This is a genomic window from Bacillus sp. BK450, assembly GCF_004364885.1.
GTDB classification, from domain to species: domain Bacteria; phylum Bacillota; class Bacilli; order Bacillales; family Bacillaceae; genus Bacillus; species Bacillus safensis.
Genome location: NZ_SOBQ01000001.1, coordinates 115344 through 968587 on the forward strand (window position 1 = coordinate 115344; position 853244 = coordinate 968587).

The 853244-nt window shown below is 41.1% G+C and carries 880 protein-coding genes, 18 tRNA genes, 2 rRNA genes, 6 pseudogenes, 11 riboswitches and 3 other annotated features; of the genes and pseudogenes, 192 read left to right on the plus strand and 714 right to left on the minus strand.

What is annotated here, in order from left to right:
- Positions 1-364: 364 nt before the first annotated feature.
- The 12 genes from EV579_RS00615 to spoVK all read right to left on the minus strand — a co-directional run bounded on the left by EV579_RS00615 (position 365) and on the right by spoVK (position 10469).
- On the minus strand, positions 365-634 hold the full coding sequence (locus EV579_RS00615) for a structural protein (protein ID WP_234107837.1): 270 nt from the start codon (positions 632-634) through the stop codon (positions 365-367).
- 91 nt (positions 635-725) lie between these two features.
- Positions 726-908, minus strand: a complete 183-nt coding sequence (locus EV579_RS00620; RefSeq protein WP_073980085.1) for a hypothetical protein — start codon at positions 906-908, stop codon at positions 726-728.
- A gap of 592 nt (positions 909-1500) precedes the next feature.
- Positions 1501-1776 (minus strand): DUF3986 family protein, encoded by a 276-nt coding sequence (locus EV579_RS00625; RefSeq protein WP_103132392.1) that lies wholly within the window; start codon positions 1774-1776, stop codon positions 1501-1503.
- A 14-nt stretch (positions 1777-1790) separates the two neighbouring features.
- Positions 1791-2372, minus strand: a complete 582-nt coding sequence (locus tag EV579_RS00630; RefSeq protein ID WP_039166537.1) for a hypothetical protein — start codon at positions 2370-2372, stop codon at positions 1791-1793.
- A gap of 15 nt (positions 2373-2387) precedes the next feature.
- On the minus strand, positions 2388-3545 hold the full coding sequence (locus tag EV579_RS00635; protein WP_346266193.1) for a S8 family serine peptidase: 1158 nt from the start codon (positions 3543-3545) through the stop codon (positions 2388-2390).
- A gap of 47 nt (positions 3546-3592) precedes the next feature.
- Positions 3593-3733 (minus strand): hypothetical protein, encoded by a 141-nt coding sequence (locus EV579_RS19335; protein ID WP_346266192.1) that lies wholly within the window; start codon positions 3731-3733, stop codon positions 3593-3595.
- Positions 3734-3777: 44 nt separating this feature from the next.
- Entirely contained in the window at positions 3778-4617 is an 840-nt protein-coding gene (locus tag EV579_RS00645) for a hypothetical protein (protein WP_024424079.1), read from the minus strand.
- 315 nt (positions 4618-4932) lie between these two features.
- Entirely contained in the window at positions 4933-6267 is a 1335-nt protein-coding gene (gene glnA / locus EV579_RS00650) for a type I glutamate--ammonia ligase (RefSeq protein ID WP_133743793.1), read from the minus strand.
- Positions 6268-6327: 60 nt separating this feature from the next.
- Positions 6328-6738, minus strand: a complete 411-nt coding sequence (locus EV579_RS00655; protein WP_133743794.1) for a MerR family transcriptional regulator — start codon at positions 6736-6738, stop codon at positions 6328-6330.
- Between the two features lie 91 nt (positions 6739-6829).
- Entirely contained in the window at positions 6830-8110 is a 1281-nt protein-coding gene (locus EV579_RS00660; protein ID WP_133743795.1) for a methionine gamma-lyase family protein, read from the minus strand.
- 6 nt (positions 8111-8116) lie between these two features.
- On the minus strand, positions 8117-9388 hold the full coding sequence (hflX, locus tag EV579_RS00665; protein WP_024427043.1) for a GTPase HflX: 1272 nt from the start codon (positions 9386-9388) through the stop codon (positions 8117-8119).
- A gap of 121 nt (positions 9389-9509) precedes the next feature.
- Positions 9510-10469 carry a stage V sporulation protein K gene (spoVK, locus tag EV579_RS00670; protein ID WP_024424083.1) on the minus strand — a complete coding sequence of 320 codons (960 nt, stop codon included), beginning with the start codon at positions 10467-10469 and terminating at the stop codon, positions 9510-9512.
- 320 nt (positions 10470-10789) lie between these two features.
- Between spoVK and EV579_RS00675 the strand changes: the two genes are divergently transcribed.
- Positions 10790-11548, plus strand: a complete 759-nt coding sequence (locus EV579_RS00675) for an N-acetylmuramoyl-L-alanine amidase (RefSeq protein ID WP_133743796.1) — start codon at positions 10790-10792, stop codon at positions 11546-11548.
- 67 nt (positions 11549-11615) lie between these two features.
- Here EV579_RS00675 and EV579_RS00680 read toward each other — a convergent pair whose 3' ends face one another.
- The 9 genes from EV579_RS00680 to EV579_RS00720 all read right to left on the minus strand — a co-directional run bounded on the left by EV579_RS00680 (position 11616) and on the right by EV579_RS00720 (position 18490).
- A complete protein-coding gene (locus EV579_RS00680; RefSeq protein ID WP_024424084.1) occupies positions 11616-12233 on the minus strand; it encodes a hypothetical protein in 618 nt (205 codons plus the stop codon).
- Between the two features lie 88 nt (positions 12234-12321).
- On the minus strand, positions 12322-13302 hold the full coding sequence (gene nrdF / locus EV579_RS00685) for a class 1b ribonucleoside-diphosphate reductase subunit beta (RefSeq protein WP_024424085.1): 981 nt from the start codon (positions 13300-13302) through the stop codon (positions 12322-12324).
- 17 nt (positions 13303-13319) lie between these two features.
- Positions 13320-15422: a class 1b ribonucleoside-diphosphate reductase subunit alpha gene (nrdE, locus tag EV579_RS00690; protein ID WP_024424086.1), complete on the minus strand. Its 2103-nt coding sequence runs from the start codon at positions 15420-15422 to the stop codon at positions 13320-13322.
- Positions 15382-15774 carry a class Ib ribonucleoside-diphosphate reductase assembly flavoprotein NrdI gene (gene nrdI, locus EV579_RS00695; protein WP_008360380.1) on the minus strand — a complete coding sequence of 131 codons (393 nt, stop codon included), beginning with the start codon at positions 15772-15774 and terminating at the stop codon, positions 15382-15384. The genes nrdE and nrdI overlap by 41 nt, the downstream gene beginning before the upstream one ends.
- Positions 15775-16039: 265 nt before the next feature.
- Positions 16040-16252, minus strand: coding sequence for a hypothetical protein (locus EV579_RS00700; RefSeq protein WP_003212415.1), 213 nt, complete (start codon positions 16250-16252; stop codon positions 16040-16042).
- Positions 16253-16331: 79 nt separating this feature from the next.
- Positions 16332-16652, minus strand: coding sequence for a YmzC family protein (locus tag EV579_RS00705; RefSeq protein WP_024424087.1), 321 nt, complete (start codon positions 16650-16652; stop codon positions 16332-16334).
- A gap of 162 nt (positions 16653-16814) precedes the next feature.
- Positions 16815-17036 carry an RNA chaperone Hfq gene (gene hfq, locus EV579_RS00710; protein WP_024424088.1) on the minus strand — a complete coding sequence of 74 codons (222 nt, stop codon included), beginning with the start codon at positions 17034-17036 and terminating at the stop codon, positions 16815-16817.
- Positions 17037-17061: 25 nt separating this feature from the next.
- Positions 17062-18018 carry a tRNA (adenosine(37)-N6)-dimethylallyltransferase MiaA gene (gene miaA, locus EV579_RS00715; RefSeq protein ID WP_024424089.1) on the minus strand — a complete coding sequence of 319 codons (957 nt, stop codon included), beginning with the start codon at positions 18016-18018 and terminating at the stop codon, positions 17062-17064.
- Between the two features lie 70 nt (positions 18019-18088).
- Entirely contained in the window at positions 18089-18490 is a 402-nt protein-coding gene (locus tag EV579_RS00720; protein ID WP_024424090.1) for a YmaF family protein, read from the minus strand.
- 104 nt (positions 18491-18594) lie between these two features.
- Between EV579_RS00720 and EV579_RS00725 the strand changes: the two genes are divergently transcribed.
- From EV579_RS00725 to erbB, 4 genes are all read left to right on the plus strand, one after another.
- Complete coding sequence (locus EV579_RS00725) at positions 18595-18864, plus strand: hypothetical protein (RefSeq protein WP_024424091.1); 270 nt, start codon at positions 18595-18597, stop codon at positions 18862-18864.
- Between the two features lie 101 nt (positions 18865-18965).
- Entirely contained in the window at positions 18966-19520 is a 555-nt protein-coding gene (locus EV579_RS00730) for a TetR/AcrR family transcriptional regulator (RefSeq protein ID WP_133743797.1), read from the plus strand.
- Positions 19521-19522: 2 nt separating this feature from the next.
- On the plus strand, positions 19523-19840 hold the full coding sequence (gene erbA, locus EV579_RS00735; protein ID WP_024424092.1) for an SMR family multidrug efflux transporter EbrA: 318 nt from the start codon (positions 19523-19525) through the stop codon (positions 19838-19840).
- A gap of 15 nt (positions 19841-19855) precedes the next feature.
- Positions 19856-20224: an SMR family multidrug efflux transporter EbrB gene (gene erbB, locus EV579_RS00740; protein ID WP_024424093.1), complete on the plus strand. Its 369-nt coding sequence runs from the start codon at positions 19856-19858 to the stop codon at positions 20222-20224.
- Positions 20225-20270: 46 nt separating this feature from the next.
- On the opposite strand, the gene EV579_RS00745 is transcribed toward erbB, so the two are convergent.
- Positions 20271-20720 (minus strand): OsmC family protein, encoded by a 450-nt coding sequence (locus EV579_RS00745; protein ID WP_024424094.1) that lies wholly within the window; start codon positions 20718-20720, stop codon positions 20271-20273.
- Between the two features lie 76 nt (positions 20721-20796).
- A complete protein-coding gene (locus EV579_RS00750; protein ID WP_024424095.1) occupies positions 20797-21531 on the minus strand; it encodes a poly-gamma-glutamate hydrolase family protein in 735 nt (244 codons plus the stop codon).
- 584 nt (positions 21532-22115) lie between these two features.
- On the opposite strand from EV579_RS00750, the gene EV579_RS00755 reads away from it, so the two are divergent.
- Positions 22116-23441 carry a S8 family peptidase gene (locus tag EV579_RS00755; RefSeq protein ID WP_133743798.1) on the plus strand — a complete coding sequence of 442 codons (1326 nt, stop codon included), beginning with the start codon at positions 22116-22118 and terminating at the stop codon, positions 23439-23441.
- Between the two features lie 89 nt (positions 23442-23530).
- Here EV579_RS00755 and EV579_RS00760 read toward each other — a convergent pair whose 3' ends face one another.
- The 3 genes from EV579_RS00760 to EV579_RS00770 all read right to left on the minus strand — a co-directional run bounded on the left by EV579_RS00760 (position 23531) and on the right by EV579_RS00770 (position 26374).
- A complete protein-coding gene (locus EV579_RS00760; RefSeq protein ID WP_024424097.1) occupies positions 23531-24679 on the minus strand; it encodes a Rap family tetratricopeptide repeat protein in 1149 nt (382 codons plus the stop codon).
- 161 nt (positions 24680-24840) lie between these two features.
- A complete protein-coding gene (locus tag EV579_RS00765; RefSeq protein ID WP_044330458.1) occupies positions 24841-25590 on the minus strand; it encodes a poly-gamma-glutamate hydrolase family protein in 750 nt (249 codons plus the stop codon).
- Between the two features lie 310 nt (positions 25591-25900).
- A complete protein-coding gene (locus EV579_RS00770) occupies positions 25901-26374 on the minus strand; it encodes a CarD family transcriptional regulator (protein WP_024424099.1) in 474 nt (157 codons plus the stop codon).
- A 570-nt stretch (positions 26375-26944) separates the two neighbouring features.
- Here EV579_RS00770 and EV579_RS00780 point away from each other — a divergent pair.
- Positions 26945-27349 carry a hypothetical protein gene (locus EV579_RS00780; RefSeq protein WP_044330463.1) on the plus strand — a complete coding sequence of 135 codons (405 nt, stop codon included), beginning with the start codon at positions 26945-26947 and terminating at the stop codon, positions 27347-27349.
- Between the two features lie 123 nt (positions 27350-27472).
- Positions 27473-27997, plus strand: a complete 525-nt coding sequence (bslA, locus tag EV579_RS00785; protein WP_024424102.1) for a biofilm surface layer hydrophobin BslA — start codon at positions 27473-27475, stop codon at positions 27995-27997.
- Between the two features lie 36 nt (positions 27998-28033).
- On the opposite strand, the gene mutL is transcribed toward bslA, so the two are convergent.
- The 136 genes from mutL to EV579_RS01465 all read right to left on the minus strand — a co-directional run bounded on the left by mutL (position 28034) and on the right by EV579_RS01465 (position 175312).
- Positions 28034-29935: a DNA mismatch repair endonuclease MutL gene (gene mutL, locus EV579_RS00790; protein ID WP_024424103.1), complete on the minus strand. Its 1902-nt coding sequence runs from the start codon at positions 29933-29935 to the stop codon at positions 28034-28036.
- Positions 29936-29956: 21 nt separating this feature from the next.
- Positions 29957-32533 (minus strand): DNA mismatch repair protein MutS, encoded by a 2577-nt coding sequence (mutS, locus tag EV579_RS00795; protein WP_044330466.1) that lies wholly within the window; start codon positions 32531-32533, stop codon positions 29957-29959.
- Positions 32534-32657: 124 nt separating this feature from the next.
- Positions 32658-33203 (minus strand): outer spore coat protein CotE, encoded by a 546-nt coding sequence (gene cotE / locus EV579_RS00800; protein WP_024424105.1) that lies wholly within the window; start codon positions 33201-33203, stop codon positions 32658-32660.
- Between the two features lie 670 nt (positions 33204-33873).
- Positions 33874-34308: a regulatory iron-sulfur-containing complex subunit RicA gene (ricA, locus tag EV579_RS00805; RefSeq protein WP_008358013.1), complete on the minus strand. Its 435-nt coding sequence runs from the start codon at positions 34306-34308 to the stop codon at positions 33874-33876.
- 1 nt (position 34309) lies between these two features.
- Positions 34310-35836: a tRNA (N6-isopentenyl adenosine(37)-C2)-methylthiotransferase MiaB gene (miaB, locus tag EV579_RS00810; RefSeq protein ID WP_024427027.1), complete on the minus strand. Its 1527-nt coding sequence runs from the start codon at positions 35834-35836 to the stop codon at positions 34310-34312.
- A gap of 89 nt (positions 35837-35925) precedes the next feature.
- A complete protein-coding gene (locus EV579_RS00815; protein WP_243837372.1) occupies positions 35926-37041 on the minus strand; it encodes an MrcB family domain-containing protein in 1116 nt (371 codons plus the stop codon).
- Between the two features lie 102 nt (positions 37042-37143).
- On the minus strand, positions 37144-38325 hold the full coding sequence (locus tag EV579_RS00820) for a glycine C-acetyltransferase (protein WP_103132405.1): 1182 nt from the start codon (positions 38323-38325) through the stop codon (positions 37144-37146).
- Positions 38322-39386 carry an L-threonine 3-dehydrogenase gene (tdh, locus tag EV579_RS00825; protein ID WP_044330479.1) on the minus strand — a complete coding sequence of 355 codons (1065 nt, stop codon included), beginning with the start codon at positions 39384-39386 and terminating at the stop codon, positions 38322-38324. Before tdh ends, EV579_RS00820 begins: the two co-directional genes overlap by 4 nt.
- 175 nt (positions 39387-39561) lie before the next feature.
- Positions 39562-42609 carry an efflux RND transporter permease subunit gene (locus tag EV579_RS00830; RefSeq protein WP_133743799.1) on the minus strand — a complete coding sequence of 1016 codons (3048 nt, stop codon included), beginning with the start codon at positions 42607-42609 and terminating at the stop codon, positions 39562-39564.
- A gap of 202 nt (positions 42610-42811) precedes the next feature.
- On the minus strand, positions 42812-43072 hold the full coding sequence (gene spoVS / locus EV579_RS00835; protein ID WP_003211281.1) for a stage V sporulation protein SpoVS: 261 nt from the start codon (positions 43070-43072) through the stop codon (positions 42812-42814).
- Between the two features lie 202 nt (positions 43073-43274).
- Positions 43275-44069 (minus strand): TIGR00282 family metallophosphoesterase, encoded by a 795-nt coding sequence (locus tag EV579_RS00840; protein ID WP_024424109.1) that lies wholly within the window; start codon positions 44067-44069, stop codon positions 43275-43277.
- A 90-nt stretch (positions 44070-44159) separates the two neighbouring features.
- Entirely contained in the window at positions 44160-45722 is a 1563-nt protein-coding gene (gene rny / locus EV579_RS00845; RefSeq protein ID WP_003211958.1) for a ribonuclease Y, read from the minus strand.
- Between the two features lie 233 nt (positions 45723-45955).
- On the minus strand, positions 45956-47131 hold the full coding sequence (locus tag EV579_RS00850; protein ID WP_133743800.1) for a serine hydrolase domain-containing protein: 1176 nt from the start codon (positions 47129-47131) through the stop codon (positions 45956-45958).
- Between the two features lie 143 nt (positions 47132-47274).
- Positions 47275-48318 carry a recombinase RecA gene (recA, locus tag EV579_RS00855; protein WP_024424111.1) on the minus strand — a complete coding sequence of 348 codons (1044 nt, stop codon included), beginning with the start codon at positions 48316-48318 and terminating at the stop codon, positions 47275-47277.
- Positions 48319-48496: 178 nt separating this feature from the next.
- Complete coding sequence (locus EV579_RS00860; RefSeq protein ID WP_024424112.1) at positions 48497-49747, minus strand: competence/damage-inducible protein A; 1251 nt, start codon at positions 49745-49747, stop codon at positions 48497-48499.
- Between the two features lie 16 nt (positions 49748-49763).
- Positions 49764-50345 (minus strand): CDP-diacylglycerol--glycerol-3-phosphate 3-phosphatidyltransferase, encoded by a 582-nt coding sequence (gene pgsA / locus EV579_RS00865; RefSeq protein WP_008358030.1) that lies wholly within the window; start codon positions 50343-50345, stop codon positions 49764-49766.
- A gap of 74 nt (positions 50346-50419) precedes the next feature.
- Complete coding sequence (locus EV579_RS00870) at positions 50420-51319, minus strand: helix-turn-helix domain-containing protein (protein ID WP_025092608.1); 900 nt, start codon at positions 51317-51319, stop codon at positions 50420-50422.
- Positions 51320-51342: 23 nt separating this feature from the next.
- On the minus strand, positions 51343-52134 hold the full coding sequence (locus EV579_RS00875) for a DUF3388 domain-containing protein (protein WP_003211480.1): 792 nt from the start codon (positions 52132-52134) through the stop codon (positions 51343-51345).
- 131 nt (positions 52135-52265) lie between these two features.
- Positions 52266-52523, minus strand: a complete 258-nt coding sequence (locus tag EV579_RS00880; RefSeq protein WP_024424114.1) for a DUF3243 domain-containing protein — start codon at positions 52521-52523, stop codon at positions 52266-52268.
- A 73-nt stretch (positions 52524-52596) separates the two neighbouring features.
- Positions 52597-53325 (minus strand): elongation factor P 5-aminopentanone reductase, encoded by a 729-nt coding sequence (gene ymfI, locus EV579_RS00885; protein ID WP_133743801.1) that lies wholly within the window; start codon positions 53323-53325, stop codon positions 52597-52599.
- Positions 53326-53356: 31 nt separating this feature from the next.
- A complete protein-coding gene (locus EV579_RS00890; RefSeq protein ID WP_073205225.1) occupies positions 53357-56476 on the minus strand; it encodes an MMPL family transporter in 3120 nt (1039 codons plus the stop codon).
- The gene (locus EV579_RS00895) at positions 56454-56930 is read right to left on the minus strand and encodes a MarR family winged helix-turn-helix transcriptional regulator (RefSeq protein ID WP_044330511.1); all 477 of its coding nucleotides are present in this window, start codon (positions 56928-56930) and stop codon (positions 56454-56456) included. Before EV579_RS00895 ends, EV579_RS00890 begins: the two co-directional genes overlap by 23 nt.
- A 146-nt stretch (positions 56931-57076) precedes the next feature.
- Positions 57077-58369: an EF-P 5-aminopentanol modification-associated protein YfmH gene (gene yfmH, locus EV579_RS00900; RefSeq protein ID WP_025092606.1), complete on the minus strand. Its 1293-nt coding sequence runs from the start codon at positions 58367-58369 to the stop codon at positions 57077-57079.
- On the minus strand, positions 58366-59646 hold the full coding sequence (gene yfmF, locus EV579_RS00905) for an EF-P 5-aminopentanol modification-associated protein YfmF (RefSeq protein ID WP_133743802.1): 1281 nt from the start codon (positions 59644-59646) through the stop codon (positions 58366-58368). The genes yfmH and yfmF overlap by 4 nt, the downstream gene beginning before the upstream one ends.
- A 145-nt stretch (positions 59647-59791) precedes the next feature.
- Entirely contained in the window at positions 59792-62908 is a 3117-nt protein-coding gene (locus tag EV579_RS00910; protein ID WP_044330517.1) for an MMPL family transporter, read from the minus strand.
- Between the two features lie 311 nt (positions 62909-63219).
- On the minus strand, positions 63220-64449 hold the full coding sequence (gene bcbE, locus EV579_RS00915) for a bacillibactin exporter BcbE (RefSeq protein ID WP_029706511.1): 1230 nt from the start codon (positions 64447-64449) through the stop codon (positions 63220-63222).
- 102 nt (positions 64450-64551) lie between these two features.
- Positions 64552-65277: a GntR family transcriptional regulator gene (locus EV579_RS00920; RefSeq protein WP_024424122.1), complete on the minus strand. Its 726-nt coding sequence runs from the start codon at positions 65275-65277 to the stop codon at positions 64552-64554.
- Between the two features lie 164 nt (positions 65278-65441).
- Positions 65442-67814 carry an FtsK/SpoIIIE family DNA translocase gene (locus tag EV579_RS00925; RefSeq protein ID WP_133743803.1) on the minus strand — a complete coding sequence of 791 codons (2373 nt, stop codon included), beginning with the start codon at positions 67812-67814 and terminating at the stop codon, positions 65442-65444.
- A 110-nt stretch (positions 67815-67924) separates the two neighbouring features.
- Positions 67925-68161 (minus strand): YlzJ-like family protein, encoded by a 237-nt coding sequence (locus EV579_RS00930; RefSeq protein ID WP_008344712.1) that lies wholly within the window; start codon positions 68159-68161, stop codon positions 67925-67927.
- A complete protein-coding gene (locus tag EV579_RS00935; protein ID WP_024424124.1) occupies positions 68158-68886 on the minus strand; it encodes a ClpP family protease in 729 nt (242 codons plus the stop codon). The genes EV579_RS00930 and EV579_RS00935 overlap by 4 nt, the downstream gene beginning before the upstream one ends.
- Positions 68887-69005: 119 nt before the next feature.
- Positions 69006-70673 (minus strand): ribonuclease J2, encoded by a 1668-nt coding sequence (gene rnjB, locus EV579_RS00940; protein WP_012010007.1) that lies wholly within the window; start codon positions 70671-70673, stop codon positions 69006-69008.
- 171 nt (positions 70674-70844) lie between these two features.
- Entirely contained in the window at positions 70845-71711 is an 867-nt protein-coding gene (gene dapA, locus EV579_RS00945) for a 4-hydroxy-tetrahydrodipicolinate synthase (protein WP_024427012.1), read from the minus strand.
- 30 nt (positions 71712-71741) lie between these two features.
- Complete coding sequence (gene dapG / locus EV579_RS00950; RefSeq protein ID WP_024424126.1) at positions 71742-72956, minus strand: aspartate kinase; 1215 nt, start codon at positions 72954-72956, stop codon at positions 71742-71744.
- A gap of 92 nt (positions 72957-73048) precedes the next feature.
- Positions 73049-74068, minus strand: coding sequence for an aspartate-semialdehyde dehydrogenase (asd, locus tag EV579_RS00955; RefSeq protein ID WP_024427010.1), 1020 nt, complete (start codon positions 74066-74068; stop codon positions 73049-73051).
- A 139-nt stretch (positions 74069-74207) separates the two neighbouring features.
- Positions 74208-74801, minus strand: coding sequence for a dipicolinate synthase subunit B (gene dpaB, locus EV579_RS00960; protein WP_024427009.1), 594 nt, complete (start codon positions 74799-74801; stop codon positions 74208-74210).
- A complete protein-coding gene (dpaA, locus tag EV579_RS00965) occupies positions 74798-75700 on the minus strand; it encodes a dipicolinic acid synthetase subunit A (protein WP_024424129.1) in 903 nt (300 codons plus the stop codon). The genes dpaB and dpaA overlap by 4 nt, the downstream gene beginning before the upstream one ends.
- A gap of 125 nt (positions 75701-75825) precedes the next feature.
- Complete coding sequence (locus EV579_RS00970; RefSeq protein ID WP_073205208.1) at positions 75826-76095, minus strand: YlmC/YmxH family sporulation protein; 270 nt, start codon at positions 76093-76095, stop codon at positions 75826-75828.
- A 71-nt stretch (positions 76096-76166) separates the two neighbouring features.
- Entirely contained in the window at positions 76167-77090 is a 924-nt protein-coding gene (locus EV579_RS00975) for an aminoglycoside phosphotransferase family protein (protein ID WP_133743804.1), read from the minus strand.
- A gap of 72 nt (positions 77091-77162) precedes the next feature.
- Positions 77163-78392, minus strand: coding sequence for a M16 family metallopeptidase (locus tag EV579_RS00980; RefSeq protein ID WP_024424132.1), 1230 nt, complete (start codon positions 78390-78392; stop codon positions 77163-77165).
- A 33-nt stretch (positions 78393-78425) separates the two neighbouring features.
- Complete coding sequence (locus tag EV579_RS00985) at positions 78426-79379, minus strand: polysaccharide deacetylase family protein (protein ID WP_044330553.1); 954 nt, start codon at positions 79377-79379, stop codon at positions 78426-78428.
- 124 nt (positions 79380-79503) lie between these two features.
- A complete protein-coding gene (gene pnp / locus EV579_RS00990) occupies positions 79504-81621 on the minus strand; it encodes a polyribonucleotide nucleotidyltransferase (RefSeq protein ID WP_024424134.1) in 2118 nt (705 codons plus the stop codon).
- Positions 81622-81802: 181 nt separating this feature from the next.
- Positions 81803-82072, minus strand: coding sequence for a 30S ribosomal protein S15 (gene rpsO, locus EV579_RS00995; RefSeq protein WP_008354438.1), 270 nt, complete (start codon positions 82070-82072; stop codon positions 81803-81805).
- A 140-nt stretch (positions 82073-82212) separates the two neighbouring features.
- Positions 82213-83178 (minus strand): bifunctional riboflavin kinase/FAD synthetase, encoded by a 966-nt coding sequence (gene ribF, locus EV579_RS01000; protein ID WP_133743805.1) that lies wholly within the window; start codon positions 83176-83178, stop codon positions 82213-82215.
- A 17-nt stretch (positions 83179-83195) separates the two neighbouring features.
- The gene (truB, locus tag EV579_RS01005; RefSeq protein ID WP_024424136.1) at positions 83196-84125 is read right to left on the minus strand and encodes a tRNA pseudouridine(55) synthase TruB; all 930 of its coding nucleotides are present in this window, start codon (positions 84123-84125) and stop codon (positions 83196-83198) included.
- 68 nt (positions 84126-84193) lie between these two features.
- A complete protein-coding gene (gene rbfA, locus EV579_RS01010; protein ID WP_007499525.1) occupies positions 84194-84544 on the minus strand; it encodes a 30S ribosome-binding factor RbfA in 351 nt (116 codons plus the stop codon).
- A 17-nt stretch (positions 84545-84561) separates the two neighbouring features.
- Positions 84562-84840, minus strand: coding sequence for a DUF503 domain-containing protein (locus tag EV579_RS01015; protein ID WP_024424137.1), 279 nt, complete (start codon positions 84838-84840; stop codon positions 84562-84564).
- Positions 84837-86957: a translation initiation factor IF-2 gene (gene infB, locus EV579_RS01020; protein WP_025092597.1), complete on the minus strand. Its 2121-nt coding sequence runs from the start codon at positions 86955-86957 to the stop codon at positions 84837-84839. Before infB ends, EV579_RS01015 begins: the two co-directional genes overlap by 4 nt.
- Before the next feature lie 19 nt (positions 86958-86976).
- Positions 86977-87279, minus strand: coding sequence for a YlxQ family RNA-binding protein (locus EV579_RS01025; protein ID WP_024424138.1), 303 nt, complete (start codon positions 87277-87279; stop codon positions 86977-86979).
- Entirely contained in the window at positions 87272-87556 is a 285-nt protein-coding gene (rnpM, locus tag EV579_RS01030; protein WP_024424139.1) for an RNase P modulator RnpM, read from the minus strand. The genes EV579_RS01025 and rnpM overlap by 8 nt, the downstream gene beginning before the upstream one ends.
- Before the next feature lie 15 nt (positions 87557-87571).
- Entirely contained in the window at positions 87572-88687 is a 1116-nt protein-coding gene (nusA, locus tag EV579_RS01035) for a transcription termination factor NusA (protein WP_024424140.1), read from the minus strand.
- 32 nt (positions 88688-88719) lie between these two features.
- Entirely contained in the window at positions 88720-89193 is a 474-nt protein-coding gene (gene rimP, locus EV579_RS01040) for a ribosome maturation factor RimP (protein ID WP_133743806.1), read from the minus strand.
- A 722-nt stretch (positions 89194-89915) separates the two neighbouring features.
- Positions 89916-90464, minus strand: coding sequence for a class I SAM-dependent methyltransferase (locus EV579_RS01045; protein WP_133743807.1), 549 nt, complete (start codon positions 90462-90464; stop codon positions 89916-89918).
- Positions 90465-90596: 132 nt separating this feature from the next.
- The gene (locus tag EV579_RS01050) at positions 90597-91343 is read right to left on the minus strand and encodes an ABC transporter permease (RefSeq protein ID WP_024427002.1); all 747 of its coding nucleotides are present in this window, start codon (positions 91341-91343) and stop codon (positions 90597-90599) included.
- 250 nt (positions 91344-91593) lie between these two features.
- Positions 91594-92487, minus strand: coding sequence for an ABC transporter ATP-binding protein (locus EV579_RS01055; RefSeq protein ID WP_133743808.1), 894 nt, complete (start codon positions 92485-92487; stop codon positions 91594-91596).
- Positions 92488-92512: 25 nt separating this feature from the next.
- Complete coding sequence (locus tag EV579_RS01060) at positions 92513-92803, minus strand: winged helix-turn-helix domain-containing protein (protein WP_133743809.1); 291 nt, start codon at positions 92801-92803, stop codon at positions 92513-92515.
- Positions 92796-93389 (minus strand): hypothetical protein, encoded by a 594-nt coding sequence (locus EV579_RS01065; RefSeq protein WP_133743810.1) that lies wholly within the window; start codon positions 93387-93389, stop codon positions 92796-92798. The genes EV579_RS01060 and EV579_RS01065 overlap by 8 nt, the downstream gene beginning before the upstream one ends.
- 329 nt (positions 93390-93718) lie before the next feature.
- On the minus strand, positions 93719-94849 hold the full coding sequence (locus EV579_RS01070; RefSeq protein WP_133743811.1) for a glycoside hydrolase 5 family protein: 1131 nt from the start codon (positions 94847-94849) through the stop codon (positions 93719-93721).
- Between the two features lie 24 nt (positions 94850-94873).
- A complete protein-coding gene (locus EV579_RS01075; RefSeq protein ID WP_133743812.1) occupies positions 94874-96103 on the minus strand; it encodes an endo-1,4-beta-xylanase in 1230 nt (409 codons plus the stop codon).
- Between the two features lie 81 nt (positions 96104-96184).
- On the minus strand, positions 96185-98290 hold the full coding sequence (locus tag EV579_RS01080; protein WP_133743813.1) for a glycoside hydrolase family 48 protein: 2106 nt from the start codon (positions 98288-98290) through the stop codon (positions 96185-96187).
- A gap of 32 nt (positions 98291-98322) precedes the next feature.
- Positions 98323-100173, minus strand: coding sequence for a glycoside hydrolase family 9 protein (locus tag EV579_RS01085; RefSeq protein ID WP_133743814.1), 1851 nt, complete (start codon positions 100171-100173; stop codon positions 98323-98325).
- Between the two features lie 425 nt (positions 100174-100598).
- On the minus strand, positions 100599-104912 hold the full coding sequence (locus EV579_RS01090) for a PolC-type DNA polymerase III (protein WP_133743815.1): 4314 nt from the start codon (positions 104910-104912) through the stop codon (positions 100599-100601).
- Positions 104913-104985: 73 nt separating this feature from the next.
- Complete coding sequence (locus EV579_RS01095; protein ID WP_133743816.1) at positions 104986-106683, minus strand: proline--tRNA ligase; 1698 nt, start codon at positions 106681-106683, stop codon at positions 104986-104988.
- A gap of 80 nt (positions 106684-106763) precedes the next feature.
- Positions 106764-108029: an RIP metalloprotease RseP gene (gene rseP / locus EV579_RS01100; protein WP_087975441.1), complete on the minus strand. Its 1266-nt coding sequence runs from the start codon at positions 108027-108029 to the stop codon at positions 106764-106766.
- A gap of 6 nt (positions 108030-108035) precedes the next feature.
- Positions 108036-109187 carry a 1-deoxy-D-xylulose-5-phosphate reductoisomerase gene (gene dxr / locus EV579_RS01105; RefSeq protein WP_024424147.1) on the minus strand — a complete coding sequence of 384 codons (1152 nt, stop codon included), beginning with the start codon at positions 109185-109187 and terminating at the stop codon, positions 108036-108038.
- A 39-nt stretch (positions 109188-109226) separates the two neighbouring features.
- On the minus strand, positions 109227-110021 hold the full coding sequence (locus EV579_RS01110) for a phosphatidate cytidylyltransferase (protein ID WP_024424148.1): 795 nt from the start codon (positions 110019-110021) through the stop codon (positions 109227-109229).
- A 12-nt stretch (positions 110022-110033) separates the two neighbouring features.
- Complete coding sequence (locus tag EV579_RS01115) at positions 110034-110816, minus strand: isoprenyl transferase (protein ID WP_024424149.1); 783 nt, start codon at positions 110814-110816, stop codon at positions 110034-110036.
- Positions 110817-110946: 130 nt separating this feature from the next.
- Positions 110947-111504: a ribosome recycling factor gene (gene frr / locus EV579_RS01120; RefSeq protein ID WP_024424150.1), complete on the minus strand. Its 558-nt coding sequence runs from the start codon at positions 111502-111504 to the stop codon at positions 110947-110949.
- A 1-nt stretch (position 111505) separates the two neighbouring features.
- Positions 111506-112228, minus strand: coding sequence for a UMP kinase (gene pyrH, locus EV579_RS01125; protein WP_008344767.1), 723 nt, complete (start codon positions 112226-112228; stop codon positions 111506-111508).
- Positions 112229-112362: 134 nt separating this feature from the next.
- Complete coding sequence (gene tsf, locus EV579_RS01130; RefSeq protein WP_024424151.1) at positions 112363-113244, minus strand: translation elongation factor Ts; 882 nt, start codon at positions 113242-113244, stop codon at positions 112363-112365.
- Positions 113245-113335: 91 nt separating this feature from the next.
- Positions 113336-114070 (minus strand): 30S ribosomal protein S2, encoded by a 735-nt coding sequence (gene rpsB / locus EV579_RS01135; protein WP_024426991.1) that lies wholly within the window; start codon positions 114068-114070, stop codon positions 113336-113338.
- 155 nt (positions 114071-114225) lie between these two features.
- The gene (locus EV579_RS01140; RefSeq protein ID WP_133743817.1) at positions 114226-114765 is read right to left on the minus strand and encodes a Swarming motility protein SwrB; all 540 of its coding nucleotides are present in this window, start codon (positions 114763-114765) and stop codon (positions 114226-114228) included.
- A gap of 21 nt (positions 114766-114786) precedes the next feature.
- Positions 114787-115554 (minus strand): FliA/WhiG family RNA polymerase sigma factor, encoded by a 768-nt coding sequence (locus tag EV579_RS01145; protein WP_024424154.1) that lies wholly within the window; start codon positions 115552-115554, stop codon positions 114787-114789.
- 24 nt (positions 115555-115578) lie between these two features.
- Complete coding sequence (locus tag EV579_RS01150) at positions 115579-116079, minus strand: chemotaxis protein CheD (RefSeq protein ID WP_024424155.1); 501 nt, start codon at positions 116077-116079, stop codon at positions 115579-115581.
- Positions 116079-116705, minus strand: a complete 627-nt coding sequence (locus EV579_RS01155) for a chemotaxis protein CheC (protein WP_024424156.1) — start codon at positions 116703-116705, stop codon at positions 116079-116081. The genes EV579_RS01150 and EV579_RS01155 overlap by 1 nt, the downstream gene beginning before the upstream one ends.
- A gap of 12 nt (positions 116706-116717) precedes the next feature.
- Positions 116718-117179 (minus strand): chemotaxis protein CheW, encoded by a 462-nt coding sequence (locus tag EV579_RS01160; protein WP_024424157.1) that lies wholly within the window; start codon positions 117177-117179, stop codon positions 116718-116720.
- A gap of 24 nt (positions 117180-117203) precedes the next feature.
- Complete coding sequence (locus EV579_RS01165; RefSeq protein ID WP_034623624.1) at positions 117204-119231, minus strand: chemotaxis protein CheA; 2028 nt, start codon at positions 119229-119231, stop codon at positions 117204-117206.
- 5 nt (positions 119232-119236) lie between these two features.
- Positions 119237-120310 (minus strand): protein-glutamate methylesterase/protein-glutamine glutaminase, encoded by a 1074-nt coding sequence (locus EV579_RS01170; protein ID WP_024424159.1) that lies wholly within the window; start codon positions 120308-120310, stop codon positions 119237-119239.
- Positions 120307-121212, minus strand: coding sequence for a MinD/ParA family protein (locus EV579_RS01175; RefSeq protein WP_024424160.1), 906 nt, complete (start codon positions 121210-121212; stop codon positions 120307-120309). Before EV579_RS01175 ends, EV579_RS01170 begins: the two co-directional genes overlap by 4 nt.
- Positions 121206-122324: a flagellar biosynthesis GTPase FlhF gene (gene flhF, locus EV579_RS01180; RefSeq protein WP_133743818.1), complete on the minus strand. Its 1119-nt coding sequence runs from the start codon at positions 122322-122324 to the stop codon at positions 121206-121208. The genes EV579_RS01175 and flhF overlap by 7 nt, the downstream gene beginning before the upstream one ends.
- Positions 122324-124357, minus strand: coding sequence for a flagellar biosynthesis protein FlhA (gene flhA / locus EV579_RS01185; RefSeq protein WP_133743819.1), 2034 nt, complete (start codon positions 124355-124357; stop codon positions 122324-122326). Before flhA ends, flhF begins: the two co-directional genes overlap by 1 nt.
- A gap of 29 nt (positions 124358-124386) precedes the next feature.
- On the minus strand, positions 124387-125475 hold the full coding sequence (gene flhB, locus EV579_RS01190) for a flagellar biosynthesis protein FlhB (protein WP_034623630.1): 1089 nt from the start codon (positions 125473-125475) through the stop codon (positions 124387-124389).
- Positions 125472-126251 carry a flagellar biosynthetic protein FliR gene (gene fliR, locus EV579_RS01195; RefSeq protein ID WP_024426982.1) on the minus strand — a complete coding sequence of 260 codons (780 nt, stop codon included), beginning with the start codon at positions 126249-126251 and terminating at the stop codon, positions 125472-125474. The genes flhB and fliR overlap by 4 nt, the downstream gene beginning before the upstream one ends.
- Before the next feature lie 6 nt (positions 126252-126257).
- Positions 126258-126527 (minus strand): flagellar biosynthesis protein FliQ, encoded by a 270-nt coding sequence (gene fliQ, locus EV579_RS01200; protein WP_003211206.1) that lies wholly within the window; start codon positions 126525-126527, stop codon positions 126258-126260.
- A gap of 16 nt (positions 126528-126543) precedes the next feature.
- A complete protein-coding gene (fliP, locus tag EV579_RS01205) occupies positions 126544-127209 on the minus strand; it encodes a flagellar type III secretion system pore protein FliP (RefSeq protein ID WP_024424164.1) in 666 nt (221 codons plus the stop codon).
- A complete protein-coding gene (gene fliZ, locus EV579_RS01210) occupies positions 127202-127861 on the minus strand; it encodes a flagella biosynthesis regulatory protein FliZ (RefSeq protein ID WP_034623632.1) in 660 nt (219 codons plus the stop codon). The genes fliP and fliZ overlap by 8 nt, the downstream gene beginning before the upstream one ends.
- An 18-nt stretch (positions 127862-127879) precedes the next feature.
- A complete protein-coding gene (locus EV579_RS01215) occupies positions 127880-128242 on the minus strand; it encodes a response regulator (RefSeq protein ID WP_007499584.1) in 363 nt (120 codons plus the stop codon).
- 27 nt (positions 128243-128269) lie between these two features.
- A complete protein-coding gene (gene fliY / locus EV579_RS01220) occupies positions 128270-129391 on the minus strand; it encodes a flagellar motor switch phosphatase FliY (protein WP_044330634.1) in 1122 nt (373 codons plus the stop codon).
- Positions 129381-130379, minus strand: a complete 999-nt coding sequence (gene fliM / locus EV579_RS01225; RefSeq protein WP_024424167.1) for a flagellar motor switch protein FliM — start codon at positions 130377-130379, stop codon at positions 129381-129383. The genes fliY and fliM overlap by 11 nt, the downstream gene beginning before the upstream one ends.
- A 32-nt stretch (positions 130380-130411) precedes the next feature.
- Positions 130412-130840: a flagellar basal body-associated protein FliL gene (gene fliL / locus EV579_RS01230; RefSeq protein ID WP_133743820.1), complete on the minus strand. Its 429-nt coding sequence runs from the start codon at positions 130838-130840 to the stop codon at positions 130412-130414.
- A complete protein-coding gene (swrD, locus tag EV579_RS01235) occupies positions 130837-131052 on the minus strand; it encodes a swarming motility protein SwrD (protein ID WP_008344794.1) in 216 nt (71 codons plus the stop codon). The genes fliL and swrD overlap by 4 nt, the downstream gene beginning before the upstream one ends.
- Positions 131053-131089: 37 nt before the next feature.
- Positions 131090-131884 (minus strand): flagellar basal body rod protein FlgG, encoded by a 795-nt coding sequence (gene flgG / locus EV579_RS01240; protein ID WP_073205183.1) that lies wholly within the window; start codon positions 131882-131884, stop codon positions 131090-131092.
- A 17-nt stretch (positions 131885-131901) separates the two neighbouring features.
- A complete protein-coding gene (gene flgD, locus EV579_RS01245; protein ID WP_024426978.1) occupies positions 131902-132348 on the minus strand; it encodes a flagellar hook assembly protein FlgD in 447 nt (148 codons plus the stop codon).
- Positions 132348-133673 (minus strand): flagellar hook-length control protein FliK, encoded by a 1326-nt coding sequence (locus tag EV579_RS01250; RefSeq protein ID WP_133743821.1) that lies wholly within the window; start codon positions 133671-133673, stop codon positions 132348-132350. The genes flgD and EV579_RS01250 overlap by 1 nt, the downstream gene beginning before the upstream one ends.
- On the minus strand, positions 133674-134375 hold the full coding sequence (locus EV579_RS01255) for a MotE family protein (RefSeq protein ID WP_025092579.1): 702 nt from the start codon (positions 134373-134375) through the stop codon (positions 133674-133676).
- A 12-nt stretch (positions 134376-134387) separates the two neighbouring features.
- Positions 134388-134831 carry a flagellar export protein FliJ gene (fliJ, locus tag EV579_RS01260; protein WP_024424173.1) on the minus strand — a complete coding sequence of 148 codons (444 nt, stop codon included), beginning with the start codon at positions 134829-134831 and terminating at the stop codon, positions 134388-134390.
- An 8-nt stretch (positions 134832-134839) separates the two neighbouring features.
- A complete protein-coding gene (gene fliI, locus EV579_RS01265) occupies positions 134840-136156 on the minus strand; it encodes a flagellar protein export ATPase FliI (RefSeq protein WP_024424174.1) in 1317 nt (438 codons plus the stop codon).
- On the minus strand, positions 136153-136917 hold the full coding sequence (fliH, locus tag EV579_RS01270) for a flagellar assembly protein FliH (RefSeq protein ID WP_133743822.1): 765 nt from the start codon (positions 136915-136917) through the stop codon (positions 136153-136155). The genes fliI and fliH overlap by 4 nt, the downstream gene beginning before the upstream one ends.
- Positions 136910-137926 (minus strand): flagellar motor switch protein FliG, encoded by a 1017-nt coding sequence (gene fliG / locus EV579_RS01275; protein WP_024424176.1) that lies wholly within the window; start codon positions 137924-137926, stop codon positions 136910-136912. Before fliG ends, fliH begins: the two co-directional genes overlap by 8 nt.
- A gap of 11 nt (positions 137927-137937) precedes the next feature.
- A complete protein-coding gene (gene fliF, locus EV579_RS01280; RefSeq protein ID WP_073205172.1) occupies positions 137938-139530 on the minus strand; it encodes a flagellar basal-body MS-ring/collar protein FliF in 1593 nt (530 codons plus the stop codon).
- A 49-nt stretch (positions 139531-139579) separates the two neighbouring features.
- On the minus strand, positions 139580-139897 hold the full coding sequence (gene fliE, locus EV579_RS01285; protein WP_025092577.1) for a flagellar hook-basal body complex protein FliE: 318 nt from the start codon (positions 139895-139897) through the stop codon (positions 139580-139582).
- Between the two features lie 11 nt (positions 139898-139908).
- Positions 139909-140361 (minus strand): flagellar basal body rod protein FlgC, encoded by a 453-nt coding sequence (gene flgC, locus EV579_RS01290; RefSeq protein WP_024424179.1) that lies wholly within the window; start codon positions 140359-140361, stop codon positions 139909-139911.
- On the minus strand, positions 140361-140750 hold the full coding sequence (gene flgB / locus EV579_RS01295; protein WP_012009952.1) for a flagellar basal body rod protein FlgB: 390 nt from the start codon (positions 140748-140750) through the stop codon (positions 140361-140363). Before flgB ends, flgC begins: the two co-directional genes overlap by 1 nt.
- Before the next feature lie 288 nt (positions 140751-141038).
- On the minus strand, positions 141039-141818 hold the full coding sequence (codY, locus tag EV579_RS01300) for a GTP-sensing pleiotropic transcriptional regulator CodY (RefSeq protein WP_007499612.1): 780 nt from the start codon (positions 141816-141818) through the stop codon (positions 141039-141041).
- Positions 141819-141852: 34 nt separating this feature from the next.
- A complete protein-coding gene (gene hslU / locus EV579_RS01305; RefSeq protein ID WP_024424180.1) occupies positions 141853-143253 on the minus strand; it encodes an HslU--HslV peptidase ATPase subunit in 1401 nt (466 codons plus the stop codon).
- A gap of 16 nt (positions 143254-143269) precedes the next feature.
- Positions 143270-143815: an ATP-dependent protease subunit HslV gene (gene hslV / locus EV579_RS01310; RefSeq protein ID WP_024424181.1), complete on the minus strand. Its 546-nt coding sequence runs from the start codon at positions 143813-143815 to the stop codon at positions 143270-143272.
- Between the two features lie 14 nt (positions 143816-143829).
- Positions 143830-144747 (minus strand): tyrosine recombinase XerC, encoded by a 918-nt coding sequence (gene xerC, locus EV579_RS01315; RefSeq protein ID WP_024424182.1) that lies wholly within the window; start codon positions 144745-144747, stop codon positions 143830-143832.
- Positions 144748-144809: 62 nt separating this feature from the next.
- Positions 144810-146114, minus strand: a complete 1305-nt coding sequence (gene trmFO / locus EV579_RS01320) for an FADH(2)-oxidizing methylenetetrahydrofolate--tRNA-(uracil(54)-C(5))-methyltransferase TrmFO (protein ID WP_024424183.1) — start codon at positions 146112-146114, stop codon at positions 144810-144812.
- A 70-nt stretch (positions 146115-146184) separates the two neighbouring features.
- Positions 146185-148260 carry a type I DNA topoisomerase gene (gene topA / locus EV579_RS01325; protein ID WP_024424184.1) on the minus strand — a complete coding sequence of 692 codons (2076 nt, stop codon included), beginning with the start codon at positions 148258-148260 and terminating at the stop codon, positions 146185-146187.
- Positions 148261-148453: 193 nt separating this feature from the next.
- Positions 148454-149356 carry a DNA-processing protein DprA gene (dprA, locus tag EV579_RS01330; RefSeq protein ID WP_025092576.1) on the minus strand — a complete coding sequence of 301 codons (903 nt, stop codon included), beginning with the start codon at positions 149354-149356 and terminating at the stop codon, positions 148454-148456.
- A 63-nt stretch (positions 149357-149419) separates the two neighbouring features.
- The gene (sucD, locus tag EV579_RS01335) at positions 149420-150322 is read right to left on the minus strand and encodes a succinate--CoA ligase subunit alpha (RefSeq protein WP_007499624.1); all 903 of its coding nucleotides are present in this window, start codon (positions 150320-150322) and stop codon (positions 149420-149422) included.
- Between the two features lie 22 nt (positions 150323-150344).
- Positions 150345-151505 carry an ADP-forming succinate--CoA ligase subunit beta gene (gene sucC / locus EV579_RS01340; RefSeq protein WP_024426972.1) on the minus strand — a complete coding sequence of 387 codons (1161 nt, stop codon included), beginning with the start codon at positions 151503-151505 and terminating at the stop codon, positions 150345-150347.
- A 176-nt stretch (positions 151506-151681) separates the two neighbouring features.
- Positions 151682-151957: a FlhB-like flagellar biosynthesis protein gene (locus EV579_RS01345; RefSeq protein WP_003211418.1), complete on the minus strand. Its 276-nt coding sequence runs from the start codon at positions 151955-151957 to the stop codon at positions 151682-151684.
- Positions 151954-153693 (minus strand): glycosyltransferase, encoded by a 1740-nt coding sequence (locus tag EV579_RS01350; RefSeq protein WP_133743823.1) that lies wholly within the window; start codon positions 153691-153693, stop codon positions 151954-151956. Before EV579_RS01350 ends, EV579_RS01345 begins: the two co-directional genes overlap by 4 nt.
- A 26-nt stretch (positions 153694-153719) precedes the next feature.
- Positions 153720-154484 carry a ribonuclease HII gene (locus EV579_RS01355; protein WP_133743824.1) on the minus strand — a complete coding sequence of 255 codons (765 nt, stop codon included), beginning with the start codon at positions 154482-154484 and terminating at the stop codon, positions 153720-153722.
- A 75-nt stretch (positions 154485-154559) separates the two neighbouring features.
- Positions 154560-155408 carry a ribosome biogenesis GTPase YlqF gene (gene ylqF / locus EV579_RS01360; protein ID WP_024424188.1) on the minus strand — a complete coding sequence of 283 codons (849 nt, stop codon included), beginning with the start codon at positions 155406-155408 and terminating at the stop codon, positions 154560-154562.
- An 89-nt stretch (positions 155409-155497) separates the two neighbouring features.
- Positions 155498-155845, minus strand: coding sequence for a 50S ribosomal protein L19 (gene rplS / locus EV579_RS01365; RefSeq protein WP_008354510.1), 348 nt, complete (start codon positions 155843-155845; stop codon positions 155498-155500).
- Positions 155846-155982: 137 nt separating this feature from the next.
- Entirely contained in the window at positions 155983-156717 is a 735-nt protein-coding gene (gene trmD / locus EV579_RS01370) for a tRNA (guanosine(37)-N1)-methyltransferase TrmD (RefSeq protein ID WP_024424189.1), read from the minus strand.
- Entirely contained in the window at positions 156714-157238 is a 525-nt protein-coding gene (rimM, locus tag EV579_RS01375; RefSeq protein WP_133743825.1) for a ribosome maturation factor RimM, read from the minus strand. The genes trmD and rimM overlap by 4 nt, the downstream gene beginning before the upstream one ends.
- A gap of 8 nt (positions 157239-157246) precedes the next feature.
- Positions 157247-157633 carry a YlqD family protein gene (locus EV579_RS01380; RefSeq protein WP_024424191.1) on the minus strand — a complete coding sequence of 129 codons (387 nt, stop codon included), beginning with the start codon at positions 157631-157633 and terminating at the stop codon, positions 157247-157249.
- Between the two features lie 103 nt (positions 157634-157736).
- Positions 157737-157982 carry a KH domain-containing protein gene (locus EV579_RS01385; protein WP_024424192.1) on the minus strand — a complete coding sequence of 82 codons (246 nt, stop codon included), beginning with the start codon at positions 157980-157982 and terminating at the stop codon, positions 157737-157739.
- On the minus strand, positions 157982-158254 hold the full coding sequence (gene rpsP / locus EV579_RS01390; protein WP_008344841.1) for a 30S ribosomal protein S16: 273 nt from the start codon (positions 158252-158254) through the stop codon (positions 157982-157984). Before rpsP ends, EV579_RS01385 begins: the two co-directional genes overlap by 1 nt.
- A 105-nt stretch (positions 158255-158359) precedes the next feature.
- Entirely contained in the window at positions 158360-159700 is a 1341-nt protein-coding gene (ffh, locus tag EV579_RS01395) for a signal recognition particle protein (RefSeq protein ID WP_024426967.1), read from the minus strand.
- Positions 159701-159713: 13 nt separating this feature from the next.
- Entirely contained in the window at positions 159714-160046 is a 333-nt protein-coding gene (locus tag EV579_RS01400) for a putative DNA-binding protein (protein ID WP_012009935.1), read from the minus strand.
- 143 nt (positions 160047-160189) lie between these two features.
- Positions 160190-161176 (minus strand): signal recognition particle-docking protein FtsY, encoded by a 987-nt coding sequence (gene ftsY, locus EV579_RS01405; RefSeq protein ID WP_024424194.1) that lies wholly within the window; start codon positions 161174-161176, stop codon positions 160190-160192.
- Between the two features lie 21 nt (positions 161177-161197).
- Positions 161198-164758, minus strand: a complete 3561-nt coding sequence (gene smc / locus EV579_RS01410) for a chromosome segregation protein SMC (RefSeq protein WP_133743826.1) — start codon at positions 164756-164758, stop codon at positions 161198-161200.
- A gap of 105 nt (positions 164759-164863) precedes the next feature.
- Complete coding sequence (gene rnc, locus EV579_RS01415) at positions 164864-165607, minus strand: ribonuclease III (RefSeq protein WP_008344850.1); 744 nt, start codon at positions 165605-165607, stop codon at positions 164864-164866.
- 181 nt (positions 165608-165788) lie between these two features.
- Complete coding sequence (gene acpP, locus EV579_RS01420) at positions 165789-166022, minus strand: acyl carrier protein (protein WP_003212028.1); 234 nt, start codon at positions 166020-166022, stop codon at positions 165789-165791.
- Between the two features lie 81 nt (positions 166023-166103).
- The gene (gene fabG, locus EV579_RS01425) at positions 166104-166847 is read right to left on the minus strand and encodes a 3-oxoacyl-[acyl-carrier-protein] reductase (RefSeq protein ID WP_024424196.1); all 744 of its coding nucleotides are present in this window, start codon (positions 166845-166847) and stop codon (positions 166104-166106) included.
- A complete protein-coding gene (gene fabD, locus EV579_RS01430; RefSeq protein WP_133743827.1) occupies positions 166847-167791 on the minus strand; it encodes an ACP S-malonyltransferase in 945 nt (314 codons plus the stop codon). Before fabD ends, fabG begins: the two co-directional genes overlap by 1 nt.
- 16 nt (positions 167792-167807) lie before the next feature.
- Positions 167808-168806: a phosphate acyltransferase PlsX gene (plsX, locus tag EV579_RS01435; RefSeq protein ID WP_133743828.1), complete on the minus strand. Its 999-nt coding sequence runs from the start codon at positions 168804-168806 to the stop codon at positions 167808-167810.
- Between the two features lie 15 nt (positions 168807-168821).
- Positions 168822-169388, minus strand: coding sequence for a transcription factor FapR (gene fapR / locus EV579_RS01440; RefSeq protein ID WP_024424199.1), 567 nt, complete (start codon positions 169386-169388; stop codon positions 168822-168824).
- A 112-nt stretch (positions 169389-169500) separates the two neighbouring features.
- Complete coding sequence (recG, locus tag EV579_RS01445) at positions 169501-171549, minus strand: ATP-dependent DNA helicase RecG (RefSeq protein ID WP_024426964.1); 2049 nt, start codon at positions 171547-171549, stop codon at positions 169501-169503.
- Positions 171527-172429, minus strand: coding sequence for an L-serine ammonia-lyase, iron-sulfur-dependent, subunit alpha (gene sdaAA / locus EV579_RS01450; protein WP_024424200.1), 903 nt, complete (start codon positions 172427-172429; stop codon positions 171527-171529). Before sdaAA ends, recG begins: the two co-directional genes overlap by 23 nt.
- 20 nt (positions 172430-172449) lie before the next feature.
- Positions 172450-173112 (minus strand): L-serine ammonia-lyase, iron-sulfur-dependent subunit beta, encoded by a 663-nt coding sequence (gene sdaAB, locus EV579_RS01455; protein WP_024424201.1) that lies wholly within the window; start codon positions 173110-173112, stop codon positions 172450-172452.
- Positions 173113-173260: 148 nt separating this feature from the next.
- Positions 173261-174934 carry a DAK2 domain-containing protein gene (locus tag EV579_RS01460; protein WP_133743829.1) on the minus strand — a complete coding sequence of 558 codons (1674 nt, stop codon included), beginning with the start codon at positions 174932-174934 and terminating at the stop codon, positions 173261-173263.
- A gap of 15 nt (positions 174935-174949) precedes the next feature.
- Positions 174950-175312: an Asp23/Gls24 family envelope stress response protein gene (locus EV579_RS01465; RefSeq protein ID WP_048239670.1), complete on the minus strand. Its 363-nt coding sequence runs from the start codon at positions 175310-175312 to the stop codon at positions 174950-174952.
- Positions 175313-175583: 271 nt separating this feature from the next.
- On the opposite strand from EV579_RS01465, the gene rpmB reads away from it, so the two are divergent.
- Positions 175584-175772, plus strand: coding sequence for a 50S ribosomal protein L28 (gene rpmB / locus EV579_RS01470; RefSeq protein WP_003212514.1), 189 nt, complete (start codon positions 175584-175586; stop codon positions 175770-175772).
- Positions 175773-175841: 69 nt separating this feature from the next.
- On the opposite strand, the gene spoVM is transcribed toward rpmB, so the two are convergent.
- The 17 genes from spoVM to EV579_RS01555 form a co-directional block, all read right to left on the minus strand.
- Positions 175842-175922, minus strand: a complete 81-nt coding sequence (spoVM, locus tag EV579_RS01475; RefSeq protein ID WP_008354550.1) for a stage V sporulation protein SpoVM — start codon at positions 175920-175922, stop codon at positions 175842-175844.
- Positions 175923-175993: 71 nt separating this feature from the next.
- The gene (locus EV579_RS01480) at positions 175994-176638 is read right to left on the minus strand and encodes a thiamine diphosphokinase (RefSeq protein ID WP_024424203.1); all 645 of its coding nucleotides are present in this window, start codon (positions 176636-176638) and stop codon (positions 175994-175996) included.
- A 60-nt stretch (positions 176639-176698) separates the two neighbouring features.
- Positions 176699-177349: a ribulose-phosphate 3-epimerase gene (gene rpe / locus EV579_RS01485; RefSeq protein ID WP_133743830.1), complete on the minus strand. Its 651-nt coding sequence runs from the start codon at positions 177347-177349 to the stop codon at positions 176699-176701.
- A gap of 3 nt (positions 177350-177352) precedes the next feature.
- A complete protein-coding gene (gene rsgA, locus EV579_RS01490) occupies positions 177353-178249 on the minus strand; it encodes a ribosome small subunit-dependent GTPase A (RefSeq protein WP_133743831.1) in 897 nt (298 codons plus the stop codon).
- A gap of 12 nt (positions 178250-178261) precedes the next feature.
- On the minus strand, positions 178262-180217 hold the full coding sequence (pknB, locus tag EV579_RS01495) for a Stk1 family PASTA domain-containing Ser/Thr kinase (RefSeq protein ID WP_044330695.1): 1956 nt from the start codon (positions 180215-180217) through the stop codon (positions 178262-178264).
- Positions 180211-180981: a Stp1/IreP family PP2C-type Ser/Thr phosphatase gene (locus tag EV579_RS01500; RefSeq protein WP_133743832.1), complete on the minus strand. Its 771-nt coding sequence runs from the start codon at positions 180979-180981 to the stop codon at positions 180211-180213. The genes pknB and EV579_RS01500 overlap by 7 nt, the downstream gene beginning before the upstream one ends.
- Positions 180982-180984: 3 nt before the next feature.
- Positions 180985-182067: a dual-specificity RNA methyltransferase RlmN gene (rlmN, locus tag EV579_RS01505; protein WP_024424208.1), complete on the minus strand. Its 1083-nt coding sequence runs from the start codon at positions 182065-182067 to the stop codon at positions 180985-180987.
- Between the two features lie 3 nt (positions 182068-182070).
- Positions 182071-183414, minus strand: a complete 1344-nt coding sequence (rsmB, locus tag EV579_RS01510; RefSeq protein ID WP_133743833.1) for a 16S rRNA (cytosine(967)-C(5))-methyltransferase RsmB — start codon at positions 183412-183414, stop codon at positions 182071-182073.
- Positions 183401-184354: a methionyl-tRNA formyltransferase gene (gene fmt / locus EV579_RS01515; RefSeq protein WP_061109828.1), complete on the minus strand. Its 954-nt coding sequence runs from the start codon at positions 184352-184354 to the stop codon at positions 183401-183403. Before fmt ends, rsmB begins: the two co-directional genes overlap by 14 nt.
- 5 nt (positions 184355-184359) lie before the next feature.
- A complete protein-coding gene (gene def, locus EV579_RS01520) occupies positions 184360-184842 on the minus strand; it encodes a peptide deformylase (protein ID WP_048239653.1) in 483 nt (160 codons plus the stop codon).
- A gap of 15 nt (positions 184843-184857) precedes the next feature.
- Entirely contained in the window at positions 184858-187266 is a 2409-nt protein-coding gene (gene priA / locus EV579_RS01525; RefSeq protein WP_133743834.1) for a primosomal protein N', read from the minus strand.
- Positions 187263-188480 (minus strand): bifunctional phosphopantothenoylcysteine decarboxylase/phosphopantothenate--cysteine ligase CoaBC, encoded by a 1218-nt coding sequence (gene coaBC / locus EV579_RS01530; RefSeq protein WP_133743835.1) that lies wholly within the window; start codon positions 188478-188480, stop codon positions 187263-187265. The genes priA and coaBC overlap by 4 nt, the downstream gene beginning before the upstream one ends.
- Positions 188481-188597: 117 nt before the next feature.
- On the minus strand, positions 188598-188801 hold the full coding sequence (gene rpoZ / locus EV579_RS01535) for a DNA-directed RNA polymerase subunit omega (protein WP_003211647.1): 204 nt from the start codon (positions 188799-188801) through the stop codon (positions 188598-188600).
- Positions 188802-188804: 3 nt separating this feature from the next.
- Positions 188805-189419: a guanylate kinase gene (gene gmk / locus EV579_RS01540; protein WP_024424214.1), complete on the minus strand. Its 615-nt coding sequence runs from the start codon at positions 189417-189419 to the stop codon at positions 188805-188807.
- A gap of 9 nt (positions 189420-189428) precedes the next feature.
- On the minus strand, positions 189429-189698 hold the full coding sequence (remA, locus tag EV579_RS01545) for an extracellular matrix/biofilm regulator RemA (protein WP_008344898.1): 270 nt from the start codon (positions 189696-189698) through the stop codon (positions 189429-189431).
- A gap of 76 nt (positions 189699-189774) precedes the next feature.
- Entirely contained in the window at positions 189775-190650 is an 876-nt protein-coding gene (locus EV579_RS01550; protein ID WP_024424215.1) for a YicC/YloC family endoribonuclease, read from the minus strand.
- Positions 190651-190733: 83 nt separating this feature from the next.
- Complete coding sequence (locus EV579_RS01555) at positions 190734-193409, minus strand: calcium-translocating P-type ATPase, SERCA-type (RefSeq protein ID WP_133743836.1); 2676 nt, start codon at positions 193407-193409, stop codon at positions 190734-190736.
- 165 nt (positions 193410-193574) lie between these two features.
- On the opposite strand from EV579_RS01555, the gene EV579_RS01560 reads away from it, so the two are divergent.
- Entirely contained in the window at positions 193575-195284 is a 1710-nt protein-coding gene (locus EV579_RS01560) for an Rqc2 family fibronectin-binding protein (RefSeq protein WP_133743837.1), read from the plus strand.
- 34 nt (positions 195285-195318) lie between these two features.
- Here the strand turns inward: EV579_RS01560 and EV579_RS01565 are convergent, their stop codons facing one another.
- The 59 genes from EV579_RS01565 to EV579_RS01860 all read right to left on the minus strand — a co-directional run bounded on the left by EV579_RS01565 (position 195319) and on the right by EV579_RS01860 (position 257750).
- Positions 195319-195822 carry a precorrin-2 dehydrogenase/sirohydrochlorin ferrochelatase family protein gene (locus tag EV579_RS01565; protein WP_133743838.1) on the minus strand — a complete coding sequence of 168 codons (504 nt, stop codon included), beginning with the start codon at positions 195820-195822 and terminating at the stop codon, positions 195319-195321.
- Positions 195803-196588 carry a sirohydrochlorin chelatase gene (locus tag EV579_RS01570; RefSeq protein WP_133743839.1) on the minus strand — a complete coding sequence of 262 codons (786 nt, stop codon included), beginning with the start codon at positions 196586-196588 and terminating at the stop codon, positions 195803-195805. The genes EV579_RS01565 and EV579_RS01570 overlap by 20 nt, the downstream gene beginning before the upstream one ends.
- A 76-nt stretch (positions 196589-196664) precedes the next feature.
- Complete coding sequence (gene cobA / locus EV579_RS01575) at positions 196665-197420, minus strand: uroporphyrinogen-III C-methyltransferase (RefSeq protein WP_133743840.1); 756 nt, start codon at positions 197418-197420, stop codon at positions 196665-196667.
- Between the two features lie 29 nt (positions 197421-197449).
- A complete protein-coding gene (gene cysC / locus EV579_RS01580) occupies positions 197450-198043 on the minus strand; it encodes an adenylyl-sulfate kinase (protein ID WP_133743841.1) in 594 nt (197 codons plus the stop codon).
- 14 nt (positions 198044-198057) lie between these two features.
- Positions 198058-199194 carry a sulfate adenylyltransferase gene (gene sat / locus EV579_RS01585; RefSeq protein ID WP_024424222.1) on the minus strand — a complete coding sequence of 379 codons (1137 nt, stop codon included), beginning with the start codon at positions 199192-199194 and terminating at the stop codon, positions 198058-198060.
- A gap of 57 nt (positions 199195-199251) precedes the next feature.
- Complete coding sequence (locus EV579_RS01590) at positions 199252-200316, minus strand: inorganic phosphate transporter (RefSeq protein WP_073205138.1); 1065 nt, start codon at positions 200314-200316, stop codon at positions 199252-199254.
- A 13-nt stretch (positions 200317-200329) separates the two neighbouring features.
- Complete coding sequence (locus tag EV579_RS01595; protein WP_024424224.1) at positions 200330-201031, minus strand: phosphoadenylyl-sulfate reductase; 702 nt, start codon at positions 201029-201031, stop codon at positions 200330-200332.
- A 45-nt stretch (positions 201032-201076) separates the two neighbouring features.
- Positions 201077-201181 (minus strand): DUF2292 domain-containing protein, encoded by a 105-nt coding sequence (locus EV579_RS01600; RefSeq protein ID WP_369810469.1) that lies wholly within the window; start codon positions 201179-201181, stop codon positions 201077-201079.
- 116 nt (positions 201182-201297) lie between these two features.
- Positions 201298-201400, minus strand: a riboswitch (SAM riboswitch).
- Between the two features lie 167 nt (positions 201401-201567).
- Positions 201568-202206 carry an orotate phosphoribosyltransferase gene (gene pyrE / locus EV579_RS01605; protein WP_024424225.1) on the minus strand — a complete coding sequence of 213 codons (639 nt, stop codon included), beginning with the start codon at positions 202204-202206 and terminating at the stop codon, positions 201568-201570.
- Between the two features lie 7 nt (positions 202207-202213).
- Positions 202214-202918: an orotidine-5'-phosphate decarboxylase gene (pyrF, locus tag EV579_RS01610; RefSeq protein WP_133743842.1), complete on the minus strand. Its 705-nt coding sequence runs from the start codon at positions 202916-202918 to the stop codon at positions 202214-202216.
- Positions 202890-203822 carry a dihydroorotate dehydrogenase gene (locus tag EV579_RS01615; protein WP_046310885.1) on the minus strand — a complete coding sequence of 311 codons (933 nt, stop codon included), beginning with the start codon at positions 203820-203822 and terminating at the stop codon, positions 202890-202892. Before EV579_RS01615 ends, pyrF begins: the two co-directional genes overlap by 29 nt.
- Positions 203816-204592, minus strand: coding sequence for a dihydroorotate dehydrogenase electron transfer subunit (locus EV579_RS01620; protein WP_041117331.1), 777 nt, complete (start codon positions 204590-204592; stop codon positions 203816-203818). Before EV579_RS01620 ends, EV579_RS01615 begins: the two co-directional genes overlap by 7 nt.
- Positions 204589-207804 carry a carbamoyl-phosphate synthase (glutamine-hydrolyzing) large subunit gene (gene carB / locus EV579_RS01625; protein WP_034623677.1) on the minus strand — a complete coding sequence of 1072 codons (3216 nt, stop codon included), beginning with the start codon at positions 207802-207804 and terminating at the stop codon, positions 204589-204591. Before carB ends, EV579_RS01620 begins: the two co-directional genes overlap by 4 nt.
- Positions 207789-208883, minus strand: a complete 1095-nt coding sequence (locus tag EV579_RS01630) for a carbamoyl phosphate synthase small subunit (RefSeq protein WP_024424230.1) — start codon at positions 208881-208883, stop codon at positions 207789-207791. The genes carB and EV579_RS01630 overlap by 16 nt, the downstream gene beginning before the upstream one ends.
- Positions 208880-210166: a dihydroorotase gene (locus EV579_RS01635; RefSeq protein ID WP_133743843.1), complete on the minus strand. Its 1287-nt coding sequence runs from the start codon at positions 210164-210166 to the stop codon at positions 208880-208882. The genes EV579_RS01630 and EV579_RS01635 overlap by 4 nt, the downstream gene beginning before the upstream one ends.
- Positions 210150-211073 (minus strand): aspartate carbamoyltransferase catalytic subunit, encoded by a 924-nt coding sequence (locus tag EV579_RS01640; RefSeq protein ID WP_034281705.1) that lies wholly within the window; start codon positions 211071-211073, stop codon positions 210150-210152. Before EV579_RS01640 ends, EV579_RS01635 begins: the two co-directional genes overlap by 17 nt.
- 130 nt (positions 211074-211203) lie before the next feature.
- Positions 211204-212532 (minus strand): solute carrier family 23 protein, encoded by a 1329-nt coding sequence (locus EV579_RS01645; protein ID WP_133743844.1) that lies wholly within the window; start codon positions 212530-212532, stop codon positions 211204-211206.
- A 155-nt stretch (positions 212533-212687) separates the two neighbouring features.
- Positions 212688-213230 (minus strand): bifunctional pyr operon transcriptional regulator/uracil phosphoribosyltransferase PyrR, encoded by a 543-nt coding sequence (pyrR, locus tag EV579_RS01650; RefSeq protein WP_024424234.1) that lies wholly within the window; start codon positions 213228-213230, stop codon positions 212688-212690.
- A gap of 170 nt (positions 213231-213400) precedes the next feature.
- The gene (locus tag EV579_RS01655; RefSeq protein ID WP_133743845.1) at positions 213401-214315 is read right to left on the minus strand and encodes an RluA family pseudouridine synthase; all 915 of its coding nucleotides are present in this window, start codon (positions 214313-214315) and stop codon (positions 213401-213403) included.
- Positions 214312-214779, minus strand: coding sequence for a signal peptidase II (gene lspA, locus EV579_RS01660; protein ID WP_024424236.1), 468 nt, complete (start codon positions 214777-214779; stop codon positions 214312-214314). The genes EV579_RS01655 and lspA overlap by 4 nt, the downstream gene beginning before the upstream one ends.
- A gap of 94 nt (positions 214780-214873) precedes the next feature.
- Complete coding sequence (locus tag EV579_RS01665) at positions 214874-215248, minus strand: TraR/DksA family transcriptional regulator (RefSeq protein ID WP_024424237.1); 375 nt, start codon at positions 215246-215248, stop codon at positions 214874-214876.
- Between the two features lie 160 nt (positions 215249-215408).
- Positions 215409-218174, minus strand: coding sequence for an isoleucine--tRNA ligase (gene ileS, locus EV579_RS01670; protein WP_024424238.1), 2766 nt, complete (start codon positions 218172-218174; stop codon positions 215409-215411).
- Positions 218175-218233: 59 nt separating this feature from the next.
- Positions 218234-218471 (minus strand) — a binding site (T-box leader).
- 59 nt (positions 218472-218530) lie between these two features.
- Positions 218531-219025: a DivIVA domain-containing protein gene (locus EV579_RS01675; protein WP_008344947.1), complete on the minus strand. Its 495-nt coding sequence runs from the start codon at positions 219023-219025 to the stop codon at positions 218531-218533.
- 26 nt (positions 219026-219051) lie between these two features.
- Entirely contained in the window at positions 219052-219828 is a 777-nt protein-coding gene (locus EV579_RS01680) for a YlmH family RNA-binding protein (RefSeq protein ID WP_024424239.1), read from the minus strand.
- Positions 219829-219881: 53 nt separating this feature from the next.
- Positions 219882-220163, minus strand: a complete 282-nt coding sequence (locus tag EV579_RS01685; RefSeq protein ID WP_024424240.1) for a YggT family protein — start codon at positions 220161-220163, stop codon at positions 219882-219884.
- A gap of 6 nt (positions 220164-220169) precedes the next feature.
- Positions 220170-220628, minus strand: a complete 459-nt coding sequence (gene sepF / locus EV579_RS01690) for a cell division protein SepF (protein ID WP_024424241.1) — start codon at positions 220626-220628, stop codon at positions 220170-220172.
- 1 nt (position 220629) lies between these two features.
- Positions 220630-221319 carry a YggS family pyridoxal phosphate-dependent enzyme gene (locus EV579_RS01695; RefSeq protein WP_243837384.1) on the minus strand — a complete coding sequence of 230 codons (690 nt, stop codon included), beginning with the start codon at positions 221317-221319 and terminating at the stop codon, positions 220630-220632.
- 6 nt (positions 221320-221325) lie between these two features.
- A complete protein-coding gene (pgeF, locus tag EV579_RS01700; protein WP_133743847.1) occupies positions 221326-222189 on the minus strand; it encodes a peptidoglycan editing factor PgeF in 864 nt (287 codons plus the stop codon).
- Positions 222190-222400: 211 nt separating this feature from the next.
- Entirely contained in the window at positions 222401-222637 is a 237-nt protein-coding gene (locus EV579_RS01705) for a YlmC/YmxH family sporulation protein (protein ID WP_008344958.1), read from the minus strand.
- 79 nt (positions 222638-222716) lie between these two features.
- Positions 222717-223493, minus strand: coding sequence for an ABC transporter ATP-binding protein (locus EV579_RS01710; RefSeq protein WP_166644674.1), 777 nt, complete (start codon positions 223491-223493; stop codon positions 222717-222719).
- 129 nt (positions 223494-223622) lie between these two features.
- Positions 223623-223979, minus strand: coding sequence for a PTS glucitol/sorbitol transporter subunit IIA (locus EV579_RS01715; protein WP_133743849.1), 357 nt, complete (start codon positions 223977-223979; stop codon positions 223623-223625).
- 26 nt (positions 223980-224005) lie between these two features.
- On the minus strand, positions 224006-225016 hold the full coding sequence (gene srlE / locus EV579_RS01720) for a PTS glucitol/sorbitol transporter subunit IIB (protein ID WP_024426936.1): 1011 nt from the start codon (positions 225014-225016) through the stop codon (positions 224006-224008).
- 13 nt (positions 225017-225029) lie between these two features.
- Entirely contained in the window at positions 225030-225560 is a 531-nt protein-coding gene (srlA, locus tag EV579_RS01725; protein WP_024424246.1) for a PTS glucitol/sorbitol transporter subunit IIC, read from the minus strand.
- Positions 225561-225578: 18 nt separating this feature from the next.
- Positions 225579-226010, minus strand: coding sequence for a transcriptional regulator GutM (locus EV579_RS01730; protein ID WP_024424247.1), 432 nt, complete (start codon positions 226008-226010; stop codon positions 225579-225581).
- Positions 226011-226022: 12 nt separating this feature from the next.
- Positions 226023-227267, minus strand: a complete 1245-nt coding sequence (locus EV579_RS01735) for an NAD(P)H-dependent oxidoreductase (RefSeq protein WP_024426935.1) — start codon at positions 227265-227267, stop codon at positions 226023-226025.
- Between the two features lie 244 nt (positions 227268-227511).
- Positions 227512-228450, minus strand: a complete 939-nt coding sequence (locus EV579_RS01740; protein WP_044330757.1) for a sugar-binding transcriptional regulator — start codon at positions 228448-228450, stop codon at positions 227512-227514.
- Between the two features lie 150 nt (positions 228451-228600).
- Entirely contained in the window at positions 228601-229380 is a 780-nt protein-coding gene (gene sigG, locus EV579_RS01745) for an RNA polymerase sporulation sigma factor SigG (RefSeq protein WP_024424250.1), read from the minus strand.
- A gap of 143 nt (positions 229381-229523) precedes the next feature.
- A complete protein-coding gene (gene sigE, locus EV579_RS01750) occupies positions 229524-230243 on the minus strand; it encodes an RNA polymerase sporulation sigma factor SigE (protein WP_007499746.1) in 720 nt (239 codons plus the stop codon).
- Between the two features lie 58 nt (positions 230244-230301).
- Positions 230302-231231 (minus strand): sigma-E processing peptidase SpoIIGA, encoded by a 930-nt coding sequence (spoIIGA, locus tag EV579_RS01755; RefSeq protein ID WP_133743850.1) that lies wholly within the window; start codon positions 231229-231231, stop codon positions 230302-230304.
- 249 nt (positions 231232-231480) lie between these two features.
- A complete protein-coding gene (locus EV579_RS01760; protein ID WP_133743851.1) occupies positions 231481-235797 on the minus strand; it encodes a S8 family peptidase in 4317 nt (1438 codons plus the stop codon).
- A 302-nt stretch (positions 235798-236099) separates the two neighbouring features.
- Complete coding sequence (gene ftsZ, locus EV579_RS01765) at positions 236100-237245, minus strand: cell division protein FtsZ (RefSeq protein WP_024426931.1); 1146 nt, start codon at positions 237243-237245, stop codon at positions 236100-236102.
- 33 nt (positions 237246-237278) lie between these two features.
- Positions 237279-238601 carry a cell division protein FtsA gene (gene ftsA, locus EV579_RS01770; RefSeq protein ID WP_024424253.1) on the minus strand — a complete coding sequence of 441 codons (1323 nt, stop codon included), beginning with the start codon at positions 238599-238601 and terminating at the stop codon, positions 237279-237281.
- Positions 238602-238760: 159 nt separating this feature from the next.
- Positions 238761-239129, minus strand: coding sequence for a small basic family protein (locus EV579_RS01775; protein WP_003210988.1), 369 nt, complete (start codon positions 239127-239129; stop codon positions 238761-238763).
- The gene (locus EV579_RS01780) at positions 239129-239854 is read right to left on the minus strand and encodes a DUF881 domain-containing protein (RefSeq protein WP_024424254.1); all 726 of its coding nucleotides are present in this window, start codon (positions 239852-239854) and stop codon (positions 239129-239131) included. The genes EV579_RS01775 and EV579_RS01780 overlap by 1 nt, the downstream gene beginning before the upstream one ends.
- A gap of 20 nt (positions 239855-239874) precedes the next feature.
- Positions 239875-240564 carry a DUF881 domain-containing protein gene (locus tag EV579_RS01785; RefSeq protein ID WP_024424255.1) on the minus strand — a complete coding sequence of 230 codons (690 nt, stop codon included), beginning with the start codon at positions 240562-240564 and terminating at the stop codon, positions 239875-239877.
- On the minus strand, positions 240561-241340 hold the full coding sequence (locus EV579_RS01790) for a cell division protein FtsQ/DivIB (protein WP_024424256.1): 780 nt from the start codon (positions 241338-241340) through the stop codon (positions 240561-240563). The genes EV579_RS01785 and EV579_RS01790 overlap by 4 nt, the downstream gene beginning before the upstream one ends.
- 124 nt (positions 241341-241464) lie before the next feature.
- Positions 241465-242376: a UDP-N-acetylmuramate dehydrogenase gene (murB, locus tag EV579_RS01795; RefSeq protein ID WP_024424257.1), complete on the minus strand. Its 912-nt coding sequence runs from the start codon at positions 242374-242376 to the stop codon at positions 241465-241467.
- A gap of 31 nt (positions 242377-242407) precedes the next feature.
- A complete protein-coding gene (gene murG / locus EV579_RS01800) occupies positions 242408-243502 on the minus strand; it encodes an undecaprenyldiphospho-muramoylpentapeptide beta-N-acetylglucosaminyltransferase (protein WP_024424258.1) in 1095 nt (364 codons plus the stop codon).
- A gap of 196 nt (positions 243503-243698) precedes the next feature.
- Positions 243699-244799, minus strand: a complete 1101-nt coding sequence (gene spoVE, locus EV579_RS01805; RefSeq protein ID WP_024424259.1) for a stage V sporulation protein E — start codon at positions 244797-244799, stop codon at positions 243699-243701.
- 59 nt (positions 244800-244858) lie between these two features.
- Positions 244859-246205, minus strand: a complete 1347-nt coding sequence (gene murD / locus EV579_RS01810) for a UDP-N-acetylmuramoyl-L-alanine--D-glutamate ligase (protein WP_029706541.1) — start codon at positions 246203-246205, stop codon at positions 244859-244861.
- Positions 246206-246214: 9 nt separating this feature from the next.
- Entirely contained in the window at positions 246215-247189 is a 975-nt protein-coding gene (gene mraY / locus EV579_RS01815; RefSeq protein ID WP_024424261.1) for a phospho-N-acetylmuramoyl-pentapeptide-transferase, read from the minus strand.
- A gap of 135 nt (positions 247190-247324) precedes the next feature.
- Positions 247325-248800: a UDP-N-acetylmuramoyl-L-alanyl-D-glutamate--2,6-diaminopimelate ligase gene (locus EV579_RS01820; protein ID WP_024424262.1), complete on the minus strand. Its 1476-nt coding sequence runs from the start codon at positions 248798-248800 to the stop codon at positions 247325-247327.
- Positions 248801-249011: 211 nt separating this feature from the next.
- On the minus strand, positions 249012-250931 hold the full coding sequence (locus tag EV579_RS01825) for a stage V sporulation protein D (RefSeq protein WP_024424263.1): 1920 nt from the start codon (positions 250929-250931) through the stop codon (positions 249012-249014).
- Between the two features lie 127 nt (positions 250932-251058).
- Positions 251059-253209 (minus strand): penicillin-binding protein, encoded by a 2151-nt coding sequence (locus EV579_RS01835; RefSeq protein ID WP_208300729.1) that lies wholly within the window; start codon positions 253207-253209, stop codon positions 251059-251061.
- Positions 253210-253216: 7 nt separating this feature from the next.
- Positions 253217-253564, minus strand: coding sequence for a cell division protein FtsL (ftsL, locus tag EV579_RS01840; protein WP_024424265.1), 348 nt, complete (start codon positions 253562-253564; stop codon positions 253217-253219).
- Between the two features lie 37 nt (positions 253565-253601).
- Positions 253602-254534 carry a 16S rRNA (cytosine(1402)-N(4))-methyltransferase RsmH gene (gene rsmH, locus EV579_RS01845; protein ID WP_073205089.1) on the minus strand — a complete coding sequence of 311 codons (933 nt, stop codon included), beginning with the start codon at positions 254532-254534 and terminating at the stop codon, positions 253602-253604.
- Between the two features lie 66 nt (positions 254535-254600).
- The gene (gene mraZ, locus EV579_RS01850; RefSeq protein ID WP_003211163.1) at positions 254601-255032 is read right to left on the minus strand and encodes a division/cell wall cluster transcriptional repressor MraZ; all 432 of its coding nucleotides are present in this window, start codon (positions 255030-255032) and stop codon (positions 254601-254603) included.
- 128 nt (positions 255033-255160) lie between these two features.
- The gene (gene bshC / locus EV579_RS01855) at positions 255161-256780 is read right to left on the minus strand and encodes a bacillithiol biosynthesis cysteine-adding enzyme BshC (RefSeq protein WP_133743853.1); all 1620 of its coding nucleotides are present in this window, start codon (positions 256778-256780) and stop codon (positions 255161-255163) included.
- A 70-nt stretch (positions 256781-256850) separates the two neighbouring features.
- The gene (locus EV579_RS01860) at positions 256851-257750 is read right to left on the minus strand and encodes a 2-dehydropantoate 2-reductase (RefSeq protein ID WP_044330790.1); all 900 of its coding nucleotides are present in this window, start codon (positions 257748-257750) and stop codon (positions 256851-256853) included.
- A 210-nt stretch (positions 257751-257960) separates the two neighbouring features.
- Here EV579_RS01860 and EV579_RS01865 point away from each other — a divergent pair, with 210 nt between their 5' ends.
- A complete protein-coding gene (locus tag EV579_RS01865) occupies positions 257961-258440 on the plus strand; it encodes an N-acetyltransferase (RefSeq protein ID WP_133743854.1) in 480 nt (159 codons plus the stop codon).
- 45 nt (positions 258441-258485) lie between these two features.
- Here the strand turns inward: EV579_RS01865 and gerR are convergent, their stop codons facing one another.
- The 3 genes from gerR to EV579_RS01880 all read right to left on the minus strand — a co-directional run bounded on the left by gerR (position 258486) and on the right by EV579_RS01880 (position 259877).
- The gene (gerR, locus tag EV579_RS01870; protein WP_024424269.1) at positions 258486-259025 is read right to left on the minus strand and encodes a sporulation-specific transcriptional regulator GerR; all 540 of its coding nucleotides are present in this window, start codon (positions 259023-259025) and stop codon (positions 258486-258488) included.
- A gap of 138 nt (positions 259026-259163) precedes the next feature.
- On the minus strand, positions 259164-259337 hold the full coding sequence (rpmF, locus tag EV579_RS01875) for a 50S ribosomal protein L32 (protein ID WP_008354700.1): 174 nt from the start codon (positions 259335-259337) through the stop codon (positions 259164-259166).
- Positions 259338-259358: 21 nt separating this feature from the next.
- Entirely contained in the window at positions 259359-259877 is a 519-nt protein-coding gene (locus EV579_RS01880) for a YceD family protein (RefSeq protein WP_019743276.1), read from the minus strand.
- A gap of 206 nt (positions 259878-260083) precedes the next feature.
- Between EV579_RS01880 and EV579_RS01885 the strand changes: the two genes are divergently transcribed.
- Positions 260084-261328 (plus strand): nucleotidyltransferase, encoded by a 1245-nt coding sequence (locus tag EV579_RS01885; protein ID WP_166644675.1) that lies wholly within the window; start codon positions 260084-260086, stop codon positions 261326-261328.
- Positions 261329-261368: 40 nt separating this feature from the next.
- Here the strand turns inward: EV579_RS01885 and EV579_RS01890 are convergent, their stop codons facing one another.
- Positions 261369-262397 carry a SepM family pheromone-processing serine protease gene (locus EV579_RS01890; protein WP_133743855.1) on the minus strand — a complete coding sequence of 343 codons (1029 nt, stop codon included), beginning with the start codon at positions 262395-262397 and terminating at the stop codon, positions 261369-261371.
- Between the two features lie 4 nt (positions 262398-262401).
- On the minus strand, positions 262402-263181 hold the full coding sequence (locus tag EV579_RS01895; RefSeq protein WP_048238859.1) for a patatin-like phospholipase family protein: 780 nt from the start codon (positions 263179-263181) through the stop codon (positions 262402-262404).
- A gap of 155 nt (positions 263182-263336) precedes the next feature.
- Between EV579_RS01895 and ylbJ the strand changes: the two genes are divergently transcribed.
- The gene (gene ylbJ / locus EV579_RS01900; protein WP_034623700.1) at positions 263337-264545 is read left to right on the plus strand and encodes a sporulation integral membrane protein YlbJ; all 1209 of its coding nucleotides are present in this window, start codon (positions 263337-263339) and stop codon (positions 264543-264545) included.
- A 13-nt stretch (positions 264546-264558) separates the two neighbouring features.
- Here the strand turns inward: ylbJ and coaD are convergent, their stop codons facing one another.
- From coaD to EV579_RS01945, 9 genes are all read right to left on the minus strand, one after another.
- A complete protein-coding gene (gene coaD, locus EV579_RS01905) occupies positions 264559-265041 on the minus strand; it encodes a pantetheine-phosphate adenylyltransferase (protein WP_024424274.1) in 483 nt (160 codons plus the stop codon).
- A gap of 1 nt (position 265042) precedes the next feature.
- Positions 265043-265600: a 16S rRNA (guanine(966)-N(2))-methyltransferase RsmD gene (gene rsmD, locus EV579_RS01910; RefSeq protein ID WP_024424275.1), complete on the minus strand. Its 558-nt coding sequence runs from the start codon at positions 265598-265600 to the stop codon at positions 265043-265045.
- Between the two features lie 310 nt (positions 265601-265910).
- Entirely contained in the window at positions 265911-266183 is a 273-nt protein-coding gene (locus EV579_RS01915) for a YlbG family protein (protein WP_024424276.1), read from the minus strand.
- A gap of 65 nt (positions 266184-266248) precedes the next feature.
- Positions 266249-266698 carry a regulatory iron-sulfur-containing complex subunit RicF gene (gene ricF / locus EV579_RS01920; protein WP_007499807.1) on the minus strand — a complete coding sequence of 150 codons (450 nt, stop codon included), beginning with the start codon at positions 266696-266698 and terminating at the stop codon, positions 266249-266251.
- A gap of 57 nt (positions 266699-266755) precedes the next feature.
- The gene (locus tag EV579_RS01925) at positions 266756-267166 is read right to left on the minus strand and encodes a hypothetical protein (protein ID WP_243837374.1); all 411 of its coding nucleotides are present in this window, start codon (positions 267164-267166) and stop codon (positions 266756-266758) included.
- Positions 267167-267236: 70 nt separating this feature from the next.
- Positions 267237-267485 (minus strand): YlbE-like family protein, encoded by a 249-nt coding sequence (locus tag EV579_RS01930; protein WP_024424278.1) that lies wholly within the window; start codon positions 267483-267485, stop codon positions 267237-267239.
- 19 nt (positions 267486-267504) lie between these two features.
- On the minus strand, positions 267505-267918 hold the full coding sequence (locus tag EV579_RS01935; protein ID WP_024424279.1) for a YlbD family protein: 414 nt from the start codon (positions 267916-267918) through the stop codon (positions 267505-267507).
- A 111-nt stretch (positions 267919-268029) separates the two neighbouring features.
- Positions 268030-269073, minus strand: a complete 1044-nt coding sequence (locus EV579_RS01940; protein WP_024424280.1) for a CAP domain-containing protein — start codon at positions 269071-269073, stop codon at positions 268030-268032.
- Between the two features lie 122 nt (positions 269074-269195).
- A complete protein-coding gene (locus EV579_RS01945; protein WP_029706548.1) occupies positions 269196-269618 on the minus strand; it encodes a CBS domain-containing protein in 423 nt (140 codons plus the stop codon).
- A gap of 161 nt (positions 269619-269779) precedes the next feature.
- Between EV579_RS01945 and EV579_RS01950 the strand changes: the two genes are divergently transcribed.
- Positions 269780-270145 carry a YugN family protein gene (locus EV579_RS01950; RefSeq protein ID WP_024424282.1) on the plus strand — a complete coding sequence of 122 codons (366 nt, stop codon included), beginning with the start codon at positions 269780-269782 and terminating at the stop codon, positions 270143-270145.
- 74 nt (positions 270146-270219) lie between these two features.
- Here EV579_RS01950 and ctaG read toward each other — a convergent pair whose 3' ends face one another.
- From ctaG to cyoE, 6 genes are all read right to left on the minus strand, one after another.
- On the minus strand, positions 270220-271098 hold the full coding sequence (ctaG, locus tag EV579_RS01955; RefSeq protein WP_024424782.1) for a cytochrome c oxidase assembly factor CtaG: 879 nt from the start codon (positions 271096-271098) through the stop codon (positions 270220-270222).
- Between the two features lie 30 nt (positions 271099-271128).
- Positions 271129-271458, minus strand: coding sequence for a cytochrome c oxidase subunit IVB (ctaF, locus tag EV579_RS01960; protein ID WP_024424781.1), 330 nt, complete (start codon positions 271456-271458; stop codon positions 271129-271131).
- Between the two features lie 2 nt (positions 271459-271460).
- Entirely contained in the window at positions 271461-272081 is a 621-nt protein-coding gene (gene ctaE / locus EV579_RS01965) for a cytochrome c oxidase subunit III (protein ID WP_024424780.1), read from the minus strand.
- A complete protein-coding gene (gene ctaD / locus EV579_RS01970; protein ID WP_024424779.1) occupies positions 272081-273952 on the minus strand; it encodes a cytochrome c oxidase subunit I in 1872 nt (623 codons plus the stop codon). Before ctaD ends, ctaE begins: the two co-directional genes overlap by 1 nt.
- A gap of 175 nt (positions 273953-274127) precedes the next feature.
- Positions 274128-275195, minus strand: coding sequence for a cytochrome c oxidase subunit II (gene coxB / locus EV579_RS01975; protein WP_024424778.1), 1068 nt, complete (start codon positions 275193-275195; stop codon positions 274128-274130).
- A 280-nt stretch (positions 275196-275475) separates the two neighbouring features.
- Positions 275476-276393, minus strand: coding sequence for a heme o synthase (gene cyoE, locus EV579_RS01980; protein WP_024424777.1), 918 nt, complete (start codon positions 276391-276393; stop codon positions 275476-275478).
- Positions 276394-276786: 393 nt separating this feature from the next.
- On the opposite strand from cyoE, the gene EV579_RS01985 reads away from it, so the two are divergent.
- Positions 276787-277710 (plus strand): COX15/CtaA family protein, encoded by a 924-nt coding sequence (locus tag EV579_RS01985; RefSeq protein ID WP_024424776.1) that lies wholly within the window; start codon positions 276787-276789, stop codon positions 277708-277710.
- A gap of 37 nt (positions 277711-277747) precedes the next feature.
- On the opposite strand, the gene EV579_RS01990 is transcribed toward EV579_RS01985, so the two are convergent.
- The 5 genes from EV579_RS01990 to glsA form a co-directional block, all read right to left on the minus strand.
- Positions 277748-279184, minus strand: coding sequence for a cryptochrome/photolyase family protein (locus EV579_RS01990; protein WP_279586121.1), 1437 nt, complete (start codon positions 279182-279184; stop codon positions 277748-277750).
- 100 nt (positions 279185-279284) lie between these two features.
- Positions 279285-282731, minus strand: a complete 3447-nt coding sequence (gene pyc, locus EV579_RS01995) for a pyruvate carboxylase (protein ID WP_133743856.1) — start codon at positions 282729-282731, stop codon at positions 279285-279287.
- Positions 282732-282810: 79 nt separating this feature from the next.
- On the minus strand, positions 282811-284022 hold the full coding sequence (gene ftsW, locus EV579_RS02000) for a putative lipid II flippase FtsW (protein ID WP_034621092.1): 1212 nt from the start codon (positions 284020-284022) through the stop codon (positions 282811-282813).
- Between the two features lie 210 nt (positions 284023-284232).
- Positions 284233-284514: an Fpa/YlaN family protein gene (locus EV579_RS02005; protein WP_003212509.1), complete on the minus strand. Its 282-nt coding sequence runs from the start codon at positions 284512-284514 to the stop codon at positions 284233-284235.
- Positions 284515-284636: 122 nt separating this feature from the next.
- Positions 284637-285566, minus strand: a complete 930-nt coding sequence (glsA, locus tag EV579_RS02010) for a glutaminase A (RefSeq protein WP_044334025.1) — start codon at positions 285564-285566, stop codon at positions 284637-284639.
- Between the two features lie 120 nt (positions 285567-285686).
- Here glsA and EV579_RS02015 point away from each other — a divergent pair, with 120 nt between their 5' ends.
- Positions 285687-286169: a peptidyl-prolyl cis-trans isomerase gene (locus EV579_RS02015; RefSeq protein WP_133743857.1), complete on the plus strand. Its 483-nt coding sequence runs from the start codon at positions 285687-285689 to the stop codon at positions 286167-286169.
- 15 nt (positions 286170-286184) lie between these two features.
- Here the strand turns inward: EV579_RS02015 and EV579_RS02020 are convergent, their stop codons facing one another.
- Positions 286185-287507 (minus strand): PhoH family protein, encoded by a 1323-nt coding sequence (locus EV579_RS02020; RefSeq protein ID WP_048238849.1) that lies wholly within the window; start codon positions 287505-287507, stop codon positions 286185-286187.
- Positions 287508-287647: 140 nt separating this feature from the next.
- Here EV579_RS02020 and EV579_RS02025 point away from each other — a divergent pair, with 140 nt between their 5' ends.
- Both EV579_RS02025 and EV579_RS02030 read left to right on the plus strand, forming a co-directional pair.
- Complete coding sequence (locus EV579_RS02025) at positions 287648-288265, plus strand: YhcN/YlaJ family sporulation lipoprotein (RefSeq protein ID WP_133743858.1); 618 nt, start codon at positions 287648-287650, stop codon at positions 288263-288265.
- A gap of 102 nt (positions 288266-288367) precedes the next feature.
- Positions 288368-288598 carry a YlaI family protein gene (locus EV579_RS02030; protein WP_024424769.1) on the plus strand — a complete coding sequence of 77 codons (231 nt, stop codon included), beginning with the start codon at positions 288368-288370 and terminating at the stop codon, positions 288596-288598.
- 30 nt (positions 288599-288628) lie between these two features.
- Here the strand turns inward: EV579_RS02030 and EV579_RS02035 are convergent, their stop codons facing one another.
- Positions 288629-288910 (minus strand): YlaH-like family protein, encoded by a 282-nt coding sequence (locus tag EV579_RS02035; RefSeq protein WP_044334035.1) that lies wholly within the window; start codon positions 288908-288910, stop codon positions 288629-288631.
- Between the two features lie 96 nt (positions 288911-289006).
- Entirely contained in the window at positions 289007-290845 is a 1839-nt protein-coding gene (typA, locus tag EV579_RS02040) for a translational GTPase TypA (RefSeq protein ID WP_024424768.1), read from the minus strand.
- Positions 290846-290958: 113 nt separating this feature from the next.
- On the opposite strand from typA, the gene EV579_RS02045 reads away from it, so the two are divergent.
- Together EV579_RS02045 and EV579_RS02050 are read left to right on the plus strand one after the other, a co-directional pair.
- On the plus strand, positions 290959-291138 hold the full coding sequence (locus tag EV579_RS02045) for a DUF5325 family protein (protein WP_024426900.1): 180 nt from the start codon (positions 290959-290961) through the stop codon (positions 291136-291138).
- A 275-nt stretch (positions 291139-291413) separates the two neighbouring features.
- Entirely contained in the window at positions 291414-292049 is a 636-nt protein-coding gene (locus EV579_RS02050; RefSeq protein ID WP_024424766.1) for a hypothetical protein, read from the plus strand.
- A gap of 42 nt (positions 292050-292091) precedes the next feature.
- On the opposite strand, the gene EV579_RS02055 is transcribed toward EV579_RS02050, so the two are convergent.
- The 6 genes from EV579_RS02055 to EV579_RS02080 form a co-directional block, all read right to left on the minus strand.
- Complete coding sequence (locus tag EV579_RS02055) at positions 292092-292388, minus strand: anti-sigma factor family protein (protein WP_133743859.1); 297 nt, start codon at positions 292386-292388, stop codon at positions 292092-292094.
- Positions 292385-292903: a sigma-70 family RNA polymerase sigma factor gene (locus tag EV579_RS02060; RefSeq protein ID WP_073208301.1), complete on the minus strand. Its 519-nt coding sequence runs from the start codon at positions 292901-292903 to the stop codon at positions 292385-292387. The genes EV579_RS02055 and EV579_RS02060 overlap by 4 nt, the downstream gene beginning before the upstream one ends.
- The gene (locus tag EV579_RS02065) at positions 292903-293166 is read right to left on the minus strand and encodes a hypothetical protein (protein WP_073205049.1); all 264 of its coding nucleotides are present in this window, start codon (positions 293164-293166) and stop codon (positions 292903-292905) included. The genes EV579_RS02060 and EV579_RS02065 overlap by 1 nt, the downstream gene beginning before the upstream one ends.
- On the minus strand, positions 293156-295087 hold the full coding sequence (locus tag EV579_RS02070) for a hypothetical protein (protein ID WP_133743860.1): 1932 nt from the start codon (positions 295085-295087) through the stop codon (positions 293156-293158). The genes EV579_RS02065 and EV579_RS02070 overlap by 11 nt, the downstream gene beginning before the upstream one ends.
- A gap of 111 nt (positions 295088-295198) precedes the next feature.
- A complete protein-coding gene (locus EV579_RS02075; protein WP_024426895.1) occupies positions 295199-296005 on the minus strand; it encodes an inositol monophosphatase family protein in 807 nt (268 codons plus the stop codon).
- Between the two features lie 133 nt (positions 296006-296138).
- Positions 296139-296327, minus strand: coding sequence for a hypothetical protein (locus EV579_RS02080; RefSeq protein WP_024424761.1), 189 nt, complete (start codon positions 296325-296327; stop codon positions 296139-296141).
- Positions 296328-296604: 277 nt separating this feature from the next.
- Here EV579_RS02080 and EV579_RS02085 point away from each other — a divergent pair, with 277 nt between their 5' ends.
- Positions 296605-297240 carry a DUF1054 domain-containing protein gene (locus EV579_RS02085; protein ID WP_133743861.1) on the plus strand — a complete coding sequence of 212 codons (636 nt, stop codon included), beginning with the start codon at positions 296605-296607 and terminating at the stop codon, positions 297238-297240.
- Positions 297241-297467: 227 nt separating this feature from the next.
- Here the strand turns inward: EV579_RS02085 and EV579_RS02090 are convergent, their stop codons facing one another.
- The gene (locus EV579_RS02090; protein WP_034281639.1) at positions 297468-297737 is read right to left on the minus strand and encodes a UPF0223 family protein; all 270 of its coding nucleotides are present in this window, start codon (positions 297735-297737) and stop codon (positions 297468-297470) included.
- Between the two features lie 190 nt (positions 297738-297927).
- Between EV579_RS02090 and EV579_RS02095 the strand changes: the two genes are divergently transcribed.
- A complete protein-coding gene (locus EV579_RS02095; RefSeq protein ID WP_133743862.1) occupies positions 297928-299400 on the plus strand; it encodes an aminotransferase class I/II-fold pyridoxal phosphate-dependent enzyme in 1473 nt (490 codons plus the stop codon).
- A gap of 43 nt (positions 299401-299443) precedes the next feature.
- On the opposite strand, the gene EV579_RS02100 is transcribed toward EV579_RS02095, so the two are convergent.
- On the minus strand, positions 299444-299563 hold the full coding sequence (locus EV579_RS02100; RefSeq protein WP_003212464.1) for a GapA-binding peptide SR1P: 120 nt from the start codon (positions 299561-299563) through the stop codon (positions 299444-299446).
- A 316-nt stretch (positions 299564-299879) separates the two neighbouring features.
- Between EV579_RS02100 and EV579_RS02110 the strand changes: the two genes are divergently transcribed.
- On the plus strand, positions 299880-300260 hold the full coding sequence (locus EV579_RS02110) for a hypothetical protein (protein ID WP_223250976.1): 381 nt from the start codon (positions 299880-299882) through the stop codon (positions 300258-300260).
- A gap of 126 nt (positions 300261-300386) precedes the next feature.
- Here EV579_RS02110 and lpdA (EV579_RS02115) read toward each other — a convergent pair whose 3' ends face one another.
- From lpdA (EV579_RS02115) to EV579_RS02135, 5 genes are all read right to left on the minus strand, one after another.
- Entirely contained in the window at positions 300387-301799 is a 1413-nt protein-coding gene (gene lpdA, locus EV579_RS02115; protein WP_024426892.1) for a dihydrolipoyl dehydrogenase, read from the minus strand.
- Positions 301800-301803: 4 nt separating this feature from the next.
- Positions 301804-303144 (minus strand): dihydrolipoamide acetyltransferase family protein, encoded by a 1341-nt coding sequence (locus EV579_RS02120; RefSeq protein WP_024426891.1) that lies wholly within the window; start codon positions 303142-303144, stop codon positions 301804-301806.
- A gap of 107 nt (positions 303145-303251) precedes the next feature.
- Positions 303252-304229, minus strand: coding sequence for a pyruvate dehydrogenase complex E1 component subunit beta (gene pdhB, locus EV579_RS02125; protein WP_012009824.1), 978 nt, complete (start codon positions 304227-304229; stop codon positions 303252-303254).
- Positions 304230-304232: 3 nt separating this feature from the next.
- On the minus strand, positions 304233-305348 hold the full coding sequence (gene pdhA, locus EV579_RS02130; protein ID WP_024424754.1) for a pyruvate dehydrogenase (acetyl-transferring) E1 component subunit alpha: 1116 nt from the start codon (positions 305346-305348) through the stop codon (positions 304233-304235).
- 409 nt (positions 305349-305757) lie between these two features.
- Positions 305758-306426, minus strand: coding sequence for a YkyA family protein (locus tag EV579_RS02135; protein ID WP_103132176.1), 669 nt, complete (start codon positions 306424-306426; stop codon positions 305758-305760).
- A 209-nt stretch (positions 306427-306635) separates the two neighbouring features.
- On the opposite strand from EV579_RS02135, the gene EV579_RS02140 reads away from it, so the two are divergent.
- Positions 306636-306851: a YjcZ family sporulation protein gene (locus EV579_RS02140; protein WP_048238839.1), complete on the plus strand. Its 216-nt coding sequence runs from the start codon at positions 306636-306638 to the stop codon at positions 306849-306851.
- Positions 306852-306962: 111 nt separating this feature from the next.
- Positions 306963-307520, plus strand: a complete 558-nt coding sequence (def, locus tag EV579_RS02145; RefSeq protein WP_024424751.1) for a peptide deformylase — start codon at positions 306963-306965, stop codon at positions 307518-307520.
- A 39-nt stretch (positions 307521-307559) separates the two neighbouring features.
- Here def (EV579_RS02145) and EV579_RS02150 read toward each other — a convergent pair whose 3' ends face one another.
- Positions 307560-308339 (minus strand): Cof-type HAD-IIB family hydrolase, encoded by a 780-nt coding sequence (locus EV579_RS02150; protein ID WP_133743863.1) that lies wholly within the window; start codon positions 308337-308339, stop codon positions 307560-307562.
- Positions 308340-308736: 397 nt separating this feature from the next.
- Here EV579_RS02150 and EV579_RS02155 point away from each other — a divergent pair, with 397 nt between their 5' ends.
- Together EV579_RS02155 and rnjA are read left to right on the plus strand one after the other, a co-directional pair.
- Positions 308737-308946, plus strand: a complete 210-nt coding sequence (locus EV579_RS02155) for a DNA-dependent RNA polymerase subunit epsilon (protein ID WP_008345114.1) — start codon at positions 308737-308739, stop codon at positions 308944-308946.
- Positions 308947-308951: 5 nt separating this feature from the next.
- Positions 308952-310619: a ribonuclease J1 gene (gene rnjA, locus EV579_RS02160; protein WP_012009818.1), complete on the plus strand. Its 1668-nt coding sequence runs from the start codon at positions 308952-308954 to the stop codon at positions 310617-310619.
- 98 nt (positions 310620-310717) lie between these two features.
- Here the strand turns inward: rnjA and ade are convergent, their stop codons facing one another.
- The 5 genes from ade to EV579_RS02185 form a co-directional block, all read right to left on the minus strand.
- Complete coding sequence (gene ade, locus EV579_RS02165; RefSeq protein WP_133743864.1) at positions 310718-312445, minus strand: adenine deaminase; 1728 nt, start codon at positions 312443-312445, stop codon at positions 310718-310720.
- A 261-nt stretch (positions 312446-312706) separates the two neighbouring features.
- A complete protein-coding gene (locus EV579_RS02170; RefSeq protein WP_008345123.1) occupies positions 312707-313375 on the minus strand; it encodes a potassium channel family protein in 669 nt (222 codons plus the stop codon).
- A gap of 37 nt (positions 313376-313412) precedes the next feature.
- Positions 313413-314249 (minus strand): gamma-glutamylcyclotransferase family protein, encoded by an 837-nt coding sequence (locus EV579_RS02175; protein WP_029706715.1) that lies wholly within the window; start codon positions 314247-314249, stop codon positions 313413-313415.
- Between the two features lie 4 nt (positions 314250-314253).
- Positions 314254-315564: an ATP-binding protein gene (locus EV579_RS02180; protein ID WP_024424747.1), complete on the minus strand. Its 1311-nt coding sequence runs from the start codon at positions 315562-315564 to the stop codon at positions 314254-314256.
- 145 nt (positions 315565-315709) lie between these two features.
- A complete protein-coding gene (locus tag EV579_RS02185; RefSeq protein ID WP_024424746.1) occupies positions 315710-315988 on the minus strand; it encodes an AbrB/MazE/SpoVT family DNA-binding domain-containing protein in 279 nt (92 codons plus the stop codon).
- A gap of 276 nt (positions 315989-316264) precedes the next feature.
- Between EV579_RS02185 and mreBH the strand changes: the two genes are divergently transcribed.
- The 3 genes from mreBH to EV579_RS02195 all read left to right on the plus strand — a co-directional run bounded on the left by mreBH (position 316265) and on the right by EV579_RS02195 (position 318818).
- Positions 316265-317272, plus strand: coding sequence for a rod-share determining protein MreBH (mreBH, locus tag EV579_RS02190; protein WP_024424745.1), 1008 nt, complete (start codon positions 316265-316267; stop codon positions 317270-317272).
- A gap of 74 nt (positions 317273-317346) precedes the next feature.
- Positions 317347-317478, plus strand: coding sequence for a protein YkpC (locus EV579_RS18885; protein WP_003210922.1), 132 nt, complete (start codon positions 317347-317349; stop codon positions 317476-317478).
- A 107-nt stretch (positions 317479-317585) separates the two neighbouring features.
- Complete coding sequence (locus EV579_RS02195) at positions 317586-318818, plus strand: aminopeptidase (protein WP_024424744.1); 1233 nt, start codon at positions 317586-317588, stop codon at positions 318816-318818.
- 37 nt (positions 318819-318855) lie between these two features.
- Here EV579_RS02195 and EV579_RS02200 read toward each other — a convergent pair whose 3' ends face one another.
- A complete protein-coding gene (locus tag EV579_RS02200) occupies positions 318856-320475 on the minus strand; it encodes an ABC-F family ATP-binding cassette domain-containing protein (RefSeq protein ID WP_024426884.1) in 1620 nt (539 codons plus the stop codon).
- Positions 320476-320618: 143 nt separating this feature from the next.
- On the opposite strand from EV579_RS02200, the gene EV579_RS02205 reads away from it, so the two are divergent.
- Positions 320619-320894 carry a hypothetical protein gene (locus EV579_RS02205; RefSeq protein ID WP_024424743.1) on the plus strand — a complete coding sequence of 92 codons (276 nt, stop codon included), beginning with the start codon at positions 320619-320621 and terminating at the stop codon, positions 320892-320894.
- Between the two features lie 63 nt (positions 320895-320957).
- Here the strand turns inward: EV579_RS02205 and lepB (EV579_RS02210) are convergent, their stop codons facing one another.
- The 8 genes from lepB (EV579_RS02210) to yknW form a co-directional block, all read right to left on the minus strand.
- The gene (lepB, locus tag EV579_RS02210) at positions 320958-321530 is read right to left on the minus strand and encodes a signal peptidase I (protein ID WP_029706712.1); all 573 of its coding nucleotides are present in this window, start codon (positions 321528-321530) and stop codon (positions 320958-320960) included.
- Between the two features lie 211 nt (positions 321531-321741).
- Positions 321742-323634 carry a PTS fructose transporter subunit IIABC gene (locus EV579_RS02215; protein WP_133743865.1) on the minus strand — a complete coding sequence of 631 codons (1893 nt, stop codon included), beginning with the start codon at positions 323632-323634 and terminating at the stop codon, positions 321742-321744.
- A 13-nt stretch (positions 323635-323647) separates the two neighbouring features.
- Positions 323648-324559 carry a 1-phosphofructokinase gene (pfkB, locus tag EV579_RS02220; protein ID WP_025092362.1) on the minus strand — a complete coding sequence of 304 codons (912 nt, stop codon included), beginning with the start codon at positions 324557-324559 and terminating at the stop codon, positions 323648-323650.
- Positions 324556-325311: a DeoR/GlpR family DNA-binding transcription regulator gene (locus EV579_RS02225; protein WP_024424739.1), complete on the minus strand. Its 756-nt coding sequence runs from the start codon at positions 325309-325311 to the stop codon at positions 324556-324558. The genes pfkB and EV579_RS02225 overlap by 4 nt, the downstream gene beginning before the upstream one ends.
- Positions 325312-325628: 317 nt before the next feature.
- Positions 325629-326822 (minus strand): ABC transporter permease, encoded by a 1194-nt coding sequence (locus EV579_RS02230; protein WP_133743866.1) that lies wholly within the window; start codon positions 326820-326822, stop codon positions 325629-325631.
- Entirely contained in the window at positions 326809-327510 is a 702-nt protein-coding gene (locus EV579_RS02235; protein WP_024424737.1) for an ABC transporter ATP-binding protein, read from the minus strand. The genes EV579_RS02230 and EV579_RS02235 overlap by 14 nt, the downstream gene beginning before the upstream one ends.
- Entirely contained in the window at positions 327507-328613 is a 1107-nt protein-coding gene (locus EV579_RS02240) for an efflux RND transporter periplasmic adaptor subunit (RefSeq protein WP_133743867.1), read from the minus strand. Before EV579_RS02240 ends, EV579_RS02235 begins: the two co-directional genes overlap by 4 nt.
- A 9-nt stretch (positions 328614-328622) precedes the next feature.
- On the minus strand, positions 328623-329249 hold the full coding sequence (yknW, locus tag EV579_RS02245; protein ID WP_133743868.1) for a YknW family membrane protein: 627 nt from the start codon (positions 329247-329249) through the stop codon (positions 328623-328625).
- 517 nt (positions 329250-329766) lie between these two features.
- On the opposite strand from yknW, the gene EV579_RS02250 reads away from it, so the two are divergent.
- Positions 329767-330144: a Rok-like winged helix domain-containing protein gene (locus EV579_RS02250; RefSeq protein WP_024424734.1), complete on the plus strand. Its 378-nt coding sequence runs from the start codon at positions 329767-329769 to the stop codon at positions 330142-330144.
- A 47-nt stretch (positions 330145-330191) separates the two neighbouring features.
- Here the strand turns inward: EV579_RS02250 and moaD are convergent, their stop codons facing one another.
- The 6 genes from moaD to EV579_RS02280 are packed head-to-tail and all read right to left on the minus strand — an operon-like array spanning position 330192 to position 334327.
- The gene (gene moaD / locus EV579_RS02255; protein ID WP_024424733.1) at positions 330192-330425 is read right to left on the minus strand and encodes a molybdopterin converting factor subunit 1; all 234 of its coding nucleotides are present in this window, start codon (positions 330423-330425) and stop codon (positions 330192-330194) included.
- Entirely contained in the window at positions 330418-330909 is a 492-nt protein-coding gene (locus tag EV579_RS02260) for a molybdenum cofactor biosynthesis protein MoaE (RefSeq protein WP_056766335.1), read from the minus strand. Before EV579_RS02260 ends, moaD begins: the two co-directional genes overlap by 8 nt.
- Positions 330906-331430: a molybdopterin-guanine dinucleotide biosynthesis protein B gene (mobB, locus tag EV579_RS02265; RefSeq protein ID WP_133743869.1), complete on the minus strand. Its 525-nt coding sequence runs from the start codon at positions 331428-331430 to the stop codon at positions 330906-330908. Before mobB ends, EV579_RS02260 begins: the two co-directional genes overlap by 4 nt.
- On the minus strand, positions 331412-332689 hold the full coding sequence (locus tag EV579_RS02270; protein WP_208300725.1) for a molybdopterin molybdotransferase MoeA: 1278 nt from the start codon (positions 332687-332689) through the stop codon (positions 331412-331414). The genes mobB and EV579_RS02270 overlap by 19 nt, the downstream gene beginning before the upstream one ends.
- A gap of 9 nt (positions 332690-332698) precedes the next feature.
- Positions 332699-333715 carry a ThiF family adenylyltransferase gene (locus EV579_RS02275; RefSeq protein WP_133743871.1) on the minus strand — a complete coding sequence of 339 codons (1017 nt, stop codon included), beginning with the start codon at positions 333713-333715 and terminating at the stop codon, positions 332699-332701.
- 30 nt (positions 333716-333745) lie between these two features.
- Entirely contained in the window at positions 333746-334327 is a 582-nt protein-coding gene (locus EV579_RS02280) for a molybdenum cofactor guanylyltransferase (RefSeq protein WP_133743872.1), read from the minus strand.
- 85 nt (positions 334328-334412) lie between these two features.
- On the opposite strand from EV579_RS02280, the gene EV579_RS02285 reads away from it, so the two are divergent.
- Positions 334413-335330, plus strand: coding sequence for a coiled-coil domain-containing protein (locus tag EV579_RS02285; RefSeq protein WP_034623329.1), 918 nt, complete (start codon positions 334413-334415; stop codon positions 335328-335330).
- Between the two features lie 47 nt (positions 335331-335377).
- Here the strand turns inward: EV579_RS02285 and rok are convergent, their stop codons facing one another.
- From rok to ahpA, 3 genes are all read right to left on the minus strand, one after another.
- The gene (gene rok, locus EV579_RS02290; RefSeq protein ID WP_024426871.1) at positions 335378-335950 is read right to left on the minus strand and encodes a transcriptional regulator Rok; all 573 of its coding nucleotides are present in this window, start codon (positions 335948-335950) and stop codon (positions 335378-335380) included.
- Positions 335951-336420: 470 nt separating this feature from the next.
- Positions 336421-336879, minus strand: a complete 459-nt coding sequence (locus EV579_RS02295) for a TlpA family protein disulfide reductase (protein WP_024424727.1) — start codon at positions 336877-336879, stop codon at positions 336421-336423.
- Positions 336880-336961: 82 nt separating this feature from the next.
- Positions 336962-337504 carry a biofilm-specific peroxidase AhpA gene (gene ahpA / locus EV579_RS02300; protein ID WP_003211758.1) on the minus strand — a complete coding sequence of 181 codons (543 nt, stop codon included), beginning with the start codon at positions 337502-337504 and terminating at the stop codon, positions 336962-336964.
- Positions 337505-337775: 271 nt separating this feature from the next.
- On the opposite strand from ahpA, the gene EV579_RS02305 reads away from it, so the two are divergent.
- Entirely contained in the window at positions 337776-338585 is an 810-nt protein-coding gene (locus EV579_RS02305; RefSeq protein WP_024424726.1) for a mechanosensitive ion channel family protein, read from the plus strand.
- Positions 338586-338607: 22 nt separating this feature from the next.
- Here EV579_RS02305 and EV579_RS02310 read toward each other — a convergent pair whose 3' ends face one another.
- From EV579_RS02310 to fadH, 14 genes are all read right to left on the minus strand, one after another.
- Positions 338608-338850 carry a YkuS family protein gene (locus tag EV579_RS02310; RefSeq protein WP_024424725.1) on the minus strand — a complete coding sequence of 81 codons (243 nt, stop codon included), beginning with the start codon at positions 338848-338850 and terminating at the stop codon, positions 338608-338610.
- Positions 338851-338900: 50 nt separating this feature from the next.
- On the minus strand, positions 338901-340031 hold the full coding sequence (locus tag EV579_RS02315; protein ID WP_120207133.1) for an N-acetyldiaminopimelate deacetylase: 1131 nt from the start codon (positions 340029-340031) through the stop codon (positions 338901-338903).
- Positions 340032-340113: 82 nt separating this feature from the next.
- Complete coding sequence (gene dapD, locus EV579_RS02320; RefSeq protein WP_008347987.1) at positions 340114-340824, minus strand: 2,3,4,5-tetrahydropyridine-2,6-dicarboxylate N-acetyltransferase; 711 nt, start codon at positions 340822-340824, stop codon at positions 340114-340116.
- 108 nt (positions 340825-340932) lie between these two features.
- Positions 340933-341391, minus strand: a complete 459-nt coding sequence (locus EV579_RS02325; protein WP_024424724.1) for a flavodoxin — start codon at positions 341389-341391, stop codon at positions 340933-340935.
- A gap of 16 nt (positions 341392-341407) precedes the next feature.
- Complete coding sequence (locus tag EV579_RS02330) at positions 341408-342301, minus strand: WD40/YVTN/BNR-like repeat-containing protein (protein WP_133743873.1); 894 nt, start codon at positions 342299-342301, stop codon at positions 341408-341410.
- The gene (locus EV579_RS02335) at positions 342291-342767 is read right to left on the minus strand and encodes a flavodoxin (RefSeq protein ID WP_024424722.1); all 477 of its coding nucleotides are present in this window, start codon (positions 342765-342767) and stop codon (positions 342291-342293) included. The genes EV579_RS02330 and EV579_RS02335 overlap by 11 nt, the downstream gene beginning before the upstream one ends.
- Before the next feature lie 123 nt (positions 342768-342890).
- Positions 342891-343772, minus strand: a complete 882-nt coding sequence (locus EV579_RS02340; protein ID WP_024424721.1) for a LysR family transcriptional regulator — start codon at positions 343770-343772, stop codon at positions 342891-342893.
- Between the two features lie 96 nt (positions 343773-343868).
- The gene (gene cbpB, locus EV579_RS02345) at positions 343869-344312 is read right to left on the minus strand and encodes a cyclic-di-AMP-binding protein CbpB (RefSeq protein ID WP_024424720.1); all 444 of its coding nucleotides are present in this window, start codon (positions 344310-344312) and stop codon (positions 343869-343871) included.
- A 146-nt stretch (positions 344313-344458) separates the two neighbouring features.
- A complete protein-coding gene (gene abbA, locus EV579_RS02350; protein ID WP_003210802.1) occupies positions 344459-344650 on the minus strand; it encodes an antirepressor AbbA in 192 nt (63 codons plus the stop codon).
- Positions 344651-344799: 149 nt separating this feature from the next.
- Positions 344800-345315 (minus strand): ribonuclease H-like YkuK family protein, encoded by a 516-nt coding sequence (locus EV579_RS02355; protein ID WP_024424719.1) that lies wholly within the window; start codon positions 345313-345315, stop codon positions 344800-344802.
- 146 nt (positions 345316-345461) lie between these two features.
- A complete protein-coding gene (locus tag EV579_RS02360; RefSeq protein WP_003212254.1) occupies positions 345462-345704 on the minus strand; it encodes a YkuJ family protein in 243 nt (80 codons plus the stop codon).
- A gap of 184 nt (positions 345705-345888) precedes the next feature.
- Entirely contained in the window at positions 345889-346785 is an 897-nt protein-coding gene (locus EV579_RS02365; protein WP_024424718.1) for a manganese catalase family protein, read from the minus strand.
- A gap of 397 nt (positions 346786-347182) precedes the next feature.
- Positions 347183-348403: an EAL domain-containing protein gene (locus EV579_RS02370; RefSeq protein ID WP_024424717.1), complete on the minus strand. Its 1221-nt coding sequence runs from the start codon at positions 348401-348403 to the stop codon at positions 347183-347185.
- A gap of 64 nt (positions 348404-348467) precedes the next feature.
- Positions 348468-349232 carry a 2,4-dienoyl-CoA reductase gene (gene fadH, locus EV579_RS02375; RefSeq protein ID WP_024424716.1) on the minus strand — a complete coding sequence of 255 codons (765 nt, stop codon included), beginning with the start codon at positions 349230-349232 and terminating at the stop codon, positions 348468-348470.
- 138 nt (positions 349233-349370) lie between these two features.
- Between fadH and EV579_RS02380 the strand changes: the two genes are divergently transcribed.
- The 4 genes from EV579_RS02380 (at position 349371) to EV579_RS02395 (ending at position 352708) form a co-directional block, all read left to right on the plus strand.
- A complete protein-coding gene (locus EV579_RS02380) occupies positions 349371-350228 on the plus strand; it encodes a metallophosphoesterase (protein WP_133743874.1) in 858 nt (285 codons plus the stop codon).
- A gap of 156 nt (positions 350229-350384) precedes the next feature.
- Entirely contained in the window at positions 350385-350882 is a 498-nt protein-coding gene (locus EV579_RS02385) for a L,D-transpeptidase family protein (protein ID WP_133743875.1), read from the plus strand.
- A gap of 73 nt (positions 350883-350955) precedes the next feature.
- Positions 350956-352233: an MFS transporter gene (locus EV579_RS02390; RefSeq protein ID WP_024426859.1), complete on the plus strand. Its 1278-nt coding sequence runs from the start codon at positions 350956-350958 to the stop codon at positions 352231-352233.
- 259 nt (positions 352234-352492) lie between these two features.
- Entirely contained in the window at positions 352493-352708 is a 216-nt protein-coding gene (locus EV579_RS02395) for a hypothetical protein (RefSeq protein ID WP_024424712.1), read from the plus strand.
- Between the two features lie 152 nt (positions 352709-352860).
- Here EV579_RS02395 and EV579_RS02400 read toward each other — a convergent pair whose 3' ends face one another.
- The gene (locus EV579_RS02400; protein ID WP_133743876.1) at positions 352861-353757 is read right to left on the minus strand and encodes a DMT family transporter; all 897 of its coding nucleotides are present in this window, start codon (positions 353755-353757) and stop codon (positions 352861-352863) included.
- Positions 353758-353870: 113 nt separating this feature from the next.
- Between EV579_RS02400 and EV579_RS02405 the strand changes: the two genes are divergently transcribed.
- Positions 353871-354788 (plus strand): AraC family transcriptional regulator, encoded by a 918-nt coding sequence (locus EV579_RS02405; RefSeq protein ID WP_133743877.1) that lies wholly within the window; start codon positions 353871-353873, stop codon positions 354786-354788.
- A 113-nt stretch (positions 354789-354901) separates the two neighbouring features.
- Here EV579_RS02405 and EV579_RS18890 read toward each other — a convergent pair whose 3' ends face one another.
- Positions 354902-355078: a hypothetical protein gene (locus EV579_RS18890; protein WP_166644676.1), complete on the minus strand. Its 177-nt coding sequence runs from the start codon at positions 355076-355078 to the stop codon at positions 354902-354904.
- 528 nt (positions 355079-355606) lie between these two features.
- On the opposite strand from EV579_RS18890, the gene EV579_RS02415 reads away from it, so the two are divergent.
- A complete protein-coding gene (locus EV579_RS02415; protein ID WP_008356877.1) occupies positions 355607-356068 on the plus strand; it encodes a YkyB family protein in 462 nt (153 codons plus the stop codon).
- Positions 356069-356105: 37 nt separating this feature from the next.
- On the opposite strand, the gene EV579_RS02420 is transcribed toward EV579_RS02415, so the two are convergent.
- From EV579_RS02420 to EV579_RS02430, 3 genes are all read right to left on the minus strand, one after another.
- Positions 356106-357014: a chemotaxis protein gene (locus EV579_RS02420; protein WP_133743878.1), complete on the minus strand. Its 909-nt coding sequence runs from the start codon at positions 357012-357014 to the stop codon at positions 356106-356108.
- A gap of 73 nt (positions 357015-357087) precedes the next feature.
- Positions 357088-358398: an MFS transporter gene (locus tag EV579_RS02425; RefSeq protein ID WP_024424708.1), complete on the minus strand. Its 1311-nt coding sequence runs from the start codon at positions 358396-358398 to the stop codon at positions 357088-357090.
- 123 nt (positions 358399-358521) lie between these two features.
- Entirely contained in the window at positions 358522-359061 is a 540-nt protein-coding gene (locus EV579_RS02430) for an RDD family protein (RefSeq protein WP_024424707.1), read from the minus strand.
- Positions 359062-359362: 301 nt separating this feature from the next.
- On the opposite strand from EV579_RS02430, the gene EV579_RS18895 reads away from it, so the two are divergent.
- Positions 359363-359515: a hypothetical protein gene (locus EV579_RS18895; RefSeq protein WP_162842519.1), complete on the plus strand. Its 153-nt coding sequence runs from the start codon at positions 359363-359365 to the stop codon at positions 359513-359515.
- Positions 359516-359579: 64 nt separating this feature from the next.
- Here EV579_RS18895 and EV579_RS02435 read toward each other — a convergent pair whose 3' ends face one another.
- Positions 359580-360464 carry a cation diffusion facilitator family transporter gene (locus tag EV579_RS02435; RefSeq protein ID WP_133743879.1) on the minus strand — a complete coding sequence of 295 codons (885 nt, stop codon included), beginning with the start codon at positions 360462-360464 and terminating at the stop codon, positions 359580-359582.
- 293 nt (positions 360465-360757) lie between these two features.
- Here EV579_RS02435 and EV579_RS02440 point away from each other — a divergent pair, with 293 nt between their 5' ends.
- Positions 360758-361927, plus strand: a complete 1170-nt coding sequence (locus EV579_RS02440) for an aminotransferase A (RefSeq protein WP_024426854.1) — start codon at positions 360758-360760, stop codon at positions 361925-361927.
- Between the two features lie 25 nt (positions 361928-361952).
- Here EV579_RS02440 and EV579_RS02445 read toward each other — a convergent pair whose 3' ends face one another.
- Positions 361953-363782: a PAS domain-containing sensor histidine kinase gene (locus EV579_RS02445; protein WP_025092344.1), complete on the minus strand. Its 1830-nt coding sequence runs from the start codon at positions 363780-363782 to the stop codon at positions 361953-361955.
- A 157-nt stretch (positions 363783-363939) separates the two neighbouring features.
- Positions 363940-366066, minus strand: coding sequence for a peptidoglycan D,D-transpeptidase FtsI family protein (locus EV579_RS02450; protein ID WP_122631266.1), 2127 nt, complete (start codon positions 366064-366066; stop codon positions 363940-363942).
- 337 nt (positions 366067-366403) lie between these two features.
- On the opposite strand from EV579_RS02450, the gene EV579_RS02455 reads away from it, so the two are divergent.
- Positions 366404-367198, plus strand: a complete 795-nt coding sequence (locus EV579_RS02455; protein ID WP_024424702.1) for a CAP domain-containing protein — start codon at positions 366404-366406, stop codon at positions 367196-367198.
- A gap of 61 nt (positions 367199-367259) precedes the next feature.
- On the opposite strand, the gene EV579_RS02460 is transcribed toward EV579_RS02455, so the two are convergent.
- From EV579_RS02460 to EV579_RS02505, 10 genes are all read right to left on the minus strand, one after another.
- Positions 367260-368132 (minus strand): NAD(P)-dependent oxidoreductase, encoded by an 873-nt coding sequence (locus EV579_RS02460; protein WP_024426850.1) that lies wholly within the window; start codon positions 368130-368132, stop codon positions 367260-367262.
- A gap of 13 nt (positions 368133-368145) precedes the next feature.
- Complete coding sequence (locus EV579_RS02465; protein ID WP_024424700.1) at positions 368146-368931, minus strand: SDR family oxidoreductase; 786 nt, start codon at positions 368929-368931, stop codon at positions 368146-368148.
- A gap of 73 nt (positions 368932-369004) precedes the next feature.
- Positions 369005-370966, minus strand: a complete 1962-nt coding sequence (locus EV579_RS02470) for a methyl-accepting chemotaxis protein (RefSeq protein WP_133743880.1) — start codon at positions 370964-370966, stop codon at positions 369005-369007.
- 113 nt (positions 370967-371079) lie between these two features.
- Entirely contained in the window at positions 371080-372108 is a 1029-nt protein-coding gene (splB, locus tag EV579_RS02475; RefSeq protein WP_073204977.1) for a spore photoproduct lyase, read from the minus strand.
- A gap of 82 nt (positions 372109-372190) precedes the next feature.
- Positions 372191-372418, minus strand: a complete 228-nt coding sequence (locus EV579_RS02480; RefSeq protein ID WP_003211490.1) for a transcriptional regulator SplA domain-containing protein — start codon at positions 372416-372418, stop codon at positions 372191-372193.
- 115 nt (positions 372419-372533) lie between these two features.
- Positions 372534-374252, minus strand: coding sequence for a phosphoenolpyruvate--protein phosphotransferase (ptsP, locus tag EV579_RS02485; RefSeq protein ID WP_024426847.1), 1719 nt, complete (start codon positions 374250-374252; stop codon positions 372534-372536).
- Positions 374252-374518 (minus strand): phosphocarrier protein HPr, encoded by a 267-nt coding sequence (locus tag EV579_RS02490; protein WP_003211078.1) that lies wholly within the window; start codon positions 374516-374518, stop codon positions 374252-374254. Before EV579_RS02490 ends, ptsP begins: the two co-directional genes overlap by 1 nt.
- A 93-nt stretch (positions 374519-374611) precedes the next feature.
- Positions 374612-376711 (minus strand): glucose-specific PTS transporter subunit IIBC, encoded by a 2100-nt coding sequence (gene ptsG / locus EV579_RS02495; protein WP_133743881.1) that lies wholly within the window; start codon positions 376709-376711, stop codon positions 374612-374614.
- A gap of 202 nt (positions 376712-376913) precedes the next feature.
- On the minus strand, positions 376914-377768 hold the full coding sequence (gene glcT / locus EV579_RS02500) for a glucose PTS transporter transcription antiterminator GlcT (RefSeq protein WP_024424695.1): 855 nt from the start codon (positions 377766-377768) through the stop codon (positions 376914-376916).
- Between the two features lie 55 nt (positions 377769-377823).
- Positions 377824-378813, minus strand: a complete 990-nt coding sequence (locus tag EV579_RS02505) for a LacI family DNA-binding transcriptional regulator (protein WP_034623345.1) — start codon at positions 378811-378813, stop codon at positions 377824-377826.
- 93 nt (positions 378814-378906) lie between these two features.
- Between EV579_RS02505 and EV579_RS18900 the strand changes: the two genes are divergently transcribed.
- Complete coding sequence (locus tag EV579_RS18900; protein WP_162842493.1) at positions 378907-379050, plus strand: hypothetical protein; 144 nt, start codon at positions 378907-378909, stop codon at positions 379048-379050.
- Positions 379051-379104: 54 nt separating this feature from the next.
- Here EV579_RS18900 and EV579_RS02510 read toward each other — a convergent pair whose 3' ends face one another.
- The 6 genes from EV579_RS02510 to EV579_RS02535 all read right to left on the minus strand — a co-directional run bounded on the left by EV579_RS02510 (position 379105) and on the right by EV579_RS02535 (position 385638).
- Positions 379105-380199 carry a M24 family metallopeptidase gene (locus EV579_RS02510; RefSeq protein WP_133743882.1) on the minus strand — a complete coding sequence of 365 codons (1095 nt, stop codon included), beginning with the start codon at positions 380197-380199 and terminating at the stop codon, positions 379105-379107.
- 104 nt (positions 380200-380303) lie between these two features.
- Positions 380304-382223 (minus strand): heavy metal translocating P-type ATPase, encoded by a 1920-nt coding sequence (locus EV579_RS02515; RefSeq protein ID WP_087977257.1) that lies wholly within the window; start codon positions 382221-382223, stop codon positions 380304-380306.
- A 289-nt stretch (positions 382224-382512) separates the two neighbouring features.
- Positions 382513-383001: an endospore biogenesis thiol-disulfide oxidoreductase StoA gene (stoA, locus tag EV579_RS02520; RefSeq protein WP_133743883.1), complete on the minus strand. Its 489-nt coding sequence runs from the start codon at positions 382999-383001 to the stop codon at positions 382513-382515.
- A gap of 54 nt (positions 383002-383055) precedes the next feature.
- Entirely contained in the window at positions 383056-384372 is a 1317-nt protein-coding gene (locus EV579_RS02525; protein ID WP_024424690.1) for a polysaccharide biosynthesis protein, read from the minus strand.
- A 113-nt stretch (positions 384373-384485) separates the two neighbouring features.
- Positions 384486-385136, minus strand: a complete 651-nt coding sequence (locus EV579_RS02530; RefSeq protein ID WP_125586305.1) for a cell wall hydrolase — start codon at positions 385134-385136, stop codon at positions 384486-384488.
- A gap of 307 nt (positions 385137-385443) precedes the next feature.
- Positions 385444-385638: a hypothetical protein gene (locus EV579_RS02535; RefSeq protein WP_024424688.1), complete on the minus strand. Its 195-nt coding sequence runs from the start codon at positions 385636-385638 to the stop codon at positions 385444-385446.
- Between the two features lie 167 nt (positions 385639-385805).
- Between EV579_RS02535 and EV579_RS02540 the strand changes: the two genes are divergently transcribed.
- Together EV579_RS02540 and EV579_RS02545 are read left to right on the plus strand one after the other, a co-directional pair.
- Positions 385806-385994 (plus strand): YkvS family protein, encoded by a 189-nt coding sequence (locus EV579_RS02540; RefSeq protein WP_003211747.1) that lies wholly within the window; start codon positions 385806-385808, stop codon positions 385992-385994.
- 147 nt (positions 385995-386141) lie between these two features.
- Positions 386142-386666: a GNAT family N-acetyltransferase gene (locus tag EV579_RS02545; protein ID WP_133743884.1), complete on the plus strand. Its 525-nt coding sequence runs from the start codon at positions 386142-386144 to the stop codon at positions 386664-386666.
- A 102-nt stretch (positions 386667-386768) separates the two neighbouring features.
- Here the strand turns inward: EV579_RS02545 and EV579_RS02550 are convergent, their stop codons facing one another.
- From EV579_RS02550 to EV579_RS02575, 6 genes are all read right to left on the minus strand, one after another.
- Positions 386769-386987 (minus strand): hypothetical protein, encoded by a 219-nt coding sequence (locus EV579_RS02550; RefSeq protein WP_024426840.1) that lies wholly within the window; start codon positions 386985-386987, stop codon positions 386769-386771.
- 260 nt (positions 386988-387247) lie between these two features.
- Positions 387248-387745 (minus strand): preQ(1) synthase, encoded by a 498-nt coding sequence (queF, locus tag EV579_RS02555; RefSeq protein ID WP_024426839.1) that lies wholly within the window; start codon positions 387743-387745, stop codon positions 387248-387250.
- Positions 387746-387760: 15 nt separating this feature from the next.
- Entirely contained in the window at positions 387761-388492 is a 732-nt protein-coding gene (gene queE, locus EV579_RS02560) for a 7-carboxy-7-deazaguanine synthase QueE (protein WP_056766298.1), read from the minus strand.
- Positions 388485-388925 (minus strand): 6-carboxytetrahydropterin synthase QueD, encoded by a 441-nt coding sequence (queD, locus tag EV579_RS02565; protein ID WP_133743885.1) that lies wholly within the window; start codon positions 388923-388925, stop codon positions 388485-388487. Before queD ends, queE begins: the two co-directional genes overlap by 8 nt.
- The gene (gene queC, locus EV579_RS02570) at positions 388926-389582 is read right to left on the minus strand and encodes a 7-cyano-7-deazaguanine synthase QueC (RefSeq protein WP_024424683.1); all 657 of its coding nucleotides are present in this window, start codon (positions 389580-389582) and stop codon (positions 388926-388928) included.
- Positions 389583-389740: 158 nt separating this feature from the next.
- A riboswitch (PreQ1 riboswitch) is annotated at positions 389741-389785 on the minus strand.
- 71 nt (positions 389786-389856) lie between these two features.
- Positions 389857-390900: a YkvI family membrane protein gene (locus EV579_RS02575; RefSeq protein WP_073204958.1), complete on the minus strand. Its 1044-nt coding sequence runs from the start codon at positions 390898-390900 to the stop codon at positions 389857-389859.
- Positions 390901-391144: 244 nt separating this feature from the next.
- On the opposite strand from EV579_RS02575, the gene EV579_RS02580 reads away from it, so the two are divergent.
- The 3 genes from EV579_RS02580 to motB all read left to right on the plus strand — a co-directional run bounded on the left by EV579_RS02580 (position 391145) and on the right by motB (position 395183).
- Positions 391145-393247 (plus strand): ATP-dependent Clp protease ATP-binding subunit, encoded by a 2103-nt coding sequence (locus EV579_RS02580; protein WP_133743886.1) that lies wholly within the window; start codon positions 391145-391147, stop codon positions 393245-393247.
- Positions 393248-393625: 378 nt separating this feature from the next.
- A complete protein-coding gene (gene motA / locus EV579_RS02585) occupies positions 393626-394420 on the plus strand; it encodes a flagellar motor stator protein MotA (protein WP_024424680.1) in 795 nt (264 codons plus the stop codon).
- Positions 394413-395183 (plus strand): flagellar motor protein MotB, encoded by a 771-nt coding sequence (gene motB, locus EV579_RS02590; RefSeq protein ID WP_024424679.1) that lies wholly within the window; start codon positions 394413-394415, stop codon positions 395181-395183. Before motA ends, motB begins: the two co-directional genes overlap by 8 nt.
- Before the next feature lie 192 nt (positions 395184-395375).
- Here motB and mhqR read toward each other — a convergent pair whose 3' ends face one another.
- The gene (gene mhqR, locus EV579_RS02595) at positions 395376-395831 is read right to left on the minus strand and encodes a MarR family transcriptional regulator MhqR (RefSeq protein WP_024424678.1); all 456 of its coding nucleotides are present in this window, start codon (positions 395829-395831) and stop codon (positions 395376-395378) included.
- A gap of 204 nt (positions 395832-396035) precedes the next feature.
- Between mhqR and EV579_RS02600 the strand changes: the two genes are divergently transcribed.
- Positions 396036-397541, plus strand: coding sequence for an ATP-binding protein (locus EV579_RS02600; protein WP_024424677.1), 1506 nt, complete (start codon positions 396036-396038; stop codon positions 397539-397541).
- 46 nt (positions 397542-397587) lie between these two features.
- On the opposite strand, the gene EV579_RS02605 is transcribed toward EV579_RS02600, so the two are convergent.
- The 6 genes from EV579_RS02605 to EV579_RS02630 form a co-directional block, all read right to left on the minus strand.
- Positions 397588-397830 carry an aspartyl-phosphate phosphatase Spo0E family protein gene (locus tag EV579_RS02605; protein ID WP_024424676.1) on the minus strand — a complete coding sequence of 81 codons (243 nt, stop codon included), beginning with the start codon at positions 397828-397830 and terminating at the stop codon, positions 397588-397590.
- Between the two features lie 300 nt (positions 397831-398130).
- The gene (locus EV579_RS02610) at positions 398131-398661 is read right to left on the minus strand and encodes a 1,2-dihydroxy-3-keto-5-methylthiopentene dioxygenase (RefSeq protein WP_103132201.1); all 531 of its coding nucleotides are present in this window, start codon (positions 398659-398661) and stop codon (positions 398131-398133) included.
- A 16-nt stretch (positions 398662-398677) separates the two neighbouring features.
- On the minus strand, positions 398678-399316 hold the full coding sequence (locus EV579_RS19080) for a methylthioribulose 1-phosphate dehydratase (protein WP_133743887.1): 639 nt from the start codon (positions 399314-399316) through the stop codon (positions 398678-398680).
- Complete coding sequence (locus EV579_RS19085) at positions 399280-399975, minus strand: 2-hydroxy-3-keto-5-methylthiopentenyl-1-phosphate phosphatase (RefSeq protein ID WP_133743888.1); 696 nt, start codon at positions 399973-399975, stop codon at positions 399280-399282. The genes EV579_RS19080 and EV579_RS19085 overlap by 37 nt, the downstream gene beginning before the upstream one ends.
- Positions 399975-401195: a 2,3-diketo-5-methylthiopentyl-1-phosphate enolase gene (mtnW, locus tag EV579_RS02625; RefSeq protein WP_133743889.1), complete on the minus strand. Its 1221-nt coding sequence runs from the start codon at positions 401193-401195 to the stop codon at positions 399975-399977. The genes EV579_RS19085 and mtnW overlap by 1 nt, the downstream gene beginning before the upstream one ends.
- Positions 401196-401297: 102 nt before the next feature.
- A riboswitch (SAM riboswitch) is annotated at positions 401298-401399 on the minus strand.
- Positions 401400-401443: 44 nt separating this feature from the next.
- Entirely contained in the window at positions 401444-402634 is a 1191-nt protein-coding gene (locus EV579_RS02630) for a pyridoxal phosphate-dependent aminotransferase (protein WP_133743890.1), read from the minus strand.
- Positions 402635-402798: 164 nt separating this feature from the next.
- Positions 402799-402956: riboswitch (SAM riboswitch) on the plus strand.
- An 80-nt stretch (positions 402957-403036) separates the two neighbouring features.
- Here EV579_RS02630 and mtnK point away from each other — a divergent pair.
- Together mtnK and mtnA are read left to right on the plus strand one after the other, a co-directional pair.
- Positions 403037-404230 (plus strand): S-methyl-5-thioribose kinase, encoded by a 1194-nt coding sequence (gene mtnK, locus EV579_RS02635; RefSeq protein ID WP_034623368.1) that lies wholly within the window; start codon positions 403037-403039, stop codon positions 404228-404230.
- 6 nt (positions 404231-404236) lie between these two features.
- A complete protein-coding gene (gene mtnA / locus EV579_RS02640) occupies positions 404237-405298 on the plus strand; it encodes an S-methyl-5-thioribose-1-phosphate isomerase (RefSeq protein ID WP_024426829.1) in 1062 nt (353 codons plus the stop codon).
- Positions 405299-405322: 24 nt separating this feature from the next.
- On the opposite strand, the gene EV579_RS18905 is transcribed toward mtnA, so the two are convergent.
- The 3 genes from EV579_RS18905 to EV579_RS02650 form a co-directional block, all read right to left on the minus strand.
- The gene (locus EV579_RS18905) at positions 405323-405460 is read right to left on the minus strand and encodes a hypothetical protein (RefSeq protein ID WP_162860203.1); all 138 of its coding nucleotides are present in this window, start codon (positions 405458-405460) and stop codon (positions 405323-405325) included.
- Positions 405461-405549: 89 nt separating this feature from the next.
- Positions 405550-406041 carry a methylated-DNA--[protein]-cysteine S-methyltransferase gene (locus tag EV579_RS02645; protein ID WP_133743891.1) on the minus strand — a complete coding sequence of 164 codons (492 nt, stop codon included), beginning with the start codon at positions 406039-406041 and terminating at the stop codon, positions 405550-405552.
- Position 406042: 1 nt separating this feature from the next.
- Positions 406043-408253 carry a PAS domain-containing sensor histidine kinase gene (locus EV579_RS02650; RefSeq protein WP_024424668.1) on the minus strand — a complete coding sequence of 737 codons (2211 nt, stop codon included), beginning with the start codon at positions 408251-408253 and terminating at the stop codon, positions 406043-406045.
- Positions 408254-408546: 293 nt separating this feature from the next.
- Between EV579_RS02650 and EV579_RS02655 the strand changes: the two genes are divergently transcribed.
- Positions 408547-409566 (plus strand): acyltransferase family protein, encoded by a 1020-nt coding sequence (locus EV579_RS02655; RefSeq protein WP_024424667.1) that lies wholly within the window; start codon positions 408547-408549, stop codon positions 409564-409566.
- A 27-nt stretch (positions 409567-409593) separates the two neighbouring features.
- On the opposite strand, the gene EV579_RS18910 is transcribed toward EV579_RS02655, so the two are convergent.
- From EV579_RS18910 to htpX, 5 genes are all read right to left on the minus strand, one after another.
- Entirely contained in the window at positions 409594-409767 is a 174-nt protein-coding gene (locus EV579_RS18910) for a hypothetical protein (protein ID WP_166644678.1), read from the minus strand.
- Positions 409760-409924, minus strand: coding sequence for a hypothetical protein (locus EV579_RS18915; protein WP_087975542.1), 165 nt, complete (start codon positions 409922-409924; stop codon positions 409760-409762). The genes EV579_RS18910 and EV579_RS18915 overlap by 8 nt, the downstream gene beginning before the upstream one ends.
- A gap of 6 nt (positions 409925-409930) precedes the next feature.
- Positions 409931-410449: a DUF421 domain-containing protein gene (locus EV579_RS02660; protein ID WP_047202745.1), complete on the minus strand. Its 519-nt coding sequence runs from the start codon at positions 410447-410449 to the stop codon at positions 409931-409933.
- 97 nt (positions 410450-410546) lie between these two features.
- The gene (locus tag EV579_RS02665) at positions 410547-411893 is read right to left on the minus strand and encodes a TrkH family potassium uptake protein (protein ID WP_080696318.1); all 1347 of its coding nucleotides are present in this window, start codon (positions 411891-411893) and stop codon (positions 410547-410549) included.
- 144 nt (positions 411894-412037) lie between these two features.
- Entirely contained in the window at positions 412038-412937 is a 900-nt protein-coding gene (gene htpX / locus EV579_RS02670) for a protease HtpX (protein WP_024424664.1), read from the minus strand.
- Between the two features lie 278 nt (positions 412938-413215).
- Here htpX and EV579_RS02675 point away from each other — a divergent pair, with 278 nt between their 5' ends.
- The gene (locus EV579_RS02675; protein WP_122631247.1) at positions 413216-413932 is read left to right on the plus strand and encodes a DUF1836 domain-containing protein; all 717 of its coding nucleotides are present in this window, start codon (positions 413216-413218) and stop codon (positions 413930-413932) included.
- A gap of 123 nt (positions 413933-414055) precedes the next feature.
- On the plus strand, positions 414056-414250 hold the full coding sequence (locus EV579_RS02680) for an alpha/beta-type small acid-soluble spore protein (protein ID WP_024424662.1): 195 nt from the start codon (positions 414056-414058) through the stop codon (positions 414248-414250).
- Between the two features lie 38 nt (positions 414251-414288).
- Here EV579_RS02680 and EV579_RS02685 read toward each other — a convergent pair whose 3' ends face one another.
- The 4 genes from EV579_RS02685 to EV579_RS02700 all read right to left on the minus strand — a co-directional run bounded on the left by EV579_RS02685 (position 414289) and on the right by EV579_RS02700 (position 418120).
- Positions 414289-415467 (minus strand): anti-sigma factor domain-containing protein, encoded by a 1179-nt coding sequence (locus tag EV579_RS02685; RefSeq protein WP_133743892.1) that lies wholly within the window; start codon positions 415465-415467, stop codon positions 414289-414291.
- Positions 415464-416219 (minus strand): RNA polymerase sigma factor SigI, encoded by a 756-nt coding sequence (gene sigI / locus EV579_RS02690; RefSeq protein WP_133743893.1) that lies wholly within the window; start codon positions 416217-416219, stop codon positions 415464-415466. The genes EV579_RS02685 and sigI overlap by 4 nt, the downstream gene beginning before the upstream one ends.
- A 215-nt stretch (positions 416220-416434) precedes the next feature.
- Positions 416435-417226: a TerC family protein gene (locus EV579_RS02695; RefSeq protein ID WP_025092318.1), complete on the minus strand. Its 792-nt coding sequence runs from the start codon at positions 417224-417226 to the stop codon at positions 416435-416437.
- Between the two features lie 31 nt (positions 417227-417257).
- Positions 417258-417428, minus strand: a riboswitch (yybP-ykoY riboswitch).
- Between the two features lie 77 nt (positions 417429-417505).
- Entirely contained in the window at positions 417506-418120 is a 615-nt protein-coding gene (locus EV579_RS02700; protein ID WP_133743894.1) for a DedA family protein, read from the minus strand.
- Positions 418121-418366: 246 nt separating this feature from the next.
- On the opposite strand from EV579_RS02700, the gene EV579_RS02705 reads away from it, so the two are divergent.
- Positions 418367-420787 (plus strand): bifunctional diguanylate cyclase/phosphodiesterase, encoded by a 2421-nt coding sequence (locus EV579_RS02705; RefSeq protein WP_073204937.1) that lies wholly within the window; start codon positions 418367-418369, stop codon positions 420785-420787.
- 234 nt (positions 420788-421021) lie between these two features.
- Here the strand turns inward: EV579_RS02705 and EV579_RS02710 are convergent, their stop codons facing one another.
- The 3 genes from EV579_RS02710 to EV579_RS18920 form a co-directional block, all read right to left on the minus strand.
- Positions 421022-421486: a MarR family winged helix-turn-helix transcriptional regulator gene (locus EV579_RS02710; protein WP_087975546.1), complete on the minus strand. Its 465-nt coding sequence runs from the start codon at positions 421484-421486 to the stop codon at positions 421022-421024.
- Between the two features lie 357 nt (positions 421487-421843).
- Positions 421844-422008, minus strand: coding sequence for a hypothetical protein (locus EV579_RS02715; RefSeq protein ID WP_024426818.1), 165 nt, complete (start codon positions 422006-422008; stop codon positions 421844-421846).
- A 37-nt stretch (positions 422009-422045) separates the two neighbouring features.
- Positions 422046-422201, minus strand: a complete 156-nt coding sequence (locus EV579_RS18920; protein WP_087975683.1) for a hypothetical protein — start codon at positions 422199-422201, stop codon at positions 422046-422048.
- Between the two features lie 193 nt (positions 422202-422394).
- Between EV579_RS18920 and EV579_RS02720 the strand changes: the two genes are divergently transcribed.
- A complete protein-coding gene (locus EV579_RS02720; protein WP_024424656.1) occupies positions 422395-422724 on the plus strand; it encodes a MerR family transcriptional regulator in 330 nt (109 codons plus the stop codon).
- 128 nt (positions 422725-422852) lie between these two features.
- On the opposite strand, the gene EV579_RS02725 is transcribed toward EV579_RS02720, so the two are convergent.
- Positions 422853-423224 (minus strand): cupin domain-containing protein, encoded by a 372-nt coding sequence (locus EV579_RS02725; protein WP_103132209.1) that lies wholly within the window; start codon positions 423222-423224, stop codon positions 422853-422855.
- Between the two features lie 209 nt (positions 423225-423433).
- On the opposite strand from EV579_RS02725, the gene EV579_RS02730 reads away from it, so the two are divergent.
- The gene (locus EV579_RS02730) at positions 423434-424297 is read left to right on the plus strand and encodes a LysR family transcriptional regulator (protein ID WP_103132210.1); all 864 of its coding nucleotides are present in this window, start codon (positions 423434-423436) and stop codon (positions 424295-424297) included.
- 65 nt (positions 424298-424362) lie between these two features.
- Here EV579_RS02730 and EV579_RS02735 read toward each other — a convergent pair whose 3' ends face one another.
- From EV579_RS02735 to EV579_RS02765, 7 genes are all read right to left on the minus strand, one after another.
- Entirely contained in the window at positions 424363-424761 is a 399-nt protein-coding gene (locus EV579_RS02735; protein ID WP_133743895.1) for a hypothetical protein, read from the minus strand.
- Between the two features lie 290 nt (positions 424762-425051).
- Complete coding sequence (gene mgtE, locus EV579_RS02740) at positions 425052-426410, minus strand: magnesium transporter (protein ID WP_024424654.1); 1359 nt, start codon at positions 426408-426410, stop codon at positions 425052-425054.
- 208 nt (positions 426411-426618) lie between these two features.
- Positions 426619-426783: riboswitch (M-box (ykoK) riboswitch) on the minus strand.
- Positions 426784-426916: 133 nt separating this feature from the next.
- A complete protein-coding gene (locus EV579_RS18925) occupies positions 426917-427057 on the minus strand; it encodes a hypothetical protein (protein WP_003212346.1) in 141 nt (46 codons plus the stop codon).
- A gap of 281 nt (positions 427058-427338) precedes the next feature.
- Positions 427339-427857 carry a PepSY domain-containing protein gene (locus EV579_RS02750; RefSeq protein ID WP_122631240.1) on the minus strand — a complete coding sequence of 173 codons (519 nt, stop codon included), beginning with the start codon at positions 427855-427857 and terminating at the stop codon, positions 427339-427341.
- A 93-nt stretch (positions 427858-427950) separates the two neighbouring features.
- Positions 427951-428640, minus strand: a complete 690-nt coding sequence (locus EV579_RS02755) for a PepSY domain-containing protein (protein WP_073204932.1) — start codon at positions 428638-428640, stop codon at positions 427951-427953.
- 66 nt (positions 428641-428706) lie between these two features.
- Entirely contained in the window at positions 428707-430056 is a 1350-nt protein-coding gene (locus EV579_RS02760; protein ID WP_073204928.1) for an ATP-binding protein, read from the minus strand.
- Positions 430057-430059: 3 nt separating this feature from the next.
- Positions 430060-430746: a response regulator transcription factor gene (locus tag EV579_RS02765; RefSeq protein WP_073204925.1), complete on the minus strand. Its 687-nt coding sequence runs from the start codon at positions 430744-430746 to the stop codon at positions 430060-430062.
- 443 nt (positions 430747-431189) lie between these two features.
- Between EV579_RS02765 and EV579_RS02770 the strand changes: the two genes are divergently transcribed.
- The 3 genes from EV579_RS02770 (at position 431190) to guaD (ending at position 435502) form a co-directional block, all read left to right on the plus strand.
- Positions 431190-432149, plus strand: a complete 960-nt coding sequence (locus EV579_RS02770; protein ID WP_024424648.1) for a S8 family peptidase — start codon at positions 431190-431192, stop codon at positions 432147-432149.
- A gap of 112 nt (positions 432150-432261) precedes the next feature.
- Positions 432262-432453: riboswitch (cobalamin riboswitch) on the plus strand.
- A 150-nt stretch (positions 432454-432603) separates the two neighbouring features.
- Complete coding sequence (metE, locus tag EV579_RS02775) at positions 432604-434892, plus strand: 5-methyltetrahydropteroyltriglutamate--homocysteine S-methyltransferase (protein ID WP_073204922.1); 2289 nt, start codon at positions 432604-432606, stop codon at positions 434890-434892.
- 139 nt (positions 434893-435031) lie between these two features.
- Positions 435032-435502, plus strand: a complete 471-nt coding sequence (gene guaD, locus EV579_RS02780) for a guanine deaminase (RefSeq protein ID WP_073204920.1) — start codon at positions 435032-435034, stop codon at positions 435500-435502.
- Between the two features lie 85 nt (positions 435503-435587).
- Here the strand turns inward: guaD and ohrB are convergent, their stop codons facing one another.
- Positions 435588-436004 carry an organic hydroperoxide resistance protein OhrB gene (ohrB, locus tag EV579_RS02785; protein WP_024424645.1) on the minus strand — a complete coding sequence of 139 codons (417 nt, stop codon included), beginning with the start codon at positions 436002-436004 and terminating at the stop codon, positions 435588-435590.
- A 161-nt stretch (positions 436005-436165) separates the two neighbouring features.
- Between ohrB and EV579_RS02790 the strand changes: the two genes are divergently transcribed.
- The gene (locus EV579_RS02790) at positions 436166-436612 is read left to right on the plus strand and encodes a MarR family winged helix-turn-helix transcriptional regulator (protein WP_024424644.1); all 447 of its coding nucleotides are present in this window, start codon (positions 436166-436168) and stop codon (positions 436610-436612) included.
- A gap of 32 nt (positions 436613-436644) precedes the next feature.
- Here the strand turns inward: EV579_RS02790 and EV579_RS02795 are convergent, their stop codons facing one another.
- The 6 genes from EV579_RS02795 to purU form a co-directional block, all read right to left on the minus strand.
- Complete coding sequence (locus tag EV579_RS02795; protein WP_024424643.1) at positions 436645-437073, minus strand: organic hydroperoxide resistance protein; 429 nt, start codon at positions 437071-437073, stop codon at positions 436645-436647.
- Between the two features lie 171 nt (positions 437074-437244).
- Entirely contained in the window at positions 437245-437379 is a 135-nt protein-coding gene (locus tag EV579_RS02800) for a hypothetical protein (RefSeq protein ID WP_024424642.1), read from the minus strand.
- Entirely contained in the window at positions 437369-438505 is a 1137-nt protein-coding gene (locus tag EV579_RS02805) for a Rap family tetratricopeptide repeat protein (RefSeq protein ID WP_024426809.1), read from the minus strand. The genes EV579_RS02800 and EV579_RS02805 overlap by 11 nt, the downstream gene beginning before the upstream one ends.
- 124 nt (positions 438506-438629) lie before the next feature.
- A complete protein-coding gene (locus EV579_RS02810) occupies positions 438630-439877 on the minus strand; it encodes a glutamate-5-semialdehyde dehydrogenase (protein ID WP_133743896.1) in 1248 nt (415 codons plus the stop codon).
- Positions 439878-439889: 12 nt separating this feature from the next.
- Complete coding sequence (gene proB / locus EV579_RS02815; RefSeq protein WP_133743897.1) at positions 439890-440987, minus strand: glutamate 5-kinase; 1098 nt, start codon at positions 440985-440987, stop codon at positions 439890-439892.
- A 55-nt stretch (positions 440988-441042) separates the two neighbouring features.
- Positions 441043-441261, minus strand: a binding site (T-box leader).
- Between the two features lie 43 nt (positions 441262-441304).
- The gene (gene purU / locus EV579_RS02820; protein ID WP_024424638.1) at positions 441305-442207 is read right to left on the minus strand and encodes a formyltetrahydrofolate deformylase; all 903 of its coding nucleotides are present in this window, start codon (positions 442205-442207) and stop codon (positions 441305-441307) included.
- A gap of 161 nt (positions 442208-442368) precedes the next feature.
- Between purU and EV579_RS02825 the strand changes: the two genes are divergently transcribed.
- On the plus strand, positions 442369-442554 hold the full coding sequence (locus EV579_RS02825) for a hypothetical protein (RefSeq protein ID WP_024424637.1): 186 nt from the start codon (positions 442369-442371) through the stop codon (positions 442552-442554).
- Positions 442555-442621: 67 nt separating this feature from the next.
- Here the strand turns inward: EV579_RS02825 and EV579_RS02830 are convergent, their stop codons facing one another.
- Positions 442622-442936 carry a DMT family transporter gene (locus EV579_RS02830; RefSeq protein ID WP_024424636.1) on the minus strand — a complete coding sequence of 105 codons (315 nt, stop codon included), beginning with the start codon at positions 442934-442936 and terminating at the stop codon, positions 442622-442624.
- Entirely contained in the window at positions 442933-443262 is a 330-nt protein-coding gene (locus EV579_RS02835; RefSeq protein WP_025092310.1) for a DMT family transporter, read from the minus strand. The genes EV579_RS02830 and EV579_RS02835 overlap by 4 nt, the downstream gene beginning before the upstream one ends.
- Positions 443263-443328: 66 nt before the next feature.
- Positions 443329-443438: riboswitch (guanidine-I (ykkC/yxkD leader) on the minus strand.
- Between the two features lie 223 nt (positions 443439-443661).
- Between EV579_RS02835 and EV579_RS02840 the strand changes: the two genes are divergently transcribed.
- Positions 443662-443796: a YrzI family small protein gene (locus EV579_RS02840; RefSeq protein ID WP_073204910.1), complete on the plus strand. Its 135-nt coding sequence runs from the start codon at positions 443662-443664 to the stop codon at positions 443794-443796.
- 225 nt (positions 443797-444021) lie between these two features.
- Positions 444022-445065, plus strand: a complete 1044-nt coding sequence (locus EV579_RS02845; RefSeq protein WP_025092309.1) for a bifunctional transcriptional activator/DNA repair enzyme AdaA — start codon at positions 444022-444024, stop codon at positions 445063-445065.
- A gap of 16 nt (positions 445066-445081) precedes the next feature.
- On the opposite strand, the gene EV579_RS02850 is transcribed toward EV579_RS02845, so the two are convergent.
- The 5 genes from EV579_RS02850 to EV579_RS02870 all read right to left on the minus strand — a co-directional run bounded on the left by EV579_RS02850 (position 445082) and on the right by EV579_RS02870 (position 447964).
- Positions 445082-445627 carry a GNAT family N-acetyltransferase gene (locus EV579_RS02850; RefSeq protein WP_133743898.1) on the minus strand — a complete coding sequence of 182 codons (546 nt, stop codon included), beginning with the start codon at positions 445625-445627 and terminating at the stop codon, positions 445082-445084.
- A gap of 17 nt (positions 445628-445644) precedes the next feature.
- A complete protein-coding gene (locus tag EV579_RS02855) occupies positions 445645-446133 on the minus strand; it encodes a small multi-drug export protein (protein ID WP_133743899.1) in 489 nt (162 codons plus the stop codon).
- Positions 446134-446238: 105 nt separating this feature from the next.
- Positions 446239-446997, minus strand: a complete 759-nt coding sequence (locus tag EV579_RS02860) for an HAAS domain-containing protein (RefSeq protein WP_122631235.1) — start codon at positions 446995-446997, stop codon at positions 446239-446241.
- Between the two features lie 4 nt (positions 446998-447001).
- On the minus strand, positions 447002-447328 hold the full coding sequence (locus EV579_RS02865; RefSeq protein WP_133743900.1) for a PadR family transcriptional regulator: 327 nt from the start codon (positions 447326-447328) through the stop codon (positions 447002-447004).
- Positions 447329-447442: 114 nt separating this feature from the next.
- On the minus strand, positions 447443-447964 hold the full coding sequence (locus EV579_RS02870) for an acyl-CoA thioesterase (protein WP_008346212.1): 522 nt from the start codon (positions 447962-447964) through the stop codon (positions 447443-447445).
- A 179-nt stretch (positions 447965-448143) separates the two neighbouring features.
- On the opposite strand from EV579_RS02870, the gene EV579_RS02875 reads away from it, so the two are divergent.
- Positions 448144-449025 carry a dimethylarginine dimethylaminohydrolase family protein gene (locus EV579_RS02875; RefSeq protein ID WP_133743901.1) on the plus strand — a complete coding sequence of 294 codons (882 nt, stop codon included), beginning with the start codon at positions 448144-448146 and terminating at the stop codon, positions 449023-449025.
- 38 nt (positions 449026-449063) lie between these two features.
- Here EV579_RS02875 and EV579_RS02880 read toward each other — a convergent pair whose 3' ends face one another.
- From EV579_RS02880 to proG, 10 genes are all read right to left on the minus strand, one after another.
- Positions 449064-450032 carry an ABC transporter ATP-binding protein gene (locus EV579_RS02880; protein WP_024426800.1) on the minus strand — a complete coding sequence of 323 codons (969 nt, stop codon included), beginning with the start codon at positions 450030-450032 and terminating at the stop codon, positions 449064-449066.
- Positions 450029-450937, minus strand: coding sequence for a C40 family peptidase (locus tag EV579_RS02885; RefSeq protein ID WP_133743902.1), 909 nt, complete (start codon positions 450935-450937; stop codon positions 450029-450031). Before EV579_RS02885 ends, EV579_RS02880 begins: the two co-directional genes overlap by 4 nt.
- The gene (locus EV579_RS02890; protein ID WP_024426798.1) at positions 450937-452016 is read right to left on the minus strand and encodes a dipeptide epimerase; all 1080 of its coding nucleotides are present in this window, start codon (positions 452014-452016) and stop codon (positions 450937-450939) included. The genes EV579_RS02885 and EV579_RS02890 overlap by 1 nt, the downstream gene beginning before the upstream one ends.
- Positions 452013-452954, minus strand: coding sequence for a S66 peptidase family protein (locus tag EV579_RS02895; RefSeq protein ID WP_025092301.1), 942 nt, complete (start codon positions 452952-452954; stop codon positions 452013-452015). The genes EV579_RS02890 and EV579_RS02895 overlap by 4 nt, the downstream gene beginning before the upstream one ends.
- A 317-nt stretch (positions 452955-453271) precedes the next feature.
- Positions 453272-454894, minus strand: coding sequence for a peptide ABC transporter substrate-binding protein (locus tag EV579_RS02900; RefSeq protein ID WP_133743903.1), 1623 nt, complete (start codon positions 454892-454894; stop codon positions 453272-453274).
- On the minus strand, positions 454894-455904 hold the full coding sequence (locus EV579_RS02905) for an ABC transporter ATP-binding protein (protein ID WP_133743904.1): 1011 nt from the start codon (positions 455902-455904) through the stop codon (positions 454894-454896). The genes EV579_RS02900 and EV579_RS02905 overlap by 1 nt, the downstream gene beginning before the upstream one ends.
- Positions 455905-455911: 7 nt before the next feature.
- Positions 455912-456874 (minus strand): ABC transporter permease, encoded by a 963-nt coding sequence (locus EV579_RS02910; protein WP_024424622.1) that lies wholly within the window; start codon positions 456872-456874, stop codon positions 455912-455914.
- Entirely contained in the window at positions 456871-457806 is a 936-nt protein-coding gene (locus tag EV579_RS02915) for an ABC transporter permease (protein WP_024424621.1), read from the minus strand. The genes EV579_RS02910 and EV579_RS02915 overlap by 4 nt, the downstream gene beginning before the upstream one ends.
- A gap of 18 nt (positions 457807-457824) precedes the next feature.
- A complete protein-coding gene (locus tag EV579_RS02920; RefSeq protein WP_133743905.1) occupies positions 457825-458649 on the minus strand; it encodes a M55 family metallopeptidase in 825 nt (274 codons plus the stop codon).
- A 189-nt stretch (positions 458650-458838) separates the two neighbouring features.
- Entirely contained in the window at positions 458839-459663 is an 825-nt protein-coding gene (gene proG / locus EV579_RS02925) for a pyrroline-5-carboxylate reductase ProG (protein WP_133743906.1), read from the minus strand.
- A 168-nt stretch (positions 459664-459831) separates the two neighbouring features.
- Here proG and EV579_RS02930 point away from each other — a divergent pair, with 168 nt between their 5' ends.
- Complete coding sequence (locus EV579_RS02930) at positions 459832-461121, plus strand: S1C family serine protease (protein WP_133743907.1); 1290 nt, start codon at positions 459832-459834, stop codon at positions 461119-461121.
- Between the two features lie 33 nt (positions 461122-461154).
- Here EV579_RS02930 and EV579_RS02935 read toward each other — a convergent pair whose 3' ends face one another.
- Positions 461155-462111, minus strand: a complete 957-nt coding sequence (locus EV579_RS02935) for a ring-cleaving dioxygenase (RefSeq protein WP_025092293.1) — start codon at positions 462109-462111, stop codon at positions 461155-461157.
- A gap of 329 nt (positions 462112-462440) precedes the next feature.
- Here EV579_RS02935 and EV579_RS02940 point away from each other — a divergent pair, with 329 nt between their 5' ends.
- The gene (locus EV579_RS02940) at positions 462441-463766 is read left to right on the plus strand and encodes an APC family permease (protein ID WP_133743908.1); all 1326 of its coding nucleotides are present in this window, start codon (positions 462441-462443) and stop codon (positions 463764-463766) included.
- A gap of 173 nt (positions 463767-463939) precedes the next feature.
- On the opposite strand, the gene EV579_RS02950 is transcribed toward EV579_RS02940, so the two are convergent.
- The 18 genes from EV579_RS02950 to ggt form a co-directional block, all read right to left on the minus strand.
- Positions 463940-464269, minus strand: coding sequence for a bh protein (locus tag EV579_RS02950; protein WP_034281483.1), 330 nt, complete (start codon positions 464267-464269; stop codon positions 463940-463942).
- A 63-nt stretch (positions 464270-464332) separates the two neighbouring features.
- The gene (locus EV579_RS02955; RefSeq protein WP_133743910.1) at positions 464333-465289 is read right to left on the minus strand and encodes a sugar-binding transcriptional regulator; all 957 of its coding nucleotides are present in this window, start codon (positions 465287-465289) and stop codon (positions 464333-464335) included.
- Between the two features lie 93 nt (positions 465290-465382).
- A complete protein-coding gene (locus tag EV579_RS02960; RefSeq protein WP_133744060.1) occupies positions 465383-466168 on the minus strand; it encodes an SDR family NAD(P)-dependent oxidoreductase in 786 nt (261 codons plus the stop codon).
- Positions 466146-466847 carry an SDR family NAD(P)-dependent oxidoreductase gene (locus EV579_RS02965; protein WP_243837375.1) on the minus strand — a complete coding sequence of 234 codons (702 nt, stop codon included), beginning with the start codon at positions 466845-466847 and terminating at the stop codon, positions 466146-466148. Before EV579_RS02965 ends, EV579_RS02960 begins: the two co-directional genes overlap by 23 nt.
- A 25-nt stretch (positions 466848-466872) precedes the next feature.
- Positions 466873-468255 (minus strand): dihydrolipoyl dehydrogenase, encoded by a 1383-nt coding sequence (lpdA, locus tag EV579_RS02970; RefSeq protein ID WP_122631228.1) that lies wholly within the window; start codon positions 468253-468255, stop codon positions 466873-466875.
- 12 nt (positions 468256-468267) lie between these two features.
- Entirely contained in the window at positions 468268-469599 is a 1332-nt protein-coding gene (locus EV579_RS02975) for a dihydrolipoamide acetyltransferase family protein (RefSeq protein WP_024424947.1), read from the minus strand.
- Positions 469600-469616: 17 nt separating this feature from the next.
- The gene (locus EV579_RS02980; protein WP_034281944.1) at positions 469617-470597 is read right to left on the minus strand and encodes an alpha-ketoacid dehydrogenase subunit beta; all 981 of its coding nucleotides are present in this window, start codon (positions 470595-470597) and stop codon (positions 469617-469619) included.
- Between the two features lie 31 nt (positions 470598-470628).
- Positions 470629-471612, minus strand: a complete 984-nt coding sequence (pdhA, locus tag EV579_RS02985) for a pyruvate dehydrogenase (acetyl-transferring) E1 component subunit alpha (protein WP_024424949.1) — start codon at positions 471610-471612, stop codon at positions 470629-470631.
- Between the two features lie 180 nt (positions 471613-471792).
- On the minus strand, positions 471793-472824 hold the full coding sequence (locus tag EV579_RS02990; RefSeq protein ID WP_024424950.1) for an alcohol dehydrogenase catalytic domain-containing protein: 1032 nt from the start codon (positions 472822-472824) through the stop codon (positions 471793-471795).
- Positions 472821-473267, minus strand: a complete 447-nt coding sequence (locus tag EV579_RS02995; RefSeq protein ID WP_133743912.1) for a hypothetical protein — start codon at positions 473265-473267, stop codon at positions 472821-472823. The genes EV579_RS02990 and EV579_RS02995 overlap by 4 nt, the downstream gene beginning before the upstream one ends.
- A gap of 60 nt (positions 473268-473327) precedes the next feature.
- The gene (locus tag EV579_RS03000) at positions 473328-473606 is read right to left on the minus strand and encodes a PTS sugar transporter subunit IIB (protein WP_003212259.1); all 279 of its coding nucleotides are present in this window, start codon (positions 473604-473606) and stop codon (positions 473328-473330) included.
- Positions 473607-473625: 19 nt separating this feature from the next.
- Positions 473626-474999 carry a PTS galactitol transporter subunit IIC gene (locus tag EV579_RS03005; protein WP_024426780.1) on the minus strand — a complete coding sequence of 458 codons (1374 nt, stop codon included), beginning with the start codon at positions 474997-474999 and terminating at the stop codon, positions 473626-473628.
- 54 nt (positions 475000-475053) lie between these two features.
- Positions 475054-475521 carry a PTS sugar transporter subunit IIA gene (locus EV579_RS03010; RefSeq protein WP_024424952.1) on the minus strand — a complete coding sequence of 156 codons (468 nt, stop codon included), beginning with the start codon at positions 475519-475521 and terminating at the stop codon, positions 475054-475056.
- Positions 475522-475760: 239 nt separating this feature from the next.
- Positions 475761-476492 (minus strand): sulfate/molybdate ABC transporter ATP-binding protein, encoded by a 732-nt coding sequence (locus EV579_RS03015; RefSeq protein WP_166644679.1) that lies wholly within the window; start codon positions 476490-476492, stop codon positions 475761-475763.
- A 15-nt stretch (positions 476493-476507) separates the two neighbouring features.
- Complete coding sequence (gene cysW / locus EV579_RS03020; RefSeq protein WP_133743914.1) at positions 476508-477377, minus strand: sulfate ABC transporter permease subunit CysW; 870 nt, start codon at positions 477375-477377, stop codon at positions 476508-476510.
- Positions 477378-477382: 5 nt separating this feature from the next.
- Positions 477383-478228, minus strand: a complete 846-nt coding sequence (gene cysT / locus EV579_RS03025) for a sulfate ABC transporter permease subunit CysT (RefSeq protein ID WP_024424955.1) — start codon at positions 478226-478228, stop codon at positions 477383-477385.
- A gap of 11 nt (positions 478229-478239) precedes the next feature.
- On the minus strand, positions 478240-479277 hold the full coding sequence (locus EV579_RS03030; protein WP_133743915.1) for a sulfate ABC transporter substrate-binding protein: 1038 nt from the start codon (positions 479275-479277) through the stop codon (positions 478240-478242).
- A 260-nt stretch (positions 479278-479537) separates the two neighbouring features.
- Complete coding sequence (gene ggt, locus EV579_RS03035; protein WP_133743916.1) at positions 479538-481289, minus strand: gamma-glutamyltransferase; 1752 nt, start codon at positions 481287-481289, stop codon at positions 479538-479540.
- Between the two features lie 227 nt (positions 481290-481516).
- On the opposite strand from ggt, the gene EV579_RS03040 reads away from it, so the two are divergent.
- The 6 genes from EV579_RS03040 to EV579_RS19055 all read left to right on the plus strand — a co-directional run bounded on the left by EV579_RS03040 (position 481517) and on the right by EV579_RS19055 (position 485104).
- The gene (locus EV579_RS03040) at positions 481517-481975 is read left to right on the plus strand and encodes an ASCH domain-containing protein (RefSeq protein WP_133743917.1); all 459 of its coding nucleotides are present in this window, start codon (positions 481517-481519) and stop codon (positions 481973-481975) included.
- A 206-nt stretch (positions 481976-482181) separates the two neighbouring features.
- A complete protein-coding gene (locus EV579_RS03045) occupies positions 482182-482799 on the plus strand; it encodes a DUF47 domain-containing protein (protein ID WP_024426775.1) in 618 nt (205 codons plus the stop codon).
- A 15-nt stretch (positions 482800-482814) separates the two neighbouring features.
- Positions 482815-483813, plus strand: coding sequence for an inorganic phosphate transporter (locus tag EV579_RS03050; RefSeq protein ID WP_017359158.1), 999 nt, complete (start codon positions 482815-482817; stop codon positions 483811-483813).
- Positions 483814-483958: 145 nt separating this feature from the next.
- The gene (locus tag EV579_RS03055) at positions 483959-484729 is read left to right on the plus strand and encodes a type II toxin-antitoxin system SpoIISA family toxin (RefSeq protein ID WP_024424960.1); all 771 of its coding nucleotides are present in this window, start codon (positions 483959-483961) and stop codon (positions 484727-484729) included.
- Entirely contained in the window at positions 484704-484874 is a 171-nt protein-coding gene (locus tag EV579_RS03060; RefSeq protein ID WP_024424961.1) for a type II toxin-antitoxin system SpoIISB family antitoxin, read from the plus strand. The genes EV579_RS03055 and EV579_RS03060 overlap by 26 nt, the downstream gene beginning before the upstream one ends.
- Positions 484875-484972: 98 nt before the next feature.
- Positions 484973-485104: a type II toxin-antitoxin system SpoIISB family antitoxin gene (locus tag EV579_RS19055; protein ID WP_120207232.1), complete on the plus strand. Its 132-nt coding sequence runs from the start codon at positions 484973-484975 to the stop codon at positions 485102-485104.
- On the opposite strand, the gene EV579_RS03065 is transcribed toward EV579_RS19055, so the two are convergent.
- On the minus strand, positions 485093-485992 hold the full coding sequence (locus EV579_RS03065; protein ID WP_133743918.1) for an N-acetylmuramoyl-L-alanine amidase: 900 nt from the start codon (positions 485990-485992) through the stop codon (positions 485093-485095). The genes EV579_RS19055 and EV579_RS03065 overlap by 12 nt on opposite strands.
- 310 nt (positions 485993-486302) lie before the next feature.
- Here EV579_RS03065 and EV579_RS03070 point away from each other — a divergent pair, with 310 nt between their 5' ends.
- Complete coding sequence (locus EV579_RS03070; RefSeq protein ID WP_133743919.1) at positions 486303-486851, plus strand: ImmA/IrrE family metallo-endopeptidase; 549 nt, start codon at positions 486303-486305, stop codon at positions 486849-486851.
- Between the two features lie 26 nt (positions 486852-486877).
- Here the strand turns inward: EV579_RS03070 and EV579_RS03075 are convergent, their stop codons facing one another.
- Complete coding sequence (locus EV579_RS03075) at positions 486878-487501, minus strand: poly-gamma-glutamate hydrolase family protein (RefSeq protein ID WP_103132237.1); 624 nt, start codon at positions 487499-487501, stop codon at positions 486878-486880.
- A gap of 242 nt (positions 487502-487743) precedes the next feature.
- On the opposite strand from EV579_RS03075, the gene EV579_RS03080 reads away from it, so the two are divergent.
- The gene (locus EV579_RS03080) at positions 487744-488115 is read left to right on the plus strand and encodes a DUF5412 domain-containing protein (protein ID WP_133743920.1); all 372 of its coding nucleotides are present in this window, start codon (positions 487744-487746) and stop codon (positions 488113-488115) included.
- A 36-nt stretch (positions 488116-488151) separates the two neighbouring features.
- Here EV579_RS03080 and EV579_RS03085 read toward each other — a convergent pair whose 3' ends face one another.
- Positions 488152-488976 (minus strand): methyl-accepting chemotaxis protein, encoded by an 825-nt coding sequence (locus EV579_RS03085; protein ID WP_034281469.1) that lies wholly within the window; start codon positions 488974-488976, stop codon positions 488152-488154.
- A 216-nt stretch (positions 488977-489192) separates the two neighbouring features.
- On the opposite strand from EV579_RS03085, the gene EV579_RS19090 reads away from it, so the two are divergent.
- Positions 489193-490125, plus strand: coding sequence for an FAD-dependent monooxygenase family protein (locus EV579_RS19090; RefSeq protein ID WP_243837376.1), 933 nt, complete (start codon positions 489193-489195; stop codon positions 490123-490125).
- An 18-nt stretch (positions 490126-490143) separates the two neighbouring features.
- Positions 490144-490665: a hypothetical protein gene (locus EV579_RS19095; protein ID WP_243837377.1), complete on the plus strand. Its 522-nt coding sequence runs from the start codon at positions 490144-490146 to the stop codon at positions 490663-490665.
- Between the two features lie 31 nt (positions 490666-490696).
- Here EV579_RS19095 and hag (EV579_RS03095) read toward each other — a convergent pair whose 3' ends face one another.
- The 6 genes from hag (EV579_RS03095) to EV579_RS03120 all read right to left on the minus strand — a co-directional run bounded on the left by hag (EV579_RS03095) (position 490697) and on the right by EV579_RS03120 (position 497730).
- On the minus strand, positions 490697-491518 hold the full coding sequence (hag, locus tag EV579_RS03095; RefSeq protein WP_025093449.1) for a flagellin Hag: 822 nt from the start codon (positions 491516-491518) through the stop codon (positions 490697-490699).
- Positions 491519-491803: 285 nt separating this feature from the next.
- Positions 491804-492715, minus strand: a complete 912-nt coding sequence (gene hag, locus EV579_RS03100) for a flagellin Hag (RefSeq protein ID WP_133743921.1) — start codon at positions 492713-492715, stop codon at positions 491804-491806.
- Between the two features lie 264 nt (positions 492716-492979).
- Complete coding sequence (hag, locus tag EV579_RS03105) at positions 492980-493885, minus strand: flagellin Hag (protein WP_081124282.1); 906 nt, start codon at positions 493883-493885, stop codon at positions 492980-492982.
- A gap of 231 nt (positions 493886-494116) precedes the next feature.
- Positions 494117-495646, minus strand: a complete 1530-nt coding sequence (locus EV579_RS03110) for a Kelch repeat-containing protein (RefSeq protein WP_073204834.1) — start codon at positions 495644-495646, stop codon at positions 494117-494119.
- A 118-nt stretch (positions 495647-495764) separates the two neighbouring features.
- Positions 495765-496946 carry an alanine racemase gene (gene alr, locus EV579_RS03115; protein ID WP_073204833.1) on the minus strand — a complete coding sequence of 394 codons (1182 nt, stop codon included), beginning with the start codon at positions 496944-496946 and terminating at the stop codon, positions 495765-495767.
- Between the two features lie 172 nt (positions 496947-497118).
- The gene (locus EV579_RS03120) at positions 497119-497730 is read right to left on the minus strand and encodes a hypothetical protein (RefSeq protein ID WP_073204831.1); all 612 of its coding nucleotides are present in this window, start codon (positions 497728-497730) and stop codon (positions 497119-497121) included.
- A 140-nt stretch (positions 497731-497870) separates the two neighbouring features.
- On the opposite strand from EV579_RS03120, the gene EV579_RS03125 reads away from it, so the two are divergent.
- Positions 497871-498239 carry a YunG family protein gene (locus EV579_RS03125; RefSeq protein ID WP_133743922.1) on the plus strand — a complete coding sequence of 123 codons (369 nt, stop codon included), beginning with the start codon at positions 497871-497873 and terminating at the stop codon, positions 498237-498239.
- A gap of 33 nt (positions 498240-498272) precedes the next feature.
- On the opposite strand, the gene EV579_RS03130 is transcribed toward EV579_RS03125, so the two are convergent.
- The 4 genes from EV579_RS03130 to EV579_RS03145 all read right to left on the minus strand — a co-directional run bounded on the left by EV579_RS03130 (position 498273) and on the right by EV579_RS03145 (position 501376).
- Positions 498273-498722, minus strand: a complete 450-nt coding sequence (locus EV579_RS03130; RefSeq protein ID WP_133743923.1) for a GyrI-like domain-containing protein — start codon at positions 498720-498722, stop codon at positions 498273-498275.
- 371 nt (positions 498723-499093) lie between these two features.
- Positions 499094-500227 (minus strand): Rap family tetratricopeptide repeat protein, encoded by a 1134-nt coding sequence (locus EV579_RS03135; RefSeq protein WP_099663169.1) that lies wholly within the window; start codon positions 500225-500227, stop codon positions 499094-499096.
- Between the two features lie 129 nt (positions 500228-500356).
- A complete protein-coding gene (locus EV579_RS03140) occupies positions 500357-500776 on the minus strand; it encodes a GNAT family N-acetyltransferase (RefSeq protein ID WP_133743924.1) in 420 nt (139 codons plus the stop codon).
- 30 nt (positions 500777-500806) lie between these two features.
- On the minus strand, positions 500807-501376 hold the full coding sequence (locus EV579_RS03145; protein WP_133743925.1) for a TetR/AcrR family transcriptional regulator: 570 nt from the start codon (positions 501374-501376) through the stop codon (positions 500807-500809).
- A 186-nt stretch (positions 501377-501562) separates the two neighbouring features.
- Here EV579_RS03145 and lpdA (EV579_RS03150) point away from each other — a divergent pair, with 186 nt between their 5' ends.
- Entirely contained in the window at positions 501563-502957 is a 1395-nt protein-coding gene (lpdA, locus tag EV579_RS03150; RefSeq protein ID WP_133743926.1) for a dihydrolipoyl dehydrogenase, read from the plus strand.
- Between the two features lie 110 nt (positions 502958-503067).
- On the opposite strand, the gene EV579_RS03155 is transcribed toward lpdA (EV579_RS03150), so the two are convergent.
- On the minus strand, positions 503068-504225 hold the full coding sequence (locus EV579_RS03155; protein WP_133743927.1) for an MFS transporter: 1158 nt from the start codon (positions 504223-504225) through the stop codon (positions 503068-503070).
- 127 nt (positions 504226-504352) lie between these two features.
- On the opposite strand from EV579_RS03155, the gene EV579_RS03160 reads away from it, so the two are divergent.
- Positions 504353-505243: a LysR family transcriptional regulator gene (locus tag EV579_RS03160; RefSeq protein WP_243837378.1), complete on the plus strand. Its 891-nt coding sequence runs from the start codon at positions 504353-504355 to the stop codon at positions 505241-505243.
- An 18-nt stretch (positions 505244-505261) separates the two neighbouring features.
- Complete coding sequence (locus EV579_RS03165; protein WP_133743929.1) at positions 505262-505825, plus strand: GNAT family N-acetyltransferase; 564 nt, start codon at positions 505262-505264, stop codon at positions 505823-505825.
- Positions 505826-505829: 4 nt separating this feature from the next.
- Here EV579_RS03165 and EV579_RS03170 read toward each other — a convergent pair whose 3' ends face one another.
- The 6 genes and pseudogenes from EV579_RS03170 to EV579_RS19100 all read right to left on the minus strand — a co-directional run.
- Complete coding sequence (locus EV579_RS03170) at positions 505830-506354, minus strand: DinB family protein (RefSeq protein ID WP_133743930.1); 525 nt, start codon at positions 506352-506354, stop codon at positions 505830-505832.
- A 201-nt stretch (positions 506355-506555) separates the two neighbouring features.
- Positions 506556-507452, minus strand: a complete 897-nt coding sequence (locus EV579_RS03175) for a macrolide 2'-phosphotransferase (protein WP_103132074.1) — start codon at positions 507450-507452, stop codon at positions 506556-506558.
- A 426-nt stretch (positions 507453-507878) separates the two neighbouring features.
- A complete protein-coding gene (locus EV579_RS03180) occupies positions 507879-508709 on the minus strand; it encodes an SMI1/KNR4 family protein (protein WP_103132075.1) in 831 nt (276 codons plus the stop codon).
- A gap of 108 nt (positions 508710-508817) precedes the next feature.
- Entirely contained in the window at positions 508818-508994 is a 177-nt protein-coding gene (locus EV579_RS03185) for a RapH phosphatase inhibitor (RefSeq protein WP_103132076.1), read from the minus strand.
- Positions 508995-509038: 44 nt separating this feature from the next.
- A complete protein-coding gene (locus tag EV579_RS03190; protein WP_243837379.1) occupies positions 509039-509455 on the minus strand; it encodes a tetratricopeptide repeat protein in 417 nt (138 codons plus the stop codon).
- Between the two features lie 29 nt (positions 509456-509484).
- Positions 509485-509592: pseudogene (locus EV579_RS19100) on the minus strand (response regulator aspartate phosphatase); the annotation flags it as partial.
- A 368-nt stretch (positions 509593-509960) separates the two neighbouring features.
- Between EV579_RS19100 and EV579_RS03195 the strand changes: the two are divergent.
- Both EV579_RS03195 and EV579_RS03200 read left to right on the plus strand, forming a co-directional pair.
- A complete protein-coding gene (locus EV579_RS03195) occupies positions 509961-511337 on the plus strand; it encodes an aspartate aminotransferase family protein (RefSeq protein WP_044334615.1) in 1377 nt (458 codons plus the stop codon).
- 209 nt (positions 511338-511546) lie between these two features.
- Complete coding sequence (locus EV579_RS03200) at positions 511547-512398, plus strand: MurR/RpiR family transcriptional regulator (RefSeq protein WP_133743931.1); 852 nt, start codon at positions 511547-511549, stop codon at positions 512396-512398.
- A gap of 172 nt (positions 512399-512570) precedes the next feature.
- Here EV579_RS03200 and EV579_RS18930 read toward each other — a convergent pair.
- The 3 genes and pseudogenes from EV579_RS18930 to EV579_RS03210 form a co-directional block, all read right to left on the minus strand.
- Positions 512571-512680: pseudogene (locus EV579_RS18930) on the minus strand (hypothetical protein); the annotation flags it as partial.
- Between the two features lie 119 nt (positions 512681-512799).
- Complete coding sequence (gene catA / locus EV579_RS03205) at positions 512800-513459, minus strand: type A chloramphenicol O-acetyltransferase (protein ID WP_103132077.1); 660 nt, start codon at positions 513457-513459, stop codon at positions 512800-512802.
- A 111-nt stretch (positions 513460-513570) separates the two neighbouring features.
- Positions 513571-514400: pseudogene (locus tag EV579_RS03210) on the minus strand (sialate O-acetylesterase).
- A gap of 258 nt (positions 514401-514658) precedes the next feature.
- On the opposite strand from EV579_RS03210, the gene EV579_RS03215 reads away from it, so the two are divergent.
- Together EV579_RS03215 and EV579_RS03220 are read left to right on the plus strand one after the other, a co-directional pair.
- Complete coding sequence (locus EV579_RS03215) at positions 514659-515105, plus strand: MarR family winged helix-turn-helix transcriptional regulator (protein WP_133743932.1); 447 nt, start codon at positions 514659-514661, stop codon at positions 515103-515105.
- 32 nt (positions 515106-515137) lie between these two features.
- The gene (locus EV579_RS03220; RefSeq protein WP_133743933.1) at positions 515138-516079 is read left to right on the plus strand and encodes an acetyl-CoA carboxylase carboxyltransferase subunit alpha; all 942 of its coding nucleotides are present in this window, start codon (positions 515138-515140) and stop codon (positions 516077-516079) included.
- Between the two features lie 355 nt (positions 516080-516434).
- Here the strand turns inward: EV579_RS03220 and EV579_RS03230 are convergent, their stop codons facing one another.
- Positions 516435-516854, minus strand: a complete 420-nt coding sequence (locus EV579_RS03230; RefSeq protein ID WP_103132079.1) for a MarR family winged helix-turn-helix transcriptional regulator — start codon at positions 516852-516854, stop codon at positions 516435-516437.
- Positions 516855-516966: 112 nt separating this feature from the next.
- Here EV579_RS03230 and EV579_RS03235 point away from each other — a divergent pair, with 112 nt between their 5' ends.
- Complete coding sequence (locus EV579_RS03235) at positions 516967-517953, plus strand: YhdH/YhfP family quinone oxidoreductase (RefSeq protein ID WP_103132080.1); 987 nt, start codon at positions 516967-516969, stop codon at positions 517951-517953.
- A 450-nt stretch (positions 517954-518403) separates the two neighbouring features.
- Here the strand turns inward: EV579_RS03235 and EV579_RS03240 are convergent, their stop codons facing one another.
- Positions 518404-518787, minus strand: a complete 384-nt coding sequence (locus EV579_RS03240) for a RidA family protein (RefSeq protein WP_044334827.1) — start codon at positions 518785-518787, stop codon at positions 518404-518406.
- Positions 518788-518892: 105 nt separating this feature from the next.
- On the opposite strand from EV579_RS03240, the gene EV579_RS03245 reads away from it, so the two are divergent.
- Entirely contained in the window at positions 518893-519231 is a 339-nt protein-coding gene (locus EV579_RS03245; RefSeq protein WP_025093428.1) for a winged helix-turn-helix transcriptional regulator, read from the plus strand.
- Positions 519232-519629: 398 nt separating this feature from the next.
- Here EV579_RS03245 and EV579_RS18935 read toward each other — a convergent pair whose 3' ends face one another.
- The 3 genes from EV579_RS18935 to EV579_RS03260 form a co-directional block, all read right to left on the minus strand.
- A complete protein-coding gene (locus EV579_RS18935; protein ID WP_166644680.1) occupies positions 519630-520736 on the minus strand; it encodes a Rap family tetratricopeptide repeat protein in 1107 nt (368 codons plus the stop codon).
- 821 nt (positions 520737-521557) lie between these two features.
- Complete coding sequence (locus EV579_RS18940) at positions 521558-521725, minus strand: hypothetical protein (protein ID WP_166644681.1); 168 nt, start codon at positions 521723-521725, stop codon at positions 521558-521560.
- Between the two features lie 243 nt (positions 521726-521968).
- Positions 521969-522808: an SMI1/KNR4 family protein gene (locus EV579_RS03260; protein ID WP_133743934.1), complete on the minus strand. Its 840-nt coding sequence runs from the start codon at positions 522806-522808 to the stop codon at positions 521969-521971.
- A gap of 79 nt (positions 522809-522887) precedes the next feature.
- Between EV579_RS03260 and EV579_RS03265 the strand changes: the two genes are divergently transcribed.
- Positions 522888-523076: a BlaI/MecI/CopY family transcriptional regulator gene (locus EV579_RS03265; RefSeq protein ID WP_106065101.1), complete on the plus strand. Its 189-nt coding sequence runs from the start codon at positions 522888-522890 to the stop codon at positions 523074-523076.
- 82 nt (positions 523077-523158) lie between these two features.
- Here the strand turns inward: EV579_RS03265 and EV579_RS03270 are convergent, their stop codons facing one another.
- From EV579_RS03270 to EV579_RS03365, 20 genes and pseudogenes are all read right to left on the minus strand, one after another.
- Complete coding sequence (locus EV579_RS03270) at positions 523159-523791, minus strand: hypothetical protein (RefSeq protein ID WP_087977374.1); 633 nt, start codon at positions 523789-523791, stop codon at positions 523159-523161.
- Between the two features lie 18 nt (positions 523792-523809).
- Entirely contained in the window at positions 523810-524553 is a 744-nt protein-coding gene (locus EV579_RS03275) for a hypothetical protein (RefSeq protein ID WP_133743935.1), read from the minus strand.
- Positions 524554-525090: 537 nt separating this feature from the next.
- The gene (locus EV579_RS03280; RefSeq protein WP_133743936.1) at positions 525091-525708 is read right to left on the minus strand and encodes a hypothetical protein; all 618 of its coding nucleotides are present in this window, start codon (positions 525706-525708) and stop codon (positions 525091-525093) included.
- The gene (locus EV579_RS03285; protein ID WP_133743937.1) at positions 525705-526133 is read right to left on the minus strand and encodes a DUF6941 family protein; all 429 of its coding nucleotides are present in this window, start codon (positions 526131-526133) and stop codon (positions 525705-525707) included. Before EV579_RS03285 ends, EV579_RS03280 begins: the two co-directional genes overlap by 4 nt.
- Positions 526134-526280: 147 nt before the next feature.
- Entirely contained in the window at positions 526281-527090 is an 810-nt protein-coding gene (locus EV579_RS03290; protein ID WP_133743938.1) for a peptidoglycan recognition protein family protein, read from the minus strand.
- 56 nt (positions 527091-527146) lie between these two features.
- Positions 527147-527410: a phage holin gene (locus EV579_RS03295; RefSeq protein ID WP_047945502.1), complete on the minus strand. Its 264-nt coding sequence runs from the start codon at positions 527408-527410 to the stop codon at positions 527147-527149.
- Positions 527411-527425: 15 nt separating this feature from the next.
- Entirely contained in the window at positions 527426-527638 is a 213-nt protein-coding gene (locus EV579_RS03300; RefSeq protein WP_025092921.1) for a BhlA/UviB family holin-like peptide, read from the minus strand.
- 61 nt (positions 527639-527699) lie between these two features.
- Positions 527700-527888 (minus strand): XkdX family protein, encoded by a 189-nt coding sequence (locus EV579_RS03305; protein ID WP_133743939.1) that lies wholly within the window; start codon positions 527886-527888, stop codon positions 527700-527702.
- A complete protein-coding gene (locus EV579_RS03310; RefSeq protein WP_133743940.1) occupies positions 527878-528225 on the minus strand; it encodes an XkdW family protein in 348 nt (115 codons plus the stop codon). The genes EV579_RS03305 and EV579_RS03310 overlap by 11 nt, the downstream gene beginning before the upstream one ends.
- 10 nt (positions 528226-528235) lie before the next feature.
- Complete coding sequence (locus EV579_RS03315; RefSeq protein WP_133743941.1) at positions 528236-529429, minus strand: hypothetical protein; 1194 nt, start codon at positions 529427-529429, stop codon at positions 528236-528238.
- 17 nt (positions 529430-529446) lie between these two features.
- Positions 529447-529830 carry a phage tail-collar fiber domain-containing protein gene (locus EV579_RS03320; protein ID WP_133743942.1) on the minus strand — a complete coding sequence of 128 codons (384 nt, stop codon included), beginning with the start codon at positions 529828-529830 and terminating at the stop codon, positions 529447-529449.
- Positions 529831-530325: 495 nt separating this feature from the next.
- A pseudogene (locus EV579_RS19340) lies at positions 530326-530766 on the minus strand (YmfQ family protein); the annotation flags it as partial.
- Positions 530753-531796, minus strand: a complete 1044-nt coding sequence (locus EV579_RS03330; protein WP_133743944.1) for a baseplate J/gp47 family protein — start codon at positions 531794-531796, stop codon at positions 530753-530755. The pseudogene EV579_RS19340 and the gene EV579_RS03330, both read right to left, overlap by 14 nt.
- Positions 531789-532217 carry a DUF2634 domain-containing protein gene (locus EV579_RS03335; protein ID WP_106072202.1) on the minus strand — a complete coding sequence of 143 codons (429 nt, stop codon included), beginning with the start codon at positions 532215-532217 and terminating at the stop codon, positions 531789-531791. The genes EV579_RS03330 and EV579_RS03335 overlap by 8 nt, the downstream gene beginning before the upstream one ends.
- A complete protein-coding gene (locus tag EV579_RS03340; protein ID WP_003212795.1) occupies positions 532217-532498 on the minus strand; it encodes a DUF2577 family protein in 282 nt (93 codons plus the stop codon). The genes EV579_RS03335 and EV579_RS03340 overlap by 1 nt, the downstream gene beginning before the upstream one ends.
- Positions 532495-533586 (minus strand): XkdQ/YqbQ family protein, encoded by a 1092-nt coding sequence (locus EV579_RS03345; RefSeq protein WP_133743945.1) that lies wholly within the window; start codon positions 533584-533586, stop codon positions 532495-532497. Before EV579_RS03345 ends, EV579_RS03340 begins: the two co-directional genes overlap by 4 nt.
- 11 nt (positions 533587-533597) lie before the next feature.
- The gene (locus EV579_RS03350; protein ID WP_133743946.1) at positions 533598-534260 is read right to left on the minus strand and encodes a LysM peptidoglycan-binding domain-containing protein; all 663 of its coding nucleotides are present in this window, start codon (positions 534258-534260) and stop codon (positions 533598-533600) included.
- Positions 534253-539217: a transglycosylase SLT domain-containing protein gene (locus EV579_RS03355; protein WP_133743947.1), complete on the minus strand. Its 4965-nt coding sequence runs from the start codon at positions 539215-539217 to the stop codon at positions 534253-534255. Before EV579_RS03355 ends, EV579_RS03350 begins: the two co-directional genes overlap by 8 nt.
- Positions 539218-539220: 3 nt before the next feature.
- A complete protein-coding gene (locus EV579_RS03360; protein ID WP_106156954.1) occupies positions 539221-539367 on the minus strand; it encodes a hypothetical protein in 147 nt (48 codons plus the stop codon).
- Between the two features lie 29 nt (positions 539368-539396).
- A complete protein-coding gene (locus EV579_RS03365; protein ID WP_025092910.1) occupies positions 539397-539846 on the minus strand; it encodes a phage tail assembly chaperone in 450 nt (149 codons plus the stop codon).
- Positions 539847-540031: 185 nt separating this feature from the next.
- On the opposite strand from EV579_RS03365, the gene EV579_RS03370 reads away from it, so the two are divergent.
- On the plus strand, positions 540032-540088 hold the full coding sequence (locus tag EV579_RS03370; protein ID WP_229200408.1) for a putative holin-like toxin: 57 nt from the start codon (positions 540032-540034) through the stop codon (positions 540086-540088).
- 309 nt (positions 540089-540397) lie between these two features.
- On the opposite strand, the gene EV579_RS03375 is transcribed toward EV579_RS03370, so the two are convergent.
- The 41 genes from EV579_RS03375 to EV579_RS03575 form a co-directional block, all read right to left on the minus strand.
- Positions 540398-540841 (minus strand): phage tail tube protein, encoded by a 444-nt coding sequence (locus EV579_RS03375; protein ID WP_034282378.1) that lies wholly within the window; start codon positions 540839-540841, stop codon positions 540398-540400.
- A 1-nt stretch (position 540842) separates the two neighbouring features.
- Positions 540843-542189 (minus strand): phage tail sheath family protein, encoded by a 1347-nt coding sequence (locus EV579_RS03380; protein ID WP_133743948.1) that lies wholly within the window; start codon positions 542187-542189, stop codon positions 540843-540845.
- Positions 542190-542191: 2 nt separating this feature from the next.
- Positions 542192-542374, minus strand: coding sequence for a YqzN/YkzM domain-containing protein (locus EV579_RS03385; protein WP_234833592.1), 183 nt, complete (start codon positions 542372-542374; stop codon positions 542192-542194).
- A gap of 25 nt (positions 542375-542399) precedes the next feature.
- Complete coding sequence (locus EV579_RS03390; RefSeq protein ID WP_133743949.1) at positions 542400-542855, minus strand: phage tail terminator family protein; 456 nt, start codon at positions 542853-542855, stop codon at positions 542400-542402.
- Between the two features lie 4 nt (positions 542856-542859).
- On the minus strand, positions 542860-543366 hold the full coding sequence (locus EV579_RS03395) for an HK97 gp10 family phage protein (RefSeq protein WP_133743950.1): 507 nt from the start codon (positions 543364-543366) through the stop codon (positions 542860-542862).
- On the minus strand, positions 543363-543719 hold the full coding sequence (locus tag EV579_RS03400) for a DUF3599 family protein (RefSeq protein WP_133743951.1): 357 nt from the start codon (positions 543717-543719) through the stop codon (positions 543363-543365). Before EV579_RS03400 ends, EV579_RS03395 begins: the two co-directional genes overlap by 4 nt.
- Positions 543716-544108: a protein YqbG gene (yqbG, locus tag EV579_RS03405; RefSeq protein WP_133743952.1), complete on the minus strand. Its 393-nt coding sequence runs from the start codon at positions 544106-544108 to the stop codon at positions 543716-543718. Before yqbG ends, EV579_RS03400 begins: the two co-directional genes overlap by 4 nt.
- Before the next feature lie 5 nt (positions 544109-544113).
- Positions 544114-544521 (minus strand): YqbF domain-containing protein, encoded by a 408-nt coding sequence (locus EV579_RS03410; protein WP_133743953.1) that lies wholly within the window; start codon positions 544519-544521, stop codon positions 544114-544116.
- 5 nt (positions 544522-544526) lie between these two features.
- On the minus strand, positions 544527-545456 hold the full coding sequence (locus EV579_RS03415) for a phage major capsid protein (RefSeq protein WP_133743954.1): 930 nt from the start codon (positions 545454-545456) through the stop codon (positions 544527-544529).
- 23 nt (positions 545457-545479) lie between these two features.
- Positions 545480-546634 carry an XkdF-like putative serine protease domain-containing protein gene (locus EV579_RS03420; protein ID WP_133743955.1) on the minus strand — a complete coding sequence of 385 codons (1155 nt, stop codon included), beginning with the start codon at positions 546632-546634 and terminating at the stop codon, positions 545480-545482.
- Between the two features lie 214 nt (positions 546635-546848).
- Positions 546849-547760 (minus strand): phage minor head protein, encoded by a 912-nt coding sequence (locus EV579_RS03425; RefSeq protein ID WP_133743956.1) that lies wholly within the window; start codon positions 547758-547760, stop codon positions 546849-546851.
- Positions 547757-549277: a phage portal protein gene (locus EV579_RS03430; protein ID WP_133743957.1), complete on the minus strand. Its 1521-nt coding sequence runs from the start codon at positions 549275-549277 to the stop codon at positions 547757-547759. Before EV579_RS03430 ends, EV579_RS03425 begins: the two co-directional genes overlap by 4 nt.
- A complete protein-coding gene (locus tag EV579_RS03435; RefSeq protein ID WP_166644685.1) occupies positions 549277-550575 on the minus strand; it encodes a PBSX family phage terminase large subunit in 1299 nt (432 codons plus the stop codon). Before EV579_RS03435 ends, EV579_RS03430 begins: the two co-directional genes overlap by 1 nt.
- Positions 550576-550586: 11 nt before the next feature.
- On the minus strand, positions 550587-551471 hold the full coding sequence (terS, locus tag EV579_RS03440; RefSeq protein WP_133743959.1) for a phage terminase small subunit: 885 nt from the start codon (positions 551469-551471) through the stop codon (positions 550587-550589).
- A gap of 47 nt (positions 551472-551518) precedes the next feature.
- On the minus strand, positions 551519-551767 hold the full coding sequence (locus tag EV579_RS03445) for a hypothetical protein (RefSeq protein ID WP_133743960.1): 249 nt from the start codon (positions 551765-551767) through the stop codon (positions 551519-551521).
- 188 nt (positions 551768-551955) lie between these two features.
- On the minus strand, positions 551956-552423 hold the full coding sequence (locus tag EV579_RS03450) for a hypothetical protein (RefSeq protein WP_133743961.1): 468 nt from the start codon (positions 552421-552423) through the stop codon (positions 551956-551958).
- A 62-nt stretch (positions 552424-552485) separates the two neighbouring features.
- On the minus strand, positions 552486-553778 hold the full coding sequence (locus EV579_RS03455; protein ID WP_133743962.1) for a site-specific DNA-methyltransferase: 1293 nt from the start codon (positions 553776-553778) through the stop codon (positions 552486-552488).
- A 54-nt stretch (positions 553779-553832) separates the two neighbouring features.
- Complete coding sequence (locus tag EV579_RS03460; protein ID WP_133743963.1) at positions 553833-554177, minus strand: structural protein; 345 nt, start codon at positions 554175-554177, stop codon at positions 553833-553835.
- A 91-nt stretch (positions 554178-554268) separates the two neighbouring features.
- Entirely contained in the window at positions 554269-554451 is a 183-nt protein-coding gene (locus EV579_RS03465; protein ID WP_133743964.1) for a hypothetical protein, read from the minus strand.
- Positions 554452-554918: 467 nt separating this feature from the next.
- Positions 554919-555323: a hypothetical protein gene (locus EV579_RS03470; RefSeq protein ID WP_133743965.1), complete on the minus strand. Its 405-nt coding sequence runs from the start codon at positions 555321-555323 to the stop codon at positions 554919-554921.
- Between the two features lie 12 nt (positions 555324-555335).
- Positions 555336-557042, minus strand: coding sequence for a ribonuclease YeeF family protein (locus EV579_RS03475; RefSeq protein ID WP_225310412.1), 1707 nt, complete (start codon positions 557040-557042; stop codon positions 555336-555338).
- A gap of 255 nt (positions 557043-557297) precedes the next feature.
- The gene (locus EV579_RS03480; protein ID WP_133743967.1) at positions 557298-558029 is read right to left on the minus strand and encodes an APC family permease; all 732 of its coding nucleotides are present in this window, start codon (positions 558027-558029) and stop codon (positions 557298-557300) included.
- 97 nt (positions 558030-558126) lie between these two features.
- The gene (locus tag EV579_RS03485) at positions 558127-558510 is read right to left on the minus strand and encodes an ArpU family phage packaging/lysis transcriptional regulator (protein WP_133743968.1); all 384 of its coding nucleotides are present in this window, start codon (positions 558508-558510) and stop codon (positions 558127-558129) included.
- Between the two features lie 24 nt (positions 558511-558534).
- Positions 558535-559767, minus strand: coding sequence for a putative phage abortive infection protein (locus EV579_RS03490; protein WP_166644682.1), 1233 nt, complete (start codon positions 559765-559767; stop codon positions 558535-558537).
- Positions 559768-559832: 65 nt separating this feature from the next.
- The gene (locus tag EV579_RS03495) at positions 559833-560033 is read right to left on the minus strand and encodes an XtrA/YqaO family protein (protein WP_133743970.1); all 201 of its coding nucleotides are present in this window, start codon (positions 560031-560033) and stop codon (positions 559833-559835) included.
- A 71-nt stretch (positions 560034-560104) separates the two neighbouring features.
- Positions 560105-560389, minus strand: a complete 285-nt coding sequence (locus EV579_RS03500) for an HIT family protein (protein WP_129548419.1) — start codon at positions 560387-560389, stop codon at positions 560105-560107.
- A gap of 135 nt (positions 560390-560524) precedes the next feature.
- Positions 560525-561211 (minus strand): hypothetical protein, encoded by a 687-nt coding sequence (locus EV579_RS03505; protein ID WP_133743971.1) that lies wholly within the window; start codon positions 561209-561211, stop codon positions 560525-560527.
- On the minus strand, positions 561199-561648 hold the full coding sequence (locus EV579_RS03510; RefSeq protein ID WP_133743972.1) for a RusA family crossover junction endodeoxyribonuclease: 450 nt from the start codon (positions 561646-561648) through the stop codon (positions 561199-561201). Before EV579_RS03510 ends, EV579_RS03505 begins: the two co-directional genes overlap by 13 nt.
- On the minus strand, positions 561645-561839 hold the full coding sequence (locus EV579_RS03515; RefSeq protein WP_133743973.1) for a hypothetical protein: 195 nt from the start codon (positions 561837-561839) through the stop codon (positions 561645-561647). The genes EV579_RS03510 and EV579_RS03515 overlap by 4 nt, the downstream gene beginning before the upstream one ends.
- Positions 561840-561853: 14 nt before the next feature.
- Entirely contained in the window at positions 561854-563146 is a 1293-nt protein-coding gene (dnaB, locus tag EV579_RS03520; protein WP_133743974.1) for a replicative DNA helicase, read from the minus strand.
- The gene (locus EV579_RS03525) at positions 563118-563405 is read right to left on the minus strand and encodes a replicative helicase loader/inhibitor (RefSeq protein ID WP_133743975.1); all 288 of its coding nucleotides are present in this window, start codon (positions 563403-563405) and stop codon (positions 563118-563120) included. The genes dnaB and EV579_RS03525 overlap by 29 nt, the downstream gene beginning before the upstream one ends.
- Before the next feature lie 5 nt (positions 563406-563410).
- Positions 563411-564271, minus strand: a complete 861-nt coding sequence (locus EV579_RS03530; RefSeq protein ID WP_133743976.1) for a hypothetical protein — start codon at positions 564269-564271, stop codon at positions 563411-563413.
- Positions 564272-564484: 213 nt separating this feature from the next.
- Complete coding sequence (locus EV579_RS03540; RefSeq protein WP_133744062.1) at positions 564485-565285, minus strand: PD-(D/E)XK nuclease-like domain-containing protein; 801 nt, start codon at positions 565283-565285, stop codon at positions 564485-564487.
- Positions 565245-566165: a hypothetical protein gene (locus tag EV579_RS03545; protein ID WP_133743978.1), complete on the minus strand. Its 921-nt coding sequence runs from the start codon at positions 566163-566165 to the stop codon at positions 565245-565247. Before EV579_RS03545 ends, EV579_RS03540 begins: the two co-directional genes overlap by 41 nt.
- 107 nt (positions 566166-566272) lie before the next feature.
- Positions 566273-566494, minus strand: coding sequence for a YqaI family protein (locus tag EV579_RS03550; RefSeq protein WP_133743979.1), 222 nt, complete (start codon positions 566492-566494; stop codon positions 566273-566275).
- Positions 566495-566526: 32 nt separating this feature from the next.
- On the minus strand, positions 566527-566718 hold the full coding sequence (locus EV579_RS03555; protein ID WP_133743980.1) for a hypothetical protein: 192 nt from the start codon (positions 566716-566718) through the stop codon (positions 566527-566529).
- Between the two features lie 189 nt (positions 566719-566907).
- Positions 566908-567078: a hypothetical protein gene (locus EV579_RS18945; protein WP_155267116.1), complete on the minus strand. Its 171-nt coding sequence runs from the start codon at positions 567076-567078 to the stop codon at positions 566908-566910.
- Positions 567079-567348 carry a hypothetical protein gene (locus tag EV579_RS03560; RefSeq protein WP_087976836.1) on the minus strand — a complete coding sequence of 90 codons (270 nt, stop codon included), beginning with the start codon at positions 567346-567348 and terminating at the stop codon, positions 567079-567081.
- 2 nt (positions 567349-567350) lie between these two features.
- Complete coding sequence (locus EV579_RS03565) at positions 567351-567617, minus strand: helix-turn-helix domain-containing protein (protein WP_223254150.1); 267 nt, start codon at positions 567615-567617, stop codon at positions 567351-567353.
- An 87-nt stretch (positions 567618-567704) separates the two neighbouring features.
- Entirely contained in the window at positions 567705-567899 is a 195-nt protein-coding gene (locus tag EV579_RS03570) for a helix-turn-helix domain-containing protein (RefSeq protein ID WP_133743981.1), read from the minus strand.
- A 45-nt stretch (positions 567900-567944) separates the two neighbouring features.
- The gene (locus tag EV579_RS03575; protein WP_046343209.1) at positions 567945-568142 is read right to left on the minus strand and encodes a helix-turn-helix domain-containing protein; all 198 of its coding nucleotides are present in this window, start codon (positions 568140-568142) and stop codon (positions 567945-567947) included.
- A 167-nt stretch (positions 568143-568309) separates the two neighbouring features.
- Between EV579_RS03575 and EV579_RS03580 the strand changes: the two genes are divergently transcribed.
- From EV579_RS03580 to EV579_RS03595, 4 genes are all read left to right on the plus strand, one after another.
- Positions 568310-568675 carry a helix-turn-helix domain-containing protein gene (locus EV579_RS03580; protein ID WP_223254151.1) on the plus strand — a complete coding sequence of 122 codons (366 nt, stop codon included), beginning with the start codon at positions 568310-568312 and terminating at the stop codon, positions 568673-568675.
- Between the two features lie 53 nt (positions 568676-568728).
- Complete coding sequence (locus EV579_RS03585) at positions 568729-569355, plus strand: DUF4352 domain-containing protein (RefSeq protein ID WP_166644683.1); 627 nt, start codon at positions 568729-568731, stop codon at positions 569353-569355.
- 97 nt (positions 569356-569452) lie between these two features.
- Entirely contained in the window at positions 569453-569956 is a 504-nt protein-coding gene (locus EV579_RS03590) for an ImmA/IrrE family metallo-endopeptidase (protein WP_046343204.1), read from the plus strand.
- Positions 569949-571184: a tyrosine-type recombinase/integrase gene (locus EV579_RS03595; protein WP_133743983.1), complete on the plus strand. Its 1236-nt coding sequence runs from the start codon at positions 569949-569951 to the stop codon at positions 571182-571184. Before EV579_RS03590 ends, EV579_RS03595 begins: the two co-directional genes overlap by 8 nt.
- Before the next feature lie 94 nt (positions 571185-571278).
- Here the strand turns inward: EV579_RS03595 and EV579_RS03600 are convergent.
- The 3 genes from EV579_RS03600 to EV579_RS03610 form a co-directional block, all read right to left on the minus strand.
- A tRNA-Val gene (locus EV579_RS03600) sits at positions 571279-571351 on the minus strand.
- Positions 571352-571482: 131 nt separating this feature from the next.
- A complete protein-coding gene (metC, locus tag EV579_RS03605; RefSeq protein ID WP_133743984.1) occupies positions 571483-572661 on the minus strand; it encodes a cystathionine beta-lyase in 1179 nt (392 codons plus the stop codon).
- Positions 572658-573776, minus strand: a complete 1119-nt coding sequence (locus EV579_RS03610; RefSeq protein ID WP_133743985.1) for a methionine biosynthesis PLP-dependent protein — start codon at positions 573774-573776, stop codon at positions 572658-572660. Before EV579_RS03610 ends, metC begins: the two co-directional genes overlap by 4 nt.
- A 78-nt stretch (positions 573777-573854) precedes the next feature.
- Positions 573855-573976, minus strand: a riboswitch (SAM riboswitch).
- A gap of 221 nt (positions 573977-574197) precedes the next feature.
- Between EV579_RS03610 and EV579_RS03615 the strand changes: the two genes are divergently transcribed.
- Genes EV579_RS03615 through EV579_RS03625 form a run of 3 tightly spaced genes read left to right on the plus strand, consistent with a single transcriptional unit; the run spans position 574198 to position 575947 of the window.
- Complete coding sequence (locus EV579_RS03615) at positions 574198-574938, plus strand: alpha/beta hydrolase (protein WP_133743986.1); 741 nt, start codon at positions 574198-574200, stop codon at positions 574936-574938.
- Positions 574939-574990: 52 nt separating this feature from the next.
- Positions 574991-575506, plus strand: coding sequence for a YjcG family protein (locus EV579_RS03620; RefSeq protein ID WP_024426454.1), 516 nt, complete (start codon positions 574991-574993; stop codon positions 575504-575506).
- A 6-nt stretch (positions 575507-575512) separates the two neighbouring features.
- Complete coding sequence (locus EV579_RS03625; protein WP_103132082.1) at positions 575513-575947, plus strand: GNAT family N-acetyltransferase; 435 nt, start codon at positions 575513-575515, stop codon at positions 575945-575947.
- 82 nt (positions 575948-576029) lie between these two features.
- On the opposite strand, the gene EV579_RS03630 is transcribed toward EV579_RS03625, so the two are convergent.
- Positions 576030-576287 (minus strand): hypothetical protein, encoded by a 258-nt coding sequence (locus EV579_RS03630; protein WP_103132083.1) that lies wholly within the window; start codon positions 576285-576287, stop codon positions 576030-576032.
- 126 nt (positions 576288-576413) lie between these two features.
- Between EV579_RS03630 and EV579_RS03635 the strand changes: the two genes are divergently transcribed.
- Entirely contained in the window at positions 576414-578726 is a 2313-nt protein-coding gene (locus EV579_RS03635; protein ID WP_044334810.1) for a UvrD-helicase domain-containing protein, read from the plus strand.
- A 16-nt stretch (positions 578727-578742) separates the two neighbouring features.
- Here the strand turns inward: EV579_RS03635 and spoVIF are convergent, their stop codons facing one another.
- From spoVIF to EV579_RS03655, 5 genes are all read right to left on the minus strand, one after another.
- Positions 578743-579000 (minus strand): sporulation-specific transcription regulator SpoVIF, encoded by a 258-nt coding sequence (spoVIF, locus tag EV579_RS03640; protein ID WP_008348417.1) that lies wholly within the window; start codon positions 578998-579000, stop codon positions 578743-578745.
- Positions 579001-579138: 138 nt separating this feature from the next.
- Positions 579139-579276, minus strand: a complete 138-nt coding sequence (locus EV579_RS03645) for a YjcZ family sporulation protein (RefSeq protein ID WP_024425009.1) — start codon at positions 579274-579276, stop codon at positions 579139-579141.
- Between the two features lie 84 nt (positions 579277-579360).
- Positions 579361-579582, minus strand: a complete 222-nt coding sequence (locus EV579_RS03650) for a hypothetical protein (RefSeq protein WP_024425010.1) — start codon at positions 579580-579582, stop codon at positions 579361-579363.
- Between the two features lie 90 nt (positions 579583-579672).
- Positions 579673-579801 carry a hypothetical protein gene (locus tag EV579_RS19250; protein WP_259279657.1) on the minus strand — a complete coding sequence of 43 codons (129 nt, stop codon included), beginning with the start codon at positions 579799-579801 and terminating at the stop codon, positions 579673-579675.
- A 71-nt stretch (positions 579802-579872) separates the two neighbouring features.
- Positions 579873-580223: a DUF1360 domain-containing protein gene (locus EV579_RS03655; RefSeq protein ID WP_024425011.1), complete on the minus strand. Its 351-nt coding sequence runs from the start codon at positions 580221-580223 to the stop codon at positions 579873-579875.
- A 167-nt stretch (positions 580224-580390) separates the two neighbouring features.
- On the opposite strand from EV579_RS03655, the gene EV579_RS03660 reads away from it, so the two are divergent.
- The 5 genes from EV579_RS03660 to EV579_RS03680 all read left to right on the plus strand — a co-directional run bounded on the left by EV579_RS03660 (position 580391) and on the right by EV579_RS03680 (position 583041).
- A complete protein-coding gene (locus EV579_RS03660; protein WP_238550033.1) occupies positions 580391-580786 on the plus strand; it encodes a spore coat protein in 396 nt (131 codons plus the stop codon).
- A gap of 42 nt (positions 580787-580828) precedes the next feature.
- On the plus strand, positions 580829-581164 hold the full coding sequence (locus EV579_RS03665) for a hypothetical protein (RefSeq protein ID WP_024425013.1): 336 nt from the start codon (positions 580829-580831) through the stop codon (positions 581162-581164).
- 88 nt (positions 581165-581252) lie between these two features.
- On the plus strand, positions 581253-581756 hold the full coding sequence (locus EV579_RS03670) for a spore coat protein (protein WP_024425014.1): 504 nt from the start codon (positions 581253-581255) through the stop codon (positions 581754-581756).
- A 146-nt stretch (positions 581757-581902) separates the two neighbouring features.
- Positions 581903-582394, plus strand: coding sequence for a CotY/CotZ family spore coat protein (locus tag EV579_RS03675; RefSeq protein WP_003211658.1), 492 nt, complete (start codon positions 581903-581905; stop codon positions 582392-582394).
- 203 nt (positions 582395-582597) lie between these two features.
- Positions 582598-583041 (plus strand): CotY/CotZ family spore coat protein, encoded by a 444-nt coding sequence (locus EV579_RS03680; RefSeq protein ID WP_044334783.1) that lies wholly within the window; start codon positions 582598-582600, stop codon positions 583039-583041.
- A 35-nt stretch (positions 583042-583076) separates the two neighbouring features.
- Here EV579_RS03680 and EV579_RS03685 read toward each other — a convergent pair whose 3' ends face one another.
- The 10 genes from EV579_RS03685 to EV579_RS03730 form a co-directional block, all read right to left on the minus strand.
- Positions 583077-583763 (minus strand): CotO family spore coat protein, encoded by a 687-nt coding sequence (locus tag EV579_RS03685; RefSeq protein ID WP_133743987.1) that lies wholly within the window; start codon positions 583761-583763, stop codon positions 583077-583079.
- A 113-nt stretch (positions 583764-583876) separates the two neighbouring features.
- Positions 583877-584653 (minus strand): enoyl-ACP reductase FabI, encoded by a 777-nt coding sequence (gene fabI, locus EV579_RS03690; RefSeq protein WP_024425017.1) that lies wholly within the window; start codon positions 584651-584653, stop codon positions 583877-583879.
- 150 nt (positions 584654-584803) lie between these two features.
- A complete protein-coding gene (gene thiD, locus EV579_RS03695; RefSeq protein WP_073204745.1) occupies positions 584804-585610 on the minus strand; it encodes a bifunctional hydroxymethylpyrimidine kinase/phosphomethylpyrimidine kinase in 807 nt (268 codons plus the stop codon).
- Positions 585611-585626: 16 nt separating this feature from the next.
- Positions 585627-586640, minus strand: coding sequence for a thiazole biosynthesis adenylyltransferase ThiF (locus EV579_RS03700; RefSeq protein WP_073204742.1), 1014 nt, complete (start codon positions 586638-586640; stop codon positions 585627-585629).
- Positions 586637-587404, minus strand: coding sequence for a thiazole synthase (locus tag EV579_RS03705; RefSeq protein ID WP_025093416.1), 768 nt, complete (start codon positions 587402-587404; stop codon positions 586637-586639). Before EV579_RS03705 ends, EV579_RS03700 begins: the two co-directional genes overlap by 4 nt.
- A gap of 4 nt (positions 587405-587408) precedes the next feature.
- Positions 587409-587612, minus strand: a complete 204-nt coding sequence (thiS, locus tag EV579_RS03710; protein WP_024426466.1) for a sulfur carrier protein ThiS — start codon at positions 587610-587612, stop codon at positions 587409-587411.
- A complete protein-coding gene (thiO, locus tag EV579_RS03715; RefSeq protein WP_073204739.1) occupies positions 587609-588721 on the minus strand; it encodes a glycine oxidase ThiO in 1113 nt (370 codons plus the stop codon). The genes thiS and thiO overlap by 4 nt, the downstream gene beginning before the upstream one ends.
- Entirely contained in the window at positions 588705-589322 is a 618-nt protein-coding gene (tenI, locus tag EV579_RS03720; protein WP_073208290.1) for a thiazole tautomerase TenI, read from the minus strand. Before tenI ends, thiO begins: the two co-directional genes overlap by 17 nt.
- On the minus strand, positions 589297-590007 hold the full coding sequence (tenA, locus tag EV579_RS03725) for a thiaminase II (RefSeq protein ID WP_073204737.1): 711 nt from the start codon (positions 590005-590007) through the stop codon (positions 589297-589299). The genes tenI and tenA overlap by 26 nt, the downstream gene beginning before the upstream one ends.
- 78 nt (positions 590008-590085) lie before the next feature.
- A riboswitch (TPP riboswitch) is annotated at positions 590086-590195 on the minus strand.
- A 59-nt stretch (positions 590196-590254) separates the two neighbouring features.
- Entirely contained in the window at positions 590255-592096 is a 1842-nt protein-coding gene (locus EV579_RS03730) for a monovalent cation:proton antiporter family protein (protein ID WP_073204734.1), read from the minus strand.
- Positions 592097-592257: 161 nt separating this feature from the next.
- Here EV579_RS03730 and prpE point away from each other — a divergent pair, with 161 nt between their 5' ends.
- Positions 592258-593001 (plus strand): bis(5'-nucleosyl)-tetraphosphatase PrpE, encoded by a 744-nt coding sequence (prpE, locus tag EV579_RS03735; RefSeq protein WP_073204732.1) that lies wholly within the window; start codon positions 592258-592260, stop codon positions 592999-593001.
- A gap of 42 nt (positions 593002-593043) precedes the next feature.
- On the opposite strand, the gene EV579_RS03740 is transcribed toward prpE, so the two are convergent.
- From EV579_RS03740 to EV579_RS03755, 4 genes are all read right to left on the minus strand, one after another.
- Entirely contained in the window at positions 593044-593946 is a 903-nt protein-coding gene (locus EV579_RS03740) for an RluA family pseudouridine synthase (protein WP_073204729.1), read from the minus strand.
- A gap of 8 nt (positions 593947-593954) precedes the next feature.
- A complete protein-coding gene (locus EV579_RS03745; protein ID WP_003211364.1) occupies positions 593955-594755 on the minus strand; it encodes an NAD kinase in 801 nt (266 codons plus the stop codon).
- A gap of 63 nt (positions 594756-594818) precedes the next feature.
- Positions 594819-595448 (minus strand): GTP diphosphokinase, encoded by a 630-nt coding sequence (gene yjbM, locus EV579_RS03750; protein WP_024425028.1) that lies wholly within the window; start codon positions 595446-595448, stop codon positions 594819-594821.
- Positions 595449-595481: 33 nt separating this feature from the next.
- On the minus strand, positions 595482-595847 hold the full coding sequence (locus EV579_RS03755; RefSeq protein ID WP_024425029.1) for a UPF0738 family protein: 366 nt from the start codon (positions 595845-595847) through the stop codon (positions 595482-595484).
- Positions 595848-596084: 237 nt separating this feature from the next.
- Here EV579_RS03755 and EV579_RS03760 point away from each other — a divergent pair, with 237 nt between their 5' ends.
- The 5 genes from EV579_RS03760 (at position 596085) to EV579_RS18950 (ending at position 599504) form a co-directional block, all read left to right on the plus strand.
- The gene (locus EV579_RS03760) at positions 596085-596663 is read left to right on the plus strand and encodes a CYTH domain-containing protein (protein WP_034282049.1); all 579 of its coding nucleotides are present in this window, start codon (positions 596085-596087) and stop codon (positions 596661-596663) included.
- A 21-nt stretch (positions 596664-596684) separates the two neighbouring features.
- Positions 596685-597452, plus strand: a complete 768-nt coding sequence (locus EV579_RS03765; RefSeq protein ID WP_024425031.1) for a lytic transglycosylase domain-containing protein — start codon at positions 596685-596687, stop codon at positions 597450-597452.
- Between the two features lie 275 nt (positions 597453-597727).
- The gene (locus EV579_RS03770) at positions 597728-598126 is read left to right on the plus strand and encodes a globin domain-containing protein (protein ID WP_008355333.1); all 399 of its coding nucleotides are present in this window, start codon (positions 597728-597730) and stop codon (positions 598124-598126) included.
- Positions 598123-599034 (plus strand): ClpXP adapter SpxH family protein, encoded by a 912-nt coding sequence (locus EV579_RS03775; protein ID WP_024425033.1) that lies wholly within the window; start codon positions 598123-598125, stop codon positions 599032-599034. Before EV579_RS03770 ends, EV579_RS03775 begins: the two co-directional genes overlap by 4 nt.
- A gap of 296 nt (positions 599035-599330) precedes the next feature.
- Positions 599331-599504, plus strand: coding sequence for a hypothetical protein (locus EV579_RS18950; RefSeq protein WP_166644684.1), 174 nt, complete (start codon positions 599331-599333; stop codon positions 599502-599504).
- Positions 599505-599611: 107 nt separating this feature from the next.
- Here the strand turns inward: EV579_RS18950 and pepF are convergent, their stop codons facing one another.
- From pepF to mecA, 4 genes are all read right to left on the minus strand, one after another.
- On the minus strand, positions 599612-601438 hold the full coding sequence (pepF, locus tag EV579_RS03780; RefSeq protein WP_281733681.1) for an oligoendopeptidase F: 1827 nt from the start codon (positions 601436-601438) through the stop codon (positions 599612-599614).
- A gap of 214 nt (positions 601439-601652) precedes the next feature.
- Entirely contained in the window at positions 601653-602813 is a 1161-nt protein-coding gene (locus EV579_RS03785; RefSeq protein ID WP_133743988.1) for a competence protein CoiA, read from the minus strand.
- A 162-nt stretch (positions 602814-602975) separates the two neighbouring features.
- Positions 602976-604496: a cardiolipin synthase gene (gene cls, locus EV579_RS03790; protein ID WP_024426475.1), complete on the minus strand. Its 1521-nt coding sequence runs from the start codon at positions 604494-604496 to the stop codon at positions 602976-602978.
- Positions 604497-604583: 87 nt separating this feature from the next.
- Positions 604584-605249: an adaptor protein MecA gene (gene mecA, locus EV579_RS03795; RefSeq protein ID WP_024425038.1), complete on the minus strand. Its 666-nt coding sequence runs from the start codon at positions 605247-605249 to the stop codon at positions 604584-604586.
- Between the two features lie 263 nt (positions 605250-605512).
- Between mecA and EV579_RS03800 the strand changes: the two genes are divergently transcribed.
- Positions 605513-606178 carry a TerC family protein gene (locus tag EV579_RS03800; RefSeq protein ID WP_024426476.1) on the plus strand — a complete coding sequence of 222 codons (666 nt, stop codon included), beginning with the start codon at positions 605513-605515 and terminating at the stop codon, positions 606176-606178.
- Positions 606179-606217: 39 nt separating this feature from the next.
- Here EV579_RS03800 and spxA read toward each other — a convergent pair whose 3' ends face one another.
- The 8 genes from spxA to EV579_RS03840 all read right to left on the minus strand — a co-directional run bounded on the left by spxA (position 606218) and on the right by EV579_RS03840 (position 613548).
- Positions 606218-606613 (minus strand): transcriptional regulator SpxA, encoded by a 396-nt coding sequence (gene spxA, locus EV579_RS03805; protein ID WP_003211421.1) that lies wholly within the window; start codon positions 606611-606613, stop codon positions 606218-606220.
- 193 nt (positions 606614-606806) lie between these two features.
- The gene (locus EV579_RS03810; RefSeq protein WP_024425040.1) at positions 606807-607385 is read right to left on the minus strand and encodes a GNAT family N-acetyltransferase; all 579 of its coding nucleotides are present in this window, start codon (positions 607383-607385) and stop codon (positions 606807-606809) included.
- A gap of 137 nt (positions 607386-607522) precedes the next feature.
- Positions 607523-607810 (minus strand): hypothetical protein, encoded by a 288-nt coding sequence (locus EV579_RS03815; RefSeq protein WP_044334753.1) that lies wholly within the window; start codon positions 607808-607810, stop codon positions 607523-607525.
- A 104-nt stretch (positions 607811-607914) separates the two neighbouring features.
- Entirely contained in the window at positions 607915-608835 is a 921-nt protein-coding gene (locus EV579_RS03820) for an ABC transporter ATP-binding protein (RefSeq protein ID WP_024425041.1), read from the minus strand.
- A gap of 1 nt (position 608836) precedes the next feature.
- Entirely contained in the window at positions 608837-609916 is a 1080-nt protein-coding gene (locus tag EV579_RS03825) for an ABC transporter ATP-binding protein (protein WP_024425042.1), read from the minus strand.
- 12 nt (positions 609917-609928) lie between these two features.
- Positions 609929-610846 carry an ABC transporter permease gene (locus EV579_RS03830; protein ID WP_024425043.1) on the minus strand — a complete coding sequence of 306 codons (918 nt, stop codon included), beginning with the start codon at positions 610844-610846 and terminating at the stop codon, positions 609929-609931.
- A 3-nt stretch (positions 610847-610849) separates the two neighbouring features.
- Positions 610850-611794: an ABC transporter permease gene (locus tag EV579_RS03835; RefSeq protein WP_024425044.1), complete on the minus strand. Its 945-nt coding sequence runs from the start codon at positions 611792-611794 to the stop codon at positions 610850-610852.
- Between the two features lie 116 nt (positions 611795-611910).
- A complete protein-coding gene (locus tag EV579_RS03840) occupies positions 611911-613548 on the minus strand; it encodes a peptide ABC transporter substrate-binding protein (protein WP_024425045.1) in 1638 nt (545 codons plus the stop codon).
- A gap of 482 nt (positions 613549-614030) precedes the next feature.
- Positions 614031-614251, plus strand: a binding site (T-box leader).
- Between the two features lie 53 nt (positions 614252-614304).
- Here EV579_RS03840 and trpS point away from each other — a divergent pair.
- Positions 614305-615300, plus strand: a complete 996-nt coding sequence (gene trpS / locus EV579_RS03845) for a tryptophan--tRNA ligase (RefSeq protein ID WP_024425046.1) — start codon at positions 614305-614307, stop codon at positions 615298-615300.
- Between the two features lie 35 nt (positions 615301-615335).
- On the opposite strand, the gene EV579_RS03850 is transcribed toward trpS, so the two are convergent.
- From EV579_RS03850 to EV579_RS03890, 9 genes are all read right to left on the minus strand, one after another.
- Entirely contained in the window at positions 615336-616088 is a 753-nt protein-coding gene (locus EV579_RS03850) for a YjbA family protein (RefSeq protein ID WP_024425047.1), read from the minus strand.
- A gap of 146 nt (positions 616089-616234) precedes the next feature.
- Positions 616235-617134: an oligopeptide ABC transporter permease gene (gene opp4C / locus EV579_RS03855; RefSeq protein ID WP_080769820.1), complete on the minus strand. Its 900-nt coding sequence runs from the start codon at positions 617132-617134 to the stop codon at positions 616235-616237.
- 33 nt (positions 617135-617167) lie between these two features.
- Positions 617168-618118, minus strand: a complete 951-nt coding sequence (locus EV579_RS03860) for an ABC transporter permease (protein ID WP_024426486.1) — start codon at positions 618116-618118, stop codon at positions 617168-617170.
- Between the two features lie 230 nt (positions 618119-618348).
- Positions 618349-619983 (minus strand): peptide-binding protein, encoded by a 1635-nt coding sequence (locus tag EV579_RS03865; RefSeq protein WP_024425049.1) that lies wholly within the window; start codon positions 619981-619983, stop codon positions 618349-618351.
- Positions 619984-620068: 85 nt separating this feature from the next.
- Positions 620069-621091, minus strand: a complete 1023-nt coding sequence (locus EV579_RS03870) for an ABC transporter ATP-binding protein (protein WP_024426487.1) — start codon at positions 621089-621091, stop codon at positions 620069-620071.
- Positions 621088-622068, minus strand: a complete 981-nt coding sequence (locus tag EV579_RS03875) for an ABC transporter ATP-binding protein (RefSeq protein ID WP_025093401.1) — start codon at positions 622066-622068, stop codon at positions 621088-621090. The genes EV579_RS03870 and EV579_RS03875 overlap by 4 nt, the downstream gene beginning before the upstream one ends.
- A 147-nt stretch (positions 622069-622215) precedes the next feature.
- Positions 622216-623019, minus strand: coding sequence for a DUF2268 domain-containing putative Zn-dependent protease (locus tag EV579_RS03880; protein WP_122631176.1), 804 nt, complete (start codon positions 623017-623019; stop codon positions 622216-622218).
- A 77-nt stretch (positions 623020-623096) separates the two neighbouring features.
- Positions 623097-624338 carry a beta-ketoacyl-ACP synthase II gene (gene fabF / locus EV579_RS03885; protein ID WP_024425051.1) on the minus strand — a complete coding sequence of 414 codons (1242 nt, stop codon included), beginning with the start codon at positions 624336-624338 and terminating at the stop codon, positions 623097-623099.
- A gap of 21 nt (positions 624339-624359) precedes the next feature.
- Positions 624360-625298: a beta-ketoacyl-ACP synthase III gene (locus EV579_RS03890; protein ID WP_024425052.1), complete on the minus strand. Its 939-nt coding sequence runs from the start codon at positions 625296-625298 to the stop codon at positions 624360-624362.
- A 171-nt stretch (positions 625299-625469) separates the two neighbouring features.
- Here EV579_RS03890 and EV579_RS03895 point away from each other — a divergent pair, with 171 nt between their 5' ends.
- Positions 625470-625703 (plus strand): hypothetical protein, encoded by a 234-nt coding sequence (locus tag EV579_RS03895; RefSeq protein WP_024425053.1) that lies wholly within the window; start codon positions 625470-625472, stop codon positions 625701-625703.
- A 10-nt stretch (positions 625704-625713) separates the two neighbouring features.
- Here the strand turns inward: EV579_RS03895 and EV579_RS03900 are convergent, their stop codons facing one another.
- From EV579_RS03900 to EV579_RS03915, 4 genes are all read right to left on the minus strand, one after another.
- Positions 625714-625911 (minus strand): ComZ family protein, encoded by a 198-nt coding sequence (locus EV579_RS03900; RefSeq protein ID WP_133743989.1) that lies wholly within the window; start codon positions 625909-625911, stop codon positions 625714-625716.
- 12 nt (positions 625912-625923) lie between these two features.
- Positions 625924-626886, minus strand: a complete 963-nt coding sequence (locus tag EV579_RS03905) for a BMP family ABC transporter substrate-binding protein (protein ID WP_122631175.1) — start codon at positions 626884-626886, stop codon at positions 625924-625926.
- 91 nt (positions 626887-626977) lie between these two features.
- Complete coding sequence (locus EV579_RS03910; RefSeq protein ID WP_133743990.1) at positions 626978-627553, minus strand: nad binding enzyme; 576 nt, start codon at positions 627551-627553, stop codon at positions 626978-626980.
- Positions 627554-627626: 73 nt separating this feature from the next.
- Positions 627627-628367, minus strand: coding sequence for a hypothetical protein (locus EV579_RS03915; RefSeq protein ID WP_024425057.1), 741 nt, complete (start codon positions 628365-628367; stop codon positions 627627-627629).
- 212 nt (positions 628368-628579) lie between these two features.
- On the opposite strand from EV579_RS03915, the gene EV579_RS03920 reads away from it, so the two are divergent.
- A complete protein-coding gene (locus tag EV579_RS03920) occupies positions 628580-628774 on the plus strand; it encodes a YjzD family protein (protein WP_003211779.1) in 195 nt (64 codons plus the stop codon).
- 111 nt (positions 628775-628885) lie between these two features.
- Here the strand turns inward: EV579_RS03920 and EV579_RS03925 are convergent, their stop codons facing one another.
- The 13 genes from EV579_RS03925 to EV579_RS03985 all read right to left on the minus strand — a co-directional run bounded on the left by EV579_RS03925 (position 628886) and on the right by EV579_RS03985 (position 643353).
- The gene (locus tag EV579_RS03925; RefSeq protein ID WP_133743991.1) at positions 628886-630151 is read right to left on the minus strand and encodes an MFS transporter; all 1266 of its coding nucleotides are present in this window, start codon (positions 630149-630151) and stop codon (positions 628886-628888) included.
- Between the two features lie 163 nt (positions 630152-630314).
- A complete protein-coding gene (locus EV579_RS03930; protein WP_008348517.1) occupies positions 630315-630494 on the minus strand; it encodes a YjzC family protein in 180 nt (59 codons plus the stop codon).
- A 102-nt stretch (positions 630495-630596) separates the two neighbouring features.
- Positions 630597-631547, minus strand: coding sequence for an ornithine carbamoyltransferase (gene argF / locus EV579_RS03935; RefSeq protein ID WP_041110110.1), 951 nt, complete (start codon positions 631545-631547; stop codon positions 630597-630599).
- Complete coding sequence (locus tag EV579_RS03940; RefSeq protein WP_133743992.1) at positions 631544-634624, minus strand: carbamoyl phosphate synthase large subunit; 3081 nt, start codon at positions 634622-634624, stop codon at positions 631544-631546. The genes argF and EV579_RS03940 overlap by 4 nt, the downstream gene beginning before the upstream one ends.
- A complete protein-coding gene (locus EV579_RS03945; protein ID WP_133743993.1) occupies positions 634617-635678 on the minus strand; it encodes a carbamoyl phosphate synthase small subunit in 1062 nt (353 codons plus the stop codon). The genes EV579_RS03940 and EV579_RS03945 overlap by 8 nt, the downstream gene beginning before the upstream one ends.
- 70 nt (positions 635679-635748) lie before the next feature.
- Positions 635749-636900, minus strand: coding sequence for an acetylornithine transaminase (locus EV579_RS03950; protein WP_133743994.1), 1152 nt, complete (start codon positions 636898-636900; stop codon positions 635749-635751).
- Positions 636897-637673 carry an acetylglutamate kinase gene (gene argB / locus EV579_RS03955; protein ID WP_025093396.1) on the minus strand — a complete coding sequence of 259 codons (777 nt, stop codon included), beginning with the start codon at positions 637671-637673 and terminating at the stop codon, positions 636897-636899. The genes EV579_RS03950 and argB overlap by 4 nt, the downstream gene beginning before the upstream one ends.
- A 14-nt stretch (positions 637674-637687) precedes the next feature.
- Entirely contained in the window at positions 637688-638908 is a 1221-nt protein-coding gene (argJ, locus tag EV579_RS03960; RefSeq protein ID WP_133743995.1) for a bifunctional ornithine acetyltransferase/N-acetylglutamate synthase, read from the minus strand.
- A gap of 22 nt (positions 638909-638930) precedes the next feature.
- A complete protein-coding gene (argC, locus tag EV579_RS03965; protein ID WP_208300726.1) occupies positions 638931-639968 on the minus strand; it encodes an N-acetyl-gamma-glutamyl-phosphate reductase in 1038 nt (345 codons plus the stop codon).
- 137 nt (positions 639969-640105) lie between these two features.
- Positions 640106-640654 (minus strand): MFS transporter, encoded by a 549-nt coding sequence (locus tag EV579_RS03970; RefSeq protein ID WP_133743997.1) that lies wholly within the window; start codon positions 640652-640654, stop codon positions 640106-640108.
- Positions 640651-642096: an FAD-binding oxidoreductase gene (locus EV579_RS03975; RefSeq protein WP_133743998.1), complete on the minus strand. Its 1446-nt coding sequence runs from the start codon at positions 642094-642096 to the stop codon at positions 640651-640653. The genes EV579_RS03970 and EV579_RS03975 overlap by 4 nt, the downstream gene beginning before the upstream one ends.
- Before the next feature lie 116 nt (positions 642097-642212).
- Positions 642213-642521, minus strand: coding sequence for a metal-sulfur cluster assembly factor (locus tag EV579_RS03980; RefSeq protein WP_024425066.1), 309 nt, complete (start codon positions 642519-642521; stop codon positions 642213-642215).
- Positions 642522-642567: 46 nt separating this feature from the next.
- Positions 642568-643353 (minus strand): alpha/beta fold hydrolase, encoded by a 786-nt coding sequence (locus EV579_RS03985; protein ID WP_024425067.1) that lies wholly within the window; start codon positions 643351-643353, stop codon positions 642568-642570.
- Positions 643354-643491: 138 nt separating this feature from the next.
- Here EV579_RS03985 and EV579_RS03990 point away from each other — a divergent pair, with 138 nt between their 5' ends.
- The 3 genes from EV579_RS03990 to EV579_RS04000 all read left to right on the plus strand — a co-directional run bounded on the left by EV579_RS03990 (position 643492) and on the right by EV579_RS04000 (position 644730).
- Positions 643492-644304: a Cof-type HAD-IIB family hydrolase gene (locus EV579_RS03990; RefSeq protein ID WP_024425068.1), complete on the plus strand. Its 813-nt coding sequence runs from the start codon at positions 643492-643494 to the stop codon at positions 644302-644304.
- Positions 644305-644392: 88 nt separating this feature from the next.
- A complete protein-coding gene (locus EV579_RS03995) occupies positions 644393-644542 on the plus strand; it encodes a hypothetical protein (RefSeq protein ID WP_024425069.1) in 150 nt (49 codons plus the stop codon).
- The gene (locus EV579_RS04000) at positions 644539-644730 is read left to right on the plus strand and encodes a DUF3813 domain-containing protein (RefSeq protein WP_024425070.1); all 192 of its coding nucleotides are present in this window, start codon (positions 644539-644541) and stop codon (positions 644728-644730) included. Before EV579_RS03995 ends, EV579_RS04000 begins: the two co-directional genes overlap by 4 nt.
- Positions 644731-644780: 50 nt before the next feature.
- On the opposite strand, the gene EV579_RS04005 is transcribed toward EV579_RS04000, so the two are convergent.
- Together EV579_RS04005 and EV579_RS04010 are read right to left on the minus strand one after the other, a co-directional pair.
- Positions 644781-645236: a BsuPI-related putative proteinase inhibitor gene (locus EV579_RS04005; protein WP_073204681.1), complete on the minus strand. Its 456-nt coding sequence runs from the start codon at positions 645234-645236 to the stop codon at positions 644781-644783.
- Between the two features lie 14 nt (positions 645237-645250).
- Positions 645251-646093 (minus strand): YitT family protein, encoded by an 843-nt coding sequence (locus tag EV579_RS04010; protein WP_056766136.1) that lies wholly within the window; start codon positions 646091-646093, stop codon positions 645251-645253.
- A 139-nt stretch (positions 646094-646232) separates the two neighbouring features.
- Between EV579_RS04010 and EV579_RS04015 the strand changes: the two genes are divergently transcribed.
- Positions 646233-647084, plus strand: coding sequence for a DegV family protein (locus EV579_RS04015; RefSeq protein ID WP_024425073.1), 852 nt, complete (start codon positions 646233-646235; stop codon positions 647082-647084).
- A gap of 47 nt (positions 647085-647131) precedes the next feature.
- Here the strand turns inward: EV579_RS04015 and EV579_RS04020 are convergent, their stop codons facing one another.
- The 3 genes from EV579_RS04020 to EV579_RS04030 form a co-directional block, all read right to left on the minus strand.
- On the minus strand, positions 647132-648781 hold the full coding sequence (locus EV579_RS04020; RefSeq protein WP_041117103.1) for a methyl-accepting chemotaxis protein: 1650 nt from the start codon (positions 648779-648781) through the stop codon (positions 647132-647134).
- Positions 648778-649755, minus strand: coding sequence for a BMP family lipoprotein (locus EV579_RS04025; protein WP_073204678.1), 978 nt, complete (start codon positions 649753-649755; stop codon positions 648778-648780). The genes EV579_RS04020 and EV579_RS04025 overlap by 4 nt, the downstream gene beginning before the upstream one ends.
- Positions 649756-649901: 146 nt before the next feature.
- Complete coding sequence (locus tag EV579_RS04030; protein WP_025093387.1) at positions 649902-650750, minus strand: CvfB family protein; 849 nt, start codon at positions 650748-650750, stop codon at positions 649902-649904.
- Positions 650751-650975: 225 nt separating this feature from the next.
- Here EV579_RS04030 and EV579_RS04035 point away from each other — a divergent pair.
- From EV579_RS04035 to EV579_RS04050, 4 genes and pseudogenes are all read left to right on the plus strand, one after another.
- A pseudogene (locus EV579_RS04035) lies at positions 650976-651466 on the plus strand (YajQ family cyclic di-GMP-binding protein).
- Positions 651467-651547: 81 nt separating this feature from the next.
- Positions 651548-651666, plus strand: a riboswitch (SAM riboswitch).
- A 78-nt stretch (positions 651667-651744) separates the two neighbouring features.
- A complete protein-coding gene (locus tag EV579_RS04040; protein WP_034621789.1) occupies positions 651745-653586 on the plus strand; it encodes a bifunctional homocysteine S-methyltransferase/methylenetetrahydrofolate reductase in 1842 nt (613 codons plus the stop codon).
- The gene (gene metH / locus EV579_RS04045) at positions 653570-656998 is read left to right on the plus strand and encodes a methionine synthase (protein ID WP_133743999.1); all 3429 of its coding nucleotides are present in this window, start codon (positions 653570-653572) and stop codon (positions 656996-656998) included. Before EV579_RS04040 ends, metH begins: the two co-directional genes overlap by 17 nt.
- 135 nt (positions 656999-657133) lie before the next feature.
- Positions 657134-657991 carry a GNAT family N-acetyltransferase gene (locus tag EV579_RS04050; protein ID WP_133744000.1) on the plus strand — a complete coding sequence of 286 codons (858 nt, stop codon included), beginning with the start codon at positions 657134-657136 and terminating at the stop codon, positions 657989-657991.
- 43 nt (positions 657992-658034) lie between these two features.
- Here EV579_RS04050 and EV579_RS04055 read toward each other — a convergent pair whose 3' ends face one another.
- From EV579_RS04055 to EV579_RS04080, 6 genes are read right to left on the minus strand one after another with little or no spacing between them, the layout of a single operon-like run.
- Positions 658035-659849, minus strand: coding sequence for an IucA/IucC family protein (locus tag EV579_RS04055; protein ID WP_133744001.1), 1815 nt, complete (start codon positions 659847-659849; stop codon positions 658035-658037).
- 13 nt (positions 659850-659862) lie between these two features.
- Positions 659863-661212, minus strand: a complete 1350-nt coding sequence (locus EV579_RS04060; RefSeq protein ID WP_034621794.1) for a lysine N(6)-hydroxylase/L-ornithine N(5)-oxygenase family protein — start codon at positions 661210-661212, stop codon at positions 659863-659865.
- On the minus strand, positions 661187-661741 hold the full coding sequence (locus EV579_RS04065) for a GNAT family N-acetyltransferase (protein ID WP_024426511.1): 555 nt from the start codon (positions 661739-661741) through the stop codon (positions 661187-661189). Before EV579_RS04065 ends, EV579_RS04060 begins: the two co-directional genes overlap by 26 nt.
- The gene (locus EV579_RS04070) at positions 661738-663519 is read right to left on the minus strand and encodes an IucA/IucC family protein (RefSeq protein ID WP_133744002.1); all 1782 of its coding nucleotides are present in this window, start codon (positions 663517-663519) and stop codon (positions 661738-661740) included. Before EV579_RS04070 ends, EV579_RS04065 begins: the two co-directional genes overlap by 4 nt.
- The gene (locus EV579_RS04075; RefSeq protein ID WP_133744003.1) at positions 663516-665003 is read right to left on the minus strand and encodes a pyridoxal phosphate-dependent decarboxylase family protein; all 1488 of its coding nucleotides are present in this window, start codon (positions 665001-665003) and stop codon (positions 663516-663518) included. The genes EV579_RS04070 and EV579_RS04075 overlap by 4 nt, the downstream gene beginning before the upstream one ends.
- Positions 664990-666336, minus strand: coding sequence for an aspartate aminotransferase family protein (locus tag EV579_RS04080; protein WP_024425084.1), 1347 nt, complete (start codon positions 666334-666336; stop codon positions 664990-664992). Before EV579_RS04080 ends, EV579_RS04075 begins: the two co-directional genes overlap by 14 nt.
- A 384-nt stretch (positions 666337-666720) precedes the next feature.
- Between EV579_RS04080 and EV579_RS04085 the strand changes: the two genes are divergently transcribed.
- Positions 666721-667257 (plus strand): serine O-acetyltransferase, encoded by a 537-nt coding sequence (locus EV579_RS04085; RefSeq protein WP_044334187.1) that lies wholly within the window; start codon positions 666721-666723, stop codon positions 667255-667257.
- Here the strand turns inward: EV579_RS04085 and EV579_RS04090 are convergent.
- The 4 genes from EV579_RS04090 to EV579_RS04105 all read right to left on the minus strand — a co-directional run bounded on the left by EV579_RS04090 (position 667252) and on the right by EV579_RS04105 (position 669318).
- Entirely contained in the window at positions 667252-667509 is a 258-nt protein-coding gene (locus tag EV579_RS04090) for a hypothetical protein (protein WP_024425086.1), read from the minus strand. The two genes, EV579_RS04085 and EV579_RS04090, sit on opposite strands and share 6 nt — an antisense overlap.
- Before the next feature lie 31 nt (positions 667510-667540).
- Entirely contained in the window at positions 667541-667816 is a 276-nt protein-coding gene (locus EV579_RS04095) for a hypothetical protein (RefSeq protein WP_133744004.1), read from the minus strand.
- Between the two features lie 63 nt (positions 667817-667879).
- Entirely contained in the window at positions 667880-668437 is a 558-nt protein-coding gene (locus EV579_RS04100) for a GNAT family N-acetyltransferase (RefSeq protein ID WP_133744005.1), read from the minus strand.
- Positions 668438-668451: 14 nt separating this feature from the next.
- Positions 668452-669318, minus strand: a complete 867-nt coding sequence (locus EV579_RS04105; RefSeq protein ID WP_133744006.1) for a helix-turn-helix transcriptional regulator — start codon at positions 669316-669318, stop codon at positions 668452-668454.
- A 113-nt stretch (positions 669319-669431) separates the two neighbouring features.
- On the opposite strand from EV579_RS04105, the gene EV579_RS04110 reads away from it, so the two are divergent.
- Entirely contained in the window at positions 669432-670808 is a 1377-nt protein-coding gene (locus EV579_RS04110) for an MATE family efflux transporter (RefSeq protein WP_133744007.1), read from the plus strand.
- A gap of 25 nt (positions 670809-670833) precedes the next feature.
- Here the strand turns inward: EV579_RS04110 and EV579_RS04115 are convergent, their stop codons facing one another.
- From EV579_RS04115 to asnB, 4 genes are all read right to left on the minus strand, one after another.
- Positions 670834-671673 (minus strand): phytoene/squalene synthase family protein, encoded by an 840-nt coding sequence (locus EV579_RS04115; protein WP_133744008.1) that lies wholly within the window; start codon positions 671671-671673, stop codon positions 670834-670836.
- Positions 671666-673141 carry a phytoene desaturase family protein gene (locus EV579_RS04120; RefSeq protein WP_133744009.1) on the minus strand — a complete coding sequence of 492 codons (1476 nt, stop codon included), beginning with the start codon at positions 673139-673141 and terminating at the stop codon, positions 671666-671668. The genes EV579_RS04115 and EV579_RS04120 overlap by 8 nt, the downstream gene beginning before the upstream one ends.
- On the minus strand, positions 673138-674655 hold the full coding sequence (locus tag EV579_RS04125) for a phytoene desaturase family protein (protein WP_133744010.1): 1518 nt from the start codon (positions 674653-674655) through the stop codon (positions 673138-673140). Before EV579_RS04125 ends, EV579_RS04120 begins: the two co-directional genes overlap by 4 nt.
- A 147-nt stretch (positions 674656-674802) precedes the next feature.
- Positions 674803-676644 (minus strand): asparagine synthase (glutamine-hydrolyzing), encoded by a 1842-nt coding sequence (asnB, locus tag EV579_RS04130; protein ID WP_133744011.1) that lies wholly within the window; start codon positions 676642-676644, stop codon positions 674803-674805.
- Positions 676645-676798: 154 nt separating this feature from the next.
- On the opposite strand from asnB, the gene EV579_RS04135 reads away from it, so the two are divergent.
- Complete coding sequence (locus tag EV579_RS04135) at positions 676799-677326, plus strand: DUF2777 family protein (protein WP_133744012.1); 528 nt, start codon at positions 676799-676801, stop codon at positions 677324-677326.
- Positions 677327-677364: 38 nt separating this feature from the next.
- Here EV579_RS04135 and EV579_RS04140 read toward each other — a convergent pair whose 3' ends face one another.
- The 3 genes from EV579_RS04140 to EV579_RS19360 all read right to left on the minus strand — a co-directional run bounded on the left by EV579_RS04140 (position 677365) and on the right by EV579_RS19360 (position 679475).
- Positions 677365-677733: a YisL family protein gene (locus tag EV579_RS04140; RefSeq protein WP_024426524.1), complete on the minus strand. Its 369-nt coding sequence runs from the start codon at positions 677731-677733 to the stop codon at positions 677365-677367.
- A gap of 92 nt (positions 677734-677825) precedes the next feature.
- Entirely contained in the window at positions 677826-678731 is a 906-nt protein-coding gene (locus EV579_RS04145; RefSeq protein ID WP_133744013.1) for a fumarylacetoacetate hydrolase family protein, read from the minus strand.
- A gap of 126 nt (positions 678732-678857) precedes the next feature.
- A complete protein-coding gene (locus EV579_RS19360; protein WP_133744014.1) occupies positions 678858-679475 on the minus strand; it encodes a CotG/ExsB N-terminal domain-containing protein in 618 nt (205 codons plus the stop codon).
- A 206-nt stretch (positions 679476-679681) separates the two neighbouring features.
- Here EV579_RS19360 and EV579_RS04155 point away from each other — a divergent pair, with 206 nt between their 5' ends.
- From EV579_RS04155 to EV579_RS04190, 8 genes are all read left to right on the plus strand, one after another.
- On the plus strand, positions 679682-680776 hold the full coding sequence (locus EV579_RS04155; RefSeq protein WP_133744015.1) for a CotH kinase family protein: 1095 nt from the start codon (positions 679682-679684) through the stop codon (positions 680774-680776).
- 122 nt (positions 680777-680898) lie between these two features.
- Positions 680899-681060 carry an aspartyl-phosphate phosphatase Spo0E family protein gene (locus tag EV579_RS04160; protein WP_133744016.1) on the plus strand — a complete coding sequence of 54 codons (162 nt, stop codon included), beginning with the start codon at positions 680899-680901 and terminating at the stop codon, positions 681058-681060.
- Positions 681061-681185: 125 nt separating this feature from the next.
- Positions 681186-681407, plus strand: a complete 222-nt coding sequence (locus EV579_RS04165; protein ID WP_024425506.1) for a spore germination protein — start codon at positions 681186-681188, stop codon at positions 681405-681407.
- 14 nt (positions 681408-681421) lie between these two features.
- The gene (locus EV579_RS04170) at positions 681422-681655 is read left to right on the plus strand and encodes a spore germination protein GerPB (protein ID WP_003210877.1); all 234 of its coding nucleotides are present in this window, start codon (positions 681422-681424) and stop codon (positions 681653-681655) included.
- A 30-nt stretch (positions 681656-681685) separates the two neighbouring features.
- Positions 681686-682300, plus strand: coding sequence for a spore germination protein GerPC (locus EV579_RS04175; RefSeq protein WP_024425505.1), 615 nt, complete (start codon positions 681686-681688; stop codon positions 682298-682300).
- Positions 682297-682473, plus strand: coding sequence for a germination protein GerPD (locus EV579_RS04180; RefSeq protein WP_003210893.1), 177 nt, complete (start codon positions 682297-682299; stop codon positions 682471-682473). The genes EV579_RS04175 and EV579_RS04180 overlap by 4 nt, the downstream gene beginning before the upstream one ends.
- The gene (locus EV579_RS04185) at positions 682473-682904 is read left to right on the plus strand and encodes a spore germination protein GerPE (RefSeq protein WP_024425504.1); all 432 of its coding nucleotides are present in this window, start codon (positions 682473-682475) and stop codon (positions 682902-682904) included. Before EV579_RS04180 ends, EV579_RS04185 begins: the two co-directional genes overlap by 1 nt.
- A 22-nt stretch (positions 682905-682926) precedes the next feature.
- Positions 682927-683145: a spore germination protein gene (locus tag EV579_RS04190; RefSeq protein ID WP_003211468.1), complete on the plus strand. Its 219-nt coding sequence runs from the start codon at positions 682927-682929 to the stop codon at positions 683143-683145.
- Positions 683146-683192: 47 nt separating this feature from the next.
- On the opposite strand, the gene EV579_RS04195 is transcribed toward EV579_RS04190, so the two are convergent.
- From EV579_RS04195 to addB, 5 genes are read right to left on the minus strand one after another with little or no spacing between them, the layout of a single operon-like run.
- On the minus strand, positions 683193-683492 hold the full coding sequence (locus EV579_RS04195) for an HNH endonuclease family protein (RefSeq protein ID WP_024425503.1): 300 nt from the start codon (positions 683490-683492) through the stop codon (positions 683193-683195).
- A gap of 20 nt (positions 683493-683512) precedes the next feature.
- The gene (locus EV579_RS04200; RefSeq protein WP_133744017.1) at positions 683513-686908 is read right to left on the minus strand and encodes an AAA family ATPase; all 3396 of its coding nucleotides are present in this window, start codon (positions 686906-686908) and stop codon (positions 683513-683515) included.
- Positions 686905-688080, minus strand: a complete 1176-nt coding sequence (gene sbcD / locus EV579_RS04205) for an exonuclease subunit SbcD (protein ID WP_122631156.1) — start codon at positions 688078-688080, stop codon at positions 686905-686907. The genes EV579_RS04200 and sbcD overlap by 4 nt, the downstream gene beginning before the upstream one ends.
- 26 nt (positions 688081-688106) lie before the next feature.
- Positions 688107-691811, minus strand: coding sequence for a helicase-exonuclease AddAB subunit AddA (gene addA, locus EV579_RS04210; RefSeq protein ID WP_133744018.1), 3705 nt, complete (start codon positions 691809-691811; stop codon positions 688107-688109).
- Complete coding sequence (gene addB / locus EV579_RS04215; protein WP_133744019.1) at positions 691789-695298, minus strand: helicase-exonuclease AddAB subunit AddB; 3510 nt, start codon at positions 695296-695298, stop codon at positions 691789-691791. Before addB ends, addA begins: the two co-directional genes overlap by 23 nt.
- 152 nt (positions 695299-695450) lie before the next feature.
- Between addB and EV579_RS04220 the strand changes: the two genes are divergently transcribed.
- On the plus strand, positions 695451-695897 hold the full coding sequence (locus tag EV579_RS04220; protein ID WP_024426534.1) for a ferritin-like domain-containing protein: 447 nt from the start codon (positions 695451-695453) through the stop codon (positions 695895-695897).
- Between the two features lie 197 nt (positions 695898-696094).
- Here the strand turns inward: EV579_RS04220 and EV579_RS04225 are convergent, their stop codons facing one another.
- The 3 genes from EV579_RS04225 to EV579_RS04235 are packed head-to-tail and all read right to left on the minus strand — an operon-like array spanning position 696095 to position 697817.
- Positions 696095-696505 (minus strand): DoxX family protein, encoded by a 411-nt coding sequence (locus tag EV579_RS04225; protein WP_024425497.1) that lies wholly within the window; start codon positions 696503-696505, stop codon positions 696095-696097.
- Between the two features lie 57 nt (positions 696506-696562).
- Positions 696563-697402 carry a M56 family metallopeptidase gene (locus tag EV579_RS04230; RefSeq protein WP_133744020.1) on the minus strand — a complete coding sequence of 280 codons (840 nt, stop codon included), beginning with the start codon at positions 697400-697402 and terminating at the stop codon, positions 696563-696565.
- Positions 697395-697817, minus strand: coding sequence for a BlaI/MecI/CopY family transcriptional regulator (locus tag EV579_RS04235; protein WP_024425495.1), 423 nt, complete (start codon positions 697815-697817; stop codon positions 697395-697397). Before EV579_RS04235 ends, EV579_RS04230 begins: the two co-directional genes overlap by 8 nt.
- A gap of 266 nt (positions 697818-698083) precedes the next feature.
- Between EV579_RS04235 and EV579_RS04240 the strand changes: the two genes are divergently transcribed.
- Positions 698084-699229 carry an AbrB family transcriptional regulator gene (locus tag EV579_RS04240; RefSeq protein ID WP_133744063.1) on the plus strand — a complete coding sequence of 382 codons (1146 nt, stop codon included), beginning with the start codon at positions 698084-698086 and terminating at the stop codon, positions 699227-699229.
- A gap of 38 nt (positions 699230-699267) precedes the next feature.
- Here EV579_RS04240 and lepB (EV579_RS04245) read toward each other — a convergent pair whose 3' ends face one another.
- Entirely contained in the window at positions 699268-699780 is a 513-nt protein-coding gene (gene lepB / locus EV579_RS04245; RefSeq protein ID WP_024425493.1) for a signal peptidase I, read from the minus strand.
- On the minus strand, positions 699780-700397 hold the full coding sequence (locus EV579_RS04250) for a TVP38/TMEM64 family protein (protein WP_024425492.1): 618 nt from the start codon (positions 700395-700397) through the stop codon (positions 699780-699782). Before EV579_RS04250 ends, lepB (EV579_RS04245) begins: the two co-directional genes overlap by 1 nt.
- A gap of 157 nt (positions 700398-700554) precedes the next feature.
- On the opposite strand from EV579_RS04250, the gene EV579_RS04255 reads away from it, so the two are divergent.
- Positions 700555-700917, plus strand: a complete 363-nt coding sequence (locus EV579_RS04255; protein WP_024425491.1) for a YhjD family protein — start codon at positions 700555-700557, stop codon at positions 700915-700917.
- Between the two features lie 71 nt (positions 700918-700988).
- On the opposite strand, the gene EV579_RS04260 is transcribed toward EV579_RS04255, so the two are convergent.
- Positions 700989-701942: an LCP family protein gene (locus tag EV579_RS04260; protein ID WP_024425490.1), complete on the minus strand. Its 954-nt coding sequence runs from the start codon at positions 701940-701942 to the stop codon at positions 700989-700991.
- Between the two features lie 208 nt (positions 701943-702150).
- Positions 702151-702429 carry a barstar family protein gene (locus EV579_RS04265; protein ID WP_122631293.1) on the minus strand — a complete coding sequence of 93 codons (279 nt, stop codon included), beginning with the start codon at positions 702427-702429 and terminating at the stop codon, positions 702151-702153.
- A gap of 102 nt (positions 702430-702531) precedes the next feature.
- Here EV579_RS04265 and EV579_RS04270 point away from each other — a divergent pair, with 102 nt between their 5' ends.
- Positions 702532-702690: a hypothetical protein gene (locus EV579_RS04270; RefSeq protein WP_374756261.1), complete on the plus strand. Its 159-nt coding sequence runs from the start codon at positions 702532-702534 to the stop codon at positions 702688-702690.
- Between the two features lie 30 nt (positions 702691-702720).
- On the opposite strand, the gene EV579_RS04275 is transcribed toward EV579_RS04270, so the two are convergent.
- The gene (locus EV579_RS04275) at positions 702721-703203 is read right to left on the minus strand and encodes a hypothetical protein (RefSeq protein ID WP_103132118.1); all 483 of its coding nucleotides are present in this window, start codon (positions 703201-703203) and stop codon (positions 702721-702723) included.
- A 299-nt stretch (positions 703204-703502) separates the two neighbouring features.
- A complete protein-coding gene (locus EV579_RS04280; RefSeq protein ID WP_024425481.1) occupies positions 703503-704081 on the minus strand; it encodes a competence protein ComK in 579 nt (192 codons plus the stop codon).
- Between the two features lie 289 nt (positions 704082-704370).
- Here EV579_RS04280 and EV579_RS04285 point away from each other — a divergent pair, with 289 nt between their 5' ends.
- Positions 704371-704607, plus strand: coding sequence for an IDEAL domain-containing protein (locus EV579_RS04285; protein ID WP_008348804.1), 237 nt, complete (start codon positions 704371-704373; stop codon positions 704605-704607).
- Positions 704608-704663: 56 nt separating this feature from the next.
- Here the strand turns inward: EV579_RS04285 and EV579_RS04290 are convergent, their stop codons facing one another.
- Positions 704664-705524 carry an SDR family oxidoreductase gene (locus EV579_RS04290; protein ID WP_133744021.1) on the minus strand — a complete coding sequence of 287 codons (861 nt, stop codon included), beginning with the start codon at positions 705522-705524 and terminating at the stop codon, positions 704664-704666.
- Positions 705525-705665: 141 nt separating this feature from the next.
- Here EV579_RS04290 and EV579_RS04295 point away from each other — a divergent pair, with 141 nt between their 5' ends.
- The 5 genes and pseudogenes from EV579_RS04295 (at position 705666) to EV579_RS04310 (ending at position 710764) form a co-directional block, all read left to right on the plus strand.
- On the plus strand, positions 705666-707198 hold the full coding sequence (locus EV579_RS04295; RefSeq protein WP_133744022.1) for an FAD-dependent oxidoreductase: 1533 nt from the start codon (positions 705666-705668) through the stop codon (positions 707196-707198).
- Between the two features lie 92 nt (positions 707199-707290).
- A pseudogene (locus EV579_RS19365) lies at positions 707291-707830 on the plus strand (protoglobin family protein); the annotation flags it as partial.
- 240 nt (positions 707831-708070) lie between these two features.
- Positions 708071-708586 carry a methyl-accepting chemotaxis protein gene (locus EV579_RS19370; protein ID WP_394336034.1) on the plus strand — a complete coding sequence of 172 codons (516 nt, stop codon included), beginning with the start codon at positions 708071-708073 and terminating at the stop codon, positions 708584-708586.
- A gap of 61 nt (positions 708587-708647) precedes the next feature.
- Positions 708648-709232: a histidine phosphatase family protein gene (locus tag EV579_RS04305; protein ID WP_024426547.1), complete on the plus strand. Its 585-nt coding sequence runs from the start codon at positions 708648-708650 to the stop codon at positions 709230-709232.
- Positions 709233-709618: 386 nt separating this feature from the next.
- Positions 709619-710764, plus strand: a complete 1146-nt coding sequence (locus EV579_RS04310; protein WP_044335827.1) for a serine alkaline protease SapB — start codon at positions 709619-709621, stop codon at positions 710762-710764.
- A 244-nt stretch (positions 710765-711008) separates the two neighbouring features.
- On the opposite strand, the gene EV579_RS04315 is transcribed toward EV579_RS04310, so the two are convergent.
- Positions 711009-712292: a M48 family metallopeptidase gene (locus EV579_RS04315; protein ID WP_073204584.1), complete on the minus strand. Its 1284-nt coding sequence runs from the start codon at positions 712290-712292 to the stop codon at positions 711009-711011.
- A 177-nt stretch (positions 712293-712469) separates the two neighbouring features.
- On the opposite strand from EV579_RS04315, the gene EV579_RS04320 reads away from it, so the two are divergent.
- Positions 712470-712877 (plus strand): YhfM domain-containing protein, encoded by a 408-nt coding sequence (locus EV579_RS04320; protein WP_024426550.1) that lies wholly within the window; start codon positions 712470-712472, stop codon positions 712875-712877.
- A gap of 81 nt (positions 712878-712958) precedes the next feature.
- On the opposite strand, the gene EV579_RS04325 is transcribed toward EV579_RS04320, so the two are convergent.
- From EV579_RS04325 to EV579_RS04335, 3 genes are all read right to left on the minus strand, one after another.
- Positions 712959-714512, minus strand: a complete 1554-nt coding sequence (locus EV579_RS04325) for a fatty acid--CoA ligase family protein (RefSeq protein ID WP_073204581.1) — start codon at positions 714510-714512, stop codon at positions 712959-712961.
- Between the two features lie 171 nt (positions 714513-714683).
- The gene (lplA, locus tag EV579_RS04330; RefSeq protein ID WP_024425472.1) at positions 714684-715673 is read right to left on the minus strand and encodes a lipoate--protein ligase; all 990 of its coding nucleotides are present in this window, start codon (positions 715671-715673) and stop codon (positions 714684-714686) included.
- A gap of 2 nt (positions 715674-715675) precedes the next feature.
- Positions 715676-716419, minus strand: a complete 744-nt coding sequence (locus EV579_RS04335) for an MBL fold metallo-hydrolase (protein WP_208300728.1) — start codon at positions 716417-716419, stop codon at positions 715676-715678.
- Positions 716420-716575: 156 nt separating this feature from the next.
- Between EV579_RS04335 and yhfH the strand changes: the two genes are divergently transcribed.
- Both yhfH and EV579_RS04345 read left to right on the plus strand, forming a co-directional pair.
- Positions 716576-716713, plus strand: a complete 138-nt coding sequence (gene yhfH, locus EV579_RS04340) for a protein YhfH (protein WP_008359029.1) — start codon at positions 716576-716578, stop codon at positions 716711-716713.
- A 339-nt stretch (positions 716714-717052) separates the two neighbouring features.
- Positions 717053-718342 carry a cation:dicarboxylate symporter family transporter gene (locus EV579_RS04345; RefSeq protein WP_024425470.1) on the plus strand — a complete coding sequence of 430 codons (1290 nt, stop codon included), beginning with the start codon at positions 717053-717055 and terminating at the stop codon, positions 718340-718342.
- A 34-nt stretch (positions 718343-718376) separates the two neighbouring features.
- On the opposite strand, the gene EV579_RS04350 is transcribed toward EV579_RS04345, so the two are convergent.
- The 7 genes from EV579_RS04350 to EV579_RS04380 form a co-directional block, all read right to left on the minus strand.
- The gene (locus tag EV579_RS04350; protein WP_024425469.1) at positions 718377-719426 is read right to left on the minus strand and encodes a M42 family metallopeptidase; all 1050 of its coding nucleotides are present in this window, start codon (positions 719424-719426) and stop codon (positions 718377-718379) included.
- A 143-nt stretch (positions 719427-719569) separates the two neighbouring features.
- Complete coding sequence (locus tag EV579_RS04355; protein WP_044333702.1) at positions 719570-721879, minus strand: YhgE/Pip domain-containing protein; 2310 nt, start codon at positions 721877-721879, stop codon at positions 719570-719572.
- A 64-nt stretch (positions 721880-721943) separates the two neighbouring features.
- Positions 721944-722522 carry a TetR/AcrR family transcriptional regulator gene (locus EV579_RS04360; protein ID WP_024425467.1) on the minus strand — a complete coding sequence of 193 codons (579 nt, stop codon included), beginning with the start codon at positions 722520-722522 and terminating at the stop codon, positions 721944-721946.
- Between the two features lie 173 nt (positions 722523-722695).
- Positions 722696-724108: a protoporphyrinogen oxidase gene (hemY, locus tag EV579_RS04365; RefSeq protein WP_044333704.1), complete on the minus strand. Its 1413-nt coding sequence runs from the start codon at positions 724106-724108 to the stop codon at positions 722696-722698.
- 22 nt (positions 724109-724130) lie between these two features.
- Positions 724131-725069 (minus strand): ferrochelatase, encoded by a 939-nt coding sequence (gene hemH, locus EV579_RS04370; protein WP_024425465.1) that lies wholly within the window; start codon positions 725067-725069, stop codon positions 724131-724133.
- A 32-nt stretch (positions 725070-725101) separates the two neighbouring features.
- Positions 725102-726160, minus strand: coding sequence for a uroporphyrinogen decarboxylase (gene hemE, locus EV579_RS04375; RefSeq protein WP_024425464.1), 1059 nt, complete (start codon positions 726158-726160; stop codon positions 725102-725104).
- A gap of 125 nt (positions 726161-726285) precedes the next feature.
- Positions 726286-728421, minus strand: a complete 2136-nt coding sequence (locus EV579_RS04380) for a transglycosylase domain-containing protein (RefSeq protein WP_034624029.1) — start codon at positions 728419-728421, stop codon at positions 726286-726288.
- 127 nt (positions 728422-728548) lie between these two features.
- Between EV579_RS04380 and EV579_RS04385 the strand changes: the two genes are divergently transcribed.
- Positions 728549-729034: an antibiotic biosynthesis monooxygenase family protein gene (locus EV579_RS04385; RefSeq protein WP_024425462.1), complete on the plus strand. Its 486-nt coding sequence runs from the start codon at positions 728549-728551 to the stop codon at positions 729032-729034.
- Positions 729035-729099: 65 nt separating this feature from the next.
- On the opposite strand, the gene EV579_RS19105 is transcribed toward EV579_RS04385, so the two are convergent.
- Entirely contained in the window at positions 729100-729252 is a 153-nt protein-coding gene (locus tag EV579_RS19105) for a hypothetical protein (RefSeq protein WP_224426392.1), read from the minus strand.
- A 283-nt stretch (positions 729253-729535) separates the two neighbouring features.
- On the opposite strand from EV579_RS19105, the gene EV579_RS04395 reads away from it, so the two are divergent.
- Complete coding sequence (locus EV579_RS04395) at positions 729536-730723, plus strand: M20 family metallopeptidase (protein ID WP_073204570.1); 1188 nt, start codon at positions 729536-729538, stop codon at positions 730721-730723.
- A 230-nt stretch (positions 730724-730953) separates the two neighbouring features.
- Here EV579_RS04395 and EV579_RS04400 read toward each other — a convergent pair whose 3' ends face one another.
- Genes EV579_RS04400 through EV579_RS04410 form a run of 3 tightly spaced genes read right to left on the minus strand, consistent with a single transcriptional unit; the run spans position 730954 to position 733660 of the window.
- On the minus strand, positions 730954-731661 hold the full coding sequence (locus EV579_RS04400) for an EcsC family protein (RefSeq protein WP_024426561.1): 708 nt from the start codon (positions 731659-731661) through the stop codon (positions 730954-730956).
- A gap of 45 nt (positions 731662-731706) precedes the next feature.
- Entirely contained in the window at positions 731707-732927 is a 1221-nt protein-coding gene (locus EV579_RS04405; RefSeq protein WP_056766079.1) for an ABC transporter permease, read from the minus strand.
- The gene (locus tag EV579_RS04410) at positions 732920-733660 is read right to left on the minus strand and encodes an ABC transporter ATP-binding protein (protein WP_073979228.1); all 741 of its coding nucleotides are present in this window, start codon (positions 733658-733660) and stop codon (positions 732920-732922) included. The genes EV579_RS04405 and EV579_RS04410 overlap by 8 nt, the downstream gene beginning before the upstream one ends.
- A gap of 486 nt (positions 733661-734146) precedes the next feature.
- Between EV579_RS04410 and EV579_RS04415 the strand changes: the two genes are divergently transcribed.
- From EV579_RS04415 to EV579_RS04425, 3 genes are all read left to right on the plus strand, one after another.
- Positions 734147-734575, plus strand: coding sequence for an HIT family protein (locus EV579_RS04415; protein ID WP_024425457.1), 429 nt, complete (start codon positions 734147-734149; stop codon positions 734573-734575).
- Positions 734576-734932: 357 nt separating this feature from the next.
- The gene (gene serC / locus EV579_RS04420) at positions 734933-736012 is read left to right on the plus strand and encodes a 3-phosphoserine/phosphohydroxythreonine transaminase (RefSeq protein ID WP_073204562.1); all 1080 of its coding nucleotides are present in this window, start codon (positions 734933-734935) and stop codon (positions 736010-736012) included.
- A gap of 127 nt (positions 736013-736139) precedes the next feature.
- Positions 736140-736658 carry a tryptophan transporter gene (locus EV579_RS04425; protein WP_024425455.1) on the plus strand — a complete coding sequence of 173 codons (519 nt, stop codon included), beginning with the start codon at positions 736140-736142 and terminating at the stop codon, positions 736656-736658.
- Between the two features lie 252 nt (positions 736659-736910).
- On the opposite strand, the gene yhzF is transcribed toward EV579_RS04425, so the two are convergent.
- Complete coding sequence (gene yhzF / locus EV579_RS04430; protein WP_024425454.1) at positions 736911-737102, minus strand: membrane protein YhzF; 192 nt, start codon at positions 737100-737102, stop codon at positions 736911-736913.
- A 128-nt stretch (positions 737103-737230) separates the two neighbouring features.
- Between yhzF and EV579_RS04435 the strand changes: the two genes are divergently transcribed.
- Both EV579_RS04435 and EV579_RS04440 read left to right on the plus strand, forming a co-directional pair.
- Positions 737231-737587 (plus strand): YtxH domain-containing protein, encoded by a 357-nt coding sequence (locus EV579_RS04435; protein WP_024425453.1) that lies wholly within the window; start codon positions 737231-737233, stop codon positions 737585-737587.
- Between the two features lie 187 nt (positions 737588-737774).
- Positions 737775-738395, plus strand: a complete 621-nt coding sequence (locus EV579_RS04440) for an HTH-type transcriptional regulator Hpr (protein WP_024425452.1) — start codon at positions 737775-737777, stop codon at positions 738393-738395.
- On the opposite strand, the gene EV579_RS04445 is transcribed toward EV579_RS04440, so the two are convergent.
- Positions 738373-738717 (minus strand): YhaI family protein, encoded by a 345-nt coding sequence (locus tag EV579_RS04445; RefSeq protein WP_044333717.1) that lies wholly within the window; start codon positions 738715-738717, stop codon positions 738373-738375. The genes EV579_RS04440 and EV579_RS04445 overlap by 23 nt on opposite strands.
- A 232-nt stretch (positions 738718-738949) precedes the next feature.
- Between EV579_RS04445 and EV579_RS04450 the strand changes: the two genes are divergently transcribed.
- Together EV579_RS04450 and EV579_RS19110 are read left to right on the plus strand one after the other, a co-directional pair.
- Positions 738950-739471, plus strand: coding sequence for a DUF3267 domain-containing protein (locus EV579_RS04450; RefSeq protein WP_024425450.1), 522 nt, complete (start codon positions 738950-738952; stop codon positions 739469-739471).
- 82 nt (positions 739472-739553) lie between these two features.
- Positions 739554-739739, plus strand: a complete 186-nt coding sequence (locus EV579_RS19110; protein WP_072368131.1) for a hypothetical protein — start codon at positions 739554-739556, stop codon at positions 739737-739739.
- Positions 739740-739790: 51 nt separating this feature from the next.
- On the opposite strand, the gene EV579_RS04460 is transcribed toward EV579_RS19110, so the two are convergent.
- Both EV579_RS04460 and EV579_RS04465 read right to left on the minus strand, forming a co-directional pair.
- The gene (locus EV579_RS04460) at positions 739791-739880 is read right to left on the minus strand and encodes a YjcZ family sporulation protein (protein ID WP_017360317.1); all 90 of its coding nucleotides are present in this window, start codon (positions 739878-739880) and stop codon (positions 739791-739793) included.
- Between the two features lie 145 nt (positions 739881-740025).
- Positions 740026-740112, minus strand: coding sequence for a YjcZ family sporulation protein (locus tag EV579_RS04465; protein ID WP_008361129.1), 87 nt, complete (start codon positions 740110-740112; stop codon positions 740026-740028).
- Between the two features lie 161 nt (positions 740113-740273).
- Here EV579_RS04465 and EV579_RS04470 point away from each other — a divergent pair, with 161 nt between their 5' ends.
- The gene (locus EV579_RS04470) at positions 740274-741158 is read left to right on the plus strand and encodes a peptidylprolyl isomerase (protein ID WP_024425449.1); all 885 of its coding nucleotides are present in this window, start codon (positions 740274-740276) and stop codon (positions 741156-741158) included.
- Between the two features lie 53 nt (positions 741159-741211).
- Here the strand turns inward: EV579_RS04470 and EV579_RS04475 are convergent, their stop codons facing one another.
- The 4 genes from EV579_RS04475 to EV579_RS04490 all read right to left on the minus strand — a co-directional run bounded on the left by EV579_RS04475 (position 741212) and on the right by EV579_RS04490 (position 746586).
- Entirely contained in the window at positions 741212-741442 is a 231-nt protein-coding gene (locus EV579_RS04475; RefSeq protein WP_024425448.1) for a sporulation YhaL family protein, read from the minus strand.
- 116 nt (positions 741443-741558) lie between these two features.
- Positions 741559-742506: a 3'-5' exoribonuclease YhaM gene (gene yhaM, locus EV579_RS04480; protein ID WP_025093336.1), complete on the minus strand. Its 948-nt coding sequence runs from the start codon at positions 742504-742506 to the stop codon at positions 741559-741561.
- A gap of 62 nt (positions 742507-742568) precedes the next feature.
- Complete coding sequence (locus EV579_RS04485; protein ID WP_133744025.1) at positions 742569-745355, minus strand: ATP-binding protein; 2787 nt, start codon at positions 745353-745355, stop codon at positions 742569-742571.
- A 16-nt stretch (positions 745356-745371) separates the two neighbouring features.
- Entirely contained in the window at positions 745372-746586 is a 1215-nt protein-coding gene (locus EV579_RS04490; protein WP_133744026.1) for a metallophosphoesterase family protein, read from the minus strand.
- A gap of 172 nt (positions 746587-746758) precedes the next feature.
- Between EV579_RS04490 and EV579_RS04495 the strand changes: the two genes are divergently transcribed.
- Positions 746759-746947, plus strand: a complete 189-nt coding sequence (locus EV579_RS04495) for a YhzD family protein (RefSeq protein ID WP_024425445.1) — start codon at positions 746759-746761, stop codon at positions 746945-746947.
- Positions 746948-746978: 31 nt separating this feature from the next.
- On the opposite strand, the gene EV579_RS04500 is transcribed toward EV579_RS04495, so the two are convergent.
- The gene (locus EV579_RS04500) at positions 746979-747752 is read right to left on the minus strand and encodes an enoyl-CoA hydratase (RefSeq protein WP_133744027.1); all 774 of its coding nucleotides are present in this window, start codon (positions 747750-747752) and stop codon (positions 746979-746981) included.
- A 181-nt stretch (positions 747753-747933) separates the two neighbouring features.
- On the opposite strand from EV579_RS04500, the gene EV579_RS04505 reads away from it, so the two are divergent.
- The 3 genes from EV579_RS04505 (at position 747934) to EV579_RS04515 (ending at position 750049) form a co-directional block, all read left to right on the plus strand.
- Positions 747934-748260, plus strand: coding sequence for a potassium:proton antiporter (locus EV579_RS04505; RefSeq protein WP_224426399.1), 327 nt, complete (start codon positions 747934-747936; stop codon positions 748258-748260).
- Between the two features lie 64 nt (positions 748261-748324).
- Positions 748325-748822, plus strand: a complete 498-nt coding sequence (locus EV579_RS04510; RefSeq protein WP_024425442.1) for a cation:proton antiporter regulatory subunit — start codon at positions 748325-748327, stop codon at positions 748820-748822.
- 3 nt (positions 748823-748825) lie between these two features.
- On the plus strand, positions 748826-750049 hold the full coding sequence (locus EV579_RS04515; protein WP_034282218.1) for a cation:proton antiporter: 1224 nt from the start codon (positions 748826-748828) through the stop codon (positions 750047-750049).
- A gap of 37 nt (positions 750050-750086) precedes the next feature.
- Here the strand turns inward: EV579_RS04515 and EV579_RS04520 are convergent, their stop codons facing one another.
- The 5 genes from EV579_RS04520 to EV579_RS04540 all read right to left on the minus strand — a co-directional run bounded on the left by EV579_RS04520 (position 750087) and on the right by EV579_RS04540 (position 755979).
- Entirely contained in the window at positions 750087-751361 is a 1275-nt protein-coding gene (locus EV579_RS04520; RefSeq protein ID WP_044333736.1) for a lysine N(6)-hydroxylase/L-ornithine N(5)-oxygenase family protein, read from the minus strand.
- A 75-nt stretch (positions 751362-751436) separates the two neighbouring features.
- Complete coding sequence (locus EV579_RS04525; protein WP_044333738.1) at positions 751437-752936, minus strand: coproporphyrinogen III oxidase; 1500 nt, start codon at positions 752934-752936, stop codon at positions 751437-751439.
- 113 nt (positions 752937-753049) lie between these two features.
- Entirely contained in the window at positions 753050-753916 is an 867-nt protein-coding gene (locus tag EV579_RS04530) for a Cof-type HAD-IIB family hydrolase (protein WP_039177545.1), read from the minus strand.
- A 451-nt stretch (positions 753917-754367) separates the two neighbouring features.
- Positions 754368-754724, minus strand: coding sequence for a YlbF/YmcA family competence regulator (locus tag EV579_RS04535; protein WP_024425750.1), 357 nt, complete (start codon positions 754722-754724; stop codon positions 754368-754370).
- 121 nt (positions 754725-754845) lie between these two features.
- Entirely contained in the window at positions 754846-755979 is a 1134-nt protein-coding gene (locus tag EV579_RS04540; RefSeq protein WP_133744028.1) for a DUF445 domain-containing protein, read from the minus strand.
- 213 nt (positions 755980-756192) lie between these two features.
- Between EV579_RS04540 and EV579_RS04545 the strand changes: the two genes are divergently transcribed.
- The 7 genes from EV579_RS04545 (at position 756193) to EV579_RS04575 (ending at position 762471) form a co-directional block, all read left to right on the plus strand.
- A complete protein-coding gene (locus EV579_RS04545; RefSeq protein ID WP_133744029.1) occupies positions 756193-757305 on the plus strand; it encodes a YheC/YheD family protein in 1113 nt (370 codons plus the stop codon).
- Positions 757262-758620: a YheC/YheD family endospore coat-associated protein gene (locus EV579_RS04550; RefSeq protein WP_133744030.1), complete on the plus strand. Its 1359-nt coding sequence runs from the start codon at positions 757262-757264 to the stop codon at positions 758618-758620. The genes EV579_RS04545 and EV579_RS04550 overlap by 44 nt, the downstream gene beginning before the upstream one ends.
- A gap of 152 nt (positions 758621-758772) precedes the next feature.
- Positions 758773-758982 carry a YheE family protein gene (locus tag EV579_RS04555; protein WP_003211787.1) on the plus strand — a complete coding sequence of 70 codons (210 nt, stop codon included), beginning with the start codon at positions 758773-758775 and terminating at the stop codon, positions 758980-758982.
- Between the two features lie 20 nt (positions 758983-759002).
- The gene (locus EV579_RS04560) at positions 759003-759878 is read left to right on the plus strand and encodes a helix-turn-helix domain-containing protein (protein WP_133744031.1); all 876 of its coding nucleotides are present in this window, start codon (positions 759003-759005) and stop codon (positions 759876-759878) included.
- Positions 759879-760022: 144 nt separating this feature from the next.
- A complete protein-coding gene (locus tag EV579_RS04565; protein WP_024425745.1) occupies positions 760023-761129 on the plus strand; it encodes an ABC transporter ATP-binding protein in 1107 nt (368 codons plus the stop codon).
- 235 nt (positions 761130-761364) lie between these two features.
- Complete coding sequence (locus EV579_RS04570) at positions 761365-761568, plus strand: alpha/beta-type small acid-soluble spore protein (protein WP_024425744.1); 204 nt, start codon at positions 761365-761367, stop codon at positions 761566-761568.
- A gap of 285 nt (positions 761569-761853) precedes the next feature.
- A complete protein-coding gene (locus tag EV579_RS04575) occupies positions 761854-762471 on the plus strand; it encodes an NAD(P)-dependent oxidoreductase (RefSeq protein WP_073204529.1) in 618 nt (205 codons plus the stop codon).
- 117 nt (positions 762472-762588) lie between these two features.
- Here EV579_RS04575 and EV579_RS04580 read toward each other — a convergent pair whose 3' ends face one another.
- On the minus strand, positions 762589-764604 hold the full coding sequence (locus tag EV579_RS04580) for an ABC transporter ATP-binding protein (protein WP_044333755.1): 2016 nt from the start codon (positions 764602-764604) through the stop codon (positions 762589-762591).
- A complete protein-coding gene (gene bmrC, locus EV579_RS04585) occupies positions 764601-766358 on the minus strand; it encodes a multidrug ABC transporter ATP-binding protein BmrC (protein ID WP_073204526.1) in 1758 nt (585 codons plus the stop codon). The genes EV579_RS04580 and bmrC overlap by 4 nt, the downstream gene beginning before the upstream one ends.
- A 556-nt stretch (positions 766359-766914) precedes the next feature.
- Here bmrC and EV579_RS04590 point away from each other — a divergent pair.
- Positions 766915-767421 (plus strand): universal stress protein, encoded by a 507-nt coding sequence (locus tag EV579_RS04590; protein WP_024425740.1) that lies wholly within the window; start codon positions 766915-766917, stop codon positions 767419-767421.
- A gap of 46 nt (positions 767422-767467) precedes the next feature.
- On the opposite strand, the gene dat is transcribed toward EV579_RS04590, so the two are convergent.
- Positions 767468-768325 carry a D-amino-acid transaminase gene (gene dat / locus EV579_RS04595; RefSeq protein WP_133744032.1) on the minus strand — a complete coding sequence of 286 codons (858 nt, stop codon included), beginning with the start codon at positions 768323-768325 and terminating at the stop codon, positions 767468-767470.
- Positions 768326-768621: 296 nt separating this feature from the next.
- Here dat and EV579_RS04600 point away from each other — a divergent pair, with 296 nt between their 5' ends.
- Positions 768622-769476, plus strand: a complete 855-nt coding sequence (locus tag EV579_RS04600) for a polysaccharide deacetylase family protein (RefSeq protein ID WP_024425738.1) — start codon at positions 768622-768624, stop codon at positions 769474-769476.
- A gap of 40 nt (positions 769477-769516) precedes the next feature.
- On the opposite strand, the gene EV579_RS04605 is transcribed toward EV579_RS04600, so the two are convergent.
- The 3 genes from EV579_RS04605 to EV579_RS04615 form a co-directional block, all read right to left on the minus strand.
- Complete coding sequence (locus EV579_RS04605; RefSeq protein ID WP_370880876.1) at positions 769517-770248, minus strand: NAD-dependent protein deacylase; 732 nt, start codon at positions 770246-770248, stop codon at positions 769517-769519.
- A gap of 29 nt (positions 770249-770277) precedes the next feature.
- Positions 770278-771366 (minus strand): mechanosensitive ion channel family protein, encoded by a 1089-nt coding sequence (locus EV579_RS04610; protein ID WP_024425736.1) that lies wholly within the window; start codon positions 771364-771366, stop codon positions 770278-770280.
- A 164-nt stretch (positions 771367-771530) separates the two neighbouring features.
- On the minus strand, positions 771531-771632 hold the full coding sequence (locus EV579_RS04615) for a YhdX family protein (protein WP_017360338.1): 102 nt from the start codon (positions 771630-771632) through the stop codon (positions 771531-771533).
- 305 nt (positions 771633-771937) lie between these two features.
- Between EV579_RS04615 and EV579_RS04620 the strand changes: the two genes are divergently transcribed.
- From EV579_RS04620 to crcB (EV579_RS04630), 3 genes are read left to right on the plus strand one after another with little or no spacing between them, the layout of a single operon-like run.
- Positions 771938-772654 carry a glycerophosphodiester phosphodiesterase gene (locus EV579_RS04620; protein ID WP_103132130.1) on the plus strand — a complete coding sequence of 239 codons (717 nt, stop codon included), beginning with the start codon at positions 771938-771940 and terminating at the stop codon, positions 772652-772654.
- A gap of 5 nt (positions 772655-772659) precedes the next feature.
- Entirely contained in the window at positions 772660-773055 is a 396-nt protein-coding gene (crcB, locus tag EV579_RS04625; protein ID WP_133744033.1) for a fluoride efflux transporter CrcB, read from the plus strand.
- Positions 773056-773418 carry a fluoride efflux transporter CrcB gene (crcB, locus tag EV579_RS04630; protein ID WP_087976965.1) on the plus strand — a complete coding sequence of 121 codons (363 nt, stop codon included), beginning with the start codon at positions 773056-773058 and terminating at the stop codon, positions 773416-773418.
- Here crcB (EV579_RS04630) and EV579_RS04635 read toward each other — a convergent pair.
- Both EV579_RS04635 and EV579_RS04640 read right to left on the minus strand, forming a co-directional pair.
- Complete coding sequence (locus EV579_RS04635; RefSeq protein WP_024425732.1) at positions 773415-773807, minus strand: hypothetical protein; 393 nt, start codon at positions 773805-773807, stop codon at positions 773415-773417. The two genes, crcB (EV579_RS04630) and EV579_RS04635, sit on opposite strands and share 4 nt — an antisense overlap.
- Before the next feature lie 90 nt (positions 773808-773897).
- Positions 773898-775280, minus strand: coding sequence for a hemolysin family protein (locus EV579_RS04640; protein WP_025093319.1), 1383 nt, complete (start codon positions 775278-775280; stop codon positions 773898-773900).
- Positions 775281-775617: 337 nt separating this feature from the next.
- Between EV579_RS04640 and EV579_RS04645 the strand changes: the two genes are divergently transcribed.
- Together EV579_RS04645 and EV579_RS04650 are read left to right on the plus strand one after the other, a co-directional pair.
- Complete coding sequence (locus EV579_RS04645; RefSeq protein WP_034667702.1) at positions 775618-776058, plus strand: MerR family transcriptional regulator; 441 nt, start codon at positions 775618-775620, stop codon at positions 776056-776058.
- A gap of 58 nt (positions 776059-776116) precedes the next feature.
- The gene (locus EV579_RS04650) at positions 776117-777448 is read left to right on the plus strand and encodes a hemolysin family protein (protein ID WP_024426590.1); all 1332 of its coding nucleotides are present in this window, start codon (positions 776117-776119) and stop codon (positions 777446-777448) included.
- Positions 777449-777694: 246 nt separating this feature from the next.
- On the opposite strand, the gene EV579_RS04655 is transcribed toward EV579_RS04650, so the two are convergent.
- A complete protein-coding gene (locus tag EV579_RS04655) occupies positions 777695-778297 on the minus strand; it encodes a lysophospholipid acyltransferase family protein (protein WP_024425286.1) in 603 nt (200 codons plus the stop codon).
- A 371-nt stretch (positions 778298-778668) separates the two neighbouring features.
- Here EV579_RS04655 and EV579_RS04660 point away from each other — a divergent pair, with 371 nt between their 5' ends.
- From EV579_RS04660 to EV579_RS04670, 3 genes are read left to right on the plus strand one after another with little or no spacing between them, the layout of a single operon-like run.
- Positions 778669-779160, plus strand: a complete 492-nt coding sequence (locus tag EV579_RS04660; protein ID WP_024425287.1) for a sigma-70 family RNA polymerase sigma factor — start codon at positions 778669-778671, stop codon at positions 779158-779160.
- A complete protein-coding gene (locus EV579_RS04665; RefSeq protein ID WP_024426591.1) occupies positions 779153-780211 on the plus strand; it encodes an anti-sigma factor in 1059 nt (352 codons plus the stop codon). The genes EV579_RS04660 and EV579_RS04665 overlap by 8 nt, the downstream gene beginning before the upstream one ends.
- A complete protein-coding gene (locus EV579_RS04670) occupies positions 780199-780489 on the plus strand; it encodes a hypothetical protein (protein WP_024425288.1) in 291 nt (96 codons plus the stop codon). Before EV579_RS04665 ends, EV579_RS04670 begins: the two co-directional genes overlap by 13 nt.
- Positions 780490-780553: 64 nt before the next feature.
- Here the strand turns inward: EV579_RS04670 and bcaP are convergent, their stop codons facing one another.
- Both bcaP and EV579_RS04680 read right to left on the minus strand, forming a co-directional pair.
- Positions 780554-781954, minus strand: coding sequence for a branched-chain amino acid transporter BcaP (gene bcaP / locus EV579_RS04675; RefSeq protein ID WP_133744034.1), 1401 nt, complete (start codon positions 781952-781954; stop codon positions 780554-780556).
- Positions 781955-782405: 451 nt separating this feature from the next.
- Positions 782406-783236 (minus strand): C40 family peptidase, encoded by an 831-nt coding sequence (locus EV579_RS04680; RefSeq protein WP_024426592.1) that lies wholly within the window; start codon positions 783234-783236, stop codon positions 782406-782408.
- A gap of 353 nt (positions 783237-783589) precedes the next feature.
- Here EV579_RS04680 and EV579_RS04685 point away from each other — a divergent pair, with 353 nt between their 5' ends.
- The gene (locus EV579_RS04685) at positions 783590-784954 is read left to right on the plus strand and encodes an alkaline phosphatase (RefSeq protein WP_024425291.1); all 1365 of its coding nucleotides are present in this window, start codon (positions 783590-783592) and stop codon (positions 784952-784954) included.
- A 47-nt stretch (positions 784955-785001) separates the two neighbouring features.
- On the opposite strand, the gene EV579_RS04690 is transcribed toward EV579_RS04685, so the two are convergent.
- Positions 785002-786423 (minus strand): SpoVR family protein, encoded by a 1422-nt coding sequence (locus tag EV579_RS04690; RefSeq protein WP_370880851.1) that lies wholly within the window; start codon positions 786421-786423, stop codon positions 785002-785004.
- A 67-nt stretch (positions 786424-786490) separates the two neighbouring features.
- Complete coding sequence (locus EV579_RS04695; protein ID WP_133744035.1) at positions 786491-787690, minus strand: globin domain-containing protein; 1200 nt, start codon at positions 787688-787690, stop codon at positions 786491-786493.
- Positions 787691-787873: 183 nt separating this feature from the next.
- Here EV579_RS04695 and EV579_RS04700 point away from each other — a divergent pair, with 183 nt between their 5' ends.
- Positions 787874-788305 (plus strand): Rrf2 family transcriptional regulator, encoded by a 432-nt coding sequence (locus tag EV579_RS04700; protein ID WP_024425294.1) that lies wholly within the window; start codon positions 787874-787876, stop codon positions 788303-788305.
- A gap of 159 nt (positions 788306-788464) precedes the next feature.
- Positions 788465-789940 carry a catalase gene (locus EV579_RS04705; RefSeq protein ID WP_087978765.1) on the plus strand — a complete coding sequence of 492 codons (1476 nt, stop codon included), beginning with the start codon at positions 788465-788467 and terminating at the stop codon, positions 789938-789940.
- Positions 789941-790050: 110 nt separating this feature from the next.
- Here EV579_RS04705 and EV579_RS04710 read toward each other — a convergent pair whose 3' ends face one another.
- Complete coding sequence (locus tag EV579_RS04710) at positions 790051-790371, minus strand: YqzG/YhdC family protein (protein ID WP_024425296.1); 321 nt, start codon at positions 790369-790371, stop codon at positions 790051-790053.
- Between the two features lie 191 nt (positions 790372-790562).
- Between EV579_RS04710 and EV579_RS04715 the strand changes: the two genes are divergently transcribed.
- Positions 790563-790811: a YhdB family protein gene (locus EV579_RS04715; RefSeq protein ID WP_024425297.1), complete on the plus strand. Its 249-nt coding sequence runs from the start codon at positions 790563-790565 to the stop codon at positions 790809-790811.
- Between the two features lie 412 nt (positions 790812-791223).
- Here the strand turns inward: EV579_RS04715 and EV579_RS04720 are convergent, their stop codons facing one another.
- From EV579_RS04720 to EV579_RS04785, 14 genes are all read right to left on the minus strand, one after another.
- On the minus strand, positions 791224-791874 hold the full coding sequence (locus tag EV579_RS04720) for a response regulator (RefSeq protein WP_024425298.1): 651 nt from the start codon (positions 791872-791874) through the stop codon (positions 791224-791226).
- A complete protein-coding gene (locus tag EV579_RS04725; RefSeq protein ID WP_133744036.1) occupies positions 791871-793016 on the minus strand; it encodes a GAF domain-containing sensor histidine kinase in 1146 nt (381 codons plus the stop codon). Before EV579_RS04725 ends, EV579_RS04720 begins: the two co-directional genes overlap by 4 nt.
- A 155-nt stretch (positions 793017-793171) precedes the next feature.
- Positions 793172-794917 (minus strand): phospho-sugar mutase, encoded by a 1746-nt coding sequence (locus EV579_RS04730; RefSeq protein ID WP_133744037.1) that lies wholly within the window; start codon positions 794915-794917, stop codon positions 793172-793174.
- Between the two features lie 194 nt (positions 794918-795111).
- Positions 795112-796773 carry a glycerol-3-phosphate dehydrogenase gene (glpD, locus tag EV579_RS04735; RefSeq protein WP_024426602.1) on the minus strand — a complete coding sequence of 554 codons (1662 nt, stop codon included), beginning with the start codon at positions 796771-796773 and terminating at the stop codon, positions 795112-795114.
- A gap of 139 nt (positions 796774-796912) precedes the next feature.
- Entirely contained in the window at positions 796913-798409 is a 1497-nt protein-coding gene (gene glpK, locus EV579_RS04740; RefSeq protein WP_073204478.1) for a glycerol kinase GlpK, read from the minus strand.
- 15 nt (positions 798410-798424) lie between these two features.
- Positions 798425-799240: an MIP/aquaporin family protein gene (locus EV579_RS04745; protein ID WP_044333639.1), complete on the minus strand. Its 816-nt coding sequence runs from the start codon at positions 799238-799240 to the stop codon at positions 798425-798427.
- Positions 799241-799455: 215 nt separating this feature from the next.
- Positions 799456-800013, minus strand: a complete 558-nt coding sequence (locus tag EV579_RS04750; protein WP_024425304.1) for a glycerol-3-phosphate responsive antiterminator — start codon at positions 800011-800013, stop codon at positions 799456-799458.
- A gap of 159 nt (positions 800014-800172) precedes the next feature.
- Positions 800173-801513, minus strand: coding sequence for an aspartate aminotransferase family protein (locus EV579_RS04755; RefSeq protein WP_133744038.1), 1341 nt, complete (start codon positions 801511-801513; stop codon positions 800173-800175).
- Positions 801514-801768: 255 nt separating this feature from the next.
- Complete coding sequence (locus EV579_RS04760) at positions 801769-803361, minus strand: PucR family transcriptional regulator (protein WP_133744039.1); 1593 nt, start codon at positions 803359-803361, stop codon at positions 801769-801771.
- 33 nt (positions 803362-803394) lie between these two features.
- Positions 803395-804312 carry an AEC family transporter gene (locus EV579_RS04765; protein ID WP_024425307.1) on the minus strand — a complete coding sequence of 306 codons (918 nt, stop codon included), beginning with the start codon at positions 804310-804312 and terminating at the stop codon, positions 803395-803397.
- Positions 804313-804392: 80 nt separating this feature from the next.
- The gene (locus EV579_RS04770; RefSeq protein WP_024425308.1) at positions 804393-804809 is read right to left on the minus strand and encodes a VOC family protein; all 417 of its coding nucleotides are present in this window, start codon (positions 804807-804809) and stop codon (positions 804393-804395) included.
- Between the two features lie 348 nt (positions 804810-805157).
- A complete protein-coding gene (locus EV579_RS04775) occupies positions 805158-806696 on the minus strand; it encodes a bifunctional GNAT family N-acetyltransferase/carbon-nitrogen hydrolase family protein (RefSeq protein ID WP_060699425.1) in 1539 nt (512 codons plus the stop codon).
- Between the two features lie 15 nt (positions 806697-806711).
- The gene (locus tag EV579_RS04780) at positions 806712-807377 is read right to left on the minus strand and encodes an HAD family hydrolase (protein ID WP_024425309.1); all 666 of its coding nucleotides are present in this window, start codon (positions 807375-807377) and stop codon (positions 806712-806714) included.
- 310 nt (positions 807378-807687) lie between these two features.
- Positions 807688-808035 (minus strand): DUF5365 family protein, encoded by a 348-nt coding sequence (locus EV579_RS04785; protein WP_024425310.1) that lies wholly within the window; start codon positions 808033-808035, stop codon positions 807688-807690.
- A 109-nt stretch (positions 808036-808144) separates the two neighbouring features.
- On the opposite strand from EV579_RS04785, the gene EV579_RS04790 reads away from it, so the two are divergent.
- Entirely contained in the window at positions 808145-809053 is a 909-nt protein-coding gene (locus EV579_RS04790; protein WP_133744040.1) for an RluA family pseudouridine synthase, read from the plus strand.
- A 36-nt stretch (positions 809054-809089) separates the two neighbouring features.
- Here EV579_RS04790 and EV579_RS04795 read toward each other — a convergent pair whose 3' ends face one another.
- The 3 genes from EV579_RS04795 to EV579_RS04805 form a co-directional block, all read right to left on the minus strand.
- Entirely contained in the window at positions 809090-809656 is a 567-nt protein-coding gene (locus EV579_RS04795; protein WP_024425312.1) for a class D sortase, read from the minus strand.
- Positions 809657-809702: 46 nt separating this feature from the next.
- Positions 809703-812606, minus strand: coding sequence for a 5'-nucleotidase C-terminal domain-containing protein (locus EV579_RS04800; protein WP_133744041.1), 2904 nt, complete (start codon positions 812604-812606; stop codon positions 809703-809705).
- A gap of 86 nt (positions 812607-812692) precedes the next feature.
- Positions 812693-816073, minus strand: coding sequence for a CheR family methyltransferase (locus EV579_RS04805; RefSeq protein ID WP_133744042.1), 3381 nt, complete (start codon positions 816071-816073; stop codon positions 812693-812695).
- Between the two features lie 144 nt (positions 816074-816217).
- On the opposite strand from EV579_RS04805, the gene EV579_RS04810 reads away from it, so the two are divergent.
- The gene (locus EV579_RS04810) at positions 816218-816862 is read left to right on the plus strand and encodes a spore coat protein (protein WP_024425315.1); all 645 of its coding nucleotides are present in this window, start codon (positions 816218-816220) and stop codon (positions 816860-816862) included.
- A gap of 24 nt (positions 816863-816886) precedes the next feature.
- On the opposite strand, the gene EV579_RS04815 is transcribed toward EV579_RS04810, so the two are convergent.
- Both EV579_RS04815 and EV579_RS04820 read right to left on the minus strand, forming a co-directional pair.
- On the minus strand, positions 816887-817759 hold the full coding sequence (locus EV579_RS04815) for a hypothetical protein (RefSeq protein ID WP_133744064.1): 873 nt from the start codon (positions 817757-817759) through the stop codon (positions 816887-816889).
- Positions 817760-817915: 156 nt separating this feature from the next.
- Entirely contained in the window at positions 817916-818422 is a 507-nt protein-coding gene (locus tag EV579_RS04820; protein WP_133744043.1) for a YhcN/YlaJ family sporulation lipoprotein, read from the minus strand.
- Between the two features lie 151 nt (positions 818423-818573).
- On the opposite strand from EV579_RS04820, the gene EV579_RS04825 reads away from it, so the two are divergent.
- Positions 818574-818972, plus strand: a complete 399-nt coding sequence (locus tag EV579_RS04825; protein WP_024426613.1) for a hypothetical protein — start codon at positions 818574-818576, stop codon at positions 818970-818972.
- 34 nt (positions 818973-819006) lie between these two features.
- Here the strand turns inward: EV579_RS04825 and EV579_RS04830 are convergent, their stop codons facing one another.
- Positions 819007-819387 carry a hypothetical protein gene (locus EV579_RS04830; protein WP_073204466.1) on the minus strand — a complete coding sequence of 127 codons (381 nt, stop codon included), beginning with the start codon at positions 819385-819387 and terminating at the stop codon, positions 819007-819009.
- A gap of 96 nt (positions 819388-819483) precedes the next feature.
- On the opposite strand from EV579_RS04830, the gene EV579_RS04835 reads away from it, so the two are divergent.
- Entirely contained in the window at positions 819484-820575 is a 1092-nt protein-coding gene (locus EV579_RS04835) for a GGDEF domain-containing protein (protein WP_073204463.1), read from the plus strand.
- 211 nt (positions 820576-820786) lie between these two features.
- Complete coding sequence (gene cspB / locus EV579_RS04845; RefSeq protein WP_008349061.1) at positions 820787-820987, plus strand: cold shock-like protein CspB; 201 nt, start codon at positions 820787-820789, stop codon at positions 820985-820987.
- Between the two features lie 113 nt (positions 820988-821100).
- Here the strand turns inward: cspB and EV579_RS04850 are convergent, their stop codons facing one another.
- The 9 genes from EV579_RS04850 to queG form a co-directional block, all read right to left on the minus strand.
- Positions 821101-821460, minus strand: a complete 360-nt coding sequence (locus EV579_RS04850) for a hypothetical protein (RefSeq protein ID WP_024425321.1) — start codon at positions 821458-821460, stop codon at positions 821101-821103.
- A 13-nt stretch (positions 821461-821473) separates the two neighbouring features.
- Entirely contained in the window at positions 821474-821998 is a 525-nt protein-coding gene (locus EV579_RS04855; RefSeq protein ID WP_024425322.1) for an NAD(P)H-dependent oxidoreductase, read from the minus strand.
- 17 nt (positions 821999-822015) lie between these two features.
- Entirely contained in the window at positions 822016-823635 is a 1620-nt protein-coding gene (locus EV579_RS04860; RefSeq protein WP_024426617.1) for a DHA2 family efflux MFS transporter permease subunit, read from the minus strand.
- Between the two features lie 39 nt (positions 823636-823674).
- Positions 823675-824307 (minus strand): biotin/lipoyl-containing protein, encoded by a 633-nt coding sequence (locus tag EV579_RS04865; protein ID WP_133744044.1) that lies wholly within the window; start codon positions 824305-824307, stop codon positions 823675-823677.
- 365 nt (positions 824308-824672) lie between these two features.
- On the minus strand, positions 824673-825836 hold the full coding sequence (gene yhbH / locus EV579_RS04870; RefSeq protein ID WP_024426618.1) for a sporulation protein YhbH: 1164 nt from the start codon (positions 825834-825836) through the stop codon (positions 824673-824675).
- Positions 825837-825975: 139 nt separating this feature from the next.
- Positions 825976-827871 (minus strand): PrkA family serine protein kinase, encoded by a 1896-nt coding sequence (locus tag EV579_RS04875; protein ID WP_024425326.1) that lies wholly within the window; start codon positions 827869-827871, stop codon positions 825976-825978.
- A 444-nt stretch (positions 827872-828315) separates the two neighbouring features.
- Positions 828316-828789 carry a tRNA (uridine(34)/cytosine(34)/5-carboxymethylaminomethyluridine(34)-2'-O)-methyltransferase TrmL gene (trmL, locus tag EV579_RS04880; RefSeq protein ID WP_034282301.1) on the minus strand — a complete coding sequence of 158 codons (474 nt, stop codon included), beginning with the start codon at positions 828787-828789 and terminating at the stop codon, positions 828316-828318.
- 43 nt (positions 828790-828832) lie between these two features.
- On the minus strand, positions 828833-829735 hold the full coding sequence (locus EV579_RS04885; protein ID WP_073204454.1) for an amidase domain-containing protein: 903 nt from the start codon (positions 829733-829735) through the stop codon (positions 828833-828835).
- A 61-nt stretch (positions 829736-829796) separates the two neighbouring features.
- Complete coding sequence (queG, locus tag EV579_RS04890) at positions 829797-830945, minus strand: tRNA epoxyqueuosine(34) reductase QueG (RefSeq protein WP_024427417.1); 1149 nt, start codon at positions 830943-830945, stop codon at positions 829797-829799.
- Between the two features lie 83 nt (positions 830946-831028).
- Here queG and EV579_RS04895 point away from each other — a divergent pair, with 83 nt between their 5' ends.
- Positions 831029-831625: a hypothetical protein gene (locus EV579_RS04895; RefSeq protein ID WP_243837380.1), complete on the plus strand. Its 597-nt coding sequence runs from the start codon at positions 831029-831031 to the stop codon at positions 831623-831625.
- Positions 831626-831723: 98 nt separating this feature from the next.
- Here EV579_RS04895 and EV579_RS04900 read toward each other — a convergent pair.
- From EV579_RS04900 to EV579_RS04955, 12 genes are all read right to left on the minus strand, one after another.
- A tRNA-Gly gene (locus tag EV579_RS04900) sits at positions 831724-831797 on the minus strand.
- Between the two features lie 127 nt (positions 831798-831924).
- Positions 831925-832581 (minus strand): hypothetical protein, encoded by a 657-nt coding sequence (locus tag EV579_RS04905; RefSeq protein ID WP_133744045.1) that lies wholly within the window; start codon positions 832579-832581, stop codon positions 831925-831927.
- Positions 832582-832660: 79 nt separating this feature from the next.
- Complete coding sequence (locus EV579_RS04910; protein ID WP_024425332.1) at positions 832661-832942, minus strand: hypothetical protein; 282 nt, start codon at positions 832940-832942, stop codon at positions 832661-832663.
- Entirely contained in the window at positions 832939-833844 is a 906-nt protein-coding gene (locus tag EV579_RS04915) for a PqqD family protein (protein WP_133744046.1), read from the minus strand. The genes EV579_RS04910 and EV579_RS04915 overlap by 4 nt, the downstream gene beginning before the upstream one ends.
- Positions 833828-835294: a hypothetical protein gene (locus tag EV579_RS04920; protein WP_073204446.1), complete on the minus strand. Its 1467-nt coding sequence runs from the start codon at positions 835292-835294 to the stop codon at positions 833828-833830. The genes EV579_RS04915 and EV579_RS04920 overlap by 17 nt, the downstream gene beginning before the upstream one ends.
- A complete protein-coding gene (locus tag EV579_RS04925; protein WP_025093295.1) occupies positions 835272-836018 on the minus strand; it encodes an ABC transporter ATP-binding protein in 747 nt (248 codons plus the stop codon). The genes EV579_RS04920 and EV579_RS04925 overlap by 23 nt, the downstream gene beginning before the upstream one ends.
- Before the next feature lie 115 nt (positions 836019-836133).
- A complete protein-coding gene (locus EV579_RS04930) occupies positions 836134-836346 on the minus strand; it encodes a hypothetical protein (protein ID WP_024425336.1) in 213 nt (70 codons plus the stop codon).
- 540 nt (positions 836347-836886) lie between these two features.
- Entirely contained in the window at positions 836887-838029 is a 1143-nt protein-coding gene (gene ssuD, locus EV579_RS04935; RefSeq protein WP_073204443.1) for an FMNH2-dependent alkanesulfonate monooxygenase, read from the minus strand.
- A 17-nt stretch (positions 838030-838046) separates the two neighbouring features.
- Positions 838047-838877: an ABC transporter permease gene (locus EV579_RS04940; RefSeq protein ID WP_133744047.1), complete on the minus strand. Its 831-nt coding sequence runs from the start codon at positions 838875-838877 to the stop codon at positions 838047-838049.
- Complete coding sequence (locus EV579_RS04945; protein ID WP_133744048.1) at positions 838874-839866, minus strand: aliphatic sulfonate ABC transporter substrate-binding protein; 993 nt, start codon at positions 839864-839866, stop codon at positions 838874-838876. Before EV579_RS04945 ends, EV579_RS04940 begins: the two co-directional genes overlap by 4 nt.
- Before the next feature lie 14 nt (positions 839867-839880).
- Entirely contained in the window at positions 839881-840648 is a 768-nt protein-coding gene (locus EV579_RS04950) for an ABC transporter ATP-binding protein (protein ID WP_133744049.1), read from the minus strand.
- A gap of 163 nt (positions 840649-840811) precedes the next feature.
- Positions 840812-840967: an FbpB family small basic protein gene (locus EV579_RS04955; protein ID WP_048240183.1), complete on the minus strand. Its 156-nt coding sequence runs from the start codon at positions 840965-840967 to the stop codon at positions 840812-840814.
- Positions 840968-841234: 267 nt separating this feature from the next.
- On the opposite strand from EV579_RS04955, the gene EV579_RS04960 reads away from it, so the two are divergent.
- Positions 841235-842530 (plus strand): homocysteine synthase, encoded by a 1296-nt coding sequence (locus tag EV579_RS04960; protein WP_133744050.1) that lies wholly within the window; start codon positions 841235-841237, stop codon positions 842528-842530.
- A gap of 41 nt (positions 842531-842571) precedes the next feature.
- Here the strand turns inward: EV579_RS04960 and lepB (EV579_RS04965) are convergent, their stop codons facing one another.
- A complete protein-coding gene (lepB, locus tag EV579_RS04965) occupies positions 842572-843138 on the minus strand; it encodes a signal peptidase I (RefSeq protein ID WP_133744051.1) in 567 nt (188 codons plus the stop codon).
- A gap of 155 nt (positions 843139-843293) precedes the next feature.
- Positions 843294-845237: a lipoteichoic acid synthase gene (gene ltaS, locus EV579_RS04970; RefSeq protein WP_024427404.1), complete on the minus strand. Its 1944-nt coding sequence runs from the start codon at positions 845235-845237 to the stop codon at positions 843294-843296.
- 541 nt (positions 845238-845778) lie between these two features.
- Here ltaS and EV579_RS04975 point away from each other — a divergent pair.
- From EV579_RS04975 to EV579_RS04995, 5 genes are all read left to right on the plus strand, one after another.
- The gene (locus EV579_RS04975; protein WP_044335921.1) at positions 845779-846582 is read left to right on the plus strand and encodes a DUF2262 domain-containing protein; all 804 of its coding nucleotides are present in this window, start codon (positions 845779-845781) and stop codon (positions 846580-846582) included.
- Positions 846583-846600: 18 nt separating this feature from the next.
- On the plus strand, positions 846601-847290 hold the full coding sequence (locus tag EV579_RS04980; RefSeq protein WP_044335923.1) for a DUF1963 domain-containing protein: 690 nt from the start codon (positions 846601-846603) through the stop codon (positions 847288-847290).
- A gap of 64 nt (positions 847291-847354) precedes the next feature.
- Positions 847355-847624, plus strand: a complete 270-nt coding sequence (locus tag EV579_RS04985) for a hypothetical protein (protein ID WP_044335925.1) — start codon at positions 847355-847357, stop codon at positions 847622-847624.
- A gap of 141 nt (positions 847625-847765) precedes the next feature.
- The gene (locus EV579_RS04990) at positions 847766-847963 is read left to right on the plus strand and encodes a hypothetical protein (protein ID WP_044335926.1); all 198 of its coding nucleotides are present in this window, start codon (positions 847766-847768) and stop codon (positions 847961-847963) included.
- Positions 847964-848025: 62 nt separating this feature from the next.
- On the plus strand, positions 848026-848568 hold the full coding sequence (locus tag EV579_RS04995) for a histidine phosphatase family protein (RefSeq protein WP_073204430.1): 543 nt from the start codon (positions 848026-848028) through the stop codon (positions 848566-848568).
- 33 nt (positions 848569-848601) lie between these two features.
- On the opposite strand, the gene EV579_RS05000 is transcribed toward EV579_RS04995, so the two are convergent.
- From EV579_RS05000 to EV579_RS05100, 21 genes are all read right to left on the minus strand, one after another.
- Entirely contained in the window at positions 848602-849306 is a 705-nt protein-coding gene (locus tag EV579_RS05000) for a hypothetical protein (protein ID WP_073204426.1), read from the minus strand.
- A gap of 18 nt (positions 849307-849324) precedes the next feature.
- Positions 849325-850119, minus strand: coding sequence for a phosphotransferase (locus tag EV579_RS05005; protein ID WP_133744052.1), 795 nt, complete (start codon positions 850117-850119; stop codon positions 849325-849327).
- A gap of 424 nt (positions 850120-850543) precedes the next feature.
- The gene (locus EV579_RS05010) at positions 850544-850969 is read right to left on the minus strand and encodes a hypothetical protein (protein ID WP_044335991.1); all 426 of its coding nucleotides are present in this window, start codon (positions 850967-850969) and stop codon (positions 850544-850546) included.
- Positions 850970-851451: 482 nt separating this feature from the next.
- Positions 851452-851533, minus strand: a tRNA-Leu gene (locus EV579_RS05015).
- A gap of 37 nt (positions 851534-851570) precedes the next feature.
- A tRNA-Leu gene (locus EV579_RS05020) sits at positions 851571-851659 on the minus strand.
- Between the two features lie 14 nt (positions 851660-851673).
- Positions 851674-851744 (minus strand) — tRNA-Cys (locus EV579_RS05025).
- Positions 851745-851749: 5 nt separating this feature from the next.
- Positions 851750-851824: transfer RNA gene (locus tag EV579_RS05030), tRNA-Gly, on the minus strand.
- A 7-nt stretch (positions 851825-851831) separates the two neighbouring features.
- Positions 851832-851903: transfer RNA gene (locus EV579_RS05035), tRNA-Gln, on the minus strand.
- A gap of 9 nt (positions 851904-851912) precedes the next feature.
- Positions 851913-851988, minus strand: a tRNA-His gene (locus tag EV579_RS05040).
- 29 nt (positions 851989-852017) lie between these two features.
- Positions 852018-852091 (minus strand) — tRNA-Trp (locus tag EV579_RS05045).
- A gap of 14 nt (positions 852092-852105) precedes the next feature.
- Positions 852106-852190, minus strand: a tRNA-Tyr gene (locus EV579_RS05050).
- A gap of 15 nt (positions 852191-852205) precedes the next feature.
- Positions 852206-852278, minus strand: a tRNA-Thr gene (locus tag EV579_RS05055).
- A 6-nt stretch (positions 852279-852284) separates the two neighbouring features.
- Positions 852285-852360: transfer RNA gene (locus EV579_RS05060), tRNA-Phe, on the minus strand.
- 18 nt (positions 852361-852378) lie between these two features.
- Positions 852379-852455: transfer RNA gene (locus EV579_RS05065), tRNA-Asp, on the minus strand.
- A 4-nt stretch (positions 852456-852459) separates the two neighbouring features.
- A tRNA-Met gene (locus tag EV579_RS05070) sits at positions 852460-852536 on the minus strand.
- Positions 852537-852551: 15 nt separating this feature from the next.
- Positions 852552-852627 (minus strand) — tRNA-Val (locus EV579_RS05075).
- Between the two features lie 33 nt (positions 852628-852660).
- A tRNA-Glu gene (locus EV579_RS05080) sits at positions 852661-852735 on the minus strand.
- A 17-nt stretch (positions 852736-852752) separates the two neighbouring features.
- A tRNA-Ser gene (locus tag EV579_RS05085) sits at positions 852753-852843 on the minus strand.
- A gap of 4 nt (positions 852844-852847) precedes the next feature.
- Positions 852848-852922, minus strand: a tRNA-Asn gene (locus EV579_RS05090).
- 9 nt (positions 852923-852931) lie between these two features.
- A 5S ribosomal RNA gene (gene rrf / locus EV579_RS05095) occupies positions 852932-853047 on the minus strand.
- A gap of 109 nt (positions 853048-853156) precedes the next feature.
- Positions 853157-853244, minus strand: a 23S ribosomal RNA gene (locus EV579_RS05100); the annotation flags it as partial.

Below are 853244 nucleotides of genomic sequence, written 5' to 3' on the forward strand. Positions count from 1 at the left end.
GCAGTTCTTAACTAGTGTTTTGAATCTATTATATCAAAATGAACAAAAAAAAAGTTCTTGGTTGGAATTTATGTCATTCTACACTCATTCGCTTTATTGGTGCACTTTAAAGCCTTGTTATAGTTGCTTTATGCATCTTTTCCCCAAATTGTTTCAAATAAATCCCGATGTATTTACTCTGTTCAAATCATGTAAATACGTTGGTTTCGTTAATTTCATTCATAAGAAATCACCTCCTAAACATATATCGGAGGTGATTTGGAAATTTTCAGGTGTTCACTGAATTGGTTCTATTTAATGTAAAATTCGCTAGTGTAGAATGTTCCCAGAGTTGCAACATGATTGCCCTTTTTGTCGTAACGTTCTACATCCACTCTAAAGCGATAAGTACCTTTTTTGTTACCAATGACTCTTTGATGTCAAATTGATCATAAAGTTTTTCACCTGGGTTAAGGGGGTTCGGGGAATTTGTTTTAATTGTCTCCCACTTTCCATTAACCTTTCTTTGTGGAATAAGGTTGGGACCAGCACTAAAGTCATTGTGGTTTTGTACTGCAATTCGTACAACCTTATCCTCTCCAATTTTGTGATTAGCTTTTGTCGGGTTCGCCGACACTCCAAATCCTGATGCCATGCTCATCATGTCCCTTTTTATATTTTTGCGCTCCTATCCCTCACCCAAGCACGTGCAGCCATACACCCAAAAGACGACTGTTCCCATCAAATCATCGTTTCCTCCGGATACGGCCGCCTTGTCGTTGATACGTTTCGCGTCTCGTTCCCATGATTTCTTCCCAATCCCTATTGGTAATGGGATCAGCATCGTTCTCCTTCTTTCTATTAGAACCAGGAGCAATGCTTTTAAATTGCTTTAATGTCTCTTTAGAAACAGAATCCCTGATCTTCATGTTCATACTCTCCTTGCCGAATAAGCACCACCTTACGCTATTCGCTTAAATAGATTTTTGAATGATGACTACACTTCGAGAGGATGCCAAGTACAGTCAATCATCAAATAAAATGAAAAACTGTCCTCGATACGGCCGCCGTAGACCAGCTGCTATCCAGGCTCAGAATGTCCCTCTCGTATGGCCACATTCCTCAACACCTTTGTTCCGTATCCAGATACGCCATTGATAAGGGAAAGACGTGTCTCCCAATAAAAAAAGCGGACACCAATCATGGCACTTAGAGTGCTAAATGATTAGCGCCCGCAGGTTCTTCCTTCTGGACAAAAAATTCACGTTGGTTTTGCTGTCTCTATCATACGATGATCCACTTAGGAAAAAAGGTCCCCTTTTTGTCGGCTTTTTCTCGGCAATACAAATAAAAAAAGTGCCCATAAACATGGACACTTTGGTTCTATTATTTCCAAAACGCATCGCTTTCAGAATAAATATATTTCTAAGTAATTTTTAAAGTCTACATAACAGTCTTCAAACAGATAAAGATGCCTTCTTCTATATCCTGTTATTTATTGTAACGTATCATACAAAAACGCTATGCTTTAATTAAACCATTTTCTTTTAGAAATCGTTCGAATAATGCATCACCTTTATCCTCAATATCTTCATCATCAATATTATACTCTCCAACCAACAAACCAAAATCATCATATTTTTCATATTTTTGTTTAAGTTTTATACCATAGCTTTCTTGATCAAAAAACAATAACCATTTCCCTGAATCTAAACTTTTAAAAAACACACCTTCATAATCTAAATCATTTTCATAATAGCCTACATGCAAATGCATTGTATCGTCTAAGTTAAGCAACGTTGATCTCCCCTTTAGAAAATAACATGATGATCTTTTAGATTAGGTGGAACATGATAATGCAGAACAGCAGGTCTTCCATGCTTTATAGGTGCATAATCTAGTCTGAATAGTGGTTTTTTGGTTTTTTTGCTACGTACCTGTATAATGCGCCCTCCTGATCCGGGGCCATCAATAATATAATTTTGAGGCGCCTTTAATGCTTTCTGCACATATGGTCTAGCTACTTTCCATCCTTTTTGCATTCCCTTTTTTCCAACTTGAGAAATTAATAATCTTAAAGCAGCAGCCACCACCGGTATCCACTGACCAGTTACACTGTCTTCTTTCAATTCAGCATTCTGACTCTGTAACGCTAAAGTTTCTTCTAATTCAATAAATACTGGATCATTCAAAAGAAAGTCAAATTCTTTATTAAAGTTTGATACATCTACATTTGAAACATCTATACCGGTATCCTCATATACTTGTTCAATCAATTGATCACTAACCACAAGTTCACTATCCTGTGAAGTTACGCTCTCAGCATATACTGGAGTCACCGCCGAAAAACATAGAATAAAAGACAGTACTACTAAAATAAGCTTATTCTTCATATAAACCCTACTTTCTCAAAAAAATTTATCTGTATTCATAACTGAATACCCATTTATTTTATCTAAATTTTTGATTTTTTTCCATATTTTTTTAGAGATTGTGGATTTATTATAAGAAGAATATTCTTCAAAAAAGAGAGCAGCAAGACCTGCCATGTAGGCAGCCGCCATTGAAGTACCACTACTATATAAAAAAGAACCATCTTTTGAATAACTTTTTATATACTGCCCCGGAAGTAGCACATTTAATCCATTACCTACAGTTGTCCCTTTCCATATATCACCGTTCATATTTAAAGCTCCTACAGCAATAACACCTTCAAATTTAGCAGGGTAGAGTATATCGCTCTTTTCTTGTAACCCATAGTTCCCAACCGATGATATTACAACAATATTATTTCTTAAAGCTCTATTTATTACAGATTCCAGTTTTTTAGAATATTTTAAAGTGCCAAATGACATTAGAATAATGTCAACCTTTTCTTCAATACTATAATTCACTGCTTCTATTACATTATTAATATCACCGTTTAAATTGTTATCCAAGGCTTTAATTACATATAAATCGATGTTTGGCGCAACGCCAATGTCTTTATTAGTTAAAATTCCAGCTAAATGAGTTCCATGACCATGATTATCTTGATATGATCTTTTGGGATCTAAAACGTTTACCCCCTTCTTAACATTGATTTCCTGCTTAAATGAAACACCTGAATCAATTAATGCTAGTTTCACACCTTTTCCTGTTAGTTTTTTCTGGTTATGCAGTTTATTAATTTTTAAATATTCATAGGCCCAATTTTCATTCTTAAATTTCTCAGTTTTGTTTTTATTTATTATTAATGTAATAGATGTCACAGTTAGAATTAATACTACTAGAAGGAGTGTAAGTTTCTTCAAAATCATCGCACCTCTTTTAAACATATTATGAGAAACATGATGTATTTTACCATTTTTTTTTTTCAAATACAAAACGCACTCAGATGATTCCAAGTGCTGTCGAAAGTTTAAACGTTGCTTGTTTTTTAAATTGTAATATCGATCTTTCTTTAATCCTAGTTCTTCACATACCTCAAGATCTTTGACCACTCGTGAAGTAAGGTACTTCATGCGAATAATGTCTTGTTCAATTTCATCCAAGCTGTACTCTAGTGCTCTTTCTATTTGCCGCACCTTCAGCTCCGAACAAACATTTTGATCTCTTAATTTTGGAAACAAAGCTAAGATCCATTTGCTTTTTGCTCATCCAAGTTCTCTTGTTTAACTTTTAATGCTTTATAAAGCTTCAATTCATTTATTAATGTCTTACGTACCTGCTTTTCATTGACTTCAGGAATAAGGCATAATTGGTTGGTTAACAAATTTATACCCTCTCTCTAAAAAATCTTATAAGCAGACTGTTTAATTATATAATTGAATTATTGTTTGTAGTACTATCGTTCGTAAATTCCTCGTTTGTAGAATCTTGATCGACCTCTTCAATCGACATTTTTATATTGCACAAGTCTTCTAACTTGATAATTTTTGTTTCTGTACATAACTTTGGCTTAGGATTATTTCCTAATAAAATTAATTCTTTGTTTATAGCGTGTAGTACATACCAAGATTTTTTATTCAAATCACTTTCAAGAATATTTTGTTCATTAGCTAAATCAATGTCAGAAACGAGTATATACTTTTCTTTTGTCCAATATAAAAACTTTGAAATTTGCTTCATTAATGCTGGTATAGGGAGACATAGAACGGTCATACATCCTATTATAATTGCTAATTTTCCAATTGGATTTTCTACGAATACATTTGTTACAACTGTTCCATTCAACGGAAAATAATAGCACAATAAGCAAACCATGAACAGTATTGCTAATAATACTCTTACCCCAAACCGATTAATTTTTGAAGAGAATTGACTGTTTATAACATAAATTATAGTGAAAATTGGAGCACCAATTGCGAAAAAAATTGATCCTATCATGGGAGATAAATTTGGATCCCCAGTCCAGGACGGTACACCAAAAGTATAAAGTATAGACAGATTAATCAATACCCACCATAAAGTCTGTCCAAGATATTTAATACTTAATAATAGTATAACCATATCTTTAGTTAACAACTTTTGTTCAAAGATACTTGATGATAATAAATTAATAGGTCTTATTAATTTGAAAATGATAATAAAAAGTATAGTTGCAGCAGCCAAATTACCTGGTATCCCCATCGTTTTAAGAAATCCAAAATAGTCCATAAATACACACCTTTTCAATATTCTTCTTTATTGAATCGGCATTTTTTAGATTTTTTCAAGTAATTAGGAAGCTCTATCTGCTAAATATCTATTCTGTGAAGAACTTGTATAATTTAAATTTGTGAACTGGCCGTCATGTGTAGTGATCTCGGTTTTACCGTACATTGGGGTTTCAGCCAACACCACATTGTTGAAATTTCAAAGACACTTTTTTTGTTGGTGAATTGTAGGTGGTGCCTGCTTCATTTTGAAATATTAAAAACATCCACAAAACAAAAACCCCTTGAAACCATTGGTTCCAAGGGGTTTTCTTTATTAATACTGAGACATATACTGATCACGTTCCCATGGGTGTACTTGGGTGCGGAACATATCCCATTCAATTTCTTTTGATTCGATGAAGTGCTCGAATAGGTGATCGCCTAGTGCGCTGATCATGACTTCGTTTGATTTTAGCAGCTCGAGTGCTTCTGCAAGTGTTGCAGGAAGGTCAGAGATGCCGTTTTCAAGGCGCTCTTCTTTGTCCATGACATAGATGTTTCTGTCGATTGGTGCTGGTGCTTCTAGTTTGTTTTTGATTCCGTCAAGACCTGCTGCAAGTAATACGCTTAGTGCAAGGTATGGGTTTGCAGATGGGTCTACGCTGCGCACTTCTACGCGTGTGCTGATGCCGCGTGATGCCGGGATACGGATCAATGGGCTGCGGTTTTGTGCACTCCATGCCACATAGCAAGGTGCTTCATAGCCAGGTACAAGACGCTTATAAGAGTTTACAGTTGGGTTTGTGACCGCTGTAAAGCTTGTTGCGTGCTTGACGATACCTGCGATAAAGTGTCTAGCAGTCTCGCTTAATTGTAAATCTGCTTTTTCATCAAAGAATGCGTTTTTACCATTTTTGAATAATGATAGGTTACAGTGCATACCAGATCCGTTTACACCGAACAATGGTTTTGGCATGAATGTCGCATGAAGACCATGCTTTCTCGCAATGGTTTTAACAACGAGTTTGAACGTTTGAATGTCATCACAAGAACGGATCGCGCCTGCATATTTGAAGTCAATTTCATGCTGCCCTGGTGCTACTTCGTGGTGAGATGCTTCAATTTCAAAGCCCATTTCTTCAAGCTCTAGCACGATATCACGACGGCAGTTTTCGCCTAGATCTGTTGGCGCAAGGTCAAAGTATCCGCCTTTATCGTTTAATTCAAGCGTTGGCTCGCCTTTTTCATCTAATTTAAATAAGAAGAATTCTGGCTCAGGTCCAAGGTTGAAATCACTAAATCCTAGTTCTTCCATTTCCTTTAAGATACGCTTTAAGTTGTTACGCGGGTCTCCATCAAATGGTGTCCCGTCTGGCTTATAAATGTCACAAATAAAGCGTGCAACTTTACCTTTTTCTGCTGTCCAAGGGAAAATAACAAATGTGTTTAGATCTGGGTATAGATACATATCTGATTCTTCAATACGTACGAATCCTTCAATAGATGAACCGTCAAACATACATTTGTTATCGAGAGCTTTTTCTAACTGGCTCACAGGAATCTCAACATTTTTAATCGTTCCGAGAATGTCTGTAAATTGCAGACGGATGTACTTTACGTTTTCCTCATTTACTAATTTTACGATATCTTCTCTTGTGTACTTTGCCATTTCGTAAAACTCCTCCCCTACAAAAGGTAAAATGTGTATAGCAATGCTTTTGCTAATTGGTTAACGGAAGAACCTTGACATATCCCCCTGCCTAAAGGTCGTTCCTTGTTGGAAACGTCCAGCCTGAATGAGTTCCTTCTTCAGTAGCTTCCTGAGTTCATCATCTGTCAAGTTGTGCTTATCTGTAGCTTTTTCCTCCGTCTTTGTAGCAGACGATGGATTTTCTGCCTCAGCTTTGGCAAAAAGTTTTTTGATTCCTGCCATGTTTACACCTTGTTCGATGAGGTTTTTAATTTCTAGTAATTTATCAACATCATGAAAAGAAAATAATCGGCGGTTTCCATCACTTCTTGCTGGAAATACTAAACCATTTTCCTCATAATAGCGAATTTGTCTTGCAGATAATTCTGTTAGCTGCATGACAATCCCAATTGGGAATAAAGGCATTGAGCGGCGAATGTTATCACTCATCTCAACTGTCTCCTCCTCTTTGCTTAAATTTATTATATGTCATGTTATATTATGTGTCAACAAGATGTTAGGAATATTAACATGGATTTTTTTATTGAGCAGGTACTTCAATAAAACCTTGTTCCAATAAGGCATCGACAGCACTGCAAATCGCATTTTTCACATGAGCATACGTGAGTCCGCCTTGAACGTAGGCAGTATAAGGCGGTCTGATCGGACCATCGGCTGATAATTCAATACTGGCTCCTTGTACAAAGGTGCCCGCTGCCATAATGACATCGTCTTCGTAGCCTGGCATATAGCTTGCATGTGGTGTGACGTGACTATTAATCGGAGATGCATACTGGATTGCCTGACAGAACGCAATCATTTTTTTAGGATCCCCAAATTCGACTGATTGAATCAAATCCGTTCTTTTCGCATTCCACGCTGGGTTTGTTTGGAATCCGAGCTTCTCAAGAAAACGAGCCGTAAACACTGCGCCTTTTAAGCTTTGAGCTACAACATGCGGCGCCAAGAAAAAGCCTTGATACATTTCTTGGAGCGCATACAGCGATGCACCCGCTTCACTGCCGATGCCTGGAGATGTCATTCGATAAGAGCAAGCTTCTACCCATTTTTCTTTTCCAACGATATAGCCGCCTGTTTTGGCAAGGCCTCCGCCTGGGTTTTTAATGAGTGAACCGGCCATGAGGTCAGCTCCGACATGACACGGCTCTTTTAATTCAGTAAATTCACCATAACAGTTATCTACAAACACAATGATTTCTTCATTAATCTCTTTCACAAATGAAATCATTTGCTCAATTTCTTCTATAGTAAAGGAGGGTCTTGACGCATAGCCTTTTGAACGCTGAATGCCGATGACTTTTGTTTTAGTGGAAATCGACTCTTTTACTTTCTCATAATCGACGGATCCATCTTGTCGTAAATCAATGGCTTTGTAGTCAATCTGGAAGTCTTTTAATGAGCCTGTCCCTTCTTTCCCGCGAATCCCGACAATTTCTTCTAGCGTATCGTATGGTTTTCCCGTCATATAGATCAATTCATCGCCAGGTCTCAGCACACCAAATAAGGCAATGGAAATCGCGTGTGTGCCGGAAATGATTTGCGGACGCACAAGCCCGCTTTCTCCGCCGAAGACATCCGCATAAATCTTTTCTAATGTGTCTCTCCCCATATCATCGTAGCCATATCCAGTCGTCGGATTAAAGTGGGAGTCACTGACTTTGTGCTTTCGATAGCTTTCAAGCACCCGCCACTCATTTTGTTCGCTCTTTTGATCAATTTGCTGATGCACGTGTAAAATCTCTTGTTCTGTTTCTGCTGCTGCTTTTTCTAAAATACTGCCGTGTTTTAATGTGTGAAACATCTTGATTTAATTCCTTTCCAACATATACTTCTTGATTTGACCTAAAATGGTCTGATCCTCACCACTATATCCGGTGATGTCATATATCTCTGCTTCTTTTTGAAATTCTAGTGACTCCACAAGCGTTTCTGATTTTAATGCGGAGATGAGCTTGCCTTCATGCGCTGGAATCTTTACATGATATGGCTTTAAAAAGGCTTTTTTCAGCTCGGCCATAATATCCGCTTTTAACCTTTTTACATCTTCTTTGCGCTTAGCACTGATTAAGATGTGGCGATGCTTTGAAGATGGGATGAAATCTGGTCTAATTTGATCTTCCTTGTTATAAACAGTCAGCATCGGAATGCGGTCCGCTTCTAATTCTTCTAAAAGCTCATGAACCGTTCGTTCGTGCCCTTCATAATCCTCATTAGAAGAGTCGATGACATGAAGCAAATAATCGGCTTCCTTCACTTCTTCAAGGGTGGAACGAAATGCAGCAATAAGTGTGGTCGGAAGGTCTTGGATAAAGCCAACTGTATCTGAAATCAGCACACTGTAGCCAGATTCTAATGTCATCTTACGTGTCATTGGATCAAGTGTCGCAAACAGCAGGTCCTCTTCATGACTATCCGCTTCTGTTAATTGGTTAAACAAAGTTGATTTTCCGGCATTCGTATACCCGACAATGGCAATTTGGAACACACCATTTTTCTTTCGGCGCTCCCGGTATCTTGTTCGGTGTTCTTTGACTGCAGATAACTGCCCGTTAATTTCGTGAATGCGGTTTCGAATATGGCGTCTGTCTGTTTCAAGTTTTGTTTCACCGGGACCTCTTGCGCCAATTCCGCCCCCTTGTCTTGAAAGGCTGATCCCTTGTCCACTTAGTCTCGGCAAGGCATACTGAAGCTGAGCAAGCTCTATTTGCAGCTTCCCCTCTCTTGTACGAGCTCTTTTTGCAAAGATATCTAAAATCAATTGCGTACGGTCAATAATTTTCACATCCAAAGCAGTCGCCAAAGCTTTAAGCTGGCTTGGAGAAAGCTCATCGTTAAAAATAATGACATCACATTCGAGTTCCTCGCAAAGCACTTCAAGTTCTTCTACTTTCCCTTTACCGATATACGTTGCACTGTCTTGTCTATTTCTCTTCTGCGTCATCACACTGACAGCTTCACCGCCAGCCGTTTTAGTTAAGGAAGCTAATTCTTCCATTGAGTATTGAAAGCGTTCATCCGTTACATGCGGCAATTGGCAGCCGACAAGGATCGCTTTTTCAGTCATTTCATGTTCATTCAACGTTAGTTGTTTCCTTTCTGTACTTAAGTTTTCAGTAGTACCATCATACCAAACACATCACACGTATACCACTATTCGGATGGTTTATTTTAGTGACTCTTTATAAAAAGGATACGCCATTTCAAGAAGGCGTATCCTCTTTCATTTGAAGATCGTGACTTTTAATGGTCAGCAGATCTTTTTTATCATAATGATCCACAAGAAGCAGTCTCATCGCCTGGGTTCGTATGGCTTTTTCAATGGTGTTTCGCACAAACCGGCCGTTGCTGAATTTTGCCGGGCTTGTGGTACTTTTAATGTGCATTAAATAATCCCGCAGCTTCCATTCGGCTTCTTGTGTAAATACATATTCTCTGTCTGCCATCATTCGTTTTGCAATATCCATGAGCTGATCAACTGTATAATCAGGAAAGCTGATGTTGATTGGAAATCTTGATTGCAGGCCGGGGTTTAAAGAAAGAAAATGATCCATTTCCTTGGAGTAGCCAGCAAGAATGAGAATGAATTCGTGCTGTTTGTCCTCCATATGTTTTACAAGGGTATCAATCGCCTCTTTTCCAAAATCCTTTTCTCCTCCGCGTGCAAGAGAATAGGCTTCGTCAATGAACAAAATACCACCTAGTGATTTTTTAATTAAATCCCTTGTTTTTTGCGCTGTATGACCAATGTACTCACCAACTAGATCACCGCGTTCTGCTTCAATTAAGTGACCCTTTGAGAGCACATTCATTTCAAAGAAAAGCTTCCCGACAAGTCTTGCAACTGTGGTTTTTCCTGTGCCAGGATTTCCTTTGAACATCATATGAAGCGCTTGTTTTCCTACCTTTAACCCTTGTTCCTGCCGTTTTTGATTAACAAAAATCCAAGCATAAATCTCTTTTATGTTTCGTTTCATTTCATCCATACCGACAAGGCTGTTCATTTCACGCTCTATTTCCCGTAAGATGCTGTGTTTTGCCTCATTTTTCTGCAAGGCTTCTAGGTATTCTGCCTCTGAGTCTGCATCAACCAATACTTGCTTTTGTCCGTTAAGTATAATATTGATTTGGCCGTTGTTTTTATATGTGACAGCTCGCTCCAACGTATTCACCTCTCGCTCTTCTCTCTTTATTCTATTCGGGTGGAGCTGTAATCGTGACAATCGCCCGCTTAAGCCCAAGTTTGCTGTCAAAATGACCCGAGATACCGAATATTGTAGGGATTTCTGCGGTTTCCCAGGAAATGATGTGCTATTTCCATTGTATTCATCCCGTTTGGGCGGACAAACCAACAATTTGCTTTTTCTTAGAAAAATGTAGCTTTTTAATCACAAATGATGCAGAAAAGAGTCTCAATGATTTCCGCATTTTGTACAGGCAATTCTTCTATTTTCTCATAAAATAAAGACGAGGTGATGAATAGATGGTGAAAATTTTTATTGATCCTGGCCACGGAGGAACAGATTCTGGAGCTAGTGCTAATGGACTTTTGGAGAAAAATATAACACTTCAAATCGCGCTTTTGTTGAGAGACATTTTGATTAGTGAATATGATGGGGTTTCCGTCCGCTTAAGTCGGTCAACTGACCAATCCGTCACTTTGTCCCAGCGTACAAATGCGGCAAACAGCTGGGGAGCTGACTATTTCGTGTCTATTCATATTAATGCTGGCGGGGGCACAGGGTTTGAAAGCTATGTGTATCCTGGCGTTTCAGCACCGACCACCACGTATCGCAATGCCCTTCATGATGAAATTGTCCGCTCGGTTGATTTTGCGAACCGCGGCAAGAAAACTGCGAACTTCCACGTTCTTCGAGAAACTTCTATGCCCGCTATTTTAACAGAGAATGGTTTCATCGATACAGCAGCTGATGCTAATAAGCTCCGCAACGCAACCTTCCTTCAAGGCATCGCTCGCGCTCATGCGACTGGTTTAGAAGAAGCCTTTCAATTGAAAAAAAAAGCAAGTAATCTTTATAAAGTGCAGGCAGGAGCTTTCAAAGTGAAAGCCAATGCAGATGAATTAACAGCAACACTTAAATCCAAAGGCTTTGACGCGTTTGTTGTATTAGACGGCGGCATGTTCCGAGTGCAGGCCGGGGCTTTCCGTACAAAGCAAAATGCAGATGATCTCGTCGCAAGATTGAAGCAGGCCGGTCACGACGCATTCGTTTTCCAATAAGCTGAAGCTGTTGTAACGAAACAAACCGGCTCAAGTCTTCTGCTGAGCCGGTTTGTTGTGTATTCATTTACGCTAAGATGTTAACGACAAATTGAGACCATGTTTCAAGACGATCGAAGTATTCAGGCTTTTTCAAATCGGCTGCTTTCATCCATTTTCCTGAGATTTGATCTGTTTCTTTTACTTCCACATGAGCACCCGGAGATAGCTCAAGCGCTGATAACAGTCCGATGTGCACACGGCCGACACTGTTGTCATCGTCATTGATTAAACCAAGGGTTTTCATTTCAAGTTTGTCTTCTTCTTGAATAGAAAGTTCTTCGTCCAGCTCACGATCTGTATTTTCTTTTAGAATCTCAGCAAAGTTTTTTCCTTCGATGAAATTCATATGCCCCCCAAAGCCAAGAGATAACTTATGATGTAAGCGAGTCTCTCCCCCGCCTTGAAGTCTTTCGTATACATACACTTCGTCCTCACGCTTAATCACGACATAAGGAATCGGCTGCTTGAAGTCAGGATTTTCTTCTGCATCGCCTCTTCGCATTTGCTCGAAGTGCTCTTCGATTTCTTTCATAATGGTGCTGATTGTTTTCTCTTCACTGTTCACACCATTAAACGCAAGTGTTTCGTTTTGAAACACGCGTGCGCGTGGTGCTACTAAAATGATTTCGTCCATTTTTCCCATGTTCGGTAACCTCCAGTATGTAACTATCACATTGTTAGAAATGGCAAAAAGCCAAAACGAGTGATGCGTTTTGACTTTTACGCTTTCCTTATGATTCATCTCCAAAGAAGAAGTCGTCATCTTTTAACGGCTCAACTGTTGCTTTTTTGTAGCCGTTCCCTTTCATTGAGAAGAAGTCATGCGACTTTGTTTTTGTATTGAGTCCGTTCAATACAATAGGGTTGATCTCTTCTTCTTCAAAGTAAGGGGCAAATCCAAGGTTCATTAACGCTTTATTGGCATTGTAACGAATGAACTTTTTCACATCATGCGATAAATTGACTTGGTCATAAATATCTTCAGTGTAATGAAGTTCATTTTCATAAAGCTCGTTTAAAAGGTCAATAGAGAAATCATACAGCTCTTTTTGCACGTCAGGTGTTTGTTTGTTGTAAATTTCTTGTGCTAATAATCCAACGTACACACCGTGAATCGCTTCATCACGCAAAATTAAGTTGATGATTTCACCACTTTGCATGAGCTTTCCTTGTCCATAGAAATAAAGCGGGTAGTAAAAACCACTATAAAATAGGAAGCTTTCTAAATAAACAGAAGCAACCATTGCTTTAAAGAGAGAAATAGGATCGTCCTTTTGAATCGAACGGTATAAACTGACAATCATATCTGCTTTCTTTTGCAGGAATTTATTCTTCTTGACCCATTCAAACACTTCACTGATCGTTTCAGTTGGTGCGAGTGTCATGAAGATATTTGAGTATGATTTCGCATGCACCGCATTTTCCATCATTGCCATAAAGTTGAGTACAGCTTTACGCTGATGGCCGTCCACATGTTCAGCAACAATCGGCATCCCTGTATTTCCTTGTTCTGTATCAAGTAAAGTCAGTCCAGCAAGTACCTTCATGTACGTATCTCGCTCTTTTTCACCTAAATATTTCCATGTTAAGAGATCTCCGTTTAAGGAAATCTCTTCTGGAAGCCAGAACTGCTTCACATTTTGGTTGTAAAACATTTGTGTAAAATCGTCTTCGTGTTTTGACCAGTTGGCTGCATCATAAATTTTTGTCACGTTAAACTCTCCTTTAATCAAACAACACAAGAAAGACAGCCTTCCTGCCCTGTATCCTTCGTTCTTGCATAATAAAGTGTCTTAATGCCTTTATGGTGTGCATAAAGATCGATGCGGTTTAAATCACGCGTTGTCATCGTATCTTTTAAGAATAGTGTAAAGCTGATTCCTTGATCGACGTGCTGCTGAATCGTTGCGATCATATCGACCACTTTAAACATGTCCATATCGTACGCTTCTTTATAGAAGAACCAGTTTTGTGCTGATAGACCTGGCATTGGGTAATAGGTTTTGCTGTTGCCGTATGTTCTTTCTTCGATACGTTCCATAATTGGCATCACAGAAGCTGTTGCCGATTGAACATAAGAAATGGAACCTGTTGGTGCAATACATAAACGATAGCTGTGATACATGCCATGTTCCGCTACAAATTCTTTGAGTGCTGCCCAGTCTTCTTTTGTTGGAATGTGCATGCCTTCAAATAGTGCTGCTGCTTTTTCTGTTTTTGGTGTGAAATCATTCTCCACGTATTTATTGAAGTACTCACCAGTTGCATAGCCAGAGCCTTCATAACGATGGAATGTTTCTCCTTTTTCTTTCGCAAGCTCACTTGAGCGTTTAATTGAATAATAGTTCACCATCATAAAGAACGTATTTGCGAAATCTCTTGCTTCTTCACTTTCATAAGCAATTTGGTTTTGAGCTAAATACCCATGAAGGTTCATCGCACCAAGTCCGATTGACTTCATCGCTTTGTTCGCTTTTCGAACAGCTGGTGCATTGCGAATGTCTGTTGTTTCAGACACAAGTGTTAGTGAGTCTGTTGCAAGCTTAACCGTTTTTTCAATCGATTTGTTTTTCATGACATTCATGATATTTAATGAACCAAGGTTACAAGAAATATCAAGGCCGATTTCATCTTCTTGATCATAGTCCGTGTAAGAAGAAACCTCTGAAGCCTGAAGCACCTCTGAGCAAAGGTTTGAGAATTTCACTCGTGAAATATGGTTCAAGGCATGCTCTCTGTTTACATTATCTTGGAACATGATATATGGATAGCCTGATTCTGAGCGTAGAACAGCCAATTTTTCAAGAAGCTTTCTCGGATTGACTTTTTCTTTTTTGACTTTTGGGTTTTCTACAAGCTCGTCATACATTTCTTCCATGTCCATCTCATCAAGATGCTGTCCATATTCTTTATAGACTGTATGCGGATAGAAAGTGTAAGCTGTTTTATCTTCTCTAGCAAGCTCGATAAATTTATCCGGGATGACGACTCCAATGGATAGAGTTTTCACGCGAACATCTTCATCGGCAGAGATTTTTTTCGTATCTAAGAAATCATTGATATCTCTGTGGAAAATATTCAGGTAGGCACTGCCTGATCCTTGTCTTTGCCCCATTTGATCTGCATATCTGAATGCATTATCAAGAAGCTTCATCACGCCGACGACACCTTTTGTCGCGTTTTCGACATCTTTGATTGCTTCACCTTTTGCACGAAGTTTTGACAGGTTCAAACTGACGCCGCCGCCTAGTTTTGACAGCTGCATGGAAATATCAATCGCTCTTGAAATATCGTTTAGTGAATCATTTACTTCAAGCAAGAAGCAGCTCACAAGCTCACCGCGTCTTTTACGTCCAGCGTTCAAGAAAGTTGGTGTACTTGGCTGGTACTCTTGATTGATCATCAGTTCTACAAACTCAAGTGCTTTTTCTTTATCCCCGCCCGCAAAGAAAAGTGCTACAACTGAAATGCGGTCTTCATAGCGTTCAAGGATTTTCTTTTTATCATTTGTTTTCAGTGCATAGTCATTGTAAAACTTAAACGCACTCATAAATGATGGGAATCTAAATTTTTTGGCATATGCAGCTTCAAAGACTTCTTTAATATCTGCCATGCTGTATTGTCTTAAAAATTCTTCCTCATAGTAGTCGTTTTCTATTAAGTAATCAATCTTCTCTTCTAGATTGTGAAAAAAGACCGTGTTTTGATTAATGTAATCTACGAAATAACTATGTACAGCTTCTTTGTCCTTATCGAACTGAAACTTTCCTTCTTTTTGAATCATAATTTCGTTATTTAATTGTATCCACTTTGGAACCTGATTTTGTGACAATTCTTTCTACCTCCTGTGTAAACAATTCAACATCCCTTTTTGTTCCGCTTAGTTCAAAGGTGTGCAAAATAGGAACTTGATATTGTTTAGAAATCGTATCGGCGCTTTTTGCAAAATTATCTCCCCACACTTTGTTGCCACTCACCGCAACACCTAGTAAAAGGTGAGCATTTTTCTCTAAAAAGGACTGAGTGGTACTAGGGACTTGTCCAAATCCTGTTGTAAAGGTGACGAGAATAAACGGCGTATCCAAAAACTCTTCTCCAGTCAATTTTCGTTTGTCTGTAAAAGGGGTCTTGTCCAAAAAGCGTTGAACATTTCCTGTTTTTGAATCAAATACGATTTGAATCAATTCCATCACGACCTAGTTTTTAGTATTGTTGATCATTTCGCTATTCACTATATATAGTATACTATGTTTTTTCAAAACACAACATATAGATGTTCGAAACGAAAAAAATCAACCAACCCGGCCGAACCTTCATAGCCGAACTCGTACGTTCAAATAAATAGAGCAGAACAGGATCTAAAAATAGACTGCTCTACTCCCTATTCAACTGAAACCGAAATCTATCATAACACGAAAAAAAATCGCTTAGTAGACTAGACTTTTTGTTTTATTTTTTGTAGGCATCGCACTGTAAATCTTCTGACACTTCTGTAATTTCCACTTCAACACCTAATTCTTTTAGCACCGCTTCAAGCGCAGAGACGATTGAAGCTTCTCTCACTAATTCTTTCCCATTTACAGAAACACTCGTTCCATATTCGAAACAGGAATCGTCTTCACAAGTTTGTTCCCAATGATTAATTTTAATTTTATGTGTCATGAACTCATCCTTTTCTGTCTAGATGTCTGATGCATGATTATAGTGTAGCGGCTTCACATTCATTTGTAAATTTACGTGCTTACTCTTCTTCATCAAGGTCATCATCATATTCTTCGTCGTCCCATTCATCTATGTATTTCGTTGTAACGAGAGTCAGCTCTCCTTCTTTTTCATCAAATCGGTACACATGTACTTGATCATCTTTCACAACAGCAAAATGATTATTTTTTAGTGCAGCAGATGATGGTAAAACGCCATCTGCATTTTCATGAGAATGGTTATTCCAACTTTCTTGTCTCGTTTCAATGTTTGAGATAGCGCACGATCCAAACAAGACAACAATTCCAATCAAAAGGAGGATCACTCTAATCCTTCTTAATTCAAGCTCTGCATTTTCCATATGAATCCCCTCACCCTTCTAATATCCAATAAGGAATTATACGGAAAATTGGCAGAAAAGTTTCATTGCATGCAAAATAGCCCCTCTGCACTGACAAAAAACGTAGCGGGTTCCGGCCGGTTTATTCGCAGAGGCATGGGGCTATTTTAAATACAACATATCCTATTCTAATTCTAAATTTACATTCTTTTGAGGTGCAAATGTAGAAATGGCGTGTTTATAAATAAGCTGCTGCTTCCCTTCTGTTTCAAGCAGCACCGTGAAATTGTCAAACCCTTTCACTTGACCGCGAAGCTGAAAGCCATTCAGCAAGAATACTGTGACAAATGTATTGTCTTTGCGGATCTGATTCAAAAACTGCTCCTGAATATTAATCGGTTTCATGTTTCGTCCTCCTTGATTCTGATAACTACAGTTTCGCTTTAAGTCCAAGCTTTCCTGCTATATATGCGAAAATTTCCTCTTTTTTGTCTGAAAAGTGGCAAGGCGGTGTCATATCAAACCAAGTGACCGCCATTTTATTACGGAACCACGTGAACTGACGCTTCGCATATCTACGGGAATTTTGCTTTAATTGCTGGATGGCTTCATCAAGTGAGCAGTCACCTTGAAAATAGGCATACAGCTCTTTATAACCAATGGCTTGAACAGACTGACAATCCTTCAAGCCAGATTGATAAAGTGCTCTCACTTCTTCAATTAAGCCTTCATCTATCATCATATCAATTCTCTGATGAATGCGCTCGTACAAAACCTCTCGATCCATTTTCAGCCCAATGAAGGCTGTATCATAAAGAGGAACTTCTTGATGCCCGTTTTGCATCTCCGACATTTTCTGACCTGTTGTATGAATCACTTCCAGCGCCCGGATCACGCGGCGGACGTTATTTGGATGAATAGCGTTTGCCGCATCAGGATCTACTGCCTTTAGCTTTTCGTGCAGCAAAAGCGCGCCGTGCTGCTGTTCAAAGAGCGCCATTTCTTCTCTAAAAGCAGGATCACTTTTCTCATCCGTAAATGTGTAATCATATAAAACAGATTGGATATAGAGGCCTGTTCCGCCGACAATCATTGGCGTTTTCCCTCTAGCCGCAATCTCTTTGATTTTCGCACGAACCAGCTGCTGAAATTCAGCTGTCGAAAAAGATTCGTCCGGCTGTTTAATATCAATTAAATGATGCGGGATGCCATTCATTTCTTCGGGAGTGATTTTAGCTGTTCCGATATCCATCCCTTTATAAATCTGCATAGAATCCCCGCTGATAATCTCTCCATTAAATGCTTTGGCTATATCAATGCTCAATTTGGTTTTGCCGACAGCCGTCGGCCCTACTAACACAATTACTGGCTGCTTCGCTTTATTCATAACATCACTCACTTTTACAAAACTGCCTACAGTATAGCATAACTTTTCTTACTCTCCTATCTCCTGCCCATTACCAGCCAAGCGGTTCATTTCCAACCACTTCATATGTTTTTCCTTTTAAACGATGCTTATGTGTTGGCCGCTTCTCATCTGGACTATAGACGACACCTCCATATGGAATGGGAACAGAATCGAGATAGGCTGAATAGGTGACTTCCTCGATCTCGTGATAATGTGTTCCATCCACTCTTGGAATTGCCGGCCCTGTGACCCCGTAGTACCTGTGAAAATGCCCTCTTTCAAAGGAGGTAATCCCGCGATAAAAATGAGTATGCCGGTCGGTACTGCTTCCATTTACAGGCTGAGAAATACCTTCTATTAAATGATAATGCCCCTCCGTTACATCTGTACGTGCTTTATATGCATGAGCATGCGGCGGACAGTTTGCCCAATCAGATGGATACAGGCCCATTTCTAACATTCCTCCTTATATTAGGCGTTCACCCAAACATCTATAGGCTGCTGGAATACACTGATGTCAGTTACAGTGATTTTATGAGAAAGGAGCCTTTTATTATGAATTATTTTGACGCACCTCCGTTTATTCAAGAAGACATGAGAAGACCTTTTGGATTTGGGTTTGGCCGACCTGGTTTTGGATTTGGGAGACCTGGTTTTGGATTTGGCCGCCCAGGGTTTGGCTTTGGAAGACCTGGATTCTTTGGACCTCCATTTTTAGGTGGTTTTGCTGGCGGCCTGCTTGCTGGATCTCTGCTTGCGCCAGGATATGGCTATGGATACCCTTATCCGCCATACCCGCCATATGGACCATACCCTTGGTATTAAATATGACGTTTAAGTGAAAACATCCGTTCATAAAATGAATCGATTGACACACTCTTTTTTCATGGGTTAACATTTACTTTACCGACTGTTCAGTAAAGTAGGTGTTTTTTTTATGTCTAAAACCAAAAAAAGAGCAAATTTTTGATGCAGCTGCCAGCACAATTTTAAAAGAAGGATTAAGCCAGCTCACCCTTCAGCAGGTGGCAGAGCATGCAAATATGACCAAAGCTGGTCTGCTTTATCATTTTTCAAGCAAGGAAGAGCTCATCCAACAAATGAATGAGCATGCGATTCTTTGCTTTCGTCAGCAGCTCGAGACGTATTACGAAACATACAAACACGAAAAAGCGCCTTATGTACGCGCATATCTATTGACCACATTACATGATCTAAATATGCAGCATACGACCCAGCTATGTACAAGTATGCTAGCTACCATGTCATTTGATGATGCGCTGCTGCAACCTTGGCGTGATTTTTATACGGAGTTCAAAGAAAAAGCAGTTGAGGAAATAAGCGATCCTGGACTGAGTCAGCTGATCCGCCTTGCATGTGATGGGATATGGTTTTCAGAAATGTTTCAGCTAGAACCGCTGAAAAGAGAGGAAAAAAACCTTTTACTTCATCGGATTTTACACCTATTAGAGGAGGGATGATCATGATCCTCGGATATCTTTTTTTGGCTGTGGCCATTTTTTCAGAAGCCATTGGCGCCGCGATGTTAAAATTATCTCATGGTTTTACGCGCTGGAAGCCTAGCGCGGTTGTTGTGGCTGGCTATACACTTGCTTTTTATATGCTGTCATTGACGCTCAATATCATTCCGCTAAGCATGTCTTACGCAACATGGTCTGGGGTTGGTACGGTTCTCACGGCTATTTTTGGCGTGCTCTTTTTCAAAGAAACCTTGAACCAAAAAGCCGTCATTGGCATGGCGATGCTTGTCTCAGGGGTCGTACTATTAAATATGTCATAAAGGATGTGGGAGATGATGAAAGGAATACTCTACTTAACAGGAGCCATTTTGACGGAGGTTTTTGGGAGTACAATGCTGAAGCTTTCTCAAGGCTTTTCGCAGCTGCTGCCGAGTATCGGGGTACTGATCGGATTTGGATGCGCCTTTACTTTCCTGAGCTTGGCACTTAAAACCATCGAGCTCTCGTCTGCCTATGCAACCTGGTCTGGCGTTGGAACAGCTCTCACTGCTCTTGTAGGACTTGTGCTGTTTAACGAAACGATCAGCACGAAAGGCTACATCGGCCTTGCACTTGTCATCTGCGGCGTGATTGTCTTAAATCAATCCAAGAAGCAAAAGAACGAAACCAAAGCACAACTCGATCAAACCGAATGGACGTCATAAAAAAAGTCATTTTCTCCATATTTCTAGAGAAAATGACTTTTTTGTTTTAACGGCCGACTTGAATGGTTTCTTCTAAGGAAATGTTCACATTCCCCTGAACAGCTCTTGAAATCATACATGAGCTTTCGGCTTTATGCGCAAGCTTTCGGGCCAGCTCAATATCATGTGCGGAAGCGGACTCTTTGAGGGTGATGACAGGCCGATGAATGATTTCCTCATAAGTAAACACACCATTTGTCACATCTACGACGGCTTCAGAGCTCATCGATAGATCCTCTTTGTCTAATTGACTCCGCTCCATCATGGCTGCAAGTGTAATGATATAACACGTAGCCGCTGCACCTAAGAGCATCTCATCTGGATTGGTTCCAATACCTGGACCGTCCATTTCCTTTGGAATCGAAATCTTTGTTTTTAATTGTTCACATGCGATTGTACCCACATCGTTACGCAGACCGGGCCAGCTTGCCTGAAGATGAAAATGATGACGCGCCATATCCGTCTCTCCTTTTGTTATCACTGTTCATAGTGTAACAAGAATTCCCCTGCTTGTCTTAACATGTGCACAGCCCTTACGTATATTCTTCATCCAGCACTGTCCGAATCGCCCTGACATAACGATAGAATGTCTCGTTTTTTGTACTTGACCGTCTCCGAAAATCGAAACTGTCAAATAAAGCTTCACGCTGACTTCTACTAATCTCAAGCTGCACACTTTGCCCTGTTTTTGTAAGATTATTAATATTATGATTGCTTGTCCCGCTCAGGGTTGCGTGTGCGACAGCTAGTTCAGCAGAAAACCCGTTCCGCTCTAATGAGCTCACAATTTTCTCTGCACGATCGTAATCTGTTCCGCCGACGAGAGTATGGTCAATACCTTCCTCGCCTTTGTATCCATGCACTGCTAAGATGTAATCATGTGCTTTTGCCTGCGCGACGCCGATTGGCTCATCAAAGTTTGTACTTGTAATATGAAGTTCTGATGCATTCTCTCTTAGACCTTCAAATAAATACGTCGAAAAATCGTTGTCAAAAAAATGGACGATCTCGCTCACGCCGCCTTCGATCCTCCCGCCATGAGGTGACATCACAAGAAGGCGGCTGCCAGGCACTGGGTTGGCTGTAATGTTATAGCTGTTTGTTGATTCGTTTTCTTCAAGTTCTTTAAAATTTCGATAAATATCATTTGAACCGCTTTCGTCTTCCCCACCTGATGACACTGGCTCATCATGTTCCTGTGCTTGCATAGTATAATAAACGCCCCATCCGATCGCAAGCAGGAGAAGCAAAGCAAAAAACTTCTTCATTCCCGTTCTCCTTTAACAGATTTCTAAGCCGTTTCTATGATTAATATTGAATCATCATTTCTTATCATTTTTTCCACATTTTCTCTTCACGTTTGATCATAACACTCTAGATCATGAGATTCCTCAAAAATAAGATAATTGCATTTATATACACAGAAACGCCTCTCCTCTTTGAAAACAGAGTTAGAATAGTATGACAAAAAAATGACGTTATGTTTAATATGACCTAGTCCTATCCAGTCTGTTTTCTTTAATTCGGCTTTTTTTGATAAGGATTTGATGTTTTCCATCTGTCACGCATCACATTTATATGAGCATTGACCCTGTCCACAGCCCTCCTTTTTCTGCAAAATCCTTTGTTTCACTGGTTCTCTCAGAAGAACTCTCCCACCTATCATCGGCAGATTCTACGTGAATTCCACCTTTTTCTATTATTTTACAAAATGTAAGCGCTTTTCTTTTTTGAAAGACATAAGCAAGCCGCCAATATAAAGAAAAGGAGGGACAAGAATCCGAACCAAGCAGTTCTCATTCTCATAACGTAAGAGTGTACGAGAATGGATAGCTGGAATGGAGGGCATCTCATGTTTGGATTTTCTATGGTGCAGATGGTCAGAACACATGCTAGTAAACTAGATCAGCCTTTAAGAGAGACCGTTCTTCACCTTTATAAACCTTTTAAATGGACGCCATGCTTTCTTCATCGTTTTTTCGAAGGCAGGCTGAAGAAGAAAAAGAAGCTTCGTGTGATCATTGAATTTAAGGAAGGTGCAGCCGAGGCAGGGATTCAAAGCACAAAGCAGCTCATGAAAAAAAGCAGAAAAACAAATATAAGACGGCATTTTTCACATATCGACTGCTGTGCTGCTGATTTAACGCCTGCTGCTTTAGAGGACCTATTAGCAAACGGTGAGCATATTCGTAAAATTTATTTAGACCGGAAAGTTCATGCGCTGCTGGATGTAGCCACACAAGCAAGCCATGCTGAAGAAGTCATCCGAAACGGGACAACTTTAACAGGAGAAGGCATTACGGTTGCTGTCATTGACACGGGAATTTATCCACATGAAGATTTAGATGGAAGAATTCGAGATTTTGTGGATTTAGTCAAACAAAAAACAAAGCCTTATGATGATAATGGCCACGGTACTCACTGCGCGGGAGATGTCGCTGGAGATGGAGCCGCCTCAGACGGCTTATACAAAGGACCTGCCCCAAAAGCAAATCTGATTGGCGTGAAAGTGTTAAATAAACAAGGGTCTGGATCACTTTCTACTATTATAGAAGGTGTTGAATGGTGCATACAATTCAACGAAGACAACCCCGATGATCCGATTCATATTATCAGTATGTCGCTGGGCGGAGCTGCGCAGCGCTATGATGACGAACAGGACGATCCAATGGTGCGTGCTGTCAATGCGGCTTGGGATCAAGGGATTGTTGTATGCGTCGCTGCCGGAAACTCTGGTCCTAACAGCCAGACGATTGCAAGCCCTGCTGTCAGTCAAAAAGTCATTACGGTCGGAGCCTACGATGACAGGAATACACCAGAATCAAGTGACGATGTCGTGGCACCGTTTTCAAGCAGAGGACCAACTGTTTACGGGGAGGCAAAGCCTGATATCCTCGCACCTGGAGTAAACATCGTTTCTCTCAGATCACCAAGATCCTTTCTGGATAAACTTGATAAATCAAGCAGAGTCGATCATGATTATACAACGTTATCTGGCACATCGATGGCAACACCGATTTGTGCTGGTATTTGCGCTCTACTACTGGAGCATTCACCAGATTTAACACCGGATGAAGTCAAAACCCTGTTAAAAGAAAATACAAGCAAGTGGTCTGGGGATGACCCGATGGTTTATGGAGCAGGTGCAATTGACGCAGAAAAAGCAATCAAAGAATAAAGAAAAAAGCCCTTTACGTTTTGCGTAAAGGGTGTTGTTTGTCTCATTTTTAAGTGTGAAGTCTTTCATCTACTTGAGCAGCTGACATGTTATGCTTCGTTCTCATACATCTCATCTCCTTTTTGAATGTGCGTACGCGCTTCGATCACAATCTCAAAAAAAGTGGAGGATTCCTTGTACATGTCGCGTTCCTTATAATAATTAGCCGCATCAAGTGCTAATTCCTCTAAATCAGCAAACATTTTTTTATTTCTCAGACCAAAAAGGGCCGACCTCAATTGCTCACAGCCGTCTTTCTCTATATAGAGCGCCTGCAAAAATTGGAATTTCAGCTGATAAATTTCATCTTCCAATACACAAGCCTCTTCCATTCCTGTAGATATGGCCTCGCCCGCCCGCTTGATATCTCCGAGTTTAAAACAAGTAAGGGCAAGTGAAAACAACGATTTGATCATCGTGGATGCTTGATCTTTCTGATAAAGTGAAATGGCTTGTTCAAAAAATACAGTCGCTGTATGGTACGTTCCCATACTATAATGACAAGTGCCTAAGTTATTAAGAGCCATTGCTTTAAAGTAAGATGTGCATTCTTTTTGTTCCATCGCTTCACAGACCTTTAACGCTTTTTCTAAATAAGGAAGCGCTTTTTGATACTGATTAACATCAATCCAATTACCTGCCATGACAAAATCACATTGAATGCTTCTTTTTCCATAAAGCTGATGTTTCTTGTAGATGTCTCTTGCCTTTTTAGCGTAGTGCATGGAGAAATAGGTTTGTTTCATATGATAGTATACTTCTGCGATTTTATAGTAAAATTCTGCTTTTTCGATCTCATCTGTCACTAAAATCAGTTGATGTTCCGCATGCTTATAATATGAAATGGCCTCGATATACCGGCGCTGGATAAATGCATACATTCCATGAAAAAAATGAAAATAATAGCCGAGTAAGCCTGTCATTTCATCTTCTGCATCGTCAATTTCCTTAGGAAAGGACACTGCTTGAAGCGTTTCACTCCCTGCATGGACTGGCGCTAAGTGCTGAAGCATCATTTGATGGCGAAAATCCATTAGAGAATAGTATAGGAGTAAATCTTGATCCTCTTCCATATCATGAATTTCTTCTTCAACAAGGCGCTTCATTCCGTTTGCCTGTTCAACTTCAAATTTGCAAATATGCGTGTACCATTGATTGATCTTTACACCTACTTCGGAAGATGGTATTTTGTGTGCCATCCACTTCAGCCCCATTCTATCATATCAAACTGATAACTATTATTTTACATAATTTATGTTTTCAAGGCAAATTGTAAGTTATTACATATTTTATGTTCAAATCGCATATTCCTATCTTTTTTACCAAGTTTAAATAGAGCACTTTTGCCCATCAAACTTTTTTACGCAGACGGATCGAATTCTCTTAGTACTTCTTTTAATGCATTAATATAGCGTCTAAATGCTTTTTTCTTTCCTTTTCTCGTCTCAAAATTATCAAAAAAAGCTTCTCTTTGCGCTGTACTAATTTCGAGCTGAACGCTTTCACCACTCGCATTTCGATTATTTATATTTTTGGGATCTGTACCAGAAAGCCGTTCGCCTTTTTGTACCATTTCTGCGGAAAATCCCCGATCTTTTAGTTCTCGTACAACTGCTCTTTGCATTTTTTCATTTGTGCCGCCAACGAGCGTGTGTCTTTTATCACTTTTATAGCCGTGGATGGAAATTGAAAAAGGATACGTTTTAATCATTTGAACCAAAATGGGTTCATCAAAATTGGTACTCGTGATATGCAGGTCCCGGTTATTGTCTTGCTTTGTACCTTCAAACAAATACGTAGAGTAGCTTTCTTGAAAGGCTTCTACAATTTCACTTGTTCCTGGTTCAATTTCACCTCCATGAGGAGAAAATACAAGTAAATCACTTCCGCCCTTTTCGTGAAATTCTATCTCATAACCGTCTCTTTCATATCGCATGAGCTGTTTAAAGTTTTCATATTGATCGCCTTGTTTTCGCTCTTTTCGATACTTTTCTACCTCTTGATGATGCTGCTTTTGCTCTTTTTTTTCTTGAACAGAATGGCTGCATTTCACCATTAAAAGAGTACACAGAATAAGAAAGATGAATCCACATATTAGTAACCTTTTCATTTCACCGCTCCTTTTTTCTCTTAGGTGTCATCTTACCGCAATATTTTACTATCAATGGCTTAGAAAATTCAAAGGTTGTCCGGCTCATTTGAATGAATCAGGAGAAGTTACCTGTTTTTCATATGATCTAGGTATTTCAGAGGTCTTTAAATTTTTGTTGTGAACGTAAAAACTAAATCGTATGACCTCATTTCAATTTTAGTTAAAACCACCTACAAAAATGGCAATATTACTCTTTTTTTCAAACAAAAAAGCTGTAAACAAAAGAAGTAGTCCCCTTCAGTTTACAGCTAGTCTCTGTATATCATCATTACATTCTTAATTCATTCTCTAAAGCTGTCATCACTTCATCTTGCGTCAGTCCCTGTGCAAGTGAAATCTCACTCACTAACATGCCTCTTGCATCTTCAAGCATCTTCTTTTCACTTGAATTTAACGCTTTCTTCTGATTTCGTCTCATTAGATCTTTGACAACGTCTGCACCATCTTCGATCGCACCTGTTTTTAGCTTTTTCAGATTTTCATCATATCTTTGCTTCCAAGTAAGCGTGTCGTCGTTTGTTTCTTCTGCAAAATTGTTCATCACAACTTTCAGCGTTGCTTGATCTGCTACCGGACGTATACCTAGTTGATTGATTCTGCCTTTTGGCACCATCATCTGCATATTCGGCATTTGAATCAGGAAATATTCCTGCGTCTTACCTAAAATCTCTTTTTCTTCCATTCCTTCAATCACACCGGCTCCATGCATTGGATAAACAATTTTATCACCTATTTGAAACAAATCCGCCACCTCCGAAAGTATTCACAATATCATTATAACACATTTCTTCAGAGGATAAAAATTTATATTTTATCATGTTAATTTAGCACTAGTCAATTCTTTTTATTTGAGTTTTTTCAGAAAAAGCCTTTTTTTATAAAAGAAGCATGAGCATCCAGTCCTCATGCTTCTTTCTTGCATATACTAGCATTGAGTCACATTTAGGAGGGATGACAATGTGCAAATGCAAGTGCAAACATTCCCACTCACACTGCCATAAAAAGCATGACGATCATTGCCATGAGGATCCATGTAAAGAAAAAAAGTTTTGTCATAAAAAAGATAAATGGTTTGAGAGCGATTTTTGGGATACCTCTCGAAGCTACGATCCCTGTTATTTTCCTAAAAGTGTCTGCAGCAGATGTAAAAAGCGTCGCAGAAGAAGACACAGCTACACAATTTAACGCTTGACGCTTTACCTGCTTTCCTTTTCCCGGCTGAAAAGCCGGTTTTTTTCTTTCATATGGATAGGCTCATGAAGCAGATCTGTCTCATAGGATATGGCAACCTGACATAAAGGATGAGATATACATGAACGATATGAACAGCCAAATGAATCATTATCACCAAGAAAATCCCTATCACACATTTGAAAATGTGTATACAGCCAATCATGAGCATATGGTCGCGCCAAACATGCATGATCATATGAATATGCCAAACCATTATCATAGCGGCAAAAAAGATATGTATAACGCGCACCATCCACATCATCATTCAGTTTATTCACCGTTCCCAAATCAGCATGATACCTTTTCAAAGCATGTTCCAATGAAAGATCACCATCATCTAGGCCATTATGGTGGATATGGGATGATGCCACACCATCCATATGGTTATCAAGATATGCATATGATGATGCCAACAAACCAGCAAATGCCAGGCCATTATTACGGAATGAATCAACCAAATGCGTTTTTTCCCCACTATTACTAAAGAATGACAAAATAAGGGTATAATATCCCATTTAATACCATATGGTAATATGGTAACATTATAGGTAAATAATGGGTGTAATCATCTATTATTTACCTATATTCAACAAGGGGGAAGGAAAAAATGAAAAAAACGTGGACGATTCTTATGATGGGGATGCTCACATTGGTTATGGCACTGTCTGTACCGCTTTCTGCATCTGCTGAGGAAGCCGGCAAAGCAACAACCAATGCAAAACCAGCTGCACTTTACGCAAAAATTACAGGAGCAAGTAAGCAGGAATGGTCTTTTTCTGACATTGAGCTGACGTACAGCCCAAATTCTGTTCTAAGTCTTGGTGCGGTTGAGTTCACTCTGCCAAAGGGTTTCCAAGCAACGACGAAAGACATTATGAACGGTAAAGCATTAAAAGACAGCTACATTTTGAACAACGGACAAACCGTTCGTATTCCGCTCAGACTGGATTTACTTGGAATTTCCAAATATACATTAAAGCTTTCACATAAAGTACTCCCTGCTGCAGGTACATACACGTTCCGTGCAGAAAATCGAGCCATCAGCATCGGTTCCACATTTTATGCAGAAGATACGATTGATATTAATACACGGCCAGTTGTGGTCACACCGCCAGATCCTTGCGGATGCTAAATAAAAAAGCGCTCTGATTAGAGCGCTTTTTTTATATCACATCACCCGTTTAAACATCTTCTCCATTTCATAAGTGGAGTGATGAATGATGATCGGCCGGCCGTGCGGACAGGTGAATGGGTCCTTCGTTTGCCGAAGTTCATCTAATAAGGCTTTGATTTCATCATGACGCAAATGACGATTTGCTTTGATTGAGCCTTTACAGCTCATCATAATCGCCGCTTCTTCTCTCAGTTTCTTGATATCAACACGTTTTTCATCAAGCACTTGCTCTATAATTTCTTCGATCAATTCAGCCTCTTCACCTTTTGGAAACCACTGCGGGTGCGACCGAACGATGTAGCTACCTGAACCAAAGGGCTCTAAGAAAACCCCCACTTTCGCGAGAATATCCTTATGCTCTTCAATGATCAGCATATCGTTTTTAGAGTAGTGAAATGTTAAGGGGACGAGCATTTCTTGCACTTCCTGTTCGATCTCTCCCACCTTCTCACGATAATACTCATACTTGATTCGCTCTTGAGCCGCATGCTGGTCGATGATATAAAGCCCTCGTTCATTTTGAGCCAAAATATATGTGCCATGCATTTGCCCAATTGGATACATCACAGGGACGCGTTCGTTTTCAGGAATCGTTTCTGTCACATCTTCATGCAGTACCGTCTCTTCATATTCAAGTGAAGCGGCGGATTCCTCTAAATGTACACGCTCAGATGAGGCTTCTTCATAAAATACTGGTGATGATGCTTCTGCCTTCTCTTGTTTAGGCATTCCGTATGCATCGGTATGACTTGTCTCGTATACGACCGACTCGTGCGGCTCCGGCTGATAGGTTAGCGATGTTTCCGCTGGGCTTGCGTTCCTTTGTTTCGCATCAAAGGTTAAGGATTGCTGCTCATTTTTCACAGCTGGCATTGGTGCTTTTTTTGGTACTGAAGCACTTGGAATGAGCTGCTGCTTTTGAAATACTTCCTTAATTCCTTGTTTAATCAGATCATGAAGTTCCTGTTCTTTACTTAGCCTCACTTCTAGCTTCGATGGATGAACGTTCACGTCCACTAGAATGGGATCCATCTTCATCTCAATGAATGTAATTGGATGACGGCCAATCGGAAGCAGCGTGTGATACCCTTCATGGATCGCTTTCACGAGCGGAAAATGTTTGACATATCGGCCGTTTACAACAGAAGACATATAATTCCGTGATGCCCTCGTCACTTCTGGTAAGGAAATATATCCTTTCACTTCAAAATCAAGTGATTGTACGTGAAGCGGCAGCATTTTTTTAGCCACAGCTGTCCCGTAAATGGCCGCAAGTACATGACGCACATCTCCGTTTCCATTCGTCTGTAGCAGGACTTTCCCTTGATGACGCAAACGGATCGATACTTCGGGATGAGCTAGCGCAATCCGATTGACAACATCCGATATATTGCCAAGTTCCGTATGAACGGTTTTCATGTATTTTAGGCGGGCTGGCGTATTGTAAAATAAATTGGTGACCACAATCTCGGTGCCGCGGCGGCCAGAGGTTTTTTTCTCTGAAATAATCTTCCCGCCTTGCAAAGCTAAGTGTGTCCCAGCTCCTTCACCAGTACTTGTTTTCATTTCTAGGTGAGAGACGGACGCAATACTTGGCAGCGCCTCTCCTCTGAATCCGAGCGTTCTAACACGAAACAGATCATTTTCATCTTTGATTTTACTCGTTGCATGGCGCTGGAAGGCGAGCTTACAATCTTCAGCATCGATTCCAACACCATTATCAATAATCCTGATAGAAGAAAGACCTGCTTCTTCTACATCGATTTCAATGACTGTACTTTTTGCATCGATCGCATTTTCCACAAGCTCCTTTACAACAGAAGCCGGACGCTCGACCACTTCACCTGCAGCAATTTTATTGGATAGGTCATCGGATAACTGAATAATCTTTGCCATTTCTGCTCACCTCACCTTACATTATAATTTCTTTTGCAATTCATACAGCTTTGTCATTGCTTCAAGCGGCGTCATATCCATTAGGTTGTAAGACTTTAATTCGTCGATGACCGCTTGATCCTTCTGTTTTAGCACAGCTTTCGGCTGCGGTTTTTCTTCTACTTCAAAGAAAGAAAGCTGCTGTTTTTCTACAGTCTTTTCTGCTTTTGGTGCTGTAGATACGGTTGGGGTCACGTCATGTGATCCGCTCTCAAGCTCCGTTAAAATAGTCTGGGCTCTATTAATGATGGCATCAGGCAATTCAGCAAGCTGCGCTACATGAATACCATAGCTTTTATCAGCTGCACCTTCTTTGATTTGATGTAAGAAAACGACAGTGCCTTCATGCTCTTCAGCTCGCACATGAACATTTTTCAGCTCGCTTAATTGGGATTCAAGGACAGTGAGCTCATGGTAATGTGTAGAAAATAGGGTTTTGGCCCCAATATGATCATGAACAAATTCAATGATCGCCTGCGCAAGAGCCATTCCATCATAGGTGCTTGTCCCGCGTCCAATTTCATCAAATAAAATCAAGCTGTTTTTCGTAGCATGCACCATCGCATTTTTTGCTTCGAGCATCTCTACCATAAAAGTACTTTGACCAGAAATCAAATCATCTGCTGCACCAATACGTGTAAAGATTTGATCGAAGATTGGAAGCGTCGCCTTTGACGCAGGAACGAAGCAGCCAATCTGCGCAAGAATCGAGATGAGCGCCATTTGTCTCATATACGTACTTTTCCCTGACATATTCGGTCCAGTGATGAGTAAGGTTTGTCTTCCTTTTCCCATATGGCAGTCATTCGGTACATATTCCTGGTGATCCAGCACTTTTTCAACGACAGGGTGACGGCCATCTTTGACATCCACGTCATCCTCTGAGAATTCCGGCCGGATATAACGGCGCTTTTCACTGACAGTCGCAAAGCATTGAAGCGCATCAAGCTCGCTCATTTGTTTTGCAAGCAGCTGTAATCTAGGAATATAGCCTTTTACTTGCTCTCTGAGAGCTGTAAATAGTTCATATTCCAATTCGTTAATATTTGATTCTGCTTCAAGAATCAGTGCTTCTTTTTCTTTTAATTCAGGTGTGATATACCGCTCTGCATTGGCAAGCGTTTGTTTTCTTTCGTAACGTCCTTCCTCCAGCAGATGTGTATTTGCGCGTGTCACTTCAATATAATAACCAAACACTTTATTAAACCCGACTTTTAAGGAGCGAATGCCGGTATATTCTCTTTCCTGCTGTTCAAGCCGTGCAATCCAGTCCTTTCCGTTTCGGCTGGCATCACGGTATTCATCTAATTTTGCATTGTAGCCATCTTTAATCAGATTGCCTTCTTTTATTGTCATCGGCGGATTTTCATGAAGTGCATCTTCTAATAAATCAAGGAGGTCACCACAAGGATCAATCTCATTCGCTCTTGATTTCGCCATTTCCTCTGGTAATGAATGAACGAGTTGTTTAATATCCGGTACTTGTTTTAAGGATTCTTTGAGCTGGATGAGATCACGGGCATTCACGTTGCCAAATGCCACGCGGCCCGCTAAACGCTCAAGATCATATACTTGCTTTAATCGTTCGCGCAGATCCTCTCGCTCAAAGAAATGATCCATCAGGATTTGCACCATTTCCTGACGCTCATTAATTTGCGAAAGGCGAATGAGCGGCCGGTCGATCCATTGCTTGAGCAGTCTGCCGCCCATCGCTGTTTTTGTTTCATCTAACAGCCATAATAAAGAGCCTTTTTTGCTTTTTGAACGAATCGTTTCTGTTAATTCAAGGTTTCGTTTTGAGTAAAGGTCGATTTTCATCGTTTGTTCAAGTTCAAACACTTGAACTTTCTGAAGATGATCCAAACTTCTTTTTTGCGTTCTTCTTAAATAGGCATATAGTGTTAAAAATGACGTTTTTAACTTTTCGTCTAGATGGGAAACGAGCCGTTCAGCTTCATCTAATAATGCATCACTATCTTCGTATGAAATGGTCGCTTGGCAGCGTTCTTTAAGGGTTTTGATTGTTTCCTCATCCAGCTGCTTTGACACCACAATTTCTTTTGCACCGACTGAATAAATTTCTGATACGACTTCATCTAATCGATCGATGAAAGCCGCCATGTTTTCACCTGTTGATAAATCAGATAGCGCAAGACCGTACCCATTTTGAAAGCTGGTAACAGACGCAATAAAGTTGTTCTCGTTTTCACTTAATCCTTTACCATCCATGACGGTTCCTGGTGTAATCAGTTGAACGACTTCCCTTTTGACTACACCTTTTGCCGTTTTAGGGTCTTCCACCTGCTCACAAATGGCGACCTTGTAGCCTTTTGAAATCAACTGTTCTATGTATGCAGAAGCAGAATGATAAGGAACGCCGCACATTGGAATTGTGCCGCCGTCTCTGCTTGTTAACGTAATTTCTAGTTCTTGCGCGGCTTCCTTTGCATCATCAAAAAACATCTCATAAAAATCGCCTAGGCGAAAAAATAAAAAGGCATCTTGATAATCTGCCTTGATTTTTAAATATTGCTGTATCATGGGCGTATAACTTGCCATATTTCTAATCCCTCACTATATTACTTTCGAATTCATACCATCTCTAATTATAGCATAAAAAATCACCTTTTTTCTCCTAGATCAGGCACAAAAAAACTAGGGGGATATGCGCCCTAGTCATTCCTTACTCTTCTGTCTCACCTGCTAGGAATTCTGGATGAATATCCTCTAACTCCTCATCCACTTCTTCTTCCCACTCGTGATCATCTTTTTCTTTCCAGCTTGAATCGACCTCTACGACAATTTTTGTTTCACCGACTACCTCAGCAATGAATTCACGCTCTGCCTGAACGATAATTTTATTGCCATTTGGAGAAATGGTCACTTCTAAGCAATTGGGCTGCTGCAATACTTTCGCAATTACTTCGTGCTCATCATCAAGGAAATTTTTATCTTTATATCTCAGTTTAATGATGTCTACATACTTCACACGCTCTGTGACGACTTCTGTTTTCGTATTGTCGGCGTAAGAGTACCATACGTTAATATCAAATGTTCCTTCGATCTCAACGGTTTTACCGACCTTTTCAGCATCATACTTATGATTAATGATCCAACCACCTAGGATGCTGGTTGGTTTTTGCGATGGAGAAATGGTGTGTGTGCTTTGGGTGAATTTCCTCCCTTTTGCAACCACCGCTTTTGTAATAATTTCTCTGTATTCAGACATTCCGGCATGCCTCCTTGTTCTTGATCGTTTTATCTTATGCTGGGCATTCGTCTAGTGTGTCACGATTTTGAACTTCATGTTCAATTAAATTCATTTCTGTTTCAGTGTATGCATGGTCGCCCATAAACTTGCCTTGAAAATTGGAAAAGTTGGAGAGTGAGAGGTTTGGAGGTTGATTGGAATAGAAGGTTGTGGTTTAATGATGAAGTCACAGTCCCTTTAGGAGGGGCTATTTATAAAAATCAACATTCGATTTTCTTTATATTTAAAATTAGATTTAAAAATAATAAAGAATATCATTAAAAAATATATCCACTTTTTTTAGTTTGTATTACGTGTTTTATGAAGAAATAAGGTAACCATAGAAAATAAAAAAGGGGCTGTGACATCAACAAATTGTTGATGTCACAGCCTATAAAATATAAATTACATATAAGGTGAAGTGAGTTTTTAGTGACCACAAAGATCTCACCTTTAATGAAGTATTATGCGGTTTTCTACTATTCCGTATTAATTTTCCTTAATATTAGATCGCAAGAAATCTCATCTATTTCTGTTATACATGACTTATAGCAACATTTAAGCGTTATAAACCTATAAGGGATTTTAAATACTAAATTACAAATAAATAAGAGTCCACAAATAAAAACCCCGCATCTGCGGGGTTTTCTCATTTAATGGAGCAACTTGGTGATGAGTTTTTTACTTTTGAACCGGTTTCTCCTAATAAGAGGTCACCGCCGGTTGAAAGAATGATTTCATCTGTTACTTGATTCGAAATCGTGTGTGCCACAAGCTGAAGCAGGGAATTGACTTCCATTTGTGATTCTTTGAATTCTTGAATCACTGGGATGTCATCCAGTTCTTCTTGCAGGGCATCGATTTTTTCTTCGACTTGCTTTAAGGCTTCATGTTTGCCGTAATGCTTTAAGTTCACAGCTTGTTTTTGAAGCGCCTTAATTTGATTAATGATCGTTGAAATTTTTGTATTTTCATTGATTTGCGCTTCTGCTTTTTTGAAGAAATCAACTTCTTCCGTTTCAGAAATCATTTTAGCGAGCTCTCTTGCACGCTCGACAATCTCTTTCTTTGAATAAAGTGTCATTTTAATTCACCTCGATAGCTTCTCCAACCATTTCTCCGTCAAGAGACCAAGTTTTGGCTTGTGTGATTTTCACTTTGACGATGTTGCCAATCGCTTCTTTTGGTGCTTTAAAATTCACAAGCTTGCTTTTACTTGTATATCCGGCTAGGATCTCAGGGTTGTTTTTACTTTCACCCTCTACTAATACTTCGACAATCTGCCCTTCATATTCCTTCATTTTTTTCGCAGAAATTTCATTCACAAGTGCATTTAGGCGCTGCAGACGTTCTTTTTTCACACGCATTGGCACGTTGTCTTTCATTTTCGCTGCTGGCGTTCCTTCTCTTGGGGAATAAATGAACGTATAAGCGGCATCAAACTCAACCTCGCGATAAAGCGAAAGTGTTTCTTCAAACTGCTCATCTGTTTCATTTGGGAATCCAACAATAATGTCCGTTGTTAATGAAGCATTCGGCATCGCTTCTTTGATTTTGCGCACAAGATCAAGGTAGCGCTCACGGTCATATTTTCTCGCCATAAGCTTCAGCACAGAAGAACTTCCGGATTGAACTGGCAGGTGAATATGATCGAGAAGGTTTCCGCCCTTGGCAAGCACTTCGATTAAGTGATCATCAAAATCACGCGGGTGACTTGTTGTAAAACGGATACGCGGAATATCAATTTTTCGCAGCTCATCCATCAGGTGGCCAAGACCATATTCCATATCTTCAAAATCTTTTCCATATGCATTCACGTTTTGACCAAGAAGGGTAATTTCCTTATATCCTTCTGCCGCTAAACGTCTGACCTCTTGAATAATTTCATCTGGGCGGCGGCTTCTTTCCTTGCCGCGCGTGTAAGGCACGATACAGTATGTACAGAATTTATCACAGCCGTACATAATGTTCACCCAGCCCTTGATTTTACCTTGACGGGCTCTTGGAAGGTTCTCAATCACGTCGCCTTCTTTTGACCAAACCTCAATGACCATTTCTTTTGAAAGGTAGCATTCAGATAACAGCTCTGGCAGGCGGTGAATGTTGTGCGTGCCAAAAATCAAGTCAACAAATGGGTGTTTCTTCAAAATACGGTTCACGACAGATTCTTCTTGTGACATACATCCGCAGACACCTAAAATTAAATCTGGCTTTTCACGCTTTAATGCTTTTAAATGACCAAGCTCTCCAAACACTTTATTTTCTGCATTCTCACGAATAGCACAAGTGTTTAATAAGATGACATTTGCATCTTCCGTTGAGTTTGTTGGTTCATAGCCAAGCGCCATAAAAATACCAGCCATCACTTCTGTGTCATGCTCATTCATTTGACAGCCATATGTGCGAATATAAAACTTGCGGCCGTTTCCTAACCCTTGAAACTGCTCGTCAATTTGAAATTGATTGTATTCGACTTCTTCTTTACCCCGTTTTTTTGCATCTTTTAAGGAAGGCGGAATGTACACAGCTTCAAAATATTTGCTGTAGTCCTTCTCGGATTTTTTGTCCGATGAACTTACTTGTCCGCTCGCTTTTCTCTGCTCTTCATTCATGAATTTGTACTCCTTTCAAACCAAGTTCCACCCTACAGTATAGACTATTTTGTGATGAATTGAAAATAAATCATATGTGTCATTACTTTTCAATCCACCCGGATTCTGCATGAATATTGAGTAGGTTTTAACAGTAGGTTATCTTTCTCCAAAGGGTTTTGTATTTCTTTTACAATCTTCATTTGCTGTGTACCGACACTCTCAACTAAAGTAATCACATATGCTTCTTTTTCCTCTTCTGCTACCATTCTTTCTTGTTCAGATAAGAAGAAAGGAAAGTCTTGATGAGCAAGTTTTGAGCCCTTCACCTCTATTAGTTTTTCTTTTCCATCAGGGTAATACGATTTGATATCAAACCCATGGCCATCTTCCGTTTCGGCTAACCAATTGACATTTTTCGCTAATTGCTCCTGACCCACTGCTTTTAATTGCTCTACTTCCATATCATAAACAAACTTCTCTGCTATTCGACCTGTCTCTTCATTTTGCTTGGCTCTTTCTTCTCTTAATTGCTTATAAACGTTTCTATGGATGATTCTTTTTCGTTTTATACTCTTATTAATCTTTGTATCCATATGAAGATCCGGATTCGAATATATTTCGAAAATAAAATCATAAAAAAATTCATTTAAGTTATATATGTCTTTTAAAAACTCGTATTGATTAAATGTATCAATATTATATCTTTTAAATACCAAAGAACCTGCTGCATATTTTTTAGGTCTATCAGATTCTCCTAAGTAAAAATCACCTATTTCAAATCCTTTTAAATTAGGACTATTCATCAATTGAGGTTTTAGTCGTTCTCGCCAAATATCCGCTTCATATTTAATCTTTTTGAGAGATAGATTTTCAGTACCTAAACCAATCGATAAATAAAAATCTTTGCCATTATTAGCGAATAAAATGACTATATATAATCCTTTTTGTGTTGTTGTTTTATTTGTTTTTTGATTTTTTGTTAAAAGCTGGTCTAGAAACGCTATCCAAATAGACTCTGAAACTTTTCCATTTCCTGTAGATGCTTTAATATCGATTCTATCCAAATTTTTCATATGACGTTTTTCTAATTCATTTTGAATTTTGTTTGGTATCTCTTTATTAAACATTTTGTGAAAAGGGTGATTCTTATCTGTTATTACATTGCTCTTATAATCTAAATATTGCTTATAAAAGTCTTCTTTATTAAATATCATTTGTCTCATCACTTACCTCAATAGATCTTTTTACATACATTATACATAACAAACGGTAGATTTGATGAAAATTGGAAAGAATATCGTCAAAAAAAGAGAGCCTGCGCTCTCTCAATCAAGTATGTTTAGTTTTTTTGCTTCTTCTTCAATGATTGTCAGTGCCCGGTCTAGTTCTTCTTTTGTGTGCTCGGCTGTGATGATGGCTCTAATTCTTGCCTTGCCTTTTGCTACAGTTGGGAAGGCGATGCCTTGGGCAAACACGCCTCGTTCTATTAAAGCCTTTGAGAATCGAAAAGTAAGTGCTTCGTCTCCAATCATGATTGGGATAATCGGTGTCTCTGTTGGGGCGACTTGAAATCCTAGGCTGATGACCTTTTCTTTAAAATAAGCGGCGTTCTCCCAAAGTGTATCGATTCGTTCCGGTTCATCTAACAGCACTTCAATCGCTTCTTCACACGCTCTAGTCACAGCTGGCGGATGAGAGGTGCTGAATAAAAACGGTCTTGCTTTATGCTTTAAATAATCAATTAAAACCGCTGAACCAGCCACATAGCCGCCGAGCACTCCGACAGCCTTACTAAGTGTCCCGACCTGAATGTGCACTCTGCCGTCGAGTTTAAAATGGTTGACCGTCCCGCGGCCATTCTCACCAAGCACGCCCGAGGCGTGCGCATCGTCTACCATCACAAATGCATCATATGCTTCTGCGAGCCTGACGATCTCAGGAAGTGGCGCGATATCTCCATCCATCGAGAATACACCGTCTGTAACGATGAGGCGGACGCGGTAATTCATTGATTTTTTCAAAATCTTCTCCAGCTCTTCCATATTGGAATGACCGTATACCTTTTTATCTGCTTTTGTTAATCGGATGCCATCAATAATTGAGGCATGATTCAGTTCATCTGAAATGACAATATCATCTTTTGTCAAGATACTGGATAAGACCCCTTGATTGGTCGTAAAGCCTGATTGGAATACAAGTGCTGCTTCTGTCTTTTTAAATGCAGCAAGCTTTTTTTCAAGACGTTCATGCATCGTCATTGTGCCGGCGATGGTACGTACAGATCCTGTACCCGCACCGAATTCATCGATTGCCTCTTTTGCTGCTTTCATCAGCCTTGGGTGTGAGGTGAGCCCTAAGTAGTTATTTGAGGAGAGTTGTATGACAGATTGTTCATTTAATGTCACAGTGGATGATTGTTTTGAGTCGATCTCTTTCAAAGTTTGGTGGGTGCCTTGCTGCTTCATTGTTTCCAATTCATCTTGTAAATACGTGAATTCTTTCATCATTTCTTCCCCCTTTGATATGATGGCATCATCAGTACGACTTTTCCGCACGTACCGCTTTGCATAAGTTCAAATCCCTTTTCGAACTCTTCAAATGGCAGTGTATGAGTGACAACCGGCTTTACATCAATGGTATTAGTTCTTAATAGCTCAGATACTTGACGCCACGTCTCAAACATTTTTCTCCCCGTGATCCCTTGCACGGTTAATCCCCTAAAAACAATTTGATTCGTAATATCAATTGTTACTGGCCGTTCTGGCAAGCTTAGTATATTGACTTTCCCTCCATTTGCACAAGCTTCGAGTGCTTGATTAATGGCAGCTGGATGACCTGACATCTCACACATCACATCTGCCCCTTCCATCCGCGTGAGCTGCTTAATTATCGCGACTGGATCACCTTTTCCAATATCCACGATATGATCTGCACCCATTTTTCGGGCAAGATCGAGCCTGTATTCATTTTTATCAACAGCGAACACTTGAACAGCCCCGGAGGCTTTTGCGACAGCGATTGCCATTAAACCGATTGGTCCGCAGCCAAAAATCGCCACTGATTTACCTGATACAGGTGTGTGCAGTACAGTATGGACTGCATTTCCTAGCGGCTCTTGGATAGAGGCAAGCTCAACCGGCATTTGAGCTGGATTATGCCACACATTTTGTTCAGGTACTTTGACATATTCAGCAAAACAGCCATCAATGTCTACCCCTAAAATTTTCGTTTCACTGCACAAATGCTGCTGCCCTGTTAAGCACATATAACATTGATTACATACAACATGCGTCTCAGCCGATACAAAGTCCCCTACCTTTGCTCGTGAGACCTGCTTCCCCACTTTAACAACTTCCCCTGTAAATTCATGTCCAAAAATGTAAGGCGCTTTGACTCTTCCCTTAGCCCAGTCATCCCAATTATAAATATGCACGTCTGTTCCGCATATCGAAGTGGCTTTCACTTGGATCAAAACTTCATGATCTTTGATTTCTGGAATCGGCATCTCCATCATCACCGCTCCGTAAGCGCTTTCTTTTTTAACAATTGCTTTCATCGTTCCACACATGACGTACAACCCCTTTGTTAAAAAACTTCTCCCAATCAGATTTTAACACGACTTATTTTAGTCGTAAATACCACTGTCTACTAGAAAAAGACAAATGAACACCCCACATATTTTTTTGGATATTTTTCTAAAAAAAAAAGCAAATCTCCTTTCGATCGGAGATTTGCTTTCATCGTCAGCGTTTCTTTGAAACGGCAACATATAGTGCTGGCACAATGAATAAGGTCAGTATTGTTGAGAAAAAGACACCAGATACAATGCAGATGGCCAGCGGCTTAAAGAGTGGATCATGACTTAATGCAACAGGCATTAGTGCAACAAGTGCCGTAAATGCTGTTAAGAGAATCGGTCTAATCCTTGCTCTTCCTGCTTCAATGACAGCTGTCTGTTGATCAAACCCTTGCTTGCGCCGCTGTTCAATAAATTCGAATAGGACGACCGCATTTCGGACGACAATACCAGCCAATGAGACAATTCCCATTGTTGCCATAAAGCTGAATGGTGTTTGTGTGACAAACAGTCCGATAATGGCTCCTGATACGGCTAAGTAAACCGTTCCTAGAACTAACAGCGGAAGCATCAATGAATTGAACTGGAATGCGATGGTCACGTAAATGAGCAGCAAGACTACTGCAAATAAGAGACTAATTTCAATAAAGAACTGGGTCTGATTTTCATTTTCTCCACCCTGTAAGATGGTCAAATCCTTCGCTGCAGCGCTTTTCCCCACTTGATTGACGACTTCTTTCATATCGTCTTTAAACGAATCTGATGCGCCGGGATACGCCTTCAGCGTAATGGTCGGAACTCCATTTTCATGTGGAATGCTTTCGTACTGCTCTGTTTCTTTTTCTTTTACATATCGGCTAAGCGGCTCAAGTTGAGGCATACCGCCCTCATTTGTCTTCACAGGCACTTTCATTTCTTTTAGCTTTAAACCATTTTGATGTGTGCCTATATCCTGTTTCACTACTAAATCGATATCATTTGTTCCTTGTTGAAAGGTACCTAATGGCATCCCTTCTGTCACAAGACCAAGCTGTCTGCTGACAAATTGAGCACTGAGCCCATCCTCTGCCATCCGCTCGCGGTTTAATTCAAAGGAGATCGTTTTCACCGGCTGATTGACATCGTCCGTAATCAAGCTTGCCCCTTTGTCTTTCATTTCATTTGTCAGTGTTTCTTTGACATCAATGAGCTTTGAAAAAGAGTCACCCGCAACCGTTACTGTCACTGGCGCTCCAGTTGGCGGTCCTTGTACAATGGTTTTCATAAAGATTTCAGCCTCTTTGAATGTCTCTCGCAAAGGCTCGGTCATACGATCTATTAATGCCTTACTTGTCATCTGATCATTGTCTACTCTCACGACAACCTGACCCGTGTGGTCACTTGCATTTGAAATACTTTCATTAAACAGATTCGGCACACCGCCGCCTGCAAAAATCGCCGTTTCTTCAATGCCTTTTTGCTGTTTGATCTCTTGTTCTATTTTCTTTAATGTTTCATTTGTTTTGTCTAATGTTGTTTCACTTGGAAGTGTGACAGTGACGACCACTTCTTTCTTATTCGCCGCAGGGAAAAATTCAAATGGTGTGACGAAAATAAGTAAAAAAGCAAGCGTTGCAACGAGCAAACCACTTAGTCCAATAACGAGCGGCCGCTTCACAATGTTTGTCAGCACACGGTCTGCATAGAAATCAGCCAGCCTTTTTAATGGTTTCCCTAGGAATCCCGGCTCTTTTTGACTGTTTTTGTTCTTTCTTTTCCGGTTCACAGTATATTGATAGACCGGTACAAGTGTCAGAGAAATCACCATGGACGCAAGCACAGTCGTCACTAGAACAGACGGTAATGCCCGAATAAATGAACCATTTGCACCTGATAGGAATACAAGCGGCAGGAAGGCAAACACAACAGCCAGTGTTGATGTCAAAATGGACCCTGCGACTTCTTTCACCCCTGCAATTGTTCCTTTAAGCGGACTTTCGTATTTTTTCATTTGTCTTAAAATATTATCATTCACGACAATGGCATCATCGACAAGTATCCCTAAAGCAATGATAAAGCCGATGATCGAAATTTGATTGAGGTCCACTTGTAAAAATGGCAGCGGAATCGTTCCAATTGTAATGGATAGCGGAATGGCGAGTGAAACGATAAACGCCCCGCCAATCGTGAGTCCAAGTGTGGTAACAATTATGACAGCAATGACCGCAACAATGGCTTCTTTTATTAAATCATTGAAAATGGTATCCACTTCACTTTTTTGTGAATAGTAGTCTACCCACTCCACCCCATTTGGCAGCTGCTTTTCTTTCTCAATGACATCACTGACTTTGTCATACATTTTAGGAATATCAAGCCCTTGTTTAATATTCACAGTAAATGAATAAGCGGGCTTTCCGTTATACGACACAATATCACTTTTCTGTTTTTCTACTTCTTTTAAACTGCCAAGCTGACTAATTGTGACCGGCTCTCTTTTCGTTTTTGAGAAAAGCTCAATTTTTTTAACTTGATCTAAGCGGCGGTCATATGTATCGATGGACAGCTTCACCTTCTCTTTGCCTGCCCGAATATCGCCTAGTGGAGATGTGTCAAATTCCTGATTGATGGCATTTGTGACATCAGTTACATTGAGCCCTTCACCCTCCAGCTTGTTTGAATCTAAGTTTAAAATCGCTTGTTTGTCATTGAAGCCTTTGATAATGACACTGTCTACCCCTTTGATGTCCTCTACTTTTTCCTTCAATGCACGCAGCGATTGCTGACTCTTTGCTAAGTCCGATGATTCATTTGACACAATCATATAAGAGCCAACCGGCACGCTGCCGAATTCATCCTTTACTTCCGGCTCCATCACCCCGTCAGGAAAAGACGACGCAGCACTTGTGGTTTCATTCTTAATTTGACTTGCCACCTTTTGAAAGTCGGCTTGGTCCTCAATTTCAAGCACAATATTTGAGAAACCAATGGCAGAAATTGAGCTCGTTTTCTCTACACCATTGATATCTGATAGGGCTGATTCCAGTTTATTGGTGACATCTCTTTCCACCTGTTTTGCATCTGCACCAGGAAAAACGGTAGAAATCGTGACGAGATTCGCCTCGAATTCTGGAAGTTCTCGTTTAGGAAGCTGCGCGAATAAATAGCCGCCAGCAATGAGAACGATAAAAAATAAAATAAAAACAAGCTTTCCTCTTTTCAAAAAAGCTTCAAACATTATTTCACCTACTTAAATATTTATTTTTGATGAAGTAAATTCAACTTAATCTTAATTTATCATCACGGTGAAAAAATGCAAGCTCTAATATGTCATTTTTATCTATTTCACGAACTGAATATGTTATATAAGAAATGTATAGCGGTAAACAAAAACAACCTGCTTACATGATGTAAGCAGGTTGAAAATAATAAAATTAGAATTATCGTGGTTCAACAATCAATTTGATGGCTGTTCTTTCTTCTCCATCGATCAGAATGTCAGTAAAGGCTGGAATGCATATCAAATCCACTCCGCTTGGCGCGACAAATCCCCTTGCAATGGCGACAGCCTTAACCGCCTGATTCAGTGCCCCAGCGCCGATTGCTTGTATTTCCGCTGCACCGCGTTCACGTAAAACGCCGGCTAATGCTCCTGCTACTGAATTCGGATTTGACTTTGCTGAAACTTTTAAAATTTCCATTTCTGCTCCCCCTTAAATTTACAATGGATAAGTGAGTGTTCATTAGAACAATCTTTGTTAGATGATGCTATTTTTTTGAAAATCCATCCCCAAAATGTTTTTCAAAAATAGCAGGCTACCTACCATTTTTACTATATTCACGATAGAGGGCGCATATTCCTTCTTTCTGATTAATATTTTTCTGAAATAAATATGTGAACATTTATTCAAAGAAAATATGGTCATCATTTATCAAAATTCGATCAATTTTGACAGCTTTTTTCGACTGTTCGTCAATTTCTACGATTACTGCACTTAACGTCGTGCGGCCTTCTGCAATTTCAAACCGGACTGGGAGACTTGTTTTGAATCGTTTAATGATCGTTTCTCGGTCAACACCTAAAATGCCATCATAAGGTCCTGTCATCCCGACATCTGAAATATACGCAGTTCCTTTTGGCAATACGCGGTTATCTGCTGTTTGAACATGTGTATGCGTGCCAACGACACATGATGCACGGCCGTCTGTATACCAGCCCATCGCCTGTTTTTCGCTTGTGGCTTCACCATGAAAATCAATAAAAATAAACGGTGTCCGTTTGGATGCTTCCGCAATTAATTCATCTACTTTTTGAAATGGGCAGTCAATTGGCGGTAAAAACGTACGTCCTTGCAGGTTGATGACAGCCAATTCTTTTCCTTGTTTTTTAATAAACGTGAGACCTTTTCCAGGTGTGCCTTCTGGGAAGTTAGCAGGGCGGACCATATTAGCTGCATCATCGATGAAATCGAAAATGTCTCTTTTATCCCATGTATGGTTGCCCATTGTGAGCACATCAGCTCCTGCTTGCAGCAGCTCATGATAGATTTTTTCAGTTAGACCTTTCCCGTGAGCAGCATTTTCTCCGTTGACAATGGTAAAGTGCGGCTGATATTTTTTCTTTAGCTTTGGCAAATATTCTTTCAGTGTGTCTCTGCCAGGTGAACCGACAATATCTCCAACAAATAATATTTTCATGCGCTTTTGAACCCTTTCTCTTTTAAATTGATCTTCTTATCAGTGTTGCATATTTACACAAAAAAATAAAGCGGCGCTAAGCGCACCGCTCTATTTTGCATACTCTACTGCGCGAGTTTCTCGAATGACTGTCACTTTAATGTGACCAGGGTAATCGAGCTCGTCCTCAATTCGCTTACGAATATCCCTTGCTAGACGGTGAGCTTCAAGATCATTAATTGAATCTGGCTTCACCATAATACGTACTTCACGTCCAGCCTGTATCGCAAACGATTTTTCAACACCTTCATAAGATTCAGAGATATCTTCTAATTTCTCAAGTCTCCGAATGTAATTTTCAAGCGTCTCACTTCTTGCACCAGGGCGTGCTGCAGATAATGCATCAGCTGCCGCAACAAGAACAGCGATAATAGATGTCGGTTCTTGGTCACCGTGGTGAGAGGCAATACTGTTGATGACAACAGGATGCTCTTTATATTTCGTCGCAAGCTCAACGCCAATTTCTACGTGGCTTCCTTCTACTTCGTGATCAATGGCTTTTCCAATGTCATGCAGAAGACCTGCTCGTTTTGCAAGCTTTGCATCTTCTCCAAGCTCTGAAGCCATGAGACCTGCAAGATGTGCAACCTCAATTGAATGCTTCAGGACATTTTGTCCATAACTTGTACGGAATTTTAAGCGGCCGAGAATTTTGATCAGATCCGGATGCAGACCGTGAACTCCGACTTCGAATGTCGTTTGCTCACCCATCTCGCGGATATAATCATCGACTTCACGGCGTGATTTTTCCACCATTTCTTCAATTCGTGCAGGATGAATGCGGCCATCCTGGACTAGCTTGTCCAGAGCTATCCTCGCTGTTTCACGTCTAATCGGATCAAAGCCCGATAGTATAACAGCTTCAGGTGTATCATCTATGATCAAGTCAATACCTGTTAACGTTTCTAACGTACGGATATTTCGTCCTTCACGTCCGATAATACGACCTTTCATCTCATCATTTGGAAGATTGACTACAGATACCGTTGTTTCAGCCACATGATCAGCTGCACAACGCTGTAACGCAAGTGAAAGAATATTTTTCGCCTTTTTGTCAGCCTCTTCTTTCGCTCGGTTTTCAGATTCTTTCGTCATGACTGCAATGTCGTGGGAAAGCTCATTTTCAACTTGATCCAGAATGATTTGTTTCGCTTCATCTCGAGTTAGACTTGAAATACGTTCCAACTCGGCTTTCTGCAAACGAATCATATCATCCACTTTGCTTTCCATCTCTTCAATATGTTGTTGTCGTTCATTCAGAGAATGATCTCTCTTCTCCAACAGGGACTCCCGTTTATCTAAAGATTCGTCTTTGCGATCAAGATTTTCCTCTTTTTGAAGTAAACGGTTTTCTTGTCTTTGAAGCTCATTTCGTCTTTCACGAACTTCTTGCTCCGCCTCTACACGAAACGAATGAATTTCATCTTTCGCTTCCAAGAGCGCTTCTTTCTTCAATGCTTCCGCATCACGCTTTGCATCCTCAACAATTTGTTCGGCCATGTTTCTTGCGCCGGATATTTTTGCTTCTGCAATGGTTTTACGAACAAAGTAGCCAACAACTAAACAGATTAGGCTCAGCAAAATGGAGATGATCGTAAACATCGTAGGCGACATATTTTCACCTCCTCTTGCTATGAACTTGGTTTTACAAATAAAGTGTCGGCATGTACATTGTTTTGTGTCTCAACATACAGGGCCTTCACAGGGAATGAGATCCTCACTGCCCTTGTCAAGTTTAAATTAGTTATCAATCATGTTAAGAAAAACAAGTGATACATTCCCATTGTAATTGTGTCGGAAATACTTGTCAAGCTAGCCATCTTAGCGTTTGCAAAAGCAGATCAGAATTATTCTTGATTCAGCAGCTGATATACTTTATTGTTCACTTGGCCCAGTTTAGTGTTATTTTGTATATTTGAGAACAAAACAACGATGGTTTGTCCAGATTTGCTAAAGCTGTTCAAAATGTTAAAGCCCGGCACGACACCATGGCTTGAATAGCTACCGGGAGCAACATAAAATCCCATTCCGTATGTGGAGCTGCTTCCTGGCGTAAACATCTTTTTATAGCTCTTCTGCGAATACAGTTTGCCGTCTATCAGGGCTTGGTCAAATTTGTACATATCTATAGCACTCATATAAATATCTCCAGCACCGTAAAGCTGAGATAGATCGGGCATATACGGTGTAACCGCTTTGCTGCCTTTCAGCTTATACCCGACAGCAGGATAAGGTTCTTTTTCATATGTTTTGTAAAAGCCTGCATGCGTCATCCCCGCCGGTTTAAAAATATGATTCTTTATATATTGTTCATAGGACTCACCGCTCACTTCAGCAACAATATAAGCAAGAACAGAATAGTTTGAATCCTTGTAGCCCCATACACCCGGCTGACGATTAATTCCCTGACGTTCTATGTCTTTTATTAATTCGTCCGGAGTAATTACGGCGTTTCCTTCAATATGTCCGTTTATTCCCGATGTATGTGTCAGCAGATTTTTCAAAGTAATCGCTTGTCCGTTAGGGAAATGAGGTAAATACGTGCTTACCGAATCACTTGTCTGAAGTTTCCCCTTTTCCTCAAGCTGCAAAATAGCGGTTGCAATCAGCGCTTTTTGTGACGAACCGACATAAAAAGATGTCAAAGGATTATTTCGAACTTTTTGTTTACGGTCTGCATAACCAAAACCTTTATTTGTTACGATTTCTCCATTTCTAACAATCATGGCTGTTCCGCTGAAACCGATCCCATTTAAATAACTGCTGATTTTGTGATTACGGTCCACTGTTTTGATTTGTTTCTCTGATATTTTAGCGGTTTTCCTTTTAACTTCTTTATTCTGGCTGTTTTCTAAAGCTACTGCAGTTTTTTGAAACGGGTTCTTCTCTTCACTATTTCGATGAAGCACATTCCACATCGTTAAGCAAATCATCGCTGCTAAAAAAACAAGCACAAGTTTTCCCCTCTGACTTGGTTGTTTCCGGCTGTATTTTGCATTTCTTCTGCGGGTCGGGCTTGTCATTCGTTTTTCCTCCCAAAATAAATGCCATTTTGTACACTTTAGACGGATGAAATACTGAAAAAGTTGTCGAAAGTTTTTTGCAAAATAAAAAAGGCTGAGTTTTTTCACCCAGCCTTTTTTATCATTTCATACTGATTTAATTTTTATTCTAATTCTAATTGTTCTAGCGCCTCTTCAGATTCCTGTTGCACTGTTCCGTTATTATCCAAACCGTAATGTTCGCGAATTTGCTCCTGGATCATCAGCATGATATCTTTATTTTCTTTTAGGAACTGTTTCGCATTTTCACGGCCTTGTCCAAGACGTTCCTCTTGGTAAGAATACCAAGCACCGCTCTTTTGTACGATATCTAGCTCGCTTCCAAGGTCGATGATTTCTCCCTCTTTTGAGATCCCTTCACCGTACATAATGTCTACTTCGGCAATACGGAATGGCGGTGCTACTTTGTTTTTGACCACTTTAATTCTCGTTTTATTCCCCATAATGTCATTGCCTTGTTTCAGCTGTTCAGCACGGCGCACTTCTAAACGAACAGACGAATAGAACTTCAGCGCACGTCCACCTGGCGTTGTTTCAGGGTTACCGAACATGACCCCAACTTTTTCACGAATTTGGTTAATAAAGATGGCAATTGTTTTTGATTTATTGATAGCACCTGATAGTTTACGAAGTGCTTGGGACATCAAACGTGCTTGAAGACCAACATGTGAATCACCCATATCTCCTTCAATCTCTGCTTTTGGTACAAGAGCAGCTACAGAGTCAATAACAACAATATCAACTGCCCCGCTGCGGACAAGAGCTTCTGCAATTTCAAGTGCTTGCTCTCCTGTATCCGGCTGAGAAAGTAACAGTTCATCAATGTTGACACCTAGTTTTTGAGCGTAAACTGGATCGAGTGCATGCTCTGCATCAATAAATGCAGCTTGTCCTCCCTGCTGCTGAACTTCAGCAATGGCATGAAGGGCTACTGTCGTTTTACCAGAACTCTCTGGACCATATACTTCGATAATACGGCCTCGGGGATATCCGCCTATTCCAAGCGCAGTATCAAGTGCTAACGAACCACTAGGTACTGTTGAAATACGTGTATCTGTTTGCTCTCCTAGTTTCATAATAGAGCCTTTACCAAACTGTTTTTCTATTTGTTTAAGAGCCATATCTAAGGCTGCTTGACGATCACTCATTCTATTGTTTCCTCCTTTATCAATTCCACTATCTATACTATACCTTGTTTTACGTCATTTGCCAAGAAAAAAACGAACACATATTCGATTTTTTTCTTGGCAGATTTCTTAAGAAAAGAGTGTTTTCTATTAGAAAAAACGCTCTTTTATAAAGGAGTAAACCTAACAAAAAACAAAATTAACTCTCTTTTAATAAGTTGAGTAAGTGATGCAGACCATATTTCACAGCGCGCTTTCGAATGCCTGACCGGCTGCCTGTAAACATCCATTCAAACACGTCCGTCTGGTCTTTCGTCGATAGTCCAATGAACACTTTTCCAACAGGCTGACCCTCTTGGGTATCAGGTCCTGCTACACCCGTAAAGCTAATGCCAATATCACTTCCGGTCAGCTTTCTCACCCCTTCAGCAAGCTCTAAAGCACACTCTTTGCTGACAGCACCATGAGAAGACAATGTTTCTTCCCGGCAGCCAAGTACCTGCTGCTTGACTTGGTTTGTATAACAAACCACACTTCCGTTCAAAATGGATGATGCTCCTTCGAGATCTGTCAGCCATTCGGAGAACATTCCGCCAGTCAGGCTTTCTGCTGCTGCTACTGTTTTCCCGTGCTCATGCAAGGCTTTGGACGCTTCGCGGACAAGTGATGTATCCCCATATCCGTAGAAGTACTCTCCTACCCGCGCTAAAATTTGCGCTTCTGTTTCTTTTAACAGACGCTCTGTTTCTTTTTCATCCTCATGCTTAGCAGTCAGCCTTAGCGTCACTTCACCGTCAGATGCGAGTGGTGCAATCGTCGGGTTGGTTTGAGCATCAATTAAATCTTCTAGGTCTGTTTCAAGCTGCGATTCACCGATTCCGAAGAAGCGCAGAACAACAGACACGATCTTTTCCTTTAAGCCAAGCTTCTCAGAAATCAGCGGCTTTGCCTCGTTTTCAAACATCGGGTGCAGTTCACTTGGCGGTCCAGGAAGAAGCATATAAAACGTATCGTCTTCTTGAACAAACATACCCGGGGCCATCCCGAAACGGTTCACGAGCACATCAGACCCTTCTAGAACGAGTGCCTGCTTACGGTTGTTCGGTGACATAACGCGTCCGGTCTTTAGAAAGTAGTCTTGAATTGATTCAAATGCTTCTTCATTTAGTACAAGCTCTTTGCCAAGCGTACTCGCAATGGTTTCTTTTGTTAAGTCATCTTTGGTTGGTCCAAGACCACCTGAGAAGATAATAAAATTAGATCTTTCCTGCGCCACCTGAATGGCCTGTTTTAAACGCTCTGGATTGTCACCAACTGCTGTGTGGTAATAAACATTCACACCAATTTCAGCTAGTTGTTTGCTGATGAATTGTGCATTCGTATTCGTAATTTGCCCTAGCAATAGTTCGGAACCGACTGCAATAATTTCTGCTTTTCTCTCTGACTTCAAAGCGTACACGTCCTTTTTAGTTAGAATTCTTTAAAGCTTCCCAGTTTTTTGCAAAGTAATCCCAGCCTGAGACAACAGTGAAGAACACCGCTACCCACATCGCTAGATCACCAAACGGGAATGACACAAGTTCAAACGGCAGGTTATGCAGTAAAAGTGCAGAAATCGCAATGATCTGCGCCCATGTCTTCACTTTTCCAAGCATATTCGCTGCCACTACTTCACCGCCTCCGGCTAATACAAGCCTTAGACCTGTTACAGCAAATTCACGGCTGATGATCACAATCGCCATCCATGCCGGTGTGAGGTTGTATTGAACAAGTATAATTAAAGCAGCTGAAACAAGCAATTTATCTGCAAGCGGATCTAAAAATTTACCAAAGTTCGTCACTAAATTAAGCTTACGTGCGTAGTATCCATCAATCCAGTCAGTTGTTGAAGCGACAATAAACAGGATCGCTCCAACAAGGTGCGTCACTTCGATGCTGACGTCGCCAAAGCGCGCAACACCCCAATCTAGCGGTGCAAGCATAATAATCATAAAAACAGGGATCAAGGCGATCCTAGAAAGGGTTATTTTATTCGGTAAGTTAAACATGAAATCCAATCCTCCAATAATGCAATTTTATTATGTATATAATAGTAGGAACAAAAGAAAAGTCATCTACTTGCTTAAGATGACTTTTCCTTTCCTTTATTCACAATCACAATGTTTTGTGTCATGGTGTCCTTAGGGTCTAATTCGTACTTAAGTGTCTCGTCATTTACCTTGATATCAATTCCAGACGCATTGCCTAGACGGATATCGACCTGAGAAAGATCAGACAGGTCTGTTTTAAACGATTCGCCATCTTTTAGTTCACCCATCTTCAGCACTTTTCCAGATTCGTCTCTTACACGCAGCCATGAAGCTTGCGACGCAGAAATTTTTAACTCCATTTCGTCTGCACCTGATACTTCATACGTTGTTGTCGAGCCTTCTGTATTCGTCGCCTTTAAAGATACAGTTTCATCGTCTTTTGATGAATCATCTTTTTTAGATGATTTTTCTTTATCATCTGACGAAGCTTTTTCTTTTTTCTTTTGATCTTTTGCAAGAGATGAACCCTCAGATACTTCATATTTAGATTCTGATTGCTGAGGGGCCGCCTGATTATTCTTCTGTCCGCTATCATGATTGACCGCCTGCACGATCACATAAATGATGGCGATGACCACAATGATGCCTCCAATAATTAAAATTGTCGGCAATAGTTCAAGCACTTTCGAAGCAGGCTTTGGTAGCTCTCTTTGCGGCTTAATATTCGATAATTTATCAGATACTTCATCGTTATACGTGCTTGGAACATCTTTACGAAATTCTTCGAACAATTGTTCAGGATTCAGTCCAACGGCTTCGGCATATTGTTTAATAAACGCTCTGACATAAAATTTACCTGGAATAATATCATAGTTTCCTTGTTCGATTGCTAGCAAATAGCGCTTTTGGATCTTGGTCACCGTCTGAAGATCCTCCAGCGACATCCCTTTTTCCTCTCTGGCCTCAACGAGCCGTTTTCCCAATTCAGTCAAAACAAACACCTACCATTACCATATTAAAAATCGAAGCCAGAAAAACCAGAATGATCAAACACTTGTGGTTCTTCAGCGTGTTCATATGTAATCTCTTCGTCTGCGCTATTCCGCAATTCAATGATATAGTCGAAATCATCCATTGTATATTCTGAATTTTGAATAAAGATGTCTGGATGCTCGACCACCTTCGTTGCCGGCAGTCTCATAATTTCCCTTAAAAGCTGCAAGTGCTTCTCAGAACCTCTTCTTGTCGACACAATCCCATCAATAATAAAGACGTTATCTGGGCTGTATTCATCTGCGATCAGCTGACTTCGGATCGTCTGTTTCAAAAGAGTTGATGATACAAACAGCCATCTCTTGCTTGCACAAACACTTGAAGCCACAATTGATTCTGTTTTTCCGACACGCGGCATTCCGCGAATCCCAATCAATTTATGTCCTTCTTTTTTAAAGAGTTCAGCCATAAAATCAACAAGAAGACCGAGCTCGTCTCTTTCAAAACGGAACGTCTTTTTGTCATCGGCATCACGCTGTATGTATCTTCCATGACGAACAGCTAAGCGGTCACGAAGCTTTGGCTGTCTTAATTTCGTTACTTTTATCGTTTCCATTGTATTTAAAATTGATTCAAGCCGCTTAATTTGATCTGTGTGGTCACAGCGTAAAAGCATTCCGCGTCTTGATACATCAACACCATTAATTGTCACAATATTAATTGAAAGCATCCCCATTAGAGAAGAAATGTCTCCTAAAAGTCCGGGACGGTTTACCTGTATCTCATATTCAAAATACCATTCGAGCTTTGCCAAATGATATTACCCCCTTCATTGTGGCAAATTTTTACCTTCCTTTATCATAAAGCATTTTCACATTTTTAGAAAGCACAATGTTGTGAAACGGTTAAAATAAAAAGAGAGGCACAAACGACCTCTCTTTTTGTTTAGTGCGAGCTATTATTTTCAACTAGCTTGACCATCATATTTGCAATGGCACGCTGCTCATCTTCTGATGCAACGCTCCAAAGGTCAGCAAGTACTCTTTCCTGCTCGTTCTTTGCCTCAACTTCGTTAGCTAGATATCCGCCAATTTCATACGCAAGGTTATTGATAGTCTCATCCTCTAAACCTTTATCCTGCGCATGATTTAAGCGATCACCTAAAAAGTTTTTCCAATGGTCCCAGTTCTCAAGTACAGACATGTCGATTCCTCCATTCGAAAAGATGAATTACAGCCATAGCTTTTGTCATGGAGAGACGAATTATACACGTTTTTTAACAGTACCAGCCGCCATTAACAGATAAAATTTGACCTGTGATATAACTTGACTGTTTTGAGGCGAGAAACCAAATGACATCTGCAACCTCCCCAGGGGATGCAAGCCGGCCAAGCGGAATTTCTTCTTCCAGCATTGCGATGTCATCCTGCGTAAAACGTTTCATCATGTCTGTTTTGACAGCACCTGGCGAGACAGCATTTGCTCTAATTCCACTTGGAGCAAGCTCTTTTGCTAATCCTTTGATAAACGCATTTTGCGCACCTTTGACCATGCTGTACAGCACTTCACACGATGCTCCCGTTTCTCCCCATATCGAGCTGACCGCAATGATATGGCCTGCTTTCTTTCGAATCATAGCGGGTAAAAGGGATTGGGTAAGCTCATATGGACTTGTGACATGAAGCTGCACCATACTGGCTAATACGTCTTTTTCTGTGTCTGTCACCAATCCGACATGGCTTCTGCCGCTATTTAAAACAAGAATATCTGGACAGAGCGGCAGACGGCTGACAAGCTCATCTGCTCCGCCCGTTTTAGATAAATCGGCTTGAACGACGTGCGTTTGAATGGAATATGCCTCATCCAAATGAGCGGCGAGGCGCACAGCTGCCTGTTCATTTTTATGATAATGGAGCATCACATGGCAGCCTTCTTGGGCAAGCTTTTTCGCTGCTGCCTGCCCAATCCCGCCACTGGCACCTGTTATCAGCGCCCAACGACTCATCACATTGATTCCTTCTTTCTATATAGAATACCTATTCTTTTCGTTTAAATGGGAACCAGTTGGCTGATCCGAACAATTTCACCATTACAGGTACGAACAATGGTAGCACAACGAGTGCGTACAGTAAAAGTCCTGTAAGGACAAGTGTTGCAATCTGCAGGAGAGACAGCACACCTGATGGAAGCATGGCGGCAAATGTTCCTGCCAAAATAACAGCAGCAGACATAATGACAGACCCCATATTTTTCATTGATTCAGTCATGGCAAACTGGATGTCTTTTGTTTTGTATTCATTGAACCGCTCCATCAAGAAAATCGAATAATCGACTCCGAGCGCCATTAATATGACAAATCCAAAGAATGGTACTGCCCAGTTAATGCCTGGATATCCGAAGAAATGGGTGAAAATAAATTCTGTTACACCAATTGCTGTAAAGTAAGTCAATATGAGTGAACCTACCAAGTAAAGCGGCATGACAAGCGAACGGAATAAAATCACCAAAATAAGAAAAATACCAATCATCATGTAAAGCACTGTCTTATTGAAATCTTGGTCTGACAGCTGTTTTAGATCAGCGTTCATACTTGATACACCTGAGACGCCAAATGACGCATCTTTTAGGTTTGTTTCAGGAAGTGCCCGCTCGACAGAAGCTTCCACTTGTTTAATCGTCGACAAGGCGTCATTTCCATATGGATTTTTCTCTAAAATGACATCAATCTTTGTCATCTTGCGATCATCTGACATGTATGAATCAAATACTTGCTTGAATGCTTTATTTTTCAAGACGTCTTTTGGAATAAACCAGCCGGCCATGTCTTGATCTGGTGCATTTTTCAGTTCGTCTAAGTAGTCACCTGCACCCATTAAGCCGCTCGAAATTTTCTCCAGTCCTTTCACACTTTTGTTCAGACCGTCTGTCAGCTTGGTCAGGTTATCCCCAAAGCCGCCAATCTTTTCTTTCATTTGCTTTTGGCCATTAATGATGTCCCCCGCTCCATTTGCAAGCTTTGGCATATTATCAGCTAGTTGTCCTTGACCTTTAGACGTTTGATCCAGTCCATTTTCAACTGCATCTAAGCCAGCAATGAGTTCATCGATTTGATTCGTCAAGACTTTTTGCTGCTCTGAAGCTTTTGCGATAAAGGCATCAGCTGCTTCAAGCTGCTTTCTAGCTTCTTTCGCTTGTTTGGCATAGCTGTCTGCCTGTTTCGCCCCTTCTTGCAAGGTCGCAGAAAGTTCATTGTACGAAGCTTTAATCGCTTGATACGATTGATTTTCTTTTACCTGCGGGATTTGCTTTTCAAGGGTACTAAATTGTGTATTTGCTTGTTTGATTAACGCTTTTACATCTGCTGCGGCAGAGGATGACGTATCCACTTGCGCTAATGCTGCCTTTAATTCTTTGGAAATGCTTTTATACAGTGAAACTTGCTGATTCACTTGTGCGACTTGAGCCATTAATTCCTTTTTCGCACCTTTGATTTCATCTTTAATGGCTGCTACACCTTTTTTATTTTGGTCGATGCCATTTTGCAATTTTCTTAAGGATTTTTCAACATTTTGAATCCCTGTTTGCACAGATTCTGTACCAGAAATCAATTTGTTAATGCCTTTTCCTGATGATTTGATTTGCGGTGTTTGATCCTCAATGGATTGACTCATTGTCGTCAGTGCATCTTGAATATTTTTCAAGCCTTCATTGCTTTTATCAAGTCCTGTGTTCAATTCTTTGGCTTGTGATTTCACGTACAGATCACTCAGCCCTTTACCGACAGGACGGGTGGCACTTCTCACTTTACTGACCCCATCTGTTTGTTCAATTGCACGGCTGAGTTTTTCGATGGCAATCAGCCCTTCATTGTTGTCTAAAAGGTCAGATGATTTCACGACCACTGTTGCCGGGAGTGCTTCACCCGGTCCAAACTTATCAGAAATGGTATTGAATGCGTTAACCGATTCGTATTTATTACCAATTTCATCTAAGCTGTTATAAGAAAGAGTTCCTTTATACATGAGAATTGGCGGAAGCGTAATGATTCCTACAATTAATAAGCTGAAAAGCGGTTTCTTAAATGAAAAACGGCCTGCTGTTTCCCACATTTTTGACTGCGGATGGGCAATATCGCCTTTAATCGGCCAAAATAACACCTTTCCTAAAACTGCCATAAAGAACGGCACAATCGTGAGAAGGGCCACAATGAGCACAGCAACCCCGACTGCTACTGCAACAGCTGATTTATAAAGCTGGAATTGTGCGAGACCAATACATGTAAAACCGATTAGAACCGCAATTCCGCTGAATAAGACGGTCTTTCCTGCTGTTTTATACGTAATGAGAATCGCCTCAATTTTATCTTTACCATGTGCGATCTCTTCCTTAAAGCGGCTGAGAAGCAGTATGCAGTAGTCCGTTCCAATTCCAAACATGATCGCGACCATAAAGATCTGAGTAAAGGTCGAGAGCGGAAAGTCTACATATTTTACTAAATAAGCCACGATCGATTGACTCACCAAGTAAGACAGTGCCACTGCGACTAACGGAACGAAAGGCGCCACAGCTGACCTAAAAACAAGAATAAGGACAACGAGAATAAACCCAATCGTAATGAATTCTGTTTTCTTCAGGCCTTCCTGCGAACTTGTGATAACATCATCATCAATTAACGGCTGCCCTGTCATTTCAAATTTCAGGTTTAAGCTTTTCAGCTTTTCATTGACTCTTTCTTTAAAATCGGACGCTTTGATTTTGTTTGAGTCATATGTAACTGGAACAAGGAGTGTCGTTTGATCTTTAGAGAGCATTTGTTTTTTGATATCTTTATTGGCTTCAAAGTAAGAAGTGATGTCCTCTATGTGGAGATCTTGATCTTTTTCTAAAATGTCCATTGCCTTTTTTAAAGATGTTTCTCTTTCTTTCACAATGTTCTTTTCTTGAAAGACAATGACGATTGATTTTTCTGTATCGCCGTTTTCAGACATTTTCTTTAATAACTGATTGGCATATGAAGACGGATAGCCGTCTGGTACAGAAATTTGCCCCTTTTCTTTTGTTAACTGCGCCATATTAGGAGCGGTGATGAGTAACACTGCCGCTAATACGACCCACAGGATCGTGATCAGCCATCTACCCTTTATGATTGCTCTCATTAGTACTTTGTGCCTCCTCTTCGATGATCACTTGATAGATCTTTTCATATGTTTGAATAAATGATTCCATTTCTTTTTCTTCAAGCTTTTCAAAATAAGATCGAACCAGGTCTTGAAGCTGCTTTTCCATTCGGCTGACCACATCTTTGCCCTCTGGCGTGACGTACAGGTGAACATTTCTTCTGTCAGCTTGATCATGTTCACGAAAAATATAGTTTTTCGTAAAAAGACGGTTGGTCATCGATGTTACAGCACTTTTGTTTACATTACATACATTAGCAAGGTCCGTAGATGTACACCCTGGATGTAAATTGATGTATCGAAGCGAGTAATATTGATCAAGCGTCAGCTCTTTATCAAGCTTTTCCGTGATCATACTCGATACTTTTTTCTCCATCATGAGATAGACATCTGCGTATCTCTGGATGAGCTGGGCAATTTTATTTTGTTCCATACGCTGCTCCTTTTTAGTTTAAGTGTTTAACTATTAAAGAGTTTAACTAATGACCAAAACAATTGTCAATGAATATCCTTACAAATAAAACGGCTTTTTCAAATAAAAAAGACAAACTCTGCCGATATGAGTTTGTCTTTTTACATTTATTTTGTTTTTGGGACGACTTTGAAAACAGACATCCGTTCTTCATCAATTTCTTCATCTAAAATTTGCTGAATATCAGCCAATTGAATTTGTTCCAGCATTGTGACGACATCAAATAAGCTCATGTCTAAGAATGCATATCGAGTAAATTGGTTCGCAATATATTCTGGAGAATTCATGGCTTTTAAAAAGCTGCCGATTTTTTTCTTGCGCGCGAGTTCAATTTTCTCTTCTGTCATGAGGCTTTTTGCTTGAAGAAGGGTTTCTTTTAATACCTTTGCGAGTTGATCAGGATCATTTGTATCCCCGCCAACTGAAGTGAAGCCAAAGCCGCCCTCTTCTGTATAATCGTAGCTGAATGTTTCATCAATTAAGCCTTTTTCATACATCTGTTCATATTGTAAGGAGCTTTTGCCAAACAGCGTCTCTAAAATGAGGTTCATCCCAAGCTCATGCTTTAGCAGCTGATTTCCTTTTTTATGCGGATTCTTTGTTTTCAAACCGAACATACATTTAGAGCCTTGTACGTTCATTGGAAGTTCGTATTCTTTCCGGTACACACCTTCTGGCTCATTGATGTCTTTTCGTTTGATCTCCGGCTGGTCTGTAAATGGCTTTTTCGCCTGATTCGCTCTGACTTGATCTAAAATTTGCTTCGGATCAACAGGCCCGACGACGAATAGAAGCATATTGCTCGGGTGATAGAACGTTTCATAGCATTCATACAAATGATCTTTTGTAATAGGGGCAATGCTCTCTACTGTTCCAGCAATATCTATTCTCACAGGATGCTCTTGATATAAATTTTCAATCAGACCAAAGAATAAACGCCAGTCTGGATTGTCATCATACATGTTAATTTCTTGACCAATGATGCCCTTTTCTTTTTCGACTGTTTTTTCAGTAAAATAAGGCTCTTGAACAAAATCAATGAGTGTCTCAAGGTTTTGTTCGACATTTGAGGTGCTTGAGAATAAATAAGCCGTTCTTGTAAACGTTGTAAAAGCGTTTGCGGATGCTCCCTGTTTACTAAAAGTATGAAACACGTCTCCATCTTCTTTTTCAAACAGCTTATGCTCTAAGAAATGGGCAATTCCGTCAGGCACTCGAATCATGTCTTCTTTGCCAAGCGGCACAAATTCGTTATCGACAGAGCCATATTTTGTTGTAAAGGTCGCATAGGTTTTGTTAAACCCTTGCTTTGGCAGCACATAGACGTCAAGACCGCTTTCCATTTTTTCGTGATAGACCGTTTCTTGCAGCTGATCGAATTGAATTGTTTTCACTGTCATGAAGCACCCTCCGTTCCTTTAAGAAAATAGGTCGTATCCCATTCGATTTTCTGACCCACTTTGATGATGTCCTCTTTTGTCACTCGGTCTAATGCTTCTAAAAAGGAATCAAGGGTTTCCCCAGTCGGCACAACGGCATGCTGATACAAATATTCTGCTGTTCCATAAGACGTATCGATCGTTTCAAGCAGCTGGTTTTTGACGACTGCTTTTGTTTGATCAATCGCTTCATCTGAAAAATCACCTTTTTGCATCGCTTCAAATTGTTCTTTGATGATGTCCACTGCCTGCTGGTAGTTGCCGACTTCAATCCCTGACATGACCATCATCAAGCCTTTAAAGCTTTCAAGTCTAGACACAGCGTAGTAAGCTAGACTTGCCTTTTCACGAACATTAATGAATAGCTTAGAATGCGAGAAACCGCCGAATATGCCATTAAACAAATGCAGCGCCGGATAATCTTTATCTGCAATCGTTGTATGTGTGCGAAAGCCGATATTCAGCTTGCCTTGTTTTACGTCCTCTTCATCAATGACTTCTTTTGGTTCATTTTGAGGTCTTTTTGATTCAGCCTGCTGTTTGACTGGTTCTCTTTCACTTGTTTTAAAGTATTGGGAGACCATGCGGCTGATGTCTTGTTCGTCAACATCTCCGACAACATAAAGATCAAGCTGGTTTGATTGAAGCGCATGCTCATAAGCTTCAAAGAGCGAGTGAGGTGTGATTGCGTCGATGTCTTCCATTTCGCCATTGACGTGCAGCGCATATGGTTCACCTTTACACATTTCCTGCACGAGTCTTAAGTTCGAATAACGCATTTTGTCATCATAAACTGCCTGAATTCGCTGTTTTAATGTGCGTTTTTCTTGATCTACATATAATTGACTAAACACTCCTTCTTCAACATACGGGTGGAATAATAGGTCAGATAGTAAGGCAATCCCTTTTTCTAGTAAAGGGGTTTGATCCTTTAAATATTTTTCATTCGCCATTTCTAGGCGAAAGGTAATGATGTGATTCTCACCTTTTTTCGCCATGTCGGCGGAAACGGTTGCTCCATAGAGCTCATCAAAATAGGCACGCAGTGCGCCTGTTTTCGGCATTTTTTCTGTTCCTCTTAACAGCACATGCGGGAAAAGAGAACGCATGGTGACGTCATCTTTGGATAGCGGTGCAAGCATTTTAAAAAGGATTGTCACGGTTTTAAATTTTTCTGTTTTGACAATATGAGTATGAAGACCCGGTGTGTCCAGTGTCTTCTCTTGTAAGTACGTCATGAGAAACCTCCTTTGTTCATCCTATTTATTATGTATTAGAACATAGCTGATATATACGTGAAACAGCCATTTAATAGACATTATATCAATCAGAGGAAAGGATAGGAAATAAAAACGCCTCTGCTCATAGCAGAGACGCCAGTCGTTATTTCATTCTAAACGGCCACCAATTCCATTTACCAAAAATACGAACCATGACCGGAATAAAGAGGGGCAATACAACAAAAGCATATAATAAAAGTCCAATGAGTACGACTGTTGCAATTTCAACAAGCGATAATACTCCTGATGGCAGCATAGCAGCGAACGTACCTGCTAAAATGGCCACTGCAGAAATAATAACAGAACCCATATTTCTCATCGCTGATATCATCGATGCTTGTACATGCTCTCCCTTCCATTCATTAAAACGATCCATGAGGAAGATGGAATAATCGATCCCGAGCGTCACAAGAATGACAAAGCTGAAAAATGGGACAGCCCAGCTGACACCATCGTAGCCAAAAAATGTTTTAAAGATCCATTCTGTTAACCCGATTGATGTAAAGTACGTTAAAATCAGTGAAAGTGTTAAGTATATCGGCATGACGATTGACCGTAATAAAATAATTAAAATAATAAAAATACCAATTAACATGAAGATAACAGTTCGAATAAAGTCACCGTCAGACGTTTCTTTTAAGTCCACATTTAAGCTTGAGATACCAGATACACCGTATTTGGCATTTTTGAGTCCACTTACAGGTAAATATTGATCAAGGGTTTCCTCAATTTTCGCGACACCTTTCATCGCTTCATTGCTGTATGGATTCACATTTAAGATGACTTCAAAAGTCGTTAATTTACGATCTGGAGACATATACGTATGAAAGATTTGCTTAAATTCTTGGCGTTTCAGCACTTCTTCTGGAATAAACCAGCCCGTTATTTCTTCATCTGGCGCTTGCTGAAGCTGCTTTAAGTAGCCGTCAGCCTCGGTGAAGCCGCTTTTGACCTGCTCAAGCCCTTCAATACTTTCACCTAATCCATCTGTTAACAATGTAAGTTTTGATGAAAGCTGGCTAAATCCTTTTTTGATGGCTTTTTGGCCGTCTGTCAGCTGATCTGCACCATCTTCGATTTTAGGCATTTCTTTAATCAATTGTTTTTGGCCCTCATTTGTTTGGTCAAGGCCGTCATAAATTTGATCAAGCCCATCCATGAGCGCTTGCACTTGGCGTCTTACTTCTTTTTGCTTGCTTGATAAGGTTTGAATCACTTGATCTGCCTGCTTGATCTTTTGCTTAAAGTGAGCGGCTTCCTCTTCATATACACTCATTTGATCCCCTGCTTGATCAAGCATTCCTTTTGTTTCTTTGAATACCTTCTTGATTTCTTTATATTCATCCATGTCTTTTACTTCTGGAAGACGATTTTCTAGTGCTTCAAATGATAGATTTTCATAGGATGCCCTTACTTTCTTAATGGTTGTCATCAGCTGCTGATTCGATTTCGCATGGCGTTCAAGTGTATTCACCACTCGCTCTAGCTCTTGAAGCATCGTTTCGCTGCTGCGATATTCTTGCTCTAATTCTTTTTTCGCTTTTTTGATTTTACTTCGAATGGTGCCGACGCCTTCCTTACTGCGTCTCACTCCATCTTCTAAAGAGATTAAGGATTCCCTAACTTCTCCGATACCGCTTTTGATTGCTTTTGTTCCATCAATCAGCTGGTCAATGCCTTGAGCGGATTCTTCAATTTTTGGTTTTTGTTTGAGAAGAGCGAGATTTGTTTCGGTCAAGCCATCTGAAATTTTCCCGATTCCTTCATGGCCTTTGCCGAGTTCTCCTCCAAGCTCTTTCGCTTGAGATGTGACATAAAGCTGGCTCAGCCCGTCCCCAACAGGCCGCGTGACACTGCGGACTGTTTTGACTTCGTCAATGTCATTTAATTTACGAGTCAGTTTTTCAATCATGACAATGTTTTCCTGATTATCCAGCTTATGATCATTTTCGACAAGCACATTCAGCGGCAGCGCTTCACCAAAGCCAAATTGCTCTGATATCGTATTAAATGCTGACACCGACTCATACTTATTCCCAATTTCATTTAAACTGTTATAAGATAGGGTGCCGTCGTACATCAGAATAGGAGGCACCGTAATAAGAGCGACTAACCCTAAGCTGATCAGCGGCCTTTTAAATGAAAAACGCCCAGCCCATTCCCACATTTTACTTTGCGGATGCCGAATGTTTTCTCTTTTAGATGGCCAGAATAGAGATTTTCCGAAAACAGACATAAAAAAGGGAACGATGGTGACAAGGGCAATCAGCAGAATGCCTACTCCAACGGCAACACTAACGGCTGATTGATACAATTGGAATTTAGCAAATCCAATACTTGAGAAGCCGACTAACACGGCTAAGCCGCTGAAAAATACCGTTTTCCCTGCACATTGATATGTGACGATAATCGACTCTTTGACATCACGGCCTTGCCCGATCTCCTCTTTAAAACGGCTTAACAGCAGGATGCAATAATCCGTTCCGATACCGAACATAATGGCTACCATAAAAATCTGAGTAAAATTAGATAGAGGAAATTGTGTATATTCTACGAGAAAAGCCACAATACACCGGCTGACAGCGTAAGAAATGCCTATCGTAATGAGCGGAACAACAGGTGCCAATATCGATCTGAAAACAATAATTAAAATAAAGAAAATAAAAATCATCGTGATAAGTTCAGTTTTCTTCAGACCTTGTTGAGAGCTTTGAATGACATCTGAATCCACAAACTTTTGACCCGTTATTTCATATGAGACATGATAGGGCTTTAAAACTTCCTCAATTTGTTCTTTAATCTTCACAGCTTTTGTTTCGTAGTGGTCGAATTTGAATGGAACAAGAAGTGTACTTTTATCCTTTGATAAAAGTTGTTTTTGAATGTCCGGATCTACATGAAAATACGAAGTAATTCCGTCAATGTGGAGTTCTGGGGCATTTGACATGAGTGCAGCTAAAGCCTTTTTTAATTCCTGCTCTTTCGCAGGGAACAGATGTTGTTCGGAGAATACAAGCACACCTGTATCTTTTTTCCCGTTCTTATCTGACAGCTTATCCAATAGGTGAAGTGCCTCAGCTGTTGGTGTCCCCTCCGGAACCTTTAATTGCCCTTTTTCTCTTGTTAATTCCTCTAAATCGGGCGCAGTAATAAACAGAATCACAGCTGTTATCATCCACACCACTAATACAATCCATCTTGCTTTAATTATTTGCAACATAGCTGCTTCAAGCTCCTTCTACTTCTTCAATCAATTTGCTGTATTTGAGCGTGTCTGAAGTGCTGACTGCGTCTCCTTCAAATGGCAGGATGACCTATTCAATTGTCCTTTCGTGTTGAAGAAGCATATCTCCATCATCAGCACGCGAGCTCAATTTCTGCCTAAAGAAAGACAGAAAATGAATGTTTTTGAACACCTCCAATTTGGGATAATTTAAAAGATATTACTATACATTAGTTTAACTATCAAAATTTTACATGTCAATTTATAAAAAAGAAAAAAGATGGCAAAATACCATCTTTTTTCTATATTTAAACCGTTTTTAATTGTTCACTCTCATCCTCTTCATCTGGCTGGATGAAAAAGAGGACCAAAAATAGTGAAATGAGACTGCAAATGGTCGAGAGAATAAATACAATGGAGTCCCCTTTATCCATTAGATAGGCAAAAATCGGAGGTCCTAAAGCAACACCGATAAAACGCATACTGCTATAAAATGACGTAATGGTACCGCACTGCTCTTTTTCAATTCCTTCTGTAATCAGCGCATCAAGTGCAGGCAGCACAATACCGATGCCCACTCCGCCAATGCTTAAACAGATAAACAATACGAAAAAGCTGTGATTCCACCATAAAAAAATATAAGAAAGTGATAACAAAGCCATCCCTACGATTAAAAAGATTCTCATTTTTCCTTTTTCTTTTCCAATCGTTTTTCCAGCAATGTAGGAACTGATTGATAGAAAAAGGAGCGGAATACTCAGCAGGAGTCCTTTTTTAACGCCTTTTATTTGATAAGCTGCCTCGAGGTTATCGGATAAGTAAAAAAGCACACCAAAAAGAAGAAACATAATAAAACCGCCAATAGCAAAAATGGCATAAAGCCAGCGTCCCTCATGCTTAAAAATGGTCTTTGTTGATTTTAAAAATTCTTTAAATGTAGGCGGGTCCTCCTCTTTTTTCGCCGACTCTACCATGAACAGTACCATGAGAAAGCTGATGATCGAAAAGAACGGAATGAACCAAAACGGCACAAACCAAAACCATGAAGCAAGAAGTGCCCCAATAATAGGGCTTAGTACCTTACCTGCTGTATTAGAGGTTTCAATGGCGCCAAGTCCGGCACTGACCTCTTCATCATCATGAAACAAATCTCCAATAAACGGCATAACGACAGGTGCGGCTCCAGCTGAACCAATCCCTTGAAGGACCCTGCCAAATAGAATCCACATATAAGGTTCTTTCATGATCGTTGAGGCGACTGCTGCCACAGCTCCTCCAAGTCCAGCGATTAAAAGACACGGCAGCAGTACCTTTTTCCGCCCAATCCGGTCTGATAAGTAACCGGCGATTGGAATACATAAGATGGCTACAACCGAATATACCGTAATAATGAGAGAGACTTGAAAGGAAGTAATCGAGAGTTTCTTTTCTATCTCTGGCAATACTGGTATTAACATCGAGTTCCCTAGTGTCATGATTAGAGGCACTGATGATAATGCAATGATATTCTTTTTACTGACTGTTTTCTCGCCCAACATCATTCACCCAATTCTATATACTGTTACGTATTAGTGTGGCAAGTTTGACAAGTATTATGTATGGGCGAACAAAAAGCAGCCGCCTATGGAAGCGACTGCTTATTAAAATCGTTTGCGTATGACATGAAAGCTGAATTTATCCGCTCGAAAATAATTGAGGGAGTATAAGACCGGCTGATCATCCTGATCATAGTGCATTTGTTTCAGTAATAATAACGCCGTTTCAGGGTCACAATCTAGAATCGGTGAGACCTGATCGTGGTAGCCAATTGGTTCAATATCAGCAACTGCATATTTAATCCCGCTGTGCGGTTCTCTTCCAAACAGCTCAAAAAGAGACTCTTCTTCATGTGTAAAAGAAGCGGGAAGATGTTTGACCGGAATTTTATCTAAACAATAAACAACTGGCTGCCCATCTGCCGTTCGAACGCGTTCCATTGAAAAAATCCCATCAGATTTATCACACTGAAAACGAATGACATCATTCTCTGTTGGCTCCCCTTCTTGCGAGGATAAAAAGATGGTGCCAGGCGTCATATTGACCTGCTCAATCATTTTCGTAACACTTGTCAGCTGTTCTATGCCTGTCGAAAAAAGCGGTCTTGAATTGACGAAAGTCCCTACCCCATGCCTTCTAATTAAATACTTCTCTTCTTCTAATATACGAAGGGCCTCACGCAGTGTCGCTCTGCTCACACCTAAAAGTTTTGAGAGCTCAAACTCAGAAGGCAGTTTTTCTTTTTCAGCATATACACCTGTTTGAATATCTTCTTTAATACGGTCAATCACTTTCAAATATAAATGGCGATTGTCTGTTTTGGTCGACATGTTTTCCCTCCGTCTAATCAATGCAAATGATAAGATGAGAAATCTCTATTCCGAGATAAGTTGAACATAACTATATCATGTTTTTGCAAATAAATAAATAGTCTGACATCCAGTTAACATAATCATACTATTGTTTACTGTTTTTCAGGAAAGCTCTCTTCAATTTATGAAGAGAGCTCGTCATATTGTTCTTTTGAGAGCAGAACTTCTCTCGGTTTACTTCCTTCATACGGGCCTACAACGCCTCGCTCTTCCATTGCGTCAATGAGACGTGCCGCCCGGGTATAACCGATGCGAAATCTTCTTTGCAGCATAGAAACAGAAGCCGTCTGCATACCGATGATCAATTCTACTGCTTCATCATATAGATCATCTTCCACAGCCGCAAGCTGATCCTGCGTTTCTTCGCTCGGAATCATTTCCTCTTGGTATTGTGCTTTTTGCTGTGTGATCACGTGATCCACAACATGTTCCACTTCTTCATCTGATAAAAAGGCGCCTTGCACACGAACCGGCTTGTTTGCACCAACAGGCAAAAACAGCATGTCCCCTCTGCCCAGCAGCTTTTCTGCGCCTCCCATATCAAGGATCGTCCTTGAATCGGTTTGAGAGGATACGCTAAAGGCAATACGGGACGGGATGTTGGCTTTAATGACACCTGTAATGACATCGACAGAAGGTCTTTGTGTGGCGATAATCAAATGAATTCCCGCAGCACGAGCCATTTGAGAAAGTCGTGTAATGGAATCTTCCACATCAGAGGAAGCGACCATCATTAAATCTGCAAGCTCGTCTACAATGACAACAATATAAGGAAGCTCTGGCTGTTTAGCATCTTCTGTTTGATTCATCCGTTTAATGTAATCATTGTATCCTTCAATATTTCTTGTCCCCGTATGCGAAAACAATTCATAGCGGCGTTCCATTTCGCTGACTACTTTTTTAAGGGCCTGCGAGGCTTTCTTAGGGTCTGTTACGACAGGAGCCAAAAGATGCGGAATGCCGTTATACACATTTAATTCAACCATTTTCGGATCAATCATCATCATTTTCACTTCATGAGGCTTCGCTCTCATGAGAATGCTTGTAATAATACCATTGATACACACACTTTTTCCGCTTCCAGTCGAACCTGCTACAAGCAAATGCGGCATTTTGTTCATTTCAGCAAGCACAGCTTCACCCGAGATATTACGGCCGAGTCCAATGAGGAGCTTAGCATTTGGACGGTCATTTTGCTTCGATTCTAATACCTCTTTTAATGAAACCATAGCAATTTCTGCATTCGGAACTTCGATGCCGATGGCTGATTTACCAGGAATCGGCGCCTCAATACGAATGTCCTTTGCTGCAAGGGCAAGGGCTAAATCATCACTTAGATTGACGATCTTACTGACCTTCACGCCGACATCTGGATATACTTCATATTTGGTCACAGCTGGACCTAAATGAACCTGTGTGACTTTTGCTTTCACACCAAAGCTTTGGAATGTTTTTTCAAGTTTTCTGGCATTTTCATAAATATTTTTCTTATCTGTTTGCTGACCTGAATGCTGAGGCTCTGCCAAAATATCAAGTGACGGCAATTCATAATCTTTGTTTTCAAGTTCTGTAAATGTCATCGGAGGCGCCTCTTTTGGTTCATCGGCTGTATCTGATTGAACTGGTGCACTTTGCACAGAGTCCTGAAGAGGCGCTGTCTCTTTTGCCGCCTGCTTTTTTTGAACCGTCGGGGTGAGAATGTCATCTCTGTCTGCAAAGCTTGAAATAATCGGCTGGCTATTATCAGAAGACGGCGTTTCCTCTTCGATCAAGATCAGATCATCCTCGTCTTCTTCTTGAATGCGTGAACGTTTTTTCTTTTCACCTGTTTTCTGAGAGGACGCGCTCTTTTTGGCCTGCCTGATTCCTTTCATATCTTCAACAAACGCTTTCCACTGCTTCACCATAAATTGTGATACAGGAATCGTCACTTTTTTTACCATTTCCTGAAGAGATCGGTTTGTAATCAGGACGATTCCAATCAGCATCAAAACAATTGCCATGATTTGCGAGCCTGCTTGCGCAAATAAGAAATAAGAAGCAGCAAACAAGACGGCGCCGATCATGCCGCCCCCTAAATCAGGCGATCCTGTTTCACCTTTCATATCCATCAAGAAAAGCTCAAATGTATTTCTAATCACACTTTGAGAGCCAATGACGCCAGCAGATGAAAGATGCTGAAAGAGCTTCACATGTGACAAAAGCAAGATGCTCGCAATGATGCAGTAGAGACCTGCTTTTCTTCTTGTCAAAATATCTGGGATTTGTTTTTTCCAGAAAATCGTCACACCAAAAAGAAATAATCCGATAAGGCAGAGAATGAACCATTCACCTGCAAAGAATCGGAATAGATGTACAAAGGTTTGTCCAACAACGCCCAGCTGTAAAATGGCAATGATCGCTATGGCAATACAGACTAACCCATTTAATTCATATTTCAGTTTTAGCTGTTTATTTTGTTTTTTTCTCGTTTTCCGTTTTCTCTTTTTAGCCATACTCATCACCTTACTACGAAAGAAAATATAACCTACCGAAAGATCAGAAAGAAAGCAGCCTGGTTTTGGCTGCATCTTGTTGTAAGTTTTCCCTTTATTATAGCATAGAATCATTCATATGAGTCGGTTTGATTGGTGCCTAAATGTAACTTCAATCGCTTGCCTGGTGCAAGCTCTTGATTGAGAAAATCCATTGGATTGGTGCTCATGACTTGAACGATTTCTGCTTCATCTTCTTTCATTTCAACCATCACTGGCACACCTTGAATATTTACCTGCTGGAGTTTGCGTTCTCCTTGTTCCTCAGCGTAAATGGCTTCATATGGCATAGGCGTATATAAAATCATTGGATCAGCCCCTCGTTTTGAGATGCCCTGTCTCCGATAAGTTCGTTCAACTTTTTAATCGCTTGTCCTACACCGCCCACTTCATTCATGAGTCCGTATTCTGCTGCCTCATGACCAACGACATTTGTTCCGATGTCTCTCGTCAAATTGCCTTTTGAGAACATGAGCTCTTTAAACTTCTCTTCTGTAATGTTGGAGTGGCTTGTGACAAAATTAATGACTCTTTCCTGCATTTTATCTAAGTATTCGAAGGTTTGCGGAACGCCAATCACAAGACCTGTTAAACGCACAGGATGAATGGTCATCGTAGCTGTTTCTGCAATATACGAATAGTCACACGATACAGCAATCGGGACCCCTATCGAGTGGCCGCCGCCAAGCACAATCGAGACAGTTGGCTTTGATAAAGAAGCAAGCATTTCTGCAATCGCAAGTCCCGCTTCAACATCTCCCCCTACTGTATTTAAGATGATCAGAAGACCTTCTATTTTAGGGTTTTGTTCAACGGCTACGATTTGTGGAATGACATGTTCGTATTTGGTTGTTTTATTTTGCGGTGGAAGCTGCATATGGCCTTCAATTTGTCCAATAATGGTGAGGCAATGGATATTTGTATCTTGCGGCAGCTGCGGAACGGCTGTTTCACCAAGCTGCTGTATTTTGCTCATAATGCTGTCTTTTTCTTCTGGCTTTCGCTCAGGCTGCTGTTCATTCTTTTCGTCCATTTGTCTCCATCCTTTCCTCAAACTCTTCTCCTATTATGAACAAATAGGGCATATTCCATCCGCATTCCTCATGCTACATCAAAAAAGCCCAAAGAGCTTATACTCTTTGGGCTTTATCATCACACTTCCATAATAATTGGAATGATCATCGGCTTACGTTTTGTTTTTTCATAAAGGAATTGATTTAGCACATCGCGCATGGATTGTTTCAATGTTGACCATTCAACAATTGAGTTTTCCGTTTGCTCTTTGACAATCCCTTTGACCATTTCTGTTGCTTTCACAATCAGCTCTTCGGATTCTCTTACATAGACAAATCCTCTTGTGATGATTTCAGGTCCAGAAATTAATTGTTTCTTTTGTTTATCGAGCGTAATGACAACAATCAAGATGCCGTCTTGAGACAATAGACGTCTATCGCGTAACACGATGTTTCCGATATCACCAACGCCAAGACCATCGATCAAAATGTTTCCTTGGTGAACTTTTTCACCAATTTTGACATTCTGTCCTCTAAACTCAACAACATCGCCTTTATCAATCAAGAAAATGTCACTGCGTTTCATGCCTACTTCTTCAGCAATACGAGAATGTGCTTTTTGCATACGATATTCGCCATTCACCGGAATTAAATACTTCGGTTTTAGTAAGTTGAGCATTAGCTTTAACTCTTCTTGGCAGCCATGTCCAGATACATGAACACGTTTTTGCGCAAAAATGACTTGTGCTCCGCTTCTTGTAAGGAAATCCACTGTTTTAGAGTATGTGAGTTCTTGTCCAGGAAGAGGTGTAGATGCAATCACAACTGTATCATCTTTTTCAATATGAAGCTGTTTGTGATTTTGCTTCGCCATTTTTGTTAAAGCAGCAAGCGGCTCTCCGTGGCTTCCAGCGGTCAGGATAACCACGTCGTTTTTCGCCATTTTCTTCACTTCTTGAACGGGTACAAATAATTCTTCGTCTGCTGTAACATAACCAAGCTTGATCGCCAGCTGAAGGGTTGTCATCATATTTTTCCCTGCAACGGCAAGCTTACGGCCATTTTGATTTGTTGCATTAATGATTTGCTGCACGCGGTTAATATTAGATGAAGACACAGCAACGATCACACGATTTTCAGCATTGTACATCGCATTTGAGATTTCGTCTTGGACGAGCGCCTCAGAAGGTGTATAGCCTGGTTTTTCAGCATTTGCACTGTCTGAAAGTAGTGCTAAAACGCCGTTGTTTCCAATTTTCGCAATCTCTCCGATGTCACAGGCTTGGTTAAGCGCTGGGGTTTGATCAAATTTAAAATCACCTGTGCATACGATTGAACCAAGAGAGGTTTTGAAGCTGATCCCAACTGAATCAGGAATGCTGTGATTCGTTCTAAAGAACGATACTTTTGTTGTTTCAAAAGTAATAACTGATTTTGCATGTACCTCACGCAAATCAGCTTTTTGATTGAAGCCATACTGCTTTAATTTTTCTCGAAGTAACGCAAGGGTCAGCTTCGTTCCGTAGACTGGTACAGACAATTTGCTCAAGCAATGGAATACGCCTCCGATTGCTTCATCATGTCCGTGGGTAAGAAAAATTGCTTTCACCCGATCAGCACGCTCTGTTAAATAAGAGATATCAGGAATGACGACGTCAATGCCCAGCATTTCATTTTCTGGATGCATTAAACCTGCATCTACTACATATATGTCCGAATCAATCTCAATGACATATAGGTTTTTTCCGATTTCTCCAACGCCTCCGAGTGCAATAATTCTTACGTTCTCTGTATTTTTCTTTTTCAAAATTCTTATCCTCCTAGTCTCAAGCCCGTCCATCATCGCTTAATGCTATTATAACTGAATCTAATTTTAGAAAACAAGATGAAGTCACATTTTAAGAAAGTGTTTATGTATAAAAAACGGTCATACTCAGGGACATCTGAGAATGACCGCTTACGAAATCTTTTGTTTTGATCAGCTGTTTAAAACGCTGCTTAAATCCAGTCTCTCTTCTTCTGACAAAGGCAAAAGCGGAAGACGAACAGATCCGACGTCTAGTCCTTTCAGCTGAAGGGCTGTTTTGACAGGCGTTGGATTTGGTGCTGAGAAAAGCTGTTTCATGATTGGAAGCAGCTTTTGGTGGATCAATGCTGCATTCGCTGTTTGGCCTGAAGCATAGCTTTTCAGCATTTGCTGCATATCCAGCCCTACGATATGAGACGCAACAGAGACAACTCCTTTTGCACCAACAGATACAGCCGGAAGTGTTAAGCTGTCGTCCCCTGAATATACGTCGAAATCTTCTGGCGTCTCTGCAATGATTTTTGTCATAGCATCAAGATCGCCGCTTGCTTCTTTAATGGCAACAATGTTAGGTATTTGCGCAAGCTTAATCGTTGTTTCTGGTGCTAATGAAGCTGCCGTTCTTCCTGGTACATTGTAAAGCATGACAGGAAGAGATGTAGACTCGGCAATGGCTTTAAAGTGTGCATACATGCCTTCCTGTGATGGCTTGTTGTAATAAGGTACGACAAGCATCACTGCATCAACGCCCGCTTCTTCTGCTTTTTTTGTTAGTTTAATAGACGCATTTGTATTATTACTGCCTGTTCCTGCAATGATTTTACAACGACCATTTGCTAATTTGACCGATTGCTGAAAAAGAGCGACTTTTTCTTCATTCGATAAAGTTGGCGATTCGCCTGTTGTCCCTGCAACGACTAAGGAGTCACTGCCGTTTTTTAACAAGTAATCAATGAGAATTGATAGCTTTTGGAAATCGATGTTGCCCTTTTTATCAAAAGGTGTAATCATAGCTGTTGCGATATTTCCGAAATTCATTTTTTTCACCTCATCATGATTCAATCACATTTATCTTGAAAGTTCAAACACTTCATGCAGGGCATTGACAGCCGCTCTCATGTTTTCTTCGTTCACTAACACCCAAATGGTCGTATGACTGTCAGCCGATTGTAAAATCGGAATGTTTTGCTCGGATAGAGCTGTTACAATTTTAGATGTGACACCTGGTACACCCATAATGCCTGCGCCAACAGCTGATACTTTCGCACAATTTGTTGTCACAATTGGTGTATAGCCAAGATCTTTTAGGATCGACGTTGCCTTTTCAGTCATTGCACCTGTCACTGTATACACAATTTCACTCGGTGTGATGTTGAAGAAGTCGACACTGATTTGTGCGTTTGCCATTGCTTTGAAGACCTCTGTTTGTACGCTGTACTGACCTTCTTTTGCAGGGACTTTGATTTGTGTCACATCATTGACATGTGCAATACCCGTAATGAGGCGGTCATACACATCATGGCTCATTTTATCTGAGTAGTGTGATGTAACGAGTGTGCCCTCATCATCAGAGTATGTTGATCGGACCCTCATTGGTACTTTTGCCTGCATCGCAATTTCGACAGCTCGCGGGTGAATGACTTTTGCCCCTTGATATGCAAGGTTGCAAATTTCCGTATATGTCACGACTCTCAGCGGTTTTGCATTTTCAACAATGCGGGGATCTGCTGTCATAACGCCTTCTACATCTGTAAAAATATCAATAAAGTCTGCCTGCAATGCAGCGCCTAAAGCAGCAGCGGACGTATCACTGCCACCTCGTCCGATTGTTGTCACGTCTCCATTTTTCGCGGCTCCCTGGAACCCAGCGACAACGACCACATCATGTTCAGACAGTGCTGCCTCCAGACGTTCGCACTTCATGTCAATAATTTTCGCACTTGTATGCTCCTTATCTGTCACAAAGCCCGCCTGAGCTCCAGTCATCGCTACAGCCTTTAGACCGTTTTCATTCAGCATACTTGAAAACACAACAGCTGAGATATTCTCTCCGCAGGAAACAAGCAAGTCTTTTTCTCGATTTGTCATGTTCTGCGCGCTGCCGTAAAGCAGACCAAGCAGCGTATCTGTCGCATAGGGATCGCCTTTTCGTCCCATTGCAGAAACGACAACAACCGACTTATAGCCTTTCTCTTTTGCAGATAAGATATGTGCAAGTGCCCTTTTTCTACCTTGATCATCTTTGACAGATGTACCGCCAAATTTTTGGACAATTATTTTCACTGTTTTCACTCCAAGTTCATTCTGACGTAACAGAAGAGAGCAGGCGAAAGATGCCTAACTCTCTTCTGTTCGTCCTCATCATCCATTGAATGTTAAACTAATTTTAATGCTTTTAAGCTTTCTGCAATTTGAACTGAGTTCCATGCAGCGCCTTTAAGCAGGTTATCAGATACAATCCACATATGGAAACCGTTTGGACGGTCCAAATCTTTCCGAATGCGGCCGACAAATACGTCGTTTTTCCCAACAGCATCTGCAGGCATTGGATAAATTTGCTGAGACGGATCATCTTGCAGCGTAATTCCTGGTGCATCTTTTAAAATTGATTTGAGGTCTTCCACTGTTGCATCATTTGATTCTAGTTCGACGTAGACAGATTCTGAATGACCTGTTTCAATTGGAAGCCTTACGCATGTTGCCGCTACTTCCAGCTCAGGCATATGCATGATTTTTTTCGTTTCATTGATCATTTTCATTTCTTCGAATGTATAACCGTTGTCTTGGAATTTATCAATTTGCGGGATCGCATTAAATGCAATTTGATAAGGCATGACTTCTGGTGTTACATCCTCTTTATTTAAAATGGCTTGTGATTGGCTGTATAGTTCGTCAATGGCTTCATGTCCCGCACCTGATACTGCTTGATACGTAGAGACAATGACTTTTTTCATTCCATATGCCTGACGAAGCGGTTCTAATGCCGCTACCATTTGAATCGTTGAACAGTTAGGGTTTGCAATGATCCCTTGATGATCATGCAAATCTTTTTCGTTTACCTCTGGTACGACAAGAGGGATGTTTTCGTCCATACGAAAAGCACTTGTGTTGTCAACAACAATCGCACCTCGTTTGACTGCTTCAGGAGCCAGCGCTTTAGAAACATTTCCTCCAGCACTGAATAATGCGATGTTCACTCCTTCAAAGCTTTCAGGTGTTGCTTCCTGAACAGTGTACTCTTGACCTCTGAATGTCACTTTTGTTCCAGCAGAACGTTTTGAGGATAGTAGAGTAAGTGTATCCATTTCAAAATCTCTGTCAGCTAGTGTTTTTAACATTTGTTGACCGACAGCTCCAGTCGCTCCAACTACAGCTACATGCAATCCTCTTCCCATCAGTAAAACTCCTTCCGACCCATCCATGATTCTTTTCTTTCGGATGGCCATCCTATGACTTTTTACATTTTATTTTACCATAGAAAAGCAAGGCTTGAAGCATCTTTTTTGAATCTTTCATGATTTTCTAGTGAATCTATTATTCGTTTGGTCCAATTAAAATTGGCTGAATTTGTCTATGCTGGAGTGCCTCTTCTACTGTTTGAGATAGCAGATCCATGTTCGCGACCATCGAGGTCGGTTTTTTGAATGGATCATCCTGACCAAACGGAATAAAGAAAATATTTTTTGTTGACATGAGCCTCATCAGATTTGTACCATTTAAACCTAACGCATCATTTGTTGAGATACCTAAAACGACAGGTCGATGATTCCGTATGGTTGCTTTAGCAGCCATTAAAACAGGACTGTCTGTCATGGCATTTGCAAATTTCGCCATCGAGTTACCAGTTAGAGGAGCAATGACCATACAATCAAGCGGCAGCTTAGGTCCGAGCGGCTCTGCTTTCACGATTGAGTCAATCGCTTGAAATCCAGTCAGCTTCTCAATCCGCTCGATCCACTCGGCTCCATCTCCAAATCTCGTATTCGTGCTCTGCACCGTGTACGACACCACTGGACGCACCTCTGCCCCTTCTTTTACAAGCGCTTCGATTTGCGGAAAAACAGCTTCATACGTACAGTGGGAACCTGTTAAACCAAAGCCGATTCTTTTCCCTTTTAATGTTGTCATGATTCCATCCCCCTTTTTTCCTCCGCAAGTTCACATAAAAGCCCGGAAAGCACTTTTGCAATGATTTGTCCTGCTGTTTTTGGTGCAACAATCCCCGGGAGTCCTGGTGCAAGAAGTGCCTTCACTCCGTGCTTTTGTGCAAAGTCAAAGTCTGTTCCGCCTGGGCGTGAGGCGATATCCAAAATGAGTGTCTTTGGTGTCATGCTGACGATGACAGATGAATCTAATACAAGACTTGGAATGGTATTGATGATAATATCAACATCCGTTACTTCCTCTTTTAACTGGTCCATTGAAAATGGATTAAGCCCCATCTCAAATGCCCGCGCTAAATGTGCTGTGTCTGCCGCCCCTACTTTTACATCTGCCCCTAGTGCCCGAAATGTGCGGGCAATGGTGAGTCCTGTTCTTCCAAGTCCGAGAACAGCGACATGAGACCCGTGAATCGTATAGTCCGTTTGCTGAATGGCCATCATGATAATTCCTTCAACTGTTGGAATAGAGTTATATATGGCAATATCATCTCGCTCAAACAGCTTCACAAGCTTCCGATTCACCTGCTTTGCCAGATTGTCTAAGTACGTATTTGAAATACCTGAGTACAAGATACAATGGGCAGGGGTTCTTTCTAAATATTTAGCTTCCAGCAAGACCTGCTCGTTTGAAAAAACGGTAGCAACAGCACCTTCATCCGTTGTCCCAGATACTGGCAGGATCATACTGTCTACTTGTTCGAATGGAAGTTCAGACATTTTCAGCTTTTCAGCACCGATAAATCCATGATCCAGCTGGTCAAATCCAACCAAAAATACTTTGGCATGCTGCTGTGACAACTTGCGAATAATTTCAAGCTGCCTTGCATCTCCCCCGATCACCGCAACCGTTAAACCGCTCAACATACTGACCGTTCACCTTCTTTATTTAAAAAAGTCTGTAATATTTTCTGAATCTCCCTTTCAGCATATGAGGAGAGGATTCAGCCTGTGAACGAATCAGAGAGAGAAAAGAAAAAGAGCACCCATTATTATGGGTGCTCTTTTTCTCCGTGCGGCTGAAGTTCTTCAGGCACATCGAGAATGATCATATCTGATCCTATTTTTTGAATGTGATTCCACGGGACGCGGATGTCATTTCCTTGTTTTCGAAAGCCAAACCACTTCACGGAAGGTATAATGAGTGCTGTAATTTGACCGTCCTGTTCATTGATTTCAAGGTCGGTTTGTCCAAGCACGCCAAGCCGCTCCGCTCTTTTAATATCGACGATCTCTTTTCCTGACAGTTCACTCAGCCTCAAAATCGCATCACTTCCCTTCCGTATCATATATGCAGCAAAAGAAAGAAATAGACCGTCCTGCTCTTTTCAAGTTATGTATGATGTGAGTTGGTATACCAAACAGGCTTAAGTTGATGAAAGCAATTATGATCTTTTAGCATTCTCTCCACTCGTTTCACCATGCCTTTTACATGTCCCGGATCATAGGAAAGCGTCCAGATGATAGATGAAAAGCAACTCATTGCTGTATAGATGGAAAAAAGAAGCCAAAAATCGTTTGTGGACTGCGTACTCACGTATTGATCCAGTTGTCCAGCTGAGAACGGAATGCTGCTTTCTCGACTAAATAAGGACAATTTATAAAAGTCATGAACCGGGTCGCCCCAGTCGGATTGATCGAAATCAATCACACCGGCATATTGATTACCTTGTATGATAATATTCCCTAAATGAAAATCATCATGCTGGAACTGGTTAGGCCTCTCTTTTACCGCATCAACATTCGACTTGATAAAATCTAATACAAACTGATCATTGGAAAACGTCACGCCACTTGATTGATAGGCATGTACATACCGTTCATGTTTTGCCATGACTTTCTCATCCCACGGACGAACATGAGAAGGTGCACGGCATGTATGCATCAAACTTAGCTCTCTGGCTGCCCGCCTCCCGATTTCATACTGCTCTTCATTTGTAAGTAGATGGATGGAGTCTCTAGCATTCTCGCCTTCGATAAAGGAGAAAATACGATAGGTACAGTTTAGTTCAGCACTCATTCCAATCTCAATCACTTCAGAACAAAGAATCCCTCGATCTTTTAACTTCCGCTGAAATGATGCTTTTCTTTTAAAGCGCGAATACGTTTGAATGTCTGATAACTTAAGCACCAGCTTTTCACTAGATGATATTGTAACCAAAAAGGTACGATCTCCCGAAAAACCAGATGTCATGGCTTGGAAGGAAATAGCTTGTGTCAGAAGTGGAGAGAGCTGTTTCAGCTTTTCATGTTCCATGAAAGCAGAACCCCTTTCTTCTTTACCTACAATAAAACGGCAGACTTTTTTGAGTCTGCCGTGTTGTTTACATTATGATGGCTGATCACCCGTCGGACTAATAAGCGAAAGCGCATAATCTTCTGTAAAGATGCGTTTAGATAAGTTATTCACGCCATCTAATGTGACGCTGTTGATTTCATCAATAATTTCATCGAGTGTCCGATGTTTGCCAAGGAGCAGTTCATTTTTACCGTTTCGGCTCATTTTGCTGTTTGTGCTTTCAAGGCTGAGCATAAGGTTGCCTTTCATTTGCTCCTTAGAGTTCTCTAGTTCTTTCTGCGTGATTCCCTCACGCTTTAAGACGTCTAATGTTTGTAAGATGGTCTCAGAGAGCAGGTTTAGCTGCTTCGCTCCAGTCCCGCCGTAAATCGTCAGCATTCCATTATCTGCAAATGAACTGTGATAGCTGAAGACGGAATAAGCAAGTCCTTTGTCCTCTCTTACATCTTGGAATAATCGGCTGCTCATGCTTCCGCCAAGAACATTATTTAAGACGATTAAGTCATAGATGCCCTTATCTCCAGCTGGAAGGCCATTAAAGCCCAGGCATAGGTGCGCTTGTTCCGTTTCCTTTTTGCGTGTGAGCTTGTCATAATGAAATGTTGGAGCTTCTACAGGCTGCTTCTTCCCTTTTCCTTCATAAGAACCGAACAGCTTTTCAACCTCACGAATAAAGGTCTCATCTACGTTCCCTGCAACAGAGATCACGACGCGGTCCGGCGTATAGAATTCATCCATATATTTTCTAAGTGAGTCTCCGTTAAAGGTAGAGAGTGTTTCCTCTGTTCCTAAAATCGGATATCCTAATGAATGATCACCATAAATGGCTTTGCTTAATAAATCATGAACGATGTCATCAGGAGTATCCTCATACATTTTAATTTCTTCGTACACCACATTTTTTTCTTTTTTCAGCTCTTCTTCATCAAAAGCTGAGTGAAAGAACATGTCGCTTAATACATCGAGGGCGTAGCCAGCATGTGAATCAAGTACCTTTGCATAGTAGCAAGTATATTCTTTTGATGTAAAGGCATTCACTTGACCACCAATGCGGTCAAAGGATTCTGCGATATCACGTGCAGATCTTGTCTTTGTCCCTTTAAAGAACATATGCTCTAAAAAGTGTGAGATCCCATTAATTTCAGGTGTCTCATGTCTAGAGCCTGTTCCAATCCAAACGCCAATTGCGACAGACCTTACAGTGGGATTGTTTTCGAGTACAATTCTTACTCCGTTTTGGCATGTATACGTTTTGACCAAGTTTTGCTCCTCCTATTCAACAAACAGATCGCATCACGGATGTCTTTTTTCACTTAGGAGGTCAGAAACCGTCCCTAATTCATATCCTCTTTCCTTGATTTGAGTGATAAGTGCGTCAAGACTTTTCGCTGTTGCATCTGTTGGATGCATTAATATCATCGCCCCATTGTGAATTTTCCCAAGCACCCGCTTTTGTAAAATAGCCGGGGATGGTTTTTGCCAGTCGATGGTGTCTACTGTCCACATAATGGTTTCCATGCCTTCTTGTTTGGCAAGCTTGACTGTTTCTTCTTTAAAGCTGCCGCTTGGAGGCGCAAACCATTTTGGTTTCTTCCCAAGGGATTCTTCAATTTGACGATTTGTTTTCGTTATCTGCTCTAATGCTCGTTCTCTTGTCAGTGTGCGCATATCTGGGTGATTGTATGAATGATTTCCAATTTCATGACCATCTGCCACGATTTTTTTAGCAAGCTCTGTGCTTTTTTTCACCCATTTGCCTTCTAAGAAAAAGGTCGCCTTGACTTGATGCTTTTCCAGCGTCTTTAACATGTTGATTAAATGCTCGTCACCCCAAGCTACGTTGATGAGGAATGCATTCATTTTTTTATCCGGATGTCCCTTATAAATGGGCTCTGCACCAAGCTCATGTAAATGAATAGATGGTTTTGTTTCATTAAAAACAAGCAGCTTTTCATCGAATGACCCCTGTTTCTTCATTTTTTCATAAGAGGCATCGATATCAACTGTCTGTCCATTTAAGCCAGGCATCTTTTTCCACACTTTATCAATCTTAGCATTTTGCGCCTTTACTTCATAGTCAGAAGACTTCGATTCAATTTCCTGATATAAAATATCTTTTGAAACAGATGCAACCTCGGCATGCTCTTTCATTGATTCAATATATGTAACAGCAGCCGGCTGCTTCATCGTTTGATATGACACGAGCAGTAAAAATACAAACACAATGAATGGTAACGTTTTTTTCAATGGTTGTCCCTCCCCTTTACCACAAATTATGACGGGGAGAAACAAGCTAGAACTATTGTTAGCGCAAGAAAAGAAAGAAGCCTGGCACGGATACCTGGCTTCTAACACATTTTATTTGATCTCATTAAGACTGCTTTTCTTCTTTTTCCTTTTCTTCACGTAAAACAGCTTTCCGAGAAAGGTTCACACGGCCTTGTTTATCGATTTCAGTGACTTTGACAAGTAATTCATCGCCAAGTTTCACGACATCTTCTACTTTGCCCACACGCTCAAGCGCAAGCTCAGAAATATGAACAAGTCCATCTTTTCCGCTGAAGATTTCAAGGAAGGCACCGAATTTTTCAATGCGTTTGACTTTACCTAAGTAAAGCTGTCCTACTTCAACTTCTCTCACAAGATCTTCAATGATTTTCTTCGCTTTTTGGTTCATATCTTCTTCTGTAGAAGATATGAAGATTGTACCATCTTGTTCAATATCGATTTTCACACCGGTATCTTCAATAATTTTATTGATTTGTTTACCGCTTGGTCCAATGACATCGCGAATTTTATCCGGATTGATTGTCATCGTTAAGATTTTAGGTGCATAACGAGACAATTCTCCTCTAGAAGCAGGAATCGTTGACAGCATGCTGTCTAAGATTTCCATTCTTCCTTTTTTCGCTTGTTGAAGAGCCTCTTCTAAGATGTCTTTTGACAAGCCATCGATTTTGATGTCCATTTGAAGGGCTGTGACACCTTTTGATGTACCTGCCACTTTAAAGTCCATATCTCCAAGTGCATCTTCCATTCCTTGAATGTCTGTCAGCACTGTGTAGTATTCCCCAGATTTCACAAGTCCCATTGCAATCCCTGCAACTGGTGCTTTAATTGGAACACCCGCATCCATCATCGCAAGTGTGCTTGCGCAAATACTTGCTTGTGAAGTAGATCCGTTAGATTCTAATACCTCTGAAACGAGGCGAACCGTATAAGGGAAATCTTTTTCGGATGGAATGACTGGTTCTAGTGCACGTTCACCTAGTGCACCATGTCCGATCTCACGACGACCTGGACCGCGCATTGGACCTGTCTCACCAACACTGAATTGCGGGAAGTTGTAATGGTGCATGAAGCGTTTTGATTCTTCAACACCTAGACCATCAAGAATTTGCACATCGCCAAGTGCACCTAATGTACAAATACTGAGCGCCTGTGTTTGTCCTCTTGTAAATAGGCCTGAACCGTGCGTTCTTGGCAGAAGTCCTACTTCTGAAGAAAGTGGACGGATTTGATCTACGCCGCGTCCATCTGGACGTACTTTCTCTTCAGTGATCAGACGGCGAACTTCGTTTTTGACAAGCTTGTTTAATACATCTTTCGCTTGTTTAATCGTTGCTTCGTCACGTTCTTCTGCTTCAAACTTCTCAACTACAGCTTTTTTCACAGCACTGATCGCATCCTCACGCGCATGCTTCTCATGTACTTGAATCGCTTTCAGCAAGTCAGCTTCAGCAAGTGCTTTTACTTCGTCTGCTAACGTTTGATCTACTTCATATAAAGGAATATCGATTTTTTCTTTACCGACTGCCTTCACAATTTCTTCTTGGAATTCGATTAAGCGTTTAATCTCTTGGTGACCGTACATGATCGCTTCAAGCATTGTCTCTTCCGGTACTTCATCAGCACCAGCTTCTACCATGTTGATCGCATCTTTTGTTCCGGCAACCACAAGATTGATGTCACTTTGTTCAAGCTGCTCCACATTTGGGTTAATGATCAGCTTTCCATCCACTCTTCCTACTGTAACGCCGGCGATTGGTCCCTCAAATGGAATGTCAGACACACATAAAGCTAAAGATGAGCCAAACATTGCAGCCATTTCAGATGAACAATCTTGATCCACACTCATGACGATACTAATGACTTGTACTTCGTTTCTAAATCCATCTGCAAACAGCGGACGAATTGGTCTGTCAATTAAGCGGCTCGCAAGGATAGCCTTTTCACTTGGACGGCCTTCTCTTTTAATGAAGCCGCCAGGAATTTTACCTACTGCGTATAGTCTTTCTTCGTAGTTCACAGTGAGCGGGAAGAAATCAAGTGGTTTTGGTTCTTTAGAAGCTGTTGCTGAGCTAAGCACAGCCGTATCTCCGTAGCGTACGAGGACCGCTCCGTTTGCTTGCTTTGCAAGCTGGCCAGTTTCAACTGTCAGTTGACGTCCAGCCCAGTCTATGGTGAAGACATGTTTCTCTTGTCCCATTCTGAGATAAACTCCTCTCTTATCGTAAAATTTTAGTTAGTTCTTATTATGAACAAAATGATTTTCACATATCAATGTGAAAGCTGTATGTAGAAGGGTATTTGCCATTCTTTCAACATTTTAACCATAAAATATTAGTGATTATACGATAAAAAAGCGGGAATCCTCCCGCTTTTTACGATTATCGACGTAAGCCTAGTTTGTTAATTAACTCACGGTAACGAGTTACGTCTTTATTACGTAGATACGTAAGAAGATTACGACGTCTACCTACCATTTTCAAAAGACCGCGACGTGAGTGGTGATCTTTCTTATGAGTACGTAAATGCTCGTTCAAGTTGTTAATTGATTCTGTTAGGACAGCGATCTGAACTTCTGGAGATCCAGTATCAGATTCGTGTGTTTTGAACTCATTAATTAATTGCGTTTTACGCTCTTGAGTAATTGCCATCCTGTTTCACCTCCAAATCATGTTAGCCCCATCTACCTCGCAACCGTCGGTGAAGTCGGCCTGCCAAGTAAGTGGTTTTAAAGCTACAGGAATAATCATACTAAAAATATGCTGAATTTGCAAATGGTAGAGCAGTTTTTCTATGATTTTTTTGTTTGCTTTTGCTGATCTTGAAAAAACTGAATCGCTTCTTCTTTATCTTGACTGATTTGAGCCGTCAGCTCCTGAATTCCGTTAAATTTTCGTTCACTGCGAATGCGCTTGAACCATTGTAATTTAATCGGCTGGCCATATATTTCTTCGTTAAAATCAAAGAGGTTTACTTCAATGGCAGGCTGATCAGGACGTTTTTCATAAAATGTTGGTTTATAGCCGACATTACAAACACCGTCATATACTTTACCTTTTACTTCTGCTCTTACTGCATATACCCCTGTTGGCGGAATAATGTATTCAGCAGATAAGCCGACATTAGCTGTCGGAAACCCAATCGTCCGTCCGCGTTTGTCTCCATGGATGACAATGCCGCGAAGCTGATAAGGTTTTCCTAAAAGCTCGCTCACATATTCAACATCCCCATTTTTTAATGCGGAACGGATGAGAGTGGAACTGACTTTTCGGTCTTGATTGGACAGCTTAGGTACGATGGTTGCATTGATACGGCCTTTTCCGTATTCGTCGAACGTTTCCATTGTGCCTGCACCAAAACGGCCAAACGTAAAATCAAACCCCGCTACTGCGTGCTTCACATTCAATTCATCCAAATATTGATCCACAAACTCTTGAGGAGATAGAGCTGCAAAACTCTCGCTGAATTGTACGATGTATAAATAGTCAGCGCCCAGCTGTTCGATAAAATCAATTTTATCCTCAAGCGGTGTAATTAAGTCTTTTGGTTCCCGTGCCTTTTGCAAAACATGTGATGGATGCGGATGAAAGGTCATGACTGCTAAGGCCAATCCTTCTTTTTCCGCAATGCTTTTCGCTTTGTCAATGACTTTTTGATGCCCGAGGTGAACACCGTCAAAGTACCCTAAAGCCATAACAGACGGAACTTGATCCTTTTGATTCAATGTATGTGGGTGTGAAATATGTATAGTCTTCACGAGATGTCACCTTTTCTTTAAGATTGCTTGTCCTGAGATAAGATCTTCGCCGGCTTCATCAGGTTTTGTTTGGTCGGGTGCTTCATATAAATCGCCAGACAACGGCCTGAAGGAGCAAATACAGCGACACGATCCGACTCTGCGAAATGAGCAAATTCATCAGGCATTGGCAGGACTGCACCGTTTTCCACTTTACTTGCTAATGTATCATTTATCTCCCATTTCGGCAAATGATTGAGCGCACGCTCGATCGGGACAAGGTGCTCATCTACAGTTCCTTCCTCGCTTATATCTCGCAGCTCATCCAGCGTGATACATTCATCAAGTGTAAAATCACCAGACCCTGTACGAATGAGATGTGACATGTGGGCTGGAAACCCTAGTTTCTTCCCGATATCAACCGCTAAGGTCCTCACATATGTTCCCTTTGAACATAGAACGGTAAACCTAAATGACACGCTACCATCCTCATATGTGACAGGTGTAGTCCGCTCGATACGGTGAATAGTAATTTCTCGGCTCGGCCGCTCAATTTCAATGCCTTCTCTTGCATATTCATAGAGCTTTTTCCCGCCAATTTTCACAGCAGAAAACATGGGAGGAATTTGTTCAATGGTTCCTTCAAACTGCTTCAGCGCCTCATCAATTTCTTTTTCTGAGATCGGTTTTTCCACCTTTTTTTCTTCTACGATCTCACCTGTTTGGTCTTCTGTTGTTGTAGAAAAGCCAATCGTGATCTCTGCATCATACGTTTTCGATTTATCTGTTAAGTATTCTACAATCTTCGTTGCTCTTCCGATACAAATAGGGAGAACACCTGAAACCTCTGGGTCAAGGGTGCCTGTATGGCCGACTTTTTTTGTGTGCAAAATTTTTCTTACTTTAAACACACAGTCGTGTGAGGTCATGCCTCTTTCTTTATGTAATAAAAGAACACCATTTATCATCTGCGTTCTCTCCTTTCATAAACGATGAAAAAGGACAGACGATCATCGCCTATCCTTATTTCAACGTCTTATTCGTGATCTTTTGTGTTTAATTCAGCAATCAGGCTTTCAATTCGATTTCCGTAATCTACAGATTCGTCGAATTCAAAATGCAGTTCTGGTGTTTTGCGAAGTCTGATTCGATTGCCAATTTCAGAGCGGATGTACCCTTTAGCCTTTGCAAGACCTTTTAAGGTTTCCTCTCTTTTCTTCTCGTCGCCAAGAACAGAAATGTAGACTTTGGCAATTTGCAAATCACCGGATACTTCGACATCAGTTACAGTCAAAAAGCCGATTCTTGGATCTTTTAGCTTTCTGCCTAAGATGTCGCCCAATTCTTTTTTCATTTGCTCACCCACACGGGTTGCTCTCATACTCATGATCTTATCACCTCTAATTAAAACCACTCAGTTTTCGTGATCGTTCGTTCAATTTCAGGAAAAGAATCGATAAAGCTTAATACACGCTGAAGCTCCTTTTCCACTTGAACCCGAGATGAGGAAATCACGGCGATTCCGATTGATGTACGCTGCCATGTATCCTGGTAATCCATTTCAGCAATGGTTACATTGAATTTATGACGCGTTCTTGTCAATATTCGCTGAAGAACCGCACGTTTTTCCTTCAGTGAGGATGCATCATAGATCATGCACTCACATTCGGTATAACCGATCATTTTCTTTCGATTTCTTGCATAACGAATGATTCCATGACATCACCTTCACGGATATCATTGTATTTCTTAATGGTAATACCACATTCATAGCCTTGTGAAACTTCTTTCACATCATCTTTAAATCGTTTTAACACGTCAACTTCGCCTTCAAAAATAACGACGCCGTCACGGATTAAGCGGATTCCGCTATCTCTTGTAATCGTTCCTTCAGTTACATAACCGCCAGCAATTGTACCGATTTTAGATACTTTGAACGTTTGACGGACTTCAACTTGACCGATGACTTTTTCTTCATATTCAGGGTCAAGCATTCCTTTCATCGCAGCTTCAATTTCATCGATGACTTTATAGATAATGCGGTGCAAGCGGATATCAACGTTCTCAGTCTCAGCTGTGCTCTTCGCATTTCCATCAGGACGTACGTTAAAGCCAATCACGATGGCATTAGAAGCACTTGCTAAAATGATGTCTGATTCTGTAATCGCTCCAACACCCGTATGGATGATTTTCACTTTTACGCCTTCGACTTCAATTTTTTGAAGAGCTGCTGTTAATGCTTCAGCAGAGCCTTGTACGTCTGCTTTCACGATCAAGTTGATATCTTTTACGTCACCTTGTTTGATTTGCTCAAATAGGTCGTCTAGAGATAATTTTGCTTTATCTGAACGCTGTTCGTCCAGCTGTTTAGAAGCACGCGCCTCACCGACTTGACGAGCTGTCTTTTCATCTTTGAATACGAGGAACTGATCCCCTGCATTCGGTACATCGTTTAAACCAGTGATTTCAACAGGTGTAGATGGTCCTGCTGTTTTCACGCGGCGGCCGATGTCATTGACCATTGCACGTACACGACCAAATGTATTTCCTACAACGATTGGGTCACCTACATGAAGTGTACCTGTTTGAACAAGAAGGGTTGCAACAGAACCTCTTCCTTTATCAAGCTCAGCCTCGATGACAGTCCCTTTTGCCGCACGATTAGGGTTGGCTTTCAGTTCGGCTACTTCGCTGACAAGAAGGATCATTTCGATCAATTCGTCAATGCCTTCACCTGTTTTCGCAGATAGTGGAACGAAAATGGTTTCGCCGCCCCAAGCTTCTGGTACAAGACCATGCTCAGTTAATTCCTGCATCACGCGGTCAGGGTTCGCTGTTGGTTTGTCAATTTTGTTAACAGCGACAATGATTGGCACTTCTGCCGCTTTCGCATGGTTAATCGCTTCAATTGTTTGCGGCATGACACCATCATCTGCTGCAACGACTAGAATTGTCGTATCCGTTACTTCGGCACCACGTGCACGCATCGTTGTAAATGCTGCGTGTCCAGGTGTATCAAGGAACGTAATTTTTTTGCCGTTTTCTTCAATTTGGTATGCACCGATATGCTGCGTGATTCCACCTGCTTCGCCTTCGACGACTTTTGTCTTACGAATGCTGTCAAGAAGAGTTGTTTTCCCGTGGTCAACGTGTCCCATGATCGTTACAACTGGAGGGCGTACTTGCATATCTTCTTCTTTATCTTCAACTTCATACTTTTCAAGTTCAGTTTCTTCTAAAATAATGACCTCCTCTACTGGAACACCATATTCAGAAGCGATTAATTCAACTGTATCTTTATCAAGTTCTTGGTTGATCGTTGCCATGACACCAAGCATCATCAGCTTTTTGATGATTTCAGCTGTTTCTTTTCCAAGCTCATCAGCCAGCTGGCCGACAGTCATTGAATTTGTAAATTCAATTTTTTCAGGAAGCTCTTTTTTAGGCTTCACGGGTCTAGCTTGCTGATGCTGCGGTTTGTTATTTCCACCGCGTTTATTTTTGTTTTTATTTTGGTTGTTGTTTTTTTTGTTTTTATTAAATTGATTATTCTGCACGTCATTCTTCTTTCTATCATTGTTTTTGTTAGATGATTGTTTTTTTTGTTCTGCGGGTTTCTCGTTAGCTGTCTCTTTTGCTTTGGCTTTTTTATAGATAGCGTCTAGCTTTTTCACAGTGTCGTCTTCAAGCGTCGCCATGTGGTTGTTCACTTCCACGTTCATATCCTTAAGCGCTGCTATAATATCTTTACTTGAAACATCTATGGCTTTTGCGTATTCATATACTCTCACTTTAGCCATTCGTTCACCCCCAAATAAATTAATCGAGCAAGCTTATGAGCTTCTTAGCGAAGCCTTGGTCAGTGACAGCGACAACTACGCGAGCTTCTTTCCCAATAGAACGTCCGAGAACGGAACGGTCTTCAACTTTTCTAACCGGAACATTATAAAATTTGCATTTGTCAGATACCTTTTTCTCTGTGTTAGATGAGGCATCTGCTGCAAGAAGAACCAGCTTAGCACGCGCATGTCTAATTTCTTTGATCACCAGATCTTCTCCTGACACGACTTTACGAGCTCGATTTGCTAGACCAAGCAAAGGATACCATTCAGATTCATTCATTAGGTTTTTTCACCTTTTCAGCTAGTTCTAGTAATTCTTCAAATATGTGTTCGTCAATCTGTGTCTGAAATTGCTGCTGTAAACTGCGTTTGTTCTTTGCCGCAAGAATGGTTTCTTTATCGAGAGAAAGGTAAGCTCCGCGTCCGTTCATTTTTCCGGTAGCGTCAACAGACACTTCTCCTTCTTTAGAACGAACAACACGGATCAGTTCTTTCTTTGGTTTCATTTCTCCCGTCACGACGCATTTTCTAAGCGGGATTTTTTTTCGGCTTTTCACCTTTAATATCACCTCTTATTCGTCAGATTCCTCAGCTACTGGTTCAGCCTCTAAGAAAAGAGATTCAGAGTCTTCAGTTCTTGGGAAAATACCGAGTTCCCTTGCATCTGTTTCGCTTTTAATGTCGATTTTCCAGCTAGTCAGCTTCGCTGCAAGGCGGGCATTTTGACCTCTTTTACCAATCGCTAATGACAGCTGATAATCAGGGACAATGACTGTTGTCGCCTTGTCTTCTTCATTCACAATGACGTCAAGTACTTTTGATGGACTGAGCGCATTGGCAACAAATTCAACCGGGTCATTAGACCAATGGACAATGTCAATTTTTTCGCCTTTTAGCTCATTGACAATTGCTTGTACACGCTGGCCTTTTGGTCCAACACAGGAGCCAACTGGATCAACATCAGGATCATCTGTACGAACAGATATTTTAGAACGGTCCCCAGCTTCTCTAGCAACCGATTTAAGCTCTACAGTACCATCATAAATTTCTGGTACTTCAATTTCAAATAAACGCTTTAAAAGACCTGGATGTGTTCTAGACACATAAATTTGTGGTCCTTTTGTTGTTTTTTCTACTTTTGTAATGAACACTTTTATGCGGTCATGTGGTTTGTATTCTTCATTTGGCATTTGTTCATTGACAGGAAGAAGGGCTTCGATTTTGCCAAGTGACACGTAAATGAATTTACTGTCAATCCGCTGAACGATTCCCGTCATAATGTCTTCCTCGCGGTCGATGAACTCAGTGTAGATCACACCACGCTCTGCTTCTCTCACTCGCTGCGTCACAACTTGTTTCGCTGTCTGAGCTGCAATGCGTCCGAAGTCTTTTGGTGTGACTTCAATCTCAACGACGTCACCAACCATGTAATTCGGGTTAATATTGGCTGCATCATCTACAGAGATTTCAAGGCGAGAATCATACACTTCATCTACAACATCTTTTCTTGCGAACACACGAATCGTTCCCGTTTCGCGGTTTAAATCAACACGAACATTTTGTGCTTGATTAAAATTACGCTTATATGCAGAAATGAGTGCAGCTTCTATCGCTTCAATGATAATTTCTTTACTAATACCCTTCTCTTTCTCAAGAACAGTCAGGGCATCTAACAACTCACTACTCATTTTTATGGTTCCCCCTTATATCAATGAAAAGGTTAATTGAACGAAACTGCTAATCTTGCGTTAGCTATTTTTTCGTATGGAATATTGATCTCTTTCTTTCTTGTCTTGATCTTCACTGTCACTGTTGCAATCTCACCATCAAAGCTTGTAAGCTCACCTTCAAATGCTTTTTCACCATCAATTGGTTCATATGTTTTCATGAAAACATTTTTTCCAAGTGCTTTTTCAAAATCAGCTTTTTTCTTTAATGGGCGCTCCGCTCCAGGAGAGGACACTTCAAGAAAGTAGTTTTGGCTAATCGGATCTGCCTCATCAAGCTTTTCGCTCAAGACTTCGCTCACTTTGGCACACTCTTCGATATCGACACCTTTATCAGAGTCAATAAACACGCGAAGGAACCAGTTTTGACCCTCTTTGACAAATTCAACATCAACGAGTTCAAGCTGTAAGCCATCTAAAATTGGCTGCACCATTTCGCTTACGACATCCACTACTTTTTTGCTCATTCTCTTCCTCCTTGTGCTTTCGATAAACGCTCTTATCAATCATTCTGCATAAAAACCCTGCTTTATGTGAGCAGGGGGAGCAGAAAACGGATGAATAATGTCGAGACAAAAATTGCCTGTTCAATACAAAAGAGCGGGTTTCCCCACTCTTGTCTCGGTAATCGTTAGCATTTCCATAAAAACTATACCATATCCAATTTTTTTATGCAAATGAAGTTCCTCCTTATAATAATAGGTACTTGCTCAACGATTACTGCAGCATGTTCAGTACCATTAATGCCTCTCTCTTCCTTTATATATAAACGGAAAGCCACTCTGAACAAAACGGGCTGGTAATAATGCACCTGAATGCAATGAGCGAAGAACAGAGCCCCCTATGAAAGAAAGTAACATCTACACTAAGCAATCTCTGTTTCCAAAAAACATTTTGTATGACACAGTATGGTTATTTATATAGAAGCAAAGAGTGTTTCAGTAAACAGCCATCACTTCCAAATTTTTCAAACCCCCTAATGGATAAGTACTTTAACGTTAAAGAAATAAGCAGTTTAATTTTAAGCACTTTGCCTTTGCTCACTCACTTCAGAAGAACCGCGTTCTAATTTTTAGGGAATAGCAATGTAAAGATCATTCATATTGAACTCCCCGAAGAGCAGGCGGAGACTGAACGGATAACCTTCATATTATACATAGAGAAAGAACCATGTTTATATGGAATGAATTTATCCAGACTGTTTAATCAGCCATGCATGTAAAAGTAAAGGTGTCTTCTGTGCTGAATTGCTATATTCATCTGGAACCTGCCTTAACGTTTGTTGTAAATTTTCATTTCCTATTAACGATAAAAATTCCATACTAAATGGGCTAAACCCTCCAATTATAGAAGTACCAATCTTATACATCATATCTTTTCTAGTTTTGGTCATATAGGTGAGTAGCTGCTCGAACTCAGATAATGTCAATGAGGCGTGATATTGATCATATAAATACAGTTCTTCTTCTTTGTTCTGAACTGAACTCAATCCACTTTCTAAACTATCTCGATTTAAATCAACTATATAAATAATCGATTCATTTGATAAATAAGGAAGTAACTGTTCTAATAATGCTAAAGGATCTTCAAATAGCCCAAAACACAGATGTATTAAAATCGCATCATAACTTTTCGCATGTGATGAAAAATTTTTGATATCTGTACAAATAAAATGAGCTTTTATATTCAATTGATTTGCACAGTGTATGGCTTCTTCAGATGAATCAATTCCAGTCAAATTTTATATGGCCGAAAACAACTTTCAACATACAGTTCTAACTCTTCACTTAACATTGACTCACTCCTTTTTTCAGACAGCATACATGCATTGATTTTGCGGTGCATAACATTTAGCTGAAATTTTTAGAGACTAGCCTCTTGCTCGCTTTATATATTTTTTATAGCCAACCAACGAAAGAATAAACCCTAACAGTGTATAGCCTATAAGGACTGCTGTAACTAAGATCAAATTCTCTCCCCCTGGTAGTGTTGATACTGATTGCACTAAACCTTGATGTGCCCAATACTGCGGGAAGAGCATACCAATTATTTTGAGATAACTAGGTAATTGATCAAATGGAGTCCATAAGCCACAAGCAACTGCTGTCCCTAAAGCAATCATGTTTGTCATCACTAGGCCTGTATTCTCAGTTTTAGCAAATGCGGCGATGGCAACTCCCCATGAAGTCACTTGCATTGATAATAGAACAACTACTAAGAAATACGAGCTGTATTGTGTTATTTCAATACCATATAAATAAACCCCTAAAATGGTTAACAACAAAACTTGAAATAAGATAATGATAAAAAATGGAACGCACTTTCCAAGAAAAAAATGATGCGGCTGTAAAGGAGTACTTGCTAGCCTTGCCACAATTCCTTTCTCACGATCTTTTACAAAACTAATGACAATTGAAATAATGACAAATGTGGAGAAAAACACGCTCATCCCTGTCACTGATTGAGAAGCAACTAATGTTTTTTGTGCTTGAGAACTACCTGATGTAAATAATTCTATTAAAAGAATAATTGAAGCAACTGGTAATAAAATGGTCCAGAACAACAATGATCGATCTTTCACCTGTTTTATAGATTCGATGCGGACTAATGGCCACATAAACATCACTCCCGTTATATTCATTTGATTCCCTTCTATATAACTCTTAAATAATCACATTTTTTATTTATTTTACCATTTGTGGATGTGACGAATTAGAATTAGTCACATAATGTTGACTAATTACGTATGATTTTAAATCACGGTACACACAAATTAATTCTGTTCGTTAGATTTATGCTCTTTCTACATTAGTTACTCTTTTAAGTTATTTTGATTTACGAGAGTGCTTTTCATTCATAAAGACATTTTATTGTAATTGATCACGTAAATCTGTTCCTGTTAATTGAAAAAAGACATCTTCAAGTCTCGGTCTGTACAAAGATAATTGTTGGGGAACCAATGATTCCTTTTTACTCAGTTTAGCCAAATCTTCTAAAGTATCTAATGGTTTTGTAGTTTTAACTAACACTCCACCTTGATGAGTAACAAAATCATACCCGAGACTAGTTAATGTTTTATTAGGAATCATAGATTCAAAAAAGACAGATGTTTCTGCGTAACGATTCAAAAGCTCATCTATTTTGCCTTCTTCAACAATATTCCCTTTATCAATGAAAGCCACATAATCACATAAACTCTCTATTTCCTCCATATAATGACTAACATAGATAATAGTTCTTCCCTCTTCCTTCAATTTGTTAATGATGTCGAAAATATAACGTCTTGATTGAGGATCTACCCCCACTGTCGGTTCATCTAAAAGAATTAACTTAGGAGCATGCATTAGAGCGCAGCCAATATTCAAACGACGTTTCATTCCTCCTGAAAAGCTTTCAACTATATCATTTGCTCTTTCCCACAATCCTACATCTTTTAGTGTTTTTTCTACTCTTTCTTCTAATGTTTTCCCTTTCAAACCATAAATTTGTCCAAAAAACTCCATATTTACTTTAGCTGTTAATTTTTCCTCTAAGCTGATGTCTTGCGGGATGTAGCCGAGCGCACTCTTAGACTCACCAACATGCTCAACTCTGCCTTCATAAGATTTAATGATGTGAGATATAATTTTCATCAAGGTTGATTTACCAGAACCATTTGGACCTATTAATCCATAACAAACTCCTTCTGGAATCGTTAATGTAATACTTTTTAACGCTTGGGTAGTCCCGTATTTTTTACTGACGTTTTCTATTTTCAACATTCGGCACCCTTTCCTTCCATGTCAGTTATTTTTTTAAAATGGCTTCAATAACACTCAAATATTCTTTGTAGGCGTGCTCTCCTAAATCTGTTATACTAACGATTGTTTTTGGTTTTTTATCCACAAATGTCTTTGTAATTAGCACATAGCCTGCATCCTCTAATTTTTTTAAATGCGAGCCCAAATTACCGTCTGTTACAGATAAAGAGGCTTTTAAGAAGCTAAAATCACATTTTTCATAAATCATTAATAAACTCATAATCCCTAACCGAACTTTTGGATGGATTAAATCATTTAAACTATTGACATTACTCATTTCCTTGTCCTTTTCTTTTTAAAATCACACCAGTTAATAACAAACTTCCTCCACCAATAAAAGCGAAGATAATGTTCATTAAACTAGGAAATAATAAAAATGTAGTTACACCTAAAACACTTAGCCAGAACCCCATAATAAAGATCTCTTTAGCCAGAACAATACCTAAGAGTAAATACATGATAGAAACCAATAAAACAACATAAAAGGGTAAATTATTTAATGTATATGGTAATAAACCAACACATATTAAAAAAATAAAGATACCTAAAATAATTCCAAGACCAAGCCATGTGTATTGTAATTGAGTTCTTAAAAACAAGGGCATTGGTATCATTTTCTTTTGTTTAAAATATGTAGTTAAAGTGATAACCCAGCCCGCAATGCCTAAAATAAGCCAAAAGACACCTGCAGTTATTGAATGAGCAAAAAGTAAAGGTATTGAATATCCCATTATCCAAATGAGGCCCCAAATGATAAAATAAATACTGGTTTGTTTACAATACTCTGTTTTATAGTTTGTAATCGTCTTGATATGAGATAAATTCTCTAATATTTCTGAATTATTGAATTTTTCATTAGACATAAATAAACTCCTCTTCCACAAAGAACTCTGTACTACAGAGTATAGAATGAAATTTCCATTTAGTCAAGTTATTGGAAATACCTTTTTTATGAATTAAAATAAAAAATAGATATAACCACCTCCTTCCTAACAAATCTCCAAATACCTTCTGCTTCTTGATCGTTTCTGAAAACCCTTTTCAATGGTTGTCGCATAACCGCTTCATATTTCAAGAAATTTAAATATAGAAAAAGTGATAAACAAGCATTTTAAATTTTCTATTTGGATAGTAAGAACTACTAATTGGAGTGAGCTATATAAACAGTTCCTTATTCAGCAGGCATTCGTCATCATTTCTTTTCATTCATTCTTTTCGCATGTTCACTAATAAGTGCTGCCTCCCTGCTTCCTTTTATAATGCGGAAACCGTCATAATCCGGATAGAGCGAGTCATCGTCCTGAATGCTTGTTAAAATCCAAAATTGACTGCCAGCCCCTCCGAGCCACTCTACCGCTGACAGCCAGCTCTGATATACGTCAGGACGAGCTGATTGATTTTGATAGCCAAACTCTTCTAGCACAACTGGCTTTCCGATTGACTTCCCACGGGTGATATGGTCTTCGATCCATTTCACTCCCCAGGCAGCAGACTTGCTCCAGTGATCTGGGTACAGATGATAGGTTCCATAATCGATATTAGGAAGAGATGTTAAACGGTCCCAATCAACGCCTTCTCCTCCACCGTAAAACCAATCTTCATGTCCTGGTATGCGAAAGAATCCTTCATCTCCTACTGCAACAAGATGGTGACGATCCAGTGATTTGATCCATGTACTCATTTCATCTGCCCATTTGACTAGTACATTTCCCGTTGGATCTGACTGCATCCGCGGCTCGTTGGCTAATTCCCAAGTCATAATAGCTGGATCGTCTTTATATTGAACACCTGTATACGTATTGGTTCTTTCTAATACATAGCGCACATAATTTTTGTAAGCTTTTTGAATACGAGGATCTGTATAGAAGGCATCATGCGATCCTGCCCCGAACCACTTCACATATTGATTCATACCGCCAAAGTCATCCCAATTGTTCACTAGTGGGATCACAAGCTTTATTCCTTCCTGTCCTGCTTTATAAATCGCATAATCTAGTTTTTGAAAACCAGATTCTTCATAGACGCCTGGACTAGATTGTAAGACTGAGTTTTCTTGAGGAGCCCCGTCGTGAAAGCCCCAAATCCGTATGACCTTTAAATTCATTGCTTTCATATCATCGAACACAGCATCTACCATTTTTTTAGATTTGTAATGGAAATAGTAATTATTTGTGCCGGCGAAGTAAAATGGTTGATTGTTCAGCGTAAATTGTGTACCAGACGTCTGCACATAAGCAGCGGCCTTCATCGTAAGCGAAAACCAGCCAGACCATATAGCGGCTATAAGTATGAAGCAAGACACTCTTTGAGCCCACTTTTTCATTTACATTCTCCTCACAATCTATCTCTATCCTTCTTGAGGCAGGATCACGTCTAGTTGAAACGGTGTTTGTTTATTTGAATCAAGTTCAATCGTCTGCTGTTTGAGCATTTTATTTTCTTTACCGATTCGAATCTCATATGTTCCGTGAAATGCTGGACATTTCACATGGCCATTAGCATCTGTTTTTTCAACTCTTTGGGTCGTCCACTCGTTTAGAAGCTTTTCATAACGTCGTCCTGCTTCATTTAAAGACCAATCATAATTCACGATGGCTGCATGTTCACCTCTCCAATGGGCACCTGCCCAAAATCCCCACATCAGCACTCCTTTTACGGCTGGATGACTAAATGCGACGCGATATAAAGCTTCCAGGTTATCCGCTCTTCTATTAGGGTCAGGGTGAACAGAATCGTACTCTGTGACCCATATTGGAAGACCAAGCTCAGCCAGCACATCGAGCCTCTCTTTGACAATGACTGGATCGACCCGTTCTTCAAAATGGCCTTGAACCCCAATCGCCTCAATAGGTGCGCCTAACTGACGCAGTTCATTGATATGTGCTTTATAGGCATGGTGTTCACCATAAGAGATCACATTATAATCATTCACAAACAATAGGGCTTGAGGGTCAATTTTTTTCGTTTCTTCATACATCCACTTCCAAATATTTTTCCCAAAGCGATCTTTAAAAAATGAACCATGCATCATTTCATTGTTTACATCCCAATGACGGAACCTTCCCTTAAAGTGATTGCCCGCATGCTCAAGCCGGTTTTTCATGGCTTCATATACTTCGTGATTCGGCAATGACCTCAGCCAGCTTGGATTCGCATCCTCTACCTCCCAAAATAAAGCGTGCCCCCTCACTGGAAGCTGATGTCGATCTGCAAAATTCAGCATCGCATCTGCTTTTTCGTAGGTGATTTTCCCTCTTTCTGGCTCATTCGCATACCATTTTGCTTCATTTTCAAAAACAGCCCAATTAAAATGCTTCACGAAAAAATCAGCATATTGTTGATTAAATAACACTTGATCATTCATCGCTGAACCAAAGGCGAATTCATGTCTGATTTGCTTTATTTCAACCTCTATTCCTGCTATTGGCTTTTTTTCGCCGTTTGTCACGTTGATCACAAGATCTCTTTGTCTATGCTCTGAGATTCGATCATCCGCCTCTTTTTTCCACATCAGATTTTCCTGCCCATTTTCGCCTCTATTGAAGGAATGATGAAGAAAGCTTCTTTCTTTGACCATGTGAAATCACCCTTATCTTCATTGGATTAATATTACCTATTCAAACTGCCGGCTAGAAGCCGGCAGCTTGATTTTAACCTCTTAGTTGATCAGACGATGGTATTCAGCATAGGCAGTGGCCATATCCACTTGAGACCAGAAGCGGTGATAAGTGAAAACTGGTGCGCCATTCTCCCATTTGCCTGTAGCTTCATTAAATGAAGACTGATATTTACTTTCGAGTGAAGACCATGCTGGATCTTGTTTAATCTTCGGACGAAGATCAGCAAAACTCGTATAGACCCCATTCCCTCCTCGCTGCGGGTCAGAAGGAATGGTGCTGGCTCCAGGAATTTGATTTCCTTGACCAAATGTCCCGTTCCATCCATTTGGGAAATACACTTCTTTTCTAAAGAAACGGTCATAGTCTTCTCTATCTTCCTCTGTCACTATGCCGACGCCATCATTGTAATTCCATGCAACCTCTAGGAGCTGCGCAGCTGCATCTTTCGCTCTTGCACCAAGCGCTGTATAATCACCTGTTTCCTGCTTTGTGGCTGCAGCAAAGAATATCAAAGCTTTGGCTAGACTTCCTAATACGCCCGTATCCTGAGTCGGATCTTTAGTTACAGCTGTTAAATTTGGATTTCCTGTTGCAGACTGGAACCCGTTCCAAGTATCAGGCTGTCCGCTCCAAGCAATATTTCCAGGAAGCCAAAACTCTCCAGGCGCACTTGTTGTAGCAACTGAAACATTCGTTCCTCCTAGAATTCTCTGTCCTTGTTCATCTAAGAAATAACCCTCTTCATCTGACACAGGACGGCTGCCGATAAAAATGTAGTCTAAGGCATAGCTGACCCATTTTGTTATGACAGATTTGGCCATTTGGACATTTTCAGATGTTTTGTCGCCATCTTTTACAAAAATATAATAAAGCTCTGCTACGCGCTCCATTGGCCACGCCTGCATTCCAAACCAGTTATTTGAAGGCGGGTCAAGGTAAACAGGTGCATCTTCGTATGCCATATCATAAAAAGTACTTCTTCCTGCTGGATAAGCGCTATAGTCTCCATTCCAGCTATTGGTTGCGCCTCCTGCTATGGCTCCTTCTTTCGATTGAAGCCATACGTAAAATTCAAGCTGTCTCTTTAAAGTTTTTTCCCAATCGCTTGCCCCGGTAGCAGAAGATGGCTTTAAGCCTCCTTTATCTGAGGATAAAGCATAAGCAGCGACAGGATTTTGATAACCTTGATGACAATGGCTCGCTCCGATACGCCATGACCAGTTTGCATACTCCCCAAGTCCTCCGCCCCAAGAGGTATACCATGCCATTAAGTAATGACAGGCACTCTTTCCGTTTCCAGGATACGGATTCCCCTGCTTCCCGCTTCCAATCGTTTGAAAATATTTATCGTACATGCCGTAACGGAGGAAATCCCCCATTTTTTTCGCTTTATCAAGATAAGCTGACCGATTATAGCCGAGCTCCTTTGCCCAATACATCGCTTGTATCGCGCGCGCATCAGCATCCGTTGCATTCGTATAGCGCCACTGGGCAGCTGGAGCTTGATTTTCTTTTGTGAACAAACTCATAAAGCCTTCATTCGGCTTACCAAAAGATTTATCGTCCTGTGATGGATGAGGGATGGACTCCCATACAGATTCTTGCGGACCACGCTGGAATGTGTTCACATAGGCGGCTGTATGTGATGGGTTGAGCAAGTTACCATAGCCATACCAGTTATCTACGTCAAGGAGCCAGTGCATTAAATACGTTTCATTCGTCCCATAGGTTGATTTCAATTCACTATCAATTGGATCTTGACCAGCAGGACGAGCACCGGTCAGCTGGCTTGGGTATTGATCCGGAAATGGTTTCTCTGCTGCGTATGTGGCTGGGCTGGACGGATTGTAAGCGTTCATATGCGGCTGCTCATCATTTCCATCTTCATTGACTGGGATGATGTACTTCTCCATATTGTCCCAAGCTGCCTCTAATTTGCTCCAGTCCCCTGTGTAATGTCCGTACAGCACCTCAAGCCACAGCCAATAGCTATATGCTTCTGAAGTTGTCATATGCCCATAATCAGGTGCTTCGCAAATGAGTGTCTCGATTGAATGATACGGAATTCCTTCTGGTGAAAAATATCCATTCGCATCGCTTTTGATTTGATGATAAAGCGTTAAAAACCGTTCTTTGTTTGACAAGTCCTTCACCCTTTCAATAAAATCGTTGATTTTTATTTGTCTGGAAGTGTGCCAAATACTAAAACACCATCGTCAAAGACAGGAATCTTTGTTGTTTTTTGCATATTGGATGTTAATCCTTGATAGGAATAATCATTTGAGGCATCCCATATATTCGATCCATTTGGAGCAGATAATCGAAATTGTATTTCCTTCTTATGCTCAGATTCTCCTCTAGGAGAAATGGCTACGCCCGTAAAATCGATTTCTGCAAAATAGACGCGGCTTGATGCGTCATATACTTTTAAAGGCGATAAGGAAGCGCCTTCATTGTAGGCTGCTGTCACTTGAATATCCTTTTCAGTGAATCCCTTTGCAAAGACCTCACTCAGATTGACGTAATATCTAAAGGATAGTGTTTGACTGCTTCTTGCCGGCCAGCCGGACCTGTTGTACAGCACTGCTTTCACTTGAGTAGATGTTGTATCGTTATGCATCACAGATGCCTCTACAAAAAACTCATCCTCCACTTGTTCTTTAGGCGGGAAATTTGGCAGCTTTGATTGCCCTTCACCAAACAGCTGCACCATTTTGGCGATATTTCCAGTAAAGGCGGCATTATAATCGGTCGCCACCTCGTTAGATATATAATCAGAGATGTCATCATCATATTGATCCTGTGCATTAGGACCCCCTACAAGCGCTCCATAAAGAGTGTGCCGGTGAGATGGAGGATTTGTCAGCTGGTTCGACCATGAGCCATGTGCAGTACGGTGGTGCGGGTGCTTCGGCGGATTCTGGCCAAACCCAACAACGTAGCTTCTATTCAGCGGATTATCACCTAACATATAGTGAGTTTGCTTAATCGCAAACGATTGGTATCGATTTTTCTTTTCTTGATCAGATACCCAATCAGCATAGACAAAGGCTAAAAATGCTGCATTGGCGGCATAACGAAGTGAACCCCATTGATCCAGCCATGCCAAACCGCCAGGCGTATAGGTGATTCTTTCTACTTTTCCATTTTGAACAAGACCTGTGGTCCAGTAATCAAGATTGCGCTCTGTCGATTCTATAAACCTGGTTTCTTTCGTGATTCTTGCTAGTAAGATTTGTGAAGCAAAAAAAGTATTGTCCCATGACATGGTAAACGTATAATCCCAATCCTTCGGCCATTCCTCTACCGCTTTTAATGCTTTGTTTAAATAGGTTTCTTCATTTGTCGCCAAGTACAGCCAGATTCCGCCCCAAATAAGTTCGTCAACATAGCCGCTCCAGGAGTTGTAAAATGGCTGCGCATTGGTGACACAATCTGTATATTTGCCGCGATACCTGTCAGCAAATGCATATAGCTGTTTGGCGTGCGTCAAAAGCTTTGCTGCATAGGACGCATCTGTTTCTTTAAAAATGATAGAACCTGCTGCTAAAGCCGCCGCAGTTTGTGCAGCTACTTCTGTTCCAGGACAATGTTCATCAATTTTAAAAGGTGGCCGGTTCATCGGCATCACTTCTGCTGGCCCCCACCAAGCATGATCGGCGTTTCCATCACCTACTTGCGCCCAAAATTCATTCGGTCCTGTATGTGCTTTCAAAAAATAATCTGTTGCCCACTTGATTTGATCTAAGATCTCATCAAGCAATTCTGCTTCTTCATAAGCTTCCCGGTATTCATATACTGTCCATGCAAGCACGGCTGCTGAGTAAGCCATCGGAAGTCCAAATTTCACATGATCTCCTGCATCATACCAGCCGCCAGTTAAGTCATGCCCAACATCCTTCCCGTCCTCTAGTCCAGAATCTCCCCGCCAGTTAAGACGATTGCTTTCTGGAAGCCGGCCTGACCGCTGCGCTTCATAAAACAGCATGGATTTTTGTAAAACCTCTACATAGTTGTAAGATGCCATTTCTCTATTGCTCACCCCTTCTTTTTAGTGAAACATTGATCAATAGACGCAACCGCCTCCTTTTTATCCTTCGTTTCGTAATCTGTACAGTTTTGAAAAGAATCAAATATGTTTCAAAAATAAGCATAGTAAACAGCAATCAGCTTTACGCTCATCGAAGGTTTTCTCTTGATTCTCCTTCTGACTGTACCCAGAATGATCATATGTCGCTTGAGAACATTTCAGACGGCGAAATTCTCTTTTGAGCTCTATTTGGGTAGAAAGAATGACATACAATCTCTTCTCTTAAAACATCACGCTAAATCAAGATATATGAACGGATAAGAAAATAATTCCAATTGATAAGAAATCTTTATTAGTTAACATAATAAAATTATTGTATATAGAGAAAAGAACGCCCTTATAGGGCGCTCTTATTTATCACATTAAAATAAAGAAAGCTGGTTTTGATCAGGAAGTGCTTCTAAACAGCCTTGACGATCTAAATATTCAAGGATGGTCTTCGACACTTTTCCGCGTTTTTGTAAATCTTCTTTTGAGAGGAATTCCCCATCTTGCCGCGCGCGGACAATATTTAACGCAACGTTTGTACCGAGGCCGGGGATGGAGTTGAATGGCGGTATTAATCCGTCTCCATCAATGATAAACTCTGTTGCACTTGAGCGGTAAAGGTCCACTTTTTTGAAGTGGTAGCCTCTTTCACACATTTCAAGGGCAAGCTCTAGTACAGTTAATAGGTTCTTTTCTTTCGGTGATGCATCTAAACCTTTTGAATTAATATCTTCCATAACAGCTCGAATCGCATTCGATCCTTTTGTCATCGTTTCAATATCAAAGTCATCCGCACGAACGGTAAAGTAAGCCGCATAGTACAGGAGTGCATGATGCACCTTGAAATAAGCAATACGAACAGCCATTAACACATAAGCAGCCGCGTGGGCTTTAGGGAACATGTATTTGATTTTTTTACAAGAATCAATATACCAGTTTGGTACATTATTATTCTTCATTTCTTCTTCCCATTCAGGAGGAAGTCCTTTTCCTTTACGAACAGATTCCATGATTTTAAAGGCAAGTGACGGCTCTAAGCCTTGATAGATGAGATAGACCATAATATCATCACGGCACCCAATTACTTCACTTAGTTCACACGTTTTATTGTGAATGAGCTCTTGCGCATTTCCAAGCCAAACATCCGTACCGTGTGATAGTCCAGAAATCTGAACAAGCTCTGAGAAGGTCGTTGGTTTTGTATCCTCTAGCATTTGCCGAACAAACCTTGTCCCAAATTCTGGGATACCGAGTGTGCCTGTTTTACAGCCAATTTGCTCTTCTGTGACACCTAGTGGCTCTGTCCCTTGGAAAATCTTCATGACTTCAGGGTCATCTGTTGGAATCGTTTTTGGATCGATTCCGCTTAAATCTTGAAGCATACGAATGACCGTTGGATCATCGTGCCCAAGAATATCCAGCTTCAACAAGTTATCGTGGATCGAATGGAAATCAAAATGTGTCGTCTTCCAATCGGAACCTGTCGCATCTGCTGGGTATTGAATAGGTGAGAAATCGTAAATGTCCATATAATCAGGCACAACGATAATCCCGCCTGGATGCTGGCCTGTTGTCCGTTTTACTCCTGTACAGCCTTGTACAAGCCGGTCGATTTCAGCGCCTCTCATATGAAGGTTATGATCTCCTGCATAGCCTTTTACGTAACCATATGCTGTTTTTTCTGCAACGGTACCAATCGTACCTGCTCGGTATACATAATCTTCACCGAACAACTCTTTCGTATAGTTATGTGCGATCGGCTGATATTCACCTGAGAAGTTCAAATCAATATCAGGGACTTTGTCTCCTTTAAAACCTAAGAACGTTTCAAACGGAATATCATGTCCATCTTTTTTATACGGCGCTCCACATTCTGGACAGTCCTTATCGGGAAGGTCAAAGCCTGAACCAACAGATCCGTCATTAAAGAACTCAGAGTGCTTACAGCTTGGGCATACATAATGAGGTGCAAGTGGATTCACTTCAGTAATCTCTGTTAATGTCGCAACAAGAGATGAGCCGACAGATCCCCTTGAACCAACGAGATATCCATCATCAAGTGATTTTTTTACGAGCTTATGAGAGATTAAGTAAATAACGGCAAAGCCATGACCGATAATACTTTTTAATTCTTTCTCAATGCGATCTTCTACGATTTTCGGCAATTCATCTCCGTAGATGCTGCGCGCCATTTGATAGCTCATTTCCCGTATTTCTTCATCTGCACCTTCAATTTTTGGTGTGTAAAGATCATCTTTGATAGGTTTAATGCTTTCGACCATCTCAGATACTTTTTGCGTATTTGTTACGACGATCTCTTTCGCTTTTTCGTCTCCTAGGAAGGAGAAGGCTTCGAGCATTTCATCTGTCGTTCTAAAATGAACTTTTGGCAGTTCATGGCGGTTCAGCGGATTCGCTCCACCCTGTGATGAAATTAAGATTTTACGATAAATTTTGTCCTCTGGATGCAGGTAATGTACATTTCCAGTCGCCACAACTGGTTTATTCAGCTTTTCACCAAGCTTGACAATGTTTGTGATGATTTCTTTTAACGCACGTTCATCTCGAACAAGCTCAAGCTGCAGCAGGTGCTGATACACTTCTGGCGGATGTACTTCTAAATAGTCATAAAATGCTGCAATGTCTTCTACCTCATCAGGGGACTTTTGCATCATTCCTTCAAATACCTCACCCTTATCACAAGCAGACCCAACAATTAAACCTTCTCGATATTTCTCAAGCTGAGAGCGCGGAATACGCGGGACCCGGTAGAAATAATGAATATGAGAAAGTGAAACAAGCTTAAATAAATTCTTAAGACCTGTCTCATTTTGAGCAATCAAAGTCGCATGGTAAGGACGTGAGCGCTGGTAAGCATTCGACTGCCCCATGTTTTCATTCAATTGATCGTGATAGGCAATTTCTTTTTCAGCCGCATCTTTTAGCATCTTCAGCATGAGATAGCCTGTCGCCTCTGCATCATAAATCGCCCGGTGATGCTGCGTCAGTTCAATATCGAACTTTTTACAAAGGGTGTTCAGCCGGTGATTTTTAAATTCAGGGTAAAGGAACCGGCCAAGTTCAAGTGTATCAATGACAGGGTTTGACGCTTTATCTGTTTTTAACAGGCGTTTATACGCTGCATTTAAAAAGCCCATATCAAAGCTCGCATTGTGCGCAACAAGGATATCTTGTCCAATCCATTCTTTGAAATCCCGTACGACGTCGACGACATCTGGTGCATCTCTCACCATATCATCGGTGATACCTGTTAATTCGATGGTGGTCGCTGATAACGGGTGATGGGGGTTTGCAAATGCCTCAAAGCGGTCTATGATTTCCCCGCCTTTTATTTTCACTGCTGCAAGCTCAATGATCGTGTCATAAACAGCTGAAAGTCCAGTTGTCTCGACGTCGAATACGACATACGTCGCATCCTCTAACAAGCGGTGCTCTGGGTTATATGCAATCGGTACCCCGTCGTCTACTAAGTTGATTTCCACACCGTACATCATTTTGATGCCATGCTTTTTACTTGCTGCATACGCATCTGGGAAGGATTGTACAACGGCATGATCTGTCAGGGCAATTGCTTCATGTCCCCATTTTTTTGCTTGTTCAACAAGTCTGCCAATGCCAGTGACAGCATCCATTTGGCTCATAGGAGAATGTAAATGAAGCTCCACACGTTTTTCACCCTCAGGTGCTGTATCTTCTTTCAGCTGTGGTTTCATTTCATTGACATCATTAGCGATCATGACAAGATCTCTGACAAACGTATCATTTTGAATGCTTCCTCTTGCTTTCACCCACATGCCTTTTTTCAATGATTTCATCAGCTGTGCATCTTCTTTTTCTCTTGCAAACATTTTGATCAAAATACTGTTTGTATAATCTGTGATCTTAAAGATACAAAGCGTTCTCCCGCTTTTCAGCTCACGCGTTTCTGCATCGAATACGTAGCCTTGAACGGTAATTCTTCTTTCCTCGTCCATGATACTATCAAGCGTACGAATTTCTTCATTGTCTTTGATTTGATAGCCAATCATCAGAGGGCCTGACGGAGCTTCATTCTGCTCCTCACTTTCTTTCTTCTCCATCTCAGTGAGGGCTTGCATGGCTCTTTCTTGATCTTCAGCAAGCTTTTGTTCTCTGAACTTCTGAATCTCTTGATCTGATACAAAAATTTCTGTATCGAATTGCAGCTCTGGAAAGCCCACTTGTTTAAATGCGGCCTGGAGCATCGGGCTGTACTTCTTCTTAATAGCGAGTGCCTCTGTTTCGCTTTTCGTTTTAATGATGATTTTATGTCCAGACAGCGATGGTTTTTGCTGCTGAAGCAAGCTGATGATTGGGGGAGAAATTCCTTGAAGTTCTTCCACACAATGTGACCAGTACGATTGCACGAGTTCTTCAGATATGTGCGGATCACTCACTTCAATCGTACAAGTGATTTGTGCAATATGTGAAAATGCATTTGTCAGCCTGCTGAGAAACATGGCGTATACTTTGTAAGGCAAAAGCGCCTTAAATTTAAAAAGGAAATGCCAAGTTTTCGTCGCCTTATGCACCGTCAATTTGACGATTTCTCCTTCTTCAAAGTAACGACTGAGGTCATCATCTGTCATTTGAATCTGATTGAGTAATATATGAAATTGCCGCCGTGTGATCGGTAATTGTTCATCCAAGACAGGACCCTCCTTTTGTCAATCAGAAAGGTACCTCTTTTCTACAGGAGGTACCTTCATTTTTTTGTTCGTTTTATGCTTGGCGTATAAATGAAATCAGATCATCAACAGATACTTCATGTGATTCACCTGATTTTCTAAACTTCACTTCTACTATACCTTCTTCTGAACGTTTTCCGCAGCTAATACGAATTGGCAGTCCAATTAAATCACTGTCTGCAAATTTTACTCCTGCACGCTCCTGGCGGTCATCGAAAAGTACGTCGAAACCTTCATCTTCTAATCGCTCGTACAACGTTTCAGCCAGTTCTTTCTGCGCATCGTTTTTCATATTTAATGCAAGGAGGTGAAGGTCATATGGTGCCACTGTTTCCGGCCAAATGATTCCTTTCTCATCGTGATGCTGTTCAACAATCGCTGACAGCGTTCTAGAGATGCCGATGCCATAGCAGCCCATAATCATTGGCTGCGCACGACCATTCTCATCGAGGTACGTTGCATCCATCGACTCAGAATAACGAGTACCCAGTTTAAAGACTTGTCCTACTTCAATCCCTTTTGCAAACTGGATTGTGCCTTCCCCATCTGGAGAAACATCTCCTTCTTGAATCAAGCGAAGATCTGTGAATTCTTTTACTGATACGTCACGTGCAGGATTGACATTGACGTAATGATAATCCGCTTCGTTTGCACCAGCGACAGCATTTGTCATTCCTTTCACAGCAAGGTCCGCATAAATATCGACTTCTGCTTCCAGTTGAACAGGTCCAACAAATCCAGGCTCAGTTCCAATGACTTCTAGCACTTCTTCGCGTGAAGCAAGCTCGACAAGCTGTGCTCCTACCAAGTTTTTCACTTTCACATCATTTACTTCATGATCGCCTCTAGTAAGGATCAGAACATACGCATCGTCTGCTTTAAACAAAACAGATTTAATGCAAGCAGCAGGGTCAACTTCTAAAAATCCAGCCACATCTTGAATGGTTTTCACTTGCGGTGTGTGGACTTTTTCAAGTTCTTTGAAGTCCGCAGGATTTGCTTCTTCTCCGTGATATACAGCCTCAGCCATTTCAATGTTTGCAGCATATGAGGAAGTATCAGAATAAGCGATGGTATCCTCTCCGACTTCTGAAAGCGCCATGAACTCATGCGTATCTTTTCCTCCCATTGCCCCAGAATCTGCAATGACTGGTCTAAAATTGAGACCCACTTTTGAGAACACATTAGAGTAAGCTGTAAACATTTTGTTGTATGTCTCATCAAGGCTTTCTGGTGAAGAATGGAATGAGTATGCATCCTTCATGATAAATTCACGTCCGCGCAGCAGTCCAAAGCGTGGTCTCTGTTCATCACGGAATTTTGATTGAATTTGATATAGCGTTAAAGGAAGCTTCTTATACGATTTCACTTCGCTGCGTACTAGTGATGTGATCACTTCTTCGTGGGTTGGGCCAAGCGCAAATTCGCGGCCATGGCGATCCTTCATACGCATCAGTTCTGGACCGTATGTATACCATCTTCCTGACTCTTGCCACATTTCTGCCTGCTGCAGGACTGGCATTAACAGCTCAGCTGCGCCTGCCTTTTCCATTTCCTTGCGGACGATCGATTGAATATGCTGAATGACTTTATGCGCAAGCGGCAGATAATGATAGATTCCACTTGTATTTTGTCTAATAAACCCAGCTCTTACTAAGAGTTGATGGCTTTTTGCCTCAGCATCTGCCGGCACCTCTCGAAGAGTTGGAATGAAAGTCAGGGATTGTCTCATGTCGTTACACCTCATTTATGAAATAGGACTTCTCACAAAAACTCTTGTTTCCCGGAATGAGAAACAAGAGAGAATGGTTTTTATAAAAATAACCGCTGGATGTCATTCCACGTGACCACTAACATTAACAGCATGAGGAAAGCAACACCGATAAAGACAACGAGTGCTTCCTTCTCACGATTAATTGGTTTACCGCGAATGGCTTCAACAAATAAGAATAGTAAACGTCCTCCGTCTAATGCAGGAATCGGTAACAAATTCACGATGCCTAGGTTGATACTGAGGAACGCCGCAAACTGCATTAATGTTAACACACCTTGTTTGGCTACTTCTCCTGTCATGTCATAAATTCCAACAGGACCTGCTAACATGTCTAGTGAAAATTGTCCTGTGACAATTTTTTGCAAGTTCGTTAAGATCAGACCTGCCGTTGAAATGACAGTTGTTCCAGAAGATGAAATAACTTTCAAAAATCCATTTTCCGTTGGCGGATATGATCCGAAACGGCCAATGCTTTTCCCATCTGCTTTTACAGCTTCTGGTACAACCTGCACAGTGCTTTCTTTGCCGTCTCGGTCAATGACGACATTCATTTTTTTCTCAGGGTTCTTTTGAACTGTTTGAACGACGTCTGTCCAAGAATTCATTTTCTCGCCGTTAATGGACACGATGTGATCTCCCTGCATGAGTCCAGCCTCAGCCGCCCGGCCGTCTTTCGTCAGCTTACCGAGTACAGGATCATCAACGGTTACCCCTTGAATAAAACCTAAAGCAACCAAAATTACATACGCCAGGATAAAGTTCATAATCGGTCCAGCTGCGATAGCTTTAATTCGCTGCCAAACTGTTTTTGAACCAAATTGACGATTGTATGGTGCGATTTGAATTTCTTCACCATCTGCAATATAGAAGCTTGTTTGACTGACATTGTAGCCAGTCAGAATATCTTCATTTCCAGCTTCATATCCCGAGATTCTCATAGCATGATCTAAATCAATCTGCTCAACTTCGATGACAAGTGCATCAGGATATTTTTCTTTATCATTTAAAATGATCTTTTCTACTTCATTTTGCTCATTGAATAAGAGCCCCACTGTATGACCTGGTTTAATTTCGATAACTTCAGGGTCCTCTCCAGCCATTTTAACAAATCCGCCAATAGGGAGAAGTCTAATGGTATAAACGGTTTCTTTTCGTTTAAAGGAGAAAATCTTCGGCCCAAAACCAATTGCGAACTCGCGGCATAAAATCCCCGCGCGCTGCGCCATAATTAAATGGCCAAGCTCGTGGAAAAAAACGAGCGTTCCAAAAATAATAATAAACGCAATCACTGTATTCACGAACATACCACCTTATGTGAGGATTGATTGAACAAAGTCTCGTGTATCTTTGTCCACTTCATGGATATCTTGCAAACTAGGCGTTGAAATCACATGATGTCTGATTAGTGCCTTTTCAATCAATTCTTCAATTTGCAGGAACGTTACTTTGCCTTTCAGAAATGCATCGACTGCCATTTCATTTGCTGCATTAAGTACAGCAGGCATTGTCCCTCCTATTTTACCTGATTCATAAGCAAAATGTAAGCAGCGATACCTGTCAAAATCCGCTTTTTGGAAATTCAATTGTCCAATCTCCCAAAGGTTCAATGATTTCGCTTCTTGTAACGGCGCCCTGTCAGGGTATGTGAGTGCATATTGAATAGGCACTCTCATGTCAGGTGTCCCTAACTGAGCCATGACGCTTTTGTCGTGAAATTCCACCATCGAATGGATAATGCTCTCTTTATGTAGCAGCACATCAATTTGTTCATAAGGGATATCAAACAACCAATGTGCCTCGATCACCTCGAGCCCTTTATTCATCATCGTCGCTGAATCAATGGTGATTTTCGCTCCCATCGACCAGTTCGGGTGGTTCAGCGCTTCTTCAACCGTAACACCTTCAAGTTCAGTTCGTTTTTTATCTCGGAAACTACCACCTGAAGCTGTCACGATTAAGCGTTCAATATTTTTAGCTTGTTCACCTTGCAGGCATTGAAAAATAGCGGAATGCTCACTATCGACAGGAAGTAAAGGTACATCATATGTTTTAGCGTACTCTTTTACTATATGACCAGCTGTCACAAGTGTTTCCTTATTTGCGAGTGCAATCGTCTTTTTTTGTTCAATGGCCTTTAATGTTGGAACAAGTCCAACACTTCCTACAAGTGCATTGACCACTACGTCCACTGCATCATAGGTCGCTGCCTCGATGTTGGCTTCATCACCAGCAGCCAGCTTCACATCGTATGCAAATGAATGATTTTTTAGCATGTGATAGGTTTCTTCGTCTACACAGCCGACGAATTCAGGCTGAAAGCGCTCAATGATCGGAATCGCCTTTGCTATATTTCTGCCAAATGTCATGGCTTTCAGCTTAAACTTGTCCGGGTGCTGACTGATCACATCTAACGTTTGTTCTCCAATTGATCCTGTTGCGCCTAATAGCGAAATATATTTCAAATTGCCACTCCTTCTCTCGTTCAATAAGTTTCTATGAGGTTAGCTGGCAAACGTTGCGAGCAGTAAGTATAAAAACGGCAGAACGAATAAAAAGCTGTCAAACCTGTCCAAAATCCCGCCATGGCCAGGGAGAATTGTCCCTGAATCCTTCACATGATAATGACGCTTTAAAGCAGATTCCACAAGGTCGCCAAGCTGTCCAAAGATACTGAGTAAAAGAGTAATAAACATCACAAGCAGATATGATGGCAAAAATCCTGTAACCGCCTGAAACACAAGTGACAACACGACCGCCGTGACGATTCCGCCGATAAATCCTTCTACTGTTTTGTTTGGGCTGATTTCTGGCCAAAGCTTTCGTTTCCCCATAGATTTTCCAATAAAATAGGCTCCTGAGTCAGTAGACCATATAATTACTGCTGCGAAGAAGATCGCACTCATGCCATATAAGCCTCTAATTTGGATAAAATAATAGAAACTAACGCCAATATATAATGTGGCTAATACAACAAAAGCAACCTCATCGAAAGTGAAAGAGTTTTTGCTCAAAACTGTATAAGTTAAAAGTATTAAGACTGCAAATAAAGCAATCTGCATTTTTGATGCGTCCACGTTTGGGAAGAAGCTGTTGTCTCCGCCCATTAAAAGCCAAAGCAATATTAAGCTGACAATACCAGGAAAGCTGAAAATCGAGATCTTTTTCATTCTTAAAAGCTCAAAGAGAGCGACACTTCCCATTAAATAAATCAGCAGGGTAAATGGCATCTGTCCATATATAACTGCAAGCAAAAAGACTGCAGCTGCCAAAACACCCGTCAAAATTCTTTGTTTCATCTGCACCACCCTCTAAATTCCACCGAACCTCCGGCCGCGGCGCTGGTACTCTCCGATAGCGCCTATAAGGTGCTCATCAGAAAAGTCAGGCCAAAGCACATCCGTAAAGACAAACTCGCTGTACGCAATTTGCCAAAGCATAAAGTTGCTTAATCTAATTTCTCCACTCGTGCGAATGAGCAAATCCGGATCTTGAAGAGATTCTGTCATTAAATAAGCTGAAAACATCTCTTCTGTGATGTCTTCTGCTCGAAGCTTACCTTCTTTGACCTTTTCAGAAATTTGTCTGCATGCGGAGACGATTTCTGTGCGCCCTCCATAGTTGAGCGCAAAGTTTAAAACGAGCCCGTCGTTATTCGCCGTACTCTTTACTGCGTTCTCTACCGCTTTTTTCGTATGCTGCGGGAGGCCGTCTGGATCACCTGTTAAACGCACACGGACATTCTCCTCGATGAGTTCAGGCAGGTAGATGTTTAAAAATTCTTCAGGAAGTTTCATTAAAAAGTCTACTTCTAGTTTTGGACGTTTCCAATTTTCCGTAGAGAAAGCATACAAAGTCAGCACTTTGACATTTAGCTCATTTGCAAGCTTTGTCATGCGCTTGACGACTTTCATTCCTTCATGATGACCTGCTACCCGTGGAAGAGCACGTTTTTTCGCCCATCTTCCGTTCCCATCCATGATAATGGCGATATGTTCAGGAATTTCTCCATTTAATATGTCTTCTTTTGTCAGGCTTTCTAAGTTGGAAGCTGCTGTTTGCTGATTCTTCCAATTTTTGAGTATATTGAGCATGAGATTCCTCCATCACCCAAAAAGGTTGCGTTCCCGCTAAATAATATAGTCATCAACAGTATTAACAAAAAAACCCCCTGTAAACATGAAGAGGGTCTTTTCACTATTATCTATTGTACATAGTTTTTTCTTAAACTTCCATGATTTCTTTTTCTTTATCTTTCGTCACGTCATCAATTTTAGCGACATATTCATCTGTCAATTTTTGAACATCCTCTGTCGATGATCTTAATTCATCTTCAGTGATCTCCCCATTTTTCTCAAGCTTTTTCAAATCATCGTTTGCATCACGACGCACGTTACGAACAGCTACTTTTGCTTCTTCTGAGTATTTTTTTACGACTTTCACAAGCTCTTTACGTCTTTCTTCAGTTAGCGCAGGAATCGCAATACGGATCACATTTCCGTCACTTGTTGGCGTGATGCCAAGATCAGACTTTTGGATCGCTTTTTCGATATCACCGATTGCTGTTTTATCGTAAGGTGTGATAATCAGCATACGTGCTTCTGGCACTGTAATCGACGCAATTTGGTTAAGCGGTGTTTGTGCACCGTAATAATCCACTGTCACTTTATCAAGCAGTGAAGCATTCGCACGGCCTGCACGAACAGTTGCAAGCTCACGTCCGTACGCTTGTACGGCTTTTTCCATTTTTTCTTTCGTTTGGTTCAACACTTCTTTTGACACGTTATTTCCCCCTCACGATCGTTCCGATTGATTCGCCGTTTACGGCACGTTTAATATTTCCTTCTTCCATAATGGAGAAGACGATTAATGGAATGTCATTGTCCATACATAATGAGGACGCAGTAGAATCCATTACAGCAAGCCCTTCTTTAAGTACATCAAGATATGAAAGCTTATCATATTTTACTGCATCCGCATCTGTACGAGGATCAGCACTGTAGACACCATCTACATTATTTTTCGCCATTAAAATGACATCTGCTTCAATTTCTGCTGCTCGAAGTGCTGCTGTAGTATCTGTAGAGAAATAAGGATTCCCTGTTCCAGCAGCAAAAATGACGACACGTTTCTTCTCAAGATGACGGATCGCTTTTCTTCTTATGTATGGTTCTGCAACCTGTCTCATTTCAATAGAGGTTTGCACTCTAGACTGAATGCCAAGCGTTTCTAGGCTGTCCTGTAACGCCAGTGAGTTCATCACTGTTGCCAGCATCCCCATGTAGTCTGCTGTTGCACGGTCCATTCCTAGATCACTGCCTGTCTTCCCGCGCCAAAGGTTTCCTCCGCCTACAACGACTGCAACTTCAACATCAAGCTCTGCAATTTCTTTTACTTGCTTTGCAATTGATTGAATGACAGTTGGGTTAATTCCATTTCCAGCATCACCCGCTAGTGCTTCGCCACTTAGCTTCAGTACAATGCGATTATATTTCGGTTTGCTCATGATAACCTCCAAGTGTATACTATACCGTCTCTTATTATGCGTAAGAAACTGCCTTTTGTAAATCAATATCCTCTAAAAAATAGGGAACACAGTGCTTGTGCTCCCTAAAAAAGCCCCAGAGAGCTTTTCAAACATTATTTTTTCACTTGGCTCATAACTTCTTCAGCAAAGTTGTCTTGACGTTTTTCGATACCTTCGCCCACTTCATAGCGAACATAAGTTTGAACAGTTGCGTTTTTCGCAGCTACAACTTGTTTCACTTTTTCATCTGGGTTTTTAACGAACGCTTGGTCAAGTAAGCAAATTTCTTCGAAGAATTTGTTTAGACGGCCTTCAACCATTTTAGCTACGATGTTTTCAGGCTTTCCTTCTTGAAGCGCTTGCTGTGTTAATACTTCACGCTCACGGTTTGCTTCTTCTTCTGACACTTGGTCACGAGAAATGTATTTAGGGTTTACAGCTGCAACGTGCATTGCGATGTCTCTTGCAAGCTCTTCGTCAGTTGTTCCGTTAAGAACAGCTAACACACCGATACGTCCGCCCATGTGCAGGTAAGAACCGAATGCAGCATTATCTTCTTTTGTGATGACAGAGAAACGGCGTAGAGTGATTTTCTCTCCGATTTTCGCAATTGCAGATGTGATATGCTCTTCAACTGTTGAACCGTTTTCCATTTTAGAAGCATGAGCTTCTTCAAGTGTTGCAGGTTTAGCAGCAAGCAAATGATCAGCAAGTTCGTTAAGAAGTGCTTGGAATCCTTCGTTTTTCGCAACGAAATCAGTCTCAGAGTTCACTTCTAGGATCACGCCTGTGTTGCCGTCAGTTTTGATAAGAGTTAATCCTTCTGCCGCAATACGGTCTGCTTTTTTCGCAGCTTTTGCGATTCCTTTTTCTCTTAGAAGGTCGATTGCTTTCTCGATGTCACCATCAGTTTCTGTTAACGCTTTTTTACAGTCCATCATACCTGCACCAGTTTTTTGACGCAGTTCTTTAACTAATTGAGCAGTAATTGCCATTTTACATTTCCTCCTTCTATGTTAAAACACGGATTACTAGGTGAAAAAAAGGTGATAAAAGGCATTTCCCTCTTATCACCTTTTGAATAGGTTACGCAGTTGTTGTTTCAGTTTCTGTCGTTTCTTCTACAACAGCTTCTTCTTCGCCTTGTTTAGACTCAAGAATCGCATCTGCCATTTTAGCAGTTAGAAGTTTTACAGCACGGATTGCATCATCGTTTGCAGGGATCACAACATCAATTTCGTCTGGATCACAGTTTGTGTCAACGATACCGATGATTGGGATATTCAATTTACGAGCTTCTGCAACTGCAATACGCTCTTTACGAGGGTCGATAATGAAAAGTGCATCCGGAAGACTCTTCATGTCTTTGATTCCGCCTAGGAATTTTTCAAGACGCTCTAATTCTTTTTTCAGTTGAACGACTTCTTTCTTAGGAAGAACTTCGAATGTACCGTTTTCTTGCATTTTTTCAATATCTTTTAAACGTTTAATACGTTTTTGGATTGTTTCAAAGTTTGTTAAAGTTCCACCAAGCCAGCGTTGGTTCACATAGAACATACCAGAACGGATTGCTTCTTCTTTCACTGAATCTTGTGCTTGCTTTTTCGTACCAACGAAAAGGATTTTTCCTCCGTCAGCAGCAAGGTTTTTCGTGAAGTTGTAAGCTTCCTCTACTTTTTTCACCGTTTTTTGAAGGTCGATGATGTAGATACCGTTACGCTCTGTAAAGATGTAACGCTTCATTTTTGGGTTCCAACGGCGAGTTTGGTGACCGAAGTGAACACCAGCTTCTAGCAATTGTTTCATAGAAATAACTGACATTTTGTTGCCTCCTAATATAATGGTTTTTTTTCCTCCGCTTAAGTCATGTTCACATAAAACTGCGCCACGGCAGCACCTTTATACGAATCATTAAGCGTGTGTATTTAACACCAAGAAATAATATAACACATGATGGACTGACAATCAAGAATCCTTTACAGCTTTCCGCTAAATTTTAATAAAAGCTCGATTTCTGTCTTACCAGTTTTCATTTCTTTCGCTATTTCTTCTAGTGACCGCCCTTTATCATATAGGGTCTTCACTTGGTCCTCGAATGTTTCTTCTATTTCACTTTTAGAAGGCAGAAAAGACTCTGTTTCAAGTTGTGGAACGGGTTCGTTTACCTTCTCTTCCTGCACCTCAACTTCGCTAAGGAGAGCCGACAGGTGCTCTGGTACGGGATCTTCACTTTCGACCGATTGCTGGGATTCAATTGGTGGTTGTGGCTGCTTTGGTGTCTGAAGATCCGATTTCAGCTCTTCAGCAGAAAAATCAGGGGAAGCGGCTGCCACTTTTGATAGTTTGTCATTCTCTTCTTTGACCTCCATCAAAAATGCAGCCAGGGTATTTTCCGTTTCTTCTAGAAGTTCTCGCTGCTTTTGTTCTGTTGCCTTCAGCGAATTCATTCTCGTATATAAAATAATCACAAAATAAATAAGTGCAGCATGAAGCATGAAGCTAATCAGCCATAACATATTTTTTCACTCACTAACTCTTTAAGATTGAATGGCTTTATCAAGCAGATGCTTAAGCTTGAACAAGGCCTTTGAATGAATTTGCGAAATGCGCGAGGTAGATAAATTGAGCACTTGACCGATTTCCGTTAATGTCAGTTCTTCTTTATAGAAAAGACTGATCACAAGCTTTTCTTTTTCTGAAAGCTCTGTGATTTTTTCAGAAAGCTGTTCAATTAATTCATCTTTCAGCATTTTCTCTTCTGGAGTCACAGACTTCTCGTCGCGAATCATGACTTGGACGTTCTCTCCGTCTTCTTGATCATGCAGCTTCTCATCGATTGAGAGAAGATTTGCAAAGAATCCTTCATTCATCGTTGTGACGACATCCTGTTCACTCATGCCGAGTTCCTCAGCCACCTCTGTCGGCGTCACATTACGCAAATAACGCTGTTCAAGCTTTTCAATAGCCGCTTCTACTTTTTTTGTTTTTTCTCTTGATGTACGAGGCAGCCAGTCCTCTTTACGAAGACCGTCGATAATGGCCCCGCGGATTCTGAAGGATGCATATGTATCAAACTTCAGATCTCTTCCGGGATCAAATTTTTCAAGGGCATCATATAAACCGAGCATCCCTAGACTGATCAAGTCTTCTTTATGCACTGACTTCGGGAGACCGATGGAAATTCTTCCAACATGATATGTGACGAGCGGCATATAGCGGCGCATAAGATCATCTCCAGCAGCTGGGTCTTTCCACTCTTTCCATCTAGCCCATAGCGCCTGATCTTCGTAATTTAAGGATTGCATCTTTATCCCCCTATACTTCCTTAGTTATATCTTCATAATGCCTTGCTTCACAGTACGGATCTCAAGCTCTGCCGTAAGCGGATCGAATTCGATTGTACGGCCACTGTTTCCGCCTGTATCCTCACTAATAATTGGGATATGATGAAGAGACAGATGTTCTTTTACAGCTGAAACGTTTCTAGGTCCAATTCTCATTAGATCATTGGTTGACTTAAACTTAAACATTTCCGCCCCGCCAGCAAGTTTTGCCTTTAGCGCATGTTTGCGTGCGCCTGCTTTTAAGAGCAGATCAATTGTATGCTTGACACCTGTATCTGCATATTTAGCCAAGTTCTCCACCGCCCCTTTTGAAAGAGAGGAATCTGGAAGCATAACATGGACAAGGCCTGCCAGCTTTTTGTCTTGATCAAACAAGACAAGCCCTACGCAGGAACCAAGACCGGATGTCCGAATGCGGTCCGGTGATTTAACAAGCTGAACATCCGCAATACCAACCTTTACAACTGCCGGAATTTGCACGTTCATTATAGGTTACCTAATGCTTTGAATAGTTTTTCGAATGATTCAAAGTCTGGTAATAGAAACATATTTCCTTTCAGCTCTTGCTTATTTTGATCATCAAAAATAGATGTATCAATCACAATCGCCTGATCCCCAAGAGGACTGAATTGCATCAACCCTTCACTAATGACAGCCCCGAACATATCGAGCGTGACATCTGGAACACTTGGGTAAAGCTGCAATTTGGTTAAATCGGCAAGGGCTGATAAATAAGAGCCCGCTAAAATATTTCCAAGTTCATGAAGTGCTGACGTCCCCATCTCATGTTCATGAATCGTATCAATATCAAATGCCGGATCCTGGACAAGCTCTCTTACAAATTGCTCTGCTTGCTCAAACGGCATAATGAAAAAGATTGAGCCGGTTAAATCCCCTTCCATTCGCAGGAAAATGCTTGCAACAGGAAGGTCTGCACCGCCAAAGAAATCCATTAAATCTTCAAACGAGAGAACCTTGACAAAAGGAACAGCCATATCGATTTTGCGATCCAATAGGTTGGCAAGAGCAGACGCTGCGTGGCCTGCCCCGATATTCCCAACCTCTCCTAAAATATCTAGCTGTTCATCTTTAATTTCGTTGAAAATGCTCATTTCACATCCCCCTTAATGAACAGGTGCACCTTGAACGCTCTTGTCGAGGACAGCACCGGCATGAATGATATTGAAAAGACGCTGATCATGCTTAATGATACCTGTCACCCATGACTGTCCTTCTTTTTCAGCTGATTCAGGAGAAGATTCTACTTCTTCCTGATGGACGGTTATGACATCATTTGCTTCATCAACAATCCAGCCGACTTCAATGTCACCAACTTGTACAATGATCATTCTTGTTTCATCTGTAATTTCGTTGTCAGTAGAACCAAGTCTGACTCTCAGGTCAATGACAGGTGTCACGACACCGCGTAAATTAATAACACCGCATATATAAGGGGCAACGCCAGGAACTCTTGTCGGCTGCTGCCATTTTTCAATGGACTTTACTTCTGATACTGAAATGGCGTATTCTTTTTTGTTTACGATAAACACAATCATCTTTTCGCCAGTTTTGATATCTGTACTCATTTCAGACCGCTCCTCTATTGTTTTTTACTTGATCAGTGCATTACAGTCAACGATGAGTGCAACTTGACCGTCACCTAGGATCGTTGCGCCGGATATCGCAAATACGTTTGGCAGATAATCTCCTAGTGATTTCAATACAACCTCTTGCTGACCAATAAATGAATCGACCACAAATGCTGTCAGCTTGTCTCCTTTACGAACAACAATGATGTGCAGTTCTTCCTCTAATTCATTCGCATTTGGTACGTGGAATTGTTTCTTCAAGTACACGACCGGTACGATAAATCCGCGGAAATCAATCACTTCACGATCATGCGTTTGCAGGATGTCACTTTTCTTAATGACAGCCGTTTCAATAATAGAAGAAATCGGAATCGCAAATGTTTCCTCTTCTAGTTTTACAAGAAGAACGGAAATAATCGATAATGTAAGCGGAAGCTGGATCGAAAATAGTGAACCTTGTCCTTCTGTTGAGTTAATGCTTACAGATCCGCCAAGTGATTCCAGCTTGTTTTTCACAACGTCAAGACCTACACCGCGGCCTGAGATGTCAGAAATCGTATCAGCTGTAGAGAATCCTGCTGCAAAGATCAATGAATCAATTTGATGATCTTCAAGTGTTTCTGCTTCTCTTTCTGTGATAACCCCGCGCTCTAATGCTTTTTCAAGCACCTTTTTACGGTTAATTCCGCCGCCATCATCTTCTACTTCAATGAAGACATGGTTTCCGCTATGGTACGCTTTTAATAGAACCGTACCTTTTTCCGGCTTGCCTTTTTTCACACGTTCTTCTGGTGATTCAATCCCGTGATCTAGACTGTTTCTGAGTAAGTGCAAGAGCGGATCACCAATCTCGTCGATCACTGTTCGATCAAGCTCTGTCTCAGCACCCTCAATAATAAGCTCAATTTTCTTATTAAGCTCTTTCGTCAATTGACGAATCATACGCGGGAATCTGTTAAAGACAGTTTCCACAGGTACCATTCTCATGTTCAGGATGATTGATTGCAGGTCTCCAGAAATACGAGTCATTCTTTCGACTGTGTCTGTGAGTTCGTTATTTTCTAGTTCTTTCGCAATCTGCTCTAATCGGCCTCTATCAATCACAAGTTCTTCAAATAGATTCATAAGAGAATCAAGACGGTCGATGTTGACACGAATTGTTTTCGTTCCGCCGGCAGCTGCACCGTTATTGCCATTTGCTTTTGGCGCATCATTTGCTGGCGCTTTCGCAGCAGGAACGGATACTTCTTCTTTTTTCTGTTCAGGCTGCGCCTCTTGCTTTTCAGCTGGAGCTGCTTCTTCAAATGCGGAGACTTCAGAGATCTCAACCTTCTCAACCTCTGAGATCGCCGTGACGATTTTCTGCACTTCGTCCATCGGCAGTTTAGAAAGATAAGAAATGCTGAATTCTGATTCGAAATCTTCTGATTCTAACAGCTCTGCATTCGGAACGGTTTTGACAACCTCGCCTGCTTCATTTAATCTTTCAAAAATCATATAGACACGAACGGCTTTTAGTAAGCACGCTTCACTTAATGTCACGTTGAGTTCATAGCATTTGAAGCCTTGCTCTCTCGCTTCATCAAGAACTGTTCGTTCAAACTCGTTATAATCTAAGTCATTAGCAGCAGCTGATGCATCTGCTGTTTCAACGCTTGAAGCTGCCTCAGCATGGCTTCCTGTCACATCTAGCTTTTTACTAATCTCTGTGACATCACGTTTCCCGTCTCCTCCTTCTGCAATCGATTGAACCATTGCTTCAAGATGATCGAGTGCTTCGAACATCGTATCCATTGACTCAGGAGTGACAATCATTTGTTCATTACGGATAGCATCAAACATGTTTTCTAAATGATGCGTTAAGTGAGCCATATCATCAAAGCCCATCGTTGCACTCATGCCTTTCAATGTATGAGCCGCTCTGAATATATCATTCACTAGCTGCAAGTCGGTTGGGTTCTTTTCTAAATCAAGAAGTTTTTCATTACAAGTTTGTAAGTGTTCTCTGCTTTCATCTAAAAAGATATCTAAGTATTGGTTTACATCCAACGTGTTCACGCCCTCTCTTTTTTCATGGAGCTTATAATTGCATGTGCGATGTCATCCACATGCCTTGTTTCATGTGCAAGGCCTGCTTTAATGACTGATTTAGGCATTCCGAAAACAACACATGATTCTTCTTTTTCTGCAATGACTTTCGTATGACCGCTTGCGACCATTTTTTTGACACCTTCAGTACCGTCACTGCCCATACCTGTCATAATGACAGCGATTTTCTCGTAACCCTTTATGCTGCTGATGGATTCAAATAAATAGTTAACAGATGGCTTGTGCCGGCTTTCCGTGTCTTCAGGGGACAGCCTGATAACAAGTGACCCCCCTTGGTCATGAAGTGACATATTCATTCCACCAGGAGCTATGTAAGCCACTCCATTTTTCGCGATGTCTCCATCTTGCGCTTCTTTAATCGTAATTTGTGATAAATGATCTAACCTAGTAGCAAGTGATGCCGTGAATCCTGCTGGCATATGCTGCACAATCAATATAGGTGCCTCGATGTCCTTAGGCAGCTTCGTGACGACTCGTTGAAGTGCCCTTGGCCCTCCTGTAGATGTTCCGATAGTAATAATCTTTCGGAGTGAGCTGCCTTTTACAGATGGCAGCCGGGGTGCAGCCACTGGACTTGGCGGCTTTATCACCGGCTTAGGAGACATCTTCTCTTCAGTGCGTTTCCTTGACAGTCCTGCCGCAAGTACCCGCTCTACAATTTGCCCCCTCACTTTGTGCAAATCGAGCGAAATACTTCCCGAAGGCTTTGTCACAAAGTCAAAAGCACCGAGTTCTAAGCAATGGATGGTTAAATCTTTTCCTTGCTTTGTCTGGCTTGACACCATAATCACGGCAAGGTCGTGTTCAGCCAGAATTTGCTTTAATGCTTCTGTCCCATTTAAAACAGGCATTTCCACATCTAATGTGACAACATCTGGATTCAGTTCCTTGATCCGTTTTAAGGCATCTTCCCCATTTCGCGCCGTTCCGACGACTTCTATTTCTTGCTCGGCACTTAGAAAATCACTAATGAGCTTTCTCATAAAGGCCGAGTCATCTACTACTAGCACTCTAATCATGAGTCCACCTTCCTCCTTTTAAAAAAAGAGGACAACTTATCTATAAACGTATGCTGTTCTCTCCGTGCCTCTCTTATCTGCTGATGATATAGTGTTTCTGCCAGCATCTTAATGGTTTTACTCAGCCTTGAATGAGGCTGCTTCATATAGAATGGAATTTGTTCTGATACTGCTTTAGGAACCGCAGGATCATCAGGCACAGCGCCAGCAAATACAAGTTTTCTGTGAAGAAAAGATGTGACCACTCCTGCTAATTTCCGGTAGGTTTCAGACCCTTCTGACGGGGTTTTGCACCGGTTAACAATGATTTGCACAGACCGTTCAAACTGATGAATGGCTAAGTGTTTAATCGCGCTGTAGGCATCCATGATGGATGTTGGCTCTGGCGTAGTCACAACGACCACTTCTCCTGCCGATAAGACAAAAGGCAGCTGATCTTTTGACAAGCCGGCTCCCATATCAAAGAAAATACAATCGAAGTCCTGCATCATTCTTTCCATCTCTTCCAAAAAGAACGACCATTGATCTTTATCTAAAGAAAACAGCTGTTCAAGCCCGCTTCCGCCAGAAATGTAATATAGGTTATCCGTTCCTTTTGTCATGGCTGCTTGGAAGGATTTTTTTCTAACGAGAACATCTAATATAGAACTAGTCGATGTTTTCCCTAGTAAAATATCAATATTCCCCATCCCAAAATCAAGATCAATCACTAACACTCTTCTCTCTGTACTTGCGATAGACAGTGCCATATTCAGGGTCAAATTCGATTTACCTACCCCGCCTTTACCGCTCATGACGGCAATGGTTTTTGCCTGTCCGCTGGCGTTAAGAGGAGCCGGTGTGATCATTTGACTCTGCTGAACTAGTTTTCTTAACCCTTCTGCTTGGTCGGGCTTCATGATTGTAAAACCATCCTTGTTAGTTCAAGAGGCGAGCCTTCAAGAATATCCTCAGGCACATTTTGACCATTTGTTAAAAAACCAAGTTTGATTTGAGAGTCAGCAATGATTTGAAAAATGGTTCCCATCGTGTCCGTTTCATCTACTTTTGTAAAAATGAATTGATTGATTGGAACTTGTTCAAAGCGTTTGACCATGGCTTTCATGTCTTGATACTTCGATGTAGCACTCATCACGAGAAAACTTTGAATGCTCTCATCAAATGGAATAATGTCGGTCAGCTCTTTAATATACGCTTCTTCTTTAAAGTTACGACCTGCTGTATCGATGAAGATATGATCATACTCTTTAAAGGTCTCTTGGGCTTTTACAAAATCCTCTCTTGAATAACAAACCTCAAGCGGTGCATTCAGCAGTTCAGCATATGTTTTCAGCTGTTCGATCGCTGCAATCCGGTACGTATCGGTTGTAATAAAAGCAATTTTCTTTTGCTGCTGAATGGCCGTTTTAGCAGCCAGCTTTGCAATCGTTGTCGTTTTACCAGCTCCAGTTGAACCGAACAAAACAATGTATTTTGAAGAAATCATCGGCTCATCAGAGGTTTTAGCTGGCAGCATATCTGTCAGCAGTTGTTCAAGTTCTTTTTTTATGTGATTTTCTTTAACCGCACCCTTTGTTAAAAGACCCTTCAGGCATTCGTCTCGAATGGCATCATCAAGTCCTTGATCCTTTAGCTTTTGATCGATTGCTATGAGAGGATCAGGCAGAATACCCGCATGCCGTTCATTCCTCACATATTCTAAAGGCTGGGGATGAGAAGGCGCTGGTTTCGCCGCCTTGGGAGCAAATGAAGGCTCTTCGGGCAGCTTTTGAACTTGTTCCTTTTTTGGTAATACTGGAAGAGGCGGCGCAGGGTTTAACCCTTTACCAGCTCTTTCCTCGAAATCTTGATCCAGCACTGCAATCACTTCGACCATTTGCTGTTTCTTCAAACCGAACAGTTTGCGTTTGACAACGGTTTTAGAATTTAAAATAACGGCATCTTTCCCAAGCTGCTGCCTGATTTGAATCGTTGCCTCCTGCATAGAATTTGCTGTGATTTTTTTCATTTTCATTAGATATCCACCACTCCGATGCTCTGTACTTCCACATTTGCTTCTAGTTCGTTATAAGATAGTACCGGTAAATCTGGGAAATATCTTTCTAACAACTGCTTAACGTACATTCTTATAGGAGGTGAGCATAATAGAACCGGCGTTTCCTGACGAAGCGAAAGCTGTTCAATTTCTCTCGCCACTGATTGAATCACACTTTCAGAGGATTCTGGATCTAACGATAAGTAGTTTCCATGCTCTGTCTGCTGAACGCTGTCTGCAATCACCTTTTCTACTCGGCCTGAGCATGTCACGACTTTGAGTGATTCATTTTCTCTTGCATACTGTGCGGTAATCTGTCTTGCGAGCGCCTGTCTAACATACTCTGTTAATAAATCTGTATCAGTCGTTAATTTTCCGTAGTCTGCAAGCGTCTCAAAAATGGTGACAAGGTTTCGGATAGAGACCTTTTCTTTCAGCAGCTTCGCCAGTACTTTTTGAATATCACCGACTGCCAGCGGATTTGGTGTTACCTCATCCACTAAGACAGGATAACTTTCTTTCAGATGATCGATTAATTGCTTCGTTTCTTGGCGTCCGAGCAGCTCGTGTGTGTTTTGTCTAATCTTCTCTGTGATGTGAGTAGACACAACAGACGCTGGGTCCACAACCGTATAGCCTAGCATCTCAGCCTGATCTTTTTCTGCTTCTGATATCCATTTAGCCGGCAGGCCAAAGGATGGTTCGATTGTTTCAATTCCTTCAATCGGATCATCATCAGGCGTTGGGGACATCGCTAAGTAGTGATCAAGCAGCAGCTCACCTTTTGCTACTTCGTTCCCTTTAATTTTTAACCGGTATTCATTTGGGTTCAGTGCAATATTGTCCCTGATCCGGACGACTGGAATGACAAGACCAAGTTCGAGGGCAAGCTGCCTTCGGATCATCACAATTCGGTCTAACAGGTCACCGCCCTGATTTGCATCAGCGAGCGGGATGAGGCCGTAGCCAAATTCAAATTCAATGGCATCCATTTGCAGAAGATGAATAACACTTTCTGGACTTTTCATCTCTTCTACCTCTGCTTGTTCCTCCAGTACCTCTTCGATTTCTTCATGGTCTTGTTTGTTTTTCGACATCAGGTATGCGCCAAGGGCAAGTAAACCTGCGATCGGCCCTGTCAAAAGGATGCCGATTGGTGTAAACAGCCCAAGAAGGAAGATCGTGCCTGCTGTCACATAAAGCATGGCTGGGAATGCAAAGAGCTGCCCTGTAATGTCTGATCCAAGGTTTCCGTTAGAAGCGGCTCTCGTCACGACAATCCCTGTTGCCGTTGAGATGAGGAGTGCCGGAATTTGCGAAACGATTCCGTCCCCTACCGTTAATAGGGTAAAGTGAGAAGCTGATTCTTGAATCGACATTCCTTGCTGAAGCATCCCGATAATGATTCCAAATATAATATTGATGATGACGATGATAATACCTGCGATGGCGTCCCCTTTAACGAACTTACTGGCACCATCCATCGCTCCATAAAAGTCTGCTTCTCTCGCTACTTTTTCACGGCGGTTTCTTGCTTCACTTTCGGTCAGCATTCCTGCATTTAAATCTGCGTCAATACTCATTTGTTTACCTGGCATCGCATCGAGTGTAAATCTTGCCGCAACCTCTGATACACGCTCTGCCCCTTTTGTGATAACAATAAACTGAATGATGATCAGGATAAGGAAAACAACAAGACCAACGAGGACATTTCCTCCAACAACAAATGAACCGAACGTTTCGACAACCTTTCCAGCATCTCCTGTTGAAAGAATAGAACGTGTTGTAGAGATGTTTAGCCCTAAACGAAACAGCGTTAAGAGCAAAAGCAACGATGGAAAAATTGAAAATTGCAGTGGTTCTTGCATGTTCATTGTGGTGAGAAGCACGATAAGCGCAAGAGAAATATTAATAATGATTAAAATACTTAACAAAATGGGCGGAAACGGTATGACCAGCATCGCCACAATTAAAATAACACTGAATAAAACAGATAAATCTCTTGCTGACATGCCTGTTCTCTCCTTTTAAAACCAAAAATTCATAAAATCTTTTGTTTCGTTTTATAGACGTAAGCTAAAATTTCTGCGATGGCCTTAAAGTATTCTTCCGGCACCGCTTGGTCGATGTCGACCTGATCATAGAGCGCACGGGCAAGCGGGCGGTTCTCTACAGTCATGACATCATGTTCTTTCGCAATCGTTCTAATTTTCAAAGCCAAAATATCCGTTCCCTTCGCCACAACATAGGGCGCGTCCATTTTTTCTTCATCATACTTTAAAGCAATGGCATAGTGGGTTGGGTTTGTAATGATGACGTCCGCTTTTGGGACTTCCTGCATCATCCGTCTCATGGCCATTTCCCGCTGACGCTGTTTAATCTTTGATTTGATGAGCGGGTCACCCTCTGATTTTTTATACTCATCTTTGATGTCTTGTTTGGACATCCGCAAGTTTTTTTCATAATCAAATTTCTGATACATATAATCAAGCCCTGCCAAAATCAAAAGAGCACCAGCAGCATACAGCCCCATAATTAAGGTCATATTTGCAACGAAATGAAGGGTTTCCTCTGCTGTTAATAAAGGAAGCCGCAGAATTTCGTCAAAGTGCATCCAAAGAGCAATAAATGTCGCAAAGCCAACAAAGCCAATTTTCAAAATGGATTTTAATAGCTCTACGAGGGCTCGAATACTGTATATCCGTTTAAACCCTTTGATTGGGTCAAGCTTTTCTAATTTCGGTTTGATCACTTCTGCTGAAAAGAGAAAGCCGACTTGTAAATAGTTACTGATAATCCCCGCCAGCATGCCAACACCAAGGATTGGCATGAGGAGGAGCCCTGTTTCCTGAAGCAATTCCAAGAATAGTTGATGAATATTAGATGTGCTAACCTTCATTAGCATGGTTGTTGAATAAAAACGTTCTATGAGCGCGATAATCCGCTCTTTCATAAAAGGCCCAATAAAAAAGAATGATAAAAAGATTAATAGAAATGAGATGGCTGTATTGACGTCGGTACTTTTGGCAACCTGTCCTTTTTTACGTGAATCCCGCCTTTTTTTCGGCGTTGCTTTTTCTGTTTTTTCACCTGCGAAAAATTGCAAGTCTAGTCTAAGCCTTGTCATCATGACGAACCACCGACCAATGCTAAGAAATTCCTCATGGTGAGTACAATCGTTTCAAATGTATTTTGGACAACACCGAAGATGACGCCCATACAGATGATGATCATAATAAAACTCACACCCATTTTAATAGGAAGTCCAACCACAAATACGTTCATTTGCGGAACTGTACGTGCCACAATCCCCAGCGCCAAATCGACTAAAAACAGACTTGCCACGACAGGTGCCGAGATTTGAAAGGCGATGATAAACATTTGGTTGAAGCTCTTTGCGATAAAGTAAGCAAAGGATTCACTGCCGAAATTCAGCGCGTATTGATCAACTGCAATGTATTGAAAGCTGTAATAGATTCCATCAAGCAGCAAGTGATGTGCGTTTGTTGCCAGCATCAACAGCAATGTGACCGTATAAAAAAACTGTCCCATCAGCGGTGTCTGCGCCCCTGTTTGCGGGTCAATAATATTGGCAATCGCAAAACCCATTTGAAAATCAATGAATGAGCCGGCAATCTGAACAGCGGACACCATGATGTATGCAATCAGTCCAAGCAGAAGTCCGACCATTGCTTCTTTCACCGCAAGCATCATATAAAGACCGTCTATGTCGAGTGCTGGCGGTTCTTTTATGGTGCTAAAACTAATGACAGCTAAAAACAGGGAGAATCCAACTCTGTGTACAGCTGGGATCGTTCTATGCGCTAAAAGCGGTACTGTCACAAAAAAAGCGGTGATCCGGATAAAAACTAAAAGAAAAGCAGGGAATAATTCTATGATTGACATCGCTTGTTAACCTGCAAATCGATCTAAATTCGAGAACAGCTCTGTCGTAAAGGACACGATTGTTGAAAGCATCCATGGACCAAACACAACAAGCCCAATGAGTACAGCAACAATCTTAGGAATAAACGCAAGCGTCTGTTCTTGAATTTGGGTTGTCGCCTGAAACACACTGACAATCAGTCCCACAATAAGTGCGAGCGCTAGAAGCGGCCCACTCACAAGCAATACTACATACACTGATCTTTCAGCCATCGTAATGACAAATTCTGAACTCATGTTTTAAGCACCTACTCTAAAAGCTTTGCAGCAAAGATTTAACTATCAAATACCATCCATCGACTAAAACAAATAACAATATTTTGAAAGGGAGCGATATCATAACCGGCGGAAGCATCATCATCCCCATTGACATCAGAACACTTGCGACCACCATGTCAATAATTAAAAATGGAATAAAGATCATAAAACCAATTTGAAATGCCGTCTTTAATTCTGAAATGGCAAAAGCGGGAACCATCGTCGTTAACGGAATATCTTTAATCGATTCAGGTTTATCCATTTTTGCGTAATTAAGAAATAAAGCCAAATCTTTCTGTCTCGTATGTTTACTCATAAACTCTTTAATAGGCACTTCGGCTTTTTCATACGCCTGATTTAACGTGATGTCATCATTTAAAAGCGGCGTCAGCGCCTCTTTATTAATCTGTGAGAACGTGGGTGCCATGATAAAAAATGTGAGAAACAAAGCAAGTCCAACAAGCACTTGGTTTGGCGGCATTGAGTTGGTTGCAAGCGATGTTCTGACGAATGAAAGAACAATCACAATCCGTGTAAAACACGTCATCAAAATGAGAATGCCCGGTGCAACCGAAAATACAGTTAAAAGTAAAAGAAGACGGACAGATGTGCTGATATTTCCTGCACCGCTGGAATTAAATAAATCGATAAACTCATTCATTTTGTTTCGGGCCTTTCTTTCTGACTTCTGATTGGGTCTTTTTCAATTCGGCTAGCTGCGCCTTTAAATTGGCTGAAAAAGAAGAAGTGGTCGTCTGATCATGTTTCTTTATCTGCGATGTGAATTTTTGAACCATTTTTGGTAAATCGGTTTTGCTTTCCATCGCTTCTTCATATTGTTTCACGATTGCTTCACATTCTTGTTCATCATCAATCTCTTTTAGCAGCTGGATTGAGTCTGCTACGCCGACAACTAATACTCTTTTGCCCACTTTGATCAGCTGGACTGAACGGTTTTGTCCGACTGTCGTTCCGCCAATATTTTCAACATATCGAAATGGTTTGAGTAAGCGGTTTTGCTTACCAACAAATCTCACCAATCCATAAATAAGCAGGATGACAAAAAGTAAGGCACCAATCATTTTGACAAAATCCATAATGGAGACAGAAGAAGAGGGAACTTCTTCTGCCGGATTCGTTTGATTGTCAGTGGTTTTCTTCTCTGTATCCTTTTTGCTTTCTTTCTCACCTTTGAGCCAGTCATTCACTGTGCCATTCTCAGGATCTTTCGTTTCGGCAAACAGTGAGGCAGGCTGCATCGTCAAGAAAAGCATAAAACTGATCATTGCTATACATATCAAACGTTTTTTCAACAAATCTTACACCCTTTTTTAGCCTAACGTTTTATTAATTGCTTCAAGTACGCGGTCTGCCTGGAATGGCTTCACGATAAAGTCTTTTGCACCTGCTTGGATCGCGTCAATAACCATTGACTGCTGTCCCATAGCAGAACACATGATGATTTTTGCAGAAGCATCGATTTGTTTAATTTCTTTTAGTGCAGTGATTCCGTCCATTTCTGGCATGGTGATATCCATTGTGACAAGATCAGGAGATGTTTCTTTGTATTTTTCAACTGCTTGTGCGCCGTTTTCTGCTTCTCCTACTACATCAAATCCGTTTTTTACAAGAATATCCTTGATCATCATTCTCATGAATGCTGCATCATCTACGATTAATACCTTAGTAGCCATTTACTTATTCTCTCCCTATATGTTTGTTTATTTTAAATTAGAAAGTCTTTCTGACTGACTTAAAATATCAGTCACACGAACACCAAAGTTCTCATCAATGACAACGACTTCCCCTTTGGCGACGATTCGTTTGTTCACTAGAATGTCTACTGGCTCACCAGCAAGTTTGTCCAGTTCAATGATACTTCCAGCTGAAAGCTCAAGAACTTCTTTCACACTGCGCTGAGTTCTTCCAAGTTCCACCGTAATGGAAAGCGGAATGTCCATCAGCATATCAAGGTTTCCAAGCTGGCTTGTTGTATGCTGAGGCTCACTGAACGATTCAAATTCAACCGGCGCCACATTTACAGGTGCTGCCGGCTTTGGCTTCGCCTGTCTTTTCGGCGGTGCTGCTTGCTGCGCTGGGGCAGACTGCGTTTGCGGAGCTACCGGCTGAGGTTCAGGTGCACTCACTTCTTCTTGAACCGGCTCTTCTTCTTGCGCAGGATCTGTTAATTCTGCAATTAAATCCTTCGCAAATGTAATAGGATAAAGCTGCATAATATTTGAATCGATGAGTTCACCTATTTTTAATCTGAAGGATACTTTGACAAGCATTTCTTCAGCTGGAATGCGGTCTGTCCCTTCTCCTTCTTTCACATCAAGTAATTCGACGCGCGGCGGAGAAATATCAATCTTTTTATTAAAGACAGTCGACATGGATGTCGCAGCAGAACCCATCATTTGGTTCATTGCTTCTTGTACTGCACTTAAGTGAATCTCACTTAAAGAAGGGTCAGCATTTGTCCCGTCTCCGCCCATCATTAAGTCCGCAATAACTGCTGCATCTGTTTGCTGGACGACAAGCAGGTTACTTGCGCTGAAACCTTCCGTATAATTCACTTCAATAGCGACATACGGATGAGGAAATTCCTCATTCAGCATACTTTTTTGAATCACTGTAACAGTTGGAGTTGTAATCTCCACTTTTTGATTTAATAGGGTTGAAAGTGCTGTTGCAGAGCTGCCAAATGAAATATTTCCGATTTCTCCAATGGCATCTTGCTCCATTGCAGAAAGGATTGTATCAGGCTCTATATCGTCATTGCTGCCTCCTTTAAGGAGCGCATCGATTTCGTCTTGTGATAATTTACTTCCGTTATTCTCCATCTTCTTCACCTCTTATGTCGTGATCTAGAATTTGAATCGCCTGTTTCCGATTCACGCGGCCGGCCTGTCCCAAGAATTTCGGTTTATTTCCGACCATAACAGTAAGAGGCGCATTTACTGGTTTGTCCAAGGCAATACAATCACCAATTTCCAAATTCAAAAACTCTTCCACCGTCATTTCCGATTGTCCCAGCTCTGCGACTACCGGTATTTTTGCCTTCATAATCCGTTTTTCAATGGCCTTTGTTTCTTGCTGTTTTGGTTCATTTCGTTCAGACTGCATCCAGTAGTGTACAGACAGCTTCGGAATAATAGGCTCTAATACAACGTGAGGAATACATAGGTTAATAACCCCGCTTACCTCGCCAATTTGTGTATTAAGAGAAATGACGACAACTGTTTCGTTTGGTGACACCATTTGAACAAACTGGGGATTTACCTCGAAATCTGCCATTTCAGGCTCGATGTCGGTTATGGACTGCCACGCTTCTCTGTAATTTTCCAAAGCTCCCTCAAACATGTTTGAGATAATCTTTGTTTCAATTTCTGTAAGTGATTCTGTCTTATTATGACTAATGCCAATCCCGCCCATCAGCCTGTCCATCATCGCATAGCCGATTGTTGGGTTTACTTCAAGCATGATTCTTCCTTCAAGCGGGCTGACATAAAATAAGTTTAATAATGTCATATTAGGAATCGAACGAATAAATTCTTCGTATGGTACTTGGTCAACCGAGCTGACAGTAATTTGAATATATGATCTTAGCTGCGCTGAAAAATGCGTGGTGAGCAGTCTAGCGAAGTTATCGTGAATCCTTGTTAAACTTCGAATCTGGTCTTTTGAAAAGCGCAGTGCACGTTTAAAGTCATACACCTTCACTTTTTTCGTCGTTTCCTCTTTTTTCAGCTCTTCTGCATCCATTTCGCCTGTTGAGATGGCGGATAATAATGCGTCGATCTCATTCTGGGAAAGCACTTCTCCTGACATTTCTTCACCTCCATCGCGTTAATTAATCGCCTCTATTGCAGATTAAAGGAGGTTATATATACTTCTTTCACCTTGCCATCTTGCAAATAGTTATTCACTTTGTTTTTGACTTGTGTTTTAAAATGTTCTCTGCCTTTTTTGCCATCAAGTTCATCTGCATTCGTGTCTGATAAAATGTCAATGACAGCATCTTTTACCTGGAAACTTCTTTTTTCAAGCTCTGATTTTGCTTTTTCAGAGTCCGTTTCAATATTCAGGACAAGTTTGACAGCATTTCCTTCAGATTTTAAATTGGTGATAATCTCAGGAATTTCAACAGAAGCTTTTACAACTTCATCTGCTGTTGGCTCTTTTTCGGCTTTTGCTTCGTCTGACCCATTCAGCAGAAAAAAGATGCCTACTCCAATTCCGACGATGGCAATAATCATGATTAGCATTACTACGACTAATTTCTTCTTCATTCAAACTCCTCTATTCCTTGATTCAATGAAATGACTTGGATTTTTCTGTAGAAAGAAATGATTTTCTCTTGAAGCTGCTCTTCATCTTCTTTCACAACGAATTTCTTTCCATTGGCCAAAGTAATGGTCGTGTCTGGAAAGCTTTCGATTTGCTCGATATGGAGAGCGTTCAGCATAAATCCTTTGCCATTTAATCTTGTCACTTCAATCATATTAAGCAGAGAAGCGAGCATCCGCTCCCCCTACCTCCTATCGTTTCAGATTCACAAGCTCTTGCAGAATTTCATCAGATGTTGTGATCGTCTTTGCATTCGATTGGAATCCACGCTGCGCGATAATCATTTCGGTAAACTCGTCTGTTAAATCAACGTTTGACATTTCAAGTTTCCCTGTTTGAAGTTCACCTGTTCCTTGACTTCCAGGAGCGATGGCATTACTTGGCGCACCGGAACTGAGCGTTTGGCGGTATAGGTTATCCCCAATCTTATCTAATCCTCCTGCATTACTGAATGACACAAGTGATATTTGCCCAACAGTACGAGAAACGTTGTTCTCAACAACAGAAACTGTCCCATCCGGCCCAACACTGACACTTGACACATTGTCGCTTGGAATGTTGATTCTTTGCCCATCCATGCCAAGTAGATAGTTTCCATCAGGTGTTGCCAAATCCCCATTTGAATCAGGTTTGAAGTTCCCTGTTCTTGTAAATAGGATTTCACCTTGCTTTTGAATACGGAAAAATCCATCTCCATTAATATAGAAATCATATGGTTCGTCTGTATTTTGAGAAGAGCCTGGTTTCATGATTTTATCAATAGAAGATAAAGATGATCCTAAACCAACTTGTTTTGAGTTTATTGAACCAGAGTTGTTCGTCGGTCCACCTGAGCTTGAAATGGTTTGGCTGACCATATCTTTAAATGTGATACGGCTTTTTTTGTATCCGTGTGTATTGACGTTGGCTACGTTGTTGGCTACCACATCTAATTTTGTTTGGAAGTTTTTCATCCCGCTAATTCCTGAGTAAAGTGAGCGTAACATTTATTTTCCTCCTCGAATTACTTCGTTTTTTCTCCAACTGCTGTAACATCCCAAGGGCTGATTTTCGTTCCATCTTCTAAAACAAGTAAGTATTCATTGTCTATGTTTTTAACAGACTTCACAGTGCCCGATATCTCTTTATCATCCAATTTGCCCGATACTTCTTTACCAATCCAGCCTACATACGTCGTAAACGGATCTTGGTGTGCAACAAATGTAGACATGAGCTGATTCAGCTTGGTGATCGAATCGTTCATATTGGTTTGCTGTTCTAAAGATGAAAATGTCGCAAGCTGCGTGACAAACTCACGGTCATCAAGCGGATTTGTCGGATCTTGGTTTTGAAGCTGCGTGAGCAAAATTTTCAAGAATTGATCTTTGCCAAGCGTATCTGTTTTCTTTTCTGCTTTTGAAGAAGTGTCTGCTTGTGCGGCTGTTCTATTCGTAGCATCAACTGTTGCCATTAGATCTCCTCCTCTTCTTCATCTGACCCAACAAGAGCGTCCAGTACATCTTGAAATTCTGCTTCCTGTTCATCAGTCTGCTGGAAATTCTGTCCTTTTGGCTGCTGCTGCTTGTTTTCTTCACTAAACTGTCCAAATAACGGCTGCTCATTTGATTGAAGCGGTATATGGAAACGGTCCACTTGAACCGACATATTCGGAAGCGCCTGCTTGAGCTGCGGCAGATGATGCTCTAACAGCTCTTTCGCTGCTTGCGTCGAGGCTGTAATTTTACTCGCATACATACCGTTTTGCTTCGTTAGCTGAATGGTAATGAATCCAAGATTTTCTGGATTTAATCGAACGGTAAAGCGTCCGCTTGAATTGCCAAACGGCGTGAATTTCATTTGCTTCCACGTGTTTAGAATTTGCTGATCAACTGTTCCCGGCTTTTCATCAGTCGTTTGTGTCTGCTGAACAGGAGCCGCTGACTGCAGTTGGAAAAACTGCTTATGACCTGGCAAAAGTGTATGGGTCATTATTTTTTCAGAAGCTGGTGCAGCAGCGCTTTGTCCTTTAACGACTTCTTTTTTGAGAAGCCACTCAAGAGATGCATTCCCTTTTGCAGGAGAAGCGAGAGTAGATTCTTGCTTTGGAGAGACTAGTTCCTTCAACTCTCCTAGTGAAATTTTCCACTCTTTGTCAGATCCTTTCGCATTCGCCATCATATGGTCGATTAACTGATTAAAGTGCTTTAGCTCACTTTGAGTCATCGAATTCAGCTTTGGCGCTGATCCCTGCGAGAAGAACTGCTCTTTTACTTGCTGAATGAGTTTTTCATCTACCCCGTTTTTCGAAAGAAAGTGGATAAAGTCTTGACCTTTTCCTTCAATATCCTGCACAAGTTTCGAATCAAAGCTGAGCGGCTGTTGATTAAGCAATTGATAGATGAAGAAGTGGACTTGTATGAGCTGTTCACTATGTTCAGAACCTGGCTTTTCCGCTTGATCACCGTAAATGGAAGATTCCATTTTTTGGAATAATTCTTCAAGTGATTTGAGATCAGATGATTCAAGCGTTTGACCTTGTAGTGTTTGAAGCGCACTTAGTAGGTCTGCGCTCATTCCTTCTTCAGGTGATTGCATCCATTTTTCAACAATTTGCATCGCATCATTGATAGAAAGAGAGGCTGCAGCGGCTGTCTCAGCATGAACAGGACCGCTTTGAGCGCCTGCTCCGCTAAGCAATTGTTTAAACAAACCTCGTGCAGATGCCGCGCCGTCTCCTTTTAGCCCTGAAAGACCTTGAGAAGATTGCTGTAAGGCTCCAATATCCAATAGCTTCACTTATTGTCCACCCCCATTTTCACTTTCTTCTTTTTTGGCAAGCTCTTTTGTAAACGTTGCTGCCTTCTGAGGTGTCAGTTTTGCTAATATGTCTGTCAGTTTATTTTTGCTCAGCTCTTCAAGAATTTTTAACGCCTCTTTATCACTTAATTCTGATAAAATTTTGGCGGATTTTCCTGGGTCCATGCTTTCATAAATGCTGGCGACCTTTCCTTTTGTCTGCTGATTAGAGGATGCCGCTGCATCAGAGGACGTCCCTGCCGAGTTATTATCTGACGTGTTATTTGATGAGCTGTTATTCGATGAACTGTCATTGGCTGACGTATTCTTTGCATCATTTTCAGATGTTTTTTCAAGTGAGTTGATTTTTTGATTCAGTCTTTTAATCTCTTCATCACTTGTTTTCAAATCTTTTTGTGCAATTTCGAGTTCATTTTTTTGCTCTTTAATGGTCTTTTTCAGTTCTTTCAACTCTGCATCGCTTTGATCATTAGGTGAAGATGACGTTTTTGAGGTGTCATCTGAACCAACTAAGCTGCTAATCACCGGAATGTTTTGGAGCGGTTTTTTTAGATCAAAACCTGCCATATAAAGGATCGTGCCAGTGACAATCACAAGCACAATCAATGGGATGATGACAATAAACAAGATCCATTGAAATTTCCCGCCACCTGATTCCTTCGTTTTTTCCTTCTTAGGCATTCATCTCGACTCCTAATGTCCTTGAAACATGAATTGGCTGATAGAGATATCATCCATTTCTTTCATTTCAATTGCCTTATGTTCAAGGGAGAACTTTTCAAATTGCTTTTCTTTCATTTTTTCAAACTTTTTAAACTCAATGTTTTTTTCAGTTAAATCAGATTGTTTTTCATTCATTTGATGGCGTTTCATGATCACAAGCTGCTGATAATGCTGGATGGTGTTATCTAAATTGGTCACAAATTGCTGGTAATGACGCATTTCTTGAACACTCATTCCACTTCTCAGCTTTTCTTCTTTACTTTTTTCCATTAGTTCTTTTTTACTCATATTTTCATAGAGTTTTTCAGCAACTTGCTCAAATGCCGAAACGGATTGTTGGTATGCTGCGAGTGACTTGTCTTTTTCACTTTCTTTCAGTTCTAAGAGCTTTTGAAATTTGTATTGATATCTCACTGTTTTTGTCAATCCTCTCTATTCATCAAACTGAGCAATAAACTCACACTGTCTTCAATAGATACAGCCTCTTCTACATCCTGCTTCAAAAAAGAAATCAGGTGAGGGTAAGCCTGCATGGCCTCATCAATATCTTTGGAGGAGCCTTTTTTATATGCTCCAATATTAATGAGATCTTCAGCGTTTTGATAAGTGGATAAAAGCTGGCGGAACCGGTTAGCCGCTTCCTTGTGATCATGACTTGCGATATTGCTCATGACACGGCTGATACTTTTCAAAATGTTAACAGCGGGAAATTGTCCTTTGTTGGCTAAAGCACGATCAAGTACAATGTGCCCGTCAAGGATCCCCCTCACTGTATCAGCGATGGGCTCGTTCATATCGTCCCCATCAACAAGCACTGTGTAAAACGCTGTGATGGAACCAAGTTGATTTGTCCCAGTTCGTTCGAGCAATTTTGGCAGTATAGCGAACACTGAAGGTGTATATCCTTTTGTTGTTGGCGGCTCGCCAGTTGCGAGTCCTATTTCCCTTTGCGCCATGGCGACCCTTGTAACAGAATCCATCATGAACATGACATTTTTGCCTCTGTCCCTGAAATACTCCGCAATAGCTGTTGCTGTATACGCAGCTTTCAGTCTCGTCAGTGCAGGCTGGTCAGAAGTTGCAACGACAACAATGGATCGCTTCAGTCCTTCAGCACCTAAATCCTTTTCAATAAACTCACGAACTTCACGGCCACGCTCTCCAACAAGAGCAATGACATTCAGGTCTGCTTCTGTCTGCTTTGCAATCATCCCCATTAAGGTACTTTTTCCAACACCGCTTCCGGCAAAAATCCCGATCCTTTGACCAGTGCCAACTGTGAGCAGACTGTCAATGACTCTAACACCGACACCCATCTTTTCTCGAATAGGTGGCCTGTCCATTGGATTTGGGGGTGACTGATCTGTCGAAACAGGTGCAAGTCCTTTTGGAAGCATACTGCCATCAAGCGGATCACCGAAGGCATCAACGACTTCACCAATTAATCCAGTCCCTACTTTGACCTTCAGCGACTCACCCGTCGCTTCAACAAGACTTCCTGGTGAAATATTGGATGCTTCTACATAAGGCATGAGCAGAATGTTTTCATCTCTAAACCCTACGACCTCTGCTTTTATCGGATGGTGCTTGCTCCCTTTTTTATGAATGAGACATACATCACCGATCGAACTCTCCGGTCCCTTAGATTCAATCATCAGCCCAACCACTCGATTGACTTTACCAAATCGTTTATAAGGATCAGCGGTTTCAATCGTTTCTTTTAGCACATCCATTTTCATTTGTGATCACCTGAATCAATGACTTCTAATAATTTTTCTTTCAACTGATTCATTTGGGTATCAACACTCGCTTCCACTTTTCCAAAACTTGTTTCTACGTAACAAGTTCCTTTTGGCGCTTTTTCATCCGAGTAAATGGCAAGGTGTGTATCCTTTTGAAGGATTCTAATCAATTCGTCTTTATATTCCATCACATGCTCGTAATGTTCAGGGTCAACATAGATGGAAATATCATCATATTCTTTCACTTCTGAAATGACCTGCTTCACAAGAGCCAAAAATGGATCTTTCGTGTCCTCAGCTGCATTCCAAACGCGTTTGGCGAGTTCAAAAGCGAGTTCCACAATTTGCTCAGCAGAGCTTTCAATTTTTTCTTCGTAGTCCTGCCTTGCAAGACGAACGATGTCATTTGCTTGATCAAGAATAGCTTGGTACTGCAAATTCGCATCTGCTTCGCCCTTTTGGAAGCCGTCTTGATAACCTGCTTGTTTCGCTTCTTCAATGAGCTGCATTCTTTCTTCTTCAAAATCAGTTCTGCGCTGATTGATATCAGCCATTGTTTTTTCCAGCTCACTGTTTGCTTGTTCTAATATGCGGCTCGCTTGATCTTCTGCATCACTGAGTACTAGCTGCGATGCTTCGGTTTCATTGACAAGCTCTTCTTCGTGATGTTCTCTTTTAAAGTTTACTTGCTGTAACGGAATCGTTTGCCGTCCTTGTTCAGGAATAACAGATGTTTCATGTTTGATAATCCTAGACAATGATATCGTCTCCTCCGCCTCGAGCTATGACGATTTCTCCAGCTTCCTCAAGTCGTCTTACGATGCTGACAATACGGGTTTGTGCTTCCTCGACATCTCTAAGCCGGACAGGCCCCATAAACTCCATTTCTTCTTTGAATGTTTCGACCATCCGCTGTGACATGTTGCGGAAGACAATTTCTTTGACCTCTTCGCTTGCCACTTTGAGTGCGAGCAATAAGTCATCATTTTCAACATCTCTGATGACGCGCTGAATCGCTCTGCTGTCAAGAGTGACAATATCTTCAAAGACAAACATACGTTTCTTAATTTCATCCGCAAGCTCTGGATCTTGAATTTCAAGTGTGTCTAAAATGGTCTTCTCAGTAGCACGGTCTACACCATTTAGCACTTCTACAACCGCTTCGACTCCGCCCGTTTGCGTATAGTCCTGCGTAAAGGTTGAAGAAAGCTTTTGTTCAAGAATACGTTCCACCTCATTGATGATCTCTGGAGATGTGCGGTCCATTAAGGCAATACGTCTCGCAACCTCAGTTTGTACTTCCTCGCCTAGCTCAGATAAAATTTGCCCAGCCTGCACTGGATCCAGGTAGGAAAGGATAAGTGCAATCGTTTGTGGATGCTCATGCTGGATAAAGTTTAAAATTTGTTCTGGCTCAGCCTTTCGAGCAAAATCAAATGGTTTCACTTGAAGAGAGGATGTCAGCCTGTTTAAGATGCTGTCCGCTTTATCCTCACCAAGCGCTTTTTCAAGCACTTGTCTTGCGTACATAAGACCGCCCTGCGATATGTAGTCCTGCGCGATGGCAATGCTGTGAAACTCTTCGATGACTTCATCTTTTTTAGCAGTATCTACACTTCGTACATTGGAAATTTCTAATGTTAATTTTTCTATTTCGTCTTCAGACAGATGTTTGTATACAGATGCTGACACGTCTAGCCCTAAGGAAATCATTAGGATTGCTGCTTTTTGTCTGCCTGTTAGTCGATTTGGATCTTTTCTCGACATGTGTATTCCTCCTAATCCTCGGACAGCCAGCTGCGTAGCAATTTAGCAAAGTCTTCTGGTTTTTCTTTTGCCATTTTTTCAAGCTGATTTTTTCTCACCATTTCTTCTGTTTCTGGTTCAGTGTCAATATCAGGAACATCGATTGGTGTACGTTCATCAAACTCAAACTCTTCTTCCTCATCTTTTCTACGCTTGCGTACAAGAAGAATGATAAGAGCGATAATTGCAAGTAGGAGCACACCGCCTACAATATAAACCCAGATTGGAATATTGTTTGAAGGGTTATCTGCCGCAGTTTGCTGTTTACCGTCTAATTTTGATACAGATAAAACGATTTTGTTATCTAAGTCTGCTTGAGTGAGCGCTTGACCATTTGTGTATTCTTTATCAATCGATGTGCTAATGATCGTTGAAAGAATCTTTTTGATATCATCTTGTCTTTCTGCTGTTAAAGAGTTTGCATCGTTTGCAGTTGGTGGTTCGACCAATGCTTGAATGCCAACATCTCTAATTTTATAAGGACTTTCTTTGATATCTTTATGAATGCGGTTGACTTCATAATTGATACGATCTTCGCTCTTTTCGTAATCTCCGCTTCCATTCGCTCCATCGGCACCTTGATAATTTGTGACATCATCGTCACCTGTTCCAGCAGTGCCTCCAGCTGCTGCGCCATTACCTGAATAAGTTTCAGCAATCTTTTCAGCGCTGACAGCAATCCCCTGCATGTTTTCTTTATCAACAGGTTCTACAAGGTCTTCTTTTCTTTTTTCTTCAGTAAAATCAATGTCTGTTGTGACCGATACAGCCACTTTATCTTGACCCATCATTGTTCCGAGCAGCTGCTGAATTTTTCTTTGAAGATTCTTTTCGATTTCCTCTTTTTTCTGCTGCTGTGCATCCATTCCACTTGCATAGGAATCGGAGCTGGTGTTTAAGTCGTAGTAGTTGGAATCTTGGTCCATAATGACAATGTTTTCTGTTTTTAAATTCGGCACACTTTTTGAAATAAGATGATAAAGGCCTTTTACTTGCTGCGGTGTGAGCGTGTAGCCTGGCTCAACTTGCAGCACAATGGATGCTGATGCATTACTTTGCTCTTCTCCAACAAAAACGGAATCTTTTGGCAGGTTAATCATCACTTTTGAATCTTTAATCCCATCAATCGTGTTGATCAGATTGGATAGTTCTGTCTGAGTTGCGTCTACTTTCAGAACATCAAATTCATTATCTGTTAAACCGAAGCCTGAATTGTTTGCAAAGAAGGAATAATCAATGTTGCCTGTCTTAGGGAGCCCTTCAGATGCAAGTGTTACTTTTAAAGAATCTGCTTGCTTTTCTGGAACGAGAATCGTTGTTCCATTGTTTGCAAGTTCCGATTTAACGTTTTTGCCATCTAGTTCCTGTTTGATTTGTCCAGCTTCTGCCTCAGACAAGTCTCTAAAGAGCGGAACCATTTTTTCAGAAGAAGCAAAGATGCTAACAACCGTAATAATGATTGCTAGGGCAGCAACGCCGCCAATCATGAGTATTTTTTGTAATTTTGATCGATTTCGCCAAAACTCAACTGTTTTTGTTCTTAATTGCATTAAAGTACGATTCATCTTAACCCCCGGTCATTCCATTCAGTCTTTTTTTGTCCACCAGCACCTCCTACATCTGCATTCTCATAATCTCTTGGTACGCTTCGACTGCTTTATTTCGAAACTCTGTTGCAGCTGTGAGTGTAACACTCGCTTTTTGCGCGGCAATCATGACTTCATCGAGATTGACATCTTTTCCTTGTGCAAGCGCATTTGTATACTGGTCTGATTTCAGCTGTGATTGATTTAATGCCTCAATGGAATTCTTCAGCACATCAGAGAAATTCGTTTGACTTTTAGGTGCAGCCGCCTGAACGGGCGTTGCATTCGTCAATTCACTTGCTTGCTGAGCAGTTTGAAGCTGGAAAGGAGATATTGCATTAACCAATTATTTTCACCTTACTTTCCTATTTCTAAAGCTTTCATCAGCATGCTTTTATTCGCATTTAGAGCAGTCACGTTTGCTTCATACGATCTTGAGCTGCTGATGAGGTCGACCATTTCTTTTAATGGATCGACATTTGGTGTTTGAACATATCCATTTTCATTGGCATCGGGATTTGTAGGATCATATTGAAGGTTGAATGGAGTTTCGTCTTCAGTAATCTTTGTTACTTTGACGCCGTTTCCTAATTTGCCGCTTGAATTCATACTTGAGTTCAATATAGATGAAAACGATTCACCTGACGGCTGTAATGTGACAAGCTTACGTCTATAAGGCTCCCAGTTGCCATCAACCTGTTTAGCTCTTGTTGTATCCATATTTGCAAGGTTTGAGGATACAACGTCCATTCTGAGCCTCTGTGCCGTTAATGCTGAGGCCGAAGCGTTCACTCCTGAAAAAATCGACATCACTTACCTCCTGTCAAAACTGTTTTAAGAGAATTGAATTTCCCGCTCATTCTTTCCACCAGCGCATTATACTGAATTTGGTTTTTAGCGAGTTCACTCATCTCTTGATCAATATCGACATTATTTCCGTTTTCTTGATAAGAAGTACGGTTGCTCGAAACAACTGAATAATTGGACCCTGTTTTTGAAAAATCAATGTGACCTTGGTATGTTTTTTTGGCATCTAATTTGATTGACGCATCATTTAGCATGTCATGGAATGCGACGTTTTTCGACTTGTAGTTCGGTGTGTCTATATTTGCGATATTATTGCTTATGACTTTTTGCTTAACATTCGCTCTGCCCAAGGCATTCTCAAGGTTGCTTATCGTTCCAGAAAATATATCCAAAACCATATACCTCCAATCATATGTATTTCATTCCATTTAATCATGTCGAGATTTGTAAAACCATATGTTCATTGTAAGAAATAATAGGATTAAAGTCTATGATGTATATGTAAAAAAAACTCGTAATATATATCTATTTTACGAATAGGTATAAAGACCTAGATTCAAAGCACTACAGATTTGTAAGGGGTTTCTTGGAAAAAAGAGTGACATTTTTCGGACAAATCCTCATTTTTTCACATAAAAAAACCCTTTTCAGCATTTATTTCGGCCAAAAAGGGTTTTTGATTAATGAGATTTTAAATTTTCGAGTTCAATTAAAAATTTGTTGTTTAACACTTTGATGTACGTTCCCTTCATTCCAAGAGAACGAGATTCAATCACGCCTGCACTTTCTAACTTACGTAAGGCGTTTACGATCACTGAGCGCGTGATCCCTACACGGTCTGCAATTTTACTTGCAACGAGAAGACCTTCGTTTCCATCCAGCTCTTCAAAAATGTGCTCAATCGCTTCAAGCTCACTGTAGGAAAGAGAGCTAATCGCCATTTGAACAACCGCTTTACTTCTTGCTTCTTCTTCGATTTCCTCTGCTTTCTCGCGAAGAATCTCCATTCCAACAACTGTTGCCCCGTATTCAGCAAGAATTAAATCATCATCTGTGAATGTATCTTGTAAGCGGGACAGGATTAACGTACCTAAACGATCTCCTCCGCCGATAATTGGAACAATTGTTGTTAAACCTGATTGGAATAAGTCCCGGTTTTCAATCGGGAAAGCTGTATATTCACTGTTAATATCAAGGTTTGAAGACGTTTCAGGGACATTGAATAGACTCTTTGTATATTCTTCAGGGAACTGACGATCTTCAAGCATTTTTTTCATACGTGCATTTTCGATCTGTTGATTAATGGAGTAGCCAAGAAGCTTTCCCCTTCTGCTTAATACGAAAATGTTTGAATCAATGACATCTCTCAGTGTTTCTGCCATTTCTTTGAAATTAACTGGTTTCCCCGCTGCATCTTGCAGCATTGAGTTAATAATCCTTGTTTTTTGTAGTAACGCCATAATAATGATCCTCCTAGATTACTTTATTCATTTGTTAAAGTATAAATTGACTTAAATCTTTGTTATTTGCAATCTTTCCTAGCTTCTCTTCGACATACTGAGGTGTAATGGTCACTGTCTCCATCGTAATATCAGGCGCCTCAAATGAAAGCTCTTCAAGCAGCTTCTCAAGTATGGTATGAAGCCTTCTTGCACCGATGTTATCTGTCTCCTGATTGACATGATAAGCCACTTCGGCAATCTTATGAATAGCATCGTCAGAAAATTCAAGAGATATACCTTCTGTTTCAAGTAAAGCTTTATATTGCTTTAATAATGCATTATCTGGTTCCGTTAAGATTTTCACAAAGTCTTCTATACTTAATTTATCTAATTCTACACGGATTGGGAAGCGTCCCTGAAGCTCTGGAATCAAATCTGAAGGCTTTGCCATATGAAATGCACCTGCTGCAACAAACAGCACATGATCAGTTTTAACGGCACCATATTTCGTCATCACAGTTGAACCTTCTACAATCGGTAAAATATCACGCTGAACCCCTTCACGAGAAACATCTGCAGATGATGCACCACCGCTTTTGGCGATTTTGTCGATTTCATCGATAAAAATAATTCCTTGCTGCTCTGCTTTGTAGACCGCTTCCTGACTGACTTCATCCATATCAATCAGTTTTGAAGCTTCCTCAGCCGTTAACGCCTTTCTTGCTTCTCTGACAGTCAGCTTTCTGCGTTTTTTCTTTTTAGGCATGAGATTGCCGAGCGCATCCTGCATGTTCATACCCATTTGCTCCATACCCGAGCCTTGAAGCATATCAAACATGGAAGGCTGCTGTTCTTCTACTTCAATCGTAACGTAATGATCTTCAAGTTCTCCCATCGCCAGCTGATGAGCGATTCGCTTTCTTGTCGATTCGAGTTCCACTTCTTCATTTGAATGATCTCGATCACGGTCATCTTCATCAGAACCGCCAAACAGCATCTCAAACGGATTTTTCACAGACTGGCTTTTTTTCTTGCCAGGAACAAGTAAATGAACAAGACGTTTATTTGCTTGTTTTTCTGCTTCCTCTTGAACATCTTTCATCTTTTCTTCTTTGACGAGTCTAATCGCTGTTTCAACTAAATCTCTCACCATGGACTCTACGTCACGGCCGACATAACCCACTTCAGTAAATTTCGTCGCTTCCACTTTAATAAAAGGCGCACCAGAAATTCGAGCAATTCTGCGGGCAATTTCTGTTTTCCCCACACCTGTTGGACCGATCATTAAAATGTTTTTAGGAACGACTTCATCCTTTAGCTTATCATGCAAAAGACTTCTTCTGTAACGGTTTCTTAAAGCCACCGCCACTGCTTTTTTCGCATCAAGCTGACCAATGATGTATTGATCAAGCTTTTCAACTATCTCTCTTGGGGTGAACGGCTTTTTCTCCATACGTCTCATGTCCTTTCTATTCAAGCTCTTCTAAAGTGATTTGATCGTTCGTGTAGACACAGATTTCTCCGGCCGTTTCAAGAGCGGCCTTTGCAATTTCTCTCGCTGAGAGATGATCACCTGCATGGGTTTTGAGTGCTCTCCCGGCGCTAAGCGCATAGTTGCCGCCTGAGCCAATGGCCAAAATCCCATCATCTGGTTCGATGACCTCTCCAGTTCCAGAGACAAGCAGGATGCTTTCTTTGTTCATGACGATGAGCATAGCCTCAAGCTGCCTGAGCATCTTGTCACTTCGCCATTCCTTCGCTAGTTCTACGGCTGCCCGCTTTAAATTACCACCATATTCTTCAAGCTTTGTTTCAAACTTTTCAAAGAGTGTAAAAGCATCGGCTACTGAACCTGCAAAACCTGCAAGCACCTTGCCTCCGAAAAGACGGCGCACTTTTTTTGCTGTGTGTTTCATCACGACAGCCTGCCCGAAAGTGACTTGACCGTCGCCAGCCATTGCACTTTTTCCTTTATGCTGAACGGCAAAGATGGTTGTTGCATGAAATGATGACATGAAAAAACCTCCTTTTAGGATCGTTTAAAAGCCCTTGGGTGATGAGACATGTACGTGTTTCTTAAAGAATCTTTTGATACATGCGTGTACACCTGTGTAGATGATAAATTTGAATGACCGAGAAGTTCTTGAACACTTCTCAAATCCGCCCCCTCGTTTAAGAGATGCGTGGCAAAGGTGTGCCTTAACATGTGAGGATGGATATGTAATGTACCTGACGCCTTTTTCATTAATTCAGTGAGAATGAATCGTACACCTCGGTCTGTAAGAGGCGTCCCGCGCTGATTCAAAAACACATGAGTATCAGCGCGGTCTTTCCCTTTAGATTTCAGCTTCTGCCTTCCATCCTCTAAATAAGTAATGAGCGCTTCATGAGCATATGACCCGAAAGGAACATACCGCTGCTTGCTGCCTTTCCCATGAACAAGCACTGTATCCATCGATAAATCAAGATCAGATTCTTTTAATGAACATAACTCACTGACCCTCATACCTGTTGCATAAAGAAGTTCTAAAATGGCTTGATTTCTTTGCCCAAGCGGTGTGCTGACATCAGAAACTGTAAAAAGCTCTTTTAGTTCCTCTTCATACAAAAATGAAGGAATCCGCTTATCCTGCTTTGGTAAGCTAACGAGTAAAAAAGGATTTTCTTTCACAAGCTGTTCTCTTAATAAAAATTTATAAAAGCTGCGAAGCGCAGAGACTTTCTTACTAATCGTTCTTCTTGTCAGGCCTTTTTCATAAGCTTCTGTTAAATAAATTCTCGTATCTTGATAGGATACCTCTTCAAAACCGTCTATTCCTTGAATGTTCATAAATCTGACAAACTCTTCAATGGCTTCTGTATATCCTGAGATCGTTAAAGCTGAATAGTTTTTTTCAATTTGCAGATATTCAATGAATAAGTGGACAAGACGCTGTTTATTCGTCATTTTTACACCTCTTTAAGGCTTTTAAATGGTATCACATATCTTGCTTTCCGTGCAATGTTTTACTACAGAGATTTCGAAATAGTTTGAATAGTTTCGATTGCGCGCTTAGCGTACTCTGCATAACGTTCTTGTTTGTTCTTAATTCGAACACCTAGATCTTTCAGCAAACCAAAATTCGCATTCATCGGCTGGAAGCTTTTCTTGTTTGTCGATGTGATGTAGTGAGCCATACTGCCAATCGCCGTCTCCTCAGGAAGTGTCACAAGCTCTTCTCCTTTGACAAAACGAGCGGCGTTAATGCCAGCCACAAGTCCGGACGCTGCGGACTCGACATACCCTTCAACGCCTGTCATTTGTCCGGCAAAGAATAGGTCATCTCTATTTTTAAACTGATAAGTCGGTCTTAAAAGACTTGGCGAGTTAATAAATGTATTACGGTGCATCACGCCGTAACGAACAATCTCTGCTTCTTCAAGGCCTGGAATCAAACGGAATACTTCCTTTTGATCGCCCCACTTCAGATGTGTCTGGAAGCCAACGATGTTATATAAAGTACCTGCTGCATCATCCTGTCTTAATTGAACAACAGCGTAAGGTCTTTTTCCTGTTTTCGGATCTTCCAGTCCTACTGGCTTCATCGGACCAAACAGCATCGTTTTCTTTCCTCTTTTCGCCATGACTTCAATTGGCATACAGCCTTCAAAGAAGATTTCTTTTTCAAATTCTTTTAATGGCACAGTTTCAGCAGAAATGAGTGCCTCATAAAAACGATCGAATTCTTCTTCTGTCATTGGACAGTTTAAATAAGCGGCTTCTCCTTTGTCATAGCGTGATTTCAAGTACACCTTATCCATATCAATGCTGTCTTTCTCTAGAATAGGTGCCGCTGCATCGTAGAAATAGAGATATTCTTCTCCTGTTAACGATTTTAATTCTTTTGAAAGTGCTTCTGATGTCAGCGGGCCAGTTGCGATAATTGTCGGACCTTCTGGTATGCTTTGCACTTCTTCTTGAAAGACAGTAACATTCGGATGATTTTTCACGCGGTCTGTCACGTTTGCTGCAAATTCATGACGGTCTACTGCAAGCGCGCCGCCAGCAGGAACTGAGCTTTCATCTGCTGCTGCGATAATGGCTGAATCTAAATGACGCATTTCTTCCTTTAATACACCTACTGCATTCGTTAAAGCATTCGCACGCAGTGAGTTGCTGCATACAAGCTCCGCAAATTTATCTGTGTGGTGAGCCGGCGTTTGTTTCACAGGTCTCATTTCATATAAATTGACTTTAATCCCTCGTTTAGCGATTTGCCATGCAGCTTCACTTCCAGCTAAACCGGCTCCGATCACATTTACAAATTGACTCATTGTACAACTCTCCTATTTCGTAAGGTCTGTTTGATGACATAAAAAAGCAGGTGAACAAGGCTGCTCACCGCTATTTTTGTTGTTCCTCTTTATAATCACAGTTGACACATTGAACTTGAACGCCTTTTTTCAGCTTTTTCTCTACAAGCATATTTTCGCATTTTGGACACTTTCTTTCAATTGGTTTGTCCCAAGAGACGAATTCACACTCTGGAAAACGATCACAGCCGTAAAAAATGCGGCGTTTTTTCGATTTTCGTTCAACAATGTTTCCTTCATGACATGACGGGCATTTGACCCCGATATCTTTGACAATTGGTTTTGTATTGCGGCAGTCAGGAAAGTTAGAGCACGCCATGAACTTGCCGTATCTACCCATTTTGTACACCATCGGATGTCCGCACTCTTCACAATCAACACCTGCGTATTCCGGCTCAATCTCAACTTCTTGCATCTCTGCTTCAGCTTTTTCTACCCGTTTTGCAAAGTCTTGATAGAAGCTGTCGATAATACGAACCCATTCGATCGTACCTTCTTCAACACTATCAAGTTCCTTTTCCATTTTCGCTGTAAATTCAACGTTAATGATTTCAGGGAAAAATTCAATGATTAAGTTGAGTACAATCTCTCCAAGCTCTGTCGGAGTAAATCGTTTATTATCAAGTGCGACATAGCCGCGCTTTTGAATTGTATCTAATGTTGGTGCATACGTAGATGGACGGCCTATACCGAGCTCTTCAAGTGTTTTGACCAATCTTGCCTCAGTGTAACGCGGAGGCGGCTGTGTGAAGTGCTGTTCAGGTTCGATATCTTTTGAAAGAACTGTGTCCCCTTCTTTCAGATCAGGAAGCATTTTGTCCTTTTCCTCTAGCTGGTCGTCCTTTCCTTCCACATAAACCTTCATAAACCCAGGGAATTTTACTTTACTGCCATTCGCACGGAAAGTAAGACCGTTATGATCAAGGTCCACACTCATTGTATCAAGAACAGCCGGCGCCATTTGGCTTGCCACGAATCGTTCCCAAATCAATTTATACAGACGAAGCTGATCGCGGCTTAGCACGTGCTTGACATCTGCCGGTTTTCTTAACGTCGAAGTCGGGCGAATGGCTTCGTGAGCATCTTGTGCATTTTCATTCTTTTTAGCTGTTCGTTTTGTTGTGTTTAAGAAATTCTTGCCGTACGTCTGATCAATGAAGGCAGATACTTCTTCAATCGCTGTATTGGAAATACGTGTTGAGTCCGTTCTCATATATGTAATGAGACCGACTGTACCTTCTTTACCAAGATCAATTCCTTCATATAATTGCTGTGCAATCATCATTGTCTTTTTCGCACGGAAGTTTAATTTTCTTGCAGCCTCCTGCTGTAAAGTAGAAGTCGTAAACGGAACGGCTGGATTACGTTTACGCTCTTTTTTCGTTACTTTCTCTACAGAGAATTTGCTTCCCTTTAATTTCGAAAGGATTTCTTTTACATCTTCTTTTGTTTTCAATGGATGTTTTTTGCCATTGAGGCCAAAGAAACTCGCTTCGAAGCTTTCTTTTCCTTTTAGGAATGTACCGTCAATTGTCCAGTATTCTTCTGGTTTAAATTCATTAATTTCATTCTCGCGATCAATAATCAGGCGGAGTGCAACTGATTGAACACGTCCGGCACTTAAGCCCTTTTTCACTTTCTTCCATAAAATCGGACTGATTTTATACCCAACGAGACGATCTAAGATCCGTCTTGCCTGCTGCGCATCAACTAAGTCCATATTGATCATACGTGGATGCTTAAAGGAATCTTTAATCGCATCCTTTGTAATCTCGTTAAAAACAACGCGGCAGTCAGAAGAGAGGTCAAGGTCAAGGCTGTGTGCTAAATGCCAAGCAATCGCTTCTCCCTCTCTATCGGGGTCAGCTGCGAGATAGACTTTCTTTGCTTTTTTCGCTGCTGTTTTTAATTCTTTTAAAACTGGGCCTTTCCCGCGAATCGTAATATATCTCGGTTCAAAGTCATGCTCAGTGTCAACACCGAGCTGACTTTTCGGTAAATCCCTTACGTGCCCCATTGAAGCTTTTACTTTATACTTTTTTCCTAAATAACGCTCAATCGTTTTCGCCTTTGCTGGCGACTCAACGATGACTAAATAATCAGCCATACTCAAAATCCCCCTTAAGAGGTGTTCTCTCTTTATACATTTCACAATTCATATTTATGTTAATTGCACCTATCTAACAGGCAATCATTAAAAATTCTTTATGATGAACATCATTATAAACACGAAAAACAAAGTGTAAACTTAAATCCTCACTATTATTAAATATTCCGATGTCTTTTGTCAAACGATATTTTTATGAGAGTTCAGTATATTGAACGCTGTGGAAGGAGAATTCCTCTAAAATATCCTTTGTGGAATGAACAAGCTTTGCCCCCTGCTGAATGAGTCTTGCCGGACCTGTGGAATTAGAATCAAAGATGGATCCAGCAACCGCAAATACTTCTTTGCCTTGCTCAAGCGCTTGATAGGCTGTAATAAGAGAACCGCTCTTTTCTTTGCACTGAATCACGATGGTCCCTTTCGTCAATGCACTAATTAAACGATTTCTCATTGGAAAATGCCACTTTTCTGGTTTGACATAAGGCGGGTGCTCTGACAAAAGCAAATGATGTTCACCCATGTATTGAGCCATTTGCGCATGTTCTTTTGGGTATACATGCTGAAAGCCGCCTGCTATAATGCCGATTGTTTTCCCTTTTTTCCTGATGCACTCTTTATGTGCCAGTCCATCGATTCCTTTAGCTAAACCACTGACAATCATCCACTCTTCCTTGACAAGCTCACCAACAATTTTCTTCACACATGCTTCTCCATAAGACGATGGAACTCGCGTGCCGACTACACCTAAACTTTTTTCTTCATTTAAATATGATACGTTTCCTTTTAGGAATAACACAGGGGGAGGATCATAAATATTTTTTAGTGTGCTGGGATATAAGGGTGATGTGATGGGAATCATGTGAATGTTTTGCTTTAAATAGGCTTGAACGATGTGTTGAAAAATGGGGAATTCATTTTCTTCAGCTTGTTTTAAGCGGGTAAAGTCGATCGTTTGTAATGCTCGATCCTGTTTAAAATGATGTGTTTCTTCATTTATATATAGTTCAGGATCGACTTTCCACCATTTTGTTAATAATGAGGGTGAGATGAGGCCTTTTAAGCGGTGAAAAATCATTCTTTCGGACACGTTATACATACCATTCCTCCTGTTTAAGATAGAAAGAAGAAGACTTGTCAAAGAACAAGTCTTCTTGTGTCATTAATGCGTTTTACAAGCTTCGAAGAGATTCTTCTCTTTTAATACTTTAATCAATGTTTCTCCCATGACAGATGGTGTTTCTGCCACTTCAATTCCACATTCACGCATTGTTTTTACTTTTTCATCAGCTGTTCCTTTACCACCAGAAATAATGGCACCAGCATGTCCCATACGTTTTCCTGGAGGCGCCGTTTTACCGCCAATAAAGCCAACGACTGGTTTAGTCATATTTGCTTTTACCCATTCAGCTGCTTCTTCTTCAGCCGTACCGCCGATTTCACCGATCATTATTACAGCATGTGTTTCAGGGTCTTCATTGAATGCTTTTAACACATCAATAAAGTTTGTCCCATTTACCGGGTCCCCCCCGATTCCTACAGCTGTCGATTGACCAACGCCAGCTTCTGAAAGCTGATGTACCGCTTCATATGTAAGCGTTCCAGAACGAGAAACAACACCCACATGACCTTTTTTATGAATGTAGCCAGGCATGATACCAATTTTACATTCTTCAGGTGTGATGACACCAGGGCAGTTTGGTCCAACTAGTCTTGTCTTTTTCCCTTCCATATACCGTTTCACTTTGACCATGTCAAGCACTGGAATATGTTCTGTGATACAAATGACGAGATCAACTTCTGCGTCAACAGCCTCTAAGATGGCATCTGCCGCAAATGGTGCTGGTACATAGATAACAGAAGCGTTCGCTCCAGTTGTCTGCACTGCTTCAGATACAGTATTAAATACAGGAACTCCTTCTACTTCAGTTCCACCTTTTCCAGGTGTGACACCGCCAACAATATTTGTCCCGTACTCAATCATTTGTTTTGTATGGAACAATGCGGTTGAACCGGTAATCCCCTGAACAATTACTCTCGTATTTTTATTAATAAATACACTCATTTAGGTTCCCTGCCTTTCTGCTCTACTTGACTAAAGATACAATCTTTTCTGCCCCGTCAGCCATAGACTCAGCAGAAGTGATATTTAAGCCTGAATCACTCAGGATTTTCTTCCCTAATTCAACGTTTGTTCCTTCAAGACGTACAACGAGTGGTAATGTTAAGCCGACTTGTTTCGTCGCTTCAACAACACCTTCTGCAATCACATCACATTTCATGATGCCGCCAAAAATGTTCACGAAAATCCCTTTGACATTTTGATCAGATAAAATGATTTTAAATGCTTCCGTTACTTTTTCAGCTGTTGCACCGCCGCCAACATCTAGGAAGTTTGCAGGGTCCCCGCCGTAATGCTTGATGATATCCATTGTAGACATCGCAAGACCTGCTCCATTGACCATACAGCCAATATTTCCATCTAAAGAAATGTAGCTTAAGTCATATTTAGATGCTTCAATTTCTTTTGGATCCTCTTCATCAAGGTCACGGTATTCTAATATATCTTTTTGTCTATATAAGGCATTACTATCAAAGTTTAATTTTGCATCAAGTGCCATGACTTTTCCATCGCCTGTTACAACAAGTGGATTAATCTCAGCAATTGAACAATCTTTTTCAATAAACGCATTGTAAAGGCTTGTCATAAACTTAACAGCTTGGCCAACTAATTTTGTTGGAATATTAATTTTAAATGCCACTTCTCTCGCCTGATAGCCTTGCAGACCAATCGCTGGATCGATGACCACTTTGACGATTTTTTCTGGCGTTTTTTCTGCTACTTCTTCAATTTCAGTACCGCCTTCTTCAGATGCCATCAATACAATTCTTGATGTCGCTCTGTCCAAAACTAGTCCAACATAGTATTCCTTTTGAATATCGCAGCCTTCTTCAATAAGTAAGCGTTTTATTTCGCGCCCTTCAGGCCCTGTTTGATGTGTGACAAGTGTCTTGCCGAGCAATTCCTCTGCAAACCCTTTCACTTCATCTTTCGTTTTTGCAATTTTTACCCCGCCTGCTTTACCACGGCCGCCTGCATGAATCTGTGCTTTTACGACATATACAGAGCTCCCTAGCTCTTCTGATGCTTTCACTGCTTCATCAGGTGTAAATGCTACTTTACCATTTGGAACTGAAACCCCATATTTTCTTAGGATTTCTTTTCCTTGGTACTCATGGATATTCATTTCCCATCCTCCCAACATATGTAGAAACAAAAATTATAAAATAGACTGCGCTTTCATTTTAAAGAATAAAAAAGAGAATGTCTAGGGTTCTATGTAAAATCGTAAAATCCTTCTAAACATTCAAACTTTTATTTTATTAAAAATATAAATTTTTCAGCCAAATCACTTATTTTACCTTATTTTTTCATTTTTTGATCTAACCTGTAGATAAACGAAAAAATTTCTGCTACAGTATCGTATAACGCTTCAGGGATCTCCTCATCTAATGTTAAGTGGCGCATGAGTTCAACTAGATTACGGTCTTCCTGGATTGGGACTCCCGACTTTTTGGCTTCTTCAATAATATGATCTGCCACATAGCCGCTGCCTGTTGCAACGACTTTTGGCGCTTTTTGTTTTTCTTCATCGTAATGTAGAGCGACCGCTCTTCTAAGCGGTTTTGAATCCTTCATACTCGTAAGTCCAGCCCTTTCTCGCTGATTTTATGAAAGTGTTCATCTAGAAATTGAGACGAATCTACTGGCTCTTGTCTCTTTTTTGCTGTAATTCCCGTTAAGCTGTATCCTAGCGCATTTAAATTCTCTCGAACAGCCGGAATCATTGGATTAATGGTGCCTTGCAGTTCATGGGCTGTCTCGACTGTAATGGACATGACCTTTTGCTGAATCGTACAGTCTATTAAGGTTTCTTCAAGGTTTTCCATGTTTAAGTAAAACATGAGTCGGCACTGAGAAATATCAATAGAGCCATCCTTTTTCTTATGTCCTTTTAAAATAAAGGTTAAATCTTGAACACTATGTTTTGAGAAAAGCGGATAGGAAACCATCATTTGACTGACGGTTTGGTTCTCCTGCTGCACAAATAACTGTCCATTCAATCTATGAAACAATTGATCCACTTCTTTTTTAACGGGCTCTGGTAAATCCGCCTGTCTCACATCATTTAAGGTGAGCTTTAATTGGTGCAGCTCCTGACTTTTGACATCCTGGCTGCCTTTTTCAAGCAGTTTCAGCATACCAATTTCATCACGTACACCTATTGCCTTTTTCATCGTCATAAGTAAATCGAGCACATCGGTTTTATTACTTAATGTTGGTTCTGTCTGCTGCACTACTTGGGCCAAAGCTTTCGCCTCTCTTTTTGACAGGAAGGGAAACTCTTTTTGAAGCACAGCTGCTTTTGCGTCAGGCTGAGATCCTGCCTGCTGGAGCCCGTGCAGCAATGCTGTGAGCTGTTTTAAGTTAGGTTCTTGCTGACCGTCTGCACCTTGTTTCATCAAACTTGCCAGTATCCGCTCAATTTGCTGAGGCGGGATTTGCAGCTCTTCTTTTGGACTTGTTGACTGCTGCACGTTTGTCTGAGGAACTTGGGACGGCTGACGCTCTTGAACGATTGCGGCATGGCTATTTTCTTTTTGCTGAGAAGGATTGAGCTGAGTCGTTACTGGTGAATTGCCACCTTGCTTCGCCTCGCCTTCTCTCGCTGCTAGAAGGACCGATAAGAGCTTTTCTGAATGGACGGCTGTCTCTGCATCTACAACTGACCGAACGGCTTGTATAAGGGTCTGTGTGGCATCTGTGTGCTTCGGCAGCTGTGTTAATTGATTTAATAGCGCTGTTATATCCTGATGAAGGGCAGAGGATGATTTAACGGCTAAAATAGATTGAAGCACCCCTTGCTGGATCGGTAAATCTTTCTTTAAAGCAAAGAGGAGGGCTTGGAGCCCTTTCTTCACATCAGCTCCTTGAAGCTGTTCGATCCACTTCACTGCCGTTTTTAACTCTCCTTCGTTGATGACGGACTTTTCCTTTAAAAAAGCTGTAGCTGTCAGCATGTTTTCAAGCCCATTTTTCAGTGAGAGACCTTCTAATAGTTTGGCTGCTGCATCCTTTAATGTCTTAGGATCTTGATCAAATTGCTGAACGGGTCTTAGTTTATTGAGGCTGCCTCCACCCTCTTGTTCAAATTGGAACCAATAAAATGCGTCTGCTTTAAGCTGAGCCGCCAGCTGTGCTTTTATTTTCGTTGAACCTATTTGAACAAGGGCTGTATCATCTCCAAGCATTTTTAGTACTTTACCGAGAATCAGCCGATGAACATTATCCTTCCCTTCGGTGTTTAATGGAACCGATTCGGCCGTATTCAGCCGGCTATTCAGTGCTGTATGTATGTCCTCAACTCTTGTCATCACAGGCAGCCTCCTTAGATTAAAATTTATGATATAACAGATTTCACTGGCGCAAACGATAACCGGTGGATGGGGGTAGCACCGTGTGTTTGAATCGCAGCCAGGTGCTCTTTCGTTCCGTACCCTTTATGTTTTTCAAATTGATACTCAGGATACTTACGCCCGTACTCTTCCATCATCTGATCTCTTGTCACCTTTGCAATACATGCACCTGCTGCAATGGATGCACTTTTTGCATCTCCTTTGATGATATTCTCTTGGTGAGTAGAAAGCGGGAGTGTCATGGCATCTATGAGTAAATAATCAGGTGTATGAGTTAACTGCTCTACAGCTCTTACCATCGCCAGTCTTGATGCTTCATAAATATTGATTTCATCAATCGTAGCCGCATCAACAATGCCAATTCCGATATCAAGTGCTTCTTTTTGAATTAAATCATAATAAGCCAATCTTTTTTTCTCAGATAATTGCTTTGAGTCGTTTAAACCGAGCAGGACTGTATTTTCCTTTAATATAACAGCTGCTGCCACAACTGGGCCGGCAAGCGGTCCTCTTCCTGCTTCATCTATTCCAGCAATACATGTGTATCCTTGCACCTTTGCTTTGTTTTCAAATTGCAGCATGTCATCCCATGCCGCGCGAAGTGCTTGCTGCTTTTCTCTCTCTTTGTGCCACTTTTCTATCAGTTTTTGGACACTTTTTCTCGTATCATCTTTCACAAGCTCGCGAATGTATGACTCGTCGCCTTCATGCTTTTCTATAAGTTCTTTTATTTGTTTCACCGTGTACATAGGCTTTTTCGCAGCCTCCTTCTTTATATCGGCAGTTTTTCGCAAAAAATAAAGACCCGCATGAGCTGCGTGTCTTTAGCTTTCAGGCTTCTCAAAAGTGAGGGGACCAAATTTTTCTGTTCGAATATCCCGAATAATGATTTCGGTGGTTTTGTCATAGTTTATGAATCCCCCGCTCATTAGACAGCCGCGCTTAGTGCCAATTGCATCAAACAGCTCAACCGTATCTTCAGGTATCTCCGCTAGGTCATAGCGTTTTTTTAATCGCTCTGGGTAGTTCTCTTCTAGAAAACGAAGTGCGTACACAGCGACATCCTGTAAGTTGATGATCGAATCTTTGATCGCTCCAGTCACCGCAAGTCTGAGTCCTACTTGCTCATCTTCAAACTTCGGCCAGAGGATTCCAGGGGTATCGAGCAGTTCTAGTTCTTTCCCTACCTTTACCCATTGCTGTGATGTCGTAATACCAGGTCGGTCTCCTGTTTTGGCAATGTTCTTTTTTGCTAAACGATTGATTAAGGTCGATTTGCCGACGTTGGGAATCCCGATAATCAGTGCTCGAATGGCACGTGGTTTGACGCCTTTTGCTTTCATGCGGTCGAATTTTTCTTTTAAAATTTCTTTTGAAGTCGTAATGATCTGATTTAAACCTTGTCCATCGACAGAGTTAATGGCAAGTGACCGAACGCCTTGCTGCTCAAAATGCGCCTGCCACTCCTTTGTCATACGAGGATCTGCTTTATCTGCTTTGTTTAAGAGCATGATTTTGGGTTTGTTTTGAAGGATTTCTTCGATCATTGGGTTTCTAGAGGACATCGGAATTCTTGCATCGGTTAATTCAAATACGATGTCGATGAGCTTTAATTTTTCTGTGACTTCACGTCTTGCTTTTGCCATATGGCCTGGAAACCATTGAATCGTCATATGTGCACCTTCTTTCTTTTACCATTATCTTTATACATTGTACAAAAAAAGAGCCTGTTACAGGTAACAAGCTCTTTCCTTTGATATCATTATCGTCTGATTTCTTTGATACGAGCCGCTTTACCGCGAAGTTCACGTAGGTAGTAAAGTTTCGCACGACGTACCTTACCGTGACGTACAACTTCGATCTTAGCGATTTTTGGTGTGTGTACAGGGAATGTACGCTCAACGCCTACACCGTAAGAGATCTTACGAACTGTGAAAGTTTCGCTGATTCCACCACCACGACGCTTAATTACAACACCTTCAAAGATCTGGATACGCTCACGAGTACCCTCGACAACTTTAACGTGTACACGTAAAGTGTCACCAGGACGGAACGCAGGAAGATCAGTGCGTAATTGTTCTTTTGTGATTTCTTCAATCAAATGTTGCATCGTTTTCAACTCCTTCCAACAGATGCTCATGTCCTCTTTCTTCATTGCAGCGGAACATCGTTTTCAAACTTGGATCAGCAAGCCGTCCAAGTCACAAGTAGTATCATACCATACCTCTATGCCGTGTGCAATACAATCTAGTCATTATGAAGCTGCCAAAGCCATCTTTTTTCTTCATCCGTTAATGTTTTGCAAGAATCGATCAAATCTGGTCTTCTTGTATAGGTTCGCTTCAAGGATTCTTTGCGCCGCCACTCTTCAATTTTGGCATGATTTCCAGAGAGAAGCACGTCCGGCACTTTTAGTCCTTTATAATCAGCTGGCCTTGTATAGTGCGGGTGCTCAAGCAGACCTGTACTGAATGAATCTTCGATGTGAGACGCTTCTTTTCCAAGCACATGAGGCAAAAGCCTGACCACACTGTCTGCAATCATCATCGCTGGCAGCTCTCCGCCTGTGAGGACGAAATCTCCGATTGAGATCTCATCTGTGACAAGATGCTCCCTGATGCGCTCATCGTAGCCTTCATAGTGGCCGCAAATGAACATAAGATGCTCTTCTTTTGCAAGTTCTTCTGCTTTCTTTTGTGTATACCTTTCCCCTTGAGGACAGACAAGAATGATTCGTGGTTTCGTGCTTGCTTTTTTCGTTAAATCTTCTACCGCATCAAATACGGGCTGCGCTTTCAGTACCATACCAGCACCGCCGCCATACGGATAGTCATCCACTGTTTTATGCTTATGATCCGAATACTCTCTAAAATTGACGACTTGAAATGAGACAGCTTCTTTCTCCTGTGCTTTTTTTAAGATCGATGAGTGAAGTACACCTTCGAACATTTCAGGAAAAAGGGTTAAGAAATCGATTTTCATTCGTCAATAAGTCCTTCCATCACTTCAATGTGAACAGTTTTGGATGAGATATCGATCTTTTTGACGACAGATGGTATATATGGAATGAGGGCATCTTTTTTGCCTTTTCTTCCAACCACCCACACATCATTTGCCCCTGGCGTAAGGATTTCTTTGATTTGGCCGATCAGCTTGTCCTCTTCATCGTATACTTCACAGCCAATGATTTGGTGGAAATAAAATTCTCCTTCATCTAATGACCCAAGATGTTCTTTTTCTACCTTTAAGATTGATTCTTTCAAATGCTCTGCTTCATTTAATGAGCTGATTTCTTCAAATGTGAGCAAATCAAACTGTTTGTGCTGGCGATGTGATGCGACAGTCACTTTCAGCGGCTCGCTTTGACCTTGCTTAAAAATATAGAGGACGCTTCCCTTTTTGTAGCGTTCTTCTGGAAAATCCGTCTTTGATACGACGCGTACTTCTCCGCGCACTCCGTGTGTATTGACGATCTTTCCAACATTCAACCATTCTAGCTCCATGTTCTCAATCACCCCTGACGTATTTCCACAATGGTGCCGTCTTTCACGACGATGACATTATCTTGCATCTTGTCATCCCATTTATCACCTATTTTTACTTCAACCAATGCATCCACTTCTGTTTCTTTCATTTCACTTCCAAGCGGCAAAATATGCAGCTGCTCTACTTGAAAATCAATTTGCCGGATCTTCTCTTGCCTTTTATCGATCGCTTTTTGAAATTGAGGGATGGCTTCTTGCTGATGTGGTTCTTTTTCATGTTTTTTTAGTTGAAAATATAGTTGATTGCATTCACGTTCTAGTCTTTCTTTTTTCTCCAAAAAAGTCGTTAACAGTTTGTCCTTACTGCTTTCAGTTAATACTTGCATCACGGTGACATGTTGAATGATCTGCATCTTCCTTTTTGTCCCCCTATCCGAAGGCATTTGTCCTCTACAGTATAACGAAAAATAGATTTAAACGTGTAAAAAAAGGGGAGGTCCTAAGCCCTCTCCCTTTTTAGTCAGCAATCTCAAGTTGAACTTTCTTAGAAGACTCTGCACTTGCTGCAAAAATGACTGTTCGTATCGCTTTTGCTGTACGTCCCTGCTTTCCGATCACTTTTCCGGTATCTTCAGCATTGACAGACAGTGTGTAAATCACCTGCTCATCTTTTTCTAATGAAGATACGTGAATATCTTCAGGGAAATCAACAAGTGGCTCGACGATGGACACAATCAATTCTTCCAAGGACAGCTCATTCATTATTTGCTGTTTTTCGCATTATGAAATTTTTCAAGAATTCCTTGGCTTGAGAAAAGGTTGCGAACTGTATCAGATGGTTTCGCACCATTTTGAAGCCATTTAAGCGCTAATTCTTCGTTGATTTTCACCTCAGCTGGTGATACCACTGGGTTGTAAGTTCCAACTGTTTCGATGAAACGACCGTCACGTGGTGAACGAGAATCTGCTACAACAATACGATAGAAAGGAGATTTTTTTGCTCCCATACGTTTTAAACGAATTTTTACTGCCATTTTACTAGCACCTCCGAAAATATTTCAACAAGATAGTATATTAACAATGATAAAAGGGTTTGTAAAGTGTTTTTTCTTAACAACGGTTTTATCATGTATAACCAATTACATAAATGGTAATTTAAAGCCCTTTTTCTTTCCTTTGGACATGTTGGTCATTTGCTTCATCATCTTTTTCATTTCATCAAATTGCTTTAAAAGGCGATTGACTTCCTGTACAGATGTTCCGCTTCCTTTTGCAATCCGTTTTCTGCGGCTTGCATTGATGACCTCTGGCTGTTCTTTTTCCTGAGTCGTCATTGATTTAATGATCGCTTCGATGTGATTGAGCTGCTTTTCGTCCACTTGGACGTTTTTGAGCCCTTTCATTTTACCGGCTCCCGGCATCATTTGGATCAGTTCATCAAGCGGACCCATATTCCGAACTTGGCCAAGCTGCTCGAGGAAATCATCGAGCGTGAAGCTCATTGTCCGCATTTTTTGCTCAAGCTCTTTCGCTTTATCTTGGTCGACGTTTGCCTGTGCTTTTTCAATCAGCGTGAGCACATCTCCCATGCCAAGAATTCTTGATGCCATCCGCTCTGGATGGAATGGTTCAATTGCGTCAAGCTTTTCTCCTAGTGCAGCGAATTTAATCGGCGTGTTGGTGACAGCTCGAATAGAAAGTGCTGCACCGCCTCTTGTATCACCGTCTAGTTTTGTTAGAACGACACCCGTTAAACCAAGCTGTTCATTAAAGCTTTTCGCGACATTGACCGCATCTTGACCTGTCATAGAGTCAACAACTAGGAAAATTTCTTCTGGATTCGCTACTTCTTTTACTTTCTGAAGTTCATCCATTAATTCTTCATCGATATGAAGACGTCCTGCTGTATCTAAAATGACATAATCATGGTGTTCTTCTTTCGCTTTTTCAATTGCCTGTTTAGCAATTTCGACAGGGCTGACTTGATCACCTAATGAAAACACCGGCATATCAAGCTGTTTCCCGAGCGTTTGAAGCTGCTGGATCGCTGCTGGTCTGTAAATATCAGCAGCTACCATCATCGGCTTGCGATTATGTTTTTTGCGAAGTAAATTGGCAAGCTTCCCAGTTGTGGTTGTTTTACCTGCCCCTTGAAGACCAACCATCATAATGACGGTCGGAGATTTTTTCGCTACAGCGATCTTACTCTCTTCTCCGCCCATTAATTCAGTGAGTTCTTCTTTTACAACTTTAATGACCTGCTGTCCAGGGGTAAGGCTTTTCATGACCTCTTGTCCAACTGCCCGCTCACTTACTTTTTTCACAAAGTCTTTGACTACTTTAAAATTGACGTCAGCTTCAAGAAGGGCAAGGCGTACCTCGCGCATCATTTCTTTTACATCTTGTTCTGACACTTTTCCTTTGCCGCGGATTTTTGAAATCGTCTGCTGCAGTCGGTCGGCTAATCCTTCAAATGCCATACTGTGCCGCCTCCTAATCTAATTTCTCAAGCGATTCAATTAAAGCTTCTGCTTCTTCTGTTTGCGCAGAATCAGCTACAAGCTCTCTCATTTTTTTGAGAAGTTCTTTACGCTCTTTAAATTTCTTAAACAAGAGCAGCTTTTCTTCATATTGTTCAAGCATCGCTTCAGTCCGTTTAATATTATCATAAACAGCCTGCCTTGATACTTCATATTCATCCGCAATTTCACCGAGGGAAAAATCGTCTAGGTAGTAAAGCGACATGTAGCTCTTTTGCTTTGCGGTCAACAACGATTGATAGAAGTCAAACAAGTAGTTCATTCTCGTTGTTTTTTCAAGCGTCATGGGCTCTCTCCCCTTTGTTAAGTTCATTCCCTTTACATCAACTAAGTTTACACGGTTCTCTTCTGTGTGTCAAGTTTTTATCTTGTCACTTCATGAAGCGGCGTATAAATAAAAATGCCAGCAGTTTCGCCGGCATTTTTTTGTTAGTCTTGTTGATCAATTACGTCTGAGAATAATCCATACACATACGATTCTGCATCAAACTCTTGCAGATCGTCCACCTTTTCACCTAAACCAACAAGCTTCACGGGAATGTTCAGCTCATTTCGAATCGCAAGAACAATTCCGCCTTTTGCAGTACCGTCAAGCTTTGTTAAAGCAATCCCTGTCACATTTGTCGCTTTAGAAAATTCCTTGGCTTGTGCCATCGCGTTTTGACCCGTTGTCGCATCAAGAGCGAGCAATACTTCATGAGGTGCATCTGGAACCTCACGCTCAATGACTCTCTTGACTTTCTCCAGCTCTTTCATCAAGTTGACTTTGTTTTGAAGTCTTCCTGCTGTATCGCAGATGAGGACATCCGCATTTTTCGCTTTTGCTGATTGAACGGCATCATAGATCACCGCTGCTGGATCAGAGCCTGCCGTTTGTTTGACGACAGGGACACCTGAACGCTCTCCCCACACTTCAAGCTGCTCGATCGCACCAGCACGGAACGTATCACCTGCTGCTAAAATGACGGATTTCCCTTCATTTTTCAGCTTGTTTGCAAGCTTGCCGATCGTCGTTGTTTTCCCAACACCGTTGACGCCTACAAATAAAATGATATTCAAACGCCCGTCTTCAATATTCAGTGCAGAGATTTGTTCCTCTCCGCTATTGTAGATATCAACCAGTTTTTCAGAAATGACCGCTTGTACTTCACTTGGGTCTTGAATGTTTCTTAATTTCACTTCTTTTTTCAGCTCATCAATCAGTTCCATCACAGTTGTGAAACCGACATCAGCGCCAATCAGAACCTCTTCCAGCTCTTCAAAAAAGTCTTCGTCGACTTTGCGGTAGCGGGAAATCAGTTCATTTACTTTTCCTTGGAAGGAGTTTCTCGTTTTTTCGAGTCCATCTTTAAACTTTTCTGATACTGAATCAGTTTGCTGCGTAAATTTTTCTTTTAATTTCTTAAAAAAGCTCATTGGTTCAAAAACCTCCTTTAATTACTGGACAAGCTCTTTCGTTTCTTCTAGTTTGACAGATACAAGCTTAGAAACACCTGATTCCTGCATGGTCACGCCGTAGAGCACATCGGCTTCTTCCATTGTTCCCTTGCGGTGCGTAATGACAATGAACTGTGTTTCCTGGCTGTATTTCTTTAAATATTGCGCAAAACGGAGAACATTTGCTTCATCAAGTGCCGCTTCTACCTCATCTAACACGCAGAATGGAACAGGTCTCACTTTTAAAATAGAGAATAGTAAAGCGATCGCTGTTAAGGCTCTCTCTCCGCCTGAAAGAAGGCTTAAGTTTTGCAGTTTTTTCCCTGGCGGCTGCGCGACAATATCAACGCCAGAGTTGAGTAAATCATTTGGATCTGTCAGCTTAAGATCTGCTCTTCCACCGCCAAATAATGCTTGGAAAACAGATTCAAAGTGACCGCGGATTTGAGAGAATGTCTCAGAGAAACGCTTTGTCATCTCTTGATCCATTTCTTCGATGACTTGGAATAATGTATTTTTCGCTTCTGTCAGATCATTTCGCTGTTCTGTTAAGAAGAGATAGCGTTCATTCACACGTTCATACTCGTCAATGCTGCCTAAGTTCACTGTTCCAAGCTCTTCAATCGCTAGTTTGATCAGCTTCACTCGTTTTCTTGCTTCATCTGGCGATAACGTCAACTGATACATCTCTTTTGCTCCTTCAAACGAAAGGGCATATTCTTCGTTCAAATAAGCGATCAGGTTGTCGAGCTCGACTTCCATACGGCCAAGCTTAATCTCTTCATCTTTTAAGCTTGTGGTGAGCTGCTTATACAAACGTTTTTGTTCTTTAAGCTCACGTTCAGCGAATTCTAATGTTTCAGAAAGAGCGAGACGCTGCTTACGACGCTCTGAAATGAGTGCGGTTGTTTTGTTTTTGTTTTCCAGCTTCTCTTTCGCCGCTTCTTCCAGCTGTTCGGCTCCGCTTGAACTAGATGACATTTCATTTGTTAAGAGTGACAGATCTTCTTTTGTTTCCATCAGCGTCTGTTCCGCTTCTTCTAATTCAGCCATTAAGCTCGAAAGCTTTTCTTGTTCATTCGCTAAGGACTGCTCTTTTTTGGCAAGCGAGATTTTCAGCTCTGTTAATTCAGCTGAAATGGTTTCCTTCGTTGAGCTTTGCGTCTGCTTACGCTTTGTTAATGTATTGATTTCTTGATCAAGAGCCGTCAGTTTCTCACCTATAGAGGCTTCTAGAGCGACCTGCTTTTTGTCCTTATCCGCAAGTTCAGTAGAACGCTGCTGCAATTCTTCTTTTTCTTGATCATAGAGTTCAAGATGAGCATTGATATTTTTTTCTGCAACTTGCAGTTCGTATAGCTTCCCTTTGAGATCTTGCTGCTTTTCACGAAGCGTTTCGCCGCGCTGACGCAGTTCGTTTAATTGGCTTTCGTTTACTCCGATCAATTGCTTTGTTTCTTTTGTTTCTTTTTCAAGGATCGTTGTTTTCTCTTCCATTTCAACGAGCTGCTTTGTTAACGTTTCGATCTCCCGGTTTCTTGAAAGAAGAGAGTTGTTCTTTTTCTTTACGCCGCCACCAGTCATTGAACCGCCGGGGTTTACGACATCTCCATCAAGGGTCACGATGCGGTAACGATGTCCAAGCATTTTCGCCAGTTCATTGGCGCCTTTTAAGTCTCTAACGATCAGCACAGTTCCAAGCAAATTCTGAATCACCTTTTGATACTTTTCGTCAAAGGAAACGAGGTGACTCGCGACGCCGATAAATGCAGCATGCTGCTCTGCTGTTTGAACATCTCTGAGCTGAATGGTTCTTTCTTTGATCACGTTCATTGGCAGGAAGGTTGCACGTCCAAAGGAGTGCTGCTTTAAATATCCAATCGCTTGTCTCGCAGCTGCTTCATTTTCTGTAACGACGTGCTGCGTGGCTGCACCCAGCGCAATTTCAATCGCTGTCTCATACTGCTGATCCGTTTGAACCAGCTCTGCAATGGCACCATGAATACCGCCTAACCGTTCTTTTGCCTTTAAGACCTCTTTCACTCCTTGGAAAAAGCCTGAGAAGTCTTCCTGCATGGATTCAAGCATTTCTTTTTTGGATTTTGCCTGCTGAACGTATTGATAGGCTTGGTAAAGAGCCGTTTCTTTTTTCTCGTATTGACGTTTTATTTGCTCAAGCTTTTGTTCTGCTTCTCTAAAGCGTTTGACTTGAGCCAGAATGTCTTCTTCCAGTGCTGAAAGCTGCTGCTCAGCTTCTGTTTTCTTTTCTTTGACAGACACTCGTTCTTCGATATGTTTTTGGTTATTTTGCGTCAGCCGCTCTAGCTGCATCGCTGCTTGGCGCTGCTGTTCTTCTAGTAATTTACGTTCATTTCGGATGGAAGCCTGTTCATTGAGCAGATCAAAATAATCGCTTTTCAGCTGTTCAATTTGACCTTCCACATCTTCACTATGAAGCGACAGTTGATGCTGCTTTGTTTTCACTTCATCTTTTAGCTGGTGCACTTCTTTTTGCAGGCTGTCCCGCGTGATTTTCTGCTGCTCAATCTTTTCGGTTAACAGCGCCTGCTTTTCAGTTAAGCGAACGAGCGTTTCTTCAAGCTGTCCTTGGTTTGCGGCCGCATTTTTTTTCCGTTCTTTTAGCACTTCTTTTTTTCCTTCAAGCTTTTCTAATTCTTCACTTGTGAAAAGAAGAACTTCTTGCAGGTCATTAATTGATTCGTCAAGCGCTTGAATGCGGTCTCTCGACTCTTCAATTTTGGCTTCTTTTGCTTGGATATCTGTAGACTGCTTCATTTCATCTTGTTTGAAGCGCTCGACTGCTTCACCAAGTGTTGTCCATTTTTCATGAAGTGCTTCGATGTCATGGACAGTTAGGGCGATTTCGACATTTTCAAGCTCTTCTTTTTTTTGCAAATAGTCCTTTGCAATGGATGCTTGCATTCTTAATGGTTCTACTTGATCTTCTAGTTCATGCAGAATATCTTCTACTCGGTTTAAGTTGTCCTGCGTTTCAAACAGTTTATTTTCGGCTTTTTTCTTTCTTGTTTTATATTTTAAAACGCCAGCCGCTTCTTCAAAAATACTTCTTCTCTCTTCTGCCTTGCTTGATAGAATTTCCTCTACCTTTCCTTGGCTGATGATTGAAAAAGCTTCCTTTCCAAGACCTGAATCCATGAAAAGATCAATAATATCCTTTAAGCGGACAGATTGATTGTTTATGAGAAATTCACTTTCACCTGAACGATAAACCCTTCTTGTCACACTGACTTCATGAAAATCGATCGGTAAAAAATGATCTTCGTTATCTAACGTTAAAGTCACCTCTGCTAGATTGACTCTTTTTCTTGAGTCACTTCCTGCAAAAATGATATCTTCCATTTTTCCTCCGCGGAGGCTTTTCGCTGATTGTTCTCCAAGTACCCAGCGGATGGCATCGGTAATATTACTTTTGCCGCTTCCGTTTGGTCCAACAACAGCTGTGACCCCTTTAACAAAGTCCACGGTTACTCGCTGTGCAAATGATTTGAATCCTATCACGTCTAAACGTTTGAGGAACATGAGAGTGATCCTCCTTATGTATTTAAAGTACTATCATCTTACCATATGAAGTGAAAAAAGATGATGGAAAACAGAGTGAAATCCCCCTGAATAACGAGGGGGATTTTATTGGTTCATATGATGTTTCTGCAATTTAGCAAGTGCTTCCTGTGCAGCGTGCTGTTCTGCTTCTTTTTTAGAGCGTCCATTTCCAATTCCGAGTACTTCACCTCGAAGGGATACATTTGCTTCAAATTCCCGGTTATGTGCAGGCCCTTTTTCATGCAGGATACGGTATTCAAGCACACCTTTTCCATCGCGCTGCACAAATTCTTGCAGCTGGCTTTTAAAATCCATGACGTGTGAGAACGCTCCATCATTAATTTTCGGATAAACGTACGCTTCTAGGAACCGTTCAACTGGCTCCAGCCCCTGATCTAAATAAAGCGCACCGATAAACGCCTCGAATACGTCCGCTAAGAGTGCTGGGCGTTTTCTGCCACCTGTCATTTCTTCGCCTTTTCCTAGAAGAACAAGGTCTCCGAAGGACAGCTCATGCGCCAGTGATACAAGTGACGGTTCACATACGATCGCCGCTCTTAGTTTCGTTAAATCTCCCTCGCTCATCGCTGGATATTTCGCAAATAAGAATTGAGAGATGGTCAACTCTAAAACAGCATCTCCTAAAAATTCAAGTCTTTCATTATCCTCGTATGGCTTTTTCCGGTGTTCATTCACATAAGAGGAATGGGTAAAGGCTTGATATAGAAGCTTTTCATTTTTAAAGTGTACAGAAATGCGCTGCTGGAATTCTCTAAATTGCTCTAGTTTTTTGCTCTGTTTCTGTTTGTCTTTATATTGTTTTGGCATAGCAACCTCCAGGTAGGCGTAATCGCCTTTAAGGATACTGATTATATGGAGTCTCTCTTTCTACATGCAGGGAAACATTGCTCCCAGCATCTGAAAAAGGCTGACAATTGATCAGCTGAATGTGTTGAAACTAACATAAATTTTCAAAGTCCCGTCGAAAGTAGACGGGACTTTGTTACGCTTATTGCTGGCTATTTATGTAGTTCACAGCGTCACCGACTGTTGCAATTTTTTCAGCATCTTCGTCAGAAATTTCCATATCGAACTCATCTTCAAGTTCCATAACTAGCTCAACTACATCAAGGGAATCAGCGCCTAAATCTTCTTTAAATGAAGCTTCCATTTTCACGTCAGCCTCATCAACGCCAAGGCGGTCTACAATAATTTTTGATACACGCTCTAATACGTCTGCCATTGCCTTTCACCTCCCCTCAAAGTATTATAGTTGAATTGTTTTTAAAAAACTAGAGAAAACCTAATGAAATTTTGATATTTCTTAGGACATGACCATTCCGCCATCTACTTGGATGGTTTGGCCTGTAATATAACCTGCTCCTTCTGAAGCTAAAAAGACAACGACGTTGCTAATATCTTCAGGTGCACCAAAGCGTGCGAGCGGAATTTGCTTGAGCATTTCCGTCTGTACATTTTCATCAAGCTTGTCTGTCATATCTGTTGAAATAAAGCCTGGTGCTACTGCATTAACAGTAATATGACGGGTTGCCAGCTCTTTTGCTGTTGTTTTCGTTAATCCGATGACGCCAGCTTTTGCTGCAACATAGTTTGCTTGTCCAGGGTTTCCACACACACCAACGACTGAAGCCAAATTGATGATTCTTCCGCTTCTTTGCTTCATCATTTGACGTGTCACGGCTTTTGTACAGTTAAAGACACCTTTTAAGTTTATGTTAATGACATCATCCCATTCATTCTCTTTCATTCTCATGAGCAGGTTGTCCTTTGTGATCCCTGCATTATTCACAAGAATGTCAATTGAACCAAAGGTATCAATTGCTTGTTTCATCATGGCTTGTACTTCTTCAGCATTTGAGACATCAGCTTTCACAGCAAATGCCTGCTGGCCGAGTGCTTTGATTTCATCTACGACTTCATTTGCTTTTGCTTCGTTTCCAGAATAGTTCACGACAACATTTGCACCACTTTTCGCTAAATCAATCGCGATGGAACGGCCAATCCCGCGTGATGCTCCTGTTACAACGGCTGTTTTATTTGTAAGCATCAAGAATCCCCCTTGAGTGTTTGAATGGCTGCTTCAATTGTTTCTTGATCTGAAACGGAAATCGTCGTCAGACGGCGATTCACTTTTTTCACAAGACCTGAAAGCACTTTGCCAGGACCAATTTCAATAAATGTTGTCACACCTAAATCAATGAGGCGTTCCACACTTTCTTCAAAACGAACTGGAGAATACAGTTGTTCAATGAGCTTTGTCTCAATTTCATCACGAGAAGTTACGATGTCTGCTGTTACGTTTGAGATGACCGGAGTTTTCGCATCTGCAATGTCCAGCTTTGACAAAACATCTGTAAATTTTTCAGCGGCTGGTTTCATTAATGCAGAATGGAAAGGTCCGCTTACTTCAAGGGCAATTGCACGTTTTGCGCCTTTTTCTTTCGCTTTCTCTGAAGCAAGTTCTACTCCTTTTGCTGTACCTGAGATCACGATTTGACCAGGACAGTTTAAGTTAGCGAGCTCTACAAGGTGACCGCTCTCTGTCACTTCTTTTGTCACTTCTTCAAGTGCCGCTTTGTCTAAGCCAAGAATTGCTGCCATGGCGCCTTCTCCTGCTGGAACAGCTTCATTCATTAATTCTCCGCGCTTTCTGACTGCATAAACAGCATCTTTAAACGAAAGTGCGCCTGCTGCAACGAGGGCAGTGTATTCACCAAGACTGTGTCCTGCTGCATAATCTGCTTTGATTCCGCTCTCTTCAAATTTCTTTAAGATGGCGATACTTGTCGTTAAAAGAGCTGGCTGCGCGTTAAAGGTGAGCGTCAGTTCTTCTGTATCCCCTTCAAAAATCATAGAAGATAAGTCAAACCCGAGGGTACTGTCTGCTTCTTCAAAAACAGCTTTAGATACTGCTTCTTGGTCAAATAAATCTTTTCCCATGCCAATTTTTTGAGAGCCTTGGCCAGGGAATAAAAATGCAATTTTAGTCATGCTGCTTTACCTCCAATTAAGACTCTTTCGTCGTTTCTTTTTGGACTTCTTGATGAATGATAGCTGAAACATCTTTTTCTACAATATCACGCGCCTGACGAATTGCATGGAAAATGGCATTTTCATCAGAAGAGCCGTGCGCTTTAATAACAGGTGCCTTTAAACCAAATAAAGCGGCACCGCCATATTCGGAGTAATCCATTTTAGATTTCATCTGCATCAATTTCGGCTTCATCATGCCTGCTGCTATTTTTGCTGTGAAGCTGGATGTTAAAGTTTCTTTCAGCATTTTAAAAACAGAAAGGGCTGTGCCTTCAATTGTTTTAAGCGCAATATTTCCTGTGAAACCATCTGTGACAACAACGTCAGCAACACCTTCTAATAAGTCACGGGACTCTACATTTCCTACGAAATTCAAGTCGGAAGCTTTTAATAATTCAAAGGTTTTTTTCGTTAAATCGTTGCCTTTTTTATCTTCTGTTCCTACATTTAACAGTCCAACACGCGGATTGCTCTTTGGGAAAACACGCTCTGCGTAGATGGATCCCATCATGGCATATTGCACGAGATGTTCTGGTTTAGCATCAACGTTGGCACCAACATCTAGTAATAAGAAGCCGCTGCCATCCAGTGTTGGCAAAGTTGGGGCAAGGGCTGGTCTGTCAATACCGGCAATTCTGCCTACGATAAACAGTCCCGCTGTCATGAGGGCGCCAGTATTTCCTGCTGAGATGCAGGCATCTGCTCGTCCTTCAGACACTTCCTGCGCCATTTTCACCATAGATGAATCCTTTTTACGTCTGACTGCACGCACTGGTTCATCTGTCGGTTCAATGACTTCTTTTGCATCTAAAATCGTGATGCGGTCGTTGTTTGTTATGTATGGTTTGATTTTGTTTTCATCGCCGACAAGTGTAATCTCGATATCTGAAAATGCTGTTAAGCTTTTTTGCACACCGTCAATAATGGCTTTAGGGGCATGATCTCCCCCCATTGCATCGACTGCAATTCTCATATTACGTGCCACCTTTTACTTTTGTTTTGAGCGATACATGACGAAGTCACCTGAGAAGACAACTTCCTCACCAACATAGCTGTTTACTTCAACTACGGTTCTTCCTTTTTCTTTATCATGTGAGGCTACTTTGGCTTTAGAAACGACTCTTTCGCCTTGTTTCACCTGCCTTGTAAACCTGATATTCGCTTTTGCTGTCAAAGCCAGTTCATCGTCAATGACGGCAACTGCCAGCGAATTTGCCTGGGCGAAGAGATGATGTCCCCTGGCAATTTGGTTTCGGCTGAATACATGCTCTTTTCTCACTTCTAAAATGGAAATGGCTTGATCATCAAGCTCTACATCAATCATTTCTCCAATCACTTCATCCAGTGGAAGTGACTTTACTTCATCCTCTAATGTCTTTTCGGCCACATGCTTAATTCTTTCGCGTAATTCAGGGATCGACAGCTCTAAACGATCAAGACGAACCGTTTGTATGCTGACACCGAATTTACTTGCCAATTCTTCATCAGTAATGAATGGAGTCGAGCTGATCGTTTGCTGGAGAAGCTTTTGACGTTCTTTTTTATTTAGTTTCATATGCAGACACCATCCGTACATTTATGACTAGGTACTAATAGTAGTATATAATCTCATAGATGATAAATCAATCCTTGTTTCAAAAAGACAAGAAAATTCCTCCAGCGTTTGATCAGCTTAATTTATCTCCACCCAGCACACCGCTGTCTATCAGCGTTTGCCGGAGTTCTTTGTATTCGGGATCAGTCCAAAAGGCGTCCGATTGGACAAGATCTGCTGCATCTTTTCTAGCCGTTTCCAGCGCTCTATAGTCGTGAACCATATCTGCTACCTTAAATTCTGGCATCCCGCTTTGTTTTTTACCGAAGAAATCGCCGGGTCCTCTTAGTTCTAAGTCCTTTTCAGACAGCTCAAAGCCATCGGTTGTTTCGGACATGATCCGCATCCGCTCTTTCCCCGTTTCTGACTTCGGATCAGCCATTAAAATACAAAATGATTGATGCTCTCCTCGTCCGACCCGGCCTCTTAACTGATGAAGCTGAGACAGTCCGAAACGGTCTGCATCATAAATGACCATGATGGTTGCATTCGGCACGTTGACCCCGACTTCAACAACTGTGGTTGAAACGAGAATTTGCACTTCATTTGCGGTAAAGGCTCTCATGACCTGATCTTTTTCATCACTCGCCAGCTTCCCGTGCATTAAGCCGATTGACCACTTGCCGCGGTATGCCTCAGTGAGCATGCTATGGACATCAAGCGCATTTTGCACATCAAGCTTGTCTGATTCTTCAATGAGCGGACAAATGATATATGCCTGTCTGCCTTTTCTCAGCTCTTTATCCACAAATGCAAGAATTCTCTCAAGCATGTCATGCTTCACCCAATACGTTTCGATTTGTTTTCTGCCAGCTGGCAATTCATCAATGACGGATACGTCCATTTCTCCAAAGACAGTGATCGCAAGTGTTCGCGGAATAGGTGTGGCCGTCATAAACAAGACATCTGGGTCCTGCCCTTTACTTCGCAGTTTTTTCCGCTGCTCTACGCCAAACCGGTGCTGTTCATCTGTGATGACAAGACCGAGCTGCTGAAATTCGACTTCGTCTTGAATGAGGGCGTGCGTGCCGACTAATATGTCAATCTCGCCTTCTTTTAAACGTTCAAGCAATTCTCTGCGTCTTTTTCCTTTCACAGAGCTTGTCAAAAGGGCGATATTCAGCCCCCATTTTTCAAACAGCTGGTAAAGTGAATCGGCATGCTGCTCTGCCAAAATTTCTGTTGGGACCATTAATGCACCTTGAAAACCTGATAAATGAGCGGCATAAAGCGCAATGGCTGCAACAGCTGTTTTCCCTGAACCTACATCTCCTTGAAGCAGCCGGTTCATTCGATATGGAGACGCCATGTCCGACATGATTTCATCAAGTACTCTTGATTGTGCCTTCGTCAGCGGAAATGGCAGGCTGTTAACAAACTCAAAAACAGCCTCTTTGGAAAACGGATGCTGGATGCCTGATGTTCTCTCTCGTTCTTTCTTTCTAATCGCCTGCATCTTCAGCTGAAAAATGAGAAATTCCTCGTACACAAAACGGCGTCTTGCTTGCTTGAGCGAGTCCCTTGTTTCTGGAAGATGAATGGCTTTTAATGCTTCCTGATAGGACATGAGTTTATAGGCAGAGACAAGCTGCTTTGGCAATGGATCTTCAGCTTTGTCTGCATAAAGTGACAAGGCCTGCTTTACAAAGCGCCTCATCATTTTCACGGTCACATTTTCTTTTACTGAATAAACGGGCTCTATACTGCCATCTTGCTCGTGCGTCCCTTTTTTAAATTCCTGCACCATGATAGATTGACGGTTTTTATCCCATTTTCCTGTAACGGAAACTGTATCACCTAACACAAGGCTTCGTTTTAAATATGGGCGATTGAAACAAATCGCTGTAATGAGAAAACGCCCGACAAGCAGCCTGAATGTCAGCCTGCTTCGTTTTTTTCCATAATAGGTGAGAACGGGCTCACTATGTACTTTTCCTTCAACTGTGACACGTTCGTCATGCTTGACTTCTTCTAAGTTACGAAGCTCATAGTCGTCATATCGATAAGGAAAGTAGCCAAGTAAATCGGCTACTGTGTAGATTCCAAGTTCATTGAGTGTTTTTTCGGTTTCCTCTCCAATCCCCTTCAGGACAGAGACATTATCTTGCAGTTTCTGTATCACGAGATGAGGTCACACCTCCGAAAATCTTCTTTTCAAGCTCTCTTGCTGTCGGTGTCGCAGCGAGACCGCCTTGTGCAGTTTCGCGAAGAGCTGTTGGCATCGTTTGACCGATTTTGTACATCGCATCAATGACTTCATCACAAGGAATGCGGCTTGTGATGCCAGCAAGAGCCATGTCTGCTGCGATCATGGCGTTAGATGCACCCATTGCGTTTCGTTTCACGCAAGGTACCTCGACAAGTCCCGCTACTGGATCGCAAACAAGTCCAAGCATATTTTTCAGTGTAATCGCCATTGCTTCTGCAGATTGCTGCGGTGTACCGCCTGCCATCTCGACAATCGCTGCTGCCGCCATACCTGATGCAGAACCTACCTCTGCCTGACAGCCGCCTGCTGCACCGGAAATGCTCGCGTTATTCGCCACAACAAAACCAAATGCGCCAGAAGTAAATAGAAATCTGACCATTTGTTCCTTTGTTGGCTTTAATGTTTCTTTTACTGCAAATAACGTACCTGGTACAACACCTGCTGAGCCTGCTGTAGGCGTGGCACAAATGGTTCCCATTGCGGCATTGACTTCATTTGTTGCAACTGCTTTACTGACAGCATCTAATATCGTATGACCAGACAGCGTTTTGCCTGATGCGATATAGGCTTGAAGTTTGACCGCATCTCCGCCTGTTAACCCTGATAATGATTTCACACCCTTCAGCCCGTTTTCAACGGCCTGCTCCATCACTTCTAGGTTGCGGTACATCTGGGAGAAAATTTCTTCACGTGACTTCCCTGTCACTTCCATTTCTTGCACAATCATAATTTCTGAAATGGAGGTATTCCGTTCTTCTGTTAGCTGCACGAGTTCTTTGACGTTTTTAAACATCATTCATAACCTCCTTGTTGTTACTCTGCAATTTGTGTGACTTGAATAATGTTTGGCAGCGTTTCAAGCTCTGATAGGACAGCTGGGTCAATATTTTGATCCACTTCAATGGTCATCAGTGCCTCTTGCCCGACATCTTTACGCGCCACTTCCATATGACCGATGTTGATGGCGAATTTCGCTAGGACATTAGCAACTGCCGCAATCGTCCCGTAGCGATCGTTATGAACCACAAGAATGGCAGGGTGATTCCCTGAAAGCCTGAGCTCAAAGCCATTTAATTCTGTGATTTCAATTTTACCTCCGCCGATGGAAATCCCGATTAGTTCAAGGCTTCCGTTCGCATCTGAAATCTCTACTTTTGCTGTATTCGGATGCGCCGGCACCGCCTCTTCTTCTTTAAATTCAATGTCGATCTCTTTGCTTTTTGCAATATCGATCGCTGTTTTGATTCGTTCATCAAATGTATCAAAGTCAAGAACACCGCCAATAATGGCGACATCTGTACCGTGTCCTTTATACGTATCTTTAAAAGAACCATAAAATGAAACGACAATTCGTTTCGGTTCTCTTCCAAATAAGCTGCGAGCTACTCTCCCTATACGAGCCGCACCCGCTGTGTGCGAACTTGATGGCCCAATCATGACAGGTCCAATAATATCAAACACACTTCTAAATTTCATAGGTCTTCCCCTCTCATCACCACTCGCGTATGGTTTGGTTCTTTCTTTAGACTAATGGATTCATTCGTTTCCCGCAACTCATTTCACCGTGGAATGGCTAGTAAAAAATTGCAAAAGAAGAAGAAGGGCTTTATTTGCCCTTCTTTCGTTATTCAACCGCCAAAATATATGAATAAAGCGGCTGTTTTCCATCGTGGACTTCAACTTCTACATCTTCAAATGTTTCTTCAATAAAGGCTTGCAGTGCATCCAGCTCATCAGATGGTGCATCTTCCCCTTTAATGATGGTGACGATCTCATCATCTTCTGACACCATTTTGGTGAGAAGTTCTTTTGCTGCATCTAATTGATTTTTCGCTGTTAACGTGATTTTTCCGTTGAACAGACCCATATAGTCACCTTTGGCAATGTCGATGCCATCAATTTGAGTATCTCTCACTGCAAAGGTAATTTGCCCGCTTTTCACATGGTCGATCGCTTCTAGCATCGCTCTTTCGTTGTCTTCATTTGAAGCTGCTTCATTGAGAGAAAGAAGTGCCGACATTCCTTGAGGAACGGTCTTCGTTGGAATGACAACGACCTCACGGTTTGAGACAGTTGCCGCCTGTTTAGCTGCCATGACAATATTAGAATTATTAGGTAAGATAAAGACGGTTTCGGCATGTACGCTTTCTATTGCTGTGACAATGTCTTCTGTGCTCGGATTCATCGTCTGCCCGCCTTCAATGACGACGGAAGCTCCGATGCTTTTGAACAAGTCAGCAATTCCTTCTCCCATTGCGACACTGACGACGCCAAAGCGCTGTTTTTCAGCAGCAGGTGCTTTTGGTGCAGCAGGTGCGTGTTCTCTTTCTTCGTTCACGATTGAGCTATGCTGCTCTCTCATGTTTTCTATTTTCATATTAATTAAGCTGCCGTAGCGCTGTGCATAGGATAAGACATCTCCTGGCTGCTCTGCATGAATATGAACTTTCGCCAGTGTATCGTCAGACACCACAAGAAGTGAATCTCCGAATTCACTTAAGTCTTGTCTGAAGGCATTCTCATCAAAGGACTGTTTGTCTTCTTCAAATTTCACCATAAATTCAGTACAGTAGCCAAATTCGATATCTTCTGTGTTCATATGGCTTTGCGCACTTTTATGATGCTCTGCACTAACGAGTTCTTTTAGCGTAGGTAAAGAAGCCGCTTTAGGAGGAAGCTTTTCTCCTCTTAATGAAGCAAGGAAACCTTCATATACGCATAGAAGTCCTTTACCTCCACTATCGACAACACCCACTTCTTTTAAGACAGGAAGCAGATCTGGCGTTCGATCAAGTGATGCTCTTGCTTCCTCAATCGTTAACTCTAGAACGCGGTCAATTTGATCCTCTGCTGCGGAAACAGCAACCGCTTTCTTTGCTGCATCCTTTGCAACTGTTAAGATCGTTCCTTCAATCGGTTTCATCACGGCTTTATATGCTGTATCAACACCCGCCTGTAAGGCAAGAGCAAATTCTTTTGCATCAATCGTTTCTTTTTGTTCAATATGTTTACTGAAACCTCTAAAGAGCTGTGACAGGATCACGCCAGAGTTTCCTCTTGCGCCCATCAATAACCCTTTTGACAGGGCCACGCCGACCTTCCCAATATGATCGGTATTTGTTTCTTCAACTGCTTTTGCCCCTGAAGTCATCGACAAATTCATATTTGTCCCCGTGTCTCCATCTGGCACTGGAAAAACATTTAACGCATCAACAATTTGTGCGTTTTGAGAAAGATGGTGAGCACCTGCAAGAATCATTTTTGCAAATGAGCGGCCATCAAGATTTCTAATAGACAATATATTTCCTCCTTACTACGGGTTCGTAACTTTTACTCCTTGTACATAAATGTTGACCGAGTCAACAGAAAGTCCAATTGTGTGAGAAATCGTGTATTTGACTTTCGTTTGAACATTATGTGCGACTTCTGATATTTTTGTACCGTAGCTGACGATGATGTACATATCAATATGAATGCGGTCTTCTTTTTGACGCACAAGAACACCCCGGCTGAAGTTCTCTTTGCGGAGAATATCCGTCAAGCCGTCCTTGATTTGATTTTTGGACGCCATGCCAACAATACCATAGCAATCGATCGCAGCGCCTCCTGCCACCATTGCAATGACTTCATTTGATATATCAATTTGTCCGTATTTCGTTCTAAGTTCAATGGACACATTGGTTCCCCCTTTTTGAGAAATTGCCCTGAGTTATCACTATTTTACTATAAGACCCTTCTTTTTAAAAGAAATCATTCAATCCGACCCAATCCTACTTATACTATAGCCTTGATTTTTTATCAAGATGTCAAGGTATTTTTCTTGAAAGAGGAGTAAACAATCCTTGCAAACCCCTTGAAGCTGTGGTAAATTATTAAAGTATCTTGAGGCATCTCTAAGTACGTATATGAAGAATATGATGATGTTTTCGCAGTTAGGAGGGAAACAAATGGCACGTAAATGCGTTATTACAGGCAGAAAAACAAAAGCTGGGAACAACCGTTCTCACGCAATGAACTCTACAAAACGTACATGGGGCGCGAACCTTCAAAAAGTTCGTATTCTAGTGGACGGTAAGCCTAAAAGAGTATATGTATCAGCTCGAGCTTTGAAATCTGGTAAAGTTGAGCGTGTATAAGCAAGAGTAAACGCCTGCTACAATAAACTGTAGCAGGCGTTTTTATGTGGAAATAAAGGAGATTACTCATTAATCTTTTTTAAATGAACCAAGCATCGCACGGACAATGCCGCCAAGAAATCTAGGCAGTTTGATTGTATAAAATTTCATTTTGTCCCCCTCCTAAAAGTACCGCTTGCAGCACAATTGAGCTTAATCAGCCATCCACATTGATAGGTTGGTCAATCTTTGCTTCTTACCATTATTAATATGCCTTCATGAAAAGAAAAAGTACCATTTGAGTGGATGAGTTCGTTACTAATACATAGTGTGGAACCAGGCTCAATATGACAATTTTTCAGAGGATATTTGAAACCTTTTAATGTCAGCTTTTCAACCGATGTACCAAAGGGCAGAAACGACACATATTTTTTATCAGGGTCTTCTTTTATTTCGTATGTACCAGGTCCAAACATTTGAATGATATTTTGCTTATCTACAAGAGTGATGTTCTGCTTGTGCTGAATGCCTTGATATAGAAGGTGAATATTTCCTAGAAAGTGATCAGCCCTTCCTCCTGTAATGCCGTAGATGTGAATATGCGCTGGGTGCTGGCGCATGGCCCAGTTCAGCGCAAGCTCTAAATCGGTTTCATCCTTTTCAGCCTGAAATACATTCAAGGCAGGCAATTTCTTTTTCAGCTCACAAAGCTCTTCTTCTGTCACACTGTCAAAATCACCAAAAGCCTTGGCAGGCATGATACCGTGCTCTAGTAAAAAAAGCGTCCCCCGGTCTACACCGACCCAGAGAATATCGTCCTGTGATGCTTCCTGTTCAAGGGGCGGGATGTATTCAAAAGGACCGCCGGCTACGATATGTATGTGCATGATATACGCTCCTCTCCATGTAAAAAGAACCAAAGATCAGAGTGACTTTGGTTCCTTTTTTTACGCTTCTCGAATGGCCTTAATGGCTGCTGCGCGGTTGTTTTTACCGTATACCGCTGAGCCGGCCACAAGTAAGTTAGCGCCCGCCTCTTTACAGCTCTTTGCAGTCTCTACATTGACACCGCCGTCTATTTCTATGAGTAAGTCTGATAAGCCCTTTTGTTCGCTAAGGGTCTTCACTTCTTTTACCTTCGTGAGGACAGAGGGAATGAACGCCTGTCCGCCAAAACCAGGATTCACCGTCATGAATAAGACAAGGTCTACATCCTCTAATACATGCTCAATCTGAGAAACAGGAGTGTGCGGGTTCAAGACGACACCTGCTTTTACACCTTGTTCTTTTATGTGCTGTATCGTGCGGTGCAAGTGCGGACAAGCTTCTACATGGACAGAAATAATATCAGCACCTGCTTTTGCGAATGCAGGAATATACCGGTCTGGCTGCTCAATCATTAAGTGAACATCGAGCGGCAGCTTTGTATGCGGTCTGATTGCTTCCACAACATTCGGACCAAATGTAATATTCGGTACAAAATGGCCGTCCATCACGTCGATATGAATGTAATCCGCTCCGCCTTGTTCCACATCACGGATATCTTTCTCCAAATTGGCGAAATCTGCTGATAAAATGGAAGGGGCAATATAAACCATGAGTTAGTACCTCGGCTTTCTGTCTTTGATTTCAGTTAAAAACTCTAAATAATGCTGATAGCGATACGCTCTGATTTGCTCTTGTTCGACCGCGCCTTTTACCGCACAGCCAGGCTCTTTCACGTGCAGACAGCCTCTAAACTTACAATCTGCACTCCGCTCTTTGATTTCTAAAAAGTAAAGGCCTAAATCTTCCGCTTCGATGCCGGTAAATTCGAGCGAGCTAAAGCCAGGTGTATCTGCAACGAGCCCTTCTGCTGTACGAATGAGTTCGACATGTCTTGTCGTATGCTTCCCCCTTCCAAGATGAGAGGAAATATCATTGGTTTTCAGCGCCAAATCAGGACTCATCGCATTTAAAAGGGAGGACTTACCTACACCAGACTGACCGGCAAATACAGTGATTTTATTGTGAAAATGCGGGGTCAGCTTTTCAATTCCGTCTCCCTCGATCGTGGATGTTACATGAACATCATATCCAATTTGCCGATAGTCCTCTGCATAGCCTTGAATACTTTCACGCTCTTCATCTGTTTTCAATAAGTCCATTTTTGTGATACAGATAATCGGCTTAATATCATTTGCTTCCACCAGCACTAGAAATCTGTCTAAAAGCGATGTGCTAAAGGTCGGTTCTGTCGCAGAGAAAACGAGCACCGCTTGATCGACGTTACTAATAGGCGGACGAACAAGTTCGTTTGTCCGCTCTTTTACTTCTAATAAATAGCCTTCTTTATCGTTATCCGCTTGATATACGACATAATCTCCAACTAGAGGTGTGATTTTGTTTTTTCGAAAAATGCCTCTCGCTCTGCACTGAATCACTTTTCCACTTTCTAGAGACTCATCGAGCACATAATAAAATCCGCTTAATGCTTTAATAATTTTGCCCTCAGGCATAAAGTCCCTCCTTTATTCATCGTCAGGGTATTCGATTGTTTTAGAGCTTACGACTTTATCATCAACCGTCACTTGATAGTATCCTTTTTGACCTGGTTCAATCTTAAATTTAATGGTCCGTTCAGTTGGTGCAGTGATGTTAAAGGTTTCATATGAATCAGAAATGCTATGCTCAGCATCGTCAATGGAAATCTGAACGGTCATCTCTTGCCCTTCAGTGACTGGCTCATACGGGATGGCAATCTTCTCAGTAACCGTTTTAGCCGGTTTTTTCTTCGGTCCGAGTGAGAAGGTGATCTTAACCGTATCCCCTGGTTTCACAGCAGTACCTGCTCCTGGCTCCTGCTTCATGACCTCACCTTTTGGTACATCATCAGAATACGCTTCTTTTTCATCAAGCTTTAATCCGTTATCCTCTAAATAATTCGATGCAGCCTGTTTACTATATGTCGTTAAATCCCGCAAAGTAATATCGGCAGGACCTATGCTGACCGTCAACGTCACTTCTTCATCTGCTGCCACAAGCTCAGTACTCGCTGAAGGTTTCTGTTCCATGACAATCCCAGATTCGGTGTCATTATCATTTACTTCCTCCACAACAACTTGCTTAAACCCTTTTTTCTCTAATAATTCTTTTGCTTTATCGACCTTTTCACCTGTTACATCAGGTAATTCGGTCTTTTCCTTGCCCGAACTTTGGTAAAGCTGAATCTCGGTGCCTTCTTTTACCTTTGTGCCGATTTTCGGGTCTGTTTTGACGACAAGCCCTTTTTCAATTTTCTCATCAGCGATCTCTATTGGTTCAGAGGCGACGGTAAAGCCGGCTTTCTTCAAGGTGTCCTCTGCTTTTTCAATCGTCATGCCAGATACATCAGAGACCTCAACATCTTTTGGAAAGAGCAGTCCGGGAAACACAGTGATGGCTAAAATGGTCGCAGCAGTTAGAATAAACAGGATGGATGCCACAACCCATGGCCATTTTTTTCGTTTCTTTTTCGGCTTTTGTTTCTCTTTTTTCTTCGGTTTTTGCACCGGATGGACAGCTGTTTTTTCATTGTCTTCATCGACTTGATGATCTTGAATGATTGGGATCGCTTTCGTTGCTTCATGATCCTCTTCAATGACAAAGCGTTTTTCTTTTAGTCTTGAAGGGTCGAAAGCAGTTTGCAGATCTTTTTGCATTTCAGATGCATCTTCATATCGATAAAATGGATCTTTGGCCATTGCCTTTAAAATGATGTTTTCCACGCTTTGTGGAACAGAAGGATTCCACCTTCTTACAGATGGCGGCTCTGATTGCAAATGCTTCAGCGCAACACTGACAGCTGATTCCCCTTCAAATGGCATGCGTCCAGAAATGAGTTCATAGAGCACAATGCCAAGTGAATAGATGTCTGACTTTTTCGTCGCAAGACCTCCGCGGGCTTGCTCTGGAGACAAATAGTGCACGGATCCTAGAACCGAATTTGTGTGGGTGATGGTCGCTGAGCTGAGTGCAATGGCAATCCCAAAATCAGTGACTTTAATATTCCCCATGTTGTCTATTAATATATTGTGAGGCTTAATGTCCCTGTGGACGAGCTGCTTTGCATGGGCTTCTTCCATTGCCGCAACCACTTGCTCCATAATGCGAACGGCTTCTTTCGGATGAAGCGGGCCATTGGCATGTATGTATTCTTTCAGCGTCATCCCCTCGACATATTCCATGACAATATAATAAATGTCATCTTCTTCCCCTACATCGTAGATGCTGACAATATTTGAATGATCTAAACTTGCGGCTGATTGCGCCTCACGCCGGAAACGTCTAATAAAATCATCATCGCTTGCAAAGTCAAAGCGCAAAATTTTAATCGCGACTTCGCGATCTAAAATCATATCCTCCGCCAAATAAACGTTTGCCATTCCGCCTCCGCCTATGACGCGAAGAATCTGATAACGGCCGCTGATCCGTTTTCCGATCAACACTTGCTGTCACCCTCCTCTGGCTGGGAGGAGATTTCTAACAATACTGCTGTAATGTTATCTTCACCGCCGTTGTCATTCGCTGTTTGGATTAATGCTGTTACTTTTTCATCTGGTGCGGTCGTTTGGTTTAAAATATGAATCAAATTCTCTTCTTCTACTTTATTTGATAAACCATCTGAGCAAAGCAGGATTTGATCTCCTGGGTCCACTTCAAAGGTATGTGCATCGATTTGAACGTGTTTATCTGTTCCTAATGCTTTCGTAAGCACATTTTTTCTTGGATGATATTCTGCATCCTCTTTAGAAATTTCACCTGTTTTCACAAGCTCATTTACAAGTGAATGGTCATCTGTTAGCTGGGTCAATGCTCCTTCTCTTAGCAAGTAGCAGCGGCTGTCTCCAATATGGGCAATTGTGACCGTTTGCAAATGAACGAGCGCACAAACAATGGTTGTCCCCATTCCTTGGCACTCCTCATTGTTTTTCGCATGTTCATATACTTGATCATTAATGTCACTAATTTTTGAGATTAACCAGCTTTCTTGCTCTGCTGGTTTTGCTGGAATTGAAGATGTTTCTTCCCAGTATTCTTTTAAAGAAGAGACGGCCATCCTGCTGGCGACATCACCAGCAAGATGACCTCCCATTCCATCTGCTACAACAGCTAGAAGGGTATCTTCTTTTGCTTCAAAAATACCTGCATCATCTTCATTATGCTGACGGACTTTTCCTGTATCGGTTAGAAAGGCTGCCCTTATCAACATTCGTCACCTCGTCTCTTCCTGACGCTCCTTCGCTCTTAGCTGACCGCAAGCAGCATCAATATCATGGCCTTGCTCTCGTCTAATCGTTACGTTTACGCCGCGTTCTTTCAGCGTTTTTTCAAATAGGAAGATTTGTTCTCTCGGTGTTCTTACATAATCCCTTTCCGGTACATAGTTCACCGGAATGAGGTTCACGTGGCACTTGATTCCTTTTAATAAGTCTGCAAGCTCTTCTGCATGATGAACTTGATCATTTACTCCGCCAAACAGGCCGTATTCAAAGCTGACACGTCTACCCGTTTTTTGAATGTAGTATTCAATGGCTTCCATTAATTTTGGCAGCTTATATGCTTTATTGATCGGCATCAGACGGCTTCTGATCTCTGTGTTCGGTGCATGCAGAGAGACAGCAAAATTGATTTGCATTTGCTCATCAGCGAATTGATAGATCTTTGGAATGATTCCGCTTGTCGACACTGTAATATGACGCGCGCCAATGTTTAAGCCGTTGTCATGGTTGATGATTTTAAGGAAGGCAAGCATTTCGTCAAAGTTATCAAACGGTTCGCCAATTCCCATGATGACAACCGAGCTGACTCTCTCATCTGTTTCGTCAAGTGCCTGCTGCACTTTCAATACTTGAGCAACGATTTCTCCTGCTTCAAGGTTTCGTTTTAACCCGCCAAGTGTAGATGCACAGAATGTACAGCCGATTCGGCAGCCAACCTGAGTTGTGACACAGACAGAGTTGCCGTATTCGTGGCGCATCAGTACTGTTTCAATCGTATAGCCATCATGTAATTCAAATAAAAACTTGATCGTTCCGTCTTGAGACGTTTGTTTGATCACAGTTTTTAATGTGGTGATCGCAAATTGATTTTTTAATTTTTCTCTTAAATCCTTTGAAAGGTTAGACATATCGTCAAAGGATGTCACACGTTTCTCATAAAGCCACTCGAAAATTTGGGCTGCGCGGAAAGGCTTTTCGCCTTGTTCTTTTAACCATTCTTTCATTTCGTGAAGCTCAAATGAGTAGATCGACGGCATTTCTGTCTTCAGTTCTTTTCTTACTTTTTGTTCTGTCATTTTTTATCCCTTCTTTCTCATGCTGCAAATAAAGAAACCATCTGTTCCGAAATAATGAGGAAGAATTTGTACACTTCCGTTTTGAACAAACGGAGCAACCTGCTCAGGCAGCCGTTCATTAAGAGATAGATCGGGTTCGAAGTCTTGGTGTTCTTGTAAAAACGCATGAATCACTTGTTGATTTTCTGTTGGGTCCATTGTACATGTACTGTATACAAGGGTTCCGCCCGGTTTTAAAAGCGGGGCCGCTTCCTTTAAAATGGCCTGCTGGATAGCCGCAAGCCTTGCTGAGTCTTCTTGTGACTTTGTATATTTCATATCTGGTTTTCGTCTAATGACGCCAAAACCGGAACACGGCGCATCAATGAGAATTCGGTCAAACGAAGCTTCGCTGTAATAATCTGCCGCTTTCCTTGCATCAAGTGCTTTTGCCTCAATGTGAGTAAGGTTCAGACGTTTTGCTGCTTGTTTGATGAGTTTCACTTTGTGTTCATGTAAATCAAGTGAAACAATTTTGCCCTCATCATTCATACGTTCTGCAATATGTGTTGATTTTCCGCCAGGAGCCGCACAGGCGTCAAGCACCGTTTCTCCCGGCTGAGGGTCGAGCGCTCTTGCGACAAGCATGGAGCTTTCGTCTTGTATCGTCACATAGCCTTCTTGAAAAGAAGGGGTTGAGACGATAGACCCTTTCATGAGCTTAAGTGCATCTTCAGATAAATCGCCAAGCTCCGTTTCGATGCCTGCATCCATTAGTTTTTGCTGCAGTGCCGTGCGGTCAGTTTTCATTCGATTGACGCGAAGGGTTTGCTTTGGCGGAACTAAATGAATGCGGCACATGCTTTCTGCCGCTTCAAACCCGTACGCCTGAACCCACTCCTGCACAAGCCACAATGGGTGGCTTGTCTCAATGGACAGCCGCTTTACGGGATCTTTGATCGCATCAAATGACGGAACGCCTTCTCTTTGCACGGAACGAAGAACACCGTTCACAAGTGAAGAAATGCCTTTGTGCCCGCGCTTTTTCGTTAGCTCGACAGCTTCATGAATGGCTGCACGATCTGGTATTTTTTCAAGGTACACCATTTGATAAAGAGACATCCGCAAAAGCTGCATCACCCATGGAGCGACCTTTTGCGGTTTTTTCACAAAGGGTGCCAGCATATAATCTAATGCCAGCTTATTTTGCAGTGTACCATATACAAGCTCTGTTAACAGCGGTTTGTCCTGATCAGCTAAGTCTTTATCTTTCATGACTGACTGCAAAAGCAAATTACTGTAAGCTTGGTTTTGTTCGAGTTTGATTAAAGCGTCCAGCGCTACTTCTCTCACATTACTTTTCTTCATTCATTAACCCTAATTTCTGTCCAATTTCGATATTTGCGCCTCTTAAGAAGTCTTCGCCGCTCATTTTTTTCTTACCAGCTGGCTGCACACCTGTTAATAAAAGGCCTTGCTCATTCCCCGTTCCAATGACCGGACCTTCTTTTTGAAGCTCAATCACTTTCCCAGGTTCTTCTTGCGCTTGAAGCGGAACCTTTTTCGCTTCCCATACTTTTAGATGAGCGCCGTTCCATTCAGTATAGGCAACTGGCCAAGGATTTAGCCCGCGAACTTGGTTATAAAGCTCTTCGCCGGTTTTTGTCCAGTCTAATCTTTCTTGCTCCCGCTTAATATTTGGTGCGTATGTGGCCGCTTCTTCATTTTGCGGAATCGGAGAAATAGACCCGCTCAGAACATTTGGCACCGTATCTTTTAGAAGCGTGGCACCAGCTACACTTAATTTGTCATGCAATGTTCCGACATTGTCTAATTCATCGATTTCTACTTCTACTTTACTGATCATGTCACCTGCATCAAGTCTTTCTACCATGTACATGATGGTAACGCCTGTTTTCTTTTTGCCTTGAAGGATCGCATAATGGATCGGCGCACCGCCTCTTAGTTCTGGCAGCAGCGAGGCATGAACATTGATACAGCCAAACTTAGGTTCATCGAGTAATCGCTTTGGTAAGATTTGTCCAAATGCCGCTGTGACAATTAAATCCGGCTGTAATGCAAGCACCTTATCAATTTCTTCATCAAGGCGTACCTTTTCAGGCTGCAACACAGGAATGCCGTGCTTTAAGGCTTCCACTTTCACAGGAGGCGGTGTGAGCACTCGTTTTCTTCCTTTCGGGCGGTCTGGCTGCGTGACAACCCCTACCACTTCGTATCCTTCTGTTATCAGTGTTTGCAGCACAGGTACTGAGAAATCAGGGGTTCCCATAAATACGATACGTGCCATTTTCTTCACCCTTCCATTTCCGCAAGTTCTTTTTCTGTATAAGTTTCAATGATTTTTGATGTAAATAAAATACCGTCTAAATGATCAATTTCGTGCAATAAAGCTCTTGCTAAAAATCCGTCTGCTTCTATTGTAAATGGTTTGCCTTTCTTATCAAAGGCTTTTACCTTCACATAGTTCGGTCTCTCTACAGTGCCGTATAAAGATGGAAAGCTTAGGCAGCCTTCAATATCTGTCTGGCTTCCTTCTACTTCAAGCACCTCGGGGTTCACTAAATCAATTCTGCCAGATTCTTCTCCGATATCTACAACAGCGATTCTTTTTGAAATACCGATTTGTGGTGCTGCTAGTCCAACTCCATCCAGCTCAAGCATTGTATCATACATATCATCCAGCAGTTTTTTAAGCTTTTTATCGAACGTATCGACACGCTCTGTCTTTTGTTCAAGCACTTCTGCCGGATGTATGACTATTGGTTTTACTGCCACTTATAGCCCTCCGTTTTACATCATCATATATGGATTCATATCTATTGAAATCATCAATTGTTTTTGTTCCATTTCCTTTTGATAATGGTCTTGTATTTTCCGTAGTAAACTTGCCAGTTCATTTTCCCTTTTGTATTTTATCACGCATTGATAGCGATATCTATCTTTGATCTTAGCGATTGGCGATGCAGCCGGACCAAGGATTCGAGTATTTGGTGCACAGTTCATTTTTAGGAACTGGACAATTTGGTCAGTGACATGCGCTGCCTTCGTCACTTCTTCGTGTGACACTGTCACCATCGCCAAAAAGTAATACGGCGGATAGGACTGGTGGCGGCGATGCAGCATCTCCTGTTCATAAAAGGCTTCGTAGTCATGCTGCTTCGTTAATTCAATACTATAGTGAGAAGGCGTATACGATTGAATAATAACCGAGCCCGCTTTTTCATGGCGTCCTGCCCTGCCGCTGACCTGCGTGAGAAGCTGAAATGTTTTTTCACTTGAACGAAAATCAGGGATGTGAAGGGATGTATCCGCACTGAGAACACCAACAAGTGTGACATCTGGGAAATCCAGCCCCTTTGCAATCATTTGCGTCCCGAGCAAAATGTCCGCTTCTTTATTCCCAAAAGATGTGAGAAACTTTTCGTGAGCACCCTTTCGAGACGTTGTATCCACATCCATTCGGATCACACGCGCCTCAGGCAGTACCTTTGTCAGTTCCTCTTCTACTCGCTGCGTGCCAGTTCCAAAATAGCGAATATGCTCGCTGTGGCATTCTGGACATTCAGCAGGTACTGGTGCTTCGTGACCACAATAATGGCACTTCAGCCGTTTTTGATAGCGGTGATAGGTAAGAGAAATTTCGCAATGAGGACATTGCTCCACATATCCGCAATCACGGCACATCACAAAGGATGAATAGCCTCTTTTGTTCAGAAATAAAACGGCTTGTTCTTTTCTTTCAAGCACCTCTTTTAACCTGAGCATTAATTCTTCTGAAAACATGGAGCGGTTGCCATTTCTCAGTTCTTCTCTCATATCAATTAACGAAACATGCGGCAGCTGCTGCTGGTTGACGCGGTGCTTGAGCGACAGCAATGTATAGACGCCTTTTTTCGCTCGTGCATAGGTTTCAAGAGAAGGTGTTGCACTGCCTAATACGACTGGACATTGATGCCGCACTGCTCGTTCAATGGCGACATCCTTGGCATGGTAACGAGGCATTTCTTCTTGTTTATAAGAAGATTCGTGCTCTTCATCTATAATAATCATGCCTAAGTTTTCAAATGGTGCGAAAACAGCAGATCTTGCGCCAACGACTAGTTTGACTTCCTTGCGGTGGATTTTCCGCCATTCATCATATTTTTCTCCTGTCGATAAGCCGCTGTGAAGAACGGCCACATTTGAGCCAAACCGTTCTTTAAATCGCTGTACCATTTGAGGGGTCAACGAGATTTCAGGAACTAAAACGATCGCTTCTTTTCCTTTTTGAAGAACATGATCAATTGTCTGCAAGTAAATCTCTGTTTTGCCGCTTCCTGTCACTCCGTGCAGCAGAAAGGTTTCGTGCTGGTCCTCACTGACTGCTTGATGAATATGTTTTGCCGCCTCTGTTTGCTCAGGCGTGAGATCAAGTGAAGCAGATGGTGTAAACTCCCGGTCACGATAAGGATCCCGGTAGACCTCTTCATAGCTTTCTGTTAACAGCCCTTCTTGAATAAAGGTTTTAAGCGTTTGAGAACTTGCACCTGTTTGCTGCTGCAAGTCTTTCGCTAAAAAGTTCGTCTCTCCCGCTTGAAGCAAATAGGAGATCAGTGCCTTTTGTTTCACCGCATTTTTCTTTAGCTGCTGCTGTTTTTCTTCAAGTTTTTCTTTCGATACAGCCACCTGAAGCATGCGGACCTTTTTCTTTCCAGATTTTTGCGAGACATGGTATCTCACCTCTAGATGACCTTTTTGGACATGCTTTTGAATTTGTTTTAATTGTTCAGCCGGGATGTCAGCATAAAGAATGCTTTCTCGCTGACCGAAAAGCTCTTTCAATGACTGCGGAAGTTCTTCCTCTGATAGCACCTGTATTTCTTTTTCATACTTTGCCTTCATGGCTGCGGGCAGCATCGATTGAAGTGCCGTAATATGATAGGACAATGTTTTTTCCGTCAGCCAGTGGGAAAGCTCCAATAGCTCATCTGTCAGAACAGGTGATAAATCAAATAAATCGACAATCTCTTTGATGCTTCCTGTCTTGATGTCTGTTTCCTCTTTGACTTTTGTCACAAACCCTTGAATCTTCCGCGGGCCAAAGGGAACGACCACCCTCATTCCCGCTTTGACGAGATCTTTGAATCGATCTGGTACACGGTAATCAAATGGCCGGTCAATGGCTTTCGTTGTGACATCTACGATGACTTCAGCAATCATGCTTGATCACGCTCTTCTGGAAGCAGCTGTATTGCCTCCTTTAAAATTTCAAAAGCGAGGTCTTTTTTGCTCATCATCGGCAGCTCTTTTTTCGTTCCATCTGCTTTGATGATCGCTGCCACATTTGTATCTGTGCCAAAGCCTGCACCCTCTTTTGTGACGTTATTGGCCACAATCATATCTAAATGCTTGGATTCAATTTTCTTTTGCGCATAATATTCTACATCCTGCGTTTCAGCTGCAAAACCGACCAGCACTTGATGCTCTTTTCTTTGTCCAAGCTCTTTTAAAATATCTTTTGTCCGGGTGAATTCAATGTCCAAAGCGCCGTCCTGTTTTTTCATTTTATGAGCATATGTCGTGACAGGGGTGTAATCGGCGACAGCTGCTGATTTTATAACAAGGTCAGCTTCCCCGTATACATCTAGCGCAGCTTGATACATCTCTTCAGCTGATTCAACGTGCACTACATGTACATGATCAGGTGCCGTTAAAGAAACAGGTCCGGAAATCAACGTAACATCAGCCCCCATTTGCTGAGCAGCCTCTGCAATCGCATAGCCCATTTTTCCACTAGAACGGTTTGAAAAGAACCGGACAGGATCGATCACTTCACGTGTAGGACCTGCTGTCACCACGACTTTTTTTCCTGAGAGCGGTAAGCTTTTTGGCTCATCAAAAAAAGCACGGATGTGTTCAACAATTTTTTCTGGTTCCTCTAATCGCCCTTTTCCAATGTACCCGCAGGCTAAATAACCTTCACTTGGCTCAATAAAGCGGTAGCCGTCTTCATATAATGTGCGAATGTTCCGTTTCACAGCCGGGTGATCGTACATATGCACATTCATCGCTGGAGCGATCCATACAGGCGCTGTTGAAGCAAGCAAAGTCGTCGTCAGCATATCATCTGCAAGTCCAGCGGCCATTTTACCAATCGTATGTGCTGTTGCAGGGGCAACAAGAATGAGATCGGCCCAGTCAGCTACGTCAATATGTGCAATGACTCTTGGATTGTTTTCTTTGAATGTATCTACATATACCTCATGCCGAGACAGTGCTTGGAAAGTAAGCGGAGACACAAACTCACGAGCAGATTCCGTCATAATCACTCTGACATTTGCGCCTGATTGTACGAGTTTACTAGTAAGTGCTGCTGCTTTATATACGGCGATTCCTCCGCTGACACCGAGCAAAATATTTTTTGACTGTAACATTTGTTTGTCCCCCTTAACGGCCTTTTTCACAAATTCGTCTACAATTCAAAAAAGTCAAAACCAATCATAGTTTTGACTTTTTTGAACGTATCGTATCTGCATAGCAGAAGCGATGTGTTATTCTTGATCCTCTTTTTCAAATGTCAAAAGACCAGCGTCGATTTCTTCTAGTGCTTTGCCTACAAATTTGTAAGACTTTGTGTTTTCAATCTGCTGATCTTGATGGATCTGCATTTCACGTGCACGGCGTGCAGACACTGTTACAAGTGTATATTTTGAATCAAGTTTGTTCATCAATGAGTCAATTGAAGGATCTAACATGGTTTATTCTACCCCCAGCATTTTTTTATATCTTGGTGCGACTCTGTCTCTGCGCAGGTGTTCTGCAAGGACGATCGCTTTGATTCTTTCACAAGCAAGCTCGACATCATCGTTTTCAACGACATAGTCGTAAGCATCCATCATTTCAATTTCTTCTTTCGCAGCGGCCATTCGGTTCCGAATGAGCTCCTCAGATTCTGTACCGCGTGTAATGATGCGGTTTTGAAGTTCTGAAAGGCTAGGCGGTGCAAGGAAAATAAAAAGACCTTCCGGGAATGCTTCTCTTACTTGAAGTGCACCTTGCACTTCAATTTCAAGGAAAACATCTTTTCCTTCGCTTAATGTCTGTTCTACATAGTCAACAGGCGTGCCGTAGTAATTCCCGACGTACTCTGCCCATTCTAACAGCTTTTTGTTTTCAATCATATGTTCAAATTCTTCCCTGGTTTTAAAGAAATAATCGACACCATTTCTTTCACCTTCACGCGGTTTGCGTGTCGTCACAGAAATAGAGTATTCAAATTTCGTATCTTCCTGGGAGAAAATGGCTTGTCTGACCGTTCCTTTTCCAACTCCCGAAGGTCCAGAGAGAACGATTAAAAGTCCTCTTTCTTTCATAATGGCGTATTACCCCTGCCCTTCATCTATGATTTCTTCTTTTACAGAAAGTCTTTGCGCGACAGTCTCAGGCTGAACGGCAGATAAGATGACATGGTCACTGTCCATAATGACAACAGCACGGGTTCTTCTTCCGTATGTAGCATCTATGAGCATGCCTCGATCTCTTGCGTCTTGTATCATTCGTTTAATCGGTGCTGATTCCGGACTGACGATCGAAATCATCCGATTCGCTGAAATGATGTTTCCAAATCCGATATTGATCAACTTTATGGTCATCTTCTTTCGTCCCCCTGTAATATAAACGTCTCTAGTCTCGCCGAAAGAGACGCACTGTAAACAGCATACACAATGACTATTCTATATTTTGCACTTGTTCTTTTATTTTTTCAATAGCACTTTTCATTTCAACCACCAGCTTTGTTAAATGGTGATGGTTCGCTTTTGATCCAATGGTGTTCACTTCACGGTTGAGCTCCTGTACAAGGAAGTCAAGTTTTCGGCCGGCAGCACCGCCTTGCAGCAAGATTTGCTGAAACTGCTGAAAATGACTTTTTAATCTCGTAATCTCTTCTGTAATGTCACACCGGTCAGCAAAGATGGCTGCCTCTGTAGTCAGTCTGCTCTCGTCAAGCGCCTCTCCGATCCATTCTTGCAATCGCTGATTCAATCGTTCTTTGTACTGACTCACAACCTCTGGTGCAAAGACTTTGATTTCTTCTGTATAGGCCTCTAGTTCAGAAAGCCTCAGTTCACAGTCTTTTTGAAGGGATGCTCCCTCTTGCTCTCTCATGAAGCAAAGCTCCTTGACAGCAGCCTCGCAAGCTTCCATCAGCAGCTGCTCTAACTGTTCATTTCGGCTGGCTGACTCTTCCACCTGAACGGCAAGCTCCAGCCCCAATAAGTCATGTGCATGCTGAATGCCTGAAATGTGATAGCGTTTCTCGAGGTCTTTTGCGGCTTTCATGTATTCATCAAGCAGCGGCCAGTCGATCTGTAAGGACCGGCTTGCTAGTTTACCGCCTTCAATCGTGACAAACAGCTCAATTCTACCGCGCTGCACGTGACGAAGAATGATCTTTTTTAATGTATCTTCGAAATATAAAAGCGGCCTCGGCAAACGGGCATGAACCTCTTTAAAACGGTGATTGACCGATTTTAGCTCAACTGACACTGTCAGTTCTCCATCCGTTTTACTCGCTTGGCCGAATCCCGTCATACTGCGTATCATGTCAAAACACCCAATTCTTTCATATTAATAAAATGAAAAAGGTAATAGCAGACACTATTACCTCAAAATTATACCATAATCAATTATTTTTTTCTTGTCAAAAGTGATCCTGCCAGTAAAAAAGTTGGCAGTGCAGACATCCCGATGATCAGCAGCCAATCAATCGGTGCAACCGCGACCGTTTTGAAAATCGGCTGAAGCGGCGGGTAATAAATGACCACAAGCATGAGTAAAAGTGATGACAAAACCGCACCGATCAAATAGAGGTTCCCAAATGGATTACGTTCAAAAATGGACCGTTCACTGCGGCAGTCAAATACATGAATGAGCTGCGCCAAAACAAGCGTACTAAATGCGACAGTCTGTGCATATTGCAGGTTGTTTGGATCGCGGTGATACACAAATATAAACGCCAAAAGGGTTGCAAGCCCGATGAGGAATCCTCTTGAGATGACCTTCCAGCCAAGCCCTCTTGCAAAAATGCCCTCTTTCATATTCCGCGGCTTTCTCTTCATGACATCGCCTTCTGGCTTATCCATGCCAAGTGCCATAGCCGGCAGACCATCTGTGACAAGGTTTACCCATAAGATTTGTATAGGAACGAGCGGCAGCGGCAGCGCGAGCAGCATCGCAAACAGCATGACCAAAATTTCTCCGACATTTGATGCCAGCAAATAACGGACAAACTTACGAATGTTTTCATAAATATTCCGGCCCTCTTTAATGGCGGATTTTATGGTCGCAAAGTTGTCGTCAAGTAAAATAAGAGAAGACGCTTCTTTGGCTACGTCTGTTCCAGTGATGCCCATGGAGATGCCGATATCTGCTTGTTTAATGGCAGGCGCATCATTGACCCCATCACCTGTCATCGCCACAACATGCCCATTTTTTTGATAGGCTTTGACAATTCTCAGTTTATGCTCAGGGGAAACCCGTGCAAAGACGTATACATTTTCAGCCGTTTGCTCAAGCTCTTTGTCGCTCATCTGATCAAGCGCTTTTCCGTCGAGCACCTGTCCTTGCTTCGGTAAAAGGCTCAAGTCTTTGGCGATCGCTTTGGCCGTTTCGACGTGGTCGCCTGTAATCATGACCGTTTTAATCCCGGCATCCCGGCACTCTTTAATCGCTCGTCTGACTTCAGGACGCGGTGGATCGATCATGCCCTCTAACCCGATAAATATTAAATCGGTTTCAGCCTGCTTTATAGAGGTGATTTTTTCTGTCAGACCGACTTTTTTATACGCAATGGCAATGGTTCTAAGCGCCTGTCTTGCTAACCCTTGAATCGCAGCTTCTGCTTCTTGCCTGTGAGTCGCTGAAAAAGAAGCTGTACGTCCGCCGTGCATGATATGACTTGAACGGTTCATTAGTACATCCGGCGCACCTTTTGCAATGACATACCGCTCTTTTTGATTCGTTTCAACGACGACTGACATCATCTTTCTTTCTGAGTCAAAAGGAAACTCCTCAATGACATGAAATCCAGCTTCAATGAATTGCTCTGTAAAACCCGCTTTACGTGCTGCGGTAAGAAGCGCCCCCTCTGTCGGATCGCCATCAAGCCTCATCTCTCCATCTTTTTCAACGATGGTCGATGTATTACAAAGCGCCCCGTATAATAACACCTTTTGCAGGCTTGGGTGCTTGTCGGCATGGACGATTTCTCCGTTTAAGGTAAAGTCACCGGATGGCTCGTAGCCTGTGCCAGAAATATTCCACGTTTTCCCCTCTGCCCATACATGGGTCACGGTCATTTTATTTTGCGTCATCGTTCCTGTTTTATCTGAGCAAATGATTGACGCGCAGCCGAGTGTTTCCACAGCCGGGAGCTTTCTGACAATCGATTTTTGTTTGATCATCCGCTGCACCCCTAGGGAAAGTGCAACAGTGACGATCGCCGGCAGTCCTTCTGGAATTGCCGCAACAGCAAGAGATACTCCCGCTAGGAACATATGATACAATTCATGTCCTTGCACAACACCGAGAACCACTACGAGCACCGTTAAAAATAAAGCAGCCACAATCAGAATTTTCCCAAGCTGCTCGAGACGCCTTTGCAGCGGCGTTTCCATATTACCTGCTGCATCCAGCATACCGGCAATTTGTCCCATTGCCGTATTCATTCCTGTACCAATGACAACCCCTACGCCGCTTCCTCTAGTAACAAGCGTCCCCATAAAGGCCATGTTCGTCAAATCTCCAAGCGAAACATGGCTGCTTGAAAGAGGACTTGCGTGTTTGACAGCTGGGATGGACTCACCAGTGAGAGCGGACTCCTCAATTTCTAAGCTCTTTGTTTCTAGTAATCTAATATCTGCCCCAATCCGGTCTCCGCTTGAAAATTTCACAATATCCCCTGGCACGAGATGTTTAGACGGGATCTTGACCCATTCATTATTTCTCCTTGCATATACATGCGGAGTTGATAATTCTTTTAACGCTTGAAGGGATTTTTCCGCCCGGCGCTCTTGATAAAAGCCGAGTACACCATTAATCAAAACAATGGCTACAATCGCAACAGCATCAATGTATTCTCCTAAAAAGGCAGAAATGATTGTTGCAGCAAGCAAGATTAACACCATGAAATCTTTAAATTGTGCTAAAAAAATGATCAGAGCCGACGCCTTTTTTCCTTCCTGCAATTCATTTGGCCCGTGTTTTTCAAGCCGCTTTTGTACATCTTTTTCTGACAGTCCGTCACCTATCGATGTATTCATTGTTTTTAATAAATCGGTTTGGTTCAGTTCATGCCAATTCATTTGACCTCGTCCACTCCTCTTTTGTTCTCTCTCATATGCAGTGTTCTATAAGCCAGTTTATTCAGACTCGTCCTAAATCATGCTATAATAATAAGACTGCCTAAAGAACGAGAAAACGGAAGGTTCTTTCAGTAGATTTGTGTGAAAGAAGAGGGTGTATCCAACATGTCATTTGACGGCATTTTTACATATGGTATGACAAATGAATTGCAAGAGACATTAACTGGCGGGAGGATTTCTAAAATCCATCAGCCATATAAGCACGAGCTGATTTTTCATATTCGGGCAAACGGGAAAAATCATAAGCTCCTTTTATCGGCTCATCCGAGCTATGCGAGAGTGCAGCTCACTGAGCATCAATACGACAATCCAAGCGAGCCGCCAATGTTTTGTATGCTCCTTAGAAAGCATCTTGAGGGCGGCTTCATTGAACGTTTTGAACAGATTGGATTTGACCGGGTGATCGTGCTTCATGTGAGAAGCCGAAATGAAATTGGTGATGAGCAGACGCGTAAGCTTTACATTGAAATCATGGGACGTCATAGTAATTTCATTCTGGTAGAGGATGGAACGCAGCAGATCATTGATGGTTTGAAACACCTTTCTCCATCTGTGAACAGCTATCGAACGGTGCTCCCTGGTCATGAATACCTTCTGCCGCCTGCGCAGCAAAAATTGAATCCTTTTGACGTGACAAAGGATGATATTTTGAAGCATTTACGCTTTCAAGAAGGAAAGATCGCAAATCAAATTGTCGATACCTTCTCTGGGGTTTCCCCGCTGTTTGCAAAGGAAGTTGTACACCGGGCCGGTCTTGCCAATCAAGAAACGATTCCAAATACACTGCTCGACATGTTCCAGCTCATTCGCATGCATTCTTTTACACCGCAGCTCACAAGAAAAGACGGAAAAGAGTATTTCTATTTATTAGAGCTTCAGCATGTCCATGGCGAGATGAAGACATTCGACTCACTCAGCCAGCTGCTTGACCGCTTTTATTTTGGAAAGGCTGAGAGAGATAGAGTCAAACAGCAGGCAGCGGACCTTGAACGGTTTGTCGTCAATGAAAAAAAGAAAAATGAAAACAAGCTGAAAAAGCTAAAAAGAACCCTTGAAGAATCTCAAGATGCACACAAATATCAGCTCTATGGTGAGCTGTTAACAGCCAATTTATATGCGATTAAAAAAGGGGATAAAGAAGCGACTGTCATCAATTATTACGATGAAGACGGCGGAGAAATCACGATTCCGCTCAAAACAAACAAAACCCCTTCTGAAAATGCCCAGGCATATTTTACAAAATATCAAAAGGCAAAAAATGCTGTAGAAGCTGTAAATGAACAAATTAAGCGGACACATGAAGAAATTGCTTATTTTGAAGAGCTGATTCAGCAGCTGTCCTCTGCTTCACCGAAGGATTTGGAGGAAATGAGAGAAGAGCTTGTTGAAGGAAAATATTTGCGCGCCAAACAAAAGCGTCACGCCAAAAAGAAAAAAACGGCGGCCATTCAGCTCGAAACGTATGAATCGTCCCAAGGCATACCAATTTTAGTCGGAAAAAACAACAAACAAAACGAGTATTTGACTACAAAGACAGCTGCTCGTGATGATATTTGGCTGCATACAAAGGATATTCCTGGATCACATGTCGTCATCCGTCACCAAGCACCTGATGAACAAACGCTGCTTGAAGCGGCTCAAATTGCCGCCTATTTTTCAAAGGCAAAAGAGTCCAGCTCCGTACCTGTCGACTATACAAAAATCCGGCATGTGAAAAAACCAAACGGAGCAAAGCCTGGCTTTGTTACGTATGATCAGCAGCAAACATTATTTGTCACGCCTGACGAAGATCTTGTGCTCAAGCTGAGAAAATAAATAAAAAAAGCCGATAAAATCTCCTGTAAGGATTTTATCGGCTTTTTCTTTGTCGCTTTTTTCTTTCGATATAAAGGGCATCAAGTGCGTCTGTATCCTCTTGTTCAAGCAAGAGTTCAATTGCCGCAGCCAGCTGTTTTGTCCGGGCGGGGCTAGCACCGCTTGTAGAGACTGAAATCGTCACTTTTCCTGCTTTGACAACCTTCGGCACCATCACATTGCCGAGCTCAGATTGGCTCACACAATTCACGAGCTGGTGAGGCTGCGCTGTTTGTGCAATCCATTCATTTACCGAAGGGTCGTTTGTAGCAGCTACAATGAAAAACGCATCCTTCAAATCTTCAGCGCCCACCTTCTTTTCCTTCCAATTCAATGCGTATGTATCAATGAGGCACGCCATCTCTTCAGAAAGATCAGGACTCACAACAGTTATATGGCAAGACTCCGTACACAATGCCTTTGCTCTTCTTAATGCGACAGATCCGCCGCCGGCGATGACCACTTGTTTATTGGTTAAATCAAGATGGACTGGAAGCATGGCTTTCTCCTCGGAAACGAAACGCATCGTCTTTGTTTAAAATGGTTTCTTGCACGCGGTCAATATAAGCCGCTTTGACATGCGGATGAAAGCCAATATACCGGCATACCCGGACATCTTTCAGCCGCGTTCTCGCCTGAGCAGCCTCACTTTCAATTTCTTTCATTAAAATCCCCGTAAACAGTAAGTAAGGAACGATATAAACAGGCCCATCGTCATCTTCTGATAAATGCGCGAGAACATCTCGATAATTTGGCTCACATGCTGTAATAAAACACGGAAGAACCTCTGCATGCGGAAGCAGGCTTCGGACATCGTCTGCAATGCCAAACACATCTCGCTTCACATCCGGATCAGAACTCCCGCGGCCAATTAAAAGAATCCGCGCGCGCTCGCCTTGATATCCTGCTTCTTTAATTCTTGCGGCAACCGCTTTTGTTACTTCTTGATTCACCCCGATCGGCTTTCCATATGTGACCTTCACTTGCGGGAAACGCGCGCGCACTTTCTCAATTTCGACCGGGATATCCGATTTGGCATGCATGGCAGTTAATAGGAGGAGCGGGACGATTGCAATGTGTGTCGCTCCTTTTTTCACACAGGCCTCAAATCCTTCTTCTATAGAAGGGTCCGTCAGCTCTAAAAAACAAATTTCTTGTATATCTGCTTTCACTAACGGCATACAGCTTTTCATAAAAGAAATGGCCTTATCTTGTGCTTCTTTCACCCTGCTTCCATGCCCAACATAAAGGACAGCTTGTTTCATGCGGCTCCCCCCCCTCTCACTTGTTTTCATCAGACGAAAAGACACGATGTTTGTACGTGTCTTTTCTCTATCATTCTCAATTCTCGATTAATGCGGGTTCAAACCAGTTCAGCTTTTGATGAAAATGAACGACATCTCCAACAACAATTAAACTTGGATGCTCGATCCCTTCTTTTTCAACGGTTTCAGACAGTGTCGCAACCGTGCAGCAAGTTGTCTTTTGCCTCGTTGTGGTTCCCCAGTGTATAAATGCAGCGGGTGTTTCAGGGGCCCGTCCATTTTTCAAAAGCAGGCGCTGCACTCTTTCCACGTTTTTGACACCCATGTAAATCACAAGAGTATCAATTCCTGTAGCCAGCGCCTCCCACTTTTCTTCAAAATGTTCATCCTTTTGATAATGACCCGTGACAAAAGCCACATTTGAGCTGAATTCACGATGCGTCACAGGGATGCCCGCATAAGCAGCTGCTGCAATACCAGAAGTAATTCCCGGGACGACCTCATACGGAATTCCGTGCTCAGCTAAGCATTCGATTTCTTCACCGCCGCGGCCAAAGACAAAGGGGTCGCCGCCTTTCAGCCGAACGACAACGTTCCCTTCCTTTGCATGAGCCACAAGCGCTTCATTGATGGCTTCCTGCCTCATTGTATGATGATTTGGCAGTTTGCCGCAATAAATCAATTCCGCCTCCGGTTTGGCATGGGCGAGAATTTCTTGATTGACAAGACGATCATATAAGATGACATCTGCCTGCTGTATCGCCTTATGGGCCTTTAATGTGATTAAATCTGGGTCACCGGGTCCAGCACCCACAATGTATACTTTCCCCATCTTGCTTTTCTCCCCCTGCCATCAGGCGATTATTTCGTTGTTCCTTTTACATAATCAACAAGACGCTGTTTGGATTCCTCACGGGATAATTCCCCTGTATCTAATACGAGCTCAGGCGCAGCGGGCTCTTCATACGGTGAATCGATTCCAGTGAAAAACGGAATTTCACCGTTTCTCGCCTTTTTATATAACCCTTTTGGATCACGCTCTTCACACACGTTCAAATCACATTTGACAAACACTTCGTGAAATTCTCCCTCTTCGACTAACTGTCTAACAATGTGGCGGTCTTCTTGAAATGGAGAAATAAAAGCAGTGATGACAATCGTTCCTTGCTCCACAAATAATTTCGCCACTTCTCCGATTCGGCGGATGTTTTCTTTTCTATCATCATCTGAAAACCCTAGATCTTTATTGAGTCCGTGCCGCACATTATCGCCATCAAGCACTGTGACTTGGTAGCCTTGTTCAAACAGCTCTCTAGCGGCTGCATTTGCGATCGTTGATTTACCTGACCCGCTTAGACCTGTAAGCCAGATAATGCCGCTCGTATGATTGTTTTTTTGTTGATATTCTTTTTTTGTAATAGATGAATCATGCCACACGATATGTTCGTTGCTCATGTCATACCCTCCCGTTAAGATACCGTCGTTTTTAATCCTTCGATTAATGTTTCAATGACTTCTTTTCGGCTGAACGTGCTTGGTGGTAATTCACCGTTTCTCAGCATTGTTCGAACCTTTGTACCTGAAAGAATGACATGCTCGCTTTTGTCGTGAGGACACGTTTTTGGAGTGGCCATCGCTTCACATGTATTACAGTAGAAGCTGTGTTCAAATTTTAATGGAGTAATGCCGATTTCTTCGCTTGTAAATTGATCAAATAGTTCCTGCGCCTCGTATGTGCCGTAATAGTCACCAACACCTGCATGATCTCTTCCGACAATAAAATGGGTGCAGCCATAATTTTTCCGTACGAGCGCATGAAAAATGGCTTCCTTTGGTCCAGCATAACGCATTGCAGCAGGAAAAACACCTAAAAAGACGCGGTCTTTTGGATAATAACCGTCCAATAACACTTGATAGCTTTTCATTCTTACATCTGCCGGGATGTCGTCAGATTTTGTTTCACCGACAAGCGGATTTAAAAATAAACCATCGACTGTTTCCAGTGCTGTTTTTTGAATATATTCATGGGCACGATGAACCGGGTTTCTCGTTTGGAAACCAACAATGGTTTTCCAGCCGTTTTCTTTAAAATGACGTCTTGTTTCTTCTGGCTCATACGTAAATTGAGGGAATGGTTTTTCACTGCGTTTCGTCAGTGTAATTTTTCCGCCAATGTAAGTATCGCCGCGTTCAAATAATTTTTTCACGCCTGGATGATTGCGGTCATCTGTTTTATAGACATTCACCGCTTCTTTTTCCTTATCTGGTGTGTATTGATCCTCTACTTCAATGACCCCATATACAGTTCCATTGTAGGATAAGCGCACGATATCGCCTTGATGGATTTCCGCCGCCTTTTCTTTTGTCACTGGCAGTGTAATAGGAAGAGACCAAACGACACCACTTGCTAGCCGCATACTGCTTACAACTGCTTCATAATCAGCTTTTGTTAAAAACCCTTCAATTGGACTATATCCGCCAATTGCAATGAGTTCAAGGTCTGCGAAGGAAATCGCATCTAGTTCAATTTCCTTCGCAGCCGTGCTGAGATCATATTCTTCATTTACTCGATTAATTAATACGCCACCATGTGGTGTTAAACTCATTTGTTCATCTTCCTCTCAATGTTCATATTTATTAGATGTTAATAGTCGGATTTATGATTAAATCCCGCCGCCCTGTTCATGAATAGAGCTGCTTTCATTTTTGACTGCTTTCATCAGACTCAGCGCACCAAGTGAGGCAAGCAGTACACTCATCATGATAAAGATAGAGTAATAGTCTCCTTTTAAGAAAAGGCTCACAAGCAAATACGATAGGCTGAGTGATAAGAAAGGTGAGACCACCCATACTTTCAGCATTTTTTTCACAACATGTTTGTGAAAAATGTTAGGCCCGCCTTTTGCCATTCCAAGCCCGATAATAGACGAGGAGGTGATTTGCGTAAGTGGAACGGGCAGCCCAAAAATAGAGCTGACGATGACAAGCCCAGCACCGGTACTCGAAAGTAAAATCCCTTCGCCTGTTTGATAGCGGGTAATTTTCTTTCCGTTTGTTTCCAGCACTCTTCTGCCTAGCAAGAGGGCCCCTGCTGCGACGAAGATTCCGCCGTAAAGTGTTCCCTGCCCAACTGACAAAACGCCTGAAGCGACGAGCGGGCCGACGGCATTTGCCACATTGTTCATACCGGCTGAAAATGCCTCTAAAAATCCGCTGAGAATTAATACGACAGATAAAATAGCTGTGCCTTTTTTAGACAGCTTCCGTTTAGGGAACATTCTGATGATTTTGACGACAGCAAAGGTAAAAAGAAAGGCGAAAAGCGGGATGATGACCCAAAATGCCACAATCATTAAAATGGATTTCACAAACAAAACTTTATATGCGACTGCCACACCAACCACAGCCCCTACTGTGACCTCACTTGTTGATAAAGGAATCGCCATCAGATTCGCTATGAAAAGTGATAGTGCAGCAGAACCAATGATAATACAAACGATTTCAAGTGTAATGACTGATTCTGGCATAATACCAGAGCTGATCGTTTTGACGACCTCACCGCCGCCAATCACTGAACCTGCTAAAATCCCAACTGCACAAAAACTGAGCGCATAAATGGGCTTTTGAATGGCACCTGATCCATACGCAATGCCCATAGAAGCAGCTGCTCCGCTTGCGCCTATGTTTAAAGCAAAGAATAGACTAAATAAAATTGCGGCGATTTCCATACATTATGCTCCCTTACTCATGTAATCCGCACTCTGTCTTTGCTGTGCCTGACCATCTGCCAGAACGCAGATCATCTGCAGTAAATGCTGGCTGTGTACACGGTGCACAGCCGATACTTGGATATCCTTGGTCATGCAGCGGATTATAAGTAAGTTCCTCTCTAGATGCATATCTCCATATGTCCTTCCACGTCCAATGGATGAGGGGACATACTTTCACTGATTTGAATTTTTCATCCTTATTTAAGAAATTCGTCCCTGCTCGTTTTGGTGACTGCTCTCTTCTTAAACCAGAAAGCCATGCTGGATAACCAGAAAGGGCTTCTTGCAAAGGAATGACCTTACGCATATGACAGCAGCTTTGAGGATCAGTTTTCCATAATTGATCACCGTGCTGCTCATTTTGCTGTTCAACCGTCAGCTCAGGCGTTTTCAGTACAATATCTAAACCCGGATATCTTTCCTTTACCGCATCAATTGTGTCGTAAGTTTCTTTAAAATGCAGACCTGTATCTAAAAAGACAATTCTCGCATCTTTTTTTACTTTTGCAATCAGATCAATCAGAACGATGCCCTCAATCCCAAAGCTGCACGCATATACGAGCTGGTCACCATAATGACCGTACGCCCATTTCAGTACAGACAGGGCTCCTTTATACAAATCATCCTCTTGAAATGTAATGGACGGCTCTTGCCAATTTTCATAAGTTAACATGATTTCTCCCCTTCCGGAGTACCGCTCATATTGCTATTTTCCGCACTACTTTAATCTAATTTTTTCGTTTTTTTCCACTTGAATCACTTGACCGTCCTGAACAATTAACGTAATTGAACCGAATTTCATATCCCCAATCAGTTCTTGCATATGCTTTACTAAGTCCTCATCCTGATTTTGTTTCACTTCCATCTCCTCTTCCTCCTCACCGTTAAAATAAAAAAACTTTCTTTCAGTCCGAAAGAAAGATGAGGAAGCTCACAATTTCCTTATCTTTCAAAATAGAATCATTTTGCAGGAAGTAGCACCTTGCGAATCGCAGGTTGCCGGGTTTCATCGGGCCAGTCCCTCCACCTCTCTGGATAAGAGTTTCAATTTGTCTTAAATATTAACACAATTCAAACAAAAGTCAACCCGACTTTATTGATAGGATTAGTTTTTATTAAAATTTGAGTCTATTTTACTATTTTTACCCAAATAAAAAAGCCGTGCGGGCAGGCACAGCTTTAAAATTGTTAACGATGGACTTTGACTTTTCAGACCGTTTCTTCCATCCAAGATTCAGAGGAAGGGTCTTGTCTCCAGCGTTTTAGTTTGTTCATCGCAGACGGCTCAATCGCTTTCAGTTCAAGTGCCACGTCTGTCAATGTGTCATAGTCTGTCAGGGTGACATATGGAATATTTTTTTCTTGAAAAGCGGCCGCTGCTTTTGGCAGTCCGTATGTGAAGATTGCGGCAACTCCTAGTACCTCGCAGCCCTCAGCTTGAAGAGCAGCAACCACTTCCAGCACACTGCCTCCTGTGGAAATAAGGTCTTCGACGACGACAACCTTTTGGCCTTTCGATACGGCCCCTTCAATTTGATTTCCTTTGCCGTGTGCTTTCGGCTTACTTCTGACATAACACATCGGGATGTTCAAGCGGTCTGCTGCTAATGCCGCATGCGGAATGCCTGCTGTTGCAGTACCCGCGACAACCTCTGCTCCCTTGAAATGAGTGAGAATCAAATCTTTTAGACCTTCCGCAATGTCGTGTCTGACTTCTGGATATGATAATGTGAGGCGGTTATCACAATAGATCGGTGATTTTATACCGCTCGCCCATGTAAACGGTTCGTCTGGTTTTAATGAGACCGCTTTGATTTGTAATAGATGTTTCGCGATTTTTGATTTCATCTGGCAGTCACTCCCACTCTTTCAAAATTTGATGATAGGCTTCTATTGGTTTATCAGCTTTTGTGATTGATCTTCCGACAACAATTTGTGAAACACCTTGCTCTTTTGCATAGGCAGGTGTCGCCACACGCTTTTGGTCATCGGTTTGATCATTCGGTAAGCGAATCCCTGGTGTTACAGTGAGAAAGGAGGGTGAGATCTGTTCATGAAGTGCTTTAGATTCATGAACAGAGCAAACAACCCCGTCCAGCCCACTTTCATATGCTAATTGTCCGTACCGGATCACAGTCTCTTGCAGCGGACGGTCAATGAGTAATTCGTTTCTCATCATGTCTTCTGACGTACTAGTCAGCTGGGTCACTGCAATAATGCCCGGGCGGCTTTGTCCAGCAGGAGTCCCGCTTTCAAGTCCCTCTAATGCAGCCTGCATCATTCGTTTCCCGCCAGCCGCATGCACATTGACCAAGTCAACGCCAAGTGCGGCAAGCCGGTTCATCGCTTTTTGCACCGTTGTTGGAATGTCATGTAATTTTAGATCGAGAAAAATGCGGCAATTTTTTTCTTTCAGCGCTTCAAGGATGGCAGGTCCTTCTTGGTAAAACAGCTCCATGCCGACCTTCACAAATAATGGTGTCCCTTCAAAGGGATCTAAAAAGGCAAGCGCCTCCTGCCCTGACGGAAAATCAAGCGCGATGATGGGCAAGTGCTTCATGTTTCCAGCTCCTTCCGATACATTCCTCTACAGATGAATAACCATAAGCTGCTAACACATTTGGCAGCTCTTCAATGATTTCCGGGCAAATAAATGGATTCACAAAATTGGCTGTACCGACAGCTACTGCACTTGCACCTGCTAGTAAAAATTCAAGTACATCTTCAGCACTTTGCACTCCGCCCATCCCGATAATCGGAATAGAAACCGCTTGACTCACCTCATGCACCATACGTACAGCGACAGGTTTGACAGCTGGTCCTGATAATCCGCCTGTTTTATTGGCAAGGATGGGTTTCCCCGTTTTTAAATCTAAACGCATCCCAATTAATGTATTAATCATGGTGAGTCCATCCGCTCCAGCAGCTTCAATCGCTTGAGCAATTTCTACAATATTGGCTACGTTAGGTGACAGCTTGACATAGACAGGTACGGAAGAGACTTCCTTGACTGCTTTTGTCAATGATGCTGCCATATTTGGATCTGTACCAAAGGCGATTCCGCCGGTTTTAACATTTGGGCAAGAAATATTCAGCTCAAGGGCATGAACATTTTTTGCTTGGCTGATTTGCTTGGCTACTTCAACATAATCTTCAACCTGTGAGCCAGCAACATTCGCAATAATAGGCGTATCAAACTGCTCGAGCCAAGGCAATTCATTTTCAAGCACGCCTTTTAGACCTGGATTTTGAAGGCCGATTGCATTGAGCATACCAGCTCCTGTCTCAGCAACCCTTGGTGTCGGATTGCCAAATCTCGGTTCAAGGGTTGTGGCTTTGATCATGATACCGCCCAGCAATGATAGGTCATATAAGGATGCAAATTCTCTCCCGAATCCAAAGCAGCCTGATGCAGGGATAATTGGATTCTTTAAAGATAATCCCGGTAACTCAACGTTTAGCATGACAATGCCACCTCCTCTGCTTTAAAAACAGGTCCATCAAGACACACTTTGACGTAAGGTTTGTCGAGCTGATCGGTATGACAGACACATGCAAAGCAGGCACCAATCCCGCAGCCCATTCGTTCTTCCATCGAAATGTAGACAGGCTTATCAGGATACGTGTCTTTCAGCGCTTTTAGCATAGGTGTTGGACCACAGGAAAGCAGCACATCAAAGCTCAGGTTTTGCTCTTTTATCACATCTGTTACAAAGCCTTTAGCACCGTATGTGCCATCAACCGTTGCAATAAACGTATCGCCGAGTGCTTGAAATTTTTCCTCGTAAAATACATCCTTTTTCGATTGAAAGCCGAGGACATGCTTCACGATGACGCCTTTTTTCGTTAAACGCTTGGACAGCTCATATAGAGGCGGTACGCCAATTCCGCCGCCGACTAGTAATGCCGTCTCTCCGGGCTTGACGACTGAAGGATCATACCCGTTTCCAAGCGGCCCTAATACATCGACTGATTCTCCCTCCCGCTTTTGAGAGAGGAGCTTTGTGCCCTCTCCCTCTGCGCGGTAAATGATGGTTGCTTCTTTTTGCTCGGCATGAATGTTGGCAATACTGATCGGTCTTCTCAGCAGCGGTGTCATCGATTCACTGACCTTTAGATGAAGAAATTGTCCAGCCGTTTGAAAGGAGTCCACAAGGTCACCTTTTAATGTCATTTCGTAAATATGATCAGCGATCTCTCGGTTCGAGACGACCGTCAAGTATGCTTTTTTCATATCGTTACTGTCACCTCAGCATTCGTTTTCACTTCTGGCATTTCATCCGCTCTAAATGTCATGCTTTCAAGCACTCTTAAAATGGCTTCTGCTGTATCTAGTGACGTTAAGCAAGCCACTCCGTTTTCAACAGATTCACGTCTAATTCTAAAGCCGTCTCTTGCCGGCTGTTTTCCTTTTGTTAATGTGTTGATCACAAATTGGGCTTCCCCGTTTCGAATGACATCGAGAAGGTTTTTGCCTTCTTCTCCAATTTTGCCGACCACACTTGATGGAATGGAGGCTTGTTTTAAATAATTCGCCGTTCCTTCTGTTGCTAAAATATGATAGCCGATCGAATGGAATCTTCTTGCGATCTCAAGTCCTTCTTCTTTATCCTTATCAGCCACTGTCAGAAGAACTGTTCCGTCATTAGGGATTTGAATGCCTGATGCAATCAATCCTTTATATAGGGCTTTTTCGATCGTGACATCTTTCCCCATGACCTCACCTGTTGATTTCATTTCAGGCCCGAGTGTAATATCCACTCTTCTTAATTTTGCAAAAGAGAAGACTGGAACTTTGACGTACACTCCTTCTTGCTCTGTATGAAGGCCTTCTTCGTAGCCATAATTTTTGAGCTTGTCTCCTAAGATGACTTTTGTCGCAAGGTTTGCCATCGGAATGCCTGTAATTTTACTTAAGAAAGGAACCGTCCGGCTTGATCTCGGGTTCACTTCAAGTACATACACTTCACCTTTTGATAGGACAAACTGAATGTTCAAAAGCCCAATAATGTTGAGTCCTTTTGCAAGCTTGATCGTGTATTCTGCGATCTTTGCTTTGATGTCCTCAGACAATGTTTGCGGCGGATAGACCGCAATCGAGTCACCAGAGTGAACTCCGGCTCTTTCAATGTGTTCCATAATGCCTGGGATTACGACAGTTTCTCCATCAGACACGGCATCTACTTCAATTTCTTTTCCTGTCAAATACTTGTCAATTAACACTGGATGCTGCGGGTTAACCTTCACCGCATTCTCCATGTAGTGAAGAAGCTCAGCTTCTTGATACACAATTTCCATCGCGCGGCCGCCTAATACATAGGAAGGACGGACAAGGACTGGGTAGCCGATTTGATTGGCAATCGCTACAGCTTCAGGCACAGACGTTGCTGTTTTCCCTTTCGGCTGGGGCACGCCGAGTGTTTCTAACGTTTGTTCAAACTTGTCCCGGTTTTCTGCGCGGTCTAGGTCTTCTAGAGAAGTTCCAAGAATTTTAACCCCTCTATTTGATAATTCATCTGCTAGGTTGATCGCCGTTTGTCCGCCGAACTGAACGACGACTCCTTCAGGCTGTTCAAGGTCGATGATATGCATGACATCTTCTACAGTGAGTGGTTCAAAGTAAAGCTTATCTGAAATACTAAAGTCTGTTGAGACCGTTTCAGGGTTGTTGTTTATAATGATCGCTTCATAGCCTGCTTGTTTAATTGCCCACACTGAGTGAACAGTCGCATAATCAAATTCAACCCCTTGTCCAATTCGGATAGGACCTGAACCTAATACGATAACGCTTTTCTTGTCTGTACGTTCTGATTCATTTTCATCTTCATATGTGCTGTAGAAATATGGTGTCTCTGATTCAAATTCTGCCGCACATGTATCCACCATTTTGTATACAGGTACAATGCCTGCTTCTTGTCTTAGCTTGTAGACATCCGCTTCGTTCATCTTCCACTCGCGGCTAATGTAGATATCTGAGAAGCCTTTTTCTTTCGCTTCTTTTAATACGTCTGTATTGCCTTTGTTTTCTTTTAATGTCTTCTCAAAGGCGATGATGCCTTCCAGCTTATGAAGGAAGAAGTAATCAATTTTTGAGAATTCATGTATTTGTTCGACTGTATAGCCTCTTCTAAGCGCCTCAGCGATATAAAATAATCGTTCGTCTCCCGCTTTAATAATCCGTTTTTCAAGCACTTCATTTGTGATGTCTGCTTCATCTTTTAATTCAATGTGATGCACATCGGCTTCAAGTGAACGTACAGCCTTTAGAAGAGACTCTTCTAATGTGCGGCCGATCGCCATGACTTCACCAGTTGCCTTCATTTGCGTACCAAGACGTCTGTTCGCAGATTCAAATTTATCGAACGGCCAGCGCGGTATTTTTGAAACGATATAGTCAAGAGCCGGCTCGAAGGCTGCATAGGTTTTACCTGTGACTGGGTTCATCATTTCATCAAGCGTTAAGCCGACAGCAATTTTCGCTGCCAATTTGGCTATTGGATAGCCTGTCGCTTTCGACGCAAGCGCAGATGAACGGCTCACACGCGGGTTTACCTCGATGATATAGTATTGAAAGCTGTTTGGATCAAGTGCCAGCTGAACGTTACAGCCGCCTTCAATGCCAAGTGCACGGATCAGCTTAAGCGACACATTTCGAAGCAGCTGATATTCACGGTCACTTAACGTTTGGCTTGGGGCTACAACAATACTGTCACCAGTATGGATGCCGACAGGGTCAAAGTTTTCCATGTTACAAACAACGATTGCATGGTCACCGCTGTCTCGCATGACTTCATATTCAATTTCTTTAAAGCCTGCAATGCTTTTTTCAAGTAAGCATTGTGTGACTGGGCTTAGCTTCAGACCGTTTTCAACGATTTCCTTCAGTTCTTGCTCGTTTGTACAAATTCCGCCGCCCGTTCCGCCTAATGTATAGGCTGGTCTGACGATGACAGGGAAACCGATTTGATCTGTAAACGCCATCGCTTCTTCCAGGTTATGAATGATTTCACTTTCTGGTACTGGCTCATTTAGTTCATTCATTAAATTACGGAATAAATCTCTATCCTCTGCTTTTTGGATGGCTGACAGCTTTGTACCGAGTACTTCAACGCCGCATTCAGCTAATACGCCAAGCTCTGACAATTCAACAGCAAGGTTTAATCCAGTTTGTCCGCCAAGTGTTGGCAAGATCGCATCAGGGCGTTCTTTTCGAATGATTCGTGTTAAAAATTCTGGTGTCAGTGGTTCGATGTATACCTTATCAGCCATTTCTGTATCTGTCATGATGGTCGCAGGGTTAGAGTTCACAAGAACGACTTCATAGCCCTCTTCTTTTAGCGCTAAGCAAGCCTGTGTACCTGCATAGTCAAACTCCGCTGCCTGACCGATGATGATAGGACCTGATCCGATTACTAAAATCTTTTTGATGTCTACGCGTTTTGGCATACTTCTTCCCCTTCTTTCTCAGTCGTATGAATCATTTCCATGAACTGGTCAAATAAGTAGTTTGCATCTTCTGGACCCGGTGATGCTTCTGGGTGGTACTGAACAGTGAATGCTGGTGCTTCTTTATGTTTTAATCCTTCAATCGTATTGTCGTTTAGGGCAATATGTGTGACTTCGAGCACATCTTCGTTAATACTGCTAACCGTGTAGCCATGGTTTTGAGACGTCAGTGTCACCTTGCCAGTTGCTAGTTCTTTCACCGGATGGTTTGATCCTCTGTGGCCAAATTTCATTTTTTCTGTGCTTGCACCGCACGCTAGAGCAAATAATTGATGTCCGAGGCATATACCAAAGAGCGGCACCTTTCCAATCAATTGCTGAATCATCTCAACGGCTTCCGGTACATCCACAGGATCTCCAGGTCCGTTTGAAAGCATGATGCCATCAGGCTTTAGCTGCAGCACTTCATCTGCAGTGATGTTGTATGGCACCACAATGACGTCGCAGTCACGTTTATTGAGCTCGCGCAAAATGCCGTGCTTCATGCCGAAATCGACAAGGACAATTCTTTTGCCTCTGCCTGGGCTTGGGTACGCATTTTTCACAGATACTTGACTCACTTGATCTGTTGGCAGCTGCAATGTTTGAAGGCGGCGGACAACGTCTTCTACTTGTTCATCAGGTCCTGCAAATGCCCCTCTTAAAGTCCCTGCACTTCGAATCATTCTAGTCAGCTTCCGTGTATCGATTCCGCTCAGCCCCGGAATGTTTTTCATTTTTAAATATTCATCGAGTGAATATGAAGAGCGCCAGTTTGAGGGCTTTTCACAAAGCTCTTTCACAATCAGCCCTTTCACAAACGGTGTGATCGATTCAAAATCGTCACGGTTAATGCCATAGTTGCCGATAAGCGGGTAAGTCAGTGTGACAATTTGTCCGCAGTATGATGGATCAGATAAAATTTCTTGATAGCCCGTCATCCCTGTATTAAAGACGACTTCTCCGACTGATGGTTCTAAGCTGCCAAAGCCTGTTCCTTCGAATACTGTTCCGTTTTCTAGCACTAAGCGTCTCTTCATTTTACTAGTCTCCCCTCTTCATAAACGACTTTCCCAGATGCAAGTGTCATGACCGGCCAACCTGATACAGTCAATTTGTCAAACGGTGTATTTTGCCCTTTAGATAAGAAGCTTGTTTTATCGATTGCCATTTCTTTGTTTAAATCAATAAGTGTGATATCAGCTATGTGCCCTTCTTCAAGCTTTCCGTATGGAAGAGAAAATGCTTCTGCTGGTTTAATTGTCATATAATCAACGAGTTCTTTTAATGTCCATTCGCCTGTTTTGACAAATCGTGTATACAGAAGCGGGAACGCTGTTTCAAGTCCCACAATTCCAAACGGGGCACGCTGCATGGTTTCGTTCTTTTCTTCTTCTGTATGCGGCGCATGGTCTGTTGCGATGAAATCAATCGTTCCATCTAACAGTCCCTCGATCAATGCCTCGCGATCCTCTTTTCCTCTGAGCGGCGGGTTCATTTTATAATTTGTATCAAGACCTGGAATGTCCGTATCACACAACAGCAGGTGATGCGGTGACACCTCAGCCGTCACACGGATGCCTGCTTTTTTTGCATCGCGTACGACCCGCACAGATTCTTTCGTACTGATATGACATACATGATAATGACAGTTCGCTGCTTCTGCTAAAAGAACATCTCTTGCAATATGCACCGATTCACAGATTGATGGTATTCCGTTTAACCCATTTGCTTTTGAAAATTCTCCTTCATGAACGCACCCGCCGTAAATGAGCGAGTTATCTTCACAGTGCGCCACAATCGCTTGATCAAGACTTGCTGCCTGTTTCATCGCTTCGTACATCATGCCTGCTGTTTGGATACCAACACCGTCATCTGTAAAAGCAAAGGCGCCTGCTTCTTTTAGTGCTGCAAAATCCGTCATCTCTTCCCCAATTTGTCTCGTTGTGATGGAGGCGTATGGCAGCACTCTCACAGATGAGGTCTCTTCGATTCGATTCATCAGCCATTCCATTTGCTCTTTTGTATCTGGAACCGGCCTTGTATTCGGCATCGCTGCAATCGTCGTATATCCGCCTCTTGCGGCTGCTTTAGAACCTGTTTCAATCGTTTCCTTTTTCTCTCCGCCTGGCTCTCTTAAATGCACATGCAGATCGATCAAGCCTGGTGACACAAATAGCCCTGCTGCATCAATAACCTCTTCTCCGTCTTCTCTTTCTAGGTGACCAATCGCTTGAATCACTTTTCTTTTTACCCTAATATCCTGCTGCACTCTTTCACCTGTGCTTGTTAAGATAAACCCGTTTTTAATGAGATATGACATAGACAGAATCTCTCCCTTTTTGATGTAGTGTGCTATTTTGAAAAGCTCTTTTTAATACGGCCATTCGGATATAAACACCATTTTCCATTTGTTTAAAAATCCTTGACTGCTTGGACTCTACTAATGAATCATCTATTTCAACACCTCTGTTTACTGGTGCTGGATGCATAATAATCGCGCGTTCTTTCATTTTGTTTGCTCTGTCTACTGTTAATCCATAAGTTGATAAGTAATCTTCGCTGCCCATTTTTTCAGCGTGCCGTTCATGCTGGATTCTAAGCAGCATCACCACATCAGATTGTGCGATGGCTTCATCTACTTGGACATACGTTCCGTGAGGGTTTTGTTCATCCTGGAAGGAAGCAGGCCCTGAAAAGAGGACTGTCGCTCCCAGCCTTGTGAGAACCTCAGCATTTGATCTTGCCACCCTGCTATGTTTGATGTCTCCATGAATCGAAATCGTTAAGCCTTCAAAGCCGCCAAACTCTTCAAAGATGGTCATGAGGTCAAGCAGTGATTGGGTTGGATGCTGTCCGCAGCCATCTCCTGCATTGATGATGGGAATTCCAACCTTCCCAATCAGCTCGTTATAATATTCATCGGTGCTGTCTCTAATCACACATGCCTTTACTCCGATCGATTCGAGTGTTTTTACCGTATCGTAAAGTGTTTCGCCTTTTTGAACGGAGGTGCTTGCCGCATCTAAGCTCAGGACATTCATCCCTAGTTTCTTCTCAGCTACTTCGAAGCTAAAACGTGTTCTTGTGCTTGGTTCAAAGAAAAGGTTTGCCACAAATTCTCCGGCTAATCCATGTTCTTGTTTCCCCTTTTTGAGTGCAGCTGCTTCTTCAATCAGCTGTAAAATCTCTTCTTTTGATAAGCTGCTCATTGTCGATAAATCATTCATTTTTTCTTCCCCCTCTAGTTTTTCATCACTTTCAGGTTCAAAAAAACCCTAAGCCTCGGCAGCTTAGGGTTCTCCAAAAGAAGCAGCGGCACTTTTGTGCATTCTGCTCCATTTAGAACCCTTGTCAGCCTCACTGGACTTCTTTTAAAAGGTTTTCTGTATTTGATTCATTTGAGTTGTCATCTTCTGCTTTTTGATGCGGCAGGATCAGATTTAACAGGACACCCGTAATCGCAGCAAGTGCCATTCCAGATAGGGTGAGATTGATTTGTTTCACCTCAATGAATGCCCCGCCAATCCCAATGACTAGGATGACTGATGCGATAATGAGATTACGCTTTTCTTCAAAATTCACTTTATGATCAATCAGAATTCTCAGGCCGCTTGAAGCAATGATTCCAAAGAGCAGGAACGAAACGCCCCCCATCACCGCGGACGGCACTGTACTGATTAATGCTGAAATTTTTCCTACAAAACCGAAGCAGATCGCAAACACGGCTGCTCCGCCGATGACGAAGATACTGAACACTCTTGTGATGGCTAGTACGCCAATGTTCTCTCCATAAGTTGTTGTTGGTGGTCCGCCAATAAGTGAAGCGAAGATCGTCGCCGCACTGTCTCCTAAAATGGAACGGTGAAGACCTGGTTTTTTAATAAAATCTTGTCCTACGACCTTACTTAACACCACTTGGTGACCGATATGCTCAGACATTGTGACAAAGGCTACCGGCACCATCACTGTGAGAATGCTTAAGGTCACAGCAGGTGTATAGTCGACAAATGGCACGACGAATTCTGGTACAGCAAACCATTTTGCGTCAATGACCGGCTGGAAGTTCACGATGCCTTGTGTTAAGGCAAAGAGATAGCCGCTGATGATGCCGATTAATACTGGGATTAAGCTAAGGAATCCTCTTAGGAAAATCATACTGATAATGGTGACAGCCAGTGTGAAGCCAGCGACCATTAAGTGCTTGAGGCTGTAAACAAGCTCGGTTGCATTCGGATCAACATACATCGCCATGTTGACTGCTGTTCCAGCGAGTCCGAGTCCGATGACCATAATGACTGGTCCTACGACCACCGGCGGCAGAAGCTTCATCAGCCAGCCTGTGCCGAGCCATTTAATGAATAGGGCGATGAGTGCATAAGCGACACCCGCCATGAAGGCGCCAACCATTGCGGCTCCAGGGCCGCCTGTTGCTTTCACATTCAGTATGGGGGCGATGAAGGCAAAGGACGATCCAAGATACGCCGGAATTTGTCCTCTTGTGATGATTAAGTAAACAATCGTTCCCACTCCGCTTGAGATGAGTGCGACGGCTGGACTCATATCAATGATTTTTGGTACAAGAATGGTCGCACCAAACATCGCAAACAAATGCTGCAGGCTAAGTGACAGCCATGTGAATGGTTTTGGGATATCTCGAATGCCTAAATTGGCTTTTTGCTGACTCATGATTTTCCTCCTAGATGTGTCCTTTTTCATTAAAAAAGCCTCTTTGCGAGTATGCGCAAAGAGGCCTAGATAAGCCGGACACGTCATGTTGGCCGTGTGCTCGGTGTCTCTATTATTGCCCTCTTTGCAAACTCTCTGGAATGCATTTAAAAAGGTTATTTTTCATATATAGCGACAAGGTCGTTTTGATCTACTTCATTGAGCTGAACCATGACTGTCTCTGCTTTTGAAGTCGGGATGTTTTTCCCGATATAATCCGCTCGGATCGGCAGCTCCCGGTGTCCCCGGTCGACGAGCACAGCCAGCTGAATGGAAGATGGTCTTCCTACATCCACAAGGGCATCCATAGCTGCTCTCACGGTTCTGCCTGTAAACAGGACATCGTCAACAACAATAAGTGTTTTGTCATTAATGTCAGCTGGTATGTCTGCACCCTTTACAAGCGGGTCTTGGTTGTCTGTCTTTTTTGTCAGGTCATCACGGTATAGCGTAATATCAAGTTCACCTACAGTGACTGGATTCCCTTCAATTTGCTCGATGCGCTCTGCAAGGCGCTTTGCAAGATGTATGCCTCTTGTCTTGATCCCGGCAAGGATAACATCCTTCATCCCTTTGTTGCGCTCAATCATTTCATGTGCAATTCGGGTAAGCGCTCGTCTGATCGCTTGTTCATCAAGAATGACTGCTTTTTGTTCCATCTTTTACACCTCTTTTTGACAAATAAAAAGCCCCTTCTGCAAAGGGCAGAGAGGGGCGTTCATTTGTGCGTACGCGTGCACAAATTGATCCGTTATCCTTCTCAGCCTCTCTGGACTGTTTTAAAGAATCTCAATTTCTTCGTTTATTATTTCAAAAAAAGAACGGCCTGTCAATCGTTATTTCTTAATGAATCGATAAAGCCCTGCATATCAGCTGGAATTGGTGCTGTGAACTCGATATATTCTCCTGTTCTAGGATGATCAAATCCTAAAACACCTGCATGCAGCAGCTGTCCATTAAAATCGACTGTTTTTCTCGGCCCATATTTCGGATCTCCTGCAAGAGGGTAGCCGATATATTTCATATGAACACGAATTTGGTGTGTTCTTCCTGTTTCAAGGCGGCATTCGACAACTGTGAAGTCTTTAAAGCGTTCAATCACATCAAAGTGAGTAACGGCTTGTTTTGCATTTTCTTTTGTGACCGTCATGCTTTGGCGGTCTTTTTTGTCTCTGCCAATTGGTGCATCAATTGTGCCTGTATCATGCTGGATAATACCGTGGACAACAGCCGTATACTTTCTTGTGACAGTTTTAGTCACCAGCTGATTGACGAGTGACTCATGTGCCATATCGTTTTTAGCGACCATTAACAGCCCAGACGTATCTTTATCAATTCGGTGGACAATTCCAGGACGCATCACACCGTTAATCCCTGATAAGTCCTTGCAATGTGCCATCAGACCATTTACAAGCGTTCCTGACACATGACCTGGCGCTGGGTGAACGACCATTCCCCGTGGTTTATTTACGACTAACACATCTGCATCCTCATAATAAATTTCAAGATCCATTGGTTCTGCTTCTACATCTAGCGCTTCCGGATCTGGAATCTCCACTTTGATTTGATCTCCAGCTTGTACTTTGTAATTGGCCTTTACTTGTTTCCCGTTTACTTCGATCAGCCCATCTTTTACCCATTGCTGGACTTGGGTTCTTGACCATTCTGGTTCTGTCGTGCTTAGAAATTTATCTAGCCGTTCACTCGTTTGTTCTTCTGAAACGGCAATATTTACTTGATTCATGTAGTTGACTCCTTATTTTTCTTTCCATCTAACAGCATTTGAATGAAGAGCAGAATAACCCCTACACAGAGAGAAGAATCTGCAATATTAAAGATTGGGTAGTGATAATCCCCAAATACGAAATGAGCAAAATCAACCACTTCCTGACGGAAAATACGGTCGATAAAGTTTCCGATCGCTCCGCCAAGCATTAAGGCCAGCGCTACTCCCAGCAGCTTGTCCTTTTGTCCATGTTTTTGTAAGTAATAAACAATTCCCGCAATAACAACGAGTGTGATCACATAGAAAAACCACATTTGCCCTTGGAGAATTCCCCATGCGGCTCCTGAATTACGGTGAGACGTGATATAAAAGAATCCATCAATGACTGGAACAGAATCACCGAGCATCATATTTTTGACAATGAGCCATTTTGTTAATTGGTCTAAACAAATGATAACGAATGCGATTATGTAATAGAACACACACGTTCCTCCATCTTCATACTTTGATCTTTAAGCATTTTATCAAGAAAACAGGAAGGAGTAAAGAAACTTTAGTTGACAGACAAAAACCTCCCTACATGTGGAAGGCTTCAAAATGAGAATCATTTGATTCGTAAGGATAAGGAGTGAATGCTTTTTTCTCGTATTGCTTATGATATAAAAAGTCGTCAGCCGTGCGGGCGGTAGGAAGAATACTCATTTGTTCAAGCGGAATCACATCTCCTGTCGCCTCACATATCCCATAGGTTCCTTGTTCGATTTTTGCAATAGCGAGAGACACATCTTGCAGCTCTTCTTTGATGTGATAAAGAAGTGTGGTCGTTTTGACCTCATTCAATGTGACATGCTCAGCGGGTGAACGAAATGATGCGTATTCAAACAGTTTAGATTGCAGCTCTTCTTTCATTTGAAGGAGTTCCGTGTAAATCGTCTCTAGATCGCCATTCATGTCGCTATTTCAACTCCTGCCCTGTCGTGATAATCATATTGTTGCCCCGCCTGGTTACTTTAAAGCCATAAGATTTTTCCTTTCGTTCTAAACGCTGTCATTTTCTCATAAAAGAAAACGCCCCGCATATGACGGGGCGCTAGCTTGTGATATCGCATTGTTAATTCTGGTAATATTTCTCCACGATTTCAGCATTTTTCAGCGACAATGTTGGGTACTTTGGATTTGCACCAACGTCTTTTGAAATAATGCGGGAACGTTCGCACAGTTCTCCTTCTGCTTTTTGAACCACAATTCGTCCTGATGCATATTCAGGCGCTGATGTATCTGCATGCTGCTCATCTTCTACCGTTAATTCAGAGATGATAAAGAGCTGCTTCACATCTTCTTTAATGGATGCAAGAAGGTTTTTCACTTCATCTGTCGCATAAAGCGTCACACTTGCTTCAAGTGAACGTCCGATGACTTTCTCGTTACGCGCAATCTCCAGCGCTTTTAGCACATCGTCACGTACTTCCATAAAGCGGTCAAACTTCGCTTCTGTCGCTTCAGCTTGAGGAACTGCCACACCTTCCGGCATATCTGTTAACTGAACACTTGGCTCTTCAACAAAGCTTAAGTGGCTCCATAATTCATCTGCGGTATGCGGAAGAATTGGTGCAGTCAGCTTCACTAAAGCCATTAATGTTTCGTAGAAGACCGTCTGCATGCTGCGGCGGTCTGGATGATCGGCATGCTCAATGTAGACGACGTCCTTTGCAAAATCGAGGTAGAAAGAGCTGAGCTCAATCGTACAGAAATTGTGAATCGCATGATACACGACCGCAAATTCGTAATCATCATAAGCTTTTTTCACTTTATCAATCAATTTGTTTAATTTGATCATGATGTATTGATCCACTTCGCGAAGCTCTTCTACTGGCACGGCATTAACTGCTGGGTCAAAGTCAAATAGGTTTCCATGCAGGAAGCGGAAGGTGTTACGGATTTTACGATAGACTTCTGCTACTTGTTTCAAAATATCATCAGATACTGGATGATCGGCTTGATAGTTGACTGAAGATACCCAAAGTCTTAGAATCTCTGCACCAAGCTGCTTCGCAACCTTCGTTGGATCAATCGTATTGCCTAATGATTTACTCATCTTACGTCCTTCTTTATCAAGCGTAAAGCCATGACTTAGGACACCTTTATAAGGTGCTTTTCCAGTGACAGCAACTGCTGTTGATAAAGAGGAGTTAAACCAGCCGCGATATTGGTCAGAGCCTTCAAGGTAAAGATCTGCCGGACGGACTAGGTCGTCTCTTTCTTCTAAAACGGCTTGGTGAGAAGAACCGGAATCAAACCATACATCCATGATATCCTGCTCTTTTGTGAATTCACCATTCGGGCTGCCTGGATGTGTAAAGCCTTCTGGCAATAGCTCTTTTGCTTCTTTTTCAAACCAAATATTCGAGCCATGCTCTCTAAATAATTGAGATACATGCTGAATGGTTTCGTCCGTGATGATCGGCTCACCATTTTCCGCATAAAAGACCGGAATTGGAACGCCCCATACACGCTGTCTTGAAATACACCAGTCACCTCTGTCACGCACCATATTGAACAGGCGTGTTTCTCCCCATGCTGGAACCCATTTTGTTTCTTTAATATTGTCTAATAACGCTTCTCTAAAATCTTTAATGGATGCAAACCACTGAGCTGTCGCACGATAAATCGTTGGTTTTTTCGTTCTCCAGTCATGCGGGTAGGAGTGCGTGATAAAGTCGAGCTTTTTCAGCGCACCTTTTGCTTCAAGCTGTTCTGTGATGGCTTTATTGGCATCCTCGTAGAATAGTCCTTCAAAACCAGGCGCCTCATCTGTCATCACACCTTTTTCATCTACTGGACAGAGCACATCAAGACCGTATTTCATACCGACAATAAAGTCATCTTCCCCGTGGCCTGGTGCTGTGTGAACACAGCCAGTTCCCGCATCAGTTGTCACGTGATCGCCAAGCATCACAAGAGAATCTCTATCGTAAATTGGATGTGCTGCAACGATTTTATCTAATTCTTTACCTTTTAATGTTTTCACAACTTCGTATTCTTCAAAGCCGAGTGTTTTTACTACTTGTTCAACCAGTTCAGATGCAACGACATAACGCTCAGCACCGACTTGAAGAACACTGTACTCTAAGTTTGGATGAACACAAATGCCAAGGTTTGCAGGAAGCGTCCAAGGTGTTGTTGTCCAGATAATGAATTGTTCGCCGTTTTCAAGAACGCCTTTGCCATCTTTTACTTTAAACGAAACGTAAATCGATGGTGAACGTTTGTCTTTATATTCAATTTCCGCTTCAGCGAGGGCTGATTCACTTGAAGGAGACCAGTTAACAGGCTTTAATCCTTTATAGATATAGCCTCTCTTCGCCATTTCACCAAAGACAAGGATTTGCTGCGCTTCGTATTCAGGCTTTAATGTGACATATGGATTGTCCCAGTCTGCTCTGACGCCTAATCGCTTAAACTGGCTGCGCTGACCTTCAATTTGCTTCCAAGCATACTCCTCGCATAGTTTGCGGAATTCTGCTGTAGACATTTCTTTGCGTTTGACTTTTTTATTTTTAGTGAGAGCTGTTTCAATTGGCAAGCCGTGTGTATCCCAGCCCGGAACATACGGTGCATGATACCCGTTCATTGATTTAAAACGGACGATAAAATCTTTTAGGATTTTATTGAGTGCATGCCCCATATGAATGTCACCATTCGCATATGGAGGTCCATCATGCAAAATAAACGTCGGGCGTCCTTTAGTCCGCTCTAAAACCATTTGATAGATGTCTTTCTCTGCCCACTCCTCTTGGATTTCAGGCTCTTTGTTTGGCAAGTTCCCTCTCATCGGGAATTCTGTTTTCGGCATTAATAAGGTGTCTTTGTAGTTCATACCCATTCCTCCACATGCAAATTCTGATTAAAAAACAATAAAAAAAGCCCTCTCATCCCATAAGGGACGAGAAGGCTTGTCTCGCGGTACCACCCTTTTAGACAAGCGATATGAAAGAACCGCTTATCCACTCTAAAATCGTAACGTGATCAGACGCCTTTTCTTACTGGTTTTTTTCAGAAAAGGAACTAAAGGGGTGATCTCATTGCAGCGTCTCGTAATGTCAGGCTTCCACCATCCCTGATTCGCTTTATTACGCATGTGACAGCTGCGAGTGTCCCTTTCAAACGTTTATCTCTTGTTAATTTATGATGGTATTATATGCAACATGAGCACGTCATGTCAAGATGATGCGCTTATTCTTTTTCGTCAAAGACAGCGTCTACTTCATATTCCAGTAAATGATCCCAATCGTCATTTTTCAGAAGATCAAGCTGTGCTTCGATGAGCATTTGGAAACGAGTTCTAAAGACCTTCGACTGTTTCTTCAGCTCTTCGATTTCCATTGCAATTTTTCTTGATTTTGACAGCGCTTCGTTGATAATACGGTCTGCATTTTTCTCTGCTTCACGAATAATCAATTTTGCTTCTTTATCCGAATGGCGCTTTACGTCTTCTGCTGCTTCCTGCGCCACAAGAATCGATTTGTTTAATGTCTCTTCAATTGTTGCGAAATGACCTAGTCTTTCGTCAAGCTCGTTTACTTTGTCTTCAAGCTCATTCTTTTTACGAAGTACGATCTCGTAGTCTTTACGTACTTGGCTTAAAAACTCGTTTACTTCGTCTTCGTCATAGCCGCGAAAGCTTTTTGTGAACGTTTTATTATGAATATCATTAGGTGTTAATGGCAACCTCGCCACCTCCAGATTCAAGTTCGTTATGTCAGAAGCTCAAATGTTACTTTGAATTTATCTTTTTTGGTCTTCCCATCAATCGTTTTGAGGCTAAAGCGGCCAAATCCCCGAACAGAGAGCTGATCGCCTTCACCGATTGTAAAGGAAGGGTCCTCTGTGACTTTCCAATTGACTTTGACAAGCCCATTTTTGACTAAAAGCTGTGCTTTTTGCCGAGACTGACGGCTGACAGCAGCACATACAGCATCAAGCCGAAGTGAAGAAATGGTATCTTCTTTGATATCAGTCTTCGTGATCACTGGCTTTATTTCTGCCTGCGTGATTTCCTCTAATGAAACGGCTGCTCTGCCGACATGTGTCAGCTGCGCCCGCACAAAATCGGCGACATCACTTGTACAAATAAACTGCACATCTTCCTCTGAAAATAATAGATCTCCGAATTTTTGACGCTTCAAGCCTGTCCCAATCAATGAGCCGAGAAGCTTCGGGTGTTCTAAGGAAATAAACTTTTTCGCATAGTTCACCTGAAAATATGACAGCTCAACATCTTGAATTGAAGGTTCTAAATAATCAGGATAAATGAGGGCTCTTTTGCGCTCAGCTCCCTCATACCCGCCAAAAAACATGATCCCAAGTTCTTCGCCATGCTGGATGACGGACTCAGTAATAAATTGCTCACGCGGATCAAGGAAATCTGTTAATTTCATTCGATATTGGTCGAGTGCGATTTTTTTCCAGCCTAACACTTGGTCGACAAATGGCTGTTCGTCTTTTCTAAAATGCTGATAGATATCGCTCATTTTGTTCCCCTCTTATGTAAAAGAGCCTGGCAGTGCCAAGCCCGGCAGCCTGTTTACATGAAGCGCACAATCATATTGTAAAGACCCGTTAGTCCATATGATGATGCAAAACGAATCACAAGCAATGCCACAATCGGCGAGATGTCAATCATGCCGATTGGCGGAATAATTTTACGAAATGGTTCTAAATACGGTTCGCAAATATTTGTCAGAAAACGGCCAAACACAGTTTCTCTTGCAGATGGCACCCATGACATAAAGATGTAAATAATAATCGCGAATGAGTAAATCGTTAATACCGTTCCTAAAATATTAAAAATGAAATTTAAAATCACTATGATTTACCACCTCTGAGGTTCTTCCTCTGTCAATAGCTCTGATATTGTACCAGATACATCTACATTATCAGGTGTGCAGAGGAATATATTCGAGCCAATACGCTGGATGTCTCCACCGATTGCATAAACGGTTCCGCTTAAGAAGTCAATGATTCGCTTTGCTTGATCATGCTGAATGCGCTGCAAATTCACGACGACTGCACGTCTGTTTTTAATATGGTCTGCAATCTCCTGCGCTTCTGCATAAACACGCGGCTCACTTAACACCACTTTAGAGGATTTTTGCACGCTTTGCAAGCTGACGACATTTTGTTTTCCTGTCTGCGGGCGATCTTGAAATGCTGCTTTGTCCTTCGTTCCTTTTTCTTCTTGAACGGGTTCTCTTTCTTCATCAATATATTCGTACTCATACTCTTCATCGTCGAGAGTGAAAAAGCTTTTAAACTTATTTTTTATGCTCATGTCACGCACCTCCTGTTTCATTTCCAACAAGTGAAGAGCCAATCCGAACGAATGTCGCACCTTCTTCAATTGCGATTTCAAAATCATTTGACATGCCCATCGATAAATGCTGACAAGGTGCATTTACTTGGTTAAGATGTTTTACTTCTTCTTGAAGATTTTTTAATGTTTTAAAACAGTTGCGAATCACAGTGTGATCATCTGTAAATGGAGCCATCGTCATCAGCCCAGCCACTTCAATGTGTTTGAAATCTGCCAGCTGTTTCACAAATGGAATGACGTCTTCGCTTTGTAAGCCGTGTTTTGACTCCTCAAGTGATGTGTTCACCTGTACAAAACAGCGAACTGTGTGATCCGCTCTTTTTTCAATTTCATTCGCAAGGGACATTCTGTCAAGCGAATGTAAGTAATCAATTGTCTGAATGACAGATTTCACTTTTCGCGTCTGTAAACTGCCGATGAAGTGCCAGCTAATGTTTTCATCGGTTATGGCCGCCTGCTTTTCAAGTAACCCTTGGTCACGATTTTCACCAAAGTGCATAATTCCTGCTTCCTTGGCTTCTTGTGCTCGTTCAATGGAAACATACTTTGTCACAGCGACGACCGATACATCTGCTGGTTGTCTACCGGCTCTTTTACATGCTTCGTTTATTTGTTCATTTATTTGTCTGAGATTCTCTCGTACATTCAATTGCACTTATGCCTCCTTAAACCCGACAAAAGACATCATACGTCCTGTTTTCCCTTGATCACGCCGGTGTGAGAAGAAAAGCTGATCATTGCAGCTTGTGCACATCGAACTGACATGTATGTTTTCTTCCTTTATTCCTGCATGAAGCAATACGTTTTTGTTTAATGTTTTCAAATCAATTTTATATTGTCCTGGTGAAATCTCGGAATACACATCCTCTGTTGAAAAAGGAAGCTGTTTCACTTGATCCATGACTGCGTCATCGACTATGTAGCAGCAGCTGCCAATGGATGGTCCAATGACGACTTGAATATGATCGGCCTTGGCACCTTCTTGGCTGACCCATACATCAACCATCTTTGCACCAATTTGCTTGACGGTTCCTTTCCAGCCGGCATGAGCCGTTCCAATTAATCCGTTTTGCGGAGCTAGAAAATAAAGCGGAACACAATCAGCGAAACAAAGAGCGAGCATCATGTTCGTCTCAGACGTATATAAACCGTCTGTACCAGGCAGTGCCTCATCATAATGAAGACTTCCTCTTCCTCTTTGCTCCTTGGTGACTTTCAGGATGCGATCCTCGTGTGTTTGGTCTGCAAACACCCAATCAGAGAGCGGCACAGCAGCAGCATCTGCTATGACTTGACGATTCATTTGAACACTAGAAGCATCATCTCCTACATGGAGTCCAGTGTTCAATGATTGATATGGAGGTAGGCTGAAGCCGCCGTTTTTTGTCGTAAACCCGGCCAATACCTCTTTACCAGAACATGTCATGTTCGTCCAATCATGAATGGTCATTGCATATGGTGATTTCTGCTGAAAGGGGTCATATTTGTATGTCAAAGCTGCCTCCCACCTTTCATTCATCTCTCTTTATTTCGCTCCTATTTTACCACAAGACATGCATAGACAGTTAGTGGGATTCATTAAATATTACACTCAAATGTGCCCTTTCTGCAGGTTTTTTTACAAATTGATATGAAAACGTAATCTTTTTACCCGAAAAAGACATTGTTTGCTAAGAATGAAGAGTTTGTTTTAAGGAAAAATTGAATGATTCATTGAGGAATTATACGAATTAAGAAGACAAGCGGACAAGTATCACATCTTCGCCAATTTTTACTATATTTCGCCATGGGACAATCATTTCCTCTTCTTTTCCGAAAAATCCCATCATTTTACCTGTGCCGCCAATAATAATCGCTTGGATTTTACCGCTTGTGACATTAATATCAATGTCCCCAATGGTGCCTAGTTTTTTCCCGCTGGATACATCGACGACATCCTTGATTTGGAATTCAGAAATACTGATCATCTGTCCTTCCCCGCCTTTCGTTTTCTACTATAATATGTATGATGGAAAAGCAGGGACGCAGACCAATAGTTTCTTTTATCTACAATTTGCTTAAATGCGGACGGCCATTTCTCCACATGACATCTACCGGACATTCAAAAAAAGAAGAAAGCAGGCCGCTTGTCATCATCTCTTTTGTTTCTCCTTGATCAAAAACCGATCCATTTTTTAATAATAAGGTATGCTGAAAAACAGGCAGAATCTCCTCTGCATGATGGGTCGTATAGAGCAAAGTAGGCGCATCAGGCTTAGCTGCAATCAATGAGATGGTCTCCAGCACTTGCTCTCTTGCTAAAAAATCAAGACCCGTCACAGGTTCATCTAAAATCAAGAGCTGCGGATCATTCATTAAAGCCCTCGCAATCAAGACTTTTTGCTTCTCTCCCTGTGAGAGGGTTTCATATGTTCTGTTGGCATATTTGAATGAACCAAACGCTTTTAATAGATCAATGGCTTTCTCTCTCATTTCATCTGTCGGGGTTTCATAAAGCCCGATAGAAGCAAATGCGCCGCTCAAAACAATTTCAAAAGCATTGTCGTCTCTGTGCAATTTCTTTTCAAGTCCCGCTGAGATGAGACCAATTTTCCTCCTGAGCTTTTCACCAAGAGCTTCCTTGCCAAAGACATGCCCCAGCACTGTCATCTCGCCTGACGAGGGGAAATAATAGGAGCAGAGCATATTTAATAAAGCGGTTTTTCCCGCACCATTTAAACCGTAAAGCACCCAGTGTTCCTGCTTATTTACTTGCCAGTCTACAGACTGCAGCAGCCATTTCCCATTTCTTTTTAATGAAACATTCTTCAATTCAAGTGACACCATAACTTCCTCCTGAGTAAAAATTCTGAATATACAAATAATGAATGTTTACAGCATATCGTAAATGCTCTTTCTGGTAAACCTCATATAAAAAAGCTGCTCCAATTTAGGAACAGCTTTTTTACAAGGTTACGAAATTTCAATTCGTACGCCTTCTTTTATATCAGGAAACGTGTGCGGGGATGCAAATACAGCTCCTGGTAAAACTTCATCAAACGGCTCTTGGAAGTAGATCGAAATATGGCCGAGCTCTTTAAAGTTGTCATTTGCTTTATTGCCTAGGGCTGTGATCGTGTACGTTTGATCGCCCACTTGAATGGTTCCGCCTAGCTTCAGCGGCTCTTCTTCTAGATGTTCGAACTCATGAATGACAGACATATCTCTTAATTCCTGCGGCGCTGCGGGTCCAAATAAAACAATCAGCTTATCTTCTTTAAATTGCGGGACTAAGATCCCAATTTCTTTTACGACAGATTGTGTTACCATGTATCTCGATTCCTCCTTTAATACGTTTAATACATACCGAAGCTGGCAACGTATGCGATCACAACAGATAGAACCCCTGTAATAAGACGGCTATACAAAACAGCTGGTACCCCATATTGTACCGTTTCCGGCTTCGCTTCACCAAGTGACAACCCCACTGGAATAAAATCACACCCTACTTGACCGTTGATGGCAAATAGTGCAGGAAGTGCAAATTGAGGCGGAATGTTTCCTAGTGCAATTTGACTACCAATCAGAACACCGATGACTTGGGCAATGACTGCTCCAGGTCCTAAGACAGGTGATAGGAACGGCAGTGTACAGACCACAACGAGCAGTAAGAGCCCCCAAAGAGATCCTGCCAAAGGTGATAGAAAATGGGCAATCAGATCACCGATTTTTGTATAATTGATAATTCCAATTAACATACTGACAAATGCCATGAATGGAATAATGTTTTTCAAAAGCATATCAACAGAATCACGGCCAGCCTGGTAGAACGTACCGGTGACTTTCCCGATTCCGCGTGAGAATCTCATCAGGAAATTGCCTTTTTCCTGCCGCTCAATATTTTCCTCTTTCAGCTTTGCATACGTTTCTTTGAAATTCTCTTTGTCAATTGACTCACTGTTTTCCTGACCTTCTGCTTTCGCCTCACCATCAGATGCTTCTGCATAGGAAATATCTTTTTCTGTTACGCCTGATACGAAGATATCTTCTGTAATATGTTTAGCAAGCGGCCCAGAAGGAGAGGATGCTAAAACGTCTACAGTTGGAATGCGTTTCATTGGATAAAGTCCGATTCGCGCTGTTCCCCCGCAGTCAATGACAACACACATCATTTCATCTTCTGGTATAGAGTTTTTAAAGCCATCACATGCTTCTGTCCCTGTCATTTCTGCAATTTTACGTGCAACCGGGTGAATGCCTCCCCCTGTAATGGAAACGACCTTTCTTCTTTTACCAGTTGGTTCAAGCTCTAAGCCTTCTCCCCATCCGCCAGCACCTTTTGCAACAAATACTTTGTGGTTTGTCATGTCTAACCCTCCCCTATTGTGAATTCGCTTTCATTTTTCCTGCTAAATATTTTGTAATCCATTCAGTAATGATTCCGCGTAGTAAAATGACGACGATCCCAACTAAGAAGTAACGAACAGCAAGCTCTGACATTGAATATCCAGCTTCTTTAATCCCGTTCGCAATTCCTAAGTAGACAAATAGTTCTCCTGCGTTGGCATACGGGAACAGTGATGTCACCGGATGAACAAATGAAACAGCTGAATCATAGAATGCTGGTTTTTGTTTTTCAGGTAAGAAGCGGCCAAACGTATAAGCCATTGGGTTTGTCAAAATAAGAACAGATAAGATCGGCATTAACGTGTAGCGCAAAATGGTATATTTCGCTGCAAACTGAATGGCTCTATTCACTCGCTCTTCTCCAATAAATTTCATGACAGCATAAGTGAAAGTAAGTAACACAACAAGCGTTGGAACGATACCTGTAATCAGACCCATGAACTGCTTTCCGCCGGCTTCAAACATACCGATAAAGTGCTCTCCAAACCATTGAATCCATTCCATGTTTCATCTCCCCTTTCTTTAGTTCACATTTGTTATATTTTTTTTCGAAATCGAGACAAGTGCCTGTTCAGCCGCCATGGAAAGTGCTTGCATGACAGCTGGCGCTTTTTTGCGCTTTTTCAACGTTTTCTTCATCATGTGGTGCTCGTCCAGCACAGCCCCTACATGCTTGCCTTCATATGCAGGGACTTCTTTAAATTTAGATAAGATCGATACGCCGCCAAGCACATGGCATTTTTGAATGATATACGATTCATCCACAATGATGAGCGCAATGGCCCCAGGGCCAACTTTGCGCCGTTCCATTCCTGAAAATAAGTGATAGCCCTGTTTCCCTCTGTAGTCATCAATCAGTGAGTCCATGCTTTTGCGGTAATACTTGATTTGAATAAAAGATAACCCATACTGCACGATGAGAATGATACAAAGTACGATTGCTAATTTTTCCATAGCTTCACGTCCTTATGATTGAAATAAGTGATCTTGTAATGAACGCAGCTTCCAGACGGTTGTGTTTGAATCAAGCTCTACATCATCATGAGTCAGGAACTGTCCTAATTTGATGTCTTTTTTCGCTACGACTTTTCCGCTGATTAAGCCAATTGGAATGTGACCGTTCGTTTTCATGTCTTGATGCGTTTCAAGTACACCTCTTACGGAGTATCCGCCAATTCCGTCAAGTGATTCCCCTGCTTTAATATCTCTTTTCGCAACAGCGACTGTTTCTGACACTGGTACACCAATCGGGTGGATCGATGAATCATGCTGTAAGACCGCTTTTGCGATAGTAACGGGTGTTTCAAGACTCGCTAAGTGGAAAGGACGGTAAAGCGTGTAGTGAGGACCTTTTCCAACTTTTAAGTAACGAAGCTCTTCATCTACTGGCTCTAGATCACTCTTGACGATAACGAATACGCCTGGAGCAAGTCCATTTACATATTCAACGACTCCGAAGTTATCGAGCACGCCGCCTTGTTGTTTTTGATTCAATTTATCTGCTACATTCTCTAAATTTGCTTCGACTCCGTGCATACCGACTTTATCTGGCAAAAGCCCTGTCGCGTTACTTAATAAGTTCATTTCTGCCATTGTTTTTGTTCCGTCTTGGAAGGCAGCGAGCATATGTGCACTCATATGTTTACTATCTGCTTCTGCTTTACACGTATCTGGATTTGCTTCTGGGAAGAATGGGTTGTTCTTGCCTTTCCCAGCAACGAGCACCTCAAGTCCCATTGTTTTTGCAAATTCATATAATTCTAGTGTTGCTGCCGGCTCGTCTCCAGCTGATCCAGAGTAAACAAGTCCTGCATTTGTGAATAATTTATGCATCACCAAACCGATGGTAATATCAACTTCTACATTTAAAAGAACGAGATGTTTCTTTGAATTAAGCGCTTCCAAAGATATGTTTGCTCCGACCTCTGGCACTCCTGTTGCATCTACGACAACTTCCACAAAATCTGATTGAATCACTTCTCTATAATCATTTGTGACGACCATTTGATGCGGCTTCGCATGCTGCTTGTAAAAATTCGCTGCCTTCTCTGCTGCACTAAGGTGAATATCACAAACACCTGCTACAATCATGCCTGGAATTTTAGAAATTTGTGAAATAAGTCCAAAGCCCATTTGGCCTGCCCCAATAATTCCTACTTTGATCGGATCTCCACTGCGTTCTCGAGCTAACAACTGTTGATAGATTGACATCTAAATCATCCTTTCAGGTTTTCTTGCTTCTCGGGTAGATTGCTAGAAAAATAATCTGAAACTTTTAACAAATGTTATAAAAATTAACAAAAATCTGTTTCTTGTAACATTTGTTATTTTATTTATCATTTGTTATGAACTTAGTTTATATGATGTGTCAACTTTGTGTCAAGATAAAATCGATAAAATTTTCAATCTTTTTGAGTCTAAAGACTCAAAAAAACTACCTAATCATATTAGGTAGTTACTTTAATAAGGCATCTCCTGTTCGTTCATCCGTAATTAATACATGAATTAATCCACCTTCTAATGCTGCCCGGATCGCTTCAACTTTTTCTTCTCCTCCAGCGACACCAATGACTAGCGGGATTTCTTTCAACTTTTGCGGGCTTATGCCCATTACCCTGTCGTTCCATGGGTGAGGATACACTTCCCCTTGGTGATCAATAAAGTTATAGCAAATGTCACCCGCTACATCCTTCGCTTGAAGAATATCCTCCTCACCGCTTGTCATATAAGATTTCACCATCGTTGAATGCTGCGGAACTCCGCCAATCCCGACAACCGCAATATTTGATGTTTCTCCTAATTCAATCACTTTTTTGATTGACGGCTGCCGTATCAGTACATCTTTCGCTTCTTTCGTATCAAGCATGACAGGCACATGTAAAAACTCACATTTAGATTTGAGTGCCTCTGTGCATCTCGCAATAATATAATTGGCATGGATATCAACATCTTCGTTTCCCACACCCCCGACAAGCGGAACAAATGTCACGGATGGGTAGTGCTGAACTGACGTAAGCGCTTTCGCCATTTCATGCAAAGTCGTTCCTGAGGAAAAACCGATGACTTGTCCATCCTTCATGACTTTTAATAAAAAGCCTGCCGCCGCAGCGCCGATTCGGCTTTTTGTTGTTTCTTGGCTGAGCGTTTCCACACAGACGACTTCTCGCAGCCCGTATTTCCGCTCTATTTTTCTTTCTAAAGATCCATATTGTTGATTCATTTCATCATGAATAATGATTTCCACGATTCCTGCTTCACGTGCTTTTGCCAAATATTTCGATATGAGCGAACGGCTAACCCCAACAGCATCTGCTATTTTAGATTGAGTGGCGCCTTCTTCATAATACATATGCGCAACCTTAATGAGCAGCCTTCTTTCATCATGGAATGTCATAATAACCCTTCTTTCCGCTTAAGTGTTCCCTAACAAATGATATCTAAAATAACATTTGTTAAAAACAGATTAAATGAAAAAAATAACAGAGTCAATACTAGAGACGCGCTCTTTCCCAAAATGAAAAAAGCCGCACATGAAGCGGCGGCTTTAAAAGATGTTTTTATTCATTTGTTTGATGGCTGCTTTTTCAAGTCTTGAGACTTGTGCTTGAGAAATCCCGATCTCTTCAGCGACTTCCATTTGCGTTTTTCCTTGGAAGAAGCGTTTGCGGAGAATCATTTTTTCTCGATCATTCAATCGGCGCATTCCCTCTTTTAAGGCCAATTCCTCTACCCATTGTGTGTCTTTGTTCCGATCATCACTAATTTGATCCATCACATAAATCGGATCTCCTCCGTCATTATAGATCGGTTCAAACAAAGAAACAGGATCTTGAATCGCATCTAGGGCAAAGACAATTTCCTCATGAGGCACTTCCAACACTTTGGCAATGTCTTCTGCCGTTGGCTCCTTGCTTGTCTCACTAATCAGCCTCTCACGAACCTGAAGCGCTTTGTAGGCAATATCTCTTAGTGAACGAGACACCCGAATTGGGTTGTTATCACGCAAGTATCGACGGATTTCTCCTATGATCATAGGGACCGCATAAGTTGAAAATCTGACATTGTGGCTTAAATCAAAATTATCAATTGATTTCATTAATCCGATACAGCCTACTTGGAAGAGATCATCCACATACTCGCCTCTGTTGTTAAAACGCTGAATCACACTTAAAACCAACCGCAAATTGCCATTGACTAGCTTTTCTCTTGCTGTATCGTCACCCTCATCTTGCAGCTGTCTGAACAATTTTCTCATCTCTTCGTTTTTCAGAACAGGCAGTTTGGAGGTGTCGACTCCGCAGATTTCCACTTTATTTCTGGACACTTTTTTCCCTCCCTACAGGAGCTGTTGTACAAAGTTCAGTATCTCCTTGGGATGGAAAAATATGCACGAGTGATGACGAGAATCATGAGAAAAGAAGTTGATTCCTTTGACAGCAAAGGGACAGAGCTTTTCAAAAAAATTTTTTAGACCATTTTGTTAAATTCTTTTTGTAATCGTTTAATAATTCTTTTTTCAAGTCTTGAAATATACGACTGGGAAATGCCTAGCATATCAGCGACATCTTTTTGGGTTTTTTCCTCACCGCCAACCAAGCCGAATCTGAGCTCCATGATCTGTTTTTCACGGTCATTTAATTGCTCCAGCGCTTTTTTCAAAAGTTTTTTATCTACATTTGCTTCAATATCCCGTGTGATAATATCATCATCTGTTCCAAGTACGTCTGATAAAAGCAGTTCATTTCCGTCCCAATCAATGTTGAGCGGCTCATCAAACGACACTTCTGAACGAATTTTATTATTTCGGCGCAAATACATCAAAATCTCATTTTCAATACATCTCGAAGCATATGTCGCAAGCTTGATCTTTTTTTCTGGGTTAAATGTATTGACTGCCTTAATTAGACCAATAGTTCCAATACTAATTAAATCCTCAATATTAATCCCTGTGTTTTCAAATTTTCTTGCGATGTAGACCACCAACCGCAAATTTCTTTCAATCAGGATAGCCCTTGCTGTTTGATCACCTTTTGGTAATTTGACAAGCAGTTCCTGCTCTTCATCCTTTGATAATGGCGGCGGCAGCGCCTCACTACCACCAATATAATAAATCTCATCACTCTTAAGACCTAGCTTCATGAGGAGTTTATACCAGTAGTAAGTGAGTTTAAATTTTAATTTTTTCATCTTCTTCTCCCTTCTAAATGTCAAGTTAATCTCGTAAGATAAAAGACATCACCAAAACTTAAGACACCCCTTGGATGATTTTTCCGTCTAACATATCTGGATGAATGATGGATTGAAATTCCTGATCTGCTGATAAACCGCTCAGACTCATGCCTACAAAACACTTGGCTGGCTGGATCATTTGCGTTTTTGAATATATGATGACCGTATCTGGTTTTAAGCATAGAAGAAACCCGTGATCATGACCGACCGCTCGATATGGAACAAGTCTTAAACGATCAAGAAGCGGAAATTGATCATCGAGCTTTTGCATCACTTCAACAGGATGAGACTGCTTCATAAGCTCTATAAATGGCTCTCCGCAAATGGACATGAGTTGATCTGCTTGAACGATCATCACAGGTGTTTTCGTCATAGGATCATACAGCTGATTGCCAGAATCGACGAGTCCCTTTAAGCGGATGGTCTCTCCTTGAATGTGTATCTCCGCAAGGACTTGTTCATCAAACTGTCTTTTTTTCGCACCGACCTCTCCTAATCGTTTCTTTGAAAACAGCCAAATCGCAGGAAAGCCGGTTAAAACGAAAAGCCAGCTAATGGGATCACCAAAGCCATCATTTTGTGAAATCAGCAACCCGTCTTGAATAACAGTATTGGTTTGTAAAAACGAATGAACCCCGATCATGCCTCCTCCCATCAAAAATGTGACAAAGTAAAAAGCAAACAGGTTTTGAAAAAAGAATCGAAATCTTTGAAATCCAAAAGTTGCAAGCACGATCAAGACAGAAAAAAGCAGTTTGCCTAGAGGGTGTGACACAAACATTGCAAATGGTGTAAAGAGCAAGAGAACAATGCTCGATCCAATCAGAGCTCCTAACATATATCGCCGTTTTTTTACTTGTCGTTTGAGAATAAATGCAGTGAGTAAGAGAAGCAATAGATCAAAACAAAAGTTTAACAGCCAAATCACATCTAAATAAATGACCACCTTCTGCTCCTTTCATCTGAAACAAAGAATCAAAAGCAGTACTTGCACTTGTTTGTACCAGTATAAAACAGCCAAGAGATGGAAGTCTGTCAATTCTTGTTGGGGATGATAGAGAACTTTTGGTGGATTGTTATTGTTTTTGTCGAGGAATGAGAGCGCAAAGCAAGAGAGTGTGCTTCCGGACAAGCTTACAAATAATCATTCGAAACGAAAAAGACACGCTCCAAGGAGTCGTGCCTTTTTTAAGGATTATTTTACATTGATATTTAATGTGCCTGGGGCTTTTTGTCGTGTGACATTTCCATAATCATCCCGCACAATCACTTCAATGACTGCACCTTTTGCTTTGGCGGTAGAAGTAGCTGTCCAGTAACCTTCATATGTTCCCTTGGCTACCTCGCGAAGCGGAAGTTCTGTTGTATTTTGCAGCTTTGATCTCGCGTTTGTCAGCGGCATGTGAATGACAAACGTTGCGTCTAGCTTTTCTCTGCTGTTAAATGAAATTTTAACAGACTCACCTGATGATAGATTGACATTCTCTGCTGGTGTCAGCTTAGAAATCTCAGGCGCTTCGTATTGAACATCGATATCGACTTTTTTAGTCGTTTTGTTTCCTGCTGCATCTTTTGCTGTTACTTTGATCGTATTTTTCCCGTTTTCAAGCAGGATTCTTGCAGAATATTTCCCATCTTTTATTGCTGCTCTTTTTCCATTCACAGTGACTTGATCAAGATGATCATCCGTTACCTTTCCTTCTACAGTGAGTGATTCTTTGTTAGACTTTTCCCCTTTTATTGGTGTATCTATCGTTAACAATGGGGCTGTTTGATCAATGATCACCTTGACTGATTTGGATTTTTTCGTTGCGCCTTTATCCGTAACAGTAGCAGCCGTGAATACATGCTCTCCGCTTGACACTGTAATCTTCTCTTTGAAAGCACCCGACTGATCTGCTTTCACTTTGGCAATCTCTTTATCGTTTTGATAGATCGCTACATCAAGCCCTGGAGAGGCTTTACCTTCAATCTCCAGTTCATCTTTGTTCGTTATCGTTCCAGCCTTTGGAGATGTTATTTCTGGCACATCTGCTTCATATTGAACAAGCGCACGAATCATATAATTTCCCTCTTCTTTTGGAGAAGGAGAAAAGGCACCGCTTGTCAGCTGCCAGCTTCTTTCAGCATTTGGTCCATCTTCATCTGTTGCAAGGCCTGGAGATTCCGTATTTTTTTTCGTTTGAATATAGACAAGATAGAAATCTCCATCCACCGTAATGGCTTGATCTTCTAAATCTACTTTTGTCCATTCACCATTACGCAGCGCATTCGCTTTAAAAGGTCCCGCAATTTTCTCACCTGGAGCGCCGTCCTTCCCAGAAGCATCATACACTTCAACCGCAAATTCATTCCCGCCAGGGGCTGGCCACTCTGTTGTCCAGAAACGGAAAAGTCCCCCTGTGACCTGTGCTTGTTTCTTCCCTTTTTCTAATGAAAATTTCACCGCCCAGCCATTACCAGGATCATAGAATGCCCGTGCATTTTCGGGTGTTCCGTCATCGTAGCCAATTTCGCCAGCAAAACCGATGAAAGGTTCCAGCTTGATTGCTTTTTCAAGCGGCTTTTCTGTCACATCGGCTGTAAACGAATATCCTTTAAACCCTTTCGCAAATACTTTGACTGTATACACACCGCTCAATGCCTCTAGAGAAAACTCGCCAGATTCATCTGTTTTCACCGGCTCAATTTTCGCATCCTCTACAAGGTAAACCGTAGCATCTCTTACTTTTTCACCCGTTGTTTCATTGACAATTGTGCCAGATATCGTTCGTTTTTCTAGTGGCTGTAACGAGAAATTTGCCTCTGCCTGATCATTTGCAGAAATATTGACTTTTTGTGTGAGTGATTCAAAGCCATATGCTTCAGCTTTCACTGTAAATTCCCCTGCACCATGAGAAAGCTGATATCTCCCTGTCGCTTCATCTGTGTACGTGGACTTGCCGCTTTCAAGAACACTGATTTCTGCCTTCATCGGAAGAGCTTTGATAGATGGGGCATCTAAGCTTTTTTCCTTTTTCATCTGGACATGTTTTTCTTTTATTTTAGCAGGCTTTGCGCTTTTCGGATCGACGGGTTTCTTCTGCTCCTGTGCTGACTTTTCTTTTTTGATGACGCCAAGCTGTTTCTTTGCCTTTTGAGGCAAGGCTTGATCTGTTATTTTCACATCATCTAAATAAAAACCGTCTTTTGTCACACTGCCATCCGTTCTTAGCTGAAAAATAACTCTCACGTTCTGACCTTTGTAAGCAGATAAATCTACTTCTCCTTTTGTCCATCCACTTGTTTTGCCTGTGTAGGCTGCCACTTGGACAGCATCTTCCCCCTCAGGCTGCACATGAATATGCACATAGTCATAATTTGCTTCAAGGTCATGCCAGTATTGATATTGTAAAAAGGCGGAGCCTGACTCAGGTACAGCAATTATCGGCATAGATAAATGAGCATCTGTTTGATTTTCATAAGGACTGTCTAGGTTTGTAGCGTAGACATGATCTCCAGTAAAGGCCTGTTTCGGACCTGTGGTCGGCTTCCCCCACTGCCAAGGATCTTTTGTTCCACCACTGAACCATCCACTTGGCCAAGCTTCAAAGTCTTGCGAGTAGCCAGTCGTGATGGATGTTTTAATCGGAAGCGTATACGGTTCTGATGCAGCTTCATTTTCTCCAAAATCTTTCACAATCCATCGGTACGTGACGTTTTCTCCCTCAAGTTCTGGGAGCTGAACAACATATGTCCCTTTTAAATGATTTCCATCCGTTCGTTTTGCTTGCAGCGTCTCCCTTTTCTCTTGATCCACTTGATAGCTCAAGGAGACATTTGTCACAGCTACTTCATCTTCTGCTGTAATACTTAGAGGTGTTGGCGTAGAGGCAAAAATTTCATTCGGTTCTTTATGAGAAAAAACAGGTGGTTCTGTATCTTCTCCTTCTTTTGTTACCTGTCCTTCAATCTTGCCAATTCCATCTGTTAATGCTGTGATGGCTTCTTTTGCATCAACTAATCCTGCCCCATAGCCATTGTTAGGAGATTCCGGGAATTGCTGATCTGTCAGCGGTTTTGCAGTATCAATGAGAATTTCTTCGATCTCTTCAACAGACAGATCTGACTGTACTTGGCGCAGAAGAGCCACAACAGCTGAAACATGCGGACCTGCCATCGAGGTCCCATTCCAGCCATCTTCATACCCTTTCCCAGGAATAGAAGAACGAATATTTACCCCTGGGGCCGCAATATCTGGTTTCATGACCCCATATGGAGAGGGACCTTGCAAAGAGAAAGAACCCAGTTTATTGTTTTGATCTGTTGCACCCGTCGCAAAGGCTTCGGGATAGTTCGCAGGATTTGCAATAGATCCCTCACCGCCAGGGTTAAATAAATCCGTATTACCAGCTGAAAACTCTGGGAAGATGTCCGCTGCTCTCCAAGCATTGACCACATCTTTATACCAATCATCAAGACCAGGCCCACCGCCCCAAGAATTATTGACCACATCTGGCGCCTTTTCTGGATGAGGGGTTCCGTTTTCATCTTTTGGAGCTAAAATCCATTCACCTGCGTCAAGCAGATCAGCATCTGATCCACCATCTTCTGAGAAAGCTTTCACCGCGATCCATTTTGCACCTGGTGCGACTCCAATTTGATTCTCTCCATTTGGCTCAGAGCCAACCATCGTTCCCGTTACATGTGTACCATGCTCTAAATCATCGTATGGCGCTTTAGAACCTGTCGTTGCATCGTACCAATTGAATTCATGAGAAGGTTCATTCGGACGTGCAGGATCAAATCCGCGGTATTTTTCTTTTAATGCAGGATGATCCCATTCCACACCTGTATCAATACTTGCCACAACGGTACCAGTTCCGTCATAGCCTAAAGCCCACGCTTCTGGGGCATGAACTTGAGAAATATTCCACTCGATTCCTTCTGCTGCTTTGATTTGTTTGTTTTTCTTCGAAGTCTTCAAATCAACAGGACGATGGATTTGACGGATTTCATTTGGCAGCACTTGATCTACTTCTGGGAAGGAAGCCACCTTTTCCATGACTTCTTTCGTTCCCGTCACAGCGAGACCATTCACAATATAGTACGAATGAATATCCTTCACTTGCTTTTTCTTTTGGGCTTTTTGTAAATAAGCAAGCAGCGCTTCCTGCGTCTCTTCAGACGTCGCTCTTAGTTCTGATACGACAGCTGATCTTTTTGTGTACTGCGTTTTAGCTGCTGTTAACTTTTGTTTTTTGGCTTTTGACACAGCATCCTTCGCCACTTTTTTGACATTGGTTTGTTCCTTCATTTTGACTAAAAAGGTCACCGTGTCTTCTTGTTGAAACTGTTTCATTAATCTAGATGAGATCTTTGCTTTTGTTTTCTTGGAGGAAACAGCTTCCTCTTGATATGAGGTAGAAGTCGATTTTGCTTGAACCATCCCAAAGCTTGTCATCGTTAAAGTACCAATCACCAAAAGACTCATCAAACGATAGCCGGCGGTTTTGCGAAACTTCACTTTCAATCAAATCCCTCCTCCTCAAATGGTCAAACAGTATATGGGTTTAACTCCTCCCTTTCCTTAGTTCATGACAAGATTCATGGTGTTCTATTTAATGTAGTCAAATAAAGTTCATCATTTTGTCGCTTTTTGTAATAGGATTTAAAAATGATTCTTTTTACTTAATCACTCTAAGTCGAAATACATATGTTGGATAAAGTAATCCAGACACATTTAAGACTTTTTGATTAGTAGTGATGCGGGTTTCTTTATATATTGAACATGAAAAAATCCCCTTCCGGTGGAAGGGGATGAGTGATACTCGATTAGCGTTTATTACGGTTGCGCAAGAACGTTGGGATATCCAGCGTATCATCACTTGATTGTGTATTTTGTCTCGGCTGAGATGATGACTGCTGATGTTCCTCACGTTTTACTTCACGTTTTTGAGGAATGGATTGATTTTGCTTTAATCCTTGCCCTAATGGATTTCTTTGTGGTTTTGACACCTCTGGCTCTTGCTCAATAAATCCAGTTGCGATCACGGTTACCACAATTTCATCCTTCAAGTTATCATTAATGACAGAACCGAAAATCATGTTTACATCTTCATCAGATGCAGAAGCCACAATGTCCGCTGCTTCTTGTACCTCATAAAGACTTAGGTTCGTACCACCAGTAATATTCATGATGACACCTTGTGCACCGTCGATTGCCGTTTCTAGAAGTGGTGAAGAAATAGCTTTCTTCGCAGCTTCAGCGGCACGATTTTCACCAGTCGCAACACCGATACCCATAAGAGCAGAACCTTTATTGGACATGATCGTTTTCACGTCAGCAAAGTCAAGGTTGATTAAACCTGGTGTAGCAATAAGATCTGAGATCCCTTGAACACCTTGTCGTAGTACGTTATCTGCTGCACGGAATGCTTCAAGCATTGGCGTGTTTTTATCAACAATTTCAAGCAAGCGATCGTTTGGAATCACAATTAAAGTGTCAACTGCTTCTTTCATAGAAGCAATTCCTTCGACTGCTTGAAGCTGACGCTTTCTTCCTTCAAATGTGAAAGGACGAGTCACGACTCCAACTGTCAATGCACCAGAATCTTTTGCGATTTTTGCAATGACAGGTGCAGCACCCGTACCAGTTCCACCGCCCATACCAGCAGTAACAAAGACCATGTCTGCGCCTTTTAATACTTCTTCAATCTGTTCTTTGCTTTCCTCAGCAGCTTTTTTACCGACTTCAGGATTCGCACCTGCTCCAAGTCCTCTTGTCAGCTTAGCACCGATTTGCATTTTCGTTTCTGCTTTTGATAGATTTAACGCCTGTGCATCTGTGTTGACTGCAATGAAATCGACACCTTGTACGTCATTTTCGATCATTCGGTTGACAGCGTTATTTCCGCCTCCACCTACTCCGATTACTTTAATTGATGCTAGGCCGTCTATATTTGTTTCAAACTCCAACATGCTGAATCCTCCTAATCCGTCGAAAATCTAATTCTATTCCCAGAACATATTAAATAGTTTTTTCATTTTGCCCGGTTTTTTATTTGTCTCTTCTTGTGCTTTTTGTTTTACTTTCGGTCTTGGCTGCGCTTCTTTCACTTGTGGTGCAGAAGAAACCGGCTCCATGGATGCGCCTACTTCATGAAACGCCTCATCCGGCATTTGGAATCCAACTTGTCTGCCCTGAATCTTTGCATTGCGATAAGCAAAGTGGATCAGACCCACTCCTGTCATATACTGAGGTTCTCTCACCCCAATATAATTCGGACTTGCAATTCTAACATTGTTTTGCAAGACCGTTTGTGCAAGAGAAAGGATACCTGGTATAGCTGCCTGTCCACCTGTTAGAACGAATCCGCCAGGCAAATCATGGACACCCATATTTCTTAATTCCTCTGCTACAAAGAGCAAGATTTCTTCCAGCCGAGCCTCGATGATATTAGCCGCCTCAAGCTGTGTATACGTCTGTTTCTGATCGGTACCGATGACAGAAACTTCAAATGTTTCTTCAGACGATGCCTCATCATAAAACGCATGTCCAAATTGTTTTTTGATTCGTTCAGCTTCTTCAGTAGAAGTTCTAAGTCCTATAGACAAATCTTTTGTAATGTTCTCTCCGCCCAAAGGGATACTGTGAGTAGAATAGAGATGCCCGTTTTCAAATACGGAAATCGTTGTAGATCCGCCGCCAATATCGACGAGAGCTACCCCTAGATTTTTTTCATCTTTCGATAATGCTGCTGAGCCCGATGCGAGCGGCTGCAAGCAAATATCCATAATTTCAATTCCAGCTCTTTCTACACATCGGAGCCAGTTATGTAGAATCGTTTTAGAACCTGTAATTAACGATCCATCCACCTCTAGCCGAACACCAAGCATTTTTTTCGGATCAGTGATCTCATCTCTTCCGTCGACGATAAATTGTCTCGGGATGACGTCTACGACGAGATGTTCTTGAGGAATAGATACTACCTGTGCAGCATCTAAGACACGTCTCACATCTTCAGCATGTATTTCTTTGTTTTCACTAGATACTGCGACCACGCCGCTCGTATTCTGAATATGAATGTGGTTTCCGTTAATTCCGACAATCGCCTTTTGTAAAGGAAAACCTACCATTCTCTCAGCCTGTTCAAATGCTTGTCTAATAGAATGAACTGTCTCATCTATATCAACAATCGATCCTTTTTTTAACCCTTCTGAAGGGACATTTCCAACACCTATAATGTTAAGCGAATCATCCGCCATTTCTCCGACGATGACTTTTATATTGGATGTACCGATGTCAAGGCTGACGTAAATTTCATTGTTGTTCATTCTATGGCACCTCCTCACATATCAATACTTTCTATTCTATTATTTGCTGAACAACAATACAATGAATGTGTTTTTACAAGTGTGTAACAAAACTTAAAAAATCAACATTTTTTATTAGGATTACTGAAAATATTCGTTACATCATATGTATATCCTTTTTTATGACTCACTTTTTTTCTTTTTTTCTCTAGAAATTGTCCATTTTGTTAGTAGAATTCTTCGAATAACTGCTATATTTTGAAACAATCTAACGCCGAAAGCAAACATTCCGACTAAATACAAGTCTACACCAAGATGGACGCCCAGAAAAGCTAAACTTATTGCAAGTATAATATTAAAGAAAAAGCCTGATACAAACACTAGTTCATCGTATGCCCCTTGCAGATGTGCCCTGATTCCACCAATCAATGTATCAAGCGCAGCAAGTACAGCGAGGGAAAGATAATTAGAATACTCATTCGGTATCGTAAAATTTGTTAAGAAACCGATCGCAACTCCTATGATTAAGCCAAGTACAGGAAGCCACATTAAGATTTTCCCTCCTTTACATCGTCAAGAGGCTTCAACTCGTTTAACTGAATTGCACCGTCATATGCTTTTAATTGAATTTGCTGCTTCGGCTGGCTAATACTTAAGCCGAAATTTTCCTGAGCAAACAAATCACCAATATCTGATACATTTAAACGGCTGTATAATTTGTCGGCCTGGTCGCTGATCATTTTGATGGTCACTTCATCACCATCTAAGCTGTAGCCATCCATTTTCGTCGTGCCATTAATATCTCGAATCACACTTGTATTAATCACACGGTGGTCATTAATGGAAATATGTTTTGCCCCATACATATTGGCTTCGTTGATTAGCTTTTTCAGAAGATCAGGCGGGATATTTTTCACTTCTTCTCCGGTCAGATCCTTGGAGAAGAGCTGAGAGATGTCAACTTCAATTCCCTCCCCTGTCACTTCTGTAAAACCAGCCTTTTCTTTTAAATCTTTTAATGTTTTAGTTAGTTGAGCTTCTTTTGATTGATCTCCTTGATGACCATACTTTTTCAGCATTTCATCGTATTTATCAATTTCTTTTAGTAAATCCAATTCTTTACTTTTAGATGCAGATAAATCCTCTCTTAGCTCCCACACATCGCGAGTATCACGAACTTTGGGCTTTTGCAATGAATTAAATTGGATGGAGACCATGATGCCGAATATCACCATTAAGGCTGTCAAACTAAGTAAAGGCTTCTTTTTCCTCAACACCACTCACCTTTTCACTTTTAATCTTTGTGTTTTAAAAGAGGATTCATACGAATATCCTTTTTTTCAATCGTCATCGAAATGTGATCACTTGTCAGCTGATCGACCACTCCTCCTGCAATATTTAATGCAGGTATTAACACAGCCGGATCACCAATAGCAGAAATAACAAATGGCGCTGGATGCTGAACACCGTCAACTGTGACAACTGGGCCGTTACAATGTATGTATGATTGGTGTGTAATTCTTTGTCCATTAATAGATACGGCAGAGGCCCCTGATATAAACAGTTCGTTTATCACATGAAAAATGTGGCTCTCATGAACAATGTAATTATTGACATTTTGTCCACTCGGGATATAAGATGCATCTTCAAGGGATACTTTTACCCCTTTTCCTTTTACACCGATCTCTCCTGTAAACATCCTGTATTTCTCAACATCTTCCAATACATTAAAATACTGCTCTTTTTCATTTTTCAAATTGGACTCAGTGGCTTGAACCTGTGATTGAAGACTGTATAATTCTTTTTCAAGTTTCTGATTCGCCTTTTCTTGCTTTGTCAGCTGACTTTTCAAGGAGTATTCTTTTTTCCATTGCTCTGTTCGAATGACATCTGCCTGATGCTGCTTAGTATATTGGTATGAAAAAGAAATCAGAAAACCAAGAACAAGCATGACAATTGAGAATATAACTGTTTTGCCTCTCAACGTTCATCTTCCTTTTTCTTAGATTTAAACGCTTCAAAATACGTCGCGACTTCCATATGGATTGTGCCTTTTTCAGATGGCGAAAGTTCTTTTACAATGGCAGGATAGGTTTTCATTTTATCAGCGAATGTTTTAATTGATGCAATCACGGTGTTCCCGTCATTCATATAAAATTTAACGAGCCACTGGTTTGAGCTTGTTGGCACATAATATATTTCTGAGATGAGTTCCTGAATAGAGGCTGGCAGCTGATTTAAAGATCTAACCGTTTGCTTCAGCTTCTCTTTATTGTCCCAATCAACAAAAATAGGTCCTGCATGACTTGGTGTGACTTCTTCTGGTAATGCTGTCCCATTTTCAAGAAGCTCATAGTATAAATTTCCTTTTTGAAGATACGCTATATTGGCATATTCCTTGACAGCAATACTAACCTTATTTGGAAAATGTTTTTTGATACTGACACTTTTAATCAGTTTGTTTTGTTTAATATGATCTGCTGTTAAATCTTTATTTAAATTCCAAAACTCCGTTTCGCCTTCTTTAATCTGGGAAAGTTTCACAAGCTGTTTTGTAGGGACATGCTCATTACCCGTAATAGTTAAAGAAGAAATTTTACTGATTGGTGTCTGCAAATAAATAATGATTAAAACCATGATAAAAAACAGTAGAATAAAAGAGATTAGTCTCCGATTTGCTTTCTGCTTCCTTTGTTCTTTAATTTTAGGAATTCGTTCTTCTATATTGACGATCTTTTCATTTTCATGATCAGGCCGCATATATATTCTTCACCCCATTCAAAGCTGCTTGTCCACACCTTTGGGTCATCTTTTGATGAGAAAACAAACGGCATTTTTCATGCCGTTTGTTTTCCTGTGATGCCATCATTCATAAAACTTGCTTTTAATTTGCTTCACCGATAATTTCTACTTCTGTATGCATTTCTACATTGTAGTCATCTTTAATTTTCTTTTGGATGTACTGGATTAAGTCCAGCACGTCTTGAGCAGTAGCCCCGCCAGCGTTCACAATAAAGTTGCCATGCATATCAGAGATTCTTGCTCCGCCAATTTGGTACCCTTTTAAATTCGCTTTTTCTACAAGCTGTCCTGCATATTCAGGCAGCGGATTTCGAAAAATACTTCCGGCACATGGTCGATTATAAGGCTGTGTTTCCTTGCGATAGTCTTTATTTTGCTGCATTTTCTTTGTGATTTTCTCGCGATCATCCTGTTTGAGCTTAAACACGGCCTCGAGAACAATGCCTGGTCGTTCCTTTTGAAGGACAGACGTTCTATAGCTAAAGTTCATCTGCTCATTTGTTAGCCACTCGATGCTTCCATCTTCAAATAAGATTCTCGCTTTCACAAGAATCTTACTGATATCAGATCCGTGCGCACCTGCGTTCATATAAACAGCGCCGCCAATAGACCCTGGGATACCAGCTGCAAATTCCAACCCTGAAAGACCCTGCTTACTAAGAGACGTTGCAAGCCTTACAACAGAATAGCCGCCGCCAACTGTAATTTCTTCATCATTTACAGTTAAGTGATCAAGTCCAGCGCCTAACTTCAGGACGACGCCACGTATTCCTTTATCAAGTACGAGTAAATTTGACCCTCTTCCAATAACCGTCCAGTCCGCGTGGTGTTTTTTTATCTGATCCATGATCGTTTTAACTGAATCGATATCTTTAGGAATGATCAATAGATCTGCCGGCCCGCCTATTTTCATTGTCGTATGATTTGCAAGCGGCTCATTTTCAAGCACTTTACCGACTTGCGCTTCTAATAATTCATTCTTCAAGTTCTCCATATTACCCTCCGCCTTACCTAATATCATTCCATCATGTAGTCGTAATTTCTTTTAATACATTATATAAACGTCCAGCCGCATCTGGTACTCCAAGTTCTTTTGTTAAACGGCTCATTTCGTTTAATTTTTCTTCATTACCAGCAATTTCATCAATGGCATGAAGGAGGCTTTCTCCAGAAAGCTCTGATTCTCTTAAAACGATTGCAGCGTCATGCTTTTCTAGTGATCTTGCATTGATTTCCTGGTGATTTGCCGTCACGTATGGGCTTGGAATAAAAATAGTTGGAATTCCAAGGGCTGTTACTTCAGCAATCGTTGTGGCACCGGCTCTTGCAACAATCACATCAATCGATTTCAAGTACTCCGGCATTTGATGCAAGAAAGGCTTTGTGATCATATTAGGTGCTGCACCTTTTTCCTTTAGTTCGTTCAGCACTTTTTCATAATGAACCTCACCCGTGATATATAAAAGCTGATAGTTCTTAGCCTTTAATGCATCTTGCATGTCAATAACTGCTCTATTAATCGGCGCAGCCCCCCGGCTCCCGCCAAAAATAAGAACCGTTTTTTTCGTTTCATCCAGTCTAAACTCCTTCAGAGATTTCCCCTCTTTTATAGAGACGACTTCAGAGGCTCTAGGGTTTCCCGTAAATACAACCTTTTCAGAAGGAAAATGTGCCTTTGCTTCTTCAAAGCAGATGGCTACCTTATCAACATATCTTGCTAGAAACTTATTTGTGATACCAGGCAGGCTGTTCTGTTCGTGAATAATGGTCGGGATTTTCAGCTTAGAAGCTGCATAAACGACAGGGCCACACACATAACCACCTGTTCCAATGACCGCATCTGGCTTAAATTCCTTTAAGTAAGATTTGCTTTTTTGAACGCCTTTTAGAAATCTCATCACCGTTTTTACGTTATCAAAGGAAAGCTTTCTTTTAAAACCTGAAATTTCTATGGACTTGAAAGGGATATTTTCTCTTTCTACAATTTTCTTTTCAAGTCCATTTTCAGTACCAATATATAAAAATTCTACATCAGGATGCAGTCTTTTCACTTCTTTAATAAAAGCTAAGGCTGGATAAATATGTCCGCCTGTTCCGCCTCCACTGATTACTATACGCATTATACCATTTCCCCTCAATTTTTTTCTGCTCTGAACAAAGTATAAACCCTGTTTTAAACAACAGGGCTCCGTTAAAACCTGTAAAGAAGAGTCGAAAAACATGTTTCCAATACAAAATCTGTCATTTCTACTCTTCAAATCATTTTTTTGTACTTTTGCAAAATAAATGTCATCATGGTTTCATGAACTAGTAGCATTAATATCTAGCGTACCTGCTTACATTCAAAAGTACGCCAATTGCCATCAGCATTAATGTCAGTGATGAGCCGCCATAACTTAGGAATGGGAGCGTGATACCTGTCACAGGGATAAGTCCAGTAACAACTGCGATATTAATCATCACTTGAATGGCAACCATTGAAATAATACCAACTGCTAGGAAACTTCCATATAAGTCTGGGGCTCCAAGTGCTATTCGTATGCCTCTCCATAATAGAACACTAAAGAGCAGCAAAATGAGTGATCCTCCTATAAAGCCAAGCTCTTCAGACAATATTGCAAAGATGAAGTCTGTTTGAGGCTCAGGTAAATAAAAGAATTTTTGTCTACTTTGACCGAGACCCATTCCGAACAGACCGCCTGGACCAACAGCGTATAAGGATTGAATAATTTGAAACCCACTGCCTAGTGGATCTTCCCAAGGATTTAAGTACGATGTAATTCGTTTTATGCGGTAGGGCGCTGATAAGACTAGTGCAGCAAATCCGCTGAGCCCTAAAAGACCGAGAAATATAAAGTGAGCAATTCTCGCACCTGAAACAAATATCATAATAATACAGGTTCCAACCATTACCGTCCCTGTTCCCAAATCTGGCTGCAGCATGATGATGGCAAATGCAGAAAACACAATGCCTAATGCTGGTGCGAAACCTTTACGAAAGGATGTGATATTTTTTTGTTTTTCAGATAAGAATTTTGCAAGAAACGCAATCATCGCAAGCTTCATAAATTCAGAGGGCTGAATACTAAACGCACCGACACCGATCCAGCTTCTTGATCCATTTCTCTCCATACCGATACCAGGAATAAGTACAAGCAGCAAAAGGAGAAAACAAACAGCAATCAATATCTTTGACCAAGTCCGCCACGTCCAATAATCGACTCGCATTATGAAAAACATCGCGATAACTCCGATTCCGGCAAACAAAAGCTGTCTTTTTGCAAAATAAAACGAATCATCAAATTTATACGATGCCCACACAGCACTAGCGCTGTACACCATAATTAAACCAATCGTCAATAAAAGTAACGTAATGACAACAAGCAAAAAGTCCGGAGAAGTTTTCTTATTCGTCAAGAGACCGACACCCCAAGCATAATTTCATTTGGGCTGTCAGTCATACGAGAGACAAGCCCTTATTTAAGCATATGCACGGCGTTTACAAACATGTCTCCACGTTCTTCAAATGTTTTATGTTGATCCCAGCTTGCACAAGCCGGGGATAATAAAATCACGTCTTCTTCTTCAGAAATGTTAAACGCCGCAGGTACTGCTTGTTCAACATTATCGACATGTTTTACGTGATGTATTCCCAGTTCTTCACCAAGCTTCACAAACTTAGGTGCCGTCTCACCAAATGTGATAATTCCTTTTACATTTTTCATAAAAGGTTTCAATTCATCAAATTCATTGCCGCGATCAAGCCCGCCAGCTAGTAAAATGGTCGGCTGATTAAAAGCTGACAATGCTTTACTTGTTGCCAGTATATTGGTGGCTTTACTGTCGTTATAGAATTTTCTGCTTTGAATTGTATCTACAAACTGCAGACGATGCTTCACTCCACTAAATGTCGTGAGAACGTGTGCGATTGCTTCATTTGAACAGCCTGCATTTTTCACGACACAAATAGCTGCCAAAATATTTTCTTGGTTATGCTCACCAGGAAGAACAACATCCTTTAAATCGATGATATGTTCATTCATGTAGTAGATCGCACCATTTTTAATATACGCACCATGTTCTACTTGCTCTTTCACTGAGAAAAACACTTTTTTTGCTTTTGAAGCTTCAGCCAGTTTTACGACTGATGGATCATCGAGGTTAATAACAGCTATGTCATCTTCAAGTTGATGTGCGTATACTTTCTGCTTTGCTTTTTCATATTCATCACGAGTGTGGTGATAGTCTAAATGTGCATCAAAAATATTTAATATTAAGCTGATTTTAGGTCTGAAATCAACTGTTCCCATTAACTGAAAAGAAGAGAGTTCAGTTACGATCCACTCATCGCCAGCTGCTTTTGCAGCGACTTCGCTGGCAACCGTGCCAATATTACCTGCCACTAAAGTTTTTTGACTGTCTTGTTTCAACATTTCATAAATCAAAGTCGTGGTAGTGGTTTTTCCATTTGATCCAGTGATCCCAATAAAAGGAGCTGAGGTTAAATGATAAGCTAATTCTATTTCCGTCCAAACTGGAATTCCGCAGCGAAGCGCTTCTTGAACCATCACATTTTCATATGGAATTCCTGGATTTTTAATTAAAATCGTAATTTCTTTATCTTCGAACATACGAAGAGGATGGCTGCCGCAAATGACATCAATCCCCTTTTCAGAAAGAAGCTGAGCAGGTTCATTTTCTTCAAACGGCTTTTGGTCATTTACTGTGACATTTACTCCATGCTCATGAAGAATTGAAGCTGCCGCATATCCGCTTTTTGCAAGACCTAATACTAGTACATGTTCGTTTTTTAACATTTGCATCTTATTCAATTATAACCACACCTCGATGTAAATTCCTAAAACAGCAAGTAATAAACCAGCTGTCCAGAAGGTGACAACTACTCTCCACTCAGACCAGCCAACTAACTCATAGTGGTGGTGAAGCGGACTCATCTTAAAGATTCTTTTTCCAGTTGTTTTAAAGGAGATCACTTGAAGAATAACGGATAACGTTTCGACAACAAATACTCCTCCAATAATGACAAGTAAAATTTCAAGCTTTGTTAAAATCGCAATTGCTACAATCGCTCCGCCTAAAGCAAGCGACCCTGTATCACCCATAAATACTTTTGCAGGATGCGCGTTAAACACAAGAAACCCAAGAACGGCTCCAGCAACAGCTACTGAAAAGATCGCTACATCGTACTGTGATTGATTCCAAGCCAATATAGCAAAGGCTCCAAAGGCAATAGCCGCGGTTCCAGATAATAGACCATCCAGTCCATCCGTTAAGTTCACGGCATTAGAACCTCCGACAAGCATGAAAACGACAAGGATAAAGTAAGCCCATCCTAAATCGAAGCTCACATCTGTTCCTGGAATGCGAATCGTCGTTGCAAACTGATAATAATGGAAGACTGCATAAAAAATCACTGCGATCACAATTTGACCAATTAATTTCTGTTTCGATGTTAAACCTAAGTTTCGTTTCATCGCTACTTTAATATAATCATCTAAAAACCCTAATAGACCGTAGCCAAGCGTGACAAATAACAATAAAAACATTTCTGGACTAATGTCAGAAAATTTGTTGATCATCACAATCGTTGTAATGGTAATAGAAAAGATAATCATAATTCCGCCCATTGTCGGAGTACCTGATTTCTTTTGGTGAGACTGTGGTCCTTCTTCTCTAATACTTTGACCAAATTTAAGCCTTCTTAAAAACGGAATAAAAATCGGGGATAAAAGAACACTGATTAAAAATCCCATTATGATTGTAAACAATATCACCTGTTCAAGCATCGTTCTTTACTCCTTCCGAATTTCCAAAGCCGTTTTCCATCAGAAAATCACATTCATTATTAAGGTATTCATTCGCGTTCTTCGTATGTTGTTTTTGTACAAAATGCTTCATTTCATTACACTCTTTTCATCATTTTAAGATTTGTTTAGATCTAAAATAGCGTCCATAGCAACCTTTGCATCATCAAAATCGTAAACTTGATCGCCGACGATTTGATATGTCTCATGACCTTTACCCGCTATTAAGACTGTATCGCCTTTTTTCGCATTGGCAATTGCAAAAAAGATGGCTTGTTTGCGATTCACAAAACTATGATAATATGCGTCTGGAACCCCATTTTCCATATCCTTTAAAATAGCTGAAGGATCTTCGCTTCTTGGGTTGTCTGAAGTAAATACAGGTTCATCTGCATACTTCACTGCGATTTGGGCCATTTGAGGACGCTTTGTTTTATCACGGTCGCCGCCGCAGCCTATCACACAGAAAATTTTGCCCTCTGTTAATTCTCTACACGTTGTCAGGACATTTTCTAAGCTGTCAGGTGTATGGGCGTAATCGACGATAACAGGGAAATCTTGATCACAGTTCACAAGTTCAAATCGGCCTTTGACTCCCTCCAGCTCTTCAATAGCACTTACAATCGTTTCAAATGTTAAGCCAGATACGATCCCTACTGATACAGCTGCTAGGATGTTGTACACATTAAACTTACCGATGAGGGCAACTGTCACATTTTTTGTGCCAATTGGAGTGATCAAATCAAATTGAGTTCCCTTCGGTTTGATTTGAATATTCTTTGCCATCACATCTGCTTTTTGCTCTAAGCCATATGTCATGACTTCAGCAGCTGTCACTTTTTCATAATAACTCGAAGCGTCATCATCTGCATTTAAAATTGCATGCTTCGGCTTATCGTGATGAAAGGCACTGCCAAGCTGTGAGAATAGCAAGCTTTTCGCATGTTTATATTCTTCCATTGTGTTGTGGTAATCAAGATGGTCCTGCGAAAGGTTTGTGAAAACGGCAATATCATAATCACATCCATGTACCCTGCCAAGATGCAGTGCATGTGATGATACTTCCATAATGGCTGTGTCTACATCTTGGTCAAGCATCTGTTTAAAAGTTTTCTGAAGTGTGACACTTTCAGGTGTGGTGTTTTTCACATCGAGAATGTCATCATTCACCTTCATATACATCGTACCGATTAAGCCAGTTTTCTTTTCGGCTTTTCTCATCATTTGTTCAATCATGTGTGTTGTCGAAGTTTTTCCGTTTGTTCCTGTGATCCCGATGAGATTCAGCTTATGAGTTGGCTGCTCGTAAAACGCATCAGCTATTCTTGCAAGAGCTCTTTGAGAGTGTTTTACAATAATGACTGGTACATCTGATATGTTAAGAGGGTGTTCTGCTACAATCGCTGCAGCCCCGCTTTTCACCGCTTTTTCAGCATAATCGTGTCCATCTACTGTATAGCCTTTTATACAGACAAAAAGGCTTCCTTTTTTCACCTCTCTTGAATCCATTTCAATGGAAGTGATATCAGGATTTTCGTTTATTAGTTCGTTGTTTTCACTTTTAAAATATGTAAGGAGTTCTTGTAATTTCATTTCATATCAAACCTCTCAAATTCGTTCACGTGCATGTCTTGTGAAAAAAACACACAGTCTATATTTTATCGTAAAAAAAGGGATACATCCAGCGTATTCCTTAAGTTTCTCTTGGAAAAAACACACTTTAGGCTCTTTTTTTCAAACAGAACTTCTCTTTCAACAAAAAGAGGCAGCCGAATGAGTGCGGCTACCCTCTGTTCATTCTTTATTATTCATCGTTTAAGTATAATCTGATGGTGGAGCCTTCTTTGACTTTTGTCCCGGCAGCAGGCGATTGCTTCACCACTTTACTGCCAGTTCCAGAAGCATCGATCTTAAGGTTAATCAGTAAGGATTCAAGGTCTGAAACAGATCCCCCTACAAGATTCGGTACTTCAATGGTTTTTGTGTCCAGCCACTGGTACTTCTTTTCAATTTGTCCTTTTCTTTTTTTCACACCCATCTCAGGCAGGCTGTCCCGCATAATATGACCCACAATTGGTGCAGCAACTGTCCCGCCAAATTGAATAGTGCCTTTCGGATTATCTACAGCCACATATACAACGATACTCGGATCATCAGCAGGCGCAAACCCGATAAATGACACAATGTGGTTATTTTCCATGTACTTGCCGTCTTTTACCTTCTGTGCTGTCCCTGTTTTTCCGCCAACTCGATATCCTTCAACAAATGCATTTCGGCCAGTTCCTTGAGCGACTACACTTTCAAGCGCATATCTGATTTCTTTGGATGTTTCTGCTGAAATCACTTTCTTTTTGGCAATCGGTGATTGCTTTTTCACTACCTCTTTTGTGATTGGATCTATCCATTCTTTTGCAATGTAAGGCGTGTAAAGTGTTCCGCCATTTACCGCAGCTGCTACGGCAGCTACTTGCTGTATCGGCGTAACAGATACACCTTGACCAAAGGCAGTTGTCGCCTGCTCTACAGGGCCAACTCGGTCCAGCGGGAACAAAATGCCTCGCCCTTCCCCTTGAAGATCGATTCCTGTTTTTTGGCCAAACCCGAAATTTTTAATATAGGAAAATAATTTATCCTTTCCTAGACGATCGCCTAGTTCAACAAAACCGGGGTTACAGGAGTTTTGAACCACTTCTAAAAATGACTGTGATCCGTGGCCGCCTTTTTTCCAGCACCTAAGTCTTGCACCATCAACTGTCACAGAACCGCTGTCAAAAAAATGATCTCGTTTTAAATTGACTTTTTTCTCTTCTAGTGCTGCTGCAAGCGTAATAATTTTAAACGTCGAACCTGGCTCATATGTGCTCCACACCGGTAAATTTCGGTTAAACACTTTCGAGTCAACTGATTGATAATCCGCTGGATCAAAATCCGGTCTGCTCGACATCCCAAGCACTTCACCGTTCTTCGGGTTCATCGCAATTGCAATCATCCCATCTGGGTTATATTTTGCCTGCGCATTGTCTAATTCCCGTTCTATAATGGTTTGCACCTTCGCATCGACAGTTAACTTCATATCAAGACCATCTTTAGGCGGTGTATAATCATCTGCTTCATCTGGCATTTTCTGCCCTTTTGCATCGGAATAGAACTTGACAGAGCCTTTTTCACCTTTTAGGTCATCGTCATAATAGGCTTCCAGTCCAAGTAACCCTTGATTATCAATTCCGGCGAAGCCCAGCACATGAGAAAGAAAACTGCCAAACGGATAGTGTCTGATGCTGTCTTCCGCAACATAAACGCCATCTAGATCAAGCTCTCTGACTTCTTTTGCTTTTTCATGAGATACTTTTCTGCCTTCTGGAGAAATTCGTTCGATGGATGTTTTCTTTGTGACGTGCTTGTACGCTTTCTCTTCAGACATATTCAGTACTGCCGCCAGTTTTTTGCTTGTTTCTGCGGGATCTTTAATTTGCCGCGGGACGACCAATATAGATGGGGCACTTTTGTTCGTCGCAAGCTCTACCCCATTTCGGTCCAAAATATCTCCCCTTTCTGGTTCGAACGGGAGATTCCGGCTCCATGAATCTTTTGCTAAGCTTGTGAGCTTCTCGCCCATAATAAACTGTACATATCCTAATCTAGTATCTATGATGAAAAAAATGATCACCCCAAACAGCAGCACGAAAAGCAATCGTTTTCTCACTGTTACACTTGATACTCGCACGCCCGGTTCACTCCTTACATACATATGGCTTGTTTCCATCATATGCAGGCCCGTCCTTATGTAGAACGTCTCGTCTATCCCGCAGGCAAAAGAAAAAACCTAGCAAGTGGTTTGCTAGGTTTTGCAGTTAATTCGGGCTTTTAAATGTCACAGTGACGACTTTATCTGAAATCTCCGCTCCATTTTTCACACTTTGTTTGACAGCATATCCTTGTCCTTTTGTTTCGATATGCACACCGGAAATGGATGCATATTGAAGGACTTCCCGTCTCGACCAGCCTGTCATATCAGGCATTTTTATCGTTTTTCCTGCTGTTTTCAAGAAAACTTTCTGGCTTTCAGAGAATTCAGAGCCTGCACTTGGCCACTGTCGTTTAATGGAGAGACCGTCACCGATGACAACAGGCGTTAAGTTTTTGTTTTGGGCTTCTGTTTCCGCCTGCTTCACTTCTAAATCTAAGAATGAAGGCATTGTTTCTTGTTTCACTTTTTGTTCGCCTGATTTTTTATCGTCTGTTTTTGTTGGTGCAATATTTAAATATAGCAGACTATTTTTCATCACTGGGTTAAAGATTTGTGCAACTGGGGCAGAGCCAGTTTCTGTATCAGACAGCTGCGGCTGCTGTACAGCTACATAAACGAGCAGCTTCGGATCATCTTTTGGCGCCATTCCCATAAATGAAAAGACGTAATCGTTTCTTCCTTTGAGATAACCGCCGGCACCGCCAATTTGTCCTGTTCCTGTTTTCCCAGCAACATCAAATCCTTTGATTTGGTAAGGCTGGCCTGTTCCAATCTTCGAGGAAACCACCTCACCTAAAATGTCACGGACTTGCTTTGCTGTATCAGAGGAAATTGGTTTTCCAGCTACTGTTGGTTCGTGCTGTAAAATCGTTTTGTTTGTGTTCGGGTCTGTAATATGATCAATGACATATGGCTTCATCATCGTTCCGCCGTTTGCTATCGCTGTCGCTGCTTCGATTTGTTGAATCGGTGTAATGGCAGACGCTTGACCGTAAGCCGTCGATGCTTTGTCATATTCGTATCTGTAATTGATTTTACTAGACGCTTCGTTCGGTAAGTCAATACCTGTTTTGTCATAGAAATGGAACTTCTGCAAATATTGTTCGTAGCGCGTGAAGCCTAATTTTTCTTTTGCCAGCTTTGCAAAAGCTACGTTAGACGAACGGAGGACACCTTCATGAAAGTCAATTTTCCCCCAGCCATTTCCATTGTTGTGATCTCTTACAAGGCCGCCGCCTACTTTATAAGTACCAGATTGATATTTATCATTGCCTTGGTAGACTCCTTCTTGGATTGCCGCAGCAAGTGTAAAGATTTTCATCGTTGAACCTGGTTCAAACGCATATGAAATGACATCATTGTTATAATTCGTAATGTCTAATTCATTTAAATTAAAGCTTGGCCGCTGTCCCATCGCGAGCACCTTTCCCGTTTTTGGGTCAACGACTGTGGCAATGATTTTCTTCGGTTTATATTTTTTGGCAACCTGCGTCATACTTTCTTCAAGGAACGCTTGGATTTTTTGATCGATGGTCAACGTGACATTTTTTCCATCCTTCGGAGCGACAATGTCTTCTTTACTATTTGGAAGAGCCCATCCGCTTCTGTCACTGTTATATGTCACATAGCCGTCTTTTTCTTTTAAAAATTTGTTCAGCGCCTTCTCAAGTCCCATCGCGCCTGACATGTCCTTCGTTGCCTCATCTAATCTAGCATAACCGATCAGATTCGACGCAAACATGCCGTTTGGATAATATCGCTTCGTGTCTTTTTCAAATGCGATCCCTGGAAGCTTTAGCTTTTCAATTTTTTCCTTTGTTGAAAAACTGATGTCTTTCCCAGCTTTACCAAACTCCACTTGGAACGCATCTTTTGTATTCAGACGCTTTAAAATTTCGCTTTCGCTCATATCAATGACTTTTGACAGCTCTTTTGCTGTCTTTTCTTTGTCGACGACATGCATCGGGTGCTTTGGATCGACCGTCATTTTCTTGCTCATGATTGCAATGAGCTTATAGACAGATGTATCCTCGGCAATCACATTCCCATTTCGGTCTAAAATAGACCCTCTTTTCGCTTCAAGTGTTTTCTTCGATTGATATTGTTCATTTGCCTTTGCGGCTAACACTTGGCCATCGACCGTTCCTGTAATCTGAATATAGATAAAACGTGCAAGGATGATAAAGAAAAACAGGGCGAAGCAAATACTCGCAATTGCCGCGCCTCTGTTCATCATTTTATTCTTTTTAGGCATCGCCATCTTAATCGACCTTCTTAACATCTTTCGAAATGCTTAAGCCTGCTTTTTTCGCAGTATCAATGACTCTCTCTGGTTCACTCAGCAAGTCTTTTTCTTTTTGAAGCTCAGTGATCTTCTTCGATTCTAAAGATACTTGCTGCTCTAATTTCTGGACTTCGATATTGGCGTGATAGACAGCAAAGGCCTTAGAAATGATGAGAATGGAGCTACACATAAGAGCCATGACAAACATGACAAGTAAGATTTTTTCACCAAGTGTGATAGAACCTCTTCTTTTAATAACAACCGATTGGCCTTGCTGCTCTGTTTGATATTGTTTTACTTCTCTTTGGTAAGCCAAATTACTCATAAGAAACCTCCTTTTTATCATCATCTATGGTGTCGTTTTACTTTTTTTCTGCAATTCGGAGCTTCGCTGAACGGGCACGGTTGTTATGTTCCAGCTCTTGTTCTGATGCAACGATTGGTTTTCTCGTGATCAGCTTCAGCTTTGGTTCAAGTCCTTCTGGAATCACTGGTAGTCCGTGCGGAAGTTCTGGAAGAGAAGACATTTCTTTAAATGTACTTTTACAAATCCGGTCTTCAAGTGAATGGAATGTAATGACAGAAATTCTCCCCTTCGGATTGAGTAACTCTATTGCTTGTTCTAGTGCTTCTTCAAAAACTTTCAATTCATCATTTACTGCAATTCGGATCGCTTGAAACACTCTTTTTGCTGGATGTCCGCCAGTTCGTCTTGCAGGTGCGGGAATTCCTTCTTTGATAATGTCGACAAGCTCACCTGTTGTTTCAATTGTTGCTTTTTTTCTAGCTTCTTCAATTTTGCGTGCGATTTGCTTGCTGAATTTTTCTTCCCCATATTTGTAGAAAATCCGAACTAGATCTTCAAATGGCCATTCATTCACCACTTGTTTTGCCGACAATGCGGCTGTTTGATCCATTCGCATGTCAAGAGGTGCATCATGGTGATAACTAAAGCCTCTCTCTGGTGTGTCGAGCTGAGGAGATGAAACCCCAAGGTCAAAAATCACACCGTCTACGCTTGTAATGCCTTGTTCATTCAGACGTTCTTTTAAATATCGGAAGTTGCTCTTTATGAAAAGAATGTTCGCTTTTGAATCCGCGAGCTTCTCTCGTGCATGATCCAGTGCAGCATCGTCTTGGTCAAATCCAATCAATGTACCTTTTTCTGATAGTTGAGATAGTAAATATGAGCTATGACCTGCTCCGCCCAGCGTGCAGTCTACATATGTACCGTCTTCTTTGACGTTTAAACCGTCAACTGTTTCTTTTAATAATACTGTCTCATGTTGAAACATGATGTTATGGTCCCACCTTTTTCAAATAGAAATGAATGTGTAGAAAGCTTGCTGCACAAGGGATTATTATATATCAAACCCAATCATGTTTTCAGCAATTTCAGCAAAAGAATCTTCTTGCTCTTCTGTATATTGTTCCCAGATCGACTTACTCCACAACTCAATTCGATTTGAAACGCCGATGACCACACATTCTTTTTCGAGTTTTGCATATTGGAGTAGGTTTGATGCGATGTTAATGCGCCCCTGCTTGTCCAGATCGCATTCAACTGCGCCGGAGAAGAAGAACCGGGTAAACGCACGTGCATCTTTTTTCGTTAGCGGCAGTGCTTTGAGTTTCTCTTCAATTAGTTTCCACTCACTCATAGGGTAGCCAAATAAACATTGATCAAGCCCTCTCGTCAGCACAAACTGTTCTCCGAGACCGTCTCTAAATTTAGCAGGGATGATCATGCGCCCTTTTGTATCAATCGTATGTTGGTATTCACCCATGAACATGATAATCAGAGCCCCACTTTCTCACCCTTACTCTCCACTATCCACCACTTCTCTCCACAAAACTTATTTTACACTGTTTCTACATAAAAAAAAACCCTGAACTAGTCAGGGTTCATTAAAACTTTATTTCAAAGTTTGACAATTTGCTGCTTGTTTTGAAATGAAAATGGCAGATTTTTGAACGTTTTGAAGAATTCTGGACCATATTTGTTTAAAAAGTACATGATATTCCAAATTCTTTCTTGCGGGGCATCTAATGGTTTTAAGCTGTTTTCAATCCGTTCAAAATCTCGAAGGATATATCCTTCCTTCTCTTCCACACGCTGCGCCACCTTTTGATAAACAAATTGAAGCTGATCTTCGATAAATTTGGCATTTTTATCTAGCAGCTGCTCGAAGTTTGGTTCAACCTTCAGTGCTTCTTGCCTCAATACACCATGAACATTCGCTAATTCACGTTTCGCTTGATCAACGGCTTGAACAAAGCTGTCTGGAAGGCTTTGCTCAAAGTGAGCCTCTTTCTTTTCTTTTACTCCGTTTGTGAGCACTTCTTCTAGAGAAAGTTCTCTGACAGGCAGCTTCTTGTCGATGTGTCTTTCAAGGATGGTCACGTGCAGTCTTGGAAGAACAGGTGCCATCTTTAATTTAAAATGCTCAAAAATTCCTTTCAGCTCTCCCCAATAGTTGACTTCACCGTGTCCTGCCATAAAAGCAAGTGTCGGGAGAAGGGTTTCCTGCATTAAGGGACGCGTCACCACATTGTTGCTGAACCGTTCTGGGTGCTCCTCAATTTCCTGCAAAAGCTCTTCTTTTGTCCACGTAAGCCCCACTTCTGATATAGAAAACTGGCCGTTTTCTTTTTCAATAAGGAAACGCTCTTCATCATATTCGTAAAACAGGTTCGCCTGATTGTCACCAGCTTCAATGATTGGCTGATATCCCGCTCGTTTCATGGCAGCCTGCGTTTCATTCAAACGAGCTGTGACTGCATCATTTGTCTCGACAATGTGCTTGAATAACGTACGCTCAAGTGGTTTAACGCCTAAGTCTCCTGAATTAAATAGAAGCAGTCCATCTTCTTCAAAAAGGTCGCATACAATCCATTCAAAGAAATCCGTAAACGTTTGTGATTTGCGTAAACATCGAAGAAGCTGATCAAGCAAGTCATTAGTATACGCAGATTCTTCATACGTTGAAAACACATCGCGGAGCCATTTTTCTGTTTTTTCTTGATGCAGAGGTGTTCTTTTGGCCGCAGTTTTTTTGACGTTATGTAATGGCAGCTTTTGCTTGACTGGACCTTTTTCGCCGGATGTGTAGACAAAATTAATTTCATCTACGTCATGATCCTCACCTGCTACCCAAAAGACTGGAATCACAGGAACACCAAGCGCTGATTCTTTTTCTTTTGCGAACTGAATAATGGATATGATTTTATGTATGGTATAAAGCGGTCCTGCCAGTAGGCCTGCCTGCTGTCCTCCAACCACCATGACACTCCGTTCATCACGGATCTTTTCAATGTTCTGACGCATCGCTGCCGATTCAAACTTTGCGTGGTATGCGCTCATATAATCCGCTAAAGCCTCGCGCGGGAAGCTCATTTCCATGAGATCGTCGTATCTCTTTTTCCATGTGTGCTCAGAATGTATATCATAATCAAAAAAAGCAGTCATCTCTTTTTTTTCTTCTATATAATCACGTATGAATAAATTCTGACTTCGGATGGAAAGTTCAGTCAATTGCATGTTTAGAACTTCCTTTCTTCAATAAAATAAATAGTTAGTTTCCCGAAAAAAGTATAGCATGTAAATGAGCTCACTCAAAAGATTTTGTTTGCTTTTTTTCCAATACTTCCAAGCTTCGATTGAAGAAAGTAAGATGTGGCGCCATCATCTCTTGAGCTTGAGCCTTTTTTAAAAGATAGCCAACGATGGCTTTTCTTTCGGTTTCACGGCCTTTGACGATATCTTGAAGCATTGACGATTGATTGGCGGCCGTTTTTTTACAAATTGAAACGACGTGTGACCAGAGACGCTCTTCTTCAGCCAGACCTAAAATGGACAATGCTTCTTCAAATGCACATTTCATCATGTATTCATATGCAGGATTTGCGATCAATTCTCCATTTTTCACATGCAATAAAGCCGTGAGCGGGTTAATGCAAACATTAACTAGCAGTTTTTCTTCCAGCACTCTTTTCCATTCATCCGTATAAATCATCTGAAAATGGGCCGGCGTTTCATACAAAGCATTTCTCACATCAGCTGTATCCTCAGGATGAAAAGCTCCCCACTTGATGACACCGATCCCTGTATGGTTCACTGCATGGTCTGATACCTTCATGGCGCCGTGCTCTACGACACCTATATATATCGAATGCGACGTGTCCCATTTTTCTAAATCTAATAAGTGGCCCATGCCATTTTGTAAAAATAGGATTCGCTGACGAGGTAATGTTGATAGTTCATCAAGCACCTCTTGCAGATGGTGATATTTCACTGTCACAATCAGCAGATCAAATCCTCCTGTAATCCCTGCCCTTGCCTCCGCAGACGCCCGGAATGTCTCTCCTTTTACCGTTCGCTTAATTCCTGATGTTCGAATCTCCTCTGCTTGTTCTTTTCTTCTTGTCAAAACAGTGATGTCATGATGCTGTGATAAATAACTGGCACAAAGCAGACCAATCGCACCGCCGCCAATGATTCCAATGTTCAACTGCCGCACTTCCCTTTTTCTGTTTACTTCATCATATCAACCATTTTAACAGTTTCAAGCCGCGATGCAAAAAGCAGATAGCGCGCCGCGATTGAATTTTTTTAATTTAAAAACTATAATAATAAGTGTAAAAACTTTTTAAGGCGGATGGGATGAAAACGCCTTCAATGACATCACTGTCGACATTATGTGTGTAAGGGGGAAGATCATATGACACAAGTAAAACGACTTCTAATCAATTACAAAACTTTAGAGGAATTTAAACAATTTAAGGAATATGGTATACAAGAACTATCCATGCTTGAAGACCTTGAAAGTAATATGATTGAAAATGACAGCAACTCTCCATTTTACGGGATTTATTTTGGAGATAAGCTGGTCGCACGTATGAGCCTTTATCAAGTGGACGGCTCGACGACAACGTACTTTGACCACAATCATGATTATTTAGAGCTGTGGAAGCTGGAAGTGCTTCCTGGGTATCAGCGTAAAGGGTACGGCGAGGCACTTGTTGATTTCGCCAAATCTTTCGGATTGCCAATCCGGACCAATCCTCGCGTCAAATCTGCCGGTTTTTGGGGTAAAATGGGCTTTGAAGCAGTCAAATATGATATGGAACGCGACAAAGGGGAAAATCCACTCATCTGGGAACCTGCCCATATCCAAAAAAATACAGGTGAATCTGCTTAATACTGATGGCAAAACGCCCCTCCTTTCTCTGTGAGGGGCGCTTTCTTATTTAGCATATTCTTTTAAGTTGATATTCTGTTTGACTCTTTCAACAATCCCAATGAGTGCCCGGTAATCTTCTTCTGTCATTTTTAATTGCCGCTTCAGGTGTTCATTTTCTTCCGTGAGCGACTTCAATTGATGCTGCGTGTCCGCTAGTTCTTCGCGTAAATCAGCAGAGCCAGCAGGTTCTTTTTCAAGCTGCTCTAAGAACTGAATCACTTCTCGCAAGGTCAATTCAGCCTGATCTGAAGTTGCCTTTTCTTCTATTGTTAACGTATTTTGTGGTAAACCCGAGGAATGAATCCCAATCTTTTTACGCAGTTCTTTCCGCTGTTTTTTCGCCAGCTCAATGCCTGCCTGATATTGTTTTCTGACGTATGAATTCCACCTGAATCCACATGCTGCAGCCGTTCTTGACAACGCTTTTCCGACTTCTTCAAATGCGGAAAGCTGCGTTCCTCCATCTCGAATGTGTCTTAAGACGACTTCTGCTAAAAGTAAATCTTCATCTTGCGTCCATGCGTCCTGCCTTGTAATCGTCAATTGATCATCCCCCCTGAATCTGAATACCACATCATATGCGCTTACTAGAGTAGATAGACTATTTGCAGGAGAGAAACCTAAAAAATAGACAAATAAAAAAACGCAAGGGAAGATTCCCTTACGCTTTTTTATCAAGCATTAGTTGCTTTTTACGTCTTTGCCTTTGTATGTTCCGCAAGATTTGCAGACACGATGAGAAATTTTCATTTCACCGCATTCTGGGCAAGCTACCATACCAGGTACTTGTAGTTTGAAATGCGTACGACGCAATCTTTTTTTCATTTTAGAAGTTCTTCTAAAAGGTACAGCCATTATTCCCACCTCCTTAAAGAGTTAAGATTCATTATTTTCTTCTAAGAGCTTCTTCAAGCCTTCCAGACGCGGATCAATTCGGTTTTGATGTGCATCTTCCGAAATGACCGCCCAGTCATTCCCTTCCTGTGGTGCAGCACCTTTTACGTCTGTTTGGTCGCAAAAGATTTGCATCGGCACTTCAAGAAGAATTTCTTCCTTGACTATAGGCGTTAAGTCGATGATATCGTCTTCTACAACAGATACGTCTTCATCTTCTATATCGTCTGTCTTATGAAGTACAAATAGTTCTTTCGTTGAAATCGCAAATGGATAATTTACATCAACAAGCGTTCTTGAACAAGGCAATGTCATTTCACCTGTGATGGTTAAATCAAATGCGACTTGCTTTGATTCGATCACTCCAGTCCCTTTCACCTCTACTGGTGAAATGCGACGTATATCTGAATGAAGGCTAGTAAGTTCATTTAAGTCAACCGTCTCATGAAAATCGAAGCTGTTTTTAGCTTTTTGATGTAACTGATAAACTGTCCATTTCAATTGTATCACCTCTAAGAGCAACAAACATGATTATAGCTTTCATCATGCTATTTGTCAATATTTTTTCTTTACAGTCCTTTGTGATGTCAGAGCGTTGTTTGACATCAGTTCACGGAATGCCTACACTGAAAAAAATGGGCTTCATTTTTCCCTTATGCTACTGTAGCATAGACCATTTAACCATAGCAAGAAAGGCGGAACATCAATTGAAAGCAACAGGAGTCGTTGTCGAGTACAATCCATTTCATTATGGACATGCCTATCATGTTCGCCAGGCGAAAACACATACCTCCTCAGATGTAGCCATTGCCGTCATGAGCGGATCTTTCCTCCAGCGCGGAGAACCTGCTATCGTCTCCAAATGGGCACGTACAAAAATGGCATTGCAAAACGGTGTAGACATCGTATGTGAGCTTCCATACATCTATGCAGTGCAAAAGGCAGAAACCTTTGCAAATGGCGCTGTGTCTATTTTAGACGCTTTAAAATGCCGCTCCCTTTTTTTCGGAAGCGAGGATGGGGACATTAAAACATTTGAGCGAACAGCTCACGCTTGGCATGAAAAAAAAGAAGAAATTGATCTTTTCACAAAAGCAAAGGTCAAAGAAGGGCTTAGTTATCCGGCAGCCTCTGCCGCTGCGTTTCAAAAGATCATTGATCCTAAACACTTACTGGATCTGTCTAAGCCCAATAACATTTTAGGCTTCCACTATGTCAAAGCCATCTTAGAGAGATCTCCTCACATAGAGCCCTTTACCTCTCAAAGAATTGCATCCGGTTATCATGATCAAGAGCTTCCTAAACATCAGAAAATCGCAAGCGCGACAAGCATCCGAAAAGCCTTAAAAGAGAACGGGTCATTTGAAACTGTCGCCTCTTATCTCCCGGAAGCTTCGCTTAAGCAATTACATGACTATTATTCTTCTTATGGTCTTTTACATACGCAAGAAGACTATTTCAGCTTCTTAAAACATGTGTTTCACACAATGGATACAGCAGAATTAGAAGGCATCTATGAAATTGAAGAAGGCATCGAACACCGCATGCAAAAGGCGATCACACATACGTCCACCTACGAGGAATATCTATCACTTGTGAAAACAAAACGATATACGTGGACAAGGCTGCAGCGGATGAATACGCACCTTTTAATGAGGGTGAAGAAAACTGTTATGCATGAGCTGCTAAAGGAGAAACACGCGCCATACATTCGTTTACTTGGTATGTCAAAGAAAGGGCAGCAATACTTATCTCTTGTCAAAAAGGAATTGGACGTACCGCTTGTCAGCAAGCTGTCTTCCTTTTCACATCCTGCCCTTGATCTTGACATTCGCGCTTCCCGCGTCTTCAGCCTTCCCATCAGCGAACCAATGCAAACAAAGCTAACAGAAGCAGAATTTAAAACCTCACCGATCCGCTATGATGAAGAGACTGGTCTCTTCCAATCTTGATAAAAAGAGCAGCCTTTGATGAAGGCTGCTCTTTTTTCACTTAAGATGCTTTCTCTTTTAACTTGTTTAAATAGTTCAGTGCGTCCTGCATTGTGTCCACAGGAACGATTTTCATATTACTTTTAATATCTTTCGCTGTTTTCACTGCATTTTTGTAGTCTGAATTTGGATCACCTTTATCGTTTGGTGCAAAGAAGATATCTTTTCCTGCTTTATCTGCTGCAACAACCTTTTGATCTATTCCGCCAATTGGCCCGACCGTACCATCAGCGTCTATCGTTCCAGTCCCTGCAATCGCATAGCCATGTGTTTCGTCTTCTTTTGTCAGCTGATTATAAATTTCAAGTGACATCATTAAACCTGCCGACGGACCGCCGATATTTTCAATATCCACCTTAATAGAAGGCGACACCTTCACATTTCGATCTGTAAATAAAGATACGCCAATTCCGACTCGGTTCGGCTCTTCTTTAAAAGGCTTCAACTTCACTTTCTGCGTGATATCCTTGCCGTTTCGTTCAAGGACAAAACGGACAGATGTACCAGCTTTTTGACGGCTGATATACGACACCATTTTATCAGCAGAATCATACGTCTTGCCATCAACGCTTTTAATCCGGTCGCCCACTTCAATTTTGCCATAAGCAGGCATGCCTTTCATAACGTAGCTCGCATATACCCCATTAAACGTATAATCTACTTTTTTGCCTGCTTTTGTATACGCTGCAATCATGGCATTTTCTTGAGAGCTTTTCATCAGCTGAAGCTGTCTTTTCATATAATCTTCATCAGACTCTCCGTCCGCTTTAATATTTTCTTCTGGGACGATCTCGTCATATTTATTCATTTTCGCAAGCAAATACGTATACGGATTGGCTGGGCCTACTTTTATCGTCATAAGAGAGAAGCTGCCCTTCTCGCCGTATCCACCATCCACTTGAATGTGAGGGGCAATCTCTGTTGCATCACCCGGCTTTGTCACGTAATACGGCAGTTTAACAAAAGTTAAGCCAAATAAGACAAGAACAATAACAAAAAAGCTGAGCCAGCGAATATTCAATTTTTTCATTTGATTAACACTCCCATTTATCAATGACATCTTTCAGTTTACCTGTTAATTGGTCAGCGGCGAGCTCACCAGCCTCAATCATCTCCTGAACCTGAGTGAATGAACTGGAGCTAAATGTTTCAAGCCTCGGCCGAATCATGAGATCTGCATGAATGGTTTGGTGACGGACCAATTCATTTTGAAGGATGTCCAAACTTTGCATAATCACATCCGATAATCTCGTCGCCTTTTCTGTTTTTTTCACCCTAGATACATCAGAGGCGATAATAAGGTCTGCGCCCATTTCTTTTAAAACAGACACAGGAATGCGGTCAACAACCGCTCCATCCACTAGCTGTCTGCCGCCCATTTCGTGAGGAACAAACACGCCTGGAATGCTGATGCTTGCTCTGACTGCTTGTGAGACAGACCCTTCTTTAAACACAACCTTCTCCCCTGTTTCGAGGTCACAGGCAACCACCGCAAGGGGCATTCTTAATTCTTCGAATTTTTTCCCATATGTAAACGTGTGAATCAGCTGCAAAATTCGATTTCCTTTTAAAAGACCGATTTTTGGCAGTGTATAGTCAGCATAATACTTTCTTCTGAAGACAAGTGCAAGTTTTTTCATTTTTTCTACGTCTTGTCCTGCCGCATAAAAGCTCCCGACAAGTGCGCCAATACTGCTTCCAGCGATCATATCTACCTGTATCCCTTGCTTCTCAAGACTAGACAAAACCCCGATATGCGCCATTCCCCTCGCACCCCCGGAGCCTAGTGCAAGCCCGATGATCGGTCGCTTCATGAAAATCCACCCTCCTCTTTCTATGCATATATACGAATCTATAGGTCTAAACATGCCCCTACTGCTCGTATAGTAATAGAAGACAGGCTCGGCTAGTTTCTTTTTCTATAATCACGAGCTCGCCAATAGATCATACGGCAAGGGGCGAAATCTCCATGAAAAAATGGAACACTCTGTTCATCGCTGCTTTTTTTATTTTCTTAACAGCCACTGTGATTACACACCCACAAGCCTCTTTGCAAGCATCGAAAAATGGACTTGCAATGTGGTGGGAGGTTGTATTTCCATCATTGCTTCCTTTTTTTATTTTGTCCGAGCTATTAATTAGTTTTGGGATTGTCAGATTTGTCGGGGTATTATTAGAGCCATTTATGCGCCCCATCTTCCGGGTGCCGGGTGTAGGGGGATTTGTACTGGCTATGGGAATGGCTTCAGGGTTTCCTTCTGGTGCGAAATTAACGACAAGACTGAGGCAGGAAAGGCAGCTGACGCGGATCGAAGCAGAGCGTCTCGTTTCCTTTACAAATTCATCGAATCCATTGTTTATTTTCGGTGCAGTGGCTGTTGGTTTTTTTCATCATCCAGCTTTAGGCATTGTATTGGCCAGCGCTCATTATTTAGGGAATCTCGCTGTTGGTGTGACGATGCGGACATATAAAGCGCGGCATGATGCACACCTAAGAAGCCGAAAGAAGTTTTTATTCCCGCCGTTTAAAGAGGCATTCAATGCTCTTCATACAGCAAGACTCGCAGAGAAAAGACCGCTCGGCCAAATTTTAAGTGATGCAGTCATGTCATCAGTCCAAACACTCTTTATGATTGGCGGCTTTATTATCTTATTTTCTGTGTTTAGCAAAATGTTGTCAGTTGTCCATGTGACAGACCTTTTATCTATCGGGCTCGGATATATGCTGCAAACGATGCATCTTCCGCCAGAATTAGACCTTGCCATGATTGCCGGTTTATTTGAAATCACATTAGGAAGCCAGATGACGGGGTCACAAGAAGTCACCCTTCTCGCTAAAACCATTGTCGTCAGCTTTATTTTAGGATTCAGCGGATTTTCTGTTCAAGCCCAAGTAGCCGGCATTTTAGCGGCAACCGATATCCGCTTTAAACCGTTTTTCTTCGCCCGTTTGCTTCACGGAATTTATGCAGCTGTTTTTGCCTTTTTATTATTCAAGCCTCTTTATGTCTCTCGATCAGATATGGCTCTCCCAGCGGGTGCCTTTGATGCAAGCCAGCAGGTCGTCATGTTCAGCAGCGTGCTTTGGAATCAGCTTGTGAAAGCCGGTCCCTTCATCACACTTTGCAGTATGATAGTGTATATCGCGCTATACTATCGGAAATTAAAAAATGGATGAGTGCCGGGTGCACTCATCCATTAAATTTTTCCTTCAGCGCTGCTTCTACCTCTTTTGGTACAAGATCGTTGACTGCCCCATGATATTTCGCTACTTCTTTGACGATGCTGGAGCTTAAGAAGGAATATTGATTGTTGGTCATCATAAAAAACGTTTCAATTTCATCGTCTAACACTTTGTTCATTGAGGTGCCTTGCATCTCATACTCAAAGTCCGTCACAGCTCTTAGTCCGCGTAAAATGACTTTGGCTTCTTTTTGCTTCGCATAATCAACAAGCAGGCCGTGAAACGATTCAACTTTGATATTTGGCAGCTCCTTTGTTGCTTGGCGAATAAGCTCACACCGTTCTTCAACAGTAAATAACGGTTTTTTAGATGAATTATTTAGTACACATACATACACTTCATCAAAAATCTTTGCACCTCTTTTGATGATATCCAAATGCCCCAATGTAACTGGATCGAAGCTGCCCGGACAAACGGCTATGTTCCCCATGCTAATTTCCCCGCTTTCTATAGATCGTAATACCAGTCAATCCGTACAGTTCCTGTCTTGTGATGTGGAGCTGCCCTGCTTCTTCTGGCAGCTTCACATCTCTATCATGCTCACACACGATCACGCCGTCATCTGTTAACAAGGCGTGCTCGTCAATCATTTCAAGAAGTGCTTTTAGCTGTTGATCTTTATAGGGCGGATCAAGGAAAATGGCTTGAAAGGATTCCTCTCGTTTCACAACAGCTGCAAGTGCACGCTTTGCTTCATTTCGAAACACTTCACTTTGATCCATTAGCGACAATTGATTCAGGTTGCCTTTAATCGTCTGAATCGCCTTCATATCTCGATCAACGAATATGCAATGATCGAATCCTCTAGAAAGCGCTTCAATCCCTAAACCACCGCTTCCTGCAAATAAATCAAGAGCCCATCCGCCATCAAAATACGGGCCGATCATATTAAATATTGATTCTTTTACTTTATCTGTCGTCGGTCTTGTTGATTGACCTGGTACCGCTTTAAGTGTGCGGCCTTTTCTCGTTCCAGAGATGACTCTCATTTTTCCACCACTTTTTCTACTTGCTTCTATTCGTCATTGTTTATGACAAAAAATTCAACATTATCTTACCACATCACTCCTCAAGGAACAATGCAATGATATTCATTCATTTTCTATGTATAGATCAAGAAATACGGGGTCATACTACTTATAACAGCATCTGATGTGGTGCTGTTGCCAACCGCGGAGAAGACTTACGTTTCCCCATAAGTTCTTCCTCCGGTTTCTCCTCTCCCTTTGCCTTCTCCTTAATGAATCATTAAGAATAGAAGGACCCCGCGGGTGATGCCGCGGGGATTTTTTTGTGTCTTTAAAAGCCCACCTTATAATCATACTCTTTTGCTTTGTCCAATTTGGATTCGTACTCTAATTTAATAAAAGGTTTATATGAAGGCTCAACACGTTTCACAAATGGTAACGAGCTGAGTTTAGCCATATGGCGCTCAAGATCATCCATATCACAATAGATCACAGCATATTTCATTTTCCTTGAAATATAGTGAACATTTCCGAATTTTCTTAGCGCTTTTGACTGCTTTAACGAATGCAGCCAGACGACCATCCCTTGACGTTTGGTTTCCATCTTTTCACCTGCCGCTTTTCAATTCTTTTCATTCATTATGTAAAAGACGAGACATTCAAGTCTCGTCAAGATACTTTACAGCCGCAGCTGCCACCTGATCCACAGCCACCGCCGCATGATGATAGACCATCAAAATATGGGTTCCCTGTTGGAACTTTAATATATGCTGATACAGCTTGACCGATTTCAATACTAATCTCATCTAAGATGGATTGAATCGCTGTTTCTGCTTTTTTGAAATCAACCACTGTATCGTGAAGATCTAGCTTTCTTTTGACCTCACGCATTTCCTTTGAGATCGTTCTATAGTCCGGATGATATTTGCCGAACCGCTGCACATCCTCATACTGCTCTTTTACTTTTGTAAAATGGGCAATAATTTGTTGGGCTTCTTCGTCTTGCTGGAGACGCTTAAAGCAGTTGCGGTAATGTTCAGCCTCCTCCGACTGAAGAATCATGGCAGCCAATTGATTTGCTTCCTCTTGGAGCTCCACAGATTCGATTGTCGCATACATAAATGTTGCACCTCCAATTCATAGTTTACCACGAAACCTATGGATCAGAAAATGCTTTTACGTGACAAATACATCCCATGTTTCTCTTTTCTGTTTATATTCTGGATGACGGGAATTCAGCACAACAGTCATTTTATGCTTTCCTTTTGAAAGATGCTTGACCACAAATGCCGCAGTATACTCATTCCCTGCACGTTTCCCGTCTACATACACTGTAAAATATCCCGCCTTCTCGTTCTTTTTCAGACGCTCTGGCTGAAGATGAAAATCTTGAAGTGTACTTTCTATATAGACAGACGACCCTTGCACTTTGTATTTCAAAAAGCCTTGCTGCTTCATTTCGCTTTGGGCTTGCTGCATGACTGGTACTGCTCGGTCTTGCTTAATCACTTGCTCTTCTCCATGTTGACTTTGACACCCGGTGACAAGAAAAAGCAATGCGCCTATTGACAGCATCCATTTCATCATCTGATTCTCCTTTCATCTACGTTTATAGGATGCTCAGGAAATAGACATCTTAATCAACTCAAAAAAAGCCTCAACCGGCTCCATTTTGATTGCGCATTGCTTGGAACATTTGAATCATCATTTCAGCCATTTGGACGCTATTGCTCAACTGACTCACACGATGAGGAATGGTTTTTTCGTAAAAGTTCATTTTATCTAATTCAAAGGACGTTAGATTTTCAGGATGTCGCGTCAGCTGTCTGTACCAGATAGGACGCTGCCTTATGAATTTGATTCGCTCCTCTTCGGCCATGACAAATTCCTGTACTTCTTTTCGCACCAGAAGCATCCCCTTTCACTTAATCTTTCCTGAAGGAGAATGGGTGCTGACTGCCTCCAGATGAACCTTTCTTTGAACCATTGGATGAAAATTGGCCGAGCAAGCTTTGTAAAGAGGAAATAGACTGGCTCATTTTGTTAATCTGTTCATTCATTTGATCAGCGTCCATTTTTTTCACAGCAGAAACCATTTTAGACATAAAATCTGCTTTTCCTGCTTCACTTGGCTTAGAGGCTTTTTCTTCTTTCGCATCTTCAGATTTCGATTGCCGGTAAGGTGACCACATCTCATCTTCCTCACCAAACATGACCCAATTCTCGTATACACTTTGCCAGCTTTTTTCTTGCGTTTGCACTTCTTGAATTAACTTCGGATGGCGTCTGACGAATTGTTTAAATTCATCAATGGATGTTTGTTTTTGCTTGTTTGTCATATCCTCACCCCCCATACAAATGCCTACTATACTATATACACCAGCATCTGTTTTGGTGAGCCTCTTTTTAACCATCAAAAAAAACAGCTGCGACCATGCAGCTGCTTTCGTTTAAGAAGTTTTCTTGATGAAATTTTGGGTGTAATATTTTTCTTTCACCCCTACGCCAAGATGCGTGTAATCTTTATTTAATAACGCCTTCCTGTGACCTTCACTATTGAGCCAGCCCTCTACCGCTGCAGGTCCATCGACATAGTTATAGGCAATGTTTTCACCTGCGAGCTGAAAGCCCACCTCGCCTCTTTCTAACCGGTCTTTCAGCGTACCGTATTTTTTAGATTCATGGGAGAAATAATGATTCTCTTTCATGTCCTCACTATGCATGAAGGCCACTTCAGAGGTTTCATCATCCCACTTTAAGATCGGCAGGTTGTACTTATGGCGGATAATATTGGTCATATCAAAAATTTGTTTTTGACTGGAAGCTTCGATATCTTTCCACTTTTCGCCTGATATCGCCTCAGGTTCTACCAATTGACCTCGGTAGACCACCTCATACGGCTTTTGTTTCACAAATGTATCTGCGTTGAAGGCCCTGATACTTGAAAGGGTGCTTTCAAACTTATCCATGTAAAGCTGAACATACACATCATCTCCCACTTTTACAGTGGGTCTTGTATTCATATCATCTTCTGAGAATTCAAAGCGGTATGAATTTTGTTCATCCTCCACATGAATGTAAGGTGCAATTTGTGTTTTCTTAAATACTTCACTCGTGGCTTGACCGATTTTAAACGGTTCTACATTCAGACCGTCTCCTGTAGCAAACAAGGTCACCACTTTACTATCCTTTACCCCTACTTGAATATAGTGCTTCTTCGATTGGTTGTAAATCCACCAGTCATAATCATATGCGGAAGGATCAATTCGATCTGGTTCTCCCAGCTGTTTAAGCACTTCGTTTGAAGATTTCCCCATAAAGGACATGAGCCCTTTTTTTGGGATGTTGATCGGCTTATCGCTAGATGTTTCTTCATTAGACACCTTCGGTTCATTGCTGTTTTCTTTTTCTGGTGAAGATCCATATTGAATAAACAGAACGTACGTTCCAGATATAATCAGGAGGATGAGGAGTGTTTTGAGCACAGTTTTCAAATAAACACCTCCGTTAAATTGGCAAGGTACAAAAAGTACCTTCTACTGTCATTTAAACAAAACTTGCTCCATTTATCAACGACAATACAGCCTATTTAACACGAATTTAAAATATGCCCCTCTTAATGAAGAAATCCTTGTCCATGATCTTGATCCTGTTGAGAGATTTCTGTCAGTGCCTCTCCCGCGCGATCATTTGATAAATCTTCGACTGATAAATCTCCAAGAGCGACAATCCCTGTTAATGCGCCGTTTTTTACAACAGGAATGCGGCGGAGCTGATGCTCTGACATGAGCCGGACAATTTCTTCAAGTGTTGCATCTTCTTCAGCTGTTAATACTTCTTTTGTCATCAGTGAGCCCACTTCCTGTGAGTTTGGCTTTTTTTCTGCAATGCCTCTAAGCACAAGGTCACGGTCTGTCACTATTCCTACGAGCTGATCTCCATCAACCACTGGAATGGCACCAATATCAGCATCTCTCATTTTGACTGCTGCTTCATACGTATTGTCATCTTGATTACATGTCACTACTTTTTTGGTCATAATATCTTTGATTTTTTTCGTTTTCACGTTGATTCCTCCATCCGTTATTTTCTTTATTACTGTAACCAGCTTATAAAAGAACATACCTTTCACAGTTGAAAGTTTAACGCTTTCATACTATGATTGTCAGTAAAGGGAAATTTTATAAGGAGGGGTTTTGGGTGAAGTTTGAAGGTACGGGGATTGAAAAGGTATCAGCTGACTTAAATAAATTAGATTTCATTATGGAAAGTGAAGGATTTGTACGAGCCGATCAATGGGATTATGAGCGTGTGACATACGACAGAAAGTACAGCATGGTAGAGGGAACCTTTTATTTACGGATTTCCGGCTACGCCACTGAAGGAGATGTCGGTTCCAAAAAAGCACACATTCAGCTTCTAACACCGTTACTTGGAAAACACTACTATCCACATGGCGTTGAATACGGCGAAGGCGAAGAATTCCCTAAGTCTCTCATCCAATCAAGCAAAAAAACACTTGCACAGCTGAAGGAAAAACTAGAAGCCATGACGGCTGAAGCATAAAACAAAGGGCTAAAATGATCTTAATTTTAGCCCTTTTTCTAAGATTAAAGCACAGCCAGATGGCTGTGCTTTTTTTATTCATATTTCGGAATAAGCGCATCTGGTACGGCATCTTTTGCTCTTTCTTTTCTTGCCCAGTCAAAGAAGACAACAGCAAGAATAGAGCCGTACACAATCTCCTGAATAATTTTCATCAAAATCGCACCTAGCTGCTGGTCCTCTAGCAGCGGCAAGGTGTGGAACATATCAGGGCCAGTGAGGGCAAGGCCTGCAAGCATATCACTTGGCACACATAAATGCAGTGCTTGTATCCATGCGCCGGCATCTGAATAGGTTGCATAGATCGGTGCTTCACTAAACATGATGAGTGCACAGGCCGGTGTCATCAATATCCCGTCTGCCATGATATATCCAAGCTTCAAAATGCCTGTGATCTGCGGCTGACTTTGAACTTTATGGACAAGCGGCCACCACATGAAAAAGGCAGCGATAAAAATAACCACCGTCATCACTGCGTGGTAAAACGGATCTGTTTTCACAAAATCAAACACAAGCGGAATGTGATACAGCGAAAACAAGCCGTTAAACCCAAGCAGTGCAATTAAAGGTTTGGAAAACAAACGGAAAACAGCTTGAATACCTGGTGTTTGAATGATCCGCTCCCAAATAGCTGGAGGCAATCCTGTAATAAGGAGAGGCGGGATGACTAAGTACAGCACCGCCATTTGCGCCATATGTGCACTAAACATAATATGCCCCATTAAATCAATTGGGCTTCCTTTCACAGCATATAACAGAACAAGCCCCGTCAGAAATAACGTTTTCTCTTTCACCGTCGCACGGTGCTTTCCCTTTGTCACAAGAAGCAAATAAAGAGCAGCTGCTATCACAATACAAGTCAAATAATAAGGGCTCCATAAAGCCCGAAATCCGAAAATTTCTAAGTTCTCCATTGCTGCGCCTCCTTCAAGGGCAAAGCGGGTTTACCACCATATAATGGTCAAAAAGGCTAATACGGTAATAAAAGCAACAAACATACCTGAGTATAGAAACAAGGCGGGTGTTTCATGCCCTTTTTGGTTCATGTGCATAAAATAATAAAGCTGAAAAGCCACCTGAATGCCTGCAAGCAGTAAAATAAATGGTACTGCGAACCAATTCCCAACGTCTTCTGAGGCGATCGTTAAAAACGCAACAAATGTTAATCCAATCATCAAGCCGAAAGAAATGAGCTGATGCTTCATTTCTTCGGCATTTTTCTTTTTACGATATACAAGGTCGACTTTGGACTGATTTGTGTTTTTATTTCCCATTCTTATCCCACCATTCCCATTAAATATACAACGGTAAAGATGAAGACCCACACAACATCAATGAAGTGCCAATAGAGACTTGCCACATAATATTTCGGCGCATTGTATAAATCGAGTCCGCGTCTCATATTTCGAATCATAAGAGCGGTAATCCAGCAAAGTCCGAAGGCGACGTGCGCTCCGTGAGTTCCTACAAGTGTATAGAAGGAAGAACCAAGAGCAGAGCTGGTAATCGTAAATTCATACGCATGCACATAGTGATAAAACTCATAAATCTCAACCCCTAAAAATCCAGCACCTAAAAGGACCGTGATACCAAGCCAAAGCTGCATCTTTTTAAAGGCAAAGTTTTTCATATGATACATGGCATACACACTCGTTAAACTGCTCGTTAATAGAAGCATTGTGGCAATAAAGACAAGTGTGAGGTCAAACATATCAGTTGTTTTTGCTCCGCCTGCATTTGAGTTTTTCAGCGCCAAATAAGTGGCAAAAAGCGATGCAAACAGAACGGTTTCTCCTCCAAGAAACAGCCAGAACCCGACAAACTTATTCTTCCCTTCTAACGTGGCCTTCTCGGGAGAAGCCGGAAAGGTTTCCGCCGTCATTTTTTGTGGTTCCATTATGCTTTCACCCCTTTATCATCGTCGTCAGTCAAATCTTCTTTGTGAATATGGTATCCATGATCATCTTTCAAAGACCTAACCAGCATGGTCGCAAACGTAATACCAAGACCAATGAAGATCACCGGAAGCCCCCAGCTGTGCTCTTGACGATACATGAAACCAAACGCTGACACAAATAGACCGAATGAGATAATGACAGGCAAAATGGAGTTATTCGGCATGTGAATATCATCGAGCGGTTCAGATGCTGTCATTCCTTTTTTACCATCCATTTTTTCAATCCATAATGGATCTAGTCCTCTCACAAGCGGGAGCTGTTTAAAGTTGTATTCTGGCGGAGGCGAAGAAACTGCCCATTCAAGTGTTCTTCCATCTCCCCAAGGATCGCTCGATACCCGCTCTCCTTTTGCTGTTGTCCAGATGATGTTAATCAGCATGATCACAACAGCTACAAACATAAACAGTGCCCCAATCGTACTGACTAAGTTCCCAAGCTCGAGACCCTGACCTGGCAGGAACGTAAAGACCCGGCGCGGCATGCCCCATAAACCGAGAAAATGCTGGATAAAGAAAGTTAAATGGAAACCGATGAAAAACAGCACAAAGCCAATTTTTCCAAGCTTCTCATTCAGTATTTTTCCAAACATCTTCGGCCACCAGTAATGCACACCTGCTAGAATACCGAATACAACCCCGCCGATAATGACGTAATGGAAATGCGCCACAACAAAATACGTATCATGGAACTGATAATCTGCTGCAGCTGCCGCAAGCATGACCCCAGTTACCCCGCCAAGTAAGAACGACGGAATAAAGGCAACAGAATAAAGCATCGGCGTTGTAAACTTCACATTACCGCCCCATATCGTGAGCAGCCAGTTGAATACTTTAATTCCTGTTGGCACTGCTATTGCCATGGTCGCTACAGCAAAGATCGCATTGGCGATAGGTCCGAGCCCCGTTGTGAACATGTGATGCGCCCACACCATGAATCCAAGGAAACCAATCAATACAGTAGCAAACACCATGGACGAGTAACCAAACAATCTTTTTCTTGCAAACACTGGAATGATCTCTGAGAAGATTCCGAATGCCGGCAGGATCAAGATATATACTTCCGGGTGTCCGAAAATCCAGAACAAATGCTCCCAGATGATTGTATTTCCTCCAAGCTCTGGATTGAAAAAGCTCGTGTCAAACATTCTATCAAGCATCAGCATCGCAAGCCCTGCTGTCAGCGGAGGGAATGCGAATAAAATAAGTGCGGAGGCGACAAATGTCGTCCAAGTAAAGAGCGGCATTCTCATATACGTCATACCAGGCGCTCTCATATTAATAATCGTTGCAAGAAAGTTAATTCCTGCAATCAGCGTACCAATACCCGCGATCTGTAAACCTAAAATGTAGAAATCCATTCCATGACCTTCTGAATTCAGCGTGAGCGAAGCGTATGCAGTCCAGCCTGCATCAGGTGCTCCGCCCATAAACCATCCAAGGTTTAAGAAAATTCCTCCGAAAAAGAATAACCAAAAACCAAGTGAATTCACAAACGGAAATGCTACGTCACGTGCACCAATTTGAATTGGTACTACCGCATTCATTAATGCAAATAACAGCGGCATAGCTGCAAGGAAAATCATTGTCGTTCCATGCATCGTCATGATTTCATTGTAAACCCCTGCACTGACAAAATCATTTTCAGGGATGGCTAGCTGAATACGGATAAACATCGCTTCTAGGCCGCCAACCAAAAAGAAAAATCCCCCTGCCACTAAATATAATATGGCAATTTTTTTGTGGTCAACCGTTGTCAAGTAATCCCATAAGACAGCACCAAACCCCCGCTTTTTAGCTATTGTACTCACCATGAAATCCCCCTCTTATCTCCCATTTGCCCCTTTTCATATAGATGTCTTTCTTCACGATCCTTTAAGCAGACTATGTCTGACAGATGACGACTTCTCGGTTGTAGAGACATATTCGGGAGCTCTTAACAAAAACTTCACATCGATCACATACCCTCTTGAATATCTGCTCTAGTTGTTACTCGATTTTAAGACCTTTTAAATACTCGTAAAGTGCATCTGCCTCTGAGTCATTTAATTTAGGGTACGTTCCTGTCATCTTATTACCTGGTTTAAAGCTTTCTGGATCTTTCAGCCATGCTTTCACATTTTCTTTGTTCATGTCTTTAATTCCAGCTACTTTCGTCCGCTCTCCGAAGGTCGCAAGGTTTGGTGCAGTCCTTGCTGCTTCCGGCCGTTCGTCACCAGGCTCTACTGCGTGACAGCTTAAGCAGTTTTTCTCTTTAAATAGCTTTTCACCCTCTAAAGCGAGATCTTTTGTGGATTCAGGCTTCTTGTAATCAGCCATTTTTTTCGTCCATCCTAAAAACTCATCTTGAGAAAGCGTTTTAACTTTAAAGTCCATTAAAGCATGTGACGGCCCGCACAGCTCCGCACATTTCCCGTAGAAATATTCCCCTGCATCTTTCGTTCGTTTCGAGTCAAAGGTTAAATAAAATTTGTTCTCATTATCTGTGTTTGTATCAATTTTACCGCCAGCCGATGGAATCCAGAATGAGTGTTTGACATCGGACGCTTTCAGCTTAAAATATACCTTCTGATCTGTTGGTACGATCAATTCCTGACTTGTGACAATCCCATAATCAGGGTATTCAAATTCCCACCAATATAAGCTGGCTCTTACATTGACAACAAGTGTCTTTTCAGGATCTCGTTTTTTCTTATCCATAGCGCTTGTATCCCCTAGTTCAAGCGTGTATGCCACAACAGGTACAACGAGAATAATGAGTAGAAGAATCGGAATCGCTGTCCATGTGATTTCCAGGTTGCGGTTCCCTTCCACCTGCTTTGGAATCGTATCTTCTCCCACTTTAGAACGTTTGAATTTAATGATGACGTAAAAGAAAATGATCGATACAACAATGACGACAAGAACCATAATGAGTGTACTCAGTACCGTTAGGAAAAACTGTTTATCTGCTACTTCCCCAACAGGCTTGAGTGTTGATAAGTATGGTTCACCACAGCCCGCCAAAACGAGCGTCAGTAAGAGAAACAGTGAATAAACACGCCATTTTCTTATCATAATTTGTCCCAACCCCTTTTGCTTGATCTCCTTTGCCTTTCGCTTTTTACCTCTTATTTTATAAAATCACTTCTCACCCATGCATAACCCCCGCCTCTTATAAAAGCACTTACATTTCCTCTTTTCATAAAAAAATGATGTTTTTACTCAAAATACCATCTATGTATAAACAGAAAGCCGCCTAAATAGAACTGAATATCAGGCGGCTTTCATAGTTGTTAGAAAATGTTGTGTTATAAGATATAGCCATTGTTTTGATGTGATCAAAGTGTATTTCACTCTAGAATAGTGTAATAATAATCATCGCTACGAAAAAGATGGTTAAGTAGTTTAATGAATAAACGAACATGAGCGTTGACCACTTCATGATGTCTTTCATTTTAAAGCCCATAAGGCCAATAACAAGCCATCCAATATTAAGCAATGTACCAAGTGCGACAATCGGCCATCCTAATCCACCTAAGAAAAATGGAAGCGGAAGAAGACATGCTGTCCAAATGATGATCTGGCGTTTTGTGACTTCAAAGCCGTAAACAACTGGCAGCATTGGAATGCCCGCCTTACGGTAATCTTCCGTTTTCTTAATCGCAAGTGACAGGAAGTGCGGGATTTGCCAAATGAACATAATCATAAACAAAACCCAAGCCGTTGTGTCGATTGTACCTGTGACAGCTGTCCAGCCGATTAATGGCGGAACCGCGCCAGATACACTTCCGATAACTGTATTGATGGTGTAATGGCGTTTAGACCACATGGTGTAAAGAACCGCATAAGTAAAGACTCCAATAAATCCAATCACTGCTGATGTAATGGTTGTCATCAGAAGCATAATGAGTCCTAATACAACAAGCAGAATGCCAAATGCATACGCTTGCCCCGGCTGAATTTTACCTGTAACCGTCGGTCTTGTTTTTGTTCTTTCCATTAATATATCAATATCACGGTCAAACGCATTATTAATTGCGCATGAACCGGCAATAATAAGAGAAGAACCAATCATTGTTAACAGCACAATATCAAGATTTCCAAGAAAACTCATATCTGTAAAATAAAAAGCAAGCCACATTCCAGTAAATGTCGTAATGAAATTGGAATTGACGATGCCCATTTTAATAAGAGCAAGAAAATCTTTCCAAGCTGTTGTTTCTTCTATTTGTCCATGAATAGCTGCTTCCGCGGCTGTTTTGGAATTTGCCAATGTGTATAACCTCCCTTGCCCAAACCTTCAAACGAACGAATGACACGTAAAATCATTACAACTCTATCATACAAGATAAACAGCTGTAAAAAAACATCCTATTAAATAATAAACGACAAACTTGAAGTTATTTGTGAACTTTTCGTGAATTTATTAGGATATATGTGTGTTTCAGAAGGCGGTGCAAAATGAAATATTCTCTCCTCTATTTCTATCAGACTGTCAAAGAAAGATCAAGCACTCTAAATCTGTAAACTTTGTGAACTAACATATCATTTTTTTGTGAACTTTGGTCATTATGAATTGCAACAGAACACGCATTTGGCTTAAACTTGAGAGCATGTGAGGTTTTCATTTACATCAGAAGTTTTTTAGAGAAGGTGAAATAATTTGATGAAATTTGCTTTAAGGCTATTGAGCGTGATCACAACGTTTGTGATGCTGATCGTACTGATTGGCGGTGCGCTTGTGACGAAAACCGGTTCGGGTCTTGGCTGCGGTAGACAGTGGCCCCTTTGCCACGGTCGTTTCTTTCCTGAAATGAACCCCGCTTCCATCATCGAATGGAGTCACCGCATGTCAACAGGGGTTTCCACCATTCTTGTTCTGGCACTGGCGGTCTTATGCTGGAAAAAAATTAGTCCAGTATTCCGTGAAACCAAATTCTTGGTCATCATGTCCATTATATTCTTAATGCTTCAAGCGCTGTTAGGAGCTCTTGCCGTCGTATTTGGCTCTAACGCACTTATAATGGCACTGCACTTCGGTATTTCACTCATTTCATTTGCTTCAGTATTACTGCTTGCCCTTCTTGTCTTTGAAGCAACCAGATCTGAAACAAAGCTTGTGAAGCCGCTTCATATCGGCAAAAAAATGCAGTTCCATATTTATGGAGTGATCACGTATACGTATATCGTGGTATATACGGGTGCTTATGTGAGACATACAAAGTCAAGTCTTGCTTGCTCTGTGTTCCCGTTTTGTTCAAAAGACGGTGCACTTCCAACGTATTTTAATCAGTGGGTTCAAATGTCTCACCGAGCAGCAGCACTTCTTTTATTCGTCTGGATATTTGTCGCAATGTTCCATGCCATGAAACATTATAAAGAACAGAAGCAGCTTTATTATGGGTGGATTATCTCAGCCATTCTGATTACACTTCAAGCCATTTCAGGTGTGATGTCTGTTTATTCTCATCTTGCACTTGGTTATGCGCTGGCTCATTCATTCTTTATTTCTTGTTTGTTTGGGGTACTATGCTACTTCTGCTTACTCATTGCCCGGTTTAAATATGAAAGCAAAGAGCCATTTAGATAAGAATTGTATCCCCCTATCATGTGAAGAGGGGGATTTTTTATTGTTGTTTTGCTTCTTCGAATAGTGAAATGGCCTTTTTGCGTCTTTCCTTGTGATCAACTGTTGGCAGCGGGTATGTATCCCCTAGTACACAGCTCGATTTCAGTTGTTCATCGGTCGGCATTTTACTTGGTTCATGAATCCATTTTTCATCAACATGCTCTAGCTCTGGTACATATTTTCTAATATATTCCCCGCTTGGATCAAACCGCTTCGACTGGGTCGTTGGGTTAAAAATACGGAAGTACGGCACGGCATCTGTCCCAACAGAAGCTGCCCACTGAAATCCTCCGATATTCGAAGCCTCATCATAATCCACAAGCTTTTTTGCAAAATACGCTTCTCCCTTTCTCCAATCAATCAAATAATCCTTTGTTAAAAATGAGGCGGTGACCATCCTTAAACGATTATGCATCCAGCCTTCCTCATTTAACTGTCTCATCCCTGCATCAACGAGGGGAAAGCCTGTTTCACCTTTACACCATGCTTCAAACAGCGTCTCATCTTCATTCCATTTCATCCCTTGAAACGCCGAATTGATTTCTTTTTCTTTCATCTCTGGATAATGAGCATAAATCATATGGTAAAAATCTCGCCACGCCAGCTCTTTGATAAAGGTTTCTCTGCCCTCGTCTTCAAACAGTGCTTCCTCATGTACCGCATGAAAGATCGTTCGAATTGAGATGGCCCCTGTTTTCAAGAAACGTGACAGCTTACTCGTTCCAAAAACAGATGGCATATCTCGTTTTTCATGGTAACGTGTTAGTCTTTTTTGGATAAAATCATGCAGCGTGTTCATCGCTTTGCGTGAGCCGATTTGATCAAATTTCCTTGAACATCTCATGATTATGCTGCGCAGTTTGTCATTCCCTTTGTGTGAAAGTGAGTCATCACAGATCGTATGAGCGCTGCTAAGAAATGATTTGTCAACTTTTATCACAGGCTGCTTCTCTTGCTTTCGCCATGATTGATAGTATGGAGTAAACACTTGATAATGAGTGCCATCCGCTTTTAAAATATCTTGCGCCCCGTGAAGGTGTGTATCTTGCCATTTTGACACATGAATGCCCTTCTTTTCTAAAAAATCGGTTACATGATGGTCACGCTTTTGACCGATTCCCACTTGAACTTCATTAAAAAAGACAGCTTTGATGTCATATACATCAATAACTTGCTGAAAGGCACGCAAAACATCTCCATAGAGAAGGTGAATATACATTTGAGATTCTCTTGCTTCCTTGACGAAATGCGCCAAGTTTTGAAAAAAATGTTCGTTGTTTAAATCGAGGTCCATTTCAGTAAAAAATGGATCTAGATGATAAAGAGCAAATAATTTGTACTCGTGTTTTTTTGCATATGTGATCGCTTTTGATAAGGCGATATGATCATCTAATCGCATATCCCGGCGAAACCAAATCACAACAATGTTGTCCAACCTTCTTCACCTCACTCTATAGTGTAATCACTCTCACTGGCTGCTGCACATTTTAATGCGCTCAAAGAAAAGACACATCACGATGGATGTGTCTCACTTCTTATTCAGGCTTTAATACAATTAATAGATCACCGGTTTGAATCGGTTCTCCATTTGTCACATGTATTTCATCTACGACCGCAGAAAATGGAGCTTGTACAGTCGTTTCCATTTTCATGGCTTCATTGATCATCAAATGCTCACCTTGAGAAATTTTCTGCCCTTTTTCCACGAGTACTTTAATGACAGTGCCTGGCATTGATGCGGCGATGTGATTTGGATTCGAGCGGTCCGCCTTCATTTTTTCTTGAACAGAGGATTTGATGCTTTCATCCTTAATCACTACTTCACGCGGCTGGCCATTTAACTCAAAGTAAAGAACTCTTGTGGCATCTGGATTCGGTTCACCAATTGATACGAGTTTGACAATCAGAGTTTTTCCTTTTTCGATTTCTACCTCAATCTCTTCTCCAAGCCTCATCCCGTAGAAGAACGTTGGTGTATCAAGAACAGAGATGTCACCATAGCTTTCTGCTGTTTGGACAAATTCAGAAAAGACTTTCGGATATAAGGCATACGCAATTGCGTCTTGCTCTGTTAACGTCAGGTCATGAGATTCTTTGAACTGCTTCTTAATGTCTTCAAAGTCCACTGGCTTCAGCTTCTCACCAGGTCTGACAGTAAGAGGCTCTTCCCCTTTTAAAATCAGTTTTTGCAGCTTTTCTGGGAATCCGCCATGCGGCTGGCCTAAATAGCCTTTAAATAATTCCACAACAGAATCCGGGAAGTCTAGTGTTGCGCCTTTTTCATAAACATCTTCTTCTGTTAGATCATTTTGCACCATATAAAGTGCCATATCTCCAACTACTTTAGAGGATGGTGTTACCTTTACAATATCACCAAACATGTCATTCACACGTCTGTACATTTCCTTTACTTCATTCCAGCGCTCGCCAAGACCGACACCTTTCGCCTGCTGCTGCAAGTTACTATATTGACCGCCGGGCATTTCATGCTCATAAATTTCTGTATGAGGCGAATTCATGCCGCTTTCAAATTCATGATAGTATTTTCTGACGGAATCCCAGTATTGAGAAAGGCGTTCGACAGATTGGACATTCATGTCTGGCTTTCTTTCATGTCCATCTAAAGCATAATAAAGTGAGCTTGCACTTGGCTGCGATGTGAGTCCTGCCATAGAGCTGACGGCAACATCCACAATATCAACACCTGCATCAATCGCTCTTGCATAGGTGAACAGTCCATTTCCACTCGTGTCATGCGTATGAAGATGGATAGGGATCGTAAGCTCATCTTTTAAAGCAGAGACTAGCTCGTAGGCTGCCTGCGGTTTTAATAGCCCCGCCATATCTTTAATACCTAAAATATGTGCGCCGGCAGATTCAAGCTCTTTTGCAAGAGATAAATAGTACCCAAGATCATATTTTGGACGAGATGGATCAAGAATATCCCCCGTATAACAAATCGCCGCCTCTGCCACTTTGCCTGATTCCCGAACAGAATCAATGGCAAGCGTCATGCCTTTGACCCAGTTTAAGCTGTCGAAAATACGGAACACATCAATGCCTGCCTCGGCTGATTCTTTTACAAATGCTTTGATCACATTATCTGGATAGTTTGTATATCCGACAGCGTTTGATGATCTTAATAGCATTTGGAACAGCGTGTTTGGCACTTCTTGACGAAGCTCTTTCAATCGTTCCCAAGGATCTTCTTTTAAGAAACGGTACGCAACATCAAATGTAGCCCCGCCCCACATTTCCATACTAAACAGCTCTGGCCATAAACCTGCTGTCGGCTGGGCAACTTTCTTTAAATCATGTGTTCTAAAGCGTGTCGCAAGCAGAGACTGATGCGCATCCCTAAAGGTTGTGTCAGTTAAAAGGACGCTACTTTGTTCTTTCACCCAGTTGGCAAGCCCCTCAGGTCCATGCGTATCTAACAATTGTTTTGTCCCAGACGGAATCTCTTGATTGAGAGGAAGCTTCGGTACGTCTGGCTTGTCAAAATGAGGCTTCTTTTTCTTCGCAATACCCGGGAACCCATTAATGGTAACGTTACCAATATAAGTCAACATCTTCGTTCCGCGGTCTTTTTGCTTAGGGAAATTAAATAGCTCTGGCGTTGAGTCGATAAACGATGTATCGTACTCCCCTTTTAGGAACTTCTCATGCTTAGCCACATTTTCAAGAAATGGGATGTTAGTTTTAATTCCGCGAATCCTGAATTCTTGTAAATTTCGAACCATTTTAGCAGCCGCTTGATCAAACGTGAGCGCCCATGTAGACAGCTTGACCAATAGTGAGTCGTAATAAGGTGTAATGACCGCACCTTGGAAGCTGTTCCCTGTATCAAGACGTACACCAAATCCCCCACCTGAGCGGTAGGCCATAATTTTTCCTGTGTCTGGCATAAAGTCATTTAAAGGATCTTCTGTTGTGACCCTTGATTGAATGGCAAAGCCGTGTGTAAAGATATCTTCTTGCTTTGGAATACCAACTTCTTTGCTGTGAAGGTTATGCCCCTTTGCAACAAGAATTTGAGTTTGAACGATATCGACACCTGTGATCATTTCTGTGATCGTGTGTTCTACCTGCACCCTTGGATTGACTTCAATGAAGTAAAACTCTCCATTTGCAACTAGGAATTCTACAGTCCCTGCATTAATGTACGATACATTCTGGGCCAGCTGGACAGCCGCTTCGCAAATATCTTCACGCAATTGATCTGTTAGAGACACACTTGGCGCCACTTCAATGACCTTTTGATGCCGCCTTTGGACAGAGCAGTCACGCTCATATAAATGAATGATATTGCCGTGATTGTCTCCAATCACCTGCACTTCAATATGTTTTGGATTTTCAATCAGCTTTTCAACGTATACTTCGTCATTTCCAAAAGCAGCTTTTGCCTCTGACTTCGCACGGTCATAGGCTTCCTTCAGCTCTTCTTTTGATCTAACAATCCGCATACCCCGGCCGCCGCCGCCTAGTGAAGCTTTAATAATAAACGGGTAACCGTATTCTTCACCGAATTTTTCGACTTCTTCGACCGAATCAACTGGTCCGTCACTTCCTGGAATGACTGGAATACCAGCTTTTTTCGCTTCATCTCTCGCCTTTACTTTATCTCCAAACATATCTAAATGCTGAGAAGTTGGACCGATAAATTGAATGCCTTCCTCTTCGCATCGTCTTGCAAAATGAATGTTTTCGGATAAAAATCCGTAGCCTGGATGAATCGCATCCACGTCATTTCGTTTTGCAATTTCGATGATCCCCTCGATATCGAGGTAGGCATCAATCGGTTTCTTCCCTTCTCCAACTAGATATGCTTCATCAGCTTTATAGCGATGATAAGAGCCCGAGTCTTCTTTGGAATAAATGGCCACTGTACGTAAATTGAGCTCCGTACAGGCCCTGAAGACTCTGATAGCGATTTCCCCTCTGTTTGCAACTAGAACCTTTTGAATTGTTCTCTGTGACATTCTCACTCCTCCATATCCCTTAAAATTTTATATGTACTCTATAATAAAGGAAGAAATGAAAACTGTACACTTTTGTTTTCTAAAGATTCAAAGTTTTCTGCAATCCATTTTTTTCAACTGATGGTTTGCTCATTGATTTTTTCTTTTTGTAACGCTCTTTATATTCAGTAAACATGCTGATATTCAGCAGCATTCCCATACAGATGCTAAGTAAAATGATAGACGATCCCCCGTAGCTGATAAACGGAAGTGTCACCCCAGTAATTGGAATAAGACCTGAAACACCGCCTAAATTGATACAAGTTTGGATCGCAATCATGGAGGAAATTCCTATTGCAAGCAAACTTCCAAACGGATCTTCACACTTTCTCGCAATATAAAAACCTTTCACGACGATGAAACCAAGAAGAGCGAGAACAAAAAACACGCCGAAAAAACCAAGCTCTTCTGAGATAATTGCCATGATAAAGTCTGTGTGCGGTTCTGGAAGATACCCGTACTTTTGAACGCTTTCTCCTAGACCGAGTCCAAAAAAGCCGCCTGATCCAATCGCATAATATGAATTAATCAATTGATGCCCAGTAGCCCCTGCATCTTTAAATGGATCTTGGAAACTCTCAAAACGTCCGAGACGATTTTGCGTGAAAATTTTATCCCAAAAAAGAATAATAAACGGGGTCACGACGACCATTACTGCACTAAATAGCGCCAGCAGCTTCGCAAGCGTTTTGCCGCTAAAGCCTGAGCATAAAATCATCGCAAGGGCAATCATGCCAATGATAAAGGCTGTCCCATAGTCTGGCTGCAAAATGATAAATCCGCACAGGATAGAGACAATCACGATTGGAGGCGTGACACCTCTTAAAATATGATCAATATAATGCTGCTTTTTGGCATACACCGCAGCAAGATAGATGATGACGACAATCTTTACAAATTCAGCTGGCTGAAGACTAAAAGGGCCTAATTTGATCCAGCTTCTTGCGTTCCCTGCAATATGACCGCCAAAGTACACATAGATGAGGGAAAAAACTGAAATCAGCAGCATACCAATCTGGAATTTCTTATTTGAAAACAGCTGATATGGAACTAATGCTGTAAAGATCAAGATGACTGCTCCAACAATCATAAATAAGAGCTGTTTCTTAAAAAAGTTATCTGGCGCGGCATCGTATCTGATAACAGATGTAATCATACTTGAGCTATACACCATAACCAAACCAAATGCGCTGATTAAGATAATGGCGAACAATAATGAGTAGTCATACGATTTTAGCATTCTCTTTAACATATAATCCTCTTCCTAACGTCTGTTTCTACTGCTTGATATCTTCTTAGCTGTTCTTATTCTACTACATTTTCTCCGTTTGATCCCGTTTTACCTCTTTTATATTGTTCGTCATTCATGAAAGAATCAAGTCCGTTTGCCGTCAATCCATCAAAAGAAAATAGGGGACAAAAAAACTCAAACTTATGTTGTGGAAGTTTGAGTTTTCAATCGTTATTTTTTTGTGAACGCATCATGAAGTGCGGAAAGCTCTCTCTCAAGTTTATCGAGTAGTTTCTTGCCTTCATGTTGATCAACTAATCCAAGCCGGACAGCAAAATCAATCTCTCTCGATAATCCGAACATTTGAGTATCTAAAACCTCTTCATAAAGAGGACATTGCGGCATCGTTAAGTTGTCCATTTGCACTTGGATCAATTTTAAAATTTTATCTGCATCCAATTTTAATAAAGCCAGTGCTTTTTGCCGATGATCGACTAAAATTTCTGACGCCAAAAGTATCCCTCCGTTCCCCAGGCGAGTACCTAATTCTTCTATTTATCATAAAGCGAAACGCCCAAAATTGCAAGCAGATTTGTACAGTTCGCTTTGTGAAAATAAAAAGAAGACATTTCTCATTAAAAGATACTCATCTCATATTTTTCACTCATGAGCTCAAGCAGCTTAATCCCAGCAATACTATTCCCTTTTTCATCCAGGGCAGGACCGAAAATTCCGATTCCAAAATCATATGGTGCCGCTCCCATAATTCCGCCTGAAACACCGCTTTTAGCAGGTATGCCGATATTAATGGCAAATTCCCCGCTTGCATTATACATGCCGCACGTCACCATAAAGGTTTTACAAATTCTAGCGACATCTTTTGAAAGAATTTGCTTGCCCGTCTCTGGATGTCTGCCATCTAATGAAAAAACACAAGCAATTTTCGCCAAATCTAAGCTGTTCATCATGATGGCGCATTGTTTCGTATACACGTCCATGACCTCTTCTACGTTCCCTCTAATAATATGATATTGCTTCATATAATAGCACATAGCCCGGTTAATCATCGATGTCTCAAATTCGGATGCGGCTGTCTCTTTGCAGTATGTAATGCTTTTATCATTTGCGAGCTCTCTAATAAAGCCAAGCAGGCGGTTCAGCTGATCTTGCGGAGTGGCTCCTCTTATTAAGCTTGTGACTGCAAGCGCTCCTGCATTAATCATTGGATTCAGCGGCTTATTCGGACTTGCTGTTTCCAGCTTTATCATTGAATTAAATGGGTCACCTGTAGGCTCTTGTCCAACAAATTGAAAGACTTTTTTTGGCCCTTCTTCTGAAAGCACGAGCGCAAGAGCTAATACTTTAGAAATACTTTGCAGGGTAAAGCGTTTATCTACATCTCCTGCCGAGTGGCAAGTATTACTCACATGGTACACAGCCACAGATAAATCCGTCTGATCCGCTTTGGCGAGAGCGGGAATATAGGATGCTACTTTGCCATCTTTGGCCACTTTTTTTGCTTCTTCTACAAATCGCTGAAGCTCTTCATTGTCACGACATGCCATGCCCAACATCCTCCCTATCTTTCATGTACGATTAGTGTGTACAAGGAAAAGCATGTTTATGAAAGTGACAAAGCAGACGAAAACTTCTATAATTTATGTTGGAAAGGGGTTGTCTTGAACATGAGCATCATTCAAATTAAGGGGAACGTAAAATACAAGATCACCATTGATCCAAGTGTATGGATTTTTGATGACCGCAAATTTTTAATGGATTCATTTTTTGAAAAAAGCACGGCAAATGAAGAAAGTCAGCTGGATCAGGAGCTTGACCAAGAGCGGGTGATCAGAGAAGGACAAACACTTCCACCCACTTTAAAAACAGAGAAGAAGTACGAAAAGGAAAGACTCATCACAGGCAGCTTCGGAATGAAGCTGGGTGATATGCTGAAAAATGCAGAACCGCTTGAACATGCAGACACATGCAAATTTGTCACAGAAACAGAGACAATTGCTGTTCCGCTTTCTCAGGCAATGGAAAGCATTGCACACTTCAGCCAAAATGGGAAGCCGATGACAGAAGAAGGACCAATCCACGTTTATTTCGCAGATCAGTCCAACCTCACTCAGCCGATAAAAGGTGTCAAAGAGCTCATCATTACATAAGACAGAGGGTCTGGACTACAGCAAATCAGCTGCAAGCTGTGCAAGTCCAGACCTTTCTCCTTTGACAAGCTTGACATGTCCAGATATTTGCTGACCTTTGAACCGCTCAATGACATACGTAAGCCCATTATTTAAGCTGTCTAAATAAGGATGATCGATCTGCTCCGGGTCCCCCATCAGCACGATTTTACTTCCCTCTCCGACGCGCGTTAATAATGTTTTTACCTCGTGTTTCGTTAAATTCTGCGCCTCATCAATGATAATAAATTGATCAGGAATACTTCTTCCACGGATATACGTTAAAGCTTCCACTTGAATAGAACCAATTCCCGCCAAAATCGCATCAAGTTCACCAGGTTTTTTTGTATTAAATAAAAATTCCAGGTTGTCATAAATCGGCTGCATCCATGGTCTGAGTTTCTCTTCCTTTTCACCTGGCAAGTAGCCTAAGTCCTTGCCAACAGGAACAATGGAACGGGCTACAATCAGTTTTTTAAACATGCCGAGATCCTCTGTCTGCATTAATCCGGCAGCCAGTGCAAGCAGTGTTTTACCAGTTCCTGCTTTTCCGATCAATGTCACGAGCGGAATATCACGGCGCAATAGCAGCTCTAGGGCCATCGTCTGCTGAACATTTTTCGGACGGATTCCCCAAACATGCTCTTGATCATAAATAAGCCGTTTCACGTTCTCTGCTTTTTGATCAAGCATTCCTAAAGCAGAGCCGCCTTCATTCCCCTTCATAATGACAAATTGATGAGGGTTTAATGGTGCACTTGTGACTTCTTTTACCAGCAATTGACTTTGCTTATAAAATGTATTCAATTGCTCCGTCGGAATATAGAGCTCATGATAGCCGTTATCAATGTCTTCATTTTGCAGCACGCGATCACTTAAGAAATCCTCTGCCTGGAGACCTATGGCATCTGCCTTTACCCTGACTAAGACATCCTTGCTGACCAAAATAACAGGCCGTCCGTGAGGCTTTGTTTCTTCCTCTAAGCTCAAATTTTTCGCGACAGCCAAAATTCGATTATCATTTGTTTTTTCAATAAAAATTTCTTGAAGCTCATGGAAAGAGCGGTGATTCAGCTCAATTCGCAGCGTCCCTTTTGACTCTAGCGTAATTTTTTCATGCAGTTTCCCTTTCGATCTCAAACCGTCGATTAAACGTGAGACACGCCGGGCGTTTTGCCCAACCTCGTCCATGTATCTCTTTTTCGAGTCTACTTCTTCTAACACAACGGCCGGAATGACGACCTCGTTGTCTTCAAATGAAAAGATTGAATTCGGATCCTGTAATAACACATTTGTGTCTAATACATAAATTTTACTCAGGTCCTTCGCCTCCTGATCGGGGTTTCATTCATCCTTGTCTTTCCCAAAACGATTGTTAAAATATATGTTTTCATGAATAAAGTTAGAAGGTTAATTCAACAATAAAATAAATCATGCAGTTTGTGAAGGAGGGAATTTAGATGCGACTATTTTTAACATTATTCATGATTCAATCGATCATTCTGTTAGGCGCTTGCCAGCAGCAGGAAAAGCCAGAAGCGCTGGACAAGCAAGATGGACGCCAGCACTTAGTAAGGGTGTCTGACTCATCCAAGAAAGAGACCAATCAAGCCCGCCCATCCACAGATGTTGCGCAGCATCTTGTCAATGTGACAGAGCACGTAGCAGATGTCAATGATGCAACGGCAATCGTCATCGGCCGTTATGCTGTTGTTGGTATTGATGTAAAAGATGATTTAGATAGAAGCAAAGTAGAAACCATTAAATATTCAGTTGCAAAAGCGCTGAGAAATGACCCGGAAGGCGCAAATGCTGTTGTGGTTGCTGATCCGGATACAGTCAGCCGATTAAAAGAAATGGGCAAAGAAATCCAAGCAGGCCGTCCGGTAAGCGGTATTATGGATGAACTGGCTGCCATTGTCGGCCGCGTGATGCCAGAGATGCCGAGAAATGAGATCGACCGTAACGAAAAGGATCCGACAAATGATCCGAATAATCAGCTCAAAGAACAGGATCAAAAGCAGTTAGAAAAAAATCAAAACGACCAATCAAACCATCATATGAATCAGAAGAACTAATGAGAACGGCTTATATCTCCTGTGATATAAGCCTTTTTCTACGCTGATTTTAAGTAGCTGGAAAACATGCTATAATAAATGCAATAAAGTGAGGTGAAAATGATGAGAGTGAAGTGCTCATTATGTGAAAAGCTTGAAACCATTGATGATGATACACTTGTTGCTAAACGGTTAAGAAACCGGCCTATTCATACATATATGTGCGATGACTGCCAAGAACGCATTAAAATAAAGACTGAAGCTCGCATCAAAACTGGCAGATTCTCTCTTTATCAGGATCCTGCGACGAAAGAGAAAAAGAAGAAAAAAGGAAAGAAAGAACAAAAGACATAAAAAAGACCTGACACATGTTCAGGTCTTTTTTTACGTATTGACTGTTCCTTCTTTTTTCGCACGATGCAGCCGTATTTTATAAATAATCAAAATGGCAGCTGCCACAACCAGTCCTTCCGCTACTGGCAGGAAGATACCTAGAAATGTGAGAAACGTGCAGCCAAAAATCAAAAACAAATAAATCACGAGCGCTTTTAAAATCGGTAAACGTCTTGCAAAGCCGAGCTTAAAAACAATAATCGCTAAAACAAGGATGGTGCCATATAGGAGCCACATCCCTGTTTGCGGATTTTCATCGACACGAAACAGCATCGCGAAAAAGGATAGATTTTCACTTACTTCCTGATCATTCAAAAAGATTCCCTCCCCTTATCTTTCAGGGTTCTATCTTTTTAATTCTTCATGGAATTAAGATAATCCTGCTAGCTTTTTCTTCTTCGCTGCTTTCTCACGTTCGTTTTTGTCTAAAATTTTCTTTCTAAGACGAATGGATTCAGGTGTAACCTCACAGTATTCGTCTTCATTCAAGTACTCAAGAGATTCCTCAAGTGACATAATGCGAGGTTTTTTCATGCTAACTGTTTGATCTTTCGTCGCTGAACGTACGTTTGTTTGTTGTTTCATACGGCTTACGTTTACAACAAGGTCGTTCTCACGGTTATGCTCCCCAACGATCATCCCTTGGTATACTTCAGTACCTGGCTCAACGAAGATCACACCGCGCTCTTCAACACCTTGGATTCCGTAAGCAGTCGCTTTACCTGTTTCCATTGAAACAAGTACACCTTGACGGCGTCCGCCGACTTGACCAGACTGCATTGGCTGGTAGCTGTCAAACGTATGGTTCAAAATACCAAAACCACGAGTTAATGAAAGAAATTCAGTTGTATATCCAATTAAACCACGTGATGGCACTGTAAAGATCAGGCGAACTTGACCGTTACCATTATTGATCATGTCAATCATTTCACCTTTTCTTGCACCCATTGATTCCATAACAGAGCCAGTATGCTCTTCTGGTACATCAATTTGAACGCGCTCTACAGGCTCACATCGAACACCATCAACTTCTTTTACAATAACTTCTGGCTTCGATACTTGTAATTCAAAACCTTCACGTCTCATATTCTCAATGAGAATGGATAAGTGAAGCTCTCCGCGTCCAGAAACAACCCAAGCATCAGGTGAATCAGTTGGATCTACACGAAGACTGACGTCTGTTTGAAGCTGCTGCTCTAAACGCTCTTCAATTTTACGTGATGTCACGTATTTTCCTTCACGGCCTGCAAATGGGCTGTTGTTTACAACAAACGTCATTTGAAGTGTTGGCTCATCAATACGAAGGATTGGAAGTGCTTCTTGGTGTTCTACCGGACAAACCGTTTCACCTACGTTGATGTCTTCCATTCCAGATACAGCGACAAGATCTCCCGCTTTCGCTTCGTTGATTTCCACTCGTTTTAACCCTTGGAAACCAAAGATCTTTGTCACGCGGAATTGTTTCACAGTGCCGTCGACTTTCATCAAGGCTACCTGCTGTCCTACTTGCATTGTTCCTCTGAACACACGGCCAATTCCAATTCTGCCAACATAATCATTGTAATCAAGTAGTGCCACTTGGAATTGAAGCGGCTCTTCATGGTTATCAACTGGGCAAGGAATATGGTTCACAATGGCTTCAAACAATGATTCCATGTTTTCATCTTGCTTGCTCGCATCGTTACTTGCTGTACCATTGATTGCTGATGCATAGACAACTGGGAATTCAAGCTGTTCTTCTGTTGCATCCAATTCAATGAACAAGTCGATCACTTCATCGACTACTTCAGCCGGACGAGCAAAGTCGCGATCAATTTTATTGACGACAACGATTGGTGTTAAGTTTTGCTCAAGTGCTTTTTTCAGCACAAAGCGTGTTTGAGGCATACAGCCTTCATAAGCATCCACAACAAGGAGTACACCATCTACCATTTTCATGATACGCTCAACTTCACCACCGAAATCGGCGTGTCCTGGTGTATCTAAAATATTAATGCGTGTATCTTTATAATTTATCGCAGTATTTTTAGCTAAAATCGTAATACCGCGCTCTCGCTCTAAATCATTTGAATCCATGGCTCTCTCAGCGATATTTTCATTCGCACGGAAAGTACCAGCTTGATGGAGCAATTGGTCAACAAGCGTCGTTTTACCATGGTCAACGTGGGCAATAATTGCGATGTTGCGAAGGTCTTTTCGAAGTTTCACATTTTCATCTCCTAAAATAATTAGATAACTTTCATATTATATCACAATCCCCTTTAAATGCCGATCGTTTTTCTGTAAACTTATATTAACTCTAAAAAAAGGGATGGGGACATATGAAACAAATCAAATGGCTTCTATTATTATGTGCATTACTTGCAGTTGTCAGTATGGCGTTTATTGGGGTAACTCTTGCAGAAAAAAACATACTGGGTATATGTCTAAGCATTGTATTCGCCATGATTTTCATGGGTACAGGATTTACATTAAAAAGAAAATTAAACGTGCAATCATAAAATTAGGTAAAAGCCTTTTACATTCTACATGTAGAAGGCTTTTTATTTTGAGTAAAAACAAGACAAATCACCTATGAAAGCTCCATTTTGCAGACGGAACGTATCTTGAAGAATTGACAAAAGTAAGCAATCTGAACCCCTCCATTTTTCGACAAGAACTTTTATAGTTCTCCAAAATCAAACATAAAGTTACAATTTTCCTATTCTTCCACAAAGTTTCTCATGGTATGCTTTTCTTGCAACAAAATTTAACAGAAAAGGGAGAGAAAAGAAGCATGAAGAAGTTTTTGAGCAAATCGCTCAGCTCTGTTGTATTTTTCGCTTTAGCTATCATTCTTACTTTCACAACAGTAGCTCCTGGGCAAGCAAGCGCTGCAACTTTCAAAGGAATTCCTTTTGAACAGCAGCAAATCATTAAAGAATTATTGGAGAAAAACGAGCGTGTCATCAACATTCTCATCAATTCATTTGTTGAGGAAGACAACAACTACACATTTGATGTGAAAAAAGCTGTTGAGCTCGGACTAACTGAAGAAGAAGCGGCGACTGCTGAGAAATTCTTAGATCGCGCAGCTGTTCTTACAATCGTTTTCAGTGAAAGCATCACTAAAAACGAAAAAGGGAAATTGGTTTTTGATGCAGCAAAAGCTGTTGAACTTGGTCTTACAAAAGAAGAAGCGGCTAAATTCGAAAAACTTTTCAAATCAGTGATCAGAATTGCTGATCTTGCTGGTGATGCCCTTGTTCTAGACAAAAAAGGAAACGTTGTGATTGATTCAAAAATCGCAAAAGGTCTTGGATTCAGCTCTACTGAATTACTTGTTTTCAACCAAATGCTTAAGAAAATTCCTCAAGAGCAATTGAAAACGTTCTATGATGCAGTTCAAATTGCGAAAGAAAAATTAAGCTAAGCTAGAAAAAACCCCCACCTGGTTTATCCAGATGGGGGTTTTTTATTTCAGCCAATAAAGAATGATCATCATGGCGTATCCTATACCAAATGCGATACTTGCTCGATATAACAGCTTGCCATAGTAGCGCTTTTCGAATTTTCTTCTTTCTTCCTTTTCATCTATATATGGCATGAGATCAGGAGTCTGTATAAAGGTAATTGGCTCTTTCATTTCGTGATAGAGGTGTTGGCAGCTCTCGCAGGATTGTAAGTGCTCTGCTACAATTTTATTTGTTTCTGCACTTGTGTCCCCCTCTATATAAAGTGGTAACAATTCTTCAATCAAATAACAGCTCATTTATTGAACTCCTCACAATGTAGCATTCGCTTCAGCTCTAATCTGGCTCGATGAAGGGTTGTTTTGACTTTAGATAAAGTCCAATTCAAAATTTCAGCTACTTCTTCATATGACAATTCTTGAATATCTCTTAAAATAAGGACCTCCCGGTAGGAATCCTTCAGCTGATAAATATGATGCCACAGCCTTTCTATATCAGCTTGTTTTTCAATGTGATCTTCTGGTGTCGTGAACGACTGCTGCTCTAAGAAATCTATTTCCTCTACGTTTGTAAAAGTCCATTTTACTTTTCGGCGATAATCATTCACAAATGTGTGATACGCAATGGTATAAAGCCATGTTTTCATACTAGAATGTCCCTTAAAGGAGGACAATCCATGCAGTGCCTTTATAAATACGTCTTGCGCAAGGTCCTTGGCCGTTTCCATATTTCCCGTCCGGCGATATAAATATTTAGTGATTTCCTGAAAATAATCTTCATAGATTTTTTCAATTTGGTCGGCTGGTCTGGACATCAAAAATAAAACCACACAGTCATCCAAATCGATAAAACGATAAAAAAGAAATATAACGAGTAAATAAACCCTTTCATACGTTTTAACTCGTCATAGTCATTCTGACCTTTCATCGACGCTGAAGACTGCTTTTTATCCGCGTCCACATGCTGATATTGCTGCTCGTGTGCCTTCATCCAGCTCGCTGCCTCGGCTCCCAGATCCCCTTCTTGATACAGTTCATATAAGTCTTGAAAGATGGCTTGTTTTTCTTTATCTGTCAAAACGATGCACCTCTTTTGTTCGTCCATTCACTTCATAGATTTTATGCTCATTTGATCCGAAGGTTTGTATGATGACAAGCCATGAAATGTCGATATTCCCTTCTTTGTCGATCATCTTCACAGGTTTTATTTGCTTTTTATAGATCGTAGATGGTTTATACCTTTTAAGTACTTGCTGATAGACGTCCTCCCGATCTTGATTAGATACTGCGTGCGGGATAGAAGAAGCTGATTGCGATTGCACTCTCAACTCAATTCCATCATCCCCTTTAAATAGATTGACGACATGAGATGAGTGGTTAAATGTAAATTGTTTGCTTTCACTAGTGCCTGTTTCTTTTCTTATGTCTTTTGGCGTTTCCCCTATGATTTTTAACAAATCTTCATCGCTGACGTTCCCTTTTTTCTGTTGAAGAATCGCTTTTGACAGCTTAAAGCTGATAACTTCTTTTGTTGAGCCATTAAACAGAAACTCCGATTGATCTTTTGTTGTAACCCTCACTTCATGCTGCCAATTAAAATAAAATTCATCAATGCCTGTGATTTGATAAGCTGGCGGCTTGAGGTTTAAGTGTTTATAAATGCTGTTGATCCTGTTTTTTATCTCCGTTTCTGTTAAATGGATTCCGTCAATATCCTTTAATTGAAAGATGGCGTTTACGTATTGCGCTTGTCGAAGCGTCCCTTTTTTCCAGGTGGCAGACGCTAAACTGTCCTCTTCATTCTGAGACATTTTTGGCAGAAGAAGAACGTCCGTTTCTCCGTCCTCTTTTTGTACAGTCAATTGAATGCGATTAAGATCTATTGACCTTCCGCTTCTTTCGAAAAATTCAATGGTTTTTTTCCTATATTCTTTATCGGTCAGTTCCTTTCCCTCTACACGACCTCGATAAGAATATCCGCTTAATTCACCTGTAAACGGAGAAATATTCACTTCATACTGATCATCTGCAAACACGTAATGATAAGGGATAGGCTGATGACTAGCATTTAAATACAGCGATTGATGCTCTGGTACAAATTTTGAAGCGAATGCTTTTGCACTTGCTTCAGATAAGGGGCGATATTCTTGTGAAAAAGTATCTACCAGTTCCGTTTTGGTAAATTGGAACATGGTATGAGGAATATTGACAACCGGGTTGAGTAACAGCAGAAAAAAGACAGTTATACAACCAGCGCCCCACTGCCTTAATCTCAGCTTGTCCCGTAGTAAAGCAGATAAAAAATCAATCGTCATAAAGCTTCCTGCTGCTGCTATTAAAATAACAATCGATTTAAATGTAGATTGGAGCTCATGCTTCGAGATAGAAGGATAAAATATATAAAGCAAGGCTGCGAAAATCAAGCCATAGAACAAAAGCAATTCCTTCCACTTTCGGTGCCAAAACAAGCGAAAGAAAAGGTGCAACAGCAAAGCGGCAAAGCAAGCCATAGCCAAAATGGTGATCATATCTCTCCATACTAGCCCCGTATCACCGCTAAGAAAGAACTTTTTGCTTTCAGCAAACACAATAAACACTGTTTGACATAAAGGTAGAAGTAATACAGATAAATCAAAAACAAAGAACATACCTTTATTTTTTAAATAAGGAAGAGTAATCACATAGTACAGTGATGCAAGCAAGACATACCCATAAATGAGAAATTGCATGAAATCTGTCAGCACCTCGAATGTTTCGATCGTATACTGTCTAGACAGGACTTGGTGGATCATTTCAACTGTCATACCGCCAAGCAGAACAACTCTTAATACGATTCCAGCATAAAATACATAACTACTCCTCTTTTCTTTCCATATGGTGAGTGTCACGAACAGGACAAATAGTCCAAGTACACACCATTGAATGATGTGGATACTGTACTCATTTAAAATAAAATACCTTTCAAAATGGAGCGATAAATCACTAAACAAATCAAACATTGATACACAATCCTTTACATGAAATTAAGGCCTCATTCGTATAGACATCCGCCTTACCAAAAAGTTTCAGGAAAAACAAAAAATCACTTCATTCTCATGAAGTGATGTCGTTTATTTTTTATTTCCGCTTCCTTTTATGTAATCATGCAAGATTTTTTCACAAATGGATCGATTTCCAGCCACTATACTGTTTTTGTCTAGGAACGTAAGACGTTCTCCGTGAATATTTGAGTAAACGGCCCCTACTTCATCAAGCAGTACGCAGCCCGCTGCATAATCCCACGGCGCAAGCCTTAAGGTGACATATGCGTCACTTCTGCCGCTTGCAATATAAGCAAGCTCAAGGGCAGCTGATCCAATCGTTCGTGTCCCTCTCACGTCACGCACAAGACGGGCAAATGGTTTGGCGTCAAAATAAGGGCTTTCGATCGCCCATGTCGGATTAATACCTACAATGGCTTTTTCAATCTCCACATCTTTTAATGGAGGAAGCAGGATATCGTTCATATAGGCTCCTTCTCCTTTAATGGCATGGTAGAGCTCGTCATGAATGACGTCATAAATAAGACCGATTTTCCCCACACCATTTTCAAATATCCCGATTGAAATGGCAAAGTTGCGTTTTTGATGGACAAAGTTCATTGTGCCATCGATCGGATCAATGATCCACACAATTCCATCGAGTGAGGTGACCTCTTCCCCTTGTCCCTCTTCTCCTAAAATGTGATGATCTGAAAATGTCGACTGTATTTTTTCAATAAAAAAACGTTCTGTTTCTTTATCGATATTCGTGACTAGATCATTTGGATTTGATTTTGTTTCAATTGATAGACCTTCCTGCATGGACGCTTTAATACGGCTCCCTGCTTCTTTTACCCAGAGCTTTGCAAGACGGTCAATTTCCACCCAGTTTGTCATCAGATTGTAAACCTCTTTTCTATGTAGGACCTATTTGTAATAGCATACTGATATTATGTACGTAAAAGCAAGAAAAAAGCAGCTTCATACAAAAACGAACCGATGAATTGGTTCGTTTTTACCTCACGCTGTTTTACCCTTGAAGCTGCTCCCATTCTTTTCTTAGGCGCTCAAGCTTTCGTTTGCTGCGTTCGATTTGGATGTCATCTTTTTGTTCGATGGCTTCATGAAGCGTAGAAAGCTCATAATCAACCTCTAATCTCCACACAGCGATGCGATTTTTCTTCTCCTGTCTATAGCCCTGCTTCACGATTTGCTTCATTGGTCAACGCCCCTTCCAGAGAATGATTCATTCCTTGTCAGTTTTCATTGATAAAAATTCAATCGATAAGAGAAATGGTTCTTGCTTATATCGTATGAAGCGATCGCATAACCGCAACGACATTCTGAAAATTGTGTCTTTACCTATTAATGATGTACCACAAAATGAAAGGTTTTAAACGCTGCACCACGCCCTTTTATCTGCCGGTGCATCTTTTTTTGAGCTTGACCCAAGCTATGATAAAATATGATCAGCGAAAAGATACAGGAGGCATAACATGAGTGAAATGCGTTTTAGAGATGAAGATTTTGAAACATTCACAGTTGATGGTTTAGATGAACGAATGACTTTATTAAAAGAAAGAGTCCGTCCAAAGCTTGAGGCACTTGGCGAACATTTTGCACCACTTCTTTCTTCTATTACAGGAGACGAAATGTTTGTACACGTCGCAAAGCATGCTAGAAGATCTGTCAACCCGCCAAATGATACATGGGTTGCTTTTGCAAACAGTAAGCGCGGATATAAAAAACTTCCTCACTTTCAAATTGGACTTTGGAAAACACATGTCTTTGTATGGTTTGCGCTCATTTATGAATCTCCAGTTAAGGGTGAGTACGGTCAGCTATTTGAAAAAGAGCTAGACACCATCCAGCAGAAAATACCGCAAGATTTTGTTTGGTCTAAAGATCATATGAAACCAGATGTCATGCGTCACAGCGAACTAGATTCCGAACAGCTGAAAACGCTTTTTGAACGTGTTCAAACAGTCAAGAAAGCCGAGCTTCTGTGCGGCATTCAGCTGCCTAGAGAGGAAGTCGTTCAAATGAATAATGAAGAATTCCTATCGAAAATCGAAAATGCCTTCCGCACGCTGACGTATCTATACCGCTTCACACAGAAAGAATCTGTATAAAAAAACGAGCCCTTATAGGCTCGATTCAAATTGTTGACAAAGGGCTAAAATGATTTTGATTTTAGCCCTTTGTCTTCTTTTTCAGCGTGATAGAAAACCTTTGAAGTCTAGGGAGGACGAGTACCGGCGCGGAGCGAATTTGACATTTGTGAGCACCGGCACGCAGGCCTGACACCGGATGCGAGGGTTTGTCTGCACGCTGAAACGAGCCTTTATAGGCTCGTTTTTTACATGCGTATAACGGCTGTCTCTTCTGCCTCTCTTGCGGTTTTCACTGCACGATAAGGGGAATACCCGCTTCCCTTTTCAAACGCCGCACAATGCGTTTTTTCCTCTGCTTTTGATGGCACAACCTCTTTAAATCGTTTATAAGCATCTAATAACTCCTGCTTCGCAATTCCTTTTTCATATGCTTTTTCAACAGCCTGAAAAAATGAAATGACTGCAATTTTTTCCTCTGTCGTCCAGTCGACATCCATTGGATATTGATATTCCATTTACTTGTCCCTCACTTTAACACTCATTTCTCATTTGAACTTTTATTATAGCATCTGTTTGATCAGAAACCGATTGATTTTATGCTTTACATTCCGATCAGTTCATAATATAATTCTTTTGTTTTATGCAATGAAATCTGCTGTAATTGGCACAATAATAGCAGGTATTTCGATGAAGGTGGGAAAGCAATTGTCACAACATGATACACCCTTATATACTGGACTAAAAAAACACGCAGCAACCAATCCAGTCCAATTTCACATTCCAGGCCATAAAAAAGGAGCCGGAATGGATCCTGAATTTAGAGCATTCATTGGCGACAATGCATTAAGCATTGACCTCATTAATATAGAACCTCTCGATGATTTACATTCACCTCGAGGGATGATAAAAGAAGCACAGGAGCTTGCTGCTGAAGCCTTCGGTGCTGATCATACGTTTTTCTCCATTCAAGGCACAAGCGGCGCTATCATGACAATGGTGATGACGGTATGCGGGCCCGGGGATAAAATTATCGTTCCGCGTAATGTCCATAAATCAATTATGTCCGCGATTGTATTTTCTGGCGCAGTTCCTGTTTTTATTCACCCAGAAATAGACAAAGAACTTGGCATCTCTCACGGTATTACACCTGAATCAGCCAAAAAGGCGCTCACTGAGCATCCAGATGCGAAAGGTTTGCTTGTCATTAATCCAACGTATTTTGGTATTTCAGCAGACTTAAAATCAATCGTAGACATTGCCCATTCATTTGATGTGCCTGTCCTTGTCGATGAAGCACACGGTGTGCATATACATTTTCACGATGAGCTTCCCCTCTCTGCGATGCAGGCAGGTGCCGACATGGCAGCAACAAGTGTCCATAAACTCGGCGGCTCTCTTACGCAGAGCTCTATTTTAAATATGAAGGAAGGGCTTGTTTCAAAAGACCGAGTGCAATCGATTTTGAGTATGCTGACGACAACGTCCACTTCTTATTTGCTCTTAGCGTCACTTGATGTCGCTCGAAAACGATTAGCCACTGAAGGAAAGGCACTAGCTCAAGAAGCCATTCGTTTGGCTGAATCAGCGAGAGACCGCTTGAATCAAATTGAAGGCATTACCTGCATTGGCAAGGAAGTACTCGGTTCAGCTTCCACTTACGATTATGACCCAACGAAATTAATTATCTCCATTAAAGACCTTGGGTTAAACGGACATGATGTCGAAAAATGGCTGAGAGAAAGCTATCGAATTGAAGTAGAGCTTTCTGACCTTTACAACATTTTATGTATCGTTACCCCTGGCGATTCAGATGAGACAATTGATACGCTCGTGACGGCGATGCAGGAAATTGCCGCAGCCTCTACTCGTGAGAGCGGCAAACAACCGGTAACGGAAGTTCTGCTGCCTGAGATCCCATCGCTTGCTATGACGCCGCGTGACGCCTTTTACGCTACAACGGAAGTCGTTCCATTTAAGGAAGCAGTCGGCCGCATTATCGCAGAGTTTGTGATGGTGTATCCGCCAGGTATTCCGATTTTTATACCAGGTGAAATTATCACAGAAGAAAATATATCGTATATCTTTAAAAATATTGAAATTGGTCTTCCTGTCCAAGGACCTGAAGATTCAACGCTTGAAATGATCCGTGTGATTAAGGAACAAAAACCAATTTTATAAAAAAGAAACATGCAGCCCTAAATGGAGCTGCATGCTTTTTTATTTATTCAGAGGCTTCATCACAGCAATGACAGTGACCACACGTTCCGTATAGCGTTGTCACTTTTTCATTTTCAAATTGATCAATGGTTTCATTGCAATCTTGACAAATAATTGTACCCACGTACATTCCCCTTTTCTTCATTCATAGTTTGAAAGCGTTTGATCTATTTCTTATTTCTATAATATGATGTCACATTTAAGTTGTCAACGGTTAATTGTATGACACATTTAATCATTTTTTATAAATATGTGCTTTTTTCTTATCATATTGAGGGAACGTTTCAATTGTATTTTGCTTCATATCAATTCTGTAACAATTGAGTAACAATCGAAAATTGTCAAAAGGGACATGATACACTAGAGTGACTAACAGGGAACAAGCTCCTAAAAATGTTGGGACAACCCCAAATGATTTTGAGGTGAATAGATTGAATTTTATGAGGACACTTCTCATTATATTCCCCATGCTCTTTGTACTTAGTTCATGCTCATTTGCGTATATCATACCGAATCAGACCGACCAAGTCCGTCATATTCAAAAACCGAGAATTCTCTTTTTTACTGATGCAGAAAACCTTGATAAAGAAAGCCCATATTATGATGCAGTCCTCGATTTAAAAAATGAATACCCTAAGGAAATGTCAAAAATGATTGTAAAAGAAGATCGTAAAGGGTGGAAAAATGAAGTGGACGAATTACCGGCTATTTTACTTGTCAATGATGAAAAAGTGATCGTGAAGGTGGAAGGAAATGTCCGCAGTAAACAGGAGATCTTATCGCCTTTATGTCATGCTTTAGACCGCGTCAATACAAACTAATGATATGTACCTTGCACTTATATATATCCATATGAAAAAACCCCTCACCTCATGAGGGGTTTTTCATATGGTGTTCAGGGCGCCAAAAAAACCCTCTCCATCAAGGAGAGGGTTTCATAGGTTTCATTATTTTACGATGTGGATTGGGCTTCCGATTGCTACTTCAGCCGTTTCCATTGTAATTTCACCTAATGTTGGGTGAGCGTGAATTGTCATAGCGATATCTTCAGCAGTCACTCCAGCTTCGATTGCAAGGCTAAGCTCTGAAATCATATCAGAAGCGCCAACACCTGCGATTTGAGCACCGATCACTAGACCATCCTCTTTACGAGTGATCATTTTCATGAAGCCATCAGTTGCATCAAGAGAAAGTGCACGTCCGTTCGCTGCGAATGGGAATTTCGCTGCAACGATTTCGATTCCTTCTGCTTTTGCTTCTGCTTCAGTGTATCCAACAGTTGCAAGTTCTGGCTCAGAGAATACAACAGCAGGAATACCAAGGTAATCAATTTCAGCTGGCTCTCCAGCGATTGCTTCAGCTGCAATTTTACCTTCGTAAGAAGCTTTGTGAGCAAGTGGTGGTCCATCAACGATGTCACCAATTGCATAGATGTTAGATACGCTTGTACGGCATTGTTTGTCTGTTTTGACAACTCCGCGGTCAGTCAATTCAACACCAACTTGCTCAAGACCAAGCTCATCCGTGTTTGGACGACGACCAACAGTCACAAGTACGTAATCAGCATCAACTGTTTTTTCTTCGCCTTTTACTTCGAACGTAACAGTGACACCATCAGATTTTTCTTCAACGCCTTTTGCAAGAGCGTTTGTATGGATTTCAACGTTTCCTTTTTTCTTCAGGTTACGTTTAACCAATGAGCTCATTTGCTTTTCGAAACCTGGAAGGATTTCGTCTCCACCTTCAAGGATCACAACTTCAGTTCCAAAGTTTGCATAAGCAGTACCAAGCTCAGTACCGATGTATCCACCACCGATGACAACTAACTTTTTAGGTACTTCTTTAAGCGCTAAAGCACCAGTTGAGTTGATCACGCGGTCTGTGTATTTAAAAGTAGGCAATTCAATTGGACGAGATCCAGTTGCAAGAATTGCATTTTTGAAAGTGTAAGTCTGTGCTGAATTATCATCCATTACACGTACAGAGTTGCTGTCTACGAAATAAGCTTCACCTTTGACGATGTCTACTTTATTTCCTTTAAGAAGACCTTGAACTCCACCTGTTAACTTATTAACAACAGAAGCTTTCCACTCTTGAACTTTTGTGAAATCAACTGTTACGTTTTCAGCTTTGATACCCATGTCTTCAGAATGCTTAGCATTTTCAAAACGATGGCCAGCATTGATTAGTGCTTTTGAAGGGATACAGCCAACGTTTAGACATACACCGCCAAGTGTTCCTTTTTCAACGATTGTTACTTTTTGTCCAAGCTGTGCAGCACGAATAGCAGCTACATATCCACCAGGACCTGCACCGATGACAAGAGTATCTGTTTCGATTGGGAAATCTCCTACTACCATGACATTACGCCTCCATTAAAATTAATTGTGGATCATTCAATAAACGCTTGATGTGGTTAAGGGCATTTTGCGCAGTAGCTCCGTCAATCATACGGTGGTCAAAGCTTAGGGAAAGAGCTAAGACAGGAGCTGCAACGATTTCGCCATCACGAACAACCGCTTTTTCAGCGATACGGCCAATACCAAGGATCGCTACTTCTGGGTGGTTGATGACTGGAGTAAACCATTGTCCACCAGCAGAACCGATGTTTGTGATTGTGCAAGATGCACCTTTCATTTCAGCTGGAGCCAATTTACCATCACGTGCTTTTGTTGCAAGCTCATTGATTTCGTTAGAAACTTCGAAAATCGCTTTGCGATCTGCATTTTTTACAACTGGAACGAGCAAGCCTTTTTCAGTGTCAGCTGCAATTCCGATGTTGTAGTAATGCTTTTGAACAACTTCATCTGTTTTATCATCGATAGAAGTGTTAAGTACTGGGTACTTTTTCAAAGCAGAAGTTAGAGCTTTTACAACGTAAGGCAAGTAAGTTAACTTGATTCCTTGATCAGCTGCAACTTGTTTGAATTGTTTACGATGTGCAACAAGGTTTGTTACATCAACTTCATCCATTAATGTTACGTGAGGAGCTGTATGCTTAGAGTTCACCATTGCTTTTGCGATTGCTTTGCGGATTCCGCTCATTTTCTCGCGAGTTTCTGGGAATTCTCCTTCAAGAACTGGAGCTGCTGCCGCTTTAGGAGCTGCTTCTTCTTTCGCACTTTCAGCTGCTTGAGGTGCTGCCTCTTGAGCTGCAGAACCACCATTAACGAAGCTGTCGATATCTTCTTTTAACACACGGCCGTTTTTACCAGAACCTGCAACTTTGTAAATTTCAACGCCTTTTTCGCGAGCATATTTACGTACAGATGGCATGGCGATCACGCGTTTGTTTGGATCAGCGTCTACTTGCTCTTGTGCGCCTGCACCAGTTGCTGCTGCCGCTTCTTCTTGTGCTACTTCTTTCTTCTCTGGCTCGTTACCAGCTTCAGCAGTACCTTGTACTTGAGCTTCAGTTTTTGCTTCGCCTTCTTCTTCGCTGCCTTTAAATTGAAGATTTTCGTAACCAGGTGCATCAAACGTAATGATTGTTTGTCCTACAGTTGCAACTGTTCCCTCTTCAACTTTTAATTCTAATACTTTTCCTTTAACAGGTGAAGGAATTTCTACAACTGCTTTATCATTTTGTACCTCTGCTAAAACGTCATCTTCATTGATTTCGTCGTTTGGTTTAACAAACCACTTAACGATCTCACCTTCGTGGATACCTTCTCCGATGTCCGGAAGTTTAAATTCAAATGCCACTGTTTTTCGCCTCCTAGATTTTGTTGAACCCTTGTTGTGTATATTTACACGGTCATGTAATTGATAAAGGGGAAGAGAAATAAATTCTTTTCCCCTCTGTCATTTAATTAAAATTCAAGAACTTTCTTCGCTGTTTCAAGTACATCTTTATGGTTTGGAAGCCATACGCTCTCAGCTTGAGAGAAAGCAAATACAGTATCAGGTGCAGCTACACGAAGTACTGGTGCTTCCAAGCTAAGGATCGCTCTGTCATTGATTTCAGCTACTACGTTTGCAGCAATACCAGCTTGTTTTTGTGCTTCTTGAACAACGATCGCACGGCCTGTTTTTTCAACAGAAGCGATGATTGTTTCAATATCAAGCGGGCTTACTGTGCGAAGGTCGATCACTTCAGCAGAAACGCCTTCTTTTTCTAGCTCTTCAGCAGCTTTTAGTGATTCGTGAACCATTGCACCGTAAGTGATGATTGAAAGGTCAGAACCTTCACGTTTCACGTCAGCTTTACCGATTTCAATTGTGTACTCTTCTTCAGGAACTTCCTGACGGAAAGAACGATAAAGTTTCATATGCTCAAGGAATACTACAGGATCGTTGTCACGAATTGCAGAAATTAAAAGTCCTTTTGCATCGTAAGGTGTTGAAGGAATAACAACCTTGATACCAGGCTGTTGTGCGATAAGACCTTCTAAGCTGTCAGCGTGAAGCTCAGGTGTGTGAACTCCCCCGCCGAATGGAGAACGGATTGTCACTGGAGAATGCCAGCGTCCGCCAGAACGGTAACGCATACGAGCCATTTGTCCAGAAACAGAATCTAATACTTCATAAACGAATCCGAAGAATTGAATTTCCATTACCGGGCGGAATTCTTGTAGTCCAAGGCCAATAGCAAGACCGCCAATACCAGATTCAGCAAGTGGAGTATCGAATACACGATCCTCACCAAACTCTTTTTGCAATCCTTCAGTCGCACGGAATACGCCGCCGTTTTTACCAACGTCTTCTCCGAAAACGAGAACGTTTTCGTCATTTTTCAGTTCTGTGCGTAACGCATCAGTGATCGCTTGAATCATTGTCATTTGCGCCATGGCTTACTTCGACTCCTTCTGTTTGTAAATTTCAAGCTGTTCAACTAAGTTGAATGGTTTTACATCGTACATGTTTTCAATCAAGTCAGTGACTTTTTGCTTAGGCTGTTCGTCAGCTTCTTTGATCGCTTGTTTGATTTGTTCTTTTGCATCTTCAATCACTTTATTCTCTTCTTCTTCAGACCATAGGCCTTTGTTTTCCAAGAATTTGCGGTAGCGTACCAATGGATCTTTTTGCTCCCACTCGTTTTCATCTTCTTTTGTACGATATCTTGTTGGATCGTCACCAGCCATTGTATGTGGGCCGTAACGGAATGTAAGAGTTTCGATTAATGTTGGACCTTCACCATTTACAGCGCGCTCACGAGCTTCAGCAGTTGCTGCATAAACAGCTAATGCATCCATACCGTCAACTTGTACGCCTACGATACCAGCTGCAGCTGCTTTTTGTGCAATTGTTTGTGCAGCAGACTGCTTTTCAACAGGTGTAGAGATCGCATATCTGTTGTTTTGGACAACAAAAATCGCTGGCGCTTTGTAAGCCCCTGCAAAGTTAATACCTTCGTAGAAATCACCTTGTGAAGCTCCACCGTCACCAGTGTAAGTGATTGCAACAGCTTTTTTACCGCGCTTTTTCAAACCAAGAGCTACACCAGCAGCTTGAATGATTTGTGCACCAATAATGATTTGCGGTGAAAGTGCATTCACATCTTCAGGCATTTGGTTACCAACAAAGTGTCCGCGAGAGAACAAGAATGCTTTTGTTAGCGGAAGACCATGCCAGATTAATTGTGGTACATCACGATATCCTGGAAGAATGAAATCTTCTTTCTCAAGCGCAAAGTGAGTTGCAAGCTGAGAAGCCTCTTGTCCAGCTGTTGGCGCGTAGAAGCCAAGACGGCCTTGACGGTTCAATGAAATTGAACGTTGATCTAATACTCGTGTAAACACCATACGGCGCATTAATTCTTTTAATTGGTCATCTGAAAGATCCGGCATTGCCGCTTCGTTTACGACTTCGCCTTTTTCGTTTAAAATTTGAAACGTTTCAAACTGCTTTTTGATGGCATCAAATTGCTTTTTGCTATCAACAATTGCTTTTTTTGTTTTTGCAGCCATTCTAAAGTCACCTCTTCCTTTCTTTTAACAGTCCATTTGTCGTGAATCCATTTATACATACAGATATAGGATAACCCAAAATACTCATATGACTCCTGTATATAATAGCCACTAAGATCGTTGTCGAAACATTGGTTGACCACTCGTTTTTGAGTCCTTCTAACTGTATTAACGATAGTTCACAAAAAACTAATACAACTTCTGTTAACAAGGAATAGTTTACAACAAGAAAAATAGTCCGTCAATTGATTTAACGGCTTTATTTAAATAAATGTATTCGCTTTACTTTTTATGGTGAACTGTATCAATCTGTTTAACAAACAACCCGAACTGTACTAGTATAGAGCGTACTGCTGTACTACAATAGAAAATGTTTGTTTTTGTCGAAAAATAAAAAAAGAGCTGTTTTTCAGCTCTTTTTTGACTGTTGATCTGCCGCTTTATACAAAGCCTGTTTATGCTCATTCAATTGGTCTGTATATTGATTGAACTTCTTACTTTCTTTTCTGACTTTGCTATATGAACTATTCACGGTCTTCAGCTTAGACTTCAGCTCTTTATATCCTAAATCCTTTTTCTTTAAAGATTGATACAAATGCTGATCTTGTTTCAGCGCCTTTTGATACTCCTTGTAAAGCTGATCATATGACGCATATCGTTTCTCGATCGATTTGACCGTTTGATCGGCTTTCTCTTTTAACTCCGCATCCTTCAATCGTGCGGCAGATTCCTTTACCGTTTTCAATTCTTTTTTCGATTGATCCATGCTGTCTTTTTCTGTTTTTAAATGTTCTTCTCGTTTCGCTGCCGATGCTAACGCTTGATCAGAAAGACTTGACACTGTTTTTGTATGGTCCTTTGTTGTTTGAATCATTTTTGTATACAGCTTCTGCTCTTTTTTCTCATAGCTTTGCAGTGTACCTTGCTCTTTTTCGAAAGATACTTCTTTTTCACTCATTTTCGTCATCGCATCCTGCATATCATTGAACGGACTTTGACCTCCGCATCCTGCCAGCAAAAGGGTACATATCCCCGCTAAAGCAGCACCTGCTTTCATGCTTCTTTTCATCTGTCTCATCACAAGGTCCCCCTTTACATCTCCACATACCACTATAATTTTTATAGGCGTTTGTGACAAGGAAAGAGGTCAGTCAGATGAGGCGAAGAAGATTTTTTTCAAGCCATAGGCGCATGACTATACAAATAGTGCATTCATACATAGTTTATATTACACGCTTCGCCTTCACTTATGAGAGGCCGAGTGTATTTCCAAAGGAGGTCAAAAGTATGTCTAATTATAGTCATGGAAGTTTGTATGGTGGATACGGCGGTTACGGGTATGGATACGGCGGTGGATATGGCGGCGGCTGTTGTTACCCAAGTTATGGCGGTGGATACGGATGCGGATACGGTGGCGGACGTACATTCGCTTTAATCGTTGTGCTTTTCATCCTATTAATTATCGTTGGCGCAGCATTCTTAGGCGGCGGTGGCTGCTGCTAAGGCTGTTTAAGCCTCTGACCGGTCTCATAGGACCGGTCTTCTTTATTTCATTGCATATGTTGTGTATCATTTTATATACTTTACATACAAAGGAAATAGGAGTGAAGTTTTGTGATTACCATGGATGATATCGTAAGGGACGGACACCCCGTCTTAAGACAAACAGCTGAAGCGGTCGAGCTCCCGCCGACAGAAGAGGAAAAACAGCAATTAGCTGACATGATCGAATTCGTCAAAAACAGTCAGGATGCTGACATTGCTGAAAAATACGGACTAAGACCCGGCGTTGGATTGGCAGCTCCGCAAATCAATATTAGTAAACGAATGATCGCTGTTCACTGCGAAGATGAAGACGGAGAAGAATACAGCTATGCTCTGTTCAACCCGCGTATTGTCAGTCATTCAGTCAAAAGAGCTTATTTAGCGACTGGTGAAGGCTGCTTATCAGTTGATGAAGCCATCCCTGGATTTGTTCCTCGATATCAAAAAATCAGGGTCAAGGCCACTACGCTTGAAGGAGAGGACATTGATATCCGTCTAAAAGGGTTCCCTGCCATTGTCTTTCAGCACGAAATTGACCATTTAAATGGCATTATGTTTTATGATCATATTCAAAAGGATCAGCCATTCGCTGAGCCAGAAAACTCTGTTGCGATCGGCAGATCATAACATAAAAAAGAAGACCCGGCGATCTAAGGGTCTTCTTTTTTATTCTTCAATGAGGCCAAGCTGGGTCACTGCATGGAATATGCCGTCCTCATCTACTGGCTTTGTCACAAAATCAGCCAATGCTTTCAGTTCACTCACAGCATTTCCCATCGCCACGCCTGTTCCAGCAAACGAAATCATTTCTCTATCGTTCAGTCCGTCTCCAAAGGCAATGGTATCCTTTTGATCGTAAGGAAGTCTTTCGATGACTCGTTTGATTCCTTCAGCTTTTGATCCGCCTTTTGGCAGAACGTCTGTTGACAGCTCATGCCATCTGACAAGGTCAATTTCTTCGCGGAATGCCTTATACTCCACTTCCTCTTCTGCCTTACAAAATAACAGCATTTGAAAAATGTCGTTTTCTTTAAAGAAAGATACATCGTGCTCAGGATGCTCTGTTTTTAAAGTACCGATTCCTTCATGGATAAACGGATGATTCGGCACAGACGCCTTCATCGTTTCTTCTCCCATAAAAACAAGCGGATGATCATGACGATCCGCTGTTTCATAAATCCGCTCCATCAGCTCCTGCTTCAGCGGATTGCCGTAAATAACGTCTCTCTCATACATGACATACTGACCGTTATAAGCAATGAATGAGTCAAGCCCTAATTCTTCTAAAATGGGCCGAATCAGAAAAGGAGAACGCCCAGATGCAATAAAGAGATGATGACCTTTTTCTTTTAATAAATGAACCGCTCGCTTCGTTGACTCAGGTATATTTTTATCATGGTCATATAAAGTACCGTCGATATCAAAGAAGATGACTTTTTTATTCATATCTCGCCCTCCTGCTCTTCGTTATGTATACACACTCCCTTTCATCATACAGAAAGATTTCCGCTTTCGAAACCAATTCCTTTTGAAAGCGCCCATTTCCCACATATAACCATGTAACATTCAATAGAAACATCATATAATACAAGTATATAGAGAGACCGGAACACGCTGGTTAAGCTTACTTCAACCCGAAAGGAGGCGGCATGTGATGCTTCGTCGTCTGCGTAAGAAAATTCGAAGACAATGGAAGGACATGCTTCGTAAAAAATCGATTGCTTAAAGGGATCTTCCGCACATTTGCCGAAGGTCCTTTTTTCTCAGAGACTTTTCTTATGCGCGTTTTTTTAATATAATAGAATAAGCGAGTGTAACATACGGTATTTAAGGAGAGATTTGGATGATATATAAGGTATTTTTTCAGGCAAGTACTACTGAGGTACCTGTAAGAGAACACACAGATTCACTATACGTTGAAGCGGTTTCCGAAAGAGACGTACGCGATAAGTTGAAAAAACATAACTACAACATTGAATTCATTCAGCCTGTAGACGGTGCTTTTTTAGACTATGAACGAGAAAGTGAAAATTTTAAAGTATTGGAGCTATGAGAGGAATGAAATTTGTTAAAAACGATCAGGCGGCAGTTTTTGCGCTCGGCGGTTTAGGCGAGATCGGTAAAAACACGTATGGCGTTCAATTTCAAGATGAAATCATTTTAATTGATGCAGGTATTAAGTTTCCTGAAGACGAGCTTCTTGGAATTGACTACGTCATCCCTGACTATACGTACTTAGTTAAAAACGAAGATAAAATCAAAGGTCTTTTCATCACTCACGGACATGAAGACCACATCGGCGGTATCCCTTACCTTCTCAAGCAAGTGAATATTCCAGTTTACGGCGGCAAACTCGCAATCGGCCTACTTCGTAATAAATTGGAAGAGCACGGTCTCTTGAGACAAACAAAACTTCATATTTTTGAAGAAGAAGATACCATTAAATTTAGAAAAACAGCTGTGTCTTTCTTTAGAACGACACACAGTATTCCAGATTCTTATGGAATTGTCGTCAAGACACCTCCTGGTAACATCGTACATACAGGTGATTTCAAGTTTGACTTTACTCCTGTTGGCGAGCCTGCCAATTTAACCAAAATGGCTGAGATCGGAAAAGAAGGCGTTCTTTGTCTTTTATCTGATAGTACAAACAGTGAAATCCCAGAATTTACGATGTCTGAAAGACGCGTAGGTGAAAGCATTGATGACATCTTCAGAAAAGTCGATGGACGCATCATCTTTGCCACGTTTGCTTCCAACATTCACAGACTTCAGCAAGTGATTGAGTCTGCTGTTGCCAACGGCAGAAAAGTCGCTGTATTTGGACGCAGTATGGAGTCTGCTATTGATATTGGTCAAGATCTTGGCTATATTAAATGTCCAAAAAACACGTTTATTGAACATAATGAAATCAACCGCCTTCCGGCAAACAAAGTGACCATTCTTTGTACTGGAAGCCAGGGTGAACCGATGGCAGCTCTTTCTCGTATTGCGAACGGTACTCACCGCCAGATTTCTATTAACCCTGGAGACACTGTTGTCTTCTCATCTTCACCGATCCCAGGTAACAATATTAGTGTAAGCCGCACCATTAACCAGCTTTATCGTGCAGGTGCTGAGGTCATTCATGGCTCGCTTAATAATATTCATACATCTGGTCACGGCGGACAAGAAGAACAAAAACTCATGCTCCGTTTAATTAAACCAAAATTCTTTATGCCGATTCACGGTGAATACCGCATGCAAAAAACGCATATCAAGCTTGCGAATGATTGCGGCATCCCTGAGGAAAACTGCTTTATCATGGATAACGGTGAAGTTCTTGCACTGAAAGGTGACGAAGCAAGTGTCGCTGGCAAAATTCCATCAGGCAACGTGTATATCGACGGAAGCGGTATTGGCGATATCGGAAACATCGTTTTAAGAGACCGCCGCATTCTTTCTGAAGAAGGTCTTGTCATTGTCGTCGTGAGCATGGACATGAAAGAATTCAAAATCTCTGCTGGTCCTGATTTGATCTCAAGAGGTTTTGTCTACATGAGAGAATCTGGAGATCTGATTAACGATGCACAGGATTTAATTTCGAAGCATCTTGAAAAAGTAATGGAACGTAAGACAACTCAGTGGTCTGAAATTAAGAACGAAATTACTGACACCCTTGCACCTTTCCTTTATGAAAAAACAAGACGCCGTCCAATGATCCTACCGATTATTATGGAAGTGTAACCATAAAAAGAGACACAAGCCGCTTGGCTGTGTCTCTTTTTTTCACTATTCATTGAAAAAAGCGCATATATACAAGGTACACATGCGGTTTCTCATTTTTATTGAATTGGGAGATGCTGAAAGCTTCTGACATCAAACAAACCCTTTGTCGTCATTTTCACATCAGGAATGACTGGGAGTGCCAAGAAGGACAGCGTCAAAAATGGATTAAAATCTAATGTAAAGCCTGTTTCTTTCAACGCTTCATGGAGTGCATGAAGGCTTTCATTTACAAGATGTGCCGGCTGATCTGAAAGTAAACCAGAGATCGGTAATGGCAGCGTATGAAGAGACTGGCCCTCTTTGACAACCGTCAAACCGCCCCCTGCTTCTTTTAATGCGTCAATGGCTTTCACGATATCAGCATCATTTGTGCCAACCGCAATTAAATTGTGAGAATCATGCGCAACCGTTGTTGCAATTGCGCCCTTTTCTAATCCAAAGCCGCTGACAACCCCTATCCCCATTTCAGATAAGCCTTGATGGCGTTCGACAAGCACCATTTTTAATACATCTCTTTCTGTATCACTAGTGAATTGTCCGTTCGTTTCTGAAGGAGAGATTTGTTCTAATTTTGTTTCTAGCTGATTCGGAATAATGCGGATGACATTCATTTTTTGATGAGCTGTGATAGGCAGAACCAGATCCTGCTCTCGAACGTCTTTAGCATGAACAGATTGTAATAAGGCTGGACTTGGTGCAATTTTTTCGACACTTGGCTTGTACTCTCCATGCTGCGCCACCAATTCTCCTGCAATAAATACGCTGGTGATGTCTACTTGATGAAGATCAGAGACAAGCATAAAATCAGCATCAAAGCCTGGCGCAATGGCTCCCTTTGTTTTGAGGCCAAAGCACTCCGCTGCGTTTAAACTTCCCATTTGATACGCTAAAAATGGGTCTAATCCTTCTTTTATAGTCATACGTACTTGTTCATCAATACTTCCTTCAGCCATTAAATCATCTAAATGTTTATCATCGGTACAAAAGAAAAAGCGTCTCGCATTCTTTTCATTCACAGCTGGTAAAACGTTTTTCACGTTTTTGGCAACAGAGCCTTCTCTCAGCATGACATACATGCCTCGTTTTACACGTTCAAGGGCTTCGCCGGCTGTTGTTACCTCGTGATCTGTTTGGACACTAGCTGTGCGGTAAACGTTTATTAATCGGTCTGTTAAGCCTGCTAGATGGCCATCAATCAATTTATTCTCATTTTGAGCATCAAGCAGTTTTTGAAGCATATCTTCTTCAGCCTGCTCCACACCGACGTAATCCATCACCTCGGCAAGACCAAGAACCTCTTTCTCTTGATACAAAGGCTTTAAATCTTTCGCTTTTAAAACAGCACCTGATCGCTCAAAACTAACTGCCGGTACGCAGGATGGCAGCATGAAATAAATATTTAAGGCAGCTTTTCTCGCTTCTTCCAGCATAAAACGGATACCTGTGATCCCTGACACATTGGCAATTTCATGCGGGTCTGTTACGACAGTTGTCACACCGCGCGGGACGACAGCTTTGGAGAATTCAGCAGGGGTAACCATGGAGGACTCGATATGAACGTGGCCATCAATAAAACCGGGTACAAGCATTTGACCTGCTGCATCCAGCTCCTGTTCTCCCTCGTACTCTCCAATCCCTACTATTTGTCCATTTTCAACAGCGACATCAGCGTCTAGCCATTCCTGGTTAAACACGTCCATAACCTTCGCATGTTTAATCACTAGGGCTGCTTTTTTTCTCTTTGCAGCTACCTCAATTTGATGTCTGAAAAGCTCCTTATCCAACGACACTGCCTCCTCCAAGTAAACAATATAATGTTTCTTATCGTAAACGAATCTGTTTGCCCAGTCAATGACATTTAGAGAAAATCATCCAGATAAAAAGACTGATTTTTATTTCTGAATAGTGATAATTGCATGAATAATATGATGATTGATTTTAGCTGTTTATGCATAACAAAACAGCCCTTTTAAATGTCTTCTTCCCTCTTCACTGTCCACCTCATGTGTACACAATCATATTAAAAAACACCCCGCCCAGGGTGTTTAATAATCGTTCTGCATTTCTCGTTTTTCAAAGCGTCCGATATCGGCAACTGCCCCAATGACAATCAGAATATCTTCTTTTTGAATCATTTCATCTGCGAGCGGTGAAACAATCACTTCTTTTCCACGCTTAATCGCCACAATATTAATGCCATATCTCGCTCTAATATCGAGATCTAAAAGAGAATGCCCTGCAAGCCTGCTGTTGGCAACGATTTCAATGAGGCTGTACTCATCTGACAGCTCAAGATAATCTAATACGTTATTGGAGATGATTTTATGTGCAATTCGTCTGCCCATGTCCCGCTCTGGATGAACGATGCGGTCAGCCCCAATTTTATTTAGTACCTTTTCGTGATAGTCGTTTTGCGCCTTTACTGTGACCATTTTGACGCCAAGCTCTTTCAGCATGATCGTCGTTAAAATACTGGCCTGAATGTTTTCACCAATCGCAACAATGACATGATCAAAATTGCGAATGCCGAGATTTTTTAAAACAGATTCGTCCGTCGAATCACCAATGACCGCATGTGACGCAATTTTCGCGTATTCGTTCACTCGATCTTCATTCATGTCCATAGCCATGACTTCAAGTCCTTCTTCGCTCAGCGCCTTGCAAATACTTCCGCCAAAGCGTCCAAGACCAATGACTGCATATTCCTTTTTCATGTTCAGACTCCTTTTATCTTACTTACCATGCATTTTACTACGGTTTGATTAACGAATCCATATGCGAGCGAATTTTTTTGCGGAACGCTTCACTTAAGTAAAGATCTGCTCCTTTTTCAATTTCACTGCGGTAATGACCTGGCGGAGCAATTTCTTCGCTCTTTTGAAGAACTAAAAAGGTTAAACAGTCTGCATATATTTGATCACCTATTTTGACATCGACAAAAGCTGGACGATATGTGCCCTCATAGACGCCTTCTCGTTTGTACAAATATCGAATGGCATCAAAAGGAACCTCATATAAAACGCCCTCTGTTTCTCCGCCGTCTTCTACCATATCGGCTCTTGATCCATCAGGCCTTACCAACGTAAATCTAGTTGTAAAGCCGTTCAGTGCACCGCCGCCGATGATTTGTTTAAAATAATGATCAACTTCCGCCAGTTTAAATCTTGCATCATCCATACAGGAGCCATAGGCAAAATAATAGAAGGATGCCGGCTTCTGCTGCCACAGTCTATATTCCTTCCAGCAGCCGCTCTCGATCTCCTTCAGCGCTGATGCCTTCTGCTTTGGTAAAGTGTATGTAACAGCCGCCACCAGCCCTTGGTCTGTCATGACATCGACCACCTGCTTGTCATACCCTTCCTCAAGAAAATCTATCTTATTCAGCGTGCTTACGGTTACCTCGTACAATTCTCCATATACTGTGCTTTTCTCTTCTAGAACGCACGCAGGGTATCCTTGACCTGTATCATAGATTCTGCCGCTGATCCAAGCTGATTTAGCTAATGGCCTGCTTTCTTTCATATACGACTCGTGGTGCTCTTCATGCTGCAAAAGCGTCCCATATACAAATAAAGCTTTCACCTTCATGAAATCACGTCCTCTCGCCTTGCTGCTGTCTGCATTTTTGCCACACAGGTAAATAGATATGAAAAGCTGTACCTTTTCCCAGCTCACTGACCACATCCATCCTACCGTGATGATCTTTTAAAATCGCTGCACAGATGGTGAGGCCAAGTCCCGTCCCTTCTGTTTTCGTAGAGAAGAAAGGATCATATATTTTCTGAATATCCTCTTCAGACATCCCTTTTCCTTCATCTTGAATGGTAATTTTCCATTCGTTCATCACTTTTTCTGTTGATATGTATATGCTGCCGCCTTCGGGCATTGCCTCAATGGCATTTTTGATTAAATTAATGAACAGCTGCTTCATTTGATTAGCGTCTGCTAATATAGCACCGGCATCCTGCTTTTTAAATGGCTGTTTGAGATCAATATTCGAAAGGACTGCATTGGTTTTCAGCAATGTAATGACCTGCTCTAACAGTCCATGAAGCTGAACTTCTTGAAAATGGACCGACTGCGGCTTTGCCAGCACAAGCAGCTCACTTAAAACAAAATCAATCCGTTTAATTTCGGAAAAGATAATGTCAAAATAATCGGTTCTTTCAGGATATTGTGTTTTCATCAGCTGCAAAAAGCCGTTTACTGAGGTCAGCGGATTTCTGACTTCATGGGCGATTCCAGCGGCTATTTGTCCTGCAACGGCTAACTTTTGCGCCTGCATTTGCACTTGTTGATTTGATCTTTCAAGTTCAAGCTTTGCCAGCTTTTGTTTTGTAATATCTGCAACTGTTCCAATACCTCCAGTAAACTGGTGCTGCTCATCAAAGTAGAGTTTATAATGAACGTCTCCCCATACTTTCTTCCCCTCTTTATGAAGAAGCTGCAGCTCGATCCGCCCTGAATCTTTATGCTCTTTGATGACAGATGACAAATGCTGAATAACTCTTTCTTCTTGATCAAAGTACTGATTGTACATCGTACCTAGACATTCATCTATGTCATAGCCGGTCATTTGTTTCCATGCTTGATTTAAGAAGATGATGTGCCCTTTTTCATCTGTTTCAAAGACAATTTCTTGCAAGTTATCTGTAATTCGATTCAGCCGCTCTGTCAGTTCGTGTGCTTCTTTTTCTCTCTTATTTAGATCTGACACAAGTAAATTCAAGCGGTCTACATATCCTGAGACAACCCAGATCCCTGCTAACACAACGACTGTAAAGGCTAGATCGAGCGGCCAATTAATTTGATAGCCGCCTAGATAATAAAACAAATCCCAGCTTATGATTAAGATAAATGCAAGAACAGATAACACGATCCGCACTTGATATGTTTTGTTCAAATGATTCCACCTGCCGCCCTGAGATTCTTTGTCAATTGTACCATTTTCCACTTATTTTTTGAGGGAGATGGGGCATTTTTAAGGAACTTTTTTAAAGAAAAAATAGCCTGTTCTCAGCACAAAGGAAGAGAGCAGGCTATTTTGATTACTTCTGAAGAGCTTCTTGCAGCTCTTTTAACAGCAGTTCTGCGCCTTCAGCGCTTAATGTAATTTGACCATTTCCATATTCATGGTTCTCTGATGTAATCTCACCAGTCATGAGACAAACGCCCTCTGGCTGATATTTTTTCAAGACGATTTTATCTCCATCTATAAAAAATTCCATACTGTCTTTAATAGCGATATCAAGTGCTCTTCTCAATTCGATTGGCATCACAATACGCCCTAGTTCGTCTACTTTTCTTACGACTCCGATAGATTTCAATTTCGTTCCCTCTTTCTTTCATTAGCTCAAGATCAATCTGTTTTTCACCAATTGATATATCGTAGACGTAAGAGATTCTTAAAAGGTTTCTCCTCTATAAAAATTTTTTTCATAAAAGAAAAAACAAAGGGAAAATTTATTGTGATTGTCAAAATGATACTTGAATTTTACAGATTCATTTCAAGGTGATCACAAACCCCCACAAATGACATCAACCCTCTGAACTTTTAAATGTAAAATTGTTTAAAACAGCAAAAATAGAGATTGGGTGAAAACATGTTTCAAAATGCCGAAATTGGAATTGATTTAGGAACAGCTAACATATTGGTTTATAGTAAAAATAAGGGAATTATTTTAAATGAACCGTCCGTCGTAGCAGTCGATACAGAAACAAAGACTGTACTTGCCGTCGGATCAGAAGCGAAAGAAATGATCGGGAAAACACCTGGGAAAATTGTTGCGATCCGTCCGATGAAAGACGGTGTCATCGCTGATTATGATATGACAACAGATTTACTTAAACAAATCATGAAAAAAGCAGGAAAAAATATCGGGTTTACCTTCAGAAAGCCAACTGTCGTTGTATGTACACCTTCTGGTTCAACGGCTGTTGAGCGCCGCGCGATCAGCGATGCTGTGAAAAACTGCGGAGCAAAACATGTGCATTTAATTGAAGAACCTGTTGCAGCTGCAATCGGGGCCGATCTTCCGGTAGACGAGCCTGTTGCGAACGTTGTAGTCGATATTGGCGGCGGAACAACAGAAGTTGCGATCATTTCATTTGGCGGTGTTGTCTCTTGTCATTCGATCCGAATTGGCGGCGATCAGCTGGATGAAGATATCATTACGTTTGTCAGAAAGAAATATAACCTATTAATCGGCGAACGGACTGCTGAGCAGGTGAAAATGGAAATTGGGTATGGTCTTATTGAGCATGAGCCTGAATCATTAGAAGTGCGCGGGCGCGATCTTGTGACAGGTCTGCCAAAAACGATCACACTTGTTTCTCATGAAATTCAAGGCGCCATGCGTGAATCACTTCTTCATATTTTAGAAGCGATTCGTGCCACATTAGAGGACAGCCCTCCAGAGCTAAGCGGAGATATTGTAGACCGCGGCGTCATTTTAACTGGCGGAGGCGCTCTTTTAAATGGAATACAAGAATGGCTTTCTCAAGAGATTGTTGTTCCAGTCCATATTGCAGCCAATCCCCTTGAATCTGTTGCAATTGGAACAGGTCGTTCATTAGAAGTGATCGACAAATTGCAAAAAACTTTAAAATAATCTTCTTGTTCTACTTCTTTTTTTGTCATTTCGATCATATCGTGAGAAATGGATAAACGTGAAGGAGGAAGAACATGTTGCTTGATTTAGGTAAACGGGTCGTTGTCACAGTCATTTTAACGGGTATTATTTTAGGAGGAATGAGCCTGTCGTTTTCACATATGCCGCCTTCTAATGCACAGCCTGTGAAACAACTGAACCGCTAAAAAAGCCGCACGAAAGCGGCTTTTTTATTTTGGCTTTAAGCGGGCTCCCCATTTTCCTTTTCGGTCATAAATCTGATATGATGAACATGACTAAAGGAGGGGTTTTTATGAGTTCATTTGAAAAACAACTAGATCAATATGCGAAGACCATCGTTGAAGTCGGTGTGAATGTACAAAAGGGGCAGGAAGTCGTTGTATCCGCATTTACTGAATCTGCACATCTTGTTCGTCTTGTAGCGAAACACGCGTATGAGCGCGGGGCGAAAAACGTACATATCCGCTGGAGTGATGGTGTTCTCACCCGTTTAAAGTATGAACATGCACCGCAAGATGTATTTGAGCAATTCCCTGAATGGGAAGCACAGATGATGGAAACCATCGCAAAACGCGGAGGCGCTTTTATTACCATCCTGTCAGAAAGCCCTGACCTTTTGCGAGGCATTGATTCGAAAAAAATCGCTGCACAGCAAAAAGCTGCTGGTTCAGCACTACATACATATCGTCAATACGTTCAATCTGACAAAGTCGCTTGGACAGTCGTAGGTGCTGCATCAAAAGAATGGGCGAAAAAGATTTTCCCTGATCATACAGATGAAGAAGCTGTCACGTTATTGTGGGATCAAATCTTTAAAGTCGCACGCGCTGATCAAGCAGATCCAGTTGAGGCTTGGAAAAAGCACGATGCCTCATTAAACGAAAAGGTCAAAATACTCAATGAACGCCACTACCACAAGCTTCATTATGAAGCACCGGGCACAGACTTAACGATCGAGCTTCCAGAGCAGCATATTTGGGTAGGTGCTGGCAGCGTAAGTGAACGCGGCGTTTCATTCATGGCCAACATGCCGACAGAAGAAGTCTTTACCGTACCGAAAAAAGACGGTGTAAATGGGACAGTCTCAAGCACAAAGCCGCTCAGCTATGCTGGAAACATCATTGATGAGTTTTCATTAACCTTTGAAAACGGCCGGATTGTGGATGTGAAAGCAAAAGAAGGCGAAGATATTTTAAAATCTCTCGTTGAAACAGATGAAGGCTCTCATTATTTAGGTGAGGTTGCCCTCGTACCAGATGATTCACCAATTTCTAACTCAAATATTCTTTATTACAATACACTTTACGATGAAAATGCATCAAACCACCTTGCCATCGGCAGCGGATATGCGTTTAATATCGAAGGCGGAAAAGAAATGAAACGAGAGGAATTGGATGCTGCGGGTGTGAACAGCAGTATTACACACGTTGATTTTATGATTGGTTCAAAGGAAATGAATATTGACGGAATCACAAAAGACGGGAAACGCGAACCGATCTTCCGAAATGGAAACTGGGCGATTTAATCAAAAAAGACATCCACATGTGGATGTCTTTTTTGTGTTATGCGTAAAGCTCTTCAAGTCTTTTTTGGATGTCTTGATCTGATAAAAACTCATCATATGTTGTTTGTTTATCGACGATGCCATTTGGCGTCACTTCGATAATCCGGTTTGCGACTGTTTCAACAAACTGATGGTCATGAGATGAGAAGAGCATAGCTCCTTTAAAGCTCATGAGACCGTTATTCAGCGCTGTAATGGATTCTAGGTCTAAGTGGTTCGTTGGCTCATCCAGCAGCAATATATTCGCTCCAGACAGCATCATTTTTGATAACATACAACGAACCTTTTCTCCTCCTGATAAGACACTTGCTTTTTTCTTCACTTCTTCCCCAGAGAAAAGCATACGTCCTAAGAAACCACGCAGGAAGCTTTCGCTTTGATCATTCGGAGAATATTGACGGAGCCAATCAACGAGATCAACGTCATTTCCTTCAAAGTATTCACTATTATCTTTCGGGAAAAAGGCTTGTGACGTTGTGACGCCCCATTTAAATGATCCGCTGTCTGGCTCCATTTCACCAGCAAGGATTTTAAATAATGTGGACACAGCAAGCTCATTACGGCTTAAGAACGCAATTTTATCTTCGCGGTTCATAATAAAGCTGACATTATCCAGTACTTTTACACCGTCAATTGTTTTTGATAGACCTTCTACTTGAAGGACATCATTTCCGATTTCGCGCTCTGGTGCAAAATGAACATACGGATATTTACGTGAAGACGGCTTAATGTCGTCTAAAGAGATTTTATCAAGCAATTTCTTTCTTGATGTCGCTTGCTTCGATTTAGAAGCGTTCGCACTAAACCGGGCAACGAATTCTTGAAGCTGCTTAATTTGTTCTTCTTTTTTCTTATTCGCTTCTTGGCTTAGTTTCAGCGCTAACTGGCTGGACTCATACCAAAAATCATAGTTACCAACGTATACTTGGATTTTTCCGAAATCAAGATCCGCAATATGTGTACATACTTTATTTAAGAAATGACGATCATGTGAAACGACGATGACGGTATTTTCAAAGTTAATGAGGAACTCTTCGAGCCACTGGATTGCTTGTAAGTCCAAGTGGTTCGTCGGCTCATCGAGAAGCAGAACGTCAGGCTTGCCAAATAAAGCTTGAGCTAAAAGTACTTTTACCTTTTCAGAACCGCCAAGCTCAGACATTTTCTTCGATTGAAGGCTTTCTGGAATGCCAAGACCCTTTAATAGGATCGCTGCTTCACTTTCAGCTTCCCAGCCGTTTAATTCGGCAAATTCACCTTCAAGTTCTGCTGCACGAATCCCGTCTTCATCTGAAAAATCAGGTTTCATATAGATCGCATCTTTCTCCTGCATCACATCATATAGACGTTTGTGACCCATGATGACGACTTTCAGCACTTCAAACTCTTCGTATTCAAAGTGGTTCTGTTTTAAAATCGCTAAACGCTCGCCAGGACTCATATGAACATCGCCCGTTTGAGGCTCAATTTCGCCAGAAAGAATTTTTAGGAACGTTGATTTACCAGCTCCATTGGCACCAATTAATCCGTAACAGTTGCCAGGAGTGAATTTAATATTTACTTCTTCAAATAGTTTACGATCAGCAAAGCGCAAACTAACATTATTTACTGCAATCATTTATTAATCCTCCATCACTCATTCATCATTATGAAGTATAACATGAATAACGTTTGATAGAAACGTCTCTCGCTAAGAACGAAGGCTTTTTGTCTATTATGATATAATAAACGGGAATGATTGATTGAAGGAGTTCGGGCGATTTGAGATTACTCACACTGATGGAATACTGTTTATTGATTTTCTTTATGGGTATTTATTTATCTGCAACAGGCTTTAATGCGAGGGACTTTGGCCTTTATATTGGGCTTGTCCTCATTTACACACTGGTTCACATCTTTTCCAAACGCTTTTTACAAAAGCGGGGAAAAGAAAACCAAAAAATCGGATTGTTTCGATCCGTTTTAGCCATTACCGGATCTGTGTTCGCTTCTGTTCTTGCGATTGTGATCATTGTGACGGTGCTCACACCAAATTAAAAACGACCCTTCTGTAAGGGTCGTTCGTTCAAGTACCTTTCTCTTGCCCATGAGAAGGTGCTTTTATTTTGTCTGTCGAATATCGCCAAATGGGAAGAAAACAAATTCTGATGTCCCGACAACCCGATCCTTTTCAATGAGGCCAAGTCCATTTCGGCTGTCCATGGAATTTAATCTGTTGTCCCCCATCACAAAGTAATCGTTTTTCGGTACTTTTACTGGACCAAAATCTCCAGTTAAATGCACTTCATACTCTTTCGCATGCGCCTTGTTCTCTTTTAAATAAGGCTCATCTACTTTTTTTCCATTAATGTAAAGCGTATCATCCTTCATTTCAATCGTATCACCTGGAAGGCCGATTAATCGTTTGACATAATGAATCTTCTGACCATCTTTTCCATTAATAATCACGATGTCACCGCGTTTCACACCACCGAGATAGTTAATGGTTTTGTTGACAAAAAGCTTTTCCCCGTCATGAAGTGTCGGTTCCATTGACTCTCCTTCCACCACATACGGTTCAAATATAAACGTACGGATGAGCAAGACGAGCGCAAGTGCTATTAAAATGGCTTTGATCCATTCAAACAGTGAACTTTTCTTCTCTGTTTTGGCTTGCTTCGCATCAGATTGAATTTCATTTTCGTTTTGTTTGTTTTCTTCGTTCAAAATACTGCTTCCTCCTAAGACTTTCTGCTAAAAGACTTGAAACGTGAATTGAATAACTTTACTTTATCATATGTCATTTAAAAATTCACAAAACAACCATCTAATTAGATATTTTTTCCTAATTCACTGATAATTAAACAAAAAGAAGCACCGTTTTACACGATGCTTCTCTTCTGCATTACGCTTCTTGTCTGACTGGTTTTTTCAAAATACCCAGTAAAATCGCTGTCACAACGGCACCGATTAAGATGCTGATGATATAAAGAACTGGATGATTTGTTACCCAGAAAACAAATAGTCCGCCATGCGGTGCAGGAAGCGTCACTCTGAAAAATTCCGTTAATCCGCCAGCAACTGCTGCACCAATAACAGCTGAAGGAATCACACGAAGAGGATCTGCCGCCGCAAACGGGATCGCTCCTTCCGTGATGAAGGCAGCTCCCATGAAGTAACATGTAATCCCAGCTTCACGGTCACGTTTTGAAAACTTATTTCTAAAGATCGTTGTTGCAAGTGCAATACCTAGTGGTGGAACCATTCCGCCTGCCATAATCGCAGCATGCGGTGCATAGTTGCCAGCAGCAATCATCGCAAGACCAAATGTGTAAGCCGCTTTGTTAATTGGGCCTCCCATATCAATTGCCATCATACCAGCTAAAATAATACCCATTAAGACAAGGTTTCCCGTACCTAATGATTCAAGCCAATGTGTTAATCCGTCCATCACCATTTTCACTGGTGTGTTGACAATATAATGCATGATAATGCCTGTGAAGAAAATACCGAACAATGGATACAGCAGAACCGGTTTAATCCCATCGAGTGTCTGTGGTACGAATGTGAATACTTTTTTGAGCAGCACAACAATGTAACCTGCTAGGAAACCAGCAATCAATCCGCCTAAGAACCCTGCACCTGCTGCTGACGCCATAAAACCACCGACCATACCTGGCGCAAAACCTGGACGATCTGCAATACTCATGGCAATAAATCCAGCTAATACCGCAACGATTAAGGCAAGCGCATTATCGCCGCCAATTCCTTTTAAGACAGCTGCAAATGAATTAAATGAAGTGTCCTTAGGATCTGCTGAGTTAATGCCCCAGAAGAATGAAATCGCAACAAGGATACCGCCTCCGACAACAAATGGAAGCATGTTACTTACACCACTCATTAAGTGCTTGTAAAATCCGCTTCTTCCTTTGCCAGATGATTCATTTTCCTCTTTAGAAGAACTGCCGCCTGAACCTTTATAAATCGGCGCATCTTGATTGATTGCTTTTTCAATTAATTCCTGTGGACGGCGAATACCAGCTGTTACAGGGACTTCAATGACATGCTTGCCTTTAAAGCGTTCCATCTCTACTTGCTTGTCCGCTGCCACAATGATGGCTGGTGCTTCTTCAATTTCTTTTGCTGTAAGGGCATGTTTAATACCGCCAGATCCGTTTGTTTCAACTTTAATGTCAACGCCCATTTCTTTTGCTTTTTCTTTCAAAGCATCTGCTGCCATAAATGTATGGGCAATGCCTGTCGGGCAGGCTGTTACCGCTAAAATTTTAGCAGGTTTTCCTTCTGCAGCCGGCTCCTCTTGAACTTCCTCTTCTTCTTCATCATCTTGATCATGTGTATTGATGATCTCAATGATTTCATCTTCAGTCGCCGCTTCAAGGAGCTGCTTTCGAATTTCTTCACGCATAAGAAGTGTGGATAAACGAGAAAGTGCCTCTAAGTGCGTGTTGTTTGCGCCTTCAGTTGCGGCAATCATAAAGACAAGATGACTCGGCTGCGCGTCCAGTGATTCATAATCAACACCAGCAGTTGAGCGGCCAAATGCAATGGCAGGCTCTTTTACACTTGCTGTTTTAGCGTGCGGGATGGCAATTCCTTCGCCAATACCAGTAGAGCTCTGTTTTTCACGATTGATCACAGCTTCTTTGTAGCCCTCTTTATCATTTAACTTGCCTGCTGTATCTAAAACAGTGACCAGCTCTTCAATGACTGCTTCTTTCTGCTGGCTGTCTAATTGAAGCTTAATGGTATGCTTCGTGAGTAGTTCTGTAATTTTCATGATGACTCCTCCTTTAAATGCGTGTGACTTTTACTTGTGGTAATAGTGTGTCAACAAGCTCTTTTGTGCCAAGCTCCTCAGAAAAGGCTGTAGCGCTTCCTGAAGTAACACCAAGCTTAAATGAATCTTCAATTGAAAGGCCTTTTGAAACGCCGGCTAAAAACCCTGCAACGACTGAATCTCCTGCTCCAACTGAATTAACGAGCGTTCCCTTTGGAACATTGGACTGATAGATTCCTTCTTTACTGAATAAAAGGGCGCCATCTCCAGCCATAGAGACGATGACATGTTCAGCACCTTGTTCTAACAGCTTTTTCCCATAAGGAATTGCTTCTTCTGCTGATGAAATACTCGTCTCAAACATTTCACCCAGTTCATGATGATTTGGCTTCATTAAGAACGGTTTCATGTCTGCTGCTTTTTTTAACGCTTCGCCAGAAATATCAAGAACAACTCTTACACCTTGCTCTCTGCAAACTTCAGCAATGCGCTCATATGTGTTATGAGGTAATGAAGAAGGAATGCTGCCAGCTAAAACCACGACATCTCCTTCAGTCAATGAAGAAAATTGAGATAGAAACGACTCAAATTGCGCTTCAGTAATAGATGGGCCGAGTCCGTTGATTTCTGTCTCTTCACCTGTTTTTAGTTTCACATTAATTCTTGTATCTTCTGACACCTCGTGAAAGGCTGTTTGTAATTGTTCGTTCTGTAAAAAATCTTGAATATATTTGCCTGTAAATCCACCAATGAATCCAAGTGCTTTTGATTCAACACCGTGACGTTTTAATAGCCTTGAGACATTGATTCCTTTACCACCTGGATATTTTTGATCATAGGTTGAACGATTTAAACCGCCGACTGCAAAATCCTCCACGTGTACGATGTAATCAACTGATGGGTTTAAAGTAACTGTATAAATCATGTTTTCACTACCTTTATAACCGTTTTTTCATGGTAATTATCGAATGAATCCTCTTTTGCATCGTTTGTGATAATGGTGGCTTCCTGTAAACTAGCAAAGGCTGAAAACGATATTTCGCCAAACTTCGAGGCATCTGATAAGATATAGGTTTTTTTCGCCTGTTTCATGGCTCTTTTTTTCATGAGTGCTTCCTCTGGATCAGGGGTTGTAAAACCCGCCTCGGGATGAATGCCGTTTGTCCCAACAAAGCTTTTGTCAAAACGATAATTTTCCATCGCTGTCAAAGCTGCGGCTCCCACCATGGCTCCTGTTCGATGTTTCACTGATCCTCCTATCAAGTAAAAAGTAATGCCTTTTCTCATAAGTGCTTCAATGTGCATCACACCGTTTGTCACCACAACAATATCTTGATCTGGATCGATATATTCAATCATTTGCTGTGTGGTTGTACCTGCATCTAAATAAATACAGTCGCCCTGTTTTAAAAGAGATGCCGCTGCCTCTGCTACCAATGACTTTTCTTGAAGGTTTTTGGCAGATTTCTCAAATACATCTGGTTCAAGACGAATACTCGAAATCTTGGCTGCTCCTCCATGAACCCTTTTAAGAAATCCTTTTTCTTCAAGGGCTGATAAATCTCTTCTAATTGTAGATTCAGACGCATCCGTCATCATCGTTAAGTCCTGTATTTTAATGACATCATTTTCTTCTAAGCTGTCGATAATGAGTTGATGTCTTTCCGGTGTTAACATGAGAACACCCCTTTTGAAAACGTATTCATTTTGCGCGCACCTTTATTGTAATCGCTTTTTTCAACATTATCAATACAAAACAATCAAATACATTCAATAACTATCAAAATCATTCACCATGGTCATCTTACCTTTATATGTACCATTTGTAAACTGAAAAATATGTGACATTAAGATGAAAGTCATGATATTAGCATTTCTATCATTTTTTATTTCATTCAATGGAACTAAAAAAGCTTTTATGCGATTTGCATAAAAGCTTTTGATGTGTAATGAAGGCGAATGTATACCATTTGTATGCTTTTTTCTTCTCCGAATTATTCATACCTGAGCGATTCAATAGGGTCTAGTCTCGCTGCTTTATTCGCAGGAATTAACCCAAAAACAATACCAATGAGCATACTAAACAGTACGCCTCCACAAACCACTTGCCAAGATACGAGAGACGGCCAGCCGGCAAATAGTGATACTAGCGAAGCGCCGCCTAAACCAAGTGCAATTCCCATCAGCCCGCCGATGAGTGTTAAAACGACAGACTCAATTAAAAACTGAACGAGAATTTGCGCCCTTGTTGCGCCCATCGCCTTTCGAATACCGATTTCTCTTGTCCTCTCTGTCACAGAAACGAGCATAATATTCATCACACCGATGCCGCCGACAAGTAAAGAGATTCCGGCTATTGAGCCAATGATCGTTGTCATAACGGACGTTATTTGACCGATCCCCTCTGCGATTTCTTCCATATTGATCATTTCGTAAGCATCTTCTGTATGATGATTTTCATTTAGTATGGCAGCCGCGCTCTTTCCTACTTCCTTCATTTGATCCGCATGTGCGGCTTGAATAGACAACTTATCATATTCATTCATACCAAATGTGGAGGTGAGCATCGCAAATGGGACATATATTTCATTCATATCAAATGAAAACATCCCTTTCTGTTTTGCTAACACACCGATGACTTCAACTGGCTGTCCGTTCATCCAAATCAGTTCACCTAATGCCTTTTGTCCATTGAATAGTTCTTTTTGTAAGCCATCCGAGATGAGGGCAGCTCTTCTGCCGCTTCTAAAGTCAATATCTCTTAAACTCTGTCCTTCTGCGATTTGTAATGAATGTACATCCGTATACCCCTCATTTATGCCGTTAACTGTCGCATCAACTGTCGTATCTTGAAATCTCAGCTGCATTCCTTGTGCAGTCGAGGAGGCGACCTGCTTCACCCCATGGATTGTCCTAATGCTTTTTATGTCTTCCTCAGTAAATGAGGCTTCGAATAAGGCATTTGGATTTGCATTTAACTCTTCGTCAGAAGGCGTATATGTCATATCAATGGTATTGTTTGGACCTGAAATCGATCCTTTTAAAATTTGCTCACCGCCTTGACCGATCGCCACGACTGCAATGACTGATCCAACACCAATAATAATCCCAAGCATCGTTAAAATGGAACGTAATTTATGAGCTAAAACCGAATTCAGCGCTATTTTGATATTTTCAAAGAGTTTCATTCATAGCGTCCCCTTGTATCCATCTATCTTCAACAAGCCGTCCATCTCTCACAACGACCGTACGGTTTGTATACGCAGCTATTTCTTCTTCATGGGTGACAAGCACAATCGTTGTCCCTTCCTCATTCAGCTGTGTAAACTGTTCCATAATTGACATGCTTGTTTTTGAGTCGAGCGCACCAGTCGGTTCATCTGCTAAAATAAGCTGAGGCATATTGACAATCGCTCGTGCAATGGCCACCCTTTGCTTTTGTCCTCCTGACAACTCACTTGGCATATGTTTCATTCGATCTGCCAAACCAACCTTTTCAAGCGCCAATTCCGCACGTTCTTTTCTTTCCTTTTGGCTGATCCCAGCGTAAATCATTGGCAGTTCAACATTGCGCCTCGCATTTAACCTTGGCAGAAGGTGAAATTGCTGAAAAACAAATCCAATGGATTGATTTCGAATGACCGCAAGCTCTTGATCCTTTGCTGCTGACAGCTCTGTACCTTGAAAATGATATTGTCCTGTCGTCGGGCGGTCTAAACAGCCAATAATATTCATTAATGTTGACTTTCCAGAGCCGGACGGGCCCATAATGGACATATACTCGCCTTTTTCAATGACAAGATTCATGTCACTCAATACATCAAATGTTTCGTGTGCGACCTCATAGCTTTTTGTTACGTTGGAAAGCTGAATCATTCAGCATTCACTTCCATTCCGTCATACATATCATCTGTTGGATGAGCAATGATTTGATCCTCTGCCTTGACACCTTTTGTCACTTCAAGATCATGACCTGACGTTTCCCCTATGACCACTTTTACTTTTTTCAGTACATTTTTTCGAACAACATAAACGTATTGTCCATCAGTCTCTTTTTTTACCGCTGTTTCAGGAATCGTTTGCGCTTGGCGCTTATCTGTTTCAATTTCCATGATCATTTTAAAACCAGGCTTCGCCTCAGGTTTCTTTCCCTTTATTTCAACTTCAACAGGATATTGAACCGTTTGATCGCTCGAAGTTGTTTCGGCTGCAGTCTGGACAGGAACAGCGCCCACTTTTTTCACGACTCCTTGCCAGCTCTTCCCGCGAATGACATCAGACGTTACCTTCACTTTTTGTTTCTTTTTGATTTTGATGGCATCATACTCTGAGATCAAACCTCGCACAATCATTTTTTTCTCATGACCAATATGGATGATCGGCTGCCTTTCTTCCGGCCCCCCTGCTCCGGCCTCTTGCTCAATGGAAATGACTGTTCCATCAATTTTACTATGTACGGTTAGATCTTCTATTTGCGCCTTTACTTTTTCTTGGCTGATCTCTGCTTGCTTTTGTTCTAATTCAGCCGCTTTCAGTTCTAATTGAAGCTGATCTCGCTCGCTTTTGGCATTAGCGTCAGATCCGCCTGCTTTTTTCTCATCTAATTCACTCAACCTTTTTTGCAATTGTTCCAGTTTTAATGTACTTGACTCAACGGCTAGTGCTTGCTGCTGCTCCTCAAGCTCCAGTTCCTTGTTTTCATATGTAAGAAGCGGCGTTCCAGCCTTTACCTTTTCCCCTTCTTTCACAGCAATTCCCTTCAATTTCCCCTTTTCCTCTTCTTCATAGATGAACTGCTCTTCAGAGAACGAAAGTGTCCCGGGTGTCATCACCGTAGATGTGATTTCTTTCGGCGTGAGTTTGACTGTTTTAATCGCTGCTGTAGAAGCAGGCTTTGCTTGGTTTTTCGCAATATTAAATCCAATAAATAGTCCGATCACAATAATTAAAATAGATCCGATGATGATTTTCTTTCTCATAAAAACCTTCTACCCCCAGCTTACTGATATGTTAATTGCTGTTCCTACATATTGAAAAATTAACGATAAGATATAAAAAACGCCTATAATCACCCAAGAAATTCTTGGTGATATACGCCCAACTCGGATGAATAAAAGGCCTGTTAAAACAAGATTCCAGATCACAAAAAGATCGATATTGGCTAACACAGCCTGCCATGGACCAGAAATTCGAATGAGCGCGTTTAACGAGGTAACCGTGATGTCTTTTGGAACATGAAAAAGGATGACTGCCAAATGAGAAATAATCGTCCCAATGATCGTAACGGGCGTAATGAACAGGACCGCTGAAAACAACTGCCGAAATGATGCATCACCTTTCGCTAAAAATACGATGAACTTATATATAGCTGCATTGATGACAATGCCAAATACCAGGCCAATGAGCGTCATCACATAAACAACAGGTACCGGCAAACTTAAATCTGCCCACATTCCCTTATTTACGAGCTCAGACAAATAAGTCACAACGACTGTTAAAATAAGCACACAAGATAAAGGCCACCAAACAACTGGATGTTCCCATACTCTTTTCAGGTGCTCTGATGGTCTTGTGCTCACTCCCATGATCGTAGGTTTTTGCATGTTTTCTTTCATCAAATGTCATCCTCTCTATGTCAAGCAAGTATGCAAACGCACAATGACGCTCTTTTTCTTTCTATTTTATCAAAAGATTGCCAATAAGTGATCGATCATTTAATTTTCTTATTTTCGTTGAGAAAAAATTTTATCTATTATTCTATTTTCACGAATGAAACCCTTACAATGACCTCATGATCCGACCATATTCATATCAAGAATCGTGCTTTTACTGACTTAAAAACATTTTATTAAGTAAACAATATGTCTTTCGGAATAAATATCCTTTTCTTTTGGATTCGCATGGTCTTACATAGACACAACAATTTTTTGTTAAAATAATCCTAGTAATTTCGGCAAATCCCGGCTTTATAGGACTATGATTGGTTTCTTTTACAGAACAAATAAGTCTTTAGTATCAATACTTTCATATTAAAAAATTAAAAATAAAGGGATTTTACTTGATCAAAAGTTATTTTTTCATATAATGTAAAATAGAGGTAGGTTAAATGATAGTGGAAATGGAGTCAAGTGAATGTTAAGAGAAAAATTGAAAATGCAATTGATTTTACTGTATGAAAAGGAACAAGAAGCATGGCAATACTTTCGAAAGGAAAGAGAATCGATTTATCATGAGCTCAAATTACTTGATATGAAAGAAAGCAGACCTTCTAACGACAAAATATACTACGCTGCAAGATGTGTAGATATTATTAAAGAGAAAAAGGGAAGCATTGTGAGCACAAAAGAATTAAAGGAACAGCTTCAAGCTCAAACAGATTTCAATGTGAGACGAATCAGCGAATTGTATGATCTCATTCAGCAGCTCGATCCTCACATTTCTAAAGCAAGAAGGGGATGTTTTATTTACGAAGATCACACCCAAGCACCTCTACAAACTTTTCACACATAAAAAATTGGTTACAGCCGGGTGGCCATAACCAAATCCTCTAATATCTATTATCCACCACTTACAGGAGGAATGAGTGCAACAGTGTCCCCGCTACGCACTTCAGCATTTCCCCTCGTATATATTTCGTTGACTGCAACCATTACATTTTGTGCAGCATCAACACCATATACCTCCTGTAATTCTATTTTAATCTCATCAACCGTTGTTTGATCTTTTTGAATGATGATTTGTTGTTTACCGGCCTTCTCAGCAAGGCCGGCGAACAATAACACATTAATCATGCTGATCACCTTCTTTCTCTGCAAGTTGAAGATGGCTAGGTTTACCTTCTGGATATGAAACTGTTTCAAGCTGATCACCTATCCAGGCCTCTCCATCTTCCCAATATTCTTTTTTCCAAATAGGAACGATTTCCTTGATTCGTTCAATAGCATATTCATTGGCTTCGTAGGCAGCCTTCCTATGAGGAGACGAAACGGCGATCGCAACAGCAATATCGGTTATCTCAAGTGTTCCAATCCGGTGCACAATCGCTGCTTCAGTGTCAGGCCACCGATTCTTCATTTCTTGTCCAATCTGCCTTAGCATGTTTTCCGCCATTGGTATGTATGCTTCGTAGGTTAAACGCAATGTTTTCTTGCCGTTTGTCCATTCTCTGACCGTCCCGATAAACGTTGTAATGGCTCCTGCCTTTCGTCTTGTCACATGCTGAATCAATTCGTTTACCTCAATCGGCGTTTTTGTTATTTTAAAAAGTTCGCTCAAAACGTGCCGCCTCCCTTCAATAAGTGAAAAGCAAATGTCATCCCGCGCTTATCAAAAGCTGAAAACACAGGAAATGGGTAATTTTCGGTTAATGGATCCTCTTGGGAAAAATAAATAGCTGCTTGTATATTAGAAAGAGTCGAAAGGTCAATAAGCTCCTCTTCATTCTTGACACAAACGATTTTGCGATAAGGCGCCTGTTTGTATCCCTCTATGAGAACAGCGTCTAACGGAAGATGCTGACACATGTTGAGCAGCTGCTCTAACGTGAAGTCCTGCATCGAAAAATGAAATTCACCCTCTCCTTCCACACCTGCGGCATATGCACCTGCTTGAATATATCGATCAGTATCTTTTTCTTTGAAAAGACGAGCTGGTGTCCCGCCATGTCCATGGTGTTTAAAGCATCCTAGCTTCAGCCCTTCACATTCAGCCAGCTGACAGAGCTTTTCGATCAACGTGGTCTTGCCGCTATTTTGATAACCGACCACCTGTAATATGCTTAATTTGTCATCCAACATGGAGACCCACCACCTTTGTGCTGAAACAGCAGAACATCAACTTGATCACCTGCTTGAAAACCTCTTGTTCCCCCAGGCAGCACGATGAAACAGTTAGCCTCTGCAATAGAGGTCACTGCACTTGATTTATCAAGACCTGTAGGAGTCACACTGATGTGACTGCCAGTGAATTGAAGGGCAGCCCTGACAAATCGAGTGAACGGATTGGCTTTTGGAAAATCATGTGTGAGTTTCGCCTCAGCAAAAACAGGAAACGGATTTTCTTTCATATACCATTTATAAATGATCGGCTTCACAAATAATTCAAAGCCCACAAAACAGGCAGCAGGATTTCCGGACAGCCCAAACAGCAATTGACCATTTGGCATTACAGCAACAGTCGTCACACTTCCAGGTCTCATGGCTACTTTATTAAACAGGACCTTGGCTCCCAGCTTTTCATAAATGGCAGGCAGAAAGTCAAAATCACCCACTGACACACCGCCTGTTGTGATCAGAATGTCTACCTTACTTATGGCTGCTTTTACTGCATGATAACTTTTGTCAAAATCATCGGAGACTCCGCCTAAATCAAGCGGCTCAGCTCCGGCCTCAAGTACTTGAGCATAGACCATACTAAGATTACTATTTCTAATCTTGCCGTCCACCATGGCATCACTTACTTGAAGAAGCTCTGTGCCTGTTGAGATAATGCCAATCACCGGTTTTTTGACAACTGGCACTACCGCATATCCGAATGTCGCCAATAGAGCCGTGACGCCAGGAGTGACATCTGTTCCTTTTTTGACCATCACGTTTCTTTTGAGTACCTCTTCTCCTTGACGAGAAATATTGTCTCCCTTTTTCAGTTGTCTTTTCAGTGACATGAATGATTTGCCGCCTTTTTCAAAAGTCTTCGTCAGTTCAATCATGATAACTACATTTGCGCCATTTGGAATTTTTGCTCCTGTCATAATACGAATGGCCTGAAAGGGACCGATGGTTTTTGCTGAGACCATTCCTGCACCAATATGATCAATGACCTCGAATTCAACTGGATGCGCACTTGACGCTTCTTTTGTATCTTCTGCCCGAAGTGCAAAGCCATCATACGGAGAACGATCAAATGCCGGAACATCATGGTCTGCCAAAATATCTTCTGCAATAAACCGTCCAAGGCTGTCTTTTAAAGGGACCCATTCTATTTCTCCATGTTTTTCGTATTGATGGACTTTCTTTATTGCCTCTTCTACTGGTATTGGCTGCCGTCTTTCCATCACACATCACTCCTATATCCCTAGCAGTCTTGCTAGTAATGAATTGGCTTCTTTTTCATCATTTGTTCCATGGATTAATGCACGTCCCCCTTTGAAACAGACCATTCGGTAGTTTTCGTAGCGTACATGGATTAAGAAGTCGTTTACTTCCACCTCACATATAGATGAGAGCCGCTCTTTCATATGCTGAAATGATAGTTTTGCTAAATCCTTTGATACAATTTGAACGGTGTCACGTCCGCAAAGGACCGTCGATTTTTTACGCTGATCATGTAAATAAGGATAGGTCCTTGCCGTGCCGCAAGTTGGACAGGTCTTCTCTTTAGTGCGAGATAAATCCATTTTAAATGATGTAGACTGCCAAAGATCAAACGTGACAAATTTCCTCTCGATTTGCTCTTCATGACCAGTTAAATATTTGAGTGCCTCTGTTTGCTGATAAGCAGAAACCATTTGAACGGCAGGTGAAATAATCCCCGCTGTATCGCACGTCAAGCCGCCAACAGGCATTGCCGTGAACACACATGATAAACATGGCGTTTTATCCGGCAATATGGTCATATACATCCCCTGACTGCTCACACAAGCGCCATATATCCACGGCGTCTTCGTTTCTAGTGATAAATCATTCATCACCATTCTTGTCTCAAAATTATCTGTTGCATCAATGACGATATCTGCTCTCTGGAATAACGGCCTTAACAGCTCCGCCCCTGCATCTTCAATCAGGGCGTGTATCGTCACTTCATGATTGATCTGCTCGAGACGTTTTTTTGCCGCAGCTGCTTTTGGCACATGTACGTTTGCATCATGTTCCGTGTACAGCTGCTGCCGCTGTAAATTTGAAAATTCCACATAATCACGATCGACAATCGTCAGCGTACCGATGCCAGACCGAACAAGCCCTTCCGCAGAGGCGGTACCAAGAGCACCGGCTCCAACGATCAGAACATGACTTTCAGCCAGCGCATGCTGTCCTTTTTCCCCAACCGGAGGGAACAAGATTTGTCTTGAATATCGGTCATTCAATGCTGTTCTCTCCTCACCGTTTTTTATGTATCATATCATACCGTTTTCAGGTAAATCGCTTCTTTTATTGATATTACGAAATTCGTTTGATGTCACGTTCAGTTCTTCCTCTGAAACGATGCGCACTTGAAGCTTTTGAAGCAAGTCCTTGACGGCAAATTGATTCTCTTTTAAACACGCGCGAATAACCGGCAGAGAGCGGCGGTGATAAAGCGCAAACAAAGGCTGTAATCTGCCCTGAACAAGCGGGATAATGGCATCTGCGTGCTCGCTGCAATAGGACGATAATACTTCCGCCGTTTCCTTCCGTATGAAAGGCATGTCACATGCCGTTACTAAATACCATTCTGCCTCTTGCTTTTGCATCGCCGTATATATGCCGGCAAGCGGTCCGCATCCGCGCACCTCTTCATCATCTAACCACACACTTTGTTCACCTCTTGCTTTGAAAAAAGGAAGAAGCGACGGATGGCTGATGATAACCGTCTGCCCTTCTAAAAGCTGCTCTTTCACATGCTCATATAATGTTTTCCCTTGATACATATGACTTGCCTTTGGCTCTCCAAAGCGTCTGGAAGCGCCTCCAGCTAAAATGACATTCACTACGTGCATCCTCTAAGTCCTCCTTTGATATGGTTGTTCTAATTGCACTCCTTTCGCATACTTTATTGGTAACATGAATAAGGAGGGTCTATCGATGAACAGGCGCCATGCTTCTCCCCTATTCCATGATTTATCTCAAGAGAATTTATACTTAAAAGCTGAAACTGCCAAATATCAACAAATGATCTCTGATTTACAGTCCTCATATACGTATTCTAAAAATAAGAAGTTAACTCAAGAATATCATGAGATGAAAAAGGATTTCACGCAATTAAAACAACAATTGGATGAAATGACCAATGATCAACACGATGCTGCCTCAAAAATACAGGAACTCTCCTACAGCAAATCAGAATTATTACATAAAATTGTTCTTCTCCATGAGATGCTGCAAAAGGAAACCTATCATAGAAGAAAAGAAACCGAAGAAAAACACAGGCTGCATTTGAAAGTTGTCAAATATAAGGAAATCTCTCAACAATTAAATGAGCGGATAGAGGATCAAGATAAACAGCTTGCAAAAGAGGAGAAAAAAGGAAATACTTTATCCGCAGTGATTGAGAAGCTGCAGCAAACATTGAGCGACAAAAATGCAGAGTTTCATGTATTACAGGAAGGCGTCAGACACCTTCAAGAGCGTTTTTATGAAACACAAGAGAAATTGCTGCAAATAGAAAAAGCAAAAGAAGCGATTTTTTACGAAACGCTCACAAGCTATCAAAAACAGTTAGCAGAAAGCGAAGAATGGATCGCCTCTCATTTTGCTGATATTGACCAGTCAGCAAAAACAAATGCACAGCCATTCTCACGAGACCGCATCCTGCAAACGACAGAAGAAATCGAACCGATCTTGAAGAAACTCAACGAACAAGTTCAAACACTTCAGGAACACGTTGATGCAGTGCAGCGTAATGGAGAGGTCATGACAGTCAAAATCGACAGCTTCAAAAAACAGCGTGATCACCTGCCCAAGGAACGCAAAATTGTCTATACAGTTGATCAAAAGAAGTAATTCTCGAAATAAAAAACTGCTGGCTTTTACGCCCAGCAGTTTTTTATTTATTCGTCTTCTGTTTGAATGTCGCCTTCTAAAATATACTGTCCGCGATAAGGCTTCTTCACTTCAGGGTACATTTTAATTAAGCTTTGCATAAACGTTGTCATATTTGGGATTTCAAGACCGCTCTCTTTTTCGATCTCTTTTTGAAGTTCTGAGCTTTTAATCGCTGCATTATGACGTTTTAACGTTTTAATCGCAGCTTCACGAAGCTTCGCTGCCTTAGAGCCAGGACGAGCTGTGCCTCTTCTTCGTCTTGTCGATCCTTCAGGAATACCTACAGGTGCACCGTTTAGCTGTCCTGTTCCTAAAGATGATGATTGTGGTTGTGCCGGCTGCTGGTAGCTTCTCATTTCTTGCGCAGCAAGCTCAGCTAATACAGGCAGTGAATCCGTCTTTCTCTCTGTACGTACTTCTTTTTTTGTATCTGACACTAGACCTGTTCCTTGACGGTCTAATTCTCTTAATTTTGCATAAATCGCATCTCGCTCAATTTGATATTCACGGATGACCTTTACTTCTGCCTCGTTTAATTGTTCCAATCGTAAACGTAACGCTTCCCTCTCATTAAACAATGGATTTCCCCCTCATCATATAAAAAATATTCTATAGTAAATATTAGATTAGAAAACTAATTTTATCAACTATTTTTTTATCATTTTACAGTTTGCTAACAGATAGGTATTTTCAACTAAAATTTTGCCAAAGAGGAAAAATCGGCACCCATTTCATTGCCACTATAGGCTTTTGACAAACCTTAAAATATTGTAAAAAAATTGAATAAACGCTTATACTACTTGATTTATATAGTTATTTACTTAACTGAAATTTCTTTTGTGCAAAAACGTTCTGAATAGTAAAAAGTTAAAATCTTTACATTTTCATTTCAAAACAAAAATGTAAATAGGTCGTTATACCTTTTTGTTTCAGGGATATTTTTTAATAAACTCCCTCATTTTCTCTTTTCTTAGGAATAACAAACTCGTCCAGTGCAATACGCCGCCTGTTTTTACCCATGAAAAAACCCCCATTTATGGGGGAAAGCTTATTCTGCAGCCTTTTCAGACTCAGAAAGCACTCGATTGACACGTTTTTCAAGCATTTTCATTCCGCTTCCGCCGGCTTGGAAGTGGCGCAAAGCACCTGTTTTATCAAATACATAATATGCCGGTACATATTCGTTTTCAAAGGCTTCTGTTAAGTGATGATCACTGTCCACAAAGATTGGCTGCGTGATTTCATGCTCTTTCGCAACTTCTTTGATTTTTTCTAGATCTAGGTCATCCTCTGAACGAGGCATATGAACTGCCACAACGTTTAGTTGATCCTTGTATTCATCACGGAATTGATTGACTTGAGGCATTGCCTCTTTACAAAGATGACAGCTGACAGACCAGAAATGAATCAATGTTGGTTTGTCACCAATCAAATCTTCTTTTGTTACTTCTCCATTTAACCATTCTTTTGCACCAGTTAGTTCTGGCATTGGTTGACGTAATTTCATTATGAAGCGCCTCCATCCATTGTATGTGTCGAAACAAAAAGGTCTAACATCAGTTAGACCCTCCTGTTTCTTCAGTTATCAATTAAAGTGTTTTTTGACCAGGTTTCCAGTTCGCTGGGCAAAGTCCACCAGTTTGTAATGCTTGAAGAACACGTAATGTCTCATCTACATCACGACCGATATTGTTGTGGAATACTGTTTGGTATTGTAGTTCGCCTTCTGGGTTAATGATGAATAAACCGCGAAGAGCAATTCCTTCTTCTTCGATTAAAACGCCGTATTCTCTAGATACTGTGTGGTTAGTATCAGCAGCTAACGGGTATTTTAATTCACCTAGACCATTATCTTTACGGTCTGTATTGATCCAAGCAAGATGCGTGTGGATTGTATCAGTAGATACACCAATGATTTCTGCATCTAAATCTTCGAACTCGTCATAACGATCGCTCATTGCTGTAATTTCAGTTGGGCAAACAAATGTGAAATCCATTGGATAGAAGAAAAGAACTGTCCATTTGTCATTCTTCATGTTTTCCTCTAAACTTACTTTACCAAATTCCTTGTTAGCAAGTACTGCTTCCATTTCAAAACGTGGAGCTTGTTTTCCTACAAAACGCTCTGCCATATGTAAATCCCTCCAAAAAATAATATCTTTATACAGTCTTCTTAGCTGTATATAAAATGAGAATCAAAACTTAAAATTCTCATTTAGTTAATAACTTCACAATTACAATTATAATACTTATGCGATTTTTAGTCAATATTAATTAATAATAAATTTAATTAACGATTTGTCACAATTCCTGCTCTACTTATCAAAAGTTTAACATGACTTGCATAAGGGAACAAATGATTAGCTTCTCTTTTAGAGCATACATAGAAAGGTTTTGAAGATTATGAGAGCATTTCAACAAGTAGATTGGGTTTCCATTATCCTCAATAGCAGTATGATTTTGCTAAAACTAGTCGCCATTTTTGCCATTTACTTTATCATCAGAGCCATAGGAAACAAGATGATTAAGCGCGCCTATTCAACATTCGCTGAAAAGCATGAAGTCTCTTTATCAAGAGCTCAGACACTGCAAAGTTTGACGTTAAATATTTTCGCCTACTTATTGATTTTTATTCTAGTTGTGATGATCCTCGACTTATTTCATTATAACCCGACCGCTTTGCTGGCAGGTGCGGGCGTTGTGGGACTTGCGATCGGTTTTGGCGCTCAAGGGTTAGTGAGTGATATTGTGACCGGATTCTTTATATTATTGGAAAAACAATTTGATGTAGGAGAATATATAACGGTCGCGGGCTTTGATGGGATTGTCGAACAAATTGGCCTAAGAACCACGCAGCTTCGAAGCTTTGACGGCACCCTTCATTTCATTCCAAATCGCAGCATACTGAATGTGAGCAATCATTCAAGAGGGACGATGCAGGCACTCGTTGATATTGAGCTGTCACCGGATGAAAATGTGGATCAGATGATCACAGCCCTCCAAGCTGCCTGTGATGAAGTGCGGGAGGAAACTCCGCAAATTATCGAAGGTCCTCAAGTTGTCGGCGTAGAGGCGTTCGGTTCCTCTTCCCTTGTGCTGCGCATCATAGCGAAAACTGAAACAATGGAGCAATGGCGAGTGGAACGAATCTTGCGCAAAAAAATGAAAGAAGTACTCGATATAGAAAAAGAGCAAAAAGAACCGGGATCATAATCTACCGGTTCTTTTTCTTGTTTTATTGAACACGCTGTTCTACTTCTTGGCAAATTTCATCAGCCGTCATACCTGATGCTGTAATAACAGATGCCTTTGTTGTTGTGTCTGAAATGCCAAGAACATTTGAATCTAGTCCTGTGACGACATAACAGTCACACTGATCCATTTGCTGTTCATTTTGAATACGTACGACATCATACCCTTTTTGCTTCAATAGTTCTTCTACATCGGATAAAGATTGTTCTACACCAATTCTTGTCATAATCAAGAACACCTCCTGTTCATAAGGTGTACAGGAGGCAGCTCGATTATTCATTCGCCAGCTTGCTTTTTAAAATAAGCCGTCATGACATTCACAGCTGTTTCAATCGCGTTTTCATCAGGCTGGAGCTTTGCATGATGCAGGCCGTATTCTGAATCGACCCCTAACCAAAACATGAAGCCGGGATACTTTTTCAGCATGTACCCAAAATCTTCTCCTGTCATGGCTTCTCTGCATTCAATCACATTTGCTAGCCCTTCTTCGGCTACATATGACATAAATTCCTCAGTCAAATCCTTTGAATTGTCCACTTCGTAATAAGATGAAGGGTATCGAACGGTTGCCTTGCATTCGTAGCCAATTTCAATGCCTTTTGCCAATGCTTCAATTCTCTTTCTCACCTTGTCCATGGACTCTGGGGATAGTGTGCGAATGGTACCGTCAAGCTTTGCATGCTGCGCAATAATATTTTGAGCCGTTCCACCGGTAATTGTACCGACTGTAATGACCGCACTATCAAGGGGGTCGACATTACGCGAAATGACCGATTGCAGCTGACCTACAAGTGCACTTGCAGCAACAACCATATCATTTGCTAAATGAGGATATGCAGCGTGTCCGCCTTTTCCTTCAAGCTCAATTACAAGCTCACTCGTATTGGCAAATAACAAACCAGGCTTCGTAGCAATTGTTCCAACAGGATATTCAGGAGCGATATGCAGCGCTGTAATAAAGTCTGGTGTCCATTTTTTCAATACATCACTTGCAAGCATCGGTTCAGCTCCGCCTGGACCTTCTTCTGCCGGCTGGAAGATAAATAATACGTCTTCTTTGATCGGTTCATGGACGAAATGATCAATGATACCAAGTGCAATGGTCATATGAAGGTCATGTCCACATGCATGCATCTTTCCTTCATGCACAGATTCAAATGGATACCCTGTTTCCTCAGGAATAGACAGACCGTCCATATCTGCACGATAAGCAAATACGCGCGTTGGATTTGTTCCCTTCACTTTCACAAAAAGCCCAGTGCGCCACGTTTCAATCTCAACTCGATCTTTTGAATAGGTATTAAGGTGCTGAATGAGATACGCTTGTGTTTTAAATTCTTGGAAACCAAGCTCAGGGATTTGGTGTAAATCTCTTCGAATGGATATTAATTGCTCACGATTTAACAAGTGAACTCACTTCCTTTCTTCTATACGAATAAGACGTGGATATTTCATCCACGTCTTTGTCTTCAGCTGCGAATTATATGAATTAAAGCTGACGCAGTTCTTGTTTGATTTCAGTCTTACCTTTTGTTTTCTCATCAATGTCTTTGATTTTCTTAGCAGGTGTACCTGCTACAACTGTGTAAGGCTCTACATCGTTTACAACGATTGCACCAGCAGCTACTACTGCACCTTTACCAATTGTCACGCCTTCTAGAACAACAGCGTTCGCACCGATGACAACGTCATCTTCTACAACAACTGGTTTAGCAGACGGCGGCTCAATGACACCTGCAAGAACAGATCCAGCACCGATATGACAGTTCTTACCTACTGTCGCACGGCCGCCAAGCACCACGTTCATGTCAATCATCGTACCTTCGCCGATCACAGAACCGATATTAATAGAAGCACCCATCATAATGACTGCATTATCACCGATTTCAACTTGGTCACGAATGATTGCCCCTGGCTCAATACGGGCTTTAATGTTTTTCAAATCTAACATCGGAATTGCAGAGTTGCGGCGGTCATTTTCCACGACAACATCTTCAATTTTATCTTTGTTAGATGCTAGCGCTTCTTGAATTTCGCTCCACTCACCGAAAACAACTCCAGTGTTTCCTGTGATGAATGTTTTTGCATGTTCACCAAACTCAATACCTTCTAAGTCACCTTTGATATAGACTTTGACAGGTGTTGATTTTGTACTATTTTGAATAAATGAAATAATTTCATTAGCGTCCATTTGTTTCATGTATGTATGTCCTCCTCTTAATTTATACTTCATTACTGTACCAAAGGAGTGTTTTAATGACAAGTGAAAGAGTCATCTCCGCAATGAAAATAAAACAAGCGGGACCGATTATCCCGCTTCTTGCTGGTGAAGCTGAACAAATTGTCTGCCAAAAGATATTAATTCGTCTTCTTCCTCCCCTTCTGGATTCAGCTCTATCTTAACTGAGGGCAGGACAATGTCACCGCCAAGCTCCTTCACTTTTTCTTCAATTAGGTCAACAGCTCCGCAAAAATGTTCGTAAGATGTATCGCCAGAACCAAATACTGCAAATGCTTTTCCCGTTAAATCAAGCTCTTCCATTTCTTCATATAAATCAATAAAATCATCCGGAAGATCGCCATCTCCCCAAGTATACGCACCTAACATAATGTGCGAGTAATCATTGAGCAGCTCGGCATCAATATCCATCGCTTCATGCCGGTCTACGCTGGCTCCTGCTTCCGTTATACCTTTTTCAATTAAATCTGCCATCGCTTCTGTATTTCCAGACATCGTGGCATATACCAATAAAACCTTTTCTGTCACTTTTTCTTCCTCCTTATCAATGAATCAATGCAGGCTCCTCATATGGCCTGACAAACTTACTTTCATATAAACCCGCACAGAAAAAGTTTTCGTTTTGATTGGCTACACGAAAACCATGTCCTTTGATCGTATCAAACCATTTGAGCTCTTTTTGCTCAATATCAAGCTGATACACTTTAGAAAATCCGTGTTCGTCTTGTGAGGTGGTCACATACACAATGCCATTATCCTCTGACACATCCAAAAATGATTCTTCTCTAGCAAAGGCCTGTGATTGAATATCATGCAGAATATTTGTATGTAAATCTAAAATTTGAACAGATCCTTTTTTGCCTTTTTTTGAACCTAACGCACAAACAAGAAGATGTTCATGACAGAGCAGCATAGAAGCCGTCATTCGGTGCTCCTCTCTGTTTAGAAGAAAAATCTGTTCACTTTGCAAGTCATACACCCATATTCCACCGTGAACCTCATGAATCTGTGTTCCAATATAAAGATGGTCACCTGTAGCACATAAAGAACGAATGACCGGCGGATGATTCACATGAGCAAATGGCTTCATAATTTCCCAGGAAATTCCGAAATCATTTGACACATAGATACTATGTTTTCCATGCGCACACACAAATCCATCTTTGCGTCCTGTAATAGACCAAACGACTGCATTTGTTGGGAATGAAGATAACGCCCATGTGTTGCCTTCATCTCCTGATCTAATTACTGTGCCATTTTCACCAACACCGAATAAATAAGGGCCAATATAGCTGATCGCATGGATTTTATGCTTGAGCTTAAACAGCTGCTGCCATCCGCTCTCCACATTATAGTGAAAAATACCTTCACGTTTTACAGCAACAAAATATCCACCGCTTTTAGATGCTGCAACGGCTGTTGCTCCTTTATGAAACATGATTTTCAACTCGTTTCTCTGATAAAGCAGCCCACGTTAAAAAGCTCGCAGCAAATTCCTGACAGCACGCCACATCTTCATCTGTATCCGGTGCAAGCTCCATTTTTAATGTTTCAGGAAAAACAGATGCACCCGTTGATTTCAGCATGTCATGGAATGTATGGACAGCCTCGCAAAACTTCGGATAGCTGTAATCACCCGATCCAAAGACAGCTGCTTTGATGTGGCTAAGTTCAAGCGAAGAAACCTCTTCATAAAAATCCTCTGCTTCATAAGGCAAATCTCCATCACCCCATGTATAAGAACCAATGAATACGTAATCGTATGAGGAAAGATCCTCTGCGTTCGTATCATCAAACTCCATCATCTCTGTATCGATCCCTTTTCCTTCAAGTGTTTGCTTTAAGATCGCTGCCATATCTTCCGTATTTCCAGACATACTCGCAAATGTAATTAGTGCTTTCATCTATCGGTCACCTCATCTAAATGATAATCATTTTCAATTATTATATGTACACTTTAAATGATAATGATTTTCATTGTCAAATGATTTCATAAAAAAAAGTACCTCCCTATTCCAAGAAGGTACTTACACCGCATCATTCTCAAGCATTTCTTTAACCACACCAACAAATGCTTGTACCTGTTTTAACTGAAAAGACGCTTCATAGCCTAGCAGCCATGTGTCACGGCCGATTTGCTCTCCGTTCACATCAACAAGCGGTGTTTTATAAACACTTTTTTCGTGGTCATATAAGGTAACAGAAGGCAAAATGGCGTAGCCGATGCCGTGGTAGGCCATTTGTTTACATGTTTCAATTTGGTCTACTAAAATCGTCTGCTTTGGAGACACTTTAAACTTTTGGTGCCACCAGTGCTGGATTTCCTGATAATACGTGCTGTCGCTTTTAAATTGGATAAATGGCCGCTCTGTCTTGATTAATTCATCTACGTCCTTGATCACGGAATCGACTAAATATAAATGATCTGTCATCAAGTATTCCTTTGTCCCCTTCCAATCAGGGTTACCGCGAATGATTCCTATGTGCACGTGATCTTCATACAAGCTTTTGAGCATTTCACTGCTCCAGCCAGTAACGAGTGATACTTTGGCATTTGGATATTTTTCAACATACCGTTTTAACACCTTTGGCAGCCAGTGCTGTCCAATAATCGACGCCACCGCAAGCTTGAGTGTACCGTGAATGTCACCCTCAAGTTCATCAATTCGCTCTCTCACTCGATCCTGTTCAACCGTCACCTCTTTTGCAAATTGAATAATCTGTTCACCTGCCGAGGTCACAGTCAGCCCCTTTTGTGAACGAAAAAAGATTTTGGTTCCCCATTCCTTTTCGATCGTCTGCAATCTTTGAGATAATGCAGGCTGAGAGACAAAGAGCCGCTCTGAAGCCTTTCTCATATTCAATTCTTCACTTAGCACAACAAGCATATGTAACTCCTGAAGCTGCATGGGCGTCCCCTTTCTCTCTATAAGTTTTTCTTATTTTATATGCTCATTATATAAATTTTAACTTATGAAGGCAAAAAAAATAAGCTGGGCTGCAGCTCATTTTTTTGCGGAATGAATGACCTCATTTAAGCGCTTTAATACAACTCGTCGAGTAAAAATGCCTTCAAAGACCTGCTCCTCATTTTCTACACAAACAAACCCATTATTCGTCACAGCGTGAACGCCTTTTAGTACAGGATCTGTTGTTTTAAGTCTCGGAATATCCTTCAGCATGACTTCTTCAACCTTCAACTGATCGAGCTTCTCGAATTCGATTCGTTCTAAACCGAAGATTTTATCCATAATCATATTCGTTCCAATTAACCCGTGTAAATGATAAGAAGCGTCTAATACCGGTATAGCTGTATATCCTGTTTTTGTTAGAACCAATAGGGCATGCTCAAGGTTATTTCCAATTTGAACATGTGCGACTTTATCTGCATCAATCATATGCTCGGCTACTGTGGACTCAAGCAATTGAGTCGGTTCTATCTCTATCATGTTTCTTCGACCCCTTTTCTCTCAATCATCAATCATACATTCCCCATTACGATTAAGCATAAACTAAAACGAATTTTGTCGAAAGATTTTTTCTGCATAAAAAAGATACTCAGCCCCCGAGTATCTAATAGAATGTTAAACCAATATTAATTCTCAAACCTTACTCTGTCATACAATGTGATCAATTGCTTATACGTATTGTCGTCGACATTTTTTGTTCCACATTCTATATCATTGATCTCACTGCTTAGTAATTCGACAGCATATTCCTGATTCAGCAATACGTTTAATAATAGCTTTTTCTCTTCTTCATTAAAACGATTTTCGATGACGCTCATTCAACATCAGGCCCCCTGTTTCATATATGCTTTTATATTGATTAGCAGGCTTTTGAATGTCTGCTTCCTCTCTATACAGCTAGAATAAGGAACTAGAATCGAATCGTCAACCGCACGTTTCGACAAGGTTTGGAGAAAAATGACGGAATTTATTTTGTGTATCGATTGGCATAGCAAAATGCTGCATATGAGTCAGGTTTTATTTTTGCTTCAATTCCCATAGCTGTGATCATTCCGGTCATTTCCTGAATCAGCTCTTTCGTACTTCCTTTTTTGCCAATATCCAGATGGGCTTCAAAACGAAGGTCTGCCCCTTCCTCAGCAAACGGAAGAAGCAAATCCATCAGTTCTGTTAAAGGCCCCTCAAGGATGTCTGCACATACCTTTTGGCTAAACGCTGTCTCTAATGAAATTTTTTCTCTAAGACTTTGCACAGGCCTCTTGATCACTTGTTGTGTGAGACAGCCCCATGCTCCTTTGCCAATCCGGTGGAGATGAATTGCAGTCATAAATGTTGTGACATTTTGATTGACCTGAGAGTCCGTACCAATTGATAACACATAGGCGGATCTAGGGTCTTTTCGAATAAAGTCTTTCATTCTCATGACGACATCAGAAAACGCTAAATGATCTTCAGAAAGATTGTAGAAAAAAGAATCACTCACAGAAAGGAACTCCTTTTTAATGGTCTCTTATCCGAAAAATGCGCTGATTGATCATCTTCCATTTGTACATATCATCTATGATGATCCATGTATGCTGCCGCAATAAACGAAGGAATCCTCAGAAAAAACATTTCATACGATTCAGCTTAGGATTGTAGAAGCTCAAAAATCTCAATCGAAATCATATCAATGTTGTCAAATGGGAAAGTATTTGGCTTATCCCCTTGTTGAAAAACAGTCAATTCAAACGTTTGATTCTTTTCGAAATACTTAACACTACATATTTTCTCACCGTTCACTTCGAAATAACGCTGTGCCGGCTCGTTTGCAGCTTCTGCTGTCTCTTGAAGACTTTGCAGCCTTGTAATGATACCCATTAATTGTGACATTCTAAAAAAAGACTCCTTTCAAAAAAACAACTCAAGATGAACCCGTATTGATTATACACAAGTCCTACAAAGCATCATACCATAAAGTGTTCTCAGATGATATTTTTCCTCTTGAATTCAAAAAAAGAAAAAGAATCTGTTTTTTTAGTTTGAGTCTTTTTTCTCATCTCATGCACCTTGATTTTTATAAACCGGCCGATCTCATCAGCCGTTTCGCAATTTCATCAAAATCTTCTTTAGAAATGCCCGGAGCAAACTCTTCCGGTAATTCTCTATAATCTGGCACAGGTGCACCTTGCGGGGTGCCCTCAATGACTGTCAGCGGCTTTCCATCAATCGGGTGGCTGCCTTTCCAAATTTTATTGATATCCTTGTAGTCCGTATCACTAAATGTGTACAGCTTTGTATGAACATTCTGGTCTTCAAATTTCCTCGCTGAATCAAAGTATTTGTTGTCGAGATTTGGGATTGGCAGCATCTTCCCAACATCTACTCCTGTAGCGACTTCAAGTGCCTTTGCATATGCCACAATATGCACGCCGCCTCTGACAAGTAAATAACCGATCATCTCTCTTGCTGTAGGATGGTCCGTCATTTCATATACGCGCATTTTGTGTGTACGAGCTCCGCATTCAAGAAAGAAATTATGGAGGAGATCAAGAATGAGGTTGCCACTTGAGAACACATTCTCTCCGGTCCAAGGTTTTGCCATTGAATCAAACGGATAGCCTGTTTGAGCTGTTTGAATAAAATGCTGTGTATTTCGTTTATCGACAGCTGCCTTCATCGGCGTCGTATCTGGATCCCCGCCATGTGTCGTTCCTGTAATCATAAGATTGATGGCTGTGGTCACAAGCTCGACATGACCGAATTCTTCAGCCGTAATACTGGAGACGAGATCATAAAACGGTTTGAGTTTTCGTTTTCCTCTAAAGTTAAAGGATTGAAACATGTAATTATTTAATGTGGACATTTCACCGAATTTTCCGCCGAGTAATTCTTGCACAGCAGCGGCACCATTTGCATCTGGGTGATCTGGCCTTGGCAAATCAATGAGCAGCCGCGTGTCACGTTTGATCATGATGTTTCCCTCCTACCGTCTAACTATCATCACTTAAGATGTATGGAAGGTTTGGGCTGTCCTATGCATGAAGGGAAAGATTGAAGCACAAAAAAAACTTGGCGGGGGTAGCGCCAAGTTTTTTGGATCTTGATCTGATAGAGGGGTTGGGGAACAGAGAGTAGCTTCTCTCTATAACTAAATGATAATGATTATCAGTTTCATTGTCAACCATTTTTTATTTCTTTTTTCTATCAAAAAAAGCAGCCTGCAAGGCTGCCTTTTGTTTACATTTCAGCGTGATAGAAAACTTTTGAAGTCTAGGAAGGACGAGTACCGGAGCGGAGCGAATTATACATTCGTGAGCACTGCACTCAGGACTGCGGGCGAATGCGAGGGTTTGTCTTCAGCCGCGTCTTCAAATTAATCCATCTTGCTCATATAAATAAGCATACGGAAGGTCTATAAACAAATACATATCTCCCTCTAAAGGATAAGAAAACGTACGTATCCTCTCACCGGTTTCTAAATCACTGTAAATATCGCTGAAAAATCCTTTTCCGCTAATTCTCATTTGAAGAATATTTGCTAGGAAATAAGGACGCCAGCTCCAGTTTTTTTCGATATACTCTGGCTGAAACAGCCATTCTTCTTCTTTTTTGAACACATTTCCAGTGATTTGAAAGCCTTCTTCATTACACATATAAATCCGGAAGCTGCAATCTGTTAGTTCGAGTGCCAGCTTTTGAATGAGCTCATCATTTGTACTGCACGATTTCTTTAAAGTCGTAACAGCTTGATGAATTCGTTTATAGAATGTTTCAGAATGTTCGTAGACCGCTTGCAGCTTCTTTTTCTCATGAGCAATAAATTGCTGGAATTCTTCTCTAAGCTGATCTTTTCGGTGGCTTCGGTCGATTAATTCTCCTGCAGGCTCATGAAGATAGAACCCTTGAAAATATCTCCCGCCATTTCTCCAAGCATACTGAAGCTGGAAATTTGCTTCAATATCCTCATAAATTAAGGCTGCTCCTATTTTTCTTGCAAGCAATGAAATGCTGTACAAGACATATTCATAGGAAGGAGATGGAGCCGATGCCTTTAATGCCTGTAAATCTATTTTTAATAAATCAGGTGAAAGCAAGGCAATCCGGTCCAGATTACTGCTTTCTTTTCCTATATTTGAGACGGCGATTTTAATCCCATATGTACGAAAATACGTTAACGTATGGTATAGCTGTTCAATGTCGCCGCTAAACGTATGCTCTGCAAACTCAATAACAAACCGGTTAAGCTGAATGCCCCGTGCTTCATATTCCTTTAAAAGTTCTAAAAAGCTTTCTCCATGATCCAGCATGAGGATATTGGCATCATGATTAATAAAAATGAGCAAATCGTCATCTGCAGTTGTGAAGAGATCAAGTGCTTGAGTCAATACTTTGTGATCTACTTCCAATTTATATTCGTCAGGAATAGATGAATCCATAAAGAAGGAGCCTAGGCTGACCGTTTCTGACTCAAGCTTCATTCTTCCTAGAATCTCATAGCCTATCACTTTTTGCTCTTCCGCACTGAATATTGCTTGATAGTGCGGGAAAACATCTTCAATATTCGTTAAAATATCCAATGGATCGACCATTTTCATCACCTGCTTCTCTCTTTGTGTGATTATACCACATCAAAAGCAGGTCTTACATCGTCAATCAAAATGGTGATTGGTTGAGCCATTGTCCCCCATCCATCGTGATACAATCTCCATTTATATAAGACGCATGCTCAGACAATAAAAAGCTCGCAAGCGCTGCAATTTCCTCAGGTGTGCCCAGTCTGCCAAGAGGAACACTATCTAATGTTCTTTGCGCTGCCTCTTCAGATTCCCATAGTTTATCTGCACCGCCTGTTCTCTCAATTGGACCTGGTGCGATCGCATTGACGCGAATTCGATATTGCTTCCCCCATTCCACAGCAAGCGTTCGAGTGAGAGACAACACACCGGCCTTTGCTGCCGCCGAATGCGCCACGCCTACACCAGCACCCCATGCATAGGTGGCCACCATGTTAACCATACTTCCTCTTTTCTTTTGACGAATCCAGTAATTCCCCACTGCATGGCTGCAAAAAAATGTACCATTTAACACAATATCAATGACAGCCTTCCAGCCGTTAGGAGACAGTTTTTCTGCTGGCACTAAAAAATTTCCTGCTGCGTTGTTAATGAGGGCATCGACATCACCAAATGTATCCACCGCAAACTTGACCATTTGGTCCGCATCATCTGGGTTTCGTACATCCATTTGGAAGTAAGCGACCGATCCGCCCTTCTGCTTCATTTCTTTTGCCGTTTTTTCCAGCGTCTCTTCCGTTCTACCAGTAATCACGACATTCCAGCCTTCAGCTGCCAAATGAGCAGCCATCGCCTTCCCCATACCGCTTGATCCCCCTGTGACAATCACTGTTTGTTTCGTCATTTGTTCTCCCCCTCTGTGTCATTTGAATGACTATTCATTCATTATTGTCTATCATATCATGATTGACCCTCGGTGCACCATATGGGAGATTATCCAAATATGATGCTATACTTAATTTTATTTATAAAGGAGTCTTATATGAAGCAGCTTTCCCGCAGACAATTTTTAAAAGGAGCAGCTGGTGCGAGTATTCTCGGCTTTTTGGCTACAAGTTGTGGATATGGATATGCCAGGTACATTGAACCGCGCATGATCGATACCGTCTCACTGACCATTCAAGATGCTCAGCTTCCAGCTTCATTTGACCAGTTTAAAATAGCCCAATTTAGTGACGTTCATTTAAGTGATACATTTCCTGCGAAGGATTTAGAAGCCATCGTCCAGAAAATCAATGCTGCATCTCCAGATCTCATTGTGTTCACAGGTGATCTCGTTGATTTTCAAGCATCCTCTGAAGAGCATGAAAAAGCGAAGGCTTATTTGAATAAGCTTCATGCTCCGTTCGGTAAGCTTGCCATCTACGGAAATCATGACTACGGACCATTTGGCGTGGAGCTTTATGAGAAAACAATGGAGGCTTGTGGATTTACTTTATGTAAAAATGATGTGTTTCTATTAGAAAAAGATCTTGCGCATATTCAGATTGCTTCACTGGATGATCTCATGATGAGCGTGCCTGATTACGATATGATCAAACGGGAAGTATCAACTGATTTATTTACATTACTGCTCGTCCATGAGCCTGATGCCGCATTAGAGCTGAAAACAACACCCATTAACTTGCAGCTTTCCGGGCATACGCATGGCGGTCAAGTGCAGCTGCCTTTCTATGGACCGATTCTCACAGCACCTTACGGCCGTACATATGTAGAAGGTTTATACGGCAGCGATCAGCACCGCATCTATGTCAACCGTGGACTTGGAACAACGCGGCTGCCGCTTCGGTTTTTAGCCAAACCCGAGTTAACCTTCTTTACATTGACATCTCGCGTGTAAATAGAAGCCAAACCGCCCTCTCCTGCATATGTATAATCAAAGATCTTTCTCGTGACAAATGTTAGGAGAAACCTTACGGGGCCTGATTCCGTCCATATAGTATGTCAAGTGACGGCATCATGGCTTCTTTTATTTGAGTAAAAGGAGTGTGCTTTGGTGCTGCGATACACGGTGAAAAGCGGGGAAACCCTTGCTTCTATAGCGATTGATTTTCGAACAACAACAGCTGCCTTAAAGGCTGCAAATCCGTCACTTCAAGCTCGCGAGCCCGAACAAAATGAGGTCATCATTATTCCTGGTTTGCCGGATCCTAATACGATCCCTTACCGCATCTTTGTTTCGATTTCAACGAAACGTCTTGTTTTGTTTTCTGGATCACAGCTTATTCGTTCGAATCCGATTGCAACAGGGAAAATTTTAAATATGACACCGACAGGTTCTTATTATATTGTCAACAGACAGCCAAACCCAGGAGGTCCCTTTGGCGCTTATTGGTTGAGCCTCTCAAAAATTCATTACGGCATTCACGGTACGAATAACCCGTCTTCAATTGGTAAAGCTGTTTCTAGAGGATGCATTCGCATGTATAATCAGAATGTCATCGAGCTTGCTTCACTCGTTCCAAACGGAACACCTGTGACCATTAGCCAGTAGATGAAATCAATTGTACGAATGATTAAAATTTTATATGATATAAAGTGGGATCTTCAGGTTAAGGAGCGTATTTATGGATATTTTTAAAAACAGAAATTTTGTTCGTCTCTTTTTTGCGGCACTTGCTTCGCAAATGGGGACAACAGTAGGCAATATGGCGTTTGCCTTTTATTTGCTCGACCATTTTAGTCATCAGCCCGCATATGCCACATTGGCTGAGCTTATGTATTCTCTTCCTACTGTCTTTGTCTTTTTTATGGTCGGTGTGGTCGCAGACCGGTTTGATCGTAAAAAAGTCGCAGAGAATTGTGATTGGATACGAGCTGGGCTGACGATTGTATTATTCATCGTGATTTATTTTAATTCACTGCCACTTATTTTCTTGATCTTGTTTATTCGAAGTGCCATTACGAAATTCTTCTATCCAGCTGAAGCTTCTCTCGTTCAGGCCATTTTAAATAAAGATCAATATGCAAAAGCCGCTGGCTTAAATCAAATGCTGTTTAGTTTATTTATGGTATTTGGCGTTGGACTCGGTGCCATTATGTATAAAACGATTGGTCTTCACGGTGCCATTACAATTGATTTAGTCAGCTTTATTATTTCAGGCATCCTGATTCGTTCATGTAACATTCCAATTGAAGCGCGTCAGCCAAATGGACAAGCTGGCTGGAGAGGCATGACCATTAAAACGTCTCTAAAAGATTTTAAAGAAGGCATACTGTATATTTTAAAAAATAAATTATTGGCTTCTTTAATTTTTGGCTTTTTTGTTTTCGGTCTAGTCAATGGCGCATTTGCCGTTCTTCCGATGTTTACAATGAAATATGGACTTTCACCAGACCATTTTGAGCTGCATACATCCTTCTTTACCATTGCGATCGGTGCAGGATTGCTCGTTGGAAGCTTAATGGGCTCTGTCCTCGCTAAGAAGGTAAAGATGCAATATCTCATGTCGATTCCAATTCTGGTCGCAGGTATTTTGATTTTTGTCCTTGGTTCTACCCATACATTATGGTTGTTTTATGTCACATCATTTGTCATTGGTACATGCATTGGCCCAGTCAACATTGTCATTGGCGGCTGGCTGCCTAGAATCGTCCACCCTCGTCTGATGGGACGTGTGTCAGGATGGGTCGATCCGCTTACTATGTTTGCTCAATCGATGACATTAGGTCTGATTGCTGTATTATTTCCAAAACTCATCACAAATGTTTCTTATATTTATTACGGAATGGGCTTTATTATTTTACTCGTTTTCCTTTTTTACTTCATTACACTGCCAAAGTTCAGCAGAGAAGCTGCCGACTTAGACGTGCAGCGTGAACTAAAGGGTCAGGGAGTTCAATAAGTAAATAGCAAAAAGGACTTTCTTTTCAGGAAAGTCCTTTTTGCATGGCTGAAACGTCCTTGATGTCATTTCCTCTGCCCATAGAATCTGTTTGAAGCCTGCATAAATAAATCACATATACCTCGCTTTACTAACCCCTCCATCCATTTAGCACCTCTCGTTTTGTTTTGTAGATCCATTTTTTCTTGTTTTTCACAATAAAACTCCTTTACATCATTAAACGTTTTATAGTAGGATAGTCAGGTTGGAGGTGAAAGAAATGCTAAAAAGTTACTATTTTATTCATACAAAAAATGAACAGGGACAGTTTGTTGTACATACAGAAGATTGTGCATTTTTAGGTGATGCTGCAAGCCGTACATTGATTGGCATGCATATGAATGGGGAAAGCGCCATGGGCGAAGCCAAACAGATGACGAATGAAACGGACTTTAATGGTTGTTTTTATTGCGCTTATTCTATTCATACAAAATAATTCATCTGCTTACATCATATAAAAAAATTTCATTTGAGAAACTACCCATTTTAATAAATAGGTAGTTATCATGAACTAATAGTTCACTTTATTTATATTTCATTCAGTCAATTCTTCTTATCATTCCTTCTATAGTTCAACACCCATCCCTCTCATTTTTTCGGCTGATACAATGCCAAGAATAAAATCATATAGACAATACAAGCTGTCCCTATCCATTGGAAAAGTCCGAATGGCTCTTTTAACCAGAAAACAGTCGTAACAACTGCTGCAAGGGGCTCAACACTTCCAATTAAGCTCGACTCTTTTGGTGATAAGTATTGCAAACTTTCTATGTAAAACCAAAAAGCGATCATCGTTCCAAATATGACCACAAATAATAAATAGACATACGCTTCAAAAGGTAAATGAGTGAGATTAACCTTCCATGGGGGATAGATCAAGCTAAGGGCGCCCCCTCCTATCAGCATTGCCCATCCGACAATCACTAGAGAGTCGAATTGTTTTAACAGGCTGATTGGATATAACGTATAAAACGAGAGTGCCACAGCCGATAATATTCCCCACATCACTGCCGCAAATGGAACGGTTAATGTTGAAATAGAACCATTCGTCAATAAGAAAAACATACCCGCTAAAGCCAATACCACTGTGACCAGATCTCTTCTAGTGAAGGTTGATTGCCTGCGAATGACCAAATACACGATAATCATAACAGGGGCAGTATACTGAAGCAGCGTTGCCACAGCAGCATTTCCATGTTGAATGGATGCCATATAAGTATATTGAACAGCCAGCATCCCCATTAGTCCAAATAGAAGGATTTGCATCGCTGTCCTCTTCTTTTGCCACACACCCATCAGATGTGTTTTTTCTTTTGTCATCACATGAACAAATAAAAGCAATCCCCCTGAGATGAGCAGCCGGACCGTCACAAGCCAATTGACATCAATCCCATATTGCTGAAACAATTTTTGTGAAATCGTTCCTCCTACACCCCAGCAGATGGCGCCTATGAGTACAAGTAAAATGCCCTTTCTCCTATTCATTTTCATTCTCCTCAATTCTCAACAAATCATGATAATATAGTTGATAGTAGTTCACTTTGTTACATATTGATATATTAATTGAACATAAAAATAAAAGAATATTGAGGAGAATTATGCACAACCATCATTTTCTGATTGACTACAACCTGAAAGAATTAACGGAGCATTCCACGACAACATGGCCTATTGCTCTTTATCATACGAAAATTCGTCATCATAGAAGCGGCTATATTCCTCTTCACTGGCATGACGAGTTTCAATTTGTCTTTATTTTAGAGGGTGAGGCTGAATTTCATATCAATGAAGAGACATTATATGTAAAGCAAGGAGATGGCATTTTCATCAATAGTGGCTGCCTGCACATGGCAAAAGATGCGAATGGGACGGCATGTACTTACATTTGTTTAAATGTCTCTCCCTACTTCATCACAGCGAATGAATTATTCACCACTTTTGTCCATCCTTATATGCATGCGAGCCAGACACCTTATATTTTACTCAACCAAAAAGATCACTGGCCTAAACATATTTATCAATGTATTCAAACCATTCAACAATTAATTGATGAAACTCCAGTCTATTATGAACTTGAACTCAATATTCAGCTCATCACCATTTGGAAAAGCTTATTACAAAATGGCTTCCAAATGAAACATGATGCGCGTAAACACGATAAAAATGAACGGATGAAACACATGCTGAATTGGATTCATCAGCATTATCATGAAAAGATCCTTCTCCAAGATATTGCTCGTGCAGGACAGCTTAGCCGCTCAGAATGCTGCAGATCCTTCAAAGACATTTTAAAGAAATCTCCTATGCATTATGTAAATGAATATAGAATTCAGCAAAGCCTCATCCTGCTTCAAGAAACGGATCTCACTATCACAGAAATCGCTTACCAAGTAGGAATCAACAGCACAAGCTATTTTATCAATCTGTTTAAAAGAATAAAAAATACGACACCTTTAGCATATAGAAAATTAAAACAGCTGGATCTTCTCCAGATAAAACAGGTAGAGGAAAACTGATGGAAGATAGCTTGTTTACTAAAATGCAGAAGGTGTTTTAGACCCATCATGAATGGCAATTGTAAATACAAGCGATTTTCAATGCCCTTGACGAATGCAGACTAGGGCATTTTTTATTGCTTTTTTTGTTCTTTTAGTTTCTTGAAAATCACAAATTGATAAACTCCAAATAATACGGTTAGGATCATAATTGCTGTAAATAATTGATCGACTGGAAGCAAGAAATATACGACAATAAAAGATAAAAGCAAAACAAAATAACCTATATTGAACGCTTTTTTGAATGTCATGATATTACCTCCTTTTTACAATCATATCACGTTTTAACTAACCGTATAACCAAGTTTCTCCAGTTAAAGCCCCTATCCATTTATGGACAAAAGCTTTACTTGTTTTAACACTTTTCGAGACTGTTCCTCTGACATCTCCTTTATGCTGTCAATCTGTTATCGATAACCGTAATCTAAAAAATTTACCGTTCACAGTTTACGACTTACTCATGCGACTATACTGATAAGCAAAAGAATACCAGTCAAATTCATAGCTGATCGTCTTGGGAACAGCTCTCAAATGATTAATGATATATATAGCCATACCTTTGAAGAATTAGAAATAGAATCAGTTGAAGTTTTTGCAGAGGCTATGAAATTATAATTTGGGGGATGTTTGGGGGGGATTCTAAAACACAAAATTTTCAACCCTCCCTAATCCCTTTATACCAAAGGTTTTCTTTTTACAATATCTCTATTTGCAATTTACTAATAAAAACGTATAATTTATACTAAGCACAGGAAGACGAAAGACAAAGGAGAGAAAAAATGGACGATTATGCTCATACTAAAGACATAGAACCTACAGCAGAAAACATCGCAAAAGCCATTTATACTGTTAACCGCCATGCTAAAACCGCACCAAACCCCAAGTTTCTTTATCTTTTGAAAAAACGCGCGCTGCAAAAACTATTGCAAGAAGGTAAAGGAAGAAAAGTGGGCCTACATTTCTCTAACAATCCCAAGTATAGTCAACAACAGTCCGACGTGCTGATTGAAATTGGAGATTATTATTTTCACCTGCCACCAACGAAAGAAGACTTCGAATTTTTGCCACACTTAGGAAATTTAAATCAATCATATCGCAATCCGAAAGCGAATATGTCATTAAACCGAGCAAAGCAAATACTTCAAACGTATGTCGGTTTAAAAGAAAAACCTGCCGCCACAAAACAAAAATCACATTACACAAAACCCGTCTTCAAACGTCTCGGGGAAAGTTATTTTTAAACAGAAAAAAACCACTCATACCGAGTGGTTTTTTCGTTTAGATAATAAAATGATCGACTTTTTCAATCAGCTGATGAATTTCTGGTTTACTGATTTGATCATCCGCCCCGATCGTTTCCCCTTTATGACGCAAATCTTCAGTGATTAACGAAGAGAAAATAAGAATCGGAATGGTATTTGTTAAAGGATTGTCCTTCAGCAGTTTTGTTAGCCGGTGGCCATCCATTTTAGGCATTTCAATATCCGTAATAATCATATCAATTTCTTCTGTGACACTGATTCCTTTGCTGACAAGGTCCATGACATGATCATATGCCTGTTTGCCATCTTCAAAGGTCACAATGTTTTTATAGCCTGCTTCGGTTAATTCATTTGTTAATAAACGCATGAGAAGCGGAGAATCTTCAACGACATACAGTTTCTTCCCTGTTCTTCTCTCGTCTTTCTCACCGTCAAACATATGATACGTATCAACACCAGAAGCGGATTCAATATCATAAATGATTTTTTCGTAATCTGGAAGGAAAATCATTTTTTCATCAAGCTTAATGATGCCCGTTAAATGACGGTCCATCCCTTGATTGAGTGCAGTCGGCTTCTCAATCTCTTCCCAGCTGACGCGGTGAATTTGTGATACCGTTCCTGTATGGAACACAAATTTCCGTTGGTTGAATTCAGTCACAATATATTTCTCTTGTTCTGACTGATCTGACTCGACATTAAAAAAGGAAAATAGATTGATGACTGGTAAAATCTCGCCTCGTAAACTAATCATCCCTTCTACATCTTGGTGAGAGTGCGGTACAACGGTCACCTCAACCGGCTGAATGATTTCTCTTACTTTCATGACGTTAATGCCGAATTGATTTGCACCAATTTCAAACTTCACAATTTCCAATTCATTGGTACCAGAGTCAAGTAAAATTTCTTGTTTGTTTAAAGCCACGGAAATCCCTCTATTCTTCAATATAAGATTGTACTTTTTATATCGGCAGCATAGGTAAAAAGTTGACGTTTCTTTACGCTTTCTCTCGAACGAATTGATGAATCACAAGTCCTATCGCTGCAAGGATGAGCAAAGACCCTAGTGCAAGACGGCTTGCGAGATTTCCGTGCTCTGCAAACAGCAGGGTAACTGAGCCATAAATGATCGGCCCGATAATGGAAGATACCTTCCCTGAGAATGCAAAGAGGCCAAAAAACTGTCCTCGCTTTTCCTTTGGTGTCAGTTCAATAATCAAGATTCGTGATGCCCCCCAGCTTGCGCCAAGTGAAATCCCGAATAAACTGCCAGCTATCCAGAAGACCCATTCGGTTGCCGCTGTCACAGCCAGAATGAGCGCCACAATTAAAATGACATACACGACTGTAATCGATCGCTTTGCCCCTATCGCTTTTGTGATATATCCAAACAGAAAGGAGCCAATGATACTTGAAATGGTCGACACAAGATAGAGCAAAATAAATTGCCCAGCGGTAAAGCCAATGATGATTTTGGCATAAACAGCCATCATCGCAATCGCTGTTTGTAAAGCATCATTCATAAAAAAGAAAGCAATCATAAAGATAAAAGCTGGCTTGTACTTTTTCATCTCTTTAAACGTGTGAATAATCTCTTTATACCCGCTGAAAAAAGACGCCTTTTTCTCTCGCTGAGGCAGCGGATGAGGATCTTTTACAAAAAAGAGAAAGGGTAGAAAAAAGAGAAGGAATAAAAGAGCTGTCGGAATAAATGCTTCATGAAACTGGTCATTGCCGACAAGTAAATAAACAGAGAGACCGACAAGTGTTCCTAAATAGCCAACGGCGATACCAAATCCTGAAATAAGCGGGATTTCTTCCTTTGTCCCAAGATCGGGCAAAATGGTGTCATAGAAAACCAGACTAGAATGATAAAAAAACTTTGCGATCACAAACAAGGTGACCACAACTAATAAAGAAACAGGCAGCCCAAACCATTCACTTGAGAAATCAATCCCAGCAAAAATCCCCATCATCAACGTACAAGCAATACATATGAACGTAAACACCGTAATGTAGCGTTTCTTTTTTCCTGTACGATCAATCAGCACTCCGTATAAAGGTGTAAAAATGACGAGAAAAAAGCTGGCTAGTGCGTTTGCATAAGAAATAAAGGTGCTGGCGATCTGGTCCATTCTCGCACTGTCCCCGATCGTTTCCTGCAAGTAAAATGGGAAGAAAATGGTGATCATATTTGATGAAAAGATCGTATTTGCAAAATCATACAACGCCCAGGCCAGCACAGGTGCTGTCAAAAACAGCCCAAAGCCTGCCCCTTTTTTCTGTGCGGTCTTTTTTCCTGTTCTCAATCGATTGTCTCCCTTCCCTGCCTCATTTTTCACTATCATTCTATTTTATGTGCTGTTTCTCTCTTCCATACAAGCGATCTATGAAAAAAAGCACCTCTTACCATAAGCAGAGGTGCTTTTTCATTATTTCTTCACAACAATGGTACTTGCAATCAAATCGTGAAGTGCTTGTTTTTTTTCTGTGAAGAAAGCAATGATATAGCCAATATATAAGATCGGAGACAAAAAGCCTTTTGCAAAGAAGCGGCCAGTTGCACGGCCAAATGTGACCTTTTCGCCTGTGACTTTTGTTACTTTGATGCCGAGAGCCATTTTTCCAAGTGTTCCTTGCAATTTTGATGATTCCATGATGGCGTAATAAAGCCATGTCACCACGGTACCCATCAAGATTGCCCCTATATAGAAAAAGATCAGTCCCATAATAGCTTCCCACTCCTCATCCGTTATGACGGTTGAAGAATAGTAATAACTGTCGTCATCCATCATCATTGCTGCCTCTGGGCTTGAGATAAAAAAGACTGACGCCAAAATAAACATGATAAATGCAATTGGTACTCCGATAATGATACCGTCCAAAAGGTGTGCAAGAAAACGATAGCCTACACCTGCTAGCTCAGGATGCTTCTTTTCTTGAATGTGTGGTTCTGTTATGTTGGTTTCCATCCTATTTCTCCTTTATTATGTATGTTTTCTATAAATTTCTTATAATCATTCGTTATTATATCCTATGAATATAGCAAGATCAATGGAGCTTTACACTTTTACATACATTTTAGATCAGTTTGATCTAAGCGATTTATGTGAATAAATACTGAAAATTTGTGAAAATCATGGCACTTCTAGTTCTTTTACCTCCTGATTTTTTAACATTTTGTGATATTTTCGTCTTGTTTCCATTCTTCTGTTGACAATGATTCTTCAAATGGTACAATAGTCAAGGATTTTTTAAAGAAAGGTGTTCATGATGGGAACTGTCGTATTATTAAAGAACAACGAAATGACTGTAATTGAAGATATTTGCGAAGCTGATTTTTTAGATATGAAGCATGGATTGTCAAACGATGACACAGCTTATATCTCTTGGTATGAAGATTACGATACTGCTTATGGATATTGATTTCATTTCATAGATGAAGCGTAAAAAAAGGCGATACAACCTGAGAATAGGTTGATCGCCTTTTTTACGTTTGTGAGCTTCTTTCACTTTCAGGTTCCACATGAATAAAGATTTGGGCATGCGGAAATTCCAGCTGAATCTTCTCTTCAATTCGATCACATAATTGGTGCACATCTTCAATCGTTGTCTTTCCATCTACAATCAAATGAAAATCAATATATTCCTCGGCACCAGACCGCCTTGTTCGAAAGTCATGATATTCAATAAATTCTTGACTAAATCCTTGAATGATCGCTTCGATTGATTGTTCTTCCTCTTGTGTTAACCGAGCATCAACAAGCGGCGGGAAGGCTTCCTTCATGAGTTTAAACGCTTCACGCATAATAAAGAGGGCCAGAACCATTCCAATGATCGGATCTAGGAAATACCAGTCGGTTAATGCCACAAGCAATAAACTAAATGCCACCCCTAATGATGTAAACACATCCGTTAAAAGATGCAGTGCATTTGATTTCATGGCAACTGAATGTACTCGCTCAGCCTCTTTGTTCACAACCCTGGATACAACAAAATTGATGAGCGCGCCTAGCAGCATGACCACAATGCCAAGCACAGGCAGCTTGACTGGCTCTGGATGCATTAATTTGTGAACACATTCGTATATAATCCAAATGCCAGCAACGAAAATCAGCAGTGTCTCAATCGTTCCAGAAATATTTTCGACTTTTCCATGTCCATAAGGATGTTTAGAATCTGCTGGCTTTCTTGAAATACGAACAGAAATAAACGCAATAAACGATGCCATTAAATCGAGAAACGAATGAATGGCTTCTGATAAAACCGCGACAGATCCGGTTAATAGTCCCACAATGATTTTTAAGATGACAACAAATGTGTTGCTCAGCACGGATAGAAACGCGATTTTCGATGTCTTCGCTGATTGTTCCATCTATCGTCCTCCTTTAGGAGATCGTATGTCTATGAAAGCCATTCCCATGACCCTGATTCTCACGTTCTTTCAGTTTACGCAGTTTTGCCGTTTTCTAATCATCTTCATCACAGCCTGTATTTTCTCTTGAGGTTACGCTATAATAAATGTTGCTCTTTCTTTAATATATCACTCATGCGGTGATGGATATGAGAATAGACTACATATAACGATATCCAGTGCCTTTCGCAGGTGACATTTATGCAGTGAATGGTAAAATAGGATAAAAACATAAATTTTTAAGGTGATGAGAAATGGAGCATTTGCTGAATCCAAGAGTAAAGGATATTGAAATTTCAGGCATTCGAACATTTTCAAATCTCGTATCGTCATATGAGGATGTCGTTTCATTGACGATAGGCCAGCCCGATTTTTATACGCCGCATCATGTCAAAACAGCTGCCAAAGCAGCCATTGACGAGAATTTCACCTCATACACTCACAATGCTGGTTTCCTAGAGCTAAGACAAGCGATCCAGCATTATATCAAGAAGAAAGTGAATCTTGATTATGATGCAGAGTCAGAAATCATTGTGACGACAGGTGCAAGTCAAGCAATTGATGCTGCGTTTCGAACCATTTTAACAGAAGGCGATGAGGTCATTTTACCTGGACCTGTATACCCCGGATATGAACCGATCATTCGAATGTGCGGTGCCATGCCCGTACATATTGACACAACGAATGCCGGCTTTAAATTGAATGCCAAGCTGATTGAGGATGCGCTAACGGAAAAGACAAAGTGTGTGGTTCTTCCTTACCCTTCAAACCCGACTGGTGTCACGCTTTCAGAAGAAGAATTGAAAGAAATTGCCCAGCTCCTTGAAGGAAAAGACATCTTTATTTTATCCGATGAAATCTACAGCGAGCTGACATTTGACCGGCCGCATCATTCAATTGCCTCTTTCTTAAAAGAACAGACCATTGTCATCAATGGACTGTCTAAATCTCATAGCATGACTGGATGGAGAATTGGATTTTTATTTGCTTCAGCTCCAATTGCTAAACATGTATTAAAAGTACATCAATATAACGTGTCTTGTGCCTCAGCTGTCTCACAAAAGGCGGCACTTGAAGCTGTGACAAATGGTGTGGATGATGCACTGATCATGAGAGAGCAATATAAGAAAAGACTCGATTATGTATATGATCGGCTCATTTCTATGGGGCTTCCGGTGATTAAACCTTCTGGCGCTTTTTATATTTTTCCATCCATTGAATCGTTTGGGATGAGTTCCTTTGATTTTTGCATGGAGCTGTTAGAAAGTACAAGACTTGCGGTCGTACCAGGCTCTGCTTTCTCTCCACTCGGCGAAGGGTATGTGCGCCTGTCTTATGCTTATTCACTTGAAACGCTGAAAGAAGGACTTGACCGGCTAGAACAATTTGTACTCGAAAAACGTTCCATTCATTCGCTAGATTGAAACAACGGCTCTCTTGCCGTTGTTTTTATTTTGCAGGAAACATGATGTGAAATACAGTGCCCTTTTCAGGCTGACTATCCACACGGATCGTCCCGTTATGATTTTCTAAAATATTAAATGTGACCATGAGGCCAAGTCCGGTTCCTTTTTCCTTTGTGGTTAAAAAGGGCTCTCCAATCCGCTTCATCACCGATTCAGGAATGCCGATCCCTTCATCACGAATCGTGACAAGTATTCCATCACCTTCTGCTTTGGCTGTGATGTCTACCTTTCCTCCGTCCGGCATGGATTCTACGGCATTTTTGATTAAATTGATAAACACTTGCTTGAGCTGATTTTGATCTCCGTTCATCAGGAGACCCTCCTCTATCTCACTTGTGTTCATTAAAATGCCATTTAAGTTCGCTTGTGTTTCTAACAAAGCTGTGACTTCGCTGATGATTTTTTTCAAATCAAGCGTCTGCATTGAGGACGTTTGCTGCGGTTTCGCCAGCATGAGCAGTTCACTCAAGATAATTTCTATTCGGCTCAGCTCAGAGAAAACAATCTCGAAGTATTGATCGCGATCTTTTGTTTTCGGTTTAATGAGCTGTAAAAAGCCTTTGATGGCGGTCAATGGGTTTCTGATTTCATGTGCAATGCCAGCCGCCAATTGGCCTGCAATCGATAATTTTTCAGAGCGGAGCATGAGCTCTTCTGTCTGCTTACGTTCGGAGATATCTCTTAAAATAATTTGAACCGCTGTTTCTCCAAAAAATGTAGTAGGAATACAGACCATTTCTGTATAAATCAGCTTATGTTTAAACGTATGACAGCTCATTGTGACAATCTCAGAATCTGATGCTCTTTCAATAATACGTGATAAACTCTTTTTGACCTTTTGCTGATCACAGGAATGAATTTGGTGAAAGATATCCTTTCCTATTAATTTATCATAATGCTCGGCTTCAAATAATTTAATGCCAGATTCATTCATAAACACCCATTTGTGATCATGGATGACCGCAATCGTATCAATGGAGTTTTGAATGAGCAGCTGATACCTCTCCCGGCTTTTTTGAAGAACGGTTTGGAATTTTTTACGGGATGAGATGTCCACGAGCAGTAAAAGCTCTGCCCGCTGATTTTGATAAATCGTCGGTGATGACTTTACCTCAATATGAATACTGCTCCCATCTTGACGCTTCCATATCTGTTCAATCATTCCGACTGGAAGGCCTTGCTGCAGCCTTGTTATTCGACTTCTGACAATATCATGGTATTCTTCAGCAATAAAATCAAACGCGGACTTGCCGATCATGTCATCTCTTGCACTTACCCCCATTAATTGCAGCATCGCATCATTCGCATACACAATTTTCCCTAAAGTCGTAATACATAACGGATTTGGCAGCATGGCAATCAATTGTTCAGCTTCACCGACATTTTGGAAAGCCGGCAGACTGCCTAACGACTGTTCTGCTACTTTTGATGTTGTTTGAAATGCTGCTTTTTGGGGCTCAGTATCCAGCACCCTCATTTTCAGGATCATTTCTCTACTTACTTCGTTGTCTAACCCATCACAAGCAACAAAATCAATGCTTGCTTCGATCCATACAGCTGTCAGATCACTTCTTAGCAGTCTAAAGTGGCAAACCTCTAGCATGTGCTGATTGTAAAAATAACTTTCGACGAGAAATTGATCTTCGGTATGAACAAAGTCTTTCAAAAAACACCCTAGTAAATCCTTTTGTTCATAGAGCAAAAGCTGCTTACAGTTGGAAGAAATGTAGAGAAAGCGGCCATTAGAAGAAAGAACGGCATGTAAATCGATGTTCGAATACAATTGATTCGAATCTTTCATTTGTTGTTCCATCGTCGTCCGACCCTCCTTTTCATTTTTTAGGGTTGTCCTTAGATTGATGTATAAAAAAGATTCGCTAGAAAACCCGTATTTTCCTTCTGTCATCGAGGGAAACGTCCATATTTTCAGCAAAAAGGGAGCACTTTTTGCTTGCTGTGCTCCCTGCGGTTTATTGTTTTTCATATTTCTTTTGTAATTCAACGTACTTATCCACAATTTTACTTGGGATGTTTTTAATAACAGGATCTTTATCTGAGACATAAGGTGTCACGACACTAAACGCCACCTTTGGATTAGAAGAAGGATAATATCCTCCAAAGGTTAAGTTGTACGTTCTATTTCCCCACCAGCTGCGGTTGGCACCATAGTAGAACGTTTGCGCTGTACCTGTTTTTCCTGCGACATCATGCTGACCAAACCGGCCAGCGGCAGTTCCGCCTGTTGATGTGACCATTTTCAGTCCCGTTTTTACGCGGTCAATATCTGCTTTCGAGTTGTTAATCGTATTCAGCACCTTCGGCTCATATTTTTTTACGACTGGGCCAACTTCATCCTTCTTCGTTGGAAGATGAACACTTTTCACTACTCTTGGCTGAATACGGCTGCCTCCATTGGCGATCGTTGACATGTATTGCGCCACTTGAAGCGGTGTATACGTGTCGTACTGACCAATTGCTTCATCAAGCAAGAGTCCGCCGACCGTCTTAGGATGCGTCTGCATCCCGCTTGATTCCTGCGGCAGATCGATCCCCGTTTTCACGCCAAGACCGAATTGCGCATAGTAGTTTCTCATTTTTTGTAAGTGCTCAGGCCTTGCTGGTAACGGACCATCCTTTTGATAGGTGATGCCCGCCATTCTCATCGCTACTTGGAACATGTAGACGTTGGAACTTTTTTGGAGTGCCTGAATGTCGTTAACCCATCCAAGAACTTTGTAAGACTGTTTCGCCTTTCCATTACTTCCTGCAAAATAAAGAGGTGTATCCATATAGGCTTGGTTGTGTGACATCCCGTCCTGATAACCGCCAAGTACTGTGGCTCCTTTGACAACAGAGCCCATTTCGTACTGAGTCGTAAATGTTCCGATCGCATAATCTGTGACGTCTCTGCCGTCCATTTTCTTGCCCGACATCGCGAGAACATCCCCTGTGTGAGGGTCCATCATGACGACAAAGGCACGATCCATCATATAGTTTCTCGCGCTGGCAGATCTAAGCTCTGATTCAACGATTTTGTCGACTTCCTTTTGCAGCTCCATATCAAATGTCAGCGCAAGATCAAGTCCTCTTCGTCCTTCTGTCCGCTTGATTTCATCGAGCAGCTTCCCGCCAACCTGTGTATATTGAACGGTCGCTTTCTCTGGGTTTAGAAAATCCTCGTATTGATATTCTAAATAGCTCTTCCCTACCCGGTCATTTCGCGAGTAGCCTCTTGCCATATAGTAATCTTCACGCTCTTTAATGATTCCTTGCTCTGGTGTAGTCACACCGCCAAGTACATTATAAAGAGTCTTTTCATACGGATATTTTCTTGTCCAGTCGTTGATGACGTTCACACCAGGCAGTTCATCAAGATGCTCTGAGACAAGTGAAATCTCTTCATATGTCAAACTCATGGATGAAGTTTGTTTTGATTCTTTCGTTTCATCGAGTAAAGCCACTTTTTCGTCCCCTTTTTTCTCTTCGTTTGGGTCCATTGCCTTCACGATTTGAGGCTCAAAAGCATATCCGCCTGTAAATCTACGGTAGATCGCTGCAACAGCTTTTTCCTCTGCATCCTTTTCGATCGCTTTGACTTCTTTCTTTGGGACACGCTCTACTTGAAGCGGATAGACATCCTTTGCATCGATATCTTTTTTCTCCGCTTTTGAAATGAGTTTATCCGCTTCTTTCGGATGGCTCGCCAGCCAAAAATCTCGAATGTCACGCTCTCTCAAAAAATCAGTATCCATTTTTATATAAGTCGCAAGTTTTCTTGCTACCTTAATCTTATCCTCCGCTTTCACACCGCTTTCTGATGTATAAACGATGGCAGGTACACTTTCGTTATCAACGACGACTCTTCCTCTCGCGTCATACATTTTTCCTCTTGGAGACGGGTATGATGCTGTTTTGACCTCTGTTCGGTTGGCTTGCTTTTTATAATCTTCACCATTGACGATTTGCAGCACACCAAGCTTGATCACAAGTCCAGCAAATAAACTAAATACAGCGAAGAAAAAGAGATTTATTCTCCAGGCGTTCCGGCGCTTGATTTTTTTTTGCTCGGCAGCACCTTGATGCTGTTTCTCTCCCACTTATGTAGCTCCTCTCATCCTTTTCAATCTTTTACAATTACCACTCATTATTGTAACACTTTTGTAATAGTTGTTACAGCGAAACGAGTGAAAAAAAGCTGTCAATCCCTAATCTGCAAAAAAATATACTAACACTTTAAAATATTGGTATGTTTATGTCGTTTTCTTTAAATGGAAGAATTCCCCATTCTTTGATATGGAGCGGCTCTTACGATGACTTTAACAAAAATGACAAACCGGCATTGTCAATGGAGGATGCTGGTACGTTTATAACAAAAAGTCCATGGTATGATTTTTTGTGAGAAAACAAAACAAAGATTTTAGGAGGAGTTACAATATGAAGAAGAAATCATTCTTTTTTTCAGCGCTGACAGCTGCTGCACTCATCACATTTACTGGAGGACATTCAGCTGATGCGAAGGAGCTTAACCTGAAACAAGTAATAAATGTACAGCATCAAGCCATTGATCTTCATACACTAGCAGCAAAATTACATATCTCTTCAGATGTAAACAAGCTAAGCAAGTCGAATCAAAAAGAGATCGAAGCTCTATTAAACAAACTGATCAAGAGCGGTCAACCTGTTACTGGAACAAAAGTAGTGAAAGAAGTAAACAAAGCAAAACAAGAACAAAAACAAGAATCAGTGAAAAAACCAACTGCTTCTAAACCAAGCACTCCAGCAAAAGAAAACACAAGCAGCAACACAAAAGCTGACCAAAAAGACACAACGGCATCAAAAGCAGACAGCAGCTTAAATGCATTTGAAAAAGAAGTGGTTGAGCTTACAAATAAAGAGCGTGCAAAACAAGGCTTAAAGGCCCTTTCTGTTGATTCTAAATTAAGCAAATCTGCTCGCGCAAAATCTCAAGATATGAAAGATAAAAACTATTTCTCTCATACAAGCCCAACTTATGGATCTCCATTTGATCAAATGAAGCAATTCGGTATCACTTACAAATCAGCAGGTGAAAACATTGCCCAAGGTCAAAGATCTCCTCAAGAAGTTGTGACAGCATGGATGAACAGTGAAGGCCACAGAGCGAACATTTTAAACAAAAGCTATACACATATCGGTGTTGGTTATGTGAAATCTGGCAACTACTGGACGCAGCAATTCATCGGAAAATAATATCAAAAAAACCTGTCCCTATTTGGGACAGGTTTTTAGTTTGTTTTGAGGGTGCTGCAAACTATTTGACCCATAATTTATAGATGCTCTGGGTCCCGCTGTTTTCTTCTCCCTGTTCGCTCAGCTTTTCATAAAGGGACTTCGCAAGTGAGAGCCCTGGCATTTCTTCACCCATCAGCTCTGCTTCTTCAAGTGCAATGCCCATATCTTTGATAAAATGCTTCACATAAAACCCTGGCTCGAAATCGCCTTTCAGCATTCTTGGTGCAAGGTTTGACAAAGACCAGCTGCCGGCTGCACCTGTTGTGATGCTTTTGAGCACCTGCTCTGGATCAAGCCCTGATTTTTCGGCATAGGCCATTGCCTCTGCGACACCGACCATTCCCGCTGCAATGGCAATTTGGTTACACATTTTTGTATGCTGACCGCTTCCTGCCGGTCCTTGATATTGAATGTTTTCACCCATTTGCTCAAATAGCGGCAGACAGGCTTCATAGGCTGACCTTTCTCCGCCGATCATAATGGCCAGCGTGCCATTTTTGGCTCCTATGTCTCCGCCTGATACAGGTGCATCTAATGTAAATATACCTCTTTCCTTCGCTTTCAACTCAATTTCTTTTGCAAGCTGAGGCTTCGATGTCGTCATATCAATGAGATATGTACCTGGCGCGGCATGTGCCACAAGCCCATCTTCACCTAAATAGATCTCTTCTACATCAGATGGATATCCCACCATTGTAATGACGGCATCTGCACTTTCTGCAATCTCCTTTACTGCCGGCTTCCATGATGCGCCTTTTTGAATCAATGCATCTGCTTTTGCTTTCGTTCTTGTATAAACGATCACTTCATAGCCTGCATCCATTAAATGTCCTGCCATACTGCGACCCATTACACCGATTCCTATAAAACCAACTGTTTTGATTTGTGCCATCACTTGTTCCTCCTTAAAGAGACTTTGTCAATCCACCATCAATGATCAGTGTTTGACCTGTCATATATGTATTGGCTTCTGATAAAAGAAACACTGCATATGCTGCAAATTCCTCTGGCTGGCCGTAACGGCCAAGCGGGATCGCTCGTTCAGCCTGTGCTTTGATTTCTTCAACCGTCCGATTCTCTCTTTGTGCGCGGTGCTTCTCCAGCTGTTTCACACGGTCTGTTTCAATTTTTCCCGGTGCTAACGTATTGATCAAAATACCATCCTTTGCAAACTCCAGAGCGGCTGTTTTTGTCCATCCGGCTATGGCCGGTCTAAATGTATTCGACAGCATCAAGCCCGGGATCGGTTCTTTCACTGACATTGACGCAATATTTAACACACGTGCGCCGCGTTTTTTCAAATAAGGCAATGCCTCTTTTAATAATCGAATATAGCTGAGTAAATGAAGCTGAAATGATTCGATCCAATCTTCATCTGTTAAGGTGTCGAGCGTTCCTGTTTTAGGCCCGCCTGTATTGTTCACAAGAATGTCTAGACACTTCTCATCACCAGCCGCCGCTTGAACAAGCGCCTTGATTTGCCCGGCGTCAGATACATCACATACTTGATAAGTCAGCTGTCCTTTGACAAGCGGAGACAGCTCATTGACTGTTTCCTTCAGCTTTTGTTCATGTCTTCCCGAGAGCATCACATCTGCTCCCTCTTTTGCTAGAGCAAAGGCAATCGCTTTTCCGATACCTTGACTGCTTGCAGCTACCAATGCTTTTTTTCCAGTTAGATTGACATCCATGTCAACACCTCCTCTAGTTTATTTTATCATACAAAAAGAACCTTGCTCACATCGCAAGGTTCCTTTCCGCTCATTACACCTTAAATCGGTCGACCGTCTGACGCAGTGCCTGGCTTGATTCGTTCAGCATTTCAGTTGAGGTTTTCGTTCTTTCTAACACTTGAACTTGTTCATCTGTAGACGCATGCACTTCCTCAGCTGAGGCAGCAGATTCTTCTGAAATGGCAGCAATACTTTGAATGGAGTCACTCATCTTCTGCTGTTCTTCTGTCATTTCATTAATCTGTGTATGAATGCTGTCGATTGAACCGACAAGTGCCTGCATTTCCATTGTGATACTGCTGAGTGCCTCACCTGTTGCATTGATGGCGGCACCTTGTTCCTCGTTCATTTTACTTGCTGTTGTCATCGCTTCAGCCGCCTTCTTCGATTCATCTTGAATAAGTTTGACGGTTTCACTAATGTGTTTTGTTGACTGCGCAGATTGTTCAGCAAGCTTTCTCACTTCTTCTGCAACTACAGCAAACCCTCGTCCGCTTTCTCCTGCTCTCGCTGCTTCAATGCTTGCATTCAGTGCAAGTAAATTCGTTTGATCCGAGATTTCAGAGATGGCGGTCACGACATTTTCAATATTTTTCGTTTTATGCTCAAGGTCTAGCAGCATTTGCTCAACCTTTTTCGATTCTTCACTCGCTTGTGTTGATTTTTGGACGAGCAAACCAAGTGCGTCAAGCCCTTTATAGCTTGCATCTTCAGATGATTTTGAGTTGGCTTGCATTTGTGAAGCCAGCTCACCCATATGGCGCACTTTCTCATACAAATACTCTGATTTTTCATTAATCGTTTCTGCATCTGATGCCTGCTTAGTCGCTCCTGTTGCCACCTCTTGAATGGCCGTTGCAATCTGTTCGCTAGACAGCAAAGTCTCATTTGAAATGTGGGTCACTTCATCCGCTGATTTCACAACTTGATCTGAAGCCCCTTTCACTTTTTCAATTAACTCCCTGACATCCTCGGTCATTTGATTAATGCTTTTCGTGAGGGAACCAATTTCATCTTGGGATTTCACTGCAAGCGTACTTGTTAAATCGCCTTCTGACACCTTACGCACATGCTCTATTAGACGCTTGATTGGCGTTGTAATGCTTCTTGCCAATAAGAAGCTGAGGATTATCGCAAGAATAATGGCAATGACGGATATAATGATACTTGTCTGATTCATTTGTTCTGTGATCCAAAGCAGTTTACTTTTCTCAAAGCTGACACCAACCGTCCAATCGGCTTCTTTGATTTTAGATAGGACCGTCAGTTCTTTGCTGTCATCAACACCTGAGTTGTCAAGCGCTTTTTTCACAGAAGGGACCTTTGATATGTTTTTTCCTTGCTCTGTTGGATGCGCCAAAAGGGTGCCTGTGCCATCAACTAAGAAAGCGGTCCCCTTATAAGGAATCTCTTGTTCATTTATATACGTTTGAATAGAGGACAGCTTCAAATCAAGTCCAGCGACCCCAATGACTTTTCCATTTTTGACAATCGCCTTCGTGGCTGAGACAATCACTTTTTTCGTTGCTTCATCGACATATGGATCTGTCCAAACGACCTGTTCAGGCTTTTCTGCTGCTTGTTTAAACCAGCCTTGTTTCGATGGATCATATCCTTCGCCAAGATCGAACTCCGGAAAGCCGAACATTTTTCCGTCACTTGTTCCAATATAGGCAAACGAAATGAGCTTATCCTGTTCCTGCATGTTTTTTAGTTCATCGTTTTCAAAAGCCAATGTTTGCTTGGTTTGTTTTCGCGCAAATTCTTCAGTCATTGTACTTGTTGCGAGTTTATTAATTGTATTGCCGTAATTATCAAGCTTTTCTGTAATAATGTCTTTCATGCTTTCTGCCGTTGCTGCTGCGGTGGTTTTTGCATCTCGTTCAATCAGTGGTCTTAACACTAAGTTAGAACCCACTTGAACAGCCACGACGGTTAAAATTAAAATAACTGAGATGAAAACAGCTATTCTCACTTGAAGTTTCTTAAACATCTCATCACCCCTACATCTACTTTCACACCTTAATTTATATATCGACAAAATGATACCGCATTCAATAGTTGTAAGAAAATTTAAATAGAAAAAACAAGCCGTATAGGCTTGTTTCAAGTAAAATATTCAATTTTTGCAGAAGGAAAGTACTGATCTATATATGACTCTAAAGTCTCTCTTAGTTCTTGTTCCTCATCTTTTTGATAGATATATTTTCCTATTCCGTATCTTCCCCACTTGTACCTTCTTTTTTCTTCATCCAACTCTAATTTTGATTTTGGGTAGTTTTTTTGAATCACACGCTTTGCTGGTTTTGTAAAGCGATGCTGAATCATCTCAAAGGTGATATCGTCTCTCACATCTTCAGGAAGAGCTGCATCAAGCTTTTCAAAAAGAACTTTATATCCTTCCTGCCAGCCTTCATGGATGTAGATTGGAGCAACAATAAAGCCTAGAGGATAGCCTGCCTTTGCGACCTTTACAGCCGCTTCAATCCGCTGATCTAGCGGTGATGTGCCGGGCTCAAAATATTTAATGACATAATCGGCATTGATACTAAAACGGAATCTTGTCCGGCCATTATGCTTTGCGTCTAACAGATGATCAACATGATGGAACTTCGTGACGAAGCGAAGCTTTCCTAAGTCGGTCTGCCCAAAGTATTCAATCGCTCGTTTGAGTGTATGTGTCAAATGGTCAATTCCTACGATGTCTGAAGTACATGATGCTTCAAATCTCGTGATATCCGGCGCCCGCTCGTTCATGTATTGCTCTGCCTGATCTAATATTTCTTCTACATTGACGTACGTTCGAATGTACGGCTTACTTCCCATTGTTGTTTGCAAATAGCAATAATGACAATGTCCCATACACCCTGTTGCAAATGGGATCGCATACTCTGCAGATGGTTTAGATGAGTCAAACTTCAATGTCTTCCTCACACCAATGACAAGCGTTGACTTCGCATTACGATACTTTTGCAAGTCATTTTTTCCCGGAATATTTCTGACCTGGTTGTGTGAAGTCGTTTCTCTTATTTCGATTCCCATCCCCTCAAACTTTTCCTTCAGCTCTCGTCCTAACGGGTACTCTAACGCCCGGGGTTCAATGTAAACAAGCTGGGGAACGAAAGGTTTGATCATATTAAGCACATCCTTACCTTTAAGGTTTTCATACCGTTACTTTAACCGCACAGGATGGCTTTTATCCTTTCTAAAATCTCCCTTATTCAAACAAGTCTTGATAAAGAGCTTCTGCTTCTTCATATGTTGGAAACACAGCATCATCAGGTGCTAGTGGATGATACGTTTCAAGTAAAAAGAGGGCAAGCTCTTCTTCGTTGTATGGATGTGAAACAATTTCTGCTTCTTTAATTTGTGCTACGTTTGCAGCATGTGGATTTCGATAAATCACATATACTTGATCACCCGGTTTGTAGTCTGAGAAAGGCAATCTGGTCACCTCCATTTTTTAATTATAGGGTGCCCTTCTCACTGCCCAATATGACTCAATATGATAAAATTCGACAAAAAAACCAGACAGTCTCACCTGTCTGGTTTTCATTCACTTAGTTCTGTTGAAACGTCTTCTTGACGAAATCAACCACTTCTTCTGTTGTGCTAAGTGATAAAATATGCTCTTTAAATGATGCAGCTTCTTCTTTAGAAAGCTTGCTTAGCTGCGTTCTAGCTGGAAGAATGGATGTTGCACTCATTGAGAATTCATCTAATCCTAATCCAAGTAGAAGTGGGATTGCGATTTCATCTCCTGCCATCTCTCCGCACATACCGACCCATTTACCCTCTTTATGCGCTGCTTCGATCACAAGCGTAATAAGACGTAAAATCGCTGGGTTGTAAGGCTGATAAAGGTAAGACACTCGTTCGTTCATTCGATCAGCAGCCATTGTGTATTGAATCAAATCATTCGTTCCAATACTGAAGAAATCTACTTCTTTTGCAAATTGGTCTGCGATGACAGCTGTTGATGGAATTTCTACCATCATTCCGATTTCAATGGAATCAGAAACGTCTGTACCAGCGGCAACCAATGCTTCTTTTTCTTCAAGTAAAATGGCTTTTGCTTCTCTAAATTCTGATAACGTCGCGATCATAGGGAACATGATTTTCAAGTTTCCATATGTACTTGCACGAAGTAAGGCGCGTAGTTGTGTTCTGAAAATCTCCTGCTCTTCCAGGCAAAGGCGAATGGCTCTATAGCCAAGGAACGGGTTCATTTCTTTTGGAAGCTGCAAGTAAGGAAGTTCTTTATCGCCACCAATATCTAGTGTGCGGACAACCACTGCTTTCCCTTCCATCTTCTCTAAAACTGTTTTATAGGCATCAAACTGCTCTTCTTCTGTAGGAAGCTGGTCTCTGCCCATGTATAAAAATTCAGTACGGTACAATCCGACTGCTTCGCCGCCATTTTCAAGTACACCTTTTACATCTTCAGGTGTTCCGATATTTGCAGCTAGCTCTACGTGAACGCCGTCTTTTGTAACCGTTGGCTGGTCAACAAGTTTCGCCCATTCCGCTTTTTGAGCTAAGTAGTCTTCATGCTTTTTTTGATACGCTTTCACTTCATCTTCAGAAGGCTGAATGATGACGTCGCCGCTAATACCATCCACAATGATCAGATCATCGTTTTTCACCGTTTTTGTTGCTTCTTTTGTCCCAACAACTGCTGGAATCTCCATAGATCTTGCCATGATCGCTGAGTGAGAAGTACGACCGCCGATATCAGTTGCAAAGCCTTTGACAAATTGTCTGTTCAGCTGAGCAGTATCAGAAGGTGTTAAATCTTCAGCAATGATGATGACTTCTTCAGAAATCATGCTTGGGTTTGGAATGTCAACGCCTAGCAAATGGCCAGTCACACGTTTCGTTACGTCGCGAATATCCGCTGCACGTTCCTTCATGTATTCATTGTCCATTGCTTCGAACATTGTGACAAACATTGTCGCTGTTTCTTTTAAAGCAAACTCAGCATTTACTTTATCAGATTTGATTTTATCCTTTACTGGGTTTAGCAGTTCAGGATCACTTAACACAAGAAGGTGGGCAGAAAAGATATCTGCTTTGTCTTGGCCAAGCTCTTTTAGCGCATGCTCTTTAATTGCTTCAAGTTCTTGTTTAGAAACATGAATTGCTTCTTCAAAACGCTTCACTTCTGTCTCTGGATCATTGATGTCTTTTTGGTGAACTGTTAAATCTGGTTCTTCCAGACGATACGCTTTTGCAATCGCAACGCCTGCTGAAGCACCGATTCCTTTCAGTTGTTGCATTACTCGCCTAGGCCTTCACTTTTCATTGTGTCTTTAAGCGCAGCAAGTGCATCGTTTTCATCAGAACCAGAAGCAGAGATTGTGATTGTAGCACCTTTCGCAATTCCTAGAGACATTACACCCATAATAGATTTCAGGTTCACTGTTTTACCATTATATTCTAAGTTGATATCAGCATCATATTTACTAGCAGTTTGTACAAGAACTGTTGCAGGACGTGCGTGAATTCCAGAATCTGCAGTTACTTTGAATGTTTGTTGAGCCATTTTTATCAATCTCCTTTTTATACAATTAATACATCCACAATATTATATCATACTGCCGAGCTTGTCATCTAACAAGAACGGCAGTTATGAAAATTATTTTGAAATTTTCATGATGTTTTCTTGTCCAGCCTTGATTTCACCGGATGCTTGAAGGTCAATATATTGTCCTTCACTTAAGTTGGTAAATACAATTGGAGTCATCAAAGATGGTACTTCAGACTTAATTTTATCAATATCAACCTCTAAAAGTTTTTGACCGATTTCTACTTGATCTCCCTCTTGTACAAATGCTTCAAATCCTTCTCCTTTGAGGCCGACCGTATCAATTCCGAAGTGGATCAAAATTTCAAGTCCACCATCAGACTGCAGGCCAATGGCGTGTTTCGTCGGGAACACATTTAAGATCTTCCCTCTTACCGGTGAAACAACCGTTCCATCTGTTGGCAAGATGGCGAAACCGTCACCCATCATTTTCCCTGAGAATACTTGATCTGGTACATCTGTAATTGGATGAAGCTCCCCTGTAATTGGTGAAGCAAAAATTTCTTCCCCTTGCTCATTTTGAAGCGGCTTTGCAATAACTTCTTCGACCTGCTGGCTGACTTCTTCTTTTGCAGAAGGGTCTTTCGCTGGACGAGGCGTGCGGCCTGCAATGATGTCCTGCATTTGTGTTTTTAAGTTATCAGAGCGCGGGCCGAAAATGGCCTGGATGTTGTTCCCTACTTCGAGAACACCAGAAGCGCCAAGCTTTTTCAAACGGTCTTTATCCACTTTCTTCTGATCATTCACAGTGACACGTAAACGCGTGATACAAGCATCCAGGTGCTTAATGTTTTCTTGATCACCCATTGCTTCAAGGATTTCATAAGGCAAGTCATTCCCTTTTTCTGACTTCGCCTCACTTGCTCCGTCTGCTGCTTCATCCTCGCGGCCAGGTGTTTTCAGATTAAATTTGCGAATGGCAAATCTAAATCCGAAGTAGTAAATGACAGCAAGTACGAGACCTACTGGAATGACGAGCCACCAAGCAGTTCTATTTGGCAGGATACCAAATAGGAAGAAGTCGATTAACCCTCCTGAGAAGGTCATCCCGATTTTCACGTTTAGAATATCCATTATCATAAAGGATAATCCAGCGAATACACAGTGAATCGCAAATAATACTGGTGCAACAAACAAGAATGAGAATTCAAGCGGTTCAGTGATCCCTGTAAGGAAAGAAGTAAGGGCCGCTGATCCCATAATTCCTGCTACTAGCTTTTTATTCTTTGGTTTTGCTTCATGGTAAATCGCAAGTGCTGCTGCTGGAAGACCGAACATCATGAACGGATATTTCCCTGTCATGAATGTACCAGCTGTCAGCTGAACACCATCTTTGATTTGCGCCATGAAAATACGCTGGTCACCACGGACAAGCTCTCCTGATAAGCTCTTGTAGCTAAAGAACTCATACCAGAATGGTGAGTAGAAAATGTGGTGCAGACCAAACGGAATTAATGATCGTTCAATGACACCGAATACAAAGGCAGCCAGCGGCTCATTCGCTGCGAGCAGTCCTGTTGAAAATGAGTTCAGTGCACCTTGGATTGGCGGCCAAATGACTAGCATCAATAGCCCTAAAATAAGTGCTGAAATAGAAGTAACGATTGGAACAAAACGCTTACCAGCAAAGAAGCCAAGATATTGCGGTAGCTCAATTTTGTAAAATTTATTATACATATAAGCTGCTAATACCCCAACGATAATCCCGCCAAAAACGCCGGTAGACAAGGTCGGTATGCCGAGCATATTAATATATGCTGGATGGCTTTCCTTGAAGAACTGGGCCAGTTTGAGTGAATCGGATGGAATAGATCCGTTAGCCATTAATACGGCACTCATCGTGACGTTCATGACAAGGTAACCGATGATAGCGGCAATCCCTGCCACTCCGTCTCCATTGGCAAGACCGATGGCAACCCCTACAGCAAATAATAGCGGAAGATTCGAGAAGACGATGTTCCCCGCATTCTCCATGACACTTGCAACAAGCTGAATTGTATCATTGCTTAAAAATTGAGCTACATCAATCAGCTGCGGATTTTGCATCGCATTCCCAAGTGCCAGTAAAATACCAGCAGCAGGAAGGATCGCAACTGGAAGCATGAGTGCTCGTCCAATTTTTTGCAACACACCAAAAAGTGATTTAAACACTGGTTGAACCTCCTTTTGTTTTCGCTTACAACATACATTTGGGATGCTCCCTGACGTACATTTCATAATTAACCGTTTACATTTCACTTTCAAACGCAAAAAAAGGCATGGTGATATAAGGTTGCGCAAATAACAGGATCTTATCCTGTATTTACCTTAAGTCACTCATGCCTGATCGAATCAGTTACACGTTTCAAGGAAACTATGAAATTTTATTTGTCAATCTGTACAGATGAAGTGTCAGGTAGACGGCCTCAGCATCCTGTACAGGCTTTTTCAATGCATGCTGCAAAATTTTGATCATTTTCCAAGCAGTATTGTAGCATAAAGGATATTCATTTTTCAATAGATGAAGCAATTTTTCTGGCTCCTCTAATGATTCTCCCCGTTTAATACGCTCAATTGAAAACGTAATATGGCGTAATAAGCGTAAATAATGAATACTTTCTCTGTCTACTTTCATATGAAATGAATCTTCAATGACTTGGACCATTTGTGTAATGAGCTGCGAATGACGGTTCACTTCAGATAATGGCCGATTCGTCAAAGCTGAATGGATATGGAGCGCTATAAAGCCAATTTCTCCTTCTGGCAGCTTCGTTTCGACATCTGGCCGCTCGTTAATCAGTTCAACGACTTCCTTTGCAACCTCGTATTCTTTCGGGTAAAGCGATTGCGTCTCAAGCATAAAAGGGTTCGTGATATCATAGCCTTGCTGCACCCGCTTAAAACTAAACGCAATATGGTCGGTCAGTGCAACATGTATATGCTCATTCAATCGTTGTCCCATTTTTTCTCGTATATGATAAATGACGTCATTGGCAAGCTCGATCATGTTCTCATCAATATGATGAAGCAGTTGTTTATATTCTGTTTGTTCCTTCGTGTTTTTTAACACAAACATTTTTTCAAACACGTCTTGATCGAGAAGATCCCCCGATTTTTTACCGAAGCCGATCCCTTTCCCAATCAGAACCACTTCGCCCAAAGAAGGGTGTCTTGCGATGATGACATTATTATTTAACGCTTTATCAACGGTGAAGGATTCCATGAACATCCCCACCTCCTTCTTATTCAATCCCTCTTATCGTACAAAACAGATGAAACGTGCGTCAACGATTGTTTTTCAAAACGGTTGTTGTTCGCTCAATCAGGCGAAATGGCAGCATTCTTTTTTCTGATTTCTCTCCCTTTAATGCCCGGTCAAACAAGTCAAACGCTTCCTGTCCCATTTGTTTGAGGGGAATATGAATGCTGGAAATCCCCAAAGCCTCACTCAATTGGTTATTTTGAAAGCTGAGTATGGCTGGTGATTCTCCTACTTTTATGTCATGACGCTGCGCCTCTAATAAAAAGCCGGCAGAGACTTCGTCATTTGTAATAAATAAAGCTGTAGGACGATTTTTCATTTCCTGCCATTCTGCAAATAATTGCTTCCCATCAAGCAGGGATAACTTCCCTTCGATGATCCACTTCTCATCAATGGTCTGCCCGAGCGATTGCATCATGTCTTGATAAGCCTGAAGTCGCGACTCGCTATTCGCTCCTTCTGTTCTGGCGAGAACGATCGCAATTCGTTGATGGCCGCATGCCGCCAAATGATGCAGGCCTTCCTTAAATGCTTGATCATGCGCAATCGACACGGTTGAGCATTGATCGTGCGGCGCAGGATGACAAAATATAATCGGCCCTGATTCCTGCCACTTTAAAATGTGACCATCACTTAACGCATTTGAACAAAATATTAAACCATCTACACGGCGCTCTTTTAAACTCATTAACGCTTCTTTTTCCTTTAATGGGTCATATCCTGTTTGAAATAAAGCAAAATGCATGCCGCGCGCCTGTGCTTTTTCTGCAATACCTGTGACGAGTGCGCTGAAATAAGAGTGTTCAATGTTTGGAAGGACGATGCCAAGCATATTCGAATAGCCCTTCGCTAAATGGACCGCCTGGATGTTTCTCGTATACTTGAGCTCTTTCATCGCTTGTAGAACACGTTCCCTTTTTTCTTCTTTAACATAAGGATGCTCATTCAACACACGTGATACGGTTGTCACAGATACACCCGCTCTTTTCGCAATCTCCCTTATGTTTGCCATTTTTTCTCCTACTTTCTCTTGATATGGTAAGCGTTTCATACTTTAAGATGTATGTGAGCTGAACAAATCACTGGATGGAAAGGGGAATTCAAGATGGGTTTCATCATATGGATTATATTATGTATGACTGTTTTGTTTTCTGCTCGTTTTGCATTGCATCCTTTAGGAAAAGAACATAAAATCAAACCGTTTCAATCAATTGATGATTTTTTTGTTGATAAGGATCGAGAAGAGTGATAAAAAATCACGATGACACTTCCAAGACCTGGACGTTCATCGTGATTTTTTTCATTACTTGATGATCGTCAGCTCTTTCGTATAATTGGTTAAGGTGACTGGACCATCTGCCGTAATGAGAACATCATCTTCAATTCTTACGCCGCCGACTCCTGGGACATAAATTCCTGGTTCAATCGTATACACCATACCTTCTTGCAGAAGGTCGTCATTTGCCTGACTCATAGAAGGAAACTCATGAACAGAAACCCCTAACCCATGTCCAAGGCGATGAGGGAAATATTCACCATATCCCGCTTCTGTGATCAGCCCGCGGGCTTTTAAATCAAGATCACCGATTCTCACGCCGGGCTTACTCATTTCAAGTGCTGCCATTTCTGCATTTAAGACGGTTTGATAGATGTCCTTTTGCTTTTCAGAAGCTTCCTGATAGATGAATGTTCTTGTGATATCTGAGCAATATCCATCGACAATGACGCCAAGGTCAAATAACACAAAATCACCTTTTTTTAAGGCTGCCTGTCCCGGATTTCCATGAGGCTCGCCTGATTTTTCACCAAAGAGAACCATAGTTGAAAAGGACATACCTTGAATGCCTTTTTTCTTTAGTTCATATTCTATGACAGCGAGCACTTCTGTTTCTGTGACTCCTTCTTTTAAGGCGTTAACCCCAATTTTTACACCTTCATCTGCCAATTGAGCCGCTTTTTTCAGTGTAGCAATTTCAGATTCATCTTTAATCAGTCTGAGCTGATTGAGCGCATCTTCAGCCCGGACGAACGTTTCTGCCCCGGTAACAGCTTGGAGCTGTTCAGCTCTTTGAAGCGGAATCGATTCTTTTTCAATCGCAAGACGCGCCGTTTGAATACCGCGTTTTTCTATCGCTGATTGAATGAAATCAAATGGATTCTCATGATCTTCATATCCAATAATATCGCCGAACCATCCTGCATTTTTTGCCTGCTCGACTTCCATTTTAGGCAAAATAAAAAATGGTTCTGCCTCTTGGAACACAAACAGCCCCATCACTCTTTCATGCGGCTCTGTGAAGTATCCAGATAGATAAAACACATTTTCCTTTGTATGTATAAATGCACCTTGAATGTCTTCTTTCTTAAGCCAAGAAGACAAGCTCTTCATTCGGTTCATCATGATCCTCCTCACACGTTTTACTACTGGTCTATTGTATCAGTTTTTGCTTTATTTCGCACAAAAGCGCACTGGCATGAATCCAGTGCGCCCTGATGATTGATTTAAGATGCACGAAGCAGACGCAGACCATTTAAAATGACCAAAATCGTACTTCCTTCATGCCCGATGACGCCAAAAGGCAAATCAAGCACTTGTAAGAAATTCGCACAAATTAACAGACAGATCACCGTTAATGAGAAAATAATGTTTTGCTTAATGATTCGATTCATTTTTCTTGAAAGACGGATCATCTTTGTTAGGTTATTTAAATTGTTCTTCATTAAGATGAGATCCGCTGTTTCTAAGGCAACATCTGTGCCTCCGCCCATCGCAACCCCAACATCTGCTGTGGCAAGCGCTGGTGCATCATTGATTCCGTCTCCTACCATGATGATTGAATTACCTTGTTTTTTTAATTGATTGACCTCATGTACCTTTTCATCTGGAAGACATTCAGCCACTACGGTTTGGATGCCGGCTTCCTGCGCAATCGCTTCAGCCGTTTTTTGCTGATCTCCTGTCAGCATGACGGTTTGGATGCCTAAATCATTTAGTTCTTGAATCATTTTTTTGGCTTCAGGTCTGATTTGATCCTTAAGACCAAGACAGCCAACAACTTTTTCATCCTTTTGAACGTAGACCACTGTGTATCCTTGCGCGGAAAGGTCATCACCTGTCTCTTCAATCTCGCGGTCGATTGACGCCTTACCCGCAAAGTCTTTCTTCCCAATCCGCCACGTTTCTCCATTTAATTGTGCTTTCACACCAAATCCAGAGGTTTCTTCAATGGTGACATGGACTGTTCTTTCTGTTTGGTGCTCTTTTGCCATATCAGAAATTGCTTTCGCTAATGGGTGGTTTGATTGACTCTCAATTTGATAGAGTGCCTGGTAAAAAGCAGATTCATCCTGCCCTTTCGTCATGACAACTTGTTCTACGGCTGGCTTCCCGCTTGTAATCGTCCCCGTTTTATCAAAAGCAATCATACTGCTTGTGCCTAGTTTTTCTAAAAAGACGCTTCCTTTGACAAGCATCCCATTTCTTGCGCCATTTGAGATCAGTGACAGTGCGGCTGGCATAATGGATGCAACAAGAGCACAAGGTGAAGCAACGACCATAAACACCATTGCCCGATAGAAGGTTTCACTCATACTCCAGCCGAGTACAAAATGAGGCAGAACCATTAATACCGCAACGGTGATCAGCACACCTTTTACATAGGCACCCTCGAATTTTTCGATAAATGCCTGGCTTGGCGAAACACTTTCTTGAGCGGATTCAACAAGTTTAATAATTTTATGGAATAACGTTTCTTCATTATGTTTCGTGACTTCCACTGTTAAGGAACCATTTAAATTCACTGTTCCTGCAAATACGTCTTCCCCCTGCCCTTTTTCCTGTGGAATAGATTCGCCTGTGAGGGCAGATTCATCCACACTTGTTCTCCCGCTTAAAATGACACCATCTGCTGCAATGCGTTCCCCAGCTTTGACCATAATCCGGTCACCTGGTGTTAATGATGAAGCGGCGATTTGAATGGTCGTACCGTCTTCTTCAATTAAAGTTGCTTCATCTGGTGCAATGCTCATTAATGCTGTTAAATCTTTCTTGCTTTTATTTGACGTATACGTTTCAAGCGCACCACTCAGTGAGAAAATAAAAATTAAGATAGCGCCTTCTGCCCAATAGCCGATTAGAGCTGAGCCTATTGCTGCGAAAATCATTAAAAGTTCCACATTCAAGGTCTTCGACGAAATCGTTTCTTCAATTCCTTCCTTCGCCTTTGCAAAACCTCCAATAACAAATGCTAGGATGAAAAGAGGAATGCTCCACATGCTCTGATCCTTTAGAATCCATCCAATTAAAATGAGAATCCCCGAGATTCCTGCTGCAATTAATTCTCCGTGCTGTGCCCATTTATGTAAGGACCATTTCGATTCCTTTTGATTTGTCGTTTGGTAAAGTGCTGTATTCTCATTCATGATTGTTTTCTCCTCTCTAATTGATAATCGTTTTCACATTATCAATCGTTACCCGTTTCTTTTTCCATCTATATTTTCTGCTATTTCAAGCTTTTTATTGGTCTGTAACTCATTATAACAGGTTCTGATCAATTTTCAATTAATAATTATTATAATTTCTTTTTGATAATAATTATCATTATTGATATAGATCGTTCCGTCTTCTTCTGAGCACAGTGTATTCAGATGAAAAGCAAACGAACACAAAAAAGAACCAACAGAATTGGTTCTTTCACAAAAAGGATTTGTTCTACGAATTTGTCCACTCTTTGATTTGTTTTTTCGTCAGTGGACCTACATGATTTTTCACCACTTCTCCTTTTTCGTTAATCAAAAAGGTCGTTGGGATGGTGATGATTTGATATTTCTTCATCATTTCTCCGTGTTCATCTAGGATGATCGGGAATGTAAACCTTCTGTCTTTCACAAATTGGGCAACAGCATGTTTACTTTGTTCAGCACCTAGTAAATTCACGGTCAATATGTCAACATCACTCTGATTTTCTTTCACAATCTGTTCAAATTCGGGCAGCTCCATTTTGCAGGACGGGCACCATGTTGTCCAAAAATGCAAAATGGTCTTTTTCCCTTTTTCGGGAACCATCTGCATATCACCATTTAATGTCGGCGCCTTTATCCTTGGCGCCATCACAGGCTCTTTTGCTTCTGCTGCTGCGCTCATGAGAAATAGAAGCATGCTCATCATCAGAAGACTGGCGGGTAGATGTTTACGATTCATCAGGATCTTCCTTCCCAGTTTTCTTATAGCTTGCCCTCTCGATGACGATGACATTCAAGCTTTTTTCAATGTAAGAAACATTGAAACGCCGAGCTCCTTACAAATCGTCGCATAATGCAGCGCAGTCAACAGCAGCATGCCTGTGTTCATCCCTAAAATGACCCCCATCATATTCAAGCTTTCAATTGAACCAAGGAAATACACCATAGAAAAAGAGACGACATGCACCCATATATTATGTAGGAACACATCTTTGATGAGCCCCATTCCGATTAAACATGCTTGAAAAGGCATCACAAACAGATGGCATAAAAAGTATGGCCAAAGCAGCTGTAAATAGACAGCAGCTTGCGGTGAATCAAAAAAAAGCTGTGTGAGCGGGTAAGCAAAATAATACATCACCATCACTGCCGGCACCCCATATCCAAACGTTATGAGAATCGCCTGTCTGACACGTTTTTTCACAAGATCATACTGACCTAAAGCATAGGCTTCAGAGACACTCGGAATCATCACAATCATGATGGAATGAGCGATAAACGCCGGGAAAAAACCGATCGACATTGCGACACCAGCCAGCATGCCGTAATGATCAACAGCAAGTGTTCCAGAAATGCCTGCTGCCACGAGCGCTCCTTTGATTAAAAATGGTTCAACTGCATTGGCAATCGCATGAAAGATGCGCATGCCCGTTGTCGGAATGGAAACGGCTAATAGGCGCTTTCGCACATCACTTCCTCTTAATTCAACAGACCTGACATTCACAGCATTTTTTGCCATGACGTATTGGGAGTATAAATAAATAAAGACAACAAGATCACTCGCAACAATGACACCAATGGCGATGAGTACTGCTGTTTCAATATCAAACGAATACCAATGAAAAAACAAAAACAAGCAGATAAGCTGGATCGTTTTCTTCAGCATATTGGCTAAAGCAATTCTGCCCATTTGCTGCTTTCCCATAAAATAGCCGCGGGCAATGGAGGTAAACGCAATAATCGGGATAAGTGACAGCACTAGGCCCTTCATCAGCGGATGATACGACTGAAACACTGGAATGAAAGGCAGTACAATGGCTGCTATAGCTGTTGTTGTACTTGTCACCACAAGTGTCATTTTAAAAGCATGACGGAGCATGCTTTTGTGGAGACGCTCATGTGATTCTGCAATGAATTTAGAAATGGAGACTGGCAGCTCTAAACTGGCGATCACAAGGACAAGCATGATGATTGGAAGGATACTCATATATAAACCCATTCCATGTTCTCCAAGCTCTCTCGCTAAAATCATATTGACTAAAAACTCTATACACTCCGCAATAAAAGCTGCGACAGATAGCAGAATGACCCCTTTTACAAATCGATTCATGTAGCCTCCCCTTGTCTAAAGCAAATTCTTTTCACATTCTATGAGACAAGTCCAAAAAATATTTTAATAATTGAAGACAAAAAAAGAGCAATCTCATTGATCGCTCTTTTTCTTTATACGGCAAACACGTGACGTCCGATGCGTTCTACAATTTTGCGGGAACGAATCCAATGATCTGTTGCCGTTTTTGGATTATAAAAATAGATAGCCTTTGTTGTTCTGTCATGCTCTTTTACTACCTGCTTCACCGCTTTAATGGAATCTTGATCTGCCTTATCATGAATGCTTCCATTTGATACTGGCTGGAAGGCGTTCCGCTGATAAATCACACCTTTCACGCTGTCAGGAAAAGAACGATGCTCCACCCTGTTTAAAACAACGCTTGCCACCGCTTTTTTCCCTTCGTAAGATTCACCTTTCGCTTCAGCATGTACCAATCGAGAAAGCAAATCCATTTCTTCATTAGAATACTGTTTGCCGCTTGCCTTATTCGTCGTTTCAGATTTTACTTTTTTCTTTTGCTTCGGTTTTGAAGACTTTTCTTCTGTTGACGTACTTAGCATTTTCACTTTTGGCTGACGCTTTTCTTCAGAAAATGCTGGGATGACTTGATCGTGGTCTTGATCTATATATGAAAGCTGATGTTTAACAGGTGCTTGTGAAAGTTCGTGACTTAATGTGCCTTGTTGCTCTTGTATATTGTCCATCTTCATTGCTGCAACGAGCATAAGGATGACAAAAAGAGCTGTATGAATTTTAATCATTCGCCTTTTTCCTCCTTTAATCAAAAGTAGGCTGTAAGATACTTGTCCACTCTAACAAGAGCTCATTCTATTTTCACGCACAAAGATTTACATGCCTGTCCAAATTCCGTCATTAAATGGCATGTCCTAGTTGAGCGCACATAAAATGGAATTGTTAGCGCTTAAAAACGTCCCTTTTTCACCTATCATCATCCTTATGCTCCTGATTATGGGTTATTACATTTTCTTTTCATATGTATCAGAGTGGTTTGAAGTGTGACAAAAGAACGAAAATAAAAAAGCTTTCTCTCATCAATGAGAAAAAGCTTTAGCTTCTTGCTTCTGTAAGATATTCAAAAATAACATCTCCACCATGTTTGGCGATCCCGCGAAAATGTTTAAAATCATCTTGATTCACCAAAACAGAACGAAACGTTAGAAAGTCATCTTTTTGGATGGTCACCTGTTTTTCCGTCCCATTCCGTAAAGATTCGAGGATTGTGAGGATTTGTTCTTCAGTCAAAAAAACCGCTCCTTTTCAGCCATGATCAATTATTAAATATACCATTCGTTAGAAGAGCATACAACGAAAACAAAACAAAAACGTCTTTATCCTTTACATTGGTATGAAAATATTGCAAAATACTTTTTAATAGGGAATGAAATCTGTTTTTAAAGGAGAGGGATCGGTTGAAGATTGCAAAAATTGGAAATGTGATCGAATTTAGAAATGGTTTAACAGGTGTAGTTGAAAAAGTGAATGAAAACTCTGTCATTGTGGATGTCACCATTATGGACAACTATAGAGATTTAGAACTGGATTCACTAACAGTCGTTAATCATAAAAACTATAAAATCATCAAAGACTCCGTACATTAATTTGCAATCCTCAATTCAGACGATCGGTACATACGAAGCAAAGCTAATCACGATTTGGCCAAATTGTGAAAGCTATTTCAATACCCTTCTTTTTCATTTTAAAAAATGATGAGATGCAGTATTAGCTCTAGACAGGAGAACACTAATATGCAAAATTCCAATGATATCATTGTACGTTTTGGAAAAATGGAAGATGCTGAAATGACTTTAGAAATACAGAAATCTGTTATTGCTGAATCAGATTATCTACTTACATCGCCTGAAGAAAACAAAAAAACCCTCTTAGAACACAGGGAATGGATACAGAAAAGAATAGAAAATGAAAATGAGACGTACATAGTTGCTCAAACTGATGAAAAAGTCATTGGATGGATAGCCTTTGAACATTCATCAAATAGAAAAAGAACTTCCCATACGGGTTCTTTCGGGTTGATGGTGCATAAGAGCTATAGAGGTTTAGGCGTTGGGGAAATGCTGCTAACAGAATTATTACATTGGGCAGAAAAGAACCCTTCAATTGAAAAGGTTAGTTTAGCCGTTTTCTCAACAAATCAAAAGGCCATTTCTTTGTACAAAAAGATGGGGTTTATTGAAGAAGGACGTAAAATAAAAGAATTTAAAATAAATGATCATGAATACTGGGATGATGTTTTAATGTATAAGCTTGTTTAATGCTGTGAAAACGAATTGCAGAAGTAAGGACATAATATCAATTGAGTCATCAATTTGTTATGTCCTTTTCTTATTTTTACCTGACTTCATATGAAGAAAGCATCAATCTCTTTTCATATGAAAGGTTTGCATTTCCGCCTTCGTCTTGTACATCTCGACTTCCTCGGGTGTGATCACTCCTTTATCAATCAAGAGGGCAATCACTCCAAGCAATGTGGAGGCACTCCATTTATACCGTTCCTTGTTTTGATGTTCAAGCATTTGAAGCTCTTCCTTTAGCTCCATTAGCAGCTGCTCTGCCCGCTCTTCTTTGTTTGCCAACTCAAACGCCTCCATTTATCATTCATTGCCTCTATTTTATCTTACATCAAATGAGATAAGCAAAAAAAAGCATGATCCCTCTTTACAAACATACGTTCTGTCATGTATAATATATTTACGAGCTGGTAGCCCCCAGCCGTCCTAGCAAGTTCTATTCCCATTCGTATGAGAAGAGTGACATGACTCTTCTCTTTTTTTATGGTTGATTCGCTTCAATCTCATAAAAAAAGACATGCATTCTGCATGTCTTTTCCTATTTATTACCGATTATCAATCGTCTCCGGATACATATCATGGTTCATCATACGGTATTCTGCCATTTCCTCATATTTCGTGCCTGGTTTCCCGTAGTTCGTATACGGGTCAATGGAAATACCGCCTCTTGGCGTAAATTTGCCCCAAACTTCAATATACCTTGGGTCCATCAATTCAATCAGGTCGTTCATAATAATGTTCATACAATCCTCATGGAAGTCACCATGGTTACGGAAACTGAACAAATATAATTTTAGCGATTTACTTTCGACCATGATTTCATTTGGGATATAGCTGATATAAACTGTCGCAAAATCCGGCTGACCTGTTTGCGGACATAGTGATGTAAATTCTGGGCAGTTGAATTTCACAAAGTAATCTCTGTTTGTATGTTTATTCGGGAACGTTTCAAGCACTTGTGGTGCATAATCAAATAAATAATTGGTTCCTTGGTTTCCTAGTAACGTGACACCTTCTAATTCTTCTGGTTTTCTTGTCGTCATGTCATCTCTTCCTTTCTATACGCCTCGTTTATTCCCCCACAATAACGTGTGCAGCTGCGGCAGCACTCTTACGCGGTTTAAATCTGGATCTTGCGCGACTTGATCGACAAGCGCTTCATATTTCTTTAATAAATGCGTTAATAAGTACGCATCATCACCTGTCGTTGTGTCATCATTTCCTACCTGCAAATAAAAAGGAAGCTCAGGATATTTCGCATGAACATCCTTCGCATACGCAAGATCACGATCGTCAAAAATCACGACTTTCAGGCTAGCATGCTGCAATCTATTCCCACTTTTCAGCTCATCTATAATACGTGTTAGTTTCGTAAAATCTGTTTTCATATTCGAGCTTGGCGGCTTAGGAGAAATGGTTAAATCATCAATTTTCAAAAACCATTCCTGATACATCGTCCCTTGTGTTTCAAGCGCTGTATCAATTCCTTCTTCATGCAGTAAATCAATAAGGGATTCCATTTGTTTTAAAAGCGCCGGGTTTCCCCCTGAAATGGTGACATGAGAAAAAGCCTGTCCGCCTATTCTTTTTAATTCTTTGACAATGTCTTCTGCCTCAAGCCACTGAATGTCATGCTTCGCTGAGCCATCCCATGTAAAAGAGGAATCACACCAGCTGCACGAGTAGTCACAGCCAGCCGTTCTGACAAACATGGTTTTTTGTCCAATGACCATTCCTTCTCCTTGAATGGTTGGACCAAAGATTTCTAATACGGGAATCGCTTTAGCCATTGATCTCAACTCGTTTCGGACGGTAAGTGCAATAGCTTGTTGGTGTCTCTCTGACAAAGACTTGAACACATGTCGGCTTGTTCGCTAAAGTCGATAAATACGCTGCGACTTTGTCATGTACGGTCTTTGCCACCACCTCAGTGGTTGGCATCGCGTATCGATCGTTTGATGAGAATTCCTCATGATCATTGAGCAGCGTGTGATCGTACTGCCCATGAATGAGCTTCTTCAATGTACTGAAATTGACAAGGAAACCCGATTCATCTAGCTCGTCTCCCGCAATCGTGATATTGATGGTGTACGTATGACCATGAACACGGCTGCATGCGCCCGCATCTTCTCGCGGGATGAAATGGGCAGCAGATACATGCATGTCTTTATTTAATTCAAATGAAAATGGATGATCGGTTTGTGGATAGATTTGAGAAAGCATTTATTTTGCCTCCTTCATTTCCATATAAGTGTCATAGCCATTTTTCCGCAGCTTACACGCAGGACATTCCCCGCAACCATCAGAGATGATGCCGTTATAGCAAGTGAGCGTTTCATTTTTCACAAAATCCAGCGCATTAAGCTCGTCTGCCAGCTTCCATGTTTCTGCTTTATTCAGCCACATCAGTGGTGTATGAATCACAAATGGTTTTTCCATTGCTAAATTCACTGTGACGTTGCAAGATTTCACAAACTCGTCACGGCAATCTGGATAGCCGCTAAAGTCTGTCTCACAAACACCTGTGATAATATGTCTTGCTCCAATTTGATACGCTAATATAGAGGCGAAGGATAAGAACACTAAGTTTCTTCCTGGTACAAATGTGGAAGGAAGCTCTCCTTCTTTTTCCTCAATGTCAATGTCATCTCTTGTTAAAGCATTAGGTGCGAGTTGATTTAAAAGTGACATATCTAATAGATGATTCTTCACACCTAATTTGTCAGCGATTCTTTTGGCGACATCAATTTCTTCTTGATGACGCTGATTATAATGAAAGGTCACTGTTTCTACCTCTTCAAATTGTTGAAGTGCCCATAATAAACAGGTCGTACTGTCCTGTCCCCCGCTAAAGACAACGACTGCTTTTTCATTTTTCATTTTCTGTTCTCCTCCTTTTGCAGATGGTACAACCGTACAACACTGCATCTGAAAGGCTCCTGAAAACCCCTATTTTTCTCAAAAGAAAAGACACCTTTACATGTGTATGAGGTGTCCCAGCCATAAAAAATAAAAAATGCCACATCCAAGGATACGGCAAGTCCTTAGTTTTTTATAGAGGGTTTTGCTAGAACCTCTCCCGTCTTCACGGATTTTTGTTCAATTTTCACAGAGGATAGTGTACCACATATTTTTCTTGCAGGCTATTCTTTCTTTACTTATCTAGCGGTGCAGGCACTTTTTTTAGACAAAGAAAGAGGATAAAAGAGATGCTGACATAGCCAAAAACCGGATAAACCGTTGAAATCAGTGTACCGTAACCAATTTTACTAATCACATAGCAGCATATGAGAATAAGGGATATCGTAAAGATGCTGTTCATTCGGATATATGCCCTCACTTGTCTCTCCAGCCCGTATAAATTACCTATGACGGATGTAAAAACTTCACCGAAGATGACAAATAAATAAATGAGATGAATCGAGTTTGCAACTTGATACACCACCTGGGCCATTGGAATATCAAACGCCTCCAGCATATCTAATGAAGAAAGAGATAAGAAGCAAGCAAGCAAAATGAGTGTCAGCATGACGCCCCCAAGCACCGCTCCCTTTTTAATGACTGCTTCAGAGGTCATTTCATTTGCGACGGGTACTAACACTGCCTGTGACAGTGCTAAATTAAAGGCACCATATGACACTGCTGATAATATCCACTCGCCCTCACCCATTTGCAGCGCAAGAACATAACTTTCACTGCTGCTAAACACAAATGAATCAAGAAACACGATCATTGAAAAGAAAATCAGCATTGGAACGACAAGGACGTTGACTCCAAATAGCCCTTTTGAACCTTTAAAGAGTACAATGACGCTCAGAATGATCGTCAAAAAGATCCCATATTCCTTCGATATACCAAGTTGTTCTTCAAAAATAGCCCCTGCGCCTGAAATCATGACTGAGGTGACACCAAGTAAAATAAAAAACATGACAATATTAATATATCGACTCGCAGCTGCGCCAAATAAAAAACGGTTCATATCTTGATAAGATTCTGCTTCGATTCGTTTCGAAATCAGCATCATTTTTGCCCCAAGGCCAGTAAAAATAACACCGCTAATCAGGATTCCTAATAGTCCAATCCAGCCAAAACGAACAAAAAATTCTACGATTTCTTTCCCTGTCGCAAACCCAGCTCCAACCACTGTTCCTACATATACAAAGGCAAGCTGAAAAGCGGATTCATTTGAACGTTTCATGTGACCCCTCCGCACCCATCACTTTCGATTGTTCCTTTTTTATCCTATGAGACAAGTTCCTTGAAAAGAAGGACAAACCATGATTAAATGCAAAAAAGGATTTTTATTCCCCTTTGAGCAAAACAGTTGAAAGTCAAAATAGGTCAGAGTATACTATAGTCAAAGATGGTCAAACAATAGACCATTTTCTTTAACATTCATTGGTCAAATAAAGTCAAACTTTATTTTAAGGAGGTCATGGCAAATGCGTTGTCAACATTGTCAAGTAAATGAAGCAACTATTCGCCTGAATATGCAAGTAAATTCGTCCCGGAGCCAAATGGTTTTATGTGAAGACTGCTATACCTCTTTGATGGAGCAGTCAAAAATGAAAATGGGACCTCAGCTCTTTGGAGGAAGTTCATTCTTCTCTCAGGCAGCAGGTCATGCCCCAAACATGGAGCAGCCAAAGCAAAAAGGCTTACTCGATGAGCTCGGCCGTAACTTAACAGATGGAGCAAATGCTGGTTTAATTGATCCAGTCATTGGCCGTGATGAAGAAGTCGCAAGAGTCATTGAGATTTTAAATAGAAGAAATAAAAATAACCCTGTTCTTATTGGTGAACCAGGCGTTGGGAAAACAGCGATCGCAGAAGGACTCGCGCTCAAAATTGCGAGCGGCGATGTGCCAAATAAATTAAAGAACAAACAAATCTATTTATTAGATGTCTCCTCACTTGTCGCAAACACAGGGATACGCGGTCAATTTGAGGAAAGAATGAAGCAGTTAATCAAAGAACTGCAAAGCCGTAAAAATATCATCTTATTTGTAGATGAAATCCACCTTCTTGTGGGCGCAGGATCTGCAGAAGGATCAATGGATGCTGGAAACATTTTAAAACCAGCCCTTGCAAGAGGTGAACTGCAGCTAGTAGGTGCGACGACATTAAAAGAATATCGCCAAATTGAAAAAGATGCTGCACTCGAACGGCGCTTCCAGCCCGTCATCGTAGATGAGCCAACACAAGATGAAGCGATCGACATCTTAAAAGGCATTCAAGATAAATACGAGGCTTATCATGGCGTCACCTATTCAGATGAAGCAATCAAAGCGTGTGTTCAATTATCTTCGCGGTATATTCAAGACCGTCATTTACCGGATAAAGCCATTGATTTAATGGATGAAGCTGGTTCAAAAGCGAACCTCTCCATTGATGCAGCAAGTGAAGATGAGCTGACAAATCGATTAACGGAAATTGCCGCAGAAAAACAAGCTGCGCTAAAAGAAGAACAATATGAAAAAGCAGCGAAGCTTCGCGATGAAGAAGAAGCCATTGAAGCAAGACTTCAAAACAAAACAACTGAAAAAGAGCATATCGTTACAGCAGAGGACATTCAGGCCATTGTGGAACAAAAAACAGGCATTCCTGTCGGGAAACTCCAAGCAGACGAACAAACCAAAATGAAAGAGATTGACGTCCGTCTAAAAGCACGAGTGATTGGGCAGGAGCATGCGGTTGATAAAGTGGCCAAAGCCGTGAAAAGAAGCAGAGCTGGATTAAAATCGAAACATAGACCAACAGGCTCCTTCCTTTTCGTTGGCCCAACAGGTGTCGGGAAAACCGAATTGTCTAAAACGTTAGCTGAAGAATTATTCGGTTCAAGAGATGCGATCATTCGTTTAGATATGAGTGAGTACATGGAAAAACACTCTGTGTCCAAACTCATCGGTTCTCCTCCTGGTTACGTTGGACATGATGAAGCTGGCCAGCTGACTGAAAAAGTGCGCAGAAAACCATACAGCATCATTTTGCTGGATGAAATCGAAAAAGCACACCCAGATGTACAGCACATGTTCCTGCAAATCATGGAAGACGGCCGCTTAACAGACAGCCAAGGCAGAACGGTCAGCTTTAAAGATACAGTCATCATCATGACAAGTAACGCAGGCACCGCAGATAAAACAGTCAAAGTGGGCTTCCAATCTGATCAGGAAGAAGCGTTTGAGGAACAATCACTCATTGATTCACTGAGCAGCTACTTCAAACCAGAATTTTTGAACCGTTTTGACAGCATCATTCAATTTGATTCACTAGACAGAGAGGATTTAGTGAAGATTGTTGATCTTCTGCTCAATGAGCTGTCAGAGCAATTAAAAGAGCAGAATTTAACAGTTCATGTCACAAATGAAGCAAAAGAAAAGATTGCAGAGCTTGGATATCATCCTGCATTTGGTGCTCGTCCACTTCGAAGAACCATTCAAGAGCACGTTGAAGACCAAATGACGGAGATCCTGCTTGAAGAGGAGCAGCTTTCTGGATTTACTGTGGATGTTGAACATGACGAAATCGTCGTAAAAAAAGGATAACTACATCTTCAGGATGATATGCACCTCCATCATGTTGCGGCGTCTAAGTTCCATCTGAACGCCGACGCTCCCCCGCCTCTTTTCCTTTACGATAAAAGAAAAAGAGGTGGATCACATGATGAATTGGAGCTACGATCTTGTCAAAATCATATATGAAGAAAAATTAAAAGAGCTGCTTGATTTAGATGAACCCGCTCAAAACGATTAAATGGAGACTCCCTTTATATGAGAGGGAGTTTCTTCTTTTACATATTTAGAAAGCGCTTTCGTCAAAAATTCTTCACAGAAACTGTCTTAATTTTATATTCTGACTAAAACCATTCTAGAACACACCGATATTAACTATAGAAAAAGATAGTTAAAGGATTTGGTGAGATAATGGACAAAACATCGTTAATTGGTATTATTTTAGCATTTATTGCACTGGGTGTCGGTATGGTTTTGAAAGGTGTGAGTCTAACTGCTCTTCTCAACCCGGCGGCTATATTAATCATTATTGTTGGAACGGTTGCAGCTGTTGTCATCGCATTCCCTTCTAGTGAAATTAAGAAAACACCAAAATTGTTCGGAAAAATTTTCAAAGACAGCCAGCTTCCAACGATTCAAGAAATGATCCCTCTATTTTCAAACTGGGCACAAATTGCGCGTCGTGAAGGTCTTTTGGCATTAGAAGCAAGTCTTGAGGAAGTCGATGATGATTTTCTAAAGAACGGGTTAAGCATGGCAGTTGACGGCCAAAGTGCTGAATTTATTCGAGACGTCTTAACAGAAGAAGTTGACGCCATGTCTGAACGACATCAGTCAGGTGCATTAATCTTTACACAAGCTGGTACATACGCTCCGACGCTAGGGGTACTTGGCGCCGTTGTCGGACTTATTGCCGCACTTGCCAACATGGGAGATATTGAGGCACTTGGGCATGCAATCAGTGCTGCCTTCGTCGCCACACTGCTTGGGATTTTTACCGGGTATGTATTATGGCATCCATTTGCCAACAAGCTGAAGCGTAAATCAAAGGAAGAAGTAAAGCTTCGTCTGATTATGATCGAAGGTATTCTGTCTGTTCTTGAAGGTCAGTCTCCAAAAGTCATTGAACAAAAACTTCTTATGTACTTACCAGCAAAAGAACGTGCAAATCTTGTCATTGAAGAAGGAGAAAATCAAAATGGCTAGGAAACGTAAAAACCATGATCATGAAGACCATGTAGATGAATCTTGGCTTATCCCTTATGCCGATCTTCTGACGCTTCTTCTCGCCCTCTTCATTGTGCTTTTTGCATCTAGTTCAATTGATGCGGCAAAATATGAACAGATGGCTAAGTCTTTTAATGTAGTTTTTACTGGCGGTACCGGTGTTATGGATCAATCCAGCATGCAAAGCACGGAAGAAACTGAAAACAGCAACCAGGTCAAGAAAGCAGCCGAGGAAGAGAAAGATGAAGAAGCCAAAGCAAAGGCTAGGGACCAAGCGGTTCTCACAAAGGTCAAAAAGCAGGTCGATTCATTCATTGCAAATAAAAAACTTGGTGCCAAGCTCGAAACAAAGCTTACGGATGAAGGACTTCTCATTACGATTGAAGACAGTATCTTCTTTGATTCTGGGCGGGCAGTTATTCGCCCTCAAGATGTCCCGTTAGCAAAAGAAATCTCAAAACTGCTCGTCATTAATCCCGCACGTGACATTGTCATTAGCGGACATACAGATAATGTACCGATCAGAAATTCAGAATTTGAATCAAACTGGTATTTAAGCGCCATTCGCGCTGTGAACTTTTTAAATATTCTTCTTGAAAACAGCAATCTAAACCAAGAGAACTTTAGTACAAAAGGATACGGCGAATTCAAACCGATTGCCTCAAACGATACAGCAGAAGGCAGAAGTAAAAACCGGCGTGTAGAAGTACTCATTTTACCGATTGAGAAAAAAGCGAAATAAAAAAAGAAGCCAGGGGCTTCTTTACAGATTGTTGACAAAGGGCTAAAATGATCTCTATTTTAGCCCTTTGTCTTCTTTTCAGCGTGATAGAATACCTTTGCAGTCTAGGAACGAGCACCGGCACGCAGGACTAACGCCGAATGCGAGGAATTGCCTGCACGCTGAAAAGGAAGCCAGCGGCTTCCTTTTTATTTAGTCTTGATGATCATATAAATGCTTTGCACGCAGCCCTACATGTTTGAGCATATCAATGCAGACATCTTTCTCTTCTTCGCTCAGGACACTGATCATCTCATGAATTTCTTTCGCATGATCTGGGAAGATGTCATCAAGCAAAGCTCGTCCCTGCTTGGTAATATGCGCAAATGTCACTCTGCGGTCTTCTGCACAAGCCTTGCGACTGAGAAGTTCTTTCTTCTCCAATTTATCGACCACATACGTGATGCTGCCGCTTGCAAGTAAAATCTTATCACCGATTTGCTGAAGCGGCTGATCACCTTTATGATATAGCAATTCTAGCACAGCAAATTCAGTTGGATTCAGCCCGTGCTTCACAATATGTTTGTTCATGTGATGATTAATTGAGCGATAGGCACGTGATAATACAATAAATAGTTTCAATGATTTTTCAACATTATGATTTTCCATTTTTTATCATCCTTTATGAAATGCAACCTACTAATGTGACATTAATAAACAATAAGTAAAATGTCAACATTTTGATCCATCTTTAGCACGAAAATGAGACCAGAACGAATCACCTAATTTTTTAAAAATCACACAAGTCATCGTAATAAAGATAGGTTCAATGCTATAATAAGTCTATTAGGTAATACGTTGGAGCGATGAATGATGAGTATACTGAAAGGGTTTTGGAAGAAGATCAGGCTTTACCTTATTTTGGTCATGCTTCCAACCCTAATCATTAGTTATTTTATCTACGAAAAAGAAACTGAAAAAATCGATTTAAAGAACAAACAAACCGCTACACTTATGTTAAATATTCACAAAAACCAAATGAATTATTTAATAAGTGAGACAGAAGCGAGATTAACTTCCCTTGCCATGGGATTTGACCAGCCGCTTGAGACGAAAAAAGTACAAAACATCCTAGAGAAAATCTATAAACAAGAACCTCGTTTTTCAGGTCTGTATCTCCTAGACAAAAAAGGAAATGTAACAGCAAGCACCACCCCGTTAAAGGAAAAAATCAACCTATCATTCAGAGATTACTTTAAACGCATTCAAGTGACCAAGCAGACCGTGATCACAGACAACTATGTGAGCCGAATTACAAAACAGCGGATTCTCTCCATTTGTGTGCCTGTTCTCGATGAAAACGAAGAGGTCACCAATGTACTGATTGCCGCCATTCAAATTGATTATTTAAGAAATATTATGAATGTATTGAACCCTGATCTTCATTTTAAGATGCTGAATCAAAATGGACATGTTGTGTTTACAAGCGGTCCACAGCCAGTACCCGAGGGCGGCAGCACCGTGTCTACATATTTAGATGAAAACAGCTGGAAGCTGGAGGTCTTTCCGCAGCGTGCTTCAACTAGTGAAGTGCTGTCTGTGATGCTCATCCCTTTATCCAGTGCGTTTATTTTATTAAATATTTTATTCACACTCGTCCAATATATCGTGTTAAGGCGGCAAACTCAGCAGGAGCGTCATGAAAATGAAGCGCAAAAGCTTGAATTGATCGGAACACTCGCAGCAAGTACAGCACACGAAATTCGCAACCCATTAACAGGGATTAGCGGATTTATCCAGCTATTGCAAAAGAAGTATCATTCAGAAGAAGATCAGCTCTATTTTTCTGTCATCGAGGAAGAAATTAAACGGATCAACCAAATCGTCAGTGAATTTCTTGTATTAGGAAAACCAACGGCCGAAAAATGGCAGAATAACTCTGTAAAAGAAATTGTAAGTGAGATCATGCCGATCGTTTTCTCTGAGGCAAACCTTTATAATGTGGAAGTGGATTTGCAAATCAATACGATTCAAGATGTGGGCGTGTATTGCACAAAGGATCATATTAAACAAGTCGTTTTAAATGTAGCAAAGAACTCTTTAGAAGCGATGCCAAACGGCGGTCATTTGAAGATTGTGATCGAAGCTGAAAAAGAACATGTCATCATTAAAGTAGAGGATACAGGTGAAGGCATACCAGAAGAGATGTTAAAGCACATCTTCCTCCCCTTTATTACGTCGAAGGAAAAAGGCACAGGTCTTGGGCTTGTCGTGTGTAAACGAATCATTTCGATGTATGGCGGAACAATTGATATTCATAGCGAAGTGAATAAAGGAACGACTGTTATGATCATGCTTCCTTCTGCTCACTCAGCATAACTGAAGATGTCAGCCGGTTTTGCTTATGCAAGACCGGTTTTTCATGTCAATAAGAGGGGCGGTTCACAGATAAAAGACTCATTTGAGACACAAGATCATGAAAGGAGGGGGCAGATTGTTTCTCATGAAAAAGAAGATGCTGATACTCATTCATCAGGTTGTCCAGTTCTTGACTATATTTAATTGTCTTCTCACCAGTGTACCCTTCCACTTGAGCAGCTTCTACCATTTGTTTTCTCTTCTCATCAATGGACATCAGCAATTGTTCTTTCCTTACATAAATATTCATGATCTCAGCTCCCGCAATGATTTCGACTGTCTATGCTCAAAATGATCCGACACCAAAATTATACTTTATTTGTAAATTAAATTAAATATGCTTATTTTATTTAATTTTTTACAGCCTAAAGACCTTTTACCCAATCAAATTTGGGGGTAAACTTCAAATTTGGACAGGACTGACACATTGATTAAACAGAATTTTATCCTATGCAGAAGATCAAAATCAACTATTTTCTTTCTCATTTTATGTCTAATTTCCTAAAAAAAAGCTGATCTTCCGCCTCATGCGGAATGATCAGCTCTATCATTAAACCGTTTCTTCCTCGTAAATCGGCACCCAGCCCTCAGTTGTGACAAATATGCGAACTGCGACCACTTTGCGATCCTCTTGAAGTGTAAAGTAATGACGAATGTTTGGCGGCACAGAAATTAAATCACCTGGATTCAATCTCACATCAAAAAAGACGCCATCCTTGCCTTGAATAGCAAAGATTCCGTGCCCGCTCACAATAAAGCGTACTTCATCATCTGTATGGTGATGCTCACGTTTAAAGTTTTGGAGCAGCTCATCAAGATTTGGAGTGGCATCAGACAATGAAATAACATCCTGCGCTTTGTACCCTCTTTTTTCAGAAATACTTTGGATTTCCTTTTGGAAAACAGTCAAAATCTCTTCCTTTTCCTCATCAGTTAAATCATACTTTTCTGATAAACGGTTTGGCAGCTTTTCAATATCCCAGTGCTCATAAATGACCCCTTGGTTTTCTAAATATGATGCTACCTCTTGTTCGTTCTCAAGTAATGTGTTCTCTTGGTTATGAATCAAAATCGTCGCCATGTGCTTTTCCTCCTTTTTATCTTACAAGCTGCTGTTGATAAAGCGCTAATTTTAAGTGATAGCTAAATAAAAATTCATATGCTTCTAATACTCGTTTTGCTTCAAAGGCTGTTTCTCCCCAGACCGTGATGCCATGATTGCGAATAAGTACAGCACCAGATGACGCCTCTAGTGTCAGATGTTTGGCAAATTGCTCTGCAAGCTGCGGAATATGAGCTGGATTTTCAATAATCGGAATCGACACTTCTGCATCCTCTTCCCAATAACCAAGCGCTTTGATGATTTCGTTGCCTTTAAAACGAATCTCTCCCTTATCCCCATACAGCTCTGACATCACATTATTATCGATTGTATGGACATGGAGGCAGCAGCCTGCTTTCGTCCGTTCATACACGTACGTGTGAAGCAGTGTTTCAGCTGATGGTCTAAGCGGCTCGTTCGGATCATGAGGCTGACCTGCCGCATTCACTAGCACAAAATCTTCGTTTGTTTCTTTTCGTTTATCTTTGCCGCTTGCCGTCACCAAAAACGTGATTGGATCATCCGACACCTTGATCGATAAATTACCGCTTGTTCCGAAAAACCAGTCTCTTTGTGCCAGTTCCCGTTTAACGTCTGCTAGCTCCTGCCAGCGTTTGCTCTTTGCGTCTGCCATTCCTTCACTTCCTTTATTTGAACAAATTGCGCGTGTAGATCAATAAATGTGCCATACTCCTTATGTACGAGCCCGAGCTCTTGACATTCATTGAGCAAATAGTCTCGTGCAAACGTAAGATCCGCATGCTTCGCCGCCTCCACATCAGTCACTGAATCTCCGATCATGATGATGAAGTCATCCTCATGAGTCAGCTTTCGAATGATTGAGGGCTTGCAGCATCCGCAGCCATTTTGACATTGCGTATCACAGGCATGCGGCCATTCAATCTGAATATGGTCTTCCCCAAATGATGCATGGTTGCAATAAATATTGTCTCGATCGACAATGCCTTCAAGGATAGGGTAGACAAAAAAGTCCATCCCCCCGCTCAGTACATAGAAAGGAATATCTGCTTTTTTTACCTCATCCACAAATTGCTTAAATCCTTCTCGAATCTCTGTATCCTCTAAAATAAATGATTGAATGGCATCCTTCTGATCACTTGTCAGTAATTGAAACATTTGCCCGACGCCTTCTTGAATGGTGATTTCCTTTGACAGGACACCATCCTTCAGCTTCGTCCATTCACTTGGTGCAAACTGTTTCATGATGCGGATGATATTATCATTTTTTGTAATTGTTCCATCAAAATCACAACATACAATTGGTTTTTTCATTATTCTGCTACCCTTCCCCAAAGATCAAGTGCCGCTTTTAAGTCTTGGCAGGAAGCCGCCTTATCTTGGATGGACTCTTCATGAATCACGGCATCAATGATCGAACGAAATGCCTGCCCTCCGCCGATGGCTCCCCGCGGATGTCCGTGAATGCCTCCACCTGCATTTATCACATGATCAATTCCAAAATCTTTGATCAATACTGGAACCATTCCTGGATGAATGCCTGCTGACGGGACAGGGAATGTTTTTTGAACCGTATCCTCTTTCACGCAAGCTTCATAGATTCCAAGGGCATCTTTTTTCGGAAGTGCAACCGACCCATAAGGTGAGGGGAAAAGGCTCAAATCAGCGCCAGCATATCGATTTAATTTGCCTAAAAGAAGAGAATGCGAGAATCCATATTCAGGAGAGGATGTCAAAGCACCACTCACAGCGGGATGCGCCATAATCGGCAGTGGAATGTCTGGGTCCTCAGCTAGGCTTTGCATGACATCCAGGCCGTAAGCAAAGACATTGAATAAGAGCGCATCTGCCCCAAGTTCAGCGGCCTTTCTCGCCCGATCCTTCAGGTCAAAGGTTCTGCCCGTTAAATTGACAGCATACAGCGTGCGGTGTCCTGTCTCTTCATAGGTTTCTTTTAAAATCGCTTTTCCTTCTTTGATTCGCTCTTCAAAAGGAGCTAATGGACTTTCAAATAAAATTTCATCGTCTTTGATGAAGTCAACCCCGCCTAATGCCTGTAAACGGAGCTGCTCTTTTAAATCCTGCATATCACGGCCGATAACGCCTTTAAAAATACTCATCAATAATGGACGATCAAACACATTTACCTTTTTTCGAATGCCATCAATTCCAAATACAGGTCCTGGCAGGCTTTTTTTAAATTCTTCAGAAAATTGGATATCGACTAGCTTCACTTTTCCATCTAGTGAAAGCTTTCCAAAAATCGTCGTGAAAACTGCTGGTAAATCAGCTGAAAAGTTTGCCTCAGGATAAGCAATCGTCACCTCTGATTGATAAAGACCATTTTCGGCTGGAGCAGCCTTTTCTAATACTTTTTCAACTCGGCCTTTATGCTTTTGAAGCTGCTCCTTTTTGAGCTGCGGCAAATCCGTCCATGATCCAACTGTTAAACCAAGCGCGATCTGCTCCGCTTTTCGATTTATTTGTTCATCCTCTCGATGTGTTAATACGTATGTTGCCAGTAATTCACTCACTAGGAATCCCCTTTCGATTGCGTCATGCATATGTTCAATAAAAAAACCTCTTCAAGTGCTTCTTGAGCGCCTTAAAGAGGTTGTTTCGTGTCATTCGTCCGAATCTTATCTCTCAGCGCTTGCTGCAAGAATTAGCACCGTGCTTCATGGAAGTCGGTTGCCGGGCTTCATTGGGCTAGTCCCTCTGCCTACTCTTGATAAGAATATTCAATTTTCTTAAATATTGCCTGAATTATCGCACCATTTTTTTATGTTGTCAATGGCTTTTTTTCAAACAGATTCAAAGCAGCGATGCGCTGAGCAGCTTCTTGTAACCGCTCCTCACTTGTTAGAAGTCCTACTCTCACGTACCCTTCACCGTGATCACCAAAGCCATTACCTGGCGCAACCACAACATGTGCCTTCTCTAATAATAAGTCAGAAAAGGCTTCAGATGTATATCCTTCCGGCACCTTTAACCAAGCAAAAAATGATCCCTTTGGTGCACTGACTTCCCAGCCAATTTCTTTGCAGGCAGCAATCCATACATTCCGCCTTTTCTCATATCGATCATTTTGCACCTGTACGCACGTTTGATCGCTTAATAGGGCTTCCGCTGCTGCATCTTGAGTGGCTTTAAACAGGGAGACAAACAGATGATCCTGATAAAGCTCAATGGCTTCAATAACAGACGAATTTCCAGCTGCAAATCCTACTCTCCACCCTGCCATATTATACGTTTTAGACAATGTGTAAATTTCTATTCCCGTCTCTTTCGCTCCCTCTATTTGCAGAAAGCTGAGCGGCTTTTCTCCATCAAATCCAATGCCGCCATATGCAAAATCATGGACAACACATAGCTTGTGATCTTTCGCAAATGTAACGGTTTCTTCAAAAAATGAACGGCTTGCCGTAGCCCCCGTCGGATTGTTGGGGTAATTTAAATACATTAATTTTGCCTTTTTCTTATCATCCTCAGGCAGCAAATCGTAGTCAGGTAAAAAATCATTTTTTTCAAGAAGTGGCATGGTTACCATATGCGCTCCAGCAAGCACAGCACCTGACCAATAATCAGGATAGCCAGGATCAGGGACAAGAAGCGTATCACCCGGATTCAGCAGGCATTGCGGCAGCTCAACAAGCCCTGCTTTTCCGCCAAATAAAATCGCAATTTCCGTCTTTGGATCAAGTGTGACGCCATATTCTCTTTCATAAAAAGCGGCAGCAGCCTTTTTTAATTTCGCTGTTCCACGGAATGAGGAGTATTGATGATTTTCAGGTTTTGCTACCGCTTCCTGCATGGCTTTTACAATGTGCGGAGGAGTTGGCTGATCAGGATTTCCCTGTCCCAAATTAATGATATCTGCCCCTTCCTGCACTTTTTTCTGCACCTTTTGGACAAGGGACGCAAAAAATTGCTTCGGTAATTGTTTCAACACATCTGATTGCTGGAATTCCATTTCTTCACCTTCTATTCAAGTTACGTGACAATACAATCACTGTAATGGATTGTTTTATGAATTGTAAAGCAATTTTGAAAAAAGATTGACATGTAAAGCAACGCTCTGATAATATCTTGAATTAAGAAATGCAAACAGACACGAAACAATTACATATTGATTTCTCTTATCGAGAGTTGGGCGAGGGATTTGGCCTTTTGACCCCAACAGCAACCGACCGTTAATACCACTGTGAAGTGGGGCGCAGCAAGTAACGCGCCAAGACAATTGTCTTATAGGGCACGGTGCTAATTCCATCAGACGTATGTGCTGAGAGATAAGAGAGGCTTTGAGCATACACACCATCAAGCCTCTTTCTCTCAGGAGAAAGAGGCTTTTTTATATGATTTGGAGGGGAAGCAATTGGTTACACTTACGGCATCATATGAAGAACTAACAGAAAGCTCGGCAGTTGCACTCGCAATTAGACTTGGTTTGATCCAAGAAAGCAGTCATTTGACATGTACTGAAATTGGTGACGGGAATTTAAATTACGTCTTTCATATTTATGATCACAAACAAGAAAAAGGATTGATCATCAAGCAGGCGCTGCCTTATGCAAAGGTGGTTGGGGAGAGCTGGCCGCTTACATTAGACCGGGCAAGAATTGAAAGTGCCGCCCTGATCAAGCAGTCAGAATATGCGCCGCACCTCGTACCAGCAGTCTATTATTCAGATACAGCTCTTGCAGTGACAGCCATGGAGGATCTATCTCACTTAGAAATCGTCAGAAAAGGGCTAATTGCCGGAAAACAATATCCGCATTTATCTGATCATGTTGGGGAATTTTTAGGAAAAACACTTTTTTACACATCTGACTTTGCTACAAATCCTAAAATCAAAAAACAATTTGTGAAGCAGTTTACGAATCCTGACCTGTGTGATATTACAGAAAAACTCGTCTTCACAGACCCTTTCTTTGATAGTGAAACAAATGACTTCGAAGAAGAATTAAGAGAATCAGCAGAAGCGCTTTGGAAAGATCTTGAGCTGCAAGCCAAAGCAGCGGAATTGAAGCGTATCTTCCTGACATCAGCTGAAACATTGGTTCATGGAGATCTTCATACAGGCAGTATTTTTGCAAATGAGACTGAAACGAAAATCATTGATCCAGAATTCGCGTTTTACGGTCCCTTTGGATTCGATATCGGCCACTTTATCGCCAATCTGTTCCTGAATGCTTTATCTCGCGAGAATGAACACGAGCAGCAGCACCTTTTTGACCATGTCGTCAATGTATGGGCAACCTTCAAAGAAGTGTTCACAAGAGCTTGGAAAGAGGACAGCATTGAAGCGTTTAGTGTATCGGACAGCTTTTTAGAAACAACCTTTGACCGGATTTTAAAAGAAGCGACAGGCTTTGCCGGCTGTGAGCTTGTCCGCCGAACAATCGGTCTTGCTCATGCCGCTGATCTTGATGCGATTCCATCACCAACTAGACGGATTCAGCAGAAAAAAGCAGCACTGACACTTGGAAAAACATTTATCAAACAATATCATACAGTGGAAACAGCGTCTGATCTCGTCGCATTATTCCAGCCATCTGTAAAGGAGTGACGGGTTTTGTCAAAAGAATTTGAAGTCCCCCGTTCTGTCGAATGGGAAGAAAACCGTATTCACATTTTAAATCAGCAAAAATTACCGGCCGAAACCGTATTTGAGCATTTATATACGAAAGAAGATGTGTATGATGCGATTGTGTCATTAAAAGTACGCGGAGCGCCTGCGATTGGCATTACAGCAGCTTTTGGGCTGGCGCTTAGTGCGCAAGCCATTGAGACAGAAGAAATGGATGTGTTTAAACAAGAAGTCATTCGAATCAAAGAATATTTAAACAGTGCTCGTCCAACCGCTGTGAACCTCGCCTGGGCATTAGACCGGCTGCTGCAGCGCATTCAGCGTGCAGCATCAGTGAATGCAGCCAAAACAGACCTTGTCCATGAAGCCATTCAAATTCAAATTGAAGATGAAGAAACATGCAGACAAATCGGTCAAAATGCTCTTCAGCTCTTTAAATCAGGTGACCGTATCATGACCATTTGTAATGCAGGCTCCATCGCAACGAGCCGGTACGGAACAGCCCTTGCTCCCTTTTATTTAGCCAAAAAGAAAAATCTTGATCTTCACATTTATGCATGTGAAACACGCCCTGTTCTTCAAGGTGCTCGTCTGACAACATGGGAGCTTATGCAAGGCGGCGTGGATGTGACGCTCATTACAGATAACATGGCAGCCCATACGATGAAGGAAAAGCAAATTTCTGCTGTCATTGTTGGAGCTGACCGTATCGCTCGTAATGGAGATACAGCAAATAAGATTGGAACGTTAGGTCTTGCCGTTCTAGCCAAGCATTTTAACATTCCGTTTTTTGTAGCAGCACCGCTTTCAACCTTTGATGTATCCACCCGCGACGGGTCAGATATTCCAATTGAAGAGCGCGACCCGCTGGAAGTAAAGGAATTAAACGGCGTCCCCATTGCACCGCCTGATGTTCAGGTATTCAATCCCGCCTTTGATGTCACTCCTCATCATCTTATTTCAGGCATCATTACAGAAAAGGGAATTATCACATCGAACTATGCAGAAGAGATTGATGCTCTTTTCGCCGAAAGCATCTCTCAATAATCGCAAAAAAGCGCCGTGTTCTTGTCATTTAAGAGCACCGCGCTTTTTTGTTTCTTGATTCGTTTTTGTTAAGATTTCTTTTTTTTGTTCTTCTGTCAAAACGTTCATTTTGACACATAGTGACGTAACGGCATACATTTTACCTTTTTTGCCCCAAAACATGCCAGCGCCCTCCTTTTTCCCTCAACCAACTTTTTTAGCTTAATAAAAGGATATGTCGCTTGACAAACATTTGGAACAGGTCAATCGATTTATTTTTGAACAAATGGGATGCCTTCTAATTCAAGGAGGACCGCTTTCATGTCTGTCTTCGATCCTGCATAGCCCGTCAGAGACCGGTCTTTTCCAATCACCCTGTGACATGGAATAAAAATAGGTAATGCATTTCGTCTGTTAGCTTGTCCGATGGCTCTTACAGCCTTTGGATTGCCAATCGCGTCTGCAATGTCTGCATAGCTTTTTGATTGACCATATGGTATGGCCAACAATGCTTCCCACACCTGCTCTTGGAAAGGGGAACCTGTTTGCTTGAGCGGGAGATCGAATACTTGACGCTCACCCTTGAAATATTCATCTAGCTGTTTTTTCGCTTCTTGTAAGACAGGCGTATCTGCTTGCTTTAGATTCGCTGCCTGCTTTTTTGCTAAAATTGGTTCATCATCAAACATCACCTCGATGATGGCACCATCCTTTTCTAGTATGTATAATTCCCCGATGGGTGCGTGATAGACGGTATAATACACGTTACTGCTCTCCTTCTTGTTTCTGCTGCCTAAGTGGCAGCGTGAGATGGAAGACGGTTCCTACGCCTTCCTCACTTTCTACCTCAATGGTTCCTTGATGCTCTTCAATAATTTTATAACTAACCATTAAGCCAAGTCCAGTTCCTCTTTCTTTCGTTGTATAAAAAGGCTCACCTAGACGCTTTAGCTTATCCTCTGCCATTCCGCAGCCTTCATCACGCAGTGAAATGACAATATGCTCCTCGCCCTTCCGCTGAATGCTCACATAGACATTTCCTTTGCGCGGCATGACTTCAATTGCATTTTTTAAAATGTTAATAAAGACCTGCTTTAATTGGTTTTGTTCACAATAAATGAGCGGAATCTCATCCAGCACATTGAGATGCATTTGAACATTGCCAAGATTCGCCTGTGCGTGCAGAAGATCCATCGTGTCTTTCACAATCTGCACCACATTTTTTTCTTCATATACAATGGCTTGCGGTTTCGCTAAAATCAAAAATTCGGTGATGATGGATTCAATTCTTTTCAGCTCTGATGTGATGACATTGAAATAGAGCGAATACTCCCCTTCTATATTTCCTTTTAACAGCTGAATGAAGCCTTTTAAGGCTGTCATCGGGTTTCTAATTTCATGAGCAATTCCAGCGGCAAGCTCTCCGACCACATGAAGGGTATCTGATTTTCTCACCCGCTCTTCTAATTCCTTCCGCTCTGTCACATCTCTAAAGATCGCCAAATTCATATTATGGATAATGTTGCGTTTAAAAGAGAATTCCAGGATACGCTGATCTGGATGATTCAGTACAAACGGAACCTCATTATCCATTTCATCTAATGACATCGCCTCGGCAGGCTGAGCCAAATTTTCTATTTGATAAGGGGCAAGGATGTGGAAAAGATTCATTTCTGTTAAATGATCGTCCTTCAATTGAAGCAGCTCGCTGGCAGATGGATTGACTTCAATGATTCGGTATTGATTATCAAAAAGAACAATGCCGTCCATTGATCCATTAAATACTTTGCGGAATTTAAGCTCACTTTCGCGCAGCTCCTGCTCCATTCTTTTTCGATCACTTACATTACGTAAAATGGTTAAGTGCTGTCCTTCTAATACCGCATGCTTTGATGTAAACTCAAGCTCTTTATACTGTCCATTTGCCATTTTGAACAATAGCTCTTCCCTTATTTCATGATTCCGGATATAGCGTCTTCTTGTTGGTCTATATCTCTTATCAGATTTGACGAGAAAGTCGGTAAGTTTTTTGCCAATCAGCGAGTGCATAGGTAATTCAAAAATTCGGCAGGCTGATTCATTGGCTTTCACAATCTCTCCATCGTCCGCCCATATGATGATGGCATCCATTGCATTTTCGAAAATTTCTCTAAAACGTTCTTCACTTTTTAACAGCTTCTCTTCCATCAGTCTTTTTTCTGTAATATCCCGCATGATGGACATATAAAAACCACTCATCACATTTGATGTGATGGTGAGTTCAAATAGTTTTTGCTGGCCAGATTGAAGGGTAACAGGAAGCTCCCCTTTTGCTTTCCCTGTTTCTTTAAGTGACGTTAAAAGATGCTGCAAGGCGGGAAGATTTTCTTCTTCGACAAATTCATGTAAATAGCGATCGGTTAAATCAGTCTTTTGCAGCTCAAAGCTCTGACAAAAAGAATGATTCGCATCAATCATACAGCCATCCTGATCAAAAATGACCATCCCGTCAATAGCTCGGTCAAACAAATCTTTGAACAGCTGCTCATTCATGGAGCGTTCTCGTTCTAATATTTTCTTTGATGAAATATCTCGCATGACCACTATATACTGCTGATTCATGGTGTCGTGCTCTGCGACAAATTCAATGTATTTTGTTTCGCCATTTTCCAGCTGAATAGAGATTTCTCTTTTTAACGTACCTTTTCGAAAAAATAGATCGAGTGAGCATTCCACTTTATCTTTCGGAATGCCGTATAGGAAATCTAGAACGGATTTATTGAGGAGGTCTTCTTTCGGTGTCTGGACAAGCCTGCATGTTGCTTCGTTGGCTTGGATGATGTTGAGGTGCTGATCAAATATAAAAATGGCATCGAGCGTCTTATTTAACAGCATTTTTTGCTGCATCAACTCAGTTCGCAAATATTCGTTCTCTTTTTCTAATTTTCTGATATCTCCCGCAGGGGTTAACCTATTGCCATCGAGCGTTTCAGTCATTCTCTTACACTCCTTTTCCAGCCTCATTCCTCTACAATATTTCTACAATATTTTCATTGTTCCTTCATTCGACTCATAAAAAAAGATAACTTTTTACACGAAGACTGTCTCATTTATTTCATTTGGATGACAGGATTGTATAACGATTCACTTTTCTTACGCTTCTTTTACAACCGTTCTACAATTTCACATCAAATAGCGAATTAAGCCAAAATGTATTTTAGAATGAGGCAAATAAGGGAACAGTGCACTTAGAACATTTATGTTCGAAAACGAGCAGGAAAGGTGATGTTATGGCATCTTCACGAGATAGTTATTTTGATAATGCGAAATTCCTTCTGATTTTTCTAGTTGTTTTTGGTCATTTGTTACGATCATTCATTCATGATAATGACTGGATGCTCTATTTATACAAGTTTATTTATACCTTTCACATGCCCGCCTTTATTTTAGTTTCTGGCTTTTTTGCAAAAGGGTTTAGAAAACCGGGCTTTATGAAAAAAGTCGCCGTTAAGCTGATCATCCCATATTTAATCTTTCAGGTGATCTATTCGGTTTACTATTATCTATTACAGGATCAAAGCATGGCCAATTTAAATCCAATTGATCCGCAATGGTCCTTATGGTTTTTAATTAGTTTATTCTTTTGGAACTTGCTGCTTATTCCTTTTTCAAAACTGCCGTTCCACTGGGCGATGATTGTCAGTTTATCGATTGCATTACTTGTCGGTTATGTGGACAGCATCAGCGATACACTCAGCTTATCACGTACGTTTGTCTTTTTGCCTATGTTTTTAGCTGGATTCTATTTAAAAAAGCAGCATTTTGAATTCATCCGTACAAGCAAAGGAAAGCTTGCAGCACTTTTTGTATTAATGGCTGTGTTTCTGTTTTGCTACTTCTATGAATTTGATTATTCCTTCTTATTTGGCTCAAAGTCGTATGCTTCTCTTGGAGATGAAGGAATGATTGCGGCGATGAAACGAATGGCATGGTATTTGCTTGCATTTGGCGCTACATTCAGCTTCTTTGCATTAGTTCCAACACGCCGTTTCTTCTTTACAAAATGGGGAACAAGAACGTTATATGTTTATTTATTACATGGCTTTGTGATCAAGTTGCTAAGAACCACTTGGTTTGATGACTGGGCGCTAAATGCAGCAAGTGTACTCATTTTATTGCTGCTGACCATTTTGTTAACCTTTACCTTGTCTAGCACTTTTGTCAAAACCGTTGCACAGCCAGTGATTGAGCTTAAAATGAACAACTTCATGCGAACGATCACTGGCAGGCAGGGGAGTTATATCAAATAAAAAACGATCCTTAATGGATCGTTTTTTCTATTTCTTATTCTGCTGACATGCAGCATCTTTCTTTGGCTTCACCAATGTATCAATCCATTTGCTGCTGTTAATATCTCCAAGCTCACTGCCAAATTCCTCTTCTAAAATATCTGGGTCCATTGGCTTTTTATGGTCCTTCATTTCTTTGCTCTTCATATGCTTCTTAGTCACGAGATGCTCCCCCTTGTTTTCCTTTATGAGAATTTCGGTTTGCCTGACGATCTCTTGATTGTTCATCAAATTGAGTTTGTCCTTGATCATGTGCCATGCTTTCTGTCGGCGTCATATTATTTGTTAATGCTTCATTTTTCGCTGCTTTTCTTTTCATCTGCATTCAGTCCTTTTTTGACATGTTTAGTTCTTCTCTTAATTGGTCAAGGAGTTCTTTCATTTGCTTGACCGTCACTGGCTTTTCCTCAGGTTTTAACTCATAGCCAATTTGTCCATTGGCTTCTAGCGTGGCTTTTTTGAGACAGCTGATGTCAGTGATGCCTTGCTGCTTTAAACGCATTTTAAATTGATCCCTTGTGAGCCTTGTTTTCTTCAGCTTATGATCAAGCATTTCGCCATCTTGTAAAATCACGACCGATTTTCCTGAAAGTAATTTTTCAAAAAAATCCGATTGAATCGACAGCTTTTCCATAATGACAAGTGCCACAATAAAGATGGTAGCTGCATAAATGGTTTCAAGTAAATTATGCTCAATAAAGGGTTGGATAATAATCGATCCGATTGAAATCATGATGACTGTTTGTTGTACAGTTAATTGACTAATGGATTTAGGCCCTGCTATTCTCAGCAGCAAGGTACCAACTAGCAGCATGACAATTGCTTTCCATAATACATCAAGCACGTCTCGTTCACCTCTTACCTATAGATTGCGAACATCCCATATGATTTAGCCAGTTAGATAATGGAAATAAAAAAACAGCATTCAAATGGAATGCTGTTTAACCAATAATGACGCGCTCTTTCGGATAATGATAATTTGCTTCGCTTTCTCTTCGGCCGATTAAATATAAAAAGCTTGGAATGCCGATCCGGCCAATAAACATGACCACCATGATGATACATTTACCAAACACAGTGAGATCTGAGGTGATCCCAAGCGACAGCCCCGTTGTTCCGAAAGCAGAGCAAACTTCAAATAAATTTTCAAGAAGTGTATTATGCTCTGTTAAGGATAACAGGAACGTAGCGCCAAAAACCAAAATAAAGGCCATCATGGTCACCATAAGGGATTTATTAATATCCGCTTGATGAAGCTCCCTCTTGAAGATTTTTATGGACTTATTTCCCCTAGCATAATGAAACAATGCGAGTAAATTAAGGGCAAACGTAGTTGTCCGAATTCCGCCCCCCACAGAGCTTGGGGAAGCCCCGATAAACATGAGCATACATAAAAATAAAAGCGTCGGTTCCGTCAGCTGCGTAATATCTAACGTTGTCAGCCCCCCGCTTCTTGTTGCAGTCGATTGAAACAAAGAATAAAACAAAATTTCGTGCCAGCTTTTCCCTACAAAGCTAAACCCGGCTTCAAGTGCATAGATTCCAATCGCTCCAACAACGACAAGGCCGCCAAACGTGAGCGTGGTGATTTTTGTAAACAATGAGAACGATGCGTGCTTACGGTCCTGATTGAACAAATAATCCTTTACTTCCACGAGCACAGGAAAACCAATCGCTCCAAAGATGATCAGCAGCATCGTAATAAACTGGACGAAATAATCATCTTTGTAAGGGATAAGAGAACTCCCTGTAATATCGAAGCCACCATTGGTTGTCGCACTAATACTCGAGAAGAAGCCATGTAAGAAAGCTCCTTGCACATCGTAATATTTGAGAAAATACATGCTTAAAATCAGCCCGCCGACAAACTCAATCAGCAAAATTAAATATAAAACCTGCTTCATTAGTTTCACAATTCCTGATAAATTGCTTTGATTTTGATCTGCCATGATGAGCTTTCTTTCTTTAATTCCAATTCTTTTTCGCATGACAAGCCATACGAAGGTACCGAGCGTCATAATGCCGATGCCTCCAATTTGCAGAACAAACGCAAGGATCCACATCCCTGTCACACTAAATGTTTGTGAGGTGTCGACAACAGTCAGTCCTGTAACACTTACCGCACTCACCGCTGTAAATAAGGCATCAATGAATGTCCATTTGACTCCCTCTTGATGAGCCACTGGAAGGCTGAGAAGAATAAACGATACGGTCACAGCAAGAAAATAATAAAGGGCAATCAACTGAAACGCTGACAGCCGGTCAATTAGCTTTTTTATAGGATTCATTGTCATTCCTTCTTTTATCTATCTTTTCGAATACCTTTATCATTTTAATGAAAAGAGACATGATTTTAAAGCTATTTTATGCTTTATTTTCTTTTTCATCAAAAAGAAAAAGACATCCTGTAAAAGAATGTCTTTTCCTCTTTCTTATTTTGCTTCTAGTCTTCTGATTCTTTCGTTTAAATCAGGGTGTGTTGAGAAAAGAGAAGCTTTTCGTTTACCGCTGATTTTCAGCGTAGCGACTGCTGTTTGATCATCATCTTTGATTCTTGACGTGTACGCCTCAAGTGAACGAAGCGCATGAATCATTTTATCTTTACCTGCAAGGTCGGCTCCGCCGCGGTCTGCATGGAATTCACGGTGTCTAGAATATGCAAACACGACAAGGCTTCCTAGGATAGAGAAAATGATTTGAAAGACAATCACAGCGATAAAGTGAACAATCGGCACAAGCTCTTCACGTGAAACAAAACGGCTTGCGATCCATGCCGCAATTCTTGAAAGGAACACAACGAACGTGTTGACGATTCCTTGAAGCAGCGTCATCGTCACCATATCACCATTCGCAACGTGAGCGACTTCGTGGGCGATGACACCTTCAACTGCTGCATCATCCATTTCATGAAGCAATCCAGTTGATACCGCAACAAGTGATCTTCTCTTAGAAGGACCCGTTGCAAATGCATTGACTTCAGATGATTGATAAATACCAACCTCAGGCATTTTAGAAAGGCCTGCTGCTCTTGAAAGTCTGTGCACGCGGTCAACAAGCTGCTGCTCATCATATGTTAATGAATCCTTTTCTGGATTTAACACGCGTACACCCATCATCATTTTTGCCATCCAGCGAGACATTGCAAGTGACATAAACGAGCCAACAAAACCGACAACTGCACTGAATACAAGAAGATAAAGGATATTAAGTCTTCCGTCTGCTCCTATATAAGAACCAACACCAGTTGCTGCACTAATAACCGACAGTACAATACCAATCGTAGTGATAACAAGAATGTTCGTTAATATAAACAGAAATATTCTCTTACCCATACAAAACCTCCGCTGTCATATTAAGTTCAAATGAACTTATTAATAAAATTATAAAAATAAACGTCTCAAATTGCAAGGAAAAAGGAATCACTTTCTCTGTTTATCATAACGGCTAAAGCCCCATCACATCAATATTTACGACATTTGCCCCAGCAGAAAAGTGAACAAATTGTGACGCACAGGTTTGATTTTGAGTTTATTTTGCATTTTCATCAAAAAGAGACTATGATGTTGAATTAGATCAATAATCACGTTTTGACGTACAAATGAGGTGGAACATGGTTACTTTTAAATTAACGAGAATTGACATGACAAGACTTCTATATTCTCTAAAAGGAGAGGGAGATCTGACTCCGCTTCAGCTTTTGAAACTATCTGTAAAAAATGGCAAGGGTCATGACTATGATGAATTAAAGATCCCGTCTTTTTTTGAGAAGCTTGAACGGCGGAAGCAAAAATCAGAGCATGGTCTTTCTACAAATGAAATTGTTGAGCTTGGCAACCTGTGTGAGCTGACTTCTCTTAAATCGACGGCGATTCAAAATTGGATCAAACGTGATATTAAAGATATGATTGGCCATCCAGAGCTTGGCAAAAAATACTCTATTGATCAGGTCGTTATTTTATTAATTGTCAGGGATTTAAAATCAGTTTTTGACTTCGATAGCATTCGTATGATCTTATCTGCCTTATTTAACACCATCACAGATCGAACAGATGATATTATTAGTCCAATCCGTTTTTATGAAGCATATGCGCACGTCCTTGATTTTATTTATCACCATACACAATTTCCATTAAAGGAAACAAATTTACGAGAAATAACTGAGGAGCAGACAGATAAGCTCCATGACGAGTTTACAGAATTGACGAAGAGCCAATGGCATTTGATTAAAGGAATTATCAGTTCTACCGTCTTCTCTGTATTTACTTCTCATTTGCAAAGTACAGCTCAAGAAATGATGTATAATACGCTGCATCTGAATAAGGGATAAATAAGAACCGAGGTGACCTTCATCATCTCGGTTTTTTTGTACAGCAATTGCCAGCATAATTGCACGCCGTTTTTTTCAAAATAAGAAGGCGCAACAAACATGAGGTGAAAGGAGGAATATGACATGGCAAATCGAAATCAACTTCTTGTTCCTGGAGTAGAACAAGCTTTAGATCAATTTAAATACGAGATCGCGCAAGAATTTGGCGTCACTCTCGGTTCAGATACAGTCTCACGTGCAAACGGTTCTGTTGGCGGTGAAATCACAAAAAGACTCGTTCAACAGGCTCAATCACAAATGGGCAATCAATCTAAATAAAGACATGGTGAAATACGCCGGAGCTATTCTGGCGTTTTTTATTGTTCATATGTGTGCTCATGCCGGTTTTCGCGATAAGGAAACGGTGCACCTTTCCCTTTTTGCTTCACATGTTCTCTTTTTTGTTCAGCGGATGGATTGTTCTGATCCCTGCCGTTTTTTTTTGCATGTTTTTCTGCATCACCACGTGATGTGCCGTTCCAGTGTCTTCTTTCATCAGGATCAGTTGATTGATTTTTTTTTTGCTCTTTATCGAAAGAATGATCCTTTTCTTCCTTTAAGTTGTTGTCTTTGCTTTCATCATCAGGTTTTTGAGGCTTTTGAACAGATCCTTGCTCTTCCCTCTCTGCCTCCTTCTGCTCTTTGTCCTCAGCTTCAGGAGCCTCTTGATCTGGCTGCATCTCTTCGCTATCGTCTGTCTTTACGTCTTCTTGTTTGTCTTTATCTGCTTGTTCTTCATCATGTTTCTTAGGATCTTCTTCCTTCACAGCATCGTTATCTGCTCCGTCTTCATCCTTTTTGATGTCTTCATGTTCTTTATCTTGCATTTCTTGATTTCTAATATATGTTCCTGTTGAAATGCCTGCCTTTTGAGCTTTTTCTCTTGTTTCCATGTCACTTTCCACAGTTTCCAGCTTATAATTGCGTTTTTGATATTCACCAGAAATGGTGTTAATTTTGCTTTTTACGTTTGTTTTATATGTATTGTCCTGCTTGTTTTCATAAACGGTTGAAATATAAATACTTTTAGAATTGTTCACATATCCTTTTTTGTCACAGTCATCTATAATTTCCTGCACGACTTTGGTCATGTCGTTTTTTTCTAAATCCTTCATACTCGCCAGTACTTGCTTTGCATCTTTATTCAGCGGTGTGACACCGATCACTTGATAATTATGATCAAGCTTCAGCTCAAAGCTTGGATTAATATCAATTGTCATATACGCATATGCTTTTTGACTTGAGAAAGATGGCATCATAGTAAAAATTACGACAATAATCGCTGCTATCGATAGGATTCCTGCATTTAACGGACGTAAACGAAGCAGGTCAAAAAAACCGGCTCTTTTTCTTTCGAGACGTGATTCATTCGGAAATGTCACTTCTTGGCCGATTTCATAGTTTTGCTCTTCATATTTTGTCCGCAGAAATTGTCCATCAGGGGTCAGCAGCGTGACATATTTTTTGTTTTTCTCTACTATAATGCCTCTTCTCATGAATTAAGCACCCCTTTAAGGTAATCTTTCAAATACACATAATCACCTGTCATAATGATCGCCATCGCAATGATATATTTTCTATTTCTCTCAATCGTTTTGCGGCTGACTTCCACTAGCTTTTCCAGCTGTTTGACGGGCAATTGTTTTTTCTGAAATAAAATGGTTCTCAGCTCATCGTGTTCAACGAGTGTATGGGCTACTTTAATGGCATTTTGCCTGGCATCTGCATGCTTTGGTGAATGCTCAAGCAGCTCTTGAAACGTGAGACCGTATACTTTCAATCGTTCTTTAAAATGTTCAATCTCTTCTCTTCTATGTTCTTGTTCAATTAAACGCCTATATTCATTTGCAGAGAGCTCGGCTTCAATCATGCTTTGAGAGTATTCGCCGTTCTCACTTTCTTGCAGGTCCATTTGAACCGTTGGCGCATTTCTTGCTTCTTTTCGAATATAGTCAATCACTTTTCTTTTAATAATTAATTCTGCGAAAGCAATCAGTGAGTTTCCTTTTTCGGCAGAGTATTTTTCTATCGCTTCATTAAAGGCGATTAAGCCTATGCTGAATTCATCATCTTTTTCATCTATATATCGTTTACAAACGGATGAAACCGTCTTAGCGACAAATGGTTTGTATTGCTCTATTAATGCATTTTGCAGTTCGATATCACCTTGTTGAATACTGATAGCCGACTGCTCTAATGTTTGCTTTTTCTTTCCTTTTTTAAACAAAAGGCTAAGCAATGGTTTCACCTCAGTTCTCCCTATATTACTCATTTATGATAGCTAATTTATGAGGGAAGCGCAAAGGAAGAAATGAGGAATTCATTTCCTGTTACTCAATTATGACATGTATGTCACCATCTACTTTACAATGTTTCGTCTAAAAGCAAAGAAATAAGGGGGTATCTCCCCCTTATTTGTAATATACGTGTTATGAAAATGAAATGATATTTCTTTCAAAAAACCTACTCTCCCAGGCGTGCCTCTTGCTTCTCCTCGTTTTCCTGCCCGCCTTTTCTTGATGGACTTGATAAAAACCAGCCAAATGCTGCAATTGCGAGAAGCACTGTCCAGAAAATGACTTTCCATAATGCTGAATGAATAAAATGAGACGATACGACCCCAATAGCTGGATGTGACAGTGTATAAAGCGTGAGCTTCACACCCACCCATCCGACAATGACAAATGCTGCTGTTTCTAGGCTCGGTCTTGTTTTGAGCAGTTTCACAAAGACCGTTGCTGCAAATCGCATAATAACAAGACCAATGATACCGCCTAAAAGAATGACAATAAATTGACCGCCATCGAGTCCACCGATTTGCGGAAGACTTGTTTTTGGCAGTGTCACAGCTAAAGCGACGGCCGCTAAAATGGAATCTACAGCAAAAGCAATGTCAGCAAGCTCTACTTTCACGACTGTTGCCCAGAAGCCGCTTTGTTTCACATTTGTTTCAGTTTCCTTTTTCTTAAATACGTGCGATTTTAAAATATGGTGAATGGAAATATAAAGAAGATAAATTGCACCAATGGCTTGAACTTGCCACACATCCACTAAAAACGAAATAAGAAACAGAGAACCAAACCGCATGACAAACGCACCTGCAAGTCCGTAAAACAATGCCTTTTTTCTTTGTTTTTCAGGAAGGTGTTTGACCATCACGGCCATGACCAGCGCGTTATCAGCTGCTAAAATCCCTTCTAATCCAATCAGTACGAGCAGAACCCACCCGTACTCTAAAATAATAGCTGCATCCATCATCATTCCTCCTTGTTTTTATCTATTGTCCCACAACAGACAAAGGCTTATGAATGCAAAAAAGACCTTTGCCTGTAATGGCAAAGGTCTTGCTAGACATGTGATATGTAGAATCATGCCAACAAAGCCGATGAACATCAGTCCATGTAATGACGACTTTGTTTCCGGTAAAAACCGGACGCTACTCCCCTTTGGCGGGATTTAGAATATTTAGATTACTTATATCATAATCAATAGACACTCGATTGTCAACAGGTGACTTTCACTTCGATCCATTGATTAGGCAGTTGGCGTTTCTGTTTTTCTTTTTCTTCGTTTTAGCAATAAGTAGAGAACAAACAATAACACAACACCGATCCCAATTGGTAAAAGATAAGGATCTATCATGGCGCCAACCTCTTTCCAGTTCTCCCCAAGCATAAACCCAAGATACACATACACAAACGTAATTGGTGTAATTGCCAAAAACGTATACAGGCAAAAGACCCACACATTCATCTTGGCAATACCGCACGGGATGGAGATCAACGTTCTGACTCCTGGTATGAACCGGCCGCTGAATGCGACGAATCCGCCATGCTTTTCAAAAAAAGCATCCGATTTATCAAGCGCCTCAGGTTTTATAAAAAAGTACTTTCCATATTTATTTAAAAAGGGTCTGCCGCCGTAACGTCCTAACCAGTACAAGGTCAAAGGGCCAGCCACGCCGCCAATAGAGCCGGCCGCCACAACACCGATAAAAGCCATGTCCCCTTCTGAGACCCAGTAACCCGCAAGAGGCAAAACCACTTCAGCAGGTACAAATTCAATGCATAATGCGAGGAAGATGCCAAAGTATGACAAGTTCTTAAAGGCATCAGCTAAAGAAATAATAAAATCTTCGATGTTTATCAATCCCTTTCAAACATAATCATTTGACTGATTCTATCTCTTTTAGAATCACACCATATATTAAACGAATAAAACCGAAGAAACGATTCGCTTTTCGTCGTTTTTTTACATTAAATTTGATTTTACTATAAAAGAAGGGTGAAAAAAACGTTGATTATTGTATTTAAGTGAAGGAAAGGTGAACACAGAAGCCATTCGATCCGATATATTAAGTATATGTCTGTTTTAAGATACAGGAGGTTTTCTTACATGACCCATTTAACAGGAAGCTACAATGGATGGCTTGTCTTTCTGTCAATCGCTGTCGCCGCTGTTGCCTCCTACTCAGCTCTTCATATAGCCAGCAGGGTAGCACAATCAAGCGGTGCAAAGAAAAAGGTATGGCTGCTCATTGGTGCAATGATCATGGGAATGGGGATATGGTCGATGCATTTTATTGGCATGATGGCATTTCAAATGCGTGTTGGCATCACATATGATACATACTTACTGATTTTATCGATTTTGGCCTCATTTATCGGATCCTTGATCGCTTTTTCAATATGCATTCAAAAGCAGCTCTCTAGAAGACGGCTGCTCATTAGTTCAATCACCATGGGTTCAGCTATTTGCAGCATGCATTATCTTGGAATGGAATCAATGGCCAATGTCTCAATCAGCTATGATCCAGTCCTCTTTTTTCTTTCGTTTTTCATTGCTGCCATTACCTCCTACTTCTCATTGAAACTCTTCTTTCGTGTTGACCGCACGAAAAGTAAACGGGAGAATTATCTTTTAAAGGGTCTTGGTTCAATGTTGATGGGCGGTGCTATAGCAGGTATGCATTATACTGGTATGGCTGCCTCTACCATGTTTTATCATTCAAATGGACAGGCTGCTATAGGTGGATCTCTTGAAATGTCGCCATTCAGTCTGTCGATTTTTGTCGGCTTAATGACACTTATAGTCCAAACACTGATGATTTTTGGTGCCTATATTGATCACCGGATCATGACGCAGTCAGATCAGCTGAAAGAAAATGAACAGCGGTTTCAATCGCTTATCAAACATAATATAGACGGCATTATCGTGTTATCTGTCGATCGAAAGGTTCTTTCTGCAAATGACTCTGGTAAACAAATCTTAGAGTTGTGCAATTCTAAGATTGGTGATGATGTCAGCCAATATGTGATGCCGACTGAGTTGTGGGAAGAATTTATTTCTCAGTCAAAAAAAGCTATCACACGCGAAGCAGAACTGAAAGCAGCAGATCGTTTTTATTATTATCATGTCACTTACATACCTGTTCATGTGAACAATTCACTCGACAGCATTTATCTTGTTTTAAAAGATTTAACGCAGCAGCGGATTGCAGAAAAAGAAATTCATGTGATGGCACATTATGATGCACTAACAGAGCTTCCTAACCGCCGCCACGGCATCAATCATTTAAATGATGTTCTCTCCGCTCAAGAAAAGTCAAAAACATCAACAGCGGTTCTGTTTCTTGACTTAAATCGTTTTAAAATTATTAATGATGCACTTGGGCATAACATCGGAGATTTACTGCTGAAAGCTGCCGCAAATAGACTGACACAATGTTTACCGGACAATGGCTTTATCGCAAGACTTGGCGGTGATGAATTTTTAATGATCTTTCCCCACATGGATCATGATACACATAAAGTCGAACAATTTTCTAAAAATATCATCCATCAATTTGAACGTCCTTTTTTCATCCAGAACCATCAGCTCATTACATCGATCAGCATTGGGATCGCCATCTCTCCGCAAAATGGCAAAGACGGGATGGAGCTGATGAGAAAAGCCGATATGGCCATGTATTTATCCAAAAAACATAAGCAAAGCCGTTATGAGTTCTTTACCGAATCCATGGAAAGATTAAGTGAGGACAGGTTAAACCGGGAGCTGGAGCTGAGGGATGCCATTCAAAGAGAGCAATTTGTCCTTCACTACCAGCCGCAAGTCAGTGCCAAAACAAGAAAGATGACTGGGGTTGAAGCCCTTTTGAGAATGAAGGCACCAGATGGTTCCTTAAAATCACCTGAGGCTTTTATTGAGCTGGCAGAGGAATCAGGTCTGATCATTGATATTGGCAGATGGGTCATTGATACGGCTGGCAAGCAGGCAAAAAGGTGGTATGACGATGGGCTGAAGATTCCTGTGGCTGTCAATTTATCTGCGAAACAATTCAATTCTGAAGACTTAATTGATTTGATCAAGCTCACACTGAAAAAATACGACCTGAAACCGTCACTCTTGGAGCTTGAAGTCACAGAAAGTATGACAATGGACAATATCAAGCAATCAAAACAGGTGTTAACGTCGCTAAAACAGCTTGGCGTCCGCATTAGTATTGATGATTTCGGTACAGGCCACAGCTCATTAAGCTATTTAAAGGATTTACCGATTCATCGACTGAAAATTGATAAATCCTTTATTGAGGATATTTTAAGTGATTCAAAGTCTGAACAGATTACAGGGGCTATTATAGCGATGGGACACCAGTTATCTCTCGAAGTGATAGCAGAAGGTGTTGAAACGTTTGCACAGGCTCAGCTATTATCTGCCCAGGGCTGTGACGACCTGCAGGGGTTTTATTATGCCAAACCGCTGCCAGCAAGCGATATTGAAAAATTCATCGCCTATCCGGCGCTGCTTGACACATAAAAAAGGTGCCAATGATGGCACCTTCCAGCGTGCAGACAAACCCTCGCATTCGGTGTCAGTCCTGCGTGCCGGTGCTCACGAATGCTCAATTCGCTCCGCTCCGGTACTCGTCCTTCCTAGACTTCAAAGGTTTTCTGTCACGCTGAGCTGAGAAGAAGACAAAGGGCTAAAATAAAGATCACTTTAGCCCTTTGTCAACAATTTAAAAGGTGCCAATGATGGCACCTTTTCGTTTTATCTAAATAATAAATGCTGACTGTGAATACCTGCTTTTTTCAATAGACTAATCAATTGCTCTTGCTCTTCACGCGTCAGACCAGAGAATGCACGCGCAATTCGAAGAGAGTGGATCGGATAAATCTTGTCAAGATAGCTTCGCCCTTTTTCCGTTAAATGGGCATAAACCGACCGTTTATCCTTGGGGTCCTGTTCTCTTTCAATGAAACCATTTCGTTCTAATTTGTCAATTACGTACGTCACATTCCCGCTGACTAGCAGGAGTCTTGAGCCGATTTGCTGAAGCTTTTGAGCACCTCTTGTGTACAGTAATTCAAGAACGGCAAATTCAGTTGGATTGAATCCATGCTCTTTGCTGTCTCTAATACTGTGTTCTGAAACGCTTTTAAATGCTCTTGCAAAAACCTTGTAAAGCGTCATTGAGCGTTCTACTTCTTCTTCATTAAACGATAGTCTCATCACATATCTACCTCTTATAATATTTTTTTAACTTCAAGGCTGTCTTGCGGTGCAGTTGGAGCCTTTCGTAAAAAATAGAAGTACGTTTTTGAAAACCCTTTCAACCACATAAGTGACTCCATTCGTGTTATGTATAAGGTTTCGATATAAACTTTTAAAATCCTTCTTATTTTTCACAATCATCTCGAAAAAAAGCTTTTTCAGCAAACCATCAAGATACGACACACTTTAACAAAATCTGTAAAGAATCTATGGTTTCTTGCACTTCATTCGCCAAATTTCTACAAAATTCAATATTGCTATAATATTAAACACAAAAAAAGAACCCTTTATGTGACATACGCACATTTCAAGGGATTTTTACAAACAGCGCTCTGTTTTGTTGAAAAAGAAATGATACTCTTTTTTTAGGTCACTAATTGTCATGTTCTTGGCCGCATCAGGGCTGTAAACCCCTAATGAACATAGCTGCTTCGTATAATAATGTCTTTCCTTTGCTAAAGCTTCTTTTAATATACGCCGCACCGATTACCCCTCCTATCAAGTGATTTGGATCGGGTGCTTATGAAGACTTCTTATACAAATCATTTTGCATGGCTCTTAGAAGCGCATGTGCATTCTGACCTGCAGCCTGCATGAATTGCTCGAGCAATTCATCCCTCTTCACATCTAATGCGATGATTTCTTTTGCCATACGAATGATCTGTGCTTGCTCCATCATATGCTCCTCCTCCTATGTCAATTCACCATGATTATATGCCGCCGTAAGATGTATTGCACACTCTCTGTAATCTTTCCTTCCATGGTTTTTTCATTTTTTTTCGTTTTTGTGTTATATTTTCTAACAAACGATAGGTTTTTTCACTTCTCGTTCTATATAATATGAAGAAAAAACTTGCAGGGGTGAGTATATGACGCAGGAAGATGTATCTTATAAAGATAAAAAAGTCATTTCAATCGGGATTGTCAGTGAGCTAACAGGGCTTTCCGTCAGGCAAATCCGATATTATGAGGAACGTAAACTCATTTACCCCCAGCGCTCAACAAGAGGCACTCGGAAATATTCTTTTGCAGATGTTGAACGTTTGATGGACATCGCCAATAAACGGGAAGACGGTGTGCAGACAGCTGAAATTTTAAAAGACATGAAGAAAAAAGAACAAGCGCTAAAAAGCGGACAATTTAAGAAAAAAATGCTGGAAGGCCAGATTAACGCACACTTTCGGTATAAAAATCGTTAAACAAAAAAAGAATCGCTTACTCTTTAAAATCAAAACTTTGTTCGTATTGATTGTTTCAATTGCTGAATGAAAAAGAGACAGCGATGGCTGCCTCTTTTTTAACTAACGTACCTGTTAAGTGCAATGAGTTAGTGTCCATCGATTCGTTCAGGAATCGAAACGGTTCGTTCATTGACCACATTCCCCGTGTTTAGAGTCGTTTTGGGTTCAATTAATAGCAAATGAACTTCTTCTTCAGCAATTGGCTGATGTTCAATTCCTTTAGGAATTACAATAAACTCCCCTTCATTAACAGCTATTTCATTATCCCTGAAACGGATGACCAGCTTCCCTTTACATACAAAAAACATTTCATCCTCGTCATCATGGTGATGCCAAATGAATTCACCTTTAACTTTTACCATCTTAATGTATGAATCGTTCAATTCTCCGCTAATTCTAGGATTCCAATAATCATTTATTTGCAAAAATTTCTCTTGGACATTCGTCTTTGAAATCAATAGATTCCCTCCTCATTCATTGGAAACGTCTGTTTATCTTTTTCTAGATAAAATTGCCTACCTCACCATCCTCCTCATGATCAGATACCAAGGGACACAATTAGCATCAACCTCTTATATCTTTAAGTTTACTTATTCCTTTGGATCACGTAAAATCAAAAAATAACGTATAGTTAATCACAATTTGTGATGCAAAAAGGAGAGTTATTTTGGATATTAAATCTTTGGAAGTGTTTAAAGCCGTTGCAATTGAACAAAGCATCACAAAAGCGGCACAGAAATTGAATTATGTGCAGTCCAATGTTACGGCACGAATCCAACGTCTTGAACAAGAATTAGGAGTTCCTCTTCTCTATCGATATCATAAGAAGATATCTTTAACACCTGCAGGACGAGAACTATTACCCTATGTAAACAAATTACTCTACGATTTCGAAGAAGCAATAGAGGCAGTAAAGCTTTCCTCGACTCCGCGGGGAACTTTACACATTGGATCTATAGAGTCAACCGCTTCTACAAGATTGCCAAAAATTTTTTCCGAATATCATAAGAATTTTCCACAAGTAGAATTGAGTATGTATATGGCACCTACAGTAGATCAAGTTAGTGCTATTCTCAACTACAAGGTAGACGGCGCATTGGTAGATGGGCCCATTCTTCATCCGGAAATTATGGAGTATCCTGTATTGGACGAATCCCTGGTCCTGATTACAAGCTACTCCTCGGAGCAATTCCAGGTAGAATCAATTTTACACGAACCATTGCTCTCGTCATTCGCTCATTGCATCTATTTAGGGCGTTGGCAGCAATGGCTTGAGAGCAGTGGTTATCCTCCTATGAAGGTAATGGAATATGGTACTTTAGAGGGCGTGCTTAAATGCGTTGAAAACGGTCTGGGAGTTACCGTATTACCAAAATCTATGGTTGAATCTCGGGTGCAAGGCGGCTTTACCTGTCATCCATTACCAGAGCCACATAGAATAGTGCCTACTGTGTTTATAAGGCGCCGCGATTCTTACATGACCAGTGCTCTCTCACACTTTATGGAGTTAATGGGTATAACTGATTTGTGATAAAAAAGAGGATAGGAGAGCTCATTTTTGTCAGCTCTTCTATCCTTTTAAAAATACCTTGACTTTTATTTAGAGGATGCCTCAGACCCTTCAACAACCCCTACAAAGTCAATCAGCACACCGCCTCTTTCTGGATCTTCTTTCACCCGCAGGGCAAGTGCCTTTTTCTTCCCGGTTTTTGCATCTTCGTAATTCGCATGGAACACATGAATGCTGGCTTCTTCCAATTGAAAATCCTCATAAGAAAGCGTGTCTATGCCCCATTCTTTTTTCAGTTTCAGAATGTCATCCGGGCTCGGTACCGCACCTTCGACGTAGACGTCTTCCATTTTTCTTTTATTTCCTTCGGTGATGGCTTCAAGCATATGCTCTGCAGCCACTAGCCTTCGGTCTTTCCCCTCGTCCTCCCTTTGACATGCACTCAGCAAAAACATACACATCAAAATGAATAAGAATTTCTTCATGTTTCTCTCCCACCTTCTCCTTAAAATGTAAAGGATGGAAGCGCTATATGCAATCTTTATACAAAAAAAGCCTGTAAAACGTCATGTTTTACAGGCTTAGATTGTGTACAAAGGATGGTCCTTTGTCTACCTTTCAGCGCGATCTGAAAACCTTTGAAGTCTAGGAAGGACGAGTACCGGAGCGAAGCGAATTGAACATTCGTGAGCACCGGCACGCAAGGACTGACACCGAATGCAAGGGTTTGTCAGCGCGCTGAGACTGCAAAACGTCATGTTTTACAGTCTTCTTGCTACATAAGTGTATGAAGGAACGCTGTCGCAATACCAAAATAGATAAGCAGTGATAAAATATCGTTCAATGTTGTAATCAGCGGCCCAGATGCAATCGCAGGATCGACGTTTAATCTGTGTAAAATAATAGGCACGATCGTACCTGCCATCGTTCCAATAATCAGTGTGGCAAGCAGTGAGGAACCGACAACAAATCCTAAAATCATATTGCCCTGCCACACCATTGCGACGACTGTAATAATGATGGAACAGACAATCCCAATGTAAATACTTGTTCGGAGCTCTCTAAAAATCAGGCGCATAATGGTTTTTTTCGTTAATTCTTCTTTTGAAAGTCCTCTAATGACGACCGCTAGCGACTGTGTCCCTGTATTCCCTGTCATCCCGGCAATCATTGGCATGAAGAAGGCTAAGGCGACGACTTGCTGAAGGGTATCTTCAAAGTAATTTAAAATACTGCCTGAAATCAGCCCAATGAACAAAAGCAAAATGAGCCACGGGAGACGTCGGTATGCCGCAACAAAAGCGGGCGTGTCGAATGTAATATCTTTACCAGAGGCAGCGAACTTCTCATAGTCTTCTCCTGCCTCTTGAATGACGACATCAATGATATCATCGACTGTGACGATTCCGACGAGGACATTGTTCTCTTCTACAACAGGAATGGCAAGAAAATCATACCGTTCAATCAGCTTTGCAATTTCTTCCTGATCTTGAAAAGCTCCAACGGCAATGACTCTTGTAAACATAAGATCCTGCACTTTTTCATCTGGTTCACCTAAAATGAGATCCCGGTACGACAGAACCCCCACAAGCTGCTTTTGATCATTAATGACATATAAATAGTTGATCGATTCTGCAATTTCAGCAAAGCTTTTCAGCTTTACAACCGCGTCCTGAACCGTATAGTGCTGAGGAATCCAAACGTACCGGTTGGTCATGATCCGGCCTGCTGTCTCAGCAGGATAATTCATGAGAAGCTGGACGGCCTTTGATTCCTCTGCCTCCATGTTTGATAAAAGCTGGTCTTTCAGCTCATCATCCATTTCATCAAACAAGTTGGCTAGGTCATCGTTATCCATTTTGTTTGTGACGAAGGTGGCTTTGTCTTTTCCTACTTTTTCAAGCACAATTTCTTGGTATTCGCGCTCAAGCTCACCCATCATTTCCGTCACATCATCGATTGTTAAAAAGCTGAGGAAACGGCCGCGGTGTTTTTCTGGAAGTTCTTTAAATAAATAGGCCATATCATATGGCTGAAGTTCTTCCATAATGTTTTTAAATTCTTTGCGTTTGCCATCTCTTAATAAAATAATGATTCTTAAAATGAGTTCATCGTACGTAATGTTCTGTATCATCGCTGTTACCTCCCCAAAGTCAGGAGATACCCGAATCCCTTAGAATGTGCGGGGGTCAGGATCTCCTCTGTCTGATGCGTCAATCTGATCTTTTGACATACTCTTTATGTGTCTCGAATCGGGATGATCCATCCCCACACCTCCTTTTCTCATAAAAAAGCACCTTCAACCGAATGAAGGCGCTTTGTAAGCATGACAAAATAAACACTTGCTCCTTCAATCGTAGAGCTTTAGCACTGTATGGCATAGGATCAAATCCAGCTGCATTAAAAATCACCTTATGTCGATGATTTCTGTTGACCCATTGGCGTCTTTGGACATTTTTGGGCAGCAGCGTATCTCCATACAGGAGCCTCACCTAACGAAGTCTCATATTGTTAACACACTGAGATTACAGAAAAAGCGGAATGATGTCAATAAGCAAGATGCCAAGTATCCTTATGTATTCGCTTACTTTTCAAAAAAAGAGCGATAGACAGCTCAGCCATCGCCCTTTTCATGTCTTTTTATTCCTCTTCCGGCTGATTCATATCCTCTTGGGAGAGGAGATGAAAGGAATCATGCAAAAACAAAGCATATCCTTCTCCATCAGGATGCGGAACGTATTCCGCGTGATCCATTGTTTGCTCTTCTTCTTTTTTCTTCATATTCTCTCGCCTCCTTTCCCGTAGTTTGTCCCAATGAAAAAACCTTACACATGAAAGTGTAAGGTTTGCAGATTGTTGACAAAGGGCTAAAATGATCTTTATTTTAGCCCTTTGTCTTCTATTCAGCGTGATAGAAAACCTTTGCAGTCTAGGAAGGGCGAGCACCGGAGCGGAGCGAATTCGACATTCGTGAGCACCGGAGCGCAGACCTGACACCGAATGCGAGGGTTTGTCTACACGATGAAAACCTTACACATGAAAATGTAAGGTTTGGTCATAGCTTAATCATCCCATTCTTGCTTCAGGATTTTGCCTGTTTTAGCGGAAATCTCAAAATCAACTTCCTCGCCGCTTGGTGTTGTGATTTCAATTTCGTAAATGTACACACCATTTTCTTTATCTAGATCAGAATCTGTGACTGTGCCTTTTACTTTTGCAAGAGCCATTTTTTCAGCCTGTTTTTTCGTGATCTTCACGTTCTGTTTCTTTTCTTTGACTGGGTCATTCAGCGCTTTTCCAGTTTTTGCATCGACATATACTTTATATTCAAAGCCGCCTTTTTTAATCTCGACCTCATACACCCATTTTCCTTTTTTACGCTCAAGATCCACATCGTCTACATAGCCTTTCACCACTTTTAAGGCTGCTTTTTCAGCTTGTTTCTTTGAAACAAAAGACGATTTCTTTTGCACGACTTGCTCGGCGTTTGCTGTTTGATTTGTATTTTGCGCTTGAAGTGTGAAACCACCTGCGACAAGAGTTCCCGTTAATGCTGTAGCTACTAGTACTTTTTTCATCATGTTCATTTCCTCCTCTTTTTGATTTCTTCTATATCTTAAGAAAACAAGATGATAAAGGAAGGAAAGAAACATGAGAATATCATGAGAAAAGGATTAGTTTTCGTACGTAATGCCCTCAATGTCTCCTGTATAGGCGTTCACAAGCACCTCTGCCTCTCTGCCGTCAGGCAAATCCAGCTCCACCTCAAATACGAGCATACCGCTGAATGTTTCAAGATCGGCATCATCCACTGTTCCGCCAACCTCTTTGACGGCAATTTGGATCGCTTCCTCGACGGTGATTTTTGTGAGCTTCTTTTCTTTAGAGGTTGGTTTTTTCTTTTCTGCTTCAAGCACCTTAAATGATTGTTTGTCGACTTCGACTTGATATAATTCTTTTTTTGATTGGATGGTAAAAATAAAACGATCTGATGTCTCTTTCTTTTGAATGACGGTTCCGCTCACCTTTTTAACAGCCGCCTCTTCTGCCTGGAGCTCAGCATTTTTTTCATTTGGCTTCTGATAGCTTTTTAACTGTCTAATTTCTTTCATTTGACCGCTTGCAGAAGATGCAATGATTTGGTAGATGCCATTTGCATTTTCCAGCGTCAATGTGTAGTCCTGTTTATGGTTGATTAGATCAATATGTGTAATGTTTCCATTGTAGTCTTTTGAGATCATTTTTTTCATTTCTGCTTCACTTAATATTTTATGATCAATGGTTTGGATCATGAGCATTGCAAAGGCAGCAAGAATCGCAAGACATCCTGCGAGCGCAAGCACCATTTTCGTTTTTCTAGACATGCAGCGCCTCCTTCCTATTTCCTATTTTATAAGGAGGAAATGAGAAATTGATGAGAAAAGACCTATTTATTTCTGAAAAAGAATGGTCATGGCTGTCCCTTCACCGATACGGCTGTCTACCTTCAGCTCGGCCCCATGTTCTTCTGCAATTTGCTTCGCAATTGAAAGACCAAGTCCGGTTCCGCCCGTCTCGCTGTTTCTCGCTTCATCCACACGGAAAAAGCGGTCAAAGATTTTCGGCAGATCCTCTTCTTTTATACCGATTCCTTGATCAATCACTGAAATAAATGGCTTGTCTCCTGCCCATCCGCAGGTCACATCAACTGGCTCTCTACTATATTTGACCGCATTATCAATTAAGATAGTCAAAAGCTGTTTGATTTTCTCTTCGTCTCCTTCTGCGATCAGCGGCTGATCTGACTGCACATGGGATTGAATCGTTCGATTGGTGGCCACTTCAAGTGTATGACATAGCTGCTTGCACAAATGACCAAGATCAACCGGCTTCATATCCAAGTATAACGGCTGACCGTTTTTCGCCAATGTCAGTAATTGATCTGTCAGTCTTTTCATTTTTTTCGCTTCATCATGAATCGCTTGGGAGGATTCTTCTACAACCTCTGGACGTGTTTGCCCCCAGCGTTTGAGTAAATTGCTGTAGCTCATAATGACGGTAATCGGTGTCTTCAATTCATGAGAGGCATCATGCAAAAATTGCTGTTCTTTTTCATAATGCTTCTCGAGAATCTCGGACATTTCATTAAAGGTTTGTCCCATTTGATATAGTTCATCCTTTGAATCGCCTGTTAATTCAATTCGTTTAAACGCCTTCTCTTTCATACTTGCCTTCATGGTACTCGTTATTCTGCTAATCGGCCGGACAATTTGCTTTGTTAACACGTGGCCTGCAAAATAGGAAAGCACAATAAACAAAACGCCGGTAGCGATTAAAATCATTTTTAATAAGGCTAAGTTCTCTTCCGTATTTTCGATTTCTTCATATAATTGAAGCGACATAATCTCACCATTTGTCCAAATGACCGGAATAGCAGCGAACGCAACCATATGCTTATTGTATTCTTTGATTTCAGCCGTCTGGCCAGATTCGTATGTAAAAGGCAGTGAGCTAAACGTTGATTCCTTTGTGACAGTCAGTTTTGACTCTCCCGATTCTGTCACGACACGGATCATGCCATTTTGAGGCAGGTACGCCTTCAGCAGCTCCGAGGACGGAAGACCTTCTTCCTCTGATTTTTTTAAAGCAATCGCAATATTTTCAGCCACCTCAGACAAGCGGGACATATCTTTTTGCGTCAAGGTCATCGAAAAAATAAAATAAATGGCTGTATGAAACAAGAGCACCATTAAAAACAAAGACAACGACGTATAAAGCTGAATCTTATTTTTTAATCTCATTCTTTATCCTTTCATCACATAACCCACACCTCTCACTGTGTGAATCAGCTGTTTTTCGAATGGGTAATCGATTTTTTTCCTTAAATAACGGATATAGACATCTACCACGTTTGTATCACCGAAATAATCAAAACCCCAAACCGCTGTTAAAAGCTGATCTCTTGTGAGCACTTGCTGCTGATGGTTCAGTAAGTGAACAAGCAGGTCATATTCTCTCGGTGTGAGTTCAAGCATTTGCCCAGCCCTTTGTATTTCTCTTGTTTTCTCGTTGACCGTTAAGTCTGCTATGCTCAGCTCTGTCTCCTTTTCTTCTTGTGCATGTATATTCAACCTTAGCTGCGCGCGAATTCGTGCTAATAATTCTTCTATATCAAAAGGTTTTGTTATATAATCATTCGCCCCAAGATCGAGCCCGCTTACTTTATCAGGAATACTTCCCCTTGCTGTAATCAAAATAATAGGTGTCGCTGTATTTGTCTTCCGAACCCTTCTCAGCACTTCAAGCCCGCTTAACTCTGGAAGCATGACGTCAAGCAGCACCAAATCGAAGCTATCTTCTTCAAGAGCCTGAAGCCCGTCTATTCCTGTCTCTTTGACTGTCACCTCATATCCTTCATATTCAAGCTCAAGTGACAGCACCCTTGCGATTTTCTTTTCATCTTCGACTACGAGTATCTTCCCTTTGTTCATCTCTATCTCTCCTATCTAAAAGGCAAGCTTGTCTTTCCATTATTATATGTTGCCTTTCTTATTTGGAACAGTCACAATCTTCACATCTATTTTTTTATGGAGGGAATTATTTTTGAGAAAAAACATTTAACTTGAGCCTTCTTCTCAAGTTGTTACTTCATCTCATTATTTTTTAGTCTGCCTCTTTTAGTTCTATTCACCCATTTTCATCTGTACATGTGCAACCTCACTATGCAGCTTTTCCTTCTTTTTCATATGATATCAAGAGTTTTCTTCAAAAGGTGAGCTCTTTCGTCAATATGTGAGGAGAACTGCACTTTTGATAATAGATTGATTATTTGAAAAATTATTACAATTGACCCTTTCCGATCAAAAGTTTCTTTTATACAATAACATTATGCAGCCTGAATCTACTTTGAAAACAAAATAAGGAGGGCTTTCTTATGAAAGGTGAAATTCGCTTAATTCCGTATGAAGTAAAAGCCAATGTGATGGAAGCGAAAGAGACGCCGGAAAGTATTCAGGAGATTAAAGCACCCGAACTTTGGTCAAGTGGCTTCAAAGGAAAAGGCATAACCATTGCTGTCCTTGATACAGGCTGTGACACAGAGCATCCCGACTTAAAAGATCAGATTATCGGTGGGAAGAACTTTACCGATGATGACGATGGAGATGCTGAAAATGTAAAAGACTACAATGGGCATGGTACCCATGTAGCAGGAACGATTGCCGCAACAGATCAAAATGGCGGAATTTTAGGGGTTGCCCCTGAAGCCAAGCTTCTCATCGTGAAAGTTCTTGGCGGTGAAAATGGCAGCGGAAAATATGAATGGATCATTGATGGCATCAACTATGCCGCAGAGCAGAAGGTGGATATTATCTCCATGTCTCTCGGTGGTCCAAGCAATGAGCCTGCCCTGCAGGAAGCCATTCAAAATGCGGTTAAAAGCGGTGTGCTTGTTGTGTGCGCAGCAGGAAATGAAGGGGACGGGGACGAGCGTACGGAAGAGTTCTCCTACCCAGCAGCATACAATGAAGTCATTGCCGTCGGTTCTGTTTCCCTTGCTAGAGAATCCTCTGAATTTTCTAACGCCAATAAAGAAATCGACCTCGTCGCTCCAGGAGAAGACATTTTATCCACTCTCCCTAACCATAAATATGGCAGGCTCACAGGGACTTCAATGGCTGCCCCTCACGTAAGCGGTGCACTAGCCATTATTAAAAATGCCGAAGAAGAAGCGTTCCAGCGCAAGCTGACAGAGCCTGAGGTTTATGCTCAGCTTGTCAGAAGAACCCTTCCATTAAAACAGTCGAAAGCCCTTGTAGGGAATGGATTTTTATATTTAACTGCGCCTGATGTCCTTTTAGAAAAAACATTGGAAGCAGATCTTTTATCTCTATAGCTTAAATAGAGGTCCTGAGAAAAGATAGAATTTTCTCAGGATTTTTTTAATTAAAATTATTCAAAATTTACTTTGACGAAATGAAGTGAACGTTATATAATCGAACACAATAAATTCATAGTTTGAGAGTCGGTAATTCGATTACACGTCGAATTTTAATTGGGAAGACCGGTGAAAATCCGGCGCGGTCCCGCCACTGTGAGTGAGGAGAGCTTTTCTCAGGAATCCACTGTCATGAGGATGGGAAGGATGAAAAGCTTGCAGATTCACCAGCCAGGATACCAGCCGCTCTATCACATCAAACCCCCTACGGTTGATAGGAGATGTCGGAAAAGCGTCAGTGATACTCACGCCTTATTTCGCACACACATTTTGTCTTTTAAACCAGACATTTACCTCATCAATCATGATCATGAGCGTAAATGTCTTTTTATATTTAGAGGAGGAATTGGAATTGACAATTGTTAAAACAAGTAATCTAGGCTTTCCGCGAATTGGTTTAAACAGAGAATGGAAAAAAGCACTTGAGTCTTACTGGAAAGGTCAAACAGACCGCGAAACCCTCTTAAGCACACTGGATGAACAATTTTTAACTGCCATTAAAACACAAATCGATCAACAAATTGATGTTGTTCCTTCTGGAGACTTTACCTTCTATGATCACGTGCTGGATACCGCTGTTATGTTCAATTGGATTCCAGAGCGCTTCCGCAGCTTAAAAGACCCGCTAGATACATACTTCGCGATGGCAAGAGGAACAAAAGATGCTGTCTCAAGTGAAATGACAAAATGGTTTAATACAAACTATCACTACATCGTTCCAGAATACGAAAAAAGCACAGAATTTAAACTCACACACAACAAACCGCTTGAAGCTTACGAAAAGGTGAAAAAGGCGTTTGGTGTTGAAACAAAACCGGTTGTACTTGGTCTATATACATTTGTCTCACTTTCTAAAGGTTATGAAGCAAATGAAGTAAAAGAAATCCAGCAGCGTCTAGTGCCGCTTTATACTCAGCTTTTAAAAGAACTTAAAGAAGCAGGCGTCAAATGGGTTCAAATTGATGAACCTGCACTTGTCACAGCTTCCAGTGAAGACGTAAAAGCCGTAAAAGAAATCTATCAAACGATCAAAGAAGCCGTACCTGGGTTGAACATTCTTCTTCAAACATACTTTGATTCAGTAGATGCGTATGAAGAGCTTGTCACATATCCTGTTGAAGCAATCGGTCTTGATTTTGTCCATGATCAAGGGCGCAACCTTGATCAAGTGAAAAAGCACGGCTTCCCGAAAGATAAAATTTTAGCAGCAGGCGTCATTGATGGAAGAAATATTTGGAGATCAGACCTTGGCGAAAGATTATCCTTTATTTCTGAAGTCATTGCTGACGTTCAGCCGAAAGAAGTATGGCTGCAGCCATCAAGCAGCTTGCTGCATGTGCCAGTTGCCAAACACCCAAGCGAACAGCTTGAAGAAAAACTATTAAACGGACTGTCTTATGCTACTGAAAAGCTGGCTGAATTAACACTGCTAAAAGAAGGTTTAACAAAAGGAGCAGCTGCCATTGATTCTGATATTAACGAAGCAGCACAAGCACTTCTTACCTTAAAAGAGTTCGCAAAAGGAACAAATGCGGATCTAACAGCGGAACGCAACAATCTTTCATCGAAAGATTTTAAACGTCCAGCTGCCTTTGAAGAACGCCTTCGTATCCAAAACGAATCTCTTGAGCTCCCGCTTCTTCCAACAACAACAATTGGCAGTTTCCCGCAGTCTGCCGAAGTGCGCAGTGCTCGTCAAAAGTGGCGCAAAAATGAGTGGACAGATGCAGAGTATGATGAGTTTATTAAAAAAGAAACAAAACGATGGATTGATATTCAAGAAGAAATTGGTCTGGATGTGCTCGTACATGGGGAATTTGAACGTACAGACATGGTTGAATACTTCGGTGAGAAGCTAGCCGGATTTGCCTTTACAAAATTTGCTTGGGTTCAATCCTATGGATCACGCTGCGTGAAGCCGCCAATCATTTATGGAGATGTAGAGTTTACAGAGCCAATGACAGTGAAAGAGACGGTTTACGCACAAAGTTTGACAGAGAAAAAAGTCAAGGGCATGCTGACAGGACCTGTTACCATCTTAAACTGGTCTTTCCCAAGAACGGATATCTCTCGCAAAGACATTGCTTTCCAAATCGCTTTCGCTTTGCGTAAAGAGGTAGAAGCTTTAGAAGCAGCTGGTATTCAAGTGATCCAAGTGGATGAGCCTGCGCTAAGAGAAGGACTTCCGCTCAAAGAAAGTGATTGGGCAGAATATTTAAACTGGGCAGCAGAGTCATTCCGTTTATCCACATCATCCGTTCAAAATGAAACACAAATTCATACACATATGTGCTACAGTAACTTCGAGGATATTGTCGATACAATCGAAGACTTGGATGCTGACGTGATTACAATTGAACATTCACGCAGTCATGGCGGATTCCTCGATTACTTAGAAAAACACCCGTATTTGAAAGGACTTGGACTAGGCGTTTATGACATCCATAGCCCGCGTGTTCCATCTGTTGAAGAAATGAGCGAAATTATTGATGATGCGCTGAACGTTTGTCCAACAGATCGCTTCTGGGTGAATCCGGATTGTGGTCTAAAAACTAGACAAGAGCCTGAAACCATTGCTGCTTTGAAAAACATGGTCACAGCTGCTGAAGTCGCTCGTAAAAAGCTGGCGCAGCACGCTTAATTGAATGTCTCTCCCCTGCTGAACTCGGCAGGGGTTTTTTATGCGCAAATTGGCCTGTTCGATCTCCTGCTATGATGATTTCTTTTCTAGCATGATTCGTTTATACTAGAGAAGTCAGTCGAACAAAGGGAGGAAGACAATGAATCACGAAGATTTTTTACAACGCGCAATTGATCTTGCAGTAGAAGGAGTCAATAGTGGTACTGGCGGTCCTTTTGGAGCAGTCATTGTCAAGGATGGTCAGATTATTGCAGAGGGCAGCAACAACGTGACAACGAGTAACGATCCAACCGCACATGCAGAAGTCACAGCCATTCGCAAAGCGTGCCAAACTCTACATACATACCAATTAGAAGATTGCATTCTATACACAAGCTGCGAGCCTTGTCCGATGTGCCTTGGCGCTATTTACTGGGCTAGACCAAAAGCTGTGTATTTTGCTGCTGGACATCAGGATGCAGCGGATTCTGGTTTTGATGACTCATTTATTTATGAAGAAATCAACAAAGAATACGAATCAAGAAATATACCATTTTACAAACTGACAACTCAAAAAACCCTTGCGCCATTTGAAGCATGGGAAACATACGATAAAAAGAAAGAATATTAAAAAAGACACCTGCTCGTAAGCAGGTGTTGCGGATTGTTGACAAAGGGCTAAAATGATCTTTATTTTAGCCCTTTGTCTTCTACTATTACTCCGCCACTTCAAGCTCTACTTCAATGTTCCCTCTTGTTGCTTTTGAATATGGACAGAATTCATGGGCAGCATGGACAAGCTCTTTCACTTTGTCATGATCATGACCTTTCGCAGACACAATCAGCTTTACGCCAAGCTTAAAGCCGCCGTCGCTTTCATCTTTTAAAAGACTGACATGTCCTTCTACTTCCGATTCTATTTCTATCCCTTGCTTCTTCGCTACGTGCTCAAGTGCTCCTCCGAAACAAGCTGCATAGCCTGCTGCAAATAATTGCTCTGGGTTTGTACCAGTCTCTCCATCTTTCTTTGCGTTAGGCATGACAATGTTATGGTCGAGCACACCATCCTCTGAACGAACATGTCCAGCTCTTCCATGCTGCGCCTTTACTTTTGCTGTGAATAATGGTTTCATCTTCATCTCCTCCTTCATCTATTCATCCTTTTCACGTTCTATTCATTTCTCAAACATTTATCGCACATTGAAGAATTTTTCATTTTTCGTCTGTATTTATTTTAAAAAGGAAGAAAATCTTATACAATGATAAGTATGACAAAAAATAGTTGGTGACTGACATGACAAATGAATTTGAACATATGAAGCTGGAAAATCAGCTTTGTTTCTTGTTATATGCAAGTTCACGAGAGATGACGAAGCAGTATAAACCGTTGTTAGAAGAATTAAATATTACGTACCCGCAATATTTGGCACTGCTTTTATTGTGGGAGCATGGAACATTAAATGTGAAAACGATGGGAGAGCTTCTCTATTTAGACTCCGGTACACTCACGCCCATGCTGAAACGAATGGAGCAAAATGGACTCATTATCCGAGAACGTTCAAAAGAGGATGAGCGGTCTGTACAAATTCGTTTAACGGAATATGGAGAGCAGCTAAAAGAAAAGGCCACTGCGATTCCGTCTCACATGCTGACTGGGACAGGCAGATCGGAAGAAGAGCTAAAAACACTGCGTGCCTCTTTACATGAGCTTTTGCAAAATTTAACACAATCAAAAGGCTGAGGGAATGTTCCCTCAGCCTTTTATAATGTCTATTATTGTGCGACAGCTACTAGTTCTACTTCGATGTTTCCTTGAGTTGCTTTTGAATATGGGCAAACGCCGTGTGCTTTATGAACAAGTTCTTCTAATGCTGACTGCTCAATGCCAGTTCCTTTTACCTCTAATTGAACGCCTAGTTTGAAGCCGCCATCTGAACTGTCTTTTAATAAGCTGACATGTGCTGTAACTTCACTTTCAAAGCGAATACGCTCTTGTCTTGCTACCATTTGAAGGGCTGAATCAAAACATGCAGAGTAGCCTGCTGCGAATAATTGCTCTGGATTTGTTGCTTTTTCAAGTTTTTTTGCTCTTGGTGTTCCAGGCATTGCTACATCATGTTCAAGTACACCATCTGTTGAAACAACCTTACCTTCTCTTCCTCCGACAGCTGATACCGTTGCTGTAAATAAAACGTCTGACATGAATATAACCCTCTTTCTCTTCAATAATGTTTTCTACAATTGAATTGTACACAATTTAAATTACAGAGTCAATCAATAAATACTCTTTTTTAAGTTTTCCTGCCTGAACCCTTTTTATGAGTATGTCCGGAAATTGTTAGGCAGTAAAAAAAAGCCCTTTAAAAAGGGCTTTTAGATCGTGTCATGCTGCGGATTCGGTTGTTCTAGCGTATGGTTTCTGTTATCTGGGTCGGCATTTGCTGCTGCCAGCCACAATGCCATAATGGTGATGCTTGTACAGACGACTGCCCATTTTTTAAAATTCATATAAACAATCCCCTCTCTGAATATAGATTCGAGCATGTTCCGCTTCCCCATAGAACATGGAAGATTTTTCATAATCCCCCATTTCATTATAATACTTTGCGGTATCTAATGCCAGCTCCTCTATATCTGGATATGCATAGGCAGACTCTAAAAAATGGAAAATTCGTTTAATATGCTCAGCATCTTGTCTTAAATACAATGCTTCTAGAAATATGGTTTTCTGAATATGAATGTCATCTTGAAGAGCTTCTGCTCTCTTCATACATTCTTCTCTGTAGTGTAATGCTTCTTCGTGTTTTCCTTGTTTGTATAATATCTGAGCGGCTGTATAAAGAGGGTCTATAGATCGACGAAGATGATCGGATTGATTTTGATCAAATAACGAGATGGATTCTTTCATTAATTCGAGTGCGCGGCCCAAGTCTCCCATTCGGTAATAACTGTTGCCCATATTAAACAAAGAGGAGGCAATAAAACGCACATTCTGAAACTCTCTTGATCTCGCAAGTGCTCTTTCGAGATGTGGTAATGCTTTTTCATGCCTTCTCATATCATCGTAGTTACCGGCCACAATAAATTCACACTGAATCGTGCGAAGCGCATACAGTTCATGCTGAACATAAACATCCAGCGCTAGTTTAGCATGGTGCATCGAGATATGAGTTTGTTTCATGTGATAATATATTTCTGACATTTTAAAATGAAATTCCGCACGTTCAATATCATCTGATACAAAAGAAAGCTTATGCTCTGCCTTTTGATAAGACGATATGGCAGCAATATACTCCCTCCGCCCGAATTCATACATGCCTCTAAAAAAATGATAGTAGTATTCAAGCATGCCTGTGACATGCGTTTGATGCTCATCTATTTCTTTCGAAAGCTCGGAAAAGTTGGCGCGAAGCTTTCCTTCCTTTAATGGCTTTAAATAATCGAGCATGACCTCATGCCTAAATTCCATTAAAGAAAAATAGAGAAGCAAATTCTGATCTTCTTCCATTGAATCAAGAGAGGTGCGAATTTCCTGCTTTAACTGTTCTGCTTGTTCGGAATCAAATCTGCGGATTAATTCATACCACTTGTTGATTTTCACTCCAATATCCGAAGAGGGAATGATTTTCGCCATACGTTGCCTTCTCCAATCTTCTCAAAATATAAAACATTACCATATTTTATCATACTTGACCGGAGAAATACAAAAATGAAAGGAAAAAGAGAGCCTGTTGTCACAAGACTCTCTTTTAAATTCGTTATTCTCTTATTTGTCCTTGACCACGAATGACAAATTTTTCAGACGTTAAGGCTGGCAGACCCATTGGCCCTCTTGCATGAAGTTTTTGCGTACTAATACCTATTTCCGCTCCATAGCCAAATTCAAAGCCATCTGTGAAACGAGTAGAGGCATTATGATAAACAGCGGCAGCATCGACTGCTGTTAAGAAAAGGGCTGCATGCTCATCGTTTTCCGTAATGATCGCTTCAGAGTGCTTAGAGCTATATGTTTGAATATGCTGAATCGCTTGTTCTATGTTTTCTACAATTTTAATACTGACGATCGGTGCTAAAAACTCCGTTGCATAGTCCTCATTTGTCGCTAATGCAGCACTAGGAGCAAGCGCGCAAACGGCTTCATCACCGCGTATTTCTACCCCATTGGATTGAAGGGCTTCAAATAAAGAAGCACCGTAGTTGTTTGCCCATTTTTTATGAATGACAATGCTCTCGATCGCATTACAAACTGAAGGTCTTTGAGTTTTGGCATTGAGCACAATCCGCTCAGCCATTTCGTTTTTCGCTGTTTCATCAATGTAGATATGACAATTTCCTGCACCTGTTTCAAGCACCGGCACAGTTGACTCTCTCACGACAAGATCAATTAAATTCTTCCCGCCGCGCGGAATGAGGACATCCAGGTATTCATTTAAAGTGAACAGCGTTTTCGCCGTTTCACGGCCTGTGTCTTCAATCAATTGCACACTGTCTACTGGAATATCCGTCGTATGAAGCGCTTCATGAATCACCTTTACAATTGCTTTATTACTATGAATAGCAGAGGAGCTTCCGCGCAGAATCACAGCATTCCCAGTTTTCAAGCAAAGGGTCGCAGCATCGACTGTCACGTTTGGTCTTGCTTCATAAATCATTCCAACCGTTCCAAGCGGTACACGAACCTTTTCGATGAACAGACCGTTTTCTTTCTGAATGGTTTCTAACGTTTCACCAATTGGATCTTTTAGCTGAATGAGTTGAAGGGTCGCATCTGCAATGGCTTCAATTCTCTCTTTTGTGAGTGTGATCCGGTCAATGACAGATGGCGTGAACTGCTTTTCCTCAGCAGCCTGAACATCCTTTTGGTTCTCTTCTATTAAATAAGCTGAAGATGCTTTTAGTGCACTGGCAATGGCGTGCAGGGCAGCGTTTTTTTGTTCCGTCGTTTTTAGAAGCAGCTGATCTTTGGCTGCACTTGTTTTTTTTGCTTTTTCAAGAACTTCATTCATCGTATTCCCTCCTTAGTTTTGTACATGCTGTACCCAGTGATCTCGGTGTATGACCTCAGGCTTCTCTTTTGCAAGCTCGTCACTTCGCATTCCTTTAATGCCGAGAAGCTCATCGGAGGCGTACAAGGTTTGTCCTTTACCAACTAATCCGTTTGGACCGACGACTTCTACGACTTCTCCTTTAGAAAAGTCACCAGCGACATCAATGACTCCTGCCGGAAGAAGGCTTCTGCCATTATGCAAAATCGCCGCTTCCGCTCCTGCATCAATCATGATCTTCCCAGAGACCGGTGAGTGGAATTGAATCCATTGACGGCGGTTGTTCACAGCTGATAAATCCTGTTCACCGATATACGTTCCGTCGCCTTGACCCGCAAGAATGCTAAGCAGCTTGTCTTCTCCAGTGCCTGTGCCAATGAAGACTTTCACGCCAAGTGAAAGTGCCGTTTGTGCAGCTGCGAGCTTCGATTTCATTCCGCCTGTTCCAACCTTTGAACCGGTGCTCTTTGCATATGAAAACAATTCTTCTGAAATGTGGGTCAGGACATCAAATCGCTTCGCCTCAGGATGCTCATTTGGATTTGCATCATAAATGCCATTGATGTCTGTTAATATGATCAATTGGTCTGCATGGATTAATCCACTGACAAGAGCTGACAGCATGTCATTATCCCCAAAGGTAAGCTCCTCGATGGAGACTGAATCATTTTCGTTTATGATCGGCAAGATTTTTCTTTCAAGCAGCTCCATCATCGTTGCGTACGCATTTCGATATCTTGTTCGATCTGAAAAGTCATTACGTGTTAAAAGCATTTGAGCAGGTGTCATATGAAACTGTGAAAAAAGCTCTGTATATTTCTGCATTAACAAACCCTGACCAACGGCAGCGGCTGCCTGTTTCCCCTTTAAGGTCACAGGTCTTGATGGATAGCCTAAACTGCCAAATCCTGCTGCAACGGCTCCTGATGAAATTAAAATGATTTCATGACCTGCTTCTTTGAGCTTTGCTATGGCTCTTACATGATCCTGCATCTTTTGTTCATCAATGGCTCCTTTTTGCTCTGTTAATGAACTGCTGCCAATTTTTATGACGATCCTTTGCTTTTTCATCCTTGATTCCCTCCGCTATACCTTTAGGCACAAAAAAATCCCTATCTCTCCTTATGTAAAGGACGAAAAGGGATTTTCCGTGGTACCACCTTCATTGAATAAGCATGCGATCTGCTTATTCCACTCAACTCCTGTAACGCCAGGCACGCGCTTAGATTTTTCCTCTAAGGCTCAAAGGGCAGGTTCAGCAGCTGTCTGCGGCAAATGTTTCAGCACATCATTTGCTCTCTTTACGCATCAGTTCCTGCTTACTATTCCTTTTCAACGCTCGTTAATTTTTTTATATTATCACCAATTGCTAAAGAAAAGTCAAGCGGTCAATTAAAGACAATCGTTTTATTCTCATGAACAATAATGCGATCTTCAAGGTGCCATTTGACAGCACGTGCAAGCACACTGCGCTCAATTGTCCGGCCAATATTTTTTAGGGCTTCCGCATCATCCCGGTGATCGACCCGCTCAATATCCTGTTCAATGATCGGGCCTTCGTCTAAATCATTGGTGACATAATGAGAAGTCGCACCAATTAATTTGACTCCCCGCTCATATGCCCGCTTGTATGGGTTTGCACCAATAAACGCTGGCAGGAAGGAATGATGAATATTAATGATTTTGTTCGGATGCTCTTCAATGAATCCAGGCGTTAAAATTTGCATGTATCTAGCAAGCACAACCACATCAATGTCGTACTCTTCTAATAAGGCGAGCTGCTCTTTTTCAGCTTCTTTGCGAATGTCTTTGTTCGCCTTTACAAAATGGAATGGGATTCCAAGCGATTCTACTGTATCTTTTGCCGTTTCATGATTGCTGATCACAACTGCGATTTCAGCCATTAAATTTCCGCTTTGCCATTCCCACAGCAGCTCATGCAGACAATGAAGCTCTTTTGAGACAAAGATTGCCAGCTTTTTAAGCTCACTTGCACGCGACATGCTCCACGTCATTTGAAATGAGGCTGCGATTGGCTCAAAACTATTTTTCAATTGATCCATATTCGCCGAGATGTCTTTCCAATCAAATTCAATTCTTAAAAAGAACCGGCCGCTTTCATGATCGGTTGTGTATTGGCTCGATTCAATGATGTTCGCTCCGTGCTCAAATAAAAAGGAAGAAACAGCTGATACAATACCAGGCTGATCTGGGCAGCTGACAAGTAATCTGCCTTTTTGCTCGTGCTTTTGTCTGTGTAATTCAAGTTTCTCTGTAATCAATGTTCTCATGTATCATGACCTCATTTGCGTTTTCATTCTAATGAAATATTATACTGGACTGGAAAGAGAAAAAGCAATGAAGAGTCTATTTTTTATTGAATATTCATTCAATTCTGCACCTAGCGTGATATAATGTGAGTAGACCTTTTATCACAAAAGGAGTGATGGAGATGAAAAGCATGACTTTGTTTGGTAAAGTGAGCTTTTGGCTCGGCATCGTATGTCTGATCACAGGTATTTATCTTTTTATGGCCGGTGAGAGACTCATTCCTTTGCTCACATTTGGTGTCTGTTTTCTTCTAGTGAGTCAGCTTTACCGCAAAAATGAAAACGATTCCAATCATCATTCGATGTAACAAAAAAGGGCTAAAATGATTTTTATTTTAGCTCTTTTTCTTCTTTTTCAGCGTGATAGAAAACCACTTATTCAATGATTTTTAACCCGACCGCCGCAGATAAAATCAGTGCGATAAAGAATATACGTTTTGCGTCCTTCGACTCACCGTAAAACAGCATGCCGACAATGGCTCCTCCAGCAGCTCCAATGCCAGTCCAAATGGCGTATGCCGTTCCCATCGGAATTGTATTCATCGCAAGAGAGAGCATGAGAAAGGACAGCGAAAATCCAGCTGCAATGAATAAAATCCATTTGACATGCCGGTCTTTCTGGAATTGATTCATCATGGTGACACAAAGCATTTCTAAAATGCCTGCACCAATGAGTAAAAGCCAGCTCATGATTCAGTCTCTCCTTTCTTTTCACCTGTGGTTAGTTTAAGTCCTAATACACCGCTTAAAAGCACCATGATTAAAAGTAATTTCACTAGCTGTACTGGCTCTCCCAGTACCATACCTACTATGACAGTACCTGCTGTCCCAAGTCCGGTGAAAACGGCATAAAGTGTGCCAACTGGCAGTACAGTCGTGGCTTTCAGGAGTAAATAAAAGCTGACGACAATACAAACGATGGTTGCGGCCCATTCCAATAAAGAGTCAGCATATTTCAACCCCATCACCCAGCCGACTTCAAAGATCGCCGCAATCAAGACATTTCCCCATTTCATCTAATCCCTTCCTTTCTGAACGATTCCAAGCAACAAAAAAAGCCCGGAAATCGATCGTTTGATCAAATCTCCCGGGCTTTTATCCCTCCGTGTCCATACGGTCTATTGTCTAGACCCTATGTGTTTTCTCTCGGTCCAGACTGCGCCACCCGCACGGAACCCTAGAAAACCATTTCTTAATAAGCAGATCTGACTTAAAGCAGATTCTGTGTGTCAAAATTGTATCACACCCCGAAATACCGGTCTACCGCTTAGCTTCCCACATGCAAATATACTTGTTCATTTTTCGAAAGAATTTTTATGGAACCGCCGTATACTAAGTGTTAGAAACAGGTCAACTGATAAAGAAGATTTGCGGGCTGTTTTCGCGTGCTGCGAACTGAAGGGAAATGAGCGTATATGACAATCCATTTATTTTTTATGACATTGACGATCAAGCGTAAATACAAGGACATGGAGACCGTACTTTACGAACAAGAAGTTGAAGCATTTTATGAAGAAATGAAACAGAAGCAGCTAAAATATATGAACTAAAACAGGAATGAGAAAAGGAGGAGATTGACATGTTTATGATGCTTGATTGTAAACAGGATCTATACCGCATTCCTTAAAGCAATTGATACGTCAATGATCGCTGATATAATGAAATCAGATTGATGCGATGAACGTTCAACCTTAGGATGATGTATTTACAGATCATCCGTCGTATCCCAAACAATGCTGAAAAACATTTTATAGAAAATCAAGAGGTGGCTTCATATGATGATGACCGATGAACAAAAACATGAATTTTATCAAGCACTTGTTGACAAGAATCCGCAATATGACGGCACATTCTTTGCCTGTATTAAGACAACTGGTATCTTCTGTCATGCCACATGTACGGCCAGAAAGCCAAAATTTGAAAACTGTGAGTTTTTCTTTACAGCGGAGGAAGCACTGCTGGCAGGGTATCGCCCGTGCAAGCGCTGCACACCATTAACATACCCTAACAGCATTCCTGAAGAAGTCAAAACACTCGTTTCAGCAGTAGAAAAAAATCCTGAAAAACGCTGGAAGGAAGAGGACTTCCGCCAATTAGGGATTCACTCTGCCACAGCTCGAAGAAAGTTTAAAGACATTTACGGCATGACCTTTGTTCAATATGCAAGATCACGCCGAATGGGACTTGCCTTTAAAGAAATTTTGAACGGAAAAAAAGTAATCGATCAGCAGGTCACTTTCGGCTATGAATCTTCAAGTGCCTTCAATGATGCATTTACGAAAATCATGGGAAATCCTCCTAAAAAAGCGCAGATTCACATTCTCTATGCTAATTTTATTTCCACACCGATCGGGCGAATGATGAGTGTGACAGATGCCACACATGTGTATTTACTGGAGTTTATGGACAGGCGGGGACTCGAAAAAGAAATTGAAACATTAAGAAAGAAACATCATGCCCGCATTTTAGTTGGAGAAACAAACGTCCATCAGCAATTAGCAAAGGAATTGGCCTTATATTTTGAGAAAAAGCTGACCAAGTTTACTGTACCGCTTTCTTTACATGGCACCCCTTTTCAAATGAAGGTGTGGGACCAGCTCTCACGCATTCCAGCAGGCGAAACGAGATCCTATCGAGATTTAGCCACGAAACTGGGCGATCCGCATTTGGTTCGTGCCGTTGGTAATGCAAATGGTGCCAATCAATTGGCGATTATCATTCCCTGCCACCGCGTGATTCAAACAAGTGGTGAGCTTGGAGGCTACGGCGGAGGGATTGAACGGAAGAAATATTTGCTTCAGTTAGAACAGCGTGCATAAAAAAAAACGGCTCTGCTTATTCGGTAAGCGAGCCGTTTTCTCCGTTACGGGTGATGCTGTATACATCAATGATTTGGTCCCATTTTGAAATGGTTTTTTCTTTTTTCATGCCCATTTTTAAAGCGACCTTCACCGACGCTTCATTCTCAGGACGAATTAGGCTGACCATCCGTCTGACCTTCATTTCTTCAAATCCATAGGTAAGGCAGCCTTTTGCAGCCTCAGCAGCATAGCCATTCCCCCACGCCGCTTTCTTTAGCATATAGCCAATCTCAAGCTCGGTTTGTCCTTCAATGTTTTGCAGGACAATGCCGCTTTGTCCAAGTCGTTCATTTGTTTTTTTATCTTCAATGATCCATAGCGAGGTGTGGTACATGCGGTCATTTTTTTGATTCCATGCAATCCACTCTTTTGTCTGCTGTTCATCCTTCAAAGAAGGATAATACTTCATCACTTCTTCATCCTGAAACAGCTCGTCATATAAAAATGACGCATCATGTTCATTCATCGTTCTCAGTTTCAGGCGCTCTGTTTCAAATACTGTTCTTGTTTGAACTGTCATTGATGATCCCCCCTTTTTTACTTGCTAAAAATATCTCCGAACAATCCATTTGAATCTGGGGCAAAGTAATGGAAGCCCGCACCGGTTAAACTTGCAGCCAGCGCTGTCCACATCATTAAACTGACAGTCATCCACACCGCAACTTGCTTTCTTTTCGTTCCAAAGCTCATGCACATCAAGGCTGCTAAATGACTGCCGATGATAAAAGGTCCTATGAGTGCTAACCCAGGCAGACCGTATCGTTCCCAAATTTTTCTCGCGCGCAGCTGCTTTTTCTCTCCTTTTTCATCACCTTTTTCCTCTTTTCTTTTTAACCACCATGCTTTAAACCGGTCCACGAACACAATGAGAAGCAAGACTGTCAAAAAGTTGCCGATGAATCCAATCAAGGCCGTTGTCACAGGATGCAGCCCACTTAAGATTGCGAATGGAACGACACCAATCACTTCAAAAAAAGGCAAGGCAGCCAATACAAAAACGAGTACATATCCCCATACGATATCCAAAAACAGAACCCCTTTTCATTTTTGTCCTCTCCCCATTGTAATGAAAAAGACAATTCCATTTCTACATTTTTTTAGAAAAAGAAAAGCACATCGGATAGGATGTGCTCAGTTTACATTCGTATTTTCATTTTTCTTATTTGTCCGGCGCAGTACAATGAATATAAGCCCTATTAAAATCACAATAGATAGAAGACTTTGCAGCAAAATCACACTTGGTGACGTCCAGCCAATCCATTCGAAGATAAGCTGCGGTCCGAAAAAGATCATCGGAATCAATGAAACGACATTCGCCTTTAAAATTGCATTAAATACAACGATACATAGCAGCATGAGCAAAATGACGCCCCACCTCTGGCCAGAAGTAAGGACAAGTAGTGGTGTGCCGACTTTTTGATCCAATAGTTTGATTGTGACCATCGCTGTCAGCTGAAAGATTCCTAACATCCAAAAGTAGAGAAATACCCGGCTGCTTGTTTGAAAGGCGGACGCTCTAAACATCACAATGATCATGATGACATTGGCCACTAAAACGAGCGGATATCCAATCAAAGCAAACCAAGAATAGGATAAGTTTTGGCTGATTGCATCTGCTAAAATCATGTAAAAAAGCGATCCAATTAAGAAAGCACTGACAAACGGCACCCAGTCTTTATGGTTTCCTGACAGCTCTTTTGCCAGTTCATCAGCATAGCTCCGCGGATCTCCGCCGAACACATCCTCACCTGTTTTGCCGTCTTTTTCAGCCTCAACCGCATGTGCTGTCAGTTCGTCCATCAGCTCATCGATTTCATCCTGATTTTTTCCCTTTGATATGAGATAAAGTTGCAGCTCTAGTAGAATGTGTCTTGTTTCTTTTGATACCATAATCTCACTTCCCTTTTTGTAATAAGCGGTTTACATTTTTTGAAAGCTCATTCCAGCGGTCAATAAACTCTGTGAGCGCTTGTTCTCCCGCTTGTGTGAGCGTATAGTATTTCCTTTTCGGGCCGGTCACTGACGCTTTTGTTACGGTGGTCACCAGCTGGTCCTTTTGCATACGCAGCAAAATCGGATAGATACTGCCTTCACTTATTTGATCAAACCCATAATGCGCGAGCTTCTTCGTCATTTCATACCCATAAATTTCGCCCTCAGAAATAATCGACAGCAGGCAGCCTTCTAAAATTCCTTTTAGCATTTGTGTGGATGTTGTCATGATTGTTCCTCCGATTCCAGTACCTTGCATCACAAGATAGCTTTATCTTACCACACACTATCTTGCCATGCAAGATAGTGGCACAGAAAAAAATCACCGCTTAAAGGGTGATTTTTACGCCCAAGGTTTATCTGTCCCAAGTGCGTCAGCAAGCGCCTTACTATGCTTTCGGCGGCTTTTTCTTTCCTCTGCCCGCTGCTTCGCTGTTTGATGAAGCATGATTTCTTCCTCTGTTTCCGGCATCACCTGCGGGACTCGTTTAGGCTTTCCGTTTTCATCTAATGAGACAAATGTCAGAAATGAAGTTGCTGCGAGTCTGCGTTCTCCAGACATCAAGTTTTCTTTAATGACTTTGACGAACACTTCCATAGAAGACGTACCCACCCATGTGACATAGGATTCCAAGCATACGGACTCCTTTTGTCCAATCGGCTCTAAAAAGTCAACAGAATCCATTGAAGCTGTGACCGTTTCACTGCGGCTGTGTCTTGCAGCCGAGATGGAGGCAATGTCATCTATATAACTCATTAATTTCCCGCCAAATAACGTTTGGTGGTTATTCGTATCAAGAGGGAATACCCTGCTTGTTTTAACAACTTTCGATTCCTTGCAGTATTTGAAATTTTCTTCACTCATCATCATAGCTCCTTCTTGCTGTTTTCGTGGATGCGGAACGACTTTTATTAAACACTATTCTTTTAGGTTTGTCTAAACTTTTTGCTTTAGTCTTATGTGAGAGATTTTCTTTCGGAAATGTTTCAACCATGGCTAGAAGAAGGAATAATAGAACTATGAATGAACAAGGAGGCCATTTAATGGATTCTATGAGAGCAGAGCAATTATACAAAATGCCGCAATGCATGAGTGAATACGACAATTTAGAAGAAGTTCTTTTATGCAGTCCTATTTATATGGAAATCAAACAAATTATTAACGCAACCCAGAAACATTTTGCGAAAGAAAATATTTCTCAAATGAAAGCAGTCGCTCAGCATAAGCAATTGATCCAAACCCTTAAAGATCATCAAGTACGGCCCATCCTGCTCCCGCCGAATGAACGCTTCCCTGAGCAAGTCTTCACTCGGGATATTGGTTTTACGATTGGACATACACTGTTTGTTTCAAGTATGGCCGCTCCGGTTCGGCAAGGGGAAGAACAATACCTAAAAGAATGGGCACAGGCAAAAGGGTGGTCAGCTGTCACTTTGACAGACGGAACGATTGAAGGCGGCGATGTGCTTGTGGATCAGAACCGTGTGTTTGTTGGCACGAGCAAAAGAACTAGTCCAGCCGCTATCTACCAGCTCAAAAAGGAACTGCCGGATCACGACATCATTCCGATTCACCTTCCTCCTGACATTTTGCATCTTGATTGTGTGATGAATATTCTGTCTCATGACGAGATCATCATTTATCCTGAAGCGTTCAAGCAAAAGGATCTCGTGCGGCTCAAAACGTATTATGATTTGATTGAAATCAGCGAACAAGAGCAATTCACACTTGGACCAAATGTTTTATCCATTGGGCAGAAAAAAGTGATCAGCTTGCCCAGCAACCAAGAAACAAATGCTGCGTTAACCGCTCACGGATACACCGTCATTGAAGTGGACTTTTCTGAAATTATTAAATCCGGCGGCTCTTTCAGATGCTGCACATTGCCTATTCGGCGTTCATCTATTAAAAAAGCCAGCATGTAGAACAGCTTGTCTACTTGCTGGCTTTTGTCTAGCTTGTCCTATTTTCTATTATATAAATGACAGGCGACTTCATGTCCTTCTTCCACCGCTTGTAATGCCGGTTTTTTTTCAGCACACACATCCATCGCGGCAGGACATCTTGTTCGAAATACACAGCCGCTTGGCGGGTTCACTGGACTTGGAATTTCTCCTTTTAAAATAAACCTTTTGCGCTTGTCCTCTACGTCAGGATCTGGAATGGGGATTGCAGACAGCAAGGCTTGTGTATATGGGTGAAGCGGTGTTTGATATAATGCATCACTCGTTGTCAATTCGACGAGATGACCTAAATACATGACACCGATCCGGTCACTAATATATTTCACCATCGACAAGTCATGTGCAATAAAGAGAAATGTTAATCCTTCCTCTTTTTGCAGTTTCTTCAGCAGATTTACGACCTGCGCTTGAACGGAGACGTCTAGTGCAGAAATCGGCTCATCTGCCACAATAAATTTTGGCGCTAAGGCAAGTGCTCTTGCAATGCCGATTCTCTGCCTCTGTCCTCCGCTAAATTCGTGCGGATAGCGGGTGGCAAAATCATAGCTTAATCCTACCGCTTCGAGCAGTTCTTTCACGCGCGCAATTCTTTTCTTTTGACTCCCATAAAGCTGATGAATCTCCATTGGTTCCAGCATAATATCTTTTACTGACAGTCTTGGATTTAACGAGGAATACGGATCTTGAAAGACCATTTGCATTTGCCGGTTGAAATCAAATGATTCTTTTTTAGAAAGGTGGTGAAGACTTTTCCCTTCATATAAGGCTTCACCATCTGTTGGTTCATAAAGACGCATGAGCACTTTTCCAAGTGTGGATTTGCCGCAGCCAGACTCACCAACGAGACCAAAGGTTTCACCTTGTTTCAGCTGAAAAGAGACACCATCCAGCGCTTTTAAGGTTCTCCCTTTCGAAAGGTGAAAATGTTTTTTAAGGTTGTTTACTTGTAAAAGTGGTTCAACTGTCATGTATCGCTCCTCCTCTCACTTGGTAAATACCGCCTTGCACCTGCCCATTCCTTTTCATATGAAGTGCCAGAAAGGGAAAGAAGCTCAATTTGTCTGCCGGTTTTAGGCGAATGAAGCATCATCCCGTCCCCAGCGTAGATTCCTACATGGCGGACCGCTCCCTTTCCGTTTTCATTTGCAAAAAACAGCAAGTCGCCTTGTTCTAAATGGCTTGATGTAACGGGCGTTCCTTGAACTGCTTGGTCACTTGCGTCTCTCGGCAAAAGATATCCGCACGCTTTGTACATGCTGTAAGCAAAGCCTGAACAATCATAGCCAAAGCTGCTCATGCCTCCCCATAAATAAGAAAGGCCAATAAATTGTTTTCCTGCGTCTACAACATCTTTGCCGGTCATAGAGAAAGCTTGCGATACTGGGCGTACATCCACTTTGTTGATTTCTCTTATTCCTAATGGGGTGACAACATGAAATTGATCATCTGTTTCTTTGGCTGCTGCCAGCTCTGTTAAAAAGCTAATCTCCATATCAGGTTCCCCGTTTTGATAGAGTGTGGCTTTTTTCTGACAAACGATAAGAGATGCAGCTGACGCACTTCCCTTTACTTGTTTTAATTGCTCAGCAGGTATATAGCCTGGATAGCCTTGCGGATGTTTCCGGCTGGCCTGCTGTGGTATGACGACTTTCATCCAGCCATCTGTCTCTTCTAATCCAATCACTCGTCCGCCGAGCAGTACTTGAGATTGAATCAAATTTTCTTCACATAAAGCCAGCTTTTCTTCATATGTTTGCTGGTCAATCCATTCTTTGATGTTGATGGAGTCCTGAAGTACCTTTCGATCGATTTCTCGGGGAGACTGCGGCGCTGTCCATACGTTAGCGACTGGAACCGTTGATTCGTATATCATCATGAGACTCCTTTCACCCCTTGAATGCCTAACCCATGATGCAGCGGTAAAAATATATCTTTTCCTTTGTACACGATTCCACCGTCTATCATGTCCTCTTTCAGCATAAGCGGGGCATCAAAATCGCAGCGGGTGATATTCGGCTGGCTTGCGGCGAAATGTGCCGCTGCTGTAATGCCAAGCTTTGACTCAATCATACTGCCAACCATGCACTGAACACCGTATGCTTCGGCAAGGGCATTGATTTTTAATGCTTCTTTTATGCCGCCTGATTTCATTAATTTTAAATTGATCAGATCACAGCTTCTCGTTTCAAGCACCTTGATTGCATCATGAAAACTGAAAATGCTTTCGTCTGCCATGATCAATGGATCAACTGCTTCTGTCACACGGCGCAGACCTTCGATATCTTCTTTCGGCACTGGCTGTTCTACTAGTTCAATATTCAGCGCTTCCATTTTTCGAATGGCTGTGATCGCTTCCTTCCACGTCCAGCCCTGATTGGCGTCGAGCCTGATCTGAATGTCTGGCCCGACTTTTTCTCGAATCCGCTTGATCCGCTGTATATCCGTGTGTATATCATCTTTTCCTACTTTGATCTTTAACGTCTGAAAACCTTCGGCTGCGTATTGCTTCGCATCTTCCGCCATCTCAAGCGGCCGGTTTACACTGACCGTATAGTCGGTTTCAAGCTGATGACGATATCCGCCAAGGTATTGATAAAGCGGAAGTCCTGCCTGCTTTGCTAACCCATCATAAATGGCCATATCGATTGCAGCTTTTGCGCTTGTGTTGCTTGCGAGCACGCGGTTCATAGCAGAAAAGATTTGTTCATACTCTGCCAAGGAAGCCCCGAGCAAAATGGGTCTGATCACTTCACAGATGGCATAGTCGATGCTTTCCAGCGTTTCTCCTGTAATCACCGATGTGGGAACTGCCTCTCCGTAGCTGACGTCACCTTGATCATATGTGATGATGACGATCAGAGATGCTGCGTCATACACCGTTCTTAAAGCGGTTTTGAAAGGCTTTTTTAGCGGTACACTCGTTCTGCATGTACGAACATCGACAATTTTCATTTGATCGCCTCTTTCGCTGCAACGCCTGGAGAAATGTGCAGTTTTTTCCCTGCGGCATCTAGTGCAGCCTGCACGCCCATCGGAAAGGCAAAGTTCGGTGATGAATGACCGATCCGAAAGCCGCCGAGTGCAGGTTTCTTTTGCGGCACAATATAGGTTTCCCACAGCTGTTCCAACGTTAAAGACTGGTCTTTCTTTTTTGGTTCACATTGATGAAAATCTCCAATGATGAATCCAGCCGCATCATCCAATTTTCCAGCAGAGGTGAGGTGCTGCATCATGCGATCGATTTTATAAGGCTCTTCGTCAATATCTTCAATGAACAACAGCTTTCCCTTCGTATCAATTTCAAAAGGTGTCCCAAGTGTTGTCACGATGAGGGCAAGATTCCCTCCTATGATGTCACCTGACACGGTGCCGGGGTAGAAGGTATGAAGAGGTGACAAGTGATGCGTATACGTAAAGGCCTTCGGCGTGAACAGCTGCAAAAAGGTATCCTTCGTATACGGATGAACCTCTTCAAGTCCCACATCAGAGGAAAGCATTGGACCATGAAAGGTCACAAGACCGGTCTGCTGCTGGATGGCCGTATGTAAAAACGTAATGTCACTATAACCCCAAAAGATTTTTGGATTCCGGCGAATGAGGTCATAATCAATGGCTTCCGCAAGTCTTCCAGTTCCGTACCCTCCGCAGGCACAAATAACTGCTTTGACTTCTGGATCTTGAAACATGCCATGAAGATCTTCCACTCTTTCATGATCACGCCCTGCTAAATACCCGTACCGGGAATCGAGATACTTCCCTTTTTTCACCTTCAGCCCAAGGCTCTCTAAAAAGGCAATCCCTTTTGCTAATTTCAATTCATCAGGCGGGCTTGCTGGTGCGATAATCCCCACCGTATCCCCTGTTTGAAGCGCCGCTGGCAGCTGGTTCATGCCAATCCCCTCTTTCTCTTTATTTCTTACAATCTATGGGCATTTTCTCCATAACATGAACAAATAAAGGAAACAGACGCTTTTGTTCAAAGCGTCCTATATTGTTGACAAAGGGCTAAAATGATCTTTATTTTAGTCCTTTGTCTTCTATTCAGCGTGACCTGAAAACCTTTGCAGCCCTAGGAAGGACGAGCATCAGAGCGGAGCGAATTTGACATTCATGAGCACCGAAGCGCAGGACTGACAAAGAATTCGAGGGTTTGTCCTCGTGCTGAGACGCTTTTGTTCAAAATGTCCGTGTCCCTCATTCCCTTCAATTACTCTCCATCTACTTGTGCCCATTTCAAATCGATATACCCAACAGGGTGGCGGACAATTCCCTTCACGCCCTCTTTTTGCAAATGAACTTGGTTATAAAAATGAATTGGAATGATCGGTGCTTCTTCAATGAGAAGTGCCTCTGCATCATGAAGGATGCTGTTTCTTTTTTGTTCATCTGCTTCCTTTCTCGCCTTTTTCATCAGCTGATCATAGGTGTCGTTTGACCATCCAGTCCGGTTCATCGCATTCCCTGTTTGAAAGCTCTCTAGGAAATTAATCGGATCTGCATAGTCTGCTAAAAATGAACTTTGCGAGAATTGAAATTTCAGCGCCTTTTGATCTTCTGCAAATACATTGGCTTCCATGTTTGCAAGCTTCACGTCCACACCCAGCGCTTCTTTTAATTGCTGCTGGATGGCTTCAGCTTTTTTCTTGTTCTCAGGCTTTGTACTATATGTCAATGTGACGGGCGGCAGCTTTGAATAGTTCTCTTCTTTCAGCCCTTTTTCTAATAGTTTTGCAGCTTCACTCGTATCTTGTTTGACAAGATCACCGCCAGCTTCTCTGAAATCCTCACCCTTTGAATCTAGAATCCCCGGTGAAACGAAGGCGCGAGCTGGCTTCTCTTTATTTTTCGTTACATAATCCACGATATCTTGCGGATTGATCGCCATTTGTAAGGCTTTGCGAATGTTCTTATTTTGAAAAGGTTCCATGTTCACATTCAGACGATAAAAGAATAGTCCAGCCTGATCTTCAATTTGTACATCTTTATTTTTCAGCAAATTTTCACTTTGTTCTGCTGGAACGAAGGCAGTATCTAAATCTCCCGATTGATACATTTGATAATCAGTGTTTCGATCGCTGATCATCAGCCACTTTACCTGATCCAGCTTGACTGATTTTTTGTCCCAATACGTCTCACTTTTTTCCATAGTGAAGCTCTCATCATGCTTCCATTCTGTCAGCTGAAACGGTCCATTCCCAACAAAGGTTTTGGCATCCTTTGCCCAGTTTGGATCCTTCTCTGCTACCTTCTCATTGACAGGGAAAAAGGCAGGGTTTGCGGTCATATTTAAGAACGATTTCTGCGGGTATGCCAGTGTGACCTTTAGCGTTTTGTCATTTTCAGCACTGACTTTTACATCTTCTTTCTTTCCTTTTCCGCTGTTAAATGCCTCTCCGCCTTCAATCATGTAAGCTAAGAACGATGCAGAAGAGCCTGTTTTCGGATCAAGCAGACGCTTCCACGCATATTCAAAGTCACTCGCTTTCACTGGATCACCATTCGACCACTTGATGCCGTCTCTTAAATGAAATGTGTACGTTTTTCCATCCTCTGAAATCTCCCATTTTTCCGCCATTGCAGGAGATGGTTCGTGCTTTTCATTCAGTCTTGTTAATCCTTCCATTAAGTTATTCAGACCTTGCCACGATACATTATTAAAACCAATCGGCGGGTCAAATGACGTCGGTTCGTTTTCGTTATTTAAGGTTAATACTTTCTTTTCATTCTTGTTGCTTGATGATCCTTTACCTGCTTGCTCATTGGCTGTACATCCTGCGAGCAGCATGATGATGAACAAACAAACACTAATGATCCACCCTTTTTTTCTCATCAAAAACTCCCCCTTTGTGTTGAAGATAACATCGCTTGGTTCGCTCGCTCATCCTGGAGCCAGCAATGCACTGTATGAGTAGGTGACCGCTGCGTTTCGTGCGGCATGATATGATCACACACTTTCATGGCAGCCGGGCAGCGATCGGTATACGGACAGCCCTTTGGCGGTGCAAATAAATCAGGCGGGCTTCCTTCAATCGGAATAAGTTCATCTTTCATATCAAGTCTTGGAACGGATTGCAGGAGCCCTTTTGTATAAGGGTGCTGCGGACTGTAAAAAATATCTTGCCTTGTTCCGGTTTCAACTATTTTCCCTCCGTACATGACTGCTACCCGGTCGGCAACTTGGGCTACGACCCCTAAGTCGTGTGTGATTAAGATAATGGTAACCCCTGTTTTCCTCTGAATCTCTTTAAACAGTTCTAAAATTTGTGCCTGTATGGTCACATCAAGTGCGGTCGTCGGTTCATCTGCGATCAGCACCTTTGGCTCACAAATCAGTGCCATGGCAATCATGAGCCGCTGCCTCATTCCCCCGCTGAATTGGTGCGGGTATTGCTTTAATCTCTCCTTCGGCTGCGGAATACCAACCAAATCAAGCATCTGTATGGCGGCTTCTTTCACTTCTTTTTTCGTCAGCTTTTGATGCTCCTTCGCCGCCTCCATCAGCTGATCTCCTATTGTCAAGGTTGGGTTTAGTGCTGTCATCGGATCTTGGAAGATCACCGAAATATCGACACCTCGTATGGCGCGCATTTCTTTCTCAGATATTGAAAGCAAGTTGCGGTCTTGAAACCAGATTTCTCCCTGATCGACTTGCGCGCTGTATGCAGGCAGAAGCCTCATAATGCTTTGTGATGTCACACTTTTTCCGCAGCCTGATTCTCCCACAATGGCTAAGGTTTCTTTTTCATATACATCGACATTCACTCCGCGTACTGCTTGAACTGAACCGCCGTATGTCCGAAAGCTGACGTGCAGATCGATGATTTGTAGAACTTTTTTCAAAGCGCCATCACCTCTTCATCTTTGGATCAAGCGCATCTTGCAAGCCATCACCTAAATTGTTAAAGCAAAACATCGTAAGTGAAATAAAAAATGCCGGGAAAAATAAACGCCACCAATGTCCATTGTCTGACAGCACAGTCGGCAAAGCATCATTGGCCATCACGCCCCAGCTTGCAAATGGTGCTTGAATACCTAAACCGAGAAAGCTTAAGAACGCTTCAGCAAATATCGCTGTCGGCACAGTCAGGGTCATTTGGACGATAATCGGCCCCATCGTATTCGGCAGCAGGTTGCGGCGAATGATCCGCAGGCTTTTGGCACCAAAGGTCTTTGAGGCAAGGACATATTCCTGGCTTTTCAGCTGAAGAACCTGACCTCTCACAATTCTTGCCATTCCAATCCATCCGGTGACAGTGAGCGCTACAATAATGGTGACAAGCCCTGGCCCCATGAGCACCATCAATAAAATGACGACAAGTAAATAAGGAAGTCCGTAGAGCACCTCGACAATCCGCATCATGACATGGTCATAGCGTCCGCCTTTATAGCCGGCTATGCCCCCATAAATCACACCGATGGCAAAATCAATCAGGGCTGCCATGACACCCACAAATAACGAAATGCGTGCTCCGTACCAAGTGCGAGTAAACACATCTCGTCCAAGCTCATCTGTTCCAAACCAGTGAGCAGCTGAGGGCGGCAGATTTTGCATCGAAAGACGCTGCTCTGTCACACTATTTGGCGCAAGCAATGGGCCTAAGACTGCCATGACAAAAAGAAAAATCAGAACCGATAGACTAAACATCGCAAGCTTATTTTGCTTCAGCCGCCTCCATGTATCTGCCCAATAGGAAAGAGAGGGTCTTTTAATGGCATGGGCTTCTGTTTTCTTTTGCTCTCGTGGAGAAAACCATTCGTCCGGCACTTCAGGATGCCTGTTCGGTGGATCATGCTGAAGGTGTATACTCATGCCTTTCCTCCTTTCTGATGCAGCTGAATCCTTGGATCAAGGAGACGATACGCCACATCGACAATGAAGAGAAGTGTGATTAAAATAATGCTGTAAAAAACAGTGGTTCCCATGATGACAGGATAATCACGGTTGTTTATGCTCTCGACAAAGTATTTTCCCATTCCAGGAATGGCAAATATTTTTTCAATGACAAAACTTCCTGTTAAAATACTTGCGACAAGTGTTCCAAGAATGGTTACAACGGGTAAAAGTGCATTTCGAAGCGCATGTTTAAATACAATTTTAAAGGGAGAAAGTCCTTTTGCTTTGGCCGTACGGATATAGTCTTGCGACAGCACTTCAATCATGCTCGATCTCGTTAACCTGGCGATAATGGCCATTGGGCTGACAGCAAGGGCGATTGTAGGCAGCACCATATGCATTGGACTTGTCCACATCGCTGTAGGAAAGAGCTTCAAATTGACAGCAAGCTGCTGAATTAATAAGGTAGCAAAGATAAAGTTTGGAATGGATATACCGAATACAGCAATCGTCATGGCGATGTAATCAATCAAACCATTATGCCGGAGGGCAGCCATAACCCCTAGCAGGATACCAGAGATAACAGCAATCAATATTGAGATAAGACCAAGTTCTAATGAGACTGGGAAGCCTCTCGCCAATAGATCATTGACACTTTCAGAAGGCTTTTTAATGGAAGGACCAAAATCAAAGGTAACAATAGATTTTAAATAGATGACATATTGAACATAGAGTGGTTCGTCTAAGTGATAGTAGCTTTCGAGGTTTCGCTGGACGGTTTCGTTTGTATTTCGTTCTTCATTGAAAGGCGATCCTGGGATGACCTTCATTAAAATAAACGTTAAAGTCGTAATCGTTAAGATCGTAGCAATCATCGCAATAAAACGCTTGAGCAAAAAGCTGGCCATCTGCTGTCTCCCCCTCGCTTAACAAAATGTTGTACGTGCGGCAAGCTCTGTCATGACAAGCATCGCTTGATAGGCTTCTAATATATTGTCTGCTTGGTATGTCACCGTCGTTGTTCCTTCTATGATGGCAGTACCCGGCATTAAATTCGCCCATTCAGCTTGTCCATAATTGGCAAACTCAATCTTAAGCAGCGGCTGATCAGGAGGCGTCAGCGGCTTCATTTGATCAATCTGTTTCATCGCGGCTTCCACTTGCTGCAAGATTTGTTGATTGACTTTGGCAGGAGGTAAGCATTTCACAGCAGATCTTGAGATGGTTTCTTTCACTGCCACTGTTTTCACACCAGGCATCAGCTTTTCTGCCTCAAGTGCTGCTTGATCATCCCCGCAAACAAGAATCACCGGCACACCATAGTAGCCTGCAACATACGCATTAAAGCCCATTTCACCAATTGGATGATCATTTATGTAAAAATGTCTGACCCCAAAAATCATACTGTGTGACATCACACCTTTCATTGATGCCCTTGCATGATAGCCTAAAAAAACAGCTGCATCATAGGTTTGATCCAATCCTTGCACCATTGAATAAGGCTTTACGTCACCTGATATGAGAACTGCCTCTTCATGCAGTTCTTCGATCAAAAGATTATTCATTTTAGAATGACTGTCATTCACCAAAATGTCGGTGGCACCATGCTGGACAAGCGCCTCTACACAGGCGTTCACTTCACCGGTCATAATGCGTCTGCCACGCTCATAGTTATGCTGGCGTGAATCAACAAATGTATGATCAGCTAGACCAGTAATTCCCTCCATATCGACAGATAGATAGAGCTTCATTCCCATCCCCCTTTAATTAAACATAAAATTTGTGTATATTTTTCTAAATTTTCTAAAAAATTATATGAGAACTTGATTGATTTTTCAATACAATGTCCGAAAATAAGGAGTTTAGACTCAGATAATACAGGTCAAACGGCTTTTTTAGAAAGGATTTTTTTAACAAATAAAACACCACTAACTATGTCTTTAGTGGTGTTTATCCGCTTCGTTAATCTGCGATTTCAGCTGTTCATATTTCTTCATGGTTTGTGTAAATAAATCATCAAACATCTGAGGTGCCTGCTGTTGAATGACCTCAGCACCTTCTCCTGTAATTCCCCCTTTTGTCGCCACTCTATCGACAGTTTCAGCAAAGGTTAGGCCTCGTTCTACGAGGATCTGGCCAGTTCCTAAAAGGGCATACGTTAAAAATTCATTCGCTTCCTCTAAGGAAAGATCACTATTTCTCACAGCCGCTTTCGCCATTTCTTCAAAAAGAGCAGCGATAAAACCAGGAGATGAGCTTGTCAAATTGCTCGCCGCATCAATCCGGTCTTCCTCTACCTCCCTCACGATGCTAAAAGCTGAAAGCAGCCGGTGCAAACGCTCCTTGTCCTCACGTCCTGCGGCTGCACCATGCGCAACAAGTGATACGCCTGTCCCAACAGCTGACGTGAGCGTTGGGATGTATCTGGATACTGGCTGCGCTGTATGCGCCTGTAACTTTTCTAATGTCACAGCTGCTGCTACTGACACAATATGTACCGCTCTCCCTTTAGAAGGCAGCTGATCCAGAACATTTAGTACAGCAAGCGGCGGCACGCAGACAAACAATATATCACATGACGCAGAAAGTTCGTCTAATGAACAAATGTTGATTTCTTGGTGCTTTTCTTTGAGCTGATGAAGGCGCTCCGTTTCACTTCTTGTATGGATCATGATTTGATGAGCATCCAGCACCCCATTTTCCAGCCACTTTTGCACCATCATATCAGCCATACTTCCATATCCAATGATTCCAATTGTCTCCACAGTTTAATCTCCTCTATCTTGCTTAGATTCACTACTTATTTTAACAATTTCCCACAATGTTTTCATTTTTATCCCACACTTTTTTCATACGATAAAGTCAGTCCCCACCACATACGGTAAAACACCCAAACACATACATGAAAAAATCATTGAAAGAGAGTGATTGAAATGACAGAGCACAAAGATGACAAACAAATAATTGAACAACCTCAAAAACAGAAAAAGCCAAACGGCTGGTTTAAGCCATTTGTCAGCGGTGTTGTAGGCGGTACATTAGCGTTAGGTGTCTACGTTCTTACGCCATATGCTCAGCATTCATCAGACAGCACCGCAAATGATTCGGCAGCGAAAACTGAAGCAGTATCGACAAATCACACGAATTCGTCAAAAACAACAGCCGTCCAAACATCAATTTCATCAAGCAGCATCTCCAGTATGGTCGAAAATGTATCACCAGCTATTGTCGGCATTACAAACTACCAAGCGCAAACTCAAACAGACACGAGCTTTGGCGATTTCAGTACGCCTTTCGATGAATCACAGCAAAACAAAAGCAGTCAAGAGGAAGAAACCGGTACAGGCTCAGGAGTCATTTTCAAAAAATCAGGCAATAAAGCCTATATCTTAACAAACAACCACGTCATTGAAGGTGCAAACAAACTAACCGTATCCTTACACGATGGCAAAACCATTGAAGGAAAACTGGTTGGAGCTGATCCGCTCACTGACTTAGCCGTTGTGGAAATTAGCAGCAGTCATGTGACGAAGGTGGCGGCATTAGGCAATTCCTCCTCACTGCGTGCTGGGGAAACCGTCATTGCGATCGGAAACCCGCTTGGTGAAGATCTTTCAAGAACGGTGACACAAGGAATTGTCAGCGGCGTCGACCGAACAGTCTCTATGAACACATCAGCAGGCGAAAGCAGCATTAATGTCATTCAAACAGATGCAGCTATTAACCCAGGTAACAGCGGCGGTCCGCTTCTGACGACAGACGGAAAGGTTGTGGGGATCACGAGTATGAAAATCTCTGAAACAGGTGTTGAAGGCATTGGGTTCGCACTGCCAATCAATGATGTCAAACCAATCGCTGATCAGCTTCTCACAAAAGGAAAAATTGAACGTCCATATATCGGCATCAGCATGCTGGATCTCGAACAAGTTCCAGATGTGTATCAAAAAGAAACTCTCGGACTTAAAAGCAGTCAGCTCGATCAAGGCGTGTACGTCAAAGATATCGCCGCAGGTTCACCTGCCGCCAAAGCTGGCTTAAAGTCAGAGGATGTCATTACCGGCATCAATGGGAAACAAATCAAAACTGGCAGTGAATTACGTCATGAGCTATACACGAATGCAAAAGTAGGAGACACCGTGAGCATCACCCTCATTCGAAACGGAAAACAAAAAACAAAGCAAGTCACATTAACACAATCTGAATCTAAGCAGGTCAGTTCCTAATAAAAAAAACAGCTCAGTTGATGAGCTGTTTTTTTATGAAGACTGAATTGGCGTTAGTCTTTGTTCAATTTCTGCTCGTTTATGCTCTAGGAACGGCGGAAGGGCTAATTGATCACCAAGTTCGTCCACCCCTTCATCCACTGTAAACCCAGGGCCATCGGTTGAAATTTCAAATAAAATACCATTTGGCTCTCTAAAGTAAAGAGCTTTAAAGTAAAAGCGTTCTACAACACCAGAGTTCGTAAAGCCTGCTTTTGAGATTTTTTCATACCATTTTTCAAGCTCCTCTGCATCTTTCACGCGAAATGCGACGTGATGCACACTTCCTCTGCCGGAACGTTCAGAAGGCCCTTCTGTTTTTTCGATCACATGAATTTCTGTTCCAGCACCGCCATTTCCTGACTCAAAAATGGTCACGATCTCACCATCATTTGATTGTTCACGTGCTCTTTCAGTGAAACCAAGGATGTCCGTTAACACACGGATCGTCTTATCAGCTTCTGCAACGGTTAATTCAACTGGACCTAAACCTCTAATTGCAAACTCTGCCGGAATATCGTCATGCACTGGCGGTGAGCCTGCCTCTTGCGTATTCGGTTCTACTGTTAAAAACAGCTGCTGCCCTTCTGGGTCTTTAAAACGCAAAGCAGGTCTTCCGCCTCTCAAGGAAGCTGTTTCTTGCTGCACGCCTTTATCTTCAAACCGCTTTTCCCAAAACGTGAGTGCCTCTTCAGAAGAAACGAGAAGACCTGTGCTTGTGATCGCATTTGTCCCTTCCAAACGGCGGGCAAGCATTGGAATTTCAAAGAATGTAAGCTCTGTTCCTGGTGAAGCGACCTCGTCTCCATAAAACAAATGATACATAGACGGGTCATCCTGATTGACTGTTTTCTTTACAAGTTTCAAGCCAAGGATTTGGCGGTAGAAATCAACATTTTTCTGAGCATTGGCTGTTAACGCAGATACGTGGTGAATCCCATTGATTTTCATTATTTTCACTCCTATTTTAAATTATCTCGAATTCGAGATAATATCCTTATGAATAAAATAGTTCATTTTTCAAGAAAAGTCAACCATTTGACTGCACGTTTACTGGATGTTCGGTTTCCGGTCATTAAATTAACATTAAATCAAAAATAAACTTTCATTGTTCGTTTTTAACACAACATTTACCCTAATATCTCCAATAAAAGAACACTTTTAAATACAAATACGAAAATCAGAAAATTTTTTTAATTCTTGTTTTCCTAAAATCGTATTACAATGAACAAAATACATGTCACAGTAACGTACGAAAGTGATGCAGGAGGTCGTGTGTAATGAACAAAGAACAACCAGCGTTAAAACAAGACATCGGCTTATTTTTCGCCCTATCTCTTGTCATCGGGACCATTATCGGGTCAGGCGTCTTTATGAAGCCAGGCAACGTCGTTTCCTATTCAGGAAGCTCAGACATCGCATTATTCGCTTGGCTGTTAGGTGGGATCTTAACCCTTGCAGGCGGACTGACTGTCGCTGAAATTGGTACACAAATCCCGAGAACCGGCGGTTTGTACGCCTATCTTGAAGAAGTGTATGGTGAATTTTGGGGCTATTTATGCGGCTGGGTGCAGATTATTATTTACGGACCCGCCATCATTGGTGCACTTGGTCTTTATTTTGGTTCATTATTAGCCAATTTATTTTCTCTTTCGACTTTATGGTCTACAACGATCGGCATTATCACCGTTTTATTTTTATGTATCATTAACATCATGGGAACAAAATACGGCGGATTTGTTCAGGGGCTGACCACTATCGGAAAGCTTGTCCCAATTGCCGCGATTATTGTATTTGGCATATGGAAAGGTAACGAAAACATCTTCATGGCCGTCAACGATAGTATCGCTCAAATGAACTTCGGTGCAGCGATTTTGGCTACGCTGTTTGCCTATGATGGCTGGATTTTACTTGCTGCGCTTGGTGGTGAAATGAAAAACCCTGAGAAACTGCTTCCTCGCGCGATGGCAGGCGGAATTTTAATCGTGACGGCTTGTTATCTCTTTATTAATGTCGCACTTTTGCACGTGCTGCCAGCTGATCAAATCGTCCAGTTAGGTGAAAATGCGACAAGCACTGCTGCTACCATGCTCTTTGGACCAATTGGCGGGAAAATCATTAGTATTGGGATCATCATCAGTATCTTTGGCTGTTTGAACGGAAAGGTTCTTTCATTCCCACGTGTGATTTTTGCGATGGCAGAACGAAAGCAGATTCCTTTCGCCAACGCGATTTCGCGGATTCACCCAACGTTTAAAACACCTTGGATCGCTGTATTTGTGCAAATTTTGATCGCCATTGTGTTTATGATCGTCAGTAATCCAGAGAAGTTGTCTGAGGTGTCGATTTTCATGATCTACATCTTTTATGTCATGGCCTTTTTCGCCGTCTTTAAGCTGAGAAAACAAAACAGCGGAATGAAGCGTGCGTACAGTGTACCACTTTACCCACTGACACCGATCATTGCGATTATCGGTTCATTATTCGTTTTAATCAGCACCATGATCACCGATTGGAAAAGCTGCCTGATCTCCATGCTGATCGGGATGGCCGGACTGCCTATTTATTATTATATGAAAAAAGCACAAAAAAAAGCAGAGCACTAACAGTGCTCTGCTTTTTTTCTTTCTTCTCAGCGTAATAGAAAACCTTTGCAGTGTAGGAAAGACGAGTACCGGAGCGGAGAGAATGTGAAATGCGTGAGCACAGGAACTGAGGACTGACAAAAAATGCGAGAGTTTGCCTACACGCTGAAGCAGAGCGCTAAACGGTCTCTGCTTCACTTTTTATATTGTTTGATCACTTTGTATGATTCGTTTAAATATCTCATGAGCCGGTATGGCTTACTAAGCACGCGGATTGGGAGTCTTGAGATAAATCCATTCAGGTTCGACTTATATTCCTGCGTGATCCGCTTTGGCTTTGTTGCTATTTTCTCGTATACTTCCTTGTAAAATTCCTTCATGATGTCGACTTGCACACTGATCTTTTGATGACACTCTGTACACTCAACGCTTTTCATCTGATCATTCACATAAACGATGCTGTGGAGGGTCTCTTCTTGGCACCGAGTACAGTGTAGGTTTGCTTCCATTTCGGTTTGCTTCAAGATACACAGCTCCTTTCTCGTTTGATGTTGCTCTTGTTATATCATTCGAACGCTGCCAGTCTTTTATTGAACGGATGCTTCCTTTAAAATGGCTGCCGCCGTTAGTTCGTCTGTCACCAGTACTTGGATGAAGCCGCCATTTAAAGCCCCTAAAATGCTCTCAGCTTTATGGGTTCCTTCTACAACAGCGATGACCGTTTTGACGCTCTTTAATTGTTCCAGCGATAAGCCAATGACCTTCTGATTCAGTTCATCTTGGACAGGTTTTCCTTCTCCATCAAAGAAACGAAAGCCAATATCACCGACAGCCCCTGATTGCCTTAAACCAGATAAGTCCTCTTCTTTTAAATAACCGACTGTTTTTAAAGTTGACCCTTTATGCGGGTTGCCAATACCGATGAGGGCAATATCCACATTTCTGCCTTCTTCAAGCACAGCTTCTATGTCCTGCATCGCCATCAGCCGTTCTTTTAATTCTTCTGTTTCTAAAATCGCAGGGGCATATAAATAGGAACACGTGCCGTTCATTTTCTTTGCCAGCTCATATGCCAGCTGATTGGCATGAATGTCGACCGCCTGCCTGCCCATTCCGCCCTCTAAAGGAATGACCTTCACATCATTTCTTCGTTCAAAAGGATATTCTTTGACAAGCTCAGCAAGCGTCGTGCCCCATGAAATACCAATTTTCTCCGCATTTTTCATGTTTTTAGACAAATAATAGGCGCCTGCTTGACCGACTGCCCGCTTCACCATCTCAGACATTGTCCCGACACTTGGGACAACGACCGCATCTGTTAATTGAAAGGCTGTTTCTAGCTGCTTTTCAAGTTCCACCGTATGAATGCTTTCGTCCTTAATGTACACTTCAACGATTCCCACATCTTTTGCTTTTTGTAAGAGCTTTGAAATGACTGGTCTTGAGACATTGAGCTTTTTTGCAATTTCCTGCTGCGTCCACCCGTCTGTATAATAAAGATGAGCAACTTTGACGAGCTGTCGTCTTTCTTCCCAATTCAGCATGTGACATCATCCTTTTAATATACTATGATTACCAGTATACCAAACATTCGTTTCCAATTGGAACAATTGTTATGAAAATGACAAAAAGAGCGATTAACTCTCCGCTCTTTTTCCCTCAGTATATTTCGGCTGATACGTTCTCCCTCCGTCTAACAGGATAATTTGTCCGTGCAAATAACTCCCCTCGCTACGTGTGAGAAATAAAGTGAGTCCTGCAATATCCGCAGGCTTTCCTAATCTTCCGATGGGAATGAGTGATTGCAGCTGCCGTTTCTCCTCTACAGTAGGATAGAGCGTATCAAGCATTTGAGATTCAATGACGCGGGGGGCAATCACATTGATGCGTATATGATGCGAACCTAGTTCTTTTACGAGCGAACGCATCAATCCAAAAGCCCCTGCTTTTGATGCATAATATTGAATACCGCCGCCTGATCCGGTGATTGCCGATCCCGATCCAATAATGACAACACTGCCTTCCTGCCGCTCACACATATAGGGTGCCAACGCTTTAATGCAATAGTAAAGACCATATAAGTTCACAGCCAGTGTCTTTTTCCAAAGTGAAAAATCGACTTCTAAAAAAGGCAGTGATTTTGTCATTCCTGCTGAATACACAAGGTGAGCAATACCGCCCAGCTCCCTTTCAGCTGCTGATATCATTTGCTGAACACTTTCCCACGATGAAACGTCAGCTTGAAATATCAGCAGCTGGGGATACTGTGTCTTTAAGAGCGAAAGTCCCTTTTCGTCTATATCTGACACGGCGACTTGGTGCCCTTCTTTTAAAAATCGCTCAGCAATTTCTTTTCCGATCCCTTGGGCTCCGCCAACGATGAGAACTGGTTTTTGCACATTAGCCAGCACTCTCACCCCCATCAAGCATAATCGCCGCGCCATCTGTAAATGCACCATAGGATGTACTGAGAAACACCGTCATATGGGCCACAGTCTCCTTGATTTGCTCTGTATCAGGAACCAAATCGAGAGGCGGCGGCAGCAGCGCAAGCACCCGGATACCTTTGTCTTTAAATTCTCTCGCTAACCCTTTTGTCATGGCATTCAGCATAGAATTCGATGTAGCATGTGAGATCCCGCCATCACCTGTGATACTGCCTGATGACGATATATTAATGATGCAGCCTTGCTTCTGATCAACCATATGCCATACAGCAGCCTGACTGGAAAGAAAGACGGTATTCACAGCCGATTCCACTTCATCTACCCACTCATCTGGGCTCACGTCATCAAGCTCCGCGTCTGCTCCTTGTTCAGCTTGATTGACCAAAATATCCAGTTTACCGCATGTATCAATCACTTGCCTCAGCATCCGTGTGGCATCACGCGGCGTTTCCAGCGGGTTCTGAATGATACTCGCTTGACCGCCCATTTTTTGAATGTCTTCCCGAATGGTTTTAGCCTTTGATTCATCATGAAACGTGTGTAAAAAAACATGTGCACCTGCCCGGGCTAAAGCCAGGCAGATGGCTTCTCCAAATCCATCTGTGCTACATGTCACAAGTGCCGCTTTCTGATGAAGCTGGACGTGCACATGCATCTCCTCCCTATCCCTTGTTTGGCCATTATTTTCTCAGCTTACTCACGATATCAAGTGCTGCTTCATAAAAACCTTCTGAGATGGTCGGATGCGGATGAATCATTTTCGCCATCTCTTCTGCTGTTCCTTCTAAATACATAAAGGAGGAAGCTTCTGAAATCATCTCTGTGACGTGCGGGCCAACCATCGTCGCACCAATCACTTCACCATAGGCTGTATCGTATACCAATTTAATAAAACCTGTTTGCTCGCCTGCCGCTAGTGCTTTACCACTTGCTGCTAAATCAAATCGTTCTGCCCGCACGTTAAGTCCTTTGGCTTTTGCCTCTTTTTCAGTTAAACCAACACTTGCTACCTCTGGTAATGTATAAATACATCTAGGCATGATATTAGCATTCATTTTTTCAGACACACCGCAAATATTACTGACCGCAACAGCGGCCTCTGCCATCGCTGCGTGAGCAAGCTGATAGCCGCCAGCGACATCCCCAACTGCATAGACACCTTCCACGCTTGTCTGCATCTTGTCGTTCACCTTGATAAAAGGACCATCCAACTGAAGGTCAAGCTGGCTGACAGCAGAAACGCTAGGTCTTCTTCCTACACAAACAAGCAGTCTTTCAGCCGTAAAGATATGCGTCTCTCCTTTATCGTCTGATGCATGAACCGCTTTGATTCCTTCGCTTTCCGTCACCTCTGTCACAGTGGTTTTTTTCGCGATATGGATGCCTTTTTTCTTTAACTCTCTTTCTAGCAGCTTAGATGCTTCCTCATCCTCTTGCGGAATAATAGACGGAGCCGCTTCGATAATCGTGACTTTTGATTGAAGACTCTGGAAGATACAAGCCAGCTCAAGTCCAATGACACCGCCGCCAATGATGACGACAGAAGCCGGAATATCTGGGATGTCAAAGATCGTATCACTTGTGTCAAATTGAATGTCTTTAAGGCCCGGTATTGGCGGAATGGCAGGTGAAGATCCAGTAGCAATGATGAGTTCTTTCGTTTCGATCGATTCTGCCCCATCTTGCTTTTCAATCTCAATCCGGTGCTTTGTAACAGCTGTACCTCTGCCGTTATATACATCAATCTTTCCTTGCTTTAATAAAAAGGCAATTCCGCCTCTGAGCTTTTCAATGACGTCATCTTTGCGCTTTCTCATTTTATCGAAGGAAAGGACCAAATCACCTGTTTCAATTCCCCAGCTTTTCGCCTTCTCAATTGATTCAATGACTTCTGCATGTTTGAGCAGCGTCTTTGAAGGAATACAGCCCCGATTTAAACAAGTACCGCCTAGAAAATCCTCTTCAATCAATGCGACCTTCCGTCCACGCTCAGCTGCTTGAAGGGCGGCAGTATACCCGCCAGGCCCTCCGCCAATGACTGTCAGATCATACGTTTTCGTCATCCGATTCATCTCCTACATTAGCAATTCAAATGGTTGTTCAAGCACTTTTTTAAGGTCTGTTAAAAAGGCAGCCGCTGGTGCGCCATCTACCACTCGGTGATCAAACGATAAACTAACACCCATCATCGGCCGCACCTGAATTTCTCCATCTACTACAACAGGTTTTTCTTGAATGCGCCCAACCCCTAAGATCGCCACTTCCGGCTGATTAATAATCGGGGTAAAGGTATCAATGGCATACATCCCTAAGTTACTAATGGTAAAAGTGGACCCTTTCAGCTGGTCTGGCAGCAGTTTTTGGTCACGTGCGTTTCGGCCGATTTCTTTCGCCTCTTTTGTCAGCTGTTTTAACCCTTTTTGGTTCGCATGAGAAATGACTGGAACCATTAAGCCATCTTTTACAGCGACAGCGAGACCAATGTGCACATCGTCATGGAAATGGAGCTCATTTTGTTCAAACGTCATATTGATCTGCGGGTGACGTGTGAGTACGTTGCTGACCGCATGAATGATAATTTCTGTGAACGACAGTCTGTAGCCTGTCTCTTTTTCAATCGCTGGCAATAGCTGTTTGCGTACTTCTTTCGCTTTTGTCATATCGATTTCACTTGTTAATGTCACGTGCGGTGCTGTAAAGGCACTTTGTGACATGCGGTCAGCAATCACTTTTCTCATGCCAGCTAGTTTTTGTGTTTTCGCTGGAGAAGACTCTGCTGTTTGTGCAGCTGCTGCCATTACATCACTCTTCATAATTTTTCCGTGTGCACCAGATCCAGCAACATTCGCTAAATTGATTCCTTCACGAGCAGCCACTTTTTCTGCAAGTGGTGACACGCGCTGATCTTTCTCACTAGAGTGGACGGCCGCCTCGACGTCACGCTTTTGAACTCTGCCTTTAGGTCCTGTGCCAGATACCTCATGAATCGCTACATGATGATCCTTTGCCGTTTTTCTCGCCGCAGGTGTGGCACGTACTTTTTCATTAGGTGTTTTTGGGGCTTCACTTTCACTAGAACTGGATGAACCCGCGTCTGATGAAGACGATTCGCTGCTGCCTGGTGAATCTTCATCTGATTGTGCTGGCGGTTCACTTGGCACCTGTTCATTTGCCTCTCCGATGTATCCAATGACAGCATTAACTGGAATTTGATCATCGGCTTCATAATATTTCTTTAGAAAAATACCATCATCATAGGCTTCCACCTCAATATTGATCTTGTCTGTCATAATTTCAAAAAGAGGCTCACCGATTTCAACCGAATCTCCTTCTTCTTTAAACCATTGAAGCAAGGTGCCGACTTCCATCGTACTGCTCAGCTTCGGCATAAATATCTCTTTTGGCATGATCTTCTCCCCTTTACTTAAGAGCGCACAAGCTCTTTTGCTGCTTCAATAATATCTGGCACTTGTGGAATGACCGCTTTTTCCAGCGTTGGGTTGTATGGTATTGGAACCGCAAGACCGCCAAGTCGTTTAATTGGAGCATCTAAGTAGTCAAAGGCTTCACTTTCCGCTATCATACTTGCAATCTCTCCGCCATAGCCGCCTCGTTTTACCGCTTCATGAACGACGATACATTTACCTGTTTTCTTCACAGATTCGATAATCGTTTCTTCATCTAATGGGACGAGTGTTCTTGGGTCAATGATTTCAACATCGATTCCCTCGGCTTCTAGTTCCTTCGCCGCTTCTAACGCTTTGTGTACCATTATCGCTGTTGCTACAATCGTGACGTCTTTCCCGCTTCTTTTCACATCTGCTTTCCCTAGAGGAATGGAATATTGCTCTTCAGGCACTTCACCGATTGTTTTATATAAAAGCTTGTGCTCGTAGAAAATGACAGGATTGTCATCATCCATCGCCGCTTTTAAAAGTCCTTTTGCATCATAGGCTGTTGAAGGCTGAACCACTTTAAGTCCTGGAATATGCGCCATCCACGCTTCTAAGCTTTGGGAGTGCTGCGCCGCTGCACCCGTTCCTGATCCTGCTGGTGTTCTTACGACAAGCGGCACCTTTCCTTTTCCGCCAAACATGTATCGTGTTTTGGCTGCTTGGTTCACAAGCTGATCCATTGCGATTGTGATAAAGTCAGAGAATTGAAGTTCTAAAATCGGCCGCATACCAGTTAAAGCCGCTCCGACTGCCCCACCTGCGATGGCAGCCTCTGAGATAGGTGTATTGCGAACGCGCTCTGGACCGAATTCTTCAATCATGCCGCGCGTGACCCCAAAAGCACCTCCATATACGCCGATATCTTCACCTAAAATGAAGACATCTTGGTTTTCTCTCATTTCCTGACTCATAGCCTCTCGAACGGCTTCTAAATATGAAATCTCTCTCACTGTTGTTTTTGTCACGTGATTCCCCTCCTAATTAGGCGTATACATCCTCTAATAGTGTGTCAATTGACGGTTCTTTACTGTTTTTGGCGAATTCTACAGACGCTTCAATTTCCTGCTTTGCTTCTTCCTGTAAGCTTGCTGCCTGCTCTTCTGTCAAAACATTCAGTTCAATTAAGAGAGACTTAAAGCGTTTGATTCCGTCTTTTTGTCTCCACTCTGTCTCTTCTTCACGTGTACGGTATTTTTTCGCATCACTCTTAGAGTGACCCTTCCAGCGGTATGTTTTCATTTCAATGAGTGATGGGCCTTCTCCCGCTCTCGCACGGCTGACTGCTTCATCAACTGTGTTCATAATTTCGACCATGTCATTTCCATCAACCGTTTTTCCTGGCATTCCGTAGCTTTCTGCTCTTGTTGAAATGTCTTCAATGTTGATCATTTCTTTCACAGGGCCAGACATGCCGTACTGGTTATTTTCACAAATAAACACAACTGGTAAATCCCAAATAGACGCAAGGTTTAATGCTTCATGGAAGCTGCCTTCATTTGTGGCGCCATCTCCGAAGAAACAAAGAACAACAAAGCCTTCCTGCTTCATTTTAGATGTGAGCGCTGCACCTGTTGCCAGCGGGATACCGCCACCAACGATTCCATTTGCCCCAAGATTTCCTTTTTCTAAGTCCGCAATATGCATGGAGCCGCCTTTTCCTTTACAATAGCCGGTTTCACGTCCAAACAATTCAGCCATCATTTTATTAACCTCGGCCCCTTTTGCAATACAGTGACCGTGTCCCCTGTGTGTGCTGACGATCTTATCCTTATCTTCTAATACGGCAATCGATCCAACAGCTGACGCTTCCTGTCCAACACATAAATGAGTCGTGCCATGGATAAGTCCTTTTGCAAAAAATTGATCGACCTTTTCATCAAAATATCTCACTAACCACATTTGTTTATATAAATCTGCTAATTTCTCATGACTAATCTGTTCAGGCAAAGTGATTTGTTTTTGCATTTCTTCTCTCCCCTTTACATTTGTTCTTATGTGTTACATTTGTAATTATCATACGTTTAAGTGTCATCGAAGTCAAGCATTTCTCTCTCATTTTTAAGCGTTTTCATCTTTTGTCAGAAAAAAAGAGAAAGGCAAAGCCCTTTTCCAAAGAACTTCTCTTTCTCTTTTAATCTCATACACTCATTCATCTGGATACATCATGATTTTGACGCTCTCACCCTCAGGATGCCTCGCACATTCTATCGCCTGAAGCAGCTGGCTTAACGGATAACGATGCGTCACCATCTTTTCAGTGTTGACCACTTTTGCTTTCAAAAGCTCAAGGGCTTCACGATAATGATATGGATGCGAGGAATAAGCTCCCACTACCTTCACTTCATCATTGAAAAATCGTTCAGCAGGAATGGCCACATCTCCCTTTGGAAAATGAGCAAACACCAAAATCGTCCCGCCTCGCGCTACAGCCTGAAACGCCTCTTTTAAAAGCGCACTGCTCCCAACAGAAATAATGACGAGGTCTGCTCCCTTTCCATCTGTTTCCTTCATCACCCGGTTTTCAACTGGCTCAGCTGCTGGATGGAAGGAGGCGTCTGCACCTAAACTCCTCGCTTGCAGCAGCCTGTTCTCATTCACATCTGTTATCATCACTTTCCCAGCCAAATAATATTTGGCGAGCTGCAATTGAATACAGCCAATTTGCCCCGCTCCAAGGATCAATACGGAATCTCCTGGATGAACAGGAGCTCGTTCAAACCCATGCAGACAGCAGGCAACCGGTTCTACCATCGCCCCTTGCTCATACGATACGTCTTTTGGAAGCTTGCCCATCGTGTGCTTGACATGCAAAGCAGGTACACGGATATATTCTGAAAACCCGCCCGGCTCTACATTTGTGGCTGTAAACTGCGGGCACATCGTATAAAATCCCTTTTGACAAAAGTCACAGGTGAAACAAGGCACATGATGCGCCACATAGACCCTGTCTCCCGTCTGGACATTTGTCACACGCTTGCCGGTCTCGACAATATCACCAGCGATTTCATGCCCCAGCACTGTCCCAGGAGGTACTGTCTCATGTGTTGCTTTGTAAATATCCGTTCCGCATAAGCCGCAGGCTCGCAGCTTTAACAGAACTTCGTCATCACCGATGACTGGCCGGTTCCGCTCCTCATACCGAATGTCCTCTGAAGAATAAAAGACAGCTGATTTCATGTAGCGGCATCCTCCTTTTCATCACCCTTCGCAAAATCCTGTAGTGTTTGAACAAGCTGCTTGTACTCACTCATCTCACTTGATATCCAGTAGCGCCCTCCGAATATCCGGGCTGGTCCCACCCTGACATAGACTTTCCCAATATGAGGATATGGCTTTAAAAAAAGCTTTCCTTTAATATCAGAAACTGCATATGTGTGCCATCTGCCAAAAGCCCCTATCTTCAGTTGATCTTCACTAATGACGACGTTTGTCGGCTGGTTCAGTCCTGTAATACTAGAGAGCATGAGAATAGGCAACGTATAAACGCCTAACACAGCTAAAGGCTCAGGTCCTGCTGACCATAACGTATAAAGAGACCAGAGAAAAAACAGACAGATGAGCACAGCCGGAAGAAAAATAGACAACAGTGCAGACGTTCGGCTATAAGCATGATGCTGCATGAGACTTCCTCCTTTCAGATCACTAGAAGGAGCCCGAAAGCTCCTCCATGCAATAACTCTCTACTTGATATGATCGATGATTTTCTCGATATCATCTTCAATACCAAATCCAGTTAAAAAGGATAATGTTTGAATCACAGGTGTCCCTTTTGTATCACTCACAGGCGTTGTTGTCACAATTAAATCTGCGCCCTCCGCTTTTTGCGGGACTTCAGATGCCTTACACTGTTCTACGACGACATCATATCCTTTTTCCTTTAACGTTTCTTCTACCTTTTTAGCCACAACCGTTGATGTTGCAACTGCCGTTCCGCATGATACTAATATTTTCTTCGCCATTAGAATCCCTCCAGCTCATTTATTGTTCTTTTTGATCTAAGCCCATTTCTTTTGCATACTGCTTTTTAATATCATTTCGCACCCAGTACCATAGAAGCGCATAAGCCAAAGCACAGATAATCGCTGCAATAAAGTAAGGGTTGCTCGGATCAAGAAGTCTCACCATGATCCAAGGAATAACGTGAGAACCAAGGTCAATACCTGAAATCATGTTTGCCCCTTCTGGGAAATCAAAGCCGACTGCTTTCCCCATGGTTGTCGCAAGCGGTGCAAGGTTCGTTGCGATAAAGAAGACAATCATTAATGTAAAAATACTGTTAATAAGACCGCGAATAATATTTCCACGAGCGGCTGCTACTGCCCAGACAACTGTAAATGGCAGAACCGATAAGTCAGCAAACGGGAGCATGCCATTGTAAGGCAGGACAACTGCGAGCAAAATCGTAATCGGCACCATTAAAAGGGCTACCGCCATATTCGCTGGATGACCAATCACAATCGCTGTATCTAAACCAATATAGACATTTTTCCCAGGGAAACGCTTTTGAATATAAGAACGAGCGCCCTCAGAGATTGGAATGAGCCCCTCCATTAATAACGCAACCATTCTTGGCATTAAGACAAGAACTGCTGCCATTTGAATACCGAGCGTCATCACACCTTTTGCATCATAGCCGCCAAGAAGACCAATAATGATACCAAGTATGAGACCCATCACAAGCGGTTCACCAAAAATGCCAAAGCGTTTCTTCAATGTTTCTGGATCAGCATGAATTTTGTTTAAACCAGGGATCTTATCAATGATGCGGTTGGACGCATACATGAGCGGGGCAAAGTTGACCGTTTCAGCATGAGCCATCGATACGCCTTTTAATCCGAAATGGTGTTCGATTGTCGGCGCCGTCCAATCGGCTAATTTTAGCGTGATCGCAGAGACGATCAAGCCAACAGCAAGAGCCAAGAACATATTATGATAAGCGTAGTAAGTAACAGAGGCTGCGAAAATCAAATGCCAGAAGTTCCAAATATCCACATTCAGCGTTTTCGTAAAGTTTACGGACAATAAAATGACATTTAATAAAAGCACAAGAGGAATCATGAGCGGGGCAACAGGTGTACCAAAGGATATGGCAGCTCCAATCGGCCATCCAACATCCAAAATATCGAGCTTTAGCCCAAGGGAATTAACCATGGCTTTTGCTGCTGGCCCAAGTCCGCTCACGAGCAAATTAATGACAAGATTGACACCGACAAATCCAATTCCGATCGTAATACCGGCCCTGAAGGATTTCTTAAAGCCCTGCCTTAAAATCATACCGAAAAGCGTCATAATAATCGGGAGCATAATAGTTGGTCCAAGGTCCAATATAAAATCGACGGCTTGCTTGATCATACATCCACCTCCTGAATTTTTTCAGATAAAGCGCTTACATATTTTCGAGAATAACTATTGGTTTAGTTCTTGCTGAAGCACGTCAACTGCTTCTTCATAAGATGTCATGTGTGAGAGCTTTGTCATCACCTCTTCTTTTCTAAAAAGTGTCATCAGTTTCTCCAGCATCACAAGCTGTTTGCTAGGCTCAGAGATTGCTAGGACAAACACAATTTTGGCTTGCACTGTTTCATCAGGGCTTCCCATCTTATGAAAAATGACAGGCTCCTTTAAAGTAGCTACACTAATCGCTGGTTTGTTCACATGCTCAGGATCTGTATGCGGAATCGCTACCCCAAACGCTGCCAGTGGAAGGCCTGTAGGATATGTTTTTTCTCTTTCAAGCACTGCTGGTAAAAAGCTCGATTTAATGTACCCTCCAGCTTCTAACCGCCCTGCTAAATATGTGGTCACCTCCTCTCTCGAAGATGCTTCGAACTGCAGCTTAATCAGTTGTTCATCTAACTCAAACAAGCTGTTCAAACAACCACCCCTTTCATTTGGTATAAATATGAACACATGTAACAAAAGAAAGAATATTTTTAGAATAGAACCTTTTATAAAGCGCTTACAATTATGAGTTCTAAAAAATGTTCAATACTGTTACCTTTGTAAAGATATTATAATATTCAAAATTATAAGTCAATGTCCCTAGGGAAATTTAAATAAAAAAAGACGCAGTCATCACCGCGTCTCTTCCTTCTAATCTTCTATAATGCTTGTTAAATGTGGCTTCCTATATCTAAAAATTCAGATACAAATAGATTGTCTGTCTGCACTGCCATTTCTTCCTTTGTGCCAATTTTTTCGATTCTTCCTTCATTCATCACCACAACACGATCAGCAATATCGAATGCTTCTTCTTGATCATGTGTCACAAAAATGGTGGTCATTTGAAAGTCACGATGAATTTTTTTCAGCCAATGCCTTAATTCTTTCCTCACCTTTGTATCAAGTGCACCAAAGGGTTCATCTAAGAGGAGAGCCTTCGGCTGAACGGCAAGTGCGCGCGCCAGTGCTACACGCTGCTTTTGCCCGCCTGACAGCTGATCTGGATACCGCTGCTCAAACTGCGAAAGCTGAACAACCTCTAAAAGCTCATGTACCCGCTCTTTGATGTCTTTTTTAGGCAGTCTTTCTCCTCTAGGTTTCATTTTCAGCCCATATGCCACATTATCAAAAACCGTCATATTTCGAAAAAGCGCATATTGCTGAAATACAAAACCGATCTGCCGTTTTCGTACTGGAATGTGTGTGTAATCCTGATCTCCAAATAAAATCTGTCCGTTATTGGCGTAATCAAGACCTGCAATGATTCTTAATAACGTCGTCTTCCCCGAGCCAGACGGTCCTAGTAAAGAGATCAATTCACCATTTCTTATCGATAAATCCACGTTTTGCAAAACCTTTGCCTGACCAAAATGTTTTGATATTTGTTTTGCTGTAATCCCCAAGACCGATCCCTCCATTTATGTTGACCGCTTGCCAAGCCGGTGATCCCTCTGTTGAATGATTTGCTTAATGATTAAAGTAATGACAGCCACAAACGCCATGAGAGACGCCACAGCAAAAGCGGCTTGAAATTGGTACTCATTGTATAAAATTTCGATATGAAGCGGCATCGTATTGGTCATGCCTCGAATATGACCTGATACAACCGACACGGCACCAAATTCACCAATCGCTCTTGCCCCGGCTAAAATGACACCGTAAAAAAGAGCCCATTTGATATTCGGCAGTGTCACAAAGAAAAAAGTCTTCCATCCGTTTGCACCAAGTGTGAGCGATGCTTCCTCCTCATGAATGCCTTCATGCTGCATAAACGGGATTAATTCTCTAGCAATAAACGGAAATGTAACGAATATGGTGGCTAGGATCATGCCTGGTACAGAATAAATGACTTTCCATCCATTCGCCATAAGCCAAGGTCCTAAAAGCCCGTTTGAACCAAATAAAAGCACAAATACAAGTCCAGCAATCACAGGCGAAACGGCAAACGGGAGATCAATCACAGTCGTTAACAAACGTTTTCCGCGGAAATTAAATTTTGTGATAAGCCATGCAGCACTCACCCCAAAGATCATTTGAAGCGGCAAGGTGACGACGACAATGAAAACAGTCAATTTGATCGCCGCGAGTGTATCTGGATGTGAGATGGCCAGAAGGTATGAACTCCATCCTTTCTCAAATGCCTTTGAAAAAACGGCGATCAGCGGTAAGAGTAAAAATAAAATCAAAAAAGCATACACGACCGTAATCAAGAGGATTTTCACCCCTTTAGATTCGGTTACAGGACTTTTATACTGAACATGGTGCTGATGACTAAGCTCTCTCTCCAATGGTTTCACCTCACGTATACTTGTTTTTTCCGCTCAACATACCACTGAATGCCGTGAATCAATAACAGGATGAAAAACGAAAGAAGCAGCATCAAGCATGCAATCGCTGCTGCACCATGATAATCATACTGTTCAAGCTTGGACATGATCATCAGCGGTGTAATTTCTGTTTTAAACGGAATATTTCCAGCAATAAACACAACAGAGCCATATTCACCTAGCGCTCTTGCAAACGCAAGTGAAAATCCAGTCATCACCGCAGGAAACAAGGCCGGCAGCAGTACGTGAAAAAAGGTCTGTCTCCTTGTCGCACCAAGAATCGCCGCAGCCTCTTCAACTTCCTGCTGCAGCCCTTCTATCACAGGCTGAACGGTTCGGATAACGAATGGAATGCCAATAAAAATCAGTGCCAAAATAATCCCAATCGGTGTGTATGCCACCTTTATATGCAGAAATTGACCAATCCATCCATTAGGAGAATAGAGGGTGGTCAGGGCAATACCCGCAACAGCTGTTGGGAGAGCAAAAGGCAAATCAATGAGAGCATCTAAGATTTTCTTTCCATGGAATGTGTACCTGGCGAGAACCCAGGCAATCAGTACACCAAACCCTGCATTGATGAGAGCAGCTGCAAAGGAAGTCGTCACGGTCAGCTGAAGCGACTTCAATACTCTTGCATCGGTAAAAACCTTCCAAATCCCCTCTGCTCCTAATGAAGCCGTCCAAATAAATACCATGGATAAAGGAATGACGACAATCGCACTCACATATACGAGCGTCACCCCAAGGCTCAGCCCAAATCCAGGCAATATACGTTTTCTTTTATTGGCGGCTGCATGTGCTTTCTTCATCACATCGCCCCCTATTTTTGTCCGCTGTATATTTGATCAAATAATCCGCCATCATCAAAAAATCTTTTCTGCGCTTTTCTCCACCCGCCAAACGCTTGATCAATCGTCACCATATCAATCTTTTTAAACTGGTCTTTATATTTGTTTAAGACTTCTGGATTTCTAGGACGATAATAGTTTTTCGCCGCAATTTCCTGCCCTTTTTTAGAATATAAATAATCTAAATAAGCCTTCGACACTTTCTCTGTTCCTTTACGTTTCACATTTTGATCTACGACCGCAACAGGCGGCTCCGCTAGAATACTAATCGATGGGGTGACAATTTCAAATTTGTCTTTGCCTAGTTCGTGCTGCGTTAAATAGGCTTCATTCTCCCATGCAATTAACACATCCCCAAGTCCGCGTTCAACAAAGGTCGTTGTGGCTCCGCGTGCACCTGAATCAAGGACTTCGACATGTTCATATAGCTTTTTGACAAAATCCTTTGTTTTTTCTTCATTCCCATGAAATGTTTTATCGGCGTAGGCCCATGCAGCTAAGTAATTCCATCTCGCACCGCCGGACGTTTTCGGATTTGGCGTAATGATGGACACACCTGGCCGAATCAAGTCGTCCCAATCTTTAATATTTTTGGGATTCCCTTTCTTCACAAGAAACACAATGGTCGATGTATACGGTGTTGACTGATTTGGAAATTCTTTTTGCCAATCTTTTGAAAGCAGTCCGCGATCTGCAATCGCATCAATGTCATACCCTAAAGCCAGTGTTGCCACATCTGCCTCAAGTCCATCAATAATCGATCTTCCCTGCTTTCCTGATCCACCGTGAGACTGCTTGATCGTGACATCCTCACCTGTTTTGTCTTTCCAATACGTCTGAAAGGCTTGATTGTATTCCTGATACAATTCACGTGTAGGATCATACGAAACATTTAACAGCTCAACCTTTCCCTTTTGCTTTGAAGCTTCGTTTGCGTTTGAGCATGCAATACTCGTCACAGCCAAGACGAATATAATGGTCACGACCCAGATCCATTTCCACTTTTTCATGTTATCCCGCTCCCCCGTTATCAAAAATAGTGACACCAACCTTGCCGTTTCATACGCAAAAAAGACCCTTAGCCACCTGAAATACATCACAGTCCTGTACTTCAAATTGCCAAGAGCCTTCGGTTGTCCGATCAGCTATGTATGATTGATGTTAGCCTATATATTATTCAAACTATTCACAGGTGTCAACTCTGTTTTTTCATTTAAACAAAAAAAGAAACGCCATCTTGAAGAAGCGCTTCTTTTCCCGGGAAATGGTTTTAATCGGCAGAAAGCTTTAAATTGACACCAACAGCGGTTCCATTTCTCGAGGAGTCAGCTACTCCAGTAAATGTCCCTGCTTTTCGATCAATGAGTAAAGCTTGCACATTTCCTATATCAATAGGTGAACTGCCAAAACGATGACCCATATCATTTAGCTTCGTTCTCACATCAAGGGGAACTCCTACTTCGTAACGGTAAGAAGTTGTACTGTTTGTATAAATCCGCGGCTCTTCCACCGCATCTTGCAGCTCCATGTCGTATTCAAGCAAGTTTAGGATAGTTTGTGAAACAGAAGCAATAATAGTCGTTCCACCAGGTGAGCCCACAGTCATGACCGGCTCGTTATCTTTGAATATGATGGTTGGAGTCATACTGGATAATGGACGCTTATTCGGCTGGACTTCATTTGCTCCGCCTGGTCTTGCGTCAAAATCTGTTAGTTCATTGTTTAAGAAAAAGCCATATTCCGGAACAAGGATCCCTGTACCAAATAACTGTTCAATGGTTGTTGTGAATGACACGACATTTCCCCACTGATCGGCAACAGTAAAATGAGTGGTCTCGCCAATGGTTTTATCTTCTGGCTGCGGGACAATTGGGGATGGATTTTTTTCCTCCTCATACGCCCATGGATCTCCTTCTTTCGGGTTTTTGTTCATTTGATCTAATTGAATGAGAGAAGCTCTTTTTGAAATGTAATCATCGTCTAGTAGTCCTTTTAGTGGAACATCTACGAATTCGGGGTCGCCTGCATATGCAGCACGGTCAGCATAGGAGAGATGCATTGTTTCAGCTAGCAGCTGATATTTTTCGAATGATTTGGGGTCATATTGTGATAGATTGAAGTGATCTAGTATTTTGAGTATTTGCAGCATAAACACACCGCCTGAGCTTGGTGGAGGCATACTGGCAAGCTGGTATCCTTTATAGTCCCCCCAGATAGGCTTGTCAGTCTTGACCTCATAACGACCGAGGTCATCAGTTGTCATCGTCCCGCCAAAATCTTGGACTGTCTTTGCAAATGCTTTTGCTACTTTTCCTTCATAAAATGCTTTGCTTCCTTTTTTTGCAATGAGCTTAAATGTTTTCGCAAGACCTGGCTGTACAAGCAGATCGCCTTCTTTGAGCGGCTGATCATCTGGAAGAAAGATTGGCGCTGCGGCCGTTTTTTTCAGCTTTTCTTGATGATCTTCAATGGCTTTTGCCAGAACAGAATCGATTTCAAATCCATCCTCTGCAAGCTGAATGGAAGGCTCAATCAATTCCTTCATCGAACGGGTTCCCCACTTATCTAATGCTGCTTCGAGACCTTTTACTGTCCCTGGAACACCAACCGCATTACCGTGTGTGGACCGCTCAGCAAATGGGATGACTTTTCCCTCATCCGTTAAAAACATGTCAGGTGTTGCGCCCTGTGGTGCTCGTTCTCTACTATTGATGATGGATGTTTCTTTTGTCTTTCCATCATAAACCATCATAAAACCACCGCCGCCAATTCCAGACATCATTGGCTCTGTCACATTCAGTGCGTACTGGATGGCAACAGCAGCATCCACTGCGTTTCCACCTTTCTTCAATACATCAGCACCTACTTCTGATGCCAGCGGGTGAGCAGTAGCCACCATGCCATCTTTACCAACAGCTACTTTACTCCCATGAGATTCGTTCGCATTGACTTGGCTGACAGGCAGAAAAAACGAGAAAACAAACAGACATATGGACAAAACAGTTAGAGAAATGCGTTTCATGAACAACACCCCTTCCATATTCTTACTTTGACCTTACCGACTTCTTGACCAGAATACAATAGATTATTCTAAAATTTCAAAAATTTTCATCCTATCATCCTACATTTTCCAAATCAAACATTGTTTTTCAAAACATATGACGCACTCACTCATTAGGAATAAAGACACATCATTTCCAACGATTCAGCTTCAAGGTATAATAAACACAACAAAGAGGGGGAAAAACATTGAACAACAAATGCAGATTATTTTGGGAAGACTATTGGAAAGAGAAACCAGAAAAAGCACCTGCTGACGCGTTTGTTTCGGCGTGGGCATTCGGCTCAGATCCTGATCATTTGCTTGATCTTGTAAAGCAAGGAAAAAAAACAGCCACTTGTTCTGGACACCTTTTTTATGAAAAGGAACAGGAGCCGCTTCCACAACCCGGACAATATGCGGTCATTTTGGACAGCCAAGAAGAGCCAAAAGCCATCATTGAAATTACACATGTTGATGTCATGCCAATGAATGAAGTCCCCGTATCATTTGCACAAGCAGAGGGTGAAGGCGACTTATCTTATGACTATTGGTACAGAGAACATAAAGAATTTTTCACAGAAGCACTCCAATCATACGGTTTAGAATTCAAAGAGGATATGCTTCTTGTTTGTGAACGGTTTAAGCTGATTCATTCAGCTTCTTAGCCTTTAAGCGGCGCCAAATATGGCCCGCTTTTTTCGTTGCTTTTCCCCTTTTAGAAAAAGGTGTGTTGAGATCACATCTTTAGGTCAGAATAAGATCAAATAGAAAAAGTGAAGAAATTTTCGACTACACCTGTTTTTTTTCGACAAAAGAATATATAATTATTTGATGTGTGCATTGTCTCATTTATACAATGGAGGGTTTTTACATGTTAAAAAGGAAAAAAGACAAGTTTTCCGTCTTGTTAACGGAAATTGCTAAAAATTTAGATGAAACTGCTGAGTATTTTGTTAGCTATAAAGTAACAAATCAAACCACTCTGAAAGAATTTTCTGACACATTGAAGGAATATGAGACAAAAGGTGATAATCATGTTCATACCATGATTAAAGAGCTGAACAAAGCCTTTATTACACCGATTGAACGTGAAGACATTCTTCAATTGACGAATAGCCTCGATGATGTTTTAGATGGAATTGAGCATTTTTCCGCAACATTAGAAATTTACTCAATTACAAGCTCTGACGAACATATCGACAAATTCAGCCACTACATCAGAGAGTGTGCGAAAGAAATTTTAATCACAATTGATCTACTAGCTGAAAATCGCTTGAAAGATATTCATCCGCACGCAATCAAGATCAAAGAGATTGAACATAATTGTGACAATCTTCATCGTAAATCATTAAAGAACTTGTTTGGAAAAGAAACAGATCCAATTAAAGTGATTCAATACAAAGAAATTTACGAAACACTTGAAGAAATCGCTGATTCCTGTCAAAGTGTTGCCAACAATCTAGAAACAATCATTATGAAGAATGCGTAACGGGGTTAGTTAAACATGGACACATTACTCATCCTTACCATACTTATTGTCATTTGTGCACTTGCTTTTGATTTCATTAACGGGTTCCACGATACAGCAAATGCCATTGCGACTTCAGTTTCAACGAAGGCATTAAAGCCTAGACATGCAATCATCATGGCAGCGTTCATGAACTTCTTAGGAGCAATGACATTTACAGGTGTGGCAAAATCCATTACAAAAGATATCGCAGATCCATTTACACTTCAAAACGGCTCTGTTGTGATCTTGGCTGCTTTAATTGCGGCCATCACATGGAACTTGCTTACTTGGTATTACGGGATTCCGAGTAGTTCTTCACATGCATTAATCGGATCAATTGCAGGAGCGGTTATTGCCTCTGCCGGTTTTGGCGCTTTAAACTATTCGGGATTCATTAAAATCATTCAAGCACTTTTGCTTTCACCTATCCTAGCTTTCGTATTGGGATATATCGTGTATACCATTATCAAAATTATATTTAGAAACAACAATCTCGCAAAAACAAATAAACAATTCCGACGTGTTCAAATTTTAACGGCTGCACTGCAATCGTATACCCATGGGACAAACGATGCGCAAAAAGCGATGGGAATTATTACGATGGCTTTAATTGCAGGTAATTTGCATACAACAGACGACATTCCTTTCTGGGTACAATTCTCTTGTGCGCTTGCAATGGGACTCGGTACTTCTATCGGCGGCTGGAAGATTATCAAAACAGTCGGCGGTAAAATTATGAAAATTCGTCCAGTAAACGGAGTATCTGCCGACTTAACGGGTGCAGCTATTATCTTCGGTGCGACGTTTATTCACTTACCTGTTAGTACGACTCACGTTATCTCGTCTTCTATTCTAGGTGTAGGTTCTGCACACAGAGTCAAAGGGGTTAACTGGGGTACGGCAAAACGTATGCTTGTCACTTGGGTGATTACATTACCGATTTCAGGAACTCTAGGAGCTCTTATATACTTTGTGTTAAATGCGATTCTCTAATATCAAAGACCTGTCTAACAGGTCTTTTTTTATTTGCCCGCACACTTAAAACCCTTTTCCTGCAGGACATTTTTTCATGAAGCAGGGTTTCCAATCATATCCATAGAAATAAACAAGTATTCATCTGTCTATGGGAGAGAAGAACATGCTATTATTTTTTCAATTGACTGTATGGTTATTGCTAGGTGCTCTTGCAGTGTATGTATTTGCAGTTTGGCGCTTTGAACAAAAAGTAAAAGAAAAGATGTTTGCCATTCGTAAAACGTGGTATTGGATTTATGTAGCGGGTGCTGTTGTGTACTGGACAAATGACCCTTCTTCTATCTTCACCGATTGGATGCACTACTTGATCATTGCCGTATTTTTCGCATTAACCGATGCCTTCATCTTTCTTAGCTCCTATATTAAGAAACTCGGAAATCATGAGCTGGAAACCGACACCCATCAACTCCTTGAACAAAATAACGATCTGCTTCATTCTTACCTCAATAAACTAAAAACGTACCAATACCTATTGAAAAATGAACCGATCCATGTATATTATGGAAGTGTAGAGGCATATATAGAGGGAATTGAGCGGCTGATTTATTCTTTTGCCGACAAGATGAATATTCAAGCGGTGCTTTGTCCATACGATATGCAGGAACAAAAAGACGACCTGCTTCGGACACTTGACCAGCGGGCTCTTATTCAGGCGAAGCTTGACAGGCAGGAAGTATATTACGATGATTTCGGTCATTTGGTGCTCATCCCATTTTCTGTAGCAGATGCTCATTTTGTCATTAAGCTCACCTCCGATGAGATTGTCACGGAGTTCGACTATTTATTAATGACATCACTTACAACAATTTATGACCTAATCTTGCCTGACGAAGAGGAAGGTGATGAAGATGGACCACGCACTTCAAGGGGATAACAACAATCCTAAGAAAAACCCTTTTAAGATTTTAAAGAAAAAACGCCATATCAGTATGGCCGATTATAAGGTAAGCCCCCATACTGAGCGAATTTTCAAAAAGAATGAACAGCTTCTGGATGAGTATAAAAATAAAAAGGCTTGATTACACTAAAGGACGCGGAACGAAATCCGCGTCCTGCTTCCATTTTCACATAGACTTGCATACAATACACTATACGCTGCAACGATTGAGGTGCCAAAATGAAAAAGAAAATCAAACAACTGAGGTATGTTCAGTTTGCTGAATATCAGCCGTCCCCATATACGAAGCGTTTAATTGAAAAAAGTGAAACAGCCATCCAATCATACAAACAGAAACACTCACTGATTTAACAGTTTAAGCAGCTTCTCCTTCGTTTTAGGACCGTATATCCCATCACTTGTCAGACCGTTCACCAGCTGAAAGCGCGCTACGGCATTCGCCGTTTTTTCTCCGTAAACACCATCGATGCCTTTATCTGCAGCCGATTTATCAGGGTAAAAATAAACAGCAGCAAGCGCTTTTTGGACGAGGCGTACGTGCTCTCCCTTCGTTAGAGGCGAAGTCACCTTTAAAATCCCATCTGGCAGCTCATACATCATTTTTCCATCATTTCGATAAATTTTGAGAACCTGTCCAATTTGAATCTTGTTCGGGTCGCTAATGTTATTCCACTTCTGAAGATCTTGAACTGTGACGTCATGAGCTTTGGCAATACTCGTTAACGTATCCCCGCTTTTGACAACATACGTGATGACCGTCTCAGGCTCTCCTGCCGTTTCAATTCCTTTTTTAAATTCATCCCATGTAGCGAGAAGCAGACGCGGACATGTTTTTCCAGACCAGTGCTGATGTGTGACCACATTCGCTAGTGGAATATGATGCTCTTTCAGCAGCTTTTGAATGAGCCATTGTGCATGTTTGACCGCTTGCTGGAAATTCCCATCTTCATTTTCACAAATTTCAATGCCGATCGACTTTCTGTTCCCATTTCCATTTCCGTCCCCTGCATGCCAGCCATTTTCATTTAACGGCAGATGCTGAAAGATTTCATGATCATCCACTGTAAAGTGCCAGCTTTCCGCTGTCGTTGGGCGTTTCACATATGCCGCATGACTTTTTGCATCCGCTCCCTTTGACGTGTTTGCTGTGTTATGCACCGTCACATACATCGGTGTCATGGCGTATCCTGGGCGGTTCCCGTTTCCAACTGGAATAAAATCTTGATAAATTTCTACCATGTTCTGCACTCCCTTTTGCTAAATTGAATTGATCTTTCTCATCCATTGGTGGCGTTCGTAAGACAACTTGTGTTTGTTTTAGTGATAAGACTATGGTAAAATTTGAATTCAATCCACTCTTTTTAGTAATGGAAAACGCAAAAATGAAGAAAAAAACAGGAATTAATTCCATTTTTCCTTGATTTTATGTTAAAATTATTAAAAATAAACCGATATTAAAAGTAAGTAATAGCTTCATTAGCTATTTAGTCCTATATGGACTTTTCTTTTACGCCAAAAACAGAACATACGTTTGCTTGGAGGTTTTTAAATGACTGGTTTTTTAACCCATTTAGAAGAAGAGATTAAGCGGTTATATGCCAAATTACAAATAAGCGGTCCTGCTTATAGAGACATGCAAAGGATCGCTTCTGAATTTCATGTATGGGTCCACTATGAGGATACTGGCAGCATGATGATCAAACATCAAGGTCTTTACAGTATTATATTAAACAGATCTCTATCGTCAGAGGAACAATGGCAGGATTTTGCCCACGAGCTTTGTCATGTGCTGAAGCATGCAGGCAATCATTTCAAGATGCACAAACTCTTTCGAGAACTGCAAGAGTTTCAGGCTAAACAATTCATGTATCACTTTTGTGTGCCGACCTTTATGCTGATGCAAATGAAGCTTCCAAACCTTCGGCAGCAAGCCATTTTGCACATTGCGCAAACATTTCACGTCACCTGGGCTTTCGCTGAAAAGCGGCTCACCTTGTTCGAACAGCGGAAAGCAGGCATTCGCTTCCAACAAGAGTTTACATCTTATTTAATGAAAGCAGAGAAGGTTGCGGAAAAAGAAGCTGTTTATCAAACGTAAGCCTCTTCTGCATAGGACGAAAGGGTTTATCCATAAAGATTTAATACTTGCTTGAGTACATTTGTGTACCGATAAAATTGCTCATTTTGCGTTTCACGGCGATAGCGCCGTCTGAAGTCTTGAAAGAATGCTCTTCTTTGCGCCTGACTGATTTCAAGTTGTACACTTTTTCCGGTCAGACATTGATTATTAATATTGTGAGGATGTGTACCAGAATAGCGATCAGATTCAGATAGCAGCACTGCGGGAAATCCATTAAGCGTTAAACGTTTCACTGTTTCTGCCGCTTTTTCTCTGTCTGTCCCGCCCACTAATGTTTGAAGCACCTCCGTTTCCCCGTAACCATGGAGCGCAAACGTGTAATGATGGGCATGCACTAGAGAAAGGCAGACCGGCTCATTGAAACGTGTGCTTGTAATATGAAGCACATGATTGCCTTTCACTTTAAGGCCTTCAAATAAATACATAGAATCATCACTTGCGATTTCATGAATGAGCTCACTAACGCCAGATTCAATTCCCCCAGCATGAGGGGACAAAACCAAAAGCTGATCTCCTTTCCGCTCGTGAAGAATTTGATAGTCGATTCCCTCTCTTTCATGAGCGGCAAGCTCTTCATAACTTTGATATGTATCAATGATTTGCGTCATTCCATCTTCCCCATTTCTCTATATGAGCATAAGTCTACTGATCTTAAATTCTTTTGTAAAGGGAGTTCGCATGACCTATCGACTTAATACATCCTTAAATTTTCCTTATCTTTTCGGCTATCTGTTGAATTTTGAGAAAAAATGACCGATAATTGAAATGAATAGAACTTTTGGACTATATGAATCTTTTTGTATTCTCTCTCATAAATTAGAAATATTGTGATCTACATCTGGAGGAATTCATGTTAAAAAAGAAAACCACCATCACCTTTGTCATCTTAATCCTTAGCTTCGCTTGCATCATTTACTGGAAATGCTTTTCTCTTCAAGGCGTATCTCACGGAACCTTTATCCGCTCGATGACATCACCTGACGGAACATATATCATCAACACCTATCGACATAGCGGAGGGAAACTAAAGGAGAACGCAGTTAGAGCAGAAATTGAAAACAAAATCACCCACCGAAAGAAAACGATTTACTGGAAATACCCTGATAAAGACCCTCTCATCAAATGGAAAAATGGACAGCTTGTTCAAATTGGGCATGAATTTTTAAATGTGGTAAAGGGAGAAACATACGATTATCGCTTTGACCGTAACAAAAGAAAATAGCGTATCAAAAAAACGAATCCCTTTTGGATTCGTTTTTTACGTTGACATCACATGCTGCATGAATTCTTTCATTTCTTTACTTACGCTCGTCAGTCGTTCCACAATTTCACTAAACTCTGTCACAAGTAAAGCCTGCTCTGATGATGAACCTTTCATATGATCCATACTCTCAAGTAATGTATGTATATTAGAGGAAATCCCTTGCAGTGAACTTTCAATATTTTCTGTTGCACGTGAAGTTTCACTTGAAAGCTTTTGAACCTCACTGGCTACAACACTAAATCCAGCCCCCTCTTTTCCTGCCCTGGCTGCTTCGATTGACGCATTCAATCCTAGCAAACTCGTTTGTTTCGAAATGCCCTTAATCATTTTTGTAATATCAGATGTTTTTTTCGAGCTTTCAAGTGTTTGCTGCGTTTGTAAGGTCATTTCCTCACTTGTCGCAGAAAGCTCTTCTGAATGTGCCGCCACCACATGGACCTTTTCTTGAATACTTTGAATGATGTCATTTAATGACTCCATATATGCTTCAAGCTCTAATTGATTTTTAAGTGGAAAACCTAAAGCGAGTGCGCCGATCACTTGTTGGTTTTCATCAAAAATTGGCAGACCCATTGCATTTAACGGTATTCCGTAAACCGATTCAGGGACAAACATACTTGATGTCTCACCTCTGAGCGCTTTTTTCATATTTAAATCATCTGGTTTAATGAGTTCTCCAGCACGAATTTGAAAATCCACATCTTTCGATGGCAAATACAGCAAGAATTTCTCTCGATCAATGACACCCATCGTCACTTCGTTTTTTAAAATCTGCATCATATAAGGTGCTGCTGTCACAATACTCTGTAGTATATCCAAATTCTCTACCCCCTTATATAGTTTATCGGTCGTTCTTCTTAAATTAATAGTTACTTTTTAAAATAATCATGATGATTAGAAGAAATTCTTCATATTTACGAGTAAAAAGAAGTACTTTCCTTTCTATATTCAAACGTATATTTGCTATAATTAATGAATCAACATATGATGAAATGGTCATGTAACCATTTTGTGTATTCATTGGAGGCGCATGTTGTGACACAACCCATGAAATATGAGCGGGCAATCGTCATTGGTGGAGGTATCACCGGGATGCTCGCTGCAAAAGTTTTATCAACGTTTTATGATCAAGTTTTGATTATTGAAAAGGATGAACTGCCAGACTCTCCTGAGAATCGTCTTGGCACTCCTCAAGCCTTTCATCCACATAGAATGCTGCCACTTGGCAAGCAAATCGTTGAACGTCTATTCCCTGGTTATACAAAAGAGTTACTGGCAATGGGCGGATTTAATACAAGGGATCAAACCTCTCGATTTATCACAAAAGATGGCGAATTAACGCTCACTGATACAGAAGAAACTGCCGTCACAAGACGCGCGATGCTAGAGTGGGTGCTGATGCAAAGAATGGTAAAAGAGGACCGTGTGCAGTTTTTAGATAAACATGAAGCCATCTCTCTTCAGTTTATAGAGGGAACTAATCAAGTCATGGGGCTTATCGTGAAGGACCGGCAAGTAAAACCTGGCAGCCTTCATGAAATGAAAGCAGACTTAGTGATCGATACGTCTGGAAGAATGTCTAAGTTGCCAAAATGGTTGAAAGACGCTGGATTAACCTTGACACAGACTGATGAGTTAAGTGTGTTTCTAGGCTACAGCACAAGATATTATCAAATACCATCAGGTGCGCCATCCCTGCAATCAATGGTTGTAGTTGGCCAGCCAGACAAGCAAATCCCAACAGGACTGTTTGAACGGGTTGATCATGATTTAGTAGCTGTGCTTCTTTCTGCAGCTGGCGGTTCACATTATCCAACAACGGAGGCAGATCAATTTGATTCAGAAACCGCTGCACTGACCCATCCAGCGATAGCAGAAGCCATCACCCATTTAACGCCCTTTACAAAACCAAAAGGATTTAGAGTTCCTTCTTGCTTGAGACATCACTATGAACACATGCAGGATTGACCAAGTGGATTATTGGTGATGGGCGATGCCTTGTGTACGTTAGATCCCATTCATGGACAGGGCATGACAAAGGCTGCCCTCGAAGCACAAACACTTCACCGTATGCTCAAACAAGCACAAAAAAATGAGCGGCTGTCTTTTGAAAAGGACACATTACAACAAATGCAGCAAGCGAGTGAACTTGGCTGGTGGCTTTGTGCAATTGCTGATATGGCGTGGGACGGTGTCGAGTTAAAAGGAGAAACAACCATCCCCCACTTGACGTTCGTACAGGAATTTTTAAATCGCTACGTACAATACGCCATTGTCACAAAACAGGCTAAACGACTTGAAGCGTATCACCGGATGCATTCTTTCTTAACAGAACCGAGAGAAATCATCAACTTAGAACAGCTGCACGACATGATTCAAGCTGACCCCTCTGGAGAAACAGCCGAATGGTGGAAGCAATGGGAGCAAAAGAACGATGAAGGCAACCGAGCTTTTTTCCATGAAGCGGTTCCTGACTTCCGTCTAGAGCACTTTCTGTCATTAAATTGAATCAAAAAAGCCCCTTTAAGGGGCTTTTTCATTAACGTAATAATTGAAGTACGTTTTGCGGCTGTTGGTTTGCTTGAGCTAACATTGCTTGAGATGCTTGAGAAAGAATGTTGTTCTTTGTGAACTCACTCATTTCTTTCGCCATGTCAACGTCACGAATACGAGACTCAGCAGCTGTTAAGTTTTCAGCAGAAGCACCAAGGTTATTGATTGTGTGCTCTAAACGGTTTTGGACTGCACCAAGAGCTGAACGCTGTTTAGATACAGCGCCGATTGCTGCGTCGATTTTTGCTACTTCGGTGTCAAAGTTAAAGCCTTCTTCATTAACTACAATATCTTTTACAGTTAAAGTTTCTGCATCCATTTTGCCAATCTGTACGTTGATATTTTGCTCAATGTTTGCACCAATTTGAAATTGGAATCCTTCCTCAACGCTACCATCCAACAGATTCTTTCCGTTAAATGCTGTACGCTGAGAAATACCATCAATTTCATCCACCAAAGCAGTGAGTTCTTCTTGAATAGCTGTTAAATCTTCTGTTTGTTGAGTACCAACGTTACCCGCTTGAACTGTCAATTCACGCATACGTTGAAGAATCGCATGTGTTTCAGTTAATGCACCCTCAGCTGTTTGAATAAGAGAAATACCATCTTGTGCGTTTTTAGACGCCATTTCTAATCCGCGGATTTGTCCACGCATTTTCTCAGAGATGGCAAGACCTGCTGCGTCATCTCCTGCACGGTTGATTCGAAGACCAGAAGAAAGCTTTTCCATGTTCTTTTGCCCTGCTCCATTGTTTGCAGACAAACGGTTTAATGTGTTAAGTGCTGCGATATTGTGGTTAATTCTCATGTTAAATGACCTCCGTGTGTTTGAACCAATTGGACGTCCTTATCCAAAAGTTCTAAATTAGAATTTTTTTGTAAGCCTTACAATCCATTTATCGAACTTTAATGGAATATGTTTAACAAAAAAGGAATAAATAAGGATAAAGTCTCATTCACTATGATCGTTTCGCTAGAGTATGCCAAATTTAAAGGTCATTTTTCATGATTTATAATAGGGGGTTAAGAATCATAAGACTGGAGAAAACGCGAAGAAAAAAGCATAAAAAAAGCCCCATAAAGGGGCCTGTCATTAACGTAGTAATTGAAGTACGTTTTGTGGCTGTTGGTTCGCTTGTGCAAGCATTGCTTGAGACGCTTGAGAAAGAATGTTGTTCTTCGTGAACTCACTCATTTCTTTCGCCATGTCAACGTCACGGATACGAGACTCAGCCGCTGTTAAGTTTTCAGAAGATGCACCAAGGTTGTTGATTGTGTGCTCTAGACGGTTTTGGACCGCACCAAGTTTAGCACGTTGAGATGAAACTTGGTTGATAGCTGAATCAACAATTTTTAGTTGAGTGTCAAATCCAACATCTGTTGCATCTGCTGCATTAGTTGCAAAGGCTGTTACATCTAAATCTTTAATTGATTGGTTTGCAACGATACCACCAGTTCCATTATCAACACCTAATGCATCTGCACCCATATCTTGGATGTTCACTTTGATTTGTTGGGTTGCATTAGCTCCAATTTGGAAAACTAAAGATGGGTCAGTATTTACTGGTGGGGTAGAAGCTTTAAAAGCACCATTTAAAAGTTTTTTACCATTGAATTCTGTGCGATCAGAAATACCATCAATTTCTTCAATTAAAGCATCCATTTCGTCTTTAATTGCCGTTAAGTCTTCACCTTGCTGTGTACCAGTGTTTCCAGCTTGAACGACAAGCTCACGAACACGTTGAAGGATTGAGTGAGTTTCAGTCAATGCACCTTCAGCTGTTTGGATAAGAGAGATACCGTCTTGTGCGTTTTTAGATGCCATTTCTAAACCGCGGATTTGTCCACGCATTTTCTCAGAGATTGCTAGACCTGCTGCGTCATCTCCTGCACGGTTGATTTTAAGACCAGAAGAAAGTTTCTCCATGTTCTTTTGGCTTGCACCGTTGTTTGCAGACAAACGGTTTAATGTGTTAAGTGCTGCGATATTGTGGTTAATTCTCATTTCCTATTACCTCCATGTATTTGGGACCTGACAGACGTCCTTGTCTAAAAAAAGTCCTTTATTCTAGGGCTTATCAACCCTGACAATTAAAATATCGGTTTATTCCAAAGGATGTTTAGCTTAATTTAAGATTAATTTATTAATTTATCTGTCTAAATTCACAATTCTGTTTAATACCTTACTCCTAAATTTTATTAAAAAATTAAATGTTATCCATATTTTTTAATTAATAAATACAAAAAAGCCCCATAAAGGGGCCCGTTATTAACGTAGTAATTGAAGTACGTTTTGTGGCTGTTGGTTCGCTTGTGCAAGCATTGCTTGAGACGCTTGAGAAAGAATGTTGTTCTTCGTGAACTCACTCATTTCTTTCGCCATGTCAACGTCACGGATACGAGACTCAGCAGCTGTTAAGTTTTCACCAGAAGCACCAAGGTTGTTGATTGTGTGCTCTAGACGGTTTTGGACTGCACCAAGCTTAGCACGTTGAGCAGATACTTGGTTGATTGCAGAATCAACAATATTTAATTGCTCATCAAAACCGCCCGCAGCAGTAGCAGCTACATCTGCAAATTTAGTCACATCAATGTCTTTAACACTTTGACCAGCAACAATTACTCCAGCATTTTTTGCACCAATTGCATCCGCACCCATATCTTCGATATTAACATCAATTTGTTGAGTTGCGTTAGCACCAATTTGGAAAGTCAAACTTTTAGTAGTTGCAGGATCACCAGTATCTTTAAATGTACCATCCAACAATTTTTTACCGTTAAACTCTGTACGGTTTGAGATACCGTCTACTTCTTCTTGTAGAGCTTTAATCTCATCTTGGATTGATTGAAGGTCAGTACCTTTATCTTGTGTACCAGTGTTTCCAGCTTGTACGACTAGTTCACGAACACGTTGAAGGATTGAGTGAGTTTCAGTCAATGCACCTTCAGCTGTTTGGATAAGAGAGATACCGTCTTGTGCGTTTTTAGAAGCCATTTCTAATCCGCGGATTTGTCCACGCATTTTTTCAGAGATGGCAAGACCTGCTGCGTCATCTCCTGCACGGTTAATTTTAAGACCAGAAGAAAGCTTCTCCATGTTCTTTTGGCTCGCACCGTTGTTTGCAGACAAACGGTTTAATGTGTTAAGTGCTGCGATATTGTGGTTAATTCTCATTTCCTATTACCTCCATGTATGTGGGACCTGACAGACGTCCTTGTCTGAAAAAAGTCCTTTATTCTAGGGCTTATCAACCCTGACAATTCTATTATCGGATGTGTTTATAGGATGTTTAGCAGATTTTTTAAAAAATACCGCATTTTTTTCATGACGTTGATCCTAATTTTAACAATTTTATCAAAATAAAAGCTGCTGATCTATTATCAGCAGCTTTACAATTTATGAATATCAGTATTGTTTGATATCAAACATTAAGATATTTTGGTACACGACGTAATCCTTCTTACTTGTGAAAGGTCCTTTATTATGTTCATCATTGATTTCATAGAAATTCATCCCAATTCCAAAACTTCTTTCTTTATACCAGTTAAAAAAATCGTTGATTTCTTTCATTGAAAGCAAATAATCCTTTTGAAGCCCATTTATCATCGTAATTGAAAGTATACCTTTTGTTGCTTCTTCACCAGGTTTTGTTCCGTCTTGATCCTTTGGTTCTTCGGTTGTGCCGTCACCTGGCTTTGTTCCGTCTTGATCTTTTGGTTCTTCGGTTGTGCCGTCACCTGGCTTCGTTCCGTCCTGATCTTTCGGTTCTTCAGTTGTGCCGTCACCTGGCTTTGTCCCGTCCTGATCTTTTGGTTCTTCGGTTGTGCCATCATCTGGCTTTGTCCCGTCTTGATCTTTCGGTTCTTCGCTTGTTCCATCACCTGGTTTTGTTTCATCCTGATCCTTAGACACTTTTTGAAGATCTTTTAATGAAATTGAGATTACAGATTTAAAATTGTTTTTGACAGAATAACTACCAATTGATTCAGCATAATCTCTTCCACCAATAACATATAATTGATCATCAGCAATAACTGCCACAGATCCAACTCTACCTTCAGGGATTTCATATAAAGAATCTTGGACTTGACTAGTTTGTGGATCAAATATCTGGACTTGTTTTAATAATTTACTCGATCTATCTCCAATTCTCTGACCACCAATCATAAATAATTTATGATTGTATGTCGCATATGCAGCTTCATAAGCAAAAGAATTTAATTGAATATCCTTTAAGCGTTGCCACTTCCCTAGCGTCATATCATATTCTAAAATATCTTTATCATTCGTTCGGCTAACATTAGCCTCACCACCAGCAATGTATAACTTTCCATTTATCTCTGCAATACTTCTCCCTTGACGAGAAGTTAATTGAGAATTATCTAAGCTTTCCCACTCTCCACTTACCGTATCATAGGAGTAAAAATTTACTTGAGAGCTTGATAAAGATGCCACTATAAAAATTTTTTCTCCAACTGTAACTGCTCTTAAGGAACCATTTATATAGGATGTATATATAAATTTCTCAGGCATCTGAATCGGTTCTTCTGTCCATTGATCTAGTTCCGTATCATAAACATCGATGGTTTTGTGAACTGTTTTAGTTGTATCAGTAAGACCGCCAATAACATAGATTTTTTTACCTACTGTTGCGTAGGCAGCTCCTGTTCTTAATCTAGGCATACTTGCTTTTTCTGACCACAAATCAGTTTTAGGATCATACATATATGTCGAATTGTTGAATTTAGACTGCTGACTTGCTCCACCGAATACATATATTTTCCCCTCAACTACTCCTACACTTGCTCCGATACGCTCTTCCGGTAAGTCCGCTCGCTTCGTCCACCCATTTGTTTCAGCAGCATGAGCTTTTAACGGATGAATTGTGACCATCATAAAAATGGTCAAAAGCACTAAGAATAAACCTTTTTTCATTATTTCATTCCTCCAAATCTTAAATATCCCTCCTTTTATCGACATATTTGTAATAAAATTTAATTTTTATCATTGTACACCAGAACAAATATCCTCAAATTGCACCTGTTATTTACCCTCACACATACATCACCGGCGTTGATATTTTAATAATCTTTCCGCCTCGACGGTAAAATCTTGGGACGCGGCGGCTTAAGGTGGCGATGACTTCGTAGTTGATCGTATTGAGCATTTCGGCGATTTCATCGACAGAAATTTCTCCGCCCTTTTGACGGCCGTAAATAACAACTTCTTCGCCTTGCTTTGCTTTCATTTCTCCTAAACTGATCATCGTCATATCCATGGTGACGCGGCCAGCAATCGGCATTCGTTTTCCACGGAAAAGCATAAATCCTCGATTGGATAATGCTCGTGAGTACCCATCTGCATAACCGATTGGTATGGTTGCTATTACTTCATCAGGTTTTGCTACATAGGTTGCCCCATAGCTGACGGTCCTTGGCTTTGTCACCATTTCCTTCACGAATGCAATCCTTGCTTTTAAACTGAGAGCGGGCTCCAGCTTAACAGCGTCTAAACTCTCAATGTATTGCGAAGGGTACAGTCCATATAATCCGATGCCGAGCCGAATCATATCTGCGCTAAATTCAGGAAATGCGATGGCAGCCGCTGTATTGTTCATATGTACTGTCGGCAGTGTAATGCCTTGTTTTTTTAAGAAACGAAGAAAATCAATAAAAATGCTGTGCTGCAGCAGTGTGAAATCAGGGTCAGGCTCATCCGCAGTGGAGAAATGCGTAAATATTCCATCCCACCTCAGGTTTTCACTCTTTTCAAGCGCCTCCACCACCTCTAACAGCTCTTCCTTTGTCCGTACACCTAATCGTCCCATCCCTGTGTCAACATTGACATGAATCCCAAGGCGATGCTGACTTTCTTCTTCCTCTAAGATCTCATTTGCTTGAACAATCCAGTCTTCTCGAAGGCCGGATAGGTCAATTCTCCAGGCTGCAGCCCTTTTCACACAGTCGAGCGGGGTAAATCCAAGGACCAGAATCGGTGCTTCAATTTTTGCTCTCCGCAATACAATGCCTTCTTCCAAGCTGGCAACCGCAAGCTCTGTCGCACCGCTTTCTAGTGCCTGCCTCGCTACTTCAACTGAACCGTGTCCATAAGCATTCGCCTTTACGACAGCCATGATCTTGCTTTTCCTTGGAATATGCGCTTGAATGGCTTCGATATTTCTTTTAATCGCGTCAAGATTGACCTCGATCCAGACTTCCCTGCAAAGCTTTTGCATGTATGTTTCCTCCAGTCATTTCGATATCAATGTTCGTTTTCGTGTCTAGTCTATCTTTATTCATTTTTGAGAAAAACATTCAACCGCAATGATTGAACCAGCTTTTGTCTTGATGGACATAAAAAAGAAACCACCTCAAATGGTGATTTCTTCTTTATGGGACAGTCATTTATTAAACCGCAGATTTCATCATTGAATCAATTTCATGATAAATCTCCTTCAGATTTTCTCGTTCAGTCAAATATTCGGCGTCACTCTTACGAACAGGCACATCAAAAGCCAGAAAGGTGAGCGTGATCGTTGATGATTCCTGATCATTCATAGTTAATCTCAATTCAAGTGTCGAGATCTCTTCATTATTATCACTCTCAACAGATTGTTCAATCGGCACACCATCTTCTAACATGTCAACTTGTTTCAACTCTTTCATGGAAAGCTCAGTAACATCAAACCTGAATTTTCGAGATGAGCTGCCAGGTTGATGTGTAATAAAGCGCATGACCTTTCGCACATCATCAATCGCAAAGCCTTTATCCACATTTTGCGAAAAGATGTATGTTGAAGCCTGAAAACCGTCTTCTTGAAAAAGCATCATCATTTTATCTAATAATATGTTTGGATCATTCTTTTCTTTTTGTCTTTGCAATCTACCAGCTATGAATAAAATGACCATTCCCCCGATGATGCTGAGAGCCGTCCCCAACCCATTCCCTACATCTACGAAAACAGTAAAGCCTAAAATAGCAACAATATAAGCGATTACAATACCTATGATAAATACCACACCGAGCTCCTCCTGTCATGAATCTTCATTGTTATATTGGTTTAGCCATAGTATATCTGGATTTTGATTGAAAAAAAATCTACTATAGACTAAACAGATACTACATTCATTTCACTTTTTAAATAGAAAGGATTTTTATGATGAACCTCTACACGACAGACGAAATCATTGATGCTCTTTTTAAAGCATGGTCTTCTCAATCTAGTTCAAAATGGAGTAAAGACAACCCGGCAAACGGACAATGTGGCGTCACTTCTTTAGTCGTACATGATCTTTTAGGCGGAAAAATAAACAAAACTGCATTACCCAATGGATGGCATTTTTACAACGTAGTGAATGGAACAAGAATCGACTTTACTTCTTCACAATTCTCTGAGGAAATCGTTTATATGGATGTACCTTCAAATCGAGAAGAAGCATTTCAAGATACGAATGAGGATCAGTATCGTTATTTAAAGGAGCGAGTCGTAGAATATTTAAACATATATTATCATGAAAACAGACCATAAGAGGTCTGTTTTCATTGCAGTTCGATAAAGTGTTTAAAAGATAGGTAGTAAGAACTCACACACGCCTTCTTCTTCTCTATATCGCTCTATGATAGGTTCCTGACGCATGTTCAATTGATTGTTTTGGATCATTTGGGGCAATTGTCTCCAGAACAAATTCACTTTTTCGGTTGTATGTGTCACTGTAAACACAGCATACGTTCCCCCTTCAAAATGACCAGTCTGAACCATTTGATCTTTTGAGAAATCTCTATTTGTCATAAGCATGAGATCGTATCTGCATCTTTCTGATGTTATTTTCTCAGGATCATCTTGAAGAACACCATATATACCATATTCCTTTAATTCATCATTTAAATGATGTTGCTTGATCCATTTTTTAAATCTCTTCATCATCTCAAAATTCTCTTTGCTGCCATATGATCCTATATTTCTCATATACACCATTTTCATATTCGTTAACATTTCAATTTTGTCATTCATGATTTCCCTCCAATTTTTATTGGAAGACTGGCCAATCATTCCTTACAACCAACGGTAACATCCTTTAAAATATAATGCAGTAGGATATTAAAAATAATTGAATGTATGATGGAAAATACATATTTTTTCAAGATTTGAATCTTTAAAATAAAAAAGAACGGACAACGGCCGCTCACTTTCTATTACGATTCATTTTTTTGAGGCTTAGCACATTGAAAACTAAAAAAGCCATTGAAAAGGCTTTTTTAGTTTAAGCAAAATAACCGATACTAGATGTATGTCCTCTTTGGGCTTCATTATGGATATCGTTTGACGAAACATAGCTAAAAGCACCTAACACACTGACAATTATAAATACGGTTGCTACTGACTTAAATTTCATAAAGACAGTCTCCCCTTTTAATTTGGTGTTGGAAATATAGAATCTTCTCATAAAATTCGTTTGAGCGTTCTATATCTCCTGCTTTATTATAATGCTTCGCTGCATCTTTCGCTAAATCTTCAAGATTTGCAAAAAAAGACTTTGATTCCAAATAAGCCATTGACTCTGTTATACGATTCACATTGTTATCTATATATAGTGATTTCAACATAATGAATGTATTTATAAAAATATCATCCTTTAATTTTTCAGCTAATTCAAACCCATAGTTTAATGCATATAAACCTAAATCACTCTGATCATTTTTAAAGTATGATTTTGTCAACATGACCAGCGGATCAAGAATTTTGTTTAAATGCTCATAACCTTGTTCTTTAAACGAATGAATAGATTCATTAAAATATTTAATTGCCATTGAAAGGTCGTTATGATGAAAATAACTCAACCCTAAATTATAGAGTGCTGATCCTTTTAATCGTTTTGTTGAGTTGTCGGCGGCTTTTTCTAGTGCGTGTTGAAAATGGGGTATTGCTTTTTCGGGGCAGCCCATATCTATATAGTTCAATCCGATTACAAAAGAACATTGTATTTCTCTTACAGTGTATGTATCTTTTTCTCGATAACATTCTATCGCCTGTGCGATATGGTGCATGGACATGTGGGTTTGTTTCATGTGGTAATAGATTTCAGCCATCTTGTAATTGAACTCGGCCCGTTCAATATCGTCACTGACAAGAGACAGCTTTTTTTCTGCCCGTTTATAGAAGGTAATCGCATTTAGGTATTCATAGTTTTCAAATTCATACATGCCGTAGAAAAAATTGAAGTAATACTCGAGTAATCCTGTTAATTTCTCTTGGTCCCTTTTGATCTTCATTGCGAGCTCCTTGAAGTTGGCCCGCTCTTTCCCATTTTCTAAAGGATTCAAGTAATCAAGCATTAATTTATGTCTGAACTCCATGAGTGAGAAATACAATAATAAATCTTGATTTTCTTCCATATGATCAAGCATTGATTTGATTTCCTCTTTATATGCTTCGGCGTCCGGTACGTTAAATCTTTGAATATGATAATACCATTCATTGATTTTCAAACCGACGTGAGAAGAAAGCACTTTCTCCATCAGCCCCTACCCCTTCCTCTATTTTCCCTATAATGACATATATTATCATTTTATGAACCATTCGACACCGAAAAGAAACCGCAAAAAAGCCCTATAAAGGGCCCTGTGAATGATAAGATAAAAAGACTTCTATTCATAAATAAGCACCCAGTATTCCGCCCCAGGTTCTCCTTCTTCTACAACAGCCTTCCACCCTCTTTTTTGATAAAAAGATAAAGCTTTGTGATTTTCGGAGACGCATTTGAGGGTGACCGGTGTTCCCAAAACTTTTATCGCTTGTTTGAGCAGCAGATCGCCTGCCCCTTGGCCCGCAGTTTCTGGATGTACAAACAAGAGGTGAATAAAACGATCTGGTACATATAGAGAAATGAAGCCGAGGATTTTATTGTTCTCCTCAGCTAAGAAAATTTGCTCTTCCTGCGTATCTTGATCAAAATCTTGCAGATTGAGTTCTTCTGGATTGAGCCAGTGAAAGCTCTGGCGTCGGGATTCTAAATAGATTTGTCTTAATTCTGGATAATCTTCTATGCTTGCTTCTCTAATCAACATCGCAACATCCCCTATGTTTTTATTTGAATGTTAATTCTCCTCTAGAACGCGTTTTGCCTGCATTATCCCTGCCAGTAACAATTGATCACTGAAATGCGAATCATTGACAGCACGTGCAAGAGCGATTGTACCAATCATGCTGCTTACTAGTGCGTAACTCTTAGAGAGATCTATGTTTCCTGCATCAGCTATAAACATCATAAATCGTTTCAATTCATCTGTATAGGCTTTTTGTACCTCATGCGATAATTGAGAAATCTCCCCTGCGAGCGCAGGCAGTATACAACCGACCTCCGTCTGATCGCGGTGAACAGAACTTAAATAGAATTCAATGATCGTCTGAATTCGAGGCTGGTCTGCTTTCTTGTCTGCAACACTTTGCAGCAGCTTGATCGTATCATTAATAGCAAAATGAAAAGTCTCTATGACCAACTGATCCTTGTTCTTAAAGTGAGCATAAAACCCTCCATGAGTTAGACCTGCCCCTTTCATAATAAATGGCAAACTAATATTACGAATGCCATTTGTTCGAAATGCTCGTGCAGCACTTGCAATGATTTGCTCTCTCACTTTTGACTTATGACCTTTCGGATAAGGCATTTTCTCACTCCCCTCCTTCACTTTAACTCTTTCTAAGTGTATTTATCAAAATATTATATTCATCATATTATCATGTGTCAATTGACTGGAAACCATCTTTCCTCACTCAAATGGAATTGACTTCTCCAAAATATGATGACTATAATATATTATGAACATCATATTTTAAAAGCGGAGGTGCAAGAAATGATTCATTTAGAAACAGTAGATACATTAGTAATTGGATCAGGTCCGGGAGGCTACGTGGCTGCATTACGTTCAGCTCATCTCGGCATGAAGACAGCGATTGTAGAGCGTGATCAGTTAGGTGGAGTATGCACCCATGTAGGCTGTATCCCTTCTAAGGCGCTAATAGCAGAAGCAGAGCGGTTCAAACTCCGCACACAATGGGGTGGTTTTCAAGAAGGCGGCTCTTTCAAGGAAGCTCAAGCGTTCAAAAAAGCTGTTGTGGAAAAACAAGCGGGAGGCGTCCAATTTTTGTTAAAGTCAGCGGGAGTTACCATACTGGAAGGCGAGGCCAGCTTGATCGATCAGCATACAGCGGTCATTCAACATTCTGCAAAAGGTGAGAAGCGAATCAACTTCAAACACCTTATACTAGCAACCGGCTCCCGTCCAATTGAAATTAAATCACTCCCTTTCGGAGGTCGTATATTGTCTTCAACTGAAGCACTCTCCCTTCCCGAGACCCCTAAAAGCCTTGTCGTAGTTGGGGGCGGGTATATTGGTGTTGAACTAGGGCAGATGTTTGCAAGATTTGGAACAAAAGTCACCATCTTGGAAGGTGGCAATCAAGTATTGCCTGGCTTTGAAAGTGAACTTGTCTCGCCTGTCGTTCGTCAATTGAAAGAAGATAACATCACGCTGATTACAGGAGCAAACGTCACAGATGCCGAGCAGCATATGAGCGGAATTGATCTTCATTATGAGAAACAGAAAGAAAGCTACACGGTGAAAGCGGAATATGCCCTAATTACTGTCGGAAGAAAACCGAATACAGATGGAACATTAGGTCTTGATTCTATCGGGTTGTCTATTCCCCCTCACGGACGTATTGAAATTGATGAACAATGCAGAACATCCATCCCGCACATATATGCGATTGGTGATATCACCGAGGGTCCTGCTCTGGCTCATAAAGCTTCCTATGAAGCGAAGGTTGCAGCAGAGGCAATCGCTGGTAAACCTTCTATTATAGATTATAAAGCGATCCCACTTGTTGTTTTTTCAAGTCCAGAATTGGCGAGTGTTGGACTAAGCGAAACAGATTGCAAGCAACAATCCATTCCGACTGTCATTGGGAAAGCAATGTTCTCCATTAATGGCCGAGCGCTTGCATTAAAAGAACCAGAAGGTTTTGTGAAGATTGTAGCCCATGCTGAATCTGGTCTTATTCTAGGGGCACAAATCGTAGGTGCTGAAGCATCTACTCTTATATCAGAACTAGCACTCTCTATAGAAATTGGCGCTACAGCAGAAGATTTAGCAATGACGATTCATCCTCACCCAACATTAGGTGAAATGATCATGGAAGCTGCAGAAATGGCCACCCGTAAAGTTGAAAAATATCTTGCACGATAAATGGTTCAGGTGCAGCTTCTAAAAAAATAATCGCCATAGCCTATTTATTTAGGAATAGGCTATGGCGATTTCCATTGTGCAATTATATAAAAGAGCCGATCAATTGATCTTTAATTGGATCCCACTTCGCGTTTTTTACCGAGATTCATGGATAACTGAACGCCAATCATCAGCATGACGATGACAAGCATTGCCACAATGGAAGCATAAAAATGTCCGCTTAGATCGAAAACCAAACCTATGAAAAACGGACCGAATCCACCCACGATGTACCCGCCCATCTGCGACATCGCGGACCAGGTCCCAGCTTCCTCCGGAGTACTCGTCTCCATAATCGGGAGCATAAGCGCTAAAGGAAATAATCCACCTGCACCCATACCTAGGAAAATGACGGCTGGCAAGATCGGCATTGGCAGAAGAAGAATGATAAGCCCAATGAGTTCAGACAGACTGCATAAGATGAGAAATAATTTCGGTTTTCCTAATCGAGTAACGACCGCTGGAACGAGTAGTGCCACCGGTATCTGAATGAGTGTAAATATGGTCAGAAGCATGGCAGCATATTGCGGACTGTTTCCAAAGCTAAGAGCAATCGGTGAAATCCATGCCGTCAAAGAATAAAACATACTGGACATAAAGCCAAAGAACAAGGTGAATTGAATGGCCTTTTTATTTCTCAGCGGCAATTTTAACGGCAAGGTTACAAGGTCACTCTGCTCATATCTGCGAGCTAAACCTACCCATAGAATAAGGGCAATCACCCCTAGAATAGCCCAGCAGGACAATGCAAATGGAAGATGATGCTGACTGCGCAGATAAATCGGAATGGTGAAGCCGGAAGCGAGCGCTGCACCTATTGTCATCGAAATTGAATACACACTGACGATACCAGGATTTCTCGGGAAATATTTTTTAATAAAACTAGACAATAAAGGACCCGCAAAGCTAATCCCTATCCCTCCTGCAAACGCAGTCATGAGAAGGATAGCAACCGATTGGCTTGTACCACGCAGTGCGGTGGCAATCGTGATAAGCAGAATTGAGAAAAACAGCGTTCTTTCTAAACCAAAACGCCGGCTGAGTATCGTCGCAACAGGAGCAAATACCCCCATACAAAGTACAGGCAAAGTGGTCAAAAGACTTGCTGTCAGTGCGTTTACGCCAAGCTCCGATTGGATCATGCTCATCATGGAAGCTACGGAAGTAATGATCGGACGTAAGTTTAATGCCGCTAAAAATAAAGCGGCTAAATAATATATTTTTTTCATCAATACCCTTCTTTCTCTCTCATCTTGTTAAGGTTACTTTGAGTATAAATCTGCTGCATTCATTGATCAATACAATAAATCGTATTATGATGATAGGAAAAGACTATCGTTTATGAAAGGAGGACAAATGGATACCCGGCATATTACCTATTTTATGGCTGTATATCATCATTTGCATTTTACAAAGGCTGCTGAGCAGCTAGGCATATCACAGCCTACACTTAGCCAGCAAATTCGACTGCTTGAAGCAGAAGTTGGGATGCCGCTCTTTGATCGAATCGGCAAAAAAGTCGTGGCCACCGAAGCTGGTTCGCTTCTTTATCAATATGGCATGAAAATGCTTCAAGCTGAAAGAGATGCAAAAAATGCGATGAAAGAACTATTATCAGAAAAACGAGGAACCGTTCGTCTCGCAGTACTCCCCTCCGATCTTGATTTTCAGCTGGTGCCACTTTTTGTAGAATTTAAAACACTTTACCCCGAAACCAATCTGAAGGCATATTCAAATATTTTCGTTCGTGATGAAGTCCTTTCGCATAAAGTAGATCTCGGCATCGGGCTGCGAGGGCCTGCGGATAAACGGCTCGTTCAAATTCCACTTGGAAGTGAGCCTTACGAATTATTTGTTCATTCAGAAAGTGATTTGGCCCAAAAAAGTGAAGTGACATTAAAAGAGCTGGCTCAGCATGCGTTGGTCATGTATCCAAAGGGATATCTAGGAAGGGATTTAGTAGATGACGTATGTAAAGAACAGGGTGTTGAACTGGACACTGCCATGGAGGTTGGGTCTGCATCTTCGCTATTGCAGCTGGTTGAAGCGGGAATCGGCGCAACCATTCAGCCAAGAGGATTACTAAAACAACATTCGACGTGGCCCAATATTGTTTCGATTCCTATTGCTGAGCCAGCACCTGTCCGTCACTTGGAATTAATTTATTATGCAGATCGATTTGTCAGCAAAGCACAACAGCAGCTATCTGAATGGCTGATAGACTTTTTCAAATCAAGAACAAACTAAAAAAAGTGAGGTAAACACATGAAGAATGCAAACAGCATATTTACAAGAACAAACCGGGTTGTTATTCGCCAATTTGATAGACAGGATATTGAAGCATTTTATCAATATCGAGCAAATCCTTCTATAGCAAAATTTCAATCTTGGGAAAACTACACATACGAAGATGCTGAATCATTTGTTCAACATCAAATGACACAAAAACCTAATCAACCGGGGACGTGGTTTCAATACGCAATTGCCTTATCTGACTCCAATCAGCTGATAGGAGATTGCGCCATTCATACGCTTGACAGTGAGCCAAGAATTGTTGAAATAGGTTTTACACTCGCGCCTGAATACCAAGGAATGGGCTATATTCATGAAGCTCTCAGTTCAATCTTCGAATATATTTTTATGACACTGAACAAACATAAAATCATTGCCTTTACAGATGTGCGCAACGAAAAATCCATTCGAGTGCTGGAACGTTTAGAAATGAGACGCGAAGGACATTTGCTGCAAAATTATATGTCGAAGGGGCATTGGGTCGATGAATACCAATATGCCATGCTTCAATCTGAGTGGGCCGCTAGGCGTCATTAAACATTTATTTCCTATTCAAAATTCCTAAATAAGCGCTCCACGGGCCCACATCGGCTCGATATCGTTCCGCCATGACCCGAACAATCTGGGACATATGTGTGAAGTCATGGACAACCCACGCAGAAAGTAATTCGCTCACTTGCACGACCCCAAACTCCGGATGGACGCCCTTTTTCTCTAAATCAAGGCCTGATTGTGTCATGCGTTGAATGTATGCCACATTCTCCATCCGCACATGCTGAAACTCAGATAGTGCTTGCTCTATCTGTCTTTCAGATTGGTTCAAATGAGAGTATCGGTCAAACGCAGGAAATGGTGTATTCTCTCCATCAGCAAGAATCACATTTAATCGAGGAATCCAATTGAATTTTTCTGCTTCAATCAAATGCTCAATGACTTCAATCGGATTCCACGTTCCCTCCCCTTCACTGCTGTGAAGCCAATCCTTCGATAAACCCGACAAAAGACTTTCTAACGTGTGAGGAGTTCGACTCAGCATATCCAAAGCTTCATTTAAATTGAAATTCATGTGGTTGCTCCTTTATCCATTTTCTTTATTCTAATGGATTTTGGATAGATTGTAACTCATACCTCAAGACAGATAAAGGTGCTTATGCCTTTTATTTTCTTTGACTATGGATCATTTGATCGATCAACTCAAACATTTTTTTCATGAATTAGATTAAAAAAAGCACTTTTCAGGGGCTTTTTTTGGATTCGTTCTGATTGATTAGCTCTCGTTTGCCAACATGTACGCTGCAGTTTCATGCATATCTTTCAATCCTGATCTCTGTGCGTACTCGGCCACAGTGATCGCACTTGTCGTCAGAAGTTCTATTATATGTTCATCCATTCCTGGCCAAGTTCTCCCGCCTGCTTTTTCATACGCATGGATAAGTTTTGTTAACCCTTCTTTCCCAAAGAGAAGCTGATGCGACAAAAAGTCTACAGATACATCACCAATCCCCACTTCAGACCAATCAATCACACCCGTCACACATTGATTTTCATCAATCAGAATGTGGCCAGGATGCAAATCTCCATGCTTCACTCCCACGAAAGGCGGCCATAAAGAATCTTTAGCTAGCCAATCTTGCCAGCGCTCCCATAAATCGCTGTTAATGGTGTATTGCGATTTGACACGTTCCATTCGCTGTTTCATTGATCCTCTTAATTCATGAGCACTGAGCATCTCCACACCGATTGTTTTAAAAGGCTGTTGATCTAAGGAATGTACATTCGCTAGAACTCTTCCTAATGATTCGTAATAGGCGTGCGGTACATTCGTTTGGTCAAAACTCCACACATACGATTGCTTCTCCACATCAATACTAGCCGCCGGTACCCCCTCTAATTGTTTATAAGCAATCAGACTTTCTGTAAAGATAGACCACTGAGGGACCTGAAATTGAACCTGCTTACTCATATGATCTAATGTCTTTTTTTCTTGTAAAGTATGTTTCATTGATTCAGGTCTGCGAGGCACTCTTAATATCCATTGATCACCATGAAAATCTTTGACATGTGCGACACGGAAATCAACACCTGATTCATTTATTTTGACGGTATTCTCTGAAATATCTAATCCGTGATGATTGGCTAACTGCTTTAATTCTAGTCTATTCATATTCATTCCTCCAATTGCTCATTTAATCATGATCAATAGGCATCATTAATATCATCACAAAAAACCACAAAAGGCTACTTTATGTGGTCAGAGTAAACAAAGCTAGACTTATGCCTTTCTTTGTATTATAAAAACATACAAAAAAGACAGAACAATTATCTGCCTGTCTTCTAGTGAAATTGCATACTTTCCCGCTGAAGATCATTAAAAATGTGCAGACTACCCCGTTTACTCCGTTTGATGAAAACAGAGCCTTTGAACATATAAAATTACTGATTGTTCAAAGTTTGCTGGCGTAATCTTCCTGCATGCATCATCTTTAACCATCCTCCTCTTTGTCATATAAAAGCTACTATACTTTATTTAAATATGACTTTCAATAAGATTACAAAAAGAAACCCTTTTTCAGGGGCTTTTATTCTTTCACTATCTTTTTTTCACTGGATGAATGTCTTCTCCCAAAAAAGCGGTATTAGGCTCACCACTATTTTCTAGAAACTCCGCTATTTCTTTCAGCTCTTGATTGATACGGTCATTCCTTGGCATATCCGGGTTTAACAGAAGGATGGAGTGAATCGTTGTCGCTGCTTCATTCAAAACATGTTGATCTTTTATCGGTTGGATGCATTGTTTCATACGGTCGAAAAACCATTCAATCTCTTCAATTTCTTCCATCGGATAATGTGCCATTTTAAAAAGATTCTGCTGACGAAGGTCTTGTCTCTCAAAAATTTGTTCAAGCTCTTCTTTACTGACATACAAATCCGAGGATTCCTCATCAATCTCTACTACCTCGACCATCACATCTTCAGCTGTATATAACTGCTCAATAAAATCATCGAAAGTATCCGCCAGCTTAAAATCGACTCCCATTTCTAAATCAAAATAGTGAATAGGCGGGTGTCCATTCGTTTCTCGATAATCCATTGCGATCCATGTATCTTCCTCTCCGCTGATGATCACAAGTCCCTCCGGCAGCTCCAATTCATCACTTAACTGGGAACTATTCATGATGCCATCATCTTTGGCGATTCCTCTTAGATGGTCAAATTGAACATGATCCTCAGCCCATGAATTCGGTTGTTCCGTTGGAAACGCATTACGAACTGTAAAGCCACCATTCCATTCTAAGATGAGCTTTTTATATGTATCAGGTAAAGCGACACCAAGTCTTCCCTCTGCTTCACGAATTTTTTCCTCATCTATCTTTTCTAACGTGAAAGGACTCGCTTCTTCTTTCTCCCAAAAAGGTTTCAAAGTGGATGCCTCCCTATATCTATAGAGATAAGTATAACATTGACCAACTATTCATTTGCCATTCTACTTCATAAAAAAACAGACTATTAAAGTCTGTTTTAATCTTGTCTATACGTTTTCAGAGGTTGTATTTCGATCAATGATAGTCGTATTTCGATTTGATTTTTGTTGTTCCTCCATTGTTGTATTCCTAATTGATTTTGTTTCAATGATTTTCAAAGTTTCTGCTGTTGAAACACTTAACAATACAATGGATACAATGACTAGTAATTTTTTAATAATCATACAGACACTCTCCTTTTTGAATATCATTTTGAGCTTTAAGAGCCTTATTCGGCAGCTTTTTCAAAGTCCCCCTTTTTTACAGAAGATAATCCTATAATTTGAGCAAATGCCTCGACATAGACATATAGTTGCTTTTCCTCAAAATAATCTAGCACTTCTTGAATGGTTTTCTCATTAGCATTTATATAAATCGCTTTTAAAGCTTTAAATAACATCAAACACAACGAATCATTTCTCTCTAAGGAGCACTTAAGACCATCTTCTACGAGTGGAGCGGCTTCATCATGTTGACTAGACTTATACAACGACCAACTTAAACTAAATAGGGTGATTGGTTTTATATCAATACTTCGTGGTGTAATAATGTCTAAAACTTCTCTGTAGCGTATGATTGCTTCAGTGTACTTTTGTTGTTGATCATATGTATTCGCTATGTTCAATAGAATTTTAGCAATTAACATATTATCGGCGAGCTCTTCTGCTATAGAAAAAGCTGATAATAAATGAGTAGGTCTTGATCCTCTTCTATTCGCTCTATTTCCCGTTCGACTTCAGCTTTCAAAATCTCTGTATCAGGTACACTGAATTGCCGAATCATTTTATACCATTCATTTATTTTCACACCAACATGTGAAGAAATCACTTTCTCCCATCCCTTATTCCCCTTCCAATAAATTCCTTTATATTACATTTATTATCACATACAAGAGATGACAAAGCACCGAAAAGAAACCGCAAAAAGAACAATCGAGAAACAGAACATGATTTTACACACACACATCATTTACTTAGCACTTTTACAATTTTCTCAAACAATAAAAAAAGCAAACTTGTATAAGTCTGCGGCTAATTAGAAATTTGTCATGATAAAATTATTATCGCATCTTGAGAAATATATATTTCATGATAAAATACATAAAGAAATATTAATTTCTTATACATATAACACATTTGGAGGTTATCTTTATGTCTAGTCAAGAAAGTTCATTATTATCAGCCAATGCTCAAACATCTGCAGAACTATTTAAAAAAGCATGTGAAGTAATTCCTGGTGGAGTAACAGCAAATATAAAATATTTTAGCCCTCACCCATTGATGATGGAAAAAGGAAACGGTAGTAAACTTTTTGATGTAGACGGAAATGAATACATTGATTATCTTTTATGTTATGGCGCCCTCATCTTAGGCCATGGACATCAGCAAGTCTTTAACGCTGTAACAAAGCAAATGATGGAGTCTGGGACAACTATTTTTGGTACACCTCATAAAATGGAAACAACTATGGCAGAAAAATTAGTTGAACTATATCCTGGTATTGATATGGTTCGTTATACTAATTCCGGGTTAGAGGCAACACTTTTAGCTATTCGCACTGCAGTTGCATACACAGGAAAACAAAAAATCGCAAAATTTGAAGGTCATTATCACGGTGGATATGATCAAGTACTCGTCAGTGTTAATCCTGATATAGATGAATCCGGAGATGCTACAGCTCCTAAAGCAATAGGAGAATCCCGAGGTTTACCAGATTACTATCTTGAGAACACAGTGATTTTACCTTTTAATGACTTGGAAGCATCAGAGAAAATTTTAAGAGCACATGCTCATAAGTTAGCATGTGTCATTTTAGAACCCATCCAAGGTGGATTTATTCCAGCTGATCAAGATTTTATGACAGGTCTACGTAAGATTACGGAAGAATTAGATATTGTATTAATTTTTGATGAAGTAAAAACAGGATTTAGGGTATCACTAGGTGGCGCACAAAAAGTTTATGGGATTAAACCTGATATCACTGCTTTAGGGAAGGTTCTTGGTGGAGGATTCCCCGTGGGAGCTATTGGTGGTAAGAAAGAAATCATGATGATTAGCTCTGCTATAGGAAGTCGTGATATTTTAACAGCAGGAGAAAAAAATACGGCCAAACAAACTCCTTTATATCATAGCGGGACTTACAATGGTCATCCAACTATACTTGCAGCAGGGCTGGCCACAATTAATGTGCTTGAACAAGAAGGTACAATGAAAAAACTATTTGCAAATACCGACCTATTAAGAAGTCAGCTAGAAAAATTATACCAATCACATGGTTTATCAATGCAAACGATTGGGATGGGCAGCATTTTTAATATTATACTTGGAAAAGGAGATATTAAAAACTATCGTGACATGATGAAGGCAGATACAAAATTACGAAAACGAATTGATTACGAGTTGTTACATTTAGGGGTATACACAAAACCACTTAACCGTTATTCTATGTCAGTTGTTCATACGGAAAAAGATATTCAACATACAGTTGCAGCCCATGATGAAGCAATTAAACTTGTGTTAAATAAATAAGAGGAAAGTTTATTGGAAGGAAGAGCTATATCAATGTATACTTAGAAACTGCTATAGCTCTTCTTTGGATAATTTGTTTTGTAACATAAATGCTGTATGCAAAAATAGTTTAAAGATGCGTGTATGCTCTGAAGGGTCATTTTGGACAATATATTTGGTTTATCATAAAAATCCATCACTCATCTTAATAATAAGGAGGAAACTTTAAGATGAAAGATATATATCAATACATAGCGGAACAGATGCCTAAAATGAGTAAAGCGCATGTGAAAATTGCTGAATATATTTTAGCAAACCCTAATACGGTTCCTTTTTTAACAGCAGATAAATTGGCAAAAATGACAGAGGTTAGCCATGCCACTGTGATACGGTTTGCTACTTTTTTAGGTTATAAGGGTTATCCAGAATTACAACAATTTATGCAAAATTCTGCTCAACAACAGTTAACAACTACCGAGAGATTAAAAATTTCTCAGGAAATATATCGTGATGAAGATCAAGGGGTATATGACATCTTTTTAGATGATATATCGAACATTAAATCAACCTTTGAAAGATTAGATTTAGATATGTTTAAACGTGCAGTAGACAGTCTTAAACATTCTAAAAGAGTATATATAGTTGCGAACAGAAGTGCTAAAGCCTTAGGTGTATTTTTACAATATTATTTGCAATTTTTACTAGAAGAAGTTGAACTTATTCATTCAATTGAAACAGTATCAGAACGTTTGTATGATTTAAATAAAAATGATCTGGTCATTGGTATCAGCTTTTCAAGATATACGAAAAGTACAATACAGGTTTTTGAATATGCAAGGGAAAAAGAAGCAACGACTATTGCTATAACAGATAATTTATTATCACCTCTTATTCCTTTCGCAGAAATACCATTAACAGCATCTAGTCAGATGCCAACTTTTATTGACTCTTTCGCTGCACCACTTAGTTTAATAAATGCCCTCGTTATATCAGTAGGAAAGGAAAAAGAAGGTGATTTCAATTATAAGTTAGATGCACTTGAAGAAATATGGGAAAAACTCGATGTTTTCTATAAAAAATAAATCTTACATAATAAAAATGTAAACAAATCAAAAAACATTACTTTATAAATTCGGCCTCCAAAAAACAGACCATGCAGGGTCGTTTTAAATTTGTCTATACGTTTTGAGAAATTGTATTTCTATTCAAATCCTCCATTGTTGTATTTCGCTGATGGCGAAAACACATTAGTTAATAGTAAATCAGTAAATCAGTAAATCTTGATTTTCCTCCGTTCGTTCAATTCCTTGTTCTACCTTATCTTTCAAAATCTCTGCATCAGGTACACTGAATTGCCAAATCATTTATTACTATTTCATTTTTCTCGCAAAAAGAACAATTGAGTAATCATGATTTTACACATTTCTTCTCACAACAGAAAAAGCAGACTCTGCAAAAGTCTGCCTTTTTCACCTTTTGAAAATTAAGTATACAATGACTCGTTTAACCACTCTTCACAATGTTCTATCAGCCACTTCAAATATTCCACATATTGACCGACATGAAAGCCGTCACAAACAGCATGATGTACTTGAATGGCGACTGGCAAGATGATTTTTCCTTCTTCCACCTTAAATTTGCCTAACGTAAATATCGGCAGTAAATAAGTTTCATCTGTAGATACATTAAGGTTAAAAGAAGTAAAATCAATCCAAGGCAGGCTTGAAATATTGAACATATTTTCTGGCATATGAGGTTTCGGAAATAGTTTGTTACTTTTACTATAAGTTTCAATGTCCGCTACACAGCTTTTATAAAACTGAGCAAAGTTTTCGTCATAAGGCGTCCAAATACATGAAAATGTCTTTGTTTCTTTATTTAGAATCGTATAACTAGGATTTAGAAGATCCCAGTGACCAAGTTCATCGTTCACTATATCCATCCGAAACTCCGGTATTTTTTGCACAGCCCTTGCTAACAAATAAATTTGCACAGGATATACTTTTAGATTTTTTTCTTTTAATATTGCATGCAATTTCGTGATGTCTAGATCGATCACCAGGCTATATGAGCATCGGGTTACCTTCGTATAATGATGGAAGTGTTCTTTTCTCGGATAATTTTCATCTATTTGTTTAAACATTTTTATCTCCTCCTGAATGTAATTTCTTGTATTCAGGAGGAGAATTTATCTGCTTTCACCACCACAATCATCCTTTCAAGATATATATTATGTTTCAGTCTATCACTTAGCCTACGATAAAACCTTCAGCAACTCTTCGTAAGTCATCTTGCCCAACGTGAACTTTTCTAGTGCTATATATGTTTTCTCCACTGAGGTATTCATTCTATTATGACATTCATTCACTAACTCATATTCATTTGGTAATGGTTCATGTATATGTTCTTTTTTCGAAATGCTTCATAATATCTTATACCAAATATTCTCTGAGACATCGCATTGATGTGAATTCCGTCTGGGTTAGGTGCAAGGCCTTTGGCAGTAACATAATAACAATTTTCATGATGATGTGCATATTTTTGCAGTTCCTCATTGATCAGTTGATATTCCATACATCCTGCGCCAAATGCCACTTTTCCCAAGAAATCGCCCAAACCTCCTATTACAAGCGGAATGTTAGGTACGGATAATTCAGTTCTTAGTTCATTAAATAATCTTAGTATTTTTTCATAGTATTCTTTGTATTTCCCATCTTGGCTGTCACTTTCTCCTTGATGCCATAATATCCCGACCAATTCGCTACTTTCCTTTGCAAATTTAGCTTCACTTAATGCATGACGAAATAATGCTCCATCCAGCGACCACTCATCAATGGAACTGCCACCCTCTGCACAAGGAATAAGACCAATCTTCTCTTCTTCATGATCCTTACACCAAGCCTCCGCAAAGGAAGCCGCTAGTCCTACACCAGCTACTGGTCTATCAAAATGAATGGGTTCAGTCATCATTTGCCATCTACCATTTCGCAGCATCATGATTCTTTCATTATAAATCGGAGGTACCTCATGTTTAAAGCCGCGCCCTGCCATATTTGATTGTCCAATTAGTAAAAATGACTTCATATCTTTCTCCCCTCTCTTTATGTTTCATATTTGTCTATTTTTATTGAAAGAATAGTAAACAGAAATTACTTAGTGTAAGATCCTGATGCTTCTATCAATCAGGAGGATCGACTATGGATCAATCCACTTAAACCATTTCAACAAGAAGAAATATCTCGTCCATGTTGTCATATTGGCTTATGTTAAGCTTGTGAAAAAATCAAATTGATGTATAATACAATTGATGTATGATGCATGAATTGAAGGAGGGTGACTTTTTTGAAAAGAGAAGATGCCTTAAAACTAAGAACTGATATTAAGAAAATGATTATATTAACTGGTGTTTTTGAATCTCAGAATTTGCCGAATGGATCATTTGAAAAACCTCTACCAACTTCTCAAATGATGGCGTTAGAGGAACTAGAGGTGGAAAGATTAACTGTTTGGCAACTATCTAATAAACTTAGATTAGAGACTTCAACTGTAAGTAGATTGGTAGATAAGTTAGTAAAAAAGGGGCTTGTTTATCGTGAAGTAAATGAAAAAAATAGAAGAGAACTTTTTCTGCACCTCACAGAAAAAGGTCACATTACTGTTAATCGTTTAAGAGAACAATCCCTTACATTTTATCAACGTATCCTCAATAATTTATCAGAATCAGAACAAAAAATAGTTGTGGATGGTTTTGAATTATTTATTAATTCTATTTCTAAGTCTTTTGATTAGAGTGAGGTAAATCATAACCTTTGGAGGATAAAATGAGTTTGGATTTTGAACGTCCTATTATTGAACTAAAAGAGAAATTTGATGAATTAAAGAAAATGATGAAAGAAAATAATGTAGATTTATCGTCAGAAATTCATTTATTAGAAAAACGTTTAAATAAAATACAAGATGAAATTTATTCTAATCTTACACCTTTTCAACGAGTTCAAATTGCAAGGCTACGTAACCGGCCCACGACATTGGATTATATACCTTTATTGTTTACAAACTTTTTCGAACTTCATGGTGATCGATTATATGGTGATGATCAAGCAATGATAGGTGGTATTGCAAAATTTAAAGGAATGCCCGTTACGGTTATTGGTCATCAAAGAGGTAGAAGTACAAAGGAAAATATAGAGAGAAATTTTGGAATGGCTCATCCAGAAGGATATAGAAAAGCGCTAAGACTGATGAAACAAGCTGATAAATTTAATCGCCCTATTATTACATTTATTGATACAATAGGCGCCTATCCAGGGAAAGGGTCTGAAGAACGTGGAATTTCTGAAGCGATAGCTCGAAATCTATTTGAAATGGCTACTCTTAAAGTGCCAATTGTTTGTATTGTAATTGGAGAGGCATCAAGTGGTGGAGCTCTTGGCATTAGTGTCGGTAACCATATCCATATGTTAGAGTATTCATGGTACTCGGTCATTTCGCCAGAAGGAGCAGCATCTATCCTATGGAAGGACGCTAAGTATGCTCCAGAAGCTGCTGAACATATGAAAATTTCGGCAAAAGATTTAAAACAGTTAGGAATTATTGATGAAATCATCCCTGAAATAAAAGGTGGAGCACAAAATGATATAAAATCACAGGCAAAAATGATTGAATCTGTAATCGAATCATCTCTAAAAAAATTGATACCATTATCCTCGGAAGAGCTTTTACAACAGCGATATGAAAAGTATAGACAAATAGAAAATATGTAAAGTTCATATTACATTTAGGAGAATTTTTACAAAAAATTCTAAATAATTTGTAAGTAACCTCTTAAAGTGAATATGCTGATACTATTAAAAAGTGTGAAATCAGTATGAAAAAGGATTTTCTTCCATCAATACTTTTTCTGAATGTCCTCAAATCGTCTTCATAAAAAAACAGACCATGCATGGTCTGTTTTCATTTTGCCCATATGTTTTGAGATTCTCCATCTCTCAGTCGCCGAGCCATATCTAAAGCAAAATAAGTCATGATGCCATCGCATCGGGCACGTTTAAACGACATTAATGATTCTTCAATTACAACATTTATGGATTTAATATGAAATTTGTTTATAAAAGTACATCATTGAAAATTATTTATAATGGTACTTAATGCTTTCTTTAGTACAACCTTATCATCATTTGACAAGTTTTGAAGCGCTGTCTTGTTCAGCTCAATTGTTGCTGCTTCAACTTGATCTCTAATGACTAAAGATTTTTGAGTAGCCTCTACTAAAATATTTCTTCGATTGTTTGGATCTATTGTGCGTTCAATTAAGTCAGCTTTTTGCATTTTATCTAAAATGCCAGAAACGGTTGAGGCTTCTAAATATACACGTTCTCCAATTTGTTTAGGAGATAGCTGGCCCTCTCTCCACAGACAGTTCAACACACCATATTGAGCGGGTGTCAAATCACTTTCCTCTAAAAGTTTACTAAAGTACTTGAACACTTTATTTTGACTAACACTTAGTAAAAAATTTATGCACTCTGATAATTCCATTTTATCTCCCCCACATTGACTTCACCTATAATATCATGGTAGTTTTTTAATTGAAATACTTTTGTATCAGAAATATTTTGTTGTAATATATTTTTAGAGAGGAAGATACACAATGGATTCATTTAAAGCGATTCTAGTTACAGAAAAAAATGATCAAGTTAGTTATGATCTTCAAAATGTAAGTGTTAACGATTTATCTGAAGGAGAAGTATTAATTAAAGTAGCATATTCTTCAATCAATTATAAAGATATGCTGGCTGTTCAAAAAAATGGAGGTGTTATTCGTAACTATCCTATGATTCCTGGAATTGATCTAAGTGGAACTATCGTTCATACAACAGATAATCGTTTCGTAGAGGGTCAACAAGTGATTGTCACAGGTTTCGCTATGGGCATGAGCCACACAGGAGGTTTTTCTGAATATGCTAGAGTACCTGCGGATTGGATTGTTCCTTTGCCAAATAACTTGACTTTAAAAGAAGCAATGATTTTTGGAACAGCAGGCTTTACCGCAGCTCTTTCGATCATGGCTTTACAGGAAAATGGTATGAGTACGAAAAATCAACCTAATATACTCGTTACAGGGTCAACTGGTGGAGTTGGTAGCATTGCTATACAATTATTATCTAAAATTGGGTATAAAAATATTTTTGCTTTAGTGCGTAAAGATAATCAAGTTGATATAGCAAAATCTATAGGAGCAACTGATATCATTTTTGCAAACGAGTTAGGAGAGCTAATAAAACCATTAAACAAGCAAAAATTTGACTTCGTCTTAGATACCGTAGGAGGAGATGTGGCTTCTGTGATCATTCCTCAAATTTCTTATGGTGGAAGTATGAGCATGTGCGGGAATGCAGGCGGAATTAAATTAACAACAACTGTGTTACCTTTTATTCTAAGAGGGATCAACCTTCTAGGGATCGATTCTGTAAATGTACCAATCAATAAACGCAAAGTAATTTGGAACGAGATAGCAAACGAATGGAATATCTCCCAAACGACTCTAGTCAATGAGATTACTCTCGATACTTTACCTGAAAAAATTGAAGCCATTAAAAATGGCCAACATTTAGGAAGAACCATTATTAAATATTAAGATAAACGAACTTTATTTATTTAAATTACACCAGACAAATATTGAATGTATTGATGCAGATACCCCATCCCAAACAGGTGGGGTTCATCTATTCAAAAAAGAGCGGGACATGCTAGTGCTAAAACAACCTCAGGTATTTATAGTCAAGTCACAAACAAATTATAATTTAACACTTCAGAACACTTTAATCATTTTCATCCTAAAAATACTGAGAAACAATCTGGTGGATAAAGTTCGTCCCCAATCAAAAATTTATTCGTTGTCAAAAAAACAAATAACCCTTGCTACGCAAGGGTTTCAACGATGATTACGATTGGGCTACCTCATTTATAGTTTTTTGATTGTTTAGCTCGAAGCCTTATTCTGCTTAAATTATAAGATAATAAACCGGATAAAGATTCTACCCTTTCCCTTGTATAGAGAATTGATCAAATTAATCTGATAACGTATTTAATCAGTGTGTGCGATAGCCTTGACTTCAATCAATTGCTCTGGGAAAGCCAGATATGTCACACCAATGAGACTGCCAGCTGGTCTGTGTTGACCTAAGTATTCCTTGAATAGATCTATGACCGTTTCGGAGTGTTCTTGTGGATTTGTTAGAAAAATTTCCACATATGCAATGTTGGATTTCGTGGCTCCCAATTCCACCAATACCCGATCAAGGTTCTCAAATGTTTGTAGAGTCTGAACTTCAATATCCTCTTTACCAACGAACATACCATTTTTATCGTATGAAAACTGACCTGAAATGTAAATTGTTCCTTTAACGCTATATCCTTGGGTAATACCGTGATCCCATAGATTGTGATTGTAGGTTTTAATATTAGTCATTGTTTTCTCTCCTTTATTTCAAAGTAAAGTAAGTATAAAATGAATATAAATAAAAAAATAGTACGCACTATTTAGATAGCTACTATCAGAAAGGATAGTGTCAATATGAGTATGGCTGATTATAGAAAAACGGGTAATATCCAAGAGACACCTTTTGGATATACTTTATCAGTTATAGGAGGCAAATGGAAAATGCTAATTCTGTATCTCCTTTCGGAAAATCAACCCGTTCGTTTTAATGATATGAAAAGGAGACTTGGAACGATTACCTTTAAAACATTGAGTGCACAACTTAAAGATTTGGAAGCAGATGGGATGATTATACGAAAGGAATATCCACAAGTCCCTCCCAAAGTGGAATACAGTCTTACAAATAAGGCAGAAACACTTTTACCAATTTTAGAACAGTTATGTGATTGGGGAGAGAAAAATCGAAGTAATTAAATTCTTTTTGTATAGATAATTCAAGTATTGACTATGAAGAGACAAAAGAAAAGCAGCTTTTGATAAAGCAATGGAGCGTATAGGGAACTTCTAATCTTAATGAAAAAGATAGTAATGATTAGGCCCCATCCGTCCCAATAAAAACAGACCCTGCAGGGTCTGTTTTTATTTTGCCTATACGTTTTGAAGTTGTGTTTTGATCAATTGAAACAGCAATGAAAATAGCAGATAATGTTCAAATAAAAAAAGCCCCAAAAAGGGCTTTTTTATTAATAGACTTCATGCTTAACCAAAGTAGCCGTTTTCTGCGGTTTGAAAATCATTTGAGGAATTTATATGTACAGTGGTTGGGATCCCCATTAATAAGGTAAGGCTTAATATCATAACTTTCAGGTGCTTCATTCAGCTTCCTCCTCCATCCATGTCAATTTTTTGGCCTGTGATTCCAAACCTTCATCAAAGTATTTTGATGCCAGTTTGTAATTATCCTGCTTTTTATAAAATCTTGCTGCCATAATTGACAATTCTGCGGCATCTGTCCAAAGTTTTTGATTTTTCAGTACATCAAGAGCTGCGTCGAGCTGAATTTCATCATCTGTTACATATATTAAATGTATGATATTTAACTTAGCAATATACGCATTGTCAGCTAATTCATTCGCTAACATGAGTGACTCGTTGTGTGCATTCAGCCCTTCAGCTTTTTTATCTAACTGGAAGAGTACACGCGCTAACATGTAATTTGTTCTCATATACAGTGGTTTGTGTGGCTTTTTTAATTCAACCGAAAAGACATTTTGTAAACATTCTAAAGCTTGCTGAAGCTTTCCTTGACGCTCATAACATATCCCAAGATTGAAATACCCTAGCGCTTGTGGCAAATCAACTTTAGATTCTGCTGCTAAATTAATAGCATCCTTATAGGTGGATTCAGCTTGTACAAATTGGTTTAAATCCATCTTATTTGATGCGATTACCATTAGAGTAGTAGCAACCCGACTCTCTTGTAAATCTGCTGATTTAAAGCTTTCTAAAGCTTTTTTGGCGTGGTTAATGGAGAAATGATTTTGTGCGATTTCGTAGTATGCAATTGAAAGCTGATAATTAAATTCAGCACGTTCTAAATCGTCAGGAACGTTTCGAAGTCGGGTCTCTGCAATATGATAATAGTTGATAGCGTCTGAAAAGCGCTTTTTATAAAACTCATACATGCCATTGAAGAAGAAATAATAATACTGAATCATGTCATCCGTTTTCTGCTTCTCTTCAATGTCTATTTGCTTCAATATATCTTTTGATCCCTCAAACTCCTGTGCCAACATTTTGTATCTGGAATCAATCAAGTTAAAGTATAATAAGACATTTTGATCTTCTTCCATATTTTCAAAGGCTATTACGATCTCTTTTCTCTTATTTTCAGCCTTTAGAATGTCCTGTTTCTTTATATATCCGTACCAATCACCGATCATTTTAGCAACAAATGGGCTTGCTACTTTTTCTCCCAAACAAACCTCCCCCTATCCATTCCTTTATTTTCCCTATAATTACATATATTATCATCCGTTTGAATATTCCACACCGAAAAGAAACCGCAAAAAAGAACAAAAAAAGAGAGACGAATTCGCCTCTCTGGTATGCCTTTTATTATTTGATGATACTCCAAATAAATCTTCCACTAGTATGGCCTGTTTTTTGTGCCCAAGCTTACTAAAGGAAACTTGTTTTCATAGCAATATGTTCTCCGAGATTTACTATAAGTGGATCTTTATTTTTTTCTAAAAATTTAGCAATTTGATTTAGATTTCCATTAATTTTATCGTTGATTGGCATATTGGGATTCAATAAGAGAACGTTGTTAATCGTAGAAGCTACTTCATAAAGATCATCTTCATCTCTTGTTTTTTCAATGTGATATTGCATCTTTTTAAAAAACCATTTTCAATTTCGTTCAAATCAACCATCTGGTGAATAAAGTTCGTCCCCCAATCAAAAGAAACAGAACAAATATTCGTTGCCCAAAAAACAAAAAACCCTTGCTACGCAAGGGTTTCAACGATGATTCCGACTGGGCTCGAACCAGCGACCTCTACCCTGTCAAGGTGAATGACCTCATCCGAAGCAAACAGACCTTCCCCGAAAAAGACTGATTTAATAAGGTTCTATGATGAGCCTTTCTGATAAAAAATGTGCATTTCTGAAGAAAACTGAAAGGGTTCGTCCCCAATCCGTCCCCATAAAAAAACAGACCCTTAAAGGTCTGTTTTTAATTTAATATATCTAATGAGAAACCTTTATCTGCACATAACTTTGTAGTTCAGCTCTTGCTTTAATCGTGCTGTCCATCCTCTGTCATTTTATTGGTTACACCTTGAGAAATCCCCTCGTGTAAATTATTATCACGTTTCAACTCCTTTCTCCACCACTTAATCAAATAGTGGTAACAATCATTAAGACGCTTATCAACATTTGGCCCTTCAATGATTTTGACTTCCATCTCAAATCACCTCCTGCAAGATTACGCAGCATTGACTGTCCCTATATAAAAAGAAAACGAGTTCACAAGTAGATATAAAAAAGACCTGACTGAGTTTCAGCCAGGTTCATGAAGGGGTCAATCTTATTCATATTATAACGAAATCAAAACAATTAATCAAACATTTGTTCCTATTAAAAAAGAGTGGCTTTAAAGAGCCATTCCCGATATTTTCTCTAGAAAGGACACCTTAAGATCGTTCTATTAAGATAGAATTTCTGTTTCAATCGCAATATTTTCTCCTAGATTCACTAGCAGTGGGTCATCATTCTTTTCTAAAAATTTAGCTATTTGATGCAGAATCTCACTAATTTTTTCGTTGATCGGCATATTTTGATTTAATAAGAAAATGCAGAGAATCGTATCACCTACTTGATAAAGTGTATCTTCATCTTTTGTTTTTTCAATGTGATATTGCATCCTTTTAAAAAACCATTCAATTTCGTTCAAATCCACCATAGGGTAATATTGAATTTTATACAGATTACCTTCATCAAGGACGTCCAATTCAAATATGGCTTCAAGCTCTTCTTTACTTAAATGAACTTCAGAAAGTTCATATTCACCCTCTGATGCTGCCTCATCAACAGTGTACTCAGCTGTATAAAGCCCCTGAATGAATTCATCAAAGGAATCTGCTAATTTAAAGTCTTCTTCCATCTCAACATTAAAATAATGAATTGCAGGATTCTCATTCGTTTTTCGATAATCCAGCGCTACCCAAGTATGGCCATCCCCGTTAATCAAAACAAGCCCTTCTGGCAGCTCCCACTCTTTTATTAAATAGGCACTATCCATAATCCCCTCATCTTCTGCAATTCCCAAAAGATGATTAAATTGAATATGATCCTCAGCCCATGAATTAGAGTGAGTGGTTGGAAAAGCATTATGAACTATATAACCGCCATTCTGTTCTAATATGAGCTTTTTATATGTATCTGGCAAAGTGACTCCTAGTTTCTTTTCAGCCTTCGCTACTTCTTCTGCGTTGATCTTTTTTAACGTATAGTAACCTTCATCGTCTATTTCCCAAAAAGATTTCAAAGTTTTTTCCTCCTAGTGTCATTTAACAAAACCCCCTTACGAACATATATTCTGTTAAACTGTTTTTGGTGGTGATTGTATGTCTGATCTCGAAAGAAAGATCTATCGAATTATTTATAATATGAGTCGCTTCCGTAAGAATCCAACAATTGATGATCTGAAAAGAAAAACTGGTAAAGATGAGACGACTGTTAGGCAAGCAGTCAAAAACCTTCTGGAAAAAGAAGAATTGAAATGGGATAAAGAGAAAAGAGAATGGCGGTTTTAATATCAGTTAACCAACCTTTCTGTATCCAAATGTCTGATACACTAAAAAGAGCAACTTCCAAGTCAGAAGTTGCCCCTTTATCTTAATCTTCAGGATCCTCAAAGATGCCGAGAATTTCATTCACATCGTATTGATAAAGTTCATACAGACTGTGATCTGTAATCTCTCCTCTTTTTATTCTTTGATTAAGAACAAACATCATATCGATTGGTTCTCTTTCATAAGATATCATGTCATCATCAGCATCATTAAAATATAATACTGGCTTATTTAAAAAGGGATGTGATTTAGGCTTAGTAAAGTATGTCCACTTCACTTGCGGATAGTTTTTTCTAACGGTTTCCCCATAATATATACCAATATCCATTGCTATCGCATAATCCACTTTTCCAATTTCAACTGGATTTGCTAGTAACCGTTCTTTTTCATCTTGATAAATAAAGTCAGGATAGTGACTTAACCTTTCAAGTTTTATTCCTATTTCTTCTTCGGATAACTCATAAATTTCAATTTGAGATAAGTACCAACTATACACGTCAATTAAAGATTCCGGTGTATAATTAAAATCTACTTCACCATTCGTAAATTCTTCTAAAACAGATATCCTTTGAGGTATTTCATTAATAAACCAATCAAAAAGAATTTGCGCCTTTTTTTTAGAAAGTGATTCGTGTGAACCTACTTCAAATGGTGGTTCCATTAGAGGGTAATCCATTTAATAGCCTCCAAAACATTAGTCGTGGTATTGATAAGGAACTTTCTTTTTCTTTAAATATTCTCTTAAATTTTTAGTTGCTCCTATTTTACCAGTTTTAGCACTTTTAAAAAAGTGCCACTTCACTCCATCCACTTGACCAGCCTTTCTTAAAGCTACATCTTTGTCAATCTGTTTTCTTACAAAATTTGATAGACTTGTGTAACCAACTTTTGATTCATGTGCCACTCTTGTACTTGGAACATAAGCGTCCACAATTCTTTTCTCTTTTATCCATTTACCTTTTTTATGATCATATACTCGAACATTTTTATATACCTTATGCCCAACTCCACCTACATAATCATTTAGGAATTTTTCACCTGCTGCACCAGATTTAAAACCTTTTGCAGGAAGCTTAGGTTTTGCTGTTGGTTTTGGTGTTGGTTTTGGCTTTGGTACAATGGAACCACCTCCACCGCCGCCTCCGATACGGCCTCCGTTAAAACCACCTCTATCCCAAGATTGAGTAGTTATTTTAATACTTTTTAGTTCTTCTTCGCTTAGAGTACCTTCATCTGAGTTTTCTTCCACTCCTTGAATTTCTTCAAGTTCTTCCTCAGCATCAGTATCATTATCTTCCTCAATAATCACACTACTATCTTCTAAATAAGCCTCATCTTCGTCTTGACTGACAGCTTTCACTTGTGGAATAAAACCTGTAACACCTACAAACAATGAAAATATTAATAGTAAACTTAAAAACTTGTTAGTGATTTTCACCTAATAATCCTCCTATTTATGTAATTTGAAGAAACTTTAGTATAGTGTCTCTTCAAATTTAAATAAATACTTTATAGGATATTTAAGGTAAATTTAAGATTTTATTGTAATATAATAGAATTATTTGGATTCAGAACTTTTTAATAGCAGTATTTAATTCATTGAGGAGACATCATGAAGTAACAACTGAGGGGATACTAATACTAAACGTAAAAAAGCCCCATCCGATTAGGGAAGGGGCTTTTCGTTATTTGCATTTATCATTATTATGAAGAACCTGAGCCCATTTCTCCATATGCGTGCTTAGCTTCCTTGACTAAAGCATACATCCCTACAAGGTTTACGAAAAACACACTTGCAAACCATAACCAAAAAGCGATGGTCTGTGATGTTACATCTAGAGATTGAGACCAATCTTTAGTCAGGAGATACATAAGTCCACACATTAAAATACTGAAAGCCATAGGAGATGTCAATTTGTTAACTAAGGCTAATACAACCTTAGTTGAAGATGTTGGAAAAGTCTGAGGTTCTGGACTAGGATTCATTTAAAAGTTCCCTCACTTTCCTTTTCAACACCATAGAGACCGGTAACGAAAAAAGAATAACACTTGGAGGAAGCGTAATTGCTAGACTTAACCCAGCTAATGATGTACTTAAAGTTAAAATACCACCAATCACCCCAGAGTAAATTGCGAATTTTTCTGCTCTGTCTCTTGCTGATTTCAAATTCTCAAGCATTACATCTCCCTCCTTAATAATGTGATTTTCTTTTATTGTATTCGATAATACGGAAAAGTTTACTTTGTTTTGATCCACTGGGGCAATTTTTTGATCCACAGCTTGCTTCATATTTTGATTGATAGTTCTATCTGGACTTACCAATCCATTGTTATTTAAGTTGAAATAAAAAGGTGTATATTCTATATTATACACTCTATAAGTGTTTCCTCTTCTGTTAAAATCTTTGGAATTGGGTGCTACAGGAGACATCGATCTCTGACCAACTTCAATTGTCTTAGGAATAATAGGACTAGCGCTACTAGTTATTGATACTGCAGTCATCGCTGCCATAACTATAGTCAATGTTGCGCTAGTTTTATTTTTAAAATCTTCTTGAACAACTTGGTTTTCGATATGAATTTCACTTATCATTTTTCATCAGAAGTTACGTAGAATTTAAAATCATGTGATTTCTCACCATTTATATAAACATCGACTACGTAAGTTCCTTCCTCTCTACAAGGGACATTTTGTAAGTTTAAATTAACATTTAACCCTTGTCCTTCTAGAGGGATATCTTTATTTAAATTCATATCTCTCGGGAGTAGTACAACTCCAGTATCGAATACTGTTTTTGTATTAGGACTTACAATTTTAATTTGGATGTTGTTCTCTTTTTCTAAATTAATTTGCAAAATCCCAACTGAAACAGCAAAACTCGGTGTCGCTGGAATAAAAGGTACTCGAATACTACTAGTTGGATTAACAAGTAACAAATCAGATCTGTTCCTACCCGGATTAACTACTTCTCTAGTTTCTTCGCTCAACATGAAAGTTGCAACATATGGTTGTTTCAATTGAATAAGCCTCCTGCTTAGTACAAAAATATTTGGTTGTATACCCATATTATACTATTTGAATAAATAAACACAAGCAGGAGTCTATTAGTCTACTTATTACCTCTAGGTGGCAAACGTAAGACTAGATCTTACTTTTTAAAAAATTTACAACTTTTCCAAAGCCCTTTTAGTTTTAGTCCCATAAATTCCATCTACCACAAGACCATGCATCGACTGGAACCGCTTGATCGCATTCGCAGTTTTCGGCCCATAATAGCCATCAATGCCATTATTTTTTGCTCCTTTGTCTGGGTAGTAATACACAGCAGCCAGAGCTTCCTGCAATGCTTTTACTCCCGCACCCTTTGTAAGAGGCTTGGTCACTTTAATGATGCCAGATGGTAAGTTAAATGACTTTTTAGCAGGGTTGGAAACTGTTTTTTTGGATGAAGTGTTTTTGACAGGTGTCGCTTTCACAGGCTTTGCTGTTGCCTTTTCACCTGTATGAGCGGTGGCAATACCTGCCTTGAAGCTGTCCCAGCGATTAAGCAGCTTTCGTGGACATTGTTTCCCACTCCATCTCTTATGTGGCACAACATTGGCTAATGGAATGCCTTGCTCTGTCATCAGCTGACGAATCAACCACTGAGCATTTTCAACCGCCTTCTCAAATTTGCCATCTGCATTCTCACAAATTTCAATACCAATTGATTTCATATTGCCGGTTCCCCGACCGTCTCCCGCATGCCATCCGTTTTCGTTTAGTGGCAAATGTTGATAGATCACATTTTCATCCACAGTGTAGTGCCAGCTTACCCCCGTACTAGATCGCTTAACAAAACTAGCGTGATTAGCTGCGTCTGCTCCTTTTTTAGTATTAGCAGTATTGTGAACCGTAATATATAAAGGTTTCATGTAGTTACCAGGACGGTTCTTGTTGCTTTTCGGAATAAAATCTTTAATGATTTTTACCACGTTCATCGTCTCCTTTGATCAATTTAATATAAAAAGAGCCACCTCTTGGCAGCTCCTTACTTCGTTAATCCTTTTTGTTTTAGAACTTCTTTCTGCTGCTGCCCTTTCTCAGTCACATAGTTGTTTTTGAACCATGCGGCAAGGGTTGTTACGATTGTGAAGATCATTGAGCCAGCAAGATATAATGTCTCAGCCAATGATGTGATTTGATCTTCTTCAATCGGTAAAACTGGTTTACCGAAAATAATTAAAGTTTGGTTGATTAATGCCATAAATAGAAGCACCGTGCGGATCACAGTGCCTTTGTCGAAGTTTTTCATAATTGTTTCCTCCTATTATTTTAAATTCCGTTCAATTTTATCGAGCTTGTCGATCACGACGTCATACTTCTCACTAAACTTTGCTAACACTTCATTTTGCGCTTCGATTTGTTCATTGAGCTTGTTCTCCCTTTCCTTTGTCGTGTTGAGAACATAAAACAATACCCAACAAAAAAGAACCGCAAAGGGTCCTTGCGTCATCAAGTATTGCGCCAAATCCATTTCCACCATACTCACCTACTCCTTCACTTTGTCCACCTCCTTAAAGAAGGCAAAATAAAAAGCCTTTCTACTCGGCTTCTGGCGTTTTATATACTTCATCGGTTATTTCTTTGTATTGATCATGTGTAACATATTCCTCTTGAACGCCCTCTTCTAGTTCTTCAATTGAACAATCCTTAAACGACATTGCTTGTTTAACCATTTCAGTAGTGGCCCATTTATAAAATAACGCTAACACCCAGAAATTAAGATTCATCTGTAAACCCTCCCTTTAATTTAAGGATTTCTATTCGCATTTCTGCAAGCTGCTGCCCTAACGTTGCATTTACTCTTTCTGTCTGTTGGCGAGCGATTTTTTCTTTCGCTAACTGTTCTCCAATAAGAAGCAATTGTTTTTCAACCTGAGTCATAGGCTGTTCATTGTCTAATTTCAAATACTCTTGCCATGCAGCATCCAACTCTTCACCTGAAGGTATAGGTTCGGCTAATAACCACTTGTCTATAAATTGTCCTTCTCCATCATCCCGAACCGAATAATCCTCACCTAGTTCCGCATTTGGGTATAAATATTTGATCGCTAGCGCCTTATTCATTTTTTCCCTCCTATCTCAATTGAGACATCGTTACATAAGCTGTGTTTATTGATACTGTTTTGTTGGTCCCTCTTGGCGTTATATAGAAAGTTACCTTATCTCCAGCTTTAAATTTTTGTAATAAATAAAGCACGCACGTACTTGATGATGTCGCTGGATTCCAGTTTCCGAACCTCTGGTATTCTGATCCGTTGACATAACAGGCCAAGATATTATCTGATCCGACTGTGATGTTAGTGCTAGTGATATAAAGCCTGATCAAATAAAGACCACTGTTTTTCAATGTGATTTCAGCACGAGAGCGGTTATACTCTGATAAATCATCCGCTCGTGTTGCGCCAAAAACAAGCTTTGTTGCAACATTTTCAGCGGCTGAAACAGATGAATTATCTTGATCATAAGTATCAACAAAGGTGCTGTTTGCCACATCTTCTACGGTCAGCGTTTTTTTCCAGCCTCTAAATCCTTGAGCATGGAACGTTCCAATCCAAGTCATATTATCAAATGACCTTGTGACAATAATTCTTTTGTAATTAATTTCATTTTGGACATATGCTGTTTCTAAAACTTCAACATAATAAAAACTTGTATCATTTTCTACTGGAGCATTAAGGAGTTGAGCTCCCATATACGACCCGGTCGGTAAAGTGAATATATCAGTACCATTTGGAACTCTTGCAACTCTTCCATCGTTTGGTGTGAGCCTATATAACTGCCCGTTGTTCCATTTATCTTTTTCATCTGTTGTCGGCAGCTGCGTCCACGTGATAGATATATGGCTAGAATTATAGTAGAAGTAGTAGGCATTACCTGATGTGTCTACCGCAAAACCGGTTCCGATGTTGTTTTGTCCCACAGTTTGCATTCCTCTTAAATAGGTATTACTAGGTGCAGGGGAATCTTCTACACCTGGAGATGCAATGAAAGTACAGGTCCCTTTGTCTTTAATCGCATCATAAATATTTTTGTCAGCTGGAACAGAGATCAAGTATTTGCCGTCATCAGCTGTGATTTTATATAACTGCGATTCATTCCATTTCTTTTTCTCCGCTTCAGATGCATGCGGCTTGGTATCGTCAATATGTCCAATGATCTGATCTAACAGTCCGTAGTCATTTTCAAGCAACACTTTAACCATTTCATTGAACAGATCTGCATGAGCCTTGTCACTTGTTTTAAACACTTTAGGAGATTTAATATCCATCGATGAGCACTCCTTTCCTAGTAAATATCATCAATCTCAAAGATGAATTCGATGTCACCGTCTTTTTGCTTGTCCGTCATGGTGCGGATGGCGGTGAATTTGCCTGTTTCGTCGACAAGTGCTAGTTCGTTGATGACTTCACCAGCAAGCTCCCCTTCAGCGATGGTGCACGTGTACCGGATCTTCGCCGGCTCCATGAATTTATAGGAATCAATGTCCTTTTGAACAAGTTCATTTTTGAGTTCTTGTTCTGTTCCATCCAGAGAGATTGGCTTTCCGTCCTTAGTTCCACCATTCCCAAAAGCCATCTTGACCACTTTTGTGAGCTTCGTTCCCTCCGCTCTAGCCTTCGCCATTTGTTGGCGAGCATAAAGCGTTGTAACGGTTAATTGATCAGCCATTATGATCCTCCTTTATAAATCTATTTGTTTGGACGTGGCAGCTAGATATTTTGAACCGTCTAGCGGTACCGATCCATCAAGCGTCCAATATTTCTGCTTAATGATTACACTTCCGCTTTGCTCATTTGATACATGAGCAGCCATGCGGAATGTCATTTTCTTTTTTTCTTTCCTAACATGATTGAAGCGTGATCGAAACGTAAGAGCAGCTTGTAGATCTGTTTCGTGTCTTGCTCCTACCATGACATATCTTGTGCGTCCAAGAATTTTCATTTCTTTTTTGAGCTTCATGGCCATCTTTAAAGATTGCCTGAAGCGCACTGGAATATCTGTTGAATTGCGCGATCCGCTAAGATAAAACGTACCATTTAATAAAAATTCACCATTGAGTAAGATGGGAATGTGATCAAAAAAGCCCACTCTGCTGCGCAGTGTGAGCCGGTTACGATAATCTTTGATTTCATGAACATCAGTATGATGAACGCTTGTGAATTTGTAAGCCAAGTGTGCAGGCTTTAAGTTTTCAAGCGTCTCCACAATGTATCTGGTGTTCTGCAGGTCATCCAAATTAACACGAAGGGAAAAATGATAGCGGCCTGTCGTTAGTCGAACCACTGCGCTAGGGTTCTTCAAGAACCGGTTGACTGCCCTCTCTAAAGAAGCATAAGTAATCGGTGGAATGTTGGACATGAGATTCAAAATACGTGCCCTGCGCAGCTCAATAGAATCACCTGATTCACGCTGCACCTTTAGCATTCTTTCCCATCTATTCAGCCCCCATGTGGCAGTGAGCGGAAACAGTTGATCTGTCATATCAAAAATAGAATCATCTAGCCTTTCCATCTCAGGAGCCTCTGATTTCATTAATTCATCAAATTCAGTGATCTCCGTTAGATAAGCAGGCAGGTAAGCTTTCATTTCATCAAGCTTGCTCAATGACGTTCACCTGCCCTAGACGCGGAATTTCAATGTCTTGGAGCGGCAAGTTTTTGGCTTCACCATTGATCAAGACATCCGCATAATCAGAGACACTATCCGCATGATACAAAATGTCATTAATTGCTGACATTCTGATCACATTTTCTTCAAAGGCAAGTGATTTTAGAAGCGCTTTGACCTTCTCTTCAATTTCCTCTTGTGCATCCTCAATGGAGTAATCCATTTTAAGCTCCACCGATACGGACACCTCAACATCTTTCCACTTGGCGCTTTCGACAGTGGCAGTAGCCCCGATTGGTGCTTGGCCTTCCCCTTCTCCTGGAACCGGATCAATGTACTCTTGGACCTTATTGACGAGCAGATCCGTCGCAACATCAAAATTCCCGTCTGTGATGACAACTTTTACTGTGCCTTCACCATTCCAAAGCGGGAACACCTTCGCCCTCCCAACTCCTTCTACTTCTTCAGCCCACTTTTTATAATGAGCTTTGTTAGCACTGACAGCCTCCCGCCTTGCCCTCATCAAGTACCTTTCATATAGAGCTTCATCGTCTTCTTCTTCTTGACCAGGTATTTTCAGCTCCTCGAAAATGACTGATTCTAAACCTGGTATGTTATCGAGCGATAGGAGCGGCAGCTCTGCAAAATTCCCATTGCCTACAGCACCAGTCGTTTCACACTTCAGCGTTCCGTCTTGATATTGAAAGTACAGATTGTCGATATAGAATCTTGATCCCGTTGGAATTCTGATACCTTCAGGTGTCACCTCAGCGGACCATACAGCACTTGTGGCCGCTTTACGAGTGATCCCCACTTCAGCAGCCCGCCGATCTAGAAACTCTCCTTGTGCTGTATCTGCAAAGACAAGATCAAATACTTGGTCAAGCCAAATATAGGACTGTGCCAATTCAGCGGCAGCAGGAGCCAACGCATTCCATATCACGCTGTTTTCACGTTTATCAATATCATCCGGTATACTTTCCAGCATGCGTTCCATGATGGCTTCATAAGACTGTTCTTCAAACATCTTCGCCAATCACCTCCTCGATCTCCAAGGTTCCTTCATCTGTCACCACTTCAAATATCACCTTAAAGGCTGCCCCCTCTTTAGTGATTTGAAAATCTTGCACACTTTCAATTCTTTCATCCACTAAGAGAGCCTCTTCAATGAGCCGCGGAATCTCCATCTCCTTGTATTCATCCGTTGATTCTTCATCAGATACCGCTTCCTGCACTTCGCATCCTACGTCATGGCTATAAACAGCATGCGAATATCGTTCCGTTCTTAAGGCCATATAGACGAATTGGCGAATGGCATCAAGACCATTGATCTTTTCATTGGTTAGACGTCCTGACTCGAAGTCGATACGGTAGGTGGTCGAAGGTTCAACAATATCCTCTTCGTCCTCATCCAAATCCTCAATCTCTTCTTCAGGTGAAAGAGCCATTATGAACCACCTCCTACTACTTTATCTAAGATGTAAAACGTTTGGCCGCCTGTCATCGCAAGGACCATGACACTATCGCCTTCTTCTAGCTCATCATCTTCCCCCTCATCTAAGCGGGCTGGCCAGATAAGAAGTTCTTCAGGAATGATGAGTTTATCATTCTCATTGAGTCGAACACTAAGAGGGGAAACAGACACCACATCACCAAGTATCAAGTCAGTTGGCGATTGTGCATCCACAGCATCGACAGCCAATCGCTTAATTGCCTCGCTTAGTTTCATGACTGATTCCCCGTTGGGATTGTATTCTTTTCAACGACATCAATTGTCATGGTGTGTTTGGTTCCCTTAAATTCATGGCTGTCTTGATCGATCCAATACGTTTTCTTGATGCCGATATCCGGAATGATGATCCGGACAGGCATGCCACTTTGTAATCCAGGTATACCTAGAGCTTGGATACTTTTCAGTTCTTTTTTTACACCCTTCTTTTGCGCCAGTCGTACATCAGCCCGCTTTTGCAGCTGTGCTTGGTTGATCTCTCCTGACACTCTTTCGACGTGCTGCAGGATGCCGTATTTACTTCTAGCAGCACTATCATTCGCCACAGCCAACATCTCAATCTCTTTCTTTTGCGTAACAGTTTTCGGCTTCGTAGGTTTGGTCGTTTTCTTATCTTTCTCTTTGTCTGTAGACTTTGATTTCTTTTTTTCCTTCTTTAAAACTTTGATTTTTTCAACACGCGTGGCCCTCATCTTCACACGAGTTGCCGTTTCTTCTATGGAAGTACTGTACTGATAATCAATGAGATTGATACCCGCCTCAATGACCCAAACTTCGGACGGATCAGGCCAGGCTCTCAGTCCCATTTTCCCTTTAGAAGAATAAATCTGATAGTTACGTCCTGTTTGTTTCTTTGTTTCCCTTAGAGCCTGCAAGATGATGTCATAAAGGCTTGTATCGTTTTTGAATACAAGTGATTTAATGACATGGCCAGTGTTAGCAATCGACGTCATCGGGATCTGAAAATCTTGACCAAGCCGCTTCATTATCTGATCAGCTCTCTTATTTGAAAATACATACACATCCTGGTTCTTCACCAAATACTGAAGCATGTCGTAAGCAGTAAAAGTGAGCTTTTCGTCCTTCGGCGTTCTTGCAAATACTGTTCCTCTGAAAAGCTCTTTTCCCTTCCACTTGAAAAGAACCGTGTCACCCTCTTTGATGCTGTAATACTTTTGACTTCCTTGTTTTGTAACGATCGTTGCTTGTATTGAGCGGGGGGCCTGATACCTTTGCCCCCGAAGTGTCACACTCTCTGTCACAAGCTCATACATGGTTCCGCTTCTGATGGCAAAAAGCTCAATCAATGTCAGCCCCCCTATTGTGGTATTTTTAATTTTTGACCAGGGAAAATCCAATGCCCTGGTTGTCTAATATTGCGTCTACTTCGTTTGATCATCGCGGTTTTATTCGCATTCCAAATGCGCCGCCATTTTGTGCTGTCACCATAGAAGCGACCAGAAATATCCCACAATGTATCACCCTTTTTAACGGTGTACACCTTTGGTGCGCCTTTTGAGCTGCGTTTTTTGCTGCTCTTTTTGGCTTTCCGTTTAATTTTTCTAGGTGATGCCGTTTTGTATTCTTTGAGTTGCAAAGTAAACTCCCGATCACCAACGTCATACGTACCTTCATTGTGATTGAAGCTTTCTATGCTGCATTGCATATTGATTTTGGTTCCAGTAACGATAAAGCGTACAGGCTTTTTTGACTTCATGAACCGCTCTATTTTGGCAATTGCATTCTCTGGTGATGGAATGCTTTTATATTCAGCGATCGGTGTATACTTCTTCGGAAAAAAGGCTGTAAATGAAATTTGGCGAGCCCCTGGTACATCCAAGAATGTGAGCTCGCCAAAAGAGGCGACCTTTACCGTTTCATTTTGTACGTTGTTATTGAGTTCCAATTTCTCAGGAAGAACAGGGAATCGTAATTTGTCCTTCCCTTGCGAAATCCACAATTGATATTTTGATTTAGCCATCGATCACGACTCCCTTCGTTCCTGTGTTGATTTCATTCTCTAACTCATCAATGAGCATCTGCTTGATCTTCTCTGCAAGGTTTTCTGCGTCTTGGCCATTATGATAATGCTGCTCACCATTAAAATTAATGATGATCTGTTTTGATCCACCTGAAGCAGACGGTGCATTTGCTGTGCCAGCTGTTACTGTTTGCACCTGCCCTTGTGAAAGTTCAGAAGATGTAGCGGTGGCCGGATCGTATACGTCCATTCCTAAAGCCTGTGCAGCTTGAGCCAACAAGTAGCGACCACGTATGCCACGCTCTTCAGGAATGATCCATTCACGCTTGTTTCCTTCACCGACTCTAGCGATTTGTTCTTGCGTTATTAGACCACCGTTTGCATAACCCTTATATGGTCCACCGTTTCTGATACTTCTAAGACCAGGCGTATTATAGACACTTCCATATCTGCCTTTGATGTAATTGATAGCAGCTGCAGCATTATGGATCGGGTTCCAGATGTCATTCATGCCGCTTGCCTTGTTAGAATTAAAGGTCGGATCAATGGTCTGCATCAATCCTTTAGACGGCGTTCCTCTCTTGGCGTTTGAATCCCATAGGTTGATCGCTTTCGGGTTTCCACGTGACTCATTCTGCGCGATCGTCATCAAACCAGGTAGCCAGCTCATTGATGTGCCGGTTGCCATTAGAGCAGCCATGAGCCATTGTTGAACACTCAGGTTAGATGCACCCATTCCGCTAAACGCAGCGATTAAGGAACCGGCTTGATTCTCTGCGAATTTCTTCACGTCAACTGAATCAAGACCTTTGACGACACCGATCGATGCGAATTTTCCAAGACTCATCATAACGCGTGAAGGAGAATGAATGTCTAATTCTTCGCGGAAAGCTTGTTCCACTTTCTTGGCCATGTCCTTGGCTGCTTGTGTCACTTCGCTTCCTTTTGACCTCATACCGCTATTAAATGCGTCAATCAGTCCAGCTCCCCAGGTAGGTGATTCTTGTCGTGCGGATAAGAAAGGTTGTCTTACATTTTGATCTAAGAATTGACCTGTGCCAGTTGGTGTCATGTTTTGACCTGCAGCAAAGCCGGTGACAGTTTGTGCTCCATACTGCGGAGTCGCTGCCTGAATTTGAGTAAATGGCTGCTTGATATTAGCTTGTTTCCACTGTTCAAGTGAAACCACTTTGCTGTTTAACCCTTTTTCAAAGTCAGTGCTAAACTGTTCCCCGTATTTCGATGCGTTGGCCGCGTCTCTAATTGATACCGATCCACTTGTAGAAGTAGAAACTGATGAAGCAGCAGCCGGTCTCATTGGAGACGATGAGCTTGCTGGAGAGGTTGGTGATGCACCGTTTGGCACAACAGACATTCCAAGGTGAGAAGCAGCCTGAGCAAGTAGCATCTTCCCTCGACCTTTGTTGTTTTCAGTCGGGATGACAAACTCTTTCCCCGCCTCACCGACCCATGATAAGGTTGGCTGGGTGATATAACCACCGGTGGCGTTATTTGCTGTCTTCTCTTTCTTTTTCAGCTTTGTCTTTTCTTCACCTTTTTTAATAAAGATATTAGCAACATTCCCGCTAACCTCTTTAACTTTACCTACTACATTTCCTATAACGCCAAAGATGCCTTCCCATGTTTTTCGTAACCTTTCTGCATGATCTTTTAGTGGGTTAAAAACATACTTCTCAAACCAGCTACTTACTGTTTTCCAAATACCTTTGATCGTTTTCCAAGCTTCATCAAATTTTTCCCACACAAAGGTAATCGCTGGCTCTGCATACTTTTTATATGGTTGCCACACATACTCATCAAACCATTTGGCAAGTATAATCCAAGTGGTTTTAATCCAATTCCACGTGCTTTTAAACAGGTTCCATATAAACATAATCGCTGGCAATCCAACATTGATGAAAGGCTGCCAAACGAAGGTATCAAACCATACCGCAAATGTGCCCCATACGAATTGAATCCAATTCCAGAACTCCGTTAGTTTATTCCACACCCATACGATAGCTTCAATCGCCACTGATCCAAACGGTTCCCAGACATAAGTCATAAACCATGCAGAGAAAACGGACCAGGTGATTTGTATCCAGTTCCATAATTCGGTGATTTTGTTCCAGACAAGGGTGATAGCAGCGACCGCCACTTGTCCGTACGGAGTCCATACGTTGTCCATAAACCAAGTTGAAGCAGCTCCCCATACGGTACTAATCACTTCCCATGCAACGACAAAAACACCAACTACAAAGTTGATGATCGGTACTGCAAAGTTATAAATCGGCAGCCACACGTTATTCATGAACCATGAAGAAAGCTGACCCCATTTCTCTGTGATCCAGGTCCAGGTGTCGCTGAAGAACGTTGTAATGGGTGTTAGAACATTATCATTGAACCAACCGGACACAGTGCTCCATGTGTCTTTAATCCATTGGACTGTATTTTCTGCGCCTTTTACAAGCTCATCCCATTTCTTTTGGATGGTTCCGTTGTCGAACATCTTTCCTATCCAATTGCCGAGATCACCGCCAAAGATGCTTCCTAATACTCCACCGATAGCCGTTCCGATTCCAGGAGCGATCAATGTACCTAACGCAGCTCCACCGATACCGCCACCTAGATTCCCCATGAATCCACCGATCTTTTCGCCTTTGTTGGCATTATTCATGCCAATTAACTCGGTGGCTGCTATAGCTGTACCGAGAATAGGAATACGTTTCCCGATGCTCTTTGCGCCCTTACCGACTTTACCTAACAATCCACCGCCACGCCCTTGGTTTGGTGTCGTTGATCTTACTGGCTCACCTCTATTGATCCAAGGCTGACGATATTCAGGAGTTCGTGGGTTCCTTGGTGGACGCCCTGCTCCTCCAGCTCCACCGATTACACCACCGCTCGTTCCTGCTCCCATCCCGCCTCTTAAACCTTTGCCCCATTTGTAGACAGCAAAGGCTCCAGAAAGAATGGATTTGAGCGGCTTTAACAACGTGGCCACTTTCCCCAGGAATGCAAGCGCAAACGCATTGGCAATCAAAGCACCAGCAATTGATCCTTCTCCAGTAAGAGCATTCAAGTTGATCTCACCGATCTTCTTGGTGATACGAATTCCCAATTGCGCTGGATCAAGAGCTTCTAAAAATGATTCGATGAATATCTTTCCTGCCTTTGCTCCTGCATCAGTGAAACTGTCCTCGGATGATTTGTCATCAATACCAAGTAGACCGTTGATCACGCCGTTTATGATGCCGCCGTAAGTCTTCCCAATATTTTCAGCCATCATAAAAAGACCTGGTTTCCCTGTCTTTTCCCACCATTGGCCAAAAACGTCTTTTGTATTATCAAGGACAAGCTTCCACCGTGTTTCAAAGTCCATTTTTCTGTATTTTTCTAGCTGTTCAAAGTGTTTCTTCAGCTTAGGGTTGTCCTTAAATTTCACTTTGAGTTCTTTCATTTGCTTCTTGGAGAGTTTTTCTCCAGGAAACAAAATTTTGAACTGATCACCAATAAATCCGAATACACTCTTCGTCGGATCAAGGAAGCTGTTAGCGAATTTCTTGCCCGCCTTTTCAGCTTTGTTTGATAGATCAGTCAGCACAAAGGAATATTCCCCACGCCACGTTCTGAACGCTTCGAGAGCGGGCTGGAACGCAGCTGCAAGTCCTTTACCCCAAGGCATCAAAATAGAGTTGTTGATGAATGATTTGACACCAAGGAATAAGTTGGCCAAGTTGTCCGACATTTTGATCATCATGTCGTTGTATTTGCCAAATTCCTTCGTTACTTCAGGCCATGTCTTAGAGATGTCTTTTCCGCTCTTTGCAAGATTTTCGAGTTTACCTCTGGCATCACCAGAGATAGCTCCCATTTCTTGCAGCGCTGCCGTTGCGTCACCGATAGGACGCCCCGATTTAATGCCGTCATATAAACGCCCCATCCATAGCGCAACTTCGGAAAACGGTCGTTGAACACCTGCAGCAACGTCCCCGACTAGCTTCATTCCTTCAGTAGTCGATAGAGCGTTCCCTGTGAATACTTGGAGAACACGACTTGACTCGAAAATCTCATCACGAGTAAATGGCGTTTGTCCGGCAAATGCCGTCAGTTCATCCAGTCGTGCATCTGCTTTCCCTCTGCTGCCAAGCAGTGTTTCAAATGCAGTGGTCATGTTCTGTCGATCGGCAACCATTTTGAGCGGCACAACAATACCACCTGTTGCACCGGCACCAACTCCAAGCAAACCAAGTGTACTGGTGACAGCTGACACGATCCCTCTCAATGGCTTTGTGATAAGATCAAGAACCTTGATTGTGGTTGTGTAAGTCCGTCCCAAATGGGTATTCGCAAATGAGACGGCCCCACGTACTGGAGCGGTGAAACGATCTATCGCATTGATCGCCACCCTGTATTCAGTCCCTAATGTGTTCCGTGTATAAGACGCTATACGGCTGACTGTACGCCGGACCATATCAACGGCTCTAATGGTATAGCTGTATCCTCGGCCAAGCTGCCGCGCTGCATATGATGCAATACGTCTGATCCCTGCGGTTGCACGATCATGGACCGTTATGGCAAACCGTTCTACTTTGCCAAACTTTCGATCGATGTAACGACGTAGCCGAACAAGACCTGGTGTTGCCTGATCTTTAATCCACATCAGCACTCTATGAGTACGCGGCATCTTGCGTTGTAAGAAGCCATTGAACTTACGTAATGCTTTTGTGGCCAGATCATTGACTTCAAGAGTCAACTGATAAGTTCGAGCAAGATCACGCAATACGAAACGCTGCACACGTCTTAATGCGATTGTCGCATTGTCTCTGATTCTTAAAGTGATTGGCCGCTCTGATCTGCGGCGCAATCTATCAAGGCGTTCCATATCTCCTCTGATTAAACGCAATTTACGCGTGATCCGGTCTTGTAAATCAAACCGAGCTGTCAAACGAGCCATGTCTTATCCCCCTTTCTTCGATTCTTTTTCTAACACTTCAAGTTTGTGTGCTATCAAACCAAACAAAAAGGCCTTGAATTGCCTTGGCGCTTCATAGACCTCTAAGAGTTCAGACGGGGAGTAATGAAGCTCATGCATGCAGTAATACAGATACACAGCCTCTTTGTTCCCGTCCTTTATTAGTTTTTTGCTTCTGTTTCAAGGTCCTCAATTTCATCTTCAAAACCGTTAACCTCAATGGCTTTGTTTAACCAGTTCGCATATTCACCGCCGACAGATAGGACACGCTTTGCCACTTCGACTGGATCTTGGGTACTGTATGCTTCACGCAATTCCTTTGATTTGAAATCAGGATAGATAGTAGATTCAACCGCAATACGTGCGTAGAAACGTTGAGAATCCAAGTCTTTCACACGTCCACGACCTTTAACATTTTTGAACGTTGTGTTTTCCTTCTCCAATTCGTCAATACGTTCAGTTGTAATGGCTTTAAATACGAATGGGATCACTTTACCTTCTTTATCAACGAAACGCTTTGAGATAATGGATTTGACTTCTTCCGCTTCTGTTGTTTGTCCTGGCATAAAGAATGAAAGATCATATACGTTGTTTGTTTGTTTTTCGCTCATGTTTAAAAACTCCCTTTGATTTGTTTTTTGAATGCAAAAAAGCACATCCAATTTTTGAATGTGCTTTCCAATCTTTTCATGTATAATAGAGATCGTACAATTGAACGGCTTACTCAAGGGTGGTCTGGCTCATCCCCGTTAGAAAGGGGGTGATGCTTATGTCAACGTTTCAAGCGATTTCGCTCATGCTTTTATTTGGGATGTTTATCCTTGCCCTGTTGACGTATATAAACAAAAAATAGGCCTCCCTTGAGCCTGGTAAGTTCGTAGGGATTGCCTATCCTTGTTGCTTCACCTGATTTAAGCCAGCCCCTTGAAGGGCCTCATTGTACATTGCCGGGATGTTGACGCATCCTGGCTTCTTTTTATTGTATGCAAATCACTTTGCATGTAAACAAGTTTTTTCTCAAATGGTGAAGGGTGGGTTCACTATTATCCCAAGTATCCCATTTATCAAAAGTATATCATATTTGTACAAAAAAGTGAAAATACCTTATTTAAAAACACTCACTAGTCAGTTCTTTTGTTACATTTTCTATGGTGATTAAATTTTAAAAGGAATCTTTCAGCTTCTCAGGAAGATCAAAGTCCTCAAACGTGAAAGGAACCTCTTCTTCTAGCGCTTCTGAATCCACATCAAGCCCTGCGATCTTTGCAGAATCGAAGTTCACATCAAACAATGTGACACGCTCTGTGCCTCGGCCGGATGATTTGTCATCCAGTACAGCTTGAATCGTAAAGTACGGATCTTGTCCTTTTTTTACATAGTTCAGCATGAGCTGAACGAAACGTGATGTGACTTTATAGAAAGTCGCTGTGCCAGTACCATTCGCACCGGTTGTCTTGTGACCGGTCATGCGACGGCCCATAACGTTAACTTCTGATTTGTTTTTCTCCACGTTCGCTTCAAACGTTTTGATGAACGCCAATTCCTCACCATCAAGGAAAAGACGCCCTTCCTTACCTGAAATGGTATTTTGCGCTTTAAAAGCCATCTTATTTCACCTCTACATTGAAATAGAATTTTTCAGCTGCATCAACTGGTTGAACAGCTAGATCAATCAAGAAACCGTCACGATCTTCATTCAAGCTGATCGTGATATCCGTTTCAGAATCAAAGCCAGTGATTCCAGATCCATCTTGGAGCTGCGTGAGATATTGCGTGATGAGTGTTTTCACCAGCTGCAGACCATCATCCGATGCCGGAATGTCATTGCCATTTGCTTTGCGTAATTTAATCAGATTCTTCAATTCGCGAGTGAGATCGTTGTTGATCGCATCGAGCACTCGGATAATTTTGTTTTTCCCGAATGTCTTGTTTTTCTCCGTTGTATAGCTTGTTAGAGAGTTGATGTCCTTCTCAACGCTCACTGTGCGATCACGAGCATCAAACGTGAACAGGAATTCGCCTTGTGATAAACGGTATTCCACTTGATCATTATCAAGACGCTCTAAAGTATCAACAGCCCCTTCATATTCCACAAAGGTCAGTGACTGATTGAAGTTGGCTCCTGCAGCTGCACCGGCAACCCATGCAGTTGCTTTGGCTGGTGTGATCTCTGTGCCGTCTTCTAGCAGCACACCGCTTGTGACATTGATAATTCCTTCATGATCAGCTGCATAGTTCGGTAAAACACCTTGCACCTTACGCCCTTGATCATCACGCAGCCGCTTGATGAAAGCCACAAATGTCGCTTTTAGCTGCTCGCTAGTGTTATTAGGCAGCGCGATCACGTCAAAGTATTCTGTTTCAGCTGCTTCAAGGAATGCTGTGTAATCTGCCACGCTTGGAACACCGTTTTTCCCACCGCTCAGTGTTACACCAGCAGTGATTGTCACTTCACCTTCACCAGAGAATGAAACATATTTGTTTTGCTTCAGCTCTTTGACATCAGTGACAACCTGCTTATCAACAATGTCTGTACCAACGTAAGTCACAACATCACGCTTGGAGCTGTCCAATACGTTTTCAGTGACTTGGATCGTGACCTCATTGCCCTTTTGTCCGCCATAATTCGCAAGCACGTTGAAATTCTCGCTGATCTGAGCCTTTGCAGGTTCACCCTCATTCAATCGATAAAGCAAGACTGTTTGTGCTTTTTTCTTGGCTTCTCGGAAAAGAAGCAGTGATTTGTCATCGATGTTTAATCCGACTTTTTTATTTAAGTCCTCGATGCCTGAGATAGAGATAAACGTCTTTGGCTCTCCCCAGCTCATTGTGATTGGAAGTGCAACGGTGCCGCGATCACCTAACGTGATACGCTGCTGTGCTGTGGTTTTAAAATTGAAGTAGATACCAGGACGCTTCTTTTCTGTACCTGGCGTGAAAGTACCTCCATTCATGCTTAAACCTCCTTAGACAAAAAAGCATCAATCTGCTTCTTTGCTTCTGTTTTTGTAATTGGTTGATCTTTGATATAAAAAAGAGCACCCTCAAGGATTTCAGGCTTCACGCCAAACAATTCCTTGCTGTGCTCTTTCAAGGCTTCAAATGAGAACCCTGGTTCCTTTGGAATAACCGGTGTCACTTTTTCTTCTTTCACCGGCTCGTTTTTATTCTTGGCCACTTTTTATCACCCCATCTGAAAAATTTATGTCGTCTAGGCTCGGTTGCTCATCTCGGTTGTACCAATAGGCACTATCCCATGTGAGGACGATCGTTGCCACACCTTGATCACCATTCCTAGTCTCCGCCCTCTTAATGCGAACATATTGATCGAGCGGTTCACCTTCTTCACTTACCATTTGAATGATGTTTCGATCAGCTGATAGGGCATCAACGATTGTTTCTGCCGCATCATGAGCCTGTCCAGAATCTTTATGAAACACTTTAATATGCAGCGTGTAGGTTTTAAGGAACGTTGAAACAGTATCGTTTCTTGTATTGACCCATGCTGCTGGAAAGTACATGGATGGGACCTGAAATTGTTCAGGAATTTTCTTTTCGTAAACCTTCACCGGAAACTGCTTGTAACAATAATTCATGATGGCGCCGACTTCTTGATTCATCTAATCACCGCCCAAATTTTTCATCGATCCATTGCTGCAGCTTGCGATCTAGTGATTGTTCAAACATCTGTTCAAAGATGGATATTGCATTTTCCCAATAGCCGCTACCTTCAACCCATTGAAATTTCAAAAGCATTCCGGTGTCAGAATTTGGATCGTATTCAAACCGGTCACCAACCCATCTGCCAGGAACCCATCGTCTGTCCTGATTCTTGGAAGGATCAATGGTAAAGTGACCATCGTTTGTGTACGACGCGTATTCTAAGTTGGTCCCTACATCCAAGGTCAGACCGCCGCTGCTCATAGAAAAGACGTTTTCTTGGTCTCCTTTTTGGAATGAGTTGAGCAAACGGCGAGCATCCACCGTTTTTGTACGAATGACCTCATCCTGAACAATATCAAGAAACTCATAACCCATTCCTTCAAGCCATTCTTCATATTCAGCTTGCAAGCCGCCATTAACAGCAGCATTCAAGTCCTCGATGAATTGATCAAGACCATCAATCCTCATAGGCTTTCACTCCTCATCGCTACCACCTCAATGTGGTGATTTTTGATCTGTCTGGGCTTTTGGAGTTTCAAAGTAATGCCTTCCCATACTACTTTGTCATTTATTCGGACATCAGCATTACTAGGAAAATGAACAAGGTACGATTGGTGAATGGTTGCGTTTGGCTCCTGCTGTGTGATGTTTTGATTTCTCTCTGTGAAGTAACATGCTTGATCAACTTGATCAGGCTCATCAGGATATGAAAAGACAGGCTGCGCATCTTGAACAGGTATTCCATAGCGATCTTTTGACAGCTGTTTATTCTGAAGGTGGAAAATATCGCATCGATCCGTTAATAATGATTGATAGCTCATAGCGATCTCAACCTTAACTTGACGTTACCTGGATCTTCTGGCGGTTCCCCCGGCTCAATGAAATCTATCAACAGGTTATACACATCTGGCTTTGAAACGGCGTTACCATCTGCCAGTGTATAAGAGTAGTCACCAATCTTTTCTGACTTGTACCCTTTGATGATTGATTCATCCCCGTTGATCAGCGCAAAGAACTGTGCCATTTTAATCAATGCGATTCTTGCTTTTTCAGGAAGCGGCTGATATTTTTCACTTGTGAAATCATGACCTACGATCTTAAATACCTCAGCTTCAGCCTCAATGATGTCACTTTCCAATAATTCATCTGATCGGTTTTTCACGCTCTCGAATACGGTATATGCCCTAACATCTTCAGAAGAGATCAGCATCAGCCTTACTCTCCTGTTTTTTCTTGTTGCTGTTGATGCTCAAGGATGAAGGCAATTCTCTCACTCTTATCTTTGAGTTGAGCCGGATCGCCGCCAAGATCAATAACAATGGCTTCTTGTTCAGTTTTGTTCATGCCCTTCAGTTCTGTTTCAGTGTAGATTTTTTGTTCTTGTTGCGGTTCTTCTTCAGCCTCTTTTGGTTCTTCTTCCTCTTTCACAGACTTATCATCTTCTTTTGGTTGACCATCCGTTTTTGGATCATCAGCAGGAACATCAAGCTGCTTACAATCAAAGAACTCATTACCATTGAGATATTGAAATACCTTTTTCTCAATCTCTTTCTCCTGATTTAAAAGAAAGACATGCCCCATCACAGAGTATGTCTTTCCCTTGATCAATTCAGCTGTATACATATTGATCACTCCTTGACCTTGATGATCTTAGCAACAGCATCCTCTTCCTCAAATTTGCTGTCGAGCTTCGCTGTGAGGACAATAATAAATTTACGTCTGCGGATATCCTTATCCACTTCAATTCGGATGTTACGAGAGAAGCCAAGGATAATGTTTTTCGGATGAGTCAATAAAATGTCCGAAACATCCGTTCCGTCCTCTCCCATTCCATATGGCTGCATGTTTGCAATACCTTTGACTGGAACACCGAATGCGGAAGAAAGTCCCCCTTGTACAGCTGCATCCCCTAGATTCGTTTGACGATCTGCCACTTTGTCCTTCCACTCGACTTCTTGGCCAGGAGACGTGTAAAAACGGAATTCTTGTGGAATACGCAGATATTTTGCTGGAACAGCTTTGTATCCTTGTTTGAATACTTGGCGTGTAAGTGGTTCACCAGCTACATCTACGATATGAGATGTTGCTTGCTTACGAATACCATCAAGTTGCGCTAGGTATGCATCACTAGATTTCGTATCACCATTTAGGATCAATTCTTCAATATCAACGGCTGCACGCTCAGCGAGCATTTGCATGATGGTGTTCTGTAAATTGTCACCCTCGATGTTGTTTTCAAGCGTATCATATGTGATATTTACTTCGGCGATGACTTCTTTTGCATTAAGCTCCACAGTGCTTGTTGTTGGCGCAGTCTTTTGTTCATTAGTTAAACCTACACCTTCCTGACCAGGACGCAGAATGCGCTGACCAAAACCGATTTTTTCGATTTTTTGTGCATTGCTATCCATCGGAATGACACGTGCATCTTGTAGCAGTGTTGGTGCATTTTGCACCATACGAATAAATGTGCTAGATTGGGTTGGATTCATGAGACCACCTGTTTTTAACGTCCCAAGCGTCACTTCCGCTTTGTTAATTACCTCTTGATTTCTCACTCTAGTTCCTCCTTTTTCTCGGCTTAAAGCAAGCCGCCCCATACCGTTTCAGATTTTTGTACGTCTTGTTGTTGATCTCCTACTCCATTACCTTGCGGACGTGCTTTTTCAAGCGCTTCGACTCTTTCAACAACTGGAGCCAATGCCTTTTCTACAGCTGCGGCCATTTCTTTTGCAACAGCTTCATCCGGTTGATTTTCTTGCGGATCAGGTTGCTGCTCGCCTTCGCCTTTTTCAAGGTCATCGAGACGCTTTACAACCGGTGCAATTGTGTCATCTAGCATCTTTTGCAAATCTTCTTTGTTCACTTCATCTTCCTCCTTCTCTTCCGCTTGACTTAGCAAGTTGTCGATAGCGGCTCTTGCATTTTTCAATTCAGTTAAGTTAGCAGCTGAAAACTTTCGGCCAGCTTTTGCGACTTCTTCAGGTGGATCAGTTTGGATCCCACCCAAGTCATCAGTAAGCAAAATCTCTTGTGTGATTTCCACAAAATCTTGCAGTGCTGCTCTTACTTTTTCAGGATCAGTTTCTAAACCATCATCCTCGTAAGGGTCCCATTTATACAAAACGGAATTCAGCGCCTCTTGTGCCGCCCAAAACTCACGACGCATGCGGCCTTTGTCGTATCGGTTCTTCACTTCTCCTTTAGAAAAGAAGTTTTTGAGCAAAGAAAAAAGCCCCTTCTCTTCAGAAGCTGGCTCACGCTCTTGTTTTCCTATATCTGCTGTTCCGGCCATTGAATATCCGGTAATCTCACCCTTTTGAATCTGTTCCCAAATTTCATCGGAAGCCTTCGTCACAAGGACCCACGATCCTTTCTTGATAAGCTCATCGCCCATTTGAAACTCAGACGGAGCAATGTACGATTCAACGACTTCCCCGACACCGCCTTGGAAATCATGCTGCTTGTCGATCTCACGTGCATCCTTCAGGAACCCATGAGCGGCTTTTTCGATCTCTTCTGGTGTCATATAGTCTCCATGCGCATCTTCCACATTAGGCTCATATACAATACCGTACACAAGACGCTGCGCATCATCAGCCTTCGCAATGACCTTGATCTCTTTTTGAAAGTCATTTTCTTTTTCTGACTTCATAAAAAAGAACTGCTTTTGATTAGCAGCCTTGTCCACGTATGAAACATGCGTAATTTTTGCGTTTTTTAATTCCCTTGGCATATGTTCACCCCCTTTCAAAAGAAAAAGACCTTCAACTGAAGGTCCAATGTCTTTCTCTACTTAAAACTATTCAATGCATCTTTGTAACAATCTTCGCATAGTAAACCGTCTTTTTCAGGATCAACAAGGTTCTCACACCATTCATTTTCACATTCTGACATTTGTTTCACTCCTCACTTAATGTGTCTCGTATATATAATTGTACTAAAAAACGTTACCTGACAGAAACGGCATTTCTAATCTTTTCTTTTTCTTCAGCTGACAAACCCAAAATGACTGGATCAACTACAGGACCAACCGCACAATGACAATTTACTCGTTCTTTTGGCGTGAGCTGTGTATCTCTCGGAAACATGCACCGCTCTCCGCTGCCTGGTATCTCAAACTCTTCATCGAGAGGGATGATGGTACCATCCAGCTGCACGTGACTTTCTCTTGACTGATTCTTCTTCCCGCCGCTGTGTTTCCACTTCTTCCCCGTTACTGCCGGGGATTGGACGTAGGATTCATGTTGAGCGACGGAAGAAGCGGTCAACACCTCTGTAATGGCTGTTACACGTGCGCGTTTCCGGCTGAATTCAGGAAGGTCCTTCAGTTCCAGTTCAATCTCCTGGATAGAGCGGCCTTCTGTTATGCCATCTTTCAGTGTTTGCTCAATGGCCGTATGAGTATTCAGCTGCATCAGCTGCGCCAACTCCTGCGACCACGATTCAATCCACTGTTCAGTTTTCTCAGAAAGCACCTTGAATGGAATATCAGCATCGATGGAATGCATGATCTTCTCAGCCAGCTGTGTGACGGTAAGAGTCAGAAAGACAGCCGTTTCTTTTCCGAACAGCTCCGCAAATTCATCAGCTGCAAACAAGTCATTTTGAAAGAATGCTAGAATTGATTCTAACGTCTCCGAATCGTCCTTGGATATAAAACCATTCAGTGCATTCAAAAACGTCCTGCGTTGCAATCTGAGAAGTTTCGCGGTGGTTTTCTCATACTCTTCCACCAAAGAAGGGATATCCTCCAGTTCAGGGAAATCAGCTACAGCTGCTTCTAGTTCCTTGACCTCATCTTCCTCCGCTTTTTGTACAAAGGTATTGATGTTTTTTATCAGCTGATCGATCTTGCTCATTTGCGGATCTCCTCTAGTTCATCCCGAAGGTCTTTGAGGATAGATACCAATTCATTGTTAGTACCCGCAGACTTTTGAAGAACCGTATCAAGCAAGCTAGTTGATGCCTTTGGCTTCGCCTCAATTGGTCGGTGATATTCTTCCTCTGGCCATTCTTCAAGTGTCTTACCAAGAATACGGCCAGCCAGATCACGCAGATCATTAGGTGAAACCGCTCCTGCTTGAATAAACGGTGTAAGAACCTTTGCAATTTCGAGCGGATCACGAAAATCAGGACCATTTAATATGAGCCGCACATGCCAGAGATCAAGATCAGGAAGAAAGAGTGTATTGAGCTTGCCAGTGATGATCATTCTCTCCGGCTGGAATACCTGTTCTTCTGTCGTTTTTCGAGCGGTGTCAGCTGTTGCCTTGTTATAATCCTGTGATTCGCCTGTGTAGATTGGCGGCAGACGGAATGATGAACGTATTTTGTTTCTCGTCTTCTCATCATAATCAAGGAACAGCGCATCCTCCTGGAGAATCTCGGCCAGTGATTTTATATCCACCTTTACATTAGCCGGCTCTTCATCGTTCGATAGCTCATCCTTCTTCGGAATCCCTTCCACTTCGAGTAACAGGAATTTATGTGCATTGTCTGAGCCCTCGATACCGTTCATGTATTCTTGCAGCTGTTCATATGAGGATTCAGACAGCATCCCATTCTCTACAGTAATTGCAGCCGGCACATGCCGCCCTTGTTTAAAGTACAGATAGTTCAGCTCTTCAGCTTTGCGCGCTCCATACATATTGACGATGTTGCCAATCCAGCGCGGAACACCATATGTACCGCTGCCTATCTTGAAGTGAATGACTTCGCTTGCTACAAGATCAGAAGGGGTGTCTTCTCTGTATTCTCCCGTAGCAGCATTCATGACTCGGGGATCACCGTACTCTTTGAAGAATACTTTTTTAGTTTTGACCTTCTGCACATACTTCCTGAATCTCTTCTTCCGTTGCAATGACTTCACTTGACCATTTTCTGTGTATCGGAATTCGACGTCAACGGGATCACCCAGCTTACAAACACGTAAGTATTGTGCATCCAGATATTCAATGCCTGCAGGCTTTCCTGTACCTTCTCGAAGCACTTCCACAAATCCATTACCTGTTTTCTCTCGGTCTTCTATTACATAACCAAGGACCACTTCGGCTGACTCATCATAGTTCATATATCTGGCGAACTCTTCAAGTTGGGTCCATTCTTTCTCAGCTGCAGCTTTCTTTTCTTTCGGTGCGTTCTCTGCGTTGAAATCGAAAGTATACTCGATTCCTAAGCCGAAACCTAGAATATTCGTTTTATAAGCATCGATGCATTGCTGAAGAATGGTAGAATACTCGGCCATTTGTTTGAGCTCTTTAATATTGTATGGCGGCTCGATCACATCATCTATCTCGTAATTAAATCCATCCTCATAAATCTGCTTAGTGGTTTCAGACACATTGGCCTTCATCACTGTTGCTCTGACCGTTTTCATCAGCGTGACCTCCTTTCTCTGTTCGGGCGTGTCCGCTCTTTTGGTTTCTCTTTCAGATCGGTGACTTCATAATCATCTAGCGCATACCAGATGGCTGATAACGTATGAGGGTCAATCTGAAACTCGTCCTCTATGATATTGCCGCGCTTGTCTGTCTTGTACGTTAGCGGCTGAAGCTCATAGATCGTATTTTTGCATGAGTCGGAACAAATGATTTTCTTAAACCGCTTGATCTTCTTGGTGTACTGCAAGCGTGATCCTTGGAACTTATGAGCGGCCACCATGTTGTATCCCATCTTGCGGAAATATGCGATGGTTTTCGGTTCAACTGCATCCGCTTTGATCAGCTCTTTTGTTTTTGTAAATTCGATGAGCTCTTGTACAGTTTCATCATCGGTTGTGCCCTTTTGATAATACTCCCAATAGATATATAGATATTTCTTCTCGTGATCGACGGCCAGTCGAATCAAAGCGTTATAAGACTCTACGAAACCAAAGTCCATGCCCGCTCTAAGCAAAGGACGATTGATATTTGAGATTGCTAACATGACATCATCATGCGGCTGCACCTCGAATTGAGGAAGAACACGAATTCCGTTAATGCCAAAATGACCTTTTCGGGCTATGCGATAAAGGTCGGGATCGTATTCTTTTAGTTCATCCAGCTGCTTGATATAGCTCACAGGTAGAAATAGGTTATCTTCTGCCGTCGAGTGGTGATAGTACGTATCGTTAATGGAGATCGTTCGCTCTTTGTATAACCTTTCATCATCCAGGATGAAGCGATTGTTTTGATCATCCTTAAAGAAATGTCTGTACGTCCAATTATCCTGCCCGACAGGGTTCGTTGATAGTATCATGTGCAAATCCAAAGTCGGGTGACGCAAACGACCAAGCAGCTCCTTGAATCCCTCATACTTAACCTCGGAACATTCCTCAATCCAAATGATCGAGATATTGTTGATCGACTTCAGCTTGGTAGGCTTGTCCAGACCTTTGAAAATGATCCGGCTGCTGTTGTGAAATTTAAGCATGAGCGGTGATGTCCTGCACTGAATGACATGACCGAGTCCAAGATCATTCACGATCTCTTCAAATAAAGAAAACGTTGAATCTCTGTGTGTGTCATAGACTTCACGAATCACAAGAGCGGTTCGCTTTTCATCTAGTAATTTCAGAATGAGCTTCAGGGCAATATGATAGCTTTTGGAGGAGCCGTAACCGCCCACCAAGAATTGAAACTTCTGATCCCAATCAAAGAGAAAATCTTCAAAGTGTGGATTGACTTCCTTCTCCATCATTTGAACCATCAGCCATCACCTTTATTCTTCCGCTTAATCGTTATTTGTACAGAATCATCGACAGGTCGAGCGGTGATCCGCTCCAGCTCTGCCTCCCTCGTTCGGTTTGCAAGATCAAGGCCACGAAGCCTCAATTCATATTCAGACATTGTTTTCATTATGTCGACTTTCTGCCTAATGGCTTTATCACGTTGTGCGGTCACACGTGTCAGAGCATCTTCTATGCTCAATATCTTCTCCAGCAGCGGTGAATCTGTCTCCTCAATCTGGACCACTGCTAGACGTTCATTAGTTATTGGAACAGCTTTAATCAGACCATTTTTATCTGGAGCCTGTACAACGTCTTTCATCTTCCTCATTTGTTGCAAGACTGTCCGCTGCTTATCAGTCAATCCATTCTCATATTTAGTGATCAAGCGCATCATTCTTGTTTCACGAACGCTCAATAATCGTATTGATAGATCAATTTGGTACAAAGGATCAGTCTCAACTTCAGTAAAAAGCTTCTGTTCCTTTTCATCCATGTACTCAAACATGATCGTTTCATATTCACCGGTCTTGAATGAATTCTTGTTCCCTTTAGGAGCTGCGCCACCCCTATTGCCTTTAGCATTTTGGTTACCAGGTGGCGCTTTACCTCCTTTATTACCTCTGGCGTTTTTACTCCCTTTCGGAGCACCAGGACGTTTAGTAACGTTACCATTGGATTTCCCTTTTGGTTTAGTAACGTTACCATTCAATTTCTCATCCCAAGAGTCTTGGTTCTTCCACTTGCGGATAAGGGATTGAGAACACTCTAATTCTTCAGCAATGTCTTTCAGTAAGCGGGTTCCATTGCTTTCCTTCCACAGTTGGAATGCCTGATCTCTTTTAGGATTTCTAGGTCTAGCCATTACATATCACCCACCTCCGAGCTGTTGAATTAAGTTTGAGTTTGTTTTTAAATATCGTCATGCTTCTGAAGATCGATGTCCAATTCTACGAGTTTCTTCAGATCTTCAACAGTAGACAATTTGATATTTCCTGCTTTAAAGTCTCTGACCCATTGAGAGATGCAAGCCTGTGCAATTTTTCGATAGTTCTCTTTTGATTTATCTATACCTTCAGCCTGTTCAGCTTGAATGGTCATAAGCATTTCTTTCTTTTCTTCGTCAGAAAGGGAACGTGTGTTTGTGTTTTTTGTTGTCATTCTCCCTTACCTCCATTACAATAGTGGATGAGAGCGTGATATTTTCCCACAAACGCGGCCGCGTCTTGATCACGCTCTTAGGCAGGGAGGTTCTTTCTGTCTTTGAAGGGAGGGTGTTGTCAGCACCCTCTTTTTTATGAAAAAAAGACCGATTTCAGTCGGTCTTTCGTTTTAAGTGTTCCTAATTATCATTTCACTTTTTTGAATACAATGTCTGCAATCTCTTTCACTTCACCAAGACCTAAACCTCCAAGAACAGTTCCAAGTTCTTCCCCAATCAATTTTTTCCAGTCTGAAAGCGAGCGAGGAAAACCAATACTATCATTGGTAGCTACACCAAGGACTATAAACGAAACTTGATCCCATTTGCTTTTCAACATGATCAGTTTCTCATCATTGCTTTCTTCACGTGAACCACTCATGTCAGAACCTACAGTTTTTGTCATCACTTTATTTAAAAGTGGAGGTTGGTTAGAATCACTTCCCAAAAGCCCAAAAATTAAGGCTCCTTTACCAGTTCCAGAAATTCCACTTTTTCTCACAGAAAGGTGAAGTTTTATTTCGATTTCATTATTAACTTCCTCAATGCTGTAAGACCCTTTTGTCCTTGTACTACCCTCATGTTTCTGTTTTTCTTGACTTGATATTATAGCCATACAAAATCCTCCTTAGTTTATATTGAAACTTACATTCAAATTATGTGTGGGTATATTTAAAATTATTTATTAAAGGTCTTGTATCTTTTAACCAATTTGCTTTTTATCCCTGTTGCTTTTTCATATCTAGCTCTAATTACATCGCAAAAATAAGGATCAAGCTCCAAAAGAAGGGCCTCTCTATCAGTTTGCTCACATGTCATAAGAGTCGACCCGCTTCCCCCAAAGAAATCTACTACTCTATCACCTTTTTTACTGCTATTACTTAGGGGAATATTAATAAGATCAAGCGGCTTCTGTGTAGGATGAACATATTTTGTAGTATCACCGCGGGAAACTTCCCAAATTGTTGCTGGTTCTCCTTCTTCAGAGGCATCAGCTCTCCAAACAGTAACTTGTTTTCTATCTCCATACCAATTAGGTGAATAGCCTTTTTTGAATGCATAGAAAACCGGTTCGTGCATGTATTTATATTGCGCCCATCCGAAAGTTGGTGAGTTTTTTACCCAAATACACTGCGATCTTATATCAATATCTGCGTGACGCATCTCATTCTCAAAAGCGCGTTGATATGAAGCGGCGTGAAAAACATATATAGCTGCCTTTTCGTTCAAGATTCTTGAATAATTCAGGAACACTTCTCTTAAAAACAAATCAAACTGACCATCATCCATAGAATCGTTTAATATTGATGCATGGCCATCATCATTTAACTTTTTACTATCACTTTTCACCGCTACATTATAAGGTGGATCAGTTATGACTAGATCTGCTTTATGGCCAGACATCAATCGGTCAACATCCTCTATCTTTGTCGCGTCTCCACACACTAGGGTATGCCGGCCAAGCCGCCAAACATCCCCATACTTTGTTTCTGGTTCTTTTATATTGTCTAGTGCCTCTTGCACATCAAAATTATCTTCCTCAACAATCACGATCTCATTTTCAATAGAAACACTGTCTAATAGATCTTCATATTCTTCTTCAGTAAATCCAATAGTTTCTAGATCAAGATTGTTATCCTTTAGCTCTGTTAGAAGTTTTTCAAGTTTGTTTTCATCCCAATTTCCACTGATTTTGTTTAATGCTACGTTTAGGGCCTTTTCATCCTGGTCATTTAAAGAAACCACTGATACCAGAATTTCAGACGGTTTATCTTCCATCAATACTTTGAAACGTTGATGACCGCCTACAAGGTGACCTGTCCGTTCATTCCAGATTAGCGGATCAACGTATCCAAACTTATCTATGGATTGTTTTAGTGAATCGTACTCGGGATCTCCTGGTTGTAGATCAATTCGGGGGTTATATGGTGATGGGTTAATTTTATGTACGGGAATTGTTTTGATATTCAATGTTGTTTCCTCCTATCAAACAAATGATGCCGCCTCTAGGGCGGCATCAGCTGCTTACTTGATGTAAAATTCGCTAGTGTAGAATGTTCCAAGGGTTGCAACATGATTGCCCTTTTTGTCGTAGCGTTCTACATCCACTCTAAAGCGATAAGTACCTTTTTTGTTACCAAATGACTCTTTGATGTCAAATTGATCATAAAGTTTTTCACCTGGGTTAAGCGGGTTCGGGGAATTTGTTTTAATTGTCTCCCACTTCCCATTAACCTTTCTTTGTGGAATAAGATTGGGACCAGCACTAAAGTCATTGTGGTTTTGTACCGCAATTCTTACGACCTTATCCTTCCCTAAAATGTGATTAGCTTTTGTCGGGTTCGCCGACACTCCAAATCCTGATGCCATGCTCATCATCTCCCTTTTTATATTTTTGCGCTCCTATCCCTCACCAAAGCACCTGCAGCCATACACCCAAAAGACGACTGTTCCCATCAAATCAACGTTTTCTTCGGACCCGGCCGCCTTGTCGTTGATACGTTTCGCGTCTCGTTCCCATGATTTCTTCCCAATCTCGCTTTGTTATCGGATCAGCATTGCTCTTCTTCTTTCGATTAGAACCAGGAGCAATGCGCTTTAATTGCTTCGTTGTTTCTTCGGATAAAGAATCTCTGATCTTCATTTACATACTCTCCTTGCCGAATAAGCACCACCTTACGCTATTCGCTTAAATAGATTTTGAAATGATGACTACACTCCGAGAGGATGCCAAGTACAGTCAATCATCAAATAAAATGAAAAACTGTCCTCGATACGACCGCCGCAGACCAGCTGCTATCCAGGCTCAGAATGTCCCTCTCGTATGGCCACATTCCTCAACACCTTTGTTCCGTATCCAGATACGCCATTGATAAGGGAAAGACGCGTCTCCCAATAAAAAAAGCGGACACCAATCAAGGCACATAGAGTGCTCAATGATTAGCGTCCGCAGGTTCTTCCTTCTGGACAAAATATTCACGTTCTTTTTGCTTGTCTCTATCATACGATGACCAACGCATGAAAAAAGGTCCCCATTTTATCCCCCTTTTTGTCGGTTTTTTATCGGCATTGCAAATAGAAAAAGTGCCCATATACATGGACACTCTAGTTTTAAAAATCATGTTCAAAATCGATGTCATATAAATCAACCCAATCAACAAAATCAGGCATAGTTTTTGTACTTAAAAAGTGTTGAACAATTCTATATGCTTCTTCTCGACTTACATAACTGCATGATGGTACCTTCATTGGTTCTCCACCAACCAAATGCTCTATTGTTTCTATTTCAACATCCTTATTCAAAGGGACTAAATAATCAGGATGTCTCATGATAAAGAATCCATATGGCTCATCATAAAAGAAAATAAGCCATTCATCTTCTCCTTCTATCTCAAAACAAGAATCTCCACTTCCTTGTTTCCAATAATCCGCTTCTTTTTCAAAGAAAATATTTTTAATAAATTCTTCTCCTGGGTTTTCAATTGGTTCTTCAACTGGTCCGTTATATACAATCACGAAATATCCTCCTTATTTAGTTGCTTTGATAACTAAAGGTTTTTCTAATCCACCACTATAAACTTCTAATTCATCAACCCCCAACCTTTTTAGCAAGGCTGGCATTTCCCCTCTACAAATATTGCAAGTCTTCCTATCTACAAACATAGTTACTTTTTGCGGTAATTGACCTTCCTTTTCAAAAGCTCTAATTAATGAATGAGATTCTGCATGTGTCAATGATTGAGCATGGCCTAAATGTTTAGGTGAACTCTTTTTAGGTGGAACCCATTGTACTTCTTTTAACCACTTTTGTCTTAGCTCTCTTGTTGCTTGTTGGGACTCCTTAGTGATAGTAGAATTCACTCCAAAAAATGTCCTGTCATTAACTTTAACTGCTGCTACCGTATCACCAGAATCAATAGCATAAGGTTTTAATCCCGCTTTTTCCCTGAATCTCTTTATTTCATCATAGCTTTCACTAATTTGTTTATTTGACTTTTGGATAACTCCTGGAGTTTTCTTTATAGGTCCTTTCATACCAAACGGTAAAAGCATTGCAAGCGCCGTATTCATACTGGCTTCCTGCTGTTCTTTCGAGACCTTGTTTCCAAACATGTCTCGACCTGTAATCGCTTCGCTGAAGCCGTTGGTCGCGGTGAGCCCGTATAAACCTTTTTGGGATGTCTTTAGGGCATCAAAAGATTTTTGTGACGTCTTGTAGATGTCGACCGCTCTGACTGCAGCTGACGTGGCTTGGGTGGTTTTATAGACGGCTTTCCCGCCTTTAAAAATGCGTCCTGCCCAGCCGACGATAGGGATATAACCGGCTGCTGCCATGCCACCTGCAGCGACTCGTTGGCCTGCCGTAAGCTTTTCGCCTGTGATTGGATCGACGCCTGTAGCTGCTCGTTTTGCATCATTCACACCGGTTAGCTCATTGACAATGTTTCCACCATAATCGAGCGCTTTTTCATACCAAGAACGGTTGGCGAGGGCCTCTTGTTCCTTTGCGATCTCACGGGCTTCTTCTTGTTCTTGTTTGATTTTGAGATATTCAGCAGTTTGCTTCTCAATATCGCTTTTTGCCTTATAGATTTCACTATCTTGAAATGCTTTTTTATCAAAATTCATAGGTGAAATGGATTTCCCGTCATTCGTAGCATTGATCATTTCTGCATACAATGCCATTGTAGCCTTCTCCTCAGTTTCTGACAAAGCATATTCATCTTTTAGATTTTGATCAAGCTCTATTAAATCTTTAACCGTTTTCTTTCGCTCGTCTTCCGCATCTTCGATCTTATCATCAAAGGTTTGGCTATCGAATACCTCCAGTGAAATGAGGTCATCGATATCTTCAAAAATTGTTTTAAGCGCATCTTTTTGATCCTTCACAATGCTTTTGGCGTTTTTGATGCCCATATGTACAGCGTTGTCTAAAAAGTGTTCTTCTACAAAAGTGTCGCCGCCAAAGTTTGTATCATCAAGTGTCCCAGAAACACCTTCATGAAAGGCTTTCTGCTTATCGATGAAGCTGATAAACATGTCCACATTTCCAGCTAGCTCTTTATAAAAACTTTTAATGTTATCGGCACCTTTACCAGTGAAATCATCACCCAGGTTTGCCACGCCTTGTAGTGCCTTTTTTAAATCAATCATTTGTTCGCGGAGTTCCTGATAATGTTTCGCCCTTGCGTCCATGGCACTGGTTAGTGCTTTAGCATCAAGTATCTTCCCCAGAAGAAGTCACTCCCTCCTATTCATTGACAAGGTCAATTTTACCAACGTGATGATTGTCATTAAATAGGGATAAAGATATAAAAACAACAACTGCTATTTGATGATGAAAGAAGCTTGTTTCATAAAAAAAGGACATCAATCAAAGCACTTTATGCGCTCAATGATAAATGTCCTCTAATTACTTTTATTAAAACTGATCAATTCATGTCTATGGCTAATCTTTTGAATTTAAATCAATTGGAAGTAATTAAATCTTTATTTACACCTACATTTACAACTGCATATACAACAATTTGTATAACCCAAAATCTCTTCTGCTAATTTCTCATTAATTTTCAATGCTGTAATCTTATATAGTTCATCAATTCTCTCATCAGATAACTTTTGTCCTTTTTCTGCTTCTTCTTTTATTCTTTTCCACTCAAACTTTAAAATGACTTGTTGCATAAATTCAACATTATCTAAAGTTTCAATTATATTAATATCAAGTTTAACCTTTGTACTTTCAGTTATAAGTCTTTGGAGTTGATAGATTAATTTTTTGTGAGGTTTTTCTGAAGGATTCAATAACAAATTTATATATCTTATGACCGAATGGCATTCAGTGACTTTGTCTTGTAACTCCTTGCTTATTGTCTTATTTTTAAAGTCAAGCCTGTTACTAACCCTTGAAATCTCAAATATAATTTTATTATATTCACCAAACTTATCACGCAATTTATTTTGCCATACAATTCTTTCTTTAGTTACAGTATTTGACAACATGCTTTCTTTTGAATTTTTAGTAGCATTTGCAACAGACCACCTAACACCCAAATAAGCTAGACAACCAGTAAATAGACCGGATAGTACCGTAGCTATACTAGAATTGTATAAAGTATTTTTAGGATTCTGATTAAAAATCCTCCAAAAACCTATTATCGCAAAACTTAAAAGAATAAAGACAAACATATTGGTTATTATGTTGAATATCTTAGATTTGTTCATGCTGTTTTCCCCTCCTTTAATAACTTCGGTAAAATAAACTTATTATTAATATTTTGCAAATTTTGTCGAACGATTTTTTAAAAAATAAAAACAGCACTCATATGATTCCAAGTGCTGTCGAAAGTTTAAACGTTGCTTGCTTTTTCAATTTGTAATATCGATCTTTCTTTAATCCTAATTCTTCGCATACCTCAAGATCTTTAACCATTCGTGAAGTAAGGTACTTCATGCGAATAATTTCTTGTTCAATTTCATCCAAGCTGTACTCTAGTGCTCTTTCTATTTGCCGCACCTTCAACTCCGAACAAACATTTTGATCTATTAATCTTGGAAACAAAGTTAAGATGCCATTTGCTTTTTGCTCATCCAAGTTCTCTTGTTTAACTTTTAATGCTTTATAAAGTTTCAATTCATTTATTAATGTCTGACGGACGTGCTTTTCATTTACCTCTGGTAAAAGGTGAAGTACTTCAACAGTCAAGGTTATTCACCACGCATATCACATCTATTTTAAAGCGGCTAACTCTTCTTTATCGTTTGCCCATAGTAATTTAGATTCAATTAAATGATCGTCAAAAAAGTTAGTACCTTTTAGGATTTCTTTAAATTTCTCTCCTTTTTTTGAATACACGACATTATAGAAAAGCATTAATAATTCCATTGAAGATAACTGAGCTCTAAGTATCCCTCGGTATTTCTTTTGTTCTTTTTCATTTTGTATTTTATCAGTGCTGAAATTTTCATCTTGTATAAATTTTACAATTCTATAAAGGTTTCTATAATAGTGTCCAATTTCTTCTTCTTTATTATTATATAACTTCTCATACGCATTTCTCTTTAAAATAGAGGGTTCATACAATGTTTCTTTTCTAATTTGTTTCATAAAACTAATAGTCCATTCATCATTAAGATCTTCAATAAACCTCTCATTAGATAGAGTATAATCAATTGTTCCATCGAAAGTATAATAATAAAATCTATTACTATTTTCAATAAGTAAGTAGTCCAATAAATATGGATTGTTCATATATTCAATAAAAAGATCGTCTATTTCTCTTCTTTCAAATTCATCATTAAATTTATCTGAAAAATCATTAAAGTATTCTTCATTATTAGATTCTAATTTTCTTATTAGTTCTTGATTTATTTCCGAACGATTAATGTTTTTTAGTTCCGTTTCAAATCTCTTAACTTTACTATTGTTTAAATAAATAGATCTCAAAAATTTTTTTAATGCAATTGGATCTTCATTTTTAAGCGAAATCAAACGACTTTCCCAATATTTTTTCACAAAATTATTGTAATTGAACCTCAGTTCCCCATATATTGTCTCAAAAAAATTACGTCTTACCTCTAAATCTTTCCACAAATTATGATGTAGATTAATCATGTTAAAGAAAGTACTCTCAAACTGTTGTTTAGTCAAAGTCTTGTTTGTAAGTTCAAACTCTTCTCTCGTTTTAGCTAGCTCTTCTCTCTGCATCTTTAATTCATCTTGTTGCATATCAAGTTGCTTTTTTTGCATTGAAATACTGGCAATAACAAATAACATGCTTGCCAACGTTAAGAGGCCAACAGTGGTTCCACCAAAGAAATCTCCTACTGGCCCTAATGCTTCAAACGTTTTTTGATCTAAATGATTTCTCACAATGAATAATATAAGAGGAGTTGATATCGCTGCAACAATCACAATTCCCCCAACAAATATCCACTTGTTTTCTTTAAACCATTCTTTCATTAAATTATCTCCCATCATCCAAAAATCCTATAAATCGTAACATGTAATCCATAATATAACAATGTTCACATTATTTTATATCCATAATCATACTGTATCCTTATAGGTAAGCCATTTTTTGAATGAATACTAGTCTTCCCGTAATCAGGAATATTTGATAAGTAGGCTTTGTGGTTAACTCCGTCTAGGATTAGCAGCTTTACCCTTCCGTACTCGATATGCTCTTCAATTTTCTTTGTAGTTAGAATTTCAATAGGTAAGTTCATGCACAAGGCCTCCCATGTTATAATGAATTGTGCAGATTCAATAGAACTGGAGCCTTGTGCTTCGGTTCTTTTTATTTGCCCTGAAGAGCTTGCAAATCACATACACACATTCTAAAGAGATGTTCGTCCCTTAAATCTAAAGACAAATCAATCAAAGCCTTCAGATCATCTTCAGTAAGTGCCTCTTCCAAATTTTCAGCCCAAGACTTTGGAACAACCAAGGTATTACCACTAAGGAACCTTACTAAAATGTCATCTTCAGATACTTTAAGTACATAACCTTCTTTGTTAAGTGTTTCTCTTTTCCCCTTCCTTGATGCTTTGATCCAGTCTCCTTCTAAGAATTTGTTTTTCATCTGATAATCCTCCATCCTTTCCTGATCCGACTGAGCAGTTCATATTTTTCAAGTGGTCATTCGTAGAGGTGAACACGTTGTCCATCCTCTATGCGATAAAGCAGGAACCACCGTTTTGATCGTTTGCGTGCCATCTTAGGCAGCCCCGTCTTCCTCTTCTTTTTGATCATTCCCGTCAGAATCGTCTTTCACACTTTGAGAGGAATCTAAATCTACATCAGCTGCTTCTTCATCTTTTTGCATCGGCACAGCTTCGTTGGCTTGATCCTCTTTCCAATCCCACCATTTTTCAGCGAGTGGAGCCACTGCAGCTCGGTAATCATTAATCATATCAACGACGGCGCCAGATGACATCTCAAGCTCTGTGGCCAACTTACTGTAAGATTCTCCTTCAATACGTCTTTTCACGATATCTGCCATATTCTCAGGGAAACCTTCCTGTTCTGGAGCCATACCTTCAATAATGAATTGATCCACCACTTCACGCTTAATCTCCATCGGCTTTTCTTCAATTTTTGGTTTTTCTTCAGGCAAACCAAGTTCAGCTTCAAGCTGTTCTGACTCAGGTTTTGCTATATGGACAACGCCGCTCTGATCTACTTGATAATTTACGATAGGTCGTTCAGTGTGAGCATTGATCTGCACGTTATAGCGGACAACATCGCTCTCAATTTCAACACGCACATCGTTATCAATCATTTCAGCAAGGTTTTGAATGCTGTTTCCTAGATCCTTCGTTGAGATTTCAAGGACCAATTCTGTAACACCTTTAGGCTTGTGATTTACTTTCTTGACTGAACCATCAAAATTTACAAAAGACATATTTGTTCCTCCTCATGGGTTGGTGTGAGAGTTGAGACTTCGACTTCAATTCTTGGTGTGCTGCTGTAGAACTTGCTTACATGCAGATCAACAATTTGACTATCATCCTGCCAAATGACTTTATTCAGGCCATCTTTTATTCCTTTGATGTAGTTATCAACATCTGGCTTTTTCGCTGGACGCAATTCACCTCTTTCAGCTTCTGCAGCCTTTTTCTTGCTGAAACTTTTTAGAGTAGATTTGTACACTTTAACCCTCAACTCCAGGGGACCAGCAAGAAGTTGATCAGGACGGTGATCGCTCGCAGCCAACTTAACGTATTGCTTAAAGTCTCGTGACTTCTTGGGGTCGTATAACCTTGTCATTCCATTCATATGAGTAGCTCTTGGACGCCCCTGTGCAACCGGCTCTCCGTAGACGGTGAATGCTATCTTCATTCAGATGCCTCCATCCTAGCGTTATATGTTAACACCCTGCTGCCACGTTGACTCTTGAGAGAAATGACAAGCATTTCAAGTTCATAGAGTGATAAATTTTCGGAGTTCTTGTCCAAACTAGCTAAATATCCAATACGAGTTAATTCGTTTAAAAGGTACTCACGACGCTGTTTGCTATTAATATTTGACATGTTCATCCTCCGTATCATAAAGCGGCTTCCATTTGCCGCGACAAGTTTACAAATCTTCCGTACTCTTTCATAAAAGCAGCATTTATTGTCCCAACTTCACCATTTCGCTGTTTAGCAAAGATGATTTCGACTATATTTTTCTGCTCACTATCTTTGTTGTAATAATCATCACGATAGAGGAACGTAACGATATCAGCGTCTTGTTCAATGCTTCCTGAATCACGCAGATCAGACATCATTGGACGTTTATCTTGCCTCTGTTCCACTCCACGTGAGAGTTGTGATAGCAAAATGATTGGGACATTAAAGCTTCTCGCCATATTCTTCAGCTCTTTTGTGATAGCTCCAACCTCATAGTTTTTGCTCTCAAATTTACCGATTGGGGTGATGAGCTGAAGATAATCAATGACCACTAAATGATCTTGATCAGGGTGATCCTTTTTCGTTTTTCGGATCTGGGACCGGATATCTGCGACTGTTTGGGTAGGCTGATCATGGATGTAGATATCTAATTTTTCGTATTCACCCATAGCTTTGTTGGCTCTGTCATAATCTTGATCGCTAAAGTACTTTTTTGGATTCCTCCACTTCGTGCCTTCAATTCTCCCAAGGCTGCTTAACATTCGATGAGTTAACTGTGTATCTGACATTTCGAGCGAGAAAATATCAGTAACTCCACCCTTTAGCGCGTTATTACAACCTAAGTTAAGAGCAAAAGCAGTCTTTCCCATCGATGGACGAGCTGCCACGATAATCAAATCGCTTTTTTGCCAACCACCTGTCATGGCGTTCAAGTCCGCAAGACCAGTGTCGACTCCTGTAAGATCCCCTTGATCTTCTTCCATGCTCATGAATATCTCCGTCAGAACATCCATTTTCGTCCGAGTAGCTTTAACTCCAACTTCTTGCACTTCAATGGTCTTTTGATAAAGCTTAGTGATCCCCTCATCGCATGGGGCATTAGCAAAAGCTAAAGCGGCACTTTGTAAATCTCTGAGTCTAAAAGCCTCGTAAATTAATGTTTCATAGGTCTCGAAAGCATGTTTTGAGGGAACAGTACTTGCAAGATTGGTTAAGTATTCAAAGCCTCCAATTGAATTTAAAAGGTCTCCCATAGCTGCAGCGATATTGGCCAATTCAACAGGCTTACCTAGTTTGTCCACTTCCCTCATCGCTTCAAAAATCCGCTTATGGCGTTCTTCAGCAAAATGTCTGGGCTCTAGTGCTGTTTCTTTAATCAGATCACCCTCAAGGATGATACAACCTAATAAAAACTGTTCAGCCTCTACGTTTCGCAAATTTTGCATTTTGTTCCCACACTTTCTGTTTCGCTAAGAATTCATTTTGCTCTGGTTGTTTAATTTTGATCTCTGCGATAGCAGGTGGGAATCTCTTTTCAGCAATGTGCTGGTCGATCTTTTTTAAAACCTGTTCATAGGGTTGGTCTTTTAGGTGATCAAGCCAAAGTTTAATTCTTTCTATTCCAATCGCATCTGTGGTGAGTTCAAACCTTGGATAGGCAGCTGCAATCCTTGTTAGGATAGACATTGCTTGTTCTTGATTCATGTCCATCAACCTCCTCCAAATTTAATCCCGTTTTCTTTTGCGTATTGAGCTAGAGCGTCTAAATTACTTTGCCTATGCTGCTTTGGTTTAAATTCAGAAACATTGTTTTTAAGAGGCTGGGGTTGGTTCTGCTGTGCATGCCAACGATCAAGAATCGCTGATTCCAGGTATGCAAATGATTTAATACTGTCTGCTCTATGCTTTGGTTGATATTGATCAAATACCTCGTCGATCCACACCAATATGTCTTCAAGTGGGATTCGCTCCTTGAGAATCCTTTCAATGGCAGCCGAATCTTTTGGCGTTAACATCAACCCACCTTTTCGTGATAAGTACTTTTCTTCGATTTGCTGGAAAGGAGTTAGATCATGTTCTACTGAGGCTCTCTTTTCTTCTTCCTCTTCTTCTTTAATTCTTAAATTCTTTAATTCTTGATATAGTTCCGACTTCGTACCGCTTTCGTTCCGTCTTCGTTCTGCGATAGGTTCTTCTTCCGTTCTGGGTTCTGTTTCGTGATCACTCGAAAACTCTTGATATGACTCGTATTTCACGATGGTGAATAGTGTTCCTAGTTCCGTTTCGCTAACAGTGATGATGTTGTTCGTAACGAGTTTCTTAATTGAACGCATAATTGTACTTTTAGACAGCTTTTTTAGCCCTCTTCCTTCTTTATAAGCGAGGTCCTCACATAGTTTTGAGTACGATCTTATGTACTGGCCCTTATTTAATACAACTCCATTCATTTTGAAGCCATCTTGATGACTAGCTCTCATAACTAATAAAGTGAACAGTCTAAAGGTAGTCACGTCATTCCATAATTCGTGTTCTAATATTTTGCGATGCAGTTTTACCCATCCAGTAGACAAATAACTTCCTCCTCTCCAACATCGTCAATTAAAGCCTTTTAATCTCACATAGGGCGTACATTCCACTGTTCTTAATAAAAGTAAGACCTGGCTCATTTCTTTGGATATAACCCTTTACATGCGCTCTAAATAACGCAGCTTGATTACGACTTGATTTAGATAAAGACAAGTACACAAACGGAATAGGAACTTTAATGATTAGCTTCTCCCTCATTAGCTGTTCACCAGCTCAGAAAAATGGATGATCCGGCTAAGACGGTTTGTAGATCGACAATACTTACACTTTTCACATCTTCTCGGTCTTTCTCCGCCATGCTTAACCTGAACGATCCGCTCCATGTTTTTTTCTATATCTTCTAACTCAATTTCCATCCTTGACTCATCAATATTGATAACTGCTTTATCTGGTGGATCTTCTTTTGATATGGCCACTATCAAAGGCTCTAACCATTCACTACGTCCTGCTTCCTGTCTTTCTAATTCTGCATAGAGAGACATTTGAGCAATATATCCATAGGCTTCTACAAATGAACAATAGCCAAGCTCTTGATCCCATATCCTTTCCCTAAGAGATCGAGTTGTTTTAAGATCAGCAAAACGCCCACCTGCTGGGTTGTACACATCGAGTTTTCCTTTCCAAGGCACTCCGAACAATTTAGCTGTGATGATCACTTCTTTATCTCCTTGAAGAACAAACATGCACAAATCGTCATTCTGTATAGCTTCAATCATGAGATCAGCCAATTGATACTGTTTATATAATTGGCCCTTTTGTGTAAATAGAGCAGGTGTGTTCATCTTAAATTCATCAAAGGCTTGCTCTCCTTCAAGCCAGGCATGAACATATTGTCCAAATAGAAGAGCCTCAGAGGACGGCGGCTGCCATTCACCGTTGAGTTTTGCCATTGTAGCCGCCTCACACTCTAAGAAACTCTTATATTGAGAATTTGACATATAAACTCGGTCTATCTCGTTAGAGTAATAATTCTCCTTGTTGATTGTCGGCATCATCATTTGCTGGCTCACCAGCCTTTGTATCACTCTCTTTTTGTTCCTGCTGCTTTAGAAACTCTTCTTCGATTTTGGATTTTGTAGCATTAGTAGCACCTGAAGTTTTGACGTTGAAATAGTCCTCTTTCTTTGCCATTCCATCACGAAGTGAAGTATAGATGCGTCCTATTTTGAGGTAATCCTGCTCAGTAAATGCATCCAATTTACTACCGACATATTCCTCGACCATTTCCTTCGTAACACCAAAATCAGATTTAAATGTTGTTAATGCTTTTCTTAAACGGTCTTCTAAAGGCTCTTTATGACCACTAATCAGCGTTCTTTGACACATATCAACTGCTGCATCAACAATGTCTCCTGGTATCACTCCGAGAATGCACGCACGAACCCGACGCGCTCCTTGGTTTGCAACCAGTTCATAAATATCTCTTGGATCGTTGAGCTTTGTAATGGCTCCTTTTGCTTTTCGTTCATGCTTTACCGTAAATATTTTGGTCTGGCGAGTATTGGTTTCAAGATCCCATGCATAAGCCATAACAGAAGATTCTCCTGCTTTTTGTTCAAGTTCCATGATTCCGTAATCAATGTTCCCCCAATTCTGCGCCAAAGCTTCAGCTAGTCGAATTGAAGGACCTGATACCTTTGTGCCACCTCGTGGATATTCGTAGACAGCATTCTCAGCTAATAGCCTACGCTCACATGCTTTCTTGATTCGTTCAAAAGCAGCATAAACGTCTCGCGGAAACTTCTTTGCTATGACCATAGCTGCTTGTACTTCTTGTGCCTGCCGACTAACCATTGCTTCGGTTGTTACTGACGTTCCTGCTGATTGTTGTGAAGCTGCCATATAGTTTGAGTAATCAACATTTGACAATCCATTCATATAAGAAACCCCCATTGAATTTAGGTGCCAACCTGCTTATAATAGTGGTTGACACCATATTCTGTGTCTGGTTATTTAGATGAGTTCACTTGTGGGAGTGAGCTCTTTTATTTTGCTGTTTTAAATTCAAAATCAAGCTCCTCTACAAGATAGCGTTCTAGATTTTCTCGCAAGATCAATTCACCCGAATTTTTATCCTCAACATAGTCATCTTCTAGCAAAATTTCTGACCCATAAAAATCAATTCCAAAGTGCTCTTCTTGCCTCACCATTTCTTTTGGATAGCCGTATCTATTAATCTCTGTGATGATCGGATGCTCAATATTCATCTTCTTCCCTCCTCTTCTGTTTGGTGTGAGCATCAAGAAATCTCTAATTTTGAGCGGATCGCATCGGCCTTTAGTTGTTGAAATTTCTCAAAGGCTTGTTTATCAGGAAATTGGAACAATGGCTTACCTTTGTCAGTCATCACAATTGATCCATTCACTTGTGATAGATAGAACTGATCAGACTGTCTCTCACTGAAAGGTTTAATAACTGGTTTAGTTCTCAAGACTTCTTTCCTCCCTAACACATTATTTGATGCTTATTCGCATCGTCCGACCGCGGATGGAGCATGATTTGAGGGGGTAGGTGTGCACTGTCCCATCCGCAAGCCGGACGACAAGAATAAGCCTTGTCGTGATCTCTAAATAACGCTATAATGAGATCGATCATTTTGTTATTCATGGTTTGAAATGATTTAAGCAGTAAGTGTCGGAGCTTGCTGCTTTTTTCTGTTTTCTATTTCCGTTCTGATCTGTAATTCCAGAGCGGCTAATAAAATGAGCCCTTCCTCTGTATGACGCATCTGACATTGTTTCACGATATCTTTCGCCTTCATTAAGCGACTTGCTGTGAACAAATACTTCATCTAGATCAATCCTCGCAATCTATTTTTTAATGATTTTGGATATTTGATTTTTGTAATCCTAGCAGCCTGTTTTAATAAATGAACCTTAGCTTGGCTTTCGTAACGCTGAATTTGGTTTAGTGATTTTGCAATATCTTTGTGAGCTGCCAATGCCGTATTTGTATCAGCACTCTCTAATGCTTTCATTAATCTTTTTTGTAGTTGCTCAATACAGATCATTTCAGCTGTTATCCCTTCATGATCAATACTCTTGAAAATCGCTTTTCTCATCTTCATCCTCCAAACAAAGCCATAATGGCTGTAATTTGCTGCGTGACCGCAAGTGGATCGACACCACATAAGGTTGCGATCATGGCTTCTTTTGCATTTGTCGCCTCCATCCACCGTACATATGTAGGAACATCAAGCATCTTTTGATCATTCTCAAATTTTGATATGCAGCTCCTTGAGCGACTTAACAATTCAGCCAACTTCTCTTGGGACATCCCAGCTCTTTTCCTTGCTTGTCGGAGCACTACCCCCAACCTCAACTTCCTCACCCCCTTAATGTTCCTATATAGAACATGTTGCGAATTGGAACAGAAAAACCTAAAAATCCGCTGTATTCTAAGGTGGTAAATTATTAATCATTCAACTGGCCGAAAATTAGATTCCATTTGAGCTAATTGCCATTCTTCAAGAACTTCTCGTTTAAAGAAAATTCTTTTTCTTACTCGGAAGAAAGGTATTTGTTTTTCACGAACCATTGTGTAAACAGTGTCGTGATGTACCCCAAGAAAATCAGCCGTTTCATGAACAGTCATAGTTGATTTTGATGGCATATCTTATCTCTCCTAGTCACTTAATTGTATTTCTATTTTAGAAATTCATTTCCGAAAGAAATCCCTTATGTCACAGTCTAATTCTTTAGCCAATATCGGGAGATGGTTTGCTTTAAAGGCATATTCTCCTGTCTCATATTTCATATATGTTGAGGCATTTTTGAATCCTAGAGCCTTGGCCATTTGTTGCAAATTAATTTGTTTAACATGACGTCTCGATTTGACAAATTTTAAATCTAACATATTTCCCTCCTCTCGATTTCTGTTTTAGAAATCCTGTTGTTGATTTAATAATACATTTCTAAAAAAGAAATTTCAACTGTTTTATTTCTAATTTAGCAATTTATTTTTTTCTACTTTGGAAAAATGTTAAGATTTATATTGCTAATATAGAAAGTTGGTGATTAAAGATGCTGGCTGTAGGCGAAAGAATAATTAAATTGAGAGAACAAAAACAGTGGAACCAAAAAGAGTTGGCTCAAAAAATCAATATGAATGTCAGTGTAATGAACAGAATAGAAAAAGGAACTCGTCCTTTAACTGATATTGAAATTGTGAAAATCGCTGAGGTTTTTGGGGTATCTACAGATTATTTGCTAACCGGGAAAGATTATAGGTTTGAAGCAGAACAACTTCTGAGATCAGGCAACGCGTCTACTGCTGCAAGTGATGGAAATTCTGATATAGAAAAGAGAATTGAAAGAATTGAAAGAGCACTAAGACTTCAGGAAGGTCGTAAACCAGGGGATAAGCAGAAAGACTTCTATGGTGACTAAATAAAAGACTTCAATTACTTTCATACATGTATTTCATGAAAGGGGCGCATATTTTGAAAAAGACTTTTTTTTGCGTGCTTATTTTCTTAATAGCAACGTCTTTAACAGCGTGTAATTCACAGAATACAAAAGTAAATGAATCAAATGAAAAAAGCGATAAACAGGAATCTAATGAGGGTTCATCTGCTAAGAAGAAAACTAAAAAAGAAGCTGATGGAACACGAACTGCTCCTATACCTTTAAAAAAGCCAATATATTTCGACGATTACATTAGTGCATCGGATAATGAATATACTGCTGAATTAAAGATGAATGTAGAAGAGGTTATTCGAGGAGATAAAGCATTTAATGTTTTATATAAGAGGAATAGCACTGTTTCTCAACCTAAAAAGGGTTTTGAATGGGCACTCGTTAAGGTCAAAGTGAAGATGACAAATTCTGAAACAGATGATGAACCTATACTATTCAGTCCAATTCTTAACTTTGACTTTTTTAGTAGTGATGGTTCTCCTTATTCTGAGGAAATTGGTACTGTTGTGCCAAAAGAATTTGAAGGCGAAGTATATAACGGTGGTTCACTTGAAGGTTATATAGTGAATCAAGTAAAAAAAGACGATGATTTTTTAATAGCTTATAAAAGTATATCTACTTCAGGTAAACTATTCTTTAAAACTAAATAAACACTGCCCATATTGGGCTTTTATTTTCACACCAAAACAGAACATATGTTTCTAACTCATCTAAGAGCATTCTCTTTTAGAAAGGGGCTTATTAACATTGAGATATATAAATAGTCATTTAGAAGATTGGATTGAGTCATTCCTTAGTAATATTGGCATAACTGAACCTTCACAATTAAATAAACACAAAATAGCTAATGATCTAGACATTTGGATATTTTATGTTAATGACACAAGTCATTATGTAGAAATTAACAATCTGTACACTATTTTTCTAAATAAAAACCTATCTAAAGAGGAACAATGGCAGGATTTCGCTCATGAACTTTGCCATATAGTTAGACAATCTAGCAAATTCACTAATTTTCATTTGACTAAAACTTTATGGAATATCTATCAAGAAAGACAAGCGAATTATTTTGCTTATCATTTTTGTATCCCAACATTCATGTTAATTGATTTGGATTTACCCAAAAGACCAGAACTCGCTGTCTTGAAAGTTTCTAATATTTTTAACGTTACTCCTGAATTTGCAAATCACCGTTTAAATCTCTATTATCAAAAAACTTATTCTCAGACAAGGGGTGTTTTATATGGCTAGCATTGAAAAAAGAGGAAACAATTCTTTTAGATTAATTGTTGAAGCTGGTCACGATATAAACGGAAAAAGAAAGAAAAAAACTAAAACCATTCGTATAGAAGATACAAAACTATTAAAGACGAAAAGAAGATTGCAAGAGTATCTCTCAGACCAGCTCTATCAATTTAAAATCGAAGTTTCTTCTGAAGAATACATAGAACCTGAAAAATTAACATTTGAATCTTTTATCGCTAAGTGGAAAGAGAAGAAGCTTTATCAAAAGAGCGGAAAACCATACTCTCTCACTACTTCCGATGTATATTGGAGACATTTAAAAAATCATATTCTCCCTGTCTTTGGCAATAAAAAAATGGAACAAATAAAAAGCCTTCATATTGTAGATTTTTTAGACAGTTTAAAAAAAGATGGCGCACGAAAGGATGGAAAACCAGGAGGTTTAAGTGGAGCCACTATCCAAGACATTTTTAAAATTTTACAAGTTGTTTTTAAAACGGCTACTGAAGAATGGAAGATTATTAAAGTTGATCCTATGAAAGGACTTCCTCAACCAGAACATGAAAAGCAAGAAATGAACTATTTTGAATCTGACGAAGCTGCTGAATGTATAAAAATTTTGTATCAAGAAGTTGATATTAAATGGAGACTTTATTTTTTAGCTGCTATGATTGGCGGTCTAAGACGCGGTGAAGGTCTTGCACTTGAATGGCATTTAGATGTTGATTGGGATCTCGGCGGCTTTCATATAAATCGTTCAATTTCAAAGACAGTTGATGGAAAACCCTATGTTAAAGAACCTAAAACAAGAAGTTCTAAACGTTTTGTAAAGATGCCTAACTGGTATATGAATGAATTAAAGCAGTTCCATATCATGTGGAAAAAAGAAAAACTATTAGTTGGTGACTTATGGGAAGGAGATGATCACCAATATTTATTTCATAATGGCTTTGGTGAGCCTTTCCATTACACAACCCCTACTTCCAAATGGTCAAAAATCAAAAACAAACACAAATTAAAAAACATTCGACTACATGATTTAAGACATACAATGGTCGCTCTTCTTATAGAGGCAGGTGAGAGCATTAATGCTATTCAGAAAAGAGCCGGACATGCTAGTGCTAAAACAACCTCAGATATTTATGGTCATGTCACAAACAAATTAGAATTTAACACCGCAGAACACTTTAATCATTTTGATCCTAAAAATACTGAGAAACAATCTGGCGGATAAAGTTCGTCCCCAATTCGTCCCCAACCAAAAGAAACGGAACAAATATTCGTTGTTAAAAAACAAAAAAACCCTTGCTACGCAAGGGTTTCAACGATGATTCCGACTGGGCTCGAACCAGCGACCTCTACCCTGTCAAGGTAGCGCTCTCCCAGCTGAGCTACGGAATCGGGTTATGTATCAGTTCTGGGCTTTCTGTTACTGACAGTCTCTATTATATAACCATCATATTAAGCCGTCAATGGTTTTGTTCAAAAAAGGTCAAAAAGCCGGCGGTCTTGCCGGCTTTTTTTCTCCTTCTTTATGATTGGTTCACAAGGACGGGCTTTAGTTGATCAAGTGCTTGTTTGAAGTCGCGTTTGAGGTCTTCTCCGTTTTCAACTCCGACACTTAAACGAAGCAGCCCATCTGTAATCCCTCTTTTTTCTCTTTCTTCTTTTGGCATAGCCGCATGTGACATTTTGGCTGGGTACGACAGAATGGATTCGACGGCGCCGAGGCTGACGGCGAATACAGGTAATGTGACAGCGTCCACCAATTCTTTGACTGCCGCTTGGTTTTCTAGTTCAAATGAGAGAACCGCTCCTGCCCCGCTTGCTTGCTTGCGCTGAATGTCTGCCCCCGGATGGTCATCTAAGCCTGGGTAGTATACTTTTTTCACCGCAGGATGTTCTTTGAGGAATGTAGCGAGTTCAAATGCCGTTTGGCTTGCTTTTTCTAATCTCACCTGAAGGGTTTTTAACCCTCTTAACACAAGCCAGCAGTCCTGCACGCCAAGGACCGCACCGAAGGAGTTTTGCAGCGAATAGAGTTCGTCTCCGAGCTTCTCATCTTTCACCACGGCTAAGCCTGACAGCACATCACTGTGGCCGCTTAAAAATTTCGTTGCGCTGTGCAGAACAACGTCAACACCAAGGTCCAGCGGACGCTGAAGCGCAGGTGTTAAAAACGTATTATCTAAGAAAGTCAGACAGTCATGCTCTTTTGCAAGCTGGACAACACCTTCAATATCTGTAATCCCTAGTGTTGGATTTGACGGTGTTTCCATGTAAATGACCTTAGTATTTGATTGAATGCCTCTTTTGACTTCATTCAAATCGGTCATGTCCACGAAGGTATGCTCAATTCCAAATCTTGAAAGAACTTGGGTGATCATTCGGAAAGTCCCGCCGTACACATCTCTTGTGACAAGGACGTGATCTCCCTTTGATAATAGAAGAAAAGCGGTTGAAATGGCTGCCATGCCTGATGCAAAGGCAAGCCCTCTCGTTCCTCCTTCCAGCGCTGCAATCGTATCCTCTAATGCTTGACGTGTCGGAGTTCCCGATCTGGAGTAGTCATATTGGCCAAATTCATCGAAGCTGCTTTGATGAAAGGTGGATGCATGCTGAATCGGTACACTGACTGCACCTGTTGAACGGTCTGTTTTAAACGCATTATGAACGAGTTTTGTTTCGAGTGTCCAATCGTGTGTGGTCATTTGGCGTGTACCTCCTCTTTTACTTGTGATAGTGCCTGTTTCAAGTCTGCTTTCAAGTCATCTACATGCTCGATGCCAACAGAGAAACGGAGCAGCTTGTTACATACACCGTTTGCAATGCGAATCTCTTCTGGAATATCCATGTGCGTTTGTGTTGCAGGATACGTAATGAAGCTTTCGACTCCGCCAAGGCTTTCAGCAAAACAAATCGTTTTCAGCTGTTTCAAAAATGGATTGACCCAGTCCTCTTTGGCTACTCGGAATGACAGCATGCCTCCCTTTCCTGGATAAAGCACATCTTGAATTTCTGGCTGTTTCTTTAAAAACTTAGCCAGCGCCTTCGCATTTTCCTCGTGCTGGCGCATTCTAAGAGCCAGTGTTTTCATTCCTCTCATTAAAAGCCATGAGTCAAATGGTGATAGAACCGCTCCTATCGCATTTTGATGCTGGAACATGTCTTCAGACAGCTGCTCTCCATTTGTGACCACAAGCCCGGCAAGAACATCATTATGTCCGCTCAAATATTTGGTTGCGCTATGAATGACAATGTCCGCTCCAAGCGTAATCGGCTTTTGCAAGACTGGTGTGTAAAAAGTATTATCGACAATCACCAAAGCGCCATGTTCTTTTGCAATCTTCGCTATTTTTTGAATATCTGCTTCCTGCATCAGTGGATTTGTCGGTGTTTCAATAAAGACCGCTTTTGTGTTTGGCGTGATTTTAGAGCGTAAACAGTCTTCATCTGAAAAATCATCATAAAGAAAACGTAATCCGTACTTTTTCCATTCGTTTTCAAACAAACGGTATGTACCGCCATATAGGTCTGAAGAGACGATGAGTTCATCTCCGCTTTCAAATAGAGCCATGATCGTTTGGATCGCCGCCATTCCCGAACTGAAGGCAAAACCAGCCGTCCCTTCTTCGAGTGAAGCAATTGCATCCTCTACGAGCTGTCTTGTTGGGTTTTTCGTTCGAATGTAATCAAATCCTGTAGATTCCCCTATACCTCTATGTCTATATGCTGTCGAAAGATAAACGGGAGGACTGACAGTGCCAGTCACCTCTTCGCTACGGTTTCCAATCTGCGCTAATTTCGTTTCCACATGTTCTGTCATTTGACACCATCCTAAGTAAAAATCTGATTTCAAAACAGAAAACCCCTTCTTCATAAGAAGAAGGGGTTTAATCGCTTCCTCTTATCTTCCAAGCAAAAAAGCTGCTTGCTGGATTTAGCACCTTGGTACATCACATGAAGTGATGCATACCGGTTGCTGAGGTTTCAAAGGGCCAGTCCCTCCACCTCTCACGATAAGAATGTGTTGTCTGTCTGTTCTAATTCTTAATACTGTAACCCATTAAATCTCATTTTTCAAGGGGAAATGTCATGATTAATTAAAATTTTCTGTATTTTATAAAAGAATCGATGTTATACGATTTGATTGCATGTTAGCATATAGGAACAACGCTGTTTTTCATGTTACAATGAATGGAAACGTTTCACTTTATGATGAATTTGGTTAGCTGGAGGAATGGATTATGGTGAAGAAAACAGGAATCATTCAAGAAGAAACCTTACAGTCAAAAGAACTTGGGGCGGACATGACCATTTTGATCTATTTGCCAGTCAATTACTCCCCCCTTTATACATATCATGTCATCATTGCCCAGGATGGTCATGATTATTTCCGCCTAGGCAAAATAGGCAGACAGGCAGAAGAATTGATGCAAAACAAAGAAATGGAACGCTCGATTATCATTGGTATTCCTTATGAAAATGTCACTGAAAGACGAAACACGTACCATCCAGACGGTACAAAGTTTGAAGCGTATAAACGCTTTTTAGCCAATGAACTGGTTCCTTATATTGATCAACACTATCCAACCTATCAAATTGGATCAGGACGGACGTTTATTGGTGATTCACTGGGTGCGACGATTTCCCTCATGACAGCCATTGATTATCCTTCTTTATTTGGCGGGCTGATTTTGCAGTCCCCTTACGTTGACGAATCGGTTTTAGAAGCCGTCAAACAATCAACAGCCCTTTCTCATTATGCCATTATCCATCAAATTGGGCTTGAGGAAACGGCTGTGAAAACAACAGATGGCCAGGTGCTTGATTTTGTTCAGCCGAATGATGATTTAAAGACTCTTCTTGAACAATCTGGAGCAGATTATTTATTTGAGACATTCGAAGGGGATCATAAATGGACGTTTTGGCAGCCGCTCATTGCGCCTTCGTTAAAAAGAATGCTCCCATATTCGTTAATCAACTGAATTTTGTTATAATAAACAATAATAAATACTTTCTTATTCAGGAGGGAACATGATGAAATACGGAGTTGTTATATTTCCATCAAAAAAATTGCAAGATATTGCGAACTCTTACCGGAAGCGTTATGATCCGAACTATGCACTCATACCGCCTCATTTAACATTAAGAACACCTTTTGAATTAACGGATCTAGAAGCGGCTGAGGTCGTCTCAACGTTAAGAGATTATGCAAAAAATGCTTCTCCTATTACGTTACGTATTAAAAAATTCAGTTCATTCGCTCCTGTAAACAACGTCATTTATATGAAAGTAGAACCGAACGAGGACATCATGGCGCTCAATGAAAGATTGTACGCAGATCCACTTGCTGGTACACCTGAATATGCCTTTGTTCCTCATGTGACAGTGGCTCAAAAATTATCAGATGATGAGCATTCAGACGTACTTGGCACATTAAAGCTGAGAAAGATTGACCATGAAGAAACAGTGGATCGCTTCCACCTTTTATATCAATTAGAGAACGGATCTTGGACCGTCTATGAAACATTTATTTTAGGAGAAGAGGGTTAAAGACATTTGAAAACAGTCATCGCAACAGAACAAACACAACGAGAAGATGCATACTACGTTCGAAAAGAAGTATTCGTAAAAGAACAAGAAGTTCCAGTAGAGATCGAAATAGATGAACTAGAGGACAAAGCCACCCATTTTGTCATTTACAATGATGACAAAAAACCTCAGGCGGCCGCTAGACTGCGGATCATTGAGGAATCAAAGGCAAAGCTTGAACGCATTTGTGTGTTAAAAGAGGCGCGCTCCTTCGGCCTTGGCCACAAGCTATTAGAGGCGCTAGAAACAGAAGCGATTGCTAATGGAGCAAAAGAAGCGGTTATGCATGCCCAAGTCCAAGCTCTTCCTTTCTACGAAAAGAAAGGCTACAAAGCGGTTTCTGAACCGTTCGAAGAAGCGGGAATCACACATGTCAAAATGACAAAAACGCTGTCTGTTTGACCAAAAGAAAAGCCAGAGCATTCAAGATGCCCTGGCTTTTTCTTTTTCATTATCGTTCGTCACAGGAGGAAAGCGCAATCATTTATATATACGTATTAATATGAATGCCCTTGCCTTCCTCCATAAACATATCTCGTACAAAGCGTTCCCGCTTTTTTTGCTGTACTTTCATTTCCGCTTCTGTCACTAAGTCCTCTTTTTTCTCCAGCTCTCTGTATATCTTGTCATGAAAGGTGCGAGAAACCTTTGTTACTTTCGCATAGTCTTCTTTATCCTGAGGAGCTGGACGATTGATATATTGAAAATACAGATCCGGCTGAATCGGGGCTATATATCCCATCAAGAACGCCTCCTTTGCTTCTCTTCTATTCTACTATTCCCTAATTATGACTGTTTGAAACACGCCTCATTTGATATGATTAGATGTGTTTCATTTTAAGATTGATTGACTATTGGAGGACTAGCTTTGAAATGCGCACGACGACATGATCGAACGATCTCATTACATACGTATTCGAGAGAACACTATCAATTCCTCCATGACGAGGGAAAAAAAGGACAATTATTCTGCCCATATTGCGGACAACCGGTCTTTTTTAGATTAAATATACATGATGAACCTGCCTTTATTCATAAGCACATATCTCAGCAAGAGATTTGTGAAAAAGCTGAAGAACAAGCAGATCATCATCAAACGGCTGAACAAGAGGAAAAGGCTTCCTATAAAGAACTTGGAGGCTTCCGTTTTCCAACCGGCAAACAGATCATCTCGCAAACGAGCGAATCATATGACTGGCAGGAACCAAGGTCGATTCAATTTAGCGACGCCTTACATTTAGAAGAGAATGAAGAAGTTCATACGATCGACCTCTTCCCGCATATCACCTTTAGCACACCGCAGCTTCAAGCTGTCACACATTTAGATGGTCCGATGCTTGTGCTGGCTGGTGCCGGCAGCGGGAAAACAAGAGTCCTGACGGCTAGAGCGGCTTATCTCATGTCCCATCATCATATTCCTGCTCACCATATTTTACTCGTAACTTTCACCACAAAAGCGAGCAATGAGATGAAAGAAAGACTGCGCAAGCAATACCAGCTTCATCCTTCACAAGCCAGCCAAGTAGTGACAGGCACCTTCCACAGTCTTTTTTATAAAATGCTGCTTCACAATGACGCAAACAAATGGAACGGCCAGCATCTGATCAAGTTTGACTGGCAAAAGGAGCAATACATTCGAAAAGCTATGATGAATGAAGGACTTGATGAGAAAGACTACCCTACCGATCAAGTACTGCAATCGATCGGCTATTGGAAAAATGCTTTTTTACCAGGTGAACTTCCTGATTTGAAGGATGAAAAGGAAAAACACATGTGGACGATCTATCAATCATATGAACAGCAAAAACGAGATCATCAGCAATTTGACTTTGATGATATGGCGATTGCCTGCTTACATATGCTCACAGAACAGCCAGAACTGCTAAAACGGTATCAAGAACGATTCCAGTATATTTTAGTGGATGAATTTCAGGATATTAATCCAGTGCAATATCAATTAATTCAGCTTTTAGCCGGAGAATCAGAGCAGTTATTTTGTGTAGGGGATGATGATCAAGCCATTTACGCCTTTAGAGGGAGCAATCCAGCTTTCATTCTTGAATTCAAACAGGACTATCCTTCGGCTCAGATCGTCCATTTACATGCGAATTACCGCTCTCATCATACAATTGTCGCAAGTGCTGATGCGATTATTAAGAAAAATCAGCATCGTTATGAGAAGACGTTAAAAGCCGTGCGCGCGGAGAAAATTCCTCCGACGCTCTTCTATCCATATGATGAAGAAGAGGAAGCGACCATGATTGTCGCAGATATTCAGGAGAAAATTAAAAATGGTGCAAAGCCGAATGACTTCTGCGTGCTGTTTCGAACAAATACAGGCGGCCGTGCGATTTATGAACGGCTGCATCAATCGGCGATTCCATATGAGACGGATGCTGGCGTCAAAGCCTTCTACAGCAGACGAATGGTTCGGGTTCTTCTCGCCTTTCTTTCCTTAAGTCAGGATGCAGACGATGTGGCCGCCATAAAACAGCTGCTGCCGGTTTTCTTTTTAAAGCAGCAAACCCTGAATACACTAAAGGCACTGACCATCACAGAAGATTGCTCAATGGTAGAAGCGCTCGGAAAACTGACAGATATACAGCCGTTTCAACAGAAAAAGCTGCAATCAATCGTTCCTTTGTTCCGAACATTACGAACATTAAAGCCATCAGACGCGGTGACATTTATTGAACAAAAGATGGGACTCGGTGATTACTTAAAAAAACGGGTGAACGATACGAATGTACTTGAAAAAGGGGCGGATGATGTACGTGATGTGAAAACAGCCGCCAAACGCTTTGAAACGATTGAAGCCTTTCTCGCACATGCCGAACATATGAAGTCTGCCGAAAAGGAAAAAACAGATGAACCCGGTGTTCAGCTCATGACGATCCACCGCGCAAAGGGACTTGAATTCCAGACAGTATACATCACTTGTGTGGTCGACGGAGCACTGCCTCATGATTTCTCACTGGATGAACTCAGAAACGGTCATGAAGAAGCGCTCGAAGAAGAGCGCCGTTTATTATACGTGGCCATGACAAGAGCTGAACAATCTCTTTATCTGTCTGTTCCTTCATTTAGACGAGGAAAAACGGCTCATCGTTCTCGTTTTTTGTATCCTCTTCTAAAGAAAAACCGTGAATTATTTACGCAAAAACAACAGGCCCCCCTTTAAACGGAGAGCCTGTTGCTTATTTTTTGTTGTTCATCATTTTAGCGATTGTATTGAAATCAAGCTTTTCTTTTCCACTTGTAATCGATTGAACGATTTTGTCTTCCATTTCTTTAGGTACACGTTTGTTCGCAAGCTGTGCTACTTTTTTAATGACACCTCGAACGGTATTCTCATCTTTAAAGTTGGCATTTTGCAAAGAACCTGCAAGTTTAAACACATCATTCATATTCACACCGGTTTTGTTTTCTACGCTTTTAAAGAATTTATTATCCATTCATTTGCCTCCTCTTTGTGGAGTAATCACCTTACTATATGAAAATAGGCGGGATATGTGCCTATCCTAAAGCCTTGTTTGACCAAAGAGAAAGGAAAGCAAAAGGCTTCCCCCTTGCTTCCCTCACCTTCTTACTTTTTAGTAGTTAAAGAAAGAAGCACCAACGATGATTAAAAGGATGAAAAGCACTACGACAAGAACAAATGTTGATCCATATCCGCCGCCGTAGCCACCACCGTAGCCGCCGCAACAACCGCCACCGTAACCGTAACTCATATTTAAGCACCTCCTCTTCTCCCTTACAAAGTATGAAAAATGCAAGAAATGGTTTGGACGATCACATAAAAAAGTGCGGAATTTTTATTTCTGCTGTTTAAAGACGTAATCTGCCTCTGTATGACGCATCATGAATGCTTCTGTTTCTTTCGCAAAAGCCTCCATCTTCACGCCAAATGCTTTTAAGTGCTCCTCAAGATCATTCGCTTTATCCGTTAGATCCATTTCAGCCTTCTCGTGCGCTTGTTCTTTCCCATCATGCGGTTTAGTGAACAAAGAACCGATTAATTGTTCGAATGCATCCATTCTGGTCACCCCTTCTCTCTTACATATGCATCACTCAAAAAAAGGGCAACAAAAAAACCGGATAAATCCGGCTTTTGTTTTTCTCTTCTATTATTGAGGTTTCTTTTTGTTTCCACAGCCGCAGCCATTTTTCTTGATTTTCTTCGTATATACTGATTGTTGATTTGACTGCGCTGGATAACCTTGAAGCATATGTGACGGCGTTTCAGTTGGTTTCATCGCAACCCTTCCTTTCCTATTCCATGATAGTATATGCATTTATTGAAAGCGTGTCTGATCAGAATGCCTGTTTATTTCACAAGCTTCGAGACAACCGCTTCAATGATGCCTGCTGCTGCGGCAATCGCTAATAGTAAATTAAGCCACATGCTGATGACAGGAAAAAGTATGTATATCAGAAGTAAGGCAGCAGTGCACCATATGCCAGTACACCAATAACAGCTTAACAGTTCTCCAATCCAAGACCGCAGTCCTTCCCCTTTAATGATGATATATGTTTCGACCTCACCTTGTTCGTTTACCTCTTCCTGTTCTTCATGAAATAGACGGCGGAATGGCGCAGTAATGGTATCAAACACAATCAGTCTCGTCAGTCTAAAGGATGCGAGGGCAAACACGACAAATGACAAAGCACCGCTCAGAAGCCTCCACCTCCTTCTTTCTTCTTTTTCCGTCCTTTCTTTATATATGCAAGAAAAAAGACCGTCATGATGAATCGAGCGGAAATAAAATTGGGTTGTACTTTTTCACACTTTCCGATTCCACCTTGCGTCCTTGTTGCATTAAATAATGTATAGATAAGAAAGGAGTGAAAGTATTGTCTATTGAAGAAAGTGCTGAAAAATTGTATACACAACTGTTAAACGAATTAATCAGCAATTATGATGATTTCATTGAGATCAAAGATTCCGAAAATGTCACAATTCATAAAACAGATGTAACAGCCGCACTCTCCCTTCAAGCGACCGTAACGACAATCATTACTCTTTTAATCCAAATTCTTGTACCAGACGATGAATTGGCTGCTGACATCACAGACCAGCTTTTATCCACACAACAAGTGGAAGTCCAAAAGAAAACTGTGATTCAAATCATCAACTGCTATAACATTACGATAACATTATCAGATGCATCCATTATGAACTCCGTCCAAATTCTCACTCAAACATTGAATGTGCTCTTAGTTGAAGTCGGCATTCTTTGACCCTTTCTTTTTCTAATGACGTATGAAAGAGGTGAAATCATCGTGGCTGAAGAGAACGAAAAAAAGGAGTTTCAAATCAATACGGATATTGATCCATTAACAAGTCTTCTTGTCAGTGATGTGTTAAACAAAAACAATATCACTGATGATCAGAAAGCAAAAATTTCAGACGATCAAAGAAGAATGATTTTGAAATTAGTCGAGGACTTACAAAAGAAAGCAAATGATTTCGTAGAACAGCAGCAGGAGAAAAAAAGGCAGGCTGAGGCAGCAAAACAGCCGGAAGAAGTAGTGCCTGAACCAAAAGTACGTCCAAATCGAAACTCACTTCGAAATCGTATTCAGCAGCGTCGTAATGCGCAGCGTAATAACGATTAAATAAAAATGGGTTGCCTGCTAGGGTAAATGCCCGAGACAAAACCACGCATTCCAGCATTTAATAAAGTAAACGGAAGGAGGAATAGAAATGGATTCTAAACCATATTCTTGGGTCGCTCTAGATCGTAACTGTACACACCACGGACACCACAGACACCACGAACACCACGACGATTGCAACTATGAAAGAAAAGCACTTTGTGACGATTATTATGATGATGAAGATATCTTACAAGACTTGGATCAAGTAAGCTTCACAAAGCAGACATCTGAGGAAGTCATTATCGTCAGAGACTCTTGTGACATTAACGTATCTTCTGTCGATGCACAGGTTGCAGCATCTATCCAAGTAGCGATTCAAACAGCGATCATCACCATTACAAATATCTCAATCGCAGACGGTGATTTGGCAGACCGCGTCACGCAGGATCTCTTACAAGCTGCTACTCACAAACAAACAAACCGCCAAAAACTTGTCATCGAAAATTCAAGAAACGTTACAGTCTCTACAATCGATGCGGACATCTCTATCGCAATCCAAACACTTACACAAACTCTTGTTGCGACAATCGTTGCAATCGGCATCCTCTAATGTCCAAAAGCAGAGCGAAAAGCTCTGCTTTTCCTTTTATAAAAATACAACAAATATAAATGGTCATTTACCCACACCAACTAGAGGGCGCATACATATGTTGTTAAGGACTAAAGTCAAATACCTTGTTAAAGGAGCTGAAATCCATGAGCTGCGGAAAACACCATGGCCGACATGATGAAAACTGTGTATGCGATGCGGTTGATAAGATTTTAGCAGAGCAGGAAGCTGTAGAAGATAAATGTCCTACGAGCTGCTACAGTAATTTATTAAGCCCAACAGTTTCTGGAAAAGATACGATTCCGTTTTTACTTTTTGATAAAAAGGGCGGGTTGTTCTCTACTTTCGGAAACATTGGAGGATTCGTTGACGATTGCCAATGCTTCGAATCTATTTTCTTCCGGGTTGAAAAATTACACGACTGCTGTGCTACGTTATCTGTATTAAGACCAGTTGATGTACACGGACATACGCTGAGCGTGTGTCACCCTTGTGACCCTGACTTCTTTGGTCTAGAAAAAACGGACTTTTGTATTGAGGTTGATTTAAACTGCTTCTGCGCAATCCAATGCTTAAACCCAGAGCTTGTCGACAGAGTCATGCCATCGAAAGATAAAAAGCATCATCACCACGGCTAAATCAACAGGCCGCTGATCTAACTTGTCATGAGTCAAAGCATCCCCTTCCTCACGAATGACAGCCAATCATGCGGAGCAGTCAGCATAAGAAGCGGCCGCTTCCGCATTGGTTAAAAGTAGATGCACGAGCCGGCAAAGATAGCTTGTAGATGATGACAGTGCTCAAACACTCAAACAAATTTCCTAGTATAGGAGGGTTGAATATGAGCCGCAACCATTCATGGAGCTGTGTAACAGAGGCTGTTGAAAACATTAGCGACTTGCAAAATGCTGTCAAAGAAGAGTGCCCGACCAGCTGTTACAGCAATCTCCTTTCTCCATCACATTCATTAGGTGACACTGTCCCGTTTGTTCTCTTTACATCCAAATCAAAACCATTCGTCGCATTCGGAAACGTCGGAGAAGTAGATCCAGGTCCTTGCTTCAGCACTGCATTTTTCAGAGTCGAACACATCTGTGATCACTGCGCAACACTCAGCTTGCTTATCGCATTTGACAAAGACCGTCATATTTTAGATTTTACAGATAAAGATTCTTTATGTGATGTGTTCCGATTAGAAAAATCGAAGTATTGCGTTGAAGTAGACCTTGACTGCTTCTGTGCAATCGAGTGCCTAAACCCACGACTCATCAATCGTAACTGCTAACAAAAAAAGTCCCTATAAGGGACTTTTTTTATTAGTTAAAAACCTAGCGGATGGATGGAAGTAATCTCAGCAATCGCTAATTCGACTGGATTTCCCCCGCCTGCTGTACGAATAATCACAGTATCATCTTTTCGATCCATGATGATTCCTCTATATGTTTTACCATCAGCTTCAATCAGACAAAGAGCTCTTGGCATATTATGAGGCAGTCTTGTGAGAAAATCGACTTTTTCATCAATACTCATCTGACTTAAAGGCTTTTTCACTCGTTTTCTTCTTGGTTCTTCTTTTGTTTCATGAAAAACACCTTCTGGCTGGTTTCCCTCTTCTTCTTGAGGCTCTCGCTTTTGTATGAGCTCTGGTTCTTGTGTGATTTCTTGTTCCTGTGTAAGTTCGGCTTCTTGTGTATCCTCTTGTTCCTGTGTAGCCTCTGCTTCTTGTGTGATCTCTTGTTCTTCTGTAAACTCAGCTTCGTGTGTCATATCTCGTTCTTGTTGAAGTTTAGGCGGCTCGGCTTCTTTTTTATGCTCTATTTCTTGAGCGGCAGGTTCCTCCTGCGTGCTTTCTTTGATCACATCTTTTACATTGGTCTCACTTTCTGGCTGTTTTTCTGATTTCTTTCGCTTTCTCACAATATTTTGCATGGCCGGCTTTGATTCTTGATAGCTCGGCTGAACAATATACATCAGCGGCTTTTGATTCTCATCACCTTTATTTGACATACTAATCCCTCCCGAATGATTCATTCCTTATATATATGAACGGAGGCCTCAAATCAGAAGAAAAATAAAAAACAGCATACCCTTCATCGGTATGCTGCAAGTCATGTATTCGTTTAGCGGGCAATGATATGGAAGCCGGAATCAACATGCAGATTCTCACCTGTCATGCCGCGAGATAGATCACTGAATAAGAATAGAGCTGTATCGCCAACTTCTTCAGGAGTTGTTGTACGGCGGAGCGGTGCACGCTCTTCAATATCCTTCAGAATGGTATTAAAGCCGCTGATGCCCTTTGCAGATAACGTACGAATTGGACCAGCAGAAATACTGTTCACGCGGATACCCTCTGCGCCTAAATCAGCTGCTAAATATTTCACACTTGCTTCAAGTGATGCTTTCGCTACACCCATTACGTTGTAGTTTGATACAACACGCTCTCCGCCGAGGTATGTAAGCGTCACAATGCTTCCACCCTCTGTCATCAATGGACGTGCTGCTTTTGCTACAGCAGTTAATGAGTATGCACTAATGTTGTGCGCCAAAAGGAAACCTTCACGGTTCGTGTTCAAGTATTCTCCAACAAGCTCTTCCTTGTTTGCAAATGCAATGGCATGCGCAACGCCATGAATGACTTGTACTTTTTCTTTAATTGCAGCGAAACATTTTTCGATTTCTTCGTCACTTGTCACGTCACATGGAAGAATGATAGAATCATCACGCTCAAGTGTGCTTGCCAGCTCTTTTACCGATTCAGCAAGACGATCTCCAACATAAGTAAAAATCAAACGAGCTCCAGCTTCATGAAGTGAGCGGGCAATTCCCCAAGCGATGCTTCGTTTATTGGCAACACCCATAACCACGATATTACGGCCTTCTAAAGAAAAGTTCATATGTAATAAAGCCTCCTATTTTTTCAAGACATAGTATTAGTACCTGATCATAATATTATCACAGATCATAAGAGAATGACAATTTTCGCTGAAAGAAAGTTTCATTTTTGCGAAAAAACCGTCTTCATAAGTGAAGACGGTTCGATTTCTTTATCGTTTGATTCTGTTTTGCTGATAAGCAAAATGGTTCGTAGGCCCGTGTCCAGATCCAATACGCAAAGGGAATTTAATGGCTTCATGAACAAAGGTTTCTGCTGTTTCAAAGGCTTCCTTCATCGAATATCCTTTCGCAATTTCAGCTGTTAATGCTGCTGCAAACGTGCAGCCTGTGCCATGTGTATGCGGTGTATCAATATGTTCATTTGTGACTTCAATAAAGCCTTTTCCATCATACAGCAGGTCTGTAATCATCCCATCAGATGGACCATGGCCGCCTTTAATCACGACATGTTTCGTACCTAGCTCATAAAGGTGCTCCGCTGCCACATAGCGGTCCTTTTTCGTCTGAATTTGTATCCCTGTCAGTACTTCTGCCTCAGGAAGATTCGGCGTTACAGCATAGCTGACAGGCAGCAAGTGTGTTTTCATCGCAGCGACCGCATCTTCATTTAATAAAGAGGCCCCTCCTTTTGCGATCATGACTGGATCTACAATCAGCTTCATATCATATTGAACCGTTTTTTCAGCTACAATCTTGATCATGTCTGCACTCCACAGCATCCCTGTTTTGACGGCATCTGGCGGTAAGTCTTCTGCCACTGCATCTATTTGACGCTCTAACGCCTCAATTGAAAGCGGGTATATCCCATGAACACCTAGTGTGTTTTGCGCAGTAATCGCTGTGATCGCAGACATTCCGTACACACCGAGCTCCTGAAAAGTTTTCAAATCTGCCTGAATGCCTGCTCCGCCGCCAGAATCAGAACCCGCGATTGTGAATGCTTTTTTGATCGTCATTTCTTCACACCTCTCATTAGCCAATCCATTGATGATAAATGGTTCTTGCTTTGGCAATATCATTCGTACCATGTACAAGCGCTCTGCCATCTTTAAATAAGACAAGCTTAAACTCATCCTTTTGACACGAAAGCAAATATGGATTTTCAAGCACATCCATCCCTGCCCTCTTTAACCGAAGAGCTACTTCATGTAAAGGCGGCGGTGTTTCTGCTGCACTGCGGATTTGTACCGTATTGCGGCCGCATAGTACATCTGCCTTCGCTCTCTTGTCATATGAAAGAAATGGATAGGTCTTTAGTCCACAGCTTGGACATTGCTTCTTCTTTAAAGACGCGGCCGACCGAATGTCAGACCGTTCATTTTTCCATAAATCGAAGGATTTTAATATTGGCGTCACTGGATGTCCTGTTAAATATTTAAGTGCATCTGCCACTTGATATGCGGCCACCTGCTGCACAACTGGACTAATGATACCTGCTGTATCACATGTCATGCCTTGTGCGGGTAAATGTTCAAGCAGACAGTGTAAACACGGCGTCTCACCAGGGATCACAGTGAATTGAATGCCATAACTGGCTACACAGGCCCCATAAAGGAACGGAATTTGATGTTTGACAGCGGCATCATTTGCGATCATTCTTACCTCAAAATTATCCGCTGCATCGACAATGATTGAAGCCTCACTGACAAGTTCGTCAATATTGTGAGCAGTCACATCGATTACGATTCCTTTGATGTGCACGTCACTGTTTACTTGCTTGAGTCTTTTTTCAGCAGCCACAGCTTTTGGCAGCCGATCCTTCACGTCTTGCTCCGTGTAAAGCTGCTGACGCTGAAGGTTGCTCCATTCAATATAATCTCGGTCCAAAATGGTGACAGAACCAACGCCGGCACGAACGAGCATTTCAGCACTTGCGGTTCCAAGTGCCCCCGCTCCAATAATGACCGCCTTTGAGTCATTTAGCTGCTTTTGTCCCTCTGTTCCAATTGGCTGAAAAAGCTCTTGGCGTGAATAACGAGTGCTCAAAATGACGGCATTCCTTCCTGTGGACTGCTCGCTGTCCCATAGTTTTTCAGCGGAATACGTCCTGCCTCATAGCCTAGTCTTCCTGATTCAATCGCCAGTTTCATTGCTTTTGCCATTTTCACAGGATCCTTTGCACCGGACACAGCGGTATTTAGTAATACGGCGTCTGCTCCAAGCTCCATCGCATAAGCTGCATCCTTCGGAGAACCTACGCCAGCATCAATAATGACCGGCACCTTCGCCTGCTCAATAATAAATGAGAGATTCAAAGGATTTAGTAAGCCTTGGCCTGAACCAATCGGTGAAGCACCAGGCATGATAGCATGGACACCGAGTTCTTCTAATTTTCTTGCCAGCACCACATCATCAGATGTATACGGCAGCACGATAAATCCTTCTTCGAGCAGCATTTCAGATGCTTTTAATGTTTCAACTGGATCTGGCAGAAGAGACCTTGAACAGCCAATGACTTCTACCTTGATCATGTCACAAAGCCCAGAAGCCTTTGCTAAACGGGCAATACGCACTGCCTCTTCTGCTGTACTTGCTCCAGCTGTATTCGGAAGCAGCGTATATTTTGATAAATCAAGCTGCTCCAAAAAATTAGGCTGAGATGCTTCGAATATGTTCATTCTTCTGACGGCAAAGGTTAAAATTTCGGCTTCCGATACGTTCACCGCTTCTTTTTGAACCTCAAATGATGGGTACTTTCCTGTTCCGAGTAATAGTCTTGATGTGAATGTTTTTCCGCCAATGTGCAGCATTGGATCATCCTCCTCCTACGAAATGAACGATTTCAATCGTGTCATTTGGTTGAATTTCTACTTGTTGAAACGCTTCTTTATCAATGATTTCATGGTTCTTTTCAACGATCACCACACGGTTTTCAAGCTGATAGGCTGATAGCAGATCATAGATCGTTCCATTCTCTTGATCGAAATCAACGATTCTGCCATTCAATTGAATCTTCATACGAATAGTGCCTCCTTTCGTCCAATACGAAACGCGTGAAGCCATTCCTCTTTGACCGGTTCGTCTAATATCAGGTCACGAATGATTTCTCCAGTAATCGGCGCAAGTAAAATGCCATTCCTGTAATGCCCTGCAGCAAAAAGAATACGCTTGTCTTCTGGATGTCTTCCGATATAAGGATGCCGGTCGTTTGTCGCCGGACGAAGGCCTGCCCAGCACTCTTCAATCGGCATCTCCTTAATAGAAGGCATAAGCTGAGACGCCTTTTGAATCACAGCTTCCATGCCGCCAAGCGTTGGAACTGTCTGCCACTCGTTTGGCTTCATCGTTGCGCCGATGACAAGCTTTCCGCTATCTCGCTGAACGATATAACAATGATCATGATAAATGGTGTGTGCGAGCGCTGGACCGTTATTCCATACAGACACACATTCCCCTTTTACTGGATAAAGAGAATGCGATAATCCGAGCTCTTCAAAAAAACGGCCAGACCATACACCACTTGCGACTGTCAGGTCATCACATGTGAATGCGCCCTTCGTTGTTCTGACAGTTAACGCTTCTTTGTCCCGCTTCACTTCGATCACAGGTGTACACTCTTTCACATCTGCCCCGTACCGGACGGCCGCCTGCCATAAAGCCCTGCATACAGCGTAAGGTTCCACATGCACATCCTCTTCAATCAAACCTGCTCCCAGCATGTGATCTGTAACTTGAGGCATGCATTTTTTTACGCTGCTTGCGTCAAGCCATTTAAATGTAGACAAATGCTGCATCCGGCAAAGGGCTTGTTTCTCTTCTTCTGTAAAGGCGACCTTCATGATACCGCCCGCTGAAGTTCGAATATCAATGCCTGATTCATGCAGAAGATCGACTTTTAATTTTTCGTACAATGCCTGGCTTGCTCTGCCTGCCTGAAAGAAAACATCCTCATGACCCTCTCCTTCAGCATGTGCACCGAGCATCCCGGCAGCCGCACTTGTCGTTTGCTTCCCTATCTCATTCGCTTCAAATAAGACCACCTGTTTTCCTGCTTTTGCAAGGTGATAGGCGATGGAGACCCCTATGATTCCACCACCAATGATTGCAACGTCATAATGCTTTTTCATAAGGATTCTCCTTTACCTTTTCAGAAAATGCTTGTGCCATCATACGCGGCTGATGATGAGCAAAAATCCCAGACATGACAGCAATTCCTTTCACATTTGCTTGTTTCAATTCTGGAACTCGTTCTGGGGTCACCCCGCCGATGGCCACCACTGGAATCGTTAGTGCAGAAGTCAGTTTCTTCACAAGCTGTACACCTCTTGCCTGAAGTCCTGGTTTACAAGAGGTAGCATATATGTGCCCAAACATGACATACTCTGCTCCATTTTTCTCTGCTGCTTTCGCTTCTTCTATCGAATGGACAGATACTCCCGCATGAAGGTGAGGAAATTTTTTTCGCAGTTCTTTTGGCGAAAAGCTGTGGCCCGGGAGATGCACCCTGTGAATATTGGTAAGCAGTGCAACGTCTACACGGTCATTGATCACGAGCTTTTCTTTCGGTACACCTTCTAAAAGGAGATTCTTCACGAGATCAACAAGCTCACTCGCAGTTTTAGACCGTTCACGAATATGAATAAAATCCACTTCAGACGCTATAACTTTTATTTGTTTGATCAGTTCACCCGCAGGAAGGGAATCATTTGTCACTGCGTGGAGTTCCATTTGCACCAACCCCATCTAAGCATGCTGTTTGCCACATTTCTTTTTGATACGCCATCTCCCAAAAGTGATATTCATAATAGCTTGAAATCACGAAATTTTCTTTCATATTGGCCCGTACATGGTCTGGTGCTTTTTCTGCTAGTTCATCAAAGCGGTTCACCTGTTCGAAGACGAGTTCCTTAAACCAATCGCCTCCGTATGTCAAAATCCATTCTTGGTAAATTGGATGGTCAGGTGTTGTTTGTTTCAGCTTTTCACCTACCTCATAATAGAGCCAGTAACACGGTAATAATGCGGCTAAAATCTCTTCAAACCGTCCGCTTTTTACAGATCGGTACATATGAGAGGTATACGCATAAGCAGTGGGAGAAGGCTTAAAGTTCTCAATGGCTTCATCAGAAATTTGCAGAAGCTCTGTAAATTTCCTATGCAGCGACAGCTCTGCTTCATACGTGCCCTGGGCATGATACGCCATTCTGCCCGTCGTATGTAAGTCATCACTTATCGCCGCTCCATATGCCTGCACCTTTGCAAAATGAGTTAAATAATAAGAATCCTGCATCACGTAATAGGTGAAACGATCGAGTGAAAGTGTGCCATCTCCAATCCCTTTGACAAAAGGATGTGTAAAGCTTCCATTCCACCATGTTGCTGCAGCCTCTTTACATTCTGTTGAAAACGTCATGTTCCTCTCCTCCTGTTTTTCCATATAAAAAAGCCACTTTCCGCGTGGAAAGTGGCTTGGAATTTGTAAAAAGCATAGTCAAAAACCGCACCACTTCCCTACGCAGGTATGAACCTGTTCAGGTAATGAGGGTCTAAAAGTCGACACTTTTATCTCAGCCCTTTTAAAGGACTCCCCTAGTGGATCAAATATATGATGTTGTACCTCTATCTTAATCAGGAATTGTTCATTGGTCAAGGGTTCATTGTCATTCTAATTGGGCTCTTAGTCCTGCCACATACTCTCGGGAGCCCGATACAAGCACACGGTCGCCGCTTCTAAGTGTCGTATCGCCATGCGGTACTAAGCTGTCTACCCCTCTAAAAATGCGGACAAATACCAAATCACCGGTGAAAGGAAATTCTCTCAGCATGACATTATGATAACGATGATTGTTCATTTGAATTTGATACAAAGAAGAATCCTCATTTGTTAGCAATCGAATCGCATCAGGTGCTTCAATCAAAGCTCTTAGCACCGTTTTAGATGACAGGAAAGTAGAAAACGTATCAATTCCCGCTTCCTTCAATATCAGCTCTGCCTCTGCTTTGTTGACACTTGCAATGACTTGTTTTGAACCTTCTTCTTTTGCAAATAAAGCAATTTCCTTATTTTTCGTCTCACTGCCTGTTGCGACGACAAGGACATCCTCTTGACCGACGCCTGCCTTTCTCAGCGTCTCATCGTCGTATTGTTCAATTGATTCGACTTCAAAGATAGAGTCTGCCAGCAGTGCTTCCTTATTTTCTTGAAAAACATGCAAAATCCGAATGTCATATTCATCCTGATGTAAATCAAGTGTGACAGGTAAGGTCAGCTGATTTGCTCCAATAAAGGTCACACGCTTCTTATGGCTTGCCGCTTGTTCTTTTTTAAACAGCGCTTTAAACCAAACAGGTGTTAAAATGCTCGTTAGCACAGCAACTAAAATCAGCGCTCCTGACATTTTATGATCAATGACACCGAGCCGCTCACCAATCGTCGCAGCTGCAATGACGAGAGATAAAGTTGAAGTTAATAAAAAGCCGGAGCCAATGACCTTTTTCATATCATACCATTTTTTCAGATAAAGAATCGGGATTAGCTTACTCATAAGCAGCGCAATAAACAGAAGCGGAATCATGATCATGATGTTTGGGTCCTTAAACAGTGCCCATATATTCAGATCCACTCCGACCATCACAAAAAAAATCGGGATTAAAAATCCGTAGCCAAATGAGTCCAGCTGCTGAACGAGTTCTTTATTTGGTGAAAGAAGGGACACAAGCACGCCAGCTAAAAACGCCCCTAGAATATTTTCAGCCCCGAGTGATTCAGATAAGGCAACTAAGACTATAATGAGAGTAAAGATTGCCCTTGTCCCAATTTGCACGGTTCCTTTAGACATCGACTGAAAAATTGACTTTGTCTTAAATACGCGGCCAAATAAATAAAGAAGAATGCCTGCAGCAAATAATAAGAGCAGGAGCCACATGTTCCCTGTTCCATCTCCATAAATGGAGGAAAACACAGCAAGCAAAATCATCGTGACCAAATCGGCAATGACAGCTACAAGCAGAATGATTTGACCGATATTCGTTTGCATCAACTTTTCCTCTTTTAAGGTTGGCACCACTACGCCTAATGAAATGGTAGAGATAATGAGCGTCATTAAAAAGGCATTTTGGATAAACCCTGCGAGTACAAACGCATAGGACAGGATAAAGGAAATACAAAATACCCCAAGAAAAATCATGGTGGCTGCTTTAAATGTATTTGGTTCTTTTAAACCATTTGGAAGTTCTCGTGCTTTCTTCTTTGACTCAAAAGAAGAAAAATCTATTTCAAGTCCACTTAAAAACATCAGAAAAATAAAACCGAGCATGGATAATGTATCTAACCACGCATCATGTTCGACAACCAGTTGAAGACCGCTTTTCCCAATGATGAGCCCCATGATGATTTCAGCTACAACGACCGGAATGGTCAGCTTAAATCGGTGCAATAAAATAGGGGTGAAAAAGGCGACAATTATAACGACAACGAGTGATGAAACAGATGTATGCTCCATTGGCTAAAGCCTCCTAACATTCATGTTTAATTTTTTAAGTCTTACGTTAAAGCATTGATTCTAACAATTGCCCAAATGAAATGAAAGCCATTCGTTATATTTTCTAAAATTCAAACTTCTTTATATCCGATGAATGGATGAAAAAATCAGGAGGAAACCTTATGAAATTCGATATTATTGGTGATATCCATGGCTGCTACGAAGAGCTGCTTACCCTCATACACAAACTAGGATACGAACTCAAACATGGATTACCCGTCCATCCTGATAAGAGAACGCTGGCCCTTGTTGGTGATCTAACAGATCGTGGACCTCGGTCAGTAGACGTCATGCGATTTGTCATTCATGCCTATTCACACGGCGCAATCCGTTATGTACCTGGCAACCACTGCTTTAAGCTTTATCGCTACTTAAAAGGAAATCCCGTCAAATTGCTTCATGGCATCGAAACCACAGTGCACGAAATAAAAAAACTGCCAATCCATGAACAAAACAAATTGTCACATGAATTTAAGCAGTTATTCGAGAAGGCTCCGCTTTATGATGTACTCATTCCTGATGAGCTGATCATTGCACACGCAGCGATGAAGGAAAAGGATATTGGAAAAAAGCCGAATAAACAAATGCGGTCCTATTTATTATTTGGTGCCGTCACAGGAGAAACATGGCCAGATGGGCGGCCTGTTCGCAAGGACTGGGCAAAGGAATATCACGGAAAACCGTGGATTGTGTATGGCCATACACCAGTGAAAGAACCTCGATTCGTTGGCAGAACGGTCAATATTGATACAGGCTGCGTATTTGGCAACAAGCTGTCTGCCCTCACATACCCTGAGCTTAAAACGGTCTCCGTTCCTTCATCCATGCCTTATGACGATTCTAGATTTCAGCATTTCACATCATAAAAAAACCCGGCCCTGCGCTGCAGGTGACCGGGTTTCTCTATGTTAAAAAAGCAATGATTTCATATCATCAGGAAGCGGGGCTGAAAATGTCATTTGCTCACCTGTCATCGGATGAGGAAACGCAAGGGTTTCACTATGCAGTGCCTGCCGGTCTATCCGCTCGGTCGTTCCGCCATACAGCGTATCTCCGATGAGCGGATGCCCAAGAAATTGCATATGAACACGAATTTGATGTGTTCTCCCGGTTTCAAGTGAGAGAGACACATCCGACATGTTCAACTCAGCGATTACCGCTCGCACGGAATAATGCGTTACTGCCTCCTGCCCAGCATCATCAACCATCCGCTCGATAATACTATCCCCTTTCCGGGCAATTTTTGCAGCGATCGTTCCATGTTTTTCTGTGATCATGCCATGTGTAAAGGCTCTGTATGTTCGTTTAACCGCTCCACTTTTTTGCGCCTTTGATAAAAGGCTATGGGCAAACCGATGCTTCGCCACAAGCATGACACCAGATGTATCACGATCAAGACGGTTTACCAAATGAACCGTATGCCTAACAGACTGCTTGGCATAATGATGCAGTAATCCATTCGCAATACTGTGCTCAGGGTGCTCCCGAGAAGGGATCGAAGGAATATACGGCCTTTTATTCAGCACAAGGACATGCTCGTCCTCAAATATAATATCAAGTGGAATCGGTGCAGGCTTCAGCCCTTCACTCACTTTTTCCTCGGGAAATAAAATGGTGAGTCTGTCCCCTTCATGCAGCTCGCACTTCACGGTAACATGCTCTCCATTAATGAGGAGGTCACCGCCATCAAACTTAATATCCGTCAGCATTCTTTTCGAAATACCAAGATCAATTAAATATTCCTTTAAAAGCAGCCCTTCTTCTTTGGCTGTTATGGTTTTGTTTAACGTAAAGTATTCCAGCGGGAACAACCTCTTTCTTATTCTCCTTTTCCGATAAAGGAATCTTGCACCCTTTTCCAAAACGGAAACGGTCTAAATCTGGCAAAACGGACATTCTCGTCTGCCACCCGGCATTGAATGGATTTGACGTCTTTATGAAGCAGTGTCAAATGATCAATGGTCACCTGAAAATCGACATCATTCCTCGGTTTAATCACACAAGTATGATGGTCAGGCAAAATAAGCGGTGAACCGACCGTCCGAAACACTCGGTTGTTGATTGAAGCCATTTCCGCCAGCTGAATGGCTCTAATGGAAGGATGAATAATGGCGCCACCCAGTGCCTTATTATAGGCCGTACTGCCAGATGGTGTAGACAAACAAAGGCCGTCACCTCTAAATGTTTCAAACAGCTGGCCTCTAATTTCAACATCTGCCACAAGTGTCCCTTCCATGCTTTTAATCGTACATTCATTCATTGCTAAATATTTCTCTTCTCTGCCGCCGTCGTTGTATCTGACAATGACTTCTAAGATCGGATATTCCACAATATGATAAGGCGTTTTCGCAATGGCTAAGACGAGTTTTTCAATTTCACTCGGCACCCAGTCAGCATAGAAGCCAAGATGACCTGTATGAACACCGACAAAAGCTGTTTCATTTAGACGGTCGCTATAACGGTGAAACGCATAAAGAAGGGTGCCGTCTCCACCAACCGTAATGACAAGATCCGGTTCCTCTTCATTTAGTTCCATCCCAAAATCCAATAAGTAGGTCTGAATTTTACTTTTGAGCGTGTCAGATACAGAATTCCCTTTTGAAGAAACTGCAAATTTCATGAATTCTTCTCCTTTTTCACCTTGCTGCTATGAGAGGGCAGCATCATATTTGATCAAACTGGCTCAGCTGTCGTTTTTCTTTTTCCGGGAAAATGCCACTTGTGCTTCTTGAATTTCCCCTCTGATTTCGGACATTTCTTCATCGAGACGAGATGCTGCCTCAGATGCTCTTTGAAGGCGCAGCTTGACCTTCTCCGGGATATTCCCGCTATATTTATAATTCAGAGAATGCTCAATGGTCGCCCAAAAATTCATCGCAAGCGTACGAATTTGGATTTCGACGAGGAGCTGTTTCTCTCCACTTACGGTTTGCAGCGGATATAACACAACAAGGTGGTAAGAGCGGTATCCGCTTTCTTTATGTTCTGCAATATAGTCGCGTTTATCTACAACCACAAAATCTTTACGTGACTGGAGCATTTTTTTCACGACTTGTATATCTTCTACAAACTGGCACATAATGCGAAGCCCAGCAATATCCTGCATCGTTTCAATCTCATGCATCGGGATGTTTTTACGCTTTGCCTTTTCTAATATGCTGGCAACGGGTTTCACTCGGCCTGTGACAAATTCTACTGGTGAATGGTCATCCTCGAATTCATACAGCTTTCGAATGCCTTTTAGTTTCACTTTTAATTCTTCGACTGCTTGTTTATACGGTGCGAGGAATTGATCCCATTGTTTTTTGTCCATGAAACTTCCCCCAATTCCATATACCTAATTATTTCAGAGGAATGTGCTTTTCACTTTCTCTTCCATATCTCCGTAATTGGCATTGTCTTTAATATTGTCGATTAAATAATGTAATTCCTGTTGAAGCTGAATGAGTTCCAGCGAATATTCATCCGATGCCAAATAGACAGGGATGTCACGATTCATTGCTTCTTTTAATGGAGCCCATGTATGTTCCCCTAAAATAAGATACGAAAAGGACTCCTCGGTTTCAAGTATGTAAACGAACGCAAAGTGATCAGAATCAACAAGCATTTGTCCTGATGCTTTTGCTTTTTGGATTTGCTCTTCTGACTGGATTGTCAAAATCAGCCTGTCTTCTTTTAAAGTTGCTTCTGTGATTTCAATTCTGTTTTGCATCATGATCTCCTTTACAACAAAGTACAGCTTTATTTTATCATATCAAGTTCAATATTGATAAACCGAACTTTTTGAGAAAATCCTGTTTTTCTCTTTTAAATGATCCTTTCCCAAGATTCTTCATTCATTTTGGTCCATACCTAAATTGAAAATAGAGTGAAAAAAACAGTCTTTTACATGGTGAACACACTTCATGTACAATAATCATATTTCTTCTAATGAAAGGTTGATGTCAAAATGGCACAGGAAATTGAAATCGAACTAAAGCAATTATTAATGAAAGAAGAATTTGAACAGCTGAAACAGCATTTTCAATTGAAGGATGCGGATTTCCACACGCAAACCAACTATTATTTTGATACACCTCAATTTGATATAAAATCTCAATTGGCTGCATTAAGAATGAGAGAAAAAAACGGTCAATGGGTGCTCACATTAAAGGAACCTCACGAAATAGGCTTGCTCGAAACCCACCAAACGATCGCTCCCCCTTCTCAACTTGACGATTTTAAGCTGCCAGAAGGTGAAGTTGCGGACAGATTAGACCACCTGAACATTCAAAAGGATCAAATTGTGTACTTTGGTTCACTTGAAACGTCAAGAGCAGAAAAAATGATCCAAGAAGGCTTAATTGTTTTGGATCACAGCCGATATTTAACAGTAGAGGACTATGAACTTGAATTTGAAGTGAGCGACCTGGAAATCGGACAAGCCGCTTTCTCCGCATTGCTCCGCAAATTTCATATTCCAGTACGAAACACGAAAAACAAAGTCGTTCGTTTTTATGAAGAAAAAATGAAAACACAGAATAGATGAATTCCTTGAAGGAGGAACATGATGAACGTCAATCAACTTCAATCCTTTATGCAGCTTCAAGCGCTTAAAACGTTACAGACAGATCCAGCACAAACGCAAATGTCTGCGGGTCAAGAATCGAATGCCCAAGCTTCATTTCAGTCGCTGCTGCAAGATTTTTTAGGCGGATCAGAATTATCACGTCTCCCGCTTTCCATCTCTGCTTTTATGGGCACGGACCCATCAACGGCTCCGAACACGCAATATGCGCGTACAAACCCATATTTATCTGCCACTTCCGGCAGTGATCAGCTTGAGGCTCAATCTTTGTATGCAAATGACAACCAATTAAATACAGCGAATGGCATTGGAAATGTCTTAAACAACAGCTACACGCCGCCGCTTCAAAAGGCTGTCTCCAGCGGCTCATCTTCAAAAGAGATTAATCAAATCGTGTCACAAATGGCTCAAAAGCATGGCGTTCCCGAAAAGCTGATTCACGCGGTCATCAAGCAGGAATCCGGCTACCGCACAAATGCTGTCAGCCATGCAGGTGCGCTTGGACTCATGCAGCTCATGCCATCTACTGCTAAATCACTTGGCGTCAACAATGCTTTTGATGCATCCCAAAACATTGAAGGCGGAACGAAGTATTTAAAACAAATGCTCAATAAATATAACGGGAATATCTCACTCGCATTAGCTGCCTATAATGCAGGCTCAGGAAATGTAGATAAATACGGAGGCATTCCTCCATTTAAAGAAACACAAAATTATGTAAAGAAAATCACAGCTCAATATTTCGCTTAAACCGAAGAGAATAACCTCTTCGGTTTTTTGTATGTCGCTTTTCCCCCTTTTTTGACTGAATGTGTTATGATATGGTCAATTGATCACAGAACCCGATTCTCTCTTTATTTCGAGCAGACCAAAGCGGTTTGTTTGTGGAATTGAGATGAGGTTGTTAAAATAAGTACAAGAATAGAAACAATAAAATAGAACAAACTGAATATCACTTTTGAAATAAATGAAATGCGCAATAGGGTGAGTCATCCTATTAACTACGAGTAAAAGGAGTAGTCAACATGGTACAATCGTTTAACGCACCTTACGAAGCGGTTGGAGAGGAACTTCTATCGCAACTTGTTGATACTTTTTATGAAAATGTAAAGTGTCATCCTTTGCTTCATCCTATTTTCCCGGATGACTTAAAAGAAACAGCAAGAAAACAAAAACAGTTTTTAACGCAATATTTAGGCGGACCACCGCTTTATACAGAAGAGCATGGCCACCCAATGCTGCGGGCGAGACATCTCCCTTTTCCGATTACTGAGGAGCGAGCTGACGCATGGCTTGAATGCATGGAGGATGCAATGGATCAAGTAGGATTAACCGGCGATATTCGTGACTTTTTATTTGAACGGCTTTCTCTGACGGCTCGTCATATGGTCAACCAAACACCTGAAAAGGATGGACGATCTTGAGCTGCAATACGCACGATCAATATTTCTCACACTGTCACGGACATCCTCAAAAGCCGATTGAAATCTATGTATTCATTGATCCTCTAAGCCCAGACTGCTGGTTATTAGAGCCGTCCATTAAAAAGTTGAAAATGAAATATGGCCGTTTTTTCACTTTACGAACGGTAACAAGTTCTAGTATTAATGCTTTGAATCGGAAAAGAAAGAAACATTTACTGACTGAAGCATGGGGGAAATTTGCCACTAAAACGCAGACCAAAAAAGAACAAATGCTGTCTGAACAAATTGTGACATCACCCTACCTCGCCTCACTCGCACTAAAAGCAGCGGAGCTTCAAGGCAGAAAATGCGGAATGAAATTTTTGCGTCTCATTCAAGAATCACTTTTTTGCCATCAGCAAGATGTCACAAGTGAGCAGGTGCTGATAGAAAATGCAAAAAGTGCTGGACTGGACATCGAGGAATTCCAGCGCGACATTCATTCTCAAAGTGCTGTGAAAGCACTGCAATGTGATATGAAAATTGCAGCAGAAATGGACGTATCTGAGCTTCCGACCTTCGCCTTTTTTAATACAGTAAATGGAGACGAAGGATTAAAAATTTCAGGTGCCTACTCTTATGATATTTACGAAGAAATCCTTTTTGAAATGATTGGTGAAAAACCAACACCATCAGAACGGCCTCCAATTGAATGGTTTATTGCTTACTTTCAATTTGCTTCCGCAAAAGAGATAGCCGTTGTCTATGACCTGACGCTTGAAGAAGTTGAACGAGAAATGAAGAAGCTGGCTTTCGCTCAAAAGGTAGAACGTGTCCAAGTGCAGCAAGAAATGTTTTGGCGCTATAAAGAGAATGACCACCATACAGATCTTGATGTCTATCGCTGTGAAAATGAACATGGGTGCTGACCCCATGTTTTTCTTTACCCTCACTAGGAACATTCGTTCTGTTTATAAATACGAAGAAACCGCGCCGGGATAAGCGCGGTTTCACTATGTCTTAACGACAACAAAGGGGATGGGAGAAATTTTTCACGGTCAAACAAAGGGGTAATGTTTGTATGTGATTAATTTCACATCTGTAGTATATCAAATTTTGTCGACTTATGACAACAGATATACTATATGTTCATATTTTTGTCACAAAACATAAGAGGGTTGTCACTTTCATATAGTAAAAGTAACAAAAAAATGGGGGGATCTGCATGCGCAGCACAACTATTGGACTTGTTGCCATTGGCTTATGTTTCTTTTTAAATATATTAGGCTTAATGAAGATGCTTCCTCTTTATTTGACGTCTCCACTCTTATTTGCTTCGATTCTTTTTACGCTTTATCGAATGAATCACCGTAGGACCTTTAGAGGTTTTAAAGGATGATGATTGACATGGAACGGCCTCGACATCTGAAGAGGTCTTTTTTTATGAGAAAAAAACTCCTGTCAAAAGATGAGATAGCACTCACACGTCTGACAGAAGTCTTTTCATTACTCACCTGTTTTGGAGATGAGCTCTTCCATTTCTTTTAGTTTTTCTTCGAACAATTGACATGCTGCTTCGATTGGTTCTTTTGAAGCCATATCAACCCCTGCTTTTTTCAGCACATTGATTGGATAATCAGAGCTTCCTGCTTTAAGGAAATCGGTATAGCGCTCTACCGCTGGTTTTCCTTCTTGTAATATTTGCTTGCTTAATGCCTGCGCCGCGCTATAGCCTGTCGCGTATTGATACACATAATAGTTGTAATAGAAATGAGGGATTCTCGTCCACTCTAATCCGATTTCCTTATCAACCACCATGCCGTCACCAAAGTACTTCTTGTTCAGGTCATAATAAAGGTTCGTCATAAATTCTGGCGTTAAAGCCTCTCCTTCTTGTGCTTTCACATGAATAAGATGCTCAAACTCAGCAAACATCGTTTGTCTAAATACCGTTCCTCTAAATCCTTCTAACAAGTGGTTTAATACATACAAACGCTGTTTTTTATCGTCTAAATGATTAAGCAGGTATTCGCCTAGTAACGCTTCATTTGTAGTGGAAGCCACTTCAGCTACAAAGATACTATAGTTTCCATACGGATATGGCTGGTGCTTTCTTGTATAGTAGCTGTGTACAGAATGCCCAAATTCATGAGCCAGTGTAAACAAATTATCAATATTATTTTGCCAGTTCATGAGGATATATGGATTTGTACCATAGCTCCCAGATGAATAAGCACCGCTTCGTTTCCCTTTATTCTCATAAACGTCTACCCAGCGATTTTCGAGTCCTTCTTTTAACACGGACACATATTCTTCTCCTAATGGGGCTAACCCTTTCAGCATATAATCCTTTGCTTCATCGTAGGTGAGCTTCATGCCAGCATCTTTCACAAGTGGTGTGTACAAGTCGTAATTGTGCACTTCATCAAGCTTTAATACCTTTTTACGTAATTCAATATAACGGTGTAATAACGGTAAATATTGATGAACTGTATCAATTAGATTGTCATACACTTCTTCCGGGATGCTGTTTCTTGATAATGCCGCTTCTCTTGCCGATTTGTAATTTCGTACTTTTGCATAAAAATTATCCTTCTTAATTGAACCGCTCAGTGTAGAAGCAAGTGTATTCTTATACTGATCATACGTTTTATACACAGCTTTAAAGGCATTCTTTCTCACTTCACGATCATCACTATTTAAAAATGTGATAAAGTTGCCGTGGGTAATCTTCTTTTCCTCCCCATTCTCATCCTTTACAGAAGGAAAAGAAATGTCGGCGTTGTTAAACATACTAAAAGTAGTAGATGAAGATGAAAGTGGTTCAGAGGCCTCAGCTAATAAAGCTTCTTGCTCCTCACTTAAAATATGTGGACGCTCTTTATTAATTTCTTCGAGAGCATGTGAGTACAGTTTTAATTCTTCTTTTTCCAGAATAAATTGCTGCAATTTATCTTCTTGAATTGATAAAATCTCTGGAACAATATAAGCAGATGTACTAGACAGCTGTGTAAATAGATTCGAGGCTTTATCATTTAACGCCTGAAAGGATGAGTTCGTTGTATCTTCATCGTATTTCATGTGCGCGTATGTATAAAGCTTGCCAAGCTTTTCAGAAAGTTGATCCTGAAAGGTTAGGGCTTCATACAGGACATCAGCAGAATGGGCCAGCTTGCCTTTAAATTGTGCCAGCTTCGGAATTTCTTTTTTGACCGCTTCGAATTCCTTGTTCCATGCATCGACGCTTTCAAAAATATCTTCAAGGCGCCATTTGTTTTCTTCTTTTACTTCGCTTCTGTCTGGTAGATGATTGTTTTTGTTTTGTGAAGTCATATGAATCCCCCTTGCTTGAGTTGTGTTGAACCAACCTTTCGGAAAGTGAAAGAAATTGGTGTTGTATTTATCTTCTTTGTTTTGAACTATATTTGTCAAATCATATGCAGAAATAAATACCAAACAGACTAAAAAAATGAGAAAAAAGCGTTTCTTTTGATTCAATAGCAGCACCACCTTTTTCTTATCATGATCAAAGTGGTTATGAAACATGCTAATGAAATAAGAAAGCATCTCGTTTTAACACTTCATCTAGTGTTCGTATTGGCATTTGATTCGACGATACTTCATAATTACCCTCTTTCGTCATATGTAAAAACCCTTGTCTTACAAGCGCATTTACATATGCAGTGACCACCTCTTTTATTTCTTCTCTTGAAACATCGCCATATCGGAGTTTCACTTCTTTCATTTGCACACATCGATTGATTTCCATCATTAGCTGCTGAATTGTCACTCTTCCGCTTCCTTTTTTCCTCATCATCCAATCATAGAGACACCCCTGCCAAACATACACGGGACTTGTAAAAATATACGCTTCTTGCACTGGAATAAATAATTCAGTTGGCAAAAAAGGGAATGCTGTTTGATGATGCTCATAAAAAATATTTCTCAAACGTTTGCTTTCATTTGATAAAATGCGAGGAGGACGCAACCTAAATTGCTGTATACATTTAATCCATTGTTGGTTTACTTGACGCTTGCTTGAAGGCGGAGATAGAAATGCCGGAATTTCGCGGTATGCTGAAGGTGGTCTGACAGTCATTGCCGCACATATTTTCGTTGATTGAAACACAAGGATTTGATCAAGATGGATGAACCTATTCTGGATCGGGCAGAAAAAAATCAACCGCCTTTCCTCTGATTCCCTTAAAATTCCCCAATGAATGGAGGAGAAAGAAAAAAGCTGGGCAGATTTTCGGTTTAAACGATTTGCCCCTATCATCCATATGGGAAAGAGCCCTGCCTCGCGGAGACCTGCTGTTCTTCTGCGAAGCTCTTGCCGGGAAATATTTGCACATTGAAATTCGATTGCATAAGTTTCATTTCCTATAGAGACGGTCACATCAGGACGCTGATGAATTTTTGACATATACTTTTCCAGCGCCGGTTTATGTCCAAGCCCCTTCAGCCAATTCATAATAGCTTCCTTTCCCGCCTGATGATAAGCCGTTTCGCCAGAGGCTAACGGACATGCTGTCAGCTGTTTATGCGCAAAATGATAGACACGATGCTCCCCTAGCTTTAATTGCACCTCCTCCCTGCACTCAGGACAATAAAATTTGCACGTCGTTCTTACATGCTCCAGACGGCTTTTCGATAAATGATGTGTCATTCGGATAAGCTTACCGTTATCCATCATTGCTGTATTCATTCAGTTCGCCCCTCGCTCTTTGATGACCGTATTATAGCTTGTTCGTCTATAAGGAAGCGAAAAGGCAAAATGAATTTTTACCGTGTCAAAAGATGATTTTAATGATCCTCTCTTCAGGAAAATTAAAAATCCCCCTTATAGAAAAGGGGGAAAATACAATCTTTATAAAAGTGGTGATAATAATCTTGCTGTTGATTCAAACAGTCTGACCCCCAAAGGTCTCTTTGCAAACTCTTCTGGAACAATTTCATGTGACTGCTCTAAATCACCTAAGAAATCGTTGACGAGCTTCTCGGTGCTTTTTGTTTTATAGAGGAAGGCATTCACTTCAAAGTTTAAATGAAAGCTTCTCATATCCATGTTTGCCGTTCCTATCGAAGCCAGCTCGCTATCCACAATAATAAATTTACTATGCATAAAGCCTTGATCATACTCGTACACCTTTGCCCCTGCGTCAAGAAGCTCCGGGAAGTATGAACGAGACGCATGGAAAACAATCCGTTTATCTGGATTCTTTGGAGCAATAATCCGTACATCTACTCCGCTCAATGCGGCAATTTTCAATGCGGACAAAATATCATCATCCGGCACAAAATACGGTGAAGCGATCCAGATGGACTTTTTGGCGGAGATGATCATGGAGAAAAAGAGATTTTTAATGACCTCCCACTGCTTGTCAGGCCCGCCAGCAATCATTTGTACGCCTTCTGTTGTACTCTCAAGGTGGCTGAAATCTTTGAAATAGTCCACACCAGAGCATCTTTCATTCGTCATATAATACCAATCTTGCATGAAAATCTGCTGAAGGTCACGAACAGCTTCGCCCTTAATCATCAAATGAGTATCACGCCAGAATCCATATTGTCTGCTTCTGCCCATGTATTCGTCTCCAATGTTAAGCCCGCCGACAAATCCCACTTCCCCATCAATCACGACAATTTTCCTATGATTTCGGAAGTTGATTTTATTATTTAAAAGGGGGAGCCTTACTGGTAAAAACGGAACGATCTGAACGCCAGCCTTTTCTAGGTCAGCAATATATTGACGGGAGAGATTTAAGCTTCCTACATCGTCATATAAAAAGCGGACAATCACGCCATTTTTCGCTTTTTCAATGAGAATGTCCTTTAATTCTTGGCCAAGGTCATCGTGGCGGAGAATGTAATATTCTAAATGAATGTGATGTGTTGCTTTTTTAATCTCTTCAAAAATATGAGAGAATGTTTCTTCACCATTGGTTAAGACTTTAGAGGACGTGCGATATGTAATAGGAGTATGTCCAAGTCTGTGGGCCAGCTTAAATAAGAGCTGCTGATGATCACCCATATGCGTCATTTTTTCAATTGCTTCTCTATGAATACTTTCATCTTCCTGGATTAACTTCTCGTCCAATACCGCCTTCTTTTCAAACAGCCGGCGCTTTTTAATATTGCGTCCAAAGAAAATGTAGAACAAAAAGCCGAATAACGGAAAGCTGCCAAGCAGGACAAGCCATGTAATCGTTTGAGACGGATTCCGGTTCTCCAAGAAAATAACAAATCCGATGAAAATAATCGATAAAGTAAATAGAACACTGACAGAACTTAATACACTTACCGCTAAATCACCGACAATCAATTGGATGATTAAATAAGCACCTATCGTAATGATTAGAAAAAATAGAACTTTGACTACATTTCTCATTTCATTTTTCTCCTTGCCGATCTCTTTATTTACCTATTCATTCAGATAAAAAAGCCGATTCCTCTATAGAAATCGACTTTTTGTGAGTTACGAGAAGTGCTGTTGAATCGTTTCAAGGGCATTCCCTTCGATAATCAGCTGACCGTATTCTTTCAGTCTGTAGATGCTGACCACTGATTCATGAGCATATTCAAGCAAAATGCTGAGCTTATTCTCCACTTGCTCATCTGACAAATCCTCGTGGAAGTCAACATATAGATAATAACGGTTTTCAAACGAATATAAACTTGTGGTAAAATCCTGCATATTTAATTGAGAAAGTGCAATCAAATCTTCAAAGTCATCCATTTTCAACACGAATTGAAGTTGAAGTTTTTTGTCCTTCTCATTATGGTCTTCTTGATCTTGCTCTTCTTTATGAAAATCATCAAGCAGTGCGTCTAAGCTTTCTTCATCTGTTTGATCTTTTTTATCTTCTGGAATCGGCAATTCGAGCTTTTGTCCATCTTTAGAAAGTTGGGCTTTTGTCACGACAATTTCAAGACCTTTATCAAGTGCCTGTACTTGAATCCAAAGCGGCCCCTCTACTGCAAATTCTTCTTCTTCGTGCACTTCGTCCATTACTTCCCAAAACAGCTCTTCACTGCGCTCACGATTATACCAAATTTCTTCACGGTCAAATCCGCGATCTTCAATATCACCGTAGGAAATATAAAATTTTACTGTATGTTCATTTATTCTTTCGATTTCCATTTTGCCAACCTTCCCTTCTATATAAGATGTTGAAGGGACATACAAGCTCCCAATTAATAGTACTTTACTACACTTTACCCGTTCCGTCTACATGTTAACCGTTTAAAGAATTGAGGTATTGCTTCGTACTGTCTATTTTATGATAAAACATGAATAAAAGAAATAAAAACGCATTTTTTGCAGAGAAAACTTGCAGAAACATATATTTGAATTGTCTTCATATATTGGTTGTACGAGCTCTATTAGGACAAGAGGTGAAATGGATGGAAACAGAGTGGATCGTATCCTTACTGATGATTATTGGCATAGACCTGATTTTAGGCGGAGATAATGCGCTCATCATTGCGATGGCCAGTCGAAGTTTATCACATGACAAACGCAATAAAGCCATTTGGATCGGCACTCTTTTGGCCGTTCTGATGAGAATTACAATGACTGGTGCCGCAGTATATTTATTGACTATCCCTTATTTGCAGTTTATTGGCGGTCTTTTTCTCCTTTATATAGGATACAATCTGTTAATTGAACAAAAGAAGGAATCGATTCGGATAAAGAGCAGCGGCTCCCTTTGGCGTGCGGTTCAAACCATTGTGATTGCAGACCTCTTTATGTCACTTGATAATGTCATCGCAGTTGCAGGTGCGGCAAAAGGCAACATGATTCTGACCGCTTTTGGCCTCATGATTTCTGTACCGATTATTATTTGGGGAAGCAAGCTGATTCATGCAGCTTTAACTAAATTTCCGTTTCTTTTATACGGAGGAAGTGCGCTTTTGGCCTTTACTGGCGGAGAAATGATTGTGCGTGATGTGAAATTGACTGAATTTATGTCACAGCATGCCACGCTTGAATTGATGCTTCCGTTTTTAACCGTCATTACGGTCATATTAGCAAGCCTCTTTTACGAACAAACGGCTGAAAACAAATAAAAAAAGCTGCCAAATGATCGGCAGCTTTTCGTGTTTTTATTAGTTAGCAAGTCGCTGAGCTTCTCTTAGTTGGAATGTACGAACCGTTCTTGGTAAGAAACGTCTAATTTCATCTTCATTGTACCCAACTTGTAATCTTTTTTCATCCAAGATAATTGGACGACGCAAAAGACCTGGATGCTCATTGATTAGTTTATACAATTGTTGAAGCGGCATTGTCTCAACATTGACATTTAGTTTTTGGAATACTTTTGAACGTGTTGAGATAATTTCGTCTGTACCGTCTTCTGTCATTCGAAGAATTTCTTTGATTTCATCGATTGAAAGAGGCTCAGAAAAAATGTTTCTCTCTTGATATGGGATATTGTGCTCTTCTAACCACGCTCTTGCTTTTCTACATGATGTACAGCTTGGTGATGTGTATAATGTTACCATAAATCTTCACTCCTCAATTTGTAGAATGAATATTGATCTGTATTCTTAAATTAAAATTGTTCTAAATAAGTAATCTTTATAGTGATTATACTATAAAAAAGTAAGTGTGAACAGATTTTCTTGCAATTTTTGTGACAAAAACTAGACAATTTCATTCATTTTGTGGTGCTGCTGGATGTCAGAACATTCTCATTTAGTCGAGATGATCGAAAATATTTTTTTGCTTTCTATTTTCAATGATCTTCAATACATCATCAACATCCTCATACGATTGTCCATACCATTCTTCATCTTTATACGTATGGATTCGTTCATAGGTCTTCCTCATGGCTTCCATGATCTCTTCCTCATGATTTGTAAGAGGAGACCAATAAAGAATTTCCATGCGGTTCACTTCATTTGTTGCAAGTGACCTGCGTTTATAACCGATTGATTCTGCATGCTTGAAGTGCTCTCTTTGGTAAAACTTTAGGCGTTTTGCAGTATCTGCATCATCTTCATCTACAGGCTCGACCTCAAGCAAGATCGGTTTCTTTTTTTCCTTCAGCTTATGAATAAGCTTTGACCCGAGGCCTTCACCTCTTGCATCTTTGGAAACAAATAAATAATCAATAAAGATGAAAGAATCAAATTCGGCGTACATCATCACATGATGAGGTCCTTCCTCCTTATGATAAATATCACTTCTTTCCTTTAATAAAGCTTCCATATGCTCTTTTGACTTCATTTCTTCTATCGGGAAATATTCACTGAGCTTTTCATACCAATTCATGGATCTGCTCCTTATGCTATAGTTAAGAACCACTTCCTTAGATATTCCCGATTTCCTGCTATTTAAACGCCTGTACTAGTAAGACGCAGCAAAGTCTAAAGTAGTTTCACTTTTTTTCAATTAACGCAAAAAAAGTTTTATAACGAACGATTCATGACGAGTTGAATGCAGACAAACAGGATAAGTGTCATGGCAATTTGAAGCATGATGAAATAAAGATATTTTACACGCCGTGCTTCTTGCTTCTGACCGCTTGTCTTTCGGTTAAGCATATATTCCACTGAAAAAGACACAATCCCAATGAGCACCATAAACGCGAGCATCCACTTTCCTCCGTTTGGTTTCCTGAAAAAAGACGTTGAAAAAAGCATAAATACAATGAGAACATGGAGCAATGAATAACGAAAGGTTTTCCAATTTAACATTTGATTTCCTCCGGTATCTGCTTGTACTTAACTAAAAATTACCATCATCTTGTTTTTTTGTAAAATAAAAAAAGAAGCACTGACTTAGCAGTGCTTCTTCCTTCTTATGATTGTTTCGCCTGTAGCTCTTTGAATTCTTCCTCTGTGCAGCTCACAAAGTGACCTGGCTTCACTTCACGGAACTCGGTGTTTGTTCCTTTGTGAACAGATGGATCATACTTGATTCGTTTGCGGTTACGCTCATAATCAGGATCTGGAAGCGGAATCGCAGACAGCAATGATTTTGTATATGGATGAAGCGGGTTTTCGTATAATTCATTCGCTGGTGCCAGTTCAACCAATTTTCCGAAATACATCACGCCGATACGATCGCTGATGTATTTTACCATGGACAAGTCATGGGCAATGAATAAGTACGTTAAACCTTTTTCCTCTTGAAGCTCTTTCAATAAATTGACGACCTGCGCTTGGATCGACACGTCTAATGCAGAGATTGGTTCATCGGCGATGATGAAATCCGGCTCTACTGCTAATGCACGTGCAATTCCGATACGCTGCCTTTGACCGCCTGAGAATTCATGCGGGTATCTGTTCGCGTGCTCTTTGTTCAAGCCAACAGTTTCAAGTAATTGGTACACACGCTCTTTACGCGCCTGTTTTGTTTTTGCAAGGCCATGAATGTCGATGCCCTCTGCAATGATATCAAGCACTGTCATTCTAGGGTTGAGTGAAGCATATGGATCTTGGAAGATCATCTGCATTTGACGGTTGAACTCAAGCATTTTTTGTCTTGATTTCTTCCCGTGTACATTTTCGCCCTTATAAAGAACTTCACCATCTGTCGCATCATAAAGTCTAATGATCGAACGGCCCGTAGTGGATTTACCACAACCAGACTCACCTACAAGACCTAGCGTTTCACCCTTGTAAATATCAAATGAAACCCCATCAACTGCTTTCACAGTTCCTCTTGCTGTATGGAAATGCTGTTTCAAATTTTTGATTTCTAACAGTTTTTCTGCCATGCTATTCACCCTCTTTTACTAATACAGGTTTTTCGTAGCTACCTTCTAGTTCACGCATTCTCGCCTTTACAGAAGCAGGCGGTTCAACTTTAGGTGCATTCGGATGAAGTAGCCATGATTTCACATAATGCGTATCTGATACTTTGAACATTGGCGGTTCTTGTTCAAAGTCAATTTTCATTGCATAATCGCTGCGGAGTGCAAATGCATCTCCTTTCGGCGGGTTTGTCAGATCTGGCGGTGTTCCTGGAATGGCAGTCAGCTTTCCTTCATCTCCGCCATCTGTGTCAAGACTCGGCATGGATGCTAAAAGTCCCCATGTATATGGATGCTTAGGATTGTAGAAAATTTCATCAACAGTCCCTGTCTCCACAATCTGTCCTGCATACATAACAGCTACACGATCAGCGACGTTGGCAACAACACCTAGATCATGCGTAATAAAGATAATCGAAGTGTCAACCTTTTGCTGAATTTCTTTCATTAATTCTAAAATTTGTGCTTGAATTGTTACATCAAGTGCAGTCGTTGGCTCATCGGCAATCAGCAGCTTTGGATCTGCTGCAAGCGCCATGGCGATGACAACCCTTTGTCTCATCCCGCCACTAAATTCGTGCGGATATTGTTTGATTCTTTTTTCAGGCATTGGAATTCCAACGAGCTCCAATAGTTCAATGGCTCTTTTTTCAGCCGCTTCTTTTGAAATTTGTTCATGCTTGAACAGCACTTCTGTAATTTGTTTCCCGACTTTCATCGTTGGATTCAAAGATGTCATCGGATCTTGGAAGATCATTGAGATATCTTTTCCTCGAATGGTTTGCATTTGTTTCTCAGTTTTCTTGACAATATCTTGGCCATCAAACAGGATCTGTCCGCGCTTGAAATAACCCGGCGGCATCGGAATTAATCTCATGATCGCTTGTGATGTCACACTTTTACCAGAGCCAGATTCACCTACAATAGCAAGTGTCTCGCCTTTATTTAAGTGGAAGTTCACACCACGAATGGCTTGAACCTCTCCACCATATGTTTTAAATGAGATTGCAAGATCTTTCACCTCTAGAATACGTTCACGTTCCATCCTAATCACTCCTTATTTACGCAACTTCGGATCTAAAGCGTCTCTTAGTCCGTCTCCAACCACGTTAAAACCAAACATTGTAATACAGATAAATGCGGCTGGGAACCATAATCTCCAAGGGTAGTACGTCATGGCTGGAATTCCATCAGACGCCATTGTTCCCCAGCTCGCTAACGGAGCCGGTACACCAAGCCCTAGGTAGCTTAGGAATGCCTCTGTGAAGATAGCAGAAGGAATCGTTAATGTCATCGTCACAAGAATTGGTCCCATTGAGTTTGGAATTAAGTGTTTAAATAAAAGTCTAGATGTTTTCGCACCTAATGTTTGTGCTGCAAGAACGTATTCTTGACTCTTTAATTGTAAAACCTGTCCCCGAACAATACGTGCCATGTTAATCCAGCCTACGACTGTCATGGCGAGGATAATCGTTAATAATCCTTTTGGCAGAACAACCATCATTAAGATAACCATTAATAGTGTTGGAATTGCCCATAAAACGTCTGCGATACGCATCATCACTTCATCTGTACGGCCGCCTTTGAACGCAGCAATACTTCCCCAGATAATACCGATGATCACGTCAAGGACCGCTGCAGCAAGGCCGATGAAGATCGAAATTCTTGCCCCGACCCATGTACGGACAAACATGTCACGTCCTAAATCATCTGTACCAAACCAGTGCTCTTTTGAAGGCGGCTGGTCAGCATTCAGCAAATCGGTCGTGGAGTAATCATATTTAGAAAACATCGGAACAAAGATGGCCAGCATCACAATAATAAAAATGATTGTAAGTCCAACCATTGCAAGTTTATTGGCACGGAAGCGAAGCATGGCATCCTTCCATAAAGATAGACTAGGTTTAGAAATTTTTTCAGATTCTGCTGCGTCAGCTGTCGCAGGCACAAATAAATCTTTTCTCATCTCTTCCATGTGTTAGACCCCTTTCTTCGCCTTCGTCAGTTTAATTCTAGGATCGATAATACCGTAGAGGACGTCAACGACTAGAATACTGATTAATAGAATAATACTGTAGAAGACTGTAACACCCATGATGACGGTGTAATCACGGTTTGTAATGCTTGTGACAAAGTGAGAGCCTAATCCAGGGATACCAAAAATCTTCTCAACGACAAAACTACCTGTTAAAACTGAAGCAGCCATTGGTCCCATGTATGTGATAACAGGTAACAATGCGTTTCGGATGGCGTGTTTGATCGTCACAGCTGATTTTGTTAAGCCTTTCGCTCTAGCCGTTCTAATGTAGTCACTATTTAGTACTTCAAGCATACTTGACCGTGCAAGTCTAGCGATAAATGCCATTGGCATGAAGGAAAGTGCAATAGAAGGTAGTACGGTGCTTGCCCAAGACTCCCATCCTGCAACTGGGAAGATCGCTATAATACTTGCCTCAGATGCAAATACATATTGTAGTAGCGCCGCTAAAATGAAACTTGGAACTGAAATTCCAAAGATCGTTAAAATGGCAATCGTATAGTCTTGCCACTTGTTATGATAGAGCGCTGCAAGGACCCCAAACAATACACCAAATGCTAATGCGAGGAGAATTGCCTCAATTCCGAGGGTAAAGGAAACGGGGAATCCAGAACTGATTAAGTCATTTACAGTTTGTCCTTTATATTTAAATGAGGGACCAAAATCTAATGTTGCAACTGAACCTAGGTAGTTTACATATTGAACAAATAAGGGCTTGTCCAATCCGTAGTGCTCGTTTAGGTTTGCTTCAATTTCAGCAGGAAGTTTCTTCTCTCCAGAGAATGGACCACCAGGTGCTGCCTGCATGAGAAAGAAAGTTGCAGTTACAATAACAAACAGTGTGATTAAAATATATATTAATCGCTTACCGATATATTTAAGCAACGGAATTGCACCTCCATGATTTTACAACAATTTCTCTAATCAGCAAGAAAGGTATATGGAGAGACATCCTCCATATACCTTAAGATCCTTGCCGTAGATCTCTTACACTATTACTCTTACTTTTCGAAATGTGCCCATTTGTATTGAACATCACCTAGTCCAGATACAACTACACCTTTAAGTTTTGGATCTTGTACCCAAAGCTGAGTGTAGAAGTAAATTGGTGCTACAGGCATATCGTTGATGATGATTTCTTCTGCTTTTTTCAGCATTTCTTCACGCTTCGTTTTATCTGTTTCTTTTGCAGAATCATTCAACAATTGTTTGTACTCTTTGCTTTCCCATCCAGTGTCGTTGTTTCCACCGTCTTTATCTTTGTAAAGCTCAAGGAAGTTCACTGGATCGTTGAAGTCACCTAACCAGCCCATACGTCCGATTTGGTAGTCTCCGCTGTGGATTTTGTCGATGTATACGTTCCACTCAGAGTTATCAAGTTCAACTTTCACACCTAAATCTTTTTTCCACATTTCTTGAATTGCTTGTGCAATCTTTTGGTGGCCTTCATCTGTGTTGTAAGAAAGTTTCAATGTTGGAAGATCAGAAACAGACTTATAACCTAATTCTTTCGCACCTTTTTCAAGAAGCTTTTTAGCTGTATCTACATCATGATCTTTGAAGTAGCCAGTTTTGTTATCAGTGAATCCTTCCATTGTTGGTGGAACGATTGCCATTGCTGGAACTTGTTCACCTTGCGTAATTTTGTCAACGATCGCTTGACGGTTGATTGAGTATGCAAGGGCCTTACGGATGTTTGCATTGTTTAAAGGTTTTACTTCTGTGTTGAATTTGTAGTTATAGATACCAGCGATCGTCTGGATTTTCAGACCGCCCTCTTTTTTCAATGTTTTTAAAGACTCAGTTGGAAGGCTTCCAGTCGGAGAACCAGCCCAGTCAAGCTCACCTTTTTTGAACATGCTAAGTTCAGTGTTTGTATCTTTGATCATAGACATGTTGATTTTTTTCAATTTCACAGTATCTTTATCCCAGTATTCATTGTTCTTTTCAAGCGTGATAGAACCGCCATGTTTCCATTTAGAAAGAACGAATGGTCCGTTAGATACGTAGTTTTCACCAGCATTTGTGTACCAGTTTTTATTCTTTTCAGCCACTTTTTTGTTGACTGGCATATAAGTATAGAATGCAGTTAGTTCAGTAAAGAACGGTGTTGGGTTCTCTAGCTCAACTACAAGCGTTTTGTCGTCTTTAGCTTTAATGCCAACATCAGCAACTTTCGCTTTCCCTTTGTTTGCTGCTTCAGCACCTTTAATATAGTAAAGCTGGTAAGCATATTGAGATTCATTTTTAGGATCTAATGCCCATTTCCAAGCATATTCAAAATCTTCTGCTTTTACAGGGTCACCATTAGACCATTTTGCATCACGAAGTGTGAATGTATAAGTTTTACCATCAGCACTTGTTTTGATATCAGAAGCCATTGCATTTTCTGGCTTTCCTTCAGCGTTAATTCTTGTTAATCCCTCAAAAGTCTGACGGATGACACTACCTGAAGTTGAATCATTTGCCAATCCCGGATGTAGAGAAAAAGGCTCAGTGGAGATATTCACATTTAATGTTGTTTTAGCCTCTCCAGAACTGCTCGTGCTGTCGCCTGATTTGTTTCCGCTGAAACCACAAGCGCTTAATACAAGTGTGAAAATAAGCATTAAAGTAACAACAGACCAACGCTTTTTCAACTGTATTCCCCCTTATAATATGTTTTTAGTTCAAAGGTCTCGATAGAAGATGAGATTCAGATTTAAGAAATAGCGTAAAAAAGTCCCTAAATAGCTCACTTTCTATTTCTTTTGTTTTTTCTGAATTTTCACTATGTAAAGAGCCTAGCACAAACGTGTGAACAAATTCATTATAATGAATAGAATAATTTATTGCAATATCAATTTCATATATTTTTTAAAAACGTAAATGGGGATAAAGAGGGATTTTTATAAACTAAAGTCTCAATCACTTCAACAAATTAAAGCGTAAATTGATTAAAATAATTTAACAAATTCAGCAGGAATAATGTTTTATACATATAATTAATCATCCTTTTTTAAAAAATTCTGACAGATATTTGGTATTTTATCTAAAATTTTAAGTGTCGATAGGCATGATGAGAAGGTCACATAATGGCTTCGTGACTTTTTCATGGTCATCCTTTATAATAGATAGACATATTGTTGCGATGAAAAAGAAGAGTACATATATTCACCATTTACAGAGAGTCTGCGGCTGGTGTGAGCAGATAATGGCATGTATGGAATGGGCTTTGGAGCAGCTAACCGAACACTTCTAAAAAAGTGAGTAGGCTTAGACGGAGCAGTCTCCGTTATCAACGTCTTGAGTGATTTCTATGTGAAATAACAAGGGTGGTACCACGGTTCATTCGTCCCTTTTCTGTTGAAAAGTGATGGGTGGACCTTTTTATATTGAAGAAAAGAGGTTTTAGTATGACAAAGAAGACAATTTTTTCAGGCATTCAGCCGAGCGGTTCTGTCACATTAGGGAACTATATTGGAGCAATGAAGCAATTTGTCGATTTGCAGCATGACTATAATGGCTATTTTTGTGTTGTCGATCAACATGCGATTACAGTGAGTCAGGATCGATTAGCTCTCCGTCAAAATATTAGAAGCTTAGCAGCTCTTTATTTAGCTGTTGGTCTTGATCCAGAGAAAGCGACATTGTTTATCCAATCAGAGGTACCTGCTCACGCCCAGGCAGGATGGATGCTTCAATGTGTTGCTTATATTGGGGAATTAGAAAGAATGACCCAATTTAAGGACAAATCCGCTGGTAAAGAAGCAGTTGTTTCAGGCCTATTAACGTATCCCCCATTAATGGCTGGCGATATCTTATTATATGGTACTGATTTAGTCCCTGTTGGAGAAGACCAAAAGCAGCATCTTGAATTGACTAGAACGCTCGCTGAACGCTTTAACCGAAAGTACAATGACATCTTCACTGTGCCTGAAGTGAAAATTCCAAAAGAAGGCGCACGGATTATGTCTTTAACAGATCCAACGAAAAAAATGAGCAAATCCGATCCGAACCAAAAATCTTTCATTACCTTATTAGATGAACCAAAGCAGCTTGAAAAGAAAATTAAAAGTGCTGTGACGGATTCAGAAGGCATCGTCAAGTATGACAAAGAGAACAAGCCTGGTATAGCCAACTTGCTGACGATTTATTCTGTATTAGGCAACATATCCATTGCAGAGCTGGAGCAAAAGTACGAAGGCAAAGGATATGGTGAGTTTAAAGGAGATCTTGCGAACGTTGTCGTTGATGCTTTAAAACCAATTCAAGATCGATACTATGAACTCATTGAATCAGACGAGCTTGACCGCATTCTAGACGAAGGTGCTGAAAAAGCAAACCGCGCAGCAAACAAAATGCTGAAAAAAATGGAGAATGCGATGGGTCTTGGCAGAAAACGCAAATAAAAAAAGCTTGCAGCACGACTCGCTGCAAGCTTTTTCTAATTTACTTTTGATTCGTTTTCCATTTCCCAAAGCTTTTCGAAAAAAGGCTGTCCTTTAATCATTTTTTCACAGAAGGCTAAATGATTATCTGACCACCCATCAATCGTTTCATTGTAAAGCATGTTCCAAATCTCTTCGAAAGACATTCGTTTGATTTGGTTGTACATGCGCGGGTTCCATTCCGTATACCAATACGCAATCTCCGCCCTGTTTTTAAGCCCTTTTAATTGATCGAGCGCCATAAACATCAGTTGTTTCAGCTGTCTTTCTTTTCTCGTTAATCCGCTGATATGCTGCGGCGGCAGTGATAGAATATGATACTCTTTCGTCGATTCAAGGCTGTCCTTAGAAAATTCATATTCCTCTGCCTTCACATCTTTCACCATTTCATACACCAATTGCTCCTGCCTTGGGATCAAGCGGCTTTTTCTCACAGGTATGGAATATCCAATCGTATCTACAGCAATAATTCGAATGCCGTCTGTGACCACAAAGCAATACTCTAATTTACGGCGTTCATGATTTTTTCGTATATAAGATTTCTCAAATACAGACTCTAGCAGCGTCTTTGGCAGCTCTGAAAGATCATTTTCTATGTAATCAAACAAAGGACTCTGCACCTTAAGTAAAGGCACTTGATCTAACAGTTCAACGCTGTCCTCCTTACGCCACTCATGAAAATGACACACATTGTAGCCATTTTCTTCCCCTTCAAACCAATTCACCCATACGTCATGAAGAAATAACATAACCAATCCCTCACTTTATAAAAACTGTTGTCCACAGTATGGGCAAGGGATAGAGAAATTATTCCAACTTTATCAAAACTTCAACGTGAGTATATGATGGCTTCATGTCTTTCTTTCGTTCAGAAACCGCAGAGCCCCTTTAAACTTTATTTCAGCTTTTTAGGATCAAGCGCATCTCTCAGCCCATCTCCTAAAAAATTAAAGCATAAAACAGTCAGCAAAATGAGTAAACCTGGGAAAAGCGGGTACCACCACGCTTGCACCATAATCGAGAAATTTTGTGCATCTTGCAGCATGTTGCCCCAGCTTGCTGTTGGCGGCTGAATACCAAAGCCAAGGTAGCTGAGTGTTGATTCAGCTAAAATGACGGAGCCTACTTTTAATGTAGCTGATACAATAATAGGACCGATACAGTTCGGTAAAATATGCGAAAAGATGATGACATGATTTTTCGTTCCAATGGTTCTCGCCGCGAGGACGAATTCTCTTGTTCGAAGTGATAAGAATTCACTGCGTATGAGCCTGGCGGTTGTTGTCCAGCCTGTCAAAGCAAAGATTAAAATCAATTTATCAATGCCCGGTTTGAAAATGGTGACGAGCGTGATCAATAGAAAAATGTCTGGAATCGACAAGACGACATCCACAAACCTCATTAACAAGGAATCAACAAACCCTTTGAAATACCCCGCGACCGCGCCAACGACAGTGCCAATGGTGATTGCACCGACCACTGAAACGAAACCAACCAACAAAGAGACCCGCGCGCCATATAGCACCCTTGAGAAAATATCACGGCCAAACTTGTCTGTGCCCATAAAATGCTCAGCACTCGGCGGCTGGAGCCGCTTCAATAAATCTTGATGCTCTGGTGCATATGGAGCGATCACTGGAGCGAAAATGGCAGAAAAAATAATGATCAATAAGATCACGGAGCCGGCAACCGCCAATTTATTTTTGAAAAATTTCTCGCAAAACAAACGCAGCATCGTCTCAGGCTTTGGCGGAAGGCCCTCCTTTAATTTGATATCAACAGGAGGTGTTCCCATATTAGGCTGTGCCAATTGTGCTTCAGCTCCCTTCTAATATTCAATACGCGGATCAACGATCGCATATAAAATATCCGCTATTAAATTTCCAACCACCACAAGCACTGCGGAAATAACGGTCATTGCCATAATGACCGGATAATCTCTCGAAAAGGCAGAATCAATGAACAGCTTTCCAAGTCCAGGCCAGGTGAAGATTTGTTCCACCACGACTGCGCCGCCAATAAAAGATGGTATCATCAATCCGAAAATCGTTATGACAGGCATAAGACCGTTTCTTAAACCATGCTTAAAAATGACTTTGTTTTCTCTAAAGCCTTTCGCTCTTGCTGTGCGAATGTAATCCTGCCTCATCACATCAAGCATACTCGACCTTGTGTACCGGGTCAGCCCTGCCATATCAGCCGTTGCTAAAACAAAGGCAGGTAAAATGATATGATGGAGCCGGTCTAACACATTAAAATCGGCATTCAAGGTAGAAACTCCGCCAGTTGGAAACCAACCCAGGTTCACGGATAAAACCATAATGAGGATGAGACCAAACCAAAAGTTTGGAATAGCCAGTCCGATAAAAGATGTAACCGTAATACCATAGTCAAGCTTTGTATATGGACGTTTTGCTGAAAGGACACCAAATGGAATGGCGATCAGCAGGGCAACTAATGTAGAAAAGATCATGAGGATGAGGGTATTTGGCAGCCGGGCAAAAATCAAATCAGCCACGGGTGTTCCCTTTTTGACAATGGATGTGCCAAAGTCACCTTGAAGCATATTGCCAAGCCATTTCATATATTGCACATATTCAGGATCGTTCAAGCCGTACTTGTCAATAAAGGCTTCCCGGTCTGCCGCACTAATGGTAGGGTCCATCATGAGTGACATCGGATCGCCTGGTGCTGCTTTCATAATGGCAAAGGACAAGATGGTAATCCCTAATAAAATGGGAATGGAGAGTAATGTCCTTCTAATGATATATGTAACCATATGCACAACTCCTTTTTCATCGGATCGCCATTCTGTGAAAAAAAGGCCAAAATGATGTTATTTTAGCCCTTTGTCTGCTTTTCAGCGTGATCTGAAAACCCTTGAATTCTCGTGCTGATGGCGGAGCGAACGAAGTGATCTTTTTAGCACCCACGCAGAGAACTGACACCGAATGCAAGGGATTGTTCTCACGGTGAAAGGGGAGAATCCCCCCCTTCTTCACTATCAGCCTACTGTTCAAGCCACCATTTTTCAATTTTGTAATATTCATCTTTCGGGTGGTAAGAGTAGCCTTGGAGATTAGATGGCATAGCACGATGTGAGTTAGCATAGTAAAGGAACGTATACGGCTGATCCTCTGCGATCAGTTTATAAATTTTTTCATATGCCTTTGAATAATCTTTTCGATCGCTTAAGTTTTTAGCATCAACTAACAGCTTATCGACCTCTTTATTTTTATACCAGATGTTATTTAAGCCTTTTTCTGACTGGCTTGAGTGGAATATGCTGAATTGATCAGGGAATGTCGCAAGGCTCCAGCCGAGCAGCAGCGCATCATAATCCCACTTAGGCGGTGTCGTCTGCTCAATGAGTGCACTGAATTCCACAATTTGCGGCTTCGCTTCCACACCGATTTCTTTGAGCTGCTGCTGGACAACGACAGCGATATCTTCACGAACTTTATTTCCTTGGTTGGTCTTTATGACAAAGGAGAATTTCTTGCCATCCTTATCAAGATAGCCGTCTCCATCTGTATCCTCCCAGCCCTCTTCTTTCAGCATCTTTTTCGCTTTTTCTTGATCAAACTCAAACACTGGAACATTTTCATCCTTTGGATAGTTCCAGGACAGCGGACTTTCTGGAATATTGGCTACTTTGCCGTCTCCATCTAGCACTTGGTCAACAATCGTTTGACGATCAATGGCATGTGTCAGCGCTTGGCGGACCTTTTTACTTTTAAAGAGTTCATTTTTCTGGTTCCAGCCAATGTATGAATAATTGAGTCCTAGATCAGATTCGATTTTAATGTTGCTCACTTTTTCAGCTGTTTGCAGCTCGGATCCTGGTACAGCAAAGAAATCAATATCTCCTGCTGACAGCTGGGCAATCGCTGCATTCTGATCAGGAATGGTTTTAATGGTGACAGTATCAAGGTAAGGACGTCCATCCCAATAATCGTCAAAGGCTTCTAGTTTGACGTAGTCTCCTTCTTTCCATTCTGCGAATTTAAATGGACCTGAACCGATTGGTTTTTTTCGGTTAAATTCGTTTTCACCGAGATCTTTTATAGGCACATCACCTAAAATATGCTTAGGTAAAATACCGTAGCTTCCTAGTGTGACATTATAAAAATAAGGATCTTTTTTATTGAGCTTGAATTCGATCGAGTAGTCCCCTGTCTTTTTAACAGACTCTAAAACTTCAAAGCCTGATCCGCGCTCCCCGTTGTAGTCCTTATTGATTGGTATGCTGTATGTAAACACAACATCATCAGCAGTCAGTTCTTCACCATCATGAAACTTCACACCTTTTTTAATGGTGACATCAAACTGCTTACCGTCATCAGATTCTTTAATATCCTCTGCCAGCGATAGCTGAGGGTTGAGCTTTCCGTCTGTTTGAAGTAAGAAGCTGTAGATTCTTTCTTCAATATCAGAGCTTGCCACATCTGTAGAATACAGCGAGTTAAATAATGTTGGCTCTGCAATTGAACCGATGACAAGATCGCCGCCTTGTACCGGTTTACCTGTGGATTTCTTTTCACTGTCTCCAGACGTTTTATTTCCACCAGAACAAGCAGCAAGGATTAATGTAAAAATCAGCAGTAAACTGACCAGAATGGACTTTCTATTTCTACCTTTCATAGACAATTCCCCCTATTCTTTTTTTAAAATAATGACCGAATCCTGTTTCATCCCCCCTCTCAAAGATGAGATCATACAAGCTTGATCAAGCGTTGTAGAGGTGGCAGGCAACAAAGTGGTTCGTTTTTAATTCTTGAAATGCTGGTACTTTTTCTTTACAGATTTCTTTCGCATGCGGGCATCTTGTGTGAAATACGCAGCCTTTTGGCGGATTTGCAGGACTCGGCAAATCGCCTTGCAGCATAATGCGTTCTCTTTTCACCTGCCCTTTTTTACGGGTGACAGGAACGGAAGAAAGCAGAGCCTGTGTATACGGATGGAGCGGTTCATCGTACAGACTGTGCTTATCGGCAAGCTCCATCATTTTGCCGAGATACATGACGCCGACTCTATCGCTAATATGTCTGACCACACTTAAATCGTGAGAGATAAATAGATAGGTAAGGTCAAATTCCTCCTGAAGCTCCTCCATCAGATTAATAACCTGCGCCTGAATAGATACATCAAGTGCTGAAACAGGCTCATCTGCGATGATCATGTCGGGATTCATGGCAAGCGCACGAGCGATGCCGATCCGCTGCCTCTGCCCGCCTGAAAATTCATGGGGATAGCGGTTCGCAAAGCTTGGATGAAGACCTACCTTTGATAAAAGCTGTTCTACTTTTTCATTTCTTTCTTTTAAGGAATATAAGTGATGTGTTTTGTAGGGTTCTTTGATGATGCTTCGAAGTGTTTTTCTAGGGTTGAGTGATGCAAAGGGATCTTGAAAAACCATTTGGATGTTTTTTCGTGTAGATTGTCTTAGCTTTGATTCTGATACGCGCGTGATGTCTTGCCCTTTAAAAAAGATTTGACCGTCGGTTGGTTCGTATAGGCGAATCATTGTCCGGCCTAGGGTGGATTTCCCGCATCCTGACTCCCCGACAATACCTAACGTTTCACCTTTATAAATCTTCAAGTCTATGCCGTCAACAGCTTTCACTGCACCGACTTTCTTCTGAAAGACGCCCGCTTTAATCGGAAAATGTTTTCGAATCTGTTTCAGTTCAAGGATCGTTTCTTTCTCTGGTAAGTCTGTTATTTGTGTTTGATTTTGAGCAAGTGTCATGTGTGGTCTGCCTCCTCATATAAGAAACATCTGACGCTTCTGCCATCTTCAAATGTTCTCAGCTTAGGCAGTTCTCCAAGGCAGCGTTCCTTCACTTGCGGACATCTAGGAGCAAAGCGGCAGCCGGCTGGAAGCTGATCTGGCGCAGGAACATTTCCTTTGATGGCTGTTAACGGCTGTATGTCTCCGTCAATGACAGGAATCGATTCAAGCAGCCCTTCTGTGTAAGGATGAAGCGGCTGTTCAAACAACTCTTCGACAGTCCCATTTTCAACAACCTGTCCGCAGTACATGACAATCACTCGATCTGCCACTTCAGACACGACACCTAAATCATGTGTGATAAGAAGAATAGATGTACCAAAGGTAGAGCATAAATCTTTCATTAAAGTGAGTACCTGTGCTTGAATGGTCACATCCAGGGCAGTTGTCGGTTCATCTGCAATGAGAAGCTTCGGATCACAGCTTAGCGCTATGGCAATCATCACTCTTTGCCGCATGCCGCCTGATAAACGATGCGGATAATCTTTCATGATTTGCTCCGGGCGGGAAAAACCAACAAGCTTCAGCAGATCAACCGCTTTTTTGACCGCTTCTTTTTTTGAAAGTTTTTTGTGATAGATGAGGATTTCTGTTATTTGTTCTCCGATGGTTAAGACGGGATTAAGTGAGGTCATGGGTTCCTGAAAGATCATAGATACATCATTACCACGGATACTGCATAATTCCTTTTCACTATATGTAACAAGGTCCTTTCCATCAAGTTTGATGGAACCGTCCATAATTTTCCCGCCCGTGCCATGAATCAGACCCATAATGGATAAGGACGTAATGCTTTTGCCAGACCCAGACTCACCGACTAATGCGACAGTTTCTCCTCTGTTGATGCTGAAATCAACGCCATCCACAGCAGGTATCGGTTCCTTTTTTCGAAAAAAATATGTTTTTAAGTTTTGCACTTCAAGCAGCGTGCTCATTCATTCGCCCCTTTCTCCTTAGCAATAGAATCGAACCTGAATATTCTGTATTTTAAAAATAAAAAGAATTATTTGTATATTATTACATCGTTATGACGAAATCAAGAAGTATTTAGTAAATTAGTAATATGTCTCTTTTTATGTGTATTATTCACTTTGTGATTCTATCGCCTTTAAAAAGGTTTCTGCTGGCTCTGCAATCATAGATTCCTCGCTGATTCGGTGCTCATTGAAATATTTTTTCACGATATAAAACCCGGTAGCGTAACCAAGCATTTTAGGGTAGTTCCCTTTTCCATAAAGAAGATTCTGTATCAGCCTTTCGTCGTCCTGGACTCTTTGATCAAGATGACTGGATACCCATTTCTTGTACATACGCTGAAGCTGTTCTTCGCTATAGAAGGTGGTCCATTTCGCTGTATAGTTTTCTCCATATCTATGATACACAGCATATTCAGCGAGCCCCTCCATCATGATTGTATCGAGGAATGTAAAGTCTTTTTCTTCTTTTGAGAGAAAATGCAGCCTGCATACATGGTGATATTCATGAGTCAGCAATGTACCGATACGCTCCTTCGGGGTATTTGGAGACAAAAAAAGAAAGACCTTGTCATCAAATGCCATGCCGGATTGATAATAAAATTGCTCTCTGATTTCTCTGCTGCTCTCATTGACAGGTAAAATAAACACAGGAATGTCTGGACCTTCCCACTGCTTTTGAAGCGTTTGATATTCTTTCATGACAAGCTTGAAGTACCCTTTTTCCTTGAGCTTGTCGATCATGCTTTTGCACGAGCTCCAAGACCGAACCATCCCGTGATGCTGCAAGTGAGCGAGGATAGACGACCATTCTTTTTCCTCGGCCCCTTTAAAATAAGGAACAAAGCGCGCTGCAAGCTCCTGAAATGATGATGATTGATGAATGAGATATTGTGTATTGATCAGACCCATACCGCTGAACACCTCCATTTTCATCATATGCAAAAAAGCGGCGATCTGTTTATCGACCGCCGCTTTCTCAGAAAGTATTATGCTTCGTATTTTTTAAAAATAATTGTCGCATTATGCCCGCCAAAACCAAGTGAGTTACTTAAAGCCACTTGTACTTCTTTTGAACGTGCTTCATTTGCTACATAATCAAGATCACATTCTTCATCCGGTGTTTCAAGATTAATGGTTGGAGGAAGGACGCTGTCTTTAATCGCAAGAACAGAGAAAATCGCTTCTACCCCGCCTGCTGCGCCAAGTAAGTGACCTGTCATTGATTTTGTCGAACTGATCGCAAGCTTGTTCGCATGCTCTCCGAACACTTCTTTAATCGCCATTGTTTCAAATTTATCATTGTAAGGTGTGCTTGTACCGTGGGCATTGATATAGTCAATGTCTTCCACAGATAAACCTGCATCTCGAATCGCTTCTTTCATTGCACGGACGCCGCCTTCTCCATTCGGAGCTGGTGCTGTTATATGGTAGGCATCTCCAGTTGAACCATAACCAACGATTTCTGCATAAATGGTCGCACCACGTTTTAAGGCATGCTCAAGTTCTTCAAGAACAATAATCCCTGCACCCTCACCCATGACAAATCCGTCACGGTTTTTGTCGAATGGACGGCTTGCTGTCTTTGGATCAGGATTTGTCGAAAGGGCTTTGTTCGCACAGAAACCTGCAAACGACATTTTTGTTAATGGCGCTTCTGTTCCGCCTGTGATCATCGCATCTGCATCGCCGCGCTGAATCACTTTAAATGCATCACCAATTGAGTTTGTTCCTGTTGCACATGCTGTCACTGTACAAGAGTTAACCCCTTTTGCGCCAAGTGCAATAGAAATTTGGCCTGTCGCCATATCAGGAATCATCATTGGGACGAAGAATGGACTGACGCGTCTTGCCCCTTTATTTGAATACACTTCGAACTGCTCTTCAAATGTTTCAAGTCCGCCAATACCAGACCCAACCCATACACCAACACGCGGTGCGATTTCATCTGTGATTTCAAGACGTGAATCTTCCAGCGCTTTTTGAGCAGCAACGACTGCATATTGCGTGAAGCGTGCCATTTTTCGCGCTTCTTTTTTCTCCATGTAATCTTCAATGTTAAAATCTTTTAGTTCTGCCGCTACTTTTGCGGTATATTCACTTGAATCGACACGTGTAATCGGTCCAACCCCTGATACACCCGCTAAAGCATTTTTCCATGTTGACTCTACATCGTTGCCAAGTGGTGTCAAAGCACCTAATCCTGTAACAACTACTCGTTTTTTATCCATTAATTTGTGCACCCCACTCTTTTATCGGCCCCATCGCATAGCGATTGCGCCCCAAGTTAATCCGCCACCAAAACCAACCATTACAATCACATCGCCGTCATGAATTTTTCCGGCTTCGATTTCTTCACATAGTGAAATTGGAATGGATGCTGCTGATGTGTTTCCATATTTATGGACAGTCTTCGACATTTTTTCAACTGGAAGCTCTAAGCGTTCGCGTGCTGCTTCCATAATGCGAATATTTGCTTGATGCGGGATCAAGAAATCAACGTCTTCTTTTGATAGTCCAGCTTTTTCAATGACATTTACACTTGACTCTCCCATTTGTCTTACAGCAAATTTAAATACTTCTCGTCCATTCATGATTGTATGATCTTTTTCATCTAAGTACAAGTGCTTCCCGCCGCTTCCATCTGCTCCAAGTTCAAATGATAGAATTCCTTTACCTTCGCTGACTTCTCCCAGCACAGCAGCTCCAGCTCCATCTCCAAACAAAACAGCTGTATTGCGGTCATCCCAGTCGGTAATGCGAGAAAGCTTTTCAACACCGACGACAAGCACGTGTTTGTAAGTTCCTGATTCGATAAATTGTTTTCCAGTAACAAGCCCATACATAAAGCCAGCACACGCAGCGCTAATATCCATTGCACATGCTTTATGTGCACCGAGTTGCTCTTGAATCATACAAGCAACTGTCGGAAATGCTTGATCTGGCGTGACTGTCGCCACAAGAATCATATCGATATCTTCTGCAGCCACATCTGCGTCAGCTAATGCTTTTTTTGCAGCAGCAAGCGCCATATGAGATGTATTGACATCATCAGATGCAATTCTTCTTTCTTCTATACCTGTTCTAGTACGAATCCACTCGTCAGAAGTTTCAACCATTTTTTCTAAATCATGATTTGTTAATACTTTTTCAGGTATATAGCGGCCAAGGCCAATAATTCCAGCATTCATTGAATAAGACTCCTTTTACTCATACGAGCATGTGATATTGTGATCTTATATTAGTATCTGGTACTAATTTTACCTTATTTTTTTCTTCTTGGCAATACAAACGTCTAACCTTTCCTCTCACTTTTTTCATAGATTAATGATATATACCAATAGTAGAAAGGAACATGTGATATGGCGCAAAAAGATATTTTCTCAGCAATGATGTTTGGACAGCCGCTTGAAAAGGAGAAAAGCAAGACAGAGGCAAAGGAGGAACGCGCGGAGACATCTTCAAGTGATGACTCAATTGACTACATGCATGTCATGAATCAAATTGGGAACATTATGAACTCCATCGATGAGCTGAAGCCTGTGTTTAAAGATGTTGGTCCTATGATTAGTGCCTTCAAGAAAAAATTATCATAAAAAAAAGCCACTAATCTGTGGCTTTTTCTGATTCTGCATCTGCTTTTCCAAGCTCGTATGCTTCTTGCATGACAGATGTAAATAATGTTAGAAGCGGCTGAAGTGCTTCAGGCTCAAGCTGAATCCCTGCTTTATCTAACTCTTCCTTCGCCTGCGGAAAATACTTCATGGCAATTTGTAAAAATTCCATCGATTTTTCGTGCTGCATGTCGTCGTCTCCTCACTTTTCATTTGGCAGTTTACCTGTTTTTTTGTATGACGCAATATCACTTTCAATGTCTTTCACAAAAGCGTCGTCAATGGTGGAACTAAAATTCCCCATCTCGACCACTCCTTCTTTAAAATCAAAGGAGTACTCATCTTGTTCATTTAGCTTGCCTTCATTAAACTTCTTTGCAATGATACTGTACGCTTTATCAACATGCTGTACAGTGCTCGTTAAAACTGTATGGCTGCCGAGGTTGGATTGATCGGTGACATATCCGATCGCTGATAAATTATCGGCTTTGATTTGTTCAATGACAGGGATATTATAACCATCACCTGCTGGATACACAACATCAACGCCCTGCTTTTTTAATTTTTGATAGAGCTCCACCGCTTTGTCAGCATCATCCCAGTTTTCGACAAACTCTGCTAATACTTGTACATGTTCATCTTGATATTTTGCTCCTTTGATAAAGCCGTCTACTTCACTTTGCCAATCATATGTAGCAAGAATACCAATCTTTTTTGTTTTTGACATATGTGCAGCTGTCATGCCTCCGAAAAAGCCCATCGCTTCACCTTTAAACGTCACGTTTGTGACATTGCCCGCCTGAGGCTTGTTTCCATTGACCGTAATAAATTGTATGTTTGGATAATCTTCACTGATCAAGTTAAAAATTTCACTGTATTCATTGCCATGGCCAATAATCAAATTGACTCCTTTTTTATGGAATTCTTCAATGGCATCAACGATTTTCTCCTTGTCGACCATTCCTTCCTTATAATAAACATCTACACCAAATGTTGATTGGATACTTAATAAGCCTTTATAACCTTTCGTTCCCCAAACTTGATCATTGATCGTATCGGGGACGAGTAAACCCACCTTCTCAATTTTTCCTTTTAAAGGCGCCTGCGAGCAGGCAGATAATAGAAGAAGGAACGAAAAGATCATGACAAGCCGCTGGTACTTCATGCCATGTTCAACTCCCTTTTACAACATGCAGTGATGAACCTGTATGTTAAATATAGGTTTATTTTATACTGAAAAAAGATAAGATGGAAGATCATTCTTGGTTTTTGTCGAAAAATGTTGAGTTTTGTCTTTTCCATTTTGCAATCATGTCTTCTGCTTGTTTGTCATCTGTTTGGCTCTCTACCTTCAATTCATACGTCATGTCCTGTCTTTGACCTGTGTCCGATGCCCATTGTAACAATTCCTTTGCCACATCTTCTACAAAAAGTGAATCTGCACGCTTTGTTTGATCTTCATTGAGTGTCCATGGTCCGAACATGCGAGGAAGAATCACTGCCGGCACATTCTGTTTCGCTGATTCGTTTTCAGGCTTTTCATAAAGAATCTGGTACATGCCATGCTCTGCTTTGATGTCTTTCTGCCTGTTATGCGGTTCCTCTGATTGAATAAAAATGAGATCATACGTGTCTTTGCTATCCTGAAGGTCAATGACACGAACGAGATCATTTCTGCCCAGCCACATCATCCGCTCTTCTAACAGTGCCTTTTGTTCTTCTTTAAGATCATGAGGACGCGTGATATCCACTTGAATGCCCTCTTTCATCATATATTCACAAAGTGTCAGGCCAAAAAACTCATCTGCCCCTATGATCAGTCCTGTTTCCATGTTCATGTCCCCTTTTTTAATATCGAATAAAAAGAAGAGCCCTTTCTATGAAGGGCTGTTATCATCCTATTCATCACAATTCTCTTTCATGCGATTTATAAAACTTGTGAATGGATTGAAAGATTCTTCTCGGATGATCAAACATATGCAGCGTGAGATCGACCTGACAATGTTCTGGATTTTTCATATGCTGATCAATAAAAGGCTTTGCGTGAAGTTCATATGCATAAGGTGCGCCGTTTAGCCTTTGCCATATATGAATCGGCACATGAGCAGAATGAACAGGACAAGAAGGCAGTGGATACGTTTCAGCTTCCTTTTCAGAACAGCCATAGCTCTCTGCTAACTCTTTGAGCAGCTGCTTATAAAAGAATTTGTGTTCCTTTTCTCTTTCTCGTTGTGCATCCAGATTCAGACATGGATTCACCATCGCAATGGACCTTAGTACTTCAGGCATCTCCTCAGCAAGGCTCATGGCAACAAGTGCACCCATTCCCTCTGCGAGCACATGAATTTCCCGGTTTAATATTTCTTGTTTTAGTGTGTGATGAACGAGCTGCTTGGCACTAAAAACAGCATCTTCGCATCCCCAGTGATTCCCATGAAGATGACTATTAAACAATGTATATCCTTCATCCTTTAAGGCAGTTAAAAGCTGGTTTCTTCCATAATGCTGAAGCCAGAATGATGTATTTTCCTGCACAAAGTGATTTCGGTCACCGAGGATTAGAATGCCAAAGCCATTTGGTTTTTGAGGAAGGTGAATGATGTTCCACTGGGAACCAAGCTGGAAAAAACGTTCGCTTACACCCATATGGCCAGCCTCCTTTCAGTGATTCTGCTTTCTATGATATGAACAACAACTCTTGTAGGAATAAGGAAATCCCCTAAAGACAGAAGAATTCTTTTTATTTTTATAGCAGAAGGTCTCAAAATGGTCACATAAAGGCGGAAAACAGTCTTTTCCCTTCACTTGCATCTATGGTATGATAATCAATAGATTGTTACATAAAGGACGGTGGGATTATGCATTATATTATCACCCTCATTTGGACTTTTCTGCTAACACATATGGCTGGTTACATCGTTGCCTCTATGAATGGAGCTGCTTATGATTTTACGCTCACTTCCATTCTTGCAGTTGTGTTTACGGTTATTTTATTCATCTTTGCTGAAGTAAGTCCAATGAAAGAAACGGAAAGTTCAACAAAACATTCTTAATATGACTTGTGAAAAAGAGCTAAATTGATGTTTAGCTCTTTTTTCTTTTTTTCAGAGTGATTGCGGCACGCTAAAACCCCCTGCCTTCAACATACAGGGGGTGTTTATTGTTTAGACCTCGACGGTTTCGGACTTCTGTTTGTCCTCTGTCAAATGGCTTTTCGCAAGCCCTGTAAACAGGAAGATTGCGATACCTGATAAAATTTCAAGGATTCCTCCGCCAGCAATGACAGGTCCCGCTCCAAATCTTTCTGCCAGGACGCCTGATACGACAGCTGCAAGCGGGAGGAAGACATTTGATGAGGCATTGATCACAGCATATACTTGCGGCTGATCCTCTTGGTCAACAGAGGTTTGAATAATGACCATTTCCGGCACATTGATCGCACTGACAGCAGCTCCGAAAATAAAGGAAGCAAGCAGAACAACCGGCAGCCATGTACTCATCCCTGTCATAAAGAATGCAGCCCCTTCAATCATACCAGCGACAATAAAGAACAAACCAAATCTCTTAATTTTCACCTTTGCCAGAGCAAAGCCCATCATAAACGCGCCAACTGCGGCAACACCTCTTAAAATGGAATACACCATGGAGTCGCTTTGCAGCGCTTCTGCTACGTATACCGCTGACAGTGCCTGCCACGGAGCTGCTGCGACATTCATTAAGATACAATACAGCGTGAGTGCAAATAAAATGTGATGGTTTTTGACAACGAGAAACCCTCTTTTTAAGTTATAAAAATATGTATTCTTCGCTTGTTTAATGCCCGCTGCTTTTTCTTCATCGGTTTTCTTTAGTTTGACCCCGATAATAAACAGACCAGAAATCACAAATAAAGCAGTGGTGATCAGCAGAGTATCTGCAGGTCCAATTAATTTAACCAAAAGACCTGCCACCATGACTGCTGCAAGTGCAACAATCTCAAAAGAAGATTGCAGGATTGCATTTGCTTTTTGAATGAGATGCTTTGGAACAATCTGCGGTAAGATTGCCACCGAAGCTGGATTATAAGCTGCACCTGTTGCCGATTGAATAACCATTAATGAAATCAATAACCATAGAGGCAATAGATGCGAAAAGTGCAGAAGTGGAATAATGAGTACAATTGTTGCTCGAACAACATCTGAAGCGAACATCCATTTAGACAAATGGTGCTTTTTCATAAGAGGTCCTAATATTGGGGCTAACAAAGATGAAGGGAGAACAGTTACTGCTAGAAGAAGTCCTGTACCGAGCGCTCCATCCCCTCTTAAAATCAATAGCCAAAGGACGGATGTAAAAGCAAAACTTTCCCCTGTGTTTTTAATGAGTCTTGATATGAATAATGAGGTGAAGCGTTTATTCCAAACACTTTCACTGAGATTCATCTTTTCCATCACACAAATCCTTTCAACAATATATTACATATTTTACCTTAAGTTCTCTTTTTTTCATACTATTTATTTGAAAATTTGAACTTAATTGTTTTTTATTATAAAGAAAAAAGAGGCATGACACATGCCTCTAAAGTCTTATTCCTGCTGACTCTTAGTCAATTGCTTACGGCTTTCTTTGGTAGGTCCAAACACGATTATGGTTCGAGTTATCAGGAAAGACATCGCCTGCTTTAAGCTTAATCTTTAAAGGATCTTTCACCATACTTCCAGTTTCGCCGATCTCGATATACACACCATTATTCGGTGCTTTATTCCCTGATTTAAACTGATGCTGCTGACCCATTTTCATCCTCCTTTCTCGATTGATGTTATTATGTCCCGTCCCTTGGCTCTCCAATCCTTTATGCAAAAAGTCCCTGCTCATACGAGTCAGGGACACTTGGATTTATTTGGATGGTTGATACATAAGTTCTTTCATTAACGCTTTTTGCACATGCAGGCGGTTTTCTGCCTGTTGAAATACTTTTGATTGCGGCCCGTCAATAATATCTGCCGTCACTTCTTCCCCGCGATGTGCCGGGAGACAATGAAGGAAAATATAGTCCTTTGCTGCATGACTCATCAGTTCGTCATTGACTTGATATTCTTTAAATTCAGCAAGACGTTTCTCTGTTTCTGCTTCCTGCCCCATGCTTGTAAACACATCTGAATAAATAACATCTGCATCTTTTACAGCTGCAACAGGATCTGTTGTCACGGTCACTTCTGCGCCTGATTGTTTTGCAAACTCACGGGCAGTGTCTGTTACTTCTTGAAGTGGTTCATAGCCTTTTGGTGATGCAACCGCAATGTCACAGCCTAGCTGCGCACAGCCGACCATCAAGGAGTGCGCCACGTTATTTCCGTCACCGATATAGGCCACTTTGATTCCTTTTAAAGTACCTTTTGTTTCTTTAATGGTTAATAAATCTGCAAGTGCCTGACATGGATGTGAGTAGTCAGTTAATCCATTAATGACTGGAATAGACGCGTATTGTGCAAGCTCTTCAACCTTCTCATGCTCAAAGGTTCGAATCATAATGCCGTCTACATAACCAGACAGCACCTGCGCTGTATCACTGATGGTTTCACCTCTGCCAATTTGCAAATCATTTGAGCTGAGGAAGAGCGCATGTCCTCCTAGCTGCGTCATCCCCGCTTCAAACGAGACGCGGGTTCTAGTCGAAGATTTTTCAAAGATCATCGCTAACGTTTTCCCTTTGAATAAATCTTGATATGGGTTTTGTTTCATCTCTTCCGCTTTTTCAATTAAATAAGCAATCTCATGGATTGAGAAATCTTTTAATGATAAAAAGTCTTTTCCGTATAATGCCGGTTGCACGTCGACTTGACTCATGCCGTCACTTCCTTTTTATATAATTCATGGAGCGATACTGGTGATACATCTCCATTTTTTCCTTGCAGGAATGCTTGAACTGTTTCATATTCGGTTAGGACTTGAACGCCGTGTGTGAGTGCTTTTACACGCTGCTCTTTTGCCTCTTCATCTTCTCCTAAATGAATATGAAGGGATTTGTCTTCATTCTGCAGCCAAGATTCAAAGCTGCCAGTCCAGACGTCAAAGCCTGCATGCTTCGCTTCATCTATCAATTGCTCGCAGCCTTGCATAAAGAGGCTTCCTTTTTGCTTCCAGATCGGCGCAAACACTTTTTTCAAGGCGCTTTCGGCGTTCTTGCCTACACACATTCCTTCTCCTGTCGCTTTCATTTCAGGTGTCAGCTTGAGGTCGATATCTTGAATGGCATGTGATGAGAACACTGGGAATTTGACCGCTGTCCCCCCTTTGTTTTTCGTTGCAGGGTTTAGTTCTTCAAGCGATGCACCAGCTAATAATTGAGTGGCCATTGGGATCATATCAATGCCCATTACCTTACTGACGACTGGTACAGTCCGGCTTGCCCGCGGATTCACTTCTAATACAAGCGCCTGATCCCCTTTGATGACAAATTGGATATTCATAATGCCCTTGAACGCTAATTTCTTCGCTATTTGTTCAGACGCGGTATGCACCTGCTGTTTGATGTCTTCACTGATTGAGATACTTGGTAAAATGGCAAAGCTGTCACCTGAGTGCACGCCCGCTTTCTCAATATGTTCTACGATGGTTGGAATGAACGCCTTTTTTCCGTCAGAAATAAGATCGACTTCAATTTCTTTTCCAGTGACGTACTCATCAATTAAGATTGGGTATGGCAAATGATCTGGCTGATCAAGCAGTGACGCCAAATGTGCTTCTGACTGAACAATGATCATTCCCATTCCGCCAATGACATACGATGGGCGAATTAATACAGGGTAACCGATGCTTTTCGCATGTACGAGTGCTTCTTCTTTTGAATGAGCCGTATCTCCTTTTGCGTGAGGAAGATTCAGTTCATCAAGAAGCTGATAGAATAAATCACGGTCTTCAAGTGCATCCAGCGTATCAAAGGACGTACCTAACAACGTGACACCGGCTTTTTCCAAGCCTTCTGCGACGTTAATCGCAGTCTGTCCACCAAATTGGACAATGACAAAATCAATCTGTTCTGCTTCCACAACGTTTAGGATGTGCTCTAATGTAATCGGCTCAAAATATAAACGATCGGCAATCTCATAATCAGTACTGACTGTTTCTGGATTGTTGTTCATCATGATGGTTTCAAATCCAAGCTTTTGCAAGGTCAGAACGCCATGAACGGCACTGTAATCAAACTCGACCCCCTGCCCGATTCGAATCGGACCAGAGCCAATGATGAGTGCTCGCTGCTTTGTTTTTTCTTGATGTTCACCATCGCTTTTGCCGAAGTAGGTGGAATAGAAGTAATTCGTTTTTGCATCAAATTCCGCCGCACATGTGTCAACAATTTTAAATGAAGCAGCAATGCTGTATTCTTGACGAAGCTGCCTGATTGATTCTTCCGTGTGACCCGTAAGAAGAGCAATCGTTTCATCAAGGAAACCCTTTTCCTTTACCTTTTTCAAGGTATCTTTTGATAGCGTCCCCTTATGATCTTTCAATTCTTGTTCGAGCGTAATCATATTCTGGAACACATGTAAGAAGAATCGATCAATTTTCGTCGTTTGATGAATCGTTTCAACCGTTTCTTGTCTTGAAAGAAGCTCCATAACAGCGAAAAACCGGCGATCGTCTGGTGTTTTGATGAGTTCAAATAATTGTTCTGTCGATTGCTCTTTTAGTTCTGGCAGGTGGAAGCCCTTCGTTTTAATTTCAAGTGATGCAACTGCTTTTTGAATGGCTGACTCTAAATTACGATCAATCGCCATGACTTCGCCAGTGGCCTTCATTTTTGTGCCTAATTGACGGTCTGCCTGTTTAAATTTATCAAACGGCCAGCGCGGGAATTTCACGACAACATAATCGAGTGCCGGCTCAAAACTAGCATAGGTTGTGCCTGTGAGCGGGTTTTTCAATTCGTCTAGCGTATAACCCACCGCAAGCTTAGCTGCCATTTTCGCAATCGGATAGCCTGTTGCTTTTGATGCAAGAGCGGAAGAACGGCTGACCCGAGGATTCACCTCAATGACAAAGTATTCTTTACTGAGTGGATCAAGGGCAAATTGAATGTTGCAGCCGCCGACTACATCCAGCGCTGAAATGATTTTCAGGCTTGCAGAACGGAGCATTTGGTAATCCTGATCTGTTAATGTTTGGGAAGGTGCAACGACAATCGAGTCTCCTGTATGCACACCAACTGGATCGATATTTTCCATGTTGCATACCGTGATACACGTATTTTGACGGTCTCTCATGACCTCATATTCGACTTCTTTAAAGCCAGCTATGCTTTTCTCAACTAAACACTGGTGAATTGGACTCGCTAAAAGAGCTCCTTCAATGAGCGGCTTAAACGCCTCTTCTGTTAGAGCGATTCCGCCGCCTTTACCGCCAAGTGTGTATGCTGGTCTTAGGATAACTGGGAATCCGACTTCTTTTGCAAATTGAAGAGCATCTTCCGCATTATCCACAATTTCACTATCTGGCACAGGTTCGTTCAAATGCTTCATGAGAGCACGGAATTTCTCTCGATCTTCACCGTTTTCAATGGTTTCAACTGACGTTCCGAGCAGGGTCACCCCATGCTTTTTCAGCACACCGGCTTTTTCCAGCTCGACAGCAAGGTTTAAAGCCGTCTGTCCGCCAAGGTTGGCTAAAAGACCATCTGGTTTTTCCTTTTCAATGATTCTTGTCACTGAATCAACTGAAAGCGGTTCAAAATAGATTTCATCAGCAAATGACTCGTCTGTCATAATGGTTGCTGGGTTATTATTCACTAAGATGACTTTGTAGCCTTCTTCTTTTAAGGCCATACATCCTTGTGTTCCTGAGTAATCAAATTCTGCTGCCTGACCAATGATGATTGGACCAGACCCGATGACTAGAATGGTTTGTATGCTTTGATCTTTAGGCATGTGCGACTTCTCTCCTTGCTTGTTTCACTTTCTCAATAAAATCATCGAATACCCATTCACTTTCAGCAGGCCCTGGGTGTGCTTCTGGATGAAATTGAACTGACATAATCAGCTTTTCTTTATGAATGAATCCTTCTACAGATCCATCATTGACATGAAGGAATTTCACGTCCACTTCTTTGTCATCCATGCTTTTTTCATTCACAACATAGCTGTGGTTCTGACTTGTCATAAAGACACGTTTGGATTCTGTATCCTGGACAGGATGATTCGCTCCCCTGTGGCCAAATGGCAGCTTATACGTATCTCCGCCAAGTGCAAGAGCGATTAATTGGTGACCTAGACAGATCCCAAGTGTCGGAAATGTCATCATGATGTCATGAATTGTTTTTAAATACGGTGTCATGGTTTTCGGGTCTCCAGGTCCGTTTGACAAGAGGATCGCATCCGGCTTGATCTCAAATACCTTTTCCATTTGTTTATATGGAATGACGGTTACTTTACAGCCGCGCGCTGCAAGCGAATCTGCAATTGATTTTTTAAAGCCAAAATCAATGAGCGCCACATGCTCCTCACCGCTGCCTTGTGTGTAGATCTCGCTATCTGTCACCTGTGCGACGACATTGTCTTGTTTCATTGCAGGCGGTGTTTCGTTTTCGTCTACACTGAGCACAGCGTTCATCGTTCCATTTGCCCGGATGTTTTGCACGACTGCGCGCGTATCTGTATGTGTCAGAAGCGGGATATTCCACTTTTGTAAATAATCTTTTAAGCTGACCGCTGCAAGATGATGTGAAAAATGCTCTGCTGCCTCGTACACAACCACCGCTTTTACTTGAGGCTTCTTGCTCTCAAAGTCTTCATGGTTAATGCCGTAATTACCGATCAGCGGATATGTGAAAACAATGATCTGACCTTTATAGGAAGGATCTGTGAGCACCTCTTGATAACCTGTCATACCTGTAAAAAAGACCACTTCACCTGTGATGCCAGCTTCTCCTGTCAGATCTCCTTCAAAAGAGGCTCCATCTTCTAAATTTAAATAACCTTTCATGCTTATGTCACCCCAAAATTGAATAATTAATGATACAAATGTATTTTTATACGTTCGTTTGTAAAAAAATTTACACCGAAACTGTTTTATTGGCTAATACTTGAACAATTGCTTCGATCGCCTGATCCAGCTCTGCTTTCTTCACATTCAGCGGAGGTAATAAACGAATGACATTCGGACCAGCTGGAAGCACAAGCAAACCTTGTTCTCTAAGAGCTGTGATATAGCCGGCGACTGGCTGATCACATTCAATACCTGCCATCAATCCTTTTCCCCGCACTTCTTTTACAATATTCAGCTGTTTGACTTTTTGCAGCTTTTCTAACAGGTAATCACCCTTTTCTTTCACTTCTGAAAGAAACTCTTCTTTAAAAATGACATCGAGTGTCGCATTCACAGCGGCCATGGCGAGCATATTCCCACCAAATGTTGTACCATGTGAACCTGGAGAGAATGCATCTCCTAGAGCTTTTTTCCCTATGACTGCACCAACTGGAAAGCCGTTCCCTAACCCTTTTGCTGCTGAGATAATATCAGGGTCAAGACACGTCTCTTCGTACGCAAATGCTGTTCCTGTACGACCGATGCCCGTTTGAATTTCATCTACAATCAGCAGTGCTTCATGCTTTTTGCAAAATGCTTGAACGGCTTCAAGAAAAGCTGGTGTCGCTGGATTCACTCCACCTTCACCTTGCACAACCTCCAGCATCACCGCTGCCACATCATCGACTGCACAGGCTGACATAGCGTCTGGATCATTAAACGGTACGTAGTGAAAGCCTTCTAGCATAGGGCCAAAGCCAGTTTTGATTTTATCTTGACCTGTGGCAGCCATACCAGCATACGTGCGCCCATGGAAAGAGTGCAAAAATGTGACGATATTTGTTTTCCCTGTCGATTTACGTGCTAATTTAATGGCACCTTCATTTGCCTCTGCCCCGCTATTACAGAAAAACACGAGATCCCCTGAACTGTTTGCTGCCAGCTTTTCTGCTGCTTTTTCTTGCAGTCCATTTTCAAATAGATTCGATACATGCCAGACGTGGTCAAGCTGTTCCTTAATGGCTTGATTGACCTTTGGGTGATTGTGGCCTAAATTTGTAACAGCAATGCCTTGTATAAAGTCTAAATATTTTTTTCCATTTGTATCGATTGCCCAAGAACCTGCTGCCTCTTTAATTTCAACATTCCACCGTCCATAGTTTTGAAAAAGATGACTCACAGGACCGCCTCCTTTTGTTTCACGATTCTTGTTCCTTTAAAGGTTTCTCCTGTAAAGATACTGCCTTTGCCATTTACGATCATCACTTCATCTACATCACCTGATAAAGCACTCAAAGCGGATTGTACTTTTGGAATCATTCCCCCGGAAATAATGCCTTCATCAATGAGTGAAAGGGCTTCTTGTTCTGTGACGACATCTAATAGTTCACCATTTTTTAAAATGCCTTCAACATCTGTGACAAACATGAGCTTATCAGCTTTCATAGCTCCGGCGACAGCTGATGCAGCTAAATCAGCATTCACATTTAAGGTTTGGCATTCTTCCGTCATAGACAGCGGCGCAATCACAGGAATGAATTGTTTCTCCATGAGTGCTTCTGCCATTTCTGGATGAACTTCTTTGATTTCGCCAACGTACCCGTAAACGTCTTGATCAAGGAAATCGGCGACAAGCATCTGCCCATCTTTACCGGATACGCCGACAGATGATATATCATGCTTTGCGAGCTCTGACACAAAGTATTTATTGACTGTTCCTGAGAGAACCATTTCGGCTACCTCTAACACAGGCTTCGTTGTTTTACGCTGACCGTCAACAAATTCTGTTTTCACTTCTAATTTTTGCAGCATGTCGGTGATTTCAGGTCCTCCGCCATGCACGATAGCCAGCTTAAATCCAGCAGCTTGAAGTGAGCGGACATTTTCATAAAATGTATCTGAAAGTTCTCGAATGACACTGCCTCCACACTTGAACACGATCGTTTTATTCATGTCTATCTCCTTCTTTATGTGCGATAGCTCGCGTTAATTTTCACATAATCATAGGTAAGATCACAGCCCCATGCTGCTGCTTCACCATTCCCCTCACTCATTTGAATGAAAATCGTAATCTCATCCTGCTCTAGATATGCTTTTGCTTCCTCTTCTGAGAATGGCTGCGGTTCATTGTGTTTGAACAAACATTGTCCGCCTAAATAGACTTCTACCTCTTCCGGTGTGACGGAAGCTGCGCTATGACCAATGGCTCCAACGATTCGTCCCCAGTTGGCATCCGTACCATATACGGCGGTTTTAACAAGACTTGAACCAACGATTTTTTTTGCAATGATGCCGGCTTCCAAGTTATTTTTAGCACCAGCGACTTTTGCTTCAATTAATTTGGTTGCGCCTTCTCCATCTCTTGCAATCTCTTTGGCTAAATCCTCGCAAGCTAGTTTTAATCCTTCTTTAAACAATGGCCACTCTGGATGCTCTTCATTGAGTGCATCGTTTTGTGCCATTCCATTTGCCATCACAAGCACCATATCGTTTGTCGATGTTTCTCCATCGACGGTAATTTGATTAAAGGTCACATCCGTAATGTCACGAAGCGCTTGCTGTAAGGCTTCCTGTTCGACATTTGCATCTGTTGTGACAAAGCCAAGCATTGTCGCCATGTTCGGGTGAATCATGCCAGAGCCTTTCGCTGCGCCTGAAATGATGATCTCTTTTCCGTCTATCGAAAGGGTGTATGCTGTATTTTTAATGACAGTATCTGTCGTTAAGATCGCTTCTTCAAAATGGCCTTTTTCAGCTTTTGCTTCTTTTAACTCGGCGATGCCCTTTTTGATTTTATCCATCTCCAGACATTCCCCAATGACACCTGTAGAAGAAACAGCAATATAATCAGGTGCTACACCTAACATATCTGCACAGGCTGCCTGCATGTCGTATGCGTCTTTTAATCCCTGCTCACCAGTACATGCATTGGCGATGGCACTATTGACAATGACACCTTTTAATTGTCCTGTCTTTTTTAAGCTTTGTTGTGTGACTTTGAGAGGCGCAGCTTGAAAGTGACTTTGTGTGTAGACCGCTGCACTTACTGCTGGTACTTCGCTGACGATGAGGCCAAGGTCTTTTTTTGAATAGCGCAAGCCAATGTGAATCCCCTTTGCTTCAAAGCCTTTTGGTGATGATACGTCACCGTCTATTTTGACAATGCTTTTTTCATTCAATTCGATCATGTTTGTTGTCTCCCCTGTTCTCTTATGGATAAAGAGGTGTCATTGTGAGGCCCGCCTCTTCATGTAAGCCTTTGATGATGTTGAAGTTTTGAACCGCTTGACCGGCCGCACCTTTCATGAGATTGTCTATGACCGACACGATTGTCAGTCTCCCTGTTCGCTCATCTAAATGAAAGCCAATATCACAGAAGTTACTGCCGTATACTTCTTTCGTTTGTGGATAAACGCCGTGATCTCTCACTCTGACAAAATAGGAATCTTCATAAAAGTCTTTCATTCGCTTCATCAATTCTTCTTTTGTGACATCTGTTTTTAATTGTGTATACATCGTCGCCATAATCCCTCTTGTCATCGGGACAAGGTGCGTAGAAAATGTGACGTTCGCCGTCTGTGGATTCCATTCTCTTAATATTTGCTCTATTTCTGGCGTATGCTGATGCTCATTCACCTTATAAATTTTAAAGTTATCGTTTAGTTCTGAAAAATGCGTGCCAAGTGAGGCAGATCGTCCGGCACCGGACACCCCTGTTTTTGCATCTATTATAATCATGGATTCATCGATGACATTCTGTTTGATGAGCGGTGCTAAACCGAGAAGAACTGCGGTAGGAAAGCAGCCCGGGTTGGCAATCACTTCAGCCTGTTGAATTTTGTCACGATTCAGTTCGGATAAACCGTACACCGCTTGTTGAACAGATGCTCTATCCGCTGCCCTTCGTTTATACCATGCTTCATAGGTTGCTCCATCTTGAATGCGCAAATCACCTGATAAATCAATGATCGGCACTCCTTGATTCATAAGCTTTGGCGTCAGTTCACTTGATACGCCTGCTGGTGTCGCTAAAAACACAGCATCTGTCTCTCGCACAATGGCAGCCGGGTCAATGGCTTTTAATGTTTGGTCAGTAATCGTTGTCAGATGCGGATAAGATTGACTGTATGATTGCCCATCACCACTTGATGAATACAATATACATTCCTCCACATGCGGGTGATGCTTGAAGATACGAACCAATTCCGCACCACCGTACCCTGTAGCACCTATAATACCTATTTTCAACGTCAATACACCCTCTTGATCTTTGTGAAATTATTTAACATTATAACATGTATAAAAATTAATTCAATTGTATATTTAATATTTGTTTTCATTTTTTTTCAACAAAAAAACCGCATATCTTCATGAGACATGCGGATTTATCTTTCGTTTTTGATATAGAGGACCATGAGTGCACTGCATAAATATAATATGGAGCTTGCATAAAAAATGAAGTAAACGGTAAAGAAATCAGCAAACAGGCCGCCAAGCATAATGGCGATGGATGAAAATAGGGCTGTCCAAAAATGATAGTGACCGACTTCTTTCATTCGTTTGTTCTCTGTTGTGAGATCAGTAACAAGCAGTTTCTCCCCATGTTTTTGAAAGCCGCCAAGTGCACCAAGTGCAAGCTGGATTATATACACTTGCCCCACTTCTGTTATATGCGGAAAAAGCAGTAAAAGAAACGCCATACCAAACGAATGAATGATTAAAAAGATCCTTCTGTCGGTGGTTTCTGGCAGTTTCCCTAATAGTAAATGAATAAACGCACCGCTTAAACCAAACAGACCATAGGCGAGTCCAAACTGTGAATAGCTTGATCCAACATTTTTAATAAAAAGAATGTAAAAAGGAAATATCAAACTGCTGGCGAAAAACAGCAGACTTTGTGAGTAGACAAACCATTTCATTGCTTTTGCATTCATTGTGTATTGTACCTCTCATAAAAGTAGTTGGTAAACGTACCATCTGGATCTGCTTGTTTTTTCTTTTGGAAAAATACATCAGTTTTAGGGTAAGCCCTCTTCATTTGCGCCTTCGTTTGATAAGGCATGTACGGTAAGTAATAGCTTCCATCGTGCCGCAGCGTGATATCTGTCATTTTTCGAATGATCCGCTCTGCTTCCGCTTTCTCTTCTTTTTCAAACCCGTAATTCACTAAAAGCACGAGGGCAAACATATCTTGTTTCGCATATGAGAGATCCGCTTTTTCATTTTTTTGAACATAGCGGATTGTGATATTCATTAAATTCAAATCTTCCTGTTGTAAAAAGGCTCTCATGTCATCGATGTACGCACGAAAACCGTCAACTGGGACGAAATATTCCTGCAGCACATCTGTGTCTGACTCATTTTCATATTCTAAAAAGGCTGAATCAGACCGCATCACATTGTTTCTTGTGATCAGCTGATCATTTTGACTTAGGAAATACTTTTTTTGCAAATTCCAGAGCAGATCTTTCCCCATATCAAATCTTCTTGAAAGGCCGAGCATAAATTTTAATGGCATGACGAGTTGATCTTCTTTAAGCTCTTGATATGATTCCATTTCTTGATCTGAAGTGAGAGAATAATTCGTCACATACATCTCTTTCAAAAAATTTGTTTTTGCTGTGGAGATTCTGGCAAGATGCATGCGTACTTCTTTATTGTGTTTGACATGCTTTTGAAAATACTCCGTATACTCATCGTAACCCAGAGAGGTTGTCTCCATTTTATATAATTCATCTTTTGTTAAAGAAAGCTCAACATCTAAAATGACACCGAACAATCCGTATCCCCCAATGACCGCAGAAAACAAATCATCGTCTGGTTTTACTGTGACAATCTCACCATCTGCTTTTAACAGCCTAAAGGAACGTACTGTATCAATGAGTGACCCGTAGCGAATGTCACGTCCATGTGCGTTTGCACTTAAAGATCCGCCAATTGTAAAGATATTCTGCGATTGCATCACCTTCACAGCAAGTCCATATGGATTTACATATTTTTGTATATCATCCCATGTAGCACCGCTTTGAACTCGAATCGTTTTCTTTTTTGGATCAAACGCTAAAATCTGGCGGAATTCCGTCATATCGAGCACGATGCCGTTTTCATAATATGTGTGGCCGCCCATGCTATGCTGTTTGCCGGCAATAGAAATCGGCAGGTGTTTAGCTTTTGCTTCTTTCAATACTTCTTTTAACGTGTCTACCTCTTTCCCTTGAACAACTTTTTTGATTTTGACAGGCATGAGATGACTGACATCAGTAAAAGCCTCAAGATCCTTTTTTTTGTGTACTTGGCCTTCTCGTATAGTGATGGATATAAGAAATGCAGCAGCATATACGATCAAAAGAACGATCCATAGCCATTTTTGTTTCATGATAGGTACTCCGTTCTATAAAATTACATCCATTATATCAAGCTACTCTCTTCCCCCACCTTAATTTTTCATTAAAAAAACCTGGCATGAGTTCAACTCATACCAGGCATTTTTGCTTATTGAATACCGAGCGCGATTTTTGCGTATCTTGACATTTTGTCTCGTGTCCAAGGCGGATTCCATACGATGTGAACTTCTGTTTCTTTTACTTCTGGAAGATCACTTAATGCTTTTTTGACTTCATCCACGATAATTGGTGCAAGAGGACAACCCATTGATGTTAAGGTCATGGTGATATCCGCTTTTCCATTCTCATCAAGATCGACATCATAGACAAGTCCAAGGTTGACGATGTCGACATTCAGCTCAGGGTCAATCACCTGTTCTAGGGCGCCTAAAATATTTTCTTTCAATGCTTCATCCATGATATCCACTCCTTTTTCCATTAGTATAACGTACTTTTTCTTATGACTAAACGTTTGTGCTTTTCAGATGTGTCACAAACCAGTCAATCGTTTCAAACATCGCTTGTCTTGAGACTTTATGGCCTGCTTGTCCATCAGTAATAAAGCGAATCAGATGCGGATCCTGCTTATATTGTGTGGCCGCTAACTCATCATATAGGGATTTTGCGTGCCGGTAAGGGACGACAGGATCGTTTTCTGCATGCCAGAATAACAGCGGTCTTTTGTTTAATCGATCCGTTTGCAGCGTTAAATCATATGGGCGCAGGGCGTCTAATTGCAGATGAACCTCTTCGTCTGTAATGTCTTTCATTAACCCTTTGTGACGCATGTCCATGATTTGTGCTTTTAGAAACGTCGTATAGTTTGGACTTCCCATCAAGCTGACAGCGGCTTTGATCCAATCATGCTTGGCAAGTGCACCAAAGGTGGTGATGCCGCCCATGGATGTACCCGCAACGCCTATCAGATCGGCTTCAATCAATTGTTTTTCTTGAAAGTATGTTTTAAGTATATCGATTTCACGAATTTCGTTCAGCACAATTTCCCAGAACTTTGATGCCAGTTCCTCTAAGCTGAGGTTTTCTGACCTTACACCATGATAAGCACAGTCAGGCAAAATGACTCTCATGCCTTTTTCCGCCAAATGGAAGGCGAAGTGTAAATTATGCTCGCGTGCACTTGTAAATCCATGAATAAAAAATACAAGCGGCAGCGGTTTGTCTTTATTTTCAGCTTTTACGATATGTAAAAATGGAATATCGCGCGTAATTTGCTCATCAATGGTGATCACAGCCTATGAATCCTCCTTTATCATTCCCGTCTTTGTTTATTTTAACATGTAGACAACAAAGATGTGATAAAGATACACTATAGATAGAGGCGCTAACATGAAATTGCCTCCTATCACTTACAGATCAAAGGAGATTTTATGGAGACTAAACCTTATCTAATCGCACTTGACCTGGATGGCACATTATTAAAAGATGATAAAACCATTTCTGCGCACACACTTGACGTCATTCAAAAAGTGAGAGACAGCGGTCATCACGTCTGTATATCAACAGGCCGGCCATTTCGATCCAGCTCTCCTTATTATCAGCAATTACAGCTTGATTCACCCATTGTGAATTTTAACGGAGCGTTTGTCCATCATCCTCTTGATGAAAAATGGGGCAGATTTCATACGTCACTTGATCTTCAAGTGGTCAAACAGCTTGTAGACATTAGTGAAGAGTATAAAGTGCACAATGTGTTGGCTGAAGTGTTAGACGATTTGTATTTTCATTATCATGATGAAAAACTCATTGATATCTTTAATATGAATGCAAACAAAGTCACTGTTGGAGACCTTAGGGACAACCTTGGAGAGAATGTGACGAGCGTGTTAATCCATGCAAAAGAAGAGGACGTCGGAGCCATTCGAAGCTATTTATCAGATGTTCATGCAGAAGTGATTGATCACAGGCGCTGGGCTGCCCCGTGGCACGTGATTGAAATCATTAAAACAGGCATGAACAAAGCCGTTGGACTGCAAAAAATCAGTGATTATTACGGTGTTCCTAAGGAGCGGATTGTCGCATTCGGAGATGAAGACAATGATTTAGAAATGCTTGAATTTGCTGGTTGCGGTGTAGCAATGGGCAACGGAATTGATGCCGTGAAACGTGTCTCAAATGAAGTCACTGATACAAATGAACAAGACGGGATTGCGAAGTTTCTAACGAATTACTTCTCGCTTTAATTTTTCCATTCATACATAGCAGATGGAAGCGGGCATACTACCGTTAGACAGGTTGTCCTGTCAGCTTGTGTAAAGGGGCGGATTCCGAATGGGTAAAAGAAGCAAATCGAAACGCTTTATACAACAAGGTAAAGATTCAGTCAGTCTTCATGACGCACGTTTTCCTTATCGTTCGACACTTGAAGAAGCGTCAGACAGAGGGAATATGAAGACTGATGCTTCTGGAGGTTCATTGTGAGAAACGAACTTTTTGATCAAGCCAAATCGTTTACTGAAGAAGCTCTTACTTCTTCATTTTCATCTGGGTTAGAGCGTCAACAGGCAGTAAAGCGAGCGAAAAATGCCGTATCCTCTGCATTTGCCAATTCGACAGATGCAGAAAGAAACCAGCTGCATACCTTCCAAGACTTGCTCGATGATCTCTAACATAAAAAAGCTGTCCACAATAGATGGACAGCTTTTTCTGATTCCTGCACTTATTTGACTTGGAACGTTTTCTTCTCCGTGATTTGTTTCAGCCCTTCTGCTTTTCCTTTAAACGTAACGACTGCTTCGTACGTTCCGGGCTTTACTCCGTTTGACCACGTATCTTGAAAATCATAGGCCTCGCCTTTTTTCAGTACGAAAGATTGGATGGCCTGTGTGAACATACGGTCTTTCGAATAGCGGTATTGTTCATTTCCGTTTTCGTCATACACACTAAGTTCGAATTTTTGGCTTGTGTTAAAGGTAAATTCAATATCTCGATCTGATTCATTTTTCAGTGACATGTTAAATTGAACTGAAGAACCTTTCTGGACGGGGTCTACTGTGAGCTCAACCGTTTTTTCTCCCATTTGACCGGATACCTCCTTGTCTGGTTCATCCTTTTTTTGTTGTCCACAAGCGGCTAAAAGCAATAGAATGAGAAGAAGCACCAACCCTTTTTTCATCTGCTACCCACCTTTTAGTCTCGTCTGAAAAATCCAAGAATATTGGTTGTCTGCACAATATTTGTAAAGGCTTTTGGATCGACTTCTTTAATAATTTGTTCAAGTTCATACAGCTCATACCTTGTAATAACGATCACCATCATTTCCTTTGGCTCGTTGGTGAATGCGCCTTTTGCAGGTACAGTTGTAATGCCTCTGACCATTTTTCCATAAATGGCTTCTTTGATTTCATCTGCTTTCTTCGTGACAATCATCGCGGTCAGCTTCTCATGTCTTGTATGGATGGCATCAATGACCCTTGTGGTCACATATAATGTGACAAGGGTATATAATGCTTTCTCCCAACCTTGTAATAATCCTGCTGTAAAAATGATGATTCCATTTAAAATGAAGAAATACGTGCCAACTGGTTTATCCTTCCACTTCGCTAAAACCATAGCAACAATGTCAAGTCCGCCTGTCGAAGCCCCGTATTTGAGCGTAATTCCAATTCCTACTGCGGATATGACACCGCCAAACACAGCATTTAATAAAATATCGTGGGAAACACTCGTTTCTGGTAAAATGCCAAGGAAAATGGTCGTCAGTGCAACACTGATGATGCTGTACAAAGTAAAGGAACGGCCAACTTTCATCCAACCTAAAATGCCGACTGGAATGTTTAAAATAAATAATAGAATCCCTGTTGATACATAAAATGGCGCATATTGATCGATTAAGCTGGATAACAGCTGGGCTACCCCTGTAAAACCGCTCGCATATACGTCAGCTGGGATTAAGAATAAATTCAGTCCAATCGCATTGAGTAATGCACCAATAACGACGACAATGAGTTTTTTTGCTTCTCCAATGAACATGTTGTCATTCCTCCACTTACCATTCTCTCTATGGTTTTCCCTAAAATTTAGAATTTGAACACGAAAAGATGATTTCTATGATATAGTTAGGCTAAAAAGATGTAAAATATGGCTTATTTTTTAGAAAGAAGGGATTTATATGACTGTTCATATCATAGCAGACAGTGCTGCTGATCTGCCTCTTTCTTATTATGATGAACATAACATAACGCTCATTCCGCTTCGCGTATTGCTTGGCGAGCAGGAATTTGAGGATTTGATCACCATTGAACCAAAACAAGTATTTGATGCGATGAGACAAGGAGCCAGTCCAAAAACGTCACAGGCTTCACCAAACCGGATCAAGGAAACCTTTGTTTCCGCCGCTCAAACCCATACATCTGCCATCTATGTCGCTTTTTCATCAGAGCTTTCAGGTACATACCAGACAGCTGTGATGATGGCAAACGAAGTGAAGGAAGAATACCCTGATTTTGATTTACGAATCATTGATTCTAAATGCGCTTCACTCGGCTATGGGCTTGCTGTCAAACACGCTCAATCACTTGCCATTGACGGAAATACAATACAAGAAATTGAAACGTCTGTAAAGCATTTTTGTGAATCTTTACAACATATTTTTACTGTAGACGATTTATCGTATTTAGCAAGAGGCGGAAGAATCAGTAAAGCGTCCGCATTTGTTGGCGGTTTGTTAAGCATTAAGCCCATTTTACATGTCGAAGATGGAAAACTCATCCCGCTTGAAAAAATCCGCGGACGTAAAAAGCTGCTGAAGCGCATTATTGAACTAATGAAAGAACGCGGAACGGATTGGTCGAACCAAACGGTTGGTATTAGTCATGGTGATGATCCTGCACTGGCGGAAGACATGAAACAGCTGATCGAAGCCGAATTTCATCCAAAGGAAATTGATATTCAGATCATCGGCGCCGCTGTTGGGTCCCATTCAGGACCTAGCACGCTTGCAATCTTTTTTACAGGCAAATGATCATAAAAAGCACCCTTCCCTGACACAACACGGGAAGGGTGCTTTTCTTATGAAAGTTTAAATCGCTGGACGGTTTCATTTAACCTCGCCGTCATACTCATCAATTCTTCGACCTGTTTGTTCATTTGATGGAACGATTGCAGCTGTTCATTGGCTGAGGCAGAAATTTCTTCGCTGCCAGCTGCTGTTTCTTCTACCACTGCACTAATATTTTCAATCGAGTGCAGCACTTGTCCGCCAAGTTCTGTTGATTGCATAATTTGGTCATTTAAGACCGCCATTTCTTGTTTAATATGCTGCGCTTTTGTTTCTATATCTTCAAAGGAGTGTGAGGTTTTGTCCATCGCATCCTGCTGCTGAAGTGAAAGCTTGACCCCTTCTTGAACAGTTTGACTAATGGATTGAATGCCTCTTTCAATATGACTGACCATGTCAAAGATTTGTCTTGTTGCATTAGACGATTCATCCGCAAGCTTGCGAATTTCATCTGCTACAACAGCAAAGCCTTTTCCAGCTTCGCCTGCTCTTGCCGCTTCAATGGCTGCGTTTAAGGAAAGCAGGTTTGTTTGGTCCGCAATGTCAGAAACCGTTTTGGCCATGGCCGAGATTCCGCTGGCGTATTGCGTGAATTCTCCTGCTGATTCTTCGATTTGTCTCGTCGCATGTGTATTTTTTTCAATCGCTTTTTTTGTTTCTGTTAACGTGTGCTTTCCGCTTTCTACGGCTTCGATGGCATCCTCTGTACTGCGGATGACCGTTTGTGAGCGTTCGGAATTTTTACGTCCATGCTGGTCCATTTTCTCAATCAAGCTGACGCCGTGCTGGAGATCTTCTGAAATCGCTTGTGATCCATTGGCCATTTCGTCTGTCGAAACAGATACTTGATTCGCAGACTCCATCATCTTTTTGTTTTCATCATTCAGGTGGATCGAGAATGTCTCTACTCGGCTTGAGACATTGCTGATTTCTTTAATCAGACTAATCAGCTGATCTGTCATTTGATTAAAGGATTCATTCAAGCCGCCGATTTCATCCTTGCGCTGAATATCCATCCGTTCCACAGCAAGATTGCCTTCTGCGATCTGCTTTGCTCTGTAGGATAGTGATTTAATGGGTGTCACGATGGATCGTGTTAATCCAATATTCAAAAAGACGGCAATGACAATCAGTGTGAGGGCTGAGACGAGTGCACTTGTGATAATCCATTGGACATTGTCTGCTGCAGCCTCTAGATTTTGTTTATACGCTTCTTCTGCCCTTTTATTCATCGTATGCACATCGTTTAAAACGCCATCAATTCTTGCTGCCACACGTCTTGCATCCGATGCGTTTTTTTCACCAATGGCATTGTTGGCTTCCTTGGTCCACGTGTCATATTTTGAATTTAACCTTGTTAATGCCTCTTTGTTCATATTTCCTGCATGTTTGTTTAACGTTTGCAGCTGTTTTTTTGCTGTAGAAATATCGTTTTGAACGATCTCTAGCTGTTCATCTGAGAGTGTCATCGAATAATTGGTCATGGCTTGTTCGACACTTTCAAAGCTTGCCTTCGTTTTTTGTACATTTAATAAGGTTTGGACATCTGTCTCATTTGATGATTGGATTTTTGTCATGCTGACAATGATAAAGGCGATAACGCCAACTGCTAAAAGAAGTGAGATAAGTGAGTTGAGTAAAATTTTGACGCGTAAGCTCATGATGCGTCCCCCTCTTCTTTTAGCAGCGTCTGCTTCAGACCATTTATTTTTTTGGTCAGTGTCTCAGCATTTTTCAGGATCCGGATTTTTGCCATATCGATTCCATCATTGCTTAAGTCATAGACAACATGCCCGCTTTTCATTTGATTGTTCTTAACGAGCTGTTCGCTGAATTGATAGACCACTTCATCGACTTTTTTCACCATAGACGAAATGACCGCTTTTTCAGCAGTATAGTACTGATCGCTGTCTACACCAATAGCATATTTACCCTGTGACTGCGCTTCTTTTAATACACCGACACCTGAGTAGCCGGCTGCGGCATATAGAACGTCTGCTTTCTTTTTGATCATGTCTTTGGCTATTTTACTCCCCTTGCCTGCATCACTAAACGTACCGGCATAGGTGGATAAAATCTTGATTTTTGGATTGACTGATTTGGCGCCTTTTTGAAATCCTTTTTCAAAACGATGGATGACATCTGCGTCAACACCGCCAACAAATCCAATGACATCGCTTTTCGTTGTCATTGCAGCAAGTGCCCCCGCTAAATAGCTGCCTTGCTCTTCTTTAAACGTCACAGAGGTCACATTTTTCAGCTCAGATACGGCATCAATAAGCAGGAACTGCTTCTTCGGATATTTCTTCGCGACTTTTTCTAGGTCTTCTTGCATACTGAAACCTACACCAATGATGAGATCATTTCCATCTTTCACTAGCTCTGTCAGCCCTTTTTCATATGTATCAGTTTCTGCAATTTCTCTATAATCAAATTCAATGCCAAGCTCATCACGTGCTTTTTCTAATCCTTTAAATGATGAATCGTTAAATGATTGATCACCAAGACCATCATCTGTGAGCATAACGCCAATATGCTTCGCAGTTGATTTTGGCGCCCCTTCCTGTTGATTACCGCATGCGGCGAGCACCATAAGCATGGCTGCCATCAGAAGTAATGATATTTTCACTTTCATCCAAAAACACACTCCTTTTATCATCCTTACTCCTTTTTTATCGGATTTGAGGGGCGTTGTTTCAATGATATAGTGAAGGTTTTTCATGACTTTTTTCACAGAAAAAATCCATTATTTAAGACAAAAATAAAAAAGTGAGCGAATGCTCACTTTTTCTCGTATGTCCAGCCTTCTTTTTGGTAAACTAGATCATTTTTCATGAGATGACCTAGTGCTCGTTTAAAGGCTGCCTTGCTCATTTGAAATCTTTCGCGGATATCCTCTGGATCACTTTTGTCTCCATAAGGCATGGCGCCGTTTCTTGTTCTCATATAGGTTAAAATTTCTTCTGCATCGACAGATAATGCATCCTGTTTTCTAGGAAGCAGAGAAACGTTTACGGTTCCATCCTCTTTCACTGCAATGACGCGTCCTGTAACGGTCGATCCTAATCTTGGCTCTTCCTTTCGTTCCGTGCGGTGAATAAACCCTCGCACGCCTGTATCTGTCAGCATAAAGGAACCTGTCGCAATTAAACGATAAATGGTTCCAGTGATTTCTTTGTTCATTAAGGTTTCTGGTGCCTCAGTGAACAATTCACTGATCACGTCTTCTGTGGCTGGTTTTGCGAACATTCTACCGTAGCTTGTGACTTTCAGCATACAGTAGAGTTTGTCTCCTTTTTTCGGCCATGCTTCCTCAAAAGGCGGGAGGTGTTCTGTTGCAACAAGTGCATCCTTTGACAGCCCAACATCGACAAATGCGCCCATGTCTTCTACCACGTCCACGACTTCTACCCAGCCGTATGTATGTGCGTTAATTGTAGGTATTTTCATCGTGGCAGCGAGTCTTTCTTCATGATCTACATATAAGTAGACCTCTACTTCATCTCGGTCACCAATATCTTCTGTCATTTCACTGCGGTGTAAGAGGACCGAATCTTCACCGTCTGTCAAAAAGTAGCCGTATTCCATTTCATTCTCTATTTGCAAGGTCAGTTGCTCACCTGGTCTCATGTTCTCTTCCTTCCTATCTGCCCATAAAAGAGCGTTCATTCATCTTTTGATTCACTCTATTCTACTATACTTCTCCCCGCATGAACATCTCTAGTTCTGTTAGCTAAAGTGGACAAACTGGACACGATTTATACGGCTGGCGGCTGTACTCTTTGATAAAGTTTTCTTCTTCTGCCATTTGCATGATAAAATAGACGCAATATCTAAACTTGGAGGTCATGTGTGATGGCAAAAGAAAGCTCATTTGACATTGTATCGAAGGTTGAACTGCCTGAAGTGCAAAACGCTGTTCAAGCAGCACTGAAAGAAATTAAAAACCGTTATGATTTTAAAGGAAGTAAAAGTGATATTTCTCTCGAAAAAGAAGAGCTCGTTCTCATCTCTGATGATGACTTCAAACTTGAGCAGCTAAAAGATGTGCTTGTGACAAAGCTGATCAAACGAAATGTTCCAACTAAAAATATCGATTATGGAAAAACTGAGCATGCCCTAGGCGGTACAGTGCGCCAGCGTGCGAAGCTCATCAGCGGGATTGATCAAGACAACGCCAAAAAGATCAACGCCCTCATCAAGCAATCTGCATTAAAGTGAAATCACAATTTCAAGATGACCAAGTGCGTGTGACAGGGAAAAATAAAGATGATTTACAAGAGGTGATTTCTCTTATGCGCAAGGCTGATTTGCCGATTGATGTCCAATTTATAAATTTTCGATAAATTTCAAATTTTCCATTGATTATTTCTGCATTTTTCGTTACAGTTGATGGAAGTTCAATTCATTGACATGTTCATATTGCTTTCTTATCAAGAGAGGCAGAGGGACTGGCCCTGTGAAGCCTCAGCAACCGGTGTAGTAGAAATCTATTTTCTATGACCAAGGTGCTAAATCCAGCAAGCAACTGCTTGGAAGATAAGGAGAAGAATTACGATACAGCCAAAAAGTCTTCTTCTTATCAGAAGGCTTTTTTTGTTACATAGAAATAAGGAGGAATACAATGGGCCTATTACAAGACTTACAAAACCGCGTACTGATAGCTGACGGAGCGATGGGAACACTTTTATACTCTTACGGCATTGACCGCTGCTTTGAAGAATTAAATTTATCGAAAGAGGATGAAGTGAAACGCGTGCACGAAGCATATGTGCAGGCAGGCGCTGACATCATCCAAACGAACACATACGGTGCGAATTATATTAAACTATCCCGCTACGGCTTAGAGGAAGAAACGAAACGCATCAATACAAAAGCGGTACAAATTGCAAAAGCAGCCGCAGGCTCTGCTTATGTACTCGGAACAATTGGCGGCATTCGGACGTTTAACAAAAATGCCTACTCTATAGAAGAAATCAAACGAAGCTTTAGAGAGCAGCTGTACATCCTATTAAATGAAGAACCTGATGGATTATTGCTTGAAACGTATTATGACATAGAAGAAGCGAAGGCTGTTCTCCAAATTGCCCGCAAAGAAACGACTCTTCCGATTGTCATGAACGTCTCTATGCATGAACAAGGCGTTTTACAAGATGGTACCCCGCTGAAGGATGGTTTATCTGAGTTATCATCTCTTGGTGCAGATGTTGTCGGCATCAACTGCCGGCTGGGCCCTTATCACATGATTCAGGCACTAGAAGGTGTTCCACTTTTGGAAAATTCGCATTTATCTGTCTATCCTAACAGCAGTCTCCCCTCTCTTGAAGCAGGCAGACTCGTCTATGATACCGATAACGATTATTTCCGAAAAAGTGCACTTGAATTTAGAAATCAGGGCGCACGTATTATCGGAGGCTGCTGCGGAACAACGCCCCAGCATATTAGCGCAATGGCTGAAGCGGTCAAAGATTTAGCGCCGATCACTGAAAAAGAAGTGAAAGTGTTAAAAGAAGAAATCATTTCAATCCAAGACCAGCGCACTGAACCAGGTCTTGATGAGCTTGCTGTGAAAAAACGATCGATTATCGTAGAGCTTGATCCGCCGAAGAAGCTGAACTTCGAAAAATTTCTCGTTGCTGCAAATGAATTAAAGGATGCTGGTATTGATGCATTGACGTTAGCCGATAATTCTCTTGCGACTCCGCGCATTAGCAATGTCGCTTGCGGCGCATTATTAAAGCAGCAGCTCGATATGCGTTCTCTTGTTCATATCACATGCCGCGACCGTAATTTGATTGGACTTCAATCTCATTTAATGGGGCTCGACACCCTTGGATTAACCGATATTTTAGCGATCACAGGCGATCCATCTAAAATTGGAGACTTCCCAGGTGCAACATCTGTATATGATTTAACCTCCTTTGATTTGATTCGTCTCATCAAACAATTTAACGAAGGCCTTTCTTTCTCAGGAAAGCCTCTTGGCAAAAAGACCAATTTTTCAGTGGCTGGCGCGTTTAACCCAAATGTGCGCCATATTGATAAAGCAGTCAAACGTCTTGAGAAAAAAATCGAATACGGTGCTGATTATTTTATTTCACAGCCTGTTTATTCTGAGGAACAGCTTGTGAAAATTCATGAGGAAAGCCGCCACTTGGATAAACCGATTTACATCGGCATTATGCCATTAACAAGCAGCCGAAATGCCGAGTTTATTCATCACGAAATTCCAGGCATCAAATTATCTGATTCTATTCGTGACATTATGGCCAAAGCTGGCGAGGATAAAGAAAAACAGCGAGCAGAAGGCTTAGCGATTGCCCGCTCTTTATTAGATACAGCCTGCGAATTGTTTAATGGCATTTATTTAATTACTCCTTTCCTTCGATCAGATTTAACAGCAGAACTGACCACCTACATCCATCAGAAAGAAAAGGAGTCTAACGTCCATGTCAACTATCACTGAACAGCTCAAAAAACGCATCCTCGTCCTTGATGGGGCAATGGGCACAATGATTCAAAACGCCAACCTGACAGCAGAGGACTTTGGCGGAGAAGAGTATGAGGGCTGTAACGAGTATTTGAATGTGACAGCCCCTCACATCATCTCTAAGATCCATAGGGAGTACCTCGAAGCAAATGCTGACCTCATTGAAACAAATACGTTCGGCGCGACAGAGCTCGTCCTTGATGAATATGGGCTTGGCCATCTTGCCTATGAACTCAATTTTCGAGCTGCGCGGCTGGCAAAGGCAGAAGCAGACCGTTTCTCCACACCGGAGCAGCCTCGTTTTGTTGTAGGCGCAATGGGCCCGACAACGAAAACATTATCTGTAACAGGCGGCACAACCTTTAGTGAGCTCGTCAGAAACTATGAAGAACAGGCCCGCGCTCTGATTGACGGTAAGTGTGATGCCCTTCTTTTAGAAACAAGCCAAGATATGCTGAATGTAAAAGCTGGATTCAAAGGGATTCAGGAAGCCTTTCAGCAGACCGGCATTCAATTACCACTCATGGTATCAGGTACGATTGAACCGATGGGCACCACCCTTGCTGGTCAGGATATCGAAGCCTTTTATATCTCTCTTGAGCATATGAAACCCATCAGTGTGGGCCTGAACTGTGCGACTGGTCCAGAATTTATGACAGACCACATCCGCACGCTCTCCTCCATCGCAAAGTCAGCGGTGAGCTGCTATCCGAATGCTGGTCTCCCAGATGAAGAAGGCCTATATCATGAATCCCCTGCTTCTCTTGCTAAAAAAATCGCCGCCTTTGCTAAGGAAGGCTGGTTAAATATCGTCGGCGGCTGCTGCGGGACTACACCTGCGCATATTCAAGCATTGTCAGATGAAGTACGCACGATTCAGCCGCGTCATATCACTCGAGAATCACCGCAGCATACCGTATCAGGAATTGAGCCCCTTATTTATGAGGATTCAATGCGTCCTCTTTTTGTAGGCGAACGGACCAATGTCATTGGTTCTCGCAAATTCAAACGGCTCATTGCGGAACAAAAGTTTGAAGAAGCAGCAGAAATTGCTCGTGCTCAGGTGAAAAATGGCGCTCACGTCGTTGATGTGTGTCTGGCTGATCCAGACCGTGATGAGACAGCAGACATGGAAGGCTTTTTACAAGAAGCCATGAAAAAGGTGAAAGCTCCTTTTGTCATTGATTCAACGGATAAACACGTGATTGAAAAGGCACTCACCTATTCTCAAGGGAAAGCCATCATCAATTCCATCAACCTTGAGGATGGCGAGGAACGCTTTGAAGAGATTCTTCCTCTTGTGAAGCTATATGGCGGTGCACTTGTTGTTGGCACGATTGATGAAATAGGAATGGCCGTGACAGCAGAACGAAAGCTTGAAATTGCTGTACGTTCTCACGATTTGCTAACGAAGAAATATGGAATTCCCGCAAGTGACATCATTTTTGATCCGCTTGTCTTTCCCGTAGGCACTGGAGACGAGCAATATATTGGCGCCGCTGAAGAAACGATCAAAGGCATTAAAATGATTAAGGAAACCCTGCCTGAGTGCCTCACTATTTTAGGCATTAGCAACGTATCTTTCGGACTTCCGCCTGTTGGCAGAGAAATCTTAAATGCTGTCTATTTATATCATTGCGTGCAAGCAGGACTTGACTATGCCATTGTCAATACAGAAAAGCTTGAACGCTTCGCTTCCATTCCAAAGGAAGAAATCAAACTAGCTGAAACCTTACTTTATGAAACAAATGATCAAACACTGGCTGAATTCACCCAATTTTACCGCGGCAAAAAGAAAACGGAGAAAAAACCAAAGGTCTCCTTATCACTTGATGAAAGGCTGGCGCTCTACGTCGTCGAGGGAACGAAAGAAGGTCTCATCGATGATCTATCCCTTGCTTTGGAGCATTATGAATCGCCGCTTCATATCATCAATGGCCCGTTAATGCAGGGAATGGCTGAAGTTGGTCGTCTTTTTAATCAAAACGAACTGATCGTAGCCGAGGTACTCCAATCGGCAGAGGTCATGAAAGCATCTGTTTCGTTTCTTGAGCAATATATGGAAAAGCAGCATGCAAGCGGGAAAGGAAAGATTCTGCTTGCCACCGTTAAAGGAGATGTCCATGATATCGGGAAAAACCTTGTCGACATCATTTTGAGCAATAATGGCTTTCAAGTGGTCGACCTCGGCATCAAGGTGACTCCTCAAACATTGATTGAAGCTGTGCAAAAGGAAAAACCAGATATGATTGGATTATCAGGCTTACTTGTAAAGTCCGCACAGCAAATGGTACTAACCGCTCAGGATTTACAAAAAGCAAACATTTCTGTTCCTATTTTGGTCGGCGGTGCTGCCCTTTCTCGTAAATTTACAAAAATGAAAATTTCGCCTCATTATGATGGGCCTGTTCTTTATGCAAAAGATGCTATGGACGGACTGTCATTAGCCAATGAGTTAAAAGCAAATCCACTGCAATTTCAAACAAAGCCGCCAGAAGAGCCAGCGGCACCTATCAAGGAGAAAGAAGGAAAGCAGCCGAAAGCTGTCATTGAATTACTAGAAAAACGCGCATCTCTCCCGAAAGCACCGGTATTTACGCCAGAAAATACCACACGCCATTATGTGAAGGACATCGATTTGCATCATATTATGCCATATGTGAATGAACAAATGCTCATTGGTCATCATCTCGGTTTAAAGGGAAAGGTCAAAACCTTATTAGCTGAACAGCACCCAAAAGCATTGGAATTAAAACAGCTTGTCACAGATCTTCTAAACGAAGGCAGAGAGAAAAACTGGTTTGCGCCAGCATTTGTGTATCAATTCTTCCCTGCCAGTTCAGACGGAAATGATTTGCATATTTATGATCCCGAAGAACCTGACCGCATCATTGAAACGTTCCAATTTCCAAGGCAGGAGAAGCTCCCGTACCGCTCTATTTCTGATTATGTACGGAAAAGTGATGAAAACGAGAAAGATTATATTGCCTTATTCGCCGTCACAGCCGGCGCGCGTATACGTGAAGTCGCGCAGCAATTTAAGCAGGAAGGAGATTATTTAAAAATGCATGCTGTCCAAGCTCTGGCACTTGAGCTTGCAGAAGGATTGGCTGAAAGAACCCACCAAGTGATTCGTGACAAATGGGGATTCCCTGACCCAGTCGATTTTACAATGGACAAACGATTCCAAGCGAAATATCAAGGGCAGCGCTATTCCTTTGGTTATCCAGCGTGTCCAAATCTTGAGGACCAAGAAAAGCTGTTCAAGCTGCTTCAGCCTGAAAAAATCGGCATCCATCTGACAGAAGGATTCATGATGGAACCTGAAGCATCTGTTTCAGCGATCGTCGTTTCCCACCCTGAAGCTCGATATTTTAATGTTCATTAAGACTAGAACCTCCGTCATTGGGGGTTCTTATTTGATACACGCTGAGAGGAAAAGGATCTTCCTTTTCCTTTTTCTTATGCCTTCATATGGTACGATACATATAGATGAAATCAGCTAAGAAGGAGTTGCATTGTATTGGAAAACGTTGTACAACGAACTTTAACACTTGATGACATACCCGATCTTATCGCATTGTCAAAAGAGGTCGACTGGCCTGATTACAATGAGGATGAGCTTACATCTCTTTTAACAAACGGATATTTTACAGGTTTTTCAACAACAGATGGACAAGTGATCTCATGTGCGGGACTTTTCCAATATGATAAAGCAGCATCAATTGGTGCCGTTATTGTATCTGAGACGCATCGCGGCTTAGGCCTTGCGCGGAAAATGATTGACACCCTGCTTCGCCGGAGCGATCAAAGTGTTCCTGTCGTTTTAACTGCTACTGTACAAGGACAGCCCGTTTACGAAAAAATCGGATTTCAAACGGCCGGCTATATTCATACATACAAAGCACAGACCACGAATCCATCGGCTTTTCGTGTGTCAGGCGGGATTCACCTTTCTCCTGCTGATGAAGCGGACCTTCCGTCTATTGAAGCACTTGACGAAAAAGGTGCAGGCACCAATCGATCAAGCTTTATAAGAAAGCGAATGAAACGAGCATCGTTCCGGCTGATCGCAAAGAATGAGCATCATGAAACAACTGGCTTTGCATTTGGCATCGAAACCCCTGCTAATCTAATGATTGGACCGCTTACAGCAAACGACGAACAAACCGCTCTCTCGCTCATCCAATCACTCATCTCGTCTTATTCAGGGGCAATTCGTATAGATATGCAGGAAGAAACTGCTGAGCGCCTGCATGAAACACTTGTTGAAGCAGGATTTACGAAAACAAACGTAGCCCATTTTATGATGATTCGCGGGAAAGAAAAACTAAATGATCCCGCCCTTTTCTATTTTCTTGCCTCTCAAGCATTTTCTTAAAAAACAAACAAGCTGTAGACACTTATTGTCTACAGCTTTTCTATTACTTCTCCCCAACTGACGAAAGAACATGAGCGAGTGCATTTGTGACCTTCCCATGCTCTGATGCATGCGGGCGGTCATCACCATCTCCATAGCCATAATCAATCATTCGATTACGATTTAAGCAAAGCTTTGTCAGCTTCGGCTGGAATAGATCAAATAATTCAAAACGGTCTTTTAGCTGTGGAAATTGCTTTTGATACTGCTGAATTTCTTCCGCAAGCAAACGCCAAAGAGTCGTTTCATCTAACAGATTGTGATTGTCTAATACGTTGGATACATAACGCAGATTGCAAATAAATAATCCTGTAAAGATAAATTGTACTAGACCTTCTGGCGGCTCACTGCGCAGCACTTCTTTTAAATCTTCTTCTAGTGAAGCTAATTCAGGCAGCGGCTGGTCACTTATATTCACATCATCAACGAAATCTTTGATCGCCAAACGATGCGGCTGATGATTTTTTAACACAAGAATTGTATTTTGCCCATGCGGTGAAAAGACTGTGCCGTATTGATACATAAAGTGCAGCAGCGGCGGCATCACGACATGGAAGAACTTCGTCATCCATTCTTTTGCTGAGAGACCTGATTTTTCAATCAGCTGCTTGATATACGGCTCACCTTCATGATCCTCGTAAGTAAGTGCCGCAAGTGTAACAGGGTTCTCCCCTTCTTCTAAGTACGTATAAATGCTTTCTCTAAAAATGACACCGAGCATCTCAAGATATTGATACGGCGCACCAGGCAGTTTGCTGTAGTATGGATGATCGACATTGATACTTGCATTCTCACCTGGTAAAATGACGCGGCACACATCAGATAAAAATGAGTCTTGATCGGCAATCCCTTTAATATGCGCTGTAATGCGCGGGGCAATGACCGTACGTTCTGATGGGAGCCCACGGTACACGAGCGTATTTAAAATACTCATTGGCAGTTTAATATGATGCTTGCCTTTATTTGAGATATTTGTAAAGGTTCTGATCGACTGCTGCGGGATATATTGATCCAGCCCCTCTCCCAAATATACAATCCGGCGCAAGGCCAAATCTTCTGGGAAATGCTGAATAATCATATGCGTCCACTGCCACTGATGAACAGGCATCATATAATAGTCAGCTGCATTCAGTCCTTCATCCTTTAACACACGCTGAAATTGACGAATCGTGACTTCATCTAATTCTTTGGCGATCACCTGCTCATAGTTTTCATGATCGACTGCATGGAATGTCGCAAGCTCTCTATGTACAGCAATCCAAGACAGCTGCACACATTCCTGCCGTTCTGGTGCATAGGCTAAGTAATCATCGTAGCTGAATCCTATACGTCCTTTGTTATACACAATCCAAGGATGGCCTGTCATTTCTCCTTCAATCCATGCATAATCCGTATCTGTCAGTTCATCCGCACGAAGTGCTTTTTTCGACAGCAAATGGACATCGGCTAACAAAGTATGGTGAAGCTCTTTGATAAGATGGCCTGTTGTGTCAGAGGACATTGGGATGATCGGCTGAATGTCTAGTAAAAACACAATGGCACTGACATCCTTTGACCATTTTCCATCTTGACAGCACTCAATTGATTCAGCGATTGTATCAAAACTATCAAACAACCGAGGTTTTGCCAGATAACGATATTTCTTATGTTCGTGAATGGTTAATTCATACTGGGCGATGCCATCCTTACAATCCAGCTCTACAGGATGAAGCATGTCCTCATACATATATTCAGACAGCATTTTTGCCACCATTCGCTGGTTTGCCTTTTTCCAAGCAGCAGGATTCACCGCTTTTTTCAATTCATCTTGTACACTCATCGCTTCATCCTCCTTAACCTTTGATTTCTTCAAATGTGTGTGCGTTCTTGTGTGTACCAAATGTCTGGAAGACGTGCTTTTGATAAAGTGGATACACAGTTTGACGAGCAAGTTCATTGATGATCACACTGTTTCGATAAGCCCCCAGCCCCAAATCTGGAGCGCCGACCCCATGTGTATGAAGCTCTGCATTTTGTACAAAAATATCATTTTCACCCATCGTATTTGTTTTCAAACGATATTCACGTTCAACTTGGAATCTCCCTTGATCATCCCATTGAATGTGATGAGAAATAGGGTTGATAAATGGCGGCAGAACGGATTGGTAGCCAGTCGCCAATACGACAATATCCGTCTCATGTGTAAAGGATTCTTCCTTGACCCATTGCGTGCATGAAAGTGATAACCCGCCCGCTGTTTCCTCAACCAAGTTGACCTCTGTCATGGCTTGAAGCACTGTGTTCAGCTGGTTTCCGCAGGCAGAACGTTCATAAAGCAAATGATAAATATCACGAATCATCGCCGAACTGATGCCTTTATACAGCAAGTCTTGCTGTTTTAATAACGCATCCTTTTTGGCTTGCGGAAGCTCATAAAAGAAATCAATATAGTCAGGGGAGAAATACTCAAGTCCAAGGTTTGAATATTCCATTGGGAAAAATCCTTTTGACCGTGTGAACCAGTGAATATCCTGCGCCTCATCATCTGATAAAATGTCATAAAACACTTCTGCCGCACTTTGACCAGAGCCGATAACTGTCACAGATTTCCCTTTGAAACAGCCTTCTTTCTTTCGTTTTAAATAGTCAGCTGAGTGAAAAACCTTCTCTCCTAAAGCTGGCTGGAGCGATGCGGGTATCGCCGGCTGCGTGCCAATTCCTAAGACGAGATGTTTGCTTTCAAACACCTCTACAGTTTGGTTCTTTACATGACGGACATGCACTTCATAGCGCTTTTCTCCTGCCTTTTCGATCAGTGAGACAGATTCGACGTTCATGCCAAATCGGCAGGAATCTAACTGGTCAGCGACCCAGCGGCAATAATGACTGTATTCCTTGCGCGGGATATGGAAGTCCTCTAGAAAGTAAAATGAATACAAACGGTTTTGTTCCTGCAAATAGTTGAGAAAGCTATATTTGCTTTTCACATCTGCCATGCTGACAAGGTCCGCTAAAAATGGGACTTGTAGTGTCGTCCCTTCAATGAGCATCCCTGGGTGCCAGTGAAACGCTTCACTTCTTTCAAAAAACAAAGCGTCGATTTCATTTACCTCTTCAGATAATGCGGCAAGCCCCAGGTTAAACGGGCCAATGCCGATCCCTATTACATCCACTATATTATTTTGCTTGTTGAACCGCGTCATGGTTATACTTCCTTTCGAATCGTTCTCGATCACAAAACATCAAAAGACCTGTTTTATCGGGTAAAGTGACTGGTTTTACACGTTCGAAGCCGCATTTTTCAAATACATGAATCATTTTTTCATTGCGAATATCCGGCTCAGCAACGATTTTTTCTGTTCGTTTGTTCTGCTCAAATTGAAATGCTGTCATTGCCTGAAGGAGCGGCGCAGCAAATCCTTTCCCCACATAATCCGGCTCCCCTATTAACAGGTGGATGCCTTGATCATGCGGAGAAGGCTCATAGTAGGATTCAATGATATCCCCTTTGACGTTATAAGCCTCAAAATAACTCATTGGTGTCCCATCAATCGTGCCTAAATAAAGGGTTTGATGCGGATCATGTATCGCCTGATAAAAATGCTTTTCAAAAGCAGGAAACGGAATATTCAAATGCCAAAATGGGTGAACGTACTCTTCTTGCATCCACTTATGGACAAGCTGAACGTCTCTTTCATATTCAGCGCGAATAAACCTAATACGATGCCTCATCCAATCAGCGCCTCCTTATGTAAAAAGAGCGGATTTAAGACAGCCGTGTAACGAGATTGTGTTTCCAGAGATCCGGTCAGCTCATCCATATCTTCAAATCGTGTCAGCAAATTCGCTTTTGAAGGAAGTTCTTTTGAGCGGAGAAGGCTGTTAGTCAGATCAGATGCTCCGTACGTCTCCTCATGAGCGAATAATGTATCTCTCACAAGTGCCAGCAAATCTTCTTCCTTTGCAAGGCCTTCCGTGCCAAAGCCATTAATGAGACCAAATAAATGATTAAAGAAGAAATAATAACGGAGTCTCTCAACGGCTACATCATCCGAACAAATGGTTTCACTTCTTACGCTCAAGTTTTGAACTAGATTCGCGAGCTTATCCTTTTTCGATTCACTATAATAGTAGCCTTGGTTGTCACGGTAATAGAAGGTCTCTGGATAACCATCCTTCATTTGCACAACAGCATTTTGCTGATGGGCCTCGAGTGCAAGACCATACGTTTCAAACAGCCAGAGCATCGGCTTTAACGAAATAGTCAAATATTGTTTAAACCAATCCTGGCTGACCGCTTCTGTTGACCGGCCTTCTGCGTCTGCAAGTTTATGAATAATTCCTGCTAATCTCGATTTTCCTCCATACGCATGATCTTGACACAGCCCAGCAATTAAGCTTGCGCCTTTTTCACGATGCAAGAATGGATTTTGACGAATGACCACTTCAAAGCCAGATTCCGCTTCATCTCCTCGAATAGAGAGATATGCAGGATCTTCAATGACCCGGAATCCAGAGAATTTTTCATATAAAGAAACGCCTAATTCTGTTTTTAAGATGCGGGACATCTCTACTCCTCGATCCAGTTCCTTTTGTTTATTGATGCGTAACGAGTTTGTAATTTTCACAGGAACAGAGAATTTGAGCATGTAAGCAGAATCCTTTTGATAGACCGTTCTAAAGGATGAGGTCGCTGTGTATTCAGACCCGAGCGGTCCTAAATAAGTCAGTTTCCCCTCCTCTATATAACGCTTCACGAATGCCTTCTCCATGACCACTTTGACTTGCAGCGGATGAATCGGAATGAGCACATATTCTCCGTTTTCTGTTAACCTATTCAGCCTCTCTGTTTCTTCTGGCACCTGACGCGAAAGCTCTTCTAACATGAGGCTTGCCGCAGATTGTGAAATAGACGAATCCTGAAGCACAATCGAATGGTGCGCTTTAAAGTAATGAAGCTGGAAAGCTCCTTTCAGCTCAGGAGAATAGACGGCTTCCTCCTCTTCTGTCATCCCTTGTCTGCTTTTTGGTGTAGGATGTGTTAAATGTCCAAGGAGAAGTGACTGCTCAGCCTCGATGTACTCAAAATCAGCTTGAGATAAAGCAGCTTGATCACTTTCTCTCTCCCGTAAAAATCGTTCAATATTTCGACAGCTTAAAATGATGCGAAGCATGAATTCATCCTCTGCATCTGTGCGGCCATATGCAATGAGAAGCTCCTTTGAACATAAAGCAACAAGTGTCGTGTAATCGACGACCGTTCCCTCTTTTTCGCTGCCACTTGGACGAAAGCGAATCGGAAAATCAAAGAGATGTCGGCCTACAGTTGAAAAATATCGGATCGGAATCACAAGCTCAAGGTCTTGTTTTGCTAGTTTTGCCACAAATACAAGCGAACCATCTGCTTTCGTCTCTTTTTTTGCAGATCGATCGATTCCTGTTTCACGTAAAAAACAGTTTAAAAAGCTTTGCATAGTTGCATTTTCAGCCATTTGTTTATATTGACTCAACGTAGTACCCTCCCGGATTGAATATGAGCGATCCCGATATCAACGATGTCAGAAAGGATTTCCTCAATATGTGTGATTGTCGTTCTCGGATTTAACAAAGTGAATTTTAAGCATGTTTGACCATCCACCACTGTTTTCGCAATGACAGCAGTTCCTGATTTGAATAACGTTCGATGGATGATTTTATTGATGTCATCCGTCCCCTTAAATCGAAACACAACTGCATTGATTTCTGGATCAGGATTGATCACTTCAAGGTGATCATTTCTCTCGATAAGCGCAGCCACATCCTTCGCAAAATCAATGGTATGGTCAATAATGTCACCAAACCCTTCCTCGCCAATCAGACGAAGAGAAAGAAGCAATTTCAGTGCGTCGAACCGGCGCGTCGTTTGGACAGATTTATGGACGAGATGTAGTATTCCATCCAGTTCATCTTCTTTTGGATTAAGATAATCTGCATGATAATTGATCAAGCCGAAATGTCTCTTATCCTTCAGCAAAAATGCCCCGCAGGAGATCGGCTGATAAAATTGTTTATGAAAGTCAATCGTGATGGAATCAGCAAGCTCAATACCTTCTAATTTACACCTGTAGGTTTCGCTTAATATAAGCGCACCTCCGTAAGCAGCATCTGCATGAATCCATAGACCGTATGGCTTGACGATGTCATACACCTCTCGAACCGGGTCAATACTGCCAAAATCAGTTGTCCCGCAAGTCGCCACTACCGCAAAAGGCAGGAGATCCTGTTCCTTTAACTCAACAAGTTTCTTCTTCAAATCGTTGAGGTCCATGCGGTGATGCTCATCTGTCTCTACTAGGACAACTGCCTGCTCCCCTAAGCCTAGCTGTGATGCAGATTTTTTCACAGTGAAGTGAGCATTCTTAGAGCAAAGAATTCTCATGCGGTGAGCCTCACTCGGCAAGCCTTTCTGCTGAACATTCCATTGCCATGTGTTTTCACAAAATGCATCTCTTGCAAGAAGCAGTCCCATGTAGTTAGATTGGGTGCCACCGCTCGTAAATGTCCCATCTGCTAGATTTCCATAAGAAAACTTCGCACATAGCCACTTTAGCATTTCCTCCTCCACCAAAGATGCAATACCGCTTTGATCGAAGGAATCCATTGATTGGTTAAAGGAGCTTACCATCACCTCTGCGGCAAGAGCAGGTATGAGCGGCGGGCAATGCAAATGTGCCAAGCATTTAGGATGCGATACATCAACGAGATGCGGCAAAAGATGCTGCTTTATATCTTGAGAGACAGATTCCATTGATTCGCCGGACGGTTGAAACTGAAATAAGGATTCGACACTAGCCGCTAATTTCCCAGGCAATATTCCGCTGTATGGTCCTTGGTCTTTTTGCCACTGATCCAGTAAGCTGTTGATAGATGTATGAAGAGCCGCTCGGAAGGACTCTCTTCCAAGCTGGCTTTGATTGATAAATAATGAATCCACAGAAGCTTTAGTTGATTGCATCGTAAACGGCCTCTTTGAAAATGGCGATGACTTGTTCAAGCTGTTCTTCTGTCATGATCAATGGCGGTAAGAATCGAATGACGCTGCCGAAACGGCCTCCTGTCTCTACAATTAAGCCTTTGTCGAAGCAATTCTTTTGAATGAGACTTGCTAGCTCAGGATTTGCTGGATAACTTCCATCCACATCCTGCTTTTCATTTGGATTGACAATTTCAGCACCAATCATTAATCCTCTTCCTCGAACATCACCGATAGCAGGTACATTTTTTTGAATGTCTTTTAAATAAGCCTGCATGCGATTCCCTAACTGGTCTACATGATCAAGCAGATTGGTTTCTTTTATAAATTTAAGCGTAGCAGTTCCTGCAGCCATCGCCATTTGATTTCCTCTAAATGTGCCAATGTGTGCACCTGGATTCCATTGATCCAAATCTTGATCATAAATCACAACTGAAAGCGGCAGGCTTCCACCAATGGCTTTAGATAATACAATAACGTCTGGCACAATTCCTGCATGTTCAAAGGCAAACATCTTACCTGTTCGGCCAATGCCTGATTGAACCTCATCGATAATGAGCGGAATGCCTTTTTCTTTTGTGATTCTTCTCATTTCTTTTATCCATTCAATAGATGCTGGAATTGAGCCTCCCTCACCTTGCACAGCTTCAAAGATCATACCTGCTGGCGGAAGAATACCACTTTCAGGATCATTTAATACACGCTCAATATAAGAACTGGAAATACGGTGTGAATCTTTACCGCCAATGCCAAATGGGCAGCGATATTCATATGGATAAGGCATGAAATGCACATCTGGAATTAACCCTTGCACTCTTTCCTTTGGAGACAAATTTCCGCTTAATGACATCGTGCCATGTGTCGCACCGTGATAAGCACCGTGGAAAGAAAGAATGGAACGATTACCTGTCGCTGTCTTGACTAATTTAATCGCAGCTTCTATGGCATCACCGCCAGTTGGTCCACAAAATTGAATTTTTGCTCTCTTTGCAAACTCTTCTGGCAGGTGAGAAAAAATTTCATTCACAAACTCTTCTTTAATTTCTGAGGTTATGTCCAACGTATGCAATGGTCTTTTTTCATGAAGCATACGTTCAATAGCTTCTATAACAACCGGATGATTGTGACCAAGTGCAAGTGTTCCTGCGCCTGCCAGACAGTCATAAAACTCTCTGCCATCTGCATCTGTCACGATCATACCCTCGGCTTTTTGCATGGCTAATGGGAACCGTCTCGGGTAAGACCTTGCATTAGATTCTCTTTGACTTTGCTGCTCTAAAAATTGCTGATTTTTAGAAACGGTTTTGATGGACATAATAAAACACTCCTCCAATTGATAAAGATTATCATTTTCATTTATTAGCCTAGAGGATGTGAGATAGGAAAGTCAATTGTATTCAAAAAGATGATTCAAAAAGCATATGAATGCAATATTCTCTTTTTAATGAGTATTTTCGAGTAATTTTTACAAACCTTACTGCCATAAGGAGATGGAACGCATGAGACGGTTTGATATTGAAAAAAATTACAAATCATTCTTCCTGGTTCTTTTGTTCTATTCAACTCAAAGCGCTCATTTTATGAAGAAATTTGGATGAAATGAAGGTAGAAAATTGAAGAAGTAACACCATTTTTTCTTGATATAAATGGATTTGATGGTATAATTTCTCTGAAACATAAAGGAATGGAGGGGAATTTGATGATTTTTACAAAGCACGATCTTCACCATTACTTAATGCAGGATAAGAAAGCATTAGCGATTACGCGCAGAAGACCAAAGTGGTTTGGGGACGATATATGGAAATATCAAAGGTATTTGCGAAAATATGAATACTATTCTAATAGCGGCGCTCTACTGCGCAAATGGTTTTATCGCTATTTACATAAAAAGAAAGGCATGCAGCTTGGCTTTGATATTCCGATTGGCGTCTTTGGCCCCGGCCTTAGAATCAATCATAGTGGTCTCTTAATTGTGAATAAGCACGCAAAAATTGGGGCATTTTGTGATATTCATCAAGGGGTGAATATTGGCCAAAACCATTCCGAAAAGGATGTACCAACCATTGGAGATCACGTATGGATTGGCCCCGGTGCTAAGCTGTTTGGAGACATTTATATTGCAAATCATATTTCAATCGGAGCAAATGCCGTAGTGAATCGTTCCTTTCATGAAGAGCAGATCGTCATTGCTGGTGTACCGGCTCAAAAGGTAAAAGAAAAAGGCCCTTCTTCATGAAGGCGCCTGATAAAAAAGAATAACACCGATCAAAACAGAGATGAGCAGCATGAGATAAAACAAGATGGTTAAAATCAAGATCGTCCAGCCCAGCCCCTTCCTCTCTGTCTTGATCAAATAAATACCGAGTACGATGGTACTAAATAGCACGCCTAAAATGGCCCACAGCCATTTGTCTTTGTTGTGCTTTGGCGCATCAAACCATAAATAGATGGCAACAGCAAGTGAAACGAATAGACCCGTTAATCTCATATTTAAATTCCCCCTTATGTATACGCGCTCTCTATGATGCGTTTGAGTATCCGAAGATCAGCAACAGGAAGTAAAAGACAAAGACTAGTATAACAATAGAATAGATGATGATGGACATGATCAGAACTGTCCAGCCCAATCCTTTTCTGCCTGTTTTGATGAGGTATATCCCAAATGCAAAGAGCCCGAATAAAAGTCCTAAAATAGACCATAACCATTTATTTTTCCCATGTTTTGGTGCATCTATCAATAGATAGATTGCGACTAAAATAGAAACAAACCATCCAGTTATCCAGCCCACATTCATCTGCCACCCTTCTTCTTCAGTTTATTCCATTATATGATACTTTTGTCCTGAAAAAATAATGATTCAGAGGATATTGCGCGGGAGGCTTTGCCATTCCTCTCTCAGCATCCCAAAGCGCATAGAGTCATAATACTCTCCTTGATAATAACGGACCTTTCTCAATCTCCCCTCAAGGACAAATCCGCATTTCTCTGCGCACCGCATCATCCGTTCATTCCCTGACCAAGTTGTTAAACCAATTCGAGGAATATCAATATGCGTAAATAACACATCAATCCATAGATTTAATGCCTTTGTCCCAATACCCCCGCTCCAAAAACGTGAGTCATAAATGATAATGCCGCATTCAAGCCACCTCGTACGTTCATTCTCCCAATAATATGAGACGGTGCCTTTGATATCACCATCTATTTCAATGCCATATAGCTTTTGGGGAATGGATTCTTCTTGTAAGTAACGTTTCTTAAATGCAGCAAGCGGGATTTCGTGTTCATAAAAATAAGGGGCATTCCATTTTCGATAGGACTGGTCTGATGCTTTAAATTTTAAATACCACACCGTCTCTAAGTCCGTTTCGGTTAATGGACGTATGTTCACAAGCTCTTCCTTTTCCCTTTTCATCTGTTCACGTTCCTTTACTTTGTCGTTCTTTTTGCTAAATGACGGTACTCGATCGGCGTCATGCCTTCATTTTGCCGAAACAGTTTAGAAAAATAAGTAGGGTCGTCAATACCTACATGATCTGCAATAGCAGCGATTTTTTCATTCGTTGATGCCAGCATGCTTTTGGCTTTTTCGATTTTGAGACGATGGCTGTACTGGTTTGGCGTCAATCCATATACTGTCTGCATACATCTTGTCATGTAGTCAGGATGATAGTGCAGTTTCTCTGCAAGCTGCTCCATGTGTAATTTCTCCATAAAATGATGCTCAAGATAATGAACCACTTCTGATGCAACGGTCTCCTTTGCACTTGGAATATGGAATGCTTCCTTTTGCAGGTGAATGAGCAGTTCCTCAAATAGAAGCTGTTTTTTCAGCGGAAGTTCAGATGCATCATGATTTAGTGCTCTCATCGCTGAAAGGTGTTTTTCTAACACACTTCGTCCTTTCACTTTTCCTAAACGGGGCAGACTAAATTCATAGGTTGCCGGCTTTTCGAAGGTGGCTTGGTTTTGTTTCATATCAATCCAGTGTTCTCTCGGCCGGTTCGTCAGCTCAAATCGATCAATTGAGAAATGCAGCCACTCATAGTGTGTTTCTTCTTCACATGGCAAATGTCCACCATGAGACAGGCCCGGTGAGAGAATCATATATTCACCTTCTTTTATGCGATAAGCATCCGCGTCCTCTGTCATCCACAGTTCACCTTTTGTGACATAGAGAAGATCAAATACAGTGAAGGTTCTTGAGATATGTCTCTCTCCTTGATGAAATACACCTTTACCTGAAGCAATATAAATAGGAAACGGCGGTACAGTAAATGTAATAAATCGATCCATATTCATCCCCTTATGAAGTCGGATTTCTCCAATAAGTTTCGGTTTCATCTCTTCTTATTATAATCGATGCAAGGTACACTATAAATCGGATTTATACGAAAGGAGGCTATGTGATGAAACCTCAAACCCTGTCATATGAAAAAGTTCAAGTTAAAGGTGAAAAAACACACCCTTCATTATTTGCATTAACTTGGCCTATATTTATCGAAATCTCTTTATATATGCTCATGGGGAGCGCTGATACACTCATGCTCAGCCAATACTCTGATAACAGTGTGGCCGCAGTAGGGGTAAGCAACCAGCTCCTGAATTTATTAATTGTTATGTTCAGCTTCATTACAACAGGAACGACCATTGTCATTGCCCAGCTTTTAGGAGCTGACCGCAAGCAGGAAGCGACTCAAGTTGCCTATGTCTCTCTAGGAACCAATTTCTTGATCAGCTTTATCATTAGTCTCCTCATGTTTGTGTTAGCTGTTCCAATTCTGCACATGATGGGCTTATCAAGTGAACTCATGCCGGATGCGGCGGTCTTTTTACAATTTGTTGGGCTGCTTTCTTTTATTCAAGCGCTCATTATGACGTATAGTGCTATTTTAAAAAGCTACGGATATACAAGAGACACGATGTATGTCACCATCGGAATGAATTTGCTCAACGTTGCCGGTAATTATTTGGTCATTTTTGGTCCGTTTGGCTTTCCGGTATTAGGTGTCATGGGTGTTGCCTTTTCAACCTCGCTGGCTCGGTTGATCGGATTGATGGCGATGATCCTCATTGTCCGCCGCCGAATTGGATTGCGCTTTTCGCTGAAGAGTATGTTTCACATTCAGCGGACACATTTAAAAAAGCTGCTAAAAATTGGCATCCCTTCTGCCGGGGAGCAGCTTTCATATAACGGTTCTCAAATGATCATTACACTGTTTATTACATTTATGGGAACGCAGGCTTTAGCAGCAAAGGTCTACACTCAAAATTTGATGATGTTCATTATGTTGTTTGGTGCAGCGATTAGCCAAGGCACACAGATTTTAATTGGGCGCCATATTGGAGCGAAAGAATTCGATGCGGCCTACCGCAGATGTATGAAAAGCTTATACTGGGCCATTGCGATCTCTCTTCTTTCTTCCACTGCTTTATCTTTATCATCGACGCATTTGCTTACGTTTTTCACTAGCAATCATGAAATCATTCAAATCGCCGCCACACTTCTCCTATTAACGATCATTTTAGAGCCGGGACGCTCTTTTAATATGGTCATTATTAATTCATTGCGGGCTGCTGGTGACGCGAAGTTTCCAGTGTATATGGCGATGATATCAATGTGGGGAATTGGGCTTCCGATCGCTTATTTGTTAGGCATTCAGTTTGAAATGGGGCTCATCGGGGTTTGGATTTCTTTTATCGTGGATGAATGGATAAGAGGCATCTTCATGTATAGGCGCTGGCGTTCCAGAGTATGGACGGAGTATCGTTTTTCTTCCACATAAAAAGGACTGCATCCGCAGTCCTTTTTTACGTAATATCTTCTAAAATAAGTGCTTTTTCCTGTTTTGAAATAAATGCTCGCTCTGTAAAGACACGGTATTCGTTTTCTCTTGTTTTATCTAAAATGGCTTTATAAAAGTAGGCTGCTGCTTTCACCGGTATTCGTGAATACAGCGGGAATTCATGAAGATGGTCAAAAAACTCCTCGTAGTATGCCTCTGCCTCAAAGGCAATGTACTCCCAGACGTGCTGGAAGGCTTGATTCACAACCCCTTCCTGCAATTCTTGCTCTGTGTACCCGAATTGATCCATCACCTGCTTTGGCAAATAAATGCGGTCTCTTTCAGCCTGATCTTCCCCAATATCTCGAAGGATGTTGGTGAGCTGCATAGCAATCCCTAACGAAATGGCTGCTTCTTTTAGCTGCTCTTTTTTACGCGGTGCAATAATGGGGAGGAGCATGAGTCCAACGGTACTAGCAACATGATAGGAATAGATGAGCAGTTCATCTAATGTTTCGTATCGCTGCTGCTCTATATCCATCTCTTGTCCTTGGAGCAGGTCACGGAACGGGGCTTCATCCATCCGAAACTCTTGAAATGTATGCTCTAGCGCCACCCATATTGGATCATTCCGATCTACCTCACCTTGTAAAAATCGATCAAACGTCTCCCGAAAGGATGCAAGGTCCTCTTTTGGCGAAGGGGACTCATCTACAATGTCATCTGCTCTCCGGCAAAAGGAATACACGGCCCAGACGGCCTGTCTTTTCTTTTTAGGCAGCATGGAAAAGGCCCGGTAAAACGTTTTGGAATGGGTTTGAATGGTTTCCTCACACACTTTTAATGCTGTTTGTACATCAACCACTTAGCTTCACTTCCTTTCTATCATTCAAATCTTTTAGTAGTACAGAAGCCATGAGCTTCGCACTTTGCATCACGATCGGCACCCCGCCGCCCGGATGGATGGAAGCACCTGCCGCATAAAGATTGTCTGTCTCACTGACCTTCACTTGCGGGCGGAAGACACCTGATTGGAACAAATTAGGCGCAAGTCCAAAGCTGCCGCCTTCAAACAATCCTTCTCGCAAGGAATCATTTGGTGTCCTGACCTTTTGCCAGACAATCGACTCTCGCAATCCTGGAAAACCTCTTTTCTCAAGGACATCCACCATGTTCTCGACAAAATCTGTCTCCTCTTCCCAGTTGATATGATCTCCTGAAGGAACGGGAACGAGCATGTATAGAACACTGCAGCCATCTGGGGCAAGAGATGGATCAATGATCGATGGATTAAATGTATAAAATGACGGGTCTTGAGGAATCGTTTTCGTTTGAAAAACCTCTTTCATATGCTGATCAAAGTGTTCTCCCATAAAAAATTGATGAACAGGTGCTTCATGATACATCTTGTTTAAACCAAGATACACCATCACACAGCCAGAGGACGGCACGTATTTTCGGCGATCTTGTTCGTCTAAACCAAACTGTTTTAACGCAGCTGGATAATCTCCATTGATCACAAATGCATCAGCGGCTACATGTTCATCATTCACCTTTGCTTTGACTGCCCGTTTTCCCTCAAACACCAATTGCGTAACTTCTTCATTTTTTCTTACATGCACACCCATTTTGATGAGCTGCCCTTCCAATATATCTACTAAACTTGCATAACCTCCTTTTAAATAGTAAATTCCATGTGCGTGCTCACTATATGAAACAAGCGAATAAATAGCCGATGCTTCATACGGGTTTCCCCCAACATAGAGGGTTTGAAGTGCGTATGCATCTCGCAGGCGTTCGTCTGAGAAATATTTTTTCAGAGCGCTTTGTACCGTTCGATATGCCTTTAATTTCATTAAAATTTTCATATTGGCTTTTGTAAAAAATGTACGTTTTTCGTGAAATGATTTTTCTAGAAAAGCTTTCTGCCCTTCTTGAAACCGGTCCGTCATTTCTTCCATAAACTTCTGGAACCCTTGATCTTCCTTTGGAAATACACGTCTGATTTCATCTAGCTGACGCCGTGCATCAGAGTATTTCGTATAGGAGGTTCCATCTTGATATTGAATTGTGTACAGCGGATCAAGCTGCAGCAGATCAAGAGATGATTCGTCAATTCCTACCTCATGTAAAATGCCTTTTAACATGTCAGGAAGTAGGACAATGGTCGGACCTTCATCTACTTTATATCCTTTCTCACGTACAAAAGCAAGTCTCCCACCAAGCCGTTCATTTTTTTCGACAAGGGTGACATCATGTCCCGCTTTTTTCAAATAAAGCGCTGAGATCATTCCGCCAATACCGCCACCTGCAATCAAAATATGTTGTTTCATGAGGCGCTCCCCTTTTCTTGATGCCGCATTGTTTTGTGTGAATGTTTCTCTTTTGAAAGAATGGCATTTGTCGTGATACGCGCTGATTCTAAAATGGTTGGCAGTCCGCTTCCTGGATGTGTTCCTCCTCCAACGAGCCAGCAGTGCTTTAATTCATCAAATTCATTGTGCGGCCTTAGAACCATCATCTGCGTGAGCTGGTGGCCAAGGTTAAATGTAGCTCCTTCATATACGTAAAGGTCTTCCTCCCATTGCTTCGGTGTGATCATCCGCTCAACTTCTATATGCTGCCTGACATTCTGAAAGCCGGTTTTCCGCTCCAATGTATCCAGCACTAGCTCTCTAAATTCATCTTGATGCACTTCCCAGTCAATACCGCTTTGGTTATTGGCAACTGGAGCCAGCACATAAAGAGCTGATTTTCCTTTTGGAGCAAGTGAGTCATCAGTTACGCTTGCATTTTGTATATAAATAGACGGATCATCTGGCAGCTCATATGTTTTCGTAATGCCTTTGACGAATCTAGCATAATCATCGGAAAAAACAATGGTATGATGCGGCTCATCGTACATGGTATCCAATCCTAAATAGAGCATAAAGGTAGAGCATGAGAATTTTTTCTTTTTTAGTTTTTTCTCACTGTATTTCTTTAAAAGACCTGGCTCGACAAGCCTTGTCATCACATGTGCAAAGTCTCCATTGACGACAACCTCATCTGCTTGTATTTCTTCCCCAGATTCTAGACGAATGCCTTTTACTTTCCTCCCCTCCGTGAGCAGCTTTTCAACGCCTGCTGACAGATGAATTTCTGCCCCAGCTTCAAGCGCCGCCTTTGCCATCGCTTCTGACAGCTGATTGACACCGCCCTTCGGATGGAATACACCTGTGTTATGTTCCATAAACGAAAGGATCGAGAACGCACCAGGGCATTCCCATGGAGACATTCCTAAGTACTTTGATTGAAATGTAAAAGCATATTTCACTGATTCATTCGAAAAATAGTCTGATAGCACATCATACAAACTTTTATTTAGTGAAAGCTGTGGAAGTGCTTTGATCACCTTCGGGCGCAAGTAATGATGAAAGCGATCCATTTTACTTTGTAAAATTGGTGTCAGACGATCCATTTTGCGCTTTGTATCATTCATAAATCTTAGATATCCTTCGCCCTCACCAGGTGCAAAGGCTTCTAATCGTTTGTACATTTCATCGCGATCTCGAATCATATCCAGCTGATTGTCTTGAAAAATTAATCTATACATCTCTTTTAATTCAATCACATCGATATAGTCATAAAGATTTTTACCAGCAAAGGTGAACAGTTCCTCTGCAATATGAATCATGCTGAGAAAGGTAGGACCTGTATCAAACGTGAAATCACCAAGTCGAAACTTAGCGTTACGTCCGCCGACAAAGGGCTGCTTTTCGTATACATGAACGTCATGTCCTTTGCTTTGAAGCATCATAGCTGCTGCAAGGCCCCCTGGTCCCGCTCCAATCACAATGATTTTCATTATCCTTTTTCCTCCAAATTAATTCACTTTAAGTTAATTATACAAATTGAAAAGATTACATCAACTTTTGATGTGCTCAAAAAGCCTCATGTTATGTATCAAAAAAGCCGGCTCCCTTTCAACATGTGCAAGAAAGCCGACTCTTTATTACGCTTCTATATTAATTCGATACGTTTCAAACCAATGATGAATCTGTGCTAGATGGGCAATCAACTGCGGGCCCTTCATGAGCTGGCCATACCATGGCACATGAAAGGAAGCCCCTTCCGTTTCAATCAGCTGCTTTAATTGATGTGGATCTAAAAATTCGTGAAGTACAGAGTCTTTTTGCGCGAGACAGTCTGTGAGCATCTCTTTCACAGCCTGAGTATAGGCTGGATGATGTGTTTTAGGGTAAGGACTCTTCTTTCGATAAAGCACTTCATTCGGTAAAATTCCCTCTAATGCTTTTCGTAAAACCCCTTTTTCACGATTTCCATGCATTTTCATTTCCCAAGGAATATTCCACACATATTCGACAAGGCGATGATCTGCAAATGGCACCCGTACCTCAAGACTAGCCCCCATACTCATTCGATCTTTACGGTCAAGCAGTGTTGTCATAAACCAGATCATATTTAAGTAAAAAAGTTCTCTCCGGGCTTTATCGACGCCGGTTTCTCCATCTAAAAGAGGCGTTTCTGCTACCGTTTCTTCATATTTGCTTTGCGCGTATTCCTTAAGTGACAGCTTTTTTTGCCACGAGTCTTGCAGGAGCTGCGTTCTAGCTTCAGTCGATCTCATCCAAGGAAAACCATTCGTTTCATTTTCCATATGGAACCACGGATAGCCGCCAAAGATTTCATCCGCACATTCACCTGACAAGCCAACAACGAAGTCCTTTTTAATTTCTCGGCAAAACCAAAGCAAGGAAGAATCAATATCTGCCATACCCGGTAAGTCTCGAACCTCAACGGCTTCCTTCAGATAGGAAGCGAGTTCTTTTTGCCCAATGATACAGCTGTGATGATTCGTTTGAAACGCTTTGGTCATTTGATCAATCCAAGGACCGTCAGCATTCGGCTGGAATTGATTTGCCTCAAAGAATTGATCGTTTCCTTCGTAGTCAATGGAATACGTATGAAGCGGTGCTTCCCCTATTTTCTCAAAGTGCTTAGCGGCAATGGCAGTAATGGCACTAGAATCGACGCCCCCAGATAAAAATGTACATACAGGCACATCAGAGACGAGCTGTCTTGTCACGGCATCTGTAAAGAGATGCTTAATGTGCTGTGCGGTGTCATCAAGTGAATCAGTATGTTTCTTGCTTTTGACATTCCAGTATCTCCATACGCGCAGACCGTCTTTTGAAAAGGTCAAGGCATGTGCAGGTCTCAGCTCTTTTATCCCTTTAAACACGCCTTGACCTGGTGTTCTTGACGGTCCTAAGCCAAAGATCTCCGACAGTCCTTCATGATCGACTTTTGCTTTGATATCAGGGTGAGCAAGAAGTGCTTTGATCTCTGAACCAAATAAGAAGGAATGATGACGTTCTGTATAGAAAAATGGCTTGACGCCTAGCCGGTCTCTCCCTGCAAATAACAATTCACGCTCACTATCCCAGATCACAAATGCAAAAATGCCATTAAAATGAGAGACACACTCTTCCTTCCATTCTGTATAGGCATGAAGAAGAACTTCTGTATCAGAATGCCCAAGAAAGCGGTGCCCCCTTTTTAACAATTCTTTTCTTATATCCTCCGTGTTATAGAGCTCTCCATTGTATACAATCGTATAAGCATGGTTTTGATGTGTATATGTCATCGGCTGCTTTCCGCCTTCTACATCTACCACCGCTAACCTTTTATGCCCGAAAAGAACGTGCTCACTTTTCCATGTATTTGTATCATCTGGCCCTCTTTTAGATAATGTATCTGTCATTTGATTGATTACATGATCCTGTTGGATGAGCGGCTTTTTAAAGTCTGCCCAGCCTGTAATTCCACACATCATCATCAGCTCCCATCCGTTTTTCCTCAAGTGTTCTCATTCAGCCTTTCTTAGTTTATGCATCGTCTCCTTGATAGTTGATTTGTCCTTTTTTCCCGGCGTATAGGACAAGCTTGATTTGGTAAGAAAAGAAAGAGGAAAGGAGCTTTTGCAAATGGAGAATCGAATGAGACAGCTTGAACGCTGCAGCAGAAGATGGTGTAATGGGTATTTGCTCATTGAAAACGGGCATTGCCTGATTGAAGATGATGAAGGAGAGATCATGCTGCCAGAAAGTCTTCAAAGCACAATGATCTGTTTGAAGGAAAATGACCAATGGACAAAAGGGGAATTGCTCGGTTCTATGATTCTTCATGAAAACGGGCAGCTAATAGAAGTACAGGGAGGAGAAAACATTCAATATACGGCGTCTCTTGCCAAAGGCTGGCTTGATCTTCTCATGTTCGTACCGGAAAACGTTTTTGATCACATCCTTGACCAGATAGAGCAGCTTGGTTTTTCCGTCTATGATTGTGTTTTCTCTTCCTTTCATTCATTGCAGCGCGTCTCTTTCTTTCAGTTTTCGGCAGATACGCAATCACTTGCACTTCAATGTCACCATGAGCCTGCAGCCAGCCACATTCGTTTTGAATGGACCACTTCAGACGGACAACGGATCGTTTCACAATTTGATGCCACATAAAAAGGACACTGCTTCGTATAAGCAATGTCCTTTTTATATTAAAAGATATGGAAACCGATCGGCAGACGTAAACCGAGAAGAATGGTCACAATCGCAAATACGATAAAACCAATCAACACACCAGTCACCGATTTTCCTTTTTTCTTGCGCACTAGGACCATTTCCATGAAACCGATCACGAGGATACCAAGAATCATTTTTCCAATATACTCGCCCCCGTAACCTGGAATTTTCATTCCTGTGCGAACATACAGCTCTACGCCTGTTGCAATGATGATCAAGTAGAATAAACGAACGATCATGTGCACAATTTTAGCGCCTTTGTCATTTTTACCTGCTAGAGCAAAGGCTACGAAGAATAAAATAATCCCCAGCACCCATGCTGTGATATGTAAATGTGTTCCCATTTGTGATTTCCCCCTTTATCAGAACAAGTACCTTCTCATCGTACCACGAAATAAGTCGAACACAAAGCGACAATCCTGTGTCATCACGCGCTTTATTTGACGTGATTTGTCAGCGTTCCAATCGGTTCAATCGTGATGTCAATTCGATCTCCAGAAGCTAAAAACTTAGGCGGTTCAAAGCCCTTCCCTACCCCAGAAGGTGTACCTGTTGCAATGATGTCACCCGCTTCTAATGTCATCCCTTTTGAAAGAGTGGAGACAATGTCCTCAACTGTGAAGATCATTAATTCCGTACTGGCAGACTGACGAACCTCTCCGTTTACCTTTGTTTCCACATGGAGCGCACCATGATCCTCGATCATTGACTTATGAACGATATAAGGTCCTATCGGGCAGGTTGTATCTAAGCTTTTGCCAATGAAAAATTGTTTATGTTTTTTCTGCAAATCTCTTGCCGTCACATCATTTAAAATGGTGTAACCGAATATATAATCTTGGACCTCTTCAGGAGCAATGTTTTTTCCTGATTTGCCCATCACGATGGCAAGTTCTCCTTCATAATCCAATTCACTTGTCACAGCTTCATGAAGAAGAATGTCCGCTTCGTGTCCAATGACAGAAGTAGGTGCCTTTGTAAAAATCATCACGTCTTTAGGAATATCCGCCGCACTTCCCATCTCCATGACATGATCTTGATAATTCTTTCCGACACACATGATGTTTTTAGACGGCTTTGGAATCGGGGCATGGAGTTTCACGTCCGAAAGCGGATATACATAAGAACCGCGGTCTTCTTCTTTTTTCTCAGCCCAATCAAGAAGCTGCCCGACATGTTCAACAAACTTGTCCCCCATTTTGATACACTCAGATAAAGAGTTTGGCAGTGTCTCAAGCTCAAATAATTTCGCTTCTGCCTTTTTGACGTCCATCACCCATTCATCATCAATGACTACCCCAATAAACATGCTGCTATGTATTTCACCTGTAAAAAACTTCATGTCTTCCCCTCACAATCTTCATTTCGCTAAGTTATGATGTCCCATTTTATTTCTCTATGAAACAAAAAAAACCCTTTTTTATCATACTCTCTTTTAAAAAGGGTTTCAAAAATGATGATCTAACGCTTAGCGAAAACGGCGGTACTCCCACATGTTTCCTTGATCCCATTTACGCTCAACATTTCCTCTATTTCGGGAACGATGCGTTTTCTTTCCACATCTTCGACAAGATCGGCTGCGTTTATGGTGATGAGAACGTTTAGATCGATGACTGCGACGTGACTTGCGGCTCTTCTTATTGTGGGATCTGTATTTGCTGCGATGTGACTTGCGGCAGCTTTTCTTATGATGAGATCTGCATTTGCTGCGGTGTGATTTGCGGCAGCTTTTCTTATGATGGGATCTGCATTTGCTGCGGTGTGACTTTTTCGGTTCGCTCTTTTTGCTTCTGTAAGATTTTTTGCTTTTATATGACTTTTTACTCTTCATGCTTTTCTTCGAGCGATAGCTTTTCTTAGAGCGATAACTTTTCTTTGAACGATAGCTTCTGTAACTTTTTTTACTGCGGCGTGATTTACGGCGTCCACCACCACCAAAGAACCAATGACCGCGACTTGAATGACGAGAACGAGCTGACTTATGCGAACGTCTCGATTCTGGTTCACGATCTAAGTGATGATCACGTCCCTCACTTCGAAGTGAAGCTACTGCATGTTCAATGTGTGAATGATCAATTGTACTCACGAACAATTCCCCTCCCAGTCTATGCTTCGACAAAACAAACAGACAAAGCTGTTTATCTTCTCTGCTTTATGTTACGAGACTCGGTAGACAAGTGTTCGTGACGAATGCCTCTTTCCTTTAAAACTCCATGAATACCTACCAGCCGGTACAGGACATTCCTTCACTTTCATATCGTAAAGAAGAGCATATAGGAGGCTGATGAACGTATGAACAAAGAATCTTTAAAACAACTTGATATGTGGATTCATCCAAAGGACCTGATTGAATTAAAAAAAGACATTTGGAACGATGAACCTGTTGAAGCTATTCTAAAAACCGGCCAAACCAAATCACATATTTATGCTTCATACCGCGGATCACACATTAGAAAGCTTAAGAAAAAGTCCTATCAAATTGAATATCGAAAGCCGAAACAAAGACAAGGCGAATCGATCTTTCATTTAAATGCAGAGTACAATGATCCTTCGTTTATCCGAAACAGGCTGTCCTTTTATTTCTTTGAGCAGATGGGGGTGCATAGCCCCGCTGCTTCTCATGTGTTTCTCACCATAAATGGAAGAAAAGAAGGGATTTATTTGAAAATAGAATCCGTCGATGAGTTCTTTCTTCAAAAACGGCAGCTTTCAGGAGGCGGCATTTATTATGCGGTTGATGATGACGCGAACTTCTCCCTTTTGAGTTCTTTTGATAAAAAACCAAAAAAGCACCTTCTTCTCGGATACGAGAAAAAAACGGGAACTTCTCAACATGATCAGCAGCTAAGTGAATTTATTTACTTTCTCAACACAGCGAAAGATGACACTTTTGCAGAAAAAATTGAACAATACCTAGATGTGACACAGTATTTCCGCTGGCTCATCGGTGTGGTATGCACACAAAACTTTGATGGTTTTGTTCATAACTACGCTCTTTATGTAAATGAACAAGGGAGGTTTCAAGTACTTCCTTGGGATTATGATGCAACATGGGGTCGTGACATTCATGGAGAAGAAATGCCGTTTGATTATATCCCAGTAAACGGCTTTAATACATTAACTGCTAGATTACTAGATATCCCTTCGTTTAAAAGAGCCTATTACACACTTTTCCAGCATGTACTCGATACACATTTTGTAGAAGACCGGCTCTGCCCAATCATCGAGAAATGGCATGAATCGATTGAGGATCGAATTGGAGATGATCCATATACGAAAGATCGAAAAGACATCTTGCAGTCTGAAAGAGACTTAATTCGGCAGTATATCAACAAAAGACGACGCTATTTACAGACTGAGATCAAAAAAGAGATATTTGGTACGTAAGAACACTTTCGAATTTTGTCACTTTATTACTCATATTGACGAAACAGCTTTTTTTATAGAAAAATAGGGTATACTAACCATATCCTTCTATTTGATAAAAAATGTGAGAGTTGGCGTCCGTTATGATCAATTATGAAATTGAACAAAAAAGATTACATTTAATTGAGACTGCAAAAAAATTCGGGATGAATGCCGAAGAAACGATCAGGTGCAGTCAAGAGCTTGACACACTCTTAAATAAAGGCATCAAATACACCTCTAAAGATTGCTCAAAAAAAGGGTAAGCCATACATCTAATTCCTCTCATCAAAAGCTTTCAAAAAGACAATCACACATTAAAAGACCCATCATAAGCTATGGTGAAACGCCCAAAACAAGTGCCCTAATTTTATAAAGGATGTGCACCGCTATGCCGGCTATTGTGGGAGCCTTTAAAGTAAATGCCGTCGGAACGAGCGGAGTCGTTCATGTTGGAGACTGCATCACCATTTCTCCAAATAGTCAGGTTAAAACGTTTGCTGGCGCAGGCAGTTTTAATACAGGTGATCAATTACAAATTAGCAACTACAAAAGTGTGACAAATACGTACGACAGTGATGTCATTGATCAACCGCTTGTTGGTAACTTGTAAGGAGTGAGGATCCGTTGAACTTCTATATTAATCAAGCGATACAAATTAATTATTTACGTGTAGAGTCTGTGAGTAACTCCTCTGTTCTGCAAATTGGGAGTGCTGGATCCATCAAGGCCCTTTCCAACCTGTATAACACGGGAAGCTATGTAGAAGCAGCGCCTGCCGCAGCAGGTACACAAGGAATTGAAGAATCTCAAGGCGCAAGCACAGCACCTTTTGTACCGCTTCAGTCACCAACAACTTAAGCCATCTGCAATCCCCGGAGGTGTATGTAAATGTATGATTATCAGAGCAACGCTTCACAAGTATATGGCATCATTCAAAAACACTCGCAACAAATCATGATGCTTGAAAAAAGGCTTAACGAGCTTCAGCAGGAAATACAAATGATCAAAGATAAACCGACAACGAATATTGAACGGATTGATTATCAATTTGATCAACTGAAAATCGAACGGCTGGAAGGAACGCTGAATATCGGCCTCAATCCATCTGATCCAAACAGTGTTCAAAACTTTGAAGTGGGCCAAACAACAACCCCGGGAATTGGAATGATGCAGCAAGAAATGGCTGGTCAATTTTTCAATCAAACACGGCAGCTTGTCGATGCATTTTTAAATGAAGAAGCACCAGAACTTCTTGAAGAACTAGAACAGCGATACGAAGGGTCCCTCGATGAAAGCAACAAACACCATATCATTGAGGATATTCGCAAGCAAATTGACAGCAGGATCAAATACTATGCGGGACAGCTGCCACACCGGGAAGATATGACACCGCTGCAGCGTTCAGAGCAAATTGCTGAATATGTGAAGCATGATGTAAAGCGAGCGATTGAGCACTTTTTAGCCCATATTCCAAGTGAAACGAAAGGAGAGGAAAACGGATGAATTTCACAGTTGTCAACCGCAACATCGAGACTGGAAGCATTAAAGTAGTCGGGGTATCGTCTTCTTCCCTGTTTATCATCGGGGACACAGACCATGTACAATTATCCTCAATTTTTGATACACCGCCAGAATCTCTGATTATTGGCCCGTTTGTTCCTCTGGCGCCTCGATAATGATCAAACGCACATCTCAAGTGAAGTTCTCAAAGGTGAATTCTGTCGGGATTTCGAGTGTGGTTCAAATTGGTGATACTCAGGAGCTATGCCCAAAAGTCAAGGTATTAGCTGTTCAACGAACCATTAGTTTGTTTTATGGCTATGAAGCAGAAAATTTAGATGCGAAAGAATTTGAAGTGTATTATGAGCCCATTCCTTTGATGCTGCCAGAGCGATCAGTGAGAACAGCATTTTACCATGAAAAGCCTGTGATTAAAGTGTCTTCAATCCATGTAGAAGGGGTATCATCGTCCTCTGTCTATCAAATCGGCTCTACTTGTAGAATGAATGGCGTTGCGCGAGTGAAGCATATTAGAGAGCTGTTTAGCAATGATGAAAGTCCGCAAAACTCACAAATGGACCTACCTGCGCATATGATGGTGATATGACTTCGAATAAAGGATGTCGATTATGCCAGCAATTGTCGGACCCATTTACATTAACTCTATTTCTGGAGGCGTCGTAAACGTCGGTGACTCATTCTACCTGTCGCCTAAAAGTTCGTCAAAATCTGCTTTAGGCTCTGGAGCGGGGAATACCGGAGATTTCTTGATATTAAATAATGGCATTAGCGCCACCAACTATGTGGATCCTGACTTAAATGATCAGAATATGGTAGGCAATGCATAAAGCAGCTCCTCTGCATCCATTTCAAATAGAGGAGCGCTTTTTTATGCTTATTTCTTTCTGCGCTGTCTCGATTTTTTTGTTTTGACCAGCTTGCTTGCCGGCTGTTTCCGAATCCATTTGATGTACGAAGCAAGCTTTTCATCCTGCCTCAGCGCATCAATTGTGTTCAAACGTGCGGCAAGCTCCTGGTTTGTATAGAGGGCATGTACTTGTTTATGACAAGGGATGCATAGGTAGGCAGTCGGTAAAAAAGCCCCGCCTTCTTCTCTTGGGGTTAAGTGATGTTCTGTGAGCAGGACATCTTGTCTTCCGCACATCTCACATAATCCAATTGTTTGCTTTGCCACCCGTGTCATCACCTCAATATTTACATTAATTCCATTGAGACTGTTGTCCCTTTCCCGCTTGGATCTGCCGGATGGACAATCAGTTTTTTCGGCAGCCGCATTTTCAATTCTTCCACATGGCTGATGACACCAACAGCTAAGTTTTGAGACTGTAATTTCTCTAATGCAGTAATCACTGTATCAAGCAAGTCTTGATCAAGGGTACCAAAGCCTTCATCAAGGAAAAAGAATTGCAGCGGGAACTCACCTCTCAGCTGAATCTGCGCTGAAAGAGCTAGCGCAAGCGCAAGCGACGTCAGGAAGGTTTCCCCGCCGGACAAGCTGGACACTGGACGTCGGACACCGCCATTCGCATCATCACGCATGACAAAACCGCCTTCTGAATCAACCTCAATCGCATACCTTTGTCTTGTCAAAATACCAAGACGGGCAGATGCATCACGACTGACACTTTCCAGCTGTTCTTCTGCTAAGAACTCAACAAATGTATTTCCTTTAAACACAGTTTGCAACTTATCGAGCCGATCAATTTCTTGCTGCAGCTCCGCCAAGCGTTCATGAATACTTGCAAATCGCTGGTGATTTTCTTCCATTACACGCAGATGTTCATATGCAGAGCCGCTCATCACTGTTGCTTCTTCCAATGCCTTTTCTGCCGCTTCTTTCCTCAGTTGAATGTCAGTCCATTGCTTTTCATCTAGTGACTCATCTTTCAGCAGTTCAGAAATTCGCTTTAAGTTTGCGGCACATTGCTTTCTTTTATCCTCAAATTCGTCAATTTCTTGTTTAACAGATTGACGTACTGATTGATTCATGAAAGCAGATTCAATCTCTTGAGGCTTATCAAAAGGAGAAGACTCCGATTCTTTAGTCCATGCTTCACTTGCTTCTTGTTTTCTCCGGTCAGCCTCTTGAAGCTGACGCTCACAGCTTGAAAAATGACTTTGTGCTTCACTAAAGAGCTCCTGCGCTTGCTGTAATTGCTTGTACGATTGCTGTTCCATTTCATTGAGACGAGCAAGCGTGTGTTCAACCTCGATCAATTCATCAGAAATGGAGACAGCTTCCAATGGATATCTCCCTAAATCTGTTTCATATTGATGAATGAGCTGCTGCTGGCTTTCTAGCTGATGCGCTAGTTTATCAAGTTCCTTCTCTACATCGTATATGGCTGTTTGCAGCTGTTCTTTTGCCTGCTGTTTTTCTTCCAAAAATGAAATACTTTTCTCAATACGCTCTTTATAGCCTTCCGCTTGCTGGTCCTTTTCGTCGATCTGCTTTTGCATCTCTTGTACTTGGTGCAATGTAAAGTGCGGGAAGGCCTGTTCAAATTGAGACGTTTGCTCTGAAAGCTCAGATTGAAGCTCCTTGATCAGCCCGTCTAATTCTTCGATACGCTGCTGTTCAAATGTCATTTGATCTTGCGTCTTGCTTATCTCTGCTGCTTGATCATATGTTTCATCCATTAAACGAGCTCGTTTACGTTCAACTTCTTGAATATCTTGTTTCAAGCCTTTCCATTCTTGCATGAGATACTGCAAGGACTCCGGCTTTTGCACTGCTTCTACTGCTGCTGCAACTTCCGCACCTGGAGCTTTCTGAGATAAAAAGGCAAACTGCTTTACTAATTGATTGGCGTGCGTTTCCAATAACTGCTTGGCTGCATACATGTCTCTTGTATATTCCTCTGCCTGCTTGAGCTCTGTGTCCATCCGTTGAATCACTTCATCGATTTGTGCCACTGTTTCTTCATGATCAGTGTTTTCCAGTGCTTTTGGGTCATGATGAATCGATCCACAAACAGGACATGGCTCACCATCTACGAGCTCTGCCGCTAATTCTTTTCTTAATTCTGCCGCCCTAACAGCATCACGCTGTTTTAATTTTTCGAGCTTCTGACTTTGTTCTCTTTTACTCCATTCTGTAAAAGCCCGTTCAAATTCACATACATAGAAATAGAGCTGTTCAATCGCTTGAAACGATTGGTCTATTTTTTCATGATGGTCTTTTTGCTGTTTTTGAAGCTTTTCATATGCTGCTGCGGTCTGTGTTGATCGCTTTTTGAGCTCCTCCATCTTTTGTTCTTCCTTGTGTATGCTTTGGTGTATTCTTTGAATATTTTCGCTTAAACGCAAAGCATCCTGTACACTTTTCCGTTCTTTTACAGAGACTTGTAATTGCTCCAGCTCACGCTTCAGCTGTGTTTGTTTTGCCAGTGCACGTTCTAACAAAGATTGGAGATTGTCTGCTTCTTCTTTTTTTTGTAATAATTGCTGCGCTGTATCGTTTTTTCGCTGTTCGATTGCCGTCTTTTCCTGAAGAGCCGCCTCTTTTTTCCGTTCAATTTCCTTTAGCTGAAGCAGCTGCTCTTTCTTTTGAAGAAGTTCTGGCTCAGTTTCTATTTTCTTTTGCCTTGCTTGCTCATAGTTCTGTGTCATTTGATCATAGATCGTTCGTTGATGCAGTAGCTGATTTTCTGCTTCCTGCTTCTCTTTTAATGCTTGAGAAAGCTGATTTTCAGCCTTTGTTAATGTATCCGCATAAGGCTTTAATGCCTCTGCCTGCTCAGCAATATGAAGCTTGGCCTTTTTCTCTTCCATTGATGGTGCCAGTTGATTCAGATGGTTTAGTTCCGTCTCATAAGCTTCTTGTTCCTTTTGATACTGCCAAATTGTTTGCGCCTTTGTAAAAGCAGTGAACGCCTCATCCCGCGCTTGTTTTTTCTCATGAAAAATAGCCTTTGCCTGCTCTGCCGCTTCCTTTGCCTTTGCGAGCGCCTCTGGGCCAGCTTCTCCTAAGCCATTCAGCTCAGCAAGCAGTTCATTTTTTTGTCCATACTGATTCTGCGCCTTTGCGCGCAAACGTTTAACGAGCTGATCCCCATACTTCTCTAGGTTAAACAAACGCTGAAGCATTTGTCGTCTATCGGCTCCTTTTAAAGAAAGGAATTCTGCAAACTTCCCTTGGGGCAAGACAACCGCTCGCGTAAAATCATCAATGGTTAACCCGAGTAATTCTTCTATTTTACGATTGACCTCACTCGCTTTATCTGCAAGAACTGTCTGCGTATCCCCAATTTCAATCAAACGGCATAGTGTCGTTCTGACTTTCATTTCATCTGCCCGCTTGAAAGCACGTTCTACTTTATAAGAAATGTGATGTTCCTTTTGTAAAGCGAACGTAAAGGAAACTGACAGCTTCTCTTCCGCTTGGTTCAAAATACCATGTGTATTATTTAACGCACGTTCCACTTTGCCATAAAGTGCCAGGGTCATGGCGTCTAATATGGACGACTTTCCGCTTCCTGTCGGTCCAAAAATGCCAAACACACCTGCATCACATAATGAGCTAAAGTCAATTGTTTGTTCTTCTCTGAAGCTATGAAGTCCTTTAATGGTTAGTGTAATCGGCTTCAAGTCGCTTCCTCCTCTTGCATTTCATTGGCGAGCTCCAAAAACAGCTTGACTGTTTTTTCATCAGGAAGACCGCCGCCTGTCTGGCGCTCATAAAATTTCACGAACCGCTCTTCGATTGAGAGCTTTTCGACTTGCTTTTGTTCTTCCATTTGCTGAAGTTCTTTAAATTTCGGTCTAATATGGACAAACCCGCTATGCTGCTTTCGGAGCTGATGAATCTCTTCTATGGAGAGCTGATCTGTTAAATGAATCTCTAAATCAATCCATGCCTGAAGATCCCGTTTTTCATCCAGCCACTCGTGTACTTGGCTCAATCCTTCAGTTGCCTTCCATTTCACAAGTGGTTTTCCGCTTGATAACAACACTTCTTTCCAGCTTGCTTTTTCATTAGGTTTTGCCTCTACAATCGTGACTGATTTGGCATATCCTGATTCAGAAAAGCTGTAAGCAAGAGGGGACCCGGAATAGCGGGCAATCGTTTTGGCACGTTTGATGGTTTGCGGGCGGTGCAAATGACCAAGGGCCACATAGCAGGCTGCTTCTGGCAGACTTTCAGCTGCAACGGTATATGCACCGCCTACTTCAATCGGTCTTTCTGAATCTGTTTGACTTCCTCCTGCCACATAAATATGGCTTGTTGCGATATTGACCGTATCGGCTTGAAATTGAGCGCTTAAATGTTGGAACGCTTGCTGTATTTTTAAATTGTAATGATCACGAAGCAATTTCTCTTCAAATGTTTCAGCCAGCACCTCGTTAAGTCTCGCTTCAGACGGATAAGCGAGTGCTGCAATGGATAAACGTTCACTCGAAGAAGGAACATCGACGCGGATGATGTCATTTGTCGGATATCCAATTAAATGAATCCCCTGATCATTTGTTAAAGGAGATGCAGCAGATAGTCGATCCGGATTATCATGGTTGCCTGAGATGACCACGACCTGACGTTTTCCTTTATCAGATAAGGCAGATAGACTTTCATAAAAAAGCTGTTCTGCTCTAGCAGGCGGATTCACTGTATCAAAGGCGTCTCCAGCCATGACAATGACATCAATGTGTTCGTCTTTTACGATTTGATACAGCTCATCTAAAAACTGCGCTTGTTCATCAAGCCGGCTCCGGCCTTCAAGGGTTTTTCCTAGATGCCAATCTGCCGTATGCAAAATCCTCATGTGATTCACCTCTCATTCCGATACATTTATAATGAAATTTCTAAATTCCCATCAAAGAAATAAAGAATTTTCTCCTCTAATGTTCTGTTTGTTAAACGTTCCACCGCTTGTGCATACAACGCTATTTGAGTTTCATAGCGCTTTTTCAAAATAGGTACAGCTGCTTCAAGACCGCCTGTATATCTGCCTTGCACTCTATCTGTTTTATAATCTAGTAAATATAGTTTTCCATCCGTTTCAAATAAACAGTCAATCATCCCTTGAATAAGGACAGGCTCCCCCTCTGTATCAATATGGCTGTATACCTCTTTAACAGGTAACACCATACTAAATGACACTTCTCGTTTCACCCAGTCCGCTTTCAGCAGCTTTTGACCAATAGAAGTAGAGAAAAAAGCGGAAATTCCTTCTTGATCAATTGACTGAACTTGCTCATTTGTTAGCAAGTCTCGCTGCTGTAAGGAATCGAGCAGCTGATGTATACGGATTTCATCGAGGGGCTCGTCAGAAGAAAGCGGAATATGCTGCATGACTGTATGCATTGCGGTGCCTTGCTCTGCGGCAGTGAGTGCTTTTTTCTTCATGAAAGCCGGCCGGTCATACAACGTTGCATGAGCTCTTCTAAGAGAAGAAGGAACACTGTACTCATCCTGTATTTCTTTCATTCTCTTTATCTCTGAAACAGACTGCTTTGTGCCGACTTGTGAGGCCGCTAGATACGGGTATCTCCATGAAAGTCTCTCTGCTACTTTCTCATCAGCATCACCATAACCTTCAACAGGTAAGCCGTCCATCAATGCTTGTACCACCTCATCTTGCTGCTTCTTTTCAAGTGACATATCTTCTTTTAGAAGATCGGAAGCTTGAGTAAATGAGATTGTGAATGCTGATGGGTGCGAAAGAACAACATCACCTGTTTCTTCTAAAATAGATGACATTGCTTGGTGACGGATGAGAGCAGGACCAATAAAATCTAAGTATGTTTTCGATTGATAACGTTCAAAATCAGGGAGGAGCCAGTCCTCTCCGGTTGCAGCATTTTGCCATTTGCTTAATGCCTTCACCTGATTTTTGACAGAGCCGACAAGAAATAATTTTTCCTTAGCCCTTGTGAGCGCTACATATAGAACTCTCAGCTCTTCAGATAATAGCTCTTTCCTCATCTTTTTTTTCATCGCAACAAGCGGTAATGTTGCATAACTAATTCTCAGCTCTGGATGAATATATTTGCTTCCAAAGCCTAATTCTTTATCAAGTAAGTAGGACTGGTTTAAGTCCATCATATTAAAGTTTCTGCCGAGTCCTGCGGTAAAGACGACTGGAAATTCTAATCCTTTACTGCTATGGATCGTCATCATGCGAACAACGTCCTCTGTTTCACTGAACGTTTTTGCCGCCCCAAGATCATCTCCACGCTCCTGCATTCTTTCGATAAAGCGAAGAAAACGGAACAGCCCTCTAAAAGCAGCTTTTTCATACTGCTTCGCTCGATCATAAAGAGCACGGAGATTCGCCTGTCTCTGTTTGCCTCCAGGCATCCCGCCGACGTAATCTAGATACTGCGTATCGCGGTATACTTCCCAAATCAATTCCGCTACTGAATGATTCATAGAGAAATCACGCCACTTACGCAACAACCTGAAAAATCGTTCTAGTTTTTTGCATGTAGGGTGATCTGAATGAGTCACACTCATAAATGCTTTCACAGCATCATAATAGGTGCCTTTTTTATCACTCGTGCGGATCAGTGCCATTTCATTTTCGTCTAAATGAACAATTGGTGATCTTAATACAGCTGCAAGCGGGATATCTTGATATGGATTATCAATGACTTTTAACAAAGAAAGAATCACAGACACCTCTGTTGCTTCAAAATAACCAGAGGAAAGATTCGCATACACAGGGATTCCCTGCTTCTTCAATTCCTCCATCATTTGCGGTGCCCACGGCATGGAGCGAAGCAAAATCACAATGTCCCGATACTGCAAGTTACGAGTCATTTGCTGTTTTGAATCGTACACTTGAAATGGCTGCTCTACTAATTGTCTTATTTTTTTAGCAATGACTCTCGCTTCAAGCTGTACGGTTTCTAGCTCTTCTCGCTCTTCGTCAGTTTCTGCTTCCTGTTGATCTAAATGTACAAGAAGCATTTCTGTCATTGTATCTTCGCTTTCTGGATAACTCGCTCCAAGCTTTAATTCAGCTTGTTCATCATATTCAATTTCTCCAACTGTTTCCCCCATCAGCTGTTTGAACAAAAAGTTCGTACTGTCTAACACATCTGAACGGCTGCGGAAGTTTTTATTTAAATCAATTCTCTTCCCTGTTTCTTTGCCGTCTGGTGTGAATTGTTTATATTTGGTTAAAAAGAGCATGGGCTCAGCCAGTCTAAAACGATATATGGACTGCTTTACATCACCAACCATAAACAGGTTGCCCTCTGCAGCATGTTCCCCTTTAGATACAAGCTTTAAAATCGTTTCTTGCACAAGGTTTGTATCTTGATATTCATCAACGAGTACTTCTTCAAACTGCTGTTGATAGTACTTGGCCGCTTCTGTTTCGATCAAATGTCCTTCCGCGTCCTGCTCTGCTAAAATGCTTAAGCAATAATGCTCTAAATCCGAAAAATCCACGATTGATTTTTCTTGCTTCGCTCTTTCGAAACGCTGTCCAAATTGGATGACAAGCTCCACAAGTGTCTCGACCACCGGCTTCATTTCAGCTAAGCTTTTCAAATGCTGGGCGGGACTGCGCATAAAGTATTCATCTTTAAGCTTTTCTAATTGTTTTTTTGCTTGATTGCGTGCATCTGTGGCTTTTTCTAACAGCACAGGGTCATATTCGTCCCCTTTACATGTTTTGAGCCTTTTAAAATTGATGTTTGGCAAAAGCTCGTAAAGCTTCTCAAAATCATCTTGGTGCCTGATTAATTCATTGACTTGCTCTAAATCATCAATAAAATTTTCTGCTCTCGGTGCCGGACCGCCCGGTTCTTTTGATAGGGTGAGGGCTCGTTCGAGCAGTTCCAGACAGCTTCGAAAAACGAGAGAAAGGTCCTCTTTGATATATGGGTAAAACGGTAATTGTTCTACTTTTGTTTGAGCATCTACATCATAAAGAGAAAGGAATGCCCTCATCCATTGCTCAGGTGAAGGGTGAGATCTGGAAAACTCATAAATTCTCTTTACAAGCCATTGCAAGTCTAAATCATGACGATCAGAAGTGTAACGATCAACCAGTTCAAAGAACGCTGGTTTTCCAGCCTTATATTCGTCCTCAAACAGTTCATCTAACACTTCATCTCCTAATAATTCTCCTTCTGTTTGATCAGCCAAACGAAAGCCTGGATCTAGGTCAATCTCATAGTAAAAGGTGCGCAAAACCTGCAAGCAAAAGGAGTGCAGGGTGGAAATATTGGCACGATTCATGAGCGACAGCTGTCTTCTCATATGAAGGGACCCGGGGTTTTTGGCTAACTCCTTTTCAAGTGCTTCTGTGATCCGATGCTTCATCTCTGCCGCAGATGCATTTGTGAAAGTCACAACGAGCAGACGATCCACATCAACTGGATCTTCAGGACGGGTCATTTTTCGAATCAGCCGTTCAACCAAAACAGCTGTTTTACCTGACCCTGCCGCCGCCGCAACAAGAATATCTTGTCCTTCTGAAACGATGGCTTCCCACTGGTCATCCGTCCAAGTACTGTTATTCGGTTTTGGTATTTGCATACTGATCCCCTTCTTTTTTGATCCGGTCTATCACAACATCATCCTTTTCAGATGAAAGCACTCTAAATTCATTATCTTCTATCGATTCATCAAATTGGCAAATAGACTTAAATGAACAAAAGCGGCATGGTGTTTGATCCTTCAATTTATATGGATTAATGGCTACCTCGCCATTTGTAATTCTTTCGCCTGCCTCTTCAAACGTGCGCCGAACATGCTGTGTGAGTATATGAAAATGATCTTCACTTAAAACAGCAGAGTCAGAACGGAAGGACCCATCTTTTTTCAAGCCGGCTTGAATGACTTGTGATCTTCCTGATTCAAGCGTTTGATCCATTAGCTTTACCGCTTCTACATCTTCAAGCAATAGACCTTTCATTTTAAATTTCTTGAATATTTCCTGCTCAATTTCATCCTCTGCAAGCGGAATCGGTGCTTGAATGAGCGGATCATGAATATGGAAATATAAAATGCCAGCTGGTGTTGCTTCTACACCAAGCCACTCCTTCGAATACGTAATGGTCAGGTCTAAGTATGTGAGCATTTGCAAGGCCAGCCCATAGTATACTTCTGCTAGATCAAGACCTTTCTCACTCGATTTGTAGTCGACGATTCTCAACAGCAGCCCTTTTGAACCTTCTGCTTTATCCACCCGGTCAATTCTTCCGACAAGCTCCATCGTGCAGCCATTTTTCAATTGAAAAGTAAACGGCGGAAGTGGTCCTTGGCCGCCAAAGCCTAACTCAAGCCCAACGGGAGAAAATCCACTCACTCTTGCATGCTCACTTAATATAGAAGAGACACGAATCAAGATTTTCTGGAGCTTTTCTTTAATATAAGCATGCCGGTTAGAGCTTAATAGGATTTCCTTTTGAAGACGCGGTGCAAGCTGTTCGATTGCATGTCTTGAATAGTTGACACAGTCATCCTTCGTTAGGTTTTTCCAATCCTTTTTTTGTTCAACAAGCGTATCTGAAATATGCTTTAAGGCCGAGTGAAACAGCTGGCCGATATCGGGTGCTTCCAATTTATAAAATTGCCGGTCCTTTAGTTTTAACCCGTGGGAAGCAAAGTGAGAAAATGCACACGCATTGAATTTCTCCATTCTTGAAACACTGCCTTGAATGTGATCACCGTAAAGTTCTTTTGTGACGTTTGGTTTTAAGCGCTTCGCTCGATTTGTAAAAAACAAACTCGACAAGATGTTTTTTGATACATCCCGATGAGATGACGTCATCAAATAATTATAGACACTCCACCATACACCACTGATGGGATATTGGTTGAGCCATTGCTGCAGCTGCGAGACAGTATACGATAACGAGACATGCTCATTCGCTACAAATTTTAATTGCTCCTTGTCATCCAGCTGTTCCGGGTCTAACACATACAAAGCATGCTCATGATTTGGCATAAGCTCCTGACAATACTTGATAAGAGTCGAAGGCAATAGAGAGCGCCCCTCTTCATCTGACACTGAATAAGACAGATACAAATGATGAGATGGACTCGACAGCGCCTGGTAAATTAAAAATTGCTCATCTAGCAGCCGTTCCTTTCCTGTCTCTGCCAGCTCTGCTCCTGCTCGCTTTAACCATTCCCTGTCATCCTCAGACAATACACTTTCGTCAGAAGGGCGTGCGGGAATAACGCCATCATTTACCCCAATGATAAACATACACTTCACTTGATACATTCTGGATAAATCCATACTTCCGATAAATACTTGGTCGAGTGAAGGCGGAATTAAAGCGAATTTTAAAGAAGCCAATCCTGTATCCATCATCTGTTGGAATAAAGGAAATGAGAGCTCCTCATCACCGAGCATTTCAACAAATTCATCCATTAATTGAATAACAGCATCCCATACTTGTCCATGCTGCATGGCTTCAGCTAATCTACCTGCTTCTTCAGCTTCCAGCCTAGCCTTTTCAAGTTTATCCGGCACTTGTATTTCCTCTAAAAAGACATAGACTGCCTCTACCATGTCTTTTACCTTTTGCGCTTTTTTCAGCCTTTTTTGCAATTGGAAAAGCGGAGGTGCGATCCATTCCTTTACATCATTCAGCATCTGTTCCATTTCAATTTCTTGATCTGTTTGTCCAAAATCCTCATCTAATGATTGGAACCGCCTGTAATGGAAACGGGAGCCGTTTGTCCAGCGTTCTCCTTTTACACCATAAGCAATACAGTAGTTTTCAAGCTGATCTGCCTGTTCTCTCGCTTTGTTTCTGGCAAGTTCGAGCGGAAATAAGAACTCTGTCTTCACGCATCGAAACACGGCCTCATACCGCCAGTTTCCTTTTATGACATCCATGCTCGAACGAATCAATTCAATGAGCGGATGATACTGCATCGATTCATTTCCATCAATAAAAAAAGGAATATCGTAATCTCGAAAAACCTCTTTTAACGTATCTTTATAGTCGTCTACATGCCGCGCTACAATCGAAATATCTCGCAGTCTAAGTCCTTCTTCTCTCACTAAATGAAGAATTTCTCTCGCTACTCCCTCAATTTCAGCTCGTTTACTCGCACTTTTAGATACTGTGAGATGAGGAGTGACTTCCTGATATGGCTGCACCGGTCTCTGCTCATATTGCCGTTCTAAATAAGCAAGATCCGGCGTATGAAGATGACGTTTATTTCTCTCCAAAATGTGCTCAGAAATGGCCGCTCCGCACTCTTTGGCAAGCTGATAGAGCTGGAAATACGTTTTACCTGTCATACGAAATAAATCAAGTTCATTTGGCTGCTTATCATGATAGGAACGATCCACTGTGAAAGCAGCCGTTATTTTCTCAGCATGCAGCAGAAGCTGTTCAATGACGAGGAGCTGCTGCGGTGTAAATTGATAAAAACCATCTATATAAATGTGTGCTCCTTTTATTTCTTCAGATAAAGGAATTTGCTGCGTGAGAAGTGTCAAATAGTCTTCTGAGTGCACATATTCATCTTGTAAATGCTGCTCCATCTGCTGATAAAGAACATGCAGATCATGCAATTTCTCGGCTGCCCGTCTTTCTTCTGTATACTCTGAATGCATGCTCGATAATGAAATTTTTTCAATATCCTCCGGCAGCATGCAGTATCTCTTGAACTCAGCCATCGTCTTTTCGATTTGCTCCACAAACCCCGGCTTATCACTCGCTTTTTTGAATACCTTAAACTTTTCTTTCTCCTCTTCAATCACTTTTCTTAAAAGCATTTGAATTCCTGTGCTTGTCACAAATTGCCGGTTCGCTCCGCCAGTCTGCTGTAAAATAGACCAAGCAAGACGCGTGAAACTAAATACTTTGGCCCTGATCATCCCGCCAGCTTCAGACGTTTTTGCAAGCTCGTATTCCATTAAGAATGTCATTTGATCCGGGACTAAAAAAATGATTGGCGGACCCAACGGATCAAGCCGAAGCTGTTCTTTGATTTCCTCTAAGATTGCAGTCGTTTTTCCACTCCCCGATCTGCCTGCTAAAAACTGAATCTCCACGCTCCACAACACCTTTCTTATGTACTCATATTCTAGCGAAAATAAAAGTAAATAGCTATTTTCCCCTTCTCCTTCCTAAAAAGATATAGGCACCTTTCCTTACTCTTCTCATATCATAAACCATCATGAACTCAAAGGAGGCTGGCAATATCATGTATTACAGTTATTATGACTACTCGCCATATGACATGCGCCAAAACACAAGAATCATTTCAGATCTTGAAAAAGCAATCAATGGTGAATATTCTGCGATCCAATGCTACGAAAAACTTGCCCAAAGAGCAAAAACTCCTGAGGCAAAAAAAATCATTCAAGAAATACGCCAGGATGAAGTCAGACACTATCAACTATTTTCAAAGCTATATTATTCTTTAACAGGTAAAAACCACAAACCAAGCGTAACAGAACCTTGTCCAGATCAATTTAGAGAAGGGCTTCTTTTCGCATTTAAAGATGAACAAAGAACGGTCGATTTTTACTTAACGATATCAGATTATGTCCGGGATCAAGGAACAAAAGAGCTGATGAAACGTATCGCTCAAGATGAACAGCAGCATGCTGTATGGTTTTTATATCTTTTAACGCACCATGTGTCTTAGATAGTCCTATTTTAATAGGAGATCGTATGTTCCGTCAAAAAATGAAATTGTCTTTTTATTCATTCAATCTATAAAATAAAAGAAGGATTCTCAGCAAACCTCTCATCTCTTTCACTTTTTCAAACGTGAAAACGACAATTTGATAAATAAAAAACTCCTCTGCCACAAATAGCAGAAGGAGTTTTTTTCATGATCGCTTAATGAAATTTTGCTTCATTGCTTTGCTGCTGATGTTTTAGCATCCCATCAATGGACAGCATCTTACTGCCGCTAAGTGTTAAATAAAGCGCCATGACAAGCAGCGATAGTTCAAATTCATAACCTCCCACAAATCCTTTAGAAAAACCAACCGTCATAATCGCCACAGCCATAATGGGAACAAATAAGGCTGCGAAAATACGTGTTCCTAGACCTAAAATCAAGGCGATACCACCGACCAGTTCAATTGTCTTCACAATATAGGCCATAAATTCCGGTATACCGATTTGTCCAAAGAATGCCGCTGTTCCTCCCAGACCTCCTTGATATGCCTGAAGTCCGTGTAGAAAGAAGATGATACCTAAAATAACACGTACGAAAAGTGTTCCTATTTCTTGATTTGTTTTCATATAGTGATTTCCTCCTGTTTTTACACTACATAATGTAATGTTAATAAGTAAAAAAAATTAGTAATTTAGATTAAGCATAATGATTAAGGCCACCATGAGAATCGTTGATGTGACAATGGGAATGATGGGTACATTGAAAGGAATATTGTATGTTGGGTTTAAGATCTTCTGTATTCTTAAATTCAATGCCCGATCTCCAAAGGATACCGCAAACTTCGTTTGTTTTTGAAACTGCGTTCTCTTTTTAATCAGTTTCAAAAGGGCTTGCCCTACTCCAAGCTCAGTGCCTGTCTGCCGAATCGCGTAGTCATCTGCGATCACTTCACGAAAAACGGAATAGCTTTGTCTCATATGCTTTAACACTGGAATGTACCAAATCACTTTTGTAAGCATTGAGAATGTGAAGGCCTTTAAAGGATCGTAGCTGTATTTGTGGTGCAATTCATGATGAACAACAGCATCAATTTCCTCTTCATCCAGCATGTCCATGAGAGATGTTGATAAGTAGACCTTTGGATGAAGCATCCCCATGGCAAAAGCAAGCGGTTCATGACAATGAAACACAACGATGTCGTTTGCATATTTTTCAGATAAAGATTCGGTCGACTGGTAATCGACTGCAAGCATCAGATTTTGCTTGAATTGAATGTACGTTTTGATTTGCTTCGTCATATAAAAAATTGCAAATCCCAATGTGTAGAGGACTAAAGCATCTAGAAAATATTTCAAAGGAGTGAATCCATAGAATTCGAGAACAGACTGGCATACATGAATGAGATTATATGCTTGATTCCAGCCAAAAAAGCTTGAAAGCACGTAATACCCCATCTGATAAAAAATCGTTAAACCAATCAATATACCGCTTAAAAATAGCAGGCTCGATTTCATTTTATTCATTTTGCTGCTCCTCTTTTTTGGATGCCAGCCTTGCTTCAAGCACTTTGAGTAATTCAGGGTCAGCACTTTCAATTGCATCCACCATATGATTCACTGCCAGTGGACCAAAATCGTCCATCAGCCCTTGCGTAATCCATTTTGTCTGCTCATTTAGAAATTCTTCTTTTGTTAAAATGGGATTATAAATAGATGAACGCCCTTTTGTTTTCTTCTCGACAATTCCCTTTTCGGTTAAGCGGTTCAGCACAGTCATCACTGTGTTGAAATTAATCGGCTTTTCATCTGACAGCTTCTGCTGCACTTCTTTAATCGGCATATCCTCACCTTGATAAAGGATTTCCATAATTCTTCCCTCTAAAGGACCGAAAAAACGATTCAATCCCTTTTCATTATATTTAAAAGAAGGAATTTTCATGTAATCACCTCACACTAAGGATTGTAGTGTAATTGAAAATGATAGTCAACTGATAACTAAAATAGGGGAAAATCGTTGTATATTGTTTTTGTTTTTGGTAAAAATTATATCTTTACTTTTATCAAGAGGCTATCTCGCCTTTGATAAGATAATCTTATGAAAAAGGTAAAAAAATTCGTATTTTATTTATAAAGACTTTTGTATTATAGTAGAGATAACAACATTTCACTTACTGAACAAATTTATAGGAAGAAGGTTTACATGTGATGAAACAAGGAAACAGCCTTCGAACCGATCTCATTTTGATCGCGATAAGCGGTTTAGGTGGATTTCTTTTGTCTTTAACAGGAATGTCTATTGGCTGGATGGTCGGTACATTAATCACAGCTGCATTTATTGCCATGCGACGTCCCACCCTGTTTCAGCGTAAAGGAAACAACACCTTGCGTATTCACAGCAGATGGCTACTCCTTGGTCAATTCATTCTCGGAATCGAACTCGGACAGAAAATGAACATGAAAGTTCTTCATATTTTCGCTGAACATTGGCTCCCTGTGAGTTTCATGCTCGTTTTTTCTATTCTACTGGCGATGCTCTCTGGCTTTACCTTATGGAAGCTGAGTAAAACAGATATGCTGACCAGCTTTGTCGGAACAGCCCCAGGCGGTTTATCTGCTATGCCAGGGATTGCCCAAGAGGTTGGAGCAAATACAGCCGTTGTCAGTCTCGTACAAACAACACGTGTATTAATGGTGGTACTCACCATCCCATTTACGGTGTTCTATTTAAATACAAAAAATCCAGCGGATGCAGCTGCAGGCGTGCAAGGGAGCGCCTTTTCATCCGGCGTTTTCACCCTGTCAAATATCTCGTGGACTGCTGCACTTATTTTAGGTGCCTGGCTTATGTCACGCCTCGCGGTTCGGCTTCATTTCCCTGCCCCTTGGCTGATTGGCAGCATGTTAGGAGTTGCAGCTCTTCAAGTAGGTGCAGGTGCGCTCATAGGTCATGATTTGATTCCTTATTGGCCAGCACAAGCGAATATCGCATCACAGGTATTTCTCGGTGCAACCATCGGTTCAAAAATGAATAAACAGATGTTTGTCGGGCTAAAAAACACGTTAATTGTAGCCGTCGTCAGCTCAGCAGGATTGATTGCTGCAACGGTTCTCAGTTCAATTGCCATTGCAGAGGTCACAGGCATTTCTGTCATTACAGCCATTCTTGCCTTTTCGCCTGGCGGTATTGCAGAAATGGCAACAACAGCAGTCACACTCCATGAGGACTCAACCTTTGTAGTAGCTGTACAAGTCGTTAGAATCATTCTTGTCATTGCGATGCTGCCACCGTTTTTTCGATTCTTACATCATGTCTGGGCAAAAAGACATCCTGAATATAAAGCCGCAAAATAAAAAAAGAGACGCTTTGCATGTGCAGAGCGTCTCTTCTTTTATTCATCCTGATTTCTTTTGACACCAACTACTTGATCCTTTGAAATCGTTCCAAAATGCCGGCTGTCGAAGCTATGTATTCGGTTATCTCCGATTACGAAGTAATGGTTTTTTTTGATTTTATCTTGTCCTGTGATGGCTTTCAGCTGAAAATCTCCTGTCAGGACATTCCCCATTTTATGTTTTTTCTGCTCTTTTAAATAGGGTTCTTTCCATTTTTCCCCATTAACAAATAACTGATCATCTACATACTTGATCGATTCTCCTGGGAGCCCAATGACCCTTTTGATCAAAATTTGATTTTTAGGGCCGTGAAATAACACATAATCAAACCGGCTAATTTTCGTGAGTTTTGGCGAGAACTTGTTGATTAATAATTCTGTTCCATCTGTAAATGTGGGGTCCATACTAACCCCTTCTACTTTATACTTCACAAACATGAAATTCTTTACCTGGAACAATAAGACGATGCATGTAATAATCATCAACCATAGCAATGGCTTCTTTTTCATTAAGAGCCTCCTTTGTCCTCACGCTTGCTCATTCGAATATTCAACCTATTTTCTACTCTCTTTCCAACATACCATAATAAAACGATAACTAGAACCGCAAAAACACTTCTTAACGGATTCTTTACTAAAGCAGAAAGATCATAACCAATAAAACTAATGATAAAGAGCATGACACACTTACCAGCTAAAGCAGCTAATGAAAATTGCCACATGCTAATTCTTGATAAGCCTGCGACAACATTGACAGCCGCAGAAGGTGTAAAAGGAAAGCAGAGTAAAATAAATAACGGACCAAATCCCCGCTTTTCTACCCAAAGCATTAATTTCTTAATGGAAGGGTGTCTGCTGATAAAGTTCAGCATTCTCATCTGTCCAAATTTTCTGATCAGTAAAAAGACAAGAATAGAACCTGCACTTGCACCGATCCAGGTTAATAAAAAGCCTTCCCAAAGGCCGAATGCATTCGCATTTGCCACCGCAAACGCCACGAGTGGTAAAAACGGAAGAAATGCTTCAATCAGAGGAAGCAATATAGCGACAATTGGTCCAAAGGCCTTGTAGCTTTCAAAAAATGATGTGATATTTTCATGAGTAAATAGAGAAAGAAATGATGTCAACTTGTTTGACTCCTTCAAGGTTTGTCTACATTTCATTTTACATGGAAAACATAAAAATATACAAATGAATACCACTCGCCCCCCTTGAGATTGTTTGACTCATTCGATATAATAAATAAGAACATTTGTTCTATTTTTAAAGAAAGCAGGCTTGGACATGACGAGACTATCAAGAATACAGCTTCAGATGATGGAACAGGCCATCTTTCTCCCAATGGTCATCTCCATCCTCAATCGTGATCTGACACACTTAAAACAACATCAAACATTTAAATTAAATGAACCATACATTCAGCTTGTGACCTCCGTGTTAAAGGAAGCACAGAAAGCACTTTACGAACTGAAGCAGCATTTACGTAAAGAAAACATGAAGGTACAGCAAATTGAACACGATGAAGGATTTACAACGTATCTATTTATCATAAATGGCTATGAAGAAAAGCATAAATACTTTAATCCGCGTATACGTCACCGGGTAGAGGAACTGCTGACTGGATATTTTCTGCATCAAGCAAATTAACTTCTTGCTGAAATGCGGCGTGGTACCCATTCAAAGAAAAAAGCCTGCCGCGGCGGCAGGCTCCTTCTTATTTATGATAATTCAAGCTGTTTTCTCAGCTCTGTTCTAACTTCTTCTAATCCTGGTCCATCTAACTCAAAGTAATACACATTCCCAGGCTGATAATCATGGCCCTTTAGCTGAATCGTATCCACTGATTTCAATGAGCTCAGTAATGGAAAAAGACCGATGAACTGCTTCATGGAAAGATTGGTTGAGACATTATCACCAAGCGTATCAATGATGTTGTCATATGACGGGATCGAAGAAATCGATTTAGATTTTTCGAAGATGGCTTGAAGTGCCTCCATTTGGCGTTTTCCGCGCATGAGGTCACTATCAGCCTTTCTCGTTCTCACAAAGGCTAAAGCTTCTTCACCATTTAACGTATGTGTTCCTGTTTGCACATGAACTTTCCCTTTTGAATCCTTTTCCATTTGTTTTGCGATGCCTTCATCTTTAATCGTTACGTCAATTCCATTTAGCTCATCCACAATGTCTTGAAACGCCTTAAAGTTCCCTGAAATCACATAGTCTACAGGAATGTTCAACAAGTTTTCGACCGTTTTGACTGACAAATCTGCACTCCCAAACGCATGGGCGTGAGCAATTTTATCATATCCTCTCCCTGGTATATCCACATAAGCATCACGAGGAATACTGAGAAGCTTAATGGTTTTGTCTGTTCGATTCACCGCCGCCAGTAAGACCGCATCACTTCTTGCTTCGTCTACCGTTTCACCTGGACGGCTGTCAATTCCAAGCAGCAGCACCGAAAAGCTGTCCTTTCCTGGATCAAAAGCTTTCACACGCTTTTGCGAGGTGTCTCCTCTTTCTAATGATACTTGCGCCTTATTCGACGCTTTTGAAATTTTATAGTATGCGTATCCAGTCACGGAAACTGCCATCACCATGACAAATGCCATGATAAACAGCACGGCTTTTACCCAAGGCCTTAGTCTTCTTTTTGATCTTTTTTCCTTCATCCTTTCCGAACCCTCACTCTATCTTAGACTATCAATGTAGGTTCCACTATAACATATTTTGATGAAAGTTTCCTGCACGCAACATATTTTTATGAATCCACAATAAAAAATTATTTAAACAGCAGAGGGCTCACCTATTTACAATCTAATGAAACATTCAAGAACCGGAAATTCAAAAAACAGCCTGCGGCAGCGGCTGCTTTTTTCATCATGATTGAATATCAAATTGAAATTGTCCATTCAGTTCTTCTTCTGCTTCTTGAAATAACTGACGCAAGTTCTCAGCATAATCACCAAGAGCGTCTTTGCTCGTTTGAAAATTCACCCATGTCAGCTCTACTGGAAGAGTCACCTCTCCTGTCAAACAGTCCCAAAGGGCATCAAGATTTTTTCCGTAATAGTCAGGAAGGTGTAAAACTGTTTTTAGCTGGTCATGAAGCTCTTCTTGCGACCTGCACGCTGCACCGTCAAGCTGCACTTTTTTCATGTTCATCTTCCCCTCTCCTCTCTATATTTTAAACGAATTGGAGGAGAAAGAGAAAGTTGGACATCTTACTTTTGTTTCTGCCTGATACCTGAGATTAATAGAATGAGACAGGCAGCAAAAGCAGCTGGTGTTGGCATTTATCCGTTAAGTCCTTATTGTTTTGAAAGCAATCGAAAGGGATTACTGCTAGGATTCGCCTGTACGGACGAAAACATGATTCAAGAGGGCGTCCGCCGTTTAAAGAAAATACTTCACATTTAAAAAAGCCTGGAAGGTTTACTTCCAAGCTTTTTAAGATGATTGCTGAATTTGACCTACTTCTTCAATAAATGCGGCTGTCTGCTGCAAGCCATCCTGAAAATGATGGGTAGCGGAAATAAACAGCTTCTCTTGATCGGGATGCTTCAAGAGCTTTTCCACCTTACTGATCCCTTTTTCAAAGGAAGCAAGTCCTGTCTTTAATTGTTGATCGGCCTTTTGATAAGCGGCTGGAACTTCTTGATGATCCAGCCCTTTTTGAATCACACGATCAAATGCTTTCGTCGCTTCTGTCAATTTTTTATTTGTTTGGATCTTTCCATGTCCATCTGAGATAAACTGATCTGTCATATTTTCATATGCTTTATTTAACTCATCCATATAAGACTGCACCCATTGTTCATAAGCAGCTTCTTTTGTGTCTTGCTTCGAAGGCGGCTGACCTGCTTGTTGACAGGCTGCTAGTAATGTCACTGTTAGGATAAATAGCAGCACCAAATGTGATTGTTTTTTCATACAGAGCCTCCATTTCTTCATCCCATTCGTTCATATCGGTCAAATATAAGCATCCTTTACCACATAAGATTTCTTTTATTGTAACAGACAAGCTCGTGTCACTTCTGTGATTTATGAGTAAATGGATGAAAATACGTCAAAGGATCCACATTTCCCTGTCATTTCCCAATACAACCAATAGACGACGAGACATACGTATTTGGTTTCAATGAGTTCATCTTTATGATGCAGCGGCATCTTTTTACATTGCATTCATGCTTGATAAGAGGTCCAGCGGCTGCTCTGCCGCTGGCTTTTGACTAATATCTGTTACGAAGCTCCCTTAATATAAAATCGTATACGAGATTGAGCTGCTGTTCCTTTGGATACAGCATAAATTCTTGTTTCTTCGGAAGACCGCCATCAAGACGATCTTGAAATTTCGTTCGGAGATATGCTGTCCGGTGCACCTGACTCTCAAATGATTTATATGAGACATCAAGTTTGACGGTTTGCTCATTTGTAAAGGTGACCACCGTGTCTCCGAGGGATGATTCTTGGAAGGTATGAATGTATTTGTGGGAGATCCAGCCGCACTGAGGACGGTTGGATGAATAAGTTGGGAAGAAATACAGATGATTGGATGAGTCAATCACAATTGGAGGTTTATGAGATATTCCTGTTACTTCGTATGTTCCCGCCTTTCTGCCTGCATAGCTTGAGCCGAAGAATCTGCAGCTGCGTTCAATAATTTGCAGGGGCTTTAATTCAACGTAAAAGCTTGTCTCTCTTTCTATGACTTTTGAATATACTCTTTTTCCTTCTTCAACTGGAAGGACCGCCATTGTTGTTTGATTAATGACGTATGAATCTAAAGGTGTTTCACTAATTCCTGACACTTCATTTCCTCCTGTGTTAATATTTGGTTATTTAAGATACTATTAATCTATCACCAACATATAAGAAACGACAGGATTTTTTCAAAATTTATTAAAAATCATCTTTTTATCATATTTTTTAGTCCATTCGATCTATCGAAAAGCCATTTTTAAAGATATATCACATCCTGTCGATTGGACAAGAGATGTCGATTCTGCTCAAAAATAAATTGTCTAAAAATTATAAATTCTTGTTGATTTTTTCTCCGCCAATCCATATACTATAAAAAAGGCATCGGGGGGATTCTTTATGAAAGAGAAAAAAACGTATGCTGAGCTCATGAAGTCCCGCAACACCCAAAAAACCGAAGAAAACGGCGTCACCATTTTAGACATCTATATTCAAATGGTTTTAGATGAGGCGCTTTATAAACAGCGCTTAACCTTCCTAAGAGAAGAGATTGATAAGGCACTGGATCAGCGTGATGAAAAGCGATTCAATGACTTGTCAGCTCAATATGCAGAACACTGCTTACATCAATCATGATGATTTTACTTGCGGCAAAGAGACAGCAACTCGTCTCTTTACCGCAAGTTTTTTGTTTATCCATTTAAAATGGTCCCGCCATTCACATGCAGCATTTGTCCATTCATATAAGATGAGTCTTCGCTCGCTAAAAATAAATAACTTGGCGCAAGCTCTACTGGCTCACCAGGACGTTCCATTGGGACATCTCCGCCAAATTCAGAGACTTCTTTTTCCGTAAAGGTTGAGGGAATCAGCGGTGTCCAAATAGGACCGGGAGCTACTCCATTCACTCTAATCCCTTGTTTAATGAGCGATAAGGATAATGATCTCGTAAAGGTTACGACCGCCCCTTTTGTGGATGAATAATCGATCAATGTTTCATGCCCTTTATAGGCGGTGACAGATGCTGTATTAATGATGCTGCTTCCTTTTTTTAAATGAGGAAGAACAGCCTTTGTTAAATAAAACATGGCAAAAATATTCGTTTGAAACGTCCGAAGAAGCTGATGCGAGGTAATTTGCTCAATGCTTTTTTGCGGATGCTGTTCCCCGGCGTTATTCACCAAAATATCAATGGAACCGAAGGCATCTTTTGTTTTTTTGACGACCTCATTTGAAAAAGCCTCATCCCCTAAATCACCTGCAATTAAGATGACACGGCCTCCCGCTTTCTCAATATAGTCCTTCGTCTCCTCAGCGTCACGATGTTCACTTAAGTAAACAATGGCGACATTGGCACCTTCTTTCGCAAATAAAACAGAAACTGCTCTTCCAATCCCGCTGTCTCCACCTGTCACAATGGCTGTTTTTCCTGCTAACTTTTTATCCTGCACCTCACGATCAAAGATAGGTCTAGGATTCATTTTATATTCAAGACCCGGACGTTCATTTTGGTGCTGAGGCGGCAATGTTTTCTTCGGCTGCTTTGTTGACACGTTAGTCCACTCCTTCCTTTTATCTTGTTTATTTTTATGTGCTGGCGGCTTTTTTATGTATGACGCCCCTGTTTCCTTTCAGATGTATGATTTTCAGCATTGTGGAAAAATTATACACAACAAGTTAATGGAGGCGACAACATGCAACAAGAACATAAAGGAATGGAACAGGCAAAATCGTTATGGCTGGCGGACAGTCAGAAATATTCTTTCCCTGCTGTCAGTGAAGATCTCACAGCAGATGTGATCATTGTCGGCGGCGGTATTACCGGCATCGCTGCGGCGTTTGAAATGACAGAGCGAGGACTAGATGTGATCATCATTGATGCCGAACAATTGCTGCAAGGCACGACCGGACACACAACGGCTAAAATCACCTCACAGCATGATGTATACTATTATGAGCTGATTCAACAAATTGGGATGCCAAAAGCACGTTTGTATGTAGAAGCAAATGAGAAAGCAAAAGACCTCATTCAAGCTCGTATTAAAGAGCACGACATCGATTGTCAGCTAGAGATAAAAGATGCTTACCTTTATACAAAGGAAGAAAGCGGTGTAAAAAAGTTAAAGAAGGAATTAGATGCCTACAAACAGCTTGGTATTGACCGGGAATGGAAAACAAAGCTTCCTTTTGACGCTGACATTAAAGCAGCCCTTGCGATGACCAATCAGGCACAGTTTCATCCCCTTCATTATCTCAATGCGCTAATCGACAAGCTCCTAGAGCGAGGTGTACGTATCTTTGAACAAACAACCGCTGTTGATGTAAAAGAAGGGAACCGGCCTGCTGTCGTCACAAAAAGCGGACATCATCTGACAGGGCGCTATGTCATTTCATGCTCACACTTTCCTTTTTATGATGGAAAAGGACTTTATTTCACCCGAATTCATCCAGAGCAATCCTATGTCGTAGCAGCTAGAACAACTAAACCACTCCCAGACGGAATGTACCTAGGAATTGACCAGCCTGCTCACTCTTTAAGAACGGCAGAATGGCACGGTGAAGAAGTAGTCCTCATCGGAGGAGAAGGCCATAAAACAGGACAAGGCGGAGATGAATCCGCTCACTATGAAGGACTAGAAACGTTTGGAGATGCCACCCTTGGAATAGAAGAAGTGCTGTATCGCTGGTCGACACACGATATGGTCACAATGGATCAAATCCCTTACATTGGCCGCCTGACCAAACACCACCAGAATATCTTTGTAGCAACCGGCTTTAGAAAATGGGGCATGACCACAAGCCACGTCGCAGCCACTCTTATCGGTGATTTAATTGAAGGAAAATCGAATCCATACGAATCAATCTTTACGCCATCAAGACCTGTTACTGACTCTTTCGTCAAAGATTTCGTTAAAGAAAATGCCAATGTCGCTGCCAAGCTGATCAGTGGTAAATTCAAACGAACTGATCAAACAATCGATGATTTAAAACCAGGCGAGGGCGGCATTATCTCGTATGAACATAAAAAGTGCGGCGCCTATAAATCGGAGGATGGGAATGTCTTTCTAGTCGATACAACGTGTACTCACCTAGGCTGTGAAGTGGCTTGGAATAATAGTGACCGCACTTGGGATTGCCCGTGTCACGGTTCACGTTTTTCCATTACTGGAGAAGTAGTAGAAGGCCCTGCTAAAAAACCACTAAAAAGGTCATATAAAGAACAGTAAAATTTCACTCGTCCCCCCTTTAAAAAATCCAATATTATCCGATAAAAAACATAAAGTCTGATATTTGTGATGATTATAGGGGGACAAAAACATTGTTATTTAAAAAAGAGAAAAAACCAAAAAATACTGCTTTTTTTACACAGCAGGATGATGGAATAAAACGAATCAACTTTTCAACCAATACAGACATCGCCAAACAAATCAAAATGATTGACCTGACGCAGCATGACCTATTGATATTAAAGCAGCTCAATCCGATTGTTCAGGATGACATCGCGCATATTGTTGATAAGTTTTATAAAAATTTAGAAGTCGAGTCTTCCTTGATGCATATCATTCAAGACAATAGTTCTGTCGATCGTTTGAAAAAAACACTCCGCATTCATATTAGCGAAATGTTTGCAGGTGTGATTGACGAAGCCTATGTGGCAAAACGCATTAAAATCGCGCAAGTTCATTTACGGATTGGGCTCCAGCCTAAATGGTACATGGCAGCATTCCAAGACCTTCTGCTATCCATTATGGATTTATTCGCTAACCATATCCAAGATTTCAAAGAATATCAGACAGCGGTCAAAGCGACGACGAAAATTTTAAATTTAGAGCAGCAGTTAGTCCTAGATACATTCCAAAATGAATATTCTAAAATTCGTGATGAAGCAGAAGAGCAGCAGCAGGAGCTTCATACAAAAATCACAGAGACTTCAAATTCGCTTGCTTCGCTCTTCTCAAACACAACAAGTGCAGTCGACAAGCTTGTCTCAAAATCGGATGAGATGGCGGACATGTCACAAGCTGGAACACAAATTTCAGCACAGGTCGAAGAAAAATCAATCGGCGGTAAAAAAGAATTAGAAATTCAGCAAACACAAATGAACCAAATTGATGGCAGCATGACAAAGATTGAAACAGAAATTAAACGCCTTGAAGAAATCGCCAAACAAATTGAACAAATCTTTGGGATTGTCACAGGCATTGCAGAGCAGACGAACTTGTTATCTTTAAATGCTTCAATCGAATCTGCACGAGCAGGTGAACATGGAAAAGGCTTTGCTGTCGTTGCAAACGAGGTACGCAAATTATCAGAGGACACCAAGAAAACGGTTTCAACTGTATCTGAACTTGTCAACAATACGAATTCACAAATCGCCATTGTTTCTCAGCACATTGCAGACGTGAATTTACTTGTGACAGACAGTAAAGAAAAAATGACACAAATCAATTCACTCTTTGATGATATCGTCAGCAGCATGAACTTAAGCAAAAACCAAAACGGAAAAATTGAAATTGACCTTCAGACCTTCCTTAACGAATTGAAGGAAGTCAAACAAACGGTATCTCAAGTCGCAAGCTCCGTCGAATCCTTAACAAGCCTGACAAATCGCTAATACAGTCTTTTTTCTTCTGCTTTAGTATAATAGAAGAAAAGATAGAAAAGGCGGGATTTGATTGACAACAATTTGCCTAGTCAGACACGGGGAAACAGATTGGAATGCAGCGAAACGAATTCAAGGACGAACAGATATCCCTTTAAACGACACAGGTAAATGGCAGGCTGAACAAACTGGACTTTACTTAAAGGATGTCCATTGGGATGTTGTCATTTCCAGTCCACTAACAAGGGCAAAAGAAACGGCACACTTGATTTTAAATCATGTCCATGCCCCACTTGTCATCATGGATGATTTTATAGAACGAGATTATGGTGACGCTGAAGGCATGTCGTTTGAGGAGCGTCAAAAGCTGTTTCCAGATAAACAATATCCAAATATGGAACCAATTGAGACGATTCAAAACCGAATGCTAGAAGGTATTGAGAAAGTCAGAGCCGCCTATCCAGATCAACATGTCCTGATCGTGGCTCACGGCGCTGCTATCCATGCTTTACTCACCACTTTGGCTGATGAACATATGGGTCTACAGAACACGAGACTTGTTAATGCTTGCTTAAATTATGTGGAATGGTCAGATGGTAAATGGAAGGTCCGTGATTACAACGTGGTCAGCCATTTAACTCAATCCGCCCCTTCTTAAAGAGCCTGTTATCTTAGCAGGTTCTTTTTTATGGCAAAAACAATGATAAAATAATATTTTTTTATATCGAAATTCGAAATAGATGCTAGACGATTCTACCTATTTTATGGCTTTTCGGGTATCGAATATTTAACCGGAAATGGATCATGAGAAAAAAAGCACACTCCCTTTTTAATAGATCATCGCTGAAATGATAGAATAAACATATTTTACCACCAGTTCCAAGTGACTTAATTCCCCAATTTTCGCTAGGACTTTCACAAAAATTCGGGTCTACTCTTATTTGCCTACTTCCCTTAAACTGAATATACAGAATAATCAAACGGATCATTCTTATAGACTACGGATGATTATTCTGAAATAAGAAAAAGGGATGTGGAATGTGCGTGAAAAAGAAAAATGTGATGACAAGTGTTTTATTGGCTGTCCCTCTTCTGTTTTCAGCAGGGTTTGGAGGCTCCATGGCAAATGCCGAGACGGTCTCCAAAACAGATAGTGAAAAAAGCTATATTGTTGGTTTTAAAGCCTCTGCCACCACAAACAGCTCTAAGAAACAAGCTGTCATTCAAAATGGTGGAAAACTAGAAAAACAATACCGCCTCATTAATGCTGCACAAGTGAAAATGTCCGAACAAGCCGCCAAAAAACTTGAACATGACCCTAGCATTGCTTACGTAGAAGAAGACCATAAAGCAGAAGCATATGCACAAACCGTCCCTTATGGAATCCCTCAAATCAAAGCTCCAGCTGTACACGCTCAAGGTTATAAAGGTGCTAATGTCAAAGTAGCTGTCCTTGATACTGGAATCCACGCTGCACACCCTGACTTAAATGTTGCAGGCGGTGCGAGCTTCGTCCCTTCAGAGCCAAATGCCACCCAAGACTTTCAATCACATGGAACTCACGTAGCTGGAACCATTGCTGCCCTTGATAACACAATTGGTGTTCTTGGGGTCGCTCCAAGCGCTTCCCTATATGCTGTGAAAGTATTAGACCGCAATGGCGACGGACAATACAGCTGGATTATTAGCGGTATTGAATGGGCTGTAGCCAATAACATGGATGTCATCAATATGAGTTTAGGCGGAGCAAGCGGTTCAACAGCACTTAAAAATGCCGTTGATACAGCAAACAACCGCGGAGTCGTTGTTGTTGCCGCCGCAGGTAATTCAGGCTCTAGTGGCTCTAGAAGTACAGTTGGCTATCCAGCCAAATACGAGTCTACAATTGCTGTTGCCAATGTAAACAGTAACAATGTCAGAAACTCATCTTCTAGCGCAGGTCCTGAATTAGATGTTTCTGCACCTGGTACTTCTATTTTAAGTACAGTGCCAAGCAGTGGATACACTTCTTATACTGGAACATCTATGGCGTCTCCTCATGTAGCAGGAGCAGCAGCGCTTATTCTTTCTAAAAACCCGAACCTAACAAATTCACAGGTTCGCCAGCGCTTAGAAAATACAGCGACACCGCTTGGTGACTCATTCTATTATGGAAAAGGGTTAATCAACGTTCAAGCTGCTTCTAACTAATCAAGTGTGATAATAAAATCCGGCTGATCCAGCCGGATTCAGCGCGTAGACAAACCCTCGCATTCGGTGTCAGTCCTGCGTGCCGGTGCTCACGAATGCTCAATTCGCTCCGCTCCGGTACTCGTCCTTCCTAGACTTCAAAGGTTTTCTTTCACGCTGAAAAGAAGACAAAGAGCTAAAATAAAAATCATTTTAGCTCTTTGTCAACAATCTAAATCCGGCTGATCCAGCCGGATTTTATTTATTACTGCTTTTTCGGCGTTTTCTCTTTTTCCGCCGCTTTTTCCATATCCATGATTCTCTCCATCATGGTTGGGTGTCCATAGCGGAAGATCTTCACTAAAAACGGTGGATTTACCTGGGACAGCCCTGATTTTGCAAGCTTTTGAAAAGACGTTACGCCTGCCTCCCCGTCTTTTGTCATGTTCACCGCATATTCGTCGGCTGCCCGTTCTTGATGCCTTGACACTGCATTTGTAAAAGGTGAAGCTGCAAAAGACAGCATCGATACGATGATTAAAAGAAGCGGAAGAGCAGCAATGTCGTGTGACACCTTGAGACGAAATGTGGCTGCTCCTTTTTGATAAAGATAAAAATAAAGACGGTCGATCGCAAATAATCCGGCCAATGACAGCACTAAATATCCTGCTAATCCAATATAGACATGTTTCATGACGTAATGTCCCATTTCATGCGCCATGATAAATAAAATTTCTTGGTCTTTCAGCTTTTGCAGTGTTGTATCCCATAAGACAATACGCTTATTTTCACCAATTCCTGTGACATAAGCGTTCATCGTATTCGTTTTCTCAGACATATTGACCTCATATACATGATCTGCCGGAATATGCGCTTTGTCTGCCAGCGTTAATATTTTCTTCTCTAGAGCTTGATCCTTTAGTGGATAAAAATTGTTATATAACGGATCAATGACGACCGGTTGTATAAAGAAGAGAAACAGCGTAACTGGGACTGTCAAACACCACGCATACAGCCACCAGCGTTTTCTTCTCTTTTGTATCAGCCAAAAGAACACAATAGCACAAAGGGAAAGAAGCGGATATTGAATCCAAAAATCCAGTGTTTGATCTTTCAACCAGCTTGCCGTACTTTGTGCAGATACTCCGTAGTGCAAAGAAAGCTGATAGCCAATCCACTTAATTGGCAATGAAATGATCATTGTTAGAAGTGACAGCACAAACACATACACAAGTTTGCTTAAAAACTTGAAACGAGCTGCTGCCAAGCTCCAGTCTGCTATTTTCCGTGAATACCCTGAAATGAGCAAAAGGAAAAAGACATACCAATCTAATGGGATGGTGATGAAATACAGCAGATTCCGTATATTCGAGAAATTCTCGCTGATCACAAGCTCATGACTTGTCATAAAGGTATGCGGATCTGCACTTGTCCCTTTTACACTTTCAGGTACCGATGAATCTCCCATTAGAAACAGATACGAATAAATAAAAAGACCGTACAATATGTATGCTACTGTTGCAAGAGCCATCCATTTACGTACTCGCACAGGTCAGCCTCCTTTCCATCCCTCTCTCTATTCTAGTCACGCATTTTTTCGTTTAGAACCTGTCTCATGTGGCTCCATCATAGCATGCCCCATCAGAAAAAGCTTTCGCGAAAAAAATGATTATGCGACTCAAAAATCGGAGAAGCTACATGTAAAACAGTAAGTTGGAGGATCAAAATGAAGAAAATCCTTGCAGGAGTTGTGATTTTTGGACTTTTATTAATCACCTTCTTTTATGTGTTCAGCCGGACGAGCGAAATCTTTGATGAGAATCGAGCTGAAAAATTGCTGCTCTCACCTGCGAATGAATCCATCTCTTATGAAATAGATGATAAGGACACAGTAGAAGATTTAATTGAAGAATTAAATAAAGGCAAACAAACAAGCAATCATCTCAAGAAAAATTTAAAAAAGCCCGATTATATCGCCAAGGTGATGTTCGGACGAACAAACGGCACCACCTTCCAGCTTTGGACCAACCGATCACAGGTCGTTTTTTTAGTTGATGGAACGTTTTATGAACTGAATCAAAAACAGTCGAATTCTTTTCAGAGACAGTTAAAAGAAGCCATTCAAAAGAGCTAAAATGATCTTTGAAAGAAAACTTTGAATTGCGAGGATTTGTCTACATGCTAAGGGAGTCTCCTCATCAGAGACTCCTTTTTTTTATTTACTTTCTTCTGCTTGATACTTTTCTCTTAGCGCTCTTCTTAAAATTTTACCTGTTGTGTTTTTAGGAATATCATCTATGAAATGGATCGTTTGGGGCTGCTTATATTTTGCTAAATAGCGTGAACAATGTGTGATGATGTCTTTTTGATTGATGTGAGCATGTTTCTTAGGGGAAATGTAACAGACGACTGCCTCTCCCGTGTTCGGATCTGGCACACCGATGACAACGGCTTCTGCTACAGCTTCATGTTGATAGAGTACTTCTTCTACTTCTCTTGGATAAACATTATAACCGCCAACAAGAATCATATCCTTTTTCCGATCGACAATATAAATATATCCTTCTTCATCTCTTCTCGCCAAATCGCCAGTATACAGCCAGCCGTCTCTTAGTGCAGCTTCTGTATCTTCTGGCATTTGATAATAGCCTTTCATGATGTTTGGCCCTTTTGCTATCAGTTCTCCGACTTCATTTGGACCGACTTCTTCTCCTAGTTCATTCACAATTTTATTCTTCACATTCATAATGTCAGTCCCGACAGAACCTGGTTTTCTTTTTCCATCAAGAGGATTGAATGCAGTCACTGGAGATGCCTCTGATAGCCCATAGCCCTCAAGGACCGTAACACCGAATTTTTTCTCAAAGCCATGGAGTAAGGCAACAGGCATTGAGGCACCACCTGATATACAGATCCTCACGGATGACATCGCTTCCTCATGCCCCTCCTGGCGGTACAAATAGTTATACATGGTGGGCACTCCAACAAATAGCGTTGGCTTCTCTTTTTCCATCATGCGCAAAAGCTCTGACGGGCTGAAATGCGGCAAGACATAAATCGTCGCACCATGAATCAACGGCGCATTCATACAGACTGTTAAACAAAATACATGGAACATTGGCAAAGCGGCAATAACCTTGTCCTCTTTATCAATCGATAAATACTCAGCGACATCTCTGGCATTTGAATAAAGGTTGAAATGAGTCAGCATGGCACCTTTTGGTTTTCCTGTCGTGCCAGATGTAAATAAAATAACAGCAGTATCATCTGGCTGAATGGAAGGATGTACGTTTTCATTCGCAGCACCTGACACAAGTTTTCCAAAGAAAACAAGTCGATCAGATACTTCCTTGAAGCTTGATCTGCACGCCGATTCATTTTCTGCACAAATAATGACTCTTTCAATGGACGGAAGCTGCTCATACACCTGCTCGTAAACTGGCAGAAGCTGTTCAGGCGCCACAATACCTTTCACATCGCCTGTGATGAGCATATATCCAATTTCACTAGGTGTATACGTTGGGTTAATAGGTACAACGACAAGCCCTGCCTTTAATGCGCCAAAAAAAGAAATGACAAAATGCGGTGAATTTCCTAAAATAAGCGCGATATGATCCCCGGCTTGAAACCCTTCGTTGACTAATCCATCTGCAAAACGCTCGATACTTGTCATCAGCTCTCGATAGGTCCACTTCTTTCCTTCAAAGATCAGTGCGATATTTTCTCCCTTCGTCATCGCCGTCTGCTGAAGATTTTTGATCAAATCCATTCTCCCACCCCTTACATGTCATCAATGAATGAATGACCATTCATTTTATGGCCGAACATTCCTCCTTTCTATTATAATAGACAATCGAAAAAATCCACAAGATCAAATGTAAATCGCTTTCATTTCCTTCAATCAAAAAAGCACTGCTATCTCTAGCCGTGCTTTCTCGAATTAATAAATCAAATCAAGAAAATCCTCTTTTGATACGTTGCCGAAATAGTGGCGCATATCCATATCTTCTAAGACATCACTGATCGTTTTACGATCATATTGCTGTCCGATGAGCCGCTTCTCAATATCGGCAATATCCCCTACGCCAAAGAAATCACCAAAGATTTTGCAATCCTGGATCATCCCTTTTTTCACTTCTAATCGCAAATCAATGGAGCCTGCAGGGAATCTCTTAGAATGCTGCAAATTAAATTTCGGTGAACGGCCGTAGTTCCATTCCCATTTTTGATAACGATCTCGAGAAATTTCGTGAATCTTTTCCCAATCCTTTTCAGTCAGGCGATATTGAGGAACGTCCCCATTTGTATCAAAAATGTAGCTTAAAAGAATTTTTCTAAATTCTTCTGTTGTCATTTTTTGATCCATCAGTTCACTGATATTGGCAACCCTGCTTCTAATCGATTTGATGCCTTTTGATTCAATTTTTTCTTTTTTCACATTTAAAGCCGAAACGACATGTTCAATTTCTGAATCAAATAGCAGTGTGCCATGGCTGAAAATACGTCCTCTTGTTGCGAACTGGGCATTTCCAGAAATTTTACGTCCATCTGCCATGATGTCATTTCTGCCGCTCAATTCAGCTTTAACGCCCAGCTTTTCAAGCGCTTTGATGACTGGCTCTGTGAACTTTTTAAAGTTATGGAAGCTGTCTCCATCATCTTTTGTGATAAAGCTGAAGTTTAAGTTCCCTTTGTCATGGTAAACTGCACCACCGCCGGATAAGCGGCGCACGACTTTGATTCCGTTGTCTTCCACATACTTTGTGTTGATTTCTTCTATTGTATTTTGGTTCTTTCCAATAATGATCGACGGCTGATTAATGTAAAACAGCAAATAGGTTTCTTCTGGATCTAAATATTTTAAGCAATATTCTTCAATTGCCAAATTAATCATTGGATCATAATGTTGTTCGTTATCGATAAACAGCATCTCTATCTTCCTTCCTTGTTCCATCTAAGCCCTGAATGGGCAAGCTGTATACTGCCAGTATATAACGCCTGTGCTTCATTGACTAGGTCTTTATGACGACCAAAATGGGGCAGATGAGTGATGATGAGTTCCCCAACATTTGCTTCCTTTGCAATCTTCCCTACTTCCGTACTGTTCATATGTCCAGCACCTGATCCATCTTGTCCAGCGTAAAAATTGCTTTCGGCAATGAGCAGATCTGCCCCCTTGCTAAATGGAATAAATGCCTCCTGATAGCTTGAGTCTGCTGTATACACGACCACAGCATCTTCTGCCTGAATTCTCATCGCATAGCATTCTGCTGGATGAACCGTTTTCAAAAAATCAATTTGAAAGGGTCCGAGTTGAATCCCTTTTTCCGGCTGATAAGGCTTTGCCTTTGTATGTACATCATCAGAAAGCCGTCCAAATGCTTCTTGATCACCAGTATGTCCATAGATCGGAAGCGGGCCGCTGCTTTTTCCTAAATGATATCCCACTAGCTTCGCATATTGGAGTGGTCCGATATCTGCAATATGATCGTGGTGATAATGAGAAAGGAGAACAGCATCTAGTTCTTCTATATCAATGTATTGCTGAAGCTTTGAAAGAACACCGCTTCCGCAGTCTACAAGAAGACGAAAGCCATTTGATTCAAAAAGGTAGCCTGATGTCGCTTCACCAGCTGCCGGAAACCCTCCATAGCATCCAATTACGGTTAATTTCATCGTCATTTTTCCCTCCTTTTCTAAAAATCCCCTTCTTACAATATACCCATTTTTCATGAAAAAAGCATTCTTCCTGCCTATTGTTACAAAACAGATTGACAATTATTAATCTGTTATAATACAATAATAGCAACAAAACGTATAGGAGGATGACAAATGCTAGGAAAAATCACAGAGTTTTTTAGAAATTTGCCCTCAAAAAAATGCACAAAATGTGGAAATGATTTAATGGAACAGCACGAGTGTTATGGTAATGAATGTGAGGAATGCTCACAAGTAAGTTATCTTAAATAAGGAAATAAATTGAATAAAAAAGCACTTTTTTCCTCCTTCGTCAGTTGGAGTCAAAAGTGCTTTTTATTTTTTCTGAAAAATAGGTAAAAAGGTAAAACCCCTGTCACAAAAGGGTTTTTTAGTATTTTCATATGATGAGTTTTAGTTCTGAAGACACTTTTTATTGACTCGAAGCAATGAAGGGGGTTCTAAATGTCTATTTTTTCTAACAATTTTGTATTTTCTTAATATAATTTTATCGTGGACGAACCTCTTTAATTTTAGTTATACTTTAATTCATATATTAAAACTTAATATGATGGGAATATTCCTTTAATGAATATGTTAGGGAGGAAATCTATGAAAAAATTAAAATTTGGATTGGCTACTCAAATCCTAATCGGTCTTATTCTCGGTGTCGTTGTTGGGGCAATCTTTTTCGGTAACCCAGGTGTCGAGACATACTTAAAACCAATTGGAGACTTCTTCTTAAGACTCATCAAGATGATTGTCATACCAATTGTCGTATCCAGCTTAATTTTAGGTGTTGCAGGTGCGGGTGATGGTAAAAAAGTAGGGAAACTAGGTTTTAGAACCATTCTTTATTTTGAAATTATCACAACATTTGCGATTGTCCTTGGTCTTGTCCTTGCAAACTTTGTACAACCTGGTGCAGGCGTTGACTTTGGACATGCAGAAAAACAAGATATTAGCCAGTATGTTGAAACGGAAAAAGAGCAAAGCAGCAAATCAGTTGCTGATACGTTCCTTCATATCGTTCCAACGAACTTCTTCCAATCATTGGCGGAAGGTGATTTGCTTGCGATTATTTTCTTCACTGTGCTATTTGCACTTGGCGTTTCAGCGATTGGGGAACGCGGTAAACCAGTGCTCGCCTTCTTCGAAGGTGTATCACATGCCATGTTCCATGTCGTCAATGTTGTGATGAAAGCTGCACCATTTGGTGTATTTGCACTCATTGGTGTGACCGTATCAAAATTTGGTCTTGAATCTCTTATTTCATTAGGTAAGCTTGTAGGTCTTGTTTATTTTGCGCTCGCTCTCTTCCTTATCGTTGTATTCGGAATTATCGGAAAGATGATTGGCGTCAATATTTTCAGATTTCTTGCTTACATGAAAGACGAAATGCTTCTTGCCTTTAGTACATCCAGCTCTGAAACAGTTTTACCAAGAGTCATGGATAAAATGGAGCGCATCGGATGTCCAAAAGGAATTGTTTCGTTCGTTATCCCAATCGGTTATACATTTAATCTGGACGGCTCCGTCTTGTATCAAGCCATTGCTGCGCTTTTCCTTGCACAGGTATATGGCATTGACCTTACGATCGTCCAGCAGCTTACACTAGTTCTTGTGCTGATGGTTACATCTAAAGGAATGGCTGCCGTTCCTGGTACTTCATTTGTTGTATTACTCGCGACATTAGGAACGATCGGTGTACCTGCTGAAGGTCTTGCATTTATTGCAGGTGTGGACCGTATCATGGATATGGCGCGGACAGTTGTAAACTTAACAGGAAATGCACTTGCAGCTGTTGTCATGTCTAAATGGGAAGGGCAGTATGACCCTGAAAAAGGACATCGTGTGATGACTGGACAAGAGGCACCTGAGCCAACACAGCTTTCAAGCTAATCAAAAAGAACCCCATCTATCAGGGGTTCTTTTTTTATGCTGTGATTAATGGTGATTGAATATAGTAGTAAAGGAGATCCGCTGTATGGATAAGTGAATCTTCATGTGTTCTTTCAAAAGCATGCGAGGAGTCTATACCAGGACCAATCAGTCCATGAATGATATCATGCCCTGCTCTAATGGCTGCTGATGCATCAGAGCCATAATAAGGGTAAATATCAAGGCGGTAATCAATGTTGTTCTCTTCTGCTAATGCAGCTAAATGCTTGCGTAATCCATAGTGATAAGGGCCGCTCGAATCCTTTACACAAATCGATACACTATATTCATCTGTTGATTGACCGTCACCGATCGCACCCATATCTACAGCTAGATATTCCACTGTTTCTTCTGGAATATTCGAGTTGCCGCCGTAGCCAATCTCTTCATTATTAGAAATTAAGAAATGCGTCGTATGCGGCAATGTGATCTTTTCCTTTTGAATCCGGTGGATGAGACGCAAAAGCAGCGCAACACTTGCCTTATCATCAAGATGTCTTGATTTAATAAACCCTGAAGACGTCACTTCCACTCTCGGATCAAATGAAATAAAGTCCCCTACTTGAATGCCAAGTGCTTTGATATCGTCTGCATTTTTCACCTTTTCATCGAGACGAATCTCCATATTTTCTTGATTTCGTTTCGCTTTTCCAGCATCCGCATAGACGTGTACGGATGTTTGATGCATAAGAATGGTCCCTGTGTATGTATGGCCTGATGCTGTTTCAATTTCACAATATTCGCCTTCAATTGAGTTATATTGAAAGCCTCCAATGAGTGCAAGACGAAGCCGTCCATTTGATTTAATTTCCTTAACCATCGCACCGAGCGTATCAACATGCGCTGTCAGCATGCGGTGTTCTTTGTCATTTGTCCCTTTGATGGTGGCAATTAATCCGCCTTTTCGATTTCGTTTTGTCTCAATATTTAAATCTTGTAAAAAACGTTCAACAAAGCCGATCACTTTTTCTGTATTGCCTGATGGACTTGGGATTGATACGAGCTTTTGAATCAGCTGAACGGTTTCGTTTACTTCAGTTGTCATTCGGCATTTCCTCCTTTGTCTGAAAGCAATTCCTTCCATGTATGCCTTTTTCAGCATCTCTTCTTAAAATATATCGCTTCAGGTTCGAGATGTCTAATTTCAAATGAAAAATCCTTCCTCTATAAAGAGGAAGGATTCATAGATTAAGCTTCGTCCTGTTTCATTTTTCTTACGTTCCAAGCAAAGTATGCTGTTGTTGCTGCCATCATGATGATCGCAACTGTTCCAAGGATCGCTGCTTGGTGCCATAAATAGCTGTCATCACCGCTTGCAATGATCGTTCTAAACCCGTTGATGGTATACGTCATTGGAAGTAGACTATGAATGACTTGGAAGAATTTCGGCACAAGCTCAAGCGGGAATGTACCAGCACTTGCTGCGAGCTGAAGAACCAAGATAATAACGGCAATGAAGCGTCCTGGGTTCCCCATAGTTGTCGCCAGCAGCTGAATGATCGCTAAGAATGTCAGACTGACGATAATCGCAAAGAGATAGAAGCGCCAGAGGCTTTCCACCTCAAGACCAAGCCCAAAGATGAGCATGGAGCTTGCAATAACTGCTTGCAGGATACCGACAAAGAGGAGCACACTATATTTGCTGAAAAACCATTCAAACGCATTTCTAGGGCGTCCAGCAGGGTCTTTCATTGGGAATACAACAGTGAGCATGAGAGCCCCTACAAAGAGTCCCATCGATAAAATATAAGGTGTGAGCCCTGTACCATAATTATCGATCTTTTTCGCTGTATCATTTTCTGTTTTCACGGGACTCGCAATCATATTGTAATTGTCTTGACCCGCATCAATTTCTCCTGTTTCATCTGCGGCACTTTTTAATTTATCAGACAGCTTACCTGTACCGCTCTTTAAATCTCCCAATCCTTTATCGAGTGATTTTGAACCTTCAGCAAGCTTAGATGTGTTGCTTTGGATATTCGTTGAACCACTTTCCAGCTTATTTAACGCTGCACTAAGCTGGCTTGAACCATTCGCAAGCTTATCTGCACCGTTTTTCGCTGTATCAAGCTTTCCATTTGCTGTTTGCAGACCATCTTGTAATTGGCCTTGACCTGTTTGGAGCTTCAGTGCACCTTGATACAATTTATTCGTACCAGATGTCATTTGATCAATCGCATTTTGTATCGCGACTGTAGACGTGTACAGCTGTTCCGTTTTCTTTGGCAGCTGTTTGACTTGCTGCAGCTGAGCTTTTGCAGAAGCAACCGCAGATTGAACCTCACCTGCATCAGGCAGTTCCTGCAAGGCCGCTAAGCTTTGTTCAAGTCCAGATAGATCAGGCAGTTCGATTTTAGGCAGACTGTCAAGCTGATCCATTGCCGCCTTTTTCTCTTCATCTGTCATTGAGCTGTTTTGGATGATGCTTTTTACTTTAGCATCTCGATTCGATAACGCTTCTTTTAATGAAGCCAGTTTTGTACTAAACGTTTTTGCGTCTTTTTTCACCTGATCAAGTTTAGGCGCCATCTTTTCAAGATTCGCTAATTCTGGTGACGACAAGACTTTTTCTACTGCTTCGATTTTTTCTGAAAAAGATTGTGCTTTGTTGTTTAGCTGCTCAATACCCGCTGTAAATTGCGGCATTTTAGAAGCGAGCTGCTGATGACCTTCGCGGCTTGTGTTTAGCCCTTCAGTCAATGTATCAATCCCTGTACCAAGCTCTCCAAATTTCTGATCGATGGTTTGATAGCCTGTTAAGAGCTGGCCAAGACCGCTGTCAAGAGATTGTATCCCTGTGTTCAGTTCACCCATTTTACCAGCAAACTGATGAACACCTTCGCTATAGGTTAACGTTCCCTCAGCCAATTTTGCTAGATTTTCTTTTAATTTGTTACTGCCATCTTTTGCATTTTTTGTTCCGTCATCAATTTTCTTCGCACCATCGCTTGCTTGATCTAAGCCTTTTGCAATCGTTTTGAAGTTATCAAAAATGACCTCTGCGTAATTTTTTGTGACTTCCTTTGAAACCGAATCTTTTAATTTGATAATGGCATTATTCGCAATTTGTGACGCCGCATAGTTGGCGCCTGGATTCGTATAATATTTCAGATTCGATTTTTTCGGATGTTTATCAAGGACTGTACTTGCATTTTTCGAGAAATCCTTTGGTATTTCCACGACGAGATAATAATCCTCGTTATTTAATCCCTTCAAGGCTTTTTCTTCACTATCGACAAAGTTCCATTTGAAATTATCATTTTTCTTTAATTCCTTCACTAAATCATCGCCGACATGCAGTGTTTTTCCGTCATAATGACTGCCTTCGTCCAAGTTGACAACCGCTACAGGCAATTGATCAACTGTACCATATGGATCCCAGTACGCTTTTAAAAATACGCCGCTGTAAATCAGCGGAATAAATAAGACAGCGAAAATCGGGATCAGTAGTTTTTTGCTCGTCACAATGTCTTTCCATTGATTCCGAATTAAATTCATTGCTGTTTTCCTCCCATAGATGAATGACTAAATTTAGAATTTGGTCATTTGAACTTAAAAAAAATTATGTTGCGGCTAAAAGTCCTTTGAGTACATAAAGCTCCAGCGACTCGGCCACCTCTTCTTTTGTTAAAGGCTCGTATCGCTTTTCCCAATCAAAAATAAGTGCAATATATAGTTTCACCATCACAAATGCAGTCAATTCAGGATCACATGGCTTAATATCGCCTTTATCAATCGCTTCTTTTACTTTCGTTTTAATATAGCGAATGATCATTTGCTCCATCTTCTCAATCATTTCCTTGACCGCTGACGTGCCAAGCTCCGCATTTTCCTGAAAGATTTTGATTGTGAGCTGGTGGTTTTTTCGAAATTCCAATATTGCAAAGAGTGCTAAATGAAGGTTTTCAGAGAAACTTTTCTCCTCATCCATTGCTTCATCCGCAATTTTCCTCATCTCCATTAAAAGGGATGTAAAAATTTCATCGAACAGCTCTTCTTTGTTTTTGAAAAAGGTATAAATGGTTCCTTTTCCGACATTGGCAAGCTTCGCCACAAGGTCCATTGTGGTGGCTTTATACCCGAATTGAGTAAATGCCTTCGTAGCCCCGTCTAAAATCATTTGTCTCCTATCAACACTCATGATCTCACTCCCAAAATGACTATTTGAACGTTTTGGTCATTAAGTACAGAAAGTAATATACCATATCCTTTTCTCCAGATGCAACAACTTTGTTCAGTTTTATGATTCACAACTCTTTTTGAATTATTCGAACATGAAAAACTCCCTTTCCTTGATAGAAAAGGGAGTTTGTTTTATGAAAATAGATAGGATACAGCCTCTGAAATGGCAGCTTTTCCTTGATCAATACAATCAGGGATTCCGACACCTTCAAAAGCAGCACCTGTGATATAAACACCAGGATATGATTGCTTAAACGTTTCTCGCATGTTCGAAATGGCTTTTTGATGACCGACGTGATATTGCGGCATGCTCGTCTTCCAGCGAGTCACTGTCGTCAGTTCTGGATCTGCTTTAATATCCATAATTTTCTTCAAATCCTCCAGCACAATGCTGACGATTTGATGGTCTGACTGCTCGACAATTGATTCGTCGCCAGCCTTCCCTACATAAGCACGCAATAGCGTTTTTCCTTTAGGAGCTGTATGCGGCCATTTTTTGTTCGTCCACGTACAGGCTGTAATAGAGAAATCACTGTTTCTTGAGATGACAAAACCAGTACCGTCATATTCATTATGAACATCCTCTTCTTTAAAACCGAGTGCAACCGTTGCAACAGAAGTAGATGTCATATCATGCAAGTACTCAAGCCCCGCTTCTTTTGGAAACATGGAATAGATCGATTGATGCGGAGTTGTCACAATGGCTGAATCAGCAAAAAGCGTTTGACCGCTGTCTAACTGCACACCGTAGCCCCCATCTGTTTTTTCAATCTGCTTCACTTTTGTCCCTTTATAAATCGTTGTCAGCTTGAGCTTGCTTTCTACTGCTTCAACAAGCGCTTGAAGTCCTTGATTGATCGTTTGGAACTGCCCTTGTTTTTTCGCTGTCACTTGCTGCGCTTTCGCATGCTGCTGTGATTTTTTCATCCCAAGAATCAAACTGCGATGCTTTTGTTCTGTTTGATAAAACTGCGGGAAGGTGGACATTAAGCTGAGACGGTCAATGTCACCTGCATAAATGCCTGATAGAAGAGGTTCGATTAAATTCTCAACTACTTCATCACCGACACGTCTTCTAAAAAATTCACCGAGCGACTGATCTTCTGTTTGCTTGCTTTTTGGCAAGACGAAATCCATTGCGGCTCTCGCTTTTCCTGCAACTGAAAAAAGACCGGTTGTGATGAATGGGCTGATTTGAGTTGGAATACCCATGACAGCGCCTTTTGGCATCGGGTGAAGGGTTTCATTGACTAGTACATATGCCTGCCCTGTTTCATTATTGACGAGCTGATCTGCGAGACCCACATCCTTCGCCAGCTGCGGTCCACTGACCTTTCTTTCTAAAAATGAATCAGGTCCACGTTCAATGATGTAGCCGTCTTTATATAATGTTTGGATTTTTCCACCTAGCCTAGGGCTCGCTTCAATAAGAGATATTTGAATGGGAAGACCTTTTTCTTCGACTTCCTTTTCCAAATAGAAGGCGGCGGCTAAACCAGTGATGCCACCGCCAATGATGACAAGGTGTTTTTGATTGTCATGCATAGGATCGCCTTCTTTTATATAATTACTTGCTTTCGTCAAGCTTCTTTAATACGACAGTTGCGAGGGCATCAATAAATGCTGGTTTCGCATTTGGCATTTCTGGTCGATAGTAGGCTGCACCGATTTCATCTGTCACGACTTTACATTCATAATCGTTGTCGTATAACACTTCAAGATGGTCAGCGACAAACCCAACAGGCACATATACGAACGTTTTATAGCCTTTTTGTTCGAATAGGTCCCGTGTTAAGTCTTGAACGTCTGGTCCAAGCCATGGATCAGGCGTGTTGCCTTCGCTTTGCCAGCCAATTTCATAATGTTCAATTCCTGCACCTTCTGCAATCATTTTGGCAGATTGTGCGAGCTGATCAGGATATGGATCTCCTGCTGCAATAATCTTTTCAGGAAGGCTGTGTGCAGACACAATGAGTACGGCTGATTCTCTTTCCTCTTCACTCATTGATGCATACGTATCCTTCACTTGTTTCACCCAATAGTCCACAAACTTCGGCTCATCGTACCAGCTTTCCACAGACGTCATCTTCAGATTGCCAAGCTTGTCTGCCTCATCTTGTGCACGCTTGTTATACGATTTCACGCTAAAGGTTGAAAAATGCGGCGCAAGAACAATACTCACTGCTTCTGTGATGCCGTCCTTGTGCATCTCTGCAACTGCATCCTCAATGAACGGCTCAATATGCTTTAAGCCAATGTAGACATGAAATTCAATGTCGTCTTGGATGTCGTTCAAATGATCACACAAACCATTTGCCTGCTGTTCGGTAATTTTTGATAAAGGAGAAATACCGCCGATTGCCTTGTAGCGATCCTTCAAATCTTGCAGCATCTCTGGCTCCGGCTTTCTGCCTCTGCGGATATGTGTATAATAACGCTCAATATCTTCTTCTTTATATGGGGTGCCATATGCCATGACAAGAAGTCCCATTTTCTTTTTCTCCACAACCAACACTCCTTCAGATCATTTGAAATAGTTTAGATGGATGATTTTTTATGTTTCGCTGAATAATCGTGAATAAAATCTGTCAGCTTCTTTAACGTATCTGGTGAAACATCTGGAAATACCCCATGACCTAAGTTAAAGATAAAGTGATCTGATTTCATTCCTTGATCTAAAATATCTTTTGCTCTCTCTTCAATGACTTCCCAAGGAGCAAGTAAAATAGTTGGATCAAGGTTCCCCTGTAACGTTTTTGTGAGCCCTTCTTTTCTTGCTTCGTCTACACTCATACGCCAATCCAGTCCAACCACATCAAGCGGCAGGTCATGCCAATCTTTCGCTAAATGGCTTGCACCAACTCCATACATGATCATTGGGACGTTTTCAGACTTCAGCTCTGTGAAAATTCGCTGCATGACAGGCTTAATGAATGTCCGGTAATCTGCTGCATTTAAAGCGCCAACCCATGAGTCGAAAATTTGAAATGCACTGACCCCGGCTTTTACCTGCGCACGTATGTACGTGATCGTCATATCAGCTAACTTGTTCATGAGCAGCATCCACGCCTCAGGATCACTGTACATCAGCGCCTTTGTTTTATGATAATTTTTAGATGGACCGCCTTCAATCATATAGCTTGCCATCGTAAATGGTGCGCCAGCAAAACCGATAAGCGGAACATTCAGCTGCTCCTTCGTTAAAAGCTGAATGGTATCAAGCACATATGGCAGGTCTTCTTCAGGATGAAGTTCCCCAAGACGTTCAATATCTGCTTTAGATCGAATCGGTGCATCAATCACAGGTCCAATTCCATTTTTAATTTCTACGTCCACTCCAATAGCCGGAAGCGGGGTCATAATATCTTTATATAAAATAGCGGCATCTACACCATATTGTTCTACAGGAAGTCTTGTTACATAAGCACATAACTCTGGCTGATGCGTAATTTCAAATAGCCCGTATTTTTCTTTAAGGGCACGATATTCAGGCTGTGAGCGTCCTGCCTGTCTCATATACCACACTGGTACATGGTCTGTTTTTTCCCCTTTACACGCCTTTAAGAACGTGTCATTAAAAACCTTCGTTTTTCCCATTACCTTTCATTCCACCTTTCGCCTTATACTCTCTTTTTGTACAAGGCTCAAACCTGCTTTTACTATACCGTTTTTTCAAGGCACGGTATACTAAAGCGGCTCAATGTTCAAAAAATCGCCGAATATTAACGTCCAAAAGCCTCTGGCTTGACATATGGACTGCCTTCTCCTTCTTCTTGCGTTTGGGTATTATATGGAACAACCTTATACTCTGCATTTGAAAATACATTGGCATACGGCATTGTATAGCTGTCCACGCCTGTCACTGTGTCGATCAGCGTCTCGCTTCCATTTCTCTTTTCATAGATGCGGTATTCAATGCGTTTATCCTCCTGATTGTCCCAAGACAGCTCTAATGTAAACAAGCCTTTGATTTTAAACGCATAGCGAGCTTCAAATCCTGATAATCCCTCTAAATGGATGGGCGACTCGAGCTCTTTAATCCCCTCTGGTTTTTCAAACGTTTCATTGGTGATTTGAGCTGCTGTTAAAATATCTTTAAACAGCTGCACAGGGTATTGACTGCCTCCAGTTAAATAGTGGCTGTTATCTGTTTTGTCATACCCCATCCAAATTGCACCCGTTGTACTAGGCGTATAGCCGGCAAACCAAGCATCCTTTGTTGCACCTTTCACACCTGAATATGTGGTCGTACCTGTCTTACCTGCTAAATCTCCAGCGTATGAACCGCTCTGGGCTGTTCCGCCCTTGACGACTTGCTGGAGCATTCTTGTCATATTCCAAGCATTCTGCACACTAAATACTCGTTCTTGCTGACTACGATTCTTTTCTACAGTTTCTCCTTCATCATTGGTGATTTTTTGAATAAAGAAAGGCTTTTTATATACACCTTCATTTGCAAAAGTATGAAGGGCTCCAGCGATCTGTAATGGAGAAACTCCTTTTTCTAAACCGCCAAGTGCAATAGCTAAGCCTTTATCCGAGATATCTATCCCCATTTTCTCGAGATATGATTTCGACGTATCAATGCCCAGCTGGCTTAATGTCCACACAGCAGCGGTATTTTTACTTTTCATGAGGGCTTCCACCATTGTGACCCTGTCTTCATACTGCCCATCGTAATTCTTAGGTGAATAGCCGTCATAGCTTTTTTCTTTGTCTTCAAGCAGTGAATAAGGTCTGAATTTTTTCTCCTGCATTGCCGGGCCGTAGACTGCGATCGGCTTAAAAACAGATCCCGGCTGCCTAACAGCTGTCACCCTGTTGTAGCCTCTTGCCTGATATTCTCGTCCCCCGATGGCTGCTTTCACTCCACCAGACTCGTTATCAATGAATACGGCGCTGCCTTCCGGAGAACCGCTTTTTCCCGGGAAATAACGGTTGTTCTTCATCGCATCATAAGCGGTTTTTTGCAGATTCATATCAATCGGAACTGTAATGGTATAGCCGCCTTGAAGCAATTGTTCATGCGAAATGGCATACTCTGATTCTGCTTCTTTAATAATGAGATCAACATAGCTGTCCACCCAAGGCGTTTCTGATTTCTTTTTTAAATGAATGCCTAGTGTTCTCCCTTTTGCTTCTACTGTTTCTGTTGAAGACAAATATCCTTGTTCGTTCATTAAATTCAGGATGGTGTCCCGCCTCTGTTTATTTTTATCAGGGTGTAAAACAGGCGAGTAAGAAGATGGTGCCTTTGGCATCGCAGCGAGTGTGGCACCTTCGCTGACCGTTAAATCTTTCACATCCTTACTAAAATAATAATTGGCTGCTGCCTGAATACCATAAACACCATGGCCAAAGTAAAGCTGATTCAAATACATCTCTAGCAGCTTATCCTTTGAATAATCTCTCTCTAAATTAATGGCAATAATGACTTCTTTCGTTTTTCGAAGAAAGGTTTTATCATTTGTGAGAAAAATATTTTTTGCGAGCTGCTGGGTAATTGTACTGCCGCCCTCTACCTTCCCTCCTGCTAATATATCTCGATAAACCGCCCTTGAAATAGACTGTGCATCAATTCCGTGATGCTCATAAAAACGCTTGTCCTCGACAGCCACAAAAGCTTTTGCTACTTTATCAGGCACCTCTTTTAATGACACAGGGTCCCGATTTTCTGAATACATGCTTGTGAGTTCTTTTCCATTCTGATCAATGATTTTGGAGGAAGCGTGAAAAACAAGCTTCTTTTCATCTATGACATAATGTCCTAAAAATAAAATCGTCAGATAGCCAATGAATGAGAGTACGATTGTACTTCCTGCAATGACTAATGGAATGATTATCTTCTTTTTCTTCAAATTAGGTCACCTCATTCCTTTATACGGATAGTATGGGATGTATTGCTTCATAATATGTTTTATGGATTGACTGCCAAAGAATTATATATCATTCTTTTGTTATACTATCAAGCAGGAGGCGGTTTAGATGAATTTTTATATTACATATGGAACAGCAGATTTTTTGCATAAAATCGCAAAGAAACACCATCTGGAAAATCTGCTTTATATGGTCGGAAAAGAACAAGCAGCTCTTTTTCATGAAACGGAGGGTGAGACTGTATTTAAAGCCCCTCATGCCTATGATGTGATTTATGCGAAAGGCGAGCTTGTCCAATCTGGTTTCGTCACCTTGAATCATATCCCTGTTAAGCTTGAAAGCAGAGCACTGTTTGAATCCACCTTTCAGAAAAAGACGAACATCTCAGAACATCAGCGCGGCTTCCAGGCTATTCGCGTTTTAAGACCTCAAAAAGATGAAGAAGTTTATTTGATTTTGACACTTTGGGAATCAGAGGACTTATTTCAAGACTTTCAAGAATCAGAAGCATTCTTTCAGCCACACGAAGATACAGGCTCCATTTTCTCTCGTCCAGCTTACCTCACATCCTACCATGCCGTCACAGACAATTAAGGAAGTGCTGCTCTCAGCACTTCTTTTTTTCATCAAAAAAAGCCCAGTCGCCTGGGCTCTTCATTTTATGAACTTGATTTCAGCTCGTACCGATGAATGATCGGCTGAAGCACATAGAAATTCAGCAATATCCAACCTAATAAGACCGGCCACTTCAACATAGGTGAAGCACCTTTCAATTGAATCAGCAGCACCAATAGTGGAATCAAGCAGATCATAAAAAAACTCATTTTTGAGACAAAGGTTTCTTTGATTTGATGCCGGCAGCTTGGACACATCATCATTTTCGTATGTGATAAATGAAATTTTTCGACGAAAGAAAATGTTTTTGAACAATTTGGACAGCTTCCCAACGCTACTCCTCCCTTTCCCTGCTTCATATCAACTTCGACTTTTATGTAAAATGACCTTTTGATACTGACCACGAAATCCTCTTCTGTTGAAAGATTCTAACAATTACCATACAATCAGTAAAAGAGCATGAAGGAGGTTTTCGATTCAATGACAATATCCACTTTACAAAAAAGCATCAATGAACGTCTTGATGAACATTATGAGGAAATGGTTGAAATTAGACGCCATCTCCATATGAATCCTGAACTTTCTTTTCAGGAAGAAGAAACAGCCGCTTTCATCGCCAGCTACTATGATACATTACAAATACCTACGCGCACCAAGGTGGGCGGTCATGGCGTACTCGCTTTTATTGAAGGAGCTTCTCCGGGACCAACCATTGCCCTCAGAGCTGATTTTGATGCACTTCCCATCCACGATGAAAAAGATGTACCTTACAAATCAACAAAGCCTGGTGTGATGCATGCGTGCGGTCACGATGGGCATACTGCGACACTTCTTGTATTAGCAAAAGTCTTGCATACGCATCGTGATCAATTAAAAGGCAAGATCGTCCTCATTCATCAGCATGCAGAAGAATATGCTCCCGGCGGTGCAAAACCAATGATTGAAGACGGCTGTTTAGACGGGGTCGATGTGATATTTGGTACGCACCTTTGGTCTTCAGAGCCTTGTGGCACGATTCTTTATAAAAGCGGGAACTTTATGGCAGCGGCCGATCGTTTCTCCATTCAAGTCCAAGGGAAAGGCGGACATGGCGCCCAGCCTCATTTAACAAAAGATGCCGTACTCATCGGTTCACAAATCGTCGCAAACCTGCAGCAAGTCGTTGCACGTAAAGTCAATCCAATTGATTCTGCTGTTGTTTCTGTTGGAGGTTTTGTAGCAGAGAATGCCTTTAACGTTATTGCAGATTCAGCTGTTTTAACGGGTACAGCACGATCCTTTGAAGAAAGTGCACGGCTTATTATCGAACGAGAAATTGAACAGGTGGTAAAAGGGGTATGCCAGATGCATGATGCTGCCTACACATATGAATACGTAAGAGGATACCCTGCTGTCAAAAACCATCCAAAGCCGACTGAATATATTGCTGGCATCGCAAACCAGACAGAAGGTGTCACAGAAGTAAAAGAAGCGGAAACCCAAATGGGCGGAGAAGACTTTGCTTACTACCTTCAGCATGTCCCTGGTACCTTCTTCTACACAGGCGCCATGCCGGAAAACAGCAAAGACGTCTATCCACATCATCATCCAAAGTTTGATATCAACGAAAAAGCAATGCCTATCGCAGCAAAGGTTCTCGCTAACGCTGTTCTTTCCTACAATGAATAAAAAAAAGCCGCTGTCATCAGCGGTTTCAGCGTGTAGACAAACCCTCGCATTCGGTGTCAGGTCTGCGCTCCGGTGCTCACGAATGTCAAATTCGCTCCGCTCCGCTGCTCGTCCTTCCTAGACTGCAAAGGTTTTCTATCACGCTGTGCTGAAAAGAAGACAAAGGGCTAAAATAAAGATTATTTTAGCCCTTTGTCAACAATCTGAAGCCGCTGTCATCAGCGGCTTTTCTATTTCATTTCTTTCAATATTCGCAAGTGAAACACATGGCGTGCAACCTCTCCGAGCTGTCCTGTCAGCTGATGATTTGCCACCCCGCCAACAGCGGCTCCGACGACCGGCATTAATTGAAACAGCTTTACAAGATCAATGTAATCTCGATACTCCTGCTGAAAGCTGTACCAATCCATTTCCTCGCGGCTCGTTTCCCAATCATCTATGATCTTCATCATTTTTTGACGATGTGCACTGCTGGAAAAGGCGAGTTGAAATATACAGAGCAAAAAGAGTCTTTCCTCCTTTTGAGATAAATCAAAGCCATAAATACACGCCAGCTCATAAAGGCATTTCATCTTTATGCTCAGCAGCAGCGGAAAGTCTGCCATTCCGAGGAATAAACCGCCTGCACCTGTTCCAACCCCTTCGATAGCAGCCGCCTTTTGGTAATACTTCACTTTATCCTTTGCCAGTTCATTTCGTTCTACAATAGATAATTGTTCATCAATCACTGAAAATGAAGTAAAGTGTGATCCTGATACGGTGGATTCAACCATTGTTTTGACTGCACTTGTGATGACTTGATGAAACCTGGCAGGAATTCGGCGGTTCACCTGCTGCTGAACTCCTTTTGAAAACCGTTCGATCTTTGAAGGTTTTCTTAAAAAACGTGTTTGAAAAAGAATGGCTTCTTCATACAACTTCCGTTCAGCTGCATTCATCCGGTCCCCTCCTTGATGTCATCATACGCTCGCTGTAATCTCCACTTATCTCATCTTTTTTAACCTGCTTTGTACGTAAGGCTTAAAGAGGACAAGCACAAACGCTACAGAAATGAGAAGGGCAAGTCCACTTCCCTGCCAGCCTCCTGCTGGAAGTACCGCACAGCTCAGCAATATCGATTGGATGATGAGCACATTACGGACGAGAACAAAAAAGCTTCGATCCTTTTCTTTTTGAGAAACTGGATAAAGTGCCTGTAATGAAAGATGAGCAAAGTGCTTCGTTAACGGCACAAGCTGTACACCTGTGATAAATACTGTGAACAAGACTAGTAACGCACCCACCCAGCCTGCTGCACCTGTATACAAAATAATCAGGACAAACACGGCCGTTAATCTAAACACCAGACCAAAATAGTCATTTGAGCGTACAAACGCCCTCACATACATATAAGAAAAAGTTTTACGCTGATCGTAAGGAACAAACTTCAACATCCAGTCCATGTATGCTCTTCTTTTCACCTGTTTCTTTAAGTGAGGCACATCTGTAAATAAGTTTGCCAAACGATAAAAGCGCTGCTTCCGTTTTAATTCATCAGAAATATGCAGTTCCCATTGAAAGGGCTGTTTTTTCACTGCATTTGTTAAGTAGACGAGATAGACACCGTAGATAAGATAAAAAACGATTGCAATCGCATAGGCTGCCTGTAAGATGGTGTAGATCAACATCATATTTAATAGAAAACGAAGGGCTGCATCGAGCCATCTCACGTGTTTTCCTTGAAAATAAGTCATTCTCCATTGAATGGCTGTATTCAGGCCCTTTATTAAGATCATTTGCGCCAATATCAGCACATACTCCGTGATGCCTCCTGAAGACACCGCCGAATAAAGCGGAAGTGCGACAATGGATACAGCAATGAGAGGAAACAGCTGAGAAATGAAGCTAAAGTTAAACGCTTGTTTTAAGTAAGGCTCCATCTTCCCTTCCAAAGGAAGCAAAAACACGAGATCGGCTTCTTTAATCAACGTACGTACGTATGAGCTTGTCAGTACCAATGAGAAAACAACTGCCATCACCCAGTAGGATGGGAAGTGAGCTGGAATATGTTTGAGCCAGCTGCTGTACCAGCTTGCTCCGCCTGCAAGGAAAAAAATGAGCACAATGACAAGATGATCGTTGAACATGTATTTTAAGTATTTTCTTGTTTCTTGTATGTGTTCCTCTAATCTTGATTTCCAAATAGTAAGCGTTGTTTTACTCATAGCTTTCTTCCTTTGTTAATTCCAAATAAAGATCATCGAGTGTCGCATCTCTCATATTGAACTGTTCTCTCAGCTCTGCCAGTGTTCCTTTCGCTCTGATTTCCCCTTCGTGCAAAATAATGAAGGAATCACAATAGCGCTCAGCTGTCGCTAAAATATGCGTTGACATCAGGACACTAGCGCCGCTTTTCTTCGCTGCATTCATCCGTTCAAGCAGTGCATTGATTGCAAGAGGATCAAGCCCTAAAAAAGGTTCATCGATGATATACAGCTCTGGTTCCACAAGGAATGCACACATAATCATGACCTTCTGCTTCATTCCTTTTGAAAAATGAGCAGGGAACCATTTCAGCCTTTTCTCCATTCGAAATTCTTTCAGCAATGATGGCAGGCGTTCGTCTAATTGTTCCTTTGATAGACCGTAAGCCATCGCTGTCAGCTCTAAATGCTCTTTTAACGTTAATTCTTCATATAAAACAGGTGTTTCAGGAATAAATGTAAATTGTGAACGATACGCCTCTTGGTCGTCTTGAAGAGTTCGTCCATTCAATTCAATGACACCTTTATGCGGTTTCATGAGCCCGATAATATGGCGGATGGTTGTACTTTTCCCCGCCCCGTTTAAGCCAATGAGACCGACGATTTGATTTCTTTCTAATTCAAATGAAATATTTTTTAGAACGGGATTCTTCGTATATCCGCCCGTTACATCTTTTACAGTGAGAAGGGACATGAATTCGTTCCTTTCTTTCTTTTTTCCTTTATAGTAACAAAAACGAATGATAATTTGAAATGTTTACCTATAGACGAGTCATGAATAAAAAATAGGCGCTTTGGTCATCATAATGTATGTAGAAGAAATGAACTTGATGACCAATAAGTAAATGAGGTGTTTGTTAAAGGCAAAGAACCGCATGACAAGTTGGTTTTTCATCTAAAAACCTTAGCTTCTGTTTTGCTTCACTGATTCTTGATTTTTGTGTCCTATACAATATGTATACGACAAACCAAAACGTCAAATGAGGTGTTTACGGCAGAAATAGCAGGCACATGAATTCTTTATTTCAGTAAGTAGAGAATTCAAAAGGCATTCGAATGAAAGCATCAGCATTTCTTCTGCAGGAGCAGGATGAGCGACCAAAGGAGTTCGCTTGTCCTGTTTTCTTTTTTGCTTCTTTTTGTGATACGATAAAGGAAAAATAATGAGGAGTGACATGGCTTGAGCGACTGCATTTTTTGCAAGATCATTGATGGAGACATTCCATGTGCAAAAGTATATGAAGACGAGCATGTATTGGCTTTTCTTGATATCAGCCAAGTAACAAAAGGACATACCCTTGTAATCCCGAAAATACATAAAGAAAACATCTATGAGATGACACCAGAAGTGTCTAACCACTACTTCCAAGCGATTCCGAAAATTGCAAGGGCGATCAAACAGGAGTTTGAACCAATTGGGTTAAACCTCCTGAACAACAATGGTGAAAAAGCCGGTCAATCGGTGTTCCATTACCATATGCATATCATTCCGCGCTACGGAAAAGGCGATGGCTTTGGTGCCGTATGGAAATCACACCAAGATCAATACACGTCAGAGGATTTAAAAGACATTTCTTCTGCTATCCACACGCGGCTTACTTCATCTTAACAGATGAGGTTCAGCGTGTAGACAAACCCTCGCATTCGTTGTCAGCTCTGCGCGCTGGTGCTCACGAATGTCAAATTCGCTCCGCTCCAGTGCTCGAGCTTCCTAGACTTCAAAGGTTTTCTTTCACGCTGAGAAGACAAAGGGCTAAAATCAAGATCATTTTAGCCCTTTGTCAACAATCTGTACCTCATCTTAACAGATGAGGTTTTTCTTATTTTTGCCCCTTTTTCATTGCTTCCATCTCCCTAATAGTAAGATATTTTGAACGATTCAAATTTTTTGTCCAAATGCTTCAAATTTGTGATAGGATGGTTTTATCTTTTGATCCATTAACGCGAGAAATAGGGAGAGATTGTGATGAAGCGAACGACAAATTTTAATGCTGGTCCGGCGGCACTGCCGCTAGAAGTGCTTCAAAAAGCACAGGAAGAACTTGTTGATTTTAAACAAACTGGGATGTCTGTGATGGAGCTTTCTCATCGCAGCGGTGAATATGAAGAAGTCCACAATAAAGCAAAAGCGCTTTTGGTGGAACTGATGGACATTCCAGAAGATTATGAAGTCCTCTTTTTACAAGGCGGAGCTAGTCTTCAATTTGCGATGATTCCTATGAACTTCTTACATGAAGGCGAAACAGCTCATTTCATTCAAACAGGCGCTTGGTCAGAAAAAGCATTGTCAGAAGCAAAAGGGTTTGGTCAGACATCTGTGCTTGCTTCAAGTGAAGATGACAACTACTCGTATATTCCAGAAGTAGATACTTCCGGTTTAACAGATGGTGCTTACTTACACATCACATCGAACAATACGATCTTCGGCACTCAATGGAAAACGTTCCCGAAAACGTCACTCCCGCTCATTGCGGATATGTCCAGTGATATTCTCAGCAAAAAAATAGACGTTTCTTCATTTGATCTCATCTATGCTGGGGCACAAAAAAACCTAGGGCCTTCAGGTATCACGATTGTGATTGCACGCAAACGTTTATTAGAGAAAGAGAAAAGCAGCACGCCGAAAATATTAAAATATTCAACACACGCAAAAGCCAATTCTCTTTATCATACACCACCGACTTTTGCGATTTATATGCTGTCACTTGTCCTTGAGCATGTCAAACAAGCTGGCGGTGTAGAAGCAGCGGAAAAACGCAATGAACAAAAAGCAGGTATTCTCTATGATACCATTGATCAAAGCGGCGGCTTTTATCAAGGACATGCGCGCGCTGACAGCCGTTCACATATGAATGTCACCTTTACTCTTCGCGATGATGCACTTACTTCTTCCTTTGTGGAAAAAGCAAAGCAAGAGCAAATGGTTGGACTTGCCGGCCACCGTTCTGTCGGTGGATGCAGAGCATCTATTTACAATGCGGTCTCAATTGAAGACTGCCAAAAGCTTGCGGACTTTATGAAAAAGTTCCAGCAAGAAAATGAGTAAAAAGGCTTTTCTATAGGGAAATAAATTTGTTATAATAACGAGAAATATAAAGTCATGACTCTTGCAATAAATGATGAGCCATATTATTGGAGAGTCCTATAAGAGCTTAGCAGAGGAGAGCATAGAAATGAAAACAAAAGAATTAGTGATTATGTCATTGCTTGCAGCAATGGGAGCTGTCTTGCATACGATTTTCCCGCCCATCTTTTTCGGAATGAAACCTGATATGATGCTGGTCATGATGTTTTTAAGCATCATCCTTTTCCCAAAGGTACAGCATGTTGTCGTGATTGCGCTAGTGACTGGCGTGATTTCTGCATTAACAACGGGATTCCCAGGCGGACAAATTCCGAATATGATTGATAAGCCAGTGACAGCCTTTATCTTCTTAGCCCTTTTCTTATCTTGCTTGAAGATAAAGAACAAAGTCGTGCTGACCGCTGTATTAACTGCGATTGGAACCATCGTATCCGGCGTGATTTTCTTATCTGCCGCTTTACTGATCACTGGACTGCCAGCTGCATTACCGGCACTTCTTGTGGGTGTTGTCCTGCCAGCAGCCGTGATTAATACCATCGCTATGGTATTTGTCTTCCCAATTGCTCAGTCCATTCTGAGACGTGCAAGAATGATAGAAGTTGCTTAACGAATAACCGAACCTCTTCATGATAGATGAAGAGGTTTCAGATTGTTGACAAAGGGCTAAAATGATCTTAATTTTAGCCCTTTGTCTTCTTTTCAGCGTGATAGAAAACCTTTGAAGTCTAGGAAGGACGAGTACTGCGCGGAGCGAATTTGATATTCGTGAGCACCAGCGCGCAGGACTGACAAAGAATGCGAGGGTTTGTCTACACGCTGGAACCTCTTCATGATAGATGAAGAGGTTTTTTTCATGCTTTTATAAAAGAAAAAGGGTCAGCAGCAAAATGAGGAGCGAAATTCCTGCACCAGCCGCACACACAAGTGCTTTTTGCTTTAAAACATGTTTTGGCGGATAAGACCCTGCATACCCAAGCTGTCTTGCATAATGAATAGAACCACCTGTAAAAACGATGACGATACACATAAAAACGAACAGAAAGACAGACAACCTTCTCCCCTCCCTTTTCTTCAAAAGTATGCTAAAATAAAGCAAGCTATGTATGGAAGTTCAATGAAGCTGATCATCAGCTCAGAGAGAACATGCGAATGTGTAAAATTTGACTAGAGGTGATTTGAATGGCTAGTGGACGTTCTTTATTAACAGGATTATTTGTAGGCGGTCTCCTCGGAGGTGCGGCAGTGCTCCTGACGACTCCCTCTTCTGGCAGAGATGTGCGCGGAAAAGTGAAAGACGGCTATGACAAATTCGAAGATACGCTGACAAAATTAAAAAGAGATGGACAAGCTTTAAAAGAGCAAATTGTGGAAACAGCAAAAGAAAGCGCAGAGGTGATTAAAGAAGTCGGGTCTGAATTGCAAACATCGATTCAGCAATGGCGCGAAGAAATCAAACCTCATCAGCAGGACTTACAAAAGGAAATTCAGGAAATTGAGGAAAAGCTCAAACAACTGGAGAAAACCTTACAAAACTAATATACTCACAAAAAAATATTCGTTTACAAAAGTGTGCGGGGTGCGTATCCCGCACTTTTTTTGTTGAAAAAAGGTTATTTTGACAATGTTTTTCATGACTTTTAAAAATTCTTGAATTTTCAGCTTTATTAATCTTTATTTTATTGGCATAATAGAATTACAAGAAAAAGAGAAGTAGGTGAAATGGATGAATCATTCGGAACAGCCTTTCGATGTAAAAGAAGCACTTTTATTCAGTCAAAGAATGGCCCAATTGAGCAAAGCTCTTTGGAAATCCATTGAAAAGGACTGGCAGCAGTGGATCAAACCGTATAACCTAAATATCAATGAACATCATATTTTGTGGATTGCGTATCAATTAAAAGGAGCTTCAATATCAGAAATTGCAAAGTTTGGCGTCATGCATGTATCAACGGCGTTTAACTTCTCCAAGAAACTGGAGGAACGAGGATTTTTAAAATTTTCTAAAAAGTTAAACGATAAGCGCAATACGTATATTGAGCTAACGCCAAAAGGCGAAGAGACATTCCATAAACTACTCGAAGATTATGACCCGGCCCGAACTGGTATTGTCAAAGGCGCACAGCCGCTTCATGACATTTACGGAAAGTTCCCTGAGATTTTAGAAATGATGTGTATCATCCGTAACATTTATGGTGAGGATTTCATGGAGATTTTTGAGAAATCGTTTTCAAACATTGAGAAGGACTTTTTGAATGAGCAAGGAAAAGTCACAAAAAAGACTGAGGAACTTGAAAACTCAGCTGAGGCAGCAGAAAAAGCGTCTAAAACAAATCAAATTGTTTAATGATCTTTATAAATTCATTCATTAGCGGCTGAAAGAGCCCTTGATCATGCAAAGCAAATATCGTCTCATGAACATCCAGCTTTTCAATTAACTGTCCCGCAAAGAGCGCAAGGAGATCGTCAAACATGACGTAGCCTTGTGCTTTTTGCTTATCCATTTCCTCTGTAAGCTCAGCACAAATACGCTCAATTTCCTCTGCCTCTTCTTTCGATACACGCTGCCTGATCAATAACGCATAATATGGATAACGGCTCATATCGGTTGCCGTCAATAAAAGTTCCATATAGTATTCTAGCTGGCTCATTCGTTCCTCAATACTCATGTACGTTCCCTCTTTCTCTTAGTCCTTCTATTTTAGCCGAAATTACTCATTGACGAAAGAGACGAACCTCCCCCTTCAGTTCTTTTTTCTTGAAAAATCCAAAGTTTCCTCTCTTTATTCCATATGAAGGCATCATTTTATTTTTTTTCATCAAAACCATTGATTTTTATCCTCAGGAAGAGTAAATTATCTTGAGATATTCAATTCGATTTTTAGATTGGAAGGATGAAAAATGAATTGTTGGAAGACCATTAATCTTGAAAAGGATTATGGTTATACGAGAATGATGATTTCTGCCATAAGTCTTGCTATCCTTTTTTTCATTATGGCATTTTTATGTTTTCAACTGACTCATCCTGAAACGAGGCTAAGCAGCCATAACGCACCGCTTTTTGCCGTGCTCTTACTTGTGACTTTGCTTGTCCACCGTGTGGTTCACTTGATCCCAGTGATGAAAAATAAGAAAAAAATGACGCTATTGATGAAACGAAATTGCTGGCAGCGCGTGCCTAAGAAAGTGATGCTTTTTTCACTTCTCAGCCCGTTTTGTGTCATCTCACCGGTTTACTTTGTGTTAGGCGTGGCGTTTCCTATGTACGCACACTATTTTATCATCATCGCAAGTATACATGCAGGCTATTGTTTGCCTGACTTTTTATTTGCATGGAAGCTGCTCAAAGCACCTAAATCCTGCATCATCGATCAAGCTCAAGACGAGTTTGATATTTTAGTTGACCAAACTTCCTCATCATGAGGTTTTTAAAGCCAACTTCTATCTTTTTCATAAAAAATTTGGTAATGTAGTATGGGAATAGCATAGAGAGGGGGGATCTCCGATAGTTTTATTTTACTTCATCGTCTTTGCCGCGTTTATTGTGTATTCAATAAACAGGCTTACTAATACATTATGCCTTGTCAGAGAGATTCCTGAAGAACGGCAAGATAAGGTGTTTCGCTTTATCAATGTATCGATACTGATCTTACTTATCTCATCATTTGTTGAAATTACCATTTCCATTTAAGATCAAAGCAAAAGCTGCCAGTTTGAGGGCAGCTTTTTGTGTATATTTTAATTAGCAAATCCAAGATGCACCGATGATGATCAATAAAATGAATAATACGACGACTAGTGCAAAACCGCCAGCAAAGACTTCTCCTCCCATGTGAAAACACCTCCTGCCAGTTCTTCCTCTGTTCTAAGCTCAGTGTATGCAGAAAAATAAAAAACGTTTAGGCACCTGTCATCGTTTGAAAAAAGAACCGCCCTCACGCACGGCAGGACGGCTCCCTTCTGTCACAGCGATTTAATTAGTAAAGATATGCTGCACCAACGATGATCAGCAAAATGAATAGCACGACCAATAAAGCAAACCCATTAGAATATCCTGCTCCCATATAATTCAGCCTCCTTTTTGTGATCACTATATGTGTATGTCGCGCGCAATTTTTTGACTAGACGAATGCCCTTCCATTTGCATTTCTTTTTACAGCGTGTCACAATATGTTATGATACAAGCAATGATAAATAAATTGGAAAGATTAGGAGTGTTTTTTGAATGAAAAAAATGGCTTTAGCAGCTGTAACAGCAGTAAGTGTTTTAACTCTTGGCGCATGCAGTAGCGGTGATAAAGATGTGATCGCCACAACGAAATCAGGAGATGTCACAAAAGGAGAACTTTATACAACTCTTAAGAAACAAGCAGGTGGAGATGCTCTAAACCTACTTGTTCAACAAAAGGTTCTTGCTGACAAATACAAAGTATCTGATAAAGAAATTGATAAGAAATTGGAAGAATATAAAAAGACACTTGGTGAAGATCGTTTAAAACAGCTTCAAGATGAATTCGGTAAAGATTACATCAAAGATCAAGTGAAATATGAGCTGCTGACTCAAAAGGCTGCCAAAGCTAACATCAAAATCACTGATAAAGAAGTAAAATCGTATTACGATGACCTTAAAGGAAAAATCCGTGCAAGCCACATTTTAGTAGCTGATAAGAAAACAGCTGACGAAGTGGAAAAGAAATTAGATAAAGGTGAAAAATGGGATTCCCTTGTCTCTGAATATTCAACTGATACTGCTTCAGCAGCACAAGGCGGAGATGTAGGCTGGTTCGCAAAAGAAGGCCAAATGGACGAGAACTTCAGCAAAGCTGCTTTCAAACTAAAAGTAAATGAAATCAGCAAGCCAGTAAAATCCCAATTCGGCTACCATATCATTAAAAAGACTGAAGAACGCGGTAAATATGATGACATGAAAGCAGACTTGAAAAAAGAACTGCTTGACCAAAAACAAGCAGACACAAATGAAATCCAAAACATCTTAAACAAATTAGTAAAAGATGCTGATGTGAAAGTAAAAGATAAAGAGCTTCAAAAAACGTTCAAAGAAAAATCTGAACAGCCTGCACAAAATCAGCAGACACAACAGAATCAGTAATCACAAAAAAACCCTCTGCCGAAATCGTGCAGAGGGGTTTTTGTATGACGAGATTAAGCAATTGAATGATCTTCATGTGCCGCAGTATCCTGTGATCTTTTCACCTGCTGATTCTGGCGTCTGCGCTCTCTTTCCTGTTCCATTCGCTCGATAAAAATTTCTCCTTCCTTTTCAATAAAGGATTGATCAATCTCTTGCTCCTCTTTGGCTGTTGTCATTAATTTATACGCACAGAAAATAATGCCGATAATACATGCATACACCCACCACGGAAAAAACAACATTCTTTCATCGCCTCCTTTTCTTAAGGAAATTCCTCTCTTCCTTTGTGTTACATGCTTATGCGAAAAGAAGACAAGTTATGAAAAAAACGCCCGCATAAACGGACGTTTTGACATGATTATTCGTGATGGAAGGTTGGTTTATAAAACGAACGATTCTCAAGTGCAAAAATACGTTCTGTATATTCTCCTGGCTTCACATGCTCAAGCGCACGATCCATCATGTTCATTTTCGCATCTAAATTATCAATATAGTGGAGAATTTCAGCTTCTTTCACCATTGGTGGTTTCGGGCTGCCCCATTCTCCTTTTCCGTGATGACTCAGGACTAAGTGCTGTAAAATGAGAATTTCCTCTGAATCAATGCTAAGCTCTTCCGCAGCTTTCGCAATTTCTGTCACCATAATAGAAATGTGGCCAATTAAATTCCCTTCCACAGTATATGTCGTGGAGATTGGACCCGAAAGCTCTTTGACTTTCCCTAAATCATGAAGAATGATGCCTGAATATAAAAGATCTCGATCTAGTGATGGATATAGGTCAACAATTGATTTTGCTAAATGCAGCATAGACACAACGTGGTAGGCGAGTCCAGAGACAAATTCGTGATGATTTTTTGTCGCTGCTGGATAATCAGCAAATTCCTGTCCATATTTCTTCAGCAAATGCCTTGTAACACGCTGAATATTAGGGTTTTTCATATCAAAAATATATTGCATAATCGTATCCATCATATCGTGTTTTGGAATAGGAGCTGTTTCGAGAAAGTCATCAATTCGAATTTGCTCGTTTTCAGCAACAGGGCGTATATTCCTAAGCTTCAGCTGATTCCTCCCGCGATAATGATGAATGTCGCCTACTACCTTCACGATGGTTTGCGGGCCGTAGGTGATTTCATCATTCTGCTTTGCATCCCATAGTTTCGCCTCAATATCTCCACTTTGATCTTGAAGAATGAGCGTTAAAAATGGTTTGCCATTACTTGCAATCCCTTTAGTAGATGATTTAATTAATAAATGCAGGTCAACTTGTTCGCCGACATCATAGGTCATGATCCCTTTAGCCATTCAATAAAAGCTCCTTCCATGTTTCTGCTCATATAAGTATAACATAAGTCATTATTTGTCAATCATTCAACTGCTAAACTCGTAATCTGTCCATCTTCTGCTGCCTGCGTCATATGCTGATGACAGGTAAAATAAAACAGCTGTGTTTCAAAACGCGTGAGTTCATTTATCAACTCCAGTACTCTTCCTAGACGAACATGATCAAAATGAACGAAGCTGTCATCCATCATAAACGGAAGCTGACATTCATGCTGATGAGACAAGGCGAGTGCAAAACGAATGGCCAGATAGACTTGTTCACAGGTTGCTTGTGAGAGCTCTTCTGGGCGGAATATTCGTCCGTCCATCCTTTTCACGATCAGCCGGTCATCCTCGGGTGAAAATAAAATGGCTTCATATCGATCATTTGTTAACGGCTGAATAAAGCGGGAAGCTGTTTGCAGCAGTGCTGGCAGCCTTTTTTCTTTATGTTCATTCAATTTTTCTCGAATAACGGAGCGAACAAGCTGAACCGCCGCCCATTTTTTCGCAAGATGCTTTGCATGCTCCTGCTCAGCTGAAAGCTGATGAGTCAAATCAGACACCGTACCTGAAGCTTCTATTTGCCGGATTTCCACTGCTCGTTCTGCCAGACTTTTTTCCAAATTCGCCGCATTCGATTGTATGTTATTCAGGTGATGCTTCGCTTCCGCACACTCTTCTTCAAGAAGACGCAACCCTTTACGAACAATCGATTCTTCCTCATCAAAGCAGCCGCTTCTATGCAGCTCTTGATTCAGCTGCTGCAAATGGGAAAGCCGTTCCCGATATTCTTTCGATAGATGAGAAAGAATTTGGTAATCTTCTTTGGACTCTGCCTCTACTTGACGAAAAAGCGCGTCCATTTGTTTTTCGTAATAGTGAATTTCCCCTTCTAGTGCCGTGAGCTGCTGCTTCACATGTTGAATGGATACATCCAATGTCTGACGTTCTTTTTCTCTTTTCGCTTCATCTTTCAATATCTCTTGAAAGGCCGAGATATTCTCTTGAATGGTGCCTTCCTTTCGTTGAAGAAGACTGCTTAACGCTTCCACCCTGTGCTCATAGTTGGATTGCTGGCCGGCAAGGTCGTCTATTTCCCGGCTAAGCTCCTCATATTCCGCTGTATCCGTTTTTAATTGCTTCAGAATAAGAAAGGCTTCTACTAGGAAAGAAAGCTCTGAGGACAAGCCCAGCTGTCTTTTCTTTTCCTCTACTTGCTGCTGGACAGGTTCCAGCTCCTGCTCCCAGTCTTCATATTGCCGAATGATCCTTTCGTACAAAAGCTCCTTCTGCCTCACAAGCGTTTCCGCTGAAGCTGCCTGTACTTGGAAGGAATCGAATGTTCCCCTGCCGCTTCCCTGTTTCACCTGTGTCGATTTCAAAAATGGGTAAATAGCAAAGAAGACAAAAACAGAAAACCCTGCAAATAAGAAAGTAACCCACCACTCTGTTAAAAAGAAAAGGACAAGCAGAAATGCAGCATCAAATATCACCATCACAGGAAATAACCACGCCCGGGAATGAACCTTTTTCTCTTTTGTTCTTGTTTCCCCAGCTTCTACTGTACTGTGCGATTTGGCCTGCTGTTCCTTTAATCCTTTTAAAGCGGTTTCCGCTTCTTCCAGCTCATGTCTTGCATGATCAAACCGGTCATCCAGCTGTGCCTTTCTGTCCATTAAACGAACGTATTGGCTGACAGACTCCTTTAATTCCCACTCAAATTCAAGGGAGTCGTCAATCTGATCAAGCTTGACTGAACGCTGCCACTTTAGCTTCGCTGCGGCTTCGTCCATTTTTTGTTTCAATGAATCACGTTCTGCTTTACATTCAGCTAAGCGGTTTTTGATACGTTCAACATGAGAAGATTCATCAACGACACGCTTCATCTCCAGTAATGTATCCTTGTCATAAAGCGGTTGAACTTGTGCCAGCGAGGTTTGCAAATGATCTAATTTTTGCTTTAGTGCAGTCATTTGAGCCTTTTTCGGGTGAAGGTGTGATTCTAATTTATCCAATTCATGCTCTGTTTCTGCTCTAAAGCGTTTGACTCGTTCTGGATAACGGGCTAATTCTTTTTTTAACTCCATCTTCTTCTCTATCATGGGATAAAGTCGAATGTGTTCGTTTAACTGCTGAATCTGTTCTTCTGTCTGCTTCATTTCCTTTTGAAGCGCTGCGATATTCTCTATTAATTCAGAATGCTCCCGTTTTTTCTCTGTATAACGGCCTTCTGCCAATCTAGCTTGTTTCAGCTGGGCAGCCAGCTCTTTTAAACGATCAAGCTGCTGGTTTAATTCCGGCTTGCGTCCATTTGGTTTAAACAGCTGCTCCTGCTGCTTAAGCAGCCTGCTATCCATCTTAGAGGCAGCATCTGAGCCAAATAAACTTGAGAAAAGGAGAAATTCACCGATTTGATCTTCGTTTAAGGCTTGGACATTTTGCAGTCCAAACACATCAAATGAATAGATTGATTGGAATAATCTGCGATCTGTTCCCTTTAAAAGAGTTCGTAGAAATGCTTCATCTTTCACTTCACCATTCGGTAAAAACACCTGTGCTTGACCGCCTCGATCGGACGATCTCTCAATGTGAATGACACCTAACTCCTCATCTAAGCAAGTGAGGGAGCCGCCATAGAAAGATCCTTGTTTCGGCTTGTACATCTTGTTTTTTGAAAAACCAAATAACATCGACTCAATAAACGCCTTCAATGTCGTTTTCCCCGATTCATTCAGGCCGTAAACTAGCTGAAAACCGTCATCAGAAAAGTGAAAGGTTCGATTTGAAAATTTCCCGAAATTCGCTATATGGAGTGAACGTATTTTCATCATACCTCTCCTTTTCTCATAATTGCTTCAGCTGTTCCGTCAGCAGCCTTTGTGCTTCTTCTTTTATATCCAATTCATCCTCTTTTGTGAGCGCTTTTCCTGACTTCCTGTAGATTGGGTGACGCTTGATCGGTAAAAGCAGCTCTTCATATGACTCAAACTGTGCAATTTCTGCCGTTAGTTCCTTCAAAAAAGAATCCTCTGGATAGATCACATCCTCATTTGTTCGGCAGTCAATTGACATCACCCAAACGAACACATCTTCATCTTCCTCCTGCTCATGAAAAACAGTCAACAGCTCTTCGAGGACCTCAAGCTGCGTATGCTCAAAGTAAGAAGGTGCATCACCTGTCAATTCAATTCTCACAAAATGAGGAACGCCTTCCTCTTTCAGCTCATTGATTTTGCCTTCCACTAGTGTGACAAGATCCGTCATATGAACCGTTTCTGTGATGTCTATTGCCAGTGTCTCAAAGATGATATCTGCACAGCTGATAAAATTCGCTGCCTGAGAATCTTCGGAGAGGTGAATCAAGTAACAGCCTTTTTCTCCCGTTTCTTTAATATGTCTGCCCTGCACATTACCAGGGTAAATAATAAATGGGTCTTCATGCAGAAGGGCTCTTTTATGTATATGTCCGAGCGCCCAATAATCAAAATCCCGTGCTATGAGCTGCTGAAGCTGAAATGGGGCATATGCATCATGTCCTTCTTGTCCGGCTAATGTGCCGTGAAGCATCGCAATGTGATAGGCAGCATCTGTTGTTTTGACATAATGAGATGTCATATTTTCATAGACAGCCCGCTCTTTGTAGCTAAACCCATAAATACTCGCGATAAGCTGATCCCCTCGATAATAGGAGAGCTCACTTGGTGTACTGCTCGTAAAGACATGTACATTCTCGGGCCACTCAATCGGCGTCCATTCACCGCCTAAATGATCATGATTCCCATAAATAATAAAGACTTCAATCCCGTGTGTTTGCAGTCTTACAAACTGGTTTCTTAAAAACAACTGTGCTTTTAAGCTGCGATTGGATTCATCAAATAAATCTCCGCTCAGCAGCACAAAGTCTACCGCCCGCGCAACGGCGAGATCAAAGATGTTCTTAGCACTTTGGAATGTACTTTCTTTGAGCCGCTTAAATATAGAATTAGGTATAGTCGACATTCCTGCAAATGGACTGTCTAAATGTAAATCTGCGGCATGAATAAAGGTGAGCTTAGTCAAACGTCTATCTCCTTGTCCGATACTGTCATTGTCCATATTTTATCATGCCATTTTTACGAATGCACGTTCTATCACTCTCAATCTAAAAAACACATTTTTAAGGGCTAAAAAAGAGGTTTTGTCTTATTCCATGTTTAATTACATTAAAAAACAGAGGAAAGGAAGATGAGGAATGGAGAAGACATACTTTTTAACCGTATTTGACCGGTCGGGTGAGACTTTATTAAATGAAAAAATCACAGCGGATAGTGACAAGAAAGCAAAGGAATTAGGACGTCATCGCTTAATGGAACAGCAATACACAAAGCATTCTCATCGACTCGTTGATCAAGCAGGAAAGCTGCTTTTATTTGAACGTTAAAAAAGCCGGCTTTCGCCGGCCTCATGTTCATTTATGCTTTTTGAAAGACAGGACGTCTTTTTTCTAAAAAGGCTTGTATACCTTCCTTGTGATCATGACTTTTTCTCAGTCTTGCCTGTGCTGCTCTCTCTTTTTGAAGAACTGCTAAGAGCTTTGATTCTGACTGCTGAAAATAGATCATCTTTGTTTCGATAAAGGCTTGAAGCGGCATGTTCATAAATGGCTTCACACACACTTTTTGGTACGTATCGACCTCATCCTGAAACACCCCGTCTGCAAGGCGCAGCTTTAACGCTTCTTCAGCCGGCAGCTTTTGTCCGCTCCAAATCAATTGTTTAGCGGTTTGCTCACTCACTCTTTTTGTGAGGAAAAAATGCCCCCCGCCATCTGGAATTAATCCTACTCCATTAAAATTCATGGCGAGTTTTGCATCCTGATGCATAAACAAGTAGTCACAGCTTAGAGCAAAGCTAAAAGCGAGGCCTGCTGCTGACCCGTGGACAAGCGCAATCGTCACTTTTTTCATACTAGCTAGAGAAAGTGTAATTCCCTCGATCAAATCCATCACACGATGGAAATCTTCTTCACTTTCCTGCTTGAGCATCATCCCAATATCTCCGCCTGCTGAAAATCCTTTTCCCGCTCCCTTGATGACAACGACTTTTGCACTGCTTTCCTCCGCTGCATCACATGCTTCTTTGAATTCAGCAAACATGTCCACATGAAAAGAATTATAAGCTTCAGACCTATTGAAAACGATTTCAAAAACATCCCCGTCTAACTGACAATTGATATAAGTCATCATCCATCCCCCTCTTCTTTTAAAAGCTCATAACATACTTCCATTTCCATCATGTAAAACCTTTTTCTCTAAATAAAAAAATTCAAGATCAATTGATACTAAAATAAGCATAATGATTGAAACAAGAAATATATTTTTATATAGTAAAAAAAGAAAGAAAATAAATTTGAAAGGAGGAGGATGATTGATCAGATGTTCCATCATGATATTGGTTAGCTTCATCGTCATGTTTTCTCCTTTTTCAAATGTCGTTTTTGCTTCACAGGCAGAAGCGAGCACACCTAGCCTGATTTCTCCATCCATTTATGATGAAGAAATCAATGCTGTGAAGACACCTTCGTTTTCAAAAAAACATGCTTCATCCATTCTGTTGAAGGACAGATTATCAATGATGGATGCCAAGACTTTTCTACCAAAGCCTGCCCCATCAGCTGCATTGTCCATTGATCTATGTTTTTTGGAAATGAAGTGTGCGATCCCCGTTATGTATCAATCTAATTACCTCTACTGATTCATTTTATTTCATCCGCATTTACAATATGAAAAACACAGACTATCAAATTCGGAGGGATAAAATGAACATTAAAGAAAATGATCTTCCTGGGATCGGAAAGAAATTTGAAATTGAAACGAGAAATAGAGAAAAAATGACGATTGTGATTCATGATGATGGCAGACGGGAAATTTATCGTTTTGACGATGATGATCCAGATGAAGTGCTGTCTACCATTTCACTCGATGATGCTGAATCCCGGCAAATCGCTGCTATTATCGGCGGTATGGTGTATAAACCGCAGGCACTAGAAACCATTGAAATGGCCTTCAACGACTTGATCATTGAATGGTTTAAAGTGGAAAAAGGTGCAAAAGCGGTTGGACATACACTCGGTGATTTAGATGTGAGACAAAATTATGAAGTCACCGTGATTGCGATCATTAAACATACAAATGAAAAATTACTCAACCCTGGTGCCGATTCGATTATTCAAGCAAATGATACGATGGTCATTTCGGGCGAAAGAAAACACTTGAAACGATTGGTACGTGATTTTCTTTCTAGAGGGGGAGAGTGATGAATGGATCATTTAGTCTTTGAAGTTGGGACGGCGCTAATTCTTATCGCCATCGCCAGCTTAATCGCCAATAAAATTAAATTTTCTATCATCCCTTTTCTCATTGTCCTCGGAATGATTGTTGGGCCGCATGCTCCAACTATCGGGATCATTGATTTGAAATTTATCGAAAGCACGGAGATCATTTCGTTTTTTGGCAGAATGGGCGTCCTGTTCCTTCTTTTCTATCTTGGACTTGAGTTCTCTGTCGGAAAACTCATTAAATCGGGTAAATCTATTGCAGTCGGCGGATCTATTTATATTTTGATCAACTTCAGCTTAGGACTGCTCTACGGTTTTATCACAGGGTTTGGATTCCTTGAGGTTCTCATTATGGCAGGGGTGATCACCATTTCATCCAGCGCCATTGTGGCCAAGGTCCTTGTCGATTTGAAACGGACGGCAAATCCTGAAACAGAGTTAATTCTAGGGATTATTATGTTTGAGGATATTTTCCTTGCCGTATATTTATCCGTCGTATCAGGTCTTGTTCTTGGAGATGCCACTACTGTTGGCGGTGCCTTATTATCGATTTTAATCGCTTTTGGTTATATGATGCTTTTCTTTATCATTGCGCGGAAGCTGCCAAAACTATTAAATAAGTTGTTTGATATCCGTTCAAACGAAGTGTTCATCATTGTGATTTTTGCGGCTTTGTTCTTTGTCGCTGGTTTCTCAGAAACGATTCATGTAGCAGAGGCTATTGGGGCTCTCTTACTTGGTCTTGTTTTTTCAGAAACAGAGCACTCTGACCGCATCGAGCATCTCGTGGTTCCGTTTAGAGATTTCTTTGGAGCGATGTTCTTTTTCAGCTTTGGTCTCAGTATCGATCCGTTTACATTGGGTGATGCCTTCTGGCTTGCGATCGGCGCTGTGATTCTTACCTTAATTGGGAACTTCACTGCCGGAATGTTCGCTGGACGGAGAGCTGGATTTTCTCATAAAGCCTCTTCTAATATTGGATTAACCATCGTATCGAGAGGAGAGTTTTCAATCATTGTTGCCGAGCTTGGCATCGCCGGCGGACTTGCCGCTACTTTGAAACCCTTTGCTGCATTGTATGTCTTAATCCTTGCGATCTTAGGACCGCTCGTAACGAAAGAATCTAAGAAAATCTATCAAATCCTAAACAAAATCTTCAAATGGAAACCTGAAAAACCAAAAGTAAAAAAAGAAACGACAATCTAATGAAAAAGGGCCCTATGCTTGGGCCCTTTTTTATGTCTTATTCAAATTGCTGAAATGCAGTTTCTTGCTTGACTGGCGCTTCCTCGACCCCGCGAATGGTTCGAATGACTTTCTGGTTGCGGTAAATCGATAGTTTCAAATTGGTCGCCGCTGTTCCATGAGAATGATCAAGATTCGTGAATGTAAAAAAATGATTTGAACGCTTGTCTTTGAACACAAGCCTGAAGTCGTCTGTCACTTTAAAATGCTCATCACTTTCCCATTCAATCAAAGGTTCATATGCACTAAACCATTCAGGAATATTCGGCGTGTATCCTGTAGCCAATACAGCATGATCTACAGTTATGCTTTTTTCTTTCTTCAGCTGCCACTGTTTGAGATGCAGCTCCAAAGGCTGATGCTCTCCTCTTTGAATCGCTTCAAGCTCGGTCATTGGCTGAATGAGCACAGATGGCTCTTCACCTGAAACGGAGCGATGATACAACTCCTGATAAATGCGCGAAAGCGTTGATGCATCGATGCCATTTCTTAATCCTGTCAGCCTAGGCAATGTGTTCATACGTTCTTCATAAGGAAGCGAATGAAAATACTCGACATACTTTGGTGTAAAAAGTTCTTGGCCAAGTTCTGCCGTCTCCAGCTCTCTAAATTCACTAGAACGTGTAAACCATGAAAGCTGCTGTCCTTTCTTTTGATGCTGAAGCAGGTCTAAGAAAATTTCAGCTGCACTCTGCCCTGAGCCGATTACCGCCACCGACTCAGCTTCGTGAAGTGCTTTCTGCTGATCTAAATAACGGCTGCTATGGGTCACATATGGGTATGCTGCTTCAGGCACATCGACTGGAATCATTGGTTTGCTTCCTGTGCCTAACACGACATGCTTTGCACGATACTCAGAAAGCGATCCATCGTTCAGCCGTCTGACTTTCACAAGGTAGCCATCTTGGCAGTCCGTCACTTCTTCTACCTTCATCCCGAACTGACAGCTGTCTAATTCTCCTGCCACCCATGATAAATACTCATTGAATTCTCTCCGAGGGATATCAAACTGTTCAAATGTATAGAACCGGTGAAGTCTATTTGATTCATGTAAATAATTTAAAAATGTATACCTGCTCCTTGGATTCGCCATTGTGACAAGGTCTGCTAAAAAGGAAACTTGCAAATCCGTTCCTTTGATCAGCATACCAGGATGCCAAGCAAACTCAGACTCTTGTTCAAAAAAACAGCATGAGACTTCCTCATACTCCTCTAACAAAGCGGCCAATCCTAAATTGGCGGGCCCAATCCCAATTCCGATCACATCTATCATATGTACACCTGCTTTACCTTTTTATCACTTATATACCCTTTTACAAATGAAAAAAACACTGCGTCATCGCAGTGTTTAAACGTGAGAAATAAATAATGATTCAAGGAATTGAATTTTCTCTTCTGTATATTGTTCATACCGGTCATTATACGATTTTGGATCTTTTGGATTGGCATACTGCGTAATTTTTCCTGATCGTGGATCAATGAATTTACTTGCTGCACCGCATCCAATGCCAATGATTGTCTGTACTTCTTCCATGATAATGATATTATACAAACTTTCCTGTCCATCTAATGAATACCCGACATTTTCGAGATTTCCCAAAATATTTTTTTGTCTATATAAATAATACGGGTGATATTGATGTGCTTTCGTCCAAGAGACCGCTTCATCCATCATACGCGTGATTTCTTCTCGGTCTGCTACTTGGTATTTCTCCTTATTGCGCGTCATTTCAGATGCTCTTTTAAAGGAGAGTGTATGCACGGTTAAAGATTCAGGCTTGAGCTCTTTAGTCTGCTGCAAGGAGTGCTGAAATTCTTTGAGCCCTTCTCCCGGCAATCCAATGATTAAGTCCATATTGATATTATTCATGCCGTACTGTCTTGATAAGTGATACTTTTCAATCGTTTCTTCCACACTATGATGCCTGCCAATAGCCTTTAGTGTTTCATTCTCATACGATTGCGGGTTAATGCTAATCCGGTCAATATTGTAGCGGTTTAGCACCTCTAGCTTATCAGGGGAAATCGTATCAGGACGCCCTGCTTCGACAGTCACTTCCCGTATATGCTTCACATCAGGGAACGAGCGATACATTTCTTCATACAGCAAGTCCATTTCTTCCGCTGTGATGCTCGTTGGCGTGCCTCCGCCAAAGTAAACGGTCGTCACTTTGATCCCGTGTTCTTTTAGCCATGCGCCCATTTTTTGCATTTCATAATGCAGACCAAACAAAAACGTTCCCACTCTGCCAGCTTGTCCTTTAATGGCGTAAGCAGGGAACGTGCAGTAAGCACATTTTGTGGGGCAGAAAGGAATGCCAATATAAATACTCACTTCCTGCTGAAGGTCATACAGATCTGGAATGGCTTTAAGCTGACGATCGACAATCTCCTGCATCAAATTGATTTTTTCATCATGAATCAAGTAATCACGCTTTAACGCCGCATGTGCATCTTCCTTTGACATGCCCTCTCTCAGCATCTTATGAAGCAATTTCGTCGGACGTATTCCTGTGAGAATCCCCCACTTTTGTGTCATTCCTGTGTGCTCCTGAAGCAAGTGTAAATAAACAGACAGCACTGTGTTTTTGATTTGTTTCCAGCGCTCCTTATCGTTCAAGCTCTCTGGAACATCCCGCGAAAAACGACTGGTGATGTCTGATCCATCGATATGACCAGATGCTTCCACCATGCCATTTTCTTCCTTCCAGCTAAATTCCATGATCAAACCATCATCCAGTTCACTTGGTTCAAACATCACTTCACTATCTTCTTCAAATAAATTGGCTATATTGACAAGCGGGCGATGAAATCGTTCATCTGACAGCCCTTTAATTAAAATTCGCATCATATCACCTTTATCTTCAAACTTGTTTCATTTTACAAAATTCATGTAGGAAAAGCAATGAAGGGAACAGACGAAGGCCCTGTCATTTCTCGATTGACAGGGCCTTCACTGTATTATCGTTTAATATCGAATTGATGTAAAAATCCTTCTCTTTGCTGCATCCTAAAGTATTCCTTGATCATATAAGCCACACCCTGTTCATCATGCGAGCGCGTCACCCAATCGGCTTTACGCTTGACATCATTGGGGGCATTTCCCATAGCAACGCCTAAACCAGCCAATTCAAGCATTGGAATGTCATCTGTTCCATGACCAATGACAACCGTATCTTCTAAAGTAAAACCGAGTGCAGAGGTTAAAAGAGAAAGTCCCGCTTCCTTCGAAACCCCTTTGCATACAATATTCATTTTCTCATCACTGATCCTAATAAGATCAACAGATGGGAATGCTTGTTGAATGGTCCTGTGAATCTCAGGCTGAAGCTCCGCGGTCGAATATACTTCAATCACTGGAGTACTGACTGGTTCATCCATCAGCATATCACTTAAAGATTCAACAAATTGGACGGGATAGAAAATGGGATCAGACGGATGAATGAGCGTCTTTCCCATCAGCTGAGACTGCGTTTTTTTCCGGTTGCCGATCGAGAATTTTTCATGCAGCAAGCGGACATTACAATCAAAGCTTTCAAGGATTTGCACAAGATTAAATGTCTTTTCTTCCGTTAATTTTTTCACATGAAGCGGCTCATCGAGTTTATCGGCGATAAATGCACCACTATGCGTCACAAGGGTTGATGTTGGAATCTTCAACGCCTTGGCAATTTTTTGAGCGGAACGAAAATGCCGGTTGGTGACAATCGTCACGTAAACCCCTTTTTTCTTTACATATTCCACAGCTTCTTTTGTAGCAGAATGGATTTTACCATTGGAACGAAGTAACGTCCCATCTATATTGAGTGCAAGTAGTTTTTTTGACACTGAGGCATCCCCCTTCTTGATGACTGTACTTACGATGAGGATATGCCCTAGCTTGGTGCTTTAGAACATGCAGTTGAAAGAGCCCCAGGTTATGAATAGATGGATAAATAAAAAAAGCCTACCCCTAGGCTTTTTTTTATGTATGGTTTGGATGCGTTACAATGGAGTGATGAAGCTCCCCATGATCCCCTTATCATTTACACACCAAAGCATTGCTTATATCAGATCCCCTTATGATGCTTTGCGTTTCTCCCAGAAGCGCTTCTCTCTCGTTTGGCTCAACGCCATAAATCCCAAGTGAAACGCACCCAATTGTCCCTTGAGAGCGCCTTTTGAAAGCACTTTCAATATAAGTATTATCGCAGAATTTATGTGCTTCGACAACCTTTTTTTAAAAGATATTGAGGAGAAAAGATAAAACAAAAAAGGGCGAATGACATCGCCCTTTCCATTAGTTTTCTTCTGGATTCCCATAAAGCTCTTCAAGTGGCTTCATGATAATTTTATTTAATTCACCGATAAGAACACTCACACGTTGTTCTGCTTCCATCAACTGAGAGATTTTGTCGTGCTGCTGAACAAGAGCAACTGTTTTTTGAGCTTGCTCCACTTCTTCTTGTGTGATCTCTTGACCAGTCATTTGTTTTTGTTGAAGGTTTACTTGAATGTCACGGAAGTTCTCAAACATTCTTTTAGAGGACTCATCCGCGTTTACCTCATCATAAAGATTTCTTAAAGTTGAATATTCTTCGCTATGACGCAATGCTTTTTCAAGGTCATATGCAACATCATAAAGATTTACAGACATGTTATGTCTCCTTTCTATCCGTTATCACCGATATGATCGGCGGACACCACTCCACTATAACAAACTATGGCTTTCGTTTCACATATATACAATGAATTCATTAAAATTTCTATAGCTTGTCTTAGAATAGCGCCACAAAAACAGCCTGGATAGCACCAATCATCCCGCCTAAAAGACCGCCTAGAAATGTGATCATCTTCAGCTCCTTATTAGAGATGCTGACTACAAGCTCTTCCATTTTTTCAAGCGGGAAAAGTTCAATTTGTTCACGAATGATATCTTCAAATTGCAGCTTTGCAAGCAGACTCTCTAAAGCATTTGAAGCCGCTTCGATCCCCTTATCAATCAACACTGGCGCAAAATGTGTTTTAAGGTCATCCGCTACAGCACTGACATATGTTCCAACTGGTTTGTCTAATATCAGCTTTGTAGAAAAATGAGAAAGCAATTGATTTTTCACACTAAAAATAAGTTCCTTCACATTCCATTTTTCATCAAGCTCATAAAGAGAAAATTGCTTCACCTTGTCCCATTCTTGAACAAGTAAATCTGCTAAAAATCTTTTTGTTTCTGCATTTCTTAAGAACTTGATAATTTCTGGATGCACACGGTCAATTAAGCTTGAATTCCCTAGAAACATTTGGACCATACTGCCAAGCATTCCCCGTTCTTTTAAGAAATCATCAATCATATTGCCAAGCCTGGCTTTGCCTTCATCACTTTCAAAATAATGAATGCCTCTCTTTAAAATATAATCTGCTGCATCTGGAATTTTTGATGATATTTTGGTTTCCACTTCTACCGGGAGCAATTCAGATAAAGTTTGCTCGTTATATGTTTCAAGCAATGAAGCGAGCTTCTGGTCAGACCACTGATGGAGCCATCTATCTGCTTTGACATCAGCCTGTGAAAAGCCGAATTTTTCTAGCAGTGAGAATACGGTGATCTCCATATTTGCGCCTTTGTCAATATATCGATGGAATGTACGCAGGATCTCCTGCTTTGCCTCCGATGATTCAAATCGCCTTTGAATACCTTCTGGCGTGAGCAAATGCTCCATAACCATGACACCAACCTGCTTGGCTACTTCGTCTCTTCTTTTAGGAATAAGCCCTGGTGTAAATGGAAGCTGTTTTCCGAATAAGTAATATGGCTTATAAGGCCGAAAAAGCATTTTAATTGCAAGATGGTTTGTCGCTGCTCCTATGACTGCGCCGATAACAATCATAAAGATAAACGTTGTGAATATATTCAAAGTCGTCATCTACCTTTCAAACAACACCCGAGGTTTATTGTTTTGATCTATACGTATTATAGTTGTTGTCAAGTTCCCAAGCAAATGAAGCATGCAGCGAGACATATGATCAAGCGATCTGTCGTAATGATAAAGGAGCGTAAGCTTTATGTAAAATCATAAAAAAATGTTTTTTGATGGTAAAAAAAGAAGTTGAAAAGAAGGTGTTTTTTAATGACAACATTAGGTATTGCGAGCCTTTCTCCGCAGTATGAAGAGGCATTCACACGGCAGCTCGCCAAAGCTGCCTCTTCTTATCGTTTAAAGGTTGTTCGTTTTACACCATTTGATTTAAAGCCGGCTTCAAATTTGATACAAGGCCAAACATATACGAATGGCCAAGGGTTTGCTGACGCACAATTTCCGATTCCCGACTTGATTTATGACCGATGTCTTTATCGGCATGACGCACAATCTAAAAAAGCAAAACCCATCATGGAATGGCTAAAAAAATATCCAAAAACAGATTTTTTGAATACCGGTATTTCAAATAAAATGGTGCTATTTGAGCAGCTCCGTCTCCTCTCTGCTTCACAGCCATATTTACCTGGCTGCTTTTTATTAAAAGAGCCCTCAGACCTGATCAATATGATAGGGGAGTACGGCGCTGGCGGTTATTGTAGAATGCAGCCTCTCTCCCATCAGCATGCAGCATCTACTTACTTCATTTCCTTTGATGGCAAATCAACATTTACTGTTCAACTAAGTTCCAATCAAACCATTACATTTTCTCGTACGTCAGATCTGGAGCGCTGGTGCAAAAAATATGCAGGCCGGTATTTCCTTCAATTTTTCAACACGAATGATCAAAAAGAAATTTTATTCAATGAAATCAAGATTTTCCTTATGAAAGATTCACAAAATCAATGGAAACGCATGGGAATTCACACAAAATCACCTGCAGAAAATTGTCTTTTAAGTCATACACAAAAATCAGCTCCTGTGATAGGCTTTGAACACTATCTAAATACATTGCAGCCACACATCAAGGAACTCCTTTTAGATGATATTGCATCCATTCAGGCATCAATCCCAGCTTATATAGTTAAAACTTACTCTCCTTGCTTTGAATTCGCAGTAGACTTACTTCATACAAGTGAAGGCAGACTTTTCATATCAAATATCAGATCAAAGCCAGGGCGGTCCGCTTTTTTAAATGTTTATCCTGAGAAGGAACACGAATTGATTCGTATCATTCTTGAACATGCGCAATCGATAAAGTCTCAACCGAAGGAGGTTTCTTATGAACAGAAAGCGTTGCATCATCGCCCCACACCTCACAAGTGAAAAAACAATTCATCTTCCCGTCCATTATAAACAGAAAGATGCCATCTATTCTCTTGCTCTAGGGTCTCGTTTAGTAGATGGCTTCAACATTTCCTATCATCAGCATCCAAATAAAATTTTATTATCTGAAGATCTATACAGAGGTTTACTGATTCCTTACCAATCAAAAGCTGATGTGATCATTATTGACCATACACTTTTTATAGGGCCGTTGATGGGCATTTTCACTGCAGGTTTTGAGCAAAGTACACAGCCATTAGGAACGAGATCAGAATTTTTTATCAAACTGCTGCACTCTTTCAGGCAGCATCCTGGTTTTGCCTATCTTTTTGGGTCACATTCTATTGATTGGGAAAAAGGAATTGTAGAAGGACTGTTGTACCACGAAGATTCATGGGTTAAAAAACAGCTTCCCCTGCCGTCAGTCATTTATGACCGGCTTCCAAATAGAAAAGCAGCTCAGTCGGCACTCATTCAAGAAACGAAGCGAAAACTCACCCAAGACTATGATATCCCTTGGTTCAACCCTTACTTTTTTAATAAATGGGAGATTCATGAACAGCTATTAACAGATGAAAAAACATGGTCCTTTCTCCCACATTCTGTACAATTAGATCCCGTGGACGCTCTTAGTAAAATTGAAACACTCCTCCATCTGCATCAAGTTATATACTTAAAACCAACAAAAGGAAGTCATGGAGACGGGATTTATCAGTTAAAAAAGGAAAACGACGGAATCACTGTATTCTCAAATTTCGGAAATTCTATTCCATATGATTCAATAGATCAGTTTGTTCAAAGGCTGCGAAAGGATCATACAATTCATGATTTTATTGCACAACAAGGCATTGAGCTTCTTCAAATAGACAATCAACCGATGGATTTCAGAGTTCATACGAATAAAAATAAAGAAGGTGATTGGACAGTCACAGCAGCAGCAGCAAAGGTTTCTGGAGATCATACCATCACGACTCACCAGTTACACGGGGGAACGGTGAAAACACTTTATGCTGTCTTTCCAGAAGAAAAGAAACGTTTGCAGATTTTACAGCAGCTTTCTCATACTGCCATCATGCTTAGCCAGGTGATAGATAAAAAAATGACCGGGCATATTGGTGAAATCGGTTTTGACTTAGGCATTGATCAAACAGGTGCAATTTGGATGTTCGAAGCAAATTCTCGCCCTGGCCGAGAGATTTTCCAGCATGTCTCTTTGAAAAAATCAGAATGGCTGATTGGAAAAAGAATCATGGATTACGCATCTTACCTTTCAAAAACGGCACTCACCACTTCAGATCACGCGAACGTCTACTGACGCTTTTTTGTCACATGTCAGTGCTCTTAAATCTATGCTTTTTCTATGCTCTTTTCATGAGATGAGATACAATGAAATCAAGTTCAAGGTTGTTTCCGTGTTGTCGTGTTTGTTTATTGTTTCATCAATAAAAGCAAGGAGGCAATGATGATATGATTTCTCATTTTCAATGGAAACCCCTTTTTAAGAAAGCACAATTGCCAGGCTGGAAAATATCCTTTTTCCACAATGGTGCACACTATGAAGGCATCTACCACAAAACAGGTGACATTGAATGGGGCTCTCAGCTTCCGCCCCATGAAGTAGAACCAACTTTAAAAGAAGAAATCCACGAATTAATGCTGTTCCATGTCTATGATTAAACTGTTTAAGGAGCCCCGCCATGTTAGAAAAATTAAAACTTGTTTACGGAGACCATATCATCAGCACACCTACTCATGACAAACAATTTCTTTGGTATCAAACAGACGAAGGTGAAATATTTGGAGTAAACAAATCGGAGCTTTCAGAAAGAGAAACACTCCTTCTCAACTCTTTTCTTACACCAATTGATCTATTTCAAAAAGCGCAGACCGAGGATGAACAAAAATGGTTCAGCTATCTTTTTGAAAACAAACCACTAACTGTCCAACATCCCGTCCGTGTTTATTATTTTCAAATGATCCATCAAGAAGAACAAAGACAGCAAATAAAAGAGGCTGTGAATAACAGCCTCGAACATACTCATTTCATATGGACAGGCCCTGAAACAGCTATGCTGATTCAACCAAATGCCACATCAGAAAACAGTCAATTAGATCAGTTAAATGATTTGTCTCTGGCTATTACAAGTGATTTTTTAACAGACTCAGTCTTTATACAAGGACAGCTGCATTTGCCAAATGACCATTTACAGATGAGGTTATTAAATGAACAACAGCTATTTTTATACCATATGCAGCAAGAAAAGCTTAGATCAGGGGCTGCCACATTTTATCAATGCCTGCCTTCGTTCATTTGTTATGATGCATCCGCACTCTCTCATGCTATTTCAGATGCTTTTAAAGAAGCGGTCTTTGACCGGGATGTTTACCGAACTCTTATGACCTATATGCAATGTAATTTAAACGCATCCAAGGCAGCTAAAGCGTTATATGTTCACAGAAACAGTCTTCAATATCGAATTGATAAATTTATTGAGCGCACTGGGCTAGATATACGACATTTTCCAGAAGCATCCGCTGCTTATTTGATGATGACTCTACTCGATCTTTCATAAAGAATGAAGACATGAGCACCCTGCCCAAAAATGAAAATAGGATGTTGTGCACGTTGTCCATTTACAGACTCTTCCTCATTTTATACACTTTATTTACTAGTAAAGCGCTTTCAAAAAAAGAGGGACTGGGGAGGCTGACATCTAATGGCTGAAATGATGCTCAATCAAATTTATAAAGTATACGATAACAAGGTAACAGCAGTAGACAACTTTAATCTACATATAGAAGATAAAGAATTTATTGTGTTTGTTGGTCCATCAGGCTGCGGAAAATCAACAACCCTTCGCATGATTGCAGGTCTAGAAGAAATATCACAAGGAGACTTTCTGTTAGATGGAAAACGGATGAATGATGTAGCGCCGAAAGACCGGGATATCGCAATGGTTTTCCAAAACTATGCATTATATCCTCATATGAATGTGTACGATAATATGGCTTTTGGATTAAAGCTTCGGAAGTTTCCAAAAGCAGAAATTGATGAGCGGGTTCGAAATGCCGCTAAAATATTAGGGCTTGAGCAATATTTAGACAGGAAACCAAAAGCACTGTCTGGAGGTCAAAGACAGCGTGTTGCACTTGGCAGAGCGATTGTACGTGATGCAAAGGTTTTTCTTTTGGATGAACCGCTTTCTAATTTAGATGCAAAACTCCGTGTTCAGATGCGTGCTGAAATTTCTAAGCTTCATCAGCGTCTGCAAACGACATTTATCTATGTGACACATGATCAGACTGAAGCCATGACAATGGCAACACGCCTTGTTGTCATGAAAGATGGTTTTATTCAGCAGGTAGGAGCTCCGAAAGATGTATATGAAAACCCAGAGAATGTGTTTGTAGGTGGATTTATCGGCTCACCTGCGATGAACTTTTTTACAGGAAAGCTCTCTGACGGTGCCATTGCGGTTGGAAAAACTCATATTCGTGTACCAGAAGGAAAAATGAAAGTATTACGCAGCCAAGGCTATATTGGAAAGGATGTCATTTTAGGCATCAGACCAGAAGATTTTCACGATGAACCAGTATTTATAGAGGCGTCTGAAGGCACAAAAATTCATGCTGACGTAGAAGTAGCTGAATTAATGGGGGCAGAAACGATGCTTTATTCTTCTATCGATGGTCAATCGTTTATTGCACGTGTTGATTCTCGTACCGATGTACAGGCCGGACAGTCTATCCCTCTTGCGATTAATATGAACAAAGCCCATTTCTTTGATTCGGATACAGAGCTGCGCATTCGCTCAGCAGAATAAAAAGATATATAAGCAGCACCATCACTCATCATTGGGTGATGGTTTTTGTATGTTAACACAACATTTACCATGTTCTTTTTTCGTATGTTTTTTTCGGAAATAACCATAATACTTAGTACAAAGCAGTTACTGCATTGGGTTTCGCCAAGTGGCAAATGACTTGATCATTTCGCTGGTGCGATTCCAGCAAACCCAACCAAAAAAACAAATCATATACAAAAAGGAGAATCACATCATGGCTAATTCTAATAGTTCAAACCAATTACTAGTTCCTGGAGCAGAGCAAGCGATCGATCAAATGAAATACGAAATCGCTTCTGAATTTGGTGTAAATCTTGGAGCAGAAACAACATCTCGTGCTAACGGTTCAGTTGGTGGAGAAATTACAAAACGTCTTGTGTCTTTCGCTCAACAAAACCTTGGCGGAACAAAAGCTTAATTTCATATCTGGATCATAGAAGGCACCTCTTATGGTGTCTTCTTTTTTTGTTTTTATCCCTCACCAAATTCCTTTCAGCTCATATCATGTAGTAGAAAGGAGCGGATCTTCATGGACATTTTTTCTGGTATGAACTTTGAACTTTTACAATTTGTAGGGATCTCTCTATTATGTGAATATGCTCATAGTATTCGGTCCTTTCATCTTTATAAAAAAAGCATCACATAAAAGTTGTACCAATTTGGGTTCTTTTCACTTATAGTATGTAGTGGAGGGATCGAACAGATGAAAATAGCTCTTTTCGGTGCTCATGGACGTGTAGGACAAGCATTTCTTCGTTTCGTTCAAGTAGATGAACGTTACATGGTTCGTTCATTGATTCGGACAAACCGAGAAGAAATGCTTGCGGGTATGTTTCAAGTCACCGGCAATTCAAGAAATCGAGAAGATGTGCTTGAGACAATCAAAGGAGCAGATATTGTTGTAAGCTGTCTATCAACAGATGGTGATGATACATTATCTGTTTCAATGGAGCATATCGTACAAGCCATGAAGCAAACAAATACATCAAGAATTATTACAATTGGTACAGCAGGTATTTTAAAAGCAAGGCAGCAGCCGGAGCTTTACCGTTTTGAAACAAATGAATCAAAGCGGACCACTTCCCGAGCAGCTAAAGAGCATGCGAAAGCGTTTGAAATCCTTCAATCGACTGATCTAGATTGGACCATTATTTGTCCAACCTATTTACCAGATGGAGAAGTGACACGGTCATATCGCTATGAGAAAGATTTTCTCCCTATAGATGGAAAGAAAATTTCAGTTGAAGATACCGCACACTTTTTATATCAGCAGTTAAATTCGAAGGAGTTTGTACATCAACGCGTCGGCATCGCTTATTGATGATGTTGCCTGTCCAAACAATATAACCAGTAAAAGTCGAGGACAGGACCCTCGACTTTTTCATGCAAAGGAAAGAGCCTCTTCCAATTGAATGAGGCTCTTTTTTTCTACTATTCATCAGCTGTTTGCAACAGCACCTTTTTGCAGTTCATACATTTGTGCATACAGCCCTTCTTGCTGCATGAGTTGTTCATGACTGCCACGCTCGACGATTTCACCTTTTTCTAACACCAAGATCATATCGGCTTTTTTAATAGTGGATAATCGGTGAGCGATCACAAAAGTCGTTCGTCCTTCTTTAACTACATCAAGCGCCCGCTGAATGATCGCTTCTGTTTCTGTATCAATGTTCGCGGTGGCTTCATCTAAAATTAAAATCGCTGGATCGTATGCCAATGCGCGCGCAAATGAAATCAACTGACGTTCCCCTGAGGAAAGGGTGCTTCCCTTTTCAACGACTGGTTCATCAAAGCCTTCTGGCAGGTGCTTCAATAACTCTGCGGCACCTACTTGCTTTAATGAGGATTCAATCGTTTCTCTTTTGATGTCTTCATTTCCTAAGCTCACATTGGAAGCAATCGTTCCAGAAAATAAATACGGGTCTTGCAGCACAATGCCCATTTGTTTACGCAGCGTTTGGCGCGACTGATCATAAATGCTTTCGCCATCTATGAGAATGTCTCCTTGCTGAATGTCATAAAAACGCAGCAGCAAGTTCATGATCGAGCTTTTCCCAGAACCAGTATGCCCCACAAGTGCAACCGTTTGACCTTTCTTCGCTTCAAACGTAATGTTCTTTAAGACATTTTTCCCTTCATTATAAGCAAAGGTGACATCTTTGAACTGAACGTGTCCCTCCAGCTTCTTCTGAACAGGTTCTTCCACTTCTGTTCCTGGTTCATCTAATAATCGGAAAACCCTTTCTGATGAAACCCTTGCTAATTCCAACCTAGAGAACTGATTCACAATGCCTGTAATCGGCTGGAACAATCGATTTAAATAATCGACAAACGCATAGAGCACACCAATGGACACAATGCCTGTCGCACTTAGCGACGCACCGCCAAAATACCAAATGAGTGCGACATATGCTAAATTTCGCAGCAGGTTAACCAAGTTATGTGAAAGAAGTGAATTTAAATGCAGCATCTTTCGCTGATATCGAAAGTGATTGTTGTTCAGCTCATCAAATTCCTCTTGCGTCGCTTTTTCATGACGAAAGGCTTGAATGATTGTCATCCCTTGAATGGCTTCATTTAGTTTGGCATTGATTTCACTGATGATCGAACGAATGCGGTGATTGTACACCGATGCAAACTTTCTATAAGTCATCGACCATAGGAAAATAATCGGTACTGCGACCAAACAGATGAGTGCCAGCTTCACATTTAATAAAAACATGGCAATGTAAATCCCAATCATGTAAATAGCACTTGTCACGAAATTTGCAAGGACTGTTACATATAAATCACGAATGGTTTCCGTGTCATTTGTAATCCTCGCGACAACCTTTCCAGCCGGTAAATTATCAAAATATCGGATCGGCAGCGTTTGGATGTGCTCAAATACATCTACCCTCATTTTTTGAATAATTCGATTTGCAATCCTCTGGAGCAAATAATGCTGCCCATACTGAAAGAAAATCGCAACGATGAGCAGTCCTAGATAAAATAGAACAAGCTGCACCAAACCACTGATTTCTGGCTGATAAAAAGCGAAAATCTCCTCTTTTGATAAACGCTTTACCTCATAGGTTTCACGCTCGTTCCCATTATCAATGGTGAGCTGATCTCCCGATATTTTTCTGTTTCCATCAAAACGAATCGGCTCATTTACAAAATAGTAACCGAACCCGACTTGCACTACATTGATTTGCTTTCCAGAATCCATTCCATTATTTAATCGATCGCTTCGTATATAGTTATTTCCCTGGTAATAAACGGTTTTGTCTGTCTTTTCATTGACCTCGACATACGGTTTTTCTACACCTAAAATATGATCATCAATCATTTTCTTCCCAATAAACGGCCCTGTCAGCTCAGCACCAACTGCAATCATTAGAAAGATTAAGGCAACAGACAATACTTTCTTATATAGGAGTGCGTAGGCAAGGAGTCTTCTTCCTGTTGTCATGCCTCATCCCCTCCTTCCAGCTGATTTGTTAGCTGCTGACGCAAAAATTGTTCTTTGTACCACCCATCCTGCTGGATGAGCTCGTTGTGGGTGCCCTTTTGGACAATGCGTCCTTCTTCCATGACAAGAATGAGATCGGCATGTTCAACAGCTGATAGGCGATGAGTTGTAATAAACGTCGTTTTGCCATGACGGTTTTGTCTTAGATTTTCTAGGATAGCGGTTTCTGTTTTTGCATCTACCGCAGACAATGAGTCATCCAGAATTAAAATGTCTGGATCAATTAATAAAGCACGTGCAATGGATATTCGCTGTTTTTGTCCGCCTGACAGCGCCACACCTTTTTCCCCAACCATGGTTTCCAGACCCTCTGGCAAAAGGCGTAAATCCTTTTCAAAGTAAGCATCTTTGATTGCTTGTGCTAACTCATCTTGTTTCGCGTCCCGATGACCAAAGCGCATATTCTGTTCCACGCTTTTTGAGAAAAGTATATGATCCTGCGGTACGTATCCGATCCATTGAAATAACTGATCTAATTCAATGTCTTGGATCGGAACACCTGATAGCAAGATTTGCCCATCACCTGCCGGGTACTGGCGCAGAAGCTGTTTGACAATGGTCGTTTTGCCGCTTCCCGTTTTGCCTGTAATCCCAATTGTCTGCCCTTTTCGAACGGTAAAGGACACATCAATGAGATTATCTTTAGATGAGGTTGGATATCTGAATGTCACATGATCAAAGTCAATATCTCCAGGCTCTTGTAACGTTTTCGGCTGAGCAGCATCTGTTACGTCCGGCTTGTAGCTGAGTGTATGATTCAACCGGTCTAACGACGCATTTCCTCTTTGCATAATATTAATCAATTCGCCGATCGCAAACATTGGCCAGATCATCATGCCAAGATAGACGTTAAATGCAACAAGCTCCCCAATGGTTAAATCACTTTGGAACACGAGGTATGCTCCGTAGCCGATTCCGATTAAGTAGCTGATCCCCACAAGTAATTTCACTGTCGGCTCAAACAAAGAATCAATGATCGCTACTCGCATGTTTTTTTGAAATACATCATCTGTCATTTCTCGAAAGCGTTCGACATCTTGTTTCTCCTGCACAAAAGACCGAATGACCCGGACACCTGCCACTGATTCAAGAACGCGATCGTTCATATCACCAAATGCATCTTGAGCGACTGTAAAGCGCTCATGGATTTTGCTTCCATAAAACGCAATCAAGAGCGCCATCAGCGGCATAGGAATAATCGCCATTAAGGTTAATTTCCAGCTAATCGTCAGCCCCATCGTAAAGAAGATCATCAGCATATAAGCAGTGGAATCAACCAAGGTCAGAACGCCAAAGCCTGTTGTTAAGGCCACAGCATTCAAGTCGTTTGTACCTAATGCCATTAAGTTGCCCGTTTTTTTCTTTTCATAAAAGGTAGGCGTCATCTTAAGCAAGTGGCGCATCAGTTTCCCACGCATCACACGCTCCATGACATTTGCGCCGCCAAATAACTGATACATCCAAAAATATGTAAGTGTATAGACGACGACACCTAGTAAGCAAAAAATGGTCACATAAAACACAATACTGGATGTTGTAAATTGACCAGAACGAATGTCATCAACTGCCTGGCCAAGGTATCTTGGCGGTAGCATTTCAAGCACATTCACAATGAGCAGGAGCGTAATAGCAATCGTATAACGCCTCCACTCTTGTTTAAAGAACCAGCCTAATTTCGCAAATACTGAAAACATGTTTGTCTCTCCTTTTCAAGCTAGCCGCTTTCTAAATTTTCCTGCAAGTCACCTTGTTTCGTTTTTTGAGCTTTTGTCATTTGTCTTGATTTTGGCTTGTTCACATGCTTTCACTCCTCTTCATTTACTTGTTGTTTTTCATCCCTTTATTTCGAAATGCGAAATGAATTCAACAAAAAAAGAGGCCACCAGCTTGCTGGTACGCCTCTTTTCGTCATGTAAAAAGGCGCATGTTGACAAATACGCAACATACGCCTTGATTCATCCGATCAATTGGAACAGACGAGTTCCTTTTCCATGACCAATGAAGGTGTAATTGTCACGTGAATCAACCCATTCATGCAGTTTGATTTCATTCTTCCAATGTTGCACATGACATTTCCTCCTTTTGGCTCTTGAATCTTTTTTTATCTTATAGTGGCTGTCACTATTTTGTCAATAAATATTTTTCAATAAATGAAATTTTCTAACAAAAATCATTCTCCTTCATGTGTATCTTTTTCTATTAACGGGTATACCATGAGTGTAAAGACTCCTTTTGAAAGGAATGAGGACATTGTTTCAAGCTGATCGGATGGTCGTTGCGTTTGATGGACATGAAGACAGTAAGAAAGCATTAAAAAAGGCAATCGCTTTAGCTAAAACCTTACATGCCAAGCTGACCGTTACCTATGCACATGATGGCAAAACAGACAGACAGGTGTTTGATGTGCCGCGCCCAATGACTGGCGGAGCTTATATCGGCGGCGGTACGGCAGATCTTCAAACACCCCCTGTATATGTACCTCATGATGAACAGCAAAGTCCCTTGATTTTTGAAGACCATACAGAAGAGGTCGTTGCGGAAGCAAGAATGCTTTTAAATGAGGAGCAGTTTGAGGCTGCCATTGAAATTGTAGAGGGAGAACCAGCGGAAGCGATTATCGAATATGCGGAGGAAATATCAGCAGACCTCATCGTCATGGGAGCACGTGACCAAAGCAGATTGAAAAAAATGCTGTTTGGCAGTGTGAGTGAAAAGTTATCAACAAAATCAGATATACCTGTGCTTATTGTGAAATAAATGCATCACAAAAGGCTGTAAACATTAGTTTACAGCCTTTTTTTATTTATGAAGAGATCGATGCTTCACTTTCATGGTTAATTTTTTGCTGAAAGCCTACCTGTACGCGCTTTGTCAGCTTGCCTGGAACGCCTTCCCCTACTGGCTCGCCATCTATTTCAACAATCGGAATGACTTCAGCTGTCGTCGAGCTGATGAAGATTTCCTGAGCGCGCAGCAGTTCTTCTTTGCTTATACGAGTTTCTTCAACAGTACACCCTTCTTCCTCACATACCTCCAGCAGCTTTCTACGAGTAATGCCGTTTAAAATGAGATTGTTTGCAGGATGAGTACGAATCACGCCATCAATCACGGCATATACATTCGAGGAGGTTCCCTCGGTCACAAAACCGTCTCTTATCAGGATTGCTTCAAACGCACCCGCTTCAGATGCTTTCTGCTTTTCCATGATGTTATATAAAAGGTTTAAGCTTTTGATATCACACCTTAACCAGCGAAGATCCTCAGATAATATGGCCTTTGCACCAGCTTTCTGCTCTTGAACAGGCTTTTTCACCTGGAACGTATATGCCGTGATTTGAGGAGTAAGAGAATCACTATATTGATGTTTACGAGGGGCGACACCCCGCGTGACTTGAATATACACACCGCCATCTGTTAATTGATTGTGAGCGACGAGCTGTTGTAACTTTTCTTCCATATCTGATACTGTACCTTGCAGATGAATGCCAATTTCCTTTGCACTCTTGAACAGACGCTCTGTATGTTCCTTTAACGTAAACAAAGTACCATTGTATACACGGATGACCTCATAGACTCCGTCACCAAATTGATAGCCTCTGTCCTCAATATCAATATGTGCATCCTTTTTTTCAATGAAATCTCCATTGTACAATATTTTCATATGGAATCTCCCCTTCGCTTTGCAATAATGGTTGAATCTGATGCTATCTTAGCGGATAAATGGGTTCGTTTCAATGATTATTCAGAATTATTTCACATCATATGAAATGGATAACCTTTCATTGTAACAAATATAGATTGATAACCAAAAAGATTCCAATTTTTTAGCATCTTCTATATTCATAGGCTCTTTTTTCCTGTATACTTACTCCATATAAACACGACAAAAAACAGCGAAAAAAGACAGAATCCACTACATGATTCGACACAAATTTTTGATTTATTGGAGCGATTGTAATGCAACGGGTTAAAAAAAAACAGACACCTTCAAACACAATGCTGCTCTCAAAGGCGATTGGTTTTGTCATCCTGACACTGATCCTCTTTTTTATTTGGGATATGTCCAAAACCAATATGCAGGCAGCAGATCAGCCGGCGAAATTATCTGCGAGCAGTCAATTTAGAGACACAAGCACTAGTATGAAAGCAAAAGATGCTTCTCGGAAAACATTAGATGCACATTTTAAGATCAATTCAGATAAACATATAACGGATCAAACGATCTTTTTAACCTTTGATGATGGTCCATCAGCGACTTCAAATCAGCTGTTAGATGTGCTAAAAGCGCATCAAGTGAAAGCCACATTCTTTATGCTCGGACCGCAGATTAAAGAACACCCGGCAGCTGTGAAAAGGCTCCATCAAGAAGGTCATCAATTAGGGCTTCATGGCATCACCCATGATGTGAAACGCTTTTATCAAAAAAAAGATTCTCCTGTTAACGAGATGAAGGAAGATCAGCGCATTTTGGCTTCTGTCACAGGTGAGTATACCCATCTTGTGAGAACACCTTATGGCAGCACCCCAAATTTAACCGATCAGCAAAAAGCACGTTTAAAACAAAAAGGCTTTGTCTACTGGGACTGGACCATTGACAGTCTTGACTGGAAATATAAAAGCTCAAAATATGTACCAGAGGTATTAAATCAGCTGCAAGTGCTGGAGACAAAATATCCAAAAGAACCAAAAATCATCTTAATGCATGATCAGCCGGCGACGGCAAAATACTTAAGCAGCTTAATTACGCAGCTAAAGGCAAAGGGTTATACATTTGAAGTCCTTGATGAAACAATGAAGCCGCTGCAGCAATAAAGTAAAACCCGCACCTTTAGGATGCGGGTTTTTTAATGATTTATAAAGCTTTCACGAGATCGCCAATTCGCTCATGAAAGACAAGATCAAAAAGCGGATCGAATTCTGTTTCACTCAAATTCATCATCACCATGAAGATGGAAGGATCATGAGCTGCATCCTCTGGAATATATCTTGCTGGCGCTACTTCTAGAGAGGTCCCCATGACGAGCAGCATGTCCGTTTTCTGAAGTGATGTCTCCACTTGATCTAAATGTTTGACCATATCGCCAAATAGGACAACATCTGTTTTTAGCACACGTCCACACGTACTGCCGTCTGAGGAAACCCTTTGACAGACCGGCACCTCTTCTTTTAATAAATAAGGCAGATCATATACCGCCTGACACGATGGACAAGTGGCCGTTTGAATGGAGCCATGGAGTTCATATACATGCTGGCTTCCCGCCTTTTTATGAAGACCGTCAATATTTTGGGTAAAAATATCCACATGCTTCCCTTGTTTCTCAAGGCTGGCTAAAAAGGTGTGCCCGCTGTTTGGCTCGTATTCTCCACTCATTTTCATCTGAAACAATTCCTTAAATTTCGGCCAGAATTGATGAGGATTTGATAAAAAGTAGGATCGGCTCATCGCCTCCATGCGGGAAGTATCTTCTGTCCACAGACCACCCGTTGATCTAAAATCAGGAATACCCGATTCTGTACTCATACCTGCACCTGAGAGTACTGTGATATGTGAAGCCTGCGATAATTTCTCTCTTAACACATCCACCTTTGTTTGGTCCACGCACCATTCCTCCTTTATTCACCCAGCTGCTTCTCACCTTTTTGTTTCATATAAATGGCCTGACCAGGGAAAGCAAATTCTACGCCTTCCTCGTGGAAAATATCTATGATGCGATAGTTAATATCCTGCTTAATATCAAGGTTTTCAGACCAAGCTGTCGTGTTTGTGTAAAAGTTGAAAAACAAGTTCAAATAGCTGTCTGCCAGTACATCGAGATTTACCATAATCGTCTCTTTATGCACCCCATCATGCTCGTGTAGCATCTGTTTGAGACGCTTAATACACTGATCAATGTTTTCCTTTGGTGTATTGTAGGAAACGCGAACAGAAAACGTAATCTGACGTTTATTCATTCTTGTCCAGTTTGTGATTGGCTCCTTTGAAAGCGTAGAATTCGGAACGGTCACGACGGCTTCAGCAGGTGTTCGAAACCTTGTACTTCGAAATGTAATGTCCTCCACAGTCCCAAGAACACTTGGTGTCTCCACAAAGTCGCCCATCGTAAAAGGCTTCTCTGTAATGATGACAATCCCTCCAAAAAAGTTAGCCACTGTATCCTGAGCGGCGAGCGCAAAGGCTAGACCACCTAGACCGAGACCTGCCACAAGTCCATTTACGTCATAATTAAATTCTTGTGCAATGACACTAATACTCAGTGCAATAATAATGAAGCGAAGTACCTTTGATAAAAATGGTGCTAAAATATCATCCATATCTAATTCAAATTTCGAATTGACCTTTTGAAACAAGAAAGAAGATGCAGCGGTTAAATTACAAAGCCCCCACGTCAGCATCAATATAATAGAAGATCTATACAATTTAATGATGACATCCATATGATGCTCAAAGTATGGCGCCTGTCTTAACGCAAAATATAAACCAAGTGCCACGAAAAACAGCCTGGCTGGTTTTTCAAATGCCACAACAATTTGGTTAATGACCTCCGTTTTAGACCGATTCGTCAGCCTAAACAGAAGCTGAAATAAATACTTCGTAAATACTTTCCGAAGCAATAAAAAGAGCAATAAAATACAAAGGCTAATACCAATTTGGATCGCAATATCTACTGTAAAATATGTATCCATCCATTTTTGTGTAAACATGTCTGTCTCTCTCCTTTAAAACAATCCTCTCTAGTTTATAATATAACCTTCGTTCATGTCCTCTCTTAAATGTCTGACCTCTACATAAAAAGCCTCGGGACTGATCCCGAGGCATGAAGTTCAAATATGAAATTTTGGCTAGAGACATATCGACGGGCAGCAAACTACTTTTTCTTCTGAGCCTGATCAAGGAGAGTCGCTTTAAACATTTCAGCATCCGTTTCGGCCTTAATACGTTCTTCCACTCTAATTCTCCCTTTACCCAATCATCTCGCCTCCTTTTCATCATTATAAAACATCAGAATTTTCAGTCAACATGACGAAAGCACTAATATTTTGACGAACGCTGACGATTTGGACAAAATTGATCGAAGAAAAAATGATGTAGTTCAGATTTACTCAATAAGAGCTTGGGATATTCCTGCAACTTTTCACCTTTCATACACGATGCTTACTCACCATATGCCATGTTCCATTACATACAGCTCTCCCTCGTACCATATAGTAAAGAAGGAAAAACAGCAAAAATTTGATATGATAAGACCAGAACTTATGTCAGGAGCTGGAGCATGTGTATATTATCGCGCATAGAGGGTCTTCAAGCGCTGCCCCAGAAAATACAATCGCCGCATTTGATTTAGCCGTTCAGCAGGGTGCGGATTATATTGAGTTGGACGTCCAGCTGACAATGGATCAGCACGTAGCCGTCATCCATGATGATACTGTTGATCGAACGAGTAACGGAAGCGGTTTAGTGAAAGGTTATACACTTGATCGGCTGAAGAAACTGGATGCAGGAAGCTGGTTTGATTCTCAGTACGCCAACGAACGAATTCCCACCTTACAGGAAATTCTTGAAAGATACAGTCAGCGTGTCGGGATACTGATTGAGATCAAGCATCCAAAACGGCAGATTGGGATTGAAAAGGCAGTTGTCGACATCATCAACCGGTTTGCCTATTCTCGTCACCTCATGGTTCAATCTTTTGATGCCAATGCACTTCAAAGAGTCAAAGCTTACGCCCCTTCTCTTCGAACAGCTTTTATTATAAAACCCTCTGCCTTCAAACTGACGAAAAGGAAATTAGCGGAGTACAGCTCCTTTGCGGATTGCCTTAATATGAAGAAAACAATGATCAACAGATGGTGGATTGATCGCATCCACTCATTTGGAATGGATGTCTTTATATGGACAGTGAAAGATCAAAAAACAGCCGACAGGATGAAAACATACCCCATTGATGGAGTGGTGACGGATCACCCGCCATTTTTTCTAAAGGAGAAATGATGTAAATGAAAGCATATCTCGCCGTATTTATCGGTGGATTGGTTGGTACTCTTTGCAGATATGTACTTAGCCAATCCGTTGTCAGCCAGACATTCCCCTATGCAACACTGATTGAAAACATGACAGGCAGTCTGCTTCTTGGCTTTTCAACAGGTTATTTTATGTTTCGGAAAGGAAAGAAATATCTTGCTGCTTTGATCGGAACAGGATTTTGCGGTGGTTTTACGACAATGTCCACTTTTTCTAAAGAAACGGTTCTCTTATTACAGGATGGACTGTTCACATCAAGTATCATGTACATTCTACTCTCAGTGATTGCTGGAGTGGGCGCTGCCCTATGTGGACTGATCACCGCTCAGCGCCTCTTTCAACAAGATGAGCAGCCGAAAGGAAGCAGATAAATGATTGTATTTTATACAGCTGTTGCCGGCGGGATAGGCAGTGCCCTTCGTTTTTTCCTCAGTCAATCGATTCAGAAAACCAAGTTTCATACTCGTTTCCCGTATAGTATTATTCTCATCAACTTACTCGGCGCTGCCGGTTTAGGTTTACTGACAGGTGCAGTGACTGACAGTGATCCGCTGCTAATGATCATTGGTACTGGGTTTTTCGGTGGTTTTACAACCTTCTCTACATTTAGTGTAGAGGCTGCGTCCATGCTGCAAGAGCGGCAAATTGGACAACTTGCTGTCTACTTATTGGTCACAATCATCGGGTCTTTATGTCTCTTTGCTGCGTTTTATCAAATAGGACAGCATCTTTAAATATTGGTAATAGCGGCTAAGCTGATGAGCAGCTGATCCATCAGCTGGCGCTTCATCAAAAAGAGTGTTTTTTCACTATAGCCAATTTCCATTGCACACTTTGCCATCCGCCAATCTCGAAAATATTTGTAATCGATGAGCTGCTGCTCTATTTCGTCCAACTCTTTTAATGCCGTTTCAATACAAGCAACGATGAGTTCATACTGATTTTTTTGCTCTTCTAACTTTTTCCGTGTCATGTGGTCGAGATGATGCGGGCTTCTTTTTTCAAGCTGCCTTTCGATGTTTAAGATTGCTGCTTGATAATTTTTGAAATTCTTTAAATGAAACTCAATTCGTTTCATTGAGGTTTTTTTCTCCGTGATACTTGCTGTTTCATACCAAAGCATGTCCATCCCCCTCTATCGAACGTTTATTCTTATTATATACCGAACGTATATTCGTATAAAAGAGACTAAATACCTAAAAAAACCTTGAGCTTATTTTTCGCTCAAGGTCATTTCGTTTACTAGCAGCGGCTCCTTTATATCAAGCCCAGTGCGTGCACTGCCTTTTTCTGCCGATGTGACGCCTTTTTTCAAATCAATCTTTTTAACGTAGCGTCCATCCATTTCCAGCACTTTCATTCGAATATCATCAAGATAGACGGATTGTCCTTCTCTGATATCAATATTCTCTTTTAAGATGAGTCCGCCGATTGTATCAATTTCCTCATCATGATAAGAGATCTCGATCAAATCTTGAACTTCATCTAATCTCACTTTGCCATCTAAAACATAATGATGATCGGCTCTTTTTTGAATCACTGGCTGTTCATCTTCATCGAATTCATCTCGAATATCTCCGACAATCTCTTCTAAAATATCCTCCGTTGTGACAAGTCCAGACGTTCCGCCATATTCGTCAGTTAAGATCGCCATATGCATTCTATCACGCTGCATCTTGACGAGAAGCTCTTGAATAGGAATCGTGTCGATAACCTCAATCACTGGATATATATAATCTTGAATTTTCAGTTGATCTTTTTCACCTTGATACACAAGATCTGCAAAGAGCTGCTTTTTGTTCAGCATGCCGATGACATGGTCTTTATCTCCTGAAAACACAGGGAAACGTGTATACTTTTCCTGCGTCATGATGGCGAGGATATCATCTAACGGCATATCTTCTGGAATCGCACAAATTTCTCGCCGCGGTACCATGATCTCTCTGGCAATTCGATTATCGAAATCGAAAATCTTGTTCATATAATTATATTCTGATGGGTTGATTTCCCCATTTTTTAAGCTCTCAGATAATAAAATCTTCAGTTCCTCTTCAGAATGGGAATGTTCTTTTTCAGACCCCATATCAATGCCCATCATTTTAGTTAGCAGACGTGCTGACCCGTTTAACACATAAATGAAAGGGAACATAAGGATATAAAATGCATGCAGCGGGCCTGACAGCCATAGTGTCATTTTTTCCGCCTTTTGAATGGCAAGCGTTTTTGGTGCAAGCTCGCCTACAACTACATGCAAAAAGGTAATAATAGAGAACGCAAGTGTTGCTGAGATCAGGCTGATTGCTGAATCAGGAATGTTTGTCAAACCAAAACCTCGAACCAAAAGTTCTTTCACAGCCGGCTTACCAATCCACCCTAAACCAAGGGATGTCACTGTAATACCGAGCTGACAGGCTGACAAATATTCATCTAGCCTTGATGTCACCTTTTTCGCCATGATGGCCTTTTTGGACCCTTCGGCAACAAGCTGATTAATTCTTGAACTTCTCACCTTTACTATGGCAAATTCAGATGCAACAAAGAAAGCTGTTAAAGCAATCAAAACACCGACTATACTCAGATTAACAATATCGTCCATTTAACCTTGCTCTTTCTTAGAAGAACAAGGAGTCACCTCCTGATTGATGATGTTATGTTTTGCAAAACGGTTAACTGATTAAATAAGACGACTTTGAGGGCCCCACTTAACCACCTCCGGTTCACGTAAAATTCCGCCTCTCTACATATATATGAAACGGTATTCATTTTATCTTACCATAAATAATCTGAAAATTCCTGTATCATCATGCTGTTTTTGACATGACTGACTAAATTGAGGGAAATCCTCCTCTGTTTCTTCTTATTGGCAGGAAATATGAACAATTAACTTGTGTTTCAGACTAGAATTATATTAAACTATTTTCATAAACTATAACGTGACGGTTAGGAGGAGATGTTCAGATGGGGCTGAGAAAAAGTATCGTATTGGTGAACTAGCACAGATTGCACAGGTGACGAAACGAACTGTAGATTATTATACAAATCTAGGTTTGCTTGCGCCTGTTAGATCTTGCTCAAATTATCGTTATTACGATGAATATGCTTTAAAACGATTACAATTAATCGTTCTTTGCAAACAGCAGAGATTGGCTCTTTCTGACATCAAATCCAGATTAGATGAACAATTCCCTTCTCAAAAGGAAGATCATGATGAACTTGTCCATTTAACCTCTGATATCGATCGGATGAATGAGCATATGGACCGCATTTTGGCACGTTGTAAGCAGCTTCAGCCAGAACAACGTGAAAAACTAAAAGAGCAGCTTACTCCTGAAAAAATGACGGCTGTCCAATCATTTTTACTGCTGTTAAGTTAAAATTTTTACTAAACAGGAGGTGTTACCTTCGTTCTCAAAGTCAGAACGAAGGCCTTAATTGGACATAGTTAATTTACTCATAGTTGCTTTACTTATAGCTTTAACCGCGTTTTTCGTTGCATCAGAGTTTGCGATCATTCGCTTAAGAAGCTCAAGAATTGATCAGTTAATCGCAGAAGGTAATAAAACAGCAGTTGCTGTCAAGCATGTAACGACTCACCTTGATGAGTACCTATCAGCCTGTCAGCTTGGTATTACCATTACCGCCCTTGGTATTGGTTGGTTAGGGGAAGAAACAATTGCGCATATGCTTGCGCCGCTCTTTGCAGAGTTGTCCATTCCTCAATCAGCTAGTTCTATTGTCACTTTTATTATTGCGTTTAGTATCATGACGTTTTTACACGTTGTCGTTGGAGAACTTGCACCGAAAACACTCGCCATTCAAAAGGCTGAGCAAGTATCCCTTCTTTTTGCTAGACCACTGATGATCTTTTACAAAGTGATGTTCCCGTTCATTTGGGTATTAAATGGATCTGCTCGTTTGTTAACGAAAGCGTTCGGTCTTCAGCAAGTATCTGAGCATGACATGGCGCACTCTGAGGAAGAATTGCGGATTATTTTATCAGAGAGCTATAAGAGCGGCGAGATTAACCAGTCTGAATTCAAATATGTAAATAAAATTTTCGAATTTGATGACCGTCTGGCGAAAGAAATTATGATTCCTCGTACCGAAGTTGTCAGCTTCCCGTATGATATTACCATTGAGGAAATGCTGAAGGTAACAAAGGTAGAGAAATATACACGTTATCCAATTGAAGATGGCGACAAAGACAACATTATCGGTGTTCTTAACATTAAAGAGGTTCTCACTGCCTGCATTAGTGGTGAGTGCTCTACAAGCGATACGATCGAAAAGTTTGTCAATCCGATTATTCATGTGATTGAAACGGTTCCTGTTCATGATTTACTGCTCAAAATGCAGCGTGAACGTGTACACATGGCCATTTTATCAGATGAATATGGCGGTACAGCAGGTCTTGTGACCGTTGAAGACATCCTTGAAGAAATCGTTGGTGAAATTCGTGATGAGTTCGACATTGATGAAATCAACGAAGTGCGTAAACTTGGAGAAGACCATTACATCTTTGATGGCAAGGTTCTTGTTGATCAAGTCAACCTGCTATTAGGTACACAGCTTGATAATGAAGAGGTCGACACAATCGGCGGCTGGTTCCTTACTCAGAAATATGAAGTAGAGAAAAATGACGCCATTCGTGAACAAGGCTATGAATTTATTATTAATGAAGTCGATGGACACCATGTGGCATACATCGAAGTAAAAAAGTTAAATGAACAATTATTAGAAGCAGCTGAAGAAGGCGCTTCGTAACAAAAAACGCCCACTTGCTTAAGCAAGTGGGCGTTTCACATTGTGGACAAAGGGCTAAAATGATTTTTATTTTAGCCCTTTGTCTTCTTTTTCAGCGTGATAGAAAACCTTTGAAGTCTAGGAAGGACGAGTACCGGAGCGGAGCGAATTGAGCATTCGTGAGCACCGGCACGCAGGACTGACACCGAATGCGAGGGTTTGTCTACACGCTGAAACGACCCTTGCCTTAGCAAGCGGTCGTTTTTCTTATGCCTTTTCCATTAATTGAGCTTCTAGCTCTTTGATTCTTGTGTTTAATACTTCTGTCATGGCACCTAATCTTTCTTTTGGCGGCAGATGGTCAAATTCAGACAGCTCAATCGGTTCACCGATGATTAAGCGCATTTTCCCTTTTTTGAAAAGGCTTTTCGCATTTGAAGGCCCTTTGTATGCGGCTGGAACAATTGGTGCTTTACCGAGCTGCGCAATGGTAACCGCCCCTCTTTTTAGAGGAACATCCTCTGTTGTACGTGTTCCGCTTGGAAAAATCCCAACGATCTTTCCCTCTTTTAATAATTTAATGGGCGTTTTAATACTGCTTGGCCCAGGATTCTCTCGATCAACAGGAAAGGCATGAATCTTTTTTAAAAATCCACCGATCCATTTATTTGCAAACAATTCTTTTTTCGCCATGTAGTGGATCTCAAACGGAAGAATTCCTGCGCCTAATGCAAGAACATCCACAAAACCCTCATGTGTACAAGCAATGACAAACCCCCGATCAGTTGGCAGATTCTCTTTTTGATATACTTTGATTCCACCTCGGAGACCAAATAATAGTTTGACGGTATAGCCTGAAAATTTATACATAGTGCACTTCCTTTGTTTGAAGAATGAAGGATTTGTCTCTATTATAACAAATTTTTTATTACCTGGTACTAAAAATTTGTACACAGTCCAGTCCTCCCTATTTTTTTCGTTTAAAAATGAACGTTCTGACTGTATTCAAGCACAAGGTTTTAGGGGAGAATAGAATAGGAATTGTGTCCAATTTTGTCGTTTTTCGATGTTTTTTCCTGATTTGTTCTATTGAAAATACTTTATAAATGATGCAAATTTCGCTATGATAAGGAGAAATGATTTTGATTCGGCGAAAGAAATGAGTAATGTACGGTAATGAGAAGTTTCGTGCAACTTTATGCCTTTCTTATGCGTGTATAACATAGAGGGGAGAAAAATCAGTGACGATCGATGAAATTTATCAAATGTATATGAACGATGTTTACAGGTTTCTGCTCTCCATGACAAAAGACAAACATTTGGCAGAAGACTTATTGCAGGAAACCTTTATGCGTGCGTATATACATATTCATTCCTACGACCATAGCAAAGTGAAACCTTGGTTATTTCAGGTGGCACGAAATGCTTTTATTGATTATGTCAGGAAACATAAAAAAGAAGTGACCATATCGGATGACCTCATTGGCGGTCTTTTACAAACGTCTGTACAAAGCCCTGCTGAACAGGTTGAAATAAAGGAAGTCCTCACCATGTATTTAGAGCAGCTTCCAGATAACTACAAGGAAGCGTTGACATTGTATTATTTAAAAGAACTAAATTACAAGGAAGCATCCAAGGTCATGAATATTACTGAAGCAAATTTCAAAAGTGTTTTATTTCGTGCAAGGCAGCGCCTAAAAGCACTTTACAACAGAGGTGTTAATGATGAATGAAGAGTTTAACAAGCGATGGGAACAATATAATAATGGTGAGATGAATGAGGAAGAAATGATAGCGTTTGAGGAAGAGCTTGAAGAAAACGAAAAACGCTTAAGCCAGGAACTGAACGACTCGGATTGGACAGATTTTTCCATCAGTCCTGAGAAGCAAAAAGCCATTTTACAATACGGAAAGAGAAAGTCATATTTACGTATTTCCGTACTTGCTGTCATATCGACACTCATTATTTTACCGCTTTGTACATTAGGAAGTTATTTATACTACGGCGTTGGCGGAGCCGAGAGCAAAGGCAATCACTTCATGGAAACAGCCGCTGTCACCGTCGCTTTGACCAAACCAAACGTGGCCATTGATATGAAGGATTTAAAAGGTCAGGTCAAGCTTTTTGGGATGAACACCGAATTGAAGCTGCAAAAACAAATTGGCAATAAAACAGAAGCCATTGGCAGTGAACAAATCGAGATGTTTTTCGATAAATTAAAGCAGCCTACTATCTCTTATTATGGTGACAGCGCACGCGAAACGGAGGGTTTCTTTACCCATCCTTCGGCGCAGGCAGATGCCTCAAAAAAACAAACACTCACTACGTTAGACAAGCTTCCTGAAGGAACAGTAAGTGAAGTGTATGTATCCTATGACAGAGCTTACACACCAAAGGATATTTATTCCTTTGCTAAAAAATACGATATGAAAGTGCTGTGGAATGCGATTAAAACAGAGGATTCATTAAGTGGAAATCAGCGGCCAATCGGCTTTCCTGGGAAGGACTCTGAATTTTTAAAAGAGCTTCAGCACACATCAAAAACTGAGGTAGATCAATTCAAAGATGCCCTTGCTTATGTTAATCAGCACCCGACATGGGCAACAACGATCTCTGGCAGACCTGATCTTGATCTGTCTAATCGTATACGCTATATCGATCAAAATGGCGTCACCGTTTATGGCTCTGTGGTCACTGGACCTTCTAAAGAAATTGAGAAATTTGTAAAGACAAAACGCATTAAAACGGCAAAAGTGAGCGAGGTGGAATTATGGAATTGGTAAGAATTTTTAAAGAGCATAATGTATTTGGCTGGATTTCTGTCGGCACAGCGATATTATCCCTGCTCATGCTAAACCTCGCCATTATCAGCAACGTGACATTTTATTCTTTTCAAATGCTTCCTTTTGCAATGGCCGCAGTTCCATTTGGCATTATTGAACTGTTCATTAAAAAAGGCCGTACGGGTCCAGGTTTCCTCGGTGTCGTACTGAATATCTTTGTCATTGTTTGTGTCTATGCCATCGTATCAATCGATGTCGATCTTCAGTTAGGTTTTTAATCAGCACTCAAAAGCAAAAGCCCGTGTTACTTGACTAATGCCAAGCAGCACGGGCTTTTTTCATTTACTTTTTATTCAATTCTGAATGCTTTCTTGAATATAAGAAATACACAACCAGCCCAATAGCAAGCCAGATTAAGAAACGAACAAAGGTGATTGCACCAAGCTTATAAATGAGCAATCCGCAAGATAGAATAGCTAAGATTGGAATAAGCGGAACTGCTGGGCATCTGAAAGCTCGTGGTAAGTCCGGCTGCGTTTTTCTCATCACAATGACCGCCACTGAAATCAAAATGAATGCTGAAAGTGTCCCGATGTTTACTAGGCTTGCCAGCTCATCAAGTGGAATAAATCCACCCATTAATGCTGACAATGTACCGAAGAACAGTGTATTGATGTAAGGAGTTTTATGCTTTGGGTGAACTTTTGATAATACCTTTGGCACCAAGCCATCACGAGACATAGCAAACATCACGCGTGTCTGGCCGTACAGCATGACAAGCATTACGGTTGTCATCCCTAGAATCGCTCCGACATCCACAATACCAGCCACCCAGTTTTGTCCGGCTACTTGTAAAACGAGAGACACTGGATGTGATACTCCTTCAAAATTCATGAAAGGAACAATGCCCGTCATAATCGCACTAACAATGACATAAAGCAGTGTACAAATCAATAAGGAAGTAATAATCCCTCTAGGCAGGTTGCGTGATGGATTTTTTGTCTCCTCTGCCGCAGAAGCAACTGCATCAAACCCGATAAATGCAAAGAATACTAGGGCTGCTGCACTTAAGACCCCTGATGTCCCAAATGGTACGAATGGTGTCCAGTTTTCAGGTTTTACATATTTCACAGCGACTAAAATAAAGAGCAGAATCACAGCAATTTTCATAATAACCATGATGTTATTTACTCGTTTTGATTCTTTAATACCAAAGTACAGCAGGAAGGTGATGACCATTAAAATAATAAATGCTGGAAGATTAAAATATGTCACTTGCCCCTTTAAACCACCAGGTGCTGCTGTTAACTCAACTGGTATATGAATCCCTATCCCATTTAAAAATGACACAAAATAGCCTGACCAGCCCGCTGAAACGGCACTAGCGGCCAGCATATATTCTAATATTAAATCCCATCCAATGATGAATGCTAGAAATTCCCCCATTGATGCGTACGTAAATGTATACACAGACCCTGATACAGGCACTGTGGAAGCAAATTCCGCGTATGACAGTGCTGCAAACAAACAAGCAAGACCTGCGATGACAAATGATAGCACGAGTCCTGGCCCCGCAGTGACGGCTCCTGTACCTGTTAGAACAAATATCCCTGTCCCGATAATGGCTCCAATGCCCAGCATGGTTAAATCAAATGAACCCAATTCCTTTTTTAATGCTTTTTCCCCTTGTGTTGCCGCAATGAGCTCTGAAATGCTCTTTTTTCTAAAAAACGAATTGCTCATACCATCACTCCCAAAACTTAGTATCAGTCTAAAGACGCCACATTTATGTAATTCACGATATTTTCTGAATATTTAGATTAAATTTAGCGCAATAAATTGGTGGCGTAAAATTATTATATATGAAAATTAAAAAATGAAAACACTTTTTTTAAAAATAGAGTGAAAATTCTTATATATCAACGAAAATATTGTCAATAAAACGGTTAGATTTTCTTCAATCCTTATTCAATTGATAGTTTGTCTCCCTCTATTTATTATACAACATGGAAGATTATATTTTTTTCATATACTTATTATTCAACAAAAATAAGACCCTTTTTTAAAAGCGGGTCCACAATTATGTTATTTTAAAGCCTTTAGACTGATAGTGATCTATGAGAAAAAGACCAGTTCTGCGGCATAAATGATATATGAAAAAAGAGACTGCTTCATAGCAGTCTCTTCAAATGAATTAGTTTACAAATGTTTTCGCTCCAAGATAAATAGGCTTCCAATAGCTTGATGTCATATCACTGATCGTTACACCGTCAGAAGCAGCATGGATAAACTTATTGTTCCCAAGGTAGACACCCATGTGAGATGGACCCGATTTATACGTTGTAAAGAAGACAAAATCTCCAGCCTTTGGTTTGGATACACTTTTCATCGATCCCCAGAAACCTTCAGTTGTTTGTCTTGAAATCTTTTTTTGTTTGTTAATGATATACCACATAAATCCGCTGCAATCAAAGCCCTTCGGTGTCGTTCCACCCCATCTATATGGAGTACCGTTTTGCGCTTTAGCATCTGCTATGAGTTTAGACGTGTTTAAGGAAGAAGTAGAGACTGTTTTTTCTTTCACAGGTTTCGTCTTTACTTTAGACGTCTTTTTCACCTTTAGCTTTTGACCGATTTTAATGAGGTCTGTTTTAAGTTTATTTAACGATTTCAACTCTTTCACAGTCATCCCGTATTTTTTGCCAATCTTAGATAATGTATCTCCTTTGACAACTTTATGAGTGGCAGTTGCTGAAGCCGTTTTTACTTTTGTTGTTGTTTTTGATGTCTTCACTGCTTTTTTCGAAGAAGTGCCATTCACTTTTAAGGTTTGTCCAACATAAATCACGTTAGATTTCAGCTTATTGTCTGATTTAATTTTGCTCACGCTTGTTTTGTATCTTTTCGCTAGAACAGAAAGAGAGTCACCTTTTTGAACTTTTACTGATTGTGCTGAGGCAGCTCCGGCAAATAATGTCGTCCCAAGTAGAACTGCACTTGCAGCTGTGATCAATTGTTTTTTCATTTGTTCCTCCTGTATGTATCTATCTGATCCGAATTTTTATCTACTCCCTATTATAAGGATCAAATACCAGAAGAAATAGTCTTGACTTCCTACGACATTATGCTTATTAATTCGGCAAAATTTATTTTTTTTTAGGGTTCTTTTTATTTCATTTTTATTACACAATCATGACAAAATAATCGCATCTTGTCATGGATAAATGATACATTCATTTCTCTTTTTGGTTCATTCTATGTAAAGTGGACCTTTACAATTTTAAAGTGAACTTTACGATGCTGTAAAACGGAATCCACACTTCTGCTCTACCATTGTAAACGTAAGAGCGATACATGAACAATGAGGAGGCAAAATGAATGAGTGTGTTGAAAAGCTCGAAAACGAAAATCGCTGCAGTGGCAGCAGCATCTGTGCTATCGATTGGCATTTTTTCAGGGATTGAATTTGGACAAGCTGACAAAGCTGAGGCTAAAAAGAAGCCGAAAAATGACGTGCAAAATGTGATCGTGCTGATTGGAGATGGCATGGGAACACCTTATCTTTCAACTTACCGCTCATTTAAACATAACGGTGACCTTTCAAAGCAAACAGCGTTTGACCCTTACCTCACTGGCATGCACAAAACATACCCTGACGACTCTAAAAATAACATTACCGATTCAGCAGCAGCTGGTACAGCCATGGCTACTGGTAAAAAGACATACAACAATGCCATTGGTGTAAACAAAAACGGCAAAAAACTAAAAACCGTTTTAGAAGAAGCCAAACGAAAAGGAAAATCGACGGGTCTTGTCGTGACATCTGAATTAACAAATGCTACGCCTGCTGCGTATGCCGCTCACGATGTGTCTAGGAAAAACACTGCAGCCATCGCCGATGACTTCTTCGATGAGAAAATCGGAAAACAGCATACAGTCGATGTCATGCTTGGCGGAGGTCTTGTCGACTTTGTCCGAAAAGATCGTGATCTGACGAAGGAATTCAGACAAGCCGGTTATGATTATGTCACCAATAAAGCCGCCTTACAAAAAAACAAAAATGAAAAAGTGTTAGGCATTTTTGCCGATGGAGGTCTCGATAAAGCCATTGATCGTGATCAAACGACCCCTTCCCTGCAAGACATGACATCCTCAGCCATCAAACAGCTGTCTAAAAACAAAAAAGGATTTTTCCTTATGGTCGAAGGCAGTCAAATTGACTGGGCTGGACATGATCATGATATTGTCAGTGCGATGAGTGAAATGAAGGATTTTGAAAAAGCATTTGAAGAAGCGATTCGTTTTGCGAAAAAGGATAAAAACACGTTAGTCATCACGACCGCGGATCATTCAACTGGCGGACTTTCCTTCGGAGCAGACGGTTCAGGGAGCTGGGATTACAAACCGGTAAAAGCAGCGAAAAAAACGCCTGACTTTATCGCAAACAAAATTGTCAGCGGCATGCCTGTCGAGTCAGCCCTGAAACAATATATCAATCTTGATTTCACAAAAGAAGAAATAGCATCTATTCAAAAGGCCGCTGAAACAAAGGATACTGTTAAAATTGATGATGCAATTGAAGAAGTGATCAATACAAGGTCACATACAGGCTGGACAACATCTGGTCATACCGGTGATGAAGTTCCATTCTTTGCGTATGGCCCAACAAGCCAGCAGCTAAAAGGTCTAATGGAAAATACCGATCAAGCAAAACACATTTTCAAACTGCTGAAAAACCAATAAAATGGACAAAAAAGATGTCTGCTAAGAGACATCTTTTTTGGTCTTTTTCATGCAAGATATTTCCTATGAACCCCTTTTCCATCATAAGAAAACATCACTTCTTTTCCTTCAAGAACGGACTCGATATGCACACTTCTTCCCCACAGCTGATATAAATACGGAAGGACTTTTTCTAAGTATTTCAGATCAAGTTCAATGCCTTCATACCAATGCTTGATATAAAGTTCGTTATTTTTTAAATAGTCGCCATCGATCACGGTCAAATACGGAAAGCCGCCATTCACTCTCATACTGACTAACTGATCACGAACCGCCTTCCATTCTTTATCAATGACTTTATAGTCTCTCCCCTGCTTTTGAAACAAGTACAAATCTTCTCTCATCACAAGGTCTTTCGTTAAGTAGTTTCGAATAAAGGAAATATCTGACTCAATTTCTCTGACTTCAAACATTTTGCTGCGGCCTGATCCTTCTGTGACCCCTGCTTTTTTTAATTCTTCACACGGGTTGTTATAGCGCTCTTCAATATCTTCAAAAATCTTCAGCCCTAAATAGTAAGGATTGATGCCTGTTTTAGATGGCTGCACCACACCTGCATTTAATTTCGCAAACTCTATCGATTCACTTGAATCCAAATCAAGCTCCCGCATAATCCGCTGGTGCCAATACGATGCCCAGCCTTCATTCATAATCTTTGTTTCCAGCTGCGGCCAAAAATAGAGCATTTCTTCTCTCAGCATGGTAAGGACATCCCGCTGCCACGGCTCCAGCTCGCGGGAATGCGCCTCAATAAAGAGTAAAAGATCCTTTTCCGGCTTTGGCGGAAACTGCTTAACAGTTTTCTTTTTCTCACGCGTTTTCGGCTCATCCATTCCCCACAAATCATCATATGGCGTTTGACGTTTTGGTTTATCATCTTCACTTTCTTCATCGTCCATATTCCAACTTAATTTTGATCGAACAAGAGATGGATCAATATGCTCTTGGATAGCCAATACGGCATCTAAAAAGGACTCGACTTCTTTTGTTCCATGGATATGCTCATATTCTTTGATCCGCTCTGCCGCTGCTGACATACTTTCGACCATATCTCGTTTTGTGTTTTGGAAACGGCAATTATTTTTGAAGAAATCACAGTGTGCCAATACATGAGCCACAATTAATTTATTTTGAACGAGCGTATTGTTATCAAGTAGAAAGGCGTAGCAAGGATTTGAATTGATGACCAGTTCATAAATTTTGCTTAACCCTAAATCATAATGAAGCTTCATTTTATGAAATTGCTTCCCAAAGCTCCAGTGGCTGAATCGTGTTGGCATTCCATATGCACCGAACGTATAAATAATTTCCGCGGGACAGATTTCATACCTCATCGGATAAAAATCTAGACCAAATCCTTCTGCAATCTCTGTAATTTCATCAATCGCTCTTTGTAAAAGACGTTTTTCAGATACGCTCAAGGAAACCATCCCTCCTCATCGGACTTATCCCTACTATATGAGCGTATGTAAAAAAACATGATGTTCCGCCAATCGTTTAGACGACTTCTATTTCTTTCGTGGATTGCCCGCCGAATGCTTCGAAATGAATATGGTCTGCTGGAATTCCCAGCTCTTTTAAAATATGAATGATCTCCTGTGTAAACACCGAGGAACCGCATAGATAAAATTGGCCTTTGCCTTCTCCGATTACTGATTGAAGAAATGGACGGTCAATGCGGGAAGCCGCTTTCTCAACAAGTTCACCCTTTCCAAACTGCGCAAATTGTTCGTTACATAGGATGATGCGTCCATAGGAAGCTGAAGCTAGAACGCGTTCAAACTCATTTTCAAAAGCGTTTACATCCTCTAATCGATCTGCATGAATCATCGTGAATGTCTGGCTGTTTTGTGCGGCAGTTTTCACTAAACCAATCATTGGTGTGACACCAGACCCAGCACTGATGAAATAAACAGGCTCTTTTATGTCATCTTGCAAACAGAACATTCCCTGCGGCATACTCACTTGAAGAACGTCCCCTTCTGCCATTTCATCATGCAAAAATGTAGACACATGACCGTCACGCTTCACTGTAATACGGTAATAAGATGGATGATGCTCGTCTGATAAGCTGTATTGTCTGCTGCACATATAGGCTTCTCCTGGCATATCTGTCTGAACCGTAATGTATTGGCCTGCTTTATACATTGGCAGCTCTGATCCATCTTCTGGTACTAAATAAAAAGAGATAAGCGAAGGAGATTCTTGCTTCTTTTTCTTAATCACAAACGGCTTCACATCTGCCCATCCGCCTGTCTGTTTCACATTTTCATCCATCATTTCTGCTTCAATAGTAATGAAAATATTCGCAATGATGTCATATGCAGCTTTCCATGCTAATAAAGTGTCATCTTCTTCTCTTAAACCAAACACCTCTTTCATCGCTTCAATCAGGTGATATCCGACAATTGGGTACTGCTCTTTTTTGACCATGACACTGACATGCTTATGGGCAATTTGTTTGACCGCAGGAAGTAATTCCTCTAATCGATCAATGTGCAGTGCAGCTTGATATAGTGTCGCAGCAAGTGCCTCTGGCTGACTTCCGTTCATCAGATTTGTTTTATTAAATTGATTGAGCAGCTCCGGGTGCTGGCGAATCATATTTTGATAAAAAACAGTGACAAGTTTGGTTCCCTCGGCTTTTAGTAGAGGAGCTGATTGTTTTATTGCATTCATTTGATCTTTAGATAACATCGTCATTCCTTCTTTCAAAAGAAGTATTTTAAATACATCTTTATCGTAATGGATGACAGTCTCTAAAAGCAATATTTATAATACATGTTTTAAATGTTGTCACATTTTACACTTTCTCGAACAGTTTTTGTCTAAAATGTGTTACGATGATACAAAACTCTATTAGGTTTAGAGGTCGTCAAAATGAAACTTACGAATTACACAGATTTCTCATTAAGGGTACTCATTTATTTAGCTTCGAGAGAAAATAATGAACTGTCAAATATTCAGCAGATCGCCGATGTTTATGGCATTTCTAAAAATCATCTGACGAAGGTGATTTATCATCTTGGAAAACGCGGGTATGTGGAAACGATTCGCGGAAGAAATGGCGGGATCAGGCTTGGAAAAAGCCCAGAAAGCATTAATATTGGAGAGGTTGTCCGTTATACAGAGGATGATTTAGTCATGGTTGAATGCTTTGATCCAAAGAAAAACAGCTGCATCATCTCCCCAATTTGTTCATTAAAGCATGTACTTCATGAAGCACTCACTGCTTATTTAAGCGTTCTAGACCGATACACACTAAACGATTTAACACAAAACAAAGATGCTCTTAGAGAGCTCCTGCTTTAAGGCGAAAGAATTTATTCTTTCGTCTTTTTCTTTACCTTCTTGTAATAATAATTTATTTAAAATTATTATAAATAAATATTGACTATCATGTTTGATTCAATATAATTAGGGTATATAGATTGCTAGAAAACACTTTTTTGTTTACAGGAGGAGAAAAGAATGACAAATTCAAATCATAAAAATTTGACAACGAACCAAGGCGTGCCTGTTGGCGATAACCAAAACTCTAGAACAGCTGGTCACCGCGGACCTACCTTTCTTGATGATTACCATTTGATTGAAAAACTCGCACACTTTGATCGTGAACGTATTCCAGAGCGCGTCGTTCATGCAAGAGGCGCCGGCGCTTACGGTGTGTTTGAAGTAGAAAACAGCATGGAGAAACATACAAAAGCAGCCTTCTTAAGTGAAGAAGGAAAACAAACAGACGTTTTTGTTCGCTTCTCTACCGTTATTCATCCGAAAGGTTCACCTGAAACATTGCGTGACCCGCGCGGCTTTGCTGTCAAATTTTATACAGAAGAAGGCAACTATGATCTCGTTGGTAACAACTTGCCGATCTTCTTTATTCGTGATGCATTGAAATTCCCTGATATGGTTCACTCTCTCAAGCCAGATCCTGTAACCAATATTCAAGATCCTGACCGTTATTGGGATTTTATGACCTTAACGCCTGAATCCACTCATATGCTCACATGGCTTTTCTCTGACGAAGGAATTCCTGCAAGCTACGCTGAAATGCGCGGTTCTGGTGTGCATACATTTAGATGGGTGAACAAATACGGCGAAGCAAAATATGTGAAATATCACTGGAGACCTTCTGAAGGTATTCGCAACTTATCTATGGAAGAAGCAGCGGAAATTCAAGCAAACGATTTCCAGCATGCGACAAGAGATTTATATGACCGCATTGAAAAAGGCAACTTCCCAGCATGGGACTTATATGTTCAGCTTATGCCGCTTAGCGATTATGATGACCTTGATTATGATCCATGTGACCCAACAAAAACATGGAGCGAGGAAGATTACCCGCTTCAAAAAGTAGGACGCATGACACTCAACCGCAATCCTGATAACTTCTTTGCTGAAACAGAACAGTCTGCTTTCACGCCAAGTGCATTTGTTCCAGGAATTGAGGCATCCGAAGATAAACTGCTTCAAGGCCGTCTGTTCTCATATCCTGATACGCAGCGCCACCGTCTTGGTGCGAACTACATGCGCATTCCGGTTAACTGCCCTTATGCACCTGTACACAATAACCAGCAGGATGGCTTTATGACAACGACTCGTCCAAGCGGTCATATTAACTATGAACCAAACCGTTATGCCGATCAGCCAAAAGAAAACCCTCACTACAAAGAAAGTGAGCCAGTTCTTCACGGTGACCGTATGGTGAGACAAAAAATTGAAAAACCGAACGATTTCAAACAAGCTGGAGAAAAATATCGAAGCTACTCTGAAGAAGAGAAACAAGCATTGATTAAAAACCTAACAGCTGATTTGAAAGATGTGAATGACCAAACAAAATTACTTGCAATCTGCAACTTCTATCGTGCCGATGAAGATTACGGCCAGCGATTAGCAGATTCACTTGGTGTGGATATTCGCGCTTATCTTCAAGGTAGCATGAAGTAATTCCATTTCGAAAAAAATTGTTGGACAAAGGGCTAAAATGATCTTTATTTTAGCCCTTTTTCTTTTTTGACTGAACGCCTCAAGCACCCTTTACAAAAAAAGGGGCTTTTTTATAATCGAAACACGTTAATACTAATCAAATGACCGGTCACCGGATGAAAATAAATTTCTGCATGTGCGGCAAAGCGAGTTGATCCTTCCTTTACAGTGACGCGAAACACATCTTTTGTCTGCTCATCATTCACTTCTGTCCGGCCAATGTAATGATAATCATTTAAAGCGGCACCTTTATATTCATCTTTAAACGCTGTGTACGCAAGTCTTTCCCAATTTTCAAACGGCTGCACCGCTGCTTTTGATGCAGGATGAATCATCAAACTGCCAAGCAAAACGATTCCTGCTGCAATAAGCATCCACCATTTCGGCTGCATAATATCATTGATCTCACTTTCATATATGTTTTGTTTAGGTTTAGCTGGCCGGTCCTTTTTCATACATGAAGCAATTATTCAGCCTATAATTCCCGGTACACGATTGATGCGGACACCAACTTTTCCCCTGAAAAAGTCGATATGATCCGAGCAAACTAATGAGGACTTCTCAAGGGAAAGGAGAAGGTTTAATGAATGTGGCGGATTATGATAAAGCACTTTATTATACGCATCGCTCGCAATGGGATAATTTACTTATTCTTATGGTACGTACGCAAGATGATTTGCTCTCGAAACGTATTGAGCATTTCTTACATGCGTATCAATTTAACCGGAACGATGCAGATGTTGAAAAATGTTTATATGGGCTCCTGCAGTACATTGACCATGCTTCAGAGGCTGCTGCTGCTGAAGTTTATTCACAACCGATGTACACATAAAGAAAAAGGGCTAAAATGAATTTTTTTAGCCCTTCCCTTTTCCATACAATTAGCAGTGCGCAGTGATGGGAAACATAAAGTGGCTGATATGAAATAGACGGAAGCGTTAGAGATAATGTATGGATCCCAAGCTTATTAAAGCTCTAATTTGTCATCACTTACTAATTCATATGCCTCCACTTGATCCCCTCCGATTTTACATTCACCTTTGATTGACCAGCTCATCACCTCCTTTAAAATAAAAAAAGACTTGATGAGCATACTCTCATCAAGTCTTTTATTTGTTTTTCTATTAGAAATTAGGCTGTTTATGCTTCTCTTTTTACGCAAAAGGGCACGTCAAATAACCAACATCTGTGGTCTTTTTTATTCAATTCACTGAATTGAATGTGCGCTTAAAAGTTTTAGTCTGTCATAGCAGCTCTTTTGGCTGATTTTTTTGATAATCCACTGCATACAGAGCCGCTTGGGTTCGATCTGCCAGCTCTAATTTTGATAATACATGGGATACGTGCGTTTTGACAGTCTTTTCAGAAATAAACAGCGATGAGGCAATTTCTTTGTTGCTTTTGCCTTTTGCAATCTCAAATAAGACATCTCGCTCTCTATTGGTGAGCTCTTTCATCAATGCCCATTTCTGCTCTTTTGGCTCTGTCAGATGCTGCACAAGAAAGGTCGTGATATGACCATCTAACTGATAGGTGCCATTTTGCACTTCAATCATGGTCGAAAGCAGCTTTTCTGGTGCTACATCCTTTAATTGATAGGCCTTCGCCCCTGCTTGAATGGCGGGAATGACATAATCTTTATCCGCATAGCTTGTCAGGATCACAATGCGGGAGTCCGGCATTTCCAGCGTCATTTGTTTCGTTGCCTCAATGCCATTCATGACAGGCATAGACAAATCCATTAAGACAATGTCAGGCCGGGTTTCTCTGACAACCTCTAATGCCTCTTGCCCATTGGACGCCTCACCAACGATGTCCACATCAGACTGTGTCTGCAAGAAAAACACAAGCCCTTTTCTCACAATATGATGATCATCTGCAATGACAACTCTCATGACGATCCCTTCCTTTCTTGTGAAAATGGCACTTTTACATGAATCGTAGTTCCTTTACCTAACTCTGAATGGATACAAAATGTACCATCTGCTCTTCGGATGCGGTCAGACATCCCTTTCAGCCCAAGTGAAGGAAGGCTCATCTGCTCGTCATATTGAAAACCTTTTCCGTGGTCAATGATTTTCATCTCCAACATGTCTTTTGATTGCTCAAGCTTGACCTCGACTTCTTCTACTTCCGCATGTTTTTGACAGTTATTCAGCGCTTCTTGACATACCCGAAACAAAGTTTCATTGTGAGAATGATCCATTTCTATACAGCCTGATAAAGATAAAGTGCAGCGTAATCCTAAAAGCTGTGCATACTCTTCAATTGCTGTCGTAAACCCCTTTTCAAGGCCTCTTGGTCTCAGCTGCCAAATGAGTGACCGCATTTCAATCAGAGCGTCTTGTGACAAATGCTGAATAAAATCAATCATTTCCCCTAAATTCTGATCACTTGTCATTTGCCGTGCAGCCTTAGCCGTCAGACTCACAGAGAACAGCATTTGGTTGACAGAATCATGCAAGTCATGTGCGAGCCGGTTTCTTTCTTCCAGAAGTGCGTGCTGCTGTTCATTTTGCACAAGCTTCATCCGCTGAATGGCGGTGCCAATTTGAAGTGCAATGCTTTCAAGCAAATTCAGCTCTTCTTGCGTAAACGTGACTTTTCCTTTTGCCGCCACATTTAATAAGCCGAACGTACGCTTACACGCTTTTAGCGGTACGGTCGCATGATGAGTAATTCCTTCTGTATCCCCAAGCTTTTCTTCTATTGCCGTTTCAATCCGTTTGCAATTAATAATATTGGTGGCTGATTGCAGTGAACCTTTTGTATATCGGTTGATGCAATAACAATCATTTTGACACATGAGCTGCTTTTGATGCTTTGCAAGTGCTTCAGGTAAGGAAACCTCTGCCATCAGTTCATATGACCCGTCTTTTTCTATAAAATAAATCCATGCTGAATGAAAGCCTGTGACATCCATCAGCATATGGAGCACTTCATGGAGCGTTTCTTTCATTTCCATGCCTTCATTAAGCTTTTCAGCAATTTCTTTTAACATTTTTAATGTTTCAACCTTCTCTTGGTATTCTCCCATACTGTTTACCCCCGGCATTTGCAGCCTTCACTTATTATTACGCTCATTATACCATGAGCCCCCTCGTCGCTCTTTCTCCAGAAGAATGATTTTTTCTCATCCTTTTGGCTGAGAAAAAGCCATCATGTATTCATACACGACGGCCTTGTCTTTCGTTATTTCGCTGTTTCTTCCACAATATCATAAACGACTTTCATCACTTCTTCTGACAAATGCTTTAGCTTTTCTTCACTATCTGTTAAAGACGTGCCTTTGACTGCAATATAAAATTTCACTTTAGGCTCAGTGCCAGAAGGTCTTAAGCAGAACCACGAACCATCCTCAAGGAAATATTTCAGCACATTTGATGCTGGCAGGTGAATGGTTTCCTCTTTCTTTTCAGCCACGAGTTGTCTTTGACTTGATTGATAATCCTCAATCACTGTGATGCGCTGCCCTGCGATGGCAGCTGGCGGGTTTGTTCTAAAGGTATGAAGGATCGCTGAAATCTGCTCTGCTCCTTCTTTTCCTTTTAAGGTTAACGACTTTAATCCTTCCCGGTAAAATCCAAACTGCTTGAAAATATCGACAAGCGCATCGTACAAGGACTTGCCCTGCTTTTTATAGAAAGCAGCGACTTCAACGGCTAAAAGTGCCGCTTGCACCGCATCTTTATCTCGGGCAAAGTCACCGATCAAATAGCCATAGCTCTCTTCATAACCGAATTGAAACGTGTATTCTCCGCTCTTTTCAAACTGCTTAATTTTTTCTCCAATAAATTTAAAGCCTGTGAGTGTGTCTATCGTGTCGGCACCAAAAGCTGATGCTACAGCGCGCCCAAGCTCACTTGTAACAATGGTTTTCATCACAACGGGACGAGGCGGCAGCTGACCCATCTTTTGTTTTTCAGACAATAAATAATGAAGCAGCAGAGCGCCTGTTTGGTTGCCTGTTAAGACGGTAAATTCTCCTTCATGATCTCTGACCGCAATGCCTAACCTGTCAGCATCTGGGTCTGTGGCAATGAGGATATCGGCATTTTGTTTTTCACCAAGCTTGATGGCGTACTCAAATGCTGCATGCTCCTCTGGATTCGGCGAGGTCACTGTTGAGAATTGTGGATCTGGTTTTTCCTGCTCAGGCACAACAGTGACATGCTGATATCCAAGAGCCTGCAGCCCGTTTCTGACAGGGTGATTGGCTGTCCCATGAAGCGGAGTAAACACGACTTTGACATCGACCTCATGTGCCAGCTCAGGGTGCACACTAATGGTTTTTAATTTTTCAATATAAGCATGGTCGATTTCTTCTCCGATTATTTTGATCAGCCCTTGCTGTTTCAACGTTTCTTCAGAATCAACTGAAATCGACAGTTCATTTTCAATTGCATCTACTTCTTGAATGACTTGATCTGCTTCAAATGGAGGCAGCTGCCCGCCATCTTCACCATACACTTTATAGCCATTATATTCTGGTGGATTATGACTTGCTGTCACGACGATTCCAGCAAATGCATGCAGCTCACGAACCGCAAAGGAGAGCTCTGGTGTCGGACGCAATTCATCAAATACATACGTTTGAATGCCTTGTGAAGCAAGTGTTTTGGCTGCTTCCATCGCAAATTCAGGCGATTTATGGCGTGAATCATATGCAATGGCGACGCCTCTATTTTTTGCATCCTCTCCATGTTTCGCAATATACGCAGCAAGACCTGCTGATGCTTTACGAACAGTGTACACATTCATTCGGTTCGTGCCTGCACCAATCTCACCGCGCATTCCTCCAGTGCCGAACTCAAGGTTTTTGTAGAAACAGTCTTCAAGTGCCTGGTGGTCATCTTGATGCGTCTCCAGCCATTCCTTTAGTTCAGTATCCAGGTGCTTCTCATTGATCCATCGCTCATAATTCGTCTTCCAACTCATGGTCGTCCTCCCCAGCTCTTATCATCAATAAAATAACATCTACTGTTATTTTATATGGAATCATCCTTTATGTCATGCTATATCATTAGCAGTTGGAAAAAATGTTGCACAAATAAAAAAAGCCGATACATGATCGGCTTTCAGATTGTTGACAAAGGGCTAAAATGATCTTGCTTTAACCCTTTGTCTTCTTTTTATTCAGCATCAAGCGGTACGACTGCTTCATGGAATAGTTGATCTAATTCTGTTTGATGTTTCTGTTTTGCTGCTTCATCCCAGCCAAAACGCTCTGCCATGTAGTCAACAACAGGCTGTGCGTATTTTTTTGCCCAATTGATATTAAATAATAGGCTTCCTGTTCTTCTTAAAAAGAAATCAACAGGTGTTACAGCTAGTTCTTCTTCGATCGCATAGACAAGCTCTGCCAGCACATATGCTGGAATGTTTCGTTTGTCTGCTTCCCCTTGAAGCTGCTCTACTCGTTTGTAGACACTGCTGACGTTTGAACCATATTTTTCAGCTAGTTTTTGTGCAATCGGTTCTGTTAAACCAACAGATGCGCCTTCTGCTGTTTTCGCTTGAACAAAGGCTGCCATGTTTTTAGATCCGCCTACATGGCCGCCTGAGATTGGCATATGTTTTGTTTTACATGGTCCGTAATCTTTGCCCGTTTCCTGTTTCAATCCATCACGTACTAGATCGACAATATGCTCAGCCATTTTACGGTAGCCTGTTAATTTACCACCAGCAATGGTGATTAAGCCTGAAGATGATGTCCACACTTCATCCTTACGAGAAATTTCTGAAGGGTCTTTGCCCTCTTCATGAATGAGCGGACGAAGACCGGCCCAGTTGGATTCTACATCTTTTTCTGTAATATTGAGGTCAGGGAACATGTACTGAATCGCTTGGATGACATAGTCACGATCGGCTTTTGTCATACGCGGGTGTTCCAGCTGTTTTTTGTACACTGTATCTGTTGTTCCAACGTACGTTTTGCCTTCTCTTGGAATGGCAAAGACCATACGTTTATCAGGCGTGTCAAAGTAAATCGCTTGTTTTAATGGGAAGACCGATTGGTCAAATACTAAGTGAATTCCTTTTGTATGCTGTAAGTGTTTTCCTTCTTTTGAGTGGTCCTTGTCTCTCAGCTGATCTACCCATGGACCTGTCGCGTTGACGATCTTCTTCGCATACACATCATATGTTTTCTGCGTCATGACATCTTCAATGACAACACCAACCACTTTGCCTTTATCATAAATAAATTCTTTTACTTTCGCATAGTTGACCGCTTCCGCTCCGAATTTCACAGCCTCTTTCATGACTTCAATTGTGAGGCGTGCATCATCTGTACGGTATTCAACATAGTAGCCGCCGCCTTTTAAGCCGTCCTTTTTGACAAGCGGTTCTTTTTCAAGTGTTTCTTTCGCACTTAGCATGCTTCTGCGTTCGCTATGCTTTACGCCAGCTAAAAAGTCATACACTCTAAGTCCAATAGAGGTTGAAAACTTACCAAATGTCCCGCCTTTATGCATCGGAAGAAGCATCCATTCTGGCGTTGTCACATGAGGACCATTTTCGTATACAATGGCACGCTCTTTACCGACCTCTGCGACCATTTTCACTTCAAATTGTTTTAAATAACGAAGTCCGCCGTGCACTAGTTTCGTTGAGCGGCTAGACGTACCTGCTGCGAAATCCTGCATTTCTGCAAGACCGACACGCATTCCGCGTGAAGCCGCGTCAAGTGCTGTACCAGCGCCTGTTATACCCCCACCAATGATAAACACATCATATGGTTTTTTTGTCATTTCCTGCAGCATTTGTTCTCTTTCTAAGCTAGAAAAAGTCATCTCTTGTTCCTCCCATGTTGTACGGTAAAGAAAAAGAGACCGCAAACACCCAAAGCGTATTTCTACACTTCGGTGCCTGCGGTCTCTCCAGTTCTCCAACCGTTCTATTAACTTACTTGAAGTATACCATACTTTTGGTTTATTTGAAAGCTTGAGCTGCTTTTACAGCCTTTTTCCACCCGCTGTATAACGAGTCACGGCTGTCCTCTTCCATTTTAGGGTCAAAGCGCTTGTCAAGGTTCCATTGTTTTGCAATGTCTGAACGGTCGTTCCAGAAGCCAACTGCTATTCCCGCAAGATAGGCCGCACCGAGTGCCGTCGTTTCATTAATTTCTGGACGCTCTACTGGTACATCCAGCAAATCACTTTGGAAGCCCATTAAGAAATCATTCTTTACAGCTCCGCCATCCACACGCAAAGTTTTTAATGAGATGTTTGAATCCTTTTCCATCGCATCTAAAACATCCTTCGTTTGATAAGCAAGTGATTCTAACGTTGCACGGACAAAGTGCTCTTTAGAAGTACCGCGTGTTAATCCGAATACAGCGCCTCTGACATCACTGTCCCAGTATGGTGTGCCTAGACCAACAAATGCTGGAACGACATATACGCCATCTGTTGACTCAACGCGCTCCGCATAGGCTTCGCTGTCTTTTGAGTCTTTAAACATTCTCAGTCCATCGCGCAGCCACTGAATCGCTGAACCAGCTACGAAAATACTTCCTTCTAAAGCATATTCAACTTTACCGTCAATGCCCCATGCAATTGTTGTTAATAAACCATGATCCGACTTAATTGCTTTTTCCCCTGTATTCATCAACATGAAACATCCTGTGCCATACGTGTTCTTCGCCATTCCTTCTTCAAAGCAAGCCTGACCGAATAGTGCAGACTGCTGGTCTCCCGCCGCTCCTGCAATCGGGATATTTCTGCCGAAGAAGTGATAGTCTGTTGTTTCACCATAGATGTGTGAAGATGGTTTCACCTCTGGAAGCATAGAAGCAGGTACGCCAAGGATCTCAAGTAGTTCTTCATCCCATTTCAGATCGTAAATGTTGAACATTAACGTTCTTGACGCGTTGGAGTAATCTGTGACGTGTGATTGACCGCCTGTCATCTTCCAAATGAGCCATGTATCAATTGTGCCAAACAGCAAGTCGCCATTTTCTGCTTTCTCACGAGCACCTTCTACATTGTCTAAAATCCATTTTACTTTTGTCCCTGAGAAATAAGCATCAATGAGAAGACCTGTTTTATTTCTAAACGTTTCATTGTGTCCTTCCGCTTTTAACTCTTCACAAATGCCAGACGTTTGTCTAGACTGCCAAACAATTGCATTATAAACGGGTGCGCCTGTATGTTTATCCCAAACAACAGCTGTCTCACGCTGGTTCGTAATTCCGATACCGGCGATTTGATCTGCTTCAATGCCTGATTCAATTAAAGCAGTTGAAATGACGGATAGAACAGAGCTCCAAATTTCATTTGCATTATGTTCTACCCAGCCTGGGTTCGGAAAATATTGATTAAATTCCTTCTGAGCTGTATGTGCAATTTTGCCTTCTTGATCAAATAAGATCGCTCTTGAACTTGTTGTCCCTTGATCTAAAGCGAGAATATATTTTTCTTTTGCCATGGTGTTTTCCTCCCCTTACATACTTTCATTTACAGCATTTGTTTGATTTTTCGTAGAGACATAGAGTCCTAACAATACCACAATTAAAATAACGCTTACAATCCAAAAGGCTGGTGTGATGTTCGCTTTAAAAGCTGCATTGTAGAAAACACCGCCAAATGCGCCGCCTAAAATTGGACCAACGACTGGCACCCAAGCATACTTCCAATTCGATGGACCTTTACCTGGAATCGGCAGAATCGCATGTGCAATTCTCGGACCTAAATCACGTGCAGGATTAATTGCATAACCAGTGGTTCCACCTAAAGAAAGACCAATTGCAACAATTAAGAATCCAACAATCAGCGGATTGATTCCGTCTGCGAATTTATTTGCACCAATCGCTAAGATTCCTAGAACCAATACAAATGTACCGATGACTTCACTAAGTACGTTTGCAAAAGTATGCGGAATCGCAGGACCAGTTGAGAATACACCCAGCTTTGCACCTGGATCGTCTGTTGCTTTCCAGTGCGGTAAGTAATGTAAAAAGACAATAATAGCTCCTATTAATGCGCCAAGCATTTGGCCGGCAATATACATTGGTACATCAGCCCAAGGAAAACTTCCTTCTAGCGCAAGCCCAATTGTTAGTGCTGGATTCAAATGTGCTCCGCTGATTCCACCTGTTGCATAAGCTGCTATGGCTACTGCAAATCCCCATCCGAAAGCGATTACAATCCAGCCGGACTGATATGCGAGCGATTTCTTTAAATTGACTGCCGCACATACACCGCCTCCAAAAATAATGAGAAGCATTGTACCTACGACTTCACCCCAAAATGGTGTCATGAAAATTCCTCCTCTGGTTCAGTTGCCATCCCCTATGAATGTGTAAAAAAAGATAAAGAAAAAAGATCCACAACAAACATACTTTACATCAGGGTCATTTGTCACCTAGTAAAGCGCTGTTGTGGATCTCCATTTCTCCATCACATGATATTAACTTAGTGCTATAGTATCAGAGGATGAAAACGTTGTCAATCAATTTTCACATTTTATCTTTTTCACTTTTGGAACGCTTTCCAAAGGGCTGTATTCGATGTTGTCACAGCTGTAGCTCCTGCTTCAAGCGCTCTTTCTACGTCTTCTTTTGTACGGATAAACCCGCCTGCAAATATTGGAATCCCAGCTCGCTCGCGCACTTCTGTAATTAAATCCGGTACGACCCCTGGCAATACTTCAATAAAATCTGGGCGGTGTTTTCCTACGAACTCCATGCTTTTTTCCATCGCACTTGTATCAAGTAAAAACATTCGCTGAATGGCATATACCTTTTTTTGCTTGGCTTTTACTATGACAGAAGACCTAGTAGAAATAATTCCTGCCGGCTTCATTTCCTGACAAATAAATTCCGTTCCATACTCATCATGTTTGATCCCATGAATGAGATCGACATGGACAAACATTTTTTTATGATGGGCATTTGCCTCATTCATGATGCCCTTTAGCCGGCCTAAATGCACATCAAGTAAGACCCCATATGTAAATGGACTTTTTAAAAATTCCTCAAATTGCTTCATATTGCGAACAGCAGGTAGAATGGGTTGATCATGAAAACTCATATGCCGTCTCCTTCTAAAGTGTATTGGTTCAGTCTTCTCCTAACAGTAATAGAATCTCTTCTATTTTTCAATACACCTAGTGTATCCAATGCTGATTTTACCTAGCAGCATCTTAACGTATGTGCTCTTCCCATAGAAAAAAGCAGAGAAAGCTCTCTGCTATAACTGTGCCATGCTTTCTTTTAGCGTGTTGATAATAAATGAGGCGTCTTCATTTGTTATATTTAGCGGCGGTGCAAGCTGGGCAACGTTATTATAGCCGGCAACCGTATCACCATTTTTCCCGATGATCAGTCCGCGTTTTTTACATTCTGCAATCAATTGACCGACCACCTGTGGATCAGCCGGTTTTTTAGACTGTTGATCCTGAACAAGTTCAATACCAAACAGCAGGCCTTTCCCTCTGACATCACCGACAAATGGATGCTCTTTTAACTCTTGCAAACGTTTAAGCATGTCTTGCCCCAGCGTGTCAGACCGTTTTACTAATTTCTCGTTTTCCATGATCTCTAGGTTGGCAAGGGCAACCGCACAGGAAGCAGGATGACCGCCAAATGTATTTACATGGCGCAGCCTGTCATACGTATCTTCCCCTGCGTACGCTTCATAAATTTCTCGTTTCACGCACGTTGCAGAAAGAGGTAAATAGCCGCTTGTGATCCCTTTTGCCATTGTGATGATGTCCGGCTTTACATCTTCATGCATAAAACCAAACCGCTTCCCTGTCCGGCCAAAGCCGCAGATGACTTCATCCACAATGAGAAGCGCTCCATGATCCTCACAGATGTCTTTGACCTTCTTCAAATACCCTTTTGGCGGCATTAAGATACCGCCGCCTGTAATAATCGGTTCCATAATGACCCCAGCAATGGTCTCACTTAGTTCCCACGTCATGGCTTGATCGATTGCCGCTGCACTTGCCAAAGTCTCTTGATCCTCAGGATGACGATACATATCAGGCGGTGCGACATGGATAAAGCCTTGACCTAATGGTTCATATTTATATTTACGCTGCGCCTGCCCCGTTGCAGCAAGAGCTGCTGCGGTATTACCGTGATACGACCGATACCTGGAGATGAACTTTGTTCTTGTGCTCTCTCCTTTTTGCGCATGATATTGTTTGGCGATCTTAAATGCGGCTTCATTGGCTTCAGAACCGCTGTTAGAAAAGAAGATGACATAGTCCCCGCCAAGCCATTCATTTAGCTTTTCAGCCAGCTGAATCGCTGGCACATGGCTTTGCGTCAGCGGATAGTAAGGCATTGTATTTAGCTGCTCATATGCCGCTTCTGCAAGCTCTTTTCTGCCATAACCGACATTTACACACCAAAGACCTGACATCCCGTCTAAATAGCGATTCCCATGAATATCAGTCACCCATGCGCCTTCTGCCTTGTGAATGACCATGCTTTCATTTTCCTTGTTTGTCCCTTTCATATGATGCCAGATCAACTGATCATCTTTCGCCTGAAGATTTTGAGCCTGCTCATGTATTTTCATCTTCCCGACCCCCATGTATCCGTTTTCATCATTAAAGAAGCTTAAACCGCTTCAGCAGCACATTGCCCCTCTATTCATTATATGGCTGAAAAGGGAGGCATATGAAACTGAAACTAGGCCGCCCGTAAGAGAGAACCAACCATTACTTTCATTATAAAAAAGGGGCCGGGCCCATTACATTAGACAGATCGTCAACTGATTGAAAAGAACGGTAAGACACTCTACTCGGATGCTTAGCAAATCTAACATACTTCGTTAACGGTCATTTCCTTGCAGGAATTCATATGCAAGAATCGCAAATTCAAGCGCCTGTCGTTTCGGTGCCTGCATCATATCCTCGCCAAGCAATGCTTGCAGTTTATCTAGTCTATGATAAAGCGTCTGCCTGACAATATAGAGCTGGCTTGCAGTTTCCTTTTTAGAACCGTTTGTCTGTAAAAAGATATTCAGCGTTTGATAAAGTCTTCCGCTATTTTGCTTATCATATAAAATGACAGGCTCCAAATACTCTTTCACCATACATTCAAGCAGTCCGCTTTCCTTCATGACAGGCATGAGACGGAGCATATGCAAATCTTGATAAAATGGGCTTTCCACACGCTGGGGCATCACTTTCTTTAAATGCAGCACTTCTTTGGCTGCTTGAAAGCTTTTTCTCATATGCTGAAACTGTTCACAATATGGACCGATGCCAAAATTGATCACAGTTCCGCGGGGCTGCTCGCGCTCATACAATTGTTTGATATCACTCGCAGCCCTCTCTGCACGCTCTTTCCAATCATCCTTCTTTCTCGTGTTCAATAAAATAAACAAGGTTTGTCCTTGATGCTCATAAGGAATCAAATGGAAACCCGCTCGCTGAAAGATAGAGCGGCACGATACGAGAAAATATAGATTTCCTGCGATTTCTTCGATTTGATGATGCTTTTGAAAGAGCATCACCACACAGCCGGTTGGCTTTTTCAATCCTTCTGTTTCTTCAAGATGCTCTAAAATATCTCTTTCTGTATGCTCTTCTTGGAACCATTTTTGCAGCCATTCGTTCTCTTTTGTCTTCTTCAGCTCTTCTGTATAAAGCTCTCTTAGCGTTTGCTGGGCAAGAGCATTTGCCCCTTTATCCATTACGAGCAGTTCGAATTCTGAGAGTGTGTTTGTTTGATGAATGAGCACAAGGTCTGCAAATGTCTGCTTGAGTGCAAGCACTTCTTTTTTGGTCACTTCGTATCCTTTTGGCAAGGAAGCAAACTGTAAATAATTCATGACCATCTCTTCGGTTTGTTTGGAGGAATCACATAAAATAATCGGCTCCCCCTGAACAGGAATGAGTAAAAGAATGCCCCTTACGTGCTGATACACTTGATCCAAAATATCCATCTGCGGATGGGGAGTCAGCAAAAGCTCATTCAGCTTTGATGATAGTGCTTCTAGATCAGCCATCATTTGATACTGGCGTTCAATCATCATCGTATGGAGATGCTGTGTGATGTTGACGAATTTCACTTCTTTTGTAAACAAAATCAGCGGAAAATCTCTTTCTTCTGCATACGCAATCAGTTCTTCCGGCACATCGAATCTGAGCGGAACAAATTCAATACATAAGCCTGCCGCACCAGAATCGATCAGCTGTTTTAAAAATGCTTGAAACACATCCAATTGATCATGAAAGCCTGCGGCTGTTGTTAGGATGAGCTCTCCCCCATTTAACAAATCTTCTACAGCAGGCACTTCTAGCACATGGACCCATTTGACCTGCCGAAACAATCCCTTTTCTCCTGCTAACACTTTTGCATGGGCAAAATACTTTGTTTTCAACACATCACTCACTTGAAAATGAACATCTGCATTCATTGATATGTCCCCCTTTGTTTTGCCGCCTATCCCCTATCCCAGAGGGTGCATAGATAAAATCCATAATAAAACTGGTAATGTCACGATGCTTAAAACGGTACTGAGAAATGTCGTGCTTGAGACAAACTCAGGCTTCGTTCGAAATTGTACAGCCATGAGCGTGGTATTTGCTGCTGTCGGCATGGCTGCAACTAAGATCATAATTTGTTTCACTAGATCATCTACCGGTAAAATGAGTGTAAAGCCAAATGCGATGAGTGGTGAAATAAACAGCTTCAGCAATACAGCATAAGAAATATTGCGATAATCCACTTGCTTAAAAGAAATGACGGCGAGCTGCATGCCTAAAATAAGCATAATCGTCGGTATGGCGGCATCTCCCACAAGCTGGACACCCGTCATCACCTCTTTAGGTAGTGTAAGATCCATCAGCTGAAATAATAGACCGAGGAGTGCCCCATATGCAACCGGCATACGCAGCACTTTTTTCAGCACGACCTTCCCATCCCCTGCATCCTCTCCGCCCTTTGCTGCATAATACATACCGATCGTACTCATAACAAGCTGCTGCAGCACCATTAAGACGATGGCAATATCTAAACCTGCTGCTCCGAAGACAAGCAGGACAACAGGCGTGCCGTAATTCCCATTGTTCATAAATGCTGACGACAGAATCATGGCACAATACATTTCCTTCGAATAACCATAAATACGAGATAAAATAAAGACACATAAAACAAGTGAAAGACAAAGTCCGACGACAAAAATAGATAGGTACACATAGTCCATCGATACTTTGTTTTGATAAAAGGTTTCAAACGCAAGAAATGGTGACATTAAATATAAAGACATTGATGAGAGCGTATGTATGTCAAAACCAATAGCCTTCTGCCCAATATACCCGATAAGGAAAATACCGAACACTGGCAGTAAGACAAGTAAAAACTCCATGCTGCACCTACTTTTCTCTAGATGAATTCCTATTCTTCCTCATAATCATACCACTGTTAAACAATAAAAAAGAAGCACCCTTATGAAAGGCCGCTTCTCTCCTCATCCAAATAGAACACTTCCCACAAATGACCATCAAGATCCTGAAAGCTCCAACCGTACATGAACCCATGATCCTGCTTTTCCTTAAACGGTGACCCGCCTGCTGCCATCGCCTGCTCCACCAGCTCATCGACCTCTTTTCGTGAATCAACCCGCATAGAGACAATGACCTCTGATCCCTGCCTTGCATCCACCAATTGTTTTTCTGAGATGGTTTGAAAATGCTTATGGGTTAACAGCATGACCGTAATGGTGTCACCAATGACCAAACAAGCTGCCTGATCATTGGTCAGCTGCTCTTGAAAGTCAAAACCCAGCTGCTCAAAAAAAGCCTTTGATTCCTTGACATGCTTTACCGGTAAATTGATATACAAATGTTTAGCTTGTCGTCCCATGTTCCTCTCCTTTTTGAACACATGATCTCCTTTCAGTATATTCAGGTTTTGCTCCGGCATCCCTTTATTGCATGAAAAAATAAGCTCTCCATCTTATTTAAGCAAAAAATGATGATGAATCTTGAACAGGTAGCAGCGCTCGTGCTGCTACTATGTCTCTTAATCAAAAAAAAAGCGCCTTGTGACAGGCGCTTCTTTTCAGCGTGATAGAAAACCTTTGCAGTCTAGGAAGGTCGAGCACCGGAGCGGAGCGAATGAAACATTCGTGAGCACTGGAGCGCAGACCTGACACCGAATGCGAGGGTTTGTCTGTGCGCTGGAGCGCCTTGTGACAGGCGCTTCCTTTCATTATTTCTTATATTCAATATGGTACACGTCTCTTCTTCGGTCTTTGAGCTGACGTACCGTTCCATCTTGCCGCTGTCTTCTTAAAATTTCTAAATCGACATCGCCAACGACAACCATTTCTATATTCGGATTACATTCTCCTACAATCCCATCTCTTGCAAATTCAAAGTCAGATGGGGCAAAAATCGCTGACTGTGCATATTGGACATCCATATTTTCGGTTTGCGGAAGGTTTCCGACAGTTCCTGAGATAACGGTATAAATCTGGTTTTCAACCGCTCTAGCCTGTGCACAGTAACGCACTCTTAAATAGCCTTGGCGGTCTTCTGTACAGAACGGAGTAAAAATAATTTTCGCTCCTTTATCAGCTGCAATCCGAGCAAGCTCAGGAAATTCAATATCGTAGCAAATTTGGATCGCAATTTTACCACAGTCTGTATCAAATACCCGAACCTGATCACCTGCTGAAATCCCCCACCATTTTCTTTCATTCGGTGTGATATGGAGCTTATATTGCTTTTCAATTGTTCCATCACGTCTAAATAAATAAGCGATATTGTAGATTTTCCCTTCCTCTTCAACGAAATGGGATCCGCCAATGATGTTAATGTTGTACTTCACAGAAAGGTCTGTGAACAAATTAATGTAGTCCTCGGTATATTCTGTGATCCTTTGTACTGCAAGACTTGGGGAGCGCTCCTCTAAGTAAGACATGAGCTGCGTTGTAAAAATTTCTGGGAATACGGCAAAGTCAGCTGACGCATCTGATGCGACATCAACATAATACTCCACCTGATTCATGAATTCCTCGAAGGAATGAATTTGTTTCATCGCATATTGAATGACGCAAATACGAACTGGGAATGCCGATTTATAATATCTCTTCGATTGCGGACGATAATCAACATTGTTCCATTCCATTAACGTAGCATATGTGCTCGATGCCTTATCGTCCGGCAAGTAATTCGGATTGATCCGCATGAGGCTGAATTCATTTAACAGCTGAAAAGATAAAACAGGATCATAAATTTGGTGAAGCATGACCTGCTCCACATATTGACGAGGCGTCATTTCCTCTTGGTATTTATGATAATTCGGGATGCGTCCGCCAATGATGATGCTTTTTAAATTTAATCTTCTCGCTAAGTCTTTTCTTGCTTCATATAAACGATGGCCAATTTTCATGCGGCGGTATTCAGGACTAACCATCACTTCAATTCCATACATATTCATCCCATCTGGATTATGGTTTGTGATGTACCCATCATCTGTGATGTCCTGCCAAGTATGACGGTCATCGTATTCATCAAAGTTAATTAATAAACTTGAACAAGAGCCAATGATTTCTCCCTCAAATTCAGCACAAAACTGACCTTCTGGGAAATGCTCAAGATGGCTTTCAAGGTGCTCTCGTTTCCAAGGGTCCATGCCCGGAAAGCATATCTCCTGCAAGGCGATGATGCGGTCAATATCTTCTTCCCGGATATTACGAATCACCATTCTTTTTTCAAACCGCGTTAAATCGAGTTTTTCTGCCATGATGTTTTTGCCCCCTTACTGATCCTCTTTTTCAAGCTGATGGAATAGCTGGAGCAATTCGATTTCAGCCATGGATTCTAATCTGACATCATATTCTTCAAACTGCAGCGTGCTCGTCACTTTGTTTGGGACGATGACGCATTTCATGCCTGCGCGTTTGGCAGCAATTGATCCATTCACTGAATCCTCAAATGCCACACAATCCTTTGGCTCTACACCTAAGCAGCTTGCGGTTTGCAAATAAAGCTCTGGATTTGGTTTGACTTCTTCCACATCATCTGACGTGCGAATACATTCAAAGTAATCGAAAAGACCAATTTGCTTCAGGTGATCAGACACCCATTTATAGTCTGAGCTGGAAGCAAGTCCAATCTTAATTCCAAGCTCCTTCGCTGCCTGTAAATAAGCTTCTACACCAGGTCGTGCTGATTCATCCTTCATTCTCTTTTGAAAACGAGAACGCCGGTCCGCTGTGAGTGCCTCATGATCGAGAGTCTTTCCTAGCTGCTTTTCTAAGTATTCAAAAGGCTTAAAGCCTGCCTGCGTCCCGATGACGTTGCCCCATACAGAAAGAGGCAGCTCCGACTCATGCTCTGCAAACATTTCTTGTAAAACTTCATATTCATGTGTTTCTGTATCTAAAATTAATCCGTCAAAATCAAATATAATCGCCTTTACCAACGAGGCCACTCCTTTTTTTTACGAAAGTCTTTAATATGATACTCAATGCTATCATATCGTGAATAAAATTGACTTTCAAAGATGAATGTCTGCTAAAATAATTATGTATAAAAGGAGCCTGTACCATTTTGTCAGGCTCCTACCCGTGTTCGGTTTATTCTGCAAGAGATCCAAGCGCTCCGATTCGTGGAGAAATAGGCAATGTTGAAAAAGAGCGGGTTTGGTATTACAGATCTAAAGGTTTCTCCGTTCCCTTAAAAATAGTATGTGCGGCAGCCTTGTAAGTTAACAAGGAAGTTCACACCAACTTTTACGCATTTTGAAGACGGCGGCTGGCAAAATCGTCTAAATCAAACGGAAAAGAAAAGCCGCATGCATTGACCTGCTCACGGTTTCGCTCGAATAGCTCACGATCACGTTTTGTAATATGGCGTTTAGGTTTTACAATAATGGTATGTAATAGCTGAAGTCCCGATAAAATACGAAAAGCATCGTCCATCGTTCCGTTATAAACCCCTTCAACAAAGGTCAGCGGGCGTTCTTGTTGACGCGCAGCTGGGTTTTCACCGACAGCATGGGATAGAAGATCTTCAACATCCTTTGATATTTCTTCAATTGCCTGCTCTTGCAGGTCTGTAGCAGCTTTCATTATTCTCACGTGACATCTACCTCTCTGTCGTTATTTCTCCATTCAGAATAGCACAGAAAAAAAGGCGTTCGCCAAGGTAAGTGTTTCCTATATATACCCAAAGAGAGGAACGAATATCATGAACATTAACGGACACACGCTCTCGCTAAAAGCAGGTGAGCAGGATCATGACACTTCACTGAGTCAGTTTTTAAAAACAGCCGTGTCGGCCTCAAAACCAATTATCCATTTTTGGATGGAGCATCAAAAAATACGTTTAAATCAAAAGCCTGCCCATCACGCGGCAAAAGTCAGTACAGGCGATCACATCCTGATCGATTTATTTGAAACGGAAGAAAGTGATGTGACGCCAGAATATGGTGAATTAGAGGTACTCTTTGAGGACGAGCACTTATTGATTGTGCAAAAGCCCGCTGGACGACCAACGCACCCGAATGAAAAGGGACAAACGGGCACACTGGCAAACCTTGTAGCCTTTCATTTTCAAGCAAATGGCGAGGAAAAGCGAGTGAGACATATTCACAGACTCGATCAAGACACAAGCGGCACGGTCATTTTTGCTAAACACAGATTAGCTCATGCTGCGCTTGATCAAATGCTTTCTAAAAAAACGATCAGCCGAACCTACATCGCTATCGCAGAAGGACTTTTCAAGAAAAAGAAAGGCACTATCGAGGCAGCGATTGGCCGTGACAAGCATCATGCCGTCAGACGAAGAATCTCTCCTACTGGTCAAAGTGCTGTCACTCACTTTCAGGTCATGAACATCAATAAACGCCTGCAAATGACAGCCGTCAAGCTGCAACTTGAGACGGGAAGAACACATCAAATTCGAGTCCATCTTAGCAGTCTTGGGCACCCTTTAGCCGGAGATAAACTTTATGGCGGAGCTCGCCATCATATCAACAGATGCGCTCTCCATGCCAAACAAGTAGAGATGACACATCCTTTTACAGGTGAGCAACTGAGCATAGAAGCACCGCTTCCACTAGATATGGCTCAGCTCATGGACGAGATCATCCATTAAAAAAAGAGCCTGCTGTTTAATGCAGGCTCTTTTTCTTTATACAGATGCTCTTTTTGCATAAATAATGTACCGCTCTGGTGCATTGCCGACGAAATGAAATGGATAGCATGTCGTTAACACGAGCTCTTCCTTTTTATTCTGCAAAGTAATAATGGATGTATCATGCTGATCCACGATTTTCGTATGTGTGATTTCATAAACAAACTCACCATACGGCACAGTGATTTTCAGCTGATCGCCAATATTCAATTCACCTGTTCGGCGAAATACCGTGTCACGATGGCCAGATAGGACGATTTGTCCCTTTTGATCAGGGTAATAACTGCCTTTGTAATGCCCGACTCCTTTGGCAAGATCATCCGCATCTGTCCCTTCGACAATGGGAAGGTCTGCTTTTAATTTCGGAATCGTCAGGATGCCAGAGGCTTTCCCCACTTCAGGAGAAAACTGCTTTTTTGACATCCTTTGATCGTCCGCTACCGCTTTCTTCGCGTCTTCTAATGATTGTGCTGTTTGAAGGTGTGTAGAGGCGATTTGCCAAATTCCCCAGCCTAGCAAGACAATTCCTGCTGTCATCACAGTAAGTGCAAGCCACTTTTTCATGCTTAAACTCCTTTACCTGTTACATTTCTCTTAGATGATACGCTCTTTAGCTTGCTGCTTTTTCTTCTTGTTTTGCTTTTTGAATGCGTCCCTCTTTTTGATACACAATGGAAGCCCCTTCAAAGCTCTTCACAAAAGCGACAGTGGCTTCTAAATCCTCTGGACCTGTTTCAGGATTTTTCCCAAGCCTTCCTATCGGTGCATATTTACTGCCAGTGGCAGTTGCCATAAAGTTATTCACGGTGAGTGTATATGTTTGATCGAGCGCAACGGCTGATCCATCTGGCAGCTTTAAGTCGACTACTTTATATGTTACCGGATCATAGGAATATGAAAAGCCCGAAATGCTATAATCTGGTCCAAATTGAGGAGAAATTTGCGCTTCAATGATCTCAGCCAAGTCTTTCCCCTTAATCTCAAGTTTAACTAATACGTTGCCGAAAGGCTGAATATTAAACAGATCTCCCCACGTAATCGGCCCTTTTTCAAGGTTTTGTCTGATGCCGCCGCCATTCATCATGGCAAAATCACTTTTCATAGAATACCTCATGCCATCAGCAATCAAATTACCGAGCGGCGTGTCTCCATCATTTGAATAGCCGCCTTCCATTTTGATACCAGCTTCTCCAACTACCTCACTAATAATCGGCTCAACTTCTTTCCCGTAATGAGCTAGGATGCCGGCTGCTTCCTTGTCCTTTTCAATACCAGATTGGTCTACGTACTGGATATTTGCACTCTTTTTGACAATATCTTTCGTTTTGCGGTCAAGTGTTACATTGACCTCACCAATGGCCTTCCCATATTCAAAGGCTTGAACAATTAATTTCCCATTGACCTCTCCGTTTACCACTTCGTGATTATGCCCTGCAAAGATGACATCAATTTCATCATCGCCTTCTTTGGCAAGTTTCGCACTTTCTCCAGTGATGGTATCTCCATTTTGCGAGGCCGTCATATGAGCTAAGACCGCAATGGCTTTGATCCCTTTTTGTTTTAGTTCCTTAGCAGCTTCATTTACGGCTTTGACTTCATCTGTAAACTGAATGTCTTTAATCCCTTCTGGCATGACCATTCCTGCGGCTGACTTTGTTACAACACCGATAAATGCTACAGGAATTCCCTCGACATCCATGATTTCATAAGCAGGTAAAAGTGGTTTGCCTGTATCCTTGTATTCACAGTTTGCACAAACGAGCGGAAAATTCTGCCCGTCATATCCCTTTGTGCCTTTAGGATGATCTCCGCCATTTATGATACGTAATAGCTCGTCCACCCCTTCATCAAATTCATGGTTGCCGACCGTGCCAACATCAAAGCCAATGTTCTCCATAAGTTCAACTGTTGGTTCATCTTGCAGAAGAGACGATATTGGAGAGCTGCCACCAATCATATCTCCAGCATGGACTGTAATCGTATTTTTGTTTGCTGCTTGTTTTTGTTTCATATAAGCCGCCACATAATCCATCCGTCCGTACGTCCCTTTATTGCCATCACCTTTTAGATCCAGTTCGTATTGTTGATCAATTTTTCCGTGTAAATCATTCATGCTTAAAATGGTTAACGGGACTTCCCCAGCTTCCTCTGCCGGCTGATAGCCAGCCTGTTCTGCTTCTTCTTTTGAAGCAAAAAAGATGCGTTTATCTACAGCGATTTCTTTCCAGCTGTCAGGCGATACGTACGTTTTCGCTGATGAATCACCGACGTAGCGTGTCAGTCCTTTTTTCTGTTCACGTGCTCTAAATTCAAACGGCTGTTCCAGCAGCGGGTCCGCTTCGTTCCATATGCCCAGCCCTTTTTCTTTTGCCTCTTTGACAGCTTTTTGGAACATCTGATAGTCCTTTTCATCTCCAACCGGCCAGATGAAATACGTAGGGGCATATCCTTTTTTCACAAGCTCTAAATTCGTATTAACCCCTTTTTTGGTTTTCACTTGAGCTAAAAGACGTCCATAGGCGTCCTTCGCTTCAGGACCAATCTTTAATGTGACTTTATCTCCGCTTGAAAGAAGCGTATTTAAATAGTCCGCCGCCTTTTGTCCAAAACGCAGCTGGTTTTGATCTAATTCATTTTTTGGCTTATGATACGTTTCCGGCGTGTCCATATTCACAAAACGCACCTTTGTTGTACCAAGCACAGGCTTCTTTAAATGAATCGTATCTCCATCTACCACCCGGTCAACCGTTGCCTCGTATTCTTTCTTCATTTTTGGCGGCTTTGGCTGGCGTTTCAGCAGACTGATATCACCTTTGTGTCTTGGAAGCACCTGCAGCGTATCATATCTGCTTAACACTCCTGTAAACTCATACCATTTCCCTGTCTTTACTTCATCAATGGCACTTGTATCCACCATCACTCTAAGGATGGTGCTGTGATATTTTTTATCAATGATCACTACATTGTATCCACCACCAGCCGGCTGCTCTGGTTTTGATTCAACATAGCCTTTGACCTTCACAAGTTTTCCTTCATGTTTACGTGCCTGATCCGTTTCTAGTTGTTTCACGGAGACTCGCTTCGGTTTTGGCAAAGTTTGATTCACACCATCGATCTTCAGACGGTCTCGATCCGGCACAATTTCAATCAGTCCTTTATAAGACGTGATCTTCCCCGTTACTGTCACCTTCATGCCTGCTTTTAGTTCTGGGAAATTGCTTTGCTGTGCTGAATAAATATTGATTCCAGCTGATTTGTCTTGAATGTACGTTGACAGTTTCCCATTGCCTATAGCCGATTGGTCTGCTGTCACAATTCCACTCACTGTCACCGTCTCTCCAATCAGCTGACGGGCTTTCTTGATTTTCATTGGCTTCTTTTGGTTCCAAACCGTTTCCTTCTTTTCAGACGCAATGGCTTGTTCTGCTGTGATCATGCCAGGCATTAAGGATTGCAGACTAAAGATCACTAAAACCAGACAGCAGATCATTCGAATGGATCGAACACGTTTCATTAGACCCTCCCCTTCCGAGCTTTATCTCTCATAGTGTACTAAGTAATTATTGATGGTAGATGGATTTCTTGTAAATCTTATGTCTGTCAGCTCATTGGAAACGTAATAATCACTCGTGTCCCCTCAAAGCTTTTGCTTTCAAAACGAATGCTGCCGCCATGGCTTTCAATGATTTTAATCGTCATCATTAAACCAAGGCCAGTCCCTTTTTCTTTCGTTGTATAAAAAGGTTCACCTAGTTTCCCTATTTCGTCTTCTGGTATGCCCTTTCCCTGGTCTTCAAAAATCAGCATCATCTGATTATGTTCCAATACGGATGTGACTTGAATGACACCTGTCACACCATCCATCGCTTCAATACCGTTTTTAAGAATGTTTAAGAAAACTTGTTTCAGCTCATTCGGTATACCTTGAATGTTTGGCAGCGACGGAGATAAATTCTTCTGAATAGACACGCCTTTTAAAACCGCCTGTGATTCAACGACCATGATCACTTCTTCGAGCAGAAGATTGACATGTACCGGCTCAAATTTCACCGATTTGCTTCTAGAGAGCACAAGGAATTCATTAATAATCGCTTCAAGCCGATTAAATTCAGACATCATGACATCTGCATAATCCTTCTGATATTTCTTACTTTGAATCATCAGCTGTAAAAATCCCTTTAACGACGTCAGCGGGTTCCGTATCTCATGGGCGATGCCGGCTGCAAGCTGACCAACTGCGGACAGCATCTCTGACTTCATCAGCATCTTCTCTGACTGCTTTTGATTGGTAATGTCCTCTGAAATCCGCATCACGGTTGACTGCATTTTGTCAGGATCATCAATTCGGTGTAAAGAGACCCTCTCCCATCGTTCACGGCCTGATAAATCCTGAAAGTACAGCTCACCAGTCCAGCTGCCTTCTTTTAAACAAACGTCCCATTGCTTTTCTAAATCATCACATTGACATAGCGAATGATAGACAGAAAAAATATCTTTGCCGATCAGGTCATATTCATGCTGCTGTACAAACTGGCAAAAGCGCTGATTCACGCATTGGATGACCCCTTCCTCAGTTGCAACAACAATATGAATATGGCTATTATCCAGTGCTGTTACCGCTAGATGGAGTGACTGTTTGATTTTTGTCATTTCCGTCATTTTAATCCACGTCATCACCGCTCCCTCATGATCTTGATCAAAGATAGGTGTAATGTGAACAGTGAATTGTTCTCCTTCATTCGTTTCAATTTCCCGTTTGATGACGCGCCTGTCCGAGATAACCGATTGTATGTCATGATAGAGCGTTTCCTGCGTAAGCTTCTTAGCCATCGCCTGAAAGGATTGCTGTTGCCTTATTTGAGCTGAAGTAAATAAAGAGGCGGCTGTAGGAGTGTAATAGCGAATATTCATGTCCCGGTCCACAAACAACGTCGCAAGCTGTGGCTTAACAGAAGGTCTATACAGTTCTTCCCTTGTTACCCTTAAGTTGTTTATGATATTAATAAAATGCTCGTGTTTTTTCTCAAGCTCCGCTATTTGCGCGTTTTTCGTTTTTAATTGAGCCCTTGCCTCCTGCTCTTTTTGTTTAATTTCATTGAGTTCATTTTCTAAATCGACAATACGCTGTTGATAAACTGAATTCTGATCTGGCATCCCTTTTTCCCTGCTGTTCTCTTGAATTTTCCCTCTCTCATTCATTCGAATGAGAATGACGTATACCCCTTTAAAACGGTGATCAAAACTCTTTACAATAAAATCCGCATACTGCTGTTTTCCTTTTTCCGAAATGAGAACATGCTGAAACACAACCTCTGTCTCGTCCGTCCATACCTTTTGAAAGGTTTGACTCAACATCTCTTTCAAATAATCAGGTGTGACATATTCACATGATTGATCTGACACTTCTGTACGGTCTAAGAAGGAATAGGCCCCATTTGACATCGCCAGAATTTTGTCACAATCATTGATCACCATGCATGCGTCATATTCTCCGCTCACTTCTTCCATATATTGTGCAGCTCGCTTTTTTAACTCGGCATCACGAGCGTCATATACCCAAGGGACACTAGATGCAGGAACATTTGAATAGGTGTAAATGTTCCACTTCTCATTGAATAATTGAAACAATCGAGGAATATTGGGAACAGTTTCATTTGGCCCTAAGATTAACACCCCTTGATCTTTTAAAGCATATTGGAATCGGGATAATACTCGTTTTTGTACTTCTGGCTCAAAGTACATCAGAACATTTCGGCAACTGATAAAATCGAGGTGGATAAAAGGTGAATCAATCAATAAATTGTGAGGAGCAAAAACAATATGTTTTCTAAGCGACTGCTTCACAATAAAAGCGTCACCTTTTTTTTCGAAATATCGCGCCCGCCATTTTTCCGGTATGCTTGCCATAGACTCTATCGAATAAAGACCTTTACTAGCTATTTGAATGGCTTTTCGGTTGATATCTGTCGCAAAGACTTGAAGTTCAATGGACACATCTCTTCGCTTCATTTCTTCTAAAAATAAAATCGTAAAAGAATAAGCTTCTTCCCCTGTCGAACATCCCGCAATCCAAATTCGGCATCGAGATTTCCCGTTGTTCATCGAATGGTCAATGATTGACGGGATCACCTTCTGTTCACATACTCGAAAAGCCTCCATATCTCTAAAGAAAGCAGTCGTGCCGCTTAGGAGCTGGGCATGCAGGCGGTCAAGCTCATCTGGTTCTCTTTCTAATAGACGATCGTACTCTGTTAATAATGACATCGGTTCGTTTGCAGTGCGCATGCGTTTTTGAATAACAGAAAGCAGCCTTTTCTTTTCATAGGTTGAAAAGGCAATCCCTTTATACATTTCAAGACGTTCAATGATTCTTAGTAAAGCTGGATCCGCCTCATCCACATGCGGGACATTGATGATATTGGCCATATAAGCTGCAAGGGTGGATGGATTTTTGAATGTGTGATGATACATGCTGTCAAAACCACTCTCTACCTCACTGCATGATAAGGCTGTACCGCCTTGCTCAACCAACCGAAGCAATCCACTCCCCACACAATGACCTTTTTGAAAAAAGATCGCAAACGCCTCTTCCTTTTGAACACTGGCAAGTGACTTAAAAAGCGAGTCGACAGAGCATGCCTTGTTTGTTGGCAGCTGCTCTGATACATGAAGCCGATGATCTTCTGTTAACGTCACAGCCGCATGCTGCGGACAAAAATAGATGGTCTTCTTCATGACTTTCTCACCATGTTTAATCGTTTTTGCCCGGTAGCCAATCGGTAAAACAAGTGCTTCTAAATCTGTTATACAATCGCCTGTCACATGATTTTGCACAACAATAAAAGAGGCATTTAATTCAGGTGGCAACGATTGAAAAAAAGCCTCAAGATGATGCTGTTCAAACGGCGAAACACCGATGCCGATCACTGGTGCCTGCACATGTTCGTCTTCTATCAAACGATTAATGATTTTGTCCTGCATCTGGTACCCCCATGTTCATTCGTCTGATACTTTTTTTCGACAAAAAGAAAGAAAACCCTCTAATTGTAAATAATGTTTTTTGCATGAAAACGAGAAAACATCCTCACATTAAAACAGAATGTATAAACAAAAGGAGGAATCTCAATGCAAAACGATCAGCAGCCAATGTTTCAAGGAAGCGCTCAGCAGCCTGAACTCAACCATGGCGGGCATGAGTTATTCGATTTACATGAAATTTTAGCCGGCACGATTAATATTTTGGATCAATATATGATCCTGCGGCAATTTATTCAAGATCCTGCATTATCCGACATCTTGGATCGACAATATCAATTCGTTTTATCCCAGTACAATGTCACTGTAGATTGTTTTTCTACAGGCCAAAAGCCTAGTGAAGAAACCGCTACTTATATGATGAAAGAACACACACAAGTGACATACGGAATCAAACCTACTCAGCCGAAGAAGCCGAATCAGTCCTTACAGGATGTAAAAGACTTAGGCATCACAGGACATATGCTCAGCCTAGTCAAATCACACGCTGGGTTACTTTCCATGTCCGCATTAGAAGTTACAAACCCTGTTGTCAGACGTGTGCTTGCTGCGCAGATCCCGAACTTTATCGAAATGGCCTATGAAATTTTCTTGTATCAAAACAAGCATGGCTACTATCAAGTTCCTCAGCTTTCCAAACAAGACATGACAGCCATGACGTCAGCTTTTGCACCGCTTCAGGGGCAGGTTCAAATGCCTCCTAGCAAGGCTGATCAACAAAAACCGCTTCATTAAAAAAACGGCTGACCCCTTCTCTGGTCAGCCGTTTTTTCTTTGGTACATCACTTTAAACTGTTCTTCAAAATCTGTGAGCCTCTCCCCCGTCGCCTGTTCAAAGCCGCTAGCAAATTGGCCCGTTTTCGCAGTTTCCTCCATGATCTCATGTATGACATCTCGTCCGTAAAGCTGCACCAGCTCATAGATCATATAATAGCTTTGTAAATAGACATCTGTCTCATACGTTACCCGGGAGTTCTGCCAGTCTTGATCAGAATGAAGAGATTGAAATGGAATCACGTCGAAGCGTTCAGACGTAGCATTTAACACGTCATAGGCCGTCCACTCTGCTGTTCCTTCGTGGAACCAAAGCGGAAAAATGCCTGGAGATACTTCATATGAATGGACCTTTTCATAGAAAACAAAATGAGCATACTCATGAATAAAAAGCGTATTGAAAAAGTATAAAGGCAGAGTCTCTTTCTTCAATAATGCTTCCCGTTTATCTGGATATAACCCAATCATTTGATCATGATCAGAGTAAAATCCGGTTATATGCTTAATTCCAGCCATTTGTTCGATCGTCTCTTTATCATCAAAATAAATAACGTCTAAAGGTCTGTCAGCTTCAAACTGAAACACTGACGCTGTTCTCTTCTCTGCCTGTTTCATGGCCTCTATGGTCAGATCAACAAAAGCATCCTCTTCCTCTGCATAGTAGATTCGAATATGTTCATAGACTTGCTTATTGAGTCCCTCCGTGATAACCGTTTTAGGAGAAGACTGCTCCAAATATTGTCCTGTCAGCTGAAACGCAACATAAATCAAGTACGCGGTGAAAGCATAAAAAATCAGACCTGCTGCAATCATCCCGCTTACAAGTTTTTTATGAATCAATGACGGCCTTGCTTTCATTTGCTCCCCACCTGAATTCATCCTGCACCCTCTTTCTCTCTCTATGAAGAAACAAAGATCAACAAGAGGTGATATATTTTTTACTTTATGCAGTCAGGTGCGCGAGGTGCGGTTCCAAACAAAAAAGCCGCATATGACATACGGCTTTTGTCGTAGCTATTTTGATTCAGGGAAGACACGTCTAACCGTTTCAGTAAATTCATCGAAAAATCCTGAAATCGGCTCTCCGCTTTTAATACGTTTTCCATAACCTTGCATACGATCGACAAAGTCTGGATTAGCAGATACATACACGTTGTCGATTTGTTGATCCGTTGATTTGACTTTGTCTGAAATTTTCTTTTTCAGATCGTCCGTCACATCACCGCTTTTATTGCCTTCAAGTACAACGGCAACAAATGCATTTTTTCCTGTGACAAGTACGTTCGCTGTTTTCACTTCAGACATATTGGCTACGAGCTCTGACGCCTTATCTGACACTTTGACCTTCTGAGGTGTTTGAACATCTGGCTGATCCTGCCTCATGTTGTCATTCTTATATGTGACATTTTCATACTGCCGTTTCATTGTTCCTCTACGCTCATCGCCTTGGTTGTTCATTCCACACCCAGCGGTGATTAATGTTGGCACGAGCACTAAAGATAGCATCCATTTCTTATTCATCAATTATTCCCTCCTTTTGCTCATAGGTTTTTCATTCAGACGGCTTTTTATGCACATATCCTCTCTTTCCGCAAAATGAATTCATAATTCAGCTGTGATTGGTCATCCTAAACTTGATGAAAGATCATCACGATCAAATGGAGGGATTCGTTTGTTTAAAAAAAGAAAAGGTATGAGCACTGGCGCAATGATCGCAGTATCAACAGCTATCATTGCATTATTCTCCCCGGTTTTACGAAGAAGGCTGAAAAGCATGACACAAATGAATATGTCTTCAATGATGAAAGGCGCAAACCATCAGCACCAAGATTCATCTCGTCATGAGTCCCGCTCACATAAGGAATCAAAAGGAACAGGTGAAGTTGGCCAAATGATCAAACAGGCATTCACAGCTGTCCAGCCAAATCAAACGAACCAGCACCAATCACCATCAAGAACTCATCAGCCAAGAGAGTCTTATGCGCAATCTCTACACATTGATGAAAGTGTGATGAATGTGATGGATGATGAATCGATCCAGCAAGTCATCAATGACATCGAGCACAAATAATAAAACAGGAGCCTTCATAAAAAGAGGCTCCTGTTTATTCTCCTAAAAAATGTTCTTTGACCATAAGACAAAAGGAAGGTAGAAATGTGATTTCGATTGTTGTGATGAAGTCGTCATGATGCTCTAATATCAGCAACAGCTCCTTTTCTTCCTTCCGATCTTTTTTAATCTCTACATGCTGCACTGTTTTAAAATCATATATTCCTAAAACGGATTCGGTCTTTTTTCGAACGACGTTTAAGCTAAACTCCTTCATAGCAAGCGACATGTTCACAACAAATCGCTCCTCTTGATTCTCGAACCGAAAAGTCAATTCTTGATATTCAACCGGCATTTCTTTTTCAAATCCGGCATCTGGCATTTTTTCAAAAAAAGAAAGCCAGTCCGTTTGATCTGGAAAGCGTTTTCCTCGCATTTTCTTCAATTCCTCATCATTAAAATTTTTATTAATTATCTTTTTTCCCCTTTTCTTTTGCAACAAATTTTAGTAATTTTAAAAAGGTGATTCTATTTGCTAAGAGACCTCTTTATTAATTTAACAATTCTTGTTACTTTCCATTACTTATTTATACTTGTGTTTAAAGAGAATTTTCTAAAGAAAGAAGATACCTTGCTCAGACAAATATGCAAAGGCATGCTTTCTGGGTTACTCGGTGTCCTTTTAATGTTCTTCTCTATTAAAACGGGACCAGCGATCATCGATTTAAGACATATTCCCCTTATTTTAACGGCCTTTTATGGAGGCATCGCCCAAACAATGATTGCAGCTTTTGTTGTGATCATTGGCCGATTATTAATTGAAGCCAATATCGCTTCTTCCATCAATATTTTTTCCATGATGTTTATCGCAGCCGCTTCTTTTTTGATTGCAGAGCGTCATATGAATCATGTTTTGAAAATGCTGTTATCCATTACGATTGGTAATGTTGTTGCCACAAGCCTGTTCATCTTGATCGTGCATGAGACATCATTTCAGCTGCATTCTACTTATTGGATTTTCTCATATATTGCTGGATTGTTTAACTTTTATGTCATTGAGCATCAAACAAAAGCATATCAGCTGTTAAATTTGTATAAATTCCAAGCTCATTATGACTTTTTAACAGGTGTTTTAAATAAACGGAAGTTCGATGAGGTATTAAGTGATGCTTTTACTAAGAAGTTGAAGCAGCCTATCCATCAAATGTCCCTTATTTACCTAGACATCGATTACTTCAAAACCATCAATGATCAATATGGGCATCATGAGGGAGATATTGTTTTAAAAGAAATCGGTACAAGACTGATTAAAAACACAAGAAGCTCTGATTATATTGGTCGGATTGGCGGTGAAGAATTCGCTGTCCTTCTACCAAATTGTACAATTGAAAAAACATGGCAGATTGCAGAACGCTTGCGAAAAAAAATAGCCGATCAGCCGATTTATTTAAAAAACGGTCTGTCCATTCACACTACGGTATCAATTGGATGTGCTTATTCTCATGGAACTGGTGCAGACATCAAGCAATTACCGATTATAGCTGATCAGGAGCTCTATAAAGCGAAGGAGTCCGGCCGAAATCAAGTGAGCTTTTCAGAGAGAAAAAAAGACCTTTTGACATAGGCATTTTCCTCAATTTGTTAGCACTAATTATTTTTAAAAAAGTTTTCGTATAACAGTTGTTTTTTCCCGCAAACACTGGTAAAGTAAAGGTAATTATTTTTGTTCGTATCATCTTTAAGAAGAAAGTTTTGAAAGAGTTTTCGTCTTTGAAGTTTGTGTAAGAGCAAGAATAGTGAATTTAAGCGTTAAGATCGCTTTAGGAGGAAATTTCATGTTAGAAGGTAAAGTAAAATGGTTCAACTCTGAAAAAGGTTTCGGATTCATCGAAGTAGAAGGTCAAGACGATGTATTCGTTCACTTCTCTGCTATCCAAGGCGAAGGCTTCAAAACTTTAGAAGAAGGTCAATCAGTTTCTTTCGAAATCGTTGAAGGTAACCGTGGACCACAAGCTGCTAACGTTAACAAAGCGTAATTTAAGAGCATCTGCTCTTTTAGCACTTTATAGAGTGAAGGAAAACCGCTCGGCTTCTGCCGGCGGTTTTTTTGTGCCATAAAAAAAGAGAACCTGATGAGAGGTTCTCTTTTTTATTTGTCCTTCTGCTTTAGCTTCTGCAAAGCAGAACGATACATATCATCATTCATTTTTGTCTCTGGTTCTTCTTCTTTGACAGGTGGTTCTGGCTGCTTAAACTTTTGAAGCGCCTGTCTATAGAAATCGTCGCCAGACGCAGCATCATCCGTTTGAGAAGGCTCTGACGCTTTTTTTTCAACTTCAGGCTCTACATGTCTCGCCACAGCTTCTGGCTCGCTATGCGGCACGTCAGGCTGATTGGAGACATCTTCTTTGATCTCTTCCTTATCGGCTGATGCGTGTCTGACATTGAACGCTACTAATCCAATAATGACTAGAACAGCAGCTACTAACGCTACAATAATCGTCGCCAAAAGAACCCTCTCCTTATCGCTTAAATGATGCAGTGACTGATGCTACACGTCTTCCTAGTGCTTTTCCAAGTTCAATGCCTTCAGTCGAAATCAATTCATCTGAATCGATCGGACATGTCACACCAGCTCCATAGTAAGAGCCGTATAAAGCATTCTCTGGAACATTTCCAGGAAGGCCGACAACAAGCATTCCTTGGTGGAACATTGGTGTGATCAAATTATGCATTGTCATTTCTAAACCGCCGTGTGTTGTAGCAGTTGTACAGAAAACAGCACCGACTTTATCGATTAGTTTTCCTTCTGCCCATAAGTAGCCGAGACGGTCAATCCATGTCTTTAACCCAGAACTAATGGTACCAAAGTGACCAGGGCAGCCCCAAATGATCGCATCCATTTGATCAAGCTTGCGAATATCCGCATCTTTCACGTGATCAATGAATACTTCAGCTTGCTCTGTTTCACCCGCGCCTGCTGCAATCGCTTCTGCAAGTGCTTTTGTATGGTCACCTTCACTATCGTATACAACATAAATTTTCATGTACGGTCCCTCCACACTTATCTTGCATCTTGGTTTGCTTCCTTAGGTGCTGGAAGCAGTGATATTTCTTGTTTCTTATGCTGCTGTTCTTTTCGCTTTTTATCCTTACGAACATCTCGCAGGAACAAGCTGAGAATGACACCAGCCGCACAGAATAATGTCACCCACATATAAGCATCATTGATACCCATCACGTTTGAATCGATCTGTGCTTTCGTAAAGAGCTGGGTGGATACATATTTTTGAGCAGCTTCTGCTGTCATACCCATATGATGCATCACATTCGATACAGCCGCCTGGAATGAATTCATAAAGAACGGGTCCGCTGTATTTGTTTGATCCGCCATATTGGAATAATGGAATGTCGTCCGATTCGTATAAATCGTTGTGATCAAACTCGTACCGATGGAACCACTAATTTGTCTTAATGTATTAGACATCGCTGTACCATGGCTGTTTAAGTGCTGCGGTAATTGGTTCATCCCTGCTGTCATAACTGGCATCATCAAGAGTGACATACCAAATGCACGTACTGCATACATGAGCACTATGTGACTATAGGAAGTATCAATGGTCAGCTTTGTAAACTCATATGTCGTGACAACGGTAATGAGCATCCCCACAATGGCAAGCGGACGAGGTCCAAATTTATCAAATAAGATCCCTGAAATCGGGGACATAATGAGCATCGCAAGTGCCCCTGGAAGCATTAATAGCCCAGATTGCAATGCTGTAAACCCAACGAGGTTTTGCAGATAAATCGGAAGTAAGAACATCCCCGTATATAAGGCAACCGTAATAATGATGTTAATGACACTTGATAATGAGAAAATGCTGTATTTAAATACGCGGAAATCAAGCATCGGATTATCAACTTTCAACTGTTGGAAAATAAAGAGAATGATCGCAATCGCACCAATAATAATCGTAGATAAGACAATCGGATCTGTCCAACCATCACTTCCTGCTTCACTCACTCCGTATAGAAGGGAAGCAAAACCGACGATTGAAAGAATTGCACCAAGACTGTCCAGCTTGATTTTTTTAGGCTCTACAATATTTTTAAACATAAAGAAAGCCGCGATAATGACAATCGCACCGATTGGCACAAGTCCATAAAACATAATACGCCAAGAATAATGTTCAATAATGTAACCAGATAATGTTGGTCCTACTGCAGGAGCAAACATCATCGCAAGACCGAAAATCCCCATTCCTTTCCCTCTGTTTTCCGGAGGGAAAATAAAAAGGATTGTTGTCATGACGAGCGGCTGTAAGATACCGCCGCCGACAGCCTGAATCAAACGGCCGATGAGCATCGTTGAAAAGTTTGGCGCAATGCCGCAAATAAATGTACCTAGTGTAAACGAGATCATAGCCACTAGGAATAAGCTGCGCTGTCCAAAACGTGTGATTAAAAACGCAGACAACGGAATCAGCACACCGTTGACAAGCATGTAGCCTGTTGTCAGCCACTGAATCGTCGTTGCACTCACATTAAATTCTGTCATTAAATGAGGCATGGCTACGTTCAAAAGCGTTTGGTTTAAAATCGCTACGAACAAACCGGCCATTAAAATGATCAGTAAAGACAAGGAGCCTGTTCCCTGTTTTGTCGCTGCAGGTTGATTTGCCATCTCAGACAACCTCCTTTCATTTTTTGATATCAATCATCATTAAGATGAAATTTTGACAGAAGCATTCATACCTGGAAGTACTTTGTCTGATGGGTTTTTAATTGAAATTTTCACTGCTACTTTTTGCGTTACTTTTGTATAGTTGCCACTTGAATTAGTTGCTGGCAGCATATTGAATGTTGAGTTTGTCGCATAACCAATTTGTTCAACAGTTCCTTCAAATGTTGTATCAGGATCTCCATCTACAACGATGTCGACTTTGTCGCCTTTTTCAATGTTTTTAATATCTGTTTCTTTAATATTTGCTGTAATGTAAAGCTTGCTTAAATCAATTGTTTCACCAAGAACTGTACCAGGCTGCACTTGTTGATTGTTTTGTACTTCTTTTTTGACTAATGTGCCATCAGCCACTGCTTTAATGTTTGTTTTTGTTTGTCCTTCAACTTTTGCAACTGTGCTGTCTTTTTCTACTTCGTCACCTTCGTGGATATCCCAGCCTTTGATTTGTCCAGCTGCTGGTGCTGTAATTTGGTACATGTCACCTGTCACTTTTGCCTCGTCTGTTTTAACAAAGTTTGTGCTTTCGTAGTAGTAATAAGCACCTCCGGCAATAATGGCAAGAATCACAATAAGGCCAATAATGTTCGTTAGCAATAAACGCCCTCTGTTCATGTTTTGTTTCTCCTTTCATGTATAAAAATATAGTGTCATCTGCTTTAGCAAACTTAGAATGCCCATCATCTGACAGAATATGAAACAAGCTCAACAATCTGTCCTTTTCCCTTCATCTACTCCCGCCCCTATCATGGTGTGCAGCCCATTTATACTTATTGTTCACTTATGAGCAAAGAGCAGAAAAAGAAGAAAAGACGATCGGCATCTTTTTTGAAAAACTTATATTTAACAAGATTAAATATTAATAAATGAAAATTGAAATGTCAAAGAGAAAGTTTTACTTTTTTTTTTGGCGATCCTTTCCTTCTCCACACAAAAAACCTTTCAGCCCTTATGCTGAAAGGTTTTTTCAAATGTGCTCGTTATGAAAGAACTTCTTCCTGCTGAAAAAATTTTTTTAGTGCGAGAAAAACGTCTGATTTTTGCTTCAAAATATAATGCTTAAATTTCTCATCCTGAATGTGCTTATATGCTGACATTAACGTAGAATGCCGGTTGTATTGATTGACTTCACCATAGCAGAATAAATTGGCTTTTTTCATGATTTCAGAAACAAGTTTCACACACCGGGCGTTGTCTGAGGTCAAATTGTCACCATCAGAAAAATGAAAAGGATAAATATTATATCGCGACGGCGGGTATCGTTCGTCTATGAGCTCTAGTGCCTTTCGATAGACAGACGAGCAAATGGTCCCCCCGCTCTCACCCCGTGAGAAGAAATGTTCTTCGTCTACCACCTTCGCCTCTGTATGGTGGGCAATAAATTCAATATCGACCGTCTCATACTTTGTCCGTAAGAAACGTGTCATCCAAAAGAAAAAACTTCTCGCCATATATTTTTCCCAAAGCCCCATACTTCCGCTCGTATCCATCATCGCCAAAACAACGGCTTTCGACTCTGGTTTGGTCACTTCATTCCACGTTTTATACTTGATATCCTCTGGGTAGATTGGATAAAAGGAGGGACTGCCTGTCATCGCATTTCGTTTAAATGCCGACAGCATCGTTCGTTTTTTGTGGATATTTCCTGTTAACCCGGTTTTGCGAATATCGTTAAACTCAATTTGTTCAACAATGATGTCGTCAAGCTCCTTTTGCTTGAGGTTTGGCAGCTCCAGTTCACGAAACAGTGCTTCCTCGAGATCCATTAATGAGACTTCTGCTTCGTAATAATCCTCACCAGCTTGATCACCAGCACCCTGCCCCTTTCCTTGACCCTGCTTGCTGTCTGAGCCGTCACGCGCAACAACATCGCCAACCTCGCTGTCTCCATCACCTTGACCCACATGTTTATTTTTGTCGTAGTTATACCGAATTTTATATTCATCTAATGAACGGATCGGAATTTTCACAACATCTTTTCCATTCGACATGATGATGCTTTCTTCTGTGACAAGATCCGGCAAATTGTTTTTAATCGCCTCTTTGACTTTTTTCTGATGACGCTGCTGGTCGTCATAGCCTTTTCGATGGAGGGACCAGTCTTCCTGGGACACAATAAACTGACTTTTTTCTTGCCGGGACATCCATCCCCCTCCTCACCTATTTGCACAATTCTTCTAACCATCGATTCCTTTATCCTATGCTGCTCGTCATCCAAGTTGACGATCATTTCTAAAAAAGACATTACCGGTGCTGATGCGCCAATAATGCCTCCTTCATTTATTAACGATTCAGAAGACTGCCTACATATTTTAAAAGTTCATTCGCACTTGTTGAATTATAGCCATGCTCATCAATTAATCTAGCCACTACTTCATTGACCTTCTTCAGCTGCTGTTCATCCGGTGTCTTCGTCGATGTCGTAATTTTCACCACATCTTTTAGATCAGCAAACAGCTTTTTCTGAATGGCCTCCCGCAATCTCTCATGTGAATTATAATCAAAGCGTTTTCCCTTTCTCGCATAAGCCGAAATACGAATCAGAATTTCTTCTCTAAATGCTTTTTTGGCGTTTTCAGAAATGCCGATCTGCTCTTCAATTGAACGCATGAGCTTTTCATCCGGATTCATTTCTTCACCCGTTAACGGATCACGCAGCTTGTTTTTATTGCAGTAAGCCTCGACATTATCTAAGTAATTATCCATCAGCGTTTTCGCAGACTCCTCATAGGAATACACAAAGGCCTTTTGCACTTCTTTCTTCGCAATATCATCATACTCTTTTCGCGCGACTGAAATAAAATTCAAATAACGCTCCCGGTCCTCGCTGGAGATAGACGGATGCTGATCAAGCCCTTCTTTTAAGGAGCGAAGAACATCCAGTGCATTGATCGATTCCATATTCTTTCGAATGATGGTGGATGAAATTCGGTTGATCACATACCGCGGATCAATTCCGCTCATCCCTTCGTCATGAAATTCCTTTTTCATCTCATCAATGTCGACTGATTGGAAGCCTTCGACACTTTCTCCGTCATACAGACGCATTTTTTTCACCAAATCAATATCAGAACGCTTCGGCTCTTTCAATCTCGTCAAAATGGAGAACATTGCTGCTACCTTCAGCGTATGCGGGGCAATATGCACATCTGAGACATCACTTTCTGAAATCATTTTATGATAAATGCGTTCTTCTTCTGTGACCTTTAAGTTATAAGGAATTGGCATCACAATAATTCTTGAATGCAAAGCCTCGTTCTTTTTATTTGAAATAAACGACCGGTACTCGGTTTCATTCGTATGGGCGACGATCAATTCATCTGCACTAATTAAGGCGAATCTTCCTGCCTTAAAATTCCCTTCCTGCGTTAATGACAGGAGGTGCCAGAGAAATTTCTCATCACACTTTAACATCTCCTGAAACTCCATCATCCCTCGGTTTGCTTTATTGAGCTCTCCATCAAAGCGGTAGGCGCGGGGATCTGACTCTGATCCAAATTCAGCAATGGTTGAAAAATCGATGCTGCCTGTTAAATCGGCAATGTCCTGAGATTTCGGATCAGACGGACTAAAGGTACCAATGCCGGTCCGTTTATCTTCAGAAAAAAAGATCCGCTCGACCCTTACATCCTCAATTCTGCCGCCATATTCCTCTTCCAGTCTCATCATGTTCAGAGGCGACAAATTCCCCTGCACACGAATCCCATATTCTCTATAGAAATCCTCCCGCAGATTTTGCGGAATGAGATGAAGCGGATCTTCATGCATAGGGCAGCCTTTGATCGCATAAACTGCGCCATGATCTGTTAATGAATATTCTTCAAGTCCTCTTTTCAATCTAGTGACAAGCGTCGATTTCCCCCCGCTTACTGGTCCCATCAGTAATAAAATACGCTTCCTGACGTCTAGCCGCTTTGCAGCAGGGTGAAAATATTCCTCTACTAATCTTTCGAGTGATTCCTCTAACCCAAACAGCTCCTGATCAAAAAATTTGTAGGTTCTGACCCCATTCTCCTCTTCAATCCCGCTGTCTTTAATCATATGATAAACGCGAGAATGAGCAGATTGAGCGACAAGTGGATTTTCCTTAATAATGTCTAAATAATCGCTGAATGTGCCTTCCCATTTGAGACGCTGCTCTTCTTCTCTGTGCTGTTCGATTTTCTTTAAAATATCCATATGAACCTCCTCTTTCAAGATTGAAGCTAGAAATCAGATACTGTTTTACAATCTATGCGGAGGCGTCCTATTACATGCTTTCGTTCTTCAAAATGACGAATTGGCAAACTGAATTGACAACCATCCGCAAGACCCTTCATAATAAAGGAAAAATAGGAGAAAAATGATTTTCTTCTCCTGCTTTTCAAGGTGAACTTCACATCATATGAAACAGGCAGCGAACGGAACAAAGGGATAAGGGGGAGCTTATATGAGAACGGTCATTATGATGGGCGTCATCATTACGTTTTTAGTATCCATTTTCACTGCTGGCTACGAAGGCAAGCCTGGTAAATGAAAAAAAGGATGTTCCATTTGCGGAACATCCTTTTCATTTTCAACATGTCAAAAAAAGTGATTTCACATAAAAAAGCCGAGTTCAGTATCTCGGCTTTTATCATGATCTTATATGAGATCGCGATATTGCTGCTGGCGAAGTGCCTCATATACAAGAATGGCTGCCGTATTCGACAGATTCAGAGAACGAACATGCTCTGTCATCGGTAAACGAAGACAACGGTCCATATTTTGTTCAATCAAATCTTTCGGCAATCCACTTGTCTCTCTTCCAAACACAAAGAAATAGTCTTCATCCAGCTGAGAGTAATCAAATGTTGTGTGCGGCTTTTGACCAAATTTAGTGATATAGAAAAATTGCCCCTTCGGATGTGCCTCAAACAATTCATCAAGTGAATCATGATAGACCACATTGGCATATTTCCAATAATCGAGTCCTGCACGCTTCAGCATTTTGTCATCTGTCGAAAAACCAAGCGGACGAATCAGATGAAGGGTTGTATTTGTTGCTGCACATGTACGCGCAATATTTCCAGTATTAGCTGGAATCTCTGGTTGATATAAAACGACATGAAGTCCCAAAAAAGTTCACCTCTAATTTTCTTTTCCGCTCAACATTATACCACTAACTATCCTTCGCGGCATCGTCCAAAATGTGAAAAAACATATATCGAATAGCAGGTGTATAGGCAGTCGAATCCTCATATGACCAATAACGCATGCGGGAGTCATACGTCTGTGCATTCACAAGAGGCATTCCGCCTTTGTCATGATCAACGACAATGGTTGTATGATTATACCTTCCATCACCTTCAAAATCGTAGCAAATGACATCACCAATTTGAAGCTCGTGCGCTTCTTTGAGTTTCTTTGCTCTCAAACCCGCTTTTGAATTCGCTAAATAATTTTTCATCGAATGAGCCACCGTCCAGCTATAGCTCCACGTATGCGGACGCACCCACCAGCCAGACCCGCGGTTCGGATACCCTCTCGTTGGCGCATTCCCTGCTTTCAAACATTGTGAAATAAAATTTGTACAGTTATCTTCAAAGTTTTTATAGGCTGGATTCCGTTTATTCCAATATGTCTCCGCATACTTCACGGCAGCCCGCCGGTCATAATGAAAGGCTCTCCCAAATTGATCTTCGGTCTGAAAGCGCTCATCCAAATGCTCTTCCCTTTGCCGCTCTTCTAACATCATCCGATCTTTGACAAGCATGTTGTTATAAAGAAATGCTTCTCTTTTTTCCACCTGTTCCTCTAAATAAAAAGAATCGTCTACATCCTTGCATACATATGTGAGATGAGCAAGGTACTGCACATGCTGAGCCCCATCATCTTGAATGGCTGAATCGAGAAGTTTTGTTTTTGCTTTTGCCTTCACAATCTCAACCTGTCTTCTAGCAAAAAGCTCTTTTTTCCGCTCTACTGCTTCCACATCAGACATAAGCTGCGGCTGTTTGATTGCACGGTCATTGATTAAATACGCCAGCCTGTCTTCTAAAGTTTTCTCTAATAATTGTTTCACACAGACACCACCAAACATTTTTTAAAATCTTTGTTTGGTTCATTCTATGTTCACAGGGATGTTATTTAGTATTTAAAGGTGTCTGCAGGAGCTCAATCCCTTTCACAATCTCCTCTTTCGCTTCTTCATCACTTTCCCGCTCAAGGGCCTTTTCCAGCTCTGGGAGCTGCTGATCATCGCCAATTTTGCCAATTGCCCATGCAGCCGTTCCCCGAATGACCGGTCTTGGGTCCTTGTGCATCAGCTCAATTAATACTGGTAAGGCAGATGTATCTTTAAAATGAGCGAGTGCCAAAATCGCATTCCGCTGAATGGGCTTTTTCCCCCGCCATGAACCTGAAACATGACCGTATTTTTCCTTAAACTCACGATTGCTGATCGTCAGAAGCGGCTTTAACAGCGGCTTCGCAATTTCAGGGTCTGGCTCCATTTCAGGATGCAGATGAAAGTCTTTTCCTTTATTGATCGGGCAGACAGTTTGACATGTATCACACCCGTACAATCGATTCCCTATTTTCGAACGAAATTCGTCAGGTAAAAAGCCTTTTGTCTGCGTTAAAAATGAAATACACCGCTGAGAATTCAGCTGTCCTGGATTCACCAGCGCACCCGTTGGACACGAATCCACACATTTATTACAAGTTCCGCACTGGTCTTCAATTTTCTCATCCGGTTCAAATGGGACATTTGTGATCATTTCAGCCAAATACACATAAGATCCAAACTCTGGCGTGATAATCATACAGTTTTTTGCACTAAAACCAATGCCAGCACGTTCTGCTACAGCACGATCAGACAATTCTCCTGTATCCACCATTGATTTTGTCCGTATATCAACATGTTTGCTTCGCAAAAATTCTTCGAGCATATCAAGCTTTTTTTTCAGCACAACATGATAATCCGTTCCCCATGAAGCCCGGCAAAAAATCCCCCGTCTCGCATCCTTTGTACTTCGAGGAGCATCTTTCATTTTGGAAGGATACGCGAGCGCTATCGCAACAATTGATTTGGCCTTCGGAAGCAGCAAAGAAGGGTTTGTCCTTTTTTCAATGTCAGGCTCTTCAAAGCCTGACAAATACCCTAACGATTCATGTAAGATGAGGCGGTCCTTTAATGAATCAAATGTGTCGGCACTTGCAAATCGAATTTTATCGACACCAATTTCTTTCGCATATTGAATCAATTCTTCTTTTAATTCTCCAACATGAATCACCTTGCAAACCTCCTTTCTTTGTTTCTTCTGTTGTTTTCAGTATAATACGAGTGTATCATGACCGATTGGAGTGAGTCACTGTGAAGATACATATGGAAATTTCTCATCATCAAAACCCGTCTATCCATGTTGGACAGATTGAATATTCGCATATTGAAGTGGGTACATCACCTCAAATGTTAAAAGGCCGCTTACGCCTGTTTCAAGAATCTTTATTTTTTGAATACGAAGATAAAGTTTTAGAAGAAGTACCAGCCATCAAAGAATGGACGGATATTTTAAAAGACGTTCCTTTCCTTCCACTTCTTTCTGACATCCAAAAGGAACAATTTATTGACTCAACCAATTCCGTACAGGATTTGTCGATATTTTTCTCACTAAAATATTTCTTACCTATCCTGACTTTAGATGCCGATCGCATCAAAGGACCGCTTTCACTGGCAAAACATGAGGCTGGTCACATCGAATGGCAGGACAGCGCAGGACTGAATGGATTATTTTCTCAAGCAAGTAAAGCACAAATTTCTCAAGACACAAAGAACATTCTTCAAATCATCCTTTTCCCGCCATCTATTTCCCGGGAAAAGAGTGAAGCTCTTATTCAATCCTTGACGAAGATGTTTGTACAAATACATGGCGGAGAAAGCAAATATGAACTCATTGAAAAAGCACTGTAGCCTCACAGTGCTTTTTCACATTATACTGACATAATAAAAAACGCAACACTTCGTTTATCTAAGAAACGAAATACTGCGTTATAAACAAAATTATGTATTGGAGCGGGTGATGAGAATCGAACTCACGACATCAGCTTGGAAGGCTGAGGTTTTACCACTAAACTACACCCGCATCAATCTTTTAAAAGCAACGTCATCGCGTTGACTTTTATTATGTTACAACTTTCTTAACAATTCGTCAAGAGAATATGAAGATTTTTCGTCAAAAAACTTCATATTCTCCGTATATATTACGATAGTTATTTATCTAGCTGGATATAAAATAAGTATGCATGTGACTTATTTTTCAGCGCTTGCTTTGGATTCTTCTGAATTTCCTCAAGCATTGGTGAACTTCCATCCTTCCCCATTGCCGCTGTATACGCAATCAGTGCCTTTCCTCCAGAAGCAACTTTGACAGTTTCAGATTGTGCAGAAAATACATAGTCACTTACTTTGAACGGAAAGCTTGATGTCGCTTTCGTCATTCCATCATTCTTTTTATTTGACCAAATACTAAATTGTGATTCATATGTATCTTTCTCATGATGTAATTGAAGAAGTACATTCACCGTTTGGTCGGTTCCATCCTGGTGTAAAGTAAAGGTAGCAGATGATGCTTCCTTATTCACTAATCGTCCATTTTTGTAATGACTCCCGATAAACGTAATACTCTTATTCTTCTTCGTTAATCCTTTCAGTGTCAGAGCCACCTTTTCATTAGTCGTTGCTGCTTCTAGTAAGTTTTTTTCTTTTTTTGAGAGTTTCATTTGTTCGATGGTTACTTGGTTTTTAGTGGCAGGATCTGTTGTTATTGTCGAAACCGCCTTTTCGGTTGTCGTGGTTTCTTCGGCCTTCTCGCCGCATCCTGCTAATAGAAAAACTGTGAATAAAAGAATGCTCCATTTTTTAACCATTGTGATCCCCTTTGATGTTTTTTATTTCTTATTATACTAAAATTTGGTCGGAATACAAAAAAAGGTTAGGAGAATTCTCCTAACCTTTTGCTTTTTTCTGTTTCATGGCTGATAGGAATGCCACAATGAGAAAACTCACAGCAAAAATCACCATCATATAAATAAAAAAGTTTGGCTTGATCTGAAAAGTAAATGCGGACGAGCCTTCCATCTCAAAAGCGAGACTGTTAAATAATAAAGCATCATTCGTTTTTGATTGAAATAAATGATAGAACAGTACACCGATTGTCAGCATCGGAAAGCCTAAGAATCCTAGAAAACTACCAACTATCGCGCCTTGTTTCATCGCCTGAACGTTCATGATCGTTGTCCTCCCATTCCCCCAAGCAATAGCTGCTTCATAATGGACTTACCATCCCCCATAAACGGAAGAAGATAGAGTAATTGAATAAAATACGTGATTGAAAAGATGAAAAAAGCTGTCGAAACCGGGTTTTCTTTTAGAAATAAAATGGTGACAATGATGCCTGCTGCGCCAATCACACCGGGAACAAGCGGTCCAAGCAGCGTAATCCATACCTGCTTTTTCTGAAATGGATCTAATACGGGCCTTACAAACTTCACTGACATCATGTCACTCGCAAAAAAGCCTTGAGGACCATCCCGTCCTGCAAATTTTCGATGCGCATAGCCATGTGCCGCCTCATGTAAGGCGGTTCCGGTAATTAACCCGAAATAAATAATCGTAAAATAAATCGCAATGGCTGCAATCGACGGATCAGGAATGAATAAAAAAGCGATCCCTGCCATGACCATGAAAAGCATCCAGAAAAAGATGATTTTTCGCGTCACCATGAGCAAAGCCGTCCCAAAAATGTGAAGGAACGAGTGACCAGTACAATCAAATCGTTCCTTCATTTTGATTTGATACTGCTTGAAAAATTGGCAGCAGGCTGTCACAATCCGATATGGTGAATGATAATGAATAGACAGCAAGTGATGCTGATTCAATCCCATCATCAGCTGATAAAAATCACGAGCAATCACCGACTCATCGACCTGAAACAAATCGGCGAGCTCTGCGGTAATACTCGCTTCTGTTCTTTTACCGTCCACTTTCGTTAACATATGATAGGCACTTTCATTGATCGGGAGTGTGCTTCCATACTGCGTATCCGTGAGATGCCTCTTTTGTAAGGTCACATACGGCGCTAGTGCCGGTACCCGCTCAATCTTTAGCTTATTGTTAAGAAGTTGAATCATGTGAATACCTCCATGAAAAACCTTTGTATATGGCAAAGATGAGCAGACCCTCAAATGCAGCCACAAGCAGCCATTGAAGCGTTTGACTCGACGCCCCTATGACATAGTTTCCAATAAAAACAATCGGAATCATGAGTAAAATAAGCGCTCCAAATGAAAAAATGCCTGTATAGGGATTGTTTCGATCAAGAGGAAGTAAAATACCTACCATATAAAAGAGCGCAGTCGCATTGCATAACACAGCGGCACCAATCAATGCGTGCCAAATCTGATCAGGAAGCGTCAGCGTTGTCAGCATGAATAAAACAATTTGCAGTACACCTACGAGCAGAAGGCCGATAAACTTATACAAAGCCACTTCCCACGATCTCAGACCAAATGTTTTATACATGCCCAGCATTCGTTTATCATTGCCAAACGAATTGAAGGCTGTTAATCCAGCAAGAGCGCAAAGAACAAAAAACGCTTCTTCTTCAAATCGGAATCCAAACTGATAACGAACGAATAAGATCACAATAAGGAGAATAAGAAAATTTAAAATATTTTCTTCATTTCGCACCTGTGATTTCATTTCCTTCACAATAAGTGACCACTTTTTTGAAGAAGAGAATGGCAGCTTGTGTAAAAAGGTTAACGCTTTTTTCTCTGCCATAATCGGCATCATCGCCAGAGAAACAAATGCGCCGCCTGCCGATAAGAGGATGATCAGAATCAAGATGGCATAATTCACCTCTTCAGGAGGCATTCCTTGTGCCGCTAGGAAAAACGGAGCTGTCAAATACATCAAATGATAATCAAACTGAATATATGATTGCTGAATTTGGCTAATATCAAAGTGCGTCAATCCATACGTGACAACCAGTGCCAATAAAACAAATATCGCTGCAAATTTTTGCAACGGTAATCTTAATTTCAAAACGAGCAAATAAGTGATATTGTAAATAAACTGCAGCAGCATTAAGACAAAAAGCGACTGCAAAAGCACCATCAAAAAGAAAGTAAAGATAAAGAAAATACCTATTCCCTGGGCAATAAAATTAGGTAAAAGCAGGATGCCGATAAAAAATAAAACAAGCCCTGCCACCACTGTCACCATCGGAATGAAGTATCCAAAACTTTTCTGAAAGGTAGAGAGCGGGAACCAGCTCAGCTGCATAGAAAACCGGTCTTGTTCAGGTGTTCTGACCTTGATCAAAACGAATAACAAGCTTGTAAAAATAGAAGCATTGATCGCCATTGACACGACAAGTAATCCAAGTGAACGTTCATCTCCATTTAAGAAAGCCTTCATAAAGACACCTGTAAAGCTGTATCCGATAATGGCTCCCATTGTGACGGCAAACAAAAAGAATAAGACCACAATGATTCGCTTCGTTTGAGTATCAAAGAGCTTATACATCTCCTGCTGCCACATTTTAAGCATCATTTTAGAAATGATTAATGATTTCATCAAAATGTGCACCCCTATCACTTAACATTGAAGCTTTCAGAAACACCTGTTCCAGTGTGCTTGATTGATACTTCTCCTTTAAGGCTGAGACCGTCCCTTCATCCATTTTATTTCCTTTAGAAATAATGGCGATTTTGTGGCACAGCTCTTCCGCTGAAAGCATATCATGCGTTGAAAGCAAGATCGCACCATGGTGCTCGGCATACCGCTTCATCAGTTTCTTTGTGTTTATAACCGCTTCAATATCAAGTCCTCTAAAGGGCTCATCCATGATCACCAATTGACTATCAAGCATAAATGCAGCAATCAGCTGTGTCTTTTTTTTCATTCCATGTGAATAGGTTTCGATCGGTCTTGATAAAGCCGAGTCCATATCAAACAGTTCAATTAGTTGATTTCTTCTGTGAATTGTTTTACATTCATACATAGAAGAAACAAAATCTAAATATTCAGCACCAGTCAATGCTTCAGGGAGCAGCAGGTCATCTGGAACATAGGCTACTTGTTTTTTAAAGGATGGTTCATCATTTGGGACGTCCTGCAAGTGAATCCTTCCTTCTGTATGCTTAATAATGCCGAGTATACAGTTAATCATCGTTGTTTTACCCGAACCATTCGGTCCAGCAACAGCAACGATTTGATGAGGGTCGATCTTTAAATGAAAATCATTGACAGCAGTCACGTTATTTTTATACGTCTTGGTTAAATTCTCGATCGTAAACATATAACCTCCAAGTGTCTGCATATTCTTTAAAAACAGATCAGGCTAAACCGCCCGCCACAGACGGTTTAGCCCTGGTGTCTTATCTAAGAAGCAAAAAGATGAATCCTAAGTATAGCTACTTACATTCAATTTTGACTTTTAAGCCACTTTCCCACTGAACGGCTCCTGTAAAGCTACCCTTGCCGTTTGCGATACACCAAACTGCTGCTCCTAGAACGACTGTTGCTCCCAATCCAAGAAGGACAGCAACAAATACTAAGAACCAAGCTTGGTCCATAATAGCAGGTTCCATAGTGGAATAGTCAACTTGCGGCGCTGCATAAGTCATACTTTTCACCTCCCAGCTTATGATGATCGTATCATAGGCGTTACACTCCAAACATCTACAGAACATCCCATTTTTGACCGAACATACATTTGATTAAAATGTGACTTTTTATTCAATTATTCACTTCCAACTGCTTAAACCCTCTCTTATTTACTAGATTTTGACACCCCATAAGAACCACAAAACCCATTTAATGTCATTTCCACCATCTTTTTTCTCCTTTTTTTCAAATAGTCCATATTTATCATCAATCATATTTATTCTTTCTTTTTTGTGAGATAGAAAGAATTCCCCCGATATATCAGATAAAAAAGTCCTGATTATATGTCGTAATAACGCCAATTATGAAAAATTTACTGATCATTCTGATAAAAGAGTGGGCATATTTCCCTTCTTTTCTTGACTCTATAAATGTGTATATACAAGAAAAGCGATTGGGAAAAAAGCCCTTACTTTGTTCAGCAGTACACAACATAAGACTCCCGCTATTCTATGAAAAAAAGCAAAGCAGCCATCGCAGACTGCTTTGCTTTTTCATATTTAAGAGGAACTAGCAGCAGAGGCTGCATCTGGGAAATGATTGTTCCCAATGATTTCACCAGCTGGCACAGAGAGTCCTGTAGCCCCTGATCTCTTGAATGGAAGGAGCGGGAAAACAAGCTCTGCTAAATAATAAGCTTCTTCTAGATGCGGGTAGCCAGAAAATATAAATGTATCAATGCCTAGAGACTCATATTCTAGGATACGTTCTGCTACTGTTTGCGGGTCTCCGACGAGTGCTGTTCCTGCACCGCCGCGTACTAAACCAATGCCTGCCCAAAGATTTGGGCTGATTTCAAGTTGGTCTTTCCTCCCTTGGTGCAATTCCACCATTCGTCTTTGACCTACTGAGTCCATCCTCTGTAACACTTTTTGCGCCTCATCAATTGTTTTTTGATCCAAATGACGAATCAGATGTTCCGCTGCCTGCCATGCCTCCTCTTCGGTATCTCTCACAATCACATGAAGACGAATGCCAAACTTCACCGTTCTTCCTTCCTTTTCAGCCTGTTTCTTCACTTGTGCAATTTTCTCTTTTACTTGTGCAGGCGGTTCGCCCCAAGTTAAATAGACATCTGTATGCTTAGCGGCTGCTTGAATTCCTGCTGCTGATGATCCGCCAAAAAAGACTGGTGGATGGGGTGTTTGAGCTGGTGGGAATAACAGACGGCCATTCTCCGCTTGTAGATGTTTGCCATGAAATTGTACATTTTCTCCTTTCAATAACCGCTTCCAAATTGTCAAAAATTCTTCTGTTGCCTCATAGCGTTCATCATGAGAAATGAACAGCCCATCCCCTTCAAGCTCCTCTTTACTTCCTCCTGCTACCACATTAATCAGCAGTCTCCCGCCTGAAAGACGATCTAATGTAGAAGTCATTCTAGCAGCAACAGACGGTTGCATCAGCCCTGGTCTAAGAGCCACGAGGAACTTTAAATGAGTGGTTTCTGCAGCTAAAGCAGCTGCCGTCAGCCATGGATCTTCACATGATCTCCCAGTAGGCAGTAAGACCCCTGTATAACCAAGCTGATCAGCTGCTTGAGCAATCTGTTTAAAATATGGATAGTCTGCCTGTCTTGCCCCTTTTGCTGATCCTAAATAACGGCCGTCTCCATGCGTTGGAATAAACCATAAAATATTCATAACATCGCCCCCTGTTATTATTCACCTTGATAACTAGTGCGCCACTTGAGCAGACGCTTTTCTAACAGACGTACAAATGAATCTGTCAGCTTACCAACTACTGCAAAGATGATAATTCCTACAAACACTTTATCCGTTTGAGAGAATTGCCTTGCATCCATAATCATATAGCCTACCCCGCTGCTTGAACCCATCAACTCAGCTACCACTAAACCAAGCCAAGCAATTCCTAATGACAGTCTCACGCCCAGAAGAATATGAGGAAGAGCAGCCGGTAAAATCAGCTTTGTGATGCTTTGATACACATTAAACTCTAAGGCGCGGGCCACATCAAACAGCTTATTGTCTACACTGCGAATACCTAGAAAAGTATTAATATAAATCGGAAAAAAAGCCCCAAGTGCAATCAATAAAATTTTCGCCGTTTCATCAAAGCCAAACCAGAGGATGAATAAAGGAGTGACCGCTAAATGTGGAACGGTTCTCAGCATTTGCAACGTCGGATCTACATACTGCTCTGTTTTTTTAGAAAACCCTACGCATACGCCCAGCAAATGACCTAAACCTCCCCCAAGTAAAAATCCACATATCGCTCGATAAAGACTGATGTAAAGATGACCAAACAGTTCACCAGAACGAAATAAATCTCGAAAAGATTCTGCAATCAAGACAGGCGCAGGAAGTACAGTGGAAGAAACGATTTGAGAACCAGCTATGATCTGCCAAACCGCAATAAGTAGAAGAGGTAATACCAGTCCCTTTAACTTATATAAAGAAGAAGCTTTTCTCCTTTTTTTCTTTGACCGCTCAATTTTAGATGCTAAAGCCGGGTTCGAAATAGCTTTCATTTATTCATCTCCTCTTTTAGCATTTTTTCAATAAACGAATTATCTACAACCTGATTGACATCAATTTTCCGCTGGATCGCTTTTGTTTGATATTGAAAATCAGCGGTATGCTGCTGAGCATTGATGATCTTCTTCGAAATGGGCTTATTAAGTGGTTCCGTATTGTTTAATACTTGTGTGACGACCTTCTTATCTAAATTTTTTAAACGCGCATATAGCGTAACAGCCCCTTCTGGATGTGCTTTTTGCCACTTCACTGCATGGTCATATACCTTTAAGAATTTCACTACTAGTTCAGGATGCTGATCAGCAAACTGAGTTCGAACAAGTGTGAAACCTGGAGAATATAAATCGGTCGCTTCCCCATTCACCAGCAGCTTTGCTCCTTTCTTTATCGTTTCAAGTGATAAGAACGGCTCCCAGATCGACCAAGCATCAACGGACCCATTTTCAAATGCTGATATCGCTTCATCTGGCTGAAGCTGAATAATCTGAACATCCTTCGCAGATAAACCTGCCTGATCTAATACTTTGTATAAAAAGTCAAAGCCACTGCTCCCTTTAGCGACAGCGATTTTTTTCCCTTTTAAGTCTTCTACTTTTTTAATCTCACTGTTCTTATTCACTAAAATACCGTTCGCTTTCAGCCCATCCTGAGATAAACCAATTTCCTTAAAATCAATACCGGCTGCCTGACCTGCTATGACAGGTGAGTTTCCAACTTGCGAGAAATCTAATTGATTTGCAGCAAGTCCTTCAAATTGGGGAGGACCACTTTGAAACTCCACCCACTTTACCTTCACTCCTTCTTTTTCAAATGATTGTTCAAACCAACCTTTTTCCTTTGCTAAAAGCAGCGGACTCAAACTTTGCTGAATCCCAATCCGAATTTCTTTCACCTTGTTTTCCGATCCGTCTGCTGCTTGATCACACCCTGCTAAAACAAGGAGAAGACTCAAAAAGATAACGATCATTTGGTTCTTTTTCATGCAATTTCCCCTCCCTAAATCCCTGATCCATCGGTTAGTAACAATTCATCTGTTTTCTCAAATTCTGAAAGCACCTTTTGCCTTAAATGTTGAAAAGCGCTTGACGTTCTATCACGCGGAAAAGGTAGATTCACAGGAAGAATCTTATGGATTCGGCCAGGTCTCGCTTGCATTAGCACAATCTCATTTCCTAAATAAATCGATTCATCAATATCATGAGTTACAAGCATCATCGTTGTTTTTTTCTCCTGCCAAATGTCCAGCAGCACATCCTGCAAGTGTTTTCGTGTGAATGCATCCAGCGCACCAAATGGTTCATCAAGCAATAAGATCTCCGGATCACGAAGGAGTGCTCTCGCAATGGCAACCCGTTGTGACATTCCTCCGGAAAGCTCATGTGGATAAGCATGTTCAAATCCTTTTAATCGAACAATTTCAATCAATTCATCCACTTTGCGGCGTACATCCTGTTGTTTTAAATTGAAATTGGCCGCTATGTTTTCTTCGACCGTCAGCCATGGAAACAGGCGGTGTTCCTGAAAGATAAAGCCCTGTTTCATTCCTGGTTCTGTGATCCGTCTATCTCCTATCAAAATTTGCCCATGATACGCTGTGTCGAGCCCGCCTATGATTTTTAGCAACGTACTTTTCCCGCATCCGCTCGGACCTATTACTGTTATAAATTCACCAGGAATGATGCTCAATCTTAAGTCTTCAAGTACCCGAATGGACTGTTTGTCTTTCCAAAAGGATTTATCCACAATATCAATTGAAATCGTCATTGAAACCTTCACTCCTCTTGCGATCAGACAAATACACAGAAAGGCCCTTATCCCAAAAAAGAGATAAGAGCCTTCGCGTTGTCCGATCAGCTAATCATATTGATTTGTTAGCACCATCCTAAATCATACTAATCATATAAATCAACTCAATTTTATAAAATGGTTATTTTGTCCTTGTATGCTTTTCATCGATTCGATCGTAAATCGCTTCTATTCGTTCCTTGTTACTGTAAATCTCATATTTATTCCGCTCAATTAATATGTCTAATGTGATATCCATGTGTTTTCTGTATTTTTTTCGTTTTTTCTTTTTTTCCATCTTCATCATCCTTTCTCAATTCAAATAAAAAAAAGGCTCTTCACTCATATTTGAGTGATAGAGCCTTCGGTTGACCGATCAGCCATTCTTGTTTGTGTTTTCAGTATGCTCATGTTAATACACACTATTCCTACCTGTCAACTATATTTATTGTTTTTTCAGATTTATCTAAAAAATGATTGACCGAGCAGAGAACAAGATTTATAGTCTTATTAAATATTTCTTATCAAAACAGTTGGTTTTATCTAACAAAAGGAGGATACACACATGTCAGAAGAACGTCCATTTCGTTTAGAAACAAAAGCCATTCACGCAGGTCAGGAACTTGATTCAGCGACCTATTCAAGAGCCGTGCCTATTTACCAAACAAGCTCCTTTGGTTTTAGAGATAGTGATCATGCAGCGAATTTATTCGGTCTTCAGGAACCGGGAAATATTTATTCACGTATTATGAACCCGACAAATGACGTATTTGAAAAGCGTATCGCAGAGCTTGAAGGTGGAATTGGTGCACTTGCTGTTTCTTCTGGGCAAGCAGCGACGACTTATTCTATTTTAAACATTGCAGGAGCCGGAGATGAAATCGTTTCCTCAAGCAGTCTTTATGGCGGCACCTACAATTTATTTGCCCATACACTCAAAAAACTTGGAATTACAGTAAAATTCGTCGATTCATCCAACCTTGAAGAACTCGAAGCGGCGATCACAGACAAAACAAAGGCAGTGTATGCAGAGAGCATTGGAAATCCAAAAGGCGACATTTTACATATTGAAGCCATCTCAGCCATTGCACACAAGCATCATATCCCGCTTATTGTGGACAATACGCTCGCCAGCCCTTATTTATTAAGACCTATCGAGTTTGGTGCAGACATTGTCGTCCACTCAGCGACGAAATTTATTGGCGGTCACGGTACATCAATTGGCGGCGTCATCGTTGATAGTGGCCGATTCCCTTGGGCTGACAGCGATAAGTTCAAAGGACTGACTGAACCAGATCCAAGCTATCACGGTCTGACATATACAGAAGCGATTGGAGAAGCAGCTTATATCACAAAAGCACGAGTACAACTCTTACGTGATTTAGGGGCAGCTCTGTCGCCATTCAACTCATTTTTACTTCTGCAAGGCTTAGAAACATTACATCTTCGTCTTGAGCGGCATAGTGAAAATGCCTTGAAAACAGCACAATTCTTACAGGATCACCCTCTTGTCGATTGGGTAAGCTATCCGGGTCTTGAAAGTCACGAATCCTATGAGCTTGCTCAAACCTATTTACCAAAAGGACAAGGCGCAATCCTCACATTCGGTATTAAAGGTGGACGCGAAGCAGGTAAAAAGCTCATTGATTCTGTGCAGCTTTTCTCCCATCTCGCAAACGTGGGCGATTCTAAATCCCTCATCATTCACCCTGCCAGCACAACGCATCAGCAATTAAGCGAAGCAGAACAAAAAGCGACAGGTGTCACACCAGAGCTCATTCGTTTATCTGTTGGAACAGAAGCGATTGAAGATATTCTTGCAGATCTTGAACAGGCGATTACAAAAAGTCAGTCTGAATGACATAGAAAAAAGCACACGGCTGTGTGCTTTTTTATTGTTTATTAATGATTGAGTAATCGAATGTCTTGGAAAGGATAAAATACAAATGAGGTAGTTCCTTGAATATCACGCTTTGTAAAAAGACCTAAGCCGTTGCGGCTGTCCATTGAATTTTGGCGATTGTCCCCCATGACAAAGTACTTTCCTTTTGGAACAGTCAGAGGGCCAAAATCAGGTGTCAGCAAGGTGCCATCTGCCGCTGCTTTCTTTTTGTTTGACGCTAAGTAAGGCTCCGCCACTTTTTTTCCATTAACATATAGCTGATCATTTTTCATTTCAATTTTATCACCAGGTAAACCAATCAATCGTTTGACATAATGCGTGCTGCGGTCTTCCCCATCAAGAACAATGATCTGTCCCCGTTTATAATCACCGAAATAATCAACCGTTTTATTCACAAACACCCGCTCTGTGTTATGCAGTGTTGGGGACATAGAAGTCCCTTTTACAATGTACGGCGCGAATAAAAAGTTCCGAATGATAAAAACAGCAATAAATGCGATTAAGATGGCTTTGATCCAGCCCCATAATTCTGATTTCTTTTTTTGTGTTTTTGTATTTGTTGTCATAAGCTCCTCCTGAATTCCCCAAGGACGAAATGTGTGTCACCAGCTGCCAGCCGGCGTCACGCTTGTTTCTCCCTAAATATAAACATATTTTGCCAACAAATCAAGCGAAGAGAGAGAAAAAGGCAAGCACCTTTCTGTGCTTGCCCAAAACTCAGTTAGTTAGCAGAAGAATCCGCTTCTTTTTCTTTGTTTGCTTTACCATAGAAATAATCCGATGGATTCACTGGTTTGAAATCAGATAACTTATGGAATCGAAGAAGATCCCTATAGAGCACTTTATCTGAAAGACTTAACTGATTATCAACACGGGCTTTAATCGCCTCTGTCTTTTTATTTTGTTTCACCACTTTACCTGTTTTTGTATCATAAACGGTATTATCAACAAGTGTGTATTTCGGTGTCACATAGTTTCCATTACGGAAGGCAACAGTCTCATCATGCTTTTTAGAGAATAGGTCTGTTCCAAAATTCACGAATTCATTTGAATCAATACCTTGTAAGTGAAGAAGTGTTGGCATAACGTCGACTTCACCACCATACGTATGGTTCACGCCGCCCTTCTTACCAGGAATACGTATCATGAGCGGAACACGCTGGTTTTGTGCATTTTGATAAGGAGTGATTTCTTTCCCTTGAATTTCACTCATTGCACGGTTATGGTTCTCAGAAATACCGTTATGGTCACCATATAATAAAATGACTGAGTCTTTATACATACCTGATTTTTTCAAGTCCTTGAAGAATTGCTCTAATGACTCATCTAAATATCTTGCTGTTTGGAAATAGTTATCGACTGTTTTATCGCCAGTTGTTGCCTTAGCGATTGTCGCATCTTTTTCATCTAAATTAAATGGATAGTGATTTGTCAGTGTCATTAAATGTGCATAAAATGGCTTTTTCATTGATTCTAGCATTGGAATTGATTCTTTGAAGAACGGTTTATCCTTCAGACCCATATTCACAAGGTTTTCTTCATCCATGTTGTAATAGGAAGCATCAAAGAATTGATCAATTCCCATATGTTTATAAATCGTGTCACGGTTCCAGAAAGATTTATAGTCCCCGTGAAGTACTGCACTCGTATAGCCTGCTTTTTGATCTAGGATGGCAGGTAGTGATTGGAAGGTATTTTCACCCTTTGTCACAAATGCTGCTCCCTCTGGCAAGCCAAACATACTATTATCCATCATCAGCTCAGCATCTGATGTCTTCCCTTGACCAGTCTGATGGAAGAAGTTATCGAAATACGTAAAATCATCTTTCCCATGAGCCAGTTTGTTTAAAAATGGAGTCACTTCTTCTCCATTTAATTTGTAGTCGATTAAGAAAGACTGAAAGCTTTCTAAATGAATTTTAATAATGTTTTTGCCTTTTGCTTTACCAAAATACTCTGCATTTGGCTTCGCATAGTGAGAGGACGTATAGTTCACAACATCCGTTAAATCTTCACTGCTTGCATTGGCTACCTGTGTTGCGTTTTGTGCTGCTTGTACCCCGTCATAAATCGTATAGTTATAAACACCTAAGTATTTGACAACATACTTATGATCAAAGGTTCTCGTTAATAATTCTGGACGATCCTTTTCAGCCAGATGAAGGTTTACAAAGAACAGTCCAATACCTGCAGCTACAATCAGCAGTGCAAACGTCTTTTTCATTTGGAACTTCTTCACTTCTGGTCTCCAAATGACAATCGCAATCAAGATGATAATATCAAGGAAGTATAAAAGGTCATGCGGCTTAATGCTTGCTAGCACACCGCCAGTCATGCCTCCCCCAAGATTTCCTGCCTGCTTCATTGTTGAGAAAGTCAAAAAGTCATCAAAGAAACGGTAATATGCTACATTTGCATATAAAAGTGCGGTCATAATAAAATCAATAACAATTAAAACAATGGCAGATTTACGCCCCTTCAAAAAGAGAGCAAGTCCAAAAAACACGATGGCTGAACTAAATGGATTCAATAAGAGAAGCCCCTCTTGAAAAGAACCTTTTACTCCTAAATTAAAGTCCATTTTGTAGGCTGTGTACGATTTAGCCCAGAATAAAAGGACAGCCAAAACAAAAAAGCTATATTTGTTTGCAAATATTTTTTTCATAAAACCTCTTCTTTCTTATCATCGTTCTGATATAAATGAAATCATAAAAAATTTACATTCATTTTGCAAATGTAAATCTTCTTCGCCAAGCATGCCGATGCTCTGTCTCCGCCGGATACATGCGCTCCTTTAATATAACGAATGAGAAGCATCATAAGTTTCAAAAAAAATACGAGTAAATAAAAGGAAAAATATCCATTTACATTAAATTTACGCACACTTCATGTTTTAGTGGATGAAGAAGGTTTTGTAAATCACTCAGTATTACTTTACTTTTTTCATCTATTCGTGTCAAAGTAATTATAAAGAAAAGGAAGAATCACCTAGGCTTTTCGACTCATTTACCCAAATTTATACAAAATTCGATCCTTGCTTCTTTTATTGTGACTCAACCTCCATTAATCCATGTACCTCCCTAAAAAAACAGTTTTAAACAAAAAAAGCTTGATTTCCCCTACTGATGTGCGGTGTGATAAAGAGGTAGAACTTGATCACAACACTTATATGTTCATGACAAAAAAATCAGGCTGGAGGACATCACATGAAGATTAACAAACAAATCAACACTTTTGAAGAAAGATTTTCAGAAGATGTAGTCACTATCATTGCTGTTACAGGACCTTCTGGCGTAGGGGCAGGAAAAGCAGGCCAGGCACCTCTTTGGACCGCTTCTATTCCACTGATTGCTTGGAAAGAAAACGGTCATATCATAACCGAAAATGTAAGACTTTGCTGGTTAACAGATGACGAGGGATTAAGGGAAAAACAGGCACAATTACATAAAGAATCAATCGTTACACTTCAGGTTCGAAAAGGCGAAGGTGAATTCATGCTTGTATCTTTGATCGATACAGACACAAAGGATCAAGCGCTTCAAGAAATTTTAGAAGAAGCCCAAAAGCCTGTGTATTATCATGATGACATACTTGGAACCTTTGAGTTAGTAAAAGGACTAGACTTATTTGAAAAAACGATCCAATGGAGCAATGAAGAGTGCTTTCTCTACTTCAACCTCGAAGAAGATGAAAAAATAAATGACTCTCTTAGAACAGCAAACCAACTTATGCAAGAGCAAGCCAAATGGGATTCTTCTATTAAATCATTTGCCGCGAATCAGCTGATAGATCTAGCAAAGGATTGGCAGGAACAAGACGAATCAGCTGAAAAGCAAGAAGAACTCACACTGAATCAATTTATAAGCCGCATTTCACTTGAAAGCCTGCATGTTTACCCTGAGGGAGAGTTTGAAGTCTACTATCATGACGGTGATTTATTTTGGGGTCATGTCATTATTGTCACAGGAAATATAAATGGCACATTTCATGATGCACACATTGCAGGCTAAAGGCTGGAGGAATAACCCATGGAAATCAAAGCTTTTCAAGAATTAAATCTAATCGGGAAAACGCCAGCCATCGCCAAAATTGGCGGCTTTCGTCCTGATCCAGCTATACACAGCTGGTTTGCCGGCCATTTTTTCATCGATCCTAACCAAGGCTGGCCGACAGATCAAGATGGAGCCATGATTCCGATTTTACAAATTTATTTACCAGAAGTGCCAGGAGGAATAAACGGCTTCAATGAATGTAAGCTGATTCAAATTTTTCTTAATCAGAAAACACTTCCGATTGATATCACCAAAAACGGTGAAGGCTGGAAGCTCATTGAATATTCATCAATCGAAGGTTTAGAAGTAGCTGAAACTCCTGAAGAAGTGAGAGGGCTCAAAGCCTTTCAAATCCAATGGAACGAAAGTGAGCAAAGGGACTTCCCTTGCTGGGAAGAAGCATGGTCATATGTGGATCTAACAGAAGTAAACGAAAGTGAAGAAGCGACAGACCACTTCTTTAATCAATACACAAATTATTCGTTCACAAAAATCGGTGGATATGGGGCGTATATTCAATCCCCGCCCCATCAACAACAAGGCGAATTCATGCTGCAAATCGCCTCAGAAGAAAAACCTCGTTTCATGATTGGTGATAACGGCACGATGTATTTCTATTATGACAAAGAATCAAAAGAATGGTTTATGCACTGGGATTGTTTTTAACGTTTATTGAATGAAACCTTGCCTTCTCCTAAGCGTAATGAATAATATGAAAGGAGGAAGCAAAATGGGATTCATTTTAGACATCTTTTCACTTGCTGTGTATATCCCTTTTCTACAAGTGGATGAAGAGGATATCTCGAGGAACGTAGCACATCTCAAAAAATATAGCTGGTTTCAAGCACTATTACATGATCAAACTTGCAGAGAGCTCATCATTTACGATCCCGATGTTCGACGTGTCATAGGCAGGTTTAAAACGAAGAAACTCCATAAGAAGCGCTACAACTTAAGATGCGAACGTAAATTACTGCAAGCATTACAACGCGCAATGTAAGCTGACAACAAGAGCCGCACTTTCCTGTGGCTCTTTTTTATCAATTGAATCGTTCCTTTTGAAGAAAACATTTGACGCCTGGACAACTCTGCCCGTATATTATGTATAAATCCATCTTTTTCAAAGAAAAGGAGGCCTCACATGCGCTTGTTTAAGAACTGGAGAAAAAAGCAGCCTGCACAGCAAATCACTTCAGAAAAGCAAGAAGACAGCATCCCAATCGACTTCTCCACACTTCCCTTTGGCACAGACACCGTCGATGATTTTTTGTTCAATCTAGACCTGACCTCCAAGCTCATAGATCCCTATAAAGAAACAGATACGAACAAGCTTACCTAGATCTTCGTAAATCCTCATCCAATACTGGATGATTTTTTTATACTCAATGAAAGGTGTATCCAATGAAAACATATTATATCGTCAGACACTGCCAAGCAGATGGACAATCTAAAGATGCAGCTTTAACACCACAAGGCATCACTCAATCTCATGAACTGGCACAGTTTTTTTCCAGCATTCATCTCAATCAAATTATCTCAAGTCCTTATAAACGAGCGATCCAAACTACTGAGCCACTTGCTCATGCAAAACAACTCGAGATAAAAATCGATCAGCGCCTCTCTGAACGTGTATTAAGCAGCAAACCAATAGACGATTGGTATGAGAAACTAAAGCTCAGTTTTACAGACTTACATATGACCTGTGAAGGCGGAGAATCGAGCCAAGAAGCCATGAATCGTATTGTAGAAGCGCTCCACGAACAAACAATATTAGAAACAGATCATACCCTATTCGTCACACATGGCAATATCATGAGCCTGCTTCTTAAACACGCTGATTCAACGATTGGATTCGAGGAGTGGAAGAAACTAAGCAATCCAGATATCTATATTCTGAAATATTTTAGTCCAGGTCATATAGAAGCAAAGCGAATATGGCAATAAAAAACGGCAGAATGAACTCTGCCGTTTTCTCATCTATTGCTTATAATAAAATGCCTCTACCCACTCATACGGTTTCTTACGCTCCGCACACCATTTCATAAAGTCTCTTGTCTCCGTCTGCTGAAACGTCATCCAGTCCGTTAAAAGCTGGTCATAATAGACGGCTTGTTTTTGAACATTCGTACGAGTTCTTTTATCTTGAATTAGCATCATAACACGTTCAATCCCCTGAATTCTCTCTTGATCCTTCTCATAGGTGCTTAAATAAAGATCTTCATGTATATGATGAAACGAATACCACAAGGCCGATAAATAGGTTTCACAAATTTGAACAATCACACGCTGTTCCTTGCTGCCCCCAAGCTCTAGTGCCTTCAATAAATGAGGCAGCCCTTCTCCCTGATGCACAAACAAACCTTGCCAGCGATACGGTCTCACATCCAATGGGTCAACATTCTCCCACGTTTGAAAAACAGGCTGGATCACCCCATTTACCAGCGGATACACAAGCAGATGATGACCATCCTCAAACCGTTCAATCCACTCAAACAGCCAAGCAGCAAATTCACGCTGTACTTCAAAATCGTTCTCTGTCATCTCTTCAATAAAGGCCTGAAGAACGTTTAGCGCATCTTTACGCAGCCCCTGTTCTTTTCTCACACAGTATTGTCTAAAAAGAGGATAATCATTTACTCCCTCGTCTTGAATGATAGCCTGTAATATCGTCTTCGTTTGCATGATCACAACGCCGCCTTTTTACATCCATTCTTTTCTATGTTCATGAATAAATTGAATGTCTTTTTGATAATGTTCAAGATGTCCTTGTTGAATCATATTTTGAAAAGCGATATCCCCCTCACTCGCTTTTCGTTTCATATACTGACATAATCCTTCTAAACGCAGCAGCACCATATCCAAATAATCTTCTGCTATTTCCTCACCATAAGCTTCAAAAAACAGTTTCACTCTATGCTTTATCTGGTATGCATGGTCTAATGAATGATAGTTCACGATGTCTCCTGTTTTGGTGCGAAAAAACCTACTGATAGGTACACATGTATACAAAGTATATGCGATATCCCAAAGTCTTGGACCAGGAGCAGCTACATCAAAATCAATGATACCTACTGGTTTTTCATTATTGAAAATGATGTTGTACATTGCAAAATCATTATGGCACACAACCTCTATTTCGCCAGGCGTATTGTCCATTCGTTCCCAATCGTCTGAAATGGGAAAATCACGAACAGCATCATGATACAGTCTAAGCATTCTCGCTATTTCTTTTAAGGCATGGTGAGAGCACATGTATTCTTTTAAAGGATCATGACCGGCTACGCCTTCAATGAAGGACAATATCTCTCTACCTTGTTCATCAACCCCTAAAAACTTTGGAGCATAGGAGAAATTCTTTTTTTCTAAATGCTTTAGCAGCTTTTGTATATTGATATTGTCTGACTTTACTTCTCGACGAACCGTATCTCCCGAACGATATACGTTTGAGACATTTCCACCTGTCAATAACTCCTCATGATCATTTTGTTTTTTCATAAATTCTCCCCTTAAACTGGGTCACCATGTTGATGTCAGCTAAAGATGTGTATGTACCCACAAATATTCATTTAGTTACACAAAAGTAGTACAACTGTTTTATGTGAATGTGCTGCTCCATTTTGTTTCCTTACATGGTTAAATGTATCTTATCAAATGTTGCAAATCATCTAAAGATTATTCTGCCAAAAGAAGTACATACTCATTATTTTCTAATAGGTTCCTATTTTTTATCTAAATAACTCATTTAAACCACAAAAAAACGTTTTACCACGAGGGTGAAACGTTAGGTTCATGGTAAAACCAATCATGAAACTTTTAATAGATACCGGTGGCCGGGGTCGAACCTGCACTCCGTGATAAATTATTCCAAAAAGGCAAGGTATACCTTCTTAAAGTAAAGCACACGTTAATGAATTAAGAATTAAAGCTCTTCCTGATATATTTCTGATTTTATCGGCTTTAAATTCAAAGGTATTTTAAACTCATGAATACTTTCAATATGATTAAAAAAATGCTCGATATCGTCATAATCCATTGACCATTCTTCTACCACCTTTAACTTTTTTAACTCGCTTGTTGGTTTAAATAAAAATTCACAGTGTAGTTGTTCCATGTGAGAATAATCATCTTTTTCATAAACTGTAAACTGACGTACAAAGTCAAAATGAAATAGTTCCTCTCCTGTAAAATCATAGACACCACACTGAAATAAAATTTCTTTATCTTCTTCGCCCTCAACTGTCTCCTTTGAAAAAGCCTTAAATGTTTCCCAAACCTTTTTTATATCATCGGTATCTTCACCAATGCTATCTTTAAAATAACGTTCAGCATTTTTAACCGTAATCATTACAACACCTCTTATGTACAATTTATATCCAATCCTTCTTCAATTATCCTGCCTCTTTAGTTTAATCATAAGGTAACCATCAATAAAGTAAAAATAATCTCCTTAATATGTTCCTCTGTCATATCGTAAGGCTTTAATTCAGCAATACTTATTCCTTTTGCTGTTAGGGAATTAAGAAAACGCCTTAAAAATTCACAGTCCTAAACAAATAATTCAATAGCTTCCCGAAATGATTCAACATAAGACTTAGTTTCCTTTTCTAAAATTGCCAATTCACCTTGATCTAAAATATTTTTACGTCTTGCCATTTAGCTAGGTCCCCTTTCAGCAGTGAACACGATTTGAAGTAATTTTATTGTGTGAAAAATCAACTAAAAAACAAATAAAAAACGCCCTCCTACAATTTGTAGAAAGACGTTTTAAACGTTGATATTCCTTAATTCTTCTGTGATTGACGATAATAAAGAATATCTAAAACTAGATACCGGTGGCCGGGGTCGAACCGGCACTCCGTGAGGAACACGATTTTGAGTCGTGCGCGTCTGCCAATTCCGCCACACCGGCATGATCATTAAAGAGCGCATCTTATATTAAAAAACAATGGTGCCGAGGGCCGGACTTGAACCGGCACGGTAGTCACCTACCGCAGGATTTTAAGTCCTGTGTGTCTGCCAATTCCACCACCCCGGCAGTCTTTTCAAAAAAGGCGACACCCGGATTTGAACCGGGGATAAAGGTTTTGCAGACCTCTGCCTTACCACTTGGCTATGCCGCCATTATTGGAGCGGAAGACGGGATTCGAACCCGCGACCCCCACCTTGGCAAGGTGGTGTTCTACCACTGAACTACTTCCGCATATCAACTGGGCTAGCTGGATTCGAACCAACGCATGACGGAGTCAAAGTCCGTTGCCTTACCGCTTGGCTATAGCCCAATAATAAAATGGGGCGATTGATGGGAATCGAACCCACGAGTGCCAGAGCCACAATCTGGTGCGTTAACCACTTCGCCACAACCGCCATAGATGTAATGAATTATAAAATATAATTGGCAGGGGCAGTAGGAATCGAACCCACACCGGAGGTTTTGGAGACCTCTGTTCTACCGTTAAACTATGCCCCTATGAAAACAAAAAATGGTGGAGGGGGGCGGATTCGAACCGCCGAACCCGGAGGGAGCGGATTTACAGTCCGCCGCGTTTAGCCACTTCGCTACCCCTCCACTTTTGAAAAACAGTGCCGGCAAGAGGACTTGAACCCCCAACCTACTGATTACAAGTCAGTTGCTCTACCAGTTGAGCTACACCGGCAAATAGTGGTGGCTCGGGACGGAATCGAACCGCCGACACACGGATTTTCAGTCCGTTGCTCTACCAACTGAGCTACCGAGCCAAGTATTCTTTTGAAAAATGGCGGTCCGGACGGGACTCGAACCCGCGACCTCCTGCGTGACAGGCAGGCATTCTAACCAACTGAACTACCGGACCATTTTGGTTGCGGGGGCAGGATTTGAACCTGCGACCTTCGGGTTATGAGCCCGACGAGCTACCGAACTGCTCCACCCCGCGACGATATAAAAGATATGGTGGAGGATGACGGGCTCGAACCGCCGACCCTCTGCTTGTAAGGCAGATGCTCTCCCAGCTGAGCTAATCCTCCGAATAAAAAATGCTGGTGTGTATTCTATAAAAATGGTGACCCGTACGGGATTCGAACCCGTGTTACCGCCGTGAAAGGGCGGTGTCTTAACCGCTTGACCAACGGGCCCTTTATTATGTAAATTGTGGCGGAGAGCAAGGGATTCGAACCCTTGAGACGGGGTTACCGCCTACACGATTTCCAATCGTGCTCCTTCGGCCACTCGGACAGCTCTCCAAATTGGCTCCGCAGGTAGGATTCGAACCTACGACCGATCGGTTAACAGCCGATAGCTCTACCACTGAGCTACTGCGGAATGAAGAAAGCCTGGCGATGTCCTACTCTCACAGGGGGAAACCCCCAACTACCATCGGCGCTGAAGAGCTTAACTTCCGTGTTCGGTATGGGAACGGGTGTGACCTCTTCGCCATCATCACCAGACAATTTAGTGACAAAAGATATTATACTATGTATTGAAAATAAATCAAGAGATATTTTAAAAATGTTCTCTCAAAACTAGATAACAATGTTCATGCTTCACAATAGAATATAGGTTAAGTCCTCGATCTATTAGTATCTGTCAGCTCCACGTGTCACCACGCTTCCACCTCAGACCTATCAACCTGATCATCTTTCAG

Coding starts and splice junctions, on each gene's coding strand:
- EV579_RS00615 (WP_234107837.1), bottom strand. CDS start 634: ATGGCATCAGGATTTGGAGTGTCGGCGAACCCGACAAAAGCTAATCAC.
- EV579_RS00620 (WP_073980085.1), bottom strand. CDS start 908: ATGAAGATCAGGGATTCTGTTTCTAAAGAGACATTAAAGCAATTTAAA.
- EV579_RS00630 (WP_039166537.1), bottom strand. CDS start 2,372: ATGAAGAATAAGCTTATTTTAGTAGTACTGTCTTTTATTCTATGTTTT.
- EV579_RS00645 (WP_024424079.1), bottom strand. CDS start 4,617: ATGGACTATTTTGGATTTCTTAAAACGATGGGGATACCAGGTAATTTG.
- glnA (WP_133743793.1), bottom strand. CDS start 6,267: ATGGCAAAGTACACAAGAGAAGATATCGTAAAATTAGTAAATGAGGAA.
- EV579_RS00655 (WP_133743794.1), bottom strand. CDS start 6,738: ATGAGTGATAACATTCGCCGCTCAATGCCTTTATTCCCAATTGGGATT.
- EV579_RS00660 (WP_133743795.1), bottom strand. CDS start 8,110: ATGTTTCACACATTAAAACACGGCAGTATTTTAGAAAAAGCAGCAGCA.
- EV579_RS00675 (WP_133743796.1), top strand. CDS start 10,790: ATGGTGAAAATTTTTATTGATCCTGGCCACGGAGGAACAGATTCTGGA.
- EV579_RS00680 (WP_024424084.1), bottom strand. CDS start 12,233: ATGGGAAAAATGGACGAAATCATTTTAGTAGCACCACGCGCACGCGTG.
- EV579_RS00700 (WP_003212415.1), bottom strand. CDS start 16,252: ATGACACATAAAATTAAAATTAATCATTGGGAACAAACTTGTGAAGAC.
- EV579_RS00705 (WP_024424087.1), bottom strand. CDS start 16,652: ATGGAAAATGCAGAGCTTGAATTAAGAAGGATTAGAGTGATCCTCCTT.
- hfq (WP_024424088.1), bottom strand. CDS start 17,036: ATGAAACCGATTAATATTCAGGAGCAGTTTTTGAATCAGATCCGCAAA.
- miaA (WP_024424089.1), bottom strand. CDS start 18,018: ATGAATAAAGCGAAGCAGCCAGTAATTGTGTTAGTAGGGCCGACGGCT.
- EV579_RS00720 (WP_024424090.1), bottom strand. CDS start 18,490: ATGGGCCTGTATCCATCTGATTGGGCAAACTGTCCGCCGCATGCTCAT.
- EV579_RS00725 (WP_024424091.1), top strand. CDS start 18,595: ATGAATTATTTTGACGCACCTCCGTTTATTCAAGAAGACATGAGAAGA.
- erbA (WP_024424092.1), top strand. CDS start 19,523: ATGATCCTCGGATATCTTTTTTTGGCTGTGGCCATTTTTTCAGAAGCC.
- erbB (WP_024424093.1), top strand. CDS start 19,856: ATGAAAGGAATACTCTACTTAACAGGAGCCATTTTGACGGAGGTTTTT.
- EV579_RS00745 (WP_024424094.1), bottom strand. CDS start 20,720: ATGGCGCGTCATCATTTTCATCTTCAGGCAAGCTGGCCCGGTCTGCGT.
- EV579_RS00750 (WP_024424095.1), bottom strand. CDS start 21,531: ATGAAGAAGTTTTTTGCTTTGCTTCTCCTGCTTGCGATCGGATGGGGC.
- EV579_RS00755 (WP_133743798.1), top strand. CDS start 22,116: ATGTTTGGATTTTCTATGGTGCAGATGGTCAGAACACATGCTAGTAAA.
- EV579_RS00760 (WP_024424097.1), bottom strand. CDS start 24,679: ATGGCACACAAAATACCATCTTCCGAAGTAGGTGTAAAGATCAATCAA.
- EV579_RS00765 (WP_044330458.1), bottom strand. CDS start 25,590: ATGAAAAGGTTACTAATATGTGGATTCATCTTTCTTATTCTGTGTACT.
- EV579_RS00780 (WP_044330463.1), top strand. CDS start 26,945: ATGAACGATATGAACAGCCAAATGAATCATTATCACCAAGAAAATCCC.
- bslA (WP_024424102.1), top strand. CDS start 27,473: ATGAAAAAAACGTGGACGATTCTTATGATGGGGATGCTCACATTGGTT.
- mutL (WP_024424103.1), bottom strand. CDS start 29,935: ATGGCAAAGATTATTCAGTTATCCGATGACCTATCCAATAAAATTGCT.
- mutS (WP_044330466.1), bottom strand. CDS start 32,533: ATGGCAAGTTATACGCCCATGATACAGCAATATTTAAAAATCAAGGCA.
- cotE (WP_024424105.1), bottom strand. CDS start 33,203: ATGTCTGAATACAGAGAAATTATTACAAAAGCGGTGGTTGCAAAAGGG.
- ricA (WP_008358013.1), bottom strand. CDS start 34,308: ATGACACTTTATTCAAAGAAAGAGATTGTCGAGCGTGCAAGAGAGCTC.
- miaB (WP_024427027.1), bottom strand. CDS start 35,836: ATGAATGAAGAGCAGAGAAAAGCGAGCGGACAAGTAAGTTCATCGGAC.
- EV579_RS00815 (WP_243837372.1), bottom strand. CDS start 37,041: ATGAGACAAATGATATTTAATAAAGAAGACTTTTATAAGCAATATTTA.
- EV579_RS00820 (WP_103132405.1), bottom strand. CDS start 38,325: ATGATGAAAGAATTCACGTATTTACAAGATGAATTGGAAACAATGAAG.
- tdh (WP_044330479.1), bottom strand. CDS start 39,386: ATGTGTGGAACGATGAAAGCAATTGTTAAAAAAGAAAGCGCTTACGGA.
- EV579_RS00830 (WP_133743799.1), bottom strand. CDS start 42,609: ATGTTTGAAGCTTTTTTGAAAAGAGGAAAGCTTGTTTTTATTTTATTT.
- spoVS (WP_003211281.1), bottom strand. CDS start 43,072: ATGGAAATTTTAAAAGTTTCAGCAAAGTCAAATCCGAATTCAGTAGCA.
- EV579_RS00840 (WP_024424109.1), bottom strand. CDS start 44,069: ATGAAAATATTATTTGTTGGAGATATTGTCGGTTCACCTGGCAGAGAC.
- rny (WP_003211958.1), bottom strand. CDS start 45,722: ATGTCGCCTACGATGTTTACGATCATCTCCATTTTGCTGAGCCTAATC.
- EV579_RS00850 (WP_133743800.1), bottom strand. CDS start 47,131: ATGACAAGCCCGACCCGCAGAAGAAATGCAAAATACAGCCGGAAACAA.
- recA (WP_024424111.1), bottom strand. CDS start 48,318: ATGAGTGATCGTCAAGCAGCCTTAGATATGGCTCTTAAACAAATAGAA.
- pgsA (WP_008358030.1), bottom strand. CDS start 50,345: ATGTTTAACTTACCGAATAAAATAACCCTTTCTAGGATCGCCTTGATC.
- EV579_RS00880 (WP_024424114.1), bottom strand. CDS start 52,523: ATGTCTGTACTTGAGAACTGGGACCATTGGAAAAACTTTTTAGGTGAT.
- ymfI (WP_133743801.1), bottom strand. CDS start 53,325: ATGAGTCGTTGGGCGCTGATAACAGGTGCCAGTGGCGGGATTGGGCAG.
- EV579_RS00890 (WP_073205225.1), bottom strand. CDS start 56,476: ATGAGAGCAATCATAAAGGGTAGATGGCTGATCACGATCCTGTGGGTC.
- EV579_RS00895 (WP_044330511.1), bottom strand. CDS start 56,930: ATGGAACAAAATAAAATTGCCCAGCTCATCCAGAGATACGCAGATGTC.
- yfmH (WP_025092606.1), bottom strand. CDS start 58,369: ATGACAGTGAAAACAATTCAATTCGATCAGCTGCAAGAAACGGTCTAT.
- yfmF (WP_133743802.1), bottom strand. CDS start 59,646: ATGACGTACTTACAAGAGAAGACACTGGACACACCGGGTCTTCATACT.
- EV579_RS00910 (WP_044330517.1), bottom strand. CDS start 62,908: ATGTTGCAAATAATTAAAGCAAGATGGATTGTATTAGTGGTGTGGATG.
- bcbE (WP_029706511.1), bottom strand. CDS start 64,449: ATGTTGGGCGAGAAAACAGTCAGTAAAAAGAATATCATTGCATTATCA.
- EV579_RS00920 (WP_024424122.1), bottom strand. CDS start 65,277: ATGTCGACCAAAACAGACAATCGCCATTTATATTTGAAAGTGATTGAC.
- EV579_RS00925 (WP_133743803.1), bottom strand. CDS start 67,814: ATGGCTAAAAAGAGAAAACGGAAAACGAGAAAAAAACAAAATAAACAG.
- EV579_RS00930 (WP_008344712.1), bottom strand. CDS start 68,161: ATGATTTTATATACGCCTATGCCATATGAAGCCATTTACGCTGAGGAA.
- EV579_RS00935 (WP_024424124.1), bottom strand. CDS start 68,886: ATGGACGAAAAGAATGAACAGCAGCCTGAGCGAAAGCCAGAAGAAAAA.
- dapA (WP_024427012.1), bottom strand. CDS start 71,711: ATGAATTTCGGAAATATCGCAACAGCTATGATTACACCTTTTGATAAA.
- asd (WP_024427010.1), bottom strand. CDS start 74,068: ATGGGAAGAGGATTGCATGTAGCTGTAGTTGGAGCGACTGGAGCTGTC.
- dpaB (WP_024427009.1), bottom strand. CDS start 74,801: ATGACAACATTAAAAGGGAAAAGAATCGGCTTTGGTTTAACAGGTTCC.
- dpaA (WP_024424129.1), bottom strand. CDS start 75,700: ATGTTGAGCGGTTTAACGGTTGCGGTGATCGGGGGAGATGCAAGGCAG.
- EV579_RS00975 (WP_133743804.1), bottom strand. CDS start 77,090: ATGGAACATGAAAAGCTGAAACAGCTCTCTCCACTTCTGACACAAGCT.
- pnp (WP_024424134.1), bottom strand. CDS start 81,621: ATGGGACAAGAGAAACATGTCTTCACCATAGACTGGGCTGGACGTCAA.
- rpsO (WP_008354438.1), bottom strand. CDS start 82,072: ATGGCAATTACTCAAGAGCGTAAAACGCAATTAATTAATGAGTTCAAA.
- truB (WP_024424136.1), bottom strand. CDS start 84,125: ATGATAAATGGTGTTCTTTTATTACATAAAGAAAGAGGCATGACCTCA.
- rbfA (WP_007499525.1), bottom strand. CDS start 84,544: ATGAGTATGAGAGCAACCCGTGTGGGTGAGCAAATGAAAAAAGAATTG.
- EV579_RS01015 (WP_024424137.1), bottom strand. CDS start 84,840: ATGATCGGTTATACCGAATGTGAGTGCATGATCTATGATGCATCCTCA.
- infB (WP_025092597.1), bottom strand. CDS start 86,957: ATGGCTAAAGTGAGAGTATATGAATACGCAAAAGCCATAGATGTTTCA.
- EV579_RS01025 (WP_024424138.1), bottom strand. CDS start 87,279: ATGAATGAATCTGAATGGTATCCTTTGCTTGGTCTAGCAAATCGAGCT.
- nusA (WP_024424140.1), bottom strand. CDS start 88,687: ATGAGTAGTGAGTTGTTAGATGCCCTGACTGTTCTTGAGAAAGAGAAG.
- rimP (WP_133743806.1), bottom strand. CDS start 89,193: ATGAGCAAAAAAGTAGTGGATGTCGTAAGCGAAATGGTGCAGCCAATT.
- EV579_RS01050 (WP_024427002.1), bottom strand. CDS start 91,343: ATGTGGCCATTAGTCCGCATCGAATCTATAAAACAGGTGAAAGATCGA.
- EV579_RS01055 (WP_133743808.1), bottom strand. CDS start 92,487: ATGTTGAAAATAGAAAACGTCAGTAAAAAATACGGGACTACCCAAGCG.
- EV579_RS01060 (WP_133743809.1), bottom strand. CDS start 92,803: ATGAGTAATGTCAATAGTTTAAATGATTTAATCCATCCAAAAGTTCGG.
- EV579_RS01065 (WP_133743810.1), bottom strand. CDS start 93,389: ATGTCTAATGAAAAATTCAATAATTCAGAAATATTAGAGAATTTATCT.
- EV579_RS01070 (WP_133743811.1), bottom strand. CDS start 94,849: ATGAAAAAGTGGGCTCAAAGAGTGTCTTGCTTCATACTTATAGCCGCT.
- EV579_RS01075 (WP_133743812.1), bottom strand. CDS start 96,103: ATGGTCAAAGAAAGAAGCTTTCTTCATCATTCCTTCAATAGAGGCGAA.
- EV579_RS01085 (WP_133743814.1), bottom strand. CDS start 100,173: ATGGCATCTTACAACTATGTAGAGGTTTTACAAAAATCCATGCTGTTT.
- EV579_RS01095 (WP_133743816.1), bottom strand. CDS start 106,683: ATGAGACAATCCCTGACTTTCATTCCAACTCTTCGAGAGGTGCCGGCA.
- rseP (WP_087975441.1), bottom strand. CDS start 108,029: ATGTTCGTGAATACAGTGATTGCGTTTATTATTATTTTTGGAACGCTC.
- EV579_RS01110 (WP_024424148.1), bottom strand. CDS start 110,021: ATGAAACAAAGAATTTTGACGGGTGTTTTGGCAGCTGCAGTCTTTTTG.
- EV579_RS01115 (WP_024424149.1), bottom strand. CDS start 110,816: ATGCTCAATATACTCAAAAATTGGAAGAATCAGCAAACAGCAGCTTCC.
- pyrH (WP_008344767.1), bottom strand. CDS start 112,228: ATGAGCAAACCGAAATATAATCGCATTGTACTGAAGCTAAGTGGCGAA.
- tsf (WP_024424151.1), bottom strand. CDS start 113,244: ATGGCAATTACTGCTCAATTAGTTAAAGAACTGCGTCAAAAAACTGGT.
- rpsB (WP_024426991.1), bottom strand. CDS start 114,070: ATGTCAGTTATTTCTATGAAACAATTGCTAGAAGCTGGTGTTCACTTC.
- EV579_RS01140 (WP_133743817.1), bottom strand. CDS start 114,765: ATGTTATGGCTGATTAGCTTCATGCTTCATGCTGCACTTATTTATTTT.
- EV579_RS01145 (WP_024424154.1), bottom strand. CDS start 115,554: ATGCAATCCTTAAATTACGAAGATCAGGCGCTATGGGCTAGATGGAAA.
- EV579_RS01150 (WP_024424155.1), bottom strand. CDS start 116,079: ATGAACGTGCAAATTCCGGCAGTTGTAAAGGTTGGTATTGCGGATGTT.
- EV579_RS01155 (WP_024424156.1), bottom strand. CDS start 116,705: ATGAGCATTTTCAACGAAATTAAAGATGAACAGCTAGATATTTTAGGA.
- EV579_RS01160 (WP_024424157.1), bottom strand. CDS start 117,179: ATGAGTACAGATATCAAAACTGGCGAAAAGATGATTGTGTTTATCGTA.
- EV579_RS01170 (WP_024424159.1), bottom strand. CDS start 120,310: ATGATTAGAGTGCTAGTAGTAGATGACTCGGCCTTTATGAGAAAGCTC.
- flhF (WP_133743818.1), bottom strand. CDS start 122,324: ATGAAAATGAAAAAAATCACAGCAAATTCTATGCAGGAGGCAACGATT.
- flhA (WP_133743819.1), bottom strand. CDS start 124,357: ATGTCAGCAAGAGATTTATCTGTTTTATTCAGTGTTATTTTAATTGTG.
- flhB (WP_034623630.1), bottom strand. CDS start 125,475: ATGATGACAAGGCTTAGACTAGACTTGCAATTTTTCGCAGGTGAAAAA.
- fliR (WP_024426982.1), bottom strand. CDS start 126,251: ATGTCAATCATAGAATTATTCCCTGCTTTTCTTTTAGTTTTTATCCGG.
- fliQ (WP_003211206.1), bottom strand. CDS start 126,527: ATGAGTTCAGAATTTGTCATTACGATGGCTGAAAGATCAGTGTATGTA.
- fliP (WP_024424164.1), bottom strand. CDS start 127,209: ATGAATGAGTTTATCGATTTATTTAATTCCAGCGGTGCAGGAAATATC.
- EV579_RS01215 (WP_007499584.1), bottom strand. CDS start 128,242: ATGGCTACTAAGGTATTAATCGTAGATGATGCAGCATTCATGAGAATG.
- fliY (WP_044330634.1), bottom strand. CDS start 129,391: ATGGAGAATAACGGAAGTAAATTATCACAAGACGAAATCGATGCGCTC.
- fliM (WP_024424167.1), bottom strand. CDS start 130,379: ATGTCAGGAGAAGTGCTTTCCCAGAATGAGATCGACGCATTATTATCC.
- fliL (WP_133743820.1), bottom strand. CDS start 130,840: ATGAAGAAGAAATTAGTCGTAGTAATGCTAATCATGATTATTGCCATC.
- swrD (WP_008344794.1), bottom strand. CDS start 131,052: ATGATTGAAGTGACAAGATTAAATGGCAAAGGATTTATGCTGAACGCT.
- flgG (WP_073205183.1), bottom strand. CDS start 131,884: ATGTTACGCTCACTTTACTCAGGAATTAGCGGGATGAAAAACTTCCAA.
- flgD (WP_024426978.1), bottom strand. CDS start 132,348: ATGGCAACAGTTGATGCTACGAATAGAACAGCCGCACAAGCAGACACT.
- EV579_RS01255 (WP_025092579.1), bottom strand. CDS start 134,375: ATGCCTAAGAAGGAAAAAACGAAGGAATCAGGTGGCGGGAAATTTCAA.
- fliI (WP_024424174.1), bottom strand. CDS start 136,156: ATGAAAATGGATGTGCTAAAAGAAACGATTGAAACCGCTGATCCTTAT.
- fliG (WP_024424176.1), bottom strand. CDS start 137,926: ATGTCGAGAAAAGATCCAAATCGACTAACAGGCAGACAAAAAGCAGCA.
- fliF (WP_073205172.1), bottom strand. CDS start 139,530: ATGAATCGTACTTTAATGCAATTAAGAACAAAAACAGTTGAGTTTTGG.
- flgC (WP_024424179.1), bottom strand. CDS start 140,361: ATGTCGATTTTTTCAGGAGTGAACGCTTCGGCCTCAGCATTAACGGCA.
- codY (WP_007499612.1), bottom strand. CDS start 141,818: ATGGCGTTACTACAAAAAACAAGGATTATTAACTCAATGCTGCAAGAT.
- hslU (WP_024424180.1), bottom strand. CDS start 143,253: ATGGAGAAAAAGCCGTTCACCCCAAGAGAGATAGTTGAAAAGCTTGAT.
- hslV (WP_024424181.1), bottom strand. CDS start 143,815: ATGTCATCATTTCATGCAACAACCATCTTTGCCGTTCAGCATAAAGGA.
- xerC (WP_024424182.1), bottom strand. CDS start 144,747: ATGACGAATAAACAGCGTCTTGTCCACTTATTCATTGAATATCTGCAA.
- trmFO (WP_024424183.1), bottom strand. CDS start 146,114: ATGAGTCAATTTGTAAATGTGATCGGAGCCGGTTTAGCTGGAAGTGAA.
- topA (WP_024424184.1), bottom strand. CDS start 148,260: ATGGCTGATTATTTAGTCATCGTTGAGTCGCCAGCAAAGGCGAAAACG.
- dprA (WP_025092576.1), bottom strand. CDS start 149,356: ATGTATAACGTGTCCGAAAGAATGATTTTTCACCGCTTAAAAGGCCTC.
- sucD (WP_007499624.1), bottom strand. CDS start 150,322: ATGAGTGTATTTATTAATAAAAATACGAGAGTAATTGTTCAGGGGATT.
- sucC (WP_024426972.1), bottom strand. CDS start 151,505: ATGAATATCCATGAGTACCAAGGAAAAGAAATCCTAAGAAAATATGGG.
- EV579_RS01345 (WP_003211418.1), bottom strand. CDS start 151,957: ATGAAGGATTCAAAACCGCTTAGAAGAGCGGTCGCTCTACATTACGAT.
- EV579_RS01350 (WP_133743823.1), bottom strand. CDS start 153,693: ATGACAAGAGTTGAGGACATACATACAGCACTGAATAGCCGGCTGAAT.
- EV579_RS01355 (WP_133743824.1), bottom strand. CDS start 154,484: ATGTACACGGTGAAACAAATAAAAGAACTTATAGAAAAGCATGAAGGC.
- ylqF (WP_024424188.1), bottom strand. CDS start 155,408: ATGACGATTCAATGGTTTCCAGGCCATATGGCAAAAGCAAGACGTGAA.
- rplS (WP_008354510.1), bottom strand. CDS start 155,845: ATGCAACATTTGATTGAAGAAATCACAAAAGAACAATTACGCACTGAT.
- trmD (WP_024424189.1), bottom strand. CDS start 156,717: ATGAAAATCGATTTCTTAACCCTTTTTCCTGAAATGTTCGAAGGTGTA.
- rimM (WP_133743825.1), bottom strand. CDS start 157,238: ATGGAGCTAGAATGGTTGAATGTTGGAAAGATCGTCAATACACACGGA.
- EV579_RS01380 (WP_024424191.1), bottom strand. CDS start 157,633: ATGCAGATCATTCAACATGTCACCGTGATGCAAGTATTAACTGAAAGC.
- EV579_RS01385 (WP_024424192.1), bottom strand. CDS start 157,982: ATGAATGAGCTGTCCTTGGAAGAATTGATTGTGTCCATCGTCGAGCCA.
- rpsP (WP_008344841.1), bottom strand. CDS start 158,254: ATGGCAGTAAAAATTCGTTTAAAACGTATGGGAGCAAAAAAATCTCCT.
- ffh (WP_024426967.1), bottom strand. CDS start 159,700: ATGGCATTTGAAGGATTAGCCGACCGACTGCAGCAGACGATTTCAAAA.
- EV579_RS01400 (WP_012009935.1), bottom strand. CDS start 160,046: ATGACGCTTGAAAAAACAACGAGAATGAACTACTTGTTTGACTTCTAT.
- ftsY (WP_024424194.1), bottom strand. CDS start 161,176: ATGAGCTTTTTTAAGAAATTAAAAGAAAAATTTACGCAGCAAACTGAT.
- smc (WP_133743826.1), bottom strand. CDS start 164,758: ATGTTCCTCAAACGTTTAGACGTGATAGGATTCAAATCATTTGCACAG.
- rnc (WP_008344850.1), bottom strand. CDS start 165,607: ATGCCAAAACAATATAAAGACAAACAGAAACAGAGCAAAAAACTAGAG.
- acpP (WP_003212028.1), bottom strand. CDS start 166,022: ATGGCAGACGTATTAGAGCGTGTATCAAAAATTATTGTAGACCGCCTT.
- fabG (WP_024424196.1), bottom strand. CDS start 166,847: ATGCTTACAAATAAAACAGCCGTTGTAACAGGAGCATCACGCGGGATT.
- fabD (WP_133743827.1), bottom strand. CDS start 167,791: ATGACTAAAATTGCATTTTTATTCCCTGGCCAAGGCTCTCAAAAAATT.
- plsX (WP_133743828.1), bottom strand. CDS start 168,806: ATGAGAATTGCAGTCGATGCAATGGGGGGAGATCATGCCCCTAAAGCC.
- fapR (WP_024424199.1), bottom strand. CDS start 169,388: ATGAAACTAAATAAAAAAGAACGTCAAAAGCTTCTCCAGCAAACGATC.
- sdaAA (WP_024424200.1), bottom strand. CDS start 172,429: ATGTTTAAAAACGTCAAAGAACTCGTGCAGCTAACAGAAGAACGGAAT.
- sdaAB (WP_024424201.1), bottom strand. CDS start 173,112: ATGAAATTTAGAAGTGTGTTTGATATTATTGGACCTGTCATGATTGGG.
- rpmB (WP_003212514.1), top strand. CDS start 175,584: ATGGCACGTAAATGCGTTATTACAGGCAGAAAAACAAAAGCTGGGAAC.
- spoVM (WP_008354550.1), bottom strand. CDS start 175,922: ATGAAATTTTATACAATCAAACTGCCTAGATTTCTTGGCGGCATTGTC.
- EV579_RS01480 (WP_024424203.1), bottom strand. CDS start 176,638: ATGCACATACATATCGTAGCCGGCGGTCCTTTTGAATACATCCCGCCC.
- rpe (WP_133743830.1), bottom strand. CDS start 177,349: ATGGTTTATATTGCCCCTTCCATTTTATCAGCAGATTTCGCCAATTTG.
- rsgA (WP_133743831.1), bottom strand. CDS start 178,249: ATGCCTGAGGGCAAAATTATTAAAGCATTAAGCGGATTTTATTATGTG.
- EV579_RS01500 (WP_133743832.1), bottom strand. CDS start 180,981: ATGTTGATAAGGGCAGCCTTTCTAACCGATACAGGAAAAGTCCGTCAG.
- rlmN (WP_024424208.1), bottom strand. CDS start 182,067: ATGACAGAACAAAAAGTAAGAAAAGAACTGAAGACAGAAATGCCGTCG.
- rsmB (WP_133743833.1), bottom strand. CDS start 183,414: ATGAAGAAAAGTAATGTGAGAGAAGTAGCGCTGGACGCTTTAATCAAA.
- fmt (WP_061109828.1), bottom strand. CDS start 184,354: ATGGCACGTATCGTATTTATGGGAACCCCTGATTTCTCAGTACCTGTG.
- priA (WP_133743834.1), bottom strand. CDS start 187,266: ATGATTGCTGAAGTCATCGTAGATGTCACAACGAAAGCCATTGACCGG.
- coaBC (WP_133743835.1), bottom strand. CDS start 188,480: ATGTTACAGTCAAAAAATATTTTGCTCGGTGTCAGCGGAGGAATCGCC.
- rpoZ (WP_003211647.1), bottom strand. CDS start 188,801: ATGTTAGATCCTTCAATTGACTCATTGATGAACAAACTTGATTCAAAA.
- gmk (WP_024424214.1), bottom strand. CDS start 189,419: ATGAAAGAAAGAGGACTTTTAATCGTTCTCTCTGGACCTTCGGGAGTT.
- remA (WP_008344898.1), bottom strand. CDS start 189,698: ATGACCATAAAGTTGATCAATATCGGATTTGGAAACATCATTTCAGCG.
- EV579_RS01550 (WP_024424215.1), bottom strand. CDS start 190,650: ATGATACGCAGTATGACGGGATTCGGCCAAGCGAGTAAAACGGATGGA.
- EV579_RS01555 (WP_133743836.1), bottom strand. CDS start 193,409: ATGAATTGGCATGAACTGAACCAAACCGATTTATTAAAAACAATGAAT.
- EV579_RS01560 (WP_133743837.1), top strand. CDS start 193,575: ATGTCATTTGACGGCATTTTTACATATGGTATGACAAATGAATTGCAA.
- EV579_RS01565 (WP_133743838.1), bottom strand. CDS start 195,822: ATGCTTCCAGTCCATCTTGATTTAACCAATAAACAAGTGGTCATCGCC.
- EV579_RS01570 (WP_133743839.1), bottom strand. CDS start 196,588: ATGAAACAAGCTGTCCTTTATGTTGGGCATGGAAGCAGGGTGAAAGAA.
- cobA (WP_133743840.1), bottom strand. CDS start 197,420: ATGGGGAAAGTATACATTGTGGGTGCTGGACCCGGTGACCCAGATTTA.
- cysC (WP_133743841.1), bottom strand. CDS start 198,043: ATGAGCAACGAACATATCGTGTGGCATGATTCATCTATTACAAAAAAA.
- sat (WP_024424222.1), bottom strand. CDS start 199,194: ATGAGTTTAACACCACATGGTGGCGTATTAATTAATCGAGTAAATGAA.
- EV579_RS01590 (WP_073205138.1), bottom strand. CDS start 200,316: ATGGAAATCGCCGCAATTTTATTTAGTCTATTCTTTGCTTTAAACATA.
- EV579_RS01595 (WP_024424224.1), bottom strand. CDS start 201,031: ATGTTAACTTATGAAAATTGGCAAGAGCCGTCCATTACATTTCAAGAG.
- EV579_RS01600 (WP_369810469.1), bottom strand. CDS start 201,181: ATGCAAGAACTGATTGGGGATATGAAATTCGGTTCAATTACGTTAATT.
- pyrE (WP_024424225.1), bottom strand. CDS start 202,206: ATGAAATCAAAAATCGCGAAACATCTATTACAAATCAAAGCGGTCTCA.
- pyrF (WP_133743842.1), bottom strand. CDS start 202,918: ATGAAGCACTTGCCCATCATCGCGCTTGATTTTCCGTCAGGGCAGGAG.
- EV579_RS01615 (WP_046310885.1), bottom strand. CDS start 203,822: ATGCTAAACGTTGAGTTACCGGGATTATCTTTAAAGAATCCAATTATC.
- EV579_RS01620 (WP_041117331.1), bottom strand. CDS start 204,592: ATGAAAAAAGCATACTTGACGGTCGTCTCGAACCGAGAGATCGCTGAT.
- carB (WP_034623677.1), bottom strand. CDS start 207,804: ATGCCAAAACGCGTAGACATCAAAAAGATTTTAGTAATCGGATCAGGT.
- EV579_RS01630 (WP_024424230.1), bottom strand. CDS start 208,883: ATGAAGAGACGCTTAGTGCTAGAAAACGGAACAGTATTCGAAGGAACA.
- EV579_RS01635 (WP_133743843.1), bottom strand. CDS start 210,166: ATGTCATATCTCATTAAAAACGGGTTTATCTTAACAAGCACAGGTGAA.
- EV579_RS01640 (WP_034281705.1), bottom strand. CDS start 211,073: ATGAATGATTTATCGACAATGAGCAGCTTATCAAAAGAAGAGATTTTA.
- EV579_RS01645 (WP_133743844.1), bottom strand. CDS start 212,532: ATGAGTCAGCAAAAAGCCAATTTAGGCATTCGAGATATCCCAAAACCA.
- pyrR (WP_024424234.1), bottom strand. CDS start 213,230: ATGGAACAAAAAGCAGTCATTCTTGATGAACAAGCGATCAGACGAGCG.
- EV579_RS01655 (WP_133743845.1), bottom strand. CDS start 214,315: ATGAATCAAGTAAATATTGCCGTTTCAGAAGAACAAACGAGTGAACGG.
- EV579_RS01665 (WP_024424237.1), bottom strand. CDS start 215,248: ATGAATGGCGATCTAGAGACGATTTACACGGAACTCCTTCAAATGAAA.
- ileS (WP_024424238.1), bottom strand. CDS start 218,174: ATGAACTACAAAGACACCTTATTAATGCCGAAAACAGAATTCCCGATG.
- EV579_RS01680 (WP_024424239.1), bottom strand. CDS start 219,828: ATGAGCGATATCTATCAGCATTTTAGAAAAGACGAACAGCCATTTGTC.
- sepF (WP_024424241.1), bottom strand. CDS start 220,628: ATGAGCATAAAAAATAAGTTTAAAAGCTTTTTCACTCTCGACGATGAA.
- pgeF (WP_133743847.1), bottom strand. CDS start 222,189: ATGAATGAAAGGTGGGAGGCAGCTTTGACATACAAATATGACCCCTTT.
- EV579_RS01705 (WP_008344958.1), bottom strand. CDS start 222,637: ATGATCAGTATTTCTGAATTCCAAATCAAGGATGTCGTCGATGTATCC.
- EV579_RS01715 (WP_133743849.1), bottom strand. CDS start 223,979: ATGGTAACACAATCTGTCGTAAAAGAAATTGGGATCTTAGTCCCGCAA.
- srlE (WP_024426936.1), bottom strand. CDS start 225,016: ATGACAAACCACAAAGTATTTGTTGCAAAAGGTGCTGGCGGATGGGGA.
- srlA (WP_024424246.1), bottom strand. CDS start 225,560: ATGGAATGGATTCAATGGTTTGGAGAGCACTTTATCGGTATGTTTGAA.
- EV579_RS01730 (WP_024424247.1), bottom strand. CDS start 226,010: ATGGAAAAATTAGCAATCGTACTTTGTATCATTCTCATCGTGCAGTAT.
- EV579_RS01735 (WP_024426935.1), bottom strand. CDS start 227,267: ATGTCAATCTATCAACAGTTGTTAGCTCGAGAACGCAGTGGAGATCCG.
- EV579_RS01740 (WP_044330757.1), bottom strand. CDS start 228,450: ATGACATTCCATGATGAAAGAAGGCTGCTCATTAAGGTTGCGCATATG.
- sigE (WP_007499746.1), bottom strand. CDS start 230,243: ATGAAAAAATTAAAATTTAAACTCACTTACTACTGGTATAAACTCCTC.
- ftsZ (WP_024426931.1), bottom strand. CDS start 237,245: ATGTTGGAGTTTGAAACAAATATAGACGGCCTAGCATCAATTAAAGTA.
- ftsA (WP_024424253.1), bottom strand. CDS start 238,601: ATGAACAACAATGAAATTTACGTCAGCCTTGACATCGGTACATCCAAT.
- EV579_RS01775 (WP_003210988.1), bottom strand. CDS start 239,129: ATGTGGCTTCCTGTACTTGGCTTAATCATAGGAGTTGCGATCGGTTTC.
- EV579_RS01790 (WP_024424256.1), bottom strand. CDS start 241,340: ATGCGGCCTGATCATGAAAATGAAAAGATCGTCAATATAGAAGAACGA.
- murB (WP_024424257.1), bottom strand. CDS start 242,376: ATGGAGAACTTGAAGAATGAATTATTAGAAGCGCAAGTCGGTAAAGTG.
- murG (WP_024424258.1), bottom strand. CDS start 243,502: ATGCGTATAGTAATCAGTGGAGGCGGAACAGGCGGACATATTTATCCA.
- murD (WP_029706541.1), bottom strand. CDS start 246,205: ATGCAAATGTTAAAAAACGAACATGTACTAGTATTAGGTCTTGCAAAA.
- mraY (WP_024424261.1), bottom strand. CDS start 247,189: ATGCTTGAACAGGTGATATTGTTTACAATCATAATGGGATTTTTAATC.
- EV579_RS01820 (WP_024424262.1), bottom strand. CDS start 248,800: ATGAAATTACAAGAACTCCTTACATATTTTAAAAGTGAAAACAACGAA.
- EV579_RS01835 (WP_208300729.1), bottom strand. CDS start 253,209: ATGCCTAAAAAGAATAAAATGATGAACAGAGGCGCGGCAATTGCGAGT.
- ftsL (WP_024424265.1), bottom strand. CDS start 253,564: ATGAGTAATTTGGCTTACCAAAGAGAAGTAAAACAATATCAAACAGAG.
- rsmH (WP_073205089.1), bottom strand. CDS start 254,534: ATGTTTCAACATGAGACAGTATTATTAAAAGAAACAGTTGACGGTTTA.
- mraZ (WP_003211163.1), bottom strand. CDS start 255,032: ATGTTCATGGGTGAATACCAACATACGATTGATACAAAAGGGCGCATG.
- bshC (WP_133743853.1), bottom strand. CDS start 256,780: ATGCAATTGACTGAACTTTCCATCCGAAGTCAGAATTTATTCATACGT.
- EV579_RS01865 (WP_133743854.1), top strand. CDS start 257,961: ATGACACAAGTAAAACGACTTCTAATCAATTACAAAACTTTAGAGGAA.
- rpmF (WP_008354700.1), bottom strand. CDS start 259,337: ATGGCTGTACCTTTTAGAAGAACTTCTAAAATGAAAAAAAGATTGCGT.
- EV579_RS01890 (WP_133743855.1), bottom strand. CDS start 262,397: ATGAAAAAATTGAATATTCGCTGGCTCAGCTTTTTTGTTATTGTTCTT.
- EV579_RS01895 (WP_048238859.1), bottom strand. CDS start 263,181: ATGAAGCGACCGATCATCGGGCTTGCACTAGGCTCCGGGGGTGCGAGG.
- ylbJ (WP_034623700.1), top strand. CDS start 263,337: ATGAAAAAATGGAACACTCTGTTCATCGCTGCTTTTTTTATTTTCTTA.
- coaD (WP_024424274.1), bottom strand. CDS start 265,041: ATGGGGAACATAGCCGTTTGTCCGGGCAGCTTCGATCCAGTTACATTG.
- rsmD (WP_024424275.1), bottom strand. CDS start 265,600: ATGAGAGTCATCTCTGGAACGAGAAAAGGCCGCACACTTAAAGCGGTA.
- EV579_RS01915 (WP_024424276.1), bottom strand. CDS start 266,183: ATGGAAACCAAACGTCAAGGGATGGTCGTCTGGCTGCATTCGTTAAAG.
- ricF (WP_007499807.1), bottom strand. CDS start 266,698: ATGTATGCGACAATCGAATCTGTGGAGCTCCAAGAGGAAGCAAATCAA.
- EV579_RS01925 (WP_243837374.1), bottom strand. CDS start 267,166: ATGATGAAATGGATGCTGTCAATAGGCGCATTGCTTTTTCTTGTCACC.
- EV579_RS01935 (WP_024424279.1), bottom strand. CDS start 267,918: ATGACAAACAAGCAAAAACAAACATCCATTGATGAATTTAAACAATTC.
- EV579_RS01945 (WP_029706548.1), bottom strand. CDS start 269,618: ATGACCAAAAAAGTAGTGACATGTAATCAAGATGACAATACGTATGAA.
- ctaG (WP_024424782.1), bottom strand. CDS start 271,098: ATGGAGAACTTAGAAATTTTCGGATTTCGGGCTTTATGGAGCCCTTAT.
- ctaF (WP_024424781.1), bottom strand. CDS start 271,458: ATGGGAAATAAAAACACAAATCAGTCCAAAGTCGACCTTGTATATCGT.
- ctaE (WP_024424780.1), bottom strand. CDS start 272,081: ATGGAACCACAAAAAATGACGGCGGAAACCTTTCCGGCTTCTCCCGAG.
- ctaD (WP_024424779.1), bottom strand. CDS start 273,952: ATGGTGAGTACAATAGCTAAAAAGCGGGGGTTTGGTGCTGTCTTATGG.
- coxB (WP_024424778.1), bottom strand. CDS start 275,195: ATGATAAGAAAATGGCGTGTTTATTCACTGTTTCTCTTACTGACGCTC.
- EV579_RS01985 (WP_024424776.1), top strand. CDS start 276,787: ATGAAATTTGCTTTAAGGCTATTGAGCGTGATCACAACGTTTGTGATG.
- pyc (WP_133743856.1), bottom strand. CDS start 282,731: ATGTCACAGAGAACAATTCAAAAGGTTCTAGTTGCAAACAGAGGGGAA.
- ftsW (WP_034621092.1), bottom strand. CDS start 284,022: ATGTTAAAGAGAATGCTAAAATCGTATGACTACTCATTATTGTTCGCC.
- glsA (WP_044334025.1), bottom strand. CDS start 285,566: ATGGCATGTCGTGACAATGAAGAGCTTCAGCGATTTGTAGAAGAAGCA.
- EV579_RS02015 (WP_133743857.1), top strand. CDS start 285,687: ATGAGCATCATTCAAATTAAGGGGAACGTAAAATACAAGATCACCATT.
- EV579_RS02025 (WP_133743858.1), top strand. CDS start 287,648: ATGCGACTATTTTTAACATTATTCATGATTCAATCGATCATTCTGTTA.
- EV579_RS02030 (WP_024424769.1), top strand. CDS start 288,368: ATGAGAGTGAAGTGCTCATTATGTGAAAAGCTTGAAACCATTGATGAT.
- EV579_RS02035 (WP_044334035.1), bottom strand. CDS start 288,910: ATGCTGTTTCGTGTCGATGAAAATCCGCAAACAGGGATGTGGCTCCTA.
- EV579_RS02045 (WP_024426900.1), top strand. CDS start 290,959: ATGAAACAAATCAAATGGCTTCTATTATTATGTGCATTACTTGCAGTT.
- EV579_RS02050 (WP_024424766.1), top strand. CDS start 291,414: ATGAAGAAGTTTTTGAGCAAATCGCTCAGCTCTGTTGTATTTTTCGCT.
- EV579_RS02055 (WP_133743859.1), bottom strand. CDS start 292,388: ATGAGCTGTTATTTGATTGAAGAATTGTTACCACTTTATATAGAGGGG.
- EV579_RS02060 (WP_073208301.1), bottom strand. CDS start 292,903: ATGTCCAGACCAGCCGACCAAATTGAAAAAATCTATGAAGATTATTTT.
- EV579_RS02070 (WP_133743860.1), bottom strand. CDS start 295,087: ATGTTTGATTTGTTTAGTGATTTATCGCTCCATTTTGAAAGGTATTTT.
- EV579_RS02075 (WP_024426895.1), bottom strand. CDS start 296,005: ATGACAAACTGGGTGGAAATTGACCGTCTTGCAAAGCTCTGGGTAAAA.
- EV579_RS02080 (WP_024424761.1), bottom strand. CDS start 296,327: ATGAAGCAAATCGTGAAGCAGGGCTATAGACAGGAGAAGAAAAATCGC.
- EV579_RS02085 (WP_133743861.1), top strand. CDS start 296,605: ATGAGTGAAATGCGTTTTAGAGATGAAGATTTTGAAACATTCACAGTT.
- EV579_RS02090 (WP_034281639.1), bottom strand. CDS start 297,737: ATGGAATATCAATATCCAATGGATGTCGACTGGACGACAGAGGAAAAA.
- EV579_RS02110 (WP_223250976.1), top strand. CDS start 299,880: ATGAGGACACTTCTCATTATATTCCCCATGCTCTTTGTACTTAGTTCA.
- lpdA (WP_024426892.1), bottom strand. CDS start 301,799: ATGGTAGTAGGAGATTTCCCAATCGAAACAGATACTCTTGTCATCGGT.
- pdhB (WP_012009824.1), bottom strand. CDS start 304,229: ATGGCGCAAATGACAATGATTCAAGCGATCACTGATGCGTTACGCACA.
- pdhA (WP_024424754.1), bottom strand. CDS start 305,348: ATGGCTGCAAAAACAAAAAAAGCAATTGTTGATAGCAAAAAGCAATTT.
- EV579_RS02135 (WP_103132176.1), bottom strand. CDS start 306,426: ATGAGACAGATGAAAAGAAGCATGAAAGCAGGTGCTGCTTTAGCGGGG.
- EV579_RS02140 (WP_048238839.1), top strand. CDS start 306,636: ATGTCTAATTATAGTCATGGAAGTTTGTATGGTGGATACGGCGGTTAC.
- EV579_RS02150 (WP_133743863.1), bottom strand. CDS start 308,339: ATGAATAAAAAAGTCATCTTCTTTGATATCGACGGTACTTTATATGAC.
- EV579_RS02155 (WP_008345114.1), top strand. CDS start 308,737: ATGATATATAAGGTATTTTTTCAGGCAAGTACTACTGAGGTACCTGTA.
- rnjA (WP_012009818.1), top strand. CDS start 308,952: ATGAAATTTGTTAAAAACGATCAGGCGGCAGTTTTTGCGCTCGGCGGT.
- EV579_RS02170 (WP_008345123.1), bottom strand. CDS start 313,375: ATGAAAAAGGAATATGCAGTCATTGGTCTTGGACGCTTTGGCGGAAGT.
- EV579_RS02175 (WP_029706715.1), bottom strand. CDS start 314,249: ATGAAGGTGAAAGCTTTATTTGTATATGGGACGCTTTTGCAGCATGAA.
- mreBH (WP_024424745.1), top strand. CDS start 316,265: ATGTTTCAAAATGCCGAAATTGGAATTGATTTAGGAACAGCTAACATA.
- EV579_RS18885 (WP_003210922.1), top strand. CDS start 317,347: ATGTTGCTTGATTTAGGTAAACGGGTCGTTGTCACAGTCATTTTAACG.
- EV579_RS02195 (WP_024424744.1), top strand. CDS start 317,586: ATGAGTTCATTTGAAAAACAACTAGATCAATATGCGAAGACCATCGTT.
- EV579_RS02200 (WP_024426884.1), bottom strand. CDS start 320,475: ATGATTGCAGTAAATAATGTTAGTTTGCGCTTTGCTGATCGTAAACTA.
- EV579_RS02215 (WP_133743865.1), bottom strand. CDS start 323,634: ATGAAAATTACAGAACTACTCACGAAGCATACCATTAAGCTTCAATTA.
- pfkB (WP_025092362.1), bottom strand. CDS start 324,559: ATGATTTATACAGTTACTTTAAACCCATCAGTTGATTACATCGTACAC.
- EV579_RS02225 (WP_024424739.1), bottom strand. CDS start 325,311: ATGTTAACACCGGAAAGACATCAACTCATTATCGACAGCTTAGAAGAA.
- EV579_RS02230 (WP_133743866.1), bottom strand. CDS start 326,822: ATGAAACTCTTTGAAAATATCAAAATAGCGCTGAATTCGGTTTTAGCT.
- EV579_RS02235 (WP_024424737.1), bottom strand. CDS start 327,510: ATGATTCAGCTTTCCAACGTAACAAAAAGCTATGAGGTCGCACACGAA.
- EV579_RS02240 (WP_133743867.1), bottom strand. CDS start 328,613: ATGAGAAAGAAAATCATCATCGGATCTATTTTAATTATTGTGATCGGA.
- yknW (WP_133743868.1), bottom strand. CDS start 329,249: ATGAAAGAAAACATGCAAAAACCTACGATCATGGGAGTGAGCACAAGA.
- EV579_RS02250 (WP_024424734.1), top strand. CDS start 329,767: ATGTTAAGAGAAAAATTGAAAATGCAATTGATTTTACTGTATGAAAAG.
- moaD (WP_024424733.1), bottom strand. CDS start 330,425: ATGATTAATGTGTTATTGTTCGCCGGCCTTGCTGAGAAGGCCGGTAAA.
- mobB (WP_133743869.1), bottom strand. CDS start 331,430: ATGTTGGATGACAAATTAAGCATATTACAGGTGGTCGGTTATCAAAAT.
- EV579_RS02280 (WP_133743872.1), bottom strand. CDS start 334,327: ATGCACGTAGTGAATGTCATTTTAGCTGGAGGCGCTTCCAGACGCTTT.
- EV579_RS02285 (WP_034623329.1), top strand. CDS start 334,413: ATGAACAGGCGCCATGCTTCTCCCCTATTCCATGATTTATCTCAAGAG.
- EV579_RS02295 (WP_024424727.1), bottom strand. CDS start 336,879: ATGAAATTACGTCAACCAATGCCAGAACTAACTGGTGCAAAAGAATGG.
- ahpA (WP_003211758.1), bottom strand. CDS start 337,504: ATGGCAGAGCGTTTTGTAGGAAAACAAGCTCCACGTTTTGAAATGGAA.
- EV579_RS02305 (WP_024424726.1), top strand. CDS start 337,776: ATGAGAGCATTTCAACAAGTAGATTGGGTTTCCATTATCCTCAATAGC.
- EV579_RS02310 (WP_024424725.1), bottom strand. CDS start 338,850: ATGACAAGAATTGGTGTAGAACAATCTTTATCCGATGTAGAAGAACTA.
- dapD (WP_008347987.1), bottom strand. CDS start 340,824: ATGAAACAAATGGACGCTAATGAAATTATTTCATTTATTCAAAATAGT.
- EV579_RS02330 (WP_133743873.1), bottom strand. CDS start 342,301: ATGTTTCATAAAGGAGCAACAGCCGTTGCAGCATCTAAAAGCGGTGGA.
- EV579_RS02335 (WP_024424722.1), bottom strand. CDS start 342,767: ATGAAAGCACTAATTACATTTGCGAGTATGTCTGGAAATACGGAAGAT.
- EV579_RS02340 (WP_024424721.1), bottom strand. CDS start 343,772: ATGCAGCTTCAGGAGTTACATATGCTTGTTGTGCTAAGTGAAGAATTG.
- cbpB (WP_024424720.1), bottom strand. CDS start 344,312: ATGATAGAGATAGAACCGACTCAATTGCTTGAGTCCACAGTAGCCGAG.
- abbA (WP_003210802.1), bottom strand. CDS start 344,650: ATGAGCGTCATCGAAAATCGTTTTAATGAAGAAGAGAAAAAGCTATTA.
- EV579_RS02360 (WP_003212254.1), bottom strand. CDS start 345,704: ATGTCACAATTAATGGGTATCATTACAAGGCTGCAAAGTCTTCAAGAG.
- EV579_RS02365 (WP_024424718.1), bottom strand. CDS start 346,785: ATGATCAAACGTGACACGCGGCTGCTCATTGATTTGCCAAGGCCAGAT.
- EV579_RS02370 (WP_024424717.1), bottom strand. CDS start 348,403: ATGGTCGATCCATTGGATATTTTAACGAATATTGAAGATGTTTTCCCG.
- fadH (WP_024424716.1), bottom strand. CDS start 349,232: ATGACGAAACAAACAGTGATTGTCACAGGGGGATCAAGCGGTATGGGG.
- EV579_RS02380 (WP_133743874.1), top strand. CDS start 349,371: ATGAAGCAGCTTTCCCGCAGACAATTTTTAAAAGGAGCAGCTGGTGCG.
- EV579_RS02390 (WP_024426859.1), top strand. CDS start 350,956: ATGGATATTTTTAAAAACAGAAATTTTGTTCGTCTCTTTTTTGCGGCA.
- EV579_RS02395 (WP_024424712.1), top strand. CDS start 352,493: ATGCTAAAAAGTTACTATTTTATTCATACAAAAAATGAACAGGGACAG.
- EV579_RS02400 (WP_133743876.1), bottom strand. CDS start 353,757: ATGAATAGGAGAAAGGGCATTTTACTTGTACTCATAGGCGCCATCTGC.
- EV579_RS02405 (WP_133743877.1), top strand. CDS start 353,871: ATGCACAACCATCATTTTCTGATTGACTACAACCTGAAAGAATTAACG.
- EV579_RS18890 (WP_166644676.1), bottom strand. CDS start 355,078: ATGACATTCAAAAAAGCGTTCAATATAGGTTATTTTGTTTTGCTTTTA.
- EV579_RS02415 (WP_008356877.1), top strand. CDS start 355,607: ATGGACGATTATGCTCATACTAAAGACATAGAACCTACAGCAGAAAAC.
- EV579_RS02430 (WP_024424707.1), bottom strand. CDS start 359,061: ATGGAAACCAACATAACAGAACCACACATTCAAGAAAAGAAGCATCCT.
- EV579_RS18895 (WP_162842519.1), top strand. CDS start 359,363: ATGGGAACTGTCGTATTATTAAAGAACAACGAAATGACTGTAATTGAA.
- EV579_RS02435 (WP_133743879.1), bottom strand. CDS start 360,464: ATGGAACAATCAGCGAAGACATCGAAAATCGCGTTTCTATCCGTGCTG.
- EV579_RS02440 (WP_024426854.1), top strand. CDS start 360,758: ATGGAGCATTTGCTGAATCCAAGAGTAAAGGATATTGAAATTTCAGGC.
- EV579_RS02445 (WP_025092344.1), bottom strand. CDS start 363,782: ATGGAACAACAAATGAAAGATTCGAATCAATTGTATTCGAACATCGAT.
- EV579_RS02455 (WP_024424702.1), top strand. CDS start 366,404: ATGAAGAAGAAATCATTCTTTTTTTCAGCGCTGACAGCTGCTGCACTC.
- EV579_RS02460 (WP_024426850.1), bottom strand. CDS start 368,132: ATGGCACAAATCAAAACAGTTGGTTTTATAGGAATCGGTGTAATGGGT.
- EV579_RS02465 (WP_024424700.1), bottom strand. CDS start 368,931: ATGGATGTCAATCTAACTGGAAAAAAAGCATTGGTAGCTGCAAGCAGT.
- EV579_RS02470 (WP_133743880.1), bottom strand. CDS start 370,966: ATGTTTAAGAAACTTCAAGTGAGAATAGCTGTTTTCATCTCAGTTATT.
- splB (WP_073204977.1), bottom strand. CDS start 372,108: ATGATCAAACCTTTCGTTCCCCAGCTTGTTTACATTGAACCCCGGGCG.
- ptsP (WP_024426847.1), bottom strand. CDS start 374,252: ATGCAACAACTGAAAGGAATCGGTGCTTCAGCAGGCGTTGCGATTGCA.
- EV579_RS02490 (WP_003211078.1), bottom strand. CDS start 374,518: ATGGCTCAACAAACATTCAAAGTAACTGCAGATTCTGGAATTCACGCA.
- glcT (WP_024424695.1), bottom strand. CDS start 377,768: ATGTTCATGGAATCCTTCACCGTTGATAAAGCGTTAAATAATAATGTC.
- EV579_RS02505 (WP_034623345.1), bottom strand. CDS start 378,813: ATGGCAAACATAAGGGAGATTGCGAAAAGAGCGGGTGTATCTGTGACA.
- EV579_RS18900 (WP_162842493.1), top strand. CDS start 378,907: ATGGGTTTCATCATATGGATTATATTATGTATGACTGTTTTGTTTTCT.
- EV579_RS02510 (WP_133743882.1), bottom strand. CDS start 380,199: ATGAACCGAATGAAGAGCTTGTCTTCTTGGCTTAAGAAAGAAGACATT.
- EV579_RS02515 (WP_087977257.1), bottom strand. CDS start 382,223: ATGAATGAGAATACAGCACTTTACCAAACGACAAATCAAAAGGAATCG.
- stoA (WP_133743883.1), bottom strand. CDS start 383,001: ATGAATCGTAAACATCTACCCGCCAGTCTTCTGATGATGAGCATGCTT.
- EV579_RS02525 (WP_024424690.1), bottom strand. CDS start 384,372: ATGAATCGATTTGTAAAAGGGGTCATTCTGCTATCTGTCGCAGCTTTT.
- EV579_RS02530 (WP_125586305.1), bottom strand. CDS start 385,136: ATGATTAAAATTCATACAGCTCTTTTTGTCATCCTTATGCTCGTTGCA.
- EV579_RS02545 (WP_133743884.1), top strand. CDS start 386,142: ATGCAAAATTCCAATGATATCATTGTACGTTTTGGAAAAATGGAAGAT.
- queF (WP_024426839.1), bottom strand. CDS start 387,745: ATGACGACAAGAAAACCAGAAGAATTAGAAGGTGTCACGTTACTAGGA.
- queE (WP_056766298.1), bottom strand. CDS start 388,492: ATGGCTAAAGCGATTCCCGTATTAGAAATCTTTGGTCCAACCATTCAA.
- queD (WP_133743885.1), bottom strand. CDS start 388,925: ATGCTTTCTCAAATCTATCCACAAACCGATCATCCATTTTCATTTGAA.
- queC (WP_024424683.1), bottom strand. CDS start 389,582: ATGAAAAATGAAAAAGCAGTCGTTGTCTTTAGCGGGGGACAGGACAGT.
- EV579_RS02575 (WP_073204958.1), bottom strand. CDS start 390,900: ATGAAACGTTCAAATGAATCCGCTTTTCAGCTTGCCTTTGTATATGTA.
- EV579_RS02580 (WP_133743886.1), top strand. CDS start 391,145: ATGCGTTGTCAACATTGTCAAGTAAATGAAGCAACTATTCGCCTGAAT.
- motA (WP_024424680.1), top strand. CDS start 393,626: ATGGACAAAACATCGTTAATTGGTATTATTTTAGCATTTATTGCACTG.
- motB (WP_024424679.1), top strand. CDS start 394,413: ATGGCTAGGAAACGTAAAAACCATGATCATGAAGACCATGTAGATGAA.
- mhqR (WP_024424678.1), bottom strand. CDS start 395,831: ATGGAAAATCATAATGTTGAAAAATCATTGAAACTATTTATTGTATTA.
- EV579_RS02600 (WP_024424677.1), top strand. CDS start 396,036: ATGAGTATACTGAAAGGGTTTTGGAAGAAGATCAGGCTTTACCTTATT.
- EV579_RS02605 (WP_024424676.1), bottom strand. CDS start 397,830: ATGAATATTTATGTAAGGAAAGAACAATTGCTGATGTCCATTGATGAG.
- EV579_RS02610 (WP_103132201.1), bottom strand. CDS start 398,661: ATGGCGACGATTTTGATTCATAACCAAGAGAACACATTACTTGAGAAC.
- EV579_RS19080 (WP_133743887.1), bottom strand. CDS start 399,316: ATGGCAGACGCAAAGAGCAAACGCTGGCAGGAGCTAGCAGACGTTAAA.
- EV579_RS19085 (WP_133743888.1), bottom strand. CDS start 399,975: ATGAAAAAACCAATTGTATGTTGTGATTTTGATGGAACAATTACAAAA.
- EV579_RS02630 (WP_133743890.1), bottom strand. CDS start 402,634: ATGGAATTCCAGCAATCAGATGTGTTGAAACAATTACCGAAGCAATTT.
- EV579_RS18905 (WP_162860203.1), bottom strand. CDS start 405,460: ATGTTTTGGGGCAAAAAAGGTAAAATGTATGCCGTTACGTCACTATGT.
- EV579_RS02650 (WP_024424668.1), bottom strand. CDS start 408,253: ATGACTGAAACGCTCGATGGCAATAGGTTAACCCCTGCGGGAGATATC.
- EV579_RS02655 (WP_024424667.1), top strand. CDS start 408,547: ATGGCATCTTCACGAGATAGTTATTTTGATAATGCGAAATTCCTTCTG.
- EV579_RS18915 (WP_087975542.1), bottom strand. CDS start 409,924: ATGAAAAGAAAAGCAGCGAAAAATGAAGCATTAACAAATAATATGACG.
- EV579_RS02665 (WP_080696318.1), bottom strand. CDS start 411,893: ATGAATCCTATAAAAAAGCTAATTGACCGGCTGTCAGCGTTTCAGTTG.
- htpX (WP_024424664.1), bottom strand. CDS start 412,937: ATGGGTAAGAGAATATTTCTGTTTATATTAACGAACATTCTTGTTATC.
- EV579_RS02675 (WP_122631247.1), top strand. CDS start 413,216: ATGGTTACTTTTAAATTAACGAGAATTGACATGACAAGACTTCTATAT.
- EV579_RS02680 (WP_024424662.1), top strand. CDS start 414,056: ATGGCAAATCGAAATCAACTTCTTGTTCCTGGAGTAGAACAAGCTTTA.
- EV579_RS02685 (WP_133743892.1), bottom strand. CDS start 415,467: ATGAGAAGAGGCATTATAGTAGAGAAAAACAAAAAATATGTCACGCTG.
- EV579_RS02695 (WP_025092318.1), bottom strand. CDS start 417,226: ATGGATGCAGCTATTATTTTAGAGTACGGGTGGGTTCTGCTCGTACTG.
- EV579_RS02705 (WP_073204937.1), top strand. CDS start 418,367: ATGACCCATTTAACAGGAAGCTACAATGGATGGCTTGTCTTTCTGTCA.
- EV579_RS18920 (WP_087975683.1), bottom strand. CDS start 422,201: ATGGAGCAAGCACAGATCATTCGTATGGCAAAAGAAATCATCGCATTA.
- EV579_RS02720 (WP_024424656.1), top strand. CDS start 422,395: ATGACGCAGGAAGATGTATCTTATAAAGATAAAAAAGTCATTTCAATC.
- EV579_RS02735 (WP_133743895.1), bottom strand. CDS start 424,761: ATGAAGAAATTCTTATTCATTTTGATGTGTATGTTTTTGCTGAGTGCA.
- mgtE (WP_024424654.1), bottom strand. CDS start 426,410: ATGATACAGAACATTACGTACGATGAACTCATTTTAAGAATCATTATT.
- EV579_RS18925 (WP_003212346.1), bottom strand. CDS start 427,057: ATGAAGAAAAAAGAAGAAGAGCAAACAATGGATCACGCGGAATACGTT.
- EV579_RS02750 (WP_122631240.1), bottom strand. CDS start 427,857: ATGATGAAAAAAGTACTAGTAGCTACAGCATTAACGGGAACTCTTGTC.
- EV579_RS02755 (WP_073204932.1), bottom strand. CDS start 428,640: ATGTCTAGAAAAACGAAAATGGTGCTTGCGCTCGCAGGATGTCTTGCG.
- EV579_RS02760 (WP_073204928.1), bottom strand. CDS start 430,056: ATGAGATTAAAAAATAAGATTCAGCTTTATACGTCGTTGTCTTTGTTT.
- EV579_RS02765 (WP_073204925.1), bottom strand. CDS start 430,746: ATGAACAAAGGGAAGATACTCGTAGTCGAAGATGAAAAGAAAATCGCA.
- EV579_RS02770 (WP_024424648.1), top strand. CDS start 431,190: ATGAAAGGTGAAATTCGCTTAATTCCGTATGAAGTAAAAGCCAATGTG.
- guaD (WP_073204920.1), top strand. CDS start 435,032: ATGAATCACGAAGATTTTTTACAACGCGCAATTGATCTTGCAGTAGAA.
- ohrB (WP_024424645.1), bottom strand. CDS start 436,004: ATGAAACCATTATTCACAGCAAAAGTAAAGGCGCAGCATGGAAGAGCT.
- EV579_RS02790 (WP_024424644.1), top strand. CDS start 436,166: ATGACAAATGAATTTGAACATATGAAGCTGGAAAATCAGCTTTGTTTC.
- EV579_RS02795 (WP_024424643.1), bottom strand. CDS start 437,073: ATGTCAGACGTTTTATTTACAGCAACGGTATCAGCTGTCGGAGGAAGA.
- EV579_RS02800 (WP_024424642.1), bottom strand. CDS start 437,379: ATGAATTTTAAAAAATGGGCAGTCGTCTGTACAAGCATCACCATTATG.
- EV579_RS02805 (WP_024426809.1), bottom strand. CDS start 438,505: ATGGCGAAAATCATTCCCTCTTCGGATATTGGAGTGAAAATCAACAAG.
- EV579_RS02810 (WP_133743896.1), bottom strand. CDS start 439,877: ATGAATGAAGTTCTTGAAAAAGCAAAAAAAACAAGTGCAGCCAAAGAT.
- proB (WP_133743897.1), bottom strand. CDS start 440,987: ATGAAAAAGCAAAGGATCGTCATAAAAATTGGCAGCAGTTCATTAACA.
- purU (WP_024424638.1), bottom strand. CDS start 442,207: ATGAGAACATTGATTACAGAGAAACTTGAATTACACAGACAAAAGCAC.
- EV579_RS02825 (WP_024424637.1), top strand. CDS start 442,369: ATGAAAAGCATGACTTTGTTTGGTAAAGTGAGCTTTTGGCTCGGCATC.
- EV579_RS02830 (WP_024424636.1), bottom strand. CDS start 442,936: ATGAGCTGGCTTTTACTCATTGGTGCAGGCATTTTAGAAATGCTTTGT.
- EV579_RS02835 (WP_025092310.1), bottom strand. CDS start 443,262: ATGAAATGGGGAAATGTCTTGATTGCGGCGATCTTTGAAGTCGGCTGG.
- EV579_RS02840 (WP_073204910.1), top strand. CDS start 443,662: ATGACAATCCATTTATTTTTTATGACATTGACGATCAAGCGTAAATAC.
- EV579_RS02845 (WP_025092309.1), top strand. CDS start 444,022: ATGATGATGACCGATGAACAAAAACATGAATTTTATCAAGCACTTGTT.
- EV579_RS02850 (WP_133743898.1), bottom strand. CDS start 445,627: ATGACAGTTCAAACAAGAACAGTATTTGAAACAGAGCGCCTGAAACTG.
- EV579_RS02860 (WP_122631235.1), bottom strand. CDS start 446,997: ATGGTATCAAAAGAAACAAGACACATTCTACTAGAGCTGCAACTTTAT.
- EV579_RS02865 (WP_133743900.1), bottom strand. CDS start 447,328: ATGACAACATCCACACAAATGCTAAAAGGAATTTTAGAAGGCTGCCTG.
- EV579_RS02870 (WP_008346212.1), bottom strand. CDS start 447,964: ATGAGTGAAGAAAATTTCAAATACTGCAAGGAATCGAAAGTTGTTAAA.
- EV579_RS02875 (WP_133743901.1), top strand. CDS start 448,144: ATGGATTCTATGAGAGCAGAGCAATTATACAAAATGCCGCAATGCATG.
- EV579_RS02880 (WP_024426800.1), bottom strand. CDS start 450,032: ATGACAGTTGAACCACTTTTACAAGTAAACAACCTTAAAAAACATTTT.
- EV579_RS02885 (WP_133743902.1), bottom strand. CDS start 450,937: ATGATATACGAATCAACGGTTCCAGTCGCTAACGTATGGACAGCGCCG.
- EV579_RS02890 (WP_024426798.1), bottom strand. CDS start 452,016: ATGAAAATTGTCGATGTTCGTACATGCAGAACGAGTGTACCGCTAAAA.
- EV579_RS02895 (WP_025092301.1), bottom strand. CDS start 452,954: ATGAACCAGCTGCCAGCGGCGCTTCAAACAGGGGATACGGTGGGGATT.
- EV579_RS02900 (WP_133743903.1), bottom strand. CDS start 454,894: ATGAGAAAAAAAGGGTGGATCATTAGTGTTTGTTTGTTCATCATCATG.
- EV579_RS02910 (WP_024424622.1), bottom strand. CDS start 456,874: ATGAGTATACACCTTCAGCATGATCCACCGAACAGGCATCCTGAAGTG.
- EV579_RS02915 (WP_024424621.1), bottom strand. CDS start 457,806: ATGGCCAGCTTTTTGCTCAAGCGTTTTATTGCGATGATTGCTACGATC.
- EV579_RS02920 (WP_133743905.1), bottom strand. CDS start 458,649: ATGAAGCTCTATCTATCTGTCGATATGGAGGGAATTACTGGTCTAGCT.
- EV579_RS02930 (WP_133743907.1), top strand. CDS start 459,832: ATGACAGAGCACAAAGATGACAAACAAATAATTGAACAACCTCAAAAA.
- EV579_RS02935 (WP_025092293.1), bottom strand. CDS start 462,111: ATGAAAATCAATGGGATTCACCACGTATCTGCGTTAACAGCCAATGCT.
- EV579_RS02940 (WP_133743908.1), top strand. CDS start 462,441: ATGAACAAAGAACAACCAGCGTTAAAACAAGACATCGGCTTATTTTTC.
- EV579_RS02955 (WP_133743910.1), bottom strand. CDS start 465,289: ATGCTGAATTGGGAAGAAAGACGACAGCTCGTCAAAGTTGCTCATCTT.
- EV579_RS02960 (WP_133744060.1), bottom strand. CDS start 466,168: ATGGGGGTGAGAGTGCTGGCTAATGTGCAAAAACCAGTTCTCATCGTT.
- EV579_RS02965 (WP_243837375.1), bottom strand. CDS start 466,847: ATGCATGTGCACGTCCAGCTTCATCAGAAAGCGGCACTTGTGACATGT.
- lpdA (WP_122631228.1), bottom strand. CDS start 468,255: ATGACGAAAACGTATGATCTGACAGTCATTGGCGGAGGGCCTGGCGGG.
- EV579_RS02975 (WP_024424947.1), bottom strand. CDS start 469,599: ATGCCAAAAGAGATATTTATGCCGAAGCTGAGCAGTACGATGGAAGTC.
- pdhA (WP_024424949.1), bottom strand. CDS start 471,612: ATGCAAAAACAAATCACTTTGCCTGAACAGATTAGTCATGAGAAATTA.
- EV579_RS02990 (WP_024424950.1), bottom strand. CDS start 472,824: ATGAAATCAGCTGTCTTTTATTCTTCAGAGGACATTCGGTATGAGGAG.
- EV579_RS02995 (WP_133743912.1), bottom strand. CDS start 473,267: ATGCAGCATCATGCTTATAGCCGAACGTCTGCACTGTTGTCTATTTTT.
- EV579_RS03000 (WP_003212259.1), bottom strand. CDS start 473,606: ATGGCGAAGAAAATATTAGTATCATGCGGAACGGCAGTTGCAACATCA.
- EV579_RS03005 (WP_024426780.1), bottom strand. CDS start 474,999: ATGATCAAGCAAGCCGTCGATTTTATATTGGACCTTGGACCAACTATT.
- cysT (WP_024424955.1), bottom strand. CDS start 478,228: ATGAAGAAAGCACATGCAGCCGCCAATAAAAGAAAACGTATATTGCCT.
- EV579_RS03030 (WP_133743915.1), bottom strand. CDS start 479,277: ATGAAAAAGTGGAAATGGATCTGGGTCGTGACCATTATATTCGTCTTG.
- ggt (WP_133743916.1), bottom strand. CDS start 481,289: ATGAAACGCATTTCTCTAACTGTTTTGTCCATATGTCTGTTTGTTTTC.
- EV579_RS03045 (WP_024426775.1), top strand. CDS start 482,182: ATGTTAAAAAGGAAAAAAGACAAGTTTTCCGTCTTGTTAACGGAAATT.
- EV579_RS03050 (WP_017359158.1), top strand. CDS start 482,815: ATGGACACATTACTCATCCTTACCATACTTATTGTCATTTGTGCACTT.
- EV579_RS03055 (WP_024424960.1), top strand. CDS start 483,959: ATGCTATTATTTTTTCAATTGACTGTATGGTTATTGCTAGGTGCTCTT.
- EV579_RS03060 (WP_024424961.1), top strand. CDS start 484,704: ATGGACCACGCACTTCAAGGGGATAACAACAATCCTAAGAAAAACCCT.
- EV579_RS19055 (WP_120207232.1), top strand. CDS start 484,973: ATGAAAAAGAAAATCAAACAACTGAGGTATGTTCAGTTTGCTGAATAT.
- EV579_RS03065 (WP_133743918.1), bottom strand. CDS start 485,992: ATGGTAGAAATTTATCAAGATTTTATTCCAGTTGGAAACGGGAACCGC.
- EV579_RS03070 (WP_133743919.1), top strand. CDS start 486,303: ATGACTGGTTTTTTAACCCATTTAGAAGAAGAGATTAAGCGGTTATAT.
- EV579_RS03075 (WP_103132237.1), bottom strand. CDS start 487,501: ATGACGCAAATCATTGATACATATCAAAGTTATGAAGAGCTTGCCGCT.
- EV579_RS03080 (WP_133743920.1), top strand. CDS start 487,744: ATGTTAAAAAAGAAAACCACCATCACCTTTGTCATCTTAATCCTTAGC.
- EV579_RS19095 (WP_243837377.1), top strand. CDS start 490,144: ATGGGCGATGCCTTGTGTACGTTAGATCCCATTCATGGACAGGGCATG.
- hag (WP_025093449.1), bottom strand. CDS start 491,518: ATGAGAATTAACCACAATATCGCAGCACTTAACACATTAAACCGTTTG.
- hag (WP_133743921.1), bottom strand. CDS start 492,715: ATGAGAATTAACCACAATATCGCAGCACTTAACACATTAAACCGTTTG.
- hag (WP_081124282.1), bottom strand. CDS start 493,885: ATGAGAATTAACCACAATATCGCAGCACTTAACACATTAAACCGTTTG.
- EV579_RS03110 (WP_073204834.1), bottom strand. CDS start 495,646: ATGAAAAAAGGTTTATTCTTAGTGCTTTTGACCATTTTTATGATGGTC.
- alr (WP_073204833.1), bottom strand. CDS start 496,946: ATGCAAAAGCTTTGCAGGGAAGTCTGGATCGAGGTCAATCTTGACGCG.
- EV579_RS03125 (WP_133743922.1), top strand. CDS start 497,871: ATGAACCTCTACACGACAGACGAAATCATTGATGCTCTTTTTAAAGCA.
- EV579_RS03130 (WP_133743923.1), bottom strand. CDS start 498,722: ATGAATGACAAAATTGAAATGTTAACGAATATGAAAATGGTGTATATG.
- EV579_RS03135 (WP_099663169.1), bottom strand. CDS start 500,227: ATGGAGAAAGTGCTTTCTTCTCACGTCGGTTTGAAAATCAATGAATGG.
- EV579_RS03140 (WP_133743924.1), bottom strand. CDS start 500,776: ATGTTGATTAGAGAAGCAAGCATAGAAGATTATCCAGAATTAAGACAA.
- EV579_RS03145 (WP_133743925.1), bottom strand. CDS start 501,376: ATGCCTTATCCGAAAGGTCATAAGTCAAAAGTGAGAGAGCAAATCATT.
- lpdA (WP_133743926.1), top strand. CDS start 501,563: ATGATTCATTTAGAAACAGTAGATACATTAGTAATTGGATCAGGTCCG.
- EV579_RS03155 (WP_133743927.1), bottom strand. CDS start 504,225: ATGAAAAAAATATATTATTTAGCCGCTTTATTTTTAGCGGCATTAAAC.
- EV579_RS03160 (WP_243837378.1), top strand. CDS start 504,353: ATGGATACCCGGCATATTACCTATTTTATGGCTGTATATCATCATTTG.
- EV579_RS03165 (WP_133743929.1), top strand. CDS start 505,262: ATGAAGAATGCAAACAGCATATTTACAAGAACAAACCGGGTTGTTATT.
- EV579_RS03170 (WP_133743930.1), bottom strand. CDS start 506,354: ATGAATTTCAATTTAAATGAAGCTTTGGATATGCTGAGTCGAACTCCT.
- EV579_RS03175 (WP_103132074.1), bottom strand. CDS start 507,452: ATGAATAGACTAGAATTAAAGCAGTTAGCCAATCATCACGGATTAGAT.
- EV579_RS03185 (WP_103132076.1), bottom strand. CDS start 508,994: ATGATTATTAAAAAATTACTAGTCATTGTATCCATTGTATTGTTAAGT.
- EV579_RS03190 (WP_243837379.1), bottom strand. CDS start 509,455: ATGTTAATTGCTAAAATTCTATTGAACATAGCGAATACATATGATCAA.
- EV579_RS03195 (WP_044334615.1), top strand. CDS start 509,961: ATGTCTAGTCAAGAAAGTTCATTATTATCAGCCAATGCTCAAACATCT.
- EV579_RS03200 (WP_133743931.1), top strand. CDS start 511,547: ATGAAAGATATATATCAATACATAGCGGAACAGATGCCTAAAATGAGT.
- catA (WP_103132077.1), bottom strand. CDS start 513,459: ATGTTTAAACAAATAGATGAAAATTATCCGAGAAAAGAACACTTCCAT.
- EV579_RS03220 (WP_133743933.1), top strand. CDS start 515,138: ATGAGTTTGGATTTTGAACGTCCTATTATTGAACTAAAAGAGAAATTT.
- EV579_RS03230 (WP_103132079.1), bottom strand. CDS start 516,854: ATGGAATTATCAGAGTGCATAAATTTTTTACTAAGTGTTAGTCAAAAT.
- EV579_RS03235 (WP_103132080.1), top strand. CDS start 516,967: ATGGATTCATTTAAAGCGATTCTAGTTACAGAAAAAAATGATCAAGTT.
- EV579_RS03240 (WP_044334827.1), bottom strand. CDS start 518,787: ATGACTAATATTAAAACCTACAATCACAATCTATGGGATCACGGTATT.
- EV579_RS03245 (WP_025093428.1), top strand. CDS start 518,893: ATGAGTATGGCTGATTATAGAAAAACGGGTAATATCCAAGAGACACCT.
- EV579_RS18940 (WP_166644681.1), bottom strand. CDS start 521,725: ATGGAAGTCAAAATCATTGAAGGGCCAAATGTTGATAAGCGTCTTAAT.
- EV579_RS03265 (WP_106065101.1), top strand. CDS start 522,888: ATGTCTGATCTCGAAAGAAAGATCTATCGAATTATTTATAATATGAGT.
- EV579_RS03270 (WP_087977374.1), bottom strand. CDS start 523,791: ATGGATTACCCTCTAATGGAACCACCATTTGAAGTAGGTTCACACGAA.
- EV579_RS03280 (WP_133743936.1), bottom strand. CDS start 525,708: ATGATAAGTGAAATTCATATCGAAAACCAAGTTGTTCAAGAAGATTTT.
- EV579_RS03295 (WP_047945502.1), bottom strand. CDS start 527,410: ATGAAAAACTTCGACAAAGGCACTGTGATCCGCACGGTGCTTCTATTT.
- EV579_RS03305 (WP_133743939.1), bottom strand. CDS start 527,888: ATGAATCTTAATTTCTGGGTGTTAGCGTTATTTTATAAATGGGCCACT.
- EV579_RS03310 (WP_133743940.1), bottom strand. CDS start 528,225: ATGAATAAGGCGCTAGCGATCAAATATTTATACCCAAATGCGGAACTA.
- EV579_RS03315 (WP_133743941.1), bottom strand. CDS start 529,429: ATGGATATTAAATCTCCTAAAGTGTTTAAAACAAGTGACAAGGCTCAT.
- EV579_RS03320 (WP_133743942.1), bottom strand. CDS start 529,830: ATGGCTGATCAATTAACCGTTACAACGCTTTATGCTCGCCAACAAATG.
- EV579_RS03330 (WP_133743944.1), bottom strand. CDS start 531,796: ATGTTTGAAGAACAGTCTTATGAAGCCATCATGGAACGCATGCTGGAA.
- EV579_RS03335 (WP_106072202.1), bottom strand. CDS start 532,217: ATGGCTCTTTCACCTGAAGAAGAGATTGAGGATTTGGATGAGGACGAA.
- EV579_RS03340 (WP_003212795.1), bottom strand. CDS start 532,498: ATGAAACTAAGCGAGGCAATTAAGCGATTGGCTGTCGATGCTGTGGAT.
- EV579_RS03350 (WP_133743946.1), bottom strand. CDS start 534,260: ATGGCTAAATCAAAATATCAATTGTGGATTTCGCAAGGGAAGGACAAA.
- EV579_RS03355 (WP_133743947.1), bottom strand. CDS start 539,217: ATGGCTCGTTTGACAGCTCGGTTTGATTTACAAGACCGGATCACGCGT.
- EV579_RS03365 (WP_025092910.1), bottom strand. CDS start 539,846: ATGAGCGAAAAACAAACAAACAACGTATATGATCTTTCATTCTTTATG.
- EV579_RS03375 (WP_034282378.1), bottom strand. CDS start 540,841: ATGGCTTTTAAAGCGCAAAATACCATTTCAGGTAAGGAAGGGCGTCTT.
- EV579_RS03380 (WP_133743948.1), bottom strand. CDS start 542,189: ATGAATGGAGGTACTTTCACGCCAGGTACAGAAAAGAAGCGTCCTGGT.
- EV579_RS03390 (WP_133743949.1), bottom strand. CDS start 542,855: ATGAATCAAGAAGTCGGCGCCATCATGAATTATTGTTACAAGCAGTTT.
- EV579_RS03395 (WP_133743950.1), bottom strand. CDS start 543,366: ATGAGGATTGATGGTCTTGATCAATTCATCGAGGACTTGAATGCTGCT.
- EV579_RS03400 (WP_133743951.1), bottom strand. CDS start 543,719: ATGAGCTATCAATCATTATTAACGGATCGATGCGATATTTTCCACCTT.
- yqbG (WP_133743952.1), bottom strand. CDS start 544,108: ATGCTGATCTCTTCTGAAGATGTTAGGGCATATACCGTATTCGAGAGC.
- EV579_RS03410 (WP_133743953.1), bottom strand. CDS start 544,521: ATGTATACAGCTGAATTGATCAAGGGAAAGACATACTCTGTGATGGGG.
- EV579_RS03420 (WP_133743955.1), bottom strand. CDS start 546,634: ATGCCAAGGGAATTAAAAAACGCAAAAATTACGCATGTTTCATACGTG.
- EV579_RS03425 (WP_133743956.1), bottom strand. CDS start 547,760: ATGAGCAAGATCGATCAGCTGATAAAAAACATCAATACCTTTGTACAA.
- EV579_RS03430 (WP_133743957.1), bottom strand. CDS start 549,277: ATGAAAACGGTCAGAGCAACAGTGATGAAGGCCAATGTGTCTGAAACC.
- EV579_RS03435 (WP_166644685.1), bottom strand. CDS start 550,575: ATGGAGAAGGAAGTCAATCCACACTTTGAAGATTTTCTCTTTGATTGG.
- terS (WP_133743959.1), bottom strand. CDS start 551,471: ATGGCTAGACCTAGAAATCCTAAAAGAGATCAGGCATTCCAACTGTGG.
- EV579_RS03445 (WP_133743960.1), bottom strand. CDS start 551,767: ATGACAACAAAAAACACAAACACACGTTCCCTTTCTGACGAAGAAAAG.
- EV579_RS03450 (WP_133743961.1), bottom strand. CDS start 552,423: ATGGCTATAATATCAAGTCAAGAAAAACAGAAACATGAGGGTAGTACA.
- EV579_RS03460 (WP_133743963.1), bottom strand. CDS start 554,177: ATGGCATCAGGATTTGGAGTGTCGGCGAACCCGACAAAAGCTAATCAC.
- EV579_RS03465 (WP_133743964.1), bottom strand. CDS start 554,451: ATGAAGATCAGAGATTCTTTATCCGAAGAAACAACGAAGCAATTAAAG.
- EV579_RS03480 (WP_133743967.1), bottom strand. CDS start 558,029: ATGAACAAATCTAAGATATTCAACATAATAACCAATATGTTTGTCTTT.
- EV579_RS03490 (WP_166644682.1), bottom strand. CDS start 559,767: ATGAAAGAATGGTTTAAAGAAAACAAGTGGATATTTGTTGGGGGAATT.
- EV579_RS03495 (WP_133743970.1), bottom strand. CDS start 560,033: ATGAACTTACCTATTGAAATTCTAACTACAAAGAAAATTGAAGAGCAT.
- EV579_RS03500 (WP_129548419.1), bottom strand. CDS start 560,389: ATGAAAAACAAATTCTTAGAAGGAGACTGGATCAAAGCATCAAGGAAG.
- EV579_RS03505 (WP_133743971.1), bottom strand. CDS start 561,211: ATGTCTTTTGTAAATTTTGATGGTTCAGTCAAGAAAGTAAATCACAAG.
- EV579_RS03510 (WP_133743972.1), bottom strand. CDS start 561,648: ATGAAGATAGCATTCACCGTCTACGGAGAGCCGGTTGCACAGGGGCGT.
- EV579_RS03515 (WP_133743973.1), bottom strand. CDS start 561,839: ATGTCAAATATTAATAGCAAACAGCGTCGTGAGTACCTTTTAAACGAA.
- dnaB (WP_133743974.1), bottom strand. CDS start 563,146: ATGCAAAATTTGCGAAACGTAGAGGCTGAACAGTTTTTATTAGGTTGT.
- EV579_RS03525 (WP_133743975.1), bottom strand. CDS start 563,405: ATGAATCAAGAACAAGCAATGTCTATCCTAACAAGGATTGCAGCTGCC.
- EV579_RS03540 (WP_133744062.1), bottom strand. CDS start 565,285: ATGATGATGCCGACAATCAACAAGGAGAATTATTACTCTAACGAGATA.
- EV579_RS03545 (WP_133743978.1), bottom strand. CDS start 566,165: ATGAATGGATTGTCAAATGTTGATTACTCAAACTATATGGCAGCTTCA.
- EV579_RS03550 (WP_133743979.1), bottom strand. CDS start 566,494: ATGAATATTGAGCATCCGATCATCACAGAGATTAATAGATACGGCTAT.
- EV579_RS18945 (WP_155267116.1), bottom strand. CDS start 567,078: ATGAAGTATTTGTTCACAGCAAGTCGCTTAATGAAGGCGAAAGATATC.
- EV579_RS03560 (WP_087976836.1), bottom strand. CDS start 567,348: ATGAGAAAAGCGATTTTCAAGAGTATTGATCATGAAGGGATAACAGCT.
- EV579_RS03570 (WP_133743981.1), bottom strand. CDS start 567,899: ATGCCATCAAAATCAACTATGACTGTTCATGAAACGGCTGATTTTCTT.
- EV579_RS03575 (WP_046343209.1), bottom strand. CDS start 568,142: ATGTTAGATTTAAAATTTGTCAAATCGAGACGTCATGTTAAACAAATT.
- EV579_RS03580 (WP_223254151.1), top strand. CDS start 568,310: ATGCTGGCTGTAGGCGAAAGAATAATTAAATTGAGAGAACAAAAACAG.
- EV579_RS03595 (WP_133743983.1), top strand. CDS start 569,949: ATGGCTAGCATTGAAAAAAGAGGAAACAATTCTTTTAGATTAATTGTT.
- metC (WP_133743984.1), bottom strand. CDS start 572,661: ATGACCACACACGATTGGACACTCGAAACAAAACTCGTTCATAATGCG.
- EV579_RS03610 (WP_133743985.1), bottom strand. CDS start 573,776: ATGACAGAACATGTGGAAACGAAATTAGCGCAGATTGGAAACCGTAGC.
- EV579_RS03615 (WP_133743986.1), top strand. CDS start 574,198: ATGGTGAAGAAAACAGGAATCATTCAAGAAGAAACCTTACAGTCAAAA.
- EV579_RS03620 (WP_024426454.1), top strand. CDS start 574,991: ATGAAATACGGAGTTGTTATATTTCCATCAAAAAAATTGCAAGATATT.
- EV579_RS03630 (WP_103132083.1), bottom strand. CDS start 576,287: ATGGGATATATAGCCCCGATTCAGCCGGATCTGTATTTTCAATATATC.
- spoVIF (WP_008348417.1), bottom strand. CDS start 579,000: ATGGATAATAAATTCTTTAAAAGCGTAGAAAACAAAACCGGTGTGAAT.
- EV579_RS03645 (WP_024425009.1), bottom strand. CDS start 579,276: ATGAGTTACGGTTACGGTGGCGGTTGTTGCGGCGGCTACGGTGGTGGC.
- EV579_RS03650 (WP_024425010.1), bottom strand. CDS start 579,582: ATGGATGCATTCGAACAATTAATCGGTTCTTTGTTCACTAAACCGCAT.
- EV579_RS19250 (WP_259279657.1), bottom strand. CDS start 579,801: ATGAAACCAACTGAAACGCCGTCACATATGCTTCAAGGTTATCCAGCG.
- EV579_RS03670 (WP_024425014.1), top strand. CDS start 581,253: ATGGATTCTAAACCATATTCTTGGGTCGCTCTAGATCGTAACTGTACA.
- EV579_RS03675 (WP_003211658.1), top strand. CDS start 581,903: ATGAGCTGCGGAAAACACCATGGCCGACATGATGAAAACTGTGTATGC.
- EV579_RS03680 (WP_044334783.1), top strand. CDS start 582,598: ATGAGCCGCAACCATTCATGGAGCTGTGTAACAGAGGCTGTTGAAAAC.
- EV579_RS03685 (WP_133743987.1), bottom strand. CDS start 583,763: ATGTCAAATAAAGGTGATGAGAATCAAAAGCCGCTGATGTATATTGTT.
- fabI (WP_024425017.1), bottom strand. CDS start 584,653: ATGAACTTTTCTTTAGAAGGCCGTAATATCGTGGTTATGGGTGTTGCC.
- thiD (WP_073204745.1), bottom strand. CDS start 585,610: ATGACGATCAAAAAAGCATTCACAATCGCGGGTTCTGATTCTGGCGGC.
- EV579_RS03705 (WP_025093416.1), bottom strand. CDS start 587,404: ATGCTGCACATTGGCGGAAAAACATTCACATCAAGACTATTACTCGGA.
- thiS (WP_024426466.1), bottom strand. CDS start 587,612: ATGAAGATTCAATTGAATGGCAGAATCGTTGATTTCGATCAAGAGAAT.
- thiO (WP_073204739.1), bottom strand. CDS start 588,721: ATGAAAAAGCATTATGACGTTGCAATCATTGGTGGTGGAATCATAGGG.
- tenI (WP_073208290.1), bottom strand. CDS start 589,322: ATGGAACTCCACGCAGTGACAAATGATTCCCTTCCTGCGGGTGAACTG.
- tenA (WP_073204737.1), bottom strand. CDS start 590,007: ATGACGTTTTCAACAGAATGTAAAGAGGCTGCAGCAACATGGTGGAAT.
- EV579_RS03730 (WP_073204734.1), bottom strand. CDS start 592,096: ATGGAGCATACATCTGTTTCATCACTCGTTGTCGTTATAATTGTCGCC.
- prpE (WP_073204732.1), top strand. CDS start 592,258: ATGAAATTCGATATTATTGGTGATATCCATGGCTGCTACGAAGAGCTG.
- EV579_RS03745 (WP_003211364.1), bottom strand. CDS start 594,755: ATGAAATTTGCAGTTTCTTCAAAAGGGAATTCTGTATCTGACACGCTC.
- yjbM (WP_024425028.1), bottom strand. CDS start 595,448: ATGGACAAAAAACAATGGGATCAATTCCTCGCACCGTATAAACAAGCA.
- EV579_RS03755 (WP_024425029.1), bottom strand. CDS start 595,847: ATGCAAAACAGAATTGAAATCACAGAAGCAACTTTAAAAGAAGACAGG.
- EV579_RS03760 (WP_034282049.1), top strand. CDS start 596,085: ATGGCACAGGAAATTGAAATCGAACTAAAGCAATTATTAATGAAAGAA.
- EV579_RS03765 (WP_024425031.1), top strand. CDS start 596,685: ATGAACGTCAATCAACTTCAATCCTTTATGCAGCTTCAAGCGCTTAAA.
- EV579_RS03770 (WP_008355333.1), top strand. CDS start 597,728: ATGGTACAATCGTTTAACGCACCTTACGAAGCGGTTGGAGAGGAACTT.
- EV579_RS18950 (WP_166644684.1), top strand. CDS start 599,331: ATGCGCAGCACAACTATTGGACTTGTTGCCATTGGCTTATGTTTCTTT.
- pepF (WP_281733681.1), bottom strand. CDS start 601,438: ATGACTTCACAAAACAAAAACAATCATCTACCAGACAGAAGCGAAGTA.
- EV579_RS03785 (WP_133743988.1), bottom strand. CDS start 602,813: ATGAATACAGCAATGATGGATAACGGTAAGCTTATCCGAATGACACAT.
- cls (WP_024426475.1), bottom strand. CDS start 604,496: ATGAGAAATGTAGTCAAAGTTCTATTTTTTCTAATCATTACGATAGGT.
- mecA (WP_024425038.1), bottom strand. CDS start 605,249: ATGGAAATCGAAAGAATAAATGAACATACAGTAAAATTTTATATTTCC.
- EV579_RS03800 (WP_024426476.1), top strand. CDS start 605,513: ATGGAAACAGAGTGGATCGTATCCTTACTGATGATTATTGGCATAGAC.
- spxA (WP_003211421.1), bottom strand. CDS start 606,613: ATGGTAACATTATACACATCACCAAGCTGTACATCATGTAGAAAAGCA.
- EV579_RS03810 (WP_024425040.1), bottom strand. CDS start 607,385: ATGAATTGGTATGAAAAGCTCAGTGAATATTTCCCGATAGAAGAAATG.
- EV579_RS03815 (WP_044334753.1), bottom strand. CDS start 607,810: ATGTTAAATTGGAAAACCTTTCGTTATTCATTGCTCCATGTTCTCATT.
- EV579_RS03820 (WP_024425041.1), bottom strand. CDS start 608,835: ATGGCAGAAAAACTGTTAGAAATCAAAAATTTGAAACAGCATTTCCAT.
- EV579_RS03825 (WP_024425042.1), bottom strand. CDS start 609,916: ATGGAACGTGAACGTATTCTAGAGGTGAAAGATCTTGCAATCTCATTT.
- EV579_RS03830 (WP_024425043.1), bottom strand. CDS start 610,846: ATGGAAGAGATGAGAAAAGATTTATTTGTGCCTGCGACAGCTGACGCA.
- trpS (WP_024425046.1), top strand. CDS start 614,305: ATGACAAAGAAGACAATTTTTTCAGGCATTCAGCCGAGCGGTTCTGTC.
- EV579_RS03850 (WP_024425047.1), bottom strand. CDS start 616,088: ATGTTATTTCTTCATGACGTATGGGTGAATTGGTTTGAAGGGGAAGAA.
- opp4C (WP_080769820.1), bottom strand. CDS start 617,134: ATGGGAACACCTCCTGTTGATATCAAATTAAAGGAGGGCCTTCCGCCA.
- EV579_RS03860 (WP_024426486.1), bottom strand. CDS start 618,118: ATGGTTACATATATCATTAGAAGGACATTACTCTCCATTCCCATTTTA.
- EV579_RS03865 (WP_024425049.1), bottom strand. CDS start 619,983: ATGAAAGGTAGAAATAGAAAGTCCATTCTGGTCAGTTTACTGCTGATT.
- EV579_RS03870 (WP_024426487.1), bottom strand. CDS start 621,091: ATGACACTTGCTCAAAATCAAACACAAATAACAGACTTACCAGAGAAA.
- EV579_RS03875 (WP_025093401.1), bottom strand. CDS start 622,068: ATGAGCACGCTGCTTGAAGTGCAAAACTTAAAAACATATTTTTTTCGA.
- EV579_RS03880 (WP_122631176.1), bottom strand. CDS start 623,019: ATGGGTCTGATCAATACACAATATCTCATTCATCAATCATCATCATTT.
- fabF (WP_024425051.1), bottom strand. CDS start 624,338: ATGGATAAAAAACGAGTAGTTGTTACAGGATTAGGTGCTTTGACACCA.
- EV579_RS03890 (WP_024425052.1), bottom strand. CDS start 625,298: ATGAATGCTGGAATTATTGGCCTTGGCCGCTATATACCTGAAAAAGTA.
- EV579_RS03895 (WP_024425053.1), top strand. CDS start 625,470: ATGGCGCAAAAAGATATTTTCTCAGCAATGATGTTTGGACAGCCGCTT.
- EV579_RS03900 (WP_133743989.1), bottom strand. CDS start 625,911: ATGCAGCACGAAAAATCGATGGAATTTTTACAAATTGCCATGAAGTAT.
- EV579_RS03905 (WP_122631175.1), bottom strand. CDS start 626,886: ATGAAGTACCAGCGGCTTGTCATGATCTTTTCGTTCCTTCTTCTATTA.
- EV579_RS03910 (WP_133743990.1), bottom strand. CDS start 627,553: ATGGAAACAGGACTGATCATAGGGGCAGATGAGTTTTTTGGCCTGACA.
- EV579_RS03915 (WP_024425057.1), bottom strand. CDS start 628,367: ATGGGTGTAAGCGAACGTTTTTTCCAGCTTGGTTCCCAGTGGAACATC.
- EV579_RS03920 (WP_003211779.1), top strand. CDS start 628,580: ATGCATTATATTATCACCCTCATTTGGACTTTTCTGCTAACACATATG.
- EV579_RS03925 (WP_133743991.1), bottom strand. CDS start 630,151: ATGGAAAAGATGAATCTCAGTGAAAGTGTTTGGAATAAACGCTTCACC.
- EV579_RS03930 (WP_008348517.1), bottom strand. CDS start 630,494: ATGGGTCAGCAGCATCAGTTTAAATCAGGGAATAAAGCACCGAATAAT.
- argF (WP_041110110.1), bottom strand. CDS start 631,547: ATGAGTCAAGTCGACGTGCAACCGGCATTATACGGAAAAGACTTTTTA.
- EV579_RS03940 (WP_133743992.1), bottom strand. CDS start 634,624: ATGCCTAAAGATCAAAGCATACAAACCATTCTAGTCATCGGGTCTGGT.
- EV579_RS03945 (WP_133743993.1), bottom strand. CDS start 635,678: ATGAAAGGTTATTTAAATTTAGAAGATGGAGCCTCTTTTGAAGGAGAT.
- argB (WP_025093396.1), bottom strand. CDS start 637,673: ATGAATAAAACGATCGTGTTCAAGTGTGGAGGCAGTGTCATTCGAGAA.
- argJ (WP_133743995.1), bottom strand. CDS start 638,908: ATGATCGAATTGAATGAAAAAAGCATTGTCAAAATAGACGGTGACGTA.
- EV579_RS03970 (WP_133743997.1), bottom strand. CDS start 640,654: ATGAATGCAAAAGCAATGAAATGGTTTGTCTACTCACAAAGTCTGCTG.
- EV579_RS03975 (WP_133743998.1), bottom strand. CDS start 642,096: ATGAAACAAAAATGGCTATGGATCGTTCTTTTGATCGTATATGCTGCT.
- EV579_RS03980 (WP_024425066.1), bottom strand. CDS start 642,521: ATGGATGAAGCATTGAAAGAAAATATTTTAGGCGCCCTAGAACAGGTG.
- EV579_RS03990 (WP_024425068.1), top strand. CDS start 643,492: ATGGAGACTAAACCTTATCTAATCGCACTTGACCTGGATGGCACATTA.
- EV579_RS03995 (WP_024425069.1), top strand. CDS start 644,393: ATGGGTAAAAGAAGCAAATCGAAACGCTTTATACAACAAGGTAAAGAT.
- EV579_RS04005 (WP_073204681.1), bottom strand. CDS start 645,236: ATGAAAAAAGGGTTGGTGCTTCTTCTCATTCTATTGCTTTTAGCCGCT.
- EV579_RS04010 (WP_056766136.1), bottom strand. CDS start 646,093: ATGTTCATTGGAGAAGCAAAAAAACTCATTGTCGTCGTTATTGGTGCA.
- EV579_RS04015 (WP_024425073.1), top strand. CDS start 646,233: ATGACTGTTCATATCATAGCAGACAGTGCTGCTGATCTGCCTCTTTCT.
- EV579_RS04020 (WP_041117103.1), bottom strand. CDS start 648,781: ATGAGCTTACGCGTCAAAATTTTACTCAACTCACTTATCTCACTTCTT.
- EV579_RS04025 (WP_073204678.1), bottom strand. CDS start 649,755: ATGAAAGTGAAAATATCATTACTTCTGATGGCAGCCATGCTTATGGTG.
- EV579_RS04030 (WP_025093387.1), bottom strand. CDS start 650,750: ATGAGACCAGGTGAGCAACTGACCTTGCAAATAGAGAATGAAATGGAA.
- EV579_RS04040 (WP_034621789.1), top strand. CDS start 651,745: ATGGGCCTATTACAAGACTTACAAAACCGCGTACTGATAGCTGACGGA.
- metH (WP_133743999.1), top strand. CDS start 653,570: ATGTCAACTATCACTGAACAGCTCAAAAAACGCATCCTCGTCCTTGAT.
- EV579_RS04055 (WP_133744001.1), bottom strand. CDS start 659,849: ATGAGTGTACAAGATGAATTGAAAAAAGCGGTGAATCCTGCTGCTTGG.
- EV579_RS04060 (WP_034621794.1), bottom strand. CDS start 661,212: ATGACGCGGTTCAACAAGCAAAATAATATAGTGGATGTAATAGGGATC.
- EV579_RS04065 (WP_024426511.1), bottom strand. CDS start 661,741: ATGAGGCATCGTATTAGGTTTATTCGCGCTGAATATGAAAGAGACGTT.
- EV579_RS04075 (WP_133744003.1), bottom strand. CDS start 665,003: ATGCAATCAACTAAAGCTTCTGTGGATTCATTATTTATCAATCAAAGC.
- EV579_RS04080 (WP_024425084.1), bottom strand. CDS start 666,336: ATGTCCATCAAAACCGTTTCTAAAAATCAGCAATTTTTAGAGCAGCAA.
- EV579_RS04085 (WP_044334187.1), top strand. CDS start 666,721: ATGATTTTTACAAAGCACGATCTTCACCATTACTTAATGCAGGATAAG.
- EV579_RS04090 (WP_024425086.1), bottom strand. CDS start 667,509: ATGAGATTAACGGGTCTATTCGTTTCACTTGCTGTTGCCATCTATTTA.
- EV579_RS04095 (WP_133744004.1), bottom strand. CDS start 667,816: ATGAATGTGGGCTGGATAACTGGATGGTTTGTTTCTATTTTAGTCGCA.
- EV579_RS04100 (WP_133744005.1), bottom strand. CDS start 668,437: ATGAAAAGGGAAAAGGAAGAGCTTGTGAACATACGTCCATTAACCGAA.
- EV579_RS04105 (WP_133744006.1), bottom strand. CDS start 669,318: ATGGATCGATTTATTACATTTACTGTACCGCCGTTTCCTATTTATATT.
- EV579_RS04110 (WP_133744007.1), top strand. CDS start 669,432: ATGAAACCTCAAACCCTGTCATATGAAAAAGTTCAAGTTAAAGGTGAA.
- EV579_RS04120 (WP_133744009.1), bottom strand. CDS start 673,141: ATGAAACAACATATTTTGATTGCAGGTGGCGGTATTGGCGGAATGATC.
- EV579_RS04125 (WP_133744010.1), bottom strand. CDS start 674,655: ATGAAAATCATTGTGATTGGAGCGGGACCAGGGGGCCTTGCAGCAGCT.
- asnB (WP_133744011.1), bottom strand. CDS start 676,644: ATGTGTGGAATTACAGGCTGGGCAGACTTTAAAAAGCCGCTCATCCAA.
- EV579_RS04135 (WP_133744012.1), top strand. CDS start 676,799: ATGGAGAATCGAATGAGACAGCTTGAACGCTGCAGCAGAAGATGGTGT.
- EV579_RS04140 (WP_024426524.1), bottom strand. CDS start 677,733: ATGGGAACACATTTACATATCACAGCATGGGTGCTGGGGATTATTTTA.
- EV579_RS04145 (WP_133744013.1), bottom strand. CDS start 678,731: ATGAAGTTTTTTACAGGTGAAATACATAGCAGCATGTTTATTGGGGTA.
- EV579_RS04155 (WP_133744015.1), top strand. CDS start 679,682: ATGAACAAAGAATCTTTAAAACAACTTGATATGTGGATTCATCCAAAG.
- EV579_RS04160 (WP_133744016.1), top strand. CDS start 680,899: ATGATCAATTATGAAATTGAACAAAAAAGATTACATTTAATTGAGACT.
- EV579_RS04165 (WP_024425506.1), top strand. CDS start 681,186: ATGCCGGCTATTGTGGGAGCCTTTAAAGTAAATGCCGTCGGAACGAGC.
- EV579_RS04175 (WP_024425505.1), top strand. CDS start 681,686: ATGTATGATTATCAGAGCAACGCTTCACAAGTATATGGCATCATTCAA.
- EV579_RS04180 (WP_003210893.1), top strand. CDS start 682,297: ATGAATTTCACAGTTGTCAACCGCAACATCGAGACTGGAAGCATTAAA.
- EV579_RS04185 (WP_024425504.1), top strand. CDS start 682,473: ATGATCAAACGCACATCTCAAGTGAAGTTCTCAAAGGTGAATTCTGTC.
- EV579_RS04190 (WP_003211468.1), top strand. CDS start 682,927: ATGCCAGCAATTGTCGGACCCATTTACATTAACTCTATTTCTGGAGGC.
- sbcD (WP_122631156.1), bottom strand. CDS start 688,080: ATGAGGATTTTGCATACGGCAGATTGGCATCTAGGAAAAACCCTTGAA.
- addA (WP_133744018.1), bottom strand. CDS start 691,811: ATGCAAATACCAAAACCGAATAACAGTACTTGGACGGATGACCAGTGG.
- EV579_RS04220 (WP_024426534.1), top strand. CDS start 695,451: ATGTATTACAGTTATTATGACTACTCGCCATATGACATGCGCCAAAAC.
- EV579_RS04225 (WP_024425497.1), bottom strand. CDS start 696,505: ATGAAAACAAATCAAGAAATAGGAACACTTTTCGTACGTGTTATTTTA.
- EV579_RS04230 (WP_133744020.1), bottom strand. CDS start 697,402: ATGAATAAAATGAAATCGAGCCTGCTATTTTTAAGCGGTATATTGATT.
- EV579_RS04235 (WP_024425495.1), bottom strand. CDS start 697,817: ATGAAAATTCCTTCTTTTAAATATAATGAAAAGGGATTGAATCGTTTT.
- EV579_RS04240 (WP_133744063.1), top strand. CDS start 698,084: ATGAAACAAGGAAACAGCCTTCGAACCGATCTCATTTTGATCGCGATA.
- lepB (WP_024425493.1), bottom strand. CDS start 699,780: ATGAAAAAGAAGCCATTGCTATGGTTGATGATTATTACATGCATCGTC.
- EV579_RS04255 (WP_024425491.1), top strand. CDS start 700,555: ATGACGAGACTATCAAGAATACAGCTTCAGATGATGGAACAGGCCATC.
- EV579_RS04260 (WP_024425490.1), bottom strand. CDS start 701,942: ATGAAGGAAAAAAGATCAAAAAGAAGACTAAGGCCTTGGGTAAAAGCC.
- EV579_RS04265 (WP_122631293.1), bottom strand. CDS start 702,429: ATGAAAAAAGTGCAGCTTGACGGTGCAGCGTGCAGGTCGCAAGAAGAG.
- EV579_RS04270 (WP_374756261.1), top strand. CDS start 702,532: ATGAGACAGGCAGCAAAAGCAGCTGGTGTTGGCATTTATCCGTTAAGT.
- EV579_RS04275 (WP_103132118.1), bottom strand. CDS start 703,203: ATGAAAAAACAATCACATTTGGTGCTGCTATTTATCCTAACAGTGACA.
- EV579_RS04285 (WP_008348804.1), top strand. CDS start 704,371: ATGAAAGAGAAAAAAACGTATGCTGAGCTCATGAAGTCCCGCAACACC.
- EV579_RS04295 (WP_133744022.1), top strand. CDS start 705,666: ATGCAACAAGAACATAAAGGAATGGAACAGGCAAAATCGTTATGGCTG.
- EV579_RS19370 (WP_394336034.1), top strand. CDS start 708,071: ATGAACCAAATTGATGGCAGCATGACAAAGATTGAAACAGAAATTAAA.
- EV579_RS04320 (WP_024426550.1), top strand. CDS start 712,470: ATGAAGAAAATCCTTGCAGGAGTTGTGATTTTTGGACTTTTATTAATC.
- EV579_RS04325 (WP_073204581.1), bottom strand. CDS start 714,512: ATGGATTTGATCAAAAATCTTCAGCAGACGGCGATGACGAAGGGAGAA.
- lplA (WP_024425472.1), bottom strand. CDS start 715,673: ATGCTGTTTATCGATAACGAACAACATTATGATCCAATGATTAATTTG.
- EV579_RS04335 (WP_208300728.1), bottom strand. CDS start 716,419: ATGAAATTAACCGTAATTGGATGCTATGGAGGGTTTCCGGCAGCTGGT.
- yhfH (WP_008359029.1), top strand. CDS start 716,576: ATGCTAGGAAAAATCACAGAGTTTTTTAGAAATTTGCCCTCAAAAAAA.
- EV579_RS04345 (WP_024425470.1), top strand. CDS start 717,053: ATGAAAAAATTAAAATTTGGATTGGCTACTCAAATCCTAATCGGTCTT.
- EV579_RS04350 (WP_024425469.1), bottom strand. CDS start 719,426: ATGACAACTGAAGTAAACGAAACCGTTCAGCTGATTCAAAAGCTCGTA.
- EV579_RS04355 (WP_044333702.1), bottom strand. CDS start 721,879: ATGAATTTAATTCGGAATCAATGGAAAGACATTGTGACGAGCAAAAAA.
- EV579_RS04360 (WP_024425467.1), bottom strand. CDS start 722,522: ATGAGTGTTGATAGGAGACAAATGATTTTAGACGGGGCTACGAAGGCA.
- hemY (WP_044333704.1), bottom strand. CDS start 724,108: ATGCATGACAATCAAAAACACCTTGTCATCATTGGCGGTGGCATCACT.
- hemE (WP_024425464.1), bottom strand. CDS start 726,160: ATGGGAAAAACGAAGGTTTTTAATGACACGTTCTTAAAGGCGTGTAAA.
- EV579_RS04385 (WP_024425462.1), top strand. CDS start 728,549: ATGAATTTTTATATTACATATGGAACAGCAGATTTTTTGCATAAAATC.
- EV579_RS19105 (WP_224426392.1), bottom strand. CDS start 729,252: ATGATCTGCTTGATTCCACTATTGGTGCTGCTGATTCAATTGAAAGGT.
- EV579_RS04395 (WP_073204570.1), top strand. CDS start 729,536: ATGACAATATCCACTTTACAAAAAAGCATCAATGAACGTCTTGATGAA.
- EV579_RS04400 (WP_024426561.1), bottom strand. CDS start 731,661: ATGAATGCAGCTGAACGGAAGTTGTATGAAGAAGCCATTCTTTTTCAA.
- EV579_RS04405 (WP_056766079.1), bottom strand. CDS start 732,927: ATGAGTAAAACAACGCTTACTATTTGGAAATCAAGATTAGAGGAACAC.
- EV579_RS04410 (WP_073979228.1), bottom strand. CDS start 733,660: ATGTCCCTTCTCACTGTAAAAGATGTAACGGGCGGATATACGAAGAAT.
- serC (WP_073204562.1), top strand. CDS start 734,933: ATGAAGCGAACGACAAATTTTAATGCTGGTCCGGCGGCACTGCCGCTA.
- EV579_RS04425 (WP_024425455.1), top strand. CDS start 736,140: ATGAAAACAAAAGAATTAGTGATTATGTCATTGCTTGCAGCAATGGGA.
- EV579_RS04435 (WP_024425453.1), top strand. CDS start 737,231: ATGGCTAGTGGACGTTCTTTATTAACAGGATTATTTGTAGGCGGTCTC.
- EV579_RS04440 (WP_024425452.1), top strand. CDS start 737,775: ATGAATCATTCGGAACAGCCTTTCGATGTAAAAGAAGCACTTTTATTC.
- EV579_RS04445 (WP_044333717.1), bottom strand. CDS start 738,717: ATGAGTATTGAGGAACGAATGAGCCAGCTAGAATACTATATGGAACTT.
- EV579_RS04450 (WP_024425450.1), top strand. CDS start 738,950: ATGAATTGTTGGAAGACCATTAATCTTGAAAAGGATTATGGTTATACG.
- EV579_RS04460 (WP_017360317.1), bottom strand. CDS start 739,880: ATGGGAGGAGAAGTCTTTGCTGGCGGTTTTGCACTAGTCGTCGTATTA.
- EV579_RS04465 (WP_008361129.1), bottom strand. CDS start 740,112: ATGGGAGCAGGATATTCTAATGGGTTTGCTTTATTGGTCGTGCTATTC.
- EV579_RS04470 (WP_024425449.1), top strand. CDS start 740,274: ATGAAAAAAATGGCTTTAGCAGCTGTAACAGCAGTAAGTGTTTTAACT.
- EV579_RS04475 (WP_024425448.1), bottom strand. CDS start 741,442: ATGTTGTTTTTTCCGTGGTGGGTGTATGCATGTATTATCGGCATTATT.
- yhaM (WP_025093336.1), bottom strand. CDS start 742,506: ATGGCTAAAGGGATCATGACCTATGATGTCGGCGAACAAGTTGACCTG.
- EV579_RS04485 (WP_133744025.1), bottom strand. CDS start 745,355: ATGAAAATACGTTCACTCCATATAGCGAATTTCGGGAAATTTTCAAAT.
- EV579_RS04495 (WP_024425445.1), top strand. CDS start 746,759: ATGGAGAAGACATACTTTTTAACCGTATTTGACCGGTCGGGTGAGACT.
- EV579_RS04500 (WP_133744027.1), bottom strand. CDS start 747,752: ATGATGACTTATATCAATTGTCAGTTAGACGGGGATGTTTTTGAAATC.
- EV579_RS04510 (WP_024425442.1), top strand. CDS start 748,325: ATGAACATTAAAGAAAATGATCTTCCTGGGATCGGAAAGAAATTTGAA.
- EV579_RS04515 (WP_034282218.1), top strand. CDS start 748,826: ATGGATCATTTAGTCTTTGAAGTTGGGACGGCGCTAATTCTTATCGCC.
- EV579_RS04520 (WP_044333736.1), bottom strand. CDS start 751,361: ATGATAGATGTGATCGGAATTGGGATTGGGCCCGCCAATTTAGGATTG.
- EV579_RS04525 (WP_044333738.1), bottom strand. CDS start 752,936: ATGCGAATTTTAATTAAAGGGCTGTCAGATGAACGATTTCATCGCCCG.
- EV579_RS04535 (WP_024425750.1), bottom strand. CDS start 754,724: ATGTCTGTAAATCTTTATGATGTTGCATATGACCTTGAAAAAGCATTG.
- EV579_RS04545 (WP_133744029.1), top strand. CDS start 756,193: ATGACAACATTAGGTATTGCGAGCCTTTCTCCGCAGTATGAAGAGGCA.
- EV579_RS04550 (WP_133744030.1), top strand. CDS start 757,262: ATGAACAGAAAGCGTTGCATCATCGCCCCACACCTCACAAGTGAAAAA.
- EV579_RS04555 (WP_003211787.1), top strand. CDS start 758,773: ATGATTTCTCATTTTCAATGGAAACCCCTTTTTAAGAAAGCACAATTG.
- EV579_RS04560 (WP_133744031.1), top strand. CDS start 759,003: ATGTTAGAAAAATTAAAACTTGTTTACGGAGACCATATCATCAGCACA.
- EV579_RS04565 (WP_024425745.1), top strand. CDS start 760,023: ATGGCTGAAATGATGCTCAATCAAATTTATAAAGTATACGATAACAAG.
- EV579_RS04570 (WP_024425744.1), top strand. CDS start 761,365: ATGGCTAATTCTAATAGTTCAAACCAATTACTAGTTCCTGGAGCAGAG.
- EV579_RS04575 (WP_073204529.1), top strand. CDS start 761,854: ATGAAAATAGCTCTTTTCGGTGCTCATGGACGTGTAGGACAAGCATTT.
- EV579_RS04580 (WP_044333755.1), bottom strand. CDS start 764,604: ATGACAACAGGAAGAAGACTCCTTGCCTACGCACTCCTATATAAGAAA.
- bmrC (WP_073204526.1), bottom strand. CDS start 766,358: ATGTTTTCAGTATTTGCGAAATTAGGCTGGTTCTTTAAACAAGAGTGG.
- dat (WP_133744032.1), bottom strand. CDS start 768,325: ATGAAAATATTGTACAATGGAGATTTCATTGAAAAAAAGGATGCACAT.
- EV579_RS04600 (WP_024425738.1), top strand. CDS start 768,622: ATGCAACGGGTTAAAAAAAAACAGACACCTTCAAACACAATGCTGCTC.
- EV579_RS04610 (WP_024425736.1), bottom strand. CDS start 771,366: ATGTTTACACAAAAATGGATGGATACATATTTTACAGTAGATATTGCG.
- crcB (WP_133744033.1), top strand. CDS start 772,660: ATGAAAGCATATCTCGCCGTATTTATCGGTGGATTGGTTGGTACTCTT.
- crcB (WP_087976965.1), top strand. CDS start 773,056: ATGATTGTATTTTATACAGCTGTTGCCGGCGGGATAGGCAGTGCCCTT.
- EV579_RS04635 (WP_024425732.1), bottom strand. CDS start 773,807: ATGCTTTGGTATGAAACAGCAAGTATCACGGAGAAAAAAACCTCAATG.
- EV579_RS04640 (WP_025093319.1), bottom strand. CDS start 775,280: ATGGACGATATTGTTAATCTGAGTATAGTCGGTGTTTTGATTGCTTTA.
- EV579_RS04655 (WP_024425286.1), bottom strand. CDS start 778,297: ATGTATAAATTTTCAGGCTATACCGTCAAACTATTATTTGGTCTCCGA.
- EV579_RS04665 (WP_024426591.1), top strand. CDS start 779,153: ATGAATGAAGAGTTTAACAAGCGATGGGAACAATATAATAATGGTGAG.
- EV579_RS04670 (WP_024425288.1), top strand. CDS start 780,199: ATGGAATTGGTAAGAATTTTTAAAGAGCATAATGTATTTGGCTGGATT.
- bcaP (WP_133744034.1), bottom strand. CDS start 781,954: ATGAGCAATTCGTTTTTTAGAAAAAAGAGCATTTCAGAGCTCATTGCG.
- EV579_RS04680 (WP_024426592.1), bottom strand. CDS start 783,236: ATGAAAAAACAATTGATCACAGCTGCAAGTGCAGTTCTACTTGGGACG.
- EV579_RS04685 (WP_024425291.1), top strand. CDS start 783,590: ATGAGTGTGTTGAAAAGCTCGAAAACGAAAATCGCTGCAGTGGCAGCA.
- EV579_RS04690 (WP_370880851.1), bottom strand. CDS start 786,423: ATGGTTTCCTTGAGCGTATCTGAAAAACGTCTTTTACAAAGAGCGATT.
- EV579_RS04695 (WP_133744035.1), bottom strand. CDS start 787,690: ATGTTATCTAAAGATCAAATGAATGCAATAAAACAATCAGCTCCTCTA.
- EV579_RS04700 (WP_024425294.1), top strand. CDS start 787,874: ATGAAACTTACGAATTACACAGATTTCTCATTAAGGGTACTCATTTAT.
- EV579_RS04705 (WP_087978765.1), top strand. CDS start 788,465: ATGACAAATTCAAATCATAAAAATTTGACAACGAACCAAGGCGTGCCT.
- EV579_RS04710 (WP_024425296.1), bottom strand. CDS start 790,371: ATGCAGCCGAAATGGTGGATGCTTATTGCAGCAGGAATCGTTTTGCTT.
- EV579_RS04715 (WP_024425297.1), top strand. CDS start 790,563: ATGAATGTGGCGGATTATGATAAAGCACTTTATTATACGCATCGCTCG.
- EV579_RS04720 (WP_024425298.1), bottom strand. CDS start 791,874: ATGAGAGTTGTCATTGCAGATGATCATCATATTGTGAGAAAAGGGCTT.
- EV579_RS04725 (WP_133744036.1), bottom strand. CDS start 793,016: ATGGGAGAATACCAAGAGAAGGTTGAAACATTAAAAATGTTAAAAGAA.
- EV579_RS04730 (WP_133744037.1), bottom strand. CDS start 794,917: ATGAGTTGGAAGACGAATTATGAGCGATGGATCAATGAGAAGCACCTG.
- glpD (WP_024426602.1), bottom strand. CDS start 796,773: ATGACTTTTTCTAGCTTAGAAAGAGAACAAATGCTGCAGGAAATGACA.
- glpK (WP_073204478.1), bottom strand. CDS start 798,409: ATGGCAAAAGAAAAATATATTCTCGCTTTAGATCAAGGGACAACAAGT.
- EV579_RS04745 (WP_044333639.1), bottom strand. CDS start 799,240: ATGACACCATTTTGGGGTGAAGTCGTAGGTACAATGCTTCTCATTATT.
- EV579_RS04750 (WP_024425304.1), bottom strand. CDS start 800,013: ATGAGTTTTCATGATCAACCCATTCTACCTGCTGTTCGCAATATGAAG.
- EV579_RS04755 (WP_133744038.1), bottom strand. CDS start 801,513: ATGAAAATACATGAGCAGGCTCAAAATCTTCAGGCGAAAGATGATCAG.
- EV579_RS04760 (WP_133744039.1), bottom strand. CDS start 803,361: ATGAATGCAGATGTTCATTTTCAAGTGAGTGATGTGTTGAAAACAAAG.
- EV579_RS04765 (WP_024425307.1), bottom strand. CDS start 804,312: ATGGAGTTTTTACTTGTCTTACTGCCAGTGTTCGGTATTTTCCTTATC.
- EV579_RS04770 (WP_024425308.1), bottom strand. CDS start 804,809: ATGGGACGACAAGCTAAACATTTGTATATCAATTTACCGGTAAAGCAT.
- EV579_RS04775 (WP_060699425.1), bottom strand. CDS start 806,696: ATGGCAGAAAAACTCGATTTAACGCGGTTTGAAAAAAGAATGGTGATT.
- EV579_RS04790 (WP_133744040.1), top strand. CDS start 808,145: ATGAACATTAACGGACACACGCTCTCGCTAAAAGCAGGTGAGCAGGAT.
- EV579_RS04795 (WP_024425312.1), bottom strand. CDS start 809,656: ATGAAAAAGTGGCTTGCACTTACTGTGATGACAGCAGGAATTGTCTTG.
- EV579_RS04800 (WP_133744041.1), bottom strand. CDS start 812,606: ATGAAACGTGTTCGATCCATTCGAATGATCTGCTGTCTGGTTTTAGTG.
- EV579_RS04805 (WP_133744042.1), bottom strand. CDS start 816,073: ATGCAGGACAAAATCATTAATCGTTTGATAGAAGACGAACATGTGCAG.
- EV579_RS04810 (WP_024425315.1), top strand. CDS start 816,218: ATGCAAAACGATCAGCAGCCAATGTTTCAAGGAAGCGCTCAGCAGCCT.
- EV579_RS04815 (WP_133744064.1), bottom strand. CDS start 817,759: ATGAAAGCAAGGCCGTCATTGATTCATAAAAAACTTGTAAGCGGGATG.
- EV579_RS04820 (WP_133744043.1), bottom strand. CDS start 818,422: ATGAATAAGAAATGGATGCTATCTTTAGTGCTCGTGCCAACATTAATC.
- EV579_RS04830 (WP_073204466.1), bottom strand. CDS start 819,387: ATGCGAGGAAAACGCTTTCCAGATCAAACGGACTGGCTTTCTTTTTTT.
- cspB (WP_008349061.1), top strand. CDS start 820,787: ATGTTAGAAGGTAAAGTAAAATGGTTCAACTCTGAAAAAGGTTTCGGA.
- EV579_RS04855 (WP_024425322.1), bottom strand. CDS start 821,998: ATGAAAATTTATGTTGTATACGATAGTGAAGGTGACCATACAAAAGCA.
- EV579_RS04860 (WP_024426617.1), bottom strand. CDS start 823,635: ATGGCAAATCAACCTGCAGCGACAAAACAGGGAACAGGCTCCTTGTCT.
- EV579_RS04865 (WP_133744044.1), bottom strand. CDS start 824,307: ATGAACAGAGGGCGTTTATTGCTAACGAACATTATTGGCCTTATTGTG.
- yhbH (WP_024426618.1), bottom strand. CDS start 825,836: ATGTCCCGGCAAGAAAAAAGTCAGTTTATTGTGTCCCAGGAAGACTGG.
- EV579_RS04875 (WP_024425326.1), bottom strand. CDS start 827,871: ATGGATATTTTAAAGAAAATCGAACAGCACAGAGAAGAAGAGCAGCGT.
- EV579_RS04905 (WP_133744045.1), bottom strand. CDS start 832,581: ATGGTTAAAAAATGGAGCATTCTTTTATTCACAGTTTTTCTATTAGCA.
- EV579_RS04910 (WP_024425332.1), bottom strand. CDS start 832,942: ATGAACGTTCAGGCGATGAAACAAGGCGCGATAGTTGGTAGTTTTCTA.
- EV579_RS04915 (WP_133744046.1), bottom strand. CDS start 833,844: ATGATTCAACTTCTTAACAATAAGCTAAAGATTGAGCGGGTACCGGCA.
- EV579_RS04920 (WP_073204446.1), bottom strand. CDS start 835,294: ATGAAATCATTAATCATTTCTAAAATGATGCTTAAAATGTGGCAGCAG.
- EV579_RS04925 (WP_025093295.1), bottom strand. CDS start 836,018: ATGTTTACGATCGAGAATTTAACCAAGACGTATAAAAATAACGTGACT.
- EV579_RS04930 (WP_024425336.1), bottom strand. CDS start 836,346: ATGACTTATGCAGCGCCGCAAGTTGACTATTCCACTATGGAACCTGCT.
- ssuD (WP_073204443.1), bottom strand. CDS start 838,029: ATGAATATTTTATGGTTTATTCCAACGCATGGAGACGGCCGTTATTTA.
- EV579_RS04940 (WP_133744047.1), bottom strand. CDS start 838,877: ATGAAAGCTATTTCGAACCCGGCTTTAGCATCTAAAATTGAGCGGTCA.
- EV579_RS04945 (WP_133744048.1), bottom strand. CDS start 839,866: ATGAAAAAGAACCAAATGATCGTTATCTTTTTGAGTCTTCTCCTTGTT.
- EV579_RS04950 (WP_133744049.1), bottom strand. CDS start 840,648: ATGACGATTTCAATTGATATTGTGGATAAATCCTTTTGGAAAGACAAA.
- EV579_RS04955 (WP_048240183.1), bottom strand. CDS start 840,967: ATGGAAAAAAAGAAAAAACGAAAAAAATACAGAAAACACATGGATATC.
- EV579_RS04960 (WP_133744050.1), top strand. CDS start 841,235: ATGTCAGAAGAACGTCCATTTCGTTTAGAAACAAAAGCCATTCACGCA.
- lepB (WP_133744051.1), bottom strand. CDS start 843,138: ATGACAACAAATACAAAAACACAAAAAAAGAAATCAGAATTATGGGGC.
- ltaS (WP_024427404.1), bottom strand. CDS start 845,237: ATGAAAAAAATATTTGCAAACAAATATAGCTTTTTTGTTTTGGCTGTC.
- EV579_RS04975 (WP_044335921.1), top strand. CDS start 845,779: ATGAAGATTAACAAACAAATCAACACTTTTGAAGAAAGATTTTCAGAA.
- EV579_RS04980 (WP_044335923.1), top strand. CDS start 846,601: ATGGAAATCAAAGCTTTTCAAGAATTAAATCTAATCGGGAAAACGCCA.
- EV579_RS04985 (WP_044335925.1), top strand. CDS start 847,355: ATGGGATTCATTTTAGACATCTTTTCACTTGCTGTGTATATCCCTTTT.
- EV579_RS04990 (WP_044335926.1), top strand. CDS start 847,766: ATGCGCTTGTTTAAGAACTGGAGAAAAAAGCAGCCTGCACAGCAAATC.
- EV579_RS04995 (WP_073204430.1), top strand. CDS start 848,026: ATGAAAACATATTATATCGTCAGACACTGCCAAGCAGATGGACAATCT.
- EV579_RS05000 (WP_073204426.1), bottom strand. CDS start 849,306: ATGCAAACGAAGACGATATTACAGGCTATCATTCAAGACGAGGGAGTA.
- EV579_RS05005 (WP_133744052.1), bottom strand. CDS start 850,119: ATGAAAAAACAAAATGATCATGAGGAGTTATTGACAGGTGGAAATGTC.
- EV579_RS05010 (WP_044335991.1), bottom strand. CDS start 850,969: ATGATTACGGTTAAAAATGCTGAACGTTATTTTAAAGATAGCATTGGT.